This is a genomic window from Halorhodospira halochloris (assembly GCF_002356555.2).
Classification (GTDB): Bacteria; Pseudomonadota; Gammaproteobacteria; order Nitrococcales; family Halorhodospiraceae; genus Halorhodospira; species Halorhodospira halochloris.
Map to the genome: position 1 here is coordinate 1 of NZ_AP017372.2, position 922746 is coordinate 922746.

841 protein-coding genes, 18 tRNA genes, 3 other RNA genes, 12 pseudogenes and 2 CRISPR repeat arrays (1 of these 876 only partly in view) are annotated in these 922746 nt (G+C 56.6%); of the genes and pseudogenes, 449 read left to right on the forward strand and 425 right to left on the reverse strand.

The genetic code is table 11. The annotated features are described in order from the left end of the window. The first annotated feature begins 6 nt into the window (after positions 1-6). The 4 genes from dnaA to gyrB all read left to right on the forward strand — a co-directional run bounded on the left by dnaA (position 7) and on the right by gyrB (position 6543). On the forward strand, positions 7-1365 hold the full coding sequence (gene dnaA, locus HH1059_RS00005; protein WP_096410260.1) for a chromosomal replication initiator protein DnaA: 1359 nt from the start codon (positions 7-9) through the stop codon (positions 1363-1365). 202 nt (positions 1366-1567) lie between these two features. Beyond that, complete coding sequence (gene dnaN, locus HH1059_RS00010) at positions 1568-2674, forward strand: DNA polymerase III subunit beta (protein WP_096406829.1); 1107 nt, start codon at positions 1568-1570, stop codon at positions 2672-2674. 110 nt (positions 2675-2784) lie between these two features. Further along, positions 2785-3840 (forward strand): DNA replication/repair protein RecF, encoded by a 1056-nt coding sequence (gene recF / locus HH1059_RS00015; protein ID WP_096406832.1) that lies wholly within the window; start codon positions 2785-2787, stop codon positions 3838-3840. A 279-nt stretch (positions 3841-4119) separates the two neighbouring features. Then, the gene (gene gyrB / locus HH1059_RS00020; protein WP_096406834.1) at positions 4120-6543 is read left to right on the forward strand and encodes a DNA topoisomerase (ATP-hydrolyzing) subunit B; all 2424 of its coding nucleotides are present in this window, start codon (positions 4120-4122) and stop codon (positions 6541-6543) included. Between the two features lie 23 nt (positions 6544-6566). Here gyrB and HH1059_RS00025 read toward each other — a convergent pair whose 3' ends face one another. From HH1059_RS00025 to glyQ, 4 genes are read right to left on the reverse strand one after another with little or no spacing between them, the layout of a single operon-like run. Next, the gene (locus HH1059_RS00025) at positions 6567-7289 is read right to left on the reverse strand and encodes a lysophospholipid acyltransferase family protein (protein WP_096406837.1); all 723 of its coding nucleotides are present in this window, start codon (positions 7287-7289) and stop codon (positions 6567-6569) included. 18 nt (positions 7290-7307) lie between these two features. Beyond that, a complete protein-coding gene (gene gmhB, locus HH1059_RS00030; protein ID WP_231901965.1) occupies positions 7308-7832 on the reverse strand; it encodes a D-glycero-beta-D-manno-heptose 1,7-bisphosphate 7-phosphatase in 525 nt (174 codons plus the stop codon). Between the two features lie 42 nt (positions 7833-7874). Further along, on the reverse strand, positions 7875-9959 hold the full coding sequence (glyS, locus tag HH1059_RS00035; RefSeq protein ID WP_096406839.1) for a glycine--tRNA ligase subunit beta: 2085 nt from the start codon (positions 9957-9959) through the stop codon (positions 7875-7877). Beyond that, on the reverse strand, positions 9952-10866 hold the full coding sequence (gene glyQ / locus HH1059_RS00040) for a glycine--tRNA ligase subunit alpha (RefSeq protein WP_096406842.1): 915 nt from the start codon (positions 10864-10866) through the stop codon (positions 9952-9954). Before glyQ ends, glyS begins: the two co-directional genes overlap by 8 nt. A 125-nt stretch (positions 10867-10991) precedes the next feature. On the opposite strand from glyQ, the gene HH1059_RS00045 reads away from it, so the two are divergent. The 5 genes from HH1059_RS00045 to glnG all read left to right on the forward strand — a co-directional run bounded on the left by HH1059_RS00045 (position 10992) and on the right by glnG (position 16518). Beyond that, the gene (locus tag HH1059_RS00045) at positions 10992-12047 is read left to right on the forward strand and encodes a tRNA (5-methylaminomethyl-2-thiouridylate)-methyltransferase (RefSeq protein WP_096406844.1); all 1056 of its coding nucleotides are present in this window, start codon (positions 10992-10994) and stop codon (positions 12045-12047) included. Further along, complete coding sequence (locus HH1059_RS00050; RefSeq protein ID WP_096406847.1) at positions 12044-12277, forward strand: sulfurtransferase TusA family protein; 234 nt, start codon at positions 12044-12046, stop codon at positions 12275-12277. Before HH1059_RS00045 ends, HH1059_RS00050 begins: the two co-directional genes overlap by 4 nt. Positions 12278-12394: 117 nt before the next feature. After that, entirely contained in the window at positions 12395-13810 is a 1416-nt protein-coding gene (gene glnA / locus HH1059_RS00055) for a glutamate--ammonia ligase (protein WP_096406849.1), read from the forward strand. A gap of 130 nt (positions 13811-13940) precedes the next feature. Next, positions 13941-15020 carry a nitrogen regulation protein NR(II) gene (glnL, locus tag HH1059_RS00060; RefSeq protein WP_096406852.1) on the forward strand — a complete coding sequence of 360 codons (1080 nt, stop codon included), beginning with the start codon at positions 13941-13943 and terminating at the stop codon, positions 15018-15020. Further along, positions 15013-16518, forward strand: coding sequence for a nitrogen regulation protein NR(I) (glnG, locus tag HH1059_RS00065; protein ID WP_096406854.1), 1506 nt, complete (start codon positions 15013-15015; stop codon positions 16516-16518). The genes glnL and glnG overlap by 8 nt, the downstream gene beginning before the upstream one ends. A gap of 6 nt (positions 16519-16524) precedes the next feature. On the opposite strand, the gene HH1059_RS00070 is transcribed toward glnG, so the two are convergent. The 3 genes from HH1059_RS00070 to HH1059_RS00080 are packed head-to-tail and all read right to left on the reverse strand — an operon-like array spanning position 16525 to position 18506. Then, the gene (locus HH1059_RS00070; protein ID WP_096406857.1) at positions 16525-17517 is read right to left on the reverse strand and encodes an NAD(P)H-dependent glycerol-3-phosphate dehydrogenase; all 993 of its coding nucleotides are present in this window, start codon (positions 17515-17517) and stop codon (positions 16525-16527) included. A gap of 8 nt (positions 17518-17525) precedes the next feature. Next, entirely contained in the window at positions 17526-18020 is a 495-nt protein-coding gene (gene secB / locus HH1059_RS00075; protein WP_096406860.1) for a protein-export chaperone SecB, read from the reverse strand. A 42-nt stretch (positions 18021-18062) separates the two neighbouring features. Continuing rightward, positions 18063-18506 carry a rhodanese-like domain-containing protein gene (locus HH1059_RS00080; protein ID WP_096406862.1) on the reverse strand — a complete coding sequence of 148 codons (444 nt, stop codon included), beginning with the start codon at positions 18504-18506 and terminating at the stop codon, positions 18063-18065. 172 nt (positions 18507-18678) lie between these two features. Between HH1059_RS00080 and HH1059_RS00085 the strand changes: the two genes are divergently transcribed. From HH1059_RS00085 to HH1059_RS00100, 4 genes are all read left to right on the forward strand, one after another. Continuing rightward, positions 18679-19833: a murein hydrolase activator EnvC family protein gene (locus HH1059_RS00085; RefSeq protein WP_162549252.1), complete on the forward strand. Its 1155-nt coding sequence runs from the start codon at positions 18679-18681 to the stop codon at positions 19831-19833. A 45-nt stretch (positions 19834-19878) separates the two neighbouring features. Further along, positions 19879-21249, forward strand: a complete 1371-nt coding sequence (locus HH1059_RS00090; protein ID WP_096406868.1) for a S41 family peptidase — start codon at positions 19879-19881, stop codon at positions 21247-21249. A 150-nt stretch (positions 21250-21399) separates the two neighbouring features. Then, positions 21400-22257 carry a divergent polysaccharide deacetylase family protein gene (locus tag HH1059_RS00095; RefSeq protein WP_231901966.1) on the forward strand — a complete coding sequence of 286 codons (858 nt, stop codon included), beginning with the start codon at positions 21400-21402 and terminating at the stop codon, positions 22255-22257. Next, positions 22254-22817, forward strand: coding sequence for a DJ-1 family glyoxalase III (locus HH1059_RS00100; protein WP_096406871.1), 564 nt, complete (start codon positions 22254-22256; stop codon positions 22815-22817). Before HH1059_RS00095 ends, HH1059_RS00100 begins: the two co-directional genes overlap by 4 nt. A gap of 22 nt (positions 22818-22839) precedes the next feature. Here HH1059_RS00100 and ubiB read toward each other — a convergent pair whose 3' ends face one another. Genes ubiB through hslV form a run of 4 tightly spaced genes read right to left on the reverse strand, consistent with a single transcriptional unit; the run spans position 22840 to position 27246 of the window. Next, positions 22840-24495, reverse strand: coding sequence for a ubiquinone biosynthesis regulatory protein kinase UbiB (ubiB, locus tag HH1059_RS00105; protein WP_096406873.1), 1656 nt, complete (start codon positions 24493-24495; stop codon positions 22840-22842). A 43-nt stretch (positions 24496-24538) separates the two neighbouring features. Next, the gene (gene ubiE, locus HH1059_RS00110) at positions 24539-25288 is read right to left on the reverse strand and encodes a bifunctional demethylmenaquinone methyltransferase/2-methoxy-6-polyprenyl-1,4-benzoquinol methylase UbiE (RefSeq protein WP_096406876.1); all 750 of its coding nucleotides are present in this window, start codon (positions 25286-25288) and stop codon (positions 24539-24541) included. Between the two features lie 60 nt (positions 25289-25348). Further along, positions 25349-26686: an ATP-dependent protease ATPase subunit HslU gene (hslU, locus tag HH1059_RS00115; RefSeq protein ID WP_096406878.1), complete on the reverse strand. Its 1338-nt coding sequence runs from the start codon at positions 26684-26686 to the stop codon at positions 25349-25351. Between the two features lie 2 nt (positions 26687-26688). Then, positions 26689-27246 carry an ATP-dependent protease subunit HslV gene (gene hslV / locus HH1059_RS00120; protein ID WP_096406881.1) on the reverse strand — a complete coding sequence of 186 codons (558 nt, stop codon included), beginning with the start codon at positions 27244-27246 and terminating at the stop codon, positions 26689-26691. A gap of 133 nt (positions 27247-27379) precedes the next feature. Here hslV and xerC point away from each other — a divergent pair, with 133 nt between their 5' ends. Further along, entirely contained in the window at positions 27380-28327 is a 948-nt protein-coding gene (gene xerC / locus HH1059_RS00125) for a tyrosine recombinase XerC (RefSeq protein WP_096410263.1), read from the forward strand. A gap of 36 nt (positions 28328-28363) precedes the next feature. Here the strand turns inward: xerC and HH1059_RS00130 are convergent, their stop codons facing one another. From HH1059_RS00130 to HH1059_RS12975, 4 genes are read right to left on the reverse strand one after another with little or no spacing between them, the layout of a single operon-like run. Next, positions 28364-29086: a DUF484 family protein gene (locus tag HH1059_RS00130; protein WP_096406883.1), complete on the reverse strand. Its 723-nt coding sequence runs from the start codon at positions 29084-29086 to the stop codon at positions 28364-28366. A gap of 7 nt (positions 29087-29093) precedes the next feature. Further along, complete coding sequence (dapF, locus tag HH1059_RS00135; RefSeq protein WP_096406886.1) at positions 29094-29924, reverse strand: diaminopimelate epimerase; 831 nt, start codon at positions 29922-29924, stop codon at positions 29094-29096. Positions 29925-29929: 5 nt separating this feature from the next. Next, positions 29930-31189, reverse strand: a complete 1260-nt coding sequence (lysA, locus tag HH1059_RS00140; RefSeq protein WP_096406889.1) for a diaminopimelate decarboxylase — start codon at positions 31187-31189, stop codon at positions 29930-29932. Continuing rightward, entirely contained in the window at positions 31186-31323 is a 138-nt protein-coding gene (locus HH1059_RS12975) for a hypothetical protein (RefSeq protein WP_162549253.1), read from the reverse strand. The genes lysA and HH1059_RS12975 overlap by 4 nt, the downstream gene beginning before the upstream one ends. Before the next feature lie 151 nt (positions 31324-31474). On the opposite strand from HH1059_RS12975, the gene tal reads away from it, so the two are divergent. Together tal and HH1059_RS00150 are read left to right on the forward strand one after the other, a co-directional pair. Continuing rightward, complete coding sequence (gene tal / locus HH1059_RS00145; RefSeq protein WP_096406891.1) at positions 31475-32578, forward strand: transaldolase; 1104 nt, start codon at positions 31475-31477, stop codon at positions 32576-32578. A gap of 17 nt (positions 32579-32595) precedes the next feature. Continuing rightward, positions 32596-33435: a symmetrical bis(5'-nucleosyl)-tetraphosphatase gene (locus tag HH1059_RS00150; protein WP_096406894.1), complete on the forward strand. Its 840-nt coding sequence runs from the start codon at positions 32596-32598 to the stop codon at positions 33433-33435. Positions 33436-33608: 173 nt separating this feature from the next. Here the strand turns inward: HH1059_RS00150 and HH1059_RS00155 are convergent, their stop codons facing one another. The 9 genes from HH1059_RS00155 to HH1059_RS00195 all read right to left on the reverse strand — a co-directional run bounded on the left by HH1059_RS00155 (position 33609) and on the right by HH1059_RS00195 (position 43975). Next, positions 33609-34559 (reverse strand): carbohydrate kinase family protein, encoded by a 951-nt coding sequence (locus tag HH1059_RS00155; protein ID WP_096406898.1) that lies wholly within the window; start codon positions 34557-34559, stop codon positions 33609-33611. Between the two features lie 11 nt (positions 34560-34570). After that, positions 34571-36043, reverse strand: coding sequence for an aminomethyl-transferring glycine dehydrogenase subunit GcvPB (gene gcvPB, locus HH1059_RS00160; RefSeq protein ID WP_096406901.1), 1473 nt, complete (start codon positions 36041-36043; stop codon positions 34571-34573). Positions 36044-36106: 63 nt separating this feature from the next. Continuing rightward, positions 36107-37465, reverse strand: coding sequence for an aminomethyl-transferring glycine dehydrogenase subunit GcvPA (gcvPA, locus tag HH1059_RS00165; RefSeq protein ID WP_096406903.1), 1359 nt, complete (start codon positions 37463-37465; stop codon positions 36107-36109). A gap of 27 nt (positions 37466-37492) precedes the next feature. Beyond that, positions 37493-37885, reverse strand: coding sequence for a glycine cleavage system protein GcvH (gene gcvH, locus HH1059_RS00170; protein ID WP_096406906.1), 393 nt, complete (start codon positions 37883-37885; stop codon positions 37493-37495). Positions 37886-37983: 98 nt separating this feature from the next. Continuing rightward, a complete protein-coding gene (gcvT, locus tag HH1059_RS00175) occupies positions 37984-39066 on the reverse strand; it encodes a glycine cleavage system aminomethyltransferase GcvT (protein ID WP_096406909.1) in 1083 nt (360 codons plus the stop codon). Between the two features lie 270 nt (positions 39067-39336). Next, a complete protein-coding gene (locus HH1059_RS00180; RefSeq protein WP_096406911.1) occupies positions 39337-40980 on the reverse strand; it encodes an ABC transporter permease in 1644 nt (547 codons plus the stop codon). 30 nt (positions 40981-41010) lie between these two features. Next, positions 41011-42033: a Fe(3+) ABC transporter substrate-binding protein gene (locus tag HH1059_RS00185; RefSeq protein WP_096406914.1), complete on the reverse strand. Its 1023-nt coding sequence runs from the start codon at positions 42031-42033 to the stop codon at positions 41011-41013. Between the two features lie 58 nt (positions 42034-42091). Continuing rightward, entirely contained in the window at positions 42092-43411 is a 1320-nt protein-coding gene (locus tag HH1059_RS00190; protein WP_096406917.1) for an aminopeptidase P N-terminal domain-containing protein, read from the reverse strand. A gap of 9 nt (positions 43412-43420) precedes the next feature. Continuing rightward, entirely contained in the window at positions 43421-43975 is a 555-nt protein-coding gene (locus tag HH1059_RS00195; protein ID WP_162549254.1) for a UPF0149 family protein, read from the reverse strand. Between the two features lie 171 nt (positions 43976-44146). Between HH1059_RS00195 and HH1059_RS00200 the strand changes: the two genes are divergently transcribed. The 5 genes from HH1059_RS00200 to HH1059_RS00220 all read left to right on the forward strand — a co-directional run bounded on the left by HH1059_RS00200 (position 44147) and on the right by HH1059_RS00220 (position 47378). After that, positions 44147-44359, forward strand: a complete 213-nt coding sequence (locus HH1059_RS00200) for a TIGR02449 family protein (protein ID WP_096406922.1) — start codon at positions 44147-44149, stop codon at positions 44357-44359. 4 nt (positions 44360-44363) lie between these two features. Beyond that, complete coding sequence (locus tag HH1059_RS00205) at positions 44364-44678, forward strand: cell division protein ZapA (RefSeq protein WP_096406924.1); 315 nt, start codon at positions 44364-44366, stop codon at positions 44676-44678. A gap of 61 nt (positions 44679-44739) precedes the next feature. Beyond that, positions 44740-44923: non-coding RNA, 6S RNA (gene ssrS / locus HH1059_RS00210), on the forward strand. Positions 44924-45187: 264 nt separating this feature from the next. After that, positions 45188-45814 carry a 5-formyltetrahydrofolate cyclo-ligase gene (locus HH1059_RS14025; protein ID WP_420809695.1) on the forward strand — a complete coding sequence of 209 codons (627 nt, stop codon included), beginning with the start codon at positions 45188-45190 and terminating at the stop codon, positions 45812-45814. Between the two features lie 526 nt (positions 45815-46340). Continuing rightward, positions 46341-47378, forward strand: a complete 1038-nt coding sequence (locus HH1059_RS00220; RefSeq protein WP_096406929.1) for a glucosaminidase domain-containing protein — start codon at positions 46341-46343, stop codon at positions 47376-47378. A gap of 10 nt (positions 47379-47388) precedes the next feature. On the opposite strand, the gene HH1059_RS00225 is transcribed toward HH1059_RS00220, so the two are convergent. Then, positions 47389-48231: a protein kinase family protein gene (locus tag HH1059_RS00225; protein WP_096406932.1), complete on the reverse strand. Its 843-nt coding sequence runs from the start codon at positions 48229-48231 to the stop codon at positions 47389-47391. Between the two features lie 106 nt (positions 48232-48337). Beyond that, a complete protein-coding gene (locus HH1059_RS12980) occupies positions 48338-49261 on the reverse strand; it encodes a BUD32 family EKC/KEOPS complex subunit (protein ID WP_162549256.1) in 924 nt (307 codons plus the stop codon). A gap of 866 nt (positions 49262-50127) precedes the next feature. Here HH1059_RS12980 and HH1059_RS00230 point away from each other — a divergent pair. The 4 genes from HH1059_RS00230 to HH1059_RS00245 all read left to right on the forward strand — a co-directional run bounded on the left by HH1059_RS00230 (position 50128) and on the right by HH1059_RS00245 (position 52491). Next, a complete protein-coding gene (locus tag HH1059_RS00230; protein WP_096406934.1) occupies positions 50128-50754 on the forward strand; it encodes a hypothetical protein in 627 nt (208 codons plus the stop codon). A gap of 124 nt (positions 50755-50878) precedes the next feature. Further along, positions 50879-51274, forward strand: a complete 396-nt coding sequence (locus HH1059_RS00235; RefSeq protein WP_096406937.1) for a hypothetical protein — start codon at positions 50879-50881, stop codon at positions 51272-51274. Positions 51275-51403: 129 nt separating this feature from the next. Then, entirely contained in the window at positions 51404-51973 is a 570-nt protein-coding gene (locus HH1059_RS00240) for a C39 family peptidase (protein ID WP_096406940.1), read from the forward strand. Continuing rightward, a complete protein-coding gene (locus HH1059_RS00245; RefSeq protein ID WP_096406943.1) occupies positions 51973-52491 on the forward strand; it encodes a hypothetical protein in 519 nt (172 codons plus the stop codon). Before HH1059_RS00240 ends, HH1059_RS00245 begins: the two co-directional genes overlap by 1 nt. Before the next feature lie 228 nt (positions 52492-52719). On the opposite strand, the gene HH1059_RS00250 is transcribed toward HH1059_RS00245, so the two are convergent. The 5 genes from HH1059_RS00250 to rpiA all read right to left on the reverse strand — a co-directional run bounded on the left by HH1059_RS00250 (position 52720) and on the right by rpiA (position 56587). After that, positions 52720-53787 (reverse strand): transporter family protein, encoded by a 1068-nt coding sequence (locus HH1059_RS00250; protein ID WP_096406945.1) that lies wholly within the window; start codon positions 53785-53787, stop codon positions 52720-52722. Then, positions 53784-55151, reverse strand: coding sequence for a sigma 54-interacting transcriptional regulator (locus tag HH1059_RS00255; protein WP_096406948.1), 1368 nt, complete (start codon positions 55149-55151; stop codon positions 53784-53786). The genes HH1059_RS00250 and HH1059_RS00255 overlap by 4 nt, the downstream gene beginning before the upstream one ends. 424 nt (positions 55152-55575) lie before the next feature. Further along, positions 55576-55651 (reverse strand) — tRNA-Phe (locus tag HH1059_RS00260). Positions 55652-55702: 51 nt separating this feature from the next. After that, entirely contained in the window at positions 55703-55912 is a 210-nt protein-coding gene (locus tag HH1059_RS00265; protein WP_179948766.1) for a DUF2905 domain-containing protein, read from the reverse strand. A gap of 12 nt (positions 55913-55924) precedes the next feature. After that, positions 55925-56587, reverse strand: a complete 663-nt coding sequence (gene rpiA, locus HH1059_RS00270; protein ID WP_096406950.1) for a ribose-5-phosphate isomerase RpiA — start codon at positions 56585-56587, stop codon at positions 55925-55927. A gap of 84 nt (positions 56588-56671) precedes the next feature. Between rpiA and ilvA the strand changes: the two genes are divergently transcribed. The 3 genes from ilvA (at position 56672) to HH1059_RS00285 (ending at position 61599) form a co-directional block, all read left to right on the forward strand. Then, positions 56672-58243, forward strand: coding sequence for a threonine ammonia-lyase, biosynthetic (gene ilvA, locus HH1059_RS00275; RefSeq protein ID WP_096406953.1), 1572 nt, complete (start codon positions 56672-56674; stop codon positions 58241-58243). 63 nt (positions 58244-58306) lie between these two features. Further along, the gene (locus HH1059_RS00280; protein WP_096406956.1) at positions 58307-59434 is read left to right on the forward strand and encodes a polysaccharide deacetylase family protein; all 1128 of its coding nucleotides are present in this window, start codon (positions 58307-58309) and stop codon (positions 59432-59434) included. 17 nt (positions 59435-59451) lie between these two features. After that, a complete protein-coding gene (locus tag HH1059_RS00285) occupies positions 59452-61599 on the forward strand; it encodes an ATP-binding SpoIIE family protein phosphatase (protein WP_096406958.1) in 2148 nt (715 codons plus the stop codon). A 50-nt stretch (positions 61600-61649) separates the two neighbouring features. Here HH1059_RS00285 and HH1059_RS00290 read toward each other — a convergent pair whose 3' ends face one another. The 3 genes from HH1059_RS00290 to HH1059_RS00300 form a co-directional block, all read right to left on the reverse strand. After that, positions 61650-62510, reverse strand: coding sequence for a PH domain-containing protein (locus HH1059_RS00290; RefSeq protein ID WP_096406961.1), 861 nt, complete (start codon positions 62508-62510; stop codon positions 61650-61652). A gap of 123 nt (positions 62511-62633) precedes the next feature. Then, the gene (gene menA / locus HH1059_RS00295; protein WP_096406963.1) at positions 62634-63581 is read right to left on the reverse strand and encodes a 1,4-dihydroxy-2-naphthoate octaprenyltransferase; all 948 of its coding nucleotides are present in this window, start codon (positions 63579-63581) and stop codon (positions 62634-62636) included. Between the two features lie 117 nt (positions 63582-63698). Continuing rightward, positions 63699-63971 (reverse strand): oxidative damage protection protein, encoded by a 273-nt coding sequence (locus HH1059_RS00300; RefSeq protein WP_096406966.1) that lies wholly within the window; start codon positions 63969-63971, stop codon positions 63699-63701. Positions 63972-64218: 247 nt separating this feature from the next. Between HH1059_RS00300 and HH1059_RS00305 the strand changes: the two genes are divergently transcribed. Continuing rightward, positions 64219-64295: transfer RNA gene (locus HH1059_RS00305), tRNA-Arg, on the forward strand. Positions 64296-64334: 39 nt separating this feature from the next. On the opposite strand, the gene HH1059_RS00310 is transcribed toward HH1059_RS00305, so the two are convergent. Further along, entirely contained in the window at positions 64335-65444 is a 1110-nt protein-coding gene (locus HH1059_RS00310) for an alpha/beta fold hydrolase (RefSeq protein ID WP_096406968.1), read from the reverse strand. A gap of 255 nt (positions 65445-65699) precedes the next feature. Between HH1059_RS00310 and HH1059_RS00315 the strand changes: the two genes are divergently transcribed. Beyond that, positions 65700-66908, forward strand: a complete 1209-nt coding sequence (locus tag HH1059_RS00315) for a cyclic di-GMP phosphodiesterase (RefSeq protein WP_162549257.1) — start codon at positions 65700-65702, stop codon at positions 66906-66908. 107 nt (positions 66909-67015) lie between these two features. Beyond that, positions 67016-68053 (forward strand): AI-2E family transporter, encoded by a 1038-nt coding sequence (locus HH1059_RS00320; RefSeq protein ID WP_096406973.1) that lies wholly within the window; start codon positions 67016-67018, stop codon positions 68051-68053. Here HH1059_RS00320 and menE read toward each other — a convergent pair. The 8 genes from menE to HH1059_RS00360 all read right to left on the reverse strand — a co-directional run bounded on the left by menE (position 68050) and on the right by HH1059_RS00360 (position 78088). Next, positions 68050-69453, reverse strand: a complete 1404-nt coding sequence (menE, locus tag HH1059_RS00325) for an o-succinylbenzoate--CoA ligase (RefSeq protein WP_096406976.1) — start codon at positions 69451-69453, stop codon at positions 68050-68052. The two genes, HH1059_RS00320 and menE, sit on opposite strands and share 4 nt — an antisense overlap. Beyond that, positions 69453-70508: an o-succinylbenzoate synthase gene (gene menC, locus HH1059_RS00330; RefSeq protein ID WP_109962844.1), complete on the reverse strand. Its 1056-nt coding sequence runs from the start codon at positions 70506-70508 to the stop codon at positions 69453-69455. Before menC ends, menE begins: the two co-directional genes overlap by 1 nt. Before the next feature lie 33 nt (positions 70509-70541). Further along, positions 70542-71393 carry a 1,4-dihydroxy-2-naphthoyl-CoA synthase gene (menB, locus tag HH1059_RS00335; protein ID WP_096406981.1) on the reverse strand — a complete coding sequence of 284 codons (852 nt, stop codon included), beginning with the start codon at positions 71391-71393 and terminating at the stop codon, positions 70542-70544. Then, complete coding sequence (menH, locus tag HH1059_RS00340) at positions 71390-72232, reverse strand: 2-succinyl-6-hydroxy-2,4-cyclohexadiene-1-carboxylate synthase (RefSeq protein WP_096406984.1); 843 nt, start codon at positions 72230-72232, stop codon at positions 71390-71392. Before menH ends, menB begins: the two co-directional genes overlap by 4 nt. Then, positions 72226-73983 (reverse strand): 2-succinyl-5-enolpyruvyl-6-hydroxy-3-cyclohexene-1-carboxylic-acid synthase, encoded by a 1758-nt coding sequence (gene menD / locus HH1059_RS00345; protein ID WP_096406986.1) that lies wholly within the window; start codon positions 73981-73983, stop codon positions 72226-72228. Before menD ends, menH begins: the two co-directional genes overlap by 7 nt. Before the next feature lie 8 nt (positions 73984-73991). Next, the gene (locus HH1059_RS00350; protein ID WP_096406988.1) at positions 73992-75413 is read right to left on the reverse strand and encodes an isochorismate synthase; all 1422 of its coding nucleotides are present in this window, start codon (positions 75411-75413) and stop codon (positions 73992-73994) included. 65 nt (positions 75414-75478) lie between these two features. Continuing rightward, positions 75479-77101 carry a methyl-accepting chemotaxis protein gene (locus HH1059_RS00355; protein ID WP_096406991.1) on the reverse strand — a complete coding sequence of 541 codons (1623 nt, stop codon included), beginning with the start codon at positions 77099-77101 and terminating at the stop codon, positions 75479-75481. 138 nt (positions 77102-77239) lie between these two features. Beyond that, on the reverse strand, positions 77240-78088 hold the full coding sequence (locus HH1059_RS00360) for an MBL fold metallo-hydrolase (protein ID WP_096406993.1): 849 nt from the start codon (positions 78086-78088) through the stop codon (positions 77240-77242). Between the two features lie 63 nt (positions 78089-78151). On the opposite strand from HH1059_RS00360, the gene HH1059_RS00365 reads away from it, so the two are divergent. The 8 genes from HH1059_RS00365 to HH1059_RS00400 are packed head-to-tail and all read left to right on the forward strand — an operon-like array spanning position 78152 to position 86945. Then, complete coding sequence (locus HH1059_RS00365) at positions 78152-79939, forward strand: glycoside hydrolase family 15 protein (protein WP_096406996.1); 1788 nt, start codon at positions 78152-78154, stop codon at positions 79937-79939. Further along, entirely contained in the window at positions 79936-81309 is a 1374-nt protein-coding gene (locus tag HH1059_RS00370) for an alpha,alpha-trehalose-phosphate synthase (UDP-forming) (protein ID WP_096406998.1), read from the forward strand. Before HH1059_RS00365 ends, HH1059_RS00370 begins: the two co-directional genes overlap by 4 nt. Then, positions 81306-82280, forward strand: coding sequence for a glucokinase (locus HH1059_RS00375; protein ID WP_162549259.1), 975 nt, complete (start codon positions 81306-81308; stop codon positions 82278-82280). Before HH1059_RS00370 ends, HH1059_RS00375 begins: the two co-directional genes overlap by 4 nt. Before the next feature lie 6 nt (positions 82281-82286). Continuing rightward, positions 82287-83588, forward strand: coding sequence for a GAF domain-containing sensor histidine kinase (locus HH1059_RS00380; RefSeq protein WP_096407004.1), 1302 nt, complete (start codon positions 82287-82289; stop codon positions 83586-83588). A gap of 23 nt (positions 83589-83611) precedes the next feature. Next, the gene (locus tag HH1059_RS00385; protein ID WP_096407006.1) at positions 83612-84811 is read left to right on the forward strand and encodes an alkaline phosphatase family protein; all 1200 of its coding nucleotides are present in this window, start codon (positions 83612-83614) and stop codon (positions 84809-84811) included. A gap of 24 nt (positions 84812-84835) precedes the next feature. Then, on the forward strand, positions 84836-85831 hold the full coding sequence (locus tag HH1059_RS00390) for a 6-pyruvoyl trahydropterin synthase family protein (RefSeq protein ID WP_096407009.1): 996 nt from the start codon (positions 84836-84838) through the stop codon (positions 85829-85831). Between the two features lie 51 nt (positions 85832-85882). Further along, positions 85883-86542 carry a 7-carboxy-7-deazaguanine synthase gene (gene queE, locus HH1059_RS00395; protein ID WP_420809678.1) on the forward strand — a complete coding sequence of 220 codons (660 nt, stop codon included), beginning with the start codon at positions 85883-85885 and terminating at the stop codon, positions 86540-86542. Positions 86543-86552: 10 nt separating this feature from the next. Next, positions 86553-86945: a DUF3775 domain-containing protein gene (locus tag HH1059_RS00400; RefSeq protein WP_096407013.1), complete on the forward strand. Its 393-nt coding sequence runs from the start codon at positions 86553-86555 to the stop codon at positions 86943-86945. Positions 86946-87108: 163 nt separating this feature from the next. On the opposite strand, the gene HH1059_RS00405 is transcribed toward HH1059_RS00400, so the two are convergent. From HH1059_RS00405 to HH1059_RS00415, 3 genes are all read right to left on the reverse strand, one after another. Beyond that, positions 87109-87780, reverse strand: a complete 672-nt coding sequence (locus HH1059_RS00405) for an alpha/beta hydrolase (RefSeq protein WP_096407016.1) — start codon at positions 87778-87780, stop codon at positions 87109-87111. 11 nt (positions 87781-87791) lie between these two features. Then, complete coding sequence (locus tag HH1059_RS00410; protein ID WP_096407019.1) at positions 87792-88139, reverse strand: metalloregulator ArsR/SmtB family transcription factor; 348 nt, start codon at positions 88137-88139, stop codon at positions 87792-87794. Between the two features lie 442 nt (positions 88140-88581). Continuing rightward, positions 88582-88971, reverse strand: coding sequence for a phasin family protein (locus HH1059_RS00415; RefSeq protein WP_096407021.1), 390 nt, complete (start codon positions 88969-88971; stop codon positions 88582-88584). 229 nt (positions 88972-89200) lie between these two features. Between HH1059_RS00415 and HH1059_RS00420 the strand changes: the two genes are divergently transcribed. Then, positions 89201-89410 carry a cold-shock protein gene (locus tag HH1059_RS00420; RefSeq protein WP_096407024.1) on the forward strand — a complete coding sequence of 70 codons (210 nt, stop codon included), beginning with the start codon at positions 89201-89203 and terminating at the stop codon, positions 89408-89410. A 117-nt stretch (positions 89411-89527) separates the two neighbouring features. On the opposite strand, the gene HH1059_RS00425 is transcribed toward HH1059_RS00420, so the two are convergent. The 11 genes from HH1059_RS00425 to HH1059_RS00475 form a co-directional block, all read right to left on the reverse strand. Next, positions 89528-90733, reverse strand: coding sequence for a carboxypeptidase-like regulatory domain-containing protein (locus tag HH1059_RS00425; protein ID WP_096407027.1), 1206 nt, complete (start codon positions 90731-90733; stop codon positions 89528-89530). Then, positions 90708-91946 carry a DUF6175 family protein gene (locus HH1059_RS00430; protein ID WP_096407029.1) on the reverse strand — a complete coding sequence of 413 codons (1239 nt, stop codon included), beginning with the start codon at positions 91944-91946 and terminating at the stop codon, positions 90708-90710. Before HH1059_RS00430 ends, HH1059_RS00425 begins: the two co-directional genes overlap by 26 nt. A 192-nt stretch (positions 91947-92138) precedes the next feature. Next, positions 92139-94097: a porin family protein gene (locus HH1059_RS00435; RefSeq protein ID WP_096407032.1), complete on the reverse strand. Its 1959-nt coding sequence runs from the start codon at positions 94095-94097 to the stop codon at positions 92139-92141. Between the two features lie 38 nt (positions 94098-94135). After that, the gene (locus HH1059_RS00440) at positions 94136-95425 is read right to left on the reverse strand and encodes a hypothetical protein (protein ID WP_162549260.1); all 1290 of its coding nucleotides are present in this window, start codon (positions 95423-95425) and stop codon (positions 94136-94138) included. After that, on the reverse strand, positions 95400-96647 hold the full coding sequence (locus HH1059_RS00445) for a DUF6175 family protein (RefSeq protein ID WP_096407037.1): 1248 nt from the start codon (positions 96645-96647) through the stop codon (positions 95400-95402). Before HH1059_RS00445 ends, HH1059_RS00440 begins: the two co-directional genes overlap by 26 nt. 254 nt (positions 96648-96901) lie before the next feature. Next, positions 96902-96977, reverse strand: a tRNA-Ile gene (locus tag HH1059_RS00450). A gap of 84 nt (positions 96978-97061) precedes the next feature. After that, on the reverse strand, positions 97062-98882 hold the full coding sequence (gene rpoD, locus HH1059_RS00455) for an RNA polymerase sigma factor RpoD (RefSeq protein WP_096407039.1): 1821 nt from the start codon (positions 98880-98882) through the stop codon (positions 97062-97064). A 103-nt stretch (positions 98883-98985) separates the two neighbouring features. Then, positions 98986-100863, reverse strand: coding sequence for a DNA primase (gene dnaG / locus HH1059_RS00460; protein WP_096407042.1), 1878 nt, complete (start codon positions 100861-100863; stop codon positions 98986-98988). Between the two features lie 11 nt (positions 100864-100874). Then, positions 100875-101357, reverse strand: coding sequence for a GatB/YqeY domain-containing protein (locus HH1059_RS00465; RefSeq protein WP_096407045.1), 483 nt, complete (start codon positions 101355-101357; stop codon positions 100875-100877). A 67-nt stretch (positions 101358-101424) separates the two neighbouring features. Beyond that, on the reverse strand, positions 101425-101640 hold the full coding sequence (gene rpsU, locus HH1059_RS00470) for a 30S ribosomal protein S21 (RefSeq protein ID WP_096407048.1): 216 nt from the start codon (positions 101638-101640) through the stop codon (positions 101425-101427). Between the two features lie 244 nt (positions 101641-101884). Then, positions 101885-102823, reverse strand: coding sequence for a lysophospholipid acyltransferase family protein (locus HH1059_RS00475; RefSeq protein WP_096407050.1), 939 nt, complete (start codon positions 102821-102823; stop codon positions 101885-101887). A gap of 155 nt (positions 102824-102978) precedes the next feature. Here HH1059_RS00475 and HH1059_RS00480 point away from each other — a divergent pair, with 155 nt between their 5' ends. From HH1059_RS00480 to lpdA, 13 genes are all read left to right on the forward strand, one after another. Continuing rightward, the gene (locus tag HH1059_RS00480; RefSeq protein ID WP_096407053.1) at positions 102979-103497 is read left to right on the forward strand and encodes a hypothetical protein; all 519 of its coding nucleotides are present in this window, start codon (positions 102979-102981) and stop codon (positions 103495-103497) included. 268 nt (positions 103498-103765) lie between these two features. Next, positions 103766-104221, forward strand: a complete 456-nt coding sequence (gene dtd, locus HH1059_RS00485) for a D-aminoacyl-tRNA deacylase (RefSeq protein ID WP_096407056.1) — start codon at positions 103766-103768, stop codon at positions 104219-104221. Positions 104222-104267: 46 nt separating this feature from the next. After that, positions 104268-104861, forward strand: coding sequence for an imidazoleglycerol-phosphate dehydratase HisB (gene hisB, locus HH1059_RS00490; protein WP_096407058.1), 594 nt, complete (start codon positions 104268-104270; stop codon positions 104859-104861). Further along, positions 104858-105514 (forward strand): imidazole glycerol phosphate synthase subunit HisH, encoded by a 657-nt coding sequence (hisH, locus tag HH1059_RS00495; protein WP_096407061.1) that lies wholly within the window; start codon positions 104858-104860, stop codon positions 105512-105514. The genes hisB and hisH overlap by 4 nt, the downstream gene beginning before the upstream one ends. Before the next feature lie 3 nt (positions 105515-105517). Continuing rightward, the gene (gene hisA / locus HH1059_RS00500; protein ID WP_096407064.1) at positions 105518-106252 is read left to right on the forward strand and encodes a 1-(5-phosphoribosyl)-5-[(5-phosphoribosylamino)methylideneamino]imidazole-4-carboxamide isomerase; all 735 of its coding nucleotides are present in this window, start codon (positions 105518-105520) and stop codon (positions 106250-106252) included. Then, positions 106249-107013 (forward strand): imidazole glycerol phosphate synthase subunit HisF, encoded by a 765-nt coding sequence (gene hisF / locus HH1059_RS00505; protein ID WP_096407066.1) that lies wholly within the window; start codon positions 106249-106251, stop codon positions 107011-107013. The genes hisA and hisF overlap by 4 nt, the downstream gene beginning before the upstream one ends. Positions 107014-107077: 64 nt before the next feature. Next, positions 107078-107416, forward strand: coding sequence for a phosphoribosyl-ATP diphosphatase (locus HH1059_RS00510; protein ID WP_096407069.1), 339 nt, complete (start codon positions 107078-107080; stop codon positions 107414-107416). A gap of 76 nt (positions 107417-107492) precedes the next feature. Then, complete coding sequence (gene tatA / locus HH1059_RS00515; RefSeq protein ID WP_096407071.1) at positions 107493-107768, forward strand: twin-arginine translocase TatA/TatE family subunit; 276 nt, start codon at positions 107493-107495, stop codon at positions 107766-107768. 22 nt (positions 107769-107790) lie between these two features. Continuing rightward, positions 107791-108309 carry a Sec-independent protein translocase protein TatB gene (gene tatB / locus HH1059_RS00520; RefSeq protein WP_096407074.1) on the forward strand — a complete coding sequence of 173 codons (519 nt, stop codon included), beginning with the start codon at positions 107791-107793 and terminating at the stop codon, positions 108307-108309. Beyond that, complete coding sequence (gene tatC / locus HH1059_RS00525; RefSeq protein ID WP_231901967.1) at positions 108306-109145, forward strand: twin-arginine translocase subunit TatC; 840 nt, start codon at positions 108306-108308, stop codon at positions 109143-109145. The genes tatB and tatC overlap by 4 nt, the downstream gene beginning before the upstream one ends. A 26-nt stretch (positions 109146-109171) precedes the next feature. Then, complete coding sequence (locus HH1059_RS00530) at positions 109172-112012, forward strand: 2-oxoglutarate dehydrogenase E1 component (protein WP_096407077.1); 2841 nt, start codon at positions 109172-109174, stop codon at positions 112010-112012. 89 nt (positions 112013-112101) lie between these two features. Then, positions 112102-113409, forward strand: coding sequence for a 2-oxoglutarate dehydrogenase complex dihydrolipoyllysine-residue succinyltransferase (odhB, locus tag HH1059_RS00535; RefSeq protein ID WP_096407080.1), 1308 nt, complete (start codon positions 112102-112104; stop codon positions 113407-113409). Positions 113410-113411: 2 nt separating this feature from the next. Beyond that, entirely contained in the window at positions 113412-114845 is a 1434-nt protein-coding gene (gene lpdA, locus HH1059_RS00540) for a dihydrolipoyl dehydrogenase (RefSeq protein WP_096407082.1), read from the forward strand. Positions 114846-114995: 150 nt separating this feature from the next. On the opposite strand, the gene HH1059_RS00545 is transcribed toward lpdA, so the two are convergent. The 7 genes from HH1059_RS00545 to HH1059_RS00575 all read right to left on the reverse strand — a co-directional run bounded on the left by HH1059_RS00545 (position 114996) and on the right by HH1059_RS00575 (position 123887). After that, on the reverse strand, positions 114996-115826 hold the full coding sequence (locus HH1059_RS00545; RefSeq protein WP_096407085.1) for an alpha/beta hydrolase: 831 nt from the start codon (positions 115824-115826) through the stop codon (positions 114996-114998). A 9-nt stretch (positions 115827-115835) separates the two neighbouring features. Then, positions 115836-116870 (reverse strand): ABC transporter ATP-binding protein, encoded by a 1035-nt coding sequence (locus HH1059_RS00550; RefSeq protein ID WP_096407088.1) that lies wholly within the window; start codon positions 116868-116870, stop codon positions 115836-115838. A gap of 2 nt (positions 116871-116872) precedes the next feature. After that, positions 116873-117844, reverse strand: a complete 972-nt coding sequence (locus HH1059_RS00555) for an ABC transporter ATP-binding protein (RefSeq protein ID WP_096407090.1) — start codon at positions 117842-117844, stop codon at positions 116873-116875. Continuing rightward, positions 117844-119178, reverse strand: a complete 1335-nt coding sequence (locus HH1059_RS00560; RefSeq protein ID WP_096407093.1) for an ABC transporter permease — start codon at positions 119176-119178, stop codon at positions 117844-117846. The genes HH1059_RS00555 and HH1059_RS00560 overlap by 1 nt, the downstream gene beginning before the upstream one ends. Further along, on the reverse strand, positions 119175-120251 hold the full coding sequence (locus HH1059_RS00565) for an ABC transporter permease (RefSeq protein WP_096410266.1): 1077 nt from the start codon (positions 120249-120251) through the stop codon (positions 119175-119177). Before HH1059_RS00565 ends, HH1059_RS00560 begins: the two co-directional genes overlap by 4 nt. A gap of 77 nt (positions 120252-120328) precedes the next feature. After that, positions 120329-122902: an ABC transporter substrate-binding protein gene (locus tag HH1059_RS00570; protein WP_231901968.1), complete on the reverse strand. Its 2574-nt coding sequence runs from the start codon at positions 122900-122902 to the stop codon at positions 120329-120331. Between the two features lie 91 nt (positions 122903-122993). Continuing rightward, positions 122994-123887, reverse strand: a complete 894-nt coding sequence (locus tag HH1059_RS00575; protein WP_096407096.1) for a phosphatase PAP2 family protein — start codon at positions 123885-123887, stop codon at positions 122994-122996. Between the two features lie 45 nt (positions 123888-123932). On the opposite strand from HH1059_RS00575, the gene folB reads away from it, so the two are divergent. Both folB and folK (HH1059_RS00585) read left to right on the forward strand, forming a co-directional pair. Beyond that, entirely contained in the window at positions 123933-124295 is a 363-nt protein-coding gene (gene folB, locus HH1059_RS00580) for a dihydroneopterin aldolase (protein WP_096407099.1), read from the forward strand. Between the two features lie 45 nt (positions 124296-124340). Continuing rightward, positions 124341-124841 (forward strand): 2-amino-4-hydroxy-6-hydroxymethyldihydropteridine diphosphokinase, encoded by a 501-nt coding sequence (gene folK / locus HH1059_RS00585; RefSeq protein ID WP_096407101.1) that lies wholly within the window; start codon positions 124341-124343, stop codon positions 124839-124841. Here folK (HH1059_RS00585) and HH1059_RS12985 read toward each other — a convergent pair. From HH1059_RS12985 to groES, 4 genes are all read right to left on the reverse strand, one after another. Continuing rightward, on the reverse strand, positions 124816-124956 hold the full coding sequence (locus HH1059_RS12985) for a hypothetical protein (protein WP_162549262.1): 141 nt from the start codon (positions 124954-124956) through the stop codon (positions 124816-124818). The two genes, folK (HH1059_RS00585) and HH1059_RS12985, sit on opposite strands and share 26 nt — an antisense overlap. Before the next feature lie 63 nt (positions 124957-125019). After that, the gene (locus HH1059_RS00590; protein WP_231901969.1) at positions 125020-125985 is read right to left on the reverse strand and encodes a lysophospholipid acyltransferase family protein; all 966 of its coding nucleotides are present in this window, start codon (positions 125983-125985) and stop codon (positions 125020-125022) included. Between the two features lie 455 nt (positions 125986-126440). Then, complete coding sequence (gene groL, locus HH1059_RS00595) at positions 126441-128093, reverse strand: chaperonin GroEL (protein WP_096407104.1); 1653 nt, start codon at positions 128091-128093, stop codon at positions 126441-126443. Positions 128094-128197: 104 nt separating this feature from the next. After that, the gene (gene groES / locus HH1059_RS00600) at positions 128198-128488 is read right to left on the reverse strand and encodes a co-chaperone GroES (RefSeq protein ID WP_096407106.1); all 291 of its coding nucleotides are present in this window, start codon (positions 128486-128488) and stop codon (positions 128198-128200) included. A gap of 320 nt (positions 128489-128808) precedes the next feature. On the opposite strand from groES, the gene cutA reads away from it, so the two are divergent. The 6 genes from cutA (at position 128809) to HH1059_RS00630 (ending at position 134323) form a co-directional block, all read left to right on the forward strand. After that, on the forward strand, positions 128809-129147 hold the full coding sequence (gene cutA, locus HH1059_RS00605; protein ID WP_096407109.1) for a divalent-cation tolerance protein CutA: 339 nt from the start codon (positions 128809-128811) through the stop codon (positions 129145-129147). Between the two features lie 71 nt (positions 129148-129218). Then, positions 129219-131027 carry a protein-disulfide reductase DsbD gene (gene dsbD / locus HH1059_RS00610; RefSeq protein WP_096407111.1) on the forward strand — a complete coding sequence of 603 codons (1809 nt, stop codon included), beginning with the start codon at positions 129219-129221 and terminating at the stop codon, positions 131025-131027. A gap of 295 nt (positions 131028-131322) precedes the next feature. Further along, positions 131323-131772, forward strand: coding sequence for a type II 3-dehydroquinate dehydratase (aroQ, locus tag HH1059_RS00615; protein WP_096407114.1), 450 nt, complete (start codon positions 131323-131325; stop codon positions 131770-131772). Positions 131773-131790: 18 nt separating this feature from the next. Next, positions 131791-132282 carry an acetyl-CoA carboxylase biotin carboxyl carrier protein gene (gene accB / locus HH1059_RS00620; RefSeq protein ID WP_096407116.1) on the forward strand — a complete coding sequence of 164 codons (492 nt, stop codon included), beginning with the start codon at positions 131791-131793 and terminating at the stop codon, positions 132280-132282. 9 nt (positions 132283-132291) lie between these two features. Continuing rightward, positions 132292-133635, forward strand: a complete 1344-nt coding sequence (accC, locus tag HH1059_RS00625) for an acetyl-CoA carboxylase biotin carboxylase subunit (protein ID WP_096410269.1) — start codon at positions 132292-132294, stop codon at positions 133633-133635. Between the two features lie 46 nt (positions 133636-133681). Then, positions 133682-134323 (forward strand): YfaZ family outer membrane protein, encoded by a 642-nt coding sequence (locus HH1059_RS00630; protein WP_096407121.1) that lies wholly within the window; start codon positions 133682-133684, stop codon positions 134321-134323. Positions 134324-134353: 30 nt separating this feature from the next. Here the strand turns inward: HH1059_RS00630 and HH1059_RS00635 are convergent, their stop codons facing one another. Both HH1059_RS00635 and HH1059_RS13870 read right to left on the reverse strand, forming a co-directional pair. Continuing rightward, the gene (locus HH1059_RS00635) at positions 134354-135148 is read right to left on the reverse strand and encodes a sulfite exporter TauE/SafE family protein (RefSeq protein ID WP_096407123.1); all 795 of its coding nucleotides are present in this window, start codon (positions 135146-135148) and stop codon (positions 134354-134356) included. Next, on the reverse strand, positions 135136-135261 hold the full coding sequence (locus HH1059_RS13870; RefSeq protein ID WP_275951797.1) for a hypothetical protein: 126 nt from the start codon (positions 135259-135261) through the stop codon (positions 135136-135138). Before HH1059_RS13870 ends, HH1059_RS00635 begins: the two co-directional genes overlap by 13 nt. A gap of 152 nt (positions 135262-135413) precedes the next feature. Here HH1059_RS13870 and HH1059_RS00640 point away from each other — a divergent pair, with 152 nt between their 5' ends. From HH1059_RS00640 to HH1059_RS00660, 5 genes are all read left to right on the forward strand, one after another. Beyond that, positions 135414-136631 carry a multifunctional CCA addition/repair protein gene (locus tag HH1059_RS00640; RefSeq protein ID WP_096407126.1) on the forward strand — a complete coding sequence of 406 codons (1218 nt, stop codon included), beginning with the start codon at positions 135414-135416 and terminating at the stop codon, positions 136629-136631. Between the two features lie 95 nt (positions 136632-136726). Further along, positions 136727-137323: a glycerol-3-phosphate 1-O-acyltransferase PlsY gene (plsY, locus tag HH1059_RS00645; RefSeq protein WP_096407129.1), complete on the forward strand. Its 597-nt coding sequence runs from the start codon at positions 136727-136729 to the stop codon at positions 137321-137323. A gap of 44 nt (positions 137324-137367) precedes the next feature. Further along, positions 137368-137916, forward strand: a complete 549-nt coding sequence (gene tsaC / locus HH1059_RS00650; RefSeq protein ID WP_231901970.1) for an L-threonylcarbamoyladenylate synthase type 1 TsaC — start codon at positions 137368-137370, stop codon at positions 137914-137916. Continuing rightward, positions 137909-138940, forward strand: coding sequence for a tRNA (adenosine(37)-N6)-threonylcarbamoyltransferase complex transferase subunit TsaD (gene tsaD, locus HH1059_RS00655; RefSeq protein ID WP_096407134.1), 1032 nt, complete (start codon positions 137909-137911; stop codon positions 138938-138940). The genes tsaC and tsaD overlap by 8 nt, the downstream gene beginning before the upstream one ends. Continuing rightward, positions 138937-140133, forward strand: a complete 1197-nt coding sequence (locus HH1059_RS00660; RefSeq protein ID WP_231901971.1) for a class I SAM-dependent methyltransferase — start codon at positions 138937-138939, stop codon at positions 140131-140133. The genes tsaD and HH1059_RS00660 overlap by 4 nt, the downstream gene beginning before the upstream one ends. Before the next feature lie 129 nt (positions 140134-140262). Here HH1059_RS00660 and HH1059_RS00665 read toward each other — a convergent pair whose 3' ends face one another. The 3 genes from HH1059_RS00665 to dprA all read right to left on the reverse strand — a co-directional run bounded on the left by HH1059_RS00665 (position 140263) and on the right by dprA (position 144615). After that, positions 140263-142881, reverse strand: a complete 2619-nt coding sequence (locus HH1059_RS00665; protein WP_096407137.1) for a DNA topoisomerase I — start codon at positions 142879-142881, stop codon at positions 140263-140265. A 109-nt stretch (positions 142882-142990) separates the two neighbouring features. Then, on the reverse strand, positions 142991-143461 hold the full coding sequence (locus HH1059_RS00670; protein ID WP_096407139.1) for a Smg family protein: 471 nt from the start codon (positions 143459-143461) through the stop codon (positions 142991-142993). Beyond that, complete coding sequence (gene dprA / locus HH1059_RS00675) at positions 143458-144615, reverse strand: DNA-processing protein DprA (protein ID WP_096407142.1); 1158 nt, start codon at positions 144613-144615, stop codon at positions 143458-143460. Before dprA ends, HH1059_RS00670 begins: the two co-directional genes overlap by 4 nt. An 87-nt stretch (positions 144616-144702) precedes the next feature. On the opposite strand from dprA, the gene def reads away from it, so the two are divergent. From def to rsmB, 3 genes are read left to right on the forward strand one after another with little or no spacing between them, the layout of a single operon-like run. Further along, positions 144703-145206 carry a peptide deformylase gene (def, locus tag HH1059_RS00680; protein WP_096407145.1) on the forward strand — a complete coding sequence of 168 codons (504 nt, stop codon included), beginning with the start codon at positions 144703-144705 and terminating at the stop codon, positions 145204-145206. A 4-nt stretch (positions 145207-145210) separates the two neighbouring features. Next, positions 145211-146143, forward strand: a complete 933-nt coding sequence (gene fmt / locus HH1059_RS00685) for a methionyl-tRNA formyltransferase (protein ID WP_096407148.1) — start codon at positions 145211-145213, stop codon at positions 146141-146143. Next, positions 146140-147441, forward strand: a complete 1302-nt coding sequence (gene rsmB, locus HH1059_RS00690) for a 16S rRNA (cytosine(967)-C(5))-methyltransferase RsmB (RefSeq protein WP_096407150.1) — start codon at positions 146140-146142, stop codon at positions 147439-147441. The genes fmt and rsmB overlap by 4 nt, the downstream gene beginning before the upstream one ends. A 210-nt stretch (positions 147442-147651) precedes the next feature. Here rsmB and HH1059_RS00695 read toward each other — a convergent pair whose 3' ends face one another. Beyond that, a complete protein-coding gene (locus HH1059_RS00695; RefSeq protein ID WP_096407153.1) occupies positions 147652-148605 on the reverse strand; it encodes a zinc metalloprotease HtpX in 954 nt (317 codons plus the stop codon). Positions 148606-148635: 30 nt separating this feature from the next. Continuing rightward, positions 148636-149652: a class 1 fructose-bisphosphatase gene (locus tag HH1059_RS00700; protein WP_096407156.1), complete on the reverse strand. Its 1017-nt coding sequence runs from the start codon at positions 149650-149652 to the stop codon at positions 148636-148638. 133 nt (positions 149653-149785) lie between these two features. Here HH1059_RS00700 and HH1059_RS00705 point away from each other — a divergent pair, with 133 nt between their 5' ends. Then, positions 149786-151051, forward strand: coding sequence for a 6-phosphofructokinase (locus HH1059_RS00705; protein WP_096407158.1), 1266 nt, complete (start codon positions 149786-149788; stop codon positions 151049-151051). A 163-nt stretch (positions 151052-151214) separates the two neighbouring features. Here the strand turns inward: HH1059_RS00705 and HH1059_RS00710 are convergent, their stop codons facing one another. The 3 genes from HH1059_RS00710 to HH1059_RS00720 all read right to left on the reverse strand — a co-directional run bounded on the left by HH1059_RS00710 (position 151215) and on the right by HH1059_RS00720 (position 154131). Beyond that, the gene (locus HH1059_RS00710) at positions 151215-152372 is read right to left on the reverse strand and encodes a 3-deoxy-D-manno-octulosonic acid transferase (protein WP_162549263.1); all 1158 of its coding nucleotides are present in this window, start codon (positions 152370-152372) and stop codon (positions 151215-151217) included. Between the two features lie 95 nt (positions 152373-152467). Beyond that, positions 152468-153427 (reverse strand): LpxL/LpxP family Kdo(2)-lipid IV(A) lauroyl/palmitoleoyl acyltransferase, encoded by a 960-nt coding sequence (lpxL, locus tag HH1059_RS00715; RefSeq protein WP_096407164.1) that lies wholly within the window; start codon positions 153425-153427, stop codon positions 152468-152470. A gap of 26 nt (positions 153428-153453) precedes the next feature. Next, positions 153454-154131: a protein-L-isoaspartate O-methyltransferase family protein gene (locus HH1059_RS00720; RefSeq protein ID WP_096407166.1), complete on the reverse strand. Its 678-nt coding sequence runs from the start codon at positions 154129-154131 to the stop codon at positions 153454-153456. Between the two features lie 209 nt (positions 154132-154340). On the opposite strand from HH1059_RS00720, the gene rpmB reads away from it, so the two are divergent. The 3 genes from rpmB to mutM are packed head-to-tail and all read left to right on the forward strand — an operon-like array spanning position 154341 to position 155603. Then, complete coding sequence (gene rpmB / locus HH1059_RS00725; protein ID WP_096407169.1) at positions 154341-154577, forward strand: 50S ribosomal protein L28; 237 nt, start codon at positions 154341-154343, stop codon at positions 154575-154577. Then, the gene (gene rpmG / locus HH1059_RS00730; RefSeq protein ID WP_096407171.1) at positions 154577-154747 is read left to right on the forward strand and encodes a 50S ribosomal protein L33; all 171 of its coding nucleotides are present in this window, start codon (positions 154577-154579) and stop codon (positions 154745-154747) included. The genes rpmB and rpmG overlap by 1 nt, the downstream gene beginning before the upstream one ends. Positions 154748-154784: 37 nt before the next feature. After that, positions 154785-155603, forward strand: coding sequence for a bifunctional DNA-formamidopyrimidine glycosylase/DNA-(apurinic or apyrimidinic site) lyase (gene mutM / locus HH1059_RS00735; RefSeq protein ID WP_096410271.1), 819 nt, complete (start codon positions 154785-154787; stop codon positions 155601-155603). Positions 155604-155708: 105 nt separating this feature from the next. Here mutM and rpoH read toward each other — a convergent pair whose 3' ends face one another. The 4 genes from rpoH to ftsY all read right to left on the reverse strand — a co-directional run bounded on the left by rpoH (position 155709) and on the right by ftsY (position 159464). Beyond that, a complete protein-coding gene (rpoH, locus tag HH1059_RS00740) occupies positions 155709-156578 on the reverse strand; it encodes an RNA polymerase sigma factor RpoH (protein WP_096407174.1) in 870 nt (289 codons plus the stop codon). 188 nt (positions 156579-156766) lie between these two features. Then, positions 156767-157840 carry a permease-like cell division protein FtsX gene (gene ftsX / locus HH1059_RS00745; protein WP_096407177.1) on the reverse strand — a complete coding sequence of 358 codons (1074 nt, stop codon included), beginning with the start codon at positions 157838-157840 and terminating at the stop codon, positions 156767-156769. After that, positions 157840-158520, reverse strand: a complete 681-nt coding sequence (gene ftsE, locus HH1059_RS00750) for a cell division ATP-binding protein FtsE (RefSeq protein WP_096407179.1) — start codon at positions 158518-158520, stop codon at positions 157840-157842. Before ftsE ends, ftsX begins: the two co-directional genes overlap by 1 nt. Further along, positions 158517-159464: a signal recognition particle-docking protein FtsY gene (gene ftsY / locus HH1059_RS00755; protein ID WP_096407182.1), complete on the reverse strand. Its 948-nt coding sequence runs from the start codon at positions 159462-159464 to the stop codon at positions 158517-158519. Before ftsY ends, ftsE begins: the two co-directional genes overlap by 4 nt. Positions 159465-159738: 274 nt before the next feature. Between ftsY and rsmD the strand changes: the two genes are divergently transcribed. Together rsmD and coaD are read left to right on the forward strand one after the other, a co-directional pair. Then, complete coding sequence (gene rsmD / locus HH1059_RS00760; RefSeq protein WP_096407185.1) at positions 159739-160308, forward strand: 16S rRNA (guanine(966)-N(2))-methyltransferase RsmD; 570 nt, start codon at positions 159739-159741, stop codon at positions 160306-160308. Positions 160309-160323: 15 nt separating this feature from the next. Further along, positions 160324-160818 (forward strand): pantetheine-phosphate adenylyltransferase, encoded by a 495-nt coding sequence (gene coaD / locus HH1059_RS00765; protein ID WP_096407187.1) that lies wholly within the window; start codon positions 160324-160326, stop codon positions 160816-160818. 121 nt (positions 160819-160939) lie between these two features. On the opposite strand, the gene radC is transcribed toward coaD, so the two are convergent. Further along, complete coding sequence (radC, locus tag HH1059_RS00770; RefSeq protein WP_096407190.1) at positions 160940-161614, reverse strand: RadC family protein; 675 nt, start codon at positions 161612-161614, stop codon at positions 160940-160942. Between the two features lie 138 nt (positions 161615-161752). Between radC and HH1059_RS00775 the strand changes: the two genes are divergently transcribed. The 5 genes from HH1059_RS00775 to argB are packed head-to-tail and all read left to right on the forward strand — an operon-like array spanning position 161753 to position 166221. Then, on the forward strand, positions 161753-162133 hold the full coding sequence (locus tag HH1059_RS00775) for an MAPEG family protein (RefSeq protein ID WP_096407193.1): 381 nt from the start codon (positions 161753-161755) through the stop codon (positions 162131-162133). An 11-nt stretch (positions 162134-162144) separates the two neighbouring features. Beyond that, positions 162145-163413 carry a bifunctional phosphopantothenoylcysteine decarboxylase/phosphopantothenate synthase gene (locus HH1059_RS00780; protein WP_096407195.1) on the forward strand — a complete coding sequence of 423 codons (1269 nt, stop codon included), beginning with the start codon at positions 162145-162147 and terminating at the stop codon, positions 163411-163413. A 23-nt stretch (positions 163414-163436) separates the two neighbouring features. Beyond that, positions 163437-163898, forward strand: a complete 462-nt coding sequence (gene dut, locus HH1059_RS00785) for a dUTP diphosphatase (protein ID WP_096407198.1) — start codon at positions 163437-163439, stop codon at positions 163896-163898. An 8-nt stretch (positions 163899-163906) separates the two neighbouring features. Further along, positions 163907-165304: a phosphomannomutase/phosphoglucomutase gene (locus tag HH1059_RS00790; RefSeq protein ID WP_197710728.1), complete on the forward strand. Its 1398-nt coding sequence runs from the start codon at positions 163907-163909 to the stop codon at positions 165302-165304. Then, the gene (gene argB / locus HH1059_RS00795) at positions 165301-166221 is read left to right on the forward strand and encodes an acetylglutamate kinase (RefSeq protein ID WP_096407200.1); all 921 of its coding nucleotides are present in this window, start codon (positions 165301-165303) and stop codon (positions 166219-166221) included. Before HH1059_RS00790 ends, argB begins: the two co-directional genes overlap by 4 nt. 197 nt (positions 166222-166418) lie before the next feature. Here argB and HH1059_RS00800 read toward each other — a convergent pair whose 3' ends face one another. The 11 genes and pseudogenes from HH1059_RS00800 to nfi all read right to left on the reverse strand — a co-directional run bounded on the left by HH1059_RS00800 (position 166419) and on the right by nfi (position 180615). After that, the gene (locus HH1059_RS00800; RefSeq protein WP_231901972.1) at positions 166419-166829 is read right to left on the reverse strand and encodes a DUF192 domain-containing protein; all 411 of its coding nucleotides are present in this window, start codon (positions 166827-166829) and stop codon (positions 166419-166421) included. Next, on the reverse strand, positions 166807-169926 hold the full coding sequence (locus HH1059_RS00805) for an efflux RND transporter permease subunit (RefSeq protein WP_096407206.1): 3120 nt from the start codon (positions 169924-169926) through the stop codon (positions 166807-166809). The genes HH1059_RS00800 and HH1059_RS00805 overlap by 23 nt, the downstream gene beginning before the upstream one ends. Beyond that, positions 169923-171029 carry an efflux RND transporter periplasmic adaptor subunit gene (locus HH1059_RS00810; RefSeq protein WP_096407208.1) on the reverse strand — a complete coding sequence of 369 codons (1107 nt, stop codon included), beginning with the start codon at positions 171027-171029 and terminating at the stop codon, positions 169923-169925. The genes HH1059_RS00805 and HH1059_RS00810 overlap by 4 nt, the downstream gene beginning before the upstream one ends. Continuing rightward, the gene (pyrE, locus tag HH1059_RS00815) at positions 171019-171672 is read right to left on the reverse strand and encodes an orotate phosphoribosyltransferase (protein ID WP_096407211.1); all 654 of its coding nucleotides are present in this window, start codon (positions 171670-171672) and stop codon (positions 171019-171021) included. The genes HH1059_RS00810 and pyrE overlap by 11 nt, the downstream gene beginning before the upstream one ends. Before the next feature lie 9 nt (positions 171673-171681). Next, on the reverse strand, positions 171682-174333 hold the full coding sequence (gene ppc / locus HH1059_RS00820; RefSeq protein ID WP_096407214.1) for a phosphoenolpyruvate carboxylase: 2652 nt from the start codon (positions 174331-174333) through the stop codon (positions 171682-171684). Beyond that, the gene (locus HH1059_RS13665) at positions 174333-174866 is read right to left on the reverse strand and encodes a CBS domain-containing protein (protein WP_338033911.1); all 534 of its coding nucleotides are present in this window, start codon (positions 174864-174866) and stop codon (positions 174333-174335) included. Before HH1059_RS13665 ends, ppc begins: the two co-directional genes overlap by 1 nt. Then, a pseudogene (gene icd / locus HH1059_RS00825) lies at positions 174864-176105 on the reverse strand (NADP-dependent isocitrate dehydrogenase); the annotation flags it as partial. The pseudogene icd and the gene HH1059_RS13665, both read right to left, overlap by 3 nt. Before the next feature lie 320 nt (positions 176106-176425). Further along, on the reverse strand, positions 176426-177814 hold the full coding sequence (locus HH1059_RS00830) for an AmpG family muropeptide MFS transporter (RefSeq protein ID WP_420809681.1): 1389 nt from the start codon (positions 177812-177814) through the stop codon (positions 176426-176428). Continuing rightward, complete coding sequence (locus HH1059_RS00835) at positions 177811-179514, reverse strand: potassium channel family protein (RefSeq protein ID WP_096407219.1); 1704 nt, start codon at positions 179512-179514, stop codon at positions 177811-177813. Before HH1059_RS00835 ends, HH1059_RS00830 begins: the two co-directional genes overlap by 4 nt. Before the next feature lie 11 nt (positions 179515-179525). Beyond that, positions 179526-179909 carry a DUF6394 family protein gene (locus tag HH1059_RS00840; protein ID WP_096407221.1) on the reverse strand — a complete coding sequence of 128 codons (384 nt, stop codon included), beginning with the start codon at positions 179907-179909 and terminating at the stop codon, positions 179526-179528. Positions 179910-179928: 19 nt separating this feature from the next. Next, entirely contained in the window at positions 179929-180615 is a 687-nt protein-coding gene (gene nfi / locus HH1059_RS00845) for a deoxyribonuclease V (RefSeq protein ID WP_231901973.1), read from the reverse strand. Positions 180616-181165: 550 nt separating this feature from the next. Here nfi and HH1059_RS00850 point away from each other — a divergent pair. From HH1059_RS00850 to HH1059_RS00865, 4 genes are all read left to right on the forward strand, one after another. Beyond that, positions 181166-181549, forward strand: a complete 384-nt coding sequence (locus HH1059_RS00850; RefSeq protein ID WP_096407224.1) for a hypothetical protein — start codon at positions 181166-181168, stop codon at positions 181547-181549. A gap of 80 nt (positions 181550-181629) precedes the next feature. Further along, complete coding sequence (gene ubiD, locus HH1059_RS00855; protein WP_096407227.1) at positions 181630-183096, forward strand: 4-hydroxy-3-polyprenylbenzoate decarboxylase; 1467 nt, start codon at positions 181630-181632, stop codon at positions 183094-183096. 60 nt (positions 183097-183156) lie between these two features. Continuing rightward, positions 183157-184188 (forward strand): FAD-binding oxidoreductase, encoded by a 1032-nt coding sequence (locus HH1059_RS00860; protein WP_231901974.1) that lies wholly within the window; start codon positions 183157-183159, stop codon positions 184186-184188. Positions 184189-184234: 46 nt separating this feature from the next. Beyond that, positions 184235-185311, forward strand: a complete 1077-nt coding sequence (locus tag HH1059_RS00865) for a phytoene/squalene synthase family protein (RefSeq protein ID WP_096407232.1) — start codon at positions 184235-184237, stop codon at positions 185309-185311. A gap of 55 nt (positions 185312-185366) precedes the next feature. On the opposite strand, the gene HH1059_RS00870 is transcribed toward HH1059_RS00865, so the two are convergent. Next, positions 185367-186260: a fructosamine kinase family protein gene (locus HH1059_RS00870; protein WP_096407235.1), complete on the reverse strand. Its 894-nt coding sequence runs from the start codon at positions 186258-186260 to the stop codon at positions 185367-185369. A 417-nt stretch (positions 186261-186677) separates the two neighbouring features. Here HH1059_RS00870 and HH1059_RS00875 point away from each other — a divergent pair, with 417 nt between their 5' ends. Together HH1059_RS00875 and lpxD are read left to right on the forward strand one after the other, a co-directional pair. Further along, positions 186678-187775, forward strand: coding sequence for an alpha/beta hydrolase family protein (locus tag HH1059_RS00875; protein ID WP_162549267.1), 1098 nt, complete (start codon positions 186678-186680; stop codon positions 187773-187775). A 227-nt stretch (positions 187776-188002) separates the two neighbouring features. After that, entirely contained in the window at positions 188003-189031 is a 1029-nt protein-coding gene (gene lpxD, locus HH1059_RS00880; protein ID WP_096407240.1) for a UDP-3-O-(3-hydroxymyristoyl)glucosamine N-acyltransferase, read from the forward strand. Positions 189032-189306: 275 nt separating this feature from the next. Here the strand turns inward: lpxD and HH1059_RS00885 are convergent, their stop codons facing one another. Then, complete coding sequence (locus HH1059_RS00885; protein ID WP_096410275.1) at positions 189307-189855, reverse strand: HNH endonuclease; 549 nt, start codon at positions 189853-189855, stop codon at positions 189307-189309. A gap of 329 nt (positions 189856-190184) precedes the next feature. Between HH1059_RS00885 and HH1059_RS00890 the strand changes: the two genes are divergently transcribed. Genes HH1059_RS00890 through HH1059_RS00920 form a run of 7 tightly spaced genes read left to right on the forward strand, consistent with a single transcriptional unit; the run spans position 190185 to position 195641 of the window. Then, the gene (locus tag HH1059_RS00890; RefSeq protein ID WP_096407243.1) at positions 190185-191324 is read left to right on the forward strand and encodes a Re/Si-specific NAD(P)(+) transhydrogenase subunit alpha; all 1140 of its coding nucleotides are present in this window, start codon (positions 190185-190187) and stop codon (positions 191322-191324) included. Next, positions 191321-191620, forward strand: coding sequence for an NAD(P) transhydrogenase subunit alpha part 2 (locus HH1059_RS00895; protein ID WP_096407245.1), 300 nt, complete (start codon positions 191321-191323; stop codon positions 191618-191620). Before HH1059_RS00890 ends, HH1059_RS00895 begins: the two co-directional genes overlap by 4 nt. 2 nt (positions 191621-191622) lie before the next feature. Then, entirely contained in the window at positions 191623-193023 is a 1401-nt protein-coding gene (locus HH1059_RS00900; RefSeq protein ID WP_096407248.1) for an NAD(P)(+) transhydrogenase (Re/Si-specific) subunit beta, read from the forward strand. 30 nt (positions 193024-193053) lie between these two features. Further along, the gene (locus tag HH1059_RS00905) at positions 193054-193608 is read left to right on the forward strand and encodes a TIGR02444 family protein (protein WP_231901975.1); all 555 of its coding nucleotides are present in this window, start codon (positions 193054-193056) and stop codon (positions 193606-193608) included. Then, positions 193599-193922 carry a hypothetical protein gene (locus tag HH1059_RS00910; RefSeq protein ID WP_096407250.1) on the forward strand — a complete coding sequence of 108 codons (324 nt, stop codon included), beginning with the start codon at positions 193599-193601 and terminating at the stop codon, positions 193920-193922. The genes HH1059_RS00905 and HH1059_RS00910 overlap by 10 nt, the downstream gene beginning before the upstream one ends. Beyond that, entirely contained in the window at positions 193897-194232 is a 336-nt protein-coding gene (locus HH1059_RS00915; protein WP_420809682.1) for a sugar-transfer associated ATP-grasp domain-containing protein, read from the forward strand. Before HH1059_RS00910 ends, HH1059_RS00915 begins: the two co-directional genes overlap by 26 nt. Further along, a complete protein-coding gene (locus tag HH1059_RS00920) occupies positions 194199-195641 on the forward strand; it encodes a sodium/glutamate symporter (RefSeq protein WP_096407255.1) in 1443 nt (480 codons plus the stop codon). The genes HH1059_RS00915 and HH1059_RS00920 overlap by 34 nt, the downstream gene beginning before the upstream one ends. Before the next feature lie 34 nt (positions 195642-195675). On the opposite strand, the gene HH1059_RS00925 is transcribed toward HH1059_RS00920, so the two are convergent. Beyond that, positions 195676-196290 carry a DNA-J related domain-containing protein gene (locus HH1059_RS00925; protein ID WP_096407258.1) on the reverse strand — a complete coding sequence of 205 codons (615 nt, stop codon included), beginning with the start codon at positions 196288-196290 and terminating at the stop codon, positions 195676-195678. A gap of 62 nt (positions 196291-196352) precedes the next feature. Between HH1059_RS00925 and HH1059_RS00930 the strand changes: the two genes are divergently transcribed. Next, positions 196353-198554, forward strand: coding sequence for a primosomal protein N' (locus tag HH1059_RS00930; protein WP_096407261.1), 2202 nt, complete (start codon positions 196353-196355; stop codon positions 198552-198554). Here the strand turns inward: HH1059_RS00930 and HH1059_RS00935 are convergent. From HH1059_RS00935 to HH1059_RS00950, 4 genes are all read right to left on the reverse strand, one after another. After that, positions 198551-199351: an ElyC/SanA/YdcF family protein gene (locus tag HH1059_RS00935; protein WP_096407264.1), complete on the reverse strand. Its 801-nt coding sequence runs from the start codon at positions 199349-199351 to the stop codon at positions 198551-198553. The genes HH1059_RS00930 and HH1059_RS00935 overlap by 4 nt on opposite strands. A gap of 126 nt (positions 199352-199477) precedes the next feature. Continuing rightward, positions 199478-200920: a bifunctional D-glycero-beta-D-manno-heptose-7-phosphate kinase/D-glycero-beta-D-manno-heptose 1-phosphate adenylyltransferase HldE gene (hldE, locus tag HH1059_RS00940; protein WP_096410277.1), complete on the reverse strand. Its 1443-nt coding sequence runs from the start codon at positions 200918-200920 to the stop codon at positions 199478-199480. Between the two features lie 6 nt (positions 200921-200926). Further along, positions 200927-202621, reverse strand: coding sequence for a hypothetical protein (locus HH1059_RS00945; RefSeq protein ID WP_096407266.1), 1695 nt, complete (start codon positions 202619-202621; stop codon positions 200927-200929). A gap of 163 nt (positions 202622-202784) precedes the next feature. Then, the gene (locus HH1059_RS00950) at positions 202785-203600 is read right to left on the reverse strand and encodes a hypothetical protein (protein WP_096407269.1); all 816 of its coding nucleotides are present in this window, start codon (positions 203598-203600) and stop codon (positions 202785-202787) included. A gap of 110 nt (positions 203601-203710) precedes the next feature. Between HH1059_RS00950 and HH1059_RS00955 the strand changes: the two genes are divergently transcribed. Both HH1059_RS00955 and rfaH read left to right on the forward strand, forming a co-directional pair. Then, entirely contained in the window at positions 203711-203965 is a 255-nt protein-coding gene (locus HH1059_RS00955) for a zinc-finger domain-containing protein (protein WP_096407271.1), read from the forward strand. A gap of 133 nt (positions 203966-204098) precedes the next feature. After that, positions 204099-204608, forward strand: coding sequence for a transcription/translation regulatory transformer protein RfaH (gene rfaH / locus HH1059_RS00960; RefSeq protein WP_096407274.1), 510 nt, complete (start codon positions 204099-204101; stop codon positions 204606-204608). 178 nt (positions 204609-204786) lie between these two features. Here rfaH and aroB read toward each other — a convergent pair whose 3' ends face one another. Together aroB and aroK are read right to left on the reverse strand one after the other, a co-directional pair. Further along, on the reverse strand, positions 204787-205851 hold the full coding sequence (gene aroB, locus HH1059_RS00965; RefSeq protein ID WP_096407276.1) for a 3-dehydroquinate synthase: 1065 nt from the start codon (positions 205849-205851) through the stop codon (positions 204787-204789). A gap of 47 nt (positions 205852-205898) precedes the next feature. After that, positions 205899-206426 (reverse strand): shikimate kinase AroK, encoded by a 528-nt coding sequence (aroK, locus tag HH1059_RS00970; protein WP_096407279.1) that lies wholly within the window; start codon positions 206424-206426, stop codon positions 205899-205901. A gap of 90 nt (positions 206427-206516) precedes the next feature. Here aroK and HH1059_RS00975 point away from each other — a divergent pair, with 90 nt between their 5' ends. The 3 genes from HH1059_RS00975 to HH1059_RS00985 are packed head-to-tail and all read left to right on the forward strand — an operon-like array spanning position 206517 to position 209546. Continuing rightward, complete coding sequence (locus HH1059_RS00975) at positions 206517-207269, forward strand: 3-deoxy-D-manno-octulosonic acid kinase (protein WP_096407281.1); 753 nt, start codon at positions 206517-206519, stop codon at positions 207267-207269. Next, complete coding sequence (locus tag HH1059_RS00980; protein WP_096407284.1) at positions 207266-208354, forward strand: glycosyltransferase family 9 protein; 1089 nt, start codon at positions 207266-207268, stop codon at positions 208352-208354. The genes HH1059_RS00975 and HH1059_RS00980 overlap by 4 nt, the downstream gene beginning before the upstream one ends. A 16-nt stretch (positions 208355-208370) precedes the next feature. Beyond that, positions 208371-209546, forward strand: coding sequence for a deoxyguanosinetriphosphate triphosphohydrolase (locus tag HH1059_RS00985; RefSeq protein ID WP_096407286.1), 1176 nt, complete (start codon positions 208371-208373; stop codon positions 209544-209546). Between the two features lie 255 nt (positions 209547-209801). On the opposite strand, the gene pilQ is transcribed toward HH1059_RS00985, so the two are convergent. Together pilQ and HH1059_RS00995 are read right to left on the reverse strand one after the other, a co-directional pair. Further along, entirely contained in the window at positions 209802-210788 is a 987-nt protein-coding gene (gene pilQ, locus HH1059_RS00990; RefSeq protein ID WP_162549269.1) for a type IV pilus secretin PilQ, read from the reverse strand. 185 nt (positions 210789-210973) lie between these two features. Then, the gene (locus HH1059_RS00995) at positions 210974-212392 is read right to left on the reverse strand and encodes a hypothetical protein (protein ID WP_096407291.1); all 1419 of its coding nucleotides are present in this window, start codon (positions 212390-212392) and stop codon (positions 210974-210976) included. A 453-nt stretch (positions 212393-212845) separates the two neighbouring features. On the opposite strand from HH1059_RS00995, the gene HH1059_RS01000 reads away from it, so the two are divergent. After that, positions 212846-215257 (forward strand): penicillin-binding protein 1A, encoded by a 2412-nt coding sequence (locus HH1059_RS01000; RefSeq protein WP_096407294.1) that lies wholly within the window; start codon positions 212846-212848, stop codon positions 215255-215257. A 17-nt stretch (positions 215258-215274) separates the two neighbouring features. After that, the gene (locus HH1059_RS01005) at positions 215275-215895 is read left to right on the forward strand and encodes a hypothetical protein (RefSeq protein WP_096407296.1); all 621 of its coding nucleotides are present in this window, start codon (positions 215275-215277) and stop codon (positions 215893-215895) included. A gap of 17 nt (positions 215896-215912) precedes the next feature. Here the strand turns inward: HH1059_RS01005 and HH1059_RS01010 are convergent, their stop codons facing one another. Both HH1059_RS01010 and HH1059_RS01015 read right to left on the reverse strand, forming a co-directional pair. Next, on the reverse strand, positions 215913-217208 hold the full coding sequence (locus HH1059_RS01010) for a citrate synthase (protein ID WP_096407299.1): 1296 nt from the start codon (positions 217206-217208) through the stop codon (positions 215913-215915). 76 nt (positions 217209-217284) lie between these two features. After that, on the reverse strand, positions 217285-217551 hold the full coding sequence (locus HH1059_RS01015; protein ID WP_096410278.1) for a type B 50S ribosomal protein L31: 267 nt from the start codon (positions 217549-217551) through the stop codon (positions 217285-217287). 579 nt (positions 217552-218130) lie between these two features. On the opposite strand from HH1059_RS01015, the gene HH1059_RS01020 reads away from it, so the two are divergent. After that, positions 218131-218508, forward strand: coding sequence for a magnesium transporter MgtE N-terminal domain-containing protein (locus HH1059_RS01020; RefSeq protein WP_096407301.1), 378 nt, complete (start codon positions 218131-218133; stop codon positions 218506-218508). A 207-nt stretch (positions 218509-218715) separates the two neighbouring features. Beyond that, positions 218716-220896: a malate synthase G gene (locus HH1059_RS01025; RefSeq protein WP_096407304.1), complete on the forward strand. Its 2181-nt coding sequence runs from the start codon at positions 218716-218718 to the stop codon at positions 220894-220896. Between the two features lie 225 nt (positions 220897-221121). On the opposite strand, the gene HH1059_RS13005 is transcribed toward HH1059_RS01025, so the two are convergent. Continuing rightward, positions 221122-221292 (reverse strand): hypothetical protein, encoded by a 171-nt coding sequence (locus tag HH1059_RS13005; RefSeq protein ID WP_162549270.1) that lies wholly within the window; start codon positions 221290-221292, stop codon positions 221122-221124. A 159-nt stretch (positions 221293-221451) separates the two neighbouring features. Here HH1059_RS13005 and uvrA point away from each other — a divergent pair, with 159 nt between their 5' ends. After that, the gene (uvrA, locus tag HH1059_RS01030; RefSeq protein ID WP_096407306.1) at positions 221452-227133 is read left to right on the forward strand and encodes an excinuclease ABC subunit UvrA; all 5682 of its coding nucleotides are present in this window, start codon (positions 221452-221454) and stop codon (positions 227131-227133) included. On the opposite strand, the gene HH1059_RS01035 is transcribed toward uvrA, so the two are convergent. After that, positions 227104-229533: a Tex family protein gene (locus tag HH1059_RS01035; protein ID WP_096407309.1), complete on the reverse strand. Its 2430-nt coding sequence runs from the start codon at positions 229531-229533 to the stop codon at positions 227104-227106. The two genes, uvrA and HH1059_RS01035, sit on opposite strands and share 30 nt — an antisense overlap. Positions 229534-229918: 385 nt before the next feature. Here HH1059_RS01035 and HH1059_RS01040 point away from each other — a divergent pair, with 385 nt between their 5' ends. Then, entirely contained in the window at positions 229919-230413 is a 495-nt protein-coding gene (locus tag HH1059_RS01040; protein WP_231901976.1) for an REP-associated tyrosine transposase, read from the forward strand. A gap of 155 nt (positions 230414-230568) precedes the next feature. Here HH1059_RS01040 and HH1059_RS01045 read toward each other — a convergent pair whose 3' ends face one another. After that, the gene (locus HH1059_RS01045; protein WP_096407314.1) at positions 230569-231186 is read right to left on the reverse strand and encodes an RNA ligase partner protein; all 618 of its coding nucleotides are present in this window, start codon (positions 231184-231186) and stop codon (positions 230569-230571) included. A 90-nt stretch (positions 231187-231276) separates the two neighbouring features. Here HH1059_RS01045 and HH1059_RS13875 point away from each other — a divergent pair, with 90 nt between their 5' ends. Then, on the forward strand, positions 231277-231744 hold the full coding sequence (locus tag HH1059_RS13875; protein ID WP_096407316.1) for a pilin: 468 nt from the start codon (positions 231277-231279) through the stop codon (positions 231742-231744). A gap of 215 nt (positions 231745-231959) precedes the next feature. Here HH1059_RS13875 and HH1059_RS01055 read toward each other — a convergent pair whose 3' ends face one another. Then, positions 231960-232220, reverse strand: coding sequence for a PP0621 family protein (locus tag HH1059_RS01055; protein ID WP_096407319.1), 261 nt, complete (start codon positions 232218-232220; stop codon positions 231960-231962). Between the two features lie 144 nt (positions 232221-232364). On the opposite strand from HH1059_RS01055, the gene sucC reads away from it, so the two are divergent. From sucC to HH1059_RS01075, 4 genes are read left to right on the forward strand one after another with little or no spacing between them, the layout of a single operon-like run. Next, positions 232365-233543 (forward strand): ADP-forming succinate--CoA ligase subunit beta, encoded by a 1179-nt coding sequence (gene sucC, locus HH1059_RS01060; RefSeq protein ID WP_096407320.1) that lies wholly within the window; start codon positions 232365-232367, stop codon positions 233541-233543. Between the two features lie 26 nt (positions 233544-233569). Next, positions 233570-234454: a succinate--CoA ligase subunit alpha gene (gene sucD, locus HH1059_RS01065; RefSeq protein WP_096407323.1), complete on the forward strand. Its 885-nt coding sequence runs from the start codon at positions 233570-233572 to the stop codon at positions 234452-234454. 2 nt (positions 234455-234456) lie between these two features. Next, a complete protein-coding gene (locus tag HH1059_RS01070) occupies positions 234457-236118 on the forward strand; it encodes an NAD+ synthase (protein ID WP_096407326.1) in 1662 nt (553 codons plus the stop codon). Between the two features lie 36 nt (positions 236119-236154). Further along, positions 236155-236493 (forward strand): P-II family nitrogen regulator, encoded by a 339-nt coding sequence (locus HH1059_RS01075; RefSeq protein ID WP_096407328.1) that lies wholly within the window; start codon positions 236155-236157, stop codon positions 236491-236493. 251 nt (positions 236494-236744) lie between these two features. Here HH1059_RS01075 and HH1059_RS01080 read toward each other — a convergent pair whose 3' ends face one another. Next, positions 236745-237518: an outer membrane protein assembly factor BamD gene (locus HH1059_RS01080; RefSeq protein WP_231901977.1), complete on the reverse strand. Its 774-nt coding sequence runs from the start codon at positions 237516-237518 to the stop codon at positions 236745-236747. 92 nt (positions 237519-237610) lie between these two features. On the opposite strand from HH1059_RS01080, the gene rluD reads away from it, so the two are divergent. From rluD to aspS, 9 genes are all read left to right on the forward strand, one after another. Next, positions 237611-238546: a 23S rRNA pseudouridine(1911/1915/1917) synthase RluD gene (rluD, locus tag HH1059_RS01085; RefSeq protein ID WP_096407331.1), complete on the forward strand. Its 936-nt coding sequence runs from the start codon at positions 237611-237613 to the stop codon at positions 238544-238546. Next, positions 238536-239297 carry a peptidoglycan editing factor PgeF gene (gene pgeF, locus HH1059_RS01090; RefSeq protein WP_096407333.1) on the forward strand — a complete coding sequence of 254 codons (762 nt, stop codon included), beginning with the start codon at positions 238536-238538 and terminating at the stop codon, positions 239295-239297. The genes rluD and pgeF overlap by 11 nt, the downstream gene beginning before the upstream one ends. Positions 239298-239302: 5 nt before the next feature. Next, positions 239303-240610, forward strand: coding sequence for a diguanylate cyclase (locus HH1059_RS01095; RefSeq protein WP_096407336.1), 1308 nt, complete (start codon positions 239303-239305; stop codon positions 240608-240610). Between the two features lie 160 nt (positions 240611-240770). Continuing rightward, complete coding sequence (clpB, locus tag HH1059_RS01100) at positions 240771-243386, forward strand: ATP-dependent chaperone ClpB (RefSeq protein WP_096407339.1); 2616 nt, start codon at positions 240771-240773, stop codon at positions 243384-243386. A 120-nt stretch (positions 243387-243506) separates the two neighbouring features. Beyond that, complete coding sequence (locus tag HH1059_RS01105; protein ID WP_096407342.1) at positions 243507-243902, forward strand: FmdB family zinc ribbon protein; 396 nt, start codon at positions 243507-243509, stop codon at positions 243900-243902. Positions 243903-244095: 193 nt separating this feature from the next. Beyond that, positions 244096-245553 carry a circadian clock protein KaiC gene (gene kaiC / locus HH1059_RS01110; RefSeq protein ID WP_096407344.1) on the forward strand — a complete coding sequence of 486 codons (1458 nt, stop codon included), beginning with the start codon at positions 244096-244098 and terminating at the stop codon, positions 245551-245553. Continuing rightward, a complete protein-coding gene (locus HH1059_RS01115) occupies positions 245550-245831 on the forward strand; it encodes a circadian clock KaiB family protein (RefSeq protein ID WP_096407347.1) in 282 nt (93 codons plus the stop codon). The genes kaiC and HH1059_RS01115 overlap by 4 nt, the downstream gene beginning before the upstream one ends. Then, the gene (locus HH1059_RS01120; RefSeq protein ID WP_096407350.1) at positions 245831-247828 is read left to right on the forward strand and encodes an EAL domain-containing protein; all 1998 of its coding nucleotides are present in this window, start codon (positions 245831-245833) and stop codon (positions 247826-247828) included. The genes HH1059_RS01115 and HH1059_RS01120 overlap by 1 nt, the downstream gene beginning before the upstream one ends. A 374-nt stretch (positions 247829-248202) precedes the next feature. After that, positions 248203-249999 carry an aspartate--tRNA ligase gene (aspS, locus tag HH1059_RS01125; protein WP_096407352.1) on the forward strand — a complete coding sequence of 599 codons (1797 nt, stop codon included), beginning with the start codon at positions 248203-248205 and terminating at the stop codon, positions 249997-249999. A 15-nt stretch (positions 250000-250014) separates the two neighbouring features. Here aspS and HH1059_RS01130 read toward each other — a convergent pair whose 3' ends face one another. Both HH1059_RS01130 and HH1059_RS01135 read right to left on the reverse strand, forming a co-directional pair. Then, positions 250015-251268, reverse strand: a complete 1254-nt coding sequence (locus tag HH1059_RS01130) for an RtcB family protein (RefSeq protein ID WP_096407355.1) — start codon at positions 251266-251268, stop codon at positions 250015-250017. 38 nt (positions 251269-251306) lie between these two features. Next, positions 251307-251528, reverse strand: a complete 222-nt coding sequence (locus HH1059_RS01135) for a superinfection immunity protein (protein ID WP_096407357.1) — start codon at positions 251526-251528, stop codon at positions 251307-251309. A gap of 15 nt (positions 251529-251543) precedes the next feature. Here HH1059_RS01135 and HH1059_RS01140 point away from each other — a divergent pair, with 15 nt between their 5' ends. Beyond that, positions 251544-253790, forward strand: a complete 2247-nt coding sequence (locus tag HH1059_RS01140; protein ID WP_231901978.1) for a PepSY domain-containing protein — start codon at positions 251544-251546, stop codon at positions 253788-253790. A 218-nt stretch (positions 253791-254008) separates the two neighbouring features. Here HH1059_RS01140 and recD read toward each other — a convergent pair whose 3' ends face one another. The 14 genes from recD to HH1059_RS01210 form a co-directional block, all read right to left on the reverse strand. Then, on the reverse strand, positions 254009-256066 hold the full coding sequence (gene recD / locus HH1059_RS01145) for an exodeoxyribonuclease V subunit alpha (RefSeq protein WP_096407360.1): 2058 nt from the start codon (positions 256064-256066) through the stop codon (positions 254009-254011). Continuing rightward, on the reverse strand, positions 256063-259992 hold the full coding sequence (gene recB, locus HH1059_RS01150) for an exodeoxyribonuclease V subunit beta (RefSeq protein ID WP_096407362.1): 3930 nt from the start codon (positions 259990-259992) through the stop codon (positions 256063-256065). Before recB ends, recD begins: the two co-directional genes overlap by 4 nt. Next, complete coding sequence (recC, locus tag HH1059_RS01155) at positions 259989-263510, reverse strand: exodeoxyribonuclease V subunit gamma (protein ID WP_096407365.1); 3522 nt, start codon at positions 263508-263510, stop codon at positions 259989-259991. Before recC ends, recB begins: the two co-directional genes overlap by 4 nt. A gap of 202 nt (positions 263511-263712) precedes the next feature. After that, a tRNA-Lys gene (locus tag HH1059_RS01160) sits at positions 263713-263788 on the reverse strand. A 61-nt stretch (positions 263789-263849) separates the two neighbouring features. After that, positions 263850-264647, reverse strand: a complete 798-nt coding sequence (ybgF, locus tag HH1059_RS01165) for a tol-pal system protein YbgF (protein WP_162549272.1) — start codon at positions 264645-264647, stop codon at positions 263850-263852. 2 nt (positions 264648-264649) lie between these two features. Beyond that, positions 264650-265318: a peptidoglycan-associated lipoprotein Pal gene (pal, locus tag HH1059_RS01170; RefSeq protein ID WP_231901979.1), complete on the reverse strand. Its 669-nt coding sequence runs from the start codon at positions 265316-265318 to the stop codon at positions 264650-264652. A 79-nt stretch (positions 265319-265397) separates the two neighbouring features. Continuing rightward, a complete protein-coding gene (gene tolB / locus HH1059_RS01175; RefSeq protein WP_096407370.1) occupies positions 265398-266702 on the reverse strand; it encodes a Tol-Pal system beta propeller repeat protein TolB in 1305 nt (434 codons plus the stop codon). A gap of 2 nt (positions 266703-266704) precedes the next feature. Beyond that, positions 266705-267772 carry an energy transducer TonB gene (locus HH1059_RS01180; protein WP_179948767.1) on the reverse strand — a complete coding sequence of 356 codons (1068 nt, stop codon included), beginning with the start codon at positions 267770-267772 and terminating at the stop codon, positions 266705-266707. A gap of 4 nt (positions 267773-267776) precedes the next feature. Then, positions 267777-268244: a protein TolR gene (gene tolR, locus HH1059_RS01185; protein ID WP_420797759.1), complete on the reverse strand. Its 468-nt coding sequence runs from the start codon at positions 268242-268244 to the stop codon at positions 267777-267779. 8 nt (positions 268245-268252) lie between these two features. Further along, complete coding sequence (gene tolQ / locus HH1059_RS01190) at positions 268253-268951, reverse strand: protein TolQ (RefSeq protein WP_096407375.1); 699 nt, start codon at positions 268949-268951, stop codon at positions 268253-268255. A 214-nt stretch (positions 268952-269165) separates the two neighbouring features. After that, a complete protein-coding gene (gene ruvB, locus HH1059_RS01195; RefSeq protein ID WP_096407378.1) occupies positions 269166-270266 on the reverse strand; it encodes a Holliday junction branch migration DNA helicase RuvB in 1101 nt (366 codons plus the stop codon). A 7-nt stretch (positions 270267-270273) separates the two neighbouring features. Next, on the reverse strand, positions 270274-270906 hold the full coding sequence (gene ruvA / locus HH1059_RS01200) for a Holliday junction branch migration protein RuvA (RefSeq protein WP_096407380.1): 633 nt from the start codon (positions 270904-270906) through the stop codon (positions 270274-270276). Next, entirely contained in the window at positions 270903-271406 is a 504-nt protein-coding gene (ruvC, locus tag HH1059_RS01205; RefSeq protein WP_096407383.1) for a crossover junction endodeoxyribonuclease RuvC, read from the reverse strand. The genes ruvA and ruvC overlap by 4 nt, the downstream gene beginning before the upstream one ends. 68 nt (positions 271407-271474) lie before the next feature. Continuing rightward, positions 271475-272218 (reverse strand): YebC/PmpR family DNA-binding transcriptional regulator, encoded by a 744-nt coding sequence (locus HH1059_RS01210; RefSeq protein ID WP_096407385.1) that lies wholly within the window; start codon positions 272216-272218, stop codon positions 271475-271477. Positions 272219-272446: 228 nt separating this feature from the next. Here HH1059_RS01210 and pabB point away from each other — a divergent pair, with 228 nt between their 5' ends. Next, on the forward strand, positions 272447-273862 hold the full coding sequence (pabB, locus tag HH1059_RS01215; protein ID WP_231901980.1) for an aminodeoxychorismate synthase component I: 1416 nt from the start codon (positions 272447-272449) through the stop codon (positions 273860-273862). Positions 273863-274039: 177 nt separating this feature from the next. On the opposite strand, the gene HH1059_RS01220 is transcribed toward pabB, so the two are convergent. After that, positions 274040-274891 carry an HDOD domain-containing protein gene (locus HH1059_RS01220; protein WP_096407387.1) on the reverse strand — a complete coding sequence of 284 codons (852 nt, stop codon included), beginning with the start codon at positions 274889-274891 and terminating at the stop codon, positions 274040-274042. 150 nt (positions 274892-275041) lie between these two features. Here HH1059_RS01220 and phaR point away from each other — a divergent pair, with 150 nt between their 5' ends. Both phaR and phbB read left to right on the forward strand, forming a co-directional pair. Then, a complete protein-coding gene (gene phaR / locus HH1059_RS01225) occupies positions 275042-275668 on the forward strand; it encodes a polyhydroxyalkanoate synthesis repressor PhaR (protein ID WP_231901981.1) in 627 nt (208 codons plus the stop codon). 237 nt (positions 275669-275905) lie between these two features. Next, the gene (gene phbB, locus HH1059_RS01230; protein ID WP_096407389.1) at positions 275906-276652 is read left to right on the forward strand and encodes an acetoacetyl-CoA reductase; all 747 of its coding nucleotides are present in this window, start codon (positions 275906-275908) and stop codon (positions 276650-276652) included. A 532-nt stretch (positions 276653-277184) separates the two neighbouring features. Here phbB and HH1059_RS01240 read toward each other — a convergent pair. From HH1059_RS01240 to HH1059_RS01250, 3 genes are all read right to left on the reverse strand, one after another. Further along, positions 277185-278246, reverse strand: a complete 1062-nt coding sequence (locus tag HH1059_RS01240; RefSeq protein WP_096407394.1) for an alpha/beta fold hydrolase — start codon at positions 278244-278246, stop codon at positions 277185-277187. After that, complete coding sequence (locus HH1059_RS01245; RefSeq protein WP_096407397.1) at positions 278243-279115, reverse strand: poly(R)-hydroxyalkanoic acid synthase subunit PhaE; 873 nt, start codon at positions 279113-279115, stop codon at positions 278243-278245. Before HH1059_RS01245 ends, HH1059_RS01240 begins: the two co-directional genes overlap by 4 nt. Positions 279116-279196: 81 nt before the next feature. Continuing rightward, positions 279197-280654: a M48 family metalloprotease gene (locus HH1059_RS01250; protein ID WP_162549273.1), complete on the reverse strand. Its 1458-nt coding sequence runs from the start codon at positions 280652-280654 to the stop codon at positions 279197-279199. Positions 280655-280912: 258 nt separating this feature from the next. On the opposite strand from HH1059_RS01250, the gene HH1059_RS01255 reads away from it, so the two are divergent. Beyond that, a complete protein-coding gene (locus HH1059_RS01255) occupies positions 280913-282001 on the forward strand; it encodes an AI-2E family transporter (protein ID WP_096407402.1) in 1089 nt (362 codons plus the stop codon). Positions 282002-282277: 276 nt separating this feature from the next. On the opposite strand, the gene HH1059_RS01260 is transcribed toward HH1059_RS01255, so the two are convergent. Together HH1059_RS01260 and HH1059_RS01265 are read right to left on the reverse strand one after the other, a co-directional pair. Then, entirely contained in the window at positions 282278-283615 is a 1338-nt protein-coding gene (locus tag HH1059_RS01260; protein WP_096407404.1) for a PhoH family protein, read from the reverse strand. A gap of 42 nt (positions 283616-283657) precedes the next feature. After that, the gene (locus HH1059_RS01265; RefSeq protein WP_096407407.1) at positions 283658-284185 is read right to left on the reverse strand and encodes a glycine cleavage system transcriptional repressor; all 528 of its coding nucleotides are present in this window, start codon (positions 284183-284185) and stop codon (positions 283658-283660) included. Positions 284186-284327: 142 nt separating this feature from the next. On the opposite strand from HH1059_RS01265, the gene dapA reads away from it, so the two are divergent. From dapA to galU, 4 genes are all read left to right on the forward strand, one after another. Further along, the gene (dapA, locus tag HH1059_RS01270) at positions 284328-285215 is read left to right on the forward strand and encodes a 4-hydroxy-tetrahydrodipicolinate synthase (RefSeq protein ID WP_096407409.1); all 888 of its coding nucleotides are present in this window, start codon (positions 284328-284330) and stop codon (positions 285213-285215) included. Positions 285216-285241: 26 nt separating this feature from the next. Further along, entirely contained in the window at positions 285242-285838 is a 597-nt protein-coding gene (locus tag HH1059_RS01275; protein ID WP_162549275.1) for an outer membrane protein assembly factor BamC, read from the forward strand. A gap of 109 nt (positions 285839-285947) precedes the next feature. Then, complete coding sequence (gene purL / locus HH1059_RS01280) at positions 285948-290051, forward strand: phosphoribosylformylglycinamidine synthase (RefSeq protein WP_096410283.1); 4104 nt, start codon at positions 285948-285950, stop codon at positions 290049-290051. A gap of 86 nt (positions 290052-290137) precedes the next feature. Further along, positions 290138-291043 (forward strand): UTP--glucose-1-phosphate uridylyltransferase GalU, encoded by a 906-nt coding sequence (gene galU, locus HH1059_RS01285; protein ID WP_096407414.1) that lies wholly within the window; start codon positions 290138-290140, stop codon positions 291041-291043. A gap of 216 nt (positions 291044-291259) precedes the next feature. On the opposite strand, the gene HH1059_RS01290 is transcribed toward galU, so the two are convergent. Genes HH1059_RS01290 through HH1059_RS01300 form a run of 3 tightly spaced genes read right to left on the reverse strand, consistent with a single transcriptional unit; the run spans position 291260 to position 294348 of the window. Further along, the gene (locus HH1059_RS01290) at positions 291260-292255 is read right to left on the reverse strand and encodes an ArsA family ATPase (RefSeq protein WP_096407417.1); all 996 of its coding nucleotides are present in this window, start codon (positions 292253-292255) and stop codon (positions 291260-291262) included. Further along, positions 292239-292508 (reverse strand): cory-CC-star protein, encoded by a 270-nt coding sequence (locus HH1059_RS01295; RefSeq protein WP_096407419.1) that lies wholly within the window; start codon positions 292506-292508, stop codon positions 292239-292241. Before HH1059_RS01295 ends, HH1059_RS01290 begins: the two co-directional genes overlap by 17 nt. Position 292509: 1 nt before the next feature. Beyond that, a complete protein-coding gene (locus HH1059_RS01300) occupies positions 292510-294348 on the reverse strand; it encodes a carbon starvation CstA family protein (RefSeq protein ID WP_096407422.1) in 1839 nt (612 codons plus the stop codon). Between the two features lie 218 nt (positions 294349-294566). On the opposite strand from HH1059_RS01300, the gene HH1059_RS01305 reads away from it, so the two are divergent. Continuing rightward, on the forward strand, positions 294567-295124 hold the full coding sequence (locus HH1059_RS01305; RefSeq protein WP_231901982.1) for a universal stress protein: 558 nt from the start codon (positions 294567-294569) through the stop codon (positions 295122-295124). A gap of 115 nt (positions 295125-295239) precedes the next feature. On the opposite strand, the gene HH1059_RS01310 is transcribed toward HH1059_RS01305, so the two are convergent. Beyond that, positions 295240-295698, reverse strand: coding sequence for an Hsp20/alpha crystallin family protein (locus HH1059_RS01310; RefSeq protein ID WP_096407424.1), 459 nt, complete (start codon positions 295696-295698; stop codon positions 295240-295242). 100 nt (positions 295699-295798) lie between these two features. On the opposite strand from HH1059_RS01310, the gene HH1059_RS01315 reads away from it, so the two are divergent. The 3 genes from HH1059_RS01315 (at position 295799) to HH1059_RS01325 (ending at position 299355) form a co-directional block, all read left to right on the forward strand. Further along, a complete protein-coding gene (locus tag HH1059_RS01315; RefSeq protein ID WP_096407427.1) occupies positions 295799-296674 on the forward strand; it encodes an ion transporter in 876 nt (291 codons plus the stop codon). Then, positions 296661-296873 (forward strand): heavy-metal-associated domain-containing protein, encoded by a 213-nt coding sequence (locus HH1059_RS01320; RefSeq protein ID WP_096407429.1) that lies wholly within the window; start codon positions 296661-296663, stop codon positions 296871-296873. The genes HH1059_RS01315 and HH1059_RS01320 overlap by 14 nt, the downstream gene beginning before the upstream one ends. A 241-nt stretch (positions 296874-297114) precedes the next feature. Continuing rightward, positions 297115-299355 (forward strand): heavy metal translocating P-type ATPase, encoded by a 2241-nt coding sequence (locus HH1059_RS01325; protein ID WP_096407432.1) that lies wholly within the window; start codon positions 297115-297117, stop codon positions 299353-299355. Positions 299356-299373: 18 nt separating this feature from the next. Here the strand turns inward: HH1059_RS01325 and HH1059_RS13880 are convergent, their stop codons facing one another. Further along, entirely contained in the window at positions 299374-301641 is a 2268-nt protein-coding gene (locus HH1059_RS13880; protein ID WP_096407434.1) for a UPF0149 family protein, read from the reverse strand. Between the two features lie 83 nt (positions 301642-301724). On the opposite strand from HH1059_RS13880, the gene HH1059_RS01335 reads away from it, so the two are divergent. Continuing rightward, a complete protein-coding gene (locus tag HH1059_RS01335; RefSeq protein WP_096407437.1) occupies positions 301725-303044 on the forward strand; it encodes a metallophosphoesterase family protein in 1320 nt (439 codons plus the stop codon). Continuing rightward, positions 303041-306493, forward strand: coding sequence for an ATP-binding protein (locus HH1059_RS01340; protein WP_096407439.1), 3453 nt, complete (start codon positions 303041-303043; stop codon positions 306491-306493). The genes HH1059_RS01335 and HH1059_RS01340 overlap by 4 nt, the downstream gene beginning before the upstream one ends. A 394-nt stretch (positions 306494-306887) precedes the next feature. Here the strand turns inward: HH1059_RS01340 and HH1059_RS01345 are convergent, their stop codons facing one another. Then, positions 306888-307202 (reverse strand): hypothetical protein, encoded by a 315-nt coding sequence (locus tag HH1059_RS01345; protein ID WP_096407442.1) that lies wholly within the window; start codon positions 307200-307202, stop codon positions 306888-306890. A gap of 554 nt (positions 307203-307756) precedes the next feature. Between HH1059_RS01345 and HH1059_RS01350 the strand changes: the two genes are divergently transcribed. Beyond that, positions 307757-311476 (forward strand): S41 family peptidase, encoded by a 3720-nt coding sequence (locus HH1059_RS01350; protein WP_231901983.1) that lies wholly within the window; start codon positions 307757-307759, stop codon positions 311474-311476. Between the two features lie 291 nt (positions 311477-311767). Here HH1059_RS01350 and bchO (HH1059_RS01355) read toward each other — a convergent pair whose 3' ends face one another. Next, positions 311768-312790 carry an alpha/beta fold hydrolase BchO gene (bchO, locus tag HH1059_RS01355; RefSeq protein ID WP_231901984.1) on the reverse strand — a complete coding sequence of 341 codons (1023 nt, stop codon included), beginning with the start codon at positions 312788-312790 and terminating at the stop codon, positions 311768-311770. 28 nt (positions 312791-312818) lie between these two features. Continuing rightward, positions 312819-313982 (reverse strand): methionine adenosyltransferase, encoded by a 1164-nt coding sequence (gene metK, locus HH1059_RS01360; protein WP_096407447.1) that lies wholly within the window; start codon positions 313980-313982, stop codon positions 312819-312821. Positions 313983-314215: 233 nt separating this feature from the next. Here metK and gap point away from each other — a divergent pair, with 233 nt between their 5' ends. Continuing rightward, complete coding sequence (gap, locus tag HH1059_RS01365) at positions 314216-315226, forward strand: type I glyceraldehyde-3-phosphate dehydrogenase (RefSeq protein ID WP_096407449.1); 1011 nt, start codon at positions 314216-314218, stop codon at positions 315224-315226. 132 nt (positions 315227-315358) lie between these two features. Here gap and HH1059_RS01370 read toward each other — a convergent pair whose 3' ends face one another. The 3 genes from HH1059_RS01370 to HH1059_RS01380 form a co-directional block, all read right to left on the reverse strand. After that, positions 315359-316078 carry a Crp/Fnr family transcriptional regulator gene (locus HH1059_RS01370; protein WP_096407452.1) on the reverse strand — a complete coding sequence of 240 codons (720 nt, stop codon included), beginning with the start codon at positions 316076-316078 and terminating at the stop codon, positions 315359-315361. Positions 316079-316667: 589 nt separating this feature from the next. Next, positions 316668-317558 (reverse strand): phosphoribosylaminoimidazolesuccinocarboxamide synthase, encoded by an 891-nt coding sequence (locus HH1059_RS01375; protein WP_096407455.1) that lies wholly within the window; start codon positions 317556-317558, stop codon positions 316668-316670. Positions 317559-317581: 23 nt separating this feature from the next. Further along, complete coding sequence (locus tag HH1059_RS01380; RefSeq protein ID WP_096407457.1) at positions 317582-319036, reverse strand: cryptochrome/photolyase family protein; 1455 nt, start codon at positions 319034-319036, stop codon at positions 317582-317584. 364 nt (positions 319037-319400) lie between these two features. On the opposite strand from HH1059_RS01380, the gene djlA reads away from it, so the two are divergent. The 5 genes from djlA (at position 319401) to cbiE (ending at position 325672) form a co-directional block, all read left to right on the forward strand. Then, entirely contained in the window at positions 319401-320219 is an 819-nt protein-coding gene (gene djlA, locus HH1059_RS01390) for a co-chaperone DjlA (RefSeq protein WP_096407462.1), read from the forward strand. 61 nt (positions 320220-320280) lie between these two features. After that, positions 320281-320820, forward strand: coding sequence for a macro domain-containing protein (locus HH1059_RS01395; protein WP_096407466.1), 540 nt, complete (start codon positions 320281-320283; stop codon positions 320818-320820). Continuing rightward, entirely contained in the window at positions 320817-322478 is a 1662-nt protein-coding gene (locus HH1059_RS01400; RefSeq protein ID WP_231901985.1) for a M20/M25/M40 family metallo-hydrolase, read from the forward strand. Before HH1059_RS01395 ends, HH1059_RS01400 begins: the two co-directional genes overlap by 4 nt. Positions 322479-322733: 255 nt before the next feature. Further along, positions 322734-324122: a cobyrinic acid a,c-diamide synthase CobB gene (locus HH1059_RS13690; RefSeq protein WP_242469227.1), complete on the forward strand. Its 1389-nt coding sequence runs from the start codon at positions 322734-322736 to the stop codon at positions 324120-324122. Positions 324123-324271: 149 nt separating this feature from the next. Then, positions 324272-325672 (forward strand): precorrin-6y C5,15-methyltransferase (decarboxylating) subunit CbiE, encoded by a 1401-nt coding sequence (gene cbiE, locus HH1059_RS13695; RefSeq protein ID WP_096407469.1) that lies wholly within the window; start codon positions 324272-324274, stop codon positions 325670-325672. A 402-nt stretch (positions 325673-326074) separates the two neighbouring features. Here the strand turns inward: cbiE and HH1059_RS01415 are convergent, their stop codons facing one another. The 7 genes from HH1059_RS01415 to HH1059_RS13030 form a co-directional block, all read right to left on the reverse strand. After that, positions 326075-326563 (reverse strand): metal-dependent hydrolase, encoded by a 489-nt coding sequence (locus tag HH1059_RS01415; RefSeq protein WP_096407471.1) that lies wholly within the window; start codon positions 326561-326563, stop codon positions 326075-326077. Next, entirely contained in the window at positions 326560-327645 is a 1086-nt protein-coding gene (locus HH1059_RS01420) for a transposase (protein ID WP_096407474.1), read from the reverse strand. The genes HH1059_RS01415 and HH1059_RS01420 overlap by 4 nt, the downstream gene beginning before the upstream one ends. Positions 327646-327954: 309 nt before the next feature. Continuing rightward, positions 327955-330126, reverse strand: a complete 2172-nt coding sequence (locus HH1059_RS01425; RefSeq protein WP_096407476.1) for a hybrid sensor histidine kinase/response regulator — start codon at positions 330124-330126, stop codon at positions 327955-327957. Between the two features lie 395 nt (positions 330127-330521). Beyond that, positions 330522-331286, reverse strand: a complete 765-nt coding sequence (locus HH1059_RS01430) for a hypothetical protein (RefSeq protein ID WP_162549278.1) — start codon at positions 331284-331286, stop codon at positions 330522-330524. Positions 331287-331436: 150 nt separating this feature from the next. Continuing rightward, a complete protein-coding gene (locus HH1059_RS01435; RefSeq protein WP_096407481.1) occupies positions 331437-331919 on the reverse strand; it encodes an RDD family protein in 483 nt (160 codons plus the stop codon). 632 nt (positions 331920-332551) lie between these two features. Further along, on the reverse strand, positions 332552-333151 hold the full coding sequence (locus tag HH1059_RS01440; protein ID WP_096407483.1) for a hypothetical protein: 600 nt from the start codon (positions 333149-333151) through the stop codon (positions 332552-332554). A 509-nt stretch (positions 333152-333660) separates the two neighbouring features. Further along, positions 333661-335085 (reverse strand): WD40 repeat domain-containing protein, encoded by a 1425-nt coding sequence (locus tag HH1059_RS13030; protein ID WP_162549279.1) that lies wholly within the window; start codon positions 335083-335085, stop codon positions 333661-333663. 1422 nt (positions 335086-336507) lie between these two features. On the opposite strand from HH1059_RS13030, the gene HH1059_RS01450 reads away from it, so the two are divergent. Continuing rightward, positions 336508-336900 (forward strand): hypothetical protein, encoded by a 393-nt coding sequence (locus HH1059_RS01450; RefSeq protein WP_096407488.1) that lies wholly within the window; start codon positions 336508-336510, stop codon positions 336898-336900. Positions 336901-336969: 69 nt separating this feature from the next. On the opposite strand, the pseudogene HH1059_RS01455 reads toward HH1059_RS01450, so the two are convergent. The 4 genes and pseudogenes from HH1059_RS01455 to HH1059_RS13885 all read right to left on the reverse strand — a co-directional run. After that, positions 336970-337467 (reverse strand): annotated as a pseudogene (locus tag HH1059_RS01455) (ammonia-forming cytochrome c nitrite reductase subunit c552); the annotation flags it as partial. Between the two features lie 128 nt (positions 337468-337595). After that, positions 337596-337901, reverse strand: a complete 306-nt coding sequence (locus HH1059_RS01460) for an ammonia-forming cytochrome c nitrite reductase subunit c552 (RefSeq protein ID WP_274521885.1) — start codon at positions 337899-337901, stop codon at positions 337596-337598. Positions 337902-337940: 39 nt separating this feature from the next. Continuing rightward, positions 337941-338105, reverse strand: coding sequence for a hypothetical protein (locus tag HH1059_RS13035; protein WP_162549280.1), 165 nt, complete (start codon positions 338103-338105; stop codon positions 337941-337943). A gap of 325 nt (positions 338106-338430) precedes the next feature. After that, positions 338431-338562 (reverse strand): hypothetical protein, encoded by a 132-nt coding sequence (locus HH1059_RS13885; RefSeq protein WP_276309272.1) that lies wholly within the window; start codon positions 338560-338562, stop codon positions 338431-338433. Between the two features lie 789 nt (positions 338563-339351). On the opposite strand from HH1059_RS13885, the gene HH1059_RS01465 reads away from it, so the two are divergent. Together HH1059_RS01465 and HH1059_RS01470 are read left to right on the forward strand one after the other, a co-directional pair. Further along, a complete protein-coding gene (locus HH1059_RS01465; RefSeq protein ID WP_231901987.1) occupies positions 339352-339717 on the forward strand; it encodes a hypothetical protein in 366 nt (121 codons plus the stop codon). Positions 339718-339784: 67 nt separating this feature from the next. After that, a pseudogene (locus HH1059_RS01470) lies at positions 339785-340646 on the forward strand (Rpn family recombination-promoting nuclease/putative transposase). Between the two features lie 43 nt (positions 340647-340689). Here the strand turns inward: HH1059_RS01470 and HH1059_RS01475 are convergent. Next, positions 340690-341673 (reverse strand): Rpn family recombination-promoting nuclease/putative transposase, encoded by a 984-nt coding sequence (locus tag HH1059_RS01475; RefSeq protein WP_096407493.1) that lies wholly within the window; start codon positions 341671-341673, stop codon positions 340690-340692. Positions 341674-342627: 954 nt separating this feature from the next. Here HH1059_RS01475 and HH1059_RS01480 point away from each other — a divergent pair. Then, positions 342628-343005: an RpnC/YadD family protein gene (locus HH1059_RS01480; protein ID WP_231901988.1), complete on the forward strand. Its 378-nt coding sequence runs from the start codon at positions 342628-342630 to the stop codon at positions 343003-343005. Between the two features lie 60 nt (positions 343006-343065). Here HH1059_RS01480 and HH1059_RS01485 read toward each other — a convergent pair. The 5 genes from HH1059_RS01485 to glgB all read right to left on the reverse strand — a co-directional run bounded on the left by HH1059_RS01485 (position 343066) and on the right by glgB (position 348347). Next, a tRNA-Arg gene (locus tag HH1059_RS01485) sits at positions 343066-343142 on the reverse strand. Between the two features lie 386 nt (positions 343143-343528). Continuing rightward, positions 343529-343972 carry a rhodanese-like domain-containing protein gene (locus tag HH1059_RS01490; RefSeq protein WP_162549281.1) on the reverse strand — a complete coding sequence of 148 codons (444 nt, stop codon included), beginning with the start codon at positions 343970-343972 and terminating at the stop codon, positions 343529-343531. Continuing rightward, positions 343969-344565 carry a DedA family protein gene (locus HH1059_RS01495; protein ID WP_096407499.1) on the reverse strand — a complete coding sequence of 199 codons (597 nt, stop codon included), beginning with the start codon at positions 344563-344565 and terminating at the stop codon, positions 343969-343971. Before HH1059_RS01495 ends, HH1059_RS01490 begins: the two co-directional genes overlap by 4 nt. Continuing rightward, the gene (gene glgA / locus HH1059_RS01500) at positions 344550-346205 is read right to left on the reverse strand and encodes a glycogen synthase GlgA (RefSeq protein ID WP_096407501.1); all 1656 of its coding nucleotides are present in this window, start codon (positions 346203-346205) and stop codon (positions 344550-344552) included. The genes HH1059_RS01495 and glgA overlap by 16 nt, the downstream gene beginning before the upstream one ends. Before the next feature lie 3 nt (positions 346206-346208). Then, positions 346209-348347 carry a 1,4-alpha-glucan branching protein GlgB gene (gene glgB / locus HH1059_RS01510; RefSeq protein ID WP_231901989.1) on the reverse strand — a complete coding sequence of 713 codons (2139 nt, stop codon included), beginning with the start codon at positions 348345-348347 and terminating at the stop codon, positions 346209-346211. Positions 348348-348458: 111 nt separating this feature from the next. Here glgB and glgC point away from each other — a divergent pair, with 111 nt between their 5' ends. The 3 genes from glgC to malQ are packed head-to-tail and all read left to right on the forward strand — an operon-like array spanning position 348459 to position 353033. After that, a complete protein-coding gene (gene glgC / locus HH1059_RS01515) occupies positions 348459-349724 on the forward strand; it encodes a glucose-1-phosphate adenylyltransferase (protein ID WP_096407506.1) in 1266 nt (421 codons plus the stop codon). Continuing rightward, positions 349714-351477 carry a glycoside hydrolase family 57 protein gene (locus tag HH1059_RS01520; RefSeq protein ID WP_420809683.1) on the forward strand — a complete coding sequence of 588 codons (1764 nt, stop codon included), beginning with the start codon at positions 349714-349716 and terminating at the stop codon, positions 351475-351477. The genes glgC and HH1059_RS01520 overlap by 11 nt, the downstream gene beginning before the upstream one ends. Then, the gene (gene malQ / locus HH1059_RS01525) at positions 351474-353033 is read left to right on the forward strand and encodes a 4-alpha-glucanotransferase (protein ID WP_096407511.1); all 1560 of its coding nucleotides are present in this window, start codon (positions 351474-351476) and stop codon (positions 353031-353033) included. The genes HH1059_RS01520 and malQ overlap by 4 nt, the downstream gene beginning before the upstream one ends. A gap of 360 nt (positions 353034-353393) precedes the next feature. On the opposite strand, the gene glgP is transcribed toward malQ, so the two are convergent. Beyond that, positions 353394-355943 (reverse strand): alpha-glucan family phosphorylase, encoded by a 2550-nt coding sequence (gene glgP / locus HH1059_RS01530; RefSeq protein WP_096407514.1) that lies wholly within the window; start codon positions 355941-355943, stop codon positions 353394-353396. A 493-nt stretch (positions 355944-356436) separates the two neighbouring features. On the opposite strand from glgP, the gene HH1059_RS13700 reads away from it, so the two are divergent. Next, positions 356437-356646: a hypothetical protein gene (locus HH1059_RS13700; RefSeq protein WP_231901990.1), complete on the forward strand. Its 210-nt coding sequence runs from the start codon at positions 356437-356439 to the stop codon at positions 356644-356646. After that, positions 356607-356927 carry a hypothetical protein gene (locus HH1059_RS01535; protein ID WP_231901991.1) on the forward strand — a complete coding sequence of 107 codons (321 nt, stop codon included), beginning with the start codon at positions 356607-356609 and terminating at the stop codon, positions 356925-356927. Before HH1059_RS13700 ends, HH1059_RS01535 begins: the two co-directional genes overlap by 40 nt. Before the next feature lie 6 nt (positions 356928-356933). Here HH1059_RS01535 and HH1059_RS01540 read toward each other — a convergent pair whose 3' ends face one another. The 4 genes from HH1059_RS01540 to HH1059_RS01555 all read right to left on the reverse strand — a co-directional run bounded on the left by HH1059_RS01540 (position 356934) and on the right by HH1059_RS01555 (position 358696). After that, on the reverse strand, positions 356934-357164 hold the full coding sequence (locus HH1059_RS01540) for an Rpn family recombination-promoting nuclease/putative transposase (RefSeq protein ID WP_096407516.1): 231 nt from the start codon (positions 357162-357164) through the stop codon (positions 356934-356936). Between the two features lie 21 nt (positions 357165-357185). Further along, positions 357186-357506: a hypothetical protein gene (locus tag HH1059_RS01545; protein WP_096407519.1), complete on the reverse strand. Its 321-nt coding sequence runs from the start codon at positions 357504-357506 to the stop codon at positions 357186-357188. Between the two features lie 498 nt (positions 357507-358004). Next, entirely contained in the window at positions 358005-358421 is a 417-nt protein-coding gene (locus HH1059_RS01550) for a type II toxin-antitoxin system VapC family toxin (RefSeq protein WP_096407521.1), read from the reverse strand. After that, positions 358421-358696, reverse strand: coding sequence for a type II toxin-antitoxin system Phd/YefM family antitoxin (locus HH1059_RS01555; protein WP_096410287.1), 276 nt, complete (start codon positions 358694-358696; stop codon positions 358421-358423). Before HH1059_RS01555 ends, HH1059_RS01550 begins: the two co-directional genes overlap by 1 nt. A 470-nt stretch (positions 358697-359166) precedes the next feature. On the opposite strand from HH1059_RS01555, the gene HH1059_RS01565 reads away from it, so the two are divergent. Then, positions 359167-359364 (forward strand): DUF2283 domain-containing protein, encoded by a 198-nt coding sequence (locus HH1059_RS01565; protein WP_096407525.1) that lies wholly within the window; start codon positions 359167-359169, stop codon positions 359362-359364. Between the two features lie 338 nt (positions 359365-359702). Here the strand turns inward: HH1059_RS01565 and HH1059_RS01570 are convergent, their stop codons facing one another. The 3 genes from HH1059_RS01570 to HH1059_RS13645 all read right to left on the reverse strand — a co-directional run bounded on the left by HH1059_RS01570 (position 359703) and on the right by HH1059_RS13645 (position 360515). Beyond that, entirely contained in the window at positions 359703-360023 is a 321-nt protein-coding gene (locus HH1059_RS01570; RefSeq protein ID WP_162549282.1) for an RpnC/YadD family protein, read from the reverse strand. A 68-nt stretch (positions 360024-360091) separates the two neighbouring features. After that, the gene (locus HH1059_RS01575; protein WP_096407530.1) at positions 360092-360388 is read right to left on the reverse strand and encodes an Rpn family recombination-promoting nuclease/putative transposase; all 297 of its coding nucleotides are present in this window, start codon (positions 360386-360388) and stop codon (positions 360092-360094) included. After that, positions 360369-360515 carry a PIN domain-containing protein gene (locus HH1059_RS13645; protein WP_197710729.1) on the reverse strand — a complete coding sequence of 49 codons (147 nt, stop codon included), beginning with the start codon at positions 360513-360515 and terminating at the stop codon, positions 360369-360371. The genes HH1059_RS01575 and HH1059_RS13645 overlap by 20 nt, the downstream gene beginning before the upstream one ends. Positions 360516-360770: 255 nt before the next feature. Here HH1059_RS13645 and HH1059_RS13040 point away from each other — a divergent pair, with 255 nt between their 5' ends. Then, positions 360771-361163 (forward strand): hypothetical protein, encoded by a 393-nt coding sequence (locus HH1059_RS13040; protein WP_162549283.1) that lies wholly within the window; start codon positions 360771-360773, stop codon positions 361161-361163. A 6-nt stretch (positions 361164-361169) separates the two neighbouring features. Here the strand turns inward: HH1059_RS13040 and HH1059_RS13705 are convergent, their stop codons facing one another. From HH1059_RS13705 to HH1059_RS01615, 3 genes are all read right to left on the reverse strand, one after another. Beyond that, complete coding sequence (locus HH1059_RS13705) at positions 361170-361454, reverse strand: VapC50 family PIN domain-containing toxin (protein WP_231901992.1); 285 nt, start codon at positions 361452-361454, stop codon at positions 361170-361172. Positions 361455-361732: 278 nt separating this feature from the next. Next, on the reverse strand, positions 361733-362185 hold the full coding sequence (locus HH1059_RS01600; protein WP_096407535.1) for a helix-turn-helix domain-containing protein: 453 nt from the start codon (positions 362183-362185) through the stop codon (positions 361733-361735). Between the two features lie 860 nt (positions 362186-363045). Beyond that, a complete protein-coding gene (locus tag HH1059_RS01615; RefSeq protein ID WP_096410288.1) occupies positions 363046-364041 on the reverse strand; it encodes a DUF4351 domain-containing protein in 996 nt (331 codons plus the stop codon). Between the two features lie 778 nt (positions 364042-364819). Here HH1059_RS01615 and HH1059_RS01620 point away from each other — a divergent pair. Together HH1059_RS01620 and HH1059_RS01625 are read left to right on the forward strand one after the other, a co-directional pair. Continuing rightward, a complete protein-coding gene (locus tag HH1059_RS01620) occupies positions 364820-365113 on the forward strand; it encodes a type II toxin-antitoxin system RelE/ParE family toxin (protein ID WP_231901993.1) in 294 nt (97 codons plus the stop codon). Between the two features lie 60 nt (positions 365114-365173). Continuing rightward, entirely contained in the window at positions 365174-365476 is a 303-nt protein-coding gene (locus HH1059_RS01625; protein WP_096407540.1) for a helix-turn-helix domain-containing protein, read from the forward strand. Positions 365477-365575: 99 nt separating this feature from the next. Here the strand turns inward: HH1059_RS01625 and HH1059_RS01630 are convergent, their stop codons facing one another. Together HH1059_RS01630 and HH1059_RS01635 are read right to left on the reverse strand one after the other, a co-directional pair. After that, on the reverse strand, positions 365576-365995 hold the full coding sequence (locus HH1059_RS01630; RefSeq protein WP_096407543.1) for an RpnC/YadD family protein: 420 nt from the start codon (positions 365993-365995) through the stop codon (positions 365576-365578). Positions 365996-366068: 73 nt separating this feature from the next. Further along, positions 366069-366347 carry a hypothetical protein gene (locus tag HH1059_RS01635; RefSeq protein WP_162549247.1) on the reverse strand — a complete coding sequence of 93 codons (279 nt, stop codon included), beginning with the start codon at positions 366345-366347 and terminating at the stop codon, positions 366069-366071. Between the two features lie 133 nt (positions 366348-366480). Here HH1059_RS01635 and HH1059_RS01640 point away from each other — a divergent pair, with 133 nt between their 5' ends. Then, positions 366481-366768 carry a HigA family addiction module antitoxin gene (locus tag HH1059_RS01640; RefSeq protein WP_096407547.1) on the forward strand — a complete coding sequence of 96 codons (288 nt, stop codon included), beginning with the start codon at positions 366481-366483 and terminating at the stop codon, positions 366766-366768. Between the two features lie 193 nt (positions 366769-366961). Here the strand turns inward: HH1059_RS01640 and HH1059_RS01645 are convergent, their stop codons facing one another. After that, entirely contained in the window at positions 366962-367393 is a 432-nt protein-coding gene (locus tag HH1059_RS01645; RefSeq protein ID WP_096407549.1) for a type II toxin-antitoxin system VapC family toxin, read from the reverse strand. Then, positions 367390-367623: a FitA-like ribbon-helix-helix domain-containing protein gene (locus HH1059_RS14030; RefSeq protein WP_096407551.1), complete on the reverse strand. Its 234-nt coding sequence runs from the start codon at positions 367621-367623 to the stop codon at positions 367390-367392. Before HH1059_RS14030 ends, HH1059_RS01645 begins: the two co-directional genes overlap by 4 nt. A 199-nt stretch (positions 367624-367822) precedes the next feature. Between HH1059_RS14030 and HH1059_RS01655 the strand changes: the two genes are divergently transcribed. Next, a complete protein-coding gene (locus HH1059_RS01655) occupies positions 367823-368122 on the forward strand; it encodes a nucleotidyltransferase domain-containing protein (protein ID WP_096407553.1) in 300 nt (99 codons plus the stop codon). 54 nt (positions 368123-368176) lie between these two features. Here the strand turns inward: HH1059_RS01655 and HH1059_RS01660 are convergent, their stop codons facing one another. The 10 genes from HH1059_RS01660 to HH1059_RS01700 form a co-directional block, all read right to left on the reverse strand. Continuing rightward, positions 368177-368860, reverse strand: a complete 684-nt coding sequence (locus tag HH1059_RS01660; RefSeq protein WP_096407555.1) for a sulfotransferase family 2 domain-containing protein — start codon at positions 368858-368860, stop codon at positions 368177-368179. 232 nt (positions 368861-369092) lie between these two features. Continuing rightward, positions 369093-369734: a hypothetical protein gene (locus HH1059_RS01665; protein ID WP_162549285.1), complete on the reverse strand. Its 642-nt coding sequence runs from the start codon at positions 369732-369734 to the stop codon at positions 369093-369095. 85 nt (positions 369735-369819) lie between these two features. Continuing rightward, positions 369820-370800, reverse strand: a complete 981-nt coding sequence (locus HH1059_RS01670; RefSeq protein WP_162549286.1) for a glycosyltransferase — start codon at positions 370798-370800, stop codon at positions 369820-369822. Positions 370801-370887: 87 nt separating this feature from the next. Beyond that, complete coding sequence (locus HH1059_RS01675; protein ID WP_096407561.1) at positions 370888-372210, reverse strand: hypothetical protein; 1323 nt, start codon at positions 372208-372210, stop codon at positions 370888-370890. Between the two features lie 143 nt (positions 372211-372353). Continuing rightward, a complete protein-coding gene (locus tag HH1059_RS01680; protein WP_096407563.1) occupies positions 372354-373454 on the reverse strand; it encodes a phosphotransferase in 1101 nt (366 codons plus the stop codon). Positions 373455-373482: 28 nt separating this feature from the next. Then, positions 373483-374865, reverse strand: a complete 1383-nt coding sequence (locus tag HH1059_RS01685; RefSeq protein WP_162549287.1) for an O-antigen ligase family protein — start codon at positions 374863-374865, stop codon at positions 373483-373485. Next, positions 374858-375778 (reverse strand): FkbM family methyltransferase, encoded by a 921-nt coding sequence (locus HH1059_RS01690; protein ID WP_096407567.1) that lies wholly within the window; start codon positions 375776-375778, stop codon positions 374858-374860. The genes HH1059_RS01685 and HH1059_RS01690 overlap by 8 nt, the downstream gene beginning before the upstream one ends. A gap of 48 nt (positions 375779-375826) precedes the next feature. Beyond that, positions 375827-376612: a hypothetical protein gene (locus HH1059_RS13045; protein WP_162549288.1), complete on the reverse strand. Its 786-nt coding sequence runs from the start codon at positions 376610-376612 to the stop codon at positions 375827-375829. 214 nt (positions 376613-376826) lie between these two features. Further along, positions 376827-377447, reverse strand: coding sequence for a gamma-glutamyl-gamma-aminobutyrate hydrolase family protein (locus HH1059_RS01695; protein WP_096407569.1), 621 nt, complete (start codon positions 377445-377447; stop codon positions 376827-376829). A gap of 84 nt (positions 377448-377531) precedes the next feature. Continuing rightward, positions 377532-378038, reverse strand: coding sequence for a hypothetical protein (locus tag HH1059_RS01700; RefSeq protein ID WP_200232734.1), 507 nt, complete (start codon positions 378036-378038; stop codon positions 377532-377534). Between the two features lie 501 nt (positions 378039-378539). Between HH1059_RS01700 and HH1059_RS01710 the strand changes: the two genes are divergently transcribed. After that, on the forward strand, positions 378540-379211 hold the full coding sequence (locus HH1059_RS01710; RefSeq protein ID WP_096407573.1) for a ParB N-terminal domain-containing protein: 672 nt from the start codon (positions 378540-378542) through the stop codon (positions 379209-379211). Positions 379212-379432: 221 nt separating this feature from the next. On the opposite strand, the gene HH1059_RS01715 is transcribed toward HH1059_RS01710, so the two are convergent. The 6 genes from HH1059_RS01715 to HH1059_RS01740 form a co-directional block, all read right to left on the reverse strand. Beyond that, positions 379433-380182: a methyltransferase domain-containing protein gene (locus HH1059_RS01715; protein WP_096407575.1), complete on the reverse strand. Its 750-nt coding sequence runs from the start codon at positions 380180-380182 to the stop codon at positions 379433-379435. Positions 380183-380442: 260 nt separating this feature from the next. Continuing rightward, the gene (locus HH1059_RS01720; protein ID WP_109962847.1) at positions 380443-381384 is read right to left on the reverse strand and encodes an ISL3 family transposase; all 942 of its coding nucleotides are present in this window, start codon (positions 381382-381384) and stop codon (positions 380443-380445) included. A 24-nt stretch (positions 381385-381408) separates the two neighbouring features. Then, positions 381409-382188, reverse strand: a complete 780-nt coding sequence (gene istB, locus HH1059_RS01725) for an IS21-like element helper ATPase IstB (RefSeq protein WP_096409948.1) — start codon at positions 382186-382188, stop codon at positions 381409-381411. After that, positions 382169-383686 (reverse strand): IS21 family transposase, encoded by a 1518-nt coding sequence (istA, locus tag HH1059_RS01730; protein ID WP_096409949.1) that lies wholly within the window; start codon positions 383684-383686, stop codon positions 382169-382171. The genes istB and istA overlap by 20 nt, the downstream gene beginning before the upstream one ends. 1000 nt (positions 383687-384686) lie before the next feature. Then, a complete protein-coding gene (locus tag HH1059_RS01735) occupies positions 384687-385163 on the reverse strand; it encodes a transposase family protein (RefSeq protein ID WP_231901994.1) in 477 nt (158 codons plus the stop codon). 82 nt (positions 385164-385245) lie between these two features. Next, on the reverse strand, positions 385246-386211 hold the full coding sequence (locus tag HH1059_RS01740) for a CDP-glycerol glycerophosphotransferase family protein (RefSeq protein WP_096407579.1): 966 nt from the start codon (positions 386209-386211) through the stop codon (positions 385246-385248). An 834-nt stretch (positions 386212-387045) separates the two neighbouring features. Between HH1059_RS01740 and HH1059_RS01745 the strand changes: the two genes are divergently transcribed. Next, a complete protein-coding gene (locus tag HH1059_RS01745; protein ID WP_096407581.1) occupies positions 387046-388017 on the forward strand; it encodes a Kelch repeat-containing protein in 972 nt (323 codons plus the stop codon). Positions 388018-388405: 388 nt separating this feature from the next. Here the strand turns inward: HH1059_RS01745 and HH1059_RS01750 are convergent, their stop codons facing one another. The 19 genes from HH1059_RS01750 to HH1059_RS01835 all read right to left on the reverse strand — a co-directional run bounded on the left by HH1059_RS01750 (position 388406) and on the right by HH1059_RS01835 (position 403036). Continuing rightward, positions 388406-389155, reverse strand: coding sequence for a phosphocholine cytidylyltransferase family protein (locus HH1059_RS01750; RefSeq protein ID WP_096407583.1), 750 nt, complete (start codon positions 389153-389155; stop codon positions 388406-388408). After that, on the reverse strand, positions 389152-389793 hold the full coding sequence (locus tag HH1059_RS01755; RefSeq protein WP_096407586.1) for a gamma-glutamyl-gamma-aminobutyrate hydrolase family protein: 642 nt from the start codon (positions 389791-389793) through the stop codon (positions 389152-389154). Before HH1059_RS01755 ends, HH1059_RS01750 begins: the two co-directional genes overlap by 4 nt. Further along, complete coding sequence (locus HH1059_RS01760; protein ID WP_231901995.1) at positions 389790-392897, reverse strand: PEP/pyruvate-binding domain-containing protein; 3108 nt, start codon at positions 392895-392897, stop codon at positions 389790-389792. Before HH1059_RS01760 ends, HH1059_RS01755 begins: the two co-directional genes overlap by 4 nt. A 74-nt stretch (positions 392898-392971) precedes the next feature. Then, entirely contained in the window at positions 392972-393214 is a 243-nt protein-coding gene (locus HH1059_RS01765; RefSeq protein ID WP_179948768.1) for a hypothetical protein, read from the reverse strand. A 337-nt stretch (positions 393215-393551) separates the two neighbouring features. Beyond that, positions 393552-393986 (reverse strand): NAD-dependent epimerase/dehydratase family protein, encoded by a 435-nt coding sequence (locus HH1059_RS01770; RefSeq protein ID WP_096407589.1) that lies wholly within the window; start codon positions 393984-393986, stop codon positions 393552-393554. A gap of 37 nt (positions 393987-394023) precedes the next feature. Then, on the reverse strand, positions 394024-394323 hold the full coding sequence (locus HH1059_RS01775; protein WP_096407591.1) for a hypothetical protein: 300 nt from the start codon (positions 394321-394323) through the stop codon (positions 394024-394026). A gap of 109 nt (positions 394324-394432) precedes the next feature. After that, positions 394433-395146, reverse strand: coding sequence for a hypothetical protein (locus HH1059_RS13050; protein ID WP_162549290.1), 714 nt, complete (start codon positions 395144-395146; stop codon positions 394433-394435). Between the two features lie 503 nt (positions 395147-395649). Beyond that, positions 395650-396777 carry a hypothetical protein gene (locus tag HH1059_RS01785; protein ID WP_096407596.1) on the reverse strand — a complete coding sequence of 376 codons (1128 nt, stop codon included), beginning with the start codon at positions 396775-396777 and terminating at the stop codon, positions 395650-395652. Between the two features lie 797 nt (positions 396778-397574). After that, positions 397575-397832, reverse strand: coding sequence for a sugar phosphate nucleotidyltransferase (locus HH1059_RS13890; protein WP_096407599.1), 258 nt, complete (start codon positions 397830-397832; stop codon positions 397575-397577). Further along, positions 397829-398470: a gamma-glutamyl-gamma-aminobutyrate hydrolase family protein gene (locus HH1059_RS01795; protein ID WP_096407601.1), complete on the reverse strand. Its 642-nt coding sequence runs from the start codon at positions 398468-398470 to the stop codon at positions 397829-397831. Before HH1059_RS01795 ends, HH1059_RS13890 begins: the two co-directional genes overlap by 4 nt. Then, positions 398467-398694, reverse strand: coding sequence for a PEP-utilizing enzyme (locus HH1059_RS01800; RefSeq protein WP_096407604.1), 228 nt, complete (start codon positions 398692-398694; stop codon positions 398467-398469). Before HH1059_RS01800 ends, HH1059_RS01795 begins: the two co-directional genes overlap by 4 nt. Positions 398695-398734: 40 nt before the next feature. After that, the gene (locus tag HH1059_RS01805) at positions 398735-399127 is read right to left on the reverse strand and encodes a type II toxin-antitoxin system VapC family toxin (protein WP_096407606.1); all 393 of its coding nucleotides are present in this window, start codon (positions 399125-399127) and stop codon (positions 398735-398737) included. Further along, on the reverse strand, positions 399111-399377 hold the full coding sequence (locus HH1059_RS01810) for a type II toxin-antitoxin system Phd/YefM family antitoxin (protein ID WP_096407609.1): 267 nt from the start codon (positions 399375-399377) through the stop codon (positions 399111-399113). The genes HH1059_RS01805 and HH1059_RS01810 overlap by 17 nt, the downstream gene beginning before the upstream one ends. Before the next feature lie 173 nt (positions 399378-399550). Then, entirely contained in the window at positions 399551-399733 is a 183-nt protein-coding gene (locus tag HH1059_RS01815) for a hypothetical protein (protein WP_096407611.1), read from the reverse strand. A 57-nt stretch (positions 399734-399790) separates the two neighbouring features. Then, entirely contained in the window at positions 399791-400036 is a 246-nt protein-coding gene (locus HH1059_RS01820; protein ID WP_096407614.1) for a hypothetical protein, read from the reverse strand. Positions 400037-400526: 490 nt separating this feature from the next. Then, the gene (locus tag HH1059_RS01825; RefSeq protein WP_096407617.1) at positions 400527-401444 is read right to left on the reverse strand and encodes a nucleotidyl transferase AbiEii/AbiGii toxin family protein; all 918 of its coding nucleotides are present in this window, start codon (positions 401442-401444) and stop codon (positions 400527-400529) included. Beyond that, on the reverse strand, positions 401431-402264 hold the full coding sequence (locus HH1059_RS01830) for a type IV toxin-antitoxin system AbiEi family antitoxin (protein ID WP_096410290.1): 834 nt from the start codon (positions 402262-402264) through the stop codon (positions 401431-401433). The genes HH1059_RS01825 and HH1059_RS01830 overlap by 14 nt, the downstream gene beginning before the upstream one ends. A 254-nt stretch (positions 402265-402518) precedes the next feature. Then, positions 402519-402779 carry a hypothetical protein gene (locus HH1059_RS13060; protein WP_162549292.1) on the reverse strand — a complete coding sequence of 87 codons (261 nt, stop codon included), beginning with the start codon at positions 402777-402779 and terminating at the stop codon, positions 402519-402521. Positions 402780-402790: 11 nt separating this feature from the next. Next, the gene (locus tag HH1059_RS01835) at positions 402791-403036 is read right to left on the reverse strand and encodes a DUF4351 domain-containing protein (protein WP_096407619.1); all 246 of its coding nucleotides are present in this window, start codon (positions 403034-403036) and stop codon (positions 402791-402793) included. Positions 403037-403064: 28 nt separating this feature from the next. Between HH1059_RS01835 and HH1059_RS01840 the strand changes: the two genes are divergently transcribed. After that, positions 403065-403286 carry a hypothetical protein gene (locus tag HH1059_RS01840; protein WP_162549293.1) on the forward strand — a complete coding sequence of 74 codons (222 nt, stop codon included), beginning with the start codon at positions 403065-403067 and terminating at the stop codon, positions 403284-403286. On the opposite strand, the gene HH1059_RS01845 is transcribed toward HH1059_RS01840, so the two are convergent. From HH1059_RS01845 to HH1059_RS01915, 15 genes are all read right to left on the reverse strand, one after another. Then, on the reverse strand, positions 403279-403719 hold the full coding sequence (locus HH1059_RS01845) for a type II toxin-antitoxin system VapC family toxin (protein WP_096407624.1): 441 nt from the start codon (positions 403717-403719) through the stop codon (positions 403279-403281). The genes HH1059_RS01840 and HH1059_RS01845 overlap by 8 nt on opposite strands. Further along, positions 403709-403930, reverse strand: a complete 222-nt coding sequence (locus tag HH1059_RS01850; RefSeq protein WP_096407627.1) for a hypothetical protein — start codon at positions 403928-403930, stop codon at positions 403709-403711. The genes HH1059_RS01845 and HH1059_RS01850 overlap by 11 nt, the downstream gene beginning before the upstream one ends. Positions 403931-404346: 416 nt before the next feature. Then, the gene (locus tag HH1059_RS13600; protein WP_179948769.1) at positions 404347-404832 is read right to left on the reverse strand and encodes a hypothetical protein; all 486 of its coding nucleotides are present in this window, start codon (positions 404830-404832) and stop codon (positions 404347-404349) included. Between the two features lie 247 nt (positions 404833-405079). Further along, positions 405080-405604: an NAD-dependent epimerase/dehydratase family protein gene (locus HH1059_RS01860; protein ID WP_162549294.1), complete on the reverse strand. Its 525-nt coding sequence runs from the start codon at positions 405602-405604 to the stop codon at positions 405080-405082. Between the two features lie 55 nt (positions 405605-405659). Further along, a complete protein-coding gene (locus tag HH1059_RS01865) occupies positions 405660-406160 on the reverse strand; it encodes a hypothetical protein (RefSeq protein ID WP_096407632.1) in 501 nt (166 codons plus the stop codon). Beyond that, positions 406150-406695, reverse strand: coding sequence for a type II TA system antitoxin MqsA family protein (locus HH1059_RS01870; RefSeq protein WP_096407634.1), 546 nt, complete (start codon positions 406693-406695; stop codon positions 406150-406152). Before HH1059_RS01870 ends, HH1059_RS01865 begins: the two co-directional genes overlap by 11 nt. Before the next feature lie 15 nt (positions 406696-406710). Next, positions 406711-407022, reverse strand: coding sequence for a DUF4258 domain-containing protein (locus tag HH1059_RS14035; protein WP_109962848.1), 312 nt, complete (start codon positions 407020-407022; stop codon positions 406711-406713). Between the two features lie 94 nt (positions 407023-407116). Beyond that, the gene (locus HH1059_RS14040) at positions 407117-407332 is read right to left on the reverse strand and encodes a helix-turn-helix domain-containing protein (protein WP_096407637.1); all 216 of its coding nucleotides are present in this window, start codon (positions 407330-407332) and stop codon (positions 407117-407119) included. 625 nt (positions 407333-407957) lie between these two features. Further along, positions 407958-408155: a hypothetical protein gene (locus HH1059_RS01885; protein ID WP_109962849.1), complete on the reverse strand. Its 198-nt coding sequence runs from the start codon at positions 408153-408155 to the stop codon at positions 407958-407960. Positions 408156-408158: 3 nt separating this feature from the next. Beyond that, positions 408159-408908, reverse strand: a complete 750-nt coding sequence (locus HH1059_RS01890) for a phosphocholine cytidylyltransferase family protein (protein ID WP_109962850.1) — start codon at positions 408906-408908, stop codon at positions 408159-408161. Beyond that, positions 408905-409546 (reverse strand): gamma-glutamyl-gamma-aminobutyrate hydrolase family protein, encoded by a 642-nt coding sequence (locus tag HH1059_RS01895; RefSeq protein ID WP_096407601.1) that lies wholly within the window; start codon positions 409544-409546, stop codon positions 408905-408907. Before HH1059_RS01895 ends, HH1059_RS01890 begins: the two co-directional genes overlap by 4 nt. Continuing rightward, positions 409543-409770 carry a PEP-utilizing enzyme gene (locus HH1059_RS01900; protein ID WP_096407639.1) on the reverse strand — a complete coding sequence of 76 codons (228 nt, stop codon included), beginning with the start codon at positions 409768-409770 and terminating at the stop codon, positions 409543-409545. Before HH1059_RS01900 ends, HH1059_RS01895 begins: the two co-directional genes overlap by 4 nt. 40 nt (positions 409771-409810) lie before the next feature. Next, positions 409811-410197 carry a type II toxin-antitoxin system VapC family toxin gene (locus HH1059_RS01905; RefSeq protein WP_096407642.1) on the reverse strand — a complete coding sequence of 129 codons (387 nt, stop codon included), beginning with the start codon at positions 410195-410197 and terminating at the stop codon, positions 409811-409813. After that, a complete protein-coding gene (locus HH1059_RS01910; protein WP_096407644.1) occupies positions 410181-410447 on the reverse strand; it encodes a type II toxin-antitoxin system Phd/YefM family antitoxin in 267 nt (88 codons plus the stop codon). The genes HH1059_RS01905 and HH1059_RS01910 overlap by 17 nt, the downstream gene beginning before the upstream one ends. Before the next feature lie 40 nt (positions 410448-410487). Then, complete coding sequence (locus HH1059_RS01915) at positions 410488-411648, reverse strand: ATP-binding protein (protein ID WP_096410292.1); 1161 nt, start codon at positions 411646-411648, stop codon at positions 410488-410490. A 392-nt stretch (positions 411649-412040) separates the two neighbouring features. Between HH1059_RS01915 and HH1059_RS01920 the strand changes: the two genes are divergently transcribed. Then, positions 412041-412250, forward strand: a complete 210-nt coding sequence (locus HH1059_RS01920; protein WP_096407647.1) for a hypothetical protein — start codon at positions 412041-412043, stop codon at positions 412248-412250. Here HH1059_RS01920 and HH1059_RS01925 read toward each other — a convergent pair. The 3 genes and pseudogenes from HH1059_RS01925 to HH1059_RS13720 all read right to left on the reverse strand — a co-directional run. After that, complete coding sequence (locus HH1059_RS01925; protein WP_096407649.1) at positions 412223-412621, reverse strand: type II toxin-antitoxin system VapC family toxin; 399 nt, start codon at positions 412619-412621, stop codon at positions 412223-412225. The two genes, HH1059_RS01920 and HH1059_RS01925, sit on opposite strands and share 28 nt — an antisense overlap. After that, positions 412618-412869 carry a type II toxin-antitoxin system Phd/YefM family antitoxin gene (locus tag HH1059_RS13715; protein ID WP_201173926.1) on the reverse strand — a complete coding sequence of 84 codons (252 nt, stop codon included), beginning with the start codon at positions 412867-412869 and terminating at the stop codon, positions 412618-412620. Before HH1059_RS13715 ends, HH1059_RS01925 begins: the two co-directional genes overlap by 4 nt. 69 nt (positions 412870-412938) lie before the next feature. After that, positions 412939-413040 (reverse strand): annotated as a pseudogene (locus tag HH1059_RS13720) (capsular biosynthesis protein CpsI); the annotation flags it as partial. Between the two features lie 237 nt (positions 413041-413277). Between HH1059_RS13720 and HH1059_RS01935 the strand changes: the two are divergent. The 3 genes from HH1059_RS01935 (at position 413278) to HH1059_RS01950 (ending at position 415461) form a co-directional block, all read left to right on the forward strand. Further along, entirely contained in the window at positions 413278-413742 is a 465-nt protein-coding gene (locus HH1059_RS01935; RefSeq protein ID WP_096407654.1) for a hypothetical protein, read from the forward strand. 4 nt (positions 413743-413746) lie between these two features. Then, entirely contained in the window at positions 413747-414526 is a 780-nt protein-coding gene (locus tag HH1059_RS01940) for a hypothetical protein (protein WP_096407657.1), read from the forward strand. A 671-nt stretch (positions 414527-415197) separates the two neighbouring features. Next, positions 415198-415461 carry a hypothetical protein gene (locus HH1059_RS01950; RefSeq protein WP_096407662.1) on the forward strand — a complete coding sequence of 88 codons (264 nt, stop codon included), beginning with the start codon at positions 415198-415200 and terminating at the stop codon, positions 415459-415461. Positions 415462-415488: 27 nt separating this feature from the next. Here the strand turns inward: HH1059_RS01950 and HH1059_RS01955 are convergent, their stop codons facing one another. The 36 genes and pseudogenes from HH1059_RS01955 to HH1059_RS02140 form a co-directional block, all read right to left on the reverse strand. Next, entirely contained in the window at positions 415489-416154 is a 666-nt protein-coding gene (locus HH1059_RS01955) for a sugar transferase (RefSeq protein ID WP_096407664.1), read from the reverse strand. Positions 416155-416170: 16 nt separating this feature from the next. Beyond that, a complete protein-coding gene (locus tag HH1059_RS01960) occupies positions 416171-417202 on the reverse strand; it encodes an NAD-dependent epimerase/dehydratase family protein (RefSeq protein ID WP_096407667.1) in 1032 nt (343 codons plus the stop codon). A 30-nt stretch (positions 417203-417232) separates the two neighbouring features. Continuing rightward, the gene (locus HH1059_RS01965; protein WP_162549297.1) at positions 417233-417679 is read right to left on the reverse strand and encodes a hypothetical protein; all 447 of its coding nucleotides are present in this window, start codon (positions 417677-417679) and stop codon (positions 417233-417235) included. 8 nt (positions 417680-417687) lie between these two features. Next, the gene (locus tag HH1059_RS01970) at positions 417688-417855 is read right to left on the reverse strand and encodes a hypothetical protein (RefSeq protein WP_162549298.1); all 168 of its coding nucleotides are present in this window, start codon (positions 417853-417855) and stop codon (positions 417688-417690) included. A 178-nt stretch (positions 417856-418033) separates the two neighbouring features. After that, positions 418034-418252: a hypothetical protein gene (locus HH1059_RS13065; protein WP_162549299.1), complete on the reverse strand. Its 219-nt coding sequence runs from the start codon at positions 418250-418252 to the stop codon at positions 418034-418036. A gap of 94 nt (positions 418253-418346) precedes the next feature. Continuing rightward, complete coding sequence (locus tag HH1059_RS01980; RefSeq protein ID WP_162549300.1) at positions 418347-419723, reverse strand: ImmA/IrrE family metallo-endopeptidase; 1377 nt, start codon at positions 419721-419723, stop codon at positions 418347-418349. After that, the gene (locus HH1059_RS13895; RefSeq protein ID WP_275951847.1) at positions 419720-419854 is read right to left on the reverse strand and encodes a hypothetical protein; all 135 of its coding nucleotides are present in this window, start codon (positions 419852-419854) and stop codon (positions 419720-419722) included. The genes HH1059_RS01980 and HH1059_RS13895 overlap by 4 nt, the downstream gene beginning before the upstream one ends. Positions 419855-420172: 318 nt before the next feature. Continuing rightward, complete coding sequence (locus HH1059_RS01990; RefSeq protein WP_096407680.1) at positions 420173-421663, reverse strand: nucleotide sugar dehydrogenase; 1491 nt, start codon at positions 421661-421663, stop codon at positions 420173-420175. Between the two features lie 67 nt (positions 421664-421730). After that, positions 421731-422729: an NAD-dependent epimerase/dehydratase family protein gene (locus tag HH1059_RS01995; protein ID WP_096407682.1), complete on the reverse strand. Its 999-nt coding sequence runs from the start codon at positions 422727-422729 to the stop codon at positions 421731-421733. 17 nt (positions 422730-422746) lie between these two features. After that, complete coding sequence (locus HH1059_RS02000) at positions 422747-423556, reverse strand: glycosyltransferase (RefSeq protein WP_096407685.1); 810 nt, start codon at positions 423554-423556, stop codon at positions 422747-422749. Positions 423557-423742: 186 nt separating this feature from the next. Next, positions 423743-425017 carry a TolB family protein gene (locus HH1059_RS02005; protein WP_162549301.1) on the reverse strand — a complete coding sequence of 425 codons (1275 nt, stop codon included), beginning with the start codon at positions 425015-425017 and terminating at the stop codon, positions 423743-423745. Further along, positions 425014-426123: a glycosyltransferase gene (locus HH1059_RS02010; protein ID WP_096407690.1), complete on the reverse strand. Its 1110-nt coding sequence runs from the start codon at positions 426121-426123 to the stop codon at positions 425014-425016. Before HH1059_RS02010 ends, HH1059_RS02005 begins: the two co-directional genes overlap by 4 nt. Positions 426124-426278: 155 nt before the next feature. Further along, entirely contained in the window at positions 426279-427016 is a 738-nt protein-coding gene (locus HH1059_RS02015) for a glycosyltransferase family A protein (RefSeq protein WP_096407692.1), read from the reverse strand. 96 nt (positions 427017-427112) lie between these two features. Continuing rightward, complete coding sequence (locus HH1059_RS02020; RefSeq protein WP_096407695.1) at positions 427113-428303, reverse strand: O-antigen ligase family protein; 1191 nt, start codon at positions 428301-428303, stop codon at positions 427113-427115. 319 nt (positions 428304-428622) lie between these two features. Continuing rightward, positions 428623-429786: a glycosyltransferase gene (locus HH1059_RS02025; RefSeq protein ID WP_109962852.1), complete on the reverse strand. Its 1164-nt coding sequence runs from the start codon at positions 429784-429786 to the stop codon at positions 428623-428625. An 18-nt stretch (positions 429787-429804) separates the two neighbouring features. Further along, the gene (locus tag HH1059_RS02030) at positions 429805-430854 is read right to left on the reverse strand and encodes a glycosyltransferase family 4 protein (RefSeq protein ID WP_231901996.1); all 1050 of its coding nucleotides are present in this window, start codon (positions 430852-430854) and stop codon (positions 429805-429807) included. 17 nt (positions 430855-430871) lie between these two features. Continuing rightward, the gene (locus tag HH1059_RS02035; protein ID WP_096407702.1) at positions 430872-432110 is read right to left on the reverse strand and encodes an asparagine synthase-related protein; all 1239 of its coding nucleotides are present in this window, start codon (positions 432108-432110) and stop codon (positions 430872-430874) included. 9 nt (positions 432111-432119) lie between these two features. Further along, the gene (locus tag HH1059_RS02040) at positions 432120-433376 is read right to left on the reverse strand and encodes a phenylacetate--CoA ligase family protein (protein WP_096407705.1); all 1257 of its coding nucleotides are present in this window, start codon (positions 433374-433376) and stop codon (positions 432120-432122) included. A gap of 166 nt (positions 433377-433542) precedes the next feature. After that, positions 433543-434175: a hypothetical protein gene (locus HH1059_RS13070; RefSeq protein WP_162549303.1), complete on the reverse strand. Its 633-nt coding sequence runs from the start codon at positions 434173-434175 to the stop codon at positions 433543-433545. Then, positions 434168-435451: a CapA family protein gene (locus HH1059_RS02050; RefSeq protein WP_096407710.1), complete on the reverse strand. Its 1284-nt coding sequence runs from the start codon at positions 435449-435451 to the stop codon at positions 434168-434170. The genes HH1059_RS13070 and HH1059_RS02050 overlap by 8 nt, the downstream gene beginning before the upstream one ends. Then, positions 435346-436113, reverse strand: a complete 768-nt coding sequence (locus HH1059_RS02055) for a hypothetical protein (RefSeq protein ID WP_096407712.1) — start codon at positions 436111-436113, stop codon at positions 435346-435348. Before HH1059_RS02055 ends, HH1059_RS02050 begins: the two co-directional genes overlap by 106 nt. Beyond that, positions 436110-436853, reverse strand: coding sequence for a hypothetical protein (locus tag HH1059_RS02060; protein ID WP_096407715.1), 744 nt, complete (start codon positions 436851-436853; stop codon positions 436110-436112). Before HH1059_RS02060 ends, HH1059_RS02055 begins: the two co-directional genes overlap by 4 nt. Before the next feature lie 462 nt (positions 436854-437315). Continuing rightward, entirely contained in the window at positions 437316-438269 is a 954-nt protein-coding gene (locus HH1059_RS13075; RefSeq protein ID WP_162549305.1) for a hypothetical protein, read from the reverse strand. A 90-nt stretch (positions 438270-438359) separates the two neighbouring features. Continuing rightward, a complete protein-coding gene (locus tag HH1059_RS02075) occupies positions 438360-439007 on the reverse strand; it encodes a hypothetical protein (protein ID WP_096407723.1) in 648 nt (215 codons plus the stop codon). A 170-nt stretch (positions 439008-439177) separates the two neighbouring features. Further along, entirely contained in the window at positions 439178-439840 is a 663-nt protein-coding gene (locus HH1059_RS02080) for an HAD family hydrolase (protein ID WP_096407725.1), read from the reverse strand. Between the two features lie 20 nt (positions 439841-439860). Beyond that, the gene (locus HH1059_RS02085; RefSeq protein ID WP_096407728.1) at positions 439861-440745 is read right to left on the reverse strand and encodes an NAD-dependent epimerase/dehydratase family protein; all 885 of its coding nucleotides are present in this window, start codon (positions 440743-440745) and stop codon (positions 439861-439863) included. Between the two features lie 11 nt (positions 440746-440756). Further along, positions 440757-441692 (reverse strand): phosphoglycerate dehydrogenase, encoded by a 936-nt coding sequence (locus HH1059_RS02090; protein WP_096407730.1) that lies wholly within the window; start codon positions 441690-441692, stop codon positions 440757-440759. A gap of 14 nt (positions 441693-441706) precedes the next feature. After that, positions 441707-442375, reverse strand: coding sequence for a 6-phosphogluconolactonase (gene pgl / locus HH1059_RS02095; RefSeq protein ID WP_096407733.1), 669 nt, complete (start codon positions 442373-442375; stop codon positions 441707-441709). A 9-nt stretch (positions 442376-442384) separates the two neighbouring features. Beyond that, entirely contained in the window at positions 442385-443149 is a 765-nt protein-coding gene (locus tag HH1059_RS02100) for an acylneuraminate cytidylyltransferase family protein (RefSeq protein ID WP_162549306.1), read from the reverse strand. A 117-nt stretch (positions 443150-443266) separates the two neighbouring features. Continuing rightward, a complete protein-coding gene (locus HH1059_RS02105; protein ID WP_242469247.1) occupies positions 443267-445000 on the reverse strand; it encodes an ABC transporter ATP-binding protein in 1734 nt (577 codons plus the stop codon). A gap of 341 nt (positions 445001-445341) precedes the next feature. Continuing rightward, positions 445342-445569, reverse strand: a complete 228-nt coding sequence (locus tag HH1059_RS02110; protein ID WP_096407740.1) for a DUF433 domain-containing protein — start codon at positions 445567-445569, stop codon at positions 445342-445344. Positions 445570-445649: 80 nt separating this feature from the next. Continuing rightward, positions 445650-446018: a MarR family EPS-associated transcriptional regulator gene (locus HH1059_RS02115; RefSeq protein WP_096407743.1), complete on the reverse strand. Its 369-nt coding sequence runs from the start codon at positions 446016-446018 to the stop codon at positions 445650-445652. A 188-nt stretch (positions 446019-446206) separates the two neighbouring features. Continuing rightward, positions 446207-447100 (reverse strand): DUF4351 domain-containing protein, encoded by an 894-nt coding sequence (locus tag HH1059_RS02120; RefSeq protein ID WP_096407745.1) that lies wholly within the window; start codon positions 447098-447100, stop codon positions 446207-446209. Between the two features lie 450 nt (positions 447101-447550). Continuing rightward, positions 447551-448701, reverse strand: a pseudogene (locus tag HH1059_RS02130) (IS3 family transposase). Positions 448702-448777: 76 nt separating this feature from the next. Next, positions 448778-448864 (reverse strand): annotated as a pseudogene (locus tag HH1059_RS02135) (pilus assembly protein); the annotation flags it as partial. Next, positions 448861-449106 (reverse strand): DUF6364 family protein, encoded by a 246-nt coding sequence (locus tag HH1059_RS02140; protein ID WP_096410293.1) that lies wholly within the window; start codon positions 449104-449106, stop codon positions 448861-448863. The pseudogene HH1059_RS02135 and the gene HH1059_RS02140, both read right to left, overlap by 4 nt. 101 nt (positions 449107-449207) lie before the next feature. Between HH1059_RS02140 and HH1059_RS13725 the strand changes: the two genes are divergently transcribed. Next, positions 449208-449378: a hypothetical protein gene (locus tag HH1059_RS13725; protein ID WP_231901997.1), complete on the forward strand. Its 171-nt coding sequence runs from the start codon at positions 449208-449210 to the stop codon at positions 449376-449378. A gap of 74 nt (positions 449379-449452) precedes the next feature. Here HH1059_RS13725 and HH1059_RS02150 read toward each other — a convergent pair whose 3' ends face one another. Both HH1059_RS02150 and HH1059_RS02155 read right to left on the reverse strand, forming a co-directional pair. Next, complete coding sequence (locus tag HH1059_RS02150) at positions 449453-449644, reverse strand: addiction module protein (protein WP_096407753.1); 192 nt, start codon at positions 449642-449644, stop codon at positions 449453-449455. Positions 449645-449683: 39 nt separating this feature from the next. Next, on the reverse strand, positions 449684-450523 hold the full coding sequence (locus HH1059_RS02155) for an RNA-guided endonuclease InsQ/TnpB family protein (protein WP_276309283.1): 840 nt from the start codon (positions 450521-450523) through the stop codon (positions 449684-449686). On the opposite strand from HH1059_RS02155, the gene tnpA (HH1059_RS02160) reads away from it, so the two are divergent. Further along, on the forward strand, positions 450493-450861 hold the full coding sequence (gene tnpA / locus HH1059_RS02160; protein WP_276309273.1) for an IS200/IS605 family transposase: 369 nt from the start codon (positions 450493-450495) through the stop codon (positions 450859-450861). The genes HH1059_RS02155 and tnpA (HH1059_RS02160) overlap by 31 nt on opposite strands. Before the next feature lie 280 nt (positions 450862-451141). Here tnpA (HH1059_RS02160) and HH1059_RS02170 read toward each other — a convergent pair whose 3' ends face one another. The 7 genes from HH1059_RS02170 to HH1059_RS13730 all read right to left on the reverse strand — a co-directional run bounded on the left by HH1059_RS02170 (position 451142) and on the right by HH1059_RS13730 (position 454831). Next, positions 451142-451642 carry a hypothetical protein gene (locus HH1059_RS02170; RefSeq protein WP_096407758.1) on the reverse strand — a complete coding sequence of 167 codons (501 nt, stop codon included), beginning with the start codon at positions 451640-451642 and terminating at the stop codon, positions 451142-451144. Beyond that, entirely contained in the window at positions 451639-452148 is a 510-nt protein-coding gene (locus tag HH1059_RS02175) for a toxin-antitoxin system HicB family antitoxin (protein ID WP_096407761.1), read from the reverse strand. Before HH1059_RS02175 ends, HH1059_RS02170 begins: the two co-directional genes overlap by 4 nt. Positions 452149-452150: 2 nt before the next feature. Further along, positions 452151-452441 (reverse strand): hypothetical protein, encoded by a 291-nt coding sequence (locus HH1059_RS02180; RefSeq protein ID WP_096407763.1) that lies wholly within the window; start codon positions 452439-452441, stop codon positions 452151-452153. Positions 452442-452850: 409 nt separating this feature from the next. After that, positions 452851-453237, reverse strand: a complete 387-nt coding sequence (locus HH1059_RS02185; RefSeq protein WP_096407766.1) for a type II toxin-antitoxin system VapC family toxin — start codon at positions 453235-453237, stop codon at positions 452851-452853. Beyond that, the gene (locus HH1059_RS02190) at positions 453221-453487 is read right to left on the reverse strand and encodes a type II toxin-antitoxin system Phd/YefM family antitoxin (RefSeq protein ID WP_096407768.1); all 267 of its coding nucleotides are present in this window, start codon (positions 453485-453487) and stop codon (positions 453221-453223) included. The genes HH1059_RS02185 and HH1059_RS02190 overlap by 17 nt, the downstream gene beginning before the upstream one ends. A gap of 153 nt (positions 453488-453640) precedes the next feature. Continuing rightward, positions 453641-454129 (reverse strand): hypothetical protein, encoded by a 489-nt coding sequence (locus HH1059_RS02195; protein ID WP_096410295.1) that lies wholly within the window; start codon positions 454127-454129, stop codon positions 453641-453643. Between the two features lie 75 nt (positions 454130-454204). Then, a complete protein-coding gene (locus HH1059_RS13730; RefSeq protein WP_096407771.1) occupies positions 454205-454831 on the reverse strand; it encodes a hypothetical protein in 627 nt (208 codons plus the stop codon). 437 nt (positions 454832-455268) lie between these two features. Here HH1059_RS13730 and HH1059_RS02205 point away from each other — a divergent pair, with 437 nt between their 5' ends. The 4 genes from HH1059_RS02205 (at position 455269) to HH1059_RS13735 (ending at position 458873) form a co-directional block, all read left to right on the forward strand. After that, positions 455269-456447, forward strand: a complete 1179-nt coding sequence (locus HH1059_RS02205; RefSeq protein ID WP_162549308.1) for a site-specific integrase — start codon at positions 455269-455271, stop codon at positions 456445-456447. Positions 456448-456605: 158 nt separating this feature from the next. Further along, positions 456606-458000, forward strand: coding sequence for an MBL fold metallo-hydrolase RNA specificity domain-containing protein (locus tag HH1059_RS02210; RefSeq protein WP_096407776.1), 1395 nt, complete (start codon positions 456606-456608; stop codon positions 457998-458000). Positions 458001-458002: 2 nt separating this feature from the next. Further along, complete coding sequence (locus HH1059_RS02215) at positions 458003-458737, forward strand: hypothetical protein (RefSeq protein ID WP_096407778.1); 735 nt, start codon at positions 458003-458005, stop codon at positions 458735-458737. Then, the gene (locus tag HH1059_RS13735; protein ID WP_231901998.1) at positions 458718-458873 is read left to right on the forward strand and encodes a hypothetical protein; all 156 of its coding nucleotides are present in this window, start codon (positions 458718-458720) and stop codon (positions 458871-458873) included. Before HH1059_RS02215 ends, HH1059_RS13735 begins: the two co-directional genes overlap by 20 nt. A gap of 426 nt (positions 458874-459299) precedes the next feature. Here HH1059_RS13735 and HH1059_RS02220 read toward each other — a convergent pair whose 3' ends face one another. Beyond that, complete coding sequence (locus HH1059_RS02220) at positions 459300-459833, reverse strand: tetratricopeptide repeat protein (RefSeq protein WP_096407781.1); 534 nt, start codon at positions 459831-459833, stop codon at positions 459300-459302. A 596-nt stretch (positions 459834-460429) separates the two neighbouring features. Beyond that, positions 460430-460678 carry a transposase gene (locus HH1059_RS14045; RefSeq protein WP_109962855.1) on the reverse strand — a complete coding sequence of 83 codons (249 nt, stop codon included), beginning with the start codon at positions 460676-460678 and terminating at the stop codon, positions 460430-460432. A gap of 22 nt (positions 460679-460700) precedes the next feature. Between HH1059_RS14045 and HH1059_RS02230 the strand changes: the two genes are divergently transcribed. From HH1059_RS02230 to HH1059_RS02235, 3 genes are read left to right on the forward strand one after another with little or no spacing between them, the layout of a single operon-like run. Then, positions 460701-461975, forward strand: a complete 1275-nt coding sequence (locus tag HH1059_RS02230; protein WP_096407784.1) for an RNA-guided endonuclease InsQ/TnpB family protein — start codon at positions 460701-460703, stop codon at positions 461973-461975. A gap of 5 nt (positions 461976-461980) precedes the next feature. Then, on the forward strand, positions 461981-462232 hold the full coding sequence (locus HH1059_RS14050; RefSeq protein WP_197710730.1) for a sce7726 family protein: 252 nt from the start codon (positions 461981-461983) through the stop codon (positions 462230-462232). Between the two features lie 54 nt (positions 462233-462286). Continuing rightward, positions 462287-462544, forward strand: coding sequence for a hypothetical protein (locus tag HH1059_RS02235; protein WP_096407786.1), 258 nt, complete (start codon positions 462287-462289; stop codon positions 462542-462544). 214 nt (positions 462545-462758) lie between these two features. On the opposite strand, the gene HH1059_RS02240 is transcribed toward HH1059_RS02235, so the two are convergent. From HH1059_RS02240 to HH1059_RS02250, 3 genes are all read right to left on the reverse strand, one after another. Then, positions 462759-462834: transfer RNA gene (locus tag HH1059_RS02240), tRNA-Ala, on the reverse strand. 271 nt (positions 462835-463105) lie between these two features. Then, the gene (argF, locus tag HH1059_RS02245; RefSeq protein WP_096407789.1) at positions 463106-464008 is read right to left on the reverse strand and encodes an ornithine carbamoyltransferase; all 903 of its coding nucleotides are present in this window, start codon (positions 464006-464008) and stop codon (positions 463106-463108) included. A 31-nt stretch (positions 464009-464039) separates the two neighbouring features. Beyond that, positions 464040-465218 carry an aspartate aminotransferase family protein gene (locus HH1059_RS02250; protein ID WP_096410296.1) on the reverse strand — a complete coding sequence of 393 codons (1179 nt, stop codon included), beginning with the start codon at positions 465216-465218 and terminating at the stop codon, positions 464040-464042. Between the two features lie 358 nt (positions 465219-465576). Between HH1059_RS02250 and rnt the strand changes: the two genes are divergently transcribed. After that, positions 465577-466404: a ribonuclease T gene (gene rnt, locus HH1059_RS02255; RefSeq protein WP_096407791.1), complete on the forward strand. Its 828-nt coding sequence runs from the start codon at positions 465577-465579 to the stop codon at positions 466402-466404. A 228-nt stretch (positions 466405-466632) separates the two neighbouring features. Here the strand turns inward: rnt and pyrC are convergent, their stop codons facing one another. Next, positions 466633-467664 carry a dihydroorotase gene (gene pyrC, locus HH1059_RS02260; RefSeq protein ID WP_096407794.1) on the reverse strand — a complete coding sequence of 344 codons (1032 nt, stop codon included), beginning with the start codon at positions 467662-467664 and terminating at the stop codon, positions 466633-466635. Between the two features lie 83 nt (positions 467665-467747). On the opposite strand from pyrC, the gene HH1059_RS13900 reads away from it, so the two are divergent. After that, positions 467748-467876, forward strand: coding sequence for a hypothetical protein (locus HH1059_RS13900; RefSeq protein ID WP_274522587.1), 129 nt, complete (start codon positions 467748-467750; stop codon positions 467874-467876). Positions 467877-467952: 76 nt separating this feature from the next. Next, positions 467953-469164 carry an argininosuccinate synthase gene (locus HH1059_RS02265; protein WP_096407796.1) on the forward strand — a complete coding sequence of 404 codons (1212 nt, stop codon included), beginning with the start codon at positions 467953-467955 and terminating at the stop codon, positions 469162-469164. Positions 469165-469343: 179 nt separating this feature from the next. Here the strand turns inward: HH1059_RS02265 and nth are convergent, their stop codons facing one another. The 7 genes and pseudogenes from nth to rsxA form a co-directional block, all read right to left on the reverse strand. Beyond that, entirely contained in the window at positions 469344-469970 is a 627-nt protein-coding gene (nth, locus tag HH1059_RS02270; RefSeq protein WP_096407799.1) for an endonuclease III, read from the reverse strand. Continuing rightward, positions 469970-470614, reverse strand: coding sequence for an electron transport complex subunit E (locus tag HH1059_RS02275; RefSeq protein WP_096407801.1), 645 nt, complete (start codon positions 470612-470614; stop codon positions 469970-469972). The genes nth and HH1059_RS02275 overlap by 1 nt, the downstream gene beginning before the upstream one ends. After that, positions 470611-471222, reverse strand: coding sequence for an RnfABCDGE type electron transport complex subunit G (locus tag HH1059_RS02280; protein WP_096407804.1), 612 nt, complete (start codon positions 471220-471222; stop codon positions 470611-470613). Before HH1059_RS02280 ends, HH1059_RS02275 begins: the two co-directional genes overlap by 4 nt. A gap of 3 nt (positions 471223-471225) precedes the next feature. Continuing rightward, positions 471226-472191 carry an RnfABCDGE type electron transport complex subunit D gene (locus HH1059_RS02285; protein WP_275951816.1) on the reverse strand — a complete coding sequence of 322 codons (966 nt, stop codon included), beginning with the start codon at positions 472189-472191 and terminating at the stop codon, positions 471226-471228. Between the two features lie 3 nt (positions 472192-472194). After that, positions 472195-474234: an electron transport complex subunit RsxC gene (gene rsxC, locus HH1059_RS02290; RefSeq protein ID WP_096407809.1), complete on the reverse strand. Its 2040-nt coding sequence runs from the start codon at positions 474232-474234 to the stop codon at positions 472195-472197. Further along, positions 474228-474809 carry a bifunctional nuclease family protein gene (locus HH1059_RS13745; RefSeq protein WP_338033912.1) on the reverse strand — a complete coding sequence of 194 codons (582 nt, stop codon included), beginning with the start codon at positions 474807-474809 and terminating at the stop codon, positions 474228-474230. The genes rsxC (HH1059_RS02290) and HH1059_RS13745 overlap by 7 nt, the downstream gene beginning before the upstream one ends. Next, positions 474783-475349: pseudogene (gene rsxA / locus HH1059_RS13750) on the reverse strand (electron transport complex subunit RsxA); the annotation flags it as partial. The pseudogene rsxA and the gene HH1059_RS13745, both read right to left, overlap by 27 nt. Before the next feature lie 318 nt (positions 475350-475667). Here rsxA and HH1059_RS02300 point away from each other — a divergent pair. After that, positions 475668-476945 (forward strand): S1C family serine protease, encoded by a 1278-nt coding sequence (locus HH1059_RS02300; protein WP_096407814.1) that lies wholly within the window; start codon positions 475668-475670, stop codon positions 476943-476945. A 175-nt stretch (positions 476946-477120) separates the two neighbouring features. Here HH1059_RS02300 and mgtE read toward each other — a convergent pair whose 3' ends face one another. From mgtE to HH1059_RS02315, 3 genes are all read right to left on the reverse strand, one after another. Continuing rightward, positions 477121-478470 (reverse strand): magnesium transporter, encoded by a 1350-nt coding sequence (mgtE, locus tag HH1059_RS02305; RefSeq protein WP_096407817.1) that lies wholly within the window; start codon positions 478468-478470, stop codon positions 477121-477123. A gap of 394 nt (positions 478471-478864) precedes the next feature. Beyond that, positions 478865-479740, reverse strand: coding sequence for an undecaprenyl-diphosphate phosphatase (locus HH1059_RS02310; protein ID WP_096407819.1), 876 nt, complete (start codon positions 479738-479740; stop codon positions 478865-478867). Positions 479741-480116: 376 nt separating this feature from the next. Then, positions 480117-480869, reverse strand: a complete 753-nt coding sequence (locus HH1059_RS02315; protein ID WP_096407822.1) for a hypothetical protein — start codon at positions 480867-480869, stop codon at positions 480117-480119. Between the two features lie 105 nt (positions 480870-480974). Here HH1059_RS02315 and metG point away from each other — a divergent pair, with 105 nt between their 5' ends. Together metG and dcd are read left to right on the forward strand one after the other, a co-directional pair. Beyond that, positions 480975-483032, forward strand: a complete 2058-nt coding sequence (gene metG, locus HH1059_RS02320) for a methionine--tRNA ligase (protein ID WP_096407824.1) — start codon at positions 480975-480977, stop codon at positions 483030-483032. Between the two features lie 49 nt (positions 483033-483081). Then, a complete protein-coding gene (gene dcd / locus HH1059_RS02325; RefSeq protein WP_096407827.1) occupies positions 483082-483648 on the forward strand; it encodes a dCTP deaminase in 567 nt (188 codons plus the stop codon). 345 nt (positions 483649-483993) lie between these two features. On the opposite strand, the gene HH1059_RS02330 is transcribed toward dcd, so the two are convergent. After that, the gene (locus tag HH1059_RS02330; RefSeq protein WP_096407829.1) at positions 483994-485142 is read right to left on the reverse strand and encodes an ATP-binding protein; all 1149 of its coding nucleotides are present in this window, start codon (positions 485140-485142) and stop codon (positions 483994-483996) included. Positions 485143-485242: 100 nt separating this feature from the next. On the opposite strand from HH1059_RS02330, the gene HH1059_RS13755 reads away from it, so the two are divergent. Then, on the forward strand, positions 485243-485563 hold the full coding sequence (locus HH1059_RS13755; RefSeq protein WP_231901999.1) for a hypothetical protein: 321 nt from the start codon (positions 485243-485245) through the stop codon (positions 485561-485563). A gap of 9 nt (positions 485564-485572) precedes the next feature. Here the strand turns inward: HH1059_RS13755 and HH1059_RS02335 are convergent, their stop codons facing one another. Genes HH1059_RS02335 through purM form a run of 3 tightly spaced genes read right to left on the reverse strand, consistent with a single transcriptional unit; the run spans position 485573 to position 488002 of the window. Further along, a complete protein-coding gene (locus HH1059_RS02335) occupies positions 485573-486307 on the reverse strand; it encodes a DUF3108 domain-containing protein (protein ID WP_162549315.1) in 735 nt (244 codons plus the stop codon). Then, positions 486291-486977, reverse strand: coding sequence for a phosphoribosylglycinamide formyltransferase (purN, locus tag HH1059_RS02340; RefSeq protein WP_096407834.1), 687 nt, complete (start codon positions 486975-486977; stop codon positions 486291-486293). The genes HH1059_RS02335 and purN overlap by 17 nt, the downstream gene beginning before the upstream one ends. Then, positions 486974-488002, reverse strand: a complete 1029-nt coding sequence (gene purM / locus HH1059_RS02345; RefSeq protein WP_200232641.1) for a phosphoribosylformylglycinamidine cyclo-ligase — start codon at positions 488000-488002, stop codon at positions 486974-486976. Before purM ends, purN begins: the two co-directional genes overlap by 4 nt. 154 nt (positions 488003-488156) lie before the next feature. Between purM and HH1059_RS02350 the strand changes: the two genes are divergently transcribed. Then, positions 488157-489380 (forward strand): DUF2066 domain-containing protein, encoded by a 1224-nt coding sequence (locus HH1059_RS02350; protein WP_096407839.1) that lies wholly within the window; start codon positions 488157-488159, stop codon positions 489378-489380. A gap of 44 nt (positions 489381-489424) precedes the next feature. Here the strand turns inward: HH1059_RS02350 and HH1059_RS02355 are convergent, their stop codons facing one another. Continuing rightward, positions 489425-490162, reverse strand: coding sequence for a DUF481 domain-containing protein (locus HH1059_RS02355; protein WP_096407842.1), 738 nt, complete (start codon positions 490160-490162; stop codon positions 489425-489427). 148 nt (positions 490163-490310) lie between these two features. Between HH1059_RS02355 and hda the strand changes: the two genes are divergently transcribed. Genes hda through HH1059_RS02370 form a run of 3 tightly spaced genes read left to right on the forward strand, consistent with a single transcriptional unit; the run spans position 490311 to position 492641 of the window. After that, positions 490311-491045 carry a DnaA regulatory inactivator Hda gene (gene hda, locus HH1059_RS02360; RefSeq protein WP_096407844.1) on the forward strand — a complete coding sequence of 245 codons (735 nt, stop codon included), beginning with the start codon at positions 490311-490313 and terminating at the stop codon, positions 491043-491045. Between the two features lie 50 nt (positions 491046-491095). Continuing rightward, positions 491096-492364, forward strand: a complete 1269-nt coding sequence (locus tag HH1059_RS02365) for a YihY family inner membrane protein (RefSeq protein ID WP_096407847.1) — start codon at positions 491096-491098, stop codon at positions 492362-492364. Positions 492365-492371: 7 nt separating this feature from the next. Further along, a complete protein-coding gene (locus tag HH1059_RS02370; protein WP_096407849.1) occupies positions 492372-492641 on the forward strand; it encodes an acylphosphatase in 270 nt (89 codons plus the stop codon). Between the two features lie 5 nt (positions 492642-492646). On the opposite strand, the gene HH1059_RS02375 is transcribed toward HH1059_RS02370, so the two are convergent. Together HH1059_RS02375 and HH1059_RS02380 are read right to left on the reverse strand one after the other, a co-directional pair. Next, positions 492647-493681 carry an SDR family oxidoreductase gene (locus tag HH1059_RS02375; RefSeq protein ID WP_096407852.1) on the reverse strand — a complete coding sequence of 345 codons (1035 nt, stop codon included), beginning with the start codon at positions 493679-493681 and terminating at the stop codon, positions 492647-492649. A gap of 48 nt (positions 493682-493729) precedes the next feature. Next, positions 493730-495439 carry a proline--tRNA ligase gene (locus tag HH1059_RS02380; protein WP_096410297.1) on the reverse strand — a complete coding sequence of 570 codons (1710 nt, stop codon included), beginning with the start codon at positions 495437-495439 and terminating at the stop codon, positions 493730-493732. 384 nt (positions 495440-495823) lie between these two features. Here HH1059_RS02380 and ilvN point away from each other — a divergent pair, with 384 nt between their 5' ends. The 7 genes from ilvN (at position 495824) to rimI (ending at position 501758) form a co-directional block, all read left to right on the forward strand. Next, positions 495824-496318 carry an acetolactate synthase small subunit gene (gene ilvN / locus HH1059_RS02385; RefSeq protein ID WP_096407855.1) on the forward strand — a complete coding sequence of 165 codons (495 nt, stop codon included), beginning with the start codon at positions 495824-495826 and terminating at the stop codon, positions 496316-496318. Between the two features lie 30 nt (positions 496319-496348). Continuing rightward, positions 496349-497359, forward strand: a complete 1011-nt coding sequence (ilvC, locus tag HH1059_RS02390; protein ID WP_096407857.1) for a ketol-acid reductoisomerase — start codon at positions 496349-496351, stop codon at positions 497357-497359. Positions 497360-497385: 26 nt separating this feature from the next. Further along, entirely contained in the window at positions 497386-497814 is a 429-nt protein-coding gene (locus HH1059_RS02395) for a rhodanese-like domain-containing protein (RefSeq protein ID WP_096407860.1), read from the forward strand. After that, positions 497807-498553, forward strand: coding sequence for a CDP-diacylglycerol--serine O-phosphatidyltransferase (gene pssA / locus HH1059_RS02400; protein WP_096407862.1), 747 nt, complete (start codon positions 497807-497809; stop codon positions 498551-498553). Before HH1059_RS02395 ends, pssA begins: the two co-directional genes overlap by 8 nt. Before the next feature lie 227 nt (positions 498554-498780). Next, positions 498781-500331 carry a 2-isopropylmalate synthase gene (locus HH1059_RS02405; protein ID WP_096407865.1) on the forward strand — a complete coding sequence of 517 codons (1551 nt, stop codon included), beginning with the start codon at positions 498781-498783 and terminating at the stop codon, positions 500329-500331. A 3-nt stretch (positions 500332-500334) separates the two neighbouring features. Next, a complete protein-coding gene (locus HH1059_RS02410) occupies positions 500335-501231 on the forward strand; it encodes a uracil-DNA glycosylase (protein WP_096407868.1) in 897 nt (298 codons plus the stop codon). Beyond that, positions 501195-501758, forward strand: a complete 564-nt coding sequence (gene rimI / locus HH1059_RS02415) for a ribosomal protein S18-alanine N-acetyltransferase (protein ID WP_096407870.1) — start codon at positions 501195-501197, stop codon at positions 501756-501758. The genes HH1059_RS02410 and rimI overlap by 37 nt, the downstream gene beginning before the upstream one ends. Here the strand turns inward: rimI and HH1059_RS02420 are convergent. From HH1059_RS02420 to HH1059_RS02430, 3 genes are read right to left on the reverse strand one after another with little or no spacing between them, the layout of a single operon-like run. Next, positions 501755-504517 carry a valine--tRNA ligase gene (locus tag HH1059_RS02420; protein WP_096407873.1) on the reverse strand — a complete coding sequence of 921 codons (2763 nt, stop codon included), beginning with the start codon at positions 504515-504517 and terminating at the stop codon, positions 501755-501757. The genes rimI and HH1059_RS02420 overlap by 4 nt on opposite strands. 16 nt (positions 504518-504533) lie before the next feature. After that, positions 504534-504995 carry a hypothetical protein gene (locus HH1059_RS02425; protein ID WP_096407875.1) on the reverse strand — a complete coding sequence of 154 codons (462 nt, stop codon included), beginning with the start codon at positions 504993-504995 and terminating at the stop codon, positions 504534-504536. 2 nt (positions 504996-504997) lie between these two features. Next, positions 504998-505432 (reverse strand): DNA polymerase III subunit chi, encoded by a 435-nt coding sequence (locus HH1059_RS02430; protein WP_096407878.1) that lies wholly within the window; start codon positions 505430-505432, stop codon positions 504998-505000. 25 nt (positions 505433-505457) lie between these two features. Here HH1059_RS02430 and lptF point away from each other — a divergent pair, with 25 nt between their 5' ends. Beyond that, positions 505458-506612: an LPS export ABC transporter permease LptF gene (gene lptF, locus HH1059_RS02435; RefSeq protein ID WP_231902000.1), complete on the forward strand. Its 1155-nt coding sequence runs from the start codon at positions 505458-505460 to the stop codon at positions 506610-506612. A gap of 4 nt (positions 506613-506616) precedes the next feature. After that, a complete protein-coding gene (gene lptG / locus HH1059_RS02440) occupies positions 506617-507669 on the forward strand; it encodes an LPS export ABC transporter permease LptG (RefSeq protein ID WP_096407880.1) in 1053 nt (350 codons plus the stop codon). A gap of 702 nt (positions 507670-508371) precedes the next feature. Here lptG and HH1059_RS13115 read toward each other — a convergent pair. The 3 genes from HH1059_RS13115 to HH1059_RS02450 all read right to left on the reverse strand — a co-directional run bounded on the left by HH1059_RS13115 (position 508372) and on the right by HH1059_RS02450 (position 509208). Further along, positions 508372-508557, reverse strand: coding sequence for a hypothetical protein (locus tag HH1059_RS13115; RefSeq protein WP_162549318.1), 186 nt, complete (start codon positions 508555-508557; stop codon positions 508372-508374). A gap of 73 nt (positions 508558-508630) precedes the next feature. Further along, the gene (locus tag HH1059_RS02445; RefSeq protein WP_096407883.1) at positions 508631-509080 is read right to left on the reverse strand and encodes an RDD family protein; all 450 of its coding nucleotides are present in this window, start codon (positions 509078-509080) and stop codon (positions 508631-508633) included. A gap of 53 nt (positions 509081-509133) precedes the next feature. After that, positions 509134-509208, reverse strand: a tRNA-Glu gene (locus HH1059_RS02450). Positions 509209-509350: 142 nt separating this feature from the next. Between HH1059_RS02450 and pcnB the strand changes: the two genes are divergently transcribed. From pcnB to panD, 5 genes are all read left to right on the forward strand, one after another. Then, the gene (pcnB, locus tag HH1059_RS02455) at positions 509351-510742 is read left to right on the forward strand and encodes a polynucleotide adenylyltransferase PcnB (protein WP_096407885.1); all 1392 of its coding nucleotides are present in this window, start codon (positions 509351-509353) and stop codon (positions 510740-510742) included. After that, a complete protein-coding gene (folK, locus tag HH1059_RS02460) occupies positions 510743-511246 on the forward strand; it encodes a 2-amino-4-hydroxy-6-hydroxymethyldihydropteridine diphosphokinase (RefSeq protein WP_231902001.1) in 504 nt (167 codons plus the stop codon). A gap of 48 nt (positions 511247-511294) precedes the next feature. Continuing rightward, complete coding sequence (gene panB, locus HH1059_RS02465; protein ID WP_096407889.1) at positions 511295-512155, forward strand: 3-methyl-2-oxobutanoate hydroxymethyltransferase; 861 nt, start codon at positions 511295-511297, stop codon at positions 512153-512155. Continuing rightward, positions 512152-513006: a pantoate--beta-alanine ligase gene (gene panC, locus HH1059_RS02470; RefSeq protein WP_096407892.1), complete on the forward strand. Its 855-nt coding sequence runs from the start codon at positions 512152-512154 to the stop codon at positions 513004-513006. The genes panB and panC overlap by 4 nt, the downstream gene beginning before the upstream one ends. 105 nt (positions 513007-513111) lie before the next feature. Beyond that, complete coding sequence (panD, locus tag HH1059_RS02475; protein WP_096407894.1) at positions 513112-513492, forward strand: aspartate 1-decarboxylase; 381 nt, start codon at positions 513112-513114, stop codon at positions 513490-513492. A 39-nt stretch (positions 513493-513531) separates the two neighbouring features. Here the strand turns inward: panD and queG are convergent, their stop codons facing one another. After that, positions 513532-514596: a tRNA epoxyqueuosine(34) reductase QueG gene (gene queG, locus HH1059_RS02480; protein ID WP_096407897.1), complete on the reverse strand. Its 1065-nt coding sequence runs from the start codon at positions 514594-514596 to the stop codon at positions 513532-513534. Positions 514597-514644: 48 nt separating this feature from the next. Here queG and tsaE point away from each other — a divergent pair, with 48 nt between their 5' ends. Both tsaE and HH1059_RS02490 read left to right on the forward strand, forming a co-directional pair. Continuing rightward, positions 514645-515241, forward strand: coding sequence for a tRNA (adenosine(37)-N6)-threonylcarbamoyltransferase complex ATPase subunit type 1 TsaE (gene tsaE, locus HH1059_RS02485; protein ID WP_420809684.1), 597 nt, complete (start codon positions 514645-514647; stop codon positions 515239-515241). Between the two features lie 414 nt (positions 515242-515655). Beyond that, positions 515656-516978: an N-acetylmuramoyl-L-alanine amidase gene (locus HH1059_RS02490; protein ID WP_096407899.1), complete on the forward strand. Its 1323-nt coding sequence runs from the start codon at positions 515656-515658 to the stop codon at positions 516976-516978. Between the two features lie 83 nt (positions 516979-517061). On the opposite strand, the gene HH1059_RS02495 is transcribed toward HH1059_RS02490, so the two are convergent. Next, positions 517062-518651 (reverse strand): NAD(P)H-hydrate dehydratase, encoded by a 1590-nt coding sequence (locus tag HH1059_RS02495; RefSeq protein ID WP_096407902.1) that lies wholly within the window; start codon positions 518649-518651, stop codon positions 517062-517064. Positions 518652-518748: 97 nt separating this feature from the next. Between HH1059_RS02495 and mutL the strand changes: the two genes are divergently transcribed. The 9 genes from mutL to HH1059_RS02540 all read left to right on the forward strand — a co-directional run bounded on the left by mutL (position 518749) and on the right by HH1059_RS02540 (position 528608). Continuing rightward, on the forward strand, positions 518749-520713 hold the full coding sequence (gene mutL, locus HH1059_RS02500; RefSeq protein ID WP_096407904.1) for a DNA mismatch repair endonuclease MutL: 1965 nt from the start codon (positions 518749-518751) through the stop codon (positions 520711-520713). Next, complete coding sequence (miaA, locus tag HH1059_RS02505) at positions 520713-521822, forward strand: tRNA (adenosine(37)-N6)-dimethylallyltransferase MiaA (RefSeq protein WP_096407907.1); 1110 nt, start codon at positions 520713-520715, stop codon at positions 521820-521822. Before mutL ends, miaA begins: the two co-directional genes overlap by 1 nt. Before the next feature lie 52 nt (positions 521823-521874). Further along, positions 521875-522147: an RNA chaperone Hfq gene (gene hfq, locus HH1059_RS02510; RefSeq protein ID WP_096407909.1), complete on the forward strand. Its 273-nt coding sequence runs from the start codon at positions 521875-521877 to the stop codon at positions 522145-522147. Continuing rightward, a complete protein-coding gene (gene hflX, locus HH1059_RS02515) occupies positions 522092-523462 on the forward strand; it encodes a ribosome rescue GTPase HflX (protein WP_231902002.1) in 1371 nt (456 codons plus the stop codon). Before hfq ends, hflX begins: the two co-directional genes overlap by 56 nt. A 349-nt stretch (positions 523463-523811) precedes the next feature. Then, the gene (gene hflK, locus HH1059_RS02520; RefSeq protein WP_096407915.1) at positions 523812-525020 is read left to right on the forward strand and encodes an FtsH protease activity modulator HflK; all 1209 of its coding nucleotides are present in this window, start codon (positions 523812-523814) and stop codon (positions 525018-525020) included. Next, positions 525020-525913: a protease modulator HflC gene (gene hflC / locus HH1059_RS02525; protein WP_096407917.1), complete on the forward strand. Its 894-nt coding sequence runs from the start codon at positions 525020-525022 to the stop codon at positions 525911-525913. The genes hflK and hflC overlap by 1 nt, the downstream gene beginning before the upstream one ends. 15 nt (positions 525914-525928) lie before the next feature. Then, the gene (locus HH1059_RS02530; protein ID WP_096407920.1) at positions 525929-526120 is read left to right on the forward strand and encodes a DUF2065 domain-containing protein; all 192 of its coding nucleotides are present in this window, start codon (positions 525929-525931) and stop codon (positions 526118-526120) included. Next, a complete protein-coding gene (locus HH1059_RS02535) occupies positions 526120-527304 on the forward strand; it encodes an ATP phosphoribosyltransferase regulatory subunit (RefSeq protein WP_096407923.1) in 1185 nt (394 codons plus the stop codon). Before HH1059_RS02530 ends, HH1059_RS02535 begins: the two co-directional genes overlap by 1 nt. A gap of 2 nt (positions 527305-527306) precedes the next feature. Continuing rightward, on the forward strand, positions 527307-528608 hold the full coding sequence (locus HH1059_RS02540) for an adenylosuccinate synthase (protein WP_096407925.1): 1302 nt from the start codon (positions 527307-527309) through the stop codon (positions 528606-528608). A gap of 131 nt (positions 528609-528739) precedes the next feature. Here the strand turns inward: HH1059_RS02540 and HH1059_RS13120 are convergent, their stop codons facing one another. Both HH1059_RS13120 and HH1059_RS02550 read right to left on the reverse strand, forming a co-directional pair. After that, entirely contained in the window at positions 528740-528955 is a 216-nt protein-coding gene (locus tag HH1059_RS13120) for a hypothetical protein (protein WP_162549319.1), read from the reverse strand. A 104-nt stretch (positions 528956-529059) separates the two neighbouring features. Continuing rightward, positions 529060-529146, reverse strand: a tRNA-Leu gene (locus tag HH1059_RS02550). A gap of 343 nt (positions 529147-529489) precedes the next feature. Here HH1059_RS02550 and rnr point away from each other — a divergent pair. The 9 genes from rnr to radA all read left to right on the forward strand — a co-directional run bounded on the left by rnr (position 529490) and on the right by radA (position 539030). After that, entirely contained in the window at positions 529490-531730 is a 2241-nt protein-coding gene (gene rnr, locus HH1059_RS02555) for a ribonuclease R (protein ID WP_096407931.1), read from the forward strand. Then, positions 531720-532502: a 23S rRNA (guanosine(2251)-2'-O)-methyltransferase RlmB gene (gene rlmB / locus HH1059_RS02560; RefSeq protein WP_096407933.1), complete on the forward strand. Its 783-nt coding sequence runs from the start codon at positions 531720-531722 to the stop codon at positions 532500-532502. The genes rnr and rlmB overlap by 11 nt, the downstream gene beginning before the upstream one ends. Positions 532503-532883: 381 nt before the next feature. Beyond that, on the forward strand, positions 532884-533243 hold the full coding sequence (rpsF, locus tag HH1059_RS02565) for a 30S ribosomal protein S6 (protein ID WP_096407936.1): 360 nt from the start codon (positions 532884-532886) through the stop codon (positions 533241-533243). Positions 533244-533325: 82 nt separating this feature from the next. Beyond that, positions 533326-533550: a 30S ribosomal protein S18 gene (rpsR, locus tag HH1059_RS02570; RefSeq protein WP_096407938.1), complete on the forward strand. Its 225-nt coding sequence runs from the start codon at positions 533326-533328 to the stop codon at positions 533548-533550. 12 nt (positions 533551-533562) lie between these two features. Further along, complete coding sequence (locus tag HH1059_RS02575; RefSeq protein WP_096407941.1) at positions 533563-534447, forward strand: hypothetical protein; 885 nt, start codon at positions 533563-533565, stop codon at positions 534445-534447. Positions 534448-534522: 75 nt separating this feature from the next. Then, on the forward strand, positions 534523-534975 hold the full coding sequence (gene rplI, locus HH1059_RS02580; protein ID WP_096407944.1) for a 50S ribosomal protein L9: 453 nt from the start codon (positions 534523-534525) through the stop codon (positions 534973-534975). A gap of 179 nt (positions 534976-535154) precedes the next feature. Continuing rightward, positions 535155-536540 (forward strand): replicative DNA helicase, encoded by a 1386-nt coding sequence (dnaB, locus tag HH1059_RS02585; protein WP_096407946.1) that lies wholly within the window; start codon positions 535155-535157, stop codon positions 536538-536540. Then, positions 536537-537634: an alanine racemase gene (alr, locus tag HH1059_RS02590; protein WP_096407949.1), complete on the forward strand. Its 1098-nt coding sequence runs from the start codon at positions 536537-536539 to the stop codon at positions 537632-537634. The genes dnaB and alr overlap by 4 nt, the downstream gene beginning before the upstream one ends. Positions 537635-537644: 10 nt before the next feature. Next, positions 537645-539030 carry a DNA repair protein RadA gene (radA, locus tag HH1059_RS02595; RefSeq protein WP_096407951.1) on the forward strand — a complete coding sequence of 462 codons (1386 nt, stop codon included), beginning with the start codon at positions 537645-537647 and terminating at the stop codon, positions 539028-539030. Between the two features lie 39 nt (positions 539031-539069). Here the strand turns inward: radA and HH1059_RS02600 are convergent, their stop codons facing one another. Both HH1059_RS02600 and folD read right to left on the reverse strand, forming a co-directional pair. Next, entirely contained in the window at positions 539070-539450 is a 381-nt protein-coding gene (locus tag HH1059_RS02600; RefSeq protein ID WP_096407955.1) for a PilZ domain-containing protein, read from the reverse strand. A 67-nt stretch (positions 539451-539517) separates the two neighbouring features. Then, complete coding sequence (gene folD, locus HH1059_RS02605) at positions 539518-540375, reverse strand: bifunctional methylenetetrahydrofolate dehydrogenase/methenyltetrahydrofolate cyclohydrolase FolD (RefSeq protein ID WP_096407957.1); 858 nt, start codon at positions 540373-540375, stop codon at positions 539518-539520. A gap of 417 nt (positions 540376-540792) precedes the next feature. Between folD and HH1059_RS02610 the strand changes: the two genes are divergently transcribed. From HH1059_RS02610 to HH1059_RS02630, 5 genes are all read left to right on the forward strand, one after another. Then, a tRNA-Pro gene (locus tag HH1059_RS02610) sits at positions 540793-540869 on the forward strand. Positions 540870-540905: 36 nt separating this feature from the next. Next, positions 540906-540982: transfer RNA gene (locus HH1059_RS02615), tRNA-Arg, on the forward strand. A 45-nt stretch (positions 540983-541027) separates the two neighbouring features. Further along, a tRNA-His gene (locus tag HH1059_RS02620) sits at positions 541028-541103 on the forward strand. Between the two features lie 45 nt (positions 541104-541148). Next, a tRNA-Lys gene (locus tag HH1059_RS02625) sits at positions 541149-541224 on the forward strand. 120 nt (positions 541225-541344) lie between these two features. Continuing rightward, positions 541345-542148, forward strand: a complete 804-nt coding sequence (locus HH1059_RS02630; protein ID WP_162549320.1) for a phosphodiesterase — start codon at positions 541345-541347, stop codon at positions 542146-542148. 56 nt (positions 542149-542204) lie between these two features. Here the strand turns inward: HH1059_RS02630 and HH1059_RS02635 are convergent, their stop codons facing one another. The 4 genes from HH1059_RS02635 to HH1059_RS02650 form a co-directional block, all read right to left on the reverse strand. Continuing rightward, entirely contained in the window at positions 542205-542891 is a 687-nt protein-coding gene (locus HH1059_RS02635) for a Bax inhibitor-1/YccA family protein (RefSeq protein WP_179948771.1), read from the reverse strand. Between the two features lie 145 nt (positions 542892-543036). After that, positions 543037-543231 (reverse strand): hypothetical protein, encoded by a 195-nt coding sequence (locus HH1059_RS02640; RefSeq protein WP_096407963.1) that lies wholly within the window; start codon positions 543229-543231, stop codon positions 543037-543039. A gap of 126 nt (positions 543232-543357) precedes the next feature. Then, on the reverse strand, positions 543358-543828 hold the full coding sequence (locus tag HH1059_RS02645; protein ID WP_096407965.1) for a flagellar basal body-associated FliL family protein: 471 nt from the start codon (positions 543826-543828) through the stop codon (positions 543358-543360). 32 nt (positions 543829-543860) lie between these two features. After that, positions 543861-545045, reverse strand: coding sequence for a hypothetical protein (locus HH1059_RS02650; RefSeq protein WP_096407968.1), 1185 nt, complete (start codon positions 545043-545045; stop codon positions 543861-543863). A gap of 125 nt (positions 545046-545170) precedes the next feature. On the opposite strand from HH1059_RS02650, the gene HH1059_RS02655 reads away from it, so the two are divergent. The 9 genes from HH1059_RS02655 to HH1059_RS02695 all read left to right on the forward strand — a co-directional run bounded on the left by HH1059_RS02655 (position 545171) and on the right by HH1059_RS02695 (position 553721). Further along, positions 545171-545260: transfer RNA gene (locus HH1059_RS02655), tRNA-Leu, on the forward strand. 84 nt (positions 545261-545344) lie between these two features. Continuing rightward, a complete protein-coding gene (gene tig / locus HH1059_RS02660; RefSeq protein ID WP_231902003.1) occupies positions 545345-546673 on the forward strand; it encodes a trigger factor in 1329 nt (442 codons plus the stop codon). Positions 546674-546695: 22 nt separating this feature from the next. Next, positions 546696-547340, forward strand: a complete 645-nt coding sequence (clpP, locus tag HH1059_RS02665; RefSeq protein ID WP_096407970.1) for an ATP-dependent Clp endopeptidase proteolytic subunit ClpP — start codon at positions 546696-546698, stop codon at positions 547338-547340. A gap of 114 nt (positions 547341-547454) precedes the next feature. Continuing rightward, positions 547455-548738 (forward strand): ATP-dependent Clp protease ATP-binding subunit ClpX, encoded by a 1284-nt coding sequence (gene clpX / locus HH1059_RS02670; RefSeq protein ID WP_096407973.1) that lies wholly within the window; start codon positions 547455-547457, stop codon positions 548736-548738. A 135-nt stretch (positions 548739-548873) separates the two neighbouring features. After that, on the forward strand, positions 548874-551336 hold the full coding sequence (gene lon / locus HH1059_RS02675) for an endopeptidase La (protein WP_096407976.1): 2463 nt from the start codon (positions 548874-548876) through the stop codon (positions 551334-551336). 303 nt (positions 551337-551639) lie between these two features. Continuing rightward, positions 551640-551912 carry an HU family DNA-binding protein gene (locus tag HH1059_RS02680; RefSeq protein ID WP_096407978.1) on the forward strand — a complete coding sequence of 91 codons (273 nt, stop codon included), beginning with the start codon at positions 551640-551642 and terminating at the stop codon, positions 551910-551912. A 14-nt stretch (positions 551913-551926) separates the two neighbouring features. Further along, positions 551927-552002: transfer RNA gene (locus HH1059_RS02685), tRNA-Val, on the forward strand. A 27-nt stretch (positions 552003-552029) separates the two neighbouring features. Further along, positions 552030-552106 (forward strand) — tRNA-Asp (locus HH1059_RS02690). A gap of 169 nt (positions 552107-552275) precedes the next feature. Next, positions 552276-553721: a peptidylprolyl isomerase gene (locus HH1059_RS02695; RefSeq protein WP_096407981.1), complete on the forward strand. Its 1446-nt coding sequence runs from the start codon at positions 552276-552278 to the stop codon at positions 553719-553721. Between the two features lie 218 nt (positions 553722-553939). Here HH1059_RS02695 and HH1059_RS02700 read toward each other — a convergent pair whose 3' ends face one another. After that, positions 553940-554731 carry an enoyl-ACP reductase FabI gene (locus tag HH1059_RS02700; protein WP_096407983.1) on the reverse strand — a complete coding sequence of 264 codons (792 nt, stop codon included), beginning with the start codon at positions 554729-554731 and terminating at the stop codon, positions 553940-553942. A gap of 623 nt (positions 554732-555354) precedes the next feature. Here HH1059_RS02700 and HH1059_RS02705 point away from each other — a divergent pair. Next, positions 555355-555651, forward strand: a complete 297-nt coding sequence (locus tag HH1059_RS02705) for a hypothetical protein (RefSeq protein ID WP_096407986.1) — start codon at positions 555355-555357, stop codon at positions 555649-555651. 173 nt (positions 555652-555824) lie between these two features. Continuing rightward, positions 555825-557291: a ribosome biogenesis GTPase Der gene (der, locus tag HH1059_RS02710; RefSeq protein WP_096407988.1), complete on the forward strand. Its 1467-nt coding sequence runs from the start codon at positions 555825-555827 to the stop codon at positions 557289-557291. Positions 557292-557343: 52 nt separating this feature from the next. On the opposite strand, the gene HH1059_RS02715 is transcribed toward der, so the two are convergent. Beyond that, the gene (locus HH1059_RS02715; protein ID WP_096407991.1) at positions 557344-558072 is read right to left on the reverse strand and encodes a PP2C family protein-serine/threonine phosphatase; all 729 of its coding nucleotides are present in this window, start codon (positions 558070-558072) and stop codon (positions 557344-557346) included. A 40-nt stretch (positions 558073-558112) separates the two neighbouring features. Next, positions 558113-558361, reverse strand: coding sequence for a hypothetical protein (locus HH1059_RS13125; RefSeq protein WP_162549321.1), 249 nt, complete (start codon positions 558359-558361; stop codon positions 558113-558115). A gap of 77 nt (positions 558362-558438) precedes the next feature. On the opposite strand from HH1059_RS13125, the gene HH1059_RS02720 reads away from it, so the two are divergent. The 3 genes from HH1059_RS02720 (at position 558439) to tspO (ending at position 560314) form a co-directional block, all read left to right on the forward strand. Continuing rightward, entirely contained in the window at positions 558439-559437 is a 999-nt protein-coding gene (locus HH1059_RS02720) for a permease (protein WP_096407993.1), read from the forward strand. Positions 559438-559610: 173 nt separating this feature from the next. Continuing rightward, entirely contained in the window at positions 559611-559844 is a 234-nt protein-coding gene (locus tag HH1059_RS02725) for a thioredoxin family protein (protein WP_096407996.1), read from the forward strand. 5 nt (positions 559845-559849) lie between these two features. Beyond that, positions 559850-560314 (forward strand): tryptophan-rich sensory protein TspO, encoded by a 465-nt coding sequence (gene tspO / locus HH1059_RS02730; RefSeq protein ID WP_207148191.1) that lies wholly within the window; start codon positions 559850-559852, stop codon positions 560312-560314. A 170-nt stretch (positions 560315-560484) separates the two neighbouring features. On the opposite strand, the gene HH1059_RS02735 is transcribed toward tspO, so the two are convergent. The 6 genes from HH1059_RS02735 to HH1059_RS02760 all read right to left on the reverse strand — a co-directional run bounded on the left by HH1059_RS02735 (position 560485) and on the right by HH1059_RS02760 (position 566476). Then, positions 560485-560784, reverse strand: coding sequence for a YciI family protein (locus HH1059_RS02735; RefSeq protein WP_096408001.1), 300 nt, complete (start codon positions 560782-560784; stop codon positions 560485-560487). Positions 560785-560794: 10 nt separating this feature from the next. Beyond that, positions 560795-561220: a hypothetical protein gene (locus tag HH1059_RS02740; protein WP_096408004.1), complete on the reverse strand. Its 426-nt coding sequence runs from the start codon at positions 561218-561220 to the stop codon at positions 560795-560797. Between the two features lie 279 nt (positions 561221-561499). Beyond that, on the reverse strand, positions 561500-562255 hold the full coding sequence (locus tag HH1059_RS02745) for a succinate dehydrogenase/fumarate reductase iron-sulfur subunit (protein WP_096408006.1): 756 nt from the start codon (positions 562253-562255) through the stop codon (positions 561500-561502). Beyond that, positions 562252-564201: a fumarate reductase/succinate dehydrogenase flavoprotein subunit gene (locus HH1059_RS02750; RefSeq protein WP_197710731.1), complete on the reverse strand. Its 1950-nt coding sequence runs from the start codon at positions 564199-564201 to the stop codon at positions 562252-562254. The genes HH1059_RS02745 and HH1059_RS02750 overlap by 4 nt, the downstream gene beginning before the upstream one ends. 20 nt (positions 564202-564221) lie before the next feature. Beyond that, positions 564222-564995: a succinate dehydrogenase cytochrome b subunit gene (locus HH1059_RS02755; protein WP_096408011.1), complete on the reverse strand. Its 774-nt coding sequence runs from the start codon at positions 564993-564995 to the stop codon at positions 564222-564224. After that, positions 564995-566476 (reverse strand): SLC13 family permease, encoded by a 1482-nt coding sequence (locus HH1059_RS02760; protein WP_096408014.1) that lies wholly within the window; start codon positions 566474-566476, stop codon positions 564995-564997. Before HH1059_RS02760 ends, HH1059_RS02755 begins: the two co-directional genes overlap by 1 nt. Positions 566477-566609: 133 nt before the next feature. Here HH1059_RS02760 and HH1059_RS02765 point away from each other — a divergent pair, with 133 nt between their 5' ends. Beyond that, the gene (locus tag HH1059_RS02765; RefSeq protein WP_096408016.1) at positions 566610-566885 is read left to right on the forward strand and encodes a hypothetical protein; all 276 of its coding nucleotides are present in this window, start codon (positions 566610-566612) and stop codon (positions 566883-566885) included. A 34-nt stretch (positions 566886-566919) separates the two neighbouring features. Here HH1059_RS02765 and HH1059_RS02770 read toward each other — a convergent pair whose 3' ends face one another. Next, positions 566920-567750 (reverse strand): SDR family oxidoreductase, encoded by an 831-nt coding sequence (locus HH1059_RS02770; protein ID WP_096408019.1) that lies wholly within the window; start codon positions 567748-567750, stop codon positions 566920-566922. 55 nt (positions 567751-567805) lie between these two features. On the opposite strand from HH1059_RS02770, the gene HH1059_RS02775 reads away from it, so the two are divergent. After that, positions 567806-569434 carry a tetratricopeptide repeat-containing response regulator gene (locus HH1059_RS02775; RefSeq protein WP_231902004.1) on the forward strand — a complete coding sequence of 543 codons (1629 nt, stop codon included), beginning with the start codon at positions 567806-567808 and terminating at the stop codon, positions 569432-569434. Positions 569435-569461: 27 nt separating this feature from the next. On the opposite strand, the gene HH1059_RS02780 is transcribed toward HH1059_RS02775, so the two are convergent. The 5 genes from HH1059_RS02780 to HH1059_RS02800 form a co-directional block, all read right to left on the reverse strand. After that, entirely contained in the window at positions 569462-570190 is a 729-nt protein-coding gene (locus HH1059_RS02780; protein WP_162549324.1) for a sensor histidine kinase, read from the reverse strand. 60 nt (positions 570191-570250) lie between these two features. Then, positions 570251-570832 carry a hypothetical protein gene (locus HH1059_RS02785; RefSeq protein WP_096408027.1) on the reverse strand — a complete coding sequence of 194 codons (582 nt, stop codon included), beginning with the start codon at positions 570830-570832 and terminating at the stop codon, positions 570251-570253. Positions 570833-570929: 97 nt separating this feature from the next. After that, positions 570930-571619 carry an HAD family hydrolase gene (locus HH1059_RS02790; RefSeq protein ID WP_096410303.1) on the reverse strand — a complete coding sequence of 230 codons (690 nt, stop codon included), beginning with the start codon at positions 571617-571619 and terminating at the stop codon, positions 570930-570932. A gap of 29 nt (positions 571620-571648) precedes the next feature. Then, positions 571649-572419, reverse strand: a complete 771-nt coding sequence (gene ubiG / locus HH1059_RS02795; protein ID WP_096408028.1) for a bifunctional 2-polyprenyl-6-hydroxyphenol methylase/3-demethylubiquinol 3-O-methyltransferase UbiG — start codon at positions 572417-572419, stop codon at positions 571649-571651. A 44-nt stretch (positions 572420-572463) separates the two neighbouring features. Next, positions 572464-573795, reverse strand: coding sequence for a TRZ/ATZ family hydrolase (locus HH1059_RS02800; protein ID WP_096408031.1), 1332 nt, complete (start codon positions 573793-573795; stop codon positions 572464-572466). Positions 573796-573835: 40 nt separating this feature from the next. Here HH1059_RS02800 and mtnA point away from each other — a divergent pair, with 40 nt between their 5' ends. Next, positions 573836-574891, forward strand: coding sequence for an S-methyl-5-thioribose-1-phosphate isomerase (mtnA, locus tag HH1059_RS02805; protein ID WP_096408034.1), 1056 nt, complete (start codon positions 573836-573838; stop codon positions 574889-574891). 658 nt (positions 574892-575549) lie between these two features. Beyond that, positions 575550-576413 (forward strand): DsbA family oxidoreductase, encoded by an 864-nt coding sequence (locus HH1059_RS02810; protein WP_096408036.1) that lies wholly within the window; start codon positions 575550-575552, stop codon positions 576411-576413. Positions 576414-576659: 246 nt separating this feature from the next. Here the strand turns inward: HH1059_RS02810 and HH1059_RS02815 are convergent, their stop codons facing one another. Further along, positions 576660-578399, reverse strand: a complete 1740-nt coding sequence (locus HH1059_RS02815) for a potassium/proton antiporter (protein WP_231902005.1) — start codon at positions 578397-578399, stop codon at positions 576660-576662. Positions 578400-578466: 67 nt separating this feature from the next. Here HH1059_RS02815 and gyrA point away from each other — a divergent pair, with 67 nt between their 5' ends. The 14 genes from gyrA to HH1059_RS02885 all read left to right on the forward strand — a co-directional run bounded on the left by gyrA (position 578467) and on the right by HH1059_RS02885 (position 593648). Next, positions 578467-581052 carry a DNA gyrase subunit A gene (gyrA, locus tag HH1059_RS02820; RefSeq protein WP_096408041.1) on the forward strand — a complete coding sequence of 862 codons (2586 nt, stop codon included), beginning with the start codon at positions 578467-578469 and terminating at the stop codon, positions 581050-581052. Then, complete coding sequence (serC, locus tag HH1059_RS02825) at positions 581036-582115, forward strand: 3-phosphoserine/phosphohydroxythreonine transaminase (protein ID WP_096408044.1); 1080 nt, start codon at positions 581036-581038, stop codon at positions 582113-582115. The genes gyrA and serC overlap by 17 nt, the downstream gene beginning before the upstream one ends. Positions 582116-582120: 5 nt before the next feature. Continuing rightward, on the forward strand, positions 582121-583290 hold the full coding sequence (locus tag HH1059_RS02830; RefSeq protein ID WP_096408046.1) for a phosphoglycerate dehydrogenase: 1170 nt from the start codon (positions 582121-582123) through the stop codon (positions 583288-583290). 31 nt (positions 583291-583321) lie between these two features. After that, positions 583322-584410, forward strand: coding sequence for a prephenate dehydratase (pheA, locus tag HH1059_RS02835; protein ID WP_096408049.1), 1089 nt, complete (start codon positions 583322-583324; stop codon positions 584408-584410). Between the two features lie 11 nt (positions 584411-584421). Next, on the forward strand, positions 584422-585561 hold the full coding sequence (gene hisC, locus HH1059_RS02840) for a histidinol-phosphate transaminase (RefSeq protein WP_096408051.1): 1140 nt from the start codon (positions 584422-584424) through the stop codon (positions 585559-585561). Continuing rightward, on the forward strand, positions 585558-586433 hold the full coding sequence (locus HH1059_RS02845; RefSeq protein WP_096408054.1) for a prephenate dehydrogenase/arogenate dehydrogenase family protein: 876 nt from the start codon (positions 585558-585560) through the stop codon (positions 586431-586433). Before hisC ends, HH1059_RS02845 begins: the two co-directional genes overlap by 4 nt. After that, the gene (gene aroA, locus HH1059_RS02850; protein WP_179948772.1) at positions 586430-587758 is read left to right on the forward strand and encodes a 3-phosphoshikimate 1-carboxyvinyltransferase; all 1329 of its coding nucleotides are present in this window, start codon (positions 586430-586432) and stop codon (positions 587756-587758) included. The genes HH1059_RS02845 and aroA overlap by 4 nt, the downstream gene beginning before the upstream one ends. A 5-nt stretch (positions 587759-587763) precedes the next feature. Beyond that, a complete protein-coding gene (gene cmk / locus HH1059_RS02855; RefSeq protein ID WP_096408056.1) occupies positions 587764-588441 on the forward strand; it encodes a (d)CMP kinase in 678 nt (225 codons plus the stop codon). A gap of 162 nt (positions 588442-588603) precedes the next feature. Beyond that, positions 588604-590295: a 30S ribosomal protein S1 gene (gene rpsA, locus HH1059_RS02860; RefSeq protein ID WP_096408059.1), complete on the forward strand. Its 1692-nt coding sequence runs from the start codon at positions 588604-588606 to the stop codon at positions 590293-590295. Between the two features lie 86 nt (positions 590296-590381). Then, positions 590382-590687, forward strand: coding sequence for an integration host factor subunit beta (locus tag HH1059_RS02865; protein ID WP_096408061.1), 306 nt, complete (start codon positions 590382-590384; stop codon positions 590685-590687). Between the two features lie 39 nt (positions 590688-590726). Beyond that, positions 590727-591023 carry a LapA family protein gene (locus HH1059_RS02870; RefSeq protein ID WP_096408064.1) on the forward strand — a complete coding sequence of 99 codons (297 nt, stop codon included), beginning with the start codon at positions 590727-590729 and terminating at the stop codon, positions 591021-591023. Between the two features lie 11 nt (positions 591024-591034). Next, entirely contained in the window at positions 591035-592195 is a 1161-nt protein-coding gene (lapB, locus tag HH1059_RS02875) for a lipopolysaccharide assembly protein LapB (protein ID WP_096408066.1), read from the forward strand. Positions 592196-592345: 150 nt separating this feature from the next. Then, positions 592346-592420 (forward strand) — tRNA-Asn (locus HH1059_RS02880). A 229-nt stretch (positions 592421-592649) separates the two neighbouring features. After that, entirely contained in the window at positions 592650-593648 is a 999-nt protein-coding gene (locus HH1059_RS02885) for a zinc-binding dehydrogenase (RefSeq protein WP_096408069.1), read from the forward strand. On the opposite strand, the gene cysK is transcribed toward HH1059_RS02885, so the two are convergent. The 3 genes from cysK to HH1059_RS02900 all read right to left on the reverse strand — a co-directional run bounded on the left by cysK (position 593645) and on the right by HH1059_RS02900 (position 596729). Further along, positions 593645-594625 (reverse strand): cysteine synthase A, encoded by a 981-nt coding sequence (gene cysK, locus HH1059_RS02890; RefSeq protein WP_096408072.1) that lies wholly within the window; start codon positions 594623-594625, stop codon positions 593645-593647. The two genes, HH1059_RS02885 and cysK, sit on opposite strands and share 4 nt — an antisense overlap. A gap of 379 nt (positions 594626-595004) precedes the next feature. Further along, positions 595005-595295 carry a ComEA family DNA-binding protein gene (locus HH1059_RS02895; protein ID WP_096408074.1) on the reverse strand — a complete coding sequence of 97 codons (291 nt, stop codon included), beginning with the start codon at positions 595293-595295 and terminating at the stop codon, positions 595005-595007. 252 nt (positions 595296-595547) lie between these two features. Next, on the reverse strand, positions 595548-596729 hold the full coding sequence (locus HH1059_RS02900; protein ID WP_096408077.1) for a pyridoxal phosphate-dependent aminotransferase: 1182 nt from the start codon (positions 596727-596729) through the stop codon (positions 595548-595550). A gap of 85 nt (positions 596730-596814) precedes the next feature. Between HH1059_RS02900 and uvrB the strand changes: the two genes are divergently transcribed. After that, on the forward strand, positions 596815-598839 hold the full coding sequence (gene uvrB, locus HH1059_RS02905; RefSeq protein WP_096410305.1) for an excinuclease ABC subunit UvrB: 2025 nt from the start codon (positions 596815-596817) through the stop codon (positions 598837-598839). Between the two features lie 150 nt (positions 598840-598989). Here the strand turns inward: uvrB and HH1059_RS02910 are convergent, their stop codons facing one another. After that, complete coding sequence (locus HH1059_RS02910; RefSeq protein ID WP_162549326.1) at positions 598990-599259, reverse strand: hypothetical protein; 270 nt, start codon at positions 599257-599259, stop codon at positions 598990-598992. 94 nt (positions 599260-599353) lie between these two features. Between HH1059_RS02910 and HH1059_RS02915 the strand changes: the two genes are divergently transcribed. The 6 genes from HH1059_RS02915 (at position 599354) to HH1059_RS02940 (ending at position 605752) form a co-directional block, all read left to right on the forward strand. Further along, on the forward strand, positions 599354-599836 hold the full coding sequence (locus HH1059_RS02915; RefSeq protein WP_096408082.1) for an SUF system Fe-S cluster assembly regulator: 483 nt from the start codon (positions 599354-599356) through the stop codon (positions 599834-599836). Then, a complete protein-coding gene (sufB, locus tag HH1059_RS02920) occupies positions 599817-601340 on the forward strand; it encodes a Fe-S cluster assembly protein SufB (RefSeq protein ID WP_096408084.1) in 1524 nt (507 codons plus the stop codon). Before HH1059_RS02915 ends, sufB begins: the two co-directional genes overlap by 20 nt. 217 nt (positions 601341-601557) lie before the next feature. Next, a complete protein-coding gene (gene sufC, locus HH1059_RS02925; protein ID WP_096408087.1) occupies positions 601558-602310 on the forward strand; it encodes a Fe-S cluster assembly ATPase SufC in 753 nt (250 codons plus the stop codon). Then, a complete protein-coding gene (gene sufD / locus HH1059_RS02930) occupies positions 602310-603638 on the forward strand; it encodes a Fe-S cluster assembly protein SufD (RefSeq protein ID WP_096408089.1) in 1329 nt (442 codons plus the stop codon). Before sufC ends, sufD begins: the two co-directional genes overlap by 1 nt. A 97-nt stretch (positions 603639-603735) precedes the next feature. After that, positions 603736-605004 (forward strand): aminotransferase class V-fold PLP-dependent enzyme, encoded by a 1269-nt coding sequence (locus HH1059_RS02935; protein ID WP_096408092.1) that lies wholly within the window; start codon positions 603736-603738, stop codon positions 605002-605004. A gap of 34 nt (positions 605005-605038) precedes the next feature. Next, positions 605039-605752, forward strand: coding sequence for a tetratricopeptide repeat protein (locus HH1059_RS02940; RefSeq protein ID WP_096408094.1), 714 nt, complete (start codon positions 605039-605041; stop codon positions 605750-605752). Positions 605753-606046: 294 nt separating this feature from the next. Here the strand turns inward: HH1059_RS02940 and pufA (HH1059_RS02945) are convergent, their stop codons facing one another. Beyond that, positions 606047-606244 (reverse strand): light-harvesting antenna LH1, alpha subunit, encoded by a 198-nt coding sequence (gene pufA / locus HH1059_RS02945; RefSeq protein WP_096408097.1) that lies wholly within the window; start codon positions 606242-606244, stop codon positions 606047-606049. A gap of 19 nt (positions 606245-606263) precedes the next feature. Continuing rightward, positions 606264-606524, reverse strand: coding sequence for a hypothetical protein (locus HH1059_RS02950; RefSeq protein WP_096408099.1), 261 nt, complete (start codon positions 606522-606524; stop codon positions 606264-606266). A gap of 384 nt (positions 606525-606908) precedes the next feature. Here HH1059_RS02950 and rplU point away from each other — a divergent pair, with 384 nt between their 5' ends. The 5 genes from rplU (at position 606909) to HH1059_RS02975 (ending at position 611646) form a co-directional block, all read left to right on the forward strand. After that, on the forward strand, positions 606909-607223 hold the full coding sequence (rplU, locus tag HH1059_RS02955) for a 50S ribosomal protein L21 (protein ID WP_096408102.1): 315 nt from the start codon (positions 606909-606911) through the stop codon (positions 607221-607223). Between the two features lie 17 nt (positions 607224-607240). Further along, the gene (gene rpmA / locus HH1059_RS02960; RefSeq protein WP_096408104.1) at positions 607241-607498 is read left to right on the forward strand and encodes a 50S ribosomal protein L27; all 258 of its coding nucleotides are present in this window, start codon (positions 607241-607243) and stop codon (positions 607496-607498) included. A gap of 83 nt (positions 607499-607581) precedes the next feature. Continuing rightward, entirely contained in the window at positions 607582-608622 is a 1041-nt protein-coding gene (gene cgtA, locus HH1059_RS02965) for an Obg family GTPase CgtA (RefSeq protein ID WP_096408106.1), read from the forward strand. After that, complete coding sequence (gene proB, locus HH1059_RS02970) at positions 608600-609739, forward strand: glutamate 5-kinase (protein ID WP_096408109.1); 1140 nt, start codon at positions 608600-608602, stop codon at positions 609737-609739. The genes cgtA and proB overlap by 23 nt, the downstream gene beginning before the upstream one ends. Before the next feature lie 137 nt (positions 609740-609876). Then, entirely contained in the window at positions 609877-611646 is a 1770-nt protein-coding gene (locus HH1059_RS02975; RefSeq protein ID WP_162549327.1) for an ankyrin repeat domain-containing protein, read from the forward strand. Between the two features lie 221 nt (positions 611647-611867). Here the strand turns inward: HH1059_RS02975 and rpsT are convergent, their stop codons facing one another. Then, positions 611868-612134 carry a 30S ribosomal protein S20 gene (rpsT, locus tag HH1059_RS02980; RefSeq protein WP_096408114.1) on the reverse strand — a complete coding sequence of 89 codons (267 nt, stop codon included), beginning with the start codon at positions 612132-612134 and terminating at the stop codon, positions 611868-611870. A 344-nt stretch (positions 612135-612478) separates the two neighbouring features. Here rpsT and murJ point away from each other — a divergent pair, with 344 nt between their 5' ends. The 5 genes from murJ (at position 612479) to ispH (ending at position 619557) form a co-directional block, all read left to right on the forward strand. Further along, on the forward strand, positions 612479-614053 hold the full coding sequence (murJ, locus tag HH1059_RS02985) for a murein biosynthesis integral membrane protein MurJ (protein WP_096408116.1): 1575 nt from the start codon (positions 612479-612481) through the stop codon (positions 614051-614053). Between the two features lie 75 nt (positions 614054-614128). After that, the gene (gene ribF / locus HH1059_RS02990) at positions 614129-615082 is read left to right on the forward strand and encodes a bifunctional riboflavin kinase/FAD synthetase (RefSeq protein WP_096408119.1); all 954 of its coding nucleotides are present in this window, start codon (positions 614129-614131) and stop codon (positions 615080-615082) included. Further along, a complete protein-coding gene (gene ileS, locus HH1059_RS02995) occupies positions 615079-617904 on the forward strand; it encodes an isoleucine--tRNA ligase (protein WP_096408121.1) in 2826 nt (941 codons plus the stop codon). Before ribF ends, ileS begins: the two co-directional genes overlap by 4 nt. Next, positions 617904-618371, forward strand: a complete 468-nt coding sequence (gene lspA, locus HH1059_RS03000; RefSeq protein WP_096408124.1) for a signal peptidase II — start codon at positions 617904-617906, stop codon at positions 618369-618371. Before ileS ends, lspA begins: the two co-directional genes overlap by 1 nt. A 238-nt stretch (positions 618372-618609) precedes the next feature. Continuing rightward, the gene (ispH, locus tag HH1059_RS03005) at positions 618610-619557 is read left to right on the forward strand and encodes a 4-hydroxy-3-methylbut-2-enyl diphosphate reductase (RefSeq protein ID WP_096408126.1); all 948 of its coding nucleotides are present in this window, start codon (positions 618610-618612) and stop codon (positions 619555-619557) included. Between the two features lie 55 nt (positions 619558-619612). On the opposite strand, the gene HH1059_RS03010 is transcribed toward ispH, so the two are convergent. After that, complete coding sequence (locus HH1059_RS03010) at positions 619613-621250, reverse strand: HD family phosphohydrolase (RefSeq protein ID WP_096408129.1); 1638 nt, start codon at positions 621248-621250, stop codon at positions 619613-619615. Positions 621251-621347: 97 nt separating this feature from the next. After that, positions 621348-621545: a hypothetical protein gene (locus tag HH1059_RS03015; protein WP_096408131.1), complete on the reverse strand. Its 198-nt coding sequence runs from the start codon at positions 621543-621545 to the stop codon at positions 621348-621350. 244 nt (positions 621546-621789) lie between these two features. On the opposite strand from HH1059_RS03015, the gene HH1059_RS03020 reads away from it, so the two are divergent. From HH1059_RS03020 to HH1059_RS03085, 14 genes are all read left to right on the forward strand, one after another. Beyond that, the gene (locus HH1059_RS03020; protein WP_096408134.1) at positions 621790-623148 is read left to right on the forward strand and encodes a TrpB-like pyridoxal phosphate-dependent enzyme; all 1359 of its coding nucleotides are present in this window, start codon (positions 621790-621792) and stop codon (positions 623146-623148) included. Between the two features lie 66 nt (positions 623149-623214). Continuing rightward, positions 623215-623700: a hypothetical protein gene (locus tag HH1059_RS03025; protein WP_096408136.1), complete on the forward strand. Its 486-nt coding sequence runs from the start codon at positions 623215-623217 to the stop codon at positions 623698-623700. A 156-nt stretch (positions 623701-623856) separates the two neighbouring features. Further along, positions 623857-624414 carry a 2-vinyl bacteriochlorophyllide hydratase gene (gene bchF / locus HH1059_RS03030; protein WP_096408139.1) on the forward strand — a complete coding sequence of 186 codons (558 nt, stop codon included), beginning with the start codon at positions 623857-623859 and terminating at the stop codon, positions 624412-624414. Next, positions 624414-625712 carry a ferredoxin:protochlorophyllide reductase (ATP-dependent) subunit N gene (locus HH1059_RS03035; protein WP_096408141.1) on the forward strand — a complete coding sequence of 433 codons (1299 nt, stop codon included), beginning with the start codon at positions 624414-624416 and terminating at the stop codon, positions 625710-625712. The genes bchF and HH1059_RS03035 overlap by 1 nt, the downstream gene beginning before the upstream one ends. A gap of 1 nt (position 625713) precedes the next feature. Next, the gene (bchB, locus tag HH1059_RS03040) at positions 625714-627318 is read left to right on the forward strand and encodes a ferredoxin:protochlorophyllide reductase (ATP-dependent) subunit B (RefSeq protein WP_096408144.1); all 1605 of its coding nucleotides are present in this window, start codon (positions 625714-625716) and stop codon (positions 627316-627318) included. Continuing rightward, a complete protein-coding gene (locus HH1059_RS03045) occupies positions 627293-631033 on the forward strand; it encodes a magnesium chelatase subunit H (protein ID WP_096408146.1) in 3741 nt (1246 codons plus the stop codon). The genes bchB and HH1059_RS03045 overlap by 26 nt, the downstream gene beginning before the upstream one ends. Next, positions 631030-631929: a ferredoxin:protochlorophyllide reductase (ATP-dependent) iron-sulfur ATP-binding protein gene (gene bchL / locus HH1059_RS03050; RefSeq protein ID WP_096408149.1), complete on the forward strand. Its 900-nt coding sequence runs from the start codon at positions 631030-631032 to the stop codon at positions 631927-631929. Before HH1059_RS03045 ends, bchL begins: the two co-directional genes overlap by 4 nt. Beyond that, positions 631929-632630 (forward strand): magnesium protoporphyrin IX methyltransferase, encoded by a 702-nt coding sequence (gene bchM, locus HH1059_RS03055; protein ID WP_096408151.1) that lies wholly within the window; start codon positions 631929-631931, stop codon positions 632628-632630. Before bchL ends, bchM begins: the two co-directional genes overlap by 1 nt. Next, complete coding sequence (locus tag HH1059_RS03060) at positions 632627-634054, forward strand: BCD family MFS transporter (protein ID WP_096408154.1); 1428 nt, start codon at positions 632627-632629, stop codon at positions 634052-634054. The genes bchM and HH1059_RS03060 overlap by 4 nt, the downstream gene beginning before the upstream one ends. 24 nt (positions 634055-634078) lie before the next feature. Beyond that, the gene (gene puhA / locus HH1059_RS03065; protein ID WP_197710732.1) at positions 634079-634903 is read left to right on the forward strand and encodes a photosynthetic reaction center subunit H; all 825 of its coding nucleotides are present in this window, start codon (positions 634079-634081) and stop codon (positions 634901-634903) included. Continuing rightward, a complete protein-coding gene (gene puhB, locus HH1059_RS03070) occupies positions 634900-635565 on the forward strand; it encodes a photosynthetic complex putative assembly protein PuhB (protein ID WP_096408157.1) in 666 nt (221 codons plus the stop codon). Before puhA ends, puhB begins: the two co-directional genes overlap by 4 nt. Before the next feature lie 10 nt (positions 635566-635575). After that, entirely contained in the window at positions 635576-636040 is a 465-nt protein-coding gene (gene puhC, locus HH1059_RS03075; protein ID WP_096408159.1) for a photosynthetic complex assembly protein PuhC, read from the forward strand. Between the two features lie 84 nt (positions 636041-636124). Continuing rightward, on the forward strand, positions 636125-637900 hold the full coding sequence (puhE, locus tag HH1059_RS03080) for a putative photosynthetic complex assembly protein PuhE (RefSeq protein ID WP_096408162.1): 1776 nt from the start codon (positions 636125-636127) through the stop codon (positions 637898-637900). Then, the gene (locus tag HH1059_RS03085; RefSeq protein WP_096408164.1) at positions 637897-639483 is read left to right on the forward strand and encodes an alpha/beta hydrolase; all 1587 of its coding nucleotides are present in this window, start codon (positions 637897-637899) and stop codon (positions 639481-639483) included. Before puhE ends, HH1059_RS03085 begins: the two co-directional genes overlap by 4 nt. 232 nt (positions 639484-639715) lie before the next feature. Here the strand turns inward: HH1059_RS03085 and bchJ are convergent, their stop codons facing one another. After that, positions 639716-640333 (reverse strand): bacteriochlorophyll 4-vinyl reductase, encoded by a 618-nt coding sequence (gene bchJ, locus HH1059_RS03090; protein ID WP_096408168.1) that lies wholly within the window; start codon positions 640331-640333, stop codon positions 639716-639718. Between the two features lie 3 nt (positions 640334-640336). Beyond that, the gene (gene bchE, locus HH1059_RS03095) at positions 640337-642019 is read right to left on the reverse strand and encodes a magnesium-protoporphyrin IX monomethyl ester anaerobic oxidative cyclase (RefSeq protein ID WP_096408171.1); all 1683 of its coding nucleotides are present in this window, start codon (positions 642017-642019) and stop codon (positions 640337-640339) included. Positions 642020-642267: 248 nt separating this feature from the next. Between bchE and bchI the strand changes: the two genes are divergently transcribed. From bchI to HH1059_RS03120, 5 genes are all read left to right on the forward strand, one after another. After that, complete coding sequence (bchI, locus tag HH1059_RS03100; protein ID WP_096408173.1) at positions 642268-643296, forward strand: magnesium chelatase ATPase subunit I; 1029 nt, start codon at positions 642268-642270, stop codon at positions 643294-643296. Further along, positions 643293-645122, forward strand: coding sequence for a magnesium chelatase subunit D (locus HH1059_RS03105; protein WP_096408176.1), 1830 nt, complete (start codon positions 643293-643295; stop codon positions 645120-645122). The genes bchI and HH1059_RS03105 overlap by 4 nt, the downstream gene beginning before the upstream one ends. 14 nt (positions 645123-645136) lie before the next feature. After that, entirely contained in the window at positions 645137-646018 is an 882-nt protein-coding gene (bchO, locus tag HH1059_RS03110) for an alpha/beta fold hydrolase BchO (protein WP_096408178.1), read from the forward strand. 99 nt (positions 646019-646117) lie between these two features. After that, complete coding sequence (locus tag HH1059_RS03115; protein ID WP_096408181.1) at positions 646118-647635, forward strand: phytoene desaturase; 1518 nt, start codon at positions 646118-646120, stop codon at positions 647633-647635. Further along, positions 647616-648605: a phytoene/squalene synthase family protein gene (locus HH1059_RS03120; protein ID WP_096408183.1), complete on the forward strand. Its 990-nt coding sequence runs from the start codon at positions 647616-647618 to the stop codon at positions 648603-648605. Before HH1059_RS03115 ends, HH1059_RS03120 begins: the two co-directional genes overlap by 20 nt. On the opposite strand, the gene HH1059_RS03125 is transcribed toward HH1059_RS03120, so the two are convergent. After that, positions 648602-649675 carry a carotenoid 1,2-hydratase gene (locus tag HH1059_RS03125; RefSeq protein WP_096408186.1) on the reverse strand — a complete coding sequence of 358 codons (1074 nt, stop codon included), beginning with the start codon at positions 649673-649675 and terminating at the stop codon, positions 648602-648604. The two genes, HH1059_RS03120 and HH1059_RS03125, sit on opposite strands and share 4 nt — an antisense overlap. A 77-nt stretch (positions 649676-649752) precedes the next feature. Here HH1059_RS03125 and HH1059_RS03130 point away from each other — a divergent pair, with 77 nt between their 5' ends. The 12 genes from HH1059_RS03130 to HH1059_RS03185 all read left to right on the forward strand — a co-directional run bounded on the left by HH1059_RS03130 (position 649753) and on the right by HH1059_RS03185 (position 661632). Further along, positions 649753-650628, forward strand: coding sequence for a polyprenyl synthetase family protein (locus tag HH1059_RS03130; protein ID WP_096408189.1), 876 nt, complete (start codon positions 649753-649755; stop codon positions 650626-650628). A gap of 136 nt (positions 650629-650764) precedes the next feature. Beyond that, entirely contained in the window at positions 650765-651709 is a 945-nt protein-coding gene (gene bchC, locus HH1059_RS03135; protein ID WP_231902006.1) for a chlorophyll synthesis pathway protein BchC, read from the forward strand. Then, the gene (locus tag HH1059_RS03140) at positions 651709-652638 is read left to right on the forward strand and encodes a chlorophyllide a reductase iron protein subunit X (protein WP_096408194.1); all 930 of its coding nucleotides are present in this window, start codon (positions 651709-651711) and stop codon (positions 652636-652638) included. The genes bchC and HH1059_RS03140 overlap by 1 nt, the downstream gene beginning before the upstream one ends. Positions 652639-652827: 189 nt before the next feature. Further along, positions 652828-654207 carry a chlorophyllide a reductase subunit Y gene (gene bchY / locus HH1059_RS03145; protein ID WP_096408196.1) on the forward strand — a complete coding sequence of 460 codons (1380 nt, stop codon included), beginning with the start codon at positions 652828-652830 and terminating at the stop codon, positions 654205-654207. Further along, positions 654207-655748, forward strand: coding sequence for a chlorophyllide a reductase subunit Z (gene bchZ / locus HH1059_RS03150; protein WP_096408199.1), 1542 nt, complete (start codon positions 654207-654209; stop codon positions 655746-655748). Before bchY ends, bchZ begins: the two co-directional genes overlap by 1 nt. A 110-nt stretch (positions 655749-655858) precedes the next feature. Continuing rightward, the gene (locus HH1059_RS03155) at positions 655859-656089 is read left to right on the forward strand and encodes a hypothetical protein (protein ID WP_096408201.1); all 231 of its coding nucleotides are present in this window, start codon (positions 655859-655861) and stop codon (positions 656087-656089) included. A 151-nt stretch (positions 656090-656240) separates the two neighbouring features. Then, entirely contained in the window at positions 656241-656501 is a 261-nt protein-coding gene (locus tag HH1059_RS03160) for a hypothetical protein (protein WP_096408204.1), read from the forward strand. A 25-nt stretch (positions 656502-656526) separates the two neighbouring features. Continuing rightward, the gene (pufA, locus tag HH1059_RS03165) at positions 656527-656724 is read left to right on the forward strand and encodes a light-harvesting antenna LH1, alpha subunit (RefSeq protein ID WP_096408207.1); all 198 of its coding nucleotides are present in this window, start codon (positions 656527-656529) and stop codon (positions 656722-656724) included. A gap of 201 nt (positions 656725-656925) precedes the next feature. Beyond that, positions 656926-657765 carry a photosynthetic reaction center subunit L gene (gene pufL, locus HH1059_RS03170; protein ID WP_096408209.1) on the forward strand — a complete coding sequence of 280 codons (840 nt, stop codon included), beginning with the start codon at positions 656926-656928 and terminating at the stop codon, positions 657763-657765. 1 nt (position 657766) lies between these two features. Then, positions 657767-658729 (forward strand): photosynthetic reaction center subunit M, encoded by a 963-nt coding sequence (pufM, locus tag HH1059_RS03175; protein ID WP_096408212.1) that lies wholly within the window; start codon positions 657767-657769, stop codon positions 658727-658729. 12 nt (positions 658730-658741) lie between these two features. Further along, positions 658742-659860, forward strand: coding sequence for a photosynthetic reaction center cytochrome PufC (gene pufC, locus HH1059_RS03180; RefSeq protein ID WP_096408214.1), 1119 nt, complete (start codon positions 658742-658744; stop codon positions 659858-659860). 1061 nt (positions 659861-660921) lie between these two features. After that, a complete protein-coding gene (locus HH1059_RS03185) occupies positions 660922-661632 on the forward strand; it encodes a DUF4870 domain-containing protein (protein WP_096408217.1) in 711 nt (236 codons plus the stop codon). 1477 nt (positions 661633-663109) lie between these two features. Here HH1059_RS03185 and HH1059_RS03190 read toward each other — a convergent pair. The 5 genes from HH1059_RS03190 to HH1059_RS03210 form a co-directional block, all read right to left on the reverse strand. Next, entirely contained in the window at positions 663110-663583 is a 474-nt protein-coding gene (locus HH1059_RS03190) for a hypothetical protein (protein WP_162549329.1), read from the reverse strand. An 83-nt stretch (positions 663584-663666) separates the two neighbouring features. Beyond that, the gene (locus HH1059_RS03195; protein WP_096408222.1) at positions 663667-664920 is read right to left on the reverse strand and encodes a geranylgeranyl diphosphate reductase; all 1254 of its coding nucleotides are present in this window, start codon (positions 664918-664920) and stop codon (positions 663667-663669) included. 31 nt (positions 664921-664951) lie between these two features. After that, the gene (locus HH1059_RS03200; RefSeq protein WP_096408224.1) at positions 664952-666337 is read right to left on the reverse strand and encodes a BCD family MFS transporter; all 1386 of its coding nucleotides are present in this window, start codon (positions 666335-666337) and stop codon (positions 664952-664954) included. Next, entirely contained in the window at positions 666334-667254 is a 921-nt protein-coding gene (chlG, locus tag HH1059_RS03205) for a chlorophyll synthase ChlG (RefSeq protein WP_096408227.1), read from the reverse strand. Before chlG ends, HH1059_RS03200 begins: the two co-directional genes overlap by 4 nt. A 39-nt stretch (positions 667255-667293) precedes the next feature. After that, positions 667294-668040 carry an NAD-dependent deacylase gene (locus HH1059_RS03210; RefSeq protein WP_096408229.1) on the reverse strand — a complete coding sequence of 249 codons (747 nt, stop codon included), beginning with the start codon at positions 668038-668040 and terminating at the stop codon, positions 667294-667296. Positions 668041-668111: 71 nt separating this feature from the next. On the opposite strand from HH1059_RS03210, the gene serB reads away from it, so the two are divergent. Further along, complete coding sequence (serB, locus tag HH1059_RS03215) at positions 668112-669344, forward strand: phosphoserine phosphatase SerB (protein WP_096408232.1); 1233 nt, start codon at positions 668112-668114, stop codon at positions 669342-669344. Positions 669345-669685: 341 nt separating this feature from the next. Here serB and HH1059_RS03220 read toward each other — a convergent pair whose 3' ends face one another. Together HH1059_RS03220 and HH1059_RS03225 are read right to left on the reverse strand one after the other, a co-directional pair. Beyond that, on the reverse strand, positions 669686-671725 hold the full coding sequence (locus HH1059_RS03220) for a CocE/NonD family hydrolase (protein ID WP_096408234.1): 2040 nt from the start codon (positions 671723-671725) through the stop codon (positions 669686-669688). Between the two features lie 54 nt (positions 671726-671779). Continuing rightward, complete coding sequence (locus tag HH1059_RS03225; RefSeq protein ID WP_096408237.1) at positions 671780-673072, reverse strand: ATP-grasp domain-containing protein; 1293 nt, start codon at positions 673070-673072, stop codon at positions 671780-671782. A gap of 401 nt (positions 673073-673473) precedes the next feature. On the opposite strand from HH1059_RS03225, the gene ilvB reads away from it, so the two are divergent. The 6 genes from ilvB (at position 673474) to minE (ending at position 679958) form a co-directional block, all read left to right on the forward strand. After that, a complete protein-coding gene (gene ilvB / locus HH1059_RS03230; protein WP_096408239.1) occupies positions 673474-675393 on the forward strand; it encodes a biosynthetic-type acetolactate synthase large subunit in 1920 nt (639 codons plus the stop codon). Between the two features lie 8 nt (positions 675394-675401). After that, positions 675402-675962 (forward strand): methylated-DNA--[protein]-cysteine S-methyltransferase, encoded by a 561-nt coding sequence (locus tag HH1059_RS03235; protein ID WP_096408242.1) that lies wholly within the window; start codon positions 675402-675404, stop codon positions 675960-675962. Between the two features lie 105 nt (positions 675963-676067). Beyond that, entirely contained in the window at positions 676068-678005 is a 1938-nt protein-coding gene (gene htpG, locus HH1059_RS03240; protein ID WP_096408244.1) for a molecular chaperone HtpG, read from the forward strand. Positions 678006-678017: 12 nt separating this feature from the next. Next, a complete protein-coding gene (gene minC / locus HH1059_RS03245) occupies positions 678018-678845 on the forward strand; it encodes a septum site-determining protein MinC (RefSeq protein WP_096408247.1) in 828 nt (275 codons plus the stop codon). Between the two features lie 17 nt (positions 678846-678862). Continuing rightward, a complete protein-coding gene (gene minD / locus HH1059_RS03250) occupies positions 678863-679672 on the forward strand; it encodes a septum site-determining protein MinD (RefSeq protein WP_096408249.1) in 810 nt (269 codons plus the stop codon). A 7-nt stretch (positions 679673-679679) separates the two neighbouring features. Continuing rightward, positions 679680-679958: a cell division topological specificity factor MinE gene (gene minE, locus HH1059_RS03255; protein WP_096410307.1), complete on the forward strand. Its 279-nt coding sequence runs from the start codon at positions 679680-679682 to the stop codon at positions 679956-679958. A 31-nt stretch (positions 679959-679989) separates the two neighbouring features. On the opposite strand, the gene HH1059_RS03260 is transcribed toward minE, so the two are convergent. Both HH1059_RS03260 and gloB read right to left on the reverse strand, forming a co-directional pair. Then, positions 679990-681639: a LysM peptidoglycan-binding domain-containing protein gene (locus HH1059_RS03260; protein ID WP_096408252.1), complete on the reverse strand. Its 1650-nt coding sequence runs from the start codon at positions 681637-681639 to the stop codon at positions 679990-679992. Between the two features lie 26 nt (positions 681640-681665). Next, positions 681666-682436 carry a hydroxyacylglutathione hydrolase gene (gene gloB, locus HH1059_RS03265; RefSeq protein ID WP_096408254.1) on the reverse strand — a complete coding sequence of 257 codons (771 nt, stop codon included), beginning with the start codon at positions 682434-682436 and terminating at the stop codon, positions 681666-681668. A 105-nt stretch (positions 682437-682541) separates the two neighbouring features. Here gloB and HH1059_RS03270 point away from each other — a divergent pair, with 105 nt between their 5' ends. From HH1059_RS03270 to HH1059_RS13150, 9 genes are all read left to right on the forward strand, one after another. Beyond that, complete coding sequence (locus HH1059_RS03270; RefSeq protein WP_096408256.1) at positions 682542-683285, forward strand: class I SAM-dependent methyltransferase; 744 nt, start codon at positions 682542-682544, stop codon at positions 683283-683285. Beyond that, positions 683278-683739: a ribonuclease HI gene (rnhA, locus tag HH1059_RS03275; protein WP_096408259.1), complete on the forward strand. Its 462-nt coding sequence runs from the start codon at positions 683278-683280 to the stop codon at positions 683737-683739. The genes HH1059_RS03270 and rnhA overlap by 8 nt, the downstream gene beginning before the upstream one ends. Continuing rightward, the gene (locus tag HH1059_RS03280; RefSeq protein ID WP_162549332.1) at positions 683699-684058 is read left to right on the forward strand and encodes a hypothetical protein; all 360 of its coding nucleotides are present in this window, start codon (positions 683699-683701) and stop codon (positions 684056-684058) included. Before rnhA ends, HH1059_RS03280 begins: the two co-directional genes overlap by 41 nt. 255 nt (positions 684059-684313) lie before the next feature. After that, positions 684314-685729 (forward strand): glutamate--ammonia ligase, encoded by a 1416-nt coding sequence (gene glnA / locus HH1059_RS03285; protein WP_096408264.1) that lies wholly within the window; start codon positions 684314-684316, stop codon positions 685727-685729. A gap of 116 nt (positions 685730-685845) precedes the next feature. After that, positions 685846-686334 (forward strand): prepilin-type N-terminal cleavage/methylation domain-containing protein, encoded by a 489-nt coding sequence (locus HH1059_RS03290; RefSeq protein WP_096408266.1) that lies wholly within the window; start codon positions 685846-685848, stop codon positions 686332-686334. A gap of 181 nt (positions 686335-686515) precedes the next feature. Further along, positions 686516-686950, forward strand: coding sequence for a type IV pilus modification PilV family protein (locus HH1059_RS03295; protein ID WP_096408269.1), 435 nt, complete (start codon positions 686516-686518; stop codon positions 686948-686950). Positions 686951-686973: 23 nt separating this feature from the next. Beyond that, entirely contained in the window at positions 686974-687435 is a 462-nt protein-coding gene (locus tag HH1059_RS03300; protein ID WP_096408271.1) for a PulJ/GspJ family protein, read from the forward strand. After that, positions 687419-688273 carry a hypothetical protein gene (locus HH1059_RS03305; protein ID WP_096408274.1) on the forward strand — a complete coding sequence of 285 codons (855 nt, stop codon included), beginning with the start codon at positions 687419-687421 and terminating at the stop codon, positions 688271-688273. The genes HH1059_RS03300 and HH1059_RS03305 overlap by 17 nt, the downstream gene beginning before the upstream one ends. Then, complete coding sequence (locus HH1059_RS13150; protein WP_162549333.1) at positions 688252-688521, forward strand: hypothetical protein; 270 nt, start codon at positions 688252-688254, stop codon at positions 688519-688521. Before HH1059_RS03305 ends, HH1059_RS13150 begins: the two co-directional genes overlap by 22 nt. 106 nt (positions 688522-688627) lie before the next feature. On the opposite strand, the gene HH1059_RS03310 is transcribed toward HH1059_RS13150, so the two are convergent. The 3 genes from HH1059_RS03310 to HH1059_RS13765 form a co-directional block, all read right to left on the reverse strand. Continuing rightward, positions 688628-689884 carry an ISL3 family transposase gene (locus HH1059_RS03310; RefSeq protein WP_096407577.1) on the reverse strand — a complete coding sequence of 419 codons (1257 nt, stop codon included), beginning with the start codon at positions 689882-689884 and terminating at the stop codon, positions 688628-688630. A gap of 176 nt (positions 689885-690060) precedes the next feature. Next, positions 690061-690750, reverse strand: a complete 690-nt coding sequence (locus HH1059_RS13760) for an RNA-guided endonuclease InsQ/TnpB family protein (protein ID WP_338033913.1) — start codon at positions 690748-690750, stop codon at positions 690061-690063. Further along, on the reverse strand, positions 690740-691243 hold the full coding sequence (locus HH1059_RS13765; RefSeq protein WP_231902007.1) for an RNA-guided endonuclease InsQ/TnpB family protein: 504 nt from the start codon (positions 691241-691243) through the stop codon (positions 690740-690742). The genes HH1059_RS13760 and HH1059_RS13765 overlap by 11 nt, the downstream gene beginning before the upstream one ends. Positions 691244-691277: 34 nt before the next feature. On the opposite strand from HH1059_RS13765, the pseudogene tnpA (HH1059_RS03320) reads away from it, so the two are divergent. The 4 genes and pseudogenes from tnpA (HH1059_RS03320) (at position 691278) to HH1059_RS03335 (ending at position 694351) form a co-directional block, all read left to right on the forward strand. Continuing rightward, positions 691278-691717 (forward strand): annotated as a pseudogene (gene tnpA, locus HH1059_RS03320) (IS200/IS605 family transposase). A 140-nt stretch (positions 691718-691857) separates the two neighbouring features. After that, positions 691858-693564 carry an Lcl C-terminal domain-containing protein gene (locus HH1059_RS03325; RefSeq protein WP_096408277.1) on the forward strand — a complete coding sequence of 569 codons (1707 nt, stop codon included), beginning with the start codon at positions 691858-691860 and terminating at the stop codon, positions 693562-693564. A gap of 62 nt (positions 693565-693626) precedes the next feature. Continuing rightward, positions 693627-693860 (forward strand): EAL domain-containing protein, encoded by a 234-nt coding sequence (locus HH1059_RS03330; protein WP_231902008.1) that lies wholly within the window; start codon positions 693627-693629, stop codon positions 693858-693860. Next, complete coding sequence (locus HH1059_RS03335; protein ID WP_096408282.1) at positions 693857-694351, forward strand: SixA phosphatase family protein; 495 nt, start codon at positions 693857-693859, stop codon at positions 694349-694351. Before HH1059_RS03330 ends, HH1059_RS03335 begins: the two co-directional genes overlap by 4 nt. A gap of 885 nt (positions 694352-695236) precedes the next feature. On the opposite strand, the pseudogene HH1059_RS13905 reads toward HH1059_RS03335, so the two are convergent. Together HH1059_RS13905 and HH1059_RS03345 are read right to left on the reverse strand one after the other, a co-directional pair. After that, a pseudogene (locus tag HH1059_RS13905) lies at positions 695237-695629 on the reverse strand (type II secretion system protein); the annotation flags it as partial. 241 nt (positions 695630-695870) lie between these two features. Continuing rightward, positions 695871-696221, reverse strand: coding sequence for a helix-turn-helix domain-containing protein (locus HH1059_RS03345; protein WP_096408287.1), 351 nt, complete (start codon positions 696219-696221; stop codon positions 695871-695873). A gap of 62 nt (positions 696222-696283) precedes the next feature. Here HH1059_RS03345 and HH1059_RS03350 point away from each other — a divergent pair, with 62 nt between their 5' ends. Beyond that, positions 696284-697027 (forward strand): integrase arm-type DNA-binding domain-containing protein, encoded by a 744-nt coding sequence (locus HH1059_RS03350; protein WP_162549335.1) that lies wholly within the window; start codon positions 696284-696286, stop codon positions 697025-697027. Here HH1059_RS03350 and HH1059_RS03355 read toward each other — a convergent pair. Further along, positions 696994-698250: an ISL3 family transposase gene (locus tag HH1059_RS03355; RefSeq protein ID WP_096407577.1), complete on the reverse strand. Its 1257-nt coding sequence runs from the start codon at positions 698248-698250 to the stop codon at positions 696994-696996. The two genes, HH1059_RS03350 and HH1059_RS03355, sit on opposite strands and share 34 nt — an antisense overlap. A gap of 141 nt (positions 698251-698391) precedes the next feature. On the opposite strand from HH1059_RS03355, the gene HH1059_RS14055 reads away from it, so the two are divergent. Next, entirely contained in the window at positions 698392-698853 is a 462-nt protein-coding gene (locus tag HH1059_RS14055; RefSeq protein ID WP_420809696.1) for a tyrosine-type recombinase/integrase, read from the forward strand. A 280-nt stretch (positions 698854-699133) separates the two neighbouring features. Here HH1059_RS14055 and HH1059_RS03365 read toward each other — a convergent pair whose 3' ends face one another. After that, the gene (locus HH1059_RS03365; RefSeq protein ID WP_096408295.1) at positions 699134-699796 is read right to left on the reverse strand and encodes a rolling circle replication-associated protein; all 663 of its coding nucleotides are present in this window, start codon (positions 699794-699796) and stop codon (positions 699134-699136) included. A 333-nt stretch (positions 699797-700129) separates the two neighbouring features. Here HH1059_RS03365 and HH1059_RS03370 point away from each other — a divergent pair, with 333 nt between their 5' ends. Continuing rightward, on the forward strand, positions 700130-700357 hold the full coding sequence (locus HH1059_RS03370; RefSeq protein WP_162549336.1) for a MerR family transcriptional regulator: 228 nt from the start codon (positions 700130-700132) through the stop codon (positions 700355-700357). Here the strand turns inward: HH1059_RS03370 and HH1059_RS03375 are convergent. The 12 genes from HH1059_RS03375 to HH1059_RS03430 all read right to left on the reverse strand — a co-directional run bounded on the left by HH1059_RS03375 (position 700354) and on the right by HH1059_RS03430 (position 714350). After that, positions 700354-700542, reverse strand: a complete 189-nt coding sequence (locus HH1059_RS03375) for a hypothetical protein (protein WP_096408300.1) — start codon at positions 700540-700542, stop codon at positions 700354-700356. The two genes, HH1059_RS03370 and HH1059_RS03375, sit on opposite strands and share 4 nt — an antisense overlap. 1260 nt (positions 700543-701802) lie before the next feature. After that, positions 701803-702306 carry a type IV pilin protein gene (locus tag HH1059_RS13910; protein WP_096408302.1) on the reverse strand — a complete coding sequence of 168 codons (504 nt, stop codon included), beginning with the start codon at positions 702304-702306 and terminating at the stop codon, positions 701803-701805. Between the two features lie 151 nt (positions 702307-702457). After that, a complete protein-coding gene (locus HH1059_RS03385) occupies positions 702458-703687 on the reverse strand; it encodes a type II secretion system F family protein (protein WP_096408305.1) in 1230 nt (409 codons plus the stop codon). Next, positions 703680-705656, reverse strand: coding sequence for a GspE/PulE family protein (locus HH1059_RS03390; protein WP_096408307.1), 1977 nt, complete (start codon positions 705654-705656; stop codon positions 703680-703682). Before HH1059_RS03390 ends, HH1059_RS03385 begins: the two co-directional genes overlap by 8 nt. A 4-nt stretch (positions 705657-705660) precedes the next feature. Continuing rightward, positions 705661-706320, reverse strand: a complete 660-nt coding sequence (locus HH1059_RS03395) for a tetratricopeptide repeat protein (protein WP_162549337.1) — start codon at positions 706318-706320, stop codon at positions 705661-705663. Positions 706321-706391: 71 nt separating this feature from the next. Beyond that, positions 706392-708059: a pilus (MSHA type) biogenesis protein MshL gene (gene mshL, locus HH1059_RS03400; protein WP_096408312.1), complete on the reverse strand. Its 1668-nt coding sequence runs from the start codon at positions 708057-708059 to the stop codon at positions 706392-706394. Next, the gene (locus tag HH1059_RS13160) at positions 708056-708265 is read right to left on the reverse strand and encodes a hypothetical protein (protein WP_162549338.1); all 210 of its coding nucleotides are present in this window, start codon (positions 708263-708265) and stop codon (positions 708056-708058) included. The genes mshL and HH1059_RS13160 overlap by 4 nt, the downstream gene beginning before the upstream one ends. Before the next feature lie 226 nt (positions 708266-708491). Beyond that, complete coding sequence (gene gspM, locus HH1059_RS03410) at positions 708492-709169, reverse strand: type II secretion system protein GspM (RefSeq protein ID WP_096408317.1); 678 nt, start codon at positions 709167-709169, stop codon at positions 708492-708494. A 4-nt stretch (positions 709170-709173) separates the two neighbouring features. Next, positions 709174-710742, reverse strand: coding sequence for a PilN domain-containing protein (locus tag HH1059_RS03415; protein WP_096408320.1), 1569 nt, complete (start codon positions 710740-710742; stop codon positions 709174-709176). Positions 710743-710931: 189 nt separating this feature from the next. After that, positions 710932-712212, reverse strand: a complete 1281-nt coding sequence (locus tag HH1059_RS03420) for a HEAT repeat domain-containing protein (protein ID WP_162549339.1) — start codon at positions 712210-712212, stop codon at positions 710932-710934. 31 nt (positions 712213-712243) lie between these two features. Beyond that, complete coding sequence (locus tag HH1059_RS03425) at positions 712244-712651, reverse strand: NfeD family protein (protein WP_096408325.1); 408 nt, start codon at positions 712649-712651, stop codon at positions 712244-712246. Between the two features lie 34 nt (positions 712652-712685). Further along, a complete protein-coding gene (locus HH1059_RS03430; RefSeq protein ID WP_096408328.1) occupies positions 712686-714350 on the reverse strand; it encodes a BCCT family transporter in 1665 nt (554 codons plus the stop codon). An 87-nt stretch (positions 714351-714437) separates the two neighbouring features. Here HH1059_RS03430 and HH1059_RS03435 point away from each other — a divergent pair. The 6 genes from HH1059_RS03435 (at position 714438) to HH1059_RS03460 (ending at position 718054) form a co-directional block, all read left to right on the forward strand. Then, positions 714438-714526 (forward strand) — tRNA-Ser (locus HH1059_RS03435). 14 nt (positions 714527-714540) lie between these two features. Then, an RNA gene (ffs, locus tag HH1059_RS03440) (signal recognition particle sRNA small type) lies at positions 714541-714638 on the forward strand. A 36-nt stretch (positions 714639-714674) separates the two neighbouring features. Beyond that, a complete protein-coding gene (gene dnaX / locus HH1059_RS03445; protein WP_096408330.1) occupies positions 714675-716393 on the forward strand; it encodes a DNA polymerase III subunit gamma/tau in 1719 nt (572 codons plus the stop codon). A gap of 6 nt (positions 716394-716399) precedes the next feature. Continuing rightward, positions 716400-716726, forward strand: a complete 327-nt coding sequence (locus HH1059_RS03450; RefSeq protein ID WP_096408333.1) for a YbaB/EbfC family nucleoid-associated protein — start codon at positions 716400-716402, stop codon at positions 716724-716726. A 70-nt stretch (positions 716727-716796) separates the two neighbouring features. Next, positions 716797-717414 carry a recombination mediator RecR gene (gene recR / locus HH1059_RS03455; protein ID WP_096408335.1) on the forward strand — a complete coding sequence of 206 codons (618 nt, stop codon included), beginning with the start codon at positions 716797-716799 and terminating at the stop codon, positions 717412-717414. A gap of 292 nt (positions 717415-717706) precedes the next feature. Next, complete coding sequence (locus HH1059_RS03460) at positions 717707-718054, forward strand: histidine triad nucleotide-binding protein (RefSeq protein WP_096408338.1); 348 nt, start codon at positions 717707-717709, stop codon at positions 718052-718054. 203 nt (positions 718055-718257) lie between these two features. Here the strand turns inward: HH1059_RS03460 and HH1059_RS03465 are convergent, their stop codons facing one another. Continuing rightward, the gene (locus HH1059_RS03465) at positions 718258-719733 is read right to left on the reverse strand and encodes an HDOD domain-containing protein (RefSeq protein ID WP_162549341.1); all 1476 of its coding nucleotides are present in this window, start codon (positions 719731-719733) and stop codon (positions 718258-718260) included. Positions 719734-719951: 218 nt separating this feature from the next. On the opposite strand from HH1059_RS03465, the gene motA reads away from it, so the two are divergent. The 4 genes and pseudogenes from motA to HH1059_RS03485 all read left to right on the forward strand — a co-directional run bounded on the left by motA (position 719952) and on the right by HH1059_RS03485 (position 723364). Further along, positions 719952-720824, forward strand: a complete 873-nt coding sequence (gene motA / locus HH1059_RS03470; RefSeq protein ID WP_096408343.1) for a flagellar motor stator protein MotA — start codon at positions 719952-719954, stop codon at positions 720822-720824. 15 nt (positions 720825-720839) lie between these two features. After that, a pseudogene (locus HH1059_RS13915) lies at positions 720840-721655 on the forward strand (flagellar motor protein MotB); the annotation flags it as partial. Positions 721656-721967: 312 nt separating this feature from the next. Further along, on the forward strand, positions 721968-722519 hold the full coding sequence (orn, locus tag HH1059_RS03480) for an oligoribonuclease (protein ID WP_096408348.1): 552 nt from the start codon (positions 721968-721970) through the stop codon (positions 722517-722519). 38 nt (positions 722520-722557) lie between these two features. Continuing rightward, positions 722558-723364, forward strand: a complete 807-nt coding sequence (locus HH1059_RS03485; RefSeq protein ID WP_096408350.1) for a sulfurtransferase — start codon at positions 722558-722560, stop codon at positions 723362-723364. Positions 723365-723500: 136 nt separating this feature from the next. On the opposite strand, the gene ppsA is transcribed toward HH1059_RS03485, so the two are convergent. Continuing rightward, positions 723501-725870 carry a phosphoenolpyruvate synthase gene (gene ppsA / locus HH1059_RS03490; protein ID WP_096410308.1) on the reverse strand — a complete coding sequence of 790 codons (2370 nt, stop codon included), beginning with the start codon at positions 725868-725870 and terminating at the stop codon, positions 723501-723503. A gap of 111 nt (positions 725871-725981) precedes the next feature. Between ppsA and ppsR the strand changes: the two genes are divergently transcribed. The 5 genes from ppsR to HH1059_RS03515 all read left to right on the forward strand — a co-directional run bounded on the left by ppsR (position 725982) and on the right by HH1059_RS03515 (position 731179). Further along, on the forward strand, positions 725982-726815 hold the full coding sequence (gene ppsR / locus HH1059_RS03495; RefSeq protein WP_096408353.1) for a posphoenolpyruvate synthetase regulatory kinase/phosphorylase PpsR: 834 nt from the start codon (positions 725982-725984) through the stop codon (positions 726813-726815). Positions 726816-727090: 275 nt separating this feature from the next. Beyond that, positions 727091-727531 (forward strand): DUF1249 domain-containing protein, encoded by a 441-nt coding sequence (locus HH1059_RS03500; protein WP_096410309.1) that lies wholly within the window; start codon positions 727091-727093, stop codon positions 727529-727531. Between the two features lie 100 nt (positions 727532-727631). Then, positions 727632-728156: an Rrf2 family transcriptional regulator gene (locus HH1059_RS03505; RefSeq protein WP_096408355.1), complete on the forward strand. Its 525-nt coding sequence runs from the start codon at positions 727632-727634 to the stop codon at positions 728154-728156. Beyond that, on the forward strand, positions 728077-729606 hold the full coding sequence (locus tag HH1059_RS03510; protein WP_096408358.1) for a sensor domain-containing diguanylate cyclase: 1530 nt from the start codon (positions 728077-728079) through the stop codon (positions 729604-729606). Before HH1059_RS03505 ends, HH1059_RS03510 begins: the two co-directional genes overlap by 80 nt. A gap of 43 nt (positions 729607-729649) precedes the next feature. Further along, the gene (locus HH1059_RS03515; protein WP_338033909.1) at positions 729650-731179 is read left to right on the forward strand and encodes a Ppx/GppA phosphatase family protein; all 1530 of its coding nucleotides are present in this window, start codon (positions 729650-729652) and stop codon (positions 731177-731179) included. A 150-nt stretch (positions 731180-731329) separates the two neighbouring features. Here HH1059_RS03515 and ppk1 read toward each other — a convergent pair whose 3' ends face one another. Then, positions 731330-733420, reverse strand: coding sequence for a polyphosphate kinase 1 (ppk1, locus tag HH1059_RS03520; RefSeq protein ID WP_096408360.1), 2091 nt, complete (start codon positions 733418-733420; stop codon positions 731330-731332). Between the two features lie 103 nt (positions 733421-733523). Between ppk1 and HH1059_RS13175 the strand changes: the two genes are divergently transcribed. Together HH1059_RS13175 and HH1059_RS03525 are read left to right on the forward strand one after the other, a co-directional pair. Continuing rightward, complete coding sequence (locus HH1059_RS13175; protein ID WP_162549343.1) at positions 733524-733661, forward strand: hypothetical protein; 138 nt, start codon at positions 733524-733526, stop codon at positions 733659-733661. A gap of 52 nt (positions 733662-733713) precedes the next feature. Beyond that, complete coding sequence (locus HH1059_RS03525; protein WP_096408363.1) at positions 733714-734049, forward strand: glutaredoxin family protein; 336 nt, start codon at positions 733714-733716, stop codon at positions 734047-734049. A 63-nt stretch (positions 734050-734112) separates the two neighbouring features. Here HH1059_RS03525 and HH1059_RS03530 read toward each other — a convergent pair whose 3' ends face one another. Then, positions 734113-735369, reverse strand: a complete 1257-nt coding sequence (locus HH1059_RS03530; protein ID WP_231902009.1) for a lytic murein transglycosylase — start codon at positions 735367-735369, stop codon at positions 734113-734115. A 131-nt stretch (positions 735370-735500) separates the two neighbouring features. On the opposite strand from HH1059_RS03530, the gene HH1059_RS03535 reads away from it, so the two are divergent. From HH1059_RS03535 to HH1059_RS03555, 5 genes are all read left to right on the forward strand, one after another. Next, positions 735501-736574: a quinone-dependent dihydroorotate dehydrogenase gene (locus HH1059_RS03535; protein WP_096408365.1), complete on the forward strand. Its 1074-nt coding sequence runs from the start codon at positions 735501-735503 to the stop codon at positions 736572-736574. Positions 736575-736615: 41 nt separating this feature from the next. Then, positions 736616-736705, forward strand: a tRNA-Ser gene (locus tag HH1059_RS03540). Between the two features lie 32 nt (positions 736706-736737). After that, complete coding sequence (locus HH1059_RS03545; protein WP_096408368.1) at positions 736738-737103, forward strand: CidA/LrgA family protein; 366 nt, start codon at positions 736738-736740, stop codon at positions 737101-737103. Continuing rightward, positions 737096-737827: an LrgB family protein gene (locus tag HH1059_RS03550; RefSeq protein ID WP_096410312.1), complete on the forward strand. Its 732-nt coding sequence runs from the start codon at positions 737096-737098 to the stop codon at positions 737825-737827. Before HH1059_RS03545 ends, HH1059_RS03550 begins: the two co-directional genes overlap by 8 nt. A 282-nt stretch (positions 737828-738109) precedes the next feature. Next, positions 738110-739336, forward strand: a complete 1227-nt coding sequence (locus tag HH1059_RS03555; RefSeq protein ID WP_096408370.1) for an ATP-grasp domain-containing protein — start codon at positions 738110-738112, stop codon at positions 739334-739336. Between the two features lie 21 nt (positions 739337-739357). On the opposite strand, the gene HH1059_RS03560 is transcribed toward HH1059_RS03555, so the two are convergent. Further along, on the reverse strand, positions 739358-741352 hold the full coding sequence (locus HH1059_RS03560) for a hypothetical protein (protein ID WP_096408373.1): 1995 nt from the start codon (positions 741350-741352) through the stop codon (positions 739358-739360). A gap of 425 nt (positions 741353-741777) precedes the next feature. Between HH1059_RS03560 and HH1059_RS03565 the strand changes: the two genes are divergently transcribed. Further along, the gene (locus HH1059_RS03565) at positions 741778-742248 is read left to right on the forward strand and encodes a hypothetical protein (protein ID WP_096408375.1); all 471 of its coding nucleotides are present in this window, start codon (positions 741778-741780) and stop codon (positions 742246-742248) included. A gap of 252 nt (positions 742249-742500) precedes the next feature. Here HH1059_RS03565 and htpX read toward each other — a convergent pair whose 3' ends face one another. The 5 genes from htpX to HH1059_RS03590 all read right to left on the reverse strand — a co-directional run bounded on the left by htpX (position 742501) and on the right by HH1059_RS03590 (position 747560). After that, positions 742501-743418 carry a protease HtpX gene (gene htpX, locus HH1059_RS03570; RefSeq protein ID WP_096408378.1) on the reverse strand — a complete coding sequence of 306 codons (918 nt, stop codon included), beginning with the start codon at positions 743416-743418 and terminating at the stop codon, positions 742501-742503. A 93-nt stretch (positions 743419-743511) separates the two neighbouring features. Beyond that, positions 743512-743940, reverse strand: a complete 429-nt coding sequence (locus HH1059_RS03575) for an amino acid-binding protein (protein ID WP_096408380.1) — start codon at positions 743938-743940, stop codon at positions 743512-743514. Positions 743941-744005: 65 nt separating this feature from the next. Next, positions 744006-745343 (reverse strand): phenylacetate--CoA ligase family protein, encoded by a 1338-nt coding sequence (locus tag HH1059_RS03580; protein WP_231902010.1) that lies wholly within the window; start codon positions 745341-745343, stop codon positions 744006-744008. Between the two features lie 67 nt (positions 745344-745410). After that, on the reverse strand, positions 745411-745956 hold the full coding sequence (locus tag HH1059_RS03585) for a 2-oxoacid:acceptor oxidoreductase family protein (protein WP_179948773.1): 546 nt from the start codon (positions 745954-745956) through the stop codon (positions 745411-745413). Then, positions 745953-747560: a thiamine pyrophosphate-dependent enzyme gene (locus HH1059_RS03590; RefSeq protein ID WP_096408383.1), complete on the reverse strand. Its 1608-nt coding sequence runs from the start codon at positions 747558-747560 to the stop codon at positions 745953-745955. The genes HH1059_RS03585 and HH1059_RS03590 overlap by 4 nt, the downstream gene beginning before the upstream one ends. 440 nt (positions 747561-748000) lie before the next feature. Between HH1059_RS03590 and HH1059_RS03595 the strand changes: the two genes are divergently transcribed. The 3 genes from HH1059_RS03595 (at position 748001) to HH1059_RS03605 (ending at position 750140) form a co-directional block, all read left to right on the forward strand. Then, the gene (locus HH1059_RS03595; RefSeq protein WP_096408385.1) at positions 748001-748372 is read left to right on the forward strand and encodes a c-type cytochrome; all 372 of its coding nucleotides are present in this window, start codon (positions 748001-748003) and stop codon (positions 748370-748372) included. Next, a complete protein-coding gene (locus tag HH1059_RS03600) occupies positions 748365-749672 on the forward strand; it encodes an NAD(P)/FAD-dependent oxidoreductase (RefSeq protein ID WP_096408388.1) in 1308 nt (435 codons plus the stop codon). Before HH1059_RS03595 ends, HH1059_RS03600 begins: the two co-directional genes overlap by 8 nt. Positions 749673-749927: 255 nt before the next feature. After that, positions 749928-750140, forward strand: a complete 213-nt coding sequence (locus tag HH1059_RS03605) for a hypothetical protein (RefSeq protein ID WP_096408390.1) — start codon at positions 749928-749930, stop codon at positions 750138-750140. 40 nt (positions 750141-750180) lie between these two features. Here the strand turns inward: HH1059_RS03605 and HH1059_RS03610 are convergent, their stop codons facing one another. Then, complete coding sequence (locus tag HH1059_RS03610; RefSeq protein WP_096408393.1) at positions 750181-750744, reverse strand: nucleoside deaminase; 564 nt, start codon at positions 750742-750744, stop codon at positions 750181-750183. Between the two features lie 131 nt (positions 750745-750875). Between HH1059_RS03610 and HH1059_RS03615 the strand changes: the two genes are divergently transcribed. The 8 genes from HH1059_RS03615 (at position 750876) to cas2e (ending at position 759967) form a co-directional block, all read left to right on the forward strand. Continuing rightward, positions 750876-753662: a CRISPR-associated helicase/endonuclease Cas3 gene (locus HH1059_RS03615; RefSeq protein WP_096408395.1), complete on the forward strand. Its 2787-nt coding sequence runs from the start codon at positions 750876-750878 to the stop codon at positions 753660-753662. 314 nt (positions 753663-753976) lie between these two features. After that, positions 753977-755617, forward strand: coding sequence for a type I-E CRISPR-associated protein Cse1/CasA (casA, locus tag HH1059_RS03620; protein WP_096408398.1), 1641 nt, complete (start codon positions 753977-753979; stop codon positions 755615-755617). Continuing rightward, positions 755614-756222: a type I-E CRISPR-associated protein Cse2/CasB gene (gene casB / locus HH1059_RS03625; protein ID WP_096408400.1), complete on the forward strand. Its 609-nt coding sequence runs from the start codon at positions 755614-755616 to the stop codon at positions 756220-756222. The genes casA and casB overlap by 4 nt, the downstream gene beginning before the upstream one ends. A 25-nt stretch (positions 756223-756247) precedes the next feature. After that, positions 756248-757285 (forward strand): type I-E CRISPR-associated protein Cas7/Cse4/CasC, encoded by a 1038-nt coding sequence (gene cas7e, locus HH1059_RS03630; protein WP_096408403.1) that lies wholly within the window; start codon positions 756248-756250, stop codon positions 757283-757285. A gap of 10 nt (positions 757286-757295) precedes the next feature. Then, entirely contained in the window at positions 757296-758033 is a 738-nt protein-coding gene (gene cas5e / locus HH1059_RS03635; protein WP_096408405.1) for a type I-E CRISPR-associated protein Cas5/CasD, read from the forward strand. Continuing rightward, positions 758033-758734, forward strand: coding sequence for a type I-E CRISPR-associated protein Cas6/Cse3/CasE (gene cas6e, locus HH1059_RS03640; RefSeq protein ID WP_096408408.1), 702 nt, complete (start codon positions 758033-758035; stop codon positions 758732-758734). The genes cas5e and cas6e overlap by 1 nt, the downstream gene beginning before the upstream one ends. Before the next feature lie 4 nt (positions 758735-758738). Then, positions 758739-759665, forward strand: coding sequence for a type I-E CRISPR-associated endonuclease Cas1e (cas1e, locus tag HH1059_RS03645; protein WP_096408410.1), 927 nt, complete (start codon positions 758739-758741; stop codon positions 759663-759665). 8 nt (positions 759666-759673) lie between these two features. After that, positions 759674-759967 carry a type I-E CRISPR-associated endoribonuclease Cas2e gene (gene cas2e / locus HH1059_RS03650; protein WP_420809697.1) on the forward strand — a complete coding sequence of 98 codons (294 nt, stop codon included), beginning with the start codon at positions 759674-759676 and terminating at the stop codon, positions 759965-759967. A gap of 114 nt (positions 759968-760081) precedes the next feature. Then, positions 760082-760660: a CRISPR direct-repeat array (repeat unit 29 nt; unit sequence GCGTTCCCCGCGCCTGCGGGGATGAACCG). A gap of 76 nt (positions 760661-760736) precedes the next feature. On the opposite strand, the pseudogene HH1059_RS03655 reads toward cas2e, so the two are convergent. Then, positions 760737-761887 (reverse strand): annotated as a pseudogene (locus HH1059_RS03655) (IS3 family transposase). Positions 761888-761957: 70 nt separating this feature from the next. Beyond that, a CRISPR array of direct repeats spans positions 761958-763756; the repeat unit is 29 nt; unit sequence GCGTTCCCCGCGCCTGCGGGGATGAACCG. A gap of 93 nt (positions 763757-763849) precedes the next feature. Between HH1059_RS03655 and HH1059_RS03660 the strand changes: the two are divergent. Both HH1059_RS03660 and HH1059_RS03665 read left to right on the forward strand, forming a co-directional pair. After that, positions 763850-764542, forward strand: coding sequence for a Druantia anti-phage system protein DruA (locus HH1059_RS03660; RefSeq protein WP_096408415.1), 693 nt, complete (start codon positions 763850-763852; stop codon positions 764540-764542). An 82-nt stretch (positions 764543-764624) separates the two neighbouring features. After that, positions 764625-765014 carry a type II toxin-antitoxin system VapC family toxin gene (locus HH1059_RS03665; protein ID WP_096408418.1) on the forward strand — a complete coding sequence of 130 codons (390 nt, stop codon included), beginning with the start codon at positions 764625-764627 and terminating at the stop codon, positions 765012-765014. A gap of 220 nt (positions 765015-765234) precedes the next feature. Here the strand turns inward: HH1059_RS03665 and HH1059_RS03675 are convergent, their stop codons facing one another. Next, on the reverse strand, positions 765235-765834 hold the full coding sequence (locus HH1059_RS03675; RefSeq protein ID WP_162549345.1) for an IS4/Tn5 family transposase DNA-binding protein: 600 nt from the start codon (positions 765832-765834) through the stop codon (positions 765235-765237). Between the two features lie 370 nt (positions 765835-766204). On the opposite strand from HH1059_RS03675, the gene HH1059_RS03680 reads away from it, so the two are divergent. From HH1059_RS03680 to HH1059_RS03700, 5 genes are all read left to right on the forward strand, one after another. Continuing rightward, positions 766205-767125, forward strand: coding sequence for an endonuclease NucS domain-containing protein (locus HH1059_RS03680; RefSeq protein WP_096408425.1), 921 nt, complete (start codon positions 766205-766207; stop codon positions 767123-767125). Between the two features lie 362 nt (positions 767126-767487). Further along, positions 767488-767928 (forward strand): NfeD family protein, encoded by a 441-nt coding sequence (locus HH1059_RS03685; RefSeq protein ID WP_096408428.1) that lies wholly within the window; start codon positions 767488-767490, stop codon positions 767926-767928. 17 nt (positions 767929-767945) lie between these two features. Then, positions 767946-768938 carry an SPFH domain-containing protein gene (locus HH1059_RS03690; RefSeq protein ID WP_170112997.1) on the forward strand — a complete coding sequence of 331 codons (993 nt, stop codon included), beginning with the start codon at positions 767946-767948 and terminating at the stop codon, positions 768936-768938. 78 nt (positions 768939-769016) lie between these two features. Next, the gene (locus tag HH1059_RS03695; protein ID WP_096408430.1) at positions 769017-769352 is read left to right on the forward strand and encodes a zinc ribbon domain-containing protein; all 336 of its coding nucleotides are present in this window, start codon (positions 769017-769019) and stop codon (positions 769350-769352) included. 18 nt (positions 769353-769370) lie between these two features. Continuing rightward, positions 769371-769673, forward strand: coding sequence for a HigA family addiction module antitoxin (locus HH1059_RS03700; RefSeq protein WP_276309285.1), 303 nt, complete (start codon positions 769371-769373; stop codon positions 769671-769673). Between the two features lie 177 nt (positions 769674-769850). Here HH1059_RS03700 and ssrA read toward each other — a convergent pair. From ssrA to fur, 4 genes are all read right to left on the reverse strand, one after another. Then, positions 769851-770209: a transfer-messenger RNA gene (gene ssrA / locus HH1059_RS03705) on the reverse strand. 70 nt (positions 770210-770279) lie between these two features. Beyond that, positions 770280-771059, reverse strand: a complete 780-nt coding sequence (locus HH1059_RS03710) for a c-type cytochrome domain-containing protein (RefSeq protein ID WP_096408436.1) — start codon at positions 771057-771059, stop codon at positions 770280-770282. A gap of 17 nt (positions 771060-771076) precedes the next feature. Beyond that, entirely contained in the window at positions 771077-771571 is a 495-nt protein-coding gene (smpB, locus tag HH1059_RS03715; RefSeq protein ID WP_096408438.1) for an SsrA-binding protein SmpB, read from the reverse strand. A gap of 82 nt (positions 771572-771653) precedes the next feature. After that, a complete protein-coding gene (gene fur, locus HH1059_RS03720; protein WP_096408441.1) occupies positions 771654-772112 on the reverse strand; it encodes a ferric iron uptake transcriptional regulator in 459 nt (152 codons plus the stop codon). 172 nt (positions 772113-772284) lie between these two features. Between fur and HH1059_RS03725 the strand changes: the two genes are divergently transcribed. Further along, the gene (locus HH1059_RS03725) at positions 772285-772515 is read left to right on the forward strand and encodes an outer membrane protein assembly factor BamE (protein ID WP_162549346.1); all 231 of its coding nucleotides are present in this window, start codon (positions 772285-772287) and stop codon (positions 772513-772515) included. Here the strand turns inward: HH1059_RS03725 and HH1059_RS03730 are convergent. The 4 genes from HH1059_RS03730 to HH1059_RS03745 form a co-directional block, all read right to left on the reverse strand. After that, positions 772494-772862, reverse strand: coding sequence for an RnfH family protein (locus HH1059_RS03730; RefSeq protein ID WP_096408446.1), 369 nt, complete (start codon positions 772860-772862; stop codon positions 772494-772496). The two genes, HH1059_RS03725 and HH1059_RS03730, sit on opposite strands and share 22 nt — an antisense overlap. Next, positions 772855-773298 carry a type II toxin-antitoxin system RatA family toxin gene (locus tag HH1059_RS03735; RefSeq protein ID WP_096408448.1) on the reverse strand — a complete coding sequence of 148 codons (444 nt, stop codon included), beginning with the start codon at positions 773296-773298 and terminating at the stop codon, positions 772855-772857. The genes HH1059_RS03730 and HH1059_RS03735 overlap by 8 nt, the downstream gene beginning before the upstream one ends. Before the next feature lie 219 nt (positions 773299-773517). After that, positions 773518-775206, reverse strand: coding sequence for a DNA repair protein RecN (gene recN / locus HH1059_RS03740; RefSeq protein ID WP_096408451.1), 1689 nt, complete (start codon positions 775204-775206; stop codon positions 773518-773520). Between the two features lie 11 nt (positions 775207-775217). Then, positions 775218-776138: an NAD(+) kinase gene (locus tag HH1059_RS03745; protein ID WP_096408453.1), complete on the reverse strand. Its 921-nt coding sequence runs from the start codon at positions 776136-776138 to the stop codon at positions 775218-775220. A gap of 122 nt (positions 776139-776260) precedes the next feature. On the opposite strand from HH1059_RS03745, the gene hrcA reads away from it, so the two are divergent. The 5 genes from hrcA (at position 776261) to dapB (ending at position 782566) form a co-directional block, all read left to right on the forward strand. Beyond that, on the forward strand, positions 776261-777316 hold the full coding sequence (gene hrcA / locus HH1059_RS03750; RefSeq protein ID WP_096408456.1) for a heat-inducible transcriptional repressor HrcA: 1056 nt from the start codon (positions 776261-776263) through the stop codon (positions 777314-777316). 120 nt (positions 777317-777436) lie between these two features. Then, a complete protein-coding gene (grpE, locus tag HH1059_RS03755; RefSeq protein WP_096410316.1) occupies positions 777437-778387 on the forward strand; it encodes a nucleotide exchange factor GrpE in 951 nt (316 codons plus the stop codon). Positions 778388-778516: 129 nt separating this feature from the next. Then, positions 778517-780496, forward strand: a complete 1980-nt coding sequence (gene dnaK / locus HH1059_RS03760) for a molecular chaperone DnaK (RefSeq protein WP_096408458.1) — start codon at positions 778517-778519, stop codon at positions 780494-780496. Between the two features lie 124 nt (positions 780497-780620). Further along, positions 780621-781763, forward strand: a complete 1143-nt coding sequence (gene dnaJ / locus HH1059_RS03765) for a molecular chaperone DnaJ (RefSeq protein ID WP_096408461.1) — start codon at positions 780621-780623, stop codon at positions 781761-781763. Then, the gene (dapB, locus tag HH1059_RS03770; RefSeq protein WP_096408463.1) at positions 781760-782566 is read left to right on the forward strand and encodes a 4-hydroxy-tetrahydrodipicolinate reductase; all 807 of its coding nucleotides are present in this window, start codon (positions 781760-781762) and stop codon (positions 782564-782566) included. The genes dnaJ and dapB overlap by 4 nt, the downstream gene beginning before the upstream one ends. 209 nt (positions 782567-782775) lie before the next feature. On the opposite strand, the gene HH1059_RS03775 is transcribed toward dapB, so the two are convergent. The 7 genes from HH1059_RS03775 to map form a co-directional block, all read right to left on the reverse strand. Next, positions 782776-786312 (reverse strand): BadF/BadG/BcrA/BcrD ATPase family protein, encoded by a 3537-nt coding sequence (locus HH1059_RS03775; protein ID WP_096408466.1) that lies wholly within the window; start codon positions 786310-786312, stop codon positions 782776-782778. A 5-nt stretch (positions 786313-786317) separates the two neighbouring features. Beyond that, positions 786318-788075, reverse strand: a complete 1758-nt coding sequence (locus HH1059_RS03780; protein ID WP_179948774.1) for an activator of (R)-2-hydroxyglutaryl-CoA dehydratase — start codon at positions 788073-788075, stop codon at positions 786318-786320. A 65-nt stretch (positions 788076-788140) separates the two neighbouring features. Further along, positions 788141-789268, reverse strand: a complete 1128-nt coding sequence (dapE, locus tag HH1059_RS03785) for a succinyl-diaminopimelate desuccinylase (protein ID WP_096408469.1) — start codon at positions 789266-789268, stop codon at positions 788141-788143. Further along, on the reverse strand, positions 789265-790086 hold the full coding sequence (gene dapD, locus HH1059_RS03790; protein WP_096408471.1) for a 2,3,4,5-tetrahydropyridine-2,6-dicarboxylate N-succinyltransferase: 822 nt from the start codon (positions 790084-790086) through the stop codon (positions 789265-789267). The genes dapE and dapD overlap by 4 nt, the downstream gene beginning before the upstream one ends. 208 nt (positions 790087-790294) lie before the next feature. Continuing rightward, positions 790295-791491, reverse strand: a complete 1197-nt coding sequence (gene dapC, locus HH1059_RS03795; protein WP_096408474.1) for a succinyldiaminopimelate transaminase — start codon at positions 791489-791491, stop codon at positions 790295-790297. Further along, on the reverse strand, positions 791488-794205 hold the full coding sequence (gene glnD, locus HH1059_RS03800) for a [protein-PII] uridylyltransferase (RefSeq protein ID WP_231902011.1): 2718 nt from the start codon (positions 794203-794205) through the stop codon (positions 791488-791490). Before glnD ends, dapC begins: the two co-directional genes overlap by 4 nt. A 54-nt stretch (positions 794206-794259) precedes the next feature. After that, positions 794260-795036, reverse strand: coding sequence for a type I methionyl aminopeptidase (gene map, locus HH1059_RS03805; protein ID WP_096408476.1), 777 nt, complete (start codon positions 795034-795036; stop codon positions 794260-794262). Between the two features lie 345 nt (positions 795037-795381). Here map and rpsB point away from each other — a divergent pair, with 345 nt between their 5' ends. From rpsB to dnaE, 15 genes are all read left to right on the forward strand, one after another. Further along, entirely contained in the window at positions 795382-796128 is a 747-nt protein-coding gene (rpsB, locus tag HH1059_RS03810; protein ID WP_096408479.1) for a 30S ribosomal protein S2, read from the forward strand. Between the two features lie 19 nt (positions 796129-796147). Then, positions 796148-797023 (forward strand): translation elongation factor Ts, encoded by an 876-nt coding sequence (tsf, locus tag HH1059_RS03815; RefSeq protein WP_096408481.1) that lies wholly within the window; start codon positions 796148-796150, stop codon positions 797021-797023. 79 nt (positions 797024-797102) lie between these two features. Then, on the forward strand, positions 797103-797822 hold the full coding sequence (gene pyrH, locus HH1059_RS03820; RefSeq protein ID WP_096408484.1) for a UMP kinase: 720 nt from the start codon (positions 797103-797105) through the stop codon (positions 797820-797822). A gap of 26 nt (positions 797823-797848) precedes the next feature. Continuing rightward, positions 797849-798406 (forward strand): ribosome recycling factor, encoded by a 558-nt coding sequence (gene frr, locus HH1059_RS03825; protein ID WP_096408486.1) that lies wholly within the window; start codon positions 797849-797851, stop codon positions 798404-798406. 12 nt (positions 798407-798418) lie between these two features. After that, positions 798419-799204: an isoprenyl transferase gene (locus HH1059_RS03830; protein ID WP_096408489.1), complete on the forward strand. Its 786-nt coding sequence runs from the start codon at positions 798419-798421 to the stop codon at positions 799202-799204. After that, complete coding sequence (locus HH1059_RS03835) at positions 799197-800021, forward strand: phosphatidate cytidylyltransferase (RefSeq protein WP_096408491.1); 825 nt, start codon at positions 799197-799199, stop codon at positions 800019-800021. Before HH1059_RS03830 ends, HH1059_RS03835 begins: the two co-directional genes overlap by 8 nt. After that, positions 800021-801199 carry a 1-deoxy-D-xylulose-5-phosphate reductoisomerase gene (gene dxr, locus HH1059_RS03840; protein WP_096408494.1) on the forward strand — a complete coding sequence of 393 codons (1179 nt, stop codon included), beginning with the start codon at positions 800021-800023 and terminating at the stop codon, positions 801197-801199. Before HH1059_RS03835 ends, dxr begins: the two co-directional genes overlap by 1 nt. Positions 801200-801218: 19 nt before the next feature. Then, positions 801219-802583: an RIP metalloprotease RseP gene (rseP, locus tag HH1059_RS03845; protein WP_096408496.1), complete on the forward strand. Its 1365-nt coding sequence runs from the start codon at positions 801219-801221 to the stop codon at positions 802581-802583. An 82-nt stretch (positions 802584-802665) separates the two neighbouring features. Further along, complete coding sequence (gene bamA, locus HH1059_RS03850) at positions 802666-805101, forward strand: outer membrane protein assembly factor BamA (RefSeq protein WP_231902012.1); 2436 nt, start codon at positions 802666-802668, stop codon at positions 805099-805101. 117 nt (positions 805102-805218) lie between these two features. Further along, positions 805219-805635 carry a 3-hydroxyacyl-ACP dehydratase FabZ gene (gene fabZ / locus HH1059_RS03855; RefSeq protein WP_096410318.1) on the forward strand — a complete coding sequence of 139 codons (417 nt, stop codon included), beginning with the start codon at positions 805219-805221 and terminating at the stop codon, positions 805633-805635. Then, the gene (lpxA, locus tag HH1059_RS03860) at positions 805632-806408 is read left to right on the forward strand and encodes an acyl-ACP--UDP-N-acetylglucosamine O-acyltransferase (RefSeq protein WP_096408501.1); all 777 of its coding nucleotides are present in this window, start codon (positions 805632-805634) and stop codon (positions 806406-806408) included. Before fabZ ends, lpxA begins: the two co-directional genes overlap by 4 nt. Positions 806409-806428: 20 nt before the next feature. Then, entirely contained in the window at positions 806429-807568 is a 1140-nt protein-coding gene (gene lpxB / locus HH1059_RS03865) for a lipid-A-disaccharide synthase (protein WP_096408503.1), read from the forward strand. Continuing rightward, positions 807565-808152, forward strand: coding sequence for a ribonuclease HII (locus tag HH1059_RS03870; protein ID WP_197710733.1), 588 nt, complete (start codon positions 807565-807567; stop codon positions 808150-808152). The genes lpxB and HH1059_RS03870 overlap by 4 nt, the downstream gene beginning before the upstream one ends. A gap of 17 nt (positions 808153-808169) precedes the next feature. After that, complete coding sequence (locus HH1059_RS03875; protein WP_231902013.1) at positions 808170-809423, forward strand: Coenzyme F420 hydrogenase/dehydrogenase, beta subunit C-terminal domain; 1254 nt, start codon at positions 808170-808172, stop codon at positions 809421-809423. 15 nt (positions 809424-809438) lie between these two features. Further along, complete coding sequence (gene dnaE / locus HH1059_RS03880; protein WP_096408505.1) at positions 809439-813005, forward strand: DNA polymerase III subunit alpha; 3567 nt, start codon at positions 809439-809441, stop codon at positions 813003-813005. Here the strand turns inward: dnaE and HH1059_RS03885 are convergent. Continuing rightward, positions 813002-813739 (reverse strand): HAD-IA family hydrolase, encoded by a 738-nt coding sequence (locus tag HH1059_RS03885; RefSeq protein ID WP_096408508.1) that lies wholly within the window; start codon positions 813737-813739, stop codon positions 813002-813004. The two genes, dnaE and HH1059_RS03885, sit on opposite strands and share 4 nt — an antisense overlap. A 115-nt stretch (positions 813740-813854) precedes the next feature. Between HH1059_RS03885 and HH1059_RS03890 the strand changes: the two genes are divergently transcribed. Continuing rightward, entirely contained in the window at positions 813855-816155 is a 2301-nt protein-coding gene (locus HH1059_RS03890; RefSeq protein WP_096408510.1) for a hypothetical protein, read from the forward strand. A gap of 6 nt (positions 816156-816161) precedes the next feature. Here the strand turns inward: HH1059_RS03890 and HH1059_RS03895 are convergent, their stop codons facing one another. The 5 genes from HH1059_RS03895 to HH1059_RS03915 all read right to left on the reverse strand — a co-directional run bounded on the left by HH1059_RS03895 (position 816162) and on the right by HH1059_RS03915 (position 822004). Next, complete coding sequence (locus HH1059_RS03895) at positions 816162-817019, reverse strand: fumarylacetoacetate hydrolase family protein (protein WP_096408513.1); 858 nt, start codon at positions 817017-817019, stop codon at positions 816162-816164. Positions 817020-817041: 22 nt separating this feature from the next. Continuing rightward, positions 817042-818463 (reverse strand): tRNA lysidine(34) synthetase TilS, encoded by a 1422-nt coding sequence (gene tilS / locus HH1059_RS03900; RefSeq protein ID WP_096408516.1) that lies wholly within the window; start codon positions 818461-818463, stop codon positions 817042-817044. 11 nt (positions 818464-818474) lie between these two features. After that, on the reverse strand, positions 818475-819431 hold the full coding sequence (locus HH1059_RS03905; RefSeq protein ID WP_096408518.1) for an acetyl-CoA carboxylase carboxyltransferase subunit alpha: 957 nt from the start codon (positions 819429-819431) through the stop codon (positions 818475-818477). Between the two features lie 214 nt (positions 819432-819645). After that, on the reverse strand, positions 819646-820032 hold the full coding sequence (locus HH1059_RS03910; RefSeq protein WP_096408521.1) for a hypothetical protein: 387 nt from the start codon (positions 820030-820032) through the stop codon (positions 819646-819648). Next, a complete protein-coding gene (locus HH1059_RS03915; RefSeq protein WP_162549348.1) occupies positions 820025-822004 on the reverse strand; it encodes a M1 family metallopeptidase in 1980 nt (659 codons plus the stop codon). Before HH1059_RS03915 ends, HH1059_RS03910 begins: the two co-directional genes overlap by 8 nt. Positions 822005-822233: 229 nt before the next feature. Here HH1059_RS03915 and HH1059_RS03920 point away from each other — a divergent pair, with 229 nt between their 5' ends. From HH1059_RS03920 to truD, 8 genes are all read left to right on the forward strand, one after another. After that, positions 822234-822653, forward strand: coding sequence for a hypothetical protein (locus HH1059_RS03920; protein ID WP_096408526.1), 420 nt, complete (start codon positions 822234-822236; stop codon positions 822651-822653). Between the two features lie 77 nt (positions 822654-822730). Then, a complete protein-coding gene (locus HH1059_RS03925; RefSeq protein WP_179948775.1) occupies positions 822731-824359 on the forward strand; it encodes a CTP synthase in 1629 nt (542 codons plus the stop codon). Between the two features lie 85 nt (positions 824360-824444). Then, positions 824445-825284 (forward strand): 3-deoxy-8-phosphooctulonate synthase, encoded by an 840-nt coding sequence (gene kdsA, locus HH1059_RS03930; RefSeq protein WP_096408528.1) that lies wholly within the window; start codon positions 824445-824447, stop codon positions 825282-825284. A 2-nt stretch (positions 825285-825286) separates the two neighbouring features. Beyond that, on the forward strand, positions 825287-826570 hold the full coding sequence (gene eno, locus HH1059_RS03935) for a phosphopyruvate hydratase (RefSeq protein WP_096408531.1): 1284 nt from the start codon (positions 825287-825289) through the stop codon (positions 826568-826570). 25 nt (positions 826571-826595) lie between these two features. Further along, positions 826596-826871 carry a cell division protein FtsB gene (ftsB, locus tag HH1059_RS03940; protein ID WP_096408534.1) on the forward strand — a complete coding sequence of 92 codons (276 nt, stop codon included), beginning with the start codon at positions 826596-826598 and terminating at the stop codon, positions 826869-826871. A gap of 1 nt (position 826872) precedes the next feature. Beyond that, positions 826873-827580 (forward strand): 2-C-methyl-D-erythritol 4-phosphate cytidylyltransferase, encoded by a 708-nt coding sequence (gene ispD, locus HH1059_RS03945; protein WP_275951806.1) that lies wholly within the window; start codon positions 826873-826875, stop codon positions 827578-827580. Continuing rightward, entirely contained in the window at positions 827574-828074 is a 501-nt protein-coding gene (gene ispF / locus HH1059_RS03950; protein ID WP_096408536.1) for a 2-C-methyl-D-erythritol 2,4-cyclodiphosphate synthase, read from the forward strand. The genes ispD and ispF overlap by 7 nt, the downstream gene beginning before the upstream one ends. Further along, positions 828071-829081: a tRNA pseudouridine(13) synthase TruD gene (gene truD / locus HH1059_RS03955; protein WP_096408539.1), complete on the forward strand. Its 1011-nt coding sequence runs from the start codon at positions 828071-828073 to the stop codon at positions 829079-829081. The genes ispF and truD overlap by 4 nt, the downstream gene beginning before the upstream one ends. Positions 829082-829100: 19 nt before the next feature. Here the strand turns inward: truD and HH1059_RS03960 are convergent, their stop codons facing one another. Then, positions 829101-829667: a Smr/MutS family protein gene (locus tag HH1059_RS03960; RefSeq protein WP_096410323.1), complete on the reverse strand. Its 567-nt coding sequence runs from the start codon at positions 829665-829667 to the stop codon at positions 829101-829103. A gap of 242 nt (positions 829668-829909) precedes the next feature. On the opposite strand from HH1059_RS03960, the gene surE reads away from it, so the two are divergent. Next, positions 829910-830665: a 5'/3'-nucleotidase SurE gene (gene surE / locus HH1059_RS03965; protein WP_096408541.1), complete on the forward strand. Its 756-nt coding sequence runs from the start codon at positions 829910-829912 to the stop codon at positions 830663-830665. Beyond that, positions 830662-831333, forward strand: a complete 672-nt coding sequence (locus HH1059_RS03970; protein WP_096410324.1) for a protein-L-isoaspartate(D-aspartate) O-methyltransferase — start codon at positions 830662-830664, stop codon at positions 831331-831333. Before surE ends, HH1059_RS03970 begins: the two co-directional genes overlap by 4 nt. Before the next feature lie 419 nt (positions 831334-831752). Here HH1059_RS03970 and HH1059_RS03975 read toward each other — a convergent pair whose 3' ends face one another. Continuing rightward, positions 831753-833219: a glutamate synthase subunit beta gene (locus tag HH1059_RS03975; protein ID WP_096408544.1), complete on the reverse strand. Its 1467-nt coding sequence runs from the start codon at positions 833217-833219 to the stop codon at positions 831753-831755. After that, positions 833212-837873 (reverse strand): glutamate synthase large subunit, encoded by a 4662-nt coding sequence (gltB, locus tag HH1059_RS03980; RefSeq protein ID WP_096410325.1) that lies wholly within the window; start codon positions 837871-837873, stop codon positions 833212-833214. Before gltB ends, HH1059_RS03975 begins: the two co-directional genes overlap by 8 nt. A 367-nt stretch (positions 837874-838240) precedes the next feature. On the opposite strand from gltB, the gene HH1059_RS03985 reads away from it, so the two are divergent. The 16 genes from HH1059_RS03985 (at position 838241) to HH1059_RS04060 (ending at position 856889) form a co-directional block, all read left to right on the forward strand. After that, positions 838241-839125 (forward strand): RnfABCDGE type electron transport complex subunit B, encoded by an 885-nt coding sequence (locus tag HH1059_RS03985; protein ID WP_096408546.1) that lies wholly within the window; start codon positions 838241-838243, stop codon positions 839123-839125. 140 nt (positions 839126-839265) lie between these two features. After that, positions 839266-844239 carry a 2-oxoacid:acceptor oxidoreductase family protein gene (locus HH1059_RS03990; RefSeq protein ID WP_096408549.1) on the forward strand — a complete coding sequence of 1658 codons (4974 nt, stop codon included), beginning with the start codon at positions 839266-839268 and terminating at the stop codon, positions 844237-844239. 29 nt (positions 844240-844268) lie between these two features. After that, entirely contained in the window at positions 844269-845612 is a 1344-nt protein-coding gene (gene rsxC, locus HH1059_RS03995) for an electron transport complex subunit RsxC (protein ID WP_096408551.1), read from the forward strand. After that, the gene (locus HH1059_RS04000) at positions 845609-846628 is read left to right on the forward strand and encodes an RnfABCDGE type electron transport complex subunit D (RefSeq protein WP_231902014.1); all 1020 of its coding nucleotides are present in this window, start codon (positions 845609-845611) and stop codon (positions 846626-846628) included. The genes rsxC (HH1059_RS03995) and HH1059_RS04000 overlap by 4 nt, the downstream gene beginning before the upstream one ends. Further along, positions 846625-847320, forward strand: coding sequence for an RnfABCDGE type electron transport complex subunit G (locus HH1059_RS04005; RefSeq protein WP_096408558.1), 696 nt, complete (start codon positions 846625-846627; stop codon positions 847318-847320). Before HH1059_RS04000 ends, HH1059_RS04005 begins: the two co-directional genes overlap by 4 nt. Beyond that, positions 847320-847985: an electron transport complex subunit RsxE gene (rsxE, locus tag HH1059_RS04010; RefSeq protein WP_096408560.1), complete on the forward strand. Its 666-nt coding sequence runs from the start codon at positions 847320-847322 to the stop codon at positions 847983-847985. Before HH1059_RS04005 ends, rsxE begins: the two co-directional genes overlap by 1 nt. Then, positions 847975-848556: an electron transport complex protein RnfA gene (locus tag HH1059_RS04015; protein ID WP_096408562.1), complete on the forward strand. Its 582-nt coding sequence runs from the start codon at positions 847975-847977 to the stop codon at positions 848554-848556. Before rsxE ends, HH1059_RS04015 begins: the two co-directional genes overlap by 11 nt. 468 nt (positions 848557-849024) lie before the next feature. Continuing rightward, entirely contained in the window at positions 849025-849606 is a 582-nt protein-coding gene (locus tag HH1059_RS04020) for a YqaA family protein (protein WP_096408564.1), read from the forward strand. Positions 849607-849625: 19 nt separating this feature from the next. Next, on the forward strand, positions 849626-850348 hold the full coding sequence (locus tag HH1059_RS04025; protein WP_096408567.1) for a peptidoglycan DD-metalloendopeptidase family protein: 723 nt from the start codon (positions 849626-849628) through the stop codon (positions 850346-850348). Positions 850349-850488: 140 nt separating this feature from the next. Continuing rightward, on the forward strand, positions 850489-852006 hold the full coding sequence (glpK, locus tag HH1059_RS04030) for a glycerol kinase GlpK (protein WP_197710734.1): 1518 nt from the start codon (positions 850489-850491) through the stop codon (positions 852004-852006). Positions 852007-852018: 12 nt separating this feature from the next. After that, on the forward strand, positions 852019-852885 hold the full coding sequence (locus tag HH1059_RS04035) for a response regulator (RefSeq protein ID WP_096408569.1): 867 nt from the start codon (positions 852019-852021) through the stop codon (positions 852883-852885). Positions 852886-852920: 35 nt separating this feature from the next. Continuing rightward, a complete protein-coding gene (locus HH1059_RS04040) occupies positions 852921-853253 on the forward strand; it encodes an ArsR/SmtB family transcription factor (protein ID WP_207148170.1) in 333 nt (110 codons plus the stop codon). Between the two features lie 36 nt (positions 853254-853289). Beyond that, the gene (locus HH1059_RS04045) at positions 853290-854621 is read left to right on the forward strand and encodes an ATP-binding protein (protein WP_096408572.1); all 1332 of its coding nucleotides are present in this window, start codon (positions 853290-853292) and stop codon (positions 854619-854621) included. 13 nt (positions 854622-854634) lie between these two features. Beyond that, positions 854635-855174 carry a response regulator transcription factor gene (locus HH1059_RS04050; RefSeq protein ID WP_096408574.1) on the forward strand — a complete coding sequence of 180 codons (540 nt, stop codon included), beginning with the start codon at positions 854635-854637 and terminating at the stop codon, positions 855172-855174. A gap of 241 nt (positions 855175-855415) precedes the next feature. Continuing rightward, entirely contained in the window at positions 855416-855886 is a 471-nt protein-coding gene (locus tag HH1059_RS04055; protein ID WP_096408577.1) for a DsrE family protein, read from the forward strand. Positions 855887-856004: 118 nt separating this feature from the next. Beyond that, on the forward strand, positions 856005-856889 hold the full coding sequence (locus HH1059_RS04060) for a universal stress protein (protein WP_231902069.1): 885 nt from the start codon (positions 856005-856007) through the stop codon (positions 856887-856889). 209 nt (positions 856890-857098) lie between these two features. Here HH1059_RS04060 and HH1059_RS04065 read toward each other — a convergent pair whose 3' ends face one another. Both HH1059_RS04065 and HH1059_RS04070 read right to left on the reverse strand, forming a co-directional pair. Beyond that, the gene (locus tag HH1059_RS04065) at positions 857099-857524 is read right to left on the reverse strand and encodes an acyl-CoA thioesterase (RefSeq protein WP_096408582.1); all 426 of its coding nucleotides are present in this window, start codon (positions 857522-857524) and stop codon (positions 857099-857101) included. 17 nt (positions 857525-857541) lie between these two features. Then, a complete protein-coding gene (locus HH1059_RS04070; RefSeq protein ID WP_096408584.1) occupies positions 857542-858525 on the reverse strand; it encodes an OmpA family protein in 984 nt (327 codons plus the stop codon). A 599-nt stretch (positions 858526-859124) separates the two neighbouring features. Between HH1059_RS04070 and HH1059_RS04075 the strand changes: the two genes are divergently transcribed. Together HH1059_RS04075 and pufA (HH1059_RS04080) are read left to right on the forward strand one after the other, a co-directional pair. Then, positions 859125-859442: a light-harvesting protein gene (locus tag HH1059_RS04075; protein ID WP_096408587.1), complete on the forward strand. Its 318-nt coding sequence runs from the start codon at positions 859125-859127 to the stop codon at positions 859440-859442. 14 nt (positions 859443-859456) lie between these two features. Beyond that, the gene (pufA, locus tag HH1059_RS04080; protein ID WP_096408589.1) at positions 859457-859654 is read left to right on the forward strand and encodes a light-harvesting antenna LH1, alpha subunit; all 198 of its coding nucleotides are present in this window, start codon (positions 859457-859459) and stop codon (positions 859652-859654) included. 323 nt (positions 859655-859977) lie between these two features. Here the strand turns inward: pufA (HH1059_RS04080) and acnA are convergent, their stop codons facing one another. The 4 genes from acnA to HH1059_RS04100 all read right to left on the reverse strand — a co-directional run bounded on the left by acnA (position 859978) and on the right by HH1059_RS04100 (position 865943). Continuing rightward, entirely contained in the window at positions 859978-862716 is a 2739-nt protein-coding gene (gene acnA, locus HH1059_RS04085; RefSeq protein ID WP_096408591.1) for an aconitate hydratase AcnA, read from the reverse strand. Between the two features lie 58 nt (positions 862717-862774). Continuing rightward, positions 862775-863404, reverse strand: a complete 630-nt coding sequence (gene hflD, locus HH1059_RS04090; protein ID WP_096408594.1) for a high frequency lysogenization protein HflD — start codon at positions 863402-863404, stop codon at positions 862775-862777. Next, positions 863401-864594 carry a tRNA 2-thiouridine(34) synthase MnmA gene (gene mnmA / locus HH1059_RS04095; RefSeq protein ID WP_096410328.1) on the reverse strand — a complete coding sequence of 398 codons (1194 nt, stop codon included), beginning with the start codon at positions 864592-864594 and terminating at the stop codon, positions 863401-863403. The genes hflD and mnmA overlap by 4 nt, the downstream gene beginning before the upstream one ends. Positions 864595-864953: 359 nt before the next feature. Continuing rightward, positions 864954-865943: a LysR family transcriptional regulator gene (locus tag HH1059_RS04100; protein WP_231902016.1), complete on the reverse strand. Its 990-nt coding sequence runs from the start codon at positions 865941-865943 to the stop codon at positions 864954-864956. A gap of 147 nt (positions 865944-866090) precedes the next feature. On the opposite strand from HH1059_RS04100, the gene aceA reads away from it, so the two are divergent. From aceA to clpA, 3 genes are all read left to right on the forward strand, one after another. Beyond that, on the forward strand, positions 866091-867359 hold the full coding sequence (aceA, locus tag HH1059_RS04105; protein WP_096410329.1) for an isocitrate lyase: 1269 nt from the start codon (positions 866091-866093) through the stop codon (positions 867357-867359). 131 nt (positions 867360-867490) lie between these two features. Next, a complete protein-coding gene (gene clpS, locus HH1059_RS04110; protein WP_096408599.1) occupies positions 867491-867811 on the forward strand; it encodes an ATP-dependent Clp protease adapter ClpS in 321 nt (106 codons plus the stop codon). 101 nt (positions 867812-867912) lie between these two features. Then, positions 867913-870183, forward strand: a complete 2271-nt coding sequence (gene clpA, locus HH1059_RS04115) for an ATP-dependent Clp protease ATP-binding subunit ClpA (RefSeq protein ID WP_096408601.1) — start codon at positions 867913-867915, stop codon at positions 870181-870183. Between the two features lie 218 nt (positions 870184-870401). Here the strand turns inward: clpA and infA are convergent, their stop codons facing one another. The 3 genes from infA to HH1059_RS13920 form a co-directional block, all read right to left on the reverse strand. Further along, the gene (infA, locus tag HH1059_RS04120; protein WP_096408605.1) at positions 870402-870620 is read right to left on the reverse strand and encodes a translation initiation factor IF-1; all 219 of its coding nucleotides are present in this window, start codon (positions 870618-870620) and stop codon (positions 870402-870404) included. A 133-nt stretch (positions 870621-870753) separates the two neighbouring features. After that, positions 870754-871458 carry a leucyl/phenylalanyl-tRNA--protein transferase gene (aat, locus tag HH1059_RS04125; protein ID WP_096408608.1) on the reverse strand — a complete coding sequence of 235 codons (705 nt, stop codon included), beginning with the start codon at positions 871456-871458 and terminating at the stop codon, positions 870754-870756. Between the two features lie 48 nt (positions 871459-871506). Next, positions 871507-871632 carry a hypothetical protein gene (locus HH1059_RS13920; protein WP_275951807.1) on the reverse strand — a complete coding sequence of 42 codons (126 nt, stop codon included), beginning with the start codon at positions 871630-871632 and terminating at the stop codon, positions 871507-871509. Positions 871633-871951: 319 nt separating this feature from the next. On the opposite strand from HH1059_RS13920, the gene HH1059_RS04130 reads away from it, so the two are divergent. From HH1059_RS04130 to HH1059_RS04165, 8 genes are all read left to right on the forward strand, one after another. After that, positions 871952-874465 (forward strand): DNA translocase FtsK, encoded by a 2514-nt coding sequence (locus tag HH1059_RS04130; RefSeq protein ID WP_274521802.1) that lies wholly within the window; start codon positions 871952-871954, stop codon positions 874463-874465. 20 nt (positions 874466-874485) lie between these two features. After that, positions 874486-875145 carry an outer membrane lipoprotein periplasmic chaperone LolA gene (gene lolA, locus HH1059_RS04135; protein ID WP_096408613.1) on the forward strand — a complete coding sequence of 220 codons (660 nt, stop codon included), beginning with the start codon at positions 874486-874488 and terminating at the stop codon, positions 875143-875145. Positions 875146-875177: 32 nt separating this feature from the next. Further along, on the forward strand, positions 875178-876434 hold the full coding sequence (locus HH1059_RS04140) for a replication-associated recombination protein A (RefSeq protein ID WP_096408615.1): 1257 nt from the start codon (positions 875178-875180) through the stop codon (positions 876432-876434). 46 nt (positions 876435-876480) lie between these two features. Beyond that, complete coding sequence (gene serS / locus HH1059_RS04145) at positions 876481-877758, forward strand: serine--tRNA ligase (protein WP_096408618.1); 1278 nt, start codon at positions 876481-876483, stop codon at positions 877756-877758. A gap of 100 nt (positions 877759-877858) precedes the next feature. Beyond that, positions 877859-878467, forward strand: coding sequence for a bifunctional phosphoserine phosphatase/homoserine phosphotransferase ThrH (gene thrH, locus HH1059_RS04150; protein WP_096408620.1), 609 nt, complete (start codon positions 877859-877861; stop codon positions 878465-878467). Positions 878468-878514: 47 nt separating this feature from the next. Continuing rightward, complete coding sequence (locus HH1059_RS04155; RefSeq protein WP_096408623.1) at positions 878515-879051, forward strand: metallophosphoesterase family protein; 537 nt, start codon at positions 878515-878517, stop codon at positions 879049-879051. A gap of 31 nt (positions 879052-879082) precedes the next feature. Beyond that, the gene (hrpA, locus tag HH1059_RS04160; protein WP_096408626.1) at positions 879083-882862 is read left to right on the forward strand and encodes an ATP-dependent RNA helicase HrpA; all 3780 of its coding nucleotides are present in this window, start codon (positions 879083-879085) and stop codon (positions 882860-882862) included. Then, positions 882863-885181, forward strand: coding sequence for a tRNA(Met) cytidine acetyltransferase TmcA (locus tag HH1059_RS04165; protein ID WP_096408628.1), 2319 nt, complete (start codon positions 882863-882865; stop codon positions 885179-885181). A gap of 187 nt (positions 885182-885368) precedes the next feature. On the opposite strand, the gene HH1059_RS04170 is transcribed toward HH1059_RS04165, so the two are convergent. After that, entirely contained in the window at positions 885369-886688 is a 1320-nt protein-coding gene (locus tag HH1059_RS04170; RefSeq protein ID WP_096408631.1) for a hypothetical protein, read from the reverse strand. Between the two features lie 90 nt (positions 886689-886778). Here HH1059_RS04170 and HH1059_RS04175 point away from each other — a divergent pair, with 90 nt between their 5' ends. The 6 genes from HH1059_RS04175 (at position 886779) to HH1059_RS04200 (ending at position 893787) form a co-directional block, all read left to right on the forward strand. Then, positions 886779-887360, forward strand: a complete 582-nt coding sequence (locus HH1059_RS04175; protein ID WP_096408634.1) for a hypothetical protein — start codon at positions 886779-886781, stop codon at positions 887358-887360. 222 nt (positions 887361-887582) lie between these two features. Next, positions 887583-889157, forward strand: coding sequence for a BCCT family transporter (locus HH1059_RS04180; RefSeq protein ID WP_096408636.1), 1575 nt, complete (start codon positions 887583-887585; stop codon positions 889155-889157). Positions 889158-889265: 108 nt separating this feature from the next. After that, positions 889266-889472, forward strand: a complete 207-nt coding sequence (locus HH1059_RS04185; RefSeq protein WP_096408639.1) for a hypothetical protein — start codon at positions 889266-889268, stop codon at positions 889470-889472. A gap of 386 nt (positions 889473-889858) precedes the next feature. Beyond that, positions 889859-892213 carry a helicase-related protein gene (locus HH1059_RS04190; protein ID WP_096408641.1) on the forward strand — a complete coding sequence of 785 codons (2355 nt, stop codon included), beginning with the start codon at positions 889859-889861 and terminating at the stop codon, positions 892211-892213. Then, positions 892210-892896, forward strand: a complete 687-nt coding sequence (locus tag HH1059_RS04195; RefSeq protein WP_096408644.1) for a zinc metallopeptidase — start codon at positions 892210-892212, stop codon at positions 892894-892896. Before HH1059_RS04190 ends, HH1059_RS04195 begins: the two co-directional genes overlap by 4 nt. A gap of 15 nt (positions 892897-892911) precedes the next feature. Then, positions 892912-893787 (forward strand): class I SAM-dependent methyltransferase, encoded by an 876-nt coding sequence (locus HH1059_RS04200; protein ID WP_096408646.1) that lies wholly within the window; start codon positions 892912-892914, stop codon positions 893785-893787. Positions 893788-894029: 242 nt separating this feature from the next. On the opposite strand, the gene HH1059_RS04205 is transcribed toward HH1059_RS04200, so the two are convergent. Then, entirely contained in the window at positions 894030-896039 is a 2010-nt protein-coding gene (locus HH1059_RS04205; RefSeq protein ID WP_096408649.1) for an ATP-binding cassette domain-containing protein, read from the reverse strand. A gap of 94 nt (positions 896040-896133) precedes the next feature. Between HH1059_RS04205 and HH1059_RS04210 the strand changes: the two genes are divergently transcribed. Genes HH1059_RS04210 through thiD form a run of 3 tightly spaced genes read left to right on the forward strand, consistent with a single transcriptional unit; the run spans position 896134 to position 899568 of the window. Next, on the forward strand, positions 896134-897057 hold the full coding sequence (locus tag HH1059_RS04210) for an MBL fold metallo-hydrolase (RefSeq protein ID WP_096408651.1): 924 nt from the start codon (positions 896134-896136) through the stop codon (positions 897055-897057). Between the two features lie 25 nt (positions 897058-897082). Further along, the gene (locus HH1059_RS04215) at positions 897083-898705 is read left to right on the forward strand and encodes an AMP-binding protein (RefSeq protein WP_096408654.1); all 1623 of its coding nucleotides are present in this window, start codon (positions 897083-897085) and stop codon (positions 898703-898705) included. A 26-nt stretch (positions 898706-898731) separates the two neighbouring features. After that, positions 898732-899568: a bifunctional hydroxymethylpyrimidine kinase/phosphomethylpyrimidine kinase gene (gene thiD, locus HH1059_RS04220; RefSeq protein WP_096408656.1), complete on the forward strand. Its 837-nt coding sequence runs from the start codon at positions 898732-898734 to the stop codon at positions 899566-899568. Here thiD and ispG read toward each other — a convergent pair. Both ispG and mazG read right to left on the reverse strand, forming a co-directional pair. Then, the gene (ispG, locus tag HH1059_RS04225; protein WP_197710749.1) at positions 899534-900754 is read right to left on the reverse strand and encodes a flavodoxin-dependent (E)-4-hydroxy-3-methylbut-2-enyl-diphosphate synthase; all 1221 of its coding nucleotides are present in this window, start codon (positions 900752-900754) and stop codon (positions 899534-899536) included. The two genes, thiD and ispG, sit on opposite strands and share 35 nt — an antisense overlap. A gap of 82 nt (positions 900755-900836) precedes the next feature. Next, positions 900837-901628, reverse strand: a complete 792-nt coding sequence (gene mazG, locus HH1059_RS04230) for a nucleoside triphosphate pyrophosphohydrolase (protein ID WP_096408661.1) — start codon at positions 901626-901628, stop codon at positions 900837-900839. Positions 901629-902065: 437 nt separating this feature from the next. Here mazG and HH1059_RS04235 point away from each other — a divergent pair, with 437 nt between their 5' ends. Beyond that, a complete protein-coding gene (locus tag HH1059_RS04235; protein ID WP_096408664.1) occupies positions 902066-902698 on the forward strand; it encodes a TetR/AcrR family transcriptional regulator in 633 nt (210 codons plus the stop codon). A 340-nt stretch (positions 902699-903038) separates the two neighbouring features. Here the strand turns inward: HH1059_RS04235 and HH1059_RS04240 are convergent, their stop codons facing one another. Beyond that, positions 903039-903416 carry an Mth938-like domain-containing protein gene (locus HH1059_RS04240; protein WP_096408667.1) on the reverse strand — a complete coding sequence of 126 codons (378 nt, stop codon included), beginning with the start codon at positions 903414-903416 and terminating at the stop codon, positions 903039-903041. 119 nt (positions 903417-903535) lie between these two features. Here HH1059_RS04240 and alaC point away from each other — a divergent pair, with 119 nt between their 5' ends. The 5 genes from alaC to recJ all read left to right on the forward strand — a co-directional run bounded on the left by alaC (position 903536) and on the right by recJ (position 910222). After that, positions 903536-904735: an alanine transaminase gene (gene alaC / locus HH1059_RS04245; RefSeq protein WP_096408669.1), complete on the forward strand. Its 1200-nt coding sequence runs from the start codon at positions 903536-903538 to the stop codon at positions 904733-904735. 149 nt (positions 904736-904884) lie between these two features. Further along, entirely contained in the window at positions 904885-906195 is a 1311-nt protein-coding gene (locus HH1059_RS04250) for a homoserine dehydrogenase (RefSeq protein WP_096410330.1), read from the forward strand. Between the two features lie 4 nt (positions 906196-906199). After that, positions 906200-907339 (forward strand): threonine synthase, encoded by a 1140-nt coding sequence (thrC, locus tag HH1059_RS04255; RefSeq protein WP_096408672.1) that lies wholly within the window; start codon positions 906200-906202, stop codon positions 907337-907339. Between the two features lie 347 nt (positions 907340-907686). Then, the gene (locus HH1059_RS04260) at positions 907687-908469 is read left to right on the forward strand and encodes a hypothetical protein (protein ID WP_096408674.1); all 783 of its coding nucleotides are present in this window, start codon (positions 907687-907689) and stop codon (positions 908467-908469) included. A gap of 25 nt (positions 908470-908494) precedes the next feature. Continuing rightward, positions 908495-910222 (forward strand): single-stranded-DNA-specific exonuclease RecJ, encoded by a 1728-nt coding sequence (gene recJ, locus HH1059_RS04265; protein ID WP_096408677.1) that lies wholly within the window; start codon positions 908495-908497, stop codon positions 910220-910222. 142 nt (positions 910223-910364) lie between these two features. Here the strand turns inward: recJ and HH1059_RS04270 are convergent, their stop codons facing one another. Beyond that, positions 910365-912509 (reverse strand): carboxy terminal-processing peptidase, encoded by a 2145-nt coding sequence (locus HH1059_RS04270; RefSeq protein ID WP_162549353.1) that lies wholly within the window; start codon positions 912507-912509, stop codon positions 910365-910367. 152 nt (positions 912510-912661) lie between these two features. Between HH1059_RS04270 and HH1059_RS04275 the strand changes: the two genes are divergently transcribed. Both HH1059_RS04275 and HH1059_RS04280 read left to right on the forward strand, forming a co-directional pair. After that, entirely contained in the window at positions 912662-913504 is an 843-nt protein-coding gene (locus HH1059_RS04275) for an alpha/beta hydrolase (protein WP_096408681.1), read from the forward strand. A 111-nt stretch (positions 913505-913615) separates the two neighbouring features. Continuing rightward, positions 913616-913921: a c-type cytochrome gene (locus HH1059_RS04280; protein WP_096408684.1), complete on the forward strand. Its 306-nt coding sequence runs from the start codon at positions 913616-913618 to the stop codon at positions 913919-913921. Positions 913922-914132: 211 nt separating this feature from the next. Here the strand turns inward: HH1059_RS04280 and HH1059_RS04285 are convergent, their stop codons facing one another. Further along, positions 914133-915269 (reverse strand): ChaN family lipoprotein, encoded by a 1137-nt coding sequence (locus HH1059_RS04285; protein ID WP_096408686.1) that lies wholly within the window; start codon positions 915267-915269, stop codon positions 914133-914135. A gap of 318 nt (positions 915270-915587) precedes the next feature. On the opposite strand from HH1059_RS04285, the gene lipA reads away from it, so the two are divergent. Together lipA and HH1059_RS04295 are read left to right on the forward strand one after the other, a co-directional pair. Then, entirely contained in the window at positions 915588-916589 is a 1002-nt protein-coding gene (gene lipA, locus HH1059_RS04290; protein WP_096408689.1) for a lipoyl synthase, read from the forward strand. Between the two features lie 41 nt (positions 916590-916630). Further along, on the forward strand, positions 916631-917869 hold the full coding sequence (locus tag HH1059_RS04295) for a L,D-transpeptidase family protein (RefSeq protein ID WP_231902017.1): 1239 nt from the start codon (positions 916631-916633) through the stop codon (positions 917867-917869). 38 nt (positions 917870-917907) lie between these two features. Here the strand turns inward: HH1059_RS04295 and HH1059_RS04300 are convergent, their stop codons facing one another. Further along, the gene (locus HH1059_RS04300; RefSeq protein ID WP_096408691.1) at positions 917908-918261 is read right to left on the reverse strand and encodes an Lpp/OprI family alanine-zipper lipoprotein; all 354 of its coding nucleotides are present in this window, start codon (positions 918259-918261) and stop codon (positions 917908-917910) included. Between the two features lie 52 nt (positions 918262-918313). Continuing rightward, a complete protein-coding gene (locus HH1059_RS04305; protein ID WP_096408694.1) occupies positions 918314-918913 on the reverse strand; it encodes a L,D-transpeptidase family protein in 600 nt (199 codons plus the stop codon). 124 nt (positions 918914-919037) lie between these two features. On the opposite strand from HH1059_RS04305, the pseudogene rhuM reads away from it, so the two are divergent. From rhuM to HH1059_RS04320, 3 genes and pseudogenes are all read left to right on the forward strand, one after another. After that, a pseudogene (gene rhuM, locus HH1059_RS04310) lies at positions 919038-919415 on the forward strand (RhuM family protein); the annotation flags it as partial. 482 nt (positions 919416-919897) lie between these two features. Next, the gene (locus HH1059_RS04315) at positions 919898-921871 is read left to right on the forward strand and encodes a type I restriction-modification system subunit M (protein ID WP_096408696.1); all 1974 of its coding nucleotides are present in this window, start codon (positions 919898-919900) and stop codon (positions 921869-921871) included. Then, positions 921868-922746, forward strand: partial view of a restriction endonuclease subunit S gene (locus HH1059_RS04320; protein WP_096408699.1) — the 5' portion only. 429 nt of this gene lie beyond the right edge of the window; 879 of the gene's 1308 nt are visible here — the first part of the coding sequence; its start codon is at positions 921868-921870; the stop codon falls past the right edge of the window. Before HH1059_RS04315 ends, HH1059_RS04320 begins: the two co-directional genes overlap by 4 nt.

Consider the following 922746-nt stretch of genomic DNA (forward strand, 5'->3'; position numbering starts at 1 on the left):
ATGTGTATGGATGAGTCTCTCTGGGCAGCATGCCTGCAACAACTTGAGGCAGAGGTTGATGAACAACACCTCAACACTTGGATAAGGCCTCTACAGGCTCAACAAGATGATGGTGTTATGCGCCTCTTCGCCCCAAATCGCTTCGTCCACGACTGGGTGAAGGAGAACTATTTTACGAGAATCCAGGAGTTGCTGTGCATCTTTGAGCCGACACAAGCTCCAGAACTGGTCATAGAGGTTGGATCATCTGCAAGGACATCTAAGGTCTCATCGGACAACCAGCAAGAAGCTAGCAGGGACGCCGGAGACGAGCAAAGCCACAAGATTCACCGTAGACCCACAACTGAGACGAACTTGAACCCAAATTTCACCTTCGACACATTCGTCGAAGGTAAATCAAACCAACTCGCAAGGGCAGCGAGCTCGCAGGTTGCTGAGAACCCTGGTAAGGCATATAACCCATTGTTTCTTTATGGTGGTGTCGGCTTGGGTAAGACACACCTTATGCATGCTGTTGGCAACGCAATGCATACGAAAAGGCCGTATAGCCAAGTTGTATACTTGCATTCGGAGAGATTCGTTGCAGAGATGGTCAAAGCGTTGCAGCATAACACTATCAACGACTTCAAACGCCACTACAGATCGTTAGACGTATTGCTGATTGATGACATCCAGTTTTTTGCCGGTAAAGAACGTTCTCAAGAGGAGTTCTTCCATACATTCAATGCTCTGCTTGAGGGTGATCAGCAAATAATAATGACCTGCGACCGATATCCGAAGGAAGTAGACGGTTTAGAAGAGAGGCTTAAGTCAAGGTTCGGCTGGGGGCTTACAGTCGCCATAGAGCCACCTGAACTCGAAACTAGGGTTGCAATACTCAAAAGCAAAGCGGATCGTGACGGTGTAGAACTACCCGACGAGGTGGCATTTTTTGTAGCGAAAAGACTACGATCAAATGTGCGTGAGCTGGAAGGTGCACTGAGGCGTATCACTGCTAATGCTCAGTTCACAGGTAGATCAATTGACGTTGAATTTGCTAAAGAAGCCCTCCGAGACCTTCTTGCACTACACGACAAGCTCATAACTATAGACAACATTCAAAAAACAGTTGCTGCTTACTACAAGATTAGGGTTGCTGACCTGCTATCTAAGCGACGAAGCCGATCTATTACTCGACCACGCCATATGGCCATGGCTCTTGCTAAGGAGATGACAACACATTCACTTCCTGAGATAGGTGACGCATTCGGTGGTCGAGACCACACTACGGTTCTCCATGCAGCACGGAAAACTAAGGAGCTGATTGAGAGTGACTCACGCATAGCTGAAGACTATGAGAACCTCATGAGAACCCTGAGTACCTGATATGAACAAGCTGTGGATAAAAATGAGCTAGATAGTAAATGATTCTATATCAACAGCTTTTCCACAAGTTGTATGATTAGTTGTAGGCCTTCTAGCAACAGCTAATTATGTATTCATATCAAGACTTTAAGGATCTTTTCAACAAGCTGCGAAGATACTAATAATAACAAGAACTATCATAATAAATTAATGGTAAATAATCATGAAGCTACAAGCGCAAAGAGAGAACTTGTTACCAGTTCTTCAACATCTAGTCAGCATCATTGACCGGAAGCAAACTTGGGCTTTACTTAATAATATTCTTATTAAGGCCGAGGATAATGGTCTAAGATTCGTAGCCACAGACATGGAGGTAGAACTAGTGGCGAATATTCAGGCAGATGTAACAGATAATGGAATGGTGACATTATCTAGCAGAAAGTTGATGGATATTTGCCGGAATCTTCCTGAGGAATCATTACTAGATATTGAATTATCAGGAAACAAAGTATTACTCACCTCTGGAAAAAGTCGTTTTAATTTAGGCACAATGCCACCTGATGAATTTCCAGTTCTTGGCTCTATCGAAATTGCCGAAAGCGTAACTGTCAAACAGAACGAACTGAAAGACTTAATCGAACGCACATATTTTTCAATGGCACAACAGGACGTAAGGCAGACACTCAATGGATTATTGCTCGAACTAACTGGTACTGGAGCAAGAGCAGTTGCAACAGATGGCCACAGATTATCTTTAGTCGATAGTAGTAGTGCGATAAAAGTGAATAACCCTTACCAGGTCATCCTGCCTCGCAAAGGGGTTCAGGAGCTTTTGCGCTTGCTTTCAAATAGTGAAGATATAGCTGAACTACAATTAGGCAAGAAACATCTTAGAGTCGAACTAGATGGTATGTGTATGACATCTAATCTGATTGAAGGTAGTTATCCTGATTACAATCGCGTCTTCCCATCAGAAATAGACCATAGTCTTGTAGTTTGTCGTGACTCTTTACGTCAAGCTATTTCTAGAGTTATGGTGCTCTCTAGTGAAAAATCAAGAGGCGTAAGGCTAGCAGCTGAGGAAGATGCTTTGCGAGTTTTCTCACATAATCAAGAAATGGATCAAGAAGAGGCTACAGATGAAATAGAGGCTGAATTTGGCGGGGAGTTAATTGAAATAGGATTTAATGGTTCTTATATCCTTGACGCATTGAATGCAATAGAAGGTGAGAAAGTTGAAATACTGATTGGTAGAAATAATAGCAGTGGCGTTTTTAAAGGCATAGGTGATGAATCAGCGCGCTATGTGATAATGCCGATGAGACTTTGACTTTTAAAATATACAAGTATCATGATTTCAAAATTCTTTTGATAGTGCACGACCCGTAATAAGTGATAACCGCGAGAAAATATTTACATAGCAGGATACTTTGAGTACTTATGAACAAGCTTGATATAGGAGGGTTTCGAAATATACATCATCTGAAAATGAGGCCCAACCAAAGGACAAATATTATAGTCGGTGATAACGCGGCCGGTAAAACTAGTTTTTTAGAGGCTATTTTTTATTTATCACGACTTAGGTCATTCAGAACACAGCGATTGGGGCATCTCATAAATTGGTCAAACCAAAAGTGCCATGTCTTCGCAAAACGTGGAGATGATCGACTAGGAGTAACCCGTAGCGAAAACGCTACTAAAATTCGCGTCAATGGCATGAATATAACCAGCCGTACAGTTCTAGCAAAAAGGTTGCCAGTACAATTAATCAATACAGAGCATCAACGCCTTATACTAGATGGACCAAAAGTCCGCCGAAATTTTCTCGACTGGGGAGCCTTTCACGTAGACAACAAATATCGCAAGATAGCCTTGCGCTACCAAGAGGCATTACGGCAAAGGAATGCGGCTCTGCGTTATGGGCATGACCGTCTTGCAGCATCTTGGATACCCACACTTGCTGAAAGCGCTGCGGCTATTGACAAGTCACGGAGGCAATTTATTGACTCCATCCACCCTCTATGGGCTGAGCTTACTTACACCTGGCTAGGGATAGAGGGTTTAAACTTAACGTACATTGGGAGCTCACCAGAAGATGGTGATTGGCTGAGTTTTTTTTACTCTAACCGCGCTAGAGATTCTAGGCAGGGCTACACTTGCAAGGGACCACATCGAGCAGATTTGCGGATGACTCTAACAAAAACACCTGTCGCCGAAATACTATCTCGCGGGCAGCAGAAATTGTTAGTTGTTGCTCTTCTGTTGGCTGAGGTAAAACTTTGGGCAGATCAGGGTCTACAGCCGCTACTACTTATAGACGATCTTGCTGCTGAACTTGATATCCATCATCTTGCCTACGTCATGCAATCGATTGCCAATATTGAAGCCCAAGTATTTCTAACTGCAATAGATTCCAAGCCTTTAGCAGTCATTAACCAAGATGCTGATTGGTATGCCCTATCATCGGGATGCTTAGAGCCTATGAGGCATTTCTAATATAGGACGCTTAACGTCACTCAGTTCGCTGTTACAAACTAGTAGCAGATAACCTTACGAGTCATTACAAATGGCTGGGTAGAGCTGACAAAGGTTTCTGTGTGTAACTGTTCTAATTTCTGCTCTAACGCCTTATATTCACGCTTGTTATAAGAAAACAAGCTCGTGATGCCTCTGATACAGCTGATTAAGGCAGTCTTTAAGAGCACACAATGTTACAATGTGCAGGTAATTGACCGATTATAGATGAAACATAAAGCCAATGAAGCGGGAGCAACAATGACCACGGAGATCACTCCGCAGTACGATTCAGAAAGCATCCAAGTGCTGCGCGGGCTAGATGCCGTACGCAAGCGTCCTGGTATGTATATCGGGGATACAGATGACGGTACTGGCCTGCACCATATGGTCTTCGAGGTCCTCGATAACTCAATTGATGAAGCACTTGCTGGGCATTGCAGCGAGGTCGGTGTAACGCTACATGCTGATGGCTCGGTTTCAGTCTACGACAACGGCCGTGGCATTCCTGTTGATATACACGCGGAAGAAGGTGTTCCTGCAGCTCAGGTAATTATGACTGTACTCCACGCCGGAGGTAAGTTCGATGATAATTCCTACAAGGTATCGGGTGGGTTGCATGGAGTAGGCGTTTCAGTGGTAAACGCACTTTCGGAGCGGCTACGTTTAGTGATAGAGCGTGATGGCAAGGTTCACGTTCAAGAATACCGCGACGGTGAACCGGTAACTCAACTCAAGGTAGTTGGTGAGACACAACAAACTGGTACATCCATCACCTTCAAGCCGTCGGGTAATGTCTTTACTGACATCAACTTCAATTACGATATACTGGCTAAAAGATTCCGTGAACTATCTTTTCTCAACCCTGGGGTACGCATACATCTCAAGGATGAGAATAGTGAGAAAGAAGACATATTCGAATATACCGGTGGAATACGTGCCTTTGTTGAACACCTTAATCGAAATAAGACGCCTCTACACTCAACTGTATTTTATCTAACAGCGTGGCGCGATGATGTTGGTGTAGACATAGCGATGCAATGGAATGATTCGTACCAAGAAAATATATTTACTTTTACCAATAATATACCGCAGCGCGACGGCGGCACTCATCTTGCTGGCTTTCGTGGTGCCTTGACAAGAACCATAAACCATTACTTAGAGAGTGAAGGTTACCTGAAACGTCTTAAGACTACCCCGTCTGGAGAAGACGTAAGAGAGGGGCTAACAGCAGTCATTTCGGTCAAAGCCCCAGATCCGAAATTTTCATCACAAACCAAGGATAAGCTGGTTTCATCTGAGATCAAAGGGATTGTTGAGTCACTCTTGACAGAATCATTGAACACATTTCTGGCCGAAAATCCCAGTGAGGCTAAAGCAATTGCAGAGCGTGTAATTGACGCCTGTAGGGCGCGTGATGCAGCTCGCCGCGCTCGAGAAATGACACGTCGCAAAGGGGCACTTGATATTGCGGGGTTGCCGGGCAAACTTGCCGATTGCCAAGAGCGTAATCCAGCACAGTCGGAAATATACCTAGTCGAGGGCGATTCAGCAGGTGGCTCTGCGAAACAGGGTCGAGATCGACGCACTCAGGCTATTCTCCCGCTTAAAGGGAAGATACTTAACGTTGAAAAGGCTCGATTCGACAAAATGCTCTCATCTGTTGAGGTGGGGACATTGATCACAGCCCTAGGGTGTGGGATTGGTCGGGATGATTTTGATCCGGACAAGCTGCGCTATCATCGCATAATAATTATGACTGATGCCGATGTGGACGGATCGCATATCCGCACCCTGCTCCTTACGTTCTTTTATAGGCAAATGCGCGAACTTGTCGAAAGAGGCAACGTATATATCGCGCAGCCACCTTTATATAAGATAAAACGCGGTAAACAGGAATATTATGTGAAGGATGAAGGTGAGCTAACTGAATATCTGCTGGAACAAGCTCTGGATGGTGCCGCACTGCATCCTGGTGGAGGAGTGCCTCCTGTAACGGGAGAGGCGCTTGGCCGTTTGGCGAGGCGTTATTTCGAGGCTATGGACTTGATAGAACACGTCTCGCGACGTTGGGATCCATTAATACTTGAACAAATGACTGTTCTACCGCCCATCAGCGAGGATGATATAACCGACGCGGATAATATGAGCGTATGGTTTAATCAACTAGCGGAGCGTCTAAATAGTTCCACTGATGCAGGAAGCCAATACAGGTGTGAGATACAGCGTGGGCCGGATGGCGGGTTTCAAACTGCTGTAGTGACAAGACGGATGCATGGTATTCACCACCCATTTACCTTCAACGCGCAATTCTTCCTATCTGCCGAGTACGAGACATTAAAATCTCTGGCTAGCCTATTGGATGGCCTACTTGAGAGTGACGCAGAGATAGTCCGTGGGGAGAAGCGTCATCCGGTCGATTCACTTCGTGCAGCAGTTGAGTGGTTGATGGAGGAGGCCAAACGGGGGCAAACGATTCAACGGTATAAGGGACTTGGTGAAATGAACCCAGATCAACTTTGGGAGACTACCATGAATCCTGAGACCCGCCGCTTGTTGAGGGTCACAATAGATGATGCTGTAGCTGCAGATGAAATATTTACAACTTTAATGGGTGATCATGTTGAACCAAGACGTGACTTCATAGAACGCAACGCACTAGCCGTTTCTAATCTGGATGTATAGTTTGTATGCCTAGTTTTGAGTGGTCAGTCTAACTTCACCATCTCACCTTCAATCCAGGACTCAACTTGGGCTAATACTTCACCCTTTGTGCGTCCACGGGTCTCTATCGGAGGTCCGATCACGACATCGATAGTCCCTGGATAACGCAGGAAACTTCTTCTAGGCCAGTGCTTACCAGCATTATGCGCTACCGGAACGATCGGTCGTTCTGACTTGATTGCAAGCTGAACTCCGCCACCCTGATAGCGCGCCTTTTCCCCCGGCGACACCCGAGTTCCCTCTGGGAATATCAATACCCATAAGCCACTATTCAAACGCTCTATACCCTGCTCCAACACTTGCTGACGGGCATTACTAGTCGCTCCACGGTCAATAGCGATGGGCCTGAGCAGACTAAGTCCCCACCCAAAAAAGGGTATCCTCAATAGAGATCTCTTTAATACCCAGGTAGTCGGATGAAAGTACTTAGCAAGGGCAAGGGTCTCCCAGGCGGATTGGTGCTTTGACATAACAACGCATGGTTGTTGTGGAATGTTTTCCTTGCCACGGACACTGACCCGAATACCGCAAAGCGGGCGTAACGAGTCAATGATGAGCCACGACCACGTCATCAAAAAATTATATCGCCATTGGTAGGGCAAAGGTATAACAAATAGGGCACCGATGGCCCAAAGCGGGGTACTCAAGATCATTAGCGAGAGATGGGCGGTACTACCTAGCAGGATGCGGGGCTTATTTGATTTCATCACGTGATTATCCAGGGATTATTGTTCTTGTTGCAGGAGAAAATCAACGACTTGACTAAGATCTTGAAATATTTCGGCTTGACTGACCACATCAGACCCGATACTCATTTCACCCTTGCCGGTTCGTACTAGCATAGGGCGAGCTCCTACAGCTACGGCAGCCTCAAGGTCACGCGGAGAGTCGCCAACAACCGGAACATCAGTGAGTTCATGACCAAGCTGTCTGGCGAGTTTCTGATACATGCCTGGCTTCGGCTTACGGCAGCTACAGCCATTACTTGGTCCATGTGGGCAATATACCAGTGCAGTGATCTTGCCTCCTGCAGACTCAACAGTAGATTCCAGTAATCTGTGGATAGCTACTAAGGTCTCCTCAGAGATGAGGCCACGGTATACCCCAGATTGGTTGGTAGCTACTGTAACATGCCAACCAGCACGGCTTAGACGAGCAATTGCCTCAATACTGCCGGGCAACGGCACCCATTCATCTGGCGATCGGATAAAGTCATCCGAGTCGTAATTTATGACTCCGTCTCTATCCAATATTATCCAGGGGGTGTACCCCATACCATGGGAGACCATTTATTAAGCCGGCAACTCAGAAAGATCGGCTACGCTTGAAAAGGCAACACGTATACCATCCAGCAGTTGCAGACGCTTCGCTCTTTTACCCGGATCATCATCCATAACCATTACCTCATCAAAAAACCTATTAATCGGTACATATAGGTTTGCTAAGGCGATGAGCGCATTACTATAGTCGCCGTCATCGATCAATGGCCTGGCTTTTTGCCAGGATTGCTTCAGGGCGGAGGCTAACTCTTGCTCTGCTGATTCTGTACCAGGCGGAGGTGTAGCTGGGTCACCCGCTACGCATTCGTCGGCGTTTTTGAGGATATTACGAATCCTTTTATTGGCAGCTGCTAGACTCTCTGCTTCAGAGAGCTGCCAGAACTGTGCACAAGCAGTTAAGCGGCGATGGAAATCGAACATGGATAAAGGCCTTACTGCTGCAACAGCTGCATAGAACTCCGCTGCATATCCATGATCAGTGTAATAGCCGCGCAAACGCTCCTGACAAAAACTAAACACCTGATTTGCAACATCATCTGGTGCTATATCAAGAGGTAACTGGGCAGCAGCCGTCTCGAGTAACTCAAGTAAATTAAGATCATAGCCCCCTTCTATCAAACACCTTAATAACCCGATCGCTGCTCGTCGCAGAGCAAAGGGGTCCTTATCCGCGCTGGGCGGGCCGTCTGCTGCAAAGATGCTAACCAGTGTATCAACCCGATCGGCAACACTGACAACCAAAGCAAGTTCAGTTGACGGGAGCTGATCACCGGCAAAGGCGGGTTTGTAGTGCTCCTTAATAGCTTGGGATACGTCCTCACCCTCCCCGTCAGCCGCGGCGTAATAACCACCCATGATCCCCTGCAGCTCAGGAAATTCCCCTACCATTTCGGTTACCAAATCTGCCTTGCACAATTCGCCAGCTCGGCGAGCATTATCCTTATCAGCCCCTATATAAGGGGCTAAAACTGAGGCAATCTCGGCAATTCTTTGGCTGCGCGAACGCAAATCGCCTAACCGGCGATGGAACGTAACTGCGGCTAGGTCATCAAGACGTTCTGCGAGACTCTTGCGCCTATCCTGAAGCCAGAAAAATTCGGCATCAGCAAGTCGTGGACGGATTACCCTTTCGTTGCCGCGCCTAACTTCATCTGGATTGCTGCTCTCAATGTTGGCTACGGCTATAAAACTAGCCAACAGACGTCCACTTTGGCTGCGGACCGGGATACAACGTTGATGACCCTGCATGCTCGATATCAGGGCCTCCTCTGGAACGGCAAGAAAGCGTTCATCAAAGTCACCGGTCAAGGCAACCGGCCATTCAACTAAAGCTGTAATCTCATCGAGCAGTCCATCATCAATAACTGGAGAGCCACCGAGTCTTTGGGCATGACTGAGTATATCTTGCTCTACACGCTGGCGACGCACATGAAAGTCGGCTATGACATAGCCTCTCTCCATCAACAACTTTTCATAATCAACGCTTCGTTCAACTACAATTCCTTCTCTGGCTGCGCCGTGGAAACGATGCCCGTAAGTTACACGGCCGCAAGGAATACCCAGTATGGAACCATCCACAACCTCATCGGCAAGTAGAGCTACGACCCAATGAATTGGCCTGACGAACTCAGCTTCACCTGCTCCCCAACGCATCCGCTTAGGAATAGGTAACCGCTTCAAAGCAGCTTCAATGGCCTCAGGAATTAAATCCTGGGCATACTTGCCTGGTTGATTGCCTCTCCAAGCTATCCTTCTACCTTTTTCAGTCTCGACCACCTCGAGACTCTCCGTGTCTACCCCGCAAGAGCGGGCGAATCCAATTGCAGCTTTAGTCCAATTACCGTCTTTATCAAGTGCTGCCTCTTCCTTCGGACCGAGACGCTCGACTTGTTCATCTGGCTGGACGCGTTTGATGCTTTCGATCCTGACAGCCAATCGGCGCGGAGAGGCAAAAGGTTTAACTAGTTGCGGATTGAGCCGCGCCTGATCAAGCTCTTTCACCAGCTCACTGGCGAACGCATCCATCAGCTGTCGCAACACGCGAGGAGGCAACTCCTCAGTTCCTATTTCCACCAACAATGGCGCTTCCTCAGCCATGCTTCGCCTCCTGATTGCGCAGCATTGGGAATCCTAAAGCCTCACGTGCCGCGTAATAGCTGTTTGCCACCGAACGTGCAAGGTTACGAACACGCAAGATGTATCCTTGTCGTTCAGTGACTGAGATTGCACCCCTGGCGTCAAGTAAGTTGAACACGTGAGATGCTTTTAATACCTGTTCATATGCAGGCAGCGGCAATTGCTGTTCAACAAGTTTTTGGCACTGCCCCTCGAGTGACTCAAAGTGTCGTCTAAGCTCATCAACCGGGGCATGCTCAAAGTTATATGCAGATTGCTCACGCTCATTCTGTAGAAATACGTCGCCGTAGGTTACTGGCCCGGCTTCGGTGTGAGCCCACACTAAGTCATAGACGCTTTCTACGTCTTGAACATACATGGCAATACGCTCTAACCCATAGGTAATCTCGCCCATTACAGGGCGGCAGTCGAGCCCCCCAACCTGTTGGAAGTATGTGAACTGGGTTATCTCCATGCCATTGAGCCAAACTTCCCAACCTAGACCCCAGGCACCAAGTGTTGGAGATTCCCAGTCATCTTCAACAAAACGAATGTCATGTACTAACGGATCAATACCTATGCGCTCCAGCGAACGTATAAAACGATCTTGAAAGTCGGCCGGCGAAGGTTTGAGCACTACCTGATACTGGTAATAGTGTTGGAGTCGATTAGGGTTCTCCCCGTAGCGACCATCAGTAGGGCGACGTGAAGGCTGAACGTAAGCGGCATGCCAGGGTTCAGGACCTATAGCGCGTAAAAAAGTAGAAGGATGGAAAGTGCCCGCCCCAACTTCCATATCAAGGGGTTGGACTATTACGCACCCCTGCTCTGCCCAAAACTCTTGCAGTGCAAGTATCAGTTCCTGAAAATCCTGCGGTAGCTGCGCCAAGCTCGCCTCCGTATCAGTGCTTGTTTAGGCGGGCAGTATAATGGGTTTTGGCCTGTCACCAAATACCATGGGGCTGTATAATCGCGATCTGCTAAAAATGAATGACGTAATTAGTACAAGGATCTATGACCGCAAAGCGTAAAGCACTTGCCCTCATCTCTGGTGGCCTTGATTCCATGCTTGCTGCTCGAGTTATCCAGGATCAGGGTATCCATGTTGAGGGTGTTAATTTCTACACTGGCTTTTGTGTTGAAGGCCATACCCATGCCATCCGCAACAAAGATCAGCATCGACCCAAGCAGAACAATGCGCTGTGGGTAGCTGAGAAACTCAACATGCGCCTGCATATTGAGGATGTGATTGAAGAGTACAAGGAAGTCTTAACGAATCCGCGCTATGGTTATGGAGCAAACCTAAACCCCTGTCTTGATTGCAAGATATTCATGGTACGCAAGGCAAGGGAGTGGATAGAAGCCAACGGTTTTGACTTTATTATAACCGGCGAAGTAGTAGGTCAACGTCCGAAGTCACAGAAAAAGAAACTCCTCCCCATAATCTCTGACGAGTCAGAAGCCGAAGATCGGCTGCTCCGGCCACTCTCGGCGAAGCTGCTTGAACCATCTCTGCCTGAGCGTGAGGGTTGGGTTGATCGTGACCAGCTATTTGACTTTCATGGCCGCAGCCGCAAGCCGCAAATGGCACTAGCGCGCCAGCTTGGCATGCAAGAGTGGGCACAACCTGCAGGCGGGTGTTGCTTCCTGACTGATGAGAAATACTCGGCTAAGCTAAGCGATCTGTGGCGCTCACGTGGGGCAAAAAACTATGATATGGAAGATATCATGATGCTCAAAGTCGGTAGACACTTGCGTCCGCGGGAAAGGTTCAAACTGATCATTGCTCGAGATGAGGGAGAGACAAATTATCTAAAAGGCTACCGTGACCGGTTTACATCTTTCCAAACAGTTAGCCATAGCGGACCGATTGCCCTGCTCGATGGCCATATCGAAGAAGGCGACATAAATCTTGCAGCGCGCATAGTCGCCCGTTTCTCATCCGGAAGGAGTGAGGCGCAGGTGGAGCTTGAAACCGCCGCACCCGATGGCAGTACTGAGCGGCTAACGGTTGCGCCTCTCCCGGCAGATCAAGTACCCGATCATTGGTATATCGGAGGGAAAGCTTGAAACGTGACTTACTTGACTGCCGCAATCTCCTCTGTCCCATGCCAGTCATCCGCACGCAAGCATCAATCGCACGGATGCAGCCAGGCGATGAACTGGAAGTTATCGCGACCGACCCTGGTGCATTACAGGACATACCAGCCTGGTGTCGAGTTCATGGCCACGAGCTGCTTGACACCTGGGAGGATGGCAAAGAAATCCACTTGCTGATTCGTGCAAATGCCCCACAATAGTGCCCAGGTATGGCGCGTTGCCCATTTTTTGAGCAGCAGCTGTGCGGTAATAGCTGTCGGGCATTCGCCCCTATAGATACTTAACCACGATTTATAACCAAAAGAGGCAAGTTGACAATGGCACGCACTGCAGAAGAAGTACTCAAATTGATGAGCGACGAAGATGTGAAATTCGTCGACCTTCGCTTTACCGATACCCGCGGCAAGGAAATGCACGTCACCATCCCTGCCGACCAAGTGGACGAGGAGTTATTCGAAGATGGCACCATGTTCGATGGCTCCTCAATTCAGGGCTGGAAAGGCATTCAGGAATCGGACATGATCATGTTGCCGGATCCGGATTCAGCCACGCTCGACCCATTCTATGATGAGCCGACACTAAATCTAGTTTGCGATATCCTCGAACCCAGTACACTGCAAGGCTACGACCGTGATCCGCGTTCCGTTGCCCGCCGTGCCGAGGCTTATCTGGCTTCGAGCGGAGTTGGGGATAGCGCACTTTTCGGGCCCGAACCGGAGTTCTTCGTCTTTGACGATGTGCGTTGGGGCGCTGATATGAGTGGCTCATTTTATCAAATTGACTCTGAGGAGGCAGGCTGGAACTCTGAGCGCGTCTATAAGGACGGCAATATCGGCCATCGACCGAGCGTTAAGGGTGGGTATTTCCCGGTTCCGCCCGTCGACTCCCTGCACGATATTAGAGCCGCGATGTGTCAAGCAATGGCCGACATGGGACTTGAGCCTGAGGTGCACCACCACGAAGTTGCCACAGCTGGACAATGTGAGATTGGAGTCGCTGCACGCACTTTGGTAAAAAAGGCAGACGAGCTGCAAATCCTTAAGTATTGCGTCCATAACGTTGCCCATGCTTACGGCAAAACGGCTACGTTCATGCCCAAGCCGCTAGTCGGCGACAATGGCAGCGGTATGCATGTTCATCAGTCGATATCGAAAGGAGGCCGCAACATCTTTAGTGGCGACCAGTATGGTGGGCTCTCAGAAGAAGCGCTTTACTATATCGGTGGTATCATAAAACACGCCAAGGCTATCAACGCCTTCGCCAACGCCTCGACAAATAGCTATAAGCGCCTTGTCCCCGGGTTCGAAGCACCGGTGCTGCTAGCCTATTCAGCACGCAACCGTTCGGCATCGGTTAGAGTTCCCTACGTTACTAACCCAAAAGCGCGACGCATTGAGGTTCGCTTTCCCGATCCGACCGGCAATCCTTATCTGGCTTTCGCCTCAATGCTCATGGCTGGGCTTGATGGTATTCGCAATAGGCTCCATCCGGGCGAAGCAATGGACAAGGACCTCTACGATTTGCCGGCAGAGGAGGAGAAACAGATTCCGCGGGTTGCAATCCAGCTTGATGAGGCGCTGGAAGCCCTCGACAACGACCGCGAGTTCCTCAAACAAGGCGGAGTCTTTTCCGATGATATGATCGACGCCTATATTGAGTTAAAGATGGAAGATGTAACCCGCATGCGGATGACTACCCACCCCGTGGAATTCGATCTCTATTACAGCTGTTAACTTACGCCGCATCGGCATCGCAGCAATGGAGGGGAGGCAGCTCCTCCTCCTCCATTGGCTGCTGTTATTCAGTGATAGTCTGCGGGGCTCATGAGTATCGACCTGGCCTATAACTTGCAAATGATCGTACATGACCCCGAACATCCACCCATCTAGGCTGATACTCGATGAGCTGACAACCGCCATAATGGTGGTCGATGCAGAGCATCGCATATTATCTCTAAACCACGCCGCTGAAGAGCTATTTCGCGTTAGCGCACGTCAAGTTCATGGTCAAGAATTAGAACAGGCCATTCGCGCGACAGATATATTCAGCGAATTGATAAATACTGCCTGCACTTCCGGGGGGAGCTATACACAGCGTGAGCGCCGCGTAAACATCAGCGATCAGCGCATGGTGACAATAGATTGCACGGTTACTCCTCTTGAAGGTGAGCGGGTGCTGATTGAGATCGCAGAGGTTGATCGCCATACCCGCATCACCAAAGAACATAACCTGGTTGTACAGAATAGGGCCATTGCTGAGCTACTCCGTGGTCTGGCTCACGAGGTTAAAAACCCTCTAGGTGGTTTGCGGGGAGCAGCTCAGCTGCTAGAGGCAGAACTAAGTGATAACGAACTTCGCGAGTATACCCAGGTAATAATCAGTGAGGCCGATCGGCTCAAGAATTTAGTTGACACCCTGCTTGGCCCCAAAAATCCAACCTCACCTGAGATTGTCAATGTCCATGAGGTGCTTGAAAGGGTTCGTGCCCTAGTCGATGCTGAAGGAATTGAGGGTGAAGCAGGGGTCGTTATGTCTCCAGTACCTATAGTACGTGATTACGATCCGAGTATTCCCCTACTGTATGTTGAGCGGGACCATCTCATCCAGGCCCTACTCAACCTGGTTCGCAATGCCCGGCAATCAGCGGGTCCCCAGGGCAATATAATCCTGCGAACCCGGACTCAGCGCCAAATGACTATCGCCGACAAGGTCCATAGATTGGTTGCGCGTATAGATGTAGAGGACGATGGGCCCGGTATACCGGTTGAACAACAAGAGCAGATCTTCTTCCCCATGGTCACCAGCAGGGCAGAGGGAAGCGGTCTAGGCCTGCCTATCGCGCAGAATCTGGTAAGCCGGATGGGTGGACTTATAGAGTTCACCAGCGAACCGGGGTGCACCGTATTCACTATATGGTTACCGATGGAGACTGATCATGAATGATGATCTAGGCAGTGTTTGGGTCATCGATGATGACCGGTCCATACGCTGGGTATTGGAAAAAGCCCTACAGCGCGCAGGTTATCGAGTTAGGTGCTTTGACAACGCCGACCATGCCCTGGAAGGCCTGCAACATGAACTGCCGGCAGCACTGATAACTGATATCCGCATGCCGGGAACCGATGGACATGAATTGCTAGCGCGGACTCGTGCCCAGTGTCCCGAGTTACCGGTTATAGTAATCACCGCCTACTCTGACCTTGATGCCGCGGTTAGCTCTTATGAGGGCGGCGCCTTCGAGTATTTACCCAAGCCATTTGATGTTGGTGAAGCAGTTGATCTGATCCACCGCGCCGTAGCTAGCCGTCAACCCAGTCAGCACCGAGCTGAGCAGCCAGAAGCCACAACCGAGATACTCGGTGAGGCTACGGCGATGCAGGAGGTCTTTCGGGCCATTGGTCGGTTGTCGCGCTCCAGTGTGACTGTACTGATAAACGGTGAATCGGGCACTGGCAAGGAGCTGGTTGCTAGGGCACTGCACCGACACAGCCCACGCTCTAGCGGTCCATTTGTAGCCCTAAACATGGCTGCCATACCGCACGATCTGATGGAATCCGAACTGTTTGGCCACGAGAAGGGCGCTTTTACCGGTGCACAGCAAACCCGTCGAGGTCGTTTTGAACAAGCTGATGGTGGCACGTTATTCCTAGACGAGATCGGAGATATGCCAGCCGATCTGCAGACTCGGCTGCTACGAGTGCTGGCTGATGGACAGTTTTATCGGGTCGGCTCGCATACGGCTATGCAGGTAGATGTGCGCATAATAGCTGCGACCCATCAAGATATGGATAAACGTGTCGCTGCCGGATTGTTCCGGGAAGATCTATACCATCGGCTCAACGTTATCCGTATCCAACTCCCTGCCTTGCGCCAACGCCGTGAAGATATCCCGCTGTTAGCCAAACACTTCTTAGCAACTGCAGCCCAAGAGCTAAATGTTGAGCCGAAGGTGCTCAATCCAGTTGTTGAGAAAATGCTTATGGAGCTGGATTGGCCAGGTAACGTCAGGCAGCTTGAGAATACTTGCCGGTGGTTGACAGTTATGGCGAGCGGTCAGGAAGTAGTCCCTGAAGATCTTCCTGCGCAACTGCGCGACTCCGGCCGCAATAGTTGCCAACATGCCGAACAAGAATCGTCTCAGCAACTAGATGCTGCCAACCACGCCAGTCATAAATCTGAGCCAGATGACTATGCAGGCAATGACGAACTCACCACCAATAGCGATGACTGGACGCGACCACTAGCCTTATGGGCTGAAAAAACCCTAGCGAACGGCAATCACCATATACTCGATGACGCCTTACCTAAATTGGAAAGGACTCTAATCAACGCGGCATTAGCCTATACTCAAGGCCATCGCCAAGAGGCGGCCCGACTACTAGGTTGGGGACGCAACACTTTGACGCGCAAGATAAAAGAGCTAAACATAGGAGAAAATTAGATACCCTTATACCTCAGCCTTAGGCGTCCTCTCCATAAGTTCAGTTACTGCACGTGCAGGGTCTATGGCCCCACTAACCAGACGATAAACACATGAACAGATGGGCATTTCTATAGCATAGCGCGCTGCTAAGGAGTAGAGTTCAGCGGCAGTGCGTGCCCCCTCAACAGTACTACCTACTACCTCAAGGGCTTCATCAATAGCCGCTCCTCGGCCGAGCGCCAGCCCGAAACGACGATTGCGGGACTGATCATCGGTACAGGTCAACAACAAATCACCGAGACCGGCAAGGCCGATTAGGGTGCGCGGATCAGCACCTAAGGCCGCGCCTAGCCGAGTGATTTCAGCCATTCCGCGGGTCACCAAGGCAGCCCGGGCGTTAGCTCCGAGGCCCATACCATCACTGACTCCAGTTGCTACGGCTAAGACATTCTTAACCGCACCGCCGAGCTCGACGCCGACCATATCGGGGTTGGTGTATAGGCGAAAACGCTCGCAGTGAAACGCATCAACCATCTGCGCAGCAAAATCATCACTGCTCGCTGCTACGGTCATGGCAGCTGGTAGACCTTGCCCTACCTCAGCAGCAAATGTTGGACCGGAGAGCACAGCGATTTGGGGCTCGGGGGTTATCTCCTGTTCAACGATGCCGTGCAAAAACCCGCCCGAATCGGCATCTAGCCCCTTCGTAGCCCATGCTACACGCTGCGGCCTGAAAGGTGCTAGCCGGCGTATAGTAGCGCGAAAGGCTACACTGGGGGTAGCAACAAGGATCCAGTCGCTGCCCGTAATGGCAGCAGCGAAATCAGCGGTTGGCTCAATGGTGTCAGGCAGAGGACATCCAGGCAGGTGACGCCGATTCTCACGATCGATGACCATCGCTTGGACATGATCGGCATCGCGCGCCCAGAGCCTGACCTCGTGTTGATTGTCTCCTAAGACCTTCGCTAGAGCACTGCCCCACGCTCCAGCGCCGAGTACAGCTATTCTATCTACCAAGGTAGCCCCTACTGTTGGGTGGCTTGCTGACGTTGTTGTTGGTAAAGCGCTTCGAAATTTACCGGAGCCAGTAACAGTTGAGGGAAACCGCCTTTAACTACAAGATCATTTATTGCCTCACGGGCAAAAGGAAAAAGTTGCCCCGGGCAGAACGCGCCCAGAACGCGATCAAGTTCCTGGTTCGTAAACCCCTCCAGGCGAAATACTCCACCCTGCTTAACCTCACATAGATAGGCCGTTTGCTCATTGTTCTTAGCTGTAACGGTGACAGTTAGGAGGACATCGTAGGTATTCTCATCTAAGTTTTTGGCTCTAGAACCGAGTTCTACATCGACCTGCGGCTTCCACTCAGACCGAAAGGCCTCAGGTGTGTTGGGAGCCTCAAAAGAGACATCGCTTAGATAGACTTTAGCTATCTGAAATCTTTGTTGCTGGGCATCCTGGCCACCTGCTGCTGTTGCGGAGGAATCCTTGCCGTTACCGTTAGTATTATCTTCAGCCATTTTTGATAATCCCTGACGAGTCTTGAGAGTTTGAAATGATGCTTAGCCCTTGGATTTGACATCTTCAAGTGGATACCCGGCATTAACCCAGGCGTTGAGACCGCGTTTAAGGCGATAAATTTTAGTGAACCCCTTCTTGCGAAGCTTCCTGCCCATTTTTGCGGCCTCTTTGCCGCTCTCGTCATATACAATAAGGGGTGAGTCTTCGGCGACCTGCTTGCGGAGTCTGGTCAGCAATTGCTCAATCTCCGCCTCGGGCATGTGAAAGGCCTGGGGCAAGTGTCCTTTATCGTATTCGCGGCGGGCACGTATATCGATAAACTGAGCCGATTCGCGGTTATAAAGGCGAGTGGCTTGTTCGGCGTCGATAGGTTTAACGCCACTGTACCAGTGGAACAGCTCGCCACCTATCCAGTAGATGAGGATAAGTAGGAAGGCGAAGGTCATACCCCAATTGGTCAGTGCGAAATCGATAAACTCTTCCATAGGTTAGCGGTGCCTCATCCTCAACAAAGTATCTGTGTATAGCTCAATTCTAACATTGAAAGGTTACGGGCTGGCTCAGCTACTTGAACATAGGGCATGATACCAGCAGGTTTGCCTTGCTGCAGGCTCGATTGCAGCTACGACTATTAAGTAGGAGCAAATGCCGCGCAGAATGTGGACAAAAGCATACTCTTGCACGATACGCCCAATACCTCTGATGGCATTTCTGCTCGCATTAGCAGCGCCCGGCCATGGCGCTGAGTACGATAGCGAGCGTGAGCATCTTGAGCAATTGCGGCAACAGCTCGAGGAGGTCGAACAGCAATTAGCTGAGGACCGGGCAGAGCGTGATGAAGTTGATGAACAGTTGCAGCGTCTTGACCGCAAGGTCAATCAGAGTGTTGAGCGCCTCCAGCAGTTACGTCGCCAACGTGCATCGCTGCGAGAGAGTATAGAAGAGCTTGAACAAGATTATCGGCAAGAGCAAGAAAGGCTCAGCGAGCAGCGCCAGGCACTACGTGAACAGATAGTAGCCGCATATGCAGCTGGCGAAGATGCGCAGTTGAAAATGCTACTAAATGAGACTGATCCAGGAACCGCGCAACGCCTGCTGGCCTACTATGACTACTTCCACGAGGCTCGTACCGAGCGCATCGAAGATCTGCTCGAGCAGATAAGCAGCCTTATCGATATGCGCCGTGAACTAAACGCGGAAAGAAGTGAGCTGCTAGCTCTCGAAGAGAGCGTAACTGATGAGCGTGATAATCTGCGCGAGAAGCGCGCTCAGCGCGATCGCTATCGCCAGGAACTTGAGCAAAGGATTGCCGAACGGGGACGCTCAGCTCAACAACTTGAGGCCGACGTAGCTGAACAGGAGTCGCTGCTTGAAGAGCTACGCCAACGTTTGGAAGACATTCCCGAAGATTTAGACATAGACAATTTAGCTGAGGCTCGAGGCAGTCTCCCGTGGCCAGTGGAGGGTGATGTCGAGGCCGAATTCGGCGAATCGCGTGGCGGTGGATTGGAGCGCACCGGAATTATAATTAGCGCTTCTCGCGAGTCTGAGGTAGTTGCCGTCGGTCCGGGCCGGGTTGTTTTCAGTGATTGGTTGCGTGGTCTCGGATTGCTAGTCATTATTGACCATGGCGAAGGATTTATGACTCTTTATGGCCATAATGAAGCTCTCTACGTTGAATTAGGCGATTGGATCAATGCAGGTGATCGCATCGCGACTGTAGGCAGCAGCGGAGCTCGGCAAGCCCCTGGCCTCTATTTCGAGATACGCCGTGGGGATGAGCCGCAGAATCCGATAACATGGTTACGCTAGTGGGTCATTAGCAGATTGAATAGTTCATAACCCTAAGGAGCTACAATGCATAAGCTGCGTTCCAGCTGGCTCGCCCTAATCATCGCGACTGCTTTTTTAAGCGGCTGCTTCAGCTTAAACGGCTTGGGAACAGCTCAGGCAGAAGATAATTCACAGGAGCTTTTCGAGACATCTGAGAAGCTCCCCATGGCTGAGCTGGAGCTGCTTACTGAGGTATACGGGCGTATCAAGCGGGATTATGTCGATGAAATAGAAGATGAAAAACTCTTCAAGGCGGCTATCCGTGGAATGCTAAATGAGCTAGATGCCCATACCAGTTATCTAGACGATGAGGAATTGGAAAAACTGCGCGAAGGCACGCGCGGTGAATTCGGTGGCATAGGGCTGGAACTGAGCAGCGATAATGGATTTGTTCAAGTTGTCGCCCCGATCGACGAGACGCCGGCTAGCAAAGCTGGGCTCAAAACAGGGGATATTATAACTAGGGTTAACGGCGAATCGGTCCGCGGTATTGGGATAAACCGTATAGTCAATAAACTCCGGGGTGAGCCGGGGACGAAGGTGAGTCTGACGATCGTCCGCGAAGGTGCTGCCGAACCGCTCTCATTTGAGCTAGAGAGAGACATAATCAAGATCCAGAGCGTGCGCTCCAAGACGCTTACTCCAGGTTACGCCTACGTACGCATAAGTCAGTTCCAGGAAAGAACTGCTGCAGATCTGCACAAGGCATTGGATGATTTAATCGAAGAAAATGAGGACAAAGGCCTCAAGGGGATGATCCTGGATCTGCGTAATAACCCCGGTGGGGTTCTTAATGCGGCGATATCTGTCAGTGATGCATTCTTAGAAGGTGGCCAGATAGTTTACACTGAAGGCAGGGCTAAGGATTCGCGTGTCGATTTTGATGCTAGCGATCAAGACCGCATCGATGGGACACCATTGGTAGTTCTGATTAATCGAGGTTCTGCCTCAGGCTCAGAGATAGTCGCAGGTTCATTACAGGATCGCGATAGGGCGATCATCATGGGACAAACAAGCTTCGGTAAAGGATCTGTGCAAAGTGTAGTGCCCCTTCTAGGTGGGCCAGCAATGAAGCTTACTACCGCCCGCTACTACACCCCCACAGGTCAATCGATCGATAAAAAAGGTGTTGTGCCTGATATCGAGGTCGAAGACCTGCGCCTGGCCGAGGCAAAACAAGCGGAGCGTAGCAAAGAGGCAGAGCTTGAAGGGCTTATGCCTGAAGCAGAGACAGACGATCGATCAGCCGAAGAAGATAAGCTGCGCGATCTTGCGCGTGACGATTATGTCCTGTACGAGGCGCTCAACCTTCTACGCGGTTTAAATATCGTAACTAAAAACTCCCAAAAGCTCCCCCCGGGCCACTCAACTACCCCGGTGGGGAGGACCCCGTGAATCCATCCCTGGAGGCTTCATGGCGCCATCCCCTGGCGCCAAGACCTCCACACCGGGGTAGTTGAGTGGCCCGGGGGGAGCTTTTGGATGGTTCCAACTGGACAATAATCGCTCATTATGGCTACAAGATACTGCGCTATAAGCAAAAGCATGACAAATAACCAGAACGCTATTAGGGAGACTGAGTTCGCAGCTAGCAATAAACTGCCGTGGAAACTTTTTATGCTGCTGCTGCTAGTGGCTGGTTTAAGCGCCGCAAGGGCGGAGCTAGAGGAGTCTACTGTTAGCTCCGATGAGGTAGAGAACGGTGAATATAGATTGGCCGCGCTCATTATTGATGATATCGGTGATCTACGCCAACCAGGAATACGAGCTATTAACCTACCGGCTAATGTAGCCATTTCGGTGCTTCCGCATACGCCTTTCGGTACAGAGCTTGCTGAGTTGGCCCATGAACAGGGCCGTGAGGTGATGCTACATATGCCTATGGAAGCGAAGAACAGAACCGATCCTGGGCCTGGGGCGATATATCTGGATATGGATGAGCACGATGTTCGCCGAGCGATGCGTGCAGCGCTAGCAGATGTCCCTCACGCCCGCGGCGTCAACAACCACATGGGCAGCCTTATTACCCGCCATCCGGGACATATGCAGTGGGTTATGGAGGAACTCAAAAGAGCCGGAGATCTCTATTTCATCGACAGCCGAACCTCAGCACGCTCGGTAGCGCAAGAGTTAGCCAAGGAATATGGGTTGAAGAACAGCGCGCGGGTGATCTTCATCGATCCACAGCGTGATGAGGAGATTATTGAGAAGCAGATAAAAGACTTTATAGCTACTGCGCATAGCGAAGACGGCGCGATAGCGATTGGCCACCCCTATCCAGAGACCCTTGACTTACTAGAAGAGTATTTGCCAAAACTAAGGGGTAAGGGAATCAAATTGGTCCCACCTAGTGTCTTAGTCGATAAACCGGCCGGTGACCCGGTAGAGGAGATGCACCCATGAGCACGCAAGCCTTGCTGCTATTAGCCGAGGGTAGCGAAGAACTTGAGGCGGTAACAGTCGTTGATTTGTTGCGACGCGCCGGGATAAATATCACAGTAGCTGGCCTAGATAGTGGTCTGGTAAAGGCTAGCAGAGGGGTTGTACTCCAACCGGACGTCGCTTTTGACGCTATTGCTGAGCAGAACTTCGATATTGTTATCCTGCCTGGTGGACTAGCAGGCACAGAGAAACTAGAGTCCGATACACGGGTAATTGGCCTGCTGAAAAGCCAAAATGAGGCTGGGCGCTGGATTGCTGCCATTTGTGCTGCACCACGGATACTCGTTGAGGCCGACATTCTTAACAATCGACGTGCTACTGCATTTCCAACCCAACTTGAATCAAAGGGGGTTGAGCCGGTCGATGAGCCAGTGATGGTCGACGGCAATTTGATCACCTCCCGCGGCCCCGGAACTGCTATAGACTTTGCGCTACAGATAATAGAAAAATTAGCCGGTGAGGCCAAAGCAGCGGAGGTCGAAGAGTCACTAAAAAGGCCTGCAGATCATCGTAAGTATTAAGATGATTGGGGTTGCCCTTTACCTAGCGGCGCAGCGCATACCCCAAGCCGATCAGCCCGGCAGAGCCGAGCAGCCATGCAGCTAGCGGGACCTCAGCTAGTGAGTCGGTTGCCCCCCCTTGATAGGCAAGAAGCGCGGCAATTATTAGCGCGCTACCAGCAATAACCGCATACATGCGCCGATTACTCCGCCGCAGATCGTTACGCAGGTTAGCCATCTCTTGACTTTGGCGCTGCATCTCAGTACGCACTGTTTGCAAATCATTGAGTCCGCGATCGAGTCGATTGGGTAATTCCGGCAATTTCTCGCCCCACTCTGGGAACTGCCGGCGCATCTTGCGCATAACCGCATGCGGGCCAAGTTCATCACGCATCCAGCGCTGTAGGAAAGGCTTAGCTGTTACCCACAAATCCAGGTCGGGATATAGACTGCGGCCAAGCCCCTCAACATTAAGGAGTGTCTTCTGCAACAGCACCAACTGAGGCTGGACCTGCATATCGAAGCGCCGCCCGGTTTGAAAGAGTCTGATGAGTAACTGCGCAAAGGATATCTCGTGCAGCGGACGCTCAAATATAGGCTCACAGACGGTGCGAATAGCTGCTTCTAGCTCATCTACCCGGGTGTTCTCAGGTACCCAGCCGGACTCGACGTGCAGCTCTGCAACGCGGCGGTAGTCGCGGTTGAAAAAAGCCATAAAATTACCGGCTAGGTAGTGATGATCAACTGGTGAGAGCGAACCCATAATACCGAAATCGATCGCTATATAGCGTGGGTCGTCAGGGCGATTTGGATCTACAAAGACATTCCCTGGGTGCATGTCGGCATGAAAGAAACTGTGCCGAAAGACTTGGGTAAAGAATATTTCCGTGCCGCGTTCGGCTAGCAACTTAAGGTTGGTGCCATGGGCTCGCAGGGTCTCTATATCACTGACCGGGATACCCTCAATACGCTCCATGACGAGTACATCGCGGCTGGTATACCGCCAAAAGATAGCCGGCACATAGAGCAGGTTAGAATCCTCGAAGTTGCGGCGCAGCTGGGAGGCGTTGGCGGCCTCGCGCATCAGATCTAGTTCATCATTGAGGTTTTTTTCCAGCTCAGCTATCACCTCAACTGGATGCAGACGCCTGGCATCGGGGACATAGCGTTCAGCCAAGCGGGCAGCGGTATAGAGTAACTCGATATCGTGATGGATTACGTTCCGAATTCCCGGCCGAACTATCTTAACCACTACTTCGGTACCGTCATGCAGCTTAGCTCCATGGACTTGTGCAATGGAAGCAGAGGCTATCGGTACATTATTGAATTCGCCAAAGGCGGCGCTAACGGGCTCGCCAAGACTGCGCTCAACAATTCGCCGCGCATCCTCATAAGGGAATGGCGGGACCTTGTTTTGCAGCATGGCGAGTTCTTCGGCGACATCAGCGGGGAGAAAATCGCGTCGCGTGGAGAGAATCTGGCCAAGCTTGACAAAGATGGGCCCGAGCTCTTCAAGGGCACGGCGCAGCCTAACACCCCGGGGGACAGATGAGCTACGCACCCAGCGCCACGGCATGAAGATACCGAGAAAACGCAGAGGCCGAAAAATCGGGGTGGCAAGTACCACCTCATCAACCCCGTTCCGGAGCATAGCGAGCTGGATTCGGGTCAGCCGGAAAAATTGCCCCGGACCGATCATCGCAAAAGATTCTTAGCGCTTGGAGCCTGAGCTAAACCGAAGATCAATATACCCACCCATGGTGAATAGCTACTACTCCCGCAGTCAACAAGTTATAGCCGCAGTCCTCAAAGCCGGCATTTTCCATCATGTTCGATAGTGTCTGAGCATCTGGGTGGACCCGAATTGACTCGGCTAGATAACGATAACTGTCTGGATCATCAACAATTAATTTACCCATTATGGGCATGACCCGAAATGAATAAAGGTCATAAAAAGGCCGCAATGCAGCAACCTGAACATGAGAGAACTCAAGGATTATCGCCCTGCCCCCAGGGCGCAGTACACGTCGCATTTCGGCCAAGGCTCGATCTTTATTTGTGACGTTACGCAGGCCAAAGCCTATAGTTACCCGATCAAAAGAGCCATCGGGAAAGGGCAGGAACTCGGCATCACAGCGCACATAGGAAGCTTGTGAATCAATGCCCTCATTTATAAACCGATCGCGTCCTCGCTGGAGCATTGCAGCGTTAATGTCGCTGAGGACAACATGGCCATCATCACCCACCTTATCAAGCGCTAGCCGAGCTAAATCGCCCGTTCCGCCAGCTAAATCGAGCACATCCTGACCCTTGCTTAGCATGGCTTGGGCTATCGCCCGGCGTTTCCACAACCGGTGCATCCCGGCAGACATTAGATCGTTCATTAAATCATAACGATCTGCCACCGAGTCGAATACCGAACCGACGTGACGCGCTTTCTCAGCAACCGGTACTTCTTGGTACCCAAAGTGAGTGGTCTTATCTTCGTTCAATCTTCTTTCCTTCCCTATCTTGAGGCCTGATCAGCGCATGGCCCCCGAATGAGCTCTGCGCTAAAGAATGTACCTGCTCAGATCCTCATCAGAGGCTAGGCCCGAAAGGTTCTGATCAACATATTCAGCATCAACCGTACGGTTCTGCCCACCTAAATCAGCTGCTTCAAAAGAGAGCTGCTCAAGCAGCCTTTCCATTACGGTGTGTAGCCGCCGTGCGCCGATATTTTCTGTGCTCTCGTTTACTTGGCGGGCAATCTCAGCGATGCGCTGGACACCATCGTCAGTGATCTCCAAAGTAAGATTTTCGGCAGACATCAGGGCCTTGTACTGTGCGACCAACGAACTGTCTGGTTCGGTCAATATACGGACAAACTCCTCTGCGCCAAGGGCATCAAGCTCAACACGGATGGGCAGTCGGCCCTGGAGCTCGGGAATGAGATCTGATGGTTTAGCAACATGGAAAGCGCCAGATGCAATGAACAAGATATGATCGGTACGTACCATGCCGTGCTTAGTGGACACGGTTGCCCCCTCGACTAGGGGAAGCAAATCACGCTGCACTCCCTCTCGAGAAACATCTCCTCCGCTGCCGCTTTGCTCAGCTCTTTTGGTCACTTTGTCGATTTCGTCAAGGAAGACAATGCCCTGCTCTTCAACGCGCTTAACAGCCTCGGCTTTGACCTCCTCCTCGTTGACCATCTTAGCAGCCTCTTCATCGCGGAGAACGCGATGCGCCTCTCGCAAGGGCAGTTTGCGCCGCTGCATACGCTCTTGGCCCATATTCCGAAATAGCCCCTGGAGCTGATTCGACATCTCCTCCATGCCTGGTGGAGCCATGATCTCCACACCTGGGCCGCCAGCCTGTACCTCGACCTCTATCTCTTTGTCATCGAGTTCGCCTTTGCGGATCTTCTGTCGGAACTTTTCCCGCGTCGCGCTCTCGGAGCGATCTTGGGTACTGTCGGAGCTGCTCGGTCGTGGCAAGAGGGCATCGAGGAGGCGCTCCTCAGCAGCATATTCGGCTTGCTGCTGCTTCTCCTGGATGGCCTCTTCACGGACCAACTTAAGGGCTTGATCGGTCAGATCGCGGATGATCGATTCGACGTCGCGACCGACGTACCCTACCTCGGTGAACTTAGTCGCCTCTATCTTGATAAAAGGCGCCCGAGCCAGTTTGGCTAAGCGACGGGCGATCTCAGTCTTACCCACCCCGGTAGGACCGATCATGAGAATATTCTTGGGCGTGATCTCGCTGCGCAACGGCTCCTCGACCTGCATCCGCCGCCAGCGATTGCGCAACGCGATTGCCACTGCACGCTTGGCCTCAGCTTGGCCTACAATATGCTTATCGAGTTCCTGGACGATTTCGCGCGGTGTCATCGTGGCTTCTGTCATGCTCACGGCTCCTCAGGTGCCTCATCGGGCAATGTTTCGATAGTAATGTGGCGATTAGTGTAGACACATATATCACCAGCAATCTCCAGCGAACGTTTGGTAATCTGTTCGGCAGATAGCTCTGTCGATTGCATGAGAGCAGTTGCAGCTGCTTGAGCGTAAGGCCCACCAGAGCCAACCGCCATAAGCGAATTCTCGGGCTCGATGACATCGCCAGTGCCGGATAGGGTAAGGATTGTATCGGTATTGGCGACTATCAGCAGCGCTTCTAGACGGCGCAGAGCACGGTCAGACCGCCACTCCTTAGCTAGTTCAACGGCCGAGCGAGCCAACTGGCCGTGGTGCTTTTCTAACTGACCCTCGAATCGTTCGAATAATGTAAACGCATCCGCAGTCGCACCGGCAAATCCGGCAATCACCCGCCCGTGGTATAGCCGCCTTACTTTACGCGCATTGCCCTTAAGGACTGTGCTGCCCAAAGTAACTTGACCGTCCCCGCCTAGGGCAACACGACCGTTGCGGTGCACAGCCAATATTGTGGTTCCATGTAGTTGTTCCAACACAGCTCTCCGTGAAGCTCGGGATTATCTGGACTTCGATCTTTGTGGGGCATATTGTACAGAAGGGGAGGGGGATGGTGTTATCTCTGTAGCACCATTGAGAGATCCGCTGTTGATATGGGTAATCTATAAGATGAGTTGTTTATTGGAAGAAGATTGGCTGACCCGCTTTGAAACTCACCTAGCTACTGAGAGGCGACTGGCAGAGCTGACTCAAAAAAATTACCAAAGAGACCTTAAGGCGTTCATGAAGTTTTGTGCCGAGCGCGAGGTCGCTTCTTGGAGTAGCGTGAGCGACGCGCTAGTAAGAACGTTTATAGCCCAAGGGCGCCGTCAGGGTTTGGGTTCTGCAAGCCTTGCTCGGCGCTTGGCCGCACTTCGCTCGTTCTTCCGCTTCCTGATCAGAGAGGGTGTTCTTAACAGCGACCCTGCCCAAGATATACAGGCACCTAGAGCCAACAAAAGACTGCCCAATACCCTGGATCCAGATGAGGTCGCGGCGCTTCTGGATGGTGGAGTAAAAACCACGACGACTAATCGTGATGCAGATGATGAGCCACTGCTCATGCGTGATCGAGCCATCTATGAGCTAATCTATTCGAGCGGACTACGGCTAAACGAAGTAGTTAGTCTTAACACCGTCGACGTAGATATAGCAGAAGGTGCCGTCAAGGTCTCCGGTAAGGGTGCCAAGGAACGCATAGTTCCAGTAGGTAACTTGGCTATAAGAGCACTCAAGGCTTGGCTACCGGCGCGATCATTAATGGCAGCGGCTGATGAGCGCGCGATGTTCGTAGGTCGTCACGGTAGGCGGTTGGGGGCGCGGAATGTGCAAAAGAGGTTAAACCAACTAGCAGCTATGAATGGAGTACAGCGCCGGGTCCATCCTCACATGCTACGTCACTCGTTTGCCACGCATCTACTCGAATCAAGTGGTGATCTGCGGGCTGTTCAAGAGTTGCTGGGACATGCGAACCTCTCGACTACCCAAATCTACACCCATCTCGATTTCCAACACCTAGCGCAGGTCTACGATAATGCTCACCCGCGAGCCCGCAAAGGGGGCGAGAACGATTCATAAACCACGCTATAACTCTAGGCTATACGTTTAGCCTTTTTATTCATTCAGCTCCGTATTGGTCAACAAACGCTGTAAGGTTACGGCCGCTACCGTGCCTAGTCGACGCAGAAAGACCGTCCCTTGCCCAGCATGGTAGCGCTCAGGATCGCTGCTTCCGATTCCGAGCAGGCCTAAGGTCCTAGTGTCAGTTACTAAAGGAACAACGGCTGCGCTTGCTAATTGTCTCTCAGTTGTAGGAAAGAGGACTTGCTGTTGAGCCGTGCTAATAGCGCCACAGAGCGGTTTTTGACTATCAAAAATCTCTTGTACAGCCTCTAGCTCACTGCTGTCTGCGGCTACCACCTCTGCTATGGAATCGGTGCGTTCTTCTTCCGCCGCAGACAGGACAAGGACTATCCCCACCGCATCTGCCTGAAAGCCCTCTTGCAGCCCAGAGCGCAGACTAGCAACCGCGCTTTGCAAGTCCTCCGCTCGAATAAGCTCTATAGTCAACTCGTGGAGGCGCTCGGCTGTCCCATCGTTATGACGTGCAACGTTGAGTAGTTCATGCAAGCGTTGATTCAAAGATTGATTCTGTTCGCGCAGAACCTTTACCTGGTACTCGATGAGTGATATAGCGTCGCCACACTCATGACGCAGATCAAGTTGATTAAGGATTTGTGGATGCCGAGCAAAAAAGTCTGGATGCTCTGCTAAGTACTCCGCTACATCCGTCTCGTATACCGCTTTTGATTGTTGTTCCGGTGCGCTTTGGCTCACGCCTAACCTATATGTTTATCTCGCCGTGAAAAACCGCGCGCGCCGGCCCGGTCATCATGACCGGTTCACTGTCCGCGCGCCACCCAATCTCAAGTTGTCCACCTGGCAACTCTACATTAACCGTACTGTCAAGTAAGCCGCGCAAGCGCCCGGCCACAACCGCTGCACAGGCACCGGTGCCGCATGCCGGCGTTTCCCCGACCCCTCGTTCATATACACGCAGCATTACACTATCACGGCTTTTGACTTGCATGAATCCCACATTGGTGCGATTGGGAAATCGTGGATGTGCCCCAATAACAGTTCCTAGCTCATGCACAGGGGCTGTAGCGATATCATCAACGACCAAAACGGCATGTGGATTACCCATCGAGACAGCGCTGATGTCAACGCTGCCTGACGTAGTCTCAAGGTTGTAAGTAACCTCCTGAGCAGATGCCCTAAATGGTATCATTTCCGGCTTTAGTAAAGGTGCGCCCATATCCACGGTCACCTTGCCGTCACGGGCAATCTCAACCACATTGATGCCAAGCCCCGTCTCTACATATATCCGGGGACCGCTAACAATCCCTTCGTTTACTAAAAAACGGGCCAAGCAGCGCACGCCGTTACCACAATGCTCGACTTCACTACCATCGGCATTGAATATTCGGTAGCGTACATCTGCGCCGACATCACGCGCGGCTTCAGCTAACAAAACCTGGTCGCACCCCACACCGCGGCGTCGGTCGGATAATAGCTTTATCTGTTCAGCGCTTAGCTTTAGCGGTTGTTGCATGGCATTAAGGACAACAAAATCGTTGCCCAGCGCTTCCATTTTAGTAAAGCGCATAGACACCTATCCTAGTCGCCAACAAAGACCGATTCGCCACGCATCAGGTCGTCCAAGGTTTCACGGCGGCGGATGAGGTGGGTATGGGAGCCGTCTACCAATATCTCAGCCGGCCGCGGGCGGCTGTTGTACTGTGAGGCCATTGCAAACCCATAAGCCCCAGCGCAGCGTACAGCAAGTATATCACCAGGCTGTACGGCCAGCTGGCAGTCTGTGGCAAAGACGTCGGCAGACTCACAAATGGGGCCAACTACGTCAATACTGCGCTGGCCATCCTGACGCAGGATAATCGGCTCAATGATATGCTCCGCGTTGTAGAGGGCTGGACGCAGGTAATCATTCATACCAGCGTCAACTACCGCGAACTCGCGCTCCCCGTTTTCTTTAAGGTACTCCACCCGGGTTAGTAAAAGTCCTGCCTCAGCTACTATGGCCCGGCCTGGCTCAAATATTAGCTCTACACCCAGGTTGGCTAACGGCGTACTGACCGCAGCTACATGATTGCGCGGATCGGGGGCCTCTTCGTCGACATAACGGACACCAAGGCCACCGCCGACATCGATGTGGGCGATATTAATACCGCTATCTTGGAGGTGGGCAACAAACTCACCTACTCTTTCAGCTGCCTCGCGCAACGGGCGTGTCGACAGAAGCTGTGAGCCAATGTGAAATGCCACCCCTTTGACAGCCAAACTCGGACTCTGGGCCGCTCGCTTGTAGATGTCCTCTGCCTCAGCCAAAGGGATGCCAAACTTACTTTGGGCGAGCCCTGTGGATATATAAGGATGGGTCTCAGGGTCTATATCGGGGTTAATGCGCAGCGCAATTGGTGCACGGGTACGGCTTTCACTGGCTATTTTCTCAATGCGTTCAAGTTCAGCTGTCGATTCAACATTGAAGCACCGTATGCCAGCGAGCAAGGCACGTCGGATCTCCTGGGCACTCTTACCAACGCCCGAAAAGACAACCCGGCTAGCTTCGCCCCCTGCGCGTAATACGCGAGCAAGTTCGCCGCCAGAGACGATATCAAATCCAGCTCCAAATCTGGCGAGTAATGAGAGCAGAGCAAGATTGCCGTTGGCTTTGACTGCGTAACAAATTGAGCCGCGCTTACCCAAAGCCTCTTTATAGGCCATCAAATTTTCTTGCAACATGGCCCTAGAATAGATGTAGCAGGGCGTATCAAACCGCTTAGCTATATCCTGAATTGAGACTGACTCAGCCTGCAGTTCGCCGTTCTCGTTGCGGTAAAAGCCGTCGGCTACGGTCATTGTGTCTCCTCGGCGTTATCTTCCGGTAAGCGGAGTTCAGCCTTTTGGCCGCAGCCAATCAGGGCTAGAAAGAGTAGAGTCAAACAGGAGTAAATGCCTACCTTGGTTACTTTGCTCAGCCAGAGTTCAGCCACCCTATCCTCCTCTGCAGGGCTGCGCAGCTCGCTTCAAAACTGTTATGACCTCTATGCGGGCCATTATAGCCTCTATATCAGGTTTTGAGCTATCAATAGCCGAAGTTATACTTACTATACCAATGCATGATAAATAAACGACGGCAGACAAATGAACGATAATCCACTCTTAGGCTTACATGGAATCGGCCAGAGCGTCTGGTTCGACAATATTCACCGGGGGATGCTCCCCGACGAGTTGCAGAATATGTGTCAGCGCGATGGTCTTAGTGGGATAACTTCCAATCCGGCGATTTTTCAGAAGGCAATAGGCAGTGGCAATGACTATGATGAGGCCATTGCAGAATTGATCGCACAGGGTGAAAGCGATCCCGAGCGCATCTATGAACATCTTGCTACAAGTGACATCCGAGATGCTGCAGATGTATTGCACTCCGTATACAAACACAGTGGGGGGGCGGATGGCTTTGTCAGCATAGAGGTCTCCCCCCGGCTAGCCGATGATGTCAGTGGTACTCTTGAGGAAGCAAAGCGGCTGCTCGAGCTCATTGACCGACCCAATGTCATGATCAAAGTACCTGCTACAGAAGCCGGGGTGGCTGCTATAGAAGAGTTAACCGCTTCTGGAGTATCGGTCAACGCCACTCTCCTGTTCTCAACAGCACGCTATCGCCAGGTGGCTCAAGCCTACATTAAAGGCTTGCAAAGAAGAATCGATAGTGGCTCACCGATCGACGGTATAGCTTCTGTAGCTAGTCTGTTCATCAGTCGTATTGACGCTAAAGTTGATCCACAGCTAGAGCAACACGGTGCAGATTACAATGAATTACAAGGCCAAGCTGCTATAGCCAATGCCCGCTGTGCCTACTCTATTTTTAGAGAACTGTTCCACAGCACAGAGTTCGCCGCTCTTCGGCAGCATAGCGCTAACCCACAACGCTTGTTGTGGGCAAGCACTGGAGTTAAAGGCGACAAGTATCCTGCAACGTACTACATAGAAAACCTTGCCGGGCCCGAGACAGTAACAACCATCCCGCCGGCTACCTATGAGGCATACCGTTGCAGCGGCGATCCCGCCCCTCGTTTGCTTGAGGGAATCGATGCGGCGCCTCAGATTATCGGTAGCATCCGCACCGCCGGTGTCGAACTCGATGCTATCCTGGCGGAGTTAGAGCAGCAGGGGGTAGATGCTTTCGTTGAGGCCTACGATGCCCTGCTGCAAGACTTAAGCAACAAACTTAAGACTTTCCAATAACCGAAGGGGTGCCGGCTTTGGCTACTTACGCGATCGGAGATATCCAGGGTTGCCGGGAGCATCTGGAACGCCTTCTTGAGAGCATAAGATTTGATCCTGCCAAGGATATCATCTGGTTTGTCGGTGACTTAGTCAATCGTGGCCCCGACTCTCTTGGGGTTTTGCGACTAGTTCGCAACCAATTACGTGAGCGAGCGATCTGTGTTATCGGCAACCATGACATTCACTTGATGTCGGTCTGGAGTGGCCATGGTCGGCTCAAGAGCTCGGACACCCTGCGTGCCATCCTCAATGCCGATGACGCCGACGATCTAATAGACTGGTTGCGCCACCGTCCGGTTATGCACTTGGATGAAGAGCTCGGCTATGCCATGACCCATGCCGGCGTGCCTCCGGTATGGAGCGTGGCCGAGGCACAGTTGCGTGCTCTAGAGCTAGAAGAAGCGTTGCGTGGCGGGATAGCGTTTGAGGACCTTATGGATAACATCTACGGGAATCTGCCTACGCAATGGTCCGATGAGCTTACTGGCTACGACCGCCTACGCTATATCACTAACGCCTTCACTAGAATGCGCTTTACCGACTCGAGCGGTCGATTACTGTTGCGTTTTAAAGGGTCACCTAACGATGCCCCGAAAGACCATATCCCTTGGTTTATTACTCGTCAGCGGCTGCGTTCGCGACGCGATCCCATCAAGTTGCTGACTGGTCACTGGTCACGCCTAGGGCTGCACAACGAGGCGGGCCTTATCAGCATCGATACTGGTTGTCTTTGGGGCGCATCATTGACAGCAGTGCGTCTGGATGACGGCAGTGAGCAGATAACCCGGGTAGATTGTAGCAATCTAGCGGGCTAGCCGGCGGTGGATTCTCTTAGCCGCGCCGGTTTGAGGCGACCAAGGTAAGGATCCCCTAGGTTGTAGGTAGTCGCTTTTCTGGGACGGACACGCATCATCGAAGATGCGTGTCCGGTTTGCAGTGGGCGAGCGGTAGCCTGCCTAGATATAGCAGGACAAAACTACCTCATTTATCACCGCCCAATCTCAATCTCCAAAGAACTACCAAAGGCCTTACTGTACCGCTCCTTGAACTGCTCACTGGTGAATGAGTGATTCTGCGTGCCACTCTGTTCGACCTTTATGGCACCCATCAAAGAGGCGATTCGACCTGTGGTTTCCCAGTCAAGATCGCGAAGCAGTCCAAAAAGCAGCCCGGCACGGAAGGCATCACCGCATCCAGTTGGATCGGCTACCTGACTGATTGGGGCTGCTGGTACATGGATGACCTTGCCACCGGTGTAGATGTGTGAACCTTCTGCACCACGAGTAACTATTAATGCCTGAACCTTCTCCGCGATCTCCTCCAGCTTAAGATTGGTGCGCTCCATCAGCAGCTGCGACTCATAGTCATTGACTGCTACCCAGGTGGCACCATCAATAAATTCACGCAACTGATCGCCATCGAAGGCGGGCATTGCTTGGCCGGGATCGAAGATGAACGGTATGCCAGCTTCAACGAACTGTCGGGCATGCTTGACCATTCCTTCCGGTCCGTTAGGTGCTACTACGCCGACTTTTGCGCCGATGTTGGCGGGCACGTCAACCCTGTTTGCCTCGCCCATAGCACCTGGGTGAAAAGCCGTAATCTGGTTGTCGTCAATGTCGGTAGTAATATAGGCCTGAGCAGTGTAATGCTCATTAAGGGTATGGATGTAGCTCTGATCGATACCGTAGCTCTTCATCCAATCTGTATAGGTACCGATGTCGGCGCCGACCGTAGATAGGATCTTCGGCTCCTCACCGAGCATTTTCAGGTTGTAGCCTATGTTACCGGCGCAGCCGCCGAACTCACGGCGCAGCTTCGGCACCATAAAGGAGACATTTAGTATATGCACCTGCTCAGGCAGTATGTGATTACGAAAACGGTCAGGAAAGACCATTATGGTGTCAAAGGCTACAGAGCCACTGATTATGGCGGACATAATTCCTCCTTTTATGAATGTTCTTCCCAGCGCAGATCCAGTTCGCGGGCGGCCTTAACGTCATCAAGTCGACGCACGGGTAAGCAATATGGCGCCCCCTTAACAAGCTCAGGGTTATCACGAGCTTCTTCGCGGATGCGCTCCATTGCCGCAACGAAACCGTCCATCTCGCCCTTGGACTCCGTCTCGGTGGGCTCTATGAGCAGCGCTTCCGGAACTAGTAGCGGGAAGTAGGTGGTAGGTGCATGATAGCCAAGGTCCAGCAGACGCTTGGCAAAATCCATCGCGTTGACACCGAACTCTTTGGCTTCGTTTTTGAGACTGACTATGAACTCATGGCTTGCCCTGCGCTCAGGGTAAGCTACCGTGAAGCCGGCTTCTCGCAAACGCATCATCAAGTAATTGGCATTCAAGGTAGAGTATTCAGCAACGCGAACCATCCCTTCCCGGCCGAGCATGCGCATGTAGACGTAAGCGCGGAGCAAAATCCCTGAGTTACCATTGTAGGTTCCAAGTCTACCGATGGTATCCGGGCAATCGTTCTCATCGAGCCAACGATACTGATCGCCATCCCGGGTTGCCCGCGGTATGGGCAGATAGGGGAGCAGACGTTCATTAACTCCTACTGCACCGGCACCTGGGCCACCACCTCCGTGCGGAGTAGAGAAGGTTTTATGCAGGTTAAGGTGAATTACATCAAAGCCCATATCACCCGGGCGAGCCTTACCTAAAATCGCATTGAGATTTGCGCCATCGTAATAGAGAAGCCCACCGGCCTCGTGAACCAGAGTGGCAATCTCCGTTATGCGGCTCTCAAAGACACCAACCGTTGAGGGATTAGTTAGCATTATGCCGGCCGTCTGTGGCCCCAATGCAGCACGCAGTGCCTCCATATCCACATCGCCATCAGCACCGGTTGGAATCTCCCGAACCTTATAGCCGCACATGGTAGCTGTTGCCGGATTGGTCCCATGAGCGGCGTCGGGAACAATGATCTCGGTGCGCTGCTCGTCGCCGCGGGCCATATGGTAGGCCCGAATCATCGCCACCCCGGCGAATTCGCCTTGTGCTCCAGCCATGATCGAAAGTGAGACATCCTGCATGCCAGTAACTACTGCAAGCTCATTTTGAAGCTCATAGAGGCAGGCGAGAAAACCCTGGCCAGTAGAGTCCGGCGCTAAGGGGTGGCGTTCGATAAACTGCGGCAGCATGGCAAGTTTATTCGCCCCACGTGGGTTGTACTTCATAGTACAAGAGCCGAGCGGATAGAAGTGGGTATCTATTGAGAAATTCTTTTGCGACAGCCGGGTGAAATGGCGCACCGTTTCGAGCTCGGAGACCTCCGGAAGCCTTGGTGGTTTCTGCCGACATAGATGGCGCGGCAAGCGATCAGAGCTAGCCACTGGCCGCGGTGCCTGGGCATACGCACGCCGACCAGAGCGACTGATAGAGTAAATAAGCTCGGATTGTGACTCTTCAGACATAACTGAGTTATCTCCTAGGGGTGTAGACTAATGGCGCAAACAATGGAAATTTCTGGATGTGCCTTAGCTCAACACCTCGGCTAACGCCGCAGCGTACTGATCAACTTCCTCGTTAGTGCGAGTCTCGGTAGCGCAAACCAACAGCGCAGACCCAAGCTCTGGGTAATCACTGCTCAGGTCATAGCCGCCGAGGATGCCCCGTTCCGCGAGCCCTGCTAAGACTTGATCAACCGGCTTGGGCAGGCTCAGCGCAGCCTCATGAAAGAACGGGGTATCAAAAAGGCGTTCTACGCCTTCTATCCCAGTTAATCGGTTAACCAGCAAATTGGTCTGCTCATGGCTGGCCGCTGCGACCCTGGCTAAGCCCTCGGATCCTAGCAGGGACATATGTATTGTAGCTGCGGTAGCCATAAGACCTTGGTTAGTGCAAATGTTAGATGTAGCCTTGGAACGCCTGATATGCTGTTCCCGAGCCTGTAAGGTCAAGGTATAACCGGTCTTGCCATCAAGATCTACGGTCTTGCCCACCACTCGTCCAGGCAATTGGCGGACATGCTCTTTGCGCGTGGTCATGAAACCAAAATAAGGGCCGCCGGAGGACATCGGAATGCCAAGGGGTTGACCCTCTCCGCAGGCGATATCGGCTCCCGCACTCCCCCATTCACCTGGCGGTGTCAGTAGCGCCAGAGTTATCGGGTTAACCACAGCTATGGCGAGGGCCTTCATGCTATGCGCCCAGTCGGTCAGAGAATCGACCTCTTCGAGGACGCCGAAGAAATTCGGCTGCGGGATTATAACCGCAGCAAAAGAATCATCCTCAAAACGCCCAAGAGCCTCGGCATCTATGCGCCCATGGGTTGCATCGAGCGGGGCATCAACCAGTTCAATACCTTGCGGAGCAACAATCGTCTCCACTACCTGACGATAGCGCGGGTGAATGGTGCGCGGGATTAGTATCCGTTTGCTCTTGGCTTTGCGGTTAGCGCGTACCGCCATAAGCACCGCTTCAGCCAACCCGGTTGCTGCATCGTACAGCGAGGCATTGGCAGCATAGAGCCCAGTGAGTTCTGAGATCATCGTCTGGAACTCATAGATTTGCTGCAGCGTTCCCTGAGATGCCTCGGCCTGATAGGGCGTGTAGGCGCTGTAAAATTCCCCGCGCGTAGTTAGCTCCCAAACTGCTGCAGGGATATGATGATCATAAGCACCCGCCCCAACGAAGCAGATGGGTTGAGCATCAGACTGGGCGCGGGCTCGCATCAGTCGAGTTACCTCCATCTCTGTCATGCCACTTGGGATGGCATCGAGAGAGGCTCCCTTGAGCGAAGCGGGTATTTCATCGAAGAGGTCATCTATCCGCTCGACGCCGAGGGCATCAAGCATCTCCTGAACTTCTTGCTCAGTGTGCGGTACAAAAGGCATGTCTCATTCCCGTATTAGCAAGCGGTCTTAACCTTCCTCAGCGACAAGTTCCTGATAGGCGCTGGCGTCTAAAAGATTATCCAACTCATTCGGGTCACTAAGCTTGACGCGCATTACCCAACCATCGCCATACGGATCGTTATTGATTAGTTCCGGGCTGTCGGCGAGTTCTTCATTCGCTTGGACAACTTCGCCCGAGATGGGAGCATATAGGTCTGATGCTGCCTTTACCGATTCGATTACAGCACACCCCTCTTCAGCACTGATGCTTGTTCCCTCTTCCGGGGGTTCAGCGAAGACAATGTCGCCCAAAGACTCCTGGGCGTGATCGGTAATACCCACAGTTACATGTGCATCGTCCTCGCGACGAACCCACTCGTGATTACGGGTATATTTGAGATCTTCAGGTATCTGGCTCATGAGAAACGCTCCTCACGGTTCTAAAATATGATTCGGTTCGGTGTAGACTAGACTAAGTCGAAGTCTGACAGACTAGGCCAAAACTGGTGCGATATGGACTAAACAAGCACCTTGCCGTTGCGCACGAATACCGGCTCTACTATGCGCGCGCCTACCTCGCGGCCGCGGATGATCACGGTTGCCTGCTCTGCAGTGGTAGTGCTCGGTACTTTAGCGAGCGCAATGGGGCCGCCAACCGTCGGCGCGTGCCCACCGCTGGTGACAATACCTGCACCAGCATCGGTCCGCACCTCGTAACCGCTACGTGCTGGCGCACGCCCCTCAACCACCAAACCTACCTGCTTCATAGCGGGCCCTGACTGGCGCTGCTGTTCGAGCGCCGTGCGGCCAATAAAGTCACGATCAGTCGGTTCCCAGGCAACCGTCCAGGCGAGCCCTGCCTCTAAAGGGGAAGTTCGCTCATCCATCTCATTGCCATTAAGATTGAGTCCCGCTTCTAACCGCAGGCTATCTCTAGCCCCTAAGCCGCAGGGCTGTGCTCCTTGTTCAATGAGCGACTGCCACAGTTGGGAAGCGTCCGCAGCTGGTAGCGCGATTTCAAACCCGTCCTCACCAGTGTATCCGGTACGGCCGAAGAAGTAATCACCCAGGTTAGCGCTAGCAAATAGCTTAAGCTCGAGTACTCCCTGCGCTTCTTCACCAAAGATAGCTTCTACCGCGGTAGCGGCTTGGGGCCCCTGGATAGCTATTAGTGCCAGCTCATCACGTGGTCTGACTTCAACAGATTCGCGCGCTGCCTCGCTCTGCAGGATCTCCATGACCCTCTCGCGGGTAGCCGCATTGGAGATTATTCGGTAGCTGTCAGAACCACAGTGGTAAACGATCAAATCGTCTATCACACCACCCTGCTCATTAAGCAGACAGCTGTATAACGCTTTCCCCTGCTTGCCGTCCAATTTGGCCACATCGTTGGCGAGTAGCCGGCGCAGCAGGCTGCGCGCTCCCCCGCTGAGGTCGGTTATAACCATGTGGGAGACGTCGAACAAGCCAGCCTTATCGCGCACGGCATGGTGCTCATTCAACTGTGAACCATAGTGCAATGGCAGAGCCCAGCCATGGTAATCGACCATACGGGCGCCATTGGCCTGATGTATATCATAGAGCGGAGTACGTTGCGACATTTTTGCTATCGTGTCCGAGGGTAAGCGGGATACTATACGCACTTTTGGGGCCAAATAACAAATCTTGCCGCCATAATCTCTACCACCCTGGCTATACCTGCTCTCTTTAAGGAGACCTCTCAAACTTCTCCCGGCGCCATTAGCTACCCCGGTGTGGAGGACGCCGTGCATCCCATCTCTGGCCTCTAGAGGCCTCATGGCACAACCCCTGGCGCTAAGACCTTCACACCTGGGTAGCTAATGGCGCCGGGGGAGGATTAAGAGACGCCCTTAAGTTGCCCTTGCAGAACCACGCACTAGCAGGATAACCGGCAGTAGGCCAACTATTACCAAGGTTATCGCAGGAAGCGCTGCGCGCTCCCACTGCCCCTCAAAGGTCATCTCAAATATTCGTATTGCCAGCGTATCCCAACCGAACGGACGCAGCAATAAAGTCGCCGGCATCTCTTTCATAACATCAACACCGACGAGCAAAAGAGCGGTAAGGAGCCCAGGGGTCAGGATAGGTACGTATACTCTCTTGATTACCTCTCGCTCCGTAGCTCCGAGGCTACGCGCAGCATCACGCAGTTCGGGACGGATACGCTCAAAACTGCTATCTACAGCACCAAAAGCTACAGCCATGAACCTTATCACGTAAGCTAGAATCAGGGCGCCTACGCTGCCGGCAAGAAATGTAGTGCCCAATCCTCCCCACGGTTCAATGAGCGCGGCCAGAGAGTGGTCGATCCAGGTCAAGGTCAGCATTATGCCTACAGCGAGAACCGAACCGGGCAAAGCGTACCCGAGGGTCGATGCAGTTACTGCTCTACGGGTGATCGTATCGGGCTGAACGCGTCTAGCGTAGGCGAGAAGAAGGGCTATTAGTACAGTTAGCACGGCAGCTATTGCGCCGAGGGTAACGGTGTTGCGGATGATGCCAAAGTAAGCCGGATCAAAACTATCGATTTCGCTAGCTGCCCAGATTAGCAATTGGATCATCGGCAAAACGAAACCAAGCAACAGTACCGTGCTCGCTGCCGCAGTAGCCGCCCAGCGCCGCCAACCGCGCAGATAGATACGTTCGACATAGCGAGTAGTAGCGCCTTGATCAAACCGAGCCCGACCTCTTGCCCGGCGCTCGATCCAAAGACCGGTCAGGACTATCAACAACAAAATGGCGGCAAGCTGTGCAGCCGCCTCTATGCTGTAGAACCCGAACCAAGCGCGATAGATAGCGGTGGTGAAAGTCTGGAAATTAAAGATTGAGACGGCGCCGAAGTCAGCTAGTGTCTCCATTAGTGCTAAGGCTGTACCCGCTGCAATCGCCGGCCTTGCCATAGGTAAAGCAACCCGACCGAACGCCGCCCAAGGACCAAGACCTTGAATTCTTGCCGCCTCCAGAGGGGTGCGCCCCTGCGCTAAGAAGGCGGCACGGGTAAGCATATACACATAGGGATAGAAAACTAGGGCCATGACCAGCACTACACCGGGTGCCGAACGCACCGGCGGGAGTTGGAATTCAGGCCCAAATATATCGCGCAGAGAGGTTTGTAACGGCCCTGAGTATTCGAAGAAACCTACGAATACGAAAGCGAGGACATAAGCAGGCACGGCTAGGGGCAGCATAAGGGCCCAATCGAAAAACTTACGCCCGGGAAACTCGCAGACTGCGGTCAGCCAAGCCAACCCCACACCTATGAACATAACCGCAAAGCCAACACCAAAGATCAAAATCGCGGTGTTGCGCAATATCTGCGGCAAAAGGGTATTGGCGAGATGGTTCCATATCTCGTACTCAGGGTTTACCCAGGAGATTATGGTGACCATGATTGGGCCGAACATAACGACCCCGACGGCTATGGCAAACAACCGCCAGGGTCCAATGCGCTGCCAATATTGGCGCAGCCACGCTGCTCCGTCACGCTTTTGCATGCTTGTGGGCGTGCTGCTCACCAGCCCAGCCTAGCGGTATCCGGCACGATCCATGAGCATGGTTGCTTCACGCTGTAATCGACCAGCCTCGCTAACGTTGATGGTGTCCTCTTTGAATTCTCCCCACTCGGCGACTATAGGGTCGAGATCAACGCCCTCAGCAGCTGGGTACTCCAGATTTAGAGCGGCAAAACTCTCCTGTGCCTCATCACCGGCGAGCCATTCTATCAACTCTTGAGCCAGTTCTGGGTTGGAGGCATGGCGGGTTACACCAGCTCCAGAGACGTTAACGTGGACCCCACGCTCATCCTGATTGGGCCAAAACACCTCCACTGGATAATCCGGGTCATCGCGCAATAGACGGCCGAGATAGTAGGTGTTAACAATACCAACATCGCACTGCCCAGCCTCAATGGCCTCTATCACCGATGTATCGTTGGAGAAAGGATCAGTGGCAAGATTGGCAACCCAGCCCTCAACAACGTCTGTTGTATCTTCCTCACCTAGGTGATGCAGGAGCATAGCCACTAAAGATTGGTTATACACTTTTTGTGAGGTGCGGAGACAGAGCCGGTCCTGCCACTTCTCATCGGCAAGCCCCTCGTAAGTATTGAGCTCGTCAGGATCGACGCGATCCGGGCTATATACTATGGTTCGAGCGCGGACTGACAATCCAAACCAGCGGTCTTCGGGGTCGCGCAGGTGTTCTGGTATGCGCTCGCCTAATTGCGGTGATTCAATGGGTTTGAGCAGATCGTTGGTCGCGGCCTGATAAAGGTTGCCAGCATCAACCGTCATCAGAACGTCTGCAGGGGTACGTTCACCTTCGGCACGGAGGCGCTCCATCAAGGGGCCAGCCTCATCCGTTACATAACGCACTGAGATGCCGGTATCTTCACTAAATTTCTCGAAGATAGGCTTGATGAGGTGCTCTTGGCGGGCTGAGTAGACGGTTATTTCATCATCTGCTACATCTGCACACCCGATGAAAGAGGTTGCTCCAACAGCTATAAGCGCAAGTCCTACTTGTGAAACAATGGTGTTCCTAGACATTGATGGCCCTCTTGGCAAAATAGCTCTGCTTCGGTCCGGTTATGATAATGATTCTTGTTTATAATTTGCAAGACATCATTGCCTCCACCTCAACCGGATTCTTGGGAACACCCTCAGTCAACACCCAGGGGAGATTGGCAGTGACCGCAACATCGTCTTCGATGCGCACCCCAATACCCCGCCAGCGCTCGTCAATCTCGGTGCTTCCTGGCGGACAATAGAGCCCAGGCTCAACAGTAACGACCATGCCCTCTTGGAGCTCTTGCCACTTACCTTCTAACGCAAGGGGGCCAACATCGTGAACATCCATGCCCAACCAGTGGCCAGTTCGATGGGGATAGAACCGCCGGTGCTCACCGCGCTCAATAAGGTTATCGATATCCCCGCTAAGCCAGTCTAGATCTACCATGCCCTGGACAAGAACTCGCGTTGCTCGCTGATGGAAATCATCAAAGGTACGACCACAGCATACCTCTTCAATGGCTGCCTGCTGAGCGGCAAGTACTATCTCGTAGACGGCACGCTGTTCACCACTAAATCGGCCATTTACCGGAAAGGTGCGTGTTATATCAGCAGCATAGCCGTCAAGCTCGGCTCCGGCATCGATTAGCACTAAATCGCCATCGCGTAGTAATTCGCGGTTGGTGACATAATGCAGTGTGCAAGCATTGGCGCCGCCAGCGACAATGCTTGGATATGCCGCTTCGCCACCGTGGCGGTGGAAAATTGCCAGTATCTCAGCAGCAAGTTCATATTCTGGCATCGCGGGTTGGGCTACCTGCATAGCTCGCCGGTGGGCACTTACCGTAACCCCCGCGGCGCGGTGCATCGCATCAAGCTCCTCAGCGCTTTTAATGAGGCGCATAGAGTGGATGTTGTTGTCAAAGGTCTGAATGCAAACCGGCGGCTGCTGGGTCGCCCTACACAACCTGCGTGCGCTCCTAAACCAGTCAAGCATGCGCCGATCTCCATGCTCATCACGGCCAATCGGGTAGTTGATGATCTCTCTGCCCACCAATAATTCAGGCAATTTCTGCCCAATCTCTGCGAGTGGATAGGCCTGATCGGCTCCGAATAACTCCTTGGCATCTTCGGTTCCATAGCGCTTGCCTGACCAACGCTCCTGTTCAGGATCACGTTCGCGGACAAAAAGGATAAACTCACCACCCGCACGATTCGGCAGCAGCACTGCTACGGCATCAGGCTCCGGAAAACCAGTAAGATATAGAAAATCACTATCCTGGCGAAACACATGCTCCACGTCGCGGTTACGCGTTTTCTCAGAAGCTGCGGGGATAATCAAGGCTTGACGCTCACTGCATTGATTTAGCAGCGCTTGGCGCCTCTTTTCAGAGACTTTCCTGTGAAGCGAGTCCATTCAAAAACCTTAATGATTATTGTCGTCAATAAATGTATGCAACAAATGCTCTCGGCACAGCAGCACCGCAACCCTGACGTACTCTACTAGCTCGGCATAAGACTCTTCATCATCCTCCTCATCATCTGGCTGCGCTGCAACACGCGCAATCTCACTCAAATCATGAAGAACCTCGCGCACATTGGCCGGTAAAGTTGAGTCGGATCCAGGCTCGCTGCGGCCAATACCGAACAAAAAACCACTGCACCAAGCTGCCAGAGCTCTGCTGCGCTCGGGAAGCGAAGAGTGTTCGCCAGGCAACATGGGATGAAACTCAAAGTTCTCATCAGCCAATCCGGCCGCTGTCTCATCGTAAAGGATGGTAAGCATCTCCAGACACGCTCGCGCGGCCTCGCCGCGTGGTTCTGTATCGGCAAGTACGTCAGCTATCCATCGTGCCTGGCTTGTATCTTGCGCTCCTGTTAGCACACCACAGAGCATACCGTGGCTTTCTGCTGCACCAACATGTGCACCTACTGCCTGAAGTGACTCTTCAACACTGTCGTAACGCTCTTCCCAACCCATCTTTAGCATGCTTCCTTTACGATAATTATCCGCATGTCGTAGTGTTTTTACTGATCTTGTGGCAATTATAGGCAATCGAGTATATAGGAATATTGGCCGATAGCGCGATGCATTGCAGATTGACCCGAGGTTATTGTAAGACTATAGTCGAAAATCCTGGAGGTACTCCAAGTGGCTGATAAATCGGTTGAAGAGTTGGACAACTTGGAGCAGCGCGTAGAGCACGTTATCGCTGAATGCCAGCGGCTGCGCGAGGAGAACCGCGTCCTCCACGAGACCCAAGAGCAGCTTAAGGCTGAACGTGCCACCCTACAAGAGAAAAACGAGTTAGCAAGATCGCAGATTGAGTCAATGATCAGCCGACTTAAGGCTATGGAGCAATAGAACTATGACCGAAGCGGTCAAAGTCAGAATCCTCGAACAGGACTACACAATTGCCTGCCCCGAGGATGCAAAAAACAGCTTACTGCAGTCTGCCGACTACGTTGATCGTAAGATGCGCGAGGTGCGTCAAAGCGGCAAGGTGGTTGGGACCGACCGTGTCGCGGTAATGGCCGCTATAAACATCGCTTACGAATTGCTCGAGGCACACGCTGAAAACCAAGAAATGGCTGATGTACGCAAACGTCTGGCCCGCCTTGATGAACGGATAGCAGAGACAGTTGCCAATGATGCTAAGGCCAACACTGGCAAATCTGGTTGATCAGGTTTCCCGACTCACCCTGTTGCAGACCAAACGCTACTAAGTCATCATTGAATTTAAGCATCCCCTGCGGCGTTCGAGATCAGGCCAAGTCATCTTGACCCTCAACGAAACGCCCAAGGGACCAGGCGTGGGCTGACCGGTGAGCATGTCCGCTACCAAGCGGAAAGCCTAAGGCTGCCCCCCTCGTCCCTACCTGAACCTCAGGGTTCAAGGGCAGGCCTGTACGGCGCCGCGGGGGGTGTCCTCATTCGGGACTACTCAAATCACCAGCGATCTTCCATAATCTTGCGGCGTAGGCCTTTTGCTCAGTTAGGCCCCCAATCCCCTCCCCTGAACGACTTGATTGTCTCAGTTCAAATGACGCCGTAAACCTATCCCTGCAGGCTGCATAGCGACACCCTTGGCGCCCAAGGCCGACATGAGAGGGTAACCAAATGACTCAGAGTGAGCGTTTGAGACACCTAGAGGAGACCTCAAGCGCTTCTAAAGGAGGGCTCATCGAACACATGCGAAACAGCTCAGTCCAAGAGAATCACGATTTGAAAAGAGAGTTGCGCCGCAACTTGCGGGCTCAGCGCCGCAACATTGGCTTGGCAAGACGCAGAAAAGCTGAGTACACCATTCTTAAACGTACCCTCACCTTGCTGAAGCGACGTCGCGCAAGATCAGTGGCATGCTATCTTGATTCAGATGGAGAAGTGCCGACACAGAAGTTGATCACACAAATCACATTGCAAGGGATGGATGTCTATCTGCCAGTTTTACAACATAAGTCAAAGAGACTATGTTTCCGCCGTTATACCTACGCCACACCCATGCGACCAAATCGCTACGGCATACTCGAGCCGATCCCAGACCAATCCCCAGCTATAGGTGCTAATAGACTGGATGCAGTCTTGTTACCCGTAGTAGGGTTCGATAGGCAAGGGAGTCGCTTAGGCATGGGAGGCGGATTCTATGACACCACCCTCAAGTTTCTTCAGCACAGAGACTGGCATCCTCTGATTACGATCGGACTAGCATTTGAGCTGCAACTAGTGGACTACATTCCTACCGACAGATGGGATATATCTCTGGATAGAGTGGTCACGGAAAGATCCGTCTATCAGGGTCGAGTTAAGCAGGTTTATTAGGCTAACAGAGACCTCCACAGCTGGGCTACTCTAGTCGCAGTAGGGAGCCTCGAAAACTTCGCCGGCGCCACCATCCGCCCCGGTGTGGAGGTCTTGGCGCCAGGGATGGAGCCATGAAGCCTCCAGGGTTGGATTCATGGCGTCCTCCACACCGGGGCGGATGGTGGCGCCGGCGAAGTTTTTAGAGGCCACCAGTAGGGGGTTAAAGTGAGGTATCCTTGGAGAAACCTGTGGAAAACTCTGAACAGTAGTACGGACCATATAATGCTACCCAACTTTTCCACAACCTGTCCTATGAGTACTGCTATGTTCCATTAACAAGATCTTTTAGTGGCTTATCAGGGAGATACAAGCACTGTCAACATAGGACAATTGATTTAATAATAATAATATAATAAATTAAAAGAACTGTTATAGAGATGTGCACTTGCTTTGCATCTTGACCATGAACAATAAATCTAGCCAGGAAGATAGTATGTTGACAGGGGATGTCGATTTACCTTTAAAGCTTCCTAGGAGGTAAAAGTTGAGTACACCGGAAGATAATACAAATTATAAGCATTTGAAAATAGGCCTGGTAACTGGTTTTTCGGCCGTTTTGTTGCTTATTATCGGTGTTGGAGGGTTTTTATGGCAGACTAAGGAAATAGATGGGGTTGAAGGCCAAGAAATAAACGAGGATAAAACAGCACAGATTGATCCGGATAAAAAAACAGATCAAGGTGCTAATGAAGTTGGTAGCAGCTTAATTGAATCTGATAATTATCTACAGGCTAGACTGAAAATTCCTAACCTTAAGCAAGTGTCAGCTAGCTCGGCTACAGATTTATTAACTAAACTGAGAGAAAAAGGCAGCAATAACTGGCCTCCAGAAAAAGAACTTCGAGGTGTTACAGCCGCAGAATTTCCTGAGGATCTTGCGGAGGTTTCAGTAAATGAGCGCAAAGAGATATTCTACCGTGTCCTTGCTCCAATTGTTATTGCAGAAAATTTGCGCCTCAGATCGGCGCGCGATTTAATTAGTGATTTATCTCAGAGGCGTCATTCATTAAGTGATGAAGAACAAGAGATAGTTGAGGAACTAGCCGAATATTACAGGGTTTCACTAGAAAAAGATTCATTTTATAGCGATTTACTACATAGGTTAGATGAAATACCGGTCGACCTAGCGATTGCTCAGGCTGCCAACGAGAGTGGGTGGGGCACTTCTAGATTTACTCGTCAGGCTAACAATCTGTTTGGTGAGTGGACATGGACTCAAAAGGAAGGTTTAGTGCCGGAACGCCGTGCTGAGGGGCAAACACATCGAATTAGGGTTTTTGACTCGTTACAACGTTCGGTTCGGTCTTATTTTTATACGCTAAATGTCGGCAATTCATATGAAAAATTTCGGGATATGCGAGCCAAACTAAGAGAAAATGGTAAACAGTTAGATGGCTATTATATGGCTAGTGCCCTTACATCATACTCAGAACGTGGACAAGACTATGTTGATGAGATACGTGCAATGATCAGTTTCAACAACTTAGACAAGCTCAATAGTTTAGAGCTATCGAATGAATAAAGTAATAAATTTACTTATTATCATTAGCTATAGGGAAATTGCTTAAGATAGTATAAACATCTGGCTTTTGCTTAGCGAGCATGCTTATGACTTCAATCCACTCTCTGCTAGCTATCTTGACTGGCACACCATAAGCCTTTGCGTATGCGTGAAGAAAACGCTTAAAGATCAGTCTAGGGGGGGTGGTTCCTATTAACTTAGGCAGGCCTAGTAAGTGTATACGTGACATTTTTTTTAACCGATGAAGGCGAACTGGCTTAGGAAGCCAGCCAATGAAGTAAATATTATCTATGTCTAAGACAGTTAGTGAATGGTGGCCTCTGTGGTTGACTCCATACAAGAAATTACCACGTATAGGATCCATATGCAAAAATCCTGATCGCACCAAATTACCCCAAGCACGCCCCATTTCGGCAGCTATATGTAATCCCGTATTGAGACACACGCTTGTTTTTGCGAGATCCTTAACAGTTATGCCTTCTTCTCTCTCCATGATGTAGATGCCAACAGCCCGTTCGTTTGTTGTTAAACGGAAAGCTGCGATAGGTTTTGGTGTTGATACACCAGCTGCGATAAGCTTCTCTGCTGTGGCGAACAAATATTTTGGTGGGCGCAAGAAGGACTTGATTCTCTCCTTCGGGCCAGTAGGAGAGTAAAGCTTAATTATAAAATCATGTCCGCTGTGGTCACGCCAGCGATAGACATAAGATTTAGATGATTTGATTAACTCTAGGGTCCAGCCGTTGTGCTCTATATTACTACTGGAAAGCAATGCACCGATAATACATGAGATTATATCTGTATTTATCTCGGTGCAGAATTTTGCACGATCTATAGTGCCATCAATATTCATATTGATTCTACGCGCAGTTTCATTGCTCAGCGTCTTTGACATGAGATTATTTAGGGCTGCAAACGGCAAGGGAATATGGAGTGGATGAATATCTTTTGGGCATAATTTAGTTATCTTGTTGTGTGCCTTTTTTAAAAGAAAATACACTGAGCAGTGGGCGTAAACGTCTACGGTTGTATCTGACTAGGTGATGTCGAAATGTCCTTAATGGCATATAAATACCCCACAAAAAACGTCTCTGAACAAAGTTTAGATCTTTTTCATTTAGCTCATTTATATAAGCGGCCCAAGCGGCCTGGAAATAAACTGGTGGTAAACGTAGCTTTAATAACTTTCTTGCCGCACCAAAGAGAGTTAAGTGGCCTTCTCCTAGTGCTTCTATATCAACGATTGTTAGATTACAAGTGTTACTGCCATGTTCATTGTTTGTGATATCCATAATGTTTGCCATTCTACAATCTTGTAGATGAACACCGCATCTGTGTAATCTGGCTAGATATGTTCCGATACGTTTTGCAGTGTGAATTAAGATTAGATGTTCATCAGAGCTTTGCTCTTCATTAGGTTCTGTTAATGGTTGACCGTCGACGTATCGGCTTATTAAACAAGATTTAAAAATATGATCCTTTTCGTAATAATCAACCGCGGCGATTGGTTCACAAACAGATCCGGGTAGTCCCCGATGCGCTTTTATGCCAATCAGCCATGGGAGGACGGAGGAGCGCCGCTTAGTTTTTCCAGGGTTTGTGTATTTAAGAACAATAGGGCCAAAATTCAAAGTGTCTAGCAGGTAAACGTTGTGTCGGCGGCGTGCAGAAATCAAAATACCGCTGAAAGGTATTTGATTTTCCCAGAGTGGAAATAACCTGTTAAAATCAGACGTCGTCAGGACAGAAGAATTGGTTACATAAATTTTTTCATTTCTTAACGTATTATAATCAATATGGGGATCCTGCGAGGAAGCAGCTTCTACCTTGCATCTTAAGGAAGAAATTCGGTTCATTTTATCGGTGAATTGCTCTAAAAACATCGCTAGACAAGATTGGATGAAATATTCCCGCTAAGCTTTGCAGCTATGGCATAGTTTACGCTATTCTCGGAGGTAGGCGAGTCTCCCAAGGGGTGATTCGGTCCGACCTGCATTATAACACCGGATAGTACCTGCCCGTGACTAGCTCTGACCTCCGTCAAGGGATTCACTGCTTGAGCTATAGTCTTATCCGCCTGGTCCCAGCACCCTCTATTCTTGCACCTTAACAGATTGGTGGTGGTTTGCAAGGTGCGCGCTTTACCTTTGTAGGCGAAGCACTGCGGCGCAATACGTTAGAAGTATTCGACCCTCACTATGTATATCTGTTGTCTCCTTCTTCACAAAGTGGAGGCTCGGGGTAGAACTAAGGGATATAACCATAAATGATCAGCAGCTTTATACGGTTGGTAATAGCAGCTGTGTGAGAGATCCCTCAGTGAATCTATAAAATCCCCCCTGAGCCTTGTTACCTCGGTGTGGAGGTCGCCATGAAGCCAGCACCACCAAGGCAATTAAGCTCAGTAATGGGAGTGATTAGAGAGCCCCTCAAAGCCCATGTAAATAGTTTGTTTCAATACTTCGTGAAATGCTAAAACCATGATTTATGGGCACAAAGTAATAATGACGTGGGTCAGGTGTATCATTTGTAATGCAACTTTTATTCACTTTCTAAGTCTAGAAAATCTTGCAGCATGAAAAATGCTAATGGAATCAGTCACTCTCAACTCCACCATGGAGCTGGCATGACGATTGCACTGGTATTGGTGCGAGACAATGGCATAGGAGCCATAGTCTTAGCCCGGCACGTTGACGTAATAAACCACGTAGCCTAAACCCCAATATGATGATTGATCAAGGGGAATACCATGAGCAAATACACTACAACAGCCAGTACTCTAGTTTTGGCAATGGCGCTAAGCGGAACTGCTTGGGCGGTTACAGATGAAAACAACGCTAACGGCAATGACCAAGGAGGTACCCCATCATCTGTTAATACCCAAGCAGATGCTAGTGGAGCGGCAGCTAGCGAGGGGTCTACAGCTCGAGCCGATAACAGAGAAATGACTGAATCGCATAATCATTCTGATTCATATAACCGCAGCATGAGCGATTCAAAAAATCAGCATGATGCCTCGGATAACAGCAGCAGTGTAGCCGATTCACACAACGACAACTCTGACCACAGCAAAGACATAGCTGAGTCTTACAATACTATGCACGACTCGCATAACGAGTATGCTGACTCTTTCAATAACTTCCTGGATATTGAAGCTACTGTAGCTATGTCCGAGCTAAAAGGTACAGTAACAGGAAATACCCTGAGTCTTGGCGGAGAGAGCGATGCTGTGTTTCGGGTTAACAACTCCCTGCATGAAGGATCCGTATCTGGTAACGCAGGAATTACCCAAGTTTCACAGAATGGAGGGGTGGGTAGTCTGATCCAGCAGAATGTAACAATGCAGGGTAACGTGAGCATCAACCCGACCAATTAGAGACAGCAAGCAAAAGCCACCGAGCCCGGTCGAGCAGTTACGTTCGCCGGGCTGCGGTTGGCAAAGATTTCTAGCGTAGCCATGATCAAAGATAATTGGTGCATTAATCTCAGGAGTATCAGTAATGGAACTTCACTTTCAACCGGTACAAAAAAGGAAGGTAAAAAGATTAAAAATATTGGTATTAGGTGCTGCGATGACTGCCATGCCGATATATTCAGCTGCTGAAGCACCCTCGTTAGGTCAGCTAGGGTTTGAGGCATTGCTAGGTGATCCAGTTAATAGCGAGGAATTGGGCTATCAACGCGGACAAGCTGATACCTTTCAACTCCAAGGCAGTGCTATATCAGAGCAGGGAGCTGTTTTAGGTAACCAAATTGAGTATAGCCCAAGCGGCTCAAACATCATTAATAGTGGGGCGCTGCACGATAACCATGGACTAACTACAGTAATCCAGAACTCAGGACATCATGTGATCATCCAAGAAGCTACCAACATAAATGTTTCGGTAAGGCCATGAAAAAGGGGATGGGGGGGAACTATTCTCGGAGTAGCTGTCTGGCTGTCAGCAGCACATGTTGGCGCTGTCCATGGAGCCGCCGTTCCCATTCAGCAACTCGGAGGAGGCCACCAAGTTGCTGTAGAAAGCATGCAGTCTCTTCGATTCCGCGGGGTCGAGAGGCAACAACTGGATTATAGCTGTGGCTCTGCAGCTGTAGCGACCCTGCTGGCATACCACTACGACTATACGAGTAGTGAACCGGAGGTATTCAAAGGAATGATTGCCCTTGCTGATCCGGATATAGTGCAGTCTGAGGGATTCTCGATGCTGGATATGCGGCTATATCTCGCTGAGCAAGGTTTTCGTGCGGATGGATTTAACCTTACACTTGAGCAAGTTGCTGAGCTAGAGATACCGGGAATAGTTTTAATTGACACTGGGGGATATAAGCATTTCGTGGTTATCAAAGGAATTAAGGGAGATCTTGTGCTAGTCGGTGATCCGGCTATGGGGCTGCGCACTTACAGCGTTGAACGTTTTGCGCAAATTCGACGCGGACCATTGCTGATAATTCGTGACCGCCACGACTTAGCGCAGCTCTCCTTCAATCCTGAAAGTGCATGGTCTGTTCAGCCTCAGCCACCGTATAGAACTGCATTTGATCAGCAGTGGTTAGGGGACTTCATGTTGAATTTGCGTCAGCCGGGAGAATGGTGATGGCCCTTCACCTTTTTGCGCGGTTGTATTCAACAGCTGTCCTGGGGATGGGTGTGATATTGGCCTCTCCCCAACAGTTATTGGCAGCTGACAATGAATATCCTTGGGATGTCCCGTTCGGTAATATGACGCATGTGCCTGCAACGGAATTAGCTAATTGGCGTGGCGGATGGACAGACCCGAATGGAGTTGTGGTCCGTTTCGGCTTCCATCACAGCGTGGCCCTGGACGGCGAAGCTATGAGCAGCATTCAGCTGGATATGGTTAGCTTGCCGCTCAATAGTGACCTTAGGCACATAGCAAATGATGTTGCTAACGCTTTCCGGCTAACGACCAGCGATGGTGTTGAGATGCGTATCGGCGACCGGGGTGTGGAAATGATCCTCCAAAATAGCCTTGATGGGCGGCTTATCCAGGTGCTGCAGGATTTGGATGTCCATCTTGAAGGTGTCCCCATGATGCGATTCAACAAGCAGCTTGAAATGCTACAGAATCAGGTTATTGAGGGCTTGCACTAAACGTAAGTGGTCTCAGTGTAAAATACTTGATTCGGAATATTTCGGATTATAAGAGATACCGCTCAAATACTTTTTCTTAACCATACAGTTATTACCTTTAGTATGCCTTTATACAAGGAACCTTGAAAAACAACGCCGCTGGTCGAGACTGTTGGAGTTGTACGGTGCAGATTAGCCCTACAGTCACCCCATATTTTGCTAAATTCGCCTAACAAGTTGAGTTTGCGGCTAAAAGCTTATTGGAAGGCGCAGTGAAACACGTGCATCAGGTGCATCCTCAGTAACGCCGACCCCAACAGATAGTCCTAGGTTAGTTCTTGGCCCAATGCGGTGCGACGTTCCGATCATTAGTGACCCGACCTGGAAACGGTCAAATTCAGCTTGATCTCGATCGCGTCCCCTGGTCTTTGTGCGCATTACCATTGAATGGTCGTAACCCAAACTCAGAGAAGTTCTATCATTCAGGGCAATGCCAACACCGAAGCTTAAGCTGAGCGAGTCTCCCGGATTGATTTTGAGGCTTTCGCCATTATGTGTTTTGACTTCTCGCTCTATGTTGTGCAAGTAGCTAAAGCTGCCATAAAGTACAGCCGGCTCTGAAGGATGTACCCAGTTGAGAGTGGGTTGTACACTCCAAAATCCGCTTCCTGTGGGTTGCTCTGTGAAGATTGTTATATCGTCCCCCTCATCTTCGCCAATCTTCCGCCGCTCTGTTTTGACATCAAAAGGGTCAGTGCCGGTACGACTTTTGATTCTAAGTCCTCCAGTGAAAATAGTACTGCTGCTCGCGCTGGTGTTTATCTGATAGCGTAGGGAGGCCTCGATATCTCCTAGGCCGCTACCGCTGGAACTGACCGTTCCTGAGTGATCTGTCCCTTTTAACAGCTCTCGCTCGCGTATCTGTTCTTCGCGGTAAACATAAGGAATGCGCGCTTCGACTTCTAGCCTGTCGGTAAGGCCATAGCGTACGGCGGTCGCAGCAGTTATTGTTTCACGCTGGCTCTCACGAACCGAGATAACACCAACGGCTACCGCTGGAAGTATGGTGAAACCGTCAATTGAAACATGCCTTGTCGAGGACTGCGTATAGCTTATGGAAGGATCGACAATGAGACTGCCCCGAGGTGTAAGAATGGTGCGCTGCTGTAAACCGCCGGCGGCCTCTTGGGATGGCGGCGGTTCTGTCGTTTGGGGTGGCGCTGCTGCGGTCTCTGTTTGTGCTATTACAGGGGTACTAATCAGCAAGGCGGATAGAGAAGTGGCCATAACCGCTCTTTTTTTATAAAAGCGTCTCATGATCGCACCCCTAGTCGCCGCATTGTGCGATATAAGGTCACACGGGATATCCCTAGCTGGCGGGACGCGGCAGAGATGTTGTGAGAGCAATTAGCAAGTGTTCGCAGAATGACAGCTCTTTCCCCCTGAGCGCGCGCCTCTTTGAGAGTTTCAACATTTCGCCATAAGGGATTACGAATCTCGAGGCCCAGATCCTCCGGAGTAATTATGATTCTATTGTTCATTACTACCGCACGCTCGATTCGGTTGCGCAATTCGCGGACGTTGCCGGGCCATTGGTGGCGGCGCATTGCCCCAAGAGATTGCGGGCTAAATGCTCGTGGAGGAGTTTTGTGGAGGCGTTGGAAGCGTTCTAGAAATAAATTGGCGAGCTCAATTATGTCGTCCCCGCGCTCGCGTAAGGGGGGTATGTCCAGGCGAAGGACATTAAGGCGATAATACAGGTCTTCCCGGAAGCTTTTTGCTTCGACTGCTGCAGCTAAGTCAACGTGGGTTGCCGCAATGACTCGCACATCCAAGGCGATGGACTCACTGCCACCGACACGGGTTACGGCCCTTTCTTCCAGAACACGGAGAAGAGACACTTGGTGCTCTAGGCTGAGTTCACCGATCTCATCAAGCAGTATTGTGCCTCCGTTAGCACGCTCTAAGTGTCCGGTGCGGCGTTGGTGGGCACCGGTAAAAGCACCCCGCTCATGGCCAAAAAGCTCGGATTGAACAAGCTCAGTGGGTATGGCTCCGCAATTAACGGTAACAAACGGAGCATGGTAGCGTTGTGATGAATCATGTATGGCCTGAGCTGCAAGTTCCTTGCCTGAGCCGCTCTCGCCATGAATGAGCACAGTTGCCGAGTTGCGCGCAACTTTTGCTAAGCTGTTGCGCAGTTCTTTGATGATTGGGCTATCACCGAAGATGCCCAATTGGCCTTTGTCCAGAGAACCGTCAACATAACTTCGCGCTTGGCGCCGCAAGTTTGCCATGCCAGCAGCATGCCCTAGTGTTAGAGCAAGTAGCTGTGGATCTGCAGGTATGGTATGAAAATCAAAAAAACAGCTGGAGAGCATTTCAGCCATGATGGGCGTGTGTGCTTTTGAGTTTGAATCTACCAAGGCGATCCATTCAATCTGCTCAGTAGCTGTTAAAAGTTCATGACAAGCGTCGAAATTTATTGGGTTAACCTGCATTAGCCCAACTGAGGGGATCTCCTTAGGAGGTCTGTAATTGATGTCATCTAGGCAGTGAATTAACTCTAGATGCCACCCGGGGACTAAAGGTATTTGTGGCGGGCGGATCTTCATGCCGGGGCTGGCGTGAAAGGCGCATCGTGAGGATGCAGCGACTGGGGCTAAAATTGGCGCTCCCATCTTATGGACACTCCATACTGAAGATAACTTAATGAAAGTTACATAAGCTTCAGCATAATGCGTGCCACATTTTTAACATTATGATAAGTATGATATTTCTGGTTCTGACGTCTAGTCGGATGGGAAAAGTGTAAAGGTTATTAACACTATTTGTACTAGGACTGGTGGCGTGACGGAGGAGATTACAGAGCAACCGGAAAGATGCCCGAATCGTGCAAAAAGTATCTTACGGTGCCTTACTGCCGACAGCGAATCCGCCGGGTTCTGTCGCTGCAGTCTTAGGGAGGTATAGGTTGCCTCTCAGTCATACCTGACAGTTGGCCAAGATGCACCAGGAGAAGACCGAGGGGCAAGATATGGGCGATACACGGGAACACTCAACACGCGCAAAGGGCGGGTCTTGTGAACCAAATGTTGATTTTGTTGGTGGCCGGGGACGGAATCGAACCGCCGACACGGGGATTTTCAATCCCCTGCTCTACCGACTGAGCTACCCGGCCCTGAAAAGATGTGACATTTAAGCTTAAAAGTTGGCGACAGTCAACCGTTTCCTACTTGCGGAAGATCCAGAACAGCAGAGTCAGCACCCCACTGAGCAGCAGCATAGTAGTGATCGGAAAGTAGAAGCTAAACCCCTCCCGCTCTATTGCTATGTCACCGGGTAGTCTGCCAAGACCTAATTTTCCGATCAGTGGCCAGGCCAAGCCGATCACTACCAGGATAAGTCCAGCAATGATCAGTAGTCTTGGTATATCTCCCATCAGGATCACAAACTATTCAGTTTCCACCTTGCGTACTCCGGAACTGCTGCCCAGTAGAAGCAGGTCGGCCGGGCGCAGAGCGAAAATTCCGTTGGTTACAACTCCCGGGATGTTATTGATCTCTTGTTCTAACTTCAACGGTTCAGTGATCGATAGTCCATGCACATCGAGAATGATGTTGCCATTATCGGTGGTGAAATTTTGCCGCAGTTCAGGGCGGCCGCCTATGCGTACGAGTTCCCTAGCCACTGTACTCCGCGCCATGGGTATGACTTCAATGGGGAGTGGGAATTCGCCCAACACGTCAACAAGCTTGCTCTCATCAGCTATGCAAATGAATCGCTCTGAGGCCGAGGCTACAATCTTCTCCCGCGTTAAGGCACCACCACCGCCTTTTATTAACTGTAGAAAGCGGTTGGATTCATCGGCACCATCAACGTACAGGTCTAGGCGGCCGGCGCTATTAAGGTCAACAACATCTATGCCATGCTTACGCAAGCGCTGGGTGCTAGCCTCAGAACTGGAAACGGCGCCGCGGAGTTTCATGCGCATCTCGGCGAGAGCATCTATAAACTTATCCACAGTCGAGCCAGTGCCAACGCCAATAATGGTGTCTTCCTCGACGTACTTCAGAGCTGCTTCAGCCGCTAGGCGTTTGCCATCGGTTTGATTCATTGCGCTTGCTCCTCCGCATTTTTTGTTCATCTTTCTAGCTTAGATATAGAGCTGTATCGCAAATAACGCTATCCTGTGCCTACTATGCAATGCCAACACAACGACCCGCAACCAGCATTCAACAACGGCGTAGGAACAGAGTCGCAGCGCAGCTATCTTGAGCGTATTCTCACTGCTTGTGTTTACGATGTTGCTATCCAGAGCCCACTCGAGCAAGCGCCGATACTCTCTGCGCGTCTTAACAATCAGTTACTGCTCAAACGCGAAGATCTTCAGCCAGTCTTTTCATTCAAGCTGCGCGGAGCTTATAACCGCATAATCAGATTATCCGCTGAGGCCCGCCAGCGCGGCGTAATCTGTGCTTCTGCGGGAAACCATGCTCAAGGTGTAGCACTCTCGGCCCAGCGCCTTGGGATTGAGGCGACGATTGTCATGCCGCGCACCACGCCGCAGATAAAGGTAGACGCAGTGCGGCGTTTTGGCGGCCAGGTAGTACTCCACGGCGATGGTTACGATGCTGCCTCGGCTAAGGCTCAGGAGCTAATCGAGGAATACGGTCTAACCTATATTCCACCCTATGACCATCCCGACGTAATCGCCGGTCAGGGGACTGTCGGTATGGAGATCCTTCATCAGCACCCGCGCGATATCCACGCCATCTTCGTGCCAGTAGGTGGTGGCGGGCTAGCGGCCGGTATTGCGGTCTATATTAGTCAACTGCGCCCGGATATTCGCCTGATCGCGGTTGAGCCTGAGGATGCGCCGACACTGGCTAGCAGCCTCGAAGCAGATGAGCGGGTAACCCTAGATAAAGTAGGCTTATTTGCTGACGGGGTTGCGGTTCGCCAGATTGGCGAATATACCTTCCCCATACTCCGCCGCTTTATTGACGATGTGGTGCTGGTCAGCACTGATGAGATTTGTGCAGCTATCAAGGATACCTTCGAAGAGACCCGCTCAATCCTCGAGCCAGCTGGTGCTCTTGGTGTAGCTGGTGCGAAAAAGTACGTTGAAAATACACGGATTCGCGGTGAGACCCTGGTAGTAATAAACAGTGGCGCTAACATGAACTTTTCGCGCCTATCTCATGTTGCAGAGCGTGCCGAACTCGGTGAGCAGCGCGAAGCGGTATTAGCGGTAACGATTCCCGAGCGCCCCGGGGCATTCCGACGCTTTTGTGAGACCATCGGCGAGCGCTCAATTACAGAGTTCAACTACCGTATGGCCGACCCCGATGTGGCTCATGTTTATGCTGGTATAGCTCTCAGCCGCGGCGATGAAGAGCGGCGCGAGCTGATCCATAAGCTTGAGGCAGATGGTTACTCAGTGCTTGATCTAACTCGTGATGAGATGGCTAAGGTGCATGTCCGGCATATGGTCGGAGGGCGTGGTCACGGGGTAGCCAACGAAATAATCTACCGTTTCGAGTTCCCTGAGCGCCCAGGGGCACTGATGCAATTCCTGGCCAACGTTGGTGGGCGATGGAACATTAGCCTGTTTCACTATCGTAACAATGGAGCAGCTTACGGGCGCGTGCTGTGCGGTATTCAGGTACCAGAGCAAGAGCGTGAGTTGTTTCAAGAATTCATCGGCGGGCTCGACTACAATTTCGCTGAAGAGACAGAAAACCCGGCCTATAAGCTATTCCTAAGCTAAGTCAGACAAGGGCTAATTGACATCGCCGCTACTCTGTCGTCCAATTATCCACAAGGATTGACTATGATCAAAGATATGTCATCACATACAGTATTGCGCACAACTCTTTTCTCTAGCGCGCTGGTAGCCGCTGTTGTTATCAGCTTTTTACCCAAGGTAGCTGAGGCAGGCTCGCAAGAGGAAAAGGAGCATCGTGATAGTGCGGTAGTCTTCATGTACCACCGCTTTGGCGAGGATCGTTATCCTTCAACCAGTGTCCGTCTGGACCAGTTTGATGATCAGCTCGAGTTTCTAGAAGAAAACGATTTCAATGTCTGGTCCATAGAGCGCATTGTCAAGGCCATGCAAGATGGTGAGCCAATCCCTGACAAGACCGTTGCTATTACTGTGGATGATGCTTACGCGTCAGTCTATGAAGAGGCCTACCCGCGTATGAAGGAGCGGGACTGGCCGATGACCTTGTTTGTGGCCACCGATGATGTTGATTCAGGACGCCAGGCCTACATGGATTGGGATCAGATGAGAGAGATGCAGGATAGCGGCCTGGTGACATTTGCCAATCACTCTGCTACTCACGACTATCTAGTACGCCGGGATCCAGAGCAAGAGAGTAAGGAGGAGTGGGAAAAGCGCATGCGCGAAGATATCAATAAGGCGCAGCAGCGGTTGCAGGAAGAGCTAGGTGAGGATGTAAATGAAGACCCGCGTCTGTATGCCTATCCGTTTGGAGAATACAATGAGCGTCTTGCCGAGATTATAACTGACAAGGGCTACATAGCTTTCGGTCAGCATTCCGGTGCCATGGGCAGTGTCGAGGACCCGCGTGCGCTGCCGCGTTTCCCGGTAAATGAGCAGTTTGGTGGCATGGACGATTTTAGTCAGCGTGCCCGCAGCTTGCCCTTGCCGGTTAAGGAGATGGAACCGTTCGAACCGGTCCTTGAGGATAATAACCCACCCAGGATGAAGATCACCCTGAAAGATGATAACGATGTAGCTACTGGTAGGTTGAACTGCTTTGCAAGTCGACAGGGGCTGATGGAGCTGGAATGGCTTGATGAGCAGCGTAATACCTTCGCTGTGCAGGCTGAAGAAGAGTTTGGCCGGGGCCGCGCCAGATATAACTGCACCGCTCCACATCGCGACGGCAGCGGCAGATTCTTCTGGTTCAGTAAACAGTGGCTGAATTACTGACTTGTTGACTTAAACATATGCGCCTGCTCAAGCTCCGTACCTTTATTATGGCTACTGTTGTTGCAGTAGCCGTTGCTGTTTTCGGCATAAGCACCTTCTTCTCCTCACTAATCTACGAGAACATCCTAACCCGGCAAGCTGAGCAGGGTTCAGAGTCGATCGCCCGGCAAACCTTTGAATCGATGTTTCAGGTAATGCGCCTGGGCTGGAGTCGCGAAGAACTAGAATCGTTCATAAATGTTCTTGAGGACTCTTATCAGGATAGCCCTATCCGCGTCACGATCTATCGCGGTGAGCTAGTAGATTCGCTTTATGGGAGCATTGAGGGGGAGCCGGAAAAGGATGATGCCGTTTATAAGGCCATAGACGAGCGCGAGGTACGCAAGACCGAGAAGGGTGATCTGCTGCGCCATATAATGCCGGTACAGACTCGGGATGAGTGTCAGGATTGTCATACTAATGCCGATGTCGGCGACGTCCTGGGCGTGGTTGAAGTAAGTCAGGATATAAGTACCGTCAAGGCAGAGGCGAGCGCCGGCCATTACTGGCTGATGGCAGGTATTGCGCCACTTGCTTTATTACTCGCAGCAACGGTTGGTTACTTGGTTAACCGGCGCATAAAGTATTCGGTTGAGGCGTTTGGTAACCAAGTCGAGCAGGTAAACGCGGTTAAAGATATTCATCTTATTGAGCCGCGCACTATCGACTTGGGATTTGCGGACCTGAACAGGGTCATGGAGAGCGTAGATGATCTGGTGCGTAGGCTTAAAGCGATAGCAGTCGACAAAGACATTCTTAAGACCCACCAGGACCGCCTAGAGCAGGAACAGGAAAAGGCCGAACAGATTGTAGCCAAGGCCCTGGATTCGGCGGCATTGCAGACTCCGGGATTGCGCTATTTCTATCGTCCTGCAGCGATACTCAGTGGCGATTTGATCCTGGCTGAGTATCGGGCGAACGGCAATCTTCTGGTTCTGATCGGTGATTTTACCGGCCATGGTATTGGTGCGGCTGTAGGGGTACCGGGTGTAGCTGAGATCTTTTATGAGAGGGTTAGGCGGGGAGCCCACCCAGCTGAGGTGCTGGATCTGATCAATGACCGGCTCTATCGCACGCTGCCGCCGGATATGTTTATGGGTGCAGCACTAGTGGAGGTAGACTACGCCAATAACCGTTTAGGTGTGTGGAATGGCGGTATGCCACCTTTATGGTTGCTGCAGGGTAGCCGTGTAGTAGCAACCTTCCAGTCCAGTGAATTGCCGCTGGGTATAGTTAGCGACCAGCGTGGTGGAAGACGCCGGATCTCATATCACGACCTGCCCGCTGGCGGTTACCTCTATGCTTGCTCTGACGGCGTCGTCGAGGCTGCTTTGGAAGGCGGATGGATGTACGGTGCTGAGGGTGTAGAAAAGGCCCTTACATCGGTCCCTCCGGGGCAGGGCTTCGACAAAATTCTTGAGCAGCTGGAGATTTATTGGGATTCTACCGAATCCGATGATGATACAACCCTGCTTGAACTAGATCTGGATCAATTGCTTGCCCGCGGCCCGAAAAGAGGTGTCGGGACGAATCCGGCAGCACCGTGGCAGGCGGAGTTAGTGCTTGATGCGGGAACTCTTGGGCGACTCAATCCGGTACCCTCGATAATGGATCTGCTCAGCGATCTAGGGGCACTGGAAGAGCACCAACAGAGCCTCTACTTCATCATTGCTGAGCTCTATAACAATGCCTTGGAGCATGGCTTGCTGGGTTTGGATTCATCACTAAAAAGAACGCCTGAGGGATTTGAGGAGTACTATCGCCAGCGCAGCAAGGCCTTAAACGAGTTAAATGAAGGGGAGATTCGCATTCGTATCTCATCGCACTCCGACCAAGATGCCTCGGATGGTAAAAAACCTTGCGCTATAACAATCGATATAGTTGATAGCGGCCCGGGATTCGACTATCAGGAATGGATGGCGGTTGCTCGAGCTGGTAATAGAGATGGGCAAAGCTGCGGCGATAGCTCAACCGATGCAGCTATGGCCTACGAGCTGAACAAGCCTGCCGGCCGAGGCATCAGCATGGTCCGTGAGCTGGCCGATTCGCTGGAGTATTGGCCACCCGGTAATCGCGTGGTGGTGAGCTTTAGTGGGGTGAGTAAAGGCGATGATAGCGAAGAGTAGCGTAGCAGCCAAAGCAAGGCCCGGATAGGGCCTTGCTTACAAGGTATTATTCATCGGCGCATTATTATCTGCCGCAGCCCCTCCGGATCGACAATTCCCGGAACCTTAAAGCTATATCCATCCTTACAGATGAAGCTTATCTTACCGAATCCTAGTATCTTCCCAAGCAATCCCTGCTGAACGCCTACCGCCTGTAAGTCATCACGAGCAAAGAGCCTAGTAGTTCTAACTATCAGTCCGGTGGCTGCGATCAAGCTATACTGGGTGACCTCCAGTTCCGTGTTGAAAAAGACACTCAGAGAGTGTGCGGCCGTCCCCGGCAGAACTATAAGGTAGAGTATGGTCGCTATGCCGTAACCTATTGTGCCGAGAGGGGCTAAGGTGAAAATTAGAATCAGCGTGGCCACTACTATGGTAGGAATGAAGACTCCCCAGTGAACCTCAGCCTGATAAAGGACCTCCTCATCTTCCTCAAGCATGGTCTCGGCTAGACGCTCACGATCACGCATTGAATAGGTGAGCAGCAATAGGATCACCAGCGGGGGCAGAAGAAGGGTCCCAGCTACCATCAGCATGGTACCCGGAGCGGTGCCGAACCACGCAATACCGAGTAGCAAGCAGATAAGCGATGATAGAGCTATGCCAACTGCGCTGAGGTTAAGCTTGCGCCGCCAATTGACCCCGTCACGCACTCCCTGTGCCTGACGCATAGGCCACCAGCGCATCAGAGAGGCTACTACTGTGGTCGGGAAGAGGACCACAAAGAGCAGCAGGAAGATAAAAGAGTGTTCGCCCCAGAATGGGAACGATCCTAATAGGGAGCTTATAGTAGCCACTGCCAGGAAGATTATCACCCAGCGGCCAAGCTTCCCTTTTTTGGCCCTACCCTCTATATCTGATGACTCGTTCACAGTAGTTACCTCCCTCAAAGATGGCAGGCGGGGGGTGGGGCCATTAAAGTGTTTCTGCTTCTATTTCCCAATACCCCCCGGTCAGTCCAACAGGACTAAACAGATCAATATCCCAGTAATCTATCAGCCGCCTACCATCACCGCCAACCCTAGGCCTAGACACATGGTTATTGTCACAAGCAACTGAAAGATCGCCGTACGGGATAGGCAAGTGTTAAAGGTTTGGGCGTCTTCAGCACTGCTAAGAGTTCGCCATATGCGTACCCCTAAGGGGATTCCGCTTAGTCCTAGCATTGCCCCAACCCAAGGCCCCCCAGAAGTCGCTATGGCGATGAGCCCAGCTGTGACTAAGAATAGAAAGGCACCATAAAGCCATATAGCCCCTTCTCTTCCCAGCAGGATTGCTAGCGTTAGTCTGCCGGCACGCTTGTCACTTTCAAGGTCGCGCAAATTGTTCACGAGCAGAACAGCTGCTGCGGGCACTCCAATGGCCAAGCCCATCAGAATGGTTTTTAAGTCGAAAGGCGCTCCGTAAAGATAAGCAACCCCACCTACCGCCACCAGGCCAAAAAACGCGATAACAAAAACTTCTCCTAAAGGGCCGCGCGAAACCGGCCAGGGCCCACCAGAGTAAGCGTAAGCGGCGGCAACTGAAAGCATGCCAAGAATGAGGATGGGTAAACCACCCTGGTAAACCAAATAGGCGCCTAGGAACAAGCCCACAGCATAGGCAAAGTAGGCTGCCCGGATGACCTGTCCAGGGGTTAGCCAGCCGCGCTCGGTCACCCGCACTGGTCCGGCTCGATCGGGTTGATCGGTCTCGTTCAGGGTGTCAATAGCATCATTTTGTAAGTTGGTGCCGATTTGAATGATGGCGATAACCAGGACTGCGACTATGGTTATATCAAGGCGCAATACGCCGGTCTCTACCCAACCTACGGCCGATCCGGCGAGCACTGGAGAAAATGATAGAGGTAAGGTGCGGGGCCGGATAGCATGCCATACTACGAATGGCCAACTCGGACGGTCATGCTTTTCATAGCGGGATTTGCTGGTAGTTGATGTTTCCATACTCTCTGCACGGCTCCAAGTGGCTGGGAGATGTAACGTCAGCACAGGTATAGATGAATATTCTCAAGACTCAATTAGCTGACCTTTGTTTGCGCGTAAGGATAGGCGCACCAGTAATTATTCAGAATAGGGCCTAAAGTCTGGTGGTGGGGCTGATCCGCTGCCGAACAGAAAACTCTCCATCTCCCTTTCGAGAAAGCGCCTCGTTTGCGCCTCGGCAGGATTGAGACGGTACTCATTTATAAGCATGGTCTGTTGACGGAACCACATCTCCCAGGCTGGTTTGCTTATTTGTTCGTATATTCGCTGGCCCAGTTCCCCTGGATAGGGGGGCTTATCAAGGGCCTCGGCCTCTTGTTTAAGCTTTGCGCAGTTGACTGTCTTCGTCATATCACTCTCATGTAACCCAGTTGACCTTAGGGGAGCACTTGGTGCCCTTGCGCCTGCTCATTCTAACCTCAATCGGCCTGTCGGGCGATGTACTTTTAGGTCTGGACTTGTTATCCCAAAGGCCTATACGAAGCGCTGCTTTTGCGGGCCTATTCGCCTCCTGCAGATGGTTTTCCAGTCGCCACCCTTGGCATGCAGGTTTGGGCGCGTTATGATTGGAAATCCCAGATGCGTTTGACCGTCCTTCCCGCCCGTAGCTCAGCCGGATAGAGCGTCGGCCTCCGGAGCCGAAGGTCGCAGGTTCGAATCCTGCCGGGCGGGCCAAAACTACTCACGCTTCAGAAGGCGCCCGCCGGGGCGCAACTATTCGGCTCGCTCCAGCGCGTTTATCCAGCCGCTAATCTTCTCATAGGTCCTTTCAGGGCACTCCTCGTGAGGTAGGTGGCCACAGTCCTCGATTACGAGTGAATCGGCGTTCTGTAAAGTTTCTGCTAGCTGTTGCGACTCTTGCGGATCGATGATGGTATCTTCCGCGCCGATTACTACCAAGGTAGGCACGCTGACCTCGGCGATAGCCTGTTCAACATCAAGGGGTTCCACCAGGGCGCGGTTGAAGATCTCCCCCCAGGCAAGATCCCAGCCCTCTACCTGAGTATGGAGTAATGCCAGCTCGCGTCGCCGCTCGCTAATAAGTGCTGGGTCGTGGTATGAGGCCTCAAGCAGTGTTGTGCTAGACCCGAACCAGCGGGCTGCTAATAGGTTAAGGCGTTTTACCTGCGGACTATGGCCCAACCAGTCGGGCAATGTCATCCGCTCGACCGTTGCCATCGGGTTGATAAGGACTAAGGCCTCGATCCTCTCGGGGTGACTGTGCGCGGCAGCCAGAGCTACAGCGCCTCCTGAGGAATTACCAACCAAGATACTGTTGGGTATCTCCTGCTTATCTAGTAACGCTATGAGGTGATCAACAGCAGCTGCAAGACTGAAATAGTCTACGTCTTCATCGGCCTCGAGCGCCGGCTTAGCGCTCAGGCCATAAGGAATCTGATCGTAGGCTATGACTTCCCTGCTTGTTGCCAAGTGCGGGATTATCTCTTGCCAAGAGTAGGCATTGAGGGTAAATCCGTGCAGAAGGACCATGGGAGTTGTCCGGTGCGAACCACCTGCTGCACTATCCGTAGCAGGCTTATCTGCCTTTTCTGGGTCAGTTCTGTTTGGGTAAGAGTTGCCCTCTCCCGCCGCGTGCAGATAGTGGATCAGCAATGCTGTGTTGTCGTTGGTGGTCAGGTTCATGAACCGACTTTGTTCTGTGGCGAGCTCTTCGGGTGGCGCGCCCTCTGCAGGGTCGGTGGATATCAAGAAGGGTAGGACGAGGGCAGCTATGAGTAGCGACCCGAACAAAGCCAGCGTTACCTTGCCCAAAAGGGGTAGACGGGACTGCTTTCTTGATTGGTTTGGATTAGCTTCTGTCATGGCTTTCCTAATTGGCTCACAGGACACCTTTAACCCTCCCTGAGCCAATGGGCTGCCCCGGTGTGGAGCACGCCGTCAATCCATCTCTGGAGGCTTCAGTGCGCTATCTCTGGTGCCAAGACCTCCACACCGGGACAGCCCATTGGCTCGGGGGGAGATTTCGAATGCCTAAAGGGACATTTCACTTCTGGATAATGTTAATGTTACTAGTTAACGGGGGGATTGCTAAGTTGGTTAAGGTTATAGGGGGGCAGAGTGGGATCTGCAAGTGAAACACCCAAGGAAGCCGAGGCCTTAAAGGAGTTGTCGGTAGATCAGCTCAGGCCTGGCATGTACGTGCATGACCTAGGTGTTCCGTGGGTATTTCACCCATTCCTCTACAACCGCTTTTTCCTCGACCGTCAAAGCATCGATCGGCTGCGCAAGCTGGGGATACAGCGGATTGTTGTCGATACCTCGCATGAACAGCATGATGAGAAACCAGCCGCACCGCCTACCAAGGATTATGCCCAAAGAGGGACTGCCCAAGAGACGGATAAACATGCCGGCAATCAGGTCAGGGCTATTACCAAGGAGGCTCGCTCATTCGTCAAAGGCATGATCGAGCAAGCGCGCGCCGGTCAGGCGATTGATCACAGTGATGTGGAAGCGGTGAGTGATTCACTGTTTTCGGCGGTTACCTCCCATCGCTCGACCATGTTCGCCTTTGGCAGGATCCGCTCGCGGGATAACTATACGTACCAGCACTGTGTAAACGTCTCCGTGCTCTTGATGGCGTTCGCCGAACATATCGGCATGGAGCACGATCACGTGCGTCGCATCGGGACTGCGGGGCTTCTCCACGATATTGGCAAGGCACTGATACCTGAAGAAATTGTCAAAAAGCCGGGTAAATTGACCGAAGCTGAATATAAAATCATGAAGACCCACGTCCGCCAAGGAGTGGCTGTGCTCCAGGATAGTGACGGGATACCGCCGCTTGCCATTGAGCTAACCGCCACCCACCATGAGCGGATGGACGGTGGTGGTTATCCTAATGGCTATGACGCGAGTAAGCTCTCTGCCGAGTCTCGAATGATAGCTATGGTTGATGTTTACGATGCGCTGACCGCCGTTCGCCCCTATCATAATGGTAGCCCTCCTACCCAGGGGCTGCACTTTATCCTCAACCAGGCCGGGCATTTTGATCGCCAACTCTGCGAGCGATTTGTGCGCTGTGTCGGGGTCTATCCGCCGGGTAGCCTGGTGCGGCTTAGTTCGAACGAGCTGGCGGTAGTTTTGAACGTGAAGGAGGGTAAATCGCTATTGCCCGTGGTGCGCATTGTCTACGATATTAAACGCGATAAGATGTATCATCCGCCCCGGGTAGTTGATCTTGCGGGTAGCAGAGCCAATCTTCGGATTGAATCTTATGAATCACCGGAACGCTGGCCGGTGCCGCCGGAGTTGTATTTAACTGATTGATTATACGACCTAAGCGTAAGCGTTGCTGAATCAGCTCTGGCAATGCGCTGAATTAGAAGGCAAGGGGCAACGCTTAGCTGTTCAAGTTTGAGGTTGTCGGTGAAACTATGCTGAAGAGTGAGAATCCACTACCTAATGCTTGGTATTGGTTAGTAGGGGCTGCGGCAATGGTCGTGGTTCTTGCGGCCATGCAGGAGGTCTCTTCCATTCTAAACCCTCTGCTACTGGCAGCCTTCCTGGCGATTGCCTCAGCGACTCCACTTAATTGGATGCAGCGCCAGGGTGTCCCCGCTCCGCTAGCTGTACTAGTTCTGTTTCTTATTATCGGCATGTTCTTCTTCTTGATCTTTCTTGCCTTGCGGGGGGCGGTGGAGACCATGGCGGCGCAGGCGCCGCAGTACCAGGCCCATATCGGGGCCCTATTCGGCGAGTTACGCGAATATCTTGTCGGCTTGGGGGTGCCGCCAGAGGCCCTGCCTGATACCCTACCGCTGCCCGCAGTCGGGACCTTTGCTGATGCCGCAGCCACCATAGCCGGCGGCCTGACCCAGTTTACGGCAGCGACCTTCCTGGTGTTGCTGGCGTTTATGTTCTTGTTGCTCGAAGAGAGCACGTTACCCGGCAAATTCAACGCTGCATTCCCGCGCAGCCGGCGGACCCGGGTCAGGATGCGCCGCTTTATGCAGGCCGTTGATCGCTACATCTTCATTAAGAGCGCAACCAGCCTAGGTACCGGCGTGGTGGTAGGGATTGGCCTGTTTGTGATCGGTGTCGATTTCCCGGTTTTGTGGGGCATCCTGGCCGGACTGCTCAACTTCGTGCCGACTGTCGGCTCATTTATCGCTGCTGTACCTGCGGTTTTGGTAGCTTTGGTTGGCGGCGGCTGGGTTGAGGCGATTATGGCTGTGGCACTCTATGTTGCGGTCAACGTCACCGTAGGCAGTATCCTTGAGCCGCGCTTAATGGGACGCAGCCTCGGACTATCGCCGCTAGTAGTGTTGATCTCGTTGTTGGTCTGGGGCTGGGTCTTCGGCCCTGTAGGTATGCTGCTCTCCATACCTCTGACCATGATCGCCAAACTCGCTCTTGAGGCGCAGCCAGCGACACGATGGGTTGCGGTTATGCTCAGTGATAGGGCTGACTAGCTTTCTCGCTTGCGGCTTTGTTTGGCCAGACATTCAAGCTGCTTACGTGGCACCTTCATCCCCTCTTGGGGGGGTATTGGCAAGAACTCATCGGGCACTAAGAATGCTGCTAGGCGTTCTCGCAGCCAGGCTTTGAGCTCTTCCTCAGGGGGTATGTGGTTGTGTGAGTCGACGAAGGCCACCGGACGATGGCCGTATTCATCGTCCGGTCTTGCCACAACAACGGCTTCGCGAATCGCCGGATGGCGGCGCAGCTCCAGTTCAATGCTCTCGGGCTGAATGTTTTCACCGCCACTGATGAACTGATTGTCTTTGCGACCGATTATTGCCAGCCCCGCACCTAGCCACCTGCCCAGATCACGGGTGGCAAACCAGCCTTCGTGGTCGGTGGCGGAGCGGATCTCGCCGTTGCGCAAATAACCCAGAAAGAGCGTCTCACCTCTGACCATGATCTCGCCATCGGCGGCCAGAGTCAGTTCGCGATAGGGGAGAATATGAGCTCGCCCTTGAGGGTCGTGGGTTAACACCTGAGAGGCCATTTCAGTCAGCCCATAGCTGAGATAGCAGGGTAACTGATGTTGCCTCGCCTGCTCGAGCAGAGTTTCTGCTACCGGCCCGCCGCCGAGAAGAATGCAGCGCAACTCAGGCAGGTCAATATCGCGTTGTTCGAGCAAGCGGCGTAACTGTGTGGCCACCATCGAGATGTGACTTATGCTGTGCCGCTCGAGGAATTTGGCATCTTCTGCCCGTCCCCCCAATACCATCGTTGCCCCTGACTCGAGGCAGCGCATGATGATTGCAAGCCCGCCGACATGGTTTAAGGGGAGACTTAGCAGGTAGCGATCGCCAGCTACCAAAGGAATTAGTTGTTGCGAGCCTTGGGCGCTACGAACATAGTTAGCGTAGCTATGCACCGCGACGCGTGGCCGGCCGGTCGAGCCCGAGGTCAGGATGCCAGCGCAAGGGGTGTTAGCCCGGAAGAAGAGCTGCTCTGCCAGCGCCGCTTCCCGCTCGCTGGGGCTGGCCAGGCCAGCAGTTGGGATACTGGATGATTGAGCCGGCAGCGCCCCTGGTTCAGGGATATAGAGCCCAATTTTATGCTCGCTGAGCATCTCCTGCAGGCCTGCCTCAGGTGTGCGCTGGCCTACCGGTAGTGCAATACCACCAGCGCGCAATACCGCTAGCCAGTCGATGACACCTTGCTGGCTGGTGGTTACCCTCAGGGCCGTCCATTGTTGCTCGCTTACCCCGTGTTGTTGAAGTTGCCTGGCACGCTCGCTAACCATCTGGTCTAGATCGCTGAAGCTTAATCGATCAGTGACATTAATAAGCGCCGTGTTATTGCCAAATAAACGGGCAGCACGGGACAACCTGCACTCAATTGCTGATTCTCTGCTCATTACAACCAACGTCCAAGATAGGTAAGCTCGGTTGGGCTGATAATCGGTTTTTGGTCATGTCCGGATTGGCTACGCAGCGGTTCTATAAGGCAGACTGGCCAAGCATCAAAGGTTCCCAAGCCTTGATAGCCGCTTAACTGCCATAAAGCACAAAGTCGGGCGTATAGGTCCAGAGTCAGATTGCTCTCGAAGGCCGCACTTAGAACAATTTGACGCTGCGCGGCGCTGGCTGTCTCCAGCCAAGCCAGGGTTCGGGCTAGGCCGGTAAGCATGGGCTTGATCACCAGCGCCTTAAGGCCCGGAGTATGCAGGTCGGCTTCTGGGTACTCGCGGATCGTCTCATCCCAAGCAAAAGGTACTGCTAGGTGGCTTGTCCAGTTACGGTAGCAGCTGCCTGCAAGTAGCGGCTCTTCTACATAGTCGATGCGTTGAGCTGGAATGGAACCGCAGACCTGCTCGGCCTGCTCTAAGGTCCAAGCCCTGTTAGCGTCAAGACGCAGTTTGACGTGAGAAGGTAGCTTGTCGTGGATTAAGCGCAGCTTATCAATATCTTCAGCAACGGAGTGGCGTCCCACCTTGACTTTTAGACAGGTTAAATCAGCCGCTAAACCAGCTAGCTCAGCATCAGCGCCATCTATCTCGCCCTGCTGTGAGGGGTCGATAAGACTGCACAGCTTGACACGCTGTGCCGCGGGCAGCTTATGCAGGGCCTGCAGGCGACCGGCCTCAATGGCGAAGCGGGCAGCCGCCGGCAGATCCGCAAGACCTGCCGGTGCCACTTCATCTACTGTCCGCGCGGCCGCATCTTGAGCAAGCCAGGTTTCACAAGCTTGCCGGCACTCCTTCAGCCCTTCTGGGCTGAAGCCAGGTAGCGGTGCCACCTCTGACCAAAACCGCCGGCCATCATGAAGATGCCAGAGGAGTATTATGCCGTGCCTTTCGGCAACGGGCGCCGGCGGTTGGAGGGGGATGCAATACTCCCAGACCTCGATACTACTAATATGACTTGCTGAAGGGCTTGGCAATGGGTTCATAGGCCAGATAGGCTGGGCCACCCATCGCTGCTGAGGTGGTGGCCCAAGCAGAGTTCATGGATTGCGGGTAAAGCGATTGAAATCGGGATTGCGCTTTTCAACGTAGGCGTTACGCCCTTCTTGACCTTCTTCTGTCATGTAAAACATTAAGGTGGCATTGCCGGCGAGTTCTTGAATTCCAGCCTGGCCGTCAACGCCGGCGTTAAACGCCGATTTAAGCGCGCGCAAAGCCAACGGCGAATGCTCCAGGATGCGCCTGCTCCAGTCTACTGTTTCTTTCTCCAGATCCGATAGCGGCACTACAGTGTTGATCAGGCCCATGTCGAGCGCTTGCTGAGCGTCGTATTGTCGGCACAGGTACCAGATCTCACGCGCCTTTTTCTGACCGACGATACTGGCCATGAAGCTTGCCCCAAATCCGCCGTCGAACGAGCCAACCCGTGGTCCAGTTTGGCCGAAGCGGGCGTTATCGGCAGCGATAGTCAGATCGCAAACCAGGTGTAGAACATGGCCGCCACCGATTGCGTAACCCGCGACCATAGCTATGACGGGCTTCGGGCAAGAGCGGATCTGGCGCTGTAGATCAAGTACATTCAGGTGATGGGTGCCACTTTCATCTTTATAGCCTGAATCGCCGCGGACCTTCTGGTCTCCCCCTGAGCAAAAGGCCAAATCACCCTGGCCGGTTAGGATGACAACGCCGATCTGCGCATCGAAACGGGCATCGGCCAAGGCCTGTTGCATCTCCATAACCGTGCGGGGGCGGAAGGCATTACGTACCTCCGGGCGGTTGATAGTAATCTTAGCGATACCTTCAGCCTTGTGGTAGCAGATGTCTTCATATCCAGATGAGTGGTCTTGCCATTGTGCGGCAGGAACAATAGAACTTTTGGCGTCATCGCTCATATGCTTGAACTCACTGATGAGGGGTGAATGTTACTGAGCAGAGAGTGAATCTCTTGGGCAACCTGCTCAGGCTCTTCAGCGTGGCAGTTATGCCCGACTCCAGGCAATTTGGCAAGTCGTAGATTAGAGATAACTGCCTTGAGCTCCGTGCCGATGGCAGAAAACTTTTCATCCTTGCCACCGGCTATGTATGCAATCGGGATCTCCAGCTTGCGTAACACATCGTGCATCTGTGGTTGCCTGGCGAGGCTTCCACCGCGGAGCACGGCGGCTAGATGGCAAGGGTTATGCCGGGCGCGTCGGCTGATCAAATGGGCTCTTTGCTGCTCGTTGAGTGATTTGAAAACTGGTTGCCGGTACCATTGATCGAGCACCTCCGGCCACGGGCCCTGCTCAAAGCGCTGCGCCCAAGACTCATCGTGGGCGCGGCGTTGGCTACGCAGTAGGCTATCATCAAGGCCCGGGTGGGCGCCCTCTAGGATAAGCGAGTCAATGCGTTTACGAGGGCCGTTGGGCAACGGGGTATCTGTGCATAACGGCTGCTCTGCTAGCAGCACCTGTTGTCGCGCGATCTCCATAGCCAGCCGACCGCCGAGTGAGTAGCCAACGAGGGCGAAGCAATCAGGTAGGTCAGTATTTATCTGGTCCCACAGTTCAGCTGCCAAGCCGGGGAAATCAGCAGCCTGGGGAGGGGCGCCGGCGTGGCCAGGGAGGCTGGGTGCGAGGCAGTGATAGGAGTCGGCAAGCCTAACAGCCACCTCCTCCCACTCTTGGGGATCACCAAGAAAGCCGTGGAGCAGGAGGATCGCTGGCTTGCTTGGGTCTCCCCAGCTTAGCACTCCGGTGCCGCCTCCAAGCTGCGCATTAGTTCGCCCAATCGGTCGCAGCCCTGTTGGGGTGGGCAGGCAACTTCGATAACTGTTGCCCCAGGGGTTTGGCAAGCCTTGCGGTACGCCTGACGAAGTCGATTAGCGTCCGCGCACAGGTGGTAGGGAAGCCGGAATTGCGCAGCGGCATGCTCAAAGCTGAAGCCGTGCGGCATCCGAAAGAGCTGCTTGTGGCTCTCGCCCTGGCCGCGCGCCGGGAGCATATCGAATATGCCGCCACCATCGTTATTGAGCACAACAATCGCCAATGGGTGCTCAGCCGCGGCGGCTAAGGCCAGGCTGTTCAAATCGTGTAGGGCTGACAGATCACCGATGACTAGGGTTACGCCTGCCGGATGGCGGGCGGCGTGACCAGCCGCGGTGGCGATAAGCCCGTCAATACCGCTGGCGCCGCGCTGAGTGATGCAGGGATTGCCGTGTCTAGGTGTAGCAAGCAAATCAAAAAGTCGGATGGCTAAACTGTTACCCGGGAAAAGGGCCATCTTTTTCGGCAGTTCGGTAGCAATGATATGGCTGGCCACTAGCTCGTCGAAACCCGATTCATGGTCCCCCTCAGTACTAATTTCAGCACTACCTTCCCTGGGCGCCTTATCGGCTTTGCTCAGGCGCGGCAACGTTATGCCCCTTACTTGACCGATTGCCTTGTCAAGATTGGCGATGGGGGGCTGCTCTGGCGGCTCAATACTGGCGCAGAAGCTTACTATGTCGGCCTGTATTGGCTTAGCTCGCCAAGCAGGATCGAGATAGTCATTGCGCGGGCTAACAAGGTAGTGTTCGGCATTTGTGTAGGTGAGCCATTGGGCGATCCGCTTGCCAGTTAGCCGACCGCCAAATTGCCATATCTGATGCGCCGCGTTGAGGGCTTCACGTCCACAGGTGGTAGCCAGCAACAGTTCACTGCCGCCGATAACGCAGGGGTGCTCGAGCAGGCGCAGTTGGCTGGAGATGTCCGCCAAGATAGGTATAGAAGCGCGCTCAGCGCAATTTAGGACTGCCTGCGCTTGTTCATCGTCAAGCGAACCGGCGACAAACAGCAGGGGTGGCCGGATCTCTACCTGGGGATCCTGGTGTGGCGCAGCTGCTGGCCGCGGAGCTGGGCTAGGGAGCTGCTGTTGCCAGGCGTGTTCGTCTATCGCCTCGCCACCACCGTAGAGGGGTTCACGGAACTGGACATTGATGTGAACTGGGCCGCCATCGGCGGGATCGCGGGCACGCTCGAGCGCGCTGTCAATTCGCCGAGCGAGCCACAGCGGCCCTAGTCGGTCATCGGGGGGCGGTAGATTGAGCGAAGCTCGCGCCTGTGGGGCAAATAGTTCAACCTGATCAATGGCCTGGTTTGCACCGCAGTTAAGAAGCTCAGGCGGGCGATCAGCAGTTAGTGCGATAAGGGGCAGATAACTGTGTCTTGCTTCGGTAAGCGCTGGATAGAGGTTCGGGACAGCCGTCCCAGAGGTGGTGATAACCGCGCACGGCCGCCCCGTTTGTCGGCTCAACCCGAGGGCGTAGAAGGCCAGCCCACGCTCATCGAAGTGGGTATGGATGCGCAGCCTTGGTTCGGCTTTGCTCATTCGCCCGGCGGCTAAGGCCAAGGGAGCGCTGCGACTGCCGGGGGCTATACACACATCCCTTACGTCGTGGGCGAGGAGGCGATTAACAATGGAGTCGGCCCAGGCGGCATTGAGATCGTAAAGCGCCTCATCCATGGTTCAGGTCAGCCCTCCACCGCGGCGAGGAAAGACTCGATCTTCGCCTCAAGCTCTTGCCACTCGGCCTCTGGGTCGGAACCCTCGACAATGCCTACTCCGGAGTAACACCAGGCCCTGTCTTCAGCAACGAGGGCAGAGCGGATGGCAACGGCTAGCTCCGATGAGTGTGGGGACACTACCCCGATCACTCCGCTGTACCAGCCGCGCTGGACACTCTCGTGCCGGGTTATTAAGTCATGCGCTGCATGCCGTGGGAAACCACATACCGCCGGGGTAGGATGGAGGGCGCGGAGCAACTCTAGATCACCGACATGCTCTTTTAGTTTGGCACGGATTGGCAAATGCCGATGCTGGATGCGGTCGAGCTTTAGCACCCCGGCCTTTTGCGGAGCGCTAGTGCTGACTACCCAGGGGGCTAATTCGCCTTCTATGTAACGAGTAACCCAATCATGTTCGCGGACCAATTTCGAGTCGTTGCGCAGTGATTCTTCCAGCTTCAGGTCTTCATCAGGGGTTTCGCCGCGGCGCACTGTGCCAGCCAGAGACTCGGTAAGGACATCGCGCCCGTCACGGCGAAAGAGTCGCTCTGGGGAGCAGCCCATAAAGACGCGATCGGCATGTTCTATGGCAAACGAAAAACTGCCGGGGCTAATCTGTTGCCAGCGTCTCAGAGTGGCGAAAGGCGATAATTTGCCCGCTAAACGCAGTTCTACCTGTCGGGCCAGAACCGCCTTATGGATATCGCCTTGAGATATTTCACTGAGTATATCGCTGATATGCGCCTTACAGGACCCATAATCTAGCTCATCAAGGCGTTGTACAACCTCCACCCCGGAATCGAGGTAATCCTCGCTAGATACCGGAATAAGCTTGTTCAGCAAGGAGATGAGCTCGCGTCTCTGCAGCGCTAGTTCATCCTCAGTCATGGCGAAAAGATTAGCTGCCAGCCGCAGCGTGCCTTTTTCGCGACGGATCTCTACGGCTGGCAATAAGGCTAGTGCTGCAGGGAAGCCTTGCCAGTGGGCGCGTCCCGGGGCCTCGTCAAAGGCGAAGGCACAAATCAGGCTAGAGCTGGCCTGGGCAGCAAGCTCGTGGGCGCGGCTCAATAGGCTCGCAAAGTCGTCCGCGCTGTGGGCTTGGAATTGAATAGCGCTGCCGATGCCGCCGATCTCCAAGCGCTGCTCGCGGTCACTCCAGTAACTACGCGGTTGCCAGTGGTTGTAGTGAAGCCACGTGAGCACATCCAACTCAGGGATGATTTGACAGCAGCGGTGGAGGGTGCCAGGGCGCAACTGCCAAGCGCGCACCTGGTCAATTAGGCGCGACAAGGCATGTGACCAAGCCGCCTCGGTCGAGATGCTATCTGCAGCACCTCGGCTGTGCGCGGAAGCTACAATCGTGTTGGCGCATTGAGGGATATGAGACATTACACCACAAAACTATGTTCTAAGAGCACAGTGCGCGTTAATCCCAAGTGCCTCGCTCAGTGGATTCATCCTCCCTTTGCCACAGAGCGACGCCTTTGGGCGAACCTGTCCGTCAACGCGGTCATGCGCGAGATACGATCGCTGGCCTCTTGGAGGCGCTGATCGGTATTGTGCGACTCTTGGGTGACCTGGGCCGACACGTGTTCGATATTAGATACACTGCGCGAAATCTCGTTAGCTGTAGCACTCTGCTGTTCGGTCGCGGTAGCGATTTGCCCGGTCATGTCGCGGATCTCCTCCACAGCGGAGTGGATTTGCTCCAGAGCAGAATTTGACTCTCTAGCGTATTCCAAGGTTTGCTCTGCACGCTGAGTACTCTCGTGCATTGCCTTAACTGCCTGCGCCGAACCCTGCTGTAGGGACTCAATTATACCTTCAATCTCCTGAGTTGACTGAGAGGTTTGGCCGGCTAACTTGCGTACCTCTTCGGCGACGACGGTAAAACTCCGCCCAGCCTCTCCTGCCCGAGCCGATTCAACCGAGGCGTTGAGTGCGAGCAGGTGAGTCTGCTTGGTTATCTTGTTGATAAGCGAAGAGGCCTTGCTTATTCGTTCTGCCTCGCTGTCAACGCGGTTAATGATCTCCGAGGCATTCTCTATGTCGCGGACCAAGGCGCGGACCGCCTCTGTGCTTTGCTCGACAGTCCTTTTGCCGCGGTCGGTCTCCTCACGCGCCCGCTGAGTAGTATCCGCAGCTGCAGCGGCGTTGCGCGCTACTTCGTCTACGGTAGAGCTCATCTGCTCCATAGCGGTGGCTACGCTGCGGGTCTCGTCACTTTGATTTTGCGCTTCCTCACGCACTGTCTGCATAGCTTCGGCGACGCCTTGCATATGACGCTTGAGGCCCTGTGAATCGTCGCCAAGGCGTTTGGCAACGGCCTCAATCTCCGTGCTCAAATAGAGCTGTACTAATCCAAGCGAGCTACCCTCGTTGTTACTTGCGAGAAAGACCTCTTCACCGAGGGGGTCGTCAAGCATCTGTTTGGCTTGTCTATGGGCGCGGAGCATCTGGCTGAGCGCCGGCGCTACGCTGCCAGCATATACAAGTATGGCCAGGGTTGCCAATGAGAGCTGCACGGCGCTGGATACAGGCAATATTACCGCCCCTAACACGGCAAGGGCCCCGGCCACCTGTCCGCCAAAGAGCAACCTCGTCGAACTGATGCGCTGGCTGCCGCGAGTCAGCCCTTCGGGGATTTCGCCCTGATCAGGTTCGGCACTACGGATCTTTTGGTAGATTTTTTCGGCCCGCTCAATTATCTTCTGATCGGCCACACGCTGACGAACCGACTGGATCTCGGTGATTTCACCGCGCTCATTGAGGATCGGTGTCGCGTAGGCATGGACCCAGTAATGATCGCCATTTTTGCACCGGTTTTTGACTAATCCCATCCACGATTGGCCGGAGCTAAGCCGCCGCCACATCTCACGAAACACCGCCCGGGGCATGTCGGGATGGCGGATTACGTTATGCGGCTGGCCAACCAATTCCTCCGGCTGGTAGCCGCTGATCTTTACGAAATCCTCGTTGATATAGCGTATCTTGCCTTTAGGGTCGGTCGTGGAAAGGATGTTGGCCCCCTTCCAGACAGTTACTTGGCGTTGCGTTACCGGCTCGTTGACGCGCATGGGGCTCTCCTAGGGAGGTGCTGGGCCCTCACAAAAGATCGTGGCGATGCTCAAAGCAGCCATTACCGTTTTTCAGGCGATACTGCATTGACATCGCATGATTATACGTTTTAGTGAAGACGAAGTCACCGCAGCTCTTTAATCGAAATCAAGATAAGTATATTCCGCAGCAAACCCGGCAAACCCGGCCCACTCAATCATGGCTGTGTGCTTATACCAGTCGTCGCCATAGTGCATCAGCCAGACTCGCGAGCGCAGTCCTTTATCCAGTGAGCTTAGCTCTTCGACCGAGGCGTGGAGCCCCCCAGTGAAACCCTGTGCGTCGTGGAAAATCGCCTCCAGATCAAACCTTTGATCGAGCTCAGCAAGCAGCTCAGGATCAAACTTGGTGTCACCGCTGAAGAAGATCCGCTCATCGATCAGGATGCCGACACTGTATGCTGCCTCTTGCCAGGTTCGGGCCTGCTCTGGTAGGTGGTTGGTGCGGATGAGTTTGATATTCAACGTACCCAAATCCAGCTCGCCAGCATTCCGTGGCAGGTCTGCGCGTTTGCACGGTCGCTCTATCTGCCAGAAGTCCTCGAGCTCCAAAAAACGGTTATCGACTACTTCGTTGTAGGCGCACCCACCGCGCAGGCTCTCATGCCATAGCGTATCGCGGTAGTCATCTTCGAGGATCAGTGCGGGCTTTTTGTGGGCTATATAGCGCGAGCGTAACATCACCTCCTCAAGCCCGCCGATGTGATCGGCGTGGCTGTGGGTGACTAGAAAGTACCCAATATCAGTTGGGTCAACCATGCAGTCCCGAAGTCGAGGCGGGGTTTTTGGCCCGCAGTCGATGAGCAGACTGGTTTCACCCTTGAGCACCAACCAATTATTATTACCCAAGGTTTGGCTGAATGCTGCGCCGCAGCCCACCGGAAACAGGCTAAGTCGACCGTCTGTCTGCAGGCTTAGTGGTTGATTTTTAAGTGGGCGATGGCGCATGCTCAGTTAACCCCAATAAATTAGCCTATTAGCGATTATCCGCAAGGCGCTTTAGGAGGGCAAGTGAGTACACTCGACCAGGCTCTAATTGGCAACTGTGGTTACGCTGCGCTAATCAGCCGTCAGGCGGAAGTTACTTGGGCTTGCTTGCCGCGCTTTGACGGTGATCCTGTCTTTTGCTCGTTGCTCGGTTCGCCGCAGGCCGGTAGCGGTTACGGTCGCTTTGCGATAGAGCTCGAGCGGTTGGCGCGTAGCGAACAGGAGTATGTCCGCAATACAGCCATTACAGTAACGCGCCTATACGATGCCGATGGCGGTGCGGTGGAGGTCACCGATTTTGCACCCCGTTTTGAGCAGTTCGGCCGCACCTTCCGGCCTATGATGCTGATCCGCCGGGTGCGTCGCCTCGCCGGTTCGCCGTTGATCAAGATAGTGGTACGGCCGGTGTTTGATTACGGCAAGACCCGGCCATCTATAACCCAAGGCAGCAACCACGTCCGTTTTGTCGGCCCGGACGGTGTTCTGCGCTTGACTACCGACGCCTCGATTACGGCGATTGCCGATGAAACCTCATTCATACTCGAGGATGAGCTAACCCTAGTGCTCGGGCCCGATGAGACCCTCCCCCACTCGCCAGGTGAGACCGGCGCCCAATTCTACGAGCACACCTGTACCTATTGGCAGGAATGGGTGCGCAGCCTGGCCATTCCGTTTGAGTGGCAAGAGGCGGTTATCCGGGCCGCGATCACCCTTAAGCTCAATACCTTCGAGGATACTGGGGCGGTCATCGCCGCCGCCACAACTTCTATCCCCGAAGCTCCGGAAAGTGGCCGCAACTGGGACTATCGCTACTGTTGGCTGCGCGATGCCTACTTTGTGATCAATGCGCTCAATCGGCTTGGGGCGACCAAGACGATGGAGAACTATGTGCGCTACATCATCAATCTGGTCGCTACCAATAGCGAGAACGGACTGCGTCCAGTCTATCGCATCAACGGACGGGCCGATCTCCATGAGACAATCGCCGATTCACTGCCCGGGTATCGCAATATGGGCCCGGTCCGGGTCGGTAACCAGGCCTATGAGCAGCGCCAGAACGATGTCTACGGTTCAGCTATCTTGGCGACCGCACATCTGTTTTTCGACGAGAGGCTACGCCGGCGCGGCGATGAGTCGGTTTTTCGCCGCCTGGAAGAGCTCGGTGAGCAGGCAGTTGCGGTCTATTTAGATCCGGATGCAGGGCCTTGGGAGTTTCGCGGCTTTGAAAAGGTGCATACCTTTTCTACGGCGATTTGCTGGGCAGCGGCTCGGGTGCTGGGGGCGATAGCCGACAAGCTCGGTTTCGGTGAGCGTGCGCAGTACTGGCGGTCAAGGGCCGAAGAGATCGCCGAGGCGATCAAAGAACAAGCCTGGAACGAACAGCGCCAAAGCTATGTGGCGAGCTTCGGCGGCGACGATGTTGATGCAAGCCTCATGCTCCTTTATGAATGGGGCTTCCTGGAGGCTGGCGATCCACGTCTGGCCTCTACAGTCAAGGCGGTGGAGGAGGAGTTGCGCACCGGTGATTTTCTCTATCGCTACGTCCATGAAGATGACTTCGGTCGCCCGCATACCGCCTTTATGACCTGCGCCTTCTGGTATGTTGATGCCCTAGCCGCGGTCGGCCGCGAAGACGAGGCGCGGCGGATGTTTGAACGGTTGCTCGAAAGTCGCAATCATGTTGGCCTGCTCTCGGAGGATATTGATCCACTAACTGGTGAGCTTTGGGGTAACTTCCCTCAGACCTACAGCATGGTGGGACTAATCAATTCGGCAATGCGGTTGAGTAAAAGCTGGGAGGAGGGGTTGTGAGCAAACTAGTAACTGTCTCTAACCGCGTAGCCTTACCAAGTCAGCTCCAGGCAGCTCAGGGGGGCTTGGCTGTTGGGCTGCGGGCAGCCCTGGAGGATTCCGGCGGTGTCTGGTTTGGGTGGGATGGCGGAATCGACGAGAAAGTTAGCGGGCCGCGGGAGCCTCAGGTTCAGGAACACAATGGGGTGCGCTATGCTACTTTGCGCTTGAGCCGAGAAGAGTACAATCTTTACTACCTGGGCTTTGCCAATCAGGTGCTCTGGCCACTGTTCCATTACCGCATGTCATTCGTGCACTGCAACAATGCCCGCCTGGAAGGCTACTGGCGCGTAAATAGGCTCTTTGCTGAGCGCCTACCAGCCCTGCTCGAAGGAGATGAGCTGATTTGGGTCCATGACTACCATTTCATTCCGCTCGGTGAGTTGCTGCGCGAACAGGGCGTAACCGCGCCGATCGGCTTCTTTCTGCATACCCCCTTTCCGCCCTGGGATATACTCCGCGCCTTGCAGGATTACGAGACCTTCCTGCGCGCTATGTGCCGTTATGATCTGGTCGGCTTTCAGACAGCCATTGATCGGGACAATTTCCTCGAGTGTCTGCGTCATCTTGATCCGCAGCCTGCAGCGCTGCCCCAAGCTGAGGTCTTTCCGATCGGGATAGATGTCGATCAGGTTGCCAATGCTGCCCGCCGCGGCTTCAACTCCCAGCAGGGACGACGACTGGAGCAGAGCCTGCGCGATCGGCGGCTAGTTATCGGCGTCGATCGGCTCGATTACTCGAAAGGGCTGCGCAACCGTTTTGAGTCCTATGAGTTGCTGCTGGAGAGCCACCCTGAACACCGCTCAGACGTCGTATATCTGCAGATCGCTCCGGTTTCACGGGGTGACGTGCCAGAGTATGAGGAGATTCGTCAGTACCTTGAGTACATGGCCGGCCATATCAATGGCCGCTTCGCCGAGTACGATTGGGTGCCGCTGCGTTATATCAACCGCGGTTTCCATCGCGCCAACGTCCTCGGCTTTTTGGCCCGTGCCCATGTCGGCCTGGTAACGCCGATGCGCGACGGCATGAACCTCGTCGCTAAGGAGTTCGTCGCCGCCCAGACTCCTGATAATCCGGGAGCCCTGGTCTTATCGATGCATGCCGGGGCGGCTGAGGAACTTGATGGGGCGATTAAAGTTAATCCCTATAATGTCGATGATGTGGTAACAGGGTTGCATAACGCCCTAACCATGCCGCTGAGTGAACGCCGTGAGCGCTGGGAGCAGATGATTGAGGCGTTGCGCCATAACGATATTCAACGCTGGCGGCTGAGCTTTGTCGATGCGCTGCAAAACGCTTATCGGACCCGAGCTACGGAGGTGCTTTGACTCGCTATCTGTTGGCTGACATCGGCGGTACCCATACACGCCTGGCTGAGTCAGAGCCAGGTGGTAGGCCGGTGGCGACCGAGCGATTCAACAACAGCGAGTTTACCGACGCCGCTGAGCTTTTCGTAACGCGTGCTGCGCGGCACGCACGTGAACATCCCGGCCAGGATTTGATCGTCGGCGCCGCCGTTGCCGGTCCCGTTACGGCTGGTAGGGCGCAGATGACCAATATCGACTGGGTTATAGATGCCGATGATCTAGCCTTAGCGACGGCATCGCAAGATGCGGTAGTGATCAACGATTATCAAGCCCTAGCGCGCTCGCTCCCTGAACTAACAAGCGATGATCTAGCGCCTATAAACGGTGCTGCCGAGAGTTTTCCCACGATTAGCGAACCGCTAGCGGTATTGGGCCCGGGAACCGGGCTCGGCGTTGCCGGGGCGATGCCGAGCTCATCCGGTTGGGCGGTTATTAGCGGAGAGGGCGGTCATGTAACCTTAGCTGCAGCCGATGATGAAGAGGCACAAGTTCTCTCTTACTTGCGCGCCGATCTGGGTCACGTCTCGGCAGAGTCGCTGTTATCTGGCAGCGGGCTGGAACGGCTGCATGAAGCACTCCATGGCGAGCGATTAGCGGCACCGCAAATCAGTAAAGCAGCCGATGCGCAGCAGTCTTCCGCCTTACGGACACTGGACTTATTCTTTCGATTCCTCGGAACTACCGCCGGCAATCTCGCCCTCACCTTAGGTGCGCGGGGTGGTATCTATTTGGCTGGTGGGATCCTCGCCAAACTGGGGCCAGAACGCGTAATCAACTCCAGGCTACAAGAGCGGCTCGTTGCTAAAGGCCGCTTTGCTGACTATTTGAGCCCGATCCCTGTCTACTTGATTAAAGACCCTGATTTTGCCGCCCTGCTCGGGCTCAGAGCCTGGTTGGACGATCTTGTTTGTGCGAGTCAGGGGGGGAGATGAGCAGAGATGAGCCAAGATAGCCAACTCCCGGCGGGAGCACCAATCCCCTCAGATGAAGAGCAGCGTCTGTGTGCCTTGTACGAATATCAGGTGCTTGATACCGGCCCGGAAGAAGAGTTTGATCGTATCACGCGGCTCTGCGCTTGGTTATTGGGGGTGCCGATCTCTTTTATCTCCTTGGTTGACCGGGACAGGCTGTGTGTTAAGTCGATATATGGCGCCGACTTTACCGAGGCCAACCGCGAGTCGTCCTTGTGTACCCATGTAGTTGGTGCCGGTCAGCCATTGATAGTGCATGATGCTAGTGTCGATAGCAGATTCAAGGACGCGCCTGTTGTGACTGCGGAGCCATACCTGCGTTTCTATGCCGCTGCGCCCCTGTTAATCCCAGAAGGTTACTCTCTTGGTACGCTCTGTATAGCCGACCGGGCCCCGCGCCGGTTGGGCAACGGGACTTTGGACGTTCTCCAGCAACTCGCCGCGGTAGTTGTTGATGAGTTAGAACTACGCGCTGCCAACAGGCGTCTGCATGCAGAGCAGTCAAGTGCCCATCACAAAACCCTGGAACTCTCCCGTCTGCAAGCCGAGCTAAGTCAAGCCAAGGAGGAGGCGGAACAGGCCAATCGTGCCAAATCTGAGTTCTTGGCCGGTATCAGTCATGAGCTACGTACTCCGCTAAACGCCGTGCTCGGCTTTGCTCAGGTTCTCGAGCAGGACACCGAGGGGCACCTCACAGCTTCCCAGGCTCGTTATGTCGAGCAGATCCTCAAAGGGGGGCGCAATCTTCTGAATCTAATCGATGAGCTGTTGGAGTTGGCGCGGATCGAGTCGAGTCGCGTCGATTTGCACGAACAGTGCTTTGAGATTGCCCCATTGCTGAGCGAATCTGTGCACATGCTTGAGGCGATGGCGCAAGAGTACGACGTAACGGTGCTGAATAAGGCAGGCGATGCCGCGCAGACGGTCTGTGCTGACCGTTCGCGGGTGCTGCAATTGGTGCAGAACTTGCTGACCAATGCCATCAAGTACAACAGGCCCGGCGGTTGGGTGACCATAGAAGTGCGCTCTGTGGCTTCAGTCTGGGTACGGGTAGTGGTGAGTGATTCTGGTATCGGCATCCCAGTGGCAAGACAGCGTGAGCTGTTTCACCCGTTCAACCGCTTGGGCCGGGAATCAACCGGCATAGAGGGGACCGGCGTCGGTTTGGCAGCGGCGCAGCGGCTGGTAGAACAGATGGGTGGGCAGATCAGCTTCTCAAGCGAGGAGGGGGTCGGCTCGGTCTTCTGGGTTGATCTGCCGCAGGCTTAAGTTAACCGAGAAAGTTCAAGTTTTTGCACTTATCCGCATTTGAGCATAGCAAACCCTGTTACGCCGGCGGCGGGCTAGTTAATCTGATGGCCAGCCTTGGCCAGGCCTTTGATGTACCTTCGCGCCACTACAATCCATTGGTCTTTGCCGGCGCCGGCGAGCTGGCAACCCGGTTGTGCCAGGCCCGCACAGTGGTGCTGTGGGTCGTAGATGGATTGGGTGATAGTGATCTGCGCAATCCGGTAGCTGGCGCGCTGGCGCGCGATCGTTTAACTGCCCTAGACTCGGTCTTTCCGGCTACCACTGCGGCGGCGATAACTACCTTTATGACCGGTATGGCACCACGCGAGCATGCGGTTACCGGCTGGTTTGTCTATCTCCATGAACTCGGTGCGGTAACCGCCTGGCTGCCCTTCGGGCCGCGGGTGGGTAAGGGGCAGTGGGCGCGTTTGCTGCCCGAATCAGTTGAATTGCTCAAGCGCGAGTCACTCTTTGATAGGATGCGTGCCGACGCCCATCTTATCCAGCCGAAGTGGCTGATCAATACCCCCTACAGTAAGGCTACACGGGGCAAGTTGACCCGTTGTCACGGCATTAACTCCCTGTCCGGTTTGGTTAAGCGCATTGGCACTATAGCGCGCTCCAGGTCGCGCTCACGCCGTCGCTTTGTCTACGCCTACTGGCCAGACCTAGACAGTCTGCGGCACCGCCACGGGGTGAACAGCCCCCAGGCCCAAGCCGAGTTTGAGCACATTGAGGCTGCCTACCGGCGTCTGCTGGGCATACTCGCGGGGACTGACAGCCTGCTATTGGTCACCGCCGATCACGGCCTGGTCGATACTGGCGATGATGCTGTTATTAAACTCGAGGATCATCCGGATCTAGCCGCGATGCTCGCCCTGCCCTTGTGCGGTGAACCGCGCGCTGCCTACGCCTATCTGCGACCAGGGACAGAGGCAGATTTCGACGCCTATGTCAGTGAACATCTTGGCGACGTCTGCGCTGCATTACCAAGCGCCGATATGCTCGCCTCGGGCTGGTTCGGGCCGGGTCCTGAGCACCCGCAATTGCGCCGGCGTATCGGTGACCGAGTGCTATTGCCGGCCTCCGGGTGGGTTATCAAGGATCGACTGCCGGGTGAGGAGCAGTTTAACCAGATCGGTGTGCACGGTGGTGGCAGTTACGCCGAACGGCAAGTGCCGCTGATCAGTCCTGTCCTCTAAACTGGCATCTGCTAAAATGGCCCGATGGAACAGGGCTACTATACGATCTCATTGCCTTTTGAGGCGGCGCGGCGCGATCATCGCGGCTGGCATGGCCACTCTTTTTGTCTGCGTCTGCGCAGTAATGCGACAGCGATAAGCGATCATGAGTGGTTGCTCAGCGAGGCCGCCCGGGTAGTGGAGCCGTTCGACTATAGCCTGCTTAATGAGCAGGTGCCGGATGTAGCTGATCCAGCTTTGCTGAGTGAGCTTGAACAGCGCCTGCGTGCTGTAGGTCTACCGCTTAATCGTCTGGCCCTGCGCAGTGCCCCCGATCGTGGTGCAGTGATCGATTTGTGCGACGGGCAGCGCTGGTGCTGGCGCAGTTTTCGCTTTGAGGCCGCCCACCAGCTGCCTAACGTGCCACCTAGTCACCCTTGCCACCGCATGCATGGCCACGGTTATCGGGTCATCCTCGAGGCGGCGAATGGTGAGGATGCCGAGGCGCTCGGGCAGCTTTGGCAACCGGTCGCTGCTCAGTTGCACCGCTCCTGTCTCAACGACGTACTTGTCAACCCGACTAGTGAGCGCCTCGCTGAGTGGATATGGATGCGACTGCGCATGTATTCGTCCGGCTTGAGGCGGGTTCATGTCCAGGAGACCGAGCATTCAGGGTGCTTTTTCGACGGCTTTCACCACACCATTTGGAAGGCGCAGCGTTTCGAGGCAGCAACTGCCCATGCCGCAGCCCGAAGCATAACTGGCCATGGTTACAGGCTGCGCCTCTACCTGAGCGCACCGCTCGACCCCGATCTGGGCTGGACGCTCGACTACGCCGATGTAAAGGCGGCTTTCGCCCCGCTGCGCGATAGCCTTGATCATCACCGCCTGGATCAGCTCCATGGCTTAGCTGGCGGGGATCTGCTCAGCGTGGCCAAGTGGATCCTCAATCAGGCAAATGCCCAGCTGCCCGAGCTGTATAGGGTCGATGTCAGCGAGGATGAACAACGCGGTGTTATAGCCGAACGGGATCCCGGTTAGAGTTGTGTTAAGCCACTCGCGTAGTGGCCTGGCCTATAATAAGAGCTACTGTTGGCAACACACGCCGGGACCCCAATGCCGTACCTGACCCACAGCATCTTCTATAGTCTCCAGGGTGAGGGTGCCTGGAGCGGTCGCCCGGCTGTGTTCGTCCGTTTTGCTGGCTGTAATCTGTGGAGTGGACGCGAGCAAGATCGCGCCGCTGCCTTATGCCGGTTCTGCGATACCGACTTTGTAAGCACAAAAGATGGGCGCGGAGGTAGGTTTGCTGATCCACAACAGCTCGTCGCCAGGATTGTTTCACTCTGGCCGGATGCTAATGTACCGCCTTATGTGATCTTTACCGGCGGTGAACCCGCCCTACAACTTGATGCTGAGCTGATCACAGCTTGCCATCGGCGTGGCTTCCAGGTCGCCGTTGAGACCAATGGCACCCGCTCGCTACCTCAAGGTTTGGACTGGGTCTGTGTTAGCCCTAAACCAGGCACTGAGCTTATGATAGACCGCGGCGATGAGCTAAAACTGGTTTATCCGGTTCCCGGCCTTCATCCACAAGCCTATGCGGGGCTTGCTTTTCGCCATTTCTATTTGCAGCCTCTCGATGAAGGTGGTGAGGGAGGCACGCATATCGCCGCGGCGCTCGAATACTGTTTGCGTCACCCGCAGTGGTCGCTTAGCCTGCAGCTACATAAGTGGATAGGGATAGAATAAGGATTGAAGAATGTTTGAAGTTAATGTCGATACGGTCTGCTTTATCATCAACAAGTGCCGCGAGTTTCAGGCTAAAGATTCGGTGGAGATAGATGCTGGCCCTGATGGTATGGGTGACGACTGGGCTAGCCGGATGTTATCGAGCTACGAGGATGAGGTTACGGTACAGGAGGTCAGAGGGGCCTTTGAATCACTTGAGCCTGCTCAGCAAGCCGAAGTTGTAGCTTTGATGTGGGTCGGACGCGGCGATTTTGACGCCAGCGAATGGGTCGAAGCGCGTAGTGAGGCCAAATCGGCTTGGACTCCGCCGCCGCGCACCGCCGATTACGTCATGTCGACGCCACTGGCTGCCGATTACCTTGAAGATGGCCTCGGTGCCTTCGGGTTTGACTGTGAGGATTGATGGATTCGGTGCCTGCCTAGATCGGCTAGTTCTAACCCATATTGGCCAGCATGCGCCCTGCCTTTGAGGCAAACCTGGCTATCATCCCTCTCCTGCCGGTGCTGGGACGCAGAGATGAAGACTGGCCGATTTCAGTCGGGCTTATCCCAGGCTTATCCCAAGCTTATCCAAGCAGGGACTTGAGCCATTTGCCGACTTGCTCTATCTCGGCCATGCAAACTCCGTGCTCCAAGGTGTACTCATGCCAGTCGACCCTGAATCCCGCATCTGTCAAGCGGCGGCTGCTGTCTAATCCAAGGCGGAGAGGCACCACGGGATCCTGATTGCCGTGGGCCATGAATATGGGTAGGTCGTCGAGGCCGCTAAGTGGCTTTATTTCTGTTGCGGCGGGCAGCCAGCCGGAAAGAGCAATTATTCCGGCCGGAGCTTGTTCTAGTTGCAGGCCAGCATAGAGGGCGGTTGCTGCCCCTTGGGAAAATCCAGCAAGCACGATGCGCTCTGCGGGTATGCCGCGCTCTTTCTCCCCGCCGATCAGCTCTACTATGTGTGATAATGCCTCTGCCAGGCCGCTCGTATCCTCCTCGATACCCCCTTCGCCTAAGCCGATGATGTCATACCAGGCGCGCATGGGCATGCCGCCGTTAACGGTAACCTGTCTTACCGGGGCATGCGGGAAGATAAATCGAACCCCCGGCGAGCCGCCTAGTGGTAGCTCATCGACTATAGGTACAAAGTCGCTACCATCGGCGCCAAGGCCGTGTAGCCAGATCACACTGGCATCAACCGACTGTTTGGTAGTCTTTTCAATGTACTCTAAGGAAGGGGTAGTTGCCATTGGTAATTGCCTTACGCTGATTGGCGATCGATTGTGAACGGGCGCGCGGGCATCGCGGCGAGTCGCTCGCGTTCGGTGCGATCGTCATGTCCGTGGACGGTGGCTTTGAGAATCTCTTGAACCCAAACAGGTAGATTATCCGGGAGCCGATAGTGGACCCACTGGCCGCGCCGCTCGTCGACCACCAGGCCTGCTGCACGGAGTGTGGCCAAGTGCCTGGAGACCTTAGGTTGGACTATATCGAGTGCGGCTGTCAGCTCACAGACACACAAGCTGCCCTCGCTCTGCAGGAGCATGATACAGCGCAGGCGGGTGGGGTCACTGAGTAACCTAAATAGCTGTTCGGGAGTCAATTGCATGTCATCAGGATATTGGCATAGCTGCTGGTGATCAAGTACACGGGTGCCCGCTCGGCCGAGGGACCGTTAACGCAACGCTAGGCTGCAGCTATGGAAACTCAAAAAAGCCTCCTCAGGCCACTTCCCAGGTCCATCTAGCCACCCCGGTGTGGAGGACGCCGTGAATCCATACCTAGAGGCTTCATGGCGCCATCCATGGCGCCAAGACCTCCACACGGGGTTAGCTAGATGGACCTGGGAAGTGGCCTGAGGAGGCTTTTAGCGGTCCTGCATAGGCGGTTCTGTATAGAGTTAGCGCTTACTGGCCGATTGATTCGGTTTTCTGATAATAAAAAAGCTCCCGGGGAATCCCAGGAGCCTTGTTTGGCAACTCAGCCAACCCCGTTTGCGGTGCTCTCGCGCTAGGTAAGCGTGAACAGCCGCAAACGGTTATGGCGGCAATTTAGGCAGCCTTTTGCTTGCCTTTTGCAGCGGTGTTGAACGGTGCAGAAAGGTTTCCCGAGTGCTCACGCATCGCCTTTTGCATGTCCTGAGCCATAGCTTGGCCCATCTCGGTCAGCGTACGGGTATCCTTGGCCAGGGCATCGGCAGTTTCCCGGATCGCTTCGCTACCCTTACGCATGTAGTCCTGAACCTGCTCCGGTGATTGTAGGCTTGCTGCCTCGCGCATGTGACCAACCGCGGCGTCGGTGTAGCGGCGGGCCATGTCGATCTGATACTCAGTGACCTTTTCCCAGTGCTCCAGGGCCTTACCGTTGATTTGGCGCATCGGTTCCAGGTAGTTGCCCCACTGGCTGTTCATCTGCTTGATCATGTCATCGTAGTTCATCATGGTGTTGCTCCTCTTTTGGGATCTGATTGTGGCGCGCTTTTCGTAGCGTGTTGCGGTGCATCATAGCAGCGTCCATATTGCAATGCAACATCATTTGATAAAAAAAATTGTCGCAACCTAGTTCCCCGCAATCTTTTTTATGTCACTATATAACTGCGGGCTGTGATAGGCCTAATAAGGCAGCAGACCCGCATATTCAAGTAAGTGAAACATTAGAGGTTGTTCTAAGATGTCAGAGCGTCAACAAGGTACGGTAAAGTGGTTCGATAATGCTAAGGGCTACGGCTTCATCAGCCGTGATGGGGGTGAAGACGTATTCGTCCACTTCCGTGCCATCAGGGGTGATGGCTTTCGCTCCCTGGAAGAGGGACAGGCGGTAGAATTCAGTGTCACCCGCAGTGCCAAGGGCCTGCAGGCTGAAGATGTAGCTGCCGTTTAAGGTAGGTCATCACGGCCGAAACCAGAAAAGGGCTCTCCCCAGACGGGGAGGCCCTTTTTTACTTCATGAGTGCTGGTCTCGATGGGCGCGGCTAGAGGGGCTAGCGGTCGAGCCGCCTTACTCAGCGGCACTGAGCAGCTCGCGCCCCTCCTCGCCGGCGATGATCGCCCGGGATAGGGCTGCTACCACCTGCTGCGAGGTTTGCTCCACTTCGGCTGCCGAGACCTGTTCGACGGTCGCCTCCTTCGAGGCGATGACGTTGCCCTGCTCATCTCGCCCTTCGACCTCACCGCGTAGGGTGTAGTACTCTTCGCCGGCTACCTCGGTTAAGAAATCTTCGTCTAGCTCGTAACGCAGCTCAACTGCGGCGGCATCACTGACCTCGACTCCCTTTTCATTGAGGGTTCGCTGAGCTACCTCGGGGCAGCACTCGGCACCGGTGAGCTGGACCTGCGCCTGATCGACCTCCGGGACCAGGGTCAAATCCACAGTCTCCTCGCTGTGGGCACTCAAGCGCAGGCTCTCGCCCTCGCTACGATAGCCATCGGCACTGACCTCGTAGCGGTAGGTGCCGGGAGGCAGGAGTTGGCGCTGGCGGTTGTCGATCTCTTCGCCCTCGAGCTCGATTGCGGCATCTTCGGGGCTGACATCGAATGTCAGCTGGCCGAAATCGAGGAACTGGGTCGCCTCGGCCCGAGCCTGTTCCAACTCCTCGGCGATCTGCTCGGCCTCTCTCGCCTGCGGGCCCTCAGCCAGGGCTGCCAGGGCGATGCCGAACTCGGTCCGATCGACCAGCTCCTCGATCTCGCGATCATTGAGCGCGGCGATCTCCCGGTCGGCTTCGCGGACGATCTGGTTGAGGGTCTGCTGTAAAGCCTCTGCTGAGAGCTGAGCCTCAACGCGCACCTCGCCGTTGCGCTCGACCGGATCCGAATACTCTACCCCCTCGAAGTATCCTGAGGCGCGCGAGGCGATGCGCTGATCCATCTCCTCCTCGGTCTCATCGGGGTCCATGGTGGTGCGGACCTCGATCTCGCCCTCAACGTCGGCGGCGACATTCTCGCTGAGTGCCTGCAGGGCTTGGGCGCGTGCATCACTCTCGCTGTCGCCGTAACCGCTAGCGCTGAGTACGACGGCCAGCACCACCCCCGGGGCTGCGGCCATCACGGCCGCAACCCCGCCGGCAACAGTACGTGCCGAGCGTTGCCCAGGCCTGCGACCATGATGCCTATCATGGCTCGGCACCGGGTCGGCTGCGGGGCTCCTCTGCAGAGAGTGAGCCCCGCCGCGGGGGCGCTTATTGGATAACGATATCATCAGCATCGTCGATATCTCCTACGCTGAGGATAAGCAGTGCTCCGCTGTCGAGATTCCGCTCAATGGTGCCGGGACCGCCATAAGCGGTCTCAAGGTCGATAAGCAGATCCATGGCGTCGTTTTGCTCAGTACAACGTAGGGTATAGTCGAAGCTGGTCTGACCGGCGGCGTTGCGGTTTGATTCGGGGCAGACATCACTGAAGATCCGGTGCATCTCACGGCTGATATCGCCGGCGTCGGCCTCCGCGGCCGAAAAGACGACCTTGAATGGCCGGCCGCGCTCGACCTCATCCGCCCAGCTGTTGGCGATCTGCCGGGTAACTCGGTTCCCCACCGCATTGGCCGCCTCTTCAATCACCGCCCGATGACCAGAGACATCACGCTCCGGGGAATGGCCGGTGGTGGCCCCAAGTTGATCGCCGGTGGCTGTGTAATATGCGGTTGCCGAGACACTGGCGCTGAGCACCTCGCTGCCACCAACATCACGGCTCTCTTCATCAACCGAGACGGTTATGTAGACATCGCTGCCGGCCTGCAGGGCAAGCTCATACATTGGGTCGACATCCCCCTCAAGCGCAGCAGCCTGACTAACAATCTCATCTACCTCGTCGCCGGCACGTGGCACCTCAACATCGAAGTCGCGCTCCTGCAGGTACTCTGAGATCATGGTGATAGCCGGTCGGGCGTCGTCTTCGTCTTCTTCACTCTCCGGGATAACGGCGATGCGGGGGCGGCCCAGCTCGGCGAGGATCTCCATCGGATCGTCTATCACATCCCGATCCACTAGCTCTTCCTGGAGACGCGCGGTATTGACCCGAACCTCCTTCTCGACTACCTGATCATCGCCGTCCTGGTGCCGGCTAAGCGGCGAGCTGTAGTCACTGATATAGTTTGTAGCATTAGCGAAGATCTCTTCCTCGTGCTCCTCAAAGGCGCTGCGCGCATCGCTATCGGGCAGCAGCGGATGGGTGCCGCTATAGAGGGCGTAGTAGATTGCCGCACGGCGTGCATCGTCGCGGGCAGCTGAGGTGTCTGGACCGATACCGCGGGCGCGGATAGTCACCTCGGCGGCGGATACCGCCTCAATTTCCTCGCCCTGACGTGAGGTCGGGACGTAAGTATCAGGTTCCTCGGGCGCGGTCTCACAGCCAATCAGGGCGACTGTCCCGAGCATTGCGGCACTACTTGCGGCTATTCGGAAAAGGTTTTGGGATTTCATGACCTTGCTATCCCCCCTGTTTATGCGGATGTGGAAGCTATCTAATTACCGCCTCGAGTCTACTGGTTCAAGTATACGAATTAAAGGTAAGGAGCCCGCAGGTTGAAGTAACCTACGGGCTCCTTTGCTTCGCAAGGTTGGCGGTGAGCCAACAGCACAAACTAAAACGTTACGCTCGGTTAAGCGCAGCGCTTAATTGTGCATACCCCTTTGTAGAGCGGTACGGAAGGCCTCGCCTGCCGGACGTTGCTGTGGGGTGCAGGCCCGTGCCGTCCCTTCCTCGGCATCATCCAACTCCTCAAGCTGCCGTTCATCACGCAGTTCCTGACAGCGTAACGAGGGGTCCTGCGTCATGCTAGCGAAAGGCCCGGCGAAGCCGATGTGGTGGGCGATGGAGAGCATGGCGTGGGGGCCGCCTTCCATGTCTACAGAATAAGTCGTTCCGTCAATATCGACGTCGGTGTAGATCGGTTGGCTGTAGCCTGCGTGGGCCATCAGCTTCCAATTGGGACCGAAGTAATACCCTATACCTGCCCGCGGCTGGAGGTTTATGTTAGTTACGTCCCAATCATCACCGGTATCACTCTCATAACTTTGGTACTCTATGCCGAGGTCGGCGCCAGCCATGAGATAGAGGGGGCTGCGCAGGTGGTAGCGGTACTCCAGCCCCCAGCGGTTGCGGACAGCGAAGCCTCCGTCAAGCTCAACCCTCCCTTCATCAAAGTCCTCGACAACCCCGATATCCAAGTCGACATTGGCCCACATGCCGTATAGTGCTTCACTGTTGAATATGAACGCCAAGGAGCCTTGAAAACCTATGCCAACATACTTGGGTTGGCTGCCGCCTGTTTCATCGACGATGTCGAGCTCGGTTCCATCCATCCCAGCACTATACCGGCCGTAGACGCCCGTCCAAGGATGTTCGCGGGTCTGATCGAAGTCGTCGATGCCGCCATCGGAGATGATCTGCGCGACGCTGGCGGTTCGGTCGGCCTCATCGAGGACTAGGCAGGTGTCGCCAACCGTGCGGATCTTGCCCCAACCGATATTCTCCTCCTCACCATCAATAACTCGGGTGACCATCATTGGCGCGCCGGGGCGGAGGTTTTCCTGGTTGCCCACAGGGATCTCCATGCGACCATCCCTAACCGCCTGGGTAGGCGCGGCGACGGCGAAGTTGCGATCCTCGGTGAGGCTGGTGGTGAGGGCTATCACCGAATCACGGAAGGATGCCTCAAAGACCTTATCAAAGACATCTTGGGCATCACCCTGACGGGGGCGGCTTGGGGTGGTTACCGATTCGGTGCCGGAAACCCGTTGTGCCAATGCCTCCATGAGATTTGCTGGCTCAGCAGAAAAGGTGTTATAGACATTGAACTCCTGCGCCTCATAGTCGAAATCGAATACAACCACGCTGGTCTTCAGCGGGGCCGTCAGGCGAGTGCGATAGACGTAGTAAGTGCTACCATCGGGGCGGGTGCGCTGCACTTGGTTGATGCGAAATTGACCGCTGTCGATCTTTGGCAAATAGAAGCCGAAGGTGTATGCAGAATTGAGCAGCTCTTCAAGGACAGTGGCAGGGATATCGAGTTCCTGAGCCCGCTCCTCGATAAACCGGGTTTGCTCATCGCGTGACATCTCCTCAAATCGACTCTGCCGTGCAGACTCCATAATCTCGGCTAGGGGCTCTGCTATATTGTCGTTGAGGTGGCTTTGCAGCTGCTCGATATATGTATCGAAGTCTTGCCCGGCGGAGAAGCTAAATTCCGGTACCCAGGAGTCCTCAATCTCGTGAACCTCGGTAGCGGTCTCGATGCGGGTATCGGTCCCTTCAAGGATGATTTGATCGTACCGGGCCGGGATAATCATGCCCATATTGCCCATCAGCACCCCGTCGGCGAAGCTCTGTGAGACGCTGACACGCCAGGTGCCTACATCTCTACAGTCACCCTCGTGGGGACAGTAGGTAACAGGAAAACGGTAATCGGTCTCCTCCAGACCGAGTGTCGATATGCCGAATATAGCTTGACGATCGCTGTGTTCGATATCGCCGGATATCGGCACATCTTCATTGGCTGATGAGTACAGTGGAGCGCCTAATAACAAAACCGATGCGGCGCCAATAGCGCCAATTCTTTGCCATGGTTGCATTTATCCCCCAGATTTCATTGAAGCTCGGTTGTATTTGTCTATTCTTCAGAGGCCTTACTCAGCATAGCCTTGCCGTCTTCCCCAGAGATGATGGCTCTAGTAAGTGCCTCTACCAACGCGGTGGAGCGTGAGTCCAGCTGACCTTCGGCGACACGCCTTAGCGTAGCCCTATTAGAGGCCATGACTTGACCCTCATATAGCCCCTCTACCTCCGCTTGGAGTCGATAGTAGCTCTGTCCTCCTATCTCGGCAAGATGCTCTTGATTGAATGTGAAGCGTAAAGTTACCGCAGAGTTATCATCTACGCTGATCCCGTATTCACCTAAGGCCCGACGTGCGGCGCGCGGGCAGCAGTCGGTACCTTCCAGGCGGACGCTGGCAGCAACATCAGGCACCATAGCGAAACTGATAGTCTCGTTGCTGTGGGCGCTTAGGCGCATACTGGCGGTTTCCGTGCGGTAGCCATCAGCCTCGATGCGGTAGCGGTAGACCCCCGGCGGCAGCAGCTGACGCTGGCGGTTATCGATACGCTCGCCTTCAAGTAGTATTTGCGCCTGATCGGGTTGAATATCGAAGGTTAGGTGGCCAAAATCGAGAAAGCGCATGGCCGCCGCCCTTTTTTCTTCCAACTCGGCGGCGATTTCCTCGGCTTGAGTGCGTTGCCCGCCGCGGGCGTATCCGGCGAGTGCTATACCAAAGTCGGCGCGGTCGATAAGTTCGCCGATCTCGTGGTTACTCATAGCGTCGAGCTCGCGATCTGCTGAGCGGCGGAGCTGGCGTAGGGTTTGGAGCAGTGCGTCCTGCGATAAACGGGCTTCCACCCGTTTTTCACCATTGACCTGCTCTGCCTCAGAATACTCGACTCCTTCAAAATAACCTGCAGAGCGGGCAGCAATCCGCTCGTCCATCTCCTCCCTAGCGCCGTCGGCATCTATTGTGGTGCGGACCTCGATCTCGCCTTCTATCTCCGTAGCAATGTTCTGACTGAGCCCCTGCAGAGCTTGTGAGCGCGCTTCGCGTTCGGAACTGCCGTAGCCGGTAGCCGTGAGAGTGGCAGCAACAGCACTAGTTGAGAAGACCAGGGAGGCCACCACAATCAGTGTAATTGCAACGTGGACGAGCATGGCGCGGCCAGCTACGCCAAGCCTGCTCAGCCACGCCTTACCGGCTGAGCAGGGCGCTACACCTACAGCCCCTGAGGTTGCACAGCGCCGTCCCTGGCGCCATGGTCCCCACAACGAAAGCCGTGGGGGTTGTGCTGGGGGATTGTGTTGCGACATCTCGGCGTCTCTCAGGTGCCGCTTACTCGATGACAATGTCGCTGCCATGGCCACTTTCCCCGGCTGTAATGATTAGCAGTGAACCGCTGTCAAGGGTCCGCTCGATAACACCTGGGCCGGCGTAGCCGGCTTCCAAGTCGAGCAGCAGATCCATGGCGTCGTTTTGCTCTGTGCAGCGCAGGGTGTAGTCAAAGCTGCTTGAGCCGGCGGCGTTGCGGGTTGACTCATTGCAGACTGCACGCATGAGGCGATGGATCTCCCTGCCAATGGCGGAGGCTTGACCCTCTTCAGCCGAGACGACCACCTTGAATGGGCGACCCCGCTCAAGTTCGTTGATCCAACTGCGGGCAATTTGGCGGGTTATCCGGTTGCCGACGGCGTTAGCTGCTTCCTCGACTACTGATCTGTAGCCAGAGACGTCCCTTTCCGGCGAGTGACCGGTAGTCGCCCCGAGTTGGTCGCCGGTGGCGGTGTAGTATGCAATGGCAGAGACACCTGCACGCAGCACCTCACTACCGCCAATGCGCCGCGAGCTCTCTTCGACATCTACTGTGATGTAGATATCACTGCCGGTTTGCAGGGCCAACTCGTACATGGGGTCGGCTGCGCCCTCCAGTGCCGCAGCCTGGCGGATGATATCGTCAACTTCATCGCTCGCCCGCGGGACTTCAACATCAAACCCACGCTCCTGCAGGTATTCGGAAATCATGGTAATAGCTGGGCGCGCCTTATCTTCTTTATCAGCAGACTGGGGTATAACCGCAATCCGCGGGCGGCCAAGCTCAACCAAAACCTCCATTGGATCGGTTATGACCCCGAGGGCGACAAGCTCTTCCATCAGCCGAGCTTCATTAACCCGCACTTCCTTTTCTACTATCTGGCGGTCGCCATCTTGGTGACGGCTTAGAGGCCGACTGTAGTCGGTGATAAAGTCGGTGGCGTTACGAAATATATCTTCCTGATGCTCTTCGAAAGCACGGCGGGCATCGCGATCTATGAGCAGGGGGTGGGAACCACCATGCAGTACCACCCAGATCGCTGCACGGCGGGCATCGTCACGTGCTGTAGCCATGTCCTGGCCAATACCGCGCGCCCTGATGGTGACTTCAGCTGCTGATATGGCCTCTACCTCCTGGCCTTGGCGTGAGGTGGGCACGTAAGTCTCTGGTTCTGTGGGGGTGCTTTCGCAACCGAATACTACGGCTGCGCTAAGCGCAATCAAGGAGCTACGTAGAGGAAAGCGGGATTTGATATTTAACACGTTAGTCATGCCTCATGTGAAATACAGCTGCTGCCTGATATCTGTTACACCGCGGCCCTAAAGCTAAAGCAAAAGAGTGTAACTTCTAATTAGCACAAATAGCGCGGGTTTGGAAGGCTTATAAGGGATTATTTTGCAGGTTGATAAGTAAATACGCGATCACACGGTAGTAAGGGCGGCAGGATCAGGGAGTTAAGGCTGCGGTCCGCGGCCAAGTGGGTTAGGCACTGCTGGCGAGTGTCCGCAGAGAGTATTTCACAAAATGGTGGGCCCGGTAGGATTCGAACCTACGACCAATGGATTATGAGTCCACTGCTCTAACCACTGAGCTACAGGCCCTTATGAAGAGCGCGATGCGCCATGCCCTGGGGGGGGAGGGGGGGGGGGGGGGGAAGAGCGGTGACGCACCGCGCATTAACCTAACTATTCTTCCAAGAAGCTCCTCAATCCTTCTGAGCGTGTCGGATGACGTAACTTTCGCAGTGCCTTCGCCTCTATCTGTCTAATCCGCTCACGAGTCACGTCGAACTGCTTGCCAACTTCTTCGAGTGTATGATCAGTATTCATATCTATTCCGAAGCGCATGCGCAAGACTTTAGCCTCGCGCGGTGTCAGCCCCGATAATACCTCACGTACCGACTCACGCAAACCCTCTGAAGTTGCCGAGTCCGCCGGCGACGTTACGCTCGTATCCTCAATGAAGTCACCAAGGTGGCTATCTTCGTCATCGCCAATGGGAGTCTCCATTGATATAGGCTCTTTAGCGATCTTGAGGACCTTGCGCACTTTGTCCTCAGGCATCTCCATGCGCTCTGCCAGCTCCTCCGGAGTAGCCTCCCGGCCCATTTCCTGGAGCATCTGCCGCGATACCCGGTTGAGCTTGTTGATGGTCTCAATCATATGCACCGGGATGCGGATTGTGCGTGCTTGATCTGCAATCGACCTGGTTATTGCCTGACGTATCCACCAGGTGGCATAGGTCGAGAACTTGTAGCCGCGCCGGTACTCAAACTTATCAACAGCCTTCATCAGGCCTATGTTACCTTCCTGAATCAGATCTAGGAACTGTAAGCCGCGGTTAGTGTACTTCTTGGCGATGGAAATGACCAGGCGCAGGTTCGCTTCCACCATCTCTTTTTTGGCACGCCGAGCCTTGGCCTCGCCGATCGACATGCGCCTGTTTATCTCTTTGATCTCGGCTACAGAGAGGGCGTTCTGGTCCTCAATCTGTTTGAGTTCACTCTGGGCGCGACGAATCTTGGTGACATGGGGCTGGAGCCGTGCAATGCGATCATCATCTTGTCCGATTAGATCGCTAATCCAGTCCAGGTCGGTCTCGCGATCTTGGAAGCTCTTGACAAACTCCTTGCGGGGAATTTGACCGTCGCGCGTACAGATAGCCATGATTTCGCGCTCACGCTCGCGAATGGTGTCTACTGTGGCGCGTAGCCTATCAGCCACCGCATCTGTCACTTTGGGCGTAAACTTGATAGTCAGGAAAATATCCCGCAATTCCTGCCGGAGCTCGTCGATGCGCGGGGAGCTGGAGCCCTGCTCGACGAGCACCTGCTGCATCTCTTGGTAAGCGCTGCGCAGGCGTTCAAATACCTCCCGAACCGCTTCGGGATCTGGGCCGAATTCCGGTGGAGTCTGTTCACCGTCAGCATCGACAGCCGCCTCATCTGCCGGCGGCTCTTGGGCAATTGCTTCGGTGCCGCTGGCCTCATTAGCGGATTCGTCACGAAAGCCAGCGACGATATCGGTTAGGCGCGCCTCACCTTCTTGTGCCCGATCATAGAGATAAATCAACTGGCGGGAGGCCTCTGGATATGCAGAGAGCGCCTCCAAAGCCCGGTCGAGGCCGTCCTCTATACGCTTAGCTAGCTGTATTTCGCCTTCCCTGGTCAACAGCTCAACCGAGCCCATCTCGCGCATGTACATACGGACAGGATCCGTCGTGCGACCGAACTCAGCATCTACCGCTGCTAACGCCGCCGCAGCCTCTTCTGCCTCATCCTCGTCGGTAGGGACGGTTGTCTCAGCAAGCAGCAGTTCATCTGAGTCTGGCGCTGTCTCGTGGACATGAATCCCCATGTCGTTAATCATGCCGATGATATCTTCTATCTGGTCAGGGTCGACGATATCATCGGGGAGGTGGTCGTTAACCTCCGCATAGGTTAGGAAGCCTTGCTCCTTGCCTTTGGCAATGAGCTGTTTGATTTGGGACTGCTGATCCTGTGACATAGGCTTTGATCAGGTCTGCTGTTGCTAAAGGGAAGAATACGCGCTGGAGCAACATTCCATAATATGTTATCCCCGCCGTTTAGGCAAGGAATAGGTTGCCAAATCAATCGAGATTAAAGTGATTGCGCAGTCTGCTCATCTCTGCACCCTCCGTATCGGCTTCAAGCCCTTGCGCCTTTAGCTTGTCGAATAGAAATTGCAATCGCTGGGCATCCTTAAGACGTTGCTCAAGCACACAGTTTTGGGGCTGACAAGCAAGCTGCTCAATGATTTTCTCCTGTTCGCGAGCGATGATCCGCTCCTCTATCCGCATCAGCGCATCGCGCATTTCCTGCTCTCGCTCTACCGCCCGCTCAGCTGGCTGCCAGGCGGCGAGCTTTTGCAGTGCGCCTTCATGACGGTCGTCGCGAAACTTCTCAAGTAAGCGTGCAGTAGTTGTGTGGGGGTCAGCGCGGATTATTTCAAGTAGGTGTTGGAGAAGTTCTAGTCCAGCGATGCCGCGATCGGCAAAGCGGTCGGGATCGCCAGCCAAGTAAGCAAGTTGCGGCTGCTGAAGGAGTAATGCAATAGCGTGGCGCACCGGGGTGCGCCGCCCTGGGTCAGAACTACCACCAAGTGGGGACGATGATTGGCGTTTGTGGTGGCTAACTTGCTGGTTCTTGACTCTGTCGCTGGGAGTTGCATGGCTGGATTTGGGTGGCTGGCTGCGGCAGAGATTGTCGATTCGTTGCGGATCAGTGTGGGTGAGGTCGGCAAGGCGGCCGAGCAGGGTCTCGCGCAAAATGCCATCAGGGATGCGTTTAAGCAGTCCAGAGGCACGTTCAAGCATGCGGGTACGGCCGTCTACCGTGGCTAGGTCGCAGTCACTATGTAGATGCGAGAGGTAGAGTTCAATGACTGGTGAGGCGTTGTTCAGGCGGTTTTCGAAGGCCTCACGGCCGTCTTGACGAATTAGATCATCTGGGTCACTGCCCTGGGGCAGTATCATTACCCTGACTTGGCGATCGCCCTGGAGGACCGGCAGAAGGTTTTCCGCCGCGCGGAAGGCTGCGCCTTGGCCGGCACTGTCGCCGTCGAAACAGAGCACCACTTCCGGGGCGCTGCGCAGCAACAGTAGGGCTTGCTCGCGCGTCGTCGCAGTGCCCAAGGTGGCAACGGCGCCGGGTATGCCGGCTTGAGTTAAGGCGATCACATCCATGTAGCCCTCTACCACGATCAGCCGCTCAATGCGCCGCTGCGCCTGCAAAGCGTGGTATAAGCCGTATATCTCACGGCCTTTCTGAAATATCGGGCTTTCCGGTGAGTTGAGGTACTTTGGCTCACCATCGGTAACTACACGGGCGCCGAAGGCGACGACACGGCCGCGTCGGTCATGGATCGGGAAGGTTATCCGATCACGGAAGCGATCGTAGGTTTTGCCGTCCCGCTCAATGATTAGCCCTGCCTTGATGGCGTCCTGGGGAGCATCTAAGTGCTTGAGCAGATTGTTCCAGCCGGGCGGGGCGAAACCAATCCCGAACTGGGCGGCCACCTCGCCGCTAATGCCGCGCTGGCGCAGATAGTCAACCGCTGCATTGCGCTTGGGGTGGCTACGCAGTGCCTCACGATAGAAACGGTCTGCTTTTGCCAGTACTGCATAGAGGGGCTCGTTATCTTCCCTTGGGGAAGACTTGGGGTCCGAGACCGAAGGGATTTGGAGGCCAACCCTGGCCGCGAGCTCGGCTACTGCCTCGCGAAAGCCGAGCCGATCGTGGTCCATCAAAAACCCGATTACGGTGCCGTGGGCCCCGCATCCGAAACAGCGATAGGTTTGGCGTTCAGGGCTTACTGTAAACGAGGGGGTGCGCTCTTCGTGAAAAGGGCAAAGCGCCTTGTAGTTGGAGCCCGCCTGGCGCAGTGGGACGCGCTCTCCAATTACTCCAACAATGTCGGTGCGCTGGAGGAGATCATCAATGAACTCCTGCGGGATGCGTCCCGCCATTACCTGTCTGCTTAGCCTGTCTGGGTGCTTAACCGGGATTTGACGCGGGCGCTTACTGCCGCTAAGTCAGCCCTGCCTTGGAGTTTGGGTTTGATTTTGCCCATAACCTGACCCATCTCCTTCATCGAATTGGCCCCGGTAGCTACGATTGCCTCGTCTATGAGCGAATCGATCTCTGCCTCGCTGGCAGGTTCAGGAAGGAACTCACTGATGATCTCGATCTCTTTTTCTTCGGCTGCTGCTCGAGCGGCCTCACCTGCTTCTCTATACTGCTGTGCCGAGTCGCGACACTGCTTTGCCATCTTGGTCAGGACCTCAGTGGCAGCGGCATCGTTCTCCGCCAAGTCAATACGCTCATCGACCTCGCGCTGCTTAATGGCCGCACTCGCCGCACGCAGGACGGCTAGTCGCTCCTTGTCGCCGGCGCGCATGGCGTCTTTTATGGCGTCAAGCAAGCGGTTTTTTATGCTTTGGGTAGCCACGTCGGTTTCCATTTTCTCGCAAGACAGGCGCCTAAGCGTAACTGCTGCAGGTTGATTGGTCAGGCCTGAGGCCGGTACCTTAGTACGCGCGCTGACGGCGTTGCTGCTCGCGCTGTATGCGCTTCATGTGCCTCTTGATCGCGGCTGCTTGCTTACGCTTGCGTACTTGGGTCGGCTTTTCGTAATACTCGCGGCGGCGGATCTCGGAAAGAACTCCGGCCTTTTCACATGAGCGCTTGAATCTGCGCAGCGCAACCTCGAATGGCTCGTTCTCGCGTACTTTGACTATCGGCATGCGTCTTTTGACCTTCTCTTACGTTGGAATTTTTTCAATGGAGCTAAACGCACAGTTTATTCCCTTTGGCCCTGAGTAAGCAACTCTTTCAGGGAACATCTAAAAACTTTGCCGGCGCCACCATCCGCCCCGGTGTGGAGGTCTTGGCGCCAGGGATGGCGCCATGAAGCCTCCAGGGATGGATTCACGGCGTCCTCCACACCGGGGCGGATGGTGGCGCCGGCAAAGTTTTTAGAGGCACCCTTCAGGCGCGCGTCGCTGTTTTTCTCTTGTTCCGGCGTTTGCCACGGCCAGGATAGGGGCTGTGGCCATCGGGCTGAGTGGCAAAGCGTTTGTAGGTCCACTGGTACTGCTCCGGAGCTAGCCTAACGCAGGCCTCGACACCGCGATTAACAGCTGCAGCGGCAAGTTGTGGGTCGGGGTTGGCAATGTCAGCATCAGCGGGGATGAAGTGAAGCTCAAAACCCTTTGCTGCGGGCAACCGTCTAGCGCATGCAAACAGTACGGGGGCTTGCGATTTATAGGCAACGCGGCTGGCCAGAGTCATAGTCTTGGCGGGTTGGCCGAAGAGCGGGGCAAACGGCTCATTGCCCTCGGGCTCTTGGTCGGGGAGGATGCCGACGCTCTCCCCTGCGTTTAGTGCCTTCATGATCCCCCTGATACCCTGTGGGCCGGCCGGCAACATACGCGCGCCATTGCGGGTGCGGCCCTCAAGGAGGATCGGTTCTAGGGAGCGCTGTCGGGGTGGTCGGTAGAGCGCGGTTAAGGGATGGCGCTCAGCAACCCACAGGTTGAGTAGCTCCCAGCAGCCGTAGTGCGGGGCAAGTAAGATGGTGCCTGTACCATGATCCATTGCGGCCGTTAGGTGTTCCGCGCCGAAGACATCCACAACCCATCTTCTGGTCAGATGCTGGGGCTGTCTTTTGAATATTGGGCCTATCTCCAGCGCTGTCTTACCTGTTTCGACTAAGCAGAGCCGCAGCAGTCTGCGTTGCTGGGCAGCGGGTTTAGAGGGGAAGCATAAATTGATATTAGTTGCGGCGATAAGTCGCGCACGATTGGGTACAATGTAGGCTAGGTGCCCCACTAACCAGCCAAGCATATGCAGCGCGGGCAGAGGCAATAGAGCAAAAAAGGAGAGCAACCCATCTACGCTGCGAGTTTTCCAGTGTCTAACAGCCATCACTTTATGTAATCGTGTCTGTAATGCGAAAGCAAGGGGTTTTGTGGTTCACTATTGTCTACGTTTTGATTATCGGGCGTCGCGGCTGATGCCGAAGGGCGTCCTCCACTGCCGCGCTGCAACTAGACGAGCTACCCAGCAAGGGGGGTTGAGCTATGAACGCTAATAAAGCTATGGAAGACATGGTCCGCGAGTGGACTGACATGCAGAAGAAGATGTGGGATAGCTGGCTGCAGTCAGTTAAGGGAGGCCAAATGCCTCAAGGGGTTGGCGCTGAAGAGTGGCGCAAACAGTATCAGAGCTGCCTTGAGGCGTGGGAAAACGCGGTTCGTCAAGCGCTTGAGGCGCAGGTCGAGTGGACGCGCAAGTGGACTGAACAGCCGGGTGTGGAGCAGAGTGCACCGCAGGGCATGGAAGAGGCCATGAAGCAGACCCAGGAGATGATGAAGGCCTGGACCGAGGCGCAGAGTAAGCTCTGGAACGCTTGGTTCGACAACGCCAAGAATATGGACCCAACGCAAATGGCCCAGCAGTGGGATGAAGAGGGTCAGCGTGTCCTTAAGTCGTGGCAGGAGGCGACTGAGCGCGCCCAGGAGGCCATGCGGGAACTGTCACGAGCAGCAACACAGGGAGCAGGTGGCAGCAGCGGAAAAGGCTCAGGATCTAAATCCTAAGAGCGGTCTTCGTGAGTTGCACAGCTATCCTGTGCCTCCCGCCCGGCTGGGATCAACCGAAGGGCTGTTGAGCCATGCAGCACTTGCGGCGGGGGGGTGGTGCCAGGGACGGCGCCAAGAAGCATCTTAGGGGAAGCATCCTAGGGATGGAATCACAGCAGCCTCCTCAGTAGAGGCATGGGTGGCGTGATCCGGCGCAGGAGTCGCGGCTTAAGCAAGTGGCAGCAGTAGGCGAAGCAATAATTAATCACACAACTTCCCCACCAGCATGATTGCTCTAATCCAGCGGGTAACCCAAGCGCAGGTTGCAGTCGATAGCGAGGTCGTCGGCGCCATTGAGCAGGGCGTACTAGCGCTAGTGGCAGCAGAGAAGGGGGATGGTGCGCCTCAGGTAGAGCGTCTGAGTGAGCGGCTGCTCAACTACAGAATTTTCGCTGATCAGGCGGGCAAGATGAACCTGTCAGTAGAGGATATTCGAGCTGACCTGCTTATCGTGCCGCAATTTACCCTCGCTGCTGATACCCGCAAAGGCAATCGACCGAGCTTCAGTGGTTCAGCGCCTCCCGAGCAAGGCCAAGAGCTGTTTAAAAAGCTGTGCCAAACACTGCGCCGCAGGGCAAGTGGCAGCGTTGCCAGTGGGGTGTTTGGGGCCGATATGCAGGTGACTTTGACCAATGACGGGCCGGTTACGTTCTGGTTGCGGGTGCCGCCGGCAGATGATTGATATGATATGCTGAGCGCAAACCCAGCAGCTAGTTTTTAATTCATCCATGGCAGAGCGCATCGGTGCCGCACAGCGGAAGACAAAAGAGACACAAGTGGAGGTTAGAGTCGATCTGGATGGTACGGGCAAGGCCGAGATCGACTGCGGAGTTCCGTTTCTTGCCCACATGCTCGAGCAGATTGCCCGCCACGGCATGATCGATCTGCAGATTAGCGCTAGCGGCGACACCTGGATTGATGATCACCACAGTGTTGAGGATATAGGCATTACTCTAGGTCAGGCCTTGAGCCTTGCCTGGGGTGATAAGAGGGGTGTCAGCCGTTACGGACATGCCTACGTCCCGCTCGATGAGTCTCTAGCGCGTGCGGTCATCGACCTCTCCGGCAGGGCAGGCCTGGAGTATCAGGCCGATTTCCCCCGCGAGCGCGTCGGTGCTCTGGATACTGAACTGATCGAGGAATTTTTCCGCGCCTTGGCCTTCAATGCTTCCCTTACCGCGCACCTTGATGTGCTGCGCGGGCGCAATGCCCATCATATGGCCGAGGCGCTGTTCAAGGCCTTCGGGCGTGCCCTGCGCAGTGCGGTGGAACTCGATCCGCGCGCGGCCGGCCTGGTGCCATCTACTAAGGGTGCATTATGAGCAGGGTCCAACTCGCTATCGTCGATTACGGAATGGGCAACCTCTACTCAGTGCGCCGGGCATTTGAGCACGCCGCCGAGGGTCGGTGCGAGCTGGTCGTGACCGCCGATCCTCAGCAAGTCCGTGATGCTGACAGAGTGGTGCTGCCTGGCGTAGGGGCGATCGGCGACTGCATGGTGGAGCTCACTCGCTTAGGCCTGCGTGAGGCGGTAATCGAGGCGGCGACCAGCAAGCCATTCCTAGGGATTTGCTTGGGCATGCAGGCGTTACTTGAGCACAGTGAGGAGAGCGGTGGAGTTGCTGGGCTGGGGCTGGTGCCTGGTCAAGTGCTGCATTTTCCGCGCGGTGATTTAGATGGCGTGGGTCGGGTATTGAAAGTGCCCCACATGGGTTGGAGTAGGGTGTATCAAGCCAACCCCCACCCGCTGTGGGCAGGAATAAAGGACGGTTCCTGGTTCTACTTCGTACATAGCTACTACGCTGTCTCGGGGGACCGGCACGCTGTTGTGGGAGAGGCCGAACATGGCCGGCGCTTTGCCGCCGCTTTAGCACGGGGCAGCTGCTTCGCGGTGCAGTTCCACCCGGAGAAGAGCCAGGCCGTGGGCCTGCAACTCTACCGTAATTTCGTAACTTGGGATGGCAGTTGGAGTTAAGTTGTGATCGTAATCCCGGCAATTGACTTAAAAGGCGGTAAATGTGTGCGTCTGCGCCAAGGCAGGATGGACGATGAGACGATCTATGCCGATGATCCAATTGCTGTGGCCGAGCGGTGGGCGGCGGCTGGTGCAGAGCGGCTCCACCTTGTCGATCTTGACGGTGCGGTAAAAGGGGAGCCGGCTCATGAGCAGACCGTCCACGCCATAGCACGGGCTAACCCCCAACTGAAGCTGCAGATAGGCGGCGGTGTGCGCAGCCGGGAGACGGTAGAGCGCTATCTCAATGCCGGGGTAGGTTCCGTTATTATCGGTACGCGCGCCGTTCGCGAACCGGAGTTTGTTGAGCAGTTATGCCGGGATTTTCCGCAGCAGGTATGTGTCGGTTTGGATGCTCGTGGTGGCTATATTGCCACTCATGGTTGGGAGCAGACATCCGATGTGCGCAGCGTAGATCTGGCCCAGCGCTTCGCCGCTGCCGGAGTGGCGGCGCTCATCTTTACCGACATCGGCCGTGACGGCATGCTGCAGGGGTGTAATATTGAGGCTACCCGGGAGTTGGCGCGCTCGGTGTCGATACCCGTTATCGCCTCCGGTGGGGTCAGCAGTGAGGCGGAGATTCGGACTCTTGCCCAAGCCCCAGAGGGAATTGCCGGGGCTATAGTCGGTCGGGCGATCTATGCCGGTGAGCTTGATCTGGGTAAGGCGATCGCCGCTGCCCGGGAGGCAAGAGCATGACTGCTAAACGGATCATTCCCTGCCTGGATGTCGACTGTGGCCGGGTTGTCAAAGGGGTCAAGTTTGTCGATATCCGCGATGCCGGCGACCCGGTCGAGGTGGCCCGAACCTACGATGCGATGGGCGCTGATGAATTAACCTTCCTGGACATTACCGCCAGTCACGAAGGCCGGCAGACTATTTACGATGTCGTCGAGGCGGTTGCCGGGCAGGTGTTTATTCCCCTTACCGTCGGTGGCGGGGTGCGCGAGGTGGCCGATGTTCGCCGCCTGCTTAACTCCGGTGCCGATAAGGTGGCGATCAACACCGCTGCAGTGCACAACCCGACTCTGGTCAGCGATGCTGCCGCGCGCTTTGGCTCCCAGTGCATAGTGGTTGCTGTCGACGCCAAGCAGGTGGAGAGCGAGCCGGCGCGCTGGGAAGTCTTTACTCACGGTGGGCGCGAACCGACCGGCATAGATGCTGTGGAGTGGTCGCTACGCATGGCCGAGCTGGGTGCCGGTGAGATCCTGCTGACCAGCATGGATCGTGATGGCACCCGCAGCGGCTTCGACCTGCCCTTAACCCGCGAGGTTGCTGATAGCGTGCCGGTGCCGGTTATCGCCTCAGGGGGGGTAGGCAGCCTTGAGCATCTGGCTGATGGTGTCGATCAGGGCCGGGCTGATGCCGTGCTGGCTGCCAGCATTTTCCACTTCGGTGAGTTCTCGGTAGAGCAGGCTAAGCAACATATGGCTCGGCGGGGAATCGAGGTACGGTTATGAACATGACGGCGCTGATGAGGCCAACTGCTACCAATCCAATCGGCCTTCTTATGGGGCTTCAGCTATGAGCGACGCGCGCGAGATTCTTCAGCAACTTGCTGCTACCATTGAACAACGTCGTAGCGCTCCTGCGGACAGCTCTTATGTTGCCAAACTGCACAGTAAGGGGCTTGATGCCATCCTCAAAAAGGTTGGTGAGGAGGCTACCGAGGCAGTTATAGCTGCTAAGGGAGGAGAGCGTCAGCAGTTAGTTTATGAAACCGCTGATCTATGGTTCCATAGTTTGGTAATGCTCAATGCTAGCGGCATCGATATCGATGAGGTGCTTGCCGAATTACAGCGCCGCTTGGGGCGTTCGGGCCTGGATGAGAAGGCGGCGCGAGGCCAAAATGGTGAAAATTAGGCTGTTGCGCGAGCAGCGGTTAAAGTTTCTACATAACTTAGTGGGCGGTAGGTAAACCGCCACAGGGGGAGACACCATGGGAGTGAGTGTTTGGTCATTACTCATCGTACTGCTGATAGTTGCATTGCTGTTTGGTACCAAGCGGCTGCGCAATATTGGTGGTGATTTAGGCAGTGCCATTCGCGGCTTCAAGGATTCGGTGCAATCTGGCGAGCAGGATGGTGGCCGTGAAGAGAGCGAGCAACCGCGACAGGGTTCTAGCACCATAGAGCACCAGAGCAGTAACTCAGCCGATAGCGATCGCAGCCGGTCGCAGGATGCGGCTGGTCAGCATGATCGCAGTTCGCACTGAGCTACTAGCCTGTGTATAGAAGATGTTCGACCTAGGCTTCTGGGAAGTTCTTATTATCTGTCTCATTGGACTGCTAGTCCTCGGCCCCGAGAGGATGGCCAAGGCGGCGCGAATGGTTGGCTATTGGGTGGGTTGGGCACGCAGTTCGTTTAATGCGGCGCGAACAGAGGTTGAGCGCGAGTTACAGATTGAGGAAATGCGCCGGGTAGGTGATTCGCTACGCCGTGATGTTGAGTCAACCCGCCGGGATCTGGACGCTCGGCGCATGGAGATAGAATCAAGTACCAGGCGTTCGGCCTTGGAAGAACAGCGTTCTGAGCGGTTGCGCCGGGCCGAGCGTGCTGAACAGGGGGAGCCACGCACCCCGCAAACCTCTGCAAGTGCTACCGCGGGTGTTACTAGCAGTGATTCCTCTTCCTCTCCGCCCCCTGCCCAAGATCCGGACTCAACCCAAGCACAGCAGGGCACTGCTGATGGCGGTCAAGAGCAGCAGCCTAAGCGCCACGAAGAGCAGCAAAATAAGCAGGAGCAGCAGGAGTGAGCGGCCAGGATCAACCGCGTGGGGAAGGTAATAATGCTGACGCGGAGCAGAACGCTGAGCGCGCCGCTAAGGCTGGGGAGTATGCCGCAACCATGGAGCAGCCCCTGCTAAGCCACCTGAAGGAGCTGCGCTCCCGGTTGCTGAAGATAACCGGGGTGGTTTTGATCGCATTCTTAGCGCTCTACCCTTTCCGCGATAATCTATACAGCCTGATTGCTGGACCGCTGCAGGAAATTCTGCCCGAAGGCACTTCAATGATCGCCATCAAGGTGGCGTCGCCTTTCCTGATCCCGATGAAGCTGGCCCTCGTCGCTGCGGTGGTGATCACTATTCCCTATATCCTCTACCAGATCTGGGCTTTTGTTGCCCCGGGGCTCTATAGGCGGGAGCGGCGCTTGGTTTGGCCGCTGCTCATATCGAGCACTTCGCTGTTCTATCTGGGCGGGGCTTTCGCCTTTTTTGTGGTCTTCCCCATTGCCTTTCGCTTCTTCGCCTTTGTCTCACCTGAAGGGGTGCAGATGATGACCGACATTGGCGAGTATCTCTCGTTTGTACTGACCCTTTTCTTTGCCTTTGGGGTCGCGTTTCAGGTGCCCATTGCTACGATATTGCTGGTGCGCACCGGGGTGACCACTCGCGAGGATTTGGCCGCTAAGAGGCCGTATGTGATTGTGGGGGCCTTCGTGCTCGGAATGCTTTTGACCCCACCTGATGTGCTCTCCCAGGTCTTGCTGGCGATACCGGTGTGGCTGCTCTATGAGATAGGTATTCTGTTAGCGGGCCGGCCGCGGCTGGTGGGTGATAAAGATTCAAAGCAGGCTGCGCGGGGGTCGTAGTCGCAAAGCTGAGTTAGAGTTTATATATGAGCGCAAAAGACGGTTTCCTGCAAAAGCTGCGCAGTTCCTACCTCCACGGGGCCAATGCCGGTTACATTGAGGGCCTATACGAGGCTTATCTCACCGACCCTGAGAGCGTGGAAGCCGATTGGCGTGACTACTTCCGTGCCTTAGAGCGCTCCGCCGGCAACGGTCAGGACGTCCCTCACAGCCAGGTGCGCAAGCGCTTCGAGCGCTATGGCCGTGCCGGCTGGCGGCGCCGGGGTGGTGCAGGTGTTGCTGAGCTTAGCCCTGATGCTGCGGAGAAGCAGGCCGCAGTGCTGCGCCTTATCAATTCTTATCGCTTTCGCGGCCACCAGGCGGCCGATTTGGACCCCCTGCAGCTGCGCCCTAAACCCCCAGTGCCAGATCTCGATCCGGCTTTCCACGGCCTGGGCGAGGAGGATCTGGACGAAACCTTCAACACCGGCTCGTTATACGCAGAGCCACGCATGACTCTGCGCGAGATCATTGCTCTGCTCCAGCAGGTTTATTCAGGTGCGCTGGGCTCGGAGTATATGCACATAACGGATACCGAGCAAAAACGCTGGATCCAGCAAAGGGTTGAGGGGAGCAGGGGACAACCGCGGTTGAGTACGGCGCGCAAAAAGGAGGTTTTCGAGCGCTTGGTTGCCGCGGAAGGGATTGAGAAGTATCTGCACTCGAAGTACGTTGGCCAGAAGCGGTTTTCTCTCGAGGGTGGGGATGCCCTGATACCGTTACTGCATGATCTGATCCAGCGCGCCGGGACTCAGGGCATCAAGGAGATGGTGCTGGGCATGGCCCACCGGGGCCGGCTTAACGTGCTGATCAATATCCTCGGTAAGGATCCGGGAGATCTATTCGCGGAATTTGAAGGGCGTTACCAGCGCGACGGTAATGGCTCAGGTGACGTCAAGTACCATATGGGCTTTTCCTCCGATGTCCAAACTCCTGGCGGCCCCATGCATATAGCCTTGGCATTTAATCCGTCCCACCTCGAGATAGTTAATCCGGTGGTCGAAGGCTCTTGCCGGGCGCGCATGCGGCGGCGCCGAGATGATGAGGGCGGGCAGGTTCTACCGGTGCTCATTCACGGTGATGCTGCATTCGCCGGTCAGGGTGTGGTAATGGAGACCTTTCAGCTGTCGCAGGCGCGGGGTTTCTACACCGGCGGCACAGTCCATGTGGTAATCAATAATCAGATCGGCTTTACCACTTCAAATCCGCTCGATACGCGCTCTAGCCTCTACTGCACTGAGGTAGCGAAAATCGTCCAGGCTCCAATCTTCCATGTCAACGGTGATGATCCAGAGATGGTGGCATTTGCCACCGCGCTGGCTTTGGATTACCGCAACACCTTCCGCCGTGACGTGGTTATCGATATGATCTGCTATCGCCGCCACGGCCATAACGAGGCGGATGAGCCGGCCGCCACCCAGCCTATGATGTATCAAAAGATACGCAATCGTCCGACTGTGCGCCAGTTATATGCCCAGCAATTGGCTGAGGAGGGAGTGTTTGGTGCCAATGAGGCCGAAGAGATGGTCGGCGACTACCGGGCAGCGCTTGAAAACAGGGAAGTTGTCGCCACCAACATCATAACCGGGGTGCGGAATGAGTTTGTGGCCGATTGGCACCGGTTTTTCGATGGCTGTTGGCACGAATCGGTCGATACTGCAGTAAGTCAGGAGCGCTTGCGAGACCTGCAGGCGATACTCGATGTTCTGCCCGAGGGCTTTGAACTCAACCCACGCGTTGCAGCGATTCGCGAGAGCAGGCGGAAGATGGCTGCGGGGGCTTTGCCGCTTGATTGGGGATTCGCTGAGACCATGGCCTATGGCACTCTACTGCAAGACGGTTACCGGGTGCGGCTGAGCGGCCAAGATTCTGGGCGCGGTACATTCTTCCATCGCCATGCGGTCCTCCATAATATGGCCGATGGCTCCACCTTTACGCCTCTGCAAGATGTCACGACCGAGCCCAAGGACTTCGTGGTTATCGATTCGCTGCTATCAGAGGAGGCGGTGCTGGGCTTTGAGTACGGATATGCCACGAGCGAACCCGATACCTTAACCATCTGGGAGGCGCAGTTCGGTGATTTTGTTAACGGCGCCCAGGTGGTAATTGATCAGTTTATTGCCGCTGGTGAGGCCAAATGGGGCAGGCTTAGCGGCTTGACACTGTTTCTGCCGCATGGCTATGAGGGCCAGGGTCCGGAACACTCCTCTGCACGCCTCGAGCGTTTTCTCCAGCTCTGTGCCGAGGAGAATATACAGGTATGCGTACCATCGACGCCGGCTCAGTTCTACCATATGCTGCGCCGGCAGATGCTGCGCCGGTTCCGTAAGCCGCTGATCGTCCTGACACCAAAAAGCTTGCTTAGGCATAAGCTGTCGACATCCAGTCTTGATGACTTGACTAGGGGTAGCTTCAGCACAGTTATCGATGAGATCGACCCGATAGATCCTCAACAGTGCAAGAGGGTAGTGCTGTGCGCGGGCAAGGTCTATTACGATCTGCTTGAGGCGCGCCGCCGACTCGGGCTCGAGAAGGTTGCGATCCTGCGCATCGAGCAGCTCTACCCATTTCCAGAAGGCTCACTCAAAGAACTAATGAGTCAATGTTACCCTGGAGCAAGAGTAGTGGTTTGGTGTCAGGAAGAGCCGAAGAATCAGGGTGCGTGGTATTCCACCAATCACCATATACTAAATTGTCTGGTTGGCGATCAAAGGTTGCACTATGCCGGGCGCCCTGCTGCTGCATCACCGGCGGTAGGCTATCCCAAACTGCACCACGAGCAGCAGCGTGAGTTGGTTGATAGAGCCCTGGGTGTAGAGTCTGTCTAGGAACAAAGAGGGCAAGGCTTTAGAGTAGCGTCCTGGCTGGTATCTGGAGCAGTTACCGGAGCCGCAGTTAAGCAAGCAAGGGGAGCCCCATGAGCGTGGAGATAAAAGTCCCGGAGTTGCCTGAATCAGTGGCTGAGGCGACGGTAGTTGCCTGGCATAAACAGCCGGGTGATAAGGTTGCTAGGGATGAAAACCTCGTCGATCTTGAGACAGATAAGGTTGTGTTGGAGGTGCCAAGCCCGGCAGATGGGGTCTTGGGGCCGGTTCACAAACCGGTCGGAGAAGTGGTTACCGCAGACGAGGTGCTCGGCGCTGTAGAACATGATAACGGCCCTGGCTCCGTCACGGAGGTCGCCCCGGAGGCGACGCCGGCTAAGAATCAGGAGTCGCCGCAGAGTGGCTCAGCCGGCTCCGCATCAGCTCAGAGTGATGATCGCGGTGCAGAGCCAGGCGCTAGAGAGGCGGATGAAACAGAGACTGATCCAGCGGCGGAAGCCCCCAACCAGGTCAATCTGGATGATCTCAGCCCGGCAGTTCGGCGTCTGGTCATGGAGCATGATCTGGATGCGTCGCTAATCGAGGCGTCATCTCAGGACGGCAGGCTTACCAAGGAAGATGTGCTCCGTCACCTTGAACAGGGTAAACCGACAGTTGGCCCTGAGGCTCAGGCTGCAGCAGCTGCACCAGCGCTGGGCGAGCGCCCCGAGGAGCGGGTGCCGATGACGCGGCTGCGCCAACGCATAGCTGAGCGGTTGGTTGAGGCGCAACGCACGGCCGCTATGCTGACCACATTTAACGAAGTGGATATGCAGCCAGTTATGGATATCCGTTCGCGCTATCGTGATCGCTTCGAAAAGATGCACGATGTGCGCCTCGGCTTTATGTCGTTCTTCGTAAAGGCTGTTATTGAGGCGCTCAAGCGCTATCCGGCGGTAAATGCTTCGATAGACGGCAGTGATATCGTTTATCATGGTTACTACGATATCGGTATAGCCGTATCTTCACCACGAGGACTGGTTGTGCCGGTGGTGCGGGATGCTGATCAGCTCTCATTCGCCGAGATCGAAGCCCAGATCAACGAACTGGGGCGCAAAGCGCAGGCCGGCAAGCTCGCTATGGACGAGCTGACCGGAGGGACATTCACTATCACTAATGGCGGTATCTTCGGATCGTTGCTCTCGACTCCGATCCTCAATCCGCCGCAGAGCGGCATCCTGGGTATGCATAAGATCCAGGAGCGCCCGGTGGCGCAGGATGGGGAGGTGGTGATTAAGCCGATGATGTATTTGGCGCATTCCTATGATCATCGGCTCATTGATGGCCGCGAAGCGGTCCAATTCCTTGTCACTGTCAAAGAGCAGATTGAAGATCCGGCGCGTTTACTGCTTGAGGTTTGATCATGTCAAACGGTTATGATGTTATCTTCATTGGCGCTGGGCCAGCCGGATACGTGGGGGCGATTCGTAGCGCTCAACTCGGTATGCAGGTCGCGGTGGTGGACAATTTTGTCTTTAAGGATGGCAAGCCGGCACTTGGTGGTACCTGCTTGAATGTCGGTTGTATCCCCTCAAAAGCGCTACTCGACTCATCAGAACAATATCATAAGGTAACGGAACATCTTTCTGCGCACGGTATTACCGCCCGAGGGGTGGAGCTAAACGTGGAACAGATGATTGCCCGTAAGGATAAGGTCGTAAAGGATCTGACCGGAGGCATTCGCCAGCTCTTTAAGGCCAATAAGATCGAATGGATCCACGGTCACGGCAAGTTGGTCGACAATCGTGAGGTTGAGGTTACCAATGCGGATGGTACTACCGAGAGGTACACAGCCGGGTCAGTGGTGCTTGCACCTGGTTCGTGCAGCATTGAGATAGGTTCAGCACCACTGGATGGCGACAAGATCATTAACTCTGATCAGGCCCTCGACCTCACCGCTGTGCCCCCCCGGCTTGGTGTTATCGGTGCGGGTGTAATCGGACTGGAAATGGGCTCGGTATGGAGTAGGTTGGGTTCCGAGGTGGTGCTCCTTGAGGCTCAGGATGAGTTGCTTGGTCCGGTGGATAGGCAGGTAGTCCGCACCGCGCAGAAGGCGTTCAAGGATCAGGGCCTGGATATCCGCTTAGGTTGTCGGGTTACTGGTACAGAGATTGGTAGCGGTGCAGAGGCAGCGGTTACGGTTAACTACGAAGACAAAAAAGGTGAACAGCAGTTGACGGTAGATAAGCTCATTGTCGCTGTTGGGCGTCGGCCGAACACCGATAATCTGGTCTCAGGCGATGTCGATCTGCTGCTTGATGAGCGCGGTTTTATCAACGTCGATGAGCACTGTCGCACAAATCTGCCCGACGTCTACGCCATAGGCGATGTGGTTCGCGGGCCGATGCTGGCCCACAAAGGGCAGGAAGAGGGCGTGATGGTCGCCGAGCGCATTGCCGGTAAGGCAGGCCATGTCAATTATGAGACCATCCCCTGGGTAATCTACACCGATCCGGAGATTGCCTGGGTCGGTCGAACAGAGGCGCAGCTCAAGGCGGCTGGAGTGCCGTTCAACATCGGTACATTCCCCTTTGCTGCCACTGGCAGGGCGCGGGCAATGGATCACTCTACTGGCATGGTCAAGCTGCTTGCCCACGCCGAGTCTGATCGGTTGCTGGGGGCCCATATAATTGGCCCGCAAGCCTCTGAGCTGATCGCCGAGGCGGTGGTGACAATGGAGTTTGCCGGCTCGGCAGAGGACCTGGCACGGACAATGCATGCCCATCCGACACTCTCCGAGGCGGTTCGGGAGGCGGCTTTGGCGGTAGGCAAGCGAGCCCTGCACAAGGCAAATTAGTAGCGCAGGTCTGGTGTGGCCCTTGTCTGGTCGGGCGTGTGGTCTAGTGGGTAAGTGAAGGAGCACCCCGGCACCGCGCCCGTCCCGTGTGAGGGAATGCGGCTAGCTCATCTAAGCAGCCTGAGGCAGGCTGCCCGCCGACCTGCCTGCCTAATCCTCACCAATGGAGCGGATAAAATCGCGCAGGCCGCTAATATAGGTGTCGCCGCTGACCCTGAAGCCGGTGTTGTGATCGCCCCTGATCTGGAGCATCTGCCCCCTATCGCCGGCTATTTCCAGCAGTTGCTGGGAGTGTTGAAAGGGGATTATTTCATCCTCCGGGCTGTGGACTACCAAAACCGGCTGATCAGTTTGCCTGAGGTACTTGGCCGTGGGGTACTCCAGCCGGGTTAGCAGGCGAGTGGGGAAGAACGGATAGATATCCCCGGCTACGTCCTCAGCTGAAGTGAAGGTCGACTCTAGAATCAGGGCGCTGGGCTGGCGATGAGCGGCAGCCTCCGCAGCAAGTGGGCCGCCTAATGAGCGGCCGAAGTAGACGGTTTTGGGCCCAGCCAGGCCATCACGGTTTTCCTCCAGCCATTCGGCAGCTGCGCGGGCATCACGGCGAAGCCCTTGTTCGTGGGCGCGGCCTTCGCTTTGGCCGTAGCCACGGTAGTCAAAGATTACAACGTCTAGGCCAAGCTCGGAGAATATTTCGATCGAATCGAGGCGATGGGATATATTGCCGGCGTTGCCGTGAAAGAATAGCAAGGTACCTCGCGCCTGGGGGGATTTAACATGCCAGCCGTGGAGGTCAACATTGTCCTCGGTTGTGATAGTTAAATCTTGCCACTCAAGTCCAAGCTTATCGGGCGTTGCCACCAGTTCCCGCCCAGGGATCTGCGGGAGATGAACCATACGCTCTTGCATGGTGTAGAGCATGGCTGCAAATGCCATATAGGCCACCACCGCGAAAGCTATGATGATTAATAGGAATCGCATCGAAAGTAATCAACCTCTTAGCCAGCAGGCTACCCGATGACCGATGCGGGGCTGAAATTCCTTGGGTGCAAAGTATTCGCACCGACCGATCATTACCTGCGAACAGCGTGGGTGAAAACGACAACCCTCCGGTGGTGAGACGAGACTGGGTGGCTCACCCTTAGGAACGCGACGTTGGCGGCGGGCATTGGCAGGGTCGGGGTCGGAGAGGGCGGCTAGCAGTGCCCCTGTATACGGGTGAAGAGGGCGCTCGAGCAGACTGTCGACCGGTGCTTGTTCGATTATCCGTCCAGCGTACATGACCATTGCGCGGTGAGCATAATGGCGCACGGTAGAGAGATCGTGGGTGATATAGAGAAGTGCTATGCCGTGAGCGAGCTGGACGTGGCGCAAGAGCTCTAAGATCTCTACTCTCACCGATGCGTCCAGCATAGATACCGGCTCGTCGGCAATGATCATCTGCGGACGCAGGATAAGTGCGCGAGCTATTACCACGCGCTGTTGCTGACCGCCACTTAGTTGGTGGGGAAACTTGCGCCAGACCTCGTGTGGAGGCTCTAGGCCAACCTCCTTGAGCGCCTCCTTAATTCGGCGTTGGCGTTCTTCTTTGCCGCTTATGCCGTGGATAATCAGCGGCTCCTCAAGGATGCGGCGAATGTCCATGTAGGGGGGCAAGGCCCCATAGGGATCTTGCTGAACATAGCCAACCTTGGCGCGATAGGCCTTTAGGGTCTTTCCTTGCAGGTTTGTCAAAGAGCTGCCGGCGAAGCGCACATCACCGCCGGTCGGGCGATGCAGGCCGAGCAGGGTACGGGCAAGCGAACTCTTGCCACAGCCGCTCTCACCAACAATTGTTGCAGCCTCGCCGGAGTCTAGTGAGAAGCTGACATTATCTACTGCTTGCACCGATCCGATGCGCAGGAATCCCCACTGGCGAAGCTCGAAATGGGTCTGAAGCCTGTCCACAACCAGCAGCGGCTCTTTTAAGGCAGCCGAGTCTGCGCCGGTTTTGGTAACGGCTAAGTTCGATCCTGTGTTACTCATTACTAACTATCTCCCCGCGAATGCAACCAACAGTTGACCCAGTGGCGGGGGCGGAGGTTCGCTGCCGGCGGGTCGGCACTACAGCGCGCAAAACGCTTGGGACAACGATCAGCAAAGCGGCATCCAGAGGGCGGGTCGATCAGGCTTGGTGGTCGACCGGGAATGGATTTTGGGTGCTCTTTTTGACGTAGATGGGGAACCGACGCCATTAGCATTTGGGAGTAAGGGTGAGCGGGGCGGGTAAAGAACAGTTCTGCGTCGGCAACTTCGACTATTCGTCCGGCATACATTAAGGCGACGCGGTCGGCGAGTTCGCTGGAAGTGGCGACATCGTGGGTTATGAGGATGAAACTTGTGCCGCGCTCGTTTTTGATGCGCTTGAGCACATTCATAATAGACGCCTGAGTCAAGACATCAAGCGCCGAGGTTGGCTCATCGAGGATGATCAAGTCCGGCTCAGTAACCAAGGCCATGGCAAGAACGGCGCGCTGGCGCATGCCGCCAGAAAGCTCATGGGGGTAGCGCTGCAGAAAGTCCGGGGCTATCCCAACCTCCTCAAAGGCTTCGGCGGCACGCTGCATGGCGCGGTGTTTGGACCAGCGCCGATGGATACGCAGCGGTTCTGCGACTTGTTCGCCGACACGGACTACGGGGTTTAGCGCATTCATGGCTGCCTGCATGACTAAGGCCATGCGCGTCCAGCGGATTTGGCGGCGAAATTGCTCCTCACTCAGGGCGAGGACATTCTCACCGGCAAGGCGTACTTGTCCACTAGGGGGGTAGGCGTTGCGTGGTAGAGTCCGCAACAAGGCCTTGGCAAGTGAACTCTTGCCGCAACCAGATTCGCCCAGCACTACTAGGGCCTCATTGCGGCGCAGCTCTAGATTGACGCCGTCAACGGCGAATACCTCGCCATCTTCAGTGCGGTAGCGCAAACGCAGCTCTTCTATCTCCATTAATGAGCCGCTCGACATCACAGATTCCTCAGTCGGGGGTTGAAGACGCGATCCAGAGCAAAACCCAGCATAGCGAAACCGAGTCCGGTAAGCATCAACAGTGCTGCCGGGCTAAGCACCCAGTAATAAAAGCCGTGATAGAGGGCACTCTGGTCCTGAGCATCGTACAAAACCTTGCCCCAAGTCGGCAGTACAGGGTCGCCGAGGCCCAGCACGGCAAGAGATGCCTCGAGAAAGACGTAGGTCGGTATTAGGGTCACGAAGGTCGGTATCAATACCGGCAAGATACGGGGCACCATGTAGCGCATTATTATGCGCATGTTGCTAGCTCCGTAGGAGCGCGCTGCCTCGATGTACGGGGCTTCGCGAATCGGCAACAGCATAGCGCGGTACATTTTGATGCCGGCGCTGAATATGCCTAAGACGACCACTACCCCGAGCATCAGCCAGATACTGGTGGAGTAAAGTGTGCCGATCATTACTAGTACCGGCAGCAGGGGCAGGATGATATTGATCTCAGTAAGGCGCTGAATCGTGGCATCTACCCAGCCGCGGTACCAGACTCCGGTAGCGGCAATGAGCAGCGTGGTAACGGTGGTTCCTACCGCTGCCAAAAGGCCGAACGCCAAGGCGATGGGGGTTCCCCACAACAGCGCTATACTTAGGTCACGGCGCTGGTGATCGGTTCCTGCCCAGCCATGAACCTGGCCGTAGACCACTAGCTCAGCATCAAGTTTGGCCTGCTCTTCAAAGTGGACGGTCTCTACGAGTAAGGTGTACTCACCGCCACGTACTTGAGGCTGTTCGGCATCCGGCGCGGCACTTGTGAACAGACCGATTTGCGGGGCATGGCCGAGACGGTTCTCTAGCGCTTGGTTCTGCGAGATAGAAATGCGCTCCGAGGCCCCAACCCGACGCGCCTCAATCGGTATCTCATCCCCCTCGGGGGTGATCCAGGCCGTGCGGACGAAGGGTTGACGCTGCTCATGGTCGCTTTCGAGAAAGAGATTTACCTCGCTGGGGAACTCGCTATACGGGAAGTCGAACTCCAGGCGCTGCTGTTCGATGCGAACACCTTCGTAGGCCTCTTCGGCAACTGCCGCATCCGCGCTCTCTGCCTTGATAGTGCGTGGGGCATCACCGCCGAATAGTCGGTCGGCCCACACCGGTCCGGCATTAACCGGCAAGTCCTGCCACATATCACCGCCGCGCCATAGCTTCTGCGCCTCCGAGTAAGGAATAGAGACAACGGCATAAATGGCGGTCGCTACCAGCGCGGCGATAATGAGAACGCCGAGCGCAGCTGAGGGGTAGCGCTTGAGACTGCGCAGCCCTTCACGCCAGGGGGTCATTTTTGCCCTCCTTCTATGCGGACCCGGGGGTCAAGAACAGCGTAAAGGAAATCGAGCACGAACACGGTTATAGCGAGCAAGTAGGCAAATATAACTACTGAGCCGATGATGACCGGGGTATCACGATGGCCTATGGCCTCGAAGAGCAGAGTACCTAGACCGGGCCAGTTGAAGACCTGCTCGAGGATGATGGCGCCACTCCACAGGCCAATCAGCATGAGCAGGAAGCTGGTGACGATGGGCGAGAGGGTCGGGCGCAGGATATAACGCTGCTCGATGAGGTTATTCGGTAGCCCTTTAGCTCGTGCCATCTCGACGTAGTCCTCACTGGAATGGATGAGGAAGAAGGTTCGCCAGGAATATATGGATATAAATATCTGGGCAATGAACATGGCTGCCACGGGGAGGGCCATGTGCTTTATTACACTAGCTGCATAAGCCCAGCCTCCCTCCGGAGGTGGGGCTGAAACCATGCCACCAGAAGGGAACAGAGGCACCATGAAGGAGAACAGCAGGACTAGGAAGATGCCATAGAACCAGGCAGGGGCTGCGGAACTTGGCGCTAAGGCGATAACACTGCGATCGAGTTTGCTCCCGTACCGGCGTGATAGGCTTAGGGCGGCGAATACGGCGACGAAGAAGACTAGCAGGTTGGCGGTGCCGAACAGTAGTACGGTTGCCGGCAGGCGTTCAAGAATTATCTGTGCCACCTGACGCGAGCCGGCATCGCTATGCATCTCCTCGGCACGACCGAGGTCAAGGGATAGAGCTTGCAGCAAGTAGTCAACGCTTCTCACCAGGAAAGGCTCGTCGAGGCGCAGGCGCTCGACTTCCATCTGGATTCGCTCTTCCATGAGCTCCTCGCGGCGCTCCGAGGGGAGATCGTGGAAGGCTGGATCGGCCCGCACCTCTTCAGCGACCTCGTTTTCGATCTGCGCTAGGCGCAGTTCATCTATTTGACCGCCCATATTGGCGATGAAGATGGTCAGATAGACCCCTATCACCACGGTGAAGAATAGCGCCACCAACCGTTTCCCAGAGAAAACCGCGAGGCGACGCAGATCCCTGACCAGTTGCCTGGTCCGGTTGCGCCCGGCTGCTTTTGACGGAGGGGATTCAGGTGAGCTGGTGGCGGGGTTCTCGATTTGGCTCACGGCTCATCTCCTCCCTCATCGATAGCCTCGTCCGCGCGCTGCGGAACAGTCGCGAAGGCGTGAGCAGCGAAGGATGGCAAGGCGACATTAGGCGTGATTACCGTTACCTCCAGGCTGTTGGCGCCGGTGCCTAGCTCGGCAAGTTTTTCCGGTTCGATGGTGATTTGCCAGCGGCCATCTTCCGCCGTTGGTTCGGCTTCGCCATGCAGACGCAGCTCATCATCGCCGTCAAAAAGCATATACCGGGCGCTGTCGATCTCTTGGTTGGGGTAAGGCTCGCCAGCGTAGGTGACTGATAAATTGATTTCGGCTCCTGCACCCTTTTCGATAACCAGCGGCCCCTGCAGATCGAGTTCTGGGATGCGCGGATCAGTAAAGTGCAGCCATTTATCTCCCCGGTCGGGGAAATCCTTATTGCGTCGCAGCACTAAAGTACCCTCGACGGGGCGTACTGAGTGCAGGTAGTAAGGGCCGTCATCAACCCAGAAGTGTCCCCTTTGCGCGTGCCAATCCTGCAGCGCCTGGTGGCGCTGTTCAACCTCACCTTCGCGCAGCCATTCGTCTATCGCCTCCGGGTAGGGGTAGCGGCCGGCCTCGGCGGCGGAGCTGAGGTAGCCGCGCAGGATCTCGAGGCTGGGGCCAGAGACTAGGTTTTGCCACTCGACACCGAGTTGGTCGGCTTTGGTTGAAGAGAAGGCCAGCTCACCGCGACGCTCCGCTTCCATCCCGAGTTGCAAAACGTGCCAGGGTAAAAAGCTTGGGGCACGCATTGCGGCAAGGTATTCGGCATCGGGATAGATTTGATCGCTGTATATCTCAACGCTTAGCGGGTCGGTGTCGACAATACGCCAGCCGCGGAAGTGCTCGCGATAGACCTCAAAGCTCGACAGATGGCTGGGATCGAACAGCGAACTTTCCTCGTCGGCGCGTTCGAAGCGCAGGATCCAAGGCACTACCATATCGGCAATGGAAACCTGTGAACCATCGTGCCAATTTCTGTCAAGAAAGCCTTCTGAGTAGCGCAGTTTGGTACGGGCGCGCGCGGTCAGGCCGTCAGGGTGCGCTGTGCCGACATCGATTATCTCGCCGCTATCTCTGTCCCAGTCAATCCAGGCGTCATCGGGCACCTCTATCTCTTCTGAGGTCTCCAAAGTCACCCAGTCGAGGGTTTTCTGAATAGGCGTGTCCTCTTCTACTGTTACCTCGGCGCCCTCCAGGCGTTGCGGGTGGTAGAGTCCGGTAAACGGATCGGGCAGGGCTGCCGCATCACTCAAGCCGCGTTGGATCATGGTGTCAAAGATCCAATTGCTGCCGGCGAGGAAGTTCCACGGCTCAGTAAGCATGCTCGGGGTGGCCACCATCAAGCGGCCGCCAACCCGATCACTGAAGCGAATAGTAAATGGCCACAGCGCTGAACCGGCGATGCCCCCTGCCAAATCGGCACCCATCTCAATTTCTGCGGCATGCGGCGTGACGCTAGTCTGGTCGATTAGCCAGATGCGCGCTGAGTTCTCCATTGCTAGCTCCAGGCCACGCTCGAGCAGCTCATGGCGCTCCTCAAGGCTGGCGAAGTCGCGCCGTTCCAGCACTTCGGCGATCTCGCTGAGCTCAGCGCCCGGCTCATAGGCTTGCCACAGGGCTGATGGGCGTCCGCGTGGGGTGTAGTAGAAGCTCAGGTTATCCCCGGCATCGCGGTCGATGACCGGGGAAACCCACGCCCCGGTATAGATGTGCCAGCGCCCAGCGGCGGGGTCCGAGGCGATCCAGATGCGGGTCGCTTCATCAGCGGTGCGATACAGCCGTTCTATGCGAAAACCTAGGTCCTCAAGGCGGTTGGCGACATAGTCACCAACCCTTTCGCGATTGTCTTCGGTGCGAATCAGGACCTTAATTGTTACCGGCGAATCGCCGTCGTACCACTGACCGTCGCGCCTCTCGGCACCGAGCTCTTGCATACGCTCGGTGATAATGCGCTCAGCCCGCTCCGGGTCATGGGCGTATTTGCGCTCTAGTTCGCGGGCGGTTTCGGCGAGCAGTGCATAGTCCGGGAACGCCGTATGGATGGGTAGATAGCGCGGCCGAGCCAGGCCGCCGTAGATCTCCTCGGCGATGTAGCGGCGATCGATAAGCCAGTTCATGGCCTCGCGGATGGCTCTATCATTGAACGGATTGAGTGAGCCGTCGTCAAACTCGGCCGGGTTTAATGCCAAATCAGCGGTGTTGCCGTGGGAGAGGTAGTATTCAACGTTCGGAGAGGTTTGGATTTGGCGAAATATGGTTGAACTGGCTATGCCTTGGGCATAGAGATGGTGAGAACCGCGCTCAATCTGCGCGGCGATGCGGCCCGGGTCAGACTCTACCGTGAAGACTATCTCATCCACCAGGCCGCCCCGTCGTTCTGCGGGGTCGCCTGGGGTAGCGGCAAGATCTTGGCGCTGTTCCTGTTGTGCCTGACGCTCGCCCATGTATAGGGTGAAGGCGATTGCCGCAGCTATGAGAGTCAGTAAGCTCAGAGGTATCAGGTTGCGCAGCGCCATTAGGTTATCGTGACCTTTGATAGGGGTGACCATGCCAGCTTGCAGGATGCTGCACTAGTTTATGGGTTGCTGTCCAGTGGCTATATTATACCCGTCGGGGGCAAAACTCCCTGCCAAGTTGGGATTAAAACTCTAGGTGGAGCATGGCTCCGTGACCGCTTTCGCTGATCCACGGGACGAGGTGGGCGTTGTCGTCGGCGAAGGGGTTCAAGTCGACTGTAATACGGCCGATGCCAAACCCAACCAGTGAGCCAATTACTATATCCGATGTCCAATGGCCGTCGTCGTGGACTCTAGATAGGGCCGTGCTAGCTGCAACGCTGTAGGCTCCCCAGTAGATGAAGGGGTTGTCGTCATATCTCTCCGCTAGCACTGTCATAACTGCCCAAGTTCCTGAGGCGTGCCCGGAAAAAAAGGAATCGCCACCGCTAACACCAAAAGAGTAAGCATCGTCAGGACTGTTGCGTGGCCGTTCGCGCCCGGCTAGATTGCGTGTCGTTTCGGTTATCGCCGAAGTTATGGCAAGGGCCTGGAATGAAAGGTGGAGGCTTTTGCGTAGGTATTGATCGCTAGCCGCGAAGCTATAGCCATAGCCCAGGACAAAGGCGGTAGCTGCAACCGCAGGCCTGCCGACTTCATAGATGTAATCAGTAGCCTTGTCACTGCTGCTACCTCTTACATCGTCTTGGACCCAATCGCGAATCTCCTCATCTAATGTGAAGGCGGTAGCGATTGCCCCGACAGCTAAGGCGTTGCGAGTTAGGCCCTCGCTATCGGTGCGCCCCAGCTCCCGTAAACCATGCCAGGGTACTCTATAAAAATTTCTTAGATATGATTGGTTGTCAGCATGGCGCGTTTCTTGGCCGCTGCGTTGGCCTGACTCTTGGGCTAGACTGTCGCTATAGTGCAGTGAGTAACTTGCTTCTTGTGGCTCGGCTGAGGGTGCGCTGAGCGGGAAAATAAGAAGAGCAGCTACTATGGCAAATTTGGTCAATGAGTTAGTATCCTCGCAATGCATTGTTTGTTTCCTTCACTCCGTTATATTTATGGTTGAGTGTCTGTAATGGATTTAGTCTTCGTTCGTGGCCTAGAAGTAGAAACTGTTATCGGTATTTTTGAGTGGGAGAGACGCATATCGCAGAAGGTCTCCCTGGACTTGGAGATGGCTACGGATGTCTCACGTGCAGCGGCATCGGATTCAATTGATGATGCGCTGGATTATAAAGCATTGGGCAAGAGGATTATTGCTTACGTAGGCGCAAGCGAATTCCTGCTGGTCGAGACCCTGGCAGAGGGTGTAGCCGGTATTGTTCGAGAGGAGTTCAAGGTAAGTTGGGTGCGCTTGTCGGTGAGCAAGCCTGGGGCACTTAGGGGTGCTAAGGACGTCGGGGTTACTATTGAAAGGGGGCAGCGCCCAGATCATTAAGTGCCTTGCCGGTCCACCAAGCCACCATTGCAAAAAGGTTAAGCAGTGCCAGACGTATATCTAAGTATTGGAACCAACATTGATCGCGAGCAAAATATTTGCTCGGCGATGAGTGCGTTGCGCGAACACTGGCCGAGTGTGCTCTTTTCGCCCGTCTATGAGAGTGTTGCGGTGGGGTTTGCTGGCGAGGATTTTTTTAATCTTGCCGCAGTGTTCACTACCGAAGAGCCCCTCTACTACGTTCTAGATACGTTGCGGGGTATTGAAGATGCGCATGGGCGTGCCCGCAGCGGCCCAAAGTTCGCAGCTCGAACGTTGGATCTAGATTTGCTCAGTTGGGGCGATGAGATTATCAATACTGAGTCCCTCACTTTGCCGCGCGCAGAGATACTAGAGCACGATTTCGTCCTCCTCCCGTTAGCGGAAATCGCGCCCGAATCGGTTCATCCGGTAAGTGGTCTAACTTATAGGCAGCTCTGGCAGCAATTTACTGGTGTCCATTCGATCCGCCGGGAGGTCTCTATTGGCGATGTGACTCAAGATTGAGGCCTATAGCCTGCCTATTGGGTACCTCTAAAACTTCGCCGGCGCCACCATCCGCCCCGGTGTGGAGGTCTTGGCGCCAGGGATGGCGCCATGAAGCCTCCAGGGATGGATTCACGGCGTCCTCCACACCGGGGCGGATGGTGGCGCCGGCGAAGTTTTAGAGGTTCCCTATTGGTGATTAATAGGGCGAGGGTTCGGTTGGATCCGGGCGGGTCTTAAAGCGCCTATGCAGCCACAGGTACTGTTCCGGCGCTCGCCTTACTTGCTCTTCTATAATGGCATTTATACTAGCCGCATCCTTATGGTCATCGCCTGAGGGGAAGTCTGCTAATGGGGGATCCAACCTTACATGCCAGCGATTGCCGGCCAGCCTCTGGCAGTGTAAAGGCACCACCGGTGCAGCCGAGGCACGTGCAATACGTGCAGTAACTGTAAGGGTGCTGGTTTGAACACCCATGAAAGGGGCAAACACTGAACTTTCACGACCGAAATCTTGATCGGGTGAGTAGGAGACGACATGGTTATCCTTTAGCACCTTGAGCACTGCACGCATGTTTTCGCTAGCTATCGGCTTAGCTACCCCAGTAGAGCGGGCCTTGAGCATCGCTGCATTGAAGGCAGCGTCCTTAGCTGGTTTGTAGGTAGGATAAAAGTCAGCTACGTGAAGACCGATTATCTTGCCGCACATCTCCATGGAAGTGTAGTGCGGCATCAAGAGGATCACCCCTCTACCGTACCGGCGGGCTTTTTCCAGGTTCTCTAAGCCTTCTATGGTGTAGTATGGGCTTAGCTTATCGCCGGGAGTCCACCATGCTAGTGCCCCTTCGAGCATACCCCGCGAGGCTGAACGAAAATGGCGACGTTCAAGCTCCCTCTGCTTGTTAGTTGGCCAATCGGCAAAGGCCAGCTCAATGTTGGTGCGCACTATATGCCTACGTTTCGATACCAGTGCCCAAAGCAGCATTCCAAGGCCGTCACCTAATCGCCCAAGCGCTGCGACAGGTAAGAGAGTCAATAGCCGCATTGCCCCGAGTCCAAGCCAGGTTGGCCAGTAGTAGGGGTGGTAAATGTTGTGCGGCGGTTTTTTCTTCTTCTTTTTGGGGCGCATCGGTTTCAACTGGGTTGGTTCCGGTTTTTTGCTCATACCAATTTGCTGTAGTAGCTAATCCTAAGGAGTTAACTATATAAAACTCCCCCTGAGCTTAGTTGCCTCGGTGTAGAGGGCTTTGAGGCTAGGGGGGCGCCATGAGGCCTCCAGGGATGTCTTCATGGCGCCCCCATACTCGCCGAGGTGGCTAGGCTCTGGGGGAGTTGTTGTCGGCGCTATTTGGGATAGCCAATTTGCATTAGGGAACCTCTAAAAACTTCGCCGGCGCCACCATCCGCCCCGGTGTGGAGGTCTTGGCGCGGGGATGGCGCCATGAAGCCTCCAGGGATGGATTCACTGCGTCCTCCACACCGGGGCGGATGGTGGCGCCGGCGAAGTTTTTAGAGGCCACCATTAGAATTTACGCAAAACAACAATAAAAACCCCCGCCGAGCTAAGCCCAGCAGGGGTTTATGATACATGGCGCCTATAGGCCACGGAAGCAGGGCAGCTTACATCATGCCACCCATGCCACCCATGCCGCCCATGCCACCCATGTCGCCGCCACCGCCTTCATCGTCCTTCTTTGGCAGGTCGGCGACCATTGCCTCGGTGGTCAGCATCAGTGCGGCGACGGAGGCTGCGTTTTGCAGCGCTGAGCGAGTGACCTTGGTCGGGTCGAGCACACCCGCCTGTACTAAGTCGCAGTACTCACCGGTGGCGACGTTATAGCCGTAGTTACCGCTGCCTTCCTTGACCTTGTTAACAATGACCGAGGCGTCTTCGCCGGCATTGGTGACCAGCTGGCGCAGCGGCTCTTCCATAGCACGTCGCACTAAGGCAATACCCTGGGTCTGTTCTTCGTTCTGACCCGTCAGGTTTTCCAGCGAGGATAGCGCCCTGATCAGTGCTGTACCACCGCCGGAGACGATGCCTTCCTCAACAGCAGCTCGGGTGGCGTGCAGGGCGTCCTCGACCCGAGCCTTCTTCTCCTTCATCTCGACTTCGGTGGCAGCGCCGACCTTGATAACTGCAACGCCACCTACCAGCTTGGCAACACGCTCTTGCAGCTTCTCTTTGTCGTAGTCGGAGGTAGAGTCCTCCATCTGCTTGCGGATCTGCTCGACGCGCGCCATGATGTCGTCGTTGCGTCCGGCGCCGCCGACGATGGTGGTCTCCTCTTTGGAGATCTGCACCTTCTTGGCCGAGCCGAGGTCATCAACGGTGGCGTTCTCCAGGGTCATGCCGACCTCATCGGAGATCACAGTACCGCCGGTAAGAATGGCGATATCCTGGAGCATGGCCTTGCGTCGATCGCCGAAGCCAGGGGCTTTTACGGCGCAAACCTTGACGATACCGCGCAGGTTGTTGACCACTAAGGTGGCCAGCGCCTCGCCTTCTACCTCTTCTGCGACTATCAGCAGTGGGCGGTTTTGCTTGGCTACGCCCTCGAGCAGCGGCAGAAGATCGCGGATGTTGGAGATCTTCTTGTCGTGCAGCAGGATCGCGGCGTCCTCGAGTTCCGCCTTCATCGATTGCTGATTGGTTACAAAGTAAGGCGAGAGGTAGCCACGATCGAACTGCATGCCTTCAACTACATCCAGCTCGTTCTCCAGGCCGGACCCCTCTTCTACGGTAATGACGCCCTCTTTGCCGACTTTGCCCATGGCATCGGCAATGATGCGCCCGACAGCTTCGTCTGAGTTGGCCGAGATGGTGCCGACCTGAGCAATCGAATTGTCGTCCTCGCAGGGCTTGGAGAGATCGCTGGCTAGGTAGCTCGATGCTGTCTCAGTGGCCTTTTCGATGCCCTTTTTGAGCTCCATGGGGCTCATGCCGGCGGCAAGCGACTTCATGCCCTCGCGCAGGATGGCCTGAGCGAGCACAGTAGCCGTAGTAGTGCCATCTCCGGCAACATCTGAGGTCTGCGATGAGACCTCTTTGAGCATCTGAGCGCCCATGTTCTCGAAGTGATCTTCGAGCTCGATCTCCTTAGCAACCGATACACCATCTTTAGTCACGGTTGGGGCGCCAAAGCTCTTGTCGAGAACTGCATTACGCCCGCGTGGACCTAATGTGACCTTTACGGCGTTGGCGAGTTGGTTGACGCCGCTCATCATGCGCTGGCGCGCATCATCGGAGAAGCGAATCTCTTTTGCAGCCATGGTCGGCTCCTCTGTTAGTTGACCTGTTAACGCTTGTGTTCTGATCTTGATCTAAGTTGTTTGTCTACAACCGCCTTGTGGTTGGAGATGGTACGCCTATTCGGCTATTGGAAGACGGCCATGATGTCGTCTTCACGCATCACGAGATAATCCTCGCCGTCGATCTTCACTTCGGTGCCGGAGTATTTGCCGAACAGCACCTGATCACCGACGCTCACTTCCACCGGTCGGCGCTCACCATTGTCAAGCATCTTGCCGTTGCCGACGGCGATAACCTTGCCTTTCATCGGCTTTTCGGCAGCGGTTTCAGGGATCACGATCCCGCCTGGCGAGGTACGCTCCTCCTCAAGGCGTTGTATCACTACTCGGTCGTGTAGGGGACGGATGCTGCTCATCTATCCTCACTCCTTTATTTATGTTCGTTAAGAGTTGAGTGAATGGTGCTCATTTGATTATTCGATTGCCTCTCCAGTCTTAGACTGGGCTGTTAGCACTCGCTTGAGTTGAGTGCTAATAATACCGGTCAACGTGGCATCGTCAAGTGGATTGGCCCAGCGAGCGATGCCGGCGCTTGCCTTGCATCACTAGATGCGGACGGTAGTGATAGAATTCAACCCCGAGCAGGTCTACCCGCTGCAAATTTTTTTGCCTACGGTGAACTGCTTTAGAGAAAAGCTATTGAGGGCGTCGCAATTTCGTCGAAGAGGAGGTGCCAATGGCTAGTACCCAACTAGTAGTCCTATGCACGTGCCCTGATGAACAGACCGCGAGAAGATTGGCAGGCGAGGTAGTGGAGGCTGGGCTAGCGGCTTGTGTCAATATCATCCCCGGCCTGACCTCGGTCTTCTTTTGGGAAGGGCAAGTGCAAAGTGATAGTGAGCAGTTGCTGGTCATTAAGACTAGTGATGTGGCCTATTCCCAACTTGAGGAGCACCTTGCCGGTAGCCATCCATACGATCTGCCTGAGGTTATAGCGTGCCCTATAGAGAGAGGTTTGGCGGGCTTCCTGGATTGGATCACGGAGCAGACGCGCCACTTGCCAAAGGGCGACTGACTGCGATAGTGTGACACATTATCAATGCCGCATACGTTGCGGGTAAACTAATTGTTGCGGGAGCTTTCGAGATGAGGGGAGTAGTGCGTCTTGCCGGGGTTGTCTGTCTCTTGCTCTGGGCTGCGCCAGGTGCTGTTCTAGCCCAAGCGGAGCTAAAGCCGGTCGAAGAGGTGTTCCCCTTCCACGTCGAACAGCTCTCCTCGGATCGCTTAGTAGCTACCTGGCAAATCGAAGATGACCACTATCTGTATCGCCATGCCTTAGATTTTGCCATCGACGATGGCGATAACGAGATCAAAGAGGTCAGCATACCTGATGGTGAGAAGCACGCAGATGAGTTCTTTGGTGAGGTCGAGATTTACCGTGAGGTGCTTCAGGTTCATATCCAAACCACTCAGGAGATCTCCGCTGAGGCTACCCTGCGTGCTGATTATCAGGGCTGCAATGAGCCGCGCTCAATCTGTTACCCGCCAAGCACTGCTGAAGCTGGCATGGATGATGCCGCCACGGTTAGCGTAGGTGGGGCAGCCGAAAGGGGAGGAGGGCCAGGCGAGCAGCTCACCGACCTGCTAACGGGAGGTAGCCTGTGGGCTATATTGGGCGGGTTTTTTGTCGCCGGGCTGGCGTTGGCTTTCACCGCCTGTTTATATCCGATGATTCCCATACTCTCAGGCCTTATCGTCGGTGCTGGGCGCAACGGCGAGAGCCCGGGCACAGGTCGGGCGCTATGGCTCTCTTTCCTCTATGTGCAAGCAGTGGCGCTCACCTATGCCGGGGCTGGGGCGCTGGCTGGTCTGTCAGGGCGGGCTGTGCAGGCAGATTTGCAGGGGCCGGTGGCAACCGCTTTGTTTAGTGGACTGTTCGTGCTGCTGGCATTGGCCATGTTCGGGCTATACAACCTGCAGATGCCTGCCTCTGTCCAAGGGCGCTTGCAGGCTGCCTCGAGCCGCCTGCCCGGCGGCCATGAAGTCGGCGTTATAGCCATGGGTGCATTGTCTGCATTGATCGTAGGGGCCTGTTCGGGGCCGGCTCTGATAGCCGCACTAGCGTTTATCGGCAATACCGGTGAGGTAGCCTTGGGCGCTGGCGCGCTCTACGTGATGGCGCTGGGCATGGGTGCCCCGCTGCTGTTGGTCGGAACAGCAGCAGGACGCTGGATGCCGCGCTCCGGCCCGTGGATGGAGGCGGTCAAGCAAGCCTTCGGTTTTGTCTTCCTCGGTGTCGCCCTGTGGATGGCGTCACGCTTTATGCCTGCGGCACTGGAGTTGGCCGCTTGGGGAATGTTGTTGGGTGGAGCCGCTGCTTGGCTGCTGTGGCGCGTTAGCCGTGCGGCAGGCGTGGCTGGGTCGAATCGCCAGGCCCAGGGCGTGGCGTGGGTCGGCGTCGGTGTACTCAGCATAGCGGCGAGTGCCCAGTTTTTCGGTGCAGCAACTGGGGCTAGTGATCCACTGCGGCCCTGGGCTGCGGCGCTAGGTGATGATCTAGCGGCCGCCCGCGAGCAGATGTTGGCCGAATGGCGCGCAGTAGATGGCAGTAACGATCAGCTGGATGAGGCGGTAGCCGCAGCGGCTGAACAAGGCAAGGCCACGGTTGTAGATGTTACTGCCGAGTGGTGTGCCTATTGTATCCAGCTCGAGGAACGTACCTTGCCGGCTGCAGAAGTACGTGAGGTATTGGATGGGGTTGAGAAACTGAAGGTAGACGTTACCTCCATGACCGATGACAACCGTGAGTTGCTTGAGTCGCGGGGGATATATTTGCCACCGGCGATTATGTTCTTTGACACGGAAGGTCAAGAGTTGCGTGATTATCGCGTTGTTGGTTTCAAGGGGGCAGAGGAGTTTGCCGAGCATGCTCGCCAGGCTCTGAAGAGGAAATAATCCAGTGCCTATCTGGTGGCCTCTAAAAACTTCTCCGGCGCTACCATCCGCCCCGGTGTGGAGGTCTTGGCGCCAGGGATGGCGCCATGAAGCCTCCAGGGATGGATTCACGGCGTCCTCCACACCGGGGCGGATGGTAGCGCCGGAGAAGTTTTTAGAGGTTCCCATCTGTAGCAGTTTACATGCAATACTGGTAAAGAAATAAGCTGAAAGTGTAGCGATCCTCAGAGAACTGGACAAAAAAGGCAACCTCGGTCAAAATCCCCGAATTGATCTTGAGGGGTAGCAGCCAAGTATGCCGAAGTTGCTAGTTGTCCATGGGCCTAACTTGAATCGTCTGGGTAGCCGAGAGCCCCAGCGTTACGGTCGTGCCACATTGGATTCAGTGAACGAGCGGCTGCGAGGCCTGTGTGACCAGCACGGCGTTAGCTTCCAAGCTACCCAGTCCAACTATGAAGGCGAACTTATCGAGACTATCCACGCCGCAGCTGACTCAGGCGTCGGGTTCATAGTCATTAATCCAGCCGCCTTGACCCATACCAGTATCGGTCTGCGTGACGCCTTGTTGGCTGTAGAAATACCCTTTATTGAAGTTCATCTTTCCAACATCCACGCCCGCGAGCCGTTCCGTAGCTGTTCTTATCTTGCTGACATAGCTCAGGGAGTTATCTCTGGGCTAGGGGCAGAAGGCTACGAACTCGCCGTCCAAGCCGCTTTGCGGCGCATGGTAGGGCAGCAAAACTAGAGATAGGGCGCCATCGACATGGATATTCGCAAGATCAAGCGGCTCATTGAATTGCTCGACGAATCGGGCATACACGAAATAGAAATAGCTGAGGGCGAAGAGTCGGTCCGGATCACCCGCAACTCGCCTCAGCCATCCCCCCCCCCTGCCCAAATGGGTTATCCACCTTATCCGCAGCCGGCTCCTGCGCCTCAGCCTGCAGCTGAACCGCAGCCCAGCGCGACTTCAACGGGCAGTGAAACTCCAACAGAGCCCGGCGAAGAAGAGCCTGAAGGTGAGCCGATTCGCTCACCGATGGTCGGCACCTTCTATCGCTCCCCCTCTCCCACATCCAAGCCGTTTGTCGAGGTGGGGCAAAAGGTACGTGCGGGAGACACCCTGTGCATTATTGAAGCGATGAAGATGCTCAACCAGATTGAGGCAGATCGTGACGGGGTTGTTACTGCTGTGCTAGTAGAAAACGGCCAGCCGGTTGAGTTTGATCAACCGCTATTCCTGGTTTCCAACTAAGTGAGCGCTATGCAGAAGGTTCTCATTGCTAATCGCGGGGAGATAGCCCTGCGAATATTGCGAGCGTGCCGCGAACTTGATATCAAGAGCGTCGCTGTTCACTCCTCGGCTGATCGAGAGCTCAAGCACGTGAGGCTTGCTGATGAGTCGGTCTGCATTGGGCCGAATAGTGTAACCGAAAGTTACCTGAACATACCTGCCTTGGTTTCCGCTGCTGAAGTTACCGACTCTACAGCTATTCATCCGGGCTACGGCTTTCTCTCTGAGAACGCCGATTTCGCCGAGCGAGTTGAGCAGTCGGGGTTTGTCTTTATTGGTCCACCGCCCGATTGCATCCGTACTATGGGCGATAAGGTTTCAGCTATACGGGCCATGCAAGAGGCAGGGGTTCCCTGTGTGCCCGGTTCCGGAGGGCCGATCCCGGAAGATGATCCCGACGAGACACTACGAATAGCGGCGAGCATCGGCTATCCGGTGATGATCAAGGCGGCGTCAGGCGGCGGCGGGCGCGGCATGCGTGTGGTGCGCAGTGAAGCTGCTCTACTGAATGCCGTTTCGCTTACTCAAAATGAGGCCAAGAACGCATTCGGTGATAGCACCGTTTACATGGAGAAGTACCTGGAAAAGCCGCGCCATATCGAGTTCCAGGTGCTTGCGGATAACTATGGCAATGCGATCCACTTAGGCGAGCGCGATTGCTCGATGCAGCGGCGCCATCAGAAGGTTGTCGAGGAGGCTCCGGCACCAGGGATAACCGACCAACAGCGCCATGAGATTGGCGAAAGGTGCGCAGAGGCCTGCCGGCAGATGGGCTACCGAGGAGCCGGAACGTTCGAATTTCTCTACGAAAACGGTGAGTTTTACTTCATCGAGATGAATACGAGAATTCAGGTTGAACATCCAGTAACTGAGATGGTCACGGGGTGCGACCTGGTGGCTGAACAGATTCGCATAGCTGCCGGCGAGCCGCTGAGCTGGGGTCAGCAGGATATCGTGATCCGTGGCCATGCTATGGAGTGCCGCATAAATGCTGAGGATCCCAAGACACTAATGCCTTGCCCTGGAACCATCGACCACTTTCACGCACCTGGAGGTCCAGGGGTGAGGATGGATTCCCATGTGTACACAGGTTATGCTGTTCCTCCGTACTATGATTCTATGATAGGCAAGTTGATAACCCACGGGCCGAGTCGGGATAGCGCGTTGGCACGTATGCGGACAGCCCTATCTGAGATAGTAGTCAGCGGCATTCGTACCAATATATCCTTACAGCAGGATATAATCTCGGACGCTGCTTTCCGTGCTGGGGGGACTGATATCCATTACCTGGAGAAAAAACTTTCTTTAGACTAGTGGCCTAATAGCTGGTTCTAGGTTACTAACCTGCGGAGGCCGAGATATGTTTAGAGTTACACATTGCAGTGGGAGAAAGAGGTTTATTTATCCCGTTGCAACTTTGGTCGCGTTAATGCTCTTCGCTTCTTCGGCTGGCGCACAGTTTCAGCAGCAGGCCGAAGGAGAGTATAAGTTCGACTTCAACCTGCATGATAATGCGGCGGAGGTTGTGTTTACCTCGCCCTTAGGAGATCGTGTCGATGTTGCGGGTCCTGTGACGCAGAATCTCGGCCTATTTTTCAATTCGGCAGGAGATGTTGCGGCTAGTGCGGGGCTCCACGCATCTGGTGGACCTACACAGGGGTTTAACCCGATGGAGGTGGGTGCCGGCGCCAAGCTTTACGGCATCTATTCCGAAGAAGCAGACCGGTTGGTTGCTGCTCTTGCTATTAGTGGTTCGATGGTTTTCAGCATTACCGGACAAGTTCCACAGGCTTTCATAGTAAAAGGGAACGTGGCTCCGAATATAACTTCATTTGGTCGCGCGCGCAGGCTTTTTGAGGCCACTATGCGCTATCAGTTTGATGTGACGCCGCACTCAGCCGTTTATTTGGGCTATCGCTACCTAAGGATTCAAATGGGTAGTGGCACGAGTAACACCACCATGGACAACAATCTACACCTAGGGATGCAAGTCAACTTCTAGAGTGTGCCTGCACAGAGACGGAGTTGCAATTTAATTGCTAAGCACCATAAGGGCGCCGGTGGAGGCCAATATAAAAGCAAACAGGTAGGTCAGGCTTCTACTGGAAATGCTGTGGCAGATCCTAGCTGATAGGCTCGAAAAAAGCATACTGCTTAGGGTAATGCCGAGGAGTGCAGGCAGGTATACATAACCCAATGATCCGGCGGGTATTGCTTCATCTCCCCAGCCAATAAACACATAACCAACCGCAGCAGCTCCCGCGAATGGGACGGCGCATGCCGCTGAAGAGCCTATGGCAGCGTGAGTATGGTGACCTCGCCAGATTAGATAAGGCACGGACATTGTGCCTCCTCCTACCCCTAATAGGGCTGAGATAGCACCAAAGCTCGTACCAGCTAGCAGATGAGAGCCGGGGCTCGGGGCTCTACTTTGAGAGGGTCTTATCTCAAGGACAAGGGTTATTGCTATTAGCAACAAAAAAGTCCCGAAAAGCTGTTTAAGCAATTCCGTGCCGATGTAATTAGCCGCGCTGACGCCTACAGCGGCTCCGCAAATCATCGCCGGGGCCAGTTTGCGTACGGTCCTAACGCTCACAGATCCTAAACTGTAGTGAGTTAAAGCAGAACTTGCTGAGGTGAAACAGATGGTTGCCAACGAAGTGCCTAATGCCAAGTGCATCGTTACAGAGGAATCGATATCCTGCAGGGCAAATACTCCTACTAATAGTGGGACTATTACGATGCCGCCACCTATGCCAAAGAGGCCGGCGCTCGCCCCGGCTATGGTGCCGATAAACAGATAGAGCACCATCTCTAACAGCAGCATTTCGCGTCGACCTTCTGGTGGCCTCTAAAAACTTCGCCGGCGCCACCATCCGCCCCGGTGTGGAGGTCTTGGCGCCAGGGATGGCGCCATGAAGCCTCCAGGGATGGATTCACGGCGTCCTCCACACCGGGGCGGATGGTGGCGCCGGCGAAGTTTTTAGAGGTTCCCTTCTGCAGCGCAGTCTGGCAGTGAAATTTAAGCTGTCGGGGGGCTGGTTGGCTCATATGGCTTGGTAGGTTTTTATTCACGTATATGGTAACCGATAATGGATATTTATCGCGTCGGAGGTTCTGTCCGGGACGAACTGCTGGGGCTGGATGTAAAAGAGCGGGATTGGGTGGTAGTTGGAGCTACTGCTGAGCAGCTTGAAGATGCGGGATATCGCCGGGTGGGCAAAGATTTTCCGGTCTTCTTGCACCCGCAAACAGGCGAAGAGTATGCACTAGCACGAACTGAGCGCAAAACCGCGGCTGGCTACCACGGTTTTGAAGTCCATGCCTGTCCTGATGTGACTCTCGAGGAAGACCTAGCTAGGCGGGATCTGACCATCAATGCCATGGCAATCGATTCCGATGGTCAGCTAATTGATCCGTATGGTGGCAGAGAAGACCTGGCTAAGCGTCAGTTACGCCATGTTACCCAGGCGTTTGCCGAAGACCCGCTAAGGATATTGCGCCTGGCAAGATTCGCTGCCCGTTTTGCCAAACTCGGCTTTAGAATTGCGCCGCAAACTATGGAGCTATGTCGGCGTATGGTTGACGCTGGTGAAGCCGATGCGCTGGTACCGGAGAGGGTATGGCAGGAACTGTCCAGGGGGCTGATGGAGCCGTCTCCCCAGCGTATGATAGAGGTCTTGCGCGAGTGTGGAGCCCTGGAGAAGGTTCTAGTTGAGGTAGATGATTTATACGGCATTCCTCAGCGCAGCGATTATCACCCGGAAGGGGATGCTGCTAAACACACCTTGCTGGCTCTAGAAGTAGCAGCTAATCATGGCATGCCGCTCGCGGTTCGCTATGCAGTACTCCTTCACGACTCCGGCAAAGCGCAAACGCCTTGTGCGGAGTTGCCCAGCCATCCTGAGCATGATGTGCGAGGTGAACAGCTTAGCGAAGCGGCTAGTGAGAGGTTGCGGGTGCCGAGGGAGTGTCGCGATGTAGCGCGCATTGTTGCGCGCTACCATTTACATGCTCACCGCGCACTGCAATTACGGCCAGGGACAATTGTCGAGCTGCTAGAGAGGCTCGATGCATTTAGGCGCCCGCAGCGATTTGAATATTTCCTGCTGGCTTGTAAAGCTGATTACCTAGGCCGTGAAGGGGTTGCTAGTCATGCTGAATATCGGCAGGGGGTCTTGCTGCGTCGAGCCCTGGATGCGGCGCAGGAGATTACCGCTAAGGAGTTCGTCGAGCGAGGCATGCGCGGGCCAGAAGTCGGTGAGGCTGTGCGCCAGGCCCGCTGCCAGGCAGTGGCTGAGCTGTTGTAGGTTGCTTTGCAGCAGCACGCATATCATCTATGCTTGCAACCGAGCACTGTGACCGCTCTTAGCAAAAATTGGAATCAACGAATGAAGCGCGCCTTATGATAGATATCGGATTAGTGATAATTGGCTACTTAGTTGGTTCTGTCTCGTCGGCCATTCTGGTTTGCCGGGTGCTGCAGCTTGGCGATCCTCGCGAAGATGGCTCGGGCAATCCTGGTGCGACCAATGTGCTGCGTTTGGCCGGCAAGGGCCCTGCTGTAGCAACGCTGGCCGGAGACTGGCTCAAAGGCACCCTGCCGGTGGTGCTGGCTTGGTTGGTTACATCTGACCCGGTAATAATCTCTGCTACCGGCTTGGCTGCCTTCTTTGGCCACTTATACCCGGCTTACTTTCGCTTCCAAGGCGGTAAAGGGGTGGCTACTGGAATGGGTGTGTTGTTGGCCTGGTCACCAGTTGCCTTAGCGGCAACCGCTCTGACCTGGTTGGCTATCGCCGCGGCCTTCCGGTTCTCATCCTTGGCTGCCATCGTCGCCTTTGCAATGGCGCCAGCGTACATGCTTTGGCATATGGAAGATCCGGTGTTGACCGCAGCTACCGCAATAATCGCTGTGGCTGCTGTATGGCGGCATAGGGAAAACATAGTTCGATTGGCCACGGGTGAGGAGAGCCAGATCGGCAAATCCTCCGACTCATGAGTAAGGATTTTTCGCGATCAGGGCGAAGCTACAGCTCATTTAGAGTGAACTACTGCGCAACAGCGTTGCGCCGCGGCGGGGTTGTGGCATATCCGACCGAGGCGGTCTGGGGGCTGGGGTGCAATCCTTGGGATAGGTCGGCGGTAGCAAAGTTGCTCGAACTGAAAGTGCGCTCGCCCAGGAAGGGTTTGATAGTCATAGGCGCCGATATACGATCTTTGACGCCCTTCATTGGTGAGCCATTGAGTGAGAATGTTCGGCTGCTCGAGCAGGCGATCGCAGCTAGGCCGGAGCCGATTACATGGTTAGTTCCTGCTGCGCGGGCACTTCCAAGCTGGGTTAAGGGGGTATACTCCAGCGTGGCCATCCGCATTACCCAGCACCCACCCGCTGTCGCTTTGTGTCGCGCCTATGGCGGGGCGATCATCTCCAGTAGTGCTAATCGATCGGCCTCACCTCCGGCGACCACGGCAGCGCAGGTAAGAAGGTACTTCGGATACCGGATTGATGCACTGTTACCAGGTGCTGTTGGTCGATTGACCCGGCCCACGCCGATAATGGATCTATATACGGGAGAGATGCTGCGTGCCTGATCTTGGTCGGGTCTTGGGTATTGAGACATCATGCGATGAGACAGCAGTAGCCGTCTACGCTGCGGGCGAAGGGATCTTGGGCCACGTTCTGCATAGTCAGGTTGATGATCATGCAGTATACGGAGGCGTAGTCCCTGAACTGGCCTCGCGCGACCATGTCCGTAAACTACCCGGACTGGTGGCCGAGCTTTTTGCTCAAACCGGTTTGAGCGGCCGCGACATCGACGCTGTTGCTTGGACTCGTGGACCAGGCCTGCCGGGCGCATTGATGGTTGGCGCCGGCTTTGCACGCTCCTTTGCTTGGGCTGCTCAAGTCCCGGCCATAGGGGTTCATCACATGGAAGGGCATCTGCTTGCCCCTTTGCTAGAGCCCAATCCACCTGCCATGCCACTGGTGGCCCTGTTGGTATCTGGTGGTCATACCCAGTTAGTCCAAGTCGCCGGATTGGGTCGCTATCACATTCTTGGTGAGTCGCTAGATGATGCCGCAGGCGAGGCCTTTGATAAAACCGCCCGACTGCTTGATCTGCCGTATCCAGGCGGACCGGCGATAGCCCGTTTAGCGGCGCGGGGCAATCCTGGGGAGATTGATTTGCCGCGTCCTATGACTAAGCGACCAGGCATGGATTTTAGTTTCAGCGGTTTAAAAACCGCGGTCTTGCATTGTTTTCGAGAGAGCTGTGGTGGTGCTAATGAGCAAAGGCGTGCCGATATCGCCTATGCCTTTCAGGAGGCAATGGTTGACACATTGACTATCAAATGTCGACGAGCCCTTCAGCACACCGGCTGTAGGCGACTGGTGGTAGCCGGCGGAGTGGGGGCAAATGCTAGGTTGCGGGAGCGGCTTGATCAGCTAGCGGCGGGCGATGGGTTTTCGGTCCACTACCCTAGTTTGGAGTACTGCACCGACAACGCGGCGATGATAGCTTATGCTGGGTACTTGCGGTTGAATGCCGGCGGCGGGGATAACCTTGACTTTACAGTCCGTCCGCGCTGGCCACTGGGTGATTTGGAACGACCATGAGCAACTCAGCCAGGATAAGTCCCCACGATCTGCCAGAGCCTGATGAACTGGCTTTACTAAGTAGCGCGCGACTGCATGAGCTGATTGCGGATGAGATAGCTGATGCCGGCGGGGTGATTAGTTTTGCAAGGTTCATGGAACTGGCACTTTATGCCCCTGGTCTGGGGTACTATCGCGCCGGTGCGGCTAGGTTTGGGGCTGGGGGCGACTTCTCTACTGCGCCCGAGCTGAGCGCTCTATTTGGCCGTACGCTGGCAAGGCAAATCGCCGAGATGATGGCCCATTTAGGCGGTGCTGAAGTAATCGAGCTCGGGCCGGGAACGGGAAAGCTGGCTGTAGATGCGCTTGCTGAGCTCAAAAGTCTCGACGCTCTGCCGCAACGTTGGCGTATGCTCGAGGTCAGTGGGGCCTTGCGTGCTGAGCAGGCGCAAACACTCTCTTGCGCTGGTACTGATCTGCTGGACAGGGTCGAGTGGCTGGAGCAGCTGCCCGAAGACAGTGAAAAGAGCATCTGGATTGCCAACGAGGTGATCGACGCCTTGCCGGTGCGTCGCTTTATCCGGACCGATGACGGCGTGCTAGAGCTTGGCGTAGCTAACCAAGCAAATAGTTTTGCCTGGAGCCGGATGGCTGCTGATAAGGACTTGGTGGCTGCGGTTGAAGCCATAGAGTCACGGCTTGGTCGGCTACCTACAGGTTATGTCTCTGAAGTATGTACCCGTTTGCCGGCATTTATTAACGGTATAGCGCAGTCACTACAGCGCGGAGTTACGCTGTGGATCGATTACGGATACCCGCGGCGAGAGTACTATCTGCCGGAGCGGGGCAGTGGCACACTAATCTCTCACTATCGTCATCGTGCCCACAATGACCCATTTCTCTATCCCGGGCTGCAGGATATTACAGCTTTTGTCGATTTTAGCGCCTTAGCCGATGCCTTGATGGAGGCGGGCCTAGACCTGCTTGGGTACGCCCCGCAGGGGCCATTCTTGCTCGGCGGCGGGTTAGCAGAGTTGGCTCAGCCGGATATAGAATCAGCAGACGAGCGCCAACGCCTGGCCGCCTCTCAGTCCATTCAGAGGCTTACCCACCCTGGCGATATGGGTGAGAAGTTCAAGGTCATGGCAGCCGGCAGGGGTTATTCGGGGCCGATAAGCGGATTTCGCTTATCTGATCGGCGCGGTTTTTTGTAGCTGGTTGGGGCTCGAGTGACGTTGAGCTGCCTCGGTGGGAGCTTCTGTTCCTGACTCCCCTCTCTTTTGCCTCGTGTGCTTTACCGTGGTGAGAAACGCGGGGGAGCTGAGAGTAACCAAAAAGTAACTTTATGCCTTCTCTTTTTTGGCCTTGCTTTTTGGCGTTGTCCCGGACTTGACTGTCGAACTACCGCTAGTGCTGCCCTCTCCCGCAGCTGATTTCTTGGTGCTGGTACTGCCCTTTTTCTTGGCGGATCCGGTACTAGTGGCTTTCTTGCTGGAGCTGGCGGATTTGGACTTGGTGCCAGAGCTACCGGACTTGGCTTTAGCAGCTGTGCTTGACTTGCCGGAGGAGGTGGTCGCGCCTTTTTTGGTCGTGCCACCCTTAGACGCGCCTCTGCGGCCCTTGCGGGCAGGTGCGTTGGCGATCATCTCGAGGCACTCCTCGTGGGTGAGCGTCTCAGGCTCACGGTCTTTGGGCACTTTAACGTTCTTCTCGCCGTTGGTTACATAAGGCCCATAGCGACCGCGCAGGATCTGAATGCCGTCACCAAAATCCTGGATGGTGCGATTGGCGTCGGCATGCTTCTTTTCACGGACAAGTTCCAGAGCGCGCTCGCGGCTTATTGTGTAGGGGTCTTCGTCTTTGGGAATGGAGACGAATTTGCCCCCGAAACGCACATAGGGCCCGAAGCGACCGATATTTACCTGTACCTCTTCGCCTTCCTCAGTCTCGCCCATATCCCGTGGTAGCTGGAAGAGCACCAAGGCTTCATCGAGGGTTATCTTATCTATACTCTGTCCCGGGCGTAGTCCAGCGAAGCGCGGCTTCTCTTCATCATCTCGCGAGCCGAGCTGGGCAAATGGGCCATAGCGGCCGATTCGCACCGTAACCGGCTTGCCCGTTTTAGGGTCTGTGCCAAGTTCGCGGGCTTGGACTGCCTCTTGGCGGGAGACGTTCTTCTTCTCCTCAACACGCTGCTCGAATGGAGCCCAGAACTCTTTAAGGACCGGAACCCAATCACGCTCGCCACGCGATATGGCGTCGAGATCATCTTCCAGCCTGGCGGTGAAGTCGTAATCGACGTAACGGTCGAAATGTTCGGTAAGAAACTTATTTACCGTGCGCCCGATGTCGGTGGGTATGAAACGCTTGCCGTCCATCTCGACATAGTTTCTTTGCTGCAAGGTCGAGATGATTGAGGCGTAGGTCGATGGCCTGCCTATGCCGTACTCTTCAAGGGTGCGAACTAGGCTAGCCTCAGTATACCTCGGCGGCGGTTCGGTAAAGTGCTGCTCGGGGCGGATCGCGTTGAGCGGGATCCGCTCTCCTTCGCTTAGCTCGGGTAGGAACTTCTCTCCCGATTCATCTTTGCCGTCATCGGTGCCTTCACGGTAGACAACCATGAAACCCGGGTCAGCAACCGTCGATCCGGTGGCGCGCAGCAAGTGTCGGTCGTCGCTATCGGCAGCTAGATCGACCGCTACGGTATTAATCGTCGCGTGTTTCATCTGGCAGGCAAGGGCACGCTTCCAGATCAGCTCATAGAGCTTGTGTTGTTCTTGCGAGAGACTGCCGCGAAGCTCAGCAGGGTGACGAGCCGCGGAGGTGGGACGAATGGCCTCGTGCGCCTCCTGCGCGTTTTTTGAGCGGGTTTTATATGACTGTGGCTTGCTCGGCAGTTTGTCCTCGCCAAAGCGTGAGGCAATAACCGAGCGCATTTCGGCAACCGCCTCTTGCGATAGACTGACGGAGTCGGTACGCATGTAAGTGATCAAGCCAACGGCTGCGCCCTCACCGACATCAATGCCCTCATAGAGCTGTTGAGCGATGCGCATAGTCCGGCTAGCTGTGAAACCGAGCTTGCGCGATGCCTCTTGCTGCAAGGTCGAGGTGATGAACGGCGCAGCAGGATTGCGCCTGCGCTGCTTACGCTCAACGTTGGTAACCCGCAGCTCACCTATTACGCCGCTGCTGTCGTTGGGCGCGGCGGTATCTATGGGCTGTTGCGCCTGCTCTTGAGCGCAGCGCAGAAGCGTCTGCTCGACCTCGCGGGCGTGCTCTTCGTTGGTGATCGAAAACTGTTTGACCTTTTCACCGGCATAAACGGAGAGTTTGGCAGTGAATGGCTGTTCGCCTTTGGTCGCATCGGCCTCGACCGTCCAGTACTCTTGCGGCTCGAAGCGCTCAATCTCATTTTCGCGCTCGCAGATCAAGCGCAGCGCCGGGCTCTGCACGCGGCCGGCGGAGAGGCCGCTGGTGATCTTGCGCCACAGCAGCGGTGAGAGGTTGAAGCCGACTAGGTAGTCGAGTGCGCGCCGGGCCTGTTGGGCGTTGACCAACTCTGCGGAGATGCCGCGCGGGTGCTCCATTGCCTCTTGGATCGCAGTCTTGGTGATTTCGTGAAAAACCACCCGGTAGACCGGCTTATCCTTAAGGACACCTGCATCGTTTAACAGCTCTACTAAGTGCCAGGAGATGGCCTCACCCTCGCGGTCGGGGTCCGTTGCCAGATATAGCGCATCGGCCTTTTTGAGGGCTTTGGTTATGGCATCAACATGGCGCTGATTTTTATCTATTGGCGCGTACTTCATGGCGAAGTCGCGCTCTGGATCCACCGCCCCCTCTTTGGGGATAAGGTCGCGCACATGGCCATACGAGGCCATTACCTCGAACTCTGAGCCGAGATATTTGTTGATAGTTCGCGCCTTAGCTGGCGACTCGACGATGAGCAGGTTTTTTCCCATGCGTTCGCTTAGTCTACTTAGTGGAGGGGAAACGATAGAGCCAGGCGGGGTGGTATTGCAATCCCTGTGCCCAAGTCGAAGGCCGCCGGCAAGCCGGCGGCCTTACGAATCAATGGACTAGATGAGTTGGAACATCAAACATAAGGTTTTCCATCCAAGTGTAAGCCTCTTCTTCACCGGGGCGGTTGAAAAGAACCATGAGGATTACCCACTTGACAGTATCCAGATCCACCTCGTGATCATCCAGTGCGAGTATCCGATCCAGCACTAGTTCGCGGCTCTCCGGCGTTAGTATGCCCGCCTGCTCAAGATAAAGGATGAACCCCCGAGTATCTGTGTCAAGGCGCATCAGCTCCGGTTCACCAAACAAGCGTATCGAGGGTGTGCCGGAGGGCGATGCGGGAAGACTGCGCGAGTCGGCGAGGGCGTCGAGCCACTCAAACGCCTTGCGAATCTCAAACCCGCTAAATCCAGCTTCATGCAACTCGCTCTCGAGCGAGTCACGATCTTCCGGCTCTTCCTCGTTGTAGAGGTAGTTCTCGAACAGGTACATAAGGACTTCGAAAACGTTCTGTTTCATTTTTTGACCTCTGGCCCGCGCCGCTGATACCTGCCTCCGGGTAACGCAGCTACTAAGCCTTTAATCTCCATATTGAGCAGAATGGATGAAACCCGGTCAAGCGTCAATCCGGATCTGCACATTAATGTATCTAAAGTCACCGGGTCATGGCCAAGGGCCGCCATTAGCAAGGCTTGTTCTTTGTCGGCTGCAAAAGATTTATTTATAGTAACATCAGCTTCGGGCGAGTTGTCCCAGTTAAGGTTCAGCTCAGGCTGTTCGTCACCGCCACCCTCCCAGTACGGCAGCTCCTCGATTATATCATACACAGACTCCACCAGTTTGGCTCCCTGGCGCAGTAGGGCGTGGCAACCGCGAGCCAGTGGATCGTGGATTGAGCCGGGCACGGCAAATACTTCACGGCCTTGATCGGCGGCCATCCGAGCCGTTATAAGAGCGCCGCTGTGACGTCCGGCCTGGATCACGACCACGCCTTGGCTGAGGCCGCTGACGATGCGATTGCGGCGGGGGAAAAGATTGGCTCGCGGGGTGACACCGGTAGGATTTTCCCCAAGCACTGCCCCTTGCGCAGCGATCTGATCACGCAGGCGGTGGTGCCGACGGGGGTAGGTTAGGTCCGGTCCGGTAGCGATAACCGCCAGGGTTGCGCCGTTAGCCTCGATAGCGGCACGGTGGGCTGCGGCGTCAATACCCGTTGCCAGTCCGCTGGTTATGGCATAGCCCCTGTGGACCAAGGCCTTGGCGAATTCGCTAGCGAGTTCGATGCCCGCAGCATTGGCATGGCGACTACCGACAATTGCTATCTGTGGCAGGTGCAGAGATTCTGGCGGTCCATCGAGGAACAGAACCGGGGGTGGGGAGGCTATCTCGCGTAGCTTTTCCGGGTAGTTGGGGTCGTCTATAGTTATCAGATGGTGGCTGTCCTTGGCACGCAACCAGGCGAGGTCAGCGCCAGCGCCGTCCCAATCAGGATTAAGAATGCCATTGGCTACCCCCTCTGGCATGCTCAGGGCGAGGAGTGCGCGCTTATTGGCGTGGAAGATGGCAGGTGTCTCGCCAAACGCCTTATGAAGTTGTCGCCACCTCTTTGGGCCTAGGCCGGGCACTCGGGCGAGTCCCAGGGTGTAAAGAGAGTGATCCGATTTTTCTGTCATGAGCACTGTCCGTGTGCAGTTAAGGTGTCCGATACCAGCTCGGAAGAGTATAATGAAAGAGTCTAAACAGCAAGTAGATTTGGCACCATGGCCCAACGTGAAGTTTTAGTCTTTCCTGATCCGCGTCTGCGCGAGCCAGCTCAACCGGTTGTGGAGGTGGATGAATCGATAGAAGAGCTTATCGCCGACATGCTAGAAACTATGTACCACGAATCAGGCATCGGCCTCGCAGCCACCCAAATAGGTGTTGCCAAGCGGGTGATTGTGATAGATGTCTCTGAGGAGCGAGATCGGCCTCTAGTATTAGTCAATCCGCAGATAGTAGAGGGCCGTGGTGAGGTGGTGCGCGAGGAGGGTTGCCTGTCTGTGCCCGGCTACTACGCCGAGGTTACCCGTGCAGCAGAGGTCAGCTATCGCGGCCTTGATCGCGACGGCCAAGAGGTTGAGGGTACGGCAGACGGCCTGTTGGCTATCTGCATTCAACATGAGATCGACCATCTGGACGGCAAACTTTTTGTCGACTATCTCTCGGAGCTTAAGCGCAAGAGGGTGCGCAAGCGGCTCGAAAAGCGTGAGCGGGTGGCTAGTTAGGCCGATGAGCGCACGTATCATTTTCGCCGGCACCCCGGATTTTGCTGTGCCCGCCTTAGAGTCGCTGGTTGCCGCCGGCTACCCGCCGCTCCAGGTCTATACCCAACCTGACCGGCGGGCAGGGCGTGGCCGCAAGTTGAAGCCCCCGCCGGTCAAGGTCGCTGCAGATAAGCACGCTATTCCAGTGAAACAGCCTGAGCGGCTCGATGCCGAGGAGGCGGCGGCGATAGCTGCACAGCAACCAGATCTCATGGTAGTGGTCGCCTACGGCCAGATCCTGCCCGCTGCGGTGCTTGAGGCGCCGCGCTGTGGGTGCGTAAATATACACGCCTCGCTCTTGCCGCGCTGGCGCGGGGCGGCCCCGGTCCAGCGGGCCCTGATGGCCGGTGATAAGCAGACCGGGATCACCCTGATCCGCATGGATGAAGGGTTGGATACTGGGGCAATGTTCGCCCGGGAAAGTACCCCGATAGGCCCTGAGGATACCGGAGGGAGCCTGCACGATCGACTGGCTGATCTGGGAGCCCGGCTACTGGTTGAGCATCTTCCCGCAATACTGGAAGGGAGTATCAGCGCAGTCGCACAACCCGCGGATGGAGTAACCTACGCGGCCAAATTGGGCAGCGCCGACTATTGGCTTGATTGGTCGCGTCCGGCTGTGGAATTGGAGCGCCAAGTCAGGGCCCTGTATCCGCTGCCTGGGGCCCGAACCCGACTCGGCAAACGTGATGTGCGGGTGCAGGAGGCTCATCATAGTTCCGGGGTTGCGGGCGATGAGCCAGGGCGGGTGGTCGATATAAGTAGTCGCGGCATAGCTATTGCCACAGCCGCAGGTCGGCTGGTCATAACCCGCCTTAAGCCTGCTGGCGGGCGAGAGCAGGCTGTAGCCGCTTATCTTAATGGCAACGATTTAGGCTTAGGGGAGCTGGCAGGTTGAGTCAGCCGCCCCGGGTCGTCGCCGTTCGTGTTATTGAGCGGGTGGTGAGCGGCAAGGAAAACCTTGATGAAGCCTGGGCGAGATTTGCTGGGCAAGCAAAGGCCGAGGACCGGCCGCTTGTGCAAGCGCTAATTTACGGTTCACTGCGCTGGTTAACGTGGCTGGAGGCCCAGGTCAGCGCACTAACCAAGCGCGATGACTGGCGCCGTGATTCAATTCTGCGCTCGCTGTTAGTGCTCGGCGCATGGGAGGCGGTGGGCCTGTCAACACCGCCCCATGCTGCAGTCTCTGAAAGTGTTGCTGCAGCACGGACGCTAAAGCGGGCACGGGCAAGCGGGATGGTGAATGCTGTATTACGCCGCTTGCGCCGCGAACCGCCCCATGTGCCGGCTGACGAGGCGGCGCGCTTGGCCTTCCCTGAATGGCTGCTAAGCGAGCTTAAACAGGCTTGGCCTGAGAACTGGCGGCAAATAGCACTGGCTAGTAACGAGCACCCACCCATGGCCTTGCGGGTCAATCTTGATCAGCTTAGCCGGGCGGATTATGCCGGCCTTCTGAGTAGCTGCGGGTTAACAGCTAGATCGGGTCAACTGGTACCCAGTTCTCTTGTGCTTGAGCAGCCATGCGGGGTTGAGGCGCTACCCGGCTTTGTTAATGGGAGGGTGTCAGTGCAGGATGAGGCAGCGCAGCTGGCCCCATATCTGCTCGAGCCGGGCTGCGGTGAGAGGGTGCTCGATGCCTGTGCTGCTCCCGGCAGCAAGAGTGTCCATATACTTGAATACTGCCCGCGGGCCGAGCTGACTGCCGTCGACCGCTCGGCGCGGCGGTTGCAGCAAGTGCGGGAAAACTTGCGCCGTGCCGGGCTTGAGGCCCACTGTATCGCAGCCGATGCCGCTGACCTAGGTTCGTGGTGGGATGGCGAGCCTTTCCACCGTATCTTGCTTGATGCCCCGTGTACCGCGAGTGGTGTTATCCGTCGCCATCCAGATATCAAATGGCTGCGCGGGCCAGACGATGTCGAGCGCATGGCGCAGGCGCAGCTCCACTTGCTTGAATCCCTCTGGCCGGTGCTGGCCCCGGGAGGGGTTCTGCTCTATGCGACCTGTTCTGTGCTCAAGCAAGAGAACGATGCGGTGATTGGCCGCTTCGTTACTGAGCAGGCTGACGCCGAATCGCTCTCGCTTGCTCGGTATAGCGATTATGTTCAGCTGAGCGAGCATGGTTTGCAGCTGCTGCCCGGCAATGCAGCTAATACCGACGGTTTTTTCTACTCATTACTCCGCAAAGAAGCCCTTTGAGGGGATAAGCTGCTGCCTATTTGGGCGCCTATAAGCTCCCCTCTTAGTCTTGCTACCCCGGTGTGGAGGTCTTGGCGCCAGGGGATGGCGCCATGAAGGCTCCAGGGATGGATTAACGGCGTCCTCCACACCGGGGCAGCAAGACTAAGAGGGGTTAGAGGGTCCTAACGGTCCTAACTCTATCGGTGCGAAAGTCTTGGCAAGCCTCTCTTAACGTAGCCGCCGCACAGGAATCTGAACCCAGCCGTCAGCCCTCTCATGGCTGCAGTCAATCCCTATCACTGGCGGTGTCGGCGGCGGGTTGGTCAAATCCTGCAGACGCCTTATGCGCTCCTGGATAGGCGGGTGACTGCTCAACCAGCGATGCCGTAGCGGCAGCCTGCGTTTTTTACCGAAAATACTCTCCAGCCAGGCGCTTTGATAGTGCTCCAGGACCTCGAGAGCTTGAGCCAAGCCCTCTGGGTCCCCGGTTAAGGCAACCGCCTCGAGGTCTGCTGCGTATTCGCGATTGCGCGACAGGCTAAGCTGCAGCAGTAGTGCCGCAGTCGGTGATATGACAATTATAAACAGCGAGATCAGCGGGATACCCTGCTCGTGCTCGAGCAGCCAAGGAAAGGCAATCAGCAGCGTAAGCTGAGCAAACAGGCCGAGGTAGACAATAGCGTTTGTTAAGAACGATGCGAGGGCGAGCATGCGGGTATCGCCATGGCGCAGATGGCTCAGCTCGTGAGCAATAACAGCGGCCGTCTCGCGCAGGCTAAGAGCCCGCAAAAGCCCCTCTGTTATCGCAATGCCGCCGTTACCGCGCTGGGCACTGCCGACTGCAAAGGCGTTGATCTGTTCATCTGGGATGTAGTGGAGTAAAGGGACGTATTTTAGCTCGGCGCGGCGGGCCAGTTCGCTGGCGATCTGGTAGAGCCGGGGCGCTTGCCAATGGGCCAGGGGCAGTGCCCCAGAGCGGCGTAGAACTATGGTTGCTGGGACGCCGGATAGAGCCGCTGCGGCCACGGCTACCATAGCCGCAGTCCACAGCAGGCCAGCCCAGCCAGCAAACAGATAGCCCAGCAGCCCGGCCAGAGTAGCCAGCGATCCGAGTAGTAGGCAGGTGCCTAGAAAGTTTTCCAGGCGGCGCTGAATCAACTCGCTGCGGTTTATCGCCGGCACTGCTGAGCTGCCCTCGGCTGACCAGGAGGTTTAAGCCTCCTGGTGGAATTGGATGACGCGCTCGACTTCCTGCTTAGAGCCCAGAATGACCGGGGCGCGCTCGTGGATTTCTTCAGGCTGGATGTCGAGGATCCGTTTCCTTCCGGTGTTGCTCAGGCCGCCAGCTTGTTCGACTATCATGGACATGGGGTTGGCCTCGTACATCAGGCGTAGCCTGCCCCGCTGCCCTTTGGCCTTGGTCTTCTCGTCGATGGGGTACATAAAGATGCCGCCACGGGTGAGTATGCGGTGGACTTCCGCGACCATAGAGGCGACCCAGCGCATATTGAAGTCTTTGCCAATCTCCCCCTCTTTGCCGGCTAGGCATGCGTCAATATAGCGCTTTACCGGCGGCTCCCAAAAGCGGCTGTTAGAGACATTAATGGCAAATTCTTGAGTCTCTTGCGGGATCTGCACGTCCTTGCGCGTCAGGATGAACTCGCCAAAGTCCTTATCGAGAGTGAACATCTGCACACCGTGGCCCCGAGTAGTGAAGACCATCGTCGTAGAAGGGCCATAGAGGCAGTAGCCGGCGGCAATTTGCTCGGTTCCAGGGCGCAGGAAATCTTCGGTGCGCGGGTCTTCTACGTCGTCCGGTGCTTTAAGGATCGAGAATATAGTGCCTACAGAGATATTCACATCAATGTTGGAGGAGCCGTCCAAGGGATCAGCCAGGATCAAATAACGGCCCCGCGGTGCACCCTTGGGGAGATGGTAGACGTCCTCCATCTCTTCAGTTACAAGCCCGGCGATGTGGCCGTTATGGGCTAGCGCTTCTATAAAGACATCATTACTGACGACGTCGAGCTGTTTTTGGGTTTCGCCCTGAACATTTTCACTGTCGGCGCTGCCCAGCATCCCGATCAGTCCGCCTTTGTTGACTAGGTCGGAGATGCGCTTACAGGCAACCGATATGTCATTGAGTAGACCGGTGAACTCACCGGTGGCCTCGGGTAAATTGCGTTGTGTCTCGATGATATAGTTGGTAAGAGTTGTACCTATGTACATAAGTTTTCCCCCTGGCAATTATTGTGTATTTTCATGCTTCAAGGTTAGGCTTTATTACCTTAGCCTCAGCACCGGTAGTTTATCAAAATCGGCTTAATGATAAGACTCTTGTTAATCTCAAGGTGAGGATGTAATGCCCAATAATGCACTTTATGCCCAATCCGGGGGCGTCTCCGCGGTCATAAACGCTAGTGCCTGGGGGGTGATTGAGGCTGTGCGCGGCCACCCTGCCCACTTTAGTACTTGTTACGCGGCGCGCAACGGTATCCTCGGTGTTCTCAACGAGGAGATAATTGACCTCGATGAGGAGGATCCGTTGACCTTGGCCTCGCTGCGCCATACCCCTGGGGGGGCCTTCGGTTCATGTCGTTTTGATCTCGGCGACCCGGATACCGATCGTGAGCAGTACGAGCGCCTGGTTGAGGTTTTTAAGGCGCACAATATTGGCTATTTCTTCTATAACGGCGGCGGTGGCTCGATGGATACTGCCCTGAAGGTTTCGCGCATGGGCGATTTGATGGGCTACCCAATAACGGCTGTAGGTGTCCCGAAGACAATCGATAACGACATGGGTTATACCGATACTAGTCCAGGTTTCGGCTCCGCTGCTAAGTTCATTGCGACGACCGTGCGCGAGGCTAGCCTTGATGTTGAGTCTGCCCATACAAGCTCGACGCGAGTGTTTATTATCGAGGTTATGGGGCGTCATGCTGGCTGGCTGGCAGCTGCCGCTGCCCTGGCTCAGGAGTACGATGGGCGACCACCCATGCTCATCCTCTTCCCCGAGGTGCCTTTCGATAAGAGTGAGTTTCTTACCAATCTGCAGATGGCCGTTCACTGTCACGGTTACTGCGTGGTTGTTGCTGCCGAGGGAATCAAGAACCCTGATGGTAGCCTTTTCTCGGTAGCTCAAGAGCATGATGTCTATGCCTATACCCAGCTCGGTGGTGTCGCGCCTCGGTTAGGTGAGATGATTCGCCAGGAGACGGGGCATAAACTGCATTGGTCAGTAGTCGACTACCTTCAACGTGCGGCCCGCCATCTGGGTGCTAAGACTGATGTTGATCAGGCTTATGCGGTTGGGCGCTCGGCGGTCGAGGGGGTAGTGGCCGGCAATAAAAGCTTTGTGCCGGTAATAAAACGGCTTAGCAATAACCCCTACCGCTGGGGTATAGATCAGGTGCCGCTTGAACAGGTGGCAAGCATTGAGCGGGGTATGCCCAAAGAGTTCATTTCCCCGGACGGTTTCGGCATCACCGCTGCCTGCCGCGACTATCTGCGGCCTTTAATCGGGGGAGAAGATTTCCCGCCTTTCGAGAGCGGATTACCGTGTTATCCACGTATCCGTGGGGTCTTACGGCCCCAGCGTTGCCCGCCTATGGCGTATGGGAGCCTATAGGGAACCTCTAAAAACCACCCCGGCGCCATTATCTGCCCCGGTGTGGAGGTCTTGGCGCCAGGGAGGGCGCCATGAAGCCTCCAGGGATGGATCCACGGCGTCCTCCACACCGGGGCAGATAATGGCGCCGGGGTGGTTTTTAGAGGTTCCCATAGCAGGCTCCCTAGCGCACATGCTCGAGTACTGCATCAGCGTAGAGTGAGGCGATATCCTGTGCCGCACTGACCGTGGCGGCAGCGTTTGTGCCGAGTTGTTTGCGTCCCTGCTCGTCGCGAAAGAGTTCTATGATTGCCTGCTGCAGGTCGGTCTCATTGATAAAGCGTTGCGCCCCGCCGGTGGCACGAAGTCTGTCCGACTCTTCGGCAAAGTTGTACATGTGCGGCCCAAAGAGAATCGGCAGTCCCAGGCGCGCCGGCTCAACAAGGTTCTGGCCGCCGCGATCAACCAGTGAGCCACCGATTATCACCACCTCTGATGCGGCCATGAACGATTCGAGCTCGCCGATGGTGTCGGCTATATAGATGTCTGCGTCTTGCCAGTTCTCGTCAGCTGAGCGCAAAGCAACCCGGAAGCCGGATCTGTGCAGGGTGTCGCGTATTCTTGGACCGCGCTCGGGGTGGCGGGGAGCTACAATTAGCAACCTTGGGACAAGCTGTTCCTCACGTGCAGCTGCTGCCCAAGCCGAGGCTATCCGCTGTTCCTCATCGTCGTGGGTGGAGGCGGCAAGGATTGCCTTTCTGCCGAGAGGGAATGGCTCTATAGCAGAGTCATCTGAGTGGGCAAGCTTCAAACTGCCCAAGGCCCGGATGTGGGCAGGATCGACGCCAAGTTTACTGAAGCGTTTGGCCTCTTCTGTGCTGCGGGCAAGTACAACGTCTACTCGCGCCAGGGTTGCGCTTTGCAAGCGCTGAACCATTGCTGGTACATCCATGGAGCGAGAGGATAGGCGAGCATTGGCGAGTAATAGGGGAATGCCAAAGCGCTTGGTGGTAAAAAAAAGGTTGGGCCAGATCTCGGTTTCCAACACAACCGCCATGCGGGGCTGGTAGACGCGCAAAAAGCGGCGTATTGCCCCCGGCCAATCGATCGGTTGATAGGCGTGGAGAACCCCCTCCGGCAGTTTGGTACGAGCCGTTTCAGCTCCCGTAGCGGTAGCGGTAGTGATCAGCAGGGGAATATCCGGACGGCGCTTTTGGATGGTGCTGATAAGTGGCGCAGCAGTGCGCACCTCACCGACCGAGGCGCAGTGTAGCCAGATTGGTCGCGTTTTGTGCGGCAATTGACCGGCCGCAGAGTAGCGGCCGAGCCGCTCGCTGAGCATGCGTTTGCCCCCGTTCCGATGTGCGCAGCTCAACAACCAGATAAAAATAATTGGAGAGGCGGCGTAGAGTAGGAATGTATAGATAGTGCGCAGCATTAGTAGACTTTAGGTTCTCCGTCGGGGCGGCTCTTAAAGCGCTTATGGGCCCAGAAGTATTGTTCGGGCTGTTCGCGAACCCACCTTTCAATGGTTCGGTTGATGCGCGCGGTGGCTTCGTGCAGATCGCCACCGGGAAAATCTTCAAGTGGCGGCTCAAATATCAGCCGATAACGTCCATCCGGGAGCCGCTTTGGGTAGTAAGGCAATACTATGCAGCCGGTGCGCTCAGCAAGGCGAGCACTGGCCGGGGTGGTTGCCGCAGAGATCCCAAAAAACGGTGCGAATATCCCGCCACGCCGTGGACTTATGTTCTGATCCGGAGCGTACCAGATCACATCGCCGGATTTAAGGGCGCGCATCATGCCGCGCATGTCATGGTTAGAGATGACGTTATCGACCTTTCTGCGCCGGGCACGGCGGATTATTGTAGCGGTTAACGGGTTGCGGTCTTCACGGTAGAGGACTTTGAAGTTGGTTAGCTGACGCAATTTGGCGCCGCTTATCTCCAGCCCCATCATGTGGCAGGAAAGAAGTAGGATGCCTTTGCCGCTCGCCTGTGCTGCGCGCAGGTGCTCGAGCCCCTCAACATCGAAAAGCTCGGCAATATGCTCATCGCTAAGCCACCATGCGGCGCCTATGTCGGTCAGGCCGATGCCCATGTTGCGGAAGTTTTGCTGAGCCATCTCCTGGCGCTGGTGCTCATCTAGCTCAGGGAAACAAATCTCAAGGTTGCGCAGCACTATCCGGCGTGGCTCCGGTGCTAGGTGCCAGCCTATTGCCCCGAGCTTAGCGCCTACCATTTCGCGGGTTTGGAGTGACAAGCTTGCAGCAATTCGCAGCAGGCCGAACTGGAGCCATGTTACCCAAAAGCGCGGATGGCAGAAGCGCAGCCGTAACAGCCTATCGTCAGTAGGCGTAGACTGTCCGCCACGCCGCTTTCGTTTGGTGCTTGTCATCAGATTTTGGCTAAAGTTGGTGGTGTTCAGGGCATCTGATAGGGGTCAGGAGTCGGTGCCGGCGCGCCTCGCAGTGCTGGCAACCGGGTGTCAAAAAGACTTTGGCAATCCCATGAGTTGTTGCCGGTGCGAGTTATCAATAGCGCCTCCATTACCGGATCAGTGCCTACTATAACGAAAAGTCGTCCACCTATAACCAAAGAGCCGTGGAAACCGCGGTGAAGTTCGGGCAGCGATCCGGTGACCGCGATTACATTATAGCGCTGACCATCCCGCCAACCCTTGGCTGCGTCCCCCTCGAGAACGTCAACCCGCCGATTTGAGCGCACTGTGGCGAGGTTCTCCAGGGCTTGCTCACGCAGTTGCGGGTCAATCTCGACGCTGGTTACTTGATCGCACATCTCGGCAAGGCAGGCGGTGATGAAGCCGCTACCAGTGCCTACCTCTAAGGCACGCTCGCCCGGCTGGGGGTTGAGGGCTTGGAGCATGCGGGCCTCAACCCGGGGTTCCATCATAACCTCGCCGTTGCCAATGGGTAGCTGGGTGTCGCTAAAAGCTAACGCGCGCTTGGCGGCGGGGACGAAGTCCGCACGCGGGATAGTTGCAAGAAGATCGGTGACACGCTGATCAAGGACCTGCCACGGCCTGACCTGGCGGTAGACCATGTTGTACTGGGCTGTTTCCGTCGCCGTTGAGTGACCCATCGTTGCGCTTCCTCCTGGGTAATTTTTCTTTATTGGAGTTATGTCTCGGCACTTCCGTCGAGCGTATCTTAGTCTATTATCACGCGCATTCTAAGCCAATCTGGTCGCTACTTTGTAGAAGCACCTCTTGCGCTTGAGCGCGTATGTTGATATAAATTGTCGTTTTTCCCGGCGAGGTGCCGGAGATTAAGGTATCGAGGAGCATAACCATGTCCAAGGTCTGCCAAATAACAGGCAAGCGTCCAGGCACCGGGAATAATGTCTCCCATGCCAATAACAAGACGCGGCGGCGGTTTCTACCGAATCTGCACCACCATCGTTTTTGGGTGGAGAGCGAACAGCGCTGGGTGCGTCTGCGGGTATCTACCCAAGGCATGCGGATCATCGACAAGCGTGGCATAGACACGGTGCTCGCCGAGATGCGTGCCCGTGGGGAGAGGGTCTAATGGCCGGAAAGAGTGGACGTGAGAAGATTAAGCTAGTCTCAAGTGCGGGAACCGGGCACTTCTACACTACTGATAAAAACAAGCGCAACACCCCGCACAAACTGGAAATGAAAAAGTACGATCCGGTAGTGCGCCAGCATGTAACCTACCGTGAGAGCAAACTCAAGTAACCCTAGCGCATGCGACTGAAGGGGAGTGGTTGGCAAATTGCCTGAACTCCCCGAGGTCGAGACAACTAGGCGTGCGCTGGAGCCGTATCTGCAAGGTAAGCGGATTGTCGGCTGCGAGGTATACCAGCCACGCCTGCGCTATCCGATACCTGCCAACCTGCCCTCCCTGCTTCGGGGGCGCAGCGTAATCGCGCTGCGGCGGCGCAGCAAGTATCTGATACTCGATCTTGATAACGGTAGCTGGCTGTTAGTCCATCTGGGCATGTCCGGCAAGATTAGGCTGGTAGATAGTCTTGTCGAGCGCGACCGCCATGATCACGTCGAGTTGGTTGTAGATCGTGAGCAACCTACGCGCCTCCGTCTTAATGATCCCCGCCGCTTCGGCTGTGTTATATCCGGGACCGGTGATCCTTTGGAGCATAAGCTGCTCGCCCGCCTTGGTCCTGAGCCATTTGAATCAGGCTTTGATGGTGCCTACTTGTATAGGCGGGCCCGGGGAAGGCGTATAGCTATCAAGGCATTCCTGATGGATGCCAGCGTAGTGGTGGGAGTGGGTAATATATACGCCAATGAGGCCCTCTACAGGGCAGGGATCAGGCCTGATCGAGCAGCCGGCAAGGTCGCCGAGAAGCGCTACGCTAAGCTGGCAGCGGCGGTGCGTGAGGTGTTGGAGGATGCGCTTGCAGCAGGTGGGACGACACTGCGCGATTACACCGATAGCAACGGCAAACTAGGCTACTTTGTGCAGCAACTGGCGGTATATGGCGGCGGCAGCTGCCCATCTTGTGGCGGAGAGCTCAGACACGTCCGCCTGGCTCAACGCAGTACTTGGTTTTGCGCATGTTGCCAGCGCTGATAGCAAGATGACTAACAATGCTAACACCGCGATTAACACCGCGGGTTACAGCAAGCACTCTGCTTCGTTATTTGCGCTCGTTTAATTGACCCGCGTTGCCATGCGCTATGCACTGGCAACCGCGCTACGCAGCTTCTTGATAGCATTGTTTTCAAGTTGGCGAATCCGCTCCGCTGATACGCCGTAACGTTCTGCAAGCTCCTGCAGCGTTTGCCGCTCTTCCTCAAGCCAGCGCCCCCGCAGGATCTGCTGACTGCGATCATCCAATTTTTCCAGTGCTGTGTAGAGGGTACCGTCCTGGTGCTGTTCCCAGTCATCGCTTTCAGCTAACTCCGCCGGATCGAAGCGCCTGTCCTCAAGGAAGGCGGCCGGAGAGTGTATCCTGCCATCTTCGTCTTCATCGTTTACTAGCGGGTCGAAGCCGATGTCCTGGCCAGATAGCCGCGACTCCATTTCCAGCACGGTTTCAGGCTTGACGCCTAGATCTTTGGCAACCGCCTCAACCTCATCATTAGTCAGCCAGCCCAGGTTCTTTTTTGCGCTCCTCAGGTTGAAGAATAACTTGCGTTGGGCCTTGGTGGTAGCGACTTTAACGATGCGCCAGTTGCGCAGGATAAACTCATGTATCTCAGCCCTGATCCAGTGCACCGCGAACGATACCAGACGTACTCCGACATCAGGATCAAAGCGTTTTACTGCCTTCATCAGGCCGATGTTGCCCTCTTGTATGAGGTCGCCTAGAGCCAGACCATAACCGCGATAACCCCGGGCAATATGGACGACAAAGCGCAGGTGCGACATGACCAGCTGGCGGGCAGCGTCTACGTCGCCCTGATCATGATAGCGCTTGGCCAAATCAAGTTCCTCTTCAGCATCCAGCACCGGTATTTGGTTAACAGCCTGTATGTAGGCCTCTTCGCTGCTGGTTGGCGTCGGTAGCTTGGCGGTATTGAGTTTTATCAGTGCCGTGCTCATATGCTCCTCCTCCGTCGCTAACCCATAAGCTAACGACATGTGTCCTTTCGTCACACCCCATGTTGGGGTTCAGCGAAGGCTTTTCAAGGGGGTTAAGCGCAAAATCTGCTACCTTCTTGGTCAGCTTTACTTATGCATTTTATCACAAAGCTGCGCTTAATTTATAAACGAAGTGCTTACCCAGCCCATCAGCGGGGCTCTATGATCTTAAGGTGACGGCCAACCGCGAGCCAGGCCCCAAGCAGCCCCAACAGGCCGCCGCCGAACAGGAGTACCAGAGTATCGGTAAGGCCAACACCTTGCAGCGCTATATCGCCGGTGTAGGCATCAGCTACCCGCTGCACCGGCTCCTTGAGGCTTAACCGCGCCGCTTCAGTCAGTAGCAAAGCTACAGCGCCGCCGAAGAAACCGCACCAAAATCCCTCATAGAGGAACGGGCGGCGCACGAAGCCATTGCTACCACCGATAAGCTTGGTGATTTCTATCTCTTCGCGGCGACTCTCGATGGTTAGTTTTATAGTGTTGCCTATGACCAGGATGACCGCTATAGCGAGCATAATAGCTAGTGCCCCCAGGGCTCTCTCGGTAAGGCTCATTAAGGCGTGGAGCCTGTTCACCCAGTCTTGATCTAGGCGCATACGCTCAATGTGGGTGTTTTGAGCTAGCTCATTAGCCAGTTCACCAACCTCTTGCGGGTCAAGATCGGTTGATGCCGTGACGATCAGCACCGGGGGCAGTGGGTTTTCTTCGAGTAGCTCAAGTGCTGCCTCAAGCTCGGTTTCAGCCCGAAACTCTGCCAGGGCCTGCTCGGGAGTTATGGTTTCCACGCCGGCAACTCTAGCGTCACTGTCGATCTGCCCGGCTATATCGTGGAGTTGGCTATCTTGGGTCCCCCTGTCCAGGAAGAGTGATATCTGCGGCGCGCCATCTTCCCAGCCACCGGTAGCTCGTTGGAAGTTGTCAAGCGCAAGCCAGAAAGCAGTAGGTAGAGCTATGGCTATCCCGATCACTGCGGCGGTGATCAGGCTGTGCAAAGGCGAGTAACCCAGGCGCACTAACGCTGCGCGCGCTGCTTGCAAATGCTGGAGAAGGTAGAGTATTGGTAGCGGTGGTGGTCTCCCCGAACGAGGCGCATCACTGCGCTTAGGCCGCTTCAGCCGGGTTTTTTCGGGTTTGGATGGTGCGTTGCTGCGCCGTTGCGTTACCTTTTTAGCTGGACGGCGTTGGCGCGGGGTTGCTCCTCGCTCAGTGCGTCGTGCCATTAGAGTTCCCCCCGGTTTGCCGGGCGATCATCAGCCAACTCGCCGTTGCTTAGAGAGATGGTTCGATAGCCAAGAGAGTCGACGAGATTTAGGTCGTGAGTCGCTATCAGCACGGTAGTGCCCAACTCTTTGAAGCCGGCGAATAGCTTCATGATTTCAGCTGAAAGCCCGGGGTCCAGATTGCCAGTCGGTTCATCAGCTAAAAGTACTGGGGGGCGGTTGACAACCGCCCGGGCAATACCTACCCGTTGTTGTTCGCCACCGGAGAGGGTTTGCGGCAGGGCCGACAGTTTGTTCAAAAGCCCCACCTTATCGAGTGCGGCTTGCACCCGGCGGCTGCGCTCACGCACTGGAATACCGGCTATGACCAACGGCAGGGCAACGTTTTCGAAGACGTTGCGGTCAGCGAGCAGGCGGTGGTCCTGAAAGGTCACCCCGATGCGCTGGCGCAACAGAGGCACTTTGCGCCGCGCTAAGGCATTGACGTCTACCCCAGCCACCACCAGGCGCCCACCACTGGGGCGTTCAAGCCGGGGAATCAGGCGTAATAAGGTGCTTTTGCCAGCGCCAGAGTGGCCGGTGACAAAGACCATCTCGCCTTCATCAATGTTGAGCGTAACTCCGCGCAGGCCGTCTGCACCGGCGCGGTAACGCTTGCTAACCCGATCAAAGTGGATCATTCCGAGGCTAGTGCCGTGGCAAACTCCTTGGCGTTGAATGTGCGCAAGTCGTCGACACCTTCGCCGACTCCAACGTAGCGTACCGGTACTTGGAGGCGTTGGGCTAGTGCCAGCAAGACCCCGCCTCGAGCCGTGCCGTCCAGCTTAGTCACAGCGAGGCCGCTGACATTGACCGCCTCACCGAATTTTTCAGCCTGGGCGAGGGCATTTTGGCCATTACCGCCGTCAAGCACTAGCAGGGTCTCGTGCGGCGAGCTTGAGTCCTGGCGGGAAAGTACGCGGCGAATCTTGCGCAGCTCCTCCATAAGGTTGCCCTGGGTATGCAAACGACCGGCAGTGTCGGCGATTAGAATGTCGACGCCGCGAGCGCGCGCCGCCTCATAGGCATCGTAGACTACCGATGCCGAGTCGGCTCCAGTTGCTTGCGCCACCACCGGGCAATTGATCTGTTCACCCCACTCTTTGAGCTGTTCAACGGCCGCTGCGCGGAAGGTGTCGCCGGCGGCGATCATCACCGAGTAACCTTGTTGCTGGTAGCGGGAAGCAAGTTTGCCGATGGTCGTGGTCTTTCCGGCACCATTTACACCTACGGTTAGGATGACGAATGGTTGCCGACTTAGGTCAATCTGGAGCGGCTGTTCGACCGGTTTTAAAACCTTAGCGATCTCATCTTGCAGGGCTTCGAGTACAACGCTACCATCCCGCAGCTCAGAACGACCTAGCTTTTCGATTAGGCCATCAAGAACGGTTTGGGCAGCTTCAATCCCCATGTCGGCCGATAGGAGTCGCGTCTCCAGTTCCTCCAGCATCTCATCGTCGAGGCGCTTACGGCCGACAAAGACATTAGCCAACCCCTCGGTTAGGCCGCTGCGAGTGCGCTTGAGGCCATTACGCAAGCGGCCCATTAGGCCGCGACGTTCTCCGCTTTTCTTGTCATCGCTCATACGGCAATACAGTCCTGACAGTTCAAGTGATTAGCAGGTTGACGATTTCTCTACTGAAATATTTTAACATTACGCGCCTGTCAGGGATGGCAAAACTTACTTGAGGCCCTCAACTGCTTCGGTGTGGAGGACGCCGTCAATCCACCCCTGGAGGCTTCATGGCGCCATCCCTGGCGCCAAGACCTCCACACCGAAGCAGTTGAGGGCCTCAAGGTGGAGTTCTTAGGGGTCTAAAATGGCTCTATTGGCTCTATGAAGTGGTGATAGCTGGCAAATGAAAAAAACTTCGAGTAGTGGCAAGGTTCGCATCGTCGGTGGGCGATGGCGCCGGCACCGCTTGCGGGTGATTGATGTGCCGGGGTTGCGCCCAAGCACTGACCGTGCCCGCGAAACCCTGTTTAATTGGTTGGCCCCGCAGCTTGCGGGTGCCCGCTGCCTAGATCTGTTCGCCGGCAGCGGTGCCCTCGGCCTTGAGGCTCTATCCCGGGGGGCGGCTAGTGCGACTCTGGTAGAGAAAAACAGCAGCGCTGTGGCTTTATTGCGTGAACAAGTTGCCCATCTGGGGGCGAACGCTTCCATTGAGCATGCAGATGCGCTAGTGTTTCTGCGTTGCAACACTGCCACTAGATTTGACATCGTTTTCGTCGATCCCCCCTATGGTAGTGCATTGATTGGTAACTGTATTGACCTTTTGGAACGAGGTGGGTGGCTGAGCAGCTCCGCCTACATATATCTGGAGACCGGCCTGAATGAAGAGCTGCCTCAGCTCCCCTTAGAGTGGCGGGAGTGCCGCTCGGGACGTTGTGGGGGCAGTGCTGTGCGTCTGCTGCGCAAAGATTATTGAGCGAGGAGTTTAAAAATGGGCGTGATCGCCGTCTATCCGGGGACATTTGATCCGATCACACACGGGCATAGTGATTTGATTCAGCGCGGAGCCCGCCTCTTCGACCGGCTTATAGTCGGGGTGGCAGCAAACCCGAGCCCCTCAAAAACGCCTGCTTTTAGTCTTGATGAGCGGCTTGAATTAGCCCGCTCAGCATTGAACGGCGCCGATAATGTCCATATCGAAGCCTTCTCTACCTTGCTGGTTGATTTTGTCGAGCGTCACCGGGCCCAAGTGATAGTGCGCGGTCTGCGTGCGGTTTCAGACTTCGAATACGAATTTCAACTCGCCAGCATGAACCGCCAGCTACGTGCTGATGTGGAGACCGTATTTCTGACCCCCTCGGAGCAGTACTCATTCATATCTTCCAGTTTGGTGCGCGAGGTTGCTGCCCTAGGCGGTGACGTAACCCGCTTTGTCCACCCCAACGTTGCGGAAGCGTTAAAACGCCGTGTCCAGCGGGTGCCATAAACAATCCACCGGGGGGTCAGCCCCGAGCTCGGAACCGCAAACTTGCGGGGGAAGTCCGCGACTGCCATTTGAGTCATACCAATGAGGCCTTCTCCGATGCCAGCGCGGACCGACTAAAACCTTAAACCACCCCCCTCTCAGCAAGCGATACCGGTTCCCCATCGCCGATAACTAAGTGATCCAGCAAGCGGATATCGACTAGATTGAGCGACTCTTGCAGCCTTTTGGTTAGGTTCTCATCGGATTTGCTCGGCTCGGTTACCCCAGATGGATGATTGTGGGCGATTATCACTGCCGCAGCGTTGTGCGCCAGCGCCTTTTTTACCACTTCACGCGGATAGACCGCTGCCCCATCAATGGTGCCGCGAAAAAGCTCTTCAAACCGGATCACTCGGTGGCGGTTGTCGAGGAAGATGCAGGCGAAAACCTCGTGAGGTTCGTGGCGCAGGCGGGCGGCTAGATAGTCACGGGTCTGGAGCGGGCTGGTCAGGGCCGGGCCGCGGGATAGGGACTCCCACAGGTGGCGTCGGCCCATTTCCAGGACCGCTTGAAGCTGGGCAAACTTGGCATCGCCAAGCCCCGGCCGGGCGGCAAAAGAGTCCCGATCAGCTTCGAGCAGGCCGCGCAGGCCATCAAAAGAGCTCAGCAACTCGCGGGCTAAATCGACCGCAGAGAGGCCCTTACGACCGGTGCGCAGAAATATCGCCAGCAATTCGGCATCGGATAATGAAGCGGGGCCATTTTGGATGAGCCGCTCGCGTGGCCTCTCCTCAGCGGGCCAAAGGCGTATCGACATAGTTCTGCCCTCCTTGGCAGTTGGGTGTAAAGATACCTTTAACTGTCGTGCGGGCGATTATACCATGTCGATGTACAATTGCCTGCTGTGATAGTCCAATAAACGAAGTGCACCGGCCTTCTACTAGGAGATCTGATCATGACCCTCGCCCACACGATGGTACTGCTTGCCATCTTCATTCCCATAGGCTTTGCGGCAGCAGCTAAAATTGGTGCTGGCAAGTTTGATAACACTCGCCCGCGTGAGAACCTAGAGCGCCTAGAGGGGTGGCCGCAACGCTCGCACTGGGCACAGCAAAATGGCTACGAAGCATTTCCGCCATTTGCTGCGGCAGTGCTGGTTGCACACCAGGTTGGTGCGCAACAGGAGTGGGTAGATGTCCTTGCGGTGCTCTTTGTGGTTTTGCGCATTGTATATGGCCTCTTCTACATAGCTGACCTGTCGGCGTGGCGCAGCGCAGCGTGGGCCGGGGCGTTCTTCTGTATCATTGGCTTGTTCTTGCTAGCAGCTCAGGCCTGACGAACGACGACATGGATCGAGAGCAGAAGAGCCTTTACCGGGTGCTGCTGATAGTCTCGGGCGGCATAGCAGCGTATAAGTCAGCTGAACTGGTGCGCGAACTGCGCGGTAGGGGTTGTGACGTTAGGGTGGCAATGACGAGCGGGGCGCAACATTTTATCACCCCGCTGACTTTGCAGGCTTTATCCGGCAACCGGGTCCATACCGAGTTGCTTGACGCTGAGGCTGAAGCGGGTATGGGCCATATTGAGCTGGCGCGCTGGGCCGAACAGGTTTTGGTAGCTCCGGCTACGGCCGATTTCCTGGCGCGCCTTGCCCAAGGTCGCGCCGATGATCTACCCGCTGCACTCTGTCTTGCTACTCGTTGCCCGATTGCTGTCGCTCCGGCCATGAATAACGCTATGTGGGAGGCGCCAGCAACCCGCGATAATATAGCTATCTTGCAACGTCGCGGGGTCACCTTTATCGGTCCGGTTAGCGGCGATCAGGCCTGCGGTGAGAGCGGCATGGGGCGCATGTGTGAGGCCAGGGAGATTGCCGCAGCGCTACTCTCATCGGGTAAACAGGCTGGTGCTGCGCCACCATCTGCTCCTGCCTCACAGGATGATACTACGGATGGGGCGTTTGATTACCTGCCGTTGGCTGGCAAAGCGGTTATGGTGACCGCTGGGCCGACTAGAGAACCTCTCGATCCAGTCCGGTATCTGACCAACCGCAGTTCTGGGCGCATGGGCTTCGCTATAGCCCAGGCAGCTCACAGTGCCGGGGCGCGGGTGATTTTGATAGCTGGCCCGTGCGCCTTGCCGACGCCTGCCGGTGTCGAGCGTCATGACGTTGAGAGAGCCAGCGACATGTACTCTGCGGTCATGGCCCGTATAGATGAGGCAGATATTTTCATAGGATGCGCCGCTGTCTGCGACTATCGGCCTATTGATGAGGCGCATGAGAAGATCAAAAAGGGAGCCCAGGGGATTGACCTGGCACTAGTGCCGACCCCGGATATACTCCGTGATGTGGCCTCGCGCAGTCCGCGCCCTTTTGTGGTAGGGTTTGCCGCTGAAACCCACGATGTTCAATCACATGCGCGCGGTAAGCTACTAGCCAAGAATTTGGATATGATCGCCGCAAATCAGGTTGGGGATGGGCAAGCCTTCGATGTCGACGAGAATAGCCTGGAGCTACTCTGGGACGGTGGCGGTAAATCCTTGCCGCAGCAGCCTAAACATGAGCTTGCCCTAGCCTTAATTAAAGTGATTGTGGAACGGATGGGATTGCCCTAACAGTTAGGCACCCGAGTGAGCTAATGGCCAAAAAGATTGAGACACGCATAGTAAATGACCGTTTAGGCGTAGAGATGCCGTTACCTGCGTACGCCACTAGTGGTTCAGCAGCCCTGGATCTGCGTGCCTGTAACCAAGAACCGGTGACTCTTGAACCGGGTCAGCGGGAATTATTTCCAAGCGGCATCGCGGTTAATATCAATGATCCGGGGCTGGTTGCCATTGTCGCCTCCAGGTCTGGGCTTTCGCTTAAGCACGGTGTGCGGGTCGGGCAGGGGATAGGGGTTATTGATTCGGATTACCACGGCGAGATTGGAGTAATCCTCATCAATGATGGCGACCGTCCTTACACGGTAAATCCCGGAGACAGGATTGCACAGTTGTTGTTTCAACCGGTTGAGCAGGTCGAGTTAAAATATGTCGATGAATTCTCTGTGACCACTGAGCGTGGCACTGGAGGGTTTGGCCATAGTGGCAAGTCTTGAAAGGGGAGATGCAAGTGAGTGCAGCTGAAGTTCCCGCCTCTATTTTTAGGGCCTATGATATCCGCGGTGTTGTCGGTAAAACTCTGAGCGCTGAAGTTGCCTACTGGGTCGGTCGTGCAGTCGCAAGCGAGGCCCGCGATCGTGGGGTAGAGCAATTAGTGGTCGGCCGCGACGGCCGCCATTCAAGCCCCGAATTGGCGGCTGCGATAGCCTCGGGGATGAACGACTCTGGCTGCGATGTGGTTGACATCGGCCAGGCCCCAACCCCGATCATGTATTTTGCCACCCACGAGCTGCAGACCGGCTCGGGGATCGCCGTTACCGGTAGCCACAATCCCCCCGATTACAATGGCATGAAGGTGATGATTGCCGGTGACACCCTATCCGGCAAGGCTATCACTGACCTTTATGAGCGGATCCGTGACGGCCGTCTCCACACCGGCAGTGGCAAGGTTGAACAGCGCACCGATTTGGTCGATCTCTATATCCGGCGTATCTGTGCCGATATTCGACCACAGCGCCCTCTCCACCTAATACTTGATGCCGGTAACGGCGTGGCCGGGGCTATTGCACCACGTCTGTTCAGAGAGCTCGGCTGCAGCGTTGAAGAGCTCTACTGCGATGTTGACGGCGACTTCCCCAACCACCATCCAGATCCGGCTGAGCCGGAGAACCTGCATACCCTGATCGAGCGGGTTAAGAGCAGTGGTGCAGATCTGGGCCTAGCCTTTGACGGCGACGGCGATAGGCTTGGGGTCATTGACTCGCAGGGTAAGATCATTTGGCCGGATCGTCAGCTGATGCTCTACGCCCAGGATGTGCTCAGCCGCCGACCAGGCGAGGCGGTGGTCTTTGACGTCAAGTGCAGTATGCATTTGGCGCGGGTTATTGAGGCGGCTGGAGGACAGCCACAGATGTCGCGCACTGGCCACTCGCTGATTAAGGCGACACTGCGTGCTAGCGGCGCGCCGTTAGCGGGTGAGATGAGCGGCCATACCTTTTTCGTCGAGCGCTGGTACGGCTTCGATGATGGTATCTATACCGGTGCGCGCTTGATTGAGATAGTAGCGGCTGATGGCCGGTCGAGTGCCGAGATCTTCGCCGAGTTGCCGGAGGGCGTATCCACCCCGGAGCTGAAGGTCAAGGTAGAGGAGGGGGAGCAGCAGCAGCTCATGGAGGCCTTGATTAGCGAAGGTGAGCGCCGCTTTCCTGAGGCGACTATCCATACCATCGACGGCATCCGGGTTGAGTGGCCGGATGGCTGGGGTTTGATTCGCGCTTCCAATACAACTCCTGTTTTGGTGGTTCGCTTTGAGGCCAATGATGATCAAGGTTTAGCCCGCATTCGTGGCGCCTTCGAGGAGTTGCTCGCTAGTGTTAAGCCAGGCCTGGAGATCCCGGCATGAGCGAGTCGGCCACTTCTCCTGAACTGACTGCCCGGGTCCTGGTAGAAGCACTGCCGTATATACGGCGCTTTCGCGGCAAGACCATAGTCGTCAAGTTCGGCGGCAACGCCATGATCGACGATGAGCTGAAGGTCGCCTTTGCCCGGGATATAGTCCTCATGCGCCTAGTCGGCTTCCGGGTAGTGGTGGTGCACGGGGGAGGCCCGCAAATAGGTGAGCTACTCGATCGAGTCGGCAAAGAGACCGAGTTCATCCAGGGGATGAGGGTAACCGACTCAGAGACTATGGATATAGTCGAGATGGTCCTTGGTGGCTTGGTTAACAAAGAGATAGTCAACCTGATCAACGCTCATGGCGGACGCGCCGTCGGCTTGACTGGCAAAGATGGCGGGCTGATTCGCGCCCGCAAGCTTGAGGTGCAGCAACCGGGCCCAGAGAACCAGGTTCCGGAGATTATCGACATCGGCCATGTTGGCGAGGTCGCCGGGATTAACCCGGAGGTGGTTGAGCTGCTTGAGTCAGGTGAACATATACCAGTAGTTGCGCCGATTGGCGTCGATGAACAAGGCACCTCATACAATATCAATGCCGATTTGGTGGCCGGCAAGATGGCCGAAGTGTTAGGTGCCGAGAAATTACTGCTGCTTACCAATACTCCCGGGGTACTCAATGATCGCGGCGATCTGTTAACCGGTCTAAGCCCTGCAGTGGTAAACGATTTGATCAGCGATGGCACTATCGCCGGCGGGATGTTGCCGAAAATACGCTGTGCCCTTGAATCGGTCAGTAGCGGCGTGCGGGCCGCGCACATCATCGATGGCCGGGTACCGCATGCCGTTTTACTGGAGCTGTTCACCGATCAAGGGGTAGGCACCCTGATCAAAGGCGCAGGTTATGCCGAGAGTGTAGGGGCTTAAAGGTCCCGGATTCCGGAGCTGAGGGCGCCCTTCCCGAATCGCCGGGAGACAACTGACCGCCCCGGTGTGGAGGACGCCGTGAATCCATCCCTGGAGGCTTCATGGCGCCATCCCTGGCGCCAAGACCTCCACATCGGGGCGGTCAGTTGTCTCCCGGCGATTCGGGAAGGGCGGCGTTCCTGATCCCGGATACTTTACTACCGCTGGTCGCGCTGATTACTTTCCTTCTCAATGACCGATCCGGGTCTAATGCCCCAGCTTCGGGTACGCTCTGGCGCCATCTCTAGGGCGGCGACAACTGGTTTTGGTGGTTTATACCCACTCTCCTGCGGTTCCATGATATCCACCGCGACTACCACATTAGCCGCATCTATCCAGGCGATTGCCAACGGCTCGCTGACGTTGCGCATATGGAATGAAGGCCGCGATGAATCGCCCCAGTAGAAGTATATCTTCTCGGTGGCGAGCTGCTCGCTAGATGCCCCTTGAAAGCCCTGGGCCATATGCTCCGGGGTTTTGGCAATGCGCGCTCCCGCTTGTTGGCCATCAATGAGCAGTTGCCCCTGGGGCATCTGTTCGAGCGAATCACGCTGGGGATGTAGACCCATCCCGGCTAGCAGTGGAACCGTCAGCAGTGCCATCAGCAGTATTTTGCTGCGGCGAATCATCTTCATAGATACCGTGGAAAAGGACGTATAGCGCGGGCGCAACCCCCAAGATCAGCACTGTGCCGAAGGCCAGACCGGTCATGACCGCGATCGCCATCGGTGCCCAGAAGGGTCCTGATAGCGCCAGTGGCAGCATGCCCAGAATGGTTGTGGCTGCGGTTAGAAGCACCGGGCGCAAGCGGCTCACACACGCCTCTACCACAGCTTGCCAGGCAGTGTACTGCTCGCTGCGCAGTAAGCGGATTTGATCAATCAGCACTACGGCGTTACGGATCAACATACCAGCTAGGCTCATTGCCCCCAGAAGGGCAATAAAACCGAATGGCTGCTGGAATGCCAACAGACCGACAACCACACCGACCAGCGCTAGCGGCACGGTCAAGGCGACAATGCTAGCATCGCGCAGGCTATTAAACTGCGCGACCAGCAGCAGGGCTATAGCTGCGAGCACTAGCGGGACCTGAGCCAACACACTGGTTCTAGCCTCCCAGGATGCTTCGTGCTCACCGCCCCATTCGAGCTCTATCCCCGGGGGCAAATCATGTTCGCCGAGCTCACTGTCCAGCCGAGCAACCACCCCCTCCGAGGTAGCACCCGGGCGCAGATCTGCTTGGATAGTTATGGTTGGTACGCGGTCTTGGCGCCATATCGAACGCTCCTCCCAACTAGCTTGCAGCTCTGCTACTTGGCGCAATGGGACTGAGCCCTCACCGTTCTGTGGCCAGATGTTTAGCGTTTCCAGGCGCGAGATGTCGCCCCTTTCTGTCTCCGGGAGGCGCCAATGGATGGGTAGGCGGCGATCACCATCAATTAGAACCCCGATAGGACCATCGGCATAAGCCATCTCCAGGGTTTCAGCTATTTCAGCAGTTGAAAGCCCGGCAGCGCGAGCGCGCTCCTGATCTACCTCAACGTCCAGAGAGATAGCCTTTTGACGCCAATTATGGCGAGCGCGAACTGTATCGGTGTCGGCATCAATCCAGTCGCGTAGCTCGTCAGCAACGTTGCGCAGTTGCTGGTGGTCGCCCAATCCGGAAACCCTCAGCTCCAGTGGATAGCGCACCGGGTCGCCCAACTGCATTGGTCTAACCCGTGGCTGGGCGTCTGGAAATCGACCGCTGAGCCAGTTATCGATATCCGCGATAATGGCTTCTAGATCGCTGTCCGGTTTGGTCTGCACAAGGATCTGTGCGTACGCAGGGTTGGGCAGTTCCGGGATCATGGGCAGGTAGAAGCGTGGTGTTCCCTCGCCAATGAAACTCGTCGCAGAAACAACTTTGGGGTGTTGGGCCAGAAACTGCTCAATTCGACGGGTGTCATCAGCCACCGATTCAATGCGGGTGCCTTCGCTGCGCCAATGATCGATAAGCAGCTGATCGCGGTCAGCGGGGGGGAAAAAGATACGCGGGACCAACGTAAACGCCGCAGCGGAGCAAACCAGCACTAGCAGCGTCGCTACCACTGTCTTCAAGCGGTGGCGGAGCATCGTCTCCAGGAGCCGTCTATAGGTGCGGTGATAGATAGTAGCGTGGGGGTCTTCGCCCTGCCCACTTTGGGGCTCAGGCAAATAACGGTAAGCGAGTACTGTGGTCAGGGTAATGGCGAGCAACCAGCTTAAGGCTAGAGCAATGGCGACCACCCAGAACAGCGAGCGGGTGAACTCGCCGACTGCGGTTGGTGTCATGCTGATTGGCGAAAAGGCCAGGGCCGCGATCAGGGTGCCGATCAGCAACGGCCCGGCAGTCTCGCTGACTGCCTCACGGGCAGCTCGAGCCCGATCTACTCCGCGCTGGATGCGGGTCATCATCAGCTCGGCAACTACTATGGCGTTATCAACGAGCATGCCGAGAACGATGATCAAGGCACCGAGTGAGACACGGTGAAGATCGATGCCGATGAAGTACATCACCAGGAAGGTGCTGATGATAGTAAGGGGGACTCCGCTGCCGACTATAACTCCAGTGCGCCAGCCTAGGGCGACGAGCAGGACAGCCACGACGATGGCAACTGCTGTTGCCAGATTGGTGCTGAACTCGTTAACAGCCGCCTCGACATCACGCGGCTGGTCATTGACTGTATGGATCTCCATGCCCACAGGCCTTTCGGCTGTGAGCTGCTCGAGCCGTTCCTCAATCCTTTTGCCCAGCTCGGCGACATTGGTGCCGGGGTCTGGCACAATGCCCAGGGCTATGCCCGGCTCACCATCATGGCGCAAGATGCGTTCGGGTGGGTCGGCATAACCACGATGGACGTTGGCAATATCGCGCAGATAGATGCGCTCATCGGTCTCAGGATTGCGCACTGAGACGCTTTGGACGTCTTCGACGGTGTCAAAGACCCCGGAGACGAAAAGCCCAACACGGTTATCATCAAGATCGATGGCACCCCCCGGGGCGACCACATTCTGACGCTGCAGGGCTTGCACGATTTGACCGGGGTGCAGACCCAGGGCGGCTATCCGTTCGCGGCTGATTTCGACGAAGATTCGCTCGCCCTGGCGCCCAAATAGCTCGCTGCGTGCTACCCCTGGGACGCGCAGCAGCTCACGGCGCAGCTCATCGGCGTAGTCGTCGATCTCGCGCTGGGTAAAACCGTCGCCGGTAACGGCGTAGAGTAGGCCGAAGACGTCACCGTAATCGTCGTCGACAAACGGGCCGCGAGTGCTATCGGGTAGTTCTGCGGCAGCACGCTGAACCTTTTTATTCAGCTCATCCCAGATCTGGCGCAGGCGCTGTCCAGTGTACCGTTCTTGGACGTGGACATAGATTATGGCATTACCGTCACGGCTAACCGATTCTATCTCCTCTAGCTCGCCGAGCTGTTGGATATGGCGCTCGAGGACTTCGGTTACTTCGGCCTCAACGCGCTCGGCCCGCGCCCCCGGATACTCGACGTGAACTAAGGCGGTATGGATGGTGAAGTCAGGGTCTTCTAGCTTACCGAGCTCGCCATATGCCCACACGCCTGAGAGGGCGAGCAAAACTACGCTAAACAGGATCAGGCGAGCTCGGCCAATAGCCCAGGCGCCTATGCTCACCGTTCCTCCTCACCTAACCGGCGGGTCTTTTGGCCCTCACGCAGATGATCTACGCCAGCAACTACAACCTCATCGCCAGCCTCTAGGCCGGCGCCCACCACCACCCGATCACGGTCAAAGCCGATCGCCTCAATGCTTTGCCGCGATACACTACCCTGCTCGGCATCACGCAACCAAACGGAAGGTTCACCGTTATGCTCGAAAACCGCGGCGAGAGGTAGCCGGAATCCATCACCAGGACCCATATCGGCGTGGAATATGACCTCGGCGGTCATGCCGGGGAGCAGCCGCTCATCGTGCTCTTCAACAACGACTCGAACTGGATAGGTTTGGCGCTCAGGCAGGATGTCGACGCCAACGCTCTCTAGCCTGGCGGGATAACTGGTCTCCTTACCCAGCGCCGGGATGCGCACGGTTATCTCTTCTATGCGCTCGCGATAGAGCATAAACTCTTCGGGAATTCCTACCTCTATCTCTATGTGCTGCAGATTTTCGAGGAAGAATACCGGCTCTTGCGGCTGCACCGGTTCATGCTTTTCAAAGCGCCGCTCTGCTACCGCGCCGTCAAATGGGGCGCGCAACTCGGTATATTCAAGGCGGTTGCGCGCATGGGATAGGCGGGCCCGCAGGGAGGCGATATCTGCTTCTGCTTCCTGCCTTTGGCGCTGCGCTTGATCGTACTCCGAGCGCGATATGGCCTGTTCTTCGACGAGATCGGCCGCTCGGCTGTGTTCGGCGCGGGCGTGCGCCAGCCGTGCCTGAGCAGCTAGCAGTGTCGCCTCTAGCTCGTCGACTTCATTGCGAAAGTCACGCTGATCAAGTCGGGCGAGCAGATCCCCCTCGGTGACTCTATCGCCTGTGTCTACTTCCAGTTTATCTATCTCGCCACCGACCCGGAAGGCAAGCCATGCCCGATCAGTCGCCCTGGTGCGCCCAGTAAAGCGACGTTCAGCGAGTTGATCAGGGGCCTCCAAGGTTATGGTTTTGACCGGTCGGGGTAGCTGTTGGTGAGGCTCCTCCACACCTACATCACAAGCACCCAGGCTGGTAGCCAAGAGCAGAATGAGAAGCAGGCGCCGTAGCGGCGGCCATTTACTGTGCATTGGTGCCATGTTTTTGCCGATAAGCACGGATAGCCTCGAGAGTTTCTTGGTCACCTTGGTTTTGAACCAGGTACTCGATGAGATTGTCGAGGGTTATTACAGGCACTACTGGGGCAGATATCGCCTGCTCAACTTCAGCGACTGCTGAGTGCTCGGACTCGCCGCGCTCCATGCGATCTAGGGCGATTGCCGCGGCTACTACCTCGCCACCCTCCTGTCTGATTGTCTGCGCCGCTTCGAGTATCGAGCTGCCTGAGGAGATGACATCGTCAACTACTACTACCCGCCGATTCGCGATCGGCGCACCAACTATCCGCCCCCCTTCGCCATGGTCCTTGAGCTCTTTGCGATCAAAGGCGTACTGCTTATCTGAGCCGCTTAGATTAGCTGCGGCCATAGCCAGGGCGGCAGCTAGGGGAATGCCCTTGTAGGCGGGGCCATAGACTAGATCATAGTTAACCGCTGCGCGCTGAAGGGATTCAGCATAGCAGCGACCGAGCCGATTAAGGGAAGCGCCACTGCTGAAGATGCCGGTATTGAAGAAGTAGGGGCTGAGGCGTCCGGACTTGAGGGTGAACTCACCGAATCGCAGTGCTCCTACCTCCAGCGAGAAGCTGATGAAGTCTTCCTGGTACTTGTACATGTGAAGGCCTTAACCGGTATTGCGCATCCCGGCAGCTATGCCGTTAATGACAATCTTAAGTGCTCGCTGCAGGGCCTCGTCCTCAGTTTGCCGCGCCCGCCTTAAAAGCTCAACCTGTAGTAGATTGAGCGGGTCGACGTAGGGGTTGCGCACCTCTACAGCCCGTCGCACGACCGGGTAATCAGCTAGCGGAGCTTCATGGCCGGTAATAGTTAGCACAGCTTGGCGAGTCCGATAAAAGCGCTCACGTAACTCCTCGCCGATAGCGCGACACTCTTGCGGTACCAGAGTCTGCTCATAGAGCTGGGTGACGCTAGGCTCGCCCTTGGCGAGAACCATCTCGACCATGTCAAGCAGCGCCTCAAAGAACGGCCAGCGCTGAAACATCTCCTGCAGCTCTTCAGTTAGCCCGGCCTCAATGGCCTCCTCAAGGGCCTCACCAACACCGAGCCAGGCCGGGAGCATGAGGCGCGTCTGGGTCCAAGCAAAGACCCACGGGATGGCGCGCAGGTTGTCTACGCTCATCTGCTGCGGGGTCCGTTTCGCCGGCCGGCTACCGATAGTCAGCCGGGATATCTCTTCGATCGGCGTAGCGTGACGAAAGTACTCCATAAAATCGGCCCGCTCCTTAACCGTGGAGCGGTAGGCCTGCATGGCTCGGTTATCGAGCCGATCCATTATCTCACGCCAGCGCTGAGAGGGTGAGCTGGGCACCTGCAGGCTGGCCTCAAGGACTGACGTGGTGTACAGCTCAAGGTTGCGTAAGGCGATGCCGGGCAGGCCGAACTTAGCCTGAATCACCTCGCCTTGCTCGGTCACCCGCAGGGTTCCGTCAACCGAGCCCGGGGGTTGGGCAAGTATAGCCGAGTGGGTCGGCCCGCCGCCGCGCCCTATGCTACCGCCACGACCGTGGAATAGGGTCAGCTCAACCCGCTGTCGACGAGCTAGGGAGACCAGGCGCTCCTGGGTTTGAAAGAGGGTCCAGGTCGAGGTCAGATGGCCGGCATCCTTGGTCGAATCGGAGTAGCCGATCATTATCTCCTGGCGCCCCTGGATACGCTCACGATACCAGGAGCTTTCGAACAAGGTCTCCATAGTCTGTTCGGCCGCAGCTAGGGTGTCACGGGTCTCGAACAACGGCACAACGCGGGGTGGGTTGCTCAAGTCACAAGCCTTGAGCAGTAGCTCCACAGCGAGTATGTCGGAGGGTGATGAGGCGTGGGAGATAATGTAGGCGCCTACGGCGTCGGGGCCGATTTCCTCCAGAGTATATATAGTATCAAGTACCTCGCGTACCTCACGCTCCGGTGCGAAGCCGTGAGGTATGAGTGGGCGCGGGCTGGAGAGCTCGGCAAGTAGCCAGCGTTGTCGAGTCTGCTCATCCCATTGAGCATAACCGCCGAGGCCGAGCTCACGGGTGATCGCATCGAGGGTGGCGGTATGCATATCGGCGTGCTGGCGAATGTCCATCGGCATTAGGTTGATGCCAAAACAACTGACCCGCCGAATGGTATCGAGCAACTCCCCTTCCGCTACCACCCCGGCACCGACTCGCTGCAGTGAGTAGTAGCAGCGCAGCAAGGGCTGGCGAATGTCATCGACACTGCGCAAGATTTCGCCCTCGGGGGCGCGGCTGCCTTGGAGTTTGGCCTCGGCCCAGCGTTGGGTCAGGCGCAAACGGGCACGCAGGCGCTTGAGGATGACGCGATAAGGCTCCCAAGCCTCGCCGCCGACCTCGGCGCGCAGATCCTCATCACAGACCTGTAGGGTGATGGTGGAGGTTAACTGCTGGATATCGCGCTCATATAGGTTCGCGGCCATCCAGCGTCCCAGCAGGGCAACATCCCGGGTAACTCGGTGGGTGACGTTCGGGTTGCCATCGCGGTCACCGCCCATCCAGGTGCCAAAGGTTATCGGTGCGCAGTCGAGCGGCAATCTGCGCCCGGTATGGTCGCGCAGAACTTGATCTAGATTGCGCAGGTAGCGCGGTACGGCATCCCAGAGTGTTTGCTCAACCACGGCAAACCCCCAGCGCGCCTCATCCTGCGGGGTGGGGCGCTTACGCCGAATCTCGTCGGTATGCCACGCTGCAGTGATCTCACGCTTCAGGCCCACCCTGGTGTCCGACTTTTCGGTCGGGGTCTGGCCATAGCGATCCCTATTATCAAGCAGAGCAGCAATGCGGTTGTACTTCTGAAGTAGGGTCCGTCGCTGGATCTCGGTTGGGTGGGCAGTAAGTACTAGATTTATATCTAGATTACAGATAGTTGTGTGCAGCTGCTCAGGGTCGATCTCCTTGGCAAGACGGGGAATCGTCTCAGCGAGTGAGCCGAAAAGGGGCGAGGATTCTGGCTCCATCGCCCACTCTCTACTGCGTCTGACCCGATGGTGCTGTTCGGCAATGTTGGCCAGATTGAGAAACTGCGAGAAGGCACGAGCTACCGGCGCTACTTGATCTGGCGGCAGCTCAGCCAAGGAGCGTTCGAGCTCCTTGGAGGCCTCCTCGTGCCCGGCGCGAGCGGCCTTGGCCAGCCCCCGAACCCGTTCGACAGTATCAAAGAGCGACTGGCCGCCCTGCTCGCGCAAAGTCTCTCCAAGTAGCTCGCCCAGTTCGCGAATATCTTCGCGCAGGGCACTATCACTGCCGCTAAGCTCTTCCATTACTCGGGAAGCCCGAATTGCTCGACACTAGCGAATATATCGGTATCCGATATGATGCCTATCGGGTGCCCTTGAGTATCAACCACAACCATCCGCCGGATGTTATCCGAGCCCATGCGCTCAGCGCAGTCGAGCAAGGAGGTGTCCTCCGGAACAGTGATAAGCGGCCGTGTTGCCGCCTCGGATATGCGCACTTGATTCGGCTTCTTGGTTGCGGAAACTACACGGCTGATGACGTCGCGTTGGGTCATGATCCCCCAGCCGGTCTCTTCGTCATCAGCTGTGGGTTGGACAACTACCGACGAGATACGCTGCTCACGCATCAGGTGCATGGCGTCTTCGACACTGGTGTCGCCAGACATGGTCACCAGGTTAGGGTTCATCAAATCGGCTACCGTGTGCGGCACCCGACCGGACGCCACCATCTCCTCGAGCGGAGCAACGACACGGCGCTGCTCGCGGGCTTGGCGCTCGGCCTCAATTGCCTCTTCGCGCTCCCGGCGGATGCGCTCCAGATCAATCGTCCCGCACATCTGATCGATTATGGCATCGGCAAACTGGCTGGTCTTGACCTCCGTCGCCCCCTCCAGAGAGCGGGCGAAGTCGTAAGTAACAATGCCGGCGTTGACAACTTTCTCGTAGGCGGCGCTGATCAGATCGGCGGCCTCGTTCCAGCCGATGTGCTCAAGCAGCATGACCCCGGAAAAGAGCAGCGAGCCGGGGTTGACTTTGTCTTGGTTGGCGTATTTGGGAGCAGTGCCGTGGGTCGCCTCAAAGACCGCGACGTTATCGGACATGTTGGCGCCAGGGGCGATGCCAACTCCACCAACCTCTGCAGCTATAGCGTCGGAGAGATAATCGCCGTTGAGGTTCATGGTGGCAATCACATCGAACTCATTGGGCCGTAGCAGCATTAGCTGGAACATGATGTCGGCGATGCGGTCCTTGATCACCACCTTGCCCTCTGGACGTTTGCCGCCATAGGTGGCGTAGAGTTCCTCCTCGGTTATGGTCTGATCGGCGAACTCCTCGCGGGCAACCTCATATCCCCAAGTGCGGAAGGCGCCCTCGGTAAACTTCATGATATTGCCCTTGTGCACCAAGGTGACGCTTTCCCGATCATGCTCTATAGCATACTGGATCGCCTTGCGCACCAGGCGCTTGGTGCCGAATGGGCTGATCGGTTTGACACCGATGCCGGCACCTTCGAAAAACTCTTCGCCCATCTCCGAGCGCAGGAAATCAGCGACCTTATTGTTCTCGGCGCTGCCTGCTTGATACTCAATGCCAGCGTAGACGTCTTCAGTGTTCTCCCGGAAGATCACTACGTCGACGTCCTCAGGCCGCTTAAGCGGCGATGGGACACCAGCATAGTGACGCACTGGACGAACACAGGCGTAAAGGTCGAGCTCTTGGCGCAGTGAGACGTTGAGTGAGCGAAAACCGCCGCCGACAGGCGTTGTTAGAGGGCCCTTGATGGAAATCAGCAGATCCTTGAGCGCTGCCTTGGTCTCATCAGGGAAGTAGTCGCCATTGAACAGCGCAGCGGCCTTCTCGCCCATGAATAGTTCGGCCCAGTGTATTTTGCGCCTGCCGCCGTAAGCTTGTTCGACGGCGGTATCCCAAATGCGCATGCAGGCGCGATTGATATCGGGGCCAATGCCGTCCCCTTCGACATAGCCGATTATGGGGTTGTCTGGCACTTGAATGCGGCCGTTGCCGTCGACTGTTATCTTTTGGCCAGTTTCAGGGTACTGTGTCTGCTGGCTCATGGTTCCTCCCGCTGGGTTTTGGTCGGGGACGCATAGCCCGGTCAGGCTTTTGGCCTAGGGTACCGGCGCCCGCTAAATGCGCATATTGTCGATCAGCCCAGCAGGCGGATCAAGAAGTTTTACTTTGCTTGGTTCAAAAGGATGGTTGTGACAAGGGGGACAACTCTAAAAAAACATCCCCGGGGCCATTACCTGTCCCGGTGTGGAGGTCTTGGCGCCAGGGATGGCGCCATGAAGCCTCCAGGGATGGATTCACGGCGTCCTCCACACCGGGACAGGTAATAGCTCCGGGGATGTTTTAGAGTTGCCCACAATTGCCATCATTCTGACTTGCCAGGCTGACTGATCCTGTCTGGGTGCGCCCACTTGAGCAGTAAAATTGCCAGTAAAATTGCCGGCATGCCGGCCGCGGCGGAGATCATAAAGAAGTGCACCCAACCGACGTTATCAGCGACAATGCCGGTGAAACCACCAAGGAACTGACCGGGTAGGGTCATTAAGGAGCTGAATAGGGCGTATTGAGTGGCGGTGTATGCCGTATTGGTAAGGCTAGAAAGGTAGGCGATGAAAACGGCGATGGCCATGCCGCCGGTGACATTGTCAGCGACTATGGCGGCGATAAGCCCATATATTTCAGGGCCAATGGTTGCTAACCAGGAAAAAGTTAGATTTGTTAATGGGGCGAGAATTGCCGTGGCAATCAGCATCGGGGCTATGCCCAACCTGCTAACCAATATGCCCCCGACAGCGGCCCCGAACAGTGTCATGGCTAGGCCGAAGGCTGCGGCGATGTTGGCGATCTGTTCCTTGCTAAACCCTATATCGAGGTAGAAGGGGTTAGCCATGACCCCCATGACAATATCACTGACCCTAAAAGTGGCTATAAAGAGCAGAATGAGTATTGCTACCGGCAGGCCAAAACGCTTGAAAAATTCGGCGAACGGGCAGATAACTGCGCCTATCAGCCATGCGGTGATCCGCCGGCGAGTTCCTTGGTCTTTAGTCCGGGCGAGGTAGTCTACAACCCGTTGCTCAAGCTTGTGAGTGTCCCGGCTAACACCTACCTCTGGCTCGCGAATAATCAAGGTGGTAGTTATCCCTATGCCCATAAGCAAAGCCATGACGGCGTAGGAGAGAGTCCAATTGCCCCAGGCGGCAATATGCAGGGCGCCTGCGCCGGCGGCTAGCAGGGCGACGCGATAGCCAAAGACGTAGGTGGCAGCCATAGCAGCTTGGCGATGGCGGGCCACGGCCTCGACGCGGTACGCGTCGATGGCTACATCTTGGGTCGCTGACCCAAACGCGGCGAGGATCGCCCATATGGCTACTAGCCATAGGTGCTCGGTGGGATCGCTAAGCGCAATACCGGCCAAGGCAACCGCTACAGTAAGCTGGGCCAATAGCATCCATGAGCGCCGCCGCCCGAAAACCGGCCCCAGTATAGGTAGGGTCAGGCGATCAACCAATGGAGCCCAGACTACCTTGATGCTGTGGGCAATACCGACCCAGCTCAAAAAGCCGATCGCAGTAAGCCCTACGCCTAGATCCTTAAGCCAGGCGGTGAATGTTCCCCCAACCAGTAATAGGGGCAATCCGGCTGAAAAGCCGAGAAAAACCATACCGATAACCCGCGGATGCAGGTAAACTCGCAGCCCGGTATAGGTCTGCTGCTGGTCGGACGCAGGTGCAGCGGGATGCCCTTTGGTCAAGTTTGCCTCCGGCGCTGTTCTAGCCAGCGCCAAATGGTTCCGTCAGGGCGCTGTTCACCGGTTAGTAAAAACCGCAGGGTGTTGCGATGGTGCATAGTCCAGTGCAGCTGGGCACGGGCCTGCGGGGTGCCGCATAGTAGCAGACGATCGCCATGCTCCAGAGGCACTTGGCTATCAGGTATGGGGACTATGGCCTCGGGGCGAACTAGCAGCAGAGTTACCGCATTGATCTGAGCAGCTTCAGTATGCGGGTTGCTGAAAATGTTTTCGATCGTAATCTCGGCCTCTTCTGCTAATAGCTCGGCTAGCGCCGGTGTGCCCTGCTCGGATATCTCCAAGGTCCAGATTTCCGGTACTAAGCCGCCGCTGACTTCACGTATTCTACGCGCTAGCGCTGCCTGCCAGGAACGGTCGTAGCCGCGGGCGATGCGCAGGAATTCGGGCAGTAGTGGTGCGGTGATGAGGCTGAGCATGCGCGTCGATATTATGTAGCTTGGTTCGACTGGCAGATGCAGATGCGCGGCCTTGAAGAGGGAGCGGTGTGCCATCTGGTTTTCTCGTGCCGCGAGGTAGATGTCCGGATTTATATCGCGAGCGGTCATGACTATAGAGAGATTGTCGGCATCATCGTCTGTACCGGCAAGGACCGCGGACGCGTGCTCTATGCCAGCTTGGCGTAAGGTGACCGCCTCGGTGCCTTTGCCAACAACCGTTTCAGGCGGGGCACCAGCTTGTTCAGGGGTTCTTTCGATTATCGTATAGGGGACCTCAATCTTATCTAGGCGCCGGCATACTGCCTTACCAAAGCGGCCGTAGCCGCAGATCAACCAGTGTCCGGACGGGGGGTGAACCGGCTCAAAGAGTGGTGTGTTGGGCATGCCGGAGAGCCACTCGTAGATACGGTGCATTTCGGGCTTACGAATTGCTAGGGCCAGGCGGTCGGCGAACGACTCGAACGGGTTAACCACGTAATCCGTGCCGAAAGAGGCCATATTGTCGGCGGTGGAGCGGTTTTCGGCGCGGCAGATGACGCGTAATTCCGGGCGCAACAGCTTGACGCTGATCGCTACTTGCAGATTAGTGTGGTCATCGTTGGTGACAGCCAGAACGCCAGCGCACAGGGGGTGATCTAGGCCTGCGGCGCGGAGGTTTTCAGTGCTGTTGGCATCGGCCTGCCATGCCGGGACAAACAGGCGCAGATCACGTGTCCAGAGCTCGGCTACCGGTTCATGGCGCAGATCAAGGACCGTTGCCTCCCAGCCGCGCTCGGTTAGTGACCGCACTAGTATTGAGCCGGTATCGCCACAGCCACATACTATCCAGAACGGATCAGCCAGGCGCTTGACCCGGCGGCGAAACCGCCCAGCTTCGACGGTGCGCCGAAAGACTGGGTCCTGCACTAACCCGATCAGGGTGACTATTGAGTATGCCCAGGCCAATACCGGCATATAGATAGCGGCCATATAACCGAGGCGCTGAGCGTAGTTAAATTCGTAGGGGTACTCGCCGAAGCCGATTGTCGGTGCTGTATAGGTCAGGAAATAGAGGGCATCGATGAAGTTCATCCGCCATTTTTCACCGTCCGCATGCTCGCCGGGTATGGCAATTAGGATGACGATGCTGATGGCGTAGGAAATTATCAGCAGCAGAATAGGACCGCGCATGCGGCGCAGCACCATGTAAAAGGCAGCGTTACCCATAGCGAGTGGCCCTAGCGGTGGATTTTGACGGTCTCAATGATGAGTAGGGTGACCGAAACTATATTGGCGAGCAGGGCGCCTCCAGCCAATGAGACTATGCTTGCCATGGTCATCTCCGTAAGTCCTGCGCCGGTGCCGTATACCGCAATTCCCCATACCATCGCGGCAGCGATAAGCTGCAAGTCAGCTACTAGGCTTGAGGCAAGAAGTATGGCACCAATCTGGGTGCGCTCACCGAATTTCAGAGCGGTTGCAATCAGGTTAACAATTATGGCGGCAAACAGCTCCCACGAGGCGTGATGAGCGGGATTGGCTATTTCGCCATAGACAAAGCCGAAATTTAGGGTCAGGGCGAGGAGGATAAAAAAGCCGAAGACCACCTTTTCAAGATTCATGGGTTATTCCTCTAGGGGGTCATTGTTTGTTCTCTGATGCTAGCCGATGGGCAGCCCGGATCGGTTGGGGGATCTTGTAGCTTGTACAACAGGATAAAACCCAGTCTGCCGCCGAGGCGAAGTGTAGGCGGTGACCAGGTGAGATGTACAGAGGTGAGACATTGCTCCTGCTCCGTAAAACTGTTCCGATTCGTTCGCCTTTATCAATTAGCGGCTGGGTAGCTCCACGTTCAGGTGCAACCTCAGCGTGTTCGCCAAGCAAGCGCGTCTTGCCAACTCCGATTGTTGGATACCCGGTTAATACTCCTAGGTGAGTGGCAATGCCGCAGCGACGTGGATGAGCAAATCCCTGGCCGTCACAGAGGATCAATCCTGCTCCGGTGCTCAATTCATTGAGTGCTTCTAGTATCGCGGGTAGCTCGCGAAACGATAAAAGCCCGGGAACGTAAGGCATTTCGACTTTTTTATATGCTTGTTTGGACTCGATTACATTGAGCCCTGGCCAAGAGAAAACTACTGCTGCCGCGCAGGCTAAAGTGCCTTTATCGTGAAAACCGACATCGACCCCAACAATGTTCCCTGGTTCGGTGACCTCATCCTGGAGTATAGCCTGTTGAGCGATCGATGTTTGTATTTGCCAGGCCTGGGCAGGGGTTACCTGCCAAGGGTGATGGATATTGCTCGATTGCATAGTGGTATTTTGCATTTTTGCCGATTTCTCTTCTTATGGGTGCCCCTAATACTCCCCACTGGTGGCCTCTAAAAACTTCGCCGGCGCCACCATCCGCCCCGGTGTGGAGGTCTTGGCGCCAGGGATGGCGCCATGAAGCCTCCAGGGATGGATTCACGGCGTCCTCCACACCGGGGCGGATGGTGGCGCCGGCGAAGTTTTTAGATGTTCCCCACTGAGCCTATAGCTGCCTCGGTGTGGAGGTCTCTTGGCGCCCAGGATGGCGCCATGAAGCCTCCAGGAATGGATTCACGGCCTCCTGCTACACCGAGGCAAATATAGGCTCAGTGGGGAGCCTTTAGAGTTTACCTAAGGGCCGTTTATTTGGAGGCCCCCCTTATGAGGCCCCAGAAGTACCTAAGCTAGCCTTCTCAACTCAAGAGTAATATTTATCCGCCGATGGCAATAATAGATAGCTTACGTTAAGCTGAGGCGGGTTAGCTGCCAAGGTTTTTTGGCCGCGCGGAAGCTCCCAACAGGAAGCTTCTGTGAGTGTTAAGACGCCACTCCATGGGTTGGTAGATCAATGTTGTCAAGAGCGCTTACAGTCACCGTTGTGGCTATCGCTGCTAGTGCCTGCATGCCGCCTGCTCCACCCGAGCAGCCGCGTCGTCTGGTGGAACCAGGCGAATTTTACTGGGCACAGCTGGAGTGCGTGGCTGGAGCGCAGTTGGCGGTTACAACCCCGCAAGCGACGAACAATAATGCTGCTCCTAATCAACCTGGGCAATGGATGGGTATGATTGATGGGCAGCAGGATTTTCGCACTCAAAATCCTCACTATATTGAGAATCAACGCCTCAGTGCTATGCAGCAGCAGTACGTCGAGGATTGCATTCGCTATAAAGGATATGGCTGGTATCTTGACCGGATGCGAGACTTGCAAGATTGGCTACAGTACATGCGCTAGTTGGACATGTTCCGTTAAACTGCGCTTATAGGCTACTTGATGATGCCCAGCGTGGGGATGATGCCGCTGGTTAGGAAGCTATGAATTTTGCGGACCTGCGTGGCTTTATTGGCGACCTGGAACTCTCCGGGGAGTTGAAGCGGATCCAGCATCCGGTAGACCCTCATCTAGAGATGACCGAGGTTTGCGATCGGACGTTGCGTGCTGGTGGGCCGGCACTGCTTTTCGAGCAGCCGTTGGGTTACGAGGTGCCGGTTCTGGGCAACCTATTTGGTACTAGTCAGCGTGTCGCTAAAGGCATGGGGGCAATGGATGCCTCAGCTCTTCGTGAAGTTGGTGAATTGCTGGCTTTCTTGCGTCAGCCAGAGCCGCCTAAGGGAATGCGCGACGCTTGGAGCCAACTACCAATCTTCCGTAAGGTCCTGGACATGGCGCCGCGTAGTGTGCGCAGGGCGGCTTGTCAGCAACGCATAATAGAGGCTAGTGATGTCGATTTAGCGCAGTGGCCGATCCAGACTTGTTGGCCAGGTGATGCTGCGCCGCTCATCACTTGGGCTCTGGTCATTACCTGCGGGCCTGATAAGGAGCGGCAAAACCTCGGCATTTACCGTCAGCAAGTGGTCGGCCGCAATCGCGTGATAATGCGCTGGCTGGCCCATCGCGGCGGGGCACTCGATTTCGCCGATTGGCGGCAGAAGTATCCTGATAAGCCTTTTCCAGTTGCTGTGGCCATAGGGGCTGATCCAGCAACGACGCTCGCTGCCGTGACCCCGATCCCGGATGCGCTATCGGAATACGCGTTTGCCGGTTTGTTGCGTGGCTCTAAAACGCCAGTCGTCGACTGCCAAGCGGTGCCGCTACAGGTGCCAGCGACAGCAGAGATGGTTTTTGAAGGCCACATCTACCCGGATGACTTTGCAGCAGAAGGGCCTTTTGCTGATCACACCGGCTACTACAATGAGGTCGAGAATTTTCCGGTATTGACTATTGAGCGTATCACCCACCGCGAAGATCCGATCTACCACTCAACCTATACCGGTCGCCCCCCTGATGAACCCGCAGTGCTTGGAGAAGCCCTCAATGAGGTCTTTATCCCTATCCTGCAAAAACAGTTTCCAGAGATTGTCGACTTTTATTTGCCTCCCGAGGGCTGTTCATATCGCCTGGCTGTGGTGACTATTCGCAAGCAGTATCCTGGGCATGCCAAGAGGGTCATGCTTGGTGTATGGTCATTCCTGCGTCAATTCATGTACACCAAGGTTATTATAGTGACCGATGATGATATCGATGCGCGGGACTGGCAAGCTGTGGTGTGGGCTATAACAACTAGGTGTGATCCGCGTCGAGATAGTACATTTATCGACAACAGTCCTATCGACTACCTCGATTTCGCCTCGCCAACATCGGGCCTAGGGTCGAAATTAGGGCTTGATGCAACCAACAAGCTGCCTGGTGAGACTGAGCGTGAGTGGGGAACACCGGCAACCATGGATCTGCGTACCAAGCAACGGGTAGATGAATATTGGGAGCACCTAGGTATCTTCTGAATTGAGCTGATTGACTCAGCAATGCCCCTTTAACTAGTTGTGTAGCTAACGGAGAAAAGAGTGTCGACATATCGGATTATGCTCGCCGATGGCAGTAGCTTCACAGCAGAACAGGGCGAGACGGTGCTCGATGGTGCTTTACGTCAGGGCATGCACTTGCCTTATGGCTGTCGGAGTGGAGCATGTGGCAGCTGCAAGCTCCAAGTCAGTACAGGAAGTGTTGAATATCCAGACGGCTTGCCTCAGGCGCTTACCAGTGAGGAGCAAAAATCAGGCTTGGCAATCATGTGTCAGGCCCTACCACAAAGCGATTTAAGCCTTGACTGGAGTCCCGATCCGGGCGTTTTGCCGCCCGAGCCGCGGCTGCTCGCGGCACGGGTGACAGATATCGAATTTCTCTCTGCGGATGTGTGTAGATTGTTGCTGCAGCTGCCGGAGGGTAAGCGGTTGCCCTTTTGGGCCGGGCAATATATCGATATTTTGCTCCAGGATGGCGCGCGTCGCTCCTTCTCCCTGGCCAACTCGCCGCATAATGATGAGCGCTTGGAGTTGCACATCCGTCGGGTTCCAGGTGGCCGGTTTACCGAGTACGTATTTGAACATCTGCGTATGGGGGCCTGGTTGAGGTTCGAGGGACCGCTGGGACAATTCTATCTGCGCGAAAACAGCTCCAGACCGGTTATCCTGGTTGCCGGGGGTACCGGCTTTGCCCCTATAAAGAGCATTATTGAGTACGCTATGGCAGCCTCGATAGACAGGTCGTTTGAGATCTACTGGGGAGCTGGCTCCGTTCAAGGTATCTATATGGACCAGCAGGTTAGGAACTGGTTAAGCAAGACTAGAGGCAACAAAGGGCCACGCTTGAGCTATACGCCGGTGGTAGCCGATGTCGGAGCAGAAGGTGGCTGGCAGGGGCGAGAAGGCATGGTGCATGAAGCCGTGCTTGCTGATCATCCCAATCTGTCTGATTATGAGGCCTATGTTGCTGGTCCGCCCCCTATGGTCGATGCCGCCGAGCGAGAGTTCTTAAGACATGGCCTAGATCCGCAGCGGCTGTTTTACGACTCGTTTGAGATTAGTGCCGGCAACTAGAACAACATAGTGGAGTAGGAGATTGGCGACAGTGCAGGAGCCGAGCATGGCACAACATAGAGGCAGCGAGAGAGCGCGAGCTTATCGATGGGCGGTAGATAGGGCCTATCAGGATGCTGCCTTACCGGGTGTATCCCGCACCTTTGCCCTGACAATCCCGCAGTTGCCAGAGGCTCTGCGCGATACTGTGACCAATGCCTACCTGCTATGCAGGATAGCCGATACGCTTGAGGATCACTCTGCGCTTGAACCGGGCGGCAAACAGGATCTCTTTATCGGCCTTCAGGAGGTCCTCCAGGGGCAGCGCCAAGCTGAGGATTTGGCCAAGGAAGTGGGTCTAGTGCTCAACCTAAACACCCCCACAGCAGAGCAGGATCTGGTTCTCTCCTTGCCTCGTGTTGTCTCAGTTACCCGGGGGCTGCCTGAGGAGCATCAGGAAGCGGTAAAGCGCTGTGTCTCAATAATGGGCGGGGGCATGGCGCGCTTTCAAAGGTTGAAATCACCCGCCGGTTTGCCGGATAGAGCAGCCTTTGAATCCTACTGCTACTACGTTGCTGGGGTAGTTGGAGAGATGCTCACCGACCTCTTTGCCATGGAGGTAGAGAGTATTGGTGAGCGGCGTGAAGAGATGATGGAGTTAGGACGCCGGTTTGGTCTCGGCCTTCAAGCGACAAATGTTATCAAAGACGTCTGGGATGATCGTCAACGGGGGTTGTGCTGGCTGCCTCGTGATGTTTTTGCCGATGTTGGCTGTGACCTTGAGCCGGACGAGGACTGGAGTGCTGATCCGGCCTTCCGCAAAGGTATAGTCCGAATGGTCGCGATAGGTACTGAGCACATGGAAGCGGCGCGCACTTATATTCACAATGTACCTGTCAGTGAGCCGGGGATCAGGCGCTTCTGTGCTTGGGCTGCCACTATGTCGTTCGCTACCTTGCGGCGCATCCACAAGCGCCCCGGTTTTGTTTCTGCTGATCAAGTCAAGATCAGTCGCAGTCAGGTCAGGCGCTTGGCGCTATGGAGCAACTATGGCGCCGAACGCGACGGGGCAATGCGGATGGTTTTGGCTTGGAGCGGGCGCGGCTTGCCTCGACCTTTGGTCAAGTCTAATGGCGATGGTTAAGGGCACTTCTAAAAATCCCATCGAACTACGCGACGCCCTTAACCTTATAGCGTAGCTAGTGCCCTAGATGTGCTAACAGGCTGTCGATCTGACGTCTCGCTTGGTTGCGGTACATACCCCCGAATAGATTGTAGTGATTGAGTACGTGGTATAGCTGGTAAAGCTCGCGCCTGACGGTATAGCCGCTTTGGAGTGGCCAAGCACTCTCGTAACCTTCGTGAAAAGAGGCAGGGAAACCGCCAAAGAGCTCTGCCATAGCCAGATCTGTTTCGCGGTCGCCGTAGTAGGTAGCAGGATCATATATCGCGGGAGAGCCGCTGCGCGTGAAGTCGGCATTACCTCCCCACAGATCGCCGTGGAGCAGGGAAGGCGCCGGAGTGTGGTTGCTGAGCAGGTCGTCTAAGTTTTCAGCTAGCTTGCGACCTGAATCAATGAGCTTGCTGCCCGCCCCGCGGCGTTCAGCAAGGTTTAATTGATGCTCAAGGCGATGGGTGCGGAAAAACTCAGCCCAGTCGGACAACCAGGCATTGGGCTGCGGGGTAGAGCCTATGAAGTTGTCGCTATGCCAGCCGTAGGCCTTGCCTTGGGCCGCATGCAGTGCTGCCAGCTGCTCGCCCATTAGGCGATAGCCTTCTTTACTGCCGCGTCCGCCTAGGTCAAGGTGTTCAATTACCAGAAAGGCTTGGTTGCCGTGGCTGCCGTAGGTTATCGGCCGGGGTACTACTATTGCACGTGGCTCGGCCAATTCTCGCAAGGCTTGCGCCTCACTGGCGAACATCTGCTCTGCAGCATTGCCGCTATTGAGTTTGACGAAGTAGCTGCGCTGCTTGTCGCTAAGAATTATTGCATTATTGATACAGCCACCGCCGGCTTGGGTGCTACTTGATGGCGAAAAAGGCTCTCCGGTAGCTGTGCTTATGGCGTTAGCTATGGCTTGATCAAGTTTCATTGCCGTTTTCCTGCTGGTAAATCGCATTAGTAAAGCTAGGCTAAAAGTGATTGGGAGGGCTGGTAGCCTAATCTGCTAAAATCGCCAGCCATCTTCAACTAGTTCCTATTGTGCTTTATTCGATCGAATGGATGCAGTATGCCTGATAGCCAATCCAATAGCGGCGGAGAACAAATTATCACCGGTACCAATAGGGCGCCTCTGAAAGCTTCCCCGGAGCCATCATCTGCCCCGGTGTGGAGGTGTTGGCGCCAACGAGGGCGCCATAAAGGCTCCAGGGATGGACTCACGGCGCCCTCCACACCGGGGCAGATGATGGCTCCGGGGAAGCTTTCAGAGGCGCTCGATAGGCGCAACGAAACAAGAGGGATGCTAGCTTTTAACCGGCAGCTTAGCGGTTGGGCAAAGATCCCCATTATGGCTCCTTTGCTGGCGCTGTGTGCCTTCTTTCTGATCGGCTGTGCCAGTGTTGAACGAAGCTACCAGGCCAATCTCTTTTTGCATGATATACAAGCCCAGCCGGATGACGAAACATGGCTGAAGAGACGCACCGATGAGCCGAGCAAGGAAGAAATATCTTTCGAGATCAATGATGCAGAGCATCAGGCTTTGCTATATCGCCCTTATGACAGCGCAGCTGGCTCTATAGTCTTGGTGCCTGGATTAATTGAAGAGGGCATAAACGATCAGCGGCTCAAGGGCTTTGCGGAAAGCCTGGCCAGGCTAGGCTACAGAGTGATGTTACCCAACCTGGCAGATACGCAAGATATGCGCTGGGGCCCAGAGTCCATCAACAGAGTTAGTAAAGCCCTAAGCCATATGGCCAACAGGGATGGCAGTCAGCAGCTGCCCCTAGGTGCAGTTGCCATGAGCGCCATGGGAGCGCCTACCTTGGTGGCAGTGGCTGAAGACGATTTTGAGAGCAAAGTTGATTTTGTGGCTTTGGTTGGCAGCTATTACGACCTAAAGGCTTGGGTGGAGTACGTGACCACAGGTTATGACAGCGTTGAAGGTTCTGATCAGCTAACCCCGGAAGATGGCCTTCGCTGGCAGTTGCTAAAGCATGTAGCCCATTGGCAAGGTTCAGATGAGGATAGAGAGTGGCTCAGCCAGATGGTGCAAAGACGCCAGGCAAATCCCGAGGCCACTATAGACGTGGAGCTTAGCGCCTTGTCTAGTGGGGCAGCGAGCGTTGCTGAGCTGATGATAAATGAAAAGCAGGAAGATTTTGCGCGGCTTTACGATGAATTGGCCGAGAATTACCGCGATTCGATGGCAAGGTTGGATCTTTCTGAGAGGGATTGGGACGAGTTCCAGCCTGATTTGATTCTGATCCACGGCACCCGTGATCGCATCATCCCCTTTTCCCACAGTGTGGCTCTTAGCGAAGCTGTCCCCGATGCCAAGCTTTATCGAATCACTGGCCTCTCGCATACTGAATTAGATCCGGGACGCTTTGATTCCTTACGGCTGTGGCGGGCGGCAGCGGCAATTCTAGATTATCGGGTAGAATAGCGTTGAGTGTGACTCAACAGGGGATCTCCAAAAACCCTTCCTGGAGCCACCCCACTACCTCGGTGTGGATATCTTGGCGCCCGGAATGGCGCCATGAAGCCATCCTGGGATGGATTCACGACGTCCTCTACGCCGGGGCAGTGGAGTGGCTCCAGGGAGGGTTTTTGGAGTTTCCTCAACAGGTTTAATTAGAAGCTCCCGGTTAGGAGCAAAGGGGGAGACTGGATATGAGCCAGCAGGAGTGGACGCTGCAGGCATTAGCCGAGCAGGTTGGCGGGCGAGTTGAGGGAGATGCCGGCAAGGTGGTTAGGGGGGTGGCTTCGCTGCGTACGGCAGGCGAGGAAATGGTTACCTTCTACCAGGGTGGCAGTTATCGCAAGCTCCTCGCAAATACCGCGGCGGGCGCCGTGATACTGGCGGCAGAGGATCTAGATGATTGCCCCGTTGCGGCGATAGTTGCTGAAGAGCCGCGCAAGGCTTTTGCCAGAGTGGCTCAGTTGCTAGGCAGGCAAAGGCCGCAAGTGCAGCCGGGGGTTGACCGTACGGCGAGTGTGTCAGACCAGGCTGAGGTTGATCCGAGCGCACGTATTGGTCCTTACGTGGTAGTAGAAGAGGGGGCTTGGATCGGGCCGGAAGTAGAACTAGGGGCGGGTAGTTTCATTGGCAGCGGGGCGAGGATAGAGGCGGCGAGCGTAATCAGCCCGCAGGTGCACATAGGCTGGGATTGCCGGATAGGTAAGCGTGCCTACCTTCACCCAGGTGTCATTATTGGCGCAGACGGCTTTGGTTTTAACCGCGGGGACCAGGGGTGGGAGAAAATCCCTCAGTTGGGCGCGGTCACCATAGATGATGATGTTGAGATCGGAGCCAATACCACGGTTGATCGCGGCACGCTGGAGGATACTGTTATCGGTGCTGGGGTGAAATTGGATGCTCAGGTCCATATCGGCCATAACTCACAGATTGGTGCTAGGACTATCATAGCCGGTTGTGCTGGGGTTGCAGGCAGTGTGGTAATCGGTGAAGACTGCGTAATAGCCGGGGCCTGTGCCTTGACCGACCATATTGAGATTTGTGCGGGGGTGACGGTAATGGGTATGACCGGGGTTACCAACTCTATAAAAGAGCCTGGTATTTATGCATCTGCTCCTCCGATGCAGGCGCTGCGGCAATGGCGCAAAAGCGCGGTGCGGATTACTCAGCTCGATGATATGGCCAAGAGGCTGCAGAGCCTGGAGCGGCAAAATAGCGAGTAACGTCCCTTATCCTGATACCTCGTTATAACCTTTAGGGAAGTATTGCCAGATAGCACATTTACTTGTGTCTAAAAAAGCCCCCCCTCGGAGCCATAGCTGCCCGGTGTGGAGGTCTTGGCGCCAGGGATGGCGCCATGAAGCCTCCAGGGATGGATTGACGGCGTCCTCCACACCGGGCAGCTATGGCTCCGAGGGGGCTTGGGGAACACGTGTAGGCGCTACCTGAATACTTCCCTAAAGGTTAGCAAGAGCCCTGCCTGCAGGATTGTGGGGCGCTAAACCTCGGTGCGTTGGCGAAGTCGGCTGCGGCGCGGAAAATGTGACCGCAGAAACTCCATCTGGTCAGCCAAGATGCGCCGGCCTTGCAGGTAGACATACTCGGCGTGGGTAGGAGTAAATGGAACTGCTATCAACTGCATGCCGGCGGACTCGGGGGTGCGGTCGCCCTTGTGGTTATTGCAGCGCTTGCAGGCGGTTACTACGTTGTTCCAGGTGTTGGCGCCGCCACGGCTGACCGGGGTGACGTGATCACGGGAGAGGTCCGAGTTGCGGAACTGTTTGCCGCAGTACATGCAGATGTTGGCATCGCGGCGGAAGAGTGTTGGATTGTTGAGTGGCGGGGTGTAGCTTGTCCTGCCCTTGAGGGAGGCCTGCTGCGAGCCTTCGGTGGCTATTATTGAGTTCAGGTCAATAGCCGATCGCCGCCCGGTGGTGGAGTTATAGCCACCCCTGACTCGGTAGAGTGTGCTGCCGCACGAATAAGCCACCTGCTCTAAGTAGTAGTAGCGTACCGCCTCTTCATAGCCGATCCACTCGAGCGGCATGCCAGAGATGTCAGTACGCAGGATTCTATGCTCGAACACTGCCCATCCCCCTTGCTGGTAGCCTGAGCTAGCGAGCTTGTGAACTTTCGACTCAGGCCACTAGTTCAAGGGACCGGATACTTATAGCGTTAATGAGCGATTTTGGCAAGTCCCTGCGGCTTAAGTAATAAGTGCTTCACAGTACCAGCGCGATTCGCTAGGATCATGTCCTTTAACCGTGTTCGCCCTGCGGGGCACCGAGGAAGTTAAACCGATTGAGTTCTGAGTAGGAATGCTCAGGCGAAACTTGCTTTTACGGCTAAACTCTGCCGAAAACGGGGGATTTGACAATGGCCATCAAGGTTGCCGTGCAGAAGGAGACCCGTCCGGGCGAGAAACGAGTCGCGCTCGTCCCTGGGACCCTGAAGCAGTTCGGCAAGCTCGGCGTAGAGCTTATGCTTGAGAAGGGCGCAGGCTCCAATGCCGGGTTCGATGATGCCGACTACGAGTCGGCAGGAGTAAGGATTGTAGACAACAAGAGTGATCTGCTCGCCGAGGCGGATGTGCTGCTTGGAGTCCAGCCTTTGACCGCTAAAGAGGCCGGTCAGCTCAACAAGGGCAGTGTTCTGGTTGCCTTTATGTCACCGCACGAAGGCGACGAACGGATCAGCAATCTATGCAAAAATAAGGTTACCTCTTTCGCGATGGAACTGGTACCGCGCATCACTCGCGCGCAGTCAATTGATGCCCTTTCATCGCAAGCCGCTGCTGCTGGTTATAAGGCAGCGCTGATCGCCGCCGAACGCTCACCGCGCTTCTTCCCCATGTTGACCACAGCCGCAGGCACCATTCGCCCTGCCAAGGCAGTGGTCGTTGGTGCCGGGGTAGCCGGGCTCCAGGCGATAGCCACCTGCAGGCGACTCGGTGCCCAGGTTGAGGGGTACGATGTCCGCCCGGAGACCAAGGAGCAGGTCGAGTCGCTAGGTGCTAAATTCATCGACACCGGCGTAGAGGCGGTGGGCGAGGGTGGCTACGCCCGTGAGTTGACTGCCGAGGAGCAGAAACAGCAAGCAGAGGTGCTCGCTAACCATATCGCCAATGCCCATGTGGTGATCACCACTGCGGCTGTGCCCGGCCGCAAGGCGCCGCAGATAATTGATAAGGCTACCGTAGAGCGCATGCAGCGCGGTTCGGTGATTGTCGATATGGCGGCCGAGACAGGGGGTAATTGTGCAGTAACTCAGGCGGGCAAAGACGTTACTCACAAGGGTGTCATAGTAGCCGGGCCGAAAAATCTGCCTGCTAGTCTGGCTGTCCACACCAGCGAGATGTACTCAAAAAACCTGTACAACCTTTTGTCATTGATGATTGCAGATGGTCAGCTGCAGCTTGATTGGGAAGATCAGGTGATAGCCGATACTTGCCTGACGCACGATGGCAAAGTCCGCCACGAGCCGACCCGAGAGCGCCTGGAAGGAGGCAAATCATGATTGAGGTAGGCGGGATTGTCGCCCTATATGTCTTCATGCTGGCAGCAGTGGCCGGCTACGAGGTGATTGCCCGGGTGCCGGTGATCCTCCACACGCCACTGATGTCCGGCTCCAATTTCATCCACGGCATTGTTGTGGTTGGTGCCATGGTAGCCCTGGGTGTCGCTGAGACGCCGCTCGAGCAGTTGATTGGCTTTGTCGCTGTGCTTCTCGGCGCGGCTAATGCAGTCGGCGGCTATGTGGTCACCGAGAGGATGCTGGAGATGTTCAAGAGCAGTAAGAAGGAGGACGGCTAGTCATGGATTTGGCAGTTCAACTGAGTTACTTCGCCGCCGCCGTTCTCTTCATTATCGGCCTCAAGGCCATGAGTTCGCCGGTCACAGCCCGGCGCGGGGTGATGTGGGCAGGCGTCGGTATGGTAATCGCTACTGTAGCGACCCTGTTTCATCCGAGCGTCGAAGGCGTAAGCAACATAGTCCTAATCTTTATCGCGATTGTCATCGGCGGTGGCTTTGCTTGGTACACCGCGATCAAGGTCAAGATGACCGAGATGCCGCAGATGGTCGCTGTCTACAATGGCCTGGGCGGCGGCTCAGCCGGGGCTATAGCGGCGGTTTCGTTGCTCCAAGGGGCGCGGGCAGCAGATGATACCGGCGTGGCGACACAGATGGGCTCGGATGTCGCTGTTCTCGCTCTGCTCGGTGGTGTTATCGGTTCAGTGGCCTTCTCCGGTTCGATGATAGCTTGGGCCAAGCTTGATGAGAGGTTTAAAAAATCCACCTTGGTGGAGAACCACCAGTGGTGGAACGTTGGCTTGGCCGTATTGACGCTGTTGTTGGCAGTGTGGGTCTACCATACCGGCTCGGGCTTTCCGATCTTGCTCTTCTTTATCGCCGCGTTGGCTCTGGGGATCTTTATTACCGTGCCGATCGGCGGCGCCGATATGCCGGTGGTTATCTCGTTGTTTAACGCCCTCACCGGGTTGGCCGTCGGCTTCAAAGGCTATGTGCTCGGCAACCTGGCGCTGATCATAGCCGGTACTGTCGTCGGTGCGGCCGGGATGCTGCTGACCTTCCTGATGGCGAAGGCGATGAACCGCTCGCTGGCTAATATTCTGTTCAGTGGGTTTGGTGCTGCGCCGGCCGCTGCGCAATCGGATGAAGAAGGCGAGATGAGAGAGGTCGGCCCGGAGGACGGTGCCTACATGATGGCCTATGCCGATCGCGTAATCATCGTCCCCGGTTATGGCTTGGCCGTGGCGCAGGCGCAGCATAAGCTCTGGGAGATGGTTGAGCTTTTGCATAAGCACGATGTCGACGTCAAGTTCGCTATCCACCCAGTAGCAGGGCGTATGCCGGGACATATGAATGTGCTGCTGGCCGAAGCCGGGGTGCCTTACGATATGATCTTTGATATGGATGAGATCAATGAAGAGTTCGAGGGTACCGATGTGGTGTTGATAATTGGCGCCAACGATGTTGTCAATCCGGCAGCGCGTGAGGATGAGGCAAGCCCGATTTATGGCATGCCGATCCTCAATGTCGATTACGCCGAGAATGTTTTGGTGGTCAAGCGTGGTCGTGGGGCTGGTTTCTCGGGCGTAGAGAACAAGCTCTTCCTGCGCGATAACACCCGCATGGTCTTTGGCGACGCCCAAAAGGTTGTCGGCGAGATGGTGCAGACCGTCAAAGGTATGTAAGCCGGGTTTTTGCCCGGAGGAGGTAGTATCGTGGACGACTCGGAGCGGTTGTGGCGCTTTGCCGAGGACGTCTACGGCCGGGAAGGCGTCCAAGCGGCATGTCTTAAACTGCAGGCCCGCTACGGATTGTCGATCAGTATGTTACTGGCCGCGATCTGGAGTGGTTTGCAGGGTTATGGCCGCTTCGGCGTCACCAATGTCGAAGGAGCTATACGGCGGGGGCAGGAGTGGGATCGAGAGGTCATTGATCCGCTCCGGGCCCTGCGCCGCCACCTCAAGTTGCATCCGCCCAAAGGCGCCGAGGACGAAACCTATCAGCTGCGCAAGCAACTGATAAACTCGGAACTCACTGCCGAGGCGATAGAGCAACAACTTTTCTTGCAGGATCTTCCCAGTGGTTTGCCGGCCTCTCCCGATGGTCAAAGGTGGCGGGATGCGGCATGGAACGCGGGGGTAGTAGTGCGCCGCAAGTGTCCGCGGTGTGATGCTGAGGCAGTATCCGCGATAGCCCGGATACTTGCCGCGGCTTGTGAAGATCTTGATGCTGGCACTGTGGTTGAGGAGGTTAAGCGCGCATGGCCTTGAGGGCGCCAATCGCCGGCTTGTTGACTATTGCATGCGGTCTTTTAGCGGGCACTGGCTGTGGCGGGGCTGTCTGGATAGATGAGGAGGTGCCAGAGCGTTTTGATGAGCGCTTTGATAATGTCGACGACAAACTAGCGGCGCTTGGCGAGATAGAGACTCTGCAGCTTGAGAAGTATGGGAAGGGCGTAACCAACCTCCCATACCTATTCTCGAGGTATATGCTGGCGGTTACTGGGTTCCCTTCAACCCGGAGACTGGCCATCAAGGTGTCGAGGAGCAGGTGCTGCTTTGGCACCGTGGCGGCGTATCGCTGATAGACCTGTTTGGCGGCAGTGGTGTCAATGTTACCTTCTCAGTTACTTAGGCGCTGATCTGGTTCTGGACGAAGAACATGGTCCGCAGCTCTTGGAGCTTAATGCCCGGCCAGGGCTGTCGGTGCAGATAGCCAACGGCACCGGGTTGCTGCCTCGCCTGCAGGCGATTGAGCAGCTGCAAAGCGTCCACTCAAGCCCCGCAGAGCGGGTTGATTTCGCCATGGCAAACTTTGCGGCTTGTCCCGCGCAAACAAACACAAGTGGCTCCGATTATCCATGTCAGCAGCAGAAGTCCTCACCGCTCTCCTAATTCTTAGCCTGCTGGTCTTGGCCAGCGCAGTACTGCGCTCCTACTTGTTGTGGGCGCAACGCCTCTTTTTACCAAGTTCGATAATTGCCGGGGTAATAGCCCTGTTGCTCGGCCCGGAGGTGCTCGGTCGCCTGCTTGATTACCCATTCGCTGAGCAAGGGGGTATCTTCCCCGGCTATGTGACGCAAACCTGGGAAGCTATACCCGGACTGTTGATCAGTGTGGTCTTTGCCGCCCTCTTTTTGGGTAAGCCTATTCCCGGGCTGCGGGAGATTTGGATGCGTGCCGGCCCGCAGGTGGTGGTTGGGCAAACCATGGCTTGGGGCCAATACGTTGTTGGCATTATCCTTGCCTTGCTGGTTCTGGTGCCAGTCTTCGGTATGAGTCCTATGGCTGGGGCGCTGATTGAGATCGGTTTCGAGGGGGGACACGGTACCGCTGCGGGCATGGCGGCAACGTTTGAAGATTTAGGCTTCGCGGCTGGCGCTGATCTGGCCCTCGGCTTGGCAACAGTAGGTATAGTTGCTGGCGTGTTGATCGGTACCGTGATGATAAACATAGCGGTTCGTCGTGGTGTTATTGACACCCCTGCTCAGGTTGACGTGGTCAGGGGGCAAGCAGACGACTTGACCGGCGAGGAGTTGGAGGGCCTAAAGCGCGATAGACGCCAGGAGCAGGCTACGACAGATCCGTTTTCCGTCCATTTGGGGCTGGTCGGACTGGCCGTGGTGATTGGGTGGGGCTTGCTCGAAGCGTTGCAATGGCTTGAGGGCGTCACCTGGGCGCGGCATGGCGGCATCGAGGTGTTGGCCCATGTGCCGCTATTCCCCATGGCGATGCTCGGCGGAGTGATTCTGCAGATCAGCATGGACCGGAGCGGTTACGCTGATCGGGTTTCGGCTCGGACCATGAGCAGGATCTCCGGAACCGCATTGGATTTCACTATTGTTGCGGCGTTAGCAACCCTCTCCTTAACGGTACTCGGCGAGCACTTGTTACCCTTCTTGTTGCTGGCAGTAACCGGCATAGCTTGGTCACTATTCGTCTTAATTGTGATTGCCCCAATGGTTGTGCCGTACAATTGGTTTGAGCGTGGAGTGGGCGATTTTGGCCAGTCGCTGGGGGTTACTGTAACTGGGGTGCTGCTCATGCGCATGGCTGACCCTACAAACCGCTCGGGGGCACTGGAGAGTTTCGGCTATAAACAGCTGCTGTTTGAGCCTATAGTCGGTGGCGGGCTGTTTACTGCTGCCTCAGTGCCGCTGATATACCAGTTTGGCCCTGTCCCCGTGCTAATTTTAGCGGCGGTTATGACCTTGGCCTGGCTGGCATTAGGGATTTTCTATTTTGGTCGCTGGGTGCCGCACAAGGGCAAAGGCAGGTGGGCGAAGAGGGGCCTAGATCGGTGATTGCCCAGGGCTCACCAGGGTTCACTAGGGTTATCTAGGGCTCTCCTGCCATAAGCGTGCGGTACGCAGCATTGATCTGCTGAAGGGTAGCTGTGTCACCGCCACGGTCAGGGTGGTAGCGCATGGCGAGACGCCGGTAAGTGCGCCTTATTTGGTTTTTGTCTGCATCATTATCGAGCCCTAGGGTGGCGAGGGCAGCGCAACGATTGCCGGTGCCTCTGTCGGTTGAAATGTCGCCGAGACAACGGCGTAAACCGTCGTTGATGAGCTCCTCAACAGCTGTGTCATCCATGCCCTCGAGGTTGCTTTGATCGAGATAGTAAGCTGCGAGTTCGTCGGGTTGGGTTAGGGCAGCATGGCTAGAGTTGCAGCCGTCTCGTTCATACAAGCGAATCTCTAGGCAGTGGATGGCGATGTCCAACCCCTGTGCAGCGAGATCGGGACGCAGACGGTAAAGGGCGTGGAAGAGGATAAAGTGGGCACGGAATAGACGTTCCGGTTGGTGACGCCACTGTTTGGCAAACAGCTCCAGACCGGCCGCATCCAGCTCATCCATCAGCGTCATCTCGTCGACGCCACCCGGGTACTTGGTGCGCAGGATCTGCACAGCGGTGATCTGCAGCTGCGTTACGGCATCTTCAAGCTCCATAAGCGAACTGTAGCGGTGAATGCCTTTAATGTCACCAGGTATATCAAAGCGAAGGTAGCATAATGCTGATACTAGAAGTTGCCGTGCCCCGGCCGCTGCACGAGAGACTCGATTACCTGCCGCCGGCAGATGGCACTCTCGATAATGTGGTAGGCAGGCGGATAAGAGTGCCATTGGGTAAGAGCAAAACGGTTGGGGTGGCTCTAGGAGTAAAGGAGGGTTCAAATATCCCCAGCCAGCGTCTTCGCCAGGCCGAGGAATGGGTCGATAACGAACCCCTACTCGATGCGGAACTAGTAAAAACCCTTACCTGGGCATCTCAGTATTACCGCTACCCAATAGGAGAGGTTCTTAGTAGCGCTTTGCCAGGGGTGCTGCGTCGCGGCGGCAAGGTGCAACGGGGGGAGGTCTGGTGGCGCCTTGATGAGCAGTTGCTCGGCGATGCAACTGCTGTTCGCCGCGCGCCACGTCAGGCCGAGTTGCGAGAGCGATTGCTCGCAGCCGGAGGCGCGGCTCGGTACGCAGATCTGGTTACCGAGTGTGCCGCCTGGCAGCGCGCTGGTCGTGAGTTGGAGCGGCGTGGCCTACTCCATCGTGAGCGGCGTCGCACGTCTAATATGCATGAGCAACCACCAGCCAGCTCTGCCCCACCGACTTTGCTCGACGCGCAGTTGCAGGCAGTAGAGCAGATCAACGCAGCCCGAGGGTTTCAGGTCTTTTTGCTGGATGGGGTAACCGGCAGCGGTAAGACAGAGGTCTATATACGAGCAGCCGAACAGGCCATAAACAATGGCCGACAAGTGCTTTTCTTGATGCCTGAAATTGGTCTAGCGCCACAACTGCTAAGGCGAGTAAAAGAGCGCTTGGGTGACAGCGTGGCAGTGCTTCACTCCGATCTGCCGGACGTTGAGCGGGCCCAGGCTTGGCTTGCCGCCCGCGATGCTGATGTGGCCGTAGTGTTAGGGACTCGCTCGGCGGTCTTTGCACCGCTGCCTAGGGCCGGATTGATAATAGTAGATGAGGAGCACGACCCAGCGCTCACCCAGCAAGATGGATTCCGTTATTCGGCGCGTGATCTCGCTGTGCTCCGGGCTCGCTATTTGGGGGTGCCGATTGTGCTTGGCTCTGCGACGCCATCGCTGGAGAGTCTGAACAATGTTGCTAGCGGCAGGTATCGGCAACTTGCCTTGCCGCAAAGGACGGGCTCGGCAAAATCACCTTCGATACAAGTGATAGATATCCGGTCGCGACCTCTTAAAGGCGGTCTCTCGGCGCCGTTGCAACAGGCCTTGGGTCGGCATCTGGAAGCCGGTCAACAGGTCATGTTATTTCTCAACCGCCGTGGTTATGCCCCTGTGCTTACCTGCCATGCTTGTGGGTGGATAGCTGAATGCCAGCGCTGCGATGCCCGCCTAACCGTCCACCGTCGGGCTGGCAATATGCGTTGTCATCACTGTGGGGCGAGCAGGCCCTTGCCGAGTGTCTGCCCGGGCTGCGGGGCTGGCGATCTGTTACCGCTGGGGCCGGGTACCGAGCGGCTTGAGGAGGCCTTGGCCGAGCTCTTTCCGCAATATAATCTGCTGCGCATTGATCGTGATACCACGCGCCGGCGGGGAGAGTTGGAAGCGCGCCTAGCGGCAGCCCATCGTGGTGATGCGCAACTGCTTATCGGGACGCAGATGCTGGCTAAAGGGCATCACCTGCCAGGCCTTACGCTGGTGGCAGTGGTGGATGTCGATCAGGGGCTGTTCGGTACCGATTTTCGGGCTACCGAAAGGTTGGCTCAGTTGGTGGTGCAAGTGGCGGGCCGGGCTGGGCGGGGGGATAATCCCGGCGAGGTCTTGCTGCAAACTCGTCACCCCGAGCACCCGCTGCTCCAAACCCTGTTAGAGAGCGGCTATGGAGCCTTTGCCGCAGAGCACCTGAATGAGCGCCGCGCGGCAGGACTGCCGCCGTTCGCCTCATTGGCATTGCTGCGTGCTGAAGCGGTAGATGCCAACGCCCCATATGTATTTCTCGAAGCTGCCGCGGATTGGGGTGCTTCTTTGACCCGGCGACAGCAATATGGCGTTGAACTACTGGGTCCCGTGCCCGCGCCTATGGAGCGCCGGGAAGGTCGGTATCGGGCTCAACTCATGCTTCGCTCTGAGTCACGCTACATGCTACAGGCATTCCTTGGTGATTGGGCAATAAAGCTGGCAGGCCTAAATGGTGCCAGGAAGGTGCGTTGGTCTTTGGACGTAGATCCTGTTGATACAGTTTAGCCGCTCCAGCCGCGCAAGCGCGCCCATAGCAGTCCAACGTATTCATGGATGGCACGCTCACTCTTGCGCAGCGCATGAGCAGAGGGGCGTAAGTCACCGGGATGGAAACCGCGGTCTGCTTCATCGGCACGCACCCGGTGGCGGGTCGGGGCTGCTACCGGGTCAAGTCCCGCGCCACGGAACAACGCCATAGCCCTGGGCATATGCGAGGCCTCGGTGACAACAACGATACTTCCCTTAGGTTGTCCCTCTCGGTTGGCTAGGAACTCAGCGACCCGTGTTGCTTCTTCGCGGGTATTGCGCGGCGTGGCGAATCTGACTACCTCATTCGCCGGTTCTATGCCGATCGATTGAGCTAGTTGGTGCATCACCTCTGAGTTCGGGGTGCTCCCGAAGACAGAACCCCCGGTGAGGATGAGAGTGCTCTGCGGTAACTGGTTGTGAATCCGCAGCCCCTCAAGCAATCTTACTGCTGCTGTGCTATTGGCCTGAGAGGTAATCGGCAGTTCGGGATCGAGACTATGGCCGTGGCCAAGAACAACGATATAACCTGGTTCCTCTCCCAAAGTTTCCGCTGGCTCCAGGATCGCCGGATACTGCCGCTCAAGTGGTGCGAGCAGGCGCTGCGCGGTTGGGTCCCAGCTCAGTACCCAAATTGCCAGCAGGGTAGCGATTAGGGCGCCGCGTCCGAGCCTATACCACTTGGTAAAGAGGAGGAGTACAGCGCCACAGGCGAGCACAAAGAACATGCTCAGCGGCATTATTAGCGCGCCGATTATCTTGGTCAACTCGAACAAAACGGTCTCCTCGCTATCTTTGTGCCCGAGCAGCAAGTTGCGGCCTTGGCCCGGTTGGCTCAGTTGGCCCAGTTGTTTGGCTAAGCACTATCCGCAATGGCGGGTGAGCGGTGCATAAGAGCTGCCTTAGGATCCTCCCTGCTGGATGATCTTGGCAATTATCGAACTGCTTGAACTGCCAGCTAATAAAGGCAGTGTTTGTACCTTACCGCCAGCGGCTGTTACCGCCTTGGCGCCGGCAATTTGCTCGGGGCAATAATCATCACCCTTAACAAGGACGTCGGGCAGCAACGTAGCGATGAGCCGCTCAGGGGTCTCCTCGCTGAAGGGGACCACCCAGTCGACCGCCTCCAAGGCGGCGACAACGGCCATGCGCTGTTCGAGGGGGAGAATCGGGCGGGTTGGCCCTTTTAATTGCCTTACTGAGTGGTCAGCATTGATTGCTACAACTAAGCGGTCACCGAGTTGCTTGGCCCTTTTGAGGTAGTCGACATGCCCGGCGTGGAGCAAGTCAAAACAGCCGTTTGTCATCACGATGGTCTCGCCCGCGGCGCGTGACTCGGCGACCGCAGCTAGTAGGCTCGTCTCATCGCTTACGCCTCTGTCCTCAGCCTCGCGGTGGGCAGATGAGCTCAAGGCCGACTGTAGCTCCGCCGGGGAGACTGTGGCAGTACCCAGTTTGCCGACCACAACCCCTGCTGCGCTGTTGGCCAGCTGTGCGGCATCAGCTAGCTCCAGGCCGGCGCCCAGGGCTGCGCCAAGCGTAGCGATAACCGTATCGCCAGCGCCGGTAACATCGAAAACTTCGCGCGCGCGGGTTGGCAGGTGGATGGCACCACCACAAGCAGGTGCGAGGGTCATGCCGGCTTCACCGCGAGTTACCAAGACTGCCCGTAAGTCGAGTTCTTTTGCCAGCAGCCCAGCCTTGGTGGCTATCTCATCAGCTGTTGCGCAGGTCCCAACCACCGCCTCAAGCTCGCCGAGGTTAGGGGTGATTATGTCAGCGCCGCGGTATTTCTCATAGTTTTGCCCTTTAGGATCGATCAATACAGGTATTGCCGCTGACCGAGCATGCTGGATCAGCGGTTGTGGATCGGGCAGGGCACCCTTGGCGTAGTCCGAAAGGATTAGGATATCGACACTTTTGAGCAGGCCGACCATGGCTTGCTTGGCGCTAGCTGTATCGAAGCCAGGGAAGCCCTGCTCGAAGTCGAGGCGTAATAACTGCTGATGCCGGCTGATGATGCGTAGTTTAGTAATCGTTGCGGCTTCTGCCAGCCGATGCAGGCGGCAGTTGCAGCCCGCATCGTTTAATTGGCTGGAGAGCGCGTCAGCCGCTTCATCATCACCGCTAGGGCCGCCGATCTCAACTTGAGCACCCAGTGCGCGGGCGTTGAGGGCAACATTGCCGGCCCCTCCGGGACGCTCGGCACAGTCACTTATGTGGACAACCGGCACCGGGGCTTCAGGTGATATGCGAGCGGTCGCCCCATACCAGTACCGATCGAGCATCAGGTCACCGAATACTGCTATTTTCACAGCGTTAAAGCATGGCAACTGAGAGTGCATCACCAACTAGCCCCGCTGTTTTTGTTCCGCCATCAGCCCAGGGAGGCTGACTGTGACAGGTTCTATGGCTTGGGTTTTGGGTTCGGCTTTGCCCTTGGCTGCGGTATATATATCATTACCTGCCGACTTGTTGCTGCTTGGTGTTGTACTGCTAATGCCTAGCCTCTGGCTTAACTGAGCGGGATCGAGATTGCTGAATTCCTTCTCCATCTCTGCTATGCGCTTATCCAGGGCCGCGACTCGCTCCGGGGTTAACTGAGCAGTTGCTGCTGCGGTGTTAGCAGTGGAGTGGGCAGGCTCAGGAGCCTGTTGAGCCAGTTTATGCTTATAAGAGTCCAGAGAAAGACGCAATTCCGCCGTTAACTCACGAAAGGGCTTGGTTAACAGGAGGACAAAGGCGTGCTCGAAGAACTCTTCAGGGCTCCTCGATTTGATCGGATCGGGAGAAAGCTCGAGGGTTGCTAGGCTGGTATTGGCCTGAGAGCCTATGCCTTCAGCTTCTAATACCTCTAAAACCGGTTCAATGGTCGCCTCGTTGCGTTTCTCGCCCCAGAAGCGAAATTCAGCGAATGCGGGCACGGGTAGAATAAATAGACCGCTCAATGCGGGAGTTTTGGTAGTGGTATCAGTTCTCTTGAACAGCTCCTGTTCGCGTGGCCAGAGTAGGTTTGCAGCAAATCTGACCATTTCAGCGGCATTCTTGTGTAAGTTTGCGTAGCTCTTAGCGTACCAACCCCGGTCGGCAAAGGAGCGGCGGATGAAATCAACCTTAATGCGTTGAGATAAGGCTTCTCTAACCTCTTGCCAATCAATCTCAGGCCCTTTGCGCTGCCGTGGGCGCTGCGGCTCGGTGAGATTGTCTAGGGCGGTTTGAATCGTAGTGGGCAGCTGCTGAGCTGAATGGTAGAGAGGCTGCTTAGGGCGCTCCAACTCCCTGACCTGCTCGGGCTCAACCAGGTTGCGCCAGTCAAAATCATGCCCCAAGGCCTTCTCCAGGACCTTGTCGGCCTCATCGCCAAGGCGTTCGGCCTCTGCCTCCAGGTTGCCGGTGATTAGCTGAGAATTTGGCGGCGAGCCTAGGCGCCATTGGATTTCGCTCTCAACCCTTATTGGTTCAAGCAACTCAATCTCCTGGGCGTCGGCGTCGATATTGTTCTGTAACGACTCCTGCAGCGATTTACAGAGCATTTCCAGGCACTTAATGCGCGATGCCTCGTGGCCGTTGGCAGTGCCCGCGGAGCCGGCAGGTGATTGGCTCAGCAATGTGCAGAACAAGCTCAGTTCTTCAGCATAGCTGCTGAGCTGCCGCTCGCGTTCGTCTGTAGCAAGACGCAGGGCCTTGCGTGGCTTAATTATGCCTTGGTCGGCGATACTTATGACTTTATCGTAGGCGCTTACCGTCTGCTCGGTTCGGGCATGCTGCAGGGCTTGATTGGCTGCCGTGCGGCGCCGGATGATGCCGGCTAGCCCCAAGCCTAGCCTAACTAATAACCATATTGCTAATAGTAGCGCGCTGAGCATGGCGCCCCACTCGGCGATTTGAGGGGCCAAGTACAGCGCCTCACTGCCGAGGTGCCGCTCAAGCTCTACCGCTAGAGGTTCTAGTTGCGGATCAGTGATATGTCCTTGTTGCCAAGCCAAGTAACTGCCTAGCCACACGAGCGCCAGCAGTAGCCCAGTGAGCTTTATGCCCCGTAGCATTTAATCCTCCTCAAGCCGCAAAATCGGATATTAGATGGCTTACCGGTGGCGGTAAGCTGTCCTGAGCGAGCCCCTAACAACCCCTGCTGCAATGCGCAATCAAGCAGGCAAGTTGGTAGCAGATCCCATGCGCGGGATTACAATAGCGACTTCTACGGCAAGGTCAATCGCGAACTGATTGATAAGTGGGGATTGCCTCTTTGTATATAAAGTCTACAGCCCTGCGATGCCTACTTGCCGGGCTATCACGATGGGCATTGTACTCTGCAGGCAGTCGCCCGAAAGGGTCCTCAAATATAGCGGCGCCGACCACAAAGGCTACAGCGCGTCGCCAGAATTTGTGAAATTGGTCATCCGGGTTTGTATCAAGAGCTTCCAAGGCATGGCGTACGACACGTAAACGCAAGCCTGGAGCGCGCTCCCTTATTGCCTCTTGCATCAGGGTCAGAACTAGGCTGTCTTTGGGGCCTCCTGTGCTGGCACTGGCGTGCAGCAACCGACTTCCCCAACCCTGAGGCACCATCCACGGGCCCATGCCGCGGGCCAAATCGCGGAGGATCCGGTCTTCCTCGGAGTTGCGGGCGACGGCACCGGCCACCATCCACATGCCGATCAATTCATCGAGTAACGGGCTCAGGTCTGATGCCGAGCCGCCCCTCAGGCAGGGGTGCAAGGCGGTGCAAGCGGCGCCAAGGGCTGCTGTGGCGTTTTCATGGTGAACAAAAGGGGTGCCGCTGTCATCCAAGCCGCGTTCTATAAGCAGTATAGGCGCACCGAGGCGGTCTCTCTCCAACAGCCCAATCAAGGTGGTTATAGCGTAGGCGGGGGGCTCATGCATCAGATCTATTGCCGGCACCTTCTCCCTTGCCCGCGGTCCGGCATTAAGCGCAGCTGCCCGATACCCGCTCTGCGTTGTATGAGTGCGCAGTTGCGAGCGGAGCAGGGTGATTCGATTGCTGCCGAAAGGCTCTTGGCTCACCACCGATCTTCCATGGATGTGCTAGTATCTTGTTGCATATAGACTACGTCGATTACTAATAGGTTACAATAAACACCTGCATGATGGTTACCCTACAAGGGGGGATGGCTATGCCAGAACAGTTTACTTACGAGCGAGCCGATCTTTTACAGTCGAATGCCGAGCGGCGGCGTGAGGTTAAAGCCGATGATCTGCCGGTGGTATGCCCAACCCCGGATAGCTACCTGTGGTCATCCCACCCTAAAGTATTTTTGCCGGTCCATGAAAGTGGTGAAGAGACTTGCCCCTATTGCGGCACCGTTTTTAGCCTTGCCGATGAAGACAGTTTAGCGGTTACAATCAAGGGGCAGCGTGAATGGAAGTAATTTTCGCGGTCAGTTGAGCCACTTGGGGGGGTGCTAGAAACCATTATGGGTGGCTTATCTCAAACGAGTTATTTAACAGTGTTTTCTCTTGATGCTTGGTTCATGAAGGCTTATCCAGCCACCGAGATGGATTATGATCAATAATGGTAGCGATGCTTGGTACTTGATTTATAGTAAACCACGCCAGGAAGACAAGGCGTGGTGGAATCTGGATAGTCAGGGGTTCAGATGCTATTTGCCGTATGTGCGAGTGCGGCGCTTGTACCGCAGGCGATATCAGTCTTGCGTCGAGCCGATGTTTCCCCGCTATCTGTTTATTCGGCTCGCCGCCGGGATAGAGGACTGGAGTCCGATACGTTCAACTCAGGGCGTGTCCGGATTGGTCAGGTTTGGGACCTGGCCGGCTCGGGTGCCCGATGACCTTGTAGATGCGATACGCGAGCGCACTGAACAAGGCTATCTAGATTTAAGTCCAGAGCCACTGCGGCGTGGAGACAAGGTGAAAGTCCTGGATGGCCCGTTCGCATCTTACGAGGGGGTGTTTCATGCCGAGCGCGGCGAGGAGCGAGCGATTATACTCCTGGATGTCGCTAACCAGCATACCCAGCTGACCATCTCGCAGCACAGCCTGGAGCGGGTCTGATCGAGATTAAGAGCGCAGCAGCACTTTGCGGTCTCGGCGTCACCGTGGGACGCCTCTAATCTCTGTCCCCTTGAGCCACTGGGCTGCCCCGGCGTGGAGGTCATGGCGCCAGAAATGGCGCCATGAAGCCTCCAAGGAAGGATTTACGGCGCCCTCCACGCCGGGGCAACCAAGCTGCTTAGGTGGTCTCTATAGACCTATGCAGAGCACCATGATCGAACTCACTAGTTACCAGGGCATCGCCAATTCCCTTAAGGAGCACCAACCGTATTCGGCCACCTTGGCTTTTCTTGTCGACGCTCATCAGTTCCAAAAAGCGCTCTAGCGGGATATTGGGTGGCCTTTGTGGTAAGCCGAGCTTGGCCAGCAACCTTTGAGTGCGTTGCAGATCTGCTTCGCAAAGCCAGCCGAGTTCTACCGACACACGGCAGGCCATACATATGCCTACCGCAACCGCCTCGCCATGTAGCCAAGCCGAGTAATTGGTGTAAGTCTCAATGGCGTGCCCGAAGGTATGACCTAGGTTTAATAAGGCGCGCACTCCCCCTTCTCTCTCGTCTGCCGCAACCACCTCGGCCTTATTGCGACAGGACTCGGCCACAGCATGGGCAAGTGCATCGGCGTCTTTAGCGAGCAGTTTGTCAGCATTACGCTCAAGCCAGGAGAAAAACTCCGGATCGCGGATCAGCCCGTATTTGACTACTTCAGCTAGTCCAGCGGCGAGTTCCCGCTCGGGTAAAGTGCCCAGTAGGTAGGTATCTGCGATAACAGCTTGGGGCTGGTGAAAGGCGCCGATCATATTTTTGCCCTGAGGGTGATTGACGCCGGTTTTGCCACCTACCGAGGAATCGACTTGGGCAAGCAGGGTAGTGGGTATTTGGACGAAGTTTATGCCCCGTTGGTAAGTGGCGGCACAAAAACCGGCTAGATCACCAATTACACCCCCGCCAAGGGCTATTATGGTCGCGGAGCGGTCGAAACGGCCGCTAATCAGGCTGTCGTAAACCCGTTCGCAGGTTGTGAGGGTCTTGTAACGCTCGCCATCCGGCAAAACCAGGTCGGTGACACTAACATTTTCCGGTGTTACCAGCTGACCCCGGTAGCGAGGACCTACCGTCTCGTTGGTGATCAAAAGGGCACGTGAGTCGGTTATGTGCCTGTCAAGCAGACCCTGCTTGATAAGGTCTGGGCCAATGTAGATAGGGTAGCTCCGCTCGCCAAGGTCAACTGTTAAGGTACGCATCAAGATCCCCGTTGTTCGATTTTTAACTTGTTCTGTGCTGGTACCGGTTACTCTTTTTCAAGTGTTGCTTCGATCCGCTTGGCAACGCCGCGGGCTCGTCCGCTGGAGCTTTCTATGACAAGGTCGGCGATTTGTCTGTAGAGCGGGTCACGTTGTTGCATCAGTTCTTCAAGGCGCTGCCGCGGGTTGGAGCTTTGCAGTAACGGCCGATTGGTGTCGTGGCGGGTCCTTTGTAGTTGGACCTGAACCGGGGTAAAAAGGTAGATCACTATGCCTCGCGCGCTTAGTGCATCGCGATTGCTCGGCGTGGTTACTGCTCCGCCGCCGGTCGCTAGGACTAGATGCTCCTGCTGAGTTAGTTGGTCAATGACAGCGGCTTCGCGCTGACGAAACCCCTGCTCGCCCTCAATATCGAAAATCCAAGGGATACTGACCCCTGTCTTGCGCTCAATCTCAGAGTCACTGTCAACAAACCTAAACCCCAGCCTGGAGGCGAGTTCACGGCCAATAGTCGTCTTGCCGGCACCCATCGGGCCGACGAGAAAGATCCTGGATGGGATGCGTCGTTGTGCCATTGTCTTAATTCTGTTGCAGCCGTGGGGGTAGGCATGGCCGAGTTAAGGCCGGGTCCCATTTTCCAGTCCATTATGGCACAGTAACCAGTCATGGATCCGCATCAAATGTACATAGATAACCAGTATATTATCTATGACGCTGAACGTCTGCAGCGGCCGGATACAAGCTTATTCGACCCTCTGGTGCTGCAGCGCAGGGGCGTTTGGTTAGGCGCTCCAGCCGGCGGTAGAGGGAGCGCTGGATACATTATCTTAGGTGGCGTACCTGCGGTGTTGCGGCGCTACCGCAGGGGAGGTATGTTCGCGCCTCTGCTCGGCGATCGGTATCTGTGGCTGGGGCTAGCGAAGACCCGGCCGTGGCGGGAGTGGAATATTCTCGCGCGTTTGCACTCGCAAGGTATGCCTGTCCCTGCTCCTATAGCTGCGCGGGTTCAGCGGCGGGGGGTATTTTACCGAGCAGACATTGTCGTCGAGCGAATTGACGCCGTTACCCTCGCGGAAAGGCTTAGTGCTGAAGCCCTAGCCCCTGATAACTGGTACGAGATAGGGCATGCGGTTGGTCGTCTGCACCTTGAGGGGGTCGATCATGCCGATTTGAATGCCCACAATGTGCTTATCAATAAGGGGGATGCCTTGAGGGTGCGAATTATCGATTTCGATCGTGCCAGGCTGCGCAGCCCGGGGCGGCGTTGGCAACTGCGCAATCTAGCCCGGCTGCAGCGCAGCCTGCTTAAGCTAGCGCGCCAGGATCCCGAGTTTAAAGCCCCTGATCAAAAGGCGCTGGCGGAGTTGCAGCGCGGCTGGAGCGAAGCCTTGCGTGATAGTCAGCAAGTTGCCAAATGAAAACCACACAACATCAGCATGGAAACGACTCGGCGCTTAATCGGTTGTGCCTGCTGCGTCTCTCAGCAATAGGTGATGTGACCCACGTTGTGCCCATAGTCCGGACGCTGCAAAGATATTTACCACAGTGCAGTCTAACCTGGGTCATCGGTAAAACCGAAGCGAGCTTGGTCGGCGATATTGAGGGCGTCGAGTTTATTGTCGTTGATAAAGGCGATGGGCTGTTTGGGGCAGCTAAGGGCTTAAAAAAAAGCTTGGCTAAGCGTCATTTCGATGTGCTTCTCAATATGCAGGCCTCGTGGCGCGCTAATATTCTAGCAAGTGTGGTAAACGCGCCACGCAAGATCGGCTTCGATCGGCAAAGGGCGCGCAATGGTCAGCAGCTATTTAGCAACGAGTCTGTTCGCGGCCCGCAGCGGGTCCATGTGCTGGATGGGTTTTTTCAGTTCGTTGAGGCGTTGGGCATTTATGAGCGCGAACTGCGCTGGGATATACCGGTCAGCGCTGCCGTTCAAGAGCGGGTTACTGGTTGGCTGCCGGCAGCTTCGCCGTTTCTGGTGATCAGCCCATGCAGTTCGCAGCGGACCCGAAATTTTCGCAATTGGTCAGCTCAGAACTACGCGGCTGTTGCCGAATATGCCTACGCAGAGCACGGCTTGGAGTTGGTTTTAACTGGTGGCCAGAGTGCCTTGGAAAGAGACTACGCTGAGGCTATACGCGGGAGTTTGGCGAGCCCGGTGATTGACCTGGTGGGTAAGACCTCGCTCAAGGAGCTCTATGCGCTGTTGCAAAGGGCTACCCTGTTTATTGGCCCAGACTCTGGGCCATTGCACATGGCTAATGCCGCTGGAGCCGGAGTGATTGGGCTTTATGCCACCTCCAACCCGCAGCGCACAGGTCCTTATCTACATCTTGATCGGGTTGCCAATCGTTACCCTGAGGCGGCTAGCGAAGAGTTAGGGTGCAGCCCGGAGCAGCTGCGCTGGGGGGTGCGGGTGCGCAGTCCCGATGCAATGCAGCGTATCAGCGTCGCAGAGGTTTGTGCTCGTATCGACGAGTTGCTTGGTACAAGAGACAAGGCATAGTCTGGACAGATAAGAAATGACAGGAGCAGTCACAACACCTTTTGCAAGCCCACTACCGTGTGCAGTCAGCGAGCAGAACAGCCGTGGGCGGCGCTACAGCGAGCCCCATCCCGGCCATCGCAACCAGTTCCAGCGGGATCGTGATCGGATCATCCATAGCGCAGCATTTCGCCGCCTTGAGTATAAGACTCAGGTCTTTGTTAATCATGAGGGTGATCTTTATCGCACACGTTTGACCCACACCCTTGAGGTTGGTCAGATCTCGCGTACCTGCGCCCAGGCCCTGGGATTGAATGTCGATTTGGTTGAGGCAATCGCCCTAGCCCACGATCTGGGCCACACGCCATTTGGGCATGCTGGCCAGGATGCCCTGGCTGCCTGTATGGAAGGGCTGGGTGGTTTTGAACACAACATCCAGTCACTACGCGTCGTGGATGAGCTGGAGACCCGCTACGCGGAATTTGACGGGCTTAATCTGACCTTTGAGAGCCGCGAGGGGTTGCTCAAACGCTGCTCCAGAGACAAAGCGATCCAGCTTGGAGATGTTGCTGCGCGCTTTATCGACGGTGGCCAGCCGACGCTTGAGGCGCAGCTGGTCAATGTCTGCGATGGTATCGCCTATAACAGCCACGATGTTGATGACGGGCTGCGCTCGGGTTTGATCAGCGTAACCGAGTGCCGCCATAACGAATTACTGGCACCGTTATTCGCGGAGGTGGAGTCTGCATATCCGCAGTTGAATGAAAGGCGCGTTATATATGAGGTAGTGCGGCGGATGATAAATGTGCAGGTTGAGGACCTTATCGCCGAGTCGAGGCGGCGTATCCACCAAGCAGCGCCGTCTAGCGTTGAGCAAGTGCGCAAATGCGATAAGCCGCTTATCGGTTTCAGCGCGGATATGGCGCGGCGCCACCAGCTCTTAAAAGACTTTCTCTTTGCCCGGCTCTATCGCCATTACCGTGTTGCGCGCATGGTCAATAAGATGCAGCGGGTGGTCAATGAGATTTTTCATCTCTTGCTCGATGAGCCGAATCTGATGCCAGACCAACCCCGCCGATTAGCCGCTCATGCTGCCGCCAAATATGGCCGCAGAGGTCATGCCCGAGCAGTTTCAGACTACATAGCCGGCATGACAGATCGATTCGCGCTTGAGGAGCATCGGCGGTTGTTCCGGCCCGAGGAGTTGACTTAGCCTTTAGGGATTGCTGAAGCCGCTGCTACGCGAGTTTTGCTTGGTCATCGCGGCAGTCCATTGGCGCTTGCCTTGAGGGCGCCTCTAAAACCTCCCCTGAGCCAATTTGCTGCCCCGGTGTGGAGGAGGACGCCGTTAGTCCATCCCTGGAGGCTTCATGGCGCCATCCCTGGCGCCAAGACCTCCACACCGGGGCAGCTAATTGGCTCAGGGGAGGTTTTTTGAGGTTCCTTTGAGAGTGGCCCTTGAGAATGGTTAGAAGCTTGCAGCAGTACCCTCTGTGGTGGACAAGTCGGCAGCTGAGTGCATAACCCTGGGAGTGACGAATATCAACAACTCTTGATAGCGGTTACGCTCGCGGCTTTGGCGAAAGAGCCTACCCAGTATGGGTATTTGGCCTAACCACGGGACCCAGCGTTCTTCTTCATGCTGTTCATATTCGCGCACGCCTCCGAGGATCACGGTCTCGCCGTCTTCCACCCGCATGTGGGTGGTAACTGCCTGGGTATCAATGCTGGGTACACCCGCAAATACCTGCCCAACAGCGTCTTTGGTTACCTCAAGTTGCAGACTGACACTGTTGTCGTTGCTGATTACGGGTGTGACCGTCAGAGATAGGGCGGCATCGCGGAAGGCTACGGTAGTTGCGCCCGATTCGGCGCTTTGCTGATAAGGGATTTGTACCCCTTGCTCTATCCTTGCCTGTCGCCGCTGCGTGGTAAGCACCCTGGGGCTGGAGACAACCCTGCCGTGGCCCTCTGCCTCCATGGCAGATAGCTCGAATTGCAGCAAGCTACTGCCGATCTTACCTACCGCGAAGCCAAACTGCCCTCCACTGTCTATCTGGGGCAGATCGATTAATAGTGCATCGAGACCATTTTCTGTGGATCCGCTTAGCAGGCTATTGGTGCTGCCGAGCAAATGGCTAGATGAGCTGCGCCGCTCCAATCCGAGGCGGCTGCCCAAGTCGAGAGTATAATCGCCGGAAGCAAGAACAATCCGCGCTTCGACCATGATCTGCTTCTCGTGCTTATCCAGCTGGGCAATTAGCTCTTGGGCGGATTGAATATTGGCCGGCGAATCGCGAAGCACGATGGTGTTAGTGCGCACGTCGGTGCTTGCCGAGCCGTTCTGGGAGATAGCGCCACTGCTTCTTAAAAGTTTTGCTACTGCTTCTGCCTCAGCATTATGCAGCGGTATAGCTGACAGTTGCAGGGTTTCTGCGCCCATACTGTGGGTCATTTCAAGACCCGCGAGCGCACTGGAACCATCGCTTGTGGCGATCTGGTTATGAAAGGGGTCGTCTACTCTGGATGCGTTTGCAGCGCTGAGCAGAGGAGGGGCTATTGTTAAGATAGCCACCAGGACCCAACGGTATGATGGCAGGCGCCAAAAAACATTCCGGGTGTAAGCGGTCACAACTGCCATTAAACTGACTCCGAGGCCGAAAAGAGCGTCAACTCGACGTCAACTTGTACCTGCTGGTCACTTGCCCGGCGCAGCCAAATGTTTTCCAGGCCAAGCAAAGGATCGAGCCTGGCTAGCTTGGCTAGCCAGGCCCGGATTGCAGCATAATCGCCTAATAACCCGAGGTTCAGCCTCGACTGCGAGGGGCTGGCACCGTTATCGGTTTCGTTGTGCTGCAGCCGGGTTAGGGTAATGTCGTAATCATCAATCTGCTTGGCGATGGCTGCTGACTGATTGCCGAGCGAGTCATGTGCCCTCTCGATATTGCCCTTTGCAGGGGAAGGTGGTTGGCCGGCGCTGGTAATGATAAGGGTGGTAGTGCCCTCGGAGTTTTCAATCCGGTTCAGACGCGGCGATTTAAGGCCGGATTTGCCGAGTAGACTGACGTATTCATGGCCCTGGTGGGCTTTTCTGGTTTGGGCCTGAAGCGAGATCTGATCGCCGTTGAAGCGAACTTCGGTAAGCCATAAATTGGCTGGCCTGGATTCGGCGATCAAGTCCAACCAGTGGGTTATATTGCGCCGACGTATGTCTGCCTGCAGCTGCTCGCGGGGAATTGTGTGGTGGCCTTTGTGGCCATTCTTTGTTGCCACAACGGATGCAGGTCTCACAGCCAGTTCATGCTCAGAGGGCTGCGCATATTTTGCCGTGTTTGGCGGTTCGTCGGGTTCGTCGAAGCGCCCGGCCAGGGCATCTTGAGGGCCAAATTTAAGATTGGTGAACAAGGCTATGCAGCCGAGTAAGGCGGCAAGTATAGCGCCTGTCTTCTTAGAGTTAGTGGGCGGCTGCGTGCTCGTCGGTGGTTGGGCACCAACTAGGTTAACTGCGCCTTTGTTGCGTGCAGCAATAATCAGCGCGGCACTTAGCTTGGCAGCCGGGGTACGCGGGTAATTTCCTGCTACTGGTAGTCTGCCTCTGCAGGCGCGCAGGGCATCACGGCTTGGAATAAGTGCATAGAGCTTAAAATCTGTTCCTGCAGTCAGGTTGTTGGCCGCCCTGAGGCTGGTTTGGTTGGTGGCAACAAACCGAGCGCTGGAGCCATGCTGTTTGGTCAGGCGATAACGCCATGCTGAGGCAGGGGCTGGCAGTTTTCGTCTGATCAGCAAACGGATCAGAGCGGTGCGCTCACGTCGGTTACGGTGCCTTGGTATGGCTATAGCGTGCCTTTTGACATAGGCTTCCGGGAGGGCTAGAGCCACCTTTGCCCGGCTTATCCCTAGTCTTTGGCAGGCTAATTTGAAGGCGTTGCGCCTTCCTGCTGCACCGTCTTCGGTTATGGGTTGGGCAGTATAGCTGTAAACCCCGCGTTGGTCAGCTGCTACATGTACGGCATCACCGGCAATTAATACGCCGACTTGCGTAGGGCGCAAGATATTCATAGCGTCTCCTCCGTGAGACGGGTTGTGTGCATCCTTGCACGAGCTTCTGTTTAGCTCTGCTTTTTGCTAGCATTGGAATCTATTAGAAGGTGCAAGCTTTAAGCTCTTCCTATCGGGCGCCTCTAAAACTCCTCCCCGGAGCCACTCAACCGCCCCGGCGCGGAGGCCTGGTGCCAGGGATGGCGCCATGAATCCTCCAGGTGTTGATCCACGGCGTTCGCCGCCGGAGCATTTGAGTCGCTCCGGGGGGTTAGAGGTTCCCTGTCCACCGACCGAATTATATCCATATTTTTTGTGGATAGGATACTTTTTTGTTGGAGATGCAGAAAATTTTTTACAATCAGGGCAGGGCTCAGGGGGGCTCGTCACGAAACCACCCATGGCAATGCTTCTGGATAAGTTAGTATACTGAAACCGAATCAACCCCCGGGCGAAGGCCCTGAGAATGACTCTATGAATCGCTTGTTGCGTGTCCTGCTTGTATCTGCGGTCGGCGTTGTTAGTGTCGGCTTTGCTATCGCCGTGGTGATGATTGCTTATGCGGCTTTCGTGCTGTGGCCACAACTTCCCTCAGCCGATTCGCTGCGTGAAATCCGCCTCCAGGAGCCGCTGCGCGTGGTTAGCGCGGAGGGCGATCTATTAGCCGAATATGGCGAGCAGCGTCGGCAGCCGAAAGACTTCGATGAATTTCCTACGGACCTTGTTCTCGCCTTCATAGCTGCGGAAGACGACCGCTTCTTCCAACATCCGGGGGTCGACTATCAGGGTATGGCCCGCGCCATTGCCTATGTGCTGCGCGAGCGCGAGTTTGGTCCGGGAGGCTCAACCATCACTATGCAGGTTGCGCGTAACTTTTTCCTCAGTCGCGAACAGACTATTTTGCGCAAGGCCAATGAAATGCTCCTTGCTCTGCAGATAGAGCGCACCCTGACCAAGGAGGAGATACTGGAGCTCTATCTCAACAAGATATATATGGGTAATAGGGCTTATGGCGTCGCGGCGGCTGCCGAGGTCTACTACGGCAAGTCACTTGATGAGCTAGATTTAGCTCAGATGGCGATGATCGCCGGACTGCCGAAGGCACCATCTGCCTTTAACCCGATCCGCAATCCGCAGCGGGCCTTACAACGTAGGGCATACGTATTAGCGCGGATGTATCAGGAAGGGTTCATCAGTCATGAGCGTTATGAGCAAGCCAATGCTGCCCCGGTAACCGCCCGTCTGCACGCCCCGCGGATCAATGTTGATGGGAGATATGTGGCGGAAATGGCCCGCCAACAGATGGTCGACCTGTATGGCGAGGAAGAGGCATACACTGGCGGCTTTAAGGTCTATACGACCGTCCACAGTGAGTACCAACAAGCCGCAAATCGCTCTTTGCGGCGGGCACTGGAGGACTACGATAGAAGGCATGGCTATCGTGGTCCTGAAGGCAGGGTTAGCGAAGAGCAACTTAATGACCCCCAAATTTTGGAGCAGCAACTGCGCGCACACCCTCCCTTTGGCGGCTTAATCGCCGGGATAGTGCTTGAAGTAGAGGAGGATGCGGCGTGGGTTTTGGTGCGTGATGACGATGTTTTGCGAGTGCCATTCTCGAGTATGGAGTGGGCACGCGAATATATAGATGCCAATCGCCGCGGCGCGGCACCAGAAAGTGCCAAAGACGTTGTCAGTCGTGGCGATATAATTCGTGTGGCTAGGCGGGGCGATGATAGCGGGCTGTTTCGGGCTGTCCCTGAGGCTGAGGGGGCGTTGGTATCGCTGTCACCGGTTGACGGTAGGATCTTTGCGCTCAGCGGGGGATATGATTTCCGGCGCAGCTCTTATAACCGTGCGGTACAGGCGAATCGGCAGACCGGCTCGGCGTTTAAGCCATTTATTTACTCTGCAGCCCTTGAACATGGGTACACGGCAGCCTCTATAGTGAATGATGCCCCGGTGGTGTTTCAGGATGATGCGCTCGAAGGCTACTGGCGCCCGGGCAACTACACTGGGCGTTTTTATGGTCCGACGCGCTTGCGCGAGGCGCTGGTATTTTCACGCAACTTGGTCTCAATAAGGGTGTTGCGCGATATCGGGGTGGGCCGGGCTATCGAGCACGTCACCCGTTTTGGGTTCGATCGCGGTGGCTTGCCCGCAGATCTGTCGCTAGCTTTGGGCAGCAATAGTGCGACCCCTCTGCAAATGGCTCGCGGGTTCGCGGTTTTTGCCAACGGTGGTTTCTTGGTTGAGCCGAATGTGATCGAGAGGGTAGAAGACCCAAGTGGCGATGTTGTCTTTGCCCCAAACTTTCCGCAGGCTTGTAAGCTGTGTGATGATGGTCCCCGTTTGCTGGGTCACGGCATGGAGGAGTTCGACGTGCTCGACTTGCCGCCTTTAGCCCCGCGTAAGATTGCTGAAGATAACGCCTGGATTATTGGGGACATTCTTGCCGATGTAATGACCAGGGGAACCGGCCGGGGAGCGCTGCGGTTAGTCAACCGCGGTGATATGGCGGGGAAGACTGGTACCACCAACGACCTGCGCGATGCTTGGTTCGTTGGGTATACCCCGGATATGGTCACCGCAGCTTGGGCGGGGTTCGATGACCAGCGGACCCTGGGGGCTCGAGAGACAGGTGCGGCTGTGGCCCTCCCTATGTGGTCGAGGTATATGGCTACTGCACTGGAACGGGTCGAAGAGAGAAGTATTGCCCGTCCGGAGGGTCTGGTAACAGTGCGCATAAATCCAGAATCGGGAAAAGTTACCGGCTCTGATAATCCTGACGCCGTATTTGAGACATTCCGCGAAGATTCGGTGCCGGTGCGAGAGGAAGGTGATGGCAGGGATGGGCGTGGTCGCGGAGCCGAGCGTGAGATATTTTAGCAGTGGAGAGTATTGTTATGGCGCGGCGCGGCGCGAGTCCTCGAGATCAGCGGATGCGGGTCAGTCTGATTCGTGAGGCGGCACGTCTTATGGCCGAGGAAGGCATAAAGGACTACTTTACCGCTAAACGTAAGGCGGCCCAGCGTCTTGGGGCAGCAGATACTCATAATCTGCCGAAGAATCAGGAAATACAGGACGCCCTGATTGAGTATCAAGAGGTGTTCGGGGGGGCTGAGCACTTGGCTCAGCTCCATGAGTTGCGCCGTGAGGCGGTAAAGGCCATGGAGCTTTTTGAGCGTTTTCGCCCCCGCTTAGTTGGGCCAGTGCTATTGGGCACAGCTGATAGTAGCTCAGGCGTACAGTTGCACCTGTTTGCTGATACGCCCGAGACGGTACTCTTTTTTCTGATGGATCGCGGTATTCCGTTCGATCCCGATGAGCGCAGGCTGCGATTTGGCAAGGATGGGTGGGCGGTTTTGCCGGTATTCAGGTTTATGGCTGGAAATACTGAGGTTGAACTCACCGTGTTTAACGAAAACGGCCTGCGTGAGGCACCACGAAGCGAAGTCCACGGCCGCCCGATGGAGCGTGCCTCTCTAAACGAAGTCCGCTCTATGATAGATGGCGCAGAGGTTTAATAACCGATGAGCCGGATTCAGCGGTTTTGGATGTCTACGTAGTCGCGCCTAGCCGCACCAGTGTATAGCTGACGAGGCCTGCCGATTCGCTGTTCCGGGTCAGAGACCATCTCATTCCACTGCGCTAGCCAGCCTGGGGTGCGGCCGAGAGCAAACATAACTGTGAAGAAATCGGTTGGGATGCCGAGGGCGCGGTAGATTATGCCTGAGTAGAAGTCGACGTTGGGATAGAGCTTACGTTCTATGAAGTAGTCATCCTCAAGTGCCCGCTGCTCAAGCTCCATAGCTATCTCAAGCTGTGGGTCGTTGCTTATGCCAAGGTCATTCAGGACGTCGTGGCAAGTCTTACGGATGATATTGGCGCGCGGGTCAAAATTCTTGTAGACACGGTGGCCGAAGCCCATCAAGCGGAAAGGATCATCCTTGTCTTTGGCTTTGGCTATGAATTTCGGCACCTGGTCAATATCGCCGATCTCTTGCAGCATGTTAAGTACCGCCTCATTGGCGCCGCCGTGCGCCGGCCCCCAGAGCGCAGCGCAGCCGCTGGCTATGGAGGCGAAGGGGTTGGTGCCGGTGGAGCTGGCTAAGCGTACCGTGGAGGTAGAGGCGTTTTGCTCGTGATCGGCGTGGAGGATTAGCAGCTGATCCAAGGCCCTCTCGTGGATCGGGTTTATTTCGTATGGCTCGGTAGGCCGCGAGAAGAGCATGTTGAGCAGGTTGCTGGTATAAGATAGGCGGTTTAGCGGATAGACAAAAGGTTCACCGGCCATATGCTTGTATGCCGCCGCAGCAATAGTTGGCATCTTGGCGAGAACCCGGTGGCAGGTAAGCTTGCGGTTTCCCGGGTCGTTGATGCGAATAGCGTCGTGATAAAAGGCCGATAGTGAAGCTACAACCCCAGTAAGCATGGCCATCGGGTGAGCGTTGTAGTGAAAGCCGTCGAAAAAGTCTTTCAACGACTCGTTTATCATGGTGTGCTCGGTTATAGCCCTGTTGAACTGATCAAGTTCTGTGCTGGTCGGTAATTCGCCATGCAAAAGCAGGTAAGAGACCTCGAGAAACGTACTCTGCTCAGCTAACTGCTCTATCGGGTAGCCGCGGTAGAGTAGAATGCCCTGGTCGCCATCGATGAAGGTAATGTCACTCCGGCAACTGGCTGTGGAGGTAAAGCCGGCGTCGTAGCTAAAGTAGCCGAACTCCTTAAAGAGGTTTTGTATCTCTACCACCTCCGGGCCGTGAGTCCCTTCCCGGACAGGCAGTTCCACGCTCTTGCCGGTGGCGTTGTCAGTTACTGTAACTGTCCGAGAAGCCATGAGTTATCCTCCGCGAGCCCGGCATTCTACGAGCTGACTGTTTATATCTCTGGCGCTGATGAGCTCAAGCTGCCGATTATTGAGCGCTGGAGCTGCCTCGGGTTATGCCAAAACGCTTGTGGAAACGGTCAACCTGGCCGCCAGATTGGACAACCCTTTGCTTGCCGGTAAAGAAGGGGTGGCTGCGGCTTGAGACCTCGACCTTCACAAGCGGGTACTCCTTGCCATCTTCCCAGGTGATCGTCTCGCTGGTATCGACGCAGGAGCGGGTAAGAAACGCAAAGTCGGTCGAGATGTCCTGGAAAACTACTTCACGGTATTCGGGGTGAATCTCTTTTTTCATGGTTGTTTGCCTTTCAAACTCGAGTGTTAAAGATTGAAGCTGACCCCCATGGGCAAAAGGGAGTCGGCGATCAGTCCGCATGCACATGCGGTTGGCCTGGCTGTTGCGCACTGCGTCAACGGCTAACGTGCCAAAATAGCTTCTGCGCGGTGATTGGTCAAGAAGGGAACCTCTAAAAACCTCCCCGGCGCCATTATCTGCCCCGGTGTGGAGGTCTTGGCGTCAGGGATGGCGCCATGAAGCCTCCAGGGATGGATCCACGGCGTCCGCCACACCGGGGCTGATAATGGCGCCGGGGAGGTTTTTTTGAGGTTCCCAGAGACATTATTGGTAGAGTGATAAACTGCTGCGAATGGCGCTCTCTTGACAAGATGATTCGTCAGTCATAAATTGCGCGGTGAGTGTTTGGCAACACGAGGTTCCAGTCATGCCGGACGAATATTGCAGTCCGCAGCTAACATCACGACAACCGCGAATCAGCGCCTGCTTGAGCGAGGCCGGCTGAGAAAGGAACCGTAACGCTCATGGTCCCTTCTGTCGGCGGTCTCGGGCGGGCGCCGGCAGAGGGAGGTAAGATCAATGAGCGCAGTAAATGAGCGTCAAGAGCAGCAACAAGTTACCCTTCCGGCACGCGCCCAATTTGCCGAACGGCTTCCGGCTGCGGCGGCCCGGCGTATCCTGAAGATGGCTCCGGATGAGCGTCCAGCGGCTCTTCAGGCCATGCCCGATGGCGAGAGCCTGGCGACATTCCTGGAGTTGCGTCCCGATGCCCAGGCCAGCGTGCTTGAGCACATGGATATAGGGCGCGCCTCACGGCTGGCTAACCGTCTGCCATTTAATACCCTGGCGCGGGTGCTCGATAACATGGATGCGCACAGGCGCGCCGATATCGTGCGCAACCTACGCCCGCTCAAGCGTGGCCGTGTTGAGACGGTACTTGCCGGGCGCTTGCAATAATAGCTAACGGTTATATCCCGCAGTAATTGGGTGCGAGCAGAGCGGGCGGGGGTCAAGATATCCCTGCCCGTTTTTTTTGGGTTACCATAAGTGGCCTTAGGCTTTCCAATAACCCTTAATTTACCCGCGAGCTGCTGGTCCAGGGCAGCGTATGGCCGTAACACGGCCACGCTAAGCAGCAGCTCAAGGACAATGGAGGCAGTTTAGATGAGCGATCGGGTGGAAGCAGGTGGTCTGCAGGTTGCGCGGCAACTCTACGATCTAGTTGAGCAAGAGATCGCACCTGGTACCGGTGTTGAGCCGCAGCATGTATGGCAGGAGCTAAGCCGCATTGTCGCCGATCTAGGCCCCCGCAACCGGGAGCTGATTGAGCGGCGTGAGACCTTGCAAAAGCAGATCGATGAGTGGCACCGGCAGAATCGGGGGCGGGCGCATAACCCTAATGACTATAAGGCCTTCCTCGAGCAAATTGGCTATCTGCAGCCTGAAGGCGATGACTTTCAAGTAACAACGGCTAACGTCGATCCAGAGATTGCCGAGGTTGCCGGTCCGCAGCTGGTGGTGCCGGTTGATAACGCGCGTTTCTCGCTAAATGCTGCTAACGCCCGCTGGGGCAGCCTCTACGATGCGCTCTACGGCACCGATATGATCCCTAACGAGGGTGAGCTAGCCCTAGGATCGGGGTATAACCGTCAACGCGGTCTCAAGGTGATGGCGATTGCCGGGGAGGTGCTGGACGATATCGCCCCGCTCAAGCAGGGTAGCCACACTCAGGTAGCCGCTTATAAGCTGGTCGGCTCGGCCCCGGTCGCCTTGCAAATGGAGTTGACTGACGGTGGGCAGACTGAACTCGCCGATCCGCAGGCCTTCGTCGGCTATACCGGGCAGGCTCAGGAGCCGACTAGCATATTGCTGCGCCATAACGGCCTCCACGCCGAGATCCAAATCGATCGCCAGCATACCATCGGCAAAGACCACCCAGCCGGGGTCAAGGATGTGGTCATGGAGTCGGCGGTAACTGCTATCCAGGATTGTGAGGACTCAGTGGCAGCGGTCGATGCCGAAGATAAGGTGCGGGTCTACGGCAACTGGCTGGGCCTGATGAAGGGCACGCTTGAGACCCCGGTCGAGAAGGGTGGCGAGACCTTTATGCGCCGTCTCAAGGGCGATCGCACCTTCACCACACCACAGGGAGGAGAGCTAACGTTACCGGGGCGATCACTGATGCTGGTGCGCAATGTCGGGCACCTGATGACCACCCCGGCGGTGCTCGATAGTGCCGGCAATGAGATACCTGAGGGTATGCTCGACGGCATGATGACCGTGCTCTGCGCGATACACGACCTGAAGGGTAACGGTAGCGTTACCAACTCCAAGACCGGCAGCGTCTACATCGTTAAACCGAAGATGCACGGTCCGGAGGAGGTAGCCTTCTCGGTGCAGCTCTTCGAGCGGATAGAAGACGCCTACGGCCTGCCGCGAGCGACCCTGAAGATCGGTATCATGGATGAAGAGCGGCGGACTACCGTCAATCTTAAAGAGTGTATCCGCCAGGCCAGTGATCGGGTCATCTTCATCAACACCGGTTTTCTCGATCGTACCGGCGATGAGATCCACACTTCGATGGAAGCCGGCCCCGTGATCCGTAAGGCGGATATGAAAAATGCCGCCTTCATGACCGCTTACGAGGACTGGAACGTCGATGTCGGCATGGCCTGTGGCCTTAAGGGGCATGCGCAGATCGGTAAGGGGATGTGGCCGAAACCGGATAAGATGCGCGAGATGTTCGACACCAAGACCGGCCATCCTAAGGCCGGGGCCAACTGCGCTTGGGTGCCATCACCTACGGCGGCTACGCTGCACGCGGTCCACTACCACCAGATCAGCGTTGCCGCGGCGCAGGAGCAGATCGCTAAACAGGGGCGGCGGGCCAAACTTGACGATATCCTGACTATTCCTCTAGCCCCGGGTGTCGACTGGACCCCCGAGGAGATCCAGCAAGAACTGGATAACAACTGTCAGGGCATTCTTGGCTACGTGGTGCGCTGGATCGATCAGGGGATAGGTTGCTCAAAGGTGCCGGATATCAATGATGTCGGACTCATGGAGGATCGCGCCACGCTGCGTATAGCCAGTCAGTTGCTGGCTAACTGGCTCTATCACGACGTGGTCAGTAAGGATCAGGTCATGGAGACCCTCAAGCGGATGGCTGCGGTGGTCGACAAGCAAAACGCTGGTGATCCTAACTATCAGCCGATGGCCCGCGATTTTGATGCCAGCATCGCCTTCCAGGCCGCCTGTGACTTGATCTTCAAAGGCTGCGAGCAGCCCTCGGGTTACACCGAGCCGATTCTGCATCGCCGCCGTCAGGAGGCTAAGGCCAAGTAGTCGCCGCTCTGGACATTTACTGCCCTGTGGCAGGTGAGAAGTGGCCGGTTGAGAGACTGCGGCTGCGGTTGCGGGTGACGGCCCCGCTCGGTGATATTGCTTATCGCTACGCGGTCGCGTTCCTCCGCAGCGACCGGACAAGCGCGCTTCCGTGCGCGCATGTCCGGCGCTCGCATCCCTGCGAGCGCCCTTGCGGGTCTTTGCTGCTGCGTAACGCTGCTTCGCTTAAACAGCAATATCACCGAGAGGGGCCGTCACCCGCAACCGCAGTCGTGCGCCTTGGCGCTGCTCACCCTTAGGGGCGCTTCGAAAATCTGGTCCGGAGCCAGTAGTTGCCCCGGTTTGGAGGTCTTGGCGCCAAGGATGGCGCCATGAAGCCTCCAGGGATGGATTCACGGCGTCCTCCAAACCGGGGCAACTACTGGCTCCGGGCCAGATTTTCGAGGCGCCATTAATTAACCAAGCTGCGCGCGCAGTTAGCTTGCCAAACGGCGGCCATATCAGGAAAGTTAGGCATGCACATTTAGCCACCCACGGCCAGTTGAGCTAACCTCAATGAGTACCCAAGAGCCTATCCGCATCCGCGGAGCTTGCCAGCATAACCTCAAAAACCTCGACCTCGATCTCCCAGCAGGCGAACTGATAGTCATTACCGGAGTTTCCGGATCCGGCAAGTCATCACTCGCCTTCGATACCATATATGCAGAGGGGCAGCGCCGTTACGTCGAGACCTTCTCCGCTTATGCTCGGCAGTTTCTCGAGCGCATGGAACGGCCTCGGGTCGACTCCATAGAGGGTGTCCCCCCCGCCATCGCTATCGACCAGGTCAATCCGGTGCGCACCTCCCGTTCGACGGTGGGTACCATGACCGAACTCGCCGATCACCTTAAGCTGCTTTTTGCTCGCGCCGCGCAGCCCTATTGCAGCGGCTGCGGTCAGCCGGTGCGGCGCGATACACCGGAGTCGATCGCCGAGGATTTGCTTACACCGGACGCACTCGGCGCGAGTTCGACCGAGCGGGATCCAGATACACTTGCAAGCGTGGAGGCGGAAAGGCGCATCGCCGTTACCTTTGCCGTTGAGGTGCCTGACTCACTATCCCGAGAGCAGTTGCTAGAGCTCCTTTCTAGCCAGGGTTACACGCGAATCTATGCGCAAGAGGATAACCGCATTGAGGTAGTGCAGGATCGCCTACGCCTGGATAGCTCAAGGCGTAGCAGACTGCTCGAGGCGCTCGAGACAGCTCTCGATAAGGGCCGCGGCCACCTGCGCGTCTGGCAGCTAGGGGCCGATCGTGAGCCGCAGGGCGAGCCACTGCGCTACTCCAGCCACTATCACTGTGCGCAGTGCGATCGGGCATATGCGCAGCCCACTGCCGAACTGTTCTCGTTCAACTCCCCGGTCGGCGCCTGCGATCACTGCCGGGGCTTCGGCCGGATCATGGAGATCGACCCGGATTTGGTCATTCCTGATCCACGCCTGACCCTGGAGCAGGGCGCAATAAAGCCGTTTCGCGGTGGCTTCTCTGTCGAGTGCCAGGAGGATTTGCTTCGGGCGGCGCGCCGGTGCGGTGTGCCGGTCGATGTGCCTTGGCAGGAGCTTACCGCGGAGCAGCGGCAGTGGGTTTGGGGCGGAGAGGATCGCCGGGGACGCGGCGGACGCTGGTACGGCGTACAGGGCTATTTCGACTATCTGGAGCGTAAAAGCTACAAGATGCACGTTCGGGTACAGCTCTCCCGGTATCGGGCTTATCGCCTCTGCCCGGAGTGTCAGGGTGCCCGGTTGATTGCACAGGCGCTCGATTTTCGACTGGGTTCGCGGGAACTCGCGGATGCTGTGCTCGAGCCGCAGCAGCGCTTCCGGCCGAAGCACATGAGGGTCGATGAAGATACCCTGCGGGCGTTGCCGGGACTGACGCTGCACGATCTGGCAACGTTGCCGCTAGGTCGGCTGCAGCGCTTTTTTGCTGAGCTAGATCTGCCACCGCCGCTCGATCAGGCAGGGGCAACGGTCCTGGCTGAGATCCGCGCCCGGGTTGGTTTCCTCAACCAAGTCGGGCTGGGCTACCTGACCCTCGATAGGCAGTCGCGGACTCTCTCCGGCGGGGAGGCGCAACGCATCAATCTGACAACGGCGCTCGGGACTTCGTTGGTAAATACGCTGTTTGTCCTTGATGAACCTTCGATCGGACTGCATCCGCGCGATGTCGGCCGGCTTATCGCGATCCTGCAGCAGCTGCGCGATGCCGGCAATTCGCTACTGGTAGTCGAGCACGGTCCGCAGGTGATGGCGGCAGCGGATCGCATCATCGACATGGGACCCGGGCCGGGCGAGCGGGGCGGAGAGGTAATATTCAACGGCACCCCGGGGCAACTCTATGGCGCAGACACCTTGACTGCAGCTTATCTTACTGGGGCAAGCCGGGTTGAGCGCCTGCGCCAGGCAGCCGGTGCGGCTAGTGCATCCGCGCCGGTTGCAGAGAACAACGCCGACGCAACGCCGCCTTGCGCTGGGCCGTGGCTGCGGGTGCGGGGTGCGGCTGAGCACAATCTGCAAGAGATAGATGTCGCGATACCCCTGCAGCGGCTTGTCTGTCTGACCGGGGTATCCGGCTCCGGTAAATCGACACTGGCGGAGGCGGTGATCTACCGGGGGCTGCTCCGCCAGCGTGGCGAGGCGGTAGAGACACCGGGTAAATGCGCTGCCATAGAAGGCGCGGAGCAGCTCGCAAGTGTCGCCCTCATTGATCAATCGCCCATCGGCAAGAGCGCACGCTCCTGCCCGGTCAGCTACACCGGTGCGCTTGAGCCGATTCGCAAACTCTTTGCTAAACAGCGGCTAGCCAAAGAGCGCGGCTACAGCGCCGGAACCTTCAGTTTCAACTCCGGGAATGGCCGCTGTCCGAGCTGCAAGGGCTCGGGGTTTGAGCACGTTGAGATGCAGTTTCTCGCCGATGTCTACCTGCCCTGTCCCGACTGCGCCGGCCGACGTTTTCGGGCCGAGGTCCTCGAGGTCGAGGTTGTCGGGGCCGCTGGCAATGCGGCCTCGATTCACGCTGTGCTGGCGATGACCGTTGCCGAGGCAGTAAGCTTTTTCGCCGCTAGCCAAGAGGTTAAGCGGCATCTGCAGCCGCTGCTCGATGTCGGCCTCGGCTATCTGCGCCTCGGGCAGCCGGTGCCGACCCTCTCCGGGGGTGAAGCGCAGCGGCTCAAATTAGCCGGCCACCTCGCCGAGCAGCAAAGCCGAGCCAAAGGCAGGTTAAAAAATAGCGGTAAGAGTCAGCCTGAGGATGAGGCAAGCGCGGGGACGCTGTTCATATTCGATGAGCCGACCACCGGCCTGCACTTTGCCGATGTCCAAGTGCTCTTGCAGGCCTTTCAGCGCTTGTTGGAGGCGGGCAACAGCTTGCTGATCATAGAGCACAACCTGGATCTGATCGCCAACGCCGACTGGTTATTAGAGCTCGGCCCGACAGGGGGTGAGGGTGGTGGCCAGTTGCTTGCCAGCGCAACCCCGCAGCAACTGGCTGCAGCGGCGGATACTGACACCGGCCGGGCCCTGGTGGAGTACCTGCAAAGTCGCGATACGGGCGCAATCCTAGCGCCGAGCACCGCAGAGGAGGGGTCTGCGGGGTGGCAGATCAAGGAGACTGGTCACTTGTCTCATTCATCTGTCATCACCATCGAGCAAGCGCGCGAGCACAATCTTAATAATATTGATCTCGCTATTCCCCGTGAGCGGTTTACGGTGATTACTGGTGTCTCGGGTTCCGGCAAATCGACCCTCGCCTTCGATCTGCTCTTTGCCGAGGGGCAACGCCGCTATCTGGAATCACTTAATGCCTACGCCCGGCAACTCGTCCAACCGGCAGCCCGCCCGGATGTCGGTGCTATTAACGGCATTCCGCCGACCGTGGCGATTGAACAGCGAACCAGTAGGGGAGGGTATCGCTCGAGCGTAGCGACCCAGACCGAAATCTACCACTACCTGCGCTTACTCTATCTGCGCCTCGGGGTGCAGCACTGCCCCGAGTGTAGGGTTGCAATTAGTGTCCAGAGTGCCGAGGCCATTACCGCGCAGCTGATCTCTGCCTATAGGGGGGAGACTATCGAGTTACTGGCACCGCTGGTGGTGGCGCGCAAGGGTATCTATAAAGAGTTGGCTGCCTGGGCAAGCAGTAAGGGCTATAGCTCGCTGCGGGTTGATGGCGAGCGCCTGTCAACCACTGCGTGGCCCAAGCTTGATCGCTACCGCGAGCATGATATCGATCTGCCCATCGGCACCATTGAGGTGGCGGTTGAGCGGGAAGGGCAGCTGGCAGAGTTACTGGCTCTAGCCCTAGCACACGGTAACGGGGTGGTGCGGGTGCTAGCACCGGAGCGCGATGATGGTAGGGAGCAGGTTTTTGCTACCGCGCGCGCCTGCCCGAGTTGCGGGCGCGGCTTCGCCGAACCGGATCCACGGCTGCTCTCGTATAACTCGCGCCACGGCTGGTGCGGTGAGTGTAAAGGCACTGGTTTGAGCGTGACCGACCCGGATGAGGCCAGTGAAGAGGAGCTCGAGCGGGCTTGTCCCTGCCCAAGCTGTGACGGCGCGCGCCTTAATCCAGAGGCCCGAGCAATATCCTTCCACGGCTACGGGATTGGTGAAGTAACCGCCTGGCCGGTTAGCCGTCTGCGGGAGTGGCTGGGTGCGCTGCAGCTAGATGGGCGGGGGAGTGCCATCGGGGCCGATGTGATAGCGGAAATAAATGCCCGGCTAGCCTTTTTGGAGCAGGTGGGGCTGGGCTATTTGACCCTGGATCGGGCAGCTCCAACCCTATCTGGAGGAGAGGCGCAGCGGATCCGCTTGGCAGCGAGTCTCGGTGCCGGTCTGCAGGGGGTCTGCTACATCCTCGATGAGCCGACTATCGGGCTACACGCTCGGGATAACGCCATGCTTCTCGGTGCCCTGCGCGAGCTCAGTGATGCCGGCAACACGGTGGTAGTGGTTGAGCATGACGAGGAGACGATCCGGGCCGCCGAGCATCTAATCGATATTGGGCCGGGGGCGGGGCGCTACGGCGGCAACGTGGTTGCTGAGGGCGGTGTTGAGGATCTGATTGCCAGTGAGCAGTCGTTGACCGGTCGAGTGTTGGCGAAGCCGCCGGAGCATCCATCGCGCCCCCGGCGAAGTGCACCCGCGCCAGGAAGTCTGGTTATCCGCGGGGCGAAGCGGCATAACTTGCAGGATATCGATGTCGATATACCGCTTGGGCGGCTGGTCTGTGTCACCGGGGTCTCGGGATCAGGCAAATCTAGCTTGGTGCGCGAGGTCGTAGAGCCCAATGTCCGTGCCATCCTGGGCCTTAAGAAAGGCCAACAGCGACCGCGGCCGAATGGTTGTCGGCAACTCAGCGGCACCGAATCGCTAAAACGGGTGCTGGAGGTTGATCAGACGCCGATCGGTCGCACCCCGCGTTCTTGTCCGGCGACATATGTAGGCATCTGGGATGCTATCCGCAAACTCTTTGCGGCTACCGAGCAGGCCCGGCTGCGTGGCTGGAACGCCGCCCGTTTCTCCTTTAACACTAAGGGCGGGCGCTGCGAGGCGTGTTCAGGCCAAGGCACCAAGACGGTGGAGATGAGTTTTCTGCCGGATGTCAAAGTGCCCTGCGAGTCTTGTGCTGGAACGCGCTTTAGTGAGGAGACGCGTCAGGTCACTTATGGCGGTCTGAGTGTTGATCAGGTGTTGGCGTTAAGCATTGAGCAAGCCCGCGAATTTTTCGCTGCTCATTCTCGCCTCGAGCATATCTTGGGCTTACTCAGTGATATCGGCCTCGGTTATCTGAGTCTAGGCCAGCCGAGTCCCACTTTGTCGGGCGGCGAGGCGCAGCGGCTGAAGTTGGTGACCGAGTTGGCTAAGGCGCGTCCCGTCGACGCTGGCGCTGCGCGAGGGCGGAGTGCGGCGCCGACACTGTATCTGCTTGATGAGCCGACGGTGGGGCTGCATATTGCCGATGTCCAGCGCTTGACCGATATGCTCCACGCCCTAGTCGATGGCGGCCACACGGTTGTGGTTATCGAACACAACCTCGATGTTATAGCCGAGGCCGATCACGTTATCGACCTCGGCCCGGAAGGGGGCAGTGCTGGCGGCAGGGTGGTCGCCAGCGGCAGCCCGGAGCAGCTCGCCGCGGCCACCACGCCAACCGGCCAAGCGCTGCGCTCACTTCGCCTTGCGGAAGGCCTCAGCTAGGGCGGTGGTGGGGGCTTGTTCTTGTGGGGAGGCCCGGCCGCCACGTTTGCTTGCGGATGGGTTCTCGGCCGTGGCGGCCTTCTTCTTGCCCTTGCCAGCATTGGCACTAGCGCCGGAGCGGCGCTGGTCCGGGCCCTTGCCGGGTGATTTGCTCGCAGCACCGCGCGGCTCACCATCCCCGGGTTGATCATCGAGGCGCATTGAAAGGCCGATTCGCCGGCGCTCCTGATCCACTTCCAGCACCTTTACCTTTACCACATCGCCGGTGCGGACTACATCGCGGGGGTCACGCACAAACTCATGGGCTAAGGCAGATATATGCACCAGGCCGTCTTGATGGACGCCGATATCGACAAAAGCGCCGAAGTTGGCGACGTTAGTAACGGTCCCTTCCAGTACCATCCCCTCTTCTAGGTCGGCGAGCGTCTCAACACCTTCCCGGAAGGCCGCGGTGCGAAACTCCGGCCGCGGGTCACGGCCCGGCTTGGCAAGCTCCTGGAGGATATCGCGGACAGTCGGCTCGCCAAAGTTATCATCGGTAAAATCGCGCGGCTTGAGGGTTTTGAGGAAGGCCTCATCGCCTATCAAATCGCTGACTTGGCGTCCGGTTTGGGCGCAGATGCGCTCGATAACCGGGTAAGCCTCGGGGTGGACAGCCGAGGCATCGAGTGGATTATCGCCCTGAGGAATGCGTAAAAAACCAGCGGCCTGTTCGAAGGCCTTGGGGCCGAGTCGGGGCACCTTTTGTAGGTCCTTACGCGAGCGGAAAGCGCCATTTTCAAAGCGGTGGCTGACCAGCTTCTCAGCCAGGTTGGGGCCGAGGCCGGAGACGCGGGCGAGCAACGCTGCCGAGGCCGTGTTGGCGTCGACGCCGACAGCGTTAACGCAGTCCTCGACCACGGCGCTGAGCTTGTGGTTCAAGCGGCTCTGGTTGACGTCGTGCTGGTATTGGCCGACACCGATCGATTTGGGCTCGATCTTTACCAGCTCCGCTAGGGGGTCCTGCAGTCGGCGGGCAATAGAGACCGCCCCGCGCATCGCTACATCTAGCTCGGGTAACTCGCGCGAGGCTTGCTCGGAGGCCGAATAGACCGAGGCGCCGGCCTCCGAGACCATAACCTTGTGCAGGCCGAGATCGGGGTGGCGCTTGATAAGCTCGCCGACTAGGGCGTCGGTCTCGCGCGAGGCGGTGCCGTTACCGATCGCAACCAGCCCAACCTCATGGCGGCGCGCCAACTCGGCGAGGGTCTTGAGCGACCCTTCGAGATCCTTGCCCGCGGCGAAGGGGTAGATGGTGGCGGTATCGGCAACTGCACCCGTAGCGTCGATGACGGCGACCTTGACCCCGGTGCGCAGCCCCGGGTCGAGGCCGAGGGTTGGGCGTGGCCCGGCCGGGGCGGCTAGCAGCAGGTCCTCAAGGTTGGCGCCGAAGACGCGGATTGCCTCCTCTTCGGCCTGTTCACGCAGTTGCCGTTTTAGGGCTAGCTCGAGGTGGGGTGCCAGCTTAGCCCGCCAAGCTAGGCGGACTGTGCGGGCCAACCACTCATCGCTCGGGCGGCCTTGCTCGGCAATGCCGAAGTGGCGCGCAATCGCCCGCTCGCCGACGCTACTCGACTCCTCTTCGCCGCGGGCCTCGGCATCCGACCAGGCGATGTGCAGCCGTAAGACCTCTTCGCTTTGGCCGCGGAGCATAGCCAGTGCCCGATGAGAAGGGATCTTATGCAGCGCCTCGGTATGATCAAAGTAGTCGCGAAACCGCGAACTCTGCTCTTGCTGCTCGGCGGCTACCCGGCTTACCAGATAGCCCTTCTGCCAGCCGTAATCACGCAATTCGGCGATCAGGTCGGCATTCTCCGCGAAACGCTCCATGAGGATCTGCCGCGCCCCCTCCAGGGCGGCATCGGCGTCGGCAACCGGTGGGGTTGCGTCCGCTTGTACGGCTGTGGTCTCGGCATTTGTGGTAACAAAAGCAGCAGCGGCCTGTTGTGGGTCCTGGCTGGGGTCATTAAGCAAGCTATCGGCAAGCGGTTCGAGGCCAGCCTCGCGGGCGATCTGCGCCTTGGTGCGGCGCTTTTTCTGATAAGGCCGATAGAGATCTTCAACACGGGTCTTGGTCGCGGCGTTGCGGATGGCCTCAGCAAGCTCTGCGGTCAGCTTGCCCTGTTCATCAATGGCCTTGATAACCGTCTCCTTGCGCTCCTCCATCTCGCGCAGGTAACCGAGACGCTCCTCAAGGGTGCGCAGTTGACTGTCATCGAGCCCGCCAGTGGCCTCTTTTCGGTAGCGGGCAATGAAGGGGACCGTCGCGCCCTCATCGAGCAGTTTGACTGCTGCTGCAACCTGGTTGTGATTTACTCCGAGCTCTTCTGCAATGCGTGCGGGGATGGTTTCTTGGGTCATGTGCGCTGTTTTTGCTCTGGGCAACTCTGGCTGAAGATTCAATAAAGCGTTCGATGTGCGCATGATACTAAAAGTGGGCACCTTTTGGGGGTCCAAAGACCCTTGGAGGAATCTTTAAAAACCTCCCTCCGCCGTGGCTGCCCCGGCGTGGAGGCTTCATGGCGCCACGGATGGCGCCATGAAGCCTCCAGGGATGGATTCACGGCGTCCTCCACACCGTCCTCCACACCGGGGCAGCCACGGCGTAGGGAATTTTTTATAGGCACCCTAGAATCCGCTCGCCGCGGAAGATGCCGCACCCACAATCGCGTCATTGCTCTAGCTATTACTCGATAAGCGTAGTAGCTTAGCGATCAGCGTTCAGGGAGGGCGCTGAAGAATGGACATGGAAGAGCAGAACTTGCCGCACCGGCGCGTCTACTTCGTTTTCTACACCTACCGCCGACACCCATGGCTGGCCAGGCCTGAGGCAGTGCAGCGGCTGCGCACCGCGTTTCGCGAGGTGGCGCGCCGGCGACCGTGGGTTTGGGACGGCGCGGTTATTCTTCCTGATGCAGTCCATGGACTATGGTCAATCCCAGCGCAAGATCCCGACCCGCGGGGGCGCTGGCAGGCAGCAAAGGCCCACTGTACCCGGCATCTGCGCAATTGGCCCGGCTTGCCGCAAGGTAGGCTGTGGCAGCGCGGGGTTGAGTGGCATGATGTGGCCGCCGGTGAGTGGCGCCACTATCTGGACATGCTCCATTGGGAGCCGGTGCGCCGCGGCCTCGCGGCCCGGCCAGAGTGTTGGCGCTACAGCTCTTACCGGCGTTGCCAAGCCGCCGGCCTCTACGGTCAACCTTGGGAGCAAGCCCGACCGTTGCCGGAGATCTCACCGTGAGCTGTGCTCTCACAGTTAGGGAACCTCAAATAACTCCCTTTGAGGCTAGCTGCGCCGGTGTCGAGGACGTCGTTAATCCATCCCGCGAGTCGCCGTGGAGTTATTCCCGGCGTCGAACCTTGCGCACCGAGGCAGCAAGGCTCTGGTGGGAGACTTTAGGGGCGCCCATTAGCCTGCTGTTGGTGCACATGGCTCTCGTCAACCATCGCCAGATTCTCCAGCACCTCACGCAGATAGAGTGGATTAACCAGCTTTATGCCGATGCGTTCGGCGAACTTGCGCATCCCCTCATCGGCAGAGACCAGACTGGCGTCGAGCTCATAGGCGAGCAGAACGACATCGATGTCTTCCCGCGAGTCGAGGATGCCGCGGCGCATAGCTTCGCGGTAGCGCTCGCGCAGATGGGTAATCATCTCTGGCTCCAGGCAGTTCGCCTCTCCGGCTTGGCGGGTATGCTCCTCAGCTATTCGCAGGCCGCGTTGGATGCGCGAGCGGACCTCTTCGATGAACTCATAGAGTACTTCGCTGGGGATGGTCAGCGAGAATCGGCGCGGCGAGCGGATATGCACCTCGGTCTCAAATGCCGGGCCGATAAGATCCATCGAGCGCAGGTTACACAGCTCCTGATATACTGGCCCGGGCATAAAGAATTCGGCATCGGCGCGCCGCGCTAGGCCGAGAAATACCGAAATCGCCTGCAGCGGTTCCTCGTCAAAGCGCAGGTAGATATTGGGATTGGTAAAGACGCTGGTGTCGAGCACGAATCGGCGCATACACTTATGCCTCGTTGGTTGACCGGCAAAGCATGAGCATTTACTAACAACAACTTAACTCCCCTAGGGCTCTGAACAAGGAGGTGAGCCATGCAGAAGCAAGTAAAAAAACGTCGGCTACGCTGTTTTGGGTTTACGTTAGTCGAGATGATGATCGTCGTCGCTATCATAGCAGCTCTGGCCGCCCTTGCGGTGCCGCAGTACCAGAACTACATGAGCCGTACCCAATTCTCCGAGGCGTTGACGCTTTTCTCTGGGGTGCGCACCGCGGTAGAGACGCACGTCACTATTTACGGGGTCAATAGTGCTCTCCGGGCGGATGAGTTCCTGGCTGGACACAGGACTCAAGGTGAGCATATCTCAGATATTAGCGTAATCAATGCTGGACAAACGGTTCAGGTAGTACTGACATTCAAAGATGATGGCGTCAGCATGAACCTAGCTAGCGAGGAAGTCACCTTCAGCTGGGATACTGCCGAGATCAATGAAGGCTGGCAATGTAGCGTTAGTGATACGGTCAAGCCATTTGCCTCGGGGATGTGTGCCAGCGCCGGCTAGTCCGCTTAAGGTCTCGAAGGGGAAACTCTAACCCCCCCCCCCCCCCCCCCCTGGAGCCAATCATCCGCCCCGGAGTGGAGGTCTTGGCGCCAGGGGTGGTGCCGTGAAGCCTGCAGGGAAGGATTCACGGCGCCCTCCACACCGGGAAGCAGGGCTCGGGGGGAGCTGTTAAAGGCTACCGAAGGGTCTGCGCATAGGGGGCTGCCGCGCAGCTGCTACTGCCGTGGCCCCTGCTGCATATGTTCGTGGCAGCAGTAGTAGCGTTTCCACCGCTGTAGTGCCCGCGAGCGGGCCAGAAAGAGTCCGCAGTGGGCGCACGGCACCATCTCCTCGGCGTAGCCGCGCCCTAAGCCTTCAGCGCTGTCCGGGTCGGGCGGTGGACTCTCGCGCGGCTTGTGGAGTACCCAGTGGTACACAGAGCGGGCCCCGATGAGGGCAAGGATAATTATGATTACAAGCAGTATCTGGCTTAGCATGTACGCATCGAGCCTAGCGTTACTCCCTTAGGAGGCATTAAGGTGTAACCAAAGTAGGCAACACCAGCGTGCCTGGTTAAGCTAATCTTATAACAAGAGTATGCCCCAGGTCGCCGCCAGTGTGCTATAGGGAGGAGTAAATACGTGAATCTACATGAATTTCAGGCCAAACATCTACTTGCGGAGCGGGGCGTTAGTATCCCGCGAGGATATGTCGCACGTTCTGGGGCCGAAGCCCGGGCAGCTATCGGTCGCCTTGGCGGCGATGCTTGGGTGATAAAAGCGCAGGTTCACGCCGGTGGTCGCGGCAAGGCTGGGGGCGTCAAGGTCTTAAATAATGAGGATGAGGCCGCTGATTTTGCCGATTCCCTGCTCGGCCAACGGCTGGTCACCAAGCAGACTGATGCGGCTGGACAGCCCATCGAGGCTGTGATGATTGAAGAGGGGTTGGCTATAGAGCGCGAACTCTATCTGAGCATGCTAATTGACCGGGCCCGCCAGCGCGTCGTCTGTATCGCTTCAGCGGCGGGCGGCATGGATATAGAGGAGGTTGCCGCGACTGCGCCAGAGCAGATAATCACCATCGAGGTCCATCCCAGCGCCGGTCTGCAGCCTTACCAAGGCAGACAGGTAGGCTTCGCGCTTGGTCTGGATAAACGTCAGGTAGGCGAACTGACCGCGATGTTGCAGTCGTTCTACCAGCTGTTCATTGAGCGCGATCTATCACTCATCGAGATCAATCCGTTAGTGGTCGATAGCGCCGGGTCGCTGATCTGTTTGGACGCCAAAATTACCGTCGATGATAACGCCATTGAGGTGGGTAAGCAGCAACAGCTTGCCGCTATGCGCGATCTTAGCCAGGAGGATGCTACCGAGGTGCGGGCAGCGGAGCATCAACTCAATTACATTACCCTGGATGGCAATATCGGCTGCATGGTCAATGGTGCCGGTCTGGCCATGGCGACGATGGATATCATCCAAGTCTATGGCGGAGCACCGGCCAATTTCCTCGATGTCGGTGGTGGCACCAGCGCCGCAAAGGTAACCGAGGCCTTTAAGATTATCCTCTCCAGCCCCCGGGTTGAGGGCATCCTGGTCAATATATTCGGCGGGATCGTCCGCTGCGATATGATAGCTGAAGGCATCATCGCTGCGGTTCGGGAAGTTGAGATAAATGTCCCAGTAGTGGTGCGCTTAGAGGGGACCAACGTCGAAGAGGGCAAGCAGTTGCTCGCCGATAGTGGTCTCGATCTTATCCCTGCCGCTGATCTCGCCTATGCAGCCGAGCGAGTAGTGGCAGCGGTCGAGCAGCGCCGTCCATGAGCAGCAGCGAACACAGGAGCAAGTGAATGAGTATCCTGGTAGATAAGAACACCCGGGTGGTAGTGCAGGGGTTTACCGGCAAGCAGGGCACCTTCCACGCCGAGCAGGCGATTGCCTACGGTACTCAGATTGTGGGCGGGGTAACTCCCGGCCGGGGCGGTGAGTACCACCTTGAGCGGCCGGTCTTCAATACTGTGCATGATGCGGTAGCCTCTAGTGGTGCTAACGCCTCAATGATCTATGTGCCGGCGGCATTTGCTGCTGATGCCATCCTTGAGGCGGCTGATGCTGGGATAGAGGTTATCGCCTGCATCACCGAGGGCATTCCGGTGCTCGACATGTTGCGAGTCAAGGAGGCCTTACGCGGGTCGGGTGTCTATCTAATTGGCCCCAATTGCCCCGGAATCATAACCCCAGGCGAGTGCAAGATCGGTATCATGCCGGGCCATATCCACCAACCTGGGCGCATCGGGATAGTCTCGCGCTCTGGTACTTTGACCTATGAAGCCGTGAAGCTGACCAGCGATGTTGGGTTGGGTCAATCGACCTGCATCGGCATCGGTGGCGATCCCATTCAAGGCATGTCCTTCATTGACTGCTTGGAGCTGTTGGAAGCCGATGAGGGTACTGATGGTGTCGTTATAGTAGGTGAGATTGGCGGTAGTGCCGAAGAGGAAGCGGCGGAGTATATTCGTGCCCATATGAGCAAGCCGGTCCTTGCCTATATCGCTGGGGTGACGGCCCCAGCCGGTAAGCGCATGGGCCACGCTGGGGCTATTGTCTCCGGTGGCAAAGGGACGGCCGAAGATAAATTCGCTGCGCTCGAGGCTGCCGGGGTCGCCACTGTGCGCTCGCCAGTGGATATCGGTAAGCGCATGTATGAACTGGTTGGCGGCAAGGCCGTGGCGTGAGCATGGCGCAGCTGAGCACGCCAAAACTAAGCATAGCCGTGGTCCAGCTGCCGTTTCGGGTCGGCGATATAGCGGCCAATCGGCAAAAGGTCATCGATGGTATCGCTTACGCTCGGGATCAGCTGGGTGCCGACTGGGTCGTCTTTCCAGAGTTGTGCCTTACCGGTTATCCGCCCGATGATCTGCTGTTGCGCAGCGATTTCCTTGACTCTGTAGAGCGCTCCCTGGCCGAGATTGCCAGCTCGTGTCATGGCATCACCGCTGTTGTTGGAGCGCCACTGCGTCGCTCCGGGCGCTTGCATAACAGTGCGGTTGTCTTGGCTGATGGTATTGAGGTGGCGCGGGCGGACAAGCGTTGCTTGCCTAGCTATAGCGTATTCGACGATAACCGCCACTTTGCACCCGGCGAGTCGCCATGCGTAGTAAGCGCACCGAACGGTATGCGCGTGGCGATTGCGATCTGCGAAGATTTGTGGTTTCCGGAGCCGGTTGCCGAGGCTGCACAGCAAGGGGCCGACCTGGTTATCGGCATCAACGCTTCACCCTATCATCAGGATAAGGCCAAAGAGCGTGAGGCCGTCGTCGCCGAGCGGGCAGGTGAAACTGGCTTACCGATAGTCTACGTCAATCTAGTGGGGGGCCATGATGAGATTGTCTACGATGGCGGCTCTTTCGCGCTGGATAAAGGCGGCCGCACCCAAGCGCGCGCACCCCAGTTTGAAGATGGCGTATATGGTGTCGAGATTGATGTCGAGGGCCAAGTAAGCGGCGCCTATCAACCATTAGCGGAGCCGGATCAGGCCACCTATGCGGCGCTGGTCCGCGGAACCGCCGATTATGTCCATGGCAATGGCTTCACTGGCGTAGTGCTGGGGCTTTCCGGTGGCATAGACTCAGCCCTCACCGCGGCGATAGCGGTTGATGCCTTTGGTCAAGAGCGGGTGCTCGGAGTTATGCTGCCCTCCCGTTACACTGCTCAGCGCAGCCTCGACGATGCGCAGGCGGCAGCCGAGGCCTTAGGGATAGATTATCGAGTCATCCCCATCGAGGATCTTGTCGCAGGCTACGAGTCTGCGCTAGCGCCCCTCTTTGCCGGGCGAACCGCCGATGTCACTGAGGAGAATATCCAGGCCCGCATTCGCGGTAACTTGGTGATGGCAATCTCCAATAAGTTGGGGCTAATGTTGCTGGCAGCGGGCAATAAGAGTGAGCTGGCGGTGGGCTATGCGACCTTATATGGGGACATGTGTGGTGGCTTTGCCCCTTTAAAGGATGTCTACAAGACTCAAGTCTACCGGTTGGCCGAGTATCGTAACCGCTGCGGGTTAGCGGTGCCTGAGTCCATCATGACGCGAGAACCGACGGCCGAGCTGCGTGCCAATCAGCGCGATCAAGATAGTCTGCCGCCGTATCCGCTCCTCGACGAGTTGCTCCGCCAGTATATTGAGCAAGACCGCGGCGAGGGCGAATTAGTTGTTGAGGGGTTGGCCCCTGATGAGCAGCGGCGGGTAATTGAGATGCTCTACCGCAATGAATATAAGCGCCGCCAGGGCGCGCCTGGAGTAAAGGTCACCAGGCGGGCGTTCGGCAGGGATCGCCGGTATCCGATAACCTCGGGTTGGCAGGGTACGGCTCAGTTTCGAAAAGATAGCAAAATACGGTAACCTGAAGGCGTTGGAGCGCGAGGAGTCCAGAGAAAAATGAAAAAGGTCGAGGCGATAATCAAACCGTTTAAGCTTGATGATGTCCGGGAGGCGATGTCGGAGATCGGTATAACCGGCATGACGGTTACTGAGGTCAAAGGTTTCGGTCGGCAAAAAGGGCATACTGAGCTCTACCGTGGTGCCGAGTATGTGGTCGATTTCTTGCCTAAGATGAGGATCGAAGTGGTGATTGCCGATGCCGATGTCGATCGTTGCGTTGAGGCGATTACCACAGCTGCTAAGACCGGTAAGATCGGCGATGGCAAGATCTTTGTGGCTGATGTTGAGCGGGTGGTCCGCATCCGGACAGGTGAAGAGGACGAAGGCGCGATTTGATCCAAGGAATGACTGGGGCAGAGGGTTATTAACAGGGCACCTCGAGAAGCTCCCCCGGCCTGACTGGTTGTCCAGGCTTGAAGGACGCCGTTAATCCGTCCCTGGAGGTTCATGGCGTCAGACCAGGTGCCGAGACCTTCACGCCTGGGCAAACAGTCAGACCGGGGGAGCTTCTCGAAGTGCCCAGCAGTTAAAGGTGCCATCCCTTAAACTGCTAAATAGGTCTGGCGCTCTCATCTCATAGCCGTAACTCACTCTATATCGGGCACATCCTCGACGTCGACCTCGTGGCGACGTGCGATTTCCTGCTCTACCTCGTCGCCTAATTCGTATAGTTCAAGCCCTCGATACGAGTCGGCGAGTTTCTGCATAGCGTCATCAACTACGGCAGTCCCTGGGTAGCCTGAGATGATGCGTCCGGCGCGGTTAGCAGCGGCGATATAGGCGCCCCGCTCCAGATAAAAGTCGGTGATGTATAGCTCGTAAGCTGCTAACTGTTCGCGAATATCTTCCATACGCTCATAGGCATTGTCGGTGTATTCGCTATCCGGAAAATCACGCACTAGTTCTTGGAAGTCGAAGAACGCGCGGCGTTTAGGCTCAGGATCGCGGAGGTTGGCATCAACCCCCAACAGCTGGCCGAGGCCTCCGGGGCCAATTGACTGGCGAGAAACCCCGCGCATGTATATGGCGTAGGCGACGTTTTCATCTTGGGGATGCATGCGGATGAACCGGTCGGCGGCGGCTATGGCCGATTGATGCTGCCCGGCTAAGTGATGGGCGTAGATAATCATCAGCTGCGATTGAACCGAATAATCGCCGAAGGGGTAGCGGGCAATAAGGCTCTCAAAGCGGTTGATGGCCTCGCTGTAATTGCCGCTGCCCAGGCTATCCATAGCCCTGTCGTAGAGTTGAGCAACGCCTACCTCGGCGCTGTCTTCGGGCGTCCCTGCGCAGCCACCAAGCCCGGCAGTTCCGAGTAACAAGGCGATCATCAGGGTACAGCGGGTAATCCAGCGTAACATGCTATTTCAATCTCCCCAAACCATTTAAAATTACTATTGTAGCGCCCAGAATGGGACTTACCATAATCATTTTGCTAGAGATTTGACAGAACATGGAGACTCAATACGCCGTGGTGCCTGAGCAGCTTGCCGGGCAGCGGTTTGATCGTGTACTCGCGCAACTCTTCCCTGACTATTCACGCAGCCGGCTACAGCAGTGGGTCAAGAGCGGTCAGGTCACCGTAGATGGCCAGCAGAGGCGGGTACGCGACAGTGTCAAAGCTGGTGAGCAGATCACCCTGGTTGCCAAGTTGGAGCCTTGTCTTGAGCTGGAGCCGGAGGCTATTGACTTGCCGGTGGTAGCGGAAGATGAGGCGATAATTGTCATCGATAAGCCGGCAGGCTTGGTTGTCCACCCGGGGGCGGGTAATCACACTGGCACCCTGGTCAATGCGCTTCTCTACTACGATCCCGATCTGGAATGCCTGCCCCGGGCCGGCATTGTCCACCGACTTGATAAAGAGACTTCGGGGCTGATGGTGGTGGCCCGGACTGCGCAGGCACATCACCATCTGGTCGAAGAGTTGCAGCAGCGCCGGGTGGGGCGTGCCTATGAGGCTATTGTAGTTGGCACCCCTACGGCTGGTGGCAAGGTGGATGCGCCGATTGCCCGGCATCCGCGTGACCGCAAGCGCATGGCGGTGGTCCGAGATGGCCGCCCAGCGGTTAGCCACTACAGGGTCGCGGAACGCTTCAGCTCCCACACCCGGCTTAGCGTAGAGCTCGAGACCGGCAGAACCCATCAGATCAGAGTTCACATGGCCCACATAGGCTTACCGCTGCTCGGTGATCCGGTCTATGGCCGCCGCCCGGTTTACCCTAAATCAGCGAGCGATAAGCTCAGGGACCAGCTCGATGGGTTCCGCCGCCAGGCACTGCACGCTTGCAAATTACGCCTCGCCCATCCTCTAACTGGTGAGCAAATGGAGTGGGACTCAGAGCGCCCTGCCGATATGCAACAACTCCTGGAGGCGTTGCGTGAGGGGTGAATGGACGCGGAACGGAGTAGGATTTGTCGCCCCTGAGCAGCCATTAGCAGTTGGGGTAAAGGCGTTCACTACAACCCGCAGCGGCGGGGTCAGCCGCCCCCCTTACGCTAGCCTTAATCTGGCCGAGCATACCGGCGATGATAGGTCAGCTGTAGCCGAAAACCGGCGCCTTCTGGAGGTTGCCGCCGAGTTGCCTGAACCGCCACGTTGGCTTGCGCAAGTGCATGGCACCGAGGTGGTTGCCGCCCACGAGCAGCAGCAGGGTGCTCAGGCAGACGCCTCCTGGACCGATCGCCCTGGGGTGGTGTGTGCAGTGCTCACCGCCGATTGTCTGCCAGTTGTTTTTGCTGCTCAGGATGGCAGTAGCGTAGCGGTAGCCCACGCCGGTTGGCGGGGGCTTTGCGCCGGGGTGCTTGAAGAGACGTTGGACGCTATGCCGGTGCCTGCCGGGCAAATTGTCGCTTGGCTGGGTCCAGCAATAGGGGCGGATGCCTTTGAAGTGGGGCGAGATGTTAAAGAGGCATTCATGAACGCAGACCCAGCTAGCCAGGAGTTTTTTGTGCCTGGCCGGGAGGGGCGGTTTTACGCAGATCTTTACTCTTTGGCACTGTTGCGACTAAAAAGACGCAACATAAAAGATGTTTTTGGTTATAATTGGTGTACTTTTAAACAGCGGCAGCTGTTTTTTTCCTACCGTAGGGATGGGGCTAGAACTGGCCGCATGGCTACACTTGTTTGCCGGGAGAGCTAGGGTGAATGGTTGAGCAGTCGTGCCCTAAGAGCAGCGCAACATCGGTCCCGCCTGATTTGGTCTTGGTGGTAGAAGATAGCCGCTCGATAGCTGGTCTGCTCGCTGAGAGGATAGACGACGAACTTCACCTTGGGCCGCTAGTGGCCTATGATCGCGCTCAAGCTAAACGGCTGCTCGATGAGAAAGCAGAGCGCATGGTTGCGGCAGTGCTCGATCTTAATCTGCCTGATGCACCCGATGGGGAGGTAGTCCGGGACGTGGTCAGCCGCGACATCCCGGTGATAGTCCTAACCGCCACCTTGGAAGACGATTTGCGCGATTACCTTATACGCGTTGGGGTCGCCGATTATGTTGTTAAGGGTGCGATTGACTCGCTGGACACAGTAATTCAGGGGCTGGCTCGTATTCGCCGCAATCGCGGTATCGGTGCTCTGGTGGTGGACGACTCGCGCTCGGCGCGTCTCCACCTGGTCGAGTTGCTGCGTCGCTGGGGGTTTGGCTGTGAGCAAGCGGCCAATGGCGAGCAGGCGCTCGAGCGTATGCGCAAGCCTGATAGCGAGATCCGCTTGGTGATATGTGACCAGAACATGCCCGGTATGGACGGCATTACTCTGATCCGCAATTTGCGCAGACAGTTTCCGGCCCACCGGCTGGGGATCATCGGCGTCTCCAGCTACGGCTCTGGGCTGCTCTCGGCGCGACTGCTAAAAGCGGGGGCCAATGACTTCATAACTAGGCCTTTCCTCGAGGAGGAGCTTAGCGTAAGGGTCAATCAGAACGTCGACTTACTTGATCTGCTCCGCCAGGCCGAGGACTTTGCCCGCCGTGATCCTCTGACCGGATTGGGCAATCGGCGTTATTTTGCCGAACTTGCTGCGACTTTAGTCGAGACTTCTGAGCGTACTAAGCAGCCACTGGCAGCGCTTGTGGTTGATCTGGATCATTTCAAGCAGATCAACGATGATTTTGGCCATGCAGCTGGTGATGCGGCCCTGCGCTCAGTCGCCGGCATGCTCGGTGAGTCGGTGCGCCGCGCCGATCTGCTTGCTCGAGCCGGTGGCGAAGAGTTCTATATCCTCTCGCTGGGTCTCGATCTGGAAGGAGCGAAAAAATTCGCCGAACGTATCCGCACGTCACTAGAACAGCTGGAAGTGCGCTACGCCGGTCAAAGGATTGCCATCTCTGCGAGCATCGGTGTAGCCAGTTTCTCTCCGCCGCCTTCGGTGGAGGTGCTAGTTGAGGCAGCCGATCTAGCAATGTATGCGGCCAAGAAAAGCGGTCGTAACAACGTAAAGCTGGCTACTCAGGATTGAAATAGCCGCCAACCTCCCCCACTTATCCGTACAGAGGTAGCTAAGCCTGCTTGTTGACGACGAGTGTCTAAGTAGTGATGGCACTGATAGTCGGCTTGTGAGCAGGGAGCAGCTGGAGAATATTTCACCGGGGCTGTAGGCCTTGTAGGGGGTGATAGGTATGAGAACAGATAAGCTTACAACTAAATTTCAGATGGCGCTCGGCGATGCCCAGAGCTTGGCTGTAGGGCGCGATCATCAATTCATCGAGCCGATCCACTTGATGCTGGCAATGCTAGATCAGGAAGGCGGCGGGGTGCGGCCACTGCTCCAGCAGGCTGGAGTCAGCATCAACAAGTTGCGTTCGCAGCTTGGCGAGGCGCTTGATCAGCTGCCGCAGGTCAGTGGTGCTGAAGGTGATGTCCATCTGTCCAATGAACTCGCGCGCCTGCTCAATGTTACCGATAAGCTGGCGCAGAAACGCAAGGATCAATACCTCTCGAGCGAGCTCTTCATGCTCGCCGCGCTGGAAGATGGTAAAACTCAGCTGGCCAAGATCCTGCAGAGCGCTGGTGCTGCAAAAGAGCCTTTAGAGCAGGCCATTGATCAGATGCGCGGCGGTGAAACGGTTGATGACCCGAGCGCTGAGGATCAGCGCGAGGCCTTGGAGAAGTACACCATCGATCTAACCGAGCGCGCCGAGCAGGGCAAACTTGACCCGGTAATCGGCCGTGACGATGAGATTCGGCGCACGGTCCAGGTGCTGCAGCGGCGGACTAAGAACAATCCGGTCCTCATCGGTGAGCCGGGCACCGGCAAGACGGCGATTGTCGAGGGGCTAGCACAGCGCATAGTCAATGGTGAGGTCCCTGAAGGGCTGAAGGAGAAGCGCGTCCTGTCGCTCGATCTTGGCGCCTTGCTCGCGGGTGCTAAGTACCGTGGCGACTTCGAAGAGCGACTCAAGGCCCTGCTCAAAGAGGTCGGTCAACAGGAAGGCAAGGTTATCCTGTTTATCGATGAACTTCACACCATCGTCGGCGCCGGTAAGGCCGAAGGGGCGATGGACGCGGGCAACATGCTCAAGCCTGCCCTAGCTCGGGGCGAGTTGCATTGCATTGGGGCAACCACACTTAACGAATATCGCCAGAACATCGAAAAAGATGCTGCCCTAGAGCGCCGCTTCCAGACCGTTCTGGTAGATGAGCCGAGCGTCGAGGATACAGTAGCCATCCTGCGTGGCCTCAAAGAGCGCTATGAGGTGCACCACGGTGTCGAGATAACGGATCCAGCCATCGTCTCCGCAGCAACTCTGTCGCATCGGTATATAACCGACCGCAATCTGCCGGATAAGGCCATCGATTTAGTCGATGAGGCGGCCTCACGCATACGCATGGAGATAGACTCCAAGCCCGAGTCTATGGATCGTCTTGAGCGGCGGCTGATCCAGCTCAAGATAGAGCGCGAAGCGCTCAAGAATGAAATCGATGACGCCTCCAAGAAGCGCCTGTCAACATTAGAGAGCGAAATCGAGCAACTCGAGCAAGAGTACCGCAACCTGGAAGAGATATGGGGCTCAGAAAAGGCTGCTGTGGAAGGGACGCAATCGATCAAAGAGGAGCTTGAGCGTGCCCGTCAGGAGGTAGAGGCGGCGCGCCGGGCTGGCGATCTGCAGCGTATGTCGGAGTTGCAGTACGGGCGCATACCGGAGCTGGAGCGGCAGCTGGATATGGCCTCACAGGCTGATATGTACGATATGAAGCTGCTGCGCAATAAGGTCACCGACGAGGAGGTGGCCGAGGTGGTTTCGAAGTGGACCGGCATCCCGGTCTCTAAGATGCTCGAGGGTGAGCGTGACAAGTTGTTGCGCATGGAGCAGGCCCTGCATGAGCGGGTTGTTGGTCAAGATGAGGCCATCGGGGCAGTGGCAAATGCGATCCGCCGCTCCCGCGCCGGTCTGTCTGATCCGAACCGTCCTAACGGCTCTTTCCTCTTCCTTGGCCCGACAGGGGTCGGCAAGACCGAGCTTTGTAAGGCGCTGGCCGAGTTCCTCTTCGATACCGAAGAGGCGATGCTGCGCGTCGACATGTCTGAATTTATGGAAAAACACTCAGTAGCTCGCCTTATCGGTGCGCCGCCGGGGTACGTCGGTTATGAAGAAGGGGGCTATTTGACCGAGCACGTCCGGCGTAAACCCTATTCAGTTGTCCTGCTTGATGAGGTGGAGAAGGCGCACGCCGATGTCTTTAACGTCCTGCTCCAGGTCCTCGATGATGGCAGGCTCACCGATAGCCATGGGCGAACGGTAGATTTCCGTAACACGGTAATTGTCATGACCTCTAACCTTGGTTCTGAGGTGATCCAGAGCATGGCTGGAGAGGAAGAGGAAGACTACCAGCGTATGCGCGCATCGGTTATGGAGATCCTCAGCACCCATTTTCGGCCTGAGTTCATTAACCGGGTTGACGATGTGGTAGTCTTCCGGCCGCTGTCGCGCGAACAGATTCGCACAATTACCCAGATCCAGGCGCACTATCTCAGTGAGCGGTTAGCCGAGCGCGAGATGGCCCTGGAGCTTACCGATGCCGCAATCGATAAGATTGGCGAGGCCGGCTTCGATCCGGTCTATGGCGCGCGCCCGCTGAAGAGGGTATTGCAGAACCGGGTCGAAAACGCCTTAGCCCGTGAGCTCCTTGAGGGGCGCTTCGGCCAGGGTGATCGAATCAAGGTCGACTTCCGCGACGGTGATTTTGTCTTCGAGCGCAGTGACGCGATCGAAGGCGAGTTGGTGGCAGAATAACCCATGAGTTGAACAAGTATCCGCCGCATTCCGCGACTCAATTTCCGTTAGGAAATGGGTCGTCGGAGGCTTCAAATGCCCTATGGGACAAGAAAAACACAATAAGAGGATGGTAAGCCCATGCCTATCTATGAATATCAGTGCAACAGCTGTGGACATCGGTTAGAGGCGATCCAGGCGGTATCTGATGAGCCGCTCAGCTATTGTCCGGAGTGTCAGGAGGCCCAGCTTAAACGGCTCGTTTCGGCGGTAGCCTTTCAACTCAAGGGAACTGGATGGTATGAAACGGACTTCAAGAACAAAGGGCGGGGCGCAGCTAATAAGCCAGATTCGGAAGGCGCGACTGACGCAGATAAGAGTGCCGACGCTAGCGCAGGTTCGGCTAACGATGCGAGCGCTGGCTCGGCAGGGGCCGGGAGCAATGGGGCAGGGCAGCAAAGCAGCGGAGCTAAGCAGCAGGACAGCGCTAAAGAGAGCTCTAGCCGGAGCAACAAGGAAGCCTCAGCGAGTAATTAAATAATACTACCCGCTGGCGCACTAAACTCGTGCGATGGTGAATCACTGAAAAGCCCTTTGGATAGCAATCGGTACCAGGTTCGGCGGCTGAGACCGAATAGCCCAGATAATCCAGAAAGCTGGACCGGAGGGCCTAGCTATGGCAACCTTAGCCAGCTAAGTGAAAATATTGACGTTGAACAAGGCTGATTAAATGAGTGACTCTGAAAAGGGCGCTTTGGCAAGGGCACAGATGATAGATTCGGCGCCGACCGGGGTGCAGGGGCTAGATTTTGTCCTCGATGGCGGAGTGCCGATGGGGCGGCCTACACTCCTGCGCGGCGGCCCGGGAACCGGCAAGACGGCCATCGCCCTCAACTTCTTCTGTTACGGCCTGGCCCAAGATGAGCCTAGCGTCTTGGTAACGTTTGATGAGTCGCCGCAGGCGCTTATCGGCCATGCTGAGGCCCTTGGTTTGCCGCTTACTGAGTATATTGAGGCCGGCAAGGCAAAAGTTCTCGACATGCGTCCCGATCCGGGTGATGTGGTCGGCGGCGAAGACATCGAGCTTTCGGCCATAATGGCCAGGTTGGGCCATGCCCTTGATCAGCTCGGCGCCAAACGGCTGGTGGTGGATGCTATAGATGCCATGGATTCAGCCTATGCACAAACTGTGACTCTACGCAGCGAATTAGCGCGCGTCTTTGATTGGATTCGCGATAGGGATGTGACAACACTCATTACCGTTGGTGAAGCGCCTGCGTTCAGTAACCAGTTTGGGCTCGAGGATTATGTCGCTGACTGTGTGATCCTCCTGCGCCAGGAAATGATGCAGCGGCAGATGACCCGTTTGCTGCGTGTCCTTAAGCGCCGCGGCGGGTCGCATGGAACCAACGAATTCCCGTTCCTGCTTGATGCCAAGGGGGTATTTCTCGCCCCGGTAACCGGCCTGGATCTCCAGGCAACCGTCTCACCTGGCAGGCATAGCACTGGTGTCGCGGGGCTTGACGAAATGCTCGGTGGTGGTGGCCCCTATAAAGGGTCGGCAATGATGATTTCCGGTCAATCTGGCACGGGCAAGACTAGCATTGCAGTGCAGTTCGTCCGTAGCGCCTGCGCTGCAGGCGAGCCAGTCCTCTATCTTAGTTTTGAAGAGTCGGCTGACGAGCTACTGCGCAACCAGCAGAGTGCTGGGCTGGACCTAAGCCCTTATTTGACCTCAGGGGGCAATGGGTTGCTAACCTTAAGCCCGATTCTACCCTCCGAGATCGGCTGGGAGGAGCATCTGTTGCGCATCATGCGCTCGGTTGATCAGCTAGAGCCCCAAGTTGTAGTGCTCGACCCGATAAGTGCCTTGGCTGACCAGCGTCGGAATGGTCAGGGCAAGGAGATGCTGATGCGGTTATTCTATATGCTAAAGAGGTCGGGTGTTACTGTAGTCGCCACAGAATTGCTGGGAGATGCTAATGGCGGAGTTAGCAATCTGGAGGTCTCCTCGATCATAGATGTTTGGATAAAGCTGCGCCGTGATGAGCATGGCGGTCGCTTGCGGCGGATGCTGACGGTAGTCAAGGCGCGAGGTCTGCCAACTTCAGACCAGGTGAGTGAGTATAGGATCACCAACTCTGGTGTCGTTGTCGACGCCGCGGGTAGTGTAGGGGGTGAGCGTTGAGCGAGTTGGTACTCAGGCTTTACATCGCCGGCCGGACTCCGGCGGCTGAGCGGGCAATCCGCAACCTCGAGAGCCTCTTGTCTGAGGCTTACGGTGAGGCTGCTTCTTATAGCGTCGAGGTTATAGATATATTAGAGCGCCCGCAGTTGGCAGAAGATGAAAGGATACTTGCAACACCGGTAGTAGTTAAGAAGTTGCCGCCTCCGGTTAGGCGGGTAGTTGGTGATCTGTCGGAGCGCGAGAGAGTTTTGATAGGGCTCGATATCAAGGAGAATTGATGGAGCCTGCCGTCGAAAATTTTCAGCAGATCGTAGAGTGCGCATCCGATGGCATAGTACTCATCAACGGGAGCGGCCAGATCCGTTACGCCAACAAGACCGCTGTCGAGCTTTTTGGACGGCCCCTGCTCGAGCTGCGCGGGGAAGATCTTGGGCTGTTTTACTCGCGTGCCCAGCCAACCGAGATACAGATCCACAATCCGACGCGCGGCATCATCTCTGCCGACGTCCGCAGTGTCGAGCTGGAATTTGGCGGTAAGACCTATGCAGCGCTTTATTTGCGCGATCTCTCCGAGCGCAAAAGGGTGGAGGACCGGTTGCGCCAATCGGCTGCGGTTTTCGAGTCGACCAGCGAAGGGGTGGTAATAACCGATCCGCGTGGCAGGATAGTCGATGTCAACCGGGCATTTACTGACATAACTTGTTACGAGCGCTCCGAGGTCATTGGCAGAACGCCGCGGGTGCTCCAGTCAGGCCGCCATAGTCCGAGATTTTATCGCGAAATGTGGCTGTCACTGCAGCAAAGAGGGGCTTGGCGGGGCGAGATATGGAACCGGCGTAAGACTGGCGATATTTACCCTGAATGGCTAAATATCGATAGTGTCTATGGTGAAAATGGCCAGCGAACCCACTACATTGGAGTCTTCACCGATATTTCCAGCGCTAAGCGTAACCAGGCTGAGATAGACCGCCTGGCTCACCGTGACGCGCTGACTGGACTAGCCAATCGTGTAGCCTTCCGCTCCCACGTCGGTTTGGTGGTAAAGCAGGCCGCCCAAAATAACTATCGGGTTGGCGCGAGTGTGTTGCTGCTCGGTCTGGATGGTTTCAAGCACATCAATGATAGTCTGGGTATGGCCGCTGGTGATCAAGTCCTTTGTGAAGTAGCTCGGCGTCTGGTATCGGTGGTGCCCGGCAACGACAATATTGCCCGCCTAAGCGGCGATGAATTTGCAATTGTGCTTGATGCCAGGCAGACCAATGAAGGGGCAGCAACGGTCGCCGAGCATATACTCCAGTCTCTCGAACGCCCCATTCAGCTCGAATCCACCGAGGTCTTTGTCGAGGCCAGTATTGGCATAGCCAGCTATCCGCGTGATGGCCGCAGCGTAGATGGGTTGATCCAGAATAGTGATTCAGCCATGCATCGCGCCAAGCGCTCGGGCGGTCGAACCTATCGCTATTACGCCAAAGACTGGAATGCTTACGCCCATGATCGAGTGGTTCTGGCCGCACAGTTGCGTCGGGCGATCAGCAATGATGAATTGGTGCTCTACTATCAACCTCAGATCGACTTGCGCTGCAACAAGGTAGTTGGCCTAGAAGCCCTAGTCAGATGGATCCACGCCGACGAGGGGCTGGTATCGCCGGTGCGCTTTATCCCCATGGCCGAGGAGACGGGACTCATCGAGCCATTGGGCGAATGGGTTATGAAAAAGGCTTGCCAGCAGGCGGCAGATTGGTGGCAGCAGGGCATCGAGTTTGGCAGGGTAGCAGTTAATGTCTCTGGAGTGCAGATTGAGCGCAGCGATATGGTTGCGCAAGTCTCGCGGTTCCTGGAGAGCAGCGGTTTACCCGCAGAGTGTTTGGAGTTGGAGATAACCGAAAGCTTCCTTATGACCCACATCGAAGCTGCCGCGGACCTGCTGGCAGGTCTAAAACATTTGGGCGTCCAACTGGCCATGGATGACTTTGGCACCGGTTACTCATCTTTGGCTTACCTTAAGGGGCTCGATTTCCATACCCTTAAGATTGATAAAAGTTTCCTTGAGGGGGTGCCGCAGCAAGGTAGTGATGCCGAAATATTGCGCACCGTGGTAGCGCTGGGTCGTAGTCTTGGCTTCAAGATCTTGGCTGAGGGGGTCGAGACCGAGCAGCAACGCTCGTTTCTTATGGATAGTCAGTGCAATTACGCCCAGGGTTATTATTTCAGTCCGCCAGTGCCAGCTCAGGCTGTTCCTGAGTTGATCAGAAAGTTCGCTGCGGTTGAGGCTTAATAGTGAGTGGCGTACCTGTCTTGGTCGTCATTTCCTCCCTTTTCTAGCCAAAGTCTTTAAGCAATCGAAAATGACGTGGGCCGAGTAGCTGGCTTGCACCCAACCACGTAGCTGCTTAAGATTGGCAGTTTTGGCGAAGCCCTTAGGGAACCTCTAAAAACTTCGCCGGCGCCACCATCCGCCCCGGTGTGGAGGACGCCGTGAATCCATCCCTGGAGGCTTCATGGCGCCATCCCTAGCGCCAAGACCTCCACACCGGGGCGGATGGTGGCGCCGGCGAGGTTTTAGAGGTTCCCTAAGGGGGGTTCTGAATGAACATTTTTACCGCGCAGCTCGCGCTGTAGTGAATACTCCAACAGTCTGGGAAACATACCATGCGTAGCCATTATTGCGGCGAGATTAGTGAAGATCACCTTGGCAGTGAAATAACCGTATGCGGCTGGGTTCATCGCCGCCGTGACCACGGGGGGGTAATATTCATTGACCTGCGTGATCGCGCTGGCTTGGTTCAAGTGGTATTCGACCCGGATACTGAAGAGGCTTTTGCTACGGCCGATAGGGCCCGTTCCGAGTACGTGCTGCGCATCACCGGCAGGGTCCGGCATCGCCCTGAGGGCACCGAGAATCCGGACCTCTTCTCCGGTCGGATAGAGGTCCTCGGGCGCGAGGTCGAGGTCCTGAACACCGCTAAGACCCCGCCCTTTCAGCTCGATGAGCACGAGCATGTCGGCGAGGATGTGCGCTTGCGCTATCGCTACATAGATTTGCGTCGCCCGGAGATGCAGCAGCGTTTGCAGCTGCGCGCAAAGGTGACCTCGGCCATGCGCCGCCACCTCGAGCAAGAGGGTTTTCTGGATATGGAAACCCCCATGCTGACCAGGGCCACCCCGGAGGGCGCGCGCGACTACTTGGTGCCGAGCCGTAATCACTCGGGACGCTTCTTTGCTTTACCGCAATCGCCGCAGCTGTTTAAACAGCTGCTGATGATGGCCGGTTTCGATCGCTATTATCAGATAGTGCGCTGCTTCAGGGATGAGGATTTGCGCGCTGATCGGCAGCCGGAGTTTACCCAGCTCGATATGGAGGCCTCCTTTGTCGATGAAGAGGCCGTTATGGGCGTTACCGAGCGCATGTTACGACAAATATTCGAGGAGGTTCTAGGGGCTGAATTGCCTGATCCCTTCCCGCGCATGAGCTATGCCGAGGCAATGGACCGCTACGGCTCGGATAAGCCCGATCTGCGCATCCCGTTGGAGTTGATAGAGGTTGCCGATCTGGTTGCTGATGTCGACTTCAAGGTCTTTTCGGCCCCGGCGAAAGATCCCCGTGGTCGGGTTGCCGCTCTGCGTGTGCCAGGCGGGGGGGAGTTGACGCGCAAGCAGATCGATGACTATACCGACTACGTCGGGCGCTATGGCGCTAAGGGGCTCGCCTATATCAAGGTCAATGATCCGGGGCGCGGGGCAGAGGGCCTGCAGTCACCGATTGTCAAATTTATGAGCGAAGATGCTGTACAAGGCATCCTCGAGCGGACTTCGGCTCAGGCCGGTGACTTGATCTTCTTTGGCGCTGATCGTGCGAGGGTCGTCAATGATGCCTTGGGCGCCCTGCGCGTGCGCATCGGTCACGACCTGGAAATGGTTGAGGCGGCTTGGCGACCGTTGTGGATTGTCGACTTTCCAATGTTTGAATACGACGAACAGGATGGTCGCCTCTATTCCCTGCACCACCCGTTCACCTCGCCGCGCGTTGCCGAGCCGCAGGAGTTGGACAGCACTAAAGATCCGGAGTCACTGCTCTCACGAGCCTATGACTGCGTGCTTAACGGCGTCGAGCTCGGCGGTGGGTCAGTGCGTATCCACGACACCGATATGCAGCAGGCCGTATTCGGCTTGCTGGGCATCGATGAAGAGCAAGCACGTGCCAAGTTTGGCTTCCTGCTCGATGCCCTGGAGCATGGTTGCCCGCCACATGGTGGGATCGCCTTCGGCCTGGATCGACTGGTCATGCTCATGTCTGGCGCTGATTCGATCCGTGAGGTTATGGCCTTCCCGAAGACTCAAACTGCCACCTGCTTGCTCACCGAGGCCCCGGCCGAGGTCAGCGAGGCACAGCTCCAAGAGCTTGGCCTGCGGCTAAGGAGAGTTGGTGGAGGGGAGCAGCAAGGCTAACGGTTCAAGCAGTTGCTAGCCCTGCTCCTTGATGTTGATAAGTGGCCGGATGCGGTCAACCTGTTCAATGAGCCCGTACTCTATTTGTAGAGCGATTATATCGTGGATATCTTTATACGCTCCCGGTGCCTCATCGAGCGTGCCGGGAGTCACGCAAGCCTGGACGTTGGCTTGCTGCATAGTGGTACGAAACTGCTCAATGTCGAGCTGCTGCTTGGCTTGCCGGCGGCCGAGTTTGCGCCCTGCTCCATGGGAGCTGGAATTTAAGGCTTGCGCATTCCCCAGCCCCCTGACTAGATAGGAGCCGCGACTCATATCCCCGGGGATTACCCCAGCCATACCGTCCTCGGCGTGGGTGGCCCCCTTACGATGAATATAATAGCCGTTTGCATCAGGCTCAGCATGGTTGTGGTTGCGGTTGACTAGCTCGTCCATACAGACTTCACCCGCCAGATCGATGTCTTGGAGTGCTTGTTCGACGGATTCAAGCATTAAGCGCCGATCTAATAGCGCGAAGCGGGTCATCCAGTCGAGACTAGCCAGATAGCTTTGCCCTTCGGCGCTATCTATAGAGAGCCCATAATGACCCTGTTTGGCTTTGGAGCTGGAACTGGCAAGCTTCATAAAGTGGCCAGCTACGCCATGCCCTGGGCCACGGGAGCCGGAGTGCAAGACAATCCAGACGCGCTGATCGGAATCAGCTACCCCTATCTCGATAAAGTGGTTACCACCGCCAAGGGTGCCGCACTGCCGATCGCCGTGGCGCGACTTGTAGATTGAGCGCGTCTTGTTATCGGGTAACTTGCCAAGTTCCCGCTCGGGATCCACGATAGGTTTGTTATGCCCTTTGGTGCCAACCGGGATGCGCCGATAAATCGACCTGAAGATAAGTTGGCGGTTGGCTAAAATCTCTTCTACTGAAAAGCTTGTTGGCGCTGCACACATCCCACAGCCAATGTCGTAACCGACCCACGCCGGGACCACGACATCTTGGGTGGCTACTACCCCGCCGATAGGCAGGGCGTAACCTTGATGCATATCGGGCATGCCCGCTGCACGCACCACAAAGCCTTCGCTGGCAGCGTCCATTAGTTGATAGATTGAAGCAAAATCAACTTGCTCGGGATGCTGGCCAGAAAAAAAACCGGCAATACTCGCGGCGCTAAGCTTTACCCCCTGGCTGCGTTTTTCGAAAAACCATTGCCACAGTGCCGATAAGTTAAGGCGCTCCTCCAGAAATGCGCGGTCGAAAACAGTTAATTGTTTCATTGTTGTGGCATTAACACTTCCTTGAAGTGGTTTGATGCTCAGCTAGGCTTGTGCTCTTGTTTGGGATTTTTCTCGGCTACATTGCCCGTTAGGCTCCATAAGAATGCCCATAGCCAACCAAATACTGTCCAGGCAAGCAGGGTGTTTACGGCTATGATCGCTAAATAACTTCGGTGCTTGCGGAAAATGGCGATAATAGAAGGTGCAAAATAGGCTAGGATGCTTAAAATCAGGTAAAGAATTTCTATGTCTGCCTCCATGAGGTCCTCCACGCTATGGATAATTTCCGGAAAGTCCTGCAAACGATGGTAATGCCGGCATGGTGGCACCGCAAGTTGCGATTTGCCCACCGCTGGGCGGCGTTGCTCTTTACCCCACTGCTAGCCATGATCCTGATTACCGGGCTGATCTTGGCCTTTGAAGGGGTTGTGGAGCGGCATCATTCCGGGTCGCCTGCGGCGCAGCCGGTGGCGGTTGAGCAGCTGGAGGGATTTCTGCAGCAGGTAGACAGGCGGCAGCGGGCACGGGAGTTAGCCCTAGAGTCTGGGGACGTCGGTGTCCTGACGTTCAGTGCAGCCGGGCAACGTTATGTCGAGGCCTACGACCTTGCCAGCGCCGAGCTAATCGAGGAGCGCCCTAGCGCTACGGGATTTTTCCGGACAGTTCGCCACCTGCACAAGGATCTCGGCTTGGGGTTGGACTGGGTTGTAGAATTGGCTACCTATGCACTGCTGGTAGTGCTGGTAATAGGACCACTACTGGCCTGGCCTTATCTGCAGCATACTTTGGTTAGCTGGCATAACTTATTAGGCTGGCTGACCCTGCCCTTGGTGTTGCTAGTAAGTGCGACTGCCGTGTTAATGATCCATGAGATAGGCACCCCGCACTTACCACCCATTGACCGAGATGCCCAGCGACCCTCGCTCAGTGAGGCGGTTGCGCGTGCTGCTGATGAGGGCGGGCTTACCCATGTCTGGCATGTTGAGCGCTTCGAGCAAGTCGCCTACGCCGTGGAAGGGCGCAGCGATGCGGGCCCGCGGACATTGATCGTAACCCCTGATCAGGTTGCCGAGGTGGGCTCATATCCAGGCTGGATAGCAAACCTGCATCAGGGCACATGGGCTGGAATTTGGTCGGCGTTACTTAACGCCTTTATAGCTCTGATATTGCTGGCACTGACGGTAACTGGATTGCTCTCCTGGGGGTTGCGTAGGTTCAGGCAGCAGAGTGGAGGTGTGGATATTGGCGCGCAAGTGCTGATTGCCCACGCTAGCCAAACCGGGACCGCTGCAAAGCTCGCCCATGAGAGCGCTGCATCCATGCGTAAAGCCGGCATCAAGGTCGCCGAGAGCTCGCTGGCTAGCTTGCGTCCCGAGCAGCTCAACGACTTTCACCGGGTCTTGCTGATTGTTTCAACGGCCGGTGATGGTGAAATGCCTGATGCCGGGCAGGCTTTCCTAAATTCGCTAGCGAGTGCCGATTTGCGGGGGTGTAAATTCCACCTTCTGGCCTTAGGTGATCGCCGCTATCGACACTTCTGCGCTGCTGGGGATATGTTGCATGAGGCACTTGATAAGGCTGGGGCAGAGCCGCTGACGATGCTAACTCGGGTCGATGGCAAACCGGGCAGGGAGTGGCAAGACTGGCTGGCCAACGCAGCGGGGGATTTGGGTGTAAGCCTTGGTGGTGTGCCAGAGATCGTAGTTGATAAACAGATTAGCTTGAGCCTCAACCGGCGCGAGCGGCTCGATGACCCTGAAGATGCCGAGCTTCAGGAGGTTTGGAGTCTGGAGTTTGAGGCCGCGGAGCCCCTTGACTATCGCCCGGGCGACTTGCTTCTCGTCGAGCCGTGTGCCGGAGAACCGGCGCGCCCGTATTCCATCGGCAGTAGTCCACTTGAAGATCCCCGACTTATCCGGCTCACCGTGGCTGTTACCAGCCGACTCGATAGTTCTGGTCAAGCTGTGCCGGGTAAGTGCTCAGGCCTGCTCGGACGTGAGCTTAGAGTAGGTGAGAGCCTACATGCCGCCCTGCGCAGCCACCCCTCGTTTAGGCCTCCGGATGACCAGCGCCGCCCCTTGGTGCTTATTGCTGCCGGCTGCGGGATAGCGCCGTTCGTTGGTTTCCTTGCTGAGCGGGCTCAACAGTCACAGGCCGGCCCGGTATGGCTGATTTTTGGCAACCGCAAACGCTGTGGCGATGCGCTTTATTCGCAGTGGCTGGAGCAGTGGCAGCGTGATGGAGTTCTCAGGCGCTTAGATCAGGCCTTTTCCCGCGACTCTGAAGACGGTTCCTATGCTACCGATCGGATCCGGGAGAACGCTGCAGAGCTGCTGAGGTGGATTCGAGATGACGGGGCGTTGATCTATGTCTGCGGCAGGCGGGCGACGCTTGGCGAGGGGGTGATGGCAGCCTTCATTGCGCTGCTTGTCGAACAGGCGGGGTTTACGCAGCAGCAGGCTGAGGCGGAGTTGGAGCAGTGGCGAGCTGATGGGAGGTTGCGGATGGATCTGATCGGGTAAGAGGTCGTCGTCGCCTTTAAAGGTTCCCCACTGAGCCTAGCTGCCCCGGTGTCGAGGACGCTGTGAATCCATCCCTGGAGGGTGCCTCTAAAAACTTCGCCTGCGCCACCATCCGCCCCGGTGTGGAGGTCTTGGCGCCAGGGATGGCGCCATGAAGCCTCCAGGGATGGATTCACGGCGTCCTCCACAACGGGGCGGATGGTGGCGCAGGCGAAGTTTTAGAGGTTCCCTGGAGGCTTCATGCCGATGAGCTGGTCGTGGAGGCCGGCGCTGCGGTTGACGCGGGCGGCAAGGCCGGCGGCGAGGACACTGTGGCCGGGGTCAAGCAGGGTAAAGCGGTTCCGCGCCCGGGTGATGGCGGTGTAGATGAGTTCGCGGGTAAGGATGGGGCTCGGCCGGTCGGGGAGCAGTAGGGCGGCGTGATCGAACTCGGAGCCCTGGGCCTTGTGCACGGTCATGGCGAAGACGGTTTCGATGTTGTTAAGGCGCGCCGGTAGCACCCAGCGCAACGCCGCTTTGCCGCCGTCGGCGGCCGGGAAAGCGACCCGTAGAGTGGTGCGGTGCGGCTCGTCGGTGTCGGGTAGCGGCAGGGCGATGCCAATATCGCCATTGTTCAGGCCGAGTTCGTAGTCATTGCGGGTGACCATCACTGGCCGCCCCGGATACCAGTGGGCACCGGATTCGATGAGCCCGCTAGCCGCTAGCCTGGCAGCGATGCGCCTATTTAGCCCCTCGACCCCCCAAGGGCCGCGGCGCAGGGCGGTCAGCAGCTGGAAACGTCCATGCTCGGTGAGGACGCGGTGGGCCCACTCGTCATACTCGGCCGCCGTGGCTGTGGCATCAGGGCGGGCGGCGACGGCCTCCAGATAGGGGCGGTAGCCGGCTTCGGCTAGTTCCTCCAGGGCGTTATCATCGGGGCCGCGCAGGTGCTGGTGGTGGAGGTCGGTGTAGCCGCCGGTGGCCAGTAGGGTCTTGGCGGTGGCAATGTCGCCGCTGTTGACGGCGTTGGCCAGGCGACCAATGCCACTGTCAGCAGCGAAGCGGTGGCTGTGGCGGAGCATGACAACGTGTTGATCCAAGGCGCTGCCAGCGGTATCACGCAGCTGCTCGGGGATGCTCTCGCCACTGACCGACTCCAGCCAGTCGCAAGTGGTGGGCATATAGTGGCCTTGCGCAGCGCGCTGGCAGAGTTCCCCTAGCACGGCACCGGCCTCCACCGAGGCGAGCTGGTCGTGGTCGCCGAGTAGGATCAGCCGAGCCCGAGGTGGCAGGGCAGCCAAGGTCGATGCCATTAGTTCGACATCTATCATCGACGCCTCGTCTACCACCAGCACATCGAGCGGCAGCAGGTTATCGGCATCATGGCGAAAGCGGCGCGAGCCTGGCCGGACACCCAGAAGTCGGTGGATGGTGGTGACCTCGGTGGGTATGTTGGCACGGAGTTGCTCGTCGGGCAGGTTTAGACCGTGAACAGTGCCGGCAACGGAGGCGTTCAAGCGGGCGGCGGCCTTGCCGGTGGGGGCAGCCATGCGGATGCGCAAGGGGCGCTGCTCGGCATCGCGACGCAGCCCCTGGAGCAGGGCGAGCAGGCGCACCACGGTAGTGGTCTTGCCGGTGCCGGGGCCGCCGGTGACCACCGCGAAGCCGCTGCCAGCGGCCACCGCGCAGGCTAGTCGCTGCCAGGTTTCGGTGGGGTCCTGTGGCCCGAATAGGGTGTCGAGCCAGCGGCGCACCGCTTTTGGCTCCAGTTCGTCCCGCCACTGCGTGACCTGTGCCATGCGCCTCTCCAGGGTGACGGCGATACGCCTTTCGCTCTGCCAATAGCGGCGTAGATAGAGGCGGTGGCCATCAAGGATAAGCGGTGGCTGTTCATCTGCGTCGGGGCTGGCCTCTATCGGCGCGCCAACCACGTCGCTGTCGGCGTTTAGGGTCGCCACCAGGGTGCTACGATCGAGACCGGAGAGACACTGGGCGGGACGCGGCAGGGGCTGCTCCGTCATTGCTTCAGCGCCGCGTCCATCTTCCGGTGGCAGCGACAGGCTGCGATCAGGATCGGATAGTAGTGCATCGAGGTCGAGGCAGACGTGGCCGCGTCCGGCCTGATGGCTGACCAGGGCAGCACAGAGCAGGGTCGCTGGGGTGGTACCCGGGGCCTGGTCATGGAGGAAGGCGACTAGGGCGTGATCGAGGGGCCGCAGCCAATCGCAGTCGCGCCAGTCCTTCAGTAGGGCGAGGGCCGCTGTCGCGCTGTCCAGGGGATGGCTAGCAGCGCTCATGACCTAGCTCCTTGTTCGCTCATGCCGGCGGGGCGGTCGGGGCCGTCGCGCAGGGCGGCGTCCAGGGTCTCGATCAGTGTGCGCGGCGGCCGCTCGCAGTGTAGCCCCTGGCCCTCGGCATCTAGCCCGCGTAGGAATAAGGTGACAGAGCCGCCCATATGGCGGTCGTAGTCGTAGTCTGGCAGACGCGCCTTGAGCTGGCGATGTAGGGCCACGGTATATAGCACTCCCTGGAGATCGTAGCGGTGGTTGAGCAGTGCCGCGCGCACCGCCTCTGGGGTGTATTCGGCAGCACTTTCACCGAGGCGGTTGGACTTATAGTCGGCGACGTAATAGCGGCCCTCGTGTTCGAAGGCGAGGTCGATAAAGCCCTTCAACAGGCCATTGAGCCTTTTCGGCGCCATGGCCGGACGCGGTTCACCATTGAGGGTCGCCGCGGTAACCGCCTCATCGATGCGCCGGGCATCGACCCAGTGAGTCTCCAGCCAGAACTCCAGTTCCGGTTGATAGCGGGTCAGGTTGGCTAGCTGTAACGGGCTAGTAGCCACGGGCAGGAGGAGCGGCGCCTGCAGCAGATGGAGCACCCAGTCACCCAACTGATCGATCCACGCCGTCCAGCCACGGCGCTGACAGCGCCGGGCAATGACCTCGCGCAACTCGGCGGGATCGGCAACCACTTGCCCAAATCCTGCCTCTGCGGCCCACTCCAGCAAACCGTGGAGGAAGGTGCCGGGGCCCGGCCCCGGGGGGAAGTCGTGGAGGGCCGGAGTAACCACCTCGGGCGAGGCAGATGGTGGTCTCAATTCATTGTCACCATCAAACATGCCGGGCTGATAGTGCCGTGATCCCCCAGGCGCTGGTGCTAAGGGTGTTGGCTGCAACTGTGTTTGATCCACCGGCAGTGCTGGCGGAGTAAGCACGGCAGCGAGTTCTTCGCTGAGGGTGGCGGCCGCGGCGGTCTCCGGGGCCTCGGCAGCGCCGGTCCATTCGGCCTCGGCGCGGGGCAGGGCGCTGTAGCTGGCGATCCACCAGGGCTCTTTGACACGCCGTGTTGGGGTGCGGGCGCGACCTGGGGTCTGGCTCTCAGCGGCGCCGTGGTAGCGGCCACCCTCTTGGTCAGGGTCACTCTCTTGCGGTAGCGGTGCCACGCGGATCGCCGGGCTATCGCCAGCCAGGCGCTCCATGGCCCCCTTTACGGCGTCGTTGGCCAGGGCTTCGCGGCCGTTGAGCAGGTAGCCGATGGCGCTTCGGTGGAGCTGGTTTTGCTTCTGCCCGCCCGGGGCTAGCGGGGCAATGCCCATCCAGGTGGCGTGGCGGGCGCGGGTGGTGGCGACGTAGAGCAGCCGCAGATCCTCGGCAAGGCGCTCATCGTCGGCAGCGCGCACATCCTCATCGGTCGGTTCGAACACCGGTTGCGGCCGGGTCGGTTCGGCGCAGCCTTCGGTCGCTCGGCGCACGAACAGCGGCGTCTCCCGGCCGCTCTTTGCCCGGAAGCTGGCGATAAAGGGCAGGAAGACCAGCGGGTATTCTAGCCCCTTGGACTTGTGGATGGTCACCACCCTTACCAGCGCCTCGTCGCTCTCCAAGCGTAAGATCTGGTCATCGGCCGACTCGCCGTCGCCGTTGCAGTGCTCGGCGAGAAAACGAATTAGGGCGTGTTCACCGTCGATGGCCACGGCAGCACGTTGGAGCAGCTCACCGAGGTGGAGCAGATTGGTCAGACGGCGTTCGCCGTCGGTCTCGGCGAGCAAGTGGCGAGGCAGGTCGAAATCGTGGAGCAGCCGGCGCACCATCGCCAGCACCCCCTGCTGCTGCCAGATCTCTCGGTAGCCACGGAACTGCAGCACCCGCTCTTCCCAAAAGCGCTCATCGTGGTTGAGGCGGTCGAGCTCCGCGAGAGGGCGGTCGAGGGTGGCGGTAGCAAGGGCGGCACGCAGGCGGCGCCCTGACTCGGGTTCGGCGCAGGCGCGCAGCCAGTGGAGTAGGTCGACCGCCTCCGGGGTGGCGTAGACCGACTCGCGATCCGAGAGGTAGACGCTGCGCACGCCGCGCCGGCTTAACTCGTAGCGGATGGCGTCGGCCTCGATGCGGCTGCGCACCAGCACTGCCATGTCTCGCGGGCGTAGCGGTTCCAGTTTAGAATCGGTGCTAAAGCCGCAGCGCTCGGCCCGACCCGCTTCTAAAAGCTCGACCATGGCGCTTGCACAACTTGCGGCCGCGCGCCGGCGATAGACGCCGCTGGTCACTGCCTGCTCGTCGGCCTCGGTGTCGGGCCAGTGCCACAGGGTCAGCGGTGTGAGCGGCACGCCGTCGAACACTAAGGTTTCAGCGCGACCGTTGGCGGCCACCGGCTGAAACGGTAGCGGGTCGTCGGAGGAGTCGTCCTCACGGAATAGGAATGGCCCCTCGGGGTGGCCGTTGGCTTGCCCAAAGAGCCGGTTGACCGCTGCCACCGCGCCTTCGGTGGAGCGGAAGTTGGTGCCGAGGGTGGCGTGGCGACCGGTAGTGGCCTGTCGCGCCTGCAGGTAGCTGTGGATGTCGGCACCGCGAAAGCCGAAGATCGCCTGCTTTGGATCGCCGATTAGCAGCAGTCCGCGGGAAGGGTCATCTGCCGCGACGTCATAGATACGATCGAAGATGGCGTACTGTACCGGGTCGGTATCCTGGAACTCGTCGACTAGCGCTACCGGGAATTGGCGGCGGATGGTGCGCGCCAGCCGACCGCCGCCGTCGGCGTCGGGTCGGGCGGCGTCGTGGTCGAGGGCGTCGCGCAGCCGGGTCAACAGGTCGTTGAAGCCGAGCATGGCGCGGCGGCGTTTCTCGGCGTCCAGCCGCTGGCGGATCCAGGTGGCGGCGTGGGTTAACAGATCACTCTCAAGCACGGGGTCGACCAGCCCGGTCTGATCGTCTAGGGCGGCGAATGCGGGGTGGAGGTCGTCGGGCAGCGACTTGCCCTTTTTAAGTTTCGCGCGCATCTCGGCACGGCTGAAGTGGATCAGCAGGTCCTTATCGCCGTTACCGACAGGGTCTCGGGGGTGTAGCTGACCGGGACGACAGGCCCACTCGTGCATGGCCTGCAGACGTCGCTGTGTGGGTTCAGTTCGGTATGCATTGCCGTTGAGACCGGGCCGAGCCTGTTCGAAGCTAGCAAGTATGGCCTCGAAGTCGTCGCGCCACGGCGCCTTGGCCCGTTCCAGCGCCGCTAGTTGTGCGGCCAGCCGGCGCTCCAGCGTTTCCTGGTCCGCGGCGGCGAATGTGTCGGTCTGTTTGAGTAGCGGGTCGATGGCCTTGAGTAGGGCGGCTGGGGTGCGGCCGAGGAATTCGAACAGCAGCCCCAACTCATCGGCGCTGCGCGGCAGCACGTGGCGGCGCCAGTAGTCGTGGACCGCCTCATCACGTAGCTCGGTCTCGTCGCTGCTCAACTCCTGGTGGAAGAGGCTACCGCTGTCGAAGGCGTGTTCGCGCAGCATGCGTAGACACCAGGCGTGGATGGTGGTTACCGCCGCCTCGTCCATCCACTGCGCAGCCTCCTCCAGCCGGTGAGCGGCGGCGGGCCAGTGCGCCGCGGGCCAGTCGTCGCAGAGGCGGTTGAGGAAATCGTCAGGATCGTCCGGCACCGCGCCGGGCAGGGGTGTCTCGCCGGACGCGAGAGCGGCGCGTCCCCGAAAGCAGCGTGCTGCATCGGTGAGACGGGCGCGGATTCGATCGCGTAGTTCCTGGGTCGCCGCCTCGGTGAAGGTCATGACTAGGATCTGCGGCGGCAGCAGCCGTTTGCCGAAGGCGTTGTCCGCGCCGTGGTCAAGCACCAGCCTTACATAGAGGGCGGCGATGGCGTAGGTCTTGCCAGTGCCGGCGCTGGCCTCGATGAGACGGCTACCGTGGAGCGGGAATTGCAATAAGAAAGTGGTCGGATCGGTGCTGCTCATGCCGTCTCCTCTGCGCTAGTAGTCGGCGCCTCCACCTCCTCTATGGCCTCGAACAGCGGGCGGTAGAGCGCTTCGGCCCAGGCCTGGAAGGAGCCGTCCTCCAGCAGCAGCTGGCTGTCGGGGTAGAGGCGCTGCAGATAGGGGTTGCGGCCAGCCTCACCCGCCTGCCAGTCGTTACCGTCATAGTACTTGCATACCTCCTTATCGGGGTCAGGCGGCCTCTTGCCCTTGGCCTCAGCCTGTTCGGCGCGCCGCTGCGCATCTAGCCAGGTGCAGGCGGTCTGACAGGTGACCGGCAGCGCCTGGTTCTGGCCGCGTTGCCACGCTGCCAACAGCTGTCCCAGATGTTCGCGTGCCTGGTCCGTTGGCAGAGGCGCTAGCTGCACCGAATGGTCGCTAGTAACTACTACTGTGCACAGTCCTTGGCCGCCGGCGCAGGCGAGAAGGTGCTCGACCCAGGCCTCTGCCAACCGGTCGAAACGGCGGTAGGGGGCTTGATTGAGGCCGAAGCGGCTAACCTGATGAGTCAGCCGCAGCGGCGAGCCGTCGCCCTCGCGGCAGTCGGCCAGCCAGCCTTCAAGCCTCAGGCCGTTGTGTTCAAACACCAGCTCTAGTGGACCGTCGAGGTGCTGCGGGTCACGCAGCGGGAAGGCGTGGGCCCAGGCGGCCCAGGTTTGGTAAAGGGCCATGACCTCGTCGCGTAGTTCGTCGGCGTGGATCCCGCCCAGGGCGCGCGGCGGCAGGGTGCCGCTGCGGCGCAACCGAGCTAGGCCGGCCTCCAGTGCCGCCTCGGCGTCGCCATCGGGGTGTTCGGCTAGCGGCAACACCCCCCGAGCCAGGGTCTCCCGGGCTTGCCACGCCTCCAACCCAGCTAGGGTTAGCGGCTCGGTATCCTCACTGCCCTCGTCGCTATCGTCGAAGTATATCCCGAGGCGCTGTTGGCAGAAGGCCTGTACCGGATTTTTGAGGAAGGCGGCCAGCTCGGTCGGGCTGAGCGGCGCCTCCCGCTCGAGTGCGGGGAGGGGTGAAGCGTTGTCGCCCCCGATATCTTTCTTGTCTATCAGGGCGGCCTGCCATTCATGGGCGTAGCTGAACAGCGGGCCTTGGCCGTCGACAGGGAAGTTGGCAGGGCTGAACGGTTGGAGTGGGTGGTGGACGGTGAGCTGCTTGAGCAGGGCGCTCGGTTCGTATGCGTCGCAGTCGGGACGCCAAGCGGCGGCCAGGTGGTCACGCAGTTGGCCGACCAGCACCGACGGGGGCCGCTGGCTATTGTCGCGGATATCGAGGCCGTTCCAGCTGATGTAGAGCTGGTCGCGAGCCGATAGCAGCGCCTCGAGGAACAGGTAGCGGTCGTCCTCGCGGCGGGAGCGGTCGCCGGGGCGGTAGTCGTGGGCCATCAGGTCGAAGTCGGTGGGGGTTGGTGAGCGCGGGTAGGCGTCGTCGTCCATGCCGAGCAGGCAGACCACCCGGAACGGGATAGCGCGCATCGGCATCAGGGTGCAGAAGTTTACTGCCCCGGCGAGGAAGCGCTGGGCCAGGCCGCCGTCATCAAGGGCGGCCAACCAGCTCTCACGTACCACCGTCAGCGGCAGAGGATCTTCAAGGCCGGCGGCGGCGCAGTGGACTTCCCAGCTCTCCAGCTCGCTGAGCAGCCGGTTGAGCGTCTGTAGCTCGGCCTCGTCCTCGGCCAGGAACAGGTCGTCGAGCAGGCCGCGCAACCGTGCGCCCCAGTCCGCCGGCGCCGCCTCGCTGGAGAGCTCGTGCCACCAGTGGCGCAGCCGCTCCAGCAGCTGCGCCAACGGCCCGACCAGCGCGGCGTCGAGACCGGCGATATCGCCGTGGGGCTCGATGTCGCGCCACGTCCCGCCGGCGCCGGCGGCGTAACCTAGCAGTAGCCGCCGCAGGCCGAAGGCCCAAGTGTTCTCCTCGAAGGCGGGTAGGTCGAGTGCTGCGCGCTGTTCACCGTCGAGGCCCCAGCGTATCCCGGCCTCGGCAACCCACTGGTGCAGCCGGGGCAGGTCGCCGGCGTCAAGGCCGAAGCGGCGGCGCAGCGCCGGAGTATCGAGCAGATCGAGCAGTTCACTTACCGTAATCCTTGCTTGGGGTAAATGAAGCAGTGTCTCGAGAGCTACCAGCAGCGGGTCCTGGCCGCGCGGGCCCTGATCCGAGATGGTAAACGGGATGTGGCGATCGTCATCCTCCGACAATTGGCCGAATACCGCCCGCACATGGGGGGCGTAGAGGTCGACGTCGGGGACCATGACGATGATATCTCGGGGGCGCAGGGACGGGTCGGCATCGAACCGCGCCAGCAGCTGGTCGTGGAGGATCTCAACCTCGCGCTGCGGGCTGTAGGCGACGTGGAAGCGCAGCGAATCGTCATCGGCTGCCACCGGCGGCCAATGTTCGCGCGACTCGGCCGCCGGGCGTAGGGCGCGGATGTCGTCTTGGAGCTGTTGCAGCAGGCTTGCCGGCCGGTCATCTGCCGGCAGCGGCGAGGCGAACAGGTCGATGCGCTGCCAGGGCAGCTTCTCGAGCAGGTCGCGGTAGCTATCCGGCTGGTCGTATTCGTCAAGCAGCCGGATGTAGTCGCGCCCTTGCTTGCCCCAGGCGGCCAGTAGCGGGTGGGCGTGGGCGTGCAGCTCGGCAGGTTCGGTTGTCTCCGGCATGTCGGCTCGGTGGGCCTGGCGGCGGTGTTCGGCGCGCAGCAGGTCACGGCCTTGAATTATGTCGGCCCAGTAGAATTCACACGGGTTGTGGACGCAGAGCAGGATCTGGCAGTGGCGCGCTAGCCCTGCCAGCGCCTCCAGCGCCTGATGTGGTAACGACGAGATCCCGAAGACGATGATTCGCCGCGGTAGCCCTGTTGGACGGTGCTCTTGCGTTGCCACCGCCTGCATGAACCGGGTGTGGACGGCGGCGCGGCTGTGGCGCGCCTCGTCTGTACCGATGTCGTCGAGCAAAGCGCGCCACAATTCGGCCTGCCAGCGCTGTTCCGGCGCCAGCCTCTCGCTGTCGCCCCCCACCCGGCGCAACTTGTCGTCGCCGTGAGCCCAGTCTTCCAGCCAGTCGGCGCGGTAGACCTGATACTGATCGAAGAGGTCGGCGAGTTGGGCGGCGAGCTGGTAGCGTTTGCGCCGGTCGGGGTCGTTGGCGAGAAAGTTGGCCAGCGGTGCGAAAACCGGCTGCTCGGAGCGCTCCGGCAGCAGTCGCATCAGCCGCCAGATCAACGGCTCCTTGTCGAACGGTGAGGTGCGTGGCACCTCGGCGGGGCCAAGCACGGCGCGGTAGGCCTGCCAGAGAAAACGCGCCGGGAGTTGCATATCGAGGGCGGCAGCGATGCCGCAACCGGGCTCAGCGGCATCCGGATCCCGCGCCAGGGCCAGTCGCAGCCACTGAGCTATGCCGTTGCTCTGCACCAATACGGTCTCGTTCTCCAGCGGATCGAGGGGGTGACGGCGCATCCACTCCACGGTAAGTTCCCGCAGGTCTTCCATGCGGTTGCCGTGGACGATCATAAAGCCCGGCTGAAGATTGGTCGTGTGGTTATGCAGCGGTAATCCTCTTAATAATTTCTGATGCTAGGCAGCGCGGATGGTGTTTCTAATGCTTGCGCAATACAAGTTAGATAATTCAGGGTACAAGTGGAGCGAAAAGCCTTGAATTCGGAGCCTTGAGGTGGGTGTTTCGGTCGTCAATGGACATTGCTGGGAGTGAGTATGGTGGGCCGTGGAGGATTCGAACCTCCGACCAGCGGATTAAAAGTCCGATGCTCTACCAACTGAGCTAACGGCCCAATAGTGTGCATTATAATAAAAGGTCTGCGGCAATGGAACCGTCTGGCGCCATAGATTTTATCACCTGTCTTCTTCAGGCATCAGGCGGCGAATATCGGATATGCGTTGCTGAGCAAGCTCCGCTGCCGTCGTCTCCGGATGCTCATCCCGAACCTGCTCCAACTTGGCCATAGCCTTCTCTAACTCATCCTCCTCGAAGGCAATGTAACCAAGCTTAAGCAGGGCATCCGGTGCCTTGTCACTCTCTGCATAGTCATCGAGGATCTGCTCAAAGTAATCGGCTGCTACTTCAAAGTCGTTTTCGGCGTAATATGTCTCGGCTATCCAGTAAAGCGCGTTGGCGGCGTACCTGCCCTCCGGAAAGTGCTCCAAAACTAGGGCGAAATCATCCCGCGCTTGTTCGAATAAGCCATCACTAAGCTTCTCAAAGGCTTGTTGGTAGAGTTCGCTCTCATCACCTACCTGCTCTGGATGCTCACCGTCATCGTTCAGGTGCAGGTCTTCCTCTAAAGAGGCCAGAGGAGTGTGGCGGGGGGCTGCCTCTTTATCCTCTCTTGTCGGTCTGCGGTGCAACTCGGCTATCCGGTCGTCGAGGTCTTCATACAACGAGTGTTGGCGCTGCTCGAGTCGCCTGAGTTGATGGTTGAGCTGCTCAATATCGCCGCGCAGCTCTCTATTCTCTTGCTTGATGCGCTCCAGGTCACGAATCACCTCCGAGAAGCCGCGCCCTTCTAGCTTGTCTTCGAGTTGCTCGAGGCGTTGCTCGAGTTGCTCTCTTTCGTCGGCGCTCAAGCCTGCGGGCAATACCAGGGTTAAGGCAAGCCCGGCGGCGAAAATAAAGCGATTGGCACTCAGCACGGTCAATCTCTCCCTTCATAGAGCAGTTCAGCACGGCGGTTCTCTGCCCAGGCCTCTTCGTTCGATTCGGCCACGAGGGGATCCTCCTCGCCGTAACTGACAATTTCTAGCTGATCGCGGTTGGCGCCATTGGCTACCAGTAAACGCATTACCGATTCTGCTCGGCGCTCGCCGAGGGCGAGATTGTATTCGCGCGAGCCGCGTTCATCGGTGTGGCCTTCTATCGTCATGCTGCGCTCAGGATGGTCAGCAAGGTAGGCGCCGTGAGCCTCGATCACCGGGATGAATTCATCGCGAATCTCGCTGGAGTCAAAGGCGAAATGGATACGCCTTACCGCAAGAGGATTTTCTTGCTCATCTGGATCCTCGAGCATCGCCGCGTCCAGCGGGTCATCCAAGTCTAGGCCTCGGGCTTCGGCCTCCTCACGGCGCTCTAGATCCTCCTCATCGAGTCCCTCTGCCTCGGCGGCGGGTTCACCCTCCGGCTCCTCGGCCGCGATTGGTGTCTCCTCAACCTCCTCGGTTTCAAGATCATCCTCGGGTGGTGGTTCTTCGAGCATTGCCGCACAGCCACCGAGCAAGATAGCAGTCAATGTTATGGCTAGTGCCGGCTGGTAGATTGGGTAGCGGAGGCTGTAGGGGCGTCGCTTATGAAAATCTGGCCTGTTCATGGTAAATGTTAACCTCTTGAGCCTTTTGCAGCATTGGTGGCCTTGCCGGGTTGTTGCGAGCGTAAATATTCGCGCACGATCACCATGCAGGTTCGCGCACACGCGTGTTATCCCGCTCGGTTGGAGTTAAGGGTATAACAGCTTGCCCCAGGGTCGAAGCTGTACTCAGTTTGGTCCCCTCGCGTCCTCCCGCAGTGAAGATAACCATCTCGCCATTAGGGGCGAAACTTGGGGACTCATCGGCCGGTCCGTCGCTGACAACCTGCAGCGTCTCGCTTTCCAAGTCCTTTATGGCAATGTAGAAGTCACCGTCACGCTGGTGAACCATTGCCAACTTTTCCCCATCAGGGGAGATGCTGGGTCGGGCATTATAGTTGCCTTCGAAGGTAACCCTTTCAATGTTGCCGCCATCGCTATCCATTCGGTAGATTTGCGGCCTGCCGCCGCGGTCTGATGTGAAATAAAGGCTTTCGCCATCGGGTGACCAGGCGGCTTCAGTATCTATAGCCCAATGATCGGTAAGGGCGGTTACCTCGCCGCTGCCAAGCTCGATCAGGTAGATGTTCGCAGCTCCGTCGCGCGAGAGGGTTACTGCAATGCGCTCACCATCCGGCGACCACGACGGTGCGCTGTTAATACCGCGGAAGCTGGCAAGGCGCTCCCTCTCTCCGGTTGCTATGTCCTGGACAAAGATTTCGGAGCGCCTCCCCTCGAAGGAGACGTAGGCTATCCGGTCCCTATTCGGCGACCAGGCAGGAGACAATAAAGGCTCATCTGAGCTGAGAATTGTCTGCCCGCCGTGGCCGTCTGAGTCGGCCACCACTAGACGGTATTTGCGTTCTTCGCGGTTCTCAGCGTCATCGACTGCAACGTAGGCGATGCGGGTATTATATGCCCCTTCAATGCCCGTGATGTTCTCATAAATTAGATCTGAAATGGTATGAGCGACTAGGCGCAGGTTGGCTTGTGATGCTTGAAAGCGGCGCCCTTCACTGCGCTGACCGCGAAATACATCAAGCAGCTCAAAACGCACTTCGACGCGCTCATCTCCGGCGCTGCGGATATTGCCGAGTACCAGGTAGTCCATGCCCAAGGCTCTCCAAGTGGCAAATTGTACCTGCTCAAGGCGACTTGGCTCGGCGACCATGTCTTGTTCGGGCAGCAAGTCAAAGCGGCCGCTGCGGGCTAGGTTGGTCGAAATAATCTGGGCAATTTGCACCTCATCACCAATATCTTGGCCATCGTATGCAAATGGCACTACTGCAATAGGGGTAGCCCCTTCGATACCGCCGACTATGTCGATGACTATGTCTTGTTCTTCTGCCAGGACCGCGGCAGGAACTAAAAAGATCAATAAAATCCAAGCTCGGGCGAAATTTGCCATTTTTAGCTCCGATCCGGCGCGAAACGGAAGGTGATAGTGCTCATTCTTTGCTGCAAGGCGGCCTCATCCGAGTCTGGGAAAGGCACCGGCGAGGCCCTGTGAACGGCCTGTTCTACAGAACGGTCAAAACCGCTGTCGCCGCTGCCGTCGACCACCTCAACTCTGCGTACTGTACCATCGCGGGTAAAAGAAACGCGTATGACAGCCTCGAGCCCTTCTGGGGTGCCTCGAGGCCGACTCCACGAACTCTCCACGCTGTCGGCAATGGCCCTCATATAGCGGTTCTGTAACCCTTCGAGCCGTTGCTGCTCTTCGGCCTGCTGGCGCTCTTGTTGTAAGCGTTGACGCTCGTCATCGAGCTGCTGCTGACGCTGTGCTTCGCGCTCTTGATCCATTGCCTGGCGCATCTCTTCGCGCAATCGCTCGCGTTCAGCAGCAGGATCAGGTTGTTCCTGCTCCGGTTCCGGCTCTGGCTCAGGCTCCGGTTCCGGCTCCGGTTCTGGCTCAGGCTCCGGCTCCGGTTCTGGCTCAGGCTCAGGCTCGGGCTCAGGCTCTGGCTCTGGCTCAGGCTCAGGCTCGGGCTCAGGCTCAGGCTCTGGCTCAGGCTCTGGCTCAGGCTCTGGCTCTGGTTCTGGCTCCGGCTCAGGCTCTGGCTCAGGCTCTGGTTCTGGCTCCGGTTCTGGCTCCGGCTCCGGTTCCGGCTCAGGCTCCGGTTCCGGTTCCGGTTCCGGCTCTGGCTCAGGTTCCGGCTCTGGCTCAGGCTCAGGCTCGGGTTCTGGCTCAGGCTCCGGTTCCGGCTCCGGTTCAGGTTCTGGCTCCGGTTCAGGTTCTGGCTCCGGCTCTGGCTCCGGTTCCTCCTCTACCGCGAAGGCCTGAGTGTCAACAACGCTTGCCTCAATAACCGGGCTATCCTGCTCCGGGCGTTGGAAATCTGGTGTGCGCAGGCTTATATTGGCGGCAAAAAGGAGCATAATCGCCAAATGGCCGAGCACCGAATAGAGCACAAAGCGCTGCGGACTGGCAAACAACCAGCCTAAATATGGGCGGATTCTTTCTTTGATCCCATACATATGCTCAGTCTGAGCCGGCTCCGGGGTCTGCCCCGGAGTTCGGTTCGCTCATCAAACCTACGCTCTGAACATTTGCATCGCGCAGATCAGCCATCAGGGCCACAACCTCACCGTAAGAGACGTGCTGATCGCCGCGCAATAGCACCCGTCGGCCAGGTGACTCAACCATAAGAGCGGTGATAACCTCGATAAGTTCATGGCGCTCAAGAGGTTCATCAGGGTCATCGGCCTTGTTCAGATAAGTCTGCCCTTCGGCGTCGAGGCTGACGACCAATGGCTCCTCTTGCTCTTCCTCGATAGGCTCGCTGCTTACTTGGGGGAGGTCTAAATCGACTCCGTGATATATCAGCGGAGCTGTAATCATAAAGATGACCAAAAGCACCAGCATAACGTCGATATAAGGGACGACGTTTATCTCCGACATTGGTCGGCGGCGATTGCGGCGCGCTCCCGTTGGTGTAACCCGTGCCAAGTTGCCCCCTACCTTGCCGCTGTTGCCGCGGCGTGAGTATGGCGCTCGAGAATGCTAGTAAACTCCTCGACGAAGGTTTCGTACCTGTTCGCCAGTCGTTCTGCTCGGTTGGAGTAGTGGTTATACGCCACCACCGCCGGGATGGCAGCAAAAAGCCCAAGCGCAGTTGCTATTAGGGCCTCAGCAATACCCGGGGCAACAGTAGCCAATGTCGCTTGTTGTTGTCCGGCGAGGGCACGGAATGAGTTCATGATTCCCCAAACAGTGCCGAACAGTCCAACATACGGGCTCACCGAGCCGACGGTGGCGAGAAATGGCAAATGTTGCTCGGCACCATCTATCTCGCGACTCACCGAGACGCGCATGGCCCGGTGCGCGGCCTCGACTACCGAGGCCGGAGGCGCCCCGCTTTGCTTGCGCATGCGGGAGAACTCCTGGAAGCCAGCGCGGAAGATTCGTTCCAAGCCGGCACTGCTCTCGCCTTGGCCTTCTTCGTTGATGCGCTTGTAAATCTCGGCTAGGTTGCCACCTGCCCAAAATTCCTCCTCGAAGTTTATTGCCCCCTGCTCGGCCTTTTTCAGCGAGTGGCGTTTGAAAAATATCAGCGCCCACGAAGATACAGATGCTAGCAGCAGGAGCAGCATTACAGCCTGGACAAGCAGACTGGCGTCGAGAATCAATTGGGTGACGGAAACGTCAGCGGTCATGAGGTTTAGTAGTTGCTGTGATCTTGGAGTTTAATTTAACGTCAGGATGTTACAATGACAAGTTACAGATAAACATCATCTGCTAACCTTGCGGAAATTATAGCCACGTAACCCCTAAGGGGACGCCGTAAATCCTTCCCTGAAGAACCTTTAAAGCTTCCCCCGAGCCCATCGCCATGGAACCAAAAGGCTGTCGGGTGGCTGAACTGCTTTGCTACGGGGGTGGCTCATGGGTATTGAGATGGTCAGCGAATAGGTCTGGCTGTCTATCCTCAAGCGGACCCGCCGGTTTTAATCCCATCAGGGTGTAGGTATGGGCAGTTGCGACCCGCCCCCTGGGGGTTCGCATCAGGTAGCCTTCTTGAATGAGGTACGGTTCGACAACGTCTTCAAGCGTGCCGCGTTCCTCGCCGATAGCAGTAGCCAGGTTATCAAGACCTACCGGCCCGCCGCCAAACTTGTGCACAACCGCCTCAAGGAGACGGCGATCCTGCTCGTCTAACCCGTTACGGTCGACGTCCAATAGCTCCATAGCCGAGGCAGCCACCTCAGCGCTAATTCGGCCGTCGGCGCGAACCTCGGCGAAGTCGCGCACCCTGCGCAAGAGCCGATTGGCTACTCGGGGGGTGCCGCGGGCACGTCGGGCTATCTCGTTAGCGCCCTCGCTATCTGCACCAACGCCCAGCTTCGCTGCCGAGCGCAGGACAATCTTAGCGAGTTCATGGACCGGGTAGTACGCCAGTCTCTGCACTATACCAAAGCGATCGCGCAGCGGCGAGGTTAGCAGTCCCGCGCGGGTGGTTGCGCCGACCAGAGTGAATGGTGGCAAGTCGAGCTTGATTGAGCGGGCAGCAGGCCCCTCACCGATCACTATATCTATGCGGAAATCCTCCATGGCGGGGTAAAGGACCTCCTCAACCACCGCGGAGAGCCGATGTATCTCGTCGATAAAGAGCACATCCCCCGGTTCTAAGTTGGTCAGAATGGCAGCCAGATCTCCTGGCCGATCCAGCACCGGACCCGAGGTCTGGCGTAGCTTGCTGGCCATCTCATTGGCAACTATGTGGGCCAGGGTAGTCTTGCCCAGTCCCGGGGGGCCAAACAGCAGGGTATGGTCGAGCGGTTCGGTACGGCCACGCGCGGCCTGAATAAAAATGCCCAGCTGCTCGCGGATCGTCTGCTGGCCTACATACTCGTCAAGCGAGGTGGGCCGCAGGGCGCGTTCTACGGCCTCCTCCTCGCCCCCCGTGCCAGCACCAACGATGCGCTGGGCCTGTTGTTCAGTACTGGGCGTTGGCCCGTCTGCGCTGTGCATGATCTACTCAGCCTCCGGCAGGTACGGCACGTTGCAATGCGCGGCGGAGAATCGCCTCGCAACTCATGCCTGGCTCTGCCGCGGTGCGCGCCATGCGCGCTGCCTCGCCAGGCTTGTAACCGAGGGCGACTAGCCCGTCAATTGCCTCACCGACGCTGCCACCGCTAGCACCGCCATCGTCACGCTCGCCACTAGCAGAGGAGGCACCAGTTCCCGGTGGGTTAACTGCAAAGCCACAACCTTCGAGCCGGTCGCGCAATTCGACTATGAGCCGCTCTGCGGTCTTGCGGCCCACCCCGGGCACGGCGGTTAGCCGTTTAGGGTCATCTTCATTAACGCACCTTACCAGCTCATTACCGTCGACACCGGATAGCAATGCCAAGGCCATTTTGGGTCCGACTCCAGAGACGCGAATCAAGCGGCGAAAGAGCTCTCTTTCGTTGCGTGATCGGAACCCAAACAGTGCTTGACCGTCTTCGCGCACGCTCAGATGGGTATAGATGGTGACCTCAGAACCGCTCTCGGGAAGTGACTCTAGGGTTGATAGGGGTGCGTTAACCTCATAGCCGACCCCGTTTACATCGAGCACTAGAATAGGCGGGTGCTTTTCGATCAGACGACCGTGCAATTGGGTTATCACCGTATGTCTCCTGCCGCGGCTCGTGCTATCGGTGAGTCTTTATGATGGGCATGGCAGAGGGCTGCCGCAAGTGCGTCCGCTGCATCTTCGGCGGGTTGGCAGCGCAGCCCCAGCAGGGCGCGTACCATGTAGCCTATCTGTTGCTTATCGGCGCGACCGCCGCCTACTATGGATTGCTTTATCTGCGCCGGAGTATATTCGGCGATGGTTAGCTCAGCAAGAACACAAGCGGTGATTGCTGCGCCCCGGGCGTGGCCAAGTTTTAGGGCTGTATCGGCATTACGGTGGACGAAGACGCGCTCAAGGGCTACTTCATCTGGCCGGTGGTCTTCGATTATGCCCTCAATCCCCCGATGTATCTCGCCGAGTCGAGCGGCTAGGCTGGAGTTGCGCTGCAGGCGCAGGGTGCCCTGAGTTACCAGACTACACTGGGCATAGTTATCAATAACGCCATAGCCGGTGACGCGTGAGCCTGGATCAATGCCGAGGATGCGGGGCATCTGGGAACTACCGCCTGAGTCGTACGACTAAAGCCGTGGAGATGCCCGCGATCCCTTCCCTAGGGGTTTTAGAGGCTCTCATAGGCTTGCTCAGGAATATCCGCATTGGTGTAGACGTGTTGCACATCGTCCAGGTCCTCAAGCCGGTCGATCAGCTTGGCGTTCTTGATAGCGTCCTCGCCCTCAACCTGTACGGTTATGTCTGGGCGTTGGGTGACATCGGCTTCCGCCGGGTGGAGCTCGGCGGCAAGCAACGCGTCCCGTACTTGGCGGTAACTATCGGGGGATGTTATTACCTCGGTCGAGCCGTCGTCGTTTTCAATCATATCTTCAGCACCGGCCTCAAGCGCTACCTCGAGAATGCCCTCGCGGTCACTCTTCGGTGGGAATAGCAACACACCTCGCTCTTGAAACAGGTAGGCAACCGAATTATCGGTGCCGAGTTTGCCGCTATGCTTGCTAAACGCGTGGCGCACCTCGGAGACTGTGCGGTTGCGATTATCGGTCATACAGTCGACCATTATGGCTGTGCCACCTGGGCCATAGCCCTCGTAGCGTAGCTCTTCGTAGTTGCCGACCTCCTCCAGGCCTGCCCCTTTTTTTACGGCGGCATCGGCGCGGTCTTTGGGCAGGTTGACAGCAAAGGCACGATCAAGGGCTAGGCGCAATCGGGCGTTGGTATCAGGGTCGGGCCCGCCGAGGCGAGCAGCCACGGTGATCTCACGGATATGCTTGGTGAATATCTTAGCCCGCTTGGCGTCCTGCGCCGCCTTGCGATGCTTTATATTAGCCCACTTACTGTGTCCGGCCATGGTTCTTAATTTAACCTTTCAGCCCAAATCTATAACTGCTCAGGATATCATGAAAAGCGATTTGGCAACCAAGAGAGAGCTACGACAAGCTCTGCTGCCCCCTGGGCTAACCCAGGGGTTGACCCGCGGTTTGACCTATGGGTTGACCCAGGCGTTTAGTCAGCGGCGAGCCTCTCACAACCATTCGTGCTCCGCGACCCTCAACTGTGCAGGAACGGTAAAGTGACCGTGTCAGCGACCTTAGATTATCAGGCTATGCCCTACATCGCTGAGCCGGGGGCCGCGCTGCATGCTCTAGGCGGGGAGCAGTGGTCGGCATGGCTTGACTCAGGCCACCCTGGGCAGGGTAGCGGACGCTTCGACATCCTAGTCGCGCGCCCCGCCGCCACTCTGGTTATGAGCGGCGGCGTTACCCGGCTGGCTCGAGGTTCAGCGGTTCGCTACGCCTCCGGCAACCCGCTGGAGCATCTAGATGAGTTGCTCAGTGAGTTTGGTGAGGTTACCAGCGATCCTGACTTGCCCTTCGTCGGCGGTGCGCTGGGGTATTTCACCTACGATCTAGGTCGCCGGCTGCTGGGGATTGGTGCCGGTCAGGGAGAACAGGGCCGCCCTGAAATGGCGGTTGGCATATACGAGTGCGCCATAGTCACGGATCACTTAAGGCGATATTCGGTTGCTGTCGGCAGAAGGCTTGACCACGATTGGCTGGCGCTCGTGCGGGATAGGCTGGGCGAATACTCTAGCTTGAGTAGTCGGGAGGGCACCGAGTGCCAGGGCTATCAGCCTTTTCGGCTGGAGGGCGAGGTCCTCGTTGAGCCGACCGCGCAAGCTTATGCGGAGCAGTTTAGACGGGTGCAGGAGTATCTTCACGCCGGCGACTGTTATCAGGTCAATCTAGCCCGCAGGTTTACTGCGCCTTTCAGTGGCGACCCGCAAAGCGCCTATCTGGCTCTGCGCGCTTGTTCCCCAGCCCCTTTTGCGGCTTGGATGCGCTCGCCGCGTTCAGACCTGTTGAGCTTTTCCCCGGAGCGGTTCTTGAGTGTTGATGCCCAGCGCCGGGTGGTCACTGAGCCGATCAAAGGGACGCGCCCACGGGGGATAAATCGCGAGCAGGATCAGGACTACATCAGTGAGCTCAGCTGCAGCAGCAAGGATAGGGCTGAGAATGTCATGATCGTCGATTTGCTGCGCAATGACCTAGGCAAAGGGTGTAAGTTCGGCACCGTTAAAACAACCGAGCTGTGCCAGGTACATAGCTACGCCAGCGTTCACCATTTAGTTAGCCGGATAACAGGTCAGTTGGGCGCAGGTTACACGCCGCTCGCTTTGCTGCACGACTGTCTGCCCGGGGGTTCAATAACAGGTGCGCCTAAGCGGCGGGCCATGGAGATAATCGATGAACTGGAGCCGGGGCCGCGTAGGGTCTACTGCGGCTCAATCGGCTACATCGGCTTTGATGGCCGGATGGATAGCAACATAGCCATCCGTACCGCAATATGTGAGCGGGGACAGGTAACCTATTGGGCGGGTGGCGGCGTGGTTGTCGATTCGACGCTCGATGCCGAGCTGCAGGAGACAGTGGATAAAGCCTATGCCTTCTTGCGTTTGGCTCAGTCCAGCGAGGATAAAAAACGGAATGCATAGGCGGCCTCTAAAACTTCGCCGGCGCCACCATCCGCCCCGGTGTGGAGGACGCCGTGAATCCATCCCTGGAGGCTTCATGGCGCCATCCCTGGCGCCAAGACCTCCACACCGGGGCGGACGGTGGCGCCGGCGAAGTTTTAGAGGTTCCCCATAGCGAGCGAAAAAACTCGCCCTATTTTAGTCGTCACTTTGGGCAAGCAGTTCAGCAAAGGCTGCCAAGGACTCTTCCTCGGCGGCACAGGATTTGGCGATCCTTTGGAGCAGGGCCTGATCCGGGTGCAGGGTAGTATCTATCTGACTGGCATCGTAGCCGTTCTTGAGCCACTCATGAGTGAAGTGGACAACCGCGACGAGTTCGGCATGGGGGCCGGCATAGCCGGGGCTGTGGCTGTTGGCGGCGACGGCGATGATCGGTTCGGGTAGCCCCCACTCACGTAATAGAATTCCCCCGGCGTCGGAGTAGTCGCTGCCTAAGGCTTGATAAATCAAATGCGACAGCGATGTCTCAGGTTTTTGGTTGTGTTCGGCAAGCGCTTGATTGAGGATGGAGGGGAAGGTGTGCACTAGCAGAGGTAGACCTATGCTGTGCAGCATACCACCGAGATAGGCGGCGTCGGTGCTGTATCCCGGGCAGTAGTGGGGTGCTAGGCGGGCGGCGGCAAAGGCGGTAGAAATCGCATCGAGCCAATACCGCTGCAGGTGAAACTCCGGGCAATTCTTGGTGTTGAACAGTTTGTTCAGGATTAAGGAGGTCGCAAGAACACGGACACGGTTCATGCCTATGCGCATGATAGCGCTCTCCAGCGAGTAGACTGTCTCGCGGCGGGTGAAGAATGCATAATTGGCGACCGCCACGACCCGAGCTGACAGCCCCGGCTCGCGTGAGAGGGTCTCGGCTACGTGGGATATGTCGACATCATTGGAGCTAGTGCTGACAATAATGTCGTGAGCTACATAGGGCAAAGCTGGCAGGATTTGCCCTGAGCTAAGCTGTGTTTCAAGGGTTTTTTGAGCATTCTTATCGGACATTTGAATAGCCGCCGTTAGGGAGAGTTGTCTTTAATCAAAAAAACCATGTGGTTGATTGTGTTTTGCCGGAGAAGCCCCAATTAGTGCTGCAACTTGACATAACATATCGGCCAACCTAACGTGCTTATGCCTTGCTCGGAGTGTCAAGCTATGACTGAATCGCGAATTATCAAAAAATACCCTAACCGTCGGCTATACGATACAGCAATATCGAGCTATATCACCTTAGCAGACGTCAAGAATCTTGTTCTTGACGGGGTCGAGTTCCAGGTTGTCGATGCCAAGACCCGTGAGGATCTTACTCGTACCATCTTACTGCAAATTATCAGTGAAGAAGAGGAAGGGGGGGAGCCGATCTTCTCCAGTCAACTGCTCGCTCAGTTGATCCGCTCCTATGGCGGTAATATGCAGAACATGCTGACTAATTACTTGGAAAAAAGCCTGGAGCTGTGGGCCGATCAACAGCGTGTATTCCACGAGCGCACCCGCGAGCTAATCGACCACAACCCGGTCAACCTGATGACTCAAATAGCCGAACGCAATTTACAGATGTGGCGCCAGATGGGTGGATTCGAGTCGTGGGAGTCTTGGGGCGGGGGCTCAGGTTCGGCTGGCTCAGCGAAATCTGATGGCAATGGCAGCAACAGCAGCACCGGCGAGCCGAGCGCTGGAGGTGCTTCTGGCTCCGGCCAGAGCGCTGGCAAGAGCGGTAAGAGGGCTGGCAATGCGCGGCAGTCTGGTAGCGAGCAGCGTTCTAAAGGCAGTAGTAACTCATAGCTGTGGGGTTTTCTTGGAGTGTCGAGTGCGGGAGTGGGGCAGTAAGAGAGTTCCTGAGGCTACCCGATAGGTTTCTGTGCAGTCTTTTGTGCGCTTATCAGGGAGCCAATCGAAAAGCGTTGACAGATACTGCAGCACAGGCTGGCTGCTGATCGCTGTTACAACGTACAATCCGGGCCTGTGCCCAGCCACTTGGTTAGGGGCTTATCCCTAAAGTTGAATAGAGAGGTAATAGTTATGACAGGTCGAGTTGCCTTAGTGACCGGAGGTAATGGGGGGATCGGGACTCCCGTATGTATCGCTTTAGCCAGTGCAGGTTATCGCGTCGTAACCACCTGCATGGATGCCGAGGCCGAGAATATAACCGACTGGCAGGCTCAGTTGCGTAAAGAGGGGCATGAGGTCGGCTACGTTGAGTGCAATGTCGCTGACTATGAGTCCTGCCAGCGGATGGCTGCCGAGGTTGAGCGTGAGCACGGCCCGGTGGATGTGCTGGTCAATCTTGCCGGTATAACCCGCGATGGTTTTCTGCACAAGATGGCTGCCGAAGACTGGAGCGCTGTCATTAAGGTCAACTTGGATAGCGTCTTTAACGTTACCCGCCAGTTTGTCACTGGTATGCGCGAGCGTGGCTTCGGCCGGATCGTCAACGTTTCCTCAGTTAATGGCCAGACGGGACAGTTTGGTCAGTCTAACTACTCGGCGTCCAAGGCGGGTATGCACGGGTTCACCATGGCACTGGCCAAAGAGGGCGCCCGCAAAGGCGTCACGGCGAATACCGTCTCGCCCGGTTATGTTGAGACAAGCATGACTGCCGCGATTGCCGACGAAGTCCGCCAGCAGATCATCGCTCAGGTTCCCGCAGGGCGGATGGCTAAGCCCGAAGAGATTGCTCGTGTCATCGTCTTCTTGGCCGCCGATGAGTCGGCCTATATAAATGGGGCCAATATCCCGGTTAACGGGGCGCAGTTTTGTAGCTTCTAGTTCACTCGTCATTGCAGATAGGCGGTTTCTAGGCCCCTTCTGTCGTCTTACATGCGGCTCGGCAGGGGGTCGTGGCGCCCAGATGGGTGTCATGCCACTCCCTGGCGGGCGCCATCTAGGCAGTCGGCCTAACGAGCAGAGGTGCTAGCTTAGAAGTTGCATTGCGAGTTCGTGGCTGCGAGCAAAAAACTGATTGACACTAAAACATGAATCGGCTATCATGCTGCACAGCAGCAATTAAAGACAAAAACAAAGGGAGCGCGGGCTCCCTTTGGAAGTGCACTCAGCCGGTTGCTTTGGCGAGTGCTAGCGAAGAGTTTTTATTATTTGTGACTGATCTCCTCCTGGCGGCGCTTCCCTACTTTGGGGAAGCCGATCGTCGCCAAGCTTAGCCCCCTCTCCTGAGGGGGTTCTTTTTTTGTGTAATCCATAGCGCTTGCGGAGCGATCCCGCTCAAGCACAAGGTCAGGCATTTTCGCTGCAAAGGTCGCCTTATGCAAGCAGATCCTGTGCTGCGCTGCACCAGCAGGCCTCATTTCCGTGTGGCAGCAAACCAGCTTAATGCCTGTGGCACTAGCTCGCTCTGCGCTCGGCGGCTTATGAAAACACCAAGATGCCCCCCCGCAAAGCATATCTCCTGGTAGTTGGCGCTAGCGATATGCTTGCCAAGCGCCTGTGCAGCTGCAGGCGGTACCAAATGGTCGTGTTCAGCATAAATGTTAAGGATTGGGCAGCTGACCTTATCAAGCTCTATAGTCTTGCCACACAGGCGTAAAGTGCCTTGGGTAAGCGCATTGCGCTGGTAAAAGTCGGTAGCAAACTGGGCTAGCGCTCTGGCAGGCTGATTCGGGCTGTCGTACATCCAGCGCTCCAGGCGGACAAAGTCTTCAACTGCCTGGGGGTTATCAGCAATCTCGGGGAAATCTAAATAGCGTTGCCCAAGCAAGCGATAGGGTTTAAGGGCTATAAATACGGCATTGAGCCAATGAGCACTGACATTGCCAAGGGTGTTGATGATGCGTTCAAAGTCAATTTGCTGGACGAGACGGCTAAGTTGATCACCTGGAGTGTGAAAGTCTACCGGTGTAACAAGATTAACGATCCTGTTGACGAGGTGCGCGTGGGTTGATGCTAGGCAGAGGGCCAGCGTACCCCCTTGGCATATGCCCAATATGTTGGGGGGATGGCCGGCGTGCCTATCTCGAACACACTGAGCTGCGCCGCCAATGGAGTGCTCAAGGTGGTCATCGAGGCTAAGAAAGCGATCAGCACCGCACGGCTCTTGCCAATCGGTTAGGTAAACAGGGTGGCCCGCCTCAAGCAGGGGGCGTAGCCATGAACGTTGAGCGGTCAAATCGAGAATGGATGGGCGGTTGACCATTGAGTAGATAATCAGCACCGGGGTTGAGCGCTCCTGCTCAGGGGTAAATACCCGCAGCTGGAGGCGATTGCCGATTGTTATGCGCTGATCTGGCGTGCTAGCCCCAGCACTTGCAGTATCTTTGGCCTGTGCCTCATGGGCTTGTTCAAGAGCCCTGATCAGCCGCTGATGCCACGCTTGTATCTCTTGCTGGGCTTGATCTGGGGCTATCATTGGGTGGTTTTTTGGTTCGCTCCGGTATCGCGTAACTGCGCTACTTCGGCGCGCAGTTCTACTACCTCCTGGCGCAGCTGCTCTAACTCGCCGCTGAGGTGACTGGCTGCCGGGCAGAGTCCGCTATAACTATCCGGGTGCTGAGAGCAGCGCGCTGTCTGAGAATCCGGGAATCCCTGCTCAGTCGGTGGGGGTCGCTGGTGGATTTTCTCTAACTCATACACACGGCGCTGCGTATCGATGAAATCGGTGCGGTTGGGCAAATCGATGGAACGCAGCCCGCTATCGAGGATCTGTTGGTATTGGGCAATCAACTCGGTGCCGGCGTGGGTAAGCTCGGTAAAGGCAGCGCACCATTGCTCGGAGCTGAGGGTCTGCTCATAGGCGCGTTCACTCTCATTGAGCCATAGCTCATAGAGTTCGCGCAGACTCTTGGGCATCTCGTCCGAGCCAGTCGAGCATGCCTTTGAAAGGCGTGTGTAAAAGTTCTGCATGCCCTGGTAGGTGCTTGCCTGGAGCAGTTCAGTGCAGCGTGCTTGGGCGCGGGTGTAGCGCTCAACTGCCTGGCTTAGGGCAAGCGAATCCTGTTGGGGGCATTGTAGGGGGCCGAGTCGGGTTAAGGTTTCAAGCCATGAGGTTAGGCTGGTGCCATCAAGCAAGGCGCTGATTTGATCCGGGGCGGTGTGGCCGGCGCTAAGCAGCGCGCTCAGGGATTGGTCGACATGCTCCTGGAGTTGCTCGCAGGCCCTTGATATTGCTGCCTCACGTTGCTCGACCGGGAGTGAAAGAGCCTGCCACAGTTCAGCCAACGCCTCAAGTGCAGCGGCCCAGTCAGCTTTCTCATTGCTATGACTGCTCGGGCTGTTCATTCTCTCTAACCTGCTACTCAGCTGCTTACGGCGGTTTGCCGGGAGTGGCGCTCGAGGCTGCTATGTGGCGTTGCGCTAGACTCAACGCGCGGAGTGACGCTCCTGCCATTGTTCGTAGAGGGCGCTTGCCCTGGCCTGGTGGTAGCGGTCGTCGTCGAGTCGTATGGCGTTTTCGAGCTGCGCTAGCGCCATGTTTATATCCCCGCGCAAATGGTGATAACGCGCATACGCTATATGACTCTCGGCCTGATTACCACTCTCGTGGGCTGCTTCAGCATACAGGCGCATCAAGTCGGCAGTAATATTATGACTTTGGCGGGTGGCGCGGGAAAGCATGCGGCGGGCCTGCTCGGCTTGATCGATGGCCAATAAGGTCTCCGCATGGCGGAAAATGACAGCCCTGTTGCCAGGGTAAAGGGATGAGGCATCCTGGTAAATTGCCAGTGCTTCTTGGTGCTGATCTGCTTTGCGGTGGATCTCGGCGCGTCCGAGCAACACATAGAGCCTCTCACCATCGATCTGCTGGAGGTTGTTCAGCAAGGCTAAGGCCTGCTCATAGTCGCGCCGTTCGTAGGCGATGGCCAAGGCCAGGCCATAAAGTGCACCGGCGCGCGCACTAGGGTCGTGCACCTCGTGGAGGCGATCGGCCATGCGTGCCGTGGCGCTAATGCGCCCATCCAGGTTGGCCAGCACCTCAAGGCGAGCGCGGATAAAGGGGTGATGGCCGCTCTCAAAAACATCACCACCCTCAAGTCGCTCCGCTATGCTGCGCGCCTCGCTCATCCGCGCCTCGGTCAGGGGGTGGGTACGCAGGTACTCGGGGACCTCCTCAGCGTGGCGAGAAAACTCGGCTAAGCGTTCGAAGAAGACCGGCATGCCGTGAGGATCGAGGTTCGCCGCGGCCAGGTTACGGATGCCAATCCGATCGGCCTCGCGTTCATGTTGCCGGGAGTGGCCTAGTTGTTGCTGGATCGGGGCAGCTATACCGGCCATGGCTGCTGCCGTTCCGGCCTGCGGGTTGTGTGCACCGATGATGATGGCGGCTAGGATTGATGCCGCCGTTTGCAGATTGAGGCGTTGCGATTGAGCAAATTGGCGGGCGATATGCCGTTCCGAGACGTGGGCTATTTCGTGCGCTAGCACGCCGGCCAACTCGCTCTCCGATTCGGTTTTGCGAATCAGCCCGGAATGGACCCCAATGTGGCCCCCGGGCAAGGCGAAGGCATTGATCTGCTCATCCTCGACGACAAAGAACTGGTAGCCAAAATCGGGAGCATTGCTGTGAGCAGCCAAGCGCTGCCCTAGGTCGTGAATGTATTGGTTGATCTCGACATCGTTGTGCAGCTTCATGTGGCTGCGCACCTTGCGCATTATTTCGCTACCGAGTTCGCGCTCTTTATGGATGGGCAGCGTATCTCCACCCGGAGGCCCCAAATCGGGGAGCCTGATCTGCTCGGCTAAGGCACTGGGCTGCGCGGCCAGCGCGATGAGGATAGCGCATGCTAAGCTGCCGGCGGCACGGCAGAGTATTGCGGGCAATGTGCGTGACCGTGGTCTTGGTTTAGAGCTTATGCATTGGATCATTGCTGGGTAAGTTGCATAATTTCGGTGTCGCTGTACTGTAGGTTGGTATAGGCGCCATCAACAACGGCTGCACAGGGAGACTTGCCGGCCTTTTTTGGCAACATCCCTAGGCGTTTGACCGTAGCACAGGTTAGCCGGTTTCACCTTATCATTAGAGCGCTTGAACTGGAGGGCCATAGCGTGGATCTGATCAGGAACTGGGTTCGTAGGACAATGGACGACCCACAGATCGCGGCTTTCATAATCCTGCTTGTAGCCGGGCTGCTGGTGCTCATTACCCTGGGTGGGTTGTTGGCTCCGGTTATAGCGGCGCTGGTCATCGCTTATCTTCTCGAAGGATTGGTGCGTACCTTTGAGAAGTTTGGCGTGCCACGGCTATTGGCAGTCACAGTGGTTATACTCTTTTTAACGGCCTTTCTAGTGCTGGTGCTGTTTGCCCTTATACCTATGTTATATAGGCAGGTAGCGCAGTTGGTTGATCAACTGCCTGCCATACTTACCCAGGGGCAGATGCTGTTACTGCAGCTGCCCGAGCACTATCCGCAGCTCTTCTCCGAATCACAGATCCGCGAGATGCTTGATGCGGCAAGGCGCGAGATAACCGACTGGGGTCAACGCGTGGTGGCATCTGTCACAGTTCAGTCGCTCTTTATCCTCGGTACTCTGGCTATATATGCGGTGCTGGTGCCGTTCCTGGTATTTTTCTTCTTGAAGGATAAGCGCAAGTTGCTCGATTGGCTGAGCAACCACATGCCGCGTCACCGTGCCCTTGCCTATGAGGTCTGGGGCGAGGTCGATCTGCAGATCGGCAACTATGTCCGGGGCAAGATCATTGAGATCCTCATTGTTTGGGCGGTGACTTATGTGACTTTCTCACTACTTGGCCTACAGTTCGCCATGCTGCTCGCTGTAGCAACCGGTCTGTCAGTAATAATCCCTTACATAGGCGCCTTTGCGATAACAGTCCCGGTGGCGCTGATCGCTTATTTTCAGTTTGGTTTGTCCGAGCAGTTCCTCTACGTCATCCTCGCCTACCTGGTAATCCAGGTGCTCGATGGCAACGTCCTGGTACCGATCCTCTTCTCCGAGGCGGTCAATATCCACCCGGTGGCAATCATAATCTCCATCCTGGTATTTGGCGGTATATGGGGTTTTTGGGGCGTCTTTTTCGCCATTCCATTGGCAACCTTCATTCAGGCAGTGATCAAGGCCTGGACACGGCGCCGATCGCCGGCATCTGAGTCGCCGCCGCTAGAGGGGGGCGAAGATTCTTCCTCTGCGGGGTCCGTGCAAACCAGTTGAGGGCTGTTTGATAGGGCGGTGTAAATCCTCATGCAGGGGCTGCATGGCGCCGGCCCTACACCGCTAGATCCTCGGTTGCAGGTTGGTGTCGGGGTGGCCGAAATTGGTCTCCCTCAGCGTTCCTAAGGGTGCTACTGCCTCCCTCCTGAGCCATTTAGTTGTCCCGGTGTGGAGGTCTTGGCGCCAGGGATGGCGCCATGAAGCCTCCAGGGGTGGACTCACGGCGTCCTCCACACCGGGGCAGCTAAGTGGCTCAGAGGGAGGCAGGGACGTGCTTTATAGCGCCTCAGAGGCGTAGTCGGCCAGGCGCGAACGCTCACCCCTTTGCAGCGTGACGTGGCCGCTGTGCGGCCAGTCCTTGAGCCTGTCGACGACATAGGTCAGCCCCGAGGTGGATTCGGTCAGGTAGGGCGTATCAATCTGGCCGATATTGCCCAGGCAGATAACCTTGGTCCCCGGTCCGGCCCTAGTTATGAGGGTCTTCATCTGCTTGGCGGTTAGGTTCTGCGCCTCGTCGAGGATAACAAACTTCTCCAGAAAGGTGCGTCCACGCATGAAGCTTAGCGAACGGATCCGCACCCGGGAATGGAGCAGGTCAGCGGTGGCTGCTCGGCCCCAATCTCCGCTGCTTCCCCCTGGTGATGCCAAGACCTCCAAGTTATCCATCAGGGCACCCATCCACGGCGTCATCTTCTCCTCCTCGGTGCCGGGCAGATAGCCTATCTCCTCACCGATAGCCACCGTGGCTCGGGTAGCGATCACCTCGCGGTAGCGGTTCTCGTCCATGGTCTGACTCAGGCCTGCGGCAAGGGTCAAGAGCGTCTTACCGGTGCCGGCGCTGCCGAGCAGGGTTACTAGGTCGATCTCGGGGTCCATGAGCAGGTTAAGGGCGAAATTCTGCTCACGGTTACGGCCTCTTATCCCCCAGACCGAGTGCGCAGCGCGGAAATCGCGCAGGGGGGCGAGTAGCGCCCAACCATCAGCAATAGAGCGGATAATGCCTTCGAAATTGTCCCGTTCTGTAAACAGGCACTGGTTTACCCGCCAAGCTGCCCCGGGAGGCACTGGCAGCCGCAGGCACTCACCCTGTTGCTGCGCCTGTTCCCAGGTCTGCGCCGGGATCTCTGCCACGCCGGTGGGCAGCAGATCGATGTCATCGATGGCACGATCGCTCTCGTAGTCCTCGGCGGCTATGCCGGAGACCTGGGCGCGGATGCGCAGATTGATATCTTTGGAAACGAGCACCGGGGCGAATTCACCCTGCCTGGCGTTCAGGCTTCTGGCAGCGGCAAGGATCGCCGTATCGCCGTGGGTGTGGTGCTCGATCTCAAAAAAGAGCCGGCCGGTGGGCTGGCCAGGCCCTCCCGCTCCTAGCGGGAGGCCGTCGGACAGCTGCGCAGGAGTCCTGCCGGCGAGTAACTGATCAAGAAAACGGCTTACCTGGCGGGCGTTACGGGCCACCTCAGAGAGCCCTTCCTTGGCTGAGTCAAGCTCTTCGAGTACTGCGCCGGGAATACAGACGTGATGCTCCTCAAAGCTAAACAGGGCAGTCGGGTCATGGACCAACACAGATGTGTCGAGTACGTAGATTCTCGGCCGTGGCTCACTAGTCATCAGTTTTACCTGTTCGGATGTATCGCCAGCAGCGTAGATAACCTATTTCGCAGGCTCCATGATGGAGTCAAGGTTGAGCTGATCGCAAAAGCTCATGAATTCGTCGCGCAATGTAGATATGTGGATGCCAGCCGGAACATCTATGGTAAGCTGCAGGGAGAACATGATGGTACCTGTGCCGGAGGTGGTGTAATTGGAGGTGTTCATCTCGCGTATGTTGATATCGCGGCTAGCGAAGAATTCGGTCAGCTGCGCCACGATACCAGGTGCGTCGAGTGCAATTACCTCCACAGAGTAGGGCAACAGCTGCCCGCCTTGTTCTTGCGCCTCGGTGCGTCTGATCTGGATATCCATGCCCATCCGTTTGGCACAATTGGGCAGGCTGGATTCCAGTTTGGCGAGCTCATTCCAGCGTCCGGAGACCATCATCATCAGTGCAACCTCCTTACCGAGGATGCTCAGGCGACAATCCTCGATGTTGCTGCCGGTTTCGCTGATGGCGCTGGATAGATTACGGATTATCCCCGGGCGATCCTCGCCCAGGGCGGTGATGACAATAAGGTTTTTCATCTCAATGCAGCCGACCGTAACAGTGAATGTACGCCGATCATTGTATCATGGCGTGATGCCTTGCTTGGCGGTTACCCTGCCGCTAGGTACCATAAGTAGGCCCTTATTCCCTTGAACCCGCATATTTTGATGGAGGTGCTTGATGTTCCGCGGCAGCATGGTGGCGATGGTCACCCCAATGCAGGCACAGGATGGTATTCGCGACGCCGTCGATGACCAGGCCTTGAGGCGTTTAGTCGACTACCATGTCGACAACGGCACGGACGCGATAGTGGCTGTGGGGACCACAGGCGAATCGGCGACCCTCGACTATCAAGAGCATGAGAATGTCATCAGGATAGTGGTTGAAGCTGCTGCGGGGCGGATCCCGGTAATCGGCGGTACCGGAGCCAACTCCACCTGGGAGGCCATAGAGCTTACCCGCAGTGCCCAGGAGAGTGGCTGCGACGGCGCCTTATTGGTAGTTCCCTACTACAATAAGCCAACCCAGCAAGGCCTGTATGACCACTTTAAGGCGGTAGCGGATGCCGTGCCGATACCGCAAATCCTCTATAACGTGCCCGGGCGCACTGGCTGCGACATGCTACCGCAAACAGTGGCCAGACTCGCCGATATTGACAATATAGTCGGCCTTAAAGAGGCCCAAGGAACTGTCGAGCGGGCGCGCGAGGTGGTTGAACTGTGCGGTGACCGGCTGGATGTCTTCTCCGGCGATGATTTTAACGCCCTGGGTATAATGCGCGCCGGTGGTAAGGGGGTTATATCGGTCAGCGCCAACATTGCTCCCCGGCAAATGCACGAGCTTTGTGAGGCAGCCCTGAGTGGCGATGATGAGAGGGCGGAGCAGATCAATGACAAGCTCAGCGATTTGCACCAAGCCATGTTTAGTGAGTCCAATCCTATCCCGGTAAAATGGGCGGTGGAGCATCTCGGTCTAGCCGGTGCCGGGATGCGGCTGCCGATGACTAGACTGACCGCGGATAATCAGCAGCGGGTGCTGAGGGCAATGGAGCAGGCCGGACTGCTGTGACTGTTAACTCTGAGGTATGTTTTAAGATGTTGCGCCTGTTACCTGTGGTTGCAGCCGGTTTAGGACTGAGCTTGCTGGTCGCCTGCGGCAAGGAGCCCATGACTCGTGAAGAGGCTGAGTATCCCGATAATTTGGTGATTCCACCAAGCCTTATCGATGAGCCCGAACGTGACGTTGAGGTAGCCGAACGCCGGCCCCGCTCAGCAGAGGAAGAGGATCGGCCTGATTTGCCGGTAGATGTTGAGCAGACTATCCCTACCCGAGTGCAGGCTGACGGCGATGCGCTGGAACTGCGCGTGGATATGGCGCTCAACCAGGCTTGGGTGGATACCGGCCAGGCGTTGAATAGGCTCGACTTCACGATTCTAGAGCGTGAGCGCGATGATCTGCGCTATGAGATACGCTACGCCCCCAGCAGCGAAGAGGAAGTTGAGCAGCCCGGCTTTTTTGCGCGCGTCTTTGGCGGAGCCGAGCGGGTCGAGACGAGCCCGCAGCGCTATACGATAGAGCTCGAGCAGCGGGCATCCGGGGTGGCGCTCCGGGTAAAAGATCGCCAAGGCCAGCCGGCCCCGCGCGAGGTATCTGAGCGCTTGCTCACCCTTATCGACCGGGAGTTGCACTGATCCGGTCTATCCAACCAAGTAAATGCGGCCGTGGCGCAGACCATGACTGCTCCTCAGCAGCCCATAAGGTGGGCTAATTTGATCCGGAAGTGTCCGAAAATTGCCTGATATGTCTGACAATATTCTCACCATACCTGGTAAAAGAGCCAGTTCGCCGTTCCGTCTAATCAAGCTGCGTGATCAACTGCTCAACCAAGACCTGCCGGTGCTGGAGATAGATGCCCAGCAGCTGCACTTTGTAGCCGTGAGCGAGCCGCTTGATGGCGCTGAGCGCAAGCTGCTGGAGGGTCTGCTCGACTACGGTGCTGAGTATGCCAGCTCGGCGGGGCTCGAGCAGGACCGCCACAGCAGCGCGCCGGGCCAGCAACCAGATAGCCAGCGCGGCGCTGCGCCGAGCCCGGACGGAGCGGATGGTGAGAGCGGCGAAGATCACGAGTCTTGCGTCTTAGTTGTGCCACGTCCGGGGACAGTATCGCCCTGGTCGAGCAAGGCTAGTGATATCGCCCACAACTGCGGCCTGGCCAAGGTCGAGCGCATAGAGCTCGGCACCCGTTACAAGCTGACGCTGCGCGAGGACGTGGGCGCAGATGGCTGGGCGCAAATACTCGCACAACTCCACGATCCGCTCACCGAGGTGGCGATGCGCGAGGACGCCGATGTCGCCGCCCTGTTTGCTGAGCGCACCCCGGCTCCTTTGCAAGTGGTTGATCTACTTGAGCGCGGACGTCCAGCACTGGAGGAGGCTGATCGCGATTTAGGCTTGGCCCTAGCTGTCGATGAGATCGACTACCTAGAGCACAGCTACGCGCAACTGGGCCGTAACCCAACCGATGTTGAGTTGATGATGTTCGCCCAGGCCAACTCCGAGCATTGCCGGCACAAGATTTTTAATGCCGATTGGGTAATCGATGGACAGGAGCAGGAACTGAGCCTGTTTGAGATGATCCGCTGTAGCTACGCTGCGCGCAGCGCCGGGGTTCTGTCTGCCTATAGCGATAATGCCGCGGTGGTGGCCGGGCAGCCGTCAACTCAGCTGTTTGTTGATAGCGATCAGGTCTATCGGCGTAGCGCCGAGGCAGCGCACCTGGTGATGAAGGTGGAGACTCACAACCATCCGACCGCCATAGAGCCGTTTGCTGGGGCTGCCACCGGAGCCGGTGGTGAGATTCGGGACGAAGCGGCGACAGGCCGGGGCGGGCGATCCAAGGCCGGCTTGACCGGATTCTCCGTTGCCAACCTGTGCATCCCCGGCTTTGAGCAGCCTTGGGAAGGTCGGCAGCGGCGTCCGCAGCGGATCGCCTCGCCGTTGTCGATTATGACCCAGGGCCCATTAGGCGCTGCCGGCTATAACAATGAACTGGGTCGCCCCGCGCTGGCGGGTTACTTCCGTACTCTGGAGATTGCCGAGCCACAGCCTGATAGTCGGGCGCCGACGGTGGCGGGGCAGCAGCACGAGGGCAGTGCTGAAGATGAGGCGATTAACCTGCTGCGTGGTTACCACAAGCCGATTATGATTGCTGGAGGCATGGGCAATATCCGTACTGACCATGTCCATAAGCAGGAACTGCCGGCAGGTACCCCGATAGTCGTGCTCGGCGGACCGGCGCTGCTGATCGGGCTCGGCGGTGGCGCTGCCTCTTCGGTGGCCAGCGGCAGTAGCGCTGAGCAGCTCGATCTGGCCTCGGTGCAGCGGGCCAATCCAGAGATGCAGCGCCGGGCTCAGGGGGTTCTCGACGCCTGCACAGCCCGGGGGGATGAGAATCCGCTGCTCTCTATCCACGATGTCGGGGCCGGTGGTCTATCCAACGCCATTCCCGAGATCATCGACGACGCCGACAGGGGCGGTGAGATCGAGTTGCGCACGGTGCCGCTCGCCGACCCGGGCATGTCGCCGCTGGAGATCTGGTGTAACGAGTCTCAGGAGCGCTACGTCCTGGCCGTGGCCGGCGAGCGCTTGGCAGAGCTCGAGCGAATGTGCGCGCGCGAGCGCTGCCCATATGCAGTTGTCGGCGTTACGACCGCCGCACGGCAACTTAAGGTCAGTGATAGCAGGTTCGCCAATACACCGGTGGATCTGCCCCTGGAGCTGTTGCTCGGTAAGCCGCCGAAGATGCTGCGCGATGTTCGCCGGCTCCCTGCCCGCGCTAAGCCACTGCAACTCTCTGGAGTAAGCGTTGCAGCGGCGCTAGAGCGCATCCTCTGCCTGCCGGCGGTAGCGAGCAAGGAATTTCTCATAACCATCGGCGATCGGACGATCACTGGTCTAGTGGCTCGGGATCAGATGGTTGGGCCGTGGCAGGTGCCGGTAGCCGACTGCGCGGTGACCACATCTGATCATGTCGGCTACGCCGGCGAGGCGATGGCAATGGGCGAGCGGCCGTTGGTGGCGCTGCTCGATGCCCCCGCCTCAGGGCGGCTGGCGGTAGCCGAGGCGCTGACTAATTTGGCCGCTGCCCCGGTAGGGCGGCTGCGCGAGGTCAATCTGTCGGCCAACTGGATGGCTGCCTGCGGGCATGAGGGCGAAGATGCGGCGCTCTACGATACCGTCGCTGCGGTGGGGCGGGATCTCGCCCCGCAACTGGGTATAGCCATACCGGTGGGCAAGGATTCGCTGTCGATGCGCACGGTTTGGCGCGATGAGCAGGGCAGTCACGCGGTGGTCGCGCCGGTCTCGCTGGTCGTCTCCGCATTCGCGCCGGTTACGGATGTCCGCGCTAGCGTCACCCCTCAGCTTGATCGCCAAGCAGAGGATACGGTGCTCCTGGCGATAGACCTAAGCGCGGGGCGCAATCGCTTGGGCGGCTCAGCACTGGCCCAGGTCTACAATCAAATCGGAGCGCAGCCGGCCGATCTGGATCAGCCCGAGGCGTTGCGCTGGGCCTTCGATGCCATTCAGCAGCTGCTGGATGAGCGGCGCGTGTTGGCGCTACACGATCGCTCCGACGGTGGGCTGCTGGTGACCCTCTGTGAGATGGCCTTCGCCGGATGCTGCGGGGTTGATGTCGATCTCGCCGAGTTGGACACGGCGCTGACAGGGTCGGCGGCAGCTGGCGATCGCGGCAGTATTATGGATGAGCCGGGCCTGGCCGCGGCATTTAGCGAGGAACCAGGCTGGGTAGTGCAGATGCGGCGCAGCGATGCCGAGCTATTCCAGCAACGCTGCGCTGAACAGGCCCCAGAGGACCTGCGGGTAAACGAGATTGGCGCCGTGCGCGCAGATGATCAGATAGTCGTGCGCTGGGGCCAGCAGACCCTGCTCGAGCGCCCGCGTCGCGAGCTGCAGCAACTCTGGGCCCGGACCAGTTTCGAGATGCAGCAACTGCGCGATGAGCCGCAGTGCGCCGCGGAGGCTTGGGCGAGTATTCCAGACAGCGCTGATCCCGGCCTTACAGGTTGCCAGCTTAGCTTCGATGCGCAGGAGGATGTTGCCGCACCAGCGGTGGTGGGCGGTGCCCGACCGCGGGTAGCGATCCTGCGCGAGCAGGGTGTCAATGGCCATGTTGAGATGGCTGCAGCCTTTACTGCCGCCGGTTTTGAAGCGGTAGACGTGCATATGAGCGATATCCTCAGCGCCCGTGACGATCTGCGCAGCTACTATGGCCTGGCCGCCTGCGGCGGGTTCTCATACGGCGATGTGCTCGGGGCCGGGGGCGGCTGGGCGAAGAGTATCCTGTTCAATGAACAGGCACGTGAGGCCTTTCAAGCCTTCTTCGAGCGGAGCGAAACCTTCACCTTGGGCGTCTGTAATGGCTGTCAAATGCTCGCTCACCTGCGCGAGCTGATCCCTGGGGCTGCTGCTTGGCCGCGCTTCGTCCGCAACCGCTCGGAGCAATTCGAGGCGCGCTTGGCCATGGTCGAGATTATGGAATCACCCTCGATAATGTTGGCCGGCATGGCCGGTTCGCGGTTGCCGATTGCAGTCGCTCACGGTGAGGGGCAGGTCGATTTCGGCAGCGCAGAGAGTGCCGCGGCGCTGCCGGTAATGCGCTACGTGGATGGTTGGGGCCATGTTGCCCAGACCTACCCGGCCAATCCTAACGGTTCGCTGGGTGGGTTGACCGGATTTACCAGCACTGATGGCCGGGCGACCATTCTGATGCCGCACCCCGAGCGGGTATTTCGCGCCGTGCAGTTCTCATGGCGGCCGCCAGAATGGGAGGGTGACGGGCCGTGGCTGCGGATGTTCCGCAATGCCCGGCGCTGGATCGGGTGACGGCTTGGTTAACTTTTCTGTAACCTTGAAGGTCGATTGCTAAGTCCATACGTATTACGGCAGGGACAAGTGTACGGAGGCTGCCAATGTCTACTCCTAACAAGCCCATTCGAACTGTAGTCTTCCCCGTCGCTGGCCTCGGTACCCGGTTCCTGCCGGCGACCAAGGCAAGCCCGAAAGAGATGCTGCCGATTGTCGATCGCCCGCTGATCCAGTATGCGGTAGATGAAGCCGCCGCAGCCGGCGCCGAATACCTGGTCTTTGTTACCGGGCGGACCAAACGGGCGATCGGCGATCATTTCGATACGGCCACTGAGCTTGAGCATGAGCTCGAAGCCAAGGGCAAGTATGAACTGCTCGACACGGTAAAAAACACCGTGCCGCCGGGGTTAAGCTGTATCTATATCCGCCAGGGCAGGGCCCTCGGTCTAGGCCACGCGGTGGCATCGGCAAGGGCGGCGGTGGGTCGGCGTGAGCCATTCGGGGTGATCCTTGCTGACGATTTGATCGATACAGCCGACCAACTCCCAGTTTTGGCCCAGATGGCCGCTGTGGTCGAGGAGTATGGCGGTTCGGTGCTCGGCGTAGAAAGGGTGCCGCATCAAGAGACCGATAAGTACGGCGTGGTTGAAGGTGAGTCTATCGCCTCAGGTATAACGGCGGTCAAGGGTATGGTCGAGAAGCCTGAACCCAATGAAGCGCCATCGAATCTCGCTGTTGTTGGCCGCTATATCCTTGAGCGCGACATCTTCGAGTATCTTGAACAGACTCAGCCCGATAAGCGCGGGGAAATCCAGCTAACCGATGCCATAGTGGCGATGATGCAAGAGCGGCCGGTCTATGCGTATGAGTATAGCGGTCGGCGTTACGACTGCGGCGATAAGCTCGGCTATCTTAAGGCGGGAGCGGCATACGGTCTCCAGCACCCGAGCCTCGGTCCGGCCTTTGAGGCTTATCTGCGCGAACTGCTCGATGAGCGTTCGCGCGGTTGATGGCCGTTACTAGCCTTTAGGGGAGATCCAAAGCCGCACCCCGGAGCCACTCAACCTTCCCCGGTGTGGAGGTCTTGGCGCCAGGGATGGCGCCATGAAGCCTCCAGGGATGGATTCGCGGCGTCCTCCACACCGGGGAAGTTGAGTGGCTCCAGGGTGGGGCTTTGGAGGCTACCTTGAGGAGGATATTGCCCGGCGGCAATACGTTCCTGGCGACTAGTCCCCTTGCTGCCACTGCGCTGCGACCCGGCGCAGTGCCTCCAGAGAGTGGACATCGGTACTCTGCAGCTCGATGAAGCTGCGTGGTAAATCTGCGAATAAACGCTCTATGGTCTCCAGATGGCGCCCCTGCGCCGCCCGCCGCTGGCCAAGGAAGTCGTCCGGGCCTGGTTGCCCAACAGGTTCCTTAGCAGCTCCCTTAGCAACTCCCGGGAGCACCTTATTGATCGCTAGGGCACTGACCGGCAAGCGGTGTTCGGCGAGCTCGGCGACCGCCCGCTGGGTCTCCCTAACAGGCAAGTGTTCGGGAGTTAGGACAAAGACAAAAGAGCTCTGCTCGTGGTCAAGGAGCATGTCGCGAACCACGGCGATACGCCGCCGCCTTTCATGGAGCAGCTCATAGAGCGGATCTTGGGGCGGCTCATTCTCTCCTAGCCACTGCGAACGCTCCCTATTGTGCTCGTGGCGCTGGCGCAACAGCCCGTCTATCCAGGCGCCCATAAGCTCGGGCAGGTTGAGCAGGCGGATGGTATGGCCGGTGGGGGCAGTATCGAAGACCACCTGATCATAACCGCGCTCCTCACCAAGTTGTGCCTCGTCCAAGATGATCGCCACCATGCGATCAAACAGCGCCGCCTCGTAGGCACCCGGAGAACCGGCCGCTAAATCGATATGGCGCTCGGCTTCGGCGAGCAGGCTGGAGCGGACAGTGGCGCGGATATTCTCCTTGACCCTGGCTATGTAGCTGCGGCACTCGGCATCCGGATCTATCTCCAAGGCGTCCACCCCGGGTGCTACCGCACGCGCCGTGCCATCCAGTTCGCGGTCAAAGGTGTCGCCCAGGTTGTGGGCCGGGTCAGTAGAGATCAGCAGCACCCTCTTGCCCAGATTGGCCCGGGCCAGGGCGTGGGCGGCGGCAAGGGTAGTCTTGCCGACCCCGCCCTTACCAGAGAAAAAGAGCAAAGGGGTGTTGAGGTTAGCAGCAGCGCACATGGTCTAGCGGTGAGTGCTCCATGCCCATGCGCTTGTGCCACTGATGGTAGGACTCGATCAGTGCCGGGTAGAGCTCAAGGGTGTAGTAGCTAGCAGGGTTGGGCAGCCCCATGGTTTCGCTAAAGAGCATAAGCATGATCAGATCCTCACGCTCGGCAAGCTCGCGCCGCACCTCGGCCTCGTGGCCAAGGCGCAGCATACGGTCATAGCCTGAGGCAAAGGCGGCAAGTCGCTCGCGTAGTTTCTGAGCCATATTATGACTCTCCCTTATCGGTTTGCTCGGTTTGCTGTCCCTTACCGGTTGGTCGTCCATTCTCGGCACTATCGTTTGTCTCCTCGGCTGTCTCATCGGCTGGGTCGCGCAGCGCTTCGAGCTCTTCGCGATGGTAGAACAGGCGGATTGCCTCGAGAAGTATCCATACCGCAAAGCCGAGGATTATGGCGCCGAGTGCGAATAGCAGCCACTGGGCATCAGCCTCACCGACCCCGGACCAGTCGAGGACTAATTGCTGGGTTAGAGCCCAGATCGTCATGGCTAACAGAAAGATCATCGGTACCAATGTAGGTAGGGGGTTGCGACCCTGGCGGAAGAGCCAGAGCGAGATGAGCATGAGGGTTATCCCAGCAAGGAGCTGATTAGATGTACCGAATAGTGGCCAGAGCAGATAGCCTCCGGAGCCGACCCCTTGGCCGCCATCGGGGACAAGGGCGAGCAGGGCGGTCATGCCTATAGCCAGCGAGGTGCCGATGTGACGCCGGGTAAGATGATGGACCCGATACTCGTTGCCCAACTCACCGATTATATAGCGCAGCAAGCGCACAGCTGAATCAAGGGTGGTAGCGGCAAAGCAGACTATAATCAAGGCCACGATAGTTGCTGCGATCTCGCTCGGGATGCCAACACCGGAGGCCAGGACAGAGGCGCCCTCGACAAAGTTGCCGATGCCGACATCACCGGCCTTAGCGAAGCTTGAGTAGCTGTCGAGAAATTCGCTTTGGCTGGCGAAGACCGTAGCAACCGCAATGATCGCGATGAGCGCCAGGATCCCTTCGCCCAGGGCTCCTAGGTAGCCGACAGTGCGGGCGTCAGGCTCCCGATCAAGCTGTTTGGAAGAGGTCCCGGAGGCGACAAGGCCGTGGAACCCGGAGATTGCCCCGCAGGCGATGGTGATAAAGAGCAGCGGGAACCATGAGGTCTCGGCGGCGTTGTTATAAATCGGTGCGGTGACCTGCGGCTGGGTCAGCAGCAAGCCGAGATAGAGGATAGCTAAGCCGACGATCAATTGCTGCGCGTTAATATAATCGCGGGGCTGGAGCAGCTTCCAGACCGGCAAGGTGCTGGCGACATAGACATAACCGAGCAGTGCCAGGATCCAGATCAGGAAGCTCGCCGGAGTTGCCTCAAGACCGAAGACAAAGGTACTCGCGCCTTCGCCGCCGAACCATCTGACCAAATCGATTTGTAGCCATTCGACGTAAGTCGTAACTACCGCAGTGCCATACATAAGCGCTAGCGCTATTATGGATGGCAGTAGCAAATTGCCGCCACGGCGCAGAACCTTGTAGCCGATCCAGATTGCAACCGGGATCTGGAGTATTACTGGGAGGACTGCAGAGGGGTTATTGATAAAGAGATTGGCAATGGCCCAGGCAAAAACCGCATTCACCATCAAAATCAATATGAGTATTATAAATAAAAATAATATCTTGGCGCGTCTGCCGATTATGCGGTTGGCCATGGTGCCGATTGATTGGCCACGGTGGCGGTTGGAGAGCACTAGGGCGCCGAAATCATGGACCCCGGCGGCGAAGACCGTGCCCAGGGCAACCCAGGCTAGAGCCGGTCCCCAGCCCCAGTAAATAGCAATGGCGGGGCCGATTATCGGGGCAGCACCGGCGACAGAGGTGAAGTGGTGCCCCCATAAGATCCACTTATTGGTGGGCACAAAGTCAACACCATCGCGGTAACGGTGCGCCGGGGTGATAAAATTCGGATCGAGTCGATAGATGTGGTTGGCAAGGTAGCGTGAGTACCACAACCAGCCGAAGATGTATAGGGCTAGTGCAGCCATGGCCAACCAGATGGCGCTCATGAGCCTTACTCCTTAATATGTTTTCGTGACTGGATGACTGCTATCGCCTCGCTACCCCGACAACCTACAGCGTGGTTTACGGGGGCGAAATGCTAGCATCGCGCTAGATGCTAGCTTGTCGGGGAATCGTTGTCATGTCTGGTGGAGAGTTTTCTTGCCACACAGGGAACCTCTAAAACTTCGCCGGCGCCACCATCCGCCCCGGTGTGGAGGACGCCGTGAATCCATCCCTGGAGCCTTCATGGCGCCATCCCTGGCGCCAAGGCCTCCACACCGGGGCGGATGGTGGCGCCGGCGAAGTTTTAGAGGCCACCCACAGTTACATACTTGGAGGCAGCATGAGCGAAATAGTAGTAGGGTTGGATGGCTCAGAGGGCTCGCAAAGGGCTCTGGAATGGGCGGTCGATGAAGCACGCCTGCGTTCAACCGGGGTGCGGGCAGTCTATGTCATTGACCGGCGCTACCTCGATTCGGAACTAGGGGTGCTCGTAGCTCAGCCGGCATCAGAGCTCGAGGCGGAGGCGCATGGCATCGTTGATCGGGCCATAGAATCACTCTCCGCAGCTGACGATGTGGCGATCGACAAGCATGTTTTGCATGCCAAGGATCACGGAGTAGTAGGTACATTGCTCGACCAGATCGGCGCCGATGCGCAGCTATTGGTTGTTGGTAGCCGCGGGCATGGCGGTTTCGCCGGGCTGCTGCTCGGTTCGGTAAGCCATCAGATTCTTCAGCATGCCCCTTGTCCGGTAGTGGTAGTACCCTATCGACGCTAGCAGGAGGCTGGATGTTGCCGGCAGCAAAAAGGCTGCGCAGTTTATGCGCAGCCTGGCAGAGGGGGTTATGTGAAGATTTATACAGAGGAGAAGCAAAGGCACGGCTTGAGATTAGTCAGCTTGCCTGCTCAACCTTGATCCGCTTACCGGGTTGCTCCTCGCGCTTGGGTACGGCTACCTCAAGCACGCCGTTGCGGCACCGCGCCTGGATGTTGTCCGCATCGACATTCTCCGGCAGAGTGAAGCGGCGGAAGAAGGTCCCGCGGACTCGCTCAACCCTCTTCCAGTTGGGCCCATCCTCGGATTTATTATCTTCGCGGTACCCTTTGATGGTCAGCATACCGTTGTCCATGGCAACATCGATGTTCTCAGCGTCAACCCCAGGCAGGTCGACGTGGACGTGGTACGCCTTGTCGTCTTCAGCGATATCTACGGCGGGCATCCAGTTAGAGGCAGACTCGCCATTCTCCGATGGGGTTCCAAGCATGCCCTGGCTGCCTGCACTAAAGATCCGGTCCAGGTCGGTTTGTAATTGGCGTAAGGTATTAAGAGGATCATAACGCATCATAGCCATAGGTATTACCTCCCGAATAGGTATACTGTGCGTTATTAGGAGCGGAGCAGATCAGCTGAACTTGCCCTGCTCCTAACTTCATAGTTGGAGGCTAGTTTTCGTGTTTTCAAGTGGTGATAATAACTCTCAGCACAACTATTCTGCCGGGCTGCGCGGGCGTATTCAGTGGTTGGTGGAAACGCCCTGGTTCCAGAACACTATCATCGTTCTTATCTGCATAAATGGTGTCACTCTTGGCCTAGTTACCTCGGATGACATCAAGGCCTGGGCCGGTGGCCTAATACCGCTTATCAACCAGGTTATTATTGGCGTCTTTGTGGTCGAAGTGGCCCTGCGTATAGTGGCCTGGGGTCCGCGTTTCTTCCGCGGCCCGTGGAATTTGTTTGATTTCTTTGTGGTGGCGATAGCTCTGGTGCCTGATGGCGGGGCATATTCCGTGTTGCGTGCCTTACGCATCCTGCGCCTGCTGCGCTTGATCTCGCAGGTTGGCCGGTTGCGCATAATAGTTGAGTCACTGCTGCGCGCCTTGCCCGGTATCGGTTGGATCGGTGTGCTGCTTCTGCTGGTCTACTATGTATTTGCGGTTATGGGCACGGAGCTCTATGGCGAGAGTTTCCCAGAATTTTTCGGGACCGTTGGTTTGAGTATGTATACCCTATTCCAGGTAATGACCCTGGAGAGCTGGTCGGAGGCGATAGCTAGGCCGGTAATGGAGCAGTATGCCGGGGCTTGGTTCTATTTTGTAACATTTATCCTGGTATCTGCCTTTACCGTTCTCAACCTATTCATAGGTATTATCGTAAACAGTATGCAGTCGCTGCACTGGGAAGAGGAAGAAGAGAAGCGTATGGAATCAGAGGGCAAGGCGCATACTGAGCGGGAAGAGATGTTACATCAAATTAAAGAGATGAACGCTAAGATAGATCGCCTGGAGCGCAGGTTGAGTAATAACGGAGAGCGAGATGGAAGCGGTTAAGATCCGTATTGAAGGCATGAGTTGTAGCCACTGCGAGGCCTCAGTGCGTGAGGTATTGGAGACCTTGCCGGGGGTTGAACAGGTGATAGAGGTAAGTGCCGAGGCGCAACAGGCGCAGGTCAAGGGACGCCCTGATCCGGCACTGGTGGCGCAGCGCTTGGAGGAGATTGGATTCGCGGGCATGGTTACGGACGATTAGAAGGGACATCTAATAAACTCCCACCCTGGGCCTAGCTGCCCCGGTGTGGAGGTCATGGCGTCAGGGATGGCGCCATGAAGCCTCCAGGGGAGGATTCACGGCGTTCTCCACACCGGGGCAGCTAGGCTCGGGGGGGTTAGAGGCGCCCCAGATTAACCAGAGTAACTAGAGTAACTAGAGTAATCAGATGCTCTATATATGGGAAACAACAGGCCTAGACATTCCGGCCGAGGTGGGGTGAATGGCTGAACAGAGCCTAGAATTGGTTATAGAGGGGATGACCTGCGCATCCTGTGTGGCACGGGTTGAGCGCATGGCTACCCGCCTGCCGGGCGTCCATTCGGCTTCGGTTAGTCTGCCTACCGAGCGGGCCACGATCAGCTTCGATCCGGCCCAGGTCGACAGTGAGCAGATAATCGAGGCGATATCCAAGGGCGGCTTTAAAGCCACAGTCCGGCGCGATCAAGAGCGCTCCATGCCTGATTCAGCTCGGGAGCTGGGCTCTTTGTGGCGCGATTTATGGCTGGCAGTGGCGCTGACCATACCTTTGGTAGCCGTGGCCATGGGGCCGATGCTGCTGCCCGGACTAGACTCTGCCATGCAACAAGTTCTGGCGGAGAGGTCCTGGCTGTGGGTTGAGTGGCTATTGGTGACGCCGGTATTGCTCTGGGCTGGCAGAAGATTCTTTGCTCGGGGCGCACCAGCCCTATTGCGTCTCCACCCGGAGATGAACTCGCTGGTAATGCTCGGCACCAGCGCCGCCTGGCTCTACTCAACCACGGTCTTGCTATGGCCAGAGCTCTTTCCCGAGCAAGCCCGCGGTGTCTACTTCGAGGCGGTGGGGGTGATCATTACCCTGGTCTTGGTTGGTCGTTACTTTGAACTCAAGAGCAGGGGCCAGGCATCTCAGGCGATACGCCGCCTGCTCGAGCTACAGGTGCCAAGCGCGCGAGTGATCCGCCAGGGCCGCGAAGAAGAGGTTGAGGTCAAGCGGTTAGAGCCAGGCGATCAAGTCGTGGTGCGCCCGGGTGAACGGCTCCCGGTGGATGGCCGGATTATCGAGGGCTCAAGCTATATCGATGAGTCGATGGTAACCGGTGAACCGGTGCCGGTAGCGCGGGGGGTTGGCGATGAGGTGGTCGGCGGTACTGTCAATCGCAGCGGCTCGTTCACCTTTGCCGCCTCGCGTGTGGGCGCAGACACAGTGCTCGGCCAGATCGTGCGCATGGTCGAGGGGGCGCAGGCCTCCAAGCCCCCCATCCAATCACTCGTCGATCGCGTTGCCGGCTGGGTGGTTTGGGCGGCCATAGCCTTGGCGATTGGGGCAGCGCTGAGTTGGTCGCTGCTCGGTTTCGGCATCGACCATGCGTTAGTGGTGGCAGCGGCAGTGCTGCTTATTGCCTGCCCTTGTGCCATGGGGCTGGCTACGCCGATGGCGATAATGGTCGGCACTGGGCGTGGTGCCGAGCAGGGGATCCTGTTTCGGCGCGGGGCGGCCTTCCAGGCCTCTGCCGGGGTAAACGTCGTGGTCATGGATAAGACCGGGACGTTGACCGTGGGGCGGCCGGTGTTGACCGATATTGAGCCGGCGGATGGCTTTATGGCCGATGATGTACTGGTTCAGGCAGCGGCGGTGGAGGGGCGCAGCGAGCACCCTCTGGCTGAGGCCATAGTTGCCGCTGCCCACGCCCGCAATCTTGGCGTTGCCGAAGTAGCAGACTTTGCAGCTGTCCCGGGCTACGGGGTACAGGGTAAGGTCGATGGTGAAGAGATTGTGGTCGGAGCGCGCCGCTTTCTCAACCAGCTCCAGATAATGGTGCCGCGCGGTTTGCATGAGCGCGCTGCAGAACTCGCCAAGCAGGGTCGGACGCCGCTGTTTGTCGCCATAGGTGGCCGAGTGGCTGCCTTGCTCGCGGTTGCCGATCCGATCAAAGAGGGCTCGAAGCCTGCCATAAATGCGCTGCACAGCATGGGGCTGCGCACCGTGATGTTGACCGGTGACGATCGTGAGACTGCTGATGCGGTGGCGCGCCAGATCGGCATCACTGAAGTCAAGGCCGATGTGCTGCCGGCTGATAAAGAGGCGGTTATTGGCGAAATGCAAAGTAAGGGGCTGCGGGTGGCGTTTGTCGGTGACGGTATCAATGATGCCCCCGCCCTGGCCCGGGCGGATGTCGGAGTAGCTGTAGGGACAGGCACCGATGTGGCCATTGAGGCCGGCGATGTGGTGATCATGGCCGGCGACCCGAGGAGCATGGCGCGGGGCCTCAGCTTGGCGCGACGGACTTTTCGCACCATCAGGCAAAATCTCTTTTGGGCATTTGTCTACAACATAACCCTGATGCCAGTAGCCGCGGGGGTGCTCTACCCGCTGTGGGGAGTACTGCTATCGCCGATGATGGCGGCGGCGGCAATGAGCCTGTCAAGCCTGCTGGTGGTCTCTAACAGCCTGCGCCTGCGCCGCGTGGAGCTGGTCCGCTAGTGGGCCACTAGTGGCTTTCTAGTGGCTATTACGGGGGTCGCCACAACAGCGCTTGTATTTTTTGCCGCTGCCGCATGGACACGGTTCGTTCCGGCCGACCTTGTTACTGCGCGCCGGCTGTTGTGGCCCCGGTTGCTGCGGCGGCTGCGTTGAGGGGGTTGAGAATGGTATTTGATCGAGCCGTGGCTCACCCTTCTCAGAAGCGTTAGCGGCCGTCCCAGCCGGCATCCCCATTGATCCTTGCTCATCATCATCGCTATCTATATCGCGGCGGAGCGTGCCGGCAAAGATGGCGATATCGCTAAAACTTTCATAGAAAGTAGTGTGGGCGAACTTGGCCATATTCTCGATGGTGGTCTTTTCATTATCCTCCTGGGCACCGCGGCAGACCCGCTCGGCCTTTTGGCGATCGGCGAAGATCTCCAGTGCCATCGTCGAAAAGCCACACACTTCGGCTACTTCCATCTCCCAATTCTCTCTCTCTTGGCTGTTTTGAGGCATATCCTCTCGCGCCTCGTCCAGCCAATCGAGCAAGTGGCCAAAACATCTGCGGGCGGTCCTGAACCCGCGTGCCCACTGGCTCACCGGGGCATCAGGATGAAAGTTATCCATTGGCTCACTCTTGAGAGTGCACCCTTCGGGCAATTCAGCAACGCCTTCAAAAACTTGCGAGTTGATGACGTTATAAAGTTGCAGTAGGTTGCCGATGATCTCGCTAAACTCTGCTTTATTCGCCGCCACACCAGCTTGGCTTTGGTCGTCCGGATTGAGCAGTGGGCCGAGCCACTCGCTGGGGGAGATGGGTTCCGGATGGGTGGCTATGGCGAAGAGGTAGCCGTGCAGACCCATAAAGCCACTATCCCAGACGGCCTTGGCGTGTTCTCGGTTGTAAAAGCCCTCCAGGCTTTGGCGTAGCTTGTCAGGGATGTGCAGTGATTCCGGGCGCAGCGATGGGTCACTAAATGGATCGCCGTCGAGATCTTCGTCTAGCTTACTAGATCCAGAGCACCTGCAGCCTCTTTCATGGGCCTCCAGGGTAGCGCTAAGGATGCTATCGAAGATCGGGATTTTGCGCAGTTCGCGGCCATCCAGCAACGCCTTGCCAACGGCGGCAAAGCTCATCCAGGTATCCTGGTTCCAGCCCTGTTGCAGGGCTAATGCCGAGCGAAAGCAATGTTCTGCCCACCAGGGACGGCGATCAACGTCAAGGTGTCGGCGCAGCTCCAACTCGCGCTTATTCGGGCTGGAGTAGGCATCGATTATAGATGCGCTCTCTGGGTTGTCATCGAACCAGGTGTCGACAATCGGGAACTGCTCAGCCCATTTTGCACTCTGGTTGATCAGCCGGCCACGCTTTTGCGGGGTTAGTGACTCGAGCTTGTTATCGGGGTCTAATATATCAAGCCATTGGCGAGTGCTTATTGGTTCAGGGGCGATTTGCCCTTGCAGGGCAAAGATGGTTACCAGATCAATCAAACTGGCGGGCGGTGGTTCTTCGCTTTCGAGCTGACTGGCGAGGGCGTTGTTAAGCAAGGCAATGGCAATATCTGGGGTGGCTTCGCCGAGTGGCGAGTCGATCTGCAGAAGCTCCAGTTCTTCGCTTAGCTGCCGCTGGTCAAGGCCGCAAAGAGTCTCCACTGAGTAGAAGCCGCTGTCGACCTCCAGCTCAACTAAGCCGAGAAAGTGCTCACCCTCGTTGTGGCCCGTGATCGCTAGATGTTGTAAGGCGCCGCCCTCAGGTATTGAGAGATAGATACCGTCGACACTCGCTTGTTGCTCAAAGACCGGTTTTGCCGAGCTACCGTCGGTTGGGGCGTCATCGATTATGTCTGCGACTAACTCTGCACATTCCTCGTCTGGCAGCCAATGGGCGATGATCGGCAGCCGTGCCCTGACGTAGGGGCTGAGGGTCTGATCTTGAGCATGGCTCAGGAAGCAGAGCAGAACAATGTGACGTAACTCCCAGAGCGTGTCCAGGGCCCAATAGAGGGCCAAGCGCTGCCAAATATCCTCTTGGCGTGATGCAAGCCGCCACGCCATATCTATGAATAGGTTCTTGGGGATCTCGGGGCCGTGATCCTCGATTGCTTCGTATAACTCAGCGACGCTTTCTGGGCGCGGGCTATCAATTTGTATCTCTAACTCAGCGGGCAGGTCAGAGGTTACGATCGAGAGCAGCCCATCAAGAACCTCTTCATCTTGCAGATCATCGTCTTCTACCAGTCGTCTGATTTGACTGTGAAATGATATGCTCTCCTCGTACGGGGGATATTCGTGATCTTTCATACAAGTGCTCTCTTGGGCTACTTTAAATGGTTTAAAAACTTACGCGCCGAGAATAGCAAAGGCCTCACCCGGATGACTCTACTATGCCTGTGAAGATCTTGGCCAGTGCCGACCTGCATCTGGGCCGGCGTCCTTCGCGTCTGCCGGAGAGCTTGCGGTCCTCATCGCGCGAACTCGGGCCGGCCGGTGTGTGGAGTAAGATGGTTGATGCTGCCCTGGAGGCGGAAGTCGATGTGGTGGTTCTGGCAGGGGATGTCGTTGAGCATGAGAACGATTTTTATGAGGCTTATCGTGAACTGTACCAAGGTGTACAGCGCTTAAGCGCGGGTGGGATAAAGGTATATGCGGTTGTTGGCAATCACGATGTCCACGTTTTACCGCGTTTGGCCGGGCAGATAGAAAATATCGAACTACTCGGCCGCGCCGGCGAGTGGGAGTCGGTGACCCTGCAAGTGAAGAGCGAACGGGTTACCTTTTGGGGGTGGTCTTTCCCGCGGCCGCAGGTTACTTATAGTCCACTGGCCGGGCAGCGCCTGGAGCGGGGGGCAGGCCCTAACATCGGCGTTCTCCACTGTGATCGGGGCCAGAGCTCCAGCCCTTATGCTCCGGTTGCAGAGGGTGAGCTAGTAGCGGCGGGAGTCGATTGCTGGTTATTGGGTCACACCCACGCCGCCGATGACTGCAGCTACGACTATAAAAGTGCTTACTCGGGCGATGGTCTTGGCGGTTATTTGGGCGGTTATTTGGGCTCACCGGTGGGGACGGATCCGGGGGAGCCGGGTGCGCACGGCCCCTGGCTAATAACCATAGAGGGTGGCCAGATCGGCCGCATAGAGCAGTGGCCGTTGGCGGCGCTGCGCTGGGAAGAGCTACGCGTCGATCTGTCTGCTATCACGGCAGCCGAACAGGCCCGCGAGCGCGTGCTGGAGGTGGCGCGCGATCTTGATCAGCAGCTGCAAGATGCCCCTCCTCAGGCGGTTGGGTTACGGGTAGTCCTGGGTGGCCAGAGCGATTTGGGTAGTGAGGCGGTTGCCCTCTTCGGCGATGAAGCGCGTGATCATCTGCTCAACGGCGCGGCGGGCACCCATTACTTCATCGAGCGGGTGCAGCTGGCGACCCGCCCCAGTATTGATCTCGCCGAGTTGGCTGCGGATAGCGATCCGCCGGGGCTGTTGGCACGGCAATTGTTGCTGCTCGAACGGCCGCTGGATGACCCGCAGCGCCAGCAGCTGATTGCCGAAGCGAGAAGGCGCCTGCAAGAGAGGGCACGCGAGGCGCGCTGGCAGGAGATCAGTCCGGCCACGATCGACGATGAACAGGCTGCTGAGTGGCTGCGTCAGGCCGGTCTGCGCATCCTAGAGCGGCTACGTGCTCAACAGCCGCAGGAGGAGGCTGAGCAGTGAGGTTGACGCGCCTGGAGATTCAAACCCTGCCCGGCATTGAGCCCGGTTTTGCTATTACCGACTTCGGCCCTGGGCTGAATCTTGTCACTGGCCCCAATGGCAGCGGTAAGAGCAGCCTGATCAGGGCGTTACAGGCCTTGGTGGTCGAGCCGGGGCCTGACGATCACTTCGCCATTGCGGTTGCGGCTAGCTTCAGCGGTGATGGCCAGTGGACGGTCAGGCGCACCGGTCAGCAGCAGGTTTGGGAGCTCGATGGCCGCCCTGCCCACTCTCCACGTCTGCCGCGGCGCGATGTGCTGCGCTGTTATTGGCTGACCATGGAGGATCTGCTCGTCGCTGACGAGCGGGATGATCGCCTCGGTGCCGAACTGCGCCGCAGCCTAGCGGGCGGCTATGACCTGGTGGCGTTGCGTAACGAAGAGCAGTTCCGAGTTGGCAAGCAAAACGGTGTGCGGGAGGCAAAGGCCTTGCGCGAGGCTCAGGCCGAGCAGCGCCGCGTCGAAGCCGAGTATGCCGATTTGTACCGCCAGGAGGCGCAGCTGCCTGAGCTCGATGAGCAGATCGATGCCGCACGGCGGGCGGCGGGGCGCAGCGAGCAGCTGCGCCAGGCCTTAGCACTGCTTCAGGCACGGCGTCGGCGTCAGCAGGTCGAGGCGGTTTTGGCCGACTTCGCAACTGGCCTGGAGCGCTTGCGCGGCGATGAGATGGAGCGCCTCAATAAGCTTGAGCAGCGGCGTCTGAATCTTGAGCATGAACTCAGACGCCAAGGCGAGCGTCGCGAGCAGGCGCGTGACCAGTTGGCCGCGGCCGGGTTCGGCGATACTCCTCGGCCACAGGCGGTCGAGCTGGATAGTGCCCGTGATGAGCTTGAGGAGGCGCGCCGTGCCCAGGAGCAGCTTGATCAGGAACAGCGGCAATTGGAGCGGGCGCGGGCGAGTGAGCAGCGGGCGCGGGCGGAACTTGCCGGTACGGCTAATACTGAGCAGAGTAACCCTGAATCGGCTAACTTGATCTCCCCTCAAGCCTTACACGAGGCAGAAAGCCTGGCCCGGCGTCTGCAGCGCTGCCAGGCGCAACAAGCCGATCTGCAGGGTAAGCTCGAGGGTATGCCGGCCGCTACCTTTGCTACTAGCCATGTCGAGCTATATTGGCAAGCAGCTCACGCCCTGCGCGTCTGGCTGGCTGTGGGCGGCTTTGACGCTCGGCTGCTCTATGCGGTCCTGGCGCTGGCGTTAGCAGGATGCGGCGCAGCCGGGGTAGGCGCCTACCAAGTCGAGGACTGGATTGCCCTGGGTGGATCGGTCTTAGCCGGCCTGGGCATTGCCGCTGCCGGCTGGTTGGCTCCTAGTGATGACCGGCGCGCAGCGCAGCAGCGCTTTAGCGAAACCGGACTGCAAGCCCCGTCGCGCTGGCGAGCCGATGCCGTACGCGAGCGTTTGCAGGAGCTGGAAACCGCCCGCGCCGATTTGCAGCGGCGCCAGGCTGATGCAGAGCGGGCGGCGGAGTTGCGCAATGCCCTGCAACAAGTTGATAAGGAGTTGGCGGAGTTGGAAGCCGAGCGCCACGAGCTTGGCCACCGGCTGGGGTTCGATCCGCAGCTTACCGCCGCGGCCTTGGATCGATTCGTCCGCCTCAGCGAGCAGCTCGATCGGGCTCGGGATGAAGGCGCCGCGGCACAGGAGAATTGCCGCCGCTTAGAGAAGACGCTGGAAAAGTCGCTGGCTCGGGTACGGCAGCATTTAGCAGCGAGTGGAGTTGAATGCAGTGCAGCAACCGGCGGCCTGGTTGAACTCGAATCGGCCCTACATGAACTGCGCGAGCGCAGCCGCCGGGCCGAGAGCGCCGAGCGTGAATATCATCAGGCCCACAGCGAGCAGCAGCGCTTAGAGCGCGAGCTAGATGAGCTCGCTAGTGAGCGCGGCCAGCTGTTTGAACAGGCCGGGCTAGAAGAAGATCAACGCGACGAGTTGGCGCGGCGCTGTGAGCAGCACCCGGCCTGGCGCGAACAGCGCGATCGGCTGCGTGAGGCGGCGGCGGTAGAGGCTGAACGGCGCAGCGCGCTGGCGAGCGATGAACAGTTGTTGAGCCGGGTAGATAGTGGTGATGAGCAGGGTTTGCAGGCCGAACTTGAACAGGCCGAAAACGAGGCTGCCGAACTCGAGAAGCTGCGTGATCAAGCTAGCACGATCCGTACCCGGCTCCACGACGCCGGCCGCGATTGGCGCCTGGAGCAGGCTATGGCTGCTACCGAGAGCCGCCAAGCAGCGCTCCATGAGCGCTTTGCTGAGGGGCTTTTTGCCGAGGCGGCGCAGGTGCTCTTGGATAACGTCGAGCGCGAGCACCGCCAGCACCATGAGCCGCAGGTGCTAAGTGATGCCCGCGATCGGTTTCGCCGTTTTACGCGGCATAACTACGACTTGTGCTTGGGTGAGGATTTTACCTTTTTTGCCCGCGATCTCAGTCAACAAGTCGACCGTGATCTGGGGGAGCTGTCTACAGGTACCCGGATGCAGCTACTATTGGCGGTGCGCCTGGCCTGGGCAGACCAACTCGAGCAGGATCGCGAGAGCCTGCCACTCTTTCTCGATGAGGCCTTAACTGCCAGCGATGAGGAGCGCTTTGTGCTGATCGGTGCCACCCTCGGGCAGATGGCCCGGGAAGAGGGCAGGCAGGTCTTTTATTTGAGTGCCCGGCGCCATGAGCTGCCACTCTGGCAGCGGGCGGTCGGGGAGCTGCCGCACGTAATAGATCTGGCGCAGATTCGCTTTGGCGCTGCAAGTGACTCTGCCCAGGTCGATTTTGCCTTGCCTGAACGCGACCCGGTTCCAGCGCCTGGCGAGCAGGAGCCGGCTTACGATTACGCCCAGCGCATCGGTGTCCCGGCGATAGCGCCGCGGGCGCCGGCGGGTTCGATGCACATCTTCCACCTATTGCGTGATGATCTGCCGCTGCTGCATAGGCTGCTGGAGGATTGGCGGACCATGACGCTCGGTCAGTTCGAGGGGTTGCTGGATAGTAGCGCAGCCCCGGCGGTGATCGCCGCCCAGACAGAGCGCCAGCGCTTGCGCGGGCGCTGCAGTGTGGCGCGGTTGTGGCTAAATGCTTGGCGGTATGGTCGCGGCACCCCGGTCGATCGGACGGTTCTGGAGAGGTCCGCGGCAGTGTCAGCGACATTCATCGACCGCGTCGCTGAGCTCTGTGACGGCCTTAGCGGCGATGGCGAAGCGCTGATTGAGGCCCTGCGCAATGGCGAGGTGCGGCGCTTCCAGAGTAGTAAGATCGATGAGCTGGCGCAGTGGTTGGAGGATGAAGGATATATCGATCCGGCTACACCTCTCGATGCCGAGGCGCGCGAGCGTCAGGTGGTGCAGGATGCAGCGATGATTGCTTCAGTTGATGAGATTAGGCGGGTGGTGGCGTGGTTGGAGGCCGGTTTGGCAGCTGCTTAATGCGCCAGGTCTGGCGCTGCGGATTTCTGAATGGAACTTCTACGAATCCCCCGGAGCCATTTGCTACCCCGGTGTGGAGGACGCCGTGAATCTATCCCGGGAGGCTTCATGGCGCCATCCCGGCGCCAAGACCTCTACGAATCCCCCGGAGCCATTTGCTACCCCGGTGTGGAGGACGCCGTGAATCCATCCCTGGAGGCTTCATGGCGCCATCCCTGGCGCCAAGACCTCCACACCGGGGTAGCTAAATGGCTCCGGGGGAGTTTTAAGAGGCGCCTACCAATTGGATCAATGGGAGTTTAGGGGGTTCCTAAAAGAGGAAGGCTCAACTCTTCCTGAGTTGAGCCTTCCGAGAGAGCCCAATTTACACATCGAGGGTTAAGCTAGAAGGCGCTTACCACTGCTGACCACCCTCAAAGTCATCAAGGTCTTCACCTCCTTCGGTATCACCTTCCTCGGCGGGTTCGCCGAACGGGTCGGCTGCCTCACCTTCCGGCTGGCCCCATGGATCCTCTGCGGCCTCTTCTTCCGGCTGACCCCACGGATCCTGTGCGGCCTCACCTTCGTCTTGCTCCATCTCTTCTCCGGCAGGCTCGGCCCACGGATCACCGGCATCCTCGCCCTCTGCGGCATCGAATGCCAGGGCAGAAGTGGATGCTAGGGCAAAGGCTGAGGCCAGTAGAGTTGCGAGGAAAGTCTTGTTTTGCATGCTATCACCTCCTGTTAGGAGCTAAGGATTTATCAAGTGATTCAGTCAGTAACTGCTCAAAGAGTAGTTTTATGAGTCATCATCAGAAGTTCGGCGATGAAATTGAGCCAACTATGCTGATCACTATCTAGGGCTTTGCATTACCCATGCCAAAACAATCGCCATCTAAGTTAATCCCAGTAATATCAGGCAGATAGAGATTTTATCTGGCAATAACAAATGATTTGCCGCAGAGGACAGCCTTAGTAAGTGTTGGGTCTGGGCGACACCAATATAGGCCTGACTGGTAAGCACCTGAGAGTAAAGGATTATATATGTAGTTTGTGAGCGACACGAGGTTCAGTATGACGTTTGTAAGCGACGCAATTGCTTCTGCGGTGCGGCGTTAGCGGGACTTCGAGAGATCACCCCAAGACCAGCCTACACCCCCCATCAAAGGCCCTCCTTGAGATATTACCTCAGGTAACCTCAAAAGGGTCCCTTTCGATCCTCACTAGATGCGAGAATTGCGGTCAAAGACTCCTCGAAGGTAACTAGAGACTAGGAGCAAGGCCTTGCTGCGAAAATTATTTTGCCTGATCTGCATAGTGGCCATGGGCTGTTTCACCGTCCTGACGGCGGCCGAGCGCGAGGCCGTAGAGCTGCCACGGTTTCCTTCGCTGAGTCCCGATGGCGAAGAGATCGTCTTTAGCTGGGGCGGCGATCTGTGGCGGGTTGGCAGTGACGGCGGCGAGGCAACCCGCCTGACCGCGCATCAGTTTGATGATCTATACTCATCATGGAGCGGGAATGGCCAGTGGCTCGTCTTCAACTCCATGCGTGATGGCTATCTCAACCTCTACCGGATGCGTCGCGATGGCAGCGAGCTGAGCCAACTGACTTATAGCGATCGGTTTATCCGCTCTCCGGATTACAGTGAAGATAGTGATGGTGAGCCGGTTATCACCTTCTCCAGTTACCTCGAAGGGGATGTCTATCGCGAACAGCGCCCCTATTCGCTCTCACCCCAGGGCGGTGAGCACTCGCGTCTGCTGGAGGCCTTCGGCTCCGAGCCGCGGCTGTCGCCGAATGGTGAGCGTGTTGTCTTTACCCGCGGCGGCTACTATCACGGCTGGAACAGGCGCCACTATCAGGGCCCGGAGGCGCGCAACATCTGGGTCTATGACTTTGCCAGCGAACAGTTTAGCGCCATAACCAGTCGCGATGGTGACGATGGTCGAGCCCGCTGGTTGGATGACGAAACGCTTATTTTCATGTCCGACCGCGAAGATCGCACGGTGAATCTCTATCGCGTTGCATTGACTGAGAATGGCTCCTGCGACTCACAGCAGGACAGCGCAGATGAACCCTGTGAGCCAATCAGCGCCGCCCAAGCCGAGCGCCTGACCCCCTTTGATGAACGCGATGTGCGCTACTTTGATGTCGCACCCGACGCAGAGAAGGCGGTCCTCCAAGTATGGGATAGCCTATATACGCTCGATCTTGCCGACCCCGAGGCCGAGCCAGTCAAGTTATCGCTGCGCGCCGGTGAAGTAGGCCGCGACAAGCATGAGCTGCGCCGCATCGACCGTGATGTTACCGAAGCGGCACTCAGCCCGGATGGCCAAGTCATGGCCTATATCGCCTACGGGCGGGTCTATGTCCGCAATCTGGATGAGCACAGTCCGACCCGGCGGGTGTCGCCGCCAAACCATGCTCGACATAAGGACTTGGCTTGGTCCCCGGATGGCCTCACCCTCTACTTCACCAGTGATGCCGATGGCAGCGAGTCGATATATGCGGCCCGGGTCCTGCTTACCCGGGATGAAATCGAGCAGGCCTATCAGCAACCTGGCTATGAGTTGCCCACAGCGGCAATCGATGAGCTACCCGCAACACGCGCACCTATAGCAGAAGAGGAGGCGGATCAGCAACGCCCAGATGAGCCTGAACGGCAACAGCCTGAGCGGCAACCGCGCCAAGAAGACCAACGGCCGGCTGATGCAGAAAATGATAGTGGCGCCAGTGGTGTCGATGAAGACCCGTTCGGCCCGCATGAGCCGCCTGACCCAATCGACCCACAACCGGACCCCGACCCAGCCGATCCTGACCCAATGGGGCCGGATCCGCTCGACCCGCAACCCGACCCGGTGGAGCCTGAGCCGAGCGAGCCTGTGGCTGATCCGGATACCGTCCCCGAGGATGAGCTGACCGATGAGGTAGCAGAGGATGCGGATGTCGAAGGCCTGCTCGATCCAGAGCGTTGGCACGAAGCGGTGCAGTTTGTGGTCAGCCCGCTGATCGCCGATGAGCAGTCCTCTGATCGTCAGGCGAGCCCCTCACCGGATGGCAATTATCTAGCCTTTCGACGCGGCCGGGGCGATCTGAAGATCAAGGATCTCAGCAGCGGAGAGATCGAGAAGCTGGTACCTGGTTGGGATAGTTCGATTGAGTGGCGCTGGTCGCCGGATAGTCGCTATATCGCCTACTCGCAGAACGACTTGAACTTCGCCGCGAATATCTTCGTCGTTCCTGTCGACGGCTCACATGAACCGGTCAACATAACCCGTCATCCGCGCAACGACTTGAACCCGCGCTGGTCGCAGGATGGGCGCAAGCTCGCCTTTATCTCCAATCGCTCCAACGAGACCTACGACATCTACCGGGTCTATCTTGATCGTGGACTAGAGCGTTACTCGCCACGCGATATTACCCGCTATTATCGCGACTCACGCCGTGCCGCCGGGCAGCTTGAGCCGCTACCCGTAGATCTTGACGAGCGCGCCGCCAAGCTCGAAGAGCTTGAGGAACAGCCTGCTGAACTTGATTTGGAAAACGCCTGGCGGCGGGTCGAGCGGGTGACCGCAACCCCGGTCAACGAGTATGCATTAGAGATAACCCCCGGCGGCGATCGCTATACCTTCAACCGCTCCGGTGAGGGCTTGATGCTGCGCAGTTGGGACGGTAGCGAGAGTAAGCGCCTGGGTGGCGTGGCCAGTGTGCAGCAGCTGAGCTTGACCGGGGATCGGCTGGTTTATGTCTCGGGTGGCCGTGCCGGGGTGGTCAAACTCGACAACGCAAAGCACGAGCGACCGGATATCTCTGACCGGCTGCGCATTGATCTTCGCGAGCAGTCACTGCAAAAGTTCCACGAGGCGGCGCGGGTAATCGAGGAGGGCTTCTATCGGCCGGACATGAAGGGGCTCGACTGGCAAGGGTTGGTCGCCGATTACGAAAGCCTGATCGAACGGGCCCGAACCCCCAGTGAGTTCAGTGATATCGCCAATCAGCTCATGGGTGAGCTTGCTGCCTCGCACATGGGGGTCAACAACCCCGGTGACTATATCCAGCGCCGCGAGCCATCCGGCCGACTGGGGATTGAGCATGAGCGCGTCGAGTTGGCTGATGGCGTTAGCGGCTATCGTGTCCTGAGCCTGGTCCCCGAGGGGCCGGCGGCTGAGGAGCCGATGCCCCTGCGCCCGGGGGATGTGATTACCGCGGTTGAGCAACAGCGTTTTGCTGGCGATGAGTCGCTGTTGCAGGTGTTACGCGGGCGGGTCGGTAAAGAGCTGTTGATAACCTTCCGCCGTCCTGACGATGGCCCCAATGTTGAGCGTCAGGCGCTGATCACACCGATCAGTTTCAGTGAGCTAGCGCGCCTGAAATACGACGACTTTAAGCGGCGCAGCCGGAATAAGGTTGCCGAACTCTCCGAGGGGCGCTTGGGCTACGTGCATATCCAGGCGATGAACCACGTCTCGCTAGAGCGGTTCCAGGCCGATCTTTATGCCGCCGCGCACGGTAAGGAAGGGCTCATCATCGATGTGCGCAACAACGGCGGCGGCCATACCACTGATCGGATCCTCACCTCGCTGATGTCGCCGGTCCATGCCTTTACTCTCCCGGCAGGTGCCGATGAGAATGAGACCGGCCACTACCCCCAGGATCGGCTTGATGCGCCACGCTATACGGCCCCGGCAAATATGCTGGCCAATGAGAAGAGCTATTCGAATGCGGAGATCCTCGCCCACGCCTTTCGCACCTTGAATAGAGGCACCCTAGTCGGTGAGCAGACATATGGCGGGGTAATCTCCACCGGCAGCCGCACCTTGATCGACGGGGCCACGGTGCGGCGTCCGTTCCGGGGCTGGTATCTGCCTGATGGCACGGATATGGAGCATAATGGGGCCCAGCCCGATATCCACATAGAGCAGCGTCCCGAGGATGAAGTGGCCGGTCGTGACAGGCAGCTGGAGAAGGCGGTGGAGGATCTGCTTGAGCGGTTAGATTCCTGACTTTCTAAACCTCAGGAGAGTATTACCAGATAGCACCCAAACGCGTCCTCGGCCGCAAGTATGGGACCGTAAAGCCTCCAGGGGCGCCTCTAACACTCCCCTCGAGCCACAACCGGCTACCCCGGTGTGGAGGACGCCGTGAATCCATCCCTGGAGGCTTCATGGCGCCATCCCTGGCGCCAAGACCTCCACACCGGGGTAGCCGGTTGTGGCTCGAGGGGAGTGTTAGAGGCTACTCCAGAGACCGACTTACGGTGTCCCAATATGTGCGCTTACTGACGCGTTTGGGCGCTACCTGGCAAAACTCTCCTGGAGTTTAGCGTCAGCAATATTGAAAATGATCTCTAGGGTTCGGGCGGGGTCCTCCTCATGGGCAAAATGGCCTAGCCCATCAAGCCGTATTACGCTCGCCCGCGGCATCCGGTTGGCAACATCGACGGCCTCGTCTGGATCGACCAGACCGTCCTCCTCGCCTGCCACCAGCACTACCGGCAAATCAAGTTTAGATAAGTGCGGCTCGAGTTCGTAGAGCTGCCAGCGGGCCATCATGCGCAGCGCCGAGCCGATGTGTCCCGGTGTTCTAACCAGACGCGTATAGAGCTCCACCTGCCGCTCATCGAGGTTGGTGCCCATCCGCTCAAGGGCGTCTGCGACTGTTTGCTGATCTTCGACGCGCCCGGCGAAGAAGTTTGCCGCCCGGTCGCTTTCGAAGATCCAGCGGCCGACCGGGGCGAAGAATCTACCAATCGGCCCCTGGCGGCGGATAAAGGAGCCGTTGATGCTGATCAGTGCCTGCGGGGAGATGTGCCCATCGACAACCATCCGTGCTAACAGGGCAGCCCCTGCCGAGTGGCCAACAACAAGCTCGGGCTGATAGCCGATGTGATCGAGAAGATCGCCAAGATCGGCGGCCATTTCGGTCATGACAAACCTCTCCGCATCGGGCCTGGAGGTGAAGCCGTGGCCGGGTAGATCGAGGTTAATCACTGTGAAGTGTTCGGCAAGTTCCGCTATCAGGGGGTGCCAGGAGTGGCTGGCCGCAGCGGTGCCGTGGACAAGCAGGAGCACCGGTCCGTCGCCGTATACCTGGTAGTGCCAGTTGATGCCGTTTATCTCCACAAACCGGCTTGACTCGCGTCCCGGCCAGTCGCGGCCCTCAACATCCCAGCGCGGAAAGCGGGGCGGATCAGCATTCTCGCCATCTGCGCTCGTCTCAGCTGCTTGCTCCTGACCGCCGCTGCCTAAGCTGCACGCCACGCTGGCCCCCAGGAGTATGATGACGATGAGCAAGCCGACGAGAATTGGCGTCGGCATGCGCATAAAAAATCTTTTTATCGACATATCAAATGTTGGCTGCGCTATCTGCCAGCGTTTGGGCCATATCAGTCCTCTCCCAAGTGAATCCTGTCTCTTCGCGGCCAAAGTGGCCGTGGGCGGCGGTCTTGGCGTAGATAGGCCGCAGCAGGTCAAGGGAGCGGATTATGCCGTAGGGGCGCAAATCGAAGTGATTGCGGACCAACTCAACCAGTTTGGCGCGGGGTAGCTTGCCGGTGCCAAAGGTTTCTACGTTTATCGAGACCGGTTCAGCGATGCCAATGGCGTAGGAAAGCTGAACCTCGCAGCGCCGCGCTAGCCCGGCAGCAACGATGTTCTTGGCGACATAACGGCAGGCGTATGCCGCCGAGCGGTCGACCTTGGAGGGGTCTTTGCCCGAGAAGCAGCCACCGCCGACCCGCGCCACGCCACCATAGGTGTCGACGACCACTTTACGGCCGGTTAGTCCGGCGTCGCCCAGCGGGCCGCCGACCACGAAACGCCCGGTGGGGTTGATCAGGAAGCGGGTCTCGGCGCTGAGCCACTGCTGCGGTAAGACCGGTTTGACGATCTGCTCGATAACCGCCTCGCGCACCGTCTCCAGATCTACGTCGGCGGCGTGCTGGGTGGAGAGTACCACGGTATCAATGGCCTGCGGTTGGCCGTCGGCGTAGCTGAAGGTTACCTGGGCCTTGGCGTCGGGGCGTAACCACTGCAGCGTGGTCTCCTGCAGCAACTGGCTGTGGCGCTGCATCAACCGATGGGCATACTGGATCGGGGCAGGCATCAATGTCTCAGTCTCATCGGTGGCATAGCCGAACATCAGGCCCTGATCGCCGGCCCCTTGCTGCTCGGGATCGGTCCGATCAACCCCTAGCGCTATGTCGGGTGATTGTTGGCCGAGGGCGTTGATAACGGCGCAGGTGTTGCCATCGAAGCCGAGTTGCGAGTGGTTGTAGCCAAGCTCGCAGACCTTGTCACGAACCAGGGTCTCAAAATCGACCTCGGCAGCGGTGGTTAACTCACCAAAGAGGAGTACCATGCCGGTCTTTACCGCGGTTTCGCAGGCGACTCTGCCGTGCGGGTCGGCCTCGAGTACGGCGTCGAGGATGGTATCGGAGATTTGATCGGCGATCTTATCGGGGTGAGCCTGGGAGACGGACTCCGAAGTAAACAAGTAGTGCTCGTCCATGTCGGCTCCTCTGGGTTATGATTGGTTAAGCTCTATGATCGAATCAGCTAATAGCTTGAATCCTTAATCTTGATAAACTCTTTGCCCGCAAGCGGCTACGATCGGTTACACTGCCGCGGATAAAGATGTAGTTGCTATGCTACCAAGCTTAATGTTGTGTTGGCTTGACATCTTGACTAAGCGAATGAACGGCTGCAGGCCGGTACAAATAACCATAAGGAGGATTCTAATTCATGACTATTAACGTAGCTATCAATGGGTACGGGCGCATCGGCCGTAATGTGTTGCGGGCCCTATATGAGTCGGGGCGTAATGACGAGATCCGGATAGTAGCGATCAATGATCTTGGTGATGCCGAGACCAATGCCCACCTGACCCGCTACGATACCGCCCATGGCCGTTTCCCCGGAGATGTTAAGGTCGAAGGTGGCGATCTGGTAGTCAACGGTGACCGGATTAAGGTCTGTGCCGAGCGTAACCCTGCCGATCTGCCCTGGGGCGATCTGGGCGTGGATGTGGTGATGGAGTGCACCGGCCTGTTTACCTCCAAGGAGAAGGCTGGCGCCCACATCCAGGCCGGGGCCAAGAAGGTCCTCATCTCCGCCCCTGGGGGTAAGGATGTCGACGGCACTGTAGTCTACGGCGTCAACCAGGGCGTCCTGACCTCAGGCCATGAGGTTATCTCCAACGCCTCCTGCACTACCAACTGCCTAGCCCCGATGGTCAAGGCGATTCAAGATAAGATAGGTGTTGAGCAGGGTCTTATGACCACTATTCACGCCTATACCAACGATCAGGTGTTGACCGACGTCTACCACTCCGACCTGCGTCGTGCGCGTAGCGCTACCCACTCGCAGATCCCCACCAAGACCGGTGCCGCGGCTGCTGTAGGGCTGGTTCTTCCGGAGCTCAACGGTAAGCTCGACGGTTTTGCTATTCGGGTACCGACCATCAACGTATCGCTGGTTGACTTAACCTTCACGGCCTCGCGCGATACTAGTGTTGATGAGGTAAATCAGGTTGTTAAGGCTGCTGCCGGTGGAGAACTCTCGGGTGTGTTGGCTTATAACGAGGATCCGCTGGTATCTATTGATTTTAACCACAATCCGGCCTCCAGTGTCTTCGATGCCACCCTTACCCGTGCCATGGGCAGCCGCCTGATCAAGGCCTGTGCCTGGTATGACAACGAGTGGGGCTTCTCTAACCGGATGCTCGATACCACGGTAGCCATGATGCGGGCCTAATATTTATCGGCCAATTTTTATTGGCCGATCGGCAAGCCCCCGTTCTGTTTTCAGGACGGGGGCTTTGCCTTGAGGGCACCTCTAAAAACCACCCCGGAGCCATTTCCAGAGTAGTGGAACTGCGACGCATCACTATTCGCGATGCGCAGCAGTTGCTGTCTCAGTGCCTTGCGCTAGTAGTTGATCGAGACAGTCGGGTTCGAGCAAGCGCAGGCGGCTGCTCCGCTCCTCGAATATGCCTTCGCGTTTCCAGCGAGCTAGCACGCGGCTTACTGTCTCTACTCTCAGCCCCAGCATCTGTCCAAGCTCGGTGCGCGAAAGAGGGAAGGGCATCCAGTTATCATCATCATGTTCCGCCTTCTCCTGCCAGTGCAGGAGGAAAGCCGCGACGCGCTCTTCGGCCTTGCGAGTGCCCAACTCTACGGCCAGCTCCTCCACCTCGTTGAGTGCCCTGCGCCAGCGCCCGAGTAGTGCCTCGGTAAAGCGCGGTTCCTCGGTGCGCATCCTGTCGAGCATAGGCAGCGGTAAGTAGCAGACTCTTACCGGGGTGAGTGCGATAGCGCTCTGGCGATACGGCTCCTCAAAGATCCCCTCGATCCCCATGAGATCACCCTTGACCAGCAGTCTTACGATCTGGCTGCGGTCAGTGCCGGAGTTGCGGACAAGTTTTATTATGCCTTCGCGCAGTGTGAAGGCAGCCTCAGGCTTATCCCCCTGCTCGTAGATAGTAGCCCCAGCTGGATACTGGACCTGGTAGGTTTGTTCAGCAAACTGATCCACGCCCTCAGAGCTGATCTCCCCGAATAGGGCGAGCGAGCGTATTTCACAGTTGCGACAATCGTTTGGCTCCATTTCTCCCTGCCCCCATGTGCCTGGCCGCTATAGTGATAACTATTTTTTTCTTATTGAACCATGCTTGATATGGATCAAGCAAATGCGCTTAATCAAATGCGAACGCTGGCTGTTAGGCTCCGCCCTGCTTGGTCCTGAGGCAGGCCCCCTTGCGGGAACCTCTAAAACTTCGCCGGCGCCACCATCCGCCCCGGTGTGGAGGACGCCGTGAATCCATCCCTGGAGGCTTCATGGCGCCATCCCTGGCGCCAAGACCTCCACACCGGGGCGGATGGTGGCGCCGGCGAAGTTTTAGAGGCACCCTTGCAGATGATCAGTTATTGAGCAGCACCCGCGTGAGTTGGTCTCGAGAAGCGCCCGGTGCACGACTAGGTTTTGCCCGGTTGATCAACCAAGCGGATCACCCCCGAGGATTATCCCCAAGGGGTTTGAGCTGCTGAGCCTATAGTTGCCACCCGTTGACATAGCCGGGGGCCACGGCGCGGCGTGTGACCAATCGGTTGCGTGACGGTGAGAACCCGTCACGCGAATCGTTGGGAACACTGTTCGCTCAGCGTCTATGGAATAGATGTCCATAGTTTAGGAACGGTTAACTAACCACCAGGCGGCGTTCGGCTTCACTGTATTTCTCCGCGGTTTTGGCGATTACATCAGCGCTTAGACTGGGGGCAGGCGGCTCTTTGTTCCACCCCAAGGTCTCTAAATGGTCGCGGATGAACTGCTTATCAAAGGCCGGTGGAGTGGTGCCGGGTTGCCAGGCATCTGCAGGCCAAAAGCGTGACGAGTCGGGCGTGAGCAACTCATCTATGATTACCGGCTGGCCGTCCTCGCCGAGGCCGAATTCGAGTTTGGTATCGGCGATGATCAGACCACATTTCTCAGCGTGAATGCACGCATGCTCATAAACGCGCAGGGATATGGTGCGGATCTGCTCAGCTAGCTCTTCGCCGATAAGTTCCGCAGTTTGGGCGAAAGAGATCGCCTCGTCGTGCTCGCCGAGCTGAGCCTTGGTGCTCGGCGTGAAGATAGGTTGCGGCAGGCGCTGGGATTGCTGTAGACCAGCGGGTAAGGCTACCCCCGAGACGGTGCCATCTTGCTGGTAGGATTGCCAGCCGGAACCGGCCAGGTAACCTCTGACGATCGCCTCCACCGGCAGCGGGCGCAGACGTTTGACGACAACCGCCCGGTCCCCGAGCAGTTCGCTCTCTTGGGGGGTAAGAAACTCGTGTGGGTCATCATCGAGCAGGTGGTTGTCCGCTATGCCTGCGGTGTGGCGAAACCAGAAGTTGGAGAGTCTGGTAAGCACTGCTCCTTTGCCGGGGATCGGGTCGGGGAGGATGACATCAAAGGCCGATAGCCGATCGGTTGCGACAATCATCAGGCGATCTTCGTCAATCGCGTAGATATCTCGCACCTTACCGCTGTGAAGCAGCTCAAGGCTGGTTAGGGTGGATGAATATAAGGCGTTGTTATTTTGCATTGCGGATCTCATTTCTTTAGGTTTTACCCTTTAATGCTTTGAAAGGCCTCCAGTGCCTCGCGGCGACTGCTCTGTAGATCGGTGATCGGCCACGGGTAGTCCTTGCCTAGCCTTATGCCTGCGCTGTCCAAGGTGGCTGCTGGCGCTGTCCATGGTTGGTGGATCTGTTTTTTGTTTAGCGCACCGAGCTGGGGCAGCCAGCGCCGCACATATTCGCCCTCGGGGTCGAACCGCTCGCCCTGGCGAACCGGGTTAAAGATGCGAAAATATGGCGCAGCATCCGCTCCACAGCCGGCGACCCACTGCCAGCCCATGCTATTAGAGGCCAAGTCCCAGTCTACCAGTGTATCGCGAAAGTACTCTTCGCCTAATTGCCAGGGCAGGCGCAGGTTTTTGACCAGGAATGAGCCCACTACCATGCGCACCCGATTGTGCATCCAGCCGGTGGCCCAGAGTTCCTTCATGCCTGCATCAACCAAGGGGATGCCGGTTTGGCCAAGGTGCCAGGCGCTGTAGAGTGAATTGTCCGGATCGTCGCGCCAGGGCATGGCAGCAAAGCGCCGATCCACCGGGTAGGAATGTAGGTTTGGTTGCTGGGTCAAGAGGTGATAGGCGAATTCGCGCCAACCCAGTTCAGCGAGGTAGGTCTCGACGCCGGAGTGGTTTGCAGGCCCAGAGTGGTTTTCGGGCTGAGAGTGCGCAGCCTGATGCCATACCTCGCGAATGCTCAGCTCGCCGAAGTGTATATGGGGCGAGAGCAGCGATGTGCCGGGCTGGGCGGGAAAGTCGCGCTCATCAGGGTAGGCAGCGAAGAATTCAGGGCTTAAGCGGGCTAGTCTGTGGCTGGCCGCTGTACTGCCCGGCTGCCAGTAATCGGCGAATTTGTCGTACCAGCGGACTCGATCCAGCAGGTTGAGTTGCTCGAGTTCGGCTGAGCTATTGTGGGCATGTCCGGGCGGTGGCGGCAGCGAGGTCGGGGCCGGTTTTGCCTGCGGTGGGTTAAGTTGTCCGCGAACTTGTCGCCAGAAGGGTGTGAAGGCCCTATAAGGTGTGTTTGAGCGATTACGGATAGCATGCGGGTCGGTTAATAGGCCGTCAGCCGTTATGCGCAGCTCTATCCCGGCTTGCGCAAGCTCTGCGGCGGTCTTGTTGTCGCGCTCCTCCGCCCACGGTTCAGAAATGGCGGTGCAGAGCACGAGGGAGGCAGAATTGGCCTGCGCCCAGCGCATCAAGGTCGAGGTACTGCTGCCGCTGTCGAGGAAGAGGTCACTGCCCCTTTCGCGCAGCTCTTGACGCAGTGAGCTGAGGCTGTGGTGCAGCCACCAGCGGCTGGCCGCGCCGGCTTGCGGGCGCTCTTCATGCGGGGCATGGATGTAGAGCGGCAGGACGTAGTCGGCGATTTTAGTGGCAGCGGCAAAGGCCGGCTGGTCCTGCAGGCGCAAATCGCGCCTGAGCCAGATAATTGCGGTTTGTGGCATGGTTTGTTCTTTCTATGGGGCTGCTTTGTGCGTAGTCGAGGGGGCGGTATATATGTCCTCGATATATGTCCTCGGGAGGCCTTCTATAGGTAACCTCGAAAACTTCGCCGGCGCCACCATCCGCCCCGGTGCGGAGGACGCCGTGAATCCATCCCTGGAGGCTTCATGGCGCCATCTCTGGCGCCAAGACCTCCACACCGGGGCAGCCAAATGGCTCCGGGGGAGTTGCATAGGCCTCTTACAGTGGGCTTTTTAGCCTCAATCGCGCCATGGTAACAAGAATCTTACAATGGTGGGCTGCGCCTTGGGGCAAGAGTCGGGTATGATTAGCAGTTGACCAGGAGTTGCTTCAGGACTGCGGTGCATGCAGCTGTACCGAATTATTCAAAATTGGTTAGGCAGAATACTGGGAGCCCTGGCTGGAGGGTTGGCTGCCGGGCCATTGGGTATAGCCCTCTGGCTCGGGATTGTGCTTGGCTTTCTGGCTGGATACGGGGTCGATGTCTGGGTGCGCGTCACTCAGGTGGTCGGTCTGGTGTGGAGCAGGTGCGGCCTAGGCTTTGACCAACGCGTCTTCATTGGTACCACTGCCATGGTCATGGGGTATGTGGCCAAGCATGATGGCCGGGTTAGCGAGGCCGAGATCTCCGCCGCACGGCGTGTACTCAACGAACTGCCGCTTGATGAGCTGGGGCGCAAGCGGGCCATCACAGTTTTTAACCGCGGCAAGGATCCAGGAGCACCGCTGCGCTGGATCCTGTTAATGTTGCGCACTGTCGGCAGGCGGCGGCCGGAGGAGTTGGCTCGATTCCTCGACTTCCAGCTGCGCGTTGCAGCCGCTGACGGTCTGCCCGATGCTGGCAGAGAGAAGCTGCTGCGCTGGATATGGCGCCATGTCGGGGTTTCTGGGGTAGACCTCGATGCCCGTCTGGATGGTATGCGCCGTGGCAAATTGAACCGCACCGTGCGGCCGACCATAGACCACGCCTATAAGCTACTTGGAGTCAGTCGCAACGCCTCCTCAGAACAGGTGCGTAAGGCCTACCGGCGGGCAATAAGCAAGAGTCACCCTGATCGTATGGTCGGTAACGGCCATTCCGAACAAGAGATTGAAGAGGCCAGCGAAAGAACCAGGCAGATCCGCGCCGCATACGAGGCAATTCGCGAGGTGCGCGGCAGTTGATCGTGAAATTGAGCTTGCAAGAGGCGTGGCATTTGATCTGGACTAGAACGCGGAGGAAGTGATGCAAGAAGAATTTGCGGGGCTTTCCATAGAGCTGCAAATCGCTGATATTGCCGCTCAGGATGACTGTGATGCGGTTGTCAACGCGGCCAATCCTGAGCTGCGCCCAGGCGGTGGGGTGGCTGGTGCCATCCATGATGGCGCTGGGCCAGAGCTGGAGCAGGCTTGTCGGCCCCTTGCCCCCATCGAGCCGGGCGAAGCGGTTATCACCGATGCGTTCCAATTGCCCAACCGCTATGTCATTCACTGCCTCGGGCCGGTATTCGGGGTGGACGAGCCGTCGGATGAGTTGCTCGCCGATTGTTACCGTAACTCACTGCGCTTGGCCGAAGAGCATCAGCTCAGCTCGATCGCCTTCCCGGCGATCTCCACCGGGGCGTTCTGCTTTCCTATGGTCCAGGCGGCGCGGATAGCTTTGGAGACCCTGGTGAAGGAGGCGGGCAGTCTCCAGCATGTGAAGTTGGCCCGCTTTGTGTTGCCCAACGACCGGGCTTTGCAGGCACATGAGCGGGTTATGGCAGAACTGGTGGAGGAGACGTGAGTGTAGCCCTTGACTTGCAGCGTGTGGAGCAGCTCTGGGATGAGTACGCCCTGCCGGCTCTCAAATCCTTTGTCGAGATCCCGGCCAGATCTCCCCATTTCGATGCTAAATGGCAGGAAAACGGCCATCTCGATGCAGCTCTGGAGCTCGGCAAGCAGTTCTGCTTGACCCACTTGCCCGACGCTCAAGCCGAGATAGTCCGCTTGCCAGGGCGTACCCCGCTGTTGTTCGTCGATGTGCCGGCAACGGGAGGCGGGGCGACGGCCGGCGAGACTGCGGCGACTGGCTCAGCAGGTGCTGAGACAGCTGTTGCTAGCGGTGCAACAAAGGGCGGCGCCTCTGAAGTTGGCGAGGCACCTGCCGGGGCCTCAACTGCCGGCGCCTCAACTGCCGGCGCCGCAACTGCCGGCGCCGCAACTGCCGGCGCCGCAACTGCCGGCGCCGCAACTGCCGGGGCCGCAACTGCAGGCGCCTCAACCACCGGCGCCGCAACAGCCGGCGAAGCCGCTCCCACAGCCCTTATCTACGGCCACTTCGACAAGCAGCCAGAGAATACCGGCTGGTCGCCAGGCCTTGACCCCTGGCAGCCGGTTGTCCGCGACGGCAAGCTCTACGGGCGCGGCGCCGTCGATGACGGCTACTCACTCTTTTCGGCAGTAATCGCTATCGCCGCGCTGCGTGAAGAGGGACAGGCACACTCACGCTGTGTCTTGGTCATCGAAACTTGTGAGGAGAGCGGCAGCTTTGATCTGCTCGCTTACCTGGATGAGTTGAGTGAGCGCATCGGCCAGCCCGATTTGGTGATTTGCCCCGATGCTGGTTGCGGTACCTACGATCGACTTTGGTGTACGACCTCTCTGCGCGGCATGGTCAGTGGAACCTTGCGGGTTGATGTGCTCGGTGAAGGTGTCCACTCCGGGGATGCCGGTGGCGTTGTGCCATCAAGTTTCCGGGTCTTGCGCGCATTGATTTCGCGTTTGGAGGATGAGCAGAGCGGCAAGATATTACCTCAGCATTGCAATGTTGCGATCCCTGAGCTGCGTCGGCAGCAAGCGGTGCATGCCGGGGAGGTGTTAGGCGAGATTACCAAGGACCGCTTCCCTTTCCTGGAAGGCGTCGAGGCGCAGTCTGATGATCCCGCCGAGCGGATCCTTGATCGCAGCTGGCGAGCCGCGGTTGAGGTGATAGGCGCTGAAGGTTTGCCGCCTGTTGAGGCCGCGGGCAATGTCCTGCGTCCCTACACTGCTACTAAGCTGGCCTTGAGGTTGCCCCCGACCGCCGATGGCCATGCCGTTGCGCAGGAGCTAGAGAGGTTGTTCACAGTGGAACCTCCGGCGAATGCTCGGGTGGAGTTCGAGGTGGATGCTGTTGCGAATGGTTGGGCCGCCCCGCAACCATCGGCGTGGCTTACCTCGGCCTTGGAGCGAGCAGCTCAGGCTTATTACGGCAAAGAGCCGGTTCACATGGGCGAGGGCGGTACGATTCCGTTTATGAGTTGGTTGCAGGAGCGCTTCCCGAGCGCCGATTATGTGGTCACTGGGGTGGCTGGCCCCGGGTCCAATGCCCACGGCCCGGATGAGTTCCTGCATCTTGATGCGGCGCGGCGGTTGACGGCTAGCATGGGTGAGGTGGTTGCTGGTTTGGCGAAATCAAGGTAGTTGCGCATATAAGGGAGCGTATATCTGGGTGCGCACATTAGGGTGCGCATATCAGGGGGCGCAGATGGGGTGCGTATACCAGGGGGCTTATATCAGGGACCGCAGATTGCGGGCTCATGCCAGAGGGCTTATGCCAGATGGCGCTTGTCATGGCGCGCATACAAGGGGGCGCCCGGAAAGCACCTTGCATGAGTCATGCGGGAATAGACAGCGAAAAGGGAGAGCAAAGCAATTCCGAAAGTACCTGCTGCACTCCTGACAGCTCCCTCATCCGGTCAGGGTAAGTCCCTGATAACTGCGGCACTGGCTCGGTTGCATAAAAACGCAGGTCGTCGGGTGCGGGTATTCAAACATGGCCCGGACTACCTCGATCCGATGGTTCTGGAGGTGGCTTCTGGAGCCCCGGTTTACCAACTCCACCCTTGGATGATCGGTTCCGACGAGTGCCGTTACCGGGTAGCTGCTGCTGCACAAGATGCCGACGTAATTCTAGTCGAGGGTGCTATGGGGCTTTACGATGGCTCGCCCTCCAGCGCCGATTTAGCAAGCCTTTTAGGCCTGCCGGTAGCGCTTGTAGTAGACGCCAAAGCCATGGCGGAAACCTTCGGAGCGATAGTTGCAGGGATTGCCGGTCACCGAGACGATATCGATATTTTCGGGGTAATAGCTAACCGTGTTGGTAGCCAAGGGCACGCCGCAATGCTGCGCTCAAGCGTACCTCAGAGCCAAGCATGGTTAGGAGCTGTGCCGCGCAGTGATGCCTTGGCCGTCGCAGACCGCCATCTGGGTCTGGTGCAGGCTGAAGAATTACACGACCTGGATGAGCGACTAGGTACAGCAGCGGATGTCCTCGCTGAGGCAGGTTTGGGTGAATTGCCTCCGGCTGTACATTTTGCCGACCCGGAACCACTGCCCCCGCCACCGGCACTGCTCGCCGGAAAGCGCATAGCGGTTGCTCGCGATCGCGCCTTTGCCTTCATCTATCGCGCTAACATCGAGCTGCTTGAAGCAATGGGCGCCGAACTAGCCTATTTCTCGCCCCTAGAAGATCTTCAGGTGCCCGAAGCAGATGCCATTTGGCTGCCAGGCGGTTACCCAGAACTATACGCAGCAGAACTAGCCGCCAACAGCTCCATGCTGCAATCTTTGCGCGACCATCATCGCGGCAGGGGTGGCAGGGGGACAGGCACAGATATGGGTGGCAACGGCAGAGGCGGTAAGGGCGGTAGGGGGACAGGCACAGGAGATTTTAGAGGGACAGGCACACTAGATGGATCCAGTCGCAAAGGGACAGGCACACCAATCCTGGCTGAATGTGGAGGCCTGATGTATTGCGCTACAGAAATACATGACAAGAGCGGCGCGCGGCATGCCATGCTAGGGCTGTTGCCAGGAAAGGCGGAAATGGCTGAGCGCTTGGTGGGATTGGGCCTGCAGTATTGGCAAGCCGGTGACGAGCAGCTTCGCGGTCATACCTTCCATCATTCGCGATTCAATACTGAGGAGCAGCCAGCTGCGTACACAAGCAGACGCAGCGGAGGGGCAGCAGAGCCAATTTTTAAAATGGGTTCATTAACGGCGACATATTTTCATGGGTACTTCCCCTCTGCACCTAAGCTAGTCGCTTGTTTTTTCAGTACTTAGATACTGAAAAGGTAAGGTTAGTGTTGCATTGCCAAGTAGCCTTCTCATGCTGTTGGCAGCATAGAGCTTCTGGCAGTATCCGTCTAAAGTGCCTCTCTAGATGAAGTCCAAAGGCACTTTGGTAGCAGTGAAAGTTAAGGAAAAAACACATGGAAACAGGCCAATACGGGAATTGGCTAACGGTAATAGGCGTTGGTGAAGAGGGCGAGGCGGGTTTATCTCCGGCTGCCCGAAGTATAATCCGTAATGCCGAACTAGTGGTGGGTGGTAGTCGCCACCTGGATTTGGTGGCAGGTCTTATAAATGGCCAACGCCTGATTTGGTCTTCGCCGCTATCAGCAACACTGCCGCAGCTGCTTGCTTGGCGAGGTCAGCGTGTGGTGGTGATGGCTTCAGGAGATCCGCTTTTTTTTGGTGTCGGCAGTACTCTGCAGCGCTACCTCCCGCTTGAGGAGATGTCCCTTATTCCCCATCCCTCCTGCGTGTCATTAGCCGCAGCCCGGCTCGGCTGGACCCAGCAAGACTGCACTACCATCTCACTCTCCGGGCGCCCACTGGAAAGTTTGCGCGCCGTATTGCAGCCAGGGCGTGGCGTCTTTGTGCTCAGCGCTGATGCTTCTACCCCTGTCAGAGTAGCAAATGCCCTAGTTGAGTGGGGATTCGGAGCCACAACTATTTGCGTCCTAGAGGCGCTTGGCGGCCCCCGCGAAGCTATCAGCCATTATTCGGCTACGGACCTCGCACAGAAAACCGAGGGACAGGCACAAAGCCCGGTAAAAAGCCCATTGAATAGTGGGAATACTGAGGGACAGGCACAGAAAGTTGGGCAAGCAGGAGGGGGTCATGGGTCTGGCTCAGAGGCAGAAGAGGAGGCAGCAGGAGGACAGGCACAAGGTTTTGTAGACCAACAAGCGAATGGCGATGTGCCAGCATTTGCCCAAATCAACCTGTTAGCCTTGGATGTGATTGCTGACAGCGGGGCTCGGATAATCCCTTTTGTGCCTGGCCTTATCGATGAGTGGTTCGAGCACGATGGTCAGATAACCAAGCGCGAAATCCGCTCCGTCACGCTTTCTAGCCTGCGTCCACAGCACGGACAAATGCTATGGGATGTTGGTTGCGGATCAGGTTCAATTGCTATCGAGTGGCTGTTGGCCGATTCTTCTACTCAGGCTGTAGCAATCGACCAAGAACCGGAACGGGCAGATCGAGCGGCCCGCAACGCTGCAGCTTTTGGTGTCCCCAGATTGGATGTTCGAACGTCTCTAGCGCCCAAGGCATTCCCTGATTTGCCTACCCCTGATGCGATCTTCCTTGGAGGGGGGCTGCGCGACATAAATGTCATTAAAGCAGCCTGGGATGCTTTGCCCGCAGGGGGAAGGTTGGTGGCCAATGCGGTTGTTATTGAAACCGAGCAGCTACTCTACCAAGGCTGGCAGAATTACGGTGGTTCTCTCACCAGGCTCTCGGTAGAGAGACTAGGTAATGTAGGTTCGCTCCATGCATTCCGCCCTTCTATGACAGTATTGCAATGGGCAGCGGAAAAGTGATGGTAGCTTTTGTGTCTGTGCCTGTACCCTATCTCTTTATTGTGCCTGTCCCCTATCTCTCCCTATCTCTCTCTTACAAGCATATCTGTTGGGCTGCTAGCAGCTGAGACTAGCTACCACGCACCGTGTCGATTTCTCCTTTCAGGATAGGCCCATCTCTTTTTTTGCAAACCAATAGCAGGCTCTGTGGGCCCTGTGGACGAGAGCCCTGAGAGTGTGGGCAGGCGGTGGGCAACCCGTAGGGTTGTCCACGGGCTGTCCATACGGCCCGAAGGGCTCAGGGCGGTGCGAAGCGCTCGTCCACAAGCCCACAGAGCTAAGTAAAGGAGCATGGCGGCGTGCCGCCGAACCGTATTAGCTTGCCAGAATCCTCCACTAAATTTGTACGAGGTTCCAAGGCCGCTAACAGCTTGGATAAGCCGCTATGGCGCCCGCGGCAGATAGCATGCCAATGATGATTAAAACTACCACGTATATTTCCAGCATCCCTCCGGTGCGTATCCGCAGTGGTGACTTGAACCGTTTTCGCAACGGCCATAGCAAAGGGATACCGGTTATGGTCAGCCAATCGGCTAGGAGGTGGAGCAGGTAACCGATAAGAAATGCGGCTAATAGTCCTTCAGCAAAATAGCCCCACTGATAAAGCAGGAGGCCTCCAGCTATGAGTGCGAAGGATGAGTGAGTTATGCCTCGGTGGCTAACAAGTTTGGCCAGCGGGCGAGATATGAATGGCAGGTTGCGACCTATCCAAGAGCGCGGGTAATCAATATCGGGTGCCAAACTGCCTAGGACAGCCGCAGAAAATGTTTCAGGCTGCAGTGGCTGTCCGGTGTATACTGCAAAAGTCGCCCATCCGACCGTTCCGATGGTGACATGAGAGATGGCCATCATTGGTGATTAACCAGTTCCGTCTGTGCTGTAGTCATGGCTCCAACCTGGCGCCGCCTATAAAGACATTCAAAGCGGGTGGCTTGTTCAAGCCACTGCTTATCGGCTATCCCAAGCCGTTGCAGAATAGGTGGCAAGCTATGGGCAAGAGCGCCTTTTTTGTGCGGCCTTATGGCTCTGCCACTGAAATCAACTAATTTAAGGTAATCATCAAAACTGCAAGGAATCCCAAGTTTATAATCTTTTTGTAAAGCATCCTGATCAGTGGCGAGGCCTCTGCTGACGGGATTTGGTTTAGCTATTCTTGAATGCTCAATCGTATCGCAGTTATCGCTGTTAGCGGCTTCAACGGTGGAGCTTTTAAACTTAAGCAGTGGTTTTAGGGGGACTTCAAAGCGGAGAAGAGAACCAGTATCGAGCTGTTCGCGGACTGCTTGTTGAAGATTAAACCTTGGCTCAAGGCGTTCCCGTAGCCCCGTATGTTCACTGGATTCAGGAGTTGAAGCGGCATTTGCCCGGACAGGGTTTAGGTCAACATAAGCCATACAGCTTAAAAGAGCTGCATCATTGAGTAATGCTTGAGATTTAAATCTAGACTCCCAGAAGTGTCCGGAGCACTGATCCTCTTTGTTGGCCTTTCTAGCTATTGGCTCATTAAGGCATTTCATGAACCAACTCAGGCTACCTAGACGCTCCCTATAGCAACCGGCTAGTTCTGCGACTTGAGCAGTTTCAAGTTCATCTAGCTGCTTCTTGGCAAGGTAGCGCTGAACTAGCAAGGGGCCCTTAAATAGGCAGCGCCATCTTTTAATCACATCTTCATTTGACCATGAATTAGCCTGATCTTGGTCGATTTTGACAACAATGTGATAGTGGTTAGCCATAATCGCATAGGTAACGATTTCCACGGCAAAGATTGAGCTAAGCAGCCGGATTCTTTCCTCAATGAACTGCTGTCGATGCTTATAGCACTTCCCGGTTACGTAATCTTGGCCGCAAAGGTAGCTACGCCGAACACAGCGCGACACGACGTGATAAAAAGGTGTACTGGAAAGAGAAATTTGATCACAACGAGGGCGGGGCATACAGGACTCTCCTTAGTCTGTCGATCATCGACCATCTCCTTTGGTCGCACTAATATGCAAATCTTGTAACCGATTGTAGCAGGACATCGAAAAATATAATAGACAACGGGGTTTCGGTGGATAGCTGGATAGGGACAGGCACCGGGGATGGATAGGCAGGGATAGGGACAGGCACAATCTCATGAACTGACGAGGACAGGCACAGACATTGTAATCACAGTGCCTGTCCCCGCTCTCATGTCCCGTGCCTGTCCCCGCTCTCATGTCCCCACTCTCAACTCTCACCAAGTGCCTGTCCCTCACAAAGCCTCACAAACTTGGCAGCTGTTGCTCGAGGTCAGAGAGCTGGAGGGGCTTGCTGATGATGGCATCGAACTCTTTGGCGGCGGCGAGGTCGATGCTGCGGGTGTCGGCGGTAACGGCAATGGTGCGGATGTCTGCTAATTGAGGATCTTGACGAATCGCCCAGAGTATCTCTGTCCCGTGGCAGTCACCCAAATGCAAGTCGAGCAGGACTAAATCGGGTTTTTCCTCGCGCAGGGCAGCAAGGCCACCGGCGCCAGTGTCAGCTTCGCGCAAGGAAATTTGCGGGTTTTTAGCCAGCAATCCGCGTACCAGCAGACGATTGAGTTCCTGGTCCTCGATGTGCAGGACACGCAAGGGGCGAGTCCCAGCGTTTACGCTGTCAAGCAATTCGGGCTCAAGCGCATCGCAAGTGCTACCGCCAGGCGCCTCATCGCCGGTTGCTTCTGCAGGGTTATCGCCTGGCCAAGAGGCTGCGGGTTCAGTTTGCGGGCTACTAGATTTGCCGTCATCGCAAGATTTGCACGATGTGCTTGGGGTGAGGTCAGTAGGGGCGGTTAGAGGCTTTATGTCTGGATCAGATTGCGCAGTGCATGATGTATCCAGATCTGCATAGTCAGCTCCAGTAGCTAGCGGCAAGTGGAGCCGAAATGTACTGCCTTGGCCGGCCTTGCTAGCCACGAGTTCCAGGTTGCCTCCCATCATCTCAGCAAGCTGCTTGGAAAGGCTCAACCCAACTCCGGTTCCAGGCACCTTGCCGTTTTGCTGGTCCGCTCGATCGAAGGCAAGAAAGATGCGCCCCTGCATTTCAGGCCTAATACCATAGCCGTCGTCAGCAATCTCGAAATGGGCCTCGTCGCCGCTAATGCTGCAGCGCAGCGTAACCGTCCCGCCGCGGTTGTTGTACTTAATACCGTTTGAAATGATGTTGCTAAGCACCTGCTTGATCCTGACCGGGTCGCCGTAAAGGAGCGCGTAGGGCCGATCCGGGGGAGCAAAGTGTAACTCGACGCCGCGTTCAACAGCGAAAGGCCTGAGCATCGTCGCAGTCTCTCGGTAGACCGAATCAATGGTTAAAGACTCACTCCTCAGGGTAAGCCCGCCGTTCTCAAGCGCGGTGAAATCGAGCACATCGCCGAGAAGCTCGCGCAGATGATAGCCGGCGCTGAGAATGTGACAGGCATAGTCGCGGCGCTGTTCTGAGGGTATCTCGCCATCGCGTTCCAGTAGTTGCGCGAACCCGAGCATAGCGTTGAGAGGAGTGCGCAGCTCATGGCTCATGATCGACAAAAATTCCGACTTGGCCTGATTAGCTTCTTCCGCCTTGCGGCGTGCCTGCTCGGTTTCAAAGGTGCTCTGGCGGAGAGCAACAATTAACTCATTGATACCTCGCTCCAGCGTCGCTATCTCGTCGTTGCCGCTGGCATTAAGCCGTCGTGATGTTGTCAGATCGTTGGCCATCTCCATAACGCCTTGCTCCGCACCACGCAAGGGTCTGGTGATGCTGCACGCGATTATCATGGCACCGAGTAGAAAGAGAGCCGTTAAGGCCCCGGACATGATCGCAAAACGAGTGGCCAACTCCCACGCAGCTTGGTTGACTCGCTCAATATAGACACCGGAACCAACTATCCAGTCCCAGTCATCAATGCCTTTCACATAAGAGACCTTCTCTGCTTCGCGACCTTCAGGATCGCCTGGCAGCGGCCACTCGTAGCTGTAAAAACCGCTGCCCTGGCGGTTGATTATCTCGACGAAATCGACAAAAAGGTATCTTCCCGAACGATCCTGAAAGTCGCCAACATACTCACCGTCGAGGTCCGGCATAATCGGATGGACAATAATCCGAGGCTCATGATTATTGATCCACAAATACTCACGTGAGCCATCTTCATGAAGACTGTAGCGCATCGACTCAACGGCCTGGGCGGCTCTTTTCTGGGCTTTATCAACCGTGATTTCGCCTTCCGCCGCTCGCTCGGCATAGGACTTAATCATTGAGACAGCGCTTTCGACTACGTAGCGAGCGGCATCTTTGCGCTCTTCTAGGGCCTGGTTGCGTGCATCAAGAGTGGTTATTAGGCCAGCGGTCAGTAGGCCGAGGGGGAGTAAAACGACGAGCGTGAGGAGGCGTTTGCGAACTGAAAAAAGGCGCAGTTTGGCTAGCAAGAAATGCATGACGCCTATCCTTGAGGGGCGAGAATGTCGGGCATTTTCACTGATAATGCGCGCAGTATAGGCCTTGGGAAAGATTAAAATTGCTCTACATCAATATAATAACATAGCGCTCCCGCATGCGCGTGACTCTTATGGCTGAAATCAATAATATTTATGGGTTGCGAGCGTCTTATAATAATTTTTTCAGCGGTATAATGCTTACCCGTTTACCCGTTTACCCGTTTACCCGCTTACCTGGAGGACCCACTAAAAAACTTCCCGGAGCCACTCAGCTCCCCTGGCCTGGAAGTCTTGCGCCTGGGATGACGCCACAAAATGTCTCCAGGGATGGATTCACGGCCCCCTACATGCAGGGGCAGCAAAAACCTCAACGGGGAGGAGTTTTAAAGTTCACATCAAGGCGAAATATCGCCACGATATCCCTCCAAACCGAGCAGAATCGCCTTATGAGGCTCCGGTTCCTGGTAAGTGCGCATACAAGACTCAATCCAGCGGCTGTGCATATGACAGACGTGTACAACGATCGAGGGAACTGTGAGAATTTGCGCCATAGCAAATCGGTGCCGGCCGTTGCCCAGGCGCACAAGCTGACCATGCCGATCAATAGCTACACGAATATCGTCCTTGGGTTTCCCGCCGAGTTCCTGCTGACCCAAAAAACCACTCGCTTTCATGCTCTCAAAAGCATCAAACATACGCTGAAAGTAGTCTCGAATCTCCTGCTCACGTTTAATCCCCTTGCGTACCGACTTCCCACGCACCATCTTGCGGTAGAGTTTGCGGTACTCATCGGTTTGCTCAATCGGCAGGTCCTGTTCGAATATCTGATACACAGTCCGGGTATGCCTGCACGCCTCTCGCCAAGTGCTATCACTATTTAACGGGTAGACGAGTTTATCCCAAGGCCCGGCAACCATCTGGTAGCCGCCAATTATGTTGCTGGGCACGTCGGCATAGTAGTGCCCCACCTTATCCAGCGCTACACGCACACTAAGATGCTTGGCTGGCAGCAATTGGCTACCGGGCTTGCCTGTCCCCAAGCGCTTGGCCTCAATTCGGGTCGCTATTCGAAAAAGGGGGCGCATCGCTGTGTGGGCGGCTGCTCGTCTTGACCGACGTAATCTAGCGGGAATATTCAGCGCTTGGATTTCAGATATCAATTCGTCTATGCCTCACGAGATTAGTTCTAGAGCTCTGGGCTCATTGGAGCTCCTCTTATACATCTGCCGCGGCTCCTGATGTCAAAGGGTTAGCGAGCTAAAGGCGGGGTTTTTAGAGGTGCCCCGCAGCGCTACCAAGTAGTCTGGTCGTCAGAATGGTCCTCTATCTTCAGTGCGAACCACATAGGTACCGGCAACCATATCATGCAGGCCTTGTTTACGGCTGGTTAGGCCGACCATTATATAGCCAATGCCCAAGGTCAGCACATTGAGGATCTCAGCTACATAGCGGCCTGCCGCGTGGCCAAAGCTTATTCTGTTGCCCTCGAGGCTAGTTACCTTAAGGCCGAGAGCGCGTTTGCCTAAGGTTGCCTGCCATGTTGAGGAGTGGAAACCGGCTGTGTATACCAACCAAATGGCAAAAGCAAGAACAGAGTCAATACCCTGATAGAACAGCTCTTCCTCGTGCGTAGTTGGGGCAATCAGCACCAGCAAAAGATAGGATAGAAGGAGCATAGGGATCAGCAGAACCAGCATGTCAATTAGTGCCGCCCCGACGCGAATCCAGAATCCCCCGTAAAGCTTTTTATCTGATTCTTGAGTTAGAGCCTGGTGGTTTTGCGCTTCGCTCATGGATCGACTTCCTTCAATGCTGATAACGAATGGATAACTGCATGGAAAAGTACCTTATCGTGAGAAGGTAAGGCACTGATAGAGGTTTTCGCAACCCACAGGAGAGCTTAAACAACTGATTTGCGGGGCTGCATGGTGCTCGAAAGGCGTCACCTCCCCTGAGTGTCTTTGCCTCTCTTTTTGGCAGCAGGTTGGGCTTACCAAAGTGGGAAGGTTTTTCCGGGGTTGTTTTCGACGTTACGCATACCTTAGGCGAGGATAATTGGACTAGAAGCAATGATTAGCTTTACAGATAACCTGCATGCTATGGGCCAATGGACGTATTGGGCCTCGGTTCTAGATGACGACGATTACTTTATACACTGTTGCCCGAGATGAACTGTCCTACGGTTTGTTTTGTCGGCTAGAGATGTAGATCAGATTGCCTTGATGCCCTTGAGGGCTTCAGTAGGCAATCTAGCACGACTGATGCGCTCATTCTCGAATCCAATTACGCAAAACTCATCCTAGAAAATCAGAACAACCCATCAATCAGAAATGGTAGACAATTTGGGCATCAACCTTTTGTTCCGCACCCCCGAGTTCAGTTACTCCATAGTACTCTTCCTCGTCGTAATCGATCACCAAACCTTCTAGACGAAATGACAGAGGCAAGTTCTTACTGAGCAGCTCGACACCAAGGCCAACTCCGAGTCCACTGAATTCCCGCTCTCTGAAAAGCTTTCCGAGTTATCGCCAGCACGAATATCCAAAGTGCCCTCGAACTCTCTCTCCGTATAGACGGTTTTTAAATAGGCCATGCTTCTCGACGTATGCAAATAACCGAGACGAAGCGAAACTCCATACCCATCCTGTACTTCAACCGTTGCAGTGGCCTCAACATCATCAGACTCCAAGTCAGCTTCTAACAACTCTTCATCAGAGTTGCCGGCACTGTAGAAAAGCTCAAAACCATAATATATTGACTCCGTTGTTGCACCACCCCCCAAAAGGATGTCGAAGGAACTGCCCATTGATCCCAAATGACCAGAGCGAAGCTCAACCGTATTTGTATCTGATTGATTAAGAAGTCCTGTCGTAACATCTGCTTCTAATTCGTAGTGGTAACTAGTCGCTATAGCAGTACCCAAACCGATATACGGACCTTCCAGTGAGGAGGCAGAAGCTGAGCTTAGGTTAATTAATGAGAGCGGGGCGGCTAGAGCAGCTAAGGGGAAAGTAATTTTTCTCATTTTTTATCCTTCTATATTTGCGAGGTGAAGGCATATTCGGGACTATAACCAGGAGTGTCGTGGGTGATTTGCCTCGAGCGTCCCATAAGGCCATAATCTCATGCAACCCAACTGCTCGCGTGTATGCCTTTTAAAAAATCTTCCTGGTGCGGCATGTGGTCGCGAGATGGCTCTGTTATTGCTAAGCGTTAATCTCCCCTGCTAATTCACAAAGGTAGCGTTCCAAAACTATGGACATCTATTTCATAGACGCTGGGCGAACAGTTTTCCCAACGATTCGCGTGACGGGGTCTCACCGTCAAGCAACCGATTGGTCACGCGCCGCGCCGTGGCCCCCGGCGGGGCCCGGTAGCGGCGAGGATAGCGGGTTAGGCCGCGACGGTTGCTGCGCTATATGCGCCGCTGGCTTCATCCGAGCCACCCGAGCCCAATAAGCCCATACGTGCTTCGTCCGATTCCTTGCAGGTCAAACCCCCTCCCATTCAGCAACCGCGCTCGGAACTACTCCTTTAGGGGGGGGTGATGGCCCGCACGGTGCCATCATCGCTTGCGCTGTAGACAGTGTCGCCCTTAACCGCGACGCCGTTGACCGTGCCTTCATGTGCCTCGAATACCCATTGCTCTTTGCCAGTATGAGCATCTATTGCTCGGACGCTGTTATCACCACCGCGACCACCGCTGGCGCTATAGACGGTATCGCCGCTGGCCGCGACGCTACGGACCCCGCTGCTATGCCCCTCAAAGATCCACTGTTCGCTACCGGTATCGGCATCTATGGCACGGACGGTATTATCCATACCGGCGCTGAATACAGTATCACCGTCGGCCTCAACGCCTAGAACCGGACTCGCCCCGTGACCTTCGAAGACCCAATGCTCGTTGCCGGTACTGGAATCTATGGCGCGAACGGTGCCATCGGCGCTAGCGCTGTAAACGGTATCGTCATCGACCGCGACATCTCGGACCTCTCTATCATGCCCCTCGAAGACCCAATACTCGACCCCTTCGAGGATGGCCCTGACGGTTTCATCTTCGTCACCGCCTAGAGGCATGCTGGCTCCGGCGCTGTAGACGGTATTGCCGTCGGTCGCGACTCCGCGAACCATGCCGTCATGTCCGTCAAAAACCCACAGTTCCTCGCCGGCCTCCGCGCCATAGGCACCTATAGTGTGGCCACTGTCGCCAGCGTAAGTAGCCCGGACGATCCCGCGGCTGTCGCTACTGTAGACGGTCTCGCCGGAAACCGCTAGGCTGTGGATCGTCCCGTTATGCCCCTCGAAGACCCGCTGCTCTTCTCCAGTGTCGGAATCGATCGCGCGGATAATTCCATCCTCGCCGCCACTGTATACGGTATGGTCAGCAACCGTGACATCTTTGACCTTAAGGTCATGCCCCTCGAAGACCCATTTCTCGCTCGCCTCTTGCGCTGCCTGCAACTTTTCCTCAGCACGCTCCTTGCGTTCACATGTCGTACAGTTCTCCAGGTAATCAGCATAAGACTCCCCACTATCGGAGTCGCGCGCCTGAGACCACAGGCGCTCATCATCTTGCGCTGCCTGCAACTTTTCCTCAGCACGCTCCTTGCGTTCACATGTCGTACAGTTCTCCAGGTAATCAGCATAAGACTCCTCACTATCGGAGTCGCGCGCCTGAGACCACAGGCGCTCATCATCTTGCGCCGCCTGCAACTTTTCCTCGGCACGCCCCTCGCGTTCGCAGGTCGTACAGTTCTCTAGGTAATCAGCATAAGATTCCGCGCTATCTAACTCACGCGCCTCCGACCATAGCCCCGAATCCATCTCCGTTCGGTTTTGGTCTAGCTGATAGAGGCCTAGTGCCAACGGCAAAGCCACAACACCGACTATAGTCGAAGTTATCCACCACAGACGACGCTCACTGCTAGCACCCTGAGCTACCCCTAGCAAAGTGGCCAAACCAATGAAAAATCTTGCTATCCACCCCCTAGAGTTAGAGGATCCTTGACCTGAGACGGAATCAGATTGAGACGGGGCGGCATTAGTTTCCGGTGTGGGTGTAGCTGGCTCCAGGGCGTCAATTCTGTGCCCTTGCGAACTCTTTTCCCCCATAATCAAAGACAGATACTTTTTGATTATAAACCAATAGACTGCCCAAATTATCGAGCTAATAGCTAGCAAAATACAAAAAAGTATTATTATTCCTTGGGGGTATCCGTGCTGCAGCCCTATCTCCGCTGACAACCCTAACAACGCAAAAACCGCAACACCTAAATAGCCAACCCCCCAGATGTATGCAATGTTGTCCAAATTATTTTGGGAGTGATTTTGATTTTTTATGCTGCGTTGTTTTTGGGCGGGATTACGGGAAAACAAATCATATAATGGTGCCCAAGTGCTCGAATACGGCTGCTGACCGAAAAGACTAGAGCTCTCGGCTTGTAGCCCTCGTCCAAGCCAAACAACAGTAAAAAACATCCAAATGATGTTCCAAATCGGTATCAGGTTAAGCCAGACGAACCAGGGGCTCATGCTGCGATGTTCAACACTGATGGATCGAGCTGCCTGATAAAGTGTGTTTAAATACAGAATCAGCACACCGAAAATGATCGCGTGGATCCATGCGAAATCCAGTATAAATGTCCCTGGGTATATAATAGAAGCCGATAATAACGCCGCCATCAGCGGAGGCACTACCACGCAACTTACAGCTAGAATATATATAGCCACCAACATGGTAAAACCCATTGAAAAGTTTAACATGGGTCCCGCTAAATCTGGATCATAGGCGGCGTTTATAGCATATGCCATTAAAACGTACATTGCCAGCACGAATATTAAATGTCTCCAGCCCTTGCTGATAAATATCATGTTAAACCCTCCAATAACAGTTGCGCTTTAACTTACTTCGGCAACTCCGCACTGCTAATGGAAATTAGCTGAGCGCATCTTTGCTGTCTAGACCGAGGGCTACCGAATGCATCGGGAGGTGATCCTAGGTGCGTCTCGAAGACCCACAGCAATGCCCTTTCTCTCAGCGGGAAATATCATTATATTTACCGAGAAGACTATGATTTTCTACAGAAAAGAACTGCCCGCGCGCGCATCGCACCAGCCTCGAATCTGTTACCACTTCTGTGTCTAAGGCCAGTTGCGACCATAAGAATAAACTTGGACGACTCAGCCCTCCTGCGCGAGGAGGATGAGCGCATCCGTAAGGCAGGCATGTTGTGGTGCAGGATAACGCCCGCAGACGGCTGACCCGCTACAAGCCGCTGGCACCCGCACAATTCGCGAAGGGACCATAATTAATCATTGCGTTGGCGGGTTCTTACTCATTATTATGTAATAACATTTATCAATCCTATTAGAGGAGGTGTCATGACTTCGAGGTCTGCCACTATTACGGCTATCCTGGTTGGCTTTGCAATTGCTATATCAGGGTGCCAGGCACTGTGGCCAGCAGGCGATGCAAAGCCTGAGTTGGGAGAGCAGCAAGAGATTCATCAGACCCTGAACGCGATGGATCCAATCGAATACGGAGAGTACAAACTCGATATTGAGTTCGGGTCCAAAGGATGGATAGCTGAGCGGGAAGGCGAGTATTTCATGGGTGGTAGTTTAGATACCTCTGACACCTCCGAGGGGATGACTCTGACCCTCCAGCAGACTCATCAGTACAATGAGCAGATCGGCTGGGTCGAGTTGGATGGCCGAGGGACAGAGCTGGTCCTGGAATATCAGGAAGATCCCCAGTCGCTGAACCTGCAGTAGTAGGTTAGTGGGGTAGAACGGGATGGCCGTTTCCTTGGCAGCCCTTGTTGGCTGCGTGCGAAGGCATAACTAAGCGCTGGCGGGGAAACGGTCGCCCGCAATACTGACCTGATACATCTCGTACTCCGGATGCTGCACCTTCAGCATGGGGGCCTTAGAGACTGCGTGAGTCCAGTCTACAAACTGCCCAGCAAAACCGTCGCGCTCCGGGTCACCATCGCTTTTGAATTCATACATATCTAACGGGTCTTTGCCGTTATCCCATGGGAAATGGACTTTGCCGGCGGTGCCGTGCTCCTCTGTCTCGAAATAATACTCAGAGTGGCACTGGGCACAGACCAAAGAACGCATTTTCTGAGTAGACTTCTCCTGCCACTCTTTTCCCTGCCGTTCGAGATACTCTTTTAGGGGGACGCTAGTCAGGGTCAAGCGCATTTTATCGTCTGGGTCGTGGCAGTTTGTGCAGCCGATGGTGTGTTCTTCCTGGTCTATGGCTTTACGGTAATCGTGGAAGTTGGACCCCCAAAAATCGTCACCCTTGGCATCAAGCAGATCGGTCATCGCACTTGTTTTGCAGTTCCAGCAGGTAGTTGCTCATTCCGGTGATCGTGACCGCGTTTTCCGTTTGAACGTGACCGATTTTGAGGTCCTTTGCGTAAACCGCGGTCACGTTGGCTCGGAATTCCCGGTCACGTTCACGCGGAAAACGCGGTCACGATCGTCCGGAATACGCAGGTAGCTGGCAAATCAGCATCTTCGCTATAGCGATTTATGCGATCTGTGCTGGTTACGTCCTTAACCGCGTAGCTATGGCCACGGGCACGTTCGTAATGCCATGAGAATGGGTAGCCTAGCCAGAGGTTTTTTAGATACTGCTGGGCGTGTTTGTAGCCTTTAGGTAGAGGGCTTTCGCCGTCATGCTTATCATGCGGCACCGACCCGCCATATTCAGTCATAACGCTATCATCGCGGTTGCGCTGATAGGAGCGGTATTGAGGCAGCCCCTGTTGTTAAGGCTCTCGGGATAGTTGACTCGTTTTTTACCGGAAGACCTCTTCTATGCTGTTAGCGGTCAGTATATTGATAAGCCACTGCTGGATTGTCGGCTCATCAGCCTGCTCGACCCTAGGGCGGTATTGCTCCGCTGCTTCCTTACCAAACTTCTGTTCGAGTAGCAAAAGAAGGGATTTACCTTCACCAGCCAATAGGCCTTCTTGGCTACCCTCCTGGGACCTTCCAGCCTTAGTGGCCTTACCTCCCCCGACCTCGTGCCGATCGCTACGCTATCGCGTTACTTCGCCAAGCCCGGCTGAAGCGCGAAATCCAGCGCTTCTGCCTCCAGCCTTAGTGGCCCTACCTCCCCCGACATCGTGCCGATCGCTACGCTATCGCGTTACTCCGCCAAGCCCGGCTGAAGCGCGCATCCTTGCGCGCACAGCCGGCGCTCGCATCCATGCGAGCGCCCTACGGGGATCTTTGGCTGCGTAACGCTGCTTCGCTAAAGGCACGAGGTCGGGGGAGGTAGTGCCACTAAGGCTGGAGGCAGAAGCGCTGGATTGTCGGCTCATCAGCCTGCTCGACCCTAGGGCGGTATTGCTCCGCTGCTTCCTGGCCAAACTTCTGTTCGAGTAACAAAAGAAGAGATTTACCTTCTCCAGCCAATAGGCCTTCTCGGCTACCCTCCTGGGACCTTCCAGCCTTAGTGGCCTTACCTCCCCCGACATCGTGCCGATCGCTACGCTATCGCGTTACTCCGCCAAGCCCGGCTGAAGCGCGCATCCTTGCGCGCACAGCCGGCGCTCGCATCCATGCGAGCGCCCTACGGGGATCTTTGGCTGCGTAACGCTGCTTCGCTAAAGGCACGAGGTCGGGGGAGGTAAGGCCACTAAGGCTGGAGGCTGGAGGCTGGAGGCTGTCAAAATTATCCCAGGTTAAACGCTCTTAGTCGGTTTAATTTGTCCGGTTATCAGCGTGCCAGGCGGGGTATACAAGGAAGCTCATGCCCGAGCTAGAGTATTTTTTATACCAGGCTAAATAAAACGAGGCGCCAGGGATGGCAGCTTCCCTGCCCACACATCCCTAGCGCGCCCATCCCATTGCCAGCATCCGTGCCCTGACTAGCGCAATCCTTCACGCCTCCTTGTCTCGACATGCCCCTAGCCGCGCCTGGCAATCCTTTGCCCTGACCTTAAAGCAGATCGCACACATCCATGTGCTTTGACCACTGCCAAGGGGTGCTATGCGCTTCCTGCGCGGCGCGGTGGGGGCGGCTTCCATGCCCCGAATGCAGGAGCAATACTACTCCCAAATCGTAACCTGGCCAATGGGAAAAGTTCCCTATTTATATGGGAATTTTCTGAAATTTAGCAGCTAGTGGTTATCAGGATGTGAACTATATGGTGGCATAATGCGAGTAGTGGACACATTTATTACCGGAGGGAGAAGTTGACCATGGCCAAGATTGCCCACGAACCAGTAAAACGCGCCATGAGCCGCATTCGTGAACTCAGTGCCGACGAGGAAGCCCGCCGGCTAGCTTTCGTCAGAGAACGGGCTCTGCGCGACGAGGTTTCGCAGCTCAATGAGGCTAGACAAGAAGGCCTGGAAAAAGGCGAGCAAATTGGCTTGGTAAAAGGAGAGCAAATTGGCTTGGAAAAAGGCGAACAAATTGGCTTGGAAAAAGGAGAGCGATTGCGCGCTGAGAAGACCGCCCGAAACCTTATAAAAACTAATGCACTAAGCGATGAACAGATCGCCCAGGCAACCGGCTTAACTCAGGGGGAAGTAGCTCAGCTTCGTGCAGAACGGCAGAAATAGCACCTCGTTTAGCTGTGCTAAACTGAGCCATCTAATCTATGTGGCTAGCTCTAAGTACTCTATTTAAATGGCCGAACTACTCTCCCCTACTAACGACTACGTCTTCAAACGCCTCTTTGCAGAAGCACCAGACCTGTTAGTAGATTTGATCAACGACCTGCGCCCAGATCTGCCCGATATTGCCAGTGTTGAGGTCCTTACCTTAACCCAATATTGAACCGAATGAGTTAACCGGCAAGTACATAATCCTCGATGTCTTAGCCCGCGATGGGCAAGGGCACTGCTACAATGTCTAGATACAAGTGCGCCGTTATGGAGCTTGGCACAAGCGCGGGCTCTTCTACCTAGCCCGCACACTCGGCTTGCAGCTTGGCGCGGGCGAGGACTACCAGCAACTAAGAGCCGCAGTGGGGCTGCATCTGCTCGATTTTGACCTGTTCACGGCAAATCAGGCCGAGCTTGAGCAGGCGCTATGGCGCTTTGAAATGCGCGATGAGAGACAGCCCGAGGTTACTCTCGGGAACATCTTGCAGATGAACCTGATCGAACTTAATAAGGCAGATCGTTTAGGGCTACCTGATGGCCCGCTGCGTGCCTGGATTACCTTTTTCACCCACTGGCGGGAGGAGTTGACCATGGCCAAGATTGCCCACGAACCAGTAAAACGCGCCATGAGCCGCATTCGTGAACTAAGTGCTGACGAGGAAGCCCGCCGGCTCGCTTTCGTCAGAGAACGGGCTCTACGCGACGAGGTTTCGCAGCTCAATGAGGCCAGACAAGAAGGTCGGCAAGAAGGTCGAAAAGAAGCCAACGCTGAAACCGCCCGCAACCTAATCGAAATTAACGCACTAACCGATGAACAGATCGCCCATGCAACCGGCTTAACACAAGCGGAAGTGGCGCAAATGCGTGCAGAACAGCAGGGCTAACGCTTATTTTGTTGCACGCCCCGAGAAGATGGCTGGCGTGGCTTTACCGGAAGACCTCTTCTATGCTGTTAGCGGTCAGTATATTGATAAGCCACTGCTGGATTGTCGGCTCATCAGCCTGCTCGACCCTAGGGCGGTATTGCTCCGCTGCTTCCTTACCAAACTTCTGTTCGAGTAGCAAAAGAAGGGATTTACCTTCACCAGCCAATAGGCCTTCTTGGCGACCTTCCAGCCGACCCTCCTGTTTCCACTCCCTCTCCCACTCATTCATACGTTCAGCTAGCATCTCATTTACCTCCTCAAGGTCCTGCACTTCTTCCCAATCGAAGAGTTTTGAATCAGCGAAGGGTTTACGGCGCAGCAGCACGCGCTGTATCCAGATGGCAAACTCTCGTCGGATAGGGCGCTGCTCAGGTTTAACCAGCCACTTGCTGAGGGTAGCGACGATCGAGCGCATATCATCCGGCGTGCGGCTGTGTTCAAGCCTGAACAGGGCGTGAACCAAGCTATGCAACTCGGGTGAGTTATCTTTGCTGAGAAGCGCTCCCTCATCGAGAAGCATATAGCGCATCTGAGGCCGGTAGGCAGACAGACCGCCGGGGATGCGCTCGATCAGAGAATCAATATCGGTGGCCGCCGACCAGCGCCGCTGTCCATTATATAGCACCACGGGCAGAACAGGTGGCAGCCTCCCATCACTGGTGAGTTTACCTTGCGCGATAAGATCCTGATAGAGCAGCCCCAGATAGGTCATCATGCGCACTGCCATGAACTGATCTATGTCGCTTTGAAACTCCAGCAGCAGGTAGACGTAAAGCCACTCTTTGCCCCAGCGTACGCGCCAAATCAGATCATCGTGGCGATCGCGATAGTCATCGGCAGCGTAGGAACCGTTCTGCTTCTCCAGGGTAGAGAAGTCGAGCTCTTTTACCCAATCCTCGCCGACGTACTCAACGAGCAGGTCCTTAATCATAACCGGCTGAGAGAAAAACCTCTTGTAGGCCGGGTCGTGATGATTGTTTGTCAAGTAAGCCTCCGCCGGAGCTGAGTAAATATAGAATCCTGCCTAGATAAATTGCACCATCGCGCCAACGTGGTCCACAGCCTCGCCGACTAATAGCTCCTACCTCCCCCACCTCGTGCCGATCGCTCCGCTATCTCGTTACTTCGCCAGCCAAGCCCGGCTGAAGCGCGAAATCCAGCGCTTCTGCCTCCAGCCTTAGTGGCCCTACCTCCCCTGATCTCGTGCCGATCGCTACGCTATCGCGTTACTTCGCCAAGCCCGGCTGAAGCGCGCATCCTTGCGCGCTCAGCCGGCGCTCGCATCCATGCGAGCGCCCTATGGGGCTCTTTGGCTGCGTAACGCTGCTTCGCTAAAGGCACGATGTCGGGGAGGTAGGGCCCCTAAGGCTGGAGGCTGTCAAAATTATCCAAGGTCAAGCGTGTCAACATCACCTCAGGTTGACCGCTTTTCACCGGTTTAATTTGTCCGGTTATCACAGCGCGGGTCTTAAATCTTAAAGACGCTCATGCCCGAGCAAGAAAATGTGTTATGCAAGGCCCAATAAAAACGAGGCGCCAGGGATGGCAGCTTCCCTGCCCACACATCCCTAGCGCGCCCATCCCATTGCCAGCATCCGTGCCCTGACTAGCGTAATCCTTCACGCCTCCATGTCTCGACATGCCCCCAGCCCCGCTGGCAATCCTTTGCCTTGACCTTAAAGCAGGGCGCACACATCCATGTGCTTTGGCCACTGCTAAGGGCTGCTATGCGCTTCCTGCGCGGCGCGGTGGGAGCGGCTTCCATGCCCCGAATGCAGGATCAATACTACTCCCAAATCGTAACCTGGCCAATGGGAAAAGTTCCCTATTTATATGGGAATTTTCTGAAATTTAGCAGCTAGTGGTTATCAGGATGTGAACTATATGGTGGCATAATGTGAATGGTGGACAGATTTATTACCGGAGGGAGAAGTTGACCATGGCCAAGATTGCCCACGAACCAGTAAAACGCGCCATGAGCCGCATTCGTGAACTAAGTGCTGACGAGGAAGCCCGCCGGCTCGCTTTCGTCAGAGAACGGGCTCTACGCGACGAGGTTTCGCAGCTCAATGAGGCTAGACAAGAAGGTCGACAAGAGGGAATAAAAGAGGCTAGACAAGAAGGTCGACAAGAGGGAATAAAAGAGGGTCGGCAAGAAGGAATAAAAGAGGGACAACAAAGAGGACGACAAGAGGCTAAAGCCGAAACCGCCCGAAACCTTATAAAAACTAACGCGCTAACAGATCAGCAGATCGCTCAGGCAACCGGTTTAACACATGAGGAAATAGCTCAACTGCGTGCTGAGCGGCAGGGCTGACACTTATGTCGTACGCATATCATCCGGTTTGCGGCTGTGTTCAAGTTTTTTATCGGTTAATGGTGCCCCGGGCAGGATTCGAACCTGCGACCTATCGCTTAGGAGGCGATCGCTCTATCCGGCTGAGCTACCGGGGCAAGGTCGGTGGCGTGATGGTTTGGGGTAACCGCCGGTTTTAGCCGCCAACTGAAGCCCGGCCAGTCTAGCGGTTTTTTGTGCTATTCCGCAAGACAGGCTTGTAAAGTCGATAGGCAGGTCAGCTAAGGCAATATAATCACTGCGGGGACCTCTAAACCCCCCCTGTAAAAAACCCCCGAGTCTTGCCGAACCGGTGTAAAAGAGCCGTACAGCCATCCCTAGTGCTTGATGGCTCTATCCTCCCTGGAGCTTAGACCTTCACGCTGAGGCAGAAGGGGTCCCGAGTTATTCTTTAGAGAAGCCGCAGAGGCGCCCCCCGAGACCCGGAGGAGCCTCAGAGACGTCCCAAAGATGCCCCAAAGGCGTCATTGCGCTACCCATAGGCTTAGGGCTCTTCATCTTGATAAGGCACCGGCCTATAACCCAAGTGCATTAACCGAAATATCCCTCCTTCGATATTTATAACCGGGGCATCAACCTTTTGGGACAGCAGATGGGCCGCTTGCCGAGTGCGGTTACCGGTTCGGCAGATAAGCGCAATAGGGCGGAGTTCCTGATTTAAGTGAGGCTCTAGATGCTCTATAAAATCCTCGGTGTGGCGGTAGGTTATGGTCTTTGACCCCTCCACGATGCCAGTCTGCTGCCATTCGTAAGGCTCACGAATATCGACCAATACGCCGTTAAATTGCAATAGATCGCCTGGATCAGGGGCTACCGAGTAATAGTTGCTGTGTGCCGGATGCGGTAAGGCAAGAAAGGCTATGGTTAAGAGCAGAGCGATTGCTGGGCAGCGGTATTTTTGGTTGACATCCATCGAATTTAAGCTCACTTGCCTAACGTCAACGTCCTCAGACGGAAGAGTACAAAGCCGATAATCAGAGCTATGAAAGCGAATGTAATCAAGGTGCCAAAGGTGCCCAAATATTCTACCATCCTTTCCCAGTTAGCGCCGGCTGTATAGCCACCAAGGACTAATAGGGAGTTCCAAGCGGTACTGCCGAGAAAGGTAAAGAGCAGGAACTTTGGCATAGGCATGGGCAAGAGGCCTGCGGGAACCGAGACAACGCTGCGCACGGTAGGCAAGAAGCGGCCAAAAAAGACGATCAAGGCGCCGTGACGCGAAAAGACCTTATCCATTGCCGCAATGTCGCTCCTCTTGAATAGATACCAGCGGCCACCTAGAGTTAGCCACCAAATCATCCGTTCCCGGTCAAGCCAGCGGGCCGCATAGTAAATCAGCGTCGAGCCGAAGGTTGAGCCGAGACTGGCCGCTGCCAGCGCCGCTAAGGGGTGGTAATCCCCTTGCGAGGCGGCGTAACCGAGAAAAGGCATCAACGTCTCGGGGGCGATGAAGATCATGGCAATGAAGATGCCAATCAGCCCGAGGTGTTCAAGGATTTCTATGATTATCTCCGCTGCCATCCTGTAGCCCTGATTCTCTCGTACAAATCAACGTAGGCATCAGCTGACCGATCCCATGAGTAATCGGCGCTCATGCCGCGAGCCTGTATCTTTTGCCAAGCCTCTTGATCCTGCCAATAGCTGAGGGCGCGTTCCACGGTCGCGGCTAATGAGCCGGCATCGGCTGCCGCCGTGCAAAAGCCGTTGCCACCGGCGTGCGCATCTACATCGAGCACCGTATCAGCAAGTCCGCCGGTGGGGTTGACCAGCGGGGGAGTGCCGTAGCGCAGCGAGTAGAGCTGGTTGAGACCGCAGGGTTCGAAGCGAGAAGGCATTAGAAAGATATCACTCCCGGCCTCGATGCGGTGTGCCTGTCCCTCATCGTAACCGATGGATACGCCGACCCGACCAGGATGGGCTTGAGCTGCCTGGAGCAATGCTCGCTCCAGGGTGTTATCGCCAGAGCCGAGAATGGCCAGGCGAGCGCCGCTGGCTAACAGCCGGGGCAATGCGCCGAGGATCAAATCGATCCCCTTTTGTTCAACCAAGCGGCCGATAAAGCCGAGCAGGGGGGATTGGGGGTCATCGTCAAGGCCGATTTCTACCGCGATGGCCTGACGGTTTTTGGCCTTGGCTTGAGGGTCAGGGGCAGAGTAGTTGGCGGCTAGATGCGGGTCGGTAGCCGGATCCCACGTTGTGGTGTCAACGCCATTGATAATGCCGTGCAGATCACTGCTGCGCGAGCGCAGCAGGCCGTCGAGTCCCCAGCCGAATGCCGGGGTTTGAATCTCGCGGGCGTAGGTTGGGCTGACTGTGGTGATTGCATCACTGAGGGTTAGCGCGCCCTTGATAAAGGCCAACTCGCCGTAGAACTCCAGCCGTTCGGGGTTCCACATTGCAGCGGGCAACTCGAGCTGAGCAAATACGTCAGCCGAGAAAATGCCGCGGTAGGCCAGGTTGTGGATGCTAAAGACCGTCCGTGGGCGCTCTTGGTGGCTCTCGCTATAGTCCTGCAAAAATACCGGGGCTAGTGCGCTTTGCCAGTCGTTGGCGTGGAGGATATCGGCCTGCCAATCGAGCACCTCCCCGGCGGCGATGGCCGCCGCTACCCGCGACAACCAGTAGAAGCGCAAGTGGTTATCCGGCCACGGCTCCCCGCTGGCGGTGGCATATGGCGATCCAACCCGCTCGAAAAGCTCGGGATCGTCGAGCAGCCATACAGACACCTCGCTGCCCGGGAGCCGGCCTTCAATGATCTTTTGCTTGTGGTACCGGTTGGAGGATTGTGCCTGTCCCTTTGAGGGTGCCGGGGATTGTGCCTGTCCCTTTGAGGGGGTCGGTGCCTGTCCCTTTGGTTGTGCCTGTCCCCCTCCCGGTGCCTGTCCCTCTGATTGGGAGATTTGTGCCTGTCCCTCTGATTGTGCCTGTCCCTTTGTGGAGGATGTCTGTGCCTGTCCCTTTACACTCCCGGCGCCACTGCCGAGGGAGAGGTACTTGATCGGCCCTTCAAGGCGTTCGCGGGCGCTGGGGTAAGCTGGCATCAGAAGACGCACGTCGTGGCCGCGGTCGGCTAGCGCACAGGTGAGTCCGTAAGCGACGTCGCCCAGACCGCCGGTTTTAGCCAGTGGCCAGGCTTCTGCGGTGACAAAGAGAATTTTCAAGGCCTAGTCTCCCGTCCCCAGTGCTCCGTCATCATGGCTACTGCTTACCAGCACCACGGCTGCCAGAGGTGGCAAGGTCAGAGAGACAGAGTAGGGCTGACCGCTCCACGGGATCTCTTCAGCCATAACTCCGCCACCGTTGCCGAGGTTGGAGCCGCCGTAGCAGGCGGCGTCACTGTTTAATCGCTCTTGCCAAAAGCCCGGCTGAGGGACGCCAAGGCGGTATCCGAAGCGCGGAACCGGGGTGAAGTTGAGCGCGACTAGGGAGTAGTCATGGTGTTTTTCTTTGTGCCTGTCCCCTTCCTCACTGTGCCTGTCCCTCTCCAATCCATCTAAATCTCTGTGCCTGTCCCCCTGCAAATCCCCCTGATCATTGTGCCTGTCCCTTTGATCTCTGTGCCTGTCCCCCTCGCTTCGGGCATAACGGTAGTAGCTGAGGACGGACTGGTCGCTGTCGTGGCAATCGGCCCAGGCGAAGCCGCGGTGGTCGAAGTCGTAGTGGTGGAGGGCTGGGCAGCTGGAGTAGAGGGCGTTGAGGTCGGCGATCAGCTGTTGGATGCCGCGGTGGTATTCGGAGCATAGTTCGTGCCAGTCGAGGCCTCGGGTCTCTGACCACTCGTGGCGTTGGGCGAACTCGCAGCCCATGAAGAGCAGCTTCTTGCCGGGGTAGGTGAACTGGTAGGCGTAGAGGAGGCGAAGGTTGGCGAAGGCCTGCCAGTCGTCGCCGGGCATGCGTTGGAGGAGGCTGCCCTTGCCGTGCACTACCTCGTCGTGGCTAAACGGCAGGACGAAGTTCTCGGTGAAGGCGTAGAGCATGCCGAAGGTTAGCTGATCGTGGTGATAGCGCCGGTGGACCGGATCCTCGCGCATGTAGGTCAGGGTGTCGTGCATCCAGCCCATGTTCCACTTCATGGTAAAACCTAGGCCGCCGAGATAGGTCGGGCGGGTAACCTGCGGCCATGAGGTCGACTCCTCGGCTAGTACACAGGTGCCGGGTTGTTCGCCGTGGGTGACGCTATTCATCTCGCGTAGAAACGAAATCGCCTCAAGATTCTCATTGCCGCCGTAGATGTTCGGGATCCAGTCGCCGTCCTCGCGCGAATAATCGAGATAGAGCATGGAGGCGACGGCATCGACCCGGAGCCCGTCGAGGTGGAAGGTCTCTAGCCAGTAGAGGGCGCTGGCGAGCAGGAACGAGCGCACCTCATTACGCCCGAAGTTGAAGATCAGCGTTCCCCAGTCGCGATGCTCACCCTGGCGCGGGTCGGCATGCTCATACAGCTGCGTGCCATCAAACCGGGCCAGGGCCCATTCGTCGCGCGGGAAATGGGCCGGCACCCAATCGAGGATAACGCCGATGCCGTTACAGTGGCAGTGATCGACGAAATAGCGAAAGTCATCAGGCGAGCCGAAACGGCTGGTAGGCGCAAAATAGCCGGTCGTCTGATACCCCCACGAACCGTCAAAGGGGTGCTCGGTGATCGGCAGCAGCTCGATGTGGGTAAAACCGAGGGCGCGGACGTGGTCGACTAGGCGGTGGGCGAGGGTGCGGTAGTCGAGGAACTGACCGTGTTCATCGAGTTGCCACGAACCTAGGTGAACCTCGTAGATAGACATTGGCTGGTGCTGCCAAAAATCCGGGTGCCGGCGGCGGTGCTCCATCCACTCCGCATCCTGCCAGCGATAGTTATCAGGCGGCTCGACAATGGCAGCCGTATTCGGGCGCAGCTCGAAACGCCGCCCGTAAGGATCGGTCTTGGTTAAGACCTCTCCGCTATCGCGATTGCGGATGGCGAACTTATACAGCGCCCCGGGTTCGACAGCCGGGATAAAAATTTCCCAGATCCCGGCCTCAGGGCGCACCTGCATCGGATGGCGAGCGGCGTCCCAGTCATTGAAATCGCCGATCACACTGACCCGATCAGCATTCGGAGCCCACACCGCAAAGCGCACCCCGCGGCTGCCCTGGTGCTCAACCTGGTGGGCACCGAGAAAATTCTGGGTATGCCAGTGACGCCCCTCGCTAAAGAGGTGCAGATCGAAATCGGCGAGCGTCGGGGCCTGCTCATCGCTGGAGCTAGGGGCAACAGCGCCGGGTGACGAAGGTGTTGTTGAGCGCGGCGAAGAGGTCGGTTTACTCACGGCGTTATCCAAATCCAAAAGGCTGTAACAAAAGTTGTGTTCCTAAACTACTAACATGGTAATAGAATTAACTGAAAGATACACACCAGTCCCCACAAGGAGTCTCCGGCCATGCAAGAGAACGCCTCGCCGCGCTACGTTAGCCGCCTGACGCGGAACACCTTAGCCCTGATTCTCGCCGGTGGTCGCGGGACTCGCCTCAAACATCTCACCCAATGGCGCGCCAAACCGGCGGTGCCATTTGGCGGCAAGTTTCGCATAATCGACTTTCCGCTCTCCAACTGCGTTAACTCCGGGATTCGTCGCATCGGAGTGCTGACACAATATAAGGCCCACTCGCTGATTCGCCACATTCGCCAGGGCTGGAGCTCGCTGCGCGCCGATTTCAGCGAGTTCGTCGAACTTTTACCGGCCCAGCAGCGTATCGAGACCTCTTGGTATTTGGGCACCGCCGATGCCGTCTACCAGAGCCTGGACATCGTGCGCATGCACAACCCGGAGCTAGTGCTGATCCTCGCCGGTGACCACGTCTATAAGATGGACTACGGTCCGCTGCTCGCCTACCACGTCGAGAAGGGCGCCGATGTCACCGTCGGCTGCATCGAGGTGCCACTGGACGAGGCCAGCGCCTTCGGGTTGATGAACATCAACGAAGATAATCAGGTGGTGCGTTTCGAAGAGAAGCCGGCCGACCCCACCCCGATGCCCGGCTCGCAGACCCACTCCCTGGCCTCAATGGGCATCTACGTCTTCAATCGCGAGTTCATGTTCAAGGCGCTGGGAGTGGATGCGCGCACCAGCTCCGAGCACGACTTTGGTAAAGACATCATCCCCTCGCTCATCGACAAGGCCCAGGTCTACGCCTATCCTTTCCGTGACCCGGCTACCGGTGATCAGTCATACTGGCGCGATGTCGGAACAGTGGACGCCTTCTGGCGGGCCAACCTGGAGCTCGTCGAAGTCACCCCGGAGCTCAACCTCTGCGACCGCGAGTGGCCTATCTGGACGTTCCAAGAGCAGTTGCCGCCGGCCAAATTCGTCTTCGACGAGGATCAACGCCGCGGCATGGTCGTCGACTCCATGGTCTCGGGTGGCTGTATCGTCGCCGGGGCCTACCTGCGCCGCTCAGTGCTCTTCTCCTCAGTGGTGGTTGATGAGCGGACCAAGGTGCAGGATTCGGTGATCCTCCCTGAGGCGCGCATCGAGCCGGGCTGTCGTATCAGCAACGCGGTTATCGACAAGCACTGCCGCATCGAGGCCGGCACCGTTATTGGTGAGGATCCGGAGGAGGATGCCCGGCGTTTCCATGTTACTGATTCTGGGGTGGTTCTGGTTACCCCAGATATGCTTGGTCAGGAGATCCATGTTGTCTATTGAAAAATCATCGACCACCGGGCCGTCCCCGGACAAGGTACGGGTTGTACTGTGCTGGCACATGCACCAGCCGAGCTACGTCAATCCGGCTAGCGGCGATTACGAATTGCCGTGGACGTACCTTCACGGCATTAAAGACTATACCGACATGGCCGCACACCTTGAGGCCAATCCCCAGGCTCGCGCCGTGGTCAACTTCTCGCCGATCCTGATTGAACAGATTGAGGACTACGCCGAGCAGATCAAGGGTTTCCTGGCGAGCGGCGAGCGCTTGCGGGATCCGCTGCTGAACGCGCTCGCGCAGCCGGTGATTTCCGCCGACCCTGAGCATCGGCGCAGCATCCTCGAGCAGTGCCGGCGCATTAACCGCCCGCGACTAGTCGACCCCTATCCGCAGTATCGGCAGCTGATGGAGTTTGCCGATTTGCTCGACCAGCAGCCGACTATGCTGCGCTATCTCGATGAGAGCTTCCACGAAGATCTGGTCACTTGGTACCACCTGGCCTGGCTGGGAGAGACGGTGCGCGGCAGTGAGCCGCTGGCCAAGCGGCTGATCGAAAAGGGGCATGGATACTCGGTCCACGAGCGGCGCGAGCTCCTGGCCCTGATTGGCGAGCAGCTCTCGGGACTCTTGCCGCGCTATCGTAAGCTGGCTGAGCAGGGGCGGGTTGAGCTGTCGATGACCCCCTACGGCCACCCCATCTTGCCGCTGCTCCAGGACCTCCAATCAGCCCTAGAGGCGTGGCCGGATGCGCCGATGCCGGAACAGGTTACGGCCTATCCTGGGGGCGAGGAGCGGGCCCGCTGGCACCTCGAGCACGGGCGGGAGGTCTTCGAACGCGCCTTTGGCCAGGCGCCGCACGGGTGCTGGCCGTCGGAAGGGGCGTTGAGCGAGCCGACCGTGCGGTTGCTGAGTGAGTGCGGCTTCAAGTGGGCGGCTAGCGGCAGCGGGGTGCTGGAAAATAGCCTCAATGGCAATGGCGTCGAGGAGCAGCAGCGTAATGGCCACTGGCACCGCGCCTACATCTTCCAGGGCGAGGCTAGCGGGGCTGGCGAGAACAGCGTCGAGCCGACGCGGTGCTTTTTCCGCGACGACGGGCTATCCGATGCTATCGGCTTCGTCTACTCCGACTGGCACGGGGATGACGCCGTCGCCAATCTCGTCGTCAAGCTCGAGGAAATCGCTGTTGCTAGCAAAGATCCCGGCAATACGGTGATCAGTATAATCATGGATGGCGAGAACGCCTGGGAGCACTACCCGGCGAACGGCTACTACTTCCTCTCCGGTCTTTACGAAAAGTTGAGCGAACATCCCCGGCTCCACTTGACCACCTTCGCTGAGGCGATTGAGCAGGTAGAGCCGATCGCCCTGGACAGGCTGGTCGCTGGCAGCTGGGTCTACGGCACCCTCTCGACCTGGATCGGTGAGGTCGACAAGAACCGCGCTTGGGAGCTGCTCGTCGCCGCCAAGCAGGCCTACGACAGCCAAATCGATAAACTCGAGGGTCCCGCCCGGGATCGCGCCGAGCGGCAGCTGGCAATCTGCGAAAGCTCGGACTGGTTCTGGTGGTTCGGTGACTACAACCCGCCCGACGTGGTGCGCGACTTCGACCACCTCTTTCGCATCCAACTCGCCGCGCTCTACCAGTGTCTCGGCTTAGAGCCGCCCCAAGAGCTCGATCACCGCTTCACCCACATCGGCACCGGTAGCCCGCAGATGGGCGGGGTCATGCGTCAAGGTCGTCTCGAATCATGAGTGGGCGTGGCCTAACAGAGCAACGACGGGCTGGCGTACTTGCACACTTGAGCTCCTTGCCGGGTGGGCCGGGCAACGGCGACCTAGGCGCACACTCGCGCTACTTCGTAGATTGGCTAGCCAATTGCGGCTTCAGCGTCTGGCAGATGCTACCGCTGGGACCGACCCACGAAGACCTCTGCCCCTACCAGTGCCTGTCCGTCCATGCCGCCGACCCGGGCTTCATCGACCTGCAACAACTCGTCGAAGCCGGCTACCTCAGCGCCGAGCAAGCCATACCGCCGACCGACCTCAGCCGCAGCGAACTCCTCAACTGGCGCTACCAACGCCTGCGCGACGCCAGAGCCGGCTTCGTCGCCCGCCACGGCCAGAACGGAAAGGGACAGGCACAGGGAGAAGAGGGACAGGCACCGCCACCACCACCGCCACCAGAAACAAACTCCGAGCTACGCGAGCTCCGGCAGTTTCGTGCCTGTCACTCTCACTGGTTGGAGGATTACGCCTTGTACATGGCGCTGCGCCGGGAGAACGAGTTCAGGCCCTGGTGGGAGTGGCCGCAGCCGTTGCGTGATCGGCAGCCGCAGGCGTTGGAGGAGGCGCGCGAGCGCCTGGGGGAGGAGTTAAATCAGGTCGTATTCGAGCAATTCATCTTTTTCCGCCAGTGGGCAGCGCTACGCGCCTATGCGGCAGAAAAGGGAGTGCTGCTATTCGGCGACATGCCGATCTTCGTCGCCCACGATAGCGCCGAGGTATGGGCGCAGCGCGAGTACTTCGACCTTGGCGCAGATGGCCAACCGCTGAGTGTTGCCGGCGTGCCGCCCGACTACTTCGCCGCCGATGGCCAGCGCTGGGGCAACCCCCACTACAACTGGCAGCGGATGGCAGAAGACGGCTTCAAGTGGTGGCTGCAGCGCCTGGAGACCCAGCTCGAACTATTCGACTTCGTGCGCCTCGACCACTTCCGCGGCCTAGCCGCCTACTGGTCAATCCCGGTTGAGGCAGAGACCGCCCGCGATGGCCACTGGGAACCGGCCCCAGGCCACGACCTACTTAGCGCAGTGGCCCAGCGCTTTGGCCAGATCCCGCTGGTTGCCGAGGACCTGGGCATCATCACCGACGATGTCGTGGCCCTGCGCGAGCAATTTGCCCTGCCGGGAATGAAAGTCCTGCAGTTCGCCTTCGACAGCGACTCGGCAAACCCCTACCTGCCGCACAACCACACAGCAGATAGCGTGGTCTACACCGGCACCCACGATAACGACACAACCATGGGCTGGTACGCCGATCTGGAGCCGTGGGTCACCGAGCGCATGCACTCATACCTCGGCCACCCCAACGAGCCGATGCCGTGGCCACTAGTGCGCGCCTCACTGGCCTCAGTTTCCGGCCTGGCCATCCTGCCGCTGCAAGACCTGCTCGCCCTGGGATCGGATCACCGCATGAACATCCCCGGCGTGGCCGAAGGCAACTGGCGTTGGCGCTTCGAGTGGGAGTGGTTACCGGATGACCTCAGCGGTTGGCTCTGGGAACTAAATTATCTTTATGGCCGCGTTTGAGTTGATGTGGCTTAAATCTTGGTTGATTCGCCCAGGATGCCAGTTTGATATGTCGCTAACTTGCAACAGGCAACAGGCGCCTAGAACAGCTCCCCATTGGGAGCCTCAATAAATTCTCCCCGGAGCCATATCCCCCTGGCCATATCCCCGGAGCCATTATCTGCCCCGGCGTGGAGGCTTCATGGCGCCAGGGATGGCGCCATGAAGCCTCCATGAAGCCTCCAGGGATGGATTCACGGCGTCCTCCACACCGGGGCAGATAATGGCTCCGGGGATATGGCCAGGGGGGATTTTTCAGAGGCAACCCCCGGGCGCCGCGCACTCCCAAGATAAAGCAGCTGCTTGAAAATGCCGGGCGTCTCACAACCATCGCAAACCACCAAACTCAAAAGGGTGGCTGGCCAACGGATGGGTCGGATACATACAGATCCGGTAGTACTGCAAACCGTCGAAGCGCGGCTCGATGTCGATAGCAAAAACCGGCATGCCATCCTCCGTTTCACCCTCCGGCTGTAGCTGATAGCGCACCGTAGAGGCCGCATCCCGCGGCTCCTCCATGGCGCTGAACCGGCACTCGATGGTGACATCATCACAGCTCAGGCCGTTAAGGTGGGCCTTGACCCGTATCGGCAGCGATTCGCCGTGGAGCAGGCTTGTGGGTGCAGCGTCGATCCGCTCCAGCCAAGTCCCACCCCAGTGCTCGCGCACCCGCTCCTTCCAGCGCGCTAGCTCCTGCGCCCCGCTTAGGCTATCGGCTTGAAGAATCTTGCTCTGCGCGCGGGCCGGGGCATAGAGCTCGCTGACATAGTCCATGACCATGCGCTGGGCATTAAAACGCGGCAATGTCGTGCGCATCGCCGCCTTAGACATCTTCACCCATTCAGTCGCGTAGCCACTGTTGCCACGATTGAAATAGAGCGGAATCACCTCATCAGAGAGGAGGTTGAGTAAATCGCGCGCCTCTTCCCGGTCCCGATACTCAGGATCAAAGCCTGCCGAATGAGGGAGGATCGCCCAACCGTTGCCTTTCTCATAGCCCTCGTCCCACCAGCCGTCGAGCACCGACAGGTTAAGCACGCCGTTGATTGCCGCCTTTTGCCCCGAAGTGCCGCACGCCTCTAGCGGATACTCAGGATTGTTCAGCCAGACATCGACACCGGTTACCAGCTTACGCGCCTGCGCCATGTCGTAGTCTTCGAGCAGGATAATCTTACCGATCAGATCCGGGTCGAGACTCAGCTCGTGGATCCTGCGGATCATCGCCTGACCCTTCTCATCATGGGGGTGGGCCTTACCGGCGAAGATCAAGATAACCGGTCGCTGCGGGTCGTTGAGCAGCTCCTTGAGGCGATCTATCTCATAGAAAATCAGTAGCGCCCGCTTGTAAGTAGCAAAACGCCGTGCAAAGCCGATGACCAGCAGATCCGGATCTGGATTGCTGATATTGCTGGTCATCCGCTCAATCATGGCATCTGACATACCGTTACGCTGGCAACGCTTCAATACTCGCTGATAGACATCGCGCAACAGCTCCGATTTAAGGCTGCGGCGCATACTCCAGAAACGGTGATCAGGCAACTCGTCAACCACTTTCCAGAAATCTTCGTTAAGCAGCTGATTGCGCCAAGCGTGCCAGCGCTGATCAAAGAGATTGGCCCACTCCTGCGCGAGAAAAGTCGGCACATGGATGCCGTTGGTTATCGAGGTTATGGGGTTCTCCTGAGCGGGTATCTCAGGCCAGATATGCTGCTCCATCTGTGAGGCAACACCACCGTGGATAGCGCTGACGCCGTTATGAAAGCGCGAGCCGCGCAGCGCTAGGCTAGTCATGTCAAACCCTTTCTGGCCGTTGCCCAGAGCAAGGATATCTTCGATGGGGATGTCAGTGTCAGCCAAGTTGGGCGCTAGGTGCTCAGCTACCATTTCCGGTTCGAAGATATCGTGGCCGGCGGGTACCGGTGTGTGAGTAGTGAACACGGTCTCGCTGGCGACTGCTTCAATAGCTGTGGCCGAGTCATACCCCTCACTAATCAACTCGCGGCAGCGCTCGACAATCTGAAAGGCTGAGTGGCCTTCGTTGATATGCCAAACACTCGGAGAGATGCCGAGCTTGCGTAGCGCGCGGACACCACCGAGGCCTAGGCAAAGCTCCTGGAGGATGCGCATATGCGCATCGCCGCCGTAGAGCTGATAGGTGATAGCGCGGTCAGCTGCATCATTTTCCGGGACCTCACTGTCGAGCAGATAGATGAGCACATGCCCGGCACGCATCTGCCATACCCGCAGATGTATCTCCCGACCGGGGGCGTCGACGCTAACCTGCACCTGCTCGCCGTCGTCATCGAGGCACGGTGTTATCGGCAGCTCGGAGATGCTGCTCGGGGCGTAATGGGCCTGCTGATTGCCTTCGTGATCAATGGTCTGTGAGAAGTACCCCTGACGGTAGAGCAGCCCCACAGCTACTAACGGCAGACGCAGATCGCTAGCCGCCTTGCAGTGATCTCCGGCGAGGATGCCGAGGCCGCCGGAGTAGAGCGGGACACTTTCGTGGAAGCCAAACTCGGCGCAAAAATAGGCTACCAGATCGTTATCTGGGTCGATGTACGGCGCCACTTTGCTGGTCAGCGCCGCCTGCTCGTGGTAGGTATCGTAGGCCGACAGGGTGCGATTGTAGTCGGCAATGTAGGCCTCATCCTGAGCCGCCTCCTCGAGCTTATGCTGAGCAATACGGCGCAAGAAGACCTTGGGGTTGTGCCCGCAGGCCTCCCAGAGCTCGGGGTCGAGCTGCACAAAAAGCGCTCTAACGTGCCGATCCCAAGAGTAGTAGAGATCCTCAGCCAGCTCTTCGAGGCGGCTTAGATTAGGGGGGATATTGGGTTGAACTTCAAGGGTGAAGATGTTCTCTTTCATGGAGGTCTTAGTGTCTCGGTTGGTCCTAGGTGCTTGTTGCTGACAAGTGGTCAGCTGGTAGCGGGTAGTTTACTAGTCTTAGGATGGCGTGGCTAAGGGAATTTTTGGGGGCGCGTGACCTCCGGTATTCCGCCGGCGCTACCATCCGCCCCGGTGTGGAGGACGCCGTGAATCCATCCCTGGAGGCTTCATGGCGCCATCCCTGGCGCCAAGACCTCCACACCGGGGCGGATGGTAGCGCCGGCGGAGTTTTTAGAGGCCACCAATACTAGCTAGTTGCTGGCGAAGATATCCTCTATATTAGCTTCGTAATATGATAAGTCTATCGAAGTCCTCCGGCACCTCGATCTGCCCTTTCAGGATGCGGTTGAAGAATCCGACCCATGAAAACAACCAAATACTTCGATGCAACCAGACCCCGTCCTGACCGAGCCAGGATTGAGGACGGATGGATTCTACGGGGAAGTGGATGGAAATCCCGGAGGCATAGGCGATGCGGCTGACCAGTGCAGAGCGCGAGGTCATCCTGGATGTGGCGCGCGAGGTTCTCGGTGACGACGTCAAGGTTCGCCTGTTCGGGTTGATGTTTCCTGGGTCGAGTCTCTTAAAGACGATCCGGAGCGGGCTGAGCGACTTGATGCCTTTGTGGCGCGTTATGGACGTATGCAGGATACGATCGGCGATCGGCTTATCCCGAGCCTGATGCGAGATATATTGGAAACGCCTGGCTCTACGCTGGACAATCTAAACCGGATGGAGAAACTGGGTATATTGGCTGCGGTTTCCGATTGGGTCGAGGCCAGGAATTTGCGGAACCGGCTTGTCCATGAGTATATGCGCGATGCCGAAGAGTTTGCTTCGGCTGTCAATCGTGCTCGTGAATGCGTGTCATTGCTGATATCGACCTACAACAATATCCTTGATTATGCAGCTCGACAGCTTGAGCCACCTGATGGCTACATGTGGCCTGAGAGATTAGTCTAATCCTTACTATAAGCCAGGTTGGCTTGCCATCATCTGCGCCTCGAAGAGGCGATCGCTATGCGTCTCCTGCGGGCTCGGATCGACGTAGCTGCCCGGGAGGGGCGTGGGAAGATCATCGCTGAGACGCTCCCGCACCTTGTCGGGAAGACTCTCCCGCAACACTACGGCAGCTCGCTCCGGCGTCTCTAGGGTCGCCTTCAACAGGGCATCGCGAGGATTAGCTGGGTGATCGGCCATCGGCTCTATTCAGCCATTCGATCACTGCCGATTCCGGGTGAGGGCGCCCCACTCAGAGAGAGCGGACTCAAGGCTGATGTAATTGTATTCGCCCCTGCGCAGGGCCCGGGCAATACGCTCCGGTGTGTAACCATCCTGAGGCAATCCGGGTGGGTAGACATAGACCCCACCTCCACGGGCAGCGGGCTTTAGCCAGCCGGCTTCGACCAGCCGAGCGATCCCTGCCTTTCGGGCCTTGGTGCGATCCGAGCGGAACAGGCTATCGAGATCGCGCCGAGTAAAGACGGCGCGGCCCTCATCGGCTTGGGAGTTGAGGATCTTGAGCGCAGTATTCTGACGCATGGCAAGCACCCGCGGAGTACTAGACACAGAGACTAAAAAAAATGGCTTTCGTGTCCAGTTGCTGCCGTCCAAGGAACTCGGGGCGGGGGGGGGCGGGAGACCGAATCGTCAACGAGACCCCCGGTGGGGGTGGCTGCGTGCCGCCGCCGGGCCTCCATACCCTCCAGTTGCGGTCTTGACAACCGTTGGCTGCTAAATTTTAGAAAAATCCCATATAAATAGGGAACTTTTCCCATGTACATGGCCATGTTACGTGAGCAGTATCGTTCCTGCATTCGGGGAATGGAAGCCGCCCTACCGCGCCGCGCAGGAAGCGCTCGGATGCCCTAGGTAGTGAACATCCGCTCGGCAAATTTTTTCTCCGGCTCGCCTTGAACTTCGACGTGGAGCAGTATCCAGGTTGGCTTGCCATCATCGGCGTAAACCTCGACAAGTTTGTCGGCATAATTTCACGGAAAAAGGGGTCTGTCCCCTTTTTGCGCTGCCTGTCCGCCGGGGTTAGTGCGGTATCCGGTAGACGTGCAGGCCGGGGACTTTCTCGAAGTCGCCATCCCCCGTGACGAATGCGCCCCTCGGGTCTACCGTTAGCAGGCAAGCTGCCTGGATCGCATCGGGTGTGCGCAGCCTGTATTGGGCGCGCAGCTCCGTAGCTCTGTCCAGCACGGCGGTGTCTAGCGCTATCACCGAGAGCCCCGGGTCGTCGAAGAAGCCATCCAGTCGCTCCAGTGCCTGCGTGTCGGATTCTCGCAGCGGGCGCACCCGGCACTCTAGCCGGCTCAAGGCTGAGGCCATCAGCACCGGCGTTTCGTCAGAGCCGCGTTCCAGTTCCAAAAGCACCTGCCGGGTGGCATCCCGGGTCTGCCCGTCTCCCTCCAGCAGATAGATGATGGCGCTGGCGTCCAGAAAAACACGCATTAATCGCGCCAGCCTTCGCGCTCCGATTGTAGTTCACGGTCCAGCTCCGCACGGTTGCGCGCTGCGCCGTATGCCTCGTCATCCCCTAGCAGGCGATCCCATAGCCTTTTTCGGGCCTGGGCACCCTCCGATAAGCGCTGGTAAGACTCCTCGCTCAGAATTACGTAGCGGGGGCGGTTGCGCTGGATGACGTGCACCGGCCCGTTTTTCAACGCCTGATCCACCGCGCTGATGCCACGGCGCTTGATCTCTTGTGCGGAAATGACGTTTTCCATCAGTACGACCTCGAGCACTTAATTTAGTATCCATTTTAGCACCGAAATCGAGCAGGGAGGCTCTGGCTCTTAGCTCCCGGGGTAGCGGACGGCCCGGGGTTACGCCCAAAGGAATCCAGCCGAACCGTTCGGCACGATCCAGGTTATCGAGGGCAGGGCCTACGCGCTCGCCGTCCGTCGAGAAGTCCTCCGGCACCTCGATCTGCCCTTTCAGGATGCGGTTGAAGAATCCGACCCATGAAAACAACCAAATACTTCGATGCAACCAGAACCCGTCCTGACCGAGCCAGGATTGAGGACGAATGGATTCTACGGACCATAGAAAACCCCGAGCATGAGCACGTCCAAGAAGATCTACGAGTGCGGCGATGGGCCCGGATTCCTGAGGCTGGGGGTCGCTACCTTCGGGTAATTTTGCTTCCGGACCGAGAGACGGTCCATAATGCTTTTTTCGATAGAGGTTTCAGGCCATGAAATTGCAGTATTTCGAGGATACGGACACCTTGTACATCGAGTTCCAGAGCCGAGCGATCTCGGAAACCAGAGACCTGGACGAAAACACGATTCTTGACCTAGATTCGGAAGGGAACGTTTGCGCAATTACCTTTGAGCATGCCAGTCAGCGTACTGACGTAAACCACCTGCATGTAGAAGGCCTAGCTGCATAACAAAGGGTTAGACAATGGATCTGTGCGACCTATCTTAGGGTTAAGGCAAAGGATTGTCAGGCGGGGTAGGGTATGTCGAGACAGGGAGGCGTGAGGGATTACGCTAGTCAAGGCACGGATGCTGTAATGGGACGAGCGCGCTGGGGATCTGTGAGCAAGGATGCTGCCATCCCTAGAGCCCCAAGTCGTGCACTTTGGCGGCGGAGCGAGTGCAGCAAGGGGGCCTTCTCAAAGGGGCACACCAAGCCGCCAAGGCCTATTTATTACATGCTTGGGCCCTTGGAAAGCTCTTACGACGTTGGTTAGCAGGGATCGGGCTGCCAGCCTTGCGGGCCATACTAGTCTTCAGCGAAGACGTCCTCGATGCGTTCGGCATCAAGGATCCGGTCGAGCCACATCTCCAGTTCTCCTAGCGCTGCACGCTCAACCCGAGCCCGTGACGCCTCTTTGGCTTCCGCCCCGAACTTGCGCTCAATTTGCCGAAGTAGCGTCTTGGTGGCCGTCTGGTGACTGCCTCTCTTCTGACCTCTCTTCTCTCCTCGCTTCTCTCCTCGCTTGATCCACTCTTCAGCTACCGTCATCACCAACTCCTCCGCTCGATCCGGTCGCGTCTGCTCCAGAGCCTGACGTACGTCCTTCTCCTGGATGTAACTATACACCCTCGCAATATACACCAACAGCGGCTTCTCCAGTGGATGCCCGGGCGGCAGATCGCGCAATAGCTTGATCAGATCGTCTCGATCCAGGTCCTCGACAAACGCCCAGGCGTCGACTTGTGCTTGATGAGCACGTAGAGAAAGACCGGGCGACCATCGCGCATCTGCGCCTCGAAGAGGCGATCGCTATGCGTCTCCTGCAGGCTCGGATCGACGTAGCTGCCCGGGAGGGGCGTGGGAAGATCATCGCTGAGACGCTCCCGCACCTTGTCGGGAAGGCTCTCCCGTAACACTACGGCAGCTCGCTCCGGCGTCTCCAGGGTCACCTTCAGCAAGGCATCGTGAGGATTAGCTGGGTGATCGGCCATCGGCTCTATTCAGCCATTCGATCACTGCCGGTTCCGGGTGAGGGCGCATCACCTCGGAGACAGCATTTGTGTCGAGCAGGATCATCCTATATCTGGTGTTCTGCGAGGTAATCCGGGTCTTGTACATCGCGCTGCACCACGGCAGTACGCACCAGCACGCTCTACCTGCTGGTGATACCGCTCTGTAGGCTCCGGGCCGAACTTCTCCTGGAGCTGTAAGAGCAGCAGCTTACCCTGGCCCTCCTGCCTCCAATGCTCGTGCCACTTATCCACCCGCTCAGCCAGCATTTTATGCACCTCCTCCAACTCCTGCGCTCGATCAATGAGCTCCCGATCCGGCTCCGGCACATGTTTGCGCCGCAGATAGACCCGACGGAACCAAGTGAGAAACGCTCTCCTTCCGGACGAAGCCAGTGAGCAGGTCGCTGACCATCCGCGGATAGGAGAAGAGCATCTTGTAGGTGTTGTCGTTTTCCTGGGGCACCGTCAGCCCCGCCGAGGCGACGTCCTCATGGACTTCCTCGCCGCCGATACGCAGGCATCGGGTGCCGCGGCCATTGGCGATATTGTCGCCGGGGCAATAGTAACTTGGCGTCGCGTTGCGGCCGACGAGGAGCTTGCGTGCGCAGCACCCGCAGGTGGCGAGTCCCTGGAGGAGCGCCCCGATTTATTCCGTAGGCAGGTATATGATCAGTTAGGTCTTGACAACGTAATCGCCGGGATTCCGCTTATGGTATGGACTCTCGACGTAGCGCACGCGGTCGGTCAACTCTAGAGTTCGTTAGATAACCGCCTCGAAGTTTGCCAGGCGCTCAGCAGTAATGACCAGTCCCTGGGCGGCCAGCGTTTCAAGATAGTCACTGACTGATTTCTCTGGGTTCTTGAGGGCCTCTCGGTGAGTCTTAGCCACGTTGACGACTGCGCCTTCGTGCAAATCCATTTGTCGCTCTACGAAAATGTCAGGGTGAAGCGCTTCGATGTCGTACTGGCCAAGCGCTTCGGCCGGGAAGTCGTCCAGGTTGAATGTAATGATATTCTGTGCGCCGACACGAATCGCGGCCGCCAAGACGTGCGGTCATCCGGGTCGGGAAGATCCAAGCAACTCTCGAGTTGCTCATACCCTTCAACCAAGCAATCCGGAACCGCCTTATTCATCAGCGCCCGCGTCCGAACAAGCTGGTTTTGGAGTTCCGGACGGTCCCGCAACACACTATGGATCCATTCATCGTGAATCCTCTCCGTCCATTTCGCAGCAAAGAACCCCGAAACCGCTAAGCGTAGAAGAAAATCCCGTAATGGCGCGGGGTAGAGCACGCAGGCATCATAAATGACGGTGGTGCGCATTCAGTAGCCCATGTTGTACTCTTGTGCTTGCTCCACCAGCTCATCTAGCGCCGCTTTGCTGCTCTCATCACGCTGGGCTTTGTACGCCATCAAGTGCTCGTACCGGATGCGCCGGTGCGTGCCCACGCGGGTAAAGGGGATGGCGCCCTGTTCAAGCAGCTTAACCAGGTGCGGGCGCGAAACATTCAATAGATCGGCAGCCTGCTGAGTGGTGAGCTCCGCATGGGTCGGAACAATGGTAACCGCGTTGCCTTGCGCCATCTCCGCAAGCAGATCCCGCAGCAGAGCGAGGGCATGCCTTGGCAGCACCAGATCCCTGCCATCCAGTTGGACCCGCGCCCTGTCGGCCTCCGGGAGCTGAGTCAGCAACCTGCTGATTTCCTCCGCACTTGCTCGCGCAAGCGTTGCCGTAGCCTGATCCGGCAACGGCTGACGATCATCGACGGTGTTCATCACGAAGGGCTCCTCCAAGATACTGCATGCCTTTCACTCGGATCATATTCGAAACAAACGAAAGGCGCAATGCTCACGGGAAATCCGCACGGAAGGGCACCATGTATCACCGGGGATATGCGCCCCCGTGCGTAAAACGCACGCTAGGATGCTGCCGGTCGAAACGGCGTATGGCGCAGCTTAACGGCCTGGCGTTTGCTGCGTTCACCGCGCCGATCGTAGCCGGCGGTGGTTTGGGGGCTGCTGTGCCCCATCAGGTGTTAATCGGTCTCCCGATCCACGGCCCGCGGGCGATCGGATCGTCATCGAGACCCCCTGTGGGGGCGTCTGCGTGCCGCCGCCGGGTCTCCATACCCTCCAGTTGCGGTCTTGACAACCGTTGGCTGCTAAATTTTAGAAAAATCCCATATAAATAGGGAACTTTTACCATGTACATGGCCATGTTACGTGAGCAGTATCGTTCCTGCATTCGGGGAATGGAAGCCGCCCCACCGCGCCGCGCAGGAAGCGCTCGGATGCCCTAGGTAGTTGTCTAAGTACACGGATCTGTGCGGCCTATCTTAGGGTTAAGGCAAAGGATTGTCAGGCGGGGTAGGGTATGTCGAGACAGGGAGGCGAGAGGGATTACGCTAGTCAAGGCACGGATGCTGTAACGGGATGAGCGCGCTGGGGATGTGTGAGCAAGGATGCTGCCATCCCTAGAGCCCCAACTCGTGGGCTTTGGCGGCGGAGCGAGTGCAGCAAGGGGGTCTTCTCAAAGGGGCACACCAAGCCGCCAAGACCCATTACGTGCTTGGCCCCTTGGAAAGCTCTTACAACGTTGGTTAGCAGGGATCGGGCAGCCAGCCTTGCGGGTCATACTAGTCGTCAGCGAAGACGTCCTCGATGCGTTCGGCATCAAGGATCCGGTCAAGCCACATCTCCAACTCCTCGAATTCAGCATGCTCCACCCGAGCACGCGATGCCTCCTTAGTTGTCGGGCCAAACTTGCGCTCGATCAAACGTAGGAGTGTCTCGGCCGCATGCTCCTGACGGCCCTCCTGACGGCCCTCCTGAAGGCCCTCTTGGCGGCCCTCCTGACGGCCCTTTTTGATTCCGGCACGCTCAAAACTAGTCACGTATGGCATCTGGTAATCCTCCTCCAATTCATGGGCCTCGGTGATAAACGCCTCCTCCAGGTCCTCGGGCAACTGTATCAACCAGTCGATGAGACGCATAAGCTCCTTAGTCTCATCCTTACTGTAGCCACGCTCGAGCAGCATGCGGGTCAGCCCCAGCTTAACTTCTTTGCGCTGGTGCGGATCGTGCTCGTTCTTCGCGGCCAGCTGGGCTAGAACCACACAGGCAAAGGGATTGAGATCAGCCTCCAGCTCCGCCCAGCGCTGCTGCCAGTCTAAAAGTTTAGCCACCGGGAAGCTAAACTCTAGGCGGCAGCCCAGCCGCTCGTAGCGATAAGTATCCGAGCGAAAGCTAGGGGAGGTGTCCGTGAGCACCGCTACACTGACGATATCCCGCTGGTAGCGATCATAAAGCCGATAGTGATAGGTGAACATCCGCTCGGCAAATTTTTTCTCCGGCTCGCCTTGAACTTCGACGTGGAGCAGTATCCAAGTTGGCTTGCCATCATCGGCGTAAACCTCGACAAGTTTGTCGGCATACCGCCGACCCGAATCAGCATCCCGAATAATCTGCTGAAGCTCCTTATCGCGAAAATGAGATCCCTTCGACCAGTCGATCTGTTCATGGATCTGCGGGAAGAGCAGCGCCATGGCGTGTTCAAGGTAATACTCCAGCGCCTCCTTCCACGGCGAGTCGTAGTCGCTTTTCTCACTATCCGTATGTGATGTCTGCGTCATTTCAAAGCTGGTTCCAGTCCAAGCCAAGCCAATTAAGATCAATATACCTGTCTATAGTCGGGGCGACTGCAGCAAAAGACAAGCCGTCAGGGAGAGGAGGGCGCCAACAGAGTGGTGGTGGCCGCCCAAAAGCCACCACCCCATAAGCGCGTCGTAAGCTGCACTAGCTGTCTTGGTGTTGTGCTAGGCTATATTGCAAGCATTAAAGAGGTGATCACCCACTGGCTCAAGCGTCACTTAATGCATTGACCGATGAGCAGATCGCCCAGGCGACCGGATTGAGCGTTGAGGATATCGCCAAGCTACGCGCCGATGGGCAGGGCGAGCACTGACTGTAGTGCTTAAAAATTATTAAGCGCTCTGAACTGTTCTAGTGAGGCATTCCAGAGCAATGCGTGGTGGCGGAGTAGTTCTCAATGCCGGAGGCGAAGACTATCCGGCGCACCTCAGAGTGTTCTTTTAGGTAGGAGTGCGGACTTTGTTCTAATTGAGCGATGCCGAGCGCCAACGACCCCGCCAAGCCACTGTACGAGACCTTGTGCGATCAGACAGCTGGCGTGCTGAAACAGCGGCTTGCCTTGCTCCCCTCTGGCGGAGCAGGTCTGAACCGCAAAGGCGATCTAGTTGAAGCGATCTACGTATCCACGCCGTGAACAACCAAGTGCAAGCTTTACTCGGGTATTGGAAAGCACATAGCAAATGGCCACTCAGCTCAACCTTTACAACAGAAAGCAACAGGTATAGCTTATGGCCTATAATCAAGGCAAGAAAGCGGAGCATGTGGCAAATCATTTTTACTGAGCGCTTTGAAGGGTGGCTTCGCGGGCTTAGCGATGATGATCGGGTAGCTGTTCTTGCGGTCATCAATCTTCTGAAGGAGAGAGGGCCTGAGCTGCCAAGGCCTCATGCAGACACAGTTAACGGTTCGCATTACACGAACATGAAAGAGCTCAGGATCCAGAGCCAGGGGCGACCGCTGCGAGCGTTTTTGCGTTTGATCCGCTGCGCCAGGGCGTTGTGTTGTGCGCAGGAAACAAAGGCGGGAAGGATAAACGGTTTTATAAAGACATGATCCCGGTGGCTGACAATGAGTTTGCAGCCCACCTAGAGGGACTAAACAGGAGAGACAACGATGGCACGCACTCTTGAAGATTATCTTGCTGACGAAAAACCGGAGGTCGTGCAGCGCGCAAAGGAGAAGGCCGACGAGATGCGCCTGGAGATGCATCTGGCCGAAATTCGTCAAAAATGCGAAATGACTCAAGCACAGCTAGCAAGAATTATGGATGTGAAACAGCCGACCGTTGCCGGCCTTGAGCGTGAGGGTAAAGATCTGCGGCTGAGTACACTAAAGCGCTATGTAGAGAGCTTGGGTGGGCGTGTGCGCCTGGATATTGAGCTTCCGGATGGCACCCATAACGACTTTCCGGTCTGACCTCCCTCCGCTTTAGCTGTAGCGTCTTAAGCGAACCAAGGGCGCTGAATCACCTCGCAATTGAAGTGCATATGTACTAGCTGCTGGCGAAGATATCCTCTACGCTCTCGGCATCGAGAATTCGGTCAAGCCACACCTCCAACTCCTCGAATTCAGCATGCTCCACCGAGCACGCGATGCCTCCTTAGTTGCCGGGCCAAACTTGCGCTCGATCAAACGTAGGAGTGTCTCGGCCGCATGCTCCTGACGGCCCTCCTGACGGCCCTTTTTGATTCCGGCACGCTCAAAACTCGTCACATATGGCATCTGGTAATCCTCCTCCAATTCATGGGCCTCGGTGATAAACGCCTCCTCCAGATCCTCAGGCAACTGTATCAACCAGTCGATGAGACGCATAAGCTCCTTAGTCTCATCCTTACTGTAGCCACGCTCGAGCAGCATGCGGGTCAGCCCCAGCTTGACTTCTTTGCGCTGGTGCGGATCGTGCTCGTTCTTCGCGGCCAGCTGGGCTAGAACCACACATGCAAGAAAGACAAGCCGCTAGGGAGAGGGCGATGTCGACAGCGTTGCGGTGGCCGCCCACAAGGCCACCTCAGGATGCCCCGCACAACGCCTCCGGCGGCTCGAAGCCGATATCATCCGGTTGCCGGCTCGCGGCGAAGAAGTCCCGATACCACCGCACCGTGCGCTCGACGCCCTCGCGCCAGGGCACCTGCGGCTCGTAGCCGAGCTCCTCCCGGCACTTGGTCAGATCCGGGCAGCGGCACCGTCTCCGGTGTCGGGATTGACGCATCGAATAGATCCATGGTGGCGGCGCAGTTATCGCTGCCGGAGGTGATGACCATCCGGCCAACTCAGCGCGTTGGAGCACGCTTCGGCGGAGCCAGACCGCCGCACTCTGTTAACGCGCGGCTTATGGCTGGCGTTATGTGCGGTTGATACCCGTGGCGTTACAGGTTACACTTAAGGCATGATTCGAAGCTCCAAGCACAAGGGCTTGGCCGATGTTGATGCACAATCCCCCCCACCCTGGTGCAGTGTTGCGTGAGCTTTGTCTAGAGCCCATGGGCCTCTCTGTAACGGCCGCTGCAGAAGCTTTGGGAGTAAGTCGAAAAACCTTGAGTGCTGTGTTGAACGGCAAAGCTGGCATTAGTCCAGAGATGGCCATTCGGCTTTCTATTGCGTTTGATACTTCGGCAGAGAGTTGGCTGAACCAGCAGTCCCAGTATGAGCTCTGGCATGCTGAGCAGCATCGTAAAGAGCTCAAGGTAAAGAAGCTTGTCGCCGCCTGACTCAACATCCTCACTGCAGCCACGTTCGAGCAGCATGCGGGTCAGCCCCAGCTTAACTTCTTTGCGCTGGTGCGGATCGTGCTCGTTCTTCGCGGCCAGCTGGGCTAGAACCACACAGGCAAGAAAGAGAGGCCGCTAGGGAGAGGACGATGTCGACAGCGTGGCGGTGGCCGCATAAAAGACCACCTCTCACTTAAAGGAGGCCATCAAGCCGCCAAGGATTGATGATTTTCAGGCCGCTTCCAGAGAAATCAGACTCGTTGCGAGTAGCGACTGCCATGCCGTTACGACGGGCTATGGCGGCGATTTGCCCATCCGGGGCCGATAGAGGACGGCCGCTCCGGCGTCGAGATGCCATTATGAGCCCGTAATAACGGGCAGACGCCTCATCAAAGTCGAGGACGCGTTGTGCGAAGGCCTTGTGGATGAAGGTCTCAAAGCGCGCGCGAAGGTCTTCACGGCGCTGACTCTCGGGCATGGCATGAAGGCCGTACTCGATCTCGGCGATGGTGATAGAGCTCACATATAGTGAACCGCCATCGGCTCTATTTACCCATTCGATTACTGCCGATTCCGGGTGCGGGCGCATCACCTCGGAGACAACATTTGTGTCAAGCAGGATCATCCTTTCGGCGTGACCGGGTCGTGAGGGTCATGGTGCGGAAGCTCCAGCTCCACACCGTGCGCGGGACCGAACGTAGTCCGGGCGAGATCGCCCAAGCGCTCTGGCCCCGACACGGCCGACTGCAGGATGCGCCTCACTTCCTCCTCCATAGATACGCCGTGTCGGTCGGCCCGGGCCCGCAGGAGCCGTAGCGTTTCCTCATCGAGACGGCGGACGCTGATGCTGCTCATAGCCTGCTTCCCCTTGATTTCCGGCTGCTAGCACATGATAGCAAAATGCTGAGCATAAGCCCAAAAGAATGCGGTCGGCTCGAGATGGACTAATCCCGTCAATACTGCGGGCACGCTGCCCGTTCAAGCCGAGCAGCATCCGGGTGACGTTATGATCAGCGGCTGCGGGAAGTGGATGGAAATTCCGGAGGCATAGGCGATGCGGCTGACCAGTGCGGAGCGCGAGGTCATCCTGGATGTGGCGCGCGAGGTTCTCGGTGACGACGTCAAGGTTCGCCTGTTCGGGTCGCGTGTTGATGATAGCGCACGTGGTGGCGACATCGATTTGTTAATCGAGTGCGACGAGCAGGTCCAGAACCGCGCGTCAGCGGCGAGTCGGGTAGCGGCGCTGCTGCAAATGCGGCTCGGTGATCAGCGTATCGATGTCCTGATTCTGGATCCGTCGACCACACGACTTCCGGTCCATGACGAGGCCCTTCGAGAAGGAGTGGAGATTTGAGCCGGCAGGTCTAGAGACATCCCCTAAGAACTTCCCCCCAGGCCTAGCTCCCTCCTAGAACGTGCTATCCGAATAACCGAAGAGACGAAAATCTTCGGCGAAGAGCCGTCTGACGATATCGGCACTCTCATCATCGTAGTAGTTCTTGCATTTGGTCGCGGCCCCGGTCGGAGCAGGGCCAGAGCTTTGCAACTGCAGCTGCGACGAATCCCCGCCGATACTATCCATAATAGTTCTTAGATCATGCTCGAGGCTCTCGACGTAGCCAACGTAATCGATGCGCTCAATGCCTATAGGCTCAATTATGCGGTGCTGAGGCATCCAGTGGATGTTCGCCAAGAGCCCCCCACGCTCCAGAAAGCGGCAGAAACCCAAAAAAGAGGCCTCGCCATTGCCATAGGCCTTGATCTCGCCACCAAAGCGGCGCATCCAGCTGTCTGCATTCGATTTGCGAGCGAATTTCTGCAGATAGGCTGAGAGGGTCCTATGGTAAGGATTACGGACTACGGTGAATATATAGTGATCATTAAGTACGGTATCGATCTGCTGCTGCGATAGATTGCTGAGCTTGTCGTAGGAGGACTTGCCCTGCCTGTCCTCATGCCCAGAGGGAAAGTGATAATCAAGGGTGCTGGATATTGTGCTGTTAGCAGCTTTCGGAATGCGAATATAGGTGTACCCATGCCGCATGGATACGCCAATGCGCGCATCTACCGAGCGTAGCTGATAGCGCCACAACTGAGGCCGGTTACGATAAAACGGTTTCGTGGCGCAGCGTAGATCCTTGTGTAACTTGGGGATCGAAACACCCAACGTGCGTTTGTGCGGGCTAGAAGGATAGACATATCAAGAATTCGCCGGAGTTAAGAATTCGCCTGGGGACATGCTGCATGATTGCATTAAGCTAATCGTAATCAGGAGCTCTCACGCCAGAGTCGCACCATCCTAGCATAGCTATGCTGGGAGTTTTTTAAAGACACCCATTAGGCCACCAACTTGGCCAGGCCAGCACCTGTCCGTAATCCTGCTCTAAGCGCGCTCTGATTTTAGCAGCAAGACTGCCAGACGTTGGTGCAGCGCGATCATCAGCAAGCGCCCATTTTGAATGGACTATATCGATAGTTACCGGTGCCCTTGTAATGCCGAGGACGCGGAGCATCGCCAGGCGGTGACTGCCCTCGCGGCACTTTACAAGCCTACCGTCACGGTCGATTCGTACAGTGATCTCATGTCCAGGTTTGCCGCCGAGAGCCGACTGCTCTTTATAGCCGTCGTGGCTCAGTTCGAGCAGCAGTTTCCACTGCCTGTCAAAGTATGAATCCAGCTCAGCCACACTTTGCATGCGAGGATTCTTGATGTAACCAAGTCTCTCCAGCTGCTCGCGCATCTGGCCATAGCAATCCGTATCTTTGTACTTGCCCCCAGAAAGCCATATCTCGCGGATTTGAGCCTCGCGGAAAGGTTCGAGTGCCTGTCCCCCTAAATCCCATGTTCCGCCACATATCCAGAAAGGCCAGCGCTTGAGGTACCCCGGCCATTCGTAAAACATCTTCAGGTACTCAATATTCAGAGGGTTGGTCTCAATAATGACCGAGCCTCTGCGCGCTAGCATTAGCCACCGCGAACTATGGTGCAGGGTCTTGGATAGGGGGTTCATTTTGTCCAATGTGGGTAACCAATACTTTGCTTAACCAATGTTACCAGCGCTCACCAGCAAGTGCGTGACGGTATAACTCATCGTAGTCCTGGGCAACACGCTCAATACGAAAATGGTCGATTACTCGCTGCCGACACGCTCCTCTATCAAGGGTTTGGGCTTTATGAATGGCCTGTTCGAGTGCCTCGGGCTCAGGCTCAGAGATGATTCCACTAATGCCGTCCTCGACCAACTCGGCAACTGAACCGCGCTGCGTGGCTACCACCGGCGTGCCGACAGCAAGGCTCTCGATAAGAACTAGGCCGAAGGGTTCGTCCCACTTGATCGGGAAGAGCAGCGCGTCAGCGTGCTGTAGCAGGTGAAGTTTGCGCTCACCGCCTACTGTTCCAGCGACCTTTAACGAGCGCACAAAGGGTAACCAAGTAGCGGGGTACTTGAGGTGCCAACCGCCGGCGAGCACTACTGGCTGCCCGCGGCGGGCAACGCGGATAGCTAAATCGGCCCCTTTCTTGCGTCGGCTGACCTTGCCGAGAAAAAGGGCATAGCCTCCTTTGCCTGGACCTAGCGGGTACTCATCTACGGGAAGGCCGTTATAGACGAATACAGAGTGTCCGTGTCGTGTAGCGTGGTTTGCGGACAGATAGACTCGGTTGGCAAGTGGCAAGGCGCCGGTGCGGTGGTTGCCGCGAACCGTAACAACGAACGGTACACCTAGGCAGTCCAGATCCTCACCCGTTGCCCTGTCTGTCTCGGGATCAGTGGCGTGAAAATGGATAATGGTTTGGCCGGAGGCCGATGCCTCGATAGCTTCCTTCAAGGGTGTCCCGCACAATCTATCAAGCCGATAGTGCTCGAAGGTCTCGGTTGCGTGTCCACCTTGAGCAACCACGACCACCCGGTAGCCAAGCTTACTTTGTGCTGTCGCGAGCCACTCTATGCTGCGCGGCATGCCGCCGTCGCATGGTGCTCCTGGTACTGCCTTTGCAGCCAAATGGATGATGGTCGAAGGGGAGTTCGTCACAGCCGCTCCGCTGGTGTTTGCTAAAAATAATGCTTAGCATAATAGCAAGCTGTCAGTTTAAGAGCTAAGCAATTTGTCGATTTGCTATTATCGATTTTGGATATGCTTGTTAAGTAAATGAGGGTCATGCCTCATAAGAACATCCAAGTCCTGTTCAGTATTGCTTGCTGAATATGTAGGCAGCCCAACCAAGTCAATCTTTTTGGCGTGGCTATACCGCAAATACTCACGGTAAATTTCTAATGCGCTTTCTTTTCGTAGTTCTCCAGGTTTTCGCTGTTCACGGATATGCTCAGGACAGTTTGTAAGTATAATACGGCTTGGTTTGGGAGCGAAAAAAGTGGCGACTCGACTTAGGGAAGAGTACGCTAGCGGCATGTTTGACCTGAGCCCAAAAAAATTGAAATCAACAAAAAAACGGTCAAGCAGTAAGTGTTTTTTTCGGCTCCGCAACGCAAACACAAAAAAGAAATGAATCAGCGCAGTTATGCTAACAAGCCCGGAAAGCCGTTCTTCAGCAATATTCTTTTTTATTTCCAGCCTTTTCATTTTTGACCTTACAAAAAACTTTGTGACAAAATTCCTGCGATAAAGGTCTTTAAACTTATAAATGAGAAACGCATTTCCAAAATTTTCTTTCAATGCAAATATTAAAGCGGTCTTTCCGCTGCCGTCCGGCCCAGCAATAACAGTCGTACGCCTTTTAAATAGAAACTTACGTCTTTTTTTGTGTATGTAAGATTTTGCCGAGTGAAGCCAATCCTTTTCGGGCGTTACATTTGCGTCTTGCAGGTACTTTATTGCTTTATTGTTTTGGTCTTCACTGATGCTCCCACTAAGGGCTTGGTCGACAATGCCTAAAATTAGTTGTGCCTGTTTTGTTTTTAACTTCTCGAGATCGGTTTTATATCTCTGAAGGCGAGCTATTACTTCAGGTGAGCTTATGTCTTTGTTTTTGTGGAAAAGATGCGTAATGTATAAAAGAGATCCAATATTTGTGTCTAAAGATGAGTTGCTCTGAGAGTTAACGTTAATATGTTTCAATAACTCTTGGGTTCTAACATAAAGCAAAGCGCCATATGATGATTTCTTAACCTCAACTTTTGACCATACATCAATATCTACGCTTGCCTCAAGCTTGCGGAGAGTAATTTTGGTCTTGCTATTTTTGCTGTAACAGACGTCTATTAGGCACGCATGTCTCTTTGCTTCCTTAAAAATACACTCTATAAAATTAATCTCGTGCCGCGGATCAACAATCAGATCATAGTCACCGGTTTCAGCCTCTTCTGCGGTTAGTGGCTTATATCTGAGTAACGAAACATGCTTAAGATTGCTGTCCAAAGCGGCTCTAAGGATGCTAACTGGGTGATCAGCCGATGATGTAAGGTGCTGTGTGTTGTGATTCATATTTATTCCATCGCAGAGCTACATCATGGATATTTTTATAAAATGTTGAAAGCATCTAATTTTATGGGCCATGAACGTCTGTTGTATGTTTAATTATTACATGCGGTTCACGAGCTGAGTGTAATAAAAGTACTCTCTAATTGTCAAAGGTGTGCAAGGGTCCATCTTTTTATTCGTTCTAGTTTGTGGATTAGATTGCTCTCCTCGGGTGAGGTTTCGCGTCCCCAGCCATTGATTATGTGTGAAAACAGTTCGCAACTAAAAATTTTTACTGCGGTAACGATGTCAAGCTGGGGTCGTTTGGAATCGATAAAACTTGATGCCAGACGCTCGGAAGAAATCCAAAAGTCTTTTAGTTTTGCTTGGCTGATTTTCTGTTTGCTGCGAGTTTCTCTATAGTATAAATACATTATGTCAAAGACATGGGATCTGTAACAGGAATGCTCCCAATCTATGAAGCGAGGCCTCCCTGAGAATAGCAGTATGTTCTTTGTGCTTAAATCTCCGTGGGAAAATACCTTTTCAATTTTGGCGTCTTCTAGGCTTCTATATACTTCATTGTACCAATGGCCATAGTCCAAGACTTTTTTGTTGTTGGCCGATAACTCTATTAGCATATCATATATATGGTTCGGGCTGTGTAATATCTTTTGGGGTGAGCAAACACCTTGCGAGGTGATTTTTTGGAGTTTAGCAATAAGCTGGATAACTTCTGATTGGATATGAAAATTCTTGATGATTGAGCTAATCTGGTCGTCAGCCATCTCACCAATATGACATTGTAGGTTAGCGTCATACCGTAGTTCTGGTATTAGTTTAGCTGATGTAAGTTGTCTCAAACAGCTTGGATCATCTATACTTGATCTTAATGAATCTAAATCTGTGTCTGAAGATAAAAAACAAACTGCTTTGTTTTCGAAGTCAAAGATAATTCGGCGGCTTTTTGGTTCGCGGACGTATGCAAAAAGGCCGATATCAGGGAGGGTTATAATCTTATCTGATGAGTAAAGATCTGCATTAATAAGTGTTTGAGTCAAAATGCATCGTGTAAGTGATGAGTAATGGGCTGCTGTTGGTGTGGCGGCAAAGCTGGTTGATATACGAGGAATTACCGCTCTTCCGTTGCGGTATGCAAATTTCCAGTCGGCGAAACTATGCTTATTAAGATTGATATAAAAGCCACGCTTTAGTTTGGCAAAGTTAGCCGAACTGATATTGATCTGATTGTTTGATGTTTGGCTCATGGTTCACGTTCATGCATCATTTAAGCAATCAATGTGTATGTTCGCATTGGTTCTTAGCATAGTAATCTCGCAGTTTGCTGCCAATGTAAAAGCTAGCCAAGCAAACACCGACGAAGAAGAAGACTGTTCGGCCGAATGATTGGTGAACCCTGACTGTAGCTAGTAGCATGATGGCAAGAGAGGTGGCCGAGCTAATCGCAAATATCGCTGGAAATGCGGCTCGGCCGTAGTGCCTAAGTGAGGTTGCTGCCCATGTAAAGAGCCCAAGATATGTGCCGAAGTATAGTATTGCCCCGATAGCTCCAAGAGCATATAAAACTTCAATATACAGATTATGAAAATGCACTTGTCCAGGTCGGGCTTCCTGAACAGGTTCGTAATTCATCTCGGTGCCCCATCCGAGCAGTGGTCGCTCCTTCCACGCCTCTATGCCAACACGCGGGAACTCAATTCGGAGAGCAACCGATCTGCTTACTGGATCTTCGGCTGCAGCATCAGGATCAGTCAAATATTGCTGAATAGTTTCAACTGTTTCTATTGCACGATCTTTCGCGTGGTGAGTTTGAAATAAAGCAAGTGTAGCTAAAACGATCGTTATACATGATGCTACGGCTACAATAGATACAACCTTCCAGCGTGATTTGCTGCTTGATGGTAGAAAAATAGATAACAAAAAAGAAGCGGCAATAATCCCGCCGACGCTACCTATCCATGCGTTCCTCGAGCCGGTAATAATAAGAGTCCATGCGACAAATGATAATAATAGCAAATATCCCAATATTGTCACGATTGACGATAAAGAAAACAAGGAGTTCTGGGAGTAGGCTCTATAAATAACACGTATAACTGCTACAAAAAAGCCTATAAGAGCAAAACTAAGTGCCATGGCAATCTGATTAGGGTTGCCAGGCCCGAACAAACGCCTGCTGTCCCAATCCAATGCAAACAAACTATTCCAGTCTAAATCTTGCAAGAACCAAATTGATAGCCCAGTCAACGCGGCTAATAAAAAGAGTCTTATCCGGTATATGTTGTCTCTAACGAACAACGCACCAATTATGAATATCAGCGCTGAAGTGCGAAGCAGATCACCGGTTTCGGGTCCTTGTTTAACTGGGACATCAAGTTGCTCATACAATGATATGCCATGTCGCAAGCCAAGGTAGGCAATGAAGACAACACTTGCCCAGAAAACCAAATTTCTACGGAGGACAGGCCAGAATTCTCGTAAAGCTACAAAAAAGGCCAATAATAGTATGCCCCAAGCTAGTCTGTTGATGCTGCCACCGAGCCAAGTCCCTGTAAAAACAATTATCAGCGCTGATACAAATCCAACTATATCGGCTATATGAAACCGAGTGCATTGTGGAAGCCAGACATCTGTTTTGTAATTATTAAAAAAACTAATCATGGTTAGATTTAGTTTGCTGCGGGCGGCACAAAAACAAGTGAGCATGTTGGGTTAGAGAGGTTATAATGCCTATGTCTGTATTGTGAATTAGGCTGGAATTGCCTTTTTTGTGTTCAATCGCTTCGAGTTGAAAGCCACTCGATTGCAGCGCATCTTTTATTTCCTGAAAAAAAGGTGATGCTTGCTTGTGCAGTTCGAAAAAAATGAAGCAATAAGCTCCGCTAGCGAGTAATTTTTGCATGCCTCTAAACGCATATCCTTCATATCCTTCTATATCCATACGTACTATGATTGGCGTATGGGTATTTTTTCTGTGCTTGTTAATAAGATCGTCTACTGTAGTTATCCATACTTCTTCGTAGGATCTTTCTGTGTTGTCTGAACTTGTGAAATTGTGCGTATTAGATGTCTTGCCTAATGACAATTTGCCTAGTTTATTTGATTCGCCAATTCCGCAGTGAATGGGGGTAATGTTTGTATATTTGTTTAGTGCTATATTGTACTCTAAGCGCTCAATGTTGCTTTGCTCAGCTTCTATTGCAAGAATGGTAGAATCCCCGCGTAGTGAATTTGCACTAATGAGGCTGTAGTATCCAATATTCGCTCCAATATCCAAAACCAATGGGGGCTGACTAAAGTTTGAGTCGATTTCCTTTATTCGGTTCTGGAAGTATACAGTGCTAGAGTGTTCCCGCGTTTTATGAATTGCAAGTTCATGTTCTATCTTATGTTGAGAATGCGGATCTATATTCAGCCGCATCTTGCTGCCGTGAATGGTGCAATAAACATTGTTATCGGGATCAGATAAACGTTTCAGGCGACGCAGCTTGAGTTTGTCTAGCCTTTTTCTGAGGCTTTTCGAAGCTCTGATCCTTGGTGTGAGATCGCGTAATCTGCTTAAAATTGATGCCATTGGTGAAAAGCCCTAAGCTTGTACCATAATGTGTTGTAAATGAGCGAGTCAACAATCATTCTTTTTTTGTAAAAGCCTAAGCGGATAGTATCTGCTGATCCAAGGGTGGCGCTTAAGCATTGACATGCTCCAAGGTTTCTTGTCGTTTTCGCCTGGAAAAGCTACTAGGCGACAATTGTTAGGCAAGTTACCTTGATGCTTGGGTAGCCAAGCTGCACGATATATGCCTTCGTTTCTCGTTAGTATTGATAGTCGGTCTCTGGCGCGTATATATATCCAAGCCTGGTCAGTGCCGCGAATTTTAGCATCTACAGTCTCATTCGGCGATTTTGTTGGGTCAAAATCGTACCATAGGTCATTAGCATATCCGCACTGCACAACGAGGATTGATGAATTAACCGGGCATCGATAAGGCCAGTAACCACGTCTCAATCGGTGTTTTATCGCGGAAAATCCGCGACGTACCTTCATTCCATCGCCAATTGCCAATGGCTGATTAAGCTCGAAAAGGTTGGAAAGGTCTCCTGTAACAACAACGTCCAGGTCTAAATACATAAACTTATCTTCATTGATCAACTTTTCATGTTCTGATGAAAAAATCCATAGCTTAGCGTAATTGCCTTTTGTTTTGTCAATTAAATATCGACATTTATTCGGTAGTTCTATTGGCTCGATTTGTGCGTCTAGGCCCGAAGGGTCATCAGTAACACAGATCATACGAAAAGGCTGGGTGTGATGAATGCTTAGCATCTCATGGAGCGCATTAACATGGGCTGATGAGTACGGAGCCCCTTCAGATGGTGTTCCCCAGCGAAAGCATACAAAGACTAACATGATTTTGAGGGCGCCTTATTTGAAAAAAACAGTATCAAATATAGCATCAATATGCTCCAATTGTGTATTAAACTGGGCACGCTAAACTGCTGCAAAGCTTTATGTCCAATGACTTTCGTGTCCATTTATTCATATAATAAACCTACTGTAACCAGACTGAAGTAACTTTATATAAGTGGCTGTGAATTAGCTATACGTCGGCCTCGCGAAGTGGTTATTCATGCTCCGGATGCCACATTATTCCAACCCAATGGTGGGAGCGATGACGTACAGCTTCAATTGTGCCATCGTCAGACCACGCCAGTGGAAGCATGTCATCGCCCAGATCAGTCTCACGGATAGCGAGAAAGTGGAAGCTGTTAACTGTGGGGTTACAGTTTATTTTTTCCACGTCGTCTGATCTATCAGTGATTCCCTCTTTGCCGCATAGGTATAAGTCGAGCACATCACCTGTAATGATAGCATGGCGACAGGCGACATGCCCCGAAATCGGCGTTAAACGCCCACTCTGGTAGTGGTTCAACATCTGCATGCCGCGACAAATGCCAAGAACTGGTACAGAGTAACCGATGCTGTACTCAAGGGCTGCTCTCTCAAGCGCGTCCCGCGCCGGTGCCGAACCGATATCATTGCCGCCAGATAGCACAATTGCCTCTGGGGCAAGTTTACACAGATACTCTGCGAGACCATTGCTCGGAACTCCGCTACAAAGAGGAATTGGCAAGAAGCCTAATTCCCAGAGCATAGCTGCCAACCGCACATCAAGGGTGTCGCGATTTTCTGCGCGGCTTGGAAGTGAGTCAATTCGTTGTGTTAGGGCAGCACGTTTAATCAAGCGTTAATCATCTCTACCGATTTGGTCTCGCGGGTTAGTTGATCACTGAACACTTAGTAATCCCCACCAGTAGGTTCAGGAGGTTCACTCTAGCGTTACGCGCCGGCGGTACTCCTGGTGCGCTGTAACCATAAACTCAGTTATGAAGGCGCTAAATATTGCTAGCATGCCCCCTAAGACAATCCCCAACATGATTATCAAACCTGTTCTGGGTTCTTCCTCTTCCAGGTCCTCCTTTGTGAGGTCTAACAAGTCTTGCCTAGCTTGCTCCCAAGCAGTTTTAAGTTCCTTGCGCTGGTCCAGTAGACTTTCATAGAGCCACACGCTACCGGCCACATCAGCAATCCCGGCGTCATCCGGCAGCTCGGTTAGGCGGGCTTCTAACTTGTGTACTGCCCGATCTACGTGTTCCAGTCTTGATTTGATTTCTGTAATCCTTTTCTCAGTCTCTTTTTTCTTGGTCGTCTTCTCTGTATCGATCTTCTCTTCCACCGCCTCTTCGGTATCTGTCGGTTCGGGCTGGGTAGCCGTCTGCTGGTAGACTGCATACACTACCGTGGCGACGACAACTAACAGGAAGACCACCGCCATGATGCGCCAGCGGCGCAGCATTGTAATGTAAGGTCGATCAGGGATATCTCGTCATCCTGAACTGGCCGCCGGGTCGATCCATGACCGGTTTGCCCAGTTTGTGCACCTTGATCTTCGGTAGAGGCCATCTTTTCCTTCTTGTCTTATGTGAGCAAATAAGGTGGGTTATCCGGACTAGGCTAGGTGTCACAGGTAGCGCTACGACGGCTACATTAGCCACGTTAAGCTACAAATAACATCGAATTATTGCAAGGGGGGGGGGGGGGGGGGGGGGGGGGGGGGGGGGGGGGGGGGGGGGGGGGGGGGGGGGGGGGGGGGGGGGGGGGGGGGGGGGGGGGAACGAGTGAGGCCAAAAAAGGCAGAAAAGAAGCAGGTTTGTTGTTGCCTTTGTTGTTGCGTCTATCAGTTAGTAAGGCGGTAAGCCTCTGATGAGCCATGAGGTTCATTGGGCGTAATGTGTATAATGCTGAGTTCTCGTAACTGCCAGGGGAGGAGTCAGCTTTGGTAACCCGTAAAAGTGCTCTAAAGTTCCTGGGCGATACCGCTGTCCTGTGGGTCGATCCACAGCTGATCACACACCATAGAGGTAGTAAGTTTCCACTCACTGCTCAAATTCGCGCTAAGTACAAGAGCAAATTGCGGCGTCCAGTGACTTGGGCTAGTAGGCGCTGGCACCCCTTTTTCGTGAGGGAGGCTTGGCTACCTCCAGCTGAACCAATCGAAAGCGAGGGCAAGTATCGAAGAGTAAGCGATCTTATTGCAAATAGACAAAGGCTGGAAAGAAGTGATTGGTATCAAAGCATGATCGACCGGGTGCGCACTAAGGGGTCAGTGCGCTACAAGTTTCAGAAGATGTATAGTGAGTCTGAAGTAGACGCTTTCTTCAATGAGCATGTTGGGCCACTGATCGAAAGCATGGCGAAAGAGGGGTACAGGGAAGATCTGGCTCCCGAGCATGGTACTGTGTTAGTTGGTGAAGACGGAAGGCTGTATAAGACAGGCGGTGGAAGCCACCGTTTCTATGTGGCGCGCGAATTGGGTGTGAAAAGCGTGCCCGTTACGGTTGCTAGCGTCCACGAAGATTGGGTTCGAGCCCAGGGTGTTGTACCCGATCGCCACGGGCTGCGTGAACTGCCAAAGCTGCTAAGATCTCTGGGGAACTGCACTGACTAGCAGCAGGGTAAACCTCATTACTGTGAGGTGCGAAGCCCCAAAGGAGCTTGGATATGGTCAATTAACCTAGATGTCCAACGGGATACATTGCAGTTTGCAATCACAGGCGCTCAAAGCGCAGCACTGAGCAATGAACCCTTTATGTGCACAAAGCTACTCCTGTGACCGGCAAGTAAGTTCCGAGACGGCTGGATTCAGAAGTGGTAATGCATAATCCAGGATCAGCCTTTGGAAAAAACGAAAACTTTTTCGCCTCTGCGTAACGCATACTTGACTACATCTTCTCCCTTTGCAGTTACTTCCCTTTCAAGCTTCAAGCCTCCGCGCTCAATTCTGTCCTTGAAATCTCTGCCATAAAACCGCACATGGTCTTTTTGCCCGAAGTGAAGCAGACGGCCATGTTTTGTATCGATGTCCTCATTCTCATAAGTGGTGTCCCAGCCTTCTATTATCGGAACCATGCATATTAGCAAGCCATCTTTTCTTAAAATGCGACTTATTTCGCTAGCACTCCTTAGGTCATCTACATGTTCTAAAACATGATTGGCAATGACCAATTTTACTGAGGAGTCTGGCAGGTTTATGTCTTCTATATTTAATATTAAGTCTGCAGTCTGTTTAATATCGGCTGTTGAATAATTATTCCATCTCTCTCTTAGCCGTTTTTCTAGACCTTGCTCTGGTGCGAAATGAATGACCTTATCATCAACAGCTATTTCATCGGCGATCAGGTTTCTTTCAAGCGCAAGCCATAAAAGCCTATGCCTTTCTTTGCTGTAACATTTGGGACATCTGATATCTATCCTAGGAGGACTTCCAGCTATACCAAAAAATCCTTGATATCCACATATGCAGCAAATTCTTTCAGCTATTGGTCTCAAGGACTTCAATGCCTTACGGTATTGCTTGATATTCCAGAGCAAGTTATGCAAAAATATTCTTTTTATATAACATCTAACCTTGTTTTTCATGATGGAAACCGTTGTTTGTGGTAGAAACTTTATTCAGATTAAATGCCGCTATTAGTGGTTTGTTTTCAGGAACTGTTGCCCCAAATAAGTGACAATTCGAAAAACGTATTTACTGGTTCTAGGCTAGTCGTAACGCTTCTGTGATAGTTAAAACCGACTTCTTATGTTTACAGCAGGATCAGTTGGCTTTAATCCCCGTAATTACATTTTACAAAATTTCCGGCACCTTCGCAATCTGTGTGGGTGACACCCCCATCTACTCACGCAACCGCCGATCTACATATTGTGCCATAGGGTGAGGCAGGCAGATGGGTGAGCTTGCCAGCGATCAGGTAGCAGATGGAGATCAGATTCTTCGTGGTGCGAAATCCTCGTGCACGGCCCTTGGCAACTTGAATCTGACCGTTCATGCTTTCGACGGGGCCGTTTGATAAGCGAGAGTCAAAGGCGTTGAGGATGCCCTGCCAGTGAGCCTTGAGCGTTAACGCTAGGCGCTTGAACGGCTCCAGCCGGCAGCGCCGAGCCCAACTGTACCAGGCGTTGAGGTTTTGCTCAGCCTCTCTGCGAGCACCACTGCCGGTCAGTATTTCGCGCAGTGCCTCCTTGAGCCGCCAGGCGCGGGCTGTTTTCAGCCTCGTCCGTGACAGGTAATGCAGTTCGGTGAGCTGCTTGAGCGTGTGCCGCGAGGCATCCTTAAGCCAGACCCAGCGAGTGCGCTTGAGCGCAGGCTCCAGGCGCACCTCGGCGCGGCGGACCTCGTCGACTGCCTGATTAGCCAGCTGCACCACATGGAAGGCGTCGAAGGTAATCGCTGCCTCGGGTAGATACCGCTGCACGCCGGCGATGTAGGCCTTGCTCATATCGATGCATACCGCCTCGACAGAGTCCCTATCGCCGCCGTGATCGTGTAGATCCGCCACAAACGCCCCAATGGTCGACTGGTTCCGCCCTTCGCAGGCAAAGAGTAGGCGTCGGTCATCAAGGTCCTGGAAGACAGTGATATAGTTATGCCCGCGCCGCGAGGCCGTCTCGTCGATGCCGACAGCGCGAACGTTGCTGAAGTCCTCCTGAGCACGGGCTGCTTCCACGTAGTGGTTGAGGATTCGCCAAATTGGGTCATCACCTGTTAGCGGCTTTGGAAAACCGTACAAAATTGGCGGAGGATTCAGACATACTAATACGTTACTGAGATCCACCGCCATGTCCTTTTCCTTACAGGTGGTAAATTAACTCTCTGCTTTGGCTTTTTTGCTCGGAGACTTGCGCTTAGCTTCTCGGGTGTTTCTGCGTTCTTGAGCTTCCTTGTAGCGATATGACTCGCCGTCTATGGCGAGCACTTCGGCGTTATGCAGCAGTCTATCGATCAGGGATACGACACATGCAGCACTCGGGAAGACCTCGCCCCACTCGCTAAAGGGGCGATTGGTGGTGATGATAATAGAGTTCTTCTCGTACCGGCGGCTGACCAATTCGAAGAGCAGATCGGCATAACGCGTCGAGTAGGAGAGATACCCTAGCTCGTCGATGACCAGTAAGCGTGGCCTAGTGAAGCGGTTAAAGCGCTGCTGGAGTAGCCTCTCACTGTCTTGTGAGGCCAGCTCGGCGAGAATGGTGCTGGCGTTGACAAAGAGCGCGGTATAGCCGGCGATCACCGCCTGGTAGGCGATATTGCGGGCTATCATGGTTTTGCCGACGCCATTACTGCCGAGCAGGACGACATTACCGGCCTCGGGGATGAATTCCAGGCTCATCAGGGCATTGATAGCGCCGCGGTCACAGCTAGTAGGCCACGACCAATCGAATTCGCTCATCGGCTTGAAACGCCCTATATGTGCTTCGCTCAGGCGGCGCTCGAGAGAGCGGCGGGTGCGCTCTTGCTCTTCCCAGCACAGCATCTGCTCGATCCACTGCTTATCCTCGATCTCTTCCCAGTGGGCGAGGATGCCATGCAAGCGCAGGGCCTTGGCCCGCTCAATCATTTGCTGCTCAGGTGTTTTCGGGGTCATTGTCGTCTTTCTCATAGTTAGGGGTTAGGGCGTCGTAGCCATCGAGCCCGCGCAACCGGATGCTTGGCTCACGTTGACGTAGCTGCTCGGGTAAGCGCAGAGGCAGCGATGGCGGGCCAGGGGTTTGATCGCGGCGTTGTTCGAGGATCTGGCTGAGGGCATGTGGGTGGGGTACACCACGCTCGAGAGCGTGCTCAATGGCGGCATCGAGCTCGCTGGCGCCGTAGTGATCGAGCAGACGAAGTAGCGCAGCTGTGACGCTGCCGAGGCTATTGGTGCGCGTTGCCGCTTGCGAGAGAAACTCCTTGGCGCGCGGTACAGAGCTGCTAAGCCGGTCGGTGCCACGATGTAGTCGAGCAGCTTGCTTCTCTTGGGCTAGCTTATCGATATGGCGCGGGTCCTCTATTTGAGCGTGGCGATCATAGCTGCGTGGATGCGAGGCTATAACGTTCTCGCCATCAAGCACCTGGATCCTCTCCAGAGTTGCGCTGACGCTGAGTGTTTTGCGGACATATTTGTGCGGCACCGAGTAGTCGTTAAGGTCAAAGCGCACATAAGGGGTTTTGCCTACCTTTACAGGCACGTTCTCATAGCAAGGAAATGGCTCGCTGGGTAAGGCACGTAGGTAAGGCTGCTCCTCGGCAAATGCCTGGCGAACACTGCTATTTTGCTCCTGATCGCAGCGCCGCTCGGCGGCAATGCTTACGCACCAGTGCTGCGCCTGCTCGTTCAGATCATCAAGGCAGTTAAACTGCCTACCGGGCCAGAAGCTGGAACGCACGTAGCGGATTGCCCGCTCGACACGGCCCTTTTCGTTGCCTCGGGCTACGGCTACTGGCCGTGGCTCAAAGCCGTAGTGGGCGCTAAGATCGAGTAGCTGCGGATTAAAGCGGATCTGTTCGGCGTAGCGCTCCAGCACCGCGCTTTTGAGGTTATCGTAGAGCAGGCACCTGCACACCCCCTGCCAGGCCTCGAAGGCGGCGACGTGGCCACGCAAAAAGTTGGCCGTCGATGAGCCGAGGTAGAAGCGCAGAAAGATCCAGCGCGAATAGCTCAGGACCATGACAAATGCCATCAGTGGGCGCTTAGCCCGACCTATGGGCAGTTTGCCGAAATGGCCCCAATCGACCTGTGCCTGCTCCCCGGGCAGGGTACGCAGGCGCATATACGCCTCAGCGACCGGTTTCGGCCGGTACTGGCTTATCAGGTGGCGAAAGTGATCAGGGCCGCCCGAATAACCACGCTCGCGGGCCATGTCATAGAGCCGGCTAGCTGGTATTTTGGGGTAATCTGCCAGGGTCTGCTCGATCCAGGGTACATAGGGATCAATGATCGATCCTCGCCTAGTGCGTTGTGCACTAGGGATACCGGCCTTTGCCAGCACCCTATGGACGACATCGGTGTGGACATTGAGTTGTCGGGAAATGGTGCCGACGCGCCAGTGCTCGGCGTAGTGATAGCGCATGATCTGCGCCTCAAGCTCTTTGGATATAGCCATATCCTTACACTCCATATGCTCGGCGAGATGAGCGCAGAAACATGCGCCTCGGGCTTAGCGCAAGGCAATTCTCGCCGGATCTCAGGGACCCGAGGGGCGCAACGGCTCGCGGCGAGAATAGCGGCGCAGGGTATTTGTGCGGACAAATACCGAGCACGGGCGAGCGCAGAAGTCACAGCGCGGGGCGCTCTCTGTTAGTCGGCGCGCTTGCTGATAATCGGGCCGCTCAACAGGCCGTGCTCGAGCTTGGTTATCTGGCTGCGAGAGCTTAAGTGAAGCATCACTATCAACAGGTGTGGAACCCTGATGCGTCACTTTTTTGTCTCGGCTTAGGGATAGGGATAGGGGTCGAGTCCGGGCCCTGGCTCGATAACGACTCTGGCGCTCTGCATGCTTGGCTTTGCCTCGCCTAGAGTCTTGATAACGCCTACCCGCCTCGCGCAGGGACTGGCGGCGGGCAGCAGTTGCGCATTGCTGGCTACAGTAGCGATTGCCGCGATCGCATTGACTGCAGATCATGACCTGTCGATTGCAGCAATCGCAAAAGAAAAGTCGGCGGGTCAATGCTTTAGGCTGGTTCATCGGGGCGCTTATCCAGGTAAATTGCAAACACTGGACAACGGCGCTAAACCCGAGGATACTGATATGTGCCGTGTCGCAGGACGCGGTGGGCGCGGCATCAGGAGGGTTGTCAGCCTCTGGTTACCTGATGTCGCGTCGCCCTTACTACTTGCCTACCGATTCTCACCCTCTTATAAGCAAATCTCCAGTACTTTTAGCTGCTTAAGCAATAGCTCTGTGGACTTGTGGACGAGCGCTTCGCGCCGCCCTGAGCCCTACGGGCCGTGTGGACAGCCCGTGGACAACCCTGCGGGTTGCCCACCGCCTGCCCACACTCTCAGGGCTCTCGCCCACAGGGCCCACAGAGCCAGCTACTGGTTTATACGGAAAAGAAGGGACAAGCGAAAGCAGAAATCGACACAGAGCGTGGTAGTTAGTCTTAGCTTTTAGCTACCCAGTAGTTATGCGTGTTCTTGAATCCTCCGCCAAATATGTACGGATTTTGGCAGCCAACAACATCACCAACACCCAGGTAGTTAGCGACCTTCTGGACCGACATCTGCTGGCAGAGGGTAATGACCATCGCCTCGAACAACTGCGAGAACCCGCTGCCTGGACGCGCCCAAGGCACCTCGACCTGAGTGGTCTTCCCGCAGTCCTGACATCGCACCCTGGGCACGGCGGCATGGATATAGGCCTGGTGCTCGAAGAAATGCAGGTGCTGCCAGGAACGCTGACGGGTGTCATGAACTGCTTGAGCCTCGGCGCCACAGGCCGGGCAGGCGAAGCGGCTGCCGCTGGTGAAGGTGATATCGAAGTCGATGCGCTTGGCCTGCGCATCAAAGCGGATGTCACTGACTTTCCAGGGTGCACTCAACCCAAGCGCGGCGGTGAACAGGGCGTGCTCAGTAGCCATGGCAACTCCTCGCAAAAATGGTGTGGCGAGGCACAACATATAGGATCACACCCAGCGTTGACTACCTCGTCTTAAGCTGCTGTCACCCACACAATTCGCGAAGGGACCAAATTTCCGACCAGCTCTCTTCAATAGAATCCTGCCGGTTAAGGTTCCAGGTTTCTCTAATGGTGCCTATCATCTCGTCCATTTCACCACGCATACATTGAGAAAGTCTTGACGACAGCTCATTGAAATCCCTGGCATTAGCACCAGGGAGAGCCACATGATGTTCAAAAAGTAATTCTTTCTCATGTTCGACATTAACGTGTACTACTGGTTTGCCCAAAGCGATTGCTTCCATCATCACGCTGGAAATATCCGTTATCAAACAATTCATTCGCGAAAGCAACTCAAGAGAATCAACAATGCCATCTGCAGGCAAAATCACCATGCGGCTGAGTTGTTTAAAAGGCAAATTAAGATTATGGCAACGCACCAAGGGGTGAAGCTTGAGGTAAAGTGTCATCTTATTTGCTTCTAAATACTCGTCGAATCGTTCCCAGTCAAAGCCGTATATCTCATTAATACGTGGTTTTCTTGTTGGTGCATACAATTTGTGAAAATCACCTGCGTGCTTTTTCAGCACAGACTCTATTGAGTCTGGCAAAACTACCTTTTCATCTCCGTTTCTTAGGTTCATGGCTCTGTAGAAGCGTGGATAACCTAAGGCTCTTATCTCAGGGACAGCACACTTGTCATTCATCTCCTTCCAGTAGCGCATGTATGACTCAACCGCGCCCTGAGCTATCGAGAAATGAGCATAGGGAGCCATAACCGTTTTGGGGTGATTGTTAAGATTCTTGGTTGTAAGTAATCCGGTATATTCGTGTCCTTTAGTTATCATGCCGTGGTAAAGCTTGATTATAAGCTGGTTCCTGATTTTGCCAACACGCCGCAAACCCGATAGCGTTATTTTGCTTGTAAATGAGTCATTTTGCCAAAAAATGGCCTGGCTGTTATAAGTGCCCAAAAGACATCTTTCTTCTTGTAGATGAAATCGATGCATTTATGGTTGTGGGCTCCCCGGTGTATTATTGCTTCAACTTCTTCAGATCTATTTGTGGTTCTTGCCACCACTTTTATGGCTTTATAATCTTTTCTTTCCAGAACGCGAATAAGGGGAAGGGTGTCTGAAGACGGTGCCGACGCCCGCAATGTAATGACAGCGGAATAGCGGTCAACTCGCACTAAAAGGGCTATAACCGATATGCTGTACGAAAGGGCTAAGTAGTAGAGGGCTTTAACCATGTGACGCGTTCTAGGTTCCGGGCTAAGTCGTGTTAGTAAGTGCCTGCAAAGCATGCACCACAATTGGCTTTTCTGTTTATTATAGGGATGAGAAATAATAGATTAAGATTATCGGTCTTGGTTACAAGAATCAAGCACTGCAGTATTGCGGAGGGCCATGATGCTCCAAGGTTATATGTTCTTAGGGCGTGGCATAAGGGCACCTTTGAAGTCTCCCCCGGAGTCAGTCAACATCCACGGGTGGGGGCGCCGTGGATCCATCCGTGGATGTCATGGCGCCATCCCAGGCGCCATAACACCCACACACTCGGTAGTTGAGTGACTCCGGAGGAGTTTTCGGAGATTACTAGAGGCAATAGGCACTTAATAGTCGGCTTTTTGAGGTGCCCACGAGTAAGTGCCGAAACTCTAGAGTGTTATGTAACTCACCGATCTGATACCTTCGACATAACACAAACAGCCTGAAGCACAACATCGGTTCACCTGAATAGGTTTGGAGCTGGAGTGACCCATTCTAAGACGAAAGTGCGAAACCCCATATGGATTCATGCGTTAAAGTCATACTACTCATTCAGGGAGAAGCTTCACAAGCATGGTTAGGAAGATAATTTTCGGCGTCCTGATTACCATTTTAATTGCAATCGCAATCGCCTTCACAGCCTTAGGCTGCTCCGAGGAATCTGACCATTGGCGGGCCGCGTCGCCTATGCCAGAACAAAGGGGACAGCATGCTATCGCGGTTCACGACGGTTCCCTCTATTTCTTCGGCGGTACGGTGACGGAAGATGTCCTAGCAGAAGGTGTCTTCAGCTACGAATATAGCACCGATACTTACACGGAGGGTCTTGCCTCCATTCCCACTAAGCGAAGCCGGCTTCAGGCTAGCACTGTGGGCGATTTCATCTACGTAATCGGCGGTTGGGATAAATCCCGCTATCTCGGTACGGTTGAGAAGTATGACCCCTTAAAAGATTCCTGGACCACCGGGCTTGAGCCTATGCCCACCATCCGGCGCGATGCTGCTCAAGTGGTCCACCACGGCAAGATCTACGTGATCGGCGGACGGGAGAAGGGCAAGCAGGGATCCACAGCCAATGAGGTCTACGACCCTGATGAGGATGCTTGGCGCAGCTTGGCCCCGATGCCGACCTACCGGCGCCAAATCACCGCCGAAGTACATGATGGCGTGATCTACGTCTTCGGAGGGGAAGATAACGAGACAAAGGACATGGACGTGGTCGAGGCATACCATATCGACGAGGACCGCTGGGAAACCGGATTGGCACCAATGCCAACTGGGCGCCACGAACCTGCCTCTGCAATCGACTCAGAGCGCGGCCAAATTTATGTCACTGGTGGCGACGTGGGGTCCCGCGACGTTACTGGTGCCCACGAACGCTACGATATCGACACCGATACTTGGAGCACCCTTGACCCCCTTCCAATACCCCGCTACAACTTCCATGGCCGCTGGCTCGACGGCGCAGCCCATTACCCAGGTGGCCGCGTCCCCGCGGGCGACGGTGTCCGAGATTACCACATTTATGATCCAGGCCAAGACTGAAGGGAACTATCCCCTGACTGTCAGGCTAGCACGTCCTTGACAAAAAACGTCGTGTTGCACAACTACAGCACGCACCCCCAAGTTAATCAGGTGATTAATGATTGACCTGATTTGCGAACCTGTCGAGCCTGTGGAGGAGCAGTCGACGCAATAGACCGGCAAAGAAAAGAGGCTCCACGGATTCCATGATGCTAATAAATCCCTCCTCTGCTCCAAATCTGACATCATGCGCCGCCCCCCAGAAACAAAATAGCCCCAAGCTTTCGGCACACGCTCGGGATGGCTGAGCGGGCGTACTCGCTTGGGGCGAATGTAGGCAAGCTGTGCCGCATCCCTGTCCTATAGTCAAGATCTCGGCATAGGCGCGGGGGTCGGTTTGGTGCAATACCTACGAAGGTGCCCAAAAATCTTTCGCTGCAGCCAAGTCCGCTTCCGAATCGACCTCAGCCCACCCATTCTCAACAAACGCCGCCCGCGCCTCCCAGCCGCTATCGATCAGATGCTGCAGGAAGCTGGTCATGTACATGTTGTCGTAGTCCTTGCCGTCGTAGGTGGCATCGCGGTCCATGGCGCGCCAGACGGCGGGGAGTTGGGGGACGAGGTCGGCACGGACCTTGAGAAGCCCCATGTACTGGCCCTGGATCTCGTCGTAGCTCGACGGCTTCTTGCCCAGTTCGGTGATCCGGTTGCCGTCGGTAAGCTTGAGCGTCTCGGCATCCGCCAGCGGGTCGTCCATCCGAGCCTCCCAGTAGCGGCGCCAGGCGCGATCGACGGTGAGGCAGACCGGGGCGTTGCATGCGAGCAGGGCGTTGAGCACCCGCGGCTCGTAAACAATATCGCCGTAGGCGATGATCACCTCGTCGCTACCAGCCATGACCGACTCGGCGGCGAAGAGGGTGGCGACCATGTTGGTTTGATCGAAGCGCTCGTTGATGTGCAGGGTGATATCCGGGCGCTGCAGCCACTCGGCCCGGTAGCCGCCGACGACGTGGATATCTTCGATACCAGCGCCGCGCAGGACTTCGAGTTGGTGCTCAAGCAGAGGCTTGCCCTCAAGCTCGACCATGCACTTCGGCCGATCGTCGGTGAGCGGGCGCAGCCGGGTGCCTTGCCCGGCGGCCAAGATGATCGCTCTCATGGGTTTGCTCCCAGATGAGTGGTGATGAGTTTTCGGTCGGCCTCGGCAGTGGGTGTGTCGCGCTCCGGGTGCCACATGATCCCGAGCCAGGGCAGATCAGAGTGGCGCAGGGCCTCGACGCTGCCGTCCTCGGCCCAGGCTAGCGCCTGCAGGTCATCGCCAAGGGCGTCATTTGGTACACCGTAATCGTGGTAGCTGTTGACGGTGCGCCGGCCATGGTTAAGCCACTCGCCGGTGACCGCATGCTCCTCGGCCACATGGCCGGTCAGTGGGACTAGATCCCCGCCCTGGTGGACCTGGATCATCTGCATACCGCGACAGATGCCGAGCACCGGCACCCGGTGCAGCCGGGCGTAGGCCAGCGCGGCGCGCTCGAGGTTGTCGCGCTCTGGGGCCTGGCAGATGTCATTGCCGCCACTAAGCACGATACCATCAGGGTCCAGGGCATCGAGGTAGTCAGCAGCTGCGCGAGCGTCTTGCGCGGCATCACCTTGTGCCGCGGCAATCGCGCTGCATAAGGGAATAGGCAGAAAGCCCAGGGTCCAGAGCAGCCCGCCAAGACGCACGTCCAAGGCATCGCGGGTCTCATCGCGCCCGGAGATGGCATCGCGGCGCTGGCTGACGGCTATGCGTCTCACCGGATAACCCGTAGGATCTGCCGTGGGGGATCGAGCTCCAGCACCCGGGCCTGAGCGACCTCACGGTAGCGCTGCTCACCGACGCCAATGGCCGCGGGCAGACCGAACTCCGCAGCCCGGATGGCCATGTGGGAGTTGGCGCCGCCGAAGAGCGTGATTAGACCGGCAATCCCCTGGCCGAAGAGCCAGTCGTAGCCCGGATCGGCCTGGGGGATTAGGGCGATGCGCCCGGCAATCGGTGGCGGTTCATCGGCGCTATGACGGGCCAGATCGATGGCCTCGGCGGTTACCGCGCTCGCCCCGACGAAGTTAGGGCGATCGGCATCGAGCAAGAAAGCGTCGAGTTGCTCGGCGCCCCCAATCAACGGCGGTAACTCGCACGCCTCAGCGATCTGCCGGGCTTCACGATTGGCCGCCGCCTGAGCGCGCAACGCGGCTATGGAATCGGTGCCGGGGCGCCGGGCATCGCGGGTGGCGAGCAGATCAGACAGCGGCAGATCAGCCAACTCACTGCGGCTAAGCCCATGCTCAGCGCCAAATGCAGCCAACGCCTCAAGGGCGGCGGAGAGATTGCGCGAGAAGACAAACTTAGCGTACTCCCGCCCCTCGATGGCCTGACGGAGGAACGTCTCTACAACCTCGGCCGTGGCGGGCAGTTCCAGCTCGGCGAGCGCCTCTAGGAACGCATCCCTTTCCCGTTCCCAGGCCGTGGCATCCGCCTCCTCAAGCTCGGCCTCCTTAGCGTGCTCGATGAGCGGGCGGAGGAAACGCTCCGGGTCGGCATCATAACGCGGCGAGTGGATATCGTAAGTGCCGGGGCGCAGGTGGCCGTAGCGCTCCACGAAATCAGTCCAGGCCATGGAGCCGTCGGCAGTGGCTCGGGCGTCGGTGGTCAGCTGGTGGCTAACGGTACGCAAGGTGGAGAGGAAACTCTCGCGAGCAGCGGCACTGATCGCACCGGTGGCCTCGGCGCCGCGCAGCAGGGTTACGGCGACAAAGCCGCTGCGCGCTAGGTGGGCGAAGGGTAGGGTGCCTAAGCGTCGGCAGTCGTCGAGCAAAAGGCGGGCCCGCTCCAGCGGATCGAGCTCGGTGTGCTGGATGCGCTCAAACCGCTCAGCTAGGTGCTCGATGGCGGCGAGATCCTGTTCACTGCGAGTGAAGGCGTGAGCGGTGATGCCGTGCAGACCGGCACGCAGCTCGGCGACCTCCGCCTCGCACAGACCGGCCTCGCGGCGCAGGCGCTCTTCCCAGCCGGTGAATCCAGGGGCCAGGCAGGTGGGCACCACCTCAAACTCCACCTTATCGTGAAGCTGCGGCCGCGCACGCAGCCAGTCGACGTAAAAGCGTAACAGCTTATCGGCCACCGGCTCGCTAACACTCGCCGGGATAAAAGAGGCGAAGCTCGCGCGGACATCGACGAAGGGGCGTCCCGCGAAGCTGACCAGCAGCGGGGCGGGACGCACGTCACGGTAGCCGTACTCGGCGCGCTGCTGCGCCCAGACTTCATCCATGACCAGCTCGCGGTAGAGGCTCTCGGCCAGCTGCCCGGGGGCGGTGCCAATGATCTCCGCCGGGTTCCAGTCCGGCATGACACCATACAGCGGCGGAGTCGCGCCCGGCAGCTGTGGCGGCGAGGGAGCTAAGCGCTGCCAAGCCTGATGGGCCTCAGCCAATGCCTCGTGACAGGCCTCATCGCCGACCCCCTCCGCAGCCCGATCCACGGCGATGGGCCGGACTTGGAGGATGTGTACCCGATCGCTGTCATCAATCGCGAACTCCACATCCAGGGCATCAAAACCGAGCAGCCCCTCGACCTCCTGCAGGGCGGTGAGTACTCCCTGCAAGCGGGGGTCAGGCAGCTCGGAGATCTCGGCCCCGCGGCGGTGGAGCAGCGTGGCATGGTTCTCGCTGCTGCCGCTGGTAATCCCCTCAGTATTACCCTCGCGCTCGTAGTTGATGACGTACCACGGTGCGCCGCGCTCAAGCGTGCGGGTAAAAGCCACGCCGCTGATAGCAACATCAGCGAGCATTGGCTGGACTAGAACCTGGTCGTCGTCCTGGATGCCGGCGTAAGAGCCGATCACCTGCTCGATAGCCGCCTGCAGGTCGTTATCCGGATCGACGCCGAGAACGCTGTGATAGGCGCCGGCATTGGAGGCAGTGAAGGCGTCTTCGCTGCGTGCCGAGGAGCGCACCACCAAGCTCTGTGCGCCGAGTTGATGGCGGACGCGCTGCAGGCAATCTGCTGGATTCTGCTGCCAGTCGGCGACGGTGAAGGCGACCTGATCAAGAATCGTGGCGCTACGGACCATCCCGCGCAGCCGGCTAAGGGTCTCGGCCTTGGTGCCGAGGACAAAATGGGCGATGTCGCGCGGCTCATTGACCTCGGCCCAGTCGCCGCGGGCGTCTACCGCCTCGACGGTTAGCCCCTCGGCGCGCAGGTACTCGATCAGCCCAGATAGGTGCACCGTGCGTAGGCTCTCGGGCATGTGCTCCTGCAAACGGCGCAGGCGATCGACCGCCTCAGGAGCGAAGTAGACCAGGCCGATGAACTCGCCGTCGGCCCAGTCGACGGGGATGTCGGCCCCCAGCCGCACAGCCTGGCCATTGGCTACAGCTACCTTCTCGCAGCGAACTAAATCCTCTTCACTGCGTCCGGAATAGCGCGTGCGCCAGGCGCTGTCCCAGGCGATGGCAATCGGCGCTCGCGAGTCGCGTAAGTGCTCGACAAGCCAGTCCCGATAAAGGATATCGCCGTAGCTGACCAGTATCGGCTCCTGGGCATTCAGTGGCGCGACAAGCAGAGACACGCCGCTACCAGTCTCAGCCCAATAGGGGTTTTCCACCATCCGCAGATCGGGGTAATGGGCGCTAATAGCGCCTGATTGGTAGCCAGCGACGAAAATAGCCTGTGCCGTGGTGCAATCAGCAACATCGACTAGCCACTGAAGGACCGATGTGCCGGTATATGGCTCATGCAGGGCGGTGGGCGCTGTTCCGCGGTGAGGGGCACCAGCCCCTAAAACGATCAGACGCCACATGTTTTCGTCCGACTTCTCTGCATATCCGCGATGCTGTTGCTCCTCGCGGCGGGACTCAATCATTGATCAGCTTCTCCCCGAAATTCGGTGTGGAAACAACGATTTTCATCATTGGCGTGTCCTATTGGAGGTGTCCGTTACCATTGGACCACAACGCCCTGGAAGGGCTGTGCGTCATAGTAAAAGAGCCGATAGACGTAATCTAGCCAGACGCCGTCTGCTTCCAGGTTCGTGAGGCGCAGGACATGGCGCTTGCATAGGTGACGAGCACTATCAGCGGTGGCGGCGGGTGTGTCGCAGAAATGTGGCTCCACGAGCTTGGGCAGCCGCTTGTGGAAAAAGCCACCATCTATGAGGATGGCTATGCGGCGAATCCTCATGCGCCGCCCCCCAGAAACAAAATAGCCCCAATCTTTCGGCACACGCTCTGGATAGGGGAACGGGCGTACTCGCTTGGGGCGAATGTAGGCAAGCTGTGCCGCATCTCTGTCCTGTAGTCAAGGCCCAGCAGGGGGCTGGGCACTAGGAGAAATTGCGTATGTCCTTCCCAGCGGCACCTTACCTCGTAAACCGCTCCGGCGGCTCGAAGCCGATGTCATCCGGTTGCCGGCCCGCGGCGAAGAAGTCCCGGTACCACTGCACCGTGCGCTCGACGCCCTCGCGCCAGGGCACCTGCGGCTCTTAGCCGAGTTCCTCCCGGCACTTGGTCAGATCCGGTCAACGACACCGTCTCCGGCGTCGGGATCGGCGCATCGAATAGATCCGTGGTGGCGGCGTAGTTCTCGCTGCTGGAGGCGAAGACCACGCACCCACCTCGGCGCGCTGGAGCCACTCCAGGGTGTAGTGGGTGAGCGCCGTGTTCACCCGGATCACCTCCTCCGGGTGCTCCAGCGTGCGGTTCACGCCCACGATCGCCGCCATCATGTAAACGTAATCATAATGATTGGCGAGCTTGGCGTAAGCGCGTGGGTCGGTGAAGTCGTCCTCGATGACCGTGAGCTCGGCCCGCTCGTCGGCATCGAAGTACTCCTCAAGCCGACCGCGGTAGCCCTTGTCGGCCAGCGTGATGGTGTAACCGCCGTCGTCGAGCAGGCGGCGGGCGATGTTGATACCGATGAAACCGCCGCCGCCGAGGATGAGTGCTTTGATCAATTCCTGTTAGTCCTACTGTGCGTGTTCAGGCGCGTAATCAACCGTACGGTGGCCGATCGTCTTGAACTATAGATCGGTCACCAAGTTTGGTGTGCAAGCGGTAAACCCACATGGGCTCAATAATCAGCGTAACCAAAAGTGTGATTAGCGCCATCCATGCAGAATGGTTCCAGCGCAGGCAGATTAGCTGGTTCGTTTGCATCCCTTCATAGCCCAAAACAACCCAAAAAGCGACAACAAAGATCAGCGCGAGTTGGAACTGCACTACTAATGGATAATTTGGGCGTGATTGCGTTTCCTCCGGTTTCGGACCGGCGCTGCCATCGTAGCGAACCATCGGAGTAACCGCTTTTTGCCAAGTGCTCAGTCGGCTCACAAATAACGCAGTGTGAATGAGGATAACCCCGCCGCTGCTTTATCATTCCTTGCGTTCGTGCCTCAATCAATTAGCTCTTCGTTAGCTCTTCGATTGTCAGGATACGGTCGAAGAGGGAATGCACGCTGTCTTTATTCCCCTCGGCTACCTCGCGCAAGAGTTGCTCAGCATTAGAGCCGTTGGCGACCCTCGACACACCCTCGGCCAACGTGTAACCGGTGCTTAAGCATAAATCAGTCGCGACGAGTACGCTGTCGGTTCCGCCTATTTCCCTTTGGTCGAGTCTCCGGTTAAGTTCCTCCGACAACTCGCTTTCTCTTAGGACGATTTCCGGGCATCGCTCAGATGCCCGATGGCTCAACCGCCACTTAAGAGCAGCCGCTATCATCATCTGCAGTGTGCGCCCCTCCGGAGACGGAGCAAAAAGGCATATTCTCGAGGTTGCCGGTTTTTGCGCATCCGCTACCTCAAGAACCTGATCCGCGAACAACACAGCAAAAAGCACCATCCAATGGCTGGAGGTCAAAAAGTACGTTAGGTCGTAGGCTCCTTCTGCCCCAGCCTCCTCCCGCAGTGCGGTACTCATGGCAATAATCGCATCCCTCGCCCGGGCGTGTATCCGAGCCTTGTCTGCGGTGGCGGACTCAGCCGCCTGCATGCACGCGTCAATCCACACCTCCGAACCAATATCTTTCGTCGTCTCTCCTGTACGATCAAAGACATGCTGTCGATCCGCATCAGCTTTGTATAGACTCCTCACGTATGCGTTGGGGATTTCCAACATTAGGTAATTCTCCCAACGGAAGAGAGTATAGATGCTCAATGAGCAATTTCTGTGGCCAGCTCTCCGGGCATGACTATCCAATGCGGCAACACTGTACCCGGTCTTGATAGCTTCGTCACACACTAGTATCTCGCAGGCACAAGACTGATCCAGTAAGTCGACATGATAATGAAGAGGGTGGACCTGAACGTAAGGGAAAAGTTTGAACGCCCACACGGGGCGTAACGCGTGATCGCGGTAAAGATTAAGCCAATGGGCCAAAAATAGCCCGGATGAGTAAAGGCCCAATAGCTTAACATTACACCCGCTAGAGTCTTCGGGGGTATAAGTAGCTAGCGCCGACGCTTCCCGAGTATAGCAATCCAGAAGGTGACGTAGCTCCCCCCAGGAGGCCAGCTGTATCAGTTCCTCAAGCTTAAAGGAGCTCTCGAAGCTCCTTGTTTCCCCGGAGGCCTCACGCCTTGCCCTATCGATCAAGGTGTTGGCGGGCGAACTGGAGTCGTTCAAGTCCCCTGAAACTCCATCGTAGCTTCTGGTGCGTATCCCTGCGGTGCGAGCGCATCGACCTCATCGAGCAACCTCCGAGTGGTATAAGCATCAACCCAGGGGTAAAGCGCCGCCCCATCTTCCGGAGACCAACTGAACAGACGCTTGACCAGACCGCACTGGAGGTCGAACCACTCGCCGTACGGCAGGCTGTTTGACTGATACATCCGTTCCACCATGGCGTCATACCGCTCAAGCCACGCCGATACTTCGTCTAGCACCTGTCCTTTGTTGGGGTTATCCGGCCACGCATCCTGCATTAATCCCTCAATCTTCCAAAGGACCATGGCAGCGTGCCAACTCATTGGCTCCAGGGTCTGAAACCGCTGGCGATACGAGTCCATAACCTGGGCATATGCTCGGCGCAACCCTTTGCCCTTTACCTCTCCCGGCTCCTGCCCCTGCCAGCACAGGAGCAGTTTCAGCGGCAACCCACGAACCGCCAGCCGAAACCGCTGTTCACTCCTGCACGCTTCCCTAATTTCATCAAGATGCCGCCGTGCACACTGATACTTTTCGTAATTTAGTTCCTGTCGCAAAAAGAGCGCTTTCCGGTAGCGATCCGGGTCATAATGCGGGTCATCGTTGAACAGCACCTCGTAAAGAGGGAGCAGGTGTAGTACATATTTGCCCAAGAGCCAACGCAAGCGCCGCTTACGACTCTCCTCTGAAGACCGACCCAGCATCCGGTCTACGAGCGTCTCACGCCTGGGCGGATGAGCCAAGCGAGCAATCTCCTCGCCAAGGAGCCGGACGGTCCGTTCTCCGGCGCCCATTGGAGAATTCATTGCGGTATTGGGATTCTCACGGAAAAAAAATTTCTTGGAACGCGATGCCAACAGGTCGGAGTAGAAACGCATGAAGCGGGCTTCATCACCGGCCCAAGTCTGCAAAACACCCGCAACCTCTGCGTTGAAGCGCGAGATCCAGTAGAGCGAATCGGCCACCCATGCCTTGAAGTCCGGCGAGTCTAGGTCGAACGCTTGGGATTCGAACGAGGCTAAGTTTTTCCTGCCACGCTCCCAACGATAGAGGGCCTGTGCGTCGATTTTTGTTGGGAACTGCTGCGCAGATGCGTCAGCCATGCCTATTTCCTCTTTTCTCATGCAAGGCTAACAAGGCTTCCCTTTGGGTTACGAACAAAGCATACCGGCTTACAAGCCCCCCCGGCCAAAACTTTGACTTCGTGCCGCGCTATGGCAGCACGACCCGCATCCCCGGCAATGTGTGAATATGCTATCCCGGACACATCATAGCCCCAAGCTTTAAGCACACGCTTAGGGTTAGTGGGCGGGCGTACTTGCTCGGGGAGAAAGTACGCGCAGCGTGCCGTATCTCGGTCCTATAGTCAATACCGAGGGCTCACCCTCCGGGCGCTCGCCGCGGGCGATCGGATCGTCATCGAGACCCCGGTGGGGGCGTCTGCGTGCCGCCGCCGGGTCTTCATGCCCTCCAGTTACGGTCTTGATAACCGTTGGCCGCTAAATTTCAGAAAAATCCCATATAAATAGGGAACTTTTTCCTTATACATGGCCATGTTGTGGGAGTAGCATCGTTCCTGCATTCGGGGCATGGAAGCCGCCCTACCGCGCCGCGCAGGAAGCGCTCGGATGCCCTAGGTAGTAGTCTAAGCACATGGATCTGTGCGACCTATCTTAGGGTTAAGGCAAAGGATTGTCAGGCGGGGTAGGGTATGTCGAGACAGGGAGGCGTGAGGGATTACGCTAGTCAAGGCACGGATGCTGTAACGGGACGAGCGCGCTGGGGATGTGTGAGCAAGGATGCTGCCATCCCTAGAGCCCCAACTCGTGCGCTTTGGCGGCGGCCGGCGGATCCTCCTTGAGCGTGATCTCGCCGGGGCCGATGTTGGGGCTGTCCTTGATCATAGTGGCGAGCTTGGCGAAGGCGCGGGAGTCGGTTTGGAGCAATACCTACGAAGGTGCCCAAAAATCTCTTGCTGCAGCCACTCTGCCCGGTAGCCGCCGACGACGTGGATATCTTCGATACCAGCGCCGCGCAGGACTTCGAGCTGGTGCTCAAGCAGCGGCTTGCCCTCAAGCTCGACCATGCACTTCGGCCGATCGTCGGTGAGCGGGCGCAGCCGGGTGCCTTGCCCGGCGGCCAAGATGATCGCTCTCATGGGTTTGCTCCCAGATGAGTGGTGATGAGTTTTCGGTCGGCCTCGGCAGTGGGAGTGTCGCGCTCCGGGTGCCACATGATCCCCAGCCAGGGCAGATCACAATGGCGCAAGGCCTCGACGCTGCCGTCCTCGGCCCAGGCCAGCGCCTCCAAGTCATCGCCGAGGGCGTCTCCCGGCACTCCGTAATCGTGGTAGCTATTGACGGTGCGTCGGCCATGGTTAAGCCACTCGCCGGTGACCGCATGCTCCACGGCTACATGGCCGGTCAGTGGGGCTAGATCCCCGCCCTGGTGGACCTGGATCATCTGCATGCCGCGACAGATGCCGAGCACCGGCACCCGGTGCAGCCGGGCGTAGGCCAGCGCGGCGCGCTCAAGGTTGTCGCGCTCTGGGGCCTGACCGATGTCATTGCCGCCACTAAGTACGATACCATCGGGGGCGAGGGCATCGAGATAGTCAGCAGCTGCGCGAGCGTCTTGCGCGGCATCACCTTGTGCCGCGGTTACCGCGCTGCATAAGGGAATAGGCAGAAAGCCCAGGGTCCAGAGCAGCCCGCTAAGACGCACGTCCAAGGCATCGCGGGTCTCATCGCGCCCGGAGATGGCATCGCGGCGCTGGCTGACGGCAATGCGCTTCACCGGATCACCCGCAGAATCTGTCGCGGGGGATCGAGCTCCAGCACTTGGGCCTGAGCGACCTCGCGGTAGCGCTGCTCACCGACGCCGATGGCCGCCGGCAGACCAAACTCCGCGGCGCGGATGGCCATGTGGGAGTTGGCGCCGCCGAAGAGCGTGATCAGACCGGCAATTCCCTGGCCGAAGAGCCAGTCGTAGCCCGGGTCAGCTTGCGGAATCAGGGCGATGCGTCCGGTTGGGGTCGAACTCGTCGAGGCCTGGCTCTATCTAGACGGTACGGATAGGTCCCGGATACTGCGCGAGCTGATGATCGCTGGTCAGCAGCGTGTAGCCCTCGACACCAGCCTGCGCGATCAGCATGCGGTCAAAGGGATCCTTATGGAGGTCTGGAAGGCTGCCTACGGCGAGGGCATGGGCGCCACGGATCGCTAACTCCTCGTAGCCGTGTTCCAAGAGCTCGCGCCGGAGCACGGAAGGCTCCACATCCACCCGGAAGTCACTACGGTCGAGACCGCGCTTGATGGTGATCTCCCACAGGCTCGTAACGCTGTAGGCGAGCTGATAGTCCGGATCGAGGAGGAGGTCTCGCGCTTGCTGAGGTAGGCGCGGGGAGTCCGCTGCTGCCCAAAGCAGGATGTGGGTATCAAGGAGCAGATGCATCCGGATCCTCTCCCTGGAAGGCGTCGAGGATTGCTTGCCCGCCGAGCCGGTCGAAGTCGTCAGGCACCTCGATCTGCCCCTTCAGGAAGCCGACGCGCTCACTGGTTCCAGGCTGCGGTGACTCAAAACGGGATAGGCGCGCGATCGGTTGGCCAGATCGAGCGATGATGACCGACTCCCCCTGGCTGACCTTATCGAGGAGGCGGGAGAGGTGGGTCTTGGCCTCATGGATGTTGACGGTCTCTGTCATGGAGCCCCGCTGGTGTTTACGTTGAACTTAGTCAATTAGGCTAGACTAAGCGGTACCCAAAGGCAAGTACACGATCCCTCCTCGACGCTGACCTGCGGGCAGTAGCCGATACCCCGGGCCAGGTCGGTGATAGCCAAGTGGGTCTCCGACACGTCGCCGGGCTCCAGAGGGTGTTAGCGCTTCTCGGCCTCGATGCCGAGCTCGCGCTCGAGGACCTCGACGAAGCGCATCAGCGGCACCGGCTCGTCGGCGCCGATGCTGTACGGCCGCCTGATCCGTCTATCCGTTTGCGGAAGGCGATGGTATCTCGCTTGTTGCGCCGTGCCTGCTCGGCAGTCGTTTGCTCCGGTCCGCAAGTGTTGCAGACAGAGAGTAAGAAGGAAGCTCTCCGCGATCTGCTGATGGATCGAGCCTCAGCTCTGGCTGTCCAGGACCTCATCGGCGCTGTCGGCTTGGAAGACACGATCGGACCAAGCCCACAGGGTCTGCTCGTCGGCAGAGCGGATACGTTCGAGTTGCTGATTGTTGACCGGGCCGAACCGCCTTTCCAGCATTCGTGCGAGCATCTTGGCCTCGCTTTCCAGTCGACCCTCTTGCCGACCCTCTTGCCGACCTTCTTGTCGACCCTCCTGCCTTGAGCGGCTTACGATGCCGGTCATGATGGCTACCTCCTCGGGGTAGCGCTGCTTGAACAGTTCCTGCCAGATGCTGCCGGCACGACTCGGCTCCGGCCTGCCAGTAAAGGTACTGGAAGCTCAGGTACGTGTGCTGATCCCCGGCAAGCTCAAGCCGTGTGGGCACCGGGCGTGCGGAGAGGAAGATGACCACCGGCGCCTCACCGGGCGTAGTCGACGATGAGGTTCTTGAAGTCCTGGTCGTAGTCGGGGGTCTGCTGGCTCATCGGGTGTTTCTGCCATCCAGTGGGAATCGAGCGGGTCAAGGCGACGGTAGCACGGCCGGAGGTGGGCACCAGCTCCACACCGCGGGCCATCGGCCGAACGAGGGCCTGCGCTCGGCGAGCATTTTCTGTACCTCCTCCAGATCCCGGATCTCTTCGCCTTGCAGTATGGATCGCTCATAGAGGACAGGATGATGGGAGACGCCCTGGAAAGGGTGGCGTCGTATCGGCCGCGTCCATACGAACGGCGGCTAGCCCAGAATCTCTTTCAGCCGCTCGACAATCTCGGTCCGGTCATCTTCGGATGCTTCGGCGAGCTTGAATTGCCGCCATTTCACGGCCGGGAGCTCTTCGCAGCGGGGGATTCCGAGCAGCTCCCATCGCGGCGCACCCTGAAAAAATCCATAGAGGAACGCCTTATGCTCCTCAGGCATGTTGACGACAAGATCCTCGACCAGCCTTGCATGCGCATCACGAAGGGCGTCCATTGGCAAGTCGGTTGCCGTCATCCCCTGAAAGCCGTGCTCATAGTCATGCGTGATATCCCGGCATTCACCCGAAAGAAGCCTTTGTGGCGGGCGGCCGTGGCTGATCAGATACACGATCAGCGCTGTTCGGAGCTCGGGCGTAATGCCCTCGGCGTTGAGCAGTTCGTGCACATCGAAAAGGTCGCGCGGGTGCTGCCGGTCGAGCGCGGCGATACATTTTCCGGCGTAGAGGTCGGGAAATGACAGCACGGGCATTTCTGCGAAGCCGTACTCCTCCTCGGCACGCTCACAGATGAGGCGGTTTTCGGGGTCAAATACGACCCCGCGCAGGACCGGGGTGACCTCGATCTTGATCTGCACACCATCCAGTGTGCGCACGACGAGCCTGGTGATCTCGGTTTGGGAGCCGGGGGCCGATTCCTGCACGCGTATCCGAGAATCGCTTTCCCGGATACGCTCGCCGATCCGCCGGAGCGCAGCGTCGATCCCCGTCAGCGACCGCGCCCGGTCGGCGAGCGGCAGGTAGTTGAGATCGATATCGACAGACAGACGCGGCAGGTTGCGATAGAAGAGATTGATTGCCGTCCCGCCCTTGAGCGCAAAACACTCTTCTTGCGCGACTAGGGGCAATGTCCTGACGAGAAGCTGGACCTGCCGGCGATAAATCTCACTGAAGGGCATCCATGTCCTCCGGTATCGTTATGTTGTATGTACGGTCCAGCCGTCCGCCTTTGACCAGCGCGCGCTTGCCCTTGCCAAGCGTGATCCGGTCCCGGTTGAGGTGCGCGGCCCACTGGTGGCGGTGGCGGTCGGCAAAATACAGAAACAGGCGTTTGACCTTGACGCTTGTGGCCTGCTCAAGCAGCGGCTGTAAGCGGCGCGGACTCAGATTGACGAGCCCTTCCATGATCATGTCGACATCGTGGAAGGTCTCCCGGGTTGGCAACTCGTCGAGAAGTTCGAGGAACGCCCGTTCGGCGCTCGATATCACGAGCGGCCATTTCCACTCGCCCCACTGCATAACGCGCAACGCACCGGGCAATGCCGGGTAATCGTCCGGGGTCATCGACAGCGAGACGCCGGAGCCGGCCAGCCCCGTATCCGGCAGGAAACGCGAGCGGTTATGCGTGAGAAACCGTGCCTTCAGCGGGAGCTTATGCAGCCAGCCGGGGAGCTTGGTGGCGCTGTAGAGATGGATGTCCTGTTGCGTCTGCCGGAGATAGTGGGCGTATCCCTGGAACTCCAGCGCTGTGCGTCCGCCCACCGACACCGGCAGGTCGAGCATCGCCTGAAGCGATATGACCACCTGCTCCCAGGCAAGCGGGCCGCGCGGTCGGCGATAGACACCGCGTGCCGGCTGCTCCAGCCAGCCGCCGTCGACATACTGGCTACGCAGGGAGCGTGAGAAGCCGTTGTCTTCCAGCCATCCGGCATCGACAAGCAGCCCTTCCGGGAGCTGGCGTAGCAAGCGGTTTATTTTTCGCTCTTTATGCTCAGTCATAATGAGCATAATAGGAAAATAATAAACTTTGGGCAAGTTTAAAAAGCCGCTGAAACGTCAAGCGAAGCTGTGCAAATACGGCAACACGTAAACTTTGGCAAGAGGCTTGAACGCACGCAGCGTGCCCCCGGGTCGCGCACACGCCGTATTCACCACAGCCCCGTTCTTGCCCGTTCAGAAAGTGAGCAAGGCGCGCTCGTGGACGAACTCGTCGGTCCACTCGCGCTCGCGCTCGAGGACCTCGACGAAGCGCATCATCGGCGCCGGCTCGTCGGCGCCGATGTTGTATGGCCGCCTGGTCCGTCTATCCGTTTGCGGAAGGCGATGGTATCCCGCTTGTTACGCCGTGCCTGTTCGGCAGTCGTTTGCTCCGATCCGCAAGTGTCGCAGACAGAGAATAAGGATGGGCGCTTTTCCAAATGCCCACGGTGCTCGATCTCACACTCATCCCAGTGTTCAGTGAGGTTACCCTCACCGCAGATCGGGCAGGGTTGCTTGTTATGCTCGTTCGGCATTTTCGCGGAACTTAGCTCTGGCTGTCCAAGACTTCATCGATGCTGTTGGCCTGGAAGACGCGGTCAGACCAAGCCCACAGGGTGTCCTCGTCGGCAGACCGGATACGCTCGAGCTGCTCCTCGGTCAGCGGGCCAAAGCGTTTCTCGAGCATTCGGGCGAGCATCTGAGCTTCGCCTTCCAGCCGGCCCTCCAGTCGGCCCTCTTGCCGACCTTCTTGTCGACCCTCCTGCCTTGAGCGGCTTACGATGCCGGTCATGATGGCTTCCTCCTCGGGGTAGCGCTGCTTGAACAGTTCCTGCCAGATGCTGCCGGTACGACTCGGCTCCGGCCTGCCAGTAAAGGTACTGGAAGCTCAGGTAAGTGTGCTGATCCCCGGCAAGCTCAAGCCGTGTGGGCACCGGGCGTGCGGAGAGGAAGATAACCACCGGCGCCTCACGGGGGTAGTCGACGATGAGGCTCTTGAAGTCCTGGTCGTAGTCGGGGGGTCTGCTGGTGGGTTTATGTAATAGACTCTATGCTGATGTAATTTTCGAACCGCTTGAAATCCGTCACGTTATGAGTGAGTAGAGCAGGGACGCCGACGGCCATCATGGTTGCGACGATGTTAGCGTCATGAACCTGTTTGCCGCCTATAGAAAAATCGGTCATGAGCGCCTGAAGGTGTTCCGCCACGGCACCTGTATCGTCGGCCACCTCAAAATGTTCCTCAAAGTAACGCAATCGCTGCACGATAATCTCAGGCGTTGCAGCGTGTGCAAAGGGCTGCGGGCGTGATCGCACAGCAGCGAACTCGCGCAATATTTGCCGGCTTATCCATAGCGCCCGTCCCTGTTGACGGGCAACTTTCAGCTTGCCCAGTGCCTGCGTGTGTAGCGGCGCTTCGCCGATATTGGCATAGACCAGCACATTGGTATCGACGAAAAGGGCGTTATCGTCCATCGTCGCCGTAGATATCTTCGCGGCGCAGACTCAAATACTCCGGCCAATGGCCGATGTGATCTACCGGGAAATCCTGCAGCTTCTCTTCTTTTCTACATCCGGCATAAGTGCGACTGCGTAAGAAATCAATGAAATTTTCCACTTCCAGGATGCGTTCAGGGGGAAGTTGCCTGAGCTTTTCGATCACGGCTTGTGTCTTCTGGGTATGCATTATGGGCTTCCTGAGTTACCTGCGTGAGCCAATACGCGTCATTGAGAACGGGGCTCCTCTCGTGCTGTCTCCAGCCTACTCTCGGATAGCATTGTTCAGCCAACTATACCATTCACCAAGCCTGATTGCTCTGGCTGCCTGTTCTCCCACGTCCACGGCAAAGGCCCCTTTATTTACCCTCAGCCCCCCCTTCTAACGTCGCCACGTCTCCGAGTGTTGGCGTAGTGAGCGCACCCAGTCGACGTACCTACGCGTTCCGACAACCCTGGCGGAGTGGGTCTTGGCGCTCAATTCGCCGAGTATACGGAGGAAGCTCTCCGCGATCTGCTGATGGGTCGAGCTCTAGCTCTGGCTGTCCAGGACCTCATCGGCGCTGTCGGCCTGGAAGACGCGGTCGGACCAGGCCATGTCACCAATCAGGCCAAAAAAGGGGTGATTGGCCGCAGTCCCGCCACCGGGGGAGCGATACCGTGCAGGCAACTCTCGTCATCTGGCTTGAAGGAGTTGCTGATATGAAAACTGCGCGCCTTGAAATTCATGATGTCCGGGAAGTTTCGGTCCAGAAAATCTTGATCCAGATCCCTCCAGGCGCTTATCAGCCGGGCTAGTTCTTCCTGTTCATCAGCATTCAGGTCCGGCAGCGCCTGACCATGGAGAAAGACCTGCTCCATACGTTCCACCCAGTTCCGCGTCTTGAGCAGTCTCTTGGTCAGTTTGGCAGCGATTTGCCACTCGCCTTCTTTGTGGGTGTGCCCAAGGCGCAGGACATGGCGCTTGCATAGGTGACGGGCACTATCAGCGGTGGCGGCGGGTGTGTCGCAGAAATGTGGCTCCACGAGCTTGGGCAGCCGCTTGAGGAAAAAGCCACCATCTATGAGGATGGCTATGCGGCGAATCCTCATGCGCCGCCCCCTAGAAACAAAATAGCCCCAAGCTTTCGGCGCACGCTCGGGATGGGTGAGCGGGCGTACTCGCTTGGGGCGAATGTAGTCTGACTGTGCCGCATCTCTGTCCTATAGTCAAGGCCCAGCAGGGGGCTGGGCACTAGAGAAATTGCGTATATCCTTCCCAGCGGCACCTTACCGCGTAAACCGCTCCGGCGGCTCGAAGCCGATATCATCCGGTTGCCGGCCCGCGGCGAAGAAGTCCCTATACCACCGCACCGTGCGCTCGACGCCCTCGCGCCAGGGCACCTGCGTCTCGTAGCCGAGCTCCTCGCGGCACTTGGTCAGATCCGGTCAACGGCACCGACTCCGGCGTCGGGATCGGCGCATCGAATAGATCAGTGGTGGCGGCGTAGTTCTCGCTGCTGGAGGCGAAGACCACCCGGCCTACCTCGGCGCGTTGGAGCCAGTCCAAAATGTAGTGGGTGAGCGCCGTGTTCACCCGGATCACCTCCTCCGGGTGCTCCAGCGTTCGGTTCACGCCCACGATCGCCGCCATCATGTAAACGTGATCATAATGATTGGCGAGCTTGGCGTAGGCGCGAGGGTCGGTGAAGTCGTCCTCGATGACCGTGAGTTCGGCCCGCTCGTCGGCATCGAAGTACTTCTCAAGCCGACCGCGGTAGCCCTTGTCGGCCAGCGTGATGGTGTAGCCGCCATCGTCGAGCAGGCGGCGGGCGATGTTGATGCCGATGAATCCGCCGCCGCCGAGGATAAGCACCTGGGTCACTTGGGATCTCCGTTGGGGGTGTTGGGTTGGTACTAGCCGAATGCTCAGCCTCGGGTTACTCTGCGCCGCGGTTGAGCTTGCTCGGGACAAACAGGGGGAGTGTTACACCTCGGATGGGGGAGCGACTCGTGACGTTCTGGACAAGCTCGCGGAAATAGGGCCAGGCGTGATAGGCCACACATCGTTCGTTGAAGTGCTCTTGTTCGGCTTCGCTCCACTGCCCAGGGACGATAACACGATAAACAAGTGAATACCGTGCGCTAAGGTGGATTAGCAGACCGTCTTCAACCCGACTGGCGTCCGGTGAGGGTTCCGGGGCGTCATCCGGGAAGCCCTGCACAGTGATCTTCGCGGAGGCCAGGGTGGTGCCTCCAACCTCGCCAGCGAGGGCTTCGTGATCGTGGCCGATATCGAACCGGAATCTGAGCTTGCCCGATTGCGTCTCTGGCTGTTCAGGCGTGTCCATGTGGAGGCTTGTGAGCGAGATGCTCTCGAGTTCCAGCGCCTCGGCCAGGCCGCAAGCTTCAGAACTCGTCTGCGTTGCGTCAGCCGTCATTGCTCATGACCCATGCGTGGTTAGTTCCACCAAACGTGTGGGGGGTCTCGTAGGTGTAGGTCTCGCCATGGAGTTGCTCGACATCCAGGGTGATCGGTCTCTGACGGCGCCGGTGCTGGGGGGCTGTAGAGAGCTCGGCCGGTCTCTTCCGCCCGAAATGCTCGAAAGCCAACGCCCGCAGGAGGCGATCCGCGGGGGCCGGAACTTCGCTGTGCCCGATTTCCCACCGGCTGAGGGTGACTGTATGGACCCCGAGTAGCCCCGCCAGCTCTTGTTGCGAGCGGTTCAGCGCATGGCGAACGAACGCAATCTCCTGACCGTTAAGCCGGGCATCCAACTGGCAGAGCAGCTCAACGGCTTGCCGGATCAGGCGACGATAAGCGGGGAATTCCTCGAATCCCTCGCCGCAGCGACGGCACTCCAGAAACGGTACGTTCACAAGGCGGATTGACTCCAATCCCAGACCGTTATCCCGCTCAACGCGGCTGATTTCGACCTCAGCCGAATTACAGACTGGGCAATTCAGAGCACTCATGGCCTCCTCCTGCGATTAGATGACCGTTACGATCAGTAACCGGCGTTCCTTCAAAATCGTTACCGCGACGTCAACCCGGTCATAAGCATCGTCCAATCGCATCCGGTACGTGTGGTGCTGATGCGGGGCCTGCGGCTCGTCGGCACGAGTTACTGCTCCTCGGCAAAGGACGTCGAGCACCCACGCGTCATGGACTCCACGCTCTCGCTGACGATCCCGCGCGTGCCGCGAAAACAGGACACTTGTTTCCTCCGACCCCGCCATGGTGTTGATGACGCGGGTCGCGAGTGCCAAGTCCGTTGGTGCCATCCGTAGCTGATCAAGCATAGTTTGTTAGCAAAGTGCTAAGTCGTCAAGCTTGGTCAACGAAGTAGCGGCGTGGCCGACCGTCACAAATCCCCCCTTTCCCAACACCTTCACCTTATGCCGCTCCCGTAACTGCACGATCTGCTCCGTCGAGAGCACACCAATGGTGTCGTACGCGTCTTGCCCGAGGCCTTCTCCGCCGCTTCCTCGCACTGCGGTGCTCGGCTAGCGCCTCGTTCCATAACAGACAGTGAGCCCAGCGTTGGTGCTCCAACTCTGCGAGCTGGGCTTGCGTGGGGTAAAGCCGATATGTGACTTTGCGCTGGACCATTCAATAAGTGTACACAGTACATCGAACAACAGGAAGCACCGGAATGATGGCGATGCGCGCCAAGCGCCGCTCACCCTCCGGGCGCTCGCCGCGGGCGATCGGATCGTCATCGAGACCCCCGGTGGGGGCGTCTGCGTGCCGCCGCCGGGTCTCCATACCCTCCAGTTGCGGTCTTGATAACCGTTGGCTGCTAAATTTCAGAAAAATCCCATATAAATAGGGAACTTTTCCCATATACATGGCCATGTTATGGGAGTAGTATCGTTCCTGCATTCGGGGAATGGAAGCCGCCCTACCGCGCCGCGCAGGAAGCGCTCGGATGCCCTAGGTAGTAGTCTAAGCACATGGATCTGTGCGGCCTATCTTAGGGGTTATGGCAAAGGATTGTCAGGCGGGGTAGGGTATGTCGAGACAGGGAGGCGTGAGGGATTACGCTAGTCAAGGCACGGATGCTGTAACGGGATGAGCGCGCCGGGGATGTGTGAGCAAGGATGCTGCCATCCCTAGAGCCCCAACTCGTGCGCTTTGGCGGCGGAGCGAGTGCAGCAAGGGGGCCTTCTCAAAGGGGCACACCAAGCCGCCAAGACCTATTACATGCTTGGGCCCTTGGAAAGCTCTTACAACGTTAGTTAGCAGGAATCGGGCAGCCAGCCTTGCGGGTCAGCCCCAGCTTAACTTCTTTGCGCTGGTGCGGATCGTGCTCGTTCTTCGCGGCCAGCTGGGCTAGAACCACACAGGCAAAGGGCTCGCCGGGGCCGATGTTGGGGCTGTCCTTGAGCATTGTGGCGAGCTTGGCGAAGGCGAGGGGGTCGGTTTGGTGCAATACCTACGAAGGTGCCCAAAAATCTTTCGCTGCAGCCAAGTCCGCTTCCGAATCGACCTCAGCCCACCCATTCTCAACAAACGCCGCCCGCGCCTCCCAGCCGCTATCGATCAGATGCTGCAGGAAGCTGGTCATGTACATGTTGTCGTAGTCCTTGCCGTCGTAGGTGGCATCGCGGTCCATGGCGCGCCAGACGGCGGGGAGTTGGGGGACGAGGTCGGCACGGACCTTGAGAAGCCCCATATACTGACCCTGGATATCCTCGTAACTCGTCGGCTTCTTGCCCAGCTCGGTGACCCGATTGCCGTCGGTGAGCTTGAGGGTCTCGGCATCAGCCAGCGGGTCGTCCATACGCGCCTCCCAGTAACGGCGCCAGGCGCGATCGACGGTCAGGCAGACCGGGGCGTCGCACTCGAGCAGGGCGTTGAGCACTGGCGGCTCGTAAACAATATCGCCGTAGGCAATGATCAGATCTTCGCCGCCATCCATGATCGACTCGGCGGCGAAGAGGGTGGCGACCATGTTGGTTTGATCGAAGCGCTCGTTGATGTGCAGCGTGATATCCGGGCGCTGCAGCCAATCGGCCCGGTAGCCGCCGACGACGTGGATATCTTCGATACCAGCGCCGCGCAGGACTTCGAGTTGGTGCTCAAGCAGAGGCTTGCCCTCAAGCTCGACCATGCACTTCGGCCGATCGTCGGTGAGCGGGCGCAGCCGGGTGCCTTGCCCGGCGGCCAAGATGATCGCTCTCATGGGTTTGCTCCCAGATGAGTGGTGATGAGTTTTCGGTCGGCCTCGGCAGTGGGTGTGTCGCGCTCCGGGTGCCACATGATCCCCAGCCAGGGCAGATCACAGTGGCGCAGGGCCTCAACGCTGCCGTCCTCGGCCCAGGCCAGCGCCTCCAAGTCATCGCCGAGGGCGTCTCCCGGCACTCCGTAATCGTGGTAGCTATTGACGGTGCGTCGGCCATGGTTAAGCCACTCGCCGGTGACCGCATGCTCCACGGCTACATGGCCGGTCAGTGGGGCTAGATCCCCGCCCTGGTGGACCTGGATCATCTGCATGCCGCGACAGATGCCGAGCACCGGCACCCGGTGCAGCCGGGCGTAGGCCAGCGCGGCGCGCTCAAGGTTGTCGCGCTCTGGGGCCTGACCGATGTCATTGCCGCCACTAAGTACGATACCATCGGGGGCGAGGGCATCGAGATAGTCAGCAGCTGCGCGAGCGTCTTGCGCGGCATCACCTTGTGCCGCGGTTACCGCGCTGCATAAGGGAATAGGCAGAAAGCCCAGGGTCCAGAGCAGCCCGCTAAGACGCACGTCCAAGGCATCGCGGGTCTCATCGCGCCCGGAGATGGCATCGCGGCGCTGGCTGACGGCAATGCGCTTCACCGGATCACCCGCAGAATCTGTCGCGGGGGATCGAGCTCCAGCACTCGGGCCTGAGCGACCTCGCGGTAGCGCTGCTCACCGACGCCGATGGCCGCCGGCAGACCAAACTCCGCGGCGCGGATGGCCATGTGGGAGTTGGCGCCGCCGAAGAGCGTGATCAGACCGGCAATTCCCTGGCCGAAGAGCCAGTCGTAGCCCGGGTCAGCTTGCGGAATCAGGGCGATGCGTCCGGTTGGGGTCGAACTCGTCGAGGCCTGGCTCTATCTAGACGGTACGGATAGGCCCCGGATACTGCGAGAGCTGATGATCGCTGGTCAGCAGCGTGTAGCCCTCGACATCAGCCTGCGCGATCAGCATGCGGTCAAAGGGATCCTTATGGAGGTCTGGAAGGCTGCCTACGGCGAGGGCATGGGCGCCACGGATCGCTAACTCCTCGTAGCCGTGTTCCAAGAGCTCGCGCCGGAGCACGGAAGGCTCCACCCGGAAGTCACTACGGTCGAGACCGCGCTTGATGGTGATCTCCCACAGGCTCGCAACGCTGTAGGCGAGCTGATAGTCCGGATCGAGGAGGAGGTCTCGCGCTTGCTGAGGTAGGCGCGGGGAGTCCGCTGCTGCCCAGAGCAGGATGTGGGTATCAAGGAGCAGATGCATTCGGATCCTCTCCCTGGAAGGCGTCGAGGATCGCTTGCCCACCGAGCCGGACGAAGGCGTCAGGCACCTCGATCTGCCCCTTCAGGAAGCCGACGCGCTGACTGGTTCCAGGCTGCGGTGACTCAAAACGGGATAGGCGCGCGATCGGTTGGCCCGATCGAGCGATGATGACCGACTCCCCCTGGCTGACCTTATCGAGGAGGCGGGAGAGGTGGGTCTTGGCCTCATGGATGTTGACGGTCTCTGTCATGGAGCCCCGCTGGTGTTTACGTTGAACTTAGGCAATTAGGCTAGACTACGAGCATCGCCGAGCGCCACGGCTGGATGCGGATCCCCCGCTGCTCACGCGCCTCGCTGCCGGCGTAGATCAGCCGCGCTCCGGCGGCCTCGTCGCCGGCGAGCTCGCACCAGCGCTCCAGACCGCGGAGGGCATCGCGGGTCACCGTCGCTCCGGCCTTGATCTCCACCGGCTGCAGGCGGCCGCCGCGCTCGATCACCAGATCGACCTCGCGCCCGGCCCGATCGCGCCAAAAGTAGAGATTGGAGGGACGTCCGGCGTTCCAGCGCGCCTTCAGGTGCTCGGCGACCACCCAAGTCTCGAATAGTGCGCCGCGTAGCGGGTGGGTGTCGATCTGCTGCGCAGACTCGATGCCGAGCAGCCAGGACGCCAAGCCGGTATCGAGCATATAGAGTTTCGGCGTCTTGACCAGGCGCTTGTTGAAGTTGTTGTGGTGCGGCGGCAGCCGATGGATGATGTAGCTGGCCTCGAGCACGGAGAGCCACTCCCGGATCGTGTTGTGGCTGACGCCGGTCTCCTCGGCGAGCGCGGATTGGTTGAGCAGCTGCCCGGTCCGTCCCGCCGTCAAGCGCAGGAAGCGCTGGAACAGGGTCAGGTCGCGGACGCCGAGTAGCTGACGGACGTCGCGCTCAAGGTAGGTCTGGACGTAGGAGCCGTACCAGAGGGTGGGCTCCACGGGGCGGTCGTAGATCGGCGGGTAGCCGCCCCGCCAAAGCGCCTCGTTGAGCTGCTCCGGTAGCTGCTGCGCAGCCTGGAGCTCGTCGCGCGCGAACGGCAGAAGCGCCAGCATGCCGACTCGTCCGGCGAGGCTCTGGGTCACGGCCGAGACCATCCCGAATTGTTGTGAGCCGGTCAGAATCCACTCGCCGAGCCGACCGCTCTGGTCGACGCGTCCCTGCAGGTAGGAGAGTAGCGCCGGACAGCGCTGGACCTCGTCCAGAACAGCCCCTCCCGGAAATTGGGCGAGGAAGCCACGCGGGTCGTCGGTGGCGAACTCCCGCTGGTCCGGGTCCTCCAGGGAGGTGTAGGGGTGGTCCGCAAAGAGCGCCCGGACGAGGGTGCTCTTGCCGGATTGGCGGGGCCCGGTGACGGCGACCACCGGGAAGCTGGCAGCCAGCTGCTCGAGCGTGGCCTGGGCGTGCCTCGGAATCATGTGCTGATTGTAAGCGGCACTTACAGTTAGCACAAGCCATGGCGCGTGCAACGCGGTTAGGCGCGCGGTTCCGAGTCCACCGTGCAGAGCCTGCTCGGCGGTCGGATGCAGCACATCCCTGTCGGTGGTCAAATGCTACGCACTTGCGGGCTGCGCGGCGCTTCGCTCGCACGTTCTCCAATAAGCCCCACACGGCGCGCCAAGAGGCGGCCCACCGCCCGGGTGACCGGCAGACGACACCGCCCCCTGTGTCCGGTTACGGCGTCAGGACACATTCCCACGCGCGTTGTGGGCCTTCCAGAGCAATGCCGGGTGGCTCTGCACAAGAGCCGTGAGCCGCGGATCCAGATCCAGCACCTCGGCGCGAATCTCACCGTGGTCCAGATGCAAAGGTGGCGGGCACTATCGGCGGTGGCGGCCGGCGTGTCGCAGAAGCGTTGCATGCGTGGCTGACCCCGCGCGATCCCACTGGGGTCTATCGCCTGATGCTCGATCTGATGCTGCTCCTCGGTTTGTGGGTGCGCGAGTGCCGAATCGTCGTGGCGCTCCCGGAGCTCATCCGCGACGTTGGTGGTCAGTCGTCGATGAGCTTCAGCCCGTAGGGCCGGTAGTCGGCAAAGGCGCTGTCGGCGGAGAGCAGGGTGAGGTGCTCTTGGATGGCGCAGTGGATGAGCAGCCGGTCGAATGGGTCGCGGTGGCCGATCTGGGGGAGGCGATGGAAGGTGGCGAACAACCCTGTCGACGCCTCGCGGATGCGTAGGCCCGCCCGCTCGGCGTAGTCCGGCAACTCGTCCGGTGTCACGCCCTCGAGCGTGAGCTTCCCAAGGGAGAACTTCAGCGAGATCTCCCAAAAGGTCACGCCTGAGACGTACACGGCCTCGGCTTCTTCGATGGCAGCCATGATGCGAGGCGGGATGCGATTCGGCGCCATGAGGAACCAGAGCAGGATGTGGGTATCCGCGAGGCACCTCATGGCCCGCCAATCATGTCCTCATCGCTCAAGGCACTGTCCTCGTGGAACGCGAAGGAGGCCCGCTCCTGCAACAGCCCCGGCTTGAGGGCGGTGCTTTGCTGCTGGCGATATTTCTCGTAGGGCACGAGGACGGCCACCTTCTCGTGTCCGCGGCCGAATTCCAGCACGAACTCTTCGCCCTCGGTGCGGATCCGCTCGAGGATCTCCGAGAGGTGGGCCTTCATCTCCCCGACTTGGACGGTGCGCATGGCGACGACCTCACAGTGGGATCCTCTATAAAATTGCTGCGAGAATGACAACTTGTCAAGTTGATGTCGGGGCAGGTAGCGCTTCTCGGCCTCGATGCCGAGCTCGCGCTCGAGGACCTCGACGAAGCGCATCAGCGGCACCGGCTCGTCGGCGCCGATGTTGTAGAGCCGCCTAATCCGTCTATCCGTTTGCGGAAGGCGATGGTATCCCGCTTGCTCATCGAGCTCAGCGTAGGTGTCCACGAAGTCCGGGTACTTGGAACCGCTTGTTCGGGGTGTGTCGAGCATCTGCTCGCCCGGACATGTCACCAATCAGCCCAAAAAAAGGGTGATTGGCCGCAGTCCCGCCACCGGGGGAGCGATACCGTGCAGGCAACTCTCGTCATCCGACATTGAGGAGTTGCTGATATGAAAACTGTGCGCCTTGAAATTCATGATGTCCAGGAAGTTTCGATCCAGAAAATCTATTGCCCTGTCGAGCTGAATCGGCGTTTGTGCCCGATCGATAAGCGTGAGTGGGTTCCGAAGAACATCGGAATGCTTGCGCGTGTTCCGATCCCGGTCGCTCGATACAGAAATCGCTATTACGTTTTACAGGAAAGCGACTGGGTAAAAATCGCGGCGCTGCGCAAGGCTGGATTCAGCGATGAAGCCCTGTGTTGCCTGGTCGTGGGTGGGATCACGAAGACCGCCATGGAAACGATTTACGAGACCTCGTCGGAACTGCAAGCGGCTGCGGCGCCCCGGTACCCGGCGCACAGCCTGGCGGAGCATCTGCGTAGTAAACAGGAGCCACATGGAATTCGGGCGATTGAGCGCGGTTTTGGGTTCGCGCCGGGTGCCCTCGCGAAGAGCAAAATTCGTAAGGAATAGCGCGATGAATCCGGATTACGTGGATGAGCCGCATCCTGAAGCTGATCCGATGGGGGCAGTGGGCGATGCTCTGTCCCCGGTGCTCGCGGCGATCCCCGGTACCGACGCGACGCCGTCGGATCAGCGCAGCTGGGAGACGTTCGCCCGGCAGCTTCCGCTGCCCGAGGACGGCCGCGGACTGTGGGGCGAGGGCGTTGTTGACCGGCTCGAACGTCTCGTCGGTGCCATCGAGGTAACGGTACCCGAGGCCGTGGAGCGAGCAACCGCGCAGGCGTGGCTCCAGGCGGCTCGCACGTCGCTCAAACTGCTGCAAGCGGCGCAGCGCCGCGAGCCGCCGGATCCGGCTTGCGAGAGTCCGCGGGCTCACGGGATTTACCGGAGCGCGCCGGTCTACGCCGCGCTTCTGGAGAACCCGGCGCATATCTGGGATCCGGATTACCTTGCGCTGGCGCACGTCTGGTGGCGGTTTCGGGTCTTCCGAGGGTCCGTCAAAGGGCAGCGGCGCTATCAGGTGGTGAAGGAGTGGCGATACTCGGCCGCCCCGGAGCTCGCCAAGAACCAAGAGGTCGTAGACGCGTTACGGCAAGCTGCCCACGGCGGCAGCTCGGAGGATGTCGGCCATGAGCTGTTGCGAATCGCCGAGGATGGGGGCGTGCCGCAGGCGCTCGAAGAGCGTTTGAAGAGTCTGGGATGCTTCCTCGCTTACCCGCCAAGGACCCGCATGGGTCACTCGGGGCCGCGGTCGCGTGCCGGTCTGGCCTCGCCCAGGCGTTTCATGATCTGACCGAGGCGTGGATGGCGTGGATTGGCTGGCAGGATGCGGGGCAGGGCGCTTTGCCGCTGATCCAGCCGGGCGCGGGCCAGGCCGCCATCGGTTCCGAGCACGCCCCGGGGATGGACGAGGTCCGGGCGTTTGCGACGGGGCTCCAGAGAGCGCTCCGGCGGGATGCGCGCACCCTGGGGCGCCCTCGTGGTTCGAGCGAAGATGCCAACCTGGTCGGCAAGCGTTTGCTACGGGACGCGGCGCTGTACGTTTGGCTGCAGGCGGCGCTGAGCACCGCGGCCCGCGGCGTCGTGCATCCGGCTCCACGCCGCTACGGGCGAAGCGACTTTCATCCGCTGGCGCTGATCGCTGACAAGAGCGGCCACAGCACCTGGTTCAAGCGCGAGAATCCGAGTGGGTCGCCGATCGCGAGGGCGGGCGCATCGAGTTCGACAGCTATTGCGTCCTACTCGGTGGCCTCACCCTGGCGCTCGGTCTGGACCGGATTCAGACACTCGACCCGCCGCGCGGGCAGCCACAGGCCTGGTTACACGCCGCGTGGGTGTGGCTCGGTCTTCCGAAAAAGGTGTCGCAGCAGGGGATCACAAAACACTGGCGGGACCTGGCGCGGCGGCATCACAGCGACTTGGTGGTGCACTACTGGCGTGGCGAACGTTCGATGACCCCGCTGGATGCGCGGGCGCGCAGCCGCGATCAATATGCCGACCTGGGAAGCGTTGCATGCGTGGCTGGCCCCGCGCGATCCCACCGGGGTCTATCGCCTGATGCTCGATCTGATGCTGCTCCTCGGGCTCCGCGAACGCGAGGTCGCAAGCCGAGTCCCCAATGTCCGCTATCGCGTCACCGTGGACGGGGACCCCCGCACGCCCTGGGAGGGGCTGGTGAGCGGGGTGGTGTGGTTGTGGGCTTGGTTGCAGGATGCTCCACCGCGGTAGCCGGACGGTGGCCCCCAAAAGGGCACCTCAGGATGCGCTGCGCAGCGCCTCCGGCGGCTCGGGCAGATCCTTCCACACCCGCCACGGCATGCGGCTGCTGGGGAACAGGATTACCCACACCGTCAGCAGGATCACCTCGAAGTAGACGCGCAGGGATTGGTTGCGGACGTACCATCGCTCCAGATCCGCCTTGTAGGGGATAATCGTCTCCCGATAGAAGGTGTGGGGATCCTCCTGGTTGTCCAGGTAGCGCTCCTCGTCGCGAAAGACGATGGAGCCGATCCCGCTTAGCCCCGGCCGAACGCGGCCGATGTCCTGCTTCGCCGCCTCCGGGTACTGCGCGAAGGTATTGGGCACCTGAGGGCGCGGGCCGACGACGCTTAGGTCGCCCTTGAGGATGTTGATCAGCTGCGGCAGCTCGTTGAGCTTCGTCTTGCGCAGGAACTTGCCGAAGGGCAGGATCCGCGGATCCTCCTTGAGCGTGATCTCGCCGGGGCCGATGTTGGGGCTGTCCTTGAGCATGGTGGCGAACTTGAGCAGGGCGAAGTGCTCTCCGCCCCGGCCCACCCGGGTCTGCCGGTAGAAGATCTCCCCCTCGCCGGTCAGGCGGAGGATGAGCATGATCGGCAGCATCAACGGGGCGAGCACCACGATGGCCAGCCCCGAGAAGAGGACGTCGAAGAAGCGCTGCACGAAACCTCCTGTTCGTCTATCGCTGGCTGAACCGCTCCGGCGGCTCGAAGCCGATGTCATCCGGTTGCCGGCCCGCGGCGAAGAAGTCCCGGTACCACTGCACCGTGCGCTCAACGCCCTCGCGCCAGGGTACCTGTGGCTCGTAGCCAAGCTCCTCCCGGCACTTGGTCAGATCCGGGCAGCGGCGGCCTACGGAGCCGGGGTAGGTGGGGGCGTGCTCGTACTCCCCGGTGTAGCCCATCAGCTCGCCCACGGTGCGGGTCAGGGTCTCCAGGCTGATCTCCTCATCGTTGCCGACGTGGTAGATCTCGCCTGCGGCGGCCGGTGTCTCCATGGCGCGGACGGTGCCGTCCACCGAGTCGGTGATGTAGCAGAAGGCCCGGGTCTGGTCGGCGCCGTAGATCCGGAAGGGCTCGTCGGTCGGATGGTCCCAGAAGCGCTGGACGAGGTGCGGGATGACGTGACGAAAGCCCATGCAGGGGCCGAAGGCGTTCTGGTAGCGCACCACCGTGGCCTCGAATCCCGCCGCCGGTCCAGTGTGGAGGAACGCCGACTCGCCGAGCATCTTGGTCACCGCGTACGTCCAACGCGGGTGTTTCATGTCGCCGATGGTCAGCGGCACCGTCTCCGGCGTCGGGATGGGGGCATCGAACAGATCCGTGGTGGCGGCGTAGTTCTCGCTGCTTGAGGCGAAGACCACGCGCCCCACCTCGGCGCGCTGGAGCCACTCCAGGGTGTAGTGGGTGAGGGCCGTGTTCACCCGGATCACCTCTTCCGGGTGCTCCAGTGTTCGGTTCACGCCCACGATCGCCGCCATCATGTAGACGTGATCGTAGTGGCGGGCGAGCTTGTCGTAAGCGCGCGGGTCGGTGAAGTCGTCCTCGATGACCGTGAGCTCGGCCCGCTCGTCGGCATCGAAGTACTCCTCAAGCCGACCGCGGTAGCCTTTGTCGGCCAGCGTGATCGTGTAGCCGCCGTCGTCGAGCAGGCGGCGGGCGATGTTGATACCGATAAAACCGCCGCCGCCGAGGATGAGTACCTGAGTCACTTTTTTCTCCGCTTCGGGGTATTGGGAGGCTCACGTATCACCGATAGCCTCTGTAGGGTGCCCCGCGATCTCTTGATAAAGATCTTCATTAAAAACATGAACGGTTATTATTCTTTCAGCGGGGATCGCGATCATATAATTTAGACTTTGGCTTATAACTGATTCATCTTTTTTGATAAGGCCGTCAATCAGCGTGTTATACCTGTGATTCAAACAGAACGTTTGATCATCCCGATCTCTAGCAAACGTCAGCACTGCGGATACATAAAGGTTATGTTCGACCCCTAGAAAAAGTGACCACGCGCCGACCAAGACCAAGGCAGGCACTAGGGCATAAACCCCATAGGTCAAAGACGACAAATAAAGCCTATGCCCATTTTGCCTGGCAACGCGATACTTGTTGAGTATACACTTGCTGGCCAGAACATAGCCCGATGCCGCAATTGCCACCACTAATGCCGCAACTCCTCCTGTCACCGGTCTACCTATTTGGCCGGTTTTTCTTTTGTATGACGGTCATTTGCTCGATGGAGGTCTATGCCCGCGATTTTTTTTATCGCCTCCTGAAAATCCGGATCTTTAGCTGCCTCTTGCAAGCGAAGCCGGGCGACGCCGTCGCCCCGAATCACATAGAACTCCTTGATTCGATCCAAAAGGACATCTTCTTTTCTGTGCCCCATCATGGCCACCTATAAATTTTTAAAAAACCCATATCGAAACTACCACGACGCTAACAAGGTTTTCCTCTGGACCACAAGCACCTCCCGCCAGAGATTGTAGGGCACGGATGCACACAGTGAAAATCAGTGTTGATCCGTGTCCATCCGTGGCTCATAAAAGATCCCCCCGTCCGAGCACCTTCACGGTATGGCGCTCGCGCAGCCGCACGATCTGCTCCGCCGAGAGCACGCCGATGGTGTCGTAGATGAACAGGCCCTCCAAGGCCATCAGGGCGTCGATGGTCTCGGGCCGCTTGTAGAGCTGATGGCCGGTGGAGATGGCCACGACCTGCGGGTGCTCGGCCAGCGCAGCCTGAAGGTCCTGGTGCACTTCCCGCTCCTTCTCCGGCCAGTACGGCACGTAGGGGTCGTGGAGGGTCAGCCGGGCTCCGTCGGCCTGAAGGCAGTCGTAAAAAATGTCTCTATCAGGGGAAGCCTTGCGTCGTCTGATCAGGCACTGACTCCGCATCCCACTCCTCCAGGAACTCGCGACTCAGCACACCCTGGTTGATCAGCGCACGGGTTACCACCCAGGAGGAGACCTGGAAGTCGTTGGCAGCCTCCTCGATGGCATCTTCGGTTACCCCGTCAGCGAAAGCGTTGATGAGCGTCTCGGCAGGCGCCAAAAGCTCCGCTGCAAACGCCCGCTGCATTTTCTGCCGATACGTATAGGTACGAGTGGCCGGGAGCAGGCGCTCGCGGTAATCACTCATCAGCGAATCCCCGAGCAAGCGGGCCATTTCGAAGCGTCTCCCGGTTTGCCATCTTGAACGAAGGACAAGCCTTCGAAGGCCGGCGTCTTCGGCAATGTCGAAGGCGAGACCGGCATCCCCGGAATGCGCGCTGCTGGTTGTCGACGTTGCAGGCGCATCCGGGGCGACGCCGCAGAGTTCAGCGAGCTTCCGGTTCGACAGTGGGCCGTCGCCCAACCGCTCCTGATTCCGCAGCGCACGGGCAGTCTCAACACCCACTCGCCAGGCCGGGATGGCGGCACCTCTTTGAACCGGCGGTCGGTGGTCGAGCCGGACGCGGTCTGCAGTGCGGCCATGGAAGCCGTCCCGAGCGGCCAGCTCTTGAAGCGCGGCCCCCGTGATGGGGTGCGGAGAGCTATGGCCTGCGATTTCGTTGATCGCTTGTTCACCGAGGGTTTCTGCTTCGCTCAGAAGCTGGGTGACCCGATCGGGGTCGGCTTCATCGGGGTCGTAGCCAAGCCGTGCCTCAGTCTGGCGAAAGCGTGCGACCTCGGGGTCCAGTCGCTCGGCCGCAAGCTCTTCCCAGAGCGTGTGCAGGTCCGTTTTCCGGCTGTCGCGGTCTTCCAATTGACTCAGCACGTATGAGACGAACCGGTCGATGCCTTCCTGGTAGTCGAAGGTGGGCATCACGGCTGCCTGGTCCGCAATGTAGGTGAGCGGGCCGGGCTGTCTCGCAGGTGTTGGCCGTGCGCGGATCACAACCCGCTCGCCGTCGGAGTAGATGGTAATGGGGGGCCACATCCACCCGCCGCCGATACCGGTCATCTGATGGGCCTGACGCCACTGGAGCGTCCTGAAATGCCCCTGGCGGGGTGGCTCGTACGCAAGGCGCCACCAATTCCAGGCGAACCACTCCGCGAGGCTGTTTGCGGGCAGGATGGCGTACGTGCGCACCTGATCGGTCTCCCGATCTTCGGCGCGGATCAGGTCCAGGGTGTTCACTTGCAAAGAGACCCTTGCCAGGGTCACCCGGTCTGCCGGGTGGCACGCCCCGCGTGGCGCCCCCTCACCTCGTTCAGGCAGCCAGTCCGGGGAGATGTTCAGGGTCATTGGTTCCGCCGCCTCCATTCCGCCCGAACGGCCTGCACAAAGGGGTCGTGCTGCTGCATCGGGTAACCGTGGTATTCACCGAGCACCTGATTGCTCAACTGCGCTTCGTAGACGTTTCCGCTCGCGTCCACTGCCCAGACCGTTTTCGGCCAACCACCGTGGAACTAATTACTCACCATACCGGACGAGAGGGCCGCTTTCAGCAACTCAAGGGCCTGGTTCTGCGTATGCACTGGCCAACCGTCACACTGCGTTTTGTCTTCCCGCGGGCGCGGCGGGGCTGCCATTCCGTAATCGCCGGGAGACCGCTTGTGGTATGGACTCCCGACGTAGCGCACGCGGTCGGCCAACGCGTCGCCATCCTTGCGCGACCACTGTTCCGGCGGCAACAACGCCGCTTTGCTTTTCCGCTTGGTTCGTTGTTGGGGCCGTTTCATGGCGTTTGCGCCTTACAAATCCCCTCTCCCCAACACCTTCACGGTATGCCGCTCGCGCAGCCGCACGATCTGCTCCACCGAGAGCACGCCGATGGTGTCGTAGATGAACAGGTCCTCCAAGGCCATCAGGGCGTCGATGGTCTCGGGCCGCTTGTAGAGCTGATGGCCGGTGGAGATCGCCACGACTTGCGGCTGCTCACCCAGCGCGGCCTGGAGATCCTGATGCACCTCGCGCTCCTTCTCCGGCCAGTACGGCACGTACGGGTCGTGGAGGGTCAGCTCGGCGCCGTCGGCCTGCAGGCAGTCGTAGAAGAGGTCCACGGGGCTGAAGCGCGTGTCACCGACCTCGCCGCGGTAGGAGACGCCGAGCAGCAGCACGCGAGCGCCGTTGAGCGAGCCGTGCTGCTCGCGCAAGAACTCGTAGGCGTAGACCGGCATGCGGTCGTTGACGGCCACGGCGCGCTCGCTATGGTGCAGGCCCTCGTCGGCGCCGAAGAGCTCGCGGCGGGACCAGCTCGCCAGCAGTGGATCCTTGGTCAGGCAGTACCCGCCGACGCCGATGCCCGGGTACATCAGGTTGGCGTGGGTCGGGCGCTCGCGGATAGCGTTGACCACCCCGTAGAGATCGACCCCGGCCTCCTCGGCGAAGCGCGACCACTCGACGACGAACGCGATGTTCATGGCCCGGTAGGCGTTCTCCAGGACCTTAGCCATCTCCGTGGCGTTGGTGCTCCCCAGCCGTGTGAGCGGGCACTGGTCGGTGTCAATAATGGTCTTGAGGAACGCCTCGGTGGCGTCGGCGCTCTTCTCGTCAATGCCGGCGTAGACCCGCGGGAAGGTGCGGATGGAATCGACGTAGTTGGGGCCGGGCATCACCCGCTCGTAGGAGTGGCCGAGCTTGAAGCGGTCCGTGCGCAGGCCGCGCCGGGCGAGCTCCTCCTCCAGGATGGGGCGTACCACCTTCTGACAGGTCCCCGGCGGCACCGTGGTCTCGACGAGCACCAGGACATCCTCCTTGCATTGCTCGCCGATGGCGCGCATGGCCTTGCGGAAGCCGGTCAGGTCAACGTCGTAGTCACTGAGCTGCCCCCAAGCCTCGGTGTCCTTGGCCACGTCGAGGTTGATATCGACGATGATGACGTCCGCCACCGCGTAGGCGTAGGGATCGTAGGTGGCGTAGAAATTCCCTTGCTCTTGAGCCCGGTTGAAGAACTCTTCGATCTTCGGGTCTTCCGCCGTCAGCGGGAAGATCCCCTCGTTCAGCGACTGGATCCGCCAGTAGGCCTCGGGGGTCGGCAAATCGAGGCCCAGCACGGCGTAGTCGCGCCCGAGGGCGTTGGCGCACACCAGGGACATGACGGCGCCGACGAAGCCCAGGCCTTGGACGGCGACCACTGGCTTCGAGCGGTTCCCGGAGAGGAAGGCGTCGATCCCCGCTTGGTCGTCCGGCTCCGTCGGGATCGTGTACTGCTTGCCCGTGATGGGGCTAACGGAAATTGTCATGGGCACGGATCGCTGCGTTGCGGTGAGCAGATAGGTCGTACTGGCGCATCAATGGCATCGGCTTCGCTCAACGACGGGCTTGTTCCAGATGCCAGGCCACCGTACGTGATAACGCGTCATAGCTAGAGAACCTGGGCTGGAACCCGGCCTCACGGATGCGGCTACTGTCGAAGTTCGTGGCCGTGCAGAACTTGCGGATGCGCGCTGCAGTGATCGGAAGGTCGCGGCCGATACGGTCCGCGATCCAGTCGAGTGCGCGGGCGGGAGGTTCGATAAGGCCAAGCGGGAGCCGTGGCAGCGGGGTACGCATGCCCAACTCGGACCGAATGAAATCGATCATCTCGCGCGTGGTCAAGCGCGGTTCGTCAATGTAGTTGTAGGCCTTGATGCCACCGTGCTTGAGGTCGTCGTACAGCCACAGCGCTGCGTCCACGGTGTTGTGCAGGTAGGAGGTGGTCTTGATCTCAGAGCCGTTGCCGATCATTACGAACCGGTGGCGACGGATAGCCTCGATCAAGCGGTAGAGGTTCGTGTTTGGAGGCTGATGCTCAGAGAAGACTGCTGATGGGCGAATTGTGCGAACCGTCCACCCCTCCTGCTCTGCTGCCTCATGCAACTCCTGTTCAGCCATCGCTTTGGTGATGCCGTAGTCCGTGTCCGCGTTAAAGGGCGCGTCCTCATCGATCCCGGAATGGCTTGGACCGAAGACCCCCACTGTACTGAAGTTGACCCACTTGGTCACTCCGGCTCTTTTGGCGGCCTCGATAAGGTTTTTGGTGGCTTGGACGTTGTCCCGATGATACCCGTTATAGTCGAGGCCCCAGTCAGTTCGGGCGGCTGCGAGGTGGAAAAGGACCTCTGTTTCCGTAAGCGCATCGGTTATTTTGTCGATTTCATCGGGTTTTGATAGATCAGTAAGAACTGTTGATTCGCTCTTGTGGCGAGACTCGTTATGCCCTCGGTCGATCCCAGTTAAAAGGAGACCCCGCTTAGTGAGCTCGCGTGCGAGTTCCCGCCCTATGTAGCCGTCGCAGCCGGTGAGTGCTACTTTTCTTATGGGTTCCATGCCGTACTACCGTTTTTCTATCGAGCGTGTTTGTAGAGTAACTTTCTGGCAGGAGGGGGCGTTGTACGTAAGGCCAGCCGCGTCGCAGAGACGAAAATAAAATCGCGCCACGTCAGAAAACCGATCGACCTTTGGTAGCGGAAAAGCTTGATCTCGTGGGCTAGGTAGTCCATACCTCTTCGGTCCTGGAGACCCGACCCCGCGCGCATGCGGACAAGCGGTTCGTCAAGGTTAGCTAGCTTATAGCCGTTTTGCAGAAGCAGGCTAACGAGCGCCCAGTCTTGTAATTTTCGAAAGTTGGGGTATCCGCCGATCTCCTTGATATGCTGGAGACGGAATATTGCGGCAGGGTGGCTTATTGGGTTCCTTTTTTTTGCGAAACGCTTTATGTCGGCGTGCGCTGTTGGAAGTTTTCTTGTCGTCTCTGACGTGTCTTCTTCGTTTTCAAACTCTTCAACAAGTCCGCTGCTTAGAGAGATGTGACTGTTCTCAGTCATAAACGAGACTTGCTTTTCAAAACGTTCAGGTAATGATATATCGTCAGCGTCCATGCGTGCGACCAAGCTGTTCCGGCAGTACGCTAAGCCTTCGTTTAGCGCAGCGCCGAGGCCTTGGTTTTGTTCAAGTCTTACAACCTCAAGGTGGCCTTGGCATGCCTCGACCCAAGATCCCAGCGTGAAATCAAGTTCGTGCCCGAGTGGTCCATCAGCAACCACCACGATTTGGTCGGGTTTATGGGTCTGCTCGTGCCAAATACTTTCTAAAGCACGGGAAAGCTGATCCGGCTTGTCTTTGTCGCAGACCGCGATTAGTACCGAAAGTTCCATTAAAAGCCTATTTGTAATTTGTCGCTACCGGTGTTCTAGATTAAGAAAAATAGGAATCGGAAAGCAGCGATTTAACGGTGTGTCGTTGTCTTTTGACTCTTGCGCCTTAAGATGACACAGACATGAGAATATTGGGGTAAATACAAGTGTGGCTCGGGGTGATTGGCATGCAACGCCTCGTTGTATTTAGTAATGGTTCTGCGTGGCAGAAGCGGCAAGGTCAATTTTGTATAAGCGGCGAGAACCTTCGCATACGTTATCAATAAAAACCGCTTGGCCGTCGGGTGAAAAGCGAGGGTGGAGATCACAGCGTTGTGGACCAGCGTACTGGAAGCCGTGGAAAAAAGCGCCCAAGTGCTCAACGCTTCCGGTATCCAAATCGAGTAGTCGCAGGTGCTGTAGGCGCGCCTTATCGGGATACGAGTCGGTGATCACCCGGCGACTGTTCACAGAGGGATGGCCGTCACCGAGGTCGTCCAGTTTGCGCTCCGTAAGCGGTTGTAGATGGCCGGATCGGTCGAGCCAGTAGTAGCCGTCTGTCCCATCTCGGGCCCGCATGTAGCCGATAAGCCAGTCAGCGTCGTACCAGACAAGATGGCTCACCATGCCAGTGTCTACGAGGAGGGTAAGGGAGCCGGTCGCAAGGTCTAGCAGCCAGAGACTGTCGTGCCGCCGCCCGTGCTCGAAAACCCGATAGAGAAAAACACAGTGCTGGCCCAAGGGGTCCAGCATGGGATGGTTGACCTTGTGCTGATCCCCCTGGTATCCGAACTCCTCTGCAAGCAACGACAGCGAGACGGCAAGGTAGGGGGCGGTGCCGTCAAGAGGCACGACCCATAGTCCGTCCTCCTGGTCTGAGGGCATCGGGATCTGGGCATGGTTCGAGCGAGCGAAGTAACCGTAGTCAGGGCGCAGTTGCGCGAGCCTCTCGAAGTTGATGGAAACCGCAAGTCCGGATTGGGCCGAGGCGTCGTAGACGGGTTTGCTTAAATCACGCAGCCAGCGCCCGTCGTTATTGCGCAGCCGCGTGACGTAGCAATGCGCGGAGGTGTCGAAGTCGTTGTAAAAGAAGGTTTGCGCATCGACCCACTGGAGCCGGGCCCCTTGCTGCCAATTGAAGGCGCGCGTGGGCCAGCGGCTAAGTGGGTTGCCTTCGTGATCCGCGAGTACGATGTCGATGGCGGAGGCGCACCAAGGGGGGCGGGCAGTATCCGCGTTGGTCTCGTGCCAGAGCAGACGCCGGCTATCCGGTGACGCCGGACTGTGATCGTAATAACCGAAGAAAGAGGCTGAATCGGGACGTCCCAGGGACTGGATGGGGTATGGGCACGAGCGGTGGAAATTGGGCCGGTTCAGCATATACGACCACCTTTGCCAGGCCGCCTTAGCGGCAGCCTTAGCTCGTGGAGCGCTCGTAAGGAGCCGCGCGATGCGACGTTCTAAGACGTTGAACTGCGTCATGAGTTGGGCTCTTGCTGGACCAAATCTTCGTAGAGAGCCATGTACTGCTGTGCTGTCGCCCTAGCAGAAAAGTGCTGCTCTGCAGCCTGCCGAGCAGCGTGACGTCGTTCGGGGAGATGAGGATCCGATGCGGCAGTCTGGAGGGCTTCAGCCCAAGCGTCTGTACCTTGCTCTGGCACCAGGCGTACCGCCTCTCCAGCGTACTCTGCGATCTCTCGATGAGCCGGTATGTCGCTGAGTAGTGCCGGGACGCCGCATGCCAGAGATTCTAGAACAGCATTTGGCAGGCCCTCACTGCGCGACGTGCTCACGAACCAAGAAGCGGTTTGGTAGTAAGGAAGAGGGTCGTCGACGGCACCAGTCAAACAAACGCCGGAGTGATCGGCCTCGGAGGCAAGCTGGTTGATGAGCGGCCCATCCCCGAGCATGGAGATATGGGGACATGTTGGCCCGAAATCCTCGCGGGGGAACGCCTGCTGGAAAGCGTCCAGCATTAGGTTCGGTTCTTTGCGAGGGATGAGTGATCCAACCCAAACAAAACCGGGTCGCTCGTTCGGTACGTCTTCGGCAGGCCGGTAGTAGTCGGTGTCGACGCCGTTGCGAATGGCCTGCGCTGCCATGCCGTACTGTCGAGCGTATAAACGGGCTAGCTCTGAAGAGCATGTTACCGGCTCGTGAACGCGTCGTATGGCACGCAGGTGCCACCAGGCAAGCGCTCGGCCGGGGAGTGCCCCGAAGCGGGAAGGGTAGTCTTGGACCGGATCATTGCGCAGAGTGGCAAGGTGGCACCACTGCCCAGTCAGGCTCGAGACCCAGCTATCAGGGCGCACGCCGTTCGTATGGACGACCTGGGGATTGATGTCGTTGAGAATCCGATAAAGCCTGCTTGGGCCATGGCCGATGGCTGATAGCCGGCCTAGATTAAGCGCATGCACTTTTACATCAGAAGGAATCTGGGAGCGCATGGACCGAGTGGTGCGTTCAGGTGATAAAATAACCAGATGAGCTTTGAAGCGCCCACGGTCAAGGTTGGTTAACAAGTGGAGCAGCTGTTTGGTCGGTCCAGATGGTGGCAAGCTTGATACAATGTATGACACTTTTATCATGGAATCGAGGGGTCAGCTTCTAATGATCGGGAGTGGTTCAAATTGGTATGGTTTAGTCCTCCGAAGATCTCCTTCAACTTAAGGGCGATATCTGGATGCGGAGACGCGGAGAGCATGATCACGGGGATAAGATATCCTAAAGCATCGTCTGGAAACTATAAAACCTTGTAGTAACAGCTACGCAACGTTTTTGGTCCAATCAGGGGGTTTTTGGTAAAAAAATAATAAGTTATTTCCTTGTGCGCGCGACGGAAAAGCTTGACCAGGAGGTTTAAGTCGCTTCCACGCGTTAACGGCGTACGAGAATCGTCGCAAGAATCGGCGCTCACGCCTACAATAGGATTTTCTAGAAAGTTCTGTTTTGCCCTCTTGTGCAAAAGCCTACGAAAATAAATGTCTGTCCCATGCCAGCCTGTTAGTCGCTCATCATATCCGCCTACGTTCCAGTACAAACTCCTTTGCATAGAAAATGTGTTTACGTGGGGGTGTACGTCGTCGACTCCTTTTTTGCGAGGAAAACTATAAAAAACATCCTCTTTCGGCGGGTTTTTTAAAACTTCATGGATGGTTTCGCAGGGTATTAGGTGGTCAATATCTGTCAAAAGTAGCGTCGCGCCATTCGCTTCATAAGCGCCGATATTTCTCGCAGCGTGTTGGTTCCATGGTTTATCGTATTTTATGCGGTAAATTGTGACGTTGGTTTTTGCTTTTAGGGTCTGTGGGGGTTGAGGGGCGAGTTCCTGCGACCCATCATCTATAATTATGATTTCAATTTTTTGCAGTATTTCGTTATCACATGCTAAAAAATTATGATAGTGGCGCTGAAGTGTAATAGGATTGTTATAGTAGGTCAATATTATTGACAGCGCGCAGCTTTTCTCTTGTTTTTCCATTTTATGCGACCTGTGAATAAAGGTTTCGAGCGATGAGGTGTTATCTGCTGCAAAAGAGGTCCTTTAGCTGGTTATTAGCATTTCCGTACGCACATCTCAGTTATCTTGAGCCTGCATGGGGTACTTGACACCGCAGGCGGAGTCTAAGCTGTACTGCCTAGATGTTGCCATGAAAGCTTTCATAGCTACAATTAGTGCAATGATCGGTATGTAAGCGGTTGTTATGTCGTGTGACGTTTGCCACTGCAGAAAGATGGTCAGTGTAGAAGCGAGGAGCATATAATGAATGGCTGAGGGATTATGATGGAAGGCGCGGACGCCAATTAAATATACTGATAATAAAATAAATAGTATAAAAAAGAAAAGCCCAATTAGTCCAGTAGAGACGGCAACATCGAGAAACAGGTTGTGTGGATAAAACTCGTGATATCGTGAAATCCCGAGGCCTTGTCCAAGTAGTGGGGCTTCCCAAAATTCATTGAGCCAGAACGAGTATATCTGCAGCCTGGGTTCGTCCTCAATGGCTTGGAAGCCTCGTTCTAGTCGTTCTAATTGGGTAATCGTTATTCCGTGATTGAGGAGAAGCAGTGTAATAAAAGTTAAGCCGGCAGCCGTTAGAAAAAGTTGTAGTGTGCTTTTTACAAGCCTTTTTTGCGCAAAAGCATAAAGAAAGGCTACGAAGGCTAACGACAAAAATGGCAAAATTAGTCCGCTTCGCGATAGGGTATAAAACAAGGCCACAAGGAAAAGGGTTGAGAGAAGCGAGAAAACGAGTCTTGCAAAAAGGGAATGAGTGGTTATGAGCCCTGTTAATGCTGCTGAAAGAGCGACACCAATAGGTAGGGAAACATGTAAGTAGTGACCTCGTTCAAAGCCAAAGATAAGATAATAAAGTGCAATTAGTGCCCCCCATGAAACCAGTAAGAAAACAATAAAAGTAGAGCATCGGCGGTCAATGTCTAGAAATATGGTTAGTAGGGGGGTGAAACAGGTTAAAAAAAGCTGAACTAGTAGTGTTAAAGTGTAGTGGTCGCGTCCCCAGATAATGGACGCAAAGGAAAAAATAGTAAAGAGGAAATAGAAAAAGAGGACGACTGCCGCATCGTGTTTTATATTCTTTTTGTATAAAGAGGTGAGGGCAGCAAAAGCGAGGAGGCATAATGCCGCTATGTTTACTGCTTCGCTGTTATAGAAGAGTTTAATACTGGGTATGTTTAGTGTGGCGCACACAGCGAGAGCTGTACTGCTTTGTTTTAACAATGCGTGTGAAAAAAAGGTTGGCGACATTTGTGGCGCTCGAAGGAATGCGTCGTGAAGGCCCCAAAAGCCATGGTCAGCCAGATTGCATGACGGGCAGGTCGTGTCGTAATGCGTGCGAGATGCGTTGTTTTAGCCCCCGCGTGAGGAGCGGTTTTTCAAAACAAATAAGCAAGGCTCGTTGCCTGGTTGGTGGGTCGTCGAGTGGACGCTGAACGGAATGCCGGAGCGCCGAGAGTGAGGCAAATAACCTAAAGAATGAGACAGCGTATGTAGCGGCAGGAGCCCTTTTCGCGTTATACCCTAAATAGGTCGAGAGATTCGCCTAAGAGGTCAGGTCTTACGGTAATCAGCCCTCGGCCTTAGCCAGCGGCGATGACTGAAAGTTGTGCGCGATCTTCATAATTAACGTTCTGGCCCGCGCCTGCCAGGAATAGACATTTATGAGCTCGCTTTGAGCCTCAGCGGCCAGCCGGCTTCCTACCTCGGGGTGGTCCGCCAAGTAGCGGAGGGCCTCTGCCCAGTCCTCCGCTCGGTCATGGCGACAAACAAGCATGTTTACGTTGTGGTGGGCAATGTCTTGAAGCACGGGGACGTCAGAGCAGATGATTGGGCGGCCGGAGGCCATGTATTCAAAGAGCTTCAATGGCGACGTCCACTCACCAATGTCTGTGGATCCGCCGCCGATGTGTACACAAGGCTGGTTCGGGAGCAGTAGAGTATCGAAAGCAAGCAGATATGTGGGTACATCTTTATGCGGAATATAGCCATGTAGTTTGAGATTTGAGGGGAGGTTCTTGTCTCGTCTCCAGCGTTCGAGGTCGCATTCCGTGCCGCCAACTATGTGGAAGTCAAACTCTGGGACAAGCTCGGCAACTTCAGCGACAAGCTCCGCGCCTTTGCCGTGGTACAGGTGGCCGACGTAAGCGATTTGGGGGCGTTCACCTTTAAAGGTCAGGCTCACGGGTTCCAAATTAGGGTCGATGGGGTCGGCACCGTCAGGAGCAACGATTATATGGTCTTTCAAGAAGGGCCAAGCTGACTCATAATGTTTTCGTAAGGTGTCGGTTATAACGATGAGCGCTTTAAAAGCCGGCAGGCGGAATAGTAATCCAAGCGCAAAAGCAACAAGTGGCCTGCCCTGCTCGTTAGGCATATGGAGCTCGAGCGCGGTTGGATAACCCCTTAATGCAGAAAATAGGCAGCCAAGTGGGTTGCGACCATAAACGAGAGTAGGTTTTGAGCGTAAAGCCTTATAAGCGCTTACGAATGCATAATAGTATGATCCGCCCGGGTGCGTAGACAATGTCGTGTAATTTATCGAAAACGTGCGCTCGACCCCATAATAAATGAAGGGATCCTGTGGTTGATCAGGCTCGATCTTTTTTGGGTAAGTAGCGTATAGTGTTGTATCGTGCCCTGCTGTTCCGAGCGCTTGGCACATCTTCATCACATGGATGCTGTTGGCGGAGCGCGAGGGTACGCAGGCGCGCGAGAGGTAGGCAATACGCAACGCAGTCCACTCCTTAGTCTATCGGTCTCGGCTGTTCGAGTGCGCGGGCGCCACGCTGGCAAGGATTCGCTCCACCCGCTGCACCATGGCATCGACCGAGAAGGTATCGCGTGCAAAAGCGCGGGCGCGCTGCCCTACCGCATTACAATGGTCAGGCCGCGTCGCCCAATCGGCCACCTGCCCGACAAACGTATCCACCTCACCATCGGCAACGGCCCCCAACCCCTCCTCGACGATGTACCCACAAGGATCGAACTCAAGGCTTACGGATGGCCGCCCCTGCATCCACGCCTGGATGAATACGTTGGGGAAGCCCTCCGGCTGGCAGGTATGGACATGGAGGCGGCTTCCGGCCAGCAGGCCGTTGACCTCGGTCGGAGTGCGCGGGCCCAGGTAGTGGAAGTTGGGCGGGACATAGTCCGGGTCGGTCAACCACCCATAGTCATCAGATTGGATGTGGCCAACCATCAGCGCGTCGATGCCGTGGTCGGCCAGGGCCCGGGCGGCCTCGACAAACAGCTCGGGCCGCTTGGCCGGCTTGATGTTCGCGACCCAGGCAACATAGGGGCGGGGCCACTCGAAAGGCTCGGCCTCCGCGCTCATGCCGTTGGGGACGTAGTGGGCGTCGGCCACCGGCGACAAGCCGAGCTGATCCCGATTATTGGTGGTCAGGGCGTGCACGTGGCGAAAACCGCCACGGTTCCAGCGCCGGCGCACCAACTGGCGCAGCTTGGGGACGACCCCTTTGCTGGGGCGGTGCCACACCCACGGCATGACATCGTTGATGTGGGACACCGCGAACACCATCGGGATACCCGCTCGTCCCAAACCCTTGGCCACAGCACGGAAGTGATTGAGGTTGTACCGCCAGTACACCACCTCTGGTTGGCTTTCCAGGACGGCACCGAGGATCTTGCTCGGTTCCTGGACAGGCCGAAGCCCATAAGGCGTGGCGACATCGATGGACTGCTTCACCGGGGCCACATAGGTCACGGCATGGCCCCGCTCCACCAGACCGCGCGCCAATAGGTCGCACTGGATCTCGCTGCCACCCACGTTCTGGCTCATGTGCCGATTGATAATGGTTACTCGCATGCGGCGGCTTTCAGGTTGATTTCCAGTCCGATAAGCAACTGCAACTCGCGCTCATAATTCTTGCCGCCATTGATGTGGTCTACCAAAAATTGCGTTGGCGCCAGCCAGGGCACCACACCACGCGCCTCCAGGTCGGCCAGGTTCTCGCGGGCCAGCTCCCGCAAGGTTCCGGGCTCGCGGAAGGCGCGGGCGAAATCGATGTAGTTGTGGCGGCTGCGTAGCAACCACGACTCCTGACCGAGGGCTCGGCTAATACGCCCGGAGACCCGGCGTGACAAAGTGTGCAGTTTGCGGGTGAACGCTGGCGTGCCGAGCCCCAAGCCAAAGTGGTTCTTGGTCGGCAGCTTGAAAAAATCGGGCCACCGCTTGAGCAGGGCGCCCTTGTAGAGCCTGCATTCTTGCCGCCACTGGGCACGGGCGGAGAACATCAGCGCGAGCCACTCCGGGTGCGTGAAGGGCGTGCGGACATCTGTCGCCGGGTCGATCACGATGGGCCGGATGGCACCGACCTGACGAATGCAGAAGTCCAGTCGTTCATACGCTGTCAGCCCCGGAACCTCCGGGATCGCATCGATGGCCGGGAGCCACGTTGCCGGTTCATCCTCCGGCCGGGTCAGCGGTAGGACCCGGGTGTACTGCTGTGAATCCACAAAAGCCTTCACGGCCCGCCCGTCATCGGGCACGTTCGGGTTGTAGTGCGATCCGGCCACGGGATCACCGACGAAACCATGAAGGACGATAGGCTCACTCCCCATCTGACGCGTCAGCAACCGATTGAAATAGGCGTCGAAGGTATAGGTCCACTGCCCCCCGTTGCGGACGGCATCCACCAGCGCGGCGGTGTCGGGCAGGTGATCGTGCAGGTCCAGGCTCTGGTGGCGACAACCCACGGCCCGGGCGACACGGTTGCCGTACTCGTAGTCCATGGTCCCGGGCATGCCAAAGGTCAGGGTCTCGATCTCGGCCCCCGCTTCCATGGCGGCGGCGAGCAGCGCGCGGCTGTCCAGGCCGCCCGACAACGGGATGTAGTGCGTCCTGCCCGGCGTGATAGACGCGTGGACAGCGCGGCTAAGCACATCGCCGGCCTGGCTGGCGGCGCTGTTCAGGTCAGCGGGGAGCGTCACGAGCTTGTCCGGCGGCTCAAAGGGTAATACGGACTCCCGGGGCGGCAGGTAGCCGAAGTGCAGATAGGGGAGCCAGTCGAGTGGGTTTTGTTGTTCCGGGGTCACTGGTCGACCTTATGGGTGGACGTGGGAGATGGTGAAGCGGTGCTTGCCAGTGGCATTGGGCTCGATTTCGGACGGGTACTCGAACAGCACCTCGCAATCGGCCCCCAGCGCCTTGCGGGTCTCCTCCGTCAGGCGCGCCTCTTCTACCGGCACGTCATAAGGTTCCCTGCCTTCGAGCACCAGCCGGAACCGCACCCGGGACAGACTTTCCTGGACGACCTGGAACTTGCGGATGGTCGGCATCGCCCAGACCATGTGCGTGAAGTACTCGCCATGCACATACGACCCATCCTGGGCAATGAATTGATCACTCACTCGCCCAGTAACCTGCTTGATCAAAGGAAACGGCCGACCGCAAGGACACGCGTCTTCCGCCCAGACACCCGTGTCCCCGATCCGATACCGGATCATCGGCATGGCGCGGGCGGTCAGCGAGGTGACCACGATCTCCCCCAGCTCGTCCGGCTCTGTCGGTGAGCCATCCGGGCGCAGGATCTCGATCATCGTCGCCGTCGGGATGACGTGGAGCCCATCCTCCTGCTCGCAGCTCATGGCCATGTTGCCGAACTCGCGGCTGCCGTAGCGGTTGAACACCGGCGCGCCGAAGACCCGGCGGATGTCGGCGCGCATCTCTTCGGTCAGGGTGCCGGCCGAGGTGATGATTGCCTGGGGCCGGTAGACCTCGACGCCCTCGCGCTCCGCGAAGCGGGCCAGCTCGTGGATGGAGTGGGCATAGGCGAGGACCGTGCGGGGCCGGAACCAATGCCACTCGGCCAGATACTGGCGCATCTGCGCCTCACCCATGCGGAAGGCGTTCTGCACCAGCTTGTTGCAGCGCAGGCGCTGGCGTAACGGCCACTCCCAATACGGGGGGCGGTGGCGCTGCTCCAGGATGTCGCGCTCCGCGCCCCAGAGCTCCAGCACCGGCATACCGGGGCGATGGCCCGCCCAACGGTGCATCTGGGCCTTGGCCTGGAGCATGGCCTGTTTGGAAGCGCGATTCTTGAGTATGCGGACCGGCTCGCCGGTGGAGCCACCGGTCTGGTCCCACCAGGTCTCGTCGGGATAATCCTCATCCGCCAGTTCGTCACGGCGCTCAACCAATTCTGAGCGTTCCAGTAGTGGCAGGGCGCTGAAGCGGTCCAGATCAATGCGACCTTTCGCATCTAGCAAGCCGCAGGCGCGCATGCGCTCGTTCCAGAACGGGAAGCGGTTTGCGGTATCCTTAAAAAGGTCATAGAGGATGCGATTCTGCTCTTGTTTCATATCACTCCACGGCTGACCTTCATGCGAGAATCGGTCGTCGGAGCGACATCGAGAGAGAAGAAACAACTGCTGGACAAGTCGATAGCACAAAAGGGAGAATGTCTCAACCCAGAAAAGGGCATTATTCATGAATAACGCATCCCAAACAATTTATAAGAGTGCCCAGCTATCCACTCTTTTTATTAACTTTGTAACGCCGATACAACTCAAGCGAGTTCACATGGACAATCCCTGGCATAGCCGGGATAAATTCCAACCCCAAACAGACTGCGGCTGCAAGCCTATGACGCCCCCCATCCACATGGACCATCTGGCCCTCGGGACCGAAGTTTATGCGTATGCCATCGTATTCCCTAAACCACCACCAAGGGTTTAACTCAGACTGAAAACTCAACCTTCCACTCACTTTCACACTTTCAAAAAGAGAATCCAACCTGGTTAGCCGATGCTCTTGGTAGTCATCAAAAAAAGATGTATTTTCCTGCTCTCCGTTCCATCTTTCGCAAAATGCCGCAACCAAAGGATCTTCAGTTAAATTATATAACTCATCATCCGGAACAGACCACAGCTCTACCACCTTTCCGCTTACAGTTCTTTTCCCGAGGTGATCTCTCCATCTAACCCGATCTACGGTCTTTATTTTATCTAAAGGAACTAACAATGGCTCACAACTCATGGGAGGTTTTTTGTGTTTTATTGTTTGCCAGATATCACGAACTAAAAAAGCGCCAAATCTTTTCCATGATTTCAGCAACGTACTGCTGGGACAAGGGCCGGCATTAAAGAACGATTTATTCATCAAACAGCCTCATAGTTCTAGCCTTGGGCTCCCTTTGATCAGGAAACAACGCTTTCTTAAGGGACTCTTTCCAAACCTCGTGATGAGTCTCGCATCGTAACCCATTGAGTTGGCGCAGTGCCCAATTCGGCTTGCGAGCAAGCCGCCGTCTGAGCAACCACCCAAGCCCGAGCCATCGCCGCCAGAGCCACTGAGGCAGAGGCGCTAGCGAATACTTGCGTTGGTAGGTGTTCGCCCTCCGCCCGACCAGCGACGCCCACCATTGCCGATATGACTCGGGGTCCTCGGCGATGCCTCGATTCCGCGCCTGCATGGCGTCAAACGCCTCGGCTTCTTCCGTGTTCAGGCCCCGCAACGCACCGCTGGAGTAGTCCAGGGCATAGGGCATGACCGCTTCGACCTGGGCCTGTCCGGGGCTGTCGACATCGACCAGCACACCGTAACCCCGCCCGCGCCAGGGTGACGGCAACGGGCCACTGCGCGGCATCCAGAGGTCGCCCAGTGACCAGGCGATGGGCCGCCCCTGCCAGTGCTCGACGAAACCAGGCACATGCGGATGGTGGGTAATCACGGTGGCGGCACCGCAATCGATCAACCAGCGGGCGAGGCGCTGAAGGTGGGGTGGCGGCAAATGCTCGTATTCAATCCCACCGTGGAGAACCGCGATCACCGTATACCCGGCATCACGCTCCCCCTGTATGGACCGGTGCAGGCTGATGGGGTCGAGACTCGCTGCCCGAACATCGCCGTCGGCGGTGAACTCCCGCTCGGCCCCGGCCACCATAGAAACACCGCCGGCGTTCGGCTCACCCAGGCGCGTCACACGTCGCTCGCCCCATGGCATACCCTCGAAGCCGAAAGGGGCGACACGCTGTCCTTCCAGCGCCGAGACGGTGGCACTCAACCCCGTGCGTCCGCCGTCGAGGGCGTGGTTGTTGGCCAGGCTGGCATGGGTGACACCCAGCGCAGCGATGGCTTCCGGGCCGTGCGACGACTGCGCCAGGTGCGGTCCCACCTTGGCGATGGGCGCGGCGTCCGGCGATGCCTGCGGGCCTTCGTAGTTGATGACGACGGCGTCGGCCTGATCGATGGCGCCCGCCAGGGCGTCATGTTCGAGCCTTGGGGCTGCCGACCTCTCGGGCAGACACCAGTCACCGAGAAAGAGCAGTTTCATGGGGCGACTCCCTGGATGAACTCGGTCACACGCCGCGCGTTCTGTTCCGGCGGCTCCGAGGCCGTTAGCGACAGCACGAGGCAACCCCGCGCCTGCAGGCATTCGGCACCGATACGGGCAAAGTGCAGACAGGTATCGGTGGTGGTCATCAGCTCATCGTCACTCAACCCGCGATGGCCGGGGATGAGCTTGCCGGTGGCGCGCTCGCGTTCGCGGAGCTGGCGCACCACCTGGGCGGCGTCGGCGTCGAGGTGGATGAGCGCCGTCGGCAACGGCATGTGCTCGAAGTACCGGCGCGCGTGGGCTTCGTTGCCCCGATCCCACGGCATCACGGCGTAGACCTTCTGGCTGAGCGACTCGTCGAACAGGACCGTCTCGTCTTCCAGCCACTCCTCAAGAAAGGCGATCCGGCGGACGGTGCGGAGGAAATGGTAATAGCCCTCGGCGCGGCGGTACTGGCTGCGGCCGGAGAGAGCGAAGCTTTCGTGGACGGTTGCGAGGAAGGCGTCGTGTTGTTCGGCGAAGCGGGCAAAGGCGTTTTTCTCGCCTGCCTGAATAGCATTACGGAGGAGCGGCTGGCGACAGCAAGGAATGCAAGCCATGATGCGGCGCTTAAAACTAAAGGAATTATTTATATTAATCGCACGCAACGCACCACGGGCTGCTGCAGCGCTTTGGCTACGCACTTTTCCGCTTTCCGTGCTTATTCTTGCCAGTGTAGTTTTGCCGCTCCCCGCAACGCCAAGGATGTCCAGTCGTTTCAATAAATGCTCCTAATAGTATGCTTATGGGCAACAGTTGAGATAAACTCTTCAACACGGTTAACAGTGCGCCTCGGCTCTTTATGATAGTTTACGGTTAACGTCGGGACACCAAAAGTCTCAGTCAATCTCGCTTTCCGCCGGTTCTTTTCCAAAGCCTTTTCCAGGATATCGACGGCCTCGTTTTCTGGTAGAGAGGGTAAGTTTTTGGGACCCTTCTTGTTTCCTTCTTTCATTCTTCCAAGAAGTGACGTTCTGAGGGTATGCGCATCTGTGTCAACGTGTACTAGTCCAAGAAGTGACTGACTCAATTCTTTTATCGTATTGGCATCATTCTCTACAGCTCCAAGCAGCCCCTCATCAAGCACAGGCAAATGCTCGACGCGTGCCTCCTCAGCTTGGAGAAGCCAAAAGAAATGTTTGAAAAAGGCGTTAGATTTGATGTTTGAAGGCTTAAGGTTGGGAAACCGAGATATCGTCAAACGTTCAAGAGCATGATAGGAATCTAGAAAAGAAGTCTTCTTTTTTTTAATGACATACCGAGAAACAACGCTGCAGGCTCTTTCATTACCAAACTTCGCTAGAGCCTTGAGATACCAACGGTCGGGATTTTTTATTTGTCTCTCAATGAGAAAATTTCGCATTTCGTCGTACTTGACACAAAGAGATGAGTCAAAATCGACCAAGGTGATGATAGAGCTCTTGCCCGTTCCTGCAACTCCAATGAACTCTATTCTTTTCATCAGCTACCTCAAATTCATGGCTCATCACGAATTCCTCCACGGGCGTGTATCAGGTATGATCGCGGCGAGCAGGGGCTTGTCCGCAGCAGAGAGTGACCACTGGGTTGTCAAGTCCCATCAATAGAATCTCGACCGCAACTAGGATGAGGGTCGCTGCACCATCCGCACCGGTCATAGTATAGAACCCATCACCCGCTTGCGTCGGTTCGCAGTTGGCTTGATCAAAGCAAAGAAGATTTTGTGCCATCGACGATTAACACGCTTTCGCGCAAGGTCCGACGCGTCTTCGAGTATTTATGTAGGGCGGCAAACTGCATTAGCTAGGCCCATGAAGCTGTAGAAGAGGTACACTCCGGCTAGAACGGATGCGCCTTGGCTTTGGTTCGTGTGCGCTGCAAATTTATGATTATCCAGTGGCTCCGGCGCTACGCCAATCTAGTTCCACTTGATCCGCCCTGGCATTTATGCGCACCCTGAATATATGTAGGCGGAGAGTTCTTTTTCGATTTTCCAGATGTCATCTAGGTTGAGCGCAGTTTTAAACATGTCAATGTTTCTCGCAGACTCCGATGCTATGAAATTTTTCGGTTCTACCGTATGCTTGTCAATTCCGAGGTCTTCCAACAAGCTGTCTCGCAATCGATGTGAAAGCACAAAATCCTCGAAAGTGATTTTCCTGGTTGATGAGTTTTCAATGTGTCCAATTCTAATGTTTTTGTGGTAGGCATAAATAGCGGCCTTGTATAGTTTAATAAAATCCATCGCATTAGCAACTCGACCTTGAGAGAGCAGAGAATGAAATTGGGCTCGGGGGTCACGTACGACTGCGTAATACCGATAAGGTTTTAAAAAAGGCAGCAGCTGCTTGTTTATTCGAGGTAACCTGAAAAAATTTCTCGTAGCTATAACTTTGGAGTCGCACGTTTTGGTTGCGCTGGCCATCAAGTATGAAACAACAAAGCTCCTTATTGAGGCCTCAAACCCTGTAGCTATGTCGTCATGCGAAAGTGTGCTCTCACAAAAATCTGCATAAGCCTTCAAAGCGTGGGTACCGTTTTTTGATTTTCTTATTTTTTGTGCTTTGTGGGGTTCGCCAACAGAAAGGTTAGAGGCGTTAGACACCTTCGCCAATCTTTTCAATGTGCTTTTTATGTTTAGTCCTTGTGTCGGCTTCCAAGGCGCGCCAACAACGTTGATATGGTAGAAGTCTGTAAGCGCCTTTTGAAATTTGGTTCTAGAGGTTGTGTTTTTATATAGGTCGTTCAGGCCATAAGATGTCCTAGCTACTCGAACTGAGTTTCTTCCAGTTGATGTAACACTTGCACTATCGAGCAGGAAGTCCGATACCGCGGCTGAGCCTGAGCAACTCATTCCCTCGATAAAAACAAGAACAGACAAGTTAGATGCACGCGACATTTTGTTACAAGAAAACGGGTTTTATAAACATTTTTCTCAGCCCCAAATTTTTTTGCGTGGGGGGTAAGATGTGTGCAGCTAGGCTGAATATCAGATCTTGTTAAGAAATCTGGCTAATCGGCGAGCATTTTTGCGAATAGGCTTTATTATTCCGGTTTCTCTTGTGTTGCGCGCGGAACGCAGTTTCATCGTGCCGCTAGGCTCGAGGCGAAAATGGTCTTCAGTTGTTTCTAAAAGATCCTGAAATCTATCTGAAACGATATCAGAATGGTCGATAATAAGCGTGTTTTCATCGCAAGCACTTTGCCATCCATGCACAAAGCTTTGTAACTCTTCTAACAGGCCGCTTTTTTCGGCCGCCAGATAAAAATCATGCTCAGTTTGGGCTCCGTAAAAAACGGTAGGTTTTTTTCGGAAGTGGTGCCTGGTTTCTCGAAAATAGGCGCCAGGCACATCTTTAAAGTTTCTGGTAATGACGCATTTTTTTGTTTTTCGTAATAAGTTCACATTATTCTCAGTGGGTGGGATGTGTAGGTGACGCAGCTCCCCCCCAGTGAGCTCATCTAAGAAGTCGGTGCTGTAATCTCGACATGACTTGTGTATCAATGAAAGCTCTTTATAATTACTAGGTGCAGTTGCAAAACTTGACCAAGTGGTGGTCCTCTGGACGCGGTGGGCAACAGCTAACGTATTGGTAAAGGCCCCGGCTGCAGCTTTAGGCAAAGATATAAATAGCATAGTGATCCTTGTTTAAATAAGACCAGAAAAGAAGCTCATCATAAAGTCCTCCACGGGGTATGTATCAGTGATACTAAACGAGGAGCTTATCGGCAGGAGAAAGTTGTCCCAAGAACGCCAAGTGGATTCGCATTTGGACCAGAATATGGGGCGTCGGTTCAAAAAGACTGCTATTTATGAGGCGAAGATTCCAAAGTAAGGTCCCTGCAGGAATTTATGTGTTCCTCATATGGTGCGGGCTCGCTGTCGCTCCAGTGTTGGACAAAAATGAAGGTTAAGCCAGCACTTGCTGCCGCATGGGCGTCATAACGGCTATCGCCAAAGAAGATAGCCGGCCGGAAGTGGCTGTTCTTCTCTGCAAACTCTGCAAAAATCTGCACTTTATTTCTTGGGCTTCCGTAAATCCCGGCATCAAACAGCTGATCCAGCCCGCGCAGCCGGAAGATCTTCCGAAGCTCCTGCTCGTCGGATCCGGAAGCAACCATCCAGCGCGCGTAAGGCGTCTGCTTGCGCAGCTCGAAGATGGCCTCATCGACCTCGCAGCTCAGCATACCGTCCCAGACGTTCTTGGCGTACGCGTTAAGCAGGGCCTGGCGATCCTCTGGATCCGGCTCGGGCTGCCCAACCACCTCGGTCAGGAACCAGTCGAACTTGTGGTAGCGAGAGATTCCGCCGTTTAGGACGTGGTACTTGCGCAAGGCACGCGCAGCTTGTTCGCCGTAGGGCACGGCCGCCTGGTAAAAGGCCTCGGTCTTGATGGGGTTCGAGTCGAGGATGACCCCGTCGCAGTCGAAGATAAGTGTATTAAAAGCTGTAATGTCGATCGCAGTCATTGGATTCTACTATTTTCAAATTAAGGGTCATCGTTAAGTCTTTCTTTAGTCGCAACCTCGTGCGCGAGCTCAACGAGTCCTTGACCTAAATCGACATGCTGAGGGGGTATGTATTTGAACCCGCGGCGCGGCTGATAAGCGTACGGTGTTCGGACATAATGGCCTTGCTCGTGATCAGGGGTGGCGTTAAGTTCACACGGAAGGCCGAGTACCTCTGCAAGCATCTTGTGCATATCAAGGACGCTCATCGGTTCTTGGCCCGTTAAAACAAAACTCTGATTACGGAAACTTTCACCCAGAGCCTCTACGCTCGCACGGGCAGCGTCCTCGACGTGGATGTACTCCCGCATTGCTCCGGGGCTGCCGTGATATCGAACAGTGCCCTCTTTAAGAGCATTAGCCACAATACGATAAAGCCCGTTCGTGGAGTCTGATCGTGGTCCGTACAATGAGCCGTAGCGCAAGATGGTGAAATCGAGGTCATAACTAGATTGGTATTGTTCGACGTATTGCTCGGCAGCTTGCTTGCTACAACGATAAAAGCCGCCATGCCGGCTGTTGACATAAACGGTGCTCGCATAAATGTATCGGCGCACTTTGTTCTTGCGCGCAGCTTCGAGAACGATGCAATTCCCTAATATATTTTTCTGGACAGTGTCGACTGGAGCGGTCATTGCCGCATTGAGGTCGGCAAGTGCAGCGAAGTTGTAAATAACGTCACAACCGGAAGTCGCGAGCTCGACCTGGTCTTGGTCGAGAATATCGCCCAGCCATTCCTCTTGGTCGGGCCGTCTATACGGCGAGGGTCGCTTATCGTACAAGACGACCGTATGGCCTTCTTCCGAAAGCTGATCAGCAACATGTGACCCTAAAAAGCCGGCTGCTCCGAAGACTACTAAACGCATCGGCATCCTCTTTAAGTTAGCCCCATCCGCGTTAAAGATGCGTATGTTTGGGCCGCGGCGTCCTGCTCCATCCGCGCCCGTGCTTCTTTGGCGTAGGAGCCAATATGCGGGGTCGCCTGTATGGAATCGAGACTAAGGAGTGGGCCGGCATACGGCTCGGCCTCGAAGCAATCGAGGGCAGCTCCTCGCAAGCGGCCCTCGGTAAGCGCGTTGTAAAGGTCGGTTTCATTGATCAAGCCGCCGCGCGAGACGTTAATTAGGAGGGCGTTTGGCCTCATCCTGCTGATAATGTCAGCGTTGATTATGTGATGAGTATGTTCATTGTAGGGTATGTGCAATGTAATGACGTCTGATTTTTTTATCAAGTCGTCGAGGTTGTCGGCCCAGGGTACTTCGGAGGGACGCTCTATCAGGTGCGGATCGTAAGCGATGATATCCGCCCCCAAATTAGATGCCAGGGTTGCAACACGTTGGCCGATTCGCCCGTAGCCGATCACGCCAACAGTTTGCTCGCCAAACAGGTTCCCCATTAGTCTCGTCCAACTATTGCTGCGAAGGTCTCGATCGGAGGAGACGATATTACGCAAAGCCGACATCATGTGAGCGATAGTCAATTCCGCGACGGCTTGAGACGGCGCCGCTGGAGTGTTTCTAAGCTCAATTCCTAGTTGTTTTGTGGCTTCGATGTCTACGTTATCAACGCCGGCGCCGCACCGAACGATCGTTCGGAGGCCTGACGCGCTTTTTAAAACCTCAGCGGTTAAAGGCTCGGTGCCGGCGATGAGGGCGACAACATCGGGTGTTAGCAGCCCCTGTGCTTCTTCCTCGGAAAGGCGTCTTCGGTGGGGGTTGGTACGAATAGTAAAGCCAGCGTGCTCAAGCTGGTTGAGCTCGGAACTGGCAGCGACGTCGAAGCTTGAGGTAGTTATCAGGATTGTTTTTTCCATAAAGGGTCTTCAGTTTAGATGACAGTCGGTGCCGGGTAGATAACCGTAGCGCTCTCTCTGGCGGTTATTGAGTTCGCCGGGCAGTCTTTATTACCCCGTAAGTCATCAAGTATAAATAATTTTTCGCGTCCAGTGATGATGAGGACCATGTGCCTGGTCGCGGACAGGCACCTCGCGCTTAATGACACCCTTTCCGGTGGGGGTTTTGGGGCGTTGGTGATTGCTAATGCAAAGGGTGAATCGGACTGGGATCCATACGGTCGACCAGGGAAGAGACTAGCGACGTGTCCGTCCGCCCCAACACCGAGCAAAACAAGATCGAAGATCGGCTGATCTCTGCTTAGCATGTGGTGGGCTTGATCCGCACCTTCTACCGGCCCATGCTCGGCCGGTAGCGAGAATATGTACCCGATGGGCACATGTCGTAACCAAATATCGATCGCGGCCTTGTCATTGCGGTCGGGATGGTCTCGTGGAAGGCAGCGCTCATCTGAAAAGTACACTCGCCAGCGTGGCCAATCAAGGTCGAGGGGCGCTAACGCCTGGAAAATGGGCAAAGGTGTCGTTCCGCCCGGGACGACGATATTGAAGGTCCCGCTATCAGCAATGGACGATTGCGATAAAGAAATGATTGTGGAAACGGCAGTAGCAACTGGCGCGGACGTGCATTGAAAATCAAACATGCATGTTGGTCAGCTGGTATTTTCGTCGACGGAGTACGGATTGCGCCGGCCTGCTAAACGATAATGTTCTAACCACCATTCGGCGATTTCAAGGTCAAACGCTGAGTGGGTGTCGCGCCCCGTTACCCACAGGCGCTCAAGGGGAATTACCTTTTCCCCCATCCACCACCACGGTCCGGGACCTTCTTTGGTCTTCTCCGAGCGCAGAAGGCTTTCCATGCGCACGGTCCAGGGACCCTGATCATAGAAAAAGACATTGGGATAACTCTGTCGATTTGTATCCGGAGTGGCGTCTTGGAAATATGATTCGAGGTATCCCGCGTCCCCGATTGTTAATGCGCGGAGTGGATGGTCATCTTGGGCTTTCCAGACAGTCATAGCGCCGTCGGCGCTTGGGTCATTCAGACAGGTCTTTACGGCGCGGTCAATGTCGTCCGAGGTGACCATGACTGTATTACCAAGTAGGATGGTGATGGTGTCGATCGTATCCGGCGTGAGTCGTGATGCCTGTTTAGCCGCGTGGAGGATCACGTCTCCATGGTTCGAATCTGGCTGCGCAAGTGTGTCGGGGCGTTCGATGATGGTCGCGCCGTAATCATGTGCCACGGAGGAGATGTTTGTGTCCTCGGTGGTCACGAAAACGTGGTCAATTGTTTTGGATTCCATAGCGGCAGTTAGCGGCCAAACCATTGTGGGGGTGCCGCATACGGGCACAAGGTTTTTGTTGGAGAGGGTTTGGTTTCCGCCTTTTGCGGTGAGTATGACGATGTTCAACGATATAAGCCTCTAAAACGACAATCAGAGGGTGTGCCCCAGAATGTCCGAATAGGGAGTTTGAGATAGTCTGTGTTGGTCTCGCAAAATCGGGGTGACCGGTGCCGGTGAGGGTCGTTAACGCGACAGGGCCATCGCCCGAAACCGCTCACTCCGCCCCTGCAGCTCCTCGAAGCCGCCGGCAGCCGTGATCTGCCCCTTCTCCAGCAGCACCACCTGATCGCAGTTGCACACGGTGCTCAGCCGGTGGGCGATGAGGATGATTGTCTTCTGGTGGTGGAGGGCGTCGATGGCTTCCATCACGGCCTTCTCGGTGACGTTGTCCAGCGCACTGGTGGCCTCGTCGAAGACCAGCACGCTGGGGTCGTGGTAAAGGGCGCGGGCGATGCCGATGCGCTGGCGTTGGCCGCCCGACAAGCGGACGCCACGCTCACCGACGACGGTCTCGTACTGCTGCGGCATCTCGTGGACAACGAACTCGTGGAGCTGCGCCATGCGTGCGCAGCGCTCCACCTGCTCGTGGTCGATGCGCTCCGGCGGCACGCCCAGGGCGATGTTCTCGGCCACCGACGCGTCGGTGAGGAAGATCTCCTGCGGCACGTACCCCAGCACCTGCTGCCAGGCACGCAGGTTGGCGTCCGTCACCGGCTCGCCGTCCACCGTGATCGCCCCTTCGGTGGGGCGCAGCAACCCGAGGATCACGTCCACCAGCGTGGTCTTGCCGGCGCCGGTGCTGCCCACGAGCCCGACGGAGCTGCCCACCGGGATGTGCAGGTCCATGCCCTGCAGCGCCGGGGCTGGAGCGTTGGGGTAGGTGTAGTGGACGTTCTCCAGCGCCACCGCTTGCTGGGGGACCAGCGGAGCCGGCGGGCGCTTGCGGATCTCGGCCAGCGCCTGGCGGCGGTGCAGGTCGTTGTAGAGATTCTCGACAGCGGCGGCACCGAAGCGCAGCTTGGCAATACCTCTGTAGACCTTCTGCATCGCGCCTTTGAGGCGCATGCCGGCAAAGGCGTAGACGCCGAGCAGGGGCAGGATGTTACCCAGTGCCCCAGATGTGGCGCCGCCCTCCAGGGCCATCAGCACCAAGACGAGGGCGATCATGCCGCCAAAGGCTACTGCCTCAATGAAATACTGCGGCACTTGCGAGAGGACCTTGCTCGTGGCCTGGTGCTTGGCGAAGCGGCTCGAGGGCCCGCGAAAGCGCGACAGGTAGGCACGCTCACGGCCGAGTAATTTGATGTCCTTGATACCGCCGAGGGCCTCACCGGCAGCCTGGAAGCGCTGCTTGTTGGCCCGCACTCGGTCTCGCCCGATGCGATCCAGATAGCCACGGATGGCGAGGTAGATCAGGCCGTAGGTGCCGCCCAAGACAGCGGCGACCGTTAAAGCGAGAACAGGGTCAATGGCTATCAGAAGGCCGATGATGAAAATCATGACGATGCCGTAGGCGAATGCCTCGAGCCCCGGCTTGATCGCCTGACTCACCACCTGCTGCGCCTCGGAGAGGATCGTCTTCGATAGGTCCCCGCTGTGGCGATCTAAGAAGTAGGCGTAGGGCTGGCGCAGGTATGTCTCCAGCAGCCGCTCCGCGAAGCTGTGGACGCGCATGGTGGCCCAGCGGGCCATGGCGTAGGTGGTCACCATGCGGAAGGCGGCACCGAAGACCACCAGGGCGAAGGCGCCGGCGCCGAGGGCCATCAGGAAGGTGTCGATCGACTGAAAACCCCCGGCCTCGTAGAGCCAGGCGAGGGTGTCGTTGGTCTCAACTACCTCGGGGTTGCCGAGGACACTGAGAAACGGCATCACCGAGGCGACGCCGATGGTCTCGAGCAGGGCCATGATGATGACCATGAACAGAACCAGCGCCCCGCGGCGCTTTTCCTGCCGAGAAAGCAGGCTGAGGAGTTTCTTGAGCAAAAGTATTCCGTGTCGGTTGTTTGATTTATAAGCGGCTGAGTGAGAATCAGCTCTCCGGCTCCGTGCCCTCGATATTCCTAGCTGCTGAGTAGACTCAGCTCATAGGTTATGCTGGGTACTGATTTTGATCAGCAGGGGGCACATGTAAGGGGCTGCATTAGTTCAGTCGGCAGACTCAAGTTATAGCCGCAAAGTGAGACAAAATTGGTTACGCAAGAGACAAGCGAATTGATTGCAGCGCGCCCATAAATGCCTGACTTGAGAGGCAAAAATCACTAAGCGGCGAATATTCCCAGCGGGTGGTCGGTGCGACGCGCGGCAAATTGGAGAACCGCTGTAATGTCCTCCATCTCCAGATACGGGTAGTCCTTGAGGATTTCGTCACGGCTTGCCCCGGCTGCCAGGAGGTCGAGGATATCCGCCACTCGCACACGCATGCCGCGAATGCATGGGCGCCCACCGCATAGTTCCGGATCGAAAGTGATTCGGTGAAGCTCGCTCATAGAATGCCTAGCCCGGTAATTTGAAGCCGTGTTTGTGAATACCACCCTCTGTAGCGCCGTCACTGCCAGTGCTGAGCACTTCAGCTCTGCGGTCCCGCCGGACGCTCCGCCGGCTCCGCCTCTCCCTGGGTCTCCTCGACCTCGGCCCGCAGGTCCTCGATCTCCGCCATCAGCCGCTCGTGCTCGGCGCGCTTGCGCTGCAGGTGGCGGTAGGCCAGCTGCGCCTTCTCGCTAACCCCAGCGGGGGTAAGCTGGTAGATGTAGCGGCGCTTGTTCGGTGAGTTGGAGAAGTTCTGCGCCTTGACCCAGCCTTTGTTGATCACGGCGCGCACGGCGTAGTTGGTCTTGCCGACGGATAACCCGAGCTCGCGGGCGATCTGGCGCTGGCTGAGGTTGGGGTTTTGATTCAGCAGGCGCAGAACCTGCAGGTGGAGTTCTTCGGAATCCATGCGGTGGCGTTTCCGTGAGGGGCGTAGGGGGCCGGGGTAGGGCGTTTGGGCACGCTACCGCCGGAACGGTGTCGCCTTAAGAAGGCCCGTTCAACATTGGCGCTCAAATTGTGAGCGTTCGTTAGACCACAAACAGGGCGAGTGCAGCAAGCGCTGCCACTCTCCGCGATCTGCTGATGGGTCGAGCCTCAGCTCTGGCTGTCCAAGACCTCATCGGCGCTGTCGGCTTGGAAGACGCGGTCGGACCAAGCCCACAGGGTTTGCTCGTCAGCCGAGCGGATACGTTCGAGTTGCTGATTGTTGAGCGGTCCGAACCGCCTTTCCAGCAGTCGTGCGAGCATCTTGGCCTCGCCCTCTAGTCGGCCCTCCTGCCGTGAGCGGCTTACGATCCCGGTCATGATGGCTTCCTCCTCGGGGTAGCGCTGCCTGAACAGTTCCTGTTCATTGTCATCGAGCTGCGCGTAGTTGTCGACGAAATCCGCATACTTGAGCCGCTTGTTCGGGTCGGGCTCCAGGGTCTCGAGCCCCTGCAGCGCGCTGGCGCGGGCTTCGAGCTTTTCGTCGGTGCCTTCCCAGTGCATCAACGGCAGGCACAGGCGGGCGACGATGTTGCTGCTGTCCAAATGCTGCCGGTACGACTCGGCTCCGGCCTGCCAATAAAGGTACTGGAAGCTCAGGTACGTGTGCTGATCCCCGGCAAGCTCCAGCCGTGTGGGCACCGGGCGTGCGGAGAGGAAGATGACTACTGGCACGATCCGGGTTGTGCCGAGCATCTGCGAGAGGTCGGTGCAGTAATGAATCAGCCGGTGGATGTCGAAGCGTTCGTTCCGGGTCTCCTCCTCGAAGGCGAACGCCAGCACCTCGCGCTCGCCGTTCGACCATTCGATGTGCAGTGGGGTGTCGAGTGCCCGGTAGTGGTGACGGAGCCGCTCCTTGAGCTGTTCCTGACGGATAGGGAGCACGCGTACGGAGCCATCGACATGCGCTGCTTCTTGATTGGCGAAAAAGGCGATCGCCTCACGAGGGTAGTCGACGATGAGGTTCTTGAAGTCCTGGTCGTAATCTGGGGTCTGCTGGCTCATCGGGTGTTTCTATCATTCACCACGGCATCTCCCATTTACTCGAGAGGTAGCGCTTGAAAAACGCGTAAGCAAAGGCTTTGGGCACGCTACCGCCGGAACGGTGTCGCCTTAAGAAGGCCCGCTCTCAACATTGGTGCTCAAATTGTGAGCGTTCATTAGACCACAAACAGGGCGAGTGCAGCAAGCGCTGCCACTCGCCGCGATCTGCTGATGGGTCGAGCCTCAGCTCTGGCTGTCCAAGACCTCATCGGCGCTGTCGGCCTGGAAGACGCGGTCGGACCAAGTCCACAGGGTTTGCTCGTCAGCAGAGCGGATACGTTCGAGTTGCTGATTGTTGAGCGGTCCGAACCGCCTTTAACGCAGGAGGGATTCCTGCGGTGTCAGCACGGGTACGGGCGATCCGGCGTGTTCTGGTCAAATGATTTCGGACACCAATTTTAGCAGCGTACCTCAGCATACTTCCGCCGGGGCCAAGCCCTCCAAGCTGGTATGGCCGCGGCCAGCGTTGTATTCCCATTCAATAAATTGAGCTATGTCTTTGCTGGCATCATGAAATCCCTGGTAACGACAATGATCGGTCCATTCACTTTTGAGACTGCCGAAGAAACGCTCCATAACCGCGTTATCCCAGCAGTTGCCCTTGCGGCTCATAGAGGCAATCATTCCTTCTTGTCGTAACCTATCTTGATAAATGGTGGATGCATATTGACTGCCGCGATCTGAATGATGCACCAGTCCGGGTTCCGGATTACAGCGTTCTATTGCCATTTCAAGAGCATCTAGAGTTAATTCTACACGCATATTATTGGCTATAGCCCAGCCGACAATTTGGCGATTGTAAAGGTCCATAACTGCAGCCAAGTATATCCATCCACTAAGGGTCCAAATTGCAGTTATATCAGCAACCCAAACGCAATTTGGCTCCCTGGTTTCAAACTGTTGCTGCAATAGGTTTGGCGCACATTTATAGCCATGCTTACTATCCGTTGTTACCTTAACTCGTCTTCTTTGGCGGCACTCTACGCCCGCTTCACGCATTAATCTGCGAGCCTTGTATCGCCCAACTTGGTAGCCGCGTTTGCATAGCTCCTGGGACATCCGCCGACTCCCGAGCCGCTGACGCTTCTTCTCATGCAAATCTTTGACTAGCTCGATTAGCTCATGGCGGTAAGCGTCAAATTTGTCTTTCTTTAGCCAATCGTAATAACCGCTCCTCGAAGCTTTTAAAACTCGGCACATCAAGGAAATCGAGTGGTTTGCCTTCTCCGCCTCTATAAACTGATACTTCAGTTCTGCTCGTTGGCGAAGAAGGCTGCCGCCTTTTTTAATATCGCCCTTTCTTCTTGCAGCTTACGGTTTTCTTCCCGCAGCCGACGGTTTTCCTCTTCAAGCTCTGCAGAGGGTTTTCGGGCTTGCCCGTGGTTTGTTGAGTTATTCTGAAACTCTTCAGGATATAACTCCCTCTCCCATCGATAAATCATGCCGCGAGTAAGATCTAAACGACGAGCTACCTCTGTCTTGGTATAGCCCTGTTCGCGATGCATGTTAACTGCCATTGTCTTGTACTGCTGGCTATACTTTTTGGGTGACTTGCTTTTCATCTTTGAACACCTCCTCTCCAAGATTAGCGTATCTCATTGGAGGTGTCCGTTACCATTGGACCACAACAGCGAAATCCTTTTCTAGTACAGCCGCCGAGACGCGATAATGACGCTCTCGCTTTTGCAGAACGTCCAGCAGGACGTTCAGGTCGAGCATGATCACGATTGGTGCTTGTGGTGCAGGTGGTCGTGATAAACCTTCTCAGGATCCACATCAGGGGGGATCAGGTCGGTAATGGCCTCCAACTCGGTACTTGGCACATGCCCCTCCAGCGCGCGAAGGCGACGCAGATGGCGATCAATGACCTCGGTAACGCTCATGCCGTGGGCCTTGGCATAGGCCTTCGCGAACTCCACATCCTGTTTGGGCAGGCGCACCGTCACCTTGGTGGTTTCCTGTTCCATGCGGGCATCCCCCCCCCCCCCCCCCCTCTTTCGGGGTGTATGGCAATGACAACGATATTGTACGGCACAGGTTCATGCATGCCCAGGATGGGCTTGACCGCTTGCTCGTTCGCTGGAGACCCCCTGGCTTTGCGGCGCTGTTTGTGGTAGATCGCGTAGGGGAACCGTTTCGCGAGAGCACGGTTATAACCGTATCGCCTTTCATGAGCGCCGCCGTGCAACAGCAAGGCATCAATATCCGAAGACAATGCGTCGATGAAGTACGCCCCTAGACCGGGCTGCTGTGCCTCGTGGAAGTTTGCCGCCGCGATCAGATCGTTCTCGGCGGCGTCGAGAACCTCAATTCTCAATTGAAGCGATCGCGAAGTCGCTTACGCACACTACGCCAGTCATCAAACCGGGCTTCGCCCTGCCTCACGCCCGCCTCGCGCTCGGCCAGCACGTCATCGTGCCAGCCTGGAGTCGGGATGGCATCGGGCTGCTTGAGGAGGTTATCCCAGAGTTCCTCAAGCGCGCGGAGCTTCTCGGCCGTGCCCATGTCTTTGATTGGCAGCCTTATGAACTACTCCCGCCAAGCTTACGCTATGGCGTGAGTTTCGCGCTTCGACGGGAGTGCCGATTCATCCAAAGGATGACCCGGTCTGACCTCCCTCCACGCATCGGCCGGTTCCCGACCGGATAAACTCCGCTCCAGCCAAGCCAACAGCACCCGAGCGGCGTTCTCGTCCCGTGAACAGGACGCGCCGCAAGGGCAGCTGTGCCAGCGCTGGCCGAGCGGTTTCTTCTCCTGCTGCCCGCAGGCGTGACAGGTCTGTGAGGGCTTGATCTGCCGCGTCGGGGCCTCCACCGCCCAAGCACCAGCTTCTTCCGCTTTGAGCTTGAGCAATTGATGGAAGGCCCCGCCAGCGGCATCAAGAATACCGCGGTTCAAGCCCCTCTTATGCTGACCGCCTTTGGCGGTCATGTTCCGAATGCTCAGCGCCTCCAGGCCCAAAGCGCTGAACTCTTTGATCAGTCGGGCAGAGACCTGATGGAGAAAGTCGTGGCGCTGATTGGCCACCTTACGGTGCAGCCGGCGCAACTCATCGTACGCCTTGCGCAACCGGTTGGAGATGGGGAAGCCCCGACTCCTACCCGACGCCTTCTTGGCCGCCTCCTCCTTGCGGGAGATCTCGCGCTGTACGCCACGGATGGCATCCAAGGTGCCGGCAAGGTGGCGGGGGTTATCGATGGTCTCGGCACCTTGCGCGGTCGCCACAGTGGCGAAGGTCTCCAAGCCCCAGTCGAGCCCGCCCATCTTCTCGCCACACTCTCGCACCGGCTCGCAGTTCAGCGTAATGCTGGCATACCAGCGATCACCGCGTTTGATGATCTCGCAGGTCTTGGGTGTGCCAGGGGTGCGGGGCTTACCCCGAATGGCGCCCGTGCATCACCCAACCGATGCTCTCCCGCTTAGAGGCAATCGCTCGGGCGACGACCGAAAAGTGGGAAGGCGAGGTGCTGGAGTTCAACGGCGAGCCCGACCATCTGCACCTGCTCTTGGAGTTGACGCCGCGCACCGCCCCCTCCGCCTTCGTCAACAATCTAAAGACGGTGACCTCCCGGCTCATCCGCAAGGAGTTCGGGGAGCATCTTCAACAGTACTATTGGCGCAAACCGGTATTCTGGAGTCGCAGCTACTGCATCATTACCGTCGGTGGTGCGCCGCTGTCGGTCTTGAAGCAGTACATCGAACAACAGGAAGCCCCAGAGTAATGGCGCTGCGCGCCATGCGCCGCTTCACCACCCCCTAAGCCGCTGCGCGGCTATAGGCGGAGCACTGCGGCGCGTTTTGGTAGAGGTAGCGGCGTTTATCCGGCGCATTGGAGAAGTTCTGGGCCTTGACCCAGCCGCGGCTGATCACGGCGCGGACGGCGAGGGTGTTCAGCTTGTGAGCGACGATTCCATCACACGCGGTGGGGGCGGGGCAATCTCCAAGTCCTGCGCCTGCTGGATTACAACCCCTGGCCTCGAGCGCGTGGGGCGGAACCCCATGCTACTGGGCGCTGTGCTTCAGATGCATGGTCGGAATCATCACTCGGGGCAAACGCATGCGGTCACACTGGCTGACCACGTACTCACGCCAGAAAGGCCACACATGGTAGCTCGCGTTACGAGCAGCAAAGGCGTTGAGTGCGTCTTCCCCGGGATCTTCCGCTGTACGGTATTCAGCTACGAGAGTCGCTTCGACAGACGCCAGTACATGAGGCCGATCCGCACCCCCCTCATTAGCAGGATCCGTGTTTTCTTCGACCTGGACAAGGCGCATGCCGAGGTCAATATAGACGCGGTAGAGGTAGGGCGCGTGCTGCTGTCCGTCCGTGATTTCTGCAAACGTTGCTCGAGCCACTACGTGCTTGTGCTGGGCCCCGATGAGCTCGACATCCGAAAACTTCGGATCGAAATCCTTGGCCATCCATGCGTATGACTGATGCATCCAGACATCCTGGATGTTCAGGACGGCCTTGGCACGCTCCAGTGCCTGATCAGCGGTCATCCCGTGTTACCCCAGTCGGCCTCCATCTGCATGTTGTTATCCCGCACAACGCGGAGCTGCGGAGTACCGGGCCTGCGTTGAGCATTCCCTGCAACGGCAATGCTTTCATCGCTGAAGGCGGTGTACTGAGGAAGGAAGGCAGCCGCCGGCGTAAGCACGCCACGGACGCCGACGTAAACGCCAAGCGCACCGGCGATGAGCTGGTTCAGGCTCACATTCTCCTTTTCGGCCGCCTCTGCCAGTTCGCGGTGTAGGTTGCGTGGTACCCGTACGGTGATGCGGCCACTGTACTCGTCGTTCACCATGGCGGGCGCCGGCATGCGCTTGCCCTGTTCAGCGAGCGCTTCGGCCGTCGTCGCGATGGTATCGATCGCGAGCTCGTAGGCTTCCTGGAACGTATCAGCGTACTCCGCGACGTCCGGCAGCTCGCGCACTCGGGCTTCAAAGCACGGGCCATCCTCTTCATGCACCTGCCGTACGGTGATGTTGTAGTCATGAGGATCCATTGCTACTCGCCTCCCAGATAGTCGCTCAGCGACTGGTAGTGGTTTCTCAGCGTCGCCCGGACCTTGCGAACGTAAGGCGGCTTGATTTCAGGATTTTTTCCGTGCCCGCACGTGTAGGAGGTGGAGTAAAACCCCTCCAGGTGCGGATGGGTCACGATGTTGTGTCCCTGCTTCTTGCCATCGCGGACTTCAAAGCCCAGTGATTCAAGGTGGCGGCGCATGTCGTCACACCGCAGGGACGCACCGGCCGTCTCAAGCACCTGTATGACTTCATCCAGTTTACGTGACGTCATATATGGTGTCACATCCAGTGTGTCGCAAGGGCCCAGGCTGGGAGGGCCCAGGGGGCTCTCTCGCTACCGAATGGCTCGCACCCCGCCACGATAGCCAATGCCGGCGGCGCTACGGCCAGGTGGAGTTCTTCGGAATCCATGCGGTGGCGTTTCCGTGAGGGGCGTAGGGGGCCGGGGTAGGGCGTTTGGGCACGCTACCGCCGGAACGGTGTCGCCTTAAGAAGGCCCGCTCTCAACATCGGTGCTCAAATTGTGAGCGTTAATTAGACCACAAACAGGGCGAGTGCGGCAAGCGCTGCCTGAACAGTTCCTGCTCATTGTCATCGAGCTGTGCGTAGTTGTCGACGAAATCCGCATACTTGAGCCGCTTGTTCGGGTCCGGCTCGATCCCGTCGAGGCCCGGCTCTGTCTAGACGGTACGGATAGGCCCCGGATACTGCGCGAGCTGATGATCGCTGGTCAGCAGCGTATAGCCCTCGACATCAGCCTGCGCGATCAGCATGCGGTCAAAGGGATCCTTATGGAGGTCCGGTAGGCTGCCTACGGCGAGCGCATGGGCGCCACGGATCGCTAACTCCTCGTAGCCGTGTTCCAAGAGCTCGCGCCGGAGCACGGGAGGCTCCACCCGGAAGTCACTACGGTGGAGACCGCGCTTGATGGTGATCTCCCACAGGCTCGCAGCGCTGTAGGCGAGTTGATAGTCCGGATCGAGGAGGAGGTCTCGCGCTTGCTGAGGTAGCCGCGGGGAGTCCGCTGCTGCCCAGAGCAGGATGTGGGTATCAAGGAGCAGATGCATTCGGATCCTCTCCCTGGAAGGCGTCGAGGATCGCTTGCCCGCCGAGCCGGTCGAAGTCTTCAGGCACCTCGATCTGCCCCTTCAGGAAGCCGACGCGCTCACTGGTTCCAGGCTGCGGTGACTCAAAACGGGATAGGCGCGCGATAGGTTGGCCCGATCGAGCGATGATGACCGACTCCCCCTGGCTGACCTTATCGAGGATGCGGGAGAGGTGGGTCTTGGCCTCATGGATGTTGACGGTCTCTGTCATGGAGCCCCGCTGGTGTTTAAGTTGGACTTAGTCAAAAAGACTAACCTAAGCGGTGCCCAAAGGCAAGAACACGATCCCTTCTCAACGCTGACCTGCGGACGGTAGCCGGTATACTTGTTGTGGGTCGAGCCTCACGGTCAGCAGTATTCGCGCTCAATCACTCCGACGCCAGACTTTCTCCTTTGTGGTTAAGATCAGGTTGTCCGTAACCTGTGCCAACACCGGCACGTACCTGTGCCCTCGCTGCAGGGCATCAGCGAGGACCGCCGGGTCCTCAATATATTCGTGTACCATCTGATTGTGCAGCTTGCGGACCGCGAACCAGTCGTCGCTGGAGGGGATCCAGCCGAATCGCTCGGCACGATCTAGATTGTCTATTGCAGGGCCTACGCGCTCACCGAGCGCGCGCAGCAGTGCCGAGATCAATTTGTCACCTAGTGTGTCCTGGAGCCGGCCGAAGCGCGCCACAAAGGCATCAACACGTTCTGACTCTTCTGTAAGGTTCTCTAGGGCACGAGCTCGCTCAATTGTGAACGGTTTTTCGAATAGTCGCTGATCGGTTGCAAGCAGGTGCCTGCGCTCGCGTTCAGCGATCCGTGTGAGGAACTGAAGGCGTGCCGTGCTGCCTGTGATTTGCTCAATAACTCGATGAATGGCAGCGATCTGTTCTTGAGTCAAGCGCACGCTGCAACTCCTTAGGAGCTGGGTATGTGGCTATCAGTTCAGAAAACTCAGCATCGAGATTGCAATACCGAAGCCCGTTAGGATACTGCCAAGCAGCCACAGGAAGTGTCGATCATGGCGGCGTAGCATTTCGTCGAAACGTCTGTCTACCTGCTCGAATCGCTTATCCATTTGCTGTTGCATAGCTTCGATACGGGCATCGACCTGCTCGAAGCGCTTGTCCATTTGCTGTTGCATGGCTTCGAAGCGGGCATCGATTTGTTCCAAGCGCTTATCGACCTGCTCGAAGCGCTTATCCATCTGCTGCTGCATAGCTTCGATACGGGCATCGACCTGCTCGAAGCGCTTGTCCATTTGCTGTTGCATGGCTTCGAAGCGGGCATCGATTTGTTCCAAGCGCTTATCGACCTGCTCGAAGCGCTTATCCATCTGCTGCTGCACGGCTTCGAAGCGGGCATCAATCTGCTCAAAGCGCTTCTCCATCTGCGTGAAGCCCTGGCGCATCAGTTCCCGCTGGTGCTTGAGCTCCTCCTCAACTCGCACCATGCGCTCGCGCAGCTCTAGCTCATAGACAGCTGGCGGTTTGCCTAAGCTTTGCTCAGCCAACCACTCGCCAAGGTGAGCTTTGATGTACTCGATATCGCTATCAGCAAGCGCCATTGATCACTAATCCATCTTTCCCCGAATGGCAGCATACCAGATCCGAAGCCAGTTCACCTATCAAAAGGTACTTGTGAAGGCTTCGGCAGGTTTTCCTGCAGTGGATTGTTACAGGAGGATGCCTCAAAAAACCTCCCCGGCGCCATTATCTGCCCCGGTGTGGAGGTCTTGGCGCCAGGGATGGCGCCATGAAGCCTCCAGGGATGGATTCACGGCGTCCTCCGCACCGGGGCAGATAATGGCGCCGGGGAGGTTTTTAGAGGTTCCCAGGAGTTGCCCACATCTTAGCAAAATTGCCCATTGGCGAACCCGGAAAACGGGAGTATTATCACGCCGGGGCGTGACAGGTGCGCGCGCAGAGTAGCGCAGGGATGAGCGCCGATCGCCTGAGCCCCAAGAAACTAACAGTTGCGCTTTTCCAGGGAAGGAAAATAATTATGGCCACCTTCTGTGTCCGTCCTAACGGCATTCTGCAGTACGATCTTTGCCTGTATGGGCGGCGTTTTCGCGAGAGTTCGGGACTGCAAGATACCCCTGATAATCGCCGGCGCATCAGGCGTGATCTGCGGCGGATAAACGCTGAGATCGAGATGGGTACCTTCGATTATGCCGCCTGGTTCCCTAACAGTCGCAAGCTCGATGCCGCGCAGCGCTGGCTCCGCGAGCGCGGCTCGCGCTCTCCCCAGCAACGCTTTGGCGACTATGCCGAGCAGTGGTTCGAACTCTATGTCGGCGGCTGGAAGGAGAGCTATGCGCGGGGGGTGCGCTGCACCTTCGATCGCTACCTGATTCCGCATTTTGGCGATTGGCCGCTGGATCAGATTACCGAGCGGAGTGTACGCGCCTATCGCGCGGAGTTGCTCGAGCTTACCGATAAGCTCGGCAATCGCCGGCTGGGTAATGCCCGTATCAATGCCATCCTGACGCCGTTATCGGGGATTATGGCCTTTGCTGAGCGTGAGCTGGGCATTGAGCACCCGATGAAGAACCTGAAACCGCTGCGCGATGACCGCGACGACCCCATGCCGCTTACTGCGGAGCAGGTGACCGCCTTTCTTGCAGCTGTTGAGCCTGATTACCACCTCTATTTCAAGCTGCGCTTTTATACCGGGCTGCGCAGCTGCGAGGTGAATGGCCTTAAAGTGCGCTATGTGGATTTTGAGCGGCGTCAGTTACGCGTCCGGGAGTCGCTGGTTAATGACCAGCAGACCACGCTCAAGCACCGTAAGACGAGGCGCGATATCCCGCTTGCCGCGGGCCTATTAGGCGAGCTGAGTCAGCACGTTAGCGGCAAAGAGGAAGATGAGTATGTCTTTACTCGCGCCGACGGCAAGCCACTCAGGCCGAGCTGGGTTGCGGAGAAAGTCTGGCTGCCTACTCTTAAGGCTCTCGGCTTAGCGCCGCGGCGGGTCTATCAGACTCGTCACACTGCGGCTGTTCTCCACCTGGCTGCCGGCGAAAACCCCCTGTTTGTCTCGCGCCTGCTCGGTCACTCGTCATCAAAGATGCTCTTTGAGCGCTATGCGCCTTTCGTCTCTAATGCCTTGAATGATGATGGCTCATCGTTTGAGGCTATGATGGCGGCGTTTCACAACAAAACTCAAGGTGGCCTCTAAAACTTCGCCGGCGCCACCATCCGTCCCGGTGTGGAGGTCTTGGCGCCTGGGATGGCGCCATGAAGCCTCCAGGGATGGATTCACGGAGTCCTCCACAGCGGGGCGGATGGTGGCGCCGGCGAAGTTTTTAAAGGTTCCCTCAAGGATGATCAAACTAAATGGAATTTACCACTATTGTTCACCACGGCGGCGCCCAAGGCGTCACCGGCAGCTGTCATCAACTATACGCCACCCCCGAGTGCTCGCTGCTTGTCGACTGCGGCCTGTTCCAGGGCCGTGATGTGGCGCCGCAGCTCGATTCGCTGACCCAGCATCGGGTCGAGTTTGATATCGCCAGCCTGGTGGGGCTCGTCATCACGCATGTCCATATTGATCACGTTGGCCGCTTGCCGTATCTCCTAGCGGCAGGCTATCGGGGCCCCATCTTCTGTTCTCAACCCTCGGCGCAGTTACTCTTCCCGGTTATCGAAGATGCACTCCGAGTCGGGTTTACCCGTGATGCTGAGCTGATTGGCCAATTTAGCAACCAGCTTGAGCAGCAATTAGTGCCGTTGCGCTATGGGCGTTGGCATACCCTGGTAGATGATAAGGAGCTGCGCCTGCGTATCCGCTTAGAGCGGGCAGGGCACATCTTGGGGTCGGCTTACGTTAAGGTCGATCTCCACGCCCGCCGTCTTAACCGGCGCGAGCGGTTGGTCTTCTCCGGCGATCTGGGCGCTCGTTGCTCGCCGCTGATGACGGCGCCGCGTTCGCCGCACCGCGCCGATACGCTGGTGCTGGAGGCTACCTATGGCGATCGCCGCCATACGCAGCGCGAGCAGCGTACCGCGCAGCTGCGCGAGAGCGTCGAGCACGCCTTGGCAAATGGCGGCACGGTGGTTGTCCCGGCGTTTAGTATTGGCCGCACTCAAGAGCTGCTCTATGAGTTGGAGGATTTGATTGAGCAGGGTGGTGAGCCGTGGCGGCGCCTGGAGGTCATCGTCGACTCGCCGTTGGCGGCGCGGTTTAATCGCATCTATAGGCGCTTGCGGGATTTTTGGCCAGCGGAGGCACGTAAGCGGCTGCGTCGGGGGCGGCATCCGCTGAGTTTTGCTAATCTAGTGACGGTCGATAGCCATGCTGAGCATCTGCAAACGGTCGACTATCTGGTCCGCACCCTGCGCCCGGCGGTGGTGATCGCCGCTAGTGGTATGATCACGGGCGGGCGGGTGGTCAGCTATCTGCGCGCTATGCTTGGCGAGGAGCGTCATCAGGTGCTGTTTGTCGGCTATCAGGCCGAGGGCACCCCGGGGCGCGAGATTCAGCGCCAAGCCGAGTGCTCTGGTATGGTTGAGTTGGCCGGCGAACGGATCCCTATACGCGCTCGAGTGCGAACAATATCTGGCTATTCAGCCCACGCTGATCAAACCGAGCTGCTCGGCTTTGTTAAGCGGATGAAGCGCTGGCCGCGGCGGATTATCTTGGTTCACGGTGAACAGGCGGCGCGGCGTGCCCTAGGCGAGGGGCTGGCGCAACTGTATGCTCGCCGGCCAGTGCAGATTGTTGGTGGTTGAAGATGAATATTTTGATATACGGCTTTGGGTTTTCCGGCTCGGGGGCATTGATTGATGCCTTTAAGGATACGGAGCAGATAGCTATAGCCCCCAAGATCTCTGGATTATCCGGGGATGGCGGGGTAGGTGCGTTGTTAACGGCGGCTGATGATCGCCAGCGCCAGCGCGAGATAGCTCAAGTTAGGCTTAAGGAGTTGGAGAGTAAAATCGCCAAGGAGCGACGTGCCCGCCGGTGGACATGGTGGTATCGCTTGCAGGAACGTCGGCGGGCACTCTCGCGTGCTCTGGGGTTGCGCCGTGGGGGTGTTCATGCCAGTCAGGCAGAGCGAGAGAGCATCGAAGAGTGGCTCATCGATGCGCGCTATCTGCAACAATTCTTGGCAGAGATCGATGCTGGTAAGCAGCTCGATATGGTGGCCTATTGGCGACAATGGCTGCAGGAGCGGTTATTCGCCAACGCCCCTGGTGCTCAATGGGTCCTGGTCGATAAACGGGTGCCCTTGATGGATCCGAAGATGGACGGGATTTGGCAGCCGCTTTACGAGCCGTTTAAATTAGTCGTAGTCCACCGGGATCCGGCCGACCATATGGCTGAAATAGTCCGGCAAAAGGGCTGGAAGAAGGTTGCCCGTCAGGATCGTGATGGGGCCCGCGAGGGTCATCCGGGGCAGCGGTGCGAGGCCTTCGCAGTCCGAGCAGGTGGGCGACAAAAAACCGGTGCCGGCCCCTCTCTGTAAGCAGCAAGTCGCCATCCCGTCCAATCGCCACGCCGCAGTGCTCACCTTGGGCAGACTCTGGCAAATAGCCTTCGGTGCGGAGACTGACGATCAACTTGACGAGATAATTTTCAAAAAAGCGATCGAGCGAGTCTAGGTCGGTCATGATATGGCGGCTCTTATAGACGAATCGCCCTTCGTCTTGTAATTGTTGGCGCGCTTCGGCATACCAAAGACTTTGCCGAAAATCGTCCGCGCAGCGAACTAGGTCGGCCAGCTTTGCGTACTTCTGACTGCCCGGAAAGTCGCCGTCAATAGAGATAGGACGGGCCCGCAGATCCCAGTCACCGGGGACAAGGAACCCCTTATGACGATAATGCAACCGCGAATCGCGGCGGCCTATCTCGAATAGCTGGGAGCGATAGCAGACGCGGTCAACGCATGCGGGGGTTATCCACAGCAGATGGTTGCCATCTGCAGCCCTCTGGAAGCGGCGCTTGGTGGTCAGGATTATATCTAGCCACAATGGCGGTGCTCGCATTAAAAAATTTATCCCCTGCTAGTCACGGATCTTGTCTTTCGCTCAGTCCCTCAAGCGTTCGACGATGTGCTCGAGTGAACCATCCCCACGCAGCCCATCGCGGACTCCTTGAGGGTCCATGTCGAGGGCTTTGCGCAAGTATTTCTCGGCGAGAGTCTGCTCGCCTTGCTCGTAATAGACCCGCGCAAGGTCGCAGTAGCCCTCTATTTGATCGGGGTTAAGGCGCACCGCCTCGTGGAAGGCGTCCGCTGCTTGGGCTAGTTCCCCTTTGCTGCGATAGGCATAGCCTAAGGCGTTGTAACCGTTAAAAACCTTGGGGTAGAGGGCGACAGCATCCTGGAGCAGGGCGATTTGCGCATCAGGATCCTTACAGCTGTAACTAGCGATGACGCGCTGCATCGCTTTTTGCAGAGAATGCACCTCGCTGCGCCACTGCTCTTTAAAGTGCTCGAAGTCGTCGCGCAATGCCCGAAGCTTGGTGTACTCATAGATCGTAATGACGAGCACGATTACCCCGAACAGTGCCACTACGACGCTCAGTGTGGTTATCAGAAATGCTGGATTTAAGGGTTCCATCGCTTAGTTAGTGCCGCTAGTTGCCGCTAGAAATTGCTAGGGATGAACATGGTGGAGTCGATGGGGGAGGAAAACCATTATCAAACTATTAAAAATTAAGGTTTGAATGGCTGCGTAATTCCTTACATGCCCCGATTTTACCAATACGACTCTACATTGGATCTAGAGTTGCCGCAATGGCCGGATCAGCAACCCAGCTGGTGCTGGGGAACCGAGCCCCGGTGCAGGTGCTCAAGGCATGGCAGAAGGAGCGCCCGGACCTACCCACTAGATCTCGCTGTTGAGCGCTTCCCCATAGCCAGGACTGCCACTGGCGCGGTATCCTTAGCGTTAGTACACTCGCTGGCTGAGGTTCGGTAGCGCACGTTACAACAACTAAGCTGCTCGTTGATCGGAGCGCCTCTTCTTTTTGGGACAATGCCATTAATTGGGCTCATAGGTGGAATGTGGCACAAGGTTCAACAGAATTAACCGCGCTTTCACGACTGTTCTCATCTACAGTATTCCGCGAAATGGCCAGTTCCGGCCGCTCCCCTACCTTTGCGCGACTACTACCAAAACGCGCCGCAGTGCTCCGCCTATAGCCGCGCAGCGGCTTAGGGGGTGGTGAAGCGGCGCATGGCGCGCAGCGCCATTACTCTGGGGCTTCCTGTTGTTCGATGTACTGCTTCAAGACCGACAGCGGCGCACCACCGACAGTAATTGGTCGTCGCCCGAGCGATTGCCTCTAAGCGGGAGAGCATCGGCTGGGTGATGCACGGGCGTCGATACTTGGTAACCACAACCAAGTGGTATTGAAGTCGGAAGGTGCAGTGATATAGCTGCTTTAGTGGTTGCGATTCCATAACAACCAAGCATACTGGGAAGATGATCCAACGCAAAGCCACCTATCGACTTTACCCAACAGCTGAGCAGCTTGCCGCCTTGGAGCATCAGCGGTGGGTTCACTGCCTGCTGTGGAACGAGGCGCTCGCCGAGCGGCGCTGGGCTTGGAGCGAGCGGCAGGAGTCGTTGGGGTTCTCGGCACAGTGCAAGCGGCTGACCGAGTGGCGTAGCCAATCGAAACTTCTGAGTGGGATCAATGCCCAGTCTGAGCAGGTCACCCTCAAACGGTTGGATCTGGCGTTTCAGCACTTCTTTCGCCGGGTGAAGCAGGGCGAGACGCCGGGCTTCCCCCGCTTCAAGCCCCTGCACCGGTTCAAGGGCTGGGGGTACAAGACCCACGGCGACGGCTGGCGGCTGTTGACCAACGAGCAGATGCAGCACGGCACCCTGCGTCTCTCCGGCGTTGGTGCGGTTGCCGTTCGGGGCAGACCCCGCACCCCTGGCACACCCAAGACCTGCGAGATCATCAAACGCGGTGATCGCTGGTATGCCAGCATTACGCTGAACTGCGAGCCGGTGCGAGAGTGTGGCGAGAGGATGGGCGGGCTCGACTGGGGCTTGGAGACCTTCGCCACTGTGGCGACCGCGCAAGGTGCCGAGACCATCGATAACCCCCGCCACCTTGCCGGCACCTTGGATGCCATCCGTGGCGTACAGCGCGAGATCTCCCGCAAGGAGGAGGCGGCCAAGAAGGCGTCGGGTAGGAGTCGGGGCTTCCCCATCTCCAACCGGTTGCGCAAGGCGTACGATGAGTTGCGCCGGCTGCACCGTAAGGTGGCCAATCAGCGCCACGATTTTCTCCATCAGGTCTCTGCCCGACTGATCAAAGAGTTCAGCGCTTTGGGCCTTGAGGCGCTGAGCATTCGGAACATGACCGCCAAAGGCGGTCAGCATAAGAGGGGCTTGAACCGCGGTATTCTTGATGCCGCTGGCGGGGCCTTCCATCAATTGCTCAAGCTCAAAGCGGAAGAAGCTGGTGCTTGGGCGGTGGAGGCCCCGACGCGGCAGATCAAGCCCTCACAGACCTGTCACGCCTGCGGGCAGCAGGAGAAGAAACCGCTCGGCCAGCGCTGGCACAGCTGCCCTTGCGGCGCGTCCTGTTCACGGGACGAGAACGCCGCTCGGGTGCTGTTGGCTTGGCTGGAGCGGAGTTTATCCGGTCGGGAACCGGCCGATGCGTGGAGGGAGGTCAGACCGGGTCATCCTCTGGATGAATCGGCACTCCCGTCGAAGCGCGAAACTCACGCCATAGCGTAAGCTTGGTGGGAGTAGTTCATGAGATTAAGTCTGAGAGGGACTCGCTGGATAGGTTGGTACATCAAGTCGAAAACTATAAGAGAGTGTTCGCGTCCGTTAATATCGTTGCGAGCCCGAGCCACGCCGAGCGAATTTTAGAGCGGGTGCCTGACGATGTCGGGGTTATCTGTCTCTCGTCGCGCTTCCAGCTGAGTACTAAACGCACGGCGGTTACTAAGCCAGAGCAGGTTTGCCCACAGACAGTTAGCAACCGATAACTGTGGCCGCTTTGGTTGGTTGACACGAATCTAATATGCCAAACTTTATGTGATATGAAGAACATAACCATTGCCCTGGACGAGGAGACTGCGCAGTGGGTACGCATCGAGGCTGCAAAGCGCGGCACCAGCGTCTCACGCCTGGTGGGCGAGTTTTTGCACGAGCGTAGGCAGCGGGAAACGGCTTACCAGCGCGCCGCACAACGCTACCTTGAACGCAGCCCAACCCCACTAAAGTCTGCTGGTGAACGCTACCCCAACCGCGAAGCGCTCCATGGTCGGCTGCCGTTGCCTGCTAAGGGGAACCTCTAAACTTCGCCGGCGCCACCATCTGCCCCGGTGTGGAGGTCTTGGCGCCAGGGATGGCGCCATGAAGCCTCCAGGGATGGATTCACGGCGTCCTCCACACCGGGGCGGATGGTGGCGCCGGCGAAGTTTTTGGAGGCCACCTAAGTGCTAGGTTATGACACAAAAAAGCCCGCTTGGCGCGGGCTTTAGGATAGGGCGAAGCACCTTGTCTCACGTTTGGTGGAGCCGAGGGGATTCGAACCCCTGACCTCGACAATGCGAATGTCGCGCTCTCCCAACTGAGCTACGGCCCCTTTAGGGTCTGCACATTAGCATGAATTTAGCGCTTCTCCAAGAGGTCCAAGCGGGTAGTTTTATAGATTCCAAGCTAGCAGATTTTGAAGAAAATATTGCCTAAAACCACTCTCAGAGCCACTTAACACTCTTCCGCTATGGAGGTCTTGGCGCCATGGATGGCGCCATGAAGCCTCCAGGGATGGATTTACGGCGTCCTACATAGCGGAAGTGTTAAGTGGCTCGAGGGGTTTACCGAAGCAAAGCTTCTCGTTGCCACGGCTTAAAGCCTCACTGACCCGCGAAAAGCCACTCAAGCAAAGCCTTCTGGGCATGAAGCCGATTTTCGGCCTCATCCCAGACCACACTTTGGCCGCCTTCCAGCACCGAAGTGCTGACCTCCTCCTCACGATGCGCGGGTAGGCAATGCATAAAGATCGCCTCTTGCGCAGCGACGGCCATTACCGAGTCGTTAACGCAGAAATCGGCGAAGGCCCGTTCGCGCTGCGCCTGTTCTTCTTCTTGACCCATGCTCGCCCAGACGTCGGTGGTGACCAGGTCGGCGGCCGCCGCGGCATCACGAGGATCGTCGTGTAGACTAACCCAATTGCCGCCCAATTCGAGTGTCCGGGCGCTAGGCCGGTAGCCTTCCGGGGCGGCGATACGCAGCTCAAAACCGAGCATGCCGGCGGCCTCAATCCAGCTAGTACACATGTTATTGGCATCGCCGACCCAGGCTACCCGCCGGCCTGCGATAGGCCCGCGATGTTCAATAAAGGTCTGCATATCGGCGAGCAGCTGACAGGGGTGGGATTGATCGGAGAGGCCATTGATGACCGGGACGCTGCAGTGCTCGGCGAACTGCTCGATACGCTCGTGGCCGAAGGTGCGGATCATGACAGCATCGGTCATCCGCGCCAGGACCCTAGCGGTATCGGCTATCGGTTCGCCGCGCCCGAGCTGACTATGCTCAGGGGCGAGGAATATGGCGTGACCACCGAGCTGAGCCATGCCGCTTTCAAAGGATACCCGGGTGCGGGTTGAGGCCTTCTCGAAGATCATCCCCAGGACTCGACCGAGCAGGGGCTGATGTAGTTCGCCGCGCTGGTGGATGGCCTTTAGTTCGCCAGCCCGACGCAGGAGATGGTGAATCTCGTCGCTAGTACAATCACTTAGGGTGAGGAAGTGGCGCATTATACGCCCTCCATCGTTAAGGTGGGAGGGATTACGCCGAGTATTCGGCGAGGTGCTCGCCAATCAGGTCGGCGACACCGTCGGCGAGATGCTGTAAATCAGCATCGTTGATATTTAGTGGCGGCAGGAGCCTGACTACTGAGCCCGCCGTGACGTTTATCAGCAGGCCCTTATCCAGGGCTCGCAGGGGCAGTTGCGTAGCCTCTTGGTTTAGCTCAATGCCGATCATCAACCCCTGGCCGCGGATCTCTTTTACTCCATCAGTGCCGGCCAAGCGCTCCTGCAAGTGGTGCATTAGGGCGTTGCCGGCGCTTGCGGCATGGGCGACGAGATGCTCTTGCTCCAGGGTGTCGATAACCGTTAAGGCGGCGCGCGCTGCCATTGGGTTGCCACCGAAGGTGGTGCCATGGCTGCCCGGGCCGAGGCACGCCGAAGACTTGGAATCGGCCAAACAGGCCCCGATCGGGAGGCCATTGCCGAGCGCCTTGGCCAAGGTGATGACATCAGGGCGGATACCGCTGTGCTGAAAGGCAAACATCTGCCCGGTGCGCCCCATGCCCGTCTGCACCTCGTCAATCATGAGCAGCCAGCCGCGCTCATCGCAGATTTGGCGCAGCCGCCGGAGGTAGTCGGCTGGCGGGAGTTTAACCCCCCCTTCGCCTTGCAGCGGTTCAATCAGCACGGCGCTGATGCGCTCGTCGTCAAGGTTGGCGATCGCCTCGGCATCGGCGTAGGGGACCCGCTGAAATCCCTCGGGCAGCGGGGCAAAGCCCTGTTGCGCTTGGGGGTTGCCGGTGGCCGCCAAGGCCCCGAGGGTGCGGCCGTGGAAGGCCCCCTCGGTTACTACTATCTGTGGCTCAGTGATGCCGCGCTGCTGAGCGTGGCTGCGGGCTAGCTTGATGGCCGCCTCATTGGCCTCGGCGCCGGAATTGCAAAAGAATGCCGCATCCAGCCCGCTGAGCTGGCAGAGCCGTTCGGCAAGGCGCTCCTGGAGCGGTATGCGATAGAGGTTGGAGGTGTGCACCAGGGTGCGCGCCTGTTCGGCTATTGCAGCAGCCACCCCCGGATGGCTGTGGCCGAGGACACAGACCGCTATCCCGGCTATGCCATCAAGGTAGGCCCGGCCGTGATCGTCATATAGCCAACTGCCATCGCCATGGGTAAAGGCGACGGGTAGACGTTTGTATGTGGGGATAAGGGCTTGCATTATCCTCGCTTGCGCCAAGGGGTAATTCTCAGAAGATGGATAAGCTACCGGTCTTGTTTTGGCTGTGCAAGTTTTTTGCTAACCTTGCAGGGCCAGTATCGGCTGCGTAGTATGCCTGCACCGTTTAGGTAACCTCTAAAACTTCGCCGGCGCCACCATCCGCCCCGGTGTGGAGGACGCCGTGAATCAATCCCTGGAGGCTTCATGGCGCCATCCCTGGCGCCAAGAGCTCCACACCGGGGCGGATGGTGGCGCTGGCGAAGTTTTTAGAGGCACCCTTTAGAGGTGTCCCCGGGGGAGGAGTCGTATCTCTTCCGCTTACTCCCGTGTTTACAGATTCATTCTCTTGATTACAGAACAGATGGCCGACACTCAGATCCAACAGCAAGATCAGCAGGCGGATGAGACTCCCCCGAATGATCAGAATGTACACAATGGCAAGGCGCACCAGGCTGAAACAGCCGCGCCGAGCTCAGGTGCCAATGGTGAAAAGGATGCAAAGGGAGCAGAGCAAGACGGGCCGCTGATCCGTACCCGCTTTCGCGGCTTTTTGCCGGTGGTCGTAGATGTCGAGACCGGCGGCTTGCAAGCGGAGACCGACGCCCTGCTACAGATCGCTGCGGTGATCTTGCGCTATGATCAGGATAGTGCGCAGCTCTATCCAGCCGAGACGCACACCTGCCATGTTGAGCCGTTTGAGGGCTCGCGGATCGACCCGAAAGCCCTGGAGCTAAACGGTATTGTGCCCGACCACCCGTTGCGTATGGCCCTATCGGAATTGGAGGCACTGCGCAAGATTTTTAACCCGGTGCGCCAAGAACTGCGTAATACTGGCTGTAATCGGGCCGTGTTGGTTGGCCACAACTCCTTCTTCGATCTTGCCTTTCTCAACGCCGCGGTGGAGCGCACCGATTTTAAGCGCAATCCCTTCCACCCCTTCTCCAGCTTTGACACCGCCACCCTTGGTGGTCTCGCCTTCGCCCAGACGGTGCTGGCCAAGGCGACTCGCGCGGCCGGCCTAGAGTGGGATAAGCGCGAGGCGCATTCAGCCATCTATGATGCCGAGAAGACCGCCGAACTCTTCTGTGCCATTGTCAATCGGTGGGACGAGGCGGTGGGGCGGCCGTCGAGTTTTGTGCCGCGGCATAGATCGGGTGGTAAGAATAAAAGCGGTAAGAATAAGAAATAGCCCCTGGGCCTTGTGGGGCCTCAAAAGACTGCTGAAACCGCGCCTGAGACGATTGTTGGCCCCGGTGTGGAGGTCTTGGCGCCAAGGATGGCGCCATGAAGCCTCCAGGGATGGATTAACGGCGTCCTCCACACCGGGGGCAACAATCGGCTCAGGCGCGGTTTTTAGCAGTCGTGAGAGGATCACCTTAGGAATTGACTGCCGTCGCAAAGATTAAGTGCGATCGGCTTAAGCTATGCTCCAAGCCACACTCTCCCCGGCCCGCAGCGGCACAATCTGCTCATCACCACCTGGGTAGGTCTCAGGGACAGGGCTAGAGCATTTCTGCAAGGTAATCGTCTCGCTGTTGACCGGTAGCCCGTAAAAGGCCGGGCCGTTGCGACTGGCAAAGGCCTCAAGGTTTTCCAGTTTGCCCGCCTGCGCAAAGGCCTCGGCGTACAAGCCGAGGGCGATCGGTGCCGAGAAACACCCGGCACAGCCACAGGCCGACTCTTTGGCCGAGCGAGGGTGGGGGGCGGAGTCGGTGCCTAAGAAGAGCCGCGGATGGCCCGAGGTGGCGGCCTCCAATAGCGCCTGGCGATCGTCCTCACGCTTGAGGATTGGCATGCAGTAAAAGTGTGGCTTGAGGCCACCGACGAGTAGGTCGTTGCGATTGTAGAGCAGGTGCTGCGGGGTGAAGGTGGCGGCTAGGTTAGTGTCGCTGCCGCAGACTAGTTTAGCCCCGGCGGCGCTGGTGACGTGCTCGAGGACGATCTTCAGATCCGGGTGGCGTTCTCGTAACGGCATGAATACCTGTTCGATGAAGGCCTGCTCGCGAGCAAAGATATCGATAGCGGCACTGGTCTGCTCACCGTGGATCAGCAGCGGTAGCCCGATCTCGCTCATCGTGTTTAGTACACCGGTGCAGTTACGCAGATCGGTAACCCCGGCGGCGGAGTTGGTGGTGGCGCCGGCCGGGTAGAGCTTGACGGCGGCGATAATGCCGCTGGCAGCAGCCTGTTCGATCTGCTCGGCACTGGTCTGATCGGTAAGATAGAGGGTCATCAGTGGCTCGAAGCGGGATCCGGCCGGCAGGGCGGCGAGGATACGATCGCGGTAAGCGCTGGCCTGCTCGAGGGTGGTTACCGGTGGGTTGAGGTTGGGCATGACGATCGCCCGGGCGAAGTGTTGGGCGCTGTGCGCTACGACCGCGCGCAGGGTGGCGCCATCGCGCAGGTGGAGGTGCCAGTCGTCGGGGCGAGGTATGGTCAGTTGTTGCATTTTCCTGTCTTGAGTCCTTGTGGCTTTTTGGGCGCCTCTAAACTACCCCTGAGCCAATTGGCTACCCCGGTGTGGAGGACGCCGTGAATCCATCCCTGGAGGCTTCATGGCGCCATCCATGGCGCCAAGACCTCCACACCGGGGCAGTCCAATTGGCTCAGGGTAGTCTAGAGGTGCCCGCATGTCTGCTCATAGTGCAAGAGTACTTTTAGTGCTTGATGGCTGATAAACTAAACAGTATAGCTATTTCAGTAAGTAAATGGATTACCAAAGCGGAGTCAAACCCCCATGGCAGAAGTAAAAAAAGTCGTCCTTGCCTACTCTGGCGGTCTCGATACCTCGGTTATCCTCAAGTGGTTAGAGGAGACCTACGGCTGTGAAGTGGTTACCTTTACCGCCGATCTTGGTCAAGGCGAGGAACTGGAGCCGGCACGGCGCAAGGCCGAGGCGTTCGGCATCAAGGAGATCTATGTCGATGATCTGCGCGAGGAGTTTGCCCGCGACTTTGTCTTCCCCATGTTCCGGGCTAACGCTATCTACGAAGGCGAGTACCTGCTCGGCACCTCCATCGCCCGGCCGTTGATTGCCAAGCGGCAGATCGAGATCGCCCGCGAGACCGGTGCCGACGCCGTCGCTCACGGGGCCACCGGTAAGGGCAATGATCAGGTCCGCTTTGAGCTCGGCTATTACGGCCTGGAGCCCGGCATCAAGGTCATCGCCCCCTGGCGTGAGTGGGACCTCAACTCTCGCGAACGGCTGCTCGAGTACGCCGAGCGCCACGGTATAGATATTGAGGGTAAGACCGAGGATGGTGGTTCACCCTACTCAATGGATGCCAACCTGCTGCATATCTCCTACGAAGGCGGGGTGCTGGAGGATACTTGGACGCCCGCTGAGGAGCAGATGTGGCGCTGGAGCAACAGCCCGGAGCAGGCCCCGGATCAGCCGCAGCTGATCGATATAGAGTTCGCTGGCGGTGACCCGGTGGCCGTTGACGGTGAACGTCTCAGCCCGGCGCAGCTGCTATCCCGGCTCAATGAGCTCGGTTGCCGGCACGGCATCGGGCGCATCGATATCGTCGAGAACCGTTACGTCGGTATGAAATCGCGCGGCTGCTACGAGACCCCGGGCGGGAGCATTCTGCTGCGCGCCCATCGGGCGATCGAGTCGATTACCCTCGATCGGGATGCGGCCCATCTTAAAGATGAGATCATGCCGCGCTATGCCGAGCTGATTTATAACGGCTACTGGTTCGCCCCGGAGCGCGAGGCCCTGCAGGCGCTTATCGATAAGACTCAGCAGGATGTTGAGGGTGTGGTGCGGCTTAAGCTCTACAAGGGCAATGTCGAGGTGGTGGGTCGTCAGTCACCGCGCAGCCTGTTCGATGCCTCAGTCGCAACCTTCGAGGATGATGCCGGGGCCTACGATCAGAAGGATGCGGCCGGGTTTATCCGCCTCAACGCCCTGAGGTTGCGCCTCGGCGCGAAGCGGGGTGGTTGATAGAGGGATCTCCAGCAACTCCCCGCTGAGCCTGGTGCCTCGGTGGGGAGGACGCCGTGAATCCATCCCTGGAGGCTTCATGGCGCCATCCTTGGCGCCAAGACCTCCCCACCGAGGCCACCAGGCTCAGCGGGGAGTGTCTGGAAGATCCCATAGGGAAGTATGATTAATTTATCTTCTCAATCCGCGCCATTCTCACACAGATCGGCAATAATGCACTCCCTACACCGCGGCCGCCGAGCCGTGCAGGTGTAGCGGCCGTGGAGGATTAGCCAATGGTGAGCATGGCGCAGAAACTCTTCCGGCGTTGTCGCCGTCAGGCCCTCTTCGACCTCGCGGACAGTGCTTCCGGGGGCCAAGCCGCTGCGATTGGCGAGGCGAAAGACGTGGGTGTCGACGGCTATAGTTGGCTCGCCGAAGGCGGTGTTGAGGATGACGTTGGCGGTCTTGCGCCCGACCCCTGGTAGCTCCTCTAATTCGGCGCGGGTGCGCGGCAGCTCACCGCCGTGTTTGTCGAGCAGTATCTGGCAGGCGGCGATGATGTTGCGGGCCTTGTTGTTGTACAAGCCGATATTCTCGATATAGCCCTTCACCCCCGTCTCGCCTAACTCCAGCATCTGCGCCGCGGTATTGGCAACAGCGAAGAGCTTTGCCGTCGCGGCATTGACGCTGCGATCGGTACTTTGGGCCGAGAGGATCACCGCGATAAGCAGCTCAAAAGGGCTGCTGTAATGCAGCTCGGTGGTCGGCTCGGGCAGGGCCTCGCGCAGGCGGCGAAATATTTCGTAGCGGTTGGTTTGATCCACTATGAGCGATCTTCGATGCGGTTTTTCAACGCCAGGAGTACGGCTAGGCCGATAAAGGCCCCGGGGGGGAGGATGGCGAGCAGGAAGAGATCGCCATCGACCAGTTCAATCGTCCAGTTGGCAGCAATATCGCCGAATAATTGATCGGCACCGTCGAGTAGGGTCCCCCGGCCGAGCAACTCGCGCATCGCGCCGAGCACTACCAGCACGGCGGCGAAGCCGGCGCCGGTCGCCAGGCCATCGAGGGCGGCGGGGGCGACCGGTTGGCGCGAGGCGAAGGCCTCGGCGCGGGCGAGTATAGCGCAGTTGGTGACGATCAGGGGGAGAAACAGGCCCAAGGTGCGGTAAAGATCGTGTAGCCAAGCCGCTACCAGCAGTTCGACGATGGTCACGAATGAGGCGATGATGAGGATAAACACCGGGATACGGACGTCCTGCGGTACCCAGTTGCGGATCAGCGAGACCACTATGCTCGAGGCGGTCACCACCAGCAGGGTAGCGATCCCCAGGCCAAGTCCAGCCATCGCCGTAGTGGTAACGGCGAGCAGGGGGCAGAGGCCGAGGAGCTGGACAAGCGCGGCATTATTTTTCCACAGCCCCTCATACCAGATGGCTTTGCTGCTCGGCGGTGGGTTTGCGCTCATTGTTGATCACCTTGATATCGCTCGGGCTGCTCTTGGAAGTCGATAAGAACCTTACGCACTGCGTCGACAACTGCCCGCGCCGTTATGGTCGCACTGGTAATGCCGTCGAACTCGCCGCCATCGCCTCTCAGTTGCCAGTCCTCTTGGGGTGGGTCGGCGAGTGAGCGGCCGCTAAAGGTCTCTATCCAGTCGCTGCGGGACGCCTCTATGGCGTCGCCAAGGCCGGGGGTCTCGCGGTGGTAGACGGTGCGCACTGCGATGATCTGGCCTTGCGGGTCGATGCCGATCAGCAGGCTGATCGGTCCGGCATAGCCCTCAGGGGTCTGTGCTTCGACCGCTGCGGCTATGAACTCTCCTTCGCTGTAGGCAGGGTAAACGCGCGCCTGTTCGCCGCCGGGGATCGGTGAGGGTATGGTGTAGGCGTCGGCGTCGGGTTCGTTATCGTGTTCCTCTGGCAGGACTGCTTCTAGGCGGTCGAGGACCACTTGCCTCTCGGCGGCACTGATCCTCTCCGCGGTTAGTTCATAGACCCCGGCCACCAGGGCTAGGCCGACACCGACAAAGGCGGCGAGTACACCTCCGGCGCGAAGTGAGGCAGTCCAGGCCATGGCTTATCTCTCCCCCATGCGGCGAAATATGTAATCGAGTAGTGGGGCGGCGGCGTTGAGCATCAGTATGGCGAATGCGAAGCCATCAGGGTGCCCGCCGAACTCGCGGATTATTATGGCGATTATGCCGATGCCGATCGCATAGGCCCAGCGCGCGGCGGCATCCGCCGGGGCGGTCACCGGGTCACTGGCGATGAAGATCGCCACTAACAAGGTTGCCCCGGAGAGAAGATGGAAGCTGACCGGGGCGCCGCCGGTGAATTGGAAGATTGCTGCGGTCAATGCCGTGCCGACAATGACGCCCGCGGGCAGCCGCCAATCGATAGTGCCGCGGGCGATCAGAAATGCCCCGCCGAGAATCAGTGCCAGGCCCTTCCAGGTCCAGGCGCCGGTAGCTACCAACCCGGCCATGCGCTCATCATCGTCCATCAGGGCCGCCAAGCCGTCGGTAGCCAGCTTATCTAGCGGCGTGGCGTGGGTCATGGCATCGGCCAGCGGGGCGAGGGTGCCGGTGAGAAAGTAGCTCAGGGCCTCGCCGCTGGGGATGGCGGCGGTGAGGCCCGGGTCCGGGGCGGGCCACAGGCCGGTGGCCTGGGGGAAGGCGAGGACCACGGCGACGTAACCCACCATGGCGGGGTTGAAGACGTTCTGGCCGAGCCCGCCGTAGACCTGTTTACCGAGCAGGATGGCGAGGGCCCCGGCCAGGGCCGGTATCCACCAGGGCAGCACGGGGGGTAGGGTGATGCCGATGAGCAGGGCGGTAACCCAGACACTGCCATCGCTAACTGCTACGCGAGGTGATTGGCCACGGGCGTGAGCGCCCAGGACCTCGGCGAGTAGCGCAGCTAGCAGAGCCGCACCGGTGTTGAGCAGGATGCCGACCCCGAACAGCCACACCATTACCGCGGCTGCTGGTATCGAAGCCAACAGGACCTCTCCCATGATCCTGGGCGTTGTCTGTGTTGCCAATGCTTAACTCTCCGTTGTCTCGTTAGAGCTCTTATTCTGGCTAGCCACAGCTTGGCGCTTACGTTGGCGAGCCTGCTCCTTCTCCCGTTTTTGGCGTTCCTCGCGAGCTTTTTTCGCTTCGTTGCGGCGCTTGGCACGCTCTGCAGCCTCGCGCTCGGCCATGCGGGCGCGGGTCATATCCCGGGCATGGCCGAGGGCTCCGGCAAGCGGTATCGAGCTCGGACAGACCAGGTCACAGCTGGCGCAGCCGGTGCAGCGGAGCGGGTCGAGTTCTATTGATTCGGCCGGTTCGCCGACATTCACCCCGGCGCGGATAGCGCTGACCATCTCGTGCGGCCGGAGACCTTCTGGGCAGACCTTGGTGCACTTGGAGCAGCGAATACATGGCTGCTCAGGCAGGGGCGACTCTGCCGGTGACTCGAGGATTATGCCGCTCATACCATGCGTTATGGGCACCTCGCGGTTGGTTATGGGGATGCCCATGATGCCGCCGCCGACCATGATCCGCCCCTGCGGCTCTCCGGCCACGGCGAGGACATCGCGCAGCGGGGTGCCGACCCTGATCCAGTAGTTGCCAGGATGAGCGGCGGATCCGCCGCTTACCGTTACTAGCCGGTCGAGTGACGGTTCGCCGTGGACGACTGCCCGGTAGGCGGCGTACAGGGTCGAGACGTTCTGGATTACGACGCCGACCGTTGTCGGCCGGGCGCCGGCGGGAACGATGCGTCCGGTGGCTGGATAGACTATATTGCGCTCGTTGCCGGCCGGGTAGTGGGCATCGACGGTGACCACCTGGATACCGCCGCCCTCGGCGGCAATGGCCTGGCGTGCCGCGGCTGCTGCATAGCGCGATCCGGCCTTGACTGCTATGAGGATGCGACTGGCGCCACAGGCCCGGGCGGCAAGGCGGGCACCGGTTACGATCTGTGCGGCGTGGTGGCGTAATAGGGTTTCATCGCAGGTTAGATAGGTGTCGCACTCAACACCGTTGACTACCAGGGTATCGACGCCGCATTCGGCGGCATCGGCGAGTTTCAGTGCCGATGGGAAGGCGGCCCCGCCCATGCCGCGGATGCCGGCTTGGCGAATGCGCTCGAGAATTACCCCGGCAGGTTGTTCAAGCGGGTCGTTTAGTGCCGGCATGGGTTCGGCGCTATGCTCTTCACCATCGGCTTTGATGATCAGGCACTTGACCTTAGCGTTAGCCGGGTGGGATATGGCCCGCTTGTCGATGCCGATGACTTCACCCGAGGTGGGGGCGTGCAGCGGTACGGCATCGGCCGCGGCGGTGACCACAGCGCCGCGGAGTACTCTATCGCCGACGCCATAGCTGCAGGCCATCTCCAGGCCGCGATGATCGACAAGTGGCAGGATCATCTGCGTAGGTAGGGGGATTGAGCCTATTTCGGCGTCGCGCGAGAGGTCTTTTGCCGGGGTCACCGCAACCTCCCCTGGGCGCGGCTCGGCATCAGGGTGGCGCAGTGGCCCGGGGCGCGACTCGGGGTTAGCGCGGGTGGTTAGAGGGGTGGGCAGGGGGCGGATCAGGCTGCCCAGGGGCGGCTCAACCGGCTGCATGGTGATGCAGTCCATAGGGCAGGCTGTAACGCATAGCTTACACCCCGTGCACTCATCGCTGAGCACTGTGTGCATCTGCCGTGGTGCGCCGATGATGGCGTCGACCGGACAGGCCGGTAGGCAGCGCGTGCAGCCGATACAGCGCTGCTCATCAATAAAGGCGACCACAGGCCCTTGTTCATCGCCATCGACCGGCTGGGGGTCGACCTGGAGCAGGTCGGCAATGGCGGCGGCGGTGCTATTACCGCCGGGTGCGCAGAGGTTTATGGCTGCCTGCTGGTTGGCGACCGCCTCAGCATAAGGCCGGCATCCTGGATAGCCACACTGTCCGCACTGCGTCTGGGGTAGTAGGGCATCGATGCGCTCGACCACAGGATCGCGCTGGGCAGCGAGACGGCGCCCGGCCATGCCCAGCCCTATACCGCACAGCCCAGCGATTATGGTTAATGTCAGGACAGCGTTTAGCAAAATATCTCCGGTCTCTCACTGCTGAGGCAATATGTCGCCATGGGGTTGCTGTCCACCTGATGTTGTTCTATCGGCGGCTGCTTTTCAAGGGGCTCGAACTCCTCGTGCTCCTCAGCGGCCTCGATGACCTGCGGCGAGACGAAGATCTTGGCCTCGGCGCGTAGCGCTAGGGCGATTGCGTCACTAGCGCGGCTGTCGATATACACCGGCTCGTCGCGCCCAGGTAACGACAGTTCCAAGATGGCTATGTAAGCCCCGTCGAGTATGCCGTCGATGAAGACCGCCTTGAGTGCACCGTCCATGCTCTCCAGCACTGCCCCGAACAGATCGTGAGTCATCGGCCGTGGCGGTTGATAGCCGTGCAAAGCAGAGTGTATAGCTTGAGCTTCGTTGTTGCCTATAAAGATCGGGATCACCTGCTCAGAGTCGACCCCCTTGAGCAGGACTAGCGGTACCGGGGCGGCATCTTCGCTGACGGCGAGGGTTGAAACTTCGGCCTCGACCATCTCATCACGCTCGCCGATCATTTCCCGTTCGGTGGCGTGGGCGAGGCCGGCGAAGCCCATAAAGCCCATGGCCAGTATGCCGGCGGAGACCAAGGCGATCGGGGCACCGCGGAAAGGTTTGGGCACTTCGGCGCTCTCCAGGCGCTCGCGCAGCGCTGCAAAGATGATCAGTACCAAGCCGAATCCGGCGGCCGCAGAGGCGCCGTAGACGGTTGCCGAGATAAGGTCGTGTTCGCTGCGCAAGTTGAGCAAGGCTACCCCCAGTACCGCGCAATTGGTGGTGATAAGTGGTAAATATAGGCCCAGTACCTGCTGGAGCATCGGGCTGGTAAAGCGCACAGCCATCTCGGTTAATTGCACCGCAACGGCGATTATCAAGATGAATGCCGGGGTGCGCAGGTGCTCTGCCTCGAGTGGCACAAGTATATAGTCAAAGGCTAGGTGGCTGAGGATTGAGGCCAGGGTCAAGACGAAGGCGGTTGCCATGGCCATCCCGGCTGCTGTCTCAATCTTGCGCGATACCCCGAGGAAGGGGCAGAGGCCGAGGAATTGAGTCAGCACGAAGTTATTTACTAGCACCGCCGCTACGGCTAGCAGGAGAAGATCCATTTAGTGCCCCCAAAAATGATTAGCCATTGCCATGGTTGAAACTTACCATGTTGGCCACAATTTACTCCAGTATGCCGGTTGTGCTCTGCAAGTGCCTCTAGAAACTCCTTCTGAGCCACTTGGTTGCCCCGCTGTGGAGGACGCCGTGAATCCATCCCTGGAGGCTTCATGGCGCCATCCCTGGCGCCAAGACCTCCACACCGGGGCAACCGAGGGGCTCAGGGGGGTATCAGGGGGGTAGAGGTTTTGCTGGGGAAGGCTATAAAAAACAACTTGTTAACGGCCTCCTTAATCTATTAATCGAGAGGGATTCTGCTTATGGCATTGGTAGAGGGTATGCGTAAGGGTAAATTCGCGGCGGCTGCGCTTGTCGGCGCCGGGTTGTTGTTCAGCGGCGGCGCTTGGGCGGATGATTTGGATCATCTGCAGGCTGAGGAGCGCAATACCGTAGAGATTTTCCAGCGCTATGGGCCTTCGGTTGTGGCCATAGAGGTTTCGGTACGCGGTCAGCGGGTCGATCCCTTTGAGGGGATCCCGGATGAGATGTTGCCGCAGCCATTCCGGGAGTTCTTCGATCGTCATCGCCAGCGTGCGCCGCAGGAGGCGCCACGCCGAGAAGGTGCCGGCAGTGGCTTTGTGATCGATGATGAGGGACACATTGTTACCAACTACCACGTGCTCAAACCGGCTTTGAAGTCGAACGAGACCGAGCTGCGTGATGGTGCTGAGCTTAAGCTCAGCTTCCCTGGTCACGATGCGGTAGAGGCCCGAGTGGTGGGGGCTAACGCCCTCTATGACCTGGCTTTATTGAAACCTGTCGATGCTGATGCCATTCCTGATGAAGCCGAGCCTCTGACTATAGGCGATTCCAATGAGGTTTTAGTTGGCCAAAAGAGCATCGCCATTGGCAATCCATTCGGCCTGAGTTCTACCGTCACTAGCGGCATAGTCTCCGGGGTCGGGCGTGACCTGCCCGGCGTTGGTCAGCTGGAGATCCCGATGATTCAGACCGATGCGGCGATCAATCCGGGCAACTCGGGAGGGCCTCTGCTCAACTCTGCGGGTGAGGTCATTGGCGTCAATACGGCTATCGTCCCGGGCGGCGGCGGCATGGGTGGTGCCCGCGGCTTCATCGGGGTCGGTTTTGCTGTGCCGAGTAATCTGCTCCATGAGAGTCTTGATGAGTTGCGTGAAGGGGGCATCACTGATCTTAGCTCCCGGGCCCGTTTGGGGGTAACCATAGCCGGGTTGGAAGGCTACCCCGAGGCGATTCGCCAGCGCCTCGATCTGCCCGAGCGCGGGGTGATGGTAGTCGAAGTCGAGGAGGGTAGCCCTGCCGATGAGGCCGGTCTTCAGGGGGCTTCATTTGAGGTCAGCGTGCAGGGGCGTGCTATGCCGGCGGATGGTGACATCATCCTCGCCGTCGATGGTGAAGAGGTTAAGGAGCCTCGAGAGCTGCAACGGATGATATTTAGCCAAGCGCGGCGTGCCGGCGATGAAGTCACTCTGGATATCCTGCGTCAAGGCGAAGAGATGCAGATTACGGTCGAGCTCCGCGAGCGGGAGATGCCGGAACGGGATCGGGGCCGGCGTTAAGGCGCCTGTCTAGTGGAGAGCTGGTGCAAAGCTTGTTGGCCTAACGCTTCCCCGAGCGGTGCCGTTGGCAAGGATGCCTTGTAGCTACCCCTGCAGGTCACGGCGCCAGTCTAGGCGCCATGACCTGCGCTGCGGGTTTGCCGATGCGGCTCTGCGGCTGTCTAAGGCCGGCAGCCTAGAGCATGTGGCCGAGCAGCGAAGTGGCGATCACGAAGTAGATCAAGATACCTGCGATATCAGCAATCGACGTGATCAGCGGGGCACTGGCAGTAGCCGGGTCAAGCCGCAACCGCGTTAACCCGAAGGGTAGGAGCATGCCGATCATACTGCCGACAAAGACCACTGCCATCATCGCCAGCGCGACAACCCAGGCTATCTCTATGCCGCCGCGGTAGAGGCCGAGCAGCCAAACTGCGGCCGCCACGGTGACACCCAGTGCTACTGAGACTAACGCCTCTTTGCCCCATAGACTCAACCAGTCTCGGGTTTTGACATCACCGGTAGCTAAGGCACGGACCATCAGGGTAGCTGACTGGGTGCCAGCATTACCGCCAGTATCTACAACCAGGGGCAGGAAGGTAACTAGTACGACCACTGCCTCAATTGTCGCCTCGTAAGATGCGATTATCGCCCCGCCGAACATGTTTATGAAGACCAGTAGCACTAGCCAGCCGACTCGACGTTTGTAGAGCAGGCTAATGCGGGCATCGCGCAGACTGAAGTTGAGTACGCCGACACCACCGACCTTTTGGAAGTCCTCGGTGGCCTCGGCCTCGGCGACGTCCATGATGTCGTCAGGGGTAACAGTGCCGATAAGCACCCCTTCGGTATCGACCACCGGCAGACCGGTCAGGTCGTAACGCTGGACCAGTTCAACGGCCTTTTCGCGGTCTTCGAAGGCGGATATCTTGGTGACATGGGTGTCCATCAGGTCGCCGACCTGGGTGTCCGGGTCAGCAACGATAAACCTGCGGATGGTCAGCGCATCAAGCAGCTTGCCGTCGTGGTCGGTGACGTAGATGACGTTTATTGTCTCTGCCTTTTCGCGCTGACTGCGGATGTGCTGCAGGCTGCGCGAGACGGTCCAATCCGGCCTGACGGCGATATAGTCGGGGGTCATCAGGCGACCGACGCTCTCGGCCGGATAGCCCAACAAGGCCCGCGCCTCGCGCTGCGCCCCGGGTGGTAACAGCTCGAGCAGGCGCTGAGTCGCCTCGGCGGGTAGCTCTTGGAACAGCGCGGTACGATCGTCCGGGGTAAGGCCGGCGACCAACTCGCGCGTCTCGTGATCGGTCATATCCTGGAGCAGCCCATCTTGGTTCTCCGCTGACAGATACGAGAAGACTTCTGCCGCGCGCGGACGGGGCAGCAGCTTGAAGAGGAATATGCGCTGCGATTTGTCCAACCGGAGGATAAGCTCAGCTATATCTTGGGCGGGGAAGTCTTCGACTTTCTCGCGCACCTCCTTCCAGCGCCGCCCTTCGAAGAGAGGCCGCAGCTGTTCAACTATCTCTTCGTAATCCACCGTATGTCTCCTCAGTTAAGTTTGTGAATGACTATAGATGGTTCTTAGGGTGCCTCTAAAAACCTCCCCGGCGCTATTATCTGTCCAGGGGCACCTCTAAAACTTCGCCGGCGCCACCACCCGCCCCGGTGTGGAGGGCGCCGTGAATCCATCCCTGGAGGCTTCATGGCGCCATCCCTGGCGCCAAGACCTCCACACCGGGGCAGGTAATGGCGCCAGGAAGGGTTTAGAGGAGCCCCGGAGCCGTCATAGTGCTATCCCTGATAACGCGATCTCCACATCGGGCAGCTAAATGGCTCCGGGGAAGTTTTAAAGCGTCTTCTAGGAATCCCCTTAATCGCGCAGTTAGCCAGAAAGGCATATATAATAGACATATTTTGTTTCCTAGATGTTACTAACCGAGCTTGGCTGCGGGAATATCTATAAGGCCGGTTAGGATTGCGGCGGCCAATATCCATACGTAAAAGGAGAATATTTTAAGTTGTGCTCGGTACAGGAAATAGACAACTAATTTTAGCGAAATGATGCCAACTATGGCGGCCACCACAAAACCGACTAGCAGCGCGGTTATGCTGACTTCACCTAGGCCGCCGAGGCGGTAGACGTCGATGGCGTGGAGTAGGGTGGCTGCGCAGATGGTCGGGATCGCCAGGAAGAAGCTGTACTCGGCTGCCCAGCGCCGTTTAAGGCCGGCAAACAGGCCGAATATTATGGTCATGGCGCTGCGCGAGATTCCTGGCATGAGGGCAAAGCCCTGGGCAACGCCGATGATGGTGGCTGTACCAATACCGGTCTTTTTAAGGCTGCGCCGTCGCCGCGGCAGCTTATCGGTAATAAACAGCAGCGCGCCGGTGACAATGAGCGCCGCTGCGACCATCGAGGGGGTGGCGAAGGCGTGCTCAAAGAACGCCTTTAACGACAGGCCGACTATCCCGGTAAAGAGTACCGAGAGCATGCCGAGCAGGAAGAGGCGGGCGAATAGCGGTGGGCCTTGGAATTTGCCGGCGCTCGCCCATTGGTACCCTTGCTGGATTACCTCGCCGGTAAAGCGGCGTAGGCTAGGCCAGAAGACGACGGCTATGGAGATTAGGGTGCCGACATGTACTACCAGGTTGAAAAGCAGCATCTCGGCGCTGTCCGGGGCCGGTAAAGAATGGCCCTGGCCGATCAGCCAGTGCTCGAGTAGCACCATGTGAGCGGTGGAGCTGACCGGCAAAAACATGAATACGCCCTGGACGATGCCGAGCAGGACGGCGATCCAAATTGCCATAGGTTGACCTCATACTGCTTGTGCGGCCTCTAAACGGCTGTGATGGTACTCCACCCCGCAGAGAGGACCCCATGAATCATGAATCCTCTCCTAAGGGTTAATAGCGCCTTTATGGTGCTAACCCCCCGCAGTGGGGTGCTGGCGTGGCTCACAGCGGCAGTTTTAGAAGTGCCCGCGTTACTAAAGAGGGGGTAAGGGTAACCTCTAAAAACTTCGCCGGCGCCACCATCCGCCCCGGTGTGGAGGTCTTGGCGCCAGGGATGGCGCCATGAAGCCTCCAGGGATGGATTCACGGCGTCCTCCACACCGGGGCGGATGGTGGCGCCGGCGAAGTTTTTAGAGGTTCCCTAAGGGGCTCCCCGGGAATTGTCATGACTTAAAAGCGGATGGCATCGAAACGGATACCGAAGTAGTACTCGTCGTGGGCACCGCTGGTGAACTCTCGCCCGTAAGCTAGATCCAGCTGGACTAAGTCATTGAATATGCTGCGGCTTATCCCGGCGATACCGTCGATGTTGGTGTCATCTTCGGTGTTATCACTTAGTTGCAGTATTACGTCCCAGCGCTCAGTAAAGCGAAAGTCCATGCCTAATGCCCAGAGCCCTTCTGTATCGTCTGTCTGATTGTTATGAGTGGCGCCGAGGTTGGCGTGCAGCGTGGTGCGCTCGCCCCACCTGACGGTGGCGGGGATTACAAGGTAGTGGTCGTGGCGGCGTTCATTACTGTAGTCGTAATGCATGCCGGCTGCCCAGCCCAGGCCATAGCCGTCGCGGTGGGGTTCGCGCCACATCTGTTTGGCCTGGACGTTGGCGAACGCTGCGCCGTCCTCACCTTCTTTGCCGTAGCTGCCCAGCCCCATGCCGGCTTGCCAGTTGCCCGCCCGGCGCAGGTTGAGGTTGGCGAAGGTGGCCATCTCGTCGCCGATCGACCGTTTGTCGTGGTGCTGTTGCCAGAGTTCAAAGCGGCCGGTGCGCCGATCTATCAGTTCGGCCTCAATTAGCCGATAGCCATCTCCGGGGATCGGGAAGCCTTTGCCAAAAGGCCCTCCCGCGGCAGCAACAGGGTTCATCGCCAAGGTGACCGCAGCGCCGAGTGCAGCGATACCCAAACTCAGCTTATGACGCAGCATGTATCCTCCCTCAGGGTTAGTTGTGCCAGGATACTAAAAAATTGCCGCCGATCCTGGCATAATGTTCTGTTTACCATTTCCAGCAAAAGCAGATCTAAGAAGTCTATGGCAAGACGCATACTCGTCACCAGCGCCTTACCCTATGCCAACGGCCCGATCCACCTCGGTCATTTGGTTGAGTACATCCAGACCGATATCTGGGCCCGCTTTCAGCGTCTGCGTGGCCACGAATGCTACTACGTTTGCGCTGACGATGCCCATGGCACACCGATTATGCTCAAGGCGCGTGAGCTCGGGCTGGCCCCGGAGCAGCTCATCGAGCAGATGGCGGCAGCTCATCAGCGTGACTTCGCCGATTTTCTGATCGATTTTGACTGCTATCATTCAACCCACTCAGCGGAGAACCGCCACTTCGCCGAGCTGATCTATCAGCGCCTGTGCGAGGGGGGGCATATCGAGCGGCGCACTATTGAACAGCTCTATGACCCCCAAGAGGGCATGTTTCTGCCCGATCGCTACATCAAGGGCACCTGTCCACGCTGCGCCGCCGCCGATCAGTACGGCGATTCCTGCGAGGTTTGCGGTGCCACTTATACGCCTGTCGAGCTGCGTGATGCGATCTCGGTTATCTCCGGGGAGCGGCCTGTTGTCCGCGAAAGCGAGCATTACTTCTTTCGTCTTGCCGATTTCGAGCCAATGCTACGCGAATGGACCAGCCCTGAACACCTCCAGGCGGAGGTTGTCAACAAGCTCAATGAGTGGTTTGAGGCCGGCTTAAGGGATTGGGATATCTCTCGTGACCCGCCGTATTTCGGTTTTCGTATCCCCGGTACCGAGGAGAAGTACTTCTACGTCTGGCTGGATGCACCGATTGGCTATATGGCCAGTTTCCGTAAGCTGGCCGACGAGCGGGGGATAGATTTTGACGCCTTCTGGGATGCCTCTGCTGCAGAGGGCGAGCTCTATCACTTCATCGGCAAGGATATCGCCTACTTTCATACCCTGTTTTGGCCGGCGATGCTCCACGGGGCGGGGTTCCGCACCCCGAGCGCTGTCTTCTGCCACGGTTTTATGACCATAGACGGGCAGAAGATGTCGAAGTCGCGGGGGACCTTTATCACTGCCCGAACTTATCTTGAGCATCTCGATCCGGAGTATCTGCGCTACTATATCGCCGCCAAGCTGGGCCCGGGTGTCGAGGATATCGATCTGTCTTTCGACGACTTCATGCAGCGTGTCAATTCGGATGTGGTCGGCAAGTTAGTCAATATCGCTAGCCGCTGCGCCGGTTTCATTACCAAGCGTTTTGACGGGCGGTTAGCCCCCAGTCTGCCGGAGCCGACCCTCTATCGTGAGTTTGCCGCCAAGTCTGAGCGTATCGCCGAGCTTTATGAGGGCCGTGACTACTGTCGGGCCCTGCGTGAAATCATGGCGATGGCCGATCAGGCTAACCAGTATATAGATGCTGAAAAGCCTTGGGAGGTGATCAAGGATAGTGAGCGAGCTGCTGAGGTGCAGGGCGTCTGTACGGTTGGGCTGAATCTGTTTCGGGTGCTGATAGTCATGATAAAACCGGTTATGCCCCGCTTGGCTGCGGACTCGGAGGCGTTTCTCAATTTGCCTGAACAAAGCTGGAGCGATATCCAGCAGCCGCTGCTTGACCACCCGATAGAGCGCTTCAAGCCGCTAAAAACCAGAATCGATCAACAGCAGGTAGAGGCCATAATGGAAGCATCCAAACAGAATCTAAGTGGCAGCGACTCGGGTAGCGAGACGGTCAGCGGACAGGCGGGCGAGGACCCTTCAGACGGGCGGTTAGCCGCTGACCCAATTGAGCCAGAATGCACCATTGAGGATTTTTCCCGGCTTGATCTGCGCATCGCTCGGGTAGCCAAGGCCGAGTTGGTGGAGGGGGCGGATAAGCTGCTCCGTCTCGAACTCGATCTGGGTGGCGAGACGCGCCAGGTGTTCGCCGGTGTGCGCCAGGCTTATGAGCCTGAGCAGTTGATCGGCAAGCATGTTGTCTGCCTGGCCAATCTCAAGCCGCGCAAGATGCGCTTCGGCACGTCGGAAGGTATGGTGCTGTGCGCCGGTCCGGGTGGCGATCAACTCTGGGTGGTTGGCCCCGAGCAGGGTGCTGAGCCCGGTATGCGGGTCAAGTAAGGGTCGGATTGACCTGTTGTGGATGTGTTTTTGACCCGCGGAGGTTGCGATGACGATCAAGTCCGATAGCTGGATCAGGCAGAAGGCCGAACACGAGGGGATGATAGACCCATTCGAGCCTGGGCAGGTGCGCGAGGTCGACGGCGAGCGGGTGATCTCCTACGGCACCTCGAGCTACGGCTATGATGTGCGCTGTGCCAAGGATTTTAAGATCTTCACCAACATCAACTCTGCGGTGGTCGATCCGAAGGGGTTCGATGAAAACAGTTTCGTCGATGTGCACGCCGATGTTTGTATCATCCCGCCGAATTCATTCGCCCTCGCCTATACGCTCGAGTATCTGCGCATCCCGCGCAATGTGCTGACCATCTGTCTGGGTAAGTCGACCTACGCTCGCTGTGGGATCATCGTCAATGTCACGCCGCTCGAGCCGGAGTGGGAAGGGCATGTGACCCTGGAGTTTTCCAACACGACCCCGCTGCCGGCGAAGATTTACGCCAATGAGGGGGTGGCGCAGATGCTCTTTTTTGAGTCTGATGAGGTCTGTACTACTTCTTATGCTGATAGGGGTGGTAAGTATATGGGTCAGCGGGGGGTGACGCTGCCGCGCTCTTGAGGCGCAAAAGGGCGGCTCTAATCGCTGCGCTGTGGAGTAATCGCTCTGCTGTGCCTGGCACGCCCCGCTGTGGAGAAATCGCCCCGCTGTGCCAGGCACGCCCCGCTGTGGAGGACGCCGTAAATCCATCCCTGGAGGCTTCATGGCGCCATCCATGGCGCCAAGACCTCCACAGCGGGACGTGCCTGGCACAGCGGGGCGATTACTCCACAGCGGAAGGGCCTGGCACAGCGAGGCGATCAGAGTCAAATCGACTGTAATCACGTACCCGCCAGTTGTAGTATTGATAACTGATGGCTGCTAAAGCCGATAAGAAGTCGTGCTCGACGTGCCCTAAAGGTGCCTCTAAAACTCCCGCCAAGGCAGGATCTGAATCCCGCGTTGAATGCGCGATTCGTTACCGGCATAGATCAGTTGCGGCGTGACTGCCGCGTCGCCAGCTAGTTCGCACCAGCGCTCAAGGCCGCGAAATGCGTCGCGGGTAACCGTCGCTCCAGCCTTAATCTCTACCGGCTGCAGCCGGTCGCCGCAATCGATTACCAGGTCGACCTCGCGCCCGGTACGATCACGCCAAAATGAGATATTGCTAGGACGTCCGGTGTTCCAGCGCGCTTTCAGGTGCTCGGCTAATACCCAGCTCTCGAATAGCGCCCCACGCAGCGGATGGGTGGCGAGCTGCTGGGCGTTTTCTATGCCGAGCAGCCAGCATGCAAGTCCGGAATCCAGCATGTACAGTTTGGGAGTTTTGACCAGGCGCTTGTTGAAGTTGCGGTGATGTGGTGCTAGCCGATGGATGATATAGCTAGCCTCAAGCACGGAAAGCCATTCACGGATGGTGTTATGGCTGACTCCGGTCTCCTCAGCAAGGGCCGATTGGTTGAGTAGTTGTCCCGTTCGCCCCGCGGTCAGGCGCAGGAAGCGCTGAAAAAGAGTCAGGTCACGGACACCGAGGAGCTGGCGAACATCGCGCTCCAGGTAGGTCTGCACATAGGAGCCATGCCAGAGGGAGGGGTCGACCGGTCGGTCGTAAATTGGCGGGTAACTGCCCCGCCACAGAACTTCATGGATATGTTCCGGGAGCTGTTGAGCGGCCTGTAGCTCGTCGCGGGCGAAAGGCAGTAGTGTTAGCATGCCAACCCGTCCGGCTAGGCTCTGAGTCACGGCCGAAACCATGCCGAACTGCTGTGATCCGGTCAAGATCCATTCGCCTAGACGGCCGCTCTGATCGACCCGCCCCTGCAGGTAAGAGAACAGCTCTGGACAACGCTGCACTTCATCTAGAATGGCGCCTTGCGGGTACTGTGCCAGGAAGCCGCGCGGATCTTCTGTAGCAAACTCCCGTAGGTCTGGCTCTTCAAGAGAAATGTAGGGGTGATCGGCGAATAGGGCGCGTACTAAGGTGCTTTTACCGGACTGACGAGGCCCGGTCACGGCGACCACCGGGAAACTGGAGGCGAGTTGCTTGAGTGTGCTTTGGGCGCGGCGTGGGATCATTGTGCTGATTGTAAGTGCTGCTTCCAATTAGCACAATGAGTGCTCAACTTCATTCTGTAATTGCTCTTGGCAGACAAAGTAACAAGCTATTTATTCCCCGGTGACTGCTGATCCCGCTGTGCCAGGCACGTTCCCGCTGTGGAGGTCTTGGCGCCATGGATGGCGCCATGAAGCCTCCAGGGATGGATTTACGGCGTCCTCCACAGCGGGGCGTGCCTGGCACAGCGGGTCGATTACGCCGAGCGGGGCGAGCCTGGCACAGCGGGTCGATTACGCCGAGCGGGGCGTGCCTGGCACAGCGGGTCGATTACGCCGAGCGGGGCGAGCCTGGCACAGAGGGGCGATTACGCCGAGCGGGGCGAGCCTGGCACAGCGGGTCGATTACGCCGAGCGGGGCATGCCTGCACAGCAGGCCGCTTAAAGGCATCGGCTAAAGATCCCCACTGACCGAGCGCAGTTCCATAACCAGAGTCTGACCGCTGGCAATATGCTCAATCTTAAGCGGCAGATTATGCCGCTGCGGATCAACCCAGGCACTCGACTCCTCATCATCGTCACGCCGCATCTTAATTCTCAGCGCCTCGAACCTGCCCGCAGCGACGCGGATCTCCTCCCGTCCCATGCGCTTAAAGGTGTACTCTTTGACATCACCGCCGTCAACGATAGCGTAAGTCAGCTCATCATCTTCGCTATGCATGAGATCGCGCATAATGAGCATCTGCGGTAGCAGGCGATCTACATAGTGCTCTTGCAGCTCGATCGACTCACCATCGTCAAAATGGATCTTGCCGGCATCACGATCGAAGATTATGTCCTCGACCTTCTCATCCCGCCCTTCTCGCTCATGGAGGAAATAGTCGGGGCGAGGCCTGCCGCTAGCCGTTAAGCGCCCTTCACTGGTGTCCGTATAGTCGGTGCCGAGAGCGGCACGGGCGATGCCTTGCGGGGCAACAAACATCTGATAGCGATACCTGTCTGGCCGGGGGTAGGAGAGCTCGAGTGTGCTTCTGCCGAGGGTAAATACCCCGTATTTGACGTCATACTCGGCAAAAAAAGCGGGGATAGGCTCAGTTTGCTCTGCCCTTAGCCGCTCTGTATGAAGCAGGCCGGTGGCGCCGAGGGTAAAGCAGAGAAAAAATGCCGGCAGACTAGTCAGTGCTCGCATGCTGGGCGTTCTCTGTTTCTTCTTCGTGTAATCGAACTGGAGATCTGAGTTGCTCGCCGTCAAGGCGGGGCAAATTGCCATCGAGTTCCAGGCGGCCACTGCTCAGCCAATCCACCGCTCGCGGGTAGATTAGGTGTTCCATGCGCTGGGTTCGGCGCTGGAGTGTCTGCTCCGTATCTTGCTCGGTAACTCTTATCACCCCCTGGATTATTGATGGCCCGGCGTCGAGCTCAGGGGTTACAAAATGGACCGTGCAGCCGTGTTCGCTGACTTGCTCCTCAAGCGCCCGCTGGTGGGTGTGCAGACCACGGAAAGCGGGTAGCAATGAGGGGTGGATGTTAAGGAGGCGGCCCCAGAACGGTTCTATGAAGGTTGGGGTTAAGATGCGCATGAAGCCAGCTAGCACGACGATATCTGTGTCGAGCTCCTTGAGCTTGGCGACTAGTGCTGCGTCAAATGATTCGCGATCGGGGTAGTTGCGGTGATCTACCACGTGCTGTTCAAGGCCGGCTGCAGCTGCACGCTGGAGTCCGTAGGCATCATTACGGTTGCTGATAACAGCGCTTATCTCGCCGGCTAGAGCGCCCTGCGCAGCAGCATCGAGCAGGGCCTGGAGGTTGCTGCCGCTGCCCGAAATTAAGACTGCAATGCGTGGTTTGGGGCTAGTCACACTGCTACCCCGTCGATCTTTAGTCTTGTTCCGTGATCGTTGTCGTACTCGGTTATAACACCTAACTGCCAGGCTGCAATGTCATTGTTATTGAGGTGCTCAAGGGCCGGCTCGAGGTCTGTGGCCTTGACACAGATGACGAATCCTACACCGCAGTTGAAGGTGCGCAGCATCTCGCTGGTTTCGATATTGCCGGCCTTGGCGAGCCAGTGGAATATTTCCGGCCACTGCCAGCCATCCAGGTTAGCTGAGCAGCTCGCCGGGAGCATGCGCGGGAGGTTCTCCGGCAGGCCGCCACCGGTGATGTGGGCAAGCCCTTTAACCGGGAACTTGGCGAGCAGATCGAGCACTGTGCCGACGTAAATGCGGGTTGGTTCGAGGAGCAAATCGAGCAAAGGCGCCCCTGCTACCTGTTCTGCTTGCGGATTGGGATGTTGGTCGAGGATGCGGCGAATGAGCGAGTAGCCATTGGCGTGCGGGCCGGAGGAGGGTAAGGCGATTAGTGCATCGCCGGGGCTAATGGTGGTGCCTTCGATCAGCTCGCTGCGCTCGACGATGCCGACGCAAAAACCTGCTAGATCGTAATCCTCGCCACTGTATATGCCCGGCATTTCGGCTGTTTCACCGCCGAGCAGGGCGGCTCCGGCCTCGCGGCATCCGGCCGCTATGCCCTCGATTACTGCCTGAGCGGTGTCGATATCAAGCTTACCGGTGGCGTAATAGTCCAGGAAGAAGAGCGGCTCGGCGCCTTGAACCACGACGTCGTTGGCACACATGGCCACCAGATCGGCGCCGATCCCGCTGTGTTGGCCTGTCTCTATAGCTAGGCGGAGCTTAGTGCCGACACCGTCGGTGCCGGCGACCATTACCGGTCGGTTATATCCGCTGGGTAGCTCGACTAAGCCGCCAAAGCCGCCAATACCGCCCAACACTTCCGGGCGGCGGGTGGCCTCGACCGCCGATCGGATGCGGTTCACCAGCTCGTTGCCGGCATCTATATCAACACCAGCCGCGCTGTAGGTCATGGGTTTTTGTTCTGACAATTTTCTCTCCCGCTTCGATCTTCCTGGCTGTTGGATCTGCTCAGTGGTGCTCACAGTTTAGCCGCAAAGCGTTGGGTGCGGGTGCGGCTCATGCTATTTTAGAGCACTTTGTTGCTAACCTTACCAGTCTTTGGGCATGCATCTCGAATATATATATCGCCACTGGGCTCTTCTACAAACCTCTTGTGCCTCGGTCAGCCGCATTGCTGAAGGTGTTATGCACCTTACCCGGAAGTCTTCATCGGGCTGCCCAGGGCGTCAAGGCCTCGTTGGCTCACTGCTAACCGCTGGGTTGCTCGCCCTGGTAGTCCTATCCAGCTGTCTGTTTAGCCCCAGGTTAGCTGCTCAAGGGGATTTCTTCATGGTTGAGACTGGTGTCGATGACAGGCTTGAGGCCTCGCGCGAACAGGCCATAGAGCGGGGTTTAGAGCAACTTATTGGCATTATGACTGGCGAGTATCAAGGCTTAGACGAGGATCATCCGGCCTATGGCATGTTGGCCGAGGCTGAGAGGCACCTGGAAGGCTATCGCTATACTCGCCTGAACGGTGAGTTGGGCGTGGAATTGCGCTTTGATGCAAGCTCAATTAAGGCGGAGCTTGGCGAGCGGGAAGTGGCTGTCTGGGGTCGGCATAGGCGTCCTTTGCTGGTCTGGGCCTTTGCCGATTTCAATGGTCAGCGGGTGATGCTCAGCGATAGGCACACCGGCTACACCGTAGAACAGCTTGAGGTGGTTGAGGCCCTGCGCACCCAAGCTAGAGAGCGGGGATTGCCACTGTTGTTCCCGCTGCTCGACTGGCAGGACCGGCGCAGCCTGGGGTATGCCGATGTCTGGGGTGGTTTTACGCAGAATATTCGTGAAGCCTCAGAACGTTATGGCGGCGCTGCGGTGATCAGTGTCGGTTTGCGGCGCACTTCAACGGGCGCTTGGCGGGGGCATTGGACGGCCATATTGGGCGAAGAGAGCATTGCTTATCGCAGTGGTCCTGGGGCCCTCGATGAAGTGATCGGTGATGCCTTAGATCTGATCGGCCAGCGTTTCGTTGAGCGCTATGCAGCTATTCCTGGTGACCCGGAAGGGCGGCGCATGGAGGTGGTTATACTCGGCATAGAGGGGCTAGAGGACTATGTAGCAATGCAGCGCAGGCTGCGCCAGATTGCTGGGGTCGATGCGGTCAATATTAGACGAGTGGAGGGGCGCCGGGCGATGCTGGAGTTGGTCCTGAGCCATAATATGGATCTGGTGTTGGAGGATTTGGATGATCTTCCGCAGCTATTGGTTGAGCCTCTGCCGAGCGTTGATTTTGGTGAGGAGGCAGGTAGGGTTGTAAGGGCTTACCGCTGGCGCGGTGATCGATAGCAGCCCAGTTAAGCGGCGAAGCTCGACCGGGCTGTCGGGCTTTATTATTCCCAATCGTAAGTCAGTGTAACCAAGGTTGTAGAGTCGTAGCGGTGATCTGCAGTTGTCTTGTTATCGTAATCGTAGTTGAACTGCAGGCTGGCACTTAGATTCTCGCGCACCGGCATGCGCACGCCGGTTCGGGTGGTCGCGTACCAGTTGTCGCTATCATCGGCCATCATGACGAATTCATGGCGGTGGAAGATGCGCACTGAATCTTCCCAGACGTATTGGCGGTAATCGAGTGCCCAGCGTGCTGCGCCCTCGCCTGAGGTATCGCGCTCTTCGAGTGTTTCTTCGTGTATATAGCTCGGGCCGAACTCAACCGACAGACGAATCTGGTCATCGTCAAAGAACTGGTAACCGGCACCAGCGCCGACTGAGTAGCGGCTGTAGAGATCACGCATCCTGTCCTGACGCCAGGATAGTGAGGTGTTGGCGTACCAGGGGCCATGGAAGAACCAGTCGTAGCCGCTCGCGGCGCGGGTGTTGTTGACGTCTTCTTTGCCATCTGACTCGCCGCGGTTCGCCTCGGCATCGAACGTGAAACGATGTTCGCGGGTGCGTTGGAGGTAGTCAAAGGTCAGGGAGTAGCGTTCCGAGTCGGTATTGCCGCGATTTATCGATGCGCCTAAAGTGGCAGTTGCCTCTAATGAGTCATCATCTTCGGCCACGACAGATATTGGAGTACTGAGCAGGAGTGCTGCCATTAGCGGTGCCAGGGTTTTTGTATGCGGTCTCATATCGTACTGCTCTTGATTTTTATAGGCTTATTGGCGCTAACCTGCCGGAGGTTACCATTTTAGGCTTTTCAGAGCCAATCTGCGGCCAGTATAGTCTTTACCATCCCTAACAATAAAAGTGCTCTTAGTTAGCAGATTGAGAAATCAGATGGCAGTGCAGTTGCCTTTGGATATAAAGTGGAATGAGTCGGCCAGCCTTGAACGGTTCATCGCCGGGGCCAATGCCGAGAGTGCTAACTGGGTTGCTGCCGCGGCTGAAGGGCGTAATCAGGGGCCGGCGCTCTTTCTCCACGGGCCGCCCGCAACGGGCAAGAGCCATTTGCTCCAGGGGGCCTGTAAGCGGGCGGCAGCAAACGGTACACCGGCTGCCTATCTGCCCTTAAGCCAGTTAGGCGGATACGGCGCGGCACTGTTCGAAGGTTTTGAGCAGGCCGGGCTTGTCGCAGTGGATGATGTCGATGTCCTGGAGGTGGACGATGGTATGCAACACGGCCTATTTCATTTTTTTAATCGGGCGGTAGAGAGTGGTTGTTCGCTGCTCTTTGCAGCGCGGCAACCGCCGTCTCAGCTCACTTTGCAGTTGGCCGATCTGCGCTCGCGGTTAAGTTGGGGGGTGGTTATCGCCTTGCAGCAGCCTGATGAGCAGACCTGTTTGCTGATTCTGCGCCAACGCGCATCTATACGGGGGTTAGATTTGCCGCCGGCGACGGCGCGCTACCTGATCCGTCGTTTGCCGCGTAGTATAGCTATATTGCTGGACGTCTTTGATGACCTTGATCGCGCCTCCTTGGCCCAAGGCAGACGGTTAACGGTCCCCTTTGTGCGCGGGTACTTAAATCAGCAGGGCCTGCTTGGCGAATCAGCCCCCGGGACCGCTAGTTAATTCACTGATGGGGTTTCGTAAACACCCAAATTGTCGGATATAAAGCGCTAATGCCAAGACTGCCTCAGTTGTCGGTCACTAAACTTAAGCCGGTCATAGATAAAACCCAGGACTTTGGTGCCTATCTGCTGCAGCGCATTAGTGCTGATGAGTGCTTGAAAAGCGCCGCCATGCTCGCCTACGTAACCCTGTTGGCGATTGTGCCGCTGTTGACCATTGCCTTCTCAGTGCTCGCGGCATTCCCTGTCTTTGAGGGTATGACCGACAGGTTGCGTGAGTTGATGGTTGAGCACCTGGTGCCGGCGGCTAGTGAGGTGGTCGATGACCATCTCGAGAGTTTCGTCGGTCGGGCGGCGGAGTTGACCGCGGTAGGTGTTGTTGGTCTGGCGGTTTCATCTTTGTTGCTGCTTAATACCGCCGAGCGGGTTCTCAACGGCATATGGGGAGTTAGCCAGCCGCGTCCTGCGATGCAGCGGATCATGGTCTATTGGACAGTGCTGACTGTTGGGCCGTTGATGATCGGCGCGGCTATTGTCGCAACCCCCGGTATAGGCGGCTTGGCTATCGGTCCGGTGGAGGTGGAGCCGACTTCGGCGATGGTCAGTATCGCGACTGCAGTGGCGCCATTCCTGGTCCAAGCAGTGATCTTCACCTTAATCTATGCACTCGTACCTAATCGACCGGTGCGCTTGCTCCATGCCGTGGTCGGCGGGGCCATGGCATCATTGCTGTTCGAGGTTGCAAAGTTCGGGTTCGCCAAGTTTGTCAGTACTGTGCCGACTTATGAGGCGATCTACGGCGCCTTGGCGGCGTTGCCGCTCTTTTTGATCTGGCTCTACATCTCATGGCTGGTTATCTTGGTTGGCGCTGAAATAGCCCATGCGCTGGATGGTTACCGCCGCCGAGCGGACTTAGAGTTGAGTGATCAGCGCTGGGAAATGGTCCTGGCCATCCGCTTGCTAGGCCACTTGTTCAATGCTCAGCGCCAAGGCGAGGCGATTGATCAGGCGGGCTTGCTGGAGTTGGAGCCGGAGGCGGGTGAACAGGCGGTGGAGAGGGTGCTACAGGAGTTACGTCGGGCGAAGATCGTGGACCAAAATTGGCAAGGTAAGTGGGTTTTGATTCGCGATATGGCCAGTTTTACACTGGAAGATCTCCACAGAACCAGCGCCTTTCGCTTACCCAGTTCTGCTGAGATAGGTGAACAGGGAGGGCTATGGGAGAGGCGCTTGGCGGATCGGGTGCGGCGCTTGGAGGAGCGGCGTGAGGCGATATTTGAGATATCCTTAAGCGAGCTTTTTGCTAGCAGTAGAGGTTAAGCCGAGTATGGCAGAGAGTCTGCATTGCTACGTCAGCGGCCTAGTCCAAGGGGTCTGTTTTCGTGCCTATACTCAGGAGAAGGCGCGCCAGTTAGGTCTCAGCGGCTATGTCCGCAATCTCGCCGACGGTCGAGTAGAGGTACTGGCTAGTGGTGATCCGGCTCAGCTTGCCGAGTTGCGTCAGTGGTTGCACCAAGGCCCTCCTGCGGCCCGGGTCGAGCAGGTCGATTGCCAGCAGAGCGAGGAGCAGCCAAGCGGCGGCTTTGTTGTCAAGTAAAGTATTTAAAGATCCGCTCTGATTAGTTCCTGATAGCCCTCGCGGAAGGTTGGGTACTGAAACCTGAAACCGCTCGCCTTGAGCTTGCTATTGTCGCCACGCTTGCTGCCCACGCCGCGGGTGTTTGACGAGCTCGCTTCATCCCGAGGGGGGCTGGGTAGGCCGAGCTGTTCGGCAATAAATTCCATGACCTGACATTGAGTGGTGGGCTCGTCGTCTACACCTAGGTAAATGCCGGCGGGTGTCGTAGCTCGGCCAAGGTGGACCAGCATCCCTACCGCATCATCCGCGTGGATGCGATTGGTAAAACCGTCTGGGCGACAGGGTTCCCCCTTCTTTACTTTATTGATGAACATATCGCGACCTGGCCCGTATATGCCGCCTAATCTGGCAATGGCGCTAGGCCAGGGGCAATCCGCGGCGAGTTGCTCGGCCTCGAGCAGCCGCTGGCCGGAGAAACGCCCCGGTTCGGTGGGGCTGGTCTCGTCTATCCATTCACCCTGCTGTTGACCATATACCCCGGTGCTGGAGACAAAAACCAGTCGCCGCGGTGACTGGCCTCGGTTGATCAATGCGTCGCGCAGATTGCTCAGGCCGTCAACGAATGCACTACGGTAGCTTTGATCGTCGAACTGCGCCGGGGTGACTATATAGTAGATTAGCGAGATGTCCTGCGGGTGGCCTCTAAAAACTTCGCCGGCGCCACCATCCGCCTCGGTGTGGAGGTCTTGGCGCCATGAAGCCTCCAGGGCTGGATTCACGGCGTCCTCCACACCGGGGCGGATGGTGGCGCCGGCGAAGTTTTTAGAGGTTCCCTGCGGCAGGCATTTGCTAAGCTGCGCCGTGTCCATGAGGTCGGCCTTAATCGGCTCTATCCCGGCGGGCAGTTGTTCGGGGCGGCGCCGTAGGCCGAAGACCCGGGCACCCTCGGCCTGCAGCTGCAGGGCGACGGCCTGTCCAAGTCGGCCGCAGCCGGCAATCAAGACTGTCTCATTGGCATGTCTGGAGTTCGCTGGCAATTGCTGCTCGGCGTGATTCATATAATCTCCATAAAGAGTTTCCCTAGCGGGAATGGCGTGGCTAAACAGTTACATATTAATCCGGTTTTTAAGCCACGCGACGATGTCATCACGCGGTACAGAGCTCGGTTCTTCATCATTACGGCCTTTGTACTCGATGACATCCTCTTGAATCGCTTTGGGGCTGACTACAACGCGGTGCGGGATGCCGATTAGTTCGATATCGGCGAACTTAACCCCGGGGCGCGAGTCGCGGTCGTCGTAAAGCACATCTATACCTGAGGCAGTAAGCTCGCCGTAGAGGGCCTCTGCCGCCTCAGTTACCTCCGGCTGATCGGCCTTTATCGGTACTAGTGCGACCTGGAAAGGGGCGATTGGGTCGGGCCAATGGATGCCCTTTTGGTCATGGTTCTGTTCGATGGCAGCGGCCACCACACGCGATACACCTATGCCGTAACAACCCATGGTTACGGTGCGCTCCTGGCCTTGCTCGTCAAGGACCGTAGCGCCCATGGCATTACTGTAGGTCGTGCCGAGTTGGAAGATGTGACCAACCTCAATGCCGCGGCGAATGGTAAGGGTCCCGGCGCCATCGGGACTTGGGTCGCCGTGCTCGACGCTGCGCAGATCGGCTGTTTCGGGCTCCGGTAGGTCCCTGCCCCAGTTTACCCCGCGCAGATGGTAGCCATCTTGGTTGGCGCCGCAGACAAAGTCACTCACCTGAACTGCCGCGTAGTCGGCGATCAGGCGGACCCCCTCCAGCCCCACCGGACCTAAAGAGCCGAATGGGCACCCGAGCTGCTGCTCGACCCGTTCAGCGCTAGCAAAGGTTAGCGGTTTGGCCAGTGCTGGGTGCTTTTCAGCCTTGAGCTCATTAAGCTCGTGATCGCCACGCAGCAGCAGGGCAACTAATTCGTCCTCTGCTCCCTCAACGATCAGGATCTTAATGTTGCGATCGCTCGGCACCCCTAAGTATTCACTGACCTCGGCTATGCTGTGCTGGCCTGGGGTGGCGACCCGCTCCATCTCCATCTGCGGTTGCGGTCGTGGTTGCTGAGCCGGCAGGGTGGGGGCAAGTTCGACATTGGCCGCGTAGCCGCTCTGTTCGCAGACAGCGATGGCGTCTTCCCCGGAGTCGGCCAGTACCATGAACTCGTGGGAGATGTTGCCGCCGATTGCCCCGGTGTCGGCCTCTACCGCCTCGAATGCTAAACCGGCGCGGGCAAAGATCCGACAATATGCCTCGTGCATCGCCCTGTATTCGCGGGCCAGGCAAGCGCTGTCGAGGTGAAACGAGTAGGCGTCCTTCATCAGGAACTCGCGGGCGCGCATAACCCCGAAGCGGGGGCGTATCTCGTCGCGGAACTTGGTCTGGATCTGGTAGTAGTTGATCGGCAGCTGCTTGTAGCTACGTATTTCGCGGCGAAAGAGATCGGTGATGACCTCCTCATGGGTGGGGCCAAAGCAGAAGTCCCGCTCGTGACGATCCTTGATGCGGAGCAGCTCAGGGCCATACTTGTCCCAGCGCGTCGATTCCTGCCAGAGCTCGGCCGGCTGGACCGCTGGCATGAGAACTTCCAGCGCCCCGGCACGGTTCATCTCCTCGCGGACTATCCGTTCGACCCGCTGTAAGACCCGTAACCCCAAGGGCATCCAGGTATAGAGGCCGGAGGAGAGGCGGCGGATTAGGCCGGCCCGCAGCATCAGCTGGTGGCTGACTATCTCGGCATCGGCGGGTGTCTCACGCAGGGTTGAGAGCGGGAATCGGCTGACGCGCATCGAGCTTGCTCCATAGATAGTTGCTTTGCTGCCCGTATTCTTGTCGCTACAGCCGTAAATTTCAAATTTGGATGCATGTCCAAAATCTTCTTCGTGTCCAAAACCTTTTTTGGGCACCTCTAAGGACTCCCCCGGCGCCATCAGCCGCCCCGGTGTGGAGGTCTTGGCGCCATGGATGGCGCCATGAAGCCTCCAGGGATGGATTCACGGCGTCCTCCACACCGGGGCGGCTGATGGCGCCGGGGGAGTTTTGGGGGGCAGTTGGTTGCCCTGGTGTGGAGGTCATGGCGCCATGGATGGCGCCATTAACTTGACCGTAATCTGCAATGGCAGTAGTTTAACCCGTTTATCCGGCGGGCACGTTAAAGTGGGAGCGACTAACCGATGCGACACATCATCTCGATGCTAGTGGAGAATGAATCCGGCGCGCTATCGCGCATTGCGGGCATGTTTACTGCGCGCGGTTACAACATCGAGTGTCTGACTGTTGCCCCGACCGACGATCCAACCATATCCCGACTGACCTTGGTTACCATCGGCGATGACGAGATTATCGAACAGATAATCAAGCAGCTTAATAAGTTGCTTGACGTGGTCAAGGTCGTGGACATGACCGAAGGTCGGCATATCGAGCGTGAGATGATGCTCATCAAGGTAGCTGCCGGTTCCCCGGAGCAGCGCGATGAGCTCAAGCGATTGGCGGATATATTCCGCGGCCGGGTGCTCGATGTAACTGAGAAGATCTACACGGTCGAACTCACCGGAACCAGTGACAAGCTGGACGCTTTGATCGATGCCATTGGCGGTAGCAATATACTTGAGGTTGTCCGCTCCGGAGTAATCGGCATCAGCCGCGGCGAGCGTCACTTGCGAGTTTAATTTTTACCAATCACCACCCAGGGGGAAATAATGAAGGTTTATTACGACCAGGATGCAGATCTTGCTCAGATTACCAAGCGCCGTGTGGCCATAATCGGTTATGGCTCACAGGGGCATGCTCATGCCAACAATCTCAAGGAGTCTGGGGTTGATGTAGTAGTGGGGCTGCGTACTGGATCCGCCTCGGCTGCGAAGGCCGAAGCGGCTGGGCTGCAAGTGGCCTCTATCGAGGATGCGGCAGCCAGCGCTGATGTGGTTATGATGCTTGCCCCGGATGAGCACCAGCCGGCTATCTTTGAGCAGCAGGTGGCCCCTAATCTTAAACCCGGTGCGGCGATAGCCTTTGCCCACGGCTTTAACATCCACTATGGGCAGATTGCCCCGGGCAAGGGCTACGACGTGATTATGATTGCCCCGAAGGGCCCCGGCCATCTGGTTCGCTCGACTTATGTCGCCGGCGGCGGTGTCCCGTCGCTGATCGCTATTCACCAGGATGGTAGTGGTCAGGCCAAAGAGATAGCCCTAGCTTATGCGGTGGCTAATGGCGGCGGCCGTTCCGGTATCATTGAGACTAGCTTCCGTGAAGAGACGGAGACCGATCTCTTTGGTGAGCAGACGGTGCTCTGCGGTGGTATTGCAGCGCTAATCGAGGCCGGGTTCGAGACCTTGGTCGAGGCCGGTTACGCGCCTGAGATGGCCTACTTTGAGTGCCTGCATGAGACTAAGCTGATTGTTGATCTGCTCTATGAGGGCGGTCTTGCCAATATGCGCTACTCCGTTTCCAATACTGCCGAGTATGGGGACTTTACGCGTGGCCCGCGGGTTATCAACGAGCAGTCGCGCGCGGCTATGAAGGAGATCCTGCGCGAGATCCAGAATGGCGAGTTTGCCAAGGAGTTCGTGCTCGAGAACAAGGCAGGTGCGCCCACTCTCCATGCCCGTCGGCGCCTCTCTGCCGAGCACCAGATTGAAGAGGTGGGCGAGAGACTGCGTGGCATGATGCCTTGGATCACAGCCAACAAGCTCGTTGATCGCGACTAATCCAGTACCCTTTGGAGGGGTGGCGTATGGTTGAGCTGCCTGTTTGGATCGCCGAGGATCCGGTGCGCTTTGTGGTGATAGTAGCGCTGGTCTTGCTGTTCGCCCGGATGGTTTGGCGGCGCCTGACCCGCAAGTATTTGCCCCTGAGTGCTGAGCAGGCAGCTGAGCGGCTCGATGACGGCCAGACCCTGTTTCTGGACGTGCGCACGGGAGCTGAGCTGCACGGCGGCACCATACCCGCAGCCATGCACATCCCTAAGCACTTGTTGCGTCGCCGCCTGGCAGACCTGGAAATAAGCAGCGATACCCCTATCGTTGTTTATTGCCAGAGTGGCATGCGTTCTGCCAGTGCGGCGCGTATCTTGACCCGCCACGGTTTTAGTGAGGTCTATAATCTTCAGGGTGGTATGGCAGCCTGGCGGGCACATAATCTTCCAGTGAGCAGCGATGATTAATCGACGTCGGCGCGGGATCTATCTACTGCCCAATCTGCTAACCACTGGCTGCGTATTCTTCGGGTTTCTCGGCATAATCCTGGGCATGGACGGTGATTTCGGCCTTGCGGCGATTGCCGTGTTGGTCGCAATGCTCTTTGATGGCCTGGACGGTAGGGTCGCCCGCATTACCGGCACCGATACAGATTTTGGCGTGCAGTACGACTCCCTTGCCGATATGGTAAGTTTCGGGTTGGCGCCTTCGCTCATTGTCTATAATTGGGCCTTGGGCGATAACGCTACGGTGCTACTTTGGGATAATGGTGGCTGGCTGGCTGCCTTTCTATTCGTAGCATGCGCAGCGCTGCGCTTAGCGCGCTTTAATACCCAGAGTGGGGTGAGCGATAAGAGCTATTTCCAGGGGTTGCCCAGCCCGGCTGCAGCCGGGGTAGTGGTGACCTTGGTCTGGTTTGGTGAACGGGTCGGGCTAAGCGGTTATGAGGCAGCCATCCCTGCGGCAATTATTACTATTGCCGCAGCCGCCATGATGGTCAGCAATATCCGTTATGACAGCTTCAAAGAGCTTGATATACGCTATAGGGTAAGGTTTCCGGCGATTGTAGGTTTGGTGGTGGCCTTGATACTGATCGCCGTTCATCCGCCTACCGCGCTATTTGTGGGGTTCTTCGCATATTTGTTATCGGGCCCGGTGTTAACCATAGTTAGGCTGCGTCGGCACCGTTGGGAGCGGCGCGGCTGATAAAGATTAGAAAAAATAAAAACAGCTATGGTATAGTTGGGGTGACTCTTGCAGCCCCCTGGAACCATTTAGCAGCCTCGGTATGGTTCTCTTGGCGCGAGGTTTGGCGTCATGTGGATTACAGGCAAGGATGCGCAGCGTCATCTACACCGGGGGTCCGTTATGGCGCCGGGGGGTCTTAGGGGGTCCTATTTAGGCAGCAGCAACCTTTGACAGAGAGCAGATCGATGGGCGAAGCAGACCGGTTGATAATCTTTGATACCACCTTGCGCGATGGCGAGCAAAGCCCCGGGGCCTCAATGACCCGCGAGGAGAAGATTCGTATCGCTAAGGGGCTGGAGCGCCTTAATGTCGATGTCTTTGAGGCCGGTTTCCCGGCGGCTAGCCAGGGTGATTTCGAGAGTGTCCGAGCTGTTGCCGAGACCATCAAGGGTAGCCGGGTCTGCGGCTTGGCGCGGGCTCGAGAGGCGGATATTCGTACCGCAGGGGAGGCGTTGGCGCAGGCGCAGGCGGCAAGGATCCATACGTTTATTGCGACCTCGCCGATCCACATGCAGAACAAGCTGCACATGCAGCCCGATGAGGTTGTTGAGGCAGCGGGCAAGGCGGTCAAGCTGGCGCGGCAGTTGTGCGACGATGTCGAGTTCTCGCCGGAGGATGCCGGACGCTCTGAGCACGACTTCCTGTGCCGGATCATCGAGGCTGCGATTGATGCCGGGGCGGGAACTATAAATATACCGGATACGGTTGGTTACAACGTCCCGGAGCAGTTTGGCGGGCTTATTGGTACCCTTTTGGAGCGCATCCCCAATGCCGATAAGGCGGTCTTTTCGGTGCATTGCCACAATGACCTAGGCCTAGCGGTGGCCAACTCGTTGGCCGCGGTGCGTGCCGGTGCCCGGCAGGTAGAGTGCACCATCAATGGTCTAGGGGAGCGGGCCGGTAACGCCTCGCTGGAAGAGGTAGTCATGGCGGTGCGGACCCGCCAGGATGTCTTCGGTTGCGACACCCAGATCAACACCCGGGAGATCGTGCCGGTCTCCAAGCTGGTTGCTAATATCACCGGATTCCATGTCCAGCCCAATAAGGCGATAGTCGGGGTCAATGCCTTCGCCCATGAGTCAGGGATCCATCAGGACGGGGTGCTCAAACACCGCGAGACCTACGAGATAATGCGTGCCGAGGATGTTGGTTGGCATACCAACCGCATGGTGTTGGGCAAACACTCCGGACGTAACGCCTTTCGCTCGCGGCTTGAGGAGCTGGATATAGTCATCGACTCCGAGGAGCAACTCAACGAGGCGTTTGCCCGCTTTAAGTCCCTGGCCGATAAAAAGCATGAGATCTTTGACGAGGATCTGCAGGCGCTGGTTACTGAAGCCGGTGCGGCGCTGGAGAATGAGCGCATTAAACTGCTCTCCTTGCAGGTTTGCTCCGAGACCGGAGAGACCCCCGAGGCTAAGGTCTCCCTGATCATTGATGGTGAGGAGAGGCGGGCAGTGGCGCCGGGCAGTGGGGCCGTCGATGCTGCGTTTATGGCTATCGACTCGTTGGTGCAGTCGGGGACTGAGCTGCTGCTCTTTTCCATCAACAATATCACTACCGGGACTGACTCGCAGGGTGAGGTGACTGTCCGCCTGGAGCGCGGTGGTCGGGTGGCTAATGGTCAGGGTGCCGATGTCGATATCGTGATCGCCTCGGCTAAGGCCTATATCAACGCCCTGAACAAGATCCTGGTCGGCGCTGATCGTCAGCACCCCCAGGCCGGTGATGTCTGATCTATGGATCGGCGGCGCCTTAGCTACCTGCAGCGGCTTGGGATAGATGTCTATATCCCACGTGATGCGCTGATAGAGGAAGCCACGGAGCAGGGGGCGATGTGTGGGCCGGCGCGACGAGAGAGTCGGGAGAGCCCACCGCGAGCGGGGCACATAGCGCCTCGGGCGGTTGACCGGGGTGAAGCTACAGGTGCTGGTAGTGATCAAACTCCAGGGCCGATAGTCTCTGGGACCACCTCTGGCACAGCGCAGCCCGAAGGCGGAGTTAGTAGTCAGTTGGCTAAGGCGGGGACAGATGGTGGCAGCACGCCAGAGCTAGGCTATGCCCCGCCGCCTGATGTCGCCGCGCTCGATTGGTTGGAGCTAGAGCAGACGGTTGCCGCGTGTCGCAGTTGTAAGCTTTGTGAAGCGAGGACCCAGACCGTCTTTGGGGTCGGTGATAAGCGAGCCGATTTAGTCCTCGTAGGCGAGGGGCCGGGGGCAGATGAGGATCGGCTCGGTGAGCCTTTCGTCGGGCGCGCCGGGAAGCTGCTCGATGCCATGCTGGCGGCTATCGACCGCGGTCGGGAGCGCGGCGGTGTCTATATCTGTAACATCGTTAAGTGTCGGCCGCCGGGTAACCGCGAGCCCCGCCCCGATGAGGTGGCTGCCTGTAACGGCTACCTACGCCGGCAGCTCGAATTGCTCGAGCCAAAGCTTATCGTCGCCCTCGGCCGGGTGGCGGCACAGAAGCTGCTCGCTAGCACCGCCCCGCTAGCGAAGCTGCGCGGGCAGACGCACACCTATGCCGATACCTCGATCCCGGTGTGGGTGACCTACCATCCGGCCTATTTGCTCCGCTCTCCGGCCGAGAAGGCTAAGTCATGGCAGGACCTGAAACGGATTCGCGCGGCACTCTAAGCGCTGCTGCCGAATCGCCCGATCTGGCCGCAGCCGCGGGGCCGGGCACATCTTCGGCTGCGGGCGGTATAGCGACAGCAGCTGGCGGGGTTACCAGGCCCATGACCGAGGCCGACCTGGAGGCGGTGCTAAGCATCGAGCGCCATGCCTACCGCTATCCATGGAGCGAGATGATCTTTCGCGACTGCCTGCGGGTGGGCTACGGCTGTTTTGTCCACGAGGTCGATCAAATCGTCGGCCACTTGGTGGTAAGCTGCGCAGCAGGGGAGGCGCATATCCTCAATATCTGCATAGCCCCGCCCTGGCAGCGCCAGGGCATCGCCCACCACTTGCTCAATGTCGCCGTAGAGCGCGCGCAGTTGCTAGCAGCGCAGATGCTCTTTCTCGAGGTTCGGCCTTCCAACGTCCCCGCCTGCCGTCTCTATCAGCAGTTTGGCTTTAATGAAGTGGGGCGGCGCCCTGGCTACTATCCCGCCCCGCACGGCCGTGAGGATGCTTTGATTATGGCGCGGGAGGTTGCCTTCTAGAGGCTGCTCACCCGCTGCTCCTGCTCGGCGAGCTTGGCTAGGGCCTGTTGGGCCTCCTCAAGTTTGGCCCGCTCTTTGTCTACCACCTCCTGCGGGGCCTTGGCGACAAAGCTCTCATTGGCCAGCTTCTGCTGCGCTCGCTCGATATCGCCCTCAATGCGCGAGCGCTCCTTGGCTAGCCGGGCGAGTTCGGCCTCTTTATCAATCAGCCCTGCCATGGGTACCCGCACCTCCATATCGCCGGCAAGGGCGAGGGCCGACTCCGGCGGTGTTTCGCCATCGTCGAGCAGGCGGATGGACTCCAGGCGGGCGATGCTGGTCAAGAACCCACTATGGCGCTCGAGCAGTTGCCGATCCTCAGCGCTGGCGTGGCCGAGTAGTACCGGCACCGGCCGGCTCGGCGAAATGTCCATCTCGCCGCGGATGCGCCGTACCCCAAGTATAATAGCTTGTAACCAGGCGATCTCGGCCTCAGCGGCGCTGTCGCGCTGCTCAGGTTGGGCCGCGGGGTAGGGCTGGCGCATTATGCTCGGCCCTTGCTTGCCAGTTAGCGGGGCGATCTTCTGCCAGATCTCCTCGGTGATAAACGGCATCAGCGGGTGGGTGAGGCGCAGCAAGGTCTCCAGGACCTCGAGCAGGGTCTGCCGGGTGCCGCGGGCCTGCGCAGCGGTGCCGTCCCGCAGTGCCGGTTTGGACAGCTCTAAGTACCAATCGCAGTACTCATCCCAGGTAAACTCGTAAATGGCTTGTGCGGCCATGTCGAGACGGTAATCGGCGTAGCCTTGGCGGACGCTGGCGATGGTCTTATCTAGCCGTGTGCGGATCCAGCGCTCGGCGGCACCGAACTCAACGCCTTCCCCGCTGTAGCCACAGTCCTCCTCGGCGGTGTTCATCAGCACATAGCGCGCAGCGTTCCAGAGCTTGTTGCAGAAGTTGCGGTAGCCTTCGACGCGGCCTAGGTCAAAGACTACATCACGGCCGGTGGTGGCCAGTGAGGCGAAGGTAAAGCGCAGTGCGTCGGTGCCGTGGGCCTGGATGCCGTCCGGATAGTGGCGCCGGGTCATCTGGGCGATACGCTCGGCGAGTTGCGGCTGCATCATGTCGGCGGTGCGTTTGGCGACCAGGGACTCCAGGTCGATGCCGTCGACTATATCCAGTGGGTCGAGCACATTGCCCTTCGACTTGGACATCTTTTGCCCTTCCGGGTCGCGTACTAGGCCGTGGATATAGACCTCGCGAAAGGGCACATCGTCCATAAAGTACAAACCCATCATGATCATGCGGGCGACCCAGAAGAAGATGATATCGAAGCCGGTCACCAGCACCGAGCTTGGGTAGAAGGTGCGCAGCTCCGGTGTCGACTGCGGCCAGCCGAGGGTGGAGAAGGGCCACAGCGCTGAGGAGAACCAGGTGTCGAGCACATCCTCGTCACGGGTCAGCGCTGTGGTGCTGGCTATAGCGTAGCGCTCGCGCACTTCATCTTCGCTGCGGCCGACGTAAACCTGACCCTGCGGGTCGTACCAGGCTGGGATACGGTGCCCCCACCAGATCTGGCGCGATATGCACCAGTCCTGAATGTTGCGCAGCCACTCGAAGTAGGTCTTATCCCAGTTATCCGGGATGAACTTGATCCGCCCATCGGCGACCGCCTTGATGGCCGGCTCAGCGAGCGGCTCGGCACGCACGAACCACTGCCAGGTCAGGTAGGGCTCGATTACGGCACCGCTGCGATCGCCGCGCGGCACCATCAACTTATGCTCCTCGATTTGCACCAGCAAGCCGGCGGAGTCAAGATCGGCTACCACTTGCTCACGGGCGGCGTAGCGATCCATGCCCTGATAGCGAGCGGGGGCTTGTTCATTGATGTGGGCATCTTCACTGAGCACGTTGATGCGCTCTAAGTCGTGCCGTTCACCGACAGCGAAGTCGTTGAAATCGTGGGCCGGGGTGATCTTCAGGCAGCCGCTGCCGAACTCTGGGTCGACGTAGTCATCGCCGATTATCGGGATCTCGCGCTCGACCAAGGGCAGGCGCACACTGTGCCCGATCAGGTGAGCGTAACGCTCATCCTGCGGGTGTACAGCGACCGCTGTGTCGCCGAGCATGGTCTCCGGGCGGGTGGTGGCAACCACCACGCTCTCGCTAGGGTCATCGGCCAGCGGGTAGCGCATGTGCCAGATATGCCCCGCCTCCTCCTGAGAGACGACCTCCAGGTCGGAGACCGCGGTGCGCAGCACCGGATCCCAGTTAACTAGCCGCTCGCCGCGATAGATCAGCCTGTCCTCGTAGAGTCGTACGAAGACCTCGTTTACGGCCTCGGAAAGGCCGTCGTCCATGGTAAAGCGCTCGCGGCTCCAGTCGACCGAGGCGCCCATGCGGCGCAGCTGACGGGTTATGGTGCCGCCGGATTCGGCCTTCCACTGCCAGACGCGCTCGAGAAACTTCTCGCGCCCAAGGTCGTGGCGGCTCAGTCCCTCGCCCTCCAGCTGGCGCTCGACGACCATTTGGGTGGCGATCCCGGCGTGATCGGTGCCCGGTTGCCATAAGGTGTTGTACCCATCCATGCGCTTGAAGCGGATCAGCGCGTCCATCACCGTATCCTGGAAGGCGTGACCCATGTGGAGGGTGCCGGTGACGTTCGGCGGCGGGATCATGATGCAGTATGGCTCACCTTCGCCGCTCGGGGCGAAGTGTCCGCCCTGTTCCCACATCTCGTAGAGCTTGCTTTCAATATCGCTCGGGTTGTATGTCTTCTCCATTTATTCCTCTATCCTGTTATTGATTTTTTCTGGTGCTGCTCACCGCGCTGACCAGGGCGTCTTCGACAGCCTTGCGGATTGGTTGGCGGGACTGTTGTATAGCTTCGTCGAGGCGCTCAGCTATCTGCTGGCGAAAATGCTTGGCTAGCGTGCGGCAAGCCTGGCGCTCTATCTCGGCGCGCAACTCGGCGGGCACCTCGGCAACCGTTTGCGGCTCCCTGCTCGCAGCCGGTTCCTCAGGCTGGTGCGGGGTTGGTTGGCTGTTCTGCTCTGCGGCGTTTGTCGGGGTGGGGTCAAGGGTGCCTTGCCCCTCCCACAAGGCCTTTAAAGATGGCGGCGGGGGGGCGCTAAGCAGACCACTATCTTGACCTTCGATGCCAAGCCATGGACCGCCGGCGTTGCGTACCCGCTCGCCACTCATGACCAAGTCATAGAGAAGAGGAGGCTCATCGCCTTTAGGCATAAACGGATCGTTCATCGCTAATCCCCGTCAATATGATGAGTCTGTGGTTGGCAGCCGTGTTGTTGGTACTCTTTATAACGGGCTCGGCCAGGCTTTAGGGTCGTCTGGCGCTGATCGAGGATCTCCGCTACTCTGGCGCCCTGGGCCCAGTTATGGGGCATATCGTCGGTCAGGTTGATTAGTACCGCGCTATCGCTGGTGGGGCTGGTGTCGGGGGCGGTACCAATGACAACCGGCTCGTCGTCGTGTTCTGTTATGCAGGCGTGGGGTATGAAGCTCCCCTGGCGGAAGGTCCAGAGCAGTCGATCGACCCTGGCCGTCTGTTCATGATCGGCTGTTAGCATAACAACGGTTATGCCTTGAGAGTAGGCCTTTTCGGCTAGGCGGCATGCGAAATGCTCGCGTACGTTAACGCCCGACTGCTTGAGGATGTAGAAGTCGACCCGGGTCACTGGGCTCCCTGCTGGTTGGTTGTCTTTGCTTTATAGTGTACGTAAACATGCCGAGACTGACGAGAGAGGGCGGGTAGTTGCGTTGATTTTTTCCATTATCGATCGTTACCTGTTTCGCGAGGCAGCTGCAGCTAGCTTTGCGGTCTTCCTGGTGCTGTTTGTAGTCCTTGCCGCTAATCGCTCGATCGACTATCTGGCCGATGCGGCTGGAGGTGAGATTCCCGCTGAGGCCGTGGCTGTCCTGATGGGGTTGCAAGTCCTTCGCTATCTGGGCGTTGTTGTGCCCGCGGCGCTTTTCATCGGCATGGTTTTGGCTATGGGCCGCCTCTATAGGGATAGTGAATTGCCGGTGCTGGCCGCCTGCGGGGTGGGGCCGGCGCTTATAACTAGGGGGTTGGCCTATTTGGCTGTGCCGGTGGCTGTCCTGGTCTTCGTCTTGAGCGTCTATGTTGCGCCCTGGGCGAGCTATCAGGCCGATGTCTACAGCGAGCAGGCAGCCCGTGATGTTGATCTCGGCGCCTTTCAGGCAGGGCAATTTGTAGGTGGTGGCGACATAGGGACTTTATATGCTGGGGATAGCGCTGGTGAGGGTGAATTGCGCGAGGTATTTGTTTACGTCCAGGATGCCGACAGAGAGGTAATAGTGCGCGCCGATCGGGCAGTGCAGGATTATCGGCCAGAGACCGGTGACCGATATTTAGTCTTTGGTGACGGCTATCGTTATGACGGCAAGGCGGGGCAGCGCGACTGGACGGTGACTCGCTTCGAGCGCCACGGTTTGCTGGTTGATACTAGAGAGGCGGTAGATGTCGAGCGCGATCGCGAGGGAACAGCAACGGCTGAGTTGATCGGGTCAGATCACTTGGCGGATATAGCTGAAGTGCATTGGCGGCTGTCCATGCCGGCTATGGTGATCGTCCTAACGGTTTTGGCAGTCCCTTTGGCCAAGGCCGAACCGCGCGATGGTCGCTACGGTAAGCTGCTCAGTGCCGTGTTGGTCTATGTTGCCTACTTCCAGCTGTTGACCACCGGCCATGAGTGGTTAGAGGAGGGGCGCACGCCGGCTGAACTGGGTTTGCTCTGGGTGCATGTTGCAGCGCTGCTGGCTGCATTGGCCTGGACCCGGTATCGCTTTGGTGGCCTATGGCCGGTCCGCCGCTCTGGATCGTTGGGTAACTAGTAACATGTTGATCCTGGTAGTTTATCTTGCCCGTACAGTGATTCTGGCCGCGCTGGTAGCGTTGGCGGCGATACTGGCCTTGGATCTGGTCTTTGCCCTCGCCGATGGCGTCGCCGATGGTGATGAGAGTACTTTTGATGTGCTCCTAGCTGCGTTGCTCGATGCCCCAGAGCTGGCTTACGAGGCCTTTCCTTTTGCAACACTGATCGGATCGTTGATGGGGCTGGGTGCCTTGGCGGCTCGTCAAGAGCTGACAGCTATGCGGGCCGCAGGGGTATCGGTGGTGCAGATTGCCGGTGCGGTCATGGCTGGTGGGTTGGTGCTGGCGGTACTAGCTAGCGTTGTGGGTGAGTATGTGGTGCCCGCCGCTGAGCGCCAAATGGCTGCTATGCAAGGCGCTGCAGAAGCGGACGAGTTGCGTACCGGGCCGGGTGGCGATCTGTGGGCCCGTGATGGGAGAGATTTCCTGCGCGCCGAACGACCCCGCTCAAGGTCCCACTTGCAGTCTGTGACCGTTTTCCGCTTTGCCGATGGCGAGCTCACAAAGCGCATAGGGGCTGAAGAGGCCTTTTATGACAATGGCAGCTGGAGGCTGGAGCAGGTTGAGGTAATTAGCTTTGATCAACAGGGGGTGGAGCTTGAGAAGCTCGACTCGTGGCGTTGGCCTGGTGAACTGCGACCTGATCTGCTTGCCTTGGTGGTAGCCGACCCGGAAAAGCTTCCTGCACTTGAGCTATGGCGATATATCCGTTATTTGGAGAATAATGATCTGGACAGTGCGCAGTACCGTTTGGCGCTCTGGGAGAAGATAGCTACTCCTCTGGCGACCCTGGCGATGATGCTGGTTACTGTGCCGTTGGTCTTTACCGCGGTGCGTTCTGCTGGTGCCGGTCAGCGCATAGTGGTGGGGATATTGGTCGGCGCGGCCTTTTTCCTGGTTAACCGGGCGCTCGGGCAGGCGGGGATTGTTTATGGTTTGCCGCCGTCGGTGGCTGCGTTGTTGCCGGTGGTGGTGTTTTTTATCATTGGTGCGGTGGGGGTCATGCGGGTCAGGTGATTAGCGGTTTCATTGAGTCGGGTGGGGCGGTAGTGGGAGACGCAGTAAATCTGCCCCTAGTTAGAGTCTCTCAAAACACCCCTCAGGGCCATTTCGCTCCCCGGTGTGGAGGACGCCGTGAATCCGTCCCTGGAGGCTTCATGGCGCCATCCATGGCGCCAAGACCTCCACACCGGGGCAGCGCAATGGCCCTGGGGGTGTTTTGAGAGGCGGCCGGGCAGATTCATAGCGCTGCCCTAGATGCCGTGATCTCTACTACCGCACTAACCCGGCTCAATGAGACCGCTAATCGGTGGCCCTTAGTCAGGCTGTCGTTGGCTGCCAAAGTCCTTACATAATTGGCGGATGATTCAGTAATTAGCATATCTATTGGGCTGCTAGCAGCTGAGACTTGCTGACAAGCGCTGCGTCGATTTCTTCTTTCAGGGTGTTACCGCTCTTCTTTACAAACCAGTTGCTGGCCTTTCGGGCCCTGTCGAGAGCCCTGAGAGTGTGGTCAGGCGGCTGGCAACCCGCATGGTTGTCCACGGGCTGTCCATACGGCCCGTAGGGCTCAGGGCGGTGCAAAGCGCTTGTCTACAAGTCCACATAGCTAAGGAAAAGGAGATGGCGGCGGGCCGCAGAAAAGCATCAGCATGTTTGAATGCTCCGCCAAATTTATACGGTTTTTCAAAGCTAATAACACCCCGCTCGATGAAACCGCTAATCGGCCGCCTCGCCGGGCTCTACGAGATCGCTAATCGATTTAGCAGGGCCACGAATTGGGGGGGCTTTGGCGTCTTCCCTGTGCAGCGTCATTAAAACTCCCCCTGAGCCATTTCGAAATGCCCCGGTGTGGAGGTCTTGGCGCCATGGATGGCGCCATGAAGCCTCCAGGGACGGATTCACGGCGTCCTCCACACCGGGGCAGCGAAATGGCTCAGCAGGGAGTTTTAATGACGTCCTGGAAGAATCAACCCGCCTATTCCTCATCCCGCTGGATAAGCCAAGTTCCCGCGAACCGGTCGTGAAAAGTGCGGCGTTCGGGGTCAAACAGGGCCCACAGGAAGCCGCCGCCAGCGGCGAGCCAGGAGATGATGGCGAGGAAGAAACGGATGCTGGCTTGTCTGAGCGAGGGCCTATGTCCGTCAGAGTTGACTATGTTCAGTTTCCAGGCGCGCATGCCCAGTGTGGCGCCATCGTGCATCCAAAAGCCGACAAAAAACAGGTATAGAATGGCGGCGAGATAGATGCGCAGAACGGGGTCGCCGGGCGATACCTCTTCGCTGGAAGTAATATAGTGGCTGCCCATGACGTAGATCAGCGTGCCTATCACGAGTACTGATATGGTCAGCAGAAAGTCGTAGAAGAGTGCAGCTAGTCGCGTGCCCCATGAGGGTGCTTTAGGTGATTTGCGGGGCTTGTCAGGCATGTTCGGTCGGGGTGAGTGGTAGCTGGCTGGTAAGCAGATGGAGTGTGACTAAATGGCGCTCCCAAGGGGATTTGAACCCCTGTTTCCGCCTTGAGAGGGCGGCGTCCTAACCGCTAGACGATGGGAGCTCGTGGTCGCGTTATAATCGCTGTAGGCAAAGCCTACATAAACTTTTAATAATATTGGGGGTCAACCCATCAAGCTAAGCCTGCTATTATACAGGTTAGTCAACCACGGACAAGGGTATGAGTAATTTCTTCGAGGAGTTTTGTGAGTCTGGACGGACCTAAAGATGTAGAGCCGAGAATCATTCCGCGCGATGCGCATCGTGTCTCACGCGCTGATATAAGCGATAACGCTTTGAAGGTGCTGTATAGGTTGCGTAAGGCCGGTTATCAAGCTTATATGGTGGGCGGCGGGGTGCGCGACCTGTCATTGGGGCGAGAGCCGAAAGATTTTGATGTGGCTACCGATGCTCGTCCGGAAGAGGTGCGAGGGCTGTTTCGTAACTGCCGCCTGATTGGACGGCGGTTCAGATTAGCGCATGTTCATTTTGGCCCCGAGATCATTGAGGTAGCTACCTTTCGGGCGATGCATGACCCTGATCAGGATGATCTGCAGGGCGATGTTGTTTATGAAAAGGGCCGCATAGTCCGGGACAACGTCTACGGCACATTAAGTGAGGATGCGTTGCGGCGCGATTTTACGGTCAATTCACTGTATTACAACATCGACGATTTCTCGGTAGTTGATCATGCCGGCGGCATGGATGACCTTCATGCCGGAGTAATTAGGCTTATCGGTGATCCGCATGAGCGCTTTCAAGAGGATCCGGTGCGGATGCTCAGGGCGGTGCGCTTTGCGCTCAAGCTCGGTTTTCGTATCCATCCGGATACGGCGCGACCGATACCAGAGCTAGCCCCCACCCTGGCCGATATGCCGGCAGCCCGGCTGTTTGATGAAGTGCTCAAGCTCTTTCTCTCGGGGATGGCGCTGGAATCATTCGAGATGCTACGCCATTTCTCGCTCTTTGATCCCTTGCTGCCGGTGACAAGCGAGGCGCTGAAAGAAGATGGCGATGAGTCATGGGTCCCCTTTTTAGCCGCTGCATTGCGCAGCACGGATGAGCGGGTGGGGGCGGATAAGCCGGTGACCCCGGCCTTTCTCTTTGCTGCACTGCTCTGGCCGGCGGTGCGCAAGCGCGAGCGGGAGTTGCGGGCGGCGGGAGAGCAACCGGCACCGGCCATCCAGCAGGCCGGGTCTGAGGTGCAATCGGCGCAGCAGTCACGCATAGCGCTGCCCAAGCGCTTTAGCATTCCTATGCGCGAGATCTGGTCGCTGCAGGCGCGTTTGGAACGCCGCGGAGCCCGGCGTGCTCAACGACTGATGCGCCATCCTAGGTTCCGGGCAGCTTATGACTTTCTCGAGTTGCGCGCTGGTAGTGGCGATGCGCCAAGCGAGCTGGCGCAATGGTGGCGGCAACTGCAACAGGATTCGCCTAACTCGCCAGCTGCCAAGCAGCAGGGGAAAAGTAGGGAGGAGAACGGCGCGAGCACTGCTAATGCCGACGATAAAGCTGCTAATAAGCCCCGCCGAGGTTCACGGCGGCGAGGTAAAAGAGGCGGTGCTAAGGGGCGCAGCAAGGTGAGTGAGGAGGGTTAAGTGGCTATTGTGCCCGCCTACATCGGTATGGGCAGTAATCTGCATAACCCGCCGCGGCAGTTGAGGCAGGCCCTTGCTCATCTCGCTGAGCTGAGTTCGGCCACTTTGATGCAGGTCTCCGGGTTCTATCGTAATCCTGCTATGAATGCGCCGGGTTTGGCGGAGCAGCCGGATTTCGTCAATGCGGTGGCGAGGCTTGATTCGCAGCTCTCGCCCCATGAGCTATTGGATCAGTTGCAGGCTATTGAGAGGCGGCAGCACCGCCAGCGTGATCGGGATTTGCGCTGGGGGCCGCGAACATTGGACTTGGATTTGTTAGTTTATGGGGATGTTCAGCTCGCTGATGACAGGCTAACAATACCTCATCCGGGGCTAGAGCACCGGCCGTTTGTCGTCTTTCCTCTAGTGGAGATCGAGCCGCAGCTGATAGTCCCCGGTATGGGGGAGATTGGCGAGATAGCTGCCCGGTTAGATGCTGGTCAGCTCCTGCGAATCGATTCATAGATTTTTTTAGTGCGTGCCGATTGCACAGTAACGGCATGCGGAGGTGGTATGAGCGCTAGTGCCAGTGGTAGTCAAAGCAGAGGATCTGGCCATGGTGAGTCGGATGCCCCGATAACGCCGGTGACTGTTGCTGCCCTTGCGGCGATGAAATCAAGGGCGGAGCCGATTGCTTGTCTGACAGCGTATGACTTCGGCTTCGCCGCGGCCTGTGATCAGTCCGGGGTAGACTTGCTGCTAGTGGGTGACTCATTGGGGATGGTCGTCCAGGGGCATGAGACGACGCTGCCAGTGAGTGTTGATGATGTTGTCTACCACACCCAGTGTGTTGCCAGAGGTGCCCAGCGAGCGTTGGTGGTGGCTGATATGCCGTTTATGAGCCACACCGATGTTGAGTTGGGGCTGCTCAATGCCGGTAAACTGATGAAGGCAGGCGGGGCGCAGATGGTCAAGCTCGAGGGGGGTGCGGAGCAGGCGGCCCTAGTCGAGCGGTTGACCGAGAATGGTATCCCGGTATGTGCCCACCTCGGGTTGAAGCCTCAGCGGGTCCATAAGTTGGGCGGTTATCGGGTGCAAGGTAGGGCAGAGCAGGAGGCCCGGGATATGGAGGCGGACGCCAAAGCCCTTGAGCAGGCGGGGGCGGATCTGCTGATTCTCGAGTGCGTGCCGGCGGAATTGGCCAAGCATTTGGCGCAGAGCCTGCGGATGCCGGTTGTGGGCATCGGTGCTGGACGCGGCTGTGATGGCCAAATCCTGGTTCTTCATGATGTGCTAGGGGTGACTAGGCACCCACCCCGCTTCGCCGAGGATTTTGGTAGTTCGGCTGGTGGGGTAATGGCTGCCATTAGGGCGTATGTAACGGCGGTCAAACAGGCCACATTCCCTGGTAAGGAGCACGAGTTTAAGGCGTGATACAGCTAAGCGAACGCCATGAGATGCGCCAGCAAGCCCGCCACTGGCGGGCTCGAGGAGAACGTATCGGTCTGGTGCCGACTATGGGTAATCTGCATCAGGGCCACCTAAAGCTGGTGGAGGAGCTATCGAACCACGTCGATAGGCTGGTGGTCTCAGTCTTTGTTAATCCCTTGCAGTTTGGTCCTAGCGAAGATTATGAGTCCTATCCGCGCACCCTGGCAGATGATTTGCGCGCTCTCGCTGGCTATCCGGTAGACGCGGTCTTCGCTCCCTCAGCGGAGCAGATGTATCCGCGCGGTGCCCCGGCAACCACGATTGATCTGCCTGCGCTTACCAATACCCTATGCGGCGCTGATAGGCCTGGCCATTTTGCCGGGGTGGCGCTGGTTGTGGCCAAGTTGTTCAATATTGTTGAGCCGGATGCCGCGGCGTTTGGTAATAAGGATTATCAGCAGCTACAGGTGATCCGCCGCTTGGTACAGGATCTTGACTATCCGGTTGAGATTCTGGGAGTTGCGACTGTGCGTGAAGCGGATGGCTTGGCTCTAAGTTCGCGGAACAACTATCTGGATGCTGAGCAACGTCGTGTCGCCGCCGAGCTCTATGCGACCCTGCAGGAGATGGTGGCCGAGCTGCGCGCCGGGCGTCGCGATTATCAACAGCTGGAGGCGGCGGGCGCAACACGACTTAGGCAGGCGGGCTTTTCACGCGTGGATTATCTGGCAATTCGCCGCAGCGACGATCTGGCTGCGCCGTCTCCGGCTGATACCGAGCTGGTCTGCCTGGGAGCAGCGCAGGTAGGGGCAGCCCGACTTATTGACAATATCGCAGTGCGATTGATCGACTAGGCTCCTGGAGGCATAATTGCCGAGCCTTGTCAGTTGTGCAGGTGCACATGACTAAACAATCAGGTATGGTTGAAACGAGACTATGTGGTGCGAGGTGATCAAGTAATGCAAATGACGATGCTCAAGGGTAAGCTCCATAAGGCGCGGGTGACCCAGACCGAACTCGAGTATGAGGGGTCTTGCGCCATAGATGCCGAGCTCCTGGAGGCTAGCGGTATTCGCGAGTACGAGCAGATCCATGTCTACAACATTGAGAATGGAGAGCGCTTTGTAACTTATGCGATAACCGGTGAGCATGGCTCGCGAATGATCTCAATGAACGGGGCGGCTGCGCATAAGTGTAACGAGGGTGATAGGGTCATTATCTGCGCTTACGCTGGGCTTGATAGCGAGGAGTTGGCCGGTTTCCAGCCGCGCTTGGTCTACCTTGATGAGGCAAACCGGGTCACCCACCGGCGTGGCCAGATCCCTTTGCAAGTGGCCTGAGCGTGTTGCACGCGGCGCTCCGGTAGGAGGTGGCGGAGCCTACCCGTGCCCTAGCCTCTCAAGTGCCCACCTGACGTGCTCTCGGACAACAGCGGAGGGATCACTCAACCCGCTGTTGAGGGCACTTACCGACTCTGCTGATGGCGCGCAGTTGCCAAGCGCGACCGCTAGATTGCGCCGCCAGCGCTCATAGCCTGCGCGACGAATGACCATGCCTGCGGTTCGGTCCAAGAAGGTCGCCTCATCCCACTCAAAGAGGTGAGCCAAAAGGGCGTTATCGAGGCCGTGGCGGGGTTGAAAATCATCCAGTGCTGTCTGTGCTGTTTGATGGTTCCAGGGGCATACCTGCTGACAGGAGTCGCAGCCGAAGATCCGGTTGCCGATGGCCGGGCGCAACTCCTCGGGGATGCTGCCGGGGTGCTCGATGGTTAAGTATGAGACGCAGCGCCGCGCATCTAGCTGATAAGGGCTGAGCAGGGCTTGGCTGGGGCAGTTGTGTAGGCAGGCGCGACAACTGCCGCAGTGGTTGCTAACCGGCGAGTCTGGAGCTAAGGGTAGGCTGACGAATAGCTCACCGAGCAGGCAGTAAGAGCCTGCGTCCTTACAGATGAGCTGGGTGTTCTTGCCCACCCAGCCTATTCCCGCCTGACGGGCTAGCGCCCGCTCGAGCACCGGCGCGCTGTCGACGAAGGTGCGGTGGCTAATTGGGCCGTGGCTGGAGTACTCTTGGGCAATCCTCTGTCCGAGCAGGGCAAGCCGTTGACGCAACACCTTATGGTAGTCACGCCCTAGGGCGTAGCGGGCGACATAGCCGCGCGAGGGTTCGGCTAGGACCGCTTGTTGCGCAGCAGAAGTAGCCGGAAAGTGGTCCATGCGGACCACAATGATTGCTTGTGCGTCAGGGAAAAGCTGCTTGGGGCGGGCCCTTTTGCGGCCATGACGGGCCATGAAGTGCATCTCGCCGTGGCGCTGCTGGCGCAGCCAGTCCAGCAGCCGCTCTTCATCCTCGATCGGCAGGTGCGGTGCGGCTATGCGACAGTCACTGAAGCCCAGCTCTTTGGCCCAGGAGCGGATCGGGGCGGGATCGATAGGCTCGGTTGACATTTTTATCCTACAGTCTTTGTGAGTAGTCGGTTTTTAGGTGTTTTTGCCATGCAGGATCCGCACGAATTAGGCCCGTGCAACACAACTATGGCCGAGTATGCCAGTTGTGGCGAAACGGTGAAGTTTCAATTGCCCGATTGTGCCGCTACCGCCGCCTTGGGAGCCGCCATAGGCAGGGCCTTTAGTGCCGGGATGGTCTATCTGTATGGCGATCTGGGTGCCGGCAAGACCAGCATGGTGCGCGCTCTGCTGCGCAGCCGTGGCGTCGAGGGGGCGGTGCGCAGCCCAACCTATACCCTTGTCGAGACCTATGAAACCGACACGGGGCGCGTCTTCCATCTCGACTTATACCGCCTGGCGGAGCCTGAAGAGTTGCATTTTATCGGCCTGGATGAACTAGAGGCGGCAGACCTGTTGACTCTAGTCGAGTGGCCTGAGCGCGGCAGTGGCGTGCTGCCTGCGGCCGATTTGGTGGTTAGGCTGGAGCACTGTAACTTTCCAGGGGAGGGCGGGTCTGCAATAGATGCCACCGATCCTGCCGACAGCCCTCGCCATGTCGAGCTTGAGCCAAGGAGTGATTCTTCAGCCGAATCGCTGCGGCGAGCTTTATCACTTCTTGATATCCCGAGTTGCAGTTCTAAGTAGCTCCCTAATTACTATCCCTAAAGCCGCCTCTAAGGGCTTCCCCTGAGCCGCTTGGCTGCCCTGGGGTGGAGGTCTTGGCGCCAGGGATGGCGCCATGAAGCCTCCAGGGATGGATTCACGGCGTCCTCCACCCCCAGGGCAGCCAAGCGGCTCAGGGGAAGTCCTTAGAGGCGCCTTATGCTAGCACTGCCAGCTGCGACCATACGCGGAAGGTGTAAATCCATCCCTGGGGTGCGGCTTAAAGACTCCCAGTCAGTACGGGACGCCAGCAGTATGGATAAGCAGTCGAAAAAGTTGCTATGGTTTATCAACAATATGCCCTATCATCGTGAATTAGTGAGATAAAATACTTGAATGTTGGGCTCTCCAAAGACTAATCTAGAGATTCTCTAGGGGGGCAGAGGCTTGAGAAGTATGGGGTTGGATAAGTTGCGTTGGCTCTCTGGCTTAGTCTTATTTGCCTTGTTGTGGTCCGTTGTGCCGCTGGCATCGGCGGACGAGGCCAAGATCGAGCGCGTCCACGCGGTGGAGGAGGACTCGCGCTTGCGCATTATTTTTGATCTGGACAATGTGCCGGAGCACGATGTATTCAGTCTCTCTGACCCCTACCGAGTGGTGATCGACTTCGACCAGACTGAGCTTGCTACTCAAGATTTGCCTAGGGCTGGATTGCTGCGGGAGATGCGCAGCGGGGTCCAGCAGAGTGGTCAGTTGCGCCTGGTATTGGATATGGAGGAGCGCGTTGATACGCGCAGTTTTGTGATCGGCCAAGGGGGTGAGCAGGGCCATCAGCTGCTGCTTGATCTCACCCCGGATAAGAGGGAGGCACACGAGGCCTCGCGGGAGCGGGCGCAGCCGGTTCGTTCAGCCTCCGAGCGCAATCAGGACAAGGCTCTGATAGCCATTGATGCGGGCCATGGTGGTGTTGATCCCGGTGCTATCGGGCCGAGCGGTACTTATGAAAAGGATGTCGCCCTGGCGGTGGCGCGTAAGCTGAGGGATCTGATCGAGCAGGAGCCGTCATTGGAGCCGTTGATGATTCGCGACGGCGATTATTACATGGCCTTGCGCGATAGGACGCGCAAGGCGCGCGAGCACGAAGCGGACCTGTTTCTATCCTTGCACGCCGATGGTGCGGAAAACCCCAATGTAAAGGGCGCTAGCGTCTATGCCCTGTCGGTTGACGGTGCCACCTCGGAGCGGGCGCGTATGCTGGCGCGGCGCGAGAATGCGGCAGATTTTCTCGGTGGTGTCTCGCTGGAAGATAAGGACGATGATCTGCGCTCAGTGCTGGTTGATTTGACCCGCGGGGCGACCATTGAGGCCAGCCTTGAGGTAGGCGATTACATGCTCACTGAGCTTGATAGGCACGCCGATCTTCTGCGCAACCGGGTCGATAGGGCTGGTTTTGCGGTGCTCAAATCGGTTGATATGCCCTCCCTATTAATAGAATTGGGATTTATGACTAACGCTGAAGAAGAGCGGCGGCTCAACGATCCTGGCTACCAGAGTCAACTTGCCGATGGCATCCTCGCCGCGGTTAAGCAGTATGCGGGCAATTATATCCTGCCGGAGATCCGCCAGGCTCAGGAGGGTAAACGGGAGCATACGGTGGAGCGTGGCGATAGCTTGTCGCAAATTGCGCGGAAATATCAGGTCAGCACTGATGCCATCAGGCAGGCGAACAACCTCAGCGGCGATCAGATAAACGTCGGTAACACCCTAGTAATCCCGTAGTGACAAAGTCGCCAGCGGTTATGGTGCGCAGCTTGCAGCGCCGGTTCGCGCTGTTTGCAGCGGCCCTGATAAAGATCGTTAAGCTAATCGAGCTTGATCTCCTCGAGCAGGTCGGCGGCGAGGAGGCTGCGTTCGCCGCGCACAGCAGCGGCTTTATCGGCGGCTGTACCGTGAGCTAATACGGCGCAGCGCGCAGCTGTTGCTAGGTCCAATCCCTGGGCGATAAATGCCCCAATCATGCCGCTGAGCACATCGCCCATGCCGCCGCTGGCCATGCCAGGGTTGCCGCAGTTGGCTAGGGCGACATTGACTCCGTCATCAATGATGGTGCCTGGCCCTTTGAGAACGGCGACGGTGCCTGTCCCTTTGGGAGCGGCGACGGTGCCTGTCCCTTTGGCGGCGCCGTTATCTTCGGCGGTGGCGATAGCGGTGGCGATAGTGCCTGCCCCTTTGGAGGTCCCTGAGGTGCCTGTCCCTTTGGCAGCTGTGGACAAGGCGAGGGCGCGGGCAGCGGCAAAGCGGTCGGCGCTTATTTGCGCTGTGCTCTGGCCGAGCAGACGCGCGGCTTCACCGGGGTGGGGAGTGAGGACCGCGTTGTCTGCTGCGACTCCCTGATTGGCCAGGATGTTAAGCCCATCGGCGTCGATTACTTTTGAGATGGGGCTAGCCATAGCGGCGTGCCAGAGCTCGTCTGCCCAGCTGTCCTGGCCGAGCCCGGGGCCGACGACTATCGTGGTGCATCTTTCCAGCAACGCAGCGATTTGGTTGGCTGACTCAACGCCGTGGACCATTAGCTCGGGGCGGGCGCCGACGAGGGCACTTATATGTTCAGTGCGGGTGGCAACACTGACCAGACCGGCCCCGCAGCGCAGCGCCGCCTCGCCGGCTAGGCGAGCGGCTCCGGCCATGCCGGGGCCGCCACCGATGATCAGGACGTGGCCGCAATCGCCCTTGTGGGCGTCGCGGGGTCGTGGGGTAAGGGCCGTGGTTAGGTCATCTGGGGAGACGAGCCTGGCGTATGGCTCTAAGCGATTTGCATTAACGGCTGCTGTGCCTAGATCGTCGAAGAACAAGGTACCGCAAAGCGCCGGGCCGCGGGCGGTAAATAGACCGCTCTTGAGGCCGACGAAGGTTACAGTGGCGTGGGCCTGCACCGCACAGCCAAGCTCGGAGCCGGTGCGCGCGTGGAGCCCTGAGGGTATGTCGAGGGCTAAGACCGGGCCTTTTTGGCCATTGATGGCTTCTACTGCCGCGGCGTACTCACCTGCTACAGGACGGTCGAGACCGGTGCCGAGAAGGGCGTCGACTATGACATCGCCTGAGTCGAGCTGATGGGCGTCGAAAGGCTTGCAGGCGGCGCTGGTCTCAAGGAAGCGCTGTGCTTGAGTTGCAGCATCGCCCTTTAAGCGATGCGGATCGCTGAGATAAATAACCTCTACCTCTAGGCCGGCCTCATGGGCTAAGCGGCCGACGACGTAGCCATCGCCAGCATTGTTGCCGCCACCGCAGAAGATGGTGATGCGCCGCGCTTGTGGCCAGTTGCTGCGCAGCACGGCAAAGGCCCTACGACCGGCCCTCTCCATCAGCCTCAGGCCGGGGATGCCGGCCTCGGTAATGGCGATCTGGTCGAGCTCTCGAACCTGTTCCGGCGTGTAGAGTGCTGTGGTGAGCATCGCTGTCCTCAGTTGGTCGCGTTTTATGCGAGAATATTAGCAAAACCCGCGTAAACACTCGCCCAATCGGGCGGGGATATAAGCGATTCATTTTATTATGACTGAGCCTAGCATCCGCCCTCTACCTGAGCAGCTGATCAATCAAATTGCTGCCGGGGAAGTTGTTGAACGACCCGCATCGGTGGTCAAGGAACTCACCGAGAACGCCTTGGATGCCGCTGCGCAGCGGATCTTAATCGATGTTGAGCGAGGCGGTAAGCAGCGCATCCGCGTGCAGGATGACGGCCACGGCATTGCTGTTGAGCAGCTCGCCCTGGCACTGCGCCGTCATGCTACTAGCAAGATTTACAATCTCGACGAGTTAGAGAGCGTCTCCAGTTTGGGGTTTCGCGGTGAGGCCTTGCCCAGCATTGCCGCAGTCTCGAGACTGACCATCGCGTCACGGCAAGCCGACTCTGAGCATGGCCACCAAGTCCGCGCCGGTGATGCGCCTGATGACGATCAGATGCAGCCGAAGCCTGTGGCACATCCGGTTGGCACAACCGTTACCGTTGATGATCTGTTTTTTAACACCCCGGGGCGGCGCAAGTTTTTACGTACCGATAGGACTGAGTTGCAGCACATTCAGGAGGCGGTACGCCGGCTTGCCCTGAGCCGCTTCGATGTCGGTTTTACCCTCAACCACCAAGGCCGGTGCTTGCTTAATCTGGCCCCGACCCAGGATGAGAGTGATCGCCAGCAGCGGCTTGCCGACCTGCTCGGCAGTGAGTTCGCCACACACAGTGCCAATGTTGAGTTGGAGGGCGCCGGGATGCGTCTGAGCGGCTGGTTGGGATTGCCCACGGCGGCGCGCCGCCAAGGCGATCTGCAGTACTTTTTTGTCAATGGCCGGCTGGTGCGTGATCGCACCGCTGCCCATGGCATTCGTCAGGCCTATAAGGATGTGCTGTATCGCGATCACTACCCGGCCTATGTGCTCTATTTAGAGATCGATCCAACCCAAGTCGACGTCAATGTCCACCCCATGAAGCACGAGGTCCGCTTTCGAGATGGGCGAACGGTGCACGGCTTCCTCGCCCAGCGCATTGGCGAGGCTCTGGCGATGTTGGGGCCGGCTGGGGCCAATTCGTCGCCGAGCGCGACCGCGCAGCCAGCAGGGCGTGGTCAGCTGAATCAAGGCGGTGTGTCAGAGCCGGGCCGGGCCCAGTCAAGCCCGCCCCGGCAGTCTGCACAGCCCTCCACCGCCGACTCTATGCGGGAGAGCAGGGGAGTGGAGCAAAGGGTGCCAGAGGGTGCGCAGCAGAGGTGGCGCGAGCCACATCAGCAGCGGCTGGATCTGGCGGAAGTGGGCCAGCTCTACGGTCATTTCGTGCCTGCTGAGGACGACTCACAAGTCGGCCATGCAGATGTTGGTATGGCTGCACCAGAAGAGTCGACGCCGGGCATTGCCGAGCAAGATCAGTCGGGGCCAGAGGCGGCGCCGCAATTAGGCTATGCGATCGGCCAGATTCGGGGCGCCTATATCCTAGCCGAGTCTGAGCAGGGGCTGGTTATAGTCGATATGCACGCCGCTCACGAGCGGGTCGTTTATGAGCAGCTCAAGGCGCAGTTTGCTAATGCCCAGGTTGCGACACAGGACCTGCTAATGCCTGTTACTCTTGCCGTTACCCCACAGCAGGCGGAACTGGTCGAGTTGTATGCTGAGAGCCTGGCTGATGCCGGTTTAGAGATTGAGCGTAGCGGGCCGGATAGTGTCCGCATTCGCTCTTTGCCGGCATTGCTTGCTAACGCCGACCCGCAAGAGTTGCTCGCCGATGTGATCGGATCACTGCAGGAGGCCGATCCGGCTGCCGGTATTCAACAGGCGATCCACAACCTGCTTGCGGGGGTGGCCTGCCATGGCTCAGTTCGGGCTGGGCGGCAGCTAAGCCGAGCGGAAATGGACCGGCTGCTGCGCGATATTGAACGGACCCCGCGCGCGGCGCAGTGTAATCACGGCCGTCCTACTTACACCCTGTTGGACGATGAGGGCTTGGCGCGATTATTCAAGCGCGGACGCTGATGGCAAATTCCAACAAATCGCCACTCAATCAAGGTTCAAGTAACCCAAGCAGTGAGCGCTATACAGCGGAGTTTTTAGGCGACGTTCAGCAGCCTCGGCCCGGGGTCGTATTCTTAATGGGGCCGACGGCGGTTGGTAAGAGCGATATCGCCATAGAGCTGGCTCGGCGCCTGCCGGTGGAGATTGTCAGTGTAGATTCGGCCCAAGTTTATCGAGGCTTGGATATTGGCACCGCCAAACCGGGGGTAGCGCTGAGGCGGGAAGTGGCGCATCACCTCATCGATTTGCGCGACCCGGCAGAGCCGTACTCGGCGGCAGATTTTGTCCAAGACGCCCAGCAAGTAGTAGCACAGATTCGTGCCCGCGCTCGGGTGCCACTGTTTGTTGGTGGTACCGGGCTGTATTTCCAAGCCCTTGAGCAGGGTTTATCACCAATGCCGGGGGCCGATCAGCAGATTAGGCAAGAGCTCGAGGCAGAGGCTGCGCGCTGCGGGTTGGCCCATCTGCACCAGCGCTTGGCCGAACAGGATCCAGAGACCGCGCAGCGCCTCCACCCTAACGACGCTCAGCGCATCCAGCGGGCGTTAGAGGTGCACCGCTTAACAGGCCGCCCGATGAGCGAGATACAGCGCCAGCCGGGTGTCCCTGGCTTGGCGGCAAGGCCACTTAAGATAGCGTTGCAGCCGGTTAGTAGGGCCTGGCTACATGAGCGCATCGAACAGCGTTTCCGGGCCATGTTGGCAGCCGGCTTGGTGGGGGAGGTGCTGATGCTCTATCGGCGTGCTGATCTTGGGCTGCATTTGCCCGCTCTACGGGCGGTAGGTTATCGTCAAGTTTGGCAGTATATCTGTGGGCAGTGTGCCTATAATGAGATGATTCGCCGTGGAGTCAGTGCTACTAGGAAATATGCTAAGCGGCAGCTGACCTGGATGCGCCGCCATTTTCCAGCCACGCCGTGCAGCGGAAAGAGGCCCATTATGGGTTTGCCGAGTGGGCGCGAGAGTACTGTCCGTGAGCGGCTGGAACCGGCGTATAACATTGATGTCGGTCCCTCTAGCCAGCACTACGTCAAAGTAAGTAGACTGATAGAGGAAGTGTTTGCACGGTAGGGTTTAACCGTGGGCCCACATAACAACAACAATTCAGACGAGGCCTAACGCCATGTCAAAAGGGCAGTCACTGCAAGAGCCGTTTCTAAATACCCTGCGCAAGGAGAAGGTGCCGGTATCTATATATTTGGTTAATGGGATAAAGCTTCAGGGCCAGATCGAATCCTTCGATCAATTTGTGGTTTTATTGCGCAATAATGTAAATCAGATGGTCTATAAACATGCAATCTCAACTATAGTCCCGGCGCGGCGGGTGCGGATACCTGCGCTTGGGGACGATCAGCCTACCGACCTTGAACACGGTCAGGAGGAGAGCGATCGCTGAACGTATACTCAGCAGCAGTGGGCCTGCTGATCTATTTGCCCGCCCGAGCGGCGGTGAGCGGGCAGTCACGGTGCATGTGCGGATGCCAGGCGATGCCCTTGATGCAGCCGAAGAGATGGCAGCCCTAGCGCGTTCGGCCGGAGCGGATATTGTCGGGCGCTTCGATCACCGCCGGGATACCCCCGACCCACGGACCTTTTTAGGCCGTGGTAAGGTAGCCGAGCTGGCCGAGCAGGTCGCTGATTTGGGAGTAGCTCTGGTCCTAATCGATCAGCCTCTCTCGGCAGCTCAGGAGCGCAATCTTGAGGCGGATCTTAATTGCCGCGTCCTCGATCGAACCGGCCTGATTCTGGATATCTTTGCCCAGCGGGCACAAACCTTTGAGGGGCGTCTACAGGTCGAGTTGGCGCAGCTCAAGCATGTCTCTAGTCGCTTGGTGCGAGGCTGGTCGCACTTGGAGCGGCAAAAGGGCGGCATCGGCTTGCGCGGTCCAGGTGAGAAGCAGCTGGAGATGGACCGGCGCATGATTAGCGGGCGGATAAAGCAGATTGAGCGCCGCTTGGTCAAGGTCAGGCGCAATCGTGAGCAAGGCCGCAAAGCCCGGCGGCGGCGTCAGCTACCGGTGGTCTCCCTGGTCGGCTACACCAACGCCGGTAAGACTACCCTGTTTAATGCCTTGACTGGATCGGAGCGGCACGCCGAAGATCGCCTCTTTGCGACCCTGGACACCTCCTGGCGCCGAGTCGACTTGGCCCCTGGGGCGGCTGCGGTGATCTCCGATACGGTTGGTTTTATCAGTAGGTTGCCGCACGATCTAGTCGCCGCCTTCCGCTCGACCCTGGAGGAGGTTAGTGAGGCGGATCTGTTGTTGCACGTCATCGATGCCGGGGCGCAGGAGCGCGAGCACCAGATCGAGCAGGTAGAAACGGTTCTGGACGAGATTGGTGCGCAGAACGTTCCGGTATTGCGAGTCTATAATAAGGTGGATACTACGGCGCTTACGGCAGGGCCGTTCTACACCGATGTCGGCGAACTCGAAGGGGTGCGCATATCCGCTCAAGAGCCGGCGGCGGGGCTCGATGACTTGCTTGCCGCCGTTGCCGCACGCCTTGGGCCGCAGCGGGTGCGGCGCCTGGTGTCACTGGCCCCGGAGCAAGGCAAGCTGCGCTCCGAGCTGTTTCGCCTCGGCAGTGTGATCAATGAGAGCTATGCCGATAATGGCACCCTGGAGCTGGAAGTGGAGCTGCCTAATCATGAATTGGAGCGGCTGCATGCTCGCGAGGGGTTGGAGCGCGAAGTGGTCAGTAGACCATAAACTGTCCGCTGAGGGAATCTCTAAAGACTCCCCCGGGGCCACTCAACTGCCCGGTGTGGAGGACGCCGTGAATCCATCCCTGGAGGCTTCATGGCGCCATCCCTGGCGCCAAGACCTCCACGCCTGGGCAGTTGAGTGGCCCCGGGGGGGTCTTTAGAGGTTCCTAGAGACAATGGGCACTTACGGGAATAAGCAGCGCTGCAGTTAGTAATGTTCGGGGTTTTTGTGTTTATAATATATCGGTATCAAAGGCAGGGTCGCAGGCGGTGGTTGCGGCAATCAGTCCGTCCAAATAGAATCTCGAGACCGTGCATCGATGGTGTCTCACACCGGAACTATGGAGCAATGAATGGCTTGGAATGAACCCGGCGGCGGTGGCCGCGATCCCTGGGGAGGTGGCCCCAAAGGCGGTGGCAGCGGTGGGCCGCCCGATCTTGATGAGGTGTTCCGTAAGCTACGTGACCAGATCAACGGCCTCTTTGGTGGCAAGCGAGCCTCCAGTGATGGGGATGGCCCATCACCGCGCGGACCTGGCAGCGTCGGAATCGGTCTGCTGGCTGCGGCGGCCTTTATAATCTGGGGACTGTCCGGCATATACATAGTCGATCAGGGTTGGCGAGGGGTCGAGCTGACCTTCGGTAAGCACGCCGATACTACCGAGCCGGGGCCCCATTGGCACTGGCCGTGGCCGATAGGCAACGTCGAGCGGGTTAACGTCGAGCAGCGCCGCATAGCCGAGGTCGGTTATGAGACGATGCAAGGCCAATCGCGCCCGGTGCCCCATGAGGCGCTGATGATAACCCGTGACGAGAATATCGTTGATGTGCGTATTGCGGCACAGTACCAGGTCCAGGATCCGTTCCTCTATCTGTTCAACTTCCGCATGCCGGAAGAGACCTTAAAACAGGTAACTGAGAGTGCCATCCGGGAGATAATAGGTAAGCGTGAACTCCACTTTGTGCTCACCGAAGGGCGCACCGAGGTAGCCCGCGAGACTCAGCGGTTGCTCCAAGAGGTCATGGACACTTATGAAACCGGCCTCGCTGTTGTGCAAGTTGCGGTGCAGGATATCCAACCCCCGGAAGAGGTGCAGCCGGCGTTTGAGGACGCCATTCGCGCTCGTGAAGATGAGCAGCGCAAGATTAACCGGGCCCAGGCCTATGCCAATGAGCTGATCCCGCGGGCCCAGGGTCAGGCAGCGCGTATCCTCGAAGAGGCACAGGGTTATCGCGAGCAGGTTGTTGCCCGGGCTGAGGGTGATGCTTCGCGCTTCGATGCCTTGGTTGCGGAATACCGCAATGCCCCTGATTTGATGCGCCAGCGCCTCTATCTTGAGACGATGGAGGAGATCCTGGGTAAGAGCAGCAAACTAATGCTTGATTCGGAGGCAAGCCAGTCACTTATGTACCTACCGCTAGATAAGATAATGGGCGGTCGTACTACGACAGGCATGGGTCAACAACAGCCGTTGGCCAATATCGACGTGGCTGACGAGCGCGACGCCGTTACGCCGACTCTGCGGGCACGTGATGCACTGCGTGATAGGGGGACGCGCTAATGAGTAAGATACTTCAGAATGTCGTCCTGCCCCTGGTTTTAGTGGTTGCAGTGCTAGCCTATTTCTCGATGTTTACGGTCTCCGAGAAAGAGTTGGCGCTGAAGTTCCGCCTCGGTGAGGTAGTAGAGTCGGATTACGATCCAGGGCTCCACTTTAAGTTGCCGTTTGTCAACAACGTCCGTAAGTTCGATGCTCGGGTGCAGAACCTCGACGAATCGCCGGAGCGCTTCTTGACCTCGGAGAAGAAGAACCTGATTGTCGACTCTTTTGTAAAGTGGCGCATCGCCGATGCCGAGCGCTTTTACATGACGGTGCGCGGCGATCCGGAACGGGCCAACCAGCGCTTGCGCGAGATCATTCGTGACGGGTTGCGAGCGGAGTTCGGTAAGCGCATGGTGCAGGATATTATCTCCGGCGAGAGGGTAGAGATAATGCAGATCCTGCGCGAAGCTACCGCTGATGCGGCGCAGAATCTTGGCCTTGAGGTCCTTGATGTGCGGCTCAAGCGTATTGATCTGCCGGAAGATGTTACCGATTCCATCTTTGAGCGCATGGTCGCTGACCGTGAGCGGGTAGCCCGCGAGATCCGCGCCCGCGGTGACGAGGCCGGCGAACGCATCCGTGCCGACGCCGATCGACAGCGCACCGTTATCCTCGCTGAGGCCTATCGCGAAGGCGAGAGTCTGCGTGGTGAGGGCGATGCTGAGGCGGCGGATATCTATGCTCAGTCTTATGGCCAAGAGCCGGAATTCTTCGCTTTCCAGCGTAGTCTGCGCTCTTACCGGCAGGCGTTCGAGTCCGGCGATGACTTCTTCGTGCTCTCGCCCACATCGGAGTTCTTCCGTTACTTCGGCGGCGGCGGTATCCCTGCAACTGATGAGCTCCAGGAGTGATGGCAGGAGGCTGTCATGGCGGTACAGGATTTCCTGACAGCTATCGCTCTGCTGTTGGTGCTTGAGGGAATAATGCCGGCGGCTAGCCCGGATATGTTTAGACACGCAATGCGTCAGGCTGCCGAGATGGATGACGGCAGCCTGCGCGTTGTAGGTCTGCTCTCTATGGGGTTTGGCCTGCTGCTACTCTACCTGGTGCGTAATTGATGCAACGACAAGCCCCTTGGCTTCTCCCCGATGGCGTAGATGAGCTCTTGCCGCCCCGTGCCCAGCAGGCCGAAGAGCTGCGCAGAAGGCTCCTTGACCTGCATCGGGCGTGGGGTTATGAGCTGATCATGCCGCCCTTCATTGAGTTCCTCGATGCCCTCTTGACGGGGACGGGCGGTGATCTTGATCTGCAGACATTCAAGCTGACTGATCAACTCTCTGGCCGCATGCTTGGGGTACGACCGGATATAACCCCGCAAGCGGCCCGTGTTGATGCCCATCAGCTGCGACGTGAAGGGGTTACCCGGCTGTGCTATCTCGGCAGTGTCCTGCAGGCGCGCGGCGGCGGGGCAGCGCAGAGCCGTAATGCGGTTCAGCTCGGCGCCGAGCTCTATGGCCATAGCGGCATAGAGAGCGACCTAGAGGTCCTCTCGCTAATGCTTGAGACGCTGCGCAGCGCGGGAGTGCAAGATCTTCACCTGGATATTGGCCATGTCGGCATCTTCCAGGCATTGAGTGCTAGGGCCGAGCTGGATTCCGCCGATGAGGCCGCCCTATTTGATCTGCTCCAGCGCAAGGCAGCAGATGAGATCTCTACGATGCTCGCTAATTCTGGGGTGGCCGCGGAATTAAACGGTATGTTCTGCTCTTTGGCGAGTTTGCATGGCTCGCCCGAGGTTCTGGAGCTTGCGCGTGCAAAACTCGGTGGCGTAGATGAAGGCGTCGATAGCGCGCTTGACGAGCTGCAGCAGCTGTTGGGCAGTTTGGCGACACGCGAACCCGGGATTAACGTCTGCATTGATCTGGGCGAGTTGCGTGGCTATAGGTACCACACCGGCATCGCATTTGCTGCCTATACGCCTGGCTTGTCTCAGGAAGTGGCACGGGGTGGGCGGTATGACGGGATTGGCAAGGCGTTCGGTCGTCCCCGTCCGGCTACCGGGTATAGCACCGACCTTAAGCGGTTGCTCAATCTATCCCAGAGTGATACCGGCACCATGGCTCAGGATTACGGAGGAGTTCTAGCGCCATGGATGGAGGATAGGGCGCTGCTGAATCGAGTCCGTGAGCTGCGCGCCCAGGGCGAGAGAGTGGTCTGGCAGCTGCCGGGTGATGCTGATCGGCACGGTTGCAACCGCCGGCTCGTCGAACGCAATGGCAAATGGGAATTGGAGGCAGTTTAGGCATGGGAAAGAATGTGGTGGTGGTCGGTACCCAGTGGGGCGATGAGGGTAAAGGCAAGATAGTCGATTGGTTGACCGAGCACGCTGGGGTAGTGGCTAGGTTTCAGGGCGGCCATAATGCTGGTCATACGCTGGTCATAGATGGCGAGCAGACCATTCTCCACCTTATCCCGTCCGGGATTCTGCGTCCCGATGTTACTTGTGTCATAGGTAATGGGGTTGTGCTGTCGACAGCCGCACTGCTCAAGGAGATTGATGAACTTGAGCAGCGTGGGGTAGCAGCAAAGCAGCGATTGCGGATTAGTCGCTCATGCCCGTTGATTCTACCCAGCCATGAAGCCCTGGATAAGGCGCGCGAGCTCGCCCGGGGTAAGGCGGCGATCGGCACAACTGGGCGAGGTATCGGGCCTGCCTATGAGGATAAGGTTGCCCGGCGCGGCATTCGCCTATCGGATCTCTATCACCGCGAGCGCTTGGCAGCTAAGCTCGGTGAGCTGCTTGATTACCATAATTTCATCCTTGAGCACTATTACGGTGCTGAGAAGCTCGATTTCCAGGCTGTGCTTGAGCAGGCACTGGATCATGGTGAAAAGCTGGCGCCGATGCTAGCTGACAGTGGTGCCCTGCTCAGTGCCGAGATGCAAGCCGGTCGTTCGATCCTTTTCGAAGGGGCGCAGGGGACGCTTCTCGACATCGATCACGGGACTTATCCCTACGTGACCTCATCTAATACCAGCGCTGGAGCCGCAGCTGCAGGGACCGGTGTTGGGCCACGGGTGATAGATTATGTGCTTGGTATTACCAAGGCTTACACCACTCGGGTTGGCCACGGCCCGTTTCCTACCGAGCTTGATCTCAACGATGAGATGGGCGCCTATTTAGGCAAACAGGGCAATGAGTTCGGTGCTACGACCGGCCGCCAGCGCCGCTGTGGCTGGCTGGACATTGTGGCGATGCGCCGGGCGGTGCAGATTAACAGTCTTTCGGGTCTATGTATCACCAAGCTCGATGTGCTCGATGGGCTAGAGACGTTGCGCATTTGCACCGGCTATCGTTACGCTGGCGAGGCGCTCGATACCCTGCCGGCTGAGGTCGAGACGTTGGCCGATTGTGAGCCGATCTATGAGGATGTGCCGGGTTGGCCGGGCGAATCGACCAGCGGGGTGGAGAGCTATGCTGATCTGCCGGCCGCGGCACGTAGTTATTTGGAGCGTATCGAGCAGCTGATCGGGGTGCCTATTGCGGTTGTCTCGACCGGCCCCGACCGGCGGCAGACGATTGTTCGTGAGAGTCCCTTTAGGTAACGCTTCTTCTAAGTTTCTTGGCCCGGCCCGGGGGAGCTTGCTGAGAGCTACCCCTCAAAGCCCCATGGCGACTTTCTGGTGTTAAAACATCCGTAGCCGGGTCCCCTGCAGCGTGGCTCGGGCAGGATTCTTTATGAGTGACCCTTAGGGATCATCCTCCCCCCGCTAGCCTGTTCGCTGGGTGGGATAGTGTGGCCGAGGCGAGCCCGACGGTAGATTTCCTGTTCGATGCGATCGCGATCACGTGGGCGGGCCTTCTGGTGTTTCTCGGCAAGAGATTGCGGCGAGAGTTGTGGGAGGATTTGTCCACCTCTGCTATTGCCGCGGACGCCCATTTTAATAGCCATAAATTGACCTCCTTTGCATGCCCTAGCTTAACTGGCTGGGGCAGTTTTAGAGGCTTCGGTGAAGCCCTCATGCAGTTTAATTAAGTGCGGGAAGAGTAGTCAGATGGTGCCGAGGAGAGGACTCGAACCTCCACGGGGTTTCCCCCACTAGCACCTGAAGCTAGCGCGTCTACCAATTTCGCCACCTCGGCATTTCATCACGTGCTGACGTGATTAACCGGGTACTTTATTGATTAGGTTGGCTGCTGTCAACTTCGTTGGTTCTATTCTTAAGGGCGCCTCTAACCCATCCCCCTGAGCCATCATGCTGCTCAGGTGTGGAGGTCTTGGCACCAGGGATGGGGCCATGAAGCCTCCAGGGATGGATTCACGGTGTCCTCCACACCGGGGCCGCAAATGGCTCAGGGGGATGGGTTAGAGACTGCGTTAATGGTTTATGGCATCCTCCCCTGCGGGGGTAGTCCGGCGCAACAGGTTTTGAGAAGCCACTTGCTCTAGAGTATCCTTATCGCGTTGATAAAAAAGGAAGAGAAGATGGCGAAGCGAAAGGCGAAAACGCCGCATAAGGATCCCTATAAGGAACGCGAACAAGCCAAATATGACAACCCCATCCCAAGCAGGGAGTACCTGCTGGAGTTGCTCGCCGCCAACCGTCGCCCGCTTGGTAGGCGCGAAATAGCTGCTGAATTGGGGCTGGAAAGCCCTGAGCAGCTAGAGGCCCTGCGACGGCGCCTGCGCGCCATGGAGCGAGACGGTCAGTTAGTGCGCAACCGGCGCCGCGGCTATCTGTTAGTTGACCATCGTGAGCTGGTCCGGGGACGGGTTATTGGCAAACCGGATGGCGCCGGTTTTCTGCTTGCCGATGGCAAGGATCAGCGCGTCTCGCTCTCACCACGGCAGATGCGCAGCCTGTTGCATGCAGATAGGGCGGTAGTGCGGGTCACCGGCAAAGATGAACACGGTAACCCGGTCGGTGAGCTAGTTGAGATACTGGAGCGCGGTAACAAGCAAATTACCGGGCGCTTTTTCGAGGAGCATGGGGTTGGGTTTTTGGTGCCCGAGAACAAGCGCATTCATCATGATGTACTGCTCAGCGCCGATGGTCGTGGAGGTGCTGAGAATGGTGATTTGGCTGTCGCAGAGGTCCTCGCACAGCCGACCGAGCGCCGTCAGCCGATCGGGCGCATTACCCGCATCTTGGGTCAAACCATAAATGTCGGTGAGGAAGATGAGGTAGCAGCGCGCATCCACTCAGTGCCACTGGAGTGGCCAGATGGCGTTGAGCGAGAGGCAGCGGCCTTTGGCGCTACGGTAGCCGAAGAGGATAAGCAGGGGCGCACTGATTTGCGCAAGGTGCCACTGGTAACCATTGACGGGGCAGATGCCAAGGACTTCGATGACGCCATCTTCTGTGAGCCGACTGCTAAAGGCTGGCGGCTATTGGTGGCGATAGCCGATGTCTCCCACTACGTGCGCCCCGGCAGTGTCCTTGACGCCGAAGCGCGTAACCGCGGTAACTCAGTTTACTTCCCGCGCTCAGTAGTGCCGATGCTGCCTGAGGTGCTTTCGAATGGCTTGTGCTCGTTAAACCCTCAGGTTGATCGGTTGTGCGTGGTTTGTGACGTGCTCCTTCAGGGCGATGGCAAGATCCTGCGCTCGCGTTTTTATCGCGCGGTTATGCGCTCTGCCGCCCGCTTGACTTACGAGCAGGCGGCTGCGGCGGTGGTTGAGCAGGATGAGACGGTGCGTGCCGATCTCGACCCACAAGTGCTTAAGTTGCTAGAGAATACTCATCGGCTTTACCAGACCCTACGCCAGGCCCGGGAGAGGCGCGGGGCCATAGACTTTGACACTACCGAGACGGTCATGCGCTTCGATGATGAAGGGCGGGTTGTGGCGGTCGAACCAACGGTGCGCAACGACTTCCATCGCGCCATAGAAGAGTGCATGATCACCGCCAACGTCTGTGCTGCGAAGTTTCTCCGCAAACATAAGGTCCCTTCACTGTACCGGGTTCATGAGCACCCGAGTGAAGAGCGCCTGGAGCAGTTGCGCGGCTTTCTGGCCCAGGTCGGGCTTGAACTCGGCGGTGGCGATCAGCCTACCGGCCTTGACTACGCTAAGGTCATGAAGGCGGCCAAAGATCGTCCCGATCGCCACCTGATTGAAACCGTCTTGCTGCGCTCTATGCAAGCGGCAGAGTATCGACCGGATAACGCCGGCCACTTTGGCCTTGCACTAGAGGCCTACACCCATTTTACATCGCCGATTCGCCGTTATCCGGATTTGGCTGTCCACCGTGGGATAGGCCATATCATCGATGGCCACCGTGGCCCTTCTTTCCCGCTAAGTCACAATGACTTGCTTACCCTCGGTGAGCACTGCTCAATGACCGAGCGCAGGGCCGATGAGGCGACGCGCGATGCCGAGATGACGCTCAAGTGTGAGTACCTCGCCGATCACTTGGGCGAGGAATTCCCTGGGGTTATCGCTGCGGTGACCTCTTTCGGGCTGTTCGTGCAGTTAGAGGGGGTATATGTCGATGGGCTGGTGCATATAACCAATCTGGAGAGCGATTTCTTCCACTATGACCAGGTCGGCCACTGTCTTATCGGTGATCGCACCGGCAAAGAGTATCGGCTCAGTGATAGAGTGCTGGTGCGTGTCGCCCGGGTTGATAAGGAGGATCGCAAGATAGACTTGGAAATGCTTGATCATCCGCTGGATAAGAAGGGCCGCAAAAGGCGCAAGGGGAAGAACAAGGGTGGCAAATAGGCTTGGCTCTGAAGCAGAGGAGAGGGCAAAAAGCCATAGTTTGATATATGGTCGCCACCCTGTGCGTGAGGCTGCGACATACGACCCTGCCGGGGTGGTGGCGATCTGGGTAGATCAGGCGCTGCGCCGTGATCCGAAGCTTGAACGGCTGTTCAATAAGCTGAAGAAACAGGGGGTCACCTTTTATCGGGTCAAGCGCCGGGAGTTAGACGAGATGGTAGGCGGAGCCAACCATCAGGGGGTGGTGCTTAGTTATCGCGGTGCTGCTGTCCGGGGTGAAGCCGAGCTGAATGACTTACTCGATAGCGCGAGAGATCCGCTGTTGCTGGTCCTGGACAGGGTGCAGGATCCGCACAATCTTGGCGCCTGTCTGCGCAGCGCCGCCGCTGCCGGGGCCGCTGGGGTTGTTGCGCCACGCGATCACGCTGCGTCACTGAGTCCGGCGGTACATAAGGTGGCGGCTGGGGCGGTACAGAGCGTGCCGTTTTTTCAGGTGACTAATCTGGCAAGGGCTCTTGCGAATATGCAGCAAGCCGGACTGGTCACCATAGGGGCTGCAGGTGACGGGGCGCAGACTTTATATAGCCTCGAGCTACGGGGCGCGATAGCCTTGGTCATGGGTGGCGAAAGCGAAGGTCTGCGCAGGCTTACCCGCAAGAACTGTGATTATGTCGCCGCCATCCCGATGCCCGGCAGCATCGAGAGTCTCAATGTGGCAGTAGCTGCCGGGGTTGTTCTGTTCGAGGCGGTACGGCAGAGAAGTAATTGCTAGGAGTGCGATGGCGTTGCGTATTTATGCAAGGCATCCATAAAGGGAACATCTAAAACTGTCGCCGGCGCCATCATCTGCCCCGGTGTGGAGGACGCCGTGAATCCATCCCTGGAGGCTTCATGGCGCCATCCCTGGCGCCAAGACCTCCACACCGGGGCAGATGATGGCGCCGGCGACAGTTTTTAGAGGCACCCTAAAGCAATCGCTGCAATGGCGCTTGTCGCGCAAGGAATTGGCAAAGGGTGCTTCCCTAAGCTGCCCTGCTTGGGTTACTATTCCCGGCTTAATGTTGAGCGACGTAACAAGCCTTGCCTCACAGCAAAGTGGCTGGAGGCTATTTGGGCGATAACGTCAGCGCCCAATTAACCGCAAGGAGTTTTTATGCGACATTACGAAATCGTTTTTATGGTCCACCCTGACCAGAGTGATCAGGTGCCGGCCATGCTCGAGCGCTATCGCAGTATAGTCGAGTCGAATGGCGGCACTATTCATCGTCTGGAGGATTGGGGGCGGCGCCAGCTTGCCTATCCGATTAATAAGCTGATTAAGGCCCACTACGTGTTGATGAATGTCGAGTGCGGTCAAGAAGAGCTTGATGAGTTGACCTCTGCTTTCCGTTTTAATGATGCGGTTATCCGCAACATGGTGCTCGCTCGCGATGAGGCCGTGACTGAGCCTTCGCCGCTACTCAAGGGCGGTGAGAAGCGTGAGGAGCGGCGCGACTACGCGGAAGAAGAGTGAATCAGGCCTGAAGCCGACTAAGCTGCCGATTGCAGGGCTTAGTAGAACAGCTTAATAGACAGATCAGACGGGGAGCTAAGATATGGGACGCTTTTTTCGGCGCCGCAAGTATTGCAAGTTTACTGCAGAGGGTGTGAAGGAGATCGATTATAAGGATCTCAACACCCTTAAAAATTACATTACCGATACCGGAAAGATCGTGCCGAGTCGTATCACCGGTACCAATGCACGTTATCAGCGGCAACTCTCGCGCGCCATCAAGCGTGCGCGCTACTTAGCGCTGTTGCCCTATACTGATCGTCATTGAGGGGTTGATGCTATGAAGGCGTTCGCCGCCTTCATCCTCCGTGGGCCCTTTCAGGCCGCAACCGTGATGATTGCGGCCAGCTTGCTGCCTTTCCTGGCTGTTATTGCTATGGGGGTGCTTTCCCTGGTGACGTTGCGCCAGGGTCTGCAGCAGGGGCTGTTTGCAGCGGCTCTTGCAGGAGGGATGCTGGCAGCTCTGCTTTGGGCCATGGCGGGCACTTATGAGCCTGCCCTGCGTATAGTTATAGAACAGTGGTTGCCAGTGCTGGTGTTAGCGGAGGTGTTGCGCCGGACGGTCTCTTTGCCGCTCACGCTATTCGTCTGGGCTGGGCTGGGTGCTTTAACTGTGGCCGGGTTCCATGTCGTGGTCGACGATCCCATGGCCCATTGGCTGGCAGTAACCGAGCAGTTTCTCGCCGCTACCGGTGCTGAGCAATTGCCGGAGGAGACCGAGGCATTTCTGCGTGAGGATCTGTTGCCGATCATGACCGGTCTGTGGGTGGTTAACCTGATGAGCGTGGTTTTGATAGGGCTGCTGCTCGGGCGGTGGGTGCAGGCAATAATGTTCAATCCGGGGGGGCTGCGGGAGGAGTTTTACCGGCTTGATCTGGGGCGCAGTGCCGCCTTTGTGGCCTTGGTCGTCCTGCTCGCGGCAGTTTTTAGTGGACCGGGACCGATTTACGATCTGGCCCTTGTGCTGGCGGCGGCATTTATTGTGCAGGCCTTGGCTGCTACCCATGCGTTGATGGGGAAGCGCAATTGGAGCGCGGCTTGGCTGGTGCCCGTGTATTTGGTAATACCTTTTCTCTATATGCCAATGGCCTTGTTAGGCATTGGCGAGGCTTTATTTCAATGGCGTCGGCGTCTTCTCGGAGATGGCTCGGGCGGAGCAGCCTAGGCGGATCCGTCGGGTGACGGTGGCGAAACTGGCAAAACTGGCAAAGATCAACAAAGCTCAACTGAGGTGTTAGGAATGGAGCTCATTCTTTTGGAAAAAGTCGCGAATCTGGGCGATCTGGGTGATCGAGTGCGGGTTCGTCCGGGGTTCGGTCGTAACTACTTGCTGCCTTACGGCAAGGCTAAACCGGCCACAGCGGAGAATATCCGCTATTTCGAAGAGCGTCGTGCCGAGCTTGAAAAGCAGGCACGCGAAGCCCTTGAGGCCGCGCAGTCTCGCTTGGAAAAACTCCAGGCAACACCCCTAACCATTAAGGCTAAGTCTGGAGAGCAGGGCAAGCTGTTTGGCTCTGTAGCGCCTGGTGATATTGCTGCAGCTGCTGAACAGGCCGGTGTCGAGCTGGCAAAACGCGAGGTGCGCATGCCCGACGGGCCGATTCGCGTAACCGGTGAATACGATGTTCAGGTGCAGTTGCACACTGACGTGGTAGGCGCTGTGCGAGTGGTAGTTGAGGGCCAAGAGCCCTGACAGCAACCGTTACGATTGTCTGTCTCAGCGGTGTGCTGCTGCTTATGGCTGCCTCTAGAGAGTGCTCTCCGGGCGCTTCTCTGCGCCCGGTGGGAGTCTATACTCCTTCATCTGTCATGTCGTTACATTCAATAGATGTTCGCCTCTCCGGGCAACTCTAGCTTATCTGGGGGTACGCGGTGCAGCACGATGGTGCCGCCACTAACGCCGAGTCCTTAAAGGTTCCGCCGCACGATCTGGAGGCGGAGCAGGCGGTCTTAGGCGGTCTGATGCTCGATAATTCGGCATGGGACCAGATCGCCGACCGCCTTCATGAAGAGGATTTTTACCGTCGTGAGCACCGCTTGGTCTATAGGGCCATGGCAGAGCTCGCTGACGGCGGCCAGCCTATGGACGTGGTTACCCTCTCCGGGAGGTTGCGCCAACAAGGACGCCTTGATGACGCCGGCGGGTTGCAATATCTCGGCGGCATATCCCGCGAGACCCCCTCTGCAGCAAATATCCGTGCTTACGCAGATATCGTCCGCGAAAGGTCCGTTTTGCGCCAGCTCATCAGGGCAGGCTCGGATGTCGCTGCGGCTGCTTTTGAACCCCAAGGTAGAGATAGCGAAACCCTGCTTGATTATGCTGAGCAGACTATTTTCGCCATTGCCGAGCAGACCGGGCGGCACCGCCAGGGCTTTGTCGGCATGCGTGAGCTTATGCCGCAGGTCATTGACCGCATTGATGCCCTCTACCGGACCCAAGAAGCTGTTACCGGGCTACCTACCGGCTTTGACGACCTTGATCACCTTACGTCTGGGCTGCAAAACGGCGACTTAGTGATTGTCGCTGGTCGACCCTCGATGGGCAAAACCACTTTTGCCATGAATATCGTCGAGCATGTGGTCATGCACCGCAAGCTGCCGGTAGCGGTATTTTCGATGGAGATGCCCGCCGAGGCTTTGGCGATGCGCATGCTCGCCTCGTTGGGCAGGGTCCATCTGCAGCGGGTCCGCTCGGGCAGGCTGCAAGATGATGACTGGCCGCGGTTGACCTCGACTATGAGTTTGTTGGCTGAAGCCCCACTGTTCGTCGATGATTCACCAGGGCTTTCGCCTACCGACGTGCGCGCCCGATCCCGGCGCTTGCAGCGCGAACACGATGGTTTGGGCTTGATTGTCGTCGATTATTTGCAGCTAATGCAAAGTTCCGGTCTGCGTGAGAACCGCGCTGGTGAACTCTCAGAGATATCGCGCGGCCTTAAGGCCCTAGCTAAAGAGCTCAATGCGCCGGTTATAGCACTATCACAGCTCAATCGCTCGCTTGAGCAGCGGCCTAACAAGCGCCCGATCATGTCTGATCTGCGTGAGAGTGGTGCCATTGAACAGGACGCAGACCTCATTGCCTTTATTTACCGTGATGAGGTCTATCATGAGGATAGCCCTGATAAAGGGGTGGCCGAGCTGATAATTGGCAAACAGCGCCAGGGGCCCATCGGTACAGTGCGTTTGACTTTTCTTGGTGAATATACCCGGTTCGAGAATTTTGCCGAGGATATATATGGGGGAGGGATTCCGGGGTGAGCAGAGAAGCATGTGCGCTTATTGATCTGGATGCGGTGCGGGATAATCTGCGTGTCGCCCGCGCAGTGGCTGCACGCTCTCGGGTAATGGCGGTCATCAAGTCAGATGGCTATGGCCACGGTTTGGTGCGCGTTGCTCAAGCCATAGGCGAGGATGTTGATGCCTTTGCTGTGACTGATCTCGACGAGGCCCTGGCGCTGCGCCGAGCCGGGTTTAATCAGCGGATAGTCTTGCTCCAGGGCCCCTTTGAGGCGGCAGAGATACCGCTCGCTGCGGCTGAGCAGTTGGAGTTGGTCATACATTCTGCCTGGCAGATTGAGGCCATAGAGCAAGCTCAGGTTAGTGCCGCGCTCCAGTTATGGTTGAAAGTTGATACCGGTATGCATCGGTTAGGCTTCCAGGCCGATGAAGTGGCGGCGGCCTGGCGGCGCTTAACGGCGATTCCGGCGCATACCGTGAACCCAGAAATAGGCTTTATGACCCATCTGGCCTGTGCCGATGATCGCGACGATACTATGACCGACAGACAGATTGAGGCCTTCGAGGAGGCCTGCAAAGACTTCGGCGGCCCGCTATCAGCGGCTAACTCGGCGGGTTTGCTCGGTTGGTTGGAGAGCCATTTCGACTGGGTGCGCCCCGGTATAATGCTTTATGGTGTTTCGCCGTTCAGCGATCGGCAACCGCTGGACTTTCCGCTGCGACCGGCGATGACTTTGCGCGGGCGTATTATCGCCGTAAAGCACCTGGGGGCTGGGCAGAAGGTCGGCTACGGTGCTACCTGGAGTTGTCCGGAAGATATGCCGATTGGGATTGTCTCAATCGGCTACGGCGACGGTTACCCGCGCCATGCTATGCATGGTACGCCTGTCGATGTGGCCGGGCGCCGCGCTAGCCTGGTCGGGCGTATATCGATGGACATGTTGGCGGTTGATCTACGCGGCATGGTCACCCTGCCTGCTCCCGGTGATCCGGTAACGCTGTGGGGTGAGCAGCCGCGTCCCGAATCGGTCGCCGACTCGGCCGGGACCATTGCCTATGAGCTCTTTTGTCGAACTCCTTCGCGAGTGCGCCGGGTCTATCTAGACGATCAGTGATGCCATCACTATGTCGCGCCGAACTCGCCCCCACTATGTTTGCCAAGATTGCGGAGCTAGCCAGCCACAGTGGGTGGGGCAATGTCCGGAGTGCGGTGAGTGGAATACCCTTGAGGAGCATATTGAGCCAGCGCGTAATGTAGCTGCCAATCCTGTCACGGCGGCGCGCAGCCCTGGGCTTGCTGCTAGTGCCGGCGAGGTAAGCGCCCTAGCTGAGGTCTCTACGGCGCCAGAGCCGCGACTAAGCACCAGCGTAGATGAGTTGGATCGGGTGCTCGGCGGCGGTTTAGTGCCCGGATCGGTGGTTCTCATCGGTGGTGATCCGGGGATTGGTAAATCCACCTTGCTCTTGCAGACCCTGGCGGCACTCTCACGCCACTATCCCTCGCTCTACGCCACTGGCGAGGAGTCACTCCAGCAGGTGGCCCTGCGCGCTCGGCGCTTAGGGGTTGCGGATGCGCCGCTGCAATTGATGGCTGAGACGTCGGTCGAGACCATATTAGCGACGGCTCAGCAGTTGCGGCCCGAGGCCTTAGTGATTGACTCTATCCAGACGGTGCATAGTGCGGCGCTTAGTTCGGCGCCTGGGTCTGTGTCACAGGTGCGCGATAGCGCCGCACAGCTGGTGCGCTGGGCCAAGGAGACAGGTACGGCATTAATACTCGTCGGCCATGTGACCAAGGAAGGGGCGATCGCCGGGCCACGGGTTCTGGAGCATATGGTCGACACGGTGCTCTATTTTGAAAGCGATCAGGGAAGTCGCTACCGTTTGTTGCGGGCGGTTAAGAACCGCTTTGGCGCCGCCAACGAGTTAGGCCTCTTTGCGATGACTGAGGATGGGTTGCGCCAGGTGCGTAATCCCTCGGCTATTTTTTTGTCGCGTCACGAGTGTGCGGTCTCCGGCAGCGCCATAGTAGTCTCGCGGGAGGGCAGTAGGCCGTTGCTGCTTGAGGTGCAGGCGCTGGTGGCCGATTCGTCACTGGCTCAGCCACGCCGGGTAGCGGTTGGTATTGAGCAGTCGCGTCTCTCCCTGCTCCTCGCTGTGTTGCAACGCCACGGCGGAGTGGTAACGGCCGGAGAGGATGTCTTTATTAACGTGGTGGGTGGTGTGCGTATTCATGAGACTGCGGGCGACTTGCCGGTGTTGGCGGCTGTTTTGTCGAGTATGCGCAACCGTCCCTTGCCTATGAACTCGGTTCTATTTGGTGAGTTGGGCCTGGCAGGAGAGGTGCGACCAGTGCCGGGAGGTGAAGAAAGACTGGCTGAGGCCGCTAAACACGGCTTTACGCTTGCTGTGGTGCCGGAGAAAAATGCCCCCCGCAAGGGCATAAAGGGTATGGAGATACACCCGGTAAGACGGCTTGAGCAGGCCTTCGAGGTGCTGTTCAGTAATTAGGCAGTGCCTCGCTGCTGAATGGCCTTATGTAATGCTAGATCAATCTTCTATGAGGTTGGCCAACTCGCGATTGACCAGGTCTGGGTCGCCGAGGTTGGCCTCTATAAGGCTGCGCAGATGCATTATGCTGTCCAAATCAATGCGCACGCAGCGCAGGCCGATCTCATGTTCGTGACAATGGGCCGCTTCGACCTCCATCTCTATGGTGTCTATCTCACTAAGTGATATCTTGAGCGTGAATCTGTTGCCCTCAGAGCAGAGTTCAATTGGTGGCAAAGTGCCGCTGCTAAGCCTGACCAATGCGCCTCGCATGGAGATGTCGAGGATCTCCACGTCGTGCACGGAGCCTGCCTGAGTGGCAAGCTGAGCAGGGGCTTGAAACTCTACCCTACTGAAGTGACGCCTCTCGTTAGCGCTCATTGGGCTTCTCGCTCTGGATGTGGAGATAGCTCTTTGCCTGCCACATCTTACTCCATTGTGCTGAAGTTTAAATCTGCTCTCGCAGCTTAGCCGCCTCTAGGGTGTTTTCCAGCAAGGTGGCTACTGTCATCGGGCCTACTCCTCCTGGCACCGGTGTTATCCACGATGCCTTCTCGCAAGCCTCATCGAAATCGACATCTCCGGTCAGTTTACCATCTGCACGGCGATTGATCCCTACATCTATTACAATCGCACCGCGGGCTATCCAATCGCCTCGAACCAGTCCGGGGCTGCCGACTGAGGCGACGACCAAGTCAGCTGCATTGACGCGGGCGGCCAGATCTTTGGTGCGGCTGTGGCAGATGGTTATGGTGCACCGGGCATTAAGTAATTCCAGGGCCATAGGCCGACCAACGATGTTCGATTGGCCGATGACAACGGCATCAAGCCCTGCTAGATCGACCCCTGTATGCTCCAATAAGGTCATTACGCCATGAGGGGTACAAGGGCGCAAGCCAGGTAGTCGCGTTATCAGTCTGCCCATGTTCTCGGGGTGAAAACCGTCGACGTCTTTCTGCGGGTCAATACGCTCGATGACTGTTTGGGCGTTGATATGCCCAGGTAGTGGCAGCTGCACCAGGATGCCGTCGATCTGCTCGTCGGCATTGAGCTGATCGATTTGCTGCAGCAGTTCCGCCTCAGATGTCTCAGCGGGCAAGTCGTAAGAGCGTGAAAGGAGTCCAGCTTCATCGCAGGCGCGGCGTTTATTGCGGACATAAACGGCTGACGCGGGGTCGCTGCCGACCAAGATGACCGCTAGCCCGGGGGGGCGTTTGCCCTGGGCAGAGCGCTCATCTACGCTTCTTGCTACCATGCTGCGGCGCTCAGCCGCAATTGCTTTACCATCCAGGATCTGCGCGGGCATCAATATCCTCGGTTAGACTGCAGTTTATTCGGTTAAGATTTTCGCACGCTAGGGTAATGGCAGCAACGAGCTTGTTGACTGGAGGCTTTATTAGGGCGTCTCTAGGCGTCTCTAAAGCTCCCCTGGCGCCATTAGCTGTCCCGGTGTGGAGGTCTTAGCGCCAGGGATGGCGCCATGAAGCCTCCAGGGATGGATTCACGGCGTCCTCCACACCGGGGCGGATGGTGGCGCCGGCGAAGTTTTAGAGGTTCCCTCCAGGAGTGGGTTCACGGCGTCTTCCACACCGGGGTAGCTAATGGCGCACCGGGGAGTTTTGGAGATTCCATCACTGGTGGTGGCTGATTGACTCTTTTTGTGCAAGACTATAGTATATTACCTCGGACGCGGCGGGCTATAATTAGCGGCGCGCCAGTCCTGCGGGGTGTAGCGCAGTCTGGTAGCGCACCTGCTTTGGGAGCAGGTAGTCGGGGGTTCGAATCCCTCCACCCCGACCATGTGCCAGACTGGTGCATTGCGTTTTTAGGCGCACTGCGCCCGTAGCTCAATTGGATAGAGCATCGGCCTTCTAAGCCGAGGGTTGCAGGTTCGAGCCCTGCCGGGCGCGCCACAGAGCTGCTAGGGCGTGCGAGGGCTGTGTGATGACAAATCAATGGTGGGCGTAGCTCAGTTGGTAGAGCCCCGGATTGTGGCTCCGGTGGTCGTGGGTTCGAGTCCCATCGCTCACCCCATTTCTTTGTCTCCTGCGCAAGACTATTCTTTCCCGTTGTCCCCAAGGGCCGCTAGCTCAATTGGTAGAGCAGCTGACTCTTAATCAGTTGGTTGAAGGTTCGAGTCCTTCGCGGCCCACCACTTCTTCTTTGTTATCCCTCGGCTTCAGAGATGGTAGTATTTTAGGCTCAGCTGGAGCGGGGGCACTCAACAGGCTTGTTGGCCCCTTAGCGGCTTCTCTTAATATGGTGGGGTGACTCAGTGCTATGTCCAGACGAGCCATTGCGTGTACTACATATTTCCGATCTGCACCTCGGCGATGACCCGCAGTGGTCGTACCAGGGGGTACGGCCATGGGAGCGGCTGACCGAGGCCTTGATTGGCGTCGATCCTGATTGTCTCGGTGCCCAGGGGTTATCCCGCGCCCCTTTTGACTTGGTAGTGGTTACCGGAGATTTAGCCCACGACCAAGGGGAGAGTGTTTACGCCAAGCTTAGTGAGCAACTCGCAGCCCTTAAGGTTCCTGTGCTTGTATTGCCTGGCAACCATGACGATCCTGAAGGCTTTCAACGCATCTTCACTGATAGTGGGCAAGTCAGTTATTGCCGCGAATACTTTGCAGGCGGTTGGCGAATACTCTGCCTGAATAGTCAAGTGCCCGGGCAGATCACCGGTCGCCTTGGGGGGCAGCAATTGAACGCTCTTGAGCAGGATCTGCAGCAAAATCAAGACCTGCCGACCCTGATTGCCTTACATCATGCTCCAGTTGAGGTCGGCACACCCTGGCTCGATGTGCAACGCCTAGAGGACGGCGAGAGCTTCCTCGAGCTGGTAGAGCGTTACCCTCAAGTTCGAGGTGTCGTCTTCGGCCATGTCCATCAGGACTTCGCTGAGCGGCGTCAATCTGGTTTGCGCTTGCTTGCGGCGCCGGCGGTATCTATCCAGTTTGAGCCGGGCTCGGCGGTTTTTGCCGTTGAGCCCTCGCCGCCTGGGGTGCGGTGGCTGGAGCTTTGTTCAAACGGCAGTTTGCAGAGCGAGGTGTGGTGGCTGGAGGGGTGCGACTGAAAGCGATTAAATAGGCTTCGCCGCGGGGAAGATCCCGCAGCGAAGCCGTGCAGTGGCTAGTCGTTCGCTAGTCCAAGTAGATGAAGCAGGCTGGTAAAGAGGTTGTAAATGGCGATATATAGGGTGATCGTCGCCATGATGTAGTTGGTCTCACCGCCGTTAACCATCTCGCTGGTCTGATAGAGGATCAGCCCGCTCATTAAGATCATGAACATCACGCTTACTGCCAGCGATAGGCCGGGCATCTGCAGGAAGTATGCTGCTATGGCGGCCACGAAGGCGACTAGGATGCCGGCAAACAGGAATCCGCGCATGAAGCTAAAATCCCGCCGCGAGGCTAGGGCATAGCCGGATAGGCCGAGAAAGATAGCTGCTGTGCCACCGAAGGCCATCATTACGGTTTCACCGCCATTAGGCAGTCCGAGGTAAAGGTTGATGACCGGGCCCAGGGTATAGCCCATAAAGCCGGTAAGGGCGAAGATCGAGGCGAGGCCCCAGGCGCTGTTGCGTAGGTACTGCGTCAAGAACAGCAGGCCGAAAAAGCCGCCCAGAACGACGAATATGTTTAGCCGCGGTGCATCAGTCAAGACGGCGATGCCGGCGGTTACGGCGCTAAACGCCAGAGTGATTGCGAGTAGGATGTAGGTATTACGGATCAGGCGGTTGGTTGCCAGGGCTTGCTGCTGCGCCTGCTCGCGCCCGGTGGCTGTGGCGGCCCTACTGTTGCTATATTGTTCCGACATATTTAGTTGCTCCTGTTGCTTATTGCCTATTGCTTGATTTTTGGAGGGGGAGGGAAGTCCACTAGGCCATGCCGCTGTGCCACACCCCCCAGATCTGTAGTATTGCATGGCTCATCGTGACAGCCTTGCCAAGCTTGCGCTTGGTTTAGGACTTCTCCTCTTTGCCGCTGTTCTGTGTACCTTCTAGCCAGAGCTTTATAACAGCGACTGCTCGCTCTGGGTCATCCTCAATAAGATCACGGATTGCCTCTATCTTGTGTTCGTATGAGTTATGCCTGTTGTGGCTGGAGGATAGCAGGCTGCCATGCTGTTGTGTCGATGGTGATTCTTCATCCGCCATACCTTTCACCATTCAGGCGTGCGGTCCTGACCTTAAGTACATGGGTCTAGCCGCAACCGGGTATCACGCCCAGGGTTGCGCTCCCGTGTGGCGAGTATGGATCTAATCAGAGTCTGTGGAGCATCCCTATTGCATGACAAACTCGGTGAAGAAAACGTCATCTATGCGCCCTTCAACGCCACGCTTCTCAAGTATGCCATTGATGATCTCTTCCGAGCGGTTGCGGAGCTCTTCGCGTCCCTCAACATCATTAAGATCCTCTGGGCTTTGCTCTGAGAAGAGCATTATCAGCTCATCACGGATTGCGGCGCTATGTCTCTCCAGGGCCTCGACCACTTCATCTTGGCTAGTCTGGACTTGGACGTCGGCCTCGAGATAGCGCAACCGTTCGCCATCGCCGAAGTTTACCGTGAGCGAGGGTTCCAGTTCCACGTACTGAGCATCATCGTAATCTACCTCAGTGCTTGCCGGGTCGCTGTCATATTGCTGCATGCCTGGGGGTGTTATCCAGCCAGTAGCAATAGCCAGCACAAACCCTAGGGTGATGGTCAAAAGTACCGTAGCCGCGGTTAGTAACACATATATGCTCTTGGGCATTGCTGTTATAACTCCCTCGGTTGAGAAGGCCGTCAATCAGCAGCGGTATCTTGTTTGCCTTCTTGCCTTTCGCGCTTACAGCGTGTGTGTATAGGGGCTAGACGGGATATGCAGGCCTCAAAATGTCCCGGGGCTTCGATGTGGCACTGCTCGCAATCGGGCATCTCATAGCTGGTAGCTGGCTTTATCCCGTATGGTACCAGTCGCGTCTTTGCCGGGTAGCGACAAATGTGATCATAGTCAGAGACTATCACCTCCCACTGGCCTCTGCCAGGATCCATGGTGAATCCGCAGTAGGCGCAGCGTGCCCCGTGGCGGCGGTAGACGCGGTCGCGCATGTCGGGGTGAATTGGGGTTTTGCGGGCGAACCGCTCCCAGGCTTCGCGATCATGTTTTTTCATCGCCTCTGCCTCAGTGATGCTGCCCCACTGAATGCCCTCACCCTGTGCTGAGCGCAACGCCCGGTTACGGCGCTGTTCTTGACGTTCACGGTTGCGTCGGCGAGCCTCGTTGGTGCGCTCTATCCAGCGAAAGACCTCGACGATGGAGCCGCGCATGACGAAGGCTAAATGTTCATCGCCGGTTTGGGCTTTCTTGATCTTGTCGTCGGGGATCCAGACTATTCCCCTCGCATCGAGATGCTCGGCGATCTTGCTGCTGCGCTGCAAGGCTGTAGCATAGCCTTCCCGGGCATGCTCAGCAGGTAGCACATAGATCATGAAATTGCCCTCTTCGGCGCCGATGACTATGTTGCCGACACCATCCGGTGTTTCGACGTCGAAGCGGTAATCAAACGCCGGTCCGTGGTCGAGTATCCACATGCGTAGCCCGCGTGACAGACGCTCCGGGTTCATGCCGTATTGGGCCCTGTTGCGCCGCTCTATGCTGGCTTGGCGGCGGCGTATCTCGCGTTTGATCTGCGGGTTGACAATGCGGATGGCAAGGCCAACTGATGCCCCTGATGCTATTAGAAACAGCGGCCAAGTGTGGCTCAGCAGGCTATGCGCTTCACTCAGTATGGGCAGCTCTGGTTGTTGGACGAATGTCGGCAAGAACGCCGCTGCCGCTAGGCCGAGGGCGAAAGTATGCCACGATCGAGCAATGCGCCATCGTCGGGTGCTGTGCGGCTGAGCATGGCTGAGGCGGCGGATGCGGTTGCTGCAAACCTCGCGTAAAGCCAGCAAAAGTATCAGCACGACTATAGCAAAGAGGGTCATTGAATCTCCTTCTTTGTCCTGGGAATCACCATTTTTTGTTAGCCCCCTGGCATTCCGTGCCCCTTCACTCTTATAATATGCACTTAAGGAGCATAGCAGGGCGACCCCCTGAGAGGTAATTTCATGCGAAAGTGGCGGAATTGGTAGACGCGCCGGGTTTAGGTCCCGGTGGGGTTAGCAGCCCCGTGAGAGTTCGAGTCTCTCCTTTCGCACCAGTTTCTACCATACCGCGCCGTATTGCTTCGCCTATAGCCGCTTGCGGCTAGGGGGTGGGGAAGCGGCGCATCGTGCAGCTAACTATGCCTGACGCAAAAGACCTCAAGGATTTCCCGATGCAAGTTTCTATTGAGACTACCGAAGGCCTGGGCCGTCGTATGACGGTACAGGTGCCGGCTGAGCGTGTTGAACAAGAAATTGAGCGGCGGTTGAAGGATATGGCGGGCCGCATGAAGATGGACGGCTTTCGTCCTGGCAAGGTGCCGGTCAAGATGGTCCGCAAGCAGTACGGCGAGCATGTTCGCCAGGAGGTAGTGAACGAACTGCTGCGCCAGACCTACAGCGATGCGCTCAAAGAGCAGGATTTACGCCCGGCAGGGGCGCCACAAGTAACCCCTAAGCAGGATGAGAGTGGCCAGGATCTCATTTATGAGGCCAGTTTTGAGGTGCTGCCGCAAATTGAGATCACCGGTATAGAGCAAATCAAGGTCGAGCGCCCGCAGGTCGAGGTCACCGATGCGGATGTCGACAATGTCTTGGATAGACTGCGTCAGCAACACGCCGATTATGAGGAGGTGGACCGTCCGGCCGCACAAGGGGACCGGGTAGAAATTGATTTCCACGGCACCGTTGATGGCGAAGAGTTCCAGGGCAATAAGGCAGAAGATGCGGCAATAATCATCGGAGCAGGACAGTTACCCGAAGACTTTGAGCAAGCCCTTGTAGGGGCAGCGGCCGGTACCGAGTTGACCGTAGAGCATACCTTCCCGCAGGGGGGCGACAGTCCAGTTGCAGGCAAGACTGCCGCATTCCAAGTCTCGGTCAAGCGCGTGGAGCAGGCCAATCTGCCCGAGCTGGATGATGCTTTCGCGGCGCGGTTAGGGGTTGAGAGTGGGTTGAATGATCTGCGCGATGCGGTTCGGGCAAACCTTGAAAATGAACGGGATCAAGCTGTACGCCAGCGCGTTAAGCGCCAGGTCATGGACCAGCTCGCCGAGCTGAATCCGGTTGAGTTGCCCAAGAGTTTGATTGATGGTGAGATTCAGGCTCTGCGCGAACAGTCCGGTGGGGCGAGTGAGGGCGGCATGCCTGAGACTGAGCGGGATGCCTATGAGGAAATAGCGCGTCGCCGTGTTCAGCTGGGGTTGCTCGTCAACGAGTTGGTCCGCAGCCAGCAGATTCAGCTCGATAAGGAGCGAATGATGCGCGAGTTGCGCCAGATGGCAGCTCAATCCGGTCAGGATCCTAACGAGGCGCTGCAGCAATACGCCCAAAATCGGCGCATGATGGAGAGTCTGGAGGCGTCTATTATAGAAGAACAGGCGGTAGATTGGTTGTTAGAACAGGTTCAGACTGAAGAGCGCGGCATGAGTTTTGACGAGTTGCTCAATCGCGACGGGAATGTCTCATAAAAGCTTGCTTGGGAGCGCATACATGAGTGTAGAGCAGCATTCGTCGGCCCCGGATATCTACAATACCGGTTTGGTCCCGATGGTGGTGGAGCAATCACCACGCGGGGAGCGTGCTTACGATATATTTTCGCGCCTGCTCAAGGAGCGGGTGATATTTTTGGTTGGCCCGGTAGAGGACTACCAGGCTAATTTGTTGGTGGCTCAGCTACTATTCCTCGAGTCTGAGAACCCGGATAAAGATGTCCATCTCTATATCAATTCGCCTGGTGGCTCGGTGACCGCAGGGTTGGCCATCTACGACACAATGCAGTTTATCAAGCCTGATGTCGCGACACTGTGTGTGGGGCAGGCCGCGAGCATGGGTGCTCTGCTATTGGCAGCCGGGGCAGAGGGTAAGCGTTATGCCCTGCCCAACTCGCGCATGATGATCCATCAACCGTTGGGCGGCTTTCAGGGCCAGGCCACCGATATTGATATACATGCTCGGGAGATCCTGAGCATGCGCGAGAGGCTAAACGCAATCCTGTCGCGACATACCGGCCAAGACATCGAAACTATCCGTAACGATACTGACCGAGATAATTTTATGACTGCAGAGGCTGCAGCGAATTACGGATTGGTCGATAAGGTTCTGGAGAGTCGTACAAGTTCTGGTAAGCCAGCTTGATTTTGCGCCGACTGCGGGCAGGTATCTAAGTTATGTCCGGGGCTGCGCGGTGCATATACCTCTGGGTGAGGTATCGGTTGTCCAAGATTTAAGTGCAGAAACAGAGGCCAAGGCATGAGTGATCGAAAACAGGGCAAAGGTGAAGATAGCGGCAAGCTGCTGTACTGCTCCTTCTGCGGTAAGAGCCAGCATGAGGTGCGTAAGCTCATTGCCGGCCCGTCTGTGTTTATCTGTGATGAATGCGTCGATCTGTGCAATGACATCATCCGCGAGGAGCTTCAAGAGAGCGCTGAGGCTGAGGGTGAAGGGCTACCCAAGCCGCATGAGATAAATCGGGCTTTGGATGAGTACGTAGTGGGTCAAGAGCATGCCAAAAAGGTGCTCTCGGTAGCGGTATACAACCACTACAAGCGCCTTGAGGGGCATGTTGATCGCGATGAGGTTGAGCTGACCAAAAGCAACATATTGCTCATAGGGCCGACTGGCTCTGGTAAGACGCTGTTGGCAGAAACCATGGCCAGGCTTTTGAATGTGCCCTTTACCATTGCAGATGCGACCACTTTGACCGAGGCCGGCTATGTTGGCGAGGATGTAGAGAACATCATCCAGAAGCTCCTGCAGAAGTGTGACTACGATGTGGAGAAGGCACAGCACGGCATTGTCTATATTGACGAGATAGATAAGGTCTCGCGTAAGGCCGATAACCCCTCCATAACCCGCGATGTGTCGGGCGAGGGGGTCCAGCAGGCGCTTCTCAAACTAATCGAAGGCACCACGGCCTCTGTGCCGCCGCAGGGTGGGCGCAAGCATCCGCAGCAGGAGTTTGTCCAGGTAGATACTACCAACATACTCTTCGTTTGCGGAGGGGCCTTCGCAGGCCTGGATAAGGTGATCCGCGAGCGATCGGAGAAGGGTGGTATCGGTTTCTCTGCTGAGATCAAAGGGGAAAAAGAGCGCGCTAGCGTAGGTGATACGCTGCGCACGGTCGAGCCTAGCGACTTGGTCAATTACGGCTTAATACCTGAGTTTGTCGGTCGCTTGCCTGTTGTAGCGACGCTTGATGAGCTTGATGAAGAGGCCCTCGTAGAGATTCTCAAAGAGCCCAAGAATGCCCTGGTTAAGCAGTATCGCAAACTCTTTGAGATGGAAGGTGTGGAGCTTGACTTGCGGGATGATGCGCTACGCGCAGTGGCTAATAAAGCGATGGAGCGCAAGACCGGTGCTCGGGGCCTGCGAACCATTATCGAACAGGTTCTGTTAGAGACTATGTATGAACTTCCCTCGATGGATAATGTCAGCAAAGTAGTAGTTGATGAGTCTGTAATCAAAGGTGAAAATCAGCCGTATATTGTCTATGCTACGCCTGAGTGCACTAAGGCAGCATCTTCTGACGAGTAAATAAGGCTCTGGCTGTCATCGTTATTACTCAGGTTGGCTTGAAACCTGATCGTTGCGCCCCCATCCCTCCTTATGAAGGCCGGTTCGATGAGTCGAGCCGGCCGCCATATCCGCTAGCAAATGAGGTTTAACCGCATGGTGTCCAAGGCTCAAAGCCCGCAACAGACACAGTCAGAAAATCATACTCAAGCTCAAGCCCCCCTACTGCCGCTGCGGGACGTTGTCGTTTATCCGCATATGGTGATCCCGCTGTTCGTGGGCAGGGAGCGCTCAATCAATGCGCTTGAGTCAGCTATGGAGAGTGATAAGCGGATATTTCTCGTTGCTCAGCGTAATGCCGAGGTCGACGAACCCGCAGGGGGCGATCTCTACTCTTATGGGACCGTCGCTACCATCCTGCAGATGCTCAAGCTGCCCGATGGCACAGTTAAGGTGCTGGTTGAAGGCGGTGAGCGCGCGCAGCTGGTTGAGTTGCTAGAGAGTGATGACTATCTCGCAGCTAAACTCTCGGCCGTGGCTGAGCCTGAGTCGGATCCCGAGGATCGCGAGCTTGAGGTGTTGGCTCGCTCGGCGATGAGTCACTTTGAGCAATATGTAAAGCTGAATAAAAAGATTCCCCCGGAGATCCTCTCATCTTTAGCTGGTATAGAGGAGCCTGGGCGGCTTGCAGATACCATCGCTGCGCATATGGCCCTGAAAGTAGAAGAGAAGCAGGCCATTTTGGAGATGGAGAAGCCGAGCCAGCGGCTTGAGCATTTGATGGGGTTAATCGAGAGCGAGATAGATGTGCTGCAGCTCGAAAAGCGCATCCGCGGTCGGGTCAAGCAGCAGATGGAGAAGTCGCAGCGCGAGTACTACCTCAACGAGCAAATGAAGGCCATTCAAAAGGAGCTCGGTGAGCTTGAGGATGTGCCTAACGAGGTTGAGGAGCTCGAGCGTAAGATCGAAGAGTCTGGGATGCCGCAGCAGGCCTTAGACAAATCGCGCCAGGAGCTAAATAAGCTTAAGATGATGTCGCCGATGTCGGCAGAGGCGACTGTAGTGCGCAACTATCTCGACTGGATTGTCAGTTTGCCGTGGAAGGAGAAGAGCCGAGTTCGGCTCGATATGAAGCGAGCCCAAAAGGTGCTTGATGAGGATCACTATGGGCTGGACAAGGTTAAGGAGCGCATCCTCGAATATCTAGCGGTGCAGCGCCGTGTGCGTAAGCTCAAGGGTCCTATACTCTGCTTGGTGGGACCGCCTGGGGTGGGTAAGACTTCCCTGGGCCAGTCAATTGCTAGGGCGACCAACCGCAAATTCTCGCGCATGTCGTTGGGCGGGGTGCGCGATGAGGCGGAGATCAGAGGGCATCGGCGCACCTATATCGGCTCCTTGCCAGGCAAAATTGTTCAGAATCTGAGCAAGGTTGGCAAGCGTAACCCCCTATTCTTGCTCGATGAAGTTGACAAGATGGCAATGGACTTTCGCGGTGACCCGGCCTCGGCGCTGCTCGAGGTGCTTGATCCGGAGCAGAATTACAGCTTTAACGATCACTATTTGGAGGTCGATTTTGACCTTTCCGACGTGATGTTTGTCTGCACCGCTAATACCATGAATATACCTGAACCGCTCCTCGATCGCATGGAGGTGATCCGCCTTCCAGGCTATACCGAGCAGGAGAAGGTGGCCATCACCAAGCGCCACTTGCTGCCTAAGCAGATGAAGGCTAATGGCTTACGTAAAGGGGAGCTGGATCTTAAAGATAGCGCCATGCGGGATATCATTCGCCACTATACCCGCGAGGCAGGCGTGCGTAACCTAGAGCGGGAAGTAGCTACGATATGCCGTAAGGTAGTGAAAGGCTTGGTAGAGGACGAGGCTAAAAAGCGCCAGTCCAAGGGGGTTCAAGTAACCAGCCGCAATCTTGATAAATATCTCGGGGTGCGCCGCTACCGTTATGGTAGAGCCGAGTCCGAGGATCGGGTTGGACTTGCCACAGGACTAGCGTGGACCGAAGTCGGGGGTGAGTTGCTGACCATTGAGGTTGCAGTTGTCCCCGGCAAGGGTAAAGCTACCCACACCGGGCAGCTCGGTGAGGTCATGAAAGAGTCCATAGATGCGGCAATGACGGTTGTGCGTAGCCGTGCCCGGACTCTAGGGATCCAGCCCGAGTTCTATGCTCAACATGACTACCACATCCACGTCCCTGAGGGGGCTATACCGAAGGATGGCCCATCGGCGGGGATAGGGATGTGTGTAGCGCTGGTATCTTCATTGACCGGCATACCGGTAAGGGCTAGTGTAGGCATGACCGGTGAGATCACGTTACGTGGCGAGGTGCTGCCGATCGGTGGGCTTAAGGAGAAGCTACTAGCAGCCTTGCGCGGTGGTATTGAGACCGTGCTGATCCCGGCTGAAAACGAGAAGGATCTGGCTGATGTGCCCAAGGAGGTAAAGAGTAAACTGGATATCCGCTGCGTACGCTGGATAGATGAGGTCTTCGATGTAGCGCTCCTCCAGCGGCCCGAGCCTCTTGCCGAAGAGTCTGTGAGTGACGAGGACGAAACCTCGCAGCGCTCCAAGGTATCTGAGAATGGCTCGGTGCGCCCGCATTGACGGGTCAGCTCGGCTGGTGATTGGTGGGGAAGAGAGTTGACAGGCTTTGTGGGCATTGCTATAAATCGACACCTCCCAAAAAGATCTAGTCACGCTCGGCAGGCTAAGCAGCTTGGTTAACTTGGGCGGTCGGATGCGGCTTTAACGAGTTACTTGGGGATAGCCAGGCGTAATGGTAGAGTGGGCGATCGCAGGGGGATGGGGGCAGGAGCTGGGCGTCGCTCGTTGTGCAAAAGGCCTTCTCCATAAGCGGGCGAGCAATCCTTTTTAGAAAATCAATCACAAGACCAAGGGGACTTTGGGATGAATAAATCAGAGCTCATCGAGGCGGTAGCCGACTCTGCTGATCTTTCAAAAGCTGCGGCTTCACGTGCCGTTGATGCTATGGTAGAATCCATAACCGATGCGCTTAAGGAAGGCGACCAGGTGACTTTGGTTGGGTTTGGTACCTTTAGTGTTCGCGAGCGTGCGGCAAGGACTGGGCGTAATCCGCAGACTGGTGAGACGATAGAGATACCCGCTTCAAAAGTTCCTGGATTTAAGCCTGGAAAAGCGCTTAAAGATGCGGTAAACTAGCCGACCTAGAAATTGGGTGGTTAGCTCAGTTGGGAGAGCGTCGCCCTTACAAGGCGAAGGTCGCAGGTTCGAACCCTGCACCACCCACCAAGGTTGGTTTTAGGTTTTAAGAGTATTGGAGCGGTAGTTCAGTTGGTTAGAATGCCGGCCTGTCACGCCGGAGGTCGCGGGTTCGAGTCCCGTCCGCTCCGCCAAACATTGTAGATCTGCGAGATAGAAAGGCGCCCCCAAAAGGGGCGCTTTTTTTTTGGGTGCGTCTAGAGCGAAAAGCGGCGCCTTGACTGTTACGATGCCTGGTGATAAAGCTAATGAGTCGTGCTTCAGGCGAAGTGTGTCCCTTAACTTTTGTGTGGTGAGCAGAGAATGCTGCAAGCAATTCGAGATGGAGTAAAAGGCTGGATAGCCTGGGTAGTAATCGGACTTATCGCGCTGCCATTCGTATTTATGGGGGGGTATGATTACTTTACTGGCGGCACGGATCGTGATGCTGTTGTTGCCAAAGTCGGTGGCGAGGAAATAGTCCGCCACGAGTTGAATCGGGCTGTAGAGCAGCGGCGAATGCAGCTGCGGGAGATGTTCGGTGGTGATCTCCCTGAAGGGGCTTTTGACGAGGGGGCCATGCGTCGTGAAGCACTGCAGGGGCTGATTGATGAGAGGTTGCTGCACAAGTTTGTTGCTGATCAAAACCTGCGGGTGAGCGATGAAGAGGTAGCTCGCACCATTCGTAACCAGCAGATCTTCCACGAGGGTGGTCAATTCTCACGGGATCGTTATCGCACTTTGCTGAATCAAAATAGGTTGACCCCTGAAGAGTACGAAGAAATGGTTAGACAGGATCTGCTGGTTGGTCAGTTTGAAGATGTTATGCGCAGGAGTTCCTTCGTCGCTTCAGGTATGGCCGAGCGCTATTTAAAACTAGATCGCGAGCAGCGCAGTTTTGAGTATCTTGAGCTCACCGCCGAGCTGTTCAAGGATGAAGTGGAGATAACTGAATCTGAGTTAGAGAGTTACTATGAGGAGCATAAAGATGAATATATGGCTCCTGAGGCGGTTAAACTGGCTTACATAGAAGTCAGGGAGGATGAGCTGGATGATGCGGCTAAGATAGATAACATGGCCAATGTGGCTTTTGAGCGGCCGGAGAGCTTGGAGCCGGCCGCCGAAGAGGTGGGAGCAGATATCCGCTATAGCGACTGGATTACCCAAGAGGGTGAATCGGATGGCCTTGCACAACACTCGGCGATAGTATCAGCCGCGTTCAGTGAAGATGTCCTTGAATATGGTTACAATAGCGATTTGATAGAAGTATCCGGCGGACACTTTTTTGTGGTGCGTAAAGCCGAGCATCGGGAAGCTGAACCTAGGCCTTTATCAGATGTAGAGCAAGAGGTTAGGGAGCAGTTACGCCTTGAGCGGGCTCTGGATCTAGCGCGACAAGAGGCCGAAGATCTTATCGCCAGCGTGGAGGAGGACGCTGAGCAGTTGAGCAGTTTCGCCGAGCGTGTGGGCGCAGAGCTGTTCGCCGTGGATGGTGCGCGGCGCAGTGACGTTAGCCATCCGCAATCGGTAGTGCGTGAGGCCTTCAGATTGGGTGAAGGCGGGGTCGGCAAGGTTGAGCTCGATAACGCAACTGTTGCCGTGGTCCGCTTAGCCGAGGTTGAGCCTGGTGATCCAGATGGGGTTGAGGATCAAGAGCTGCGTCAGGTACAGCGTGATATCGAGCAGATGACCTCACGCGCTGATATGCAGGCGTTTATGCGGGCGTTGCGCGACGATGTCAGCGTTAAGATCAATGAGCAAAGGCTGTAGATTGCTAAATGATTAAGCTGAAGCCGCTAGCCGGCACTTGCCAAAGCCTGCTGAGTGGTGCCCTTCCACCGAGGGGGAGGCCTTAGTCACAGTACTGTGGAGGCCATGACGCCAAGGAAGACGCCAAGGATGACGCCATCCCTGGCGCAAGGCCTCTACAGCGGGGCAACTAAGTGATTCAGGGGGAAGATTTAGAGCCCCCCAGATGACCAAGATGACTATAGTTCAGCGCCGGAAAGGGCGACGCAGTGGAACCCACCGTCAACGTGGATAACTTCACCGCTGATCCCCGAGGCTAAGTCAGAGCAGAGAAAAGCGCTGACATTGCCTACTTCCTCGATAGATACGTTTTTGCGCAGCGGAGAAGCCTTTTCATTAAAGCTCATCATCTGCTTGAAGCTGCCGATACCGGAGGCCGCTAACGTGCGGATGGGTCCAGCTGACACCGCATTTACTCTGATTCCTTCGGGTCCGAGATCTGCGGCCATATAGCGGGTTGATGCTTCGAGACTGGCCTTTGCTGCACCCATAACATTGTAGTTTGGAAGTGCCCGCTCTGCGCCGAGATAGGTCAGGGTGAGCAGAGATCCTTGCCGCTGACGCAGCATCTCCCGACCGTGACGGGCCATGGCGACAAAGCTGTAAGCGGATATCTCGTGGGCGCTTTTAAAACCCTCACGGGTGGTGTTATCAACAAAAGAACCCTCTAGCTCCTCGCGTGGTGCGTAAGCTATGGCGTGAACGACGCCGTCTATGCCGTCAGTCCAGCTCTTGCCGAGCTCAGTGAAGAGTTGTTGAATTTCATCCTCCGAACTCACATCACAGGGAAATATCAAATCGCTATCAACAGATGCGGCAAGTTTGCTAACCCGGCCTTGAAGCTTTTCGGTTTGATATGTGAAGGCTAATTCTGCCCCTTCACGGTGCATAGCCTCGGCTATTCCCCAAGCTATTGATCGGTCGCTGGCGACTCCGGTTACAAGTATTCTTTTGCCGCTGAGGAATCCCATAGCAGAAAGTCTCCTATTGTAGGTTGTTTATGGCTGGTGCTTTGTTTGAAATCTAGGTCTTGATTTTATCATACCCCTGCATGGGCTCTTCGAAAAAACTCCCCTGAGCCCAGTTGTGCCCTGGTGTGGCCTCTAAAACTTCGCCGGCGCCACTATCCGCCCCGGTGTGGAGGTCTTTGGCGCCAGGGATGGCGCCATGAAGCCTCCAGGGAAGGATTCACGGCGTCCTCCACACCGGGGCGGATAGTGGCGCCGGCGAAGTTTTAGAGATTACCCCGGTGTGGAGGTCTTGGCGCCAGGGATGGCGCCAAGAAGCCTCCAGGGAAGGATTCACGGCGTCCTCCACACCGGGGCGCAATTGGGTTCAGGGGCAAGATTTAGAGTCTCTCCCCAAAAAATTTTGCTCGTAATGCATTAAAGTCAGCCGTGCCGATGACGAAAACGGGAAAAGAGGCGGTCATGGACTGCTGCTATTTCTGTTGGCACGATTTGTTGTTAAGCTAACAATGACTATCCCAAGCCGTGGGGCTTGGGTGGCAACGATCCGGGAGGAATCCGGGTCTGCGGTTCAAGAGAGGGCCCGCAAGTAGTTAACAGTAGTAAGCAAAGTGGTAGGAGGAGTTATGGATCCAGTCGGAGGAGCAGCAGGTAGTGCCGCAAGCGCTACTGGGATGTCTCAGCCGAGTACCAAGGCGGATGATCCTTTTGCGGGCGCGGACACCGGAGAAGTAGGCGGATCAGAGTTTGGCAGTGGTGCCGAAGGTGGTGGAGCAGATGCCGTGGATCTGTCCTCTGTGGCAGGCGGCAGTGAAGTAGGCGATGATGCTCTCGCCGAAGATGGCGGCGCGTCTAGCTATGACTCTGATGGCGGGCTTGACGACATGGGTGGTGGAGCGAGCGAAATAGACGCCATGATTTAAGTTTCTGTAAACTAAGCACTCTGCAGCTAACGCCTATGATTGCGGCGCTTCTAGATGCTAGGAGCGCCGCTGTAGTTTGTAAGGGCTGAGGTGCGTAGGCCCACCAACCGAGGCCTCTGCTGAGAGGCCTCGAAAAAATGCCGCTGCCTCGTGGCACTATAAGAGATCTGTTAATGCGCCCTGTAATCGCCCTAGTTGGACGTCCAAACGTCGGCAAATCCACCCTGTTCAATCGCCTCACTAGGACTAGGGATGCCCTGGTGGCCAACTATCCTGGGCTGACGCGGGACCGCCAATATGGGGTTCTTCGTCACCACGGTGATAGCGCCATTGTTATCGATACTGGTGGTATGGGTGAGGAGACAGATGGGCCTGGTGCTGCTATGCATGAGCAAGCCGGTGCTGCTATTGCTGAGGCTGATACGGTTATTCTGATAGTTGATGGGCAGACAGGGGTTAGTTCAGGTGATGAAGAGATTGTTGCGCAACTCAGGGGGCGGGGTTGTGCGGTGCATGTTGCAGTAAATAAAAGCGAGGGGCTGGATAAGAACCTCGTCTGCGCTGACTTTCATAGCTTAGGCATAGCAGCAGTTCACGCCATCTCAGCTCTGCGCGGTAGGGGGGTGGATGATTTAATCGATGCGGTATTTCGAGACGTTTATGCCCGCCGTTCTCAGCCCCATAAAGCCCCCGAGCAAGCTGGAGTAAATGGCCTGGATGAGGGGGTTGATGATCAAGTTGCTGCCCCTCGGGGGGCGGTGAGTGTGGCGGTAGTGGGGCGTCCGAATGTTGGCAAGTCGACGCTTATTAATCGCCTGCTCGGTGAAGAGAGGGTTGTTGTCTATGACCAGCCGGGGACGACACGGGATAGTATAACCATACCTTTTGAGTGCGCTGGTCAGTTATACCACTTGATCGATACAGCCGGAGTTAGGCGCCGGGCCCGGGTTGATGAGCAAGTGGAAAAGCTCAGTGTGATTAAGAGCCTAGAGGCTATAGATAGGGCCAATGTGGTGCTGTTGGTCAGTGATGCTCGAGAGGGTATCACCGAACAGGATGCCCACCTTGCCGGCCATGTGCTGGAGGCGGGAAGGGCTTTGGTGCTCGTCATTAATAAGTGGGATGGGCTGGAGCCAGATCAGCGCCTTAAGGTTAAGCGCGATTTAGATCGCCGGTTTGCCTTTCTTGAGTTTGCTAGGCGCCACTTTGTTTCGGCTCTGCACGGTAGTGGGGTAGGGCTGTTGTTGGAGTCGGTCGACCTTGCTTATGCTGCGGCAAATCGTGACTTGCCTACCCCAGAGCTTAATGAGGCCTTGCACAAGGCTATTGCGGGGCATCAGCCGCCATTGTCGCGAGGTAGACGGATAAAACCACGCTACGCCCACCAGGGCGGCCACAACCCACCGCGGATAGTCATTCACGGCAACCAGGTGCAGCGCTTGCCGGCTGCTTATGGCCGGTATCTTGAGCGGTTCTTCCGTGAAGAGTTTCAGCTGCAGGGAACCCCGGTGCGTATTGAGTATAGGGCAAGCGATAATCCCTTTGCCGACAAGCCCAATCCTCTCTCAGAGCGCCAGCAGCGTCGCCGCCAGCGGGTTATTCGGCATGCCAAGCGGAGCAAGAAGAGGAAACGTCGTTGAGCTAATGGCGCCGGTTCTAGAGGTTACTTACTGTGTAATCCGGAGTACTACCTTAGAGCGCAACCAAGATAACCGATATGTTATCTCTGCCACCGCGCTCGAGTGCTTGGCGGATAAGGGCGTGGCAGCGTTCCTCTAAGTAGTCCTTATTAGGATCTTTGAGTACCTCTTCAATCTCTGTGTCATCAAGGTGAGCAGTCAGACCATCCGAGCAAAGCAGGAAGATATCCCCTGGCTCCCTAGGTAGGCGCTCTACGTCGGGCTCTGCATGGGTAACGGCCCCTAAGGCACGTTCGAGAACATTGCGCTCGGGGGAAAATTTAGCTTCATCTTCACTGATCTCGCCGTTACTGAGCGCACGCTGCACCGGGGTGTGGTCGGTGGTGAGTAACTTCAATTGATTGTTGCGCAGTAGATATATGCGAGAATCACCAACGTGGGCTATGGCCACCTCATCTGGAGCAGTGCAAAGTAAAGCCAAGGTGGTGCCCATGCCCTCATAGCGCCTGTCGCGCTCTGTGTATGAGAGTACTGCACGATTTGCCAAGTGGATCAAGTCAGCGGGCTCGCCTCCCGATTCGAGCCAGGTATGGTCGGCGCCGTGGTGGGCCTGGGCGATATTGATTACGCTCTCGACCGCTAACCGCGCGGCCTCATCACCAAAGGGGAGTCCGCCCAGGCCGTCAGCGAGGACTACAACGCCAGCCTCTTTGTCCCAGTCGATTCGATCTTCGTTCTTTTCTCTTACATGGCCGCGATGGGACTCACCGACTATATCCATATTTCCCCCTTGGTTTTTTTGACAGAAGTCGCGCAGGTTCTTAACTATCTATCCTAGCGCTATAGGGCAGTCGGCGAAAAGTAGCACTCTTGATATACGCTTTAGCGTATATCATTATGGGCCAAATAGCTCTCGAGCGAGGATACCCTTGCGGGAGCCGCGCTACCGTACGCGGATTGTTATTGTTCCAAACGGGAACCTCTAAAACTTCGCCGACGCCACCATCCGCCCCGGTGTGGAGGTCTTGGCGCCAGGGATGGCGCCATGAAGCCTCCAGGGATGGATTCACGGCGTCCTCCACACCGGGGCGGATGGTGGCGTCGGCGAAGTTTTAGAGGCCACCAAACATGCACAAAGAGCCTAATTATGCTGGAGATATTTGCCTATATAGCGACTCTGTCCACTGAGGGAGTGCTGGGCCTTGATCAGGATAAGAACCTAACCCAGACCCTGCATTTCTTTATTGAAAGTACAACTAAGATCTTCGCCCTCTTGATTGTACTAATATACGTTATCGCGTTGGCGCGGGCCTCGCTTAATGTCGAGAGGGTCAGGGCTTTTCTGGCTGGTAAGAATAGGTTGCTGGGATATTTTCTTGGGTCTACCTTTGGTGCCGTTACTCCATTTTGTTCGTGTTCGAGTGTGCCGGTATTTATCGGCTTTACTTCAGCCCGTATACCTATTGGTATAACGATGGCGTTCCTTATTACCTCGCCGATGATCAACGAAGTGGCTGTTGTGCTGCTCTGGGGGCTGCTGGGCTGGGAGTTGACTCTGCTCTACGTGGTGGTCGGCTTCGCCGTAGGTATGCTGGGCGGTGCATTCCTGGATGCCATTAGGGCAGAGCGCTATCTGCAACCCTTTCTAGCCAAGGCTTATGAGCAGGGGAGTAGTAGCGCCTTAGCTGAGCCGGAGAACAAGCGCCTTAGCCTTAGCGAGCGGCATGAATTTGCTAAGGGTGAGACTAAAGAGATCTTCCGGCGGGTATGGAAGTGGGTTTTCATTGGGGTCGGGCTAGGGGCCTTGCTCTATGGCTATGTGCCAGACGGCTGGTTTGAGAAGAACCTGGGCGACGGTGCGTGGTGGCAGGTGCCTGTTGCTGTGCTAGTTGGTATTCCACTTTATACTAATATCACCGGGGTTGTGCCGGTGATGGAGAGCCTTATTCTGCAGGGGTTGCCGATTGGTACTACGTTAGCCTTTTGTATGAGCACGGTGGCAGCTAGCTTCCCCGAGTTCGTCCTGCTCAAGCAGGTTATGCAGTGGCGGTTGCTGGTAATCGTCTTCCTAATGCTATTGTTAGCGTTCACAGTGGCAGGCTGGATACTGAACCTGGTTGGGCCGCTGCTATTTGCCGGGGTGTGATGGGCTTTGGTTGACGTTATGATGCATGTAAGCGGTGCCGCGCACGAAAGGCCTTAGGGATCCCCTAAACTCCCGCCGGGGCCACTCAACTGCCCCCGGCGGGAGTTTGTAGAGGTTTCTTTGAGCAGATCGCCTTACAGGTTTGATACTGGCTTAAGAGGTGAGTTGTGGTCATGAAACACATAAAGGTCTTGGGTAGTGGATGTACCAAGTGCAATAAAACCGCGCAGATTATTGAAGAAAAGGCTGCTAATATGGGCCTAACTGTACAGGTGGAGAAAGAGACGCGCCCTGAGGCGCTGTTCGAGTATGGGGTTATGTCTACGCCTGCTGTCGTTGTTGACGAACAACTCGTGCACAGCGGTTCGATACCAGAGAGTGGCAAGATTGAGGAGTGGTTAAAGTGAGTCTAATGCTTTTTTTGATTTTCCTGGCAGCATGTGCAGTGGCGGCGGCGACTGGGCACTTTTTTGGTCCGGGTCAGTGGTATGCCAAGCTCAATAAACCCGAGTGGACACCGCCTAACTGGGTCTTCCCGCTTGGCTGGGCGATAATGTACCCGGCTATGGCTATAGCGGCATGGCGGGTAGGCATATCGGGCCACGATCTCGTGCCGCTGGCTCTGGCTCTGTGGGCACTGCAACTTGCCCTGAACACCTTGTGGACACCGATATTCTTCGGTCTGCAGCAAATATTTACGGCCTTGGTAGCTATTTGCTGCATGTGGGTAGCGGTGCTGTTTACCACGGGTGTATTCTTAACCGTCGATTGGTTGGCTGGATTGCTCTTCCTGCTCTACCTCGCTTGGGCTAGCTTCGCTTCTGCCCTCAACTATGAAGTGTGGAAGCGCAACAGCGATGTCTCCGCTGAGGGGTGACACCTAGGAGAGCAGTGAGCTTAATAGCTACAGAGGACATTGCGCCACCATCCGCCCCGGTGTGGAGGTCTTGGCGCCAGGGATGGCGCCATGAAGCCTCCAGGGATGGATTCACGGCGTCCTCCACACCGGGGCGGATGGTGGCGCCGGCGAAGTTTTTAGAGGTTCCCCTAGGGCATTACCGCCTTAAAGGGCAGGACTTCTACATCTTTGTAAACCCCCGCCTTCACATATGGGTCATCGTCAGCCCACTGTTGTGCTGCTTCCCAAGAGGCAAACTCAGCCACTACGAGACTGCCTTGAAAACCGGCGTCGCCCGGGTTTTCGGCGTCAACTGCGGGAAATGGGCCTGCCATAAGGAGCCGCCCTTGATCCCGCAGCTGCTCCAAGCGAGCGAGGTGCTCGGGTCGGGCCTGTTTGCGCAGCGGCAGGCTGTTATCTACATCTTTGCTAATGATTGCATAAAACATAATAGTAAAACTACTCAAAGTTAACGCTGGAGTTGCTTGAAGTTGCGTGTGTTGCCCTCTCTTTTCGGCTAAGCTGGAAGCTGCGGCTCCCCAGGGCGATTAAGACGAACGGCATTAGTAGAGTTGCTATTGCGACCAGCAGGGCCACTATCCCCAGCACGGTTTTGCCGGTCCCGTAGTCTTGAAAGAGCAACATGGAGGTAGTCCCAAAACCGAACATGATCCCGCCGGGGATTAGCTGAAATAACGGGTTAAGCTTTACTGCAAACCCGGGGATGACGAATATAAACAGCGCCAATCCGGTAAGCCCGCCGAAAAGTGCCGTAATCGCCAAAGAATTGAACACTGCTGCCCCGAGGATCGCTAGTGTTGCGGCTACAACTGCCACGGCTAGAGCGATGATCTCGTACGTAATACTTGTCTTCTGTTCTAACATAGATCTGCCTCCATAGTCTGAATTAATCGTGGAAGAGCGAACTGCGGTTTTCGCAACCCAAGCTACTTGGGAGACATTAAGAGACTTCTAGAAGCTCCCAAATGGGGCACCTTTAAACTCCTCTGAGCCATGAGCCATGAGTTACCCCGGTGTGGAGGTCTTGGCGCCAAGGATGGCGCCATGAAGCCTCCAGGGATGGATTCACGGCGTCCTCCACACCGGGGCAACTCATGGCTCAGGGGAGTTTAACGGTTCTCCGGGGGTCGATCTCACAACTCCCTACCGGCTTGAGAGAGCCTCCAACCAAGCCTTGCGAAAATCGTAATTTAAAAAGGCAATATTATCCATCGACACACCTTTCGGGCAGGCGGCTTGGCACTCGCCGTGATTGGTGCAGTAGCCAAACCCTTCGGCCTCCATCTGCGCCACCATCGCCCGGGCCCGCTGCTGACGTTCGGCCTGACCCTGCGGAAGCAGCGCTAAGTGAGTCGCTTTGGCGGCGGTAAATAGCTGTGCTGCCGCATTCGGACACGCAGCCACGCACGCCCCGCAGCCGATACATGTTGCTGCATCCATGGCGCGCTCGCTATCCTCTTTGGCGACCGGTAGGGAGTTAGCATCCGGTGCGCCGCCGGTGTTTACTGAGGCATAACCGCCGGCGGCAATAATCCGATCGAGCGCGGTACGATCGACAACCAGATCCTTAATAACCGGGAAGGCTGCCGCCCGCCAAGGTTCGATGATGATGCGCTGGCCATCGCTGAAGTGGCGCATGTGCAGTTGGCATGTGGTAATGCCTGCAATCGGGCCATGGGGGTGGCCGTTAATCATCAAGCCGCAAGCGCCACAGATACCTTCCCGGCAATCGTGATCGAAGTGTATCGGCTCCTGACCGCTGCTGCTAAGACGCTCGTTGACGACATCGAGCATCTCGAGAAACGAACTGTCGGCGCTGATATCCGCTGCCTCGTACTCGACGAACTCGCCCGGGGACTCGGGGCCGGACTGTCTCCATACTTGCAGGGTAAACCTCACTTGTAACTCCTCTCTTGTAGGCTGGCGTGCTCAAAGCTCAACTGTTCATGGTGTTGGGCCGCGGGCTGCTCCGCGCCGCGATACTCCCACGCCGTAACGTGGGCGAAGCGGCTGTCGTCACGTAGCGCCTCGCCGCCAGAGCTCTGGTGCTCGACCCGGAAGTGGCCGCCGCAGGACTCTTCACGCTCCAGGGCGTCGCGGACCATGAGTTCGGCTAGCTCGAAAAAGTCCTCGACCCGAGCCGCCTTTTCCAGCTCCTGGTTAACTCCGCTAGCGCTGCCAGGCACAGCGAGATCTTTATAGAACTCTTGGCGTAATGCGCCGATATTCTCCTGTAACTCGCGCAGCTGTGTGGCCTCGCGGGCCATGCCGCAGCCCTCCCACATTAGTTTGCCGAGCTGGCGGTGGAAGGAGTCTGCACTGCGGGAGCCATTAATATTGTGCAGCCGATCCAGGCGTTCGGCCACATCGCGCTGGGTCTGTTGGAATGCCGGGTGGTCGGTGGCCGGGGGCTGTTCGCCAAGGTGGCCAGCTAGATAGTCGGTCAGGGTGCTGGGCAGTATGAAGTAGCCGTCAGCAAGGCCTTGCATCAGTGCGCTAGCGCCGAGGCGGTTGGCACCGTGATCAGAGAAGTTGGCCTCGCCAATGACGAATAGCCCGGGGATAGTCGACATTAAATTGTAATCGACCCATAGCCCGCCCATGGTGTAGTGGGGCGCCGGGTAGATGCGCATTGGTACCTGCCACGGATCCTCGCCAGTAATCATCTGGTACATCTCGAAGAGGTTGCCGTAGCGCTCGGCGATGGCGCGTTTGCCGAGGCGGGCTATGGAGTCAGCAAGATCGAGGTAGACGCCGACTCCCGAAGGTCCAACGCCGCGCCCCTCATCAACCACCTCTTTGGCGGCGCGCGAACTTATATCGCGCGGGGCAAGGTTGCCGAAGGCAGGATATTTGCGCTCCAGGAAGTAGTCGCGCTCAGATTCGGGTATTTCGTTGGGCGGGCGCTTATCGCCGGCTGCTTGCGGCACCCAGACCCGACCATCATTGCGCAGTGACTCACTCATCAGGGTCAGCTTGCCCTGCTGTTCGCTCGCTGGCGGGATACAAGTGGGGTGGATCTGGGTAAAGCAGGGGTTGGCCATGAAGGCGCCGCGGCGATGGGCACGCCACAGCGCGGTGGAGTTGCACGCCTTGGCATTGGTGGTCAGGTAGTAGACGTTGGCATACCCGCCGCTGGCGAGTACAACGGCGTGGCCGGAGTAAGAATTGATCTGGCCGCTTAGCAAGTCGCGGCAGACAACTCCGCGGGCTTGGCCATCATGTAGGACTAGGTCGAGCATCTCGGTGCGCGGATGCAGCGTGACTTGCCCGCGATCGACTTGGCGCATTAGTGCCTGATAAGCGCCGAGTAGCAGTTGCTGGCCGGTTTGACCGCGGGTGTAAAAGGTTCTGGCTACCTGCGCGCCGCCGAACGAGCGGACATCGAGTAGACCGCCGTAGTCACGGTTAAACGGTACTCCCTGAGCGACACAGTGATCGATGATGCTGTTGGCGACTTCGGCGAGTCGGTAGACGTTGGCCTCGCGGGCCCGGAAATCGCCCCCTTTGATGGTGTCCTGAAACAGCCGCTCAATACTATCGCTGTCGTTACCGTAGTCCTTAGCGGCATTGATACCGCCCTGGGCGGAGACGCTATGGGCTCGGCGCGGCGAGTCGTGGAAGGTGATACAGCGAACCCGATAGCCCATCTCGGCTAGGGCTGCGGCGGCGGATGCCCCGGCGAGTCCAGAGCCAACCACAATGATCTCAAAGCGCCGGCGGTTGGCAGGGCTAACCAGGCGCAGGGCATTTTGGTGGCGCTGCCACTTATCCGCCAGCGCTCCGGGCGGTATGCGGCTGTCGAGCCGCGGCGAAGAATGCTCGGTGGCGCTGGATGCGCTCATGCTTTGCTCCGTCTTGGCCATCACTCAATTACCCCAACCATAACCGCTAGTGGCAGCGAGATGTTGCCGAGGCCAATCACTACAGCGACTACTACGGCAGGCGAGCGCCCACCGCGATGAAAGCCGCGATAAGTCGAGCCCATGGTCTGCAGGGCACTCCACAGGCCGTGGTAGATGTGCAGCGCCAGCGCGGCACAAGCAATAATATAGAACAGTGATACGTACCACTGTTGGAAGCCACTGACAATATTGCGGTAGACGTCGGCGCTGAAGTCGTGATGGGCGTGGCCGGTGGTCAGGTGTAGTACATGGAAGATAATGAACAGGGTTATTATCACCCCGCCCCAACGCATGGTGCGCGAGGCGATATCTACTGTGCGGTGTTCGCGGGCGGCATACTCTACAGGGCGGGCCGCGCGGGCTAGCCGGACTAGTTGAACAGCAGCGACGATGTGGACGATTACACTGAGCAGCAGGATTACCCGCAGGGCCCAGATGGCAAAGTACTCGGGCAGCAGCGGCGAGCCGACGGTGCGCAGCCAGTCGGCGTAGGCGTTAGTCGCCTCAGGGCCAGCGAAGACCTTCAAGGTGCCGAGCAAATGGACTAGCACGTAGGCGATGAGGATAAACCCGCTGATGGCCATGGCGTACTTCTTGCCGAGTTGCGAGCGCCACAGTTCAAGCCAGCGGTTGCAGCCCGGCCGTGCGCGTGGCGTTGCGGGATTGGCTAAGCCGTGCGCCAAGCCGTCGACTTGGTTGTTGCCATTGCTCGGGTGGTCTTGTTTGCTCGCCATTACTTGGAAGCCCCTTGCTCAATCGCGCCGGTCAGCTCGATACCCATTACTACCGGCAAGAGGAAGTAGACGAACAGGGTCGTCAACAAGATGGTTACCATGTTCAGCACTAGTCCGGCACGCGCCATGTCCGGTACGCTCAGCGCGCGACTGCCGAATACCACGGCGTTAGGGGGGGTGGCGACCGGTAACATGAAGGCGCAGGAGGCGGCTACGGCGACTGCGGCCATTAGCACCAACGGGTTGAAGCCGGTAGCGACCGCCAAGGCCCCCATCAGCGGTATAAATACTGTAGCGGTTGCGGTATTAGAAGTCACCTCAGTGAGAAATACCACTAAGGCGACACAAGCTGCGATTATCAAGATGATGGGGACGCCGCCTAGCACCTCTAGGCTCTCTGCCAGGGTCTCCGAGAGGCCAGTAGCCGAGAAGCCAGCGGCGATAGCGAAGCCGCCACCGAACAGGAGCACTATGTCCCAGGGGATTTTGGCGGCGGTCTCCCAGTCAAGCAGGCGTTCACCCTTCTGTTTGCCGGAGGGCAACAGAAAGAGGGCCAGGGCACCGGCAATAGCAATGCTGGCATCGCCCAGCTCATCAAGTACGCCATCGGGCAGGAAGCCACGCATGATCCAGGCTAGGGCAACGGTTACGAAGACTATGAGAACGCGCTTCTCGGCGCTGTCCATGCCGCCTATCTCGTTCAGCTCAGCGCGGATTCGCTCCTGCCCTCCGGGTAAAGTTTTGATGTTCCGGCAGTTACGGCCGCAGGCAAGAAATAGCCAGGTTATGGCGAGAAAGATAACCGCCATAGGCAGGCCGAAGGCCATCCAGCTAGCGAAGGTGATGTCGACATCGTAGAGCTCTTCTAACTGTCCAGCGAGCACGGCATTAGGCGGGGTGCCGATAAGGGTAGCAATACCACCGATGGAGGCAGCGTAGGCAACCCCGAGCATGAGTGCTATGCCGAATCCGGGAGCTAGCTCCTCACCGCGCGAGTGCGCCTCGTCGCGGCTTTGGGTCAGCACGGCGAGGGCGATCGGCAGCATCATCATCGCCGTAGCGGTGTTGCTGATCCACATTGATAAGCCGGCGGTGGCGAGCATGAAGCCGAGGATCATGCGCTGCGGCTGCGGGCCGACCAAGTTGATGGTATGCAGCGCGATGCGCCGGTGTAGGTTCCAGCGCTGCATCGTTACGGCGATAAAAAAACCACCGAGGAATAGGAAAATAAGGTGGTTACCGTAGGCCTGTGTCACATCTCCGACCGGCATCACTCCGAGAGCTGGAAAGGCAACGACGGGAACTAGGGCGGTAGCAGCCAGGGGCAGCGCTTCGCTGATCCACCAGATCGCCATCAGTATAACGACCACGGCTACCATCCACTCTGCTTGTTCCAGCCCGCCGGGAGGCCCAAGGAGTAGGCCGACGATGAACACTATTGGTCCGAGGAAAAGCCCGATGCGCTGCCTATAAGATTCCATGAACACCTCACCATGCTCGGGAAAGCGCTAGCGTGAACTACAACCATGCTAATTCTCAAGTCCTTTCTGGTAATGTGGTTGCTGTTTAGTTTAAGATAACAGATAGGAACGGGATACATACGTAGGGGGCCATATGAGTACCCTGGCAGCCGCCGGCGCTATTGTAGGTGCAGTTGGTGCCTACCAAGGCTATCAAGCGCAGCAGCAGGCACAGCAAACCCGCGAGGATCAGACTCAGGTACTGCGCGAACATCTTGATGTTGCGCGGGATAAGAAGAATGAGTATGCCGAGGCCCTGGCAGCGGTAAATGATGCACTGGAGAAGGTCGGCGCTGAGGAGTTGCACGAGATTAGTGAGAAAAGCGCGGATGAGGTTGGCAAGGGCCTGAAAATCGACGAAAAGGTCTAGTTGATCAGTGGCCTAGTACGGGCTGATTCCCTCTTTATCGGTGTGACTCCTTGCTGATCCTGCTTATGGCAGGAATGCAGCGCGCCGCCCGCCAGAGCATAGCCAGTGTGGAGCGATGTCTTATAGTGGTGTTTGTGCCTCGGGCCGCTCTTATTTTCGGTGCTAGTACTCGAGCGACTGGTTCGGGTTGCTCAGCGAGGATGGCGATTATCTGCTTGATTTGCTCGTTGGTATCACGCAAGAGCAGTTCGGTGTGAACAAGCCCGGGGCTGATCTCGTGGACACCTATAGATCGCTCGCTATTTTCCCGCAATTCGCGTGCCAAGTGCCTGGTCAGGGCAGCCACCCCTAGTTTACTGGCTTTATGGGGCACCGGGGTGCGTGAATTGTTAGCGCCAAAATTTGAAAAGCCGAGATTGAAGATGTGGTACTTAGGTTCTGAGGCCCCTTTCTGATCCCTCATCAACCGGACGGCTTCGGCGCATCCGAGCACGGCACCAGTGAGGTTGGTATTGCACGTGCTGGCTATGTCCTCATTACTTAGCTCCCAAAGTGGGCGTTTATGTTCGCCAGCAGTCCCCGCATTGTTAATCCAGCGATCGATATGGCCAAGCCGGTCTTTGGCAAATGCGGCGAAGTTTGCCATTGCCGAGGGGGAGCTTGTATCGCAGGTTACACCGCTGACGACACTAGAATCGCTGGCATGTCCTTTGAGTTCATCTAGGGCCAGCTCCAGAGAGGACTGACTGCGCGAGCAGATGACCAAGCCATCCCCCCGCTTGACGAACTCCCTGCCCAGAGCAAGGCCAAGTCCGCGGCTCGCCCCGGTGATAACAATATTTAGGTTATTATGTTGAGTCGACATTACCGGTAAGCTTAGCAAAGATATGGCAGGTAGTAATCATGTGGGTACGCGACAAATGGGTGAGATAGATTATTCCAATAAGAGTGCGTTGGTGGTTGACGATATCCCCAACATGCGCTCGACATTGCGCGAGATGCTGCGCAGTATCGGCATCAAGAATGTCACCGATGTCAGCACTGGTGAACGGGCCCTGGAAGCTCTCGATAATGGCGATTTCGATGTTGTTTTGTGCGACTACAATCTGGGCCGGGGCAAGGATGGTCAACAGGTCTTGGAAGAGGCCAGATATCGTGGCTTAATCAGGCTTTCAACCGTTTTTATTATGGTAACGGCGGAGAGTGCCCACTACCGGGTTATGGGGACGGTGGAGCACCAGCCGGATGATTATCTGACCAAACCATTAGCTCAAGCCCTGTTGGCTAAGCGTATAGAGCGCCATCTATTGCGTCGCCAGGGGCTGCGTGCGATTGATTACGCGGTTAGTTTAGGGGCGTATGAGCGCGCGATCGAGGTCTGTGATCAATTTCTTGCAAAGGGGGTGGGCAATCCCGACGAGTTGATGCGCCTGAAGCTCGATTACTGCTTGCGCCTTGCCCGCCATGAGCAAGCCGAGCAGGTATGCCGCGAAGCGTTGCAAAGCCGCCGGGTGGCTTGGGCCCTGACCGGTATTGGCCGGGTGCGCATGGCTCAGGGAAAGCTGGCAGAGGCCCGCAAGCAGCTCCAGGAGGCTTTGGATGAGCACCCAAATTATATGGAGGCTTATGACCTGCTCGCTGACGTCCTGGTGCGTATCGATGATATCCCCCAGGCGCAGCAGTTGCTTGATAAGGCGCTGGATATTTCACCCAATTCGGTGGTTAGGCAGCGCCGCTTGGGCGAGGTGGCGCGCAGCGCCGGAGATACTGAGACCGCAGAGCGAGCCTATAGGCGCGCGGCAGCTTTAGGCAAAGGCTCGGTACAGCGCTCGCATACAGATTACGCTGAGTTGGCCAAGATTCAGGCAGTGCGAGGTGCCCCAGAGATAAACATCGAGCAGACCTTGGGGGATATGCGCCGCGAGGCTCGCGGGCGTGGGGAGGCAGGCGTGGAAGCCGCTCTCGCCGAGGCTGCAGTTTACCGCGAGCTTGGTCGTGAGGAGCAGGCTGCAAAAGCCTATGCTCAGGCTGGCGATGCCTACAACAATCTTGGCGGTAATGTCTCAGCCAAGGTTGCCCTCGAGTTGGGTCAGGCTGCCTTGACTCAGGGTGATACTGAACTGGGCATGGCAACCATTAAGCAAGCAGTAAAAAACCACCATGATGATGAGAAGGTAATAAACCAGGCCCAAGCCCTGCTTGCTAAATCGGGTATGGGCGAGGAGGGCGAGCGTACGATCAAGGCCCTCACTCAAGATGTGCGGGATAAGAATAATCGTGGGGTTGCTTTGGCTCGGCAAGGCAAGCTTCAAGATTCAGTGAGGCTCTTTGAGCAAGCCCTCAAAGAGTTGTCCATGAACGTTACGGTAAATCTGAATGCGGCCCAAGTATATTTAATGTTGGCTAAGCAGGGCGATGACAGTGGCTCGCTATTAAGACAGGCTGAGTCGTGTCTGGACCGGGTAGAGCAGCTGGACCCACAGAACACCAAGCTACACAGCCTGCAGGGGGTCTCCAAGCGTCTGCGTGGCCAAGACCAGCCCTATTAGGTATTGTTGAGTTGTGTGGTAATTATTTTATGCGGCTGCAATCGGTAATTTGATTGCCACGATGCCGCCACCTAGCTCTCCTCCGCTAGAGACACATATCGATCCTGTCTTGTTGCCGTGCTGGTGCAGGTGGGCCACCATCTCGCAAAAGTAAAGCCCGAGTTTAGTATCGCCAGCAGCAAATTTGCTCGGCCGGTAATGGCTTACCGAGCCGTCTGCTCCGACTGTATGCACCTCTTCAGGAAACCCCGGGCCGTCATCTTCAACGCGAATCTCCAAATCTGCTGAGTCGAGCATTCTGGCCGCGATCCTAATCCGGCTTTGGGCAAAGCGCATGGCGTTTATGACCAGATTATCAAGGACGCCCTCAACCAAATAGGGGTCAATTTCGGCGAATAAACCCTGAGCAACCTGGACCTCCAGAGCTAATTCCTTGCGTTTAAGGAGGGTATCATGGCGCAAACGACAGTCATCGAAGAAATCATCGATATCTACGTTTTGTCGTTGGAGGACATACTGCTTACTCTCCATGCGGTAGAGAGAAAGCAACTGAATCAGGGCCTTGTTGGCACGTTTGGCTTCGTGGTTCAGTTCTACGGCCAGCTCTGGAGAAAACTCAAGCCGTCCTGAGTCCTCAATAAGGGCTTGGTCTAGCTTGCTGAGGACGAAGCCAAGCGAATTCTTGATGTCGTGAATGCTGGATGCAAGTAGGACCGAGAAGTCTACACTCTTCTCCTCTGGGTCGGGGGTGCTCATAGCTGGTCGATCTCTCTGCTCGCTGAATGAGTTCTTGGGGGGTTGCCTAGAGAGCATGCCTCAAAAGCGGCGCCGTAGACCTACTCTAACGTTCTGCTCATCAGTAAGGTATTCACCACTTATCAAGAACCCATACCTGCCGTCTTCATTAAGGGTTAGTATGTCGATGCGTCCGCCGGCCTGGACGTTGGCGTCATCATCTGTGGGGTAGAGCATGACGGCACGCAGATCGGTTTGAATGTGGTGAGATTGGCCGCGGAATCCCAACTCAACGGCGATATCGGTGCGTTCTCCCTCCCAGTCGCCTTGCCAGGAGCTATCCAGGTACCTGCCGCCCAGCTCGAGGATGACCGTTTGCTGAGCGTCCCAGCGTCCCAGGGCACCCACGGCGAACTTGCCCTTTAGGGCCTCGGCAGTTCCGTCGCTCTCGTCTAGCCCCTCTGCAGAGCCGTGGACGTAGAATGGACCAATATGGCCGGTGATGCCCAATCCGCCACCCAGCATAGTATTATCGACATCGTCGTAAAGCCCCCCCGAGATGAATAGATCCGTCTCAAGCACAGGGTGATGGAGAAAATCAGTGGCTTGAGCTGGAATTGCGAGCGGCGCCAGGATGGCTAGGGGAATATAACGGGGTCGCATTTTGAGGTGTCTCCAGAAGTGATGTCAGACTGAATTGTCGGCCATGATAGGCAAAACGTCCATCCCTTAATCAGGGTTGTTTGCCCCTTAATCAAGGCTATCTGATGGTGATCCACTCAATGATCTCTTCAGGTTGGCGGATTAGCGCGTGAGCTCCCCAGTGAGTAGGTCGGTCACCGGCGTTGAGATAGCCAAACAGGGCCACAAGGCTTTTTGCTCCCGCGCTGCTGGCGGATTCGATGTCTCTGCGTGCATCACCAATAGCGATGCAGTCACTAGGGGAGCGTCCCAAGCTATGAGCTGCGAAGCGCATTGGCAGAGGATCGGGTTTAGCCTTGGCAAGGGTGTCCCCGCTAACCACTACTGTAGCTCTGTTGCTCAATCCTAGCTTATCAAGCAGTGGTTCGGTTAAATACTGAGGTTTGTTGGTAACCACCCCCCAGGGTATGCCGACGGCATCTGCTATGTCTAAGACTTGCGCCATGCCGGGAAACAGGCGGCTCTTGTCAGCGATCCGCTGGCGGTAGCGCCGGATCAGTTCAGACTCTAGTCGCTTGGTTATAGTAGCCTCAGGGGTAAGTGAAAAGGCGTGGCATATCATGGCATTAGCGCCGTGAGATGCAGTGCTGCGCAGCTCGTGTGGGGAGATCGCAGGACGATCGTTCTCGGCCAGCAGTTCATCAATACAACAGATGAGGTCTGGGGCAGTGTCGACGAGTGTCCCGTCGAGGTCAAAGATTAGTGCCGCAGTATGATCGAATGTGCGCTCAAGGGCACTACTTGCCATGGCATGAAGCTCCTTGAAGTTATCCAGCACTAGTTCTGCAATTGCGACTTGTGGCGAAAATGGGCTAAGTAATTCATGGTTGTATCTCTGTTGACCCAGGCGTTGCGGGTGATTGGGTTGTAGCCTAGGCCGCGTAGTTGGATAAGCTCCAAGCCGCTCTGACGGGCCCAATGAGATAGCTCCGCGGGGCATATTAGCTTGTTGTACTGATGGGTCCCTCTAGGTATCAAGCCGAGTAGATACTCGGCGCCGAGGATGACAAAGGCGTAAGCCTTATGAGTGCGGTTAATGGTTGAGAAGCAGGCATCTCCGCCGTCACGTAGTAAACAAGCGCATGACTCGATTATTGAGCCTGGATATGGGGCGTGTTCTAGTAGCTCCATGCACACAACCGCGTCAAAAGGTTCGATGTTATTGCGCTCTGCCTCGTCGGCTAACTCTTCGACAGTGCAGCAGCGAAACTCCATCCCCTCTAGGCCCTCATCCTCGGCGTGAAGTTTGGCGCTTTGCAAGGCTTGTGCGGCAGTGTCTATTGCCATCACTTGGGCACCAGATCGCGCTAGTGCCGCAGCAAGAATGCCACCGCCGGCGCCGACATCGAGAATTCGCTTGCCTCTCAGGCCGCCGATCCGCTCGGCGATCCAGCTTACTCGTGTCGGGTTGATATCATGGAGCGTGCGCAGGCTGCCCTGCGGGTCCCACCAATCAGTGGTCGCGTTGAATAGTGCGGTGGCAGAGTTATCCTCGTTCCGCGAACTTTTATTTGCTGTACAAGTGCCCTTATCACTATGCCCGGCCATTTTCTCTTTAATCCCGAAAGATTGCTTTAAATTTAACCATAGAATTAGACGGATTTAGAGTTCTCCGCAGCAATTTGGCTGCGCCAGTATTCGGCCTGTTTGATCGCTTGGGTCTTGTCAACAGTGCTCAGGCGCCCCTCTCTGACCAGATTTTTTCCGGCTACCCAGACGTCGCTGACATGCTGGCGGTTGGTCGCGTAGACGAGGTGGGATAAGGGGTTGTAGATGGGGCTAAGCTCAATTTCATTGAGATTTATCGCAGCTAGGTCGGCCTGTTTGCCTGGTTCAATTGAGCCCACTAGATCATCGATGCCGAGCGCCTGGGCGCCGTTGAGGGTGGCCATGCGCAGCACCCGTGATGCGGGGATAGCGGCGGCGTTGGCGGCGACAGCTTTACCCAGTAGGGCCGCGGTGCGCATCTCGCCGATCATGTCTAAATCGTTGTTACTAGCAGCGCTGTCGGTCCCCAGGGCAACATTAACGCCTGCCTCATCAAGTGCGGCGCTGGGACAAAAGCCGCTGGCTAGCTTAAGGTTTGATTCCGGGCAGTGGACCACATGGGCACCGGCCTCGGCTAGGCGTTCGATCTCGGCCTCTTCGAGTTGAGTGGCGTGGATGGCCAGCAGGTGAGGCGATACCAGGCCCATCTCGTCAAGGCGCTGGAGTGGCCGTTTGCCGTGCTGATCCAGGCTGCCACTTATTTCATCGGCCGTTTCGTGCACATGCATATGAATAGGCAGCTGCAACTCGTCAGAGTAGGTGCGTACCTGAGTTAGCCACTGCTCATCAACGGTGTATGGTGCGTGGGGGGAGAATATCGGTCGAATGAGTGGGTCGTCTTTGTACTTGTCGTGAAATTCCAGCCCTTTGTGCAGGTACTCTTGCGGACCGGAGGCGTATGCGCTGGGGACATTAATCACAATCATGCCGATAACCGCGCGCATCCCGGCATCCTTGGCAGCTTGAGCGGTCTGCTCGGGGAAGAAGTACATGTCGTTAAAGCAGGTTACTCCGCCGCGCAGCATCTCTCCTATTGCTAGTGTACTGCCAGCACGGACAAACTCTTCCCCTACCCAGCGCTGTTCAGCCGGCCAGATGTGCTCGGTAAGCCAGGTCATGAGCGGCAGATCGTCGGCCAAGCCGCGCAGCAGCGTCATCGCCGCGTGGGTGTGGGAGTTGATCAGGCCGGGTATTAGGGCGTGCTGGTCAAGATTACGGACCTGCCCGCTGGTATAGCGGCTATTTAGTTCCGCGCTCGGTGCTAGGTCGACTATGCGCCCGGCCTCGATGGCAACGCCGAAATTTTCCAGTACCGCCCCCTCAGGCTCGACGGGGATCACCCAGCGGGCGTGGATCAAACTGTCTACTCGCTCCATAATAGTACTCCCTTGAATTCCGGAAAGAGGTTATCACGTCTTGGTTGCGATCTCCCACGATACAGTCAGGGCCCTGGAATGGGTCGATGATACATTGCGCCTGCTCGATCAGCGTCTATTGCCGGGGCAGGAGGTATATGTAGATTGTAACGATGCCAGCTCGGTTGCCACAGCCATAGCCGATATGGTTGTGCGTGGGGCTCCGGCTATCGGTATTGCGGCCGCTTACGGTGCCGCTTTTGCCGCCCGGGATGCCTGGCGCAATCACGCCGAAAGTTGGCAGAAGCAGATGATGCAAGGGTTGGAGGAGCTGCGCTGTTCGCGGCCGACGGCTGTCAATTTGGCTTGGGCCTTGCAGCGGATGCATAAGCTTGCTATGACCTTGCCGGCTGCTGCCGATCCGTGGCCGCAGATGCTGGCTGAGGCTCACGCTGTGCATGAGGAAGATGTTGCGGCTAATCGGCGCATGGGGCGATCGGGGGCGGCGTTGATCCACAGCGGTAGCGGGGTGTTAACCCACTGCAATACTGGTTCGCTGGCGACTGGTGGTTTGGGTACAGCTCTGGGGGTTATTCGAACTGCTTGGGCGGATGGGCGGATCAGCAGGGTATTCGCTGATGAAACTCGGCCGTGGCTGCAGGGCTCGCGCTTAACTGCCTGGGAATTGGCTGCCGACGGTATCCCGGTCGACTTGCTGGTTGATGGAGCTGGCGCTGCTTTGATGCGTTCGGGCGCGGTTGATTGGGTGATTGTTGGTGCCGATCGGATTGCCGCTAATGGCGATGTGGCGAATAAGATTGGTACTTATTCTGCCGCTTTGTGCGCCCGCCAGCATGGGGTGCGCTTTATGGTGGTTGCGCCGACTTCTACTATTGATATGCAGTTAGCTGATGGGGAGCAGATCCCTATCGAGTCGCGGGGGGCTGAGGAGGTTCTGGCGGCCGGTGGGCAACGGGTTGCGCCGGTGGCTGAGGGGGTTGGTGCTTGGAATCCGGTTTTTGATGTTACGCCGGCGGAGTTGGTTGATGTGATTGTTACTGAGGTGGGTGTGGTGCATGGGCCGGATGCGGAGTCGATGGCGCGGTTGTTTGAGTGAGTGCTGTTTTTAGTAGTCCGCTTGCGGCGGCAACGCCTCGCCCAGGTTCACGCGATCGCTCCGCGGTCGCGCTGCTTGCCAAAGCCGGCTAAGCGCGCTTTCGCGCGCGACTGCTACGTCTAGTGGTCTGCTTGCGGCGGCAACGCCTCGCCCAGGTTCACGCGATCGCTCCGCGGTCGCGCTGCTACGCCAAGACCGGCCAAGCGCGCTTCCATGCGCGCATGGCCGGCGCTCGCATCCCTGCGAGCGCCCTGCGGGTCTGGTTTGGCTGCGCAGCGCTGCTCCGCTAAATGCGTGAACCTGGGCGAGGCGTTGCCGCCGCAAGCGGACTTCTAGACGTAGCAGGTTACTAGACGTAGTAGGGGCGTTGCTGCACTAGCGGCGGCTTGGTTGTTTGGCGTCTTTTTGACCTTGTGCGCGACAAGCCCTGTCGTTCAGGGCAGGGAAGGGTAGCTCAGGGGCGGACCAATGCCGTGCTTGGTGCCGGAGGGACCTCCGGTCTTCAGACCGGAGAGGATTTCAAGAGCGGCAGAGTTTGCCGCTAGATGTCTTGTGGTCATAGCATCTGGGTGGTTAGTGACTTAGCTAGTTGGTTAGTTGGTTAGTTGGTTAGGTAAGTAGGTTCTAATAGCTTCTGTGTGAAGGTACGTTTGGTCTTATGACAGCTAGTAATAGACTGCTTGTTTTTGCCTTTACTGACCCGGTCTGCACTTGGTGTTGGGGCAGTGAGCCGATATTGCGCAAGCTGCAGGTCTGCTACGGCGAGCGCCTGGAGATAAGTTATGTCATGGGTGGGTTGGTGGCAGATATTCGGGCCTTTTACGACCCTGCTAACGATATAGGGGGTGATCCGGAGCGCTCTAATGAACAAGTGGCGCGCCATTGGCTGGAGGCATCGCAGCGCCACGGTATGCCGGTGCGCACGGAAGGGTTCCGGTTGTTTTCACAGCAGGCTGTATCCACTTTCCCGCAAAACATTGCCGTTAAAGCGGCGGAGTTGAGTTCTCCGGAACTTGCCCCTGGGTTTTTGCGGCGGCTGCGTGAGGCTTCGGCAGCTCAGGCAAGGGAGACGGGCAGGCAGGAGGTTCTCCTGGAGATAGCCGAAGAGGTTGGGGTCGATGTTGAAAGGTTTCGCCGCCACCTTGATGACGGTTCTGCTAACGAGGCCTTTCAAGCCGACCGTGAGCTAGCGCAGCAATACGGTGTGCGCGGGTTCCCGTCATTTCTGTTGCGCTATCAAGGTCGCGAGATGTTGCTGCCGGGGTATCAGCGCTACAGCGCATTTGAGCGCAAGATTAGTGATTTAACTGACGGTAATCTCAAAGGCCAAGTGCCAGCAGCAACCCCGGAGAGCATACTCAAGTTTCTGCGTCAGTATGGCCGTGTTGCACCTGTTGAGATTGAGACGGTGTTTGAATTATCACCTGCAGAGTGCGAAGAGGTTATCAATGAGCTATCTGCCCAAGGGCAGGTGCGCCGGATTAGCGCTGGTAACGGGGTTTTGATCGAAGGAAAGCTCTAAAAGCTCCCCCTGAGCCGTTTAGCTGCTCCGGTGTGGAGGTCTTGGCGCTAGGGATGGCGCCATGAAACCTCCAGGGATGGATTCACGGCGTCCTCCACGCCGGAGCGGCAAATGGCTCAAGGGGGGAGCTTTTAAGGCGCCCTAAGGGCATTAAGTCATTAAGCACGTCGATGCGATCGTGGGGCAAATCCTTGCGCCAAGTATCTGCTTGTCCTTGTGCCGTGCCTCAGCACAAGCGCGTTGGCCTCAACCATCCTTACTGAGCCTCATTCCCACCGAGCGAATCTCCCCGTCCTCAATCTCCCGTACCGTAAACTGCAGGTTATCGATCCTCACCCGGTCACCGACTACCGCCTTACCATTAAAGATCCATAGCAGATAGTCGCTAAGCGTCTCCTCTGGTTGAGCCCCCTGCGGTACTGAGACCCCGTAAGCTGTTGCTAGGTCGATTAAGCGGGTCTGGCCATCGAGTGTGAACTCGCCGAAGAAACGTTGCTCTTCAAGGTAGCTGGGCCCATCAGGTGCCACGAAAATGCGATCCAAAGCGCTGATATCTTTAGGCAAGGTTACCAGATAAATGTAATCGCCCGACTTGAGGATCTGGCGCTGCGGGTCTCTTAGCGCCTTGCCATCGCGAAAAAGTGCCGCGACTTGCGCCGATTCGGGCAGGGTAATCGTGTTAACCGGCTTGTGCTGGGCAGGAGATTTGCTGCTAATCCGGTAGACAACAATCTCGTAATCGGTCTGTTGCGGGACGTCGATCTCTTGGCGGAGATTGGCGCCGCTGTCCGGGGGTACTTCGAGCCCTAAAAGTCGTGCCGCCGGGGCAATAGTCCAGCCTTGGACTATCAGGGAGACCAAGACCACAAAGAAGGCGACGTTGAAGAATAGCTCGGCATCCTCTATGCCCGCTAAGAGAGGGAATAGCGCCAGGATAATAGGTACCGCGCCACGCAATCCGACCCATGAGATGAAGGCCTGTTCGCGCCATGGGAAGCGGAAGGGGGCCAGGCAGACTATAACGGCCAACGGCCGGGCGATAAGGATCAGGGTTGCTGCTACAAGTATTGCGCTGCCGGCGATGGGGAGCAGCTCGCTAGGGGTTACCAGTAGGCCGAGGACCACAAACATAGTTATCTGAGCCAGCCAGGCGAAGCCGTCGTGGAAGCGGCGGATGTTTTGTGCCGCCTGGAGGCGGCGATTGCCCATCATCAGGCCGGCTAGATAGGCAGCTAGGAAGCCGCTGCCGCCGAGCACTGCAGCGCTACCAAAGATCGCTAAACCGCCACCTAGGGCGAGCAGGGGGTAGAGTCCGGGGCTGAGGTTAATGCGGTTTATAGTCGCAGCTAGCAGGATGCCGCCGGCAATGCCCAGTATCGTCCCCAGCCCCATCTGCTGGATCAGCTCAGCAAGCGCGGCTAGGGCTAATGAGTCGGGTTGTTGGACTAAGATCTCGACGAGCAAGATGGTCAGCAGGATGGCCATCGGATCGTTACTGCCCGACTCGATCTCCAAGGTGGCGCCTACCCGCTGCTTAAGTTCAAGGCCGCGCGAATGGAGCAAGCCGAATACTGCTGCAGCATCCGTGGAGCTGACTATGGCGCCTACCAGGAGCGCTTGTTCCCAGCTCAGCTCAAACAGCCAGCTAACCGCAAGCGCGGTTATGCCGGCGGTCATGACTACTCCGAGAGTAGCTAAGGTGATCGCCGGCTTGAGGGCCACTCGGAAAGTCGAGAACTGGGTGCGTAAGCCACCGTCGAAGAGAATAATGGCTAAGGCGAGGCTGCCGATTAAGTGTGCTGCTTGAATGTCATCGAAGCTGATGCCAAACAGCCCATCTTCACCGAGGATCATGCCGATGGCGAGGAAGGCGAGCAGCATCGGCGCGCCGAGCCGATCAGAGACGGCGCTGGCGATGATGCTGATCAACAATAGTCCTGCGCCAAACAGGATTAGCTGATTGGTAAGCTCCAAGTAAGACCCCATGCGCTCTTATAACGGCGTCGGTATGGTACCATTGTCCCTTTAAGCATTAACGGCTTGAGAATCACAAATGTCCGGCGTTGCCCGTGAAATTCTGCCAGTAAACCTCGAAGACGAGATGCGTCAGTCCTACCTTGATTACGCTATGAGCGTAATCGTGGGACGTGCCCTGCCTGATGTTCGCGATGGTCTTAAACCCGTCCATCGGCGAGTGCTTTATGCCATGCGCGAACTCGGTAACGACTATAATAAACCTTACAAGAAATCTGCCCGCGTTGTGGGTGACGTGATCGGTAAGTATCACCCCCATGGCGATGCCGCTGTTTACGACACTATAGTCAGGTTGGCGCAGACCTTCAGCATGCGTTACCGCCTAGTCGACGGCCAAGGTAACTTTGGCTCCATCGACGGCGACTCGCCTGCCGCCATGCGCTATACCGAAGTTCGCATGGCGCGCCTTGCCCATGAGATGCTCGCCGATATCGATAAGGAGACGGTCGATTTCGGTGCCAACTACGACGGCTCTGAGTATGAACCTCAGGTTCTGCCGACCAAGCTGCCCAATTTGCTGGTCAATGGCGGATCGGGCATAGCTGTCGGCATGGCAACCAATATTCCGCCGCACAACCTGCGTGAGGTTGTTGATGCTTGCCTGGCCCTGATTGATGACGAGCAGACCCCCCTCGAGACATTGATTGAGCGCCTGCCGGCACCTGATCTGCCGACCGGCGGCATAATCTTTGGCACTGCCGGCATTCATCAGGCCTATCGCAGCGGACGCGGACGTATGGTGATGCGGGCCCGGGCCAATGTCGAGGCCATGGATGGTGACCGGGAACGGATAGTAGTTAATGAGCTGCCTTACCAGGTCAACAAGGCGCGCCTGGTTGAGAAGATTGCTGAACTGGTCAAAGAGCGGCGTCTTGAAGGCATCTCTGAGCTGCGCGATGAGTCGGATAAGGAGGGTATCCGCATTGTCATCGAGCTCAAGCGCGGCGAGGCTGGCGAGATAATCCTCAATAACCTCTATCGCCACACCCAGATGCAGACTGTTTTCGGCATTAACATGGTAGCCCTGCATGAGGGAGAGCCGCGGACACTGAATCTGAAGCAGGTCCTTGAGGCCTTTATCCGCCATCGCCGTGAGGTGGTGACCCGGCGGACCGTATATGAGCTACGCAAGGCTCGCGAGCGGGCTCATGTCCTCGAAGGACTGGCCGTGGCGCTGGCCAATATTGATGAAGTTATAGCGCTAATCAAATCCTCTGCCGGGCCTAGTGAGGCCAAAGCCGAGTTGGTGCGGCGCGACTGGCGCCCCGGCGTGGTTACGCAGATGCTCGAGCGCGCCGGGGCAGAAGCTACCCGCCCAGAGGGGCTGGCGCAGGGCTTGGGGCTGGATCCGCAAAGCGGCGTCTATCGCCTCTCAGAGGCCCAGGCGCAGGCTATCCTTGATCTGCGCTTACACCGGCTGACCGCCATGGAGCAGGATAAGATCGTCGACGAGTACAGCAAGTTGCTGGAAAGAATCGCCGAGCTAATTCACATCCTGGAGAGTGGCGAAAGGCTCATGGAGGTTATCCGTGAGGAGCTAGTCGAGCTGCGCGATCAATACGCCGATGAGCGTAAGACCGAGATCCGCGAGGATACCGCTGAGCTGGCGCTCGAAGACCTGATTAGCGAAGAGGACATGGTGGTTACCCTCTCCCACCACGGCTATGTTAAGGCGCAGCCGTTAGACGGCTACCGCGCCCAGCGCCGGGGAGGGCGTGGTAAAAGTGCCACTGCGATGAAGGATGAGGACTTCATCGACAAGCTGTTTATCGCCAATACCCACGATACCCTGCTGTGCTTCTCGAGCACCGGTAAGTGCTACTGGCGCAAGGTCTACGAGCTGCCGCAGGGGACGCGTGCCTCGCGCGGGCGGCCGATGGTCAACTTGCTGCCGTTAGCCGAGAATGAGCGGATTAACGCTGTAGTGCCGGTTCGCGAGTTTGATTCTGACCACTTTGTCTTTATGGCCACCCGCAATGGGACGGTCAAGAAGACCCCCCTATCGCACTTCTCTCGACCGCGACCGAGTGGCATTATTGCGGTCGATTTGCGCGGCGACGATACCCTTGTCGATGCCGCGATAACCAATGGCCAACGCCAGGTAATGCTCATCTCGGACGCCGGTAACGCGCTGCGCTTTCACGAAGCGGATGTCCGCGCCATGGGTAGGACCGCCGGCGGTGTGCGGGGTATTGGGTTAGAGCAGGGCCAGCGGGTAATCGCCTTGTTGATACTTGGTGAGGGGGATGTCCTGGCTACCACCGAGCACGGCTTTGGTAAGCGGACTCCAGTTGAGGAGTATCCGCTGCGCAGGCGCGGTGGTCGGGGGGTAATATGCATCCGTACTTCGGCACGTAACGGCAAGGTGGTCGGTGCGGTGCAGGCCTCTGAGGATGATGAGATCATGCTGGTCACACGCAATGGTACCTTAGTGCGAACGCCGGTTGCCGATATCTCCCGCGTGGGCCGCAATACCCAGGGTGTCAAGCTGATCAGCCTGGATAGAGATGAGTATTTGGTCGGCCTAGAGCGGGTTGAGGCTCTGGGTGAAGAGGAAAACGGTGAGTCAGACGAACAAAGAGGTGACGATGAGCAGAGTCTATAACTTCAGTGCTGGGCCGGCAATGCTGCCGGAGAGTGTCATGCGCCGTGCTGCCGAAGAGATGCTAGATTGGCAGGGGACGGGCATGTCGGTCATGGAGATGAGTCACCGCGGCAAGGCCTATGTCTCAATCGCCGAGCGTGCTGAGGCGGATCTGCGCGAGTTGCTGAATATCCCGGACAATTACCGTGTCCTCTTCCTGCAGGGCGGGGCTACCGGTCAGTTCTCAGCAGTGCCGATGAATCTGCTGCGTGGAGCTAATAGGGCCGATTATGTCTATACCGGTTCGTGGTCGAAAAAGGCCATCAGCGAGGCCAAGAAATTCTGTCAGGTAAATGTCGCCGCCTCCGGCGAGCCTGACCTAATGCATGTGCCAGAGTTCTCTGAGTGGCAGCTAGCCGACGATGCTGCCTATGTGCACATCACCCCCAATGAGACTATTAGTGGGGTTGAGTTTACTTGGACCCCAGAGGTCGGTGATAAGCCGCTAGTTGCCGATATGTCATCCAACCTCTTGTCGCGGCCGCTGGATGTCAGCAAGTTTGGCCTTATCTATGCTGGGGCGCAAAAGAATATCGGGCCAGCCGGGGTGACCCTGGTTATTGTGCGCGATGATCTGCTCGGTGGGGCCATGGCACAGACACCGACGGTTTGGGATTACAAGCAGCAAGCTGATGCCGATTCGATGCTCAACACACCGGCTACGTATCCGCTCTATATAGCCGGATTGGTCTTCCAGTGGCTAAAGGAGCTCGGCGGCTTAGAGAAGATGGCTGAGATAAATCAGCGTAAAGCGCAGAAGCTCTACTCCGCTATCGATAATTCCAGCTTCTATTCCAACCCGGTGGCGCCAGAGAACCGCTCCTGGATGAATGTGCCGTTCGTCCTCGCCGATTCTTCTCTCGATGCCAAGTTTCTCGAGGAAGCACAGGCCGTTGGCCTCACCACCCTCAAGGGCCACCGCTCGGTAGGCGGGATGCGCGCCTCTATCTACAACGCCATGCCCGAAGCTGGGGTCGATCGACTGATTGAGTTCATGGCCGATTTTGAAAAGCGCAATGGGTAGTGATCATGTACAGGATACTTACACTCAATAATATCTCGGTGAAGGGGCTTGATCGGCTGCCGCGCGAGCGCTTCGAGACATCTTCGGATATCGCCCACCCGGATGCGGTTATGGTTCGTTCGGCAGATCTGCATGAGCGTGAAATCCCCGACTCGGTGTTGGCAGTAGGGCGGGCTGGCGCCGGGGTGAACAATGTGCCGGTGGCTGAGCTCACCAACCGCGGGGTGCCGGTGTTCAATGCCCCGGGTGCTAACGCCAATGCGGTTAAGGAGCTAACCATTGCTGGCATGCTAATCGCTGCGCGCAACATTTGCCCGGCTTGGGAGTACGCGCGCAACCTCAAGGGAAGCGATGAGCAGTTGCATGAGGCGATGGAGGCGAACAAAAAGAACTATGTCGGTTTCGAACTGCCCGGGCGTACCCTGGGCATAGTTGGGCTTGGCGCAATCGGGGTGAAGGTGGCTAACAGTGCGCGAGCCCTGGGGATGAATGTCGTCGGCTACGATCCGCAGATTACCGTAGATGCTGCCTGGCAACTTGATGCCGGAGTTGAGTCGGCGCATAGCGTCGGTGATGTGATGGCGCGCTCGGATATCATTACCGTGCATGTCCCCTTAGTCGAGGCTACTCGCGGCTTGATCGATGCCTCGCGTCTGGCGCAGGTGCACGAGGGGGCGACGCTGCTCAACTTCTCACGCTCTGAGGTGGTGGAAGAGGCCGACGTTATTAGGGCGCTGGATGAGGGTCGGTTGCGCTCCTATGTGTGTGACTTCCCGAGCAATGCCATTAAGGACCATCCCAAGGTAGTTACTTTGCCGCACTTAGGGGCGTCGACCTTGGAGGCGCAGGAGAACTGCGCCATCATGGTGGCAGATCAGCTGCGTGAATATCTCGAGTTGGGCAATATCCGCAATGCGGTCAACTTCCCTGATATGAGCATGCCGCGGGGCAGTAAGGGTGATCGGCTGTGCGTAGTCAATGCCAATGTGCCGAATATGCTTGGCCAAATCTCAGGTTTGTTGGCTCAGGCCGGGCTCAATATCGATGACATGTTCAATAAGGCACGCGAGAAGTTGGCCTACACTTTGGTCGATGTCGAGGGCAGTGTCCCCGATTCCGTTGTAGAGCAACTTAGCGCCATTGATGGTGTGCTCAAGGTGCGAGTGCTGCGTTGAGCCCAGAGGATTAAAAAGCGAACTGATAGCGATGACGGATTCGCGAGATGAGTTAGCGCAACTGCGCCAGCGTATAGATGGTATAGATGACCAGATTCTGGAGCTGGTCAGCGAGCGGGCGCGGGTGGCCGAAGAGGTTGCCCAAGTAAAGGCCGCGCGGGGTGAGGCTGTGCAGGTCTATCGGCCTGAGCGCGAGGCCGAGATACTGCGCCGTCTAAGCGATGCTAATCCCGGGCCGCTAAGTAATGAGCAGGTCGCGGTTTTGTTCCGCGAGGTGATGTCGGCTTGCCGCGCCCTGCAGCAGCCGCTGACAGTCGCCTTTTTGGGGCCACACGGTACTTTCACCGAAGAGGCGGCGACCAAGCATTTCGGCCATGGCGCTACATTCTCGCCCCAGAATACAATTGGCAGTGTGTTTCGGGAGGTGGAGTCGGGCAGTGCCCATTATGGCTTGGTGCCGGTGGAGAACTCCTCTGAGGGGGTGGTTAGCCATACCCTTGACCGCTTTCTTGGCTCCGAATTGGCAATTGTCGGTGAGGTTGAGTTGCGGATTCGTCACGCCCTAGCCTCCCATGCCCGTGCCTTAGATGAAGTCGAGCGAGTCTACTCGCATCAGCAAGGTTTGTCGCAGTGCCGGGCGTGGCTTGATGTCCATCTACCCGAGGTGGAGCGGCTACCGGTGGCTAGCACAGCAGAGGCCGCCCGGTTGGCTGCGCTCGACGCTAAATCGGCCGCTATCGCCAGCGAGGCAGCTGCTGAGCGCTATGGTTTGCCGTTATTGCAGCTGCGCATCGAAGATCACCATGGCAATACGACCCGCTTCTTGGTACTCGGCTACGGTGCGCCGCCACCAAGTGGACGCGATAAGACCTCATTGGTGGTATCCAGCGCCAATCGAACTGGGCTGCTGTACCAGCTTCTCGAGCCGTTGGCGCGCAATGGTATAGACATGACCCGGATCGAGTCGCGTCCGGCGCGTCAGCAAGGGGTGTGGGAGTATGTCTTTTTCATCGATGTCCAAGGGCACGCCGAGGATGAGCAGTTGAGTGAGGCCCTCAGCGAGGTGCGTGACCGGGCCAGCCTATTCCGTATCCTGGGTTCTTATCCGCGGGCGATTTGAGCGAGCGAGACATGGCCAACGAATCATTTGACTTTATTCAGTTAGCTACTCCGGGAGTACAAGGCCTAGCGCCGTATGAACCGGGCAAACCGATTGACGAACTGCGCCGTGAGTACGGTTTAGAGAGGGTAATCAAGCTGGCCTCGAATGAGAATCCCCTCGGGCCATCCCCACGGGCCCAAGAGGCTGCAGCGGCAATGCTCAGCGAGGCGCATCGCTATCCTGACGGCAATGGTTTTGAGCTTAAAGCAGCAATTGCCGAGCGCCACGGTGTAGGGCCGGAGCGGGTGACCCTGGGTAATGGCTCCAATGATGTATTGGCGTTGGTGGCTATGGCCTTTCTCGAGCCCGGTCGTAAGGCGATGTTCTCTGAGCACGCCTTCGCGGTGTACCCCATAGTCACCCAGGCGGCCGGGGCTGAGGCGATTGTAACGCCGGCCTTTGGTCCTGAGGCAGCGCAGCCGCACGGCCATGATCTGGCGGCAATGGCCGAGCTTATTGACGAGTCTGTGGCGGTGGTTTTTGTCGCCAACCCCAATAATCCTACAGGCACTTGGCTTGAGGAGCTGGAACTGCGCAGCTTTCTTGATCGAGTTCCAGTGAGCACGATTGCTGTGGTCGACGAAGCCTATTTTGAATACGCTGCCAGTGAGTCCGGTTATCCCGATGCCAGTAAGTGGCTTGATGATTATCCGAACCTGGTGGTCACTAGGAGCTTCTCCAAGGTTCATGGTCTTGGTGGCTTGCGGGTCGGTTATGCCTTGTCCCATCCCCAGGTTGGCGACCTGCTTAATCGGGTACGCCAGCCGTTCAATTGTTCGGCACCAGCTCAGGCCGCAGCGGCAGCATCATTGGCAGATAAAGAACACATTGAGCGTTCCGTATCACTCAATGACGAACAGCGCGACGTGTTAGCGCGTGGTTTAGCCGAGCTAGGAGTAGCGGCGCTACCTTCGGTGGGTAACTTTCTAACCTTTGATGCGGGAGACAAGGCGGCGCAAATAAACGAGGGTTTGTTGCGCAGTGGCGTGATTGTCCGCCCTGTAGACGCCTATGGACTGCCGGGGCATATTCGGGTAACTGTTGGAACCCCGGCTGAGAACCGGACATTTCTCGCTGCACTTGCCGAGCAACTTAAGGGGGTGAGGTGATCAAACGCTTGTGCGTTATCGGCGTCGGCCTGATCGGCGGTTCCCTGGCACTGGCATTGCGGCGCGCGGGGGTTGTGGGCGAAGTGGTCGGCTGTGGCCGCAATCGGGATTCGCTGGCGCGAGCTGTGGAGTTGGGAGTTATCGACAGGTGGGAGCAGGATCCCAGCAAGGCTGCTGCGGGTGCCGATGTGGTAGTTGTCTGCGTGCCGCTGCGTGCTATGCAGGAGATCTTTCGGCGGCTGCGCGGAGCCCTGGAGCCGAGCGCTGTTCTGACCGATGTGGGTAGCGTCAAGGGTTCTGTGGTCGAGGATGCGCGACAGGTCTTTGGTGAGGTACCAGCATGGCTAGTCCCTGGCCATCCAATCGCGGGTACCGAGCATAGTGGCGTGGATGCCGCCTTTGCCGAACTCTACGAGCGCCGCCGCGTGGTATTGACGCCGTTGGCAGAGACAGCGCCTGAGGCCCTGGAGAGGGTCGAGGGCATGTGGCGGGCAGCAGGTTCTGATGTCGTCAAGATGGAGCCGGAGCATCACGATGAGGTGCTGGCGGCGACATCTCACTTGCCCCATGCGCTGGCTTACGCCTTGGTTGATACGTTGGCGCGCTGGGATGATAGGCAGGAGATCTTTGAACTCGCTGCCGGTGGTTTTCGTGATTTTACCCGCATTGCCTCATCAGATCCGCGCATGTGGCGGGATATAAGTGCTGCCAACCGGGAGTGGCTGGTGGCCGCCCTGCGCCGCTATCAAAGCGATCTGCAAGAGTTGACCGATGCCCTTGAGGCTGAAAACGATGAGCATGTCTTGCGGGTCTATCAGCACGCCTGCGATGAACGGGCACGATTTTTAAAAATCCTGGAGGGACGTAAGTGAGCCTGACTGCGAACGGCGGCGGTGAGACGTGGCAGTTTCAGCCTGGTGGTAGTGTTCGCGGCGAACTGCGGGTCCCCGGAGATAAGTCGATCTCCCATCGCGCCGTGATGCTTGGGGCCTTGGCGCAGGGCAGCACCGAGATTGCGGGTTTGCTTGAGGGGGCCGATGTCTTAGCCACTATCGAGGTCTTTCGCCGCCTGGGCGTTACCATAGAAGGGCCACAGTATGGCCGTGCGGTTGTCCATGGAGTCGGACGGCATGGGCTTCGTGAGCCGGAGGGCGTGCTTGATGTGGGCAATTCGGGGACATCTATGCGTCTGCTCTGCGGCCTGTTCGCGGGCTTGCCGTTTGACTTGACCCTAACCGGAGACGAGTCCCTGCGGCGGCGGCCGATGGGCAGGGTTACTGAGCCCCTCACTCAAATGGGAGCTAAAATAACTACTGCTGAGGGTGGTTTAGCCCCGCTTCACTTGGCGGCAGGAGGGGAGCTAACCGGGATTAGCTATCACATGCCGCTGGCTAGTGCTCAGGTCAAGTCGGCCTTGTTGCTGGCTGGTATGTATGCCCGGGGGCGGACCTGTGTGACCGAGCCGGCGCCTACCCGCGATCATACCGAGCGCATGCTGGCCGGGTTCGGTTACTCGGTGCAGCGCCATGGTGACACTGTGTGCCTGGAAGGTGGCGGCACTTTGTCGGCTACATCAATAGATGTGCCAAGTGACATATCTTCGGCGGCCTTCCCGATGGTGGCGGCTGCTATAACCCCTGGCTCAGACTTGACCCTCCGCCATGTCGGGTGGAACCCGACGCGCACCGGAGTCTACGAAATCCTGCGCTTGATGGGGGCGGCGATAGAGGTGCTGGCTACACGCGAGGTGGGTGGGGAGACGGTAGCCGATTTGCATATTCAGCATGCCCCGCTGCGGGGTATCCATATTCCGGAAGAACTGGTGCCGCTGGCTATTGACGAGTTTCCGGCGCTGTTCGTAGCCGCTGCGTGTGCACAGGGGGAGACAGTCTTGACCGGCGCCGCCGAGTTGCGTGTCAAGGAATCGGATCGTATCGCGGTAATGGCTGAGGCATTGCAGAGTCTTGGTGTCAGCGCTGAGCCTCAGGACGATGGCGTGCGTATCCAGGGGCAGCCAAACCTGCAGGGCGGGCGAGTCAACAGCTACGGCGATCACCGCATCGCAATGGCAGCCGCCGTTGCCTCGCTGCGCGCCGAGGGGCCGGTAACTATTGCTGACTGTGCTAATGTTGCCACCTCGTATCCCGGATTTATCAGCCAGATGGCCGAGATCGGCATCTGTGGGAGCAGTTTATAAATACTATGAGCGGTGCAATCCATATTCCAGTTTTGACTATTGACGGTCCTAGCGGTGCGGGCAAGGGAACCATAGCTCGTGAAGTGGTGCTGGCAAAGGGTTGGCATTTTCTCGATAGCGGAGCCTTGTATAGGCTTACAGGTCTGCATTGCCAGCGCTGTGGGGTAGATACACAAGATGCTGACTTAGCTGCGGAATTGGCAGCCAACCTGCCGGTGGAGTTTGTTGTCGGCGCCGAGGGTGAGCGAGTATTGCTGGCGGGAGATGATGTAACCGCTGAAATCCGCACTGAGACTACAGGGGCCCTGGCCTCTCAGGTTGCTGCCTTGCAGCCGGTAAGAGAGGCCTTGCTGCAGCGCCAGCGTGATTTCCGCCAGCCCCCCGGATTGGTTGCCGATGGTCGCGATATGGGGACAGTTGTTTTCCCCGATGCAGATTTTAAGGTATTTTTAACCGCCAGCGCCGAGGAGCGGGCAGAGCGGCGATATAAACAGTTGAAGGAGCAGGGAGCCGATGTTAGCCTTGCCGTCCTCACTGAGGAGATTGCAGAGCGTGATAGACGTGATGCCTCACGTTCTGTTTCCCCGCTCGTGCCGGCCGCCGATGCCCAGGTGATAGATACCACTGGAATTGGGGTAGGGGCCGTATTTGAGCGGGTTATGGCTGTACTAGCGGAGCGCTAGCAGCATTAGAGGGTTCTCTTTAGTAGTGGGGTAACCAGCTAAGGCTGCGACAAAGTGCAGCAATTAGCTGATGTTACTATATAAGTTTTAGGGCGGCTCAAACGGGCCGGTGTAATTCACACGCAACAATAGACCGTTTTACGGTCCTGGATCGACTGAGTGATGACCGAAAGTTTTGCTGAGCTCTTTGAAGAGAGCCTTGCCAACACCGACATGCGCCCCGGCGCCATAGTTATGGCGCAGGTAGTGGATATAGACAGCGAAGATGTGATCGTAAATGCCGGACTTAAGTCGGAGGCTGTGATCCCCATCTCCCAATTTTACGATGAGTCTGGCAACCTCGAAGTCAGTGTTGGCGATGAGGTAGAGGTAGCCCTTGATTCTGTTGAGGATGGATTCGGCGAGACTCGCCTATCGCGCGAACGCGCTAAGCGGGCTTATGCTTGGAGGGCGCTGGAGGAGGCCTTTGAGCAGTCAAGGACGGTCAACGGCCTGATAAGTGGTAAGGTTAAGGGTGGTTTCACCGTTGATCTTGGCCATATCCGGGCGTTCCTACCGGGCTCACTGGTTGATATCCGCCCAGTGCGGGACACCACTTACCTGGAAGGCAAGAATCTAGAGTTCAAGGTCATCAAGCTCGATGCCCGGCGCAACAACGTGGTCGTTTCGCGCCGTGCTGTGGTGGAAGAAGAATACAGCGCCGAGCGCGAGGCCCTGCTTGAGAAGCTCCAGGAAGGTGAGAGCCTCAAGGGTATCGTCAAGAACTTGACCGATTATGGCGCATTCGTCGATTTGGGCGGCATTGACGGCCTGCTACACATCACTGATATGGCGTGGCGCCGGGTCAAGAACCCTTCAGAGATCGTCGAGGTAGGCCAGGAGATCGATGTAAAGGTTCTTAAATTCGATCGCGATCGCAATCGCGTATCCCTCGGCCTCAAGCAGCTTGGTGCCGACCCCTGGGAGGCTATTGCCCAGCGCTATCCTGAAGGCGCCAGGGTTCCCGGTAAGGTCACCAATATTACTGAGTACGGCTGCTTTGTCGAGATAGAAGAAGGCGTAGAGGGGCTGGTGCACGTCTCAGAAATGGACTGGACCAATAAGAACGTCAATCCGGCCAAGCTGGTCTCGGTCGGGGATGAGGTTGAGGTCATGATCCTCGATATCGACGAGGAACGTCGGCGTATATCACTGGGGATGAAGCAGTGCCAGCCTAATCCATGGGATGAATTCGCTGCCCAATACTCCAAAGGCGATCGGGTGGTAGGCCAGATCAAGTCGATAACTGACTTTGGCATCTTCGTCGGCCTTGAGGGAGGTATTGACGGGCTCGTCCATCTCTCCGACCTGTCCTGGGATGATGCTGGAGAGGAAGCGGTGCGCAAGTACCGTAAGGGCGATGAGGTAGAGACGGTAGTCCTGTCAATCGACCCGGAACGCGAGCGCATCTCTCTGGGTGTCAAGCAGCTCGAGCAAGACCCGCTTAGCCAGTGGCTTGGGGAGCACCAGAAGGGATGTAGCGTTACCTGCACAGTAACCAGCGTTGAGCCCAAAGGCGCTAGTGTCGATCTCGGTGGCGGGGTAGAAGGGTATATCAGGGCATCTGATCTATCGCGGGAGAGGGTTGAGGATGCCCGGACCATGCTGAAAGAAGGCCAGGAGCTTGAGGCAAAGTTCATCGGCGTCGATCGCCGCAACCGCCTTATCAACCTGTCCCTGCGCAGCCAGGAGGCTGAAGAAGAGCAGCAGGCGGTCCAGGAGCACGGTCGCCCAAGTCCGAGCAGTGCCGGGACTACTCAACTTGGAGATCTACTAAAAGAGCAAATGAGTAGCAGCCGCGATAGCAACGACTAGCGGGCCAGGCTACCGGATGGCAGTGTTGCTGCCATCCGGTCTGGATATGTGGCATCATCTGGGGATCAACAGGGACTCTTAACCAAATGACGAAGTCCGAGCTTATTGAGGCACTCACATCAAAGCAGGCATTCCTTGCCCAAAAGGATGTCGAGGACGCCGTGAAGAAGGTGCTCGAGCATATGAGTGAGTCTCTTGCCAATGGTGAACGGATTGAGATCCGCGGTTTCGGGAGTTTCGCTCTGCATTACCGGCCCGCGCGGATGGGGCGCAATCCCAAGACCGGCGAGCCAGTGGCGTTGGCTGAAAAGTATGTCCCCCACTTTCGCCCCGGTAAGGAATTGCGCGAGCGTGTTAATCAGGGCCGTCAAAGTGCGGCGGGGTCTTCTTAACTCAAGCTGATTGTTTATAAGTAGTCTGGGAGCCGGCCCATGCGAAGAATATTCGCCGTTATTGGAATTCTGCTGATAGTTATGTTCGGGCTGGCGTTCTCGGTTTTGAACGCCGATCCGGTGGACCTCGACCTCTTCTTTGCCGATGTTGAGGTCGCCTTGTCGGTGGCAATGGTGGGAGCCCTTATGCTTGGTGCTGCCCTAGGCGGTTTGGCCAGCCTTGGTGCAGTATGGCGACGGGGGCGTGAGATCCATAGGCTGCGCCGCCAGCTGGGTTATAGTGAGCGTCAATTGCAGGCTATGCGCCGCTCTCCCCTAAGTGGTTCTTCAGATTGAGCAACTAGGCCATGCATGAGTTGATGTGGCTGCTGTTGCCGGTAGCCGCCTTGACTGGTTGGGTAGTTGGTCGCCGCGAGGCGGCGTCCGTGCAAGGCTCTGGGCGCCGTGGGTCTATCCCTGATTCATATCTGCAGGGCATAAACTATTTGCTCAATGATGAGCGTGACAAGGCTCTCGAAGTCTTCACGCAAATGGCTGAAATCGACAGTGAGACTGCTGAAGCTCACCTGGCCCTCGGCAGCTTGTTCCGACGCCGGGGCGAAGTCGATAGGGCAATTCAGATACATCAGAATCTGGTAGCCCGTCCCAACCTTACCACGCAACAACGGATATATGCCCTACTTGCCCTAGGCGAAGACTTCATGAAGGCGGGGCTCTTTGACCGCGCTGAAGAGGTCTTCGGTAAGGTAATAGAGCAGGATGCCCACGTCGAGCAAGCCTTAAGAAACTTGCTGACCATATATGAGCACGAGAAGGAGTGGAGCAAGGCCATCGATGTTGCTCAGCGCCTTGACCGTATCAGCAACCGGGACTATCGGGACTCTATAGCCCAATTACACTGTGAGCTTGCCGCTGCTGCCATGGCCGAGGGCGAGGTGGCGACAGTGCGTGAGCAGATTAACAAGGCCCTTAAGGTCGATCGAGGCTGTGTTCGGGCGAACATACTGCGGGGGGATTTGGAGCGCGAGCAAAAGCGGTGCAGGGCGGCAATTAAGGCCTACAAGGCAGTTGCACGCCAGGATTTGGCGATGGTGCCAGAGATAGTTGATGGTCTGGATGCTTGCTTTGAGGCGCAGGGAACGCCGGAGCGACTCGAAGGCTTTCTGCGCGAAGTAATTAATCAGTACCCGGACGGCAGGTTGGTCGCCCGTCTCGCTGAGATAGTAAGTGAGCGGCGTGGAACCCACGAGGCCCTTAATGAGCTGACCGGCCTGCTCAGGCGCCATCCCACCTTGGTAGGCATTAGGAGGCTCGTCTCACTGGCTTACTCGATGGGGCAACCTATAGATCCTCGCGATCTACAAATTCTGCTCGGTCTATTTGATCGCCTTGAGGCTATCAGGTCGCTGTACAGGTGTAAAAAGTGTGGCTTCTCGAGTCGGTCACTATTTTGGCACTGTCCAGGCTGTAAGCAGTGGGCGAGCATGCGTCCGGTAGAGGAAATCTAAGGGCTTGCCGTAAGCAAATCGTTCGGCAGCCGAGTAACGCGGGCCGATGATCCAGCGCGAGCAGCAAGAAGTATAATTGATTTACACCTTGACTAGAGAATGTGAGTACGGCAAAATCACAGTCTGTACTCGGCGAGTGGCAATAGCGTTTCCCCGGTAGCTCAGCGGTAGAGCAAGTGGCTGTTAACCACTGGGTCGGCGGTTCGAATCCGTCCCGGGGAGCCATAAAAGTCGGCTTTGAACTTCAGACATAGCCCGATTTATCGGCATACCCTCACCGCGCCTTAATCCGGTCGCTAACCCCCCCCACACACACCCACCTAGTCCTGAGTTTGCTACCATTTCCATGTGACCGGCTGCGACACTATCTGGTTGCTGGCGTAATCCTGTCTGACCAGCTAGACTAATCTCAATACAGTGTTTAGTAGACTAAATACAAGAGGTTAGCTCGGTTATGCGCTGTGTACAGATGACTGCTATAGGTGGGCCAGAGGTGCTGCGAGTCGAGGATTCCACGGCTGCAGAACCAGGGCCTAGACAGGCAAAGGTGAAAATCTCTGCTGCTGGAATAAACCCTATCGACACCAAGATACGCAGTCGTGGACTGTTTAGCTCGGATGCCTCACTACCGGCAGTGTTAGGGTGTGATGGAGCAGGGGTTGTCGAGGCTATCGGAGAGGGGGTAGAGCGAGTTAGCCCTGGTGATAGAGTCTTCTATTTTAATGGTGGGATTGGTTTCGACCCGGGGAACTACGCCGAGTATGCGGTGGTCGACGAGCGCTGTCTGGCCATAATTCCGCAAAACATTGACCACGTAACAGCTGCAGCAACCCCGCTGGCCGCGCTTACCGCCTGGGAGGGGCTGTTTGACAGGGGTAGGCTTGGTGGCGATGAAACCGTACTTATCCATGCTGGTGCGGGCGGGGTTGGGCACTTAGCCATACAGCTGGCAAGCGAGACTGGTGCTCGGGTGTTGACCACCGTAAGTGATGACAAAAAAGAGTGTTTTGTCGGCGAGTTAGGTGCTGATGAGGTTATTCGCTACCGAGAGCGGGACTTTGTCGATGTAGCTTTAGAACTGACCGATGGCGAAGGCGTCGATCTGGTGCTTGACTGCGTCGGGGGTGAGACCTGCGCGCGATCACTGCATGCCCTGGCCACTTATGGCCGTTTGGTGACCATATTAGCTTTACCGGAAGGACTGGATTGGCAGCATGCTCGTATGCATAACCTCAGTGTGGCGCAGGAGTTAATGCTGACTCCTATGGTTTTGGGGCGGATGGATCTACGCGAGCATCAAACTTCCATTCTAGAAGCCATGGCAACTCGGTTAGCAGCAGGTAGAGTTAAGGTGCACGTCGAAAAGACATGGCCGCTGGAGCGGGCAGAGGAAGCGCACCGTTACCTCGAAGCTGGTGGGGTTATGGGCAAATTGGCATTGACGATAGATTAGCCGCTTTCTAAGAGCCCGGCGAAGAGGGCGGTGGAGAGATATCTTTCCGCCGCCGAGGGCAGGATTGTGACCAGTCTTTTGTCACGGTTCTCCGCGCGGCTGGCGACCTCTATAGTGGCCTGCAGTGCAGCGCCACTGGAGATTCCCGCGGGGATGCCCTCAAGATGGGCAATCTCTTGGCTCCGTGCTAGGGCATCCTCATCCTTGACGGCGATTGTTTCGTCTATGAGGCTAGTATCTAGGGTCTTGGGTATGAAGCCTGCGCCTATGCCTTGCAGTCCATGAGGGCCAGGTTTGCCACCGGAGAGTACGGGTGAGTTAGCTGGTTCGACGGCGATTGCTTGCAAGTCGGGGTTGCGCTGCTTGAGCACGTCAGCAACACCGGTTAGGGTGCCGCCGGTGCCGACCCCGGCAACGAATATATCAATCTCTCCTGCAGTGTCGCGCCAAATCTCTTCAGCCGTCGCACGGCGGTGGGTTTCCGGGTTGGCAGGATTCTCGAACTGTCCAGGGCAGTAGCTATCGGGGATCTGTGTCAATAGTTCAGTGGCCTTGTCAATTGCTCCGCGCATCCCTCCACTGGGTGGGGTCAGGGCCATTTCGGCGCCGAAATAGGCGAATAATTTGCGTCTCTCTGCGGACATGCTCTCCGGCATGGTCAGAATCAGTCGGTAACCGCGAGCCGCAGCGATAAAGGCGAGGCCGATGCCGGTGTTGCCGGATGTGGGCTCAATCAGTGTCGAAGCGCCAGGTCTTATGTGGCCGGCTCTTTCAGCGCTGTCGATCATAGCCTTGGCTATGCGATCCTTGACCGAACTTAAGGGGTTGAAAAATTCTAGTTTGGCTAGCGGTTCGGCTACCAATTTTTTGTTTTGCTTGAGCCTGGCAAGGCTTACAAGCGGAGTGTTGCCAACTGTCTCGAGTAGATCTGCGTAAATCTTTCCGCGTGCTTCGAAGCCGTTATTTTGTGCCTGCATACTGGTGCCCTAGACAATTGTCTGATTGGTTATTTTTCGTGCTGGCGCTTAGGTCATTATGCAATCTCTAAAACTGCCCCTGAGCCGATTGGCTGCCCCGGCGTGGATAAATTACGCCGTGAATCACTCCTCGGGGTGCCTCTAGAACAGTTCCGGGAGCCACTTATCTGTTCCGGTGTGGAGGGTGCCGTTAATCCATCCCTGGAGGCTTCATGTCGCCATACCAGGCGCCAAGTCCTCCACACCGGAACAGATAAGTGGCTCCCGGAACTGTTCTAGAGGTTCCTCTTGGAGGTTTCATGCCCGTCCCTGACGGCATAACCGCCGCGGCGGAGCTTTGCGTAGCTCACCGCGGCAGCCTTAAAAATAACTTCAGTAATTACTCTTCAGCCCCGACAGTAATCGATTCTTGATTACGGGCGATAGTCGCCGGCCCAATGCCCGATACCTTAGTTAGGTCATCGGCGCTGTTAAAAGGCCCGTGCAGATCGCGGTGTTCGATGATCGCCTCAGCTAGTGTGGGCCCGACCCCAGTCAACGTTGTCAGTTCAGCGGCATTAGCGCTGTTGATGTCGACATTGCCTGCGGCGAATGCCAGGGAGCTGATCGAACCAGCTACAACAGCTGCCCCACCTAGTGCCTTGTATGTATTGCGGATGATAGTGCTCATTGAAAACCTCCTTGTACGCTTAATAAGCCTTTTTGACCGCTGGCCACTCTGTCCAGCGGGGGCCGATCCGTTCGACACCAGGGCAAGTTAGCACCGTGCCCATAAATGGGCAAGCGATTTAGTCGTCTTTTTGGTGCGTAATAATGCGCACTCCCTGCCTCCCTATGGTAACCTCTAAAACTTCGCCGGCGCCGCCATCCGCCCCCGGTGTGGAGGACGCCGTGAATCCATCCCTGGAGGCTTCATGGCGCCTTAGCTCAAGGCCTTATGGAGCCGCTCCATAGCCTTCTCGAGATTCTCCATTGAGGTGGCGTAGGAGATGCGGGCATAGCCCGGTAGTCCGAATGCCGACCCAGGTACTAGGGCCACGCCTGTTTCATTGAGCAGTTTCTCGGCAAAGGCAACATCGTCATCGCAGCCTAGCCGCTCCATTGCCTCTTGCATCAGCGGGAAGCAGTAAAAGGTACCGTCACATGGGGTACAACTCACCCCGGGCATGGAGTTGAGCTTGTCCAGGACGAAGTCGTGGCGCTCCTTGAAGGCCTTCAGCATGGGCTCAATGCACCCTTGATCGCCATTTAGTGCCGCGACCGATGCAGCCTGAGAGATCGAAGTAGGGTTGGAGGTGCTTTGTGATTGGACTTTGTTCATGGCCCCAATCAGTGGTGCTGGCCCGGCAGCATAGCCAATTCTCCAGCCGGTCATGGCATACGCCTTGGAGACACCGTTGACTACGACGGCGCGGTCAGCTAGCGAGGGGCAGGCATTGACTATGTTGCTGAATGGTTCCTCGCGCCAGATGATGTGCTCATAGATATCATCGCTGGCTACCACCACCTGCGGGTAGCGCTCTAAGACGCTGCCTAGCTCGGCTAGCTCGGCCTTGGTATAAGCTGTCCCGGTGGGGTTAGAAGGGCTGTTGAGGATGACTAGGCGGGTCTTGTCAGTAATGGCCTCTTCAAGTTGCTGAGGTGAGATCTTGAAGCGACTCTCTGCCCCGGCCTTGACGAGTTTTGGCTTGGCGCCGAAGAGCAGGGCTATATCCGGGTACGAGACCCAGTAGGGAGCCGGAATTACTACCTCATCACCGTCGTTAAGTAGCGCGGCCATCAGGTTAAACAGTGATTGCTTGGCGCCGCATGAGACGAGGATCTGTTTCGCTGAGTAGGATAACTGGTTATCGCGATGTAGCTTATCGATAATCGATTGCTTTAACTCAGCCGTGCCATCTACCGCGGTGTAACGGGTTTGACCGTTGCGGGCGGCGTCTATAGCTGCCTCGACAATGTGCTGTGGTGTATCAAAGTCGGGCTCACCGGCCCCAAGACCGATGACATCCTCACCAGCTGCGCGCAATTCCGCGGCACGGGCGGTAACGGCTAAGGTTGGCGATGGCTTGATACGGTTGACACGGTCGGCGAGTTTAAACTCCATGGAATCCCCCAATTAGACTTAAAAACCTGGACGCTATGATACTAACTTTTCGGCATGTATTGCTATGAAGAGCTATAATCGCACTATGACCGAACGTTTTCAGATTAAATCACGCTATCAGCCAGCGGGTGATCAACCCCAAGCAATAGAAGGCCTGGTTGACGGGCTGGAGAGCGGTCTGGCCGATCAGACTCTGCTCGGAGTCACTGGCTCTGGGAAGACCTTTACCATCGCCAACGTAATTGAGCAGCTGCAGCGCCCGGCATTGATCCTCGCCCCTAACAAGACTCTGGCAGCGCAGCTTTACGGCGAGATGCGCGAGTTTTTGCCGCACAACCGGGTTGAGTACTTCGTCTCCTACTACGACTACTATCAGCCCGAGGCCTATGTGCCATCCTCGGATACCTTTATCGAGAAGGATGCCTCGGTTAACGAGCACATCGAGCAGATGCGCCTATCAGCGACCAAGGCCGTGCTCGAACACCGCGACACGGTGATCGTTGCCTCTGTCTCCTCCATCTATGGCTTGGGCGACCCTCAGGCTTATATGTCAATGCTGCTGCACTTGGTGCGCGGAGAGGTTATAGATCAGCGCGATATTTTGCGACGCTTAGCGGAGCTACAGTATACCCGCAATGACGTCGAGTTAAGTCGGGGCACTTATCGGGTCCGCGGTGAGACTATCGATGTATTTCCTGCTGAGTCGCAAGAAGAGGCGGTGCGCATCCAGCTCTTTGATGATGAGATTGAAGAGTTGGCTTGGTTCGATCCGCTGACCGGAGAAGTGCACAGGAGCGTACCCAGGGTAACCATCTATCCGAAGACCCACTACGTTACCCCGGCCGAGCAGATCAAAAAGGCGGTCGAGCAGATTGGCGAGGAGTTGCGCGAGCGACTCGCTGAACTGCGCTCTGCTGACAAGTTAGTCGAGGCGCAACGGCTTGAGGAGCGGACCCGCTTTGATATGGAGATGATGCTCGAGCTTGGTTACTGTAACGGTATCGAGAACTACTCGCGCTATCTTTCTGGGCGTGCCCCAGGGGAGCCACCACCGACACTGCTCGATTACGTGCCGTCTCATGCAGTGGTCTTCATCGATGAATCTCACGTTACGGTGCCCCAAATTGGCGGGATGTATAAGGGTGATCGTTCGCGCAAACAGACCTTGGTGGAATACGGCTTTCGGCTGCCCTCGGCGTTGGATAATAGGCCGTTAAAATTCGATGAGTTCCGCCGTCTCTCCCCTCAGACGGTATATGTCTCAGCAACTCCGGGGCCCTTTGAGGATGAACACTCTGGTCAGGTGGTGGAGCAGGTGGTGCGCCCTACCGGTCTGGTCGATCCAGAGGTCGAAGTGCGGCCGGCCGGCTCGCAGATTGATGACCTCTATGCCGAGATCCGCAAGCGCGTGGAGTTGGCGCAACGGGTACTGGTTACTACCTTGACCAAGCGCATGGCTGAGGATCTAACCGACTATTTACAGGAAAACGGCGTGCGCGTGCGCTATCTCCACTCAGATGTAGACACGGTAGAGAGGACAGAGATCATCCGTGATCTGCGCCTGGGCCATTTCGACGTTTTGGTGGGGATTAACCTGTTGCGGGAGGGGTTGGATATCCCCGAGGTCTCCTTAGTGGCAATACTCGACGCTGATAAGGAGGGGTTTCTGCGCTCAACTCGTTCGCTGATCCAGACTATTGGCCGGGCCGCTCGCAATGTTGAAGGTCGTGCCATTCTCTATGCCGATAAGATAACCGATTCTATGCGCCGGGCGATTGATGAGACCGAGCGGCGTCGGGCCAAGCAGATTGCGCATAACCGCGAGCACGGCATCACCCCGCAGTCTATATGTAAGGATGTGCCGGATATCATGGAGCGAGGCGGGGTTCCAGCCCCAGGTGATGCACGTAAGTATGCTCAGGTAGCTGATGCAGCTGCTGAGTACAACGCTATGACTCCGGCGCAGGGGGTTAAAAAGATTCGTGAGTTAGAGAAGCTTATGCAACAGCATGCCCGTAATCTGGAGTTCGAACAGGCAGCCAAGATGCGCGATGAAATTAAACGGGTTGAGCAGTATGTGTTGGGCGGCGAAGTGGAAAACCTAGCCTAACAGTATTTCTTAAGGTGCCAAGATAACGGTTTGTGAGAGCTTTATTTAATTGGCGAAGAGCTGCTGGCTCTTCGGTGTGAGCATGGACTACGTTACGACATCCCGAGTCGGGGTCCCCTGGCTGATCATACGGGCTAGGGGATAGTTTTCTCATCTTTGCGGGCGGCGGTTTCTCATAAGATTCTCGATGTCTAGCATCTTGTCGCCGTGACGCGTCCTGATCAGGACATCGCGGTCGTAGTGGTAGTAGTGAGCCATGAAGTAAGCTGATCGTAAGGCGCCGATCTCGTTATCGGAGCGGCTGATATGCTGGACGCGGCCCTCGGTATCGAAGAATATGACCTCCCAACCAGTGTCTCGTTCTTCAATGATCAGTCGGTAGTTATGCCGCGGCGGTGCTGATTTCTTTTTGTCAGGCACGTTGTCCTCCATTGTCTAAATCAGTTCCAAAGACTTCCATCGGCTAGATTTAATCTGTACCCTGTGAGTACGGTTTATTTGCAGGTTCAACCTAATGCTGCGCATCAATCGCGAAACAGACTACGGCGTGCTCATACTTAGCGCTATGGCCCGTGTGCCTGAGCAAAGGGCTAGCTCTGCGCAGTTGGCGTACGCTCACGGTTTACCGCAGCCTATAGTTAGTAAAGTAATGAAGCAACTGGTTCATGCTGGGCTGCTTTGCTCCTTTCGGGGAACGAAGGGTGGCTATGGCCTGTCGCGAACACCCGATCAGGTAAATATCTTGGAAGTCATTGAGGCCCTTGAGGGGCCTATTGCCATAACGGATTGCGTCGAGAATGGTACTCAAAGTTGTGCTCATGCCTACGATTGTAACGCGGGAGCCGCGTGGTCGCGAATCAGTGATGTTGTGCGCACAGCCTTGCAGGGGGTGACGCTGGAGCAGATGGGCGCGCCTCAGGAGCAGTCAGTAACCTTTCACAATCAGCGCTCAGATAGCGTGGGCACGGGGGCCAATTATGGCGTCGCAGAAGAATGACTACATTGAGCAGTTTTCACAGCGTGGCTATGCAGCAGGATTCTATACCGATATAGAGCAGGAGTTTGCCCCCCCGGGGCTTAACGAGGAGACAATACGCTTTATCTCGGCTAAAAAAAATGAGCCGCAGTGGATGCTCGAGTGGCGTTTGGAGGCGTACCACTCGTGGCTACAAATGAGCATGCCTAATTGGCAAAAGGTCAGCTTTGAACCCATAGATTTCCAGGCGATCTCGTACTTTGCGGCCCCCAGTAAAAAGCCCGGCAGCCTCGATGAGGTCGATCCAAAGCTCTTGGAGACCTACGCCAAGCTGGGCATCCCCCTGCACGAGCAAAAGATGTTAGCCGGGGTGGAAGAGGATGGTTCTGCGGCTGCAGGTGAGGGTGAGGATGGCTCTGCAGAAGGAGATAAAGGGTCATTTACCAAAAAGGTGGCTGTCGACGCAGTTTTTGACTCTGTGTCGGTAACTACCACCTTCAAGGATGAGCTCGCCAAGCATGGGGTTATATTTTGCTCTATTTCGGAGGCCCTGCGCGATCATCCAGAACTGGTCCAGCGATACATTGGTTCCGTTGTGCCGCGTAAGGATAACTACTTTGCCGCGCTGAATTCAGCAGTATTCTCCGATGGCTCTTTTGTCTATATCCCTGAAGGCGTTGAATGCCCGATGGAATTATCGACTTACTTTCGCATCAACGCCGGCCATACCGGACAGTTTGAGCGGACTTTGATAATTGCTGAGCCAGGCAGCTACGTCTCTTACCTGGAAGGGTGTACTGCGCCGCAGCGTGATGAGCATCAGCTGCACGCAGCCGTAGTTGAGCTAGTTGCCCACCACGATGCCCACATTAAATACTCGACGGTGCAGAACTGGTATCCAGGCGATGAGCAGGGGCGGGGAGGCGTCTATAATTTCGTCACCAAGCGTGGTTTGTGTGAGGGGGCACGCTCGAAGATATCCTGGACCCAAGTTGAGACAGGTTCGGCGATAACCTGGAAATACCCGAGTTGTGTTCTCAAGGGCGATGAGTCGAGCGGTGAGTTTTATTCAGTCGCGGTAACGCGCGGTAAGCAACAGGCCGACACCGGCACCAAAATGATCCATATCGGCAAGCATACCCGCAGTCAGATAGTCTCCAAGGGGATATCGGCAGACTCTGCCGATCAGAGCTATCGTGGTTTGGTCAAGATATTGCCGACCGCTAATGGTGCACGCAATCACTCGCAGTGCGACTCTATGTTGCTGAGTTCGAGTTGTGGGGCACACACCTACCCTTATATGGATGTTCAGAACCCCAGTGCTCAACTAGAGCATGAGGCGACCACCTCAAAAATCAGCGATGAGCAGATCTTTTACTGCAAACAACGCGGCATTAGTGAAGAAGATGCCGTGTCGATGATAGTAAACGGTTTCTGTAAAGAGGTTTTCCAAGAATTGCCGATGGAATTCGCGGTTGAGGCACAAAAATTGCTAGAAGTAACCCTTGAGGACAGTGTCGGTTAAATCTCCTAGCTATAGGTCGCCTCTAAAAACTCCCCCGCGCTATTGTTGCCCGGCGTGGAGGTCATGGGGCGCCAGGGGGTGGCTCCATGATGTCTCCAGGGATGGATTCACGGCGTCTTGCACACCGGGGCAACAACGGGGGGTGGTGGAGTGTTAGAGGCACTCTATTGGGATAATAAAGCCAAATCAATCTACAGACCTAGCGCGGAGTCTGACTATGCTCAGGATAGAAAACCTCCAGGCATCCATCGAAGATAGTCCCATCCTGAAGGGATTGAACCTGGCTATGGAGCCGGGCGAAGTACACGCAATAATGGGGCCTAACGGCTCGGGTAAGAGCACTTTGTCGAAAGTGCTAGCCGGTGATGAAGGCTACACAGTCACCGGCGGCAAGGTAGAGTTTGACGGCCAGGATCTCTTTGCAATGGAGCCTGAAGAGCGGGCCAGGTCTGGCCTTTTCATGGGGTTCCAGTATCCGGTGGAGATCCCTGGGGTTAGTAATAGCTACTTCCTAAAGGCAGCACTGAATGCTGCGCGCCGAGCACGTGGCGAAGAGGAGATCGATCCGGTCTCATTTCTTAAGCTTGTCAGAGAGCGTGCTCAGTGGGTGGGGCTTGATGACTCGCTGCTAAAGCGTGCGGTAAACTCCGGCTTCTCGGGGGGGGAGAAGAAGCGCAACGAGATATTCCACCTGACTGTATTAGAGCCGAAGCTGGCAATACTTGATGAAACCGACTCAGGCCTGGATATCGATGCCCTTAAGGCTGTTGCCGAGGGCGTTAACCGGATGCGTTCGGAGCAGCGCTCGTTCTTGCTAATCACTCACTACCAGCGCCTGCTCAGTTACATTGAGCCGGACTATGTTCATGTTATGGTCAACGGGCGCATCGTGCGCTCAGGCGGTAAGGAATTAGCCCAAGAGCTAGAGGATAGCGGCTACTCCTTGTTTGAAGATGAGGAGGCTGCGTAATGGCGACTGGGCAGGGCAGGGCACCGGTCGCGGCGCTTGACGATATGAGCTTGCCCACTGGCGGCCCCGATTGGTTGTCGCAACTGCGTGAGCAGGCTCAATTGGCCCTTAGCTCCAGCGGACTGCCGGATAAGGGTTGGGAGCATTGGCGCCATAATAATCTGGCCGCGTTTGCGGGGCGTCAGCTGCAAGCCCCCTTAAGTCCCGGGGATGCAGCCAAGGGCATAGCTGTACTAGATGAGTTGCTGCCGGTCGATTCTGGGCCGCGGTTGGTCTTTGTTGATGGCCAGCTTGACTGGTGCCTTTCCGATTTGGATCTACTGCCTGAGGGGATAACTCTGTCTAGCCTTAGCGGCGGCTTGCAGGCTACGGACATTGAGGATTGGTCGCATAGGCTCTCCAGCAGTGTAGATCTGCAGGCTAACCCAATCGTTGCATTGAACACCGCCCTGCTACGTGATGCCCTGTTTGTCCACGTAAAGCCGCAAGTTAAGCCCGACAGACCGTTGTTGGTGGCGAGTTACTCAACTGCCCAGGCCGACTCCAGTATTTGTTATCCGCGCCTACTGGTTGAGGTTGCTGAGGGGGCCGAACTGCAACTAATCGAGTGGCACGGGGGCGCGGATGGGGTCGACTACACCAGTACCCCGGTCAGTGAATTCTTTGTCGCTGCTAACGGCAGTGCTGAGGTGGCGCGGATTAGTGAAGAGGGTGATAATGGCCATCAGCTGGGCGCGGTAACTGCCGATGTTGCTGCTGCTGCCGAAGTATCATTCCATAGTTATGTGCAAGGGGGTGACCAGGTAAGGGTCGAGATGGCTGCGGCTCTTAGAGGTGAGGGTGGTGATGCCAGCCTGACAGGATTCCATCTCAGTGATAAACGCCGCTTTGTAGAGCACCATAGTTCGGTTCGTCACTGCTGTGAGCAGACGCGCAGTCGGCAGTTCTTTAAAGGGGTGCTGGCGGGGCGCTCGGAGAGCCTTTTCGACGGTATGGTGCACGTTGATCCGGGTGCACAAAAGACCGATGCCGAGCAGCAGAACCGTAACTTGCTGCTTAGCCCGCTAGCGCTAGCACACTCAGTACCGCGCTTGGAGATATATGCAGATGATGTACGGTGTAGCCATGGTGCTACCGCAGGGGAGTTGGATGAACAAGCGATTTTCTACATGCGCGCCCGTGGCATAGATGAGCAGACTGCTAAGTCTTTGTTGATTAGGGCCTTTGCGGCACAAGCGATTGATTATTGCCCGGTTTCATTAGCCGCAGAGTATGAGCTGAAGCGTCTCGATGATTTTCTCTCTTTGGTTGCAGGCGAGCACGGCTAAAGGCTGCCGTGGTGAGTGACGTACTACTCCAATTGTGTTTAAGCGCTAGTGGGTGGCGCCATAAACTCCCTGTCCCCTTGCTGATTGGTAGCGTGATATGAGCAAAGATATTGACATGGCTGTCGCTACAGCCGCTAAAGCGTTCGATGTCGAGAGCGTCCGCGCTGACTTTCCAGTCTTGCAACGCCGCTTGCAGGATAAGAGGCTAATCTATCTGGATAGCGCCGCTAGTGCCCAGAAACCTCAAGCAGTGATTGATGCAGAGATGGACTGCTATAGGCGCTACTACGCTAACGTCCATCGTGGTTTGCATACCCTCTCTCAGGAGTGCACTCGGGAGTTTGAGGCAGCTCGCTCCAAGGCCAAGGAGTTCATCAACGCTCCCGACTCACGCGAAATAATCTTTGTACGCGGCACAACCGAGGCAATTAATCTGGTTGCTAGCTCATTTCTCGCGCCGCGTCTTGAGCCGGGTGACGAGATCCTTATCACGCACCTTGAACACCATTCCAATATTGTTCCCTGGCAGCTGCTTGAGCAGCGCTGTGGGGCCAAACTACGGGTGGTGCCAATAAACGATCAAGGCGAAATCGAGCTGGACTCGGTCGCTGAACTTATGAATGAGCGAACCAAGCTGGTAAGCGTAAGCCACGTCTCCAATACTTTAGGTACTGTTAACCCGGTAAGCGATATAGTAACTATGGCCAAGGGACGGGGAATCCCGGTGCTGGTAGACGGGGCGCAGGCGGCGCCGCATCTGCCTATAGATGTGCAGCAGCTTGAGGCGGATTTTTATGCCTTCTCCGGGCATAAGGTCTACGGGCCGACCGGCATAGGTGTCCTTTACGGGCGGTATGATCTTCTCGCGCAGATGCAGCCATACCAAGGTGGCGGGGATATGATTAAACGTGTCTCTTTTGGTGGTACTGAATTTGCCGAGCCGCCGGCACGTTTTGAAGCCGGCACCCCGAACATTGCCGGTGCTATAGGTCTGGGGGCCGCTATTGACTACTTAAATTCCTTTGATCGTCGCCAAGTCGCTGAACACGAGGAGGCACTGCTGGAGTACGCGGTTGAGCGAATAGCTCAGATTGAAGGTGTAAGTTTAATCGGTAAGCCCGATAAGCGTGCCGGCGCGATTTCCTTTGTAATGGCTGGACCTCATCCGAACGACGTGGCTATGCTGCTAGATGAGCAGGGTATTGCAGTCCGGGCTGGCCATCATTGTACTCAGCCCTTAATGGAGAGTTACGGTGTTCCAGCTACTGTGCGAGCCTCAGTTGGCCTGTACAACGGTTACGAGGATATTGATCAACTAGTTGTAGGACTTGGGAAGATCTCACGCATGTTTGCTAACATACAATGAGGTACCAGCAAGCATCTGACCGAGGTAACAGAAGATGATACGTGGCTTGGGGGCTGTGGTTATCGTTAGTGGCTTGATCCATATTGCAGGCTGCTATGTGCCTCCCGAGGAGGGGGGTGCGCCTCAGGCGCAGGACTCTCGGCAGCCCCAGGCTGCTGGCCGGGATTCCCAGCAGGATGATGGTAGTGACGACAGATCAGGGTGGCTCCATCAAGATCAACGAAGCGCTGATGATCGCCGGCAACAGGGTCAATCGCCTGGTTGGGGAAGAGAGCAGGGGGTGAGTGGTCTCTCTAGGCAAGCGCGGGAGGCGTATGAGGCGGGCAATTACCATAGTGCAGCGGAGAGTTTAGAGTCGGCGCTAGAGCAGGAGCCTGATCATCCGGTATTGCTACAGAAGTTGGCGGCTGTCAGGTATCAGTTGGGCGATTTCCAGCGCTCGGAAAACCTGGCTCAGCGTGCTATTAGCCGGGGTGGCAATAATAATGACGTGCTGCGGGAGAGTTGGTGGTTAATAGCTGCCTCGCGTATGCAAGTGGGTGACACTCAGGGGGCACAACAGGCTGCCCAAACTGCGAGTAGGTACGAAAGCGGTGGCCAGATGCCATCTCCTCCAGGCGGCGGGCAACAACAGCCAGCCGGTCCAGGACAAGGTGGGGGCATGGGCGCACCGGGGCCTGCTCAGCAAGCACCTTTTGGCGGCCAGCAACAACCCCCTTCCCCGCAGATGGCGCCAGGGAGCTTCTAAAGCCAGTTGAGCTGCGCAACTCTCCTGGAGCGCTGAGCCCTGGAGCGCTAAGCTTTGCAATCATTCGCGGGAGAGGTTGGTGGCGCTATCCATGGCAGCTGGATCGGTAAGAATCGCTCTTACTGCTTTGCTCAACTGGGTTTAGAGGGGCAATCAATCTTGCGGCGCTGATAGGTAGAGCGTATAGCACCCACAAAAAAACCGGCCAACTTAGTTATAAAGTTGGCCGGTTACTACACGTACCGCTAAGTTGTGCTTGCCGCGAGTCGCTGCGGCAAGACTCTAAGAGCCAACTTAGCCGTCGTAGGAAGTACGGGCCCAGATGCCCGGATTCTCATCCATGTAGTACTCCGCTGCAGGCGCACCTTCCAGCCAGTTGAAGCGCTCTGAGCTGATGCAGGCGAAATGCACTGCGAACGCCAGCAGCGCGAAGAACAGGTGGAAGCCTACCGCAGTCATGCGAAAGTCAACAAATTTCCAAAGTTTCCACATGGTTAAGTCTCCTTAGCCGTTAGCCGATTACGGGCATTTGTTGAGCAGCGGCAGTTACACTGCTGGCTTGCTCTTGAACCGAGGTGAGTGCGGAACGCACGTAATCCGGCGCATGATCCTCAAGGCGGTTACCGGCACGGCCTTGGTGGAACGGACGCCAGGCGTAGGCCAAAGCGTTGGCGATCAGGCCGATCGACCAGTAAGCATGCATGCCGAGCATGTTCATCTCGTGGATCTCTTGGCACTCCTCGTCGGTGAGGCCCGTGCGAATGTCAGTCATGGTACTACCTCCGTATTGGACTTTATGTCATCCTCAGCCGTTATGCTCTTGAGACGCCGGCTTGGGATGTTACTGCAACCTCTGCTGCCTACATACCCGACCCGGGTTACTAACTCGAGCCGCGGAACCATCATTTATAAGCTCAGATCCTGCTTGACCGGTGCCTGTGGCTACCGGATCCCTTCCCTGGCGTCGAGCATAGGATGTTACGTAAAGGGGGGAGAACACAATAGAAGGTGCGCTTTCGCCGCACTTTTTTTGTCTGCTCCTCGTGGCAATGCCTTTGCGGCTTTACCTGTGCGGCTTGATCGTCTATCATACCACGCACTTCGCAACTCTGCGATTATAAAGAATCGATAGGTAGAACATAGGAGCACAAGGCTGATGTACGCGGTGATCCGTAGTGGCGGCAAACAGTATCGCGTCACCGAGGGAGATGTGGTGCGGGTTGAGAAGCTGTCAGCACAGGTCGGGGAAAAGATTAATCTCGACGACGTATTGATGGTAGGAAGCAAAGGTGACGTCAAGATCGGTGCGCCGCGAGTTGAGGGCAGCACGGTTCAGGCTGAGGTTGTAGATCAGGGGCGGGGCCGCAAGATTGATGTGACCAAGTTCAAAAGGCGTAAGAACTATCGTCGCCACCATGGGCATCGCCAGTCTTATACCGAGCTAAAAATCACCGGCATTAGTGCCGGCTGACTGGAGGAGTAAACGAGATGGCGCACAAAAAGGCTGGTGGAAGCACCAAGAACGGACGCGATTCGCATTCTAAACGTCTTGGTGTCAAAAGATTTGGTGGTGAGCAGGTTAACGCCGGGAGCATAATAGTGCGCCAGCGCGGAACGCACTTTCATCCTGGTGATTATGTCGGTATTGGCAAAGACCACACTCTCTTCGCCAAGCGTGATGGCCGTGTAGTGTTTGAGCGTAAGGGGCCCAACAAGCGTCGCCAAGTTCGGATTGAGGCGATCTGATTGGCCAGCGGAAAACGTTCCGACACTTAAGCCCCGCCCCAGAGCGGGGTTTTTTATTTTCTGACTGAGATGCCAACACAATCATGCGTTTCGTAGATGAAGTCACCATAAGAGTCCATGCGGGAGATGGAGGCGACGGTAGTGTTAGCTTTCGGCGGGAGAAGTATGTGCCCCGTGGCGGGCCGGATGGCGGTGATGGGGGGCGTGGGGGCAGTGTCTATCTGCAGGCCGATGAGGGATTGACCACACTAGTCGATTATCGCCATGAACGCCAGTTCCGAGCCGAGCCTGGCCAATCCGGCAGCGGTAGGCAGTGCACCGGCCGTTCAGGAGAAGATCGCTTGCTTCAGGTGCCTGTTGGCACACTGGTATATGAGAACGATACCGGTGAGCTTATGGGAGATCTTACTGAGCACGGCCAGCGCTTGCTGGTTGCCGCAGGAGGCAAGGGGGGGCTAGGCAACCTGCACTTTAAAAGCTCGACTAACCGTGCTCCACGCCAGTCAATCCCGGGGGGCTCAGGCGAGGTCCGCGAACTGCGTTTGGAACTGCAGGTCTTGGCCGATGTGGGCTTGCTGGGGATGCCCAATGTCGGCAAGTCAACCTTCATCCGTGCGGCCTCTGCGGCGCGGCCGAAAGTTGCTGACTACCCCTTTACAACCCTCTATCCACAGCTCGGCGTAGTGCGGATGGAGGCGCATAAGTCCTTTGTGATTGCAGATATCCCCGGGCTTATTGCTGGGGCCGCACAGGGTGCTGGGCTGGGTGTTCAGTTTCTCAAGCACTTGAGTAGGACGGGGCTGTTATTGCATATCGTCGATGCAGTTGCCCAGGACTGGGGCGGAGATCCGGTAGCCGATGCCCAGACCCTGCTAGCTGAGTTGGAGCAGTTTGATCCTGATTTGGCCGCCAAGCCGCGCTGGTTGGTGGTTAATCGGATAGATTTGTTACCTGCAGAGCAGCGCTCGGAGAGGGTGGGCGATATTGTGAAGCGTCTGGATTGGCAGGGTCCGGCCTACAGCATCTCTGCTCTGACCGGTGAGGGGGTGCATCAGCTGTGTGGTGGCATAATGGATTATCTTAAGGAGCAGCGCGGTAGTAATGGGGCAGAAATCTCAACGTAGCTCTCTTGCTAGGGTTCAACGCTGGGTTGTAAAGGTAGGCAGTGCCCTAGTTACTGGTAACGGTAGTGGCCTTGATCGTGCCTGTATATCAGCCTGGGCAGATCAGATTGCCGGGCTGCGCAAGGCCGGGCGGCAGGTGACAGTGGTCTCCTCAGGAGCTGTTGCTGAAGGTGTTAAGCGACTTGGCTGGCAGCAGCGCCCAAGGGCTGTTTATCAGTTGCAGGCGGCCGCGGCGCTGGGCCAAAGTGGCCTGGTCAGCACTTGGTCTGAGGGGTTTGCGCCTCACCATTTGATGACTGCTCAGGTGTTGTTGACCCATGATGACCTTTCCGATAGGCGCCGCTACCTTAATGCTAGGAGCGCTCTGCGGGAGATGCTGCGTTTGGGCATAATCCCTATCGTCAATGAGAACGATACAGTTGTCACCGATGAGATCCGCTTTGGTGATAACGATACCCTGGCGGCACTGGTTGCCAATCTTGTTGAGGCACAGGGCTTGCTGATACTTACTGATCAGCCAGGCATGATGGATAGCGATCCGCGCGACAACCCGCAGGCTGAACTGATCTGCGAAGCGCGGGCCGGGGATCCGGGGCTGGAGAGACTTTGCGGGGTAAGTCCTGGTGAGTTGGGGCGGGGCGGGATGCTGACGAAGGTCAGGGCCGCTGCCCGGGCGGCACGCTCGGGGGCGTATACGGTTGTAGCCGATGGGCGTGAACAGCAGGTAATTGAAAAGATTGCTCAGGGCGAGGCGGATATTGGTACGCTTTTCGTCCCCGATAGTGAGCCCTTGGCTGCGCGCAAGCAGTGGTTGGCTAGCCACCTGCAGGTTGCCGGGGAGTTGCGGCTCGACGATGGGGCGGCACGCGCGCTTCGTGAGGGCGGGAAAAGCCTGTTGCCAGTGGGGGTGGTCGGCGTGAAGGGCGATTTTTCTCGTGGTGATATGGTGGTATGCATTGACTCCTCTGGCCTTGAGGTGGCCCGTGGGCTGGTCGGTTATGCTAGCGATGAGGCCGAGATGATATGCGGGCGGGCCAGCTCTGAGCTTGAGCAGGTGCTAGGTTATGTTGATGAACCGGAGTTGATACACCGCGATAACATGGTTGTCACCGGCTGAATATTGAACTGAGTTTGGCATGGCTAACTATGGCTAGGCGGATCTTAAGTGGGCGTTGTCTCAGATTTTTCCTCTGTAAGGGGTTATTGCTAGGGCTTGTGCTAGGTCATGTTGGAGGGTGCGCCTTATGGCAACCCTTGAACGGCGGCAGAGATGCGATAGAGGCGATTCGCGCGGCGGACCAGAGTCGTCTGGAAGAGGCGCTGGAAGTGGGAGACCTGACTTCCTATACGGATCAAGTTGGCCGCAACCTCCTCCACTACGCTGCAGTCCATGGGCAGGACTCTATGCTGGTATCGCTGCTGGAGTACGGCATATCGCCTAATAAAACCGATAATTCGGGGCGTTTGCCTTTGCACTATGCGCTTGAAAGTGATTTAACGCCCGCATTGGCAGATTTGCTCGAGGCAACTCAAAGAGTCGATCAGCCGGACGAGCAAGGCCTTACGCCGCTCATGCTGGCTGCCAGGAATGGCCAACATGAGGTGGTTGAAAAACTGCTCGCAGCTGGTGCTGACCCTGATCGACGTGATGAGCTAGGTGCTACTGCCTTGTCATTGGCAGCGGCTGCTGATCATCCCCGTGCGGTTAGCATCTTACGGCAAGTAACTGAGCGTCCCCCGTCTGCCTACGCAGCTGCCGATGTGGTGCGGGCTGGCGATGTCGAAACCCTGAATTGGATGATTGAACACGGGCTTGATATCTGGGCCACATGGGAGGAGAGCGGCCAGGAGATGAATTTGGCTGCGGTGGCGGTTGATTCAAGCCCGCAAGCGGCAGCTCTACTAATGCGCTATGGTGCCGGTTTAGATGCTACCGGTGATAAGGCCTTGGTTGCAGTAGCCCTGCGTGGCGACGTCTCACGTGTTAAAGAGCTGTTGGCCGCCGGTGCTGACCCTAATGCTGAAGTGCCCAGAGCCGATGCTGCTGGGCGTAAGGTGTTGATGGAAGTGTCCCGTTTGGGCTTGGTTGATACAGCCATGGCCCTGATTGAAGCGGGCGCTGATCCGCAGCTCGCTGATGAGCACGGTGCAGATAGTCTCTGGCATGCTGCTGTAGGTTATATCTCAAGACGCGATAGAGCAGCGGGGCTTGAGCGCGGTAGTAGTCGTGACGATATTCTACTCGCCTTACTGGAGGCTGGCGCTAGCCCAAGTGGTGGTGACCGTTTTGAGTTTACTCCCTTGCATGCCGCCGCGGCATGGGGGAGTAAGGAGAGCGTACAGGCGCTCTTGGATGCGGGGGCAGCACTGGAGAGCACTGATCGTAACGGACGCACCCCGCTGGTTTTTGCTGCGCAGTTTGGCAATGCGCAGACCTTGCAAGAATTGATTGATAGTGGCGCTGATCCGTCGGCAGTTTCATACATAGGTTCTAGCGTTGTGACCTATGCTAGGCTCGCGGATAGGTTAGCCGGTGATGGCGCTTCAGGTGTGGCCGAGCTGGTTCGTTCGGCGGGGGGCGGAAAGAGTCCAGGGCCACGCAGCGGCACCCCGAGCTTGTCAGTAAGTAGCGATGAGCGCAGGGTAATGCGCCTTGATCAGCCAGTTGCGGTCTATGATAGTGCTGATCCGGGCGGTTCGAGCGGCAGATTCCTACCTTATACCACTACTTGTAGCGGGATTTCTTGCATCTATCCCCCTGTGGTTGTCTTGCCGGCGGGAACTGTGGTTGAGTTGATTTACCGCGAGGCAGGATCATCAGGTAGGCTGCATAGCATTTACATGGTTCAAGAGTCCGGGCTGCGTGGCTTTCTCTTTGAGGATGATCTTTATGGGGCTTGGCCGCCTGCGGGGGCGGCAGCGAGTGAGCTGACGGTAGGCCGAGTTGCGCACATCAGGGGCATGCGCTGGGTTGAGGAATTTGATGTAAATCTCACTGAGGCTAGCGGCGGGCTGATTTGGTAAGCGGATGGGGCGGACCTAAGACGGTGCCATGTCGCCAAACCAGCCGAGGGGCGCTGCCCGGGGGTTGCTGGCCGAGGCAGGTATGCTGGGGAGATCGACGTAGCGCCCTAAAATCCCAGTGGATCAGTTAACCTGCCTCGTTTCCATGCTGCCCGCCTAGAAAGCTAAATAAAGGCTAGAGATCCAGCCATAGATCCATACAGGTGGTTTTGAGCTCACTCTTAGCTAGCTAGGCTGCGGACCTTGTCGTTGAGGCGTGACTTATGCCTTGCTGCCTTATTCTTGTGGATTATGCCGCGATTAGCAGAGCGGTCGATCACGCGTACAGCACTGCGATAAGCCTCTTGTGCCTTGCTAGGATCCCCGCCTTTGACGGCTTGCAGTACTCTCTTGATTGAGGTGCGCATCTCACTGCGCCGCGACTTGTTGCGCTTGCGTCGACCTTCTGCCTGAATTGCGCGTTTTTTGGCGCTGGGGATGTTCGCCACGATTACACTCCTGCCTAATGATCGTTTACAAAGAGTAACTCTGTTCTTCTAATCGTAATCTTTCTTTGAATCGCTGCAACGGGGTCGGTCTCGATGACTAACCCTCTGACAATGGTAGGCGATCAGATAGACGCGATACTATGCCCTCGCTGAAGAGTTATGTCAAGGTCTACGAGAGAAATAGCACTTTTGCGGTGCTTGTGGGCGGTGTTAAGGGTCTATGTTGAGGTACAATTCCTGCCCTTGAGGCGCGAAGACCTCCACACCGGGGCAACTAAGTGGCGCAGGGGGAGTTGCTAGGGGAGCCGTATTGGTAATCTTGCAAATTTTGCAGCGAGGCGTACGTGGTTACAGGCCTTTTTCGGCATATCTTTACATTTGGTTCACTGACTTTTGTCTCGCGTATCCTTGGTCTAGGACGGGACATAATCATAGCCAGCGTTTTCGGTTCAAGCGCGCAGACGGACGCCTTCATCGTTGCCTTCAAGATACCCAATTTTATGCGTCGGATTACCGCCGAGGGGGCGTTCTCTCAGGCGTTTGTCCCGGTTTTGACCGATTATAAGACCAGCCGCAGCCATGCCCAGGTCCGCGAGATGGTTGCCTCTGTGGCGGGTACCCTGGCGGCATTCCTTGCCGGTATAGTGGTGCTTGGTATGCTCGCTGCGCCGGCAGTTGTTTATATCTTCGCGCCCGGTTTTAGCAATGATCCGTACCGCTTTGAGTTGACCGCACAGCTATTGGTTCTAACCTTTCCTTATATCCTATTGATATCGCTGGTTGCCTGCGCCGGAGCGGTGCTGCATACCTGTAACAGATTTGCCTCATTTGCCTTTGCCCCGGTTTTGCTCAATGCCACGTTGATTGCGGCTGCGTTGTGGTTGTCGCCTTTGCTCGATGAGCCTATTTGGGCTTTGGGTATTGGGGTTGCGGTGGCCGGGGTATTACAGCTGCTCCTGCAATTGCCGTTTCTCTATCGTGAGGGGTTGCTGGTTTTGCCGCGTCCCTCGCTGCGCCATGCAGGAGTGCGGCGAGTAGCTAAGCTGATGGGGCCAGCTGTGCTCGGCTCTTCGGTCATGCAGATAAACCTGCTAGTGGATACGATTCTGGCCTCATTTCTGATTGCTGGCAGTGTAAGTTGGCTCTACTTTTCCGACCGACTGGTTGAGTTCCCTCTCGGTGTATTTGGCATTGCTTTAGGGACTATCCTGCTACCGCGCTTGTCAGCTGAACACGTAAACAGCGCCCCTGAGCATTTTTCGCGGACCTTGGACTGGGGGTTTAAGCTGGTAGTGGTGGTCATCGCGCCAGCCACGCTCGGGCTAATGGTGTTGGCCGGCCCTATTTTGGCGACGCTCTTTCAGTATGGGGAGTTCGGCCCTAGTGATGTAGTTGCAGCCGGCTATTCACTTGCTGCTTATAGCCTCGGGCTGTTTGGCTTCGTTATGGTTAAGGTTCTTACCCCCGGATATTTTTCCCGGGAAGATATGACTACCCCGGTAAAATGTGCTGTAGTTGCTGTGATAGTCAACCTAGTTCTGTCAGTTACCGCTGTTTGGTGGCTACACGAGACAGCGTATGGCCATGTTGCTCTGGCCGCGGCGACGGCGGTTTCTGCCACTGTCAACTCAGCGCTGCTCTATTATGGCTTGCGTCGCAAAGGGGTATATAAGCCCGGTGCCGGCTGGTTGGCGCTGGCGATCAAAGTGGCGGTAGCAACCTTCTCTATGGGGTTGGTTTTGCTCTATCCGGCGTTGCAGCTGGAGGCGTGGCTGGAAGCTGAACTGCAAGTCCGTCTCTTGTGGCTGGTAGCGGCGGTATTCGGCGGCATGTTGGTCTATATTGGGATGCTGTATGCCCTAGGCATGCGCTTGGCAGAGTTTAGGGAGCCGCCGGTAAGTGATGCAGCAGCGCATTGATTGCCTGCTCGGGCGCGCCGGTTCTGGTCGAACTGGCAGTGAAGCTAGTACACTTGAGGTTTTTGCCGATTATCCATGGAGCTAATACGCGGTATCCATAATATTCGCCACCGCCATAGGGGGGCAGCAGTTACCATCGGTAATTTCGATGGCGTCCACCGTGGCCATCAGGCAATGATCGCTAGGCTGCGTGAGCAGGCCTCCCGCCGAGGTTGTCCCGCGTATGTGGTAACGTTTGAGCCGCATCCAGCCGAGTATTTGACGCCCCACCGTGCGCCAGCGCGGTTGACCGGTTGGCGCGAGAAGCTGCGCCGCCTGGGCAATTCGGGCATAGATGGCGTCGTGGTGTTGCGCTTTGATCAGCACCTTGCTGGCCTCGATGCTGCTAGCTTTGCTACCGACCTGCTCGGAGAGCGTTTGGGCGTTAGCCATGTGCTGGTAGGCGATGATTTTCGCTTTGGCTGTGCGCGCGGCGGTGATTTAAATCTGCTACTGGAACTGGGTAAGCGAGCCGGTTTCGATGTTTGCGCCATGGAGACAATTGAGGTCGCCAATGAACGGGTAAGCAGTACGCGGGTTAGGGCAGCTATAGCTTTAGGGGACTTCGCAGCTGCCGAGCAGATGCTTGGAGAGCCATATAGGGTGAGTGGCCGGGTGGTGCGTGGCGATGCTATGGGCAGGCGCTTGGGCTGGCCGACGGCCAATCTGCGCTTGGCGGCCGCACGGCTGCCCCTGCAAGGCATATACGCCGCGCGCGTCTGCGGGGATGACCTGCGGGATTGGCCCGCAGCTGTGAGTGTCGGGGTGCGGCCGACCGTTGATGGGCGTGTGGCGGTATTTGAAGTGCATTTGATAGGTTTCGAGGGCGATCTCTACGGCAGCCATCTTAGTGTGGAGCCGGTGAAGTGGCTGCGTGGAGCAAAACAGTTTGCCGATCTGAATGCCCTTGCGGCTCAGATTGGGCGTGATATTCAGCAGGCAGAACAGGTCCTGCGAGGCAATCCGGATTCAGACGAGGCGCTAAAGTGAGCGATTATAAAAACACCCTTAATCTTCCCCATACCGATTTTCCCATGCGTGCTCGGTTAGCTGAACGCGAACCGCAGCGCCTGGAGCAGTGGCGCAACCAAAACCTTTATGCGCAGGTGCGTCAAGCAAGAAAGGGGCGGGAGAAGTTCATCCTCCATGATGGTCCGCCTTATGCGAATGGGGATATACACATTGGCCATGCCGTTAACAAGATCCTTAAGGATATTATCGTTAAGGCCCGGACTATGGACGGCTATGATGCCCCCTATGTCCCGGGCTGGGACTGCCACGGCTTGCCCATTGAGCATAAGGTAGAGGAGGAGGCCGGCAAGCCGGGCGTTAAGCTTGACTATGCCGAATTCCGGCGCCGTTGTCGTGATTTCGCGGCCAGCCAAGTGGCAAAGCAAAAGGCCGATTTTGAACGGTTGGGAGTCTTAGGTGATTGGCAGAACCCTTATCTGACCATGGATTTTGCGACCGAGGCAGGGATCTTGCGGGCGTTGGCGAGTATCTTTGCCGCTGGTCATATCACCCAGGGGTTCAAGCCGGTGCACTGGTGTGCTGAGTGTGGTTCGGCCTTGGCCGAGGCCGAGGTCGAGTACGAGGAGAGGACCTCGCCCGCTGTCGATGTGCGCTTCAGTGTCGTTGATGAGCTTGATCTGCAACGGCGCCTCCACTTGGAAGGAGAGGGGGCGCAAGCGGGTGAGGCGGCAGTGATTATCTGGACTACCACGCCGTGGACGCTGCCGGCAAACCGTGCTGTGGCACTGCACCCCGAACTCGAGTACGTCGTGGTAGCGATTGGCCATGCCGAGCGCCTGATTGTGGCTGCTGAGTTGCTCGAGTCGGTGCAGCAACGGGTCGGATTTGACAGCTGTGAGGTAGTTGGTCGCTGTCGTGGCGATAAGCTCGAGGGCTTAGAGCTGCGCCATCCGTTTGTTGATCGGCAAGTGCCGGTAATTCTGGGTGAGCATGTAACCGTTGATGGTGGCACAGGTTGTGTCCACACCGCTCCCGGCCACGGTCAGGAGGATTTTGAAGTAGGTGGCCGTTACGGTCTGGAGGTGACCAATCCGGTAGCAGGCGACGGCAGCTTTAAGGAGGATACCGAACACTTCGCCGGCATGAATGTCTTTGCGGCTAATCCCGAAGTGGTGAAACTGCTCGAGCAGCGAGGTAAGCTGCTGCACCATGAGCCTTACCAGCACAGCTACCCGCACTGCTGGCGACATAAGACTCCGGTGATCTTTCGGGCCACCCCACAGTGGTTTATTGATCTCGGTCGCCACGGTTTGCGCGAGTTGGCCCTTGCTGAGATAGACCAGGTTAAGTGGATGCCGCACTGGGGTCGGGCACGTATTGAGGCCATGGTCGGCGGTCGTCCCGACTGGTGTATCTCCAGGCAGCGGCATTGGGGGGTGCCGATAGCCATATTTATCCACAAGAGCAGCGGCGAACCGCATCCGGAAACGCCGGCTATTATGGAAGAGGTCGCCCGGCGCATGGAGCGTTTCGGCCTCGAAGGGTGGTGGGAGCTTGATGCTGATGACCTGCTCGGCGACGAGGCGCAAGAGTATGAGAGGGTCACCGATATACTCGATGTTTGGTTTGACTCCGGGGTAACTCACGCAACTGTGTTGGAACGCCACCCTGACCTGCAGGTCCCCGCCGATCTCTACCTTGAGGGTTCTGATCAGCATCGTGGCTGGTTCCAATCGTCATTGCTTTCCTCCGCCGCTGTTCGCTCTACTGCACCTTACAAGGCGGTTTTGACGCACGGGTTTACCGTCGATGAGCACGGCCGCAAGATGTCGAAATCGCAGGGCAACGTGGTTGCCCCGCAGGATGTTATGGATCGACTCGGCGCCGATATTTTGCGCTTGTGGGTCGCCTCAGCCGATTATAGTGGCGAAATCGCGGTCTCCGATAATATCTTGCAGCGCACTGCTGATGCCTATCGCAGACTGCGCAACACCGCCCGCTTTCTGCTCGGTAATCTCCACGGTTTCGAGCCGCAGCGCGATATGCTTGATGGCGGTTCTCTGCTGCCCCTCGATCGCTGGGCAGTGGGTCGAACCCATGAGCTACAAAAGCTCATCGTCGAGGCCTACGACCGCTACGAACTGCACCGGATATATCACCTGCTGCACAACTTTTGTGTTGTCGATATGGGTGGCTTTTACCTCGATATCATCAAGGATCGGCTTTATACCACCCCCCCGGAGAGTCGGGCGCGGCGCTCGGCGCAGACGGCGATGAACCATATTGCTGAAGCCCTGGCGCGTTGGTTAGCACCAATCCTCTCTTTTACCGCCGATGAGATCTGGGAGCAATTACCCGGGGCGAGAGAGGGATCACTGTTTACCGCCGAGTGGTATGACGGGCTCTTTGCGCTTGACGAGGGTGAGACTGGGGAGCAGTTTTGGGAGCGGGTGATAGAAGTCCGTGCTGCAGTAAGCCGGGAGCTTGAGAGTCTGCGTAACTCCAAGGTCATCGGTGCCAATCTTGATGCCGAGGTAACCCTCTACATGCCCGAAGATCTGCTCCAAGAGTTTGCCGTTCTGGCCGATGAACTGCGTTTCGTGCTGATCACATCGGAAGCTGCGATCCGTCCGCTTGCCGAAGTGCCAGAGGATGCAACAGCGATAACTCTCGCTAATGGAGCGGAATTGTTTGTCACTGTCGCGGCCTCCGAGCACGCTAAGTGCCCGCGCTGCTGGCATCGTCGGGCCGATATCGGTACCAGCAATGAGCACCCTGAGTTGTGCGCGCGTTGCGTCGCGAATGTCTCTGGGACAGGTGAACAGCGTTTGGTGGCGTGATGTTCTATTGGTGGCTAGGGGTGGCAGCAGTATGGGTGTTGCTGGATCAGGTGACCAAACTCTGGGCAGATAGTGCCCTGACCTTTGGTCAATCTATCGAGTTGCTACCGGTGCTCAATTTGACGTTGGGCTATAACACCGGTGCTGCGTTTAGCATTCTTGGCGGCGGAGATGGCTGGCAGAGATGGTTTTTGGCGGCGATCGCTGTTGCGGTCAGCAGCTACTTGGTTTATTGGTTGCGTCAGATCGCCGACACCGAGCGGTGGCTTGCGCTGGGGCTGACCTTGGTGCTGGCGGGTGCGATTGGTAATCTAATCGACCGTCTGCGGCTCGGTTATGTTGTTGATTTCATCCACATGTACTACCAGGACTACCACTGGCCAATATTCAATGTCGCCGATATCGGGATAACCGTTGGCGCCGGTATAGTCGTAGTGGCTATGTTGGTGAAGGGCAATAATCCGTGAAGAGGGTTTGCGCCTCTAGCGAGATTGGTGTTTAGGGGAACCACTAAAACTCCCCCGGAGCCACTTACTGCCCCGGTGTGGAGGGCGCCGTTAATCCATCCCTGGAGGCTTCATGGCGCCATCCCTGGCGCCAAGAGCTCCACACCTGGGCAGTAAGTGGCTCCGGGGTGGGGAGTTTGTTAAGAGGCGCCCTTAGGCTTAGGTGGCTAAGCGCCGACAAAATATCAGGAGAGAGCCCGTGACTAAGATCTACCTTGCTAACCCACGCGGTTTTTGTGCCGGGGTCGACCGTGCCATAGCAGTAGTTGAGCGCTCCCTCGAGGTGTGCGGCGCCCCTGTCTATGTCAGACATGAAGTAGTCCATAACCGCTACGTGGTTAAAGATTTGAAGAAGCGCGGCGCTGTCTTTGTCGAAGAGCTAGACGAAGTTCCTGACGGCGCTACAGTCATTTTCAGTGCCCACGGGGTCCCTCGTCATGTGGAGGATGAGGCGGCTAGACGGGGTTTGCAGGTTTTTGATGCCACTTGTCCGCTGGTGACTAAGGTTCACAAGGAAGTCCGTGCGCATGCTCAGCAAGGACGCGAGGTGATACTGATCGGTCATGCCGGTCACCCCGAGGTCGAGGGCACTATGGGGCAGTATTTGCCCCCCTCCGGTGATGGTGGCATATATCCTGTGCAGGGTGTCGAGGAGGCGCGCAGTCAGCAGGTCAAAAACCCAGACGATGTGGCCTTTGTTACCCAAACCACGTTGTCGGTAGATGATGCTGCGGCCGTAGTGGAGGTCCTCAAGGAGCGTTTCCCGGACATTCGCGGGCCGAGTAAGAACGATATTTGTTATGCCACCCAAAATCGCCAGGATGCCGTGCGTGCCTTGGCAGAAAGGGTTGATCTGCTGCTGGTCTTAGGGTCGGTGAATAGTTCCAATTCAAACCGGCTGCGGGAGCTGGCCGTACGTTGCGGTACGCAAGCTTATCTGGTGGATGGGGCAGCAGACTTGAACAGGGAGTGGCTCTCGGAGTGTCGGGCAGTAGGGGTTACTGCTGGCGCCTCGGCGCCTGAGAGTACGGTCATTGAGGTAGTCGAGCAGCTTAAATCATGGGGCTGTTGTGAGCCTGAGGAGATAGTCGCCGGTAAGTCGGAAAGGGTGACTTTCGCTCTACCTAAGGAATTGGTAGGTGGTTAAAACATTTGAAAACGTTTGGCGTTGGAAGATTCGTCTATGGCATGAAGATTGGCTGCTAATCCTTAGCTAGACCAGGAAGTGATGACTCATCCACTTCATCAATGAGCTCAGGCAGCATATGTTCGTGGGCATATTTCAGATAGACCTTTTCTTCTATAAAGATTTGGAAAAGATTCTTGTCGAAGTGTCCTTCTTCGGCCATAAAGCCCATAATCTTGAGGGCTTGGCTGAGGGTTTTGGTCTCCTTATAGGGCCTGTCGGGAGCGGTTAGGGCCTCGAAGACGTCGGCAATTGCCAGTATCCTAGCGCCGAAACAGATTTGCTCGCCGGCAAGGTTATCCGGGTAACCCCCTCCGGCCATGCGCTCATGGTGCTGCCCGGCGATCTGCGGTGTCCTTTGCAGGTGCTTGGGGAAATTTAGCTGTTCGAGCATCTCGCGGCTAACACGAACATGGTCGTGCATGATCGCCATTTCTTGCTGATTGAGGGTGCCGCGACGAATCTTAAGATTTTCTATTTCATCCTCTGTCAGCAAAGGATGTTCCTTGCCTAAATGGTCGGTCCAAGTGTAGCGTTCGGCTATACGGTCGACCCTCTCTTGTGCTGCCTCTTCCATGAACTCTTTGCCGGTGTTGGCGCTGCACAGAAAATCCATGTCATCTTGGAGTTGCTGTTCAAAAACTTTAAGCTCCTCCTTAGCACGCTCGGCAGCTTCGGTGTCACCACTTGTAATTGCTTGATGTTGCTCGGTGAGGGATTTTAGTTGAGCCTCTTGGCGTGTGGCAGCGGCTCTGGTCATTATCTCATTTATGCCGTCGATCTGCCGCTCAAGCTTTGTTGCCTTGTTGACTATAGCCTCTGGAGTGGTGACCTTGCCGCAATCGTGTAGCCAAGCCGCCAAGGATAGCTCGTCATACTGCTCGGGGCTAAGCTTGAAATCTTCGGTTGTGCTGCTCTGTGATTCATTAATCGCGTCGGCCACCATCATGGTTAAAAGCGGCACCCGCTCGCAGTGCTTGCCTGTAGTGGGATTTTTGCGGTCGATGCTTTTGGCTATGACCTTGGTGAAAGAGTTGAACAGCGCGCGTTGAGCATCAATCAGCTGCTGCTTGGTTAGGGCTATGGCTGCCTGCGAGGCGAGGGAACTGGCGATCTTTTCATCCGCAGCGCTAAACTCAGTAGGCTCGCCGCTGTGCGGGTCGAGTGCATTGATTAACTGAAGTACTCCAATGACTGATCCTTCATGGTCGCGCATTGGAACTGTTAGAAAGGACTTTGAGCGGTATCCAGTCTGCGCGTCTATGCGCCGAGTACCACTGAAATCGAATCCCTCTGCGTCATAGGCGTCAGCTATCCTAACGGCCTCCCCGCTTACTGCTGAGTAGGCCGCAACGTTTCTATCGTTGGGTGATCCATCTTCGGTGTACAGCGGCAATGTAGGGAAATCTACCGGGTTGCCGCTAGTTCCGCCGAGGTGCAGCCCTAAGCTATCGTTATGGACTGTCTCGAAACTTAAGAAGCTTTCTTCCTCGACACTGTAAACTGTCCCCGCATCAGCATTGGTCAGATTGCGAGCCCCCCGCAGGATCATCTCTACCAGAGCGTCGGTATTCGTCTCTGCCGAAAGCGCCTGACCTATGGATAGCAGCTGTTCTAACCGCTCCTCCAGAGGTTGCCCTGAGCCACGGGACATCTAAACACCCCTCCGCCTGACACCCTGGGTTGAGATGGTATTAGCGCAATCCTCAGGGTGTCAGGGATGACGTGAGCAAAGTGTAAGTCGTTGCTGGCTATATTACCCCCTTCTCTCGCATCAGTACATAACCAATGCCAGAGCCGACCAGGATCGATGTCAGCATCCAGCTGAGTGAAATCAAACGCGGATCCAAGGTTATGGCAATCGCTATCATCAGGAACAGAGTCAGGCCGACTCCCACTCCTAGCGAAACGATTAACTTGCCGCTCCAGGTGCTGGTGTCGATATCCATCTTGTTTCCCCTCAAGTTATGATTATGGATTCAGTGCTGCTATTAGTCAGCCTTATGTCTCACCGTGGCAACCTTTACTGATAGAGGCTAACTGGGCGCCCCTAAAATCCATGCGCCACCTGGCGAGCCAATTTTAACCTAAAAATTACGCTGTTCGTGCCGGTCTGGCAAGATGATCTTCCCCTATACGTTTCGCCCGGCTAACATACCGGCGTTCTGTGGTTTTATTTTATTGGGGAGCCCGATGAGCGAGACAATCAAATATCAGCTTGACGAGAGCCGTCTACCGCGCAGTTGGTACAACATCAACGCCGATTTGCCAGAGCCGCTCGCACCGGTTCTGCACCCAGGGACCAAAGAGCCGGTTGGGCCGAGTGACCTAGCTCCTCTCTTCCCAAACGGCGTCATTGAGCAGGAGATGAGCCTGGAGCGTGACATCGATATCCCGGCACCTGTGCGCGATGCCTATCGGCAGTGGCGGCCATCTCCGTTGTATCGGGCGCGGCGCTTAGAGCGCGAATTGGCTACCCCGGCAAAGATCTTCTACAAGTATGAGGGGGTTAGCCCCTCAGGCAGCCATAAGGCTAACACCTCGATACCGCAGGCTTTCTACAACCATGCCGAAGGGGTGCGGCGTATAACCACAGAAACTGGGGCCGGGCAATGGGGCTCTTCATTGGCTTTGGCAGGGGCCTTGTTTGACCTGCAGATTGAGGTTTTCATGGTTGCCGTAAGCTACCATCAAAAGCCTTACCGGCGCGCCTTTATGGAGAGTTTTGGCGCACAATGCATACCCAGCCCCAGCGATCGAACCGAGTTTGGGCGTTCGGTGCTCGCCGAAGACCCGCAGAGTACCGGCAGTCTGGGCATAGCGATTGGCGAAGCTGTAGAGATGGCCGCATCCGCCCAGGATACGCGTTATGCCCTGGGCAGTGTTCTTAATCACGTGCTGTTGCACCAGACCGTAATAGGCCAGGAGGCAATGGAGCAAATGGCTATGGCTGATGCCTACCCGGATACCATAGTCGCCTGCACAGGCGGTGGCAGTAACTTTGCTGGCATTGTCTTCCCCTTCCTTGGTCAAGCCTTGCGGGGCGGGCCGAATATTCAGGCGATAGCGGTAGAGCCGACCGCTTGTCCTACCTTGACCAAGGGTAGGTTCGCCTATGATTACGGCGATACAGCTCACTTAACTCCACTAGCTAAGATGCACACCCTCGGCTCGAGCTTTAAGCCGCAAGGGTTCCATGCTGGTGGCTTGCGCTATCACGGTATGGCTCCACAAGTAAGCCATCTGCACGATCTCGGCTATCTGGACGCACGAGCCTATGATCAACTTGAATGTTTCGCTGCGGGATTGCGTTTTGCTAAAGCTGAGGGGATCATCCCGGCACCGGAGGCAACCCATGCGATCAAGGCCGTGCTCGATGAGGCTGAGGAGTGTCGCTTGGGTGGGACTGAGAAGACGATCCTCTTCAACCTCAGCGGCCATGGCAATTTCGATATGCAGGCATATACAGACTATTTGGGCGGCAAGCTAAAGGATCTAGGGGGGAGCAGTGACGAGGTCGCTATGGCACTTTCCGGCTTGCCGCAGGTATAGTGCCAATGGTTTCTTAGAGGTTATCTAGTAGCATAATAAACTTGGTGCACAGCTGAGGAGCTCGGCATGACAGAAGATTGGATTCGCAAAGAGCGCAAACGGTTGGCTCAGCAGCTAACCGCATCCACCTGGAAAGGTTTGGTGTTGTCTATACCGCTAGTTGCTCTGGTAGCAGTGGGGTTTTATTTTTGGGTGGTGACTTCGTTTGAACTCCTCCCCGGGGCTGAACAGACTCTAGTTGCCTTGGTGGCGACCTTTGCTTTGCCCGGTGCAGTATTTGTGTTCGTGGGTTTGCGCCGCTGGTTCTGGCAGCGTGCTATCCGCGGTGAGCTGAATCGGATGCGCTCGCAGAAATTTGTCAGCGAGTATGTTGAGCAACTCGGCGGCGAGGCCTCTTTGCACGCCCATTTGTCGGTGGTGGCCAAGGCCCGCGTAGACCGGGTGTTGGAGCGCGAGCGCTCCGATGAACAGGTCACTGATAGTGAGTATGCAACCGCGCTGCGTTATCTGCTTTTGCTGGAGCCATTGACCGAAGGCCGCACAAGTTCGTAGCCGAGGTTGACTCTTCGCTCGGTAGGGCGGTTGGGGTGAAAATGGTTTGCGCCGGCTGGCCGTGAGTTGACACCTTATTTGAGCCATAAGTAGACTCGCTCCGGAGCCGACCGCAAAATGCTACGGTTGATCAAGATTAAAGGGAGATGCAGCGCGATGCAGCATCACGCTTCGTGGTTGGGAGATGAGCCACTCTACACTGAGGAGCAGCGCCGGCGGCGTGACTCGACTTGGTGGACTACGGTTCAGGGTGTCCTAGCACCCACTCAGTTCATTGTCTTTCTGGTCAGCTTGGCCCTTGTTATTTGGTATTTGACAACGGGTGAGGGCCTTGAGCTGGCTGCTTGGTCAATCGTGATCAAGACACTTATCCTCTATACCATCATGGTTACCGGCGCCATCTGGGAAAAGGTGGTGTTTGGCAAGTATCTCTTCGCCCCCGCCTTCTTCTGGGAAGATGTGGTGAGCATGGCGGTGATCCTGCTGCATACTGCCTACTTGGTTGTCTGGTTTGGCGACATATTTACTCCGGTGCAGCAGATGATGGTGGCCCTGGCGGCCTATATCCTTTACGTCATTAATGCCTTCCAGTTTTTGCTCAAACTCAGGGCAGCTCGGTTGCAGGAGCAGCGTACTCGTGATGCTGCTCAGGCGGAGGCAGCAGCAGGTGGCGAGGGTGGTGGCGCCAGCAAATCCAAAGAGGGTGCAGCCTGATGAGTACGCGTGCAGCCGTCGATCCGAATACCGCCGGCGATCACGGCTGCGATTGCCCCGTGGAGGTCATTCAGGAGCGGGGTCAACGGCAGGTCTTCTGTGGACTAACGAGTATTGTGTGGTTGCATCGCAAGATGCAGGATGCGTTTTTTCTCGTTGTTGGCTCGCGTACCTGTGCGCATCTGCTCCAAGCTGCTGCAGGGGTGATGATCTTCGCTGAGCCGAGGTTTGCCACCGCTGTGTTGGGTGAGCGCGACCTGGCCGGACTTGCTGATTGCAACGATGAGTTGGACCGGGTTGTAAACGAGTTGCTGGCCCGGCGACCGGAGATAAAGACGCTGTTTCTCGTTGGCTCGTGCCCCTCTGAAGTGATCAAGCTCGATCTGGATAATGCTGCTGAGCGCCTAACTCGGGAGCATGCCGGGCGCGTCCAAGTGATGCATTACTCTGGTAGCGGTCTGGAGACAGCATTCACCCAGGGTGAGGATAAGTGCCTGGCGTCTATAACTGAACAGATGCCTCAGGCTGAGGAGAACGAGGCGCCTTCATTGTTGGTTTTGGGCACGTTGGCCGATGTTGTCGAGGACCAGTTTCGTAGGATTTTCGATCAACTTGGGATAGGCCCGGTGCACTTTCTCCCTCCACGCAGTTGTGAGCAATTGCCAGCGGTGGGGCCCCAGACCCGGGTTATCATGGCGCAGCCGTTTGTTGGTGAGGCAACACGTGCTCTGTTAAGCCGCGGTGCGCAGTACGTCAATGCCCCGTATCCTGTGGGCATAGAGGGAACACGTGGATGGCTGTACGCTGCAGCGCACTCTTTCGGGGTTGCCGAGCAACGAGTCGATGAAGTTGTAGCGGCGCCGGTAGAGAGGGCGCGCGCGGCCTTGGCCCGTCAGCGCGAAGTGCTCGCTGGTAAAAGTATTACTTTCCTGCCAGACTCGCAGTTGGAGTTGCCGCTGGCACGATTTCTTGCCAATGAGTGCGGCATGCGGCCGCTGGAGGTGGCTACCCCGTATCTGGATCGGCAGCTGCATGGCCAAGAGGCTGTCCAGCTTGGCGATGGGGTGCGGTTGATTGAAGGGCAGGACCTCGAGAGGCAGTTAGACAGGCTGCGTGATGACCGGCCTGACTTAACTGTGTGTGGACTCGGTCTGGCTAACCCTCTGGAGGCCGAGGGGCTGCGGACCAAGTGGTCGATTGAGCTGGTGTTTTCGCCGATCCAAGGTTTTGATCAGGCAGCCGATCTGGCTGAATTGTTCGCCCGGCCTCTAGTTAGACACGAAAGTTTGAGGGTGTAGCATGCATTTAGCGCTCTGGACTTATGAAGGCCCTCCGCATGTTGGTGCGATGCGCGTGGCAGCATCGATGGAGGGCGTGCATTATGTCCTGCATGCGCCCCAGGGTGATAGCTACGCAGATCTGCTCTTTACCATGATTGAGCGCCGTGCTTCCCGGCCGCCGGTAACTTACACGACCTTCCATGGCCGCCACCTCGGGGCGGATACTGCCGAACTAGTTCGCCAAACCGTTCGTGACGCGTATGAGCGCCATCAACCACAGGCGCTGATGGTAGGAGACTCCTGTACAGCGGAGCTATTACAGGATCAGCCGGGTACCTTGGCGGCCGGCATGGATCTGCCCGTGCCGGTGATAGCGCTCGAGAGCGCCGCCTACTCGCGAAAAGAGAACTTTGGCGCTAGTGAGGCCTTTTATCAGCTGGTTCGGGGCACTCTTGTTGCTAATCAAGATGGTGCTTTGGGGCACGCTGCGCCGGCAGCGGATAGCGATCGCAGCGCCGCTTGCGATAGACCCACAGCCAACCTGCTCGGGCCAACTTCATTGGGGTTTAGGTGCCGCGATGATGTCAAGGAGATCAAGGCCCTGCTGGAACGTCTAGGCATCGGCGTTAACGTGGTAGCTCCCCTCGGGGCAACCCCGGCCGACTTGTCCCGCATCCCCGCCGCCGATTTTAATGTCTGCCTTTATCCGGAGATTGCTAGGACCACTTGTGAGTGGCTGCAGCGGCAGTATCGTCAGCCCATGGTAACTACTGTCCCGCTGGGGTTGGGCGCCACTCGGGATTTCATCCGTGAGATTGGGGATGTGTCTGGGGTTGATGCCAGCGCTGTACTGGAGCAATGCACTGCCCGCATGTCTTGGTACAGCCGTTCAGTGGACTCTAACTACCTAACCGGCAAGCGGGTTTTCATCTTTGCCGATGCTACGCATGCGATAGCCGCTGCGCGGATTGCACGTGAGGAGTTAGGTTTCAGTGTGGTCGGGCTGGGTACGTACAGCCGTGAACACGCTCGAGAGGTACGTCAGGTGGCCAAAGATTTGGGCCTGGAGCCTTTGATTACCGATGATTACTTGGAGGTGGAGAAAAGTGTTGCCGAGGCAGCGCCAGAGCTGGTTCTTGGCACTCAAATGGAGAGGCATATAGCCAAGCGCCTAGGACTGCCCTGTGCAGTAATCTCGGCGCCAGCACATGTTCAGGACTTTCCGGCCAGCTATGCCCCGAACATGGGGTTCGAGGGCGCCAACGTAATATTCGACACCTGGGTCCATCCGCTTATGATGGGTCTCGAGGAGCACCTTCTAGGGATGTTCCGCGAAGACTTCGAGTTTTCAACTGACACCCCATCACATATGGCTTCATCAGGGGCAGGCCAGGAGCGTGCCGCTGAACAGGAGCAAGCTGTGGCTGAGGCGTCAGTTGCGGAAGCGGATAGCCCCGGTGCACAAATACGCTGGACGCCGGAAGCGGAGTCGGAGTTACGCAAAATCCCGTTTTTCGTGCGAGGAAAAGCTCGGCGCAATACCGAGCACTTTGCCGCCGAGCGGGGAATTGCGACCATCACAGTGGAGACCATCTACGATGCCAAAGCCCACTTCAGCCGCTGACCCGACGCCGATGCGCGTTGCGCTCATAACGCTCGATAACCACATGGCAGGCGCAGTGGAGCGCGCCAGGCCGGTATTACAGAAGGAGATCCCGGGGCTGGAGCTCAGCTACCATGCCGCCTCGGACTGGAACAGTAATCCTACTGCCTTGGAGCGTTGCCGCGAGCGCATCTCTAAAGCCGATGTGATCGTAGTAACCATGCTTTTCATGGAGGAGCATATCGAGCCGGTGCTCGCCGATCTTCAGGCACGCCGGGATGATTGCGATGCCATGGTGGTGATCATGTCGGCCGGTGAGGTGATGAAGCTCACGCGGATGGGTAAATTTGCTATGGATGGCTCGAGCAGGGGGCCCATGTCCCTGCTCAAGAAGCTGCGCGGTCAGAAGAAGAACAAGAAAGATGAAGAGGGCAATTCGGGCGAGAAGCAGGCCGCCATGCTGCGCCGCATACCCCGGCTGCTACGCTTTATCCCCGGCACCGCGCAAGATGTCCGGGCCTACTTTCTGACTTGGCTCTACTTCCTCGCCAGCTCTGATGAAAACGTGACCAATATGGTCCGTTATCTGGTCAATCGTTATGCCGGTGGTCCGCGCCAGCATCTGCGTGGCCAGCTGAAGGTTGATGACCCGATAGAATACCCTGAAGTTGGCCTCTATCATCCGCGTATGGAAGGTAGGGTCGGGGAGGATCCGAGTCTGCTTCCTCGGCCAGAGGCGGCCGAAGAGCGCGGGGTGGTTGGCCTGCTGTTGATGCGCTCATACGTCCTCTCCGGTGATGCTGGTCACTATGATGGCGTAATAGAGACGCTCGAGTCGCGCGGCTACCGAGTGATACCGGCCTTTGCTAGTGGTCTCGATAATCGCCCCGCGGTAGAGAAATTCTTCATGCACGCTGAGGGCTACCCGGCGGTGGATGCGGTAGTCTCCCTGACCGGCTTCTCTTTAGTTGGTGGACCGGCCTATAACAATGCTGGTGCAGCTGAGGAGATGCTGCGCAGTATGGATGTGCCCTATATCACAGCCCAGGCCCTGGAGTTCCAGTCGTTGGAGCAGTGGGAGATCTCTGAGCGTGGCCTGACACCGGTAGAGACGACTATGATGGTCGCGATCCCCGAACTTGATGGCGCCACTGCGCCGATAGTCTTTGGTGGTCGGGCGGCTCTGCCAGGACCGGATGGCGTCTGTCGGATGGAGGCGCACCCTGAGCGTACCCTGATGTTGGCGCGGCGGTTAGAAAAACTGATCAAGCTACGTCGCAGTGCGCGGGCCGAACGTAAGCTGAGCATAGTCCTGTTCAGTTTTCCGCCCCAGGCAGGTTCCTTGGGTACGGCAGCTTATCTGGCGGTGTTCAGCTCCCTCTATAACACTCTTCATGAGCTATACGATGCTGGGTATCACGTCGAGTTGCCGGAGTCGGTCGATGATCTGCGCGAGCGGATTATAAATGGCAATGCTAGTCAGTTTGGGGCCCATGCCAACGTCCATACGCGGGTCTCGGTTGACGACTACGTCTCTCGCGAGCCTCATCTTAAGCAGCTAGAAGAGCAGTGGGGGCCGGCGCCGGGCAAGCAGCAGAGCGACGGCCAGTCGATCTTCGTCCTGGGCATTGAGCTCGGTAACGTCTTTGTCGGTATCCAGCCTGGGTTCGGCTATGAAGGCGACCCAATGCGCCTGCTCTTTGAGCAGGGTCTTACCCCGACGCATGCTATGTGCGCCTTCTATCGCTATATCCGCGAGGACTTCGGCGCCGATGCGGTGCTGCATTTCGGCACTCATGGGGCGTTAGAGTTTATGCCCGGCAAACAATGTGGTATGAGTCCACACTGCTGGCCTGATCGGTTGATCGGTGATCTGCCCAACTTCTATCTCTACGCTGCCAATAACCCCTCTGAGGGATCGATAGCCAAGCGCCGCTCGGCAGCCACCCTGATCAGTTACCTAACGCCGCCGGTGGGCCGCGCGGGGCTCTATCGTGGCCTGCTTGAGCTCAAATCGTCGGTGGAACGGTATCGCAGCGCACCGCCGGATAATGTCGATGAGCGTGAAGAGCTCGCTAAGCTGATCCAGGCTCAGGCAGCTGAGGTCGATTTGGCTGAGCTGGAGCCTGAGTGGGGCGCGGATGAAGCACCTGAGAAGATATCTCAGCTTAGCGAGCAGATACTCGAGATGGAGTACACGCTTATCCCTGAGGGGCTGCATATAGTGGGCGAGCCGCCCTCGCGAGAGGGACGGATAGATCAGCTGCTCTCGATAGCGGAAACCGCTCACGGGGCTAATGTCGATCGGGGTTGTATTGCTGCTCTTGTTGACGGCCAAACACCTAAGCAGGCTTTGGCTGCTGCTGAGAGTAATGAGCATGAGACTACCCGCGAGTTGCTCGAAACACTTGCTGATACAGCGCAAAAACTAGGAGACAACCGCGAGCTGGAAGGGATAATTAGGGCCCTTGATGGCCGCTTTGTGCCCCCAGTAGCTGGCGGCGATATCCTGCGCAGTCCGCACATATTGCCGACTGGCCGTAACATGCACGGCTTCGATCCCTACCGCATTCCGAGCGCATTTGCGGTTAAGGATGGTGCTAAACAGGCCGAGCGACTCCTTGAGAAGCACAAAGAGGCCGGTGAAGAGGTCCCCGATTCGATAGCAATGGTGCTTTGGGGAACCGATAACCTTAAGAGCGAAGGTGGCCCGATAGGTCAGGCATTGGCCCTTATCGGTGCGCGTCCCCGTTTTGATACTTACGGCAAGTTGGCGGGGGCTGAGCTTATTCCGTTGGATGAACTGGGCCGTAAGCGCATCGACTTGGTGATAACCCTCTCGGGTATCTTCAGGGATCTGTTGCCGTTGCAAACCCGAGTGCTCGCCGAGGCGACTTACCTGGCTGCCAGTGCTGAAGAAGAACCATTGGAGATGAATCCTATCCGCCGTAATACCTTGGCTTATCAAGAGAAGCACGGCTGTGACTTCGAGACCGCAGCCTTGCGGGTCTTTAGCAACGCAGATGGGGCTTACGGATCGAACGTCGGCTCGATGATTGATCAGGGTGCTTGGGAAGATGAGGATGAGATTGCCGACACTTATACCCGGCGCAAGTGCTACGCCTACGGGCGCAGCGGCCAGCCGGTGCGCCAGGAAGAGTTGCTCGGCAGCATGCTTTCGGGAGTCGAGCTGACTTATCAGAACCTGGAGTCGGTAGAACTCGGGGTGACCACCGTTGACCACTACTTTGATACTTTGGGTGGGATAAGCCGGGCTGTTGCCCGCTCCCGTGGTGGTGAGCATGTGCCTGTCTATATCGGTGACCAGACTAGGGGAGAGGGCAAGGTTCGCACTCTATCCGATCAAGTAGCTCTGGAGACGCGTACCCGCATGCTTAATCCTAAGTGGTATGAGGGTTTGCTCGAGCACGGTTATGAAGGCGTACAACAGATAGAGGTCCATCTGACTAATACCATGGGCTGGTCGGCGACGACCGGGCAGGTTTCGCCTTGGGTGTATCAGCAGTTCACCCAAACGTTCATGTTGGATGAGAAGATGCGCGAGCGCATGGCGCAGCTCAACCCGGCGGCTTCGGCGAAGCTGGCTAACCGGTTGCTGGAGGCGCATGAGCGCAATTACTGGAACCCGGATGAGGAGACATTGGAAGCCTTGCGAAAAGCTGGAGATGAGCTCGAAGACTACTTCGAAGGGGTTAATGAGGAGGCCGCTGCATGAGCGGTGGCGTTACCGGTAGTGGTGTAAGCAGAGGTGATGGCGAGGGTAGTTATCAGGTGCACCTTGACCCGGGCACTCAGGGTTCAAGGGCGAAGATATTCGCCGTATACGGTAAAGGCGGCATAGGCAAGAGCACGACCTCGTCTAACCTCGCCGTCGCCTTTAGCAAGCTCGGCAAGCGGGTATTGCAAATCGGCTGTGATCCTAAGCACGACTCGACGTTTACCCTTACTAAGAGCTTGGTGCCGACGGTCATCGACAGCCTGGAGAGTGTCGATTTCCATAGTGAAGAGCTGCGCCCCGACGACTATGTCTACCCCGGGTATAACGGGGTGCTCTGTGTTGAGGCCGGGGGCCCCCCGGCCGGGACTGGCTGCGGTGGGTATGTAGTCGGTCAGACGGTGAAGCTATTGAAGCAGCACCATCTGCTCGAAGATACCGATGTGGTTATCTTTGATGTGCTTGGAGATGTGGTCTGTGGCGGCTTCGCGGCTCCTCTGCAGTATGCGGATAGGGCGCTGATAGTGACGGCAAACGATTTCGATTCAATCTTTGCTATGAATCGGATAGCCGGGGCGATCCAAGCCAAGGCGAAGAACTACAAGGTGCGCCTCGGTGGTGTTATTGCTAACCGCAGCGAAGCTACTGAGCAGATTGAGCGTTTCAACGAGCGTATCGGCTTGCAGATGCTTGCCCATCTGCCTAATTACGACGTTATCCGTCGCAGCCGGCTGCATAAGGCGACGCTCTTTGAGCTTGAAGAGGAGTCAGCTGAGCTCGAGTACGCCCGTAACGAGTACTTGAACTTGGCAACCGCGTTGTGGAATGGCGTTGAGCCACTAAATCCAGCGCCTCTCCGCGATAGGGAAGTTTTTGATCTGCTGGGGTTCGACTGATGCCAACAAGCTCATATAAGAAAAGACTTGGCAAGGTCGAAACATATTTTGACGATACTGCCGTTGAAGCTTGGCGCAAGCTGACCTCAGACGCCCCTGTAAGCGGGGTAAGGGCTACAGTGAGGGCGGGTCGTGAAGAGATGCGCACCACATTGCTGAGCTGGTTACCTAGCGATATGCGCGGAAAACGAGTGCTAGATGCCGGATGTGGGCCGGGGATGCTTTCATATGAGCTGGCGCGTCGCGGTGCGCAGGTTACGGCGATTGATGTATCGAGCAACCTAATAGATATAGCTCGACAGCGGTTGCCAGAGGATATTGATAGCCAAAGGATAGATTTCCAGGTAGGCGATATGCTCGATTCAAGCCTTGGCGAATTCGACTACGTCGTCTCTATGGATGTCCTGATCCACTACCCCTGTGACGATGCTGTTGCAGCGTTGGCCGATATAGCACAGCGTACGCGCGGCAGTATTGCGTTTACCTTTGCCCCGCGCACACCCTTCTTGGCCGCAATGCACTGGGTAGGCAAACTCTTTCCCCGCAGCGATAGGTCGCCGGCAATTGAACCGGTTGCGCAGCGGCGCTTGTTGGAGGCTTTGGCTGGTGAGGAGCGTCTTGAGGGCTGGAAACCTGGTCGATCTCAACTAATCAGTCGAGGTTTTTATACCTCGCAAGCACTGGAGCTACAGCGACAATGAGTCAGTGGGTCGGCAACTTCTATCGTAATTTTAGCCGCTTTGCTCTGCCGTTTGCAGATGCAACGACAGAGCAGCTGCCAATGACCAGAATTTTCCGGTTGGCCCTGTTCCAAATAACGGTCGGCATGATGTACGTCCTGTTTACCGGGACGCTGAACCGGGTCATGATTCACGAGCTCGGCATCGCCGCGGCCTTGCTAGGTGCCATGCTGGCGCTGCCGGTACTATTAGCTCCATTGCGCCTGCTTATTGGCCACCGCTCCGACCATCATCCTTCCCACTTGGGTTGGCGGCGGGTCCCGTATCTGTGGATGGGGACCCTGTTCCAGTTTGGCGGCCTGGCAATTATGCCCTTTGCCATATTGGTTCAATCGGAGCACGCCGCAGACTACCCATTGCTTGCCTCACTGGGGGCCGGTTTGGCATTTCTGCTTGCTGGGATCGGCGTGCATATGACCCAGACCGCAGGATTGTCACTGACCAATGATCTTGCCCCCGACGATAAGGTGGCTAGGGTTGTTGGGCTGATGTACATCATGCTGCTGATCGGGATGGTTATAGCGGCGGCGACATTCTGGTATTTCCTGAGTGATTACAGCCATTACCGCCTAATTCAGGTCATTCAGGGAGCCGCGGTTGCCACCTGGGCTTTGAATATTATTGCCCTATGGAAGCAGGAACCGCGTGATCCAAGTCGGACCCGCGTCGATAGGCCGCGACCATCTTTTGCTTCAGCATGGCAAAGTTTCAGTGAGATGGGTCCGGTGGCTCGGTTGCTAGTAGTCATCGGCCTGGGTGCAGCAGGGTTTGGTATGCAAGACATCATAATCGAACCCTACGGTGCCCGGGTGCTGGACCTAGAGGTAGCCGGCACCACCCTGCTTACAGGACTGTGGGCAGTGGGAATGCTGGTTGGTTTCTCGGTTTGCGGGGCGTTGCTAGATAAGGGAAGTAACCCGTACCGAGTGGTCGCTGCTGGGGCTTTGATAGGGGTGGTAGCTTTCGCTATGGTCATTGCTTCAGCACCCTTGGAGTCGCCGATGCTGTTTAGGATGGGCAACTTCGTGATAGGACTCGGTGCAGGGTTGTTCTATGTCGGGACACTGGTGGCAACGATGGAGTTAGCGCCCCCTGAGAAGAGCGGGTTCGCCATCGGGGCGTGGGGTGCGGTGCAAGCTACCGCGCTTGGTGCGGCCCTGGCTACTGGGGCCGGGTTGAGTGATCTCATATCCGCGTTAGGCGCTGCGGGTATGCTAGGGGAGATCTTCACGCACCCGGCGGCGGGGTACAGTGTAGTCTATTCACTGGAAATAGTGCTGTTAGTGGCGATGGTGGTGGCCGCTTGGCCCTTGGCGCGTATAAACAGGAATCAAAGTGGTTCATCAACATCATCGTCTCGTTTCGGTCTGGCCGATAATGGCTAAGGCCAATAAGTGTGGAGGTGCGTTATGGAAGCGTTTTATCCAATGGGAATCGCCAGGTTCGATTGGGGAATATGGGCAGTCATATTCTTCTTCGTCTTCCTGGCAGGCCTGATTGTCTATTGTCGTAGGGAAGACAAGCGCGAAGGTTATCCGCTGATCTCCGATCCGAACGACAAGTACGGCGCGCCGCGTCTTGTCTCGGGCACGATCCCGCGGGTACCTAAGCCGAAGACCTTCCTGCTGCGTGACGGGCGCACCATTCAGGTGCCGCGTCAGGAGAAGGTCGAGTGGGACCGTAACTATAAACTCGAAGCTCAGCCGACTGCGCCGTGGCCTGGTTCCCCCTTGGAGCCGATAGGCAATCCGATGAAAGCGGCGATCGGGCCTGGTGCTTACGCCAAGCGCGAAGATAAGCCGGAGCTGACTTGGCATAACAAGCAAAAGATCGTGCCGATGCGGATCGCCACCGAGTATTATGTCGTGGAAGACGATCCGGATTTGCGCGGTGCTCCGGTAGTCGGCCTGTGCGGCGGCCAGGGTGGCCGTGTACGTGACATCTGGGTTGATCGTAGCGAGTGCCGTATCATGTACTATGAGGTTGAGATTAGCCCTCATACCTCGGGCAAGGACAGCGTCCTTTTGCCACAGTGCTTTGCGCGGGAAACTCGCCGCATGGACGGAGTATGGGAGATCCGCGTGAATTCGATCACGGCAGAGCAGTTCCGTGATGTGCCACGCCTTTCCAACCCTGACCAAATCACTCCTCAAGAGGAAGATATGGTCTGTGCCTATTATGGTGCTGGCACGCTGTACGCCGTCCCTGGCCGTACGGAGCCGTTCTTGCCGTGAAGGAGCATGATTTCGAGCCTATCCCTGGCCTCCCCGAGAGGCCTCCGGAAGGCGAACAAATCCTTTGGCAAGGCAAGCCCGCTTGGTGGTCATTCACCAAGCGGGCCCTGCATGTAAGGAAGGTCGCGGCTTACTTCTTAATTGTCGGGGCTTGGTTCGCATACACTTCCCTGCGTGATGGAGACGGTGTCAACTATGCCCTAGGTGACTTTTTTGGGCAGATAATTATCGGTGCTTTGGTTTGCGGCCTCTTGATTTGGATCGGTCGCTGGATGGTGAAGCACGCACTCTATACAATTACTAATCAACGAATTGTTATGCGTATTGGTGCTTCTTGGCAGGCATCGATAAACCTGCCGTTCGCTCAGGTTGAATCTGTAGACTTGAGAAAGCATAGGGACGGCCATAGCGATATAATGATCAAAATGGATCAGCGGGAGAGGTTGAGTTTTATGTTCTTCTGGCCGCATATACGTCCATGGCGACTTAATCGACCTGAGCCGATGCTGCGTTCACTGCCCGATGGCGACGAAGCCGTTAAAATACTGGTTGACGCCCTGAAAAAGCATGTAGAATCGGAGCAGAAGGAAGAGCGCAGGGGCAACGTCAGGGAAAATCAAGGCACCACAAACTCCCCTGCCTATGCAAACGAGGCTAGGTAATGAGGTTGCTATGAGCGACGAGCACCTGCGTGCTGGAGTAATCACAAACGTGGTATTCCCGGTGACCGCCTTCACGGCGGTCGCACTCTTCACAGCCTATGTGATTTACGGTGGGCTAGTCTTAGGGCACGGCTCGAGAGAGGGTAGCGTTACGAGCGATGCCCCGGTTGAGTTTGAGCGGGGGATCTTTTTCGACCCTCTCGAAGATGGCGGTCTGATAATACGCGATCATCGTGGCGATGAATTGTGGAGCATTGCCGAGGATGAGTCGGCCTATATCCATAGTACCGCGCAGCGGATGTGGGATTATCGTGATCGTGATAACGTCTCGGCAACACTGCCATTTATCGTTAGGAGTCACGAGGACGGGCAGGTAATAGTCTCCGATCCGATGACTAAGCGGGGCGTAGCGATCAACTCATTTGGTTCGCAGAATGCCGAAGATTTCGTAGACACCTTGAAAGCGGCAGAGTAGTTATTATCGTTTTGTAGCTTTATTTTCCCGGCTGGGTCTGGTCACTTAACTAACCGGTCACGGTAGTAGTTGGAGCTCTAGCGGATGTTTGAGTACCTACTGCCCGTGCTGTTCGCGCTGTTTTTGTGGTGGTTCAGTACGGGAGTCGTTATCTATCTTGATAACCTTCCAATGCGGACTTTCCGCTGGAGCATGATCGCCGGGACAATAGGTCTCGTCATCGGCCTATACCTAATAGCCGTCAGCAGTGCTGATAAATCGGCGGCTGGGGCGTATCTAGCCTTTACTGGCACCTTGCTGGTGTGGGCCTGGGTCGAGCTAAGTTACTACACCAACTACGTCACCGGTCCGCGCCAGACCCCGTGCCCTGAGGGCACGTCCGGTTGGCGTCGGTTCAAACTGGCTCTGCAGAGCAATCTCTACCATGAGCTTGCCATACTCTTGCTCGGCGCGATTATTTTCGCACTTACCTGGTGGGACGGTAACCGCGTTGGTTTATGGACCTTCCTAGTTTTAGCCTGGATGCACGAGAGCGCCAGGCTGAACGTCTTCCTTGGCGTACGCAATCCCAATGAAGAGTTCGTCCCTGCTCATATGCATTTCGTGCGCAGTTTTATCCGCCGCAGACCGATGAATCTGCTCTTCCCCATATCAGTGTCGGTCTCGACAGTGGCTTTGGTGCTGATAATTCAACAGGCCATAGCACCAGGGGTGGATGCACACACTGCGGTTGGACTGACTCTTGTAGCCACATTGATGGCCCTAGCTATCCTCGAGCATTGGTTCTTGGTCATTCCCCTGCCGACGGCGATGCTATGGTCCTGGGGGCTGCAAGCTCGGGGGAACGGTTCCTGTTTCGATGTCGACGTGGTAATGGGCACCTTAGGCTCGGGTAAGACGACCTTTATCCGGCGGTTGCTCGGTAGTGAGAGCTCTGCAGATGGACATGACGTTGTACTAATCAGCGACTTTAGTGACCGAGGGGTTGATGCTGCTGTTCTCAAGGCTGAAGGTGCTGAAGTAATTAATTTCGTCGACGCTGGCGGCTATAGTTCCCTACATAAGGAGCTTGCCGAACAGCTGCGCGAGATCTCGCGCGATAACACTCCGCAGCGCATAATCATTGAGCCGAGCGGGCCGCGTGATGCAGTTGCGGTAATCGAGGCCATGCGTTCACCGGCTGTTCAGGGCCTGATAAAGGGGGTGCGGCGTTTTACTATTGTCGATGCAGAGACCTTCCAGGTTGATTACTCACGCAACCCTGATGCAATGCGCAGTGAATTGCTCAACAGCCCCTATATCGTGGTCAATAAGATTGATCGGGTAGGCGAAGAGGTCCTAAATACGGTGGCCTCCACCCTGCAGGAGCTGAATCCATCAGCTATATGTTTCTACACGCGCTACGGAGATATTGACTCTGAACAGCTCCGTAGGATGACTTACCAGAGGCCCATGCAAGAGGATGAAAACAGCATGGAAGCCGATGATGCGGCTCGTTTCGATGCGGAACATAAAGCCACCAGAGAGGGCGAGACCTGGAGTTCTGTTCTGGAAGGGGAGTTCGATGTGAAACTCTTGCGCGAATTCCTTGATGAAGCCGCTGCGGGCAATTTCGGCGACCTGGAGCGAGTCAAAGGCATTGTCAGGTTGCACTCCTCTTGGGTGAGGTTTGACCTATCTGGTGGTCGAGTCGGCATGACTGCTTTTACCCCCTACGACGATGAGCAGCCGCGGGTAGTAGTGATTGGCGAAGGGGCGGTTACTCAATCGCACAAGATAGAACAAGCACTACGCAGCTGTCTGCGCACATCAAATAATCCCTCCGATGCGCCACAGCGGGCGGTTGCACTCTCGTCATGAACCCATTCACGCAACTGAGTGCTAGCAGCATTGAAGCCAGACATTTGGTGACTGGGCTGGCCATAGTTGCTTTTGCACTATCGCTTTTCCATTTGTTGTCTGATCGAGCCGGCGTTGAGCGCTGGCATGCCGAGGTGGGCAGCACTCCAGTTACCGTATACCAGCCAGAGGGGATGCAAGAGCAGGCCCCGGCTGTTTTGGTATCGCACGGGTTTGCTGGATCGCGGCAAATGATGGAAGGGTTCGCGCTGACAATGGCGCAGAATGGCTATATTGCTGTTTCCTTTGATTACTTAGGCCATGGTAGGCACCCCGAGCCGCTCTATGGCGAACTCGGCGAATGGGACGGTGCCGCTGCGGTACTAATGGAACAGACCCGACAGGTTATGGAGTTCGCCCGTGATCTTCCCAATAGTGATGGTAGGATAGCTGTACTTGGGCACTCCCTTGGTTCAGGCCTAATGGCTCGCTTCGCTCAGCTCAATGAAGATGTCGATGCCACTGTCGGTATATCACTGTTTGCACCCAAAACCGATGAGCAAACCCCGAAAAACCTCTTGAGTGTAGTAGGCGGCTTCGAAAATCGGCTCAAAATCCAAGGCCAAGAGCTTGTGGCCATGGTCACCGATGATCATGAGCCTGATGATATCCGGCCTGGACAAACCTATGGCAGCTTCGATGACGGCACCGCCAGACGGCTTGAGGTTATAAGGGGCATTGAGCACGTTGGGATATTGTTTAGCTCGCGAAGTGCTGATCAAGCGAGGCTCTGGCTTGATGAGGTTTTCGATCGGTCCGGTGGGGGATTTACGCTCTCGAGCGGTGGGTGGATAGCACTGCTGTTCGCCTCATTAGTGGTATTGGCATATCGCCTAGCTGCAGTTTTGCCGGTTGTCTCTTCGCCAGCTAGAGGGGTGAGTGCATCCTGGAAGAAGCTGCTCTTGGTAGCGGGTGCTCCGGCCCTAGCTACCCCTATTTTGCTTGCACCGTTACCAACAGAGTTCTTGCCTGTAGTTGTCGGAGATTACTTGGCGGTTCACTTTGCAGTCTACGGTACCTTGATGCTTGTGGCGCTGTGGTGGTACTCAGGTTGGCAAGCGCCAAGTCAGTGGTACGCTACTATTGGCGCCGACCCGAAGAGGCTGATTGTTGCAACTGCGCTGTTACTCTTCTTTTGCTTGGGCGTTATAGGCTGGGCGCTGGAGCAGTTCATAACCTCATTCTATCCCGTTAGTGAGCGCTTACCCCTGTTGGCAGTAATGTTTATAGGCACACTGCCTTTTTTCCTTGCTGATGAATGGTTAACCCGCGGTGATGGTGCCAAGCGAGGGGCTTACCCCTTGACCAAGCTTCTGTTTCTGGTATCCCTAGGGATCGCTGTAGCGCTCGATTACGAGTCTCTCTCATTCCTACCCATGATTCTTCCTGTCTGGATCATATTCTTTATTCTCTATGGGCTATTTAGCCGCTGGTCTTTCCGGCGCACCGGTAATCCTCTAGTGGCCGGGATAGTCAATGCAGTTGCATTTGCTTGGGCCTTGGCGGTTACCTTCCCGATGTACGCAGGGGTGAGTCCGCCGTAGCACTAGGCTGCCCCTAAAGCCTTCCCCCCGGGGTGATGGAGCCATATCTGCACCGGGTGTGGAGGACGCCGTGAATCCATCCCTGGAGGCTTCATGGCGCCATCCCTGGCGCCAAGACCTCCACAACCGGTGCAGATATGGCTCCATTGCACCGGGGGAAGGCTTTAGAGGCGACCCATTAGTAGGCTAACAGCGGTCGACAGCGGCGCGGGGCATGATAGATTTGCTGCTCTTATCTGTAGACTAGTTCGAATGTGCAAGCCTCATACCCCGAGGCGCAGCAGTTCGTCTCGGTGACCGTTGTTCCACTCCAGACAAGTTCCTTGAAGAGGGTCTCGAATACCGCTGCATGCCAATGGCAAATGGGGGTATTCGATTGCTCACCGGTAATCACGGGGTTGTTGTAGATCTCTAGTAAGCACTTGTCGCTGCGGGTGACAACGAACCTACCTGAGCCGACGAATGTCCAGGCGTTTCTCTCAATGGCACGGAGCAGGAGCGGACCAGCAAATATAGGGGGAAGTACGCGCAGTATGGCACGGGCGAACCCTGGAATGCGCCTTTTTAGAACATAGTATCCGGTCCTTACCCCGGCATCGAATAGGATCTTCTGCGCCTGATCAGGGGGGAGTTGTTCGCGCACCTGCTTGTGCAACGCGGTCACAGAAGATTCGGGGACCATTTCAGTCGGTGGCTCATCGAACCAGTGGCTCAAGTCGGCAGCACGAAATACACTCCGAGCCGTTGTCTCAGTGGCTGCCGCGCAAAGGGCGGCAGCCACTTGGGCGATAGCGTTAGGGCCGATCTTAGCTTCTTGATGCGGCCCATCTGCGCTGATTTCCGAGGTCATTCTCTAAACCTTATCGGTCTCGGTCTCTTCCTTCTTCTGGCTACTGGAGTTGCTCTTGCCTTTTACTTCAACAACGCTCTCAGTGCTGGTCCTCTCAGTCTTATCACCGCCCTTATGGGAGCGAGCCGCCTTGGTCTGTTCCTTGCCCTTTGACTCCTTGATGGCATCCCATTCAGCGCGTTGTGCATCAGAGATGGTGCGCGATTTATCGAAGCTCTCCTCGATGTTCTTGCTGACCTGATCGCGAGTCTGGGGTCCCCAATAGCCGTGCTTGCCCAGATCGTAGAACTTGCGCTGGAAGCCGGCCTTGAGGAAGGCCTTTAAGCAGCCGAGAAGGTATTTGCGTCGATCACCACTACCCGCCCATGGATAGGAGAAGAGCGCCTTTTTCATATAAAAACGGCGATAGTTGCTCATAGTGCGGTCGAGAAGTTCACCGCGATCCATGGCGTCCGGTTTGATGATCGGGGTAACGAAGTTGTACTTCTCGAAGTCGAAGACTTCTACTGTATCGCTAAGCTCGTGGAACAGATCGGAGAACGGCCAAGGGGTATACATTGCCCAGTTGGCCAGATCGGTGCCCCAGTCGCAGGCCATCCGATAGGTCTCTTCGAGCGTCTCAGCTGTTTCGTTCTCAAGCCCAACAATGAACTGCGCCTCTACAACTATACCGGCATTACGCAGTAGCTCAACGGCGCGCTTGTTCTGCGCTACGGTGGTCTCCTTGTTGAACCGGTCGAGCTTGAGCTGAGCAGCAGCCTCAGTGCCCAGGGAGACGTGGATCAGACCGGCCTTGCGATAGAAATCGAGGATGTCTTCATCGCGCAGGACATCCGTCACCCGTGTGTTAAGGCCCCACATGATGCCGCGTTGCGGTAGGCCACGGTCAATCAGCGCCTGACAGAACTCGATGAACTTTTTCCGGTTTATGGTCGGTTCTTCGTCGGCGAGGATGAAGAAGCCGACCCCGTGCTCATCAGCCAGATGCTCGATCTCGTCGACAACTTTCTCGGGGTCGCGGATCCGGTAGTCGCGCCAGAACTTCCACTGCGAGCAGAACGAGCAGGTGAAGGGGCAGCCGCGGGCCATGTTAGGTATGGCAACGCGGGTATTGAGCGGGATGTAGGTGTACTTCTCCCACTCAAGAATACCCCAGTCAGGCCAAATTGAATCGAGATCTTTGATGGTTGGGGCTGCTGGGGTGGCTACTATCTGGTTTTCATCACGGTATGCAATGCCCTTTATGTTTTCCTTATCACTCGGCCAACGTCCCTCGGCAACGGCCCGTGCCAGGTTGACCATGATCTCCTCACCCTCACCGCGGACTACTGCATCTATCCACGGGGCCTCGCTAAGAACCTGCTTGAACATGAAGGTGGGGTGAATGCCGCCAATAAGGGTGACAACGTTAGGGTCGACCTCTTTAGCAATCTCCAGGGCACGCTCGGCTATATAGACGGCGGGCGTGATGGCGGTAGTGGCAACAATGTCCGGTTTTTCTTTTTCCAACTCCTGACGGATGTAGTCGTCAGAGAGGTTGTCGGTCATTGCGTCGATAAACCGCAGATTGTCGAAGCCGGCCTGTTTGAGTGCCCCCGCTAGATAAGCGACCCATGCCGGCGGCCAGTTGCCCGCTATCTCGGCGCCGCCAGAAGAGTAGTTCGGATGTATGAACACAATACGCATGGGCCGTTCCTCCGCCTTGTTGACGTGTTCGAGTTAAAGTTCTAAGTATCGCCATAAGATGCACTTTAAAAGTACTTCTTGTCTAGGCTTAGCGCGCTGAGTTTAACAAAATCTTGCCGCTAAGGGCTGTGCCGCAGCTTTCGCTTTGGTAAGCTGCGCCGGTCGAGTTAGCTAGCGCTGACGATTAGCTAGCGCTAACGATACGATCATGTTACACGTTTACCCAACAAACTAGGGACGGGACATCAATGGCTCCAGCGTTTCCCTTTTCTGCAATAGCCGGACAAGATGAGATGAAACTCGCGATGACCATCGCCGCCGTAGACGGCTCCATCGGTGGCGTGCTTGTTTTTGGTGATCGCGGTACTGGTAAATCGACGGTAGTGCGTGCCCTTGCCGGGCTGTTGCCGACTATCCGGGCTGTGGCTGATTGCCAATATCACTGTGATCCGGACAAAGAGGACACCCTGTGTGATAGCTGCCGTGATAAGACCGCGGCGGGGAAATCACTCAAGGTAAGGCGGATAGATGTGCCGGTAGTCGACCTACCCCTTGGCGTGACCGAAGACCGAGTAGTTGGCGCACTCGACCTGGAGCGTGCCCTGAGCAGCGGCGAAAAGGCCTTTGAGCCGGGGCTGTTGGCCCGAGCCAATCGTGGTTTTCTCTATATCGATGAGGTCAATCTACTTGAGGACCACATCGTCGATTTGCTGTTGGATGTGGCCGCTAGCGGTGAGAACGTGGTCGAGAGAGAAGGACTGAGCGTTCGCCACCCGGCCAAATTTGTCCTCATCGGCAGCGGCAACCCGGAAGAGGGTGAGCTGCGTCCCCAGCTGCTGGATCGCTTTGGGCTATCGGTCGAGGTTTCTACCCCAGAGGATCTGCATACCCGCATGCAGGTGGTGCGCCGACGTGATGAATACGAGGCCGATCCCCACGCCTTCGTGGAGAAGTGGAAGCGTAAGGATGGGCAAGTGCGCAGAAACATTGAGCGCGCCCGTGATCAGCTGCCGGAGGTAGAGGTCAGCGATAAAATCCTGGAGCATACCTCCAGGCTCTGCATAGCGCTGGGGACAGATGGGTTGCGCGGCGAGCTGACCTTGATCCGTGCCGCTCGAGCGGCTGCTGCCTTAGAGCTTGCCGATAAGGTCGAGCCCAAGCACTTGCGTCAAGTTGCTCCGGTGGCACTGCGTCACCGCCTGCGGCGCAATCCGCTGGATGAATCGGGTTCAACAACCCGGGTCCAAAGGGCTATAGAGGAGCATCTGCCTGAATGAGTGCGGTGCTGGATTACGACAGCGCTGCCGCGGCATGGCAGGACTCGGTGACCGCTGCAGCGCTGCTTGCTATAGATCCATATGGGGTAGGTGGAGTCTGCCTGCGAGCTCTGCCGGGGCCGGTTCGTGACCGTTGGGTGCAGGTTGCCCGCGAGCTTCTACCGCCTGGAACACCGTGGCGGCGCATCCCCATCAATGTATCGGATAGCCGTCTGCTCGGCGGGCTCGATCTAACTGCCACCCTGCGCTCGGGGCGCCCGGTGCTCGAAAAGGGAGTTCTAGCAGAGAGCGACGGAGGCTTGGTTGTGCTGGCTATGGCTGAGCGGATTCCGCTGGCCACGGCAGGGAAGCTTGGGGCAGTCATTGATAACAACGAGGTGGCGGTGGAACGCGATGGGCTGGCAGAGCGCATCGCAACTCGTTTCGGGGTAATAGCCCTGGATGAGGGGGCTCATGACGATGAGCGCCCGGTAGGGCCTTTACGTGATCGCCTCGGCTGCCACCTTGATCTTAATGGCATACCGGTGAATGTAGCTGGGGGCTGTGAATACTCAGCCGATGAGATAGAGGCAGCACGCCACCTGCTGCCGTCGGTCGAGTGTAGCGATCAACTTGCCGAGGCCCTTTGTGCAGGTGGCCTCGCTTTGGGTATTGGTTCGCTGCGGGCGCCATTACAAGCCCTGCGCGCTGCCCGCGCTGCAGCGGCGCTGGAGGGACGCTGTGAGGTCAATGAGGACGATATCCGGCTGGCAACACGACTCATCATGGTTCCTCGGGCTACCCAGGTCCCCCCTGCACCGCCTGAAGAGGCACCTGAAGAAGAGCAGCAAGAGCAGCAACAGCCGAGCGAACAGCCCCCCGAGGAACCCCCTCCGGAGCCCGAAACAGAGCAGGATGAAGGGGAGGACTCCGGTGATGATGACGAGCAGGCCCAACTCGACGGTATCCCCCAAGAGCTGGTGCTGGAGGCGGCGCGTGCGGCACTGCCGGATAATCTCTTTGAGCGGCTAAAAATCAAGGAACTTGCCCAGCGCGGCCAGTCCCAGGCCGGCCAAGCTGGGGCACTGCAACAAGGGGGCGCGCGTGGCCGTCCCGCAGGTGTCAGGCGAGGTTCGCCGCGCTCGGGGGTGCGCCTGAACGTGGTCGAAACGTTGCGCGCAGCTGCGCCGTGGCAAACGCTGCGCCGCGAACAGCAGCAGAGCGAGCGCAAGGTCATAGTGCAGCCGGATGACTTTCGGGTCACCCGGTATAAGCAGCGTACCCAGACTACCACCATATTTACTGTCGATGCGTCCGGCTCCGCGGCCATGAATCGGCTCTCTGAGGCCAAAGGTGCGGTGGAACTGTTGCTAGCTGAGTGCTATGTGCGCCGCGACGAGGTGGCTCTGATCTCTTTCCGGGGCACCGGTGCTGAGGAGTTGTTGCCCCCGACTAGATCGCTGACGCGGGCCAAGCGTAGCCTAGCCGGATTGCCTGGTGGCGGCGGCACACCGCTTGCTTCTGGCCTGGATGCGGCCCGCGATTTGATTGAAGAGGTTCAGCGCAAAGGCAATACACCGGTGCTGATCGTTCTTACCGACGGGCGGGCAAACGTTACCCGGGCCGGGGTAGGGGGGCGAGAGCAAGCCCAGAAAGATGCCACTGAAGCCGCCCAGATGCTGCGTGTGACCGGGGTGCGTTCATTAGTGGTGGATACTTCGCCACGGCCGCGGCCCATGGGCAGAGAGCTTGCCGAAGCAATGGGAGGGGACTACTTGCCACTGCCGCGCGCCGATGCTTCGTCTATCAGTGAAGCAGTACAGGCGGTAACGGGTGCTAAGGGTTAGACGGGGAGTTAGAGATGGCGGCCTTGGCGTGGGATCGCAGCGGCAGAGACTGGCCGCAGCGTGAAGCCAGTCGGTTTGTAGTAGCTGACGGAATAACCTGGCATGTCCAGGTGTATGGTTCTGGGCCAGTCGTTCTGTTGCTTCATGGGACGGCCGCGGCAACGCATTCATGGCGGCATTTCGGCCCGGCCTTGAGCGCCAACTTTACTGTGGTTGCCATGGATTTGCCAGGCCACGGCTTCACTAGCACAGCTCAGCAAAGGTTGCCTGATTTGCACCGCGTTGCTTATGGCGTAGCGCAACTGCTTGCTGAGTTGCAACTGGAGCCGAGCGTGGTAGTGGGCCACTCTTCAGGGGCTGCTATCGGCGCTCGTATGGCCCTCGATAGTTTGATCTTTCCGCGCTTGTTAATCGGTTTAAATGGCGCCTTTCTACCTTTCCCTGGGCTAGCCGGAATGCTCTTTCCTAACGCTTTGCGTCTGCTCAGTCTAGATCCTGTTTTGCCTTATTGGATCGCGTTGCGCGCTTACGAGCCGGGTTTTATCCGGCGGGTGATTGGCTACACGGGCTCATCAATAGATGAGTTTGGGGTCAAGCTATATCGGCGCCTTGCAGCTAAGCCGGCCCACGTTGCTGGGGCTATGGCAATGATGGCCGGAAGCCACGATGATCTGCACAAGCTGGCTAAGGACATAGCTCAATTGCGTTGTATGATTGTGCTGTTCGCTGCCGAGAGGGATGGTGCTGTGCCGCCAGGGCAGGCGGAGAGAATATGTTCTAGAGTTGAGAACTGTCGGGTCGAGCAGGTGCCTGGTCTAGGGCATCTCGCCCATGAAGAGCGTCCAGAGTGGATGGCTCAGCAGGTATTAGCCGCCTGGTCTAGGATCGCCAACTAAGGGCCAACTAAGTGCCAACTAAGGGCTAACAAGGTTCAACTAGGGGCGAGCTGAATTGCTGCAATTATATAAACATAATAATTCATACAAGGTGTCGTGATGTCGAACAGCCCCTCTTCAAGATCAAGCCGTGAGAGGCCGCATGCGATAGTCATCGGGAGCGGTTTTGGTGGCCTTGCGGCTGCGGTTCGTCTGGGAGCCAGAGGTTATCGGGTGACAGTTGTTGAGCGTCTCGATGCCCCAGGAGGACGTGCCTATGTGCATCAGCAGGATGGCTTCACCTTTGACGCTGGGCCTACCATAGTCACCGCGCCTTTCTTGCTGCGGGAGTTATGGGAGCTGGCTGGACGGGATTTCGATCAGGAGATAGATCTGCGCCTCATGGATCCCTTTTATAGGGTCATGTTCCATGATGGATGTCAATTCGATTATAGCGGCGACCCGGCTAAGCTACGTCAAGAGGTGGCACGGTTGTCACCGCAGGATGTTGCGGGCTTGGAGCACTATAGCGAAGTTAGCCGGCAGATCTTTGAGGTTGGTTTTGAGCAGCTAAGTAACCAGCCGTTTGGCCACTGGAGCGATATGGCGAAGGTGTTGCCCGATTTGATACGGCTGCAAAGTTATCGCAGTGTCCACGGTCTAGTGTCGAGGTACGTCCGCGACCCACGCTTGCAGATGGTGCTCAGCTTCCACCCGCTCTTGATCGGGGGTAATCCCTTCTCGGTAACTTCGGTCTATTGCCTTATTGAGTACCTGGAGCAGCATTGGGGTGTCCATTATGTCATGGGCGGAACTGGGCGCCTGGTCAGCGGATTGGTAGATCTTATTGAGTCACAGGGTAACGAGATCCGTTATAACGCCGATGTGACCGCGATAACGCTAGATGGCCGGCGTGCCACAGGTATAGAGTTGGCGGATGGTGAGCGCATCAGTGCGGATATCGTGGTCTCCAATGCCGATGCGGCGTGGACCTACCGTAACATGGTCCCCGAGTCTGCACGGCGGCGCTGGACCGATAACAAGCTCGATAGAATGCGCTACTCAATGGGGCTATTCGTCTGGTATTTCGGCACCAAGCACAAGTATAAGGATGTCAAGCATCATACGATACTCATGGGGCCGCGCTATAAAGAGCTTATTGAGGATATCTTCAAGCGCAAAATCCTTGCCGACGATTTTAGTCTCTATCTGCACCGTCCTACTGCAACCGATGACTCTGTCGCCCCTAAGGGGTGTGACACCTTCTATGCCCTCTCGCCGGTGCCCCATCTTGACTCCGGGGTAGATTGGCAAGAGCAAGCTGAGCCGTACCGGCAGGCGATTGCCGAATACCTCCAGGATCATCTGCTCCCTGACCTGGAGTCTCATTGCGTTACCTCGCGGGTTACGACCCCGCTTGATTTTCTCAACCGGCTGAAGGCTACTCACGGTTCGGCCTTCAGTATGGAGCCAGTTCTCCACCAGAGTGCCTGGTTCCGGCCGCACAACCGCAGTGAGGATGTGCAGAATCTCTATCTGGTAGGGGCAGGCACCCATCCTGGAGCGGGCCTGCCTGGTGTGCTCTCCTCAGCGCGGATTCTTGATAAGGTGGTACCAGATGCTGGCTCCTTCGCCTGATCCCCGGCTTGCTCCGCAGGAGCAACTCAGCGCCGAAGATCGCAATGCTTGTCGTGCCCTGCTGGCAACAGGTTCGAAAACATTTTTCGCCTCATCTTGGTTACTGCCGCGAGATCTGCGTGATCCTGCCACTGCTCTGTATGCATTTTGCCGCCTGGCGGATGATGCAGTAGATCATGGTGATGGCGGGGTAGATGTTCTAGATGACCTGGATAGGCGGCTTGATGCTGTTTACGCCGGTGACCCATTTGATTATCACGCTGACCGAGCATTTGCCTGGGCAGTGCACCACTATAGGATCCCTCGTGCACTGCCGGGAGCCTTGATCGAAGGGTTTTCCTGGGATGCAAAAGGGTGGCACTGTGACTCCCTTGATGATCTGTTTGCTTATGCGGTTAGGGTGGCTGGCACTGTTGGCTTGATGATGTCACTGCTGATGCGGGTTAGGGATCCGCAGGTATTGGCAAGGGCATGTGATTTGGGCGTGGCTATGCAGCTGACCAACATAGTGCGCGATGTCGGCGAGGATGCCCGCAGCGATAGGATCTACTTGCCACGCCAGTGGTTGAGTCAGGCCGGGGTAGAGCCTGAGCGGTTGCTTGCCCAGCCTGAGTATACCCCGCAGCTGGGGCGGGTGGTGCAGCGTTTGCTAAAGCATGCGGATATGCTTTACGAGCGCTCAATGGCCGGTGTGCAGGAGTTGCCTTGGCGCGCCCGAGGTGGTATATGCGCGGCGCGGCTGCTCTATGCGGAGATCGGTCGCGAAGTCGAACGGCGCGGCCTTGATTCGGTCAATCAGCGCGCAGTAGTCCCTGCACGGCGCAAGGCGGCTGTGTTGCTTAGGGTTGTCCCCGAGCTTGCCGCATACCACCGTGGACTGGCTGTGCCGCCACTAGAGCAGGCCCGCGCGCTTATTGAGTCTGTCGAATCGTGTTGCCCTGATCCTGCCTTAGCGCCAACGGCGCGTTAGCTGCTGGCATCGCGAGGCATTCGCCAAGGCAGCATCCATTGGGTCGAACCGCGAACAAACCTATCCATTGATAGACTTTCATGGACAGCGGTCAGTTGCTTACCTTCTAGGGTAGTCTCCACTACTGAGCGTGAGTAGAACGGGGTGTCCTCTAAGGATCTGGTCACTTTTGCCGCCTTTGGCTCATCAGCGAACATTCGCCGCGGTATCCGCCACATTGTTTTGGGCAGTTCAACCGCAGTCGCAAGGCTGATCGGCCGAGGTTGCTGCTCGGGGCAGAGTTCGCAGGCAATTACGTGCGCGTCCCCTTGCCGCGGTTGCGCGTCATAGATGACCACAGCTCCATCTTGGGTCTCAGCTCGTGACCACTGCCAGGCGCTAAAGCCATCCTCCAAGGGTTCATCACCAGCATTGGTATCTAGATAAGCACTCCCGCGCCAGCTCAATTGGGGTTCGTGCAGTTCCACCTCCATGCGCGCCTTTGGTGCTAAGGGCCGCCAGCGATGCAGTCCATTATGGTCAATCGTAAAGGTGTGGTTGTTGCTGCTTAAGGGGGTCAGACGAAAACTGCCACGTACATTGCCCGGCAAGGGCTTGGTGATCTCGTTGAATTCGCCGATTAGCTGATCACCTTCCCAGCGCAGCGAGCTTGGTCCAATTTGCAACTGCTGTTGGTGCTGTCCCAAGGCATAGCGATCACGCTCTGTCATTGCCCATTTGCTGCGTCCGCAGCCATAAAGTGCCACATTGAAAGCACAATGATCGCGTGGATCGGTGCTCGCGCCAAGCTCCTGACGTGTCCGTCGATAGTAAGGCGAGAAGACGCTACCGATGAAGGCTATAACCGTAATGCCATAGCGACCGTCATCGCTTAGGCCGTCCACATACCACCATGTGTAGCCCAGCGGCGGTACCTGGTAGCTGAAATCCGGTCGCCAGTCGCGTCGAGCACCTATTGCAGTTTGGTCGCCATGGTGGGGATCATCTTTGGCCTCGAGGGTGATATCCTTAGTAGTGTGGCGATCATCGGAGGTTGGCGTCGGTTGGTTAGTTGTCCGTGACGTTGACATATCCCGGGTCCCTGTCTAGCGTACATGTCTGTTGCGATACAATGTACTAGTTTTCACGCCGCCGTTGGAGGGGCTAAATGGAACCGATTCAACGCATTGAGCGCGCACTAGAGTCGGCGGTGGCGAGGGCCGTCGCTGAACCGGCCCCCCCGCGGCTGGCGGAGGCCGTTCGCCATGCCGTCTTCGCGGGTGGTGCTCGGGTTAGACCGCGGCTCTGTCTTACCGTGGCAATGGCCTGCGGTGACGAGTCGCCTGAACTCGCTGATGCGGCCGCTGTAGCGATAGAGTTGATGCACTGCGCATCGTTAGTTCACGACGACTTGCCGTGTTTCGATGATGCGGCTACTCGCCGCGGCCAGCCATCAGTTCATGTTGCATATGGCGAGAGGTTAGCGGTACTTGCCGGCGATGCACTGATTGTCCAGTCGCTTGAGACATTGGCCCTGCAGATTAAGGAGTATCCGCAGCGTAGCGCCGATCTGCTAATGACGATAAGCCAAGCTACCGGCATGCCGCACGGCATTACAGCCGGGCAGGCTTGGGAGTCGGAGCCAGAGGTTCCGGTTGCTGCTTATCATCAAGCCAAGACCGGTTCACTATTTGCTGCGGCGACTGTGGCCGGGGCTATTGCTGCCGGATCAGCGGATCAGGCCGACAGTTGGCGGCTGGTTGGTGAGCGTTTAGGCGAGGCCTACCAGGTTGCAGACGATCTGCGTGACGCGGTAGGTGCTGAGGAAGAGCTTGGCAAGCCTACTGGCCAGGATACAACTCACGATCTGCCCAGTGCCGTGCGTGAGCTGGGTATCAAGGGGGCCAAGCAGCGCCTCGATAACTTGGTTGAGCAGGCGGTTGGGGCCGTCCCCGAATGCGCTGGCGCTGAGCAGTTACGGGCTGGGATTATTGAGGAGATGGAGCGCGTACTGCCCAAAACCTTGAGCCGTAATGCCGCGTAAGGAGTGCTTGTCTGCGACCTAATCTCACCGGGCGGCGTATGTGCGCGCTTCGCCTTGACATCCCTGGGCGAGCGGTTAGGCTACGCAGCCAAAGTGGAACTTTACACTGCAGCCAAAGTAAATCGAGGGCGAAGTAGTGGAATCATCCGAATTGAGAGAAGCGCGAGCAGTCGTCTTTCAAGCCCCCCAGCAACTCGCGGTAGAGCGAGTATCCCTGATTGAGCCTGGACCTGAAGATGTAGTTGTCGATATCCATTACAGCGGCATCAGTACTGGCACTGAGCGCCTGCTTTGGACCGGCACTATGCCCTATTTCCCGGGCCTCGGCTACCCCATGGTGCCTGGTTACGAGTCGGTCGGCAGAATAGCTCAGGCTGGCCCCTCGTCAGGGCGCAATGAGGGGGAGATGGTCTTCGTCCCCGGGTCGAGATCATTCGAGGATGTCCGGGGGGTTTTTGGTGGCGCGGCTTCGCGAGTGGTCATAAGCGGATCCAAGGCCCTGCCGGTGCCAGATCACTTGGGTGAGCGTGCAGTTTTGCTTGCCCTGGCGGCAACGGCCTGGCATGCAGTCGCACCGGCACCGCCAGATTTGATCGTGGGTCATGGGGTACTGGGCCGGCTGATGGCCCGCATAGGGGTGCTCCACGGCAATCCACCGACGGTTTGGGAGACCAATGAGAAGCGCTTTGAGGGCGCTGTTGGGTATCAGGTAGTCGATCCCGATAGCGATGAGCGCCAGGACTATAAGCGCATCTGCGATGTCAGCGGTGACAGCTCATTGCTGGATAAGCTTATCTCACGCCTGGGTAAGCAGGGCGAGGTTGTCCTCGCCGGATTTTACAGTCAGCGCCTCAGCTTTGAGTTTGCTCAGGCCTTTATGCGCGAGATTAGCATCCGTATTGCTGCTGAGTGGCAGCCAGAAGACCTAGAAGCCGTTATGACAAAAATCTGCTCCGGTGAGCTGGACCTTGAGGGGTTGATCACTCACCGACACGGATTCGAGGCGGCGGAGACCGCCTATCGGATAGCCTTTAATGATCCTGATTGTTTAAAGATGGTTCTCGACTGGAGAGAAGGTTGATGGGTGCCGAGCAGCCGCAGAGAGAAACGCAGATAATCGCAATATATGGTAAGGGCGGAATAGGTAAGAGTTTTACACTGTCCAACCTTTCTTACATGATGGCGCAGCAGGGCAAGAAGGTCCTGTTGATCGGTTGTGATCCTAAAAGCGATACCACTTCATTGCTTTTCGGTGGCCGGGCAACGCCAACCATAATCGATACCTCGTCGCGCAAAAAGGCAGCTGGTGAGTCAGTAAGCATAAGTGATGTCTGTTTTAAGCGCGACGGCGTCTTTGCCATGGAGCTTGGCGGCCCTGAAGTAGGTCGCGGCTGTGGCGGGCGCGGCATAATCCATGGCTTTGAGATACTTGAGAATCTTGGCTTCCACGACTGGGACTTTGATTATGTCCTGCTAGATTTCCTAGGTGATGTCGTCTGCGGCGGTTTCGGCTTGCCGATTGCACGTGATCTGTGCCAAAAGGTCATTCTGGTAGGTGCAAACGACCTGCAGTCGCTCTATGTAGCCAATAACGTCTGCTCGGCGGTGGACTACTTCCGACGTTTGGGTGGCCACGTTGGTGTTGCCGGCCTGGTAGTTAACAAAGACGATGGGACCGGAGAAGCACAGGCTTTTGCCGAATCGGCGCAGATCCCGGTGTTATCTTCTATCCCTGCCGATGAAGAGATCCGCCGCAAGAGTGCTAACTATGAAATAGTCGGTTATCCAGGGGGTGACTGGGGGCCGTTGTTTGATCAGCTTGCCAAAAATGTCGCAGATGCCCCACCGGTAATGCCTAATCCCTTGGATCACGAGGAACTGCTGGGGCTGTTCAAGAGCGAGGATGTTGGCCGCGATATAGAGTTAATCCCCGCTCAGCCCGAAGATATGTGTACCCATTCGGCGGGGGAGAAACCATCCCTTGAGATCGTCTACGACGAAGATCGGTGACTGTGGGGAACCTCTAACAACTCCACCCTTGAGTCAAGCAGCTTCCCCGCGGTGGCAGATACTGCACCATGGACAGTGCAATGAAGCCTCCAGGGCGGGATTGACGGCTTTCCCTGCAACGGGGCAGCCGCTTGGAGCGCGTGAGTTGTTAGCGGCCCTCCGCAAGCCGCTGCACATTGGAGAAAGGAAATGAGCGAGCGAGCGGGTCCTTATAATCAACCCCAAACTATGTGTCCTGCCTTCGGTTCGCTGCGTGTTGGTCTGCGCATGAGGCGAACTGCAACCGTAGCGGTTGGCTCGGCATGCTGTGTCTACGGGCTAAGCTTTACCGGCCACTTTTATGGTGCGCGGCGCAGCATTGGCTATGTTCCGTTTGATTCTGAATCATTAGTAACCGGTGGCTTGTTCGAGGATGTTCATCAGGCAGTTTACGAACTGGCCGATCCTCAGCACTACGATGCCATAGTCGTTGTCAATCTCTGTGTTCCCAGTGCCTCAGGGGTGCCACTGCGGCTATTGCCGGAGTCGATCAATGGTGTTCGGGTGTTGCCTATCGATGTCCCCGGTTTCGCGGTGACTACTCACGCTGAGGCCAAGGATAAGCTTGCTGCAGCGATGCTTAAGTACGCACGAGCTGAAGCTGAAAGCGGTCCAGTAAAGGCCCCTCGCAGTGGGCGCTCGCAGATGCCCGTAGTGACCTTGCTCGGGGAGATGTTCCCTGGGGATGCCGTCAGTATCGGCAGGATGCTTGAGCCTATGGGGCTCGCCGTTGGTCAAGTCGTGCCTACTCGGGAATGGCGCGAACTATACGCTGCCCTTGACTGCCGGGTTGCGGCAGCCATCCATCCTCACTATACGGCCACTATCGCCGAGCTAGAGGCTGCCGGGCGCAGTGCGGTGCCTTCAGCGCCGGTCGGTCGGGAAGGCACTGAGGCCTGGTTGGAGGCGGTTGGTAGTGCCTGCGGTGTCTCCTCGGAGGCAATCGAGGCGGCTAAAGCGGCTGCCCTGCCTGCTGTGGAGAAGGCAATTGCGGCTGCCCCGATCAAGGGTAAGGTAACCATCTCAGGTTACGAGGGATCGGAGTTGCTGGTGGCAAGATTGCTCGTTGAGTGTGGCGCTGAGGTCTGTTCCGTAAATACTGCCCTGCCGCATACGCCGTGGTCGGAGCCAGATCGCAAATGGCTCGAGGACTTGGGTATCCAAGTGCGTTTTAGGGCCACGCTCAAAGATGAAAGTGCCGCAATTGATAGACATAAACCGGACTTGGCAATAGGTACTACCCCCTTAGCACAAAGGGCTAAGGAGCGGGCAATACCCGGGCTCTACTTTACCAACCTGATTTCAGCGCGGCCCTTGATGGGGACTGCAGGACCAGGATCATTGGCTCACGTGATCAACGCCGCTATCGGCTACAAGGAGCGTTGTAACATCATGAACGATTTCTTCTCGGGGGTAGGGCAGGGTTCAACAGCGGGCATTTGGCCGCAGATACCGCATGCGCCATCAGCACACGTCAATCCTGCCGCATCATTAGCTGCTGAAGAAACTGGCAAAGGGGAAGGGAACTGATGCAAATCCCCGATCTGGATAGAGCTGGAGGTTATTGGGGGGCGGTTTACTGCTTTACCGCCGTCAAGGGGCTACAGGTCATTATTGACGGACCGGTTGGGTGCGAGAATCTGCCCGTGACAGCAGTGCTGCATTATACCGATGCATTGCCACCGGAAGAGCTGCCCGTGGTGGTGACTGGCCTATCAGAGGAAGAGCTGAATAGGGCCGGTACAGAAGGGGCCATGCAGAAGGCCTACGAGAGCCTGGACCCAAATACCCCTAGTGTGGTGGTCACAGGATCCATCGCTGAGATGATCGGTGGCGGGGTAACGCCGGAGGGGACAGGTATACTTCGTTTCCTCCCTAGGACGATAGATGAAGATCAATGGCAGGCGGCCGACAGGGCCTTGCGTTGGCTATGGGAGCAGTTTGGCAAGAGGCGCGGTAGAGTTCCGAAGAAGCGACCACGCGCGGAAGGTGACCCACCAAGAGTAAACATCATCGGCCCTGCGTATGGCATGTTTAATATGCCCTCCGATTACGCTGAAATTAAGCGCTTGATAGAAGGTATCGGGGCTGAGGTAAACATGGTCTTTCCGCTGGGATGTCATGTAGAAAATGTCCCGCGGTTAATTGATGCAGAGCTGAATGTCTGCATGTACAGAGAATATGGGCGCGCATTATGTGAGACCTTGGGGCAGCCATATCTGTTTGCGCCCGCAGGATTTCATAACACTACTCGTTTTTTACGCGCTTTAGGGAATGAATTAGGCCTGGACCCAGAGCCTTTTATCGAACAAGAAAAACATACCACTATTAAACCGCTGTGGGATTTATGGCGCTCAGGAACCTTGGATTTTTTCGCAACCGCGAGCTTTGGGGTGGTTGCGGGAGAGACGCATGCGCGAGGTATACGCAGGTTGCTGCAGGATGACTTGGGTATGCCTTGCAATTTTTGTTTTGAGCGCAGGCCTGGCGGCAAAACTGACAATAATGCCGTGCGTGAGGCTGTACATAATAAAACACCACTGGTTTTATTTGGCAGTTATAACGAAAGGATGTATGCGGCTGAAATAGGTGGCAGTTCTCGATATATTCCTGCCTCATTTCCTGGTGCGGTCATACGCCGCCACACGGGCACCCCGTTAATGGGGTACGGTGGAGCCACTTACATCGTACAGGAAGTTTGTAATTCGCTCTTTGATGCGCTCTTTCATATTTTGCCGCTGGGTACGGAGATGGATCAGGTAGAAGCGACCCTGGCGCGCAGCGAGAGCGGTGAGGAGCTGCATCCAGAAGCCTTTGTGACCAAGAGTCTTGGCGAATCTGAACAGCGAGGGGGAGCAAACGCCCTTACCTGGGATGAGAAGGCAAGAGAGCTTCTGGAGCAGTGGGTAGAAGAACAGCCGATGCTGGTTAGGATCTCCGCGGCTAAGAGGTTGCGCGACGCTGCTGAACAGAAGGCCCGATCGGAAGGGGCGGAGAGGGTCACTGAGGAGCACGTCAGGAACTGCGGTGACGTCCTGCCAGGGCTAAGACGAGAAGGCAACGGGGCGTGATAAAGGCGCGGCGAAAGCGCGCTACCCGTTGAAGCCTGGCCCTGAAACAGTAGAAGATTACGCTTGGAGACGAACAGCAGATCGAGTGCACGCGAGGGAGGCACTTAGTGATGAGCGAGGCGATTAAGGCGCGGCTAAATGCAGGAAGGACACGACGCAAAGAAGAGGTGCACTACCGCTTGCTGCTGGCCGCATGTTTTTGTGTTTTTCTGCTGGGCGCGCTACTTGCTCGCCTTGTTCCATCAAGGTGGCGGGCAAGTGCTGAGGGAGAGCAGCGCTCAATGATCGAAGAAGCACGTGCTGCGGCGCGCGCGTCTGTCCCCTACGTCTTCATGAGCTGAGGACAGATGCAAGCACGCTGCACGCTACAGGTTTTCCGGCCGAGAGCGGGGTTCTCGGCGGGGAAAAGGGCCACCGCCAAGGTGGCGAAAGTCCCTTACCGCGCGGGGATTAGCGCGGAGCTGGGTTAAACGCCGAACGGAGGTAAGAACTATGACTGATATTCGTACGGGGCTCACTGACGAAGAGTGCCAAGAGATCCATGAGATGAACATGCTCGGCATGCACGCGTACTGGTCGATCGGCCTGATCGCCAACGCGCTGGCCTATGCCTGGCGTCCGTTCCACCAAGGCCGTGCCGGTAACCGCCTTGAGGACCATGCGCCGGATTACGTCCGCTCTGCTCTGACCTCGGTCCAAGAGCAAGCGAGCAGCGTAACGGCCGCTGTTCAACAAACGCCGATGGTCGGCTAACGGTAACGGCTAAGGAGATATAACCATGTGGAAACTGTGGAAATTTGTTGACTTTCGCATGACTGCGGTGGGCTTCCACCTGTTCTTTGCGCTGCTGGCGTTTGCAGTGCATTTCGCCTGCATCAGCTCAGAGCGCTTTAACTGGCTTGAAGGTGCACCAGCAGCCGAGTATTACATGGATGAAGATCCCGGCATCTGGAAGCGTACTTCTTACGACGGCTAACTGTCAGCGGCTGAGAAGTACGCCGTCGGGGTATATTGGGAACAAGCTAAAGGCGGCTTAGCCCGACGTACCCTGAGTGAGGGCTAGCACCATAGCCCCTCGGCCAGATGGGGGATCGTTGCGGGGAGTGAGATATCACCGGGGCGATCCCCCTTTAATGGTCGGGGATAAAGAAAAGGTGCCGTGAGAGGGAATGCAGCCATGGCAATGCTTGACTTTGAACGAAAGTACCGCGTAAGGGGAGGGACACTCCTCGGCGGCGACCTATTCGATTTTTGGGTAGGTCCGTTTTACGTCGGTTTCTTCGGTGTAACAGCGATCTTCTGTGCCGTATTCGGCTTTTTGATGATCGGGCTGAAGGCGGCGATATCAGAGACGTGGAGTATCTTCCAGCTAGTGTTAGCGCCACCGAACCTAGAGAACGGTTTTGCGCTAGCGCCGCTGGATGAAGGCGGTTTATGGCAGATAGTTACCGCCTGTGCAATAGGTGCGTTTGTTAGCTGGGCGCTACGTGAGGTGGAGATCAGCCGCAAGCTAGGTATCGGCTACCACATTCCGTTTGCGTTCGGTGTAGCGATCAGCTTCTTCGTACTGGCGCAGTTGGGCCGTCCGCTACTGCTTGGCGGTTGGGGCCATGCGTTCCCGTACGGGATCATTGCGCACCTGGACTGGGTCAATAACGTCGGTTATCAGAACCTGCACTACCACTATCACTGGGCGCACATGCTCGGTTGCAGTCTGTTCTTTGCGACGTCGTTCGCATTGGCGCTGCACGGTGGTTTGATCCTGTCGGTAACGAACCCGAAGAAGGGCGAGGTGGTGAAGACGGCCGAGCACGAGAACACCTTCTTCCGTGACTTTGTCGGCTATTCGATTGGTAGCTTGGGCATTCACCGTTTGGGTCTTGCTCTGGCTCTGAGCACCTCGATCTCGTGTATCTTCGGGATTCTGACGACTGGCCCGTTCTGGTCGCGCGGATGGCCTGAGTGGTGGTACACGTGGTGGCCACAAATCCCAATCTGGAACTGGGGGGTAAGTTAAAATGGCCGAGTACCAAAACGTATTCACCCGTGTACAGGTTCGTGGTCCAGCTGAGCAGGGTCTAGAGGTACCGGGCGGTAGCTGGAATCGGGTCGGACGTCCCCGTTTCTCGTACTTGCTGGGTAAGATTGGTGATGCTCAGGTTGGGCCGATTTACCTGGGAGCGACAGGTGTCGTAGCTAGCTTAGGTTTTTTGATCTTCTGCCTGATGGTGGGTTTCAACTGGCTAGCTGCGGTTGACTGGTCGGTTCGCGAGGTATTTCGCCAATTCTGGTGGTTGGCGGTAGAGGTACCGCCGCCGGAGTATGGACTGCGCATTCCGCCGTTTAACGATGGTGGCTGGTTCCTTTGGGGGCTAGCGATTTGTTCGCTGTCGTTGCTGATGTGGTGGGCTCGCACGTACATTCGTGCCCGTGCCCTTGGGCTTGGCACGCATGTGGCGTGGGCCTTTGCGGCGGCGCTGTGGTTCTACTTCATCATCACCATCATCCGTCCGGTTGCGATCGGCTCTTGGGATGAGTCGCTGCCGATCGGCATGTTTGCTCACCTGGATTGGTTGGTAGCGATTTCGGAGCGTTACGGCAACTTCTACTACAACCCGTTCCACATGCTGTCGATAGCGTTCTGCTTTGGCTCGGCGCTGCTGTTTGCTGCGCACGGTGCGACCATATTGGCGACCGGGCGTTATAACAGTGAGCGTGAGATAGAGCAGATCACTGACCGTGGTACGGGCTCTGAGCGTGCTGCGCTGTTCTGGCGCTGGACGATGGGCTTTAACGCGACCATGGAGTCGATCCACCGCTGGGGCTACTGGATGGCGATTCTTGTCCCGCTTGTGGCCTCGATTGGTCTATTCCTTTCCGGTACGGTGATAGAGAGCTGGTACGAGTGGGGGCTGAAGCATAACTTGGTCCCGATTTATGAAGAGCTCTCCGATCCGGCACGGAATCCGGCTGCACAATAGGGGGTAGGAATTATGGATGGACGTTACCTGACGCGATCGCTAGCGGTAGGGGCGTTGGCAGCCGGCTTCCTGGTAGTTGCTGGTTGTGAGCGTCCGCCGTTTGAGCAAGAGCAGACGGGACCGCGTGGTACAGGCATGTACGTGCTTGATAACCCGCGGATTCTGGAGTCACGGTTGGATCTGCACACGGCGCCGGAGGCGCGGCCGATGGCATCAGAGGACGGTGAGCGAGCTGGGGATGTTCATGAGAACGTCCAGGTGCTTGCCGATCTGAGTGATGAGCAATTCTGGCGCATCAAGGAAGAGATGACGGACTGGGTAGCCGGTGATGAGGGCTGCACCTATTGTCATACGGATGATCTGGCCAGTGATGAGAAGTACCAGTACCGTGTCTCACGCGACATGATCGAGATGACGCGGTACTTGAACGCCAACTGGGCGGATACTCACCTGACTCACTCGAATGAAGCCGGTGTAACTTGTTACACCTGCCACCGTGGTGAGCCGATTCCGCCGGCCTCGTGGCACTCCGAGGAGGAGTCTGGTGAGACGCGGTTCATGACCGGTATGGGTGATCTGCAGCTGCAGAACAAGATCAGCTCCAAGACCGCCTATACGGCATTCCCGCGTGATGCCCTGGACACCTTCTTGGTTGGCCATGAGGGTGAGCTGTCGATCGTCGGTGAGGGTGAAGGTGGCTTGCGCACTGCGACTACGGAGGGTGTAAGCCTGCGTGAGGCCTACGAGGCGGTAGGTCTGATGATGCACCTGAGCTACTCACTCGACGCTGGCTGTACGCTTTGCCACAACGTCAGCCGCTGGGCGAGCTGGGAGGATAGTCCGAAGGAGCGGGAGACCGCTTGGCACGGTATCCGCATGGCTCGTGATATCAACGTCAACTGGATCAACCCGTTGATTGACGAGTATCCTGAGGACGCGGATGTTCTCGGCCCGACCGGTGACGTAGGCAAGGTCAGCTGCCAGACTTGCCACAATAAGGAGCGTCGTCCGCTCTACGGCGAGGAGTTCCTGGAGCTCTATCCGGAGCTCGTCGGCGAGCCGGACCCTGACTTCGACTACCTGCAGTTTGGTGACCTTGGCACCGATCTGCTCAAGGGTGTGAATGACTAAAGGCTAGCTGAGAATCGGTCCTATTGAGGGGGCACCCAGCCCCCTCGGGTCCAACATAACGCGAAGCCGATAGACTCTTCATTACCCGAAGAGGTCAGGATATAAAACAACGGCGCCATGCTTGAAAGCATGGCGCCGTTTTGCATTGCAGACATAATTATAGATATTCATGATTGTCCGCGCCCTTAAAGCCAAGCGAGGGTTGAGTGGGCTTCTATGCCGCACACCTAGATAAGGGTTATGTGCGATAATTGATTTGCAAGCTGTAGTGAGAGATACCGCTCTTCTCCAGCTGGCTAGAAAATGCTTAAGAGCACCAAGAAGTAGAGACTACAACCGCATAAGGGGGTTTCTATGGATGCCACGATCGTAGTAGCTATATTAGTGGTAATGGCGGTAGCTGGGTTCATTCCTTGCCTAAAGCGTAGAGTGTAAGGCTTGGGATAGCTGATCAGCCGAGCTGGCGGGGTTTATACCTCGCCGGCTCAGCAGCTTGCATTCTCGCCGGCTCAACGCAAATGACGTAACTACGATGCTCTGAGAAAGCAATCATAAGCTGCCGTTTGGTACATAATAGCTAGATATAAGCTCCAAGGCAGTTTTCCATTGTGCCTCTCACGTACACCCATTCCGCACTCTCTCTCACTACTCCTTGGTTGGTTGTGATGAGCTTCTCCCTACTAGAGGCGCTCCAAGGGGGGGATTTGGCTCGAGGGGTGTTTTGGAGGCGCCCATATGGCATATGTTGCACTATGCGTTAATCAAGCAAAGCACTATACCGAAAGTGGTTGCCCCTCGCCTGCGGCGCGTCTTAAAGACGCAGTGATTTAGGTGTTGTAAACCGTTTAAAGTGTTTAGGATGGACGGGTATAGGTCTGTCGAGCTGGCTGCGGTAAGCCGCCCTATCATTTGTAAAGACCTAAGAAGCAGCCGGGGTAGGGTGTTCTGGTATCATATAGTCGTTTGGCTCCCTATTTAGGATTTTGAGCTATCCTAGCAGCATGACAATATTCTCAGGAATATGAACCTGTAAATGGTTTCTTTTCACGGAGGTGGCCACTATGAGTGATAATGTGAACGATAAAGGTGGAACAAGATCAACTGCGGGTGCTGGGCAAGAAGACAAGACTACTGGCGGGCCAGCAACCGAAACGGGTAGCAAGGAGCAAGGCAGCCCAGCAGGGTCAAGTAAGGCTAGCCAGGCTAAACCTGCGGGTGGGGCAACAAAAGGATCGAGCGCTTCTTCTGCGGCTAGCAAAGCAGACTCTAATGCTACCGCCGGAGGGTCAGCTGCTCAGGAGGAAAATAAGGCAACTACCGGACAAACAGCGGACACGAGCTCAGGGGGTTCTACAACAGCTTCATCGCAGGGGCAGGGTCAGTCCTCCGCGGCAAGTAGCTCGACCAGTGGCGCAAAGGCTAGCCCCTCTGCAGGCCCGAGCACTAACCCAGAGCAAGTCGAGAATACCGCCACTGTGGCTTCGTATATCGTTGGTGCTGTGACAGGTCTGATGTACCTCCTGGCGCACCGCGATAAGCCAAGGGTTAGATTTCATGCTAGTAGATCGATCCTGATCACTGTGGTTATCGTTGCGGCATGGCTAGTTGTCTCGTTGCTAAAAACTACAGTTGCAGGCATCCCTCTTGTGCTTTGGGCAGGTTTTGCATTCCTGATTTATATGGCCGTTTTGGCATTCAAGGGCACTACTTTGGAGATTCCTTTCCTAGACGACTATGTCAAGAAGTTCTCTGAAAAGATGTCTCCGAAGTGATGCGACAATGTGGGCGCCTATGCCACATGCCTTTGTGGTAAGTGGTATGGCAGCATTTAGAGTGCAGGCTGGCAGTTGCAGATCTTGATAATGAGTTCTGGCTACCGGCGTGCTTGCATAGACCAATATGCACCAAAACCTATATTAAGGGAGGTTTAACATGGGTGACGCAGGAATTGTAGTAGCAGTTCTAGTAATCTTGGCCATCCTTGGCTGGCCGAATATCTCCAGCACCCTGCGGCGCTGGTAAGTGCCTCTTGTGCACGACCTGGCCATCAAGTGGCTGGGTCGTGCAAGTCGATAGTCGATAGTAAAGATAGGCTCAACGGGTAGCGGGTAGTCCTTACTAAAATGGCTACGATTGACGCTCGAATGCAGGCAGCGATCAAAAGTTTTTATCCCTCTCCATCCTCCCCTCTTCTTTTAATTATCCGAATACAAGCAGTTAACTGGGTTCGTTGGTACTACCCGAGGCTATTAGCTCAAAAGATACGGGCAGCTACAGTCAGAATCACAAGCTGCCCACACATCTATACACTGTCTATTTAATCTCCTCGGTACAAATCCAAATTCGATGATTTTCTGTGGGAGGAAAATCACAGCTGACGATTTTTCTAGCAGTGAAATCCTCCAGTTAGATATCAAGTATTACAGAATTATTTGCATGCAGTGAGCGCCTATGCCGCACATTACCGGCCAGCATAATATGGCAAGATAATAACTGCACGCCGGCGGCCTGGTACTTCAAGGTGGAGGCTGTCGGTATGCAGGTAAGAAAACAAACCTGATGATCAATTTTGGAGGTTCACATGGGTGACGCAGGAATTGTAGTAGCAGTTCTAGTAATTATGGCCATCCTTGGCTGGCCGAACATCTCCAGCACCTTGCGCCGCTGGTAAGGTGAAGAATGGCCTCGATCAGGCCACCCCAGAAGCGGTCTGATCGAGGCTTTATTGGAGTTCTAGGAATCCGCAGTGCATACCTCCCGATCTTAACCTTATTGTCTCAGCCCTCCCTCCCCTGTTAGAGCAGACGCTCCGGCAACAGCCTACGATCCGCCGCATGCCGCATGCCGCATGCCGCATGCCGCATGCCCCGTAAGTAGGGCTTGAGCGGCTGATATGCGGATCTACCGCTTTATTTGGTTAGTTTTAATTATGGGGGGCGAGAATTAGTCAAGTTGTGGCATTTTCACCACAAATCAGATCCCAGTGGAAAGTGGCGTCTCGGCAGTATAGAAGCGAGCAGCGTCTGGACTTTGGCAAGGCTTGTAGCTCCTTGTCCAATAAATTGGTGCGCAATCAGACAGAGCATTTTGATTGCCAGATTATAAGGGCGGAGTGATAATTGCGTTGTCACGATAAAAACTCTCGGCACAACTCAGCCTGGAGGGGCATAAAAAAGCTTGATTATATGTGCGTTATAATCAAGCTTTTAGCTGCAGCTAGCAGCTTATTGTTTGTAGTTGCTTAAAAAATCAATTTTTCATTATTTCTTTTATTTTTTCTGTATGTTTAGCCGGGCTGTCCACGCCGGGTAGGACATGAGACTTATCATCGTACGTTTTGATCCATATGTCCCCAACCCGGATTAGTGAGGCAATAGCGTTGCTTTGCCAAAAAACATCCTTTATGTCATTAGCTGATAGAGTGTTCTTCTCGGTGCTACCAAAAAAGCCGTGGTAAATAATTACTTTGTCATTCTCCAGCTTGCAACGCCAAGAATGGGTTGTAAATACGATGATGAAGACCCCGCCTATTATCAGTAAAATACTGAAAAATGAGAAGAAAACGATCGGCCCAGCAATGTCTTCAAAGACTGCCCCATCCGCGCGGTGTATCTGGTACATGATATACCAGAGGATCATGATCAAGATGCCAGCAGCTACTAGACCCCAGCCCACCAGTGGGCTGCGGTAAGCAGAAGAAATAATCTGAGCGGATCTATCCATTTCTTGCCTCATATATACTGTGGCTTAAGGTTGCTGCGCTGATCGAAAACCAACTGGCATTTCTACCCTGCGACTATAAACACTCAGCTCGAGCGCGCGAGGCCAGTTAGGTGGGCGATGTTTTTTACCATGATGCGGATGTGTGCCATAGGCCTCGCTTTAACTAGGCGCTTATTCATGTAAGCGTCCCAGGTCAGGGCCTGGACATCAGGGTCACGACATATGCTGACAAAGCGCTCGCGTCGGTTGTCGTTCTTATACCAGAACTTTTGCAAGGTGGCTAGCACTTTGAATACTTGGCCATGCTGCTTCATGAAGGCCTTATAAGCATTGCCAAGTGCTTCGCCATTGCCGGTGCGCAAGGTCTCCTCAACAGCCTCTGCAGCGTGCTGTGCGCTGGCCATGGCGTAGTAGATGCCTTCACCCGAGGCTGAGGCCACAACACCTGCTGCATCGCCTACAAGGACAACGTTGCGCCCATCATCCCAGCGCTCTAGTGGCCCGATGGGGATGGGAGCACCCTCGCAGCGGTAGGTCTTGGCCTTATCAAGGCCGATCTCTTTACGCAATTGGGCAACCGATGATTTCATCGAAAAGCCCTTAACGCCGGTGGCTACGCCGACACTCGTTGTCCCACCGTGAGGAAAGACCCACGCGTAAAAATCGGGCGATAGCTCGCCCCGGTAGTGTAAATCGGCGCGATTCGGATCAAATCTATCGTCGGTAGGTGTTGGTGACTCAACAATCTCATGGTAGGCGCCAACACAGGGTATATCTTGAGCACCGGGTACTGCCTGCTTGCCTACTGCTGAGCGGGCACCATCAGCACCAATAACGGTACGGGCCCAAACTTGTTTTTTGGCAGAGCCATCACGGCCACGACCCTCTTGGTACTCAATGAGCACCCCTTCACCGTCTTGGGTCAGTGAAGTGAACTTGCCATCACGCCGATCCGCACCAGCTTGCGTTGCTCTTTTACGCAGCCACTCATCGAACACCTCGCGGTCGACCATGCTCAGCATGCTCAAGGGCCCGTCTTTGGCGTCTGGCGGAAGGGCCACTCCGGGGGCGGGGATATCCATGTCAGCATGGCGATGGGTAGGGGAGATTATTCTCGCGCCGCGGACATTAGCTGCGATCAGGTCAAACGGGATATCGAATTCGCGTATCAACTGAGGCGGGATCAAGCCGCCGCAGGGTTTGATACGTCCTGGTCTATCGATCATCGCCACGGACCAGCCCTGACGAGCTAGGTAATGGGCAGCAGTAGCACCGGCGGGGCCTCCACCGACTACAGCCACATCAAATTGGTCAGCAGAATTATTGGCCACTGGCATACTGATGACTCCCTGTATTAAGGCATCTGGCTTAACGGCTATTACCAGCTGGTTTAGTCGCTACTTGGTCAACCGCAAGTACTCTTGCCGCCAGCCATGCCGATACTAAGAACAAGCCGGCAGCGAGAGTGAATACAACGTTATAGCCGAGGGTAGCTTGATCGAATATATATCTGAAGATATCTACACCAGCAGTCCCCAGGAATATACCAAGGCCAAATGCAATGGCCTGTGCTGCACCCCATAGGCCGATCCTGACCCCCTCGCGGGACTCAGTACCTTCATTAGCAAGGCGCATCATGAGTCCGATAGCTGCAACTGCGAAAGCACCGTTGGCAACGCCGAGCAGGAATATGGAAGCTCGCAGCGGCCACATATCGTTAATGAACGAGCCTATCCCAAGCGCTCCCAGGGCTATTCCCGAGGCGACGCAGCCACCTATGGCCCAAGTCCATAATGCTCCTAAACGTCCGGGGGCAAATCTACCGGCAAATCCGGTGAGCAGCATGCCTAGCAGCACGCCGGTATAGAGGAACATGCCACCGAGTTGAGTCGCCTCCCCTGCTGTAAGATCAAACGCCTGGCGGGCAAACGGTTCGATTATCGTCTCGTGAGCGTTGTAGGCGAGCATGGAGGCAAACACAAAGATTGTAAATCGCCGCGCCTTTGTGTCTCCCCAAACATCTTTAAGTGCCTCGATGAAACGCGATGAGCCGTGTTGTTGGCTCGCGGCTTGGCCACCATCAGAGGCGCTATCAGAGGCGCCATCAGGTTCATCACCTGGGGGGGCTGGCGATTTAACTGGCGCAACATCCGGGCCTTCCAGGCGGAACAGGGCTAGTGCTGCAAGTGTAAAGGCAATTAGGCAGACTATGCTGACAACGACGAAAAGCCTTTCCAGTGAGAAAGGATCAAGCACTGAGCCGACGATTCCCCCAGTGACCGCAAAGCCTACTATCATCATCAACCACACAACCATAGCGGCTAAGGGCCGCCGTTTGGCGTCGACTCGCGTTGCTAGGAAGGTTAGTAAGGCGGTCCCGGTCGCGGCGCTGCCAGCGCCGATGAGAAAGTAACCGAACACGGTAACGGCAATCCCGGCCCAGAGCACAGACTCCATCGCCAGGATGCCGGCAGCTGTGGTTATGCCGCCAATAGCCAGGGTCGTTATGCCGCCTAAGATCCACGGGGTGCGTCGGCCGCCGGTGTCAAGGCCGTGGCCTATGCGCGGGCGGGTGAGCTGAATAATGTAGTAGAGCCCACCGAGAAAACCAGGCAGCATGGCCATCAAACCGAGATCTTCGATGATGGCCTGATTAAAGGTGGTGAAGGGTTGTATGACTATGGCACCGAGGGCGACCTGAACTAGCCCGAGACGGAATATGCCCAGCCAGCCAAGATTGTTTGGCGCACTCACGCGCCTCCTCCAACAATCGAACCTATTGCCAGAGCAGTAATCAGCATGCCCAGGATATATGGGGTTACGCCAACAAAACTATACCACGCCGCATAGCCCTTGGGATCCTTGAGCAGCTTAACCATTAGCCCCATTTGCACGCCGAGCAGCACGGATACACCGACCGCATGCCAGCCTTGATCCCAGGATAGGAGTAAGCCGATTACAACCAATTGCGGCACGATCATAGTCGCGCAGGCGACCTTAGCGGCCAGACTGGTGCCAAGCTGTACTGGGACGGTCTTTAGTCCCATCTGACGGTCGCCCTCAACGGCTTTAAAATCATTGAGGACCATGATGCCGTGGGCACCTAGGCTGTAGAGTAGGGCGGCGGCAAAGATGCGCCAGTCGGGTATCGCGCCGGCCGCAGTCATTATTGCCGCGCCAGTGATCCATGGCAGACCTTCGTAAGAGAGGCCAACTACACCGGCGCTAATCCAGCCGTTTCTTTTGAGTCGGAATGGCGGGGCGCTATATACCCATGCTAGGGCAACTGCAACGACGGCAGCGGCGAATACGATGGGGCCCAGTATCGCGGCTATGACTAACGCCAGTACGCTACAGATTATTGCAATGTACAACCCCCACTTGCCCGGCATGCGGCCGGAGGGTATGGGGCGGTGAGGTTCATTGATGGCGTCTACGTGGCGGTCGAACCAGTCATTAATCGCTTGGCTTGTACCGCATACCAAGCCGGCGAGCATAACGCCAGCCGCGGCCATCAGCCACTGCCACCCGCTTGGCACTACGCCAGCGGAGACGACGCCGCAGAAGAAAGCCCAAGTCGGGGCGAGCCACGTCACGGGCTTGAGTAGCTCGACGACAGTAGCAAAATCCGGCCGCGTGGGCGTTTTGTTGGGGTGAGTTGCCTCAGACATGGCGGGTACATTACGGAGTTTCGCAGCCTTTAGTCAAGACTAACGTGACAGTCGGTCGCGGCTATAATGCAGTTGCGCCGCTGCTACGAGTTGCGGTACAACATCAGCTGCACTGCCACGCAGACTCCAGTCGGCAGCAGAGGAAAGCTCAGTGGTTTCAGGGTTGATCTCAACTACCGGGACCCCATTCTCCAGGGCGTGTAAGGGGATCGAAGCAGCTGGCTGGACAACAGCCGAGGTGCCAATCGATAACACCAGGTCGCTAACCTCAATAGCACTCAAGGCCTGCTCCATGGCGCCTTCGGGCAGCATCTCACCAAACCAGACCACATCGGGGCGCAGGACATTACCCGTCTCCGGGCAACGGGGGAGGTCTGCGGCCTTCTCTGCCGGTAGTTGCTGACTGATCGGTCGGTCGCGGTGCAGGTTACCGTGCAGTTCTATAACGTGTAGACTACCGGCGCGTTGGTGCAGCCCGTCAACATTTTGAGTAACAATAAGGCACTGCTCTAACTGCTCTTGCCACTCGGCAAGCGCGAGGTGGGCTGCGTTAGGCTGCGCCTTTGCAGCCATTTCCCGGCGCTGCTGGTACCAATCCCATACTTTGTGCGGCTGGCGCAGGAAACCCTCTAGAGTGGCGAGTTCCATGGGGTCGAAGTTTGCCCACATGCCCTGCTGAGCGTCACGAAAAGTCGGTATACCGCTCTCGGCGGATACACCAGCGCCGGTCAGGGCGACTATGTTGCTCGTTTGCCTGAGTAGCTGCTGTAGAGATTTGTCAATCATGACTTATCAACTTCTTTCGCGTATGGTTGCGATCATGGTCAAGATGGAACGCATCTTCAAGGTTATAAACTATGAGCGAGATAATTCTCATCAACGTCTCGGGTGAAGATCAGCCCGGGCTAACGTCATCACTAATGGAGATTCTGGCCGAATACAATGTCGGTATCCTCGATATCGGCCAGGCCATGATCCATGACACCCTGTCGTTGGGAATCTTGGTGGAGGTGCCGGCGCAGGAAGACGTCTCGCCGGTTCTCAAAGACGTACTATTCCATTTGCACGATGCGGGGATGCAAGTACGTTTCACCCCAATCAATCAGGAGAAGTACCATCACTGGGTTGAAGGGGCGGGCAAGCCGCGCCACATCATTACCCTCCTCGGGCGCTGCGTAACTGCTGAGCAGATTGCCCGCATCTCGGCTGTGGTGAGCTCTCAAGGGCTTAACATTGAGGATATAGTTCGCCTGTCGGGCAGGCGGCCACTACACCTTGAGGGCAGGCGCTCACGCGCGTGTATCGAGCTCACAGTGCGCGGTCAGCCGGTAGACCCTGACGCCATGAAGCGTGACTTTATGGAGATATCCAAGGAGCTGGATATAGATATCAGCTTCCAGGAAGACAACGTCTACCGTCGTAACAGGCGCATGGTTGCCTTCGATATGGACTCAACCCTCATCCAGCAAGAGGTCATTGATGAGATGGCCAAGGCTGCTGGGGCCGGTGAGGAATGTTCCAAGGTTACCGAACAGGCGATGCGCGGGGAGATAGATTTCCGGGAGAGTCTGCGAAAGCGGGTTGCTTTGCTTGAAGGGCTATCGGAAGAGACCCTGCAGAGGGTGGCTGAGAGCTTGACCCTGACTGAGGGGGCGCAACGGCTGGTGCGCACGGTCAAATCGTTTGGTTATGTCACAGCGATCATCTCCGGTGGGTTTACCTACTTCGGCCGTTATCTGCAGGAACAGCTTGGCATCGACTATGTTTACGCCAATGATTTGGAGATCCAAGATGGTTATCTGACCGGCAGGGTTCTCGGCAATATCGTCGATGGTCCGCGCAAGGCTGAACTACTGCGCGAGATAGCCGAGCAGGAAGGGTTGGCGTTAGAGCAGGTTATTGCTATCGGCGATGGGGCCAACGATCTGCCCATGCTCCGCCAGGCTGGGCTGGGGATAGCATTTCGGGCTAAGCCGGTGGTCCAAGAGAGTGCCCGGCAGTCGATTTCCACCTTGGGCCTGGATGGAACGCTCTATCTGATGGGGATCAAGGACACCGACACCCCAGATGAGGATAATAGCCACCACTAGAGGCTTGTTGCGGCCTAAAAGGGCGGTTAGAGGAACTCAACAAGTCCCCGCTGCGGCAGACACAGTGCAGGCTCCAGGAACTTTATTGCCCCTTCCCCCGGGTTAACACTCAACTACCCCGGTGTGGATGGCGCCATGGATCAGTCCCTGGAGCCGTCGTGGCGCCATCCTTGGCGGCTAGACCTCCACGCCGGGGCAGTTGAGTGGCTCCGGGGGAGAGCTTATAGATGCGCCTTTAGGGATGGCTTTACGGTACCCTCCGCACTGGTCAGCCATAGCTCAATGGGGAGTTTTAGTAGAGGCTACTCAAAGGCCCGTTTCAAGCGAGCCTTTGTGGCCCGTTAAAGATACCGGCGTGGTATTGACTCGTGCCACGTTTTGGCGAACACCCGTAGATCGTTCTCATAGGCATCCAATGTCGCGTGAATATGGAAATGGCTCGTATCACAAGTCAACAGGGTGCGTGTCTCGGTCAATACAGACCAGTTTCCCCGGCGCAGACCGCGGCGGTGGAGCGTTTCACCGTTCAGTGAGGTGAAATCATCACCGCGGGCGCGGTACCACTCACGTCCAGAGCGTTCGATCTCGAGGTCGAGTTCCTCAATGCGTTTGCGCCCCTCGTCCTCAATAACGTGCAGCGTTGATTCATCGCGCGCCAGATCTCGCGAAATGATCCAGTTGCCCTCGCCGCGCTCCAGGGTGGTGCTGCGTGGGGGTGGTGCTGCTTCGGCTTCAGGGAGGGCTGGCAGTTGGTGATCCTCGGATCGGGGAGGGCGCACCGGCAACTCTAGGTGCGAGCCGGCCGGGTATATAGTTAGCTTGACCGGCTGCGGGGGTGCCCAAGTCAGGGGCCAGTAGGAAGTTGAAATTGCAAGGCGCAGGCGATGGCCAGCCGGGAATGACTGGGCTATGTGATCGAGCTGCAGACGCACCTTCTCGCGTTGGCCGGGTTCGAGCAGTTGGGGGTTGTCGTGGCCGTGGCGGTGGCAGAGGTTGAGGACCCCATAAGTGACCCGGGTAGCCTTACCGTCTTCGGCAACATCGGACAGGCGAACCGCGACTTGGGCTACCGGTCTGTTGACCTCCAATTCAAGCTCAATGGTCGGGGCGCCGAGAATCTCGACCGTCTCTTGCAACGGCTGAGTGTCAAACACTAGTGAACCACCGTCTTCTTCACGCTGATCGTAGGGCAGGTCGGGGCCGTTATTGAAAGAGCACCACTTGCCGCCGAACAAGCCAACGGAGAGCGGCGACTGGACGGAAACCGGCTTATCAGGATCTGATTCAGGCGGCGACTCGTGTGGCCACTGCAAATGACGCGGCGACAGCGGTAATCTGGTCAAATTGATGTTAGGCGATGGCCAGCTCGGCTCAGCCACCCAGCGTCCGGGGCGCAGAGCGTACTGCGTGCGCGGGCGGACACTATCCTGCATCCAAACTCTAAGCGGTGGTTCGTTCATCACCCCGGTATCGGTGCCATTGAGCCACTGTTCCCACCAGCGCAGGGCCTCTTGGAGAAAGCCGATTTGCGGTCCGGGCAGGCCGAGATGGGGGTAAATGTGGCTCCAGGGGCCAACCAGGCCTTTACACGGGCTTTCCAGGTTTTCAACCAGGCGAAAGACCGGGTTCGGGTAGCCGTCGGCCCAACCCGAGACGATCATTACCGGACACTGAATAGCCGAATAGTCCTCGCATATTGATCCCTGCCGCCAATAATCGTCACGCTGTTGATGCTCCATCCACCTTTTCACCCACAAACCGCTGTGCTCCAGGCGCTGCATCCACATATCGCGCCACCCCTCGCCGACAACTTCGGGGTCGGGCGGCATAGAGTTATAGGCGAACATCACCGAGGCCCAGGAAAGGTTGTCGTTGAGCAAACACCCCCCTTTGTAGTGGACATCATCAGCGTAACGGTCATCGGTGGCTGCTACAGCGATTACCGCCTTGAGTTGAGGCGGTTGCCGAGCAGCTAGTTGCAGAGCGTTAAAGCCCCCCCAGGAGATGCCCATCATACCGATATCGCCGCTGCACCAGGGCTGCTGAGCAAGCCAGGCGAGGATATCTTCGGCGTCGTCCTGTTCCTGCGGCAGGTATTCATCGGTGAGGATGCCTTGTGAGTCGCCACTACCGCGCAGATCGACCCTGACCCCGGCGAAGCCGTGGGCGGCAAAATAGTGGTGGATCTGGGTATCGCGCGGTCTCTTGATGTCGCGTTTGCGGTAAGGGATAAACTCCAGTATGGCCGGTACCGGCTGCTCATCTGCACCCTGCGGCTTCCAAATCCGCGCTGATAGCTGAGTGCCGTCGCGTACGCTTATCCACTGGTGCTCTATTACCTCGACGTCGTTTGGCAATTCATCAACCGCAACTGTGCTCATAGCCCCCTCTTTCAAAATTGATTTCACCTTCGAGCATAGTCTGTCAGATAGCCGTCAGTTATCAATCTCAATGCCTAATAAAGCCCGGCATTTCTCAAAGCGCTCGAGTAGATCAGCGGTATCCTGGCCACCGAGCCAGATATTGGCCAACTCGTAGCTATAGCTGTCCTGATCAGCAAGCTCAGCTAACTTATCTTCTGCTTTGACCTGCATTTGTATTGATGCCCCGGGAATCTCTTGTTCTATCTGTTTGAGCCGTTCTTGGTCAGGCACCTTGGTTACTTGTCCGGGCTCGAAGGCGCGCACAAAGAACTTAGCGGCACATGGCCAGGATCCGAGTCGATGCTGGATCTGTGGTTCCCGTCCGCGGGCTAGGTCGATAGCGATGCGCTGATGTGAGACGCCATCGACCTTCTCAAGCAGTTCGCAGTGTGACTGACTTAGCCGGGGGTTAATCTCTAACAGCCAGATCTTATCGCTGCTCGCAGAATAGAAGAACTCGACATTAAAAGGCGCTTGATCGAGGCCGGTTGCGCTAACTGCCCGGCATGCAGAATCGATCATGCGCAGTTGTACCTCTTCGGGGAGGGTTGATGGGTACTGGTAGCGGGAAAATGAGACGCCATTGGGGTCGCGGATCGAATCGACAATGGCAAATATTCTTGGTTCACCGTTATAGACATAGCCTTCCAGGGTGCACTGGTGGCCGCCGATTATCGATTCGGCGATACAGATATGCGCGGGTAAGGCGGCAATTTGCTGCGGCAGGGTTGCTTGTTGCATTACCCAGGCAAAAGGCTCGGCGAGTCGGGTTATGCCTTCACGCAGTTGCTCGGCTGCCGCGCTCAGTTCAGCTCGGTTGTTAACGCGAAACCCGAGCAGTGAGCGGTAAGCATTCAGCGGTTTGACCCAAAACGGGTACCCAAGCCTGTTTTCCAGGTCTTCTACTGCGTTAGCGTCGAAGGGGTCAAAGGCGGCGAAATTAGGTACTGCCTCAGGGATGGCCTGATTTTGGACTAGTCGACTCCAGTATTTGTGGTTGCAGCGCAGAACGGAGTTGATATCTGGTCCGGGCAGGCCGAATTCGCTGCTCAACAAAGCGGCTATTTCGGTAGCCGGGAAGTCGAGTAGGGAAATCACTCCGTCGATCTTGGCAGGCCATTTCTCAAGCTGTTCTCTAGCCGCAGAGTAGAGCTCAGCAGCAGCTATCTGCTCCACTCCACGGATCTTTTCGGCTCCAAAGAGGGAGTGAAAACGGTACTCGTCTGCATCTGGCAGGCGCTCAAGCACCTGCCGTTGATGCTCATCAAGCCCAAGCACGAATATGTTGCGGGTCTTCTCGGTCATAGTTGCGCTCAGCAAGTTTCTGCGCCGTTTGCAAAAAGGAACCTCTATAGGGGCCTCTAGTGATCCCCTGCGCAGCCAATTGGGTGCCCCGACGTGGAGGACGCAGTAAATCCATACCTGGAGGCTCAATGGCGCCAGCTATGGCGCCAAGATCCTCACACCTGGGTACCCAATTGGCTGCGCAGGGGGGTCATTAGAGGCACCCAAGCGGGGGACTGAGAATCTCGTTTTCATCCTGGTTACATAGATGGGGTTTATATCAACTTTTTAAAGCTCCCCTGGCAATATATCTGCAAAAGTTAGTATGATAGCCGACTAACATGGCGCGATAGGCATTTAGTAGTTCTCACTTAGATAGTTCTCGATAGCAACCACCAACTGGCATTGAGCCGAGAGATTTTATGGACACAGCAACAGCTAGCCCGCAATCCGAAACTACGAGTCCTCAGCATCCACTGGCCGGCAAGACGATGAGCGGTGCCGAGATGATCATCGAGGTGCTTGCTCAAGAAGGGGTTGACACCATTTTCGGTTACAGTGGCGGCGCCGTGCTGCCTACTTACGACGCGGTATTTCGCTATAACCAGAGGTTGCGCAGCCCTGATTCGACCGGCGACCTAGACGACCCGATGCGCCTCGTAGTGCCCGCCAATGAGCAGGGGGCTGGTTTTATGGCCGCGGGCTATGCGCGCTCTACCGGCAAGGTGGGCTGTTTTCTAGTGACATCGGGGCCAGGGGCGACCAATACTGTCACCCCGATACGCGATTGTATGGCAGATTCTGTCCCGGTTGTTGCCATCACCGGTCAGGTGCCGACGCACGCCATGGGTACTGATGCCTTTCAGGAGGCGCCGATCGTCAATATTATGGGCAGCTGCGCCAAGCACGTCTTCCTGGTCACCGACCCGGAGAAGCTTGAGGCTACTGTCCGTACGGCGTTTGAGGTTGCTCGTTCGGGGCGGCCGGGGCCGGTGGTGATTGATGTTCCCAAAAACGTCCAGAATTGGTTTGGCGAGTTTCGCGGCGAGGGCTACCTGGATATCCGCGGTTATCGCCAGCGCCTCGAAACCCTGCGTGCAGCCAAGCTATCGGATCGCAAGTGTCGGAGTTTCTTCGAGATGCTGCAGCGCTCCCGCCGGCCATTGCTCTATGTCGGAGGCGGCGCGGTGATTGGCGAAGCAGCGCAGGATCTGCGTGACTTTGCCCACACCTATAAGATTCCTGTAGTCAGCACCCTGATGGGCTTGGGTGCTATGGATACCACCGATGATCTCTACCTGGGCATGCTCGGCATGCACGGTACCGCTTATGCCAACTACGCGGTTGAAGACTGCGATTTCCTGATTGCTGTAGGGGCGCGGTTTGACGATCGCGTCGCCGGCAAGGTCGAGGAGTTTGCCCCATTAGCTGAACAGATTGCCCATATCGATATTGATGCCGCCGAGATAGGTAAGGTTAAAGGCGTTGATTGGGCCCACGTCGGCGAGGCGGCCAAGAGCCTGCGCCAGCTACTGCGCTATGGCGAATCCATGGGCTTTGAGGCGGATTTTGATGCTTGGATCAATCACGTGCGCGGCTTGCGCGAGCGCCACCCGATGGATTATGACCGCCACAGCGAGCTGATACAGCCTCACTACGTGATAGAGAAACTCAACGAAATGACTCGCGGTGAGGCCATAGTCGCAACCGGTGTCGGTCAGCACCAGATGTGGGCCGCCCAGTACTGCGATTTTCGTCAGCCACGCCAGTGGTTGACATCCGGTGGGCTCGGGACTATGGGCTTCGGTTTGCCTGCCGCAGTCGGGGCCATTATCGGCAACCCCGACAAGACTGTCGTCAACATCGATGGTGATGGCTCTTTGCGCATGAACCTCGGTGAGCTGGAGACGGCGACGACCTATGGTTTGCCGGTTAAGGTTCTGCTGCTTAACAACTGCGGTGACGGCATGGTCAGGCAGTGGCAGAAACTCTATTTTGGCGACCGTTTCTCTGCCTCTGACAAGTCTCTGCGGCGTAAAGACTTCATCAAGGCTGCCGAGGCCGATGGCTATGAGTTTGCCCGCCGCGTGACAGACAAGGCAGAGGTGGAAGGTGCCTTGCGCGATATGTTGGCGTATCCTGGGCCGGCTTTCCTTGAGGTGATGATAGATCCGGATGCCGGCGTCTATCCTATGGTTGGTCCTGGCAGCAGTTATAAGGAGATGGTGACCGGCGACTTTATCGCGGGCCGCGAACTGGCTATTGGCTCGCCTAAGGAGAGGGGGCCTGCCAATGACGCCGATGGCAAAGATGAGCAGCAGCAGTCGCCAGACCTGTTCTAAAGTCCCGAATGGGGGCTAGGCAGGGGGTAAGGCTGGATATTTATCCTTATCTGCACCATTCGTGCCTTGGCCATGCGCCTCTCGAAGCGCTCTACCTTACTATCGATGGTAGTGCCCGCATTGCGCGGGTGGAACTTGGGAGCGGTGGATTACGCCAGGATGCGCCGCTGCAAAAGGGGTTTGCCAATCTATCTGCTGCCCAGGCCCAGGTTGTGCAGCTGGGCATTGACTGGCTCGCAGCTTGGCCAAATAGTCCAACAGAGCTAGACCGGCTACCTTTGGCCCCGGCAGCTTCAGACTTTCAGCAACGCCTGCGCAGCGCCCTTGTGGCCACCCAGCCGGGCCAGACGCTAACTTATTCGCGCTTAGCCAGCGCGCTGGCAACAGCGCCCCGTGCGGTGGGAGCCGGCTGCCGCGCGAATCCTTTGCCGCTCCTCGTTCCGTGCCACCGTGTAGTAGCGGCGCAAGGCAGGGGTGGCTATTGCGGCGGATCCAGCGCGGGAGAGTGGGCAGCCCTTAAGGGGTGGTTGCTAGAGGCTGAACAAGCAACAGCGAAGCCACGTGACTGATAACCCCTTGAAATAACCATGGCTAGATCCCACCTATACAGCGTCGCCGCGCAAACCAACGCAACAGTCAAGAACAAGTCATGACAACAGGAGGCGTAACTAGCTATGAGCTCAGGAACCGATACCCAAACCCTGGAATTTCAGGCCGAAGTGCAGCAGTTACTGAACCTGATGATCCACTCGGTTTACTCCAATCGCGAGGTGTTCCTGCGCGAGCTCATCTCCAATGCCTCCGATGCCATTGATAAATTGCGGTTTGAGGCGCTCAAACAGGAATCTCTTTTTGAGGACGACCCCGAGCTTAAGATCAGGGTTGATTTCGATGCTGAGCAGCGCACCGTAACCATAACAGATAACGGCATCGGCATGGATCGCGATGATGTAGTCGAGAACTTAGGCACTATCGCCCACTCCGGGACCAAGCGCTTCCTTGAGCAGATGACCGGCGATCAGCAAAAGGATGCCCAGCTTATCGGTCAGTTTGGTGTCGGCTTCTATTCAGCCTTTGTGGTTGCCGATAAGGTTGAGGTCTTCAGCCGTAAGGCCGGGGTTGAGCCGCAGTATGGAGTCCATTGGAGTTCCGAGGGCAAGGGCGCTTATACCATTGAGACGATTGAGCGCAGCCAACGCGGCACTGCCGTGGTCCTCCACTTACCGCAAGAGCAAGAAGAGTTCTGCGATGGTATGCGGCTGCGCCATATAATCCGCAAGTATTCAGACCACATATCAGTTCCTATCGAGATGCCGGCTCAGTCGGGTTCCGCACCGCAACAAAGCGAGGAGAAAGGCGCAGAGCAGGGCGAAGAGGAACAGGAACAGACGCCGCAGTGGGAGGTGGTCAACCGTGCCTCAGCGCTATGGATGCGGCCAAAGTCGGAGATCTCGGACGAGGAGTATAAAGAGCTTTACAAACACGTCGCTCACGACTTTGAAGAGCCGCTGACGTGGTTGCATAACCATGTTGAAGGTCGTCAATCATATGTTTCGCTGCTCTACATTCCTAAGCGGCCGCCATTCGATCTGTTCGAGCAAAAGCCGGCTCACGGGGTCAAGCTATATGTGCGGCGGGTCTTTATTACCGAAGATACCGAGCACCTGCTGCCACGCTATCTGCGCTTTGTCCGCGGAGTTGTCGACTCCGACGACCTGCCGTTGAACATCTCGCGCGAGATGCTTCAGCACAACCCGATGATCTCATCCATCCGTTCGGCTTCTGTGAAGCGGATACTTGATCGCCTTGAGCGGATGGCGAAGAACGAGCCGCAGATGTATGCCGAATTTTGGGAGTCATTCGGCCGCGTGCTCAAGGAGGGCATTGCTGAAGATCACGGCAACCGCGAGAAAATCGCCAAGCTGCTGCGCTTTAGCTCCACCTATGAAGAGAAAGAGACGCCAGATGTGAGTCTAGATGACTACATCGGGCGCATGAATGAGGGCCAGAATAAGATATACTATGTCACCGCAGAGAGCTTCAATGCGGCGCGCAATAGCCCGCACTTGGAGGTGTTTCGCCGCCACGGGATTGAGGTCTTGCTACTGCCCGACCCGGTTGATGAGTGGTTGGTTGCTCACCTGAACGAGTATGAGGGCAAGCAGCTGGTATCAATCGCCAAAGGGGAGCTGGACTTGGACCAGTTAACCGGCGAGCAGGCCGAGCAGGAGAAGGCTCAGCGCGAAGAGAAGGAACAGGCGTATAAGGATCTTTGCTCTCGCCTGCAGGAGAAGCTCAATGATAAGGTCAGTGAAGTTCGAGTAAGTCACCGCTTAACTGATTCACCGGCTTGCCTGGTGGTCGGCGAGTATGATTTTGGTGTCGGCATGCAGCGCTTGCTGCAAGCCGCTGGCCACAACTTCCCGGCGGGTAAGCCGGCCTTGGAGATCAACCCCGACCATCAGCTGATTAAGAGGCTGGACAACGAGGCTGAACAGCGCTTACAGGATTGGGCCTTGACCCTCTACGAGCAGTCCCTGTTAGCCGAGGGGGGTCAGCTCGAGGATCCAGCAGCCTATGTAAAACGCGTAAACAGCCTGCTTACCGAATAAGGAGACGGTATAATGGCCACCACGCCGGAGGATGATGGCTGCTCAAGTCCGCCCCTTGAGCTTAAGGGTAGAATGGCTACCCTTACTGTGGTTAGGGTACAGACTACCGATCTTGATGCCCTGGTCAGTGCGCTGGAGCAGAAATTGCAGGAGGCTCCCAATCTGCTCAAAGGCGCTCCTATGCTGATTGAGCTTGCCGACGGGGTGACAGAGCGCGACATAGGCTTACAGCGTTTGGTTGTGCTTATGCGCGAAATGGGCGTGGTACCGGTTGCCGTGCGTGGTGCAGGGGTAGATGAAGGTGTGGCACGTGCGGTAGGGTTGGGGATCCTTGGCGCTGAGGCGGAGTCGCCAAGGCGCGTGTCCCAAGCTCCGGGGAACCAGCGCGAGCCCAGTCACGATAAGCAGGCCGTGCCGAGCGCGGCGGATGGCCACAAAGCTGCTGAGCCGAGTGCTGCCGGGAGTGGGAGTGAGGAGGCTGATCACAATCGGCGTGGTTTAGCGCCGCGGGTGATTGATCACCCGGTGCGCTCAGGTCAGCAAGTTTACGCCCGGGGGAGGGATATAATCGTCCTTGGGGCAGTGGGCACAGGTGCAGAGATCCTTGCTGACGGCGATGTGCACATATACGGCGCATTGCGCGGACGTGCCCTAGCGGGCGTGCAAGGTGATACGCAGGCGCGCATTTTCTGCACATCCTTGGATGCTGAACTCGTCTCTGTGGCGGGCAATTATCAAGTCAGTGAGCGCTTTGAGGCCGATGTTAGAGGTAAACCAGCGCAGATCAGTCTCGATGAATCAGGTTCTTTGCGAATTGAGCCTTTTGGCAAATCTATTTAAAGAGTGGGGAGATACCGGTGGCTAGGATAGTTGTTGTCACATCAGGCAAGGGGGGCGTCGGTAAGACGACAACGGCCGCCTCGTTCGCAGCAGGACTGGCGAAGTCGGGCTTTAAAACAGTAGTTATAGATTTCGATGTCGGGCTGCGCAACCTGGATCTGGTTATGGGCTGCGAGCGGCGTGTGGTGTTTGACTTTATTAACGTCATCACCGGCGATGCGCGGCTCCATCAGGCCCTGATCAAGGATAAGCGGCTCGACAATCTCTTCATACTGCCGGCCTCGCAGACGAGAGATAAAGACGCCTTGACGGAAGAGGGTGTCGAACAAGTGCTCAATGAGTTGCGTGAGGATTACGACTACATAATCTGTGATTCGCCCGCAGGGATCGAACGTGGCTCACACCTTGCTGCTTATCACGCCGATGATGCCCTCGTAGTAACCAACCCCGAAGTCTCCTCGGTGCGGGATTCAGATCGAGTTCTGGGCCTGCTGGCAAGCCGCACTCTGCGCGCTGAACAGGGTAGAGAGCCGGTGAAAGAGCATCTGCTGCTCAGCCGTTACGACCCGCACAGGGTCAAGAAGGGGGATATGCTCAGCGTTGATGATGTTTGCGAGATACTAGCCATCGACCTGTTGGGGGTCATCCCCGAGTCGGAAGATGTGCTGAATGCATCTAATTCGGGGTTGCCGGTCATACTGGAACAGGAGACCGATGCCGGCCAAGCTTATTTAGATGCGGTGGCGCGCTACCAAGGCGAGGAGCGTCCGCACAGGTTTATCAATGCAGAACGCAAGGGCTTGTTCGGCCGGATGTTTGGGGGGTGACAGCAAGATGGTAATTGGAAAGTATTTTCGTGAGCGTAAATCTCGCCAGGGCAGCGCCAGCTTAGCTAAAGAGAGACTGCAGATAATAGTCTCGCATGAGCGTGCCGAGAGGGGCGGCCCAGATTATTTGCCTATGCTGCGCGAGGAGTTACTACAGGTGGTGCGCCGCTATGTGACAGTCGACCCTGATGCGGTAAGAGTGGAAGTCGAGAGGGAAGGCTCTCACGAAGTCCTCGAGCTCAACATCACCCTCCCCGAGCATTGTGAGTCAGAAGAGCAGAGGTGATTGACGCCTATCAGGCACTGTCTTTTGTGCCTTATAGGTTTGCCCCCTGCTGAGTCACGTCAACCTCTATCCTGAGGCGTTGGCCCGGCTGTAAGTAGCTCCCCTCGGCGATATCGTTGGTCCTTTTGATATCGCTGACCCGAACGTTAAAGCGCTGCGCAATACGGGCAAGCGAATCCCCGCGGCGAACAGTGTAGGTTATTGTCTGCTTGCGCTGACTGGGTGAATCAGCGCCAGCCTGAATCGCTTCGCCATCAACCCATACCACCAGCTTCTGGTTGGGGCGCAGCGTGTCCCCTGGGGCCATCCCGTTCCAGGAGGCGAGTTGGCGAACACTAACATTGTAGCTTCTGGATATGTCCCAGAGTGTTTCGCCGGGTTGAACGATATGCTCACGCCTTTCACCGGCTCGGTTACGCTGCTGCAGGGCGCGCAGGCGATTGGCAGCGCTGAGCGAGTACTCACTTGGTGGCCGGCTTGATACGGGCACATAGAGGGTGTCACCTGTGCGTAAGGAGTGATCGTGAAGCCCGTTGATCTCCTGAATAAGATCGACATTGATATTGTACTGGCGGGCGATATGGCTCAGGGTCTCGCCTGAGCTGACCTCGTGGCGGCGCCACTCAACGAGCTCATCGCGATCCATCTTGGCTAGCTCCGCCTCCAATCTGTCCGCCTCTTCTTTTGGCAGGACTAGCCGGTGTGGCCCCTCTGGAGCCGTAGCCCAACGATTGTAACCGGGGTTGAGCAGATAGAGCCTATCGATTGATATATCAGCCCATTCGGCCGCGAGTGCAAGGTCTATCTGATGGTCGGCTTCGACTATGCGGATGCGCTGTTCGTTGGTGATTGGGGGTAGGCTGACCTGGTATTCCTCTGGCTCCTGAATAATGTCACGGATAGCAAGTATGCGCGGCACATAGGCCATTGTCTCGCTGGGCAGCTGGAGGTTCCAGTAGCTTGGTTCCTTGCCCGCAGCCCGAGCGCGTTGCTGGGCCGCTCGCACGTTGCCTTGGCCGGCGTTGTATGCGGCCATCGCAAGCAACCAGTCGCCATCGAAAGTCTCGGCGAGGCGATCGAGGTAATCCAAGGCTGCCTCAGTCGAGGCGACTATGTCACGCCGACCATCGTACCAGTAGTTCATCTCCAGGCCGAAGATGCGCCCTGTGCTCGGAATGAACTGCCACACCCCCGCCGCCCGTCCATGGGAGTAGGCAAAGGGCTGAAAAGCGCTCTCCACCACGGCCAAGGCTACAACCTCGGTCGGCATGTCGCGCTCCTCGATCTCATCAAGGATATAGTAAAGATAAGGTTCGGCGCGCCGGGCTAAGGCATTGAAATAGCTGTTTCTGCCTTTAAAGAGCTGTTTTTGCTGCTCAATGCGACTATTGTTCTCGGCCTCCAGTTGGAAACCCTCGCGCAGTCGCTGCCAAATATCCATCGGGTAATCGGGGACAGTTGATGAGTAATGCCCGGGTTGATAATCGAACTCGGGGACCAAGTCGAACGGCGGCCCCAAGGCCAGATCTATACTCTCCTGATCTAGCTGAGTTATCCAGTCTGGCTGCGCTGTGCTGTCCTGCTCAGGAGGCTTGAAGTCATGGGTTATCTCATATGACTCAAAACTGGCGCAGCCAGCCATGGTTATGGTTACAAGTGCCCCCAATGCAGTCCGTTTCATAAGTTTGTTCTTTTGGTTCCGCGATTTTAGCCGCGATCTTTCCAGTGCCGCAGCGTGGCGAAGACCTCAGTCTTGGTGGTTAGCTTGCCCCCGGCCCAGCGCTCGGCTGACTCAACTACGCTAGCTTCGTGTGTGCGTAGAAAAGGATTGCTTTGCTTCTCCTCCCCAAGCGAACTCGGCAGAGTTGGCTGCGACTTCCCACGTAGGGCGCGCATTTGCTCTAATCGTTTGGCGATTTGCTGGTTATCAGGCTCAACCCTGTGGGCAAACTCCAGATTCTTGACGGTATACTCGTGGCCGCAGTAAAGCAGCGTCGAGTCTGGCAGGGTCGCTAACCTTTGCAGCGACTCATGCATCTGCTCGGCGCTGCCCTCAAACAGCCGGCCACAGCCGCCGGCGAACAGGGCATCGCCGCTAAACAGGCAGCCGTCGACGTAATAAGCAACATGGCCCTTGGTGTGGCCAGGGACAGGTATCACATCAATACCCGGAAAGCCGTCAAGGGTGATCTGCTCACCGCCATGTAGGGGATGATTGACCCCCCTGATGCCCTCTGCGCCGGGTCCGTATATCGGTGTTCGGCCAGTACCGGCGAGCTCTACGGCAGCCGCGGTGTGATCAGGATGGTGGTGGGTCAGCAGCAGTGCTGATATGGTTGCACCATGCTTGTTCAGCCACTCATTGACCGGCTGCGCTTCGCCAGGGTCTACTACCAATACCCGAGACTGATCGCCATCGCCTGAGACGATCCAGATATAGTTATCATTTAGTGCGCTTACTGACTCTACTCTCAGCATATTTCCGGATTCTACATAAGTCAAATGGATGGCGTAAAGCTTTAATGACGCGTATAAAATTTAGTGGAATAGGATTTCTTTTTCCTCACCTTTGTTGAGCGAACAATGCTAGCAAACGGCAAATCCATGCACATGCTACGGCAGTGGTATCAGACTCCCCTCGGCTGTCGGGTGGCTGAAGCCGAACGAGCTGCCCTGAGTGCTGAGTTATCAGCACTGCGCATCGGTTATGCGGTTTGTATTGGGGATCTGAATGATGGCCTTAGTGTGGCGCCTACACTGCGCCAGTGGCAGGGTGGCGAAGCTGGTGACCTGATATTCGACCCTAGTCGACTGCCATTTCAGGCGCAATCACTCGATTGCCTGATCCTTAGGCATGTGCTGGAGCTCGTCGAAGAGCCGCAAGCAGTGCTGCATGAGGCGCATCAAGTTCTGCGTCCGGAGGGCAAATTGCTGGTGTTGAGCTTCAATCCGCTGGGACCGTGGGGGGTGGCGCGGTTGATCGGCCACTGGCGAGGTGCAGAGCCACCGTGGTGCGGGCGGCAGTGGTTGGCTACGGCCATCGCTATGCGCCTGCGTCAAATCGGTTTTGCCGATATTACTGTGCAGTTCATCTGCCACCGTCTGCCTGTGCAGCGCAGCAGCGTTCAGCAACGCTTCGATTGCTGGGAGAGCTGGGTGAGGCGCTTGGGGGCGGGGCGGGCTAACGCGGCGGTCCAAATGGTGGCGGCTCGGCGGCGTACACCGGCGGGGTTGAGCGGTCTGGTGAGTTCGCGACTGGCTCGCGGCAGGCAAGAGCCGGGAGCAGCTCAGCCTGCCTCAGGTCGACAGGGTTGGTTTAATGGGTGAGCAGGAAACAGGAGAGGGCGATATGGTTGAGGCTTTCACGGACGGCGCCTGCCGCGGCAACCCAGGCCCCGGGGGTTGGGGAGTGCTGCTGCGCTATAAGGGGTATGAGCGCGAACTGTGGGGTGGTGAACGGCAGACTACTAATAACCGCATGGAGCTGACCGCGGCAATCCGGGCCTTAGAAGAGCTCAGCAGGCCGTGTCAGGTGGTGTTGACCACCGACTCGGAGTACGTCCGTAAGGGCATAACCGAGTGGATGGCGGGCTGGAAGCGGCGCGGCTGGGTTACTTCCGCGCGCAAACCGGTCAAGAATAAGGATCTATGGCAGCGTCTCGATGAGCTGGCCGATTACCATAAAGTCGAGTGGCGCTGGGTTAGGGGCCACTCTGGGCATGAGGAGAATGAGAGGGTTGATGAACTTGCTAATCGCGGAGCGGATGAGGTGCAGAACTAACAGCCCACTTTGCCTGCTAGCGGCGTTTGCGCTATGCATTGTGGCGTTAACGGGCTGTTCTGAGCCAGATGTTGACGGCTTGGCGCAGGAGTACTGCGATTATTTTGAGAGCGCCGCAGATATGGATTTTGAGCAAAAGCAGGAGACCATAACCGCGCTCGATCGCCGCCTGATAGAGAAGAATGTCCGTCAGGGGCGGATGCGCACTGCCCTGCGGCAGACCTGCCCGGATGTTATTGCGCGTTCGGATGTCGAGATGATGGGGATCATGGGTCAGGATCTGCTCGAGATGCAAGAGCAGTTGCGTGAGTTGAGGTAACTGCTATGTTCCATGGTTGTGCGCACCATAACTGTGCACCAAAACGGGGAGAGTGGCGAGCTGCTGCACAAAATGCGTGCATAAGCGATAAATCTCAAGGTTAGTAAGGCAGGGGAGGGAAGTCTTTAACAAAGCCTTCGAGCCGATTGGCGCCCCTAACCAAGCCTGCGTGCAGTTTTGGCACGGCCCTTGCTTTATTACAGGGCGACCCCCCTAAGAGCGGGGACACGAAATTACCCAATCGGAGGCAGCACTATGGCTAAAAGCGCACAAGAAGTAATGAAGATGATCAAGGACGAGGGCGTGAAGTTTGTCGACCTGCGCTTCACTGATACCCGCGGTAAGGAGATGCACGTCTCTCTGCCGACAGGTCAGGTCGAGGAGGATCTTTTTGAAGACGGCAAGATGTTCGACGGCTCATCCATCCAGGGCTGGAAGGGGATCCAAGAGTCGGATATGATTATGCTGCCCGACCCGGAATCGGCTGTGCTCGACCCGTTTACCGATGAGCCGACCCTCAACCTCGTCTGTGACATCCTGGAGCCGAGCACCCTTCAGGGTTATGGGCGCGATCCGCGCTCGGCGGCCAAGCGCGCCGAGGCCTATCTGGCCTCAACCGGCATTGGCGATACCGCGCTGTTCGGCCCCGAACCAGAATTCTTTGTGCTCGACGATGTACGCTGGGGCTCTAGCATGGGCGGGGCTTTCTACGAGGTAGATTCGGCTGAGGCGGGGTGGAATTCCGAGCGGGTCTACAAAGACGGCAACATCGGTCACCGCCCCGGAGTGAAGGGTGGTTACTTTCCAGTCCCGCCGGTCGATTCGCTGCACAATATCCGCAGTGCCATGTGCCTGGCTATGGAGGAGATGGGGCTGGTTACCGAGGTCCACCACCACGAGGTGGCCACCGGCGGGCAGTGTGAGATCGGTACCGGTGCCAACACCCTGGTCAAGCGCGCCGATGACCTGCAGACCTTGAAATACTGCGTCAAGAATGTCGCGCACGCCTACGGCAAGACCGCAACCTTTATGCCCAAGCCGCTGGTCGGCGATAACGGTAACGGCATGCACGTCCACCAGTCGATCGCCAAGGGCGGCAACAACGTATTCAGCGGCGACGGCTACGCTGGGCTCTCCGAGGAGGCGCTATTCTATATCGGCGGCATCCTCAAGCACGCCAAGGCGATCAACGCCTTCGCCAACGCCTCGACCAACAGCTATAAGCGCCTGGTGCCAGGCTTTGAGGCCCCGGTGCTGCTCGCCTACTCGGCCCGTAACCGCTCGGCATCAATCCGGGTGCCGTACGTCGCTAACCCCAAAGGGCGGCGGATTGAGGTGCGCTTCCCCGACTCAACCGGCAATCCTTACTTCGCCTTTACCGCGATGTTAATGGCCGGCCTCGACGGCATCCGCAACAAGATCCACCCTGGTGAGGCGATGGACAAAGACCTCTACGACCTGCCACCTGAGGAGGAGAAGGAGATTCCCAAGGTCGCCTTCCAACTCGATGAGGCCCTCGAGGGGCTGGATAACGACCGCGAGTTCCTCAAGCAGGGCGGGGTGATGTCGGATGATCTGATCGACGCCTACATCGAACTCAAGATGGAAGAGGTAACTCAGCTGCGCATGACAACTCACCCGGTTGAGTTCGATATGTACTACAGCGTCTAAGGCAGATAAAGCAGGGAGGGAATTTCCCTCCAAAATGTGTTATATCTGGTAAGGCTAGGCCCCTGAGTGGGTCTAGCCTTTTCTGTTCATATTGGGCTGGATAAGAGGCTTGGCGCATGGTGACTTCACCCGCCTACAAGCAGCGTGGACTCACCCTCATTGAACTGATCATGGTAATGGTAGTCATTGGGGTGCTTGCAGCCATCTCTGTTCCGTTCATGGCGGGCATCTTCGGCAAGGATAGCGATATTCAGGCAGAGCAGGAGCGGGACAGGCTCATTAGCCATCTGCGTATAGCAAGGAGCCATGCTTTGGCTCAGACTGGCGGCGATGCTGGGGCTTTGTTTGTGTTCACCGGCTGTAATGGAAACGAGTGCAGTGGGTGGGAGGCTCAAAACGCAAACGATGGTTCACGAAATATCGCCAAGCACCAGCTTGAAGGACTTAGAGTGCAAGTGCCTAGCAGTGCGCAGGAGATAACTTTTGATTATCCCGATGGGAGCCTCTCCGGAGAGTCAGAAGACAATTATGAATTCTCAATAAAAGATAGGCCTGTTTGCGTCTACTCTTCAACCGGGTTGATTCGGAGGGGGCCATGCAACTGAGCGGAACATATAACTCTCCCAGGAGCCAGTTAATAGCCCCGGTATGGAGGACGCCGTAAATCCATCCCTGGAGGTTTCTTGGCATCATGTCTGGCGCCAAGAACCTCACGCCGAGTCAGTTGAGTGGCTCCGGTTGAGAGCTTTAGAGGTTCTCTAGGGGGGGCAGCATAAAGGAGATGCCATGGCAAATTTTTACCGTATAGGCGCTCAAAGGAAGTACGGCTTCACGTTGATTGAATTGATTGTCACTCTGGTAGTGATATCCATAACGGTATTGGCTTTCGGAACTAGTATGCGGATTCTGCTATCCATGGATGGGATTGGTGGCGCGCAAGACCATCTAGACCGGCATAGCTGCGCTGAGGCTATTATTGCGAAGTATGACTACGACGACGACGACGAGGAGGAGGGGGAGATAACAAGAGAAAATTGCGGCGATGATGCATGTGACATAGATCAGTGTGATGGCACTTATAATCAAGTAAGCTGTAAAGCAAGTCTCATTTATCTATTACCTGAGAGTGATGAGAGTGATGAACTGCCTGTGTGCAAATTTACAATTGGCGGGGAGAGTAGAATAGTAATTCATGTTCCTATAAGTGATGACGAAGAATAATGTAATTTTTTGAGGTGGCTCCTGTGAGCAAGAGACGGCAAAAGTGGAGCGGTTTTACACTTATTGAGATGGTGCTAGTGCTGATTATTCTCGGCATAGTCTCGGCTGCTGCTGCCCGCCCCTTAGGCCAGATGATCAGCACATGGTTTGATACTCGCGAAGCATATGGCGACGAAGCAGATATGGTCTTTGCCCTGAGTCGGATAGCCAGGGAAGTAAGGCAGCACGGTATAAGTTGTGATAACGGCGATAGCGTTACTGATAACGGTGATAGCGTTAAACTGGGAGAAGACAAAAATATAACAATTAACGATGGGGCGCTTAGATTGGACGACGATCCCATTTTCTGGCCGGAGAGTGGTAGCCCTGTGTTTGAATGTATAAGTAGTGAAGCTGACCCTAGCAGACTCTTCAGGATTCGGATAAGTATCGATCGAACGGATTCTGAAGATAGAGAGGTGACAACCTATGTTTATTCGCGCTGATAGTGAGTCAAAATCATGGGATAACCCCTTGAGTGGCAGGCAGTCAGGAGGCGTGCTGTTGGTTGCCCTGGCAGGGTTGGTTGTTGCCTCGGTAGCAGCCGTTGGGGTTGCCCACATTGCCTCATCAACATCACTAGTCTCTAGCACTGACAGTCACTCTGACCGTGCCTTATATGCTACGGAGAGTGCTCGACTTTTGATAAAAAGCGATATTAGTGAGAGCGAATTAGACAGACTGGATGAAAGACATAACCGTGCAGAAAACAACGTAGATATTGAGGGCATCAAAGTTGGCTACAGAGACGAGCAAGGGACATGGGGTTTCGGTAGGGAAAAAGATCCCCGTGAGGGTTACTCAGAGGTATGGGTTGGCTGGTCAGGTGGGGCTCGGCCTAGTGAGGCAGCGGCTGTGCATAAGATAGGGCGGCCAATCAGTGAGGCCGGCAAATTAGAAAACTTAAGACAAGATTCAAAATGTGAGACAAAAAACGACAAAATAGGCCCTAGCCAGCGAGGTGATATTGATGATTGTTGGTTAGATCCTGATGATGAACTGACGTTGCAGGGAGCTCCAGCAAGTAATGTAGGCGGAAAGATTTGTGTTGTAGGTGATGTCTCGATAAAAGGTGCTGGAGCTATAACCCCAGCAGATTTTTTTGTTGACGGTAGCGTTATCACGGGTGACTTACACGTATCGGGCCGTTATGGCGCTGAAGACTTTACAATCATATCTAATATAGAGGGCAATTATTGGGAAAATTCGGAGTGGTTAGACTGTGTAGAAGCCATGATGGAAAATGGTGACAGTCAATCCCAATGGCAATATGTAAGACGCTAAACTATCGTGCCAGGCTAGCTGGTGGCCCCCATAACCGCCGCTACGGGCATACATCAATACTAGCTCAAAGATCGTGGCGCCAGGGAAGGCGCCACAACAGTCTAAGAGTACATCTGTACGACATCTATCCGGATGAGCTAGCGCAGCTCAGTGGTTACCAGTACGCAGCCCACGCCGCGACGCTCGATCAGTGTGAATGCTGGTTGAGTCGCAAGGTTCAGGAACAACAGCTGGCGGCAAGAAGTTGAAGGGATGGGTAGAGCCGCTCTCGCGCGCGGCTTGACGCGGCTATATGGTGAGGCCACTCAGTAATTGGGCACCTTCGCAATCTGTGTGGGTGACACCCCCATCTACTCACGCAACCGCCGATCTACATATTGTGCCATAGGGTGAGGCAGGCAGATGGGTGAGCTTGCCAGCGATCAGGTAGCAGATGGAGATCAGATTCTTCGTGGTGCGAAATCCTCGTGCACGGCCCTTGGCAACTTGAATCTGACCGTTCATGCTTTCGACGGGGCCGTTTGATAAGCGAGAGTCAAAGGCGTTGAGGATGCCCTGCCAGTGAGCCTTGAGCGTTAACGCTAGGCGCTTGAACGGCTCCAGCCGGCAGCGCCGAGCCCAACTGTACCAGGCGTTGAGGTTTTGCTCAGCCTCTCTGCGAGCACCACTGCCGGTCAGTATTTCGCGCAGTGCCTCCTTGAGCCGCCAGGCGCGGGCTGTTTTCAGCCTCGTCCGTGACAGGTAATGCAGTTCGGTGAGCTGCTTGAGCGTGTGCCGCGAGGCATCCTTAAGCCAGACCCAGCGAGTGCGCTTGAGCGCAGGCTCCAGGCGCACCTCGGCGCGGCGGACCTCGTCGACTGCCTGATTAGCCAGCTGCACCACATGGAAGGCGTCGAAGGTAATCGCTGCCTCGGGTAGATACCGCTGCACGCCGGCGATGTAGGCCTTGCTCATATCGATGCATACCGCCTCGACAGAGTCCCTATCGCCGCCGTGATCGTGTAGATCCGCCACAAACGCCCCAATGGTCGACTGGTTCCGCCCTTCGCAGGCAAAGAGTAGGCGTCGGTCATCAAGGTCCTGGAAGACAGTGATATAGTTATGCCCGCGCCGCGAGGCCGTCTCGTCGATGCCGACAGCGCGAACGTTGCTGAAGTCCTCCTGAGCACGGGCTGCTTCCACGTAGTGGTTGAGGATTCGCCAAATTGGGTCATCACCAACACCCAGGTAGTTAGCGACCTTCTGGACCGACATCTGCTGGCAGAGGGTAATGACCATCGCCTCGAACAACTGCGAGAACCCGCTGCCTGGACGCGCCCAAGGCACCTCGACCTGAGTGGTCTTCCCGCAGTCCTGACATCGCACCCTGGGCACGGCGGCATGGATATAGGCCTGGTGCTCGAAGAAATGCAGGTGCTGCCAGGAACGCTGACGGGTGTCATGAACTGCTTGAGCCTCGGCGCCACAGGCCGGGCAGGCGAAGCGGCTGCCGCTGGTGAAGGTGATATCGAAGTCGATGCGCTTGGCCTGCGCATCAAAGCGGATGTCACTGACTTTCCAGGGTGCACTCAACCCAAGCGCGGCGGTGAACAGGGCGTGCTCAGTAGCCATGGCAACTCCTCGCAAAAATGGTGTGGCGAGGCACAACATATAGGATCACACCCAGCGTTGACTACCTCGTCTTAAGCTGCTGTCACCCACACAATTCGCGAAGGGACCAGTAATTGGTTGAAGTGACTGCTCCCCGCCCTAAGCGCTCAAGCGCCACGGGCGAGGCTTCCAACTTCTCAGGCAGCGGCGAGTGCGTGACTCGTCTTACGCTTGCCTCCATTGGCAGAGACCGACAGTCCTGCGGCCTTTAATTTCAAAATACCTTGTGCCTTGATATTCAAGGCTGCATCGATGTCTCGATCATGCCTGACTGAACAAGCTGGACACTGCCATTCACGGACTTTCAGCGACAACTCTTCCAGCTTGTGTCCACAGCAAGAACAGGTCTTGGAGCTGGCAAGCCACTGATCAATTTTGATCAGATGCTTACCTTGCGCTTTGGCTTTGTACTCCAGCTTTTCGATTACGCCTGACCAACTGGCATCGGCAATGTGCTTGGACAATTTCTTGTTCTTCAGCATGTTTTTGACTTTCAGTGTCTCGACAATCACCGCTTGGTTTTCGTCAATAAGTTGTCGAGATAGCTTGTGCTGGAAATCAGCACGAGCATTTGCCAGACGCTGATGCGCCTTAGCGAGCTTAAGTCGGGCTTTTGCCCGCCTTTTACTGCCTTTTTTGCAGCGTGATACAGCTTTTTGCTTACGGCGCAGATTGGCACTGGCTTTCTTTAAAAAGCGTGGATTCGGCTCTTTCGTTCCGCTTGAATCAATGGCTAGGTGTGTTAAACCCATATCCAATCCGAGCACTTTATCTTCATTCAGGCTTTGGATGGGTGTAGGGGCTTCTTGCCCATCGTCATGCAGCAGTGAGGCATAGTATTCGCCTGTTACGGGATAGGGTGATGCTTTTCAGCTTGCCTTCAAGCTTGCGATGAATCCGCGCTTTGATTGGCTCTAGCTTGGGTACTTTGATCCAGTCATCACCACAGCCAACACTCATGCAGTGATAGCTCGATTGCTTGCCTTGTTTACGTTTGAACTTGGGACAACGGGAGGCAAGCTTCGGATCGAAAAAACGCTGAAAAGCCTGATAAAGATTGATACAGGCTTGCTGGAGTGCAATTGAATCAAAATCATTGAGCCAATGATACTTGCGGGACTTTTTCGCCACAGCCAGCAAGGGCTTGAGCTCTTTCTTGGCATTCAATTTCAGGCCATGACGCTTGTACTGGCTACTGATGATATGCAGAGCCTTGTTGTACGCAAAGCGCACAGCACCGAACTGGCGGTTTAAAAACTCCGCCTGCTCAGGTGTTGGATAAATGCGTACTTTCGTAGCCTTTAACATTTCAGTGCTCATTGATATAATTCAATAATTATAAGCCATCAAGGTCATATTTCAAGTAAGTGCATATCATAAAGAGTTGCTATCAGATTACCTCCGAAAACGCCACAGCGTCACCAAGCTGGTTGTACATCTGGTCTTTACCACCAAGTATACCGGCGAAAACTGTTCGATGGTTATATGATTGAGCAGCTGAGCGAAGCGTTTGAGTCTGCTTGTGAAAAACTGGAATGTAACTTGCTGGAAATGGACGGTGAAGCGGATCATGTTCATCTGTTGATAGCCTATCCAGCGAAACTGGCGGTAAGCATCATGGTAAACAACCTGAAGTCAGTCTCATCACGCCGGATACGCATACTCAATACCCATATACCCCGCCAAAGCAAAAGTGCAGCAATCTGGTCGCGCTCCTACTTTGCCTGTAGCGCAGGCGGGGCAACGATTGAGACTTTGCGTGAGTATGTGCAGAGCCAAGCCACCCCTGAATAGAACCGCTGCGCGGTTCCCGCTTATATCCCCGCCCGATTGGGCGAGGGTTTACGCGGATTTTGCTAAGGAGCAACTTTCCTCGAAAAGCACGCAAGTATCGAACCACAGCCGCAAATCAGAACATAGAGGAGCCAAGATAATTGATAGGCCGAGGCCAGCTAGGAGGCGCTGTCAAAAAACACCTTAAACCCCTTTTGGGATTGGGAGCAGCTACTGTTCTCGTCGTTGCCGCTGGTGGTGTTGGCTCCTACCTCTACTCCGACTCCCGAGAAAAAGATGAGCGACTATGGAATCAGGCGCTTGAGGTGGACAGTATCGAGGCCTATGAGGAATACCTGTCTGACTGCGAAGAGCGTTGGATCTGCGGGTACGAGGCGGATGCCCGGCAAGCAGTTGGGGAACTGGAGGAGATAGAGCTAGCGGCTGCCGAGGACGAACGGCTGTGGTCCGAGGCGCAGGAAGTAGACACTCAAGAGGCTTACGCAGACTACCTTGAGGGATGCCAGGATCGGTTGGTTTGCGAGCATATGGCGGATGCCAAAGAGGCGCTGGCACTCTTGCATGACCGGAAAGAGGCCCTGACTGAGGATGAGCGCCTTTGGTCCAAGGCGCAGGAGAAAGGGAGCCTTGAGGCTTATGAGGACTACCTTGCAGGATGCGAGGAGCGACCGGTCTGCCAGCATGAGGCAGATGCCCGGGAAGCGATTGGGGAGCTCGAAACAGAACAGTATGCAGCCGAGGACGAGCGTTTATGGTTCGAGGCGCAAGAGGCGGATAGCCTCGAGGCTTATCAAGACTACCTAGCAGGCTGCAACAGGCGGCCGTCATGCCAGTATGAGGCTCAGGCCCGAGAAGCCATCGAAGAGCTGGAAGAAGAGCTTTCTGCAGCAGAGGATGAGCGGTTGTGGTCAGAGGCGCAGGAGGAGGACAGCCTCGAGGCCTATAAAGACTACCTAGCAGGCTGTGATCAGCGACTGGTCTGTCAATATGAGGCGGATGCCCGGGAGGCGATTGAAGAGCTCGAGGAGGAACTGTCTGCAGTCGAGGACGAGCGTTTGTGGGCCGAGGCTCAGGAAGTGGATAGCCTCGAGTCTTATGAAGACTACTTAGCAGGCTGCGAGGAGCGGCTGGTTTGCCAGTATGAGGCGGAGGCCCAGGAAGCGATTGAAGAGTTGGAAGAGGAGTTGGCAGCGGCCAAAAAGGAGGATGAGCGCCTTTGGTCCGAGGCGCAGGAGGCCGATAACCTCGAGGCTTATGAGGGCTATCTAGCAGACTGCGATGAACGGTTGGTTTGCCAGTATAAGCAAGATGCGCAAAAAGCGATTGATTCATTTATAGGCCACGGTAACCGGTATCGCGACAACCGCGACGGCACGGTTACTGATATAGAGACCGGACTGATGTGGATGCGTTGCTCTTTGGGGCAGAAATGGCGTGATGGGGCCTGTGAGCAAGAGGCAGAAATTTACACCTGGCATGAGGCCAGGGGCGAGGAGGGATATAGTTTTGCCGGCTACGATGATTGGCGCCTACCTGAGATCGAAGAGTTGAAAGAAATTGTCTTCTGTCCCTCCGGTGAGCCCAGTTACAGGGGATTGATCCATCGCCCGGATGCGGGCTTCTTTGACCGGGAGACGTGTGAGGGTGATGACGATCAGCCGGCTATTGACGAGAACGCGTTTCCCGATACGCCTTCGTCCAATTTTTGGTCATCTTCGCCCTATGCCGATAATTCCAGCCGCGCGTGGTATATCGACTTCTATCATGGCTTCGACAACTGGCTCGATAAGGGTAGCTACGGCAGGGTAAGGTTGGTGCGCAGCGACAGTGGTCGAAGAGACGAGTAGCCGGAGCGCTTGACCTCAACAATGTGCAGGGAATAGCCTTTAAAGGGGGAAGAGGCAGAGAAGTGCTGGATCTGCCGCTGCGATATCTACGACAATTGATCGTCGGTGCGGTAGCCGACCTCGCCAAGCATTTAAACATGGAGGTGGTGGCCGAGGGCATTGAAGATGAGTCAACCCTTAACATGGTTAGGGAGCTGGGTTGCGACGTCGCCCAAGGCTACTTTATTGGCAGGCCGCAGCCTTTGCAGGGCTGGGATTTGCAGCGCGGTGTTAAGCAGGTCAATACCCGGCAATGAAAGAATTACTGATCATCCGTCACGCCAAGTCGAGTTGGTACAATCCCCACCTCAATGACAAAGAGCGACCGCTAGCCCCCCGCGGCGAGAAGGCTGCTCCGATGATGGCCCAGCGGCTAGTCCAGCGCGGCGCTATTCCGCAACTTATAGTTACCTCGGAGGCGGTTAGGGCTCAGCAGACCGCGCGTTTAATGGCAGCAGCTATGGGCTTAGATGATCAGCTAATTGTGCTTGATAAGAGGCTATACAACGCCGGACCAGCCGAGTGGCTGGAGATTATTCGAGATCAGCCGGATACCTACCAGAGGATTGCTCTGATCGGCCATAACCCGGCGATAGAAGAGACTGCACGTAGCCTTTTTTCTCTCCAAGTAGCCAAGGTGCCCACAGCGGCGGTTATTACAGTGCGGTTTGGGTGTGATCGCTGGGTGCAGGTAGATCCAAAGTGGTCAGAGGTGGTGGGTTTTGATTATCCGAAGAGGCGGGGTTAGGTGAAGGAGGGGGGCGTCCAACTACTTCCCCGTAGCCATTATCTGCCCCGCTGTGGAGGACGCCGTGAATCCATCCCTGGAGGCTTCATGGCGCCATCCTTGGCGCCAAGACCTCCACATCGGGGCAGATAATGGCTACGGGGAAGTTTTAGGCCCCCTTCAGGGTTATGCCAAGTTCTATTTTTCCGTGCCAGAATGTTAATATCTCTGGGCAGAAGGCATGGTTACCTACAAAAAGATCACGAGGGTGCCATAATGGTTTTTATTGCCTAATTAGTGGTTTGGTCTCATCAGCTTAATAATCACCTTGCAAGGAACCATAAAAACGCACCTCTTTGTACGCATCGCTAATCAAGTTTGTCAACTCAGCATTTGTTGTTACAATATTATTTTGAAGGCAGTAGTCAAATATATCAAATAAGATCTGTCCATACAGAAGGCCTGCATCTGCCAAATCTACTGCCTTTTCAGGGGTATGTATCCATTCTTCAGTTGTATATGTTTTTTCTCCTTTGTTTTGGTATGCTTCTGGGTTGTTTAATTAATGTTTGCTGTATGTTTACTTTTTACTCTTGAGGATCTGTGTAACGCTGGATTTAGATAGCTAACGCACGAGCGCAAAATCAAGCAGAGAGAATAATTTATTAAAGCAATTTAAGATAGCAGAATCAAGGAGAAGGTTGAGTTTAATATTTTCGGCGGAGCTGGTCAGAATTTCGCTAAATAGCCAAATGATGAATCAAGAATGTTTGCACAATCGATGCTTAAAGGTTGTCTAAGTTTTAAAAAATCTTCTGTTTGGGTTAATCAGGACTGTGCAGATTTTAAACAAACAATTCCCCCGAGGATACCCCCCAGGGGATATAGGTATAAAGTGACTGTCCGTTAGTTGTACCCGATATAGCAGGTTCTGGTTCCTGTTTCAGGATCACCAGTTGAGTCGAACCATGTAACAGTAAATCTAGCGCTAGCTTCGTTGAAAGAGCTATTTCCAATGCTAAAATTGCTTAAATAATCAGGAGCTGAACCGTCTTCCTCTAGAAAAAGGTCTTCAAGATCGTCTTTCCCTAATGCTGTAACAACGTCACAATCGTCAGCAGCGTTCATGAAACTTTCGTTGTTTACGCGTGCTCGGGTATACCCTTCAGTAGCCAGTGAAGATAATGAAGCTGCTAACCCGCTTGCCCTCGCCTGATCCTGTAGACCCGTGAACTGCGGTACAGCCAGAGACGCCAGTACACCAAGAATCACCAACACAATCACCAGCTCAATCAACGAGAAGTTGCCATTTCGGGATAAGCCGCGTCATATCAGGGTTTAGACGGCAGCGTGCGTTTCGAGTGCGACATTACTTATCATATACATATTTTTTGAGTCAGATAACAGGATATATTCGGTTTTAATTCTAAATCGAGTATATCCTAGGAAATCCTCAGATCGCGCCAATTTTTCGCTAGCAAAATAAAACCAAAGTTAGGCGCGATCAACCTATCCTATGCTTAACAAAAAAATTCAAATTCTATTTTCTTTTAAACATACCTCCTCTTGCAGTTATTGGCTCCCCTTTTTCGTATCGTTCTTTTAAGTATTCTAAAGCCGCAAGGTTTATTTTAATATAAAAACCTTCATTTTTGTTTAAAACCAACTCTACGCCGATATTGTTAAAATAGGTTTTTAATCTAACCACAGTTCGGTGCTGGGGAGAGGTTTCCAATCGCTCCAGACGGTTCAATGTAGGAACCGAGATACCGCTACCATTGCTTACGTCTTTTTGACTTAATCCCAGGAAAGCTCGGGCTGCACGAAGACCTGCTACGAGGGCCAAAACCTCTAAATCTATCTCAAACACCTTGTGTGATGTCTCAGACATCAGTAAAATATCCTCAGACTTATCTCGCGAATAGTGAGATAAGGTATAACAGAGGTGAAAAAATGGCAACAAAACTCACTGAGGCAAATATCCGCAAGGTATTCAAAAAAGCTAAAGAAAAGAACCAGACACAAAGGCTGTCAGACACAAAGGTTTCTGGGCTTCTCCTGGAGGCTAGGGCGACTGGCACCGGAACATATTACTATCGATACAGGGATGAAGACAATAAAATCCGTCATCTGAAAGTCGGTAAGTACAACGAAGTTAAAATAAATGATGCTCGGAGTATCGCACAGGACATAGCGTCAAGAGTTCGTAAAGGAGAGGATCCGCAGCAAGAGCGATCAACACAAAGATCGAGCTACACGTTTGAGGAATATTTTTACGAGCAATATCTTTCGCATTCAAGAAAAAACAAGAAGAGCTGGGCAACAGAGGAGAAATTACTAAAGGGGCACGTTGTTCCGCGAATCGGGAGTAAGAAGATGGCGATCATTCGTAAAAATGATATTCAAGATATCATCGATTACATGAGGAGTGAAGAGTACCAGGAATCATCAATTAAAAGAACAATTGCAATTGTTTCTAACGTCTTTACAAAGGCCATAGAGGATCAAGTGCCTGGAGTTACCCAAAACCCGGTGCGCGATGTCAAAAAACCGAAAGATGACAACAAAAAAGAGAGGCTTCTCTCAAAAGAGGAAATAGAAAAACTTTTAAGGGCTGCAAGAAAGGCACCTTCGCAATCTGTGTGGGTGACACCCCCATCTACTCACGCAACCGCCGATCTACATATTGTGCCATAGGGTGAGGCAGGCAGATGGGTGAGCTTGCCAGCGATCAGGTAGCAGATGGAGATCAGATTCTTCGTGGTGCGAAATCCTCGTGCACGGCCCTTGGCAACTTGAATCTGACCGTTCATGCTTTCGACGGGGCCGTTTGATAAGCGAGAGTCAAAGGCGTTGAGGATGCCCTGCCAGTGAGCCTTGAGCGTTAACGCTAGGCGCTTGAACGGCTCCAGCCGGCAGCGCCGAGCCCAACTGTACCAGGCGTTGAGGTTTTGCTCAGCCTCTCTGCGAGCACCACTGCCGGTCAGTATTTCGCGCAGTGCCTCCTTGAGCCGCCAGGCGCGGGCTGTTTTCAGCCTCGTCCGTGACAGGTAATGCAGTTCGGTGAGCTGCTTGAGCGTGTGCCGCGAGGCATCCTTAAGCCAGACCCAGCGAGTGCGCTTGAGCGCAGGCTCCAGGCGCACCTCGGCGCGGCGGACCTCGTCGACTGCCTGATTAGCCAGCTGCACCACATGGAAGGCGTCGAAGGTAATCGCTGCCTCGGGTAGATACCGCTGCACGCCGGCGATGTAGGCCTTGCTCATATCGATGCATACCGCCTCGACAGAGTCCCTATCGCCGCCGTGATCGTGTAGATCCGCCACAAACGCCCCAATGGTCGACTGGTTCCGCCCTTCGCAGGCAAAGAGTAGGCGTCGGTCATCAAGGTCCTGGAAGACAGTGATATAGTTATGCCCGCGCCGCGAGGCCGTCTCGTCGATGCCGACAGCGCGAACGTTGCTGAAGTCCTCCTGAGCACGGGCTGCTTCCACGTAGTGGTTGAGGATTCGCCAAATTGGGTCATCACCAACACCCAGGTAGTTAGCGACCTTCTGGACCGACATCTGCTGGCAGAGGGTAATGACCATCGCCTCGAACAACTGCGAGAACCCGCTGCCTGGACGCGCCCAAGGCACCTCGACCTGAGTGGTCTTCCCGCAGTCCTGACATCGCACCCTGGGCACGGCGGCATGGATATAGGCCTGGTGCTCGAAGAAATGCAGGTGCTGCCAGGAACGCTGACGGGTGTCATGAACTGCTTGAGCCTCGGCGCCACAGGCCGGGCAGGCGAAGCGGCTGCCGCTGGTGAAGGTGATATCGAAGTCGATGCGCTTGGCCTGCGCATCAAAGCGGATGTCACTGACTTTCCAGGGTGCACTCAACCCAAGCGCGGCGGTGAACAGGGCGTGCTCAGTAGCCATGGCAACTCCTCGCAAAAATGGTGTGGCGAGGCACAACATATAGGATCACACCCAGCGTTGACTACCTCGTCTTAAGCTGCTGTCACCCACACAATTCGCGAAGGGACCGCAAGAAATCATTGCCATCCGCACCTATACAATATTTTAAGGCTACTCATATTAACTGGAGCTAGACGCGGGGAGGTTTTGAATGCCAGATTCAAAGATTTCGATCTTGAGCACAAAATATGGTATTTGCCAGATGGTAAGACAGGTGCGAGACAGATCGTGTTATCAGATAATGCGGCTTGCCTTGTGAGCAATTTACCAAGACACAGCGGAACAGATCTCCTTTTCCCGCAGCCAGGGACAAACAAACCATATAGCTGCATCAATAACCCTTTCAAACGGGTTCTTGGGAAAGCTGAACTAGATAAAAGCATTCGTGTCCATGACTTGAGGCATAGTTTTGCTTCTCATGCGCTAAAAAACGGTGCCAAGCTTCCCGAGCTTCAGAGAATGTTGGGCCACACACAAATTACAACTACTATGCGTTATATTCATCTTCAAGATGATGATGTAAGGGATAGGTGCAATGCTGTCGCATCACATCTCGACGTCTAAGAGGCCACTAAAAGAAACCCCTCATCTTCTAATAAGCCAAGATGAGGGGTTTGATATGTTTGGCGAACCGCTTACCACAACCTTTGCATTGAAGGCTCACACACAACCTAGCATCTCACCCTCATCATCTACTCAGAAGCTCTGTGCGGCTCTCTGTGGCTTCATTGTTGGGGAGGCAGTGCACCCCTACCGACCCCTCTGCTAAACACAGCTCTTGTCTTCTCTATCCATTCCCTACGAAAAAATAGAAGTCGTCCCTGACTTCATCACATCCAGAGAGTCATATCAGTTTGTTATACCTCCCATCAAGATTCATCAAATCGAAGGCGAAAACCTCCGATCCAACAGAACCAAGTTGTTTCGTTAAGTACTGGTAAAGAGCCTCGTCATTGTATATATGCTGGAAGCTTGATTCAAAAGAGTGGAAGTCTGGTTTCCCTGTTCTTTGATCAACATTGTTCCAAGTCTTTTCTAATATATATTTGAACAACTCTTCATTCCCGCATCTCCTTATTTGGCTATCCGTAGATAATTTTTCAAAGAAATCCCCAATTATCAAATGAACATGGTAACCATGATATTGTGACTTCTCTATAAAAACCAACCATTGAAGACTTTTCTTAGATCTTTTGCCGAAGATTTCATTGTTGAGGTTCTTCAGGAATTTGCTAACAACATTCTTGGACTCTTCGTAGGATGTAATCTCATTCCTGAAAGTTAATGTTACGAAGTATTCCCATTTTATGTTGTTGAGGTTAGAGACCGTAGTTAACCAATTTCTTACCTCTGATCTTGCAAATTGTTTCTTGTTAGCTTGAACAAGCTCCTGGTTAGGTAAGATCTCTGTGAAATCTTTTTTATTAACGATTCCATTGAATGCTTTATGTTGGCAGTGTTTTTTATTTTTTAGAAGGCTATATTGATGTGATTGCTGATGTATCATTTTTTATTCTCCCTTTTTTGTTATTTCTTCTTGGTTATCAATGATCTAGACACTATTAAACCAAGGAAAGCTCTCAGGTAGCTTTCGCGGTTTCATTCGTTGTTGAGGCCCAGCTAACGTCAACAACCAATCGCCTATAGCGTTAGAGGTTGCTCAACTTGTTAATAACATCGTTCAAAATCAAACACAGGGAAGGTAAGCAAGACAGCAAAGAGGAAGGGAGCATCTATAAAATTATCTGGCTTGCTAAAAGAAAGTGATATCTAAATGGCCTTAAAAGACAGTAGGCGCCTATCTGTCATAAATATTTATAGCAAAAAGAAAATATACGAAATGAGCAAAGAAAATTTTTATATCATCATCGCTGGTGAAGAGATCGGGGCAGACGAGCTTGTAAACGGTCAAATGGCTGCAAAGATAACAGGCTTATCTGTCCGTCAGCTTCAGAGGCTTCGTCTTGAAGGGCGCCTTCCTTACTACCAGTACTCAGACAACTGTATTCGCTACCTTGTGCGAGACATCGTTGAGTTCTCTGAATACTCAAGGCATGAGAAAAACTAACGATAATAAACTTCTATCATGGCTACATGCAGCAACTCATGCAAAGTATGGTTGGATAGCTCTATATCTTCGTGAAAGCAATAGTACGATATATCAATAAAAGTTTGTTCCGGTGTAAGACCGTGGTGCAATAAATCAACAAATTTCATATAAACAAACGCCCAGTCTTCAAATTTTTCTTTCATTGTTCCTCCTTTTGTAGTGCGTGTTCCAAAAAATTTATATTAATGTTATTCTGCTCCTTTTCCGCTCTAGAGATTCCAAGTATAATTGGTTCAGATTCTCGGTCAAGAGACGCAAGAGAAATTGACCAGGAAGGAATTTTGTTATAAAGATTTTCTGAACAAAAAGGGGAAGGTTTATATTAATACTATTGTTGGCCGCTTATGTTCTGGAATTTGGTGATAGGTCCTTGGTGTTCCCTCAATGGAAGGAGGTTTTATAGTAATAATTTCGGGTTCAGGTTGTCATCAAGATGTTTGTACGAACCAGAGATAGCAGAGCAGGGCGAAAAAGGAGAGAATGGATTAATTATTTTATCGTAGAGGGGAGGGATAATAGAAATGATCGGATGTGGCGATGGTGAGATCTTAAAAGAACGAATTTGAGATCAAGAAACGAAAGGCCTACGATACTCCTGAAAACAATAAAGCACGGCAGCAAGAAGCAATGTGGCAGCAATGAGTTCTATGGATTCTTCTACGAGGCCATCCATGAACTGAAAAGAAGAGATAGAGGTGTCAGTTGTAGACCTCATCACTCCAGCGTAGAGATATTGCGCGGCCTTCTATTAGGCGTTCTTGGAGTTCATGGGTTCATGAGCCAAAGAATCTGCACCAGTCGCTAAGGTTCCGTGTGGCTGATGCAATGGCTTTTTACACCGCAGAGAAAGAGACTAGGCGATCAGTAGAGGCCTTTGCTGGGATGAGAGGGCGTTTCTGCGCGCCGACGAAAAGATAGGGCCAAGAGCAGGAAAGAGGGTACAAGGGATAATACTCTTGATTCTTCTACGGCTCAGGAAGACAGAGAGCCCGGTTCATGGCTTCTCATGGCTTCATTGCGGCAGTTGTAGAGGGCTATAACTGAGGGCACCCTTTGTGGTTGCTGATGCCCTTGAGGATAGCCGAATCGTTGCACCGAGATTGCCATGATTGTTTGCTTACCGCTTGATTAGCCAAGCATTTTTTAAGCGTATCTTGAGGTTTTTAATTAAAAAACGGTGCCAAGAAAATTTAATATAAAAATTATAGGCCGACCTGGACCGGCTGTCGTCCTCCATCGAGCCCATCGTGATCAGCATTATCGGCGTGCTGGTGTTGGTCCTGGCGCTGGGGATCTTCCTGCCAATGTGGCAGTTGGGGCAGGCGGCGATGTAGTTGGTGACATTAGAAAAGGCCCCCATAAGGGGACCTTTATACTTACTATGAAGTATCAATTAATCATCACTACTTTTGTACACAGCGGTAAGTGGTCCCTCCAGTTAAATTACCATCATCAGTGTCTACTTCAGGAAAAGAAAACTCGGCCTCAACATCGTTGCTGCCATCACACTCGCTCCCGTCTACTGAGAATCCCTGATCATCCAATGGAGTTCCATCGAGGTAATTATCCCAATCATCTGGCTCTGACCATTCGTTGCCTTGTGCGGCAGCCTTAGTTGCCTCAGCGGTCGCCGCAGAACTTAGTGAACTTGCCAAGCCTGAAGCGCGGGCTTGATCTTGAATACCTGTGAACTGCGGAATGGCAATTGAGGCCAGGATGCCGAGCACCACCAGCACAATGACCAGCTCAATCAACGTGAACCCCTCTTCAAGCTGACGTCTCCGGCGCTTGGCACTGCTATTGCGGTGGACAAAGTTCTTAGCTAGCTCAACGAGCCCGACTCTACCTGTAGCCTGCTCGGGGCTCGAACTGCAACTATTTTCATCTAGATGGATTTGCTCTTTCATCTCTTTTCCTCTCTTCGGCCGTGCTGCCAAAGTAGATTGGCAAGCCATTAATCAAAACAATTAGCATGTAAGCATAACTGTAACTATTAGATTATACCCCAAAACACACAAGTAAACTGTTTACCTCCATGAAATCTCCAATCATCAACCATCACATCGCCGCTGTTCCCAACTGCCACATCGGCAGAAAGACCCCGAGTGCAAGTACCAAGATCAGCACCGCTATGAACGAAATCACAATGGGCTCGATGGAAGAGGAGAGCTTCTCCAGATCGACCTCAACCTCGCGCTCATAGAACTCAGCGACCTGATCCATCATGTCCGAAATCTGCCCAGTCTCTTCACCGACCGCAAGCATCTGCAACACCAGCGGTGTAAACAGCCCGCTGCGCTCGCTGACCGCATAGAGACCCTCGCCGCGCTCGATGCCATCGCGTAAACCGTTGATGCCTTGACTAATGTAGGCGTTATCGGTCGATTCGGCGACCGAACTCATGGCGCTGAGGATCGGTACCCCTGAGCGCAACGCCATAGAAAAGGTACGAGCGAAGCGGGCGAGTAGAGCGCGCAGTAGGATGTTGCCGACTACCGGGATGCGCAGCTTAAGACGGTCCCACAGCAGGCGACCGTTAACGGTATTGATGTAGGCGCGCACACCGAAAAATACCCCGGCTAAGCCGGCGAAAATATACAGCCAATAGTTAGTAAAAAACTCCGAGGAATTGATAAGGATAACCGTGGTTAACGGTAGGTCGGCATCCATTTGGGCGAAGATATCTGAAAAGGCCGGGATAACAAACAGATTGATAATAACCAGCGCAGCAAGAATCGCTACCAAGACAAAACTCGGGTAGCGCAGCGCCTGCTTAACCCGATCGCGGGTAGTGCGCTCCTGATCGAGACTGGCAGCCATCCTTTGCAGTGATTCCTCAAGGCGGCCCGAGTCCTCGCCGACGCGGATCATGGCCAGCAGCAGGGTAGGGAAGACCTTGGGGTGCTCACGCATCGCCTCAGTTAGCGACTGACCGCTCTCCAAGCCGCTGGCCACCTCGCGCAGGGTGCGCTTTAGCTTAGGGTTGGAGGAGTTGTCTGCAAGCCCGCGCAAGGCACGGATGATCGGTACACCGGCGTGGATCAAGGCGTGGAGCTGACGCACGAAGGTAACCAGATCCTCCAGCGAAACCGATTTTTCTGTCCAACTTCTCAGCAGGGCGTTGAGGTCGGTGTGGGCGACACTCTCCGGCGGTTTTTCCTTGATGTCGATAGGGGTTATATCGAGTGCCACTATCTCATTGATGGCGGCGTCTAGCGAGGGTGCCTCGACGCTGCCGCGTATCGACTTGCCATCTCGGCTGCGGCCTTGATAGATAAACTCAGCCATGCCTATCCTTGCGGTCGATTGGCGCATTGAGGGCGTCGAGTAGCGAGCGGTTATCTATCGGTGCTCGGTCCTCTGCTGGCGGGGATTGGTCGCTGCGCTCCTCACTATTAACTGCTGGACCACTCCCATCAGCGGCTCCTTGCTCGGCTGCCGGATCAGGCTGTGCCACTTCCGGTTGATCTCCGGCCTCATGGTCAAGTTGCTGTTCAGCCGCCTGGCTATCCAACTCGGCGATCAGCGAGTCGATCTTGGTCTGGTGCAGACGCAGTTCGCTCTCATCGATCTCGCCGAGCACGCGGAAGACCTCCTCAAGGGTAGTTAGCCCCTTGCTGGCATAGGCCAGGGCGACATTGCTCATCGGTTGATAGTTGGGGTCGGCAGCGCAGGCGGCGGCAAATCCAGCCTGATCATTGTGGCGGAGGGCGTTGATCATATCCGGGGTCAGTTCAAGCAGCTCGAAGACGCCGACCCGGCCGCTGTAACCGGTATTGCTGCAGGCATTGCAACCCTTGCCGACATAGAGCTGATAGTCACTGGTGCCGAATGCCGCCTCCAGCCAGAGCTGTTCCAGTTCAGAGGGGGTGTAAGGCTCGCGACACTGGGTACAAATGCGGCGCAGCAGGCGCTGCGCAAGTATGGCGCGCAGAGCCGAAACCAGCATATACGGCTCAATACCCATATCCAGCAGGCGGTTGGCGGTGGCGACAGCATCGTTGGTATGCAGGGTAGAGAAGACCAGGTGCCCGGTGATCGCCGCGCGCATGCCGATCTCGGCAGTCTCCTCATCGCGCATCTCGCCAACCATGAGGATATCCGGATCTTGGCGCAGGCAGGTACGTAGGACTCGGGAAAAGGTTAGCCCGATCTTCTCGTTGACCTGCACCTGATTGATGCGCGAGAGGCGGTACTCGACAGGGTCCTCGACGGTAATAATCTTCACCCCAGACTTGTTGAGCTCCTGCAAGGCGCCGTAGAGGGTCGTCGATTTACCCGATCCGGTCGGGCCTGTTACCAGAATCATGCCGTAGGGCATGTGGATCAATCGGCGAAGCCGACGCAGCATATCCTCCGGGATGCCGGTCTTCTCCAGCGAGGCCAGTCCGCCGCTGAGATCGAGCAGGCGCATTACTACCCCCTCGCCGTGCTGCAAAGGCAGTGTCGAGAGGCGGACATCGACGCTGCGGCCGTGGACCCGGATATGGAAACGGCCGTCCTGCGGTAGGCGTCGCTCGGTGATGTCCAGACCGCTCATGATCTTGAGCAGCGAAACCATGGCGGAGTGGATATTACGCTGGCGGAAGATCTGCTCTTGGAGGACACCGTCGCGGCGCATGCGGATGCGCAGGGCGTTTTCATCCGGTTCGATATGCAGGTCAGAGGCGCCGATTTGCAAGGCGTCCTCGAATAGCGATTGGAGTAAGCGAACAACCGGGGCACTGGCCGCGCTCTCGCCGATATTGAGGGTGGCCAGATCTATGTCATCGCCCTTGTTAAGCTCACTGGCGAGCTCCTCGGCGATGTTGCTGATCTCTTCGGTGCGCCGGTAGACGAGGTTAATCAGATCGTTGATGGCCGATTCGCGCGCTACCCCGATGCGCGGCGGCTTTTTGAGGACACGGTTGATCTCGTCAATGGCGATAAGATCGCTTGGATCGGCCATAGCAACAAGAAAATCACTCCCCGTCTCCTCCAGAACCAGGGCGGTGAAGCGGCGGGCATAGCTCTCTGGCAAGTTGGCGGCGGTCTCCGGGTCTATCCAGTAGTTGTTGGGGTTGACGCGGGGGACTTGGAGCTGTTGGGAGAGTAGGTCAAGGATCTGATCCTCGGTTACGTAGCCGAGTTCGATAAGCTGGTGGCCGAGCTTGTTGCCGGTCTGCTTTTGGACGCGCAGGGCCTGTTGCATATTCTCTTCGGTGATGAGCCCCTCTTGGATCAGCAGATCACCGATTCGTATCTTCTTGCGCAGCATTGCCTCAGTCCCTTAACTGCTCAATTCTGGATTCGGCATAGCTGGCGATCTCGGCGCTCAGTCCTAGCTCCACTGCCCTTTGCCAGGCCCGCAGGGCGGACTCCTTATCGCCCATCGCTTCGGCCGCCAATGCTTGACCAGCCGGCCAGATCCCGTTATCCGGTTCGTGGCGGGCAAGGCGCGAGTAGTACATCAGCGCCTGGTCGTGCTGGCCGATCTGACGGTGGAGAGCGGCGAGGTGCGCCTCGATGGCCCCAGCTTCGCTGTCATTGCGTGCGCTAAACCTTTTCAAGATGCTTATCGCCTCGTCTTGCTCGCCGGCCTGTTCTGCCAAGTGAGCGTAAAAGCGGGCGCTAAACTCGCTGTTATCGCCCTCCTCAATGCCTTCGCGTAAGACCTGGCGAGCACGTTCACTGCGGTTGCTCATCATCAGGATGCGGGCGTAGCCTTGCCGTGCGCTGCTCAGGGCAGGCTGGAGTTCGAGGGCACGCTGATAGGCGCGCGCGGCACTCAGCTCATCACCCGCCTGGGCATGGGCCTCGGCATTTTCGACCAGCTGTTGGGCGCGTATTTCAGGGTCGGGATCGCTCGGGTTACGCTCGAAATGGCCTGCCTCTTGCGCTGAGGAATCCTCTGCCTGCCCCGAGTTGTCGGCTGTCGCCACGCTGCCCACTCCAATCGCGAACCCAGCCAGACAAAACACCTTCACCAAAAGTGTTAGCGAATATTTTGCCATCAGCGTCTCCCCGGGGTTGTCCCGTACATCCCCCGAATCCTCTCGGAGTGGGCATCGATTTCGCTGCGCCAGGTATCTTCGTTGACTATGCGTGGGCGCAGCAGGATGACCAGTTCATACTTCTGCGACTCAACTCGCTCATACGAAAAGAGGCGACCGAGCAGGGGCAGGTTGCCGAGCAATGGGACTTGTCCGGTGATGTTTTTATCGCGTTCCTCAATGAGCCCACCGATGATGATCATCTCGCCATCCTGGGCGCGGACGATGGAGTCTGATTGGCGCACATCGCTCCGGGCCAGATTAAACTCGGTGGTATCACCGCCTGATTCGAGCTGGCGGGGTTCTTCTTGGACCTCGGTCACGGAGGGCTGGACGTGCATGGTTATCCAGCCATTAGCGTCGATCGCCGGGGTGACATCCAAGGCGATGCCGGAGAAGAACGGCTCGAAGGTCGGGTCGAGTTCGGTGACGATAGTGTTATCAATCACCCTTTGGTTTAGATCGATGCCGGTTTGGTAAAACTCATCGGTGCCGACCTTTATGACCGCCTTCTGATGGTTGAGGGTTGAAACCCGTGGCGCGGAGAGCACCTGGACGTCACCTTGACGTTGCAGGGCGCTGATAGTTGCCGAGAAAGATCCCTCGCGGTCAATTCCTAGACCAAAGGTTCCTGAGGGTTCTATACCAACGTCCGCTCCAGTGCTAAGGCTCCCGCTAAGTGGACTTCCTAAGGTCTCCCATTCGATGCCCATGCGGTGCTGGTCACTGAGCTCAACTTCAAGGATACGGGCCTCAAGAACCACTTGTCGGGTGATTGTGCCTTGCAGATTCTCAATAAACTGCTCAACCTGGCGGAGGGTGGCAGGTGTGGCGCGCACGGCTACCGTGCTAGCCTCAGGGCTTACTACCGCGCTGGCGTTGTCACGGTCATGCGCAATAATGCCCTCAATAACCTCCTTAACGTCCTGCCACATCTTTGATTCGGACTCTGTCCTGACACTGCTCCCGGCTAGGGAGTCGCCATCATCACCATCCTGGAGTTCACCTGCTGTGATTCTAGAGCCCGACTCACCGCTGCGCAGGACATTCAAGTAATCGAGTTGGAAGAGGCGCGATTCAAGCCTTGGCGGCAGGACGAGATAGGCCACATCGGTTTGACGGTACTCATAGCCATAAACCTCGCGGGCCAATTCCATGACCTCGGGCACGGAGACATCGCGTAGGGTCATCGACAGGGTCCCTTCGACATCGGGGTGGACAATGATGTTGTAGGGGGTATCTTCAACCAGGCCCTGGAAGAATGGCACAGCGGGGACGTCTTGGGCTTTGATGTCGAACCTTGGCTCTTCGGTCCTGAGCTCGAAGGGGTCGAGCAGAGGTGGGCCGGCAAGCTGCTCTTCCAGCTCGCGCGGAATATCTGGGAGCTGTGCAGGTCCACTGCTAGCCTCCGGTGTCAGCCGTTCCTCAGCCTGTTGTGCCCGCTGTTCAGGGGTTTTGCCCATGCCGGCGCAGCCGGATAGTAAAGTGCCCCCAAGGAGTGTTGTTACTACCAGCGTGAGCACAGCAATATTCGGCTTTGCGGGGGGCAAGGCGAGCGCTACGCTTGGGCCATTTAAGTTGTCTGATCTTTTTATTTGTGTGCACTGCTGTGCATGGATGGATCTCATTGCCCTTTTGCTCCCGGCATTTTATCTGGCTGCAGCCTCTTTTTACCTACTCCGTGCCCGCTGACCGGCAGAAAAAAATCCTCGCCTCTGGCTGTTACCTTTACCCCGTTGGATTCGATGGCTTCGATGCGGAATCCCGCCACTGTCTCACCTTCGCCCTTCCACTGGCCGCCGATATAGGCACTGCTCTTGCCGGCTCTTTGCATCACCATCTGCACCTGGGGCAGCGATCTCTCGACCTGCTCTCTGCTGGGGGCAGACGGGGCTGGGCTAGGACTGGTGCCGGGCCCTGAACCCGGTGGCGCAGTTGGGTCAGAGCGCTGCTGGGCGGGGAGATTTGTGGTCAGGCTGAAGATGGTCAAGCAAACGGCCAATACTGCCAGATACCGCAGTATTCTTTTACTGGAGCTGCCATAATCCATCATAGTCACCTTACAGGCCCAGCCACTGGCGGTGGCCACTGAGGGTGTGCAAGCGTAGTTTTACCCTAGCCCGCGGATGGTCGATCACCTGGTAATCGATCATCTCCCATGCAAATTGCCAGGGCAGATCCTCAAGCTCTTCCAGGTAGTCTATTGTAGACATGAAGTCGGCCTCAATGACCAGTTCTATGCGGTGCCGGAAGACCTCCGGGGTTGCCGAGTCGTTCTCCTCGTCGGGCTTAATGGCGAGTTCGGGGGGCATCCGCTGGAGGCTAACAAGATCCGCTCCGGATCTTTCGGCGAGGATCTCCTCGAGTACTCGGCGCATCATCTGCGGTTGAATAAAGCTGGGTATATCGGCCGCAGCGCTGTCATGCAGCTCCTCCAACTCATCTTCTAGTTCAGCTATCTCAGCACGGAGCTGATCGTCAGGATCTTCTATCGGGTCCTCTTCCAGGCTCTGTTTTTCACTGCGTAATTCTTCGACTTGCGATTTTACCTCAGTGAGTTGGGTTTGCGCCGTGTTGATCCGTTGCTGTGTCGGCTGATAAGAGCCGTAATACCACAAGGCCCCAACAAGGGCGATTGCGGCGCCGAGTAGGAGGACTCGCTCGCGGGTAGTTCTTTGCTCAATGGCGTCTACCACAGGCTGCAAGAGGGTCTTGATCTTGGTGCGGGGCGCTGCCATTACTCTATTCGCTCGGGTCAGTAGTTATGGTTGAGGCGCGAAACTCCAACGCGCCCGGGAAGCTGTTTTCCTGTTCAGGACGGTAAATGGAAAGATCATCAAAGTAGCGCCCTCTGAAGGTTTCCTCATTGGCGAGTCGGTTTACTAGATCAGCGACGTTACGGGGGGTTAGGGTTCCTCCAGTGAGGGATATGTCATTCCCTGCAATGGTTATGCGGGTCAGCCACAAACCCGTGACGCGCTGGTTGGCTAGGGTGTTCAAAGTCTGCGAGAAACCGCCGAGGGCTTCTTGTTCGATGCCGTGGATTTGTTCAAGGAATTTTGTGCGCAGTTCCCTTTCCCGTTCAAGCTCGTCGCGTTTGGCGATGAGATCGGAGTCCGGTTCGCCCGTGCCGCGTTCATCTTTGATTGTGGCTATAGCAGCGGTGAGCTCTTGGCGCTGCTCCTCGCCAGTAGCTAACTGAGCTTCTAGTGCCGCTGCGCGCCATACCATGACGATGGAAAATAGAGCCAACAAGACGATGCTGCCGAGAAGATATGCGCCCAGCGCTCTAGCCCCCAGGGGGTTAATGCGTTTGCGCTCCGGAGCATACATCGAGGCGCTGGCAAGCTCCGGATGGGGTAGGGCGGCAGCGAGGGCGAGCAGGCAGTGGCCTTGGGTGGCCGGTTCCGATGTAGGAGCTCCCCGGCCTTCTTCTCCGGCAGCCAGCGTTGGCTGCTGGAGCAGGTCGTAGGGGTTTAGCCTGTCAGACTTTATCGGTAATGCCTGATCGAGGTGGTCGATCAGGCGATCTCTGCCGCTGCCGTTGAGCGGCGGCACCACGCAGAGGCTGGTCGGGGAGGATGAGAGCTGGCCGTCATGGTAGTCGAGAGAGTATTGCAGTTCGGTGGCAATGGACTGGAGTGGTTGATCATTGCCATGGGCGGCGGCGATCTGCTCTGTGCCAGTGTTATGGCGTCGGGCGAGCCCCAGCCTGGAGCCGCGACAGATGGCAATAACCCCATCATTATCGCCAACATAGACTATAGCGACACCACCTTCGGCTGCCGGCATTTTGGCCGCCAAGTTACTTAGGGCGGTCTCGCGCATGAGAACGGCCTGCAGTTCGAGGTCCGCCCCGTGGACCGTTCGCGCTATTGCGGCTATGCGTTCTTGCCGTGCAATGCCGGCTAGGGCAATTTGGTGGTCGGCTTGGCGGCGGTCGCTGTATTGCAGCTGCGCCGCTACTGCCATCTGCTCAAATGGGATCTCCACCATGTCCTTGAGCCGAAAGCGCAGGGCTGAGGCAATCTCAGCCGGCGGCACTTGAGGTGCATCGATATGGCGTATCTCGTAATCGCTGCCATCAAGTACCACATAGGCCGGCGAGCCAGCGCAGTCATTGCGCTCGACCAATTCAGCGAGGGCCTTTTCCTGGGTCTGGGGAGTAGATTTGAGATAATCGGAGCTGATCAGCTCACTACCATCCGCCGAGACTATAGTGATGGCCACAAACCGTGGTGCCAGATGTACGCCCACGCGCATCTGCGCACTCTCCTGTTGCCACCACTCCTTTAGCTTGTCGTAATACATGTCGGCATCCACCTAGGGGGGCAAGGTGCTGCGCATTTCAGGTTTAATTCCTCCTCTTGAGAGCCTCTATAGATAGTTACGTATGGCTATTCGACTCCTGCGATAAAGGTGTCCGTAAACCGGTAGGTTTTGCAGCGCATAAAAACCCACATACATTAAGGTAATATCTTTTTTTGAATTAAGCAAATCTTATTGCGCTCCGCTCGATGCTATTTGCAGAGCCTCGCGGATGTGGCCTTGAAGCCCGACAAAGTCGCTGTTTGCCAGTGCCTTTTCGGCCTCTATAAGGTGTTTGTTGAGCCTGTGTAGGATAGCCTTTTGCTCGCCGAGAGCGTTGCGACTGGGTTGCCTTTGAGCCTGTTCCGGCTCATAGCGCGGCAGTTGGCGATAGAGTCTTTGTAGTGCTATGCGGGCATGTGCAGAATCTATATCCTCGCCGCGCAGGCCATCTAAGTTGCGTCGGGCGGCGGCTATCCTTTGGCTAGTTGGTTCGCCCCGCTGCGGATTAAATTCCTTAGTCAACTTCTCCAGCTCACGACGCGCTCGGCTTGCTTCGCTGTTGGTGCTGACAGTTTTGGTCAGTGCTCTTATATTCGCTTGGCGAAAGCGTCGCTGGAGCGCAGCTTCTGGGGGTTGCGGTAGCGCATGCCAGCGGGCAGTTAGGTTACGCCGCCGACTCTGCAGATTAGGCAGGTAGCTAACCGAGGCTAAACCGTGCATAGCGCGGCACAGTGCCTCTGGCATATTGCTAGCCCCGGCTTGGCTGGTCGGTTTGTGGATGTTTTCGGCTGGCTGGGCAATTGGGGCACTACTCTTGAGTGAATCCGGTTGCTGGTGGTAACCCTTGGGCCGGGCTTCGGCAACTGCTGCTTGTGGTGTGGCCGCGACGTCATCATCCGCTGTTGCTGTTGCATCTGTCTCGGTTTCTATCTCTGATTGTGGGCAGTTTGCCGTCGCCCGGTAACCTTCGTCCCCTTTGCTTTGGGCGCGCTGAGCGAGGTCGCTGAGGGTCTTATCGTCTTCGATTAATTGGGCTGCAAGGCAGCGATTGCGCTCTTCGTCGTCGTGCAGAGCTATCTCAGCGAGCAGTGCCGGTTGCTCTATGCGCCGAATGGCGTGGCGGCGCGCTTCGGGGTCGCGCGCTTTCTGGGCGACATAAGCAATTATGGTGGGGTCGTTGCATAGACCAAGTTCGCGATCGAGCGTGGTTGCATCGCAATCCCCGACTAGGAGTTGGCGGTAGCGGACCGAGGCAGCATTGCGTACCCGCGGGTCGGCCTCCCCGTGCAGATATGCTCGGAGTAGGTCGAGGTCGTTCACGCGCTTTATCGCTGCCTCGCGGACTTGGGGGCTGTTGTCCTGTATCAAACGCCCCAGAACCATGCCGCGGTCAGGATTCTGGATGGACAATTTCATTGCCGCCTGGCGGCGCACCTCCGGGTCTGGGCTGAGCCAGCGAGGCTGGAACAAGCTGGTGAAATTCTTCCAATGCGCCATAGGTTTACGTGGTCGGCTTAACGAACGCGGTCAGACCGTCGACACCGAATACCTCAACGTCCTCCCCTGGTTTAAAAGAGTGGTGATCAACACTGCGAGCCTGCCAAATCTCACCTTTGACGCGTACCTGGCCCGGTTTGTTGGGGGTGATTTCCCGCACCACCTCCCCGCGCTCGCCGATCAATGCCTCCTGGCCCATAGGATAGTACAGCCAGGCGGTACGTGCGAATACCGGGTATAAGATTAGGTCCTTTATCAGCCATGCTATGAATATGAGAATCGCAGTGCTGGCACTGACCAGGTTGTGATTAGCTGCAATAGCCGCCAGGATTGCGATAAGCAGCAGTCCTGGCAACTGGATAAGCCAATAGCTTATGGCCGGGTGCGTTCCTTGTTGGGTGCGCTTCAACATAATCTATGCCTTCATCCCAGGCGCCAGCCAAGAGTTAAATTTTGCCCTTCAGGCGCAACAATTTCTGCTCATGACGAAGACCGAGGAAGAGGCTTGCACAGATTAACAGAAGGACTACGGTGAATGGTAAGCCGGCTGTTACTGCCCCGGATTGCAGCGCCTCGAGGGCGGCATCGCCACCGGCGTAGAGCAGTGTGCCGGCGATTAGCCCCTGCAGGATTACCCAATAGATGCGCTGAACCTCGGGGGCATTGGTCTTGCCTCCGGAGGTAATACTGTCGATTACCAGCGAGCCTGAATCTGATGAAGTAACGAAGAAGATCAGTACCAGGAAGACCCCGATGGCTGAGGTCAGCATAGCCAGCGGCAGTTCGTTGAGCATGTGGAACAGGGCCATCGACTCATCGTCGCCTAGTCCCGCGGCAAGGTTACCTATACCTTCACGGGCCTGCTCTACCCCTGTGCCGCCGAAGGCAGCTATCCAGAAGATTGTAACCGCGGTAGGGACGATTAGCACAGCGGTCATGAACTCGCGTACACTGCGTCCGCGCGAGACTCGGGCGATAAACATGCCGACGAACGGCGACCAGGATATCCACCAGGCCCAGTAAAATACTGTCCAGTCATGGAGGAATTTGGTGTCCTCGCGCCCCACCGGGTTGCTCAGCGGTAGGAACGTTTCGAGATAGCCTGTGCCGGTGGTGTAGACGTAGCCGGCAAAGGCGATCGCCCCGGCGTTGACTATGATATAGAGCATCAGCAGTCCGGCGATCGAGATATTGATGTTGCTCAAGATCTTAATGCCTCGATCAATGCCGCGCAGGACTGAGATCAGGGCGATTGAGGTTACTGCCACTATGACCGCGATCTGTGTGGCCAGGGTGTTGGGTACGCCAGTAAATATGTAACTCAACCCGCTCGCTGCCTGTTGCGCACCTAGGCCAAGCGAGGTTGCGAGGCCGAAGACGGTAGCCAGTACGGCCAGTAAGTCGATTATATGCCCTATTGGGCCCCAGGTGCGCTCGCCCAGTAGCGGGTAGAATGCTGAGCGCACGGTCATCGGCAGACCTTTGTTGTAGGCAAAGAAGGCCAAGGCCAGGGCCATGATCCCGTATATAGCCCAGGGGTGCAGTCCCCAGTGATAAATCGTGGCACCGAGGGCGGCACGAGCACCCTGTTCGGTTTCGGCCTCGACGTTAAGCGGGGTGCCCCACCAGTCGGTGTAGAAGGCCACCGGTTCGGCGACGCTCCAGAACATCAGGCCGATACCCATGCCGGCGGCAAAAAGCATTGCAAACCAGGACAGTACTGAGAAATCCGGTTTGGCATCGGGACCGCCGATACGTACCTTGCCGACCGGTAAGACAATGAGCAGCAGGCAGAAGATGACAAAGATGTTGCCGGCGATTAGGAACAGCCAGTCGAAGTTGACGCGGGAGAATTCGAGTGCGGCATCTAGGGCCACTTTGGCCATGCCGCCGTCATCGGCAGCAGGATCGGTGAATATCAACGCTCCAATGACAAAGACTATTATCAGCAGCGAGCTGACTACGAAGACCGGGTTATGTAGTTCCAGCCCAAGTGGCTTTATGTTCTGGTCATCAAGGTGGCTGCGGGTGTCGTACTCGCGCTCTAGGGCGGCTATTTGATCTTGCGCCTGCCCATTCTGGTCCGGTTTTTGGCTGTTGTGATCGCTCACGACTTATCTGACCTTTCAGCAGTTCGTCTAACTCTTAGTTTGCGTAGCGTCGTGCGCTAGTTTAGAGTATATCAGCTAAACATGCGAGGAGAGGTGGCCGAGCGGTCGAAGGCGCACGCCTGGAAAGCGTGTGTACCGTCAAGGTACCGAGGGTTCGAATCCCTCCCTCTCCGCCAGGCGATGGTGGCCGCATTGGTCCCCCCGCGACGACACGCTGCGAACCCCGTCAGGCCCGGAAGGGAGCAGCGGCAGCAGCGCCCGTCGGGCGCCGGGGTGTGGCTGGTGTGGCCGCCTCCATCTTGCTAGTGGAGCCGCTCCAGGCCAATGACCTATCAAGCCCTTGCGCGAAAATGGCGTCCCCGCCGGTTCGAAGATGTGGCGGGTCAAGAGCATATACTGCGCGCCCTGAGTAACGCCCTCGCGGACGGGCGCATCCATCACGCCTATCTGTTCAGCGGTACCCGCGGTATAGGTAAGACCACGGTAGCCCGAATCCTTGCCAAGTGTCTGAATTGTGAAGAGGGCATCACTGCTACTCCGTGTCGGGAGTGTCCAAGCTGTCGCGAGATAGACCAGGGCCGATTCGTCGATTTGATCGAGGTAGATGCCGCCTCGCGCACCCGGGTCGAGGATACTCGCGAGCTGCTCGATAATGTGCAGTATTCACCCAGCCGGGGGCGCTTCAAGGTCTATATCATTGATGAGGTGCACATGCTCTCGGGCAGTAGCTTCAATGCGCTGCTCAAGACCCTTGAAGAGCCGCCTGATCACGTCAAGTTTCTGCTTGCCACTACCGATCCACAGAAATTGCCGGTTACAGTCCTCTCGCGCTGTCTGCAATTTCATCTGCGCCGTTTGCCGAGTGCCCTGATCTGTGAGCGGTTGCTTAAGATTGCCGGCGATGAAGGCGTCGAGGTCGATAGCGGCGCAGCGCTGCGCTTAGCCCGTGCCGCTGATGGCAGCATGCGTGACTCTCTGAGTTTGCTCGATCAGGCCCTCGCCTATGGCGATGGCGCGGCTCGCGAAGACGAAGTGGCCGCCATGCTTGGTTCCCTGGAGGGCAGCCAGGTGCTTGATATCATTGAGGCCCTGGCTGGAGGGGATAGTGATAGGGTGGTCCGCGCAGCGCGCGATCTAGCTGAGCAGGCAGCGGATTTCGATGCCATCCTGAGCGAGGTCGTGGCTACGGTACACACTCTGGCGTTGGCTCAGCAGGCGCCCGGGGTTATAGCTGAGGATGAGCCCGAGCGCGAACGGTTGTTGCGTCTGGCTCAGCAAATCAGTGGCGAGGATCTGCAGCTTTACTATCAGATTGGCATCCATGCCCGCCGCGACCTGCCTTATGCGCCCGATCCGGCAACCGGTTTCGAGATGGCGTTATTGCGGATGCTGGCGTTCCGCCCGGCGCAGATGCCACCTCGCGATGGTCGGGCCCAAGGCAGCGGGTCCCGGGACAGCAGGCCCGAGGATGGCGGACCCGGCAATAGCGGCGGGGGATCGCCGATCTCCTCAGCAGGCGCAGGGCGCACCCTTGCACAGCAGGGCGCAACGCAGCAGCAAGCAGGCAATAAAGTGCAGCAGCATGGCGCCAGTCAGCAGCCAGCGGCCCCAGAGCCAGGTCAGCTCGGCGGGCAGCAGGGTGCTGCATCCGCAGCGGCCGACTACTGGCGTAATGTTGTTGGCCAGCTTGATGGTATGCTGTACGCACTGGCCAGCCATTGCCAATGGGGCGGCAGGGATGGTAACCGTATAACCTTGCATCTTGATCAGGCGCAGCGCTATCTGCTCAATGATGAGCGCCGCCAGAGGTTGTGTGAGGCCTTACAGAGTAGTTTTGGCGAGGGGCAGCTTGAGTTGCGTATTGAGGTGATGGATACTCAGCTTACCCCAGCACAACAGGAGCAGCAGCGTCAGCAGGAGTTGCAGCAGCAGGCTGAAGAGAGCCTGCGCCAAGATCCGGGCCTGCAAGGGTTGCAGGATGCTTTCGATGCGCAGGTGCAAGGTGTACGGCCGATAGATGATTTACAGCAGAAACAGAGGTAGGCAGTCGTGATGAAAGGTGGACTTGGCAACATTATGAAGCAGGCGCAGAAGATGCAGGAAGATATGCAGAAGGCGCAGGAAGAGATAGCAGCTATGGAGATAACCGGCGAGGCCGGTGCCGGCATGGTTAAGGTCTTAATGACCGGCAAACAAGAGGTGCGCAAGGTAGATATAGATCCCTCGCTGTTCGAGGATGACCGGGAGATGGTTGAGGACCTGGTCGCTGCGGCGTTCAACGATGCGGTGCAGAAGGTCCAGCGCGAAAGCCAGGAGAGAATGTCCGGCATGGCCGAAAGCATGGGGTTGCCGCCCGGGATGAAGATGCCGTTTTGATCTTTTCTGACTGCTGTTTAGGTATTTCCCGGTAGTGCTCACAGGGATTTGATGGGGCCAATTAAAGCCCATGGGTAGCGCTTTTTCACCAGGATTGACTGAGCTTATCGACTCGTTGCGCCGGCTGCCTGGTGTTGGTGCCCGGACCGCGCAGCGGATGGCGTTGCATCTAATGCAGCGCGATCGTGATGGGGCTCGGCGGCTTGCAGCGGCCCTGAGCAACGCTGCAGACAGGGTCGGCGAGTGCCGTGATTGCGGTATTCTCACCGAGCAGCAGCTGTGCAGTATTTGCTCTAGCCCCAAGCGCGACCGTTCCCTGTTGTGCATCGTTGAGAGTAGCGCCGATGTTATCGCCCTGGAGCAGGCTACTGATTTTAGCGGCGTCTACTTGGTGCTCGGAGGCCAATTATCCCCGTTGGATGGTATCGGGCCCGAGGAGTTAGGGTTGGATCGCCTCGAGCAACGCCTTGCAGCTGGGCAGATAAGCGAGATAATCCTCGCCACCAGCCCTACGGTTGAAGGCGAGGCCACCGCTCATTATGTTCGCGAAATGGCTTGCGAGTATGCCGTGCGCACTACCCGTATAGCCCACGGGGTTCCCATGGGCGGTGCACTTGAGCAAGTCGATCAGGGGACACTTTCTCACGCCTTCCTGGGTAGGCAAGAATATGGTGGTAGCTCACAATAGGGGACTATCCCTGGGCCACTTAACCGCTCCGGAGTGGAGGACGCCGTAAATCCGTCCCTGGAGGGTGCCTCTAAAACTTCGCCGGCGCCACTCATCCGCCCCGGTGTGGAGGTCTTGGCGCCAGGGATGGCGCCATGAAGCCTCCAGGGATGGATTCACGGCGTCCTCCACAACGGGGCGGATGGTGGCGCCGGCGAAGTTTTTAGAGGTTCCCTGGAGCGGTTGAGTGGCCCCGGGGGATTTAATGGTTCCGAATATAGTCCACTGTTCATATTCAGCTTGAGGATGCAGGATGTCAGTTGAGGAAATCTTCGCGCAGATTGCACGTGGCGAGGGTGACGCCGATGTCGTTTATGAGTCGGAGCAGGTGGTAGCCTTTCGCGACATCAACCCGCAGGCCCCGGTACACGTGCTGGTCATTCCGCGTCGCCAGATCCAGACCCTGGAAGAGCTAACCCCCGAGGATGGTGATCTGTTGGGGGAGATGTTCACTGCGGCGCGTGAAGTAGCCCGCCGTGAGGGCATAGCCCAGAGCGGTTATCGGACTGTATTTAACTGCGGCCCGGATGGTGGCCAGGAAGTCTATCATCTTCATCTGCACGTAATCGGCGGCCGCCCGTTAAAGTGGCCTCCAGGCTGAAAGAATGGGCGCTGAAAGCTTAGCGTTCTCCGAGAAAAACTTCGCCGGCGCCACCATCTGCCCCGGTGTGGAGGTCTTGGCGCCAGGGATGGCGCCATGAAGCCTCCAGGGATGGATCCACGGCGTCCTCCACACCGGGGCATATGATGGCGCCGGCGAAGTTTTAGAGGTTCCCCGAGGCTGACTTGCCGCCTTGGAGAGGGTTATTTGCTGAGCTCTTTCAGGCGCACGCTGGCGAGTGCACAGAGTCGGCGAAACCTCTTGAAGCTCGTCTCGTCGAGGCGGTTGTCAACTCTGTGCCGGTCGGCGTAAAAAATGCCGCGCGGCACTTCACCGACATAGAGCGAGGCTAGGAAAAACGAACGCCCTGCAGCTATCCCTATCAAGGGGGCTGGGGCCCGGCCGCGCATGCGGTCAAAGCGATTGGGCTGCAGCCATACTGCCGCCGGTTTTGCCATGAGATCCTGGATAAGCGAAGGGCGCGATATGTCGACGCGGAAGCGGTGAAAGAGAGGATCACCTGTAGCGCCCAATACGAACTTTGCGGCTAGGGTCTCACGATCGGGCCTCAGTTCGGCATAAAGGACCCTGCTCAACCCCAAGCCATCGTATAGTCCGCTCATAGCCAAGTTCAGCACTGCGTCGTCCTGCTTGGCAGGCTCATTGCGTATCTTCAGTTTTTCTATTGAACGGGAATAGTCGCGCCGCTCAAGTTCGTTGCGGACTCGATTAAAGATATTCAGTCGTGGTGCCAAGCAGACACCGCCCTTCGCTTGACCATGGGAGAGGTACGGATTGGGGGCGGCGTCGACAGAGCCCTCTTCGCCCTCGCCAAGGAGCAATGGGGCGAAGGTTACCGGTTTCCAGGGCAATAGCGAGCTGGCATCGCGCGCTCCGGCTGTTATCTCCTCCTGGATACTATCTTCGCTAATCTCCAGTAGCTCACTAATCGCTTCAATTAGCGGCTTCATCTCGGGGTGCTCCCAACCCTGACGGGCTAGTGCGGCTAAACGCGCCGCTAGCCCAACCGCCCAGCTGCGCGGTGAGCGGGTGTCGGCGGCCATTGAGTGGCTTGATTCGGCGACTAGATTGGGTAACTTCCAGGCCTGCGCCAGGGCTTGATTCAGCTCTCCTAAGGAAAAGCCGAGAGTGACGTACTCTGCTTCAGAGGCGTATGTTGGCTCTGGGGCCATTTCATGGATGGCGCGCATTACCGCGCCGTGATCATGGATCCACATGGCCAGCTCAGCACTATGGCGCAGCATGGCGGCAGTGAATACCTCATTGGGCAACATATCGGCCAATTTGAATGCCCAGCGCCGTGCCTGACAGGCGGCGTGTATTGCCCGCTCACAGGTGAATAGATAGCCGCGGTAGTTGTCAGCATTGAGAGTATCCTGTGCCCCCGTCATGCTAGCGATGACCTTCTGCAGGCCGCCGGTACCGCGCATTAAGACGGCCTCTTCCATGCTGTGTATGCCGCCTTCAAAATGTCGCGGGGCAATGGCGTTAACGTCTCTGATCAAGTTCAAGACCAGCGCTGGGTCCCCATATACTTGTTCGGCCAAATCTCTGGGAGAGAGATCGAAATCGATGCTATGGGTGGGGATCCGCGGCAGCCGTGTCTCAGATAAGATGGCAACCCAGTCTGTAATTCTTTGCGTATAATGCTGAGCCATAGAGATCCTGTTATTGTATGGGAGCATTCGACTATTTCATTGGGGGGTGCTCTACCCAAACAGCTTTCGTAGCCCCCGTGCCAGGGGGTTAAGGGTAACAGAATACTAGTAACGCCTGAGTTTATAAATCAAACATCAAGCCCCGAGCCTTATTAGCGCACATAGGTTACACTGTGCGACGGCGATTTGCTTAGGTGCGAGGGTAGGATAAGCAGACCATGATAGTACTAATCGGCGCCGCTATCGCGTTCTTCTCGGTTATAGTTGGCTATGCAGCGCACGGCGGCCACCTGACCATCCTGTGGCAGCCTTATGAGTTTTTGATCATCTTCGGTGCGGCGATTGGCGGCTTTTTGATCGCCAATCCTATGAAGATCATCCGCCAAGTTATATCGACCGTGCCGAAGATACCTGGTGGTGCGCCCTATTCGCGCGAACATTATATGGACTTGCTGGCGCTGCTCTACGAGATATTTCAGCGTGCTCAGAAGGATGGGCTGCTTTCGATCGAGGATGATGTAGATAACCCGCACGAGAGCGAACTCTTTCAGTCATATCCGCGGATCCTAAATGATCATGTGGCGCTGGAATTTCTCTGTGATTATCTGCGCCTCATGGTGGGTGGCAATATGAACCCCTTTGAGATGGAAAATCTCATGGATGTCGAGATAGAGACCCACCATAAAGAGGCCGAAAGACCAGCGGCAGCAGTCAATAAAGTAGCTGACGCTATGCCAGGGTTCGGTATTGTGGCAGCGCTTTTGGGCGTAGTTATTGCGTTGGGTTCACTCGACGCTGATGTTATGACAATCGGTGGACTGGTGGCCTCTGCGCTGATAGGTACGTTTACCGGTATTTTTGCCGGCTATGCCTTTATTGGTCCGGTCGGGCAGGCGATGGAGCATCGAGTCACTGAACAGACCAAATTCCTTGAGACAATTAAGGTGACATTGCTGGCTGTGCTCAACGGATATAAGCCGGTTGTGGCTGTGGAGTTTGGCCGTAAGGCGATGTTCGAGGCCGAGCGCCCGACCTTCTTTGAGCTGGAAGAGCATGTGAAGATGATGGCCGCCAAGAAGCAGGAAGGATAGGGCGGATCGATACCCATGGTCGATGAGAATAAGACCCGCCCGATAGTAGTAAAACGGGTTAAGAAGGCAGAGCACGGCCATCACGGAGGGTCGTGGAAGATAGCCTTTGCCGACTTCATGACGGCGATGTTTGCTATCTTTCTGGTGCTTTGGTTGTTGTTGGCGCTGGATGATGATCAGCGCCGGGGGATTGGTCAGTATTTCCAAGATCCGACGGCATTTAAGGATCCGGCGAGTCGTGAGGTGATTGATTTTGAGGGCGAGCGGCAGGCTCCAATCGACCTAGAAGGTATGCCTATTGGTCGGGATTGGTTGGAGACCGAAGAGATGCGCGAACTCGCCGAAGACTTCCATGAGAGGGTCATGGGGATTCCCGAGCTGGAAGATTATCACGACCAAATCCTCATGGATCTGACAGAAGATGGGCTCCGTATTCAGCTAGTCGATGAAGAAGGGCGGCCCATGTATGAGTCGGGTAGTGCTCAGCCTGAACCGCACACCCAAAGGATACTCCGTGCTCTGGCCGAGGCCTTCGAGGGAATCCCTAATCCGATATCCATTTCCGGACACACTGATGCCCGTCCCTTTGTGCGCGATGACTACGATAATTGGTTCCTTTCGGCAGATCGGGCCAATGAGGCACGGGTGATTCTGCGTGACGCCGGTTTAGGCAGCGATCGCGTGGCTCAGGTCTCGGGCTATGCTGATACTATTCCCTTTGATAGAGAAGATCCTCGTTCGCCGGTAAACAGGCGTATATCTCTTACCCTGCTTAGCCCCGATGCGATATCAAGAATTGCCGAGCGGGAGGGATCGGTAGGTGAGTCGTTGGATATGGGACAGCTAGAAGAGGGTGGTCCAGTTGACCTGCTGACCCCGGAGGAGCGCCGCGAACGTGATGAGGGGGCGCAGTTAAGGCGTGAGCAGCCGCCTGACGTTGAAGACCCGGAACCGGAGCAAGAGGCTGAGGACCCGGAACCGGAGCGAGAGGCTGAAGAGCCGGAGGGCGAGCCTGATGGAGAGGATGCGGAAGGGGAGCCGCGTGATCTGTTAACCCCGGAGGAGAGAAGGCGGCCTGAGCCGGAGACTTGGTGATGTCAGTGGGCCGTTTTTGTCGTTAGTCGAGCATTATTTGGAGATTATATGGGCCTTTCGAAATGGAACTTGATTTGGATCGACCTTGAGATGACCGGGCTCGATCCGAGTCAGGATCGCATAATCGAGATGGCGGCAATTGTTACAGATAGCAACCTGGATGTTATTGCTGAAAGCCCAATTCTGGTGATCAATCAATCTCAGCAAGTGCTGCAGAACATGGATGAATGGAATACCAAGCAGCATAATCAGTCGGGTTTGATAGAGAGGGTTCGCTCTAGCACTATGGATGAGGTTCAAGCCGAGGATGAGATGCTGCGGTTCCTCGGTCAGTATGTGCCGGCAGGTGTCTCACCTATGTGCGGGAATAGTATATGTCAGGATCGGCGCTTTATGGCGCGCTGGATGCCGCGCTTGGAGGCTTATTTCCATTACCGCCACATAGATGTTAGCACCCTTAAAGAGCTGGCACGGCGTTGGGCTCCAGGCGTTGCTCAGGGAGTCTCCAAAAGTGGTTCCCATTTGGCGCTCGACGATGTGCGCGACTCAATCGCAGAGTTACGTCACTATAGGCGCGAGTTTATGCGCTTGCCCGTCTAAGGTAGGCCAGGTTTTCGCTCAGGAAGAAAGATCACCCTATGCTTTTATCTCCCCAACAGCTGAATGATCGACTCGGATCCGCGGGTGTGCTAGTCGTCGATGTCGGCGACCGCTCACGTTATCAAAAGACGCACATACCGGGGGCTGTTCAGCTCGACTATGAAGTCCTTGTTAAACGCGAGCCGCCGGCGATGGGCTTGGCCCCGGAGCCTGATTGTTTGGCTCGGGATTTGGCGGCTGTCGGGATAAGTGACGACATTGAGGTCGTGGCCTACGACTCGGACGGTTGTGGCAAGGCCAGCCGCCTTGCCTGGAGCCTGGATTGGCTTGGCCATCCGCGTCATTTCATTCTAGATGGCGGATTGCAGGGGTGGTTGGAAAGTGATCTGCCGGTTGGCAGAGAGCCGACTCAACCTAAACCGGCCTATCTGGATGAACAGGCGCGCGCACCTCATTGCTTGGTTGATTCGCAGTGGGTGTTACAGCGGCTGAATGATCCTGAGGTAGTGTTGCTCGACTGCCGTACCCGTGAGGAGTACACCGGGGAGCAATCCTTAGCTGAACGCGGCGGGCATATACCTGGGGCTGTCCACTTGGACTGGGCTGATCTTAAGGATCCCGAGGCAGCCCCAGCCTTGCGCAGCGAGGCTGAGCTGCGTGCCATGCTGGCCGAGCGGGGAGTGACAGCGGAGCAAGATATAGTGGTCTACTGTCAAAGCCACCACCGTTCGTCGTTGATGTACGTCGTCTTGCGCACCCTCGGCTTTGCTGGCGTGCGGGCCTATGCGGGGTCTTGGTCGGAGTGGGGTAATAATCCGGATCTGCCGGTTGCGGTGACAGAATAACGGCGGCCAATTAGGGAAACTCTAAAACTCCCCGTGGGGAGATTTTAGATGTCCCCATCAGTAGGGCTAGTCATAGCTAAAATAAGCCCCCGCCCAAGTTAGGGCGGGGACGGCGGCTTTGGCTGGCTCCTTTGGCTTACTCCTGGCCAGCTAGATAGAGCCACGTCTCAACCACCGAGTCGGGGTTTAACGAGACGCTCTCAATCCCCTGTTCCATCAGCCAGCGGGCCAGATCTGGATGGTCCGAGGGGCCTTGGCCGCAAATACCGACGTATTTGCTGTGCCGGTTACAGGCTTGGATGGCCATCGATAGCATGCGTTTGACAGCCTCATCGCGCTCATCGAATAGGTGAGCGATTGTTCCCGAGTCGCGGTCAAGGCCCAGGGTAAGCTGGGTAAGGTCGTTCGAGCCAATGGAGAAACCGTCGAACATCTCCAGAAACTCGTCGGCGAGTACCGCGTTCGATGGCAGCTCGCACATCATCATGACCTTCAAGCCATTCTTGCCTCGTTCCAGACCGTTTTCGGCCAGCAGGCTGATGGCGCGCTCGCCTTCGCTGAGCGTGCGTACGAACGGCACCATGATCCAGACGTTATCCAGGGCCATATCATCGCGCACCTTGCGTAAGGCCCGGCACTCAAGCTTGAAGCAGTCCTGGAAATGCGGTGCTATGTAGCGCGAGGCGCCGCGGAAACCGATCATCGGGTTCTCTTCGTGCGGCTCGTACTTCTCACCGCCGATCAGGTTGGCGTACTCGTTAGACTTGAAGTCCGAGAGGCGCACTATGACCGGCTTGGGATAGAACGCTGCACCGAGCATTGAGATGCCCTCGGCGAGCTTATCTACGTAGAACTCTTCGGGGTTTATGTAGCCGGCGGTCTGTGAATCTATGACCCGCTTAACCGATGGTTCCTGCTGATCGTACTCGAGAAGAGCTTTGGGGTGAATGCCGATCATGCGGTTGATGATGAACTCTACCCGGGCCAGTCCGACTCCCTCATTAGGCAGGAAGCTAAAATCGAAGGCCCGGTCGGGGTTGCCGACGTTCATCATAATCTTGAACGGGATTTCGGGCATATCCTTCAAAGAGACCTCGCGGACCTCAAAGTCCTGCAGGCCTTCGTAGATAAAGCCGGTGTCACCTTCAGCGCAGGAGGCTGTAACCTCGACGCTATCGGGGATCTTCTCGGTGGCATCGCCGCAGCCGACAATGGCCGGAATGCCTAGCTCCCGGGCAATTATGGCAGCGTGGCAAGTGCGCCCGCCGCGATTGGTGACAATAGCCGCGGCGCGCTTCATGATCGGCTCCCAGTCGGGGTCGGTCATGTCGGTTACGAGCACATCACCGGGTTGGACACGGTTGATTTCATCAATGCTGGCCACCACCCGTGACGGCCCGGCGCCGATGCGCTGGCCGATGGAGCGCCCTTCGGCGAGAACTTCACCGCGGTTTTTGAGGTGGTAGCGCTCGAGGACTTGGCCACCATCGCGGCTTTTGACAGTTTCAGGGCGAGCTTGGAGGATATATATACGCCCATCGTTGCCGTCTTTGCCCCACTCGATATCCATCGGCCGGCCGTAGTGCTGCTCGATTGTTACCGCCTGCCGGGCAAGGCTATTAATGTCCTCGTCGGTCAAGCAAAACCGCATCCGGTCTTGTTCAGGAACATCCACGGTTTCGACCGTCTTGCCATGGCCGGTTTCGCCCGAGTAGACCATCTTGATGGCCTTACCGCCGAGGCTGCGGCGTAAAATGGCGGGGCGTCCGGCCTCCAGGTTGGGCTTGTAGACGTAGAACTCGTCGGGGTTTACTGCTCCCTGCACGACGGTCTCGCCCAATCCCCAGGCGGCGGTGATGAAGACTGCCTGGTCGAAGCCAGATTCAGTGTCTATGGTGAACATTACGCCTGAGGCGCCGATATCGGAGCGCACCATGCGCTGGATGCCGGCGGACAATGCGACCTGCTCGTGATCAAAACCGTGATGAACCCGGTAGGATATGGCCCGATCGGTGAACAGCGAGGCGAAGACGTGATGGATTGCTTCGCGGATGCCGTCGAGTCCGCGCACGTTGAGGAAGGTCTCCTGCTGGCCGGCGAATGAGGCGTCAGGCAGGTCTTCTGCGGTAGCAGATGAGCGCACTGCGAAAGATGCCTCGCCCGGTGTTTGGGCCTCAAGCTTCTCGTAGCTCTGGCGAATGGCAGCATCGAGGCTTTCCGGCAGCGGGGCATCAAGGATCATCTTACGGATGCGCGCGCCGGTGTTGGCTAGCTGCTCCACATCGTCGACATCCAGGCCGGATAGGGCCTCGCGGATTGCCTCGCGCAGGCCGTTGGCGTCGAGAAATGCCCAGTAAGCGGCTGATGTCGTTGCAAAGCCGCCAGGCACTTGGACACCGGCGCTACTAAGATTGCTGATCATTTCACCGAGAGATGCGTTCTTGCCACCGACTCGATCCACGTCGCCCATTCCTAGGGCGTCTAACTCTACTACATATTCTTGCAAGGCTTTGCTCCCCTGAAGCTTCACTTTCGTGTGTCTGCGATCCACTGTGTCGTAACCGACTCTATGGTCTAATATGACCAGCCGGCTTAAGCGATACTAGGAACGCTACCGATGAGTGACGTGCGCAGGGTGTTTTTTGTTTCAGATCGAACCGGGATAACTGCCGAGGCTCTCGGGCACTCGTTGTTGACCCAGTTCGATGTGGTTACCGAACAAGCAACCATCCCGTTTATCGATTCGGTGGAAAAGTCTCGCGGGGCGCTAAAACGCATCAGAGCAGCCTCTGCTCGTGACCTTAACCGCCCCATCGTCTTCTCTACCATCATCGATCAAGATGTCTTGGCCGTCCTGCGCGACAGCAAGGACATCGTCTTATACGACTTTTTCGACACCTTTATAAAATCGCTAGAGAGCGAGTTGAAGGTGCCGCCACAGCAAATCATCGGCCGTTCCCACGGCATGGCAGATGATAGCATGTACGACATAAGAATTGAGGCCATGAATTTTGCACTGCATCACGATGATGGTGCAACTCTCCGTCACTATGGCCGCTCCGACATAATCCTCGTGGGAGTATCGCGTAGCGGTAAGACCCCGGCAGCGCTCTATTTAGCGCTGCAATACGGTATATACGCAGCTAACTATCCGCTGACCGCTGACGATCTGGTGGATAATCGCTTTGGCTCGGGTTTGCCGCAAGGCCTGCGCCACCAGAAAGACAAATTGTTCGGTTTGACCATCGATCCTGATAGGCTTCATCAGATCCGTCAGGAGAGGCGACCTAATAGTCGCTACGCCGAGTTGCGTCAGTGTGAGTACGAAGTGGCCCGAGCCGAGGCCATGTTTCGCCGCGAGCGGGTTCCTTATCTTGATATAACGACTATGTCCATCGAGGAGATCGCCTCGACCCTCATCCATCAACGCGGTCTTAGTCGGCGAGTTTAGTAGCTGGCATGGTCGATGAAGGAGCCGTTCCCTTTAGGGCGCCTCTAATAACTCCCCTCAGAGCCACTTGGTTGCCCCGCTGTGGAGGCAGCCGTAAATCCATCCCTGGAGGCTTCATGTGGTCACCCCTGGCGCCAAGACCTCCACAGCGGGGCAACCAAGTGGCTCTGAGGGGGAGGTTTAGGAGTTTCGTACAGGTTACTAGTTGAGACTAGTTAAGAGTGGTTGAGAAGTTGTCCCCTTTTTCTTAAGAGCATGTTATTCTCCCGCGCATGATGGAGATCACCTTACCGCCCAAGGGTTCTTTAGAGGCGCCGCCATGTAGCTTTGCGGCGCTTATGGAACTCTGTGAAATCAACTATATCTATATGCGCCGCCTGGCTCCTGACTTGAGAACCGGGTTTAACTCGGGGGGCAAAGTCTCTGTCTCCCGCCATGGGGTAGAGCTCTGCCTAGAGGTTCTTGAGTGCAGCCGCTACACTACCACTACTTTGTTAACTCATCGCTTTCAAGGCGCTGACGGTAACCGTGAGGCCATCCCGGACCTAACAGTGCGCGTATATCATGATGCCCGGGTGGCAGAGGTAATAGAGATGGGCGGGGGCGGCGCACGCTATGCGTCGCTGAGCTTGGCTAAGCGTTGGGCTGAGAACCGATTTTTAAATCGTTGGTTGCTTTTTAGCCTCGGTGAAGGGCACTCTTTTGATCTTGGGTAGTTAGCCTGAATTTGCAGCATTTTTCGAGGGGTTGACTTAGCACGGCTGTTGGGATAGATATGAAGTGTATATTTCCCTCCACCGCTGAAGGTCATGAGCTATGAGATTATCTACAAGAGGTCGCTATGCAGTATCCGCAATGGTCGAGCTGACCCGGAATGTCGGCAAACGTCCGGTAACGCTGGCTGAGATATCTGCAAGCCAGGGTATATCGCTCTCCTATTTGGAGCAGCTGTTTGCGCCGATGCGGCGCGAGAATCTGGTCTACGGAGTGCGAGGTCCAGGAGGTGGATACCGCTTGGCAAAGTCAGCCGACCAGATTACCGTAGCGCAGATCATAATGGCCGTTGATGGCTACGTAGGCGCGCGTACTGAACAAGATACAGGTCAGCCAGCAGCAAGTAGCGAGGAGCAAAAGCAGGCTGTATGGGCGGACTTGAGCAAGCAGGTTTATGAGTTGCTCAACCGCATAACGTTGCAGCAAATGGCTGATGGGTCAGGAGAGATTGCCGCAGTAAGGGGCGATCAAGCGGCAGAGGGGATTGATGAAACCCGAGATCGAGAAGCGTCTCGAACGGGCACAGAGCCTGCCCACAATACCTGGCGTCGCACAGCGAATCGTTGAGCTTGGCCAACAAGCTGAGGTAGATACAACCGAGGTAAGTGAAGTACTGTCACGTGATCCTGCTCTGACCGCTAAGATATTACGTGCAGCCAATTCGCCTATTTTTGCCCACCGACGCAAAGCGAGCAGCTTGCGTGAGGCAATAATGGCCCTGGGGCTAGAGGCTACCTTGACTCTGGCCCTGGGGTTTGTGCTTGTGCGCAACCTGAACTCAGTTTCGGGACGTCTCGACTACCACGCCTTTTGGCGGCGGGCCATGGTCAGTGGCGCTGCTGCTCAGTCCATATCCGAACGTATTGGCAGGTTAAACTCCGAAGAGGTGTTGCTTGCCGGGATGCTACAGGATATCGGCATGCTCGTTTTCGATGCTCTGATGCCGCGGGAGTACGGTCGCTTGGCGGCAGAGGCGGAAGATCATGAGTCTTTACGCCTGGCTGAAAAAAATATCCTTGAGGTCGACCACGCCGAGCTCGGCCTCTGGCTTATGCAGCGCTGGAATTTGCCTGAGTATTTGCAATGTGCAGCATTCGCAAGCCATGAACCAGAGCTTATGGATCTGCCCGAGAATGAGGGTAACCTGTGCCAGCAAAAAGAGTTAGGCAAGATAGTCGCTTTATCGAGTCGGATGGCCGATATCTGGGTCACCCGAGATAGCGATAGTGCCACTATGCAGGCGGCTTCTTTGGCTTATGAGTTCTATGGATGGGATCAAGAAGCGTTTGGAGAAGTGCTGAGTAAAGTGGCTGAACTGGTCAGGCATCTCACTGATGTCTACGAAATTGAGAATACCTCAGTGGAAGATCTGGCTGCCATCTCTGATCAGGCGCGTGAGACTTTGACGCTGCGCAGCCTGCATATGATTCATGAGGCAGCTCAGGAGAGGCGCAGAAACCAAGAGCTCGAGGCTCAGAATAGTATCCTTAAGGATCAGGCGGAAAAAGATGCCCTAACCGAGTTATACAATCGCCGGCACTTAGAGAAACGACTCAAGCAGGCATTTGCCCAGGCGCGCAAGCACAATAAGACTATGGCCTTAGCCTTGATCGACCTCGATTACTTTAAACGGGTAAATGATGAGCTGGGCCATCAGGCTGGCGATGCTGTCCTTTACGGCGTAGCACAAGTGTTACGTCAACAAGTGCGTGATGACGACATCCTGGCGCGTTATGGCGGTGAAGAGTTTTTGCTGGCTCTGCCGGATGTCGGAGAGTTGGCGGCTAAAGGCATAATGCAGCGAATACGCAAGGCTATCGCTGAGACAGAATACTCCCCTGGTGCAGGTGCCCCTGCAAGGCGGATTACTACCTCGATTGGTTATGCGATCAGCGATGGTTCGGATAGTAGGTTGGATAGTGTAGAAGCACTCATTGAGGCTGCCGACAAGGCGCTGTATAGGGCTAAAGTTGGCGGGCGGAATAGGGTCGAGTTGTTTGGGCCAGAAGTTCATTGATTTGTTTATCTTTGCGGCTATGCTAAGAGCAGTGGAGTGAGGTGTGGGAGCTGATTTCGGTGAGCAGGTAGTAGCCGCGGTAGATCTCGGCTCGAATAGCTTTCACATGATCGTTGCCGGGTTGTCCCCCGAGACTGGTACCCTGCGGGTGATAGATCGGCTGCGTGAGACGGTGCGCCTGGCTGAGGGGCTGACCGACCAGGAGAAGAATCTCAATTGCCAGGCCCGCGAGCGGGCCCTGGCCTGCTTGCAGCGTTTCGGCGAGCGCCTGCGCCATTTCGATCCGGGCAACGTTCGGGTTGTCGGCACCAACACCTTGCGCCGTGCCCGTGACGCGGATCAACTCATGAGAGAGGCAGAGCAGGTGCTAGGCCACCCGATTGAGGTTGTCTCGGGCTACGAAGAGGCCCGACTGGTCTACCTAGGTGTAGCCCATAGTCTCGGTTTTGATAGTAGTCGGCGCTTGGTTGTCGACATAGGTGGTGGCAGTACGGAGATTATCATCGGTGAAGGTGAGTCGCCACTGCAGATGGAGAGCATGCATTTAGGGTGTGTGCGGCTAAATAACGAATTTTTCGGCGATGGCAGGATAACCGCTCAGCGAATGGAGCAGGCTGTTCTGCAAGGGAGGCTGGAGCTGGAGCCGGTAGAGGGTAAGTTCCGTGCCTCCGGCTGGCAGAGTGCTGTCGGGGCCTCAGGGACTGTGCGGGCCGTTGCTCATTTTTGCACTCATATGTACGCGACCCCGCCCGGGGTTATTACCGCCGATGCCCTGCTGCGGCTGCGTAAGGCTTTGGTTGAAGATGGCAGCTGTAAGAAGTTGGCCGCCCAAGTTGGCTTGTCTGCAGATCGACAGATAGTCTTCCCGCCAGGAGTTGCGGCGTTGAGCGCCGTCTTCGAGGCCTTGGATATCGATCGCATGGAGGTCTCGGATGGCGCCATGCGCGAGGGCCTACTCTACGATCTCGGCGGTCGGGCTGGTCTGGTTGCGGGGGCCGAGGACGCTCGCGATGCCAGTGTGGCTGCCCTGCGGCGGCGTTATTCGGTAGACGCTGAGCAGGCTGACCGGGTCAGTAGGACAGCCATGCGCTTGCATAGCCAGGTGGCCTCTACCTGGGGGGTAGCCGATCAATTTTGCTGCGATATCCTCGATTGGGCGGCACAACTCCATGAGGTCGGTTTGGATATCTCCCACGCCCAGTATCACAAGCACGGCGCTTACATCCTCAATAACGCCGATATGGCCGGTTTCTCGCGGCAGGAACAGCAGTTGCTGGCTTTCCTGGTGCGAGTGCATAGGCGTAAGCTGGCGCGCAGCCAAATCAGTGCGCTGCCGCAGCGCTGGACGCAGATCGGTACCAGGCTGGCACTGCTATTGCGGCAAGCGGTCCTTTTGCACCGCAGTCGCAGTGAGGAGGATATTGCTGAACCGCGTATCCAGCCCCTTGAGGACGGCTTAAGGGTTTCCTTTGCAGGGAGTGCTTTGGAGGACAATCCTCTGCTGCGCGCTGATCTTGAGCAGGAGCAGCGCTATTTAAGTAAGGCCGGCTGGCGACTTGAGTTTGTTCCATAGGGAGCCGCTATAAACTCCCCACTGAGCCTGGCTGCCTCGATGTGGAGGTCTTGGCGCCAAGGATGGCGCCATGAAGCCTCCAAGGAAGGATTCACGGCGTCCTCCACATCGAGGCAGCCAGGCTCAGTGGGGAGTTTATAGTGGTTTTTATTAACTATCTTCGCTGAGCGTCTCCAGCAACACCTGCTGGGCGTTAAAGGGCTCCTCTTCTAAGTCTGGTTGTGAGCGGGTGTAAGTGCCGTCGCTACCCAGGAGCCAGGCTTGGCGGTTGTCCCGAAGATAGCAGTTTAAGTCATCAACAATCCTTTGCCGGGTCTGCGGGTCTATAACCGGGAAGGCCGATTCGACGCGGCGAAAGAAGTTCCGATCCATCCAGTCGGCGCTGGAGCAGAATATGTCCGGGTTACCATCGTTGCCAAAGTAGAAGACCCGGGTGTGCTCCAGGAATCGACCGACTATCGAGCGCACCCGGATGTTATCTGAGACTCCTTCAATTCCAGGGCGCAGAACACATATACCGCGGACGATTAAGTCTATCTCGGCTCCGGCCTGGGAGGCGCGATAGAGGGCTTGGATGGTGCGTGGTTCAGTTAAGGCGTTGACCTTGGCTATAACTCTGCCCGTTTTGCCCGCTTCGGCCAGCTCCGCCTCACGGTTTATGCGAGTGATTACCTGCTCATGGAGGGTAAAAGGGGCCTGTAGTAGCCGATGCAAGTCTTTAAAGCGTCCGAGGCTAGTCAGCTGCAAGAAGATCCGATGGACATCTTCGGCTACGGACTTTTCCGCGGTGAGTAGGCCGTAATCGGTATATAGCCGTGCGGTTCTGGAGTGGTAGTTGCCTGTGCCGAGGTGGACGTAGTTGCGGAGCTTGGCGCCTTCGCGGCGGACAACTAGCAGCATCTTGCAGTGGGTTTTATAGCCAACCACACCATATACGACATGAGCACCGGCCTCTTGCAGGCGATTGGCGAGGACGATGTTCTCGCGCTCGTCGAAGCGGGCGAGTAGTTCAATGACAACTGTGACCTCTTTGCCAGCCTGGGCGGCCTTAACCAGGTTTTCGACAATCGCCGAGTCAGGGCCGGTGCGATACAGGGTTTGCTTGATGGCTAGGACATTTTGATCCTCGGCGGCCTGGCGAACGAGTTCTATTACCGGCAAAAAGGATTGGAAAGGGTGGTGGAGGAGGATATCTCTCTTATGTATAGCTTTGAATATGTCTGCTCCGCTGCTTAGCGCGGTGGGCAGTGCCGGGGTGAAAGAGGGGTACTTAAGGTCAGTGCGTTCTACCAGGTCGTATACTGCCATTAAGCGGTTGAGGTTTACGGGTCCATCTACCTGATAGAGGTCGTCGCGGCTCAACTCGAACTCGTTGAGCAGTAAGTCGGCCATATCATCGGGGCAGTTGGCAGCGACCTCTAGGCGCACTGCTTGGCCGTAGCGGCGCTGAGGCAGTTCGCCTTCCAGGGCGCGCATGAGATCGTCGACCTCTTCTTCGTCGATGAAAAGGTCACTGTTGCGGGTAACCCGGAATTGGTAGCAGTCGCGAACCGTCATGCCGGGGAAGAGGTCGTTGACAAAGGCGTGGATTACTGAGGAGAGGAAGACGAAATCGTGCGGGCCGCCGCCCGCAATCTCCTCTTCGGGTAGCTGGATGACGCGCGGCAGCGAGCGGGGTGCCTGGACTATGGCGAAGCCGGAGTTGCGTCCGAAGGCGTCTTTGCCTTCCAGCGATAAGATGAAGTTAAGGCTCTTATTTAGCACTTTGGGGAACGGGTGGGCGGGATCCAGGCCGAGGGGGCTGAGCACCGGTAGCAGTTGTTCTTCGAAATAGCAGCGTAACCAATCTCGCTGGGCCTGGCTCCAGTGGTTGCGACGGACGAAGTGGATCGAGTTCTCGGCCAGTGCCGGTATCACTTGCTCGTTGAGGACCTGATACTGTTCATGGACGATCTCGTGGGCCAGTGTGCCGGTGGAGCGCAAAACCTCTTGCGGGCTGCGGCCATCAATATCGGTCTGTACCGAGCCGAGCTCTGCTTTCTGCTTTATCCCCGAGAGGCGAATCTCGAAAAACTCATCCATGTTGGTGCTCAGGATGCACAGGAACTTGAGCCGCTCCAGCAAAGGCACCTCAGGATCCTTGGCCTGTTCTAGAACACGGCGGTTGAATTCAAGCAGGCTTATTAGGCGGTTGGTATAGAGTTCGGGGCTTTTGAGATCGATGTTTGATGGTTGCTGCATTTATCCAGTCCGTTTATGTGACTCATGAGCAGGGTTAGTGGTTCCATTAGGGAACCTCTAAAACTTCGCCGGCGCCACCATCCGCCCCGGTGTGGAGGACGCCGTGAATCCATCCCTGGAGGCTTCATGGCGCCATCCCTGGCGACAAGACCTCTACTGCGAGGCAGTTGGGCTCAGTGGGGAGTTCTTAGAGGCGCCCATGCTGCTAATAACCTATCAGTATCTGCTATTTGCGTCATGACAGTTTTATGACATTATGTGAATATTATCTGGTCGTTTGGTAAGGAGCGGCGATGAGTGAAGAGAGCGAGTCTCAGGATCCAAGTGAGCAGCGGCGGCTACAGCGCAAGCTCGATCAGGCCCTCGAGGGGCTAGTCTTATATGAGCGCAAATGGTGTCCATTCTGTATGCGGGTTAACCTGTCAATGCGTAGCCTCGGTATAGACCTTGAGCGCGTCGATATAGGCGAGGACCCCGAGGCAGCCAAGCGCTTGGAGCAGGAGGGCGGCAAGCGCATGGTGCCATGCCTGTTTATCCCCGACGGTCAGTCGGGTCAGTGGCTGTATGAGTCGGCCGATATCGTTGACTACCTGCGCGCCTTGGTTGAGGAGATGGCCCCGCGTGAATAGCCAGGAGTACTGCGCTCTGCCGGCGAATACCTGATTAATGCCGCTGTGTGGCTAGCGGAGAAACTAGGCTTCGCCGGTCTCCTCGCGCAGGCGCTCGTAGATGTCGCGGTCCGGAAAACCATCAGCAGGTATGCCGTTCTCCTGTTGGAAGCTGCGTGTTGCCCGGCGGGTTTTGGGGCCGAGCAAGCCGTCTGGGTTACCGGCATCGTGACCTAGCTCGTTGAGCATTTGCTGTACTGCACGCATCTGCTCAAAGTCGAGCAGCTGATCGGAATCAGGGTTTTGTGACCGCAGCTCAGGTGCGCCATCAATCAGATCGGCCAGATAGCCGACGGCCAGGGCAAAAGATTGCGACGGGTTCCAGCGCAGTATTTTTCTAAAGTTCTCATAGACTAGAAATGCCGGCCCGTTGCGTCCCATAGGCAAGAGCAAGGATGCCTCTATCTCACTATCTGGCAGATAGGAACCGTCGGCGCGGCGAATGCCCAGTTCGCTCCACTCGTTAACCGTGAGTTTTTCGTTTAGCCCTAAGTGCTGAAACTCGAAGTTATCGCTAAGGCTTACCTCGCGGCCCCAGCGTTCACCGCTACGCCAGCCTATTTCGTTAAGAAAGTTGGCAGCTGAGGCCAGGGCGTCGGGGACGCTATCACGCAGGTCTATGCTGCCTGAACCGTCGTAATCGATGGCATGAGCGCGCATGGTGCTGGGCATAAACTGGGTGTGGCCCATTGCCCCTGCCCATGAGCCGTAGAGTTGATCCGTCTGGAGTTTGCCCTTTTCGAGCAGCGCTATGATGTCGGCAAGTTCGCCGCGAAAGAACTGCGGCCGACGCTCGTCGCAAGACAGGGTGACTATGGCATCGACTATCGGTACCTGACCAAAGTAGGCACCGTAGTGGGTCTCCATCCCCCACAGGGCGACCAGATAGCGAGGGCTAATGCCGAAATCATCATGTATCTTCCAGAGTAAATCGGCATAGACATCATATATCAACCGGCCCCGCTCTATGCGCTGTTCGGTAACCCGGTTGTCTAGGTATTCACTGAAGTGCTGTAATGTTTCTGGTTGCGAGCGGTCGAGTTCGACGATGCGCTCTCGTCTTTCAACGTCAGCGAGTGTCTTATCTACCAGCGATGGGCTGAAGCCGGCCTCTTGCAGTTCATCGCCAAGTTCTTGCACGCACTGAGCGAACTGTTCATCGGCACTCTTTTCTGCTTTCGCCGCAGGGTTGGTGGTGAAAGCGAAGAGCATTAGTATAATCGCGACGGCTGTGAGGATATTGCGCTGAGGTTTTGCGGTCGACCGCTGATTTCGTGTCATGATTGGTATGGCTACCATAAGTTACCTGTTCACTCGTTACTAGCAGTTTAGGATACCGTAACCTTGTGGTCGAGAGTTATACTTGCGAATAATTACGTGCAGATGATCCGTGTCATAACTGAGGAGAGGGAATGTTCTACTCGCTGCTTCGTCCGTTGTTGTTTCAGTTTGATCCGGAGAGGGCGCACGGCTTGGCGCTCGATATGGCTCGGGTCGGTACGCACTTTGGCCTGGCGCGTGGGGCACGCCGGTTGCGGGTGGTGCCAAGGCGGATAATGGGGGTGGAGTTCCCTAACCCGGTGGGGTTGGCGGCTGGCTTTGATAAGGACGGGCGCTATTTGAACGTAATTGGCCGTCTCGGCTTCGGTTTTGTTGAACTCGGCACGGTTACTCCTCGTCCGCAGCAAGGTAATCCGCCACCGCGCCTGTTTCGTTTGCCGCATCAGGAGGCCCTTATCAATAGGATGGGCTTTAACAATGGCGGAGCTAACGCCCTGGTGCGGAATATCCAAAAGTCCAATTTTGATGGGGTAATCGGCATTAACATCGGCAAGAACAAAGAGACCCCGCCGCAGCGGGCAGCCGATGATTACGCTAGTGCCTTGGGGAGTGTCTATGCGGTTGCTGACTATGTGGCGATCAATATCTCTTCCCCGAATACTCCAGGCCTGCGGGCGCTGCAACGTGAGGAGGGAGTGCTGCGCAGTATTCTCTATAGGTTGCGTAATGAGCGACAGCGTTTGGCTCTAGTGCACCAGAAGCATGTGCCGCTGGTGGTAAAATTGGCCCCTGACTGGGATCAAGGTGAGTTGGAGCGCACCCTTGATATCTTGCTGGAGTTCGGTGTTGACGGCATTGTTGCTACCAACACCACGGTTGATCGCGAAGGCATTGCCCTTGAGTCGGCGGCCCGTGAGCAAGGCGGTCTAAGCGGTAGACCGCTGCATGATAAGGCTGAGCACGTGCTTGAACGTATTGCCGATCACATCGACGGTCAGATGACCTTGATCGGGGTGGGTGGTATCTTTTCCGGTAAGGACGTCATCAGCCGTTTCCATGCAGGCGCCGACCTGGTTCAATTGTATACCGGCTTGGTCTATCGAGGTCCGGGCTTGATTGCCGAATCTATTAAAGCAGCAAATGAGGTGCGCCAAAAGGTTGTATATCGGCGCCGACATGCGCAGAATATGCACCCGGCGGCTTAGTTTAGAAGCTGTGCAGTGCTGCAGCGCTAGAGAAATCTTCAGGAGAGGTGGCTGAGTGGTCGAAAGCACCCGACTTGAAATCGGGTGAGGGCATGCGCCCTCCGGGGGTTCGAATCCCTCCCTCTCCGCCAAACACAGCAACTTATCCGGCAAGGCCTAGGCATTGCTCTACGGAATAACCATCCTGCTCAGCTTTCAGTTGCTCGGTGAACTGCTCTCCCGCCTACTCGGTCTGCCTCTGCCTGGGCCGGTTATTGGTCTAGCCCTGCTCTTTGCGGTATTGATCGCTTTTGGGAGGGTGCCAGCAGGACTGCGCACTGCAGCTGAAGGGCTGTTGCGCTATCTGGCCCTGCTCTTTGTGCCGGCAGGTGTCGGTTTGATGGTTCACTATCAGCGCCTCGAGGCCGATGCTGTTGCTATAGCCGCTGCCCTGGTGGTTAGCACTGCACTAGCCTTGGCGTTGACCGGGCTGGTTTTTCAGTGGCGGCGCCTGCATCCTCGACGCAATGTAGATGAAGAAGATGGCTGAGGATTTCGAAGATATCTGGGCATATCTAGCCGAAAGTCCGCTGCTCGGTTTAACCGCGACCTTGTTTGCCTTTCTGGTAGCGCAGTTGCTGTGGGAGAGGATAGGCCGACCGCCCATACTGCATCCTGTCCTTATGGCCATGGCGCTGTTAATGGCCTTCCTGGTAATGGCTGATATCGACTACGATACCTATTTTGAGGGTGCTCAATTCATCCACTTTCTCCTCGGCCCGGCGACTGTAGCCTTGGCTATACCGCTATTCGATCAACTGCACAGGATCCGCCGCCTACTATTGCCGATCAGCGTTGCTGTAGTGGTCGGCAGCCTTAGCGCTGCGCTGTCGGCTATCTTGGTTGGTGCAGCCTTGGGTGCCTCCTATGAGACGCTGCTGTCGCTAGCTCCTAAATCGGTTACCTCGCCGATAGCGATGGGGATCACCGAACGCTTGGGTGGGTTGCCGTCTTTGACCGCTGGATTGGTCTTAGTGACTGGCGCTTTGGGGTGCCTGATGGCGCCGCTGATCTTTCGGCTACTGGGGATTCGCGATGAGACAGCGCAGGGCTTTGCTCTCGGCCTGGCGGCACATGGTTTCGGCACGGCGCAGGCGTTTGGTATTGGTGCAGCGGCAGGTGCGTTCGCCGGCTTGGCATTGGGTTTAGGGGGGTTGGTAACAGCTGTCTTTGTGCCGTTGCTGTTGCCGATTATGGAGTTTTTATTTGTCTAGTCGAGAACCTCTAAAAACCTCCCCCGGCGCCATAATCTGCCCCGGTGTGGAGGACGCCGTGAATCCTTCCCTGGAGGCTTCATGGCGCCTACGGCAACTTTTTAATAACAAAAAATGGTAACCTATACGGGGAGTCCAAAAAGCCTGCCTTTTGGTCTCGGGCAAGCCAGTGATGGATTCGTGGCGTTATCCACACCGGGGTACCTAGACGCAGGGGGAGTCTTGGTTCCTTTATGTGATTGTTTCTGCATGTAACATTTATTACTAGATAGAGATTGCCTGATGACAGAGAAAGACCCGAACAAAGGCTACGTAGCGATCCTCGGCTGGAGCATAAACTGTATAGATGCCCTGGAGCGGTTTGACCGCCGCTATGTGGTCGTAGCGCCGTACTGGGCGGAGGAGTATGCCAAGGAGCATAACATCCCATACATACCGTGGGACTTTGAGCGGCTCAACGACCGTTCTATGGAGATCGCCGAGAGGCTTAAGGAGGAGGGGGTTGACGTAGCTATTCCTCTATTCGAAGAGACGGTTGAGTGGGCGGGGGCAATCAACGCCGTGTTGATGAGCAATCCGCGCTTGCACGGACAGGCGGTGCTGTTTCGCGATAAAGCACTGATGAAACGGCGCGCGCAGCTCGGCGGCATTCGGGTCGGAATATTTGAAGAGGCACATGATCGTGAGGATGTCGTTCGCTTCCTCAAGCGGGTTAATCAGACCCTGCTCAAGTTGGATGGCGATCCCGACGATCCGATCCACCTCAAGGCCTTTGATAAGGCAGGCTGTTTGGGGCACCGGGTTATCCGTGCTCCGGATGAGATCGATCAGATCCCCGATGATGAGTTCCCGGTCTTGATGGAGAGCCATCTCGACGGCTGGGAGTTTGCGGTTGAGGCCTGGATCTATAATGGCAAGATCCGCTTCCTGAATATCTCCGAATATGTAACGTTGGGCTATTCGGTCTTTGTGCCGGCGACACCTGAACTGGAGAGCTGGCGTAATCTGATCACCAAAGAAATTGAGAAGCTGATCAAGACCTTTGATATAGAGTTCGGCTTTATCCACCCAGAGTATTTTGTCACCAGTGACGGTACTATGTACTTTGGTGAAGTTGCATACCGCCCACCCGGTTTCAAGGTCTTTGAGTTGCTCGAGCGAGCCTACGGCTTTAATGCCTACCAAGGCATGGTGCTCTGCTTCGATCCGAAGACCACCGAAGAAGAGCTCGATGCCTTCTTCCCGCGGGAAGTCGTGGATGCCAAGGGCCATGCCGGTTGCTTCGGGGTATATCCGCGGCGTCGGGTTGTATCAAAGCTGGAGATGCCCGAAGAGACGGTCAATCATGAATACTATGAGTACCATGAGTTGACTCCGCCCATTGAGGAAACGGTGACTAAGCGGACTGCTTTCGGCACCCACTGGGGACTGGTCTACTTCTTCGGCGACAATCCGCACCAACTGCGCGATCTGCTGCGCCATCAGGAAGAGCTGGATTTCTACGTTTAATCTGACTGGAAATCAAGCAGACTAACGCCCGGCTCCCCAACTTCCCTCTACCATGGCCCGGATACGGGCCATGGCATCGTCTGCGACGACAATTCCCGGCGCCTCATCACGCGGGTCAAAGTGGAATATATAAAGCCTAGAGACAAACTCCTCGAAGGGTAGCGACGACTCGCCGTGGTACTCGCCGCAGCCTTCGGTGGAAACCAAGACCCCGTTGCCCCAATCCTGGGTGCTGTCGTTGTTCGGATTGAAGAAATAGACCCGAGTCACCCCTTCTGGGTCGAGGCTGACCCTCTCAATAGAGATTGCGTGCCAGCCCACGAAGCGTCCAGAGGCGTCAGTAACTGCTATTCCTGCTGGTTGGGAGTGGATGACCGGGTTGTTGCCGTTGTAGAGGGGGTGATAACAGGCGTAGAAGCGCCTCACGAATCCTTCAAGATCGTGCAGGTTACCACTTGCCACATCGACGGCAATGGCAAAGCCACGGCCAACCCACCAGCCATGGAACTCCATATTAACCCAGCGGTGGGGGTCTTCGCCGCGCCCGATACAGCGTCTGCCCATCTCCATATAGATTACATCAAGATGAGGCACGGCCACCGCTGAAACCGGATCTACGTCGGTCAGCTCATCAGGCTGATGGGCCTCAAGCAGTTTAGCAGAGGAGAGTTCGCGCCCCTCGAAATGCGAGATAACGTCGTTATCCCTTGCCGCCCAGGCGATCACTTGGAGCAGATAATCCGGATCGTTAGTCGACCACATGGAAAGTGCTCGGGCTGATTGGCAGGTGGGGTTATTGCCTTGGCCAACCCCGAGTGGGTGACCGAGGATGTTGATGACCCCAGCGAGCAAGCGAACCCGTGCGGTGGGCCCTGTTGCATCATCGGCTAGGGGGTTAGCGAGCTGGTTAAGGCGCTGCTGGGCAGCTGGGCAGAGCTCAAGATGGATTTGCCGCCACAGCGATGGTGGCACGGGGGAGTTGTAGAGGACGCCGCGTTCGATCAGGCCAGCTAGGCCGAGAATGGACTGGGCGGTTTGGGGCCAAACGGCCTCACGAATCAGGCGGTGGATCAGCTCGCTGAAGCAGCCGAGCACCTCGACACCGGTGCTGCTTAGGCCTAAAGTGGCTGGGATTAGGTCGGGGTAGTGATCGGTTATATAGCGTAAAAAGATCGCGTGGTAGGGTGAGACCAGTCCGGTATCGTGCATGGAGCGCCCAAAACCCAGGGCTTCGTTACGCAGGGTCTGCTCATCCATGCTGGTGATCCGCTCAGCGAAGACATCCAGGCCGGGGTCTTCGTGGCAGCCGCGGGTGGGGCCATAAAGGGCGCTTATCAAGCGCTCAGCGCCGCGGGTGCTGGCAATCGGCACTCCGGGGTGGTCGCTGTTGAGGTAGACAGCGACGTTGGTGATCATCAGCTTGACATGTTCGATCTGGATGGGGCGCTGTTGCAGTATGCGCCAAATCTCGGTGATTAGCTCTTCGACAACGGCATCAAAGCCGACCCGTTCAAGGATAAAGCTTTGATGCTGGCGAACCAGCTCAATATTACGGCCCAGCCTGACTCGCTCTGCTTCACCAGTTTCGCCAAAGATCAGATGAATATTCAGGGCTAGTACTCGAGCCAGGAAATTCTTCGCCTCCTGCACAGAGATTCTTTCAGCCGGCAGTTCACCCTCAAGAATGGCCAGCAGCCGCAACTCGCTCAGGCACTCGAGGATAAGCGTGTGGTCACTACTCAATTTAAGGGTGTTAGCAGCCATCTCCGGTTGGAGTATTTCCGGGGTCTCCCAGTCACTCCCGGAGAATATGCCAGCATCCGTCAGTTCGCCTATGCGTTGATAGACAGCAGCCGCGCCTCCTGGGTCGTTGAGCGCCCGACGTGCTGCCTCGATAACTTCTGAGCTGTGGGTGAATTTGGCGAAAGAAGAGGTCTGGGCGAGGCGGTGGCAGGCTTGGTCAAGACGCTCCAGGCGGAGCTTGAGTTTTTGCTGTTCATCAATACTGTCAGTCATGCAATTTTCCCTGGGGCGCGGGTAACTTCCCAATCTCTGCATATTGGCCTGTCGCGGCTTATGTGTCTACCTTTAATCTAGGGGGACAGGCACTCTTCCAGCTCTCCCAAAGTGCCTGTCCCCCTATGGCCCCGTATTGGGCACCTGTCCCCCTGTGGTGTGGTGCCTCTTCTAGAGAGTGCCTTTAAGAACTCCCTGCGGTGCCATTAGCTGCCCTGGTGTGGAGGTCTTGGCGCCAGGGATGGCGCCATGAAGCCTCCAGGGATGGATTCACGGCGTCCTCCACACCAGGGCATCTAATGGCACCGCAGGGAGTTTTTAAAGGCGTCTGAAAGTGCCTGTCCCTCTAACCGTTGAAGAGGGCGGCGTGTGTTAATATACCGGCAGTTTTTGGTAACCGCGGATTGGATTGGGAAGGGAATAGTATGAGCAAGACTGACTCAAGTGAATTGCCAGAAGAGTTGGTTGTCCAGGGCGAATGGGTAAGGACTCCAGCTAATGCATTCAGGGTTGCCAACATAAAGGCAGTCGAGGTTGATGAGGACAAATTCCATATCTTTGAATACAAAGATGGGTATAGAAAAGTAGCCCTCTATATAATCTTGATTCTAATATTCATTGCCTCACCAGCCTCGGTAGTAGTTTTTGTCGATACCCCGCTACTGGCGATATTCTCTGGTGTCTTTATCCTTGTTGCAGGGCTTGCCCTGTTGGTCAGCTTTCGCTTTATGCCCCGTCACTGCAGAGTCCTAGAGGTGCGGACTAAAATTGGTTTGATTGATCGTTCGGTCTGGCGCCAGGGCAAGGCAAAGCGGGGCAAACCGGATGTTATTCGTAACGCTGAGCAGTATTTAAGAAAGCTGGCTGAGCAAAGCGAGAAAGAGGCAAGCGATTAACAAAGAAGGGGCAGAATGGGGATGGCGCCCCAGTTTCTGCCCCTTTTCTCGTCCTTGTCGGGTGGAGTAAGTCTGCTTGGCAGGCCGTGTAAGGCGCCTCTAAAAACTTCCGGGGCCATCATCTGCCCCAGTAATGAGGTCTTGGCGCCATGAAGCCTCCAAGGACGGATTCACGGCGCCCCCCACACCGGGGCAGATGATGGCCCCGGGGAGGTTTTAGAGGTTCCCTTTAGCAGGCCTCGCAACCCGCTATTAAGCGGCGCGGCGCAGTGCCTCGATGCGCTCCTCAAGCGGCGGATGGGACATGAACAGCCTGCCGAATGAGCTCCCGCCGCTGCGGATGCCGAAGGCGCGCATCGAAGATGGCATATCCTCGGGGGCATCCTGCATGGCCTTTAGACGGCCCAAGGCGTTGGCCATTGCTTCCCGGCTGGTCAGTGCGGCACCGCCGCTGTCGGCGCGGAACTCGCGCTGGCGTGAGAACCACATGACTATGGTTGAAGCCAGGATAGCGAAGATTATCTCGGCGATGATGGAGGTTACAAAGTAGCCAACACCGTAGCCATCTTCATTACCGAATACATGGCGATCAACCATGACGCCTACTACTCTGGCTAAGGCAATAACGAAGGTGTTAACTACGCCTTGAATAAGCGCCAGCGTCACCATGTCACCGTTGGCAACGTGGCTGACTTCGTGGCCTAGTACCGCATCGACCTCATCATCGCTCATGTTCTGCAGCAGGCCGGTGCTTACTGCAACCAGTGACTTGTCGCGACGTGCACCGGTGGCAAAGGCGTTCGGGGTGGGCGAGTCGAAAACGCCTATCTCCGGTTCGCCGATACCCTTGCGTTTGGCTTGTTGCTTGACGGTTTGCACAACCCGCTGCAGTTTTGGGTCAAGTGATGCGGTGTTTACCCCGCCGTCGGGGGTGCTGATTATCTGAACCCCCATGGACTTTTTAGCAATGAACTTCGACATTGCCAGGGATATGAAGGATCCCCCGAAACCGAACAGCGCGGCAAACAGCATCAATCCGGCGATGTTGATTTGTCCTTGTGCATCAAGGATGCCCGGTATGCCCAGGAATACGAACAGTATGTTCAAGACTATCCCGAGCACGACGATTACAGCCAGGTTTGTTGCTAGAAACAGAAACACCCGCTTCATACTGAAGGCTCTCCTCTAATGTCCAACCTACTCTCTCCTGACAGTATATGGATGCTATTTTCTCCGTTTTAAAGCCTTGAACCTGACCGAGCCCTATTCGAAAAGCGATACTGAGTCGAGCACATTTATCTGTGCCCCTTCCAGGGTGGTAATGGCACCGTCGGTATCGTTGAAGCGCATTATCATGATCGCCTTGCCGCTAGGTCCGGAGGTAAAGGCGTACATGTACTCTATGTTATGACCGCCGCTCTCGAGAGTGCCTAGCACCTTGGCTAGGCCACCAACCTCATCGTTGATCTCCAGTGCTACTACCTCATCGACCCGTACCGCGCAGCCGGCCTCTTCAAGCACCTGTTTTGCCTGCTGCCACTGCGGCACGATCAGGCGGAGGATGCCGAACTGCTCGGAGTCGGCCAGCGAGAGGGTCCGAATATTTATCCCGGCTGCTGCTAGGGCATCACACGGATGCTTTAAATGGGCCGGTTGGTTCTCCAGGAACAGAGAAAGTTGCTGAATCTTCATATGTGCACCTCTTTAATCCACGATACTCGCGAGCCCTGCAAACCACTCAAGTCCTTTACCAAGGTTTACTGCTCGCGCCGATCGATTACCCTCTTAGCCTTGCCTTCGCTGCGGGGCAAGGTCTGCGGCTCGACCAGCCTCACTGTGGCACGAACTCCGATGATTCGCTCAATGGCTTGGGCAATGCGCTGGTGCAACTCCTCCATGCCGCGTACTGTGTCACTGAGGATATCCTGATTGACCTCTACGGCAACCTCCAGTTGGTCCAGGCCCTGTTCGCGGCTGAGTTCGATCTGATAGTGGGGCATTGTGCCTTCAACTTGCAGCAAAGCCGTCTCGATCTGTGACGGGAAGACATTGACCCCGCGGATTATGAGCATGTCGTCACTGCGCCGGCCAATCCTCTTGATGCGTCGGACAGTTCTACCGCAAGCGCAAGTAGCTGTGTGAATTGAGGTGATATCCCTAGTCCGATAGCGGATCATAGGCATAGCCTGCTTGGTTAGGGTGGTCAGCACCAGCTCACCCTCCTCGCCGTCGGCGAGCACTTCGCCGCTCTCTGGGTCGATAACTTCAGGATAGAAATGGTCCTCGAAGATGTGTGGTCCGTCTTGTTCGGTGCACTCGACACCAACCCCGGGGCCAATGATCTCGGAGAGCCCATAGATATCGAAAGCGCGGATGCCGCTTTGCTGTTCGATGCGTTGGCGCATATTATCGGTCCAGGGCTCAGCACCGAAGATGCCTACGCGCAGGGGCAGATTTTGCCAGTCGACCTCCAAATCATCGGCGCGTTCGAGCAGGTGCAGGAAGTAACTCGGGGTACAGCATAAGGCAGTTACGCCAAAATCGCGCATGACCATGATTTGCCGGTCACTTTGACCGCCAGATATAGGGATAACCGTGGCGCCCAGGGCTTCGGCGCCATAGTGAGCACCGAGGCCACCGGTAAATAGACCGTAGCCATAGGCGTTCTGGACGATATCGCCGGGGTGTACCCCACAGGCTGCGAATGAGCGCTCCATGACGTGAGCCCAGAGCGCGATGTCGGATTCCGTATAAGCAACCACTATGGGTTTGCCGGTGGTGCCGCTGGAGGCGTGCAACCGGACAATCTCTTCCATGGGGCTGGCAAAGAGACCGTAGGGGTAGGTTTCGCGCAGGTCGTTTTTGACCGTAAACGGTAGGTGTCTGATGTCTTCGAGCTGCCGTATGTCATCAGGCTTGATGCCGCGTTCATCGCAACGCTGCCTAAACAGTGAGACTCGCTCATAAGTGCGCTTGACTATTGCCCGCAGGCGATCAAGCTGGAGGGCCCGGAGTTGGGGCAGGGGGAGGTAGTCGGGTGCGCTGGCTACATTGAAAGCCTGTTTGGTGGAGTTATCCATACGTCGCTCAAGCATGTCTGGCTCCCCGGTTACTGTGGATGTGGGTGTTTTATGTTGGGTAATGAGTAATCTATGTCACCCGTTAGGCAACACCTTCGGTCGAATTCAGGCCGTTGATTATCTGCTCAATCCTGCGTGCATGGAGGAATACGCGACAGTTCATATCGTGCAGATGCGGTGAAAGCGCTGCACGTATTGCCTCCAGCCAGACCTCCTCCTCAATCGGCAAGTGGGCGCTGAGCACCCCGAGCAGGGCGACGTTGATCATGCGGGCTGCGTAAGCAGCGCTTTTGGGGTCGTCATCCTGGAAGAGAAAGGGGACATCATCAGGGGTTATCATGCGCCCCTTGGGATGCAGGCGGTGGCGGTTGGGCTCGATCTGGGTGCTCTCGGTGATAACCAAAAAGTCGGCGCTTGCCGCTGGCACCATCGGGCTGTTGACCCGCCTACCGAAGCGGATATCGCTGCATACCGACCCGCCGCGCTGGCTCATGCCGTGTATTTCGCTCTTTTTAACATCGTAGCCGGCTTTGAACAGCGCTCCTGAGAGGATGTCTGAACCGGTTACTATGCCTTGCCCGCCGAGTCCGGCTATAACTATGTTGGTTACCTGATTGGGCACAGTCATTTCTGCTCTGATCCGTCGCTAGGAGAGGCTTGATTGAGCTTGGCCAGCCCTTTCAGGGCTAGTGGGCATGGCTTACGAGCAACGATGATAGATAACTCTTCTGCCGCGAGTCGATCTTGGAGAAGGCGCTCGAATTCACCGCTGCCATCGGTTGGATCGACTACGTGGACATTAGTGACTCCCAGTGCCAGGGCAATGGCCTCGTAGTTGAGTTTGTTCGCTGCCGGTAAATGGTTGAGTTGCCGCCCGGTTCCGGGGTGCTCTTGCTTGCCGGTCATGGCGGTGGTGTCGTTATCGACAATGATAACGACGTGACCGGTCGGCGGGGGGTTGTAGGCCATCTCCGCAATACCCGGCAGACCGGTGTGTACAAACGTGCTATCGCCGATGACGCTTACCACACGGCGGGCTTGATCCTTGGCTAGTACATGGCGCAGGCCGAGGCCGATGGTGATCCCTGCCCCCATACAGGCGCAGGTGTCCATGGCCTCGAAGGGTGGCATTACACCGAGGGTATAACAGCCGATATCCCCGGCAACGATGCACTCATGCTTGGACAGGATCTGGAAGACTTGGCGGTGTGGGCAGTCATGGCAAAGTCGTGGCGGCTTGGGAGGTGCAGCTGGCTCGGGGTCGGGGGAGTGGTCGTTAGTGAGTATCTTGGCTACCCGATCGACGGTCAGCTCACCGAAGCGAAATGGTTCGGCCTTGCCTTCAACATCTATACCGGCTGCCCGCAGCGCTGTGTAGAGCACCGGGTCGCCTTCTTCAACTACTACACAGCGCTTGACCTGGGCAGCAAATTTGCGCATCGCTTCGATCGGTAGCGGATAGGTTAAGCCGGGCTTGAGAATACGTGCCTCAGGTGCCGCCTCACGTGCATGCACCGCAGCGATGCCGTTGGCGATGATGCCTAGTTCGCTACTCTCACCTTCCTCGACGAGGAATTGGCCGGGTTGATCTGAATTCGCTAACGCCTTTAAACGCTCGCGCAGGCGGACATGGGCAGGGCGGGCATAGCCGGGGATCATGACTCGGCTGGGTATGTCGCGCTCATAGTGAGGCGCTGGCGCTGGCATTAGCTGGTCGCGGGTGCGGACCCGGGTTTTGGAGTGACACACCCGGGTTGTTAGACGCAGTATCACCGGGAGTTGGTAGCGACGGGAAACATCTAATGCCGCCAGGGTGTAGTCGTACGCCTCCTGAGAGTCTCCCGGCTCGAGCATGGGGGCGCCGGCTGCCTCGGCGTAACGGCGCGTATCCTGTTCGTTCTGGCTTGAGTGCATGCCTGGATCGTCGGCAACAGCAATAACCAAACCCTCGGTAACGCCGGTATAGGTGGCGCTGAACAGTGGATCTGCGGCGACGTTAAGCCCGACGTGCTTCATGGTTACAAGGGCTCGGGCATGGGCGTAGGCGACACCTAGCCCTACTTCCAGGGCTACCTTTTCATTAGGGGCCCACTGAGCGCGGCCACCGAGGGCGCCGAAACGCTCAAGGATCTCTGTTGAAGGGGTGCCGGGGTAGCCGGTACCGAGTGCAACAGCACCATCTAGTGCTGCCTGCGCTACCGCCTCGTTGCCGGTTAGAAGCTGATCGGGCATGGGTGGTTATGCTCCTTATGCTGACAGATAGGCCGTCTGCGATAATTGGTCTGAAATTTGCAGCTCTGCTTACGGCGGGAGTGACGACCGGTTCATAAGCGCCGCGCGCGCGATGAGCATAGTTTAGCAGGGGGTGTTAATCAAGGTGAGGGGGCAGCCTCTCTAGTAGGCGCCCTTAGGACGTCCCCTGAGCCAATTGGTTGCCCCGGCGTGGAGGACGCCGTGACTCCATCCCTGGAGGCTTCATGGCGCCATCCCTGGCGCCAAGACCTCCACACTCGGGGCAGCCAATTGGCCTCAGGGGAAGGTTTCAGGGGCTCCTTGGTCTATCCCAATTTGGGTATAAAGATATGCTTTTCCTAGAGTGAATATTAGGCTAAAGTGCTATCAGGGAGTGTTTTAATGATAAATATCAATAATACAGGAGGGGAGTGGCGTTTATGTTTAATAAGTTGCGATTTGGCTTAAGTTTAGGAGCAGCCGGTGGGGCAGCAGTGCTGCTCGCCTGGAGTGCAGTAGGCGCGGCCGAGTCAGGGCAGGCTGATCAAGGTGGTGAGATTACGCGAGCGCAGATGATCGCCTATAGCTGTTTTTCTTGCCACGATCGCACCGGTGAGGGGATAAAAAGCATGCCTCCGATCAGCGGTTTTAGTGAGGAGCAGATGGCCGCCATGCTCAAGGATTTTAAAGACAATGGCGACGGAGTTACGGTCATGGACCGCCATGCGACTGGCTATAGCGATGAGGACATCCGTGAGGTGGCCGCATATTTAGCGAACATGGAGTGGCCAGGGGAGGTCGATGATGAGTAATCGTGCGCTTTCCCGCCGTGATTTTATTAAGCTGGCCGGCGCCGGGGGGATAACGGCTGCTGCGGGCATGGCTGGTTGTGCTGCGCCTAAACCTAGCAGGAGTGGTGACGCCGCGCGCGTTGTAGTTGTTGGCGGTGGCCCGGGGGGTGCTTCGGCAGCAAAATACCTCAAGCTCTATGAGCCCAACCTGGAGGTTACCCTAATTGAACCGAAGCGGGCCTACTATACTTGCTTCGGGGGAAATTGGTATCTGGGCGGTTTCCGTGATCTTGAAACCCTGCGTCACGACTACCGCGCCTTGGAGTACCGCCACGGCGTGCAGGTCATCCACGATAAGGCAATCGATCTCGATGCCCCTGGGTATCAGGTAAAAACAGAGAACAGCGGCGATATTTCCTACGATAAATTGGTTGTCGCTCCAGGCATTGACTTCGATTATGGCGATATTGAAGGCCTTAGTTCTGCTGACGTAGAGGCTATCCCGCACGCCTGGGAAGGCGGTAAGCAGTACGCTGTTTTGCGCTCGCAGTTACTGGAGATGGAGGATGGCGGGACATTCATTCTATGCGCGCCGCCCGATCCATTCCGTTGCCCTCCCGGTCCCTACGAGCGGGCTAGCCTAGTAGCCCATTACCTTAAGGAGAACAAACCTAAATCGAAAATCTTGGTCCTTGATGAAAAGGATTCCTTCTCTAAGCAGGGTCTGTTCGAAGAGGCCTGGAAGGAGCTATATGGCGATATGATCGAATGGGTACCGGCTGAAGAGGGAGGGTCCTTGTCCCGTGTCTCTGTGAGTGAGCGCAAGGTCTTCACTGATGGCGGTGAACAGGAGCATAAGGGTGATGTAATCAATGTTGTGCCGCCGCAGAAGGCCGGTCGCATAGCTCAGCAGATGGGCCTGACAGATGCAGATGGCTGGTGCCCTATTGATCAAGTCACCTTTGAGTCGAAGATCCATGACGATGTCTATGTTATAGGTGATGCTTGTGTCGCCGACCCGATGCCTAAGTCCGGCCACGTAGCCAATAACCATGCCAAAGTTGTGGCGGTGTCGATTATCAATTCGCTCATGGGTCGTGAACAGATGGAGCCGACGACGGTAAACACCTGTTACAGCCTTGCAGCACCCGATTGGGGCTTCACTGTGGCCCATGTCTTTGAGCACAGGGATGGCGAGATACATTCTGTGGAAGGGGCTGGCGGACTAAGTCCTGCTGACGAGTCGCGTGGCTTCCGTGCCCGTGAGGCTGATTTCGCTCCAGCCTGGTATGCGGCTATAACGAAAGATATCTTCCGTTAGAGGCGCCGCTTAGGAGCCTCTGCAATGTGCTCCCCGCTGGGGGGCTCTGGCTGCCGCGAAGTGGACGGCGCCGTGAATTCAACCCTTGAGGTTTCATGGCGCCGTCCCTGGCGATAAGACCTCCGCACCGAGGCGGCTAGGCTTAGTGGGGATCTTCTAGAGGTTCCTTATCGTTGCTCTTTCCCGATCTCGTGATTCTTGCTAACTTGATACAGCACTACACGGTGCAGCCTAAACTGACAACGGGAGAGCCATATGTTCGTCTTCACCTTGGCCATTATCATCATGGCTGCGCTGGCCCTGCTTAGCGGCATAGCTATTTTGTTTTACTCACGCTCGGGCAACTCCACCTCCTCTGGCCGCGAGTTCTCGATGGCGGTTTTCTTTGTTAGCGCGCTTAACTTCGTCTCCAATAGCCTGGTTTTTGGGGTTGTTCTTGGGGTCAACGCCATGGTTGGCTTTTACTAGGCAAATATAGAGACCGCATGGCATAGCCAACTTGAGTTGACTAGTAGAGTGGGCCGCCCTTCTCTGAGTAGGCCTGGAGGAGACGAGCGGCTTCGCTACGCAGCACTTCCCCGCGTACTTCTATGCCTCGAGTCGCTAGGGCTTCTTTCCAGTGATCGGGCTTGGTGCCTTCGTCGAACCCGATCTCGCGCACATCAGCATCCAGGGCCCCAAAGACGACCCGCGAGACCCCTGACCAGGGGATGGCCCCTAAGCACATGGCGCATGGCTCGGCAGAGGTCACTAGAGTGTGGTGTGATCTGCCGGCATCGCTTAGGTCGTGGCTGCCGATGCGCTGCTGAGCTAGTGCCAGGGCAATTATTTCGGCGTGCAGGATGGAGCAGTGCAGGCTAGTAACCAGGTTCAGTCCCGGCGCCAACAGATTACCCGATGAGTCAAAAACCGCGGCAGCAAACGGGCCACCGCTTTCTTGGCGGATGTTCTCTATTGCTAGTGAAATCACAAAGCGCATCTGCGCCTCATCTCCTGGCAGCTGCTGCAGCTCGCCGCTGAGCATTTCATGAAGCCAGCCTGGCAGGGTAATGTTGAACTCTGGAATGTACATAACAACATCCTGATTGGTTATGGGGATCCCTGATAGGCGATTATAGTGCGGTACTGGGCGCCTATAAAAACTTCCCGCTATTGTGGGCGTCGCCAGATTATCTAGAAAAAGTGGTCGGTTGAGGAGCAGTGATGGAAAGCTTGCCAGCCTATTTTCGCTACTGGGCCAAGATCCCGAAAGAGAGGGGCTTTGGCTGGGATGCCTGCCATCTTCTGCCTTATCACGCCCTCGATGTTGCGGCAACAGGTAAGTACCTGCTGGATTCGGATGAAGAGCTGCTGGAGAGATTCTCCGCCGCAGTTCAAATGGCCCCCGATGTCTTCCGGCGTCTCTTAGTCTTCTCTCTCGCGTTGCACGATCTTGGCAAGTTCGCTCGCTCCTTTCAGAGCCTCGCAGCGATTGATGGAGTCGATCTGGTCGAGCCGGACCCGCGTTATGTCTACAGGAGCCGCCATGATGCGTTGGCGCTCGCGTACTGGAAACACTATGGGCAGGAATGTCTGCGTAATCCCGAAACCGGAAACGAATGGCTGGATGCTCCCTCTGAACTTACCGGGCGCCAATCGCTCGCCTTCTGGCTCAGCGTGGCCTTCGGCCACCACGGTAAACCGGTCGACATGGAGAAGGCGGCGCTTGATTTAGCGTTCAGCCCGGAGGATAAGGCGGCCGCGTGGGGTTTCGTGGAAGATGCTGCCGCATTGCTGGAGCCTTCGTTCCCGCATGCGCAGCTCAGCGACAAGCATTGGCGGGATCATGTGCTGAAACCTGCAAGCTGGGAGCTGGCGGGTTTCGGGGTCCTGGCGGACTGGTTGGGGTCCGATCAGAGCGTGTTCGGGCACCGCGCCGAGTCGATGCCGCTGGCAACCTACTGGCATGAGTATGCGCTCCCGGGTGCAGAGCAAGTCGTTGAACGCAGTGGCTTGCGGGGGCATAAGGAGATGGTCGCGTTCCCGGGCTTTTCGCAGATGTTCGGATTTGAACCGGCTCCACTGCAATCCTGGGCGGAGAGCGTCCCGTTGGCGGATGGACCGCAACTCTTCCTACTGGAAGACATTACCGGTGCAGGGAAGACCGAGGCCGCGCTGACGCTCGCCCATCGTCTGCTGGCGGCGGGGCATAGGAATGGCGTCTATTTCGCCTTGCCCACGCAGGCGACTTCCAACGCCATGTACACGAGAGTAGGGGCGGTATACCGCGACTTTTATTCCCGCGACAGCCAACCCTCGCTCGTTCTGGCGCATGGCGCGCGGCAGCTTCGCGACGATTTTACGCGCTCCATTCTTCCGGAAATGGCCCCCGATACGCCCTACACGCCGGATGATGAAGGAGGCCTTGCCCAGTGCAGCCAGTGGTTGGCGGACAGCCGCAAGAAGGCCCTGCTGGCCGATGTGGGCGTAGGCACCGTGGATCAGGCCCTGCTCGGGGTGCTGCCCCGACGACACCAGTCCCTCAGATTGCTGGGTCTCGCCCGCAAGGTGCTGGTGGTTGATGAAGTACACGCCTACGACACCTACACGGGAACGCTGCTGGAGCGGTTGCTGGAGGCCCATGCCCGCCATGGCGGGAGCGCCATCTTGTTGTCGGCCACCATTCCGCAGTCGATGCGAAGGAGGTTTCTGGAAGCCTGGCAGCGAGGGCGAGAAGGCGGACAGGCACTGCAACCGGCGTCGGAGGCCTTCCCGCTGGCGACCCACCTGTATTCCGAAGGATTGGACGAGACGCCGGTTGCGGCACGCACCTCCAGCGAACGTGATCTTCCCGTAGACTTCGTTCACAGCGAGGAGGAGGCTCTGAGCCGGGTGGTCGAAGCGGCGCGCTCGGGACGTTGTGCCTGCTGGATACGCAACACCGTTGATGACGCCATCGGGGCCTACCAAGCGCTGCGGGAGTCCCTCCCCGAGCCCGACAAGGCGCTGCTATTTCACGCGCGCTTCACCATGGGTGATCGCCAGCGCATCGAGAACGACGCCCTGCGCCTGTTCGGCAAGGAGTCGGGGAATGCGGAGCGGGCCGGTCGTGTGCTCATTGCGACTCAGGTCGTCGAGCAGAGCCTGGATCTGGACTTCGATGTCCTGGTGAGTGACCTCGCTCCGGTCGAACTGCTGATCCAGCGTGCCGGGCGCCTTTATCGACATGCGCGGACACCTGATGGTGACTTGCTGCTGAGTGGAACAGATCAACGGGAATCCCCTGTCTTCCATGTTCATGCCCCGGAGTGGAATGACGAGCCCGATGCTGAGTGGGTGCGCCGGGCGTTGATCGGAACGAGCTACGTCTACCCTGATTTCGGCATGCTGTGGCTGACCATGAGGGTTCTGCGTGAGCGCGGGGCCATTCGTCTGCCCGCCGAGGCGCGCTTGCTGCTGGAGGCGGTCTACGCCCCTGAGGTCGACGTGCCTGAGGGCCTGCAGAGGGCCAGCGATGAGGCCCTTGCCGAACAGTTGAGCCACCGCTCGATGGCGGGCTTCAACGTGCTGGATCTGAGCAAAGGGTACTCCGGCAAGAGCGTGGAGGGTGGTTGGAGCGATGACGAGGAGATCGGCACCCGCCTGTCCGACGAACCATCGGTTCAGGTCGTGCTGGTCCGGGTGGATGAGAACCAGCGCGTGAAGCCTTGGAACAGCGACACCGCGCATCCGTGGGCCATGAGCACGGTGCAGCTGCGCAAGAGCCAAGCGGATCGACTGCCCTCACTACCGGAGGAGTTGGGCCACGAGATTGAACTCCTTCGGGAGGAAGTACGTTCATTGAGGTACGCACGCTTCTGGCTGCCCGCAGATGAAAGGGCGGCCAATCATGCAGCGTACGATAGCTTGCTGGGCGCAGTGATTCCCCGCAAAGGCGGGGAACAAGAAGCATCAACCGTTGGCACGGTACCGCACAGCGGTTCATCCTCGAATGAGAACGAGGAACACTAAGGAGCCGTCATTCTATCAAAAATTGAAAGCGCAGTTTTTTGCACAGTACCACACAGCATTGACTTGTTTCGCTCAAGGTACTACCTTACCTCGTAGGCCGGTGCAGTAGTCCGCCGGAAGCAACCCAAAGCTAGTAGGTTTTAACGCATGAATAGCAGGACTCGAAGTGATTGTACGGTAGAAACGCTGCTCAGGAAGATGGAGCGAGAGAAGGGTTTGCCCAAAGGGTCGGTCAAGGTAGTCAACCCAAATGGCAGGTCTGCAAGGGCTGACAAGACAATAGGAGCCCTGAGGCGGGACTATGGAGGTCTGGAATGAATCTGATCGACGAACCGTGGCTTCCGTTCCGCTTGCGGAGCGGGGCCATCGAATACGGCCCTCCCTGCGAGTTGGCCAGGGAGGATGTAGTGGATTTGGCACCACCTCGAGCCGACTTCCACGGGGCGGCATGGCAGTTCCTGATCGGGCTTCTCCAGACCACGTGCCCACCGGATGATCTCGAGGAGTGGCAGGCGTGGTGGGCCGATCCGCCCACTGCCGAGCAGCTGCAGGAGCATTTCGCCCGGGTGCGGCATGCCTTCAACGCCTTCGGTGATGCCCCCCTGTTTATGCAGGAACTGGATCCCATGGAAGATGCCCGGTCCGCTTCAGTGGCCAGCCTGCTGATCGAGGCCCCCGGCGATCAGGGGATCAAGTTCAACACGGACCATTTCATCAAGCGTGGTTTTGGTGAAGCGATGTGCCCGCGTTGTGCTTCCCTTGCCTTGTTCACCATGCAGGTCAATGCGCCTGCAGGGGGATCCGGCTATCGCACGGGGCTGCGGGGCGGAGGTCCGCTGACGACCCTCGTGCTGCCGGATGATTCCCAAGCTCCACTTTGGCAGAAGCTCTGGCTGAATGTCCTGAACGCCGACGATCTGGGTGGGGGGGAGCCTGATTTTACCGATGGCAGCGTCTTTCCGTGGCTGGCCGCGACGCGGGTGAGCAAGCAGGCCGGCACCGAGATTACCCCGGAAGAGGTCCATCCCCTCCACGCCTATTGGGCCATGCCGCGTCGCTTCCGTATGCATAAAGAAGAGGCGGAGTGTCGTTGTCAGGTCTGCGGTGCCGAGACCACGGAGGTGGTCCGGGAGGTGCGCGCCAAGAACTACGGACACAACTACGGTGGGGCCTGGGTCCACCCCTTGACCCCTTACCGTCAGGATCCCAAGAAGCCTGACGAGCCTCCGCTCTCCACCAAGGGACAGCAAGGTGGATTGGGTTATCGCCACTGGGAAGCGCTGGTCCTTGAGGATACCCGGAACCATCAGAATCTCCCGGCCCGCGTTGTGCTCGACTACCAGGAAAAAGCGGAGGCACTTCGGGACTTCGGTAGCGTGAGCCAACACGCCCGGCTCTGGGTTTTTGGGTACGACATGGACAACATGAAGGCCCGTGGCTGGTACGCCACCTATATGCCGCTGTTGGCCATCCCGAAAGAGCAGGGGCTGCGTGACCGTTTCCTGGAATGGATCGACGCCATGGTGCAGGCGGCCAGTGATGCAGCTTGGTTGCTGCGCAGCACGGTCAAATCGGCGTGGTACAGCCGACCCAAGGACGCTTCCGGCGATTTCTCTTTCATCGACCAGCGGTTCTGGGAAGGTACCGAGTCGGCTTTCTACAGCCACCTCCACCAGCTGGCGGAGCGACTTCCCGAACAGGATGGCGCGTTCATGCCCGAGGACGTGGCACGTCGGTGGCACATGACTCTCTATGAGACAGCTTTGGAGCTCTTTGATGAGTTGTCATTGGCTGGGGACGCCGAGGCCCTCGACATGAAGCGGATCGTGGCGGCTCGTAACGAACTGGGGAAGAGGCTTTGGAGGAACAAGACCATGAAGACTCTTCGTACCTGGGCCGGGATGGAGGAAGGCGTGGGCAAGAGTAAGGACAAAGCAGCGAAGGAGGAGGCATGAGCAGATCGAACATCAACTATCAAGTGCTGAGGGAGGCAGAGGCACGATCCTCGGTCTATCAATGGTGGCAGCGGGTTTCACGGGCCGTTGAGGCGGATGGAGAAGGTGGCCTTCCGGCGTTCTCCACGGCGGTACGCCCGGCCCTGCGCCGTGCCAAGACCCCGGATGACGCGCTGCTGACAGAGGGGTTCCGTCTGCTCTGGTTTGCGGTGCCGGATAACTTGAAGGCCCCTCGAAACATGCCCGCCTTGGGCTGTGTCGCGGCGGTGCTGGCCGAAGTCCGGGAGATGGATCAACAGAAGTCCTTTGCTGCCGCCATGGGCTCCCAGGTGGAGAAGACCGGGAAACCTCGTGTCAGCGAATTGCGCTTCCAGCAGCTGCAACAGAGCCACGATCTCGAGGAGTTGCAGCGTCGCTTGCGCCGCGCCGTAGCTCTGCTCGGTAAAAAGGTTCACGTTCTCTCCCTGGCGGACAACATCATGCAATGGCACCGGGAGAAGAGTGGTCATCCCGACTACCGACCCGACAGACGGCTACCGGTTCGCTGGGCCACGGACTATTTCACTGAACTGGCGAGCTACCAGAAAGCCGCCGCTACGAATTGAATGCGCTGATACAAGGAGAAATACCATGAGCACTTTCATCCAGCTGCACTTGCTGACTTCTTATCCCCCGGCCAACCTGAACCGGGATGATCTCGGCCGTCCGAAGACCGCCCGCATGGGGGGCGTCGATCGCCTGCGAGTCTCTTCCCAGAGCCTCAAACGGACGTGGCGAACATCGGAGCTGTTCGAGGATGCCTTGGTCGGTCATGTCGGAACGCGAACCAAGCGGCTTGGCACCGAAGTGTACGAGGCACTCACCGGAGCCGGCATCGCGGAGAAGAAGTCCCTGGAATGGGCGCGGGCCATCGCCAACGTCTTCGGGAAGATCCAGAAGTCTGGCACCGAAATTGAGCAGCTGGCCCACCTCAGCCCCGAAGAGCGTCAGGGTGTCGATGAACTGGTGGCGACCCTGATCCAGGAGCAGCGCGCACCGACCGAAGATGAGTTGAAGTTGTTGCGCAAGAACCCTCACGCGGCGGATATCGGCCTGTTTGGCCGCATGTTGGCCGCTCACCCTGCCTTCAATGTCGAAGCCGCTTGTCAGGTGGCCCACGCTATCACCGTCCATCCGGTGGCGGTGGAGGATGACTATTTCACGGCCGTAGACGACCTGAACTTTGGTGAGGAGGACATGGGCGCGGGGCATATAGGTGAGACCGGTTTCGCTGCGGGGCTTTTCTACAGCTATGTCTGCATCAACCGCGACCAGCTCATCGACAACCTGAGTGGTGACGTCGAGCTCGCTGATAAGGCCATCGCCGCCTTGACCGAGGCTGCCGTAAAGGTCTCGCCCAAGGGTAAGCAGAACAGCTTTGGGTCGCGGGCCTACGCCTCATATGTGTTGGTCGAAAAGGGCCGCCAGCAGCCACGCTCGTTGTCCGTCGCCTTCCTCAAGCCCGTTTACGGCCAGGATCAGGCGGGTACCGCCATCAAGGCGCTGGAAGGGCAAAGGGAGTCGTTCGAGAAGGTCTATGGGCCGTGTGCCGAGGGGCACTATGTCCTGAATGCGGTGGCGGGCGAAGGCAGCCTGGATGAACTGAAGGCATTCCTGGTGCAGAACTAGGAGGTTGGCCATGAATTATCTGGTTTTCAGGCTTTACGGCCCTCTGGCGAGCTGGGGGGAAGCCGCTGTGGGGCCGACCCGTCCCTCAGCATCCTACCCGGGCCGTTCGGCCATTCTGGGTCTCCTCGCCGCCGCACTGGGTATCCGGCGAGAGGAAGAGGCGACGTTGGCACAATTGCGTGACAATGTGACGTTGGCGGTCAAGCAGTGCAGTGCGGGGACGCTCCTTCGTGACTATCACACAGCCCAGGTCCCAAGTCATGACAAAAAGGCGGTCTGGTTGACCCGCCGCGACGAGCTGGGGGTGGCCAAGGATAAACTGAACACGATCCTTTCGGCTCGCGAGTACCGCAGCGATGGGTATTGGGTGGTGGCTATTCGGCTGTCCGATGAGGCGCCGTGGACACTGGATGAGATGGCCGAGGCCCTGCGCCACCCTCGTTTTATGCTCTATCTCGGCCGCAAATCCTGCCCCTTGGCGGCACCATTGCACCCCCGTGTCGTTAGTGCCGGAGGCGTGCGTGAAGCGCTCTCGGAAGAATTCCCCGGGTTCACTGGATCCAAGATGGAGGATGACGAGAAGCGTCGGTTGGGAATTGACGCGGAGGTCAGCTTTGCGTGGGAAGGTGATGCCGGGGATATTCTGCCGCAGGAGACCCGCTATCCCTATGACGAGCCATTGCATCGAGGCCGATGGCAGTTTGCCTCACGCTCGGAGCATTGGCACCAGACGAGGGAGGAGTCGTGATGTTTCTCTCGCGTGTCCATATCAATCCCCAAGCGCTGACACCTAAGAACCTGATGCCGGTGCTGGAGGGTGACAGTTATCGTAATCATCAATTGCTGTGGCGACTTTTCACTGAAGAAGATGAGCGCCCCTTCCTGTTCCGCCAGGAGTTTGAGCATTCCTTTGACTCATCGTCGGGCAAACCGCGAGGTCTGCCGCTTTTCTACGTCCTTTCTCGGGTGGAGCCGCAGGCCGATTCAGAGCTGTTCAGCTGTGAGGTGAAGTCGTTCGAGCCCAAACTGTCTGCGGGGCAGCAGCTGGCTTTCAAGCTGCGAGCCAATCCGGTGGTGGCGAAACGGGAAGAGGGCCGCAAGAACTCCCGCCACCATGACGTGCTGATGGATGCGAAGCGGGCCGCCAAGGATAACGGTGTGACCGACAAGGTGGCCATTCGGTGCTACATGGACGAAGCGGCCCAGAGCTGGCTAGCCAACAAGGGCAGGTCCGAAAAGGCGGGTTACACACTCCAGAGCGCCCCCGAAGTCAGCGGCTATCAGCAGCATGTCCACCGGCGCAAGGGGCGTGACATCCGTTTCAGCAGCGTCGATTTCCAGGGTATACTGACAGTGAACGATCCTGAGCGCTTCGCGCAATCCCTGGCAGAAGGTATTGGCCGTAGTCGCGCCTTTGGTTGCGGGATGTGGATGGTAAGGCGGGTATGAGCCAATGACGACCGAGTTTGTTCCACTCAAACCTATCCCCATCAAGGATCGTGTTTCCATGATCTTTGTAGGACGCGGTCAGCTGGATGTTCGTGATGGCGCCTTCGTCGTCGTCGACGAGGTCAATGGCGAGCGGATGCACATCCCAGTGGGTTCGGTGGCCTGCCTGCTCCTTGAGCCGGGCGCTCGTATATCCCACGCGGCAGTCAAGCTCGCCGCAACAGTGGGAACCCTGCTAATCTGGGTTGGCGAGGCCGGGGTGCGTCTCTATTCAGCAGGTCAGCCAGGTGGAGCGCGTTCGGACAAGTTGCTGTACCAGGCCAGGTTGGCCCTAGACGAGAAGCTCCGGCTGAAGGTTGTGCGTCGGATGTATGCGTTGCGGTTTCAGGAAGAGCCGCCGGAACGTCGTTCGGTGGAACAGTTGCGTGGTATCGAGGGCGCGCGAGTCCGCAAGATGTATAAGGTGCTCGCGCAGAAGTATGGGGTGGAGTGGAAAGGGCGGAGCTATGACCCGAACGAGTGGGATAACGCCGATCCCGTCAACAAGTGTTTGTCGGCCGCCACATCGTGCCTTTACGGAGTTTGTGAAGCCGCCATCCTGGCAGCGGGTTATGCGCCAGCTATCGGGTTTCTGCACACCGGCAAGCCACAGAGCTTTGTCTATGATGTCGCCGACATCGTGAAATTCGAGACCGTCGTGCCTGCGGCTTTTCGGGTTGCAGCGCAGAATCCGGCTCAGCCCGATCGGGCTGTACGCATCGCTTGTCGCGATTCCTTTCGGGATACCCATGTGCTGCAAAGGCTTATCCCCTTGATTGAAGATTTACTGGAGGCCGGCGGTATCGACCCGCCGCCACCAGCCCCCGAGGCTCAACCCCCGGCTATTCCTGAGCCAAAATCCATCGGTGACCACGGCCACAGGAGCAAGTAACATTGGCTATGCTGGTAGTTGTAACGGAAGCGGTGCCTCCTCGATTGAGGGGGCGTCTGGCCATCTGGCTGCTGGAGGTGCGGGCCGGCGTCTATGTCGGTGATGTGAATCGACGTGTGAGAGAAATGATCTGGGAGCAGGTCAACGCCCTGGTGGAAGATGGGAATGTTGTCATGGCGTGGTCGAGTCGCCATGAATCCGGATTCGAGTTCCAGACGTGCGGGAAAAACCGAAGAGTACCAGTCGATTACGAGGGGCTACGTTTGGTGCGCTTTGCTCCAGATCCGGAGGCGGAAGGGTAACATTTTGATTTTTCATGGTTCTTTAAAAATCTGGCATTTTTGTCGAAGGCTGATTTTCTTGGTGCGAACGAGAGTTTTCGTTTTGGCCTTTTAAATCATCTTGTTATAGGAAGTGCGTTCCCCGCGCCTGCGGGGATGAACCGCAGCGACAATTAACCGGCATTCCTGGCAAAATGCGTTCCCCGCGCCTGCGGGGATGAACCGCTCCGACGCTGCTCTCCTCAGCTTCGGCTTGGGCGTTCCCCGCGCCTGCGGGGATGAACCGGTAAGTACCCCGACGCGGAGCCGTCGCACTACGCGTTCCCCGCGCCTGCGGGGATGAACCGCGCGCTAATGCACTGCTGGATTTGCAAACTGAGCGTTCCCCGCGCCTGCGGGGATGAACCGGAGCTTAGACGATGTGATGCGCGCTAATGCGCGCGTTCCCCGCGCCTGCGGGGATGAACCGCGCGTCTTTAGCCGCCGCCTCTGCGCCTTCTTGCGTTCCCCGCGCCTGCGGGGATGAACCGTCTCGGCTAACGTTTTCCTCATGCCTCGATCGGCGTTCCCCGCGCCTGCGGGGATGAACCGAGCGGCACGTTTACCATGCCCGAAGATGAAATGCGTTCCCCGCGCCTGCGGGGATGAACCGCAATCTTAGCACTGTCAAGATCGACGGACTGGGCGTTCCCCGCGCCTGCGGGGATGAACCGTTGTGCCGAACCACCCGCCGAAGCGAGGGGCCGTGTTCTGGTCAAATGATTTCGGACACCAATTTTAGCAGCGTACCTCAGCATACTTCCGCCGGGGCCAAGCCCTCCAAGCTGGTATGGCCGCGGCCAGCGTTGTATTCCCATTCAATAAATTGAGCTATGTCTTTGCTGGCATCATGAAATCCCTGGTAACGACAATGATCGGTCCATTCACTTTTGAGACTGCCGAAGAAACGCTCCATAACCGCGTTATCCCAGCAGTTGCCCTTGCGGCTCATAGAGGCAATCATTCCTTCTTGTCGTAACCTATCTTGATAAATGGTGGATGCATATTGACTGCCGCGATCTGAATGATGCACCAGTCCGGGTTCCGGATTACAGCGTTCTATTGCCATTTCAAGAGCATCTAGAGTTAATTCTACACGCATATTATTGGCTATAGCCCAGCCGACAATTTGGCGATTGTAAAGGTCCATAACTGCAGCCAAGTATATCCATCCACTAAGGGTCCAAATTGCAGTTATATCAGCAACCCAAACGCAATTTGGCTCCCTGGTTTCAAACTGTTGCTGCAATAGGTTTGGCGCACATTTATAGCCATGCTTACTATCCGTTGTTACCTTAACTCGTCTTCTTTGGCGGCACTCTACGCCCGCTTCACGCATTAATCTGCGAGCCTTGTATCGCCCAACTTGGTAGCCGCGTTTGCATAGCTCCTGGGACATCCGCCGACTCCCGAGCCGCTGACGCTTCTTCTCATGCAAATCTTTGACTAGCTCGATTAGCTCATGGCGGTAAGCGTCAAATTTGTCTTTCTTTAGCCAATCGTAATAACCGCTCCTCGAAGCTTTTAAAACTCGGCACATCAAGGAAATCGAGTGGTTTGCCTTCTCCGCCTCTATAAACTGATACTTCAGTTCTGCTCGTTGGCGAAGAAGGCTGCCGCCTTTTTTAATATCGCCCTTTCTTCTTGCAGCTTACGGTTTTCTTCCCGCAGCCGACGGTTTTCCTCTTCAAGCTCTGCAGAGGGTTTTCGGGCTTGCCCGTGGTTTGTTGAGTTATTCTGAAACTCTTCAGGATATAACTCCCTCTCCCATCGATAAATCATGCCGCGAGTAAGATCTAAACGACGAGCTACCTCTGTCTTGGTATAGCCCTGTTCGCGATGCATGTTAACTGCCATTGTCTTGTACTGCTGGCTATACTTTTTGGGTGACTTGCTTTTCATCTTTGAACACCTCCTCTCCAAGATTAGCGTATCTCATTGGAGGTGTCCGTTACCATTGGACCACAACACCGCGTTCCCCGCGCCTGCGGGGATGAACCTCGGACTCGACCTCCTCCATCGAGCCGTAACTCGCGTTCCCCGCGCCTGCGGGGATGAACCGGTATGAGCGACAGCAATCTTAGCACTGTCAAAGCGTTCCCCGCGCCTGCGGGGATGAACCGGCACAGACGACTACTGAATCTTACGGTTTCCAGCGTTCCCCGCGCCTGCGGGGATGAACCGATAATGCAAGACATGCTAACCGATGCAAATCCGCGTTCCTCGCGCCTGCGGGGATGAACCGATATCCTTAACGCCCTCCGAGACTACTAACCAGCGTTCCCCGCGCCTGCGGGGATGAACCGGTCGGGGCTGTCTTAGTGAGGCCCGACCGGACGCGTTCCCCGCGCCTGCGGGGATGAACCGTACCCTCATCTTCCGATGAGACTAACATATCCGCGTTCCCCGCGCCTGCGGGGATGAACCGGACGACGAAACCATTCGCGCTAGCGAAGAATAGCGTTCCCCGCGCCTGCGGGGATGAACCGAGTTGGGTGCTGAGCTTGTCCCTGCAATGCTTGCGTTCCCCGCGCCTGCGGGGATGAACCGCGTTCAGCTGCTCGCGGACACGCTCTTCGTCAGCGTTCCCCGCGCCTGCGGGGATGAACCGCTGCCCATGGAATATGAGCCGGATCGCCATTGGCGTTCCCCGCGCCTGCGGGGATGAACCATCCCGCGTCTATACCGACAAGAGTTTGGGCGCGCGTTCCCCGCGCCTGCGGGGATGAACCGTTTGCCGCGGAACACCCTGAAGCCACGCCAGAGCGTTCCCCGCGCCTGCGGGGATGAACCGATAACCGGCGGCGGTGAGCCGTCAGATGAGTGGCGTTCCCCGCGCCTGCGGGGATGAACCGAGTTTAGACCCGAGCGAGTACGGACAGCAGGCGCGTTCCCCGCGCCTGCGGGGATGAACCGGTTGAGTTGCAAACCACCGACCTGCCTACAGAGCGTTCCCCGCGCCTGCGGGGATGAACCGTTCGCCGGTAGAAAGCTGATTTTCAAGCGCGACGCGTTCCCCGCGCCTGCGGGGATGAACCGTATCACTGGTTGTACGGCGCACCGCTGCTTGCGCGTTCCCCGCGCCTGCGGGGATGAACCGATTACGGCACGGGGCGATCAGGGAAACGGGTCGCGTTCCCCGCGCCTGCGGGGATGAACCGGCGCAACAGTTCATCACCGTATGACGTGTACGGCGTTCCCCGCGCCTGCGGGGATGAACCGCCCTGGCGCCCGGACGATGCCCGTGTCTATCAGCGTTCCCCGCGCCTGCGGGGATGAACCGATGAACCGATCACCAGCCTTGTCCCACGGCAAGCGTTCCCCGCGCCTGCGGGGATGAACCGTCCTTGAGTCTTTGTGGAGATACACTAATGGAGCGTTCCCCGCGCCTGCGGGGATGAACCGGCGATGGAGCTGTTTGGCGCGCGCTACTTTAGGCGTTCCCCGCGCCTGCGGGGATGAACCGGGCCGATGGCAAGTGCGGATAGAGGATTTGAGGCGTTCCCCGCGCCTGCGGGGATGAACCGAAAGGCTGGTTAGGTGGCATCAGAGCCATTAAGCGTTCCCCGCGCCTGCGGGGATGAACCGTCCGGTAGGGGCATAGGACGTAAAGCGAACCCGCGTTCCCCGCGCCTGCGGGGATGAACCGTGTTCAGCACAGCCTTGTTGCTTGAACTCTCGGCGTTCCCCGCGCCTGCGGGGATGAACCGTCATCGGTAGTCATTAAATCTGCTACTCGTATGCGTTCCCCGCGCCTGCGGGGATGAACCGATTGATATACAGTAAACCCGCCTGGTTCTCCGGCGTTCCCTGGATTGGCGCGGTGCCAACGGACGGCTCTGCGATGTCAGCTGCCGGGTCGCGATGCTGCGACTGCACGAGCAGGGGAAGATCACCCTACCTCCATCCCGGCTGCGCAAGCGCCGTCGGCGCGCCACGTTTCCCCCGACGCCGGCAACCGACCCCCAGCCGCTTCTCAATACGCCGGTCAACATGATGCCAAAACCGACCTTTCATATCGTCCAGGGCAATGCGGCGCAATCACGGTGCTGGAATGAGTACATAGCCCGCTATCACTACCTAGGCTACACGCCATTAGACGGTCACCAGATCCGCTATAACGTCTACGCTGGAGAACAACTCGTCGCGCTGCTCGGCTTCGGAGCCAGCGCCTGGAAGCTCGCCGACCGTGAGCGGTTTATCGGCTGGAGCAGCGAGCAACGCGAGCGCAATCTATCCCTTGTGGTCAACAATACACGCTTTTTGATCCTGCCCTGGGTGCAGGTGCGTGGGCTTGCCTCAAAAATCCTGGGGCTTGCAGCGCGGCAATTGCCGCTAGATTGGCAGCAGCGTTACGGCTTTCAACCGGTGCTGCTTGAGACCTTTGTCGAATGGCCCCGCCACACCGGGACCTGCTACAAGGCGGCCAACTGGCAGTGGGTGGGTCGCACAACCGGGCGGGGCAAGAAGAGCACAAGCCACAAGCAAAGGCTGCCGACCAAGGACATCTGGCTCTACCCGCTCAGGCGTGACTTCGCTAATCGGCTTTGTAGCTGAGATAGTTACCTGCTCACCGAAACTTTACGAACTCCGGTGACAAGGCCTAGGCAAGCTCGCCAACCCATTGTACATTGTTCGTATGGACATCGTCGCTGACACTAATATCTTCCTCGCGGTTGCACTGAATGAACCAGACAGAGACCGCATCATCACGCTGACGGCCGACGCGTCAGCGTTAGCACCTGAAATTTTGCCCTATGAGATCGGCAACGCCCTTTCTGCGATGGTGAAGCGGCGTCAACTTTCGTATTCAGAGGCTCTGGAGGCCGAGAAGTCAGTCCGACGGATTCCGGTGCGGTTAGTGTCCACGGATATACGTAGCTCGCTGCAGCTTGCTCTGGATCAAGATATTTACGCCTATGACGCATATTTCCTGCAATGCGCTCAGGCACTATCGTGCCCGTTATTGACCCTTGATCGTCGTATGAGGCAGGTGGCGAGAGAACTTGGGATCAGGGTACTGGAGTAAACGTGATGAAGGTATTTACATACTCTGAAGCTCGGCAGAACTTGTCGAAATTGCTGGTCCTGGCCCAGCGCGAAGAGGTAGAAATCAGGAGAAAGGACGGTAGCACGTTTTCTCTCCGTGCGAAGCCCAGGGAATCGAAGTCGCCGTTTGACGTGCCTGGAGTAAGTACAACCGCCACAACGTCAGACATACTTGAGGCAGTCCGGGAATCCCGGGAGAGCTAACAAGGCCATTCAGCCGACGCTCGTTCCTCGCGCGGCTGATTTGCGACGTTAGAACGATATGGTAGATAACAATCACCAGAGAGTCGGCGCAGGCCGCGGTCCTCGCAGTGCCGGGCCCAGGCATATACATCGATCAGCCCAAGGGGTGTGCCCTCGGTGCTGAAGGCCATGGTGTCGTGGACAATCAGCCCCTGCGCCCCGTCGGCTCGGCTGCCGATCGGCCCGAGGCCCTCGGTGATCGTCGGAGCCGAGTAGTTGAGCGTGGTGGTGTCCTGCACGGCCAGCACGACGTCGTGGTGCCGGCAGCGCCCGGCGCTGGCCTGCGCGTGCGAACGGATCAGCTGCTGCATGCTCGCCCTCGGATTCGCCAGAAACCGATAGGCTGCCTTCGTGCGCGCTCGTGTGCCACAGGCCTCGGGTGTATCGGCTTGGCTGTGCGCGGCGAAGTCACGGGCGACGGTGATCAGCCGCTCCTGCAGGCGCCGGTCGCCGCAGCGGGCGTGGGCGAACTCGTGACGGGCCCAATCGTCGATGGGCAGCTCGGCTGTTGTTGGCTGCCAAAATCCGTACATATTTGGCGGAGGATTCAAGAACACGCATATCTACTGGGTAGCTAAAAGCTAAGACTAGCTATCACGCACTGTGTGGATTTATGGTCGCTGCTCAGGTGGCAGCTTTCGTCTGGAATCAGTGGCAGGCTTCGTATGTAATGGGTGGCAGCGGATAGGTGCCTTAGCCTTACGCAGGACTATGACGACCTCGTTGACGAACATGAGCGGCTCCGGCGCACCTACCAAAACCTATCCGATTGAGTTGCATATGCGGACTCTTTGGACGAGGCTCGGGACTGTGCACTGTAGCGCGCTGACCATTAGCTGGAGCTGACCGGGTAACGCCGCCTGGCGGCGCCTTCACCCGGTGGTTCAGCTCAGCCGTTAAGAGCCCAGATCAAAAAAAGGAGACGAGATGCCACGTTATTGGGTGATTGCCCCCATAGATTCTCAGCCGGCTGACTTCTTCGAGAAGGTGTGGCGCTTTGATATCGAAAAGGAGGTCATTTCAATTGGCTGGTCTCAGTTCGGTGATGTGTCCGGCATGAGTCGTGACGAGCTGGCAAAAGTCGTGGCCCACCACTACCCTGAGAAGCCACAACAGACCAAAGGCTTGATCACTAATATGGTGTGGTCATTTTGCCACAAGATAGAGCCTGGCGATGTCGTTATAGCGCGGCGTGGAAGAAAGATACTCGCAGCCGTTGGTACAGTCAGAGAAAAAGCATTCTACAAGGCTGGGAAAAATCCTGATGTAGATCACCGTCTTTTCCTTCCTGTGACATGGCACCAAGAACCCAGAGACAAGGACTTTGGTGCGGTAGTGTTTCCCATGCCTACCTTGGCAGAAATTGATGAAACGCAATACCAGAGCCTTGTCGAGGGGTCGGGGCTAGAAGTTGCCAAGAGCGAGGATGGGGAGACTTACGAGAATCAAGCAGAGTTTGTTCTGGAGAAGTACCTCGAGGAATTTATCGTCTCCAACTTCTCCGGAATATTTAAGGGTGAACTCGAGGTATATGTCGACGAGGACGGTAATACTGGGCAGCAGTACACCACGGACATTGGTTCTATTGATATTCTTGCGGAAGATCGCCGCAATAATTCGCTTGTCGTTATTGAGCTAAAAAAGGGCCGCCCTTCGGACCAAGTGGTAGGGCAAATCATGCGATACATGGGATGGGTCAAAAAAAACCTTGCGCTAGAAGACCAGAAGGTACGAGGTCTTGTGATTTGCCGCGGGGAAGATCAGAGGCTCAGCTATGCGCTAGAAATGGTCGATCATGTTGATATCCGGTACTACAAAGTTTCGTTTTCCCTTACGGAGCGCCCTTAACAAAACGCTCAACCGGGCGCTCGTACCTCGCGCCGGTTAGCTCGGCGTAGCTTGCGGGGTAGAAGTCCCTGTCGGGCAAGGGTTCGCTAGATCAGATCAAGGTGAGTTTGGATACCACGGCGGATGGCGCCTCTCAGGTGGCGGTGGCTAGCGAGGAAGTTGCAAGGCTTGCTTCGTCTTTGCAAGATCGGGTTCGGAGCTTTCGGGTATTGCGGTTTTTGGCAGACGGTTGCGATCTAGGGTATGGTGGAATTGTGCGCCCTCGTCGATGGCGTAGACCACCGTGGTCTCGCAAACCACGTGCAACACACTCACTGATAATTGATTGACAGAACAATGAGCATAATGACAATCCGGAAATCATGATAAGCGCGTGGAATATCTGGTTAGCTTCGGCCATTGGCCTGTTGTTAGTGGACCTTCTGCTCTTCGGTGGGGCAAGCGGAGTGCTGCTGGCAATGGCCGGAATGGCTCTGTTCGGCATGGGCGCGGCCTTGTTAGGTTTGTCATGGGAATTCCAGATCCTTAGTGCCGCCCTTTCAGGCGTTCTGTTGATCCCCCTGGCACTAAAAGCATTGAAGAAGCTAACCCCGGGGGAGCTATCTCAAAGCCTTGATGATCCGCGCCTTCGAGGGCAGCAATTCAAAGTTTATACCGACAGTGGTGGCCAGGCGCGTGTTACTGTTTTCGGCGATGAGTTTATGGCTCGCCCATCAAGCATTGATCAATCATTAAAAGATGGCAGTCTAGTGCGTATTGTTCGTTTTGAAGGCAATACGGCAATAGTAACCCCCAATGATTAGGTAGTGAGAATCATTTCATGAACAGTGATGTCCCAATACCCGAGATCACCACGCTGCTGATTGTTCTGTTAGCAGTCCTGCTTATCATTATAATAATCAAAGGGCTGGTTATAGTGCCTCAGCGACATGCCATGGTGATTGAACGCTTGGGCCGTTATCATCGCACCCTTAACGCTGGCTTGAATCTAATCATCCCGATCCTTGACCAACCACGACCGATAACCATCGTCCGCTACCGGGATAACCAGAAGACAATCAACACAGAAAAAAAGATCGATCTGCGCGAGGTGGTGCTTGATTTCCCCAAGCAGGAAGTTATCACCAAGGATAATGTCGGTGTACGTATAGACGGCGTGCTCTATTACCAGATAATGGACGCCCAAGCGGCTATTTACGGGGCAGAAAATCTAGTTTTAGCTGTACAGACCTTAGCTCAAACATCGCTACGTTCAGAAATCGGCCGCATGGAACTCGATCAGATATTCGAGTCGCGTCAAGAGATAAATGCTCGTCTGCAGAACACCATGGATGATGCAGGCAACAAATGGGGGGTAAAAGTAAACCGCGTGGAGATCCGGGATATCGATATTCCTGACGATATCCGCGAGGCCATGAATAAGCAAATGGCTGCCGAGCGCGCCCGAAGAGCTGAAGTCAGGGAGGCAGAGGGATATAAGCAAGCGGAGATTCTCAAGGCAGAAGGTGATAAGGAGGCGGCGGTACAGCGTGCGGAAGGTGAAAAGCGCGCTATACAACAGATTCTGGAAGCCGCCGCGGGTACAGAAGGATTAGAGGCGCGTGATGCCATGCGCTATCTTATTGCCCAGGAGTACATGGAGACATTGCCAAAAGTGGCTCAAGAAGGTGAGCGTGTCTTTATTCCGCTGGAGGCTACCAGCCTCATGGGATCTGTCGGTGGTATTAGAGAGTTGCTTGGCCCCACGACTGGTGCGGCTGCCGCATCGAGTTCTTCCTCATCGGGAGCAGGCAGTGGGGGGAGTGGTGGATAAGTCTTTAAGTTATCTTCCCAAAACCTTACATCAACTAATAGCCGAGGAAGGAAGGAAGAGCGGAAGTCGCAGAGCTGATTGGTAAGATTCGGGGCCTTCCATCAATTGCTCAAGCTCAAAGCGGAAGAAGCTGGTGCTTGGGCGGTGGAGGCCCCGACGCGGCAGATCAAGCCCTCGCAGACCTGCCACGCATGCGGGCAGCAAGAGAAGAAACCGCTCAGTCAACGCTGGCACAGCTGCCCTTGCGGAACGTCCTGTTCACGGGACGAGAACGCCGCTCGGGTGCTGTTGGCTTGGCTGGAGCGGAGTTTATCCGGCCGGGAACCGGCCGATGCGTGGAGGGAGGTCAGACCGGGTCATCCTCTGGATGAATCGGCACTCCCGTCGAAGCGCGAAACTCACGCCGTAGCGTAAGCTTGGCGGGAGTAGTTCATACATAGGCAGCCGACTCATCCCGGTGAAATGCTGGTAGAGGAGTTCCTGCGTCCAATGCAAATTACGCAGCGCGAACTAGCAGATGCCATTCATGTGCCTTATCAGAGGGTTAATGAGCTAGTTAATCAGAAGCGTGGTATTACGCCCAGCACCGCGCTTCGTTTGGCTCGATTCTTTGGTGTTTCGGCTGATTTCTGGTTGAACCTTCAGGTCAGGTGGGATCTTTATAAGACACAACAAGTTGAAAAGGACGAGTTGGCGGAGATTCAAGATGTCACTCATTGGCAAAAGATGGCTTAACAATGCAATGTACGCGACAAACTCGTGATAGCGACGTTATGGGGAAAGGCGCCTCTGTCAGTAGCCTGGTTGTCTTGAGTGGTGGGCAAAAGCGACAACTATCATAGCTTGGTTTCTTTAAAAGCCCGCGTGGCGCGGGCTTGGGGGGAGTTTGTGGCACATCTTGTCACGTTTATTTGGTGGAGGCGGCGGGAATCGAACCCGCGTCCGCAGGAGCTACGCCCTCGGATCTACATGCTTAGCCGGATCTATTCTGTTTAACTACCGGGTGCCCGACCGGCAGGGCGTCCCGATAGCGAGCCCGTTTGGGGTTCGCACCAGAGGACCGGACCTATCCCCTGGCACTAGCCTGTGTCTATGACTGCTCGGCGACCGGCACAGGCACCGACCGTGAGCAGCTAGCGGGTGTTACGCCGCTAGAGCGTAGTTGTCGTCGTTGGCAACTATTTTAAGCTTACAGCCTGTTTTACGAGGTAGACTGTCACCTCGGCATGCACCTCGGGTTTCGCGACCCGCGTCGAAGCCATGTCGCCCCCTCAGCTAAACTCAAATATATAGACAATTGTTCTTGGCTTCAAGTTCAACTTTAGTGCTCTCTCTCGCCTATTAACGTTCTGCCCCTTTTTCAACCCATTTGCTAATCGTGTCTATATCGCTCTGCGGCAGCTCAGGTCCACCAAGTGGCATAAGCGGCTCTTCGCTCCCGTCCAGCATAAGCACTAAGAGGCTTTCTTGTGGCTCTCCCGGTTCTACTACAGCTCCGGAATCCCCGCCCTCCATTAGGGCGTCGTAGGAGCTGAGGTCGAGACCACCGAGATCGTTATGCCGACTGTGACAGTGTACGCACTGGTTCTGCATGATACGGCTTACCTGGGAGTAGGTTACCGCGTCGGGATCTCGGTCTGGATCTTCATCGGCTGCGGTTTCTGCATGTGGTGTGGCTGAGGCGTGGATAAGTTCACCGCCGTAGTAACCAAGCAGGACGATATTTACGAAGCCAGCCAGATAGACGATATGGAGCAAGATCGAGCGGATATTTAGTTTGCTGTGAAGATATACAGCTAAGCCAAGCAGGGGTATGAGGATCAGTGCCAGGGTGATCTTGATTTTAAACAGCGAGCTGAGGTGGCCGCCAAAGTAGTGCACCCAGTCCATCAGCCCAACCAGCATGGTGGGTACGGCTGAAATGAAGGCGAAAGTCACGCAGTCACGGGCAGTGATAGCGTATCTGTTGTACTGGGGTACCAGGGCAATTAATGCAAAGACCATCGCCGCTACAACTAGGCCGATGGTGATATGCACGAATATCGGGTGCACCGGATGGGTGTAGCCGAAGAAGGCGAGAATATCGTAGAACCATGCTACGAATGCTGATGCGACTTCCATCTAAATTCCCCTAGCAGTCAAACCTTATGTTTTAGTAGGCGCTCGCGCTGTCTTTGCCAGTCTTTTTCCTTCTTATCGGCGCGCTTGTCTTGCTTCTGCTTGCCCTTGGCTAGGCCTATCTCCAGCTTTGCCTTGCCCCGTTTCCAGTAGAGTTGTAGTGGGACAACTGTGTATCCAGCGCGATCCACAGAACCAGCCAGCCGACTTATTTCACGCCGGTGCAGCAATAACTTGCGAGTGCGGGTCGGGTCAGGGCGGATATGTGTCGAGGCGGTGCTCAGCGGAGTTATGTTGCACCCGACTAGCCACGCCTCTCCTCGTCGTACTAAAACATAGCTCTCGGTGAGATTAACGCGCTTCTCGCGCATGGACTTGACTTCCCAGCCCTCAAGAGCGAGGCCAGCCTCTAAGCGCTCTTCGATGAAATAGTCAAATCCCGCCTTGCGGTTTACGGCTATAACATTCCCGCCGCCTGCCTTGCTTTTTCCTGCTTTCTTACTCACTGCTGTGATTATACTTTTATTGTGGTTTGCCTGGCTAGCCTAAGTTAGAGAAGGCCACCGCGTCTTAGAGAGCGGTGGCTGGATTAACTACTTAGCGTTCGTAGTAGGCTGTATCTGCCGTGGATTCCTCTGTCTCGCCGTCTTCGCGACACTCAGCGCACAATCCGTAGAGGATTAGCGAGTGTCCGGTCATGCGAAAGTCACACCCATTTGCTGTCTCGCGTTGACGCTTTTCGATGGTATCATCAACGAACTCCTCAACCCGGCCACAATTGGTACAGACAATGTGGTCGTGATGGTTGATGTCGTTCAGTTCAAAGACCGAATGGTTCCCTTGGAAATTATGTCGAACGACGATGCCGACATTTTCAAACTGAGTAAGCACCCTATAAACGGTTGCTAGGCCTATGTCTTCCCCTGCATCCAATAGTGAGCGATAGACGTCCTCGGCTGAGACGTGGCGTTGCCTACTTTGCTCGAGGATCTCAAGTATTTTCATCCGCGGCAAAGTTACCTTCAAACCCGCTTTGCGTAATCCTGATGCGTCCACAGCGCCCCCTTTAATCACTGTCTATACCCAACCTGTATAGGATATCATAGGCACTATGAAAAACATAGCCAAATGCAAATTGTTCTTATTATGCTTAGTCGCAGGGGTGTCTCTAGCGGCATGTGGTGGCGGTTTCCCTTTTGCCCAGCCTCTCGAGATAGAGCAGGGCAATATGCTGGAGCGCGAGGACATCGACCGAATTGAGACTGGGATGAGTCAAGCCCAGGTTGAGCAGATACTAGGGCGTCCAGTCCTTGAGCATCCTTTCGCTGAGGAGCGGTGGGACTACATATACAGGTATAGCGGTGCCGACCGTGAGGATGAGGCAAACAAAAGACTAACTATTTTCTTCGAGCAAGGTCAGGTAGCCGAGATAGAGGATCACTGGCCCGAGGATGATTGACCTGATGCCCGCTGGCGGCGCGCCTCTTTGGGGTCGATAAGCAGAGGGCGGTAGATCTCGACACGATCACCGTCACGCAGGGCAGTTTGGGGTTTGGTAACTTGACCGTGGACTCCCACCGCTTGTTCGGCTAGATCTATCTGCGGGTGGTGCTCAAGTATCCCGGATGCCTGGATGGCGTCGTTTACAGTGCTGCCAGTGGGCAGTCTGACGTCTAGCACTGTCTGTTGATGCGGGAGAGCGTAAGCCACCTCGACCTGGATAGTTGGAGCGGTTGTGTCCTTGTTCTCTCCTGCCCCTTGGTCTAGGTTGGGGAATGATTTACCTGCGCTGCCCTCATTAGCCATGCCGCTTTCCGTATATCTCTTGCGCCCTCTGGACAAAGGCGTCTACAAGCCTGCCGGATAGCTGAGTGAAGAATTTCCCGAAGGCATAGGCGACTAATCTGTTAGAGAACTCGAAATCCATCTCTAGAGTCACTTTGGAGTTACCATCGCCAAGGTCGTAGAAGCGCCAATGGCCCCTGAGATGCCGAAAAGGGCCATCAACCAGTCTCAGGTCAATGCTCTTACCGCGCTCGTGGGTGTTTTCGGTTACCAGTGATTTCTCTACGCCGCTCTTAGCAAAGGTCATCCGAGCCCGGGTCGAGTGCTCGCTGGTGGATATGATCTCACAGCGCTTGCACCACGGAATGAACTCGGGGTAGCTGGCCACATCGTTGACTAGATCGTAGATCTCTTCGGTAGTGTAGGGCACTACTGCGCTGCGGCTGATTGTCGGCATAAAGCTCCTCTTTTGTTAGCTTTCACCTGATATATGCTAACACACCCCTAACTTGAACATCTTCAGCAGCCCCTATCAGGCGCCTTTAAGATTTCCCCTGAGCCAATTGGCGGCCCCAGGGGTGGAGGTCTTGGCGCCAGGGATGGCGCCATGAAGCCTCCAGGGATGGATTCACGGCGTCCTCCACCCCTGGGGCCGCCAATTGGCTCAGGGGAAATCTTAAAGGCGCCTATCGGTTCCGCGCTGTAGCATTTCCCGTGCTGCTCCCCGCTCATGATCGCTGATTTGCAAGCCGCCAAGCATACGAGCCAGTTCTTCGATGCGCCCATCATCATCAAGCTGGGTTACCGAGGCGCTTGTCGCTTGTCCATCCTGGGCCTTTGCGACGTTAAAGTGATGGCTTGCCTGGGAGGCAACCTGCGGCAGATGAGTTACGCAGAGGACCTGGTAGCGCTGCCCCAGAGTCCGCAGCAGGCGGCCAACAACCTCTGCTACGGCTCCACCGATGCCGGTATCAGCCTCATCGAAGATTAGCGTCGGCACAGAGGACGAACCGGAGACTGTGGCCACTTGGAGCGCTAGTCCCAAGCGGGATAGTTCGCCCCCTGATGCCACCTTGGCCAACGGGCCTGGGGGGTGGCCTGGGTTGGTGCGGACCTTGAGCTCTACATGGTCAAGCCCGTGGGCAGTTGGATATCCTTCAGGGTTGTGCTCAACCGCCACGATCAATTCAGCCCCAGCCATGCCTAATTCACCGAGTAATTCACCGACTTCTGCAGCGAGGGTCGTGGCGTAATGCTGGCGCAGCGCTGATAGCTCGGCTGCTGCCTGACGGTAATTCTCAAGCACCTCATCGCGTTGCTGGCGCAGTTCTGCTATACGCTGCTCAGCGTTTTCCAGTTGGTAGAGGTCGTTTTGGAGTCTGCTGAGTGTCTCGGGCAACTCATCGACTTCGACCCGGTGCTTACGGGCCAAGTCGCGTAGGTCGCTTATCTTTTGATCAAGTTCAGACAAGCGCTGTGGGTCGGGTTCCAGTGTATCAGTAAAACTGCGCAGAGCCTGGCAGCCTTCCTGCAGGTAGGTCAGGGCTGTTTCGAATAACTCACAAGCTTCGTTGAGCGAGGGGTCTATTCCCCGCTGCTCCTCAAGCTCGCGCAGGGCACGACCTATGAGTGCTTGTGCGGATTGCTCATCGTCACCAAGATTATCCAGCTGGCTGTGGGCTTGGCGTAGCAACTCCTCTGCATGGGCAAGACGTCGATGTTCGTTCTCCACCTCGGCTATGCCTTGCTCGCCGGGAACCACACTGTCCAGCTCTTCAACCTGATAGCGCAGGAGTGCCAGGCGATCTTCATAATTCTGTTCGCTGCTGCTTAACTCATCTAGTTCACGATCGATTGCTTTCAATTGCCGGTATAGCTCAGCGATTTGATCGACCGGCAGCCGCTGATGGGTGTTGGCAAAGCCATCCAGCAGGGCGCGTTGGGCGTTGGCACGCAGAAGTGACTGGTGGGCATGCTGGCCATGGATGTCGATTAGATGTTCGCCAAGTGAGCGAAGCATCTGCAGGCCCACCGGGACGCCGTTTATATACCCACGCGAGCGGCCGCTTTTTTGGATTACCCGCCGGATAATGAGTTCGTCTTCGGCTGTTAGCTCTTGTTCGGTAAGCCATGCGCTAAGTCCAGAATCGCTCGGCGGATCGAATATGGCTGTGATTTCAGCCTTCTCGCTGCCGGGGCGGATGACGTCTGCCGTCGCCCTGTCACCTAGGCATAGGCCAATAGCGTCGAGGAGTATCGATTTCCCTGCCCCTGTCTCGCCGGTGAGGACGTTCATCCCTGCACCGAGTTCAAGATCTAGTTCCTCGACTATTGTAAAGTTACGGATGTGTATTTCTCTCAGCATGGCGCCCCTACTTAAGCGCTGGCATGTAGCTCTCGTGGGGGTCCTCCCCAGCCTAGCTTAGCCCTTAACAGGTTGAAGTAACTATATCCGGGGGGGTGAATCATGCTCAGCGGAGTTGGATGAGCCCTGACTATAATTCTGCTCCCCGGGCTTAAAGCAAGATCCTGCTGGCTATCACAGCTTACCCTGACCCGATCGATAAACTCTGCATGGACCTCAATCTCCACTTGACTTCTGCTGTCTATGACCAGCGGCCGATTGCTTAATGAGTGCGGGTTGACCGGCACCATGACCATAGCATGCAAATTCGGGTGTACAATCGGACCGCCGCCGGCTAGAGCATAAGCGGTTGAGCCGGTGGGGGTGGAGACAATAAGGCCGTCTGCCCTATGATCGCTTAGTGGCTCGCCGTCGACCCAAGTGGAGAGCTCGATCATCCGGGATGTGTTCCAACGGTGAATGGAGACCTCGTTTACGGCTACTGCGCTGTCAGGTTGGGTGGTTTTGTGCGCCCCGTTATGGTGAACTTGGGCGGTCAGCAGGAAGCGTTCGTCGATCACGTAGTTGCCGGTTAGGACTTGCTCCACCTCTCTGAGGTTATCTGGGTGGACGTCGACGAGAAAGCCGAGCCTGCCGCGGTTGATACCCATGAGGGCAATGTTGGGTCTGCCAGCAAGGGCGCGGGCGACATGGATCAGGGTGCCATCACCGCCGATGGCGATAATCAACTCGCAGCTATCCAGCAGTTCAGCAAAAGGTACTCGCAAATTCTCGCAGTAGCCGTTGTTGGTTACCGATGAGGCGTCGATGTATGCCCTACAGCCATGTTCCTTAAGGATTGGCAGTAGCTGTTCGAGTAGCTGGCATACTGCGGGGTCGCCAGGTTTGCCGATGATGCCGACGGATTTAAATGTGCAAAAGCTCTCTGTCATGGCGGGAAGGTTAGCATGGCCTTAGCTGGTGGCCAATTGACGGCTGCATCGGTGGTTGCTAAATTGCCTGATTCCTTTCGCAGAAAGGTTGCTATGGCCAATCAGCCAGGAAGCATAACCCCATGAGCCCGCCGCATGATCAAGAGCTTAACAAACGTGCGCGGACTCTCTTGCGAGCCTTGGTGCATCGCTATATCCGCGATGGTAAGCCAGTGGGTTCGCGTATCCTTGCTCGAGAGGCGCAGCTACCTTTAAGCCCCGCGACAGTGCGGAATGTCATGGCTGATCTTGAGGAGCAGGGTTACATTACGGCTCCTTATACATCGGCGGGACGTATCCCCACAGAGCGCGGGTTGCGGTTCTACGTTGACTGCCTGCTCCAGATCCAGCCCATGGCTGACGATACTGTTGAAAGGCTGCGCCGTCGCCTGAGCCGGGACCGGCAGGAGGGTAGCGAGGGGTTGGTCGATTCCGCCTCCAATCTGCTGTCGCGGTTTACCCAGCTGGCCGGGGTGGTAACCTTGCCACGGCGCGAGTGGGCGGTTTTGCGCCATGTCGAGTTCCTGCCCCTCTCCGGTAAGCGGGTCTTGGCGATCCTGGTGATCAATGAGAGTGAGGTGCAAAACCGGGTAATCAAGGTCGATCGTGAGCATAGTGATTCTGAGCTGCAGCAGATCGCCAACTTTCTGAATGAGGAGTTTGCCGGCCTGGAAATCGCTGCTATCCGCGAACGCCTGATTGATGAGATGCGCGCCGACCAGTTCCGCCTCGATGAATTGATGAGCAAGGCTGCGGAGGTAGGAGGCAAGGCCTTTGCTCCAGAGCTGGATGAGGAAGGTTACGTCGTTGCCGGGCAGACCAATTTGATGGAGCTTGAGGAGCTCTCGAATGTCGAACGGTTACGACAACTCTTTGACGCGCTTTCCCGCAAGCGGGACATACTTCACCTGTTAGACCGCTGCGCCTGTGCCGAGGGGGTTCAGATATATATCGGCAATGAAGCTGGCTACGATCTGTTTGATGGCTTGTCTTTGGTGACGACGCGTTATGCCGTGGAAGGCGAGCCTGCCGGTGTTCTTGGAGTTATTGGGCCTACCCGGATGCCTTACGACAGGGTTGTGCCGATCGTCGATGTTACTGCCAGATTGTTGGGCGCGGCCTTGAATCCTAGTCGCTGAACCCCCAAAAAGCAGCCAGAAGGAAGTGCAACCATATAGCTAATGGCCTCGCTGGCTCTGTGCCGGCGAGTTATGCCGTACGAATACACCACGCAAGGGCTCAATTCAGCGGAGCATGCTATGAGCGATAAACATCGAGATAGCCCTCATGAGGCGAACAAAGAAGAGCAACAGGTAGCTGGTGGAAATGATCATCATCGACAGGAGCAGACCGGATCGGCTGATAAGTCTGCGCACGGCTCGCACGGTGGGTCAGATTCGGCCGCCACAGAGAATCAGCGAGATGGCAGTGCCGGATCTAGTCCTGATACTGCAATAGAAGGTGATTTTATCGGCGCAGCCGAAGCGCAGGAAAGTAGTGCAGAGGCTAGCGCAGACAGTGCTGCTTCTGGGGAGGTTGCCGCGGATTCCCCCGAGGTTGATGGCGCGACCACTACACAACAGGGGGGGGTGCAAGGTAGCGAAGATGATCTGGCTGATTCCGAGCAGCCTGAAGCTGAGCAGCAGGGCGGCAATGCCGAGGAGCAGGACCCTGCCCAGTTGCAAGCGCGTATAGAGCAGCTCGAAGCGGAACTGGCTGAGGCCCGCCAGCAGGTTGAAACCCACCGTGATCAAGCATTGCGCATCCGCGCTGAGATGGAGAATATGCAGCGCCGGGCGCAGAAAGACGTCGAGCAGGCCAAGCGTCAGGGGCTGGAAAAGGTTGCCTCCGAGTTGCTGCAGGTTAAAGACAGCTTGGAGATGGGAGTGCAGGCTGCCGAGGATGAGGAGGCTGACCGGGCGAAGCTCCTTGAGGGATCGCAGCTCACCCTCAAGATGCTTAACCAGGTCTTCGAGCGCTCGCAGATTGAGGAGATTAATCCGCAAGGTGAGCGCTTCAATCCTGATTATCATGAGGCGATGGCGGCTCAGCCGAGCAATGATCAGGAGCCCAATACTGTGCTTCATGTGGTGCAGAAGGGCTATCGACTAGAGGAGAGACTGCTGCGCCCGGCTTTGGTGGTTGTCGCCAAGAAGGCTGACGATGCACCTGGAGGGCAAAGTGGTGGTTCGGTCGATGAGAGCGTTTGATGACGGTTAGCCATACTGCGCGGTGAAAAAAATTTCCTTTAGGGCTTGAAAAGCACAACTTCACCCCGCAATTAGGGCTCAGAGAGGATTATAGGCCCGAATTCAACGAACAATTAGCAGGAGCCAACTATGGGTAAGATAATCGGCATCGACCTGGGCACGACAAACTCGTGTGTAGCGGTCATGGAAGGTAACAAAACCCGCGTTATTGAGAACGCGGAAGGTGATCGTACTACCCCTTCGGTGGTTGCCTTCACCGACGATGGTGAGGTTCTAACCGGAGCGCCGGCTAAGCGGCAGTCGGTAACCAACCCGCAAAACACCATCCATGCAGTCAAGCGCCTTGTCGGTCGGCGTTTCGATGAAGATGTCGTACAGCGCGATATCAAAGAGATGCCGTACAAGATCGTCAAGGCGGATAACGGCGACGCGTGGGTTGAGGCGCAGGGTAAGAAAATGGCCCCGCCGGAGGTTTCGGCGCGTACCCTGCAAAAGATGAAGAGCACCGCCGAAGATTATCTCGGTGAGGAGGTTACCGAGGCGGTAATCACTGTGCCGGCCTACTTCAACGATTCGCAGCGTCAGGCCACCAAGGATGCGGGTAAAATCGCCGGTCTTGAGGTCAAGCGGATAATCAATGAGCCGACCGCCGCATCACTGGCCTATGGCCTGGATAAGGAAGGTGGCGATAAGAAGGTAGCGGTATTCGACCTGGGTGGCGGTACCTTCGACGTCTCTATCATCGAGCTCGCCGAGGTGGACGGCGAGAAGCAGTTCGAGGTCATGTCCACCTCTGGTGACACGTTCCTCGGCGGCGAGGACTTCGACAACCGGATCATTCAGTATTTGGTGCAAGAGTTTAAGAAGGATCAAGGAATTGATCTGAGTCAGGATCACCTTGCTCAACAGCGCCTGCGCGAGGCGGCAGAGAAGGCGAAGATTGAGCTTACCTCAAGCCAGCAGACTGAGATTAACCTGCCGTATATTACCGCTGACCAGAGCGGTCCTAAGCACCTGGCTATCAAGCTTACGCGCGCAAAGCTTGAGTCGCTGGTTGAGGACTTGGTTGATCGAACCATCGAACCGTGCAAGACCGCCCTTAAAGATGCCGGTCTGTCGGCGTCTGATGTCGACGAAGTGATTCTTGTCGGTGGTCAGACGCGGATGCCCAAGGTGCAGGAGAAGGTAAAACAGTTCTTCGGCAGAGAGCCGCGCAAGGACGTCAATCCGGATGAGGCAGTGGCAGTTGGTGCAGCCATTCAGGCCGGGGTGCTAGGTGGTGACGTCAAAGACGTCCTGTTGCTAGATGTGACCCCGCTGTCGCTCGGCATTGAGACCCTTGGTGGGGTGATGACCAAGCTCATAGAGAAGAACACCACCATCCCGACCAAGGCGCAGCAGACCTTCTCAACGGCCGAGGATAATCAGACTGCCGTTACGGTGCACGTGCTGCAAGGTGAACGTGAGATGGCCAAGGACAACAAGTCACTCGGCCGCTTCGATTTGACTGATATACCGCCGTCACCGCGCGGAGTACCGCAGATCGAGGTCACCTTTGATATCGATGCCAATGGTATCCTGCATGTCTCTGCTAAGGATAAGGCCACAGGTCGGGAGACCGGCATAGAGATTAAAGCCTCTTCGGGACTGAGCGACGATGAGATCGATCGTATGGTCAAAGAGGCTGAACAGTATGCCGAAGAGGATCAACGTCAGCGTGAGCTTGTAGAGGCCCGCAACCAAGCGGATAGCATGATCCATGCTACTCGCAAATCGCTCTCCGAGCTGGGCGAGCAAGTCAGTGAGAGCGAGAAACAGGATATTGAATCGGCTATAAGCGATCTCGAAAAGGCCGTGGAGGGCGAAGACAAAGAGGAAATTGAGCAGAAGACCCAGGCCTTGGCGGAAAAATCGGGCAAGCTTGCTGAGAAGGCCTATCAGCAACAATCGTCAGAGGCTGGTGCTGATGCTGCCGCCAGCGGGGCTGGAGACTTCAGCAGCGCTGGTGAAGGAGGCGAATCATCCGCTAGGTCACGTGGTGGCAATGAGGATGTAGTCGATGCTGAATTTGAGGAAGTAAAAGACGACGATTCATCCACCAAGAAGTAAGCCTAGCGGACGGCTCGGGCTGTCGCCCTGCGGTGAATTGCCTCGAGTCGTATGAGCGCAGGCGCAGGGCGGATTATCCTCCTGCGCCTTTCTTGTTGCTGGGTGTGGAAATGCGGAGCAGCCTATGGCGAAGCGTGATTACTATGAGGCATTAGGGGTTTCCAAGAACGCCTCGGATGCTGAGATTAAAAAGGCCTACCGGCGCATGGCCCAGAAATACCACCCGGATCGCAACCCGGGTGATGAAGATGCGGCTGAGCGTTTTAAGGAGGCTAAAGAAGCATATGAGGTCTTGTCTGACGCTCAGAAACGGGCCGCTTACGATCAGTTTGGTCACGCTGGGGTAGATCAATCTGCAGGCGGCGGTTACGGGCCTGGTGGCCCTTCACCGCACGATTTTCAGGACATCTTCTCTGATGTGTTTGGCGATATATTCGGTGCCAATGTCAGGGGAGGGGGGCGCAACAGGGCCTACCGAGGCCACGATTTGCGCTATACCCTTGAGCTGACCTTAGAAGAGTCGGTAAAGGGAACTGAGCAGCAAATACAAATACCCACGCACGTCGAGTGTGATGCTTGTAAGGGCACCGGCTCGCGCGGTGCAACTAAGCCGCAGACGTGTCCTACCTGTAATGGTCATGGAGATGTTCGGGTCCAGCAAGGCTTCTTTTCTCTGCAGCAGACATGTCCGCGCTGTAGCGGAACGGGCTCATTAATTACCGATCCATGTCCGAAATGTCGCGGTCGAGGCCGGGTAGAGGATCGCAAGACGCTAAATGTACGCATTCCTGCCGGTGTCGATACCGGTGACCGGATTCGCCTCGCTGGTGAAGGGGAGCCCGGTGAAAAGGGCGGCCCACCGGGCGATCTCTATGTTCAAGTGGCGGTCAAAGAGCATGAGTTCTTCGAGCGCGAAGGTGCAGATCTTTTCTGCCAAGTGCCGATTGATATTGTTAGTGCTGCCCTCGGTGGTGAGGTAGAAGTACCAACCCTGGAAGGGCGGGTAAACCTGCGCATCCCGGCTGGTACGCAGTCAGGACAAACATTCCGCCTGCGGGGCAAGGGGGTAAAGCCGGTGCGCAGTAACCGCCAGGGCGACATGCTATGCCGGATCCATGTCGAGACCCCGGTACACCTGACCAAAAAGCAAAAAGAGTTGCTTGAGCAGTTCCGCGAGACCTTGCACGACACCGGCGGCAAGCATCAACCGCAGACCTCGTCGTGGCTAGATAGGGCCAAACAGTTCTTTGAGGAGTGGCGCTCATGAGCACGGCTGTCGCGGTTGTAGGTGCCGGCGGGCGGATGGGGCGAATGCTCGTCGACACTATACTGCGCGATGAAGAGGCCTATCTTGTAGCTGCGGCCGATCGCGGTGAGCAGCTCCTCGGCCAGGACGCCGGAGAACTGGCCGGGATAGGCGCTCTGGGGGTGGAGATTAGCGCGAACCTTGAGGCGGTTGTTGCGGCCGCAGATGTAGTAATAGATTTTTCTTTACCACAGGCAACCGTCGAGGTTGCCGCGGCCTGTCGCCAGCATAAATGTCCACTAGTGTTGGGGACAACCGGTCTGGCGGCGGGGCAGAGTGAAGCCGTAGCTGAGCTATCGCAGCATAATGCGGTGGTGCATGCAGCCAACTACTCTACGGGAATAACACTGCTTACTGCTCTAGTAGAGCAAGCTGCGCAAGCGGTAGGGGCGCAAAGCGATATTGAGATAATCGAGGCGCATCACCGGCATAAGGTTGATGCTCCATCGGGTACTGCGCTGCGTCTCGGTGAGGCGGTGGCTAAGGAGTTAGGCCGCGATCTTGGGCAGTGCGCTGTATATGGGCGTGAGGGCCATACGGGTGAGCGCGATAGTAAGACTATCGGGTTCGAAACAATCCGTGCCGGGGATATCGTTGGTGAGCATACAGTGATGTTTGCCGGGCAAGGCGAGCGCATTGAGTTGACTCACAAGGCCTCTAGTAGAAGCACTTTTGCCGTCGGTGCGCTGCGCGCTGCGCACTGGGTCATCGGCCAACCGGCGGGACTTTACGACATGCGTGATGTGCTCGGCCTGTCCTGCTAGGACCAGCCGTGGTTTAATTGTGCTTGGTCAGGGTGATCTCCAAAACTCCCCCGGAGTCACTCAACTGTCACTCAACCGTCCCGGAGGAGGACGCCGTGAATCCATCCTTGGAGGTTTCGAGGTGCCATCCCTGGCGCCAAGACCTCCACATCGCCACACCGGGGCGGTTGAGTGACAGCTGAGTGATTCCAGGGAGGTTAGAGGCTCCTTCAGGCAGCTATATCCTGTTTGCGTAACAGGTGTTCATATTGCTGCAGAAAATAATCTATGGTCTCGGTGCGGATCTGGATTGATCCCGCTGGGCGGTTTTCGTCTAGGTCCTTAAAGCAGAAGTAGGGCGTTCCCGAGGACTCGATTATCTCCTCTACTACCCCGTAGACAGGTGCGTCGTGCCCGCATTTGAAGCTGGACAGCTCTACTGCTACCAGGTTTGGATGGCGGGAGATAAACTTAGCCGCCCAGAGTTTGCGCGATGTGTGTTCGGAAAAATCATTCTTCCATACGTCCTCAATAGAGAGCGGCGAACTTATTTCGCCGTTGCGCAGCTGTTCGCCAAAAAGCCTTTCAAGAAGATCGCTGTCGGTGGGTAAGGCATCTTGCCAGAATATGGGGTAGCCCTTGCGTTGTAGCTCATCGAGTATGCCGTGGTTGATGCCCGGATCATTGTGATAAGGCCTGCCCAGAACCCCGATTCCTACCCTGCCTTCACGCTCTAGCATATCCAAGGCTTTGCGCTGCTGAACTTGGAGCCTATACTGATGGTTAGCTAGTGCCTGCAGGCCTTGTTCTACCGCTAGATATGATTCGCGTAGGGTTAAATCGAGTTCGTTGCGCCAATCATCGTATAGCTGTCTGGCACAGAGCATAGGATCATGGAGATTCAAAAAGGTTTTCTTGAAGTTTATGCCCTGCTCTTGGAATAGGTCACCTTCGCGGACGAAAGCTGCATGGGTAGATTCAGCGCTTGCTACCACTGTTGGACAGGCCATGGAGTCCATGGTGTTGTCGAGGCCTTGCGGTAAGCTGTGAATCATGGGGAAGAATATGTGCGTTAGGGCGCGCCGTTTGTGCTTGGAAAAAATCAGGTTATGCACGTGGGGAATGCCCAGTTTGCTCGGGAAGCACGGGTCTATGCTGCCGCGTTTAGCGCCCTGGCGGTAAAGATCATTATCGGTGTAAGCGGAAAAGACGATATTGCGTGGCGGTACTCCGAGGGCCGTGAAATAGCCGAGGAAAAAGGGCGCACAGGCATACATGTTCAATACTCGGGGTATGCCGATCCGCGCCTCGTTGCGTTTCTCCGCAGCATTACGGCGGCGAAAGGCCGTGTGGGGCTGAATAACCGCCTGTAAAAGTGTGGGATTAGGTTCGGCTACTGAGTCAACCTCAGGTTGCTGGAATATAGTTTGGGCGGCACGGTCGATAAAGTTCGGATTACGCTCGACCAGCTGATCGAGATTGGTCTTTATCTTGCGCATCGCAGCGACGTCTTCAACTTCGCCCTTTTCGCAGGTGGCAACTATGACTCGCTTGTAGCCCTCCGGGATAGGGATTCTGGGCAGCTTGCGAGAACCGCGCTCGCTATCAATATGCTCTACAGGCTGCGGCTCTTCTGGCGGGTCACCATCCCCAGTGTAAACATCAATGAAGGTGCGTAGACAGAGGTTTTTGCAAAAATAGCAACGGGTCTGCTCATTGCGTACGGTGCGGTGGCGTACCCGGCGAGCCCTGTCTATGCCGATAAACTCGCTACTTTGACCGCCCTTGTGAAGGCGGCGGGCTTCGAGGGCAGCGCCTATAGCGCCTGATTCACCACAATGGCGGTGGACCCGGATATCGCATTCACTGCCGGTGCGAGCGAAGCGTTGGCGCAGATCATCGACTTGCGCTTTTACTGCGGCCAGGTTGCGCTGCGCACCACCCTGGAGCACAAAGCGGCTACCCAAGTCGGCAGGATTGGCTATCTGAGCCACATAGAGCCAAACATTTTTGGGTAGTACCGCCGCTAGTCCGGCGAGGATCTCGTTTGGCTGCCAACCTTTGCGCTGGAAGTCGACGATATCGGATTGCAGGAAAACGGCACAGCCGTGGTTAAAATCGGGCATGGCTTCGGCGCTGAAGGCCAGCTCAGCGTAGTCTTCGACAGCATAGCCGAAGGCTTGGGCAGTGGCTTGGAGGAAGTAGCCATTGCCAGCCGAACACTGGGTGTTGAGGCGAAAGTCACGAACCCTGCCATCCTTGAGGAACATAAGCTTTATGTCTTGCCCACCAACATCAACTATGACGTCTGTACCAGGGTAGAAGTGTTGACAGGCGTGGCTATGGGCTACTGTCTCGACAAGAGCTGTATCGGCCTTGAGAACGTCGCGGATGATATCCTTGGCATAACCGGTGGTGCCAACGCCGAGCACTTCTAATTGTGCTCCTTGAGCAGTTACTTGGCCGTGCAGTTCGGCGAGTATAGCGGTCGCGTCTTCAATCGGGTTGCCCTGGGAGAGCCGATAGGCCTTGGCCAACACCTCTCCTTCGGGGCTAATCAGTACCCCTTTGGTGGAGGTAGAACCGGCATCAATACCAATGAATGCCTTTACCAGCTCGCCGTTGCGGAACTGCGCTGGGTGCCACGGGGGTGGGCGATAGGTCTCAAGGAAGGCATCCAGCTCGGCCTTGCTTTTGACCAGTGGTTCGGTGTAGCTGGCTGAGCGAGCGTTGCGCCGGCCCTGCTCGATAAACCAATCCAGCTTGGCAATCCCGGGAAAGCAGGCCAGATCGGGGTTATCTTCCAACTCCTGGCGGCCGAGTTCGGCAGCACCTAAAGCGGCAAAATACTGAGCGCGCTCGGGTACTATTATGTATTCAGCCGGATCTTTGACTGGCGAGGCTTTAGTCGGCGAGCCATGGGTAGATCCATGGGTAGATCCATGGGTAGGGCGATTGACGTTGGCTGGCTCTCCAGCCGGCAATTCTACCCCGCGCTCCTGCCAGATATCTGTTATGTGATGGCGCCAGCACTCCTGAAGGCCGCGTATATAGGTGTTGGGGCCGCCGAGCAATAAGACATAAGGTCTAAGGGTATGGCCACGGGTCAGTACTGAGATATTCTGCTGAACGATTGATTCGAACAGCGAAGCCATTAACTCATCAGAGCTTACCCCCTGCTTTTGCAGGGAATTGATGTCTGTTTCAGCAAAGACACCACACTTGCCGGCTACTGGATGAATGGTTAGGCCTTTATAGCCCATATCGCCGAGCTTGTCCGCAGGAATGCTGAGCTTGGCGCCTATCTTGTCAATGACCGCTCCGGTACCACCGGCGCACTTGTCGTTCATTGAGGGGATTTTTTTCTTCCCGCGTGTCCCCGTGTCTTTAAATATTATTATCTTGGCGTCTTGGCCGCCGAGTTCGACCACACTGCCAACCTCCGGATATAGCTTCTCAACGGCCAGTGATACCGCATGGACCTCCTGGACAAAGCGAGCGTTGAGAGACTCGGCGAGGGCACTGCCCCCCGATCCGGTTATGAATACTCTGAGCTGTTCGGCTGAATAATCCGGGAAGGCGTCTTGAATAGCGCGGAGAAAGTCACGGGCGGTTTCGGCCTGGCGCGTCTCATGGCGGCGATAATCCTGCCAAACTACCTGCTCGCTAGCAGGTTCAATGACCACCGCTTTGACTGTAGTAGAGCCAACATCCAGTCCTACTAAAAGATAGTCTTTGCGGTGGTCGCTGTGGTTCTCCTGAGCCATTATGCTTAACTAGCCTCCGCCTGGTTCTCGGCCTTCGCTGAATTACCGGCTTTTTCTCGCCAGTCCGGGTCATTGGCCATCAGGTCTGCTACGTGGTGGACAAAGCAGGCTCCACGACTTATTGCCTGGGGGTGGTCGGGGATCGTCTGTAGGGGGTTTGTTAGCCCCGGGTTGTGCGCCACATAGGAGTTTATTGAATCTGCGCTAAGGCCGCGCTCTGCTAGGGCCTGCTTGAATTCTTCACGGGCCCTAGCTTTAGCTTCGCTGAGAGCCATTTGGGCCCTTGAGTATGCGTTTATCTCGCCTTCACCAGCGGTTTCCAGGGCCAAGAAATTGATTTGTGGATAGTCGGCTAGCACAGCAGCCTGCGCTCCATCGGATTGAGTTGAAGGCATGCAGCCGAATGGTTTGAGTGAAATGGTTAGGTGGGCTAGGTTGTATTTATAGGCGTAGATGTTCTTGGCTATCTCAAGATGCCCCTCACCGCCGGTAACCCGCACGTTGTAGTAGGGCTGGCCGAGTTTCTCAAGGATCTGCTGATCAGCAAGCTGTGGGGTAGGACCGCCAAGGGCACTGCGCAGCCTATTGTATTCGCGCTTCAGCAGCCACCCGGAAAAGCCGAGCAATAGCCTCTTTATGTTGTGGCTAAGTCGGGCTCGCAGCCACCGACCTGGTTGTATCTTGGGGAATCGAGCTGCATCTTCAGCCGATTTGCGCCGGTCCTCAAGCTTCCAGTGCAAGCTATGGCGCATATAATCGATCCATGTGGCCACTGGCTCAACATGGACCTCTGCTCCTTCCCCTTCGAGGAAGCTGAACATCCGGAAATTGCCTTCGCCTTCAGTGGTCTGGGCCCAGAATTCACCAGTAATGCGGACCACCGGTTTAGCGCTTAGCCAGTCGACAGAGATGTTCTCGGCTATTACACGCCGGCACCTATCTAGGGCTTGAGTATAGTCCGGATCTTTTATTTGGGCGAGTATGCGGGCTACATCCTCGGTCTTCTTGAGCGGGGTCAAGGGATGGATAAGCCTCGCCGCAAGTCCTACGTTAATCTGCTCGTGGTCTTTGTCGCGTAGAGCGTCCTGGCAGATGGCAATGCACTGTTCAAATGTCTGCTCAAGCGCTTTTATATCACTAGCGTAAGGGCGTATGCGGTAGAAAAAGCCGTTTATTATGTCGCCCAGAAATATGGTATTAATAAGCGCTAGATAGAGCTTAAGGTCGAACTGTATTCCATCGCCTACGCTGCCGCCTCGGTGGCCGTCTCCGCCGGCCTTTTTGTCGAAAGCAATAACCCTAAAACCAGGATAGCCGGCCTTTTCAAAGGCTCTCCGATACTCAGCCTCATACATGCCGAAGCGGCACGGACCGCACGAACCTGGAGTGATGAATATGTATTGGTCGGCAATTTGCTGGCGCGATAAACCTTGGGTGCGCCGAATCTGCTCAAGGTAATTGATTACTGAACCGCTAACGAAGTATAAGGGGTTGCACTGTCCCGGATTACAGTTCTCCCTGCCGGCGTGGAAATCTTGTTTGTCAGGCATGGGGATACGTTCGGCCTTATACCCCAAGCCATGCAAAGAGGCCTCAATAAGTCGGTCATGAGCGATGCTCAAGCCGCCGAAGAGGAGGGTTACGTGCTCCTTTTCGGCGCTGGTAAAGGGCCGCTCAGCAGGCCTTTTGTAATGGTGCTCCGCTCTACCATTTGATACCTGATTACTGCGGCGCCGGCTAACAGTATCTATCTCTTCTGCCATGTGATCGTCTTTGGCCCAATTGTCATGACTAATCTAACCACCCCAGCGATGCCAGTGTAAACTGCTTAGCCGAACAGTCGCGTAAGAGTCTCCTCGTATATATTAGAAAGCTTATCTAAATCTGCTATAGCAATGTTTTCATTAGTTTTATGAATCGTCTCGTTGAGTAGCCCCAGCTCAATCACCTGGGCCCCAGTCGGTGCAACAAAACGGCCGTCAGAGGTGCCGCCACTAGTCGACCTAAGCGGCATCTTGCCGGTGAATTGCTCGGTTGCAGCCTCAACAGCCTTGAGCAGCTCGCCTTCGCTGGTTTGAAAGGGCTCTCCGGAGTGCCGCCAATCGATAGAGAAGTCGAGTTCATGGCGTTTTAGCAGCCGTTCAACAGAGGCAATTATCTCATCCCAAGCAAGCATTGGTGAGTAGCGGAAATTAAACGAGATTTCCAGCTCGCCCGGGATGACATTATCTGCACCGGTCCCAGCGCGAATGTTAGAGACCTGAAAGCTGGTGGGCGGGAAGTACTGATTGCCCTCGTCCCAGTGGGTTTCGATTAGCTCCTTAATTGCAGATACCGCCATGTGTAGCGGATTGCGAGCGTATTGGGGATAGGCAACGTGGCCCTGTTCACCCTTAATACGCAATTTACCGGTTAACGATCCGCGTCTGCCTACTTTTATCTCGTCAGCTAATTGGTTCTGGCTACTCGGTTCGCCAACTAGGCAGTAATCGATTTTCTCGCCGCGTTCCTCCAGGGCAGCAATAACCCTTTTGGTCCCATCGACAGCGTCACCTTCTTCGTCGCTGGTCAGCAGTACTGCTATAGATCCTGAATGGTCGGGAGTTTTGTCGATAAAGTTTTCCAGGGCGCTTATAAATGCTGCTACACCGCCTTTCATATCGGCGGCACCGCGACCATAGAGGAGGCCATCCTCGATGGTCGGTTGAAATGGCGGATAGCCCCATGCTGATTCCGAACCGGCAGGTACCACATCGGTATGGCCGAGGAAACAGAACAGTGGGCTTTCATTGCCGCGGCGGGCCCATAGATTGGTGACCTCGCCGTAGGGTTGCCATTCTATAGTAAACCCTAGTGCCTCAAGGTGTTCAGCTATAACAGCCTGGCAACCGGCGTCGGCTGGCGTTATAGATGGCCTCTTGATTAGCTCTCGGGCTAGTTCGACTGGCTGGATCATGGTCGCAATAGTTCGTTGATTCCCACTTTGGCGCGGGTTTTCTCGTCGGCGTATTTAATTATGACTGCGCAATAGAGGCTATGGCTGCCGTCCGCAGCCGGTAGATTGCCGGGCACGACGACGGCACCAGGCGGGACCTGGCCATACATGATTTCGCCACTTGTGCGGTCGTATATCTTGGTGCTTTGGCCAAGGTATACCCCCATCGATATTACGGCTCCACGGCCTACGATAACCCCTTCGACAACCTCGGAGCGGGCGCCTATGAAACATTCATCTTCTATTATGGTCGGATTTGCTTGCAGGGGTTCGAGGACCCCGCCAATTCCAACTCCGCCAGAGAGGTGGACGTTCTTGCCGATCTGGGCACAGGAGCCGACAGTAGCCCAGGTATCGACCATGGTGCCGCTATCTACGTAGGCACCAATGTTGACGTAAGAGGGCATGAGTACTGCCCCTGAACCGATGTAACTACCTCGTCGTGCCATTGCCGGGGGAACTACGCGGACTCCGGAGTCGCGTAGATCCTGATCTTGCCAATTGGCAAACTTAAGCGGCACCTTATCAAAGAATCGGGTGACACCACCCTGCATAAGCTGGTTATCAGTCAGGCGAAAAGAGAGGAGGACGGCCTTTTTTAGCCATTGGTTAACTTGCCAGCCGGAAGATGTAGGTTCGGCTACTCGTTGGCGTCCTGAGTCCAATTCGCTCAGGGCGGTGTCTACGGCGTCCCGGACCTCCCCGCTGACATTGTCAGGGGTTATTTCGCTGCGTCTTTCGAATGCATCTTCTATGATTTGTTGTATCTCGCCGCTCATTTATTAACTCCGCTATTCAAGAAATTCTGAGTTTGTTAGGGGTGCCTCTAGGCACCTCTAAAGCTCCCCCGGGGCCACTCAACTTCCCCGGTGTGGAGGACGCCGTGAATCCATCCCTGGAGGCTTCATGGCGCCATCCCTGGCGCCAAGACCTCCACACCGGGGAAGTTGAGTGGCCCCGGGGGAGCTTTAGAGGTTCCTTGCATCTCTATATGCCGTTATCAACAAAGCGCTTTATTCGTTCTGCAGCGTCAATGCAGGTATCAAAATCGGGCACAAGTGCCATACGTATCCGATTAAGCCCAGGGTTATCCCCCTCATTAGTGCGCGAGAGAAAGCTCCCCGGCAGTACGGTTACCTGTTCCTGTTCCCAGAGTTTGCGGGTGAACTCTTGATCGTCAATCGGTGTGCGTGGCCACAGGTAGAAGGTGGCAGAAGGGGTCTGAATGTCATCGAGAACCTCGCTGAGGATTGCTGTTACTGCCTGCAACCTCTCAACATAACGCTGGCGAGTGGCCCGCACATGGGCCTCATCTTGCCAGGCCAGGCTGCTGGCTTTCTGGACATGCAACGGTAGGGCGCAGCCCTGGTAGGTTCGATAGCGCAGAAAGGCGTATATCAACCCTGGATCGCCGGCCACAAAACCTGATCTTAGCCCCGGTACGCTCGAGCGCTTGGAGAGGCTGTGAAAGACCATGCACCTTTCAAAATCATGTCGTCCGGCATCAATACAGGCACTAAGCAGGCTGATTGGGGGGGCGTCGGCATAGGTATATATCTCGCTGTAACATTCATCCGCGGCAATTATAAAGCCATGCCTTTCACTTAATTCCAGAAGACGTTGCAGGTATTGGGCATCAGCTATGGCACCAGTTGGGTTGGCTGGGTTGGTAATGTAGAGCAGCTGGACTCTATTCCAAACGCTTTTATCCAGGCTATCCGGATCAGGCAGGCCGATTTGAGGGTCAACTCGCAAATAGCGAGGTTTGGCGCCGCTAAGCAGTGCCGCACCTTCATATATCTGGTAGAAGGGGTTTGGCAGCGCGACGTAGGGACGGCCCCGGCCAATCACCGTCTGGGCTATGGCAAACAAGGCTTCGCGGGTGCCGGCTACGGGGAGGACGTGCTCACCAGCATTGATGGCATGCTGCGGTAGCGCGAAGCGGCTTATTAACCATTCGCTGATACTCTGGCGCAGTTGTTCAGTGCCCCGAGTAGCCGGGTACTGGCCAATATCCTCGATGTTGCTGCGCAATGCTTGGGTGATGAACTCAGGCACCGGCTCCTGTGGCTCACCGATGCCCAGGTTTATGTGGGCCGCGCTGCTTTGCGGACGTGCCCCGGCTTTGAGCCGTTCCATACGCTCAAAAGGATATGGTTGGAGGAAAGGTAGTCCGCGATTCATGAATGGCCTTGCTCCTCATCGACATACTGGCATAGCTTGCTGCGCACACAGCTGAATTGCTCTGCGCTGCGCAAGGGCTCACCTTGGCTGTCGGTGATAAAGAAAATGTCTTCAGCACGCTCGCCCATAGTAGCAATCTTTGCGTTCTTTACCCTAACGCCACAGCTAGAAAAAGCTACGCCTACCCGGGCAAGGAGTCCCGGGCGATCGGCGGTAGTAAGCTCAACTATGGTGCGCTGATTCGCCGAATCATCATTGAAATTGATTTGGGTTTGGGTGTGGAAGTGCTTCAGTTGGCGAGGAACTTTGCGGCTGCTTGGCGCTGGTGGAGCTGCGTTACTCAGGGCAGCAGCACGCATGGCCTGGCAGATTTCCTCGCCGCGTCGGCGGTCGAACGGCCCGCTCGGGTTGCGCTCAAGCACTAGGTAACTATCGAGAGTATAGCCGTATTCTGTAGTAATTACCCGTGCTTCATAGATATCTAGCCCAAGTTTATCCAGCGCCGATGTGCAGCGGGCGAATAGATCGGTGCTGTCAAGAGCATAGATAAAGATGCAGATGCCGCCACCGGTCTCTTTTTGCTCGGCTAGCACGAGTGGGATGTCATCCTCACCGGCGTTAAGCATGGCCTCGGTGTGCCAAGCTATCTCGTCGGCATTATGGCGCAGGAAGTACTCTTCGGGGAGGTGATCGCGCCAGAAAGCACGAACGTGGCCGGGCAGAAAACCGCGGTGGCGCAAGATGCGTCGGGCATCGCGCTGGGCATCACGGATAAGTTCGCGTTTGTCGATGGGGTTACTTAGGCCGCGGCGAATTGCTTTGCGGGTTAATGTGTAGAGTTCCTGGAGTAGGGCGGCGCGCCAAGTATTCCAAAGCGCCGGATTAGTGGCCCTGATATCAGCTATCGTCAACAGATATAGGCAGTCGAGGTGGGTCTGGTCGCCAACTGTGTGGGCCATCTCAATTATGACAGCGGGGTCGGAGATGTCCCGTCGCTGTGCGGTGGTTGATAGTGTTAGGTGGTGTTGCACCAGCCACGCTACTAGTCTGGCATCGTAGGCGCCAATGCCGTGTTTGATGCAGAAGTTATAGGCATCCTTGGCACCCAGTTCGGAATGATCGCCGCCTCGGCCTTTGGCTATGTCGTGGAATAGGCCGGCGATGTAGAGTAGCTCGGGTTTGGGTACTTGGAGCATCACCTCATGGGCGTGGGGTAGCTCATTGCGATGCTTCGGAATGGCCATTCGGCGAAGGTTGCGGACGACAAAGAGGGCGTGTGAGTCAACCGTGTAGGCGTGGAACAGGTCATACTGCATGCGCCCGGCGATGCGCGAAAACTCGGGTATATAACGACCAAGCACACCATATCGGTGCATGCGGCGCAGGGCGTGAGTGATGCCTTGCGGCTGGCGCATTATTTCTAAAAACAGGCTACGACAGCGCAGGTCACGGCGAAATTTATCGTCGATCAGTGTGCGGTGCTGGCGGATTAGCCGGATTGTTGAAGCTCTAACCCCTTTCAGGTCGGGGTTTTGTTCCAGAATTAGAAAGACCTCTAGCAGCGCAAACGGATAGCGGCTAAATACCTTCGGGTCCGTCACCTCAAGAAAGCCTAGGCGAGATTGGAAGCGGCTGTTTATGCGTTGTGGATGGGGGTTTTGGTGTCGGTAAATTATCTCCTCTTGGAAGTGTTGGAGGAGCATTTCGTTCAATCGCGCAACCTTCATGGCGGTGCGAAAGTAGCGCTGCATAAACTTTTCAACGGCTAGGTTGCAATCATCATCTGAGTAGCCAAAGAACTTGGCTAAGGCGATTTGGTGATCGAAAAGCATACGGTCTTCGCGCCGTCCGGCTATCATGTGGAGGGCGAAGCGGACATCCCAGAGATAGCACTGCGCCGCGTAAAGTGTCTGGTACTCTGCCTCGGTGAGGAAGCCAACCTCAACAAGATCGTGGAGTTTTTCGCTGCCAAAATGGCGTTTCGCAACCCAGCCGATCATCTGAATATCGCGCAAACCGCCGGGGCTAGACTTAATGTTAGGTTCGAGGTTGTAGGCGGTATCGTGGAATTTGCCATAGCGTTCTTCTTGTTCGTCCAGTTTGGCTGCAAAGAAGCGCTCACTCGGCCATATCTTTTGGGAGTCGAGTTCAGCGCGGGCGATGTTGAGTAGCTCGTTATTTCCAGCTATCCAGCGTGACTCAAGGAGGGTGGTAGCGATTAGTTGATCAGCTGCTGCTGCCTGGAGTGATTCGTCAATGGTTCTTACGCTATGACCGATTTCCAGGCCAAGATCCCACAAGCCGGCAATGAACTGCTCGATTAGGGCGTTGGGTATCTCCGCTCGTGATGGATCATGCAGTAACAAAACATCTATGTCTGAACCGGGGTGCAGTTCACCGCGCCCGTAGCCGCCAACCGCAAGGAGTGAACAGCCGCAGGAGTTGGCCTGCTTGCCCAGGGTACCCTTCCATAGTTTGCTGATTATAGCGTCGACATAACAAGCCCGCTCTGGCGCTAGGATCGCCGCCGAAGTGCCGGCGCGAAAGCGCGAGATGAGGCCTTCGTCAAATTTTTTGAGGGCATCGCGCAGGGCACCGACCAGTTCGTTGCCCAGGGGGGCGGCGGTGGTGGCGTCGCCAACCAAGTTTTGGTCAGCTAGATCGCCACCGTCAGAGTGTTTGGGTCTAGCGCCTGGTTCCGCCATGTTGTCCATAGTCGTGCGTGATAATTCCGCCGATCGGTTATAGCCTAGGGGTCAGTGTGGTACCTATTCAGCTTCGGGTAAGCTTCCTTCGGGCAGGGTAAGCACTTCGTAGCCGTTTGCGGTAACTAGGAGTGTGTGTTCCCACTGGGCAGAGAGACTGCGATCCTTGGTCACTACAGTCCAGCCATCACGGAGCAGGCGGGTCTCTGGGCGCCCGGCGTTTACCATCGGCTCGATAGTAAAAGTCATTCCCTCCTCCAGTACCGTGCCGGTTCCCGGAGTCCCATAGTGGAGCACCTGGGGGTCTTCGTGAAATCTCTCACCTATTCCATGGCCGCAATACTCGCGAACTACCGAGTAGTTATGGGCCTCGGCATGGCTCTGGACGGCATGTCCGATGTCGCCCAATTTAGCCCCTGGGCGGACCTGCTCAATGCCCTGCCAGAGGCACTCATAGGCAACGTCGACTAGCCGCCGGGCGCGAATACTGGGCTCCCCGACACAAAACATGCGGCTGGTATCGCCATGCCAACCGTCTTTTATAACGGTGATATCCACGTTGACGATATCCCCCTTTTTGAGCTTCTTCGGCCCAGGTATGCCATGACAAACGACATGGTTAACTGAGGTGCATGTAGCCTTGGGGAAGCCGCGGTAGTTGAGCGGAGCAGGAGTGGCGTTGAGCTGTTCGGTGATGTAGTTATGGCATAGCGAGTCAAGATACTCGGTGGTAACGCCTGGCCTTACGTACGGGGTTACCATGTCGAGTACCGCTGCGGCCATTCTGCCTGCTCGGCGCATGCCGTCTATGTCTTCTGGAGTTTTGATTGGTATGGACATGTGGGCGATTTTATCACGATAGCAGCGTGGAGGGGATGGAGTAGGTGGATTATCCACAGCGAGAGGAAGCTCAAAAATTTACCCCCGGAGCCACTCAGTTGCTCGGTGTGGAGGACGCCGTGAATCCATCCCTAGGTGCATAGTTCAATTAAGACTGTTTGGTATCTCCGGCACAACTTGTGCCAAACCCCAATCAGTGGTATAAAGCCACGCGCTAACCGACGTTAGCGTCAATCAAAAACTTCACACATACACCGACACATACGATCGGGTGCCCGGGGTTGCATGCACGGGTTTTCGTATGAGGGGTGTATGGAGGCGTAACCCGTTACAGGAGAAACACTTATGGCAGACGTTTCCATGCGCAAGATGCTGGAGGCCGGCGTCCACTTTGGCCACCAGACGCGCTTCTGGCATCCGAAGATGGGTCCCTATATCTTCGGTGAACGAAACAAAATCCACATTATTAACCTTGAAAAGACCCTGCCTCTTTACAAAGATGCCCTTAATTTTGCCGGGCAGCTAGCTGCTAAGGGCGGTAAGATACTGTTCGTGGGGACCAAGCGCTCGGCACGCGAGATTGTTCGCGAGCAAGCAATGCGTTGCGGCCAGCCCTATGTTGATCACCGCTGGTTGGGTGGCATGCTGACCAACTTCCGGACAGTCAAACACTCAATCTCCCGCCTCAAGGAGCTGGAGACCCAGTCGCAAGACGGCACCTTCGATAAGGTGACCAAGCGCGAGGCACTTTCGCTGCGCCGGGAGATGGAAAAGCTAAATCGGAGCCTATCGGGCATCAAGAACATGGAGCGCCTTCCTGATGCTATGTTTGTGGTCGATGTTGGCTATGAGCACATCGCTGTAGCCGAGGCCAGGAAGCTCGGTATCCCGGTGATTGGCGTGGTAGATACAAATTGCTCGCCGCGTGAAATTGACTATGTCATCCCGGGCAACGATGACGCCATTCGCGCGATAGATCTTTATGTTTCAGGTATTGCTGATGCAGTGCTCGAGGCTAAGCAGGCTTCTAGCCAGGCTGCGGCCGCGGGCAAAGACGATTTTGTCGAGGTAAACGACACCGCTGCATCCTGAGAGAGAGGGTTAAGGTTAAATGAGTGTATCTGCGAGTTTAGTTAAACAACTGCGGGAGCGTACCGGCTCCGGCATGATGGAGTGTAAGAACGCATTGGTTGAAGCGGACGGTGATATAGATGCGGCCGCCGAGTTGATGCGTAAGAAGGGTCTGGCTAAAGCAGATAAAAAGGCTGGTCGGGTCACAGCTGAAGGGCGGATCGTCGCCGCCTGTGCCGCAGATCGGAGTAGCGGTGTGCTGGTGGAGATCAACAGCGAGACCGACTTTGTCGCTAATGGTGACGAGTTTAGGGAGTTTGCTGAAGCTGTAGCGCAGCGGGCTCTGGAGGATGGGCCTGACGACCTGGATGGATTGCTCGGTTGCCAGATAGATGGCAAGCCGGTTGAGACTCTCCGCCAAGAGATGGTGGCACAGCTTGGTGAGAACATTGAGATCCGCCGTTTTGTCCGCTACTCTGGCGCGTCCCAAGTGGCGCAGTATCTGCATGGGGCACGTATTGGCGTTCTCGTCGAATATGAAGGCGGTGATGAGCAGCTGGGTAAGGATTTGGCCATGCATGTGGCTGCCTCTTCGCCGATTTGCGTCTCTACAGAAGACGTGCCGCAGCAGCAGCTTGAGTCAGAGCGCGAGATTCTGATGGCCCAGGCGCGTGAGAGCGGTAAGCCTGAGGAGATTATCCAGAAGATGGTTGAGGGCAGGCTAAACAAGCACCTTAGTGAAATAACTTTGCTGGGGCAGCCTTTTGTGAAAGATCCGGATCAATCTGTGGCAGACCTACTCAAAGACAAGGGCGCCAAAGTAGTTCGCTTTGCCCGTTTTGAAGTAGGTGAGGGCAAAGAGAAGAAGGAAGAGAACTTCGCCGATGAGGTGATGGCCCAGGTTCGCGACTCCTGAGCCTGAGCGGCGGATATCACCTAGCGGTGCCTGCCTGCTGGCAGGTACCGTAACCCGCTCACAAAGGAGGCCAGGAGCAATGACGGTGCCGCACTATCGCCGGATCCTTGTCAAGCTCAGCGGTGAGGCCCTGCTGGGTGAGAGCGACTATGGTATATGCCCCACAACCCTAACGCGCATAGCCGATGAGCTAGCCGAGGTTAATACCCTTGGTGTGGAAGTTGCGGTAGTAATCGGTGGCGGTAATATATTTCGTGGGGCGGGCCTGGCCGCTGCAGGAATGGATCGGATTACAGCCGATCACATGGGCATGCTAGCTACGGTTATGAATGCCCTGGCGCTGCAGGATGCACTGGAGCGGCGTGGGGTATTTAGCCGGGTTATGTCGGCAATCAAGATCAATCAAGTCTGTGAAGATTACATCCGCCGTAGGGCCGTTCGACACCTAGAAAAGGGTAGAGTGGTCATCTTTGCGGCCGGCACTGGTAACCCTTTCTTTACTACTGATTCGGCAGCTAGTTTGCGGGCCGTTGAGATCGGGGCCGAGCTGTTGCTCAAGGGCACGAAAGTCGACGGCGTCTATACCTCGGATCCAGTCAACGACCCAAGTGCAAGACGCTATGAGCGATTAACTTACGATGATGTTCTTAGCCAGAAGCTTGAGGTGATGGACGCGACTGCAATAGTTTTATGTCGGGATCAGGGTATGCGCATAATGGTGTTTGATATGACCCGGGCCGGTAACGTAGTCCAGGCGGCGCAGGGGGCTTCTGTAGGTACAGTTGTTGACCCTGGGTAGAACAAGGGTGCCGAGGAGGAATAGCCGTGATTGATGATATCAAAGAAGATGCAGAAAAGCGCATGGCCAAGGCGGTTGATAGCCTCAACCACGATTTGGCTAGGTTGCGCACAGGCAGAGCTCATACCAGCCTTCTCGATCAGGTCATGGTCGACTACTATGGCACTCAGGTGCCAGTTAAGCAGGCCGCTAACGTCAGCGTCGAGGATGCCAGGACTTTGTCCGTGACGCCATGGGAGAAGAGCATGGTGCCGGTCATCGAGAAGGCTATAATGGCTTCTAATCTAGGTTTGAGTCCGGTTACCTCAGGGCAGACAATCCGGGTGCCGTTGCCATCTTTAACCGAAGAGAGGCGTAAAGAGATGGTGCGGCTGGTCAAAAACGAAGCTGAACAAGCGCGTGTGGCGATTCGTAATGTTCGGCGGGATGCCAATTCTGATTTGAAAGATCTTGCCAAGAACAAGGATATAACCGAAGACGATGAGCGCTCCGGCCAGGAAGCTATCCAGAAGCTTACCGACAAGTACGTTAGCAAAGTAGACAGCGTTCTGGAGGAGAAAGAGCGCGAGCTCATGGAGATTTAAGCGAGCCCTGACATGGATCATGACGAGGTTGATGTAGAGCGGATCGTCCAGCGGCTCGACGGGGTCAGGTTACCCTGCCATGTAGCTGTGGTTATGGACGGCAACGGTCGTTGGGCTCAGCAGCGCGGTCAACCTCGCCACTCCGGGCATCGGGCTGGAGTGCGCAGTGTAAGAGGTATAGTTGAAGCATGCGCTAGGCTGCGTATTAAGGCGCTGACTCTGTACGCCTTCAGTAGTGAGAATTGGCGCCGACCGGTAGGTGAGATAAGGGTCCTCATGGAGCTCTTTCGTAACGCCTTGGATCGGGAACTGGATAAACTCACCCAGAACAATATCCGCCTGCGCTTTGTCGGTGAGAGGGAGCGCCTGGAACGCCCATTGCAGAGGCGCCTGGCAAATGCAGAGGAACTCACCGCCGATAATGATGGCATGCATTTGGTTATAGCGACTAGCTATGGCGGGCGCTGGGAGATAACCGAGGCTGCCAAGCGTTTAGCTAAAGAATCAGCTAGTGGTGCAATCGACGCCGCTGAGATAGATGAGAACAGCTTGCATAAAGCTCTTGAAGCCCCTGATCTACCTGATCCTGATCTCTTCATTCGCACTGGTGGCGAGCGCCGCCTGTCGAATTTCCTGCTCTGGCAGTTAGCGTACACAGAGCTTTATTTCACCGATACTTTGTGGCCGGATTTTGGCCCAGAAGATCTGGCACGCGCTGTGGAGGATTTCGCCGACCGGGAGCGGAGATTCGGCGATGTCCGTGAAGGCGGCGGAGCGGAGCTGAACAAAGATGTTTAGGGCTCGCTTGATAACAGCCCTAGTGCTAGGGCCTTTGCTTATTGCTGCTATTTGGCTTTTACCCACCCCTGCTATAGCGGTGCTAGTAGCGGCTGTATCAGGTCTTGCGGCGTGGGAATGGACCCACCTGATGGGGGTTGAAGATACCAAGGCGAGAGCCGGACTGGTTGCCGCATTCATGGCTACATTGCCGCCTGGGTATTTGCTCTTGGACGTCACCTGGGCTGCAGAGTTTATTTTTTATGGAGCGGTCCTGTTGTGGGGATGCGCCCTGCTGTGGCTGCTGATTTTCTCTCAACGTAATATACCGGCACCGGCGCCAGCAATCGCCGCGGTTATAGGCTGGCTGTTGCTGTGGCCGTGCTGGTTAGCCCTAGTTTATGTCCACGGCCATACCAATTGGGGCCCGTTTTGGCATACCTTTTTGCTGGTCTTGGTATGGGTTGCTGATACTGGTGCGTTCTTTGCCGGTAAAGCTTGGGGAAAGCATCGCTTGGCTCCCTCAATCAGCCCGGGGAAGAGCTGGGAAGGTGCTATTGTTGGCGGGGTTGCTGGGGTGATAGCGGGATTTGGGCTGATCTGGGCTTTACAACCGCAGATTCCACCGCTGGTGCTCGTGCTCGCATGGAGTGCGGTGATTGTGGCAGTATCCGTCATCGGCGATTTGTTTGAGAGCATGCTGAAGCGCCAGCGTGGCGTTAAGGATAGCGGGGGTTTACTGCCAGGACATGGTGGAATACTCGACCGCATAGACAGTATTACGGCGGCTGCGCCGTTTTTGGCAGCGGGGTTGGCGTGGTGGCAGAGCGGAATGTAATGCAGCTTGCAGTATTGGGAGCTACTGGTTCGATTGGTCAAAGCACCCTGGATGTGGTTGCCCGCCACCCTGAGAGATTGCGGGTGGTTGCGGTAGCTGCAGGTAGAGATGTAGAGGGTTTGGTCGAGATATGTCGCCAGCATCGGCCGGCTTACGCCGCTCTGGACGATCCACAAGCAGCCCGGGAGTTTGAGCAGCGCTTACGCCAAGAAGGCTTAGGCGGCATTACCGTTGGTTCGGGTGAGCAGGGGGTTGCCGAGCTAGCGGAGTTGGCTGAAGTCGATGCTGTAGTAACTGCAGTGGTTGGTGCCGCGGGACTTGCCTCATCAATGGCGGCGTGCCGGGCAGGCAAGAGGATTCTGCTGGCTAACAAGGAAACACTGGTGGTTGCCGGTGAGCTCTTCATGAGCACTGCCGCTGCTAGCGGTGCCGAAATAGTGCCGGTAGATAGCGAGCACAATGCCGTTTTTCAGGCCCTGCCTGCAGATAAACGCATCGATGGCAATGGGGTGGAGAGGATTGTGCTTACTGCCTCTGGTGGGCCGTTCCGTGATCGGGATCCGGATACGCTAGCAGCAATAACCCCTGAGCAGGCTTGTGCACACCCGAATTGGTCGATGGGCCGGAAGATATCTGTTGATTCGGCCACCATGATGAACAAGGGACTTGAAGTAATAGAGGCCTGTCATCTGTTCGATTTAAGTCCTGGACGGGTGGATGTTGTTATCCACCGGCAGAGCCTGATCCACGCCTTGGTCGGGTACAAAGACGGCTCTTATCTAGCCCAAATCGGCTCGCCGGATATGCGCGTGCCCATAGCCTATGCACTCGGATTTCCTCAGCGCGTCGAATCGGGTGTCGAATTGCTCGATCTGGTAGCTGCCGGCAGGCTTGATCTGGAGGCTGTAAATGAACGCCGCTTCCCCTGTCTAAGTTTGGCATATCAGGCTTTGCGTAGCGGCGGAGGAGCGTGTGCAGTGCTCAATGCTGCCAATGAGATCGCTGTTGATGCTTTTCTTAACAGTAGATTGCGTTACGATCTCATCGCCCCAGTTATAGAAGAGACTCTGGCTGAGCAGGGTATAGTGGCAACCCCGACTGACCTTGAATCTGCTCGAGAAGTTGATGCACAAGCACGGCTGACAGCTGAGAGGGCTGTCATCCGCCAAGCAGAATAAAACTAGAGAGATCCCATTTATGACCCTAATCTGGAGCATACTAGCTTTCTTGGTCGCGATTACCATACTGGTTGGGATCCACGAGGCGGGGCACTTCCTCGTCGCGCGGCGACTGGGGGTGAAGGTGCGGCGCTTCTCGATTGGCTTCGGTCGCCCATTGTTGCGCTGGCAAGGGCGAGCTCCAGATCACACCGAATATGTTTTGGCCATGATACCTCTCGGTGGCTATGTCCAAATGTTGGAGGGGCGTGAGCCAGGCCTTTCTGAAGAGGATAAGGCGCGCTCCTTGAATAGCCGCCCGGTAGGTCAGCGCGCGGCTGTTGTGATTGCAGGACCTGCGGCTAATTTCCTGTTTGCTATCTTGGTCTACTGGGCAGTGGCGGTTATTGGTGACGAGGAGCACCGCCCAATCATCGATCAGCCACCAGAAAATACCGTGGCCTACGAGGCAGGCCTTGAACGTGGTCACGAGATAATCAGCATAGATGGCCGTGAGACACCGACGTGGCAGAGTGCCGTGATGACTCTGCTCGATGTCGGATTTCGCCACGAGGCATTGCCGGTTGTAGCTAAAAGTGAAGAGGGTAGGGAGCAGGAGTACTATCTAAACCTAGCGGCAGAGCAGGAGTTGCGGGATACCGTAGATATTCTCGGAACCATCGGTTTGTATGCCTATATGCCGATTCTTGATCCGCAGCTGGGCCATGTGCAGGAGGATGGCCCGGCGGGCAAGGCCGGCATGAGCGCTGGAGACAAGATAATCAAGGTTGCCGATCAACCTGTCGAAACATGGCGAGAGCTAACCGAGCGCCTGGAAGGATTGGCCGGGGAAGAGGTTGAGATAGTCTTTGAACGCGAAGGTGTCGAGCAGAGTAGCCTGGTTACCCTGGGGAAAATGGAGAGAGGCGGGCGTGAGGTTGGCCGCCTAGGAGTAGGTCCACAGATCCCCGAAAGCTACCGGGAGCGAATGGTCCGTGAAGTACAGTATGGGCCGGTTGAGGGCTTTTTCGTTGGGGTTGAGCGCACTTGGGACACTACCAAGCTAACTGCAAAGATGCTCGGACGGATGATAATCGGCGAGGCTAGCCTGCAGAATATCGGCGGTCCGGTTACTATTGGTGAGTTTGCCGGCGAGAGTGCGGCCATAGGCATAACGGCATTCCTCTTCTTCCTCGGATTGATTAGCGTAACCCTGGGCATAGTTAACCTGTTGCCCATCCCCATACTGGATGGTGGCCATTTAATGTATCTAGGCTATGAGGCAGTCACCGGTCGGGCGGTGTCCGATTATGCGATGGCTATCGGTCAGCGAATTGGTATTTTGGCCATCATCGCCATAATGACTCTAGCCTTGTACAACGACTTTACCCGGATATTTGGATGAGTTTGGGGCTGATTGATTCTTTATGGTTTATGCGTATGGTTATGGACAGGGAGCAGGTAAGTCCACCGCGGGATGGGTCGCCTTGAGACATAGATGCGCAGTGCCGCGGAACTCATGGAGTCACGCCTTAGTCTCTCGACTTCTCTGGCGCCATGGCAGAATCCGTCATATAGCCCCTCGCTCTGTCATGCTGAGCCTGGCGACGCTGCTGCTCGTTGCCGTTAGCACAGGGGCTAGTGCCAATCAGTTCGTGGTTGATGATATACGGGTGGAGGGCAATGAACGGGTAGCCGAAGGGGCAGTGTTCAACTATCTGCCCATAGAGCCGGGTGATGAGATAAGCTCAGCCGATGTGGCGAGTGCGATAAGGGAACTATACCGTTCTGGTTTTTTCCGTGACGTTGAGCTGCTGCGTGATAACGACACATTGATAGTCCAAGTCCAGGAGCGGCCTTCCATTGCCCGTTTGGAGATCGAAGGGAATGAGCAGATACGCGACGATGATCTGCTTGATGCTCTGCGTGCAGCTGGTCTAGCTGAGGGTCAGGTCTTCAATCGCGCTCAGCTCGCCGAAATAGAGCGAGAGCTCGTGCAGCAGTATTTTGCCCAGGGCAAGTACGATGTCTCGGTAGAGAGCACTGTCTCGCCATTGGAGCGGAATAGAGTTGCAGTACGCATTGATATCGACGAAGGCCCAGTAGCTGAGATTCGTAGTATTAATTTTGTCGGTAACAGCGCCTTTACTGACCAGCAGTTGCGTTCAGTCTTTGAGCTTAGACCGCGGCGGTGGTGGGCACCTTGGTCACAGCGCCATCGTTATGCTAGAGGTATGTTGGCTAACGATTTGGAGTCGCTGCGCAGGTACTATCAGGACCGCGGTTACATCCAATACTCCATAACATCTACTCAGGTCTCGATTAGTACTGATCGACGGGACGTATTCATCACCATCAACATGGATGAGGGTGAGCAATTTGAGGTCGGTGATGTGCAGGTGCGTGGCCACTTGGTGGTCCCCCCTGAAGAACTCTATGAAAGGCTTGCTATATCCGCTGGTGATATTTATTCGCGTAGTAAAGTCGATGAGGGTGTTCAAGGCATTCGGGAACGGCTTGCTAAAGATGGCTACGCCTTCTCTGAGGTTAATGTCAGACCGGTCATAGATGAGGAGGAGAGGACGGTAGATCTGGTCTACTTCGTTGATCCGGGTGCCAGGGTCTATGTCCGCAATATTAATATTACCGGCAACCAAAGGACTCAGGATGAGGTTATCCGGCGTGAGATGCGTCAACTCGAAGGGGGTCCCTTGTCCAGTGAGGCCCTCGATAGGTCGCGGACCCGCCTGAACAGGCTCGGCTTCTTTAGCTTTGTGAATATGGATACGCCACGGGTGCCGGGGACCGACGATCGCGTCGATGTCGACGTTACTGTTGAGGAGAGGATGACCGGCCAGCTTCAGGCAGGGATTGGCTACGGCGATATCCAGGGCTTGCTAGTTAACTTCTCTGTCTCTCAGGATAACTTCGCCGGCACGGGAGACCGGATGAGCGTAACCGTCAATAGCTCCGAGGTCTCTAATGTCTATGATCTAACATATACAGACCGATTCCACACCGTTGAAGGCGTATCGCGGACCCTTTCGGCGGGTTACCGGGAAACGCGGGCGAGACGTGCCGATTTGGCTGACTACGATTTGACCTCAGGGCACAGCTCGGTTGAGTACGGCTTGCCGGTCAGCGAGGTGGACAGGCTATCGGCTAGGCTGCGTTATGAGCATATCGGCATAGATGTTCGTGGTGACACCCCTGATTGGATAACGGAGTATCTCGACGATGAGGGTGATCGTTTCGATATGATCAAGCCGCGCCTATCCTGGCAGCGTGATACCCGCGATCGTGGTGTCTTCCCGACTAGCGGTGGGCGGCAGCGGTTGTCGTTAGAGGGGACAGTGCCGGGAGCCGATCAGGAGTTCTACAAGCTCAATTACGAGCACCGGCGCTATTGGCCGATGCCGTGGGCAGGTGATGAGGTGACATTCTCTGTCGAGGGCCGCGCCTCTTACGGCGATGGTTATGGCGATTCCGATAGGTTGCCCTTCTTTGAGCACTACTATGCCGGGGGTGTCAGGACCGTACGCGGCTACCGGGGCAACTATCTAGGTCCGCGCAAGGCTGATAATGGTGAGCCGATAGGTGGTAATGCGAGGATTCTTACCAAGGCCCAGGTTATCTTTCCGCCTACTGCGGAGGCGCAGTCTGTGCGTATGGCAGCGTTTGTTGATGCCGGCCAGGTCTTCAATACCCGGCTCGATAGATACTCAGATTTAGAGGATTCTGATAAGGTTAAACCCGAAGGCCTGGATAGTGTAGATCTTGGTGAGCTGCGGGCTGCGGCAGGTATTTCACTGATCTGGATGTCGCCGGTTGGGCCACTTACATTCAGCCTTTCCGAACCTCTCAATCCAAGTGATGAAGATCGTACCGAGACCTTCCAGTTCTCATTGGGTACCGAGTTTTAACGCGAGATCATATGTTAGGCTAACGGCTTAGTTTAAATCGGATTAGGATTGGCAGCAGAAGGAGGGTTATAAGTGAGCAGAGATGCAGATCAGGGAGGTACCAATATAGATGGGATCATGAACCTTCTTCCCCATCGCTATCCGATGCTGCTAATCGACAGGGTGCTTGAGTGTACGCCTTATGAGCATTTAGCAAGCATTAAAAACGTTACTATTAACGAGCCTTTTTTCGTTGGCCATTTTCCCCAGAAACCGGTAATGCCTGGCGTGCTCATCCTCGAGTCACTTGCTCAGGCATGTGGCATGCTCGCCTTCAGAAGCGTTCAGGATACCCTAAGCCCTAACGATGTGATATACCTGGTCGGCATCGATAAGGCGCGCTTCAAGCGCCCCGTGGAGCCGGGGGATCAGTTCAAACATGAGGTGACAGTGCGGCGAGTGACTAGGGGTATATGGATTTTTGAGGCCAAGGGAAGTGTTGATGGCCAACTCGCTGCAGAGTGTGAAGTACGCTGCACGGTGCGTTCAGTTTGACAAAAGTTCATCCACAAGCGTTGGTAGATCCTAAGGCCTCTTTGGCAGAAGACGTCGAGGTGGGGCCGTTTACTGTTATCGGTCCCGGCGTTGAGATCGACTCAGGGACTTGGGTTGGTCCACATGCTGTGCTTCGTGGTCCTCTACAGATAGGCCGAGATAACAGAATCTACCAGTTTGCCGCGCTTGGTGAGGCGCCTCAGCATAAAGGGTACAAGGACGAGCCTACGCTACTGAAAATAGGCCATGGCAACACTATACGTGAATTCGTTACTTGTCACCGCGGTACTGCGCAGGGGCGCGGCGAGACGCGCATTGGCGATAACAACTGGTTAATGGCCTATTGCCATATAGCCCACGATTGCTCGTTGGGTGATAACCTCCTGTTCGCCAACTCAGCCTCTCTAGCTGGACACGTTGATGTTGGTGATAATGCAACCCTAGGCGGTTTTGCCCTTGTTCACCAATTCTGCCGCGTAGGCTCGTATGCCTTTTGTGGCTTTGGTAGTGGCATCAACCGTGATGTGCCGCCGTTCGTTACTGTCTCTGGGCAAATGGCAGTACCGCGGGGAGTCAATTCTGTGGGTTTGCGTCGGCACGGTTTCTCTGCCGAGCGGATTACTGCGATTAAGCGGGCCTATAAGATCCTCTATCGGCGGGGTTTGCGTCTTGAAGACGCAAGAGATGCCCTATCCGATCAACTGTCTGATTCAGCTGATGTGCGGCAGATGGTTGATTTCCTCGATTCGAGCAAACGCGGTTTGCTGCGCTGAGTTATCTATAAGGTGGTCTAATGGCCGGACCGAGGATTGCTTTGTTAGCAGGAGAGCTATCAGGAGATGTCCTTGGTGCAGGCTTGATGCGTGCTCTTGCTGAATATGTACCTGGAGCTGAATATGAAGGAGTGGGCGGGCCAGCCATGGAGGCTGCTGGTCTGCAGCGCCTCGCTCCCATGGAAGGCCTTGCTCTCATGGGGCTGACTGAAGTGGTGGGCCATTTGCCGCGATTGCTTGGCCTACGGCGACAATTAGTCAATCATTGGATAGAAAACCCGCCCGACATATTCATCGGCATTGATTTGCCTGATTTTAACCTCTCTGTGGAGAAACGCTTGCGCTCCGCAGGAATAACAACAGTTCACTATGTGAGCCCCTCAGTCTGGGCGTGGCGACGGGGGAGGATAAAAACCATCCGCCGGGCAGTGGACCGGATGCTGACCCTCTACCCTTTCGAGCAGAGTTTTTATGATCAGAGCGGTGTCGATGCGGTTTGTGTAGGGCATCCAGCCGCAGATCGTTTCCCGTTGCAAGTCGATCGAGTAGTAGCACGTCAGAGCCTCGAACTATCACTGAGTAGTACCGTAGTAGCTATACTCCCGGGGAGTCGGGGTAGCGAAGTGTCGCGGTTGATAAGCGAATTTGCCGCAGCTGCAGCCATTTTGGCTGAAGGGTACGACGACACTCGATTTGTAGTTCCGGTGGCGTCTGAGCATTTACGCGAAGAAATAAGCGCTGAGTTTGAGCGGCATGGACTCGGCGAGCGGTTAACTCTTGTAGCTGGCGATGCGGCGAGAGTAGCAACCTCAGCGGATGTGGCTATAGTTGCTTCGGGTACCGCTACACTGGAGGTTATGCTGGCTAAGTGTCCAATGGTTGTGGCATACAGGGTCTCTTGGCTGACCTACTACTTAGTCAAGGCCATGATTAAGGTGCAGTGGGTCTCCCAGCCCAACCTCTTAGCTCAGGAGTCACTGGTAGTGGAACTCTTTCAGGGGCAAGCATGCGCCAGCAATTTGGCAGCTGAGGCTGGGTACTGGTTAGATAAACCGCATGCTGCTCAGCAGTTGCGTCAGCGCTTTACTACTATCCATGCCGACTTGGCTCGCAATGCTGACCAAAGAGCAGCGCAGGCGGTACTGGAGAAGCTGCAGTGAGCGAGGTACCATTGTCCGCCCCCGTTGCTGGTGTCGATGAGGCGGGTAGAGGCCCTTGGGCGGGGCCGGTAGTTGCTGCAGCGGTTATCCTTGAACATCCGGTTCCCGGTGTGACTGATTCCAAGAGGTTAACAGCTAAGGTGCGCGAACATTTGGCGGGAGTGATTCGTGATAGTGCCTTGGCTTGGGCTCTGGGCCGTGCGGAAGTAGCGGAAGTAGACCAACTAAATGTTCGTCAAGCTACCCTGCTAGCTATGCGCCGGGCTTTGCAAGCCCTGAACCTCTCCCCGGGCGGAGTGTTGATTGATGGTAAAGACTTGCCCGCGGAGCTGAAATGGCCAGCTCGAGCTGTGGTCGGCGGCGATTCCAGCGAGCCAGCTATAGCGGCAGCTTCGATTCTTGCCAAAACGGCGCGTGATCGTGAGATGGTGGATTGGGATAGAGAGTATCCTCAGTACGGCTTTGCCGGCCATAAGGGTTATGGCACTGCTGGCCACCGCAGGGCTTTAGAAAAATGGGGGCCTTCCCCTCTGCATAGACGCAGCTTTGCCCCAGTGCGCAGGCTGCTGGCGGCCACCAAATAATCCGAGGGAGAGCTTAAATGCTTCGCATGAAAGAGGAGAAAACGGTTCAGTTTTGGTCTTCACAGGTGCCGCAGGGATGCTGGAGTCCGGTCCTGAGTGAACCTGCTGAACGGCCACTGTGCACTGATTGCGGGCTTTCGCGAACCTCGAGAGCCAAGCGCTGTGGTCGGGCATGTCAATTTCTGCGTCCCGATTATCCGACCTTGGAAAGACAAGTTCACGGTCGCGAGCGCGACCCACAGCGCGCCGATGAACTGCATTTTGGCCCCTTTACCGATATGTATCAGGCCTCGTTGCGCCAGCCCTTGCCAGATGCGCAGTGGACAGGAATAACCACGCGAGTAGCCGAACGGTTGCTCGAGGAGCGCGAGGTCGATGCTGTGCTGACCGTTACAAGCTCTGCCGGCGATCGGTGGCAGCCGGTGCCGGTTTTGGTAACCGAGCCGGAAGGACTGTCTATCTGCCGGGGGATGCGGATCGGCTTTGCGCCGTTGCTGGCGTTGCTAGATCATGCCCTGCAGAAGGGCTACAAGCGCCTTGCTGTTATCGCCATGCCGTGTCAGGTGCATCCCCTGCGGGTTATCGAGGAGGAACTTGGATTTGAGCGCCTCGACGTTATCGGCACCCCTTGTGCAGATAACACGGACACGCCGAGATTTCATGAGTTTTTAAACTTTTTTGCCGATGATCCAAATCAAGTTACTTATCTTGAGTTCCGCCCAGATCACTACGTAGAGCTGCGCTATGAGGGCGGTCGTAAAGAAGAGATTCCGTTCCTGCAGTTGCCCCTAGCTAAGCTTTCCCCCGATTTTTTTCCGTTGACCTGCCGGACCTGCGTTGATTACACCAATGCTTTGGCTGACTTGGTGATTGGCAGTATGGGCGGCCGTGGCGAACAGTGGGTTATAATTCGCAATCAGCGTGGCCAAGAGCTCATCGATATCCTTGGCGATGAGATCAGGTTGCGTCCTGCCGGTAGCGCTGGCAAGAGAGCTAGTGCTGTGCAAGGGTACCTGAGTAACACCGAGCGTGCCGCAAGCGGTATGCCGGTAAGGCGCATGCCGAACTGGTTGCGGCCTATTATGAGCCGATTGATGCCCTATATGGGGCCGCGCGGGTTGGAGTTTGCTCGTGCCCGGGTAGAGATGAAGGCGGGCGAGACATTGATCCATCTTCGCCAGATGGCGCCTGAGCGGATCAAGTCAATGGTGCCTGAGCATGTCTATGAGTTAGCCAAGCCCTACGATGTGGGGGGCGGAAGCTCGCAATAACCGTGTGCTGGCGATATGGCGAATAGTTGTGGGGATTTCGTCCATCTGCGCGTCCACACTGAGCTCTCCTTAGTCGATGGCGTTGTAAGGATAAAGGAGCTGGTGGCTGCCGCGCGGGATGCCGGCATGCCTGCGGTTGCGGTAACCGATCAGTCGAATCTGTTCGGAATGGTTAAGTTCTACCAGGCTGCCCTCGCCGCAGGTATTAAGCCGATAATTGGTAGCGATGTCTGGCTCGAAGATCCCGCCGCCGAACTGGGCCGCTCGCGACTGACCCTGTTGTGCCGCAACGTGGATGGATATCGCGCCCTGTCGCGCCTGCTGACGCGCGCCTACAGAGAGGGTACTAAGGGCGATACACCGGTCATCTCGCGGGATTGGCTGCAAGCCGATAGTAACGGGCTTATTGCATTATCGGGCGGATCTCACGGCGACGTCGGCCGTGCCCTGCTGCGCGGCGACCAGGAACTCGCATTAGAGTATCTGCGCGAGCATCGCCGGACATTTGGCGCTGACGGTTACTATTTAGAGCTGCACCGCCTCGGTCGCCCTGGGGATGAGCACCATCTTCATGCGGCAGTAGATCTGGCAGCCGCCGAACAGGCTCCGGTTGTAGCGACCAACGACGTTCGCTTCATGCGTGCTGAAGACTACGACGCCCATGAGGTGCGCGTCTGTATCCACCAAGGTCGCACCCTTGACGACCCTCAGCGTCCTCGCCCCTATACCGAGTCGCAGTATTTTGCATCGTCGGCCGAGATGGCGGAGCGCTTTGCCGATATCCCTGAAGCCCTTGAGACAACAGTGCAAATAGCTGCCAAATGCAGTGTCGATGTCGAATTGGGGACCCCCTATCTGCCTGATTTTCCGGTACCTGAGGGGCAGACTGTCGCTTCGCTGTTGCGCCAAGAGGCGCTGGTTGGGCTCGAGCAAAGATTGGCCGAGTACGGCGGTGTCGGCGATGACGCGAATCACGCCTGGTCAGATTATAAACAGCGCCTTGAGCATGAGCTCGATGTTATCGAGCAGATGGGGTTTCCCGGATACTTTTTGATTGTTGCCGACTTTATCCGTTGGGCCCGTGAGAACAATATCCCGGTAGGGCCGGGGAGGGGCTCGGGGGCTGGCTCGCTGGTTGCCTATGCCCTGGGGATAACCAACCTCGATCCGCTGCGTTACGACCTGCTCTTTGAGCGTTTTCTTAATCCCGAGCGGATCTCCATGCCGGATTTCGATATCGATTTTTGCATGGATAGGCGCGATGAGGTGATTGAATACGTCTCGCGTCGCTACGGAGCTGAGAAAGTATCCCAGATAGCAACCCACGGTACTATGGCTGCCCGGGCAGTGGTGCGCGATGTCGGTCGGGTCTATGGTCACCCCTACGGCTATGTTGATCGTATCGCCAAGCTGATTCCTTTCGAGTTGGGAATGACGTTGGATAAGGCCTTAGATCAGGATGAGGATCTGCGTGCCGAGTACGACAACAATGAAGATGTGCGCGAACTGATTGATACTGCGCGCCGCCTTGAGGGGATGGCGCGCAATGTTGGCAAACATGCCGGTGGTGTTGTCATAGCCCCTAGTGATCTGACCGACTTCTCGCCTCTTTATCGCGATCCGGAGGAGCGCTCTGACGCTGAGCCGTGGAAAGTGGCAACCCATTTCGACAAGGATGATGTCGAAGCGGTTGGCTTAGTCAAATTCGATTTCTTGGGGTTGCGGACTCTTACCATAATCGACTGGACGGTGCAGGCGGTCAACCAGATCCGCGAGCAGCGCCAAGAAGAGCAGCTGGATATCGACGCAATACCGCTCGATGACCCGGCAACTTTCGGTCTGCTCAAGCGCTGTGCCACCACCGCGGTATTTCAGCTTGAGTCGCGTGGCATGAAGGAGCTGATCAAGCGCTTGCAGCCCGATCGGTTCGAAGAGATCGTTGCTTTGGTAGCACTGTTTCGTCCCGGTCCGCTGCAATCGGGCATGGCGGATGAGTTTGTCGAGCGCAAACATGGTCGGGTCAATATCGCCGGTTATCCTAACCGCGAGCTACATCATCCCGATCTTGAGCCGGTTCTCGAGACAACCTACGGCGTTATTCTTTATCAGGAGCAGGTGCAGCGTATCGCTCAAGTGCTCGCCGGTTATAGTCTCGGTCAGGCAGATCTACTGCGCCGAGCCATGGGTAAGAAGAAGGCCGAGGAGATGGCCAAGCAGCGGGCTAGCTTTATCGCTGGCGCTCAGGCTAATGGGATAGCTGAGGAAAAGGCTGCCGGTATCTTCGATCTCATGGAAAGCTTTGCTGCCTACGGGTTCAACAAGAGTCACTCGGCCGCCTATGCCTTGCTCTCTTATCAAACCGCCTGGCTCAAGACGCACTATCCGGCGCCTTTTATGGCCTCTGTGCTTTCGTCGGATATGGATAAGACCGATAAGGTTGTTACCTTTCTCGACGAGGCGCGAGCAATGCAGCTTGAGGTGCTGCCTCCCGATGTTAATCGCAGTAACAAGCCATTTCGGGCCGTCGATGAAAATACCATTGTCTATGGTCTAGGCGCGATTAAAGGCGTAGGTGAGTCGGCCCTGGATGCGATTCTCGGTGAGCGTGAGCGCAATGGCCAATTCAGCGATCTTTTCGATTTATGCCGGCGGGTGGATACCAGCAGGGCTAATAAGCGTGTCCTTGAGGCCCTATGTCGCTCTGGTAGCCTTGATTCGTTAGTGCCTAACCGAGCTAGTGCAATGGCCCAAATACCTGCAGCGCTTGCTGCTGCAGAGCAATTTGCCCGTGACCAGGAGGTGGGTCAGAGTGATCTATTTGGCGGGTTGGCGAGCAACCCCTTGGCCGAAGGTTATGGACAAGATGCGCAGGTTGAATGTCCGGAGTGGCCTGAGGATGAGCGCTTGGCTGGAGAAAAAGAGACTCTCGGCCTTTTTCTGACCGGCCACCCGATAGATCGCTACGAACAGGAATTGCCTTACTTGACCACTGACCGGCTCCAACGTCTAGCTGCTGGGGCGTTGAGCAATGGCTCAGGAGGTGCCTCTAGCGCTTCGGGTAGAGGCAAGATGGTTAGCGCCGCCGGCCTGGTGATCGCATTGCGGGTGCGCAACACCGCCAACGGCGGGCGTTTGGCCAGTCTGACCCTGGATGATCGCACGGGCAGGATAGAGGTGGTGCTATTCCACGAGGTATTTGCTCGCTATCGCTCAATAGTAGCTAAAGATGCTTTGCTGATAATCAAGGGCAGTCTTGATTTTGATGATTTCTCGGGTGGTTATAGGATATCCGCAGAGGAGGTTTACAGTCTCGCTCAAGCGCGGGAGCGCAGCCACGCTAGGGTTGTGGTGCCAGTCAGCGCCCAGCGAGCGGCTAACGGATTGGTGCCGCAGCTGCGTGAGACACTCAGCACCTATGCCGATGGTTTAAGTCGGGTTGAGGTAAAGTATACCCATCCGCAGGCTCAAGCGCGCCTGCTTCTCGGCCCCGAATGGACTGTGCTGCCGAGTGATGATCTGCTTGAGCGTTTGCAGAGCCTAGTTGAGGATAAGGTTGAGATTGCCTATCCGCAGGCCAATTAGGTGTGTGCATCGGTTAGCCATGCCAGAGTTACCGGCTCCCCGTCACCACGGTTATCAAGGCTTTCTACCACCCGCCAAGCGTCGCTGAAGTCGTCGTCTTTGGTCCATTCATTGTATGTTATAAGGGTAGGGATCCCGGCTTTATTAGCTGCGGCTAAGCCGTTTACGGAATCCTCCAGGGCCAGGCAATTGTCTGGCGGCAGGCACAGCCTCTCAACTGCAAGTTGGTAAGCCTCTGGATCGGGTTTCTTGGCGCTTACATCTTCGCCGCAAATCAGCAGGGAGAAATAGTGGCGCTGTTTAGCTGGTAGGACGTACTCGAATAAGGCCTCTACACTCTCTCTGGCGCTGGTGGTTACTATGGCCAGAGTGGTGCCGCTCGAGTAAGCCTCTTCAATCAGTCGTGTCACCCCAGGCCGCGGTTTGATCGCGCCGGAGCGCAGGATATCTGTGTAATGGTGCCCTTTCTCCCGGTGGAGCTGTTGTGCATACTCGGCAAGAGTTTGGTTGCAATGCTCAGGTGGTGGGGTGCGCTTAAGCTGCTCTAGGATGCGTTCTCTACCTCCTGGCACTGCGGTAAGCAGGCGGCGGTATTCATCTTTGCTCCAGCGCCAGGGTAGGTTATGGGCGGCAAAGGTTTTGTTGAAGGCGGGCAGATGTCCTTGACCTTCGGTATCGGCGAGAGTGCCATCAACATCGAACAGTAGAGCTTGTGGGTTGTGTAAAATACTCATAAAGTTTGGCGGTCGACTTTTATCTTAAGTACGACGCTATCTCCCTTGTGGGTCAAATTGAGCACAGACTGAGCACAGGTAAAAATTTAGCACTAATGCTAAGGAGCTGGTACCTATGGCGCAAACGGCACAGAAGTACTCTGCGCAATTTAAGGAGAAGTTGGTTGAGATGGTTCGCGCAGGCCATAGTCCGAGTGATTTGGCCCAAAAATATACGCCATCTGCGAAGACCATCCAGCGCTGGTACCAGCAGGCGGTAGGCTCCGGGGAGCTGGATAGTGGGCAACCGGAGAAGCAGGATAAACAGGGGCAACATACGGACCAGATACCGCCACCTAATGAGGCTCGGGTACCAAATGGCGGGCAAGTAACTAAAGATGGCCAGGCACCAGAGAAGGTAACCAAAGATGGCCCTAAAGAGGGTCCTAGAGAGGGCCAGACACCCACAAAGACACCAGCAGCAAATAGTCGGGCTCCTGCAAAAGGCCGGAAAGCTACAAAGGGCCAGGCAACGACGAGGGATGGGTCCGCCAAAAAAGGGCCCACGCCCAAGAATGACTCGGCATCAGCGGAGGTTCTCAAAGAGCAGGGCTCAGCCAATCCCGTGGGTCAGCCAGAGAGCCAGAAGTCTGATAATGGGGCAGCTGCACAACAGCAATCCGCCACTGCTCAACCAGCCGCGCTTGCTCAGTCATCCACCCAAACTGATGAACCTCAGCAGGGGGCACCAAAAAAGGCCGGCAATGCTGATAAGGATAGATTAAAGCGTGGCCGGAAATGGCTCCGTAAGGGGGATGAAGTACGCCGGCGGCGTGGTGCAGAGGCGGCTCTACCTGCTTACACTGAGGCTATTGAGCTGCTGGAGATGGCTGCCCGCGACAGTGATGATAAAGCGACTCGGCGTGAGTGGGGGATAGCCCTGGAGAGGCTCGGCGATGCGGTATTTGCTACCGAGGGGCCGGGAGCAGCTCTGACCTACTATGAGCAGTGGCATGAGGTCGCCGAAGCATTGGTTGCCGAGCACGGCGGCATACAGGCGCGGCAGGACTGGAGTACTGCTTTACAACGGCTGGCGCGGGCTATTGAGATAAGCGATTCGCCCGAGCGCGCCTTGACCTATTATCGCCAGGCAGCAGAGCTATGCGAAGAGCTGGCTAATGAGCAGCATGATACCGGGCAGCAGGATGCCAAGGACGCCCGCCTGAGTTGGGCGCAGGCCCTGGATAGGCTGGCCGTGAATGTTGAGCGAGTAGCAGGCACCGAGTCAGCCCTGCCTCACTTTAGACGGGCCCTTAGTCTGCGCGAGGAGTTATGTGGTAGTAGTACCACTTTGCCAGCGCAGATACCCCAGAATCTGGCGCAACAGCTAGCGCGCGAGGCAGCGGCCCACTTTGCGCAGATGCATCAAGGCATGTTCGAGCATACCACTACCGGATATGCCCCCCGCCCGGCACTATCTTATGGGCAAACCAGCCCAGAAGAAGGCTATCTTGCTCAGCATAAAAGGCATACTGGTGAGAGCGGTGCAGCTCCTGCACATGCCCAAGTGGGCAGCCATGCAGATAGCGGGGCTTATAGTAGCGGTTCGGCTACCGGCGGTCGGCACCGAGTGGAGGCCTTTGATGCCGCAGAAGACCCGGGTCAACCGCTCGTTGATAGGGGGTTAGAGCATGCCCGCCGGGGCGATCAGCTCTACGAGCATTCTGGCCCTGGTGCGGCTATACCAGCCTATCGGCGAGCTATCGAGTTGCTTGAGGAGGCGGCTAGGACAACCGAAGAGGCCGAGACGTGTCGGGAATGGGGGGTAACATTAGAGCGTCTCGGTGATGCTTTGCTTGAGGAAGAAGGCCCGGATGAGGCCCTACCTTACTATCAGCACTGGTGTGAAATCGCTGAGACCCTCGCTGCAGAACAAAACAGCGTCCGTGCCTATCGCGATTACAGCGTGGCACTGAGCCGGGTGGGCTATGCCTTGCACTCATCGGAGGCCCCCCAAGCGGCCATGAGCTACTATCAAAAGGCTCTCGAGTTGCGCGAGGAGCTGGCCGCCGAACAGGGTACTACCGAAGCTAAAAAGGACTGGGCGTTGGCCCTGGAGCGCTTCGGCAGTGTCATAGAAGAGGTTGATGGGGCCCAGGCAGCGCTGCCGCGTTATATGCAAGCCCTGGAGTTGCGTCGTGAGGTCGCGGAGCGCCAGCCTCAAGATATCGCGGCGCGCCGGGCCTATGGTTTGGCTAATGAGCGGGCCGGTATGGCAGTTCTGACGGCGAACGGCCCTGAAGAGGCATTGCCTTACTTTCAGGCGCTCGCCGATGTCTTCACCCAGCTGGAGGAAGAGCTGGGCACCAGAGAGGCTGCCGAAGAGCGTGAGAAAGCGGATACCATGCTCGGCAAGATACAGATGGCTGTGATGTAGCCTGAGTTAAGCGCTTACTATGCGGTTGGCTATTTCGCCAAGGCCCTCTATATAGCACCTAGTTATATCTCCGGGTTGCAGGTATTCAGGTGGCTGGCGTGCGAAGCCGACTCCGGAGGGGGTTCCGGTGGCTATTATATCCCCTGCTTGCAGAGTCATGACATTGGCTAGGGTGGCAATTATCTCTGGTATGCGAAAGACCATATCTCGGGTGTTGCCGTCCTGCTTTAATTGATCATTGACGTAACTGCGGACGGTTAGGTTGTGAGGGTCATGTAACTGGTCAGCTGTTGTGATCCAGGGTCCCATGGGGCAGCTGCCGTCCATCGACTTGCCAAGGAAGAACTGCTTGTGACGGAACTGAAGATCGCGCGCTGATAGGTCATTGACTACTGTATAGCCAAATATGTGGTCAAAGGCGCGTTCTTTAGCAATATATCTGCCACCCTTGCCTATGATCAGAGCAAGTTCGACCTCCCAGTCAAGCTGTTGGGTCACTTGCTCGTCCAATACGATATCGCTGTATGGACCGATAACAGCGGTAGTTGCCTTAGTAAATAGCACTGGATACTCAGGCAGTTCCAGCTCTCTGCCCTTTGCCCGTAGCGACTCCTCAGCGTGTTCGGCATAGTTCATGCCAAGGCAGATGATGTTGCGGCGCGGGTAAGGTATTGGGGCCAGAAATGCCAATTCATCCAGCCCCGCTCTGGACCAACTATCTGATTGCTCGAGAAGTGTTTCAACCTCTCCTGTAGCGAGGGCGTCGCCCAGATTGGCCGGTTGCGGCGAGACAGCCCAGCAGCTGTCACTCTCTTGAATTGCAATGTGGTGCTTGTTTCGGTAGCTGACTGTAGTAATACGCATGGATTCCACCTGGCAAAAAAACCTACTTGTTTGCGGCACCCTTATCTGGAAACCACAGGATCCTTACTCCCGGCCGTGAACTGTACCTGTTATCGCAGCCAAAACCTGCCACGGCAACCGGCTTGCCATCAATATAAATCAGTGGCTTAGAGCTGCGCTCCCAGGGCGGTACGGCGAGGCTCTGGTAGAGGCGTTTGCGTCTTCTAGTGTCTCTTTTGCTGTCTTCATCTGCCAGCTGGGCAGGCAGATGGGCTGCGCTGTTTGGTGGCCAGCGTACTTCGAGGTTGCTGCGCAGGTATCTGGGGTCAAGGCCGCGAGCAGGGGAGAGTCGAGCCTCAAGGGTGCCGCCTGGCAGTTCCAGTGGTTCTTGAGGCTGCCACTGCCATCTGTTGCTAAGTGCCCCGGACTGCCCCGCTTGCATCGATTGGCCAGGGTGGGGAGAAGGCCTGGCGTCACCGGATAAGACGTTATGGTGCTCGTTGCTGCGAGGATCAAGGCAGAGGTATAGGTGGTCACGGAAGCGGCGCACCACCGCATCGGCCCAGGTCAGCACTGGGTTGGCGTCAGCTGCAGCATAAATCAAGCTATGCAAGCCGCTAATCAGATGCTCGCGCGGGGGTGGACGGACGCCGGAACACTCTAGCCAGCGCCTGACTATTGCTAGTCGGCGCTGTTCGTTGAGTTCGGCTAAGCGGCAGACACTTGGGTATCCGCGGGGGGCACGGACATAACGTAGGTCAGCGTCGAGGTAATGGTTAAGTAGCTGACGGTCACGGTTAATCGAGGCTGCACTGGAGTTGAGCCGCTTAGCGGCATCTGGCCAGCGTCGCTTGAGTTGCGGTATTACGCTCTGGCGTATATAAACCCGGTCGAAGGATGACTCGGAGTTGGCTGGGTCGTCGATCCAGGGCAGGTGGTTGCTATGGACATACTCATCAATGTCTTCAGCCCTTACCCCTAGTAATGGTCGGGCGATAGTTGATTTTGCCAAAGGTCGGTGGGGGGGGATGGCGCTTAGCGTGTTGAGGCCGCCACCGCGTAAGGCGCGGAGCAGAAATGTCTCAGCTTGATCGTCGGCATGGTGGGCTAGGATCAAGCAGTTGCCCGGCTCAAGGGCTTCGGTGTATGCAGCGTAACGTGCTCGTCGGGCGGCTGCCTCAAGGCCATCATGACTGTTCTGATCTACCTGCACCGCGGAGACAACCAAGGGTATTCCAAGATCGCTGCAGAACCTTTGGCAGTGTTGGGCCCAATTTGCCGATTCTGCGTGCAAGCCATGATCAACATGGATGGCGCTAAGCTCAGCGCTAAGCTGGCGCCGCTGGCGGGCTAAACAGTGCAGCAAGGCAGTGGAGTCGCGCCCGCCACTGAACCCTACTCGCAAGCCTGTAGCGTGTGGTGCTAATCGATTTAGCTGTGCGGCTAGTCGAGCTGGTTCAAGCACGTCCGCTCCGCCTACTCCTTGGGTTGGCCTATCTGCGCTAGGCGCTGATGGCGGTCGGTTACGAGCTGCTCAGGGGTCATAGTCAATAGCCGCTCCAGTTCCTCGCGCAGTATCTCCCGCATGGTGTTGGCCATGGATTCATAATCACGGTGAGCTCCGCCTAGTGGCTCAGGAATGACCCTGTCGATAATGCCTAAGTCATGGAGCCGGTCGGCCACCATCTGCATCGCCTCGGCCGCCTCCGATGCGCGCTCGGAACTCTTCCACAGGATAGAGGCGCAACCCTCGGGAGAGATTACCGAGTAGACCGAATAGCGCAGCATGAGCAGCCGGTTGCCAACACTTATAGCCAATGCTCCACCAGAACCGCCTTCTCCGGTTACTATGCAGATTATCGGCACCCGCAATTGGGCCATCTCTGCTAGGTTGCGGGCTATTGCTTCACTCTGGCCGCGCTCCTCAGCGCCCACCCCAGGGTAGGCCCCGGGTGTATCGATGAAAGTGATAATAGGTAGGCTGAACCTCTCAGCCATGTGCATCAGCCGGAGAGCCTTGCGGTATCCCTCAGGGCGCGGCATGCCAAAATTGCGCGCTACCTTTTCACGCGTGTCGCGTCCCTTTTGTTGGCCGATGACCATGACCGGTCGCCCCTCAAAGCGGCCAAGCCCGCCGGCGATGGCTCCATCATCAGCAAAAGCGCGGTCGCCATGCAGCTCTTGGAAGTCGGTAAACAGGTGCTCGACATAATCGAAAAAATGCGGGCGCTCAGGATGGCGCGCAAGCTGAACTATTTGCCATGCGCTCAGAGATGAAAATATCTTCTCGGTAAGGGCCTGGCTCTTCTCTTCCAAGCGCTGGATTTCCTCGTTGATATTTATCTCGCTATCCTGGCCGACATTGCGCAGCTCTTCAATCTTGGCTTCAAGCTCCGCTATAGGCTGCTCAAAATCGAGAAAATTCTTGCTCATCAGCACTCCACAGGCAGCATTGATATCCTTACCGCCCAATGATAGCACCCGCAGGAAGCGTTTCGAAGCTGCCGTTTGCTAATCGGCCAATTGGTTGCCCCGGTTTGGAAGAGGCAGTGAATCAATCCCCGGAGGCTTCATGGCGTCATCCCTGGCGCCATGATCTTAACCACCGGGGCATCCAATGGGCTCCGGGGAGTTTTATAGCAGCTAATTACCCAAGGCGGCGCCGGTAAGCCGCGAAGATTTCTGTTGGACCTGGATCTTTGCGGGTTTTCACGATTAGCGTCTGGCGTTCGCTGCGGTGAGCACCAGTCTCTTGCACTATTGTCTCATAGAGTGCTTGCGCGGCACTTGGAGCGGCTGTGTGAGCTTGGGTATTAAGCAGAGACTGAGGGTCGATCTCTATCTCGATTGGACAGCCGTCGGTCGTGGTTAGAGCCATTGTCCAGTTGTATTCGCCTGGTTGCGGAGGGCGTAAAGCAACCCCGTCAGCCTCGGCATCAGCGGGGGCGAAGAGGGGCTCAGCGAACGCTGCGGCCATTGCTCGCAGCGACTCTATTACCGGTCGGTATAGCTCGTAATCACTGTCGCTAGTCATCGGTCAATTCCAGCTTGAGGCGTAATGCGTGCTGCTCGGCCTGCTCATAAAGGCCGGTTTCAGGGCGTCCATTGAATCCGACATAGCTGTGCCGACCGAAGCGTTCCAGCCTTTGCAGAACTGCTTGGGCTGACTGCGCAGAATCTGCGCTTAGTGCCAGAATCGGTTCGCCGTAGCCGCCGGTGGTGCTCCATGCTACAGTCTCTCCAGCAACCGGTGGCGAGCGACGGAAGATGCAGGCTTGGGCGTCCTCTAAGGCTTGCTCGATATCTGCCTCGCTACCCACTATCAATTTTGCTCTCCCTTCGGCCTCGTTAAGTTCGCGCACGTCGACTTCGCCTTTGAACACCTGTCTGGCTACGCTGGGCAACCCCTCGGCCGATCCTTCGCTGGCTTTAACAAGCGATACTTGTTCAGCAAGTTGTATCTCGCGCAAGGTGTTTACCCGTTCACCCCGAGCAAGTTGGCGGTAGGCGTGGTGGTCTGGATCTATCTCAAGCTTTTCAGGTCGCTCCTCCAGGTTAATAGTGGCGCTCTTTGTTTGTCCCGGCTGAAGAGCTATTTCGTGCTGGTGGCGGGCCTCCGCGCCATGGATAACTATTGGTACTAAGCTAGGGTAAGCATGCTCCGGCCAGTGGAGTTCGAGCTCTACTGCGTAGCCTTGATCAAGGCTGTGGGCAGTGGCGCTTGTGAGTCTTAGCTCTGGGGTCTGCTCGGTAGTTAGAAACCAAAAGAAAAGATCATTGACCTGTTCTGCATCTTTGCCGCTGCGCCTAGCTGTCTCGGCAAATGTGTGGCGCAGATCGTGCCAGCCGGCCCACTGATGGCGGTGCGTTTGATAAAAATCGCGAACTGCCTCGGTAAATACCTCGTCACCGAATTGTCTTTTCAGGGTGTGGAAGAGAAAGGCGCCGCGTTGATAGCCAACGATGTCATCTATTCTCGATTGCTTGTGGCGAAAGTTTACCAACGGGTAATTCATGTCCTCTGGCAAAGCGGCCTGATCGCGGAGCCAATCGCCACGCATGCGTTTCGCCTCTGCCTTGCTGCGCTGCTGGGCTTGGTAATAGTCGCCCATATACTGGGTTAGGGCTTCACTCCAGTTGCCATCACTGTGGTCGGTATAGACGCCCCGTCCCCACCAGTTATGGACAACCTCATGGGCCAAAGAGGTAGTGGGGATGAATGGCAGCTGCAATACCTCCTCACCTATGTAAGTAAACCCCGCAAAGGCTAGGCCTACCGGCAGAGGGGCAGCTACTACCGAATAGCTGCTGTGAGCAGCAGGCCCTATCCATTCGCTGTAGGTGTCGAAATATTCGCCGGTATATTCGAGATAGCGCTCGCTAAGCTGCCCTAGATGCTCAGGAAAGAATGTATAGACACGGCCGTGCTGAGTCTGGCGTGATTCCTTTTGCCAATCTCCACCAACCACGGTTATACCGGCTGCCGGTTCACTGTGATTGAATGTCACCCGGCGCATGCCATTACTGCGGCTCTCCTCGCCCCGGTCGCCTTCGGCAACAACCTGAAGTTGCTCGGGGAGAGTGACGGTAAGCTCATAACCAAAGGGTTGCGGGCTAATCCGCGGGTACCAGCCACTGGCAGGCGTCAACAGTACGCTATCTTGCCGGATATGGGCGGGCAAATTGGCTGCGCTGGCCATAGGGGCCCCACTCCAAGAGATCTTGGCATAAGCTCCCTGCTGCGGCTCTATCGTTATGCCTCGCGCACCAAGCCTTTCTGCTTGGGCATTTTCAGCCTTTGTGCTAGTGATAGTAAAGCCTGGCCCTAGAGCCAGGGTTACCGGCTTGCCGTCTTCCAGCTCGAGCCTCATCGTGCCGCTGAGTTCGTTCCGCTCTAGGTCAATCGATACCTCTATACTCGCTTGTGGGGGGGTGCTGTCACTGTTCTGGGGGCTGCAACCCCACACTCCCAACAGCGCAATGGTTAGGGCTAGAATTCTTATCATCTCTACCGGCCGCCACGACAGCCACAACGGCGCTGCAAGCGGAGTCCACATGACTCTGGGAGAGCAGATTTTGGCAGTGTCCTTATCCATTTTGGTTCCCAACCGGGTTTTGCAGTTGCCCCGTTAAGTCTCCCTAGATTGGCCTGGTTAGGCAAGAGAAACTCGGTAACCAATGGTTGCTGTAAGAGTAGCAGAAAGTTATTAGCAAGGCGTTTAGCCTTGCTATGATATGGCACAGCAAAGCGATTCAGAAAAATTCCGCCAAACCTTTGCCAAGCGTCTACGCCAGGCAATTAATGATTTCGGCTATACTGGACGCGAGCAGAAGGCTCTCGGTGAGTTGTTTGGAGTTACAGGGCAGACGGTGCAGAAATGGCTTGATGGTACCGCTATGCCAACCCGTGACAAAATGCCCAGATTAGCTTCAATCTTGGCGGTGCGGCGTACTTGGTTGGAATATGGCGAGGGGGATAAGAGGCCTAGCTACGCCATAAGTGAGCAGCGCGGTTCAGCCTACAAAGAGGATGACATAATAGAACTCAAGGAGAGCGAGATCAATCTGCTGCTGGCCATCAGAAGGCTGAGCCAGCAAGATCGGGAGGCTCTGGAGCATATCATTATGAGCTGGTCAGGCCTGTCAACCGGCTGAATTGCTGTCGGCAAGTTGCCGCCCTGTAATCCATTTGTTAAGGTTCATGTCTTCCTGATATGGACCTCCCACTTCCCATGACGCGTTATATTTTCATTACAGGCGGCGTAGTTTCCTCTCTTGGCAAAGGCATCTCGGCTGCGTCTTTGGCGGCCGTGCTGCAATCGCGAGGGCTCTCGGTAACGCTTATCAAGCTCGATCCCTATATCAATGTCGATCCGGGGACGATGAGCCCATTTCAGCACGGCGAGGTGTTCGTTACTGATGATGGGGCTGAGACTGATCTTGATTTAGGTCATTACGAGCGTTTCGTTCGTACTCCCGTTACCCGTAACAACAACTATACGACCGGGCGGATCTACGAGAGCGTTATCCGTAAGGAGCGTCGCGGTGACTACCTGGGTGGAACGGTTCAGGTTATCCCCCACGTTACTGATGAGATCAAGAACAGTATCCAGATAGGTGCTGATGATTTCGATGTGGCGCTGGTCGAGATCGGTGGCACTGTCGGCGACATCGAGTCACTGCCTTTCCTCGAAGCTATTCGTCAGATGGGCAGTGAACTAGGTAGAGAGCGATGCCTGTTTATACATCTTACTCTGGTGCCCTTTATAGGCACGGCCGGAGAGATGAAGACTAAGCCCACTCAACACTCAGTCAAAGAGCTGCGCTCCATCGGCATCCAGCCGGATATCCTAGTCTGTCGTGCCAACCGGCCGATCCCCGAGGAGGAGCGGCGCAAGATTGCGCTGTTTACCAATGTCGAGCCGCGCGCAGTCATCACGGCGCAGGATGTCGACAACATCTACCGCATACCTGAGTTGCTTCACCAGCAGGGATTAGATCACATCGTCGCTGAGCGCTGGGGGCTTACGCTTCCGCCAGCCTCCCTGGCCGACTGGCAGCATGTCGTCGATACCATGGCCAACCCCGAGGGCGAGGTCAATATAGCCATGGTCGGCAAGTATGTTGATCTCACCGACGCGTACATGTCGTTAAACGAGGCACTGCGCCACGCTGGGGTGCAGACTAGACAGCGGATAAATATCCGCTATGTCGATTCAGACGGCTTGGAGCGTGAGGGTCAAGCAGCACTTGAGGGCGCAGATGCGGTCCTGGTGCCAGGGGGATTTGGTGAGCGGGGCATAGAAGGCAAGATACTAGCGGCTCGCTATGCTCGCGAGAATAACGTGCCCTATTTGGGTATTTGCTTGGGCATGCAGGTCGCAGTTGTCGAATTTGCCCGCAATGTGGCCCGTTTGGAAGGTGCTCACAGTACAGAGTTTATCCGTCACCCGCATCATCCCGTTATTGGTTTGATTACCGAATGGATGACTGAGGAGGGTGATGTCGAGGTCCGTGATGAGGACGCCGATCGTGGTGGTACCATGCGCTTGGGGGGACAGCCATGCAGATTGGCTGGCGACACTCTGATTAACCAAATATATGGCAAAGATGTGGTCGTCGAACGGCATAGGCATCGCTACGAGTTCAACAACCACTATCGAGATCAGCTCTCTCAAGCCGGCATGACATTCTCAGGTTGGTCGCAGGACGGGAGGCTAGCCGAGGTCGTTGAGATCCCCGACCACCCCTGGTTCATCGGCTGCCAGTTTCATCCTGAGTTCACTTCGACACCGCGCGATGGGCATCCGCTCTTCTCCAGTTTTGTCCGCGCGGCGGTTAATCATCGAGACGGCTCTTAGGTATAGCTTTACGCTCAGGGGTGGCGCTTGAGAAGCTACCTAGTAGAACCGCAAGCAATTTTCGTCATGAGCGAGCGTGAGAAACATGGAACTTTGTGGCCGTAGGGTAGGCTTAAATTACCCGTTTTTTCTTATAGCCGGGCCATGTGTGGTTGAGTCTGAAGAGATGGCCCTGGAGAGCGCCGGCATTTTGCGCGAGATTGCTGATGAACTGGGCATTCTGCTGGTGTATAAATCTTCGTTCGATAAGGCAAATCGTTCCTCACTAAACAGCTATCGGGGGCCGGGGATAGAGGCCGGACTCAGGGTACTGGAGAGGGTGCGCAAGGAGATCGGCGTTGCGGTAATTACAGATGTCCACGAGGATACACCCTTGGCAGAAGTGGCCAGCGTGGTAGATGTACTGCAAACCCCTGCTTTTCTCTGCCGGCAGACCAACTTTATTCAATCAGTCGCCTCTTGTGGTTTGCCGGTAAACATTAAGAAAGGCCAGTTTCTAGCCCCTTGGGATATGAGCAACGTGGTTGAAAAAGCGCGGGCGACTGGCAATCAACAGATTATGGTCTGCGAGCGCGGCGTCTCTTTCGGTTACAATAATCTCGTCTCTGACATGCGCTCCTTGGCTGTGATGAGGGCTAGTCAGGCACCGGTGGTCTTTGATGCCACTCACTCTGTGCAGTTGCCGGGGGGGCAGGGCAATGCCTCGGGTGGGCAGCGCGAGTTTGTCCCGGTTCTAGCTCGCGCAGCGGTAGCTGCAGGAGTTGCTGGGCTGTTTATGGAGACTCATCCGGATCCCGATAAGGCGCTTTCCGATGGGCCCAATGCTTGGCCATTGGAGGGAATGGCGAAGCTACTACAAGCATTAGTCGAACTCGACCAAACAGTGAAAGCACAAGGCTTCATCGAACAACAGGAGAGCTACTGAACATGGCAAATATAGAAAAAATTACCGGCCGCGAGATTCTTGATTCGCGCGGCAATCCGACAGTTGAAGCGGATGCCTATCTTGATGATGGCAGTTTTGGCCGTGCCGCGGTTCCCTCTGGTGCTTCGACCGGTAGCCGTGAGGCGGTGGAGCTGCGTGATGGTGAGGGGCGCTATGCCGGCAAGGGGGTCGGCCGTGCTGCTGATCATGTAACTACCAGCATAAACAAAGCGTTACGGGGTCATGACGCCAATGATCAGCAGGGTCTTGACCAGCTTATGATTGAGCTTGATGGCACCCCTAACAAGAGCAATTTGGGGGCTAACGCCATCCTTGCAGCATCTATGGCAGTTGCCCGAGCTGCTGCAAATAGTCGCGGGATTTTACTGTTTCGCCATCTGCATGAGCAAGGTGTCGAGCCCAAATTACCCGCCCCTATGATGAACATCCTCAACGGCGGTGAGCACGCCGACAATAATGTCGATATCCAAGAATTCATGATCATGCCGCTCGGCTTTGAGCGCTTCAGTGAGGCCCTGCGCTGTGGCGCAGAGATTTTCCATGCCTTGAAGAAGGTTCTCGGTGATCGTGGCCTGGCTACTAGTGTGGGTGATGAAGGCGGCTTTGCCCCCAATCTCGATTCTAATCAGGCGGCGCTAGAAGTGGTAATGGAGGCGATCGACCGAGCTGGGTATCGCGCCGGCGATGATGTGGTGTTGGCGTTAGATGTTGCAAGCTCTGAGATCTATGATAGCGGCGTCTATCGCCTTGCCTCCGAGCAGCGTGATTTCGATGCAGCTGGGTTTGCCGACTATCTGGCTGATTTAGTCGACAGATTCCCCATAGTATCGATCGAGGACGGCATGGATGAGTCTGACTGGGACGGTTGGAAGTTGCTTACTGAGCGTCTCGGCAATAAGGTTCAATTGGTTGGTGACGATCTGTTTGTTACTAATCCAAAGATTCTGCAGAAAGGGATAGATTTAGGTATAGCCAATTCGATCCTCATCAAGCTCAATCAGATTGGCACCGTAACCGAAACCCTTGAAGCGATCCGCATTGCGGATAACGCCGGCTATACCTCTGTTGTTTCTCACCGTTCAGGCGAAACCGAGGATGTTACTATTGCCGATCTGGCGGTAGCTACCCGTGCTACGCAGATTAAAACCGGTTCATTGAGCCGCTCCGACAGGGTGGCAAAGTACAATCAATTGCTGCGCATAGAGGAAGAGCTTGCGTGCGATGCCTGCTACCTTGGTCGTGAGGCGTTAAAGCCGCGCGGCTAAAGTTAGCTTCGGCGGGGAGGATGTGTTGCGCTGGGTTATAGGCGCTCTGGCGTTGTTGTTAGCATTGCTGCAATTTCAGCTATGGTTCGGTCCGGGGAGCGTGCCAACCCTAATCGAATTGCATAGTAGCCTGGATGAGCAACGTCAGGCAAATGAGCGAGCTCAGGCACGCAACGACGCCTTGGCCGCGGAGGTAGAAGATCTGAAAGAGGGTCTTGATGCCTTGGAGGAGCGCGCCCGTTACCAGCTTGGCATGATCCGTGAGGATGAAACTTTTTATCAGGTGATCGAGGAAGATTGACTTGAGATTGTGGGCGGTTATTCCGGCAGCCGGTGTGGGGCGGCGTATGGGCGGCGGTCAACCTAAGCAGTATCGAGAACTGCTAGGTAGGCCTGTGATTGAGTGGGTTATCGAACGGCTATTAGGCCACAGCAGGGTTGCGGGAGCGGTGGTTGCTGTAGCTGCGCACGACCCTTATTGGGATAGGCTTGATTTCGCCACTACAAAGCCCGTAAAGCGCGTTGACGGGGGAGCAGAAAGGCAGGATTCAGTACTGGCTGCCCTAGATCATGTGGTCGAGCTAGGTGGAGATGATGACTGGGCGCTGGTGCATGATGCAGTCAGGCCGTGTCTGAGTGAAGAAGAGCTCGACCGGCTGATCAGCTTGGGCACCAGTAATGACCATGGCGCTCTGTTAGCCAAACCGGTGGCAGATACACTCAAGCGCAGTGAAGGGTCGCAGGTTGCGGCGACTGTACCGCGAGACTCCCTATGGCAGGCCCAGACTCCGCAGCTGTTCCCTGTGGTTTTGCTGCGTGAGGGCCTTGGTGATGCCCGTAGTGCTGGTGTACGCGTCACTGATGAAGCGCAGGCAGTTGAACGCCTGGGAGGTAAGCCTCTGTTGGTTCCTGGGGATCCTGCCAACCTCAAGATAACCCAACCGGAGGATTTCGATCTCGCTGCAGCGATACTTAAATCGCGGCGCGATTCCCACGGGGAAGAATTATAGATATGCGAATTGGTCAAGGATTTGATGTCCACAGCTTTAGCGCCGCTGGCGAGGGGTTTACCCTGGGTGGGGTATGGATCCCCTATGAGCGCTCTCTAGAGGCCCACTCCGATGGTGATGTTCTGCTGCATGCGGTTACCGATGCCCTCTTGGGTGCGGTGGGCTTAGGTGATATAGGGCATCACTTTCCTGATGATGATCCGCGCTGGAAGGGTGCCGATAGCAGTGAGCTACTAGCCAGTACCGTGATGACAGCGCGGGAAGCCGGTTGGCAGCCGGTCAATGTTGATGCAACTGTTATCGCCCAAGCACCAAAATTGGCCTGCTACATTAGCGAGATGCGCCAGAGGACTGCTAAAACCCTGGAGTTACCTGCCGAGGTGGTCAATATCAAGGCAACTACCAGTGAGAGGCTGGGTTTTACCGGTCGCGGTGAGGGTATAGCCGCTCTGGCTGTGATCCTGATGGAGCCAGCTATCAAGGCTCAGCGGTGATACCGGCGTATCCTCCTCTGCCTGGTACGGCAACAGCCCGCACCTATCCGGAAGATTTCATCGTCACCGAGGTCCTGGGGTTCACCCCCTCAGGCGACGGCGAGCATCACCTGCTGCAGCTGCGCAAGCGTGGCTGGACCACAGAGGCGGTTGCTGGCTTGCTGGCTAGGCATTTTGGCCTCGCGCGTTCTGCTGTCTCCTACGCTGGCCGCAAGGATCGCCATGCCGAGACTACGCAATGGTTTAGCCTTCATGCCCCGGGGGATAAGCGGTCAGTCGAGCCGGGCCAGATCGCCGAGGGGGTGGAGGTCATCGCTGCTACTCGTAATGATCGAAAATTACGGATAGGCTCATTGCGAGCCAACAAATTTGTCATCACTTTGCGCAGTGTGGAAGCCCCTCGCGGTGAAATTGACAAGCGTCTGGTGACCTTGGCCCACCATGGTATGCCTAACTACTTTGGCGAGCAGCGTTTTGGCCGCGATGGCGATAATTTTGAGCAGGCCTGTGCTTGGTTGTTGGGCGAGAAGAGGGTACGTAACAGGTCAATGCGCAGTACTCTGCTCTCTGCGGCACGAGCTGAATTGTTCAATAGGGTCTTGGCCGAACGGGTCGGGGAGGGCAGCTGGGATAGGGTGTTGTCTGGTGAGCGGGCGATGCTTGACGCTAGCCATAGCCATTTTGCTGTCGTTGAAGCGGATAAATACCTTGCCAGTCGGGCGCGGCACGGGTTGGTGCATCCCACCGGGCCCCTGCCAGGACAGCACAGAGATGCCCCTGAGGGTGTTGTGGGGCAGTTGGAGGAACGAGTGCTAGCGCCAGCAGCGGAGCTCATAGCGGCCCTGGAGCGCCAAGGGCTAAAGGCGCAACGTCGCGCCTTAAGGGTAATGCCGCGCAATTTGAGGTGGCAATGGCGAACTCCAGACAGGCTAGAGGTATCTTTCCAGTTGCCTGCCGGATCTTATGCTAGCATTTTGGTCCGAGAAATTGTCCGCACCCGGACCTGACTAGCTAAGCGCAATGGCCCTAGGGCTGCTTTCTGAGCAGCACATATACTGCACCTGTGCCGCCATCAAAAGAGGGCGCCGAGGAGAACGCCAGGATATCATCACGTTGACGCAGCCACCTATCTACTGCGGCCTTGAGTACCGGCACCCCGTGGCGAGAGCCGCGGCCTTTACCGTGGACGATCCTGACGCAGCTGATGTCGCGTTGTTTGCAGGAGTTCAGGAAAGATTTCAGTTCTGAGCTGGCATTTCTCAAAGTGCTGCCGTGCAGGTCCAAGTGTGCCTTCGGCTTGAACTGGCCGCGGCGTAGCCTTTGCATTACCCGCCGTTGAACTCCGGGGCGGCAATAGCTTATCTCGTCGCCGACCTCAATACCGGCCCAATCGGTAGGTGAATTGAGTAACTCATCAATCACTTGCTGTTCGTCGGCCTCTAGCTGTAATGGGCGCGGGGCCGGAGGGCGTTTCCGAGTGTCTGCTAGATCGCTATGGAGCGGGCGGGCGTCAGCGACTGCCTGCCGGAACAGGTCCATCTGTTCGTCGTCATCTGGCAACTCGGGGTCTTCGGCTTGCTGCGAATCGTCCATGGCTAACATCTGCGCTGCATGACCGCGGGAACAACCAGTATACTAGCAGCGAACAAGCGAGAATTTACAGGAGACAAGAGGGCGCCTCTAACAATTTGTTGAGCTTCGTAGAATTGCCGCCGGGGAGTCATGGTGCTCTGGGGGGCGGCTGGAAAGCATCCGGTTAAGAGTTGCTGGAGATGGCTCTAGAGTAGGAGTGGCGGGGCTCACAGCGGTTGTTTCAAGAAGCGCCTAGCAGAGCTATGTATATATTGATAAGCAATGATGACGGTTATCAGGCTGAGGGCATACTTGCGCTTGCTGCTCGGCTTGGCAGCGTGGCGCGGGTTACTGTAATTGCCCCTGAACGGGATCGCAGTGGAGCCAGTAACTCTTTAACCCTGGAGGATCCGATTCGGGTCAGCCAGGTTGAGGCAGATCGCTATCGGGTACAGGGAACGCCGACAGATTGTGTCCACGTAGCACTGACGGGGTTCTTGGAGCAGGATCCGGATATGGTCTTTTCGGGCATCAACGCTGGGGCCAACCTTGGCGATGATGTGCTCTATAGTGGCACAGTCGCCGCTGCCATGGAGGGCCGTTATCTTGGCCTGCCGGCTGTGGCGATCTCGCTTGCCGGAGGCCCGCGGCCTATCTATTTTGATTCTGCAGCGCGAGTAGCGCTAAAGTTACTTGAGCAGATTCAGGATGATCCATTGCCGGTTGATACTATCCTCAATGTCAATGTGCCTGACCTGCCCTGGGATGAGATTCAGGGACTGCACGCTACTCGTCTCGGCTCCCGTCACCGGGCCGAGGCGGTTATCAAAGAGCATGATCCGCGCGGTAGGCCGATATACTGGATAGGACCGCCCGGCTCAGAGCAGGATTCCGGTCCCGGGACAGACTTTTACGCTGTGCGTAACGGCTATGTATCGGTAACCCCGATACAAGTAGATCTCACCCGTTACTCGGCCCTGGAGCAGGTCAGCGGATGGCTAGCGGGGATAAAAGTATGATCGGACGCGCTCGGGGTGGTTCAGAGGGTGTTGGCATGACCTCACGGCGGACCCGTGAGCGTTTGGTTGAGGCTATTGCTGCGCAAGGGGTCAATGATGCGCGTGTACTTGATGCGCTACGCGAGGTGCCGCGCCATCTTTTCATCGATGAGGCGTTGCAGAGTAGGGCGTACGATAACACCCCTTTGCCGATAGGGCATGGCCAGACCATATCGCAGCCCTGGGTGGTGGCGCGCATGAGCGAGTTGCTGCTCGAGCCAGGAGTGCCAGAAAGGGTGCTTGAGATCGGTACTGGGTCAGGTTATCAAGCTGCGATACTCGCCCATTTGGTGCCGCAAGTCTATACCGTAGAGCGTATTGGAGCCCTGGTTCCGCAGGCGCGCCAGCGTTTACGCCAGGCCCGTCTGTACAATGTGCATATACGCCATGGCGATGGCTATCAGGGCTGGCCAGAATACTCCCCCTACGACGGCATCATCTTAACTGCCGCACCCCATTCTATCCCTGAGCCGTTACTCGATCAGTTAGCTGTAGGTGGGCGAATGGTTGCACCTATTGGCGGCGCTGGTTACCAGGAGTTGTTGGTTATCGATAAGACCGCCGAGGGGATAGAACAACACCGTGCTGCCGGGGTGACCTTTGTGCCGATGGTGCATGGGCGCGGGTAGATTTGCTGTCTCTTTAAAGAACCTCCGCAAACTCCCAGGGGCCATTTAGTTGCCCCGGTATGGAGGACGCCGTAAATCCATCCCTGGAGGCTTCATGGCGCCATCCTTGGCGCCAAGACCTCCATACCGGGGCAACTAAATGGCCCCTGGGAGTTTTTAGAGATACACCTTAGAGAGCAAGGTACCGCCTGAACCAAATCCATTAGCGCCATGTTAGGTCAGCCATAGAGGAGGACGCTGTGGCTGTGGGTCCCCCTCGACCCGCTGTGCCATGTCCAATCCTGCTGTGGAGGTCTTGGCGCCAGGGATGGCGCCATGAAGCCTCCAGGGATGGATGCACGGCGTCCTCCACAGCAGGTTGGTATGGCACAGCGGTCGGGGCGTGGCTACATCTCGCGCTGGTCTTAAAACAGCAAAAATTAACGCGGCAGGTTAGTCTTCCCTTGCAACCACTTATCGACGGCGTGGGCGCATTGGCGACCTTCGCGGATAGCCCAGACGACTAGCGATTGGCCGCGACGCATATCGCCGGCGGCGAAGACCCCTTCAACATTGGTCTTGTAAGCCTCCTCGCCTTCAGTCGCGCCACTGACGTTGCCACGCTCATCAAACTGCAGACCTGCCTTCTCCTCCAATTCGGCAAGCATGCCGGCTCGCACGGGGTGGACAAAGCCCATAGCGAGGAAGACAAGATCAGCCGGCATCTCGGCTTCAGTTCCTGGTACTTCGCTCATTTGCCAGTTGCCTTGTTCATCCTTGTGCCACTCAACCTTGGCATAGCGGATGGCCCGCACATTACCACTCTCGTCACCAACAAACTCCTTGGTCAGGAAGTTCCACATCCGCTCACATCCTTCCTGGTGTGATGACGAGGTGTTGAGCTTATGCGGCCAGTATGGCCAAGTAAGCTCCTTGTCCTCTTTTTCCGGAGGCTTATTGAGGATCTCAACTTGGGTGACTGAGCGGGCGCCGTGCCGATTAGAGGTGCCGACACAGTCTGATCCGGTATCACCACCGCCGATGACGACTACATGCTTATCATGAGCATCGATGAATTGGTCATCCGGGACGTAGACCCCCTGTACCCGTTTGCTATTGGCGGTCAAAAACTCCATGGCAAAGTGGATGCCGTTGAGCTCGCGACCGGGGACTGGTAGATCTCGCGGTTCTTCGCTGCCACCGGCGAGGACCACAGAATCAAACTGTTTACGCAGTTGCGAGACCGGTATGTCGACCCCGACGTTGGTCAAGGTGTGGAAGTGCACTCCCTCAGTGCGCATCTGTGCGATACGCCGATCGATATGCTTCTTTTCGAGCTTGAAATCGGGAATGCCGTAGCGTAATAGGCCCCCGATGGCATCGGCTTTCTCGTAGACATCGACATTGTGGCCGACCCTAGCCAGCTGCTGAGCACACGCCAAACCGGCAGGGCCGGAACCGACTATAGCGACCCGTTTGCCGGTCCTGCGGCGGGCTACCTGGGGCCTAATGAGGCCGTTCTGCCAAGCCTGATCGACTATGCTGCACTCGATAGTCTTTATAGCTACCGGGTTGTCGTCGAGGTTTAGGGTGCAAGATGCCTCGCACGGTGCCGGGCAAATCCGTCCGGTGAACTCGGGGAAGTTGTTGGTCGAGTGGAGTTCGGTAATGGCTTGTTCCCACTCCCCGCGGTAGACCATGTCGTTCCAGTGTGGAATAAGGTTATCCACCGGGCAGCCTTGGTGGCAGAAGGGGATGCCACAGTCCATGCATCTCGCCCCCTGCTCACCTACCTGCTCCCTGCTCAAGGGTATGAGGAACTCCCCGTAGTGGTAGATGCGCTCGCAGGCAGGTTGATAGCCGTACTCTTGGCGCTCGTATTCCAGGAATCCAGTTTGCTTACCCATTGACTGTGCTCCCCTCCAGAGCTTGATGAAACTTCGGCGGCCTGGTGGGCGCCGGCGGCTGGGCTTGTTGAGCCTCTATCTCGTTAAGTGCGCGACGGAAGTCGAGCGGCATAACCTTGATGAATTTCGGCAAATAATGCTCCCAGTCATCGAGTATCTCGCGGGCCCGTTGGGACCCGGTATAGGACAGATGCCGCTCGATAAGTGTCCGCAGGCGTTTAACATCGTGGCGGCGTGGATCCTCATAGATGTCTATAGGTTCATTGCGCTCTGCTTCCTCGATGCTCTCCAGGTACTCCTGCTCCGGATCAATAGGTTGCAAGTCAACCATGGTCTGGTTGCAACGCTCGGCGAAGCTACCTTCTTCATCAAGGACATAAGCTATGCCTCCGGACATTCCGGCGGCAAAGTTACGGCCGGTTGAACCCAAGCAGATCATGACACCACCGGTCATGTATTCACAGCCGTGGTCGCCAACCCCTTCAACCACCGCGGTTGCCCCGGAGTTACGGACGCAGAATCGCTCGCCGCCGACTCCGCGGAAGAAGCATTCGCCACTGATTGCGCCGTAGAGGACGGTGTTGCCGACTATTATGTTGTGCTCGGCAACCTTGATGCCGGCATTTTCGGGTGGATAGATTATTATCCGACCGCCAGATAGCCCCTTGCCGACATAGTCGTTGGCGTCTCCGGCCAGTTCGATGGTGACACCGCCAGCCAGCCAGGCGCCGAACGACTGGCCGCCGGTGCCCTGTGCCTTAATATAAATGGTGTCGTCGGGCAAGCCCGGGTGGCCGTAACGTTCAGCGATACGCCCGGATAGCATGGTGCCGACGGTGCGGTTGTAGTTGTAGACCGGGGTTTCGATGTGCACCGGAGTCCCATTATCCAGGGCTGGTTGGGACTGCTTGATGAGGAAATGATCAAGGGCTTGTTCCAGACCGTGATCTTGTTCCTCGCAATTATAGACGGCAACACCAGGGACGGCCTCAGGCTTGGCCAGGATGCCGGAGAAGTCGAGGCCGTTCGCCTTCCAATGGTTGATGGCGCTGCGCTTCTCGAGGCGATCAGATTGGCCGATCATCTCGTTGACGGTACGGAAGCCGAGCTTGGCCATTATTTCCCGCACCTCTTCAGCAACGAAGAAGAAGTAATTTATCAGGTGTTCCGGCTTGCCGCGGAACCGGCGCCTTAGCTCCGGGTCCTGGGTAGCCACTCCGACCGGACAGGTGTTCAGGTGGCACTTACGCATCATAATGCAGCCCTGCACTATCAGCGGCGCTGTAGCAAAGCCAAACTCGTCGGCCCCGAGCAAGGCCCCTATGACTACATCCCTGCCGGTACGCAAGCCGCCGTCGACTTGCAGCGAGACACGCCCCCGCAAACGGTTGTGGACCAGCGTTTGGTGGGTTTCGGCAAGGCCAATCTCCCAGGCGCTGCCGGCATGTTTGATCGAGGTCAAGGGGCTGGCGCCGGTGCCGCCATCATAGCCGGCGATAGTGATCTGATCGGCATGGGCTTTGGAAACGCCTGCTGCGACCGTACCTACGCCCACCTCAGAGACCAGTTTGACCGATATCCGCGAGCGTGGCTGAACATTCTTCAGGTCGTGGATCAGCTGCGCGAGATCCTCAATGGAGTAGATGTCGTGGTGGGGCGGTGGCGATATTAGACCGACCCCTGGTGTAGAGTGGCGCACCTTAGCGATATTGCGATCGACCTTGTGGCCGGGCAGCTGGCCGCCTTCGCCCGGCTTGGCGCCTTGGGCGATCTTGATCTGAATATCGTCGGAGTTGGCTAGGTACTCGGCGGTAACTCCGAAGCGCCCGGACGCTACCTGCTTGATGGCCGAACGTTCGGGGTTCATCGAACCGTCTTCGAGTGGCTCGAAGCGTTCCGGCTCCTCACCGCCCTCGCCGGTGTTAGATTTTCCGCCTAAGGCGTTCATTGCCTTGGCCAGCGCTGAGTGGGCTTCGTAGGATATCGCCCCGAATGATATGGCACCAGTAGAGAAGCGTTTCACGATCTCGCTGGCCGGTTCGACTTCTTCAAGGGGGATCTGCTGATCTGCATATTTGAAGTCCATCAGCCCACGCAGAGTGAGTAGCCGCTCGCTTTGATCGTTGATCAGTTGCGTGAATTGGGCGTACGTCTGGGCGTCGTTGGCGCGGGTAGCGTGCTGGAGCTTGGCGATCGCATCCGGGGTCCAGGAGTGATCTTCGCCGCGCAGCCGGAAGGCGTACTCGCCGCCGACATCGAGGTGATCGCGATAGATATCGGCCCCGCCATAGGCACTGCTGTGCCAGCGGACGGCTTCTTCGGCGACCCCCTGGAGGCCAACCCCTTCGATGCGGCTTGGTGTGCCGGTGAAGTACTTGTCGACGAACTCGCTGTTAAGGCCTACAGCATCGAATATCTGTGCCCCGCAGTAGGATTCCAGAGTGGAAATGCCCATTTTTGACATGACTTTCAGCAGTCCCTTGCCAACAGCGTTGATGTAGCGCTGCTGAGCCTGCTCAAAGTTTAGCTGCTCGGGTAGCTGAGGCAGGATCGATTGAATGGTGTCGAAAGCCAGGTAAGGATTAACGGCCTCAGCGCCATAGCCGCACAGGGTGGCGAAGTGGTGAACTTCCAGCGCAGCCCCAGTTTCTACCACTAACCCAGAGCTGGTGCGCAGGCCGTGGCGGGTTAGGTGGTGGTGGACTGCCGAGGTGGCAAGCAGCATGGGGATCGGAATATGATCTAGGTTGGTGTTGCGATCCGAGAGGATGAGGATGTTGTAGCCGTCAAGCACCGCCTGTTCGGCCTTCTGGCAGACATTTTGTAATGCATCATGCATGCCTGCGGCACCCTCGCTGGCCGGGTAGCAGACATCGACCGTGCGGGTACGGAAGGCGCCACCGGAGCTGTATTCGATATGCCTTATGCGCTCCAGGTCTTCATTGGTTAGTACTGGCTGCGAGGTCTCTAGTCGCCAGTTTTGACCAGCCTCATCAATGCCGAGTAGGTTGGGGCGCGGGCCGATCATGCAGACCAGCGACATCACCAACTCTTCGCGAATCGGGTCGATTGCCGGATTGGTTACCTGGGCGAAGTTCTGCTTGAAGTAGCTGGACAGATGTTTGGGCCTGGAGGATAGTACAGCTAAAGGATTGTCAGCTCCCATTGAGCCGACCGCCTCAGCGCCGGAGCTGACCATGGGGTCGAGGAGAAATTTAATATCTTCCTGGGTATAGCCGAAAGCCTGCTGCTTATCGAGCAACGTTGTGGCATCGGGTGCCATGGGGCCAACGCTGGTTGGCAGTTCTTCAAGGCGGATTTGGGTGCGGCGCAGCCAATCGGTATACGGATGTGCCTCAGCAAGTTGCGTTTTGATCTCCTGGTCGCTGATTATCCGCCCCTCTTCCAGGTCGATGAGCAGCATAAGCCCCGGCTGCAGGCGCCATTTCTGGACTATCCGCTCCTCGGGGATGTCCAATACCCCCATCTCGGAGCCTAGGATGACTAAGTCGTCGTCGGTTACCAGGTAGCGCGCCGGACGCAGGCCGTTGCGGTCGAGGGTGGCGCCAATTTGGCGTCCATCGGTGAAGGCAATTGCTGCGGGGCCATCCCACGGCTCCATGAGCGCTTCGTGGTACTCGTAAAATGCGCGGCGCTTATCATCCATGAGGATATTGCCTGACCAGGCCTCGGGGATAAGCAGCATCATGGCGTGGGCGAGTGAGTAGCCGCCCATTACCAGAAGTTCCAGGGCGTTATCGAAGCAGGCAGAGTCAGACTGACCCTCTGGGATAAGTGGCCAGATGGTGTCGAGGTCATCACCGAGGACTTTGGAGCGCATGGTGTGGCGGCGCGCTGCCATCCAGTTGACGTTGCCGCGCAAGGTGTTGATCTCGCCGTTATGGCAGATCATGCGGAATGGTTGCGCTAGGTCCCAGGTCGGGAAGGTGTTGGTGGAAAAGCGCTGGTGGACCAGTGCTAGGGCGCTGACAAAGCGCTCATCCTGCAAGTCGCGGTAGTAGTCGCCGACTTGTCCGGCAAGGAGCATCCCCTTATAGGTTATGGTGCGCGACGACATTGAGGTGACGTAGTAGTCACTGACTTCATAGCCGGCATCCTTGATGGCATTATCCATGCGCTTACGGATAACAAATAGTTTGCGCTCGAAGGATTCCTGATCAGGGCAGTTGTCGCCACGACCGATGAACAGTTGGCGCACTAGCGGCTCGCTGGGCAGAACAGTCTCGCCCAGATCGCTGTTATCCAGCGGCACGTCTCGCCAGCCGAGGACCTTTTGGCCGCCTTCTTGAACGTGGTCCTCAACTGTTTTCTGTAATTTGGCACGCTGTTGTTCATCGCGGCTAAAAAAGACCATTGCCACGCCGTAGTCGCCTACCGCAGGCAACTCAAAATCCACCTCAGCGCGGAAAAAGTCGTCGGGTATTTGAACCAAGATGCCGGCGCCGTCGCCTGCCTTAGGGTCTGCGCCAACTGCTCCACGATGGTGCAGACGTTCAAGAATCTCCAACCCCTGCTCAATGATGCGATGGCTTTTCTGATTGCGTATGTGGCAAACGAATCCGATACCGCAGGAGTCGTGTTCTTGAGCTGGATCGTAGAGACCCTGTTGGTTAGGTAAGGCGTGGAAGCTCATGGTTGACCTCTCTAGCAACTGCCAGCGGATCGACGCTGGCACCGTCTCTGTTGGCTGTGTCCGTTGGTTATGCGCAGCCGCGTTCTGCTCAGCATGTTTTAGCGGGCTTGGGAGGGTAATTGGAAAAGGCTCGTAGCGCCACTCTTTTTTCGCATGAAGAAGGCTGACCTCGCCCAAATTATGCCCTTATTGTACCGCGGCGTATAGTCGCACTCAACGGTTTTGGGTACTTATTGCCCATCGATTTCTTACAACTACTTGACCAGTTGCCTGTTGCAGGGTACGTTTTTCTCGATTATTGTTCACTGCACAATAAATCGGATCGTTCCTCAGGCAGCAAACGGGTGGGTGTACTTTAGTGACTTCGATGAGCCTGCAAATTGCGCTAGCCGGCGGCGTCATGGCCGCCCTGGGCGTATTATTGGCGGCAATTTTGGCAATTGCCAATCGCCGTCTGTACGTCTATGAGGATCCGCGCATTGACGAGCTCGAGGATATGTTACCACGCGCCAACTGCGGTGCTTGTGGGGTTGCAGGCTGTCGGCCATTTGCGGAGGCCCTTGTTGAAGGGCGCTTGGACCCGTCACGCTGCACCGCCAATTCCGAGGAGATGAATCAGGCAATCGCCAGCTTCCTCGGTGTGGATATGGGTAACAGGGAGCGCATTGTGGCTCGTCTGGCCTGTGCCGGTGGCACCCATGTGGCGGCGATGAGGGCCCGTTATCAGGGCTTGAAGTCGTGTCGAGCCGCGGCTCTTGTCGCTGGTGGTGGCAAGGGTTGCTCATGGGGCTGCCTAGGTCTGGGTGATTGCGAAGTCTCCTGCAAGTTTGATGCCATACGCCTTAATCGCTATGGACTGCCAGTGATCGATCCGAGCCGCTGCACGGCGTGCGGTGATTGTGTCGATGTTTGTCCAAAAGATTTACTCAGCCTGCAGCCTGAAAGTCATAGGCTGTGGGTCAACTGCCGCAACCAGGATCCGCAGGATGAGGCCATGGCTCAGTGCGAAGTCGTTTGTACTGGCTGTGGCCGCTGTGCTGCCGACGCCCCAGAAGGGCTTATTCGCATAGAGCGTAACCTCGCGGTTATTGATTACGAGAAAAATGCCCTGGCTTCGCCCGTTGCTATTGAGCGTTGCCCCACAGGAGCCATTGTTTGGCTAGAAGGGGATAAACCACGCAAGGGGGCAGGGGCCCGTAAGATTATCCGCAAGGAGTCGCTGCCACGTATGGAGCCATTGCCCCGCGTTTAACGGGGTCGCGCGCAAGGCGAACACCACCGCCGGCCAACAAGCCGGTGGCAAGGTATGCCTCGCCTTGCTGCACGGGGCTTACTGAATCTGAATTGAAAAACTTTGGACGGCTTTTCGCGGCCGGCATAGAGGGAGGCGACATGCTCTTTAAACGCAAAATCTCGCCAGAGATGATTAAATATCAGGGGCTTCGCGGCGCCATGGATGGGAATACCGCGATTATTCAATGTGAGCGTGAGGCATCAGATGCTGCCGGTGCCTATCCCATTACCCCTTCCACCGACATGGGTGAGATGTGGGCAGAAGAGGTCTCCAAGGGGCACATTAATATTTCCGGGCGGGCGCTAAAATTCATTGAGCCCGAGTCGGAGCACGCGGCAGCTGCGGTAACTGCCGGCTTGGCCATGACCGGCATGCGTGCAATCAACTTTTCCTCAGCGCAGGGCGTGGCGTTTATGCACGAATCGCTCTACGCCGCTGCCGGTAAGCGCCTGCCGTATATCCTCAATATCGGTTGCCGGGCCATAACCAAGGGCGCACTGAACGTCCACGCCGGCCACGACGACTACCACTGTATTGACGATACCGGCTTTTTCCAGCTCTTTGCCAAGAACGCTCAGGAAGTTGCCGACCTCAATATCATTGCTCACAAGATAGCTGAGCTGGCCCTTAACCCGGGTGCGGTTGCCCAGGACGGCTTTCTGACTACCCACCTGATCGATTCTCTGCGCGTGCCGGAGCGTGAGCTCATTGCCGAGTATCTCGGGCGCCCGGATGACTGGATCGAGTGCCCGACCCCAGCACAGCGTATGATCTTCGGCGATAAGCGCCGGCGTATCCCGGCGATTTGGGATGTCGATAACCCGATGCTCTCCGGTTCGGTGCAGAACCAGGACTCCTACATGCAGCAGGTCGCCGGGCAGCGACCCTATTTCTTCGATCACCTCACTGAGATCGCCGATAACTGCATGGAGGAGTTCTTCCTCTTGACCGGCAGGCCGTATCAGCGGGTCTCCGGCTACCGGGTTGATGATGCCGAATATCTGATTATGGGGCAGGGCAGCGTGGTCGCTACTGCCGAGGCCATCGCCGATTATCTGCGCGAGACTCGGGGAATCGCGGTTGGCGTAGTTAACTTAACCATGTTCCGGCCGTTCCCAGGCGCGGAGTTGGCCGAATTGCTGCGCGGTCGTAAAGGGGTAGCGATCCTAGAGCGGGTAGATCAGCCTTTGGCCGAAGACCTGCCACTGGCGCGCGAGACCCGGGCGGCTTTGACAAAGTGCCTGGAGAATCGGGTCGCCGGCAAGGGTAAGCCGTATCCCGACTATCCGGCCTTTAGCGGCGGTGAGATGCCGCGCATCTACTCGGCAGCATTTGGCCTCGGTTCCCGCGACCTGCAGCCGGAGGGGCTGATTGCAGCAGTCGAGAATATGCTCCCCGATGGTGAGCAGCGCACCTTCTTCTATCTGTCGGTCGATTTCGCCCGGCCCAATCCGGCGACGCCGAAGCAGGAACTGCATCAGCAGAATCTGCAAGAGGCCTATCCCGGGATCGAGAAGATGGCCCTGCGCGGCTCGGAAAACCCGAGTCTGCTGCCGGAAGGCTCGATTACTGCCCGGCTCCACTCGGTCGGTGGCTGGGGTGCCATGACCACCGGCAAGAACTTGGCTATGACCTTGTTCGATTTGCTCGACTTCCACATCAAGGCCAACCCCAAGTATGGTTCGGAGAAGAAGGGTCAGCCGACCACCTACTATCTTGCCGCTGCCCCTGAGCCGATCCGGGTCAGCAGCGAGCTCAAAGAGGTTGAGGTGGTACTCTCCCCGGACCCGAACGTCTTCGACCACTCTAATCCATTGGCCGGTCTGGCCAAGGAGGGGGTGTTCATCATCCAGTCCAATCTCGACAGCCCTCAGGCGGTGTGGGAGAGCTTCCCCGCTGCTGCACAGCGCTATATCGTCGAGAACGATATCCGCGTCTTTTATCTCGATGCGTTCCAGATCGCCCGCGATGAGGCCTCGGATGCCGATCTGCAGTTTCGGATGCAGGGCATAGCGTTCCAAGGGGCATTTTTCGCCGCATCGCCACTTATGGAGCGCCGTGGACTGACACGTGAATCACTATTCCGGGCTATTGAGCAGCAGTTGCAAGAGAAGTTCGGCAGCAAAGGGGCTCGCGTGGTGGAGGATAACCTGCGGGTGGTGCGCCGTGGTTTCGATGAGATCCACGAGATTACCGCTAAGCAGTTAGGTGGTGAGGTTATCCCCGCCGGTGAGCAGAACCGCCTGCCGGAAATGCCGGTTATGCTCAAGCGGCTGCCGCAATCGCAGAATGCTAGCTCGGATATCCACCGCTTCTGGGAGCAGACCGGCAGTTTCTATGTCGCCGGGCAGGGTAGCGATAACCTCGTCGATCCGTTCATGGCCCAGTCGCTGATCCCGGCCTCGACCGGCATCTATCGGGACATGACGCAGGTGCGCTTTGAGTATCCGGCCTGGGATCCGAGCAAGTGTACCGCCTGCGGTGACTGCTACGCAGTCTGTCCGGATACCGCCTTGCCGGGTCTGGTAAACACCATCGGCGAAGTCCTCGATACCGCGGTGCGGCGTATCGAGACCGGCGGTCGGCCGACCCGCCATCTGCGCCGCGCGGTTCGCGATCTTGAGAAGCGTTTGCGTAAGGCGTTGCTCGAGGTCGGGGAAGAGGCCGATGTGCGCGCTGAGCTCGATCGCTCGATCGCTGCCCTGCTCAGCGAGAGCGATCTGCAAGAGGGTGATAAGCAGCGCTTAGAGGAGGAGCTGGGCTGGCTGCGCGAGAGCCTCGGCAGTTTCCAGTTCGCGGCTACCAAGCCGTTTTTCACCGCGCAGGAGAAACGTCAGCCAGGCAGTGGCGGGCTCTTTTCGCTGACCGTCAATCCTTATACCTGTAAAGGCTGTATGGAGTGCGTCAGCATCTGCGAAGAGGATGCCCTCGAAGCAGTCACACAGACACCTGAAGATGTCGAACGGATGCGCCAGCAGTGGGATTTCTGGCTCGACCTGCCCACTACCAAGCCGGATTACATCCGCATTGAGGATATTAATGAGGGGATTGGTGCGCTAGAGACGCTTCTGCTCGATAAGAGTGCCTACAATTCGCTCAACTCAGGCGACGGTGCCTGCCTCGGCTGTGGTGAAAAGAGCGCGGTGCATCTGTTTACCGCTACAGTTACAGCCCTGATGCAGCCGCGGGTGAGAGAGCATGTGGCGAAACTCGACGATCTGATTAATCGCCTCGAGCAACATGTTCGCCTCAAGCTCGCCGACGGCATGGATCTGTCTGATTTCGGCGCCGTTAGCGAAGTGGTGGCGACGCACGCCGATAAGGATCTGACCCTCTCGCGGTTGTCGAGTGCACTCGATCAGGGCAGCGGGGCGCAGAATGTCGATCCCGATTGGCTGCGCTGGGTCAGCGGCTTATTGGCCAAGCTTAAGGATCTGCGCTGGCGCTATGTCGAAGGTCCAACGGGGCGCGGTCGCGTTGACATGGGTATTATCAATGCGACTGGTTGTACCTCGGTATGGGGTAGTACCTATCCCTATAACCCCTACCCGTTCCCGTGGACCAGCCACCTGTTCCAGGACAGCCCATCGATGGCCATCGGCATCTTTGAGGGGCATATGCAGAAGATGGCCGAAGGCTTTAAGGCCGTGCGCATGGCTGAGCTGGAGCTATCCGGCAAGTACGATCCGGCGACCCACGATGAGTTCTTCGCTCAGTTCAATTGGGAAATGTTCAGCGACGAGGAGTATGAACTCTGTCCGCCGGTGGTTAGCCTCGGTGGCGACGGGGCGATGTACGACATCGGCTTCCAGAACCTCTCGCGGGCTCTTATGTCAGGGTTGCCGATCAAGGTCCTGGTTCTCGATACGCAGGTCTACTCCAACACCGGCGGCCAGGCCTGTACCTCTGGTTTTATAAGCCAGGTCTCAGATATGGCGCCGTACGGCAAGGCGTGGAAGGGTAAGGATGAGATCCGTAAGGAGATCAGTCTGATCGGCTTAGCGCACCGCACGAGCTACGTGGCGCAAGGGACGATCAGCAACGTTACCCATCTGTTGGAGAGCTTTATTGAGGGTCTGAATACGCGCCGACCGGCGATATTTAACGTCTACGCCGTTTGTCCGCCAGAGCACGGAGTTGGTGATGACGTTGCCTTCTTGCAGTCGAAGATGGCGGTTGAGTCACGCGCTTATCCGCTGTTCCGCTACAACCCGGATCGCGGTACCACCTTCCGTGAATGCAGCGATTTGGAGGGTAACCCGGACATTGAGCAAGATTGGCCAGAGTATACCCTGCGTTACCTCGATGATGATGGCAACGAGCAGAGCATGGAACTACCCATGACCTTTGCCGACTTTGCCCTGACTGAGGGCCGCTTCCGCAAGCACTTCAAGCAGGTACCGCCGGAGAAGTGGAGTGATGAGATGATCCCCTTAGTTGAGCTGCTGGAGCTCTCTGAGGAGGATCGCGAGGGGCTGTTCCCTTACATCTGGGCGGTCGATAAGAATAACCGCCTGGTTAAGGTGATTGTCTCTGAGGAGTTGGTCCTCTCCACCGAGGAGCGGCGTGATTTCTGGTATCAGCTCAAGGGGCTGCTCGGGCTTGATAGGCAGGAGCCGAACGCTGAGCAGATTGCGGCGCAGACCCGCCAAGAGATGGCGCAGCGGATAAGTGCTGCCCTGGTCTCTTTGGCAAGCGGTGAGGGGTCCGCTGATCTAGCCGCCAACTTGGAGCAAGCGCCGGCGCTGCCTAGCTCTGATGGTGGCGGTCAAGCGCAGGGGTCTGGCGGTGATTCTGCCCAGCCGGCTGGTTTGGACTGGGAGTATGAGCCGGTTTGGGTGGAGAGTAACGAGTGCACGGCTTGCGACGATTGTATAGACGTCGCCCCGGGGGTCTTTGCTTACGACGATAACAAGCAGGTTATCGTCAAAAACCCCAAAGGGGCAGCGTTTAAGGACATAGTCAAGGCCGCGGAGAAGTGCTCGTCGTTTGCGATCCATCCGGGGACGCCGTTCGATCCTAACGAGCCGGGCCTCGATAAGCTCATGAAGCGGGCACAGAAGCTTAATTGAAGGCTCAATCTGCTCATGAGAGGGAAACCATGGGGCTTTTATCTTACTTGACAGGTCTTACCTTTCCCCGGGGGGTGCATCCCCCCGGGTTAAAGGATGACACCCGCGAACTGCCCATTAGGCGCATGGCCTTCGCCCCGCGTATGGTGTTGCCTTTGGATCAGCACTTCGGTCCAGCTGCGCGGGCCTTGGTGGCCAAAAACCAAGAGGTGGTGCGTGGCGAACCAATAGCCGAGGCTGTGGATGATGATTCCGTCCCTATTCACTCCCCAGTGACCGGGACGGTTGAGGGCATTGAGCTGATGCCTACTGCCCGCGGACCTAAGGCTGAGGCAATTATCCTGCGTGCTGCACCAGGCGACAGTCAGCACGTGCGGTGGGTAAAGCCGCAGGACCTGGCTAAGTGCAGTGCTCGCGAGCTGATTGAAGCTATTCAGCAAGCAGGCATTGTCGGCCAAGGCGGAGCGGCCTTTCCGACACACCGTAAGCTGCGGGTGCCTGATAAATATCCGGTCGATACGCTAGTGATCAACGGTTGTGAGTGTGAGCCTTATCTAACCGCTGATCACCGCATCATGCTTGAATATGGTCAAGATGTTATTGCTGGCATCCGCTTGGCAATGCGTGCGGTACGGGCTGAGCAGGCCATAATTGGAGTTGAGGATGACAAACCGGAAGCTATTGCAGCGTTGCGCGAGCATATCAAGGCTGACGATGCTATAAGCGTAGTAGAGGTGCGCAGCAAGTATCCGCAGGGCTCGGAAAAGATGCTGATCAAGGCCCTGCTAGACCGGGAGGTCCCCTCGGGGTGCTTTCCCTATCAGATCGGTGTAGTGGTCAATAACATCGGCACCATGGCCCAAATCGGCCAGCTCCTACCTCGCGGTCAAGGGTTGATTGAGCGGGTTATTACGGTCGCCGGGCCAGGCGTGGAAAAGCCTGGCAATTACATTGTTCCTATCGGGACGCCGCTGCGTTATTTACTTGAGAGCGTTGGCTATCCTAAGGATGATCCGAGCCGGATAATCCTTGGCGGGCCGATGATGGGCAGTACTGTTGCAGCCCTTGATGTTCCGGTCACCAAAAGCATTTCGGGAGTTATAGTTCTGCCGGAGGGTAGTGAGCTGGATCCGGCGCCGCGGATCCAGCCGTGTATCCGTTGTGGTGACTGTGTGGACGTGTGTCCTGTGGGCCTTAATCCGGCCGACTTGGCAAGGCTAGCCGCAGCTCGTCAATATGAGGTGATGGAAGAAGAGTACAATCTTAACGATTGCTTTGAGTGTGGCTGTTGCAGCTTCGTCTGTCCGTCGAATATCCCCCTTGTGCAGTACTTCAGAATTGCCAAATCCCTCAATCGGGAGCGAATGTCTTGACTCCACCGCGGATCGAATTAAAAAGCTCGCCGCATATGAAGCAAGCGAGCAGCGTCGAGCAGATTATGCGCAACGTGGTCCTCGCGCTGCTGCCGGTTTGCGGTTTTGCGGTCTATCACTTCGGGATCAGCGCGCTGGCGTTGATGGCGACCACCACCTTGGTCTGTGTGCTGACCGAGCAGCTATTCACTCGCCTCTCGGGTAAGCCTAGTACCATCAGCGACTACAGCGCGGTTATTACCGGGCTACTCCTCGCGTTGACTCTGCCGCCGGCGTTTCCTCTGTGGATGGCAGCTCTATCAGGCTTCTTTGCCATATCCCTAGGCAAAATGCTGTTCGGCGGACTGGGCTTTAACCCGTTTAACCCAGCCCTGATTGGCCGAGCTTTTGCCACGGCTGCCTTCCCTGAGGCCTCGTCGACCTGGACTCAGGCAGGGCTGCCGGAGCGCTTTAGTGAGTTCCTCCCGTCTACGCTCGCGCTGCCCTTTACCACGCCAGCCTCAGTCGATGCCTATACTACGGCAACGCCTCTTGGCGACTGGAAATTCGGGGACGTCCATGCTCCGGCTTGGGATCTTTTTACAGGCATGACGCCGGGGTCATTGGGCGAAACCTCGGCCCTAATCATCCTGCTCGCAGGCCTCTACTTGATAGCCCGGCGGATGCTCGACTGGCGCATCCCGGCTGCTGTCCTGGGAGGGGCATTCGTTACGGCGGCGCTGTTCTATGCCGTTGATCCGGATCACTTCCCAACGCCCTGGTTTGTCTTGCTATCAGGCGGGATGATGTTGGGCGCGGTGTTCATGGCCAGCGATATGTCCTCCTCCCCGGTTACTCCGGCCGGGGTCTGGATTTATGGCCTATTGATAGGTTTTCTGGCGGTAATTATTCGTTTCTTCGGTGGCTTGCCTGAGGGGGTCATGTACGCCATTTTGCTCGGCAACGCGATGGTTCCGCTGATTGAGCGCTATACCCAGCCGCGCACTTACGGTAAGCGGGGCAGGAGGGGTGTATGACTGAGCAGAACGGCACTAATCAGACAACCTCTCAACCAGCGCCGACATCAAGCGCTAAACTTATTGCCACCTTAGGCACTATTGCGTTTTTGTCCGGCCTGCTAGTAGTGACTGTAGTAGAAAGTACTCGCGAAGCGATTGAGGAGAACCACCGCATTGCCCTTGAAAGGGCAGTCTTCGATGTAATTCCCGGGGCGGAAAAACAGCGTACCTTCATTGTCACCGATGATGGTCTGGTCGACGCTGACAAAAACGATGTTGATGGTCAGGAGATATACGCTGGCTATGATGCCGATGGCGTCCTGCAAGGTGTTGCTATTGAGGCCTCAGGTCGCGGCTACGAAGGGGAAATCCGTTTGCTCTACGGCTATCAACGGGAGAAGGAGAAGATTGTCGGTATGACCATCTTGGAGAGTCGCGAAACCCCCGGGCTAGGTGATCGGATTGAGACAGATGAGAGATTTCTCGCTTCTTTCGATGAGTTGCAGGCGGCGCTAGATGATGCCGGCAAGGGTCTGGCGCACGAGATAGTTACGGTCTCCCCAAGTGAGGCTGATCAGCCTGGTGAGATAGACGGAATCACCGGTGCCACGGTCTCTGCGGAGGCGGTAGGCAAGATCATTAATAGCAGCGCCAACGAGCTTCTGCCCTCGATTGCCCCGCATTGGGCGGATATGGAAAGGGAGCAGTGATGGCCTCCAAGAGTGATAAAACGCCGATAACCATGGACACCTTCCTTACTGGCTTATGGAAGGAGAATCCGGTCTTCGTCATGCTCCTTGGCATGTGTCCGGTTCTGGCGGTTACCAACTCCGTGGAGAACGCCCTAGCTATGGGGCTGGCGACTACCTTTGTGTTGCTCTGTTCTACAGGAATGGTGTCGATCCTGCGTAGCTTGATCCCTAAAGAGGTTCGCATAGCCTCTTACATTGTAATTATTGCCACTTTTGTCACGGTAGTAGATTACATTATCCACGCTGTCAGCCTGGAGATATACAATCAGCTAGGGGCCTTCATCCAGCTTATTGTGGTCAACTGCATGATATTGGGGCGGGCAGAGGCCTTTGCTTCCCGCAACCGCCTTAGTAAGACCCTGGTCAATTCGCTTGGCATGGGGGCTGGATTTACTTTTGCCCTGCTTTGTCTGGGCTCGGTAAGAGAGCTGTTAGGGTCTGGTGAGCTTCTCGGCTATCAAGTGTTTGGCGATTCATTCGAGCCGTGGATAATAATGCTTTTGCCTCCGGGTGGGTTTTTTGTGCTGGGTGGCTGGTTGTTGCTCTTTGCCTGGATAAAGGAGCGCCAACAGAACCGCGAGTCCCAAAAACGCGCTGATGAGGAGACTAGCCATGTCCGGTGAGTCGCTACCGTATATTTTTCTCAATGCGGCGATAATAAATAACTTCGTTCTCGCGCTCTTTTTAGGGATATGTCCCATACTCGGTGTATCGGCCAAGCTGAGTACCGCATTCCCGATGGGGGTGGCGACGGCCTTCGTGATGCTTATTGCATCAGTTTCGGCATGGCTCATTAATTTGGTGTTGGGTTATTTTGATCTGATGTTCTTGAGCCTTATTGCCTATATAGCCGTTATAGCCTCGGCCGTACAATTGGTGGAGATGACCGTTAAGAAGTTTTCGCCGGCCCTCTACCAGGCCCTGGGCATCTTCTTGCCGCTAATCACCAGTAACTGTGCCATCCTTGGTGTGGCGCTATTCCAGACCAGCTATGAGTTCGATTTTCTGCAGTCTTTATTTTATAGCCTAGGCGCCGGGGCGGGTTTTATACTGGCCATTGTTCTTATGGCTGGTTTGCGTGAGCGGATCGATTTGGCAGACGTCCCCTCAATAGCCCGAGGGGCGGCAATGAGTTTGATGCTGGCTGGGGTTTTGTCACTGGCATTTATGGGTTTTGCTGGGCTGGGCGGTTAATAGATGGTTAATTATCTGCTTGCAGTGGTGATCATCTTTCTTTTGCTCTGCGTTTGGGTAGCGGTACAACATGCTGCCCGGCGCTTCGCTCAGCGTCATCCTGAGCTAGAGCCGCAGCAGCAGAGCCGTGGAGATTCTCAGTCTGGTTGCGGGCTGTGTAGTCTTGCCCAGATGTGTAGTAACAGTAATAAAGGGCCCTAACTCCCCAGAGGGTGCCTCCAAAACTCCCCAGAGCCATCTAGCTGCCCCGGTATGGTGCCTCGAAAAACTTCGCCGGCGCCACCATCCGCCCCGGTGTGGAGGTCTTGGCGCCATGGATGGCGCCATGAAGCCTCCAGGGATGGATTTACGGCGTCCTCCATACCGGGGCAGCTAGATGGCTCCAGGGAGTTTCTGGAGGTTCCGCACCGGGGTCGGATAAAAAATCTGCCCCATGATTTATTGTGGGTAAAATGTCAAAATATCCAGATGAGGATATTTGGGCCTTTATATCGGTGGACAGTAAAGTGGGCGTCACATCGGCGCGCACCATGGGTGCTCGGCGGTGTGAGCGTTGCCGAGTCATCCGTCTTTCCTATCCCCCCCGATGTGCTATTAGCCCCAATGAGCCTGGCCCGACCGAATCGGGCCCTGCTGTTTGCCCTGATTGCTACCCTAGGCTCGGTAATTGGCGGGCTAGTAGGCTATCTGCTCGGTTATTTCGCTCTCTACCTAGTTGAGCCTTGGATAGAATCAGCCGGTTATGCCGAATCATATTTGCTAGCAGTTGACTGGTTTCAGCAATGGGGCTTTTGGGTTGTGCTAGTGGCCGGGTTTTCGCCTATACCGTATAAGGTATTCACTGTTGCTGCAGGAGCCACAGGGGTTGCTTTGCTGCCCTTTGTGTTAGGCTCATTAATTGGTCGTGGGGCAAGGTTCTTCCTTGTCGCTACGCTAGTTGCTTGGGGTGGGGCGCGCCTTGAGCCATGGCTATTGCGCCATGTCGAGCGCATCGGTTGGATAAGTGTGGTTGCCCTGTTGGTTGCTATGTTGTGGCTGCAGTACGGATAGCTTTACAAGAAGATCCCTAATGAATCGCCTTACTCTGCAGGCAGTAGTTGTCTTAATCCTCGCATCTATCGGCGCTGGTTGCGGGGCATTATGGCAAGGTGATTGGGAGCAAGATGGTGATCGGCGAATCTATTTGTATGAAGTAAAGCCAGGCGATACATTGCGCGGGATTGCTTGGCGACATGGCTTGCAGGTTGATCAGCTAGTCAGTTGGAATGAGATAGAAAATCCTGACCAAATTCAAGTCGGTCGTAAGTTGGTTCTTAATCCGCCTCGGGGCGTTGGGGATGCAGACGAATCGCGCCAAGCTAGGGCCGATGAGCCTACCACTGATCCCCCGCCACCTCCGAAGGATACACCAGAGCAAGAGCTAGACTGGCAGTGGCCGGCAAGTGGCGAGATTATACGTGCTTATGCAACAGATAGCGGTGGTAAAAGCGGGATTCAGATTGGCGGTGAAGAGGGGCAAACAATCCGTGCCGCATCCTCCGGGGAAGTGGTTTATAGCGGCAGCGGTCTGCGCGGATATGGGAATCTTATTATAATAATGCATGACGATAATTATGTGTCGGCATATGGTTATAATCGGGCACTCTTGGTTGGCGAAGGTGATCAAGTCAGCAAAGGTGATAGCATAGCCGAGATGGGTTATGCGAGCGGCGCGGATCGGGCTAGCTTGCATTTTGAGATCAGGATAGATGGTCGGGCTGTAGACCCGGAAGATTATCTACCTGAGCGCTAATGAGCATTGCCTGTGGATATATTTCGCGCGATCATGCTCGCTGTGCGCCTCTAAACAATGCACCGGGGCAAGCTGTTTGATCAGGCGCAGTTTTTAGAGGTTCCACGTGGTGACCCTGCATAATTTCCGGGAGGTTATAAGTGTCCCGTGCTCAAAATTACCAGCCGCATCCCTCCGAGTCTAAGGTAATCCTGGCCCTCGACCAAGGGACAACAAGCTCCCGTGCCATGGTCTTCAATGCCAGTGGCGAGATCGTCGCCGTCTCTCAAGAAGAGTTTACCCAGCTCTATCCGCAGCCAGGTTGGGTAGAGCACGACCCGGAGGAGATCTGGGCTACGCAGAATGCGGTCATGGGGCGAGCGCTGTTACGTGCTGGGTTGGACTGGTCTAAAGTAGCCGCGATCGGTGTTACCAACCAACGTGAAACGACTGTTGTATGGGATAGGGAGACTGGCCAGCCCATTTATCCGGCAATTGTGTGGCAAGATCGGCGTACCGCAGACATCTGCCAGAGATTGCAGGATGAAGGACTTGAGGAACTCTTTCGAAGCCGTTCCGGGTTGCTGCTTGATCCCTACCTCTCGGGGACCAAAATTCGTTGGATACTGGATCAGGTAACAGGGGCGCAGCAGCGCGCGGAGGCTGGTGAACTGGCCTTCGGAACCATAGATTCGTGGCTTATTTGGAAACTTACCGCAGGCCGAGTCCATGCTACGGATGCGACCAATGCCTCACGGACACTGTTGTTCGATATCCACAAAGGCGATTGGGATGATGAGCTTCTCGGCTTGCTTGGTATCCCTAGAGCAGTGTTGCCGGAGGTGCGCGATAGCAGCGGCTTTGCTGCTCCGATAAGCTGCCCCGGAATCCCTTCGGGAGCCGTCATAGCAGGGGTTGCAGGAGATCAGCAAGCCGCGCTGTTTGGCCAGATATGCAACCGTCCCGGTCTGGCTAAGGCTACCTACGGCACTGGTGGCTTTGTTCTGCTCAATACCGGCTCAACTGCTGTCCCGTCTGCAAACGGCCTCCTCACAACCATCGCCTGGCGCAGAGACGGCAAAGATCAGTACGCGCTTGAGGGCAGTGTTTTTATCGCCGGAGCTGTGGTGCAGTGGCTGCGGGATGGTTTGGGTATCATCCGTAAGTCCGCAGAGATAGAAGAGCTTGCTAGCAGTGTTCCCGACTCTGGTGGTGTACACTTGGTGCCGGCGTTCGTAGGATTGGGGGCGCCTTGGTGGGATGCGCAGGCGCGAGGGATCATTACCGGTCTTACTCGAGGTACATCGTCGGCGCATATTGCCCGCGCTGCCCTCGAGGCGATAGCTCTGCAGATATGCGATGTTGCGCAGGCCATGGAGGCTGATGCCGGGATGCAGCTAGAAGAATTGCGGGTTGATGGCGGTGCTGCTGCCAATGACTTGTTGCTACAGACTCAGGCCGACCTGCTCGGGGTGCCTGTGGTGCGTCCCCAGACCTATGAGACAACCGCGTTAGGTGCTGCCTATCTAGCTGGTTTGGCGGTGGGCTTTTGGCGCGATGAGGAGCAAATCGCCGCGCAGTGGCAGATGGAGAGACGTTTCGACCCAGCCATAACCAGAGGGCAAGCACAGCAACGAATAGATGATTGGCACCGGGCAGTTGCGCGGGCCAGGGGCTGACGGGGAGGTGCCATGACAAAAAAGTTGCATGTTTTGGTGGTAGATGATGCGAGCTTTACCCGCGATCTAGTAAAAAAAGGAGTTCGTGCTGGGTACCCGGGGTTTGTCATTCACGAGGCTGCCAATGGTCGTCAAGCCCAAAGTAAGCTCACTAATGGTGGCTATGATTTGGTCCTGTGCGACTGGGAGATGCCAGAGGTAAGTGGCCTAGAGGTGCTGGAGTGGATGCGCCAAGAGCAAGAGCTGGCGAAGATCCCGTTTGTAATGATTACCAGCCGTGGTGATCGTGAACATGTAGTTAAGGCTGTCGAAAAAGGCGCTACAAACTATGTAGTCAAGCCCTTTACTAATGAGAAGCTGCTCGATGCAGTTACTAAGGCATTGACGCGCAATCTCGGCATGTCAGCAAACCAACTGCGCAAGATAGGTGGCCTAGATAATCAGTCGAATGCGGGTGAATCGGCCTCAGTGCTCGCTGGCGGACTCTCGGGAGATCTTAGCATCGCCGAAAACATCAGCGCAGATAATGCGCCTGAGACTAGACGCAAGACGAAGGCGACGCCCCGAGATAAGGTTGTGGGTCAGATCCGCTATTCTGGTGGGGTAGTTGCGTGCCTGATAAAAGAGATTGATTTTTATCAGCTGGTTGGCATCATTAAGAAGCCTGACCAAGTACCTTGTGTACTTGAGCAGGCCGCATTTGATTTTACTACCGAGGATGATGGGCGAACCTCACGCATAAACGCGTATATATATGCTCTACAGGCAGGTGAGAAGCGTCAGGATACCGATTTCATTCGCATGACTTTGCGTTTTGTGGATGATGATGAGGATAAAAAGGATCACTTAGCCCACTATTTCGATATCATTGACGGTTGAGCACCTTAAGCAACCTTTCTAAGCGGGAGTCGCGGATGGATGTAGATACGGCCCAGGCGAACAAGCCAGATCCTGAAGAGATGGGAGCCAAGGCGTCGCAAGCAGCTTCTTTTCTTAAAACCGTGGCAAATGAGCGCAGACTGATGATTCTTTGTCATCTCGTAGATGGGGAACGCTCGGTCAGCGAATTGGAACAATTACTGCGGATGCGCCAGCCGGCTTTATCCCAGCAACTAGCCAGATTACGTGAAGAGGGTGTAGTTGCCACTAGGCGCGAATCGCGAACTATATACTATAGATTGGCAAGCACTGAGACTGAGATCCTGCTTGGCTGCCTGTACCAGCTGTTTTGCCAAAAAAGCGGTTAGGTTGGTGGACATGCGCTTAGATTTACATCCTTCAACATGACTGGCATTAGCTCAGCTGAGGGGGTTCTCCGGTTCGAGCCGGTACAGGCCGCCCGTATCCTGGCGTGGATGCGAGTCTCGGCCATACTCGGCAAATTAATCACCATCCTGTTCGTTCACTTCGGCTTTGGCCTGAGCCTGCCGCTAGGCCCAATGCTTCTGATAATTGCCGGCTTGGCGGCGTGGAATGCGGTAGCATTCATGCGCCTGCACAATTCGCCGGAGCAGATCACCCAATATGAGGTTTTATTCCACCTGCTGATAGACGTAGCGGCTCTGACGGCTTTGCTCGGCCTTGCAGGAGGGCCATCCAATCCCTTTGTCTCTCTCTATCTGGTTCCGGTAACACTAGCCACAGTGGCTATGCCAACTCGCCAGGCTATGGTGATTACGGTCCTTTGTGTGCTCCTCTATGGTCTCTTGCTAGGTATTTTCCTGCCCATGGAGGAACCACATCCGGTCTTGGGAGGTGATTTTAATCTCCACCTGATCGGGATGTGGGTAAACTTCGTCATTGCCGCCTGGATGATTACTGTGTTCGTGCGCTTTATGGCCTCTGTGCTACGCCGCCAGGATCTGCGGTTGTCGCGAGCACGTGAGAGCACACTGCGCAATGAGCAAATTGTGGCTCTTGGCACCGTGGCGGCTGGTGCCGCCCATCAGCTCGGGACACCCCTATCTACGATGTCCATGGTGATTGAAGAGCTACGCAATGAGCGCCGTGATGATGAGACTTTGCAGCAGGATCTGGAATTACTAGGTTCACAGCTTGCGGTTTGCAAGGAAACCTTGGAAGATTTGAAGGACGCTGGCGCTGCCGGAAGCGATCAAGGAGGAAGGACGGTATCACTGCGCCAGCATGTGGCAAGGATAATTGATACCTGGCGTCTCATGCATCCCAAGATACAACCAATGGTTGAGTATGAGGAGCCTTTTATTGATGTCCAGATAAGCCAGGATCCAACCCTGATGCATGCACTCCTTAATCTGCTTAATAATGCAGCGGAGGCATCTGTGGATAATGGCCGAAGTGGTGTTGAAGTAGCCATCACAAGTGATGGTAAGTTATTGACGTTGACTATTGACGACGAAGGAACTGGGCTAGATTCTGACCGCGTACGGCACGCCGGTAGGGTAATTCAGACGACTAAGCCCTCCGGAATGGGTATAGGATTGGTTCTGGCCAATGCGACAGTGGATCGTTTCGGCGGTCGGGTGACATTGATGGATTCACCGGAAGGTGAAGGGGCTAGAACCCGTATCGAATTGCCCTTGGAGAAGCTGGTCGCGGGGAGCGCAGGTACTTCAGGGGCTATGGCTAGATGGTAGAAGGAGGAAGACCATGCTCAATGGCCCATCAATCCTCATAATTGATGATGATACAACCTTTTCAAGCGTATTGGGGCGTTCCTTGTCCCGCCGGGGGTGTCAGATAGAATCTGCGGAAGAGCCGGAAAGCGCGCTGCAAAAGGCGCGAAGCATGCAGCCACAGTACGTCGTTTTGGATCTCAAATTGGGCGAATATTCTGGGCTAACCTTGGTTGAGCCGCTGAAAGAGACCCTCCCCCAACAGTCGCGCATCCTTATCCTTACCGGCTACGCCAGCATCCCTACCGCGGTTGAGGCCATCAAGCTCGGGGCCTTCAATTACTTACCCAAGCCCACCGATGCTGATACTGTGCTGGCTACACTTGAGGGTAAGGCCAGCGCGGAGGCTGAGAAGCCGCCTCAGCGGCCTATGTCCTTGCGTCGTTTGGAGTGGGAGCAAATCCAGCGTGTTCTCAACGAACATGATGGTAATATTTCCGCGGCGGCCCGGGCTTTGGGGATACACAGGCGGACACTACAGCGCAAGCTAAGCAAGAGGCCGGTGAAGCAATAGCCTTAAGGGTTGCCTCAAAAACTCCCTCGGCGCCATTAGTTGCCCCGGTGTGGAGGGGCGCCGTGAGCTCCATCCCTGGAGGCTTCACGGCGTCAACCCTGGCGCTAAGATCTCCACATAGGGGCGGCTAATGGCGCCGGGAAGGGTAGAAGAGCTCTTAACGAAAAGTTGAGGCTGAGGAGTAATATTGGCGTTACACCTTCATCAACTCAAATGTGGCAAAGACAGAGGAGAATCTCTTATGCGTAATTTAAAGGTTTGGGCTTGCACTGCTGCTCTAGCGGCTGTCGGCCTTGGTGGTGTTGCTCAGGCTGATGATAACGACAACAACAATAACAACGGTTTTGGTGGCCCAGATAAGTTGCTCGTTACCGTTACCTCGGACGACACCCATACCCAGGGCATGTCGATGATCCTTGCTACGCAGGCAGCTGAGCGTGGTCAAGAGGTCCGCGTCCTGATTTGCGGTAAAGGTACCGAGATGGCGGTAGGCCGTTACCGAGGGGAGAGCCTTGAACCGGCAGGTGCCAACCCCCAACAGATGCTCAAGCAGTTAATTGAGGAGTATGATGTAACTGCTGAGGTGTGTGGGGTATTTCTGCCTAATACGCGCTACAAGGAAGAAAACCTTATTGACGGGGTTGGAGTCGCTTCCCCCGAGGATATAGGCGAGTATATGGCTGACCCGAAGGTACGCTTCTTTACTCACTGATAGGGTGTTAAGGACTTTAAGTCAGGGAAATCGTGCTAAAAACCCCGCCCCTCATGTGCCTAGGGCGGGGTTTAGATCTGTCCGGGATCTCTAAGAATTGGAGGCAGCGTTGCAAAAGGTGCTCTTGGCAACCGATCTTTCTGCTCATGGCGACCGTGCAGGGCGGCGGGCAGTCCAACTTGTTCGGCGGAGAGAAGTTGAACTGCGTGTGGTACATGTTATTCAGGCAGATTTAGAAGAGGACGCCTTACGGCGGCTATTCGGTGACAGCGTGGCCGTTGAAACATTGCAGGCTGATCTGCTGCAGAGCACTCAAGAGACAATAAGCGAAAGGCTTGCTGGTGAATTGGCAGGAACTTCTGCCGATTATTCGGTCAGCTGCATAATGGGACGTGGCCATCCGGAGATTTCTGCTCAGGCACAAGAGTGGGGAGCAGAACTGGTGGTTATCGGGGCTCATGGTCACCATGGCGTACGTGATTTTTTCCTCGGTACAACTGCAGAGAGCTTGGTTCACGATCTTAAGCAATCAGTCTTGATAGTTAAGTCTAGCTCGGTGGCTGACTATCGGCGGGTTGTTGTGCCGGTTGACTTTTCTCAACGATCCTTGAACGCACTACAATTTGCCCGTATTTTGGCGCCACAGGCGGTTATCGAGGTAGTCCATGTTTTTGATACAACGCCTTTCGAACGCCTCTATAGGTCCAGTTCAGCGGGCAGTCAGATGCGTCAAGTGGTTGAGTTGGGCAAGGAGGAGTCACGCCAAAAACTGGCGCGCTGGATCAGTGATTCGGGCTCAATCGGTCACGAGATTGCTTCGCAGAGCTTGCGTTGTGGATATCCGCCGAAGGAAATTGTGGCTGCCGCAGAGGAGTCGAATGCCGATTTGATAGTCCTTGGGACACGCGGGCTCTCGCATTGGCGAGGAGCGATGGCTGGCAGCGTTGCCAGAAGGGTCCTCCAGCAGGCGGAATGCGATGTCGCCTTGGAGCGATGTGAATGATATTAAAGAGGTAACAAGGGCGCCTCAAAAAACTCTCCACTAAGCCTAGCTGCCCCGGCGTGGATGGCGCCGTGAATCCGTCCCTGGAGGAGGGTTAATGGCGCCAACTCTGGCGCCAAGGCCTCCCCACCGGGGCAGCTAGGCTCGGTGGGTAGTCTTTTAAAGCGCCCCGGTAGTTGTCGAGAGGATCAAGCAAGTATCTGTGAAGGTTACTCGAAAGCTCGTAAAAAGGCCTCGGGAACCCTGGCAGGGCGGCGCGATGAGTAGTCGAAGAAAGTTATACCAGTTATAGCCCTTGCTATCTCTTGTTTGTCCTCGCTGCGATTTACGCGGTAGCCAATCTTAGCCCCTATCTTGTCGATTTGTATGATTCCCGTTTCAATTACTAAAGATTGGCCGTGAAAAGCCTCCGCCTTATAGACGACTTCCAGTTCGGTTACGACAATACCAATGCCGTTGCCGCAGTTGCTTTCGCTAAGATTCTCTGTGCTGAGCAGTCTTACCCGGGCTTCGTGGAGCAGGGTGATAAGCGCGTCGTTGCCTAAATGGCCACCATAGTTTATGTCGCCGATGCGAATATCGATCTGGGTCGTAAAACCCAACTTTCCGGGCAGGTCAATCTTGCGTCTAGCCATAAACTCCTGAAATATCCTTATAAAGCAGTGCGCAGCTCGACACGCCTATTTTTCGCCAGCTCATAGGTGTCTTCTTCCAACTCGTCGCTCTCGAGGAGGCGCGCTTCAATATTTATTCGTCTTTCAGGGATTCCCAAGCGCACTAGCTCATCCCTTACCCTTTGGGCGCGTTCGCGGGCCAGCTGCTCATTGGCCTGTGGTGAGCCACGTGTGTCGGCGTAGCCAATTGATAAAACAACTCCCCAATGGGGATTGTCTTCAAGGTCACGGACGAAGTCTCTTATCTCGTTAATTGCATCACGTGTTAGATCATCGCTTGCCGTAGCAAAGTAAATATCCGCCCTGGGGCCGCGTGGTAGCCGAGGTAGGCTGCCTTCCCAGACACCACCCCCGCTATCAGCCATTGCCTCTCCGGTTCTTCCCGGGATGACAGCCCCCCTCGATGCCGTCCCGGCGTCTACCCGCTCATGTCTGTCTATACACTCAATGTAGTGGCGGTGAGCGTTCTGAAATGCTGCCGGGGTTAGGGCTACCTTAACTTCTTGATCGCTATGAGCGCTTGGGTAGTTGAACTGAGGCTCAAGGCCTTGTCGCAGAGCGTCTAAGAGGCGGTTTGTGGTCCTATTGCTAAAGCGCAAGGTGCGTTGGTGGGGGTGGACCATGAGTCGTTCAATGTGGCTGCGCCTATCGCTTCCCCAGCTCGGTTCGCTAATATACAAATCCCCTTCGTGTTGCGAGCGTGGTGGGGTGCGGGCGAAAAAGCTCAGAAACTGCCGCCCATCTGTGTGGCGATAGCTGATCAGGGCTGTGCCGACACTCGCTATCTCGTGGACCAAGTGGCACCCAGAGCGCCCCTCAAAGGTGTGCCATTGGGCATGATGAGGAGATGCCCGGTGGACCTGGGTTTGTGGTTCTGGTTGCGCGAGTGCCTTGCCGTTGAGCAGCGCGAGGGCGATCAGGCCTATTAGGCTAAGGTGTGTAGTGCGCCCGAGTTCTTTCACCGCACAACATCTCCTTTACGCAGGGTAGTTCAAAACATGGTGCGTGCATCTTGCTCTTATACAGAGTAGTATCGGCGGCTAAGTTAAACACTTAAGGGCTTGCAAAGCCCTTTTAGAGGTGCTCTTTTGAGTAGTGCATGGCGCAAAAACGATTTGCGCCATGCAGAACGCCAGCTGTGCCGGTTGCATCGCGCCATTACCCTGTTAGGAGGTATTTGCGGAGCTCTCGACAGCGTTAGAAGAGATGCTCAACAGGTTTAAAAGGTGCCGTTAAGGGAGTATATTGCTGTGAGCACTGCAATGAGGCGAAAGAGGCTAGGGGGATGCGGTTATACGCCACCACACCACGCCTTCTTTTTACGTTATCTTGCTCTTGCATCGGAAGGTATGGAAGCTGCACTCATGGACCACGTATATAAAGGATTTATCAAGGATTGGCGGTAGGTCCGGGACGTGGGTGCGGTGAATGCTACGGGCTCGGTGCTGGGGACCGGGCTTGGTCCGACTAAGGCAGTCCCACGTGAGCGTGGGGGAATCCCTTACCGCGCAGGGGTAGTGCGCGGGCGCTGGCTGAAACGCTGAACGGAGGACGAAAACTTATGGCTAATGATATAAGGCCACTCAGAGACTTTACTGATGAAGAAGCTCAGGAGTTTCACCAAGCTGCTGTACAGAGCTTCTTCCTCTATGTCGCGGTAGCCTTTGTAGCGCACCTATTGGTTTGGGCGTGGCGGCCTTTCTGGCCACCGGAACAAGGTTACCGTTTGGAGGACTTCGCTCCTGAGGAGATTCGCACGGATTCCTTCTATAGCGACTTCCTCCCGACGACCTCTTGGAATTCCGTGACTGAGGGTGTCAATAGTTTGGCAGCCCAACTGTCCACGGTGGTCCATTACATTGCGCCCTTCGCTGGATGAGGAGAGAGTGAGCTATGTGGAGAATCTGGAAAGTATTTGATCCGCGCCGGATCCTAATCGCAACGGCGCTGTGGCTCATCATCATCTCGTTGACGATCCATGTGATCCTGATGACCACGGAGAGGTTTAATTGGCTTCAAGGGGCGCCGGCTGCAGAATACTACAGTGAGGTGGTCGAGGACGGCGCTGCCTTGTCGCCGCGTCTGGTCTAGTAGACCTCTAGGTCGGATTTGCGAGATCCCTCTCTTAGCTTGTTGGCGTGAGAGGGATGTCGTATTAGGCGGCTTACCGGTAAGCCGGCGGGGTTAAAGCTCCGCCGGTTTTTTTGTGTGCCAAACAGATCGCGTCGCAGTGCTACGCCTATCCGTCTATGGCCGCCCTGCGGCTTAGGTAGTGGTGTAGCGGAGCATCTCCCTACGGTTGAGTAGTGCTGCTGCACTAGCAGTTAAAAGTTACACGAAAAAAAACGGGGTCACCTAGCTCTCGCGGTGGTGCAAAGAGCAGGAGCCCCCGCTTGTTCTACTGAATCTTAGGCTCAGCTGGCCAGGTTACGCAGCACGTAGTGCAGGATGCTGCCGTGACGGTAATACTCCCACTCCTGTGGGGTATCAACCCTAACCTTGGCAGTAAACTTGATCTCTTCGCCACCATCTTTGCAGGCGATAACCTGTACGGACGATGGCTGCTGAGCAATTCCCGCAATAGTGAATGACTCACTGCCGTCAAGTTGCAGGCTTGCGGCGCTGGTTCCCTCTTCAAATTGCAGTGGCAAGACGCCAAACCCGACTAGGTTGGAGCGGTGGATGCGTTCGTAGCTCTCGGCAATAACGGCTTTAATACCCAGCAGTTTGGTGCCTTTGGCTGCCCAGTCCCGCGAGGAACCGGTGCCGTACTCCTTGCCAGCTAGAACAACCAATGGTGTTTGCTCTTGCTGATAGCGCATAGATGCATCGAAGATGGTCATCTGCTCGCCGCTGGGCACATAAGTAGTTAAGCCACCTTCAGTTCCAGGGGCCATTTTATTGCGCAGGCGCACATTAGCGAACGTGCCGCGCATCATCACCTCGTGATTGCCCCGGCGTGAGCCGTAGGAGTTGAAGTCTTTCGGCTCCACGCCTTGCTCGCGCAGGTATTGGCCGGCTGGAGAGTCAGGGTTGATGGCCCCCGCTGGGGAGATGTGGTCGGTAGTGATCGAGTCGCCAACAAAGACCAGACATCTAGCGTTAGTAATATCTTGCAGCGGCTGAGGATCACTCTCCATGCCCTGGAAGTAGGGCGGATTCTTGACGTAAGTTGAAGGCCGCCAGTCGTAACGCTCGTCTTGCGGAGCGTCGATAGAGCGCCAAGCCTCGTCGCCTCGAAAGACATCTGCATACTGTTGTTGGTACATGCCGGCTGAGATGTGGTTGCTTACTAGCTCAGCTACCTCCTGCTGGCTTGGCCAAACGTCCTTAAGATAGACATCATTGCCGTCCTTATCTTTGCCCAGAGGCTCACTGTAAAGGTCCTTGGCCATCGTCCCAGCAAGGGCGTAGGCCACTACCAGCGGTGGAGAGGCTAGGTAGTTGGCGCGAACATCGGGGTGGATGCGCCCCTCGAAGTTGCGATTGCCAGAGAGGACAGATGTCACGCACAGATCTCCCTCCCTGATACCAGCTGCTACTTCCTCAGGTAGGGGGCCTGAGTTGCCTATACAGGTTGTGCAGCCGAAGCCGACAACCGCGAACCCCATCTCTTCCATGTCCTCAAGTAAACCAGCACTTTGCAGATAAGCTGGGACTACTTGAGATCCTGGTGCTAGGCTGGTCTTTACCCAAGGCTTAGGCGCCAAACCACGCTGGCGGGCCTTTTTAGCGAGCAATCCAGCAGCAATCAGCACCGCCGGATTGGAGGTGTTGGTGCAGGAGGTGATGGCTGCTATCACCACATCGCCGTGGCGTAACGTCTCTTTTTTGCCGTTGAGTTCAATCTCCACGGCACCCTTATCGTGGGAGTCCTCGACGCCTGGGGCAGTGTGGCCGCCTTCTTCTTCGAAATTCTGCTCGTCGCTGCTCACCGCTATGGTGTGGTGGGACTCAAGGTGATCGTCCAGGAAGCGCATAAAGCTCGACTTGGCGGCGGTGAGCTGGATGCGGTCTTGAGGGCGTTTGGGGCCTGCCAAGCTTGGTACCACGCTGCCCATGTCGAGCCCAAGGGTCTCTGAGTACTCGGCCTCACGGCCACCGCTCTCGCGCCACATACCCTGCGCGCGGGCGTACTTTTCAGTTAGCTCAATTAGCTCAGGATCGCGGCCGCTGAGCTCCATATAGCGCAGAGTCTCCTGGTCGATCGGGAATATACCGCAGGTGGCGCCGTATTCAGGGGCCATGTTGGCGATAGTCGCCCGATCGGCGAGCGGCAGGTTGTCAAGGCCGTCGCCATAGAATTCAACAAACTTGCCGACGACGCCCTTTTTGCGGAGCATTTCGGTTACTGTCAGAACCAAGTCAGTAGCGGTGGCGCCTTCCGGGAGTTTGCCGCTCAGTTTAAAGCCGACCACCTCGGGGACAAGCATACTGATCGGTTGGCCCAGCATGGCTGCCTCGGCCTCAATGCCACCAACCCCCCAGCCGAGAATACCCAGGCCGTTGATCATAGTGGTGTGAGAGTCGGTGCCCACCAAGGTGTCTGGGTATGCTTGAGGGGTCTCGCCGGTGTCGTTGCGGAATACCACCTGGCCGAGGTATTCAAGATTTACCTGGTGGACTATGCCGGTTCCCGGCGGCACAACGCGGAAGTTTGTAAAGGCCGTCTGACCCCAGCGCAGGAACTCATAGCGCTCGCGGTTGCGTTGGTACTCTATTGCTGTGTTCTGCTTGAGAGCATCACGGTTGCCATAGTGGTCAACCATGACCGAGTGGTCGATAACCAGGTCGGCAGGGGAGAGCGGATTGATCTTTTTGGGGTCACCGCCGAGACTGCTCATTGCATCGCGCATGGCGGCCAGGTCGACAACCGCAGGGACGCCCGTGAAGTCTTGGAGGACTACTCTTGCCGGAGTGAAGGCAATCTGGTTTTGGGGTGTTGCCTGAGGATCCCAGTTCAACACCGCCTCAATGTGTTCGCGAGTTATGTTGATGCCATCTTCGGTGCGCAGAAGATTCTCCAGGAGCACCTTGAGCGAGTATGGCAGGCGGTCCACATCGTAGTCACGGCGCGGTCCGTCGAGGCTAAATATCTCGTAGCTGCGACCAGCGGCCTGCAAAGTGGTGCGCGATTGGAAGCTATCCGGCATATTCCCTCCGAGTGTCAATAAAAAAGGCTTATTTTAGCAGAAAGAGCGGGGTGGCTTGTCATGCCTGCTCGGGTAGCGATTTGAGGATCTCCCGGCTGGCCCGAGCAATATGTTTGCGACTGAATATCAGGGCTATGCGGCCGCCGCCGTTCTCGCGCCAAAGGCTAGCGGCGCGTATGGCACTTAGCAGCAGGGTGCGGATCAAGGCGGCGTTATCACTGTTCTCCAGATGTTCCTGCTCGCCCTGAACCAGGAGTCTGGGGCCCATTTCGCTAATGGTTTGGGAGTATAGTTCGCCCAGTGACTGGATTACATTTATGTGGGTTATATCACCAAAGTAATCCGCCTTTTGGCGCGCCTGCTGCAGCCCTTCGCCTATCTTAGATAGTACCTCTGGCCGCTTCATTAGGCGCTGTTCAAGGTGGAATATGTTCGCGGCATAGCGAGTAGTTTCGGCATCACGCAGGTCTTCGAGTTGCTCAACCACGCGCCGCAGCCCTGGGGCTAGGCCTTCTGAGCCGTAGAGATTATCGGCATCGCCGGTATACTCGCCGAGCAAGCCCTCGATTAAAGGCCGGTATAGTTTGGCTTCGGTTCGGCCTTCGAAGGCTACCTCTTTTACGCAGCGCACTGCCTGCATTAATGCGGCCAAGGTCAGTGCTTGTTGGCGGTACTTCGATTCTTTCAAACTGCCTCCGTGGTCCTTTGGGGGCGTGTTGGTTTCGTCTCTGGATCCCAACGCAAGGTCCCTTTTATGGCAGCGCCGCCGAGGCAGCGCTCGCCTGAGTAAATTACCAAATGCTGTCCCGGTGTTGCTGCTCGCTGGGGGGTCTGAAAATAAAAAGTTACTGACCCGTCGCCGTGATATTCAATCTGGCCGCTTTGGCCCTGCTGGCGATAGCGTATCTGCGCTTCCAGGGTGGTGCCTTGCGGAGGGGGGGAGCTTAACCAAGAGACCGGCTCGCTCACTACCGCCCGGCTGAGTAAGTAGGGGTGATCGTGGCCTTGTACAACAATCAAGGCGTTTTTTGTGCTGTCTTTGGCGGCGACGTACCACGGCGCGCTGGCGTGGCTATCCTGACCACCGATCCCAAGCCCGCGGCGCTGGCCCAAGGTGTAGAAGGCAAGCCCTTGGTGTTCGCCAACATGTTCACCTTCCGCGGTGAGTATGGGTCCGGGGTTGGGTTCAATGTACCTTTGCATGAAAGCGCTGAAGTCGCGCTCACCGATAAAGCAGATGCCCGTGCTGTCTGCCCTCTCTGAGTTGGGCAACCGCGCCTCGCGAGCCTCAGCACGGACCTGCTCTTTGGTGCTGGAGCCTAACGGGAAAAGTGTCTTGGCGAGCGTGTCCGGGTTGATAGCGGCTAGGAAGTAGCTTTGATCCTTGGTTCTATCAATGCCCCGCATTAGCTGTGGCCCGTCTTCCAGCTGTTCCTTTGCCAATCGCGCATAGTGCCCCGTGGCTATGTAGTCGCCACCTATCTCTTCTAGCGCGTGACGTAGGAATAGGTCGAACTTGATGTGGCGGTTGCACAGGATGTCCGGATTGGGGGTTCGACCGTTGCGCAGCTCTGCCAAGGCGTGATTGAAAACTCTAGCTTTGTACTGCGCTGCAAAGTTTACCCTGTACAAAGGTATGCCAAGGTGCTCGGCAACCTCTTGAGCAGCTGCGAGGTCTTCTGCCGCAGAACACCGGAATAGGGTGTCGTCGTCTTCCCAGTTTTTCATGAATAAGCCGGCTACCCGGTACCCGGCGCGGATTAGCCGCAGGGCAGTTACTGCAGAATCCACCCCGCCAGATAAGCCGACAACTACCAGGCTAGACTGTTGGCCATTATGTTTACTGTTCTGCTCGGCCGATGCGCCGCTTGAGCCCATCTCAGTTAGCATATAGGAGCGCACTTTTTATGCAAAGGGGGCGAGTATAACATGATTGGGCTGTCCGAGATGAGTTGGCGGGATGAGTCGCAGGGCAATTAAGAAACCGCGGTTAGCTAAATGGCACTCTCGTTGGGAGAGGGATCTCTAATCCCACCCTCAGGAATCCCGCCCTCAGGGCCTAGCCGCCTCGGTATGGAGGTCTTGGCGCCAGGGAAGGCGCCATGAAGCCTCCAGGGATGGATTCACGGCGTTCTCCACACCGAGGCGGCTAGGCCCTGAGGGGGAGTTTTAAGAGGAGCTCTGAAGGGGTTGTAAGCTTTTGTTTGGTTTATGGCGGGGAATTTGTGGATACTTCGCTATTGCCGGTCACTGGGGACAAAAACGCTTTCCTGCAAGTCATCGGGGACCCCAGATTCCCAGTCGGTTGCTCCGGAGAAGGCCTGCGGGGCCATCAGCTCAAGGAACCTGCGTGCCTGAGGAGAGAGGTAGCGCCCGCGGCGTAACATTACCCCATAGGTCCGCTGGGGAAAGACCTCAGGCAAATCGCGAACCATTAAGTTGTCGGCGCCGGTCAGACAGATCGCGCTGGCGATGCCGATACCAAAGCCGAGCTCAACATAGCGTTTCATGATCTCCCAGCCGCCAACCTCTAGGCGAACCTGATATGGGATACTGTGCTGCTGGAAGACCAGATTGACTAAGCGCCAGGTAGTTAGTTGTCGTGGGGGAAGTATCAGCTCGCCGGAGCCGAGATCCTCCAGGCTGATGTCAGGCTTGGTGCCGAGGGGGTGATCGAGGGGAGTAATCAGCTTTAGTTTATAAGTGTAGATCGCCTTATAAATCACATCCTCAGGTAGGTCGAGGCTCGATCCTACAGCGAAATCAACTTGATCTTGCTGAACCGCCTCGATCTGTTCTTCGCCGATATGGTTGTGCAGGCGAACATGGACCTTGGGGTGGTGCCTCATGAAGGTGCGCAGCAGGTCGGGTAGGACGTATAGTGATGTCGACTCACCCGCAGCTATATCGAGGTGGCCAAGTTGCTGGCGGTGGCTATGGGCCTCGAAGCGTTCCGGTAGGGCATCAATACCTTCTACAAGTGGTGCCGCTATTTCGTAGAGCGACTCACCGTCAGGAGTCAGTTGGATCTTGGGGCCGCGGCGCTCGAACAAAGTTATCCCCAACTCCCGCTCCAGTGCTTGAATCTGTAAGGAGACGGAGGGCTGGCTAAGCTCTAGGCGCTGCGCTGCCCTGGAGATACTTCGCTCCTGAGCTGCATGGCAAAAGGCGCGCAGCTGTTTGAGTCGGTTATGGCGGTGGCGATGCCGGGGGGATACGTCTTCCACCTTACCTCCCATTGAAACTATCAATATTCAATATTGTTTCAAAAGTATTGTCAAATGTTGCGCCGCGCCATAGAATTGGCCGACACCTGAGCAGGATTGCAATGGTCCACGCCTGAGCAGGGCCGACAAGTATTGGAGATGCAAGCTATGCAAAAAGATCAAGCAACGATCGAGCGGGAGTGGGCAGAGAGCCCACGTTGGCAAGGTGTTAAGCGCGGTTATGGCGCCGAAGAGGTTATCAGGCTGCGTGGTACGGTCCATGTAGAGTACTCACTTGCCCGCCAAGGAGCTGAGAAGCTGTGGCGGTATATGCATGAGATGCCGTATGTTAACGCCTTGGGTGCGTTGACCGGCAACCAGGCCCTGCAACAAGTCAAGGCTGGCCTCAACGCGATATATCTGTCCGGTTGGCAGGTGGCGGCTGACGCCAACCTCGGCCAGACCATGTATCCGGACCAGTCACTCTACCCGGCCAACTCGGTACCGGCAGTGGTGGATCGCATAAACAACGCACTGTTGCGTGCCGATGAGATAAACCACGCCGAAGATAATCAGCCGTTTGATTTCATGAAGCCGATCGTGGCTGATGCCGAGGCGGGTTTCGGTGGCGTGTTGAATGCATTTGAGCTGATGAAGGGCATGATCAGGGCAGGTGCGGCCGGAGTCCACTTCGAAGATCAGCTCGCTTCGGTGAAAAAGTGCGGCCACATGGGTGGTAAGGTACTGCTGCCGACCCAAGAGGCGGTACACAAGCTGATCGCTGCTCGCCTCGCAGCTGACACTATGGATGTGCCTACGGTTCTGGTAGCCAGGACCGATGCCGAGGCGGCAGACCTGTTGACCTCTGATGTGGATGATAACGACAAGCCGTTCATTACCGGTGATCGCACGGCGGAGGGCTTCTTCCGTACCAAGCCGGGCATCGATCAGGCCATCAGCCGCGGACTGGCCTATGCGCCTTACGCCGACGTGATTTGGTGTGAGACCGGTAAGCCTGATTTGGGCTTCGCCCGCGACTTTGCCCAGGCCATACATGAGAAGTTCCCGGGCAAGTTGCTCGCCTACAACTGCTCACCATCATTTAACTGGGCTGGCAACCTGGACGATAAGACTATCCGTAAGTTCCAAGATGAGCTCGGGGCAATGGGCTTTAAGTTCCAGTTCATTACGCTGGCCGGCTTCCACTCCCTCAACTACTCGATGTTTGAGTTGGCGCGCGGTTACAAAGAGCGGCAGATGGAGGCCTACTCCGAGCTGCAGCAAGCTGAGTTCGCCGCCGAAAAGTACGGTTACACTGCCACACGTCACCAACGTGAGGTCGGTGCCGGTTACTTTGATGAGGTAACCAACGTAATCCAAGGCGGCCAATCGTCGGTAACTGCACTCAAGGGTTCGACCGAAGAAGAGCAGTTCTAAAGCCTGAGCAGAGCAGCTCTTGTCTTTACAGCCCCGGGACAGGTGGTTACCTCCCGGGGCTTTTTTTGGTAAAAAATTCTCTGCTGCCCTTGTATTGGCGCTATGCGCCATCACTATATAGAATGGGGATGATGACAGAAGAGCCGCACCAAGATGAACCTCAAGGGCCTGATGTCGAAGCGACCCGACCGCAGGCAAAGAGTCCGCCACTTTACCGGGTGGTATTGTTAAATGACGATTTCACCCCAATGGATTTTGTGGTCGAGGTCTTGCAGCGCTTTTTCCAGATGGACCGCAATCAGGCTACGCAGGTCATGCTGCATGTCCATACCCGTGGTAAGGGGGTATGCGGGGTTTATAGCCGTGATGTGGCAGAGACTAAAGTCTCCCAGGTCAATGATTATGCACGCGAGCATGAACACCCACTACTATGTACTATGGAAGAAGCTTAAAATAGGTAGAATAGAGCTGAGAGCCGACGCAACCTGACCCAGTGCGCATAGGCTAAAATCATATATGTTCGGGTCCGAGGCCCCAGGCGAGGTGGTAGGGCATGTTGAGCAAAGAACTGGAATTTACCCTCAATTTGGCCTTCAAGGATGCACGTGAGAAGCGCCATGAGTTCCTGACCGTGGAGCACTTGTTGCTCGCGCTAACCGATAATCCTGCAGCATCGCAGGTCTTGAAATCCTGTGGCGCCGATCTGGAGCGTCTGCGACGTGATCTGCAGGCCTTCCTGGCGGAGACTACGCCGCTGTTGCCAGTCAATGACGGTCGAGAGACTCAGCCCACTTTGGGGTTTCAGCGCGTGTTGCAGCGAGCCATTCTCCACGTTCAGTCTTCAGGCAAGCGCGAAGTGACCGGGGCCAACGTGCTGGTGGCTATCTTCAGCGAGCAGGAGTCTCAAGCGGTATACTTTCTGCACAAACAAAACATATCGCGCCTCGACGTGGTTAACTATATATCCCATGGCATTTCATCAGTCGGCGGCGAAGAGGATATGGGTAAAGAGGAGAGTGGTCCAACCGAAGAAGAGGGGTCTGCAGAACCTGCCCAGGGCGGCTCACCGCTCGAGCAGTATGCAACTAACCTTAATTCGCGTGCCCGTGATGGTCAGATTGACCCGCTAATTGGTAGGCGCTATGAGGTAGAAAGGACGGTGCAGGTTCTGTGCCGCAGGCGCAAGAACAATCCCCTTTTTGTCGGCGAAGCGGGGGTTGGTAAAACTGCCATAGCCGAGGGTTTAGCCAAGCATATTGTTGAGGGAGAAGTGCCGGATGTACTCAGGGAGAGTACCATCTATGCCCTCGATCTGGGCGCCTTGGTAGCCGGAACCAAGTACCGCGGCGACTTTGAGAAGCGTCTCAAGTCGTTGTTGCATCAACTGAAAAAGGATAAGGGGTCGATCCTCTTTATCGACGAGATACATACCATCATAGGGGCCGGCTCAGCCTCGGGCGGGGTGATGGATGCCTCCAACCTGATTAAGCCTATGCTCGCCTCTGGCGAGTTGCGCTGCATTGGATCAACCACTTATCAGGAGTACCGCTCCATATTTGAAAAAGACCGGGCGCTGGCGCGGCGCTTCCAAAAGATTGATGTCAGTGAGCCGTCAGTAGAGGATACAGTGCAGATACTCAAGGGGTTGAAGAGCCGCTTTGAGGAGCACCATAACGTGCGCTTTACTGAGCCAGCGTTGCAGGCCGCCGCTGAGCTATCGGCGAAATATATCAATGACCGGCGGCTTCCCGATAAAGCCATAGACGTGATTGATGAGGCTGGCGCGCGATTGCGGCTGCGGCCCCGTTCTAAGCGGCGCAAGACCGTGGGCCTGCCGGATATTGAGTCTATAGTGGCCAAGATCGCTAGGATCCCGCCCAAGCGCGTCTCCTCTCAGGATATGAAGGTGCTCGAGAACTTGGAGGGCGAGCTTAAGGGGCTTATCTTCGGTCAGGATGAAGCTATCGATAATTTGGCCTCGACCATCAAGATGTCGCGCGCTGGTTTAGGGACCCCCGATCGGCCGGTTGGTAGTTTCCTCTTTGCTGGTCCAACCGGTGTCGGTAAGACTGAGGTTACTAGGCAGTTGGCGGAGTTGACCGGCGTGCACCTGATCCGCTTCGACATGTCCGAGTACATGGAAAGACACACAGTCTCGCGCCTAATAGGCGCACCGCCGGGTTATGTGGGGTACGACCAAGGTGGCTTATTGACCGAAGAGGTGATAAAGCACCCTCACTCGGTGGTCTTACTCGATGAGATAGAGAAGGCCCACCCGGACGTCTTCAATCTGCTCCTCCAAGTTATGGATCACGGAACGCTGACCGACAATAATGGGCGCGAGGCAGATTTTCGCAACGTCATACTGGTTATGACTACCAACGCTGGCGCAGAGGAGATGAGTAAGCGCGCCATAGGCTTCGCCACTGAAGAACATGTTCAGGACAGCATGGAGGCGATACGGCGTACCTTCACTCCAGAGTTCCGCAATCGAATTGATGCGGTGGTTCAGTTCCAGCCTCTCGATCACGATACTATTCAGCGAGTGGTGGACAAGTTTATCCGCGAACTCTCGGTCCAGCTCGCTGAGAAGCGCGTTACTTTGGTTGTCGATGGCGAGGCTAGAAAGTGGATTGGCGGGAAGGGTTACGACCCGCAAATGGGCGCGCGCCCGATGGCTCGGGTTATCCAGCAGTATATCAAGAAGCCACTCGCCGAGCAGTTGCTCTTTGGTGATCTAACCGGTGGAGGCGAGGTCGAGGTGACCGTGGTCGATGGGGAACTCAGCGTCCACGTGAGCGAGCGCGACACTGAAGGGGCCTAAGCGCGGCGTCGACGTTAGGCCCTGATTTATGCAGATCTTAGCTCAAGCTTTGTTGGGAGAGCTGCTATAGTCGATTGATTTTCAAGCAAGCCCTGCCCTAGATTGAGACATTGATCCTTGCTTGTCCATTTACCCAGCCATTCCCCAAGTAATGTGCCATTACGAGCGAGTGTCGCCTGGGAATACAGATTGCTGGCTGCAGGGGTAGGTCCTGAGCTTTAGCGCTCGCGGTAGACTATACGTCCCTTGTTGAGATCGTAAGGAGTAAGTTCCACTGTAACCTTATCGCCAGTGAGGATGCGGATATAGTGCTTGCGCATCTTGCCGGAGATATGTGCCGTAACAACGTGTCCATTCTCTAGCTCAACACGAAACATAGTGTTGGGAAGAGTATCGAGGATTACTCCCTGCATGCGGATGGAATCTTCTTTCGCCATGCGCCTCTCTGTAATATAGTTGTTGGAAAGTGAATGGATTTGCCTCTTCGGGCCACAGACCATGCTCCCATTAAGCGGCAAACTATACATAGATAGTGGCGCCGGGACAAGGCATGAGCTTGCGAATCTGCTATTAGTTGCTAGCAAAGTTCCAAACTGAAGAAAGATGGGGTTTCTTCATTGCCTTAGTTAGTAGTTTAAGATACTCGCTGCGCGGCACTTCACGTATTCCCATCCGTTCCAGGTGCGGGTTGCTCATCTGGCAGTCAAAAAAATCAAATCCCCAGCGCCATAACTGCGGGCAAAGTTTAGCTAACGCCACTTTAGAGGCATCGCGCGCTCGACTGAACATTGATTCACCGAAGAAGGCCTTATGTAGCGCGACCCCGTAAAGCCCCCCAACTAGCTCGTCCTCTAACCAGACCTCGACTGAATGGGCAAATCCGCTATAGTGAAGCTCAATGTAGGCATTAATCATCTCGTGGGTGATCCATGTGCCCTCATCAGCAGATCTTGGTGCCGCACAACCAGCTATGACTGCCTCGAAGTTATTGTCCAGGGTCACGGTATATGGGGCCTGGTTAAGCCGGCGGCGCAGACTACGACTAATGTGGAGGTCACCAGGGAGAAAGATGCCACGCGGATCAGGGCTCCACCACAGAATCGGTTGACCCTCGCCGTACCAGGGAAAGATACCGTTGCGGTATGCAGAACAAATCCTCTGCACTGACAGGTCGCCGCCTATGGCGAGTAAACCATTGGGCTCCTTCATCGCCTGCTCGGCGTGAGGAAAGGGCTCGTCGGGGCGATTTTCATGAAGCCAGCGTAACTGCCGCATACCGATAATCTTAAAGTCTAAACTAGGCTATATAATAACGCGGTTTGGCTAAGTAAGGGAGTTGCTACTCCCCCTGAAGGGGACCTCTAAAACTTCGCCGGCGCCACCATCTGCCCCGGTGTGGAGGTCTTGGCGCCAGGGATGGCGCCATGAAGCCTCCAGGGATGGATTCACGGCGTCCTCCACACCGGGGCAGATGGTGGCGCCGGCGAAGTTTTAGAGGTGCCCTGAAGGGTGGTGGTGTTACTGAAGACGCCACGTTAAGCCAGCAGCAGCTTAGGCAGCTTGCGGGTGAGTCAACGGCGGCAGAAAGGTATAATGACTGGTTAATGACCATTGCCGCGCAAATCTAAGTCACTGAGAATGGTTATCTCAACCAACAGGGAACTGCTAAAACACCCTATTTGTGTCACCAACAACCCAATATCCACAACTGCCTTGTGGTGTGCAAAGGGTTTTTGCGAAGTTCCCAACAGCCAGGATGCTGGAAGCCTTGAGTTCAGAACAAGACCCGAATCTTAACGACAGCCGCCTGTTAGGGCATCAGCTATCGCGCCGCTTGCGTGAAGCGGGAATGGTCGTTTTTATCGCTGTCGGTGCTTTTATGCTCCTGGCATTGTGGAGCTATGAGCCTGGTGACCTCTCCTGGTACGAAATTCACTTTGAAAAGCAGGCTAAGAACCTCGGCGGTATAGCTGGAGCGGCCTTTGCTGATGGCGCCTTCGTGTTGTTGGGCTATTTGGCCTACTTGTTACCACTGTTCATGGGCTGGGCAGCATTTCGATTGTTTCGCCGCCTGGATGAAGGATTGTTGGATCCTAAGCTGTTGTGGATTCGCCTTGGCGGTGCATTTCTCGCTCTACTCTCAGGGGCAGCGTTGGCTGGGCTGCTCTTGGTTGGAGACGGTCTGCCGGAAGGGGCAGGGGGGGTTACTGGCCAAATTGTTGCCGATTATTTGCGCGGGGCCCTGGGCTTTACTGGTGCAGCGCTGATTGCCGGAGCACTCTTTCTCTCCGGTCTAACCCTTTCCATAGGTCTGTCTTGGTTGGCGGTTGCTGAGTGGGTAGGCAAATGGACCATATCGCTTTGCCGGGGATTTTGGCATCTGGTGTCAAAAAAGCTATTTGCGGCACTTCTTGGTCGACTGCGCCGGTTGCGCGAAGCGCGCTCGGGAGGGGGGCTGTTGGCTCGCGACGACGACAGCTATAGCCGCAAAGCCTTGCCCTGGTTGTCCTCTGATCGCAGCGAATCGGCCGATCAAAGCGGGTCAGGTGAAGATGATCTGATTGCAGAGTATGAAAATGCTGGTACCCCTAATAAGTCAAAGACGGCCCGTGCTGTTAGTTCCCGGCAGCGCCAAGATACCGAGGCTGAGGTAATCACGGCGGGCTCTCGGTCGACTAACGAAGGTGGTGGTGCAGGAGGAAAATCGAGTAAGAAGGGCAAAGGCAAAAAGAGTTCGGCAAAATCAAGCCCATCGCCTACCCCAGCGGTCGAGTTGCTCGACCCGCCGCCGCAGAATAGCGGTGGTTACTCGCAGGAAGTGCTCGACTCAATGTCGGCAATGCTTGAGCAAAAGCTGTTGGACTTCGGGGTCGAGGTGAAGGTTGAGTCAGTGCAGCCAGGTCCAGTGATAACCAGATTCGAGCTGTTGCCGGCCGCCGGGGTTAAAGTCAGTCGTATCTCCAACCTGGCCAAGGATCTGGCGCGCTCAATGTCGGTTATCTCGGTGCGTGTTGTTGAGGTCATCCCGGGTAAGACCACGGTTGGGCTAGAGATCCCCAACGAAAAGCGGCAGATTATCGGCTTATCGGAGATGATTCGCGCCAAACAGTTTACCAACAGTAAGGCAGCTTTGACTGTTGCGCTGGGTAAGGATATAGGGGGCAACCCGGTAACTGCTGATTTAGCCAAGATGCCGCACTTATTGGTGGCCGGCACCACCGGTTCAGGGAAGTCGGTAGGGGTGAATGCCATGATCCTCTCCCTGCTCTATCGCAATACTGCTGAGCGGGTCAAACTGATCATGGTTGACCCGAAGATGCTGGAGTTGTCGGTATATGACGGCATTCCTCACTTGCTCGCCCCGGTGGTTACCGACATGAACGATGCCGCTAACGCCTTGCGCTGGTGTGTTGCTGAGATGGAGCGCCGCTATCGGCTGATGGCGGCGCTCGGCGTGCGCAATCTGGAAGGTTTCAATGAAAAGGTGCGCAAGGCGCGCAGTGCAGGTGAGCCGCTGCTGGATCCGCTATTCGACTCGAAGGACCCCAACCAGGCAAGCCTGGAGGAGGAAATCCCGCAGGCCCCCGAATTGGATGAGTTGCCCTATATTGTGGTAATAGTCGACGAGCTAGCCGATATGATGATGATTGTCGGCAAAAAGGTTGAGGAGCTGATTGCTCGCCTGGCCCAAAAGGCACGTGCTGCCGGGCTGCACCTGATCCTAGCGACACAGCGCCCTTCGGTGGACGTTATCACGGGTCTGATAAAGGCCAATATTCCAACCCGTATCGCCTTTCAGGTCTCTTCTCGGGTTGATTCGCGGACAATTCTCGATCAGCAGGGGGCCGAAGCGTTGCTTGGCCACGGCGATATGCTCTATGTCCCCCCGGGTAGTGGCATGCCACAGCGTGTTCACGGTGCGTTTGTCTCCGATGATGAGGTTCATCGGGTAGTCGAGCATCTCAAACAGCTTGGCGAACCGGAGTATGTCGAAGGAGTTCTCAGTGAGACCGCCGAGACGATGCCAATTCCTGGTATCCCCGGTGAAGGGGAAGGTGGCTCAAGGGGTGATGCAGGCGAGGCTGATCCGCTTTACGATCAAGCGGTGCGGGTAGTTACTGAGACCAGACGCGCCTCGATATCAGGGGTGCAGCGGCGGCTTAAGATCGGCTACAACCGTGCAGCACGCTTGGTCGAAGAGATGGAGGCAGCGGGGGTAGTAGGCCCATTGCAGTCTAACGGTTCGCGTGAGGTGTTAGCCCCTCCGCCGCCGCCTGATTAATCCACAACACAGGTTTGATTATGTTTTTAACTCAAGCGGTACCTACCAGAACCATGATGGTGCGATCACTAATGGCGTTCATGGCGGCCTTTGTGATCGGCGGCGCAGCTTCTGCCGACATGCTCCAAGGGCTCGAGGACTATTACGATAACGTCAAAACCCTCCAGGGTGGTTTTGAGCAGCAGACACTTGATGAGCGCAACAGGGTAGTTGACAGTTCATCAGGAGAGTTTGCTATCTCCCGTCCCGACCGTTTTCACTGGTCATATGCTGCTCCCTTCTCTCAGGAGATTGTTGCCGATGGTGAAAAGCTGTGGATTTACGACGTCGATCTTGATCAGGTGACTGTGCGTAACCAGGCAGAGGTTCTCGGTAGCGCCCCTGCTCAGCTGCTCTCCGGCGATTATGACGACTTGACGCAGGCGTTTGAGATAGAAGCGGGGGATAAATTTGTTCGCCTTACTCCAAAAGAGGGCGGACAGGCCTTTGATGAGGCACGCATAGGGCTGCGTGATGGCTATCCCTTTGCCCTGGAGATTGATGATGCCCTCGGCCAGACCACCAGAGTGGAGCTTCTCGACGTTATTGTTGATGAGGATATAGACGAGCAGCGCTTTATCTTTGAGCCCCCAGAGGGGGTTGATGTCTACGAAGCAGATGAGGGTGAGGCGCTGCGGTGAGGCCTGACCCAGCTGTGCCACTTGCAGAAAGGATGCGGCCGCAGTCCATAGATGAGCTGGCCGGACAGGGGCACTTACTCGCAGACGGCCGCGCCTTAGCGTCCAGCGTGGCTGCCGGTAAGCCGCACTCAATGATCCTTTGGGGGCCCCCGGGCAGTGGTAAGACTACGTTAGCTAGATTAGTGGCCAGCCACGCCGATGCCTTGCTGTTGAATTTATCGGCAGTTAATGCCGGGGTAAAGGAGATCCGTAGCGCGATGGAGACTGCTGGTGCCGGGCGGCAGCGAGGTCAGCGCACGGTGCTATTCGTTGATGAGGTGCACAGATTCAATAAGGCGCAGCAAGATGCGTTTCTGCCCTATGTCGAGGATGGTACCGTGACCTTTGTCGGTGCTACTACCGAGAATCCATCGTTTGAGCTCAATAAGGCGCTGCTTTCCCGCTCGCGTGTTTACGTCTTGCGTCAGCTTGATGAGCAGGCCCTCGCAGTCCTTTTGCAGCGGGCCTTGGCGGATAGTGATAGGGGTCTCGGACAGCTCGGCCTAACAATAACCGAATCGGCGCAGCAGTTGTTGTTGCGAGCCGCAGACGGTGATGCACGACGGCTGCTCACAGCGCTTGAGATAGCAGCAGATCTTTGTCCTAGCTCGTGTATAGATGAGCAGGTTATTGCCGAAGCCGTCAGTGGTGGTGGGGTGCGCAGATTTGATAAGGGTGGGGACGATTTCTACGACCAGATCTCGGCACTGCATAAATCGATTCGTGGTTCTGATCCGGATGCCGGGCTGTACTGGCTAGCGCGCATGCTCGATAGCGGCTGTGATCCGCTGTATATAGCCCGGCGGTTGATCCGTTTTGCCTCGGAGGATGTGGGTAACGCGGATCCACGCGCGCTGCAGCTCGCCCTTGATGGCGCTGAGGCTTATGAACGCCTCGGTTCGCCGGAAGGTGATCTGGCGCTAGCTCACGCGGTCGCTTACCTGGCCGCGGTGCCGAAGAGCAATCGGGTCTATATCGCCTATCAGCAGGCGGTAGAAGATGTTCGTGAGCACGGTTCGCTGGAGGTGCCGGTGCATCTGCGTAACGCCCCTACTGGGCTAATGAAAGAGCTTGGTTACGGTAAAGAATATCGCTACGCTCATAATGAGCCGGAGGCTTATGCGGCTGGAGTCCAGTATATGCCCGATGAGTTGGCCGGCAGGCGTTATTATGAGCCGAGTGATAGAGGGTTGGAGAAGCGCATGCTAGAGCGTTTCGCGCGACTTCGAGCACGTGATAGGGATAGTTAACTAGTTTTCTGCACAAGTTGTCATGATAATGGAGGCCGTTGCATAGATGATCGATCCGAAGCACCTGCGTAATGATCCTGAGATGGTAGCAGCCAACCTCGCTAGGCGGGGCTACCAGTTCGATGTTGCTGCCTACAAAGATCTCGAAGAGCGTCGCCGTCAGCTACAGATTGAGACGCAGGAGTTGCAAAATGAGCGCAATCAGCGCTCCAAGTCGATCGGCAAAGCCAAGAGCCAGGGCGAGGACATAGAGCCACTCAAGGCCCAGGTCACCGCGCTCGGTGAGCGCCTAGAGAGTTGCAAGAGCAGTCTTGACGAGGTTCAGCAGCAACTTGAGCAGTGGCACCTAGAGATGCCCAATCTGCTCGATGAGCAAGTTCCTGACGGTGAAGATGAGTCGGCCAACCGCGAGGTGCGCAGGTGGGGAGGGTTGCCTGCCTTCGATTTCACTCCGCGTGACCATGTCGATCTGGGCGAGTTGCTCGGCGGTATGGACTTCGAGGTGGCGACACGCATTGCTGGTAGTCGCTTTGTCGCCCTGAGTGGTGACATAGCCCGGCTGCACCGGGCGCTGATCCAGTACATGCTCGATCTGCATATCAATGAGCACGGTTACCGGGAAGTCTATGTGCCTTACCTGGTTAATGTGCAGGCGTTGATTGGCACCGGGCAACTGCCCAAGTTTGAAGAGGATCAGTTTCGGGTTGAGCACGATCCGTTGCTCTATCTCGCCCCCACTGCAGAGGTGCCGGTTACTAACCTAGTACAGGATCGTATTCTTGAAGATAGTGAGATGCCGAGCCGTTTTGTCAGCCATACCCCCTGTTTTCGGGCTGAAGCGGGTAGTTATGGTAAAGATACCCGCGGAATGATCCGCCAGCACCAATTCGAGAAGGTCGAGCTGGTGCAGGTGGTAAGACCGAGCGAATCCTGGGATGCGCTGGAGGCGCTAACCGGTCACGCAGAAACAGTGCTGCGACGTTTAGGCCTGCCGTATAGGGTGGTCACCCTGTGCAGTGGCGATATCGGCTTTTCGGCGGCAAGGACTTACGACTTAGAGGTTTGGCTGCCTGGTCAGCAACGCTATCGTGAGATATCTTCTTGTTCTAATTTCACCGATTTTCAGGCGCGTCGGCTCAAGGCGCGCTGGCGCAACCCTGAAACCGGCAGACCGGAGCTAGTCCATACTCTGAACGGCTCGGGTGTGGCGGCTGGCCGCTGTCTGGTGGCGATACTCGAAAACTACCAGGATGCCGACGGCCGTGTTAATGTCCCAGAGGCACTTGTACCCTATATGGGTGGGAAACGTCTACTGGGTGAGTAAGGGCAAATTTTGTGCTTGCACAACGGTCGTATAATGACTAGATTGGCCGGTCCGCTTAATCATCAGCCGAGTAGTGGCTGGATGCCGGGAGGGAAAACGCTTGAATATAGTCTGTCTTGATCTTGAAGGCGTGCTGGTTCCAGAGGTCTGGGTCAATCTTGCCGATTTAACGGGGATTGACGCTTTTCGCGCTACGACCCGTGATGTCGCCGACTATAACGAGCTCATGACTCTGCGCTTGGCCGATATGGATAACCACGGCCTAGGGCTGGCTGATATTCAATCGGTTGTTGCTCGCCTTGAGCCCCTCCCCGGGGCGCGAGACTTCCTCGACGGCTTGCGTGCCGACTATCAGGTGATAATCCTCTCGGATACCTTCTATGAGTTTGCACGGCCGCTCATGGCTCAGCTCGGATGGCCGACACTATTTTGTCACAGTCTCGATGTCAGCGAGCAGGGGCGTATCAATGACTTCAATATTCGCCTTGAAGACCATAAGTGCGAGACAGTACGTGCCTTGCGCCAGCTTAACTTCAGGGTGGCGGCCGCAGGCGACTCGTATAACGATACGCGCATGCTAGGCGCCGCTGATTGCGGCATCTTCTTCTGTCCGCCGCCAGAGATAGCTGAAGAGTTTCCGCAGTTTACGGTTACTCATGACTATGTCGAGCTCAGGCGGGCCATCGACTCGGCATTTCGTGCTGAGTAGCTGGCAAGTCGAATAAGCAGCGCTAGCTCGCGCAGGGTGGTACCGTAATGCGGGTAGGCATAATAGCTGATACACACGGGTTTCTCGATCCGCGCATCGCTGAGCAGCTGGCCGCTTGCGATGTTGCTGTACATGCCGGTGACATAGGTGGTGCCGAAGTTCTGTGTGCCATGCAGCCGCGCGAAGAGGTCTACGCGGTGCGGGGTAACGTCGATGGCCCGCAGACATGGCCAGACCACGAAGGGCACATGCTGGAGAACCTGCCTGGGCAGCTAATGCTCGATCTGCCTGGTGGCCAGCTCGCGGTGCTCCATGGCGATAGCTATAACTCCTCTCAGCGCCACGCTCAGCTTCGGGAGAGCCTTGCTGAGACGCGGGCTATCGCCTGTGGCCACAGCCATGAACTGGTAGTCGATGACGATAAATACCCTTGGATCCTCAATCCTGGTGCTGCAGGAAGAGTGCGCGTGGGTGACGGGCCATCGATGCTAATCCTGGTTTGTGATGAGCAGCATTGGGAGGTTGAAACCCATCGCTTTCCGCCACGTAAGTACCGGGCAATTAGCGGCGTCAACGGTGATTAGTTAACAGGCTAATCAGGAGCGGTATGCCCCGTTGAGCGAGATTAATCTGGAGTACGATCCACAGCTTCCGGTTGTTGAGTCACGCGATAAGCTGCTTGCTGCTCTGAGCGAGCACCAGGTAGTGATTGTCTGTGGCGCAACAGGTTCGGGCAAATCTACCCAGCTGCCGAAGATGTGTTTAGAGCTAGGCCGGGGAGAAGAGCGGCGTATAGCCCACACCCAGCCGCGGCGTATTGCTGCCCGCTCGCTGGCCGCGCGTCTAGCGCAGGAGACCCGAACTACTCTTGGCGAGGAGATCGGCTACAAAGTCCGTTTCACCGATCAGGTTAGTCAGCAGAGCAGGGTCAAGCTGCTGACCGACGGTATGCTGCTCGCCGAGATACAGTCGGATCGAGACTTAAATCAGTATGATACGGTTATCATAGATGAGGCCCATGAGCGCAGCCTCAACATCGATTTTTTGCTCGGTTATCTCAAGCAACTCCTGCCTAGGCGTCCCGATCTGCAGGTTATCGTAACCTCAGCGACCATTGATCCGCAGCGCTTTTCGAAACACTTTGACGAGGCCCCTGTGTTTGAAGTCTCAGGGCGCACATATCCGGTAGAGGTGCGCTATCGACCATTCGAGGAGCGCGATGGGGTCGATTTGCCTCAAGCAGTGGTCGACGGCGTAGCTGAACTGCGCCGTGAGGGCAGAGGTGATGTGCTGGTCTTCCTCTCCGGCGAGCGCGAGATCCGCGAGTGCGCCGCGGCACTGCGCAAACAGGCACCGCCGGAGACAGAGATATTACCCCTCTATGCTCGCCTGTCGAGTGCCGAACAGCAGCGGGTCTTCAGCTACGGCGCAAGGCAGCGGGTGGTGCTGGCCACTAATGTCGCTGAAACGTCCCTTACGGTCCCGGGGATTCGCTATGTCATCGATTCCGGGCAGGCGCGCATAAGTCGCTATAGCCACCGCACTAAGGTCTCCCGGCTGCCGGTCGAGCCCATTTCTCAGGCCAGTGCTGATCAGCGGGCCGGGCGCTGCGGTCGCGAGGCCCCGGGGATTTGCATACGCCTGTATAGTGAGGATGACTACCAGGGTCGGCCACCCTTTACCGACCCGGAGATCCTGCGCACCAATCTCGCCGGGGTCATCCTCCAGATGAAGGCCCTGGGGTTGGGTGAAATTGACCAATTCCCCTTCGTCGAGCCGCCGGAGCAGCGTTATATCAACGATGCCTTGCGCCTGTTGCATGAGCTTGACGCGGTCGATGAAAAGCGCCGCCTTACGCGGTGTGGCCGGCGTCTGGCGCGGATACCGGCTGACCCGCGGATTGCTCGGATCCTACTAGCGGCGCGTGACTTCGGGGTCGAGCGCGAGGTTCTGATAATAGCCGCTGCGCTATCGATTCAGGATCCGCGGGAACGTCCCCTGGAGGCACAAGAGGCGGCTGATGAGGCGCATGCCCGTTGGCAGCATCCGAAGAGCGATTTTCTCGGTTTCCTCAACCTGTGGCGAGACTATCAGCAGCACCGTCAAACCTTGTCACGGCGCAAGTTGACTGAGTGGTGCCGTGAGCATTTCCTGGCGCCACAGAGGATGCGCGAGTGGGCCGAAATACGTCGTCAATTCGCCGAGATGTTGCGTGAGGCCGGGCAACATGGTGCTGGAGCAGGTACTCGTAAGGATAGAATCAAGACGGTAGGGCAAGCATCATCAGGCAGAGCAGCACAAAGCCCAGATCGAGACAGTCACCATGATGACTTAGAGGATTACTTTGAGCCGATTCACCGGGCCTTACTAACTGGCCTGGTAAGTCAGGTGGCGCGGCATAAGGAGGAGCGGACTTGGCTCGGGGCGCGCGGGGTTAAGCTGCATATCTTCCCGGGGTCGGCGTTGGCTAAGCGCAAGCCGAAGTGGATCGTAGCTGCCGAGCTGGTTGAGACGCGACGACTCTATGCGCGCACTGTTGCTGAGGTTCGTCCAGAGTGGATAGAGGCTGCGGCGCAAAACCTCGTCTCCCGCAGTTATAGCGAGCCATACTGGCGCAAACGGGCTGGACAGGTGGTGGCTGAGGAGCAGGTGGCGCTGTATGGGCTCATCCTTGCCTCTGGGCGCCGGGTTAACTATGCCCGCATAGATGCGCAGCGTGCCCGCGAGATATTTATCGACTCCGCCTTAGTTGCCGGCGAGTTGCGCACTCGCGGCAATTTTCTGCGCCATAATCAGGATCTAATTGCGCAGGTTGAGCAGCTCGAGGCTAAGGCGCGGCGGCGTGACTTGCTAGTCGATAGGGAGCAACTCGCTGCATTTTATAAATCCCGTGTTCCCGAGCATATTTGCGATGCAGCGGCGTTTGAAAAGTGGCGGCGCCGTGTTGAGCGCAAAGATCCACAGCGCCTATGTATGAGCAGCGCTGATGTTATGCGTGCTGATGCGGCGCAGTTTAGTGCCCAGGACTATCCGGATCATCTGCTAATAAATGGCATGCAACTGCCGTTGACCTATCAGCTTGAACCGGGCAGTGAAGAGGACGGGATTACGGTGACGGTGCCTCTGGCCGCGCTCCAGCAGTTGACCCCGGAGCCATTCGAGTGGCTTGTGCCAGGCCTATTGCACGAGAAGGTTACAGCTCTGATTCGTGGGCTACCTAAGCGTCTGCGGCGCAACTTCGTGCCGGCTCCGGAGTATGCTCGGGCGGTGTTAGAGGCACTGCCCCGGGGCGAGGGCTCGTTAATCGATGCTACCTCGCGGCAGTTACAGCGGATTACCGGGGTTGAGATACCTGCTGGGGCTTTTGATGATATCGAGTTACCGGCGCACCTGCAGATATCCTTTCAAGTCGTAGATCGGCATGGTCGGGAGTTGGCTACAGGGCGCGATCTAGCGGCTCTGCGCAGTGAGTTGGCAAGCCGGGTCAGTCATGAACTGGCAGCAAGCGCGGACACTAGCTCTGCGGCCCAGGTCTGGCAACGCAGTGGCATCAAGCAATGGGACTTTGCCGAGTTGCCCGAGGCGATAACCCTGAGCGAGGGCGGCATAACATTTTATGCCTATCCGGCGCTATGTGATGAAGGTGATTCGGTAAGCCTGACGTTACTCGAATCATTCGAGGCGGCGGAAAGGGCGTCTTACGCTGGGGCCCGGCGCTTGTTCATGCTGGCTTTGCCGCAGCAGGTCAGGGCCATGCGTAAGCTTGAAGAATTTAAGCAGCTGCGTTTGCAGTATCGCGGCTTAGGCAGCGACGAAGAGTTGCGTGAAGAGATTGTTCAAGCGGCATTTGATCGCAGCTTTCTGAGCTCCGGTTTACCCCGTGATAGGGAAAGCTTTGAGCAGCAACTTGCTGCCGGGCGTGCTGAGCTGATGGCGCAGGCGCAGCAGCTGGCGGCTGATATTGAAACAGTCCTCAGTATCTATCAGCAGTTGCGCAAGGAGCTCAAGGGCCTGAATAGTCCGGCCCTATTAGAGAGCTTGCGGGATATAGAAGAGCATCTGCGCAGTCTGGTCTATCCCGGTTTTATTGCCAACACCCCGGCCGAGCAATTGACAAAATTGCCTCGTTTTCTGCGCGCTTTACAGCGCCGGGTCGAGAAGCTGAAAGTCAATCCAACCAAGGAGCGTGACTCGCTGCGCTGCATTCGTCCCTGGCATGAGAAGATTCAACAGCGCCTTGCTCAACGCTCTGATCGTGGTGTCCCTGATCCTCACTTAGAGCAGTTACGCTGGTTGCTCGAGGAGTACCGTGTCTCCCTTTTCGCTCAAGATATCGGGGTTCAGGAGAAGGTTTCGGAGAAGCGGCTGCAAAAGTTATGGCGCGAGGTTGTGTAAATGAACAGGCGCCTGGTCCATCTCGCCGGCGGCCGGGATTGGGCCCGGCAACAGGCTCGCCAAGCGCTACTGGGGATTGGACAGGAAAGCTGTCAGGAGGTCGCTAAGGCTGCCTCCCAGAATTCCTCCCAGAATGCCCCTCAGCAATGCCAAGAGAAATGCCCTGAGCAATTCCCCGAAGGGGCAGGTTATGATTGCCGGTATCGCGTGCTCTGGCTCGGCGAAGGGGCTCCAGCCGAGGTAAACTCTATTGCTGGCGCTGACTACCCGCGCTTGCTGGGAACAACTCAGGATATAATTGTCTTCGATGCCCATGACGGCCTCGACCCCGATGCCTTGGCAGCGGCTGCCGGCGCGTTGCGCGGCGGTGGCATTCTCGTGCTGTTGACCCCCGAGCTGATTAGTTGGCCAGCTAAGCCGGATGCTGCATTAGAGCGACTGGTGCCCGCCGGTTGGAGTATCGCCGATGCTGGGGACCGATTCATCCGGCGCTTGGTAGACCTTTTGCGCAACGCGCCATGGGTAGAGTGCTATAGCGAAGGTGACGCCCTAGCGCGGCTAGTTCCTGGTCCTGCAGCAGAATTGGCAAGAGACTCTTTTGGTTGCTGTAGCTCTGATCAGCGCGCCGCGGTTAAGGCCTTGATGCGCGTGGTGACAGGCCATAGGCGTCGGCCGGTTGTGTTGAGCGCTGATCGCGGTCGCGGTAAATCAGCGGCATTGGGTATTGCTATCGGTGAATTATTGGCACTAGCAAAGGTCACTAATGTTGTAGTGACCGCGCCGCGCCTAGCGGCGGCAGAGCCGGTTTTCGAGCATGCCCTGCAGCGCTGTAATGCCAAACGTGTGTCTAGGCGCGAGATGGTGACGGCACAAGGTAGGCTTAGTTATCACTCCCCGCAAGAGCTACTCGATAACCAACTGGAGGCAGACTTGCTGGTTGTTGATGAGGCAGCAGGTTTGCCAGTGGCGGTCTTGACTCGGCTGTTGCGTCGGTTCTCGAGGATCGCCTTTTCAACAACGGTACATGGCTATGAAGGCACAGGGCGTGGTTTCGATTTGCGCTTTCGTTCAGTGCTTGATTCTCATACCCCTGAGTGGCGGTTGCTGCGGTTGGAGACGCCGATCCGCTGGCAAGCAGGCGATAAGCTCGAGCAGTGGTTAACAGGGGCGCTATTGCTGGATGCCGAGCCGGCCCAACTGTTTGCCGCTGAGGAAGATGATGCGCGGCGTTCTGAGTGTGGGGGTGATTGCCACTCGGTAGCGAAGCTTGCAACTTCTCTGCAACAGGGTGAGGTGCATGCTGAGCGGCTACTGGTTCTGGAGCGCGTCAATCGCGATGATTTGGTAGCAGACGAGCGCCGTCTCCGGCAGTCGTTCGGCCTGTTAGTAGCGGCGCACTACCGGACTCGTCCTCTGGATTTGCGGCAGTGGCTCGACTCCCCGGGTATCGAGATCTTCTGGGCTTTGCTTGGTGACGAGGTGGTCGGGATATTGGTGGCTGTAGCCGAAGGCGGTCTTGATGAGCAAAGTGCAGAGCAGATATGGCAGGGCCAGCGCCGACTGCGGGGGCATTTACTCTGTCAAATGCTCTCGGCCCATGGCGGAGTAGCAAGGACACCGCGGTATAGGGCGCTGCGAATAATGCGTATTGCTGTTCACCCGCATCTGCGTCGCCGCGCGATTGGTAGTAGTTTGGTTAAGCGCGCTCAAGCGCATGCCGAGGCGGTCGGATACTCAATTTTTGGTACCAGCTTTGGCGGCACAACAGATCTGGTAGCCTTTTGGCGCTCGCTGGGGTTAAGCTCCGTAGCGCTCGGAGTGCAGCGGGATGCAGCGAGCGGCGAGCATGCAGTTTTAATGGCCAAAGGGCTCGACCAAGCTGGTGCGGCCATAACTGGTGAGGCTGGAGAGCGCTTGCGCGAGTCCGCTGAGGCACTGCTGGGTGAGCCGCTAAATAGGCTCGAGCCAGGGCTGGCGGGGCAGATATTTGCTGCTGCAGACGGCTATTCAAGGCCGCGTTTGTCTGCTGGGCAGAGGCGTGATTTGAGCGGATTTGCTTATGGTCAGCGTGGTTATGCGGCTAGCTTGCCGGCACTTAAGGCCTTGGCGGTGGTTGTGTTGCAATATCCCGAACATATTGATCAGCCATCGGCGCAGGGCGGCCAGGACTATTGCAGTGGCTCAGCTGCGCTCATCGCCAAGGTCTTGCAGAGACAAGACTGGCAAAGCGTTTCTTTGTTGCTCGGCAGCCACGGCCGGCAGCAGGGAATTGCTAAGCTGCGCGAATATGTAGCCAATATGCTCGATAAAATAGCCTGATTCTTGTTATTGCAAGAGGGTGCCTCTAAAACTTCTCCGGCGCCACCATCCGCCCCGGTGTGGAGGTCTTGGCGCCAGGGATGGCGCCATGAAGCCTCCAGGGATGGATTCACGGTGTCCTCCACACCGGGGCGGATGGTGGCGCCGGCGAAGTTCTTAGAGGTTCCCAAGAGCCGTTCTAGCGTGCCTAGCCCTTGAAGGAGCGGCCGAGTTCAGCAAGCTTTTCTTGACGGTCGAGCTCAGCGTCGCGTTCGGCGTTTTTATGCACATCGGGGCAATTACCGGAATGGACCAGAGTCAGGCGAGAGACACATGATTCATAGTATTCCGGATGCTCGTAGTGACACTGTGCGCAGTCGGGAAGGTTTTGAGGTACTTGTTCAGGGCTGTCTTCGAGAACTATCCTGATCGAAGCATCATTTTTGCAAACGTGCTCATGATCAGTTACAACGATCTTACTGTTCTCTTCCGGCACGATGTTCTGCACACACTTATCGCACAGATTGTGGGCCCTTCTGCGAATAACCTCTTGAATGTGAGGATGGCGCGGGGCAAGGAGATTAAAGCGCTCCCACTCATCACGGTTGCTATTGTTTCTGCCCCTCTCGGCGGATGTGTCAGTGCGCACTGGGACGTGGTAACGCGGGTCGCCTTCTTTAGCCTTGCGGGCGGCCTCCCTTGATTCGCGTCGACGTCTCTCTGAACGGGCGGTTAACTCAAACTTTTTAACCGTCTCAGCAAGATGGATGTCTTTGCCTTCAACGACGTAAGGTCGAGGATCCCAATCGACGGGGGCGTAGTAGCCGTTGACCTGCTCTTTCGGGCCTAATGGGGTCCATAGTATTGGCCGAGCATCATGTTGTTTTGCCGCATTTGCCGCCCTTAGTAGGGCATTGTGATTGATTGTTAGACCGTTATTTTTACTACCCTCGGAGCCTTTTTTGCTATCATTATTGACGAAGAGGTTATCACGAGGAAGGGCATAGACGACGTAACGCTGGTTTTCCTCTCCCGATTGGAGGAGAAGACTGGCGTGATTACCAAGTTTGTCGCGAACGTCAGTCTGTAGCTCCATATCCGGTAAGCATTGGCTGAGACTCTGCGCTACAGCAGCGGATATTTCGGGGTAAGGCGCCCCTTGCGCGGCAATCTGCCGCCTCCGGGCGTCTTGTTCACGCTGTGCCTTGTATCTGCGCCAGGCTGGAATAACTTTATTGATGCTGGCTACAAAGCATAGCGACGCAAGCAGGAGAAACATCGGCGCCAAGGCGTCGAGTGAGTCGTATACCGCTTCGGCAAGCTCCGGCTGAGGGCGGCTAATAAGCGATGGTAGAGCGCTGATTGCGAAAAGGGTAGCAGCGCCACGCTGCCAGTGTTTAACATCTCTCGCCACCTCAGCCTCGAAACGAAGTGAGTCTCGCTGAGCCTTACGCTCGTAAGTTCCGGCTATAATCACCAGCAGGACCGATATGACAGCCCCGGTGGCGCTGAGTGTTGTAATAATCATGGCTAGATGATAAGGATGTTGACCCCACACGGCAACTTTCTTGGCGATATTCAGCGCCCTGGTCGAGCAGATTTAGAGGTTTCATAGAGTATGTCCGATGATCAACTAGAACCAGAGGAAGAGCATCAAGAGCCAGAGGTTTCACCTGAGTCTTATAGCATCGAAGAGCTAGTAGAGCAGCTGCGCATCGTGCGAGTGCGCTATAACCTGGTGGATACTTCCGCTTATGTCCGATACTTACCGCGTTTCAATGCCCAGCCGGAAGACCTAACCGTGCATGTTGACCCGTTTGCCGAACATCACGAGGGGGCCGAAGTTACTGGCGAGTTCCGTATTCCGGAGCTGGTTAGTGAGCTTATAAATGCTTATATAAGGATCCATCTGTTCTCTAGTCGTGAGCAACGCAACTATTTTGTCGCCGGATTCGACGATGCACTAACGCAGTTGAACTTCGTCGGCGGCGGTTTCGGTTTTGATCGGTTATGGATTACCGTCGGCACCACCAATGTTGGGGTACCGGTGTGCATTTATTTGGGACAACGTACCGCGGTCAACCGCCAGCCTACCGTTTCCTTGATCGATCACCGATTTAACTCGCGAGGAGATCTGGTCTATCGTGCTGTTGGCGGCTATGAGGACCATGTTGGCGAGGAGTACTTCGAGAGTAGTTAACCCTTTTGGGAGCCACCAAAGCCAAATCTTAAGGGCGCCTCTAAAAACTTCGCCGGCGCCACCATCCGCCCCGGTGTGGAGGTCTTGGCGCCAGGGATGGCGCCGTGAAGCCTCCAGGGATGGATTCACGGCGTCCTCCACACCGGGGCGGATGGTGGCGCCGGCGCAGTTTTAGAGGTTACCTTAAACCGCACAGCTCCAGCCAAAGCAAAGGACCTACTTATGCGAGCGCAAAAAGGGCCGCTCAAGGGCTTGAATATACCCCTGACACTAATGGCGGTTTTGGTAGTCGGGGCCTTTCTCGGCTTCGGTACCTATGATCCAAGTTATGCCGAAGAAGTATTTAATGAGGCCATGGAGTGGGTCTTTAATTACTTCAAGTGGTACTACATTGGGGTTGTAGCCTTCTTCTTGCTCTTCGCGATCTTTCTGCTCATCAGCCGCTTTGGCGATTTAAAGCTTGGCGATGATGACCGCCCGCCCGAGTTTAGCTATTTCGCCTGGTTTTCTATGCTCTTCGGTGCCGGAATGGGCATCGGCTTACTTTTCTGGAGCATAGCTGAGCCCATTTATCACTTCCAAAGCAATCCATTTGCCCAGGAAGGTGAGGGTAAGGCGGCGGCTGAGACAGCCATGCGGTTAACTTATTTCCACTGGGGTCTTCACCCCTGGGCCATCTATGCCATTGTTGCCCTAGCGCTCGCTTTCTTCTGCTATCGCAAAAAGTTGCCGCTGGCGATTCGTTCGGCCCTGTATCCGCTGATCGGTCAGCGAATCTACGGTCCTATTGGCCATGCTGCCGATCTATTGGCGGTCTTTGGCACAATCTTTGGTGTCGCCACGTCTCTCGGTCTCGGGGCGGTGCAGATTAATACCGGTCTTAATGAATTGGTTGGCCTGGAAGTGGGGCTGAACTATCAACTAGCGATAATTGCCTGTGTGACTGCCATAGCGGTGGGGTCAGTTATTTCCGGGGTGGGGCGCGGAGTCAAGATACTCTCGCAGCTTAACTTGATCCTCAGCGGGATAATTCTGCTTTTTTTCCTAAGCTTTGGCCCGACACTATATCTGCTATCGAGTTTCGTCCAGGGTGTCGGCGACTACCTGCAAAATGTCGTTTACCTTAGTTTTTGGACCGACTCTTCCGGGGCGCGTGATGCTGATGAATGGCAACTGAACTGGACTGCCTTCTATTGGGGGTGGTGGATCGCTTGGGCACCTTTTGTCGGCATGTTTATAGCGCGCATTTCACGCGGGAGGACGATCCGTGAATTCGTGCTCGGTGTCCTGCTGGTGCCTACCCTGCTCGCCATAGGCTGGCTGACTGTTTTTGGAGGCACTGGCCTTTATCAAGAGCTCTTTGGTGCCGGAGGTTTGGTAGATGCAGTCAGCGAGGATGAGACCATAGCGCTCTATTACACCATAGAGGCGGTTGCCCCCGGGGTCATTGCTACCCTGGCAGCGGTTATCGCTACGGTGCTAATAGCAACATACTTTGTCACCTCCTCGGATTCGGCTACCCTGGTGATAACTATGCTGCTCTCCGTGGGTAATACCGAGCCGCCGACGGCGCAGCGTGCTTTTTGGGGTGTAGGTGAAGGTTGTGTTGCAGCGGTTCTGTTGGTTGCCGGTGGCTTGGTCGCTCTGCAGGCTGCTGCCATTATCGCTGCTCTGCCGTTCTCACTTATCATGTTGCTGATGTGTTATGCGTTGGTGCGCGGGCTTCAAGACGAGAAGAACCGGATGCAGATGGATTGGCAACCGGGGCGTCGGCCACCGGGAGCGCCTCATTTGTAGAGGAGTTTTTGAGGTAACCTATTGGCGTACTGCGCAAGCTTGGGTAAGCTTGCGCTGATACTCAAGATATTGGTTTGCAGAGATTAATAATAGACGGGAGGACCCCTTATGGATATCGATCTCTATCACGGCCTCAAGGCCCCCATGCTGTTTATGGGAGTGGTTACCGGGTTAGGTTTTCTCTTCGCAGTAGCTGGCCTGTGGAACGAAGGTGGTGCGGCGGCAGGTTTCGGAACCTTTTTGGTGATTCTCGGTGCTTTGGGCGGTACCGCCTGGGGATTGGAGAATCTGCGCAATGATAGAGAATCAAGCTAGGGCTGTGGCTGCCTAGATAGCTTTTTAGTCCTATCATAAGCAAGCCTCTCGAAACAGACTGCTGAGTTGCCCAGCAGTCTGCTCGGGGAATTTTCTTATCTTCTATCTGATCCACGTTGCCCCGGTGTGGAGAGAAGCTTAAAGAAGCAGTTGAGCTACGCAACCGTCGTAGCGGGCATCTCTGAAAACTTCCTCGGAGCCATAGACTGCCCCGGTGTGGAGGGCGTCGTGAATCTATCCCTGGAGGCTTGATGGCGCCATCCCTGGCGCTAAGACCTCCACACCGGGGCAGTTAATGGCTCCGGGGAAGTCTTAGAGGCGCCCTTTGCTGAGGACGCTGTAAATCCTCTTCTTCCACAACGGGGCAGAATTGCTAAACACCGACTATGCTCCCAATCGACGAACTGCGTGATGAATTCGTCGCAGCTTTATCTAGTGGCCACGTAATTGTTACTGCGCCGACTGGTTCGGGGAAATCTACCCGTCTGCCAGTCTGGGCTGCTGAAAAGGGGCCGGTAATGGTGGTCGAACCGCGCCGTGTCGCGGCGACGAGCCTGGCTGGATATGTCGCTGATTCACTAGATTGTCAGCTCGGTGATGCGGTCGGCTACAGTGTCAGACTGGACAAGCGGATGGGGGAGCGGACCCGAATACTCTTCGTCACCCCTGGTGTCGCGCTGCGCTGGCGTGCCGCGGGTAGGCTTGAGCAATTCCAGAGCATCATTATAGACGAATTCCATGAGCGGCGTTGGGATACCGATTTGCTCGTGGCCCTGCTCAAAGCAGATGCTCAACAGCGCCTGGTGCTTACCTCAGCGACCATAGATGGTCAGGTCCTTACCGATTATCTCGGTGCTACTTTACTCGAGGCGCAAGTATGCAGCTACGCGGTGGATACTGAATACTTATCTCGTCAAGCCCGGGATATGCCGAGCAGCCGTGGTCTTGCTGAGCGGGTTGTTCAGGGCGTCAAAAGTGCTTGGCAAAGAACCGCAGGTGATGTGTTGGTCTTTCTCCCGGGGCGTGGCGAAATAGAGAAATCTCGCCATGCACTGCAGGGCTTTGATGCAGAAGTAACTGCCCTGCACGCTTCTGCTTCTCTTAATGAACAGCAACGGGCTCTCAATCAGAGCGAGAGCCGACGTATAGTACTGGCTACCAATGTCGCGGAGACATCGCTTACCGTGCCGGGGGTTACCGCAGTGGTTGATTCCGGCCTGGAGCGACGCACTTTACGGCGTAATGGCCGGACAGTGCTCGCCTTGCAGCCGGTCTCGCAGGCCGCCGCCGATCAGCGCTCGGGCAGAGCCGGGCGAGTTGCCCCGGGGCTGTGTCTGCGCTTATGGGGAAAAGCGGCACCATTAGCGCGCCGTACACCGCCCGAGGTGCAGCGTGAGGATTTAACTGAATTGGTTTTGGCAGCGGCCTGTGCCGGATACCCGGCAGACAGATTGCAATTCCCCGATAGTCCGCGCCAGGAGAGTTTTGAGCAGGGGCAAAATACCCTCACGGAGATAGGTGCGTTGGATGAGCAAGGCAGGGTAACACAGCGTGGCCGGCAGTTATTTGCTTTGCCGGTAGAGCCTATTCACGCCCATTTAGTGGTAGCCATGCCGGATACCAGCAGCGCCTGTTTCATGGTCGATTTGGTCGCGGCGTTGGCAGCTGGCGGCTCTTGGGTTCGCTCCCCGCAGCAGCCGCGCGAACTCGACAAGCTTGAGCAGCATCTAGGTAGACGCTGTGACGCCACCCTACTGGTTGCGGTTGTGCGTGGCTATGATCTGCCTGCGGTCAAGTTTGATCGGCGGGCTCGGGATGAAGCTCGGCGGCTAGCCCGACAGTTGGGCGAGCTGCTCTCTTTGCCCCTGGATAGACAAGACTCTGATGGTGAGGAGAGGAATGTCGATTTGAGCAAAATTGCCGATTCGGCCTTCTCCGTCGTCCCGCAGGCTTTCCCCGAGATGGTCTACGTGCGGCGCGCTAAACGGCGTCATGCCATGGGCAACGGTCATGATGAAGTCGCCATTGATGAGCGATCATTGCTGAGCGAAAGTGCGGAAGCGGCCCTAGTTCTGAATGGCCATAGCGTCCCGGGTAAGGGTACCCGGCAGACGGTGACGGTGGCTAATTGCTTGGCCCCATTGAGCATGAACCATCTAGCCAATGCTGGAATCGGCGATGTGGTTGTGGAAAACCCTGATTGGGATGGTGAAAAGCTTACTGCCCAAGAGCAGCGGATCTATGCCGGTAGAGTAATTGACAGCCGTTCGATCGAGCCCGAGGGCGAGCAACTTCGCCAAGCCGCGGCCCGACTCATCCTAGCCGGCGATCTTTTGGCTCCCGCGGGGGAACGGCTACAGGACGACCTAGAGGCTTGGGAGCTTTACGTCGCCCTCGGGAATGCAGCTGGTCACGTCCCCCAAGCCGATGAGTGGCTGCTTGAAAGGCTGCATAAACTAGGCGTCGAGCAGGGTGATGATTTGCTTCTGCTTGAAGCGCAGGATCTGCGGTTTGACGGTATACCCTGGTGGGAGCGGGAGGATTTCGATGCTCGCTACCCCCGTCGGGTTAATCTACCTGATCTGCAGTTGCGGATTCACTATAATGTCCGTCGCAATGAACTAGTGGCCGAAAAAATTGGTGGGATTAGGCGCGATGCTCCTAAGCGTTGGGAGCTGCCGGCGTGGCGAGGTTGGAAGATCAAGTACCAGAGTGCGAGCCGGGTAGTAGAAGTCAAATGATTTGGGGCCTGCTGCTGATCGCTCTGCTGATAGCCGTTTATGCCCCTAGTCTTTGGGTGCAGAGGGTCATGAAGCGCTATTCACACCCGGAAGGGCGTTATCCGGTCAGTGGCGCAGAATTGGCCCGTGAACTGCTTGATGGGTATGGTTTAAACGCGGTGCGCGTTGAACCGACCGCAAGCGGTGATCACTACGACCCCCAAGAGCGGGCAGTTCGCCTGAGTGAGTCTCATTATCAGGGCCGCTCCCTAGCTGCGATCACTATAGCTGCTCACGAGGTCGGCCATGCGGTGCAGCATGCGAGTGGCTACCAGCCCTTTGTATGGCGCCAAAAACTGGTCAAATGGGCCGGCCGTGGACAGCAGATCGGCGTCGGGTTACTCTTCCTCGCCCCCGTGCTAGGCGGTCTGTTGCGGGCACCGGCACTGATCGGTTTGTTGGCCCTGGGTGGGATTATGGCTATGGGCTCAGGTATAGTTGTACACCTTGTAACCTTACCGACCGAGATTGATGCTAGCTTCAAGCGTGCGCTGCCCATGCTGCAGCGCAGCGGTTATTTGTTTGCTGATGTCGATCCGCCCCATGCTCGGCGGTTGCTGAGCGCCGCGGCATGTACCTATGTTGCTCAGGCGCTGGCCTCGCTGCTTAACTTTTGGGCGTGGCTACGGATGTTGCGCCCGTAGGGAGAGATCAAAAAGATGAGTCGTACTCGCCAATACATGAGCTGGATACTTAACCCATTCCATGCTCCGCAGGTGGAAGAGCTTTATGACATGCTATCCACGGGGAGTGCTACGGCGCAGGGGCTCTATCTGAATCTTGGCTATTGGCGTGAGGCGGAGAGTATTGATCAAGCAAGCGATGCCCTAGCTGCCTTGCTTGCCGATGCGGTTGCTATGGGGCCCGAGGATGTAGTTGTCGATGTCGGGTTCGGGTTTGCTGATCAGGATATCTTTTGGGCGCAGCACTACCAGCCACGCAAGATCATCGGACTCAACGTTACCCCTTCACAGGTAAAGTTGGCGCAGCAGCGAGTTAAAGATCACCACTTGGAGGGGCAGATTGATCTGCGCGAAGGTTCGGCGACGCAGATGCCTCTTGAAGATAACTCCGCCGATTGCGTGCTGGCCTTGGAAAGCGCCTTTCACTTTCGCTCACGAGAGAAATTTTTCCGCGAAGCGTTACGCGTACTGCGCCCTGGGGGTTTGTTGGCTACCGCCGATATTGTCCCGACACCGCCGGCACCGCTGGCCTTAGAGCGGCTCAAACAACGAATCACCTGGGGCTGGGCGGCGCGCAAGTTTGCCATGGCAAAAGAGAATGCCTATCCGCGCGATATCTACCGGCAAATGCTGGATGCCTGCGGCTTTGAAGAGTTTAGTGTGCAGTCGATTCGCGACGACGTCTACGCGCCTTTGCACTATTGGTTACGCGCAAACCCGCAAGCGCTGGAGCGCCTACATTTTGCTGCGCGCATGGCGGCCCGTCTGAGCTTGCGTGCCTCTGCGCAGACCGCTTATGCGGGGCTCGATTATGTGCTAGCCCGGGGGCGGAAGCCTGAAGGGCGTCTCTGAAAACTTCGCCGGCGCCACCATCCGCCCCGGTGTGGAGGACGCCGTGAATCCATCCCTGGAGGCTTCATGGCGCCATCCCTGGCGCCAAGACCTCCACACCGGGGCAGATGGTGGCGCCGGCGAAGTTTTAGAGGCATCCCTAGGTTTGAGGACGTCGTGAATCCATCCTCGGAGGCCTCATGGCGCCCTTGGCTAACTGGTCCAATAAGGGGTGTTTCGGGCGCCCGCCCTTTGTGGTGCTCTTATGAGTTATTACGCAGCTCGAGTTCTTGCCAGCGCGCATAGATCTTTTCGAGCTGGCTTTCAATCTTATTAAGTTCATTCTGCAGTTCGGCTAAACGGTCGTTATCACCTTGATAGAGCTGTGGATCGGATAGCTTCTCGTGCAGCGCTTCCTGCTGCAACTCCAGGGTTTCAATCTGCTCGGGCAACGCGGCCAATTCTTGTTCCTCGTTGCGTGTCAGGCGTTTGCTTGGCTTGCTAGTATGCCTGTGAGACTTTGCCAGTGCGGGGTCGGTATTGCTCTTGTCGCCATCTCCTGCCTGCTTAGTGCTGTTTTTGGCCTTAGTGCGCTCACCATAGCTGGTTTCGTCCTTGGCCATCAGCATGCGCTCAGCGGGCTGGGCTGAATTTTTCTTAGTGGAGAACTCGGGGGTAACAGGCCTTTGCTTGAGCCAGTCGCTGTAGCCGCCCGGATATTCGCGGAAGCAACCGCCTCCTTCGTAGGCTAGAGATTGGGTTACAACCGCGTCGAGAAAGGCTCGATCATGGCTGACCACTAAGACTGTGCCGCTGAAATCGAGCAGACGCTCCTCAAGCAGCTCCAGGGTTTCGGCGTCAAGGTCGTTGGTAGGCTCGTCAAGCACTAACAGATTGGCCGGCTGACTGAATAGGCGGGCGAGGAGTAGGCGGTTGCGCTCGCCACCCGAGAGGGCTCGCACCGGTTGTCGGGCACGCTGCGGAGGGAAGAGGAAGTCCTGGAGATAACTTAGAATATGGCGCCGTTGACCGCCTATATCTATATGCTCCTGGCCAGCGCCGACGTTCTCCTGCACGCTGGTATCTTCATCTAGCACAGCGCGCTGTTGATCGAAATAGGCTATCTCTAGCTTGGTGCCACGCCTAATCTGCCCTGCTGTGGGTTCCAATTCGCCTAGGAGTAGGCGAATTAGGGTGGTTTTACCACAACCGTTGGGGCCGATTAGGCCTACCTTGTCACCACGCATGATGGTGGTGTTTAAATCGCGAACTATCTCCTCGTTAGCGTAAGCGAAACTTGCATTTTCCGCCTCAGCGACAATCTTACCCGAGCGTTCAGCCTGCTGGATCTGAAAGCGGGCGTTGCCGAGCTGCTCGCGGCGCTCGGCACGCTCTGCCCGCATGCGCTGCAGATCGCGGACACGGCCCTGGTTGCGCTTGCGACGCGCCTTGATGCCTTGGCGGATCCAGGCCTCCTCGCGGGCTAGACGTTTATCGAATTCGGCGCGCTGCTGCTCTTCGGCTGCGAGGCGCTCCTCGCGGCGGCGCAGATAGTTGTGGTAATCGCCCGGATAGTCGTAGGAATGGCCGCGGTCGATTTCGATGATGCGGGTAGCAAGGTTTTGCAGGAAGGCTCGATCGTGGGTGATAAATAGCAGTGCCCCTGACCAATCCCGCAGAAAATCCTCAAGCCAAGTAATAGCATCAATGTCGAGGTGGTTGGTCGGCTCATCGAGGAGCAGTAGATCGGGCTCGGTGACAAGGGCGCGCCCGAGCAGCACGCGCCTTTGTACGCCGCCGGAAAGGTTGGCCATGGCAACCTGGGGGTCAAGCTCGAGGCGAGTTATAACAGCCTCTACTCTTTGGTTAAGATCCCATCCACCTTCGGCATCGAGCAGGTCCTGTAATTCTTGCAGTTCAGTAAGCCGCCGGGTATCACCCGCTGCTACCGCTTCAGCTACTTGGTGGTACCTACCAAGTTTATTACCAAGCTTGCCGAGCCCCGCGGCAACTTGGTCATAGACTGACCCCGAAGTATCCTCAGGTAGCTGCTGAGCAAGCTGGGCAATACGCACCCCCTGGTCAACGATAATAGAGCCTTCGTCGGGCTCGATTTGCCCGGCGATCATGCGCAACAGGGTAGACTTGCCGGCCCCGTTACGTCCTACCAGGCAGACCCGCTCGCGGGGATTGATGGCGAAGTCGATTGCTTCGAGCAGCGGGGGGTGATGGCCGAGCGCCAGATGGATGTTGCGTAGCTCAATTAGCGGCACAGTTGCCTCGGACTATGCTTTCAAGTACGGCTGATATTTGGATGGCGATATGATAACTTCGCCGTCAGATAATGGCTAGCTAAGGAGGTGGTCTGTGGAGTCCATCCGTTCACGAACCGGTGTTGAAGTAGAGGTCATGGACCTGCACTTCCAGGGCAAAGCGGGTCTCATCGCCAGCTATCTCATTCGCCATGAGCATGGGGCGATGATAATCGAGAGCGGACCAGGGTCTACGGTAGCTGCTTTGGAGCTCGAACTGCGCAAGCGCGGGCTCGCCCCGCACGATGTCACCCATGTCCTGATCAGCCATATCCATCTTGATCATGCCGGGGCGGCCGGCCATTTGGCCAGCTACGGTGCCCAGATATATGTTCATCCGAACGGTGCTCGGCACTTGGCTGAGCCGGATAAGCTGCTGCAGAGCGCAGCGCGCATTTACGGCGAAGAGAATATGGGCCCGCTTTGGGGTGAATTTAAAGCAGTCCCGGAAAAGCAGATCACTACCCTCGATGACGGGGATGAGATAGCGGTTGGCGGGGTTGGTGTGATCGCCCTAGATACCCCGGGCCACGCCGAGCACCACTTGTGCTACCTGCTTGATGATATTTGCTTTACTGGTGATGTCGGTGGAGTGCGCCTGCAGGGCTCATCTACTGTCATACCACCTATGCCGCCACCAGAGTTTATTCCCGAGCGCTGGCTGAAGAGCTTGCGGCATATCGAAGATCAGCAGCCAGAATACCTGGCACCGACCCACTACGGCATCTTTCTTGACCCAGCGGAGCACCTGGCCGAGTTGCGCGAGGGGATAGATGCAGCGGTAAGCTGGGCTGATAGCGAGGTTAGCAAGGCCGACTCGGTAGAAGAATTGCAGGAAAATTATAGCAATTGGCTCTATGAGTGGGCGCTTGAACGTAACCTTGATAAACGCGACTGGCCGGGCCATGAGTTGATCAATCCGTCATGGATGTCGGCACTCGGTTTGCGGCGCTATTGGAAGAAGAAAAACGGCAAGTAAATCAAGCCTGTCCACAGGAGGCTAAATGGCTGCGCAGCAGCTCTGTTACGATAACCTGCCCATGGACTGGGTGGGCAATTGGTCGGGCAGGAGGGCCGATCTAACCCCGCATAGCTATGCTATTTATGAGCCCATAACAGATCGTCGCCTGACCTACCGGCAGATGGATCTAAGAGCTGAGTTGGCTGGTAAGCTGTTGAGCGAGCAGCTGCAACTTGCCCCCGGCGATCCTATCTGCCTGCTCAGTCGTAATCGTCTGGAGGCGATTGATCTGTATTTTGCTTGTGGCAAGACCGGGGTTGTTTTGGCGCCGCTCTCTTATCGCCTTGCGGAGCCAGAACTTAACGATCTGGTGAAAAGGATCGCACCGCGGGTGCTGTTCTACGATGAGGCCTTTGCCGATCAAGCGGCAGCCCTGCATTTGCCGCCGGGGTGTGAGGCTATAGAGTTGGCCGACGAGGGCGAGGGTGTTTACCGCACGGCTTTGCAAGCTGCTGAAGATGACAGCCTCATTGAGGCCGCTGAGCAGGATCTGTTTACTCACCCGGCTGGCACAGTGAACAGACCTTTGTGCCTAAGTGACCCTTTTCTCTATGTGCATACGGGCGGGACAACTTCCAAGCCCAAAATCTGCGTCATCTCCCACCGGCAGATGGTTTGGAACGCTGTGGATATTCTCGCTAGTAGCGGCGGGGCGCTGGGCCCGCAGCGCGAGTTGTTGACCTTTCCGCTGTTTCATATAGGGGGTTGGAATACCCTGACTCCAGTCTATTACGCCGGTGGTTTTACCGTGCTGCTGCGCAGTTTTGACCCGGGGGATGCACTGGAGCTGATAGAGAATGAGCAGATCAGCCACTTCGGTGCGGTCGAGGCCATGCTACAGATGATGACTGAGGACCCGGCATTTGCCAGCACTGATCTGAGCAGCTTGGAGAGCGTTACAACCGCTGGAGCGCCTTGTTCGGCAACCACCATGCAACCGCTCTGGGATCGTGGTGTACCGGTCAGTCAGTCTTACGGTTTGACCGAGGGCGGGCCGTCTAATTTCCTCTATGTTCAGGAGGATCAGAGTCTTGAGGAGATCCGTGAGCGCTACGACTCGGTCGGTAAAGCGATGTTCCATACCGACTATCGCATAGTCGATCCGCACTCCCTCGAGCCGGTAAACGGAGATAGTCCGGGGGTTTTGCTGCTGCGCAGCCCACATAACTTCGACGGTTACCTCGATGATCCACAGCGCGATGAGCTGATGCTGCTGGAGGGTGGCTGGGTATACAGCGGTGATTTGGCTTACGCTGATGAACAAGGGTATGTACGTATCGTCGGTAGGGTAGATAATGTCTTCATCAGTGGTGGTGAGAACGTCTCCCCAGAGGAGGTCGAAGAGGTTCTGGTGCGTCATGCTGGGATCGATAAGGCTGCTGTAGTGGGAGTCGATGATTCGCGTTGGGGCAAGGTGCCAGTAGCAGCAATAGTCTCCCGCCCAGGAGCAGATATCGATGAGGAGCAGATTCGCAGTTATGCCCGCCGCGAACTAGCCGCCTTCAAAGTGCCGCGACAGATAAGGTTTGTTGACGATCTTCCCCTGACTGGGGCGGGCAAGATTGATCGCCAAAAGATTCGCAATGATTTCTTCGCTGAAGATTAGCCCTGCAACCCTGGAGGTCCAAGGATATGGCCGACCGTTTCGGTAATCACCGCGTTTTGGTAGTAGCTGGTTCTGACTCAGGAGGAGGGGCCGGTATCCAAGCTGATATCAAGACGGTAATGGCCCTGGGTGGCTATGCAACTACGGCGATAACTGCTCTGACTGCCCAAAATACTGTGGCGGTCGAGGATGTTCACCCGGTGCCGCCAGCCTTCATAACATCGCAGATGAGCGCGGTTATGGGTGACATAGGGGCAGACTGTATTAAGACCGGCATGCTCTACGATACCGCTAGCATAGCTGTGGTCGCCGAGATGATGCAGCCATACGCACAAAAGATACCTGTGGTAATCGATCCGGTCATGGTTACCCAGAGTGGCCACCGCTTGCTTACCGAGATGGCTTCAGACCGTCTGCGCGAGGTTATGCTGCCTTTGGCCACCTTGGTAACGCCAAACCTGCCGGAGGCCGAGGTGCTGCTTGGCCGTCCTATCGATGATGACGAGCAGAGCATGATCGAGGCTGCACAGGAGCTGCGTGAGCTTGGATCGCAGGCGGTCTTGCTCAAGGGCGGACATGGTCGAGGTGATCAGTTGGTCGATGTGCTGGTGACTGCCTCAGGGGTAGAATGCTGGCGCGGTGAGCGGCTGCCGACCACCTCTACTCACGGTACCGGTTGCACACTGGCTAGCGCCATTGCAACCGGTATAGCTCAAGGGATGACTCTGGTAGAGTCAGTGGATCGGGCGCGTATCTACTTGCGTCGAGCCATGGAAGAGGCCAAGGGGTTGGGGCAAGGGGCTGGGCCAGTCGAGCACAGCTTTACCGTTAACCCCAGCGCTGTTGGATATACTCCTCAATAATGTTTTTGAATTCCGCGGCAATGTTGTCGCCTTTAAGGGTTGTCCTGCGCTCGCCGTCGACAAATACTGGGGCTGCCGGTTGCTCATCAGCCCCAGGCAAGCTGATCCCGATATCGGCATGACGGCTCTCGCCGGGGCCGTTGACTACGCACCCCATTACCGCGATGCGCAGCTTTTCCACTCCTGGGTACTGATTGCGCCACTCCGGTATCCGCTCATCAATGTGGTGGCGAACCTGCTCGGCAAGGTGCTGGAAATAATTACTCGATGTCCTGCCGCAGCCAGGGCAGGCGGTAACCCGGGGGGTGAAGTCGCGTAGCCCCATGCATTGCAGGATTTGCTGGGCGACCTCTACCTCGCGGGTACGTGCGCCGCCCGGGTCAGGGGTTAGAGAGACTCGAATGGTATCGCCTATCCCTTGCTGGAGGAGGATTGCTAGCGCTGCACTTGAAGAGGCGATGCCTGGCACGCCCATGCCTGCTTCGGTGAGACCGAGATGCAGAGGGTAGTCGCAGCGCCGGGCCAGGTCACGGTAGACCGCAACCAGATCCTGAACCCCGCTCATCTTGCATGAGAGGATGATGCTATCGCCTGGCAAGCCGAGTTCCTCGGCCTGCTTGGCGCTTTCAATGGCCGAGGTAACGACAGCATCACGGGTCACCATCTCAGGCGGATAGGGTTGCTGGCGTTGGGCATTGGCATCCATTAGCCGGGTAAGGACACTCTCGTCCAAGCTGCCCCAATTGACGCCGATGCGCACCGGCAGTTCGTAACGGCAAGCGATCTCTATCATCTCAGCGAATTGCGGATCGCGGCGACTGCCTTTGCCGACATTGCCGGGATTTATGCGCATCTTGGCGATGGCCTCGGCACAGGCAGGATGGCGCTTGAGCAGCTTGTGGCCGTTAAAGTGGAAGTCGCCCACCAAGGGCACCTCAATGCCTTGGCTAGCAAGTTGCTCACGGATGTGGGGTAGAGCCGCTGCTGCCTGTTCGTTATTGATGGTCAGGCGCACTAGTTCGGAGCCAGCTCTTGCCAGGGCGGCGGCCTGTTTGACCGTAGCGTCAATATCGGCCGTCTCAGTGTCGGTCATCGATTGAATTAGCACCGGGGCATCGCCACCGATCTTATATGGACCAACAGCCACGCAACGGGTGGTTTGACGCGGCGAGGGAGAGGCTTCTATGGGGTGGTCGAAGGTATCCATGGTCAAGATTATAGCGCCTTTACTGGGTGGCGATAAGGGCAGTGGTGCTCTTCGGAATTGCTTATTGATTGGCCAATTTGGCTTTGGCGCGCTGCCAAGCCTCTTCTAGCTCTTCAATGGTCTCTGCGGACATTTCTCTGCCTTGTTCAGTGAACTCCTCTTCCACCTCGCGGAAGCGACTTTCGAAGCGCAGGTTGGCACGCCGTAGGGCAGTCTCCGGATCTACCTCTAGATGACGGGCCAGGTTAGTTACGGCAAAGAGCACGTCGCCGATCTCCTCTTCCAGGCGTTGGGGGTCGGCTGAGTCAATCTCGGCCTCAACTTCTTTAACTTCCTCATCGATCTTGTCCAGCGCACCGCGGTAATCTGGCCAGTCAAAGCCGATCCGCGCGGCCCGTCGCTGCAGCTTGCAGGCCCGGGTCAGGGCAGGCAGGGCGGTGGCGACATCGGCAAGGACGCTGTTGTCAGCGAGTTTGGCTTGGCGCTCCTGCTCTTTTATCGCTTCCCAGTTATCTACCACTCCGTCCGCATCGGCGGCTTGCAAGTTGCCGAATACATGTGGATGGCGGCGGATCAGCTTATCCTGGAGGGCTTGAGCAACATCTTGGAAGTTAAAAAGATTTTGCTCGCTGGCCATTTGGGCGTGGAAGATCACATGGAGGAGCAAATCGCCGAGTTCGTCCTTGAGGCCATTTTCTAGGTCGCCGCTCTCTATAGCCTCGGCTACCTCGTAGGCCTCTTCGATGGTTTTTGGGGCAATGGAGGCGAAATCCTGCTCTATGTCCCAAGGGCAGCCGCCCTCGGGGTCGCGCAGTTGTGCCATTGTGCGGAGTAGCCTTGCGATGCTGTCCATGCTGTTTTACTTGGTATTAAGAGGTGAGTGAACTCATGGGCCGCACAGGCCCAGGCAATTGGTCGAGTACTATACTAACCTTTGGGGTGGCATTGCCATGCATTGCCGGTACGCGGATGCGGTGAATCCCTACCTGGGAGGGTCCTTGAAATCTCCCCCGAGCCAAACGGATTGCCCGGTGTGGAGGACGCCGTAAATCCGTCCTTGGAGGCTTCATGGCGCCATCCCTGGCGCCAAGACCTCCACCCCGGGGCAATCCTCCGGTTGGCTCGGGGGAGATTTCAGAGGCGGCACCTGGAGTCTTCACGGCCACCGGGGTTTTCGAAGTTCCCATTAAGCTGTGATATACATTAGGATGGTGAAGCGGATAAGCCACGGTTTTATCGCTCTACAATGTACGAAGAGCTTTTGGGTTTAAGCAGGGTTGGAAAGCCTAAATGACCACCTATGATGCACCACCACCGTCGGGTAGCGGGCCTGTTACCGAGCGCGGCGAGCGGACGCGGCGCAAATTGATCGGTGCCGCTGAGGCTGAGCTCGGAGAGAAGGGCTTCCATAAGGCCTCGATCAGCAGTATTACCCAGCGGGCGGGTATCGCTCAGGGCACATTTTACCTGTATTACCGTTCCAAAGAAGAAATATTTAGGGCATTGGTCGAGCACATGAACCGCACCATGCGTCGCCACCTTAGCGAGGCTATTGACGGTGCGCGCGATAGGCTTGAGGCCGAGCGTTTGGGGCTAGGGGCCTTTTTGAGTTTTTGCCGCGAGCACGGTCACCTCTATCGGATAGTCATGGAGGCGCAGTTTGTAGATCCTGAGGCCCATCAATATTTCTTTCGCTCCCTGGCTGACAGCTATGCGGAACGTCTCAGGCAGGCGCAGCAGCGTAATGAGGTGAGTGATGGCGACCCACATGCTCAGGCTCTGGCCTTGATAGGAATAGCCTTCTTTATGGGCCAACGCCATTGGATCTGGGATCAGCCGCCTACTGATGAAGATGCCCTCGCGACTGCGACCGCCATCATTGAAAAGGGCTTGACTCCACCTTCCACTCGAGGTGGCAAGTAGCCGTTCCTCTTCAACCAGGCAAGGCTAGCAACCTCAAGCCTTACTAACCTTCAGGAAAGTATTATCAGGTAGCGCCTATACGTGGTCTCGACCACAAGGGTGCAACCGTGAAGACTCTAGGTGCCGCCTCTGCAAGCTCCCCCGAGCCAACCGGCTGCCCCGGTGTGGAGGTCTTGGCGCCAGGGATGGCGCCATGAAGCCTCCAGGGATGGATTCACGGCGTCCTCCACACCGGGGCAGCCGGTTGGCTCGGGGGAGCTTGCAGAGGTCCCCATTGGAGTCTTTATGTTCGCACCCTTGGGTCCGAGGCCGAGTATAGGCGCTACCTGACCAAACTTTCCTAAAGATCACAAACGAAGAGCACAGCAGATACCCGCCTGCCTTCACTGGCTAGCAGATTAAAAGTCTGGCTAGCAGCCGAAGTGGTTATCGCCTCGCAGCCAATCTCCTGGGAAATAATCCCGCGAATAATCTCACGCTTGGGGAAGATCTGCGTGGGTCCTGTACCAAGTAGGATCATCTCCGGCTGCCAGGCTAGTAATTGCTGCAAGTCTTGCAGGGCCAAATCTGTTATCCGTTCGGCGGCTAAGTCGCAGCTCAGCGACTCTGGGGTGAGAATAACACTCGTTGTGTACTGTTGCCGATTGATGGTTATGGCCCCAGGCTCATAAGAGTTGACTCGGTAAACGCTAGGGCTGTCGTGACGCGATATCCGCATTGTGCTGTACCCAGAACGATCGACGGCAAAGTTTGCTAGGATTTGACAGTGGAATCTATACGCAGTAGGTTTCCACGCTTAACCTAATCCCTTGTATCCCGTCTTTGTTGAGGTTAGTTGTGGACGCTGATCTGCCGAAAGCCGAGTTCCCCAGGATCAAGCGGCTGCCGCCCTATGTGTTCAACATAGTAAACGAACTGAAGGCAGACGCCCGTAAGCGTGGTGAAGATATTGTCGATTTCGGGATGGGGAACCCTGACCAACCGACCCCGCAGCACATTGTAGATAAGCTTTGTGAGGCTGCACAACGCCCGGATACCCACAGATATTCAATGTCGCGAGGGATCCCCCGGCTACGCCGTGCTATAGCCAACTGGTACGCGGACAGGTATGCGGTTGACCTTGATCCAGAGAGCGAGGCGATAGTCACGATTGGATCGAAAGAGGGGTTGGCGCATCTGGCCCTGGCCACTCTGGGGCCGGGTGATGCCGTGCTGGTGCCCAATCCAGCCTATCCGATACACCCTTATGGTGTGGTTATCGCAGGGGCGGATATTCGCCACGTGCCCATGATCCCGGGGGGTGACTTTTTCGCTGAACTCAAAAAGGCTATCCGCGACACCTATCCAAAGCCGAAGATGCTCATCCTCAATTTCCCCTCCAACCCGACAGCGCAATGTGTCGAGCTGGATTTTTTTGAAAAGGTGGTAGCGGTCGCGCGCCAAGAGGGGATTTGGGTCGTGCAGGATCTGGCCTATGCTGAAATTGTCTTCGATGGTTATAAGGCACCGTCGATCCTTCAAGTTCCTGGCGCCAAAGATGTGGCAGTGGAGTGCTACTCGCTGTCCAAGACGTACAATATGCCTGGTTGGCGGGTTGGCTTTGTGTGTGGCAACCCCGATTTGATAGCAGCGCTGGCTCGCATGAAGTCGTATTTAGACTATGGGATGTTTACGCCCATTCAAGTAGCGGGCATACTCGCCCTGGAGGGGCCGCAGGACTGTGTCGAGGAGATTCGGCAGATGTATCGATGTCGCCGTGATGTGCTCTGTGATGGCTTGGAGGCGGCAGGTTGGCCTATTGAGAGGCCGCGGGCGACCATGTTCGCTTGGGCCCAGATACCAGAGCCCTATCGCGAGATGGGATCATTAGAGTTCTCGAAAAAGCTGTTGGCTGATGCCAAGGTGGCAGTCTCTCCTGGGATAGGCTTTGGCAGCTACGGCGATGACTATGTCCGTTTCTCATTGATCGAAAATGAGCACCGGACTCGTCAGGCGATCCGGGGTATTAAGCAGATGCTTCGGCGTGAGATGGGGTAGAGTGGCGCTCTAAAAGGGGCTTTTGTGGTTCCCAATCGAGGGCTGATGAGAGGCTTGCGCAGGGTTAAATAAGCAAGTGGTGCTGGATGCAGATAGCTACTGCAGTGGATGGTTGTTGATACTCAGATTTGTTGTTGGAGGTTAAGGGCTTGAAACCGGTAAACGTGGGCATGCTGGGCATCGGAACCGTCGGTTCCGGGGTGGTCAACATTTTGGAGCGTAATGCTGATGTCATAAGTCGCCGGGCGGGGCGGGAGATTCGGGTCACCCATGCCTCGGCGCGTCATCCTGAGCGTCCGCGTAGTTGTCGGCTAGAGGGTATAAAGCTAAACACCGACCCATTTGAAGTGGTAGATGACCCGCAGACCGAGATCATTGCTGAACTGATCGGCGGTGAGGAGCCAGCTCGGGAGCTTATCCTGCGCGCGCTAGATAACGGTAAGCATGTCGTTACGGCGAATAAAGCCCTGATCGCCCAGCACGGTAACGAGATATTTGCGCGAGCTCGCGATAACGGTGTGACCGTGGCCTTTGAAGCGGCTGTGGCCGGTGGTATACCGATTATTAAGGCCGTTCGTGAGGCTCTTACCGGCAATCGGATCGAGTGGCTTGCCGGTATCATTAACGGTACCGCCAACTATATCCTTACCGAGATGTTTTACGAGGGGCGCGAATTCGGTGATGTCCTGGCCGAGGCACAACGCCTTGGTTACGCCGAGGCGGATCCCAGCTTTGACGTAGAGGGCATTGATGCGGCACATAAGCTGACCATCCTGGCGTCGATAGCTTTCGGTATACCGCTACAGTACGACAAGGTGCACGTCGAGGGCATCAAGCACATTAGTCGCGATGATGTCGAATGGGCTGAAGAACTCGGCTTTCGTATCAAGCACTTAGGTTTGGCATTCCATGAAGAGGGGGGGTATGCCCTGCGCGTCCACCCGACGCTGCTGCCGCGTAGGCATATGCTGGCGAATGTTGATGGCGTTATGAACGCGGTTATGGTTAAAGGCGACGCTGTCGGTCCGACCATGTATTACGGGGCGGGGGCTGGAGCGGAGCCAACCGCCTCGGCGGTAGTTGCTGACATGATAGATGTGGTTCGCGAGTTCAACCTTGAGCCCGAGAATCGGGTACCTTATCTTGCGTTCCACACTCACTCGCTCTCGAATGCCCCCGTACTGGATATACGTGATGTGCAGCCTGCCTACTATCTGCGTATGTCGGCGCGTGATGAGCCAGGGGTGCTTGCCGAAGTAACTAGAGTGTTGGGGGACTTTGGCATTTCGATAGAGGCAATTATCCAAAAGCAACCGGAGGCAGGGGCTGATCATGTCCCCATAATTATACTCACTCACCGCGTCCATGAGCGCCAGATGGACGCTGCAATTGAGAGTATAGAGAAACTCGACAAGGTTTCTGGTCGGGTAGTGCGTATACGTGTTGAGAGCCTGGAGTGAGAGCATGCCGTTTCGTCCCCGTTACACTGGACTAATCTCCAAGTACATAGATCGCCTGCCGATCAGCGATGATGTGCGCATTATCGGCCTGGGTGAAGGTGGCACCCCGTTGATTCAGTTGAGCAATTTACCTAAAGCAATGGGGCGTGACGTTGATTTGTTCGTCAAGTTTGAAGGCCTGAATCCAACCGGCTCTTTTAAGGACCGTGGCATGACCATGGCCGTAACTAAGGCGGTGGAGGAGGGCGCGAAGGCCATAATCTGCGCCTCAACCGGTAATACCTCAGCCTCCGCTGCGGCCTATGCGGCTCGGGCAGGTATTGCCTGTTTCGTGCTCATACCAGATGGCAAGATCGCCATGGGTAAACTCGCCCAAGCGATCATGCATGGTGCTCAGATACTGCAGATTCGGGGTAATTTTGATGCCGGCATGCGTTTAGTCAAACAGCTTGCCGAGCATGCCCCGCTGACAATAGTCAATTCGATCAATCCGTATCGGCTTCAGGGTCAAAAGACGGCGGCTTTCGAAATAGTGGAAGAGCTCGAGCGGGCTCCTGATTACCACTGCCTACCGGTGGGTAATGCTGGCAACATCACCGCTCACTGGATAGGTTATTGTGAGTGTAGCGGCAGCGCCCATGAGCAGAAGCTTACCGAGGCTTGCTCGCTATGCCAGGGGCAGTGTCGCTTCGCCTCGGCGATGATTGATAAGCGTCCCCGTATGGTAGGCTATCAAGCTGCCGGTGGTGCGCCGTTCATGCGTGGTGCGCCGGTGGACGATCCGGACACCGTTGCCACTGCGATCCGTATCGGACATCCTCAATCGTGGGATCACGCGCTTGCTGCTAGCCGCGAGTCAGGGGGCTGGTTCGATGAACTGAGCGATGATGAGATACTGCAGGCCCAGAGGGCTCTGGCTGACCACGATGGGGTTTTCTGTGAGCCGGCTTCAGCTACTTCTCTAGCCGGGGCGATGAGGGATATTGGCAGCGGACGAATCCCTGAAGGTAGTACTGTGGTCTGCACGCTGACCGGTCACGGCCTTAAGGATCCTGATGTGGCTATTTCGCAAGCAGGAGACGCTGTGCAGACCGTTGACGCTGACTACGAATCGGTGCGTAAAGCTATTATCGCTAGGCTTTGAGCAGCGCTAGGGTACTGCGTCTTTACTTGCCAGGATTGCTTGGCCCCCTGCCTGGGCCGTTGGCCGAGGATGGGTTGCCACGCCTGCCGGCACTGGAGAGATGGCTGGCAAGGGCGGTACGGGATCGGGTTGGGAGGCACCCTGCTAGATACCCAGACTATCGCCAGGGGCGACAGCCTGAGAACCATTCATCAGGGAAGTGTGGTGGTCAGGCGAATATATCTGCAGGGCAGAAGAGCCACCCAGAGTCGCTTATAGGTGGTTTTGGACCACCTTGCACAGGGTCTGCCGCTTTAGCCTGGCTGGCTGACGGGGGTAATCCGGGCAACTGTGGTTGGGCCCGCGTTATGCCGGTACATCTAAGCCCAGAAGGTAGGTCTGCCCGGCTGGTTGAGGTCGACTTAGGTGGGCAGGAGGCTGAGCAGCTGCAAGCCGCGCTGAATGAGCATCTCGAGGCTGTTGGCCTGCAGTTGCTTATATCGGGCGCCGGCAGGTGGTTTTTGCGCGGTGATGATTTACCGCCTGGCCGCTCTGACCCGCGGCTGCTTCCGGGTGGTAGGGTAGATTACCTTATCCCTCGCTCGACGGCCAATTTGAGTTGGTCCAAGCTCTGGACAGAGCTGGAAATGTCACTGTTCTCGCAGCGGCTCAACACCGAGCGTCAAGAGCGTGGCTTGCCTCCGGTAAACTCGCTCTGGGTCTGGGGGGTAGGACGCTGCCCGCAGCCGCCTGAACACCTGCCATGGCAGAGGGTGGCTAGCGACAGTCCCGAATGGCGCGGGTGGACTCTTCTGGCAGGTGGTATGGCCGGGGAGAGTGTGGAAGAGGCGCTAAATTGTTCAACCGATTCGGTTCTTATCCACTGCTCCAGGCTTAGCGAGGCTCTAAGCGCGGAGGATTGGCCGGGCTGGTTGAAGGCTGTAGAGTTTGTTGAGCAGAGTGTTATTGGCCCAGCGCTGGATATGCTGAGCGTAAGCAAGCGGCGGAGTCGGTTATGGGATAAGGCGGAACTATGGATAGATGCCGATGCTCCGCCTATAGTTCTCACCAAGTCCGATATATGGCGTTTTTGGTTGCGCCCTAAGGCGTTTGAGAAATACGTGGTTCACGTGGTTCAACAGGGGGGTTAGAGAGCCCACTTAAAGGGAGGTTTCGGTGGCCTCACGCATACGTCGCCGCGCTGCTCGGCAGCTACCCGATGACTTGTCTGACGATATACATCCGGTTCTGCGTCGTGTCTATGCGCGGCGTGATATTGCTACGGCGCGAGATCTCGATTTGCGCCTATCTCAACTTGCCCCGCCCGAAGGTATGGTCGATCTGTACTATTCAGCCAAGTTGCTGGCGGAGGCGCTATGCGAGCGTGAGCGGATCTGTATAGTCGGTGACTTCGACGCCGATGGGGCTACAGCGACAGCCTTACTTGTTACCGCCCTGCGCGATATGGCCGATTGTTGTGGCGGCGATCGCCAGCAAATCACCTTTCTCATCCCCGATCGCTTTGAGTTAGGTTACGGTCTAAGCCCCGAGGTTGTCGAGCGGGTCCGGCCATGGGCGCCTAAGTGGCTCGTTACAGTAGATAATGGGGTCAGCAGCAATGAAGGAGTAGCTGCAGCAAACGCTGCCGGGATGAGGGTTATAGTCACTGATCACCACAGCCCTGGTGAGCATTTGCCTGCGGCTGAGGCGATAGTCAACCCGAAGCGCCAAGACGACAATTTTATCAGTGCCAATCTTGCTGGTGTCGGCATTGCGTTCTACCTGGCCGCCGCTATGCGCAGTTATTTACAGCAAAATTGTGACTTGACTGATGAGTTGCCAAACGTCGCCGACCTGCTTGATTTGGTGGCTGTCGGCACCGTTGCTGATTTGGTGTCCCTGGATACCAACAACCGCATACTGGTCGAGCAAGGATTGCGGCGTATCCGTGCTCGCCGTGCCCGCCCCGGCATATACGCCTTGCTCGAGCAGAGCCAGCGCAAAGCAGAGACTCTCGTTGCCAACGACCTAGCCTTTGCAGTCGGACCGAAACTAAATGCCGCGGGAAGGATGGATGATATGACCGCGGGTGTCGACTGCTTGTTGAGCAAGGAAGCTGATCAGGCCCGGTCCTTGGCCTTGAAGCTCAACTCTCTGAACAGCGAACGGCGTGAGGTTGAGAGCCGCATGACTGATGAGGCATTGGAGGAGATTGATCAGCGGGTTGAGGATATTGGTCTGGGTCTTTGTGTCAGCGCTGCAGGCTGGCATCAGGGAGTGGTGGGGATACTGGCGGCACGCTTAAAAGAGCGCTATCAGTGTCCGGCGATCGCCTTTGCCCCTGGGATGGATGGTACATTGCGCGGTTCTGCGCGCTCTATACCTGGATTGCATATCAGGGATCTTCTGGCCGCAATCAAACGGGACTATCCGCGGTTAATTGAGCGCTTTGGTGGCCACGCGATGGCTGCTGGCCTAACCATAGCAGGTGATAAGTATAATGAATTTCGCGAGGCTTTTGCCGCAGCTCTGCACACCAGCCTTGGCGGCGAGCTACCGCAACAAGAGTACGCCACCGATGGGGAGCTCAGTAGCGATGAGATAAACATGGCTACGGCAATGGCGCTGCGCTATGGGGGGCCTTGGGGAATCGGGTTTCCAGAGCCAAAGTTTGACGGCGTTTTTAGCGTCTGCGATCAGCAGCAACTGCGCGGTGGCCACTTGCGACTTACCTTGGGGGACGAAGCGTCCGCTAAGCGGTGGGAAGCGATTGCCTTTGGTGCAGTCGAGAAGGGTTACGATAAGTTACAGGGTAGGGTTAGGGTGGTTTATTCTCCCGATGTAAGGGAGTTCCGAGGCAAACGGTCGTTACAGCTAAGATTAGACTACATGGAGCCCGCGTGAATCCAATCGTGGCCACTAAATAACCGAACTGCCGCGGTATATCCGTAGATCCTGGCGCCATCCTTGGCGACAAGATCGCTGTAGCGTGCGTGTTGTGAGACTCCAACTGGCAACCTTGCTCGGCTGCCAAGCAGGGAGCGGTTCAGTCCCCTAATATTGTTGTCAGTGCCCCACTAGCTTCCTTGTCCTCGTTTAGTACGAGTATTTTATCCCTTACCGTCTCAGCGCCCAGCTTCAACTGCAGGTCGGGCAACTCGTCTTGATCGATCTCCTCGCGCGATTCGATCGGCTCCAGGCCGTGTGCTTCACGACGTTTATTGTGCAGATCAACCAAGGCCTGCTCACGCTTCTCTTGCTCCTTCTCACGAGCTTCGCGGTTTAAGGCGATGCTCGTCTCCTGACGGAGTTCACTTTGATAGTCCAATTCTCGCTGGAAGGCCTGAAAGGCCTCACTCTCCTCGATCCGTTGATTATGCTTTTCCAGCAACCGGTCGATTATAGCTGAGAGGTCGTAGTGCTTGGAGACCTCGAGTGGCGCAATCCTGTTGGCAGGTAGCGGGTTTTCTGCGGCACGCTCTCCGTAATCGTCCCGATCAAGGGCGGTTGGGAGAACGATGTCAGGGGTTATGCCATCCAGCTGCGTGCCTTCGCCGCTGACTCGGTAGAACTGCGCTATAGTTAGCTTGAGCCTTCCTGCGCCGCCGTTTTCATCGTTATTTAAGCCATGAGCACTGAGATCAATCATGTGCTGAACAGTGCCCTTGCCGAAGGTCTGAGCACCTAGTACAACTCCCCTGCCGTAGTCCTGGATAGCGCCGGCGAGGATCTCGGAAGCGGAGGCGCTAGTGCGGTCAACCATGACCGCGAGTGGCCCATCGTAAATCGGTTCTTGTTCAGGCTCACCCAAGTGGTCAATGCTGCCATCATGGTGCCTTACCTGGACTGCCACCCCGCCGCCAGTGAATAGGGAGGTTACGCCGATGGCCTCTTGTAAAGCGCCACCAGAGTTGCCGCGCAGGTCAATCACTAGCCCGTCTATACCCTCTTCCTCAAGCTCGTTGAGCAGATTCTGAACATCGCGAGCGGTGCTGCGGAAATCCCCTTCACCTGCCTGAGCTCCACTGAAGTCGCGGTAAAAGCGCGGTATCTCGATAACACCTATACGCTTGGTGCTGTCCTTGAAAGGTTTCTCGATTATCCTTTTTTGGGCAGCTTGATCCTCAAGGGCGATCTTATTGCGGACCAGCTTTACTTCGCGTGGTGAAGTGTCGCTGGCCCCGGAGGGAGGCATTACCTTGAGTCTTACAGTCGACTCTTTAGGGCCGCGGATCAGCTGCACAACGTCGTGCAGTTGCCAACCGACGACATCCTTCATCTCACCATCTTCGCCGTCGGCGACACCGATGATCCGCTCACCCGCCTCAAGCTCTCCGGAGCGCTCCGCGGGGCCGCCGGGGATAAGCTCGACGATCTCGGTCATGTCCTGGTCCATGGTGAGTTTAGCGCCGATCCCCTCAAGCTCTAGGGACATCTCCATGTCGAACTCTTCTGAGCGGCGTGGTGAAAAATAGCTGCTATGTGGGTCGAACGCTCGCGCCCAGGCATCCAGGTATTTTTCCGTGATATCGGTGTGCTCGGCTTCTTTGGCGCGTTCCAGGGAATTCTGGTAGCGTCTTTCTAGGTTCTCGCGGATCTGTTCCGTGTCGCGGTCTGCGAGTTCTAGGGTCAACGCGTCATGAGCGATGCGCTTTTCCCACAGGCGATCAAGATCGTCACTGCTGCTAGCCCACTCCGCCTCGCGCCGATCCTGCTCAAAGCGTTCATCGGCATCAAATTCTGGGGTCGAATCGAGCATCTCAAGTGCTTTGTTGACGCGTTTTTCAACCCTGTTGCGGTAAGTCTCGTGGAGATCGAAGGCAGCCTGCAGGCGGGTTTGGGAATCCTCTTGCTCGGTCGCAGCCATCCGCGAGCGGAACTCCTCTACATCTTCCTTCAATAGGAAGAATCGCCCCGGGTCGAGCAGCCGCAAGTAGGCGTCTGCTGCATCGACTAGAAGATCGTTCTCGCTGCCGCGTTCACCGTAGTGATAAGACTGAAGCAGCTGGGTCACAACCCGGGCCTTCTCCAGATCGTGCTGCTGCGGAGCCAGTTCCTGCTTATCAGTCTCCTCTGCGTTAGCGCTGCTCAGGGCGGTAACCGGGGGAGTCCCAAGTGCCACGGCAAACGCGCCGCTGAATAGAAGCAGGGAGAGAATCAGGGCCGATTTTGATATAGTTTTGCGCGACAAGTTGTGCCTCCAGTCTCCACGCATAATGTGCCTACCCCGCATTGTACAACTTTTATCTCTGCGATATGACAACACAAATTGCATTTATATCCATTTGAGGAGGGGCTCGAATCTCCTCATATGAATTTACGGCTAACCGATTGGGAAGAAGAATGGGTAGTAGACTTCCGCGAGAGAACCGCATCAGTGGTTCAGATGGCCTGACTCTTGAGCTTATAGGTGAGCCGGCCCGCCAGCCCTCGGCACCGCGCCGGGCGCCATTACTCTTCATTCATGGTGCATTTGCCGGGGCTTGGGTTTGGCAGTATAACTATCTGCCTTACTTTGCCGGCCTTGGTTACGATGCCTTTGCACTGAGCCTACGCGGCCACGGCGCTAGTGAAGGCAGAGATCGTTTGGCCACTACGACTCTCAAAGACTATGTAAACGACTTGAAGAGCGTCGCTGCTCAGTTCGAGAGGCCGCCAATTCTCATTGGTCACTCCATGGGTGGACTGGTAGTAGACATGGCCCTGAGTAGCCGGGTCAATGCCTCGGCAGCGGTATTATTGGCCGCTGTGCCGCCGACGGGGATGGGTCCGGCAGCAATGCATACAATGTTGAGCGATCCGGCAATGATCTGGCAGATGTTTTTGCTGCAAAGCATGGGGCCATCATGGGTTGATCCGCAATGCGTTCAGCGCGCCATATTTGCCGATCCGCCTGAGCGGGAACTTGTGCTGGAGTACTTTGGTCAAAGCCAATCGGAGTCGCAGCTTGCACTTTCTGAGTTGGCGATTCCGTATTGGCCCTGTAGCTCTCTTGGACAGGTGCCCGTGGGTGTAGTTGGAGCAGAGAAGGACGCTATAGTCCTGCCGTGGATGGTCAGCACTACAGCCTGGTTTCATGGTGTTGAGCCCTACTGGATACCTGGTGCTGGTCATGCAACGATGCTGGAAGATGGTTGGATTCATGGTGCTGAAATTGTAACAAAATGTCTCGGTACCCTTGGATAGGTGCCGCTGTCTTGACTATCATCGGCTCGGCGTTAGTTGCAGATTCTTTGCTTGGGCTATACGCGGCAACTGTGAAGCCAGTGAAACTATAATTAACATGAGGATAAGACTATGAAAAGATTGGCAATTATAGCAGCCAGCGGGGTTATGTTTGCGTTCAGCGGTGCGGCAATGGCTGATGGCCAGTCCATCTATGAGAGCGGCACTTCGCCGACTTGTGCCTCATGCCATGATCGTGGTACCGCCGGTGCGCCGAAGATCAACGAGCCGGGCGACTGGGACGGCATTGATTTGGATGCCGAGGCCCTCGTTGATAGCACTATGGACGGCAAAGGCGCTATGCCTGCTTACGACGGCCGCGCAGATCGCGATGAGGTCAAGGAAGCCGTTGAGTACATGCTCTCCACTATCGAGTAATCTAACGCTTTCAGGCATAGGGAGGTGCCGGGCCGCACTGGCTGAACGCAGAGGCGTATCCTGTTAACTAACGAGAGCTGTCATGCAGGGTTGCGTTGCGGTTGGCGGTGGCAGCAATGGATGCAAAGCTGGCGGTCGCCCCGGGTTGCTCGAAAAAGTTTTCGTCAACCCGGGGCCTGAACTATTAGGTAGTAGATAGCCTGATTCTGCCTTACTCCTCTCTAGGAAACTTAATGATCTTCTGGAGCTGTTCGCCGTCCCTTTCGATCAGCAGCGGCAGCCAGGTGCCATGGGGTTGATTTTGGACCGCTTGCTGGAGATCTCGGGGGTGGGTGATTTTTTCGCCTGCCGCTTTAATTACCCGATCGCCGGTAGCGATGCCGGCATCAGCTGCGGGGCTCTCTGACAGAACCTGAACTATTTTCACTAGCTCTTCGTCGTCCATCTCCATGCCGACCCCCATGCGCGGTGGTTCAGGGTCGTCAGCTTCAGGGGTGGCAACTACAAATAAATAGTCTGCGCGGTTGTCTTGCGGACAGGGCTGCCCGGCCTCATGAGGTAACAGCACAACTACATCATCATGGCCTAAGTCATTGAGTTGAAAAGGTATTCCGTGACCGTATTGGGCGTGGCCCATGCCGACAATACCTACTACCGGAGCGCCGTGATCGTCGTGGGCCTTTTTCAGCCCTTCCGCCATAGCCCTGTCCCAGAAGGTCTGTGCTTCGATGAAGTGTTGCTGGTCAATATCGCCGGGGTGGCGTTCGAGCACTTCGGCTAATTGCTGTTGGTAATCTTCCAGTGGATCTGCCGGCTTGCTGACCCCTTCGCGCTGTTCGCTGCTAAGTTCATCCAGGCCTATCTCGCGGACTTTGCGGACTGTAGCGCGGTCGACGTTAATTGCTTGAGATGGAATTTGGTGCATGCGTACGAAATGGAATAGCGGCATGTAGAGTTCTGGTTCAAAGCCCCAGACTTCATCCCAGTTGGATTTGCTAAGAAATGAGTCCTCGGTTAGTTGGCCATCTATCCAGCTGTCTACTGCCGCTTGACTGCTGCGGGGAAACATTTCAAACCCTACGGCAGTCAGCATTCCTTTGCCGAGCAGTCCAGATAGCATATGCAGTTGCCAGCGGTGGTGTTCACTGCTGTCGTGACGTTCGCCGAGCAGGATGTAAGAGGCATCACCAAGTCGATTTATTGTTTCTGCGGTGCTGAGTTCTTCGTCCGCCTCAGTGGAATACCAAGTGCCAGGGGTGCTGCAATCTGGCTCGGCCGCGAGCGAGCCGCAGCCGAGTATGGTGCTTGCAGCAAGTGCGGTGCTTATGACAATAGACCGTTGGCGCATTATTTGTTCCCTATATGATGTATCATAACCACAATCGTACCGGCATGGGCTCGGTGTTTGCCAGATGGGAGATCCTAGAGCTACACCAGAGACCACCTCTAAAGCTCCCCCGGAGCCATTGCCTGTCCCGGGGTGGAGGACGCCGTGACTCCATCCCTGGAGGCCTCATGGCGCCATCCCCGGCGCCAAAACCTCCACACCTGGAAAGCTAATGGCTCCGGGGAAGTTTTAGAGGCGGCCCAAAGATTGTTGAGTCTCTGCGGCTGCTAAGAGAGGATCCAGAGTTTGAGCTGCTGAATATTAGATAAGGTTTTGCAAATGTCGAGTATTAAAGGGATACCAGTAGTAAGTGGTGCTAAAGTTGAGCGCGACGGGATTTCTGTCATTAAAGATGGCATTAAATCCGGTAATCGCGCTGCTGCGAGCTCCCGCCAGCGCAAGCCTTCATGGCTGCGGGCCCGGGCACCTGGCGGTGCAGGGTTCCGTCAGGTGCGCGAGATCGTCAGTGGACACGGGCTGCACACCGTTTGTGAAGAGTCGTATTGCCCCAATATGGGTGAGTGCTGGAGCCACGGTACGGCAACATTCATGGTGCTCGGTTCAGTCTGTACTAGGGCTTGCCAGTTCTGTTCGGTAGATACTGGCAATCCTCGTGGTCGGGTAGAAGAGGATGAGCCTCAGCGTATCGCTGAATCGGTGCAGCTCATGGGGTTGCAATACGCGGTTATCACCTCGGTTAACCGTGACGATCTGTCCGACGGGGGAGCAGCTCATTACGCTGCATGTGTGGACCGTGTGAAGCAACTTAACCCGGAAACAGCCATCGAAGTTTTGACGCCCGATTTTAATGGTGAGGAGCAGGATATTGCAGTGGTTGCTCGCTCAGGCCTGGAGGTTTTCGCGCACAACTTGGAGACGGTCAGGCGGTTGACCCCAGAGGTTCGTGATCGCCGTGCTGATTACCTGCAGAGCCTGGAAGTTTTGGCAGCCGCTAAGCGGGCGAACGGTAACATCCTTACCAAATCGAGTTTGATGGTCGGGCTGGGCGAAGAAGAAGAGGAGATAGTTTCTGCTCTTGAGGATATGCGCCGCTATGATGTCGATATAGCAACCTTAGGACAGTATCTTCAGCCTACCCGCAACCATTTGCCGGTGCAGCGCTACTATAGTCCCCAGGAACTTAATAGCTTGCGTGAGACTGGTCTGCAGCTCGGCTTCCGCGAGGTCGTAGCAGGCCCTCTGGTGCGCTCCAGTTATCGCGCCGAAAGGGTTATGGAGCAGAACAACGTCGGCATAGATAGCAGTGAACAGCAGAAATAAGAAGTGCTAGGGCTTTTTGGGATCTGCAAGTGTAACCATCAATGATGTCCTTAACCGCAACTGAATTGGCGTGGCGTGATAGGTTGTTGGAGTCTGCCTCACGGGTGGCAAGGCTGGCCTGTGGTTGCGGCATATTGGTGATGCTTGTCTGCGGCGATGCTTTTCCAGAGGCCTTAGCAAGCTCAGAGGAGCAAGAACGGGAACAGGAGCAGGAGCAGGGGATTGGCGAGGTAGGGGCAGCAACAGAAGAAGAGTCCGCAGACGACGAGCGCGACGAAGATCAAGAGCAGGCCGAGGAGCCAGCATATAGCGATCTTCTCAAAGGTGAAAACGGCGAATGGCAGCGTGAAATACTGCGTTTTGAAATTGAGGACGGGGTAGATGTTGTCGGGGCAAGTAAGACCGTCGAGGTGGGCGAAGATGAAACCCTGCTCGACATCGCCATGCGGTACGCCGTTGGCTATGAAGAGATCCGCCTGGCCAATCCGGATATTGATATCTGGTTGCCGGGTGAAGGCACCAAGGTAGTTATACCCAGCCAATTCTTGTTGCCTGATGTAGAGCGGGAGGGAATAGTCATAAACCTTGCCGAGATGAGGCTCTACTACTTCCCGCCCGGAGAGGATGTTGTGGAGACCTTCCCGGTCAGCATCGGCCGTCTGGATTGGTCTACCCCGCTGGGGGAAACAGAGATAACCGAGTTGATTGAGGATCCGGTTTGGTATCCGCCGCGTTCTATACGCGAGCAGGCTGCCGAACAAGGCGAAGATATGCCTCGCCTGGTGCCTCCAGGTCCCGATAATCCTCTGGGCGAGCATGCCATACTGCTCGATATTCCGGGGTATTTGCTACACGGTACCAATCGCCCATGGGGTATCGGTATGCGCGCGACCCATGGCTGCATTCGCCTACATCCTTTCGATATTGATCACCTGTTCGGCCAGATTGAGCGTGGCACCAGGGTGAAGATTATCAATCAACCCTTTAAGGCCGGCTGGTCGGCCAATGGACAGCTGTACATGCAAGCCTTCCCTTTGATTGAGGAGGAGGAGCAGCAGCTTGACCGACAGGATAAGATCGCCATGGCGGCTGATGCTGTTGCTAGGGCCTTGGGCGAGCGCCGCCATCGGGTCAGAGGTGAACTGGTGCGCGCCGTAGCGGCCGAGCAAAACGGCAACTTAATCAAGATTTCCCGTTCGGGAGGCGACAGCCCCCTAAATTTAGAGGAATTAACAAACCACAGCCGGGTAGGGCATATTAAAAAGATGCCCGCGAGGTAAGAAACCATACCTTGCGGGCTTGATATTCTCAGCTCAGCCTATTTGTGCATCGCCCGCTCAAACATGCGGTCGATCTTCTCTTCATTCTCTTCTGCTTGGCGTTGGGCAGCTGCGGCCTTTTCCAAGGCTTCTTCAGCCTTGGCGTTAGCATCATCTGCGCTCTCTTCGGCTTGCTCTGCCTTGGCTAGGGCTTCTTCGGCCTTTTCCAGGGCCTCTTCTGCTATTTCGCGGGTTTCCTCCATTTCTTCCAGCAGTTCATCCATGCGCTCATCCATGCGTTCATCTACGGCCGTGTTTAGCTCGTCAGTGTCGATAGTGGCACAGCCTGAGAAAACGGCAAGCGCAGAGATTGCTACAGTATATTTTGCAGCGTGTAATAGTCGTTTGCTCATCTAAAACTCCTGTTTCGTAAGGATTTGGTCTGCTTAATGCATGGGGCGAATGCTAGCGGATATATACACGTGTGCCAACTTCTACCATCTTGCTAAGGGCCTCGATTTGATCATTCTCAAGCGCAACACACCCATCTGTCCAGTTGGCAATACGATGAAGATGGACGTTTCCTCCGCCTACCCCATGGATACCTATCAGGCCACCTAGAGAGGTACCTTGCGGCGATTTGCCCTTCTTTCGACGCTGTTCTCGATAGGTTTGATATTCTTGGGCGCTGATTGTTCCGTCCTCTAGAGCTAGAGATGCCGCTTCTTCTGTGGGGTAATCAATGCTGATGAAAAGGTGATAGCGGCTCCTATTGGTAATGTAGTCGATCCTGAATTTGCCCAGCGGGGTGGTCTTGTCGCCGCGTCGGCGAGTCTTGGCCGTGCCGTTCTGGGCTATTGCTAGGTTGTGGAATTGGGCCTTAGGCCGTTTGCCTGTGTATACGGTTAGAACATAATCGCTCGTATCGACAAGTACCCAGCGCTCGTTGGTTTCTGGATCGAAGGGTATGCCATCCTCTAGTGCCAGAGTGGCCGGGGAGTATAAGCTCAAAACAAGTAAGAGCAACACGGCGATTTGCTTGGTCTGACAGACTAGGTTGTCCATAGCGAGTGCTCACTGATAAGGCAATCCCCGCCATTATCTCGCAAAGAGCGTGCAAGTCTCTAGGGAGTCTCTAAAAGCTTCCGCGGAGATCATCATTTACCCCGGTGTGAATGGCGCCAAGGAGGCAACTACCGAGGAATCCTCGGTCCTTCGTCAGGAAGGACAGCGGCAGGTTCGGCGGCGCATCAAGCACTACAACCTCGACACCATTATCTCCGTGGGCTACCGGGTGAACTCGCGCCGTGCCGTGCAGTTCCGCCAGTGGGCCACCCGTGTCCTGCGCGAACACCTCATCCAGGGCTGGACCCTGAACCGCCAGCGCTTCGAGGAAAACGCCCGCGAGCTGGAGGCCGCCCTGGCGCTGGTGCGCAAGGCGGCGCATAGCCCGGAACCGGATGTGGGCAGCGGTCGCGGCCTGGTGGATATCGTCAGCCGCTACGCCCAGACCTTTTTGTTGCTGCAACGCTATGACGAGGGATTGCTGACCGAAACCCGCGCCGAACTCATTGACCCGGACTCACGGCGCCCCAAATTTGGTGACTACCCGCCGGATTTCTTCGACTTCATAATCTTAGTGATGCCAAAAGCTATCTTACGGAAAACACATGTGGGACTACTGCTGCTCGGAGAGCCCCGTATGACGGGGGGTGATAAATTTTTTATGGGCAGGTGGATACGGATTCTGTACTTGGGGGGTCGATAAAAAAATTCGGGTCGGGAACAGCTGACATAAGCCAAAGGGCGTGATCGCTCAACTGGCGTTTTGCATGGTCACAGAGCCTTTCGATAATGTACGCTAACCCGGATAGCAAGCAGGGTGACGAACTGCAACGAATAGCTTGCAAAGGGGGGTTCAATTTGTCGGGGTGAACTTATCTAGCGCGACGCTATCTGTCGCTAGCCTGCATCAGGCTATGAGGCGGGGGAGTTAATCTATGTCAAGGGTTCATTAGCTGCAGAAATCAAGGAGTAGGGTTAAAACGGATGAACCAAGAAAACTTAGCAAGTTTCATCTGGGGGGTTGCTGATCTTCTTCGCGGAACGCTAAAGCAGTCGCAGTATGGCCGCGTGATTTTGCCTTTCACACTACTGCGCCGCTTGGAGTGCGTTCTGGAGCCAACCCGCGACCGGGTGCTGGAGAAGGCTAAGGCTTACCATGACAAATCGGCAGCGATGCGTGATCGTATCCTGCGCAACGAAGCCGATCTGCAGTTCTATAATACTTCGCCGCTGCGGCTAGCCACTGTTTCCGAGACTCACACCCGGGAAGATCTCAACGATTATGTCCGCCACTTTAGCCCGGCGGCGCGAGAGGTCTTTGAGCATTTTCGCTTTGAGGAATTTCTTGAGCGCCTTGAGCACGGCGATGCTCTTTACCCGGTAGTACAGCGCTTTGCAGCTATTGATCTCAGTCCGCAGCGCTTGGACAACTTCTCCATGGGCGTGGTCTTTGAGGAGCTTATTCGCAAGTTTGCCGAGGCCTCCAACGAGACAGCTGGTGAGCACTTCACACCACGCGATGTTGTGCATCTGACCACCTCCCTGGTGTTCACCGGTCAGCAGGAGCGGCTCCGTCCCGGTGAGATAATCAAGGTCTACGATCCGGCAGCAGGCACCGGAGGTTTCTTATCCGAGGCGCAGAGCTACATCCAGCAGATTAGTGAAGGCGTTGATGTCTCTCTGCATGGCCAGGAACTCAACCCTGAGTCCTACGCCATCTGCAAGGCGGATATGCTTATCAAGAGCGAGCCGGTGGATAACATCACCCTGGGCAACACGCTCTCCGACGATCAGCACGAAGGGGAGCGCTTTGATTACCTGCTCGCCAATCCGCCGTTCGGGGTGGACTGGAAGGGTAGTCAGCGCGCAGTGAACGAAGAGCACGAGCAGAGAGGCTATGCCGGGCGTTTTGGTCCGGGGTTGCCAAGGGTCAATGATGGGGCACTACTCTTCCTTCTCCATCTGGTGAGCAAGATGCGCCAGGACCAGAGCAGTCAGTGGCCTTCGCGCATTGGCATCATTCTCAACGGCTCACCGCTTTTCACCGGTGGTGCCGGAAGCGGGGAATCGGAGATCCGGCGCTACCTGCTCGAGCGTGATTTTGTCGATGCCATAGTGGCCCTGCCCACTGACATGTTCTACAACACCGGCATCGCCACCTACGTCTGGATCCTATCCAACGCCAAGCCCGAAGAGCGCAAATACCACGTTCAGCTAATCAACGCCACTAAATATTACTCCAAGATGCGCAAGTCGCTCGGCAACAAGCGCCAGTACTTAGACGAGGAGGCTATCAAGGCTATTGTCCAGCTCTACGGGTGCTACGACGAGAATGAGGAGAGCCGAATCTTCCCCGTAGAGACCTTCGGCTACCGGCGGATTACCGTCGAGCGCCCGCTGCGTCTTAACTTCCAGGCCAGTGAGGAGCGCATTGCCCGGATTACGGAGCAGAAACCCATCCAGAAACTCGGTGAAGAGCAGCAGCAGGCGATCCTGGACGCCTGTCGGCAGCTCGATGGTGCCCTCTGTCAGGACCGGGAAGCTTTCAAGCAGCAACTCGATACGGCTCTCCAAAGGCAGGGCGTCAAGCTCAAAGCCAGCGAGCACAAGGCTGTGCTTGCCGCCCTGAGTGAGCGTGACCCGGAGGCGCCGGTCTGCCGTGACAATAGGGGGCGCGCCGAGCCGGATCCCGAGCTGCGCGATGCCGAGAACGTCCCCCTGACAGAATCTGTTGATGACTACTTCGCTCGTGAGGTGCAGCCTCACGTACCTGACGCCTGGATCGACACCAGCAAGAAGGACCCGCTTGATGGTGAGGTGGGCATCGTTGGATATGAGATCCCGTTCAACCGCTACTTCTACAAGTACGAACCACCGCGACCGCTCGAGGAGATTGATGCCGATCTGCGTGAGTGCACTGACCGAATCAAGCGGATGATTGAGGAGCTGTCGGCATGAGCTTTCCGGCGTATCCAGAGTACAAGGATTCGGGTGTTGAGTGGATTGGACTAGTGCCTAGTCATTGGTGGGTATGTGCACTTAAGCGGCTCGCCTCGATCTGCAATGGGCAGGACTATCAAAAAGTGAAAGTTGATAAAGGCGGCTACCCTGTTTTGGGGTCAGGCGGTGAGTTCGCTAGGGCTAGCGATTATTTGTATGCCGGCGAGTCAGTTCTCTTGGGGAGGAAGGGCACTATAGATAAGCCATTATATGTCAAGGGTCCATTTTGGACAGTAGACACCATGTTCTATACTGTGGTTAAAGATGGTGTAGATGCTGCATACCTTTATTACTACTCTACCATTTTTCCTTTTCGGCGCCTTTCGACGAATACAGCTCTTCCGAGCATGTCTCAGGAGGATCTTGCTAACCTTGGGGTCGCGGTGCCGAAACTAGAAGAGCAGAAAAATATATCGCGTTTCCTCGACCACGAAACCGCCCGCATCGACGCCCTGATTGAGGAGCAGCAGCGCCTGATCGAGTTGCTCAAGGAGAAGCGCCAGGCGGTGATATCCCATGCCGTCACCAAGGGCCTCGATCCGGATGTGCCGATGAAGGATTCCGGTGTGGAGTGGCTGGGGGAGGTGCCGGAGCATTGGAGTGTGGGAAAGGTCCGTTATTTTGCGAAGCTTGAATCCGGCCATACACCCAGTCGACAACGCCCCGAGCTATGGGTGAATTGCACAATACCATGGTTTTCGCTGGCGGATGTCTGGCAGATTCGTTCTGGCCAAGTTGGTGTCGTCAGAGACACAAAAGAAAAGATAAGCGAACAAGGTGTTAATAAATCCGGTGCACGACTTCTTCCTAGGGGTACAGTAATACTTTCTAGG

What these genes read in the sequence shown, in the direction of transcription:
- dnaA (WP_096410260.1), top strand. Translation starts at nt 7, where the DNA reads ATGGATGAGTCTCTCTGGGCAGCATGCCTGCAACAACTTGAGGCAGAG.
- dnaN (WP_096406829.1), top strand. Translation starts at nt 1,568, where the DNA reads ATGAAGCTACAAGCGCAAAGAGAGAACTTGTTACCAGTTCTTCAACAT.
- recF (WP_096406832.1), top strand. Translation starts at nt 2,785, where the DNA reads ATGAACAAGCTTGATATAGGAGGGTTTCGAAATATACATCATCTGAAA.
- gyrB (WP_096406834.1), top strand. Translation starts at nt 4,120, where the DNA reads ATGACCACGGAGATCACTCCGCAGTACGATTCAGAAAGCATCCAAGTG.
- HH1059_RS00025 (WP_096406837.1), bottom strand. Translation starts at nt 7,289, where the DNA reads ATGAAATCAAATAAGCCCCGCATCCTGCTAGGTAGTACCGCCCATCTC.
- glyS (WP_096406839.1), bottom strand. Translation starts at nt 9,959, where the DNA reads ATGGCTGAGGAAGCGCCATTGTTGGTGGAAATAGGAACTGAGGAGTTG.
- HH1059_RS00045 (WP_096406844.1), top strand. Translation starts at nt 10,992, where the DNA reads ATGACCGCAAAGCGTAAAGCACTTGCCCTCATCTCTGGTGGCCTTGAT.
- glnA (WP_096406849.1), top strand. Translation starts at nt 12,395, where the DNA reads ATGGCACGCACTGCAGAAGAAGTACTCAAATTGATGAGCGACGAAGAT.
- glnL (WP_096406852.1), top strand. Translation starts at nt 13,941, where the DNA reads ATGACCCCGAACATCCACCCATCTAGGCTGATACTCGATGAGCTGACA.
- glnG (WP_096406854.1), top strand. Translation starts at nt 15,013, where the DNA reads ATGAATGATGATCTAGGCAGTGTTTGGGTCATCGATGATGACCGGTCC.
- secB (WP_096406860.1), bottom strand. Translation starts at nt 18,020, where the DNA reads ATGGCTGAAGATAATACTAACGGTAACGGCAAGGATTCCTCCGCAACA.
- HH1059_RS00080 (WP_096406862.1), bottom strand. Translation starts at nt 18,506, where the DNA reads ATGGAAGAGTTTATCGATTTCGCACTGACCAATTGGGGTATGACCTTC.
- HH1059_RS00085 (WP_162549252.1), top strand. Translation starts at nt 18,679, where the DNA reads ATGTGGACAAAAGCATACTCTTGCACGATACGCCCAATACCTCTGATG.
- HH1059_RS00090 (WP_096406868.1), top strand. Translation starts at nt 19,879, where the DNA reads ATGCATAAGCTGCGTTCCAGCTGGCTCGCCCTAATCATCGCGACTGCT.
- HH1059_RS00095 (WP_231901966.1), top strand. Translation starts at nt 21,400, where the DNA reads ATGACAAATAACCAGAACGCTATTAGGGAGACTGAGTTCGCAGCTAGC.
- HH1059_RS00100 (WP_096406871.1), top strand. Translation starts at nt 22,254, where the DNA reads ATGAGCACGCAAGCCTTGCTGCTATTAGCCGAGGGTAGCGAAGAACTT.
- ubiB (WP_096406873.1), bottom strand. Translation starts at nt 24,495, where the DNA reads ATGATCGGTCCGGGGCAATTTTTCCGGCTGACCCGAATCCAGCTCGCT.
- hslU (WP_096406878.1), bottom strand. Translation starts at nt 26,686, where the DNA reads ATGACAGAAGCCACGATGACACCGCGCGAAATCGTCCAGGAACTCGAT.
- xerC (WP_096410263.1), top strand. Translation starts at nt 27,380, where the DNA reads ATGAGTTGTTTATTGGAAGAAGATTGGCTGACCCGCTTTGAAACTCAC.
- lysA (WP_096406889.1), bottom strand. Translation starts at nt 31,189, where the DNA reads ATGACCGTAGCCGACGGCTTTTACCGCAACGAGAACGGCGAACTGCAG.
- tal (WP_096406891.1), top strand. Translation starts at nt 31,475, where the DNA reads ATGAACGATAATCCACTCTTAGGCTTACATGGAATCGGCCAGAGCGTC.
- HH1059_RS00155 (WP_096406898.1), bottom strand. Translation starts at nt 34,559, where the DNA reads ATGTCCGCCATAATCAGTGGCTCTGTAGCCTTTGACACCATAATGGTC.
- gcvPB (WP_096406901.1), bottom strand. Translation starts at nt 36,043, where the DNA reads ATGTCTGAAGAGTCACAATCCGAGCTTATTTACTCTATCAGTCGCTCT.
- gcvPA (WP_096406903.1), bottom strand. Translation starts at nt 37,465, where the DNA reads ATGCCTTTTGTACCGCACACTGAGCAAGAAGTTCAGGAGATGCTTGAT.
- gcvH (WP_096406906.1), bottom strand. Translation starts at nt 37,885, where the DNA reads ATGAGCCAGATACCTGAAGATCTCAAATATACCCGTAATCACGAGTGG.
- gcvT (WP_096406909.1), bottom strand. Translation starts at nt 39,066, where the DNA reads ATGTCGCAACGTACTCCGCTCTATGATATACATCAGGCCAATGGCGCC.
- HH1059_RS00180 (WP_096406911.1), bottom strand. Translation starts at nt 40,980, where the DNA reads ATGCAAAAGCGTGACGGAGCAGCGTGGCTGCGCCAATATTGGCAGCGC.
- HH1059_RS00185 (WP_096406914.1), bottom strand. Translation starts at nt 42,033, where the DNA reads ATGTCTAGGAACACCATTGTTTCACAAGTAGGACTTGCGCTTATAGCT.
- HH1059_RS00190 (WP_096406917.1), bottom strand. Translation starts at nt 43,411, where the DNA reads ATGGACTCGCTTCACAGGAAAGTCTCTGAAAAGAGGCGCCAAGCGCTG.
- HH1059_RS00195 (WP_162549254.1), bottom strand. Translation starts at nt 43,975, where the DNA reads ATGGGTTGGGAAGAGCGTTACGACAGTGTTGAAGAGTCACTTCAGGCA.
- HH1059_RS00205 (WP_096406924.1), top strand. Translation starts at nt 44,364, where the DNA reads ATGACCGAAGCGGTCAAAGTCAGAATCCTCGAACAGGACTACACAATT.
- HH1059_RS14025 (WP_420809695.1), top strand. Translation starts at nt 45,188, where the DNA reads ATGCGAAACAGCTCAGTCCAAGAGAATCACGATTTGAAAAGAGAGTTG.
- HH1059_RS00225 (WP_096406932.1), bottom strand. Translation starts at nt 48,231, where the DNA reads ATGAATATTGATGGCACTATAGATCGTGCAAAATTCTGCACCGAGATA.
- HH1059_RS12980 (WP_162549256.1), bottom strand. Translation starts at nt 49,261, where the DNA reads ATGTTTTTAGAGCAATTCACCGATAAAATGAACCGAATTTCTTCCTTA.
- HH1059_RS00230 (WP_096406934.1), top strand. Translation starts at nt 50,128, where the DNA reads ATGAGCAAATACACTACAACAGCCAGTACTCTAGTTTTGGCAATGGCG.
- HH1059_RS00235 (WP_096406937.1), top strand. Translation starts at nt 50,879, where the DNA reads ATGGAACTTCACTTTCAACCGGTACAAAAAAGGAAGGTAAAAAGATTA.
- HH1059_RS00240 (WP_096406940.1), top strand. Translation starts at nt 51,404, where the DNA reads ATGCAGTCTCTTCGATTCCGCGGGGTCGAGAGGCAACAACTGGATTAT.
- HH1059_RS00245 (WP_096406943.1), top strand. Translation starts at nt 51,973, where the DNA reads ATGGCCCTTCACCTTTTTGCGCGGTTGTATTCAACAGCTGTCCTGGGG.
- HH1059_RS00250 (WP_096406945.1), bottom strand. Translation starts at nt 53,787, where the DNA reads ATGAGACGCTTTTATAAAAAAAGAGCGGTTATGGCCACTTCTCTATCC.
- HH1059_RS00255 (WP_096406948.1), bottom strand. Translation starts at nt 55,151, where the DNA reads ATGGGAGCGCCAATTTTAGCCCCAGTCGCTGCATCCTCACGATGCGCC.
- HH1059_RS00265 (WP_179948766.1), bottom strand. Translation starts at nt 55,912, where the DNA reads ATGGGAGATATACCAAGACTACTGATCATTGCTGGACTTATCCTGGTA.
- rpiA (WP_096406950.1), bottom strand. Translation starts at nt 56,587, where the DNA reads ATGAATCAAACCGATGGCAAACGCCTAGCGGCTGAAGCAGCTCTGAAG.
- ilvA (WP_096406953.1), top strand. Translation starts at nt 56,672, where the DNA reads ATGCAATGCCAACACAACGACCCGCAACCAGCATTCAACAACGGCGTA.
- HH1059_RS00280 (WP_096406956.1), top strand. Translation starts at nt 58,307, where the DNA reads ATGATCAAAGATATGTCATCACATACAGTATTGCGCACAACTCTTTTC.
- HH1059_RS00285 (WP_096406958.1), top strand. Translation starts at nt 59,452, where the DNA reads ATGCGCCTGCTCAAGCTCCGTACCTTTATTATGGCTACTGTTGTTGCA.
- menA (WP_096406963.1), bottom strand. Translation starts at nt 63,581, where the DNA reads ATGGAAACATCAACTACCAGCAAATCCCGCTATGAAAAGCATGACCGT.
- HH1059_RS00300 (WP_096406966.1), bottom strand. Translation starts at nt 63,971, where the DNA reads ATGACGAAGACAGTCAACTGCGCAAAGCTTAAACAAGAGGCCGAGGCC.
- HH1059_RS00310 (WP_096406968.1), bottom strand. Translation starts at nt 65,444, where the DNA reads ATGACAGAAGCTAATCCAAACCAATCAAGAAAGCAGTCCCGTCTACCC.
- HH1059_RS00320 (WP_096406973.1), top strand. Translation starts at nt 67,016, where the DNA reads ATGCTGAAGAGTGAGAATCCACTACCTAATGCTTGGTATTGGTTAGTA.
- menE (WP_096406976.1), bottom strand. Translation starts at nt 69,453, where the DNA reads ATGAGCAGAGAATCAGCAATTGAGTGCAGGTTGTCCCGTGCTGCCCGT.
- menB (WP_096406981.1), bottom strand. Translation starts at nt 71,393, where the DNA reads ATGAGCGATGACGCCAAAAGTTCTATTGTTCCTGCCGCACAATGGCAA.
- menD (WP_096406986.1), bottom strand. Translation starts at nt 73,983, where the DNA reads ATGGATGAGGCGCTTTACGATCTCAATGCCGCCTGGGCCGACTCCATT.
- HH1059_RS00350 (WP_096406988.1), bottom strand. Translation starts at nt 75,413, where the DNA reads ATGTCTCATATCCCTCAATGCGCCAACACGATTGTAGCTTCCGCGCAC.
- HH1059_RS00355 (WP_096406991.1), bottom strand. Translation starts at nt 77,101, where the DNA reads ATGCGCGTCAACGAGCCGGTAACGCAACGCCAAGTAACTGTCTGGAAG.
- HH1059_RS00360 (WP_096406993.1), bottom strand. Translation starts at nt 78,088, where the DNA reads ATGCGCCATCGCCCACTTAAAAATCAACCACTAAGCCTGCAGACAGAC.
- HH1059_RS00380 (WP_096407004.1), top strand. Translation starts at nt 82,287, where the DNA reads ATGAGCCAAGATAGCCAACTCCCGGCGGGAGCACCAATCCCCTCAGAT.
- HH1059_RS00390 (WP_096407009.1), top strand. Translation starts at nt 84,836, where the DNA reads ATGGAACAGGGCTACTATACGATCTCATTGCCTTTTGAGGCGGCGCGG.
- HH1059_RS00400 (WP_096407013.1), top strand. Translation starts at nt 86,553, where the DNA reads ATGTTTGAAGTTAATGTCGATACGGTCTGCTTTATCATCAACAAGTGC.
- HH1059_RS00405 (WP_096407016.1), bottom strand. Translation starts at nt 87,780, where the DNA reads ATGGCAACTACCCCTTCCTTAGAGTACATTGAAAAGACTACCAAACAG.
- HH1059_RS00410 (WP_096407019.1), bottom strand. Translation starts at nt 88,139, where the DNA reads ATGCAATTGACTCCCGAACAGCTATTTAGGTTACTCAGTGACCCCACC.
- HH1059_RS00415 (WP_096407021.1), bottom strand. Translation starts at nt 88,971, where the DNA reads ATGATGAACTACGATGACATGATCAAGCAGATGAACAGCCAGTGGGGC.
- HH1059_RS00420 (WP_096407024.1), top strand. Translation starts at nt 89,201, where the DNA reads ATGTCAGAGCGTCAACAAGGTACGGTAAAGTGGTTCGATAATGCTAAG.
- HH1059_RS00425 (WP_096407027.1), bottom strand. Translation starts at nt 90,733, where the DNA reads ATGCTGATGATATCGTTATCCAATAAGCGCCCCCGCGGCGGGGCTCAC.
- HH1059_RS00430 (WP_096407029.1), bottom strand. Translation starts at nt 91,946, where the DNA reads ATGAAATCCCAAAACCTTTTCCGAATAGCCGCAAGTAGTGCCGCAATG.
- HH1059_RS00435 (WP_096407032.1), bottom strand. Translation starts at nt 94,097, where the DNA reads ATGCAACCATGGCAAAGAATTGGCGCTATTGGCGCCGCATCGGTTTTG.
- HH1059_RS00440 (WP_162549260.1), bottom strand. Translation starts at nt 95,425, where the DNA reads ATGGCAGCGACATTGTCATCGAGTAAGCGGCACCTGAGAGACGCCGAG.
- HH1059_RS00445 (WP_096407037.1), bottom strand. Translation starts at nt 96,647, where the DNA reads ATGACTAACGTGTTAAATATCAAATCCCGCTTTCCTCTACGTAGCTCC.
- rpoD (WP_096407039.1), bottom strand. Translation starts at nt 98,882, where the DNA reads ATGTCACAGGATCAGCAGTCCCAAATCAAACAGCTCATTGCCAAAGGC.
- dnaG (WP_096407042.1), bottom strand. Translation starts at nt 100,863, where the DNA reads ATGGCGGGACGCATCCCGCAGGAGTTCATTGATGATCTCCTCCAGCGC.
- HH1059_RS00465 (WP_096407045.1), bottom strand. Translation starts at nt 101,357, where the DNA reads ATGGAAACCGACGTGGCTACCCAAAGCATAAAAAACCGCTTGCTTGAC.
- rpsU (WP_096407048.1), bottom strand. Translation starts at nt 101,640, where the DNA reads ATGCCGATAGTCAAAGTACGCGAGAACGAGCCATTCGAGGTTGCGCTG.
- HH1059_RS00475 (WP_096407050.1), bottom strand. Translation starts at nt 102,823, where the DNA reads ATGGCTGTTAGACACTGGAAAACTCGCAGCGTAGATGGGTTGCTCTCC.
- HH1059_RS00480 (WP_096407053.1), top strand. Translation starts at nt 102,979, where the DNA reads ATGAACGCTAATAAAGCTATGGAAGACATGGTCCGCGAGTGGACTGAC.
- dtd (WP_096407056.1), top strand. Translation starts at nt 103,766, where the DNA reads ATGATTGCTCTAATCCAGCGGGTAACCCAAGCGCAGGTTGCAGTCGAT.
- hisB (WP_096407058.1), top strand. Translation starts at nt 104,268, where the DNA reads ATGGCAGAGCGCATCGGTGCCGCACAGCGGAAGACAAAAGAGACACAA.
- hisH (WP_096407061.1), top strand. Translation starts at nt 104,858, where the DNA reads ATGAGCAGGGTCCAACTCGCTATCGTCGATTACGGAATGGGCAACCTC.
- hisF (WP_096407066.1), top strand. Translation starts at nt 106,249, where the DNA reads ATGACTGCTAAACGGATCATTCCCTGCCTGGATGTCGACTGTGGCCGG.
- HH1059_RS00510 (WP_096407069.1), top strand. Translation starts at nt 107,078, where the DNA reads ATGAGCGACGCGCGCGAGATTCTTCAGCAACTTGCTGCTACCATTGAA.
- tatA (WP_096407071.1), top strand. Translation starts at nt 107,493, where the DNA reads ATGGGAGTGAGTGTTTGGTCATTACTCATCGTACTGCTGATAGTTGCA.
- tatB (WP_096407074.1), top strand. Translation starts at nt 107,791, where the DNA reads ATGTTCGACCTAGGCTTCTGGGAAGTTCTTATTATCTGTCTCATTGGA.
- HH1059_RS00530 (WP_096407077.1), top strand. Translation starts at nt 109,172, where the DNA reads ATGAGCGCAAAAGACGGTTTCCTGCAAAAGCTGCGCAGTTCCTACCTC.
- odhB (WP_096407080.1), top strand. Translation starts at nt 112,102, where the DNA reads ATGAGCGTGGAGATAAAAGTCCCGGAGTTGCCTGAATCAGTGGCTGAG.
- lpdA (WP_096407082.1), top strand. Translation starts at nt 113,412, where the DNA reads ATGTCAAACGGTTATGATGTTATCTTCATTGGCGCTGGGCCAGCCGGA.
- HH1059_RS00545 (WP_096407085.1), bottom strand. Translation starts at nt 115,826, where the DNA reads ATGCGATTCCTATTAATCATCATAGCTTTCGCGGTGGTGGCCTATATG.
- HH1059_RS00550 (WP_096407088.1), bottom strand. Translation starts at nt 116,870, where the DNA reads ATGAGTAACACAGGATCGAACTTAGCCGTTACCAAAACCGGCGCAGAC.
- HH1059_RS00555 (WP_096407090.1), bottom strand. Translation starts at nt 117,844, where the DNA reads ATGTCGAGCGGCTCATTAATGGAGATAGAAGAGCTGCGTTTGCGCTAC.
- HH1059_RS00560 (WP_096407093.1), bottom strand. Translation starts at nt 119,178, where the DNA reads ATGACCCCCTGGCGTGAAGGGCTGCGCAGTCTCAAGCGCTACCCCTCA.
- HH1059_RS00570 (WP_231901968.1), bottom strand. Translation starts at nt 122,902, where the DNA reads ATGGTCACCCCTATCAAAGGTCACGATAACCTAATGGCGCTGCGCAAC.
- HH1059_RS00575 (WP_096407096.1), bottom strand. Translation starts at nt 123,887, where the DNA reads ATGCATTGCGAGGATACTAACTCATTGACCAAATTTGCCATAGTAGCT.
- folB (WP_096407099.1), top strand. Translation starts at nt 123,933, where the DNA reads ATGGATTTAGTCTTCGTTCGTGGCCTAGAAGTAGAAACTGTTATCGGT.
- HH1059_RS00590 (WP_231901969.1), bottom strand. Translation starts at nt 125,985, where the DNA reads ATGAGCAAAAAACCGGAACCAACCCAGTTGAAACCGATGCGCCCCAAA.
- groL (WP_096407104.1), bottom strand. Translation starts at nt 128,093, where the DNA reads ATGGCTGCAAAAGAGATTCGCTTCTCCGATGATGCGCGCCAGCGCATG.
- groES (WP_096407106.1), bottom strand. Translation starts at nt 128,488, where the DNA reads ATGAGCAGCATCCGTCCCCTACACGACCGAGTAGTGATACAACGCCTT.
- cutA (WP_096407109.1), top strand. Translation starts at nt 128,809, where the DNA reads ATGGCTAGTACCCAACTAGTAGTCCTATGCACGTGCCCTGATGAACAG.
- dsbD (WP_096407111.1), top strand. Translation starts at nt 129,219, where the DNA reads ATGAGGGGAGTAGTGCGTCTTGCCGGGGTTGTCTGTCTCTTGCTCTGG.
- aroQ (WP_096407114.1), top strand. Translation starts at nt 131,323, where the DNA reads ATGCCGAAGTTGCTAGTTGTCCATGGGCCTAACTTGAATCGTCTGGGT.
- accB (WP_096407116.1), top strand. Translation starts at nt 131,791, where the DNA reads ATGGATATTCGCAAGATCAAGCGGCTCATTGAATTGCTCGACGAATCG.
- accC (WP_096410269.1), top strand. Translation starts at nt 132,292, where the DNA reads ATGCAGAAGGTTCTCATTGCTAATCGCGGGGAGATAGCCCTGCGAATA.
- HH1059_RS00630 (WP_096407121.1), top strand. Translation starts at nt 133,682, where the DNA reads ATGTTTAGAGTTACACATTGCAGTGGGAGAAAGAGGTTTATTTATCCC.
- HH1059_RS00635 (WP_096407123.1), bottom strand. Translation starts at nt 135,148, where the DNA reads ATGCTGCTGTTAGAGATGGTGCTCTATCTGTTTATCGGCACCATAGCC.
- HH1059_RS00640 (WP_096407126.1), top strand. Translation starts at nt 135,414, where the DNA reads ATGGATATTTATCGCGTCGGAGGTTCTGTCCGGGACGAACTGCTGGGG.
- plsY (WP_096407129.1), top strand. Translation starts at nt 136,727, where the DNA reads ATGATAGATATCGGATTAGTGATAATTGGCTACTTAGTTGGTTCTGTC.
- HH1059_RS00660 (WP_231901971.1), top strand. Translation starts at nt 138,937, where the DNA reads ATGAGCAACTCAGCCAGGATAAGTCCCCACGATCTGCCAGAGCCTGAT.
- HH1059_RS00665 (WP_096407137.1), bottom strand. Translation starts at nt 142,881, where the DNA reads ATGGGAAAAAACCTGCTCATCGTCGAGTCGCCAGCTAAGGCGCGAACT.
- HH1059_RS00670 (WP_096407139.1), bottom strand. Translation starts at nt 143,461, where the DNA reads ATGAAACAGAACGTTTTCGAAGTCCTTATGTACCTGTTCGAGAACTAC.
- dprA (WP_096407142.1), bottom strand. Translation starts at nt 144,615, where the DNA reads ATGACAGAAAAATCGGATCACTCTCTTTACACCCTGGGACTCGCCCGA.
- def (WP_096407145.1), top strand. Translation starts at nt 144,703, where the DNA reads ATGGCCCAACGTGAAGTTTTAGTCTTTCCTGATCCGCGTCTGCGCGAG.
- fmt (WP_096407148.1), top strand. Translation starts at nt 145,211, where the DNA reads ATGAGCGCACGTATCATTTTCGCCGGCACCCCGGATTTTGCTGTGCCC.
- HH1059_RS00700 (WP_096407156.1), bottom strand. Translation starts at nt 149,652, where the DNA reads ATGTACATAGGTACAACTCTTACCAACTATATCATCGAGACACAACGC.
- HH1059_RS00705 (WP_096407158.1), top strand. Translation starts at nt 149,786, where the DNA reads ATGCCCAATAATGCACTTTATGCCCAATCCGGGGGCGTCTCCGCGGTC.
- HH1059_RS00710 (WP_162549263.1), bottom strand. Translation starts at nt 152,372, where the DNA reads ATGCTCAGCGAGCGGCTCGGCCGCTACTCTGCGGCCGGTCAATTGCCG.
- lpxL (WP_096407164.1), bottom strand. Translation starts at nt 153,427, where the DNA reads ATGACAAGCACCAAACGAAAGCGGCGTGGCGGACAGTCTACGCCTACT.
- HH1059_RS00720 (WP_096407166.1), bottom strand. Translation starts at nt 154,131, where the DNA reads ATGGGTCACTCAACGGCGACGGAAACAGCCCAGTACAACATGGTCTAC.
- rpmB (WP_096407169.1), top strand. Translation starts at nt 154,341, where the DNA reads ATGTCCAAGGTCTGCCAAATAACAGGCAAGCGTCCAGGCACCGGGAAT.
- rpmG (WP_096407171.1), top strand. Translation starts at nt 154,577, where the DNA reads ATGGCCGGAAAGAGTGGACGTGAGAAGATTAAGCTAGTCTCAAGTGCG.
- rpoH (WP_096407174.1), bottom strand. Translation starts at nt 156,578, where the DNA reads ATGAGCACGGCACTGATAAAACTCAATACCGCCAAGCTACCGACGCCA.
- ftsX (WP_096407177.1), bottom strand. Translation starts at nt 157,840, where the DNA reads ATGGCACGACGCACTGAGCGAGGAGCAACCCCGCGCCAACGCCGTCCA.
- ftsE (WP_096407179.1), bottom strand. Translation starts at nt 158,520, where the DNA reads ATGATCCACTTTGATCGGGTTAGCAAGCGTTACCGCGCCGGTGCAGAC.
- ftsY (WP_096407182.1), bottom strand. Translation starts at nt 159,464, where the DNA reads ATGAGCGATGACAAGAAAAGCGGAGAACGTCGCGGCCTAATGGGCCGC.
- rsmD (WP_096407185.1), top strand. Translation starts at nt 159,739, where the DNA reads ATGAAAAAAACTTCGAGTAGTGGCAAGGTTCGCATCGTCGGTGGGCGA.
- coaD (WP_096407187.1), top strand. Translation starts at nt 160,324, where the DNA reads ATGGGCGTGATCGCCGTCTATCCGGGGACATTTGATCCGATCACACAC.
- radC (WP_096407190.1), bottom strand. Translation starts at nt 161,614, where the DNA reads ATGTCGATACGCCTTTGGCCCGCTGAGGAGAGGCCACGCGAGCGGCTC.
- HH1059_RS00775 (WP_096407193.1), top strand. Translation starts at nt 161,753, where the DNA reads ATGACCCTCGCCCACACGATGGTACTGCTTGCCATCTTCATTCCCATA.
- HH1059_RS00780 (WP_096407195.1), top strand. Translation starts at nt 162,145, where the DNA reads ATGGATCGAGAGCAGAAGAGCCTTTACCGGGTGCTGCTGATAGTCTCG.
- dut (WP_096407198.1), top strand. Translation starts at nt 163,437, where the DNA reads ATGGCCAAAAAGATTGAGACACGCATAGTAAATGACCGTTTAGGCGTA.
- HH1059_RS00790 (WP_197710728.1), top strand. Translation starts at nt 163,907, where the DNA reads ATGCAAGTGAGTGCAGCTGAAGTTCCCGCCTCTATTTTTAGGGCCTAT.
- argB (WP_096407200.1), top strand. Translation starts at nt 165,301, where the DNA reads ATGAGCGAGTCGGCCACTTCTCCTGAACTGACTGCCCGGGTCCTGGTA.
- HH1059_RS00800 (WP_231901972.1), bottom strand. Translation starts at nt 166,829, where the DNA reads ATGGGTCTACATCCCCAGCGTGATTCGCTCGAACAGATGCCCCAGGGG.
- HH1059_RS00810 (WP_096407208.1), bottom strand. Translation starts at nt 171,029, where the DNA reads ATGCACAGTAAATGGCCGCCGCTACGGCGCCTGCTTCTCATTCTGCTC.
- pyrE (WP_096407211.1), bottom strand. Translation starts at nt 171,672, where the DNA reads ATGTACAAGTACCAGGAAGACTTCATCAGCTTCTCGCTGGAGGTAGGA.
- ppc (WP_096407214.1), bottom strand. Translation starts at nt 174,333, where the DNA reads ATGGAAGAGCTTAGCGGCAGTGATAGTGCCCTGCGCGAAGATATTCGC.
- HH1059_RS13665 (WP_338033911.1), bottom strand. Translation starts at nt 174,866, where the DNA reads ATGTGCGGGACGATTGATCTGGAGCGCATCCGCCGGGAGCGCGAAGAG.
- HH1059_RS00835 (WP_096407219.1), bottom strand. Translation starts at nt 179,514, where the DNA reads ATGGGTAACGCTGCCTTTTACATGGTGCTGCGCCGCATGCGCGGTCCT.
- HH1059_RS00840 (WP_096407221.1), bottom strand. Translation starts at nt 179,909, where the DNA reads ATGAATCTTGAAAAGGTGGTCTTCGGCTTTTTTATCCTCCTCGCCCTG.
- nfi (WP_231901973.1), bottom strand. Translation starts at nt 180,615, where the DNA reads ATGCAAAATACCACTATGCAATCGAGCAATATCCATCACCCTTGGCAG.
- HH1059_RS00850 (WP_096407224.1), top strand. Translation starts at nt 181,166, where the DNA reads ATGTTGTCAAGAGCGCTTACAGTCACCGTTGTGGCTATCGCTGCTAGT.
- ubiD (WP_096407227.1), top strand. Translation starts at nt 181,630, where the DNA reads ATGAATTTTGCGGACCTGCGTGGCTTTATTGGCGACCTGGAACTCTCC.
- HH1059_RS00865 (WP_096407232.1), top strand. Translation starts at nt 184,235, where the DNA reads ATGGCACAACATAGAGGCAGCGAGAGAGCGCGAGCTTATCGATGGGCG.
- HH1059_RS00870 (WP_096407235.1), bottom strand. Translation starts at nt 186,260, where the DNA reads ATGAAACTTGATCAAGCCATAGCTAACGCCATAAGCACAGCTACCGGA.
- HH1059_RS00875 (WP_162549267.1), top strand. Translation starts at nt 186,678, where the DNA reads ATGGCTCCTTTGCTGGCGCTGTGTGCCTTCTTTCTGATCGGCTGTGCC.
- lpxD (WP_096407240.1), top strand. Translation starts at nt 188,003, where the DNA reads ATGAGCCAGCAGGAGTGGACGCTGCAGGCATTAGCCGAGCAGGTTGGC.
- HH1059_RS00885 (WP_096410275.1), bottom strand. Translation starts at nt 189,855, where the DNA reads ATGCCGCTCGAGTGGATCGGCTATGAAGAGGCGGTACGCTACTACTAC.
- HH1059_RS00890 (WP_096407243.1), top strand. Translation starts at nt 190,185, where the DNA reads ATGGCCATCAAGGTTGCCGTGCAGAAGGAGACCCGTCCGGGCGAGAAA.
- HH1059_RS00895 (WP_096407245.1), top strand. Translation starts at nt 191,321, where the DNA reads ATGATTGAGGTAGGCGGGATTGTCGCCCTATATGTCTTCATGCTGGCA.
- HH1059_RS00900 (WP_096407248.1), top strand. Translation starts at nt 191,623, where the DNA reads ATGGATTTGGCAGTTCAACTGAGTTACTTCGCCGCCGCCGTTCTCTTC.
- HH1059_RS00910 (WP_096407250.1), top strand. Translation starts at nt 193,599, where the DNA reads ATGGCCTTGAGGGCGCCAATCGCCGGCTTGTTGACTATTGCATGCGGT.
- HH1059_RS00920 (WP_096407255.1), top strand. Translation starts at nt 194,199, where the DNA reads ATGTCAGCAGCAGAAGTCCTCACCGCTCTCCTAATTCTTAGCCTGCTG.
- HH1059_RS00925 (WP_096407258.1), bottom strand. Translation starts at nt 196,290, where the DNA reads ATGGAGCTTGAAGATGCCGTAACGCAGCTGCAGATCACCGCTGTGCAG.
- HH1059_RS00930 (WP_096407261.1), top strand. Translation starts at nt 196,353, where the DNA reads ATGCTGATACTAGAAGTTGCCGTGCCCCGGCCGCTGCACGAGAGACTC.
- hldE (WP_096410277.1), bottom strand. Translation starts at nt 200,920, where the DNA reads ATGCACTCTCAGTTGCCATGCTTTAACGCTGTGAAAATAGCAGTATTC.
- HH1059_RS00945 (WP_096407266.1), bottom strand. Translation starts at nt 202,621, where the DNA reads ATGCTACGGGGCATAAAGCTCACTGGGCTACTGCTGGCGCTCGTGTGG.
- HH1059_RS00955 (WP_096407271.1), top strand. Translation starts at nt 203,711, where the DNA reads ATGCCAGAACAGTTTACTTACGAGCGAGCCGATCTTTTACAGTCGAAT.
- rfaH (WP_096407274.1), top strand. Translation starts at nt 204,099, where the DNA reads ATGATCAATAATGGTAGCGATGCTTGGTACTTGATTTATAGTAAACCA.
- aroB (WP_096407276.1), bottom strand. Translation starts at nt 205,851, where the DNA reads ATGCGTACCTTAACAGTTGACCTTGGCGAGCGGAGCTACCCTATCTAC.
- aroK (WP_096407279.1), bottom strand. Translation starts at nt 206,426, where the DNA reads ATGGCACAACGACGCATCCCATCCAGGATCTTTCTCGTCGGCCCGATG.
- HH1059_RS00975 (WP_096407281.1), top strand. Translation starts at nt 206,517, where the DNA reads ATGGATCCGCATCAAATGTACATAGATAACCAGTATATTATCTATGAC.
- HH1059_RS00980 (WP_096407284.1), top strand. Translation starts at nt 207,266, where the DNA reads ATGAAAACCACACAACATCAGCATGGAAACGACTCGGCGCTTAATCGG.
- HH1059_RS00985 (WP_096407286.1), top strand. Translation starts at nt 208,371, where the DNA reads ATGACAGGAGCAGTCACAACACCTTTTGCAAGCCCACTACCGTGTGCA.
- pilQ (WP_162549269.1), bottom strand. Translation starts at nt 210,788, where the DNA reads ATGACCCACAGTATGGGCGCAGAAACCCTGCAACTGTCAGCTATACCG.
- HH1059_RS00995 (WP_096407291.1), bottom strand. Translation starts at nt 212,392, where the DNA reads ATGAATATCTTGCGCCCTACGCAAGTCGGCGTATTAATTGCCGGTGAT.
- HH1059_RS01000 (WP_096407294.1), top strand. Translation starts at nt 212,846, where the DNA reads ATGAATCGCTTGTTGCGTGTCCTGCTTGTATCTGCGGTCGGCGTTGTT.
- HH1059_RS01005 (WP_096407296.1), top strand. Translation starts at nt 215,275, where the DNA reads ATGGCGCGGCGCGGCGCGAGTCCTCGAGATCAGCGGATGCGGGTCAGT.
- HH1059_RS01010 (WP_096407299.1), bottom strand. Translation starts at nt 217,208, where the DNA reads ATGGCTTCTCGGACAGTTACAGTAACTGACAACGCCACCGGCAAGAGC.
- HH1059_RS01015 (WP_096410278.1), bottom strand. Translation starts at nt 217,551, where the DNA reads ATGAAAAAAGAGATTCACCCCGAATACCGTGAAGTAGTTTTCCAGGAC.
- HH1059_RS01020 (WP_096407301.1), top strand. Translation starts at nt 218,131, where the DNA reads ATGAGCGCAGTAAATGAGCGTCAAGAGCAGCAACAAGTTACCCTTCCG.
- HH1059_RS01025 (WP_096407304.1), top strand. Translation starts at nt 218,716, where the DNA reads ATGAGCGATCGGGTGGAAGCAGGTGGTCTGCAGGTTGCGCGGCAACTC.
- uvrA (WP_096407306.1), top strand. Translation starts at nt 221,452, where the DNA reads ATGAGTACCCAAGAGCCTATCCGCATCCGCGGAGCTTGCCAGCATAAC.
- HH1059_RS01035 (WP_096407309.1), bottom strand. Translation starts at nt 229,533, where the DNA reads ATGACCCAAGAAACCATCCCCGCACGCATTGCAGAAGAGCTCGGAGTA.
- HH1059_RS01040 (WP_231901976.1), top strand. Translation starts at nt 229,919, where the DNA reads ATGGAAGAGCAGAACTTGCCGCACCGGCGCGTCTACTTCGTTTTCTAC.
- HH1059_RS01045 (WP_096407314.1), bottom strand. Translation starts at nt 231,186, where the DNA reads ATGCGCCGATTCGTGCTCGACACCAGCGTCTTTACCAATCCCAATATC.
- HH1059_RS13875 (WP_096407316.1), top strand. Translation starts at nt 231,277, where the DNA reads ATGCAGAAGCAAGTAAAAAAACGTCGGCTACGCTGTTTTGGGTTTACG.
- HH1059_RS01055 (WP_096407319.1), bottom strand. Translation starts at nt 232,220, where the DNA reads ATGCTAAGCCAGATACTGCTTGTAATCATAATTATCCTTGCCCTCATC.
- sucD (WP_096407323.1), top strand. Translation starts at nt 233,570, where the DNA reads ATGAGTATCCTGGTAGATAAGAACACCCGGGTGGTAGTGCAGGGGTTT.
- HH1059_RS01070 (WP_096407326.1), top strand. Translation starts at nt 234,457, where the DNA reads ATGGCGCAGCTGAGCACGCCAAAACTAAGCATAGCCGTGGTCCAGCTG.
- HH1059_RS01075 (WP_096407328.1), top strand. Translation starts at nt 236,155, where the DNA reads ATGAAAAAGGTCGAGGCGATAATCAAACCGTTTAAGCTTGATGATGTC.
- HH1059_RS01080 (WP_231901977.1), bottom strand. Translation starts at nt 237,518, where the DNA reads ATGTTACGCTGGATTACCCGCTGTACCCTGATGATCGCCTTGTTACTC.
- rluD (WP_096407331.1), top strand. Translation starts at nt 237,611, where the DNA reads ATGGAGACTCAATACGCCGTGGTGCCTGAGCAGCTTGCCGGGCAGCGG.
- HH1059_RS01095 (WP_096407336.1), top strand. Translation starts at nt 239,303, where the DNA reads ATGGTTGAGCAGTCGTGCCCTAAGAGCAGCGCAACATCGGTCCCGCCT.
- clpB (WP_096407339.1), top strand. Translation starts at nt 240,771, where the DNA reads ATGAGAACAGATAAGCTTACAACTAAATTTCAGATGGCGCTCGGCGAT.
- HH1059_RS01105 (WP_096407342.1), top strand. Translation starts at nt 243,507, where the DNA reads ATGCCTATCTATGAATATCAGTGCAACAGCTGTGGACATCGGTTAGAG.
- kaiC (WP_096407344.1), top strand. Translation starts at nt 244,096, where the DNA reads ATGAGTGACTCTGAAAAGGGCGCTTTGGCAAGGGCACAGATGATAGAT.
- HH1059_RS01120 (WP_096407350.1), top strand. Translation starts at nt 245,831, where the DNA reads ATGGAGCCTGCCGTCGAAAATTTTCAGCAGATCGTAGAGTGCGCATCC.
- aspS (WP_096407352.1), top strand. Translation starts at nt 248,203, where the DNA reads ATGCGTAGCCATTATTGCGGCGAGATTAGTGAAGATCACCTTGGCAGT.
- HH1059_RS01130 (WP_096407355.1), bottom strand. Translation starts at nt 251,268, where the DNA reads ATGAAACAATTAACTGTTTTCGACCGCGCATTTCTGGAGGAGCGCCTT.
- HH1059_RS01135 (WP_096407357.1), bottom strand. Translation starts at nt 251,528, where the DNA reads ATGGAGGCAGACATAGAAATTCTTTACCTGATTTTAAGCATCCTAGCC.
- HH1059_RS01140 (WP_231901978.1), top strand. Translation starts at nt 251,544, where the DNA reads ATGGATAATTTCCGGAAAGTCCTGCAAACGATGGTAATGCCGGCATGG.
- recD (WP_096407360.1), bottom strand. Translation starts at nt 256,066, where the DNA reads ATGAGCGCTGCTAGCCATCCCCTGGACAGCGCGACAGCGGCCCTCGCC.
- recB (WP_096407362.1), bottom strand. Translation starts at nt 259,992, where the DNA reads ATGAGCAGCACCGATCCGACCACTTTCTTATTGCAATTCCCGCTCCAC.
- recC (WP_096407365.1), bottom strand. Translation starts at nt 263,510, where the DNA reads ATGATCGTCCACGGCAACCGCATGGAAGACCTGCGGGAACTTACCGTG.
- pal (WP_231901979.1), bottom strand. Translation starts at nt 265,318, where the DNA reads ATGAACAGGCCAGATTTTCATAAGCGACGCCCCTACAGCCTCCGCTAC.
- tolB (WP_096407370.1), bottom strand. Translation starts at nt 266,702, where the DNA reads ATGGCAAATTTCGCCCGAGCTTGGATTTTATTGATCTTTTTAGTTCCT.
- HH1059_RS01180 (WP_179948767.1), bottom strand. Translation starts at nt 267,772, where the DNA reads ATGTATGGGATCAAAGAAAGAATCCGCCCATATTTAGGCTGGTTGTTT.
- tolQ (WP_096407375.1), bottom strand. Translation starts at nt 268,951, where the DNA reads ATGACCGCTGACGTTTCCGTCACCCAATTGATTCTCGACGCCAGTCTG.
- ruvB (WP_096407378.1), bottom strand. Translation starts at nt 270,266, where the DNA reads ATGCACAGCGCAGACGGGCCAACGCCCAGTACTGAACAACAGGCCCAG.
- ruvC (WP_096407383.1), bottom strand. Translation starts at nt 271,406, where the DNA reads ATGCCCCGCATCCTCGGCATTGATCCAGGCTCACGCGTCACCGGCTAT.
- HH1059_RS01210 (WP_096407385.1), bottom strand. Translation starts at nt 272,218, where the DNA reads ATGGCCGGACACAGTAAGTGGGCTAATATAAAGCATCGCAAGGCGGCG.
- HH1059_RS01220 (WP_096407387.1), bottom strand. Translation starts at nt 274,891, where the DNA reads ATGTCCGATAAGAATGCTCAAAAAACCCTTGAAACACAGCTTAGCTCA.
- phaR (WP_231901981.1), top strand. Translation starts at nt 275,042, where the DNA reads ATGACTGAATCGCGAATTATCAAAAAATACCCTAACCGTCGGCTATAC.
- phbB (WP_096407389.1), top strand. Translation starts at nt 275,906, where the DNA reads ATGACAGGTCGAGTTGCCTTAGTGACCGGAGGTAATGGGGGGATCGGG.
- HH1059_RS01240 (WP_096407394.1), bottom strand. Translation starts at nt 278,246, where the DNA reads ATGATAGCCCCAGATCAAGCCCAGCAAGAGATACAAGCGTGGCATCAG.
- HH1059_RS01245 (WP_096407397.1), bottom strand. Translation starts at nt 279,115, where the DNA reads ATGAACAGCCCGAGCAGTCATAGCAATGAGAAAGCTGACTGGGCCGCT.
- HH1059_RS01255 (WP_096407402.1), top strand. Translation starts at nt 280,913, where the DNA reads ATGGACGACCCACAGATCGCGGCTTTCATAATCCTGCTTGTAGCCGGG.
- HH1059_RS01260 (WP_096407404.1), bottom strand. Translation starts at nt 283,615, where the DNA reads ATGACTAGTGAGCCACGGCCGAGAATCTACGTACTCGACACATCTGTG.
- HH1059_RS01265 (WP_096407407.1), bottom strand. Translation starts at nt 284,185, where the DNA reads ATGAAAAACCTTATTGTCATCACCGCCCTGGGCGAGGATCGCCCGGGG.
- dapA (WP_096407409.1), top strand. Translation starts at nt 284,328, where the DNA reads ATGTTCCGCGGCAGCATGGTGGCGATGGTCACCCCAATGCAGGCACAG.
- HH1059_RS01275 (WP_162549275.1), top strand. Translation starts at nt 285,242, where the DNA reads ATGTTGCGCCTGTTACCTGTGGTTGCAGCCGGTTTAGGACTGAGCTTG.
- purL (WP_096410283.1), top strand. Translation starts at nt 285,948, where the DNA reads ATGTCTGACAATATTCTCACCATACCTGGTAAAAGAGCCAGTTCGCCG.
- galU (WP_096407414.1), top strand. Translation starts at nt 290,138, where the DNA reads ATGTCTACTCCTAACAAGCCCATTCGAACTGTAGTCTTCCCCGTCGCT.
- HH1059_RS01290 (WP_096407417.1), bottom strand. Translation starts at nt 292,255, where the DNA reads ATGTGCGCTGCTGCTAACCTCAACACCCCTTTGCTCTTTTTCTCTGGT.
- HH1059_RS01295 (WP_096407419.1), bottom strand. Translation starts at nt 292,508, where the DNA reads ATGGCTCAGAAACTACGCGAGCGACTTGCCGCCTTTGCCTCAGGCTAT.
- HH1059_RS01300 (WP_096407422.1), bottom strand. Translation starts at nt 294,348, where the DNA reads ATGAGCGCCATCTGGTTGGCCATGGCTGCACTAGCCCTATACATCTTC.
- HH1059_RS01310 (WP_096407424.1), bottom strand. Translation starts at nt 295,698, where the DNA reads ATGGCTATGATGCGTTATGATCCTCTTAATACCTTACGCCAATTACAA.
- HH1059_RS01320 (WP_096407429.1), top strand. Translation starts at nt 296,661, where the DNA reads ATGGAAGCGGTTAAGATCCGTATTGAAGGCATGAGTTGTAGCCACTGC.
- HH1059_RS01325 (WP_096407432.1), top strand. Translation starts at nt 297,115, where the DNA reads ATGGCTGAACAGAGCCTAGAATTGGTTATAGAGGGGATGACCTGCGCA.
- HH1059_RS13880 (WP_096407434.1), bottom strand. Translation starts at nt 301,641, where the DNA reads ATGAAAGATCACGAATATCCCCCGTACGAGGAGAGCATATCATTTCAC.
- HH1059_RS01335 (WP_096407437.1), top strand. Translation starts at nt 301,725, where the DNA reads ATGCCTGTGAAGATCTTGGCCAGTGCCGACCTGCATCTGGGCCGGCGT.
- HH1059_RS01345 (WP_096407442.1), bottom strand. Translation starts at nt 307,202, where the DNA reads ATGCAAAACAAGACTTTCCTCGCAACTCTACTGGCCTCAGCCTTTGCC.
- bchO (WP_231901984.1), bottom strand. Translation starts at nt 312,790, where the DNA reads ATGCCGACGCCAATTCTCGTCGGCTTGCTCATCGTCATCATACTCCTG.
- metK (WP_096407447.1), bottom strand. Translation starts at nt 313,982, where the DNA reads ATGGACGAGCACTACTTGTTTACTTCGGAGTCCGTCTCCCAGGCTCAC.
- gap (WP_096407449.1), top strand. Translation starts at nt 314,216, where the DNA reads ATGACTATTAACGTAGCTATCAATGGGTACGGGCGCATCGGCCGTAAT.
- HH1059_RS01370 (WP_096407452.1), bottom strand. Translation starts at nt 316,078, where the DNA reads ATGGAGCCAAACGATTGTCGCAACTGTGAAATACGCTCGCTCGCCCTA.
- HH1059_RS01375 (WP_096407455.1), bottom strand. Translation starts at nt 317,558, where the DNA reads ATGCAAAATAACAACGCCTTATATTCATCCACCCTAACCAGCCTTGAG.
- HH1059_RS01380 (WP_096407457.1), bottom strand. Translation starts at nt 319,036, where the DNA reads ATGCCACAAACCGCAATTATCTGGCTCAGGCGCGATTTGCGCCTGCAG.
- djlA (WP_096407462.1), top strand. Translation starts at nt 319,401, where the DNA reads ATGCAGCTGTACCGAATTATTCAAAATTGGTTAGGCAGAATACTGGGA.
- HH1059_RS01395 (WP_096407466.1), top strand. Translation starts at nt 320,281, where the DNA reads ATGCAAGAAGAATTTGCGGGGCTTTCCATAGAGCTGCAAATCGCTGAT.
- cbiE (WP_096407469.1), top strand. Translation starts at nt 324,272, where the DNA reads ATGGAAACAGGCCAATACGGGAATTGGCTAACGGTAATAGGCGTTGGT.
- HH1059_RS01415 (WP_096407471.1), bottom strand. Translation starts at nt 326,563, where the DNA reads ATGATGGCCATCTCTCATGTCACCATCGGAACGGTCGGATGGGCGACT.
- HH1059_RS01420 (WP_096407474.1), bottom strand. Translation starts at nt 327,645, where the DNA reads ATGCCCCGCCCTCGTTGTGATCAAATTTCTCTTTCCAGTACACCTTTT.
- HH1059_RS01425 (WP_096407476.1), bottom strand. Translation starts at nt 330,126, where the DNA reads ATGCATTTCTTGCTAGCCAAACTGCGCCTTTTTTCAGTTCGCAAACGC.
- HH1059_RS01435 (WP_096407481.1), bottom strand. Translation starts at nt 331,919, where the DNA reads ATGAGCGAAGCGCAAAACCACCAGGCTCTAACTCAAGAATCAGATAAA.
- HH1059_RS01440 (WP_096407483.1), bottom strand. Translation starts at nt 333,151, where the DNA reads ATGAGAAAAATTACTTTCCCCTTAGCTGCTCTAGCCGCCCCGCTCTCA.
- HH1059_RS01450 (WP_096407488.1), top strand. Translation starts at nt 336,508, where the DNA reads ATGACTTCGAGGTCTGCCACTATTACGGCTATCCTGGTTGGCTTTGCA.
- HH1059_RS01465 (WP_231901987.1), top strand. Translation starts at nt 339,352, where the DNA reads ATGGCCAAGATTGCCCACGAACCAGTAAAACGCGCCATGAGCCGCATT.
- HH1059_RS01480 (WP_231901988.1), top strand. Translation starts at nt 342,628, where the DNA reads ATGGCCAAGATTGCCCACGAACCAGTAAAACGCGCCATGAGCCGCATT.
- HH1059_RS01495 (WP_096407499.1), bottom strand. Translation starts at nt 344,565, where the DNA reads ATGGCAGCGGAGATAATCATAGAAATCCTTGAACACCTCGGGCTGATT.
- glgC (WP_096407506.1), top strand. Translation starts at nt 348,459, where the DNA reads ATGCAAGAGAACGCCTCGCCGCGCTACGTTAGCCGCCTGACGCGGAAC.
- malQ (WP_096407511.1), top strand. Translation starts at nt 351,474, where the DNA reads ATGAGTGGGCGTGGCCTAACAGAGCAACGACGGGCTGGCGTACTTGCA.
- glgP (WP_096407514.1), bottom strand. Translation starts at nt 355,943, where the DNA reads ATGAAAGAGAACATCTTCACCCTTGAAGTTCAACCCAATATCCCCCCT.
- HH1059_RS13700 (WP_231901990.1), top strand. Translation starts at nt 356,437, where the DNA reads ATGCGGCTGACCAGTGCAGAGCGCGAGGTCATCCTGGATGTGGCGCGC.
- HH1059_RS01535 (WP_231901991.1), top strand. Translation starts at nt 356,607, where the DNA reads ATGCAGGATACGATCGGCGATCGGCTTATCCCGAGCCTGATGCGAGAT.
- HH1059_RS01540 (WP_096407516.1), bottom strand. Translation starts at nt 357,164, where the DNA reads ATGGCCGATCACCCAGCTAATCCTCGCGATGCCCTGTTGAAGGCGACC.
- HH1059_RS01545 (WP_096407519.1), bottom strand. Translation starts at nt 357,506, where the DNA reads ATGCGTCAGAATACTGCGCTCAAGATCCTCAACTCCCAAGCCGATGAG.
- HH1059_RS01550 (WP_096407521.1), bottom strand. Translation starts at nt 358,421, where the DNA reads ATGCGTGTTTTTCTGGACGCCAGCGCCATCATCTATCTGCTGGAGGGA.
- HH1059_RS01555 (WP_096410287.1), bottom strand. Translation starts at nt 358,696, where the DNA reads ATGGAAAACGTCATTTCCGCACAAGAGATCAAGCGCCGTGGCATCAGC.
- HH1059_RS01565 (WP_096407525.1), top strand. Translation starts at nt 359,167, where the DNA reads ATGAAATTGCAGTATTTCGAGGATACGGACACCTTGTACATCGAGTTC.
- HH1059_RS01575 (WP_096407530.1), bottom strand. Translation starts at nt 360,388, where the DNA reads ATGGCCGATCACCCAGCTAATCCTCACGATGCCTTGCTGAAGGTGACC.
- HH1059_RS13645 (WP_197710729.1), bottom strand. Translation starts at nt 360,515, where the DNA reads ATGTACAAGACCCGGATTACCTCGCAGAACACCAGATATAGGATGATC.
- HH1059_RS01600 (WP_096407535.1), bottom strand. Translation starts at nt 362,185, where the DNA reads ATGAACACCGTCGATGATCGTCAGCCGTTGCCGGATCAGGCTACGGCA.
- HH1059_RS01615 (WP_096410288.1), bottom strand. Translation starts at nt 364,041, where the DNA reads ATGACGCAGACATCACATACGGATAGTGAGAAAAGCGACTACGACTCG.
- HH1059_RS01620 (WP_231901993.1), top strand. Translation starts at nt 364,820, where the DNA reads ATGTGGCAAATCATTTTTACTGAGCGCTTTGAAGGGTGGCTTCGCGGG.
- HH1059_RS01625 (WP_096407540.1), top strand. Translation starts at nt 365,174, where the DNA reads ATGGCACGCACTCTTGAAGATTATCTTGCTGACGAAAAACCGGAGGTC.
- HH1059_RS01640 (WP_096407547.1), top strand. Translation starts at nt 366,481, where the DNA reads ATGTTGATGCACAATCCCCCCCACCCTGGTGCAGTGTTGCGTGAGCTT.
- HH1059_RS01645 (WP_096407549.1), bottom strand. Translation starts at nt 367,393, where the DNA reads ATGATCCTGCTTGACACAAATGTTGTCTCCGAGGTGATGCGCCCGCAC.
- HH1059_RS14030 (WP_096407551.1), bottom strand. Translation starts at nt 367,623, where the DNA reads ATGAGCAGCATCAGCGTCCGCCGTCTCGATGAGGAAACGCTACGGCTC.
- HH1059_RS01655 (WP_096407553.1), top strand. Translation starts at nt 367,823, where the DNA reads ATGCGGCTGACCAGTGCGGAGCGCGAGGTCATCCTGGATGTGGCGCGC.
- HH1059_RS01665 (WP_162549285.1), bottom strand. Translation starts at nt 369,734, where the DNA reads ATGCTAGCGCGCAGAGGCTCGGTCATTATTGAGACCAACCCTCTGAAT.
- HH1059_RS01675 (WP_096407561.1), bottom strand. Translation starts at nt 372,210, where the DNA reads ATGAATCACAACACACAGCACCTTACATCATCGGCTGATCACCCAGTT.
- HH1059_RS01680 (WP_096407563.1), bottom strand. Translation starts at nt 373,454, where the DNA reads ATGAGCCAAACATCAAACAATCAGATCAATATCAGTTCGGCTAACTTT.
- HH1059_RS01685 (WP_162549287.1), bottom strand. Translation starts at nt 374,865, where the DNA reads ATGATTAGTTTTTTTAATAATTACAAAACAGATGTCTGGCTTCCACAA.
- HH1059_RS01690 (WP_096407567.1), bottom strand. Translation starts at nt 375,778, where the DNA reads ATGGCATCAATTTTAAGCAGATTACGCGATCTCACACCAAGGATCAGA.
- HH1059_RS13045 (WP_162549288.1), bottom strand. Translation starts at nt 376,612, where the DNA reads ATGTTAGTCTTTGTATGCTTTCGCTGGGGAACACCATCTGAAGGGGCT.
- HH1059_RS01700 (WP_200232734.1), bottom strand. Translation starts at nt 378,038, where the DNA reads ATGGCGGTGGTCTTCCTGTTAGTTGTCGTCGCCACGGTAGTGTATGCA.
- HH1059_RS01715 (WP_096407575.1), bottom strand. Translation starts at nt 380,182, where the DNA reads ATGAAAAACAAGGTTAGATGTTATATAAAAAGAATATTTTTGCATAAC.
- HH1059_RS01720 (WP_109962847.1), bottom strand. Translation starts at nt 381,384, where the DNA reads ATGGCGGTGGATCTCAGTAACGTATTAGTATGTCTGAATCCTCCGCCA.
- istB (WP_096409948.1), bottom strand. Translation starts at nt 382,188, where the DNA reads ATGACCCCGAAAACACCTGAGCAGCAAATGATTGAGCGGGCCAAGGCC.
- istA (WP_096409949.1), bottom strand. Translation starts at nt 383,686, where the DNA reads ATGGCTATATCCAAAGAGCTTGAGGCGCAGATCATGCGCTATCACTAC.
- HH1059_RS01735 (WP_231901994.1), bottom strand. Translation starts at nt 385,163, where the DNA reads ATGGCTACTGAGCACGCCCTGTTCACCGCCGCGCTTGGGTTGAGTGCA.
- HH1059_RS01740 (WP_096407579.1), bottom strand. Translation starts at nt 386,211, where the DNA reads ATGCATCGATTTCATCTACAAGAAGAAAGATGTCTTTTGGGCACTTAT.
- HH1059_RS01745 (WP_096407581.1), top strand. Translation starts at nt 387,046, where the DNA reads ATGGTTAGGAAGATAATTTTCGGCGTCCTGATTACCATTTTAATTGCA.
- HH1059_RS01750 (WP_096407583.1), bottom strand. Translation starts at nt 389,155, where the DNA reads ATGAGAGCGATCATCTTGGCCGCCGGGCAAGGCACCCGGCTGCGCCCG.
- HH1059_RS01760 (WP_231901995.1), bottom strand. Translation starts at nt 392,897, where the DNA reads ATGATTGAGTCCCGCCGCGAGGAGCAACAGCATCGCGGATATGCAGAG.
- HH1059_RS01765 (WP_179948768.1), bottom strand. Translation starts at nt 393,214, where the DNA reads ATGAGGATTCGCCGCATAGCCATCCTCATAGATGGTGGCTTTTTCCAC.
- HH1059_RS01775 (WP_096407591.1), bottom strand. Translation starts at nt 394,323, where the DNA reads ATGGTTCGCTACGATGGCAGCGCCGGTCCGAAACCGGAGGAAACGCAA.
- HH1059_RS13050 (WP_162549290.1), bottom strand. Translation starts at nt 395,146, where the DNA reads ATGTTGGAAATCCCCAACGCATACGTGAGGAGTCTATACAAAGCTGAT.
- HH1059_RS01785 (WP_096407596.1), bottom strand. Translation starts at nt 396,777, where the DNA reads ATGGCTGACGCATCTGCGCAGCAGTTCCCAACAAAAATCGACGCACAG.
- HH1059_RS13890 (WP_096407599.1), bottom strand. Translation starts at nt 397,832, where the DNA reads ATGAGAGCGATCATCTTGGCCGCCGGGCAAGGCACCCGGCTGCGCCCG.
- HH1059_RS01805 (WP_096407606.1), bottom strand. Translation starts at nt 399,127, where the DNA reads ATGCATCTGCTCCTTGATACCCACATCCTGCTTTGGGCAGCAGCGGAC.
- HH1059_RS01810 (WP_096407609.1), bottom strand. Translation starts at nt 399,377, where the DNA reads ATGACAGAGACCGTCAACATCCATGAGGCCAAGACCCACCTCTCCCGC.
- HH1059_RS01820 (WP_096407614.1), bottom strand. Translation starts at nt 400,036, where the DNA reads ATGACCGGCATCGTAAGCCGCTCAAGGCAGGAGGGTCGACAAGAAGGT.
- HH1059_RS01825 (WP_096407617.1), bottom strand. Translation starts at nt 401,444, where the DNA reads ATGCCCTTCAGTGAGATTTATCGCCGGCAGGTCCAGCTTCTCGTCAGG.
- HH1059_RS01830 (WP_096410290.1), bottom strand. Translation starts at nt 402,264, where the DNA reads ATGACTGAGCATAAAGAGCGAAAAATAAACCGCTTGCTACGCCAGCTC.
- HH1059_RS13060 (WP_162549292.1), bottom strand. Translation starts at nt 402,779, where the DNA reads ATGCCGAACGAGCATAACAAGCAACCCTGCCCGATCTGCGGTGAGGGT.
- HH1059_RS01835 (WP_096407619.1), bottom strand. Translation starts at nt 403,036, where the DNA reads ATGACCGGCATCGTAAGCCGCTCAAGGCAGGAGGGTCGACAAGAAGGT.
- HH1059_RS01845 (WP_096407624.1), bottom strand. Translation starts at nt 403,719, where the DNA reads ATGGACGATAACGCCCTTTTCGTCGATACCAATGTGCTGGTCTATGCC.
- HH1059_RS01850 (WP_096407627.1), bottom strand. Translation starts at nt 403,930, where the DNA reads ATGCATACCCAGAAGACACAAGCCGTGATCGAAAAGCTCAGGCAACTT.
- HH1059_RS13600 (WP_179948769.1), bottom strand. Translation starts at nt 404,832, where the DNA reads ATGAGGATTCGCCGCATAGCCATCCTCATAGATGGTGGCTTTTTCCTC.
- HH1059_RS01865 (WP_096407632.1), bottom strand. Translation starts at nt 406,160, where the DNA reads ATGACGGCTGACGCAACGCAGACGAGTTCTGAAGCTTGCGGCCTGGCC.
- HH1059_RS01870 (WP_096407634.1), bottom strand. Translation starts at nt 406,695, where the DNA reads ATGAGTGCTCTGAATTGCCCAGTCTGTAATTCGGCTGAGGTCGAAATC.
- HH1059_RS14035 (WP_109962848.1), bottom strand. Translation starts at nt 407,022, where the DNA reads ATGCTTGATCAGCTACGGATGGCACCAACGGACTTGGCACTCGCGACC.
- HH1059_RS14040 (WP_096407637.1), bottom strand. Translation starts at nt 407,332, where the DNA reads ATGGTCCAGCGCAAAGTCACATATCGGCTTTACCCCACGCAAGCCCAG.
- HH1059_RS01890 (WP_109962850.1), bottom strand. Translation starts at nt 408,908, where the DNA reads ATGAGAGCGATCATCTTGGCCGCCGGGCAAGGCACCCGGCTGCGCCCG.
- HH1059_RS01905 (WP_096407642.1), bottom strand. Translation starts at nt 410,197, where the DNA reads ATGCATCTGCTCCTTGATACCCACATCCTGCTCTGGGCAGCAGCGGAC.
- HH1059_RS01910 (WP_096407644.1), bottom strand. Translation starts at nt 410,447, where the DNA reads ATGACAGAGACCGTCAACATCCATGAGGCCAAGACCCACCTCTCCCGC.
- HH1059_RS01915 (WP_096410292.1), bottom strand. Translation starts at nt 411,648, where the DNA reads ATGATTCCGAGGCACGCCCAGGCCACGCTCGAGCAGCTGGCTGCCAGC.
- HH1059_RS01925 (WP_096407649.1), bottom strand. Translation starts at nt 412,621, where the DNA reads ATGAGGTGCCTCGCGGATACCCACATCCTGCTCTGGTTCCTCATGGCG.
- HH1059_RS13715 (WP_201173926.1), bottom strand. Translation starts at nt 412,869, where the DNA reads ATGCGCACCGTCCAAGTCGGGGAGATGAAGGCCCACCTCTCGGAGATC.
- HH1059_RS01935 (WP_096407654.1), top strand. Translation starts at nt 413,278, where the DNA reads ATGAAAACTGTGCGCCTTGAAATTCATGATGTCCAGGAAGTTTCGATC.
- HH1059_RS01940 (WP_096407657.1), top strand. Translation starts at nt 413,747, where the DNA reads ATGAATCCGGATTACGTGGATGAGCCGCATCCTGAAGCTGATCCGATG.
- HH1059_RS01950 (WP_096407662.1), top strand. Translation starts at nt 415,198, where the DNA reads ATGCGCGGGCGCGCAGCCGCGATCAATATGCCGACCTGGGAAGCGTTG.
- HH1059_RS01980 (WP_162549300.1), bottom strand. Translation starts at nt 419,723, where the DNA reads ATGACCCTGAACATCTCCCCGGACTGGCTGCCTGAACGAGGTGAGGGG.
- HH1059_RS01990 (WP_096407680.1), bottom strand. Translation starts at nt 421,663, where the DNA reads ATGACAATTTCCGTTAGCCCCATCACGGGCAAGCAGTACACGATCCCG.
- HH1059_RS01995 (WP_096407682.1), bottom strand. Translation starts at nt 422,729, where the DNA reads ATGGAACCCATAAGAAAAGTAGCACTCACCGGCTGCGACGGCTACATA.
- HH1059_RS02000 (WP_096407685.1), bottom strand. Translation starts at nt 423,556, where the DNA reads ATGGAACTTTCGGTACTAATCGCGGTCTGCGACAAAGACAAGCCGGAT.
- HH1059_RS02005 (WP_162549301.1), bottom strand. Translation starts at nt 425,017, where the DNA reads ATGACGCAGTTCAACGTCTTAGAACGTCGCATCGCGCGGCTCCTTACG.
- HH1059_RS02010 (WP_096407690.1), bottom strand. Translation starts at nt 426,123, where the DNA reads ATGATAAAAGTGTCATACATTGTATCAAGCTTGCCACCATCTGGACCG.
- HH1059_RS02015 (WP_096407692.1), bottom strand. Translation starts at nt 427,016, where the DNA reads ATGGAAAAACAAGAGAAAAGCTGCGCGCTGTCAATAATATTGACCTAC.
- HH1059_RS02020 (WP_096407695.1), bottom strand. Translation starts at nt 428,303, where the DNA reads ATGTCGCCAACCTTTTTTTCACACGCATTGTTAAAACAAAGCAGTACA.
- HH1059_RS02030 (WP_231901996.1), bottom strand. Translation starts at nt 430,854, where the DNA reads ATGAGCCAGAACGTGGGTGGCAGCGAGATCCAGTGCGACCTATTGGCG.
- HH1059_RS02040 (WP_096407705.1), bottom strand. Translation starts at nt 433,376, where the DNA reads ATGAAACAAGAGCAGAATCGCATCCTCTATGACCTTTTTAAGGATACC.
- HH1059_RS13070 (WP_162549303.1), bottom strand. Translation starts at nt 434,175, where the DNA reads ATGAATAAATCGTTCTTTAATGCCGGCCCTTGTCCCAGCAGTACGTTG.
- HH1059_RS02050 (WP_096407710.1), bottom strand. Translation starts at nt 435,451, where the DNA reads ATGCCTGCAGGCGCGGGGTTGCCTCGTGCTGTCGCTAACGGCCTCGGA.
- HH1059_RS02060 (WP_096407715.1), bottom strand. Translation starts at nt 436,853, where the DNA reads ATGAAAAGAATAGAGTTCATTGGAGTTGCAGGAACGGGCAAGAGCTCT.
- HH1059_RS13075 (WP_162549305.1), bottom strand. Translation starts at nt 438,269, where the DNA reads ATGTCGCGTGCATCTAACTTGTCTGTTCTTGTTTTTATCGAGGGAATG.
- HH1059_RS02075 (WP_096407723.1), bottom strand. Translation starts at nt 439,007, where the DNA reads ATGCTATTTATATCTTTGCCTAAAGCTGCAGCCGGGGCCTTTACCAAT.
- HH1059_RS02080 (WP_096407725.1), bottom strand. Translation starts at nt 439,840, where the DNA reads ATGACTGCGATCGACATTACAGCTTTTAATACACTTATCTTCGACTGC.
- HH1059_RS02085 (WP_096407728.1), bottom strand. Translation starts at nt 440,745, where the DNA reads ATGCGTTTAGTAGTCTTCGGAGCAGCCGGCTTTTTAGGGTCACATGTT.
- HH1059_RS02090 (WP_096407730.1), bottom strand. Translation starts at nt 441,692, where the DNA reads ATGGAAAAAACAATCCTGATAACTACCTCAAGCTTCGACGTCGCTGCC.
- pgl (WP_096407733.1), bottom strand. Translation starts at nt 442,375, where the DNA reads ATGTTTGATTTTCAATGCACGTCCGCGCCAGTTGCTACTGCCGTTTCC.
- HH1059_RS02105 (WP_242469247.1), bottom strand. Translation starts at nt 445,000, where the DNA reads ATGGTCATCATCATGGCCCTGCTCGAGACCATCGGCGTCGCCTCGGTG.
- HH1059_RS02110 (WP_096407740.1), bottom strand. Translation starts at nt 445,569, where the DNA reads ATGAGCGAGCTTCACCGAATCACTTTCGATCCGGAACTATGCGGTGGG.
- HH1059_RS02115 (WP_096407743.1), bottom strand. Translation starts at nt 446,018, where the DNA reads ATGGATTCCGAAGAACTCCACCTGCAGGTTCTGCGCCTGCTGAATCAA.
- HH1059_RS02120 (WP_096407745.1), bottom strand. Translation starts at nt 447,100, where the DNA reads ATGAGCCAGCAGACCCCAGATTACGACCAGGACTTCAAGAACCTCATC.
- HH1059_RS02140 (WP_096410293.1), bottom strand. Translation starts at nt 449,106, where the DNA reads ATGGAACAGGAAACCACCAAGGTGACGGTGCGCCTGCCCAAACAGGAT.
- HH1059_RS02150 (WP_096407753.1), bottom strand. Translation starts at nt 449,644, where the DNA reads ATGGGCACGGCCGAGAAGCTCCGCGCGCTTGAGGAACTCTGGGATAAC.
- HH1059_RS02170 (WP_096407758.1), bottom strand. Translation starts at nt 451,642, where the DNA reads ATGACCGCTGATCAGGCACTGGAGCGTGCCAAGGCCGTCCTGAACATC.
- HH1059_RS02175 (WP_096407761.1), bottom strand. Translation starts at nt 452,148, where the DNA reads ATGGATCCTCATGACTACAACATCACCGTACGGCAGGTGCATGAAGAG.
- HH1059_RS02180 (WP_096407763.1), bottom strand. Translation starts at nt 452,441, where the DNA reads ATGACGTCACGTAAACTGGATGAAGTCATACAGGTGCTTGAGACGGCC.
- HH1059_RS02185 (WP_096407766.1), bottom strand. Translation starts at nt 453,237, where the DNA reads ATGCATCTGCTCCTTGATACCCACATCCTGCTCTGGGCAGCAGCGGAC.
- HH1059_RS02190 (WP_096407768.1), bottom strand. Translation starts at nt 453,487, where the DNA reads ATGACAGAGACCGTCAACATCCATGAGGCCAAGACCCACCTCTCCCGC.
- HH1059_RS13730 (WP_096407771.1), bottom strand. Translation starts at nt 454,831, where the DNA reads ATGGCGCTTGCTGATAGCGATATCGAGTACATCAAAGCTCACCTTGGC.
- HH1059_RS02205 (WP_162549308.1), top strand. Translation starts at nt 455,269, where the DNA reads ATGGCCACCTTCTGTGTCCGTCCTAACGGCATTCTGCAGTACGATCTT.
- HH1059_RS02210 (WP_096407776.1), top strand. Translation starts at nt 456,606, where the DNA reads ATGGAATTTACCACTATTGTTCACCACGGCGGCGCCCAAGGCGTCACC.
- HH1059_RS02215 (WP_096407778.1), top strand. Translation starts at nt 458,003, where the DNA reads ATGAATATTTTGATATACGGCTTTGGGTTTTCCGGCTCGGGGGCATTG.
- HH1059_RS02220 (WP_096407781.1), bottom strand. Translation starts at nt 459,833, where the DNA reads ATGGAACCCTTAAATCCAGCATTTCTGATAACCACACTGAGCGTCGTA.
- HH1059_RS14045 (WP_109962855.1), bottom strand. Translation starts at nt 460,678, where the DNA reads ATGGAATCGCAACCACTAAAGCAGCTATATCACTGCACCTTCCGACTT.
- HH1059_RS02230 (WP_096407784.1), top strand. Translation starts at nt 460,701, where the DNA reads ATGATCCAACGCAAAGCCACCTATCGACTTTACCCAACAGCTGAGCAG.
- HH1059_RS02235 (WP_096407786.1), top strand. Translation starts at nt 462,287, where the DNA reads ATGAAGAACATAACCATTGCCCTGGACGAGGAGACTGCGCAGTGGGTA.
- argF (WP_096407789.1), bottom strand. Translation starts at nt 464,008, where the DNA reads ATGCGCCACTTCCTCACCCTAAGTGATTGTACTAGCGACGAGATTCAC.
- rnt (WP_096407791.1), top strand. Translation starts at nt 465,577, where the DNA reads ATGGCCGACACTCAGATCCAACAGCAAGATCAGCAGGCGGATGAGACT.
- pyrC (WP_096407794.1), bottom strand. Translation starts at nt 467,664, where the DNA reads ATGCAACAACTGACCATACCTCGCCCCGACGACTGGCACCTCCACCTG.
- HH1059_RS02265 (WP_096407796.1), top strand. Translation starts at nt 467,953, where the DNA reads ATGGCAGAAGTAAAAAAAGTCGTCCTTGCCTACTCTGGCGGTCTCGAT.
- HH1059_RS02275 (WP_096407801.1), bottom strand. Translation starts at nt 470,614, where the DNA reads ATGAGCGCAAACCCACCGCCGAGCAGCAAAGCCATCTGGTATGAGGGG.
- HH1059_RS02280 (WP_096407804.1), bottom strand. Translation starts at nt 471,222, where the DNA reads ATGGCCTGGACTGCCTCACTTCGCGCCGGAGGTGTACTCGCCGCCTTT.
- HH1059_RS13745 (WP_338033912.1), bottom strand. Translation starts at nt 474,809, where the DNA reads ATGGGCTTTATGGGCTTCGCCGGCCTCGCCCACGCCACCGAACGGGAA.
- HH1059_RS02300 (WP_096407814.1), top strand. Translation starts at nt 475,668, where the DNA reads ATGGCATTGGTAGAGGGTATGCGTAAGGGTAAATTCGCGGCGGCTGCG.
- HH1059_RS02310 (WP_096407819.1), bottom strand. Translation starts at nt 479,740, where the DNA reads ATGGCAATTTGGATCGCCGTCCTGCTCGGCATCGTCCAGGGCGTATTC.
- HH1059_RS02315 (WP_096407822.1), bottom strand. Translation starts at nt 480,869, where the DNA reads ATGCTGCGTCATAAGCTGAGTTTGGGTATCGCTGCACTCGGCGCTGCG.
- metG (WP_096407824.1), top strand. Translation starts at nt 480,975, where the DNA reads ATGGCAAGACGCATACTCGTCACCAGCGCCTTACCCTATGCCAACGGC.
- dcd (WP_096407827.1), top strand. Translation starts at nt 483,082, where the DNA reads ATGACGATCAAGTCCGATAGCTGGATCAGGCAGAAGGCCGAACACGAG.
- HH1059_RS02330 (WP_096407829.1), bottom strand. Translation starts at nt 485,142, where the DNA reads ATGATCCCACGCCGCGCCCAAAGCACACTCAAGCAACTCGCCTCCAGT.
- HH1059_RS02335 (WP_162549315.1), bottom strand. Translation starts at nt 486,307, where the DNA reads ATGCGAGCACTGACTAGTCTGCCGGCATTTTTTCTCTGCTTTACCCTC.
- purM (WP_200232641.1), bottom strand. Translation starts at nt 488,002, where the DNA reads ATGACCTACAGCGCGGCTGGTGTTGATATAGATGCCGGCAACGAGCTG.
- HH1059_RS02350 (WP_096407839.1), top strand. Translation starts at nt 488,157, where the DNA reads ATGCATCTCGAATATATATATCGCCACTGGGCTCTTCTACAAACCTCT.
- HH1059_RS02355 (WP_096407842.1), bottom strand. Translation starts at nt 490,162, where the DNA reads ATGAGACCGCATACAAAAACCCTGGCACCGCTAATGGCAGCACTCCTG.
- hda (WP_096407844.1), top strand. Translation starts at nt 490,311, where the DNA reads ATGGCAGTGCAGTTGCCTTTGGATATAAAGTGGAATGAGTCGGCCAGC.
- HH1059_RS02365 (WP_096407847.1), top strand. Translation starts at nt 491,096, where the DNA reads ATGCCAAGACTGCCTCAGTTGTCGGTCACTAAACTTAAGCCGGTCATA.
- HH1059_RS02370 (WP_096407849.1), top strand. Translation starts at nt 492,372, where the DNA reads ATGGCAGAGAGTCTGCATTGCTACGTCAGCGGCCTAGTCCAAGGGGTC.
- HH1059_RS02375 (WP_096407852.1), bottom strand. Translation starts at nt 493,681, where the DNA reads ATGAATCACGCCGAGCAGCAATTGCCAGCGAACTCCAGACATGCCAAT.
- HH1059_RS02380 (WP_096410297.1), bottom strand. Translation starts at nt 495,439, where the DNA reads ATGCGCGTCAGCCGATTCCCGCTCTCAACCCTGCGTGAGACACCCGCC.
- ilvN (WP_096407855.1), top strand. Translation starts at nt 495,824, where the DNA reads ATGCGACACATCATCTCGATGCTAGTGGAGAATGAATCCGGCGCGCTA.
- ilvC (WP_096407857.1), top strand. Translation starts at nt 496,349, where the DNA reads ATGAAGGTTTATTACGACCAGGATGCAGATCTTGCTCAGATTACCAAG.
- HH1059_RS02395 (WP_096407860.1), top strand. Translation starts at nt 497,386, where the DNA reads ATGGTTGAGCTGCCTGTTTGGATCGCCGAGGATCCGGTGCGCTTTGTG.
- pssA (WP_096407862.1), top strand. Translation starts at nt 497,807, where the DNA reads ATGATTAATCGACGTCGGCGCGGGATCTATCTACTGCCCAATCTGCTA.
- HH1059_RS02405 (WP_096407865.1), top strand. Translation starts at nt 498,781, where the DNA reads ATGGGCGAAGCAGACCGGTTGATAATCTTTGATACCACCTTGCGCGAT.
- HH1059_RS02410 (WP_096407868.1), top strand. Translation starts at nt 500,335, where the DNA reads ATGGATCGGCGGCGCCTTAGCTACCTGCAGCGGCTTGGGATAGATGTC.
- rimI (WP_096407870.1), top strand. Translation starts at nt 501,195, where the DNA reads ATGGCAGGACCTGAAACGGATTCGCGCGGCACTCTAAGCGCTGCTGCC.
- HH1059_RS02420 (WP_096407873.1), bottom strand. Translation starts at nt 504,517, where the DNA reads ATGGAGAAGACATACAACCCGAGCGATATTGAAAGCAAGCTCTACGAG.
- HH1059_RS02425 (WP_096407875.1), bottom strand. Translation starts at nt 504,995, where the DNA reads ATGAACGATCCGTTTATGCCTAAAGGCGATGAGCCTCCTCTTCTCTAT.
- lptG (WP_096407880.1), top strand. Translation starts at nt 506,617, where the DNA reads ATGTTGATCCTGGTAGTTTATCTTGCCCGTACAGTGATTCTGGCCGCG.
- HH1059_RS02445 (WP_096407883.1), bottom strand. Translation starts at nt 509,080, where the DNA reads ATGCCTGACAAGCCCCGCAAATCACCTAAAGCACCCTCATGGGGCACG.
- panB (WP_096407889.1), top strand. Translation starts at nt 511,295, where the DNA reads ATGAGCGCTAGTGCCAGTGGTAGTCAAAGCAGAGGATCTGGCCATGGT.
- panD (WP_096407894.1), top strand. Translation starts at nt 513,112, where the DNA reads ATGCAAATGACGATGCTCAAGGGTAAGCTCCATAAGGCGCGGGTGACC.
- queG (WP_096407897.1), bottom strand. Translation starts at nt 514,596, where the DNA reads ATGTCAACCGAGCCTATCGATCCCGCCCCGATCCGCTCCTGGGCCAAA.
- tsaE (WP_420809684.1), top strand. Translation starts at nt 514,645, where the DNA reads ATGCAGGATCCGCACGAATTAGGCCCGTGCAACACAACTATGGCCGAG.
- HH1059_RS02490 (WP_096407899.1), top strand. Translation starts at nt 515,656, where the DNA reads ATGGGGTTGGATAAGTTGCGTTGGCTCTCTGGCTTAGTCTTATTTGCC.
- HH1059_RS02495 (WP_096407902.1), bottom strand. Translation starts at nt 518,651, where the DNA reads ATGCTCACCACAGCACTCTACACGCCGGAACAGGTTCGAGAGCTCGAC.
- mutL (WP_096407904.1), top strand. Translation starts at nt 518,749, where the DNA reads ATGACTGAGCCTAGCATCCGCCCTCTACCTGAGCAGCTGATCAATCAA.
- miaA (WP_096407907.1), top strand. Translation starts at nt 520,713, where the DNA reads ATGGCAAATTCCAACAAATCGCCACTCAATCAAGGTTCAAGTAACCCA.
- hfq (WP_096407909.1), top strand. Translation starts at nt 521,875, where the DNA reads ATGTCAAAAGGGCAGTCACTGCAAGAGCCGTTTCTAAATACCCTGCGC.
- hflK (WP_096407915.1), top strand. Translation starts at nt 523,812, where the DNA reads ATGGCTTGGAATGAACCCGGCGGCGGTGGCCGCGATCCCTGGGGAGGT.
- hflC (WP_096407917.1), top strand. Translation starts at nt 525,020, where the DNA reads ATGAGTAAGATACTTCAGAATGTCGTCCTGCCCCTGGTTTTAGTGGTT.
- HH1059_RS02530 (WP_096407920.1), top strand. Translation starts at nt 525,929, where the DNA reads ATGGCGGTACAGGATTTCCTGACAGCTATCGCTCTGCTGTTGGTGCTT.
- HH1059_RS02535 (WP_096407923.1), top strand. Translation starts at nt 526,120, where the DNA reads ATGCAACGACAAGCCCCTTGGCTTCTCCCCGATGGCGTAGATGAGCTC.
- HH1059_RS02540 (WP_096407925.1), top strand. Translation starts at nt 527,307, where the DNA reads ATGGGAAAGAATGTGGTGGTGGTCGGTACCCAGTGGGGCGATGAGGGT.
- HH1059_RS13120 (WP_162549319.1), bottom strand. Translation starts at nt 528,955, where the DNA reads ATGGCTATTAAAATGGGCGTCCGCGGCAATAGCAGAGGTGGACAAATC.
- rnr (WP_096407931.1), top strand. Translation starts at nt 529,490, where the DNA reads ATGGCGAAGCGAAAGGCGAAAACGCCGCATAAGGATCCCTATAAGGAA.
- rpsF (WP_096407936.1), top strand. Translation starts at nt 532,884, where the DNA reads ATGCGACATTACGAAATCGTTTTTATGGTCCACCCTGACCAGAGTGAT.
- rpsR (WP_096407938.1), top strand. Translation starts at nt 533,326, where the DNA reads ATGGGACGCTTTTTTCGGCGCCGCAAGTATTGCAAGTTTACTGCAGAG.
- HH1059_RS02575 (WP_096407941.1), top strand. Translation starts at nt 533,563, where the DNA reads ATGAAGGCGTTCGCCGCCTTCATCCTCCGTGGGCCCTTTCAGGCCGCA.
- rplI (WP_096407944.1), top strand. Translation starts at nt 534,523, where the DNA reads ATGGAGCTCATTCTTTTGGAAAAAGTCGCGAATCTGGGCGATCTGGGT.
- radA (WP_096407951.1), top strand. Translation starts at nt 537,645, where the DNA reads ATGTCGCGCCGAACTCGCCCCCACTATGTTTGCCAAGATTGCGGAGCT.
- HH1059_RS02600 (WP_096407955.1), bottom strand. Translation starts at nt 539,450, where the DNA reads ATGAGCGCTAACGAGAGGCGTCACTTCAGTAGGGTAGAGTTTCAAGCC.
- folD (WP_096407957.1), bottom strand. Translation starts at nt 540,375, where the DNA reads ATGCCCGCGCAGATCCTGGATGGTAAAGCAATTGCGGCTGAGCGCCGC.
- HH1059_RS02635 (WP_179948771.1), bottom strand. Translation starts at nt 542,891, where the DNA reads ATGTCGGAACAATATAGCAACAGTAGGGCCGCCACAGCCACCGGGCGC.
- HH1059_RS02640 (WP_096407963.1), bottom strand. Translation starts at nt 543,231, where the DNA reads ATGGCGGATGAAGAATCACCATCGACACAACAGCATGGCAGCCTGCTA.
- HH1059_RS02645 (WP_096407965.1), bottom strand. Translation starts at nt 543,828, where the DNA reads ATGCCCAAGAGCATATATGTGTTACTAACCGCGGCTACGGTACTTTTG.
- HH1059_RS02650 (WP_096407968.1), bottom strand. Translation starts at nt 545,045, where the DNA reads ATGACCCTCTTTGCTATAGTCGTGCTGATACTTTTGCTGGCTTTACGC.
- tig (WP_231902003.1), top strand. Translation starts at nt 545,345, where the DNA reads ATGCCTGACGCAAAAGACCTCAAGGATTTCCCGATGCAAGTTTCTATT.
- clpP (WP_096407970.1), top strand. Translation starts at nt 546,696, where the DNA reads ATGAGTGTAGAGCAGCATTCGTCGGCCCCGGATATCTACAATACCGGT.
- clpX (WP_096407973.1), top strand. Translation starts at nt 547,455, where the DNA reads ATGAGTGATCGAAAACAGGGCAAAGGTGAAGATAGCGGCAAGCTGCTG.
- lon (WP_096407976.1), top strand. Translation starts at nt 548,874, where the DNA reads ATGGTGTCCAAGGCTCAAAGCCCGCAACAGACACAGTCAGAAAATCAT.
- HH1059_RS02680 (WP_096407978.1), top strand. Translation starts at nt 551,640, where the DNA reads ATGAATAAATCAGAGCTCATCGAGGCGGTAGCCGACTCTGCTGATCTT.
- HH1059_RS02695 (WP_096407981.1), top strand. Translation starts at nt 552,276, where the DNA reads ATGCTGCAAGCAATTCGAGATGGAGTAAAAGGCTGGATAGCCTGGGTA.
- HH1059_RS02700 (WP_096407983.1), bottom strand. Translation starts at nt 554,731, where the DNA reads ATGGGATTCCTCAGCGGCAAAAGAATACTTGTAACCGGAGTCGCCAGC.
- HH1059_RS02705 (WP_096407986.1), top strand. Translation starts at nt 555,355, where the DNA reads ATGGATCCAGTCGGAGGAGCAGCAGGTAGTGCCGCAAGCGCTACTGGG.
- der (WP_096407988.1), top strand. Translation starts at nt 555,825, where the DNA reads ATGCGCCCTGTAATCGCCCTAGTTGGACGTCCAAACGTCGGCAAATCC.
- HH1059_RS02715 (WP_096407991.1), bottom strand. Translation starts at nt 558,072, where the DNA reads ATGGATATAGTCGGTGAGTCCCATCGCGGCCATGTAAGAGAAAAGAAC.
- HH1059_RS02720 (WP_096407993.1), top strand. Translation starts at nt 558,439, where the DNA reads ATGCTGGAGATATTTGCCTATATAGCGACTCTGTCCACTGAGGGAGTG.
- HH1059_RS02725 (WP_096407996.1), top strand. Translation starts at nt 559,611, where the DNA reads ATGAAACACATAAAGGTCTTGGGTAGTGGATGTACCAAGTGCAATAAA.
- tspO (WP_207148191.1), top strand. Translation starts at nt 559,850, where the DNA reads ATGCTTTTTTTGATTTTCCTGGCAGCATGTGCAGTGGCGGCGGCGACT.
- HH1059_RS02735 (WP_096408001.1), bottom strand. Translation starts at nt 560,784, where the DNA reads ATGTTTTATGCAATCATTAGCAAAGATGTAGATAACAGCCTGCCGCTG.
- HH1059_RS02740 (WP_096408004.1), bottom strand. Translation starts at nt 561,220, where the DNA reads ATGTTAGAACAGAAGACAAGTATTACGTACGAGATCATCGCTCTAGCC.
- HH1059_RS02750 (WP_197710731.1), bottom strand. Translation starts at nt 564,201, where the DNA reads ATGAGCGCATCCAGCGCCACCGAGCATTCTTCGCCGCGGCTCGACAGC.
- HH1059_RS02755 (WP_096408011.1), bottom strand. Translation starts at nt 564,995, where the DNA reads ATGGCGAGCAAACAAGACCACCCGAGCAATGGCAACAACCAAGTCGAC.
- HH1059_RS02760 (WP_096408014.1), bottom strand. Translation starts at nt 566,476, where the DNA reads ATGGAATCTTATAGGCAGCGCATCGGGCTTTTCCTCGGACCAATAGTG.
- HH1059_RS02765 (WP_096408016.1), top strand. Translation starts at nt 566,610, where the DNA reads ATGAGTACCCTGGCAGCCGCCGGCGCTATTGTAGGTGCAGTTGGTGCC.
- HH1059_RS02770 (WP_096408019.1), bottom strand. Translation starts at nt 567,750, where the DNA reads ATGTCGACTCAACATAATAACCTAAATATTGTTATCACCGGGGCGAGC.
- HH1059_RS02775 (WP_231902004.1), top strand. Translation starts at nt 567,806, where the DNA reads ATGGGTGAGATAGATTATTCCAATAAGAGTGCGTTGGTGGTTGACGAT.
- HH1059_RS02780 (WP_162549324.1), bottom strand. Translation starts at nt 570,190, where the DNA reads ATGAGCACCCCCGACCCAGAGGAGAAGAGTGTAGACTTCTCGGTCCTA.
- HH1059_RS02785 (WP_096408027.1), bottom strand. Translation starts at nt 570,832, where the DNA reads ATGCGACCCCGTTATATTCCCCTAGCCATCCTGGCGCCGCTCGCAATT.
- HH1059_RS02790 (WP_096410303.1), bottom strand. Translation starts at nt 571,619, where the DNA reads ATGGCAAGTAGTGCCCTTGAGCGCACATTCGATCATACTGCGGCACTA.
- ubiG (WP_096408028.1), bottom strand. Translation starts at nt 572,419, where the DNA reads ATGGCCGGGCATAGTGATAAGGGCACTTGTACAGCAAATAAAAGTTCG.
- HH1059_RS02800 (WP_096408031.1), bottom strand. Translation starts at nt 573,795, where the DNA reads ATGGAGCGAGTAGACAGTTTGATCCACGCCCGCTGGGTGATCCCCGTC.
- HH1059_RS02810 (WP_096408036.1), top strand. Translation starts at nt 575,550, where the DNA reads ATGACAGCTAGTAATAGACTGCTTGTTTTTGCCTTTACTGACCCGGTC.
- HH1059_RS02815 (WP_231902005.1), bottom strand. Translation starts at nt 578,399, where the DNA reads ATGGGGTCTTACTTGGAGCTTACCAATCAGCTAATCCTGTTTGGCGCA.
- gyrA (WP_096408041.1), top strand. Translation starts at nt 578,467, where the DNA reads ATGTCCGGCGTTGCCCGTGAAATTCTGCCAGTAAACCTCGAAGACGAG.
- serC (WP_096408044.1), top strand. Translation starts at nt 581,036, where the DNA reads ATGAGCAGAGTCTATAACTTCAGTGCTGGGCCGGCAATGCTGCCGGAG.
- HH1059_RS02830 (WP_096408046.1), top strand. Translation starts at nt 582,121, where the DNA reads ATGTACAGGATACTTACACTCAATAATATCTCGGTGAAGGGGCTTGAT.
- pheA (WP_096408049.1), top strand. Translation starts at nt 583,322, where the DNA reads ATGACGGATTCGCGAGATGAGTTAGCGCAACTGCGCCAGCGTATAGAT.
- hisC (WP_096408051.1), top strand. Translation starts at nt 584,422, where the DNA reads ATGGCCAACGAATCATTTGACTTTATTCAGTTAGCTACTCCGGGAGTA.
- cmk (WP_096408056.1), top strand. Translation starts at nt 587,764, where the DNA reads ATGAGCGGTGCAATCCATATTCCAGTTTTGACTATTGACGGTCCTAGC.
- rpsA (WP_096408059.1), top strand. Translation starts at nt 588,604, where the DNA reads ATGACCGAAAGTTTTGCTGAGCTCTTTGAAGAGAGCCTTGCCAACACC.
- HH1059_RS02865 (WP_096408061.1), top strand. Translation starts at nt 590,382, where the DNA reads ATGACGAAGTCCGAGCTTATTGAGGCACTCACATCAAAGCAGGCATTC.
- HH1059_RS02870 (WP_096408064.1), top strand. Translation starts at nt 590,727, where the DNA reads ATGCGAAGAATATTCGCCGTTATTGGAATTCTGCTGATAGTTATGTTC.
- lapB (WP_096408066.1), top strand. Translation starts at nt 591,035, where the DNA reads ATGCATGAGTTGATGTGGCTGCTGTTGCCGGTAGCCGCCTTGACTGGT.
- HH1059_RS02885 (WP_096408069.1), top strand. Translation starts at nt 592,650, where the DNA reads ATGCGCTGTGTACAGATGACTGCTATAGGTGGGCCAGAGGTGCTGCGA.
- cysK (WP_096408072.1), bottom strand. Translation starts at nt 594,625, where the DNA reads ATGCAGGCACAAAATAACGGCTTCGAAGCACGCGGAAAGATTTACGCA.
- HH1059_RS02895 (WP_096408074.1), bottom strand. Translation starts at nt 595,295, where the DNA reads ATGAGCACTATCATCCGCAATACATACAAGGCACTAGGTGGGGCAGCT.
- HH1059_RS02900 (WP_096408077.1), bottom strand. Translation starts at nt 596,729, where the DNA reads ATGGAGTTTAAACTCGCCGACCGTGTCAACCGTATCAAGCCATCGCCA.
- uvrB (WP_096410305.1), top strand. Translation starts at nt 596,815, where the DNA reads ATGACCGAACGTTTTCAGATTAAATCACGCTATCAGCCAGCGGGTGAT.
- HH1059_RS02915 (WP_096408082.1), top strand. Translation starts at nt 599,354, where the DNA reads ATGCTGCGCATCAATCGCGAAACAGACTACGGCGTGCTCATACTTAGC.
- sufB (WP_096408084.1), top strand. Translation starts at nt 599,817, where the DNA reads ATGGCGTCGCAGAAGAATGACTACATTGAGCAGTTTTCACAGCGTGGC.
- sufC (WP_096408087.1), top strand. Translation starts at nt 601,558, where the DNA reads ATGCTCAGGATAGAAAACCTCCAGGCATCCATCGAAGATAGTCCCATC.
- sufD (WP_096408089.1), top strand. Translation starts at nt 602,310, where the DNA reads ATGGCGACTGGGCAGGGCAGGGCACCGGTCGCGGCGCTTGACGATATG.
- HH1059_RS02935 (WP_096408092.1), top strand. Translation starts at nt 603,736, where the DNA reads ATGAGCAAAGATATTGACATGGCTGTCGCTACAGCCGCTAAAGCGTTC.
- HH1059_RS02940 (WP_096408094.1), top strand. Translation starts at nt 605,039, where the DNA reads ATGATACGTGGCTTGGGGGCTGTGGTTATCGTTAGTGGCTTGATCCAT.
- pufA (WP_096408097.1), bottom strand. Translation starts at nt 606,244, where the DNA reads ATGTGGAAACTTTGGAAATTTGTTGACTTTCGCATGACTGCGGTAGGC.
- HH1059_RS02950 (WP_096408099.1), bottom strand. Translation starts at nt 606,524, where the DNA reads ATGACTGACATTCGCACGGGCCTCACCGACGAGGAGTGCCAAGAGATC.
- rplU (WP_096408102.1), top strand. Translation starts at nt 606,909, where the DNA reads ATGTACGCGGTGATCCGTAGTGGCGGCAAACAGTATCGCGTCACCGAG.
- rpmA (WP_096408104.1), top strand. Translation starts at nt 607,241, where the DNA reads ATGGCGCACAAAAAGGCTGGTGGAAGCACCAAGAACGGACGCGATTCG.
- cgtA (WP_096408106.1), top strand. Translation starts at nt 607,582, where the DNA reads ATGCGTTTCGTAGATGAAGTCACCATAAGAGTCCATGCGGGAGATGGA.
- proB (WP_096408109.1), top strand. Translation starts at nt 608,600, where the DNA reads ATGGGGCAGAAATCTCAACGTAGCTCTCTTGCTAGGGTTCAACGCTGG.
- ribF (WP_096408119.1), top strand. Translation starts at nt 614,129, where the DNA reads ATGGAGCTAATACGCGGTATCCATAATATTCGCCACCGCCATAGGGGG.
- lspA (WP_096408124.1), top strand. Translation starts at nt 617,904, where the DNA reads ATGTTCTATTGGTGGCTAGGGGTGGCAGCAGTATGGGTGTTGCTGGAT.
- HH1059_RS03010 (WP_096408129.1), bottom strand. Translation starts at nt 621,250, where the DNA reads ATGTCCCGTGGCTCAGGGCAACCTCTGGAGGAGCGGTTAGAACAGCTG.
- HH1059_RS03015 (WP_096408131.1), bottom strand. Translation starts at nt 621,545, where the DNA reads ATGGATATCGACACCAGCACCTGGAGCGGCAAGTTAATCGTTTCGCTA.
- HH1059_RS03020 (WP_096408134.1), top strand. Translation starts at nt 621,790, where the DNA reads ATGAGCGAGACAATCAAATATCAGCTTGACGAGAGCCGTCTACCGCGC.
- HH1059_RS03025 (WP_096408136.1), top strand. Translation starts at nt 623,215, where the DNA reads ATGACAGAAGATTGGATTCGCAAAGAGCGCAAACGGTTGGCTCAGCAG.
- bchF (WP_096408139.1), top strand. Translation starts at nt 623,857, where the DNA reads ATGCAGCATCACGCTTCGTGGTTGGGAGATGAGCCACTCTACACTGAG.
- HH1059_RS03035 (WP_096408141.1), top strand. Translation starts at nt 624,414, where the DNA reads ATGAGTACGCGTGCAGCCGTCGATCCGAATACCGCCGGCGATCACGGC.
- bchB (WP_096408144.1), top strand. Translation starts at nt 625,714, where the DNA reads ATGCATTTAGCGCTCTGGACTTATGAAGGCCCTCCGCATGTTGGTGCG.
- HH1059_RS03045 (WP_096408146.1), top strand. Translation starts at nt 627,293, where the DNA reads ATGCCAAAGCCCACTTCAGCCGCTGACCCGACGCCGATGCGCGTTGCG.
- bchL (WP_096408149.1), top strand. Translation starts at nt 631,030, where the DNA reads ATGAGCGGTGGCGTTACCGGTAGTGGTGTAAGCAGAGGTGATGGCGAG.
- bchM (WP_096408151.1), top strand. Translation starts at nt 631,929, where the DNA reads ATGCCAACAAGCTCATATAAGAAAAGACTTGGCAAGGTCGAAACATAT.
- HH1059_RS03060 (WP_096408154.1), top strand. Translation starts at nt 632,627, where the DNA reads ATGAGTCAGTGGGTCGGCAACTTCTATCGTAATTTTAGCCGCTTTGCT.
- puhA (WP_197710732.1), top strand. Translation starts at nt 634,079, where the DNA reads ATGGAAGCGTTTTATCCAATGGGAATCGCCAGGTTCGATTGGGGAATA.
- puhC (WP_096408159.1), top strand. Translation starts at nt 635,576, where the DNA reads ATGAGCGACGAGCACCTGCGTGCTGGAGTAATCACAAACGTGGTATTC.
- puhE (WP_096408162.1), top strand. Translation starts at nt 636,125, where the DNA reads ATGTTTGAGTACCTACTGCCCGTGCTGTTCGCGCTGTTTTTGTGGTGG.
- HH1059_RS03085 (WP_096408164.1), top strand. Translation starts at nt 637,897, where the DNA reads ATGAACCCATTCACGCAACTGAGTGCTAGCAGCATTGAAGCCAGACAT.
- bchJ (WP_096408168.1), bottom strand. Translation starts at nt 640,333, where the DNA reads ATGACCTCGGAAATCAGCGCAGATGGGCCGCATCAAGAAGCTAAGATC.
- bchE (WP_096408171.1), bottom strand. Translation starts at nt 642,019, where the DNA reads ATGCGTATTGTGTTCATACATCCGAACTACTCTTCTGGCGGCGCCGAG.
- bchI (WP_096408173.1), top strand. Translation starts at nt 642,268, where the DNA reads ATGGCTCCAGCGTTTCCCTTTTCTGCAATAGCCGGACAAGATGAGATG.
- HH1059_RS03105 (WP_096408176.1), top strand. Translation starts at nt 643,293, where the DNA reads ATGAGTGCGGTGCTGGATTACGACAGCGCTGCCGCGGCATGGCAGGAC.
- bchO (WP_096408178.1), top strand. Translation starts at nt 645,137, where the DNA reads ATGGCGGCCTTGGCGTGGGATCGCAGCGGCAGAGACTGGCCGCAGCGT.
- HH1059_RS03115 (WP_096408181.1), top strand. Translation starts at nt 646,118, where the DNA reads ATGTCGAACAGCCCCTCTTCAAGATCAAGCCGTGAGAGGCCGCATGCG.
- HH1059_RS03120 (WP_096408183.1), top strand. Translation starts at nt 647,616, where the DNA reads ATGCTGGCTCCTTCGCCTGATCCCCGGCTTGCTCCGCAGGAGCAACTC.
- HH1059_RS03125 (WP_096408186.1), bottom strand. Translation starts at nt 649,675, where the DNA reads ATGTCAACGTCACGGACAACTAACCAACCGACGCCAACCTCCGATGAT.
- HH1059_RS03130 (WP_096408189.1), top strand. Translation starts at nt 649,753, where the DNA reads ATGGAACCGATTCAACGCATTGAGCGCGCACTAGAGTCGGCGGTGGCG.
- HH1059_RS03140 (WP_096408194.1), top strand. Translation starts at nt 651,709, where the DNA reads ATGGGTGCCGAGCAGCCGCAGAGAGAAACGCAGATAATCGCAATATAT.
- bchY (WP_096408196.1), top strand. Translation starts at nt 652,828, where the DNA reads ATGAGCGAGCGAGCGGGTCCTTATAATCAACCCCAAACTATGTGTCCT.
- bchZ (WP_096408199.1), top strand. Translation starts at nt 654,207, where the DNA reads ATGCAAATCCCCGATCTGGATAGAGCTGGAGGTTATTGGGGGGCGGTT.
- HH1059_RS03155 (WP_096408201.1), top strand. Translation starts at nt 655,859, where the DNA reads ATGAGCGAGGCGATTAAGGCGCGGCTAAATGCAGGAAGGACACGACGC.
- HH1059_RS03160 (WP_096408204.1), top strand. Translation starts at nt 656,241, where the DNA reads ATGACTGATATTCGTACGGGGCTCACTGACGAAGAGTGCCAAGAGATC.
- pufA (WP_096408207.1), top strand. Translation starts at nt 656,527, where the DNA reads ATGTGGAAACTGTGGAAATTTGTTGACTTTCGCATGACTGCGGTGGGC.
- pufL (WP_096408209.1), top strand. Translation starts at nt 656,926, where the DNA reads ATGGCAATGCTTGACTTTGAACGAAAGTACCGCGTAAGGGGAGGGACA.
- pufM (WP_096408212.1), top strand. Translation starts at nt 657,767, where the DNA reads ATGGCCGAGTACCAAAACGTATTCACCCGTGTACAGGTTCGTGGTCCA.
- pufC (WP_096408214.1), top strand. Translation starts at nt 658,742, where the DNA reads ATGGATGGACGTTACCTGACGCGATCGCTAGCGGTAGGGGCGTTGGCA.
- HH1059_RS03185 (WP_096408217.1), top strand. Translation starts at nt 660,922, where the DNA reads ATGAGTGATAATGTGAACGATAAAGGTGGAACAAGATCAACTGCGGGT.
- HH1059_RS03190 (WP_162549329.1), bottom strand. Translation starts at nt 663,583, where the DNA reads ATGGATAGATCCGCTCAGATTATTTCTTCTGCTTACCGCAGCCCACTG.
- HH1059_RS03195 (WP_096408222.1), bottom strand. Translation starts at nt 664,920, where the DNA reads ATGCCAGTGGCCAATAATTCTGCTGACCAATTTGATGTGGCTGTAGTC.
- chlG (WP_096408227.1), bottom strand. Translation starts at nt 667,254, where the DNA reads ATGTCTGAGGCAACTCACCCCAACAAAACGCCCACGCGGCCGGATTTT.
- HH1059_RS03210 (WP_096408229.1), bottom strand. Translation starts at nt 668,040, where the DNA reads ATGATTGACAAATCTCTACAGCAGCTACTCAGGCAAACGAGCAACATA.
- serB (WP_096408232.1), top strand. Translation starts at nt 668,112, where the DNA reads ATGAGCGAGATAATTCTCATCAACGTCTCGGGTGAAGATCAGCCCGGG.
- HH1059_RS03220 (WP_096408234.1), bottom strand. Translation starts at nt 671,725, where the DNA reads ATGAGCACAGTTGCGGTTGATGAATTGCCAAACGACGTCGAGGTAATA.
- HH1059_RS03225 (WP_096408237.1), bottom strand. Translation starts at nt 673,072, where the DNA reads ATGACCGAGAAGACCCGCAACATATTCGTGCTTGGGCTTGATGAGCAT.
- ilvB (WP_096408239.1), top strand. Translation starts at nt 673,474, where the DNA reads ATGGACACAGCAACAGCTAGCCCGCAATCCGAAACTACGAGTCCTCAG.
- HH1059_RS03235 (WP_096408242.1), top strand. Translation starts at nt 675,402, where the DNA reads ATGGGGGCTAGGCAGGGGGTAAGGCTGGATATTTATCCTTATCTGCAC.
- htpG (WP_096408244.1), top strand. Translation starts at nt 676,068, where the DNA reads ATGAGCTCAGGAACCGATACCCAAACCCTGGAATTTCAGGCCGAAGTG.
- minC (WP_096408247.1), top strand. Translation starts at nt 678,018, where the DNA reads ATGGCCACCACGCCGGAGGATGATGGCTGCTCAAGTCCGCCCCTTGAG.
- minE (WP_096410307.1), top strand. Translation starts at nt 679,680, where the DNA reads ATGGTAATTGGAAAGTATTTTCGTGAGCGTAAATCTCGCCAGGGCAGC.
- HH1059_RS03260 (WP_096408252.1), bottom strand. Translation starts at nt 681,639, where the DNA reads ATGAAACGGACTGCATTGGGGGCACTTGTAACCATAACCATGGCTGGC.
- gloB (WP_096408254.1), bottom strand. Translation starts at nt 682,436, where the DNA reads ATGCTGAGAGTAGAGTCAGTAAGCGCACTAAATGATAACTATATCTGG.
- HH1059_RS03270 (WP_096408256.1), top strand. Translation starts at nt 682,542, where the DNA reads ATGCTAGCAAACGGCAAATCCATGCACATGCTACGGCAGTGGTATCAG.
- rnhA (WP_096408259.1), top strand. Translation starts at nt 683,278, where the DNA reads ATGGGTGAGCAGGAAACAGGAGAGGGCGATATGGTTGAGGCTTTCACG.
- HH1059_RS03280 (WP_162549332.1), top strand. Translation starts at nt 683,699, where the DNA reads ATGAACTTGCTAATCGCGGAGCGGATGAGGTGCAGAACTAACAGCCCA.
- glnA (WP_096408264.1), top strand. Translation starts at nt 684,314, where the DNA reads ATGGCTAAAAGCGCACAAGAAGTAATGAAGATGATCAAGGACGAGGGC.
- HH1059_RS03290 (WP_096408266.1), top strand. Translation starts at nt 685,846, where the DNA reads ATGGTGACTTCACCCGCCTACAAGCAGCGTGGACTCACCCTCATTGAA.
- HH1059_RS03295 (WP_096408269.1), top strand. Translation starts at nt 686,516, where the DNA reads ATGGCAAATTTTTACCGTATAGGCGCTCAAAGGAAGTACGGCTTCACG.
- HH1059_RS03305 (WP_096408274.1), top strand. Translation starts at nt 687,419, where the DNA reads ATGTTTATTCGCGCTGATAGTGAGTCAAAATCATGGGATAACCCCTTG.
- HH1059_RS13150 (WP_162549333.1), top strand. Translation starts at nt 688,252, where the DNA reads ATGGCAATATGTAAGACGCTAAACTATCGTGCCAGGCTAGCTGGTGGC.
- HH1059_RS03310 (WP_096407577.1), bottom strand. Translation starts at nt 689,884, where the DNA reads ATGGCTACTGAGCACGCCCTGTTCACCGCCGCGCTTGGGTTGAGTGCA.
- HH1059_RS13765 (WP_231902007.1), bottom strand. Translation starts at nt 691,243, where the DNA reads ATGAGCACTGAAATGTTAAAGGCTACGAAAGTACGCATTTATCCAACA.
- HH1059_RS03335 (WP_096408282.1), top strand. Translation starts at nt 693,857, where the DNA reads ATGAAAGAATTACTGATCATCCGTCACGCCAAGTCGAGTTGGTACAAT.
- HH1059_RS03345 (WP_096408287.1), bottom strand. Translation starts at nt 696,221, where the DNA reads ATGTCTGAGACATCACACAAGGTGTTTGAGATAGATTTAGAGGTTTTG.
- HH1059_RS03350 (WP_162549335.1), top strand. Translation starts at nt 696,284, where the DNA reads ATGGCAACAAAACTCACTGAGGCAAATATCCGCAAGGTATTCAAAAAA.
- HH1059_RS03355 (WP_096407577.1), bottom strand. Translation starts at nt 698,250, where the DNA reads ATGGCTACTGAGCACGCCCTGTTCACCGCCGCGCTTGGGTTGAGTGCA.
- HH1059_RS03365 (WP_096408295.1), bottom strand. Translation starts at nt 699,796, where the DNA reads ATGATACATCAGCAATCACATCAATATAGCCTTCTAAAAAATAAAAAA.
- HH1059_RS03370 (WP_162549336.1), top strand. Translation starts at nt 700,130, where the DNA reads ATGAGCAAAGAAAATTTTTATATCATCATCGCTGGTGAAGAGATCGGG.
- HH1059_RS03375 (WP_096408300.1), bottom strand. Translation starts at nt 700,542, where the DNA reads ATGAAAGAAAAATTTGAAGACTGGGCGTTTGTTTATATGAAATTTGTT.
- HH1059_RS13910 (WP_096408302.1), bottom strand. Translation starts at nt 702,306, where the DNA reads ATGAAAGAGCAAATCCATCTAGATGAAAATAGTTGCAGTTCGAGCCCC.
- HH1059_RS03385 (WP_096408305.1), bottom strand. Translation starts at nt 703,687, where the DNA reads ATGGCTGAGTTTATCTATCAAGGCCGCAGCCGAGATGGCAAGTCGATA.
- HH1059_RS03390 (WP_096408307.1), bottom strand. Translation starts at nt 705,656, where the DNA reads ATGCTGCGCAAGAAGATACGAATCGGTGATCTGCTGATCCAAGAGGGG.
- mshL (WP_096408312.1), bottom strand. Translation starts at nt 708,059, where the DNA reads ATGAGATCCATCCATGCACAGCAGTGCACACAAATAAAAAGATCAGAC.
- HH1059_RS13160 (WP_162549338.1), bottom strand. Translation starts at nt 708,265, where the DNA reads ATGCAAAGAGCCGGCAAGAGCAGTGCCTATATCGGCGGCCAGTGGAAG.
- gspM (WP_096408317.1), bottom strand. Translation starts at nt 709,169, where the DNA reads ATGGCAGCGCCCCGCACCAAGATCAAGACCCTCTTGCAGCCTGTGGTA.
- HH1059_RS03415 (WP_096408320.1), bottom strand. Translation starts at nt 710,742, where the DNA reads ATGTATTACGACAAGCTAAAGGAGTGGTGGCAACAGGAGAGTGCGCAG.
- HH1059_RS03425 (WP_096408325.1), bottom strand. Translation starts at nt 712,651, where the DNA reads ATGTTGAAGCGCACCCAACAAGGAACGCACCCGGCCATAAGCTATTGG.
- dnaX (WP_096408330.1), top strand. Translation starts at nt 714,675, where the DNA reads ATGACCTATCAAGCCCTTGCGCGAAAATGGCGTCCCCGCCGGTTCGAA.
- recR (WP_096408335.1), top strand. Translation starts at nt 716,797, where the DNA reads ATGGGTAGCGCTTTTTCACCAGGATTGACTGAGCTTATCGACTCGTTG.
- HH1059_RS03460 (WP_096408338.1), top strand. Translation starts at nt 717,707, where the DNA reads ATGTCAGTTGAGGAAATCTTCGCGCAGATTGCACGTGGCGAGGGTGAC.
- HH1059_RS03465 (WP_162549341.1), bottom strand. Translation starts at nt 719,733, where the DNA reads ATGGCTCAGCATTATACGCAAAGAATTACAGACTGGGTTGCCATCTTA.
- motA (WP_096408343.1), top strand. Translation starts at nt 719,952, where the DNA reads ATGATAGTACTAATCGGCGCCGCTATCGCGTTCTTCTCGGTTATAGTT.
- orn (WP_096408348.1), top strand. Translation starts at nt 721,968, where the DNA reads ATGGGCCTTTCGAAATGGAACTTGATTTGGATCGACCTTGAGATGACC.
- HH1059_RS03485 (WP_096408350.1), top strand. Translation starts at nt 722,558, where the DNA reads ATGCTTTTATCTCCCCAACAGCTGAATGATCGACTCGGATCCGCGGGT.
- ppsR (WP_096408353.1), top strand. Translation starts at nt 725,982, where the DNA reads ATGAGTGACGTGCGCAGGGTGTTTTTTGTTTCAGATCGAACCGGGATA.
- HH1059_RS03500 (WP_096410309.1), top strand. Translation starts at nt 727,091, where the DNA reads ATGGAGATCACCTTACCGCCCAAGGGTTCTTTAGAGGCGCCGCCATGT.
- HH1059_RS03505 (WP_096408355.1), top strand. Translation starts at nt 727,632, where the DNA reads ATGAGATTATCTACAAGAGGTCGCTATGCAGTATCCGCAATGGTCGAG.
- HH1059_RS03510 (WP_096408358.1), top strand. Translation starts at nt 728,077, where the DNA reads ATGAAACCCGAGATCGAGAAGCGTCTCGAACGGGCACAGAGCCTGCCC.
- ppk1 (WP_096408360.1), bottom strand. Translation starts at nt 733,420, where the DNA reads ATGCAGCAACCATCAAACATCGATCTCAAAAGCCCCGAACTCTATACC.
- HH1059_RS03525 (WP_096408363.1), top strand. Translation starts at nt 733,714, where the DNA reads ATGAGTGAAGAGAGCGAGTCTCAGGATCCAAGTGAGCAGCGGCGGCTA.
- HH1059_RS03530 (WP_231902009.1), bottom strand. Translation starts at nt 735,369, where the DNA reads ATGACACGAAATCAGCGGTCGACCGCAAAACCTCAGCGCAATATCCTC.
- HH1059_RS03535 (WP_096408365.1), top strand. Translation starts at nt 735,501, where the DNA reads ATGTTCTACTCGCTGCTTCGTCCGTTGTTGTTTCAGTTTGATCCGGAG.
- HH1059_RS03550 (WP_096410312.1), top strand. Translation starts at nt 737,096, where the DNA reads ATGGCTGAGGATTTCGAAGATATCTGGGCATATCTAGCCGAAAGTCCG.
- HH1059_RS03555 (WP_096408370.1), top strand. Translation starts at nt 738,110, where the DNA reads ATGACAGAGAAAGACCCGAACAAAGGCTACGTAGCGATCCTCGGCTGG.
- HH1059_RS03560 (WP_096408373.1), bottom strand. Translation starts at nt 741,352, where the DNA reads ATGACTGACAGTATTGATGAACAGCAAAAACTCAAGCTCCGCCTGGAG.
- HH1059_RS03565 (WP_096408375.1), top strand. Translation starts at nt 741,778, where the DNA reads ATGAGCAAGACTGACTCAAGTGAATTGCCAGAAGAGTTGGTTGTCCAG.
- htpX (WP_096408378.1), bottom strand. Translation starts at nt 743,418, where the DNA reads ATGAAGCGGGTGTTTCTGTTTCTAGCAACAAACCTGGCTGTAATCGTC.
- HH1059_RS03575 (WP_096408380.1), bottom strand. Translation starts at nt 743,940, where the DNA reads ATGAAGATTCAGCAACTTTCTCTGTTCCTGGAGAACCAACCGGCCCAT.
- HH1059_RS03580 (WP_231902010.1), bottom strand. Translation starts at nt 745,343, where the DNA reads ATGCTTGAGCGACGTATGGATAACTCCACCAAACAGGCTTTCAATGTA.
- HH1059_RS03585 (WP_179948773.1), bottom strand. Translation starts at nt 745,956, where the DNA reads ATGACTGTGCCCAATCAGGTAACCAACATAGTTATAGCCGGACTCGGC.
- HH1059_RS03590 (WP_096408383.1), bottom strand. Translation starts at nt 747,560, where the DNA reads ATGCCCGATCAGCTTCTAACCGGCAACGAGGCGGTAGCGCAGGCAGCA.
- HH1059_RS03595 (WP_096408385.1), top strand. Translation starts at nt 748,001, where the DNA reads ATGTTTAATAAGTTGCGATTTGGCTTAAGTTTAGGAGCAGCCGGTGGG.
- HH1059_RS03600 (WP_096408388.1), top strand. Translation starts at nt 748,365, where the DNA reads ATGAGTAATCGTGCGCTTTCCCGCCGTGATTTTATTAAGCTGGCCGGC.
- HH1059_RS03605 (WP_096408390.1), top strand. Translation starts at nt 749,928, where the DNA reads ATGTTCGTCTTCACCTTGGCCATTATCATCATGGCTGCGCTGGCCCTG.
- HH1059_RS03610 (WP_096408393.1), bottom strand. Translation starts at nt 750,744, where the DNA reads ATGTACATTCCAGAGTTCAACATTACCCTGCCAGGCTGGCTTCATGAA.
- HH1059_RS03615 (WP_096408395.1), top strand. Translation starts at nt 750,876, where the DNA reads ATGGAAAGCTTGCCAGCCTATTTTCGCTACTGGGCCAAGATCCCGAAA.
- casA (WP_096408398.1), top strand. Translation starts at nt 753,977, where the DNA reads ATGAATCTGATCGACGAACCGTGGCTTCCGTTCCGCTTGCGGAGCGGG.
- casB (WP_096408400.1), top strand. Translation starts at nt 755,614, where the DNA reads ATGAGCAGATCGAACATCAACTATCAAGTGCTGAGGGAGGCAGAGGCA.
- cas7e (WP_096408403.1), top strand. Translation starts at nt 756,248, where the DNA reads ATGAGCACTTTCATCCAGCTGCACTTGCTGACTTCTTATCCCCCGGCC.
- cas5e (WP_096408405.1), top strand. Translation starts at nt 757,296, where the DNA reads ATGAATTATCTGGTTTTCAGGCTTTACGGCCCTCTGGCGAGCTGGGGG.
- cas6e (WP_096408408.1), top strand. Translation starts at nt 758,033, where the DNA reads ATGTTTCTCTCGCGTGTCCATATCAATCCCCAAGCGCTGACACCTAAG.
- cas1e (WP_096408410.1), top strand. Translation starts at nt 758,739, where the DNA reads ATGACGACCGAGTTTGTTCCACTCAAACCTATCCCCATCAAGGATCGT.
- cas2e (WP_420809697.1), top strand. Translation starts at nt 759,674, where the DNA reads ATGCTGGTAGTTGTAACGGAAGCGGTGCCTCCTCGATTGAGGGGGCGT.
- HH1059_RS03660 (WP_096408415.1), top strand. Translation starts at nt 763,850, where the DNA reads ATGCTGCGACTGCACGAGCAGGGGAAGATCACCCTACCTCCATCCCGG.
- HH1059_RS03665 (WP_096408418.1), top strand. Translation starts at nt 764,625, where the DNA reads ATGGACATCGTCGCTGACACTAATATCTTCCTCGCGGTTGCACTGAAT.
- HH1059_RS03680 (WP_096408425.1), top strand. Translation starts at nt 766,205, where the DNA reads ATGCCACGTTATTGGGTGATTGCCCCCATAGATTCTCAGCCGGCTGAC.
- HH1059_RS03685 (WP_096408428.1), top strand. Translation starts at nt 767,488, where the DNA reads ATGATAAGCGCGTGGAATATCTGGTTAGCTTCGGCCATTGGCCTGTTG.
- HH1059_RS03690 (WP_170112997.1), top strand. Translation starts at nt 767,946, where the DNA reads ATGAACAGTGATGTCCCAATACCCGAGATCACCACGCTGCTGATTGTT.
- HH1059_RS03710 (WP_096408436.1), bottom strand. Translation starts at nt 771,059, where the DNA reads ATGGAAGTCGCATCAGCATTCGTAGCATGGTTCTACGATATTCTCGCC.
- HH1059_RS03725 (WP_162549346.1), top strand. Translation starts at nt 772,285, where the DNA reads ATGCTGGAGCGCGAGGACATCGACCGAATTGAGACTGGGATGAGTCAA.
- HH1059_RS03730 (WP_096408446.1), bottom strand. Translation starts at nt 772,862, where the DNA reads ATGGCTAATGAGGGCAGCGCAGGTAAATCATTCCCCAACCTAGACCAA.
- HH1059_RS03735 (WP_096408448.1), bottom strand. Translation starts at nt 773,298, where the DNA reads ATGCCGACAATCAGCCGCAGCGCAGTAGTGCCCTACACTACCGAAGAG.
- recN (WP_096408451.1), bottom strand. Translation starts at nt 775,206, where the DNA reads ATGCTGAGAGAAATACACATCCGTAACTTTACAATAGTCGAGGAACTA.
- HH1059_RS03745 (WP_096408453.1), bottom strand. Translation starts at nt 776,138, where the DNA reads ATGACAGAGAGCTTTTGCACATTTAAATCCGTCGGCATCATCGGCAAA.
- hrcA (WP_096408456.1), top strand. Translation starts at nt 776,261, where the DNA reads ATGAGCCCGCCGCATGATCAAGAGCTTAACAAACGTGCGCGGACTCTC.
- grpE (WP_096410316.1), top strand. Translation starts at nt 777,437, where the DNA reads ATGAGCGATAAACATCGAGATAGCCCTCATGAGGCGAACAAAGAAGAG.
- dnaK (WP_096408458.1), top strand. Translation starts at nt 778,517, where the DNA reads ATGGGTAAGATAATCGGCATCGACCTGGGCACGACAAACTCGTGTGTA.
- dnaJ (WP_096408461.1), top strand. Translation starts at nt 780,621, where the DNA reads ATGGCGAAGCGTGATTACTATGAGGCATTAGGGGTTTCCAAGAACGCC.
- dapB (WP_096408463.1), top strand. Translation starts at nt 781,760, where the DNA reads ATGAGCACGGCTGTCGCGGTTGTAGGTGCCGGCGGGCGGATGGGGCGA.
- HH1059_RS03775 (WP_096408466.1), bottom strand. Translation starts at nt 786,312, where the DNA reads ATGGCTCAGGAGAACCACAGCGACCACCGCAAAGACTATCTTTTAGTA.
- HH1059_RS03780 (WP_179948774.1), bottom strand. Translation starts at nt 788,075, where the DNA reads ATGGCAGAAGAGATAGATACTGTTAGCCGGCGCCGCAGTAATCAGGTA.
- dapE (WP_096408469.1), bottom strand. Translation starts at nt 789,268, where the DNA reads ATGATCCAGCCAGTCGAACTAGCCCGAGAGCTAATCAAGAGGCCATCT.
- dapD (WP_096408471.1), bottom strand. Translation starts at nt 790,086, where the DNA reads ATGAGCGGCGAGATACAACAAATCATAGAAGATGCATTCGAAAGACGC.
- dapC (WP_096408474.1), bottom strand. Translation starts at nt 791,491, where the DNA reads ATGAATCGCGGACTACCTTTCCTCCAACCATATCCTTTTGAGCGTATG.
- glnD (WP_231902011.1), bottom strand. Translation starts at nt 794,205, where the DNA reads ATGGACAACATGGCGGAACCAGGCGCTAGACCCAAACACTCTGACGGT.
- map (WP_096408476.1), bottom strand. Translation starts at nt 795,036, where the DNA reads ATGTCCATACCAATCAAAACTCCAGAAGACATAGACGGCATGCGCCGA.
- rpsB (WP_096408479.1), top strand. Translation starts at nt 795,382, where the DNA reads ATGGCAGACGTTTCCATGCGCAAGATGCTGGAGGCCGGCGTCCACTTT.
- tsf (WP_096408481.1), top strand. Translation starts at nt 796,148, where the DNA reads ATGAGTGTATCTGCGAGTTTAGTTAAACAACTGCGGGAGCGTACCGGC.
- pyrH (WP_096408484.1), top strand. Translation starts at nt 797,103, where the DNA reads ATGACGGTGCCGCACTATCGCCGGATCCTTGTCAAGCTCAGCGGTGAG.
- HH1059_RS03830 (WP_096408489.1), top strand. Translation starts at nt 798,419, where the DNA reads ATGGATCATGACGAGGTTGATGTAGAGCGGATCGTCCAGCGGCTCGAC.
- HH1059_RS03835 (WP_096408491.1), top strand. Translation starts at nt 799,197, where the DNA reads ATGTTTAGGGCTCGCTTGATAACAGCCCTAGTGCTAGGGCCTTTGCTT.
- dxr (WP_096408494.1), top strand. Translation starts at nt 800,021, where the DNA reads ATGCAGCTTGCAGTATTGGGAGCTACTGGTTCGATTGGTCAAAGCACC.
- rseP (WP_096408496.1), top strand. Translation starts at nt 801,219, where the DNA reads ATGACCCTAATCTGGAGCATACTAGCTTTCTTGGTCGCGATTACCATA.
- fabZ (WP_096410318.1), top strand. Translation starts at nt 805,219, where the DNA reads ATGAACCTTCTTCCCCATCGCTATCCGATGCTGCTAATCGACAGGGTG.
- lpxB (WP_096408503.1), top strand. Translation starts at nt 806,429, where the DNA reads ATGGCCGGACCGAGGATTGCTTTGTTAGCAGGAGAGCTATCAGGAGAT.
- HH1059_RS03875 (WP_231902013.1), top strand. Translation starts at nt 808,170, where the DNA reads ATGCTTCGCATGAAAGAGGAGAAAACGGTTCAGTTTTGGTCTTCACAG.
- dnaE (WP_096408505.1), top strand. Translation starts at nt 809,439, where the DNA reads ATGGCGAATAGTTGTGGGGATTTCGTCCATCTGCGCGTCCACACTGAG.
- HH1059_RS03885 (WP_096408508.1), bottom strand. Translation starts at nt 813,739, where the DNA reads ATGAGTATTTTACACAACCCACAAGCTCTACTGTTCGATGTTGATGGC.
- HH1059_RS03890 (WP_096408510.1), top strand. Translation starts at nt 813,855, where the DNA reads ATGGCGCAAACGGCACAGAAGTACTCTGCGCAATTTAAGGAGAAGTTG.
- HH1059_RS03895 (WP_096408513.1), bottom strand. Translation starts at nt 817,019, where the DNA reads ATGCGTATTACTACAGTCAGCTACCGAAACAAGCACCACATTGCAATT.
- HH1059_RS03905 (WP_096408518.1), bottom strand. Translation starts at nt 819,431, where the DNA reads ATGAGCAAGAATTTTCTCGATTTTGAGCAGCCTATAGCGGAGCTTGAA.
- HH1059_RS03910 (WP_096408521.1), bottom strand. Translation starts at nt 820,032, where the DNA reads ATGACTAGCGACAGTGATTACGAGCTATACCGACCGGTAATAGAGTCG.
- HH1059_RS03915 (WP_162549348.1), bottom strand. Translation starts at nt 822,004, where the DNA reads ATGATAAGAATTCTAGCCCTAACCATTGCGCTGTTGGGAGTGTGGGGT.
- HH1059_RS03920 (WP_096408526.1), top strand. Translation starts at nt 822,234, where the DNA reads ATGGCACAGCAAAGCGATTCAGAAAAATTCCGCCAAACCTTTGCCAAG.
- HH1059_RS03925 (WP_179948775.1), top strand. Translation starts at nt 822,731, where the DNA reads ATGACGCGTTATATTTTCATTACAGGCGGCGTAGTTTCCTCTCTTGGC.
- kdsA (WP_096408528.1), top strand. Translation starts at nt 824,445, where the DNA reads ATGGAACTTTGTGGCCGTAGGGTAGGCTTAAATTACCCGTTTTTTCTT.
- eno (WP_096408531.1), top strand. Translation starts at nt 825,287, where the DNA reads ATGGCAAATATAGAAAAAATTACCGGCCGCGAGATTCTTGATTCGCGC.
- HH1059_RS03960 (WP_096410323.1), bottom strand. Translation starts at nt 829,667, where the DNA reads ATGGACGATTCGCAGCAAGCCGAAGACCCCGAGTTGCCAGATGACGAC.
- surE (WP_096408541.1), top strand. Translation starts at nt 829,910, where the DNA reads ATGTATATATTGATAAGCAATGATGACGGTTATCAGGCTGAGGGCATA.
- HH1059_RS03970 (WP_096410324.1), top strand. Translation starts at nt 830,662, where the DNA reads ATGATCGGACGCGCTCGGGGTGGTTCAGAGGGTGTTGGCATGACCTCA.
- HH1059_RS03975 (WP_096408544.1), bottom strand. Translation starts at nt 833,219, where the DNA reads ATGGGTAAGCAAACTGGATTCCTGGAATACGAGCGCCAAGAGTACGGC.
- gltB (WP_096410325.1), bottom strand. Translation starts at nt 837,873, where the DNA reads ATGAGCTTCCACGCCTTACCTAACCAACAGGGTCTCTACGATCCAGCT.
- HH1059_RS03985 (WP_096408546.1), top strand. Translation starts at nt 838,241, where the DNA reads ATGAGCCTGCAAATTGCGCTAGCCGGCGGCGTCATGGCCGCCCTGGGC.
- HH1059_RS03990 (WP_096408549.1), top strand. Translation starts at nt 839,266, where the DNA reads ATGCTCTTTAAACGCAAAATCTCGCCAGAGATGATTAAATATCAGGGG.
- rsxC (WP_096408551.1), top strand. Translation starts at nt 844,269, where the DNA reads ATGGGGCTTTTATCTTACTTGACAGGTCTTACCTTTCCCCGGGGGGTG.
- HH1059_RS04005 (WP_096408558.1), top strand. Translation starts at nt 846,625, where the DNA reads ATGACTGAGCAGAACGGCACTAATCAGACAACCTCTCAACCAGCGCCG.
- rsxE (WP_096408560.1), top strand. Translation starts at nt 847,320, where the DNA reads ATGGCCTCCAAGAGTGATAAAACGCCGATAACCATGGACACCTTCCTT.
- HH1059_RS04015 (WP_096408562.1), top strand. Translation starts at nt 847,975, where the DNA reads ATGTCCGGTGAGTCGCTACCGTATATTTTTCTCAATGCGGCGATAATA.
- HH1059_RS04020 (WP_096408564.1), top strand. Translation starts at nt 849,025, where the DNA reads ATGAGGATATTTGGGCCTTTATATCGGTGGACAGTAAAGTGGGCGTCA.
- HH1059_RS04025 (WP_096408567.1), top strand. Translation starts at nt 849,626, where the DNA reads ATGAATCGCCTTACTCTGCAGGCAGTAGTTGTCTTAATCCTCGCATCT.
- HH1059_RS04035 (WP_096408569.1), top strand. Translation starts at nt 852,019, where the DNA reads ATGACAAAAAAGTTGCATGTTTTGGTGGTAGATGATGCGAGCTTTACC.
- HH1059_RS04040 (WP_207148170.1), top strand. Translation starts at nt 852,921, where the DNA reads ATGGATGTAGATACGGCCCAGGCGAACAAGCCAGATCCTGAAGAGATG.
- HH1059_RS04045 (WP_096408572.1), top strand. Translation starts at nt 853,290, where the DNA reads ATGACTGGCATTAGCTCAGCTGAGGGGGTTCTCCGGTTCGAGCCGGTA.
- HH1059_RS04050 (WP_096408574.1), top strand. Translation starts at nt 854,635, where the DNA reads ATGCTCAATGGCCCATCAATCCTCATAATTGATGATGATACAACCTTT.
- HH1059_RS04055 (WP_096408577.1), top strand. Translation starts at nt 855,416, where the DNA reads ATGCGTAATTTAAAGGTTTGGGCTTGCACTGCTGCTCTAGCGGCTGTC.
- HH1059_RS04065 (WP_096408582.1), bottom strand. Translation starts at nt 857,524, where the DNA reads ATGGCTAGACGCAAGATTGACCTGCCCGGAAAGTTGGGTTTTACGACC.
- HH1059_RS04075 (WP_096408587.1), top strand. Translation starts at nt 859,125, where the DNA reads ATGGCTAATGATATAAGGCCACTCAGAGACTTTACTGATGAAGAAGCT.
- pufA (WP_096408589.1), top strand. Translation starts at nt 859,457, where the DNA reads ATGTGGAGAATCTGGAAAGTATTTGATCCGCGCCGGATCCTAATCGCA.
- acnA (WP_096408591.1), bottom strand. Translation starts at nt 862,716, where the DNA reads ATGCCGGATAGCTTCCAATCGCGCACCACTTTGCAGGCCGCTGGTCGC.
- mnmA (WP_096410328.1), bottom strand. Translation starts at nt 864,594, where the DNA reads ATGGGCTCAAGCGGCGCATCGGCCGAGCAGAACAGTAAACATAATGGC.
- aceA (WP_096410329.1), top strand. Translation starts at nt 866,091, where the DNA reads ATGCAAAAAGATCAAGCAACGATCGAGCGGGAGTGGGCAGAGAGCCCA.
- clpS (WP_096408599.1), top strand. Translation starts at nt 867,491, where the DNA reads ATGACAGAAGAGCCGCACCAAGATGAACCTCAAGGGCCTGATGTCGAA.
- clpA (WP_096408601.1), top strand. Translation starts at nt 867,913, where the DNA reads ATGTTGAGCAAAGAACTGGAATTTACCCTCAATTTGGCCTTCAAGGAT.
- infA (WP_096408605.1), bottom strand. Translation starts at nt 870,620, where the DNA reads ATGGCGAAAGAAGATTCCATCCGCATGCAGGGAGTAATCCTCGATACT.
- aat (WP_096408608.1), bottom strand. Translation starts at nt 871,458, where the DNA reads ATGCGGCAGTTACGCTGGCTTCATGAAAATCGCCCCGACGAGCCCTTT.
- lolA (WP_096408613.1), top strand. Translation starts at nt 874,486, where the DNA reads ATGTTTTTAACTCAAGCGGTACCTACCAGAACCATGATGGTGCGATCA.
- HH1059_RS04140 (WP_096408615.1), top strand. Translation starts at nt 875,178, where the DNA reads ATGCGGCCGCAGTCCATAGATGAGCTGGCCGGACAGGGGCACTTACTC.
- serS (WP_096408618.1), top strand. Translation starts at nt 876,481, where the DNA reads ATGATCGATCCGAAGCACCTGCGTAATGATCCTGAGATGGTAGCAGCC.
- HH1059_RS04155 (WP_096408623.1), top strand. Translation starts at nt 878,515, where the DNA reads ATGCGGGTAGGCATAATAGCTGATACACACGGGTTTCTCGATCCGCGC.
- HH1059_RS04165 (WP_096408628.1), top strand. Translation starts at nt 882,863, where the DNA reads ATGAACAGGCGCCTGGTCCATCTCGCCGGCGGCCGGGATTGGGCCCGG.
- HH1059_RS04170 (WP_096408631.1), bottom strand. Translation starts at nt 886,688, where the DNA reads ATGATTATTACAACACTCAGCGCCACCGGGGCTGTCATATCGGTCCTG.
- HH1059_RS04175 (WP_096408634.1), top strand. Translation starts at nt 886,779, where the DNA reads ATGTCCGATGATCAACTAGAACCAGAGGAAGAGCATCAAGAGCCAGAG.
- HH1059_RS04180 (WP_096408636.1), top strand. Translation starts at nt 887,583, where the DNA reads ATGCGAGCGCAAAAAGGGCCGCTCAAGGGCTTGAATATACCCCTGACA.
- HH1059_RS04185 (WP_096408639.1), top strand. Translation starts at nt 889,266, where the DNA reads ATGGATATCGATCTCTATCACGGCCTCAAGGCCCCCATGCTGTTTATG.
- HH1059_RS04190 (WP_096408641.1), top strand. Translation starts at nt 889,859, where the DNA reads ATGCTCCCAATCGACGAACTGCGTGATGAATTCGTCGCAGCTTTATCT.
- HH1059_RS04195 (WP_096408644.1), top strand. Translation starts at nt 892,210, where the DNA reads ATGATTTGGGGCCTGCTGCTGATCGCTCTGCTGATAGCCGTTTATGCC.
- HH1059_RS04200 (WP_096408646.1), top strand. Translation starts at nt 892,912, where the DNA reads ATGAGTCGTACTCGCCAATACATGAGCTGGATACTTAACCCATTCCAT.
- HH1059_RS04215 (WP_096408654.1), top strand. Translation starts at nt 897,083, where the DNA reads ATGGCTGCGCAGCAGCTCTGTTACGATAACCTGCCCATGGACTGGGTG.
- thiD (WP_096408656.1), top strand. Translation starts at nt 898,732, where the DNA reads ATGGCCGACCGTTTCGGTAATCACCGCGTTTTGGTAGTAGCTGGTTCT.
- mazG (WP_096408661.1), bottom strand. Translation starts at nt 901,628, where the DNA reads ATGGACAGCATCGCAAGGCTACTCCGCACAATGGCACAACTGCGCGAC.
- HH1059_RS04235 (WP_096408664.1), top strand. Translation starts at nt 902,066, where the DNA reads ATGACCACCTATGATGCACCACCACCGTCGGGTAGCGGGCCTGTTACC.
- HH1059_RS04240 (WP_096408667.1), bottom strand. Translation starts at nt 903,416, where the DNA reads ATGCGGATATCGCGTCACGACAGCCCTAGCGTTTACCGAGTCAACTCT.
- thrC (WP_096408672.1), top strand. Translation starts at nt 906,200, where the DNA reads ATGCCGTTTCGTCCCCGTTACACTGGACTAATCTCCAAGTACATAGAT.
- HH1059_RS04260 (WP_096408674.1), top strand. Translation starts at nt 907,687, where the DNA reads ATGCCGGTACATCTAAGCCCAGAAGGTAGGTCTGCCCGGCTGGTTGAG.
- HH1059_RS04275 (WP_096408681.1), top strand. Translation starts at nt 912,662, where the DNA reads ATGGGTAGTAGACTTCCGCGAGAGAACCGCATCAGTGGTTCAGATGGC.
- HH1059_RS04280 (WP_096408684.1), top strand. Translation starts at nt 913,616, where the DNA reads ATGAAAAGATTGGCAATTATAGCAGCCAGCGGGGTTATGTTTGCGTTC.
- HH1059_RS04285 (WP_096408686.1), bottom strand. Translation starts at nt 915,269, where the DNA reads ATGCGCCAACGGTCTATTGTCATAAGCACCGCACTTGCTGCAAGCACC.
- lipA (WP_096408689.1), top strand. Translation starts at nt 915,588, where the DNA reads ATGTCGAGTATTAAAGGGATACCAGTAGTAAGTGGTGCTAAAGTTGAG.
- HH1059_RS04295 (WP_231902017.1), top strand. Translation starts at nt 916,631, where the DNA reads ATGATGTCCTTAACCGCAACTGAATTGGCGTGGCGTGATAGGTTGTTG.
- HH1059_RS04300 (WP_096408691.1), bottom strand. Translation starts at nt 918,261, where the DNA reads ATGAGCAAACGACTATTACACGCTGCAAAATATACTGTAGCAATCTCT.
- HH1059_RS04305 (WP_096408694.1), bottom strand. Translation starts at nt 918,913, where the DNA reads ATGGACAACCTAGTCTGTCAGACCAAGCAAATCGCCGTGTTGCTCTTA.
- HH1059_RS04315 (WP_096408696.1), top strand. Translation starts at nt 919,898, where the DNA reads ATGAACCAAGAAAACTTAGCAAGTTTCATCTGGGGGGTTGCTGATCTT.